The organism is Streptomyces flavofungini, assembly GCF_030388665.1.
GTDB classification, from domain to species: Bacteria; Actinomycetota; Actinomycetes; order Streptomycetales; family Streptomycetaceae; genus Streptomyces; species Streptomyces flavofungini_A.
On sequence record NZ_CP128846.1, the window covers coordinates 461374 to 1384119 of the forward strand.

Annotated in this window: 640 protein-coding genes, 1 tRNA gene, 23 pseudogenes and 1 riboswitch (2 of these 665 cut by a window edge); of the genes and pseudogenes, 287 read left to right on the plus strand and 377 right to left on the minus strand. The window is 72.7% G+C overall.

Annotated features, from left to right (window positions below; genetic code table 11):
* On the minus strand, window positions 1-653 hold the 5' portion of the coding sequence (locus QUY26_RS02020) for an FAD binding domain-containing protein (RefSeq protein ID WP_289943363.1). It extends 349 nt beyond the left edge of the window; only the first 653 of its 1002 coding nucleotides appear in the window; its start codon is at window positions 651-653; its stop codon lies off the left edge, out of view.
* Window positions 650-1231 (minus strand): (2Fe-2S)-binding protein, encoded by a 582-nt coding sequence (locus tag QUY26_RS02025; protein WP_289943364.1) that lies wholly within the window; start codon window positions 1229-1231, stop codon window positions 650-652. The genes QUY26_RS02020 and QUY26_RS02025 overlap by 4 nt, the downstream gene beginning before the upstream one ends.
* 390 nt (window positions 1232-1621) lie before the next feature.
* On the opposite strand from QUY26_RS02025, the gene QUY26_RS02030 reads away from it, so the two are divergent.
* The gene (locus QUY26_RS02030) at window positions 1622-2221 is read left to right on the plus strand and encodes a TetR/AcrR family transcriptional regulator (RefSeq protein WP_289943365.1); all 600 of its coding nucleotides are present in this window, start codon (window positions 1622-1624) and stop codon (window positions 2219-2221) included.
* Here the strand turns inward: QUY26_RS02030 and QUY26_RS02035 are convergent.
* From QUY26_RS02035 to QUY26_RS02085, 11 genes and pseudogenes are all read right to left on the minus strand, one after another.
* Window positions 2218-3192: an alpha-ketoacid dehydrogenase subunit beta gene (locus QUY26_RS02035; protein ID WP_289943366.1), complete on the minus strand. Its 975-nt coding sequence runs from the start codon at window positions 3190-3192 to the stop codon at window positions 2218-2220. The genes QUY26_RS02030 and QUY26_RS02035 overlap by 4 nt on opposite strands.
* A complete protein-coding gene (locus QUY26_RS02040) occupies window positions 3185-4327 on the minus strand; it encodes a thiamine pyrophosphate-dependent dehydrogenase E1 component subunit alpha (RefSeq protein ID WP_289943367.1) in 1143 nt (380 codons plus the stop codon). Before QUY26_RS02040 ends, QUY26_RS02035 begins: the two co-directional genes overlap by 8 nt.
* Window positions 4324-10953: pseudogene (locus tag QUY26_RS02045) on the minus strand (amino acid adenylation domain-containing protein); the annotation flags it as partial. The pseudogene QUY26_RS02045 and the gene QUY26_RS02040, both read right to left, overlap by 4 nt.
* Window positions 10954-11468: 515 nt before the next feature.
* Window positions 11469-12407, minus strand: a complete 939-nt coding sequence (locus QUY26_RS02050; RefSeq protein ID WP_289943369.1) for an amidohydrolase family protein — start codon at window positions 12405-12407, stop codon at window positions 11469-11471.
* Window positions 12404-12652 carry a hypothetical protein gene (locus QUY26_RS02055; protein WP_289943370.1) on the minus strand — a complete coding sequence of 83 codons (249 nt, stop codon included), beginning with the start codon at window positions 12650-12652 and terminating at the stop codon, window positions 12404-12406. The genes QUY26_RS02050 and QUY26_RS02055 overlap by 4 nt, the downstream gene beginning before the upstream one ends.
* Window positions 12649-13692, minus strand: a complete 1044-nt coding sequence (locus QUY26_RS02060; RefSeq protein ID WP_289943371.1) for an amidohydrolase family protein — start codon at window positions 13690-13692, stop codon at window positions 12649-12651. The genes QUY26_RS02055 and QUY26_RS02060 overlap by 4 nt, the downstream gene beginning before the upstream one ends.
* On the minus strand, window positions 13692-15188 hold the full coding sequence (locus tag QUY26_RS02065) for an AMP-binding protein (RefSeq protein WP_289955403.1): 1497 nt from the start codon (window positions 15186-15188) through the stop codon (window positions 13692-13694). Before QUY26_RS02065 ends, QUY26_RS02060 begins: the two co-directional genes overlap by 1 nt.
* Window positions 15189-15190: 2 nt before the next feature.
* Entirely contained in the window at window positions 15191-16942 is a 1752-nt protein-coding gene (locus QUY26_RS02070) for an aspartate aminotransferase family protein (RefSeq protein WP_289943372.1), read from the minus strand.
* Window positions 16914-17570: a GNAT family N-acetyltransferase gene (locus QUY26_RS02075; protein ID WP_289943373.1), complete on the minus strand. Its 657-nt coding sequence runs from the start codon at window positions 17568-17570 to the stop codon at window positions 16914-16916. The genes QUY26_RS02070 and QUY26_RS02075 overlap by 29 nt, the downstream gene beginning before the upstream one ends.
* 43 nt (window positions 17571-17613) lie before the next feature.
* Window positions 17614-18567 carry a fatty acid desaturase family protein gene (locus QUY26_RS02080; RefSeq protein ID WP_289943374.1) on the minus strand — a complete coding sequence of 318 codons (954 nt, stop codon included), beginning with the start codon at window positions 18565-18567 and terminating at the stop codon, window positions 17614-17616.
* A 260-nt stretch (window positions 18568-18827) separates the two neighbouring features.
* On the minus strand, window positions 18828-20159 hold the full coding sequence (locus QUY26_RS02085; RefSeq protein ID WP_289943375.1) for a condensation domain-containing protein: 1332 nt from the start codon (window positions 20157-20159) through the stop codon (window positions 18828-18830).
* 453 nt (window positions 20160-20612) lie between these two features.
* On the opposite strand from QUY26_RS02085, the gene QUY26_RS02090 reads away from it, so the two are divergent.
* Window positions 20613-21869 carry an MFS transporter gene (locus QUY26_RS02090; protein ID WP_289943376.1) on the plus strand — a complete coding sequence of 419 codons (1257 nt, stop codon included), beginning with the start codon at window positions 20613-20615 and terminating at the stop codon, window positions 21867-21869.
* A gap of 48 nt (window positions 21870-21917) precedes the next feature.
* On the opposite strand, the gene QUY26_RS02095 is transcribed toward QUY26_RS02090, so the two are convergent.
* Entirely contained in the window at window positions 21918-22709 is a 792-nt protein-coding gene (locus tag QUY26_RS02095) for an SDR family oxidoreductase (protein ID WP_289943377.1), read from the minus strand.
* A 236-nt stretch (window positions 22710-22945) separates the two neighbouring features.
* Here QUY26_RS02095 and QUY26_RS02100 point away from each other — a divergent pair, with 236 nt between their 5' ends.
* Window positions 22946-23890, plus strand: coding sequence for a helix-turn-helix transcriptional regulator (locus QUY26_RS02100; protein WP_289943378.1), 945 nt, complete (start codon window positions 22946-22948; stop codon window positions 23888-23890).
* Here QUY26_RS02100 and QUY26_RS02105 read toward each other — a convergent pair.
* From QUY26_RS02105 to QUY26_RS02115, 3 genes and pseudogenes are all read right to left on the minus strand, one after another.
* Window positions 23788-25197 carry a M28 family metallopeptidase gene (locus QUY26_RS02105; protein ID WP_289943379.1) on the minus strand — a complete coding sequence of 470 codons (1410 nt, stop codon included), beginning with the start codon at window positions 25195-25197 and terminating at the stop codon, window positions 23788-23790. The genes QUY26_RS02100 and QUY26_RS02105 overlap by 103 nt on opposite strands.
* Window positions 25198-25341: 144 nt before the next feature.
* Window positions 25342-25464, minus strand: a pseudogene (locus tag QUY26_RS02110) (transposase); the annotation flags it as partial.
* Between the two features lie 31 nt (window positions 25465-25495).
* Complete coding sequence (locus tag QUY26_RS02115; RefSeq protein WP_289943380.1) at window positions 25496-26362, minus strand: GNAT family N-acetyltransferase; 867 nt, start codon at window positions 26360-26362, stop codon at window positions 25496-25498.
* 193 nt (window positions 26363-26555) lie between these two features.
* Between QUY26_RS02115 and QUY26_RS41085 the strand changes: the two are divergent.
* Window positions 26556-26690, plus strand: a pseudogene (locus QUY26_RS41085) (IS701 family transposase); the annotation flags it as partial.
* Window positions 26691-26781: 91 nt separating this feature from the next.
* Here the strand turns inward: QUY26_RS41085 and QUY26_RS02120 are convergent.
* Window positions 26782-27636, minus strand: coding sequence for a LysR substrate-binding domain-containing protein (locus QUY26_RS02120; protein WP_289943381.1), 855 nt, complete (start codon window positions 27634-27636; stop codon window positions 26782-26784).
* A 58-nt stretch (window positions 27637-27694) separates the two neighbouring features.
* On the opposite strand from QUY26_RS02120, the gene QUY26_RS02125 reads away from it, so the two are divergent.
* The gene (locus tag QUY26_RS02125) at window positions 27695-28081 is read left to right on the plus strand and encodes a DUF5997 family protein (protein WP_289943382.1); all 387 of its coding nucleotides are present in this window, start codon (window positions 27695-27697) and stop codon (window positions 28079-28081) included.
* Window positions 28082-28146: 65 nt separating this feature from the next.
* On the opposite strand, the gene QUY26_RS02130 is transcribed toward QUY26_RS02125, so the two are convergent.
* Both QUY26_RS02130 and QUY26_RS02135 read right to left on the minus strand, forming a co-directional pair.
* On the minus strand, window positions 28147-28518 hold the full coding sequence (locus QUY26_RS02130) for an STAS domain-containing protein (protein ID WP_289943383.1): 372 nt from the start codon (window positions 28516-28518) through the stop codon (window positions 28147-28149).
* A gap of 249 nt (window positions 28519-28767) precedes the next feature.
* Window positions 28768-30546: an MFS transporter gene (locus QUY26_RS02135; RefSeq protein ID WP_289943384.1), complete on the minus strand. Its 1779-nt coding sequence runs from the start codon at window positions 30544-30546 to the stop codon at window positions 28768-28770.
* 132 nt (window positions 30547-30678) lie between these two features.
* On the opposite strand from QUY26_RS02135, the gene QUY26_RS02140 reads away from it, so the two are divergent.
* Both QUY26_RS02140 and fabG read left to right on the plus strand, forming a co-directional pair.
* On the plus strand, window positions 30679-31458 hold the full coding sequence (locus QUY26_RS02140; RefSeq protein WP_289943385.1) for a TetR/AcrR family transcriptional regulator: 780 nt from the start codon (window positions 30679-30681) through the stop codon (window positions 31456-31458).
* Window positions 31459-31507: 49 nt separating this feature from the next.
* Entirely contained in the window at window positions 31508-32212 is a 705-nt protein-coding gene (gene fabG, locus QUY26_RS02145; RefSeq protein ID WP_289943386.1) for a 3-oxoacyl-ACP reductase FabG, read from the plus strand.
* 233 nt (window positions 32213-32445) lie between these two features.
* Here fabG and QUY26_RS02150 read toward each other — a convergent pair whose 3' ends face one another.
* The 5 genes from QUY26_RS02150 to QUY26_RS02170 are packed head-to-tail and all read right to left on the minus strand — an operon-like array spanning window position 32446 to window position 37890.
* Window positions 32446-33822 (minus strand): NAD-dependent epimerase/dehydratase family protein, encoded by a 1377-nt coding sequence (locus QUY26_RS02150; RefSeq protein WP_289943387.1) that lies wholly within the window; start codon window positions 33820-33822, stop codon window positions 32446-32448.
* A complete protein-coding gene (locus QUY26_RS02155) occupies window positions 33815-34462 on the minus strand; it encodes a dTDP-4-dehydrorhamnose 3,5-epimerase family protein (protein WP_289943388.1) in 648 nt (215 codons plus the stop codon). The genes QUY26_RS02150 and QUY26_RS02155 overlap by 8 nt, the downstream gene beginning before the upstream one ends.
* Before the next feature lie 58 nt (window positions 34463-34520).
* Window positions 34521-35975: an NDP-hexose 2,3-dehydratase family protein gene (locus QUY26_RS02160; protein WP_289955404.1), complete on the minus strand. Its 1455-nt coding sequence runs from the start codon at window positions 35973-35975 to the stop codon at window positions 34521-34523.
* Between the two features lie 60 nt (window positions 35976-36035).
* Window positions 36036-37145, minus strand: a complete 1110-nt coding sequence (locus QUY26_RS02165) for a DegT/DnrJ/EryC1/StrS family aminotransferase (protein WP_289943389.1) — start codon at window positions 37143-37145, stop codon at window positions 36036-36038.
* A gap of 40 nt (window positions 37146-37185) precedes the next feature.
* Complete coding sequence (locus tag QUY26_RS02170; RefSeq protein WP_289943390.1) at window positions 37186-37890, minus strand: LmbU family transcriptional regulator; 705 nt, start codon at window positions 37888-37890, stop codon at window positions 37186-37188.
* A 783-nt stretch (window positions 37891-38673) separates the two neighbouring features.
* On the opposite strand from QUY26_RS02170, the gene QUY26_RS02175 reads away from it, so the two are divergent.
* Genes QUY26_RS02175 through QUY26_RS02195 form a run of 5 tightly spaced genes read left to right on the plus strand, consistent with a single transcriptional unit; the run spans window position 38674 to window position 45343 of the window.
* Window positions 38674-38937: an acyl carrier protein gene (locus QUY26_RS02175; RefSeq protein WP_289943391.1), complete on the plus strand. Its 264-nt coding sequence runs from the start codon at window positions 38674-38676 to the stop codon at window positions 38935-38937.
* 17 nt (window positions 38938-38954) lie between these two features.
* Window positions 38955-40178: a hypothetical protein gene (locus QUY26_RS02180; protein ID WP_289943392.1), complete on the plus strand. Its 1224-nt coding sequence runs from the start codon at window positions 38955-38957 to the stop codon at window positions 40176-40178.
* Window positions 40175-41710 (plus strand): aromatic amino acid ammonia-lyase, encoded by a 1536-nt coding sequence (locus QUY26_RS02185; protein WP_289943393.1) that lies wholly within the window; start codon window positions 40175-40177, stop codon window positions 41708-41710. Before QUY26_RS02180 ends, QUY26_RS02185 begins: the two co-directional genes overlap by 4 nt.
* On the plus strand, window positions 41691-43577 hold the full coding sequence (locus QUY26_RS02190; RefSeq protein ID WP_289943394.1) for an ABC transporter ATP-binding protein: 1887 nt from the start codon (window positions 41691-41693) through the stop codon (window positions 43575-43577). The genes QUY26_RS02185 and QUY26_RS02190 overlap by 20 nt, the downstream gene beginning before the upstream one ends.
* Window positions 43574-45343: a fatty acyl-AMP ligase gene (locus QUY26_RS02195; RefSeq protein WP_289943395.1), complete on the plus strand. Its 1770-nt coding sequence runs from the start codon at window positions 43574-43576 to the stop codon at window positions 45341-45343. Before QUY26_RS02190 ends, QUY26_RS02195 begins: the two co-directional genes overlap by 4 nt.
* Window positions 45344-45408: 65 nt before the next feature.
* On the opposite strand, the gene QUY26_RS02200 is transcribed toward QUY26_RS02195, so the two are convergent.
* The gene (locus tag QUY26_RS02200) at window positions 45409-46188 is read right to left on the minus strand and encodes a TylF/MycF family methyltransferase (protein WP_289943396.1); all 780 of its coding nucleotides are present in this window, start codon (window positions 46186-46188) and stop codon (window positions 45409-45411) included.
* Window positions 46189-46408: 220 nt separating this feature from the next.
* Between QUY26_RS02200 and QUY26_RS02205 the strand changes: the two genes are divergently transcribed.
* Window positions 46409-47104 (plus strand): GNAT family N-acetyltransferase, encoded by a 696-nt coding sequence (locus tag QUY26_RS02205; RefSeq protein WP_289943397.1) that lies wholly within the window; start codon window positions 46409-46411, stop codon window positions 47102-47104.
* Window positions 47105-47275: 171 nt separating this feature from the next.
* Window positions 47276-50041, plus strand: coding sequence for a class III lanthionine synthetase LanKC (gene lanKC, locus QUY26_RS02210; RefSeq protein ID WP_289943398.1), 2766 nt, complete (start codon window positions 47276-47278; stop codon window positions 50039-50041).
* A 481-nt stretch (window positions 50042-50522) separates the two neighbouring features.
* Here the strand turns inward: lanKC and QUY26_RS02215 are convergent, their stop codons facing one another.
* Window positions 50523-51809: an activator-dependent family glycosyltransferase gene (locus QUY26_RS02215; RefSeq protein ID WP_289943399.1), complete on the minus strand. Its 1287-nt coding sequence runs from the start codon at window positions 51807-51809 to the stop codon at window positions 50523-50525.
* A gap of 86 nt (window positions 51810-51895) precedes the next feature.
* On the opposite strand from QUY26_RS02215, the gene rfbA reads away from it, so the two are divergent.
* From rfbA to QUY26_RS02240, 5 genes are all read left to right on the plus strand, one after another.
* Window positions 51896-52768: a glucose-1-phosphate thymidylyltransferase RfbA gene (gene rfbA / locus QUY26_RS02220; RefSeq protein ID WP_289943400.1), complete on the plus strand. Its 873-nt coding sequence runs from the start codon at window positions 51896-51898 to the stop codon at window positions 52766-52768.
* A 31-nt stretch (window positions 52769-52799) separates the two neighbouring features.
* Window positions 52800-53810 (plus strand): dTDP-glucose 4,6-dehydratase, encoded by a 1011-nt coding sequence (rfbB, locus tag QUY26_RS02225; RefSeq protein ID WP_289955407.1) that lies wholly within the window; start codon window positions 52800-52802, stop codon window positions 53808-53810.
* A 105-nt stretch (window positions 53811-53915) separates the two neighbouring features.
* Complete coding sequence (locus QUY26_RS02230) at window positions 53916-54164, plus strand: hypothetical protein (RefSeq protein ID WP_289943401.1); 249 nt, start codon at window positions 53916-53918, stop codon at window positions 54162-54164.
* Window positions 54161-55489 (plus strand): activator-dependent family glycosyltransferase, encoded by a 1329-nt coding sequence (locus QUY26_RS02235; RefSeq protein ID WP_289943402.1) that lies wholly within the window; start codon window positions 54161-54163, stop codon window positions 55487-55489. The genes QUY26_RS02230 and QUY26_RS02235 overlap by 4 nt, the downstream gene beginning before the upstream one ends.
* 14 nt (window positions 55490-55503) lie before the next feature.
* Entirely contained in the window at window positions 55504-56853 is a 1350-nt protein-coding gene (locus QUY26_RS02240; protein WP_289943403.1) for a beta-ketoacyl-[acyl-carrier-protein] synthase family protein, read from the plus strand.
* A 152-nt stretch (window positions 56854-57005) separates the two neighbouring features.
* Here QUY26_RS02240 and QUY26_RS02245 read toward each other — a convergent pair whose 3' ends face one another.
* The gene (locus QUY26_RS02245) at window positions 57006-58232 is read right to left on the minus strand and encodes a class I SAM-dependent methyltransferase (RefSeq protein WP_289943404.1); all 1227 of its coding nucleotides are present in this window, start codon (window positions 58230-58232) and stop codon (window positions 57006-57008) included.
* Between the two features lie 92 nt (window positions 58233-58324).
* The gene (locus QUY26_RS02250) at window positions 58325-58933 is read right to left on the minus strand and encodes an LmbU family transcriptional regulator (protein WP_289943405.1); all 609 of its coding nucleotides are present in this window, start codon (window positions 58931-58933) and stop codon (window positions 58325-58327) included.
* Between the two features lie 258 nt (window positions 58934-59191).
* Here QUY26_RS02250 and QUY26_RS02255 point away from each other — a divergent pair, with 258 nt between their 5' ends.
* The 4 genes from QUY26_RS02255 (at window position 59192) to QUY26_RS02270 (ending at window position 63250) form a co-directional block, all read left to right on the plus strand.
* On the plus strand, window positions 59192-61006 hold the full coding sequence (locus QUY26_RS02255; RefSeq protein WP_289943406.1) for an FAD/NAD(P)-binding protein: 1815 nt from the start codon (window positions 59192-59194) through the stop codon (window positions 61004-61006).
* Between the two features lie 10 nt (window positions 61007-61016).
* Window positions 61017-61625, plus strand: a complete 609-nt coding sequence (locus QUY26_RS02260; RefSeq protein WP_289943407.1) for a TetR/AcrR family transcriptional regulator — start codon at window positions 61017-61019, stop codon at window positions 61623-61625.
* Between the two features lie 194 nt (window positions 61626-61819).
* Window positions 61820-62341 carry a DUF4188 domain-containing protein gene (locus QUY26_RS02265; protein ID WP_289943408.1) on the plus strand — a complete coding sequence of 174 codons (522 nt, stop codon included), beginning with the start codon at window positions 61820-61822 and terminating at the stop codon, window positions 62339-62341.
* A 75-nt stretch (window positions 62342-62416) separates the two neighbouring features.
* Window positions 62417-63250: a carbon-nitrogen hydrolase family protein gene (locus QUY26_RS02270; RefSeq protein WP_289943409.1), complete on the plus strand. Its 834-nt coding sequence runs from the start codon at window positions 62417-62419 to the stop codon at window positions 63248-63250.
* A 110-nt stretch (window positions 63251-63360) separates the two neighbouring features.
* Here QUY26_RS02270 and QUY26_RS02275 read toward each other — a convergent pair whose 3' ends face one another.
* The 3 genes from QUY26_RS02275 to QUY26_RS02290 form a co-directional block, all read right to left on the minus strand.
* The gene (locus tag QUY26_RS02275) at window positions 63361-64095 is read right to left on the minus strand and encodes an SDR family NAD(P)-dependent oxidoreductase (RefSeq protein ID WP_289943410.1); all 735 of its coding nucleotides are present in this window, start codon (window positions 64093-64095) and stop codon (window positions 63361-63363) included.
* Between the two features lie 257 nt (window positions 64096-64352).
* Entirely contained in the window at window positions 64353-64952 is a 600-nt protein-coding gene (locus tag QUY26_RS02280; RefSeq protein WP_289943411.1) for a TetR/AcrR family transcriptional regulator, read from the minus strand.
* A 387-nt stretch (window positions 64953-65339) separates the two neighbouring features.
* Window positions 65340-65762, minus strand: a complete 423-nt coding sequence (locus QUY26_RS02290; protein WP_289943412.1) for a secondary thiamine-phosphate synthase enzyme YjbQ — start codon at window positions 65760-65762, stop codon at window positions 65340-65342.
* A 132-nt stretch (window positions 65763-65894) separates the two neighbouring features.
* On the opposite strand from QUY26_RS02290, the gene QUY26_RS40885 reads away from it, so the two are divergent.
* From QUY26_RS40885 to QUY26_RS02315, 6 genes and pseudogenes are all read left to right on the plus strand, one after another.
* On the plus strand, window positions 65895-65978 hold the full coding sequence (locus tag QUY26_RS40885) for a putative leader peptide (RefSeq protein ID WP_354670749.1): 84 nt from the start codon (window positions 65895-65897) through the stop codon (window positions 65976-65978).
* Between the two features lie 101 nt (window positions 65979-66079).
* A pseudogene (locus QUY26_RS02295) lies at window positions 66080-66844 on the plus strand (ABC transporter permease); the annotation flags it as partial.
* Window positions 66817-67692: pseudogene (locus QUY26_RS02300) on the plus strand (ATP-binding cassette domain-containing protein); the annotation flags it as partial. The pseudogenes QUY26_RS02295 and QUY26_RS02300, both read left to right, overlap by 28 nt.
* Window positions 67693-67827: 135 nt before the next feature.
* A complete protein-coding gene (locus QUY26_RS02305) occupies window positions 67828-68898 on the plus strand; it encodes an ABC transporter substrate-binding protein (protein WP_289955409.1) in 1071 nt (356 codons plus the stop codon).
* Between the two features lie 2 nt (window positions 68899-68900).
* Window positions 68901-70109: an LLM class flavin-dependent oxidoreductase gene (locus QUY26_RS02310; protein WP_289943413.1), complete on the plus strand. Its 1209-nt coding sequence runs from the start codon at window positions 68901-68903 to the stop codon at window positions 70107-70109.
* 77 nt (window positions 70110-70186) lie between these two features.
* Complete coding sequence (locus QUY26_RS02315; RefSeq protein WP_289943414.1) at window positions 70187-71284, plus strand: FAD-dependent oxidoreductase; 1098 nt, start codon at window positions 70187-70189, stop codon at window positions 71282-71284.
* Between the two features lie 114 nt (window positions 71285-71398).
* Here the strand turns inward: QUY26_RS02315 and QUY26_RS02320 are convergent, their stop codons facing one another.
* From QUY26_RS02320 to QUY26_RS02365, 10 genes are all read right to left on the minus strand, one after another.
* Window positions 71399-71836 carry a lasso peptide biosynthesis B2 protein gene (locus QUY26_RS02320; RefSeq protein WP_289943415.1) on the minus strand — a complete coding sequence of 146 codons (438 nt, stop codon included), beginning with the start codon at window positions 71834-71836 and terminating at the stop codon, window positions 71399-71401.
* The gene (locus tag QUY26_RS02325; RefSeq protein WP_289943416.1) at window positions 71833-72096 is read right to left on the minus strand and encodes a lasso peptide biosynthesis PqqD family chaperone; all 264 of its coding nucleotides are present in this window, start codon (window positions 72094-72096) and stop codon (window positions 71833-71835) included. Before QUY26_RS02325 ends, QUY26_RS02320 begins: the two co-directional genes overlap by 4 nt.
* 164 nt (window positions 72097-72260) lie before the next feature.
* Window positions 72261-74195, minus strand: a complete 1935-nt coding sequence (locus tag QUY26_RS02330) for an asparagine synthase-related protein (protein WP_289943417.1) — start codon at window positions 74193-74195, stop codon at window positions 72261-72263.
* Window positions 74196-74325: 130 nt separating this feature from the next.
* A complete protein-coding gene (locus QUY26_RS02335) occupies window positions 74326-74469 on the minus strand; it encodes a lasso RiPP family leader peptide-containing protein (protein WP_289943418.1) in 144 nt (47 codons plus the stop codon).
* 205 nt (window positions 74470-74674) lie between these two features.
* Window positions 74675-76204, minus strand: coding sequence for an MFS transporter (locus tag QUY26_RS02340; protein WP_436840251.1), 1530 nt, complete (start codon window positions 76202-76204; stop codon window positions 74675-74677).
* Between the two features lie 166 nt (window positions 76205-76370).
* Window positions 76371-77234: a hypothetical protein gene (locus QUY26_RS02345; RefSeq protein ID WP_289943419.1), complete on the minus strand. Its 864-nt coding sequence runs from the start codon at window positions 77232-77234 to the stop codon at window positions 76371-76373.
* Complete coding sequence (locus QUY26_RS02350; RefSeq protein ID WP_289943420.1) at window positions 77218-78123, minus strand: helix-turn-helix domain-containing protein; 906 nt, start codon at window positions 78121-78123, stop codon at window positions 77218-77220. Before QUY26_RS02350 ends, QUY26_RS02345 begins: the two co-directional genes overlap by 17 nt.
* Before the next feature lie 274 nt (window positions 78124-78397).
* The gene (locus QUY26_RS02355) at window positions 78398-79834 is read right to left on the minus strand and encodes a S8 family peptidase (RefSeq protein WP_289943421.1); all 1437 of its coding nucleotides are present in this window, start codon (window positions 79832-79834) and stop codon (window positions 78398-78400) included.
* Window positions 79835-80120: 286 nt separating this feature from the next.
* Window positions 80121-80957, minus strand: a complete 837-nt coding sequence (gene mltG, locus QUY26_RS02360; RefSeq protein WP_289943422.1) for an endolytic transglycosylase MltG — start codon at window positions 80955-80957, stop codon at window positions 80121-80123.
* Between the two features lie 65 nt (window positions 80958-81022).
* Window positions 81023-82831, minus strand: a complete 1809-nt coding sequence (locus tag QUY26_RS02365; RefSeq protein ID WP_289943423.1) for an ABC transporter ATP-binding protein — start codon at window positions 82829-82831, stop codon at window positions 81023-81025.
* Window positions 82832-83002: 171 nt separating this feature from the next.
* On the opposite strand from QUY26_RS02365, the gene QUY26_RS02370 reads away from it, so the two are divergent.
* The 4 genes from QUY26_RS02370 (at window position 83003) to QUY26_RS02385 (ending at window position 88627) form a co-directional block, all read left to right on the plus strand.
* Window positions 83003-83446, plus strand: a complete 444-nt coding sequence (locus QUY26_RS02370) for a MarR family winged helix-turn-helix transcriptional regulator (RefSeq protein WP_289943424.1) — start codon at window positions 83003-83005, stop codon at window positions 83444-83446.
* Window positions 83447-83565: 119 nt separating this feature from the next.
* A complete protein-coding gene (locus QUY26_RS02375; RefSeq protein WP_289943425.1) occupies window positions 83566-86580 on the plus strand; it encodes an FAD-binding and (Fe-S)-binding domain-containing protein in 3015 nt (1004 codons plus the stop codon).
* A 162-nt stretch (window positions 86581-86742) separates the two neighbouring features.
* Complete coding sequence (locus QUY26_RS02380; protein WP_289943426.1) at window positions 86743-87036, plus strand: hypothetical protein; 294 nt, start codon at window positions 86743-86745, stop codon at window positions 87034-87036.
* A gap of 118 nt (window positions 87037-87154) precedes the next feature.
* Window positions 87155-88627 (plus strand): Gfo/Idh/MocA family protein, encoded by a 1473-nt coding sequence (locus QUY26_RS02385; RefSeq protein WP_289943427.1) that lies wholly within the window; start codon window positions 87155-87157, stop codon window positions 88625-88627.
* An 85-nt stretch (window positions 88628-88712) separates the two neighbouring features.
* Here the strand turns inward: QUY26_RS02385 and QUY26_RS02390 are convergent, their stop codons facing one another.
* Window positions 88713-89492 (minus strand): L,D-transpeptidase family protein, encoded by a 780-nt coding sequence (locus tag QUY26_RS02390; RefSeq protein ID WP_289943428.1) that lies wholly within the window; start codon window positions 89490-89492, stop codon window positions 88713-88715.
* Window positions 89493-89652: 160 nt separating this feature from the next.
* On the opposite strand from QUY26_RS02390, the gene QUY26_RS02395 reads away from it, so the two are divergent.
* The 5 genes from QUY26_RS02395 (at window position 89653) to dctA (ending at window position 97105) form a co-directional block, all read left to right on the plus strand.
* A complete protein-coding gene (locus QUY26_RS02395) occupies window positions 89653-91524 on the plus strand; it encodes an ABC transporter transmembrane domain-containing protein (protein ID WP_289943429.1) in 1872 nt (623 codons plus the stop codon).
* Window positions 91521-93302 (plus strand): ABC transporter ATP-binding protein, encoded by a 1782-nt coding sequence (locus QUY26_RS02400; RefSeq protein ID WP_289943430.1) that lies wholly within the window; start codon window positions 91521-91523, stop codon window positions 93300-93302. The genes QUY26_RS02395 and QUY26_RS02400 overlap by 4 nt, the downstream gene beginning before the upstream one ends.
* Window positions 93303-93431: 129 nt before the next feature.
* A complete protein-coding gene (locus QUY26_RS02405) occupies window positions 93432-94340 on the plus strand; it encodes a LysR family transcriptional regulator (RefSeq protein ID WP_289943431.1) in 909 nt (302 codons plus the stop codon).
* A 72-nt stretch (window positions 94341-94412) separates the two neighbouring features.
* Window positions 94413-95498, plus strand: coding sequence for a tartrate dehydrogenase (locus tag QUY26_RS02410; RefSeq protein ID WP_436840252.1), 1086 nt, complete (start codon window positions 94413-94415; stop codon window positions 95496-95498).
* Window positions 95499-95701: 203 nt separating this feature from the next.
* Window positions 95702-97105 (plus strand): C4-dicarboxylate transporter DctA, encoded by a 1404-nt coding sequence (dctA, locus tag QUY26_RS02415; protein ID WP_289943432.1) that lies wholly within the window; start codon window positions 95702-95704, stop codon window positions 97103-97105.
* A gap of 96 nt (window positions 97106-97201) precedes the next feature.
* Here dctA and QUY26_RS02420 read toward each other — a convergent pair whose 3' ends face one another.
* Window positions 97202-97447: a chaplin gene (locus QUY26_RS02420; RefSeq protein ID WP_289943433.1), complete on the minus strand. Its 246-nt coding sequence runs from the start codon at window positions 97445-97447 to the stop codon at window positions 97202-97204.
* A 233-nt stretch (window positions 97448-97680) separates the two neighbouring features.
* Between QUY26_RS02420 and QUY26_RS02425 the strand changes: the two genes are divergently transcribed.
* Together QUY26_RS02425 and QUY26_RS02430 are read left to right on the plus strand one after the other, a co-directional pair.
* Window positions 97681-98961 carry an MFS transporter gene (locus QUY26_RS02425; RefSeq protein ID WP_289943434.1) on the plus strand — a complete coding sequence of 427 codons (1281 nt, stop codon included), beginning with the start codon at window positions 97681-97683 and terminating at the stop codon, window positions 98959-98961.
* A 93-nt stretch (window positions 98962-99054) separates the two neighbouring features.
* Complete coding sequence (locus QUY26_RS02430) at window positions 99055-99570, plus strand: FMN-binding negative transcriptional regulator (protein ID WP_289955416.1); 516 nt, start codon at window positions 99055-99057, stop codon at window positions 99568-99570.
* Window positions 99571-99718: 148 nt separating this feature from the next.
* Here QUY26_RS02430 and QUY26_RS02435 read toward each other — a convergent pair whose 3' ends face one another.
* A complete protein-coding gene (locus QUY26_RS02435) occupies window positions 99719-100513 on the minus strand; it encodes a metal-dependent hydrolase (protein ID WP_289943435.1) in 795 nt (264 codons plus the stop codon).
* Between the two features lie 61 nt (window positions 100514-100574).
* Here QUY26_RS02435 and QUY26_RS02440 point away from each other — a divergent pair, with 61 nt between their 5' ends.
* From QUY26_RS02440 to QUY26_RS02450, 3 genes are all read left to right on the plus strand, one after another.
* Window positions 100575-103148 carry a DEAD/DEAH box helicase gene (locus tag QUY26_RS02440; protein WP_289943436.1) on the plus strand — a complete coding sequence of 858 codons (2574 nt, stop codon included), beginning with the start codon at window positions 100575-100577 and terminating at the stop codon, window positions 103146-103148.
* A 37-nt stretch (window positions 103149-103185) separates the two neighbouring features.
* Complete coding sequence (locus tag QUY26_RS02445; RefSeq protein ID WP_289943437.1) at window positions 103186-104088, plus strand: acyl-CoA thioesterase; 903 nt, start codon at window positions 103186-103188, stop codon at window positions 104086-104088.
* Between the two features lie 77 nt (window positions 104089-104165).
* Complete coding sequence (locus tag QUY26_RS02450) at window positions 104166-104699, plus strand: tetratricopeptide repeat protein (RefSeq protein ID WP_289943438.1); 534 nt, start codon at window positions 104166-104168, stop codon at window positions 104697-104699.
* A 94-nt stretch (window positions 104700-104793) separates the two neighbouring features.
* Here QUY26_RS02450 and QUY26_RS02455 read toward each other — a convergent pair whose 3' ends face one another.
* On the minus strand, window positions 104794-105675 hold the full coding sequence (locus tag QUY26_RS02455) for a DUF6397 family protein (protein WP_436840253.1): 882 nt from the start codon (window positions 105673-105675) through the stop codon (window positions 104794-104796).
* Window positions 105676-106066: 391 nt separating this feature from the next.
* Window positions 106067-106480 carry a roadblock/LC7 domain-containing protein gene (locus QUY26_RS02460; protein ID WP_289943439.1) on the minus strand — a complete coding sequence of 138 codons (414 nt, stop codon included), beginning with the start codon at window positions 106478-106480 and terminating at the stop codon, window positions 106067-106069.
* A gap of 93 nt (window positions 106481-106573) precedes the next feature.
* Here QUY26_RS02460 and QUY26_RS02465 point away from each other — a divergent pair, with 93 nt between their 5' ends.
* Entirely contained in the window at window positions 106574-107002 is a 429-nt protein-coding gene (locus tag QUY26_RS02465) for a PPOX class F420-dependent oxidoreductase (protein ID WP_289943440.1), read from the plus strand.
* Between the two features lie 18 nt (window positions 107003-107020).
* Here the strand turns inward: QUY26_RS02465 and QUY26_RS02470 are convergent, their stop codons facing one another.
* From QUY26_RS02470 to QUY26_RS02490, 5 genes are all read right to left on the minus strand, one after another.
* The gene (locus QUY26_RS02470; protein WP_289943441.1) at window positions 107021-107671 is read right to left on the minus strand and encodes a GTP-binding protein; all 651 of its coding nucleotides are present in this window, start codon (window positions 107669-107671) and stop codon (window positions 107021-107023) included.
* Complete coding sequence (locus QUY26_RS02475) at window positions 107652-108074, minus strand: DUF742 domain-containing protein (protein WP_289943442.1); 423 nt, start codon at window positions 108072-108074, stop codon at window positions 107652-107654. The genes QUY26_RS02470 and QUY26_RS02475 overlap by 20 nt, the downstream gene beginning before the upstream one ends.
* Window positions 108075-108092: 18 nt before the next feature.
* Entirely contained in the window at window positions 108093-108527 is a 435-nt protein-coding gene (locus tag QUY26_RS02480; RefSeq protein ID WP_289943443.1) for a roadblock/LC7 domain-containing protein, read from the minus strand.
* The gene (locus QUY26_RS02485; protein WP_289943444.1) at window positions 108524-111103 is read right to left on the minus strand and encodes a sensor histidine kinase; all 2580 of its coding nucleotides are present in this window, start codon (window positions 111101-111103) and stop codon (window positions 108524-108526) included. Before QUY26_RS02485 ends, QUY26_RS02480 begins: the two co-directional genes overlap by 4 nt.
* 61 nt (window positions 111104-111164) lie before the next feature.
* The gene (locus tag QUY26_RS02490) at window positions 111165-111938 is read right to left on the minus strand and encodes an MHYT domain-containing protein (RefSeq protein ID WP_289943445.1); all 774 of its coding nucleotides are present in this window, start codon (window positions 111936-111938) and stop codon (window positions 111165-111167) included.
* A 153-nt stretch (window positions 111939-112091) separates the two neighbouring features.
* On the opposite strand from QUY26_RS02490, the gene QUY26_RS02495 reads away from it, so the two are divergent.
* Entirely contained in the window at window positions 112092-112691 is a 600-nt protein-coding gene (locus QUY26_RS02495; protein ID WP_289943446.1) for a class I SAM-dependent methyltransferase, read from the plus strand.
* Between the two features lie 60 nt (window positions 112692-112751).
* On the opposite strand, the gene QUY26_RS02500 is transcribed toward QUY26_RS02495, so the two are convergent.
* Window positions 112752-113375, minus strand: coding sequence for an alpha/beta fold hydrolase (locus tag QUY26_RS02500; protein WP_289943447.1), 624 nt, complete (start codon window positions 113373-113375; stop codon window positions 112752-112754).
* Between QUY26_RS02500 and QUY26_RS02505 the strand changes: the two are divergent.
* Window positions 113353-113784 (plus strand): annotated as a pseudogene (locus QUY26_RS02505) (PadR family transcriptional regulator); the annotation flags it as partial. The gene QUY26_RS02500 and the pseudogene QUY26_RS02505 sit on opposite strands and share 23 nt — an antisense overlap.
* 24 nt (window positions 113785-113808) lie before the next feature.
* Here the strand turns inward: QUY26_RS02505 and QUY26_RS02510 are convergent.
* Entirely contained in the window at window positions 113809-114711 is a 903-nt protein-coding gene (locus tag QUY26_RS02510; RefSeq protein WP_289943448.1) for an oxygenase MpaB family protein, read from the minus strand.
* Window positions 114712-114811: 100 nt separating this feature from the next.
* Here QUY26_RS02510 and QUY26_RS02515 point away from each other — a divergent pair, with 100 nt between their 5' ends.
* Window positions 114812-115111, plus strand: a complete 300-nt coding sequence (locus QUY26_RS02515; RefSeq protein ID WP_289943449.1) for a hypothetical protein — start codon at window positions 114812-114814, stop codon at window positions 115109-115111.
* A 478-nt stretch (window positions 115112-115589) separates the two neighbouring features.
* A complete protein-coding gene (locus QUY26_RS02525; RefSeq protein WP_289943451.1) occupies window positions 115590-116513 on the plus strand; it encodes a hypothetical protein in 924 nt (307 codons plus the stop codon).
* 86 nt (window positions 116514-116599) lie between these two features.
* On the opposite strand, the gene QUY26_RS02530 is transcribed toward QUY26_RS02525, so the two are convergent.
* Together QUY26_RS02530 and QUY26_RS02535 are read right to left on the minus strand one after the other, a co-directional pair.
* Window positions 116600-116782 (minus strand): hypothetical protein, encoded by a 183-nt coding sequence (locus QUY26_RS02530; RefSeq protein WP_030359293.1) that lies wholly within the window; start codon window positions 116780-116782, stop codon window positions 116600-116602.
* A 106-nt stretch (window positions 116783-116888) separates the two neighbouring features.
* Complete coding sequence (locus tag QUY26_RS02535) at window positions 116889-117953, minus strand: fatty acid desaturase family protein (RefSeq protein WP_289943452.1); 1065 nt, start codon at window positions 117951-117953, stop codon at window positions 116889-116891.
* Window positions 117954-118260: 307 nt separating this feature from the next.
* Here QUY26_RS02535 and QUY26_RS02540 point away from each other — a divergent pair, with 307 nt between their 5' ends.
* From QUY26_RS02540 to QUY26_RS02550, 3 genes are all read left to right on the plus strand, one after another.
* A complete protein-coding gene (locus tag QUY26_RS02540; protein WP_436840254.1) occupies window positions 118261-121074 on the plus strand; it encodes an SNF2-related protein in 2814 nt (937 codons plus the stop codon).
* Entirely contained in the window at window positions 121071-122435 is a 1365-nt protein-coding gene (locus tag QUY26_RS02545) for an SWF or SNF family helicase (RefSeq protein WP_289943454.1), read from the plus strand. Before QUY26_RS02540 ends, QUY26_RS02545 begins: the two co-directional genes overlap by 4 nt.
* A gap of 354 nt (window positions 122436-122789) precedes the next feature.
* Window positions 122790-124160, plus strand: coding sequence for an esterase-like activity of phytase family protein (locus QUY26_RS02550; protein WP_289943455.1), 1371 nt, complete (start codon window positions 122790-122792; stop codon window positions 124158-124160).
* Window positions 124161-124197: 37 nt separating this feature from the next.
* Here QUY26_RS02550 and QUY26_RS02555 read toward each other — a convergent pair whose 3' ends face one another.
* Entirely contained in the window at window positions 124198-124473 is a 276-nt protein-coding gene (locus QUY26_RS02555) for a hypothetical protein (protein ID WP_289943456.1), read from the minus strand.
* Window positions 124474-124796: 323 nt separating this feature from the next.
* On the minus strand, window positions 124797-125963 hold the full coding sequence (xylA, locus tag QUY26_RS02560) for a xylose isomerase (protein WP_289943457.1): 1167 nt from the start codon (window positions 125961-125963) through the stop codon (window positions 124797-124799).
* 136 nt (window positions 125964-126099) lie between these two features.
* Here xylA and xylB point away from each other — a divergent pair, with 136 nt between their 5' ends.
* From xylB to adh, 5 genes are all read left to right on the plus strand, one after another.
* Window positions 126100-127545, plus strand: coding sequence for a xylulokinase (xylB, locus tag QUY26_RS02565; protein ID WP_289943458.1), 1446 nt, complete (start codon window positions 126100-126102; stop codon window positions 127543-127545).
* A gap of 130 nt (window positions 127546-127675) precedes the next feature.
* Entirely contained in the window at window positions 127676-128806 is a 1131-nt protein-coding gene (locus QUY26_RS02570) for an ROK family transcriptional regulator (RefSeq protein ID WP_289955419.1), read from the plus strand.
* 1955 nt (window positions 128807-130761) lie between these two features.
* A complete protein-coding gene (locus QUY26_RS02580; protein ID WP_289943459.1) occupies window positions 130762-131406 on the plus strand; it encodes an N-acetylmuramoyl-L-alanine amidase in 645 nt (214 codons plus the stop codon).
* A 125-nt stretch (window positions 131407-131531) separates the two neighbouring features.
* Window positions 131532-132815, plus strand: a complete 1284-nt coding sequence (locus QUY26_RS02585) for a GAF domain-containing protein (RefSeq protein WP_289943460.1) — start codon at window positions 131532-131534, stop codon at window positions 132813-132815.
* Window positions 132816-133110: 295 nt separating this feature from the next.
* Window positions 133111-134634, plus strand: coding sequence for an aldehyde dehydrogenase (gene adh / locus QUY26_RS02590; RefSeq protein ID WP_289943461.1), 1524 nt, complete (start codon window positions 133111-133113; stop codon window positions 134632-134634).
* 161 nt (window positions 134635-134795) lie between these two features.
* On the opposite strand, the gene QUY26_RS02595 is transcribed toward adh, so the two are convergent.
* The 6 genes from QUY26_RS02595 to QUY26_RS02620 form a co-directional block, all read right to left on the minus strand.
* On the minus strand, window positions 134796-136184 hold the full coding sequence (locus QUY26_RS02595; RefSeq protein ID WP_289943462.1) for a tyrosine-type recombinase/integrase: 1389 nt from the start codon (window positions 136182-136184) through the stop codon (window positions 134796-134798).
* A complete protein-coding gene (locus QUY26_RS02600; protein ID WP_172387188.1) occupies window positions 136181-136378 on the minus strand; it encodes a helix-turn-helix transcriptional regulator in 198 nt (65 codons plus the stop codon). Before QUY26_RS02600 ends, QUY26_RS02595 begins: the two co-directional genes overlap by 4 nt.
* Before the next feature lie 1556 nt (window positions 136379-137934).
* Complete coding sequence (locus tag QUY26_RS02605; RefSeq protein WP_354670751.1) at window positions 137935-138171, minus strand: hypothetical protein; 237 nt, start codon at window positions 138169-138171, stop codon at window positions 137935-137937.
* Window positions 138171-138680: a hypothetical protein gene (locus tag QUY26_RS02610; protein ID WP_289956398.1), complete on the minus strand. Its 510-nt coding sequence runs from the start codon at window positions 138678-138680 to the stop codon at window positions 138171-138173. Before QUY26_RS02610 ends, QUY26_RS02605 begins: the two co-directional genes overlap by 1 nt.
* 272 nt (window positions 138681-138952) lie before the next feature.
* The gene (locus QUY26_RS02615) at window positions 138953-139237 is read right to left on the minus strand and encodes a hypothetical protein (protein ID WP_289943464.1); all 285 of its coding nucleotides are present in this window, start codon (window positions 139235-139237) and stop codon (window positions 138953-138955) included.
* A 203-nt stretch (window positions 139238-139440) separates the two neighbouring features.
* Window positions 139441-141585, minus strand: a complete 2145-nt coding sequence (locus QUY26_RS02620; protein WP_354670662.1) for a WD40 repeat domain-containing protein — start codon at window positions 141583-141585, stop codon at window positions 139441-139443.
* Between the two features lie 405 nt (window positions 141586-141990).
* Here QUY26_RS02620 and QUY26_RS40890 point away from each other — a divergent pair, with 405 nt between their 5' ends.
* The 3 genes from QUY26_RS40890 to QUY26_RS02635 all read left to right on the plus strand — a co-directional run bounded on the left by QUY26_RS40890 (window position 141991) and on the right by QUY26_RS02635 (window position 143944).
* Window positions 141991-142668 (plus strand): pre-toxin TG domain-containing protein, encoded by a 678-nt coding sequence (locus QUY26_RS40890; protein WP_354670752.1) that lies wholly within the window; start codon window positions 141991-141993, stop codon window positions 142666-142668.
* Window positions 142653-143072 carry an SCO4402 family protein gene (locus QUY26_RS02630; RefSeq protein WP_289943467.1) on the plus strand — a complete coding sequence of 140 codons (420 nt, stop codon included), beginning with the start codon at window positions 142653-142655 and terminating at the stop codon, window positions 143070-143072. The genes QUY26_RS40890 and QUY26_RS02630 overlap by 16 nt, the downstream gene beginning before the upstream one ends.
* Before the next feature lie 638 nt (window positions 143073-143710).
* Window positions 143711-143944, plus strand: a complete 234-nt coding sequence (locus QUY26_RS02635) for a hypothetical protein (protein WP_289943468.1) — start codon at window positions 143711-143713, stop codon at window positions 143942-143944.
* Between the two features lie 15 nt (window positions 143945-143959).
* Here QUY26_RS02635 and QUY26_RS02640 read toward each other — a convergent pair.
* Window positions 143960-144804: pseudogene (locus tag QUY26_RS02640) on the minus strand (IS5 family transposase).
* A gap of 218 nt (window positions 144805-145022) precedes the next feature.
* On the opposite strand from QUY26_RS02640, the gene QUY26_RS02645 reads away from it, so the two are divergent.
* Window positions 145023-145454: a hypothetical protein gene (locus QUY26_RS02645; RefSeq protein WP_289943469.1), complete on the plus strand. Its 432-nt coding sequence runs from the start codon at window positions 145023-145025 to the stop codon at window positions 145452-145454.
* A gap of 152 nt (window positions 145455-145606) precedes the next feature.
* Here QUY26_RS02645 and QUY26_RS02650 read toward each other — a convergent pair whose 3' ends face one another.
* Window positions 145607-146788 carry a protein-L-isoaspartate(D-aspartate) O-methyltransferase gene (locus tag QUY26_RS02650; protein WP_289943470.1) on the minus strand — a complete coding sequence of 394 codons (1182 nt, stop codon included), beginning with the start codon at window positions 146786-146788 and terminating at the stop codon, window positions 145607-145609.
* Between the two features lie 269 nt (window positions 146789-147057).
* Between QUY26_RS02650 and QUY26_RS02655 the strand changes: the two genes are divergently transcribed.
* From QUY26_RS02655 to QUY26_RS02665, 3 genes are all read left to right on the plus strand, one after another.
* A complete protein-coding gene (locus QUY26_RS02655; RefSeq protein ID WP_289943471.1) occupies window positions 147058-148038 on the plus strand; it encodes a site-specific integrase in 981 nt (326 codons plus the stop codon).
* A gap of 121 nt (window positions 148039-148159) precedes the next feature.
* Entirely contained in the window at window positions 148160-149794 is a 1635-nt protein-coding gene (locus QUY26_RS02660; protein ID WP_289943472.1) for an AAA family ATPase, read from the plus strand.
* Window positions 149795-149850: 56 nt separating this feature from the next.
* The gene (locus QUY26_RS02665; RefSeq protein WP_289943473.1) at window positions 149851-150636 is read left to right on the plus strand and encodes an HNH endonuclease; all 786 of its coding nucleotides are present in this window, start codon (window positions 149851-149853) and stop codon (window positions 150634-150636) included.
* A 19-nt stretch (window positions 150637-150655) separates the two neighbouring features.
* On the opposite strand, the gene QUY26_RS02670 is transcribed toward QUY26_RS02665, so the two are convergent.
* The gene (locus QUY26_RS02670; RefSeq protein ID WP_289956401.1) at window positions 150656-150796 is read right to left on the minus strand and encodes a hypothetical protein; all 141 of its coding nucleotides are present in this window, start codon (window positions 150794-150796) and stop codon (window positions 150656-150658) included.
* A 110-nt stretch (window positions 150797-150906) separates the two neighbouring features.
* Between QUY26_RS02670 and QUY26_RS02675 the strand changes: the two genes are divergently transcribed.
* Window positions 150907-151149, plus strand: coding sequence for a hypothetical protein (locus QUY26_RS02675; protein WP_289943474.1), 243 nt, complete (start codon window positions 150907-150909; stop codon window positions 151147-151149).
* Between the two features lie 458 nt (window positions 151150-151607).
* Here the strand turns inward: QUY26_RS02675 and QUY26_RS02680 are convergent, their stop codons facing one another.
* Window positions 151608-152426 (minus strand): hypothetical protein, encoded by an 819-nt coding sequence (locus QUY26_RS02680; RefSeq protein WP_289943475.1) that lies wholly within the window; start codon window positions 152424-152426, stop codon window positions 151608-151610.
* 32 nt (window positions 152427-152458) lie between these two features.
* Window positions 152459-152869, minus strand: a complete 411-nt coding sequence (locus QUY26_RS02685) for a hypothetical protein (RefSeq protein WP_289943476.1) — start codon at window positions 152867-152869, stop codon at window positions 152459-152461.
* A 261-nt stretch (window positions 152870-153130) separates the two neighbouring features.
* Between QUY26_RS02685 and QUY26_RS02690 the strand changes: the two genes are divergently transcribed.
* Window positions 153131-153562: a hypothetical protein gene (locus QUY26_RS02690; RefSeq protein WP_289943477.1), complete on the plus strand. Its 432-nt coding sequence runs from the start codon at window positions 153131-153133 to the stop codon at window positions 153560-153562.
* Between the two features lie 374 nt (window positions 153563-153936).
* Here the strand turns inward: QUY26_RS02690 and QUY26_RS02695 are convergent, their stop codons facing one another.
* The 4 genes and pseudogenes from QUY26_RS02695 to QUY26_RS02710 form a co-directional block, all read right to left on the minus strand.
* Window positions 153937-154515, minus strand: coding sequence for a hypothetical protein (locus QUY26_RS02695; RefSeq protein ID WP_289943478.1), 579 nt, complete (start codon window positions 154513-154515; stop codon window positions 153937-153939).
* A gap of 85 nt (window positions 154516-154600) precedes the next feature.
* Window positions 154601-155260 carry a hypothetical protein gene (locus QUY26_RS02700; RefSeq protein WP_289943479.1) on the minus strand — a complete coding sequence of 220 codons (660 nt, stop codon included), beginning with the start codon at window positions 155258-155260 and terminating at the stop codon, window positions 154601-154603.
* A pseudogene (locus tag QUY26_RS02705) lies at window positions 155257-155669 on the minus strand (helix-turn-helix domain-containing protein); the annotation flags it as partial. The pseudogene QUY26_RS02705 and the gene QUY26_RS02700, both read right to left, overlap by 4 nt.
* A gap of 648 nt (window positions 155670-156317) precedes the next feature.
* Window positions 156318-157268, minus strand: coding sequence for a hypothetical protein (locus QUY26_RS02710; RefSeq protein ID WP_289943480.1), 951 nt, complete (start codon window positions 157266-157268; stop codon window positions 156318-156320).
* 238 nt (window positions 157269-157506) lie between these two features.
* Here QUY26_RS02710 and QUY26_RS02715 point away from each other — a divergent pair, with 238 nt between their 5' ends.
* Both QUY26_RS02715 and QUY26_RS02720 read left to right on the plus strand, forming a co-directional pair.
* Window positions 157507-158310 (plus strand): transposase family protein, encoded by an 804-nt coding sequence (locus QUY26_RS02715; protein ID WP_289943481.1) that lies wholly within the window; start codon window positions 157507-157509, stop codon window positions 158308-158310.
* 808 nt (window positions 158311-159118) lie between these two features.
* Window positions 159119-163573, plus strand: coding sequence for a NucA/NucB deoxyribonuclease domain-containing protein (locus QUY26_RS02720; protein WP_289943482.1), 4455 nt, complete (start codon window positions 159119-159121; stop codon window positions 163571-163573).
* A gap of 72 nt (window positions 163574-163645) precedes the next feature.
* On the opposite strand, the gene QUY26_RS02725 is transcribed toward QUY26_RS02720, so the two are convergent.
* The 10 genes from QUY26_RS02725 to QUY26_RS02770 all read right to left on the minus strand — a co-directional run bounded on the left by QUY26_RS02725 (window position 163646) and on the right by QUY26_RS02770 (window position 170984).
* Complete coding sequence (locus QUY26_RS02725) at window positions 163646-164254, minus strand: SMI1/KNR4 family protein (RefSeq protein WP_289943483.1); 609 nt, start codon at window positions 164252-164254, stop codon at window positions 163646-163648.
* Window positions 164255-164418: 164 nt separating this feature from the next.
* Complete coding sequence (locus tag QUY26_RS02730; RefSeq protein WP_289943484.1) at window positions 164419-166212, minus strand: hypothetical protein; 1794 nt, start codon at window positions 166210-166212, stop codon at window positions 164419-164421.
* A gap of 218 nt (window positions 166213-166430) precedes the next feature.
* Window positions 166431-166673 carry a hypothetical protein gene (locus QUY26_RS02735; RefSeq protein WP_289943485.1) on the minus strand — a complete coding sequence of 81 codons (243 nt, stop codon included), beginning with the start codon at window positions 166671-166673 and terminating at the stop codon, window positions 166431-166433.
* A 76-nt stretch (window positions 166674-166749) separates the two neighbouring features.
* Window positions 166750-167433 (minus strand): hypothetical protein, encoded by a 684-nt coding sequence (locus QUY26_RS02740; protein WP_289943486.1) that lies wholly within the window; start codon window positions 167431-167433, stop codon window positions 166750-166752.
* Window positions 167434-167705: 272 nt separating this feature from the next.
* Window positions 167706-168383, minus strand: coding sequence for a hypothetical protein (locus QUY26_RS02745; protein ID WP_289943487.1), 678 nt, complete (start codon window positions 168381-168383; stop codon window positions 167706-167708).
* A 286-nt stretch (window positions 168384-168669) separates the two neighbouring features.
* Window positions 168670-168966 (minus strand): hypothetical protein, encoded by a 297-nt coding sequence (locus QUY26_RS02750; RefSeq protein WP_289943488.1) that lies wholly within the window; start codon window positions 168964-168966, stop codon window positions 168670-168672.
* Window positions 168963-169316, minus strand: a complete 354-nt coding sequence (locus QUY26_RS02755) for an HNH endonuclease (RefSeq protein WP_289943489.1) — start codon at window positions 169314-169316, stop codon at window positions 168963-168965. Before QUY26_RS02755 ends, QUY26_RS02750 begins: the two co-directional genes overlap by 4 nt.
* Window positions 169317-169417: 101 nt before the next feature.
* Window positions 169418-169879: a hypothetical protein gene (locus tag QUY26_RS02760; RefSeq protein ID WP_289943490.1), complete on the minus strand. Its 462-nt coding sequence runs from the start codon at window positions 169877-169879 to the stop codon at window positions 169418-169420.
* Between the two features lie 151 nt (window positions 169880-170030).
* Window positions 170031-170462: a hypothetical protein gene (locus QUY26_RS02765; protein ID WP_289943491.1), complete on the minus strand. Its 432-nt coding sequence runs from the start codon at window positions 170460-170462 to the stop codon at window positions 170031-170033.
* 204 nt (window positions 170463-170666) lie between these two features.
* Window positions 170667-170984, minus strand: coding sequence for a hypothetical protein (locus QUY26_RS02770; protein WP_289943492.1), 318 nt, complete (start codon window positions 170982-170984; stop codon window positions 170667-170669).
* A 206-nt stretch (window positions 170985-171190) separates the two neighbouring features.
* Between QUY26_RS02770 and QUY26_RS02775 the strand changes: the two genes are divergently transcribed.
* The 3 genes from QUY26_RS02775 to QUY26_RS02785 all read left to right on the plus strand — a co-directional run bounded on the left by QUY26_RS02775 (window position 171191) and on the right by QUY26_RS02785 (window position 174739).
* Window positions 171191-172027, plus strand: a complete 837-nt coding sequence (locus QUY26_RS02775) for a DUF6602 domain-containing protein (RefSeq protein WP_289943493.1) — start codon at window positions 171191-171193, stop codon at window positions 172025-172027.
* A 524-nt stretch (window positions 172028-172551) separates the two neighbouring features.
* Window positions 172552-173286 (plus strand): alpha/beta hydrolase, encoded by a 735-nt coding sequence (locus QUY26_RS02780; RefSeq protein WP_289943494.1) that lies wholly within the window; start codon window positions 172552-172554, stop codon window positions 173284-173286.
* A 703-nt stretch (window positions 173287-173989) separates the two neighbouring features.
* Window positions 173990-174739 carry a transposase family protein gene (locus QUY26_RS02785; protein WP_289943495.1) on the plus strand — a complete coding sequence of 250 codons (750 nt, stop codon included), beginning with the start codon at window positions 173990-173992 and terminating at the stop codon, window positions 174737-174739.
* Window positions 174740-174758: 19 nt separating this feature from the next.
* Here QUY26_RS02785 and QUY26_RS02790 read toward each other — a convergent pair whose 3' ends face one another.
* Window positions 174759-175508 (minus strand): transposase family protein, encoded by a 750-nt coding sequence (locus QUY26_RS02790; RefSeq protein ID WP_289943496.1) that lies wholly within the window; start codon window positions 175506-175508, stop codon window positions 174759-174761.
* 92 nt (window positions 175509-175600) lie between these two features.
* Window positions 175601-175978 carry a cyclic nucleotide-binding domain-containing protein gene (locus QUY26_RS02795; protein WP_289943497.1) on the minus strand — a complete coding sequence of 126 codons (378 nt, stop codon included), beginning with the start codon at window positions 175976-175978 and terminating at the stop codon, window positions 175601-175603.
* A 1252-nt stretch (window positions 175979-177230) separates the two neighbouring features.
* Between QUY26_RS02795 and QUY26_RS02800 the strand changes: the two genes are divergently transcribed.
* On the plus strand, window positions 177231-177713 hold the full coding sequence (locus tag QUY26_RS02800) for a DUF4231 domain-containing protein (protein WP_289943498.1): 483 nt from the start codon (window positions 177231-177233) through the stop codon (window positions 177711-177713).
* 228 nt (window positions 177714-177941) lie between these two features.
* On the opposite strand, the gene QUY26_RS02805 is transcribed toward QUY26_RS02800, so the two are convergent.
* Complete coding sequence (locus QUY26_RS02805) at window positions 177942-179018, minus strand: IS701 family transposase (protein WP_436840476.1); 1077 nt, start codon at window positions 179016-179018, stop codon at window positions 177942-177944.
* Between the two features lie 225 nt (window positions 179019-179243).
* Here QUY26_RS02805 and QUY26_RS02810 point away from each other — a divergent pair, with 225 nt between their 5' ends.
* The 4 genes from QUY26_RS02810 (at window position 179244) to QUY26_RS02825 (ending at window position 187225) form a co-directional block, all read left to right on the plus strand.
* Complete coding sequence (locus tag QUY26_RS02810; RefSeq protein WP_289955421.1) at window positions 179244-179738, plus strand: DinB family protein; 495 nt, start codon at window positions 179244-179246, stop codon at window positions 179736-179738.
* A gap of 353 nt (window positions 179739-180091) precedes the next feature.
* Complete coding sequence (locus QUY26_RS02815; protein WP_289943499.1) at window positions 180092-184330, plus strand: glycosyl hydrolase family 18 protein; 4239 nt, start codon at window positions 180092-180094, stop codon at window positions 184328-184330.
* A 583-nt stretch (window positions 184331-184913) separates the two neighbouring features.
* The gene (locus tag QUY26_RS02820) at window positions 184914-185813 is read left to right on the plus strand and encodes a GNAT family N-acetyltransferase (RefSeq protein WP_289943500.1); all 900 of its coding nucleotides are present in this window, start codon (window positions 184914-184916) and stop codon (window positions 185811-185813) included.
* A 191-nt stretch (window positions 185814-186004) separates the two neighbouring features.
* Window positions 186005-187225, plus strand: coding sequence for a metallophosphoesterase (locus tag QUY26_RS02825; protein ID WP_289943501.1), 1221 nt, complete (start codon window positions 186005-186007; stop codon window positions 187223-187225).
* Here QUY26_RS02825 and QUY26_RS02830 read toward each other — a convergent pair.
* Window positions 187179-188534 (minus strand): alpha/beta hydrolase family protein, encoded by a 1356-nt coding sequence (locus tag QUY26_RS02830; RefSeq protein ID WP_289943502.1) that lies wholly within the window; start codon window positions 188532-188534, stop codon window positions 187179-187181. The two genes, QUY26_RS02825 and QUY26_RS02830, sit on opposite strands and share 47 nt — an antisense overlap.
* Window positions 188535-188730: 196 nt before the next feature.
* Window positions 188731-189795 (minus strand): alpha/beta hydrolase, encoded by a 1065-nt coding sequence (locus QUY26_RS02835; RefSeq protein WP_289943503.1) that lies wholly within the window; start codon window positions 189793-189795, stop codon window positions 188731-188733.
* Between the two features lie 291 nt (window positions 189796-190086).
* Between QUY26_RS02835 and QUY26_RS02840 the strand changes: the two genes are divergently transcribed.
* The 3 genes from QUY26_RS02840 (at window position 190087) to QUY26_RS02850 (ending at window position 193164) form a co-directional block, all read left to right on the plus strand.
* Window positions 190087-190476 carry an ArsR/SmtB family transcription factor gene (locus QUY26_RS02840; protein ID WP_289943504.1) on the plus strand — a complete coding sequence of 130 codons (390 nt, stop codon included), beginning with the start codon at window positions 190087-190089 and terminating at the stop codon, window positions 190474-190476.
* Entirely contained in the window at window positions 190473-190787 is a 315-nt protein-coding gene (locus tag QUY26_RS02845; protein ID WP_289943505.1) for a hypothetical protein, read from the plus strand. Before QUY26_RS02840 ends, QUY26_RS02845 begins: the two co-directional genes overlap by 4 nt.
* A gap of 262 nt (window positions 190788-191049) precedes the next feature.
* Window positions 191050-193164, plus strand: coding sequence for an MMPL family transporter (locus tag QUY26_RS02850; RefSeq protein ID WP_289943506.1), 2115 nt, complete (start codon window positions 191050-191052; stop codon window positions 193162-193164).
* A 116-nt stretch (window positions 193165-193280) separates the two neighbouring features.
* Here QUY26_RS02850 and QUY26_RS02855 read toward each other — a convergent pair whose 3' ends face one another.
* The 4 genes from QUY26_RS02855 to QUY26_RS02870 all read right to left on the minus strand — a co-directional run bounded on the left by QUY26_RS02855 (window position 193281) and on the right by QUY26_RS02870 (window position 196006).
* On the minus strand, window positions 193281-193745 hold the full coding sequence (locus QUY26_RS02855; protein WP_289943507.1) for an SRPBCC family protein: 465 nt from the start codon (window positions 193743-193745) through the stop codon (window positions 193281-193283).
* Window positions 193746-193920: 175 nt separating this feature from the next.
* Window positions 193921-194187 carry a DUF4235 domain-containing protein gene (locus tag QUY26_RS02860; RefSeq protein WP_289943508.1) on the minus strand — a complete coding sequence of 89 codons (267 nt, stop codon included), beginning with the start codon at window positions 194185-194187 and terminating at the stop codon, window positions 193921-193923.
* Between the two features lie 4 nt (window positions 194188-194191).
* Window positions 194192-194521, minus strand: coding sequence for a hypothetical protein (locus QUY26_RS02865; RefSeq protein WP_289943509.1), 330 nt, complete (start codon window positions 194519-194521; stop codon window positions 194192-194194).
* Window positions 194522-194605: 84 nt separating this feature from the next.
* Window positions 194606-196006 (minus strand): tetratricopeptide repeat protein, encoded by a 1401-nt coding sequence (locus QUY26_RS02870; protein WP_289943510.1) that lies wholly within the window; start codon window positions 196004-196006, stop codon window positions 194606-194608.
* 536 nt (window positions 196007-196542) lie between these two features.
* Between QUY26_RS02870 and QUY26_RS02875 the strand changes: the two genes are divergently transcribed.
* The 22 genes from QUY26_RS02875 to QUY26_RS02980 all read left to right on the plus strand — a co-directional run bounded on the left by QUY26_RS02875 (window position 196543) and on the right by QUY26_RS02980 (window position 226406).
* A complete protein-coding gene (locus tag QUY26_RS02875) occupies window positions 196543-198087 on the plus strand; it encodes an InlB B-repeat-containing protein (RefSeq protein WP_289943511.1) in 1545 nt (514 codons plus the stop codon).
* Between the two features lie 642 nt (window positions 198088-198729).
* A complete protein-coding gene (locus QUY26_RS02880) occupies window positions 198730-200208 on the plus strand; it encodes a sugar transferase (RefSeq protein ID WP_289943512.1) in 1479 nt (492 codons plus the stop codon).
* A gap of 73 nt (window positions 200209-200281) precedes the next feature.
* A complete protein-coding gene (locus QUY26_RS02885; RefSeq protein WP_289943513.1) occupies window positions 200282-201598 on the plus strand; it encodes a nucleotide sugar dehydrogenase in 1317 nt (438 codons plus the stop codon).
* On the plus strand, window positions 201588-202853 hold the full coding sequence (locus tag QUY26_RS02890) for a glycosyltransferase family 4 protein (protein WP_289943514.1): 1266 nt from the start codon (window positions 201588-201590) through the stop codon (window positions 202851-202853). Before QUY26_RS02885 ends, QUY26_RS02890 begins: the two co-directional genes overlap by 11 nt.
* Window positions 202850-204217, plus strand: a complete 1368-nt coding sequence (locus QUY26_RS02895) for a Wzz/FepE/Etk N-terminal domain-containing protein (RefSeq protein WP_289943515.1) — start codon at window positions 202850-202852, stop codon at window positions 204215-204217. The genes QUY26_RS02890 and QUY26_RS02895 overlap by 4 nt, the downstream gene beginning before the upstream one ends.
* Window positions 204214-205734 (plus strand): Wzz/FepE/Etk N-terminal domain-containing protein, encoded by a 1521-nt coding sequence (locus tag QUY26_RS02900; protein ID WP_289943516.1) that lies wholly within the window; start codon window positions 204214-204216, stop codon window positions 205732-205734. The genes QUY26_RS02895 and QUY26_RS02900 overlap by 4 nt, the downstream gene beginning before the upstream one ends.
* 3 nt (window positions 205735-205737) lie before the next feature.
* Window positions 205738-207666 (plus strand): asparagine synthase (glutamine-hydrolyzing), encoded by a 1929-nt coding sequence (asnB, locus tag QUY26_RS02905; RefSeq protein ID WP_289943517.1) that lies wholly within the window; start codon window positions 205738-205740, stop codon window positions 207664-207666.
* A 25-nt stretch (window positions 207667-207691) separates the two neighbouring features.
* Window positions 207692-209905: a bi-domain-containing oxidoreductase gene (locus tag QUY26_RS02910; protein ID WP_289943518.1), complete on the plus strand. Its 2214-nt coding sequence runs from the start codon at window positions 207692-207694 to the stop codon at window positions 209903-209905.
* On the plus strand, window positions 209902-211896 hold the full coding sequence (locus QUY26_RS02915) for a heparinase II/III family protein (RefSeq protein ID WP_289943519.1): 1995 nt from the start codon (window positions 209902-209904) through the stop codon (window positions 211894-211896). The genes QUY26_RS02910 and QUY26_RS02915 overlap by 4 nt, the downstream gene beginning before the upstream one ends.
* Before the next feature lie 14 nt (window positions 211897-211910).
* Entirely contained in the window at window positions 211911-213446 is a 1536-nt protein-coding gene (locus tag QUY26_RS02920; RefSeq protein WP_289955423.1) for a right-handed parallel beta-helix repeat-containing protein, read from the plus strand.
* 1 nt (window position 213447) lies between these two features.
* On the plus strand, window positions 213448-214743 hold the full coding sequence (locus tag QUY26_RS02925) for an O-antigen ligase domain-containing protein (RefSeq protein WP_289955427.1): 1296 nt from the start codon (window positions 213448-213450) through the stop codon (window positions 214741-214743).
* A gap of 8 nt (window positions 214744-214751) precedes the next feature.
* Window positions 214752-216026, plus strand: coding sequence for a glycosyltransferase family 4 protein (locus QUY26_RS02930; RefSeq protein ID WP_289943520.1), 1275 nt, complete (start codon window positions 214752-214754; stop codon window positions 216024-216026).
* Entirely contained in the window at window positions 216027-217280 is a 1254-nt protein-coding gene (locus tag QUY26_RS02935; protein WP_289943521.1) for a class I SAM-dependent methyltransferase, read from the plus strand.
* On the plus strand, window positions 217277-218071 hold the full coding sequence (locus QUY26_RS02940; RefSeq protein WP_289943522.1) for a glucose-1-phosphate cytidylyltransferase: 795 nt from the start codon (window positions 217277-217279) through the stop codon (window positions 218069-218071). The genes QUY26_RS02935 and QUY26_RS02940 overlap by 4 nt, the downstream gene beginning before the upstream one ends.
* Entirely contained in the window at window positions 218068-218733 is a 666-nt protein-coding gene (locus tag QUY26_RS02945) for a PIG-L deacetylase family protein (protein ID WP_289943523.1), read from the plus strand. The genes QUY26_RS02940 and QUY26_RS02945 overlap by 4 nt, the downstream gene beginning before the upstream one ends.
* 3 nt (window positions 218734-218736) lie before the next feature.
* Complete coding sequence (locus tag QUY26_RS02950) at window positions 218737-219762, plus strand: NAD-dependent epimerase/dehydratase family protein (protein WP_289943524.1); 1026 nt, start codon at window positions 218737-218739, stop codon at window positions 219760-219762.
* The gene (locus QUY26_RS02955) at window positions 219759-221033 is read left to right on the plus strand and encodes a DUF4910 domain-containing protein (RefSeq protein ID WP_289943525.1); all 1275 of its coding nucleotides are present in this window, start codon (window positions 219759-219761) and stop codon (window positions 221031-221033) included. The genes QUY26_RS02950 and QUY26_RS02955 overlap by 4 nt, the downstream gene beginning before the upstream one ends.
* Window positions 221030-222313, plus strand: a complete 1284-nt coding sequence (locus QUY26_RS02960) for a hypothetical protein (RefSeq protein ID WP_289943526.1) — start codon at window positions 221030-221032, stop codon at window positions 222311-222313. Before QUY26_RS02955 ends, QUY26_RS02960 begins: the two co-directional genes overlap by 4 nt.
* Window positions 222310-223284 (plus strand): glycosyltransferase family 2 protein, encoded by a 975-nt coding sequence (locus tag QUY26_RS02965; protein WP_289943527.1) that lies wholly within the window; start codon window positions 222310-222312, stop codon window positions 223282-223284. Before QUY26_RS02960 ends, QUY26_RS02965 begins: the two co-directional genes overlap by 4 nt.
* The gene (locus tag QUY26_RS02970; RefSeq protein ID WP_289943528.1) at window positions 223281-224525 is read left to right on the plus strand and encodes a polysaccharide pyruvyl transferase family protein; all 1245 of its coding nucleotides are present in this window, start codon (window positions 223281-223283) and stop codon (window positions 224523-224525) included. Before QUY26_RS02965 ends, QUY26_RS02970 begins: the two co-directional genes overlap by 4 nt.
* Window positions 224522-225073 (plus strand): dTDP-4-dehydrorhamnose 3,5-epimerase, encoded by a 552-nt coding sequence (gene rfbC / locus QUY26_RS02975; protein ID WP_289943529.1) that lies wholly within the window; start codon window positions 224522-224524, stop codon window positions 225071-225073. The genes QUY26_RS02970 and rfbC overlap by 4 nt, the downstream gene beginning before the upstream one ends.
* Before the next feature lie 7 nt (window positions 225074-225080).
* Complete coding sequence (locus QUY26_RS02980; protein ID WP_289955431.1) at window positions 225081-226406, plus strand: glutamate-1-semialdehyde 2,1-aminomutase; 1326 nt, start codon at window positions 225081-225083, stop codon at window positions 226404-226406.
* A 7-nt stretch (window positions 226407-226413) separates the two neighbouring features.
* Here QUY26_RS02980 and QUY26_RS02985 read toward each other — a convergent pair whose 3' ends face one another.
* The 6 genes from QUY26_RS02985 to QUY26_RS03015 all read right to left on the minus strand — a co-directional run bounded on the left by QUY26_RS02985 (window position 226414) and on the right by QUY26_RS03015 (window position 229929).
* Window positions 226414-227118 carry a phosphatase PAP2 family protein gene (locus tag QUY26_RS02985; RefSeq protein ID WP_289943530.1) on the minus strand — a complete coding sequence of 235 codons (705 nt, stop codon included), beginning with the start codon at window positions 227116-227118 and terminating at the stop codon, window positions 226414-226416.
* Between the two features lie 119 nt (window positions 227119-227237).
* Entirely contained in the window at window positions 227238-227672 is a 435-nt protein-coding gene (locus tag QUY26_RS02990) for a VOC family protein (protein WP_289943531.1), read from the minus strand.
* A gap of 57 nt (window positions 227673-227729) precedes the next feature.
* A complete protein-coding gene (locus QUY26_RS02995; RefSeq protein ID WP_289943532.1) occupies window positions 227730-228452 on the minus strand; it encodes a maleylpyruvate isomerase family mycothiol-dependent enzyme in 723 nt (240 codons plus the stop codon).
* A gap of 9 nt (window positions 228453-228461) precedes the next feature.
* Window positions 228462-228716: a hypothetical protein gene (locus QUY26_RS03000; RefSeq protein ID WP_289943533.1), complete on the minus strand. Its 255-nt coding sequence runs from the start codon at window positions 228714-228716 to the stop codon at window positions 228462-228464.
* A gap of 323 nt (window positions 228717-229039) precedes the next feature.
* The gene (locus QUY26_RS03010; protein ID WP_289943534.1) at window positions 229040-229408 is read right to left on the minus strand and encodes a nuclear transport factor 2 family protein; all 369 of its coding nucleotides are present in this window, start codon (window positions 229406-229408) and stop codon (window positions 229040-229042) included.
* Complete coding sequence (locus QUY26_RS03015; protein WP_289943535.1) at window positions 229405-229929, minus strand: cupin domain-containing protein; 525 nt, start codon at window positions 229927-229929, stop codon at window positions 229405-229407. The genes QUY26_RS03010 and QUY26_RS03015 overlap by 4 nt, the downstream gene beginning before the upstream one ends.
* 187 nt (window positions 229930-230116) lie before the next feature.
* On the opposite strand from QUY26_RS03015, the gene QUY26_RS03020 reads away from it, so the two are divergent.
* Window positions 230117-231175 carry a helix-turn-helix transcriptional regulator gene (locus QUY26_RS03020; RefSeq protein WP_289943536.1) on the plus strand — a complete coding sequence of 353 codons (1059 nt, stop codon included), beginning with the start codon at window positions 230117-230119 and terminating at the stop codon, window positions 231173-231175.
* Here the strand turns inward: QUY26_RS03020 and QUY26_RS03025 are convergent.
* Together QUY26_RS03025 and QUY26_RS03030 are read right to left on the minus strand one after the other, a co-directional pair.
* Window positions 231165-231782 (minus strand): TOPRIM nucleotidyl transferase/hydrolase domain-containing protein, encoded by a 618-nt coding sequence (locus QUY26_RS03025; RefSeq protein ID WP_289943537.1) that lies wholly within the window; start codon window positions 231780-231782, stop codon window positions 231165-231167. The genes QUY26_RS03020 and QUY26_RS03025 overlap by 11 nt on opposite strands.
* 242 nt (window positions 231783-232024) lie before the next feature.
* A complete protein-coding gene (locus QUY26_RS03030) occupies window positions 232025-232741 on the minus strand; it encodes an ArsR/SmtB family transcription factor (RefSeq protein WP_289943538.1) in 717 nt (238 codons plus the stop codon).
* Window positions 232742-232807: 66 nt separating this feature from the next.
* Between QUY26_RS03030 and QUY26_RS03035 the strand changes: the two genes are divergently transcribed.
* Complete coding sequence (locus QUY26_RS03035; RefSeq protein ID WP_289943539.1) at window positions 232808-233473, plus strand: flavin reductase family protein; 666 nt, start codon at window positions 232808-232810, stop codon at window positions 233471-233473.
* A gap of 20 nt (window positions 233474-233493) precedes the next feature.
* Here the strand turns inward: QUY26_RS03035 and QUY26_RS03040 are convergent, their stop codons facing one another.
* Genes QUY26_RS03040 through QUY26_RS03050 form a run of 3 tightly spaced genes read right to left on the minus strand, consistent with a single transcriptional unit; the run spans window position 233494 to window position 237402 of the window.
* Window positions 233494-235560 (minus strand): iron ABC transporter permease, encoded by a 2067-nt coding sequence (locus QUY26_RS03040; protein ID WP_289943540.1) that lies wholly within the window; start codon window positions 235558-235560, stop codon window positions 233494-233496.
* 4 nt (window positions 235561-235564) lie between these two features.
* The gene (locus QUY26_RS03045) at window positions 235565-236545 is read right to left on the minus strand and encodes an iron-siderophore ABC transporter substrate-binding protein (RefSeq protein WP_289943541.1); all 981 of its coding nucleotides are present in this window, start codon (window positions 236543-236545) and stop codon (window positions 235565-235567) included.
* Window positions 236542-237402 carry an ABC transporter ATP-binding protein gene (locus QUY26_RS03050; RefSeq protein ID WP_289943542.1) on the minus strand — a complete coding sequence of 287 codons (861 nt, stop codon included), beginning with the start codon at window positions 237400-237402 and terminating at the stop codon, window positions 236542-236544. The genes QUY26_RS03045 and QUY26_RS03050 overlap by 4 nt, the downstream gene beginning before the upstream one ends.
* Window positions 237403-237630: 228 nt before the next feature.
* On the opposite strand from QUY26_RS03050, the gene QUY26_RS03055 reads away from it, so the two are divergent.
* The 3 genes from QUY26_RS03055 to QUY26_RS03065 all read left to right on the plus strand — a co-directional run bounded on the left by QUY26_RS03055 (window position 237631) and on the right by QUY26_RS03065 (window position 240122).
* On the plus strand, window positions 237631-238728 hold the full coding sequence (locus QUY26_RS03055; protein WP_289943543.1) for an alpha/beta hydrolase-fold protein: 1098 nt from the start codon (window positions 237631-237633) through the stop codon (window positions 238726-238728).
* A 487-nt stretch (window positions 238729-239215) separates the two neighbouring features.
* A complete protein-coding gene (locus QUY26_RS03060) occupies window positions 239216-239638 on the plus strand; it encodes a hypothetical protein (protein ID WP_289943544.1) in 423 nt (140 codons plus the stop codon).
* A gap of 76 nt (window positions 239639-239714) precedes the next feature.
* Window positions 239715-240122 carry a hypothetical protein gene (locus QUY26_RS03065; protein ID WP_289943545.1) on the plus strand — a complete coding sequence of 136 codons (408 nt, stop codon included), beginning with the start codon at window positions 239715-239717 and terminating at the stop codon, window positions 240120-240122.
* Between the two features lie 10 nt (window positions 240123-240132).
* Here QUY26_RS03065 and QUY26_RS03070 read toward each other — a convergent pair whose 3' ends face one another.
* The 7 genes from QUY26_RS03070 to QUY26_RS03100 all read right to left on the minus strand — a co-directional run bounded on the left by QUY26_RS03070 (window position 240133) and on the right by QUY26_RS03100 (window position 258991).
* Window positions 240133-241836 (minus strand): ABC transporter ATP-binding protein, encoded by a 1704-nt coding sequence (locus QUY26_RS03070; protein WP_289943546.1) that lies wholly within the window; start codon window positions 241834-241836, stop codon window positions 240133-240135.
* Window positions 241823-252856: a non-ribosomal peptide synthetase gene (locus QUY26_RS03075; RefSeq protein WP_289943547.1), complete on the minus strand. Its 11034-nt coding sequence runs from the start codon at window positions 252854-252856 to the stop codon at window positions 241823-241825. Before QUY26_RS03075 ends, QUY26_RS03070 begins: the two co-directional genes overlap by 14 nt.
* A 98-nt stretch (window positions 252857-252954) precedes the next feature.
* Complete coding sequence (locus tag QUY26_RS03080) at window positions 252955-254742, minus strand: ABC transporter ATP-binding protein (protein WP_289943548.1); 1788 nt, start codon at window positions 254740-254742, stop codon at window positions 252955-252957.
* Between the two features lie 2 nt (window positions 254743-254744).
* Entirely contained in the window at window positions 254745-255809 is a 1065-nt protein-coding gene (locus QUY26_RS03085; RefSeq protein WP_289943549.1) for an iron-siderophore ABC transporter substrate-binding protein, read from the minus strand.
* 93 nt (window positions 255810-255902) lie between these two features.
* Entirely contained in the window at window positions 255903-256763 is an 861-nt protein-coding gene (locus QUY26_RS03090; RefSeq protein WP_289943550.1) for an ABC transporter ATP-binding protein, read from the minus strand.
* A gap of 43 nt (window positions 256764-256806) precedes the next feature.
* The gene (locus tag QUY26_RS03095) at window positions 256807-257901 is read right to left on the minus strand and encodes a FecCD family ABC transporter permease (RefSeq protein WP_289943551.1); all 1095 of its coding nucleotides are present in this window, start codon (window positions 257899-257901) and stop codon (window positions 256807-256809) included.
* A gap of 34 nt (window positions 257902-257935) precedes the next feature.
* Entirely contained in the window at window positions 257936-258991 is a 1056-nt protein-coding gene (locus tag QUY26_RS03100; RefSeq protein ID WP_289943552.1) for a FecCD family ABC transporter permease, read from the minus strand.
* A 241-nt stretch (window positions 258992-259232) separates the two neighbouring features.
* Here QUY26_RS03100 and QUY26_RS03105 point away from each other — a divergent pair, with 241 nt between their 5' ends.
* The gene (locus QUY26_RS03105; protein ID WP_289943553.1) at window positions 259233-260180 is read left to right on the plus strand and encodes a methionyl-tRNA formyltransferase; all 948 of its coding nucleotides are present in this window, start codon (window positions 259233-259235) and stop codon (window positions 260178-260180) included.
* Between the two features lie 72 nt (window positions 260181-260252).
* On the opposite strand, the pseudogene QUY26_RS03110 reads toward QUY26_RS03105, so the two are convergent.
* The 3 genes and pseudogenes from QUY26_RS03110 to QUY26_RS03120 all read right to left on the minus strand — a co-directional run.
* Window positions 260253-261797 (minus strand): annotated as a pseudogene (locus QUY26_RS03110) (ATP-binding protein); the annotation flags it as partial.
* A 126-nt stretch (window positions 261798-261923) separates the two neighbouring features.
* A pseudogene (locus QUY26_RS40895) lies at window positions 261924-263702 on the minus strand (nSTAND1 domain-containing NTPase); the annotation flags it as partial.
* A 4-nt stretch (window positions 263703-263706) separates the two neighbouring features.
* A complete protein-coding gene (locus QUY26_RS03120) occupies window positions 263707-263976 on the minus strand; it encodes a CU044_2847 family protein (protein ID WP_289943554.1) in 270 nt (89 codons plus the stop codon).
* Between the two features lie 520 nt (window positions 263977-264496).
* Between QUY26_RS03120 and aceB the strand changes: the two genes are divergently transcribed.
* Together aceB and QUY26_RS03130 are read left to right on the plus strand one after the other, a co-directional pair.
* Entirely contained in the window at window positions 264497-266080 is a 1584-nt protein-coding gene (aceB, locus tag QUY26_RS03125) for a malate synthase A (RefSeq protein ID WP_289943555.1), read from the plus strand.
* Entirely contained in the window at window positions 266077-266946 is an 870-nt protein-coding gene (locus QUY26_RS03130) for a 3-hydroxybutyryl-CoA dehydrogenase (protein ID WP_289943556.1), read from the plus strand. The genes aceB and QUY26_RS03130 overlap by 4 nt, the downstream gene beginning before the upstream one ends.
* A gap of 51 nt (window positions 266947-266997) precedes the next feature.
* Here the strand turns inward: QUY26_RS03130 and QUY26_RS03135 are convergent, their stop codons facing one another.
* Both QUY26_RS03135 and QUY26_RS03140 read right to left on the minus strand, forming a co-directional pair.
* Window positions 266998-268284 carry an NAD(P)/FAD-dependent oxidoreductase gene (locus tag QUY26_RS03135; protein ID WP_289943557.1) on the minus strand — a complete coding sequence of 429 codons (1287 nt, stop codon included), beginning with the start codon at window positions 268282-268284 and terminating at the stop codon, window positions 266998-267000.
* Window positions 268284-268607 (minus strand): 2Fe-2S iron-sulfur cluster-binding protein, encoded by a 324-nt coding sequence (locus QUY26_RS03140; RefSeq protein WP_289943558.1) that lies wholly within the window; start codon window positions 268605-268607, stop codon window positions 268284-268286. The genes QUY26_RS03135 and QUY26_RS03140 overlap by 1 nt, the downstream gene beginning before the upstream one ends.
* Window positions 268608-268922: 315 nt before the next feature.
* Here QUY26_RS03140 and QUY26_RS03145 point away from each other — a divergent pair.
* A protein-coding gene (locus QUY26_RS03145; RefSeq protein WP_436840477.1) for an IS5 family transposase occupies window positions 268923-269782 on the plus strand; the annotation gives its coding sequence in 2 pieces (ribosomal slippage) (window positions 268923-269280 and window positions 269280-269782; 861 coding nt in all).
* 41 nt (window positions 269783-269823) lie between these two features.
* Window positions 269824-270225 carry a hypothetical protein gene (locus QUY26_RS03150; RefSeq protein WP_289943559.1) on the plus strand — a complete coding sequence of 134 codons (402 nt, stop codon included), beginning with the start codon at window positions 269824-269826 and terminating at the stop codon, window positions 270223-270225.
* On the opposite strand, the gene QUY26_RS03155 is transcribed toward QUY26_RS03150, so the two are convergent.
* A complete protein-coding gene (locus QUY26_RS03155; RefSeq protein WP_289943560.1) occupies window positions 270222-271151 on the minus strand; it encodes a LysR family transcriptional regulator in 930 nt (309 codons plus the stop codon). The two genes, QUY26_RS03150 and QUY26_RS03155, sit on opposite strands and share 4 nt — an antisense overlap.
* A 203-nt stretch (window positions 271152-271354) precedes the next feature.
* Between QUY26_RS03155 and QUY26_RS03160 the strand changes: the two genes are divergently transcribed.
* The 4 genes from QUY26_RS03160 (at window position 271355) to QUY26_RS03175 (ending at window position 277602) form a co-directional block, all read left to right on the plus strand.
* Complete coding sequence (locus tag QUY26_RS03160) at window positions 271355-272629, plus strand: cytochrome ubiquinol oxidase subunit I (RefSeq protein WP_289943561.1); 1275 nt, start codon at window positions 271355-271357, stop codon at window positions 272627-272629.
* 64 nt (window positions 272630-272693) lie between these two features.
* Window positions 272694-273755 (plus strand): cytochrome d ubiquinol oxidase subunit II, encoded by a 1062-nt coding sequence (locus tag QUY26_RS03165; RefSeq protein ID WP_289943562.1) that lies wholly within the window; start codon window positions 272694-272696, stop codon window positions 273753-273755.
* A gap of 98 nt (window positions 273756-273853) precedes the next feature.
* Window positions 273854-275572 carry a thiol reductant ABC exporter subunit CydD gene (gene cydD / locus QUY26_RS03170; RefSeq protein ID WP_289943563.1) on the plus strand — a complete coding sequence of 573 codons (1719 nt, stop codon included), beginning with the start codon at window positions 273854-273856 and terminating at the stop codon, window positions 275570-275572.
* Window positions 275573-275637: 65 nt separating this feature from the next.
* Window positions 275638-277602: an amino acid ABC transporter ATP-binding/permease protein gene (locus QUY26_RS03175; protein ID WP_289943564.1), complete on the plus strand. Its 1965-nt coding sequence runs from the start codon at window positions 275638-275640 to the stop codon at window positions 277600-277602.
* Between the two features lie 351 nt (window positions 277603-277953).
* On the opposite strand, the gene QUY26_RS03180 is transcribed toward QUY26_RS03175, so the two are convergent.
* Both QUY26_RS03180 and QUY26_RS03185 read right to left on the minus strand, forming a co-directional pair.
* Window positions 277954-278418, minus strand: a complete 465-nt coding sequence (locus QUY26_RS03180; RefSeq protein ID WP_289943565.1) for an SRPBCC family protein — start codon at window positions 278416-278418, stop codon at window positions 277954-277956.
* Window positions 278406-279302, minus strand: coding sequence for an RNA polymerase sigma-70 factor (locus QUY26_RS03185; RefSeq protein WP_289943566.1), 897 nt, complete (start codon window positions 279300-279302; stop codon window positions 278406-278408). Before QUY26_RS03185 ends, QUY26_RS03180 begins: the two co-directional genes overlap by 13 nt.
* A gap of 379 nt (window positions 279303-279681) precedes the next feature.
* On the opposite strand from QUY26_RS03185, the gene QUY26_RS03190 reads away from it, so the two are divergent.
* Window positions 279682-280032, plus strand: a complete 351-nt coding sequence (locus tag QUY26_RS03190; RefSeq protein ID WP_289943567.1) for a hypothetical protein — start codon at window positions 279682-279684, stop codon at window positions 280030-280032.
* Window positions 280033-280116: 84 nt separating this feature from the next.
* Here QUY26_RS03190 and QUY26_RS03195 read toward each other — a convergent pair whose 3' ends face one another.
* Window positions 280117-280944 (minus strand): alpha/beta fold hydrolase, encoded by an 828-nt coding sequence (locus QUY26_RS03195; RefSeq protein ID WP_289955433.1) that lies wholly within the window; start codon window positions 280942-280944, stop codon window positions 280117-280119.
* Window positions 280945-281142: 198 nt separating this feature from the next.
* On the opposite strand from QUY26_RS03195, the gene QUY26_RS03200 reads away from it, so the two are divergent.
* Both QUY26_RS03200 and sph read left to right on the plus strand, forming a co-directional pair.
* Window positions 281143-281673 carry a sigma-70 family RNA polymerase sigma factor gene (locus QUY26_RS03200; RefSeq protein WP_289943568.1) on the plus strand — a complete coding sequence of 177 codons (531 nt, stop codon included), beginning with the start codon at window positions 281143-281145 and terminating at the stop codon, window positions 281671-281673.
* 197 nt (window positions 281674-281870) lie between these two features.
* Window positions 281871-282848 (plus strand): sphingomyelin phosphodiesterase, encoded by a 978-nt coding sequence (gene sph, locus QUY26_RS03205; RefSeq protein ID WP_289943569.1) that lies wholly within the window; start codon window positions 281871-281873, stop codon window positions 282846-282848.
* Window positions 282849-282969: 121 nt separating this feature from the next.
* Here the strand turns inward: sph and QUY26_RS03210 are convergent, their stop codons facing one another.
* The 7 genes from QUY26_RS03210 to QUY26_RS03240 all read right to left on the minus strand — a co-directional run bounded on the left by QUY26_RS03210 (window position 282970) and on the right by QUY26_RS03240 (window position 293231).
* Window positions 282970-284475: an FG-GAP-like repeat-containing protein gene (locus tag QUY26_RS03210; RefSeq protein ID WP_289943570.1), complete on the minus strand. Its 1506-nt coding sequence runs from the start codon at window positions 284473-284475 to the stop codon at window positions 282970-282972.
* 186 nt (window positions 284476-284661) lie between these two features.
* A complete protein-coding gene (locus tag QUY26_RS03215; protein WP_289943571.1) occupies window positions 284662-285579 on the minus strand; it encodes an ABC transporter substrate-binding protein in 918 nt (305 codons plus the stop codon).
* Window positions 285580-285615: 36 nt separating this feature from the next.
* Window positions 285616-286401 (minus strand): ECF transporter S component, encoded by a 786-nt coding sequence (locus tag QUY26_RS03220; RefSeq protein WP_289955435.1) that lies wholly within the window; start codon window positions 286399-286401, stop codon window positions 285616-285618.
* An 80-nt stretch (window positions 286402-286481) separates the two neighbouring features.
* Window positions 286482-288242 carry an ABC transporter ATP-binding protein gene (locus tag QUY26_RS03225; protein ID WP_289943572.1) on the minus strand — a complete coding sequence of 587 codons (1761 nt, stop codon included), beginning with the start codon at window positions 288240-288242 and terminating at the stop codon, window positions 286482-286484.
* Window positions 288239-289438: an energy-coupling factor transporter transmembrane component T gene (locus tag QUY26_RS03230; protein ID WP_436840255.1), complete on the minus strand. Its 1200-nt coding sequence runs from the start codon at window positions 289436-289438 to the stop codon at window positions 288239-288241. The genes QUY26_RS03225 and QUY26_RS03230 overlap by 4 nt, the downstream gene beginning before the upstream one ends.
* A gap of 2 nt (window positions 289439-289440) precedes the next feature.
* The gene (locus QUY26_RS03235; RefSeq protein ID WP_289943573.1) at window positions 289441-290406 is read right to left on the minus strand and encodes a hypothetical protein; all 966 of its coding nucleotides are present in this window, start codon (window positions 290404-290406) and stop codon (window positions 289441-289443) included.
* Window positions 290403-293231 carry a prenyltransferase/squalene oxidase repeat-containing protein gene (locus QUY26_RS03240; protein ID WP_436840256.1) on the minus strand — a complete coding sequence of 943 codons (2829 nt, stop codon included), beginning with the start codon at window positions 293229-293231 and terminating at the stop codon, window positions 290403-290405. Before QUY26_RS03240 ends, QUY26_RS03235 begins: the two co-directional genes overlap by 4 nt.
* A gap of 321 nt (window positions 293232-293552) precedes the next feature.
* A riboswitch (cobalamin riboswitch) is annotated at window positions 293553-293628 on the plus strand.
* Window positions 293629-293764: 136 nt separating this feature from the next.
* Between QUY26_RS03240 and QUY26_RS03245 the strand changes: the two genes are divergently transcribed.
* Window positions 293765-295183: a hypothetical protein gene (locus QUY26_RS03245; protein ID WP_289943574.1), complete on the plus strand. Its 1419-nt coding sequence runs from the start codon at window positions 293765-293767 to the stop codon at window positions 295181-295183.
* Between the two features lie 23 nt (window positions 295184-295206).
* On the opposite strand, the gene QUY26_RS03250 is transcribed toward QUY26_RS03245, so the two are convergent.
* Together QUY26_RS03250 and QUY26_RS03255 are read right to left on the minus strand one after the other, a co-directional pair.
* The gene (locus tag QUY26_RS03250; RefSeq protein ID WP_289943575.1) at window positions 295207-295746 is read right to left on the minus strand and encodes an FABP family protein; all 540 of its coding nucleotides are present in this window, start codon (window positions 295744-295746) and stop codon (window positions 295207-295209) included.
* A 44-nt stretch (window positions 295747-295790) separates the two neighbouring features.
* Window positions 295791-296714 (minus strand): hypothetical protein, encoded by a 924-nt coding sequence (locus QUY26_RS03255; RefSeq protein ID WP_289943576.1) that lies wholly within the window; start codon window positions 296712-296714, stop codon window positions 295791-295793.
* Between the two features lie 203 nt (window positions 296715-296917).
* Here QUY26_RS03255 and QUY26_RS03260 point away from each other — a divergent pair, with 203 nt between their 5' ends.
* From QUY26_RS03260 to QUY26_RS03270, 3 genes are all read left to right on the plus strand, one after another.
* Complete coding sequence (locus QUY26_RS03260) at window positions 296918-297751, plus strand: hypothetical protein (protein ID WP_289943577.1); 834 nt, start codon at window positions 296918-296920, stop codon at window positions 297749-297751.
* A gap of 209 nt (window positions 297752-297960) precedes the next feature.
* Window positions 297961-298317: a DUF779 domain-containing protein gene (locus tag QUY26_RS03265; protein WP_289943578.1), complete on the plus strand. Its 357-nt coding sequence runs from the start codon at window positions 297961-297963 to the stop codon at window positions 298315-298317.
* A 150-nt stretch (window positions 298318-298467) separates the two neighbouring features.
* A complete protein-coding gene (locus QUY26_RS03270; protein WP_289955442.1) occupies window positions 298468-299670 on the plus strand; it encodes a phosphodiester glycosidase family protein in 1203 nt (400 codons plus the stop codon).
* Between the two features lie 35 nt (window positions 299671-299705).
* Here QUY26_RS03270 and QUY26_RS03275 read toward each other — a convergent pair.
* The 3 genes and pseudogenes from QUY26_RS03275 to QUY26_RS03285 form a co-directional block, all read right to left on the minus strand.
* Window positions 299706-301301 (minus strand): annotated as a pseudogene (locus QUY26_RS03275) (hypothetical protein).
* Window positions 301302-301416: 115 nt separating this feature from the next.
* Window positions 301417-301611, minus strand: coding sequence for a hypothetical protein (locus QUY26_RS03280; RefSeq protein ID WP_190119224.1), 195 nt, complete (start codon window positions 301609-301611; stop codon window positions 301417-301419).
* A gap of 127 nt (window positions 301612-301738) precedes the next feature.
* Window positions 301739-302647: a phosphatidylinositol-specific phospholipase C/glycerophosphodiester phosphodiesterase family protein gene (locus QUY26_RS03285; RefSeq protein WP_289943579.1), complete on the minus strand. Its 909-nt coding sequence runs from the start codon at window positions 302645-302647 to the stop codon at window positions 301739-301741.
* Window positions 302648-302921: 274 nt separating this feature from the next.
* Between QUY26_RS03285 and QUY26_RS03290 the strand changes: the two genes are divergently transcribed.
* On the plus strand, window positions 302922-303203 hold the full coding sequence (locus tag QUY26_RS03290; protein WP_289943580.1) for a hypothetical protein: 282 nt from the start codon (window positions 302922-302924) through the stop codon (window positions 303201-303203).
* 71 nt (window positions 303204-303274) lie between these two features.
* Here QUY26_RS03290 and QUY26_RS03295 read toward each other — a convergent pair whose 3' ends face one another.
* The 6 genes from QUY26_RS03295 to QUY26_RS03320 all read right to left on the minus strand — a co-directional run bounded on the left by QUY26_RS03295 (window position 303275) and on the right by QUY26_RS03320 (window position 310004).
* On the minus strand, window positions 303275-303535 hold the full coding sequence (locus tag QUY26_RS03295) for a hypothetical protein (RefSeq protein WP_289943581.1): 261 nt from the start codon (window positions 303533-303535) through the stop codon (window positions 303275-303277).
* Window positions 303536-303812: 277 nt separating this feature from the next.
* The gene (locus tag QUY26_RS03300; protein WP_289943582.1) at window positions 303813-304895 is read right to left on the minus strand and encodes a 2-hydroxyacid dehydrogenase; all 1083 of its coding nucleotides are present in this window, start codon (window positions 304893-304895) and stop codon (window positions 303813-303815) included.
* A gap of 46 nt (window positions 304896-304941) precedes the next feature.
* Window positions 304942-305556, minus strand: coding sequence for a histidine phosphatase family protein (locus QUY26_RS03305; protein ID WP_289943583.1), 615 nt, complete (start codon window positions 305554-305556; stop codon window positions 304942-304944).
* A complete protein-coding gene (locus QUY26_RS03310) occupies window positions 305553-307148 on the minus strand; it encodes an FGGY-family carbohydrate kinase (RefSeq protein WP_289943584.1) in 1596 nt (531 codons plus the stop codon). Before QUY26_RS03310 ends, QUY26_RS03305 begins: the two co-directional genes overlap by 4 nt.
* Window positions 307141-308694: an FGGY-family carbohydrate kinase gene (locus QUY26_RS03315; RefSeq protein WP_289955444.1), complete on the minus strand. Its 1554-nt coding sequence runs from the start codon at window positions 308692-308694 to the stop codon at window positions 307141-307143. Before QUY26_RS03315 ends, QUY26_RS03310 begins: the two co-directional genes overlap by 8 nt.
* A 5-nt stretch (window positions 308695-308699) precedes the next feature.
* The gene (locus tag QUY26_RS03320) at window positions 308700-310004 is read right to left on the minus strand and encodes an MFS transporter (RefSeq protein WP_289943585.1); all 1305 of its coding nucleotides are present in this window, start codon (window positions 310002-310004) and stop codon (window positions 308700-308702) included.
* A gap of 262 nt (window positions 310005-310266) precedes the next feature.
* Between QUY26_RS03320 and QUY26_RS03325 the strand changes: the two genes are divergently transcribed.
* Both QUY26_RS03325 and QUY26_RS03330 read left to right on the plus strand, forming a co-directional pair.
* Entirely contained in the window at window positions 310267-311214 is a 948-nt protein-coding gene (locus tag QUY26_RS03325) for a DeoR/GlpR family DNA-binding transcription regulator (RefSeq protein ID WP_354670663.1), read from the plus strand.
* Window positions 311215-311279: 65 nt separating this feature from the next.
* A complete protein-coding gene (locus QUY26_RS03330; protein WP_289943586.1) occupies window positions 311280-311828 on the plus strand; it encodes a GNAT family N-acetyltransferase in 549 nt (182 codons plus the stop codon).
* Between the two features lie 54 nt (window positions 311829-311882).
* Here the strand turns inward: QUY26_RS03330 and QUY26_RS03335 are convergent, their stop codons facing one another.
* From QUY26_RS03335 to QUY26_RS03375, 9 genes are all read right to left on the minus strand, one after another.
* Window positions 311883-312542, minus strand: coding sequence for an ABC transporter ATP-binding protein (locus tag QUY26_RS03335; RefSeq protein ID WP_289943587.1), 660 nt, complete (start codon window positions 312540-312542; stop codon window positions 311883-311885).
* A complete protein-coding gene (locus tag QUY26_RS03340; RefSeq protein ID WP_289955450.1) occupies window positions 312535-313461 on the minus strand; it encodes an ABC transporter ATP-binding protein in 927 nt (308 codons plus the stop codon). The genes QUY26_RS03335 and QUY26_RS03340 overlap by 8 nt, the downstream gene beginning before the upstream one ends.
* A gap of 203 nt (window positions 313462-313664) precedes the next feature.
* Window positions 313665-314603, minus strand: coding sequence for an ABC transporter permease (locus QUY26_RS03345; protein WP_289943588.1), 939 nt, complete (start codon window positions 314601-314603; stop codon window positions 313665-313667).
* Window positions 314596-315561, minus strand: coding sequence for an ABC transporter permease (locus tag QUY26_RS03350; protein WP_289955452.1), 966 nt, complete (start codon window positions 315559-315561; stop codon window positions 314596-314598). The genes QUY26_RS03345 and QUY26_RS03350 overlap by 8 nt, the downstream gene beginning before the upstream one ends.
* Window positions 315562-315680: 119 nt before the next feature.
* Window positions 315681-317276, minus strand: a complete 1596-nt coding sequence (locus QUY26_RS03355; protein ID WP_289943589.1) for an ABC transporter substrate-binding protein — start codon at window positions 317274-317276, stop codon at window positions 315681-315683.
* Window positions 317277-317387: 111 nt separating this feature from the next.
* On the minus strand, window positions 317388-318494 hold the full coding sequence (locus QUY26_RS03360) for an acyl-CoA dehydrogenase family protein (RefSeq protein ID WP_289943590.1): 1107 nt from the start codon (window positions 318492-318494) through the stop codon (window positions 317388-317390).
* Window positions 318491-319672: an acyl-CoA dehydrogenase family protein gene (locus QUY26_RS03365; RefSeq protein WP_289943591.1), complete on the minus strand. Its 1182-nt coding sequence runs from the start codon at window positions 319670-319672 to the stop codon at window positions 318491-318493. Before QUY26_RS03365 ends, QUY26_RS03360 begins: the two co-directional genes overlap by 4 nt.
* Complete coding sequence (locus QUY26_RS03370; protein ID WP_289943592.1) at window positions 319669-320646, minus strand: NADPH:quinone oxidoreductase family protein; 978 nt, start codon at window positions 320644-320646, stop codon at window positions 319669-319671. The genes QUY26_RS03365 and QUY26_RS03370 overlap by 4 nt, the downstream gene beginning before the upstream one ends.
* A 93-nt stretch (window positions 320647-320739) precedes the next feature.
* A complete protein-coding gene (locus tag QUY26_RS03375) occupies window positions 320740-321447 on the minus strand; it encodes a helix-turn-helix domain-containing protein (RefSeq protein WP_289943593.1) in 708 nt (235 codons plus the stop codon).
* Window positions 321448-321570: 123 nt separating this feature from the next.
* On the opposite strand from QUY26_RS03375, the gene QUY26_RS03380 reads away from it, so the two are divergent.
* From QUY26_RS03380 to QUY26_RS03395, 4 genes are all read left to right on the plus strand, one after another.
* Entirely contained in the window at window positions 321571-322551 is a 981-nt protein-coding gene (locus QUY26_RS03380; RefSeq protein ID WP_289943594.1) for an SDR family oxidoreductase, read from the plus strand.
* Between the two features lie 578 nt (window positions 322552-323129).
* Window positions 323130-323903, plus strand: coding sequence for a polyprenyl diphosphate synthase (gene uppS, locus QUY26_RS03385; protein WP_289943595.1), 774 nt, complete (start codon window positions 323130-323132; stop codon window positions 323901-323903).
* Between the two features lie 56 nt (window positions 323904-323959).
* On the plus strand, window positions 323960-325006 hold the full coding sequence (locus QUY26_RS03390) for a terpene synthase family protein (RefSeq protein WP_289943596.1): 1047 nt from the start codon (window positions 323960-323962) through the stop codon (window positions 325004-325006).
* Window positions 325003-326445 (plus strand): cytochrome P450, encoded by a 1443-nt coding sequence (locus QUY26_RS03395; RefSeq protein WP_289943597.1) that lies wholly within the window; start codon window positions 325003-325005, stop codon window positions 326443-326445. The genes QUY26_RS03390 and QUY26_RS03395 overlap by 4 nt, the downstream gene beginning before the upstream one ends.
* Here the strand turns inward: QUY26_RS03395 and QUY26_RS03400 are convergent.
* The 3 genes from QUY26_RS03400 to QUY26_RS03410 form a co-directional block, all read right to left on the minus strand.
* Window positions 326366-327202: an enoyl-CoA hydratase/isomerase family protein gene (locus QUY26_RS03400; RefSeq protein WP_289943598.1), complete on the minus strand. Its 837-nt coding sequence runs from the start codon at window positions 327200-327202 to the stop codon at window positions 326366-326368. The genes QUY26_RS03395 and QUY26_RS03400 overlap by 80 nt on opposite strands.
* Before the next feature lie 65 nt (window positions 327203-327267).
* Complete coding sequence (locus QUY26_RS03405; protein ID WP_289943599.1) at window positions 327268-328026, minus strand: PIG-L deacetylase family protein; 759 nt, start codon at window positions 328024-328026, stop codon at window positions 327268-327270.
* A 115-nt stretch (window positions 328027-328141) separates the two neighbouring features.
* Complete coding sequence (locus tag QUY26_RS03410) at window positions 328142-329443, minus strand: alpha/beta fold hydrolase (RefSeq protein WP_289943600.1); 1302 nt, start codon at window positions 329441-329443, stop codon at window positions 328142-328144.
* 201 nt (window positions 329444-329644) lie between these two features.
* Here QUY26_RS03410 and QUY26_RS03415 point away from each other — a divergent pair, with 201 nt between their 5' ends.
* The 4 genes from QUY26_RS03415 to QUY26_RS03430 are packed head-to-tail and all read left to right on the plus strand — an operon-like array spanning window position 329645 to window position 333784.
* Window positions 329645-330400: a (Fe-S)-binding protein gene (locus QUY26_RS03415; protein WP_289955453.1), complete on the plus strand. Its 756-nt coding sequence runs from the start codon at window positions 329645-329647 to the stop codon at window positions 330398-330400.
* The gene (locus tag QUY26_RS03420) at window positions 330397-331917 is read left to right on the plus strand and encodes a lactate utilization protein B (protein ID WP_289943601.1); all 1521 of its coding nucleotides are present in this window, start codon (window positions 330397-330399) and stop codon (window positions 331915-331917) included. The genes QUY26_RS03415 and QUY26_RS03420 overlap by 4 nt, the downstream gene beginning before the upstream one ends.
* Window positions 331914-332570 carry a LutC/YkgG family protein gene (locus tag QUY26_RS03425; protein WP_289943602.1) on the plus strand — a complete coding sequence of 219 codons (657 nt, stop codon included), beginning with the start codon at window positions 331914-331916 and terminating at the stop codon, window positions 332568-332570. Before QUY26_RS03420 ends, QUY26_RS03425 begins: the two co-directional genes overlap by 4 nt.
* A gap of 50 nt (window positions 332571-332620) precedes the next feature.
* The gene (locus QUY26_RS03430; protein ID WP_289943603.1) at window positions 332621-333784 is read left to right on the plus strand and encodes an ABC transporter ATP-binding protein; all 1164 of its coding nucleotides are present in this window, start codon (window positions 332621-332623) and stop codon (window positions 333782-333784) included.
* A gap of 310 nt (window positions 333785-334094) precedes the next feature.
* Here the strand turns inward: QUY26_RS03430 and QUY26_RS03435 are convergent, their stop codons facing one another.
* From QUY26_RS03435 to QUY26_RS03445, 3 genes are read right to left on the minus strand one after another with little or no spacing between them, the layout of a single operon-like run.
* Entirely contained in the window at window positions 334095-335015 is a 921-nt protein-coding gene (locus tag QUY26_RS03435) for an ABC transporter substrate-binding protein (protein WP_289955454.1), read from the minus strand.
* Between the two features lie 53 nt (window positions 335016-335068).
* Window positions 335069-335746 (minus strand): ABC transporter permease, encoded by a 678-nt coding sequence (locus tag QUY26_RS03440; RefSeq protein WP_289943604.1) that lies wholly within the window; start codon window positions 335744-335746, stop codon window positions 335069-335071.
* Window positions 335743-336423, minus strand: coding sequence for an ABC transporter permease (locus QUY26_RS03445; protein WP_289943605.1), 681 nt, complete (start codon window positions 336421-336423; stop codon window positions 335743-335745). The genes QUY26_RS03440 and QUY26_RS03445 overlap by 4 nt, the downstream gene beginning before the upstream one ends.
* A 184-nt stretch (window positions 336424-336607) precedes the next feature.
* On the opposite strand from QUY26_RS03445, the gene QUY26_RS03450 reads away from it, so the two are divergent.
* The 7 genes from QUY26_RS03450 to QUY26_RS03480 all read left to right on the plus strand — a co-directional run bounded on the left by QUY26_RS03450 (window position 336608) and on the right by QUY26_RS03480 (window position 346191).
* Window positions 336608-337624 (plus strand): peptidyl-alpha-hydroxyglycine alpha-amidating lyase family protein, encoded by a 1017-nt coding sequence (locus QUY26_RS03450; protein WP_289943606.1) that lies wholly within the window; start codon window positions 336608-336610, stop codon window positions 337622-337624.
* 55 nt (window positions 337625-337679) lie between these two features.
* Entirely contained in the window at window positions 337680-338690 is a 1011-nt protein-coding gene (locus tag QUY26_RS03455) for a LacI family DNA-binding transcriptional regulator (protein ID WP_289943607.1), read from the plus strand.
* 221 nt (window positions 338691-338911) lie between these two features.
* Window positions 338912-340339, plus strand: a complete 1428-nt coding sequence (locus tag QUY26_RS03460; protein WP_289943608.1) for an extracellular solute-binding protein — start codon at window positions 338912-338914, stop codon at window positions 340337-340339.
* 9 nt (window positions 340340-340348) lie between these two features.
* Window positions 340349-341305 carry a carbohydrate ABC transporter permease gene (locus QUY26_RS03465; protein WP_289943609.1) on the plus strand — a complete coding sequence of 319 codons (957 nt, stop codon included), beginning with the start codon at window positions 340349-340351 and terminating at the stop codon, window positions 341303-341305.
* Window positions 341306-341316: 11 nt separating this feature from the next.
* Entirely contained in the window at window positions 341317-342192 is an 876-nt protein-coding gene (locus QUY26_RS03470) for a carbohydrate ABC transporter permease (protein WP_289943610.1), read from the plus strand.
* 117 nt (window positions 342193-342309) lie between these two features.
* Window positions 342310-343923 carry a glycoside hydrolase family 13 protein gene (locus tag QUY26_RS03475; RefSeq protein ID WP_289943611.1) on the plus strand — a complete coding sequence of 538 codons (1614 nt, stop codon included), beginning with the start codon at window positions 342310-342312 and terminating at the stop codon, window positions 343921-343923.
* Window positions 343924-343968: 45 nt separating this feature from the next.
* Window positions 343969-346191: a discoidin domain-containing protein gene (locus QUY26_RS03480; RefSeq protein ID WP_289943612.1), complete on the plus strand. Its 2223-nt coding sequence runs from the start codon at window positions 343969-343971 to the stop codon at window positions 346189-346191.
* A 42-nt stretch (window positions 346192-346233) separates the two neighbouring features.
* Here QUY26_RS03480 and QUY26_RS03485 read toward each other — a convergent pair whose 3' ends face one another.
* Together QUY26_RS03485 and QUY26_RS03490 are read right to left on the minus strand one after the other, a co-directional pair.
* Window positions 346234-346731, minus strand: coding sequence for a hypothetical protein (locus QUY26_RS03485; protein ID WP_289943613.1), 498 nt, complete (start codon window positions 346729-346731; stop codon window positions 346234-346236).
* A 185-nt stretch (window positions 346732-346916) separates the two neighbouring features.
* Entirely contained in the window at window positions 346917-347864 is a 948-nt protein-coding gene (locus QUY26_RS03490; protein WP_289943614.1) for a helix-turn-helix transcriptional regulator, read from the minus strand.
* 114 nt (window positions 347865-347978) lie between these two features.
* Here QUY26_RS03490 and QUY26_RS03495 point away from each other — a divergent pair, with 114 nt between their 5' ends.
* A complete protein-coding gene (locus QUY26_RS03495; RefSeq protein ID WP_289943615.1) occupies window positions 347979-348806 on the plus strand; it encodes an NAD(P)H-dependent oxidoreductase in 828 nt (275 codons plus the stop codon).
* An 81-nt stretch (window positions 348807-348887) separates the two neighbouring features.
* A pseudogene (locus tag QUY26_RS03500) lies at window positions 348888-349188 on the plus strand (TetR/AcrR family transcriptional regulator); the annotation flags it as partial.
* Between the two features lie 21 nt (window positions 349189-349209).
* On the opposite strand, the gene QUY26_RS03505 reads toward QUY26_RS03500, so the two are convergent.
* The 9 genes and pseudogenes from QUY26_RS03505 to QUY26_RS03540 all read right to left on the minus strand — a co-directional run bounded on the left by QUY26_RS03505 (window position 349210) and on the right by QUY26_RS03540 (window position 358938).
* Window positions 349210-350502, minus strand: a complete 1293-nt coding sequence (locus QUY26_RS03505; protein WP_289943616.1) for an aminotransferase class I/II-fold pyridoxal phosphate-dependent enzyme — start codon at window positions 350500-350502, stop codon at window positions 349210-349212.
* A 315-nt stretch (window positions 350503-350817) separates the two neighbouring features.
* Window positions 350818-352095, minus strand: coding sequence for a serine hydrolase domain-containing protein (locus tag QUY26_RS03510; RefSeq protein WP_289943617.1), 1278 nt, complete (start codon window positions 352093-352095; stop codon window positions 350818-350820).
* Complete coding sequence (locus QUY26_RS03515; protein WP_289943618.1) at window positions 352092-353651, minus strand: alpha/beta hydrolase; 1560 nt, start codon at window positions 353649-353651, stop codon at window positions 352092-352094. The genes QUY26_RS03510 and QUY26_RS03515 overlap by 4 nt, the downstream gene beginning before the upstream one ends.
* A gap of 175 nt (window positions 353652-353826) precedes the next feature.
* Window positions 353827-354096, minus strand: a pseudogene (locus QUY26_RS40900) (GAF domain-containing protein); the annotation flags it as partial.
* A complete protein-coding gene (locus QUY26_RS03520; RefSeq protein ID WP_289943619.1) occupies window positions 354087-354410 on the minus strand; it encodes a hypothetical protein in 324 nt (107 codons plus the stop codon). The pseudogene QUY26_RS40900 and the gene QUY26_RS03520, both read right to left, overlap by 10 nt.
* Before the next feature lie 71 nt (window positions 354411-354481).
* Complete coding sequence (locus QUY26_RS03525) at window positions 354482-355687, minus strand: SGNH/GDSL hydrolase family protein (RefSeq protein WP_289943620.1); 1206 nt, start codon at window positions 355685-355687, stop codon at window positions 354482-354484.
* Between the two features lie 96 nt (window positions 355688-355783).
* Window positions 355784-356371 carry a TetR/AcrR family transcriptional regulator gene (locus tag QUY26_RS03530; RefSeq protein WP_289943621.1) on the minus strand — a complete coding sequence of 196 codons (588 nt, stop codon included), beginning with the start codon at window positions 356369-356371 and terminating at the stop codon, window positions 355784-355786.
* Window positions 356372-356585: 214 nt separating this feature from the next.
* Window positions 356586-358031 (minus strand): glyceraldehyde-3-phosphate dehydrogenase, encoded by a 1446-nt coding sequence (locus QUY26_RS03535; RefSeq protein WP_289943622.1) that lies wholly within the window; start codon window positions 358029-358031, stop codon window positions 356586-356588.
* Between the two features lie 34 nt (window positions 358032-358065).
* Window positions 358066-358938, minus strand: coding sequence for an MmyB family transcriptional regulator (locus tag QUY26_RS03540; RefSeq protein ID WP_289943623.1), 873 nt, complete (start codon window positions 358936-358938; stop codon window positions 358066-358068).
* Window positions 358939-359026: 88 nt separating this feature from the next.
* Here QUY26_RS03540 and QUY26_RS03545 point away from each other — a divergent pair, with 88 nt between their 5' ends.
* Window positions 359027-359557 (plus strand): nuclear transport factor 2 family protein, encoded by a 531-nt coding sequence (locus tag QUY26_RS03545; protein ID WP_289943624.1) that lies wholly within the window; start codon window positions 359027-359029, stop codon window positions 359555-359557.
* Here the strand turns inward: QUY26_RS03545 and QUY26_RS03550 are convergent.
* Window positions 359550-360446, minus strand: coding sequence for a chitosanase (locus tag QUY26_RS03550; RefSeq protein ID WP_289943625.1), 897 nt, complete (start codon window positions 360444-360446; stop codon window positions 359550-359552). The genes QUY26_RS03545 and QUY26_RS03550 overlap by 8 nt on opposite strands.
* 109 nt (window positions 360447-360555) lie before the next feature.
* Between QUY26_RS03550 and QUY26_RS03555 the strand changes: the two genes are divergently transcribed.
* Entirely contained in the window at window positions 360556-361596 is a 1041-nt protein-coding gene (locus QUY26_RS03555) for a formylglycine-generating enzyme family protein (RefSeq protein ID WP_436840257.1), read from the plus strand.
* Between the two features lie 106 nt (window positions 361597-361702).
* Here the strand turns inward: QUY26_RS03555 and QUY26_RS03560 are convergent, their stop codons facing one another.
* Both QUY26_RS03560 and QUY26_RS03565 read right to left on the minus strand, forming a co-directional pair.
* Entirely contained in the window at window positions 361703-362593 is an 891-nt protein-coding gene (locus QUY26_RS03560; protein ID WP_289943626.1) for a glycoside hydrolase family 19 protein, read from the minus strand.
* Between the two features lie 399 nt (window positions 362594-362992).
* Complete coding sequence (locus QUY26_RS03565; RefSeq protein ID WP_289943627.1) at window positions 362993-363595, minus strand: TetR/AcrR family transcriptional regulator; 603 nt, start codon at window positions 363593-363595, stop codon at window positions 362993-362995.
* A gap of 129 nt (window positions 363596-363724) precedes the next feature.
* Here QUY26_RS03565 and QUY26_RS03570 point away from each other — a divergent pair, with 129 nt between their 5' ends.
* Window positions 363725-365200 (plus strand): amidase, encoded by a 1476-nt coding sequence (locus tag QUY26_RS03570; protein WP_289943628.1) that lies wholly within the window; start codon window positions 363725-363727, stop codon window positions 365198-365200.
* 139 nt (window positions 365201-365339) lie between these two features.
* On the opposite strand, the gene QUY26_RS03575 is transcribed toward QUY26_RS03570, so the two are convergent.
* A complete protein-coding gene (locus tag QUY26_RS03575) occupies window positions 365340-366491 on the minus strand; it encodes a hypothetical protein (protein WP_289943629.1) in 1152 nt (383 codons plus the stop codon).
* A gap of 326 nt (window positions 366492-366817) precedes the next feature.
* Here QUY26_RS03575 and QUY26_RS03580 point away from each other — a divergent pair, with 326 nt between their 5' ends.
* From QUY26_RS03580 to QUY26_RS03590, 3 genes are all read left to right on the plus strand, one after another.
* The gene (locus QUY26_RS03580) at window positions 366818-367564 is read left to right on the plus strand and encodes a DUF1838 family protein (protein WP_289943630.1); all 747 of its coding nucleotides are present in this window, start codon (window positions 366818-366820) and stop codon (window positions 367562-367564) included.
* Between the two features lie 90 nt (window positions 367565-367654).
* The gene (locus QUY26_RS03585) at window positions 367655-368302 is read left to right on the plus strand and encodes a dihydrofolate reductase family protein (RefSeq protein WP_289943631.1); all 648 of its coding nucleotides are present in this window, start codon (window positions 367655-367657) and stop codon (window positions 368300-368302) included.
* 37 nt (window positions 368303-368339) lie between these two features.
* Complete coding sequence (locus QUY26_RS03590; protein ID WP_289943632.1) at window positions 368340-369386, plus strand: methyltransferase; 1047 nt, start codon at window positions 368340-368342, stop codon at window positions 369384-369386.
* 102 nt (window positions 369387-369488) lie between these two features.
* On the opposite strand, the gene QUY26_RS03595 is transcribed toward QUY26_RS03590, so the two are convergent.
* Window positions 369489-370391, minus strand: a complete 903-nt coding sequence (locus tag QUY26_RS03595) for an alpha/beta fold hydrolase (protein WP_289943633.1) — start codon at window positions 370389-370391, stop codon at window positions 369489-369491.
* 119 nt (window positions 370392-370510) lie between these two features.
* Between QUY26_RS03595 and QUY26_RS03600 the strand changes: the two genes are divergently transcribed.
* The 16 genes from QUY26_RS03600 (at window position 370511) to QUY26_RS03675 (ending at window position 391010) form a co-directional block, all read left to right on the plus strand.
* The gene (locus QUY26_RS03600; protein ID WP_289943634.1) at window positions 370511-371143 is read left to right on the plus strand and encodes a TetR family transcriptional regulator; all 633 of its coding nucleotides are present in this window, start codon (window positions 370511-370513) and stop codon (window positions 371141-371143) included.
* Between the two features lie 176 nt (window positions 371144-371319).
* Window positions 371320-371931 (plus strand): hypothetical protein, encoded by a 612-nt coding sequence (locus QUY26_RS03605; protein ID WP_289943635.1) that lies wholly within the window; start codon window positions 371320-371322, stop codon window positions 371929-371931.
* A gap of 118 nt (window positions 371932-372049) precedes the next feature.
* Window positions 372050-375427 (plus strand): CHAT domain-containing protein, encoded by a 3378-nt coding sequence (locus QUY26_RS03610; RefSeq protein ID WP_289943636.1) that lies wholly within the window; start codon window positions 372050-372052, stop codon window positions 375425-375427.
* On the plus strand, window positions 375424-376113 hold the full coding sequence (locus QUY26_RS03615; RefSeq protein ID WP_289943637.1) for a hypothetical protein: 690 nt from the start codon (window positions 375424-375426) through the stop codon (window positions 376111-376113). The genes QUY26_RS03610 and QUY26_RS03615 overlap by 4 nt, the downstream gene beginning before the upstream one ends.
* Window positions 376113-376790 (plus strand): RES family NAD+ phosphorylase, encoded by a 678-nt coding sequence (locus tag QUY26_RS03620; protein ID WP_289943638.1) that lies wholly within the window; start codon window positions 376113-376115, stop codon window positions 376788-376790. Before QUY26_RS03615 ends, QUY26_RS03620 begins: the two co-directional genes overlap by 1 nt.
* 220 nt (window positions 376791-377010) lie before the next feature.
* Window positions 377011-377226, plus strand: coding sequence for a hypothetical protein (locus tag QUY26_RS03625; RefSeq protein WP_289943639.1), 216 nt, complete (start codon window positions 377011-377013; stop codon window positions 377224-377226).
* Window positions 377223-377993: a vWA domain-containing protein gene (locus QUY26_RS03630; protein WP_289943640.1), complete on the plus strand. Its 771-nt coding sequence runs from the start codon at window positions 377223-377225 to the stop codon at window positions 377991-377993. Before QUY26_RS03625 ends, QUY26_RS03630 begins: the two co-directional genes overlap by 4 nt.
* Window positions 377990-378970: a protein phosphatase 2C domain-containing protein gene (locus QUY26_RS03635; protein WP_289943641.1), complete on the plus strand. Its 981-nt coding sequence runs from the start codon at window positions 377990-377992 to the stop codon at window positions 378968-378970. The genes QUY26_RS03630 and QUY26_RS03635 overlap by 4 nt, the downstream gene beginning before the upstream one ends.
* Before the next feature lie 2 nt (window positions 378971-378972).
* Window positions 378973-380025 (plus strand): hypothetical protein, encoded by a 1053-nt coding sequence (locus tag QUY26_RS03640; protein WP_289943642.1) that lies wholly within the window; start codon window positions 378973-378975, stop codon window positions 380023-380025.
* Window positions 380022-380702 (plus strand): 4Fe-4S single cluster domain-containing protein, encoded by a 681-nt coding sequence (locus QUY26_RS03645; protein ID WP_289943643.1) that lies wholly within the window; start codon window positions 380022-380024, stop codon window positions 380700-380702. Before QUY26_RS03640 ends, QUY26_RS03645 begins: the two co-directional genes overlap by 4 nt.
* On the plus strand, window positions 380699-382108 hold the full coding sequence (locus tag QUY26_RS03650) for a hypothetical protein (RefSeq protein ID WP_289943644.1): 1410 nt from the start codon (window positions 380699-380701) through the stop codon (window positions 382106-382108). The genes QUY26_RS03645 and QUY26_RS03650 overlap by 4 nt, the downstream gene beginning before the upstream one ends.
* Entirely contained in the window at window positions 382105-384159 is a 2055-nt protein-coding gene (locus tag QUY26_RS03655) for an AAA family ATPase (protein WP_289943645.1), read from the plus strand. The genes QUY26_RS03650 and QUY26_RS03655 overlap by 4 nt, the downstream gene beginning before the upstream one ends.
* A 4-nt stretch (window positions 384160-384163) precedes the next feature.
* Window positions 384164-385828: an Hsp70 family protein gene (locus QUY26_RS03660; RefSeq protein ID WP_289943646.1), complete on the plus strand. Its 1665-nt coding sequence runs from the start codon at window positions 384164-384166 to the stop codon at window positions 385826-385828.
* Window positions 385829-387016, plus strand: a complete 1188-nt coding sequence (locus QUY26_RS03665) for a TRAFAC clade GTPase domain-containing protein (RefSeq protein WP_289943647.1) — start codon at window positions 385829-385831, stop codon at window positions 387014-387016.
* Entirely contained in the window at window positions 387013-389457 is a 2445-nt protein-coding gene (locus QUY26_RS03670; RefSeq protein WP_289943648.1) for a GTPase-associated protein 1-related protein, read from the plus strand. Before QUY26_RS03665 ends, QUY26_RS03670 begins: the two co-directional genes overlap by 4 nt.
* A gap of 8 nt (window positions 389458-389465) precedes the next feature.
* The gene (locus QUY26_RS03675; protein ID WP_289943649.1) at window positions 389466-391010 is read left to right on the plus strand and encodes a TRAFAC clade GTPase domain-containing protein; all 1545 of its coding nucleotides are present in this window, start codon (window positions 389466-389468) and stop codon (window positions 391008-391010) included.
* A gap of 148 nt (window positions 391011-391158) precedes the next feature.
* Here the strand turns inward: QUY26_RS03675 and QUY26_RS03680 are convergent, their stop codons facing one another.
* The 5 genes and pseudogenes from QUY26_RS03680 to QUY26_RS03700 form a co-directional block, all read right to left on the minus strand.
* Complete coding sequence (locus QUY26_RS03680; protein WP_289943650.1) at window positions 391159-392331, minus strand: cytochrome P450; 1173 nt, start codon at window positions 392329-392331, stop codon at window positions 391159-391161.
* Window positions 392332-392820: 489 nt separating this feature from the next.
* Entirely contained in the window at window positions 392821-393372 is a 552-nt protein-coding gene (locus QUY26_RS03685) for an LCP family protein (RefSeq protein WP_436840258.1), read from the minus strand.
* A gap of 218 nt (window positions 393373-393590) precedes the next feature.
* Window positions 393591-394418, minus strand: a pseudogene (locus QUY26_RS03690) (glycosyltransferase family 2 protein); the annotation flags it as partial.
* 300 nt (window positions 394419-394718) lie between these two features.
* Window positions 394719-394898: pseudogene (locus tag QUY26_RS03695) on the minus strand (helix-turn-helix domain-containing protein); the annotation flags it as partial.
* 175 nt (window positions 394899-395073) lie between these two features.
* Complete coding sequence (locus QUY26_RS03700; protein WP_289943651.1) at window positions 395074-396702, minus strand: class I adenylate-forming enzyme family protein; 1629 nt, start codon at window positions 396700-396702, stop codon at window positions 395074-395076.
* Between the two features lie 241 nt (window positions 396703-396943).
* On the opposite strand from QUY26_RS03700, the gene QUY26_RS03705 reads away from it, so the two are divergent.
* The 3 genes from QUY26_RS03705 (at window position 396944) to QUY26_RS03715 (ending at window position 399949) form a co-directional block, all read left to right on the plus strand.
* Window positions 396944-398041 carry a MerR family transcriptional regulator gene (locus QUY26_RS03705; RefSeq protein WP_289943652.1) on the plus strand — a complete coding sequence of 366 codons (1098 nt, stop codon included), beginning with the start codon at window positions 396944-396946 and terminating at the stop codon, window positions 398039-398041.
* A 335-nt stretch (window positions 398042-398376) separates the two neighbouring features.
* Window positions 398377-399417, plus strand: a complete 1041-nt coding sequence (locus tag QUY26_RS03710; protein WP_289943653.1) for an alpha/beta fold hydrolase — start codon at window positions 398377-398379, stop codon at window positions 399415-399417.
* A gap of 82 nt (window positions 399418-399499) precedes the next feature.
* Window positions 399500-399949: an SRPBCC family protein gene (locus QUY26_RS03715; protein ID WP_289943654.1), complete on the plus strand. Its 450-nt coding sequence runs from the start codon at window positions 399500-399502 to the stop codon at window positions 399947-399949.
* Window positions 399950-400046: 97 nt separating this feature from the next.
* Here QUY26_RS03715 and QUY26_RS03720 read toward each other — a convergent pair whose 3' ends face one another.
* Window positions 400047-400781 carry a S1 family peptidase gene (locus QUY26_RS03720; protein WP_289943655.1) on the minus strand — a complete coding sequence of 245 codons (735 nt, stop codon included), beginning with the start codon at window positions 400779-400781 and terminating at the stop codon, window positions 400047-400049.
* A 188-nt stretch (window positions 400782-400969) separates the two neighbouring features.
* On the opposite strand from QUY26_RS03720, the gene QUY26_RS03725 reads away from it, so the two are divergent.
* Complete coding sequence (locus tag QUY26_RS03725) at window positions 400970-401281, plus strand: hypothetical protein (RefSeq protein WP_289943656.1); 312 nt, start codon at window positions 400970-400972, stop codon at window positions 401279-401281.
* Between the two features lie 75 nt (window positions 401282-401356).
* Entirely contained in the window at window positions 401357-401524 is a 168-nt protein-coding gene (locus QUY26_RS03730; protein ID WP_436840259.1) for a hypothetical protein, read from the plus strand.
* 37 nt (window positions 401525-401561) lie between these two features.
* On the opposite strand, the gene QUY26_RS03735 is transcribed toward QUY26_RS03730, so the two are convergent.
* Window positions 401562-402734, minus strand: a complete 1173-nt coding sequence (locus tag QUY26_RS03735) for an epoxide hydrolase family protein (RefSeq protein ID WP_289943657.1) — start codon at window positions 402732-402734, stop codon at window positions 401562-401564.
* Window positions 402735-402837: 103 nt separating this feature from the next.
* Here QUY26_RS03735 and QUY26_RS03740 point away from each other — a divergent pair, with 103 nt between their 5' ends.
* On the plus strand, window positions 402838-403413 hold the full coding sequence (locus tag QUY26_RS03740) for a CGNR zinc finger domain-containing protein (protein ID WP_289943658.1): 576 nt from the start codon (window positions 402838-402840) through the stop codon (window positions 403411-403413).
* A gap of 524 nt (window positions 403414-403937) precedes the next feature.
* Here the strand turns inward: QUY26_RS03740 and QUY26_RS03745 are convergent.
* The 18 genes from QUY26_RS03745 to QUY26_RS03830 form a co-directional block, all read right to left on the minus strand.
* Window positions 403938-404429 (minus strand): peptidylprolyl isomerase, encoded by a 492-nt coding sequence (locus tag QUY26_RS03745; protein ID WP_289943659.1) that lies wholly within the window; start codon window positions 404427-404429, stop codon window positions 403938-403940.
* Window positions 404430-404591: 162 nt separating this feature from the next.
* A complete protein-coding gene (locus QUY26_RS03750; RefSeq protein ID WP_436840478.1) occupies window positions 404592-405689 on the minus strand; it encodes a hypothetical protein in 1098 nt (365 codons plus the stop codon).
* Between the two features lie 106 nt (window positions 405690-405795).
* A complete protein-coding gene (locus QUY26_RS03755; protein WP_289943661.1) occupies window positions 405796-406281 on the minus strand; it encodes a hypothetical protein in 486 nt (161 codons plus the stop codon).
* 249 nt (window positions 406282-406530) lie between these two features.
* Complete coding sequence (locus tag QUY26_RS03760; protein ID WP_289943662.1) at window positions 406531-407571, minus strand: hypothetical protein; 1041 nt, start codon at window positions 407569-407571, stop codon at window positions 406531-406533.
* A 396-nt stretch (window positions 407572-407967) separates the two neighbouring features.
* Window positions 407968-409002 (minus strand): hydrogenase expression/formation protein HypE, encoded by a 1035-nt coding sequence (gene hypE / locus QUY26_RS03765; protein WP_289943663.1) that lies wholly within the window; start codon window positions 409000-409002, stop codon window positions 407968-407970.
* Window positions 408999-410252, minus strand: coding sequence for a hydrogenase formation protein HypD (gene hypD, locus QUY26_RS03770; protein ID WP_289943664.1), 1254 nt, complete (start codon window positions 410250-410252; stop codon window positions 408999-409001). Before hypD ends, hypE begins: the two co-directional genes overlap by 4 nt.
* Window positions 410249-410941 carry a CBS domain-containing protein gene (locus QUY26_RS03775; RefSeq protein WP_289943665.1) on the minus strand — a complete coding sequence of 231 codons (693 nt, stop codon included), beginning with the start codon at window positions 410939-410941 and terminating at the stop codon, window positions 410249-410251. The genes hypD and QUY26_RS03775 overlap by 4 nt, the downstream gene beginning before the upstream one ends.
* Window positions 410934-412283, minus strand: coding sequence for a Ni/Fe hydrogenase subunit alpha (locus QUY26_RS03780; protein WP_289943666.1), 1350 nt, complete (start codon window positions 412281-412283; stop codon window positions 410934-410936). The genes QUY26_RS03775 and QUY26_RS03780 overlap by 8 nt, the downstream gene beginning before the upstream one ends.
* Window positions 412280-413059: an oxidoreductase gene (locus QUY26_RS03785; protein WP_289943667.1), complete on the minus strand. Its 780-nt coding sequence runs from the start codon at window positions 413057-413059 to the stop codon at window positions 412280-412282. Before QUY26_RS03785 ends, QUY26_RS03780 begins: the two co-directional genes overlap by 4 nt.
* A gap of 1 nt (window position 413060) precedes the next feature.
* On the minus strand, window positions 413061-413927 hold the full coding sequence (locus QUY26_RS03790; RefSeq protein WP_289943668.1) for an FAD/NAD(P)-binding protein: 867 nt from the start codon (window positions 413925-413927) through the stop codon (window positions 413061-413063).
* Complete coding sequence (locus QUY26_RS03795; protein ID WP_289943669.1) at window positions 413924-414397, minus strand: Crp/Fnr family transcriptional regulator; 474 nt, start codon at window positions 414395-414397, stop codon at window positions 413924-413926. Before QUY26_RS03795 ends, QUY26_RS03790 begins: the two co-directional genes overlap by 4 nt.
* Window positions 414394-415572, minus strand: a complete 1179-nt coding sequence (locus tag QUY26_RS03800; protein ID WP_289943670.1) for a 4Fe-4S dicluster domain-containing protein — start codon at window positions 415570-415572, stop codon at window positions 414394-414396. Before QUY26_RS03800 ends, QUY26_RS03795 begins: the two co-directional genes overlap by 4 nt.
* A gap of 152 nt (window positions 415573-415724) precedes the next feature.
* Complete coding sequence (locus QUY26_RS03805) at window positions 415725-416237, minus strand: flavodoxin domain-containing protein (protein WP_289943671.1); 513 nt, start codon at window positions 416235-416237, stop codon at window positions 415725-415727.
* A 13-nt stretch (window positions 416238-416250) separates the two neighbouring features.
* Window positions 416251-416982, minus strand: a complete 732-nt coding sequence (locus QUY26_RS03810) for a CBS domain-containing protein (RefSeq protein ID WP_289943672.1) — start codon at window positions 416980-416982, stop codon at window positions 416251-416253.
* A gap of 32 nt (window positions 416983-417014) precedes the next feature.
* Window positions 417015-419795, minus strand: a complete 2781-nt coding sequence (locus QUY26_RS03815) for a bifunctional acetate--CoA ligase family protein/GNAT family N-acetyltransferase (RefSeq protein WP_289943673.1) — start codon at window positions 419793-419795, stop codon at window positions 417015-417017.
* Window positions 419796-419938: 143 nt separating this feature from the next.
* The gene (locus QUY26_RS03820) at window positions 419939-420196 is read right to left on the minus strand and encodes a HypC/HybG/HupF family hydrogenase formation chaperone (RefSeq protein ID WP_289943674.1); all 258 of its coding nucleotides are present in this window, start codon (window positions 420194-420196) and stop codon (window positions 419939-419941) included.
* 6 nt (window positions 420197-420202) lie between these two features.
* Complete coding sequence (hypF, locus tag QUY26_RS03825; RefSeq protein ID WP_436840260.1) at window positions 420203-422593, minus strand: carbamoyltransferase HypF; 2391 nt, start codon at window positions 422591-422593, stop codon at window positions 420203-420205.
* A complete protein-coding gene (locus QUY26_RS03830) occupies window positions 422590-423096 on the minus strand; it encodes a hydrogenase maturation protease (RefSeq protein WP_289943676.1) in 507 nt (168 codons plus the stop codon). Before QUY26_RS03830 ends, hypF begins: the two co-directional genes overlap by 4 nt.
* Window positions 423097-423221: 125 nt before the next feature.
* On the opposite strand from QUY26_RS03830, the gene QUY26_RS03835 reads away from it, so the two are divergent.
* A complete protein-coding gene (locus QUY26_RS03835) occupies window positions 423222-424118 on the plus strand; it encodes a universal stress protein (protein ID WP_289943677.1) in 897 nt (298 codons plus the stop codon).
* A gap of 181 nt (window positions 424119-424299) precedes the next feature.
* Complete coding sequence (locus QUY26_RS03840; RefSeq protein WP_289943678.1) at window positions 424300-424887, plus strand: Rv1733c family protein; 588 nt, start codon at window positions 424300-424302, stop codon at window positions 424885-424887.
* A gap of 162 nt (window positions 424888-425049) precedes the next feature.
* Here the strand turns inward: QUY26_RS03840 and QUY26_RS03845 are convergent, their stop codons facing one another.
* A complete protein-coding gene (locus QUY26_RS03845) occupies window positions 425050-426027 on the minus strand; it encodes a CapA family protein (RefSeq protein ID WP_289943679.1) in 978 nt (325 codons plus the stop codon).
* Window positions 426028-426618: 591 nt separating this feature from the next.
* Here QUY26_RS03845 and ppdK point away from each other — a divergent pair.
* The gene (gene ppdK / locus QUY26_RS03850) at window positions 426619-429303 is read left to right on the plus strand and encodes a pyruvate, phosphate dikinase (protein WP_289943680.1); all 2685 of its coding nucleotides are present in this window, start codon (window positions 426619-426621) and stop codon (window positions 429301-429303) included.
* 37 nt (window positions 429304-429340) lie between these two features.
* Here the strand turns inward: ppdK and QUY26_RS03855 are convergent, their stop codons facing one another.
* From QUY26_RS03855 to QUY26_RS03865, 3 genes are all read right to left on the minus strand, one after another.
* Window positions 429341-430681: an erythromycin esterase family protein gene (locus QUY26_RS03855; RefSeq protein WP_289943681.1), complete on the minus strand. Its 1341-nt coding sequence runs from the start codon at window positions 430679-430681 to the stop codon at window positions 429341-429343.
* Window positions 430682-430968: 287 nt separating this feature from the next.
* On the minus strand, window positions 430969-431607 hold the full coding sequence (locus QUY26_RS03860) for a DUF305 domain-containing protein (RefSeq protein WP_289943682.1): 639 nt from the start codon (window positions 431605-431607) through the stop codon (window positions 430969-430971).
* Window positions 431608-432053: 446 nt separating this feature from the next.
* A complete protein-coding gene (locus tag QUY26_RS03865) occupies window positions 432054-432896 on the minus strand; it encodes a universal stress protein (protein ID WP_289943683.1) in 843 nt (280 codons plus the stop codon).
* A gap of 236 nt (window positions 432897-433132) precedes the next feature.
* Here QUY26_RS03865 and QUY26_RS03870 point away from each other — a divergent pair, with 236 nt between their 5' ends.
* A complete protein-coding gene (locus QUY26_RS03870; RefSeq protein ID WP_289943684.1) occupies window positions 433133-434029 on the plus strand; it encodes a universal stress protein in 897 nt (298 codons plus the stop codon).
* Window positions 434030-434328: 299 nt separating this feature from the next.
* Here QUY26_RS03870 and QUY26_RS03875 read toward each other — a convergent pair whose 3' ends face one another.
* The 5 genes from QUY26_RS03875 to QUY26_RS03895 all read right to left on the minus strand — a co-directional run bounded on the left by QUY26_RS03875 (window position 434329) and on the right by QUY26_RS03895 (window position 437611).
* On the minus strand, window positions 434329-434847 hold the full coding sequence (locus QUY26_RS03875) for a universal stress protein (protein ID WP_289943685.1): 519 nt from the start codon (window positions 434845-434847) through the stop codon (window positions 434329-434331).
* A gap of 98 nt (window positions 434848-434945) precedes the next feature.
* Window positions 434946-435281, minus strand: a complete 336-nt coding sequence (locus QUY26_RS03880; protein ID WP_289943686.1) for a hypothetical protein — start codon at window positions 435279-435281, stop codon at window positions 434946-434948.
* A 205-nt stretch (window positions 435282-435486) separates the two neighbouring features.
* On the minus strand, window positions 435487-435702 hold the full coding sequence (locus QUY26_RS03885) for a hypothetical protein (protein WP_289943687.1): 216 nt from the start codon (window positions 435700-435702) through the stop codon (window positions 435487-435489).
* 107 nt (window positions 435703-435809) lie between these two features.
* The gene (locus tag QUY26_RS03890) at window positions 435810-436274 is read right to left on the minus strand and encodes an OsmC family protein (protein ID WP_289943688.1); all 465 of its coding nucleotides are present in this window, start codon (window positions 436272-436274) and stop codon (window positions 435810-435812) included.
* 197 nt (window positions 436275-436471) lie between these two features.
* Window positions 436472-437611: a site-2 protease family protein gene (locus QUY26_RS03895; protein WP_289943689.1), complete on the minus strand. Its 1140-nt coding sequence runs from the start codon at window positions 437609-437611 to the stop codon at window positions 436472-436474.
* Window positions 437612-437930: 319 nt separating this feature from the next.
* Here QUY26_RS03895 and QUY26_RS03900 point away from each other — a divergent pair, with 319 nt between their 5' ends.
* Entirely contained in the window at window positions 437931-438959 is a 1029-nt protein-coding gene (locus QUY26_RS03900) for an Acg family FMN-binding oxidoreductase (protein WP_289943690.1), read from the plus strand.
* Between the two features lie 24 nt (window positions 438960-438983).
* On the opposite strand, the gene QUY26_RS03905 is transcribed toward QUY26_RS03900, so the two are convergent.
* Window positions 438984-439847, minus strand: coding sequence for a universal stress protein (locus QUY26_RS03905; protein ID WP_289943691.1), 864 nt, complete (start codon window positions 439845-439847; stop codon window positions 438984-438986).
* A 404-nt stretch (window positions 439848-440251) separates the two neighbouring features.
* Between QUY26_RS03905 and QUY26_RS03910 the strand changes: the two genes are divergently transcribed.
* On the plus strand, window positions 440252-440530 hold the full coding sequence (locus tag QUY26_RS03910) for a hypothetical protein (RefSeq protein WP_289943692.1): 279 nt from the start codon (window positions 440252-440254) through the stop codon (window positions 440528-440530).
* Window positions 440531-440791: 261 nt separating this feature from the next.
* Window positions 440792-441001, plus strand: a complete 210-nt coding sequence (locus QUY26_RS41090) for a hypothetical protein (RefSeq protein WP_436840261.1) — start codon at window positions 440792-440794, stop codon at window positions 440999-441001.
* Window positions 441002-441044: 43 nt separating this feature from the next.
* Here QUY26_RS41090 and QUY26_RS03920 read toward each other — a convergent pair whose 3' ends face one another.
* The gene (locus QUY26_RS03920) at window positions 441045-441551 is read right to left on the minus strand and encodes a hypothetical protein (RefSeq protein ID WP_289943693.1); all 507 of its coding nucleotides are present in this window, start codon (window positions 441549-441551) and stop codon (window positions 441045-441047) included.
* 214 nt (window positions 441552-441765) lie between these two features.
* Here QUY26_RS03920 and QUY26_RS03925 point away from each other — a divergent pair, with 214 nt between their 5' ends.
* The 6 genes from QUY26_RS03925 to QUY26_RS03950 all read left to right on the plus strand — a co-directional run bounded on the left by QUY26_RS03925 (window position 441766) and on the right by QUY26_RS03950 (window position 448561).
* On the plus strand, window positions 441766-442257 hold the full coding sequence (locus QUY26_RS03925; RefSeq protein WP_289943694.1) for a Gmad2 immunoglobulin-like domain-containing protein: 492 nt from the start codon (window positions 441766-441768) through the stop codon (window positions 442255-442257).
* 657 nt (window positions 442258-442914) lie between these two features.
* Window positions 442915-444762, plus strand: coding sequence for an acetate--CoA ligase (gene acsA / locus QUY26_RS03930; protein ID WP_289943695.1), 1848 nt, complete (start codon window positions 442915-442917; stop codon window positions 444760-444762).
* Entirely contained in the window at window positions 444759-445784 is a 1026-nt protein-coding gene (gene pdhA / locus QUY26_RS03935; RefSeq protein WP_289943696.1) for a pyruvate dehydrogenase (acetyl-transferring) E1 component subunit alpha, read from the plus strand. Before acsA ends, pdhA begins: the two co-directional genes overlap by 4 nt.
* A complete protein-coding gene (locus tag QUY26_RS03940) occupies window positions 445781-446761 on the plus strand; it encodes an alpha-ketoacid dehydrogenase subunit beta (protein ID WP_289943697.1) in 981 nt (326 codons plus the stop codon). Before pdhA ends, QUY26_RS03940 begins: the two co-directional genes overlap by 4 nt.
* Window positions 446754-448283: a dihydrolipoamide acetyltransferase family protein gene (locus tag QUY26_RS03945; protein ID WP_289943698.1), complete on the plus strand. Its 1530-nt coding sequence runs from the start codon at window positions 446754-446756 to the stop codon at window positions 448281-448283. The genes QUY26_RS03940 and QUY26_RS03945 overlap by 8 nt, the downstream gene beginning before the upstream one ends.
* A gap of 35 nt (window positions 448284-448318) precedes the next feature.
* Window positions 448319-448561, plus strand: a complete 243-nt coding sequence (locus tag QUY26_RS03950) for an acyl carrier protein (RefSeq protein ID WP_289943699.1) — start codon at window positions 448319-448321, stop codon at window positions 448559-448561.
* Window positions 448562-448703: 142 nt separating this feature from the next.
* Here QUY26_RS03950 and QUY26_RS03955 read toward each other — a convergent pair whose 3' ends face one another.
* A complete protein-coding gene (locus QUY26_RS03955; protein WP_289943700.1) occupies window positions 448704-449609 on the minus strand; it encodes a universal stress protein in 906 nt (301 codons plus the stop codon).
* Between the two features lie 389 nt (window positions 449610-449998).
* On the opposite strand from QUY26_RS03955, the gene QUY26_RS03960 reads away from it, so the two are divergent.
* On the plus strand, window positions 449999-451729 hold the full coding sequence (locus tag QUY26_RS03960; protein ID WP_289943701.1) for a sensor histidine kinase: 1731 nt from the start codon (window positions 449999-450001) through the stop codon (window positions 451727-451729).
* Between the two features lie 9 nt (window positions 451730-451738).
* Here QUY26_RS03960 and QUY26_RS03965 read toward each other — a convergent pair whose 3' ends face one another.
* The 3 genes from QUY26_RS03965 to QUY26_RS03975 all read right to left on the minus strand — a co-directional run bounded on the left by QUY26_RS03965 (window position 451739) and on the right by QUY26_RS03975 (window position 454153).
* Window positions 451739-452731 (minus strand): Acg family FMN-binding oxidoreductase, encoded by a 993-nt coding sequence (locus QUY26_RS03965; RefSeq protein ID WP_289943702.1) that lies wholly within the window; start codon window positions 452729-452731, stop codon window positions 451739-451741.
* Window positions 452732-452887: 156 nt separating this feature from the next.
* Window positions 452888-453589, minus strand: a complete 702-nt coding sequence (locus QUY26_RS03970; protein ID WP_289943703.1) for a response regulator — start codon at window positions 453587-453589, stop codon at window positions 452888-452890.
* Window positions 453590-453688: 99 nt separating this feature from the next.
* Window positions 453689-454153: a cyclic nucleotide-binding domain-containing protein gene (locus tag QUY26_RS03975; protein ID WP_289943704.1), complete on the minus strand. Its 465-nt coding sequence runs from the start codon at window positions 454151-454153 to the stop codon at window positions 453689-453691.
* Between the two features lie 293 nt (window positions 454154-454446).
* Here QUY26_RS03975 and QUY26_RS03980 point away from each other — a divergent pair, with 293 nt between their 5' ends.
* From QUY26_RS03980 to QUY26_RS03990, 3 genes are all read left to right on the plus strand, one after another.
* The gene (locus QUY26_RS03980) at window positions 454447-455337 is read left to right on the plus strand and encodes a universal stress protein (RefSeq protein ID WP_289943705.1); all 891 of its coding nucleotides are present in this window, start codon (window positions 454447-454449) and stop codon (window positions 455335-455337) included.
* A gap of 190 nt (window positions 455338-455527) precedes the next feature.
* Window positions 455528-456379: a universal stress protein gene (locus tag QUY26_RS03985; RefSeq protein ID WP_289955459.1), complete on the plus strand. Its 852-nt coding sequence runs from the start codon at window positions 455528-455530 to the stop codon at window positions 456377-456379.
* 22 nt (window positions 456380-456401) lie between these two features.
* Complete coding sequence (locus QUY26_RS03990; RefSeq protein ID WP_289943706.1) at window positions 456402-457283, plus strand: universal stress protein; 882 nt, start codon at window positions 456402-456404, stop codon at window positions 457281-457283.
* Between the two features lie 14 nt (window positions 457284-457297).
* Here the strand turns inward: QUY26_RS03990 and ppk2 are convergent, their stop codons facing one another.
* The gene (gene ppk2 / locus QUY26_RS03995) at window positions 457298-458098 is read right to left on the minus strand and encodes a polyphosphate kinase 2 (RefSeq protein ID WP_289943707.1); all 801 of its coding nucleotides are present in this window, start codon (window positions 458096-458098) and stop codon (window positions 457298-457300) included.
* 34 nt (window positions 458099-458132) lie between these two features.
* Between ppk2 and QUY26_RS04000 the strand changes: the two genes are divergently transcribed.
* From QUY26_RS04000 to QUY26_RS04015, 4 genes are read left to right on the plus strand one after another with little or no spacing between them, the layout of a single operon-like run.
* Window positions 458133-460517, plus strand: coding sequence for a phosphoketolase family protein (locus tag QUY26_RS04000; protein WP_289943708.1), 2385 nt, complete (start codon window positions 458133-458135; stop codon window positions 460515-460517).
* Between the two features lie 29 nt (window positions 460518-460546).
* Window positions 460547-461563, plus strand: coding sequence for a type I glyceraldehyde-3-phosphate dehydrogenase (gene gap, locus QUY26_RS04005; protein ID WP_289943709.1), 1017 nt, complete (start codon window positions 460547-460549; stop codon window positions 461561-461563).
* On the plus strand, window positions 461560-462300 hold the full coding sequence (locus QUY26_RS04010) for an HAD family hydrolase (protein ID WP_289943710.1): 741 nt from the start codon (window positions 461560-461562) through the stop codon (window positions 462298-462300). The genes gap and QUY26_RS04010 overlap by 4 nt, the downstream gene beginning before the upstream one ends.
* A 2-nt stretch (window positions 462301-462302) precedes the next feature.
* Entirely contained in the window at window positions 462303-464678 is a 2376-nt protein-coding gene (locus tag QUY26_RS04015) for a glycoside hydrolase family 65 protein (RefSeq protein WP_289943711.1), read from the plus strand.
* Window positions 464679-464991: 313 nt separating this feature from the next.
* On the opposite strand, the gene QUY26_RS04020 is transcribed toward QUY26_RS04015, so the two are convergent.
* From QUY26_RS04020 to QUY26_RS04035, 4 genes are all read right to left on the minus strand, one after another.
* Window positions 464992-465582: an alpha/beta hydrolase family protein gene (locus tag QUY26_RS04020; protein WP_289956403.1), complete on the minus strand. Its 591-nt coding sequence runs from the start codon at window positions 465580-465582 to the stop codon at window positions 464992-464994.
* A 67-nt stretch (window positions 465583-465649) separates the two neighbouring features.
* On the minus strand, window positions 465650-466225 hold the full coding sequence (locus QUY26_RS04025; protein ID WP_289943712.1) for an NADPH-dependent FMN reductase: 576 nt from the start codon (window positions 466223-466225) through the stop codon (window positions 465650-465652).
* Window positions 466226-466314: 89 nt separating this feature from the next.
* Window positions 466315-467796, minus strand: a complete 1482-nt coding sequence (locus QUY26_RS04030) for an aldehyde dehydrogenase family protein (RefSeq protein ID WP_289943713.1) — start codon at window positions 467794-467796, stop codon at window positions 466315-466317.
* Window positions 467797-467961: 165 nt separating this feature from the next.
* A complete protein-coding gene (locus tag QUY26_RS04035) occupies window positions 467962-468792 on the minus strand; it encodes an alpha/beta fold hydrolase (RefSeq protein ID WP_289943714.1) in 831 nt (276 codons plus the stop codon).
* Between the two features lie 253 nt (window positions 468793-469045).
* Here QUY26_RS04035 and QUY26_RS04040 point away from each other — a divergent pair, with 253 nt between their 5' ends.
* The gene (locus tag QUY26_RS04040) at window positions 469046-469825 is read left to right on the plus strand and encodes a TetR/AcrR family transcriptional regulator (protein WP_289943715.1); all 780 of its coding nucleotides are present in this window, start codon (window positions 469046-469048) and stop codon (window positions 469823-469825) included.
* Window positions 469826-469948: 123 nt separating this feature from the next.
* Here the strand turns inward: QUY26_RS04040 and QUY26_RS04045 are convergent, their stop codons facing one another.
* The 5 genes from QUY26_RS04045 to QUY26_RS04070 form a co-directional block, all read right to left on the minus strand.
* On the minus strand, window positions 469949-471124 hold the full coding sequence (locus tag QUY26_RS04045) for an acyl-CoA dehydrogenase family protein (RefSeq protein WP_289943716.1): 1176 nt from the start codon (window positions 471122-471124) through the stop codon (window positions 469949-469951).
* Window positions 471125-472002: 878 nt separating this feature from the next.
* Window positions 472003-473241, minus strand: coding sequence for an ATP-grasp domain-containing protein (locus tag QUY26_RS04055; protein WP_289943717.1), 1239 nt, complete (start codon window positions 473239-473241; stop codon window positions 472003-472005).
* A 90-nt stretch (window positions 473242-473331) separates the two neighbouring features.
* Window positions 473332-474510, minus strand: coding sequence for an MFS transporter (locus QUY26_RS04060; RefSeq protein ID WP_289943718.1), 1179 nt, complete (start codon window positions 474508-474510; stop codon window positions 473332-473334).
* A gap of 59 nt (window positions 474511-474569) precedes the next feature.
* Complete coding sequence (locus QUY26_RS04065; RefSeq protein ID WP_289943719.1) at window positions 474570-475874, minus strand: phthiocerol/phthiodiolone dimycocerosyl transferase family protein; 1305 nt, start codon at window positions 475872-475874, stop codon at window positions 474570-474572.
* Window positions 475871-476110, minus strand: a complete 240-nt coding sequence (locus tag QUY26_RS04070) for a hypothetical protein (protein ID WP_289943720.1) — start codon at window positions 476108-476110, stop codon at window positions 475871-475873. Before QUY26_RS04070 ends, QUY26_RS04065 begins: the two co-directional genes overlap by 4 nt.
* A gap of 161 nt (window positions 476111-476271) precedes the next feature.
* Here QUY26_RS04070 and QUY26_RS04075 point away from each other — a divergent pair, with 161 nt between their 5' ends.
* From QUY26_RS04075 to QUY26_RS04100, 6 genes are all read left to right on the plus strand, one after another.
* The gene (locus tag QUY26_RS04075) at window positions 476272-477129 is read left to right on the plus strand and encodes a helix-turn-helix transcriptional regulator (protein WP_289943721.1); all 858 of its coding nucleotides are present in this window, start codon (window positions 476272-476274) and stop codon (window positions 477127-477129) included.
* Window positions 477130-477352: 223 nt separating this feature from the next.
* Window positions 477353-477625 carry a peptide deformylase gene (locus tag QUY26_RS04080; RefSeq protein WP_436840479.1) on the plus strand — a complete coding sequence of 91 codons (273 nt, stop codon included), beginning with the start codon at window positions 477353-477355 and terminating at the stop codon, window positions 477623-477625.
* A 443-nt stretch (window positions 477626-478068) separates the two neighbouring features.
* Window positions 478069-479286 (plus strand): sensor histidine kinase, encoded by a 1218-nt coding sequence (locus tag QUY26_RS04085; protein WP_289943723.1) that lies wholly within the window; start codon window positions 478069-478071, stop codon window positions 479284-479286.
* An 11-nt stretch (window positions 479287-479297) separates the two neighbouring features.
* On the plus strand, window positions 479298-479975 hold the full coding sequence (locus QUY26_RS04090) for a response regulator transcription factor (protein WP_436840262.1): 678 nt from the start codon (window positions 479298-479300) through the stop codon (window positions 479973-479975).
* A 473-nt stretch (window positions 479976-480448) separates the two neighbouring features.
* A complete protein-coding gene (locus tag QUY26_RS04095; protein WP_289943725.1) occupies window positions 480449-481078 on the plus strand; it encodes a cysteine hydrolase family protein in 630 nt (209 codons plus the stop codon).
* A gap of 39 nt (window positions 481079-481117) precedes the next feature.
* Window positions 481118-483364 carry an FUSC family protein gene (locus QUY26_RS04100; RefSeq protein WP_289943726.1) on the plus strand — a complete coding sequence of 749 codons (2247 nt, stop codon included), beginning with the start codon at window positions 481118-481120 and terminating at the stop codon, window positions 483362-483364.
* Window positions 483365-483541: 177 nt separating this feature from the next.
* Here the strand turns inward: QUY26_RS04100 and QUY26_RS04105 are convergent, their stop codons facing one another.
* Window positions 483542-484105: a hypothetical protein gene (locus QUY26_RS04105; protein ID WP_289943727.1), complete on the minus strand. Its 564-nt coding sequence runs from the start codon at window positions 484103-484105 to the stop codon at window positions 483542-483544.
* Between the two features lie 551 nt (window positions 484106-484656).
* Here QUY26_RS04105 and QUY26_RS41095 point away from each other — a divergent pair.
* Window positions 484657-484845: a NucA/NucB deoxyribonuclease domain-containing protein gene (locus QUY26_RS41095; protein WP_436840480.1), complete on the plus strand. Its 189-nt coding sequence runs from the start codon at window positions 484657-484659 to the stop codon at window positions 484843-484845.
* Here QUY26_RS41095 and QUY26_RS04110 read toward each other — a convergent pair.
* Window positions 484846-485849: pseudogene (locus QUY26_RS04110) on the minus strand (IS5 family transposase).
* Between the two features lie 232 nt (window positions 485850-486081).
* Between QUY26_RS04110 and QUY26_RS04115 the strand changes: the two are divergent.
* Complete coding sequence (locus QUY26_RS04115; RefSeq protein WP_289943728.1) at window positions 486082-486681, plus strand: hypothetical protein; 600 nt, start codon at window positions 486082-486084, stop codon at window positions 486679-486681.
* Window positions 486682-487018: 337 nt separating this feature from the next.
* Here the strand turns inward: QUY26_RS04115 and QUY26_RS04120 are convergent, their stop codons facing one another.
* From QUY26_RS04120 to QUY26_RS04130, 3 genes are all read right to left on the minus strand, one after another.
* Window positions 487019-487432, minus strand: coding sequence for a hypothetical protein (locus QUY26_RS04120; protein ID WP_289943729.1), 414 nt, complete (start codon window positions 487430-487432; stop codon window positions 487019-487021).
* A gap of 647 nt (window positions 487433-488079) precedes the next feature.
* The gene (locus tag QUY26_RS04125; protein WP_289943730.1) at window positions 488080-489045 is read right to left on the minus strand and encodes a pirin family protein; all 966 of its coding nucleotides are present in this window, start codon (window positions 489043-489045) and stop codon (window positions 488080-488082) included.
* Between the two features lie 92 nt (window positions 489046-489137).
* Complete coding sequence (locus QUY26_RS04130; protein WP_289943731.1) at window positions 489138-489503, minus strand: PRC-barrel domain containing protein; 366 nt, start codon at window positions 489501-489503, stop codon at window positions 489138-489140.
* Between the two features lie 297 nt (window positions 489504-489800).
* On the opposite strand from QUY26_RS04130, the gene QUY26_RS04135 reads away from it, so the two are divergent.
* Window positions 489801-490169: a tetratricopeptide repeat protein gene (locus QUY26_RS04135; protein WP_289943732.1), complete on the plus strand. Its 369-nt coding sequence runs from the start codon at window positions 489801-489803 to the stop codon at window positions 490167-490169.
* Between the two features lie 76 nt (window positions 490170-490245).
* On the opposite strand, the gene QUY26_RS04140 is transcribed toward QUY26_RS04135, so the two are convergent.
* Window positions 490246-490635, minus strand: a complete 390-nt coding sequence (locus QUY26_RS04140; protein WP_289943733.1) for a hypothetical protein — start codon at window positions 490633-490635, stop codon at window positions 490246-490248.
* The gene (locus QUY26_RS04145; RefSeq protein ID WP_289943734.1) at window positions 490620-491225 is read right to left on the minus strand and encodes a hypothetical protein; all 606 of its coding nucleotides are present in this window, start codon (window positions 491223-491225) and stop codon (window positions 490620-490622) included. The genes QUY26_RS04140 and QUY26_RS04145 overlap by 16 nt, the downstream gene beginning before the upstream one ends.
* Before the next feature lie 105 nt (window positions 491226-491330).
* Between QUY26_RS04145 and QUY26_RS04150 the strand changes: the two genes are divergently transcribed.
* On the plus strand, window positions 491331-492263 hold the full coding sequence (locus tag QUY26_RS04150) for a glycosyl hydrolase family 18 protein (RefSeq protein ID WP_289943735.1): 933 nt from the start codon (window positions 491331-491333) through the stop codon (window positions 492261-492263).
* A 61-nt stretch (window positions 492264-492324) separates the two neighbouring features.
* Here QUY26_RS04150 and crcB read toward each other — a convergent pair whose 3' ends face one another.
* Window positions 492325-492699 (minus strand): fluoride efflux transporter CrcB, encoded by a 375-nt coding sequence (gene crcB, locus QUY26_RS04155; RefSeq protein WP_289943736.1) that lies wholly within the window; start codon window positions 492697-492699, stop codon window positions 492325-492327.
* Window positions 492696-493187, minus strand: a complete 492-nt coding sequence (locus QUY26_RS04160; protein ID WP_289943737.1) for a fluoride efflux transporter FluC — start codon at window positions 493185-493187, stop codon at window positions 492696-492698. Before QUY26_RS04160 ends, crcB begins: the two co-directional genes overlap by 4 nt.
* Before the next feature lie 224 nt (window positions 493188-493411).
* Here QUY26_RS04160 and QUY26_RS04165 point away from each other — a divergent pair, with 224 nt between their 5' ends.
* Entirely contained in the window at window positions 493412-494422 is a 1011-nt protein-coding gene (locus tag QUY26_RS04165; RefSeq protein ID WP_289943738.1) for an aminoglycoside phosphotransferase family protein, read from the plus strand.
* Window positions 494423-494515: 93 nt separating this feature from the next.
* Here QUY26_RS04165 and QUY26_RS04170 read toward each other — a convergent pair whose 3' ends face one another.
* Window positions 494516-494839, minus strand: a complete 324-nt coding sequence (locus QUY26_RS04170; RefSeq protein WP_289943739.1) for a plasmid stabilization protein — start codon at window positions 494837-494839, stop codon at window positions 494516-494518.
* A gap of 136 nt (window positions 494840-494975) precedes the next feature.
* On the opposite strand from QUY26_RS04170, the gene QUY26_RS04175 reads away from it, so the two are divergent.
* Window positions 494976-495272, plus strand: a complete 297-nt coding sequence (locus QUY26_RS04175) for a WhiB family transcriptional regulator (protein ID WP_289943740.1) — start codon at window positions 494976-494978, stop codon at window positions 495270-495272.
* Window positions 495273-495296: 24 nt separating this feature from the next.
* Here the strand turns inward: QUY26_RS04175 and QUY26_RS04180 are convergent, their stop codons facing one another.
* Window positions 495297-496739: a dihydrolipoyl dehydrogenase family protein gene (locus QUY26_RS04180; protein WP_289943741.1), complete on the minus strand. Its 1443-nt coding sequence runs from the start codon at window positions 496737-496739 to the stop codon at window positions 495297-495299.
* 116 nt (window positions 496740-496855) lie between these two features.
* On the opposite strand from QUY26_RS04180, the gene trxA reads away from it, so the two are divergent.
* Entirely contained in the window at window positions 496856-497239 is a 384-nt protein-coding gene (gene trxA, locus QUY26_RS04185) for a thioredoxin (protein ID WP_289943742.1), read from the plus strand.
* A gap of 73 nt (window positions 497240-497312) precedes the next feature.
* Here the strand turns inward: trxA and QUY26_RS04190 are convergent, their stop codons facing one another.
* On the minus strand, window positions 497313-498398 hold the full coding sequence (locus QUY26_RS04190; protein ID WP_289943743.1) for a LacI family DNA-binding transcriptional regulator: 1086 nt from the start codon (window positions 498396-498398) through the stop codon (window positions 497313-497315).
* A 371-nt stretch (window positions 498399-498769) separates the two neighbouring features.
* Between QUY26_RS04190 and QUY26_RS04195 the strand changes: the two genes are divergently transcribed.
* Both QUY26_RS04195 and QUY26_RS04200 read left to right on the plus strand, forming a co-directional pair.
* Window positions 498770-500191, plus strand: a complete 1422-nt coding sequence (locus QUY26_RS04195; protein ID WP_289943744.1) for an amidase — start codon at window positions 498770-498772, stop codon at window positions 500189-500191.
* A gap of 214 nt (window positions 500192-500405) precedes the next feature.
* The gene (locus QUY26_RS04200; RefSeq protein WP_289943745.1) at window positions 500406-500765 is read left to right on the plus strand and encodes a hypothetical protein; all 360 of its coding nucleotides are present in this window, start codon (window positions 500406-500408) and stop codon (window positions 500763-500765) included.
* Window positions 500766-500831: 66 nt separating this feature from the next.
* On the opposite strand, the gene QUY26_RS04205 is transcribed toward QUY26_RS04200, so the two are convergent.
* Window positions 500832-501680, minus strand: a complete 849-nt coding sequence (locus QUY26_RS04205) for a TIGR02452 family protein (RefSeq protein ID WP_289943746.1) — start codon at window positions 501678-501680, stop codon at window positions 500832-500834.
* A 283-nt stretch (window positions 501681-501963) separates the two neighbouring features.
* Between QUY26_RS04205 and egtA the strand changes: the two genes are divergently transcribed.
* Genes egtA through egtD form a run of 4 tightly spaced genes read left to right on the plus strand, consistent with a single transcriptional unit; the run spans window position 501964 to window position 506436 of the window.
* Window positions 501964-503340: an ergothioneine biosynthesis glutamate--cysteine ligase EgtA gene (gene egtA, locus QUY26_RS04210; RefSeq protein WP_289943747.1), complete on the plus strand. Its 1377-nt coding sequence runs from the start codon at window positions 501964-501966 to the stop codon at window positions 503338-503340.
* Complete coding sequence (gene egtB / locus QUY26_RS04215; RefSeq protein ID WP_289943748.1) at window positions 503337-504701, plus strand: ergothioneine biosynthesis protein EgtB; 1365 nt, start codon at window positions 503337-503339, stop codon at window positions 504699-504701. The genes egtA and egtB overlap by 4 nt, the downstream gene beginning before the upstream one ends.
* A complete protein-coding gene (gene egtC / locus QUY26_RS04220; RefSeq protein WP_289943749.1) occupies window positions 504701-505465 on the plus strand; it encodes an ergothioneine biosynthesis protein EgtC in 765 nt (254 codons plus the stop codon). The genes egtB and egtC overlap by 1 nt, the downstream gene beginning before the upstream one ends.
* A complete protein-coding gene (gene egtD, locus QUY26_RS04225; RefSeq protein ID WP_289943750.1) occupies window positions 505462-506436 on the plus strand; it encodes an L-histidine N(alpha)-methyltransferase in 975 nt (324 codons plus the stop codon). The genes egtC and egtD overlap by 4 nt, the downstream gene beginning before the upstream one ends.
* An 81-nt stretch (window positions 506437-506517) precedes the next feature.
* Here egtD and QUY26_RS04230 read toward each other — a convergent pair whose 3' ends face one another.
* A complete protein-coding gene (locus tag QUY26_RS04230; protein WP_436840263.1) occupies window positions 506518-507792 on the minus strand; it encodes an extracellular solute-binding protein in 1275 nt (424 codons plus the stop codon).
* A gap of 244 nt (window positions 507793-508036) precedes the next feature.
* Between QUY26_RS04230 and QUY26_RS04235 the strand changes: the two genes are divergently transcribed.
* The gene (locus QUY26_RS04235; protein ID WP_030362570.1) at window positions 508037-508252 is read left to right on the plus strand and encodes a dodecin; all 216 of its coding nucleotides are present in this window, start codon (window positions 508037-508039) and stop codon (window positions 508250-508252) included.
* A 45-nt stretch (window positions 508253-508297) separates the two neighbouring features.
* Here QUY26_RS04235 and QUY26_RS04240 read toward each other — a convergent pair whose 3' ends face one another.
* Window positions 508298-508816 carry an LNS2 domain-containing protein gene (locus QUY26_RS04240; protein ID WP_289943751.1) on the minus strand — a complete coding sequence of 173 codons (519 nt, stop codon included), beginning with the start codon at window positions 508814-508816 and terminating at the stop codon, window positions 508298-508300.
* A 98-nt stretch (window positions 508817-508914) separates the two neighbouring features.
* On the opposite strand from QUY26_RS04240, the gene QUY26_RS04245 reads away from it, so the two are divergent.
* Window positions 508915-510162, plus strand: a complete 1248-nt coding sequence (locus tag QUY26_RS04245; protein ID WP_289943752.1) for a styrene monooxygenase/indole monooxygenase family protein — start codon at window positions 508915-508917, stop codon at window positions 510160-510162.
* Window positions 510163-510319: 157 nt separating this feature from the next.
* Here the strand turns inward: QUY26_RS04245 and QUY26_RS04250 are convergent, their stop codons facing one another.
* The 3 genes from QUY26_RS04250 to QUY26_RS04260 all read right to left on the minus strand — a co-directional run bounded on the left by QUY26_RS04250 (window position 510320) and on the right by QUY26_RS04260 (window position 514267).
* Window positions 510320-510649 (minus strand): hypothetical protein, encoded by a 330-nt coding sequence (locus QUY26_RS04250; RefSeq protein WP_289943753.1) that lies wholly within the window; start codon window positions 510647-510649, stop codon window positions 510320-510322.
* Window positions 510650-510935: 286 nt separating this feature from the next.
* Window positions 510936-513977, minus strand: coding sequence for a helix-turn-helix transcriptional regulator (locus QUY26_RS04255; protein WP_289955466.1), 3042 nt, complete (start codon window positions 513975-513977; stop codon window positions 510936-510938).
* 89 nt (window positions 513978-514066) lie between these two features.
* On the minus strand, window positions 514067-514267 hold the full coding sequence (locus QUY26_RS04260; protein ID WP_289943754.1) for a hypothetical protein: 201 nt from the start codon (window positions 514265-514267) through the stop codon (window positions 514067-514069).
* A 263-nt stretch (window positions 514268-514530) separates the two neighbouring features.
* Between QUY26_RS04260 and QUY26_RS04265 the strand changes: the two genes are divergently transcribed.
* Window positions 514531-515742 (plus strand): FAD-dependent monooxygenase, encoded by a 1212-nt coding sequence (locus QUY26_RS04265; RefSeq protein ID WP_289943755.1) that lies wholly within the window; start codon window positions 514531-514533, stop codon window positions 515740-515742.
* Between the two features lie 122 nt (window positions 515743-515864).
* Window positions 515865-516857, plus strand: a complete 993-nt coding sequence (locus tag QUY26_RS04270; protein WP_289943756.1) for a helix-turn-helix transcriptional regulator — start codon at window positions 515865-515867, stop codon at window positions 516855-516857.
* Between the two features lie 168 nt (window positions 516858-517025).
* On the opposite strand, the gene QUY26_RS04275 is transcribed toward QUY26_RS04270, so the two are convergent.
* Window positions 517026-517376 (minus strand): winged helix-turn-helix transcriptional regulator, encoded by a 351-nt coding sequence (locus QUY26_RS04275; RefSeq protein WP_289943757.1) that lies wholly within the window; start codon window positions 517374-517376, stop codon window positions 517026-517028.
* 75 nt (window positions 517377-517451) lie between these two features.
* Here QUY26_RS04275 and QUY26_RS04280 point away from each other — a divergent pair, with 75 nt between their 5' ends.
* The gene (locus QUY26_RS04280; protein WP_289943758.1) at window positions 517452-518357 is read left to right on the plus strand and encodes an NAD(P)-dependent oxidoreductase; all 906 of its coding nucleotides are present in this window, start codon (window positions 517452-517454) and stop codon (window positions 518355-518357) included.
* Between the two features lie 135 nt (window positions 518358-518492).
* Here QUY26_RS04280 and QUY26_RS04285 read toward each other — a convergent pair.
* Window positions 518493-518760, minus strand: a pseudogene (locus tag QUY26_RS04285) (hypothetical protein).
* Window positions 518761-518867: 107 nt separating this feature from the next.
* Window positions 518868-519251 (minus strand): ArsR/SmtB family transcription factor, encoded by a 384-nt coding sequence (locus QUY26_RS04290; RefSeq protein WP_289943759.1) that lies wholly within the window; start codon window positions 519249-519251, stop codon window positions 518868-518870.
* Between the two features lie 281 nt (window positions 519252-519532).
* Here QUY26_RS04290 and QUY26_RS04295 point away from each other — a divergent pair, with 281 nt between their 5' ends.
* The 3 genes from QUY26_RS04295 to QUY26_RS04305 all read left to right on the plus strand — a co-directional run bounded on the left by QUY26_RS04295 (window position 519533) and on the right by QUY26_RS04305 (window position 524535).
* Complete coding sequence (locus tag QUY26_RS04295; protein ID WP_289943760.1) at window positions 519533-520609, plus strand: LLM class flavin-dependent oxidoreductase; 1077 nt, start codon at window positions 519533-519535, stop codon at window positions 520607-520609.
* Window positions 520610-520754: 145 nt separating this feature from the next.
* On the plus strand, window positions 520755-523127 hold the full coding sequence (locus tag QUY26_RS04300) for an excinuclease ABC subunit UvrA (RefSeq protein WP_289943761.1): 2373 nt from the start codon (window positions 520755-520757) through the stop codon (window positions 523125-523127).
* 391 nt (window positions 523128-523518) lie between these two features.
* Window positions 523519-524535, plus strand: a complete 1017-nt coding sequence (locus tag QUY26_RS04305) for an MBL fold metallo-hydrolase (RefSeq protein WP_289943762.1) — start codon at window positions 523519-523521, stop codon at window positions 524533-524535.
* A 3-nt stretch (window positions 524536-524538) separates the two neighbouring features.
* On the opposite strand, the gene QUY26_RS04310 is transcribed toward QUY26_RS04305, so the two are convergent.
* The 3 genes from QUY26_RS04310 to QUY26_RS04320 are packed head-to-tail and all read right to left on the minus strand — an operon-like array spanning window position 524539 to window position 527993.
* Entirely contained in the window at window positions 524539-525285 is a 747-nt protein-coding gene (locus QUY26_RS04310; RefSeq protein ID WP_289943763.1) for a succinate dehydrogenase/fumarate reductase iron-sulfur subunit, read from the minus strand.
* Window positions 525282-527231, minus strand: a complete 1950-nt coding sequence (locus QUY26_RS04315) for a fumarate reductase/succinate dehydrogenase flavoprotein subunit (RefSeq protein ID WP_289943764.1) — start codon at window positions 527229-527231, stop codon at window positions 525282-525284. Before QUY26_RS04315 ends, QUY26_RS04310 begins: the two co-directional genes overlap by 4 nt.
* A 3-nt stretch (window positions 527232-527234) precedes the next feature.
* Window positions 527235-527993 (minus strand): succinate dehydrogenase, encoded by a 759-nt coding sequence (locus QUY26_RS04320; RefSeq protein ID WP_289943765.1) that lies wholly within the window; start codon window positions 527991-527993, stop codon window positions 527235-527237.
* 95 nt (window positions 527994-528088) lie between these two features.
* Between QUY26_RS04320 and QUY26_RS04325 the strand changes: the two genes are divergently transcribed.
* The gene (locus QUY26_RS04325) at window positions 528089-528964 is read left to right on the plus strand and encodes a LysR family transcriptional regulator (protein ID WP_289943766.1); all 876 of its coding nucleotides are present in this window, start codon (window positions 528089-528091) and stop codon (window positions 528962-528964) included.
* Window positions 528965-529117: 153 nt separating this feature from the next.
* Window positions 529118-531949: a hypothetical protein gene (locus QUY26_RS04330; protein ID WP_289943767.1), complete on the plus strand. Its 2832-nt coding sequence runs from the start codon at window positions 529118-529120 to the stop codon at window positions 531947-531949.
* Window positions 531950-532246: 297 nt separating this feature from the next.
* Here QUY26_RS04330 and QUY26_RS04335 read toward each other — a convergent pair whose 3' ends face one another.
* From QUY26_RS04335 to QUY26_RS04345, 3 genes are all read right to left on the minus strand, one after another.
* Window positions 532247-534424 (minus strand): putative bifunctional diguanylate cyclase/phosphodiesterase, encoded by a 2178-nt coding sequence (locus tag QUY26_RS04335; RefSeq protein WP_289943768.1) that lies wholly within the window; start codon window positions 534422-534424, stop codon window positions 532247-532249.
* Entirely contained in the window at window positions 534421-535233 is an 813-nt protein-coding gene (locus QUY26_RS04340) for an SAM-dependent methyltransferase (protein WP_289943769.1), read from the minus strand. Before QUY26_RS04340 ends, QUY26_RS04335 begins: the two co-directional genes overlap by 4 nt.
* Window positions 535234-535485: 252 nt before the next feature.
* Entirely contained in the window at window positions 535486-536493 is a 1008-nt protein-coding gene (locus tag QUY26_RS04345; protein WP_289943770.1) for an SCO0930 family lipoprotein, read from the minus strand.
* Between the two features lie 909 nt (window positions 536494-537402).
* Here QUY26_RS04345 and QUY26_RS04350 point away from each other — a divergent pair.
* Both QUY26_RS04350 and QUY26_RS04355 read left to right on the plus strand, forming a co-directional pair.
* Complete coding sequence (locus QUY26_RS04350; protein WP_289943771.1) at window positions 537403-538167, plus strand: DUF4239 domain-containing protein; 765 nt, start codon at window positions 537403-537405, stop codon at window positions 538165-538167.
* A gap of 713 nt (window positions 538168-538880) precedes the next feature.
* Entirely contained in the window at window positions 538881-539414 is a 534-nt protein-coding gene (locus QUY26_RS04355) for a hypothetical protein (protein WP_289943772.1), read from the plus strand.
* Window positions 539415-539531: 117 nt separating this feature from the next.
* Here the strand turns inward: QUY26_RS04355 and QUY26_RS04360 are convergent, their stop codons facing one another.
* Complete coding sequence (locus QUY26_RS04360; RefSeq protein ID WP_289943773.1) at window positions 539532-540026, minus strand: hypothetical protein; 495 nt, start codon at window positions 540024-540026, stop codon at window positions 539532-539534.
* 340 nt (window positions 540027-540366) lie between these two features.
* On the opposite strand from QUY26_RS04360, the gene QUY26_RS04365 reads away from it, so the two are divergent.
* Window positions 540367-541029 carry a class F sortase gene (locus QUY26_RS04365; RefSeq protein WP_289943774.1) on the plus strand — a complete coding sequence of 221 codons (663 nt, stop codon included), beginning with the start codon at window positions 540367-540369 and terminating at the stop codon, window positions 541027-541029.
* A 43-nt stretch (window positions 541030-541072) separates the two neighbouring features.
* On the opposite strand, the gene QUY26_RS04370 is transcribed toward QUY26_RS04365, so the two are convergent.
* Window positions 541073-541936: a polysaccharide deacetylase family protein gene (locus QUY26_RS04370; protein WP_289943775.1), complete on the minus strand. Its 864-nt coding sequence runs from the start codon at window positions 541934-541936 to the stop codon at window positions 541073-541075.
* Between the two features lie 103 nt (window positions 541937-542039).
* Window positions 542040-545339, minus strand: a complete 3300-nt coding sequence (gene lysX / locus QUY26_RS04375) for a bifunctional lysylphosphatidylglycerol synthetase/lysine--tRNA ligase LysX (RefSeq protein WP_289943776.1) — start codon at window positions 545337-545339, stop codon at window positions 542040-542042.
* 269 nt (window positions 545340-545608) lie between these two features.
* Here lysX and QUY26_RS04380 point away from each other — a divergent pair, with 269 nt between their 5' ends.
* From QUY26_RS04380 to QUY26_RS04390, 3 genes are all read left to right on the plus strand, one after another.
* Complete coding sequence (locus tag QUY26_RS04380) at window positions 545609-546079, plus strand: universal stress protein (RefSeq protein ID WP_289943777.1); 471 nt, start codon at window positions 545609-545611, stop codon at window positions 546077-546079.
* A gap of 182 nt (window positions 546080-546261) precedes the next feature.
* Window positions 546262-547707: an amino acid permease gene (locus QUY26_RS04385; protein WP_289943778.1), complete on the plus strand. Its 1446-nt coding sequence runs from the start codon at window positions 546262-546264 to the stop codon at window positions 547705-547707.
* A 36-nt stretch (window positions 547708-547743) separates the two neighbouring features.
* Window positions 547744-548307: a dihydrofolate reductase family protein gene (locus QUY26_RS04390; protein WP_289943779.1), complete on the plus strand. Its 564-nt coding sequence runs from the start codon at window positions 547744-547746 to the stop codon at window positions 548305-548307.
* 39 nt (window positions 548308-548346) lie between these two features.
* Here QUY26_RS04390 and QUY26_RS04395 read toward each other — a convergent pair whose 3' ends face one another.
* A complete protein-coding gene (locus tag QUY26_RS04395) occupies window positions 548347-549624 on the minus strand; it encodes a CapA family protein (RefSeq protein WP_289943780.1) in 1278 nt (425 codons plus the stop codon).
* Window positions 549625-549915: 291 nt separating this feature from the next.
* On the opposite strand from QUY26_RS04395, the gene QUY26_RS04400 reads away from it, so the two are divergent.
* Complete coding sequence (locus QUY26_RS04400) at window positions 549916-550431, plus strand: hypothetical protein (protein ID WP_289943781.1); 516 nt, start codon at window positions 549916-549918, stop codon at window positions 550429-550431.
* A gap of 127 nt (window positions 550432-550558) precedes the next feature.
* Window positions 550559-551236, plus strand: a complete 678-nt coding sequence (locus tag QUY26_RS04405; RefSeq protein ID WP_289943782.1) for a zf-HC2 domain-containing protein — start codon at window positions 550559-550561, stop codon at window positions 551234-551236.
* Window positions 551237-551335: 99 nt separating this feature from the next.
* Here the strand turns inward: QUY26_RS04405 and QUY26_RS04410 are convergent, their stop codons facing one another.
* From QUY26_RS04410 to QUY26_RS04425, 4 genes are all read right to left on the minus strand, one after another.
* Window positions 551336-552196, minus strand: a complete 861-nt coding sequence (locus QUY26_RS04410; RefSeq protein WP_289943783.1) for an Fpg/Nei family DNA glycosylase — start codon at window positions 552194-552196, stop codon at window positions 551336-551338.
* A 7-nt stretch (window positions 552197-552203) separates the two neighbouring features.
* Window positions 552204-554330: a SpoIIE family protein phosphatase gene (locus tag QUY26_RS04415; protein ID WP_436840264.1), complete on the minus strand. Its 2127-nt coding sequence runs from the start codon at window positions 554328-554330 to the stop codon at window positions 552204-552206.
* A gap of 80 nt (window positions 554331-554410) precedes the next feature.
* Window positions 554411-555607, minus strand: a complete 1197-nt coding sequence (locus tag QUY26_RS04420) for a DUF6777 domain-containing protein (RefSeq protein ID WP_289943784.1) — start codon at window positions 555605-555607, stop codon at window positions 554411-554413.
* A 111-nt stretch (window positions 555608-555718) separates the two neighbouring features.
* Window positions 555719-556705 (minus strand): hypothetical protein, encoded by a 987-nt coding sequence (locus QUY26_RS04425; protein WP_289943785.1) that lies wholly within the window; start codon window positions 556703-556705, stop codon window positions 555719-555721.
* Window positions 556706-557093: 388 nt separating this feature from the next.
* Between QUY26_RS04425 and QUY26_RS04430 the strand changes: the two genes are divergently transcribed.
* Window positions 557094-558290: a S1 family peptidase gene (locus QUY26_RS04430; protein ID WP_289943786.1), complete on the plus strand. Its 1197-nt coding sequence runs from the start codon at window positions 557094-557096 to the stop codon at window positions 558288-558290.
* 39 nt (window positions 558291-558329) lie between these two features.
* Here the strand turns inward: QUY26_RS04430 and QUY26_RS04435 are convergent, their stop codons facing one another.
* Together QUY26_RS04435 and QUY26_RS04440 are read right to left on the minus strand one after the other, a co-directional pair.
* Complete coding sequence (locus QUY26_RS04435; RefSeq protein WP_289943787.1) at window positions 558330-559211, minus strand: ABC transporter permease; 882 nt, start codon at window positions 559209-559211, stop codon at window positions 558330-558332.
* The gene (locus QUY26_RS04440) at window positions 559208-560119 is read right to left on the minus strand and encodes an ABC transporter ATP-binding protein (protein WP_289943788.1); all 912 of its coding nucleotides are present in this window, start codon (window positions 560117-560119) and stop codon (window positions 559208-559210) included. Before QUY26_RS04440 ends, QUY26_RS04435 begins: the two co-directional genes overlap by 4 nt.
* A gap of 133 nt (window positions 560120-560252) precedes the next feature.
* Between QUY26_RS04440 and QUY26_RS04445 the strand changes: the two genes are divergently transcribed.
* The 3 genes from QUY26_RS04445 (at window position 560253) to QUY26_RS04455 (ending at window position 563633) form a co-directional block, all read left to right on the plus strand.
* A complete protein-coding gene (locus QUY26_RS04445; protein ID WP_289943789.1) occupies window positions 560253-561464 on the plus strand; it encodes a sensor histidine kinase in 1212 nt (403 codons plus the stop codon).
* The gene (locus QUY26_RS04450; RefSeq protein WP_289943790.1) at window positions 561461-562117 is read left to right on the plus strand and encodes a response regulator; all 657 of its coding nucleotides are present in this window, start codon (window positions 561461-561463) and stop codon (window positions 562115-562117) included. Before QUY26_RS04445 ends, QUY26_RS04450 begins: the two co-directional genes overlap by 4 nt.
* A gap of 73 nt (window positions 562118-562190) precedes the next feature.
* The gene (locus tag QUY26_RS04455; protein ID WP_289943791.1) at window positions 562191-563633 is read left to right on the plus strand and encodes a lipase maturation factor family protein; all 1443 of its coding nucleotides are present in this window, start codon (window positions 562191-562193) and stop codon (window positions 563631-563633) included.
* Window positions 563634-563890: 257 nt separating this feature from the next.
* On the opposite strand, the gene QUY26_RS04460 is transcribed toward QUY26_RS04455, so the two are convergent.
* Genes QUY26_RS04460 through QUY26_RS04495 form a run of 8 tightly spaced genes read right to left on the minus strand, consistent with a single transcriptional unit; the run spans window position 563891 to window position 572121 of the window.
* Window positions 563891-564793, minus strand: coding sequence for an amidohydrolase family protein (locus QUY26_RS04460; RefSeq protein WP_289943792.1), 903 nt, complete (start codon window positions 564791-564793; stop codon window positions 563891-563893).
* Window positions 564778-565092 carry an L-rhamnose mutarotase gene (locus QUY26_RS04465; protein ID WP_289943793.1) on the minus strand — a complete coding sequence of 105 codons (315 nt, stop codon included), beginning with the start codon at window positions 565090-565092 and terminating at the stop codon, window positions 564778-564780. The genes QUY26_RS04460 and QUY26_RS04465 overlap by 16 nt, the downstream gene beginning before the upstream one ends.
* Window positions 565089-566117 (minus strand): aldo/keto reductase, encoded by a 1029-nt coding sequence (locus QUY26_RS04470; protein ID WP_289943794.1) that lies wholly within the window; start codon window positions 566115-566117, stop codon window positions 565089-565091. Before QUY26_RS04470 ends, QUY26_RS04465 begins: the two co-directional genes overlap by 4 nt.
* Window positions 566114-566878 (minus strand): SDR family NAD(P)-dependent oxidoreductase, encoded by a 765-nt coding sequence (locus QUY26_RS04475; RefSeq protein WP_289943795.1) that lies wholly within the window; start codon window positions 566876-566878, stop codon window positions 566114-566116. The genes QUY26_RS04470 and QUY26_RS04475 overlap by 4 nt, the downstream gene beginning before the upstream one ends.
* Window positions 566875-568338 (minus strand): L-fuconate dehydratase, encoded by a 1464-nt coding sequence (locus QUY26_RS04480; protein WP_289943796.1) that lies wholly within the window; start codon window positions 568336-568338, stop codon window positions 566875-566877. Before QUY26_RS04480 ends, QUY26_RS04475 begins: the two co-directional genes overlap by 4 nt.
* 48 nt (window positions 568339-568386) lie before the next feature.
* Window positions 568387-569427: an ABC transporter permease gene (locus QUY26_RS04485; protein WP_289943797.1), complete on the minus strand. Its 1041-nt coding sequence runs from the start codon at window positions 569425-569427 to the stop codon at window positions 568387-568389.
* A complete protein-coding gene (locus QUY26_RS04490) occupies window positions 569420-571042 on the minus strand; it encodes a sugar ABC transporter ATP-binding protein (RefSeq protein WP_289943798.1) in 1623 nt (540 codons plus the stop codon). The genes QUY26_RS04485 and QUY26_RS04490 overlap by 8 nt, the downstream gene beginning before the upstream one ends.
* Window positions 571039-572121, minus strand: coding sequence for a sugar ABC transporter substrate-binding protein (locus QUY26_RS04495; RefSeq protein ID WP_289943799.1), 1083 nt, complete (start codon window positions 572119-572121; stop codon window positions 571039-571041). The genes QUY26_RS04490 and QUY26_RS04495 overlap by 4 nt, the downstream gene beginning before the upstream one ends.
* 228 nt (window positions 572122-572349) lie before the next feature.
* Here QUY26_RS04495 and QUY26_RS04500 point away from each other — a divergent pair, with 228 nt between their 5' ends.
* From QUY26_RS04500 to QUY26_RS04515, 4 genes are read left to right on the plus strand one after another with little or no spacing between them, the layout of a single operon-like run.
* Window positions 572350-573120: a FadR/GntR family transcriptional regulator gene (locus QUY26_RS04500; protein WP_289955470.1), complete on the plus strand. Its 771-nt coding sequence runs from the start codon at window positions 572350-572352 to the stop codon at window positions 573118-573120.
* On the plus strand, window positions 573117-573596 hold the full coding sequence (locus QUY26_RS04505; RefSeq protein ID WP_436840265.1) for a helix-turn-helix transcriptional regulator: 480 nt from the start codon (window positions 573117-573119) through the stop codon (window positions 573594-573596). Before QUY26_RS04500 ends, QUY26_RS04505 begins: the two co-directional genes overlap by 4 nt.
* A 5-nt stretch (window positions 573597-573601) precedes the next feature.
* On the plus strand, window positions 573602-574018 hold the full coding sequence (locus QUY26_RS04510) for a VOC family protein (protein WP_289943800.1): 417 nt from the start codon (window positions 573602-573604) through the stop codon (window positions 574016-574018).
* Between the two features lie 22 nt (window positions 574019-574040).
* The gene (locus QUY26_RS04515; protein ID WP_289943801.1) at window positions 574041-576440 is read left to right on the plus strand and encodes an excinuclease ABC subunit UvrA; all 2400 of its coding nucleotides are present in this window, start codon (window positions 574041-574043) and stop codon (window positions 576438-576440) included.
* Window positions 576441-576445: 5 nt separating this feature from the next.
* On the opposite strand, the gene QUY26_RS04520 is transcribed toward QUY26_RS04515, so the two are convergent.
* The 5 genes from QUY26_RS04520 to QUY26_RS04540 all read right to left on the minus strand — a co-directional run bounded on the left by QUY26_RS04520 (window position 576446) and on the right by QUY26_RS04540 (window position 584068).
* On the minus strand, window positions 576446-579460 hold the full coding sequence (locus tag QUY26_RS04520; RefSeq protein ID WP_289943802.1) for an alpha-mannosidase: 3015 nt from the start codon (window positions 579458-579460) through the stop codon (window positions 576446-576448).
* A gap of 100 nt (window positions 579461-579560) precedes the next feature.
* Complete coding sequence (locus QUY26_RS04525; RefSeq protein WP_289943803.1) at window positions 579561-580838, minus strand: glycoside hydrolase 5 family protein; 1278 nt, start codon at window positions 580836-580838, stop codon at window positions 579561-579563.
* 91 nt (window positions 580839-580929) lie between these two features.
* The gene (locus QUY26_RS04530) at window positions 580930-581751 is read right to left on the minus strand and encodes a carbohydrate ABC transporter permease (RefSeq protein ID WP_289955475.1); all 822 of its coding nucleotides are present in this window, start codon (window positions 581749-581751) and stop codon (window positions 580930-580932) included.
* A gap of 110 nt (window positions 581752-581861) precedes the next feature.
* Window positions 581862-582818 (minus strand): carbohydrate ABC transporter permease, encoded by a 957-nt coding sequence (locus QUY26_RS04535; protein ID WP_289943804.1) that lies wholly within the window; start codon window positions 582816-582818, stop codon window positions 581862-581864.
* Between the two features lie 11 nt (window positions 582819-582829).
* Complete coding sequence (locus tag QUY26_RS04540) at window positions 582830-584068, minus strand: extracellular solute-binding protein (RefSeq protein ID WP_289955478.1); 1239 nt, start codon at window positions 584066-584068, stop codon at window positions 582830-582832.
* 440 nt (window positions 584069-584508) lie between these two features.
* Here QUY26_RS04540 and QUY26_RS04545 point away from each other — a divergent pair, with 440 nt between their 5' ends.
* On the plus strand, window positions 584509-585537 hold the full coding sequence (locus tag QUY26_RS04545) for a LacI family DNA-binding transcriptional regulator (protein WP_289943805.1): 1029 nt from the start codon (window positions 584509-584511) through the stop codon (window positions 585535-585537).
* A gap of 132 nt (window positions 585538-585669) precedes the next feature.
* Window positions 585670-586611, plus strand: a complete 942-nt coding sequence (locus tag QUY26_RS04550) for a phosphotransferase (RefSeq protein WP_289943806.1) — start codon at window positions 585670-585672, stop codon at window positions 586609-586611.
* On the opposite strand, the gene QUY26_RS04555 is transcribed toward QUY26_RS04550, so the two are convergent.
* The 11 genes and pseudogenes from QUY26_RS04555 to QUY26_RS04600 form a co-directional block, all read right to left on the minus strand.
* Entirely contained in the window at window positions 586604-587341 is a 738-nt protein-coding gene (locus QUY26_RS04555; RefSeq protein ID WP_289943807.1) for a class I SAM-dependent methyltransferase, read from the minus strand. The genes QUY26_RS04550 and QUY26_RS04555 overlap by 8 nt on opposite strands.
* A 180-nt stretch (window positions 587342-587521) precedes the next feature.
* A complete protein-coding gene (locus QUY26_RS04560; RefSeq protein ID WP_289943808.1) occupies window positions 587522-588037 on the minus strand; it encodes a helix-turn-helix transcriptional regulator in 516 nt (171 codons plus the stop codon).
* A gap of 305 nt (window positions 588038-588342) precedes the next feature.
* Window positions 588343-588975: a histidine phosphatase family protein gene (locus QUY26_RS04565; RefSeq protein ID WP_289943809.1), complete on the minus strand. Its 633-nt coding sequence runs from the start codon at window positions 588973-588975 to the stop codon at window positions 588343-588345.
* A 74-nt stretch (window positions 588976-589049) separates the two neighbouring features.
* Window positions 589050-590465: an MFS transporter gene (locus QUY26_RS04570; protein WP_289943810.1), complete on the minus strand. Its 1416-nt coding sequence runs from the start codon at window positions 590463-590465 to the stop codon at window positions 589050-589052.
* Window positions 590458-591240, minus strand: a complete 783-nt coding sequence (locus tag QUY26_RS04575) for an ArsR/SmtB family transcription factor (protein ID WP_354670665.1) — start codon at window positions 591238-591240, stop codon at window positions 590458-590460. Before QUY26_RS04575 ends, QUY26_RS04570 begins: the two co-directional genes overlap by 8 nt.
* A 132-nt stretch (window positions 591241-591372) precedes the next feature.
* Window positions 591373-591546 (minus strand): hypothetical protein, encoded by a 174-nt coding sequence (locus tag QUY26_RS04580; RefSeq protein ID WP_289943811.1) that lies wholly within the window; start codon window positions 591544-591546, stop codon window positions 591373-591375.
* Between the two features lie 417 nt (window positions 591547-591963).
* Window positions 591964-593463, minus strand: a complete 1500-nt coding sequence (locus QUY26_RS04585) for an SDR family NAD(P)-dependent oxidoreductase (protein WP_289943812.1) — start codon at window positions 593461-593463, stop codon at window positions 591964-591966.
* A 74-nt stretch (window positions 593464-593537) separates the two neighbouring features.
* Complete coding sequence (locus QUY26_RS04590; protein ID WP_289943813.1) at window positions 593538-594941, minus strand: wax ester/triacylglycerol synthase family O-acyltransferase; 1404 nt, start codon at window positions 594939-594941, stop codon at window positions 593538-593540.
* Between the two features lie 185 nt (window positions 594942-595126).
* On the minus strand, window positions 595127-595270 hold the full coding sequence (locus tag QUY26_RS41100) for a hypothetical protein (protein WP_436840266.1): 144 nt from the start codon (window positions 595268-595270) through the stop codon (window positions 595127-595129).
* A gap of 2 nt (window positions 595271-595272) precedes the next feature.
* Window positions 595273-595500 (minus strand): annotated as a pseudogene (locus QUY26_RS41105) (glycoside hydrolase domain-containing protein); the annotation flags it as partial.
* Between the two features lie 554 nt (window positions 595501-596054).
* Complete coding sequence (locus QUY26_RS04600; RefSeq protein WP_289943814.1) at window positions 596055-598712, minus strand: PA14 domain-containing protein; 2658 nt, start codon at window positions 598710-598712, stop codon at window positions 596055-596057.
* 182 nt (window positions 598713-598894) lie between these two features.
* Between QUY26_RS04600 and QUY26_RS04605 the strand changes: the two genes are divergently transcribed.
* The 5 genes from QUY26_RS04605 to QUY26_RS04625 all read left to right on the plus strand — a co-directional run bounded on the left by QUY26_RS04605 (window position 598895) and on the right by QUY26_RS04625 (window position 604789).
* Window positions 598895-599908 carry a LacI family DNA-binding transcriptional regulator gene (locus QUY26_RS04605; RefSeq protein ID WP_289943815.1) on the plus strand — a complete coding sequence of 338 codons (1014 nt, stop codon included), beginning with the start codon at window positions 598895-598897 and terminating at the stop codon, window positions 599906-599908.
* A 158-nt stretch (window positions 599909-600066) separates the two neighbouring features.
* Complete coding sequence (locus QUY26_RS04610) at window positions 600067-601194, plus strand: ABC transporter substrate-binding protein (RefSeq protein ID WP_289943816.1); 1128 nt, start codon at window positions 600067-600069, stop codon at window positions 601192-601194.
* 49 nt (window positions 601195-601243) lie between these two features.
* Window positions 601244-602809, plus strand: coding sequence for a sugar ABC transporter ATP-binding protein (locus QUY26_RS04615; RefSeq protein WP_289955481.1), 1566 nt, complete (start codon window positions 601244-601246; stop codon window positions 602807-602809).
* Window positions 602802-603767, plus strand: coding sequence for an ABC transporter permease (locus QUY26_RS04620; protein ID WP_289943817.1), 966 nt, complete (start codon window positions 602802-602804; stop codon window positions 603765-603767). Before QUY26_RS04615 ends, QUY26_RS04620 begins: the two co-directional genes overlap by 8 nt.
* Window positions 603764-604789, plus strand: a complete 1026-nt coding sequence (locus QUY26_RS04625) for an ABC transporter permease (RefSeq protein ID WP_289943818.1) — start codon at window positions 603764-603766, stop codon at window positions 604787-604789. Before QUY26_RS04620 ends, QUY26_RS04625 begins: the two co-directional genes overlap by 4 nt.
* Before the next feature lie 38 nt (window positions 604790-604827).
* On the opposite strand, the gene glgC is transcribed toward QUY26_RS04625, so the two are convergent.
* The 3 genes from glgC to QUY26_RS04640 are packed head-to-tail and all read right to left on the minus strand — an operon-like array spanning window position 604828 to window position 607991.
* Window positions 604828-606072 (minus strand): glucose-1-phosphate adenylyltransferase, encoded by a 1245-nt coding sequence (gene glgC, locus QUY26_RS04630; protein WP_289943819.1) that lies wholly within the window; start codon window positions 606070-606072, stop codon window positions 604828-604830.
* 16 nt (window positions 606073-606088) lie between these two features.
* Window positions 606089-607261 (minus strand): glycogen synthase, encoded by a 1173-nt coding sequence (glgA, locus tag QUY26_RS04635; RefSeq protein WP_289943820.1) that lies wholly within the window; start codon window positions 607259-607261, stop codon window positions 606089-606091.
* 37 nt (window positions 607262-607298) lie between these two features.
* Complete coding sequence (locus tag QUY26_RS04640) at window positions 607299-607991, minus strand: (2Fe-2S)-binding protein (protein ID WP_289943821.1); 693 nt, start codon at window positions 607989-607991, stop codon at window positions 607299-607301.
* A 316-nt stretch (window positions 607992-608307) separates the two neighbouring features.
* Here QUY26_RS04640 and QUY26_RS04645 point away from each other — a divergent pair, with 316 nt between their 5' ends.
* Entirely contained in the window at window positions 608308-609504 is a 1197-nt protein-coding gene (locus tag QUY26_RS04645) for a DMT family transporter (RefSeq protein ID WP_289943822.1), read from the plus strand.
* A gap of 39 nt (window positions 609505-609543) precedes the next feature.
* On the opposite strand, the gene QUY26_RS04650 is transcribed toward QUY26_RS04645, so the two are convergent.
* Together QUY26_RS04650 and QUY26_RS04655 are read right to left on the minus strand one after the other, a co-directional pair.
* Window positions 609544-610863, minus strand: a complete 1320-nt coding sequence (locus tag QUY26_RS04650; RefSeq protein WP_289943823.1) for a transglycosylase family protein — start codon at window positions 610861-610863, stop codon at window positions 609544-609546.
* 128 nt (window positions 610864-610991) lie between these two features.
* Window positions 610992-611963: an acetylxylan esterase gene (locus QUY26_RS04655; protein ID WP_289943824.1), complete on the minus strand. Its 972-nt coding sequence runs from the start codon at window positions 611961-611963 to the stop codon at window positions 610992-610994.
* Between the two features lie 109 nt (window positions 611964-612072).
* Here QUY26_RS04655 and gndA point away from each other — a divergent pair, with 109 nt between their 5' ends.
* On the plus strand, window positions 612073-613512 hold the full coding sequence (gene gndA / locus QUY26_RS04660; RefSeq protein WP_289943825.1) for an NADP-dependent phosphogluconate dehydrogenase: 1440 nt from the start codon (window positions 612073-612075) through the stop codon (window positions 613510-613512).
* Window positions 613513-613519: 7 nt separating this feature from the next.
* Here the strand turns inward: gndA and QUY26_RS04665 are convergent, their stop codons facing one another.
* From QUY26_RS04665 to QUY26_RS04690, 6 genes are all read right to left on the minus strand, one after another.
* Entirely contained in the window at window positions 613520-613735 is a 216-nt protein-coding gene (locus QUY26_RS04665) for a hypothetical protein (protein WP_289943826.1), read from the minus strand.
* 214 nt (window positions 613736-613949) lie between these two features.
* Window positions 613950-614390, minus strand: coding sequence for a nitroreductase family deazaflavin-dependent oxidoreductase (locus QUY26_RS04670; protein WP_289943827.1), 441 nt, complete (start codon window positions 614388-614390; stop codon window positions 613950-613952).
* A gap of 9 nt (window positions 614391-614399) precedes the next feature.
* Window positions 614400-615167 (minus strand): aspartate/glutamate racemase family protein, encoded by a 768-nt coding sequence (locus QUY26_RS04675; RefSeq protein ID WP_436840481.1) that lies wholly within the window; start codon window positions 615165-615167, stop codon window positions 614400-614402.
* Window positions 615164-615520: a GNAT family N-acetyltransferase gene (locus tag QUY26_RS04680; protein ID WP_289943829.1), complete on the minus strand. Its 357-nt coding sequence runs from the start codon at window positions 615518-615520 to the stop codon at window positions 615164-615166. Before QUY26_RS04680 ends, QUY26_RS04675 begins: the two co-directional genes overlap by 4 nt.
* A gap of 55 nt (window positions 615521-615575) precedes the next feature.
* Entirely contained in the window at window positions 615576-616001 is a 426-nt protein-coding gene (locus QUY26_RS04685) for a cold-shock protein (RefSeq protein ID WP_289943830.1), read from the minus strand.
* Window positions 616002-616082: 81 nt separating this feature from the next.
* The gene (locus QUY26_RS04690; protein ID WP_289943831.1) at window positions 616083-617762 is read right to left on the minus strand and encodes a flavin monoamine oxidase family protein; all 1680 of its coding nucleotides are present in this window, start codon (window positions 617760-617762) and stop codon (window positions 616083-616085) included.
* 148 nt (window positions 617763-617910) lie between these two features.
* On the opposite strand from QUY26_RS04690, the gene QUY26_RS04695 reads away from it, so the two are divergent.
* Window positions 617911-618645 (plus strand): hypothetical protein, encoded by a 735-nt coding sequence (locus QUY26_RS04695; RefSeq protein WP_289943832.1) that lies wholly within the window; start codon window positions 617911-617913, stop codon window positions 618643-618645.
* A 122-nt stretch (window positions 618646-618767) separates the two neighbouring features.
* The gene (locus tag QUY26_RS04700) at window positions 618768-619034 is read left to right on the plus strand and encodes a DUF5988 family protein (protein ID WP_289943833.1); all 267 of its coding nucleotides are present in this window, start codon (window positions 618768-618770) and stop codon (window positions 619032-619034) included.
* A gap of 124 nt (window positions 619035-619158) precedes the next feature.
* On the opposite strand, the gene QUY26_RS04705 is transcribed toward QUY26_RS04700, so the two are convergent.
* The 3 genes from QUY26_RS04705 to QUY26_RS04715 all read right to left on the minus strand — a co-directional run bounded on the left by QUY26_RS04705 (window position 619159) and on the right by QUY26_RS04715 (window position 623579).
* The gene (locus QUY26_RS04705) at window positions 619159-621351 is read right to left on the minus strand and encodes an MMPL family transporter (protein ID WP_289943834.1); all 2193 of its coding nucleotides are present in this window, start codon (window positions 621349-621351) and stop codon (window positions 619159-619161) included.
* 63 nt (window positions 621352-621414) lie between these two features.
* Entirely contained in the window at window positions 621415-623007 is a 1593-nt protein-coding gene (locus QUY26_RS04710) for a PH domain-containing protein (RefSeq protein ID WP_289943835.1), read from the minus strand.
* Window positions 623004-623579: a PH domain-containing protein gene (locus QUY26_RS04715; RefSeq protein ID WP_289943836.1), complete on the minus strand. Its 576-nt coding sequence runs from the start codon at window positions 623577-623579 to the stop codon at window positions 623004-623006. Before QUY26_RS04715 ends, QUY26_RS04710 begins: the two co-directional genes overlap by 4 nt.
* Before the next feature lie 196 nt (window positions 623580-623775).
* On the opposite strand from QUY26_RS04715, the gene QUY26_RS04720 reads away from it, so the two are divergent.
* Window positions 623776-625080 (plus strand): sensor histidine kinase, encoded by a 1305-nt coding sequence (locus QUY26_RS04720; protein ID WP_289943837.1) that lies wholly within the window; start codon window positions 623776-623778, stop codon window positions 625078-625080.
* 97 nt (window positions 625081-625177) lie between these two features.
* On the opposite strand, the gene QUY26_RS04725 is transcribed toward QUY26_RS04720, so the two are convergent.
* Window positions 625178-625840, minus strand: a complete 663-nt coding sequence (locus QUY26_RS04725; RefSeq protein ID WP_030363850.1) for a response regulator transcription factor — start codon at window positions 625838-625840, stop codon at window positions 625178-625180.
* Window positions 625841-625849: 9 nt separating this feature from the next.
* Window positions 625850-627109: a sensor histidine kinase gene (locus QUY26_RS04730; protein WP_289943838.1), complete on the minus strand. Its 1260-nt coding sequence runs from the start codon at window positions 627107-627109 to the stop codon at window positions 625850-625852.
* Between the two features lie 389 nt (window positions 627110-627498).
* Here QUY26_RS04730 and QUY26_RS04735 point away from each other — a divergent pair, with 389 nt between their 5' ends.
* Complete coding sequence (locus QUY26_RS04735) at window positions 627499-627699, plus strand: hypothetical protein (protein ID WP_289943839.1); 201 nt, start codon at window positions 627499-627501, stop codon at window positions 627697-627699.
* A gap of 220 nt (window positions 627700-627919) precedes the next feature.
* Here QUY26_RS04735 and QUY26_RS04740 read toward each other — a convergent pair whose 3' ends face one another.
* From QUY26_RS04740 to QUY26_RS04760, 5 genes are all read right to left on the minus strand, one after another.
* Window positions 627920-628666, minus strand: a complete 747-nt coding sequence (locus tag QUY26_RS04740; RefSeq protein ID WP_289943840.1) for a thioesterase II family protein — start codon at window positions 628664-628666, stop codon at window positions 627920-627922.
* 110 nt (window positions 628667-628776) lie between these two features.
* Entirely contained in the window at window positions 628777-629895 is a 1119-nt protein-coding gene (locus tag QUY26_RS04745) for an agmatinase family protein (protein ID WP_289943841.1), read from the minus strand.
* 62 nt (window positions 629896-629957) lie between these two features.
* On the minus strand, window positions 629958-631229 hold the full coding sequence (locus QUY26_RS04750) for a cytochrome P450 (protein ID WP_289943842.1): 1272 nt from the start codon (window positions 631227-631229) through the stop codon (window positions 629958-629960).
* Window positions 631229-632182, minus strand: a complete 954-nt coding sequence (locus QUY26_RS04755; protein WP_289943843.1) for an ACP S-malonyltransferase — start codon at window positions 632180-632182, stop codon at window positions 631229-631231. The genes QUY26_RS04750 and QUY26_RS04755 overlap by 1 nt, the downstream gene beginning before the upstream one ends.
* 92 nt (window positions 632183-632274) lie before the next feature.
* A complete protein-coding gene (locus tag QUY26_RS04760; protein WP_289943844.1) occupies window positions 632275-633711 on the minus strand; it encodes a class I adenylate-forming enzyme family protein in 1437 nt (478 codons plus the stop codon).
* A gap of 278 nt (window positions 633712-633989) precedes the next feature.
* Between QUY26_RS04760 and QUY26_RS04765 the strand changes: the two genes are divergently transcribed.
* Window positions 633990-635606, plus strand: a complete 1617-nt coding sequence (locus QUY26_RS04765; protein WP_289943845.1) for an ArnT family glycosyltransferase — start codon at window positions 633990-633992, stop codon at window positions 635604-635606.
* Between the two features lie 205 nt (window positions 635607-635811).
* On the opposite strand, the gene QUY26_RS04770 is transcribed toward QUY26_RS04765, so the two are convergent.
* From QUY26_RS04770 to QUY26_RS04805, 9 genes and pseudogenes are all read right to left on the minus strand, one after another.
* Complete coding sequence (locus tag QUY26_RS04770; protein ID WP_289943846.1) at window positions 635812-648774, minus strand: type I polyketide synthase; 12963 nt, start codon at window positions 648772-648774, stop codon at window positions 635812-635814.
* Window positions 648775-648860: 86 nt separating this feature from the next.
* Complete coding sequence (locus QUY26_RS04775; RefSeq protein WP_436840267.1) at window positions 648861-664949, minus strand: type I polyketide synthase; 16089 nt, start codon at window positions 664947-664949, stop codon at window positions 648861-648863.
* 158 nt (window positions 664950-665107) lie between these two features.
* The gene (locus QUY26_RS04780; RefSeq protein WP_436840482.1) at window positions 665108-675544 is read right to left on the minus strand and encodes a type I polyketide synthase; all 10437 of its coding nucleotides are present in this window, start codon (window positions 675542-675544) and stop codon (window positions 665108-665110) included.
* A gap of 30 nt (window positions 675545-675574) precedes the next feature.
* The gene (locus QUY26_RS04785; RefSeq protein WP_289943849.1) at window positions 675575-691540 is read right to left on the minus strand and encodes a type I polyketide synthase; all 15966 of its coding nucleotides are present in this window, start codon (window positions 691538-691540) and stop codon (window positions 675575-675577) included.
* 269 nt (window positions 691541-691809) lie between these two features.
* Window positions 691810-706548: a type I polyketide synthase gene (locus QUY26_RS04790; protein ID WP_436840483.1), complete on the minus strand. Its 14739-nt coding sequence runs from the start codon at window positions 706546-706548 to the stop codon at window positions 691810-691812.
* Window positions 706549-706696: 148 nt separating this feature from the next.
* Window positions 706697-721762, minus strand: coding sequence for a type I polyketide synthase (locus QUY26_RS04795; protein WP_289943851.1), 15066 nt, complete (start codon window positions 721760-721762; stop codon window positions 706697-706699).
* 162 nt (window positions 721763-721924) lie between these two features.
* Entirely contained in the window at window positions 721925-731665 is a 9741-nt protein-coding gene (locus QUY26_RS04800; protein WP_436840484.1) for a type I polyketide synthase, read from the minus strand.
* 39 nt (window positions 731666-731704) lie between these two features.
* A pseudogene (locus tag QUY26_RS41110) lies at window positions 731705-731755 on the minus strand (polyketide synthase docking domain-containing protein); the annotation flags it as partial.
* 115 nt (window positions 731756-731870) lie between these two features.
* Window positions 731871-747638: a type I polyketide synthase gene (locus QUY26_RS04805; protein WP_436840268.1), complete on the minus strand. Its 15768-nt coding sequence runs from the start codon at window positions 747636-747638 to the stop codon at window positions 731871-731873.
* A gap of 510 nt (window positions 747639-748148) precedes the next feature.
* Between QUY26_RS04805 and QUY26_RS04810 the strand changes: the two genes are divergently transcribed.
* Window positions 748149-749096: an ABC transporter ATP-binding protein gene (locus QUY26_RS04810; RefSeq protein ID WP_289943853.1), complete on the plus strand. Its 948-nt coding sequence runs from the start codon at window positions 748149-748151 to the stop codon at window positions 749094-749096.
* The gene (locus tag QUY26_RS04815; protein WP_289943854.1) at window positions 749093-749890 is read left to right on the plus strand and encodes an ABC transporter permease; all 798 of its coding nucleotides are present in this window, start codon (window positions 749093-749095) and stop codon (window positions 749888-749890) included. Before QUY26_RS04810 ends, QUY26_RS04815 begins: the two co-directional genes overlap by 4 nt.
* Before the next feature lie 101 nt (window positions 749891-749991).
* Here QUY26_RS04815 and QUY26_RS04820 read toward each other — a convergent pair whose 3' ends face one another.
* Window positions 749992-751620 (minus strand): flavin monoamine oxidase family protein, encoded by a 1629-nt coding sequence (locus QUY26_RS04820; RefSeq protein WP_289943855.1) that lies wholly within the window; start codon window positions 751618-751620, stop codon window positions 749992-749994.
* A 505-nt stretch (window positions 751621-752125) separates the two neighbouring features.
* On the opposite strand from QUY26_RS04820, the gene QUY26_RS04825 reads away from it, so the two are divergent.
* Window positions 752126-752875, plus strand: coding sequence for a hypothetical protein (locus QUY26_RS04825; RefSeq protein WP_289943856.1), 750 nt, complete (start codon window positions 752126-752128; stop codon window positions 752873-752875).
* A 220-nt stretch (window positions 752876-753095) separates the two neighbouring features.
* On the opposite strand, the gene QUY26_RS04830 is transcribed toward QUY26_RS04825, so the two are convergent.
* Complete coding sequence (locus QUY26_RS04830) at window positions 753096-755969, minus strand: helix-turn-helix transcriptional regulator (RefSeq protein ID WP_289943857.1); 2874 nt, start codon at window positions 755967-755969, stop codon at window positions 753096-753098.
* A gap of 1199 nt (window positions 755970-757168) precedes the next feature.
* On the opposite strand from QUY26_RS04830, the gene QUY26_RS04835 reads away from it, so the two are divergent.
* Entirely contained in the window at window positions 757169-758530 is a 1362-nt protein-coding gene (locus QUY26_RS04835; RefSeq protein WP_289943858.1) for a glycosyltransferase, read from the plus strand.
* On the plus strand, window positions 758527-759264 hold the full coding sequence (locus QUY26_RS04840) for a 4'-phosphopantetheinyl transferase family protein (RefSeq protein WP_289943859.1): 738 nt from the start codon (window positions 758527-758529) through the stop codon (window positions 759262-759264). Before QUY26_RS04835 ends, QUY26_RS04840 begins: the two co-directional genes overlap by 4 nt.
* Before the next feature lie 132 nt (window positions 759265-759396).
* Here the strand turns inward: QUY26_RS04840 and QUY26_RS04845 are convergent, their stop codons facing one another.
* Together QUY26_RS04845 and QUY26_RS04850 are read right to left on the minus strand one after the other, a co-directional pair.
* Window positions 759397-759966, minus strand: a complete 570-nt coding sequence (locus QUY26_RS04845) for a TetR/AcrR family transcriptional regulator (RefSeq protein ID WP_289943860.1) — start codon at window positions 759964-759966, stop codon at window positions 759397-759399.
* A 181-nt stretch (window positions 759967-760147) separates the two neighbouring features.
* Window positions 760148-760342 (minus strand): hypothetical protein, encoded by a 195-nt coding sequence (locus QUY26_RS04850; protein WP_289943861.1) that lies wholly within the window; start codon window positions 760340-760342, stop codon window positions 760148-760150.
* 201 nt (window positions 760343-760543) lie between these two features.
* Between QUY26_RS04850 and QUY26_RS04855 the strand changes: the two genes are divergently transcribed.
* Window positions 760544-760978, plus strand: a complete 435-nt coding sequence (locus tag QUY26_RS04855) for a helix-turn-helix domain-containing protein (protein WP_289943862.1) — start codon at window positions 760544-760546, stop codon at window positions 760976-760978.
* Between the two features lie 381 nt (window positions 760979-761359).
* On the opposite strand, the gene QUY26_RS04860 is transcribed toward QUY26_RS04855, so the two are convergent.
* Window positions 761360-763324 (minus strand): ABC transporter ATP-binding protein, encoded by a 1965-nt coding sequence (locus QUY26_RS04860; protein WP_289943863.1) that lies wholly within the window; start codon window positions 763322-763324, stop codon window positions 761360-761362.
* 341 nt (window positions 763325-763665) lie between these two features.
* Between QUY26_RS04860 and QUY26_RS04865 the strand changes: the two genes are divergently transcribed.
* Window positions 763666-765819, plus strand: coding sequence for a glycoside hydrolase family 3 N-terminal domain-containing protein (locus tag QUY26_RS04865; protein WP_436840485.1), 2154 nt, complete (start codon window positions 763666-763668; stop codon window positions 765817-765819).
* Between the two features lie 79 nt (window positions 765820-765898).
* Here the strand turns inward: QUY26_RS04865 and QUY26_RS04870 are convergent, their stop codons facing one another.
* Both QUY26_RS04870 and QUY26_RS04875 read right to left on the minus strand, forming a co-directional pair.
* On the minus strand, window positions 765899-766756 hold the full coding sequence (locus QUY26_RS04870) for a GNAT family N-acetyltransferase (protein ID WP_289943865.1): 858 nt from the start codon (window positions 766754-766756) through the stop codon (window positions 765899-765901).
* Window positions 766757-766965: 209 nt separating this feature from the next.
* On the minus strand, window positions 766966-767718 hold the full coding sequence (locus QUY26_RS04875) for a TetR/AcrR family transcriptional regulator (protein ID WP_289943866.1): 753 nt from the start codon (window positions 767716-767718) through the stop codon (window positions 766966-766968).
* Window positions 767719-767949: 231 nt separating this feature from the next.
* Between QUY26_RS04875 and QUY26_RS04880 the strand changes: the two genes are divergently transcribed.
* The gene (locus tag QUY26_RS04880; RefSeq protein WP_289955483.1) at window positions 767950-769092 is read left to right on the plus strand and encodes a medium chain dehydrogenase/reductase family protein; all 1143 of its coding nucleotides are present in this window, start codon (window positions 767950-767952) and stop codon (window positions 769090-769092) included.
* On the opposite strand, the gene QUY26_RS04885 is transcribed toward QUY26_RS04880, so the two are convergent.
* Window positions 769077-769484, minus strand: a complete 408-nt coding sequence (locus tag QUY26_RS04885) for a hypothetical protein (protein ID WP_289943867.1) — start codon at window positions 769482-769484, stop codon at window positions 769077-769079. The genes QUY26_RS04880 and QUY26_RS04885 overlap by 16 nt on opposite strands.
* Window positions 769485-769779: 295 nt before the next feature.
* Here QUY26_RS04885 and QUY26_RS04890 point away from each other — a divergent pair, with 295 nt between their 5' ends.
* Window positions 769780-771813 (plus strand): ABC transporter ATP-binding protein, encoded by a 2034-nt coding sequence (locus tag QUY26_RS04890; protein ID WP_289943868.1) that lies wholly within the window; start codon window positions 769780-769782, stop codon window positions 771811-771813.
* On the opposite strand, the gene QUY26_RS04895 is transcribed toward QUY26_RS04890, so the two are convergent.
* The 3 genes from QUY26_RS04895 to QUY26_RS04905 form a co-directional block, all read right to left on the minus strand.
* Complete coding sequence (locus tag QUY26_RS04895) at window positions 771773-773731, minus strand: helix-turn-helix domain-containing protein (protein WP_289943869.1); 1959 nt, start codon at window positions 773729-773731, stop codon at window positions 771773-771775. The two genes, QUY26_RS04890 and QUY26_RS04895, sit on opposite strands and share 41 nt — an antisense overlap.
* A gap of 36 nt (window positions 773732-773767) precedes the next feature.
* Window positions 773768-775156 (minus strand): MFS transporter, encoded by a 1389-nt coding sequence (locus tag QUY26_RS04900; RefSeq protein WP_289943870.1) that lies wholly within the window; start codon window positions 775154-775156, stop codon window positions 773768-773770.
* A 78-nt stretch (window positions 775157-775234) separates the two neighbouring features.
* Entirely contained in the window at window positions 775235-776035 is an 801-nt protein-coding gene (locus QUY26_RS04905) for a 3-hydroxybutyrate dehydrogenase (protein WP_289943871.1), read from the minus strand.
* Between the two features lie 205 nt (window positions 776036-776240).
* On the opposite strand from QUY26_RS04905, the gene QUY26_RS04910 reads away from it, so the two are divergent.
* Complete coding sequence (locus QUY26_RS04910) at window positions 776241-777878, plus strand: amidase (RefSeq protein ID WP_289943872.1); 1638 nt, start codon at window positions 776241-776243, stop codon at window positions 777876-777878.
* A 70-nt stretch (window positions 777879-777948) separates the two neighbouring features.
* Here the strand turns inward: QUY26_RS04910 and QUY26_RS04915 are convergent, their stop codons facing one another.
* The 13 genes from QUY26_RS04915 to QUY26_RS04975 form a co-directional block, all read right to left on the minus strand.
* Entirely contained in the window at window positions 777949-778515 is a 567-nt protein-coding gene (locus tag QUY26_RS04915) for a MerR family transcriptional regulator (protein ID WP_289943873.1), read from the minus strand.
* A gap of 82 nt (window positions 778516-778597) precedes the next feature.
* A complete protein-coding gene (locus QUY26_RS04920) occupies window positions 778598-779083 on the minus strand; it encodes a phospholipase (protein WP_289943874.1) in 486 nt (161 codons plus the stop codon).
* Between the two features lie 221 nt (window positions 779084-779304).
* Complete coding sequence (locus QUY26_RS04925; protein ID WP_289943875.1) at window positions 779305-780003, minus strand: hypothetical protein; 699 nt, start codon at window positions 780001-780003, stop codon at window positions 779305-779307.
* Between the two features lie 62 nt (window positions 780004-780065).
* On the minus strand, window positions 780066-781064 hold the full coding sequence (locus QUY26_RS04930; protein ID WP_289943876.1) for a trypsin-like serine peptidase: 999 nt from the start codon (window positions 781062-781064) through the stop codon (window positions 780066-780068).
* Entirely contained in the window at window positions 781057-782223 is a 1167-nt protein-coding gene (locus QUY26_RS04935) for an NAD(P)/FAD-dependent oxidoreductase (protein WP_436840269.1), read from the minus strand. The genes QUY26_RS04930 and QUY26_RS04935 overlap by 8 nt, the downstream gene beginning before the upstream one ends.
* Before the next feature lie 11 nt (window positions 782224-782234).
* The gene (locus tag QUY26_RS04940) at window positions 782235-782984 is read right to left on the minus strand and encodes a thioesterase II family protein (RefSeq protein ID WP_289943877.1); all 750 of its coding nucleotides are present in this window, start codon (window positions 782982-782984) and stop codon (window positions 782235-782237) included.
* Window positions 782981-784306: an L-lysine 6-transaminase gene (gene lat, locus QUY26_RS04945; RefSeq protein ID WP_289943878.1), complete on the minus strand. Its 1326-nt coding sequence runs from the start codon at window positions 784304-784306 to the stop codon at window positions 782981-782983. The genes QUY26_RS04940 and lat overlap by 4 nt, the downstream gene beginning before the upstream one ends.
* A gap of 138 nt (window positions 784307-784444) precedes the next feature.
* Window positions 784445-784648 carry an MbtH family protein gene (locus tag QUY26_RS04950; protein WP_289943879.1) on the minus strand — a complete coding sequence of 68 codons (204 nt, stop codon included), beginning with the start codon at window positions 784646-784648 and terminating at the stop codon, window positions 784445-784447.
* Window positions 784649-784728: 80 nt separating this feature from the next.
* A complete protein-coding gene (locus tag QUY26_RS04955; protein WP_289943880.1) occupies window positions 784729-786369 on the minus strand; it encodes a cyclic peptide export ABC transporter in 1641 nt (546 codons plus the stop codon).
* Window positions 786366-792890 (minus strand): non-ribosomal peptide synthetase, encoded by a 6525-nt coding sequence (locus QUY26_RS04960; protein WP_289943881.1) that lies wholly within the window; start codon window positions 792888-792890, stop codon window positions 786366-786368. The genes QUY26_RS04955 and QUY26_RS04960 overlap by 4 nt, the downstream gene beginning before the upstream one ends.
* Window positions 792887-796126 (minus strand): amino acid adenylation domain-containing protein, encoded by a 3240-nt coding sequence (locus QUY26_RS04965; protein ID WP_289943882.1) that lies wholly within the window; start codon window positions 796124-796126, stop codon window positions 792887-792889. The genes QUY26_RS04960 and QUY26_RS04965 overlap by 4 nt, the downstream gene beginning before the upstream one ends.
* Window positions 796123-797220 (minus strand): TauD/TfdA family dioxygenase, encoded by a 1098-nt coding sequence (locus QUY26_RS04970; RefSeq protein ID WP_289943883.1) that lies wholly within the window; start codon window positions 797218-797220, stop codon window positions 796123-796125. Before QUY26_RS04970 ends, QUY26_RS04965 begins: the two co-directional genes overlap by 4 nt.
* Before the next feature lie 299 nt (window positions 797221-797519).
* Complete coding sequence (locus QUY26_RS04975; protein WP_354670666.1) at window positions 797520-806999, minus strand: amino acid adenylation domain-containing protein; 9480 nt, start codon at window positions 806997-806999, stop codon at window positions 797520-797522.
* A 329-nt stretch (window positions 807000-807328) separates the two neighbouring features.
* Between QUY26_RS04975 and QUY26_RS04980 the strand changes: the two genes are divergently transcribed.
* Window positions 807329-808618 carry a helix-turn-helix domain-containing protein gene (locus QUY26_RS04980; protein ID WP_289943885.1) on the plus strand — a complete coding sequence of 430 codons (1290 nt, stop codon included), beginning with the start codon at window positions 807329-807331 and terminating at the stop codon, window positions 808616-808618.
* Between the two features lie 157 nt (window positions 808619-808775).
* On the opposite strand, the gene QUY26_RS04985 is transcribed toward QUY26_RS04980, so the two are convergent.
* Complete coding sequence (locus tag QUY26_RS04985) at window positions 808776-809516, minus strand: 4'-phosphopantetheinyl transferase family protein (protein ID WP_289943886.1); 741 nt, start codon at window positions 809514-809516, stop codon at window positions 808776-808778.
* An 84-nt stretch (window positions 809517-809600) separates the two neighbouring features.
* A complete protein-coding gene (locus tag QUY26_RS04990; RefSeq protein WP_289943887.1) occupies window positions 809601-811724 on the minus strand; it encodes an MMPL family transporter in 2124 nt (707 codons plus the stop codon).
* Window positions 811725-812053: 329 nt separating this feature from the next.
* Here QUY26_RS04990 and QUY26_RS04995 point away from each other — a divergent pair, with 329 nt between their 5' ends.
* The 3 genes from QUY26_RS04995 to QUY26_RS05005 are packed head-to-tail and all read left to right on the plus strand — an operon-like array spanning window position 812054 to window position 814856.
* Window positions 812054-813295, plus strand: a complete 1242-nt coding sequence (locus QUY26_RS04995) for a sensor histidine kinase (protein WP_289943888.1) — start codon at window positions 812054-812056, stop codon at window positions 813293-813295.
* An 11-nt stretch (window positions 813296-813306) separates the two neighbouring features.
* Entirely contained in the window at window positions 813307-813978 is a 672-nt protein-coding gene (locus QUY26_RS05000; protein WP_289955487.1) for a response regulator transcription factor, read from the plus strand.
* Window positions 813979-814031: 53 nt separating this feature from the next.
* The gene (locus QUY26_RS05005; protein WP_289943889.1) at window positions 814032-814856 is read left to right on the plus strand and encodes a DUF4097 family beta strand repeat-containing protein; all 825 of its coding nucleotides are present in this window, start codon (window positions 814032-814034) and stop codon (window positions 814854-814856) included.
* 155 nt (window positions 814857-815011) lie between these two features.
* Here the strand turns inward: QUY26_RS05005 and QUY26_RS05010 are convergent, their stop codons facing one another.
* From QUY26_RS05010 to QUY26_RS05030, 5 genes are all read right to left on the minus strand, one after another.
* Window positions 815012-816541 (minus strand): aldehyde dehydrogenase family protein, encoded by a 1530-nt coding sequence (locus QUY26_RS05010; protein WP_289943890.1) that lies wholly within the window; start codon window positions 816539-816541, stop codon window positions 815012-815014.
* Window positions 816542-816693: 152 nt separating this feature from the next.
* Window positions 816694-816978, minus strand: coding sequence for an acyl carrier protein (locus QUY26_RS05015; RefSeq protein ID WP_289943891.1), 285 nt, complete (start codon window positions 816976-816978; stop codon window positions 816694-816696).
* Between the two features lie 99 nt (window positions 816979-817077).
* A complete protein-coding gene (locus QUY26_RS05020) occupies window positions 817078-818763 on the minus strand; it encodes an acyl-CoA dehydrogenase (protein WP_289943892.1) in 1686 nt (561 codons plus the stop codon).
* Window positions 818760-820445 (minus strand): acyl-CoA dehydrogenase family protein, encoded by a 1686-nt coding sequence (locus tag QUY26_RS05025; RefSeq protein ID WP_289943893.1) that lies wholly within the window; start codon window positions 820443-820445, stop codon window positions 818760-818762. The genes QUY26_RS05020 and QUY26_RS05025 overlap by 4 nt, the downstream gene beginning before the upstream one ends.
* On the minus strand, window positions 820442-822205 hold the full coding sequence (locus tag QUY26_RS05030) for a fatty acyl-AMP ligase (RefSeq protein WP_289943894.1): 1764 nt from the start codon (window positions 822203-822205) through the stop codon (window positions 820442-820444). The genes QUY26_RS05025 and QUY26_RS05030 overlap by 4 nt, the downstream gene beginning before the upstream one ends.
* 316 nt (window positions 822206-822521) lie before the next feature.
* Here QUY26_RS05030 and QUY26_RS05035 point away from each other — a divergent pair, with 316 nt between their 5' ends.
* Entirely contained in the window at window positions 822522-824522 is a 2001-nt protein-coding gene (locus QUY26_RS05035; protein ID WP_289943895.1) for an AfsR/SARP family transcriptional regulator, read from the plus strand.
* A 421-nt stretch (window positions 824523-824943) separates the two neighbouring features.
* Complete coding sequence (locus QUY26_RS05040) at window positions 824944-826008, plus strand: serine hydrolase domain-containing protein (protein ID WP_289943896.1); 1065 nt, start codon at window positions 824944-824946, stop codon at window positions 826006-826008.
* A 242-nt stretch (window positions 826009-826250) separates the two neighbouring features.
* Here the strand turns inward: QUY26_RS05040 and QUY26_RS05045 are convergent.
* Window positions 826251-826324, minus strand: a tRNA-Pro gene (locus tag QUY26_RS05045).
* A gap of 144 nt (window positions 826325-826468) precedes the next feature.
* Here QUY26_RS05045 and QUY26_RS05050 point away from each other — a divergent pair.
* The 3 genes from QUY26_RS05050 (at window position 826469) to QUY26_RS05060 (ending at window position 830085) form a co-directional block, all read left to right on the plus strand.
* Window positions 826469-827038, plus strand: coding sequence for a DUF309 domain-containing protein (locus QUY26_RS05050; RefSeq protein WP_289943897.1), 570 nt, complete (start codon window positions 826469-826471; stop codon window positions 827036-827038).
* A 64-nt stretch (window positions 827039-827102) separates the two neighbouring features.
* Window positions 827103-827879: a precorrin-6A synthase (deacetylating) gene (gene cobF / locus QUY26_RS05055; RefSeq protein WP_289943898.1), complete on the plus strand. Its 777-nt coding sequence runs from the start codon at window positions 827103-827105 to the stop codon at window positions 827877-827879.
* A gap of 100 nt (window positions 827880-827979) precedes the next feature.
* A complete protein-coding gene (locus QUY26_RS05060; RefSeq protein ID WP_289943899.1) occupies window positions 827980-830085 on the plus strand; it encodes an MDR family MFS transporter in 2106 nt (701 codons plus the stop codon).
* A 10-nt stretch (window positions 830086-830095) separates the two neighbouring features.
* Here the strand turns inward: QUY26_RS05060 and QUY26_RS05065 are convergent, their stop codons facing one another.
* The 13 genes and pseudogenes from QUY26_RS05065 to QUY26_RS05125 all read right to left on the minus strand — a co-directional run bounded on the left by QUY26_RS05065 (window position 830096) and on the right by QUY26_RS05125 (window position 872492).
* Window positions 830096-830830 (minus strand): cobalt-precorrin-6A reductase, encoded by a 735-nt coding sequence (locus QUY26_RS05065; protein ID WP_289943900.1) that lies wholly within the window; start codon window positions 830828-830830, stop codon window positions 830096-830098.
* A gap of 61 nt (window positions 830831-830891) precedes the next feature.
* The gene (locus tag QUY26_RS05070; protein ID WP_289943901.1) at window positions 830892-831689 is read right to left on the minus strand and encodes a sulfite exporter TauE/SafE family protein; all 798 of its coding nucleotides are present in this window, start codon (window positions 831687-831689) and stop codon (window positions 830892-830894) included.
* An 82-nt stretch (window positions 831690-831771) separates the two neighbouring features.
* Window positions 831772-832959, minus strand: coding sequence for a thiolase family protein (locus QUY26_RS05075; RefSeq protein WP_289943902.1), 1188 nt, complete (start codon window positions 832957-832959; stop codon window positions 831772-831774).
* 63 nt (window positions 832960-833022) lie between these two features.
* Window positions 833023-833733 (minus strand): class I SAM-dependent methyltransferase, encoded by a 711-nt coding sequence (locus QUY26_RS05080; protein ID WP_289943903.1) that lies wholly within the window; start codon window positions 833731-833733, stop codon window positions 833023-833025.
* A 104-nt stretch (window positions 833734-833837) separates the two neighbouring features.
* Window positions 833838-840941 (minus strand): annotated as a pseudogene (locus QUY26_RS05085) (type I polyketide synthase); the annotation flags it as partial.
* Window positions 840942-841002: 61 nt separating this feature from the next.
* Window positions 841003-847635: a type I polyketide synthase gene (locus tag QUY26_RS05090; RefSeq protein WP_436840486.1), complete on the minus strand. Its 6633-nt coding sequence runs from the start codon at window positions 847633-847635 to the stop codon at window positions 841003-841005.
* A gap of 19 nt (window positions 847636-847654) precedes the next feature.
* Window positions 847655-859564, minus strand: a complete 11910-nt coding sequence (locus tag QUY26_RS05095) for a type I polyketide synthase (RefSeq protein ID WP_289943906.1) — start codon at window positions 859562-859564, stop codon at window positions 847655-847657.
* Window positions 859565-859646: 82 nt separating this feature from the next.
* A complete protein-coding gene (locus QUY26_RS05100) occupies window positions 859647-860879 on the minus strand; it encodes a cytochrome P450 (RefSeq protein ID WP_289943907.1) in 1233 nt (410 codons plus the stop codon).
* A gap of 153 nt (window positions 860880-861032) precedes the next feature.
* Window positions 861033-861899 carry an aminotransferase class IV gene (locus QUY26_RS05105; RefSeq protein ID WP_289943908.1) on the minus strand — a complete coding sequence of 289 codons (867 nt, stop codon included), beginning with the start codon at window positions 861897-861899 and terminating at the stop codon, window positions 861033-861035.
* A complete protein-coding gene (pabB, locus tag QUY26_RS05110; RefSeq protein ID WP_289943909.1) occupies window positions 861889-863985 on the minus strand; it encodes an aminodeoxychorismate synthase component I in 2097 nt (698 codons plus the stop codon). The genes QUY26_RS05105 and pabB overlap by 11 nt, the downstream gene beginning before the upstream one ends.
* 64 nt (window positions 863986-864049) lie before the next feature.
* Window positions 864050-870058, minus strand: a pseudogene (locus tag QUY26_RS05115) (type I polyketide synthase); the annotation flags it as partial.
* Between the two features lie 304 nt (window positions 870059-870362).
* Window positions 870363-871427, minus strand: coding sequence for a 3-deoxy-7-phosphoheptulonate synthase (gene aroF, locus QUY26_RS05120; protein WP_289943910.1), 1065 nt, complete (start codon window positions 871425-871427; stop codon window positions 870363-870365).
* A 51-nt stretch (window positions 871428-871478) separates the two neighbouring features.
* Window positions 871479-872492, minus strand: coding sequence for a 4-aminobenzoate N-oxygenase (locus tag QUY26_RS05125; protein WP_354670667.1), 1014 nt, complete (start codon window positions 872490-872492; stop codon window positions 871479-871481).
* Window positions 872493-872807: 315 nt separating this feature from the next.
* Between QUY26_RS05125 and QUY26_RS05130 the strand changes: the two genes are divergently transcribed.
* Window positions 872808-874325 (plus strand): AMP-binding protein, encoded by a 1518-nt coding sequence (locus QUY26_RS05130; RefSeq protein ID WP_289943912.1) that lies wholly within the window; start codon window positions 872808-872810, stop codon window positions 874323-874325.
* A 30-nt stretch (window positions 874326-874355) separates the two neighbouring features.
* On the opposite strand, the gene QUY26_RS05135 is transcribed toward QUY26_RS05130, so the two are convergent.
* The 4 genes and pseudogenes from QUY26_RS05135 to QUY26_RS05150 form a co-directional block, all read right to left on the minus strand.
* The gene (locus QUY26_RS05135) at window positions 874356-875174 is read right to left on the minus strand and encodes an AfsR/SARP family transcriptional regulator (protein ID WP_289943913.1); all 819 of its coding nucleotides are present in this window, start codon (window positions 875172-875174) and stop codon (window positions 874356-874358) included.
* Between the two features lie 469 nt (window positions 875175-875643).
* A pseudogene (locus tag QUY26_RS05140) lies at window positions 875644-876621 on the minus strand (FAD-dependent oxidoreductase); the annotation flags it as partial.
* A 54-nt stretch (window positions 876622-876675) separates the two neighbouring features.
* Complete coding sequence (locus QUY26_RS05145; RefSeq protein WP_289955491.1) at window positions 876676-878067, minus strand: FAD-dependent oxidoreductase; 1392 nt, start codon at window positions 878065-878067, stop codon at window positions 876676-876678.
* Between the two features lie 125 nt (window positions 878068-878192).
* Window positions 878193-879632, minus strand: coding sequence for an FGGY family carbohydrate kinase (locus QUY26_RS05150; RefSeq protein ID WP_289943914.1), 1440 nt, complete (start codon window positions 879630-879632; stop codon window positions 878193-878195).
* A gap of 400 nt (window positions 879633-880032) precedes the next feature.
* Between QUY26_RS05150 and QUY26_RS05155 the strand changes: the two genes are divergently transcribed.
* Window positions 880033-881040 (plus strand): hypothetical protein, encoded by a 1008-nt coding sequence (locus QUY26_RS05155; protein WP_289943915.1) that lies wholly within the window; start codon window positions 880033-880035, stop codon window positions 881038-881040.
* 103 nt (window positions 881041-881143) lie between these two features.
* Entirely contained in the window at window positions 881144-882670 is a 1527-nt protein-coding gene (locus tag QUY26_RS05160; RefSeq protein ID WP_289943916.1) for an amino acid permease, read from the plus strand.
* A gap of 87 nt (window positions 882671-882757) precedes the next feature.
* Here QUY26_RS05160 and QUY26_RS05165 read toward each other — a convergent pair whose 3' ends face one another.
* The 5 genes from QUY26_RS05165 to QUY26_RS05185 all read right to left on the minus strand — a co-directional run bounded on the left by QUY26_RS05165 (window position 882758) and on the right by QUY26_RS05185 (window position 890332).
* Entirely contained in the window at window positions 882758-885964 is a 3207-nt protein-coding gene (locus tag QUY26_RS05165) for a M20/M25/M40 family metallo-hydrolase (RefSeq protein WP_289943917.1), read from the minus strand.
* 224 nt (window positions 885965-886188) lie between these two features.
* Window positions 886189-887601 carry a helix-turn-helix domain-containing protein gene (locus QUY26_RS05170; protein ID WP_289943918.1) on the minus strand — a complete coding sequence of 471 codons (1413 nt, stop codon included), beginning with the start codon at window positions 887599-887601 and terminating at the stop codon, window positions 886189-886191.
* An 85-nt stretch (window positions 887602-887686) separates the two neighbouring features.
* Window positions 887687-888247: a GNAT family N-acetyltransferase gene (locus QUY26_RS05175; protein WP_289943919.1), complete on the minus strand. Its 561-nt coding sequence runs from the start codon at window positions 888245-888247 to the stop codon at window positions 887687-887689.
* Window positions 888248-888257: 10 nt separating this feature from the next.
* A complete protein-coding gene (locus QUY26_RS05180) occupies window positions 888258-888989 on the minus strand; it encodes an SDR family NAD(P)-dependent oxidoreductase (RefSeq protein WP_289955494.1) in 732 nt (243 codons plus the stop codon).
* A gap of 32 nt (window positions 888990-889021) precedes the next feature.
* Window positions 889022-890332: a radical SAM protein gene (locus QUY26_RS05185; RefSeq protein WP_289943920.1), complete on the minus strand. Its 1311-nt coding sequence runs from the start codon at window positions 890330-890332 to the stop codon at window positions 889022-889024.
* Window positions 890333-890603: 271 nt separating this feature from the next.
* Between QUY26_RS05185 and QUY26_RS05190 the strand changes: the two genes are divergently transcribed.
* Complete coding sequence (locus tag QUY26_RS05190; protein ID WP_289943921.1) at window positions 890604-891950, plus strand: CAP domain-containing protein; 1347 nt, start codon at window positions 890604-890606, stop codon at window positions 891948-891950.
* Window positions 891951-892065: 115 nt separating this feature from the next.
* On the opposite strand, the gene QUY26_RS05195 is transcribed toward QUY26_RS05190, so the two are convergent.
* The 6 genes from QUY26_RS05195 to QUY26_RS05220 all read right to left on the minus strand — a co-directional run bounded on the left by QUY26_RS05195 (window position 892066) and on the right by QUY26_RS05220 (window position 898578).
* Complete coding sequence (locus QUY26_RS05195; protein ID WP_289943922.1) at window positions 892066-893082, minus strand: Gfo/Idh/MocA family protein; 1017 nt, start codon at window positions 893080-893082, stop codon at window positions 892066-892068.
* Window positions 893079-894197, minus strand: a complete 1119-nt coding sequence (locus tag QUY26_RS05200; protein WP_289943923.1) for a Gfo/Idh/MocA family protein — start codon at window positions 894195-894197, stop codon at window positions 893079-893081. Before QUY26_RS05200 ends, QUY26_RS05195 begins: the two co-directional genes overlap by 4 nt.
* Before the next feature lie 84 nt (window positions 894198-894281).
* Window positions 894282-895115, minus strand: coding sequence for a carbohydrate ABC transporter permease (locus QUY26_RS05205; protein ID WP_289943924.1), 834 nt, complete (start codon window positions 895113-895115; stop codon window positions 894282-894284).
* Window positions 895108-896052, minus strand: coding sequence for a carbohydrate ABC transporter permease (locus QUY26_RS05210; RefSeq protein ID WP_289943925.1), 945 nt, complete (start codon window positions 896050-896052; stop codon window positions 895108-895110). The genes QUY26_RS05205 and QUY26_RS05210 overlap by 8 nt, the downstream gene beginning before the upstream one ends.
* Window positions 896052-897314 (minus strand): ABC transporter substrate-binding protein, encoded by a 1263-nt coding sequence (locus QUY26_RS05215; RefSeq protein ID WP_289943926.1) that lies wholly within the window; start codon window positions 897312-897314, stop codon window positions 896052-896054. The genes QUY26_RS05210 and QUY26_RS05215 overlap by 1 nt, the downstream gene beginning before the upstream one ends.
* A gap of 136 nt (window positions 897315-897450) precedes the next feature.
* A complete protein-coding gene (locus QUY26_RS05220) occupies window positions 897451-898578 on the minus strand; it encodes an ROK family transcriptional regulator (RefSeq protein ID WP_289943927.1) in 1128 nt (375 codons plus the stop codon).
* Window positions 898579-898825: 247 nt separating this feature from the next.
* On the opposite strand from QUY26_RS05220, the gene QUY26_RS05225 reads away from it, so the two are divergent.
* The 6 genes and pseudogenes from QUY26_RS05225 (at window position 898826) to QUY26_RS05250 (ending at window position 906228) form a co-directional block, all read left to right on the plus strand.
* The gene (locus QUY26_RS05225; protein ID WP_289943928.1) at window positions 898826-899698 is read left to right on the plus strand and encodes an SAM-dependent methyltransferase; all 873 of its coding nucleotides are present in this window, start codon (window positions 898826-898828) and stop codon (window positions 899696-899698) included.
* A 155-nt stretch (window positions 899699-899853) separates the two neighbouring features.
* A pseudogene (locus tag QUY26_RS05230) lies at window positions 899854-900861 on the plus strand (SPFH domain-containing protein); the annotation flags it as partial.
* 134 nt (window positions 900862-900995) lie between these two features.
* Window positions 900996-901895, plus strand: a complete 900-nt coding sequence (locus QUY26_RS05235) for a hypothetical protein (RefSeq protein ID WP_289943930.1) — start codon at window positions 900996-900998, stop codon at window positions 901893-901895.
* A gap of 123 nt (window positions 901896-902018) precedes the next feature.
* On the plus strand, window positions 902019-903092 hold the full coding sequence (locus QUY26_RS05240; RefSeq protein WP_289943931.1) for a mechanosensitive ion channel family protein: 1074 nt from the start codon (window positions 902019-902021) through the stop codon (window positions 903090-903092).
* Window positions 903093-903380: 288 nt separating this feature from the next.
* On the plus strand, window positions 903381-904784 hold the full coding sequence (locus QUY26_RS05245; protein WP_289943932.1) for a family 2B encapsulin nanocompartment shell protein: 1404 nt from the start codon (window positions 903381-903383) through the stop codon (window positions 904782-904784).
* Window positions 904771-906228: a cysteine desulfurase gene (locus QUY26_RS05250; protein WP_289943933.1), complete on the plus strand. Its 1458-nt coding sequence runs from the start codon at window positions 904771-904773 to the stop codon at window positions 906226-906228. Before QUY26_RS05245 ends, QUY26_RS05250 begins: the two co-directional genes overlap by 14 nt.
* 20 nt (window positions 906229-906248) lie before the next feature.
* Here QUY26_RS05250 and QUY26_RS05255 read toward each other — a convergent pair whose 3' ends face one another.
* The 3 genes from QUY26_RS05255 to QUY26_RS05265 are packed head-to-tail and all read right to left on the minus strand — an operon-like array spanning window position 906249 to window position 908333.
* Window positions 906249-907046, minus strand: coding sequence for a hypothetical protein (locus tag QUY26_RS05255; RefSeq protein ID WP_289943934.1), 798 nt, complete (start codon window positions 907044-907046; stop codon window positions 906249-906251).
* Complete coding sequence (locus QUY26_RS05260; protein ID WP_289943935.1) at window positions 907033-907683, minus strand: ABC transporter ATP-binding protein; 651 nt, start codon at window positions 907681-907683, stop codon at window positions 907033-907035. The genes QUY26_RS05255 and QUY26_RS05260 overlap by 14 nt, the downstream gene beginning before the upstream one ends.
* Window positions 907680-908333 (minus strand): TetR/AcrR family transcriptional regulator, encoded by a 654-nt coding sequence (locus QUY26_RS05265; RefSeq protein WP_289943936.1) that lies wholly within the window; start codon window positions 908331-908333, stop codon window positions 907680-907682. Before QUY26_RS05265 ends, QUY26_RS05260 begins: the two co-directional genes overlap by 4 nt.
* 320 nt (window positions 908334-908653) lie before the next feature.
* Here QUY26_RS05265 and QUY26_RS05270 point away from each other — a divergent pair, with 320 nt between their 5' ends.
* The 4 genes from QUY26_RS05270 (at window position 908654) to QUY26_RS05285 (ending at window position 914232) form a co-directional block, all read left to right on the plus strand.
* The gene (locus QUY26_RS05270; protein WP_289943937.1) at window positions 908654-909454 is read left to right on the plus strand and encodes an AfsR/SARP family transcriptional regulator; all 801 of its coding nucleotides are present in this window, start codon (window positions 908654-908656) and stop codon (window positions 909452-909454) included.
* Window positions 909455-909650: 196 nt separating this feature from the next.
* Window positions 909651-912608, plus strand: coding sequence for a polyketide synthase (locus QUY26_RS05275; protein ID WP_289943938.1), 2958 nt, complete (start codon window positions 909651-909653; stop codon window positions 912606-912608).
* A complete protein-coding gene (redW, locus tag QUY26_RS05280; RefSeq protein ID WP_289943939.1) occupies window positions 912605-913846 on the plus strand; it encodes an L-prolyl-[peptidyl-carrier protein] dehydrogenase in 1242 nt (413 codons plus the stop codon). Before QUY26_RS05275 ends, redW begins: the two co-directional genes overlap by 4 nt.
* Window positions 913847-913890: 44 nt before the next feature.
* A complete protein-coding gene (locus tag QUY26_RS05285) occupies window positions 913891-914232 on the plus strand; it encodes a RedY protein (protein WP_289943940.1) in 342 nt (113 codons plus the stop codon).
* Between the two features lie 86 nt (window positions 914233-914318).
* Here QUY26_RS05285 and QUY26_RS05290 read toward each other — a convergent pair whose 3' ends face one another.
* The 5 genes from QUY26_RS05290 to QUY26_RS05310 form a co-directional block, all read right to left on the minus strand.
* Window positions 914319-914993: a response regulator transcription factor gene (locus QUY26_RS05290; RefSeq protein WP_289943941.1), complete on the minus strand. Its 675-nt coding sequence runs from the start codon at window positions 914991-914993 to the stop codon at window positions 914319-914321.
* A gap of 427 nt (window positions 914994-915420) precedes the next feature.
* Entirely contained in the window at window positions 915421-916941 is a 1521-nt protein-coding gene (locus tag QUY26_RS05295) for a RedV protein (RefSeq protein WP_289943942.1), read from the minus strand.
* 74 nt (window positions 916942-917015) lie between these two features.
* Entirely contained in the window at window positions 917016-917906 is an 891-nt protein-coding gene (locus QUY26_RS05300) for a DUF6206 family protein (RefSeq protein WP_289943943.1), read from the minus strand.
* Between the two features lie 100 nt (window positions 917907-918006).
* Complete coding sequence (locus QUY26_RS05305) at window positions 918007-919251, minus strand: beta-ketoacyl-[acyl-carrier-protein] synthase family protein (protein WP_289943944.1); 1245 nt, start codon at window positions 919249-919251, stop codon at window positions 918007-918009.
* Window positions 919248-919796 (minus strand): acyl carrier protein, encoded by a 549-nt coding sequence (locus QUY26_RS05310; protein ID WP_289943945.1) that lies wholly within the window; start codon window positions 919794-919796, stop codon window positions 919248-919250. Before QUY26_RS05310 ends, QUY26_RS05305 begins: the two co-directional genes overlap by 4 nt.
* 246 nt (window positions 919797-920042) lie before the next feature.
* Here QUY26_RS05310 and QUY26_RS05315 point away from each other — a divergent pair, with 246 nt between their 5' ends.
* The 4 genes in view from QUY26_RS05315 to QUY26_RS05330 are tightly spaced (at most 11 nt apart) and all read left to right on the plus strand, a layout consistent with a single transcriptional unit that may run on beyond the window.
* Complete coding sequence (locus QUY26_RS05315; RefSeq protein ID WP_289943946.1) at window positions 920043-921074, plus strand: beta-ketoacyl-ACP synthase III; 1032 nt, start codon at window positions 920043-920045, stop codon at window positions 921072-921074.
* Window positions 921075-921085: 11 nt separating this feature from the next.
* Window positions 921086-921367 carry an acyl carrier protein gene (locus QUY26_RS05320; protein WP_289943947.1) on the plus strand — a complete coding sequence of 94 codons (282 nt, stop codon included), beginning with the start codon at window positions 921086-921088 and terminating at the stop codon, window positions 921365-921367.
* 10 nt (window positions 921368-921377) lie between these two features.
* Entirely contained in the window at window positions 921378-921638 is a 261-nt protein-coding gene (locus QUY26_RS05325; RefSeq protein WP_289943948.1) for an acyl carrier protein, read from the plus strand.
* Window positions 921635-922746: the 5' portion of an aminotransferase class I/II-fold pyridoxal phosphate-dependent enzyme gene (locus QUY26_RS05330; protein ID WP_289943949.1), read on the plus strand. Its footprint extends 853 nt past the window's final position; only the first 1112 of its 1965 coding nucleotides appear in the window; its start codon is at window positions 921635-921637; its stop codon lies beyond the right edge, outside the window. The genes QUY26_RS05325 and QUY26_RS05330 overlap by 4 nt, the downstream gene beginning before the upstream one ends.

The window sequence follows — 922746 nt, forward strand, 5'->3', positions numbered from 1 at the left end:
GGCAGGGTGACGCCGGTGATCAGGGCGCCGGGCGGCAGCGCGGTCTCGCGGTGCGGGGTGTCGCCGACAGGCAGGTAGAAGTCCGCCAGGTGAGTCTCGCCGGGCCCGTCGGCGGTCTCGTACGAGATGACCGCGTCGAAGGCCGCGAGTGCCACCGCCATGTCGGAGGGGTGGGTGGCGACGCAGTGCGCGGAGGCGCCGAGGATCGCGTGGTTGTGGTGCTCGCCGTCGTGCGCGGAGCAACCGCTGCCGGGCACGCGCTTGTTGCAGTGCCTGGCCGTGTCGGTGAAGTAGCCGCAGCGGGTGCGCTGGAGCAGGTTCCCGCCGACGGTGGCCATGTTGCGCAGCTGCCCGGAGGCGCCCGCGAGGACGGCCTGGGTGAGCGCGGGGTAGCGGCGGCGGACCTCGGGGTGCGCGGCGAGGTCGCTGTTGGTGACGGTCGCGCCGACCCGCAGGCCGCCGTCGGCCGTCACCTCGATGCCGTCCAGGGGCAGTTCCCGTACGTCGACCAGGAGCGCGGGCCGTTCGACGCCGGACTTCATCAGGTCGACGAGGTTGGTGCCGCCGCCGAGGAAGCGGGCCTCGGGGTCGGCGCCGAGCAGGGCGACCGCTCCGGCGACGTCGTGGGCGCGCTGATATGCGAACTCCCTCATGCCGCCGCCTCCTTGGCCTCGGCGCCGTCGGCCCGCATGTCCTCGGCCGCGCGGGCGACCGCCCGCACGATGGACACGTACGCGCCGCAGCGGCAGAGGTTGCCGCTCATGCGTTCGCGGATCTCGTCCGGGTCGAGCGGCGGGGCCGCCTCGGGCCGGACGTCGGTGGTGGCGGCGCTCGGCCAGCCCGCCGCGTGCTCCTCGATGACGGCGATGGCGGAGCAGATCTGGCCGGGGGTGCAGTAGCCGCACTGGTAGCCGTCGAGGTCGAGGAAGGCCTGCTGGACCGGGTGCAGCCGGTCGCCGTCGGCGACGCCCTCGATGGTGGTGATCTCGCGACCGTCGGCGGCGACGGCGAGCTGCAGGCACGCCAGGCTGCGGCGGCCGTCGACGAGGACCGTGCAGGCTCCGCACTGGCCCTGGTCGCAGCCCTTCTTGGTGCCGGTCAGGTCCAGGCGCTCGCGCAGCGCGTCGAGCAGGGTGGTGCGGTGGTCGACGGGAAGGGTGTGCTTCTCGCCGTTGACGTTCAGGGTGATGCCGCTGGACGTCGTGGTGGCGCCGGGCGTCGGTGGAGCCATGGTCGGCCTTCTTTCGCGGTTGCTGGTGCGGTGCGCGACGGGCGCCGGAGTGCTGGGGCGGCGCGGGAAGGGGAGCTTCGAGAGGTGAGCGGTGTCCGGAAACCGACGTGGGTGCGGGGAGGCGGTCAGGCTGAGGCGGAGGGGCGGACGCCGCGCACGGCGGCGTCTTCGCGGGGGTTCAGGGCAGGCGTCCTGGTGAGGGCACCGACTGCTCGCAGTGGGCAGGTGTCACCGGCCGACTGCATCCGGCCACACCTGACGCTATGGTGGAGTGGACTCAAACGGACAGCTGTCCGTTACCCCTCGAAATTTAGCGGACACCTGTCCGCTTAGCAAGGCCGTTCCTCGCCCGCCGCGGGACATACGCCCCGACCGACTGGAGGACGACGAGTGCGCGAGAAGCGCGAGACACCCCTGCGTTCGGACGCGCAGCGCAACCGCGAGCGCATCCTGGCCGTCGCGCTCGAGGAGCTGACGCGGTCCGGCGACGCCCCGCTGAGCGCGATCGCCAAGAAGGCCGGCGTCGGACAGGGGACGTTCTACCGCCACTTCCCGAGCCGCGAGGCACTCGTCCTCGAGGTCTACCGGAACGAGGTACGGCAGGTGGCCGACGCGGCGGCGCGGCTCCTGGAGACCCGGCCGCCGGAGTGCGCGCTGCGGGAGTGGATGGACCACCTCGCCCGGTACGCGATGACCAAGGTGGGCCTCGCCGACGCGATGCGGGTGGCGACCACCAGCCACGGGACCCTGGTCAGCGTGGCGCACGGCCCGCTGACGTCGGCCATCACGCTGCTGCTCGACGCCAACGAGGAGGCGGGCACGATCCGTCCGGGCGTGAGCGCCGACGACTTCCTGCTGGCCATCGCCGGGCTGTGGCAGATCGACCCGCACCAGGAGTGGCAGCCGCGCGCCGGACGCCTGCTCGACCTCGTCATGGACGGCCTGCGGGCCGGCGCGCCGGAGGACCGGGCGCCGGCCGCGGAACGCTAGCGCCCTTCCTTGCACACCTGCTGAATCGCCGTCACCAACTGGTCGCGGTGCGGCTGCGCCGCGCGGTCCAGCGCCAGCGCGAACGGCAGCACGGCGCCGTCGGGCCGCGTGATCCGGCGCGGCGGCGCCACCAGACGCATCTCCTCGGCGGCCACGGCCACGACCTCGGCGCCGAGCCCGCAGAAGCGGTTGGAGTCGTCGATGACGACGAGGCGCCCCGTGCGCTGCACGGACGCGGCCAGCCCCTGCCAGTCGAACGGGTACACCGTGCGCGGGTCGAACACCTCCACCGACACCTCGTCGGCCAGCTCCTCGGCCACCTCCACGGCCTGTCCCACGAACTGGCCGACCGCCACCACCGTGACATCCGTCCCCGGCCGCGCCACATGGCCGACCCCGAGGGGCAGGGGCGCGAGCGAGGCGAGGTCGACGCTCTCGAAGGTCATCGACGAGGCGGCCGGGGTGAGCACCACGACCGGGTCGTCGTCCCGGATCGCCGACACCATCAGGCCGTAGGCGTCCGCGGGGCCCGACGGCACCACGGTCTTCAGGCCGACGTGCGCGAAAAGGCTGTACGGCTGGTCGGAGTGCTGGCCGGCCCAGCCGGTCCGGGAGCCGGAGCCGGGCACCAGATAGGTGACCGGCACCTTCACCTGCCCGCCGGTCATGAGCGAGAACTTGTGCGCCTGGTTGGCGATCTGCTCGAAGACCAGGAACATCAGCGACGGAATCTGGAACTCGATGACGGGGCGGCGCCCCGACAGGGCGGCGCCGGTGGCGAAGCTGGTGAACGCCTGCTCCGACAGCGGGGTGTCGACGATCCGCTCCGGGCCGAAGCGCTGCACGAGCCCCTTGGTGACGTTGGCGACGCCCACCCGGACGTCCTCGCCGAACACGCAGACGTCGAGGTCCCGCTCCAGCTCGTCGCCCAGGGCCCGGGTGAGCGCGGTCAGACAGCCGAGCTTAGGCATGGGTGCTCACTCCCGCCCGGGGCCGCAGGCCCGTCGCGTACAGATGGTCGAGCGCGTCGGCCGGATCGGGTTCCGGGCTGTCCCGCGCGAACCGCACCGCCGTGTCGAGGGCGGCCTCCACCTCGTCGTCGACGCGGGCGCGCTCGCCCTCCGGGATCCGGTCGCCCTGGATCCGCACCGGGTCGCGGCGGCGTCCCTCCTTCACCTGCTCGGGGGTGCGGTAGCGCACGAACGACCGGTGCTCCCAGGTGTGGTGGGCGTCGAACCGGTAGGTGCGGCACTCCAGGAGCGCCGGTCCGCCGCCCGCCCTGGCCCGGTCGACGTGCCTCCGCGCGGCGGCCGCCACGGCCTCGGCGTCCATGCCATCGACCGTCTCGGCGGACATCCCGAAGGCGGCGGCCCGCCCCACGATCGTGCCCGCGACCATGTCCTCCACGGTGACCGTCGAGGAGTAGCCGTTGTTCTCGCACACGAACAGGACCGGGAGCCGCCACAGCGACGCCAGGTTGAGGGACTCCAGGACGACGCCCTGGCTGACCGCCCCGTCGCCGAAGAAGCTCACGGCGACCCGGTCGGCGCCCGCGCGCACCGCCGCCCACGCGGCACCCGTCGCGATCGGGGCACCGGCGCCGACGATGCCGTTCGCGCCGAGGATGCCGAGGCCGACGTCGGCGGCGTGCATGGAGCCGCCCCGCCCCTTGTTCAGGCCCGTCGTGCGGCCCATCAGCTCGGCCGTCATGCGATTCAGGTCGGCGCCCTTGGCCAGGACGTGGCCGTGGCCCCGGTGGGTGCTGGTGATGACGTCGTCGGGGCGCAGCGCCGCGCACACCCCGGCGGCCACGGCCTCCTGGCCGGTACAGGGATGGATGCCACCGACGATCTCGCCCGCCTTCACCAGCTCGACGCAGCGCTCCTCGAAGCGGCGGATCAGCCGCATGGCGCGGTAGAGCGCCACCGCGTCCGGGCCGGATCCGCCGGTGTCCGGGCCGGATCCGCTGGTGTCCGGACCGGATCCGCTGGTGTCCGGATCGGGCCCACCGGCTTCCGGACCCGGCCCACCGGTGCGCGGACGCGGCCCACTGGGGTCCGCCCGCCAAGCCGTGTCCGCTGAGGGTTTCGCCATCCTGTCACTCACTTCCCTTCTCCTCCGTTGTCCTCCGTGGTCCGCCGGCTCACCCTCAGGGCGAGCCCGGCGACGGTGGGTGCCTCGAAGACCGCGCGGATCCCGAGGGGCGTGTCCAGCGCGGCACGGACGCGGGACACGAGCTTCACGGCGAGCAGGGAGTGCCCGCCGAGGTCGAAGAAGCTGTCGTCGACGCCGACGTCCGGTACGCCGAGGGCATCCGCGAACAGCGCGCACAGCGCCGATTCGGTCGCGGTACGCGGCCCTCGCCCCGTCGGCCGCCCCGCGCCGTCGTCCGGGGCGGGCAGGGCACGCCGGTCGAGCTTGCCGTTGGGGCTCAGGGGCAGCCGGTCGAGGGGCACGAAGACGGCGGGCACCATGTACTCGGGCAGGGTCCGTGCCAGCAGATCCCGCAACTCGGCTCCGTCCGGGACCCGTTGCCCGGCCGCGTCCGGCACGCAGTACGCGACGAGCCGGCGGTCCCCGGCCCTGTCCTCGCGCACGACGACCGCGGCCTGCGCGATGCCCGCGTGGGCCACCAGGGCGGACTCCACCTCGCCCGGCTCGATCCGGAAGCCGCGGATCTTCACCTGGTGGTCGGCGCGCCCCAGATACTCCAGGTGACCATCGGCGCGGCGCCTGGCCAGGTCGCCGGTGCGGTACATCCGCTCCCCCGGCCCGCCGAACGGGTCGGGCACGAACCGCTCGGCGGTGAGCCCGGGCCGGTGCAGATAGCCGCGGGCCAGCCCGGCCCCGGCGACGTACAACTCGCCGGTGACGCCGGTCGGTACGAGCTGGAGGTGCTGGTCGAGGACGTAGGTGCGGGTGTTGCGGACGGGACGGCCGATGGGCGGCGCCTCCGGGTCGGGCGAGGCGGCGGGTTCGGTGAAGGCCGCGGCGGCCCCGGAGGCAGCGGAGGCAGTCGAGGCAGCGGAGTCGACGGGGCCGGTGGGGCCCGTGAGGGTGGTGGAGTCGGCTGCGTCCTCGTCCGAGAACCACGCGGTGGTGTAGACGGTGGCCTCGGTCGGGCCGTAGACGTTGACGATCCGCGCGCCCGGCACGGCGGCCCGGATCTGAGCCAGGGTGTGCGCGGGCAGGGCCTCGCCGCCGAGGGCGACGACGTCCGCGCCCAGGTCCACGGCGTGGTGGCTCACCAACTCCTCGAGGGCCGAGGGGACGGCGCAGACGAGGGTGCCCCGCCACTGCCCGCCCGCGCGCTCGCCGAGGGACAGCACGTCGGCGACGACCTCGATGACGCCGCCGGAGAGCAGCGGGCCGAAGATCTCGAAGACGGAGACGTCGAAGGTCAGCGGCGTGGCGGCCAGGGCGTGGGCGAGGCGCGCGGTGCCCAGGGCCTCACGGCCCCACAGCACGAGGTCCACGACGTTCGCGTGCGGGACGAGGACTCCCTTGGGGCGGCCTGTGGATCCGGAGGTGTAGAGGACGTAGGCGCCGTTGGCCGGGGTGAGGGGGCTGGTCCGGTCGCTGTCGCGCGGGTTCGTGGCGGGCGCGTCGGCGTCCGTGTCCAGGGGCACGCGCGGCACGTCCGCGGGGAGTGCGCAGTGCGCGTCGTGCGCGGTGACGACGCAGGCGGGTGCGGCGTCCCGGAGCATGAAGGCGATGCGGTCGGCGGGGTGGCGCGGGTCGACGGGCAGATAGGCGGCGCCGGTCTTCAGGACGGCGACGAGGGCGACGACCATCTCGGCGGAGCGGGGCAGGGCCAGGGCCACGACCTGCTCGGGCCCTGTGCCCTCGGCGATGAGCCGGTGCGCGAGGCGGTTGGCGCGCGCGTTCAACTCCGAGTAGCTGAGCCGCACGTCGCCGAAGACGACGGCCGGGGCGTCCGGGGTGCGCGCCACCTGCTCCTCGAAGAGGTCCACCGCCGTGACCGGCGGGATGGGCCGTGCGGTGTCGTTCCACTCCTCCAGGAGGAGCCGCCGCTCCTTGGCGCTCAGGACGTCCAGGTGGCCGATCGGCAGGTGCGGTTCGTCGGCCGCGGCGCTCAGGAGCCGGGCGAGGCGGGTCGCGACGGCGTCCACGCTCCCGGGGTCGAACAGGTCGGTGCTGTACTCGAAGAACCCGGTCAGACCCGCGGGTCGGCCGTCGTCGGTGAAGCGTTCCTCGATGTTGAGGAGCAGGTCGAAGCGGGCCGAGCCCGGGTGCAGGAGGTCGGTGGCGATCTTCAGGCCGGGGACGTCGAGGCTCGGGGCCGGGGCGTTCTGCACCACCAGGGACACCTGGAAGAGGGGGTGCCTGCCGATGGCGCGGGGCGGGTTGAGGTCGTCGACCAGGTACTCGAAGGGCACGTCCTGGTGCTCGTACGCGCTCAGGGACACGTCACGGACCCGGTGCAGCAGGTCGCGGAAGGTGGGGTTGCCGGAGGTGTCGTTGCGGATGACGAGGGTGTTGACGAAGAAGCCCACGGAGCGGTCGAGGCCCTGGTCGGTGCGGCCTGCGATCGGTGAGCCGATGGGGATGTCGGATCCGGCGCCGAGCCGGGTGAGCAGCGCGGCGAGCCCGGCCTGGAGCACCATGAACAGGCTGGTCCCGGTCTCCTGGGCGAGCGCGGAGAGCCGCCGGTGCAGCTCGGCGTCCCAGGCCACGGAGAGGGTCTCGCCGCCGTAGCCGGGCGCGGCGGGGCGCGGGCGGGCGAAGGGCAGGTCCACCTGTTCCGGCAGGTCGGCGAGCTGGCGCCGCCAGTAGGCGAGCTGGTGGGCGAGCGGGCTCGCCGGGTCGTCGGGGTCGCCGAGGAGGTCGCGCTGCCAGAGGCCGTAGTCGGCGTACTGGACGGCCGGAGCGGGGGCCTGGCTGTGGGACGTCGCGGGGTCCGTGGGGGCGGGCGTCGGGCCGGTGCCGCGAGGGGCGCGCCCGCCGCCCTCGTCACGGGGGTGCCCCGCCGCCGACTCAGCGCGGCGCCTCTCGTACGCCGCCGTCAGATCCTCCGTCAGCGGCGCGAACGACCAGCCGTCGCAGGCGATGTGGTGCACCAGGAGCAGCAGCACGTGCTCGGTGGCGCCGACCTGGAAGAGGTGGGTGCGCAGCGGTATCTCGGCTGCCAGGTCGAAGCGGTGGCCGCTCGCGGCGGCGAGGGCGCCGGACAGCTCCGCCTCGGTCGTGCGGGTCACCGGCAGCGGCGGCCGGGCGTCCTTCGCGGGCAGGATGTGCTGGCGGGGCTCCCCGTCGTGCTCGGGGAAGACGGTGCGCAGGGACTCGTGGCGGGCGACGAGGTCGGCGACGGCGGCGCGCAGCGCGGGGATGTCCAGGTCCCCGCTGAACCGCAGGGTCCAGGGGACGTTGTAGGCGCGGCTCATGCCTTCGAGGCGGTGCAGGAACCACAGGCGGCGCTGGGCGAAGGACAGCGGGAGCGGGTCGGGGCGCTCGGCGGCGCGCAGGACGGGGCGGGTGGCCGAGGCACCGGCGGTGCCGTGGCCGCCCGGGGCGCCGAGTGCGTCCAGGTGCGCGGCGAGTCCGGCGACGGTGGGGTGCTCGAAGAGGGTGCGGATCGTGAGCTCCGCGCCGAGCCGGGTCCGTACCCGCGCCGCCAGGCGGGTGGCGAGCAGCGAATGGCCGCCGAGCGCGAAGAAGTCGTCGTCGATGCCGATGCCCTCGACGCCGAGGATCTCCGCGAACAGGGCGCACAGCACCTCTTCGCGCTCGGTGCGCGCGGCCCGCGCCGACTGCGCCTCGACGACCGGTGCGGGCAGCGCGGCGCGGTCCAGCTTGCCGTTGACCGTCAGCGGCAGCCGTTCGAGGAGCACGATGGCCGACGGCAGCATGTAGTCGGGCAGCCGCTCCCGCAGGTGCTCGCGCAGCGCGGCGGTGAGCTGGCCGCCACGGCGTGCGGCCACCGGGCTGGTGGCGTACGCCAGCGGATCGCCGGGGGTGCCGTCGGGCTCGTAGGCCTCCAGGACACCACCGCCCCCCGCCCCCGCCTCCAGGACGCCGCGCTCTTCCGCGAGGCCGCCGCTCTCCGCCACCGGGACGGCACCGCCCCCGCCTTCCTGCCCGCCCGCCTTCCCGCGCCGCACGAACACCGCGTCCACCGCGTCCACCGCGGTCGCCGCCGGGGTGACCGCGACGCGGTAGCCGAGGCGTTCCCCGAGCCGGTACAGCTCCTCGGGGTCGACGCCGTGGGGCTCCTGGGCGAGGAGGCGGTGGGCGTCGGCGACGGCGGCGCCGTTGTCGAAGGCGCGCACCGCCGCGGTCTCCTGGGCGGTGCGGCGGTTGGGGACGCCGACCACGCGCAGCCGCTCGGGGGCGTGCCGCTCCAGGTGGGCGCCGAGCGCGCCGGTGTCCGGCAGGTCGTCGCCGAAGCCGAGCCGGGGCCCGCCGCCGGGTGCCGTCGTCGCGGGCGCCTTGTGCAGGACGACGTCGTAGCGGTACCGGGTCATCTCGTTGTGCCGGGTACCGCGGCGCACCTGGATGTCCACCGCGCCGACCGCGTCCTCCCTGGCGGCGAAGGCGTGGAAGAAGTCGGGGGCGAGCAGCAGTTCCTCCTCGCGCACCAGGGCCCGCTCGACGGCGTGCCGCACGGTGGCGCGCTCGGCGTCGGGGGCGGCCCTGCGCAGGTGCGCGGCGGTGCCGAAGGTACGCAGAGCCCGCAGGTCACGGACATCGCCGACGAAGACGGCGCCGCCGGGCGCGGTGCGCGCCAAGGCCTTGGCGAGGACGTCGAGGAGGTAGCCCGCACTGGGGAAGTACTGGAGCACGGAGTTGATGACGACGGCGTCGAAGTGGCCCTCCGGCAGGCCGCTGACGTCGTGCGCGGCCTGATGCCGCAGCCGTACCCGAGCGGCGAGGCCGGGGCGGGCGGCGAGCTCGCGGGTCAGCTCCTCGACGGCGCGCGCCGAGACGTCCGTGCCGACGTAACCGGCGCACTCGGGGGCGAGCCGGGACAGCAGCAGGCCGGTGCCGACGCCGATCTCCAGGACGCGGCGGGGGCGCAGTTCACGGATGCGGCGGACAGTGGTGTCGCGCCACTCGCGCATGTGGTCCGGCGCGATGGGCCGCCGGTCGGTGTAGCTGTCGAACCAGCTGGCGAAGTTCTCGCCGAAGCCGGGGCGCGCGGCCTCGGCGCCCGCCCCGACGCCTGCTCCGTCGGCCGACCCGCCGCCCGCTCCGGCCCGTGAACCGCCGCACGCTCCGGCCCCTGGCCCGACACCCGTTCCAGCGCCGGTCCCCGCGTACTGGGCGTCGAACACCTTCTCCCAGTCGCCCACTTGGCGGGCCGCGGTGCCGTCGCCGCCCGGCCCGTCGGGCTCCTGGCGGAACTCCGGCACGACGTACGCGACCAGGCGCCGGTCGCCCGGACGGTCCTCGCGGGCGACGACGGCGGCCTGCCGGGCGGCGGGGTGCGCGCCGAGCGCGGCCTCGATCTCGCCGGGCTCGATCCGGAAGCCCCTGATCTTGATCTGCTGGTCGGCGCGGCCGACGAACTCCAGGTTGCCGTCCGCGTCGCGCCGCACCACGTCCCCGCTGCGGTACATGCGGCCGCCGGGCGGGCCGAACGGGTCGGCGAGGAAGCGCCCCGCCGTCAGTCCCGGGCGACCCAGATAGCCGCGGGTGACGCCGGGCCCCGCGACGTACAACTCCCCCGCCACGCCCGGCGCGCACGGCCGCAGCGCCTCGTCCAGGACGTACAGGGACAGGTCGCGGATGCCGGCGCCGACGCGGCTCGGGGCGTGCGGCGTCGCGTCCTCGACGGTGAGCCGGGCCAGGGTGGTGTGGACGGTCGTCTCGGTGATGCCGTACATGTTCACGAGCACGGGGGCGTCGTCGCGGTGGCGGGCGTACCAGGGCGCCAGCTTGCCGAAGTCGAGGGCCTCGCCCGCGAACACGACCAGGCGCAGGGCGAGTTCACCGCCGTGCGCGGCGCCGTCGCGGTCGGCCTCCATCAGCGGGTGGAACGCGGACGGAGTCTGGCTGAGGACGGTGACCCGCTCGGTGGCGAGGAGCGCGCGGAAGCGCTCGGGGGCCCGGCTCGTCTCGTAGGGCACGACCACGAGGCGGCCGCCGTGCAGCAGGGCGCCCCAGATCTCCCACACGGACACGTCGAAGGCGTAGGAGTGGAACAGGCTCCACACGTCGTGCTCGTCGAACCGGAACTCGGCGGCCGTCTCGGTGAACAGGCGCACGACGTTGTCGTGCGAGACGACCACGCCCTTGGGGCGTCCGGTGGACCCGGAGGTGTAGATGACGTACGCGGTGGTCGCGGGCGTGACGGGGCCGAGACGGTCGGTGTCGTCGGGGTCGGTATCGGGTCGTACGGCGAGTTCCTCGACGGTGCCGGGGGCCGAGAGCACGAGGCGGGGGACCTCGGCGCGGACGTCCATCGGGTCCTGGCTGAGCAGCAGCACGGGGCGGGCGTCGGCCAGGGTCCTCTCGACGCGGTCCGGCGGGTGGTCCAGGTCCAGGGGGAGATACCCGGCGCCGGACTTCAGGACGGCGAGGATCGCGACGACGGCGTCCACGGAGCGCGGCAGGGCGAGCGCGACGAGGCGTTCCGGTCCGGCGCCGCGGGCGAGCAGGGCGTGCGCGAGCCGGTTGGCGCGGGCGTTGAGCGTGGCGTAGTCGAGGTGTTCGCCGCCCAGGGTGAGGGCGACGCGGTCGGGGTGGCGGGCCACCCGCGCCTCGAACAGGTTTGTGAGGACGGGGGCGCCCGGGGGTGGTCCTGGCCGCGTCCCGCGGTGGCCGGTGAGCGCGCGGTCCGCCTCGGCGAGGGCGCGGTCCGATCCGGTGAGGGCACGGTCCGCGCCGGTGTGTGCACTGTCCGATCCGGTGATAGCCATTGCCAAGCCCCTTGGTCGCTCGCCGAAGCTGTCGCGTGGTGCCGTTCGTGACCGTGGTCGTGCCGTGTGAGTGCCGCGCGCGTGCTGAGCGGGCTTCACGCAAAGGCCCGTCGGATGCCGAGCGGAGGCCCGGGCGGGTCCGAGCACGGGCCCGGGCGGGTGCCGAGCACAGGCCCGGACGGGTCCCGAGCGCGGGCCCGGGCGGGTGCCGAGCGCGGGGTACGCGGGTGCCGCGCGTCCCGCCCGCGCGCCGGTGCGCCTCGCCCCGCATCCCGCTCGCCCGCGCCTGCCGTGGGGCCCGCACACCGTCGGCCCGCCCCTGCCGTCAGGCCCCGGTCCGCTCGTCCGCCGACTCCCCCGGCGCCTCAGCCCGCCGGTCGGCTGCCCGGCGGCAGGACGCGCAGCAGGTTCTCGCGCAGCAGCAGGTTCCGGTCCGTCCTCGACACCCCGGCGAACACCGTCGGGCCGTCGACGATCTCGCTGATCAGTCCCTTCAGACCGCCGTTCAGACGGCCGAGCGGCCAGTCCGTACCGAAGATGATCTTGTGGTTGACGCCGAGGCGGAACAGCTGGTTCAGGTGCCCGGGCCAGTGCGGCAGGCTCGGGCCGCTCGCGAACCCGCCGGTGTCCACGTACACGTTGGGCCGGTACGCCGCGAGGTACGCGCAGATGTCCACGTGGGTGAGGCCGCCGTGGCCGAGGACGAAGGGGACGGTCGGGAAGTCCCGGGCCGCCCGGTCGACGCGCATGGGGTGCGCCGGTCCGTAGTCGAGACTGCGGGCGGTGGGCCCGGTGTGCACGAACACCGGCAGGGCCCGGGCCGCGCAGATCTCGTAGTACGGGTACAGACCCGGGTCCGACGGCGAGTAGCCGCACGGCGGGTACAGCTTGACCCCGTCCAGGCCGTGGGCCTCGACCATGGCTTCGAAGGCGGTCACGCCCGCGGGCCCGCGCCGGGGGTCCACGCCGATGTAGACCCAGAAGCGGCCGGGGTGGCGCAGCCGGATCTCGTGGTGCAGCCGCGCCGCCTCCGCGGGCTCGGCCGTGCCCGCCATCCGCAGGCCGAAGTCCGGCACGAGCAGCACGGCGCGCTCGATCCCGGCCGCGTCCATCTCGGTGACGAGCCCGTCCGCGAGGTGGTCCTCGTGCTGCGCGGAGAGCCCGTCGGCGACGCGCCCCGGTTTCGGGGCGACGCCCATCGAGCCCAGCCTGCGCTGGACGTTGCTCGCCACGTCCTCGACGAAGGCCCGCGGGATGAAGCGGCTCGACGCCACGTGGCAGTGGCCGTCGAAGATCCCCGTCATCCGACGCAGTGCTTGATCAGGCCCTGGATGCTGACGCCCTTCATGGGGTCGTAGGTGGCGAAGTCGAACTCGGCGTCCGCCTGTTCCTCCAGGTACGAGATGAGGCCGACGATGGCCATGGAGTCGAGCAGACCGGTGTGGCTGAGGTTGGTCCTGGCGCCGATGGCCATGTCGGACTCTCCCTCGATCCACCGCTCCACCCACTCGACCAGCAGCTTCTCCAGCTCCGCCGTGTCCGCGCTCATGTCCGGCCTCCCCGCTCCGTTTCGGTGTTCGTCCTGGTGGTGTCCTGAAGGGCGTTCTGGGTGTCGGTGCGTGCGGGCCCGACAAGTCGCAGGCTGTTCCCGCCCATGATCATTCTCCGGTCGGCCTCCTTGATCCCTGCCACCGCCGGCTGCCCCTTGGCGAAGGCGGCGACGAGGCCCGGCAGCGACTCGGAGAGCCGGTACGACGGCCAGCAGGTGCCGAAGAGGATCTTGTGGCTGATGCCGAGCCGGAACAGCCGGTTCACGTGGGCCTGCCAGCCGTCCGCCGCGAGCACGGAGTGGAACTGGCTGATGTCCAGGTGGACGTTGGGCCGGTGGGCGCAGAGATAGGTCGCCTCGTCGACATGGGTGACCCCGCCGTGCCCCAGGATGAAGTTCACCCCGGGGAAGTCCCTGGCGGCCTCGTCGAGCAGCAGCGGCATGCCGTACTCGAAGTCGAGCTGGCCCCAGCCGGGCCCGGTGTGGCTGAGCACGGGCAGACCGCGCGCCTCGCACAGCTCGAAGTACGGGTACAGCCTGCGGTCGCTCGGCGAGTAGCCGCACAGCGGGTACAGCTTGAGCCCGGCGAAGCCGTAGTCGCCGACGCACCGCTCGAACAGGTCGAGGCCGTCCTTGCCGCCGCGCGGGTCGACGCCCCAGAAGACCCGGAAGCGGCCCGGGTGGCGGCGGTTGACCTTGTCCAGATGGCCGGCGAGCTCGGCCGGGGTGAGGGCGCACCGGGCCACGTGCGAGTAGTCGGGCACCACGAGGAACGCCTCGTCGACCCCGGCCTCGTCCAGCTCGGCGACGAGCCGGTCCGCGTCGTCGTCCTGGTGCACCGAGAGCACCCGGTCCAGCATCCGCTCGGGCCGCACGCTGTGGCCGTACGCGGTCAGGCGGTGGTGCGCGTTCGCCGCCTGGTACTCCAGGAACGCCCGCGGGATGGCCAGTTGGCTGCCGAGCTGGACCTGCGCGTCGACGATCCGGTGCCCGGCCGGGCCCGTGCCCGGCCCGGGGGTGTCCGCCGCCGGTGCCGCCATCAGGCCCCCGCTCCGGCGCCGCCCGCGAGGCGCTCCGCGAAGTGCTCGGCGGCCCGCGCCCGGCTCAGCTTCATGTTGGCCGTCATGAACGTGGGATCGGCCCGCAGCGGTGTGTCCGTGAAGACCAGGGACATCACCCGCTCATGGGCTTCCAGGCCCGCGTTGACCTCCTCGATCCGCTTCTCGATGTGCGCGCGCAGCGCGGTGTCGGCGGGGTCGGCCGGGGTGACGAGGGCGCCGAGCCGCTGGGACTGCGGCGTCGGTACGACGACGATCTCGGCGACGCCTTCGACGTCCGCGAAGGCCGCCTCGATCTCGGCGGGGTGCACCTTGCGCCCGCTGCCGAGCGCGATGACGTCCTTCTTGCGTCCGATCAGGGTGAGGAACCCGTCCTCGTCCAGGCGGCCGTAGTCGCCGGTGAGGATGGAGCCGTCGGGCCGGAAGATGCCCTCGGCGGACGGGTCGCCGTCGGTGTCGAAGTAGCCGCGGCCGAGCGGCGCGTCCCGGGTGATGATGACCTCGCCGTCGTCGAGGAACGTCACGGACTCCGGGTCCATCAACTGGCCGACGGTGCCGACGCGGTGGCGGTCGGGGGTGTTCCAGGCGACCATGCCGGTCTCGGTCAGGCCGTAGGCCTCCAGGAGGGGGACGTCACGGCTCCAGAACCCGTCCAGGGTCTCGCGCCGGATCGGCGCCATACCGGTGATCATGAAGCGGATGCGGCCGCCCAGGAAGTCGCCGAGCGAGACGTCGCCGCCGGACTTCGCATGCAGCTGGAGCACGGTGTCGTAGAAGACCGGTGGCCCGATCAGGAAGGTCGGGCTCTCCTTGCGGACGGCCTGGAAGACGCGTTGGTAGGGCGCGAGGACGAGGTCGGCGCCCAGCCACAGGCAGAGGTAGACCGACAGTCGCTGCTGGTTGTTGGCCAGCGGCAGGAAGATCAGGTGCCGGTCGCGCTCGGTCATGCCGAAGGCGTCGATGAAGCGGTTGATGACGTACTCGGTGCCCTTGGCGCTGATCTCCACGCCCTTGAGCCGCCCTGAGGTGCCCGAGGAGTAGACCAGGCTGTGCACGTCGTCGACGTCGATGACCACGGCGTCGGGGGCCACCGAACCCGGGGCGGGGGCGCCGCCGGGGCGGACGACGGCGGGTGTGTCGGCGGGCACGGGCTCGTCCGCGATGAGCAGGGCGAGGCGGTGCCGGGCGATGAACGCGCGCGGGTCGTCGATCTCGGTGGTGTCGCCGAACGCCTTGAGCCGGGCGCCGGTGGCGAGGGCGGCCAGGTCCCAGGCGAGCCAGTCGAGGCTGTTGCCGGCGCGGATGCCGATCACATGGCCGTGGCGCACGCCTGCCGCCGTGAGCTGGTCGGCCCGGGTGCGGGCGAGCGCGGTCAGCTCGCTCTGGGTCAGCTCGCGCCGCTTGCCGGAGATGTCGATGTCGATGACGCGGGCGGTGGTGTGGTGGGTGGAGCGGTCCAAGAGGCCCGCGAGGTTCATGCTCACGTGTCGGCCGACTTCCTTCCTGGGGTGTCCGGTCGCGCCGCGCCGGGTGCGTGCGCCTGGGTGTCGAGTTCCGCTGCCAGGGCGGTGATCAGCTCGTCGAGGCGGGTGCCCGCGAGGAAGCCGATGCGGCCGCCGAGCATGTCCTCGTACGCTCCGCTGTCGGTGTCCCAGGCGACGTGGACGTCGACGCGGCTGCCGCCGTCGTCGTCCGTGACGGTCGCCCGGCGTTCGAGGGTGCGCCACAGCCAGTCCGGCTCGGCGCTCAACAGCACGCCGTCCGCGGGGAACCGACAGCGGTCCGTCCAGACCACGGCGTCGCCCCCGAGCCGCCCGGCGAACTCCGCCACCGGGCCCTCGCCCGCGCGCTGTCCGGTGTCGGCGGCGAACGGGTCGAGCAGGCGGGGGCGGGCCCGCAGCAGGGCGAGGACGCGCTCGGGCGGGTGCGGCAGCCGTACGGTCCGTGTCACCGGGGACAGCTCGGCCGCCCGGGGACCGTCGCCCGCGGTGGCGCCGCGGTGGGTGTCGGCCTCCGCCAGGATCCCTTCGAGCACGGACAGTCCGTGGTCGAGGTCGTCCTCGGAGATCACCATCGGCGGCTGCACCCGCAGGACGTTCGGGTGGTAGAGGGAGTACGTGGACGTCACGCCCTCTTCGAGGAGCCGGCCGAGGACGAGCCCCGCCGTCGCGCCGTCGGTGAACTCCAGGCCGTGCATCATGCCGAGGCCGCGGTGTCCGGCGACGATGCCGCCATGGCGCTCGGCCGCGGCGCTGAGGCGTTCGTCGATGGTGCGGGCCCGCTCCTTGACACCGGTGAGGAACGCCTCGTCGGAGGCGATGGCGATGGACTCCAGGCCGACGCGGCACGACAGCGGGTTGCCGCCCAGGCTGGAGCCGAAGGTGGAGGGCAGCACCCGCAGGACCTCCCACACCTCCTTGGTGCCGAGGACGGCCGACAGGGGCAGCACGCCGCCGCCGAAGGCCTTGCCCACGCACACCAGATCCGGGGCGACGCCGAACTGCTCGTACGCGAAGAAGGTGCCGCAGCGGCCGAACGCCGTCTGCATCTCGTCCAGGACGAGCAGCGCACCGGCCTCCGTGCAGAGCCTGCGCACCTCCTGGAGGTAGCCGGGCGGCGGCACGATCACTCCGGCCTCCGCCTGGACGGGTTCCAGGAGCACGGCGGCGACGGTGTCGTCGAGTGCGGCGGCGAGATCGTCCAGGTCGCCGAAGCCGACCTGCCGGAAGTGCGGCATGAACGGGCCGAGCAGCTCCCGGTGCTCGGGGCGGTCGGAGGCGCTGAGGGTGGCGAAGGTCTTGCCGTGGAAGCAGCCGCGGGCGCTGATGACGCCGGGGCGGCCGGTCGCGGCGCGGGCCAGCTTGAGGGCGTTGTCGATGGTCTCGCCGCCGCCGTTGGCCAGGTACGAGTAGGGCAGCAGCTGTCCGGTGGCCTCCGCGAGGCGTTGGGAGAGCCGGATCTGCACCTCCTCGAACATGATCTTCGTGCTGTTCAGGATGCCGGTGTCGAGCTGGTCGCGGACGGCAGCGACGATGCGCGGGTGGGAGTAGCCGAAGGACTGGTTCCCGTACTGGTCGAAGAGGGCGAGGTGGGGCGTTCCCTCGTCGTCGAGAACGCGGCTTCCCGTCCCCTTTCCCTGGACCCCGCAGCCCATGACGAACGCCATCTTCGCGTAGGCCGGGTGGTTGTGGGCCGCTTTGGTCTCAGCCAGCCGCTGGCGCCGTGTCCGCATCCGTCACCTCCTTGCGCGCGTAGGTGTCGTAGTCGCCGAAGAAGTACTGGAGCAGCCGGCTCTTGCGGCCTTCGGGCGTGCGGGCCCTGCTGACCGCCTCGGTGACGTCGAGGGCGGCGACGAGGCTGAGCGGAGCGCCTTTGAACCGGGTGTCCTCATAGGGCTCATGCAGGGCGAAGAAGCCGATTTCCTTGTAGAAGCCCCGCAGCCCTTCGGAGTCGTCCACGAAGAAGTCGCCGAGGATGTGCGTCATGTCGTGTTTCCTGGCGCTGTGGATCACGGCTTCGCGCATCAGCGCCATGCCGATCTCGCGGTGGCGCATCGACGGCAGCGTCATCAAGTGCCCGAATTCCACGAGCCTGTTGCCGACGCGCAGCGCCGAGATGTCGACGGTGTCGTCGCACGGAAGTCCGGCCGCCGAGTCCGGCACGACCTTGACGGTGCCCGCTGCCCGGCCGCCGACGTATCCGAGGATGTATTCGGCGTGGGCGTCGAACCGGTCGAAGGTCGCGGCGGTGTCGGCCGCGTCGGCGAGGCGGCCCTGGTCCGCGACGTAGACGGCGTCACGGAGCCGCAGCACGTCGGCCACGTCGGCCTCGGTGCGCGCCAGTTTGAAGGTCACGTCCACCTGAATCTCCTCTCACCCGCGTTGCGGCGGGTCACCCGGTGGCTCATTTACGGAGCAGCTTTCCGAAGTACTCGATGTAGCCGCGGTTGAAGTAGCGAATGCGGTCCTTCACCTCGCCGTGCAGATCCGGCAGCCGCTCCAGCGGGAGATTCGGCATCAGATGGTGCTCGACGTGGTAGTTGTTGCCATTCGTGAACCACGTCAGGATGCGATTGGAGCGAATCGTCCTGGTGTTGGCGAAGGGGTCGCGGTCCAGGACCTCGCAGCCGAAATGCTCGGGCAGTTCGATGAAGGCGTGCACGGGCCCTGCCACGAGTACCAGCGGGATCAGCCATACCCACAGGACAATCGCCGAACCCAGTGCCAGGGAAAGGCCGGAGAAGGCCAGGATCGCGCCGATTGCGAGGAAGTGGTCCCGGCGTATCCGACGCGATACGCGAACGCTCTCGCCCTTGAATTCCCGGCCGAGCAGCGACCGCCCGAGGTTCACCACGAAGAGTGCGTAGTGATGGACCATGGTGAAGCGCACAGTCCAGTCGAGGAAGGTGCCGAACCTCGCGCGTTCTTTTGAGCCGTACTGGTCTCCGTAGTCGAAGAACTCACGGTTCTCCGGTGTGCCGAGATCGCGGTGGTGCCGCATGTGCGCGGCCTTGTACGCGGCGAAGGAAATCAGCATCGGAAGTCCGAGGACGATGCCGGTGACCGTGTTCGCCCTGCGGCTGCGGTACGCGAGATTGTGCAGCGTCTCGTGCTGGAGTTCCGCGGCGTGCGCGAGCATGCAGCCGATGAGGACGACGCCGACGACGCGGCACCAGAGGACCGGTTGCAGCACCACCACCACGCCGAGCACGGTGAGGGCCACACAGAGGGCGAATTTGAGGGAGAACACCCAACCCCTGGGCTCGGTGCGCAGGTGTTTCAGTGACGCTCTGAGTTCGGTGGCCTCCTGTGGATTCCGCATGGCCGGGTCGACGGCGTCACCCGCTGTCAGATCCATCGTTGTTCCCTCGATTTCCCAGTAGCTTTCCCGGTGGCTGTGCGTCACCGCGCGCGGTTCACGGCATGACGGCGCGACTGACCGTCGTACGGCGACCGGACGGGGCCAGTTCGATATCGGGGCGTGAATGTGCGCTGCCCGCAGATGTCCGCCCGTGCGACCGGGCGCAGTACGGCGCGGCATCGCGGCGGCATCAGGACGGACCGTGTGCCGCTCCGTGGATACCGCTGGGGGTGCCGCTCGCTTTCAGGGTGGGGCGGTCAGCCGGTTGCCTCGGGCAGCGGTGCGGTGTTCAGGTCGCGCACGGGGGTGTGCGGGTCGGCCTTCTCGATCGCGTCGAGCAGGGCCAGGATTCCGTCGAAGTGCGCGTCCGTTTCCCGCGGGGTGAAGAGTTCGGGGTGCACGTCGAGAATGACTTCTGTCGTTCCGTCGGCCGTGGTCTGGAAGAAGTACACGGTCATGTCGACGGTGAGGGGAATCGACATCGTGCGCATCGACGCGGTGGCTCCGGCGAAATCCAGCTTGTAGTCGAATTTCATCACGTTCACCATCGGTCCCCACAGCCGTGCCCCGTCGCCCCGTTCGGCGACTTCCCTGGAGATCTCGGCGGTGGGGTAGCGGGAGTGCAGCAGGACCTGGCGCACTTCCCGCGACACGTGCCGTGCGAACTCGCCGACGGGCAGGGCCGTGTCGACGTCGATGCGCAGCGGCAGGATGTTCATCGTCATGCCGGGGACGTTGCGCACCTGGGGGCTCAGGCGGCCGCCGGTGGGCAGTCCGAGCTGGAGTTCACCGGCGCCGGTGCGAAGGCCCGCGTAGGCGGCGATGGTGCTGACGGCGAGGTCCGACCAGGTCACGCCGAGCCTGTCGGCCGCGGCTTCGAGGCGGCCGACTCGGTCCGGGGCGAGTTCGTTGGTGCGGCGGCGGCCGATGGCGAGGCCGGCGCTGCGGCCGGAGAGGCTGACCGGTGCGGGGCGGTCGGCCATCTTGTCCAGCCAGTGGGCGCGGTCGCGCGTGAAGCTCTTCCCCGCTCGGTAGGCGGACTCGGTGTCCGTGAGGCGGGTGAACGAAGGGAACGCTCCGTCGCCCGCGGGGAGTCGGCGCGCGAGGGCGGTGTACACGGCGGCCGTGCGGTTGAAGATGAGCGCGAGGCTGTATCCGTCGACCACCGCGTGGTGCACGCGCCGGTACAGGACGAAGTGGTCCTCGGCGACTTTCAGGAGTGCCGCGCGGCACAACATCTGTGGGTCGACGGGCCCTTGTGCGTCCTTTTCCATCCATGTCCTGGCCGCTGCCCCGGGGTCGGACCCGGTGCTCACGTCGATGAAGTCGAGCGGGGCGGGGTCGGCTCTCAGGAATTGCCGGTATCCGCCGCCCTCTTCAGCCGAGGGGACAATGACGAGGCGCAATGCCTCGGCCTCGCGTTCCACCTGTTCATGTGCCAGCACCATCAGTTCCGGGGCGATGCGCCCGCGAATGTCGAGATAGTCGCAAATACAGTAGACAGGGTTGGCGAGATCTTCCGCTTGAGCCATCCATGTGCGCAACTGCGTAGCAAGCAGTGGTAGTTCTGTTCTCTCCCGATTAAGCAACGTTCACCCTCCTCAAGAGGACACTTGCTTAAATCGACGCCACATCGCACAGACGTCACGGACACCACGTATCGGTCGCGCGTACTCATTGGTGGGGAACAGTTTCGAAGCCCGGGAAGCGGTGGGGGGATTGGTGGGGGCCCAGGACAACGAACGGTAGCCTACCCGTCACTTGATCGAACGTCCATACCCAATCGGAGGCATGTGCCAATGTCACTGAATGCAATGGCCACTGGGTGTGTTACCGAAGCCTCAATCACGCAAAGCGACGACTATTGGACTCGGCCAATTCGATGCATACCAGCCACACCTTGACGACCAGGGTTTACGCTGGCCTGCGGCAGCCTTCACGATCACCGGGGCGACCGCGGAAACTCCCTTTGCCCACTGCCCGTTGAAGCAAGAACCAGCAGTTCCGAACTCGTGTGCACGCACCGTGAACGTGGAGGATGGATGGCGACGGACCGAACAGCTACCCCACCCGGCGCCGGCTGGGCGGGGAACCGACGCGGCGTGGCCGTGGTGGCCGCGCTCATGCTGGGCGCGTTCGCCTTCAACACCACCGAGAACCTGCCGATCGGCGTCCTGAAGCTGATGTCGGACGACATGGACGTCTCCCTGGCCGCCGTCGGACTCCTGGTGTCGGGATACGGCCTGACCGTCGCCGTCGTTTCGGTGCCGATCGCCCAGCTCACCCGGTCCGTGCCGCGGCGTCTGGTGCTGTGCCTGCTGCTCGCCGCGCTCTTCCTCGCGAGCGTGGTGGCGGCGGTGGTCTCCTCGTACTGGGTGCTGCTCGCCTGCCGGTTGGTGACGGCGGTGGCGCAGGCGCTGTTCTGGGCGGTGATGGGGCCGGTCGCGGTCGGGCTGTTCCCGCCGCACGTGCGCGGCCGGGTCATCGGCGCGCTGTCCGTGGGCGGTTCGGCGGCTCTCGTCCTCGGGGTGCCCGGCGGCACCTGGCTCGGTCAGCACAGCAGTTGGCAGGTGCCGTTCCTCGTGGTCGGCGCGCTCGCCATCCCTCCGCTCCTCCTCATCGCGACGGCGCTGCCGTCCTCGCCCCCGGAGGAGAGTCACGCGGTGCGCGGCGTCGCCCCCGACACCCGCCGCTTCGCCGTCGTCCTGACCGTGACCGGCCTGACGGTGACGGGCGTCTTCGCGGGCTACACGTACATCTCCAAGTTCCTCGTGGACGAGAGCGGGTTCACCGAGTCCACGGTCAGCACCCTGCTGCTCGTCCTCGGCGTCACCGGCATCGTGTCCGTCGCGGTCTACGGCCGACTCCTCGACCGCTTCCCGCGCGCCACGCTCACCCTCCCCGTGAGCACGCAGGCCGCGGGGCTGCTCGGCCTGTACGTGGCGGGCGACTCGAAGCCCGTCGCCGTACTCATGATGGTGCTCCTGGGCGCCTCGCTCGGCCCGGTCTTCATGGCCACCCAGAGCCAGGTCATGCACTTCGCGCCCGGCCGCACGGAGACCGCCGTCGCGGCGAACGGCGCCGCGTTCAACACCGGGGTGGCCGCGGGCGCCCTGGCCGGCGGTCTGCTCCTGCCGGTCATCGGCGTACGCGGCACGTTCCTGGTGGGCGGCCTGATGACGGTGGCGGCCCTGGCCCTGCTCCTGGAGGAACAGTTCCTGTCCGTGGGCCGGACGAAGGCGTGGTCGCACGTGCCGCAGCCGGCCCCGGCGGACAAGGACGTCTACTCCGAACACTGAGACGTCCGCTCCGGACGCCGAGGGCGCCGCGCGCCGATGCCCCCGCGCCTAGACCTCCCGCGTGGGCAGCACCGAGAGGTGCGGCAGGTTCACATGGCGAGGACGGCCCACGGCGAAGGCGATGAGCTCGGCGACGTCGGTCCCGGAGGGGATGCCCTCGATGGAGCCGACGGCCTCCTGGACGGCGGCGCTGATCGCGGGGTCGTCGATGTGGTCGCGCAGCTCGGTGTCCACGGTGCCGGGTTCGATGTTCGTGACGCGTACGTCGGCGGGGTTCAGCCGGACGCGCAGGTTGCGCGAGAGGTGGCTGAACGCGGCCTTGGTGGCGGCGTATCCGGCGAAGCCCGGAAGGACGCTCTGGGCGGCCGCGGAGGAGATGTTGACGAGGTCCGCGTGGCCGCGTTCGGCCGCGGCCGCGAGCAGGTCGGGGACGAACGCCTCGACGACGGCGAAAGCCCCGGTGACGTTCACGTCGATCATGCGCTGCCAGTTGCCGCCGCCGGACCCGTCGAGCTGGTCGGGCAGGGCGAGGCCCGCGTTGTTGACGAGCAGGTCGACGCGCCCGAGCCGGGAGCGGACGTCGGCGGCTGCCGCCGCCAGGGACGCGGGGTCGGTCACGTCCGTCGGGAGCGCGAGCGCGCTGCCGCCCGCCTCCTCGATCCGTGCCACGTGTGCGGCGAGCCGCTCGCCGCGCCGCGCGAGCAGGGCGACCCGCGCGCCCTGGGCGGCGAGGACCTGCGCGGTGGCCTCGCCGATGCCGCTGGAGGCGCCGGTCACGACGGCCACGCGGCCGGTGAGGGGGCGGGCGAGGGACGTGGCCTGGGCGGTGGTGGGGGTCATGGTGATCTCCCGGGTGTACGAGGGGACCGCGTCTGCGCGGTGGCCGCGTCCTGCGGCCTCGGGAACGACTCTGCGGGAGGTCCACGCGCCTACCCAGGGCCCGGCACGACCCTGGGTCCGCCAGAACCACCTTCGCGCGGAACGTCCCTCGCGGGGCGGAACCGGCCCCGGCCCGGCACCTCAGGGCAGGGAACCCTGGCTCCGGACGGAACGGCCCCGTGCCGGACAATCGCTTTATGGACTTCCGCACCGAACTCGCCGCCTTCCTCCGCTCCCGCCGCGCCCGGCTGCGGCCGGAGGACGCGGGGGCGCGCCCGTTCGGCGGGCGGCGGCGCGTGCCGGGCCTGCGCCGCGAGGAGCTGGCGGAGCTGGCCGGGGTCAGCGTCGACTACTACGTACGACTCGAACAGGGCAGGACCCACAACGTCTCCGACGCCGTCCTGGACGCCGTCGCCCGGGCCCTGCGGCTCGACGACGCCGAGCGCGCGCACCTGGGCCACCTGACCCGCGCCCTGCGCCACCCCGCCTCCACGCCGCCGGCCCCGCAGCCGGTCAGGGCGGGCGTCAAGGTGCTGCTCGGCGCGCTTGACGGCGTGCCCGCGTACGTCGTCGGCCGCCGCCTGGACATCCTCGGCTCCAACGGCCCGGCCCGCGCGCTGTTCACCGACTTCGACGCGCTGCCCGCCGAGCGGCGCAACGTGGCGTGGCTGCACTTCCTCGACGCGGGCGTGCGCGGCCTCTACCCGGACGCCGAGGCGTGGCAGGAGACCGCCCGCGACACCGTCGCCGCGCTCCGCATGGACCTGGGCCGCTACCCGTGCGACGACCGCCTCTGCGACCTGCTCGGCGAACTCTCCGTGCGCAGCGACGAGTTCAGCGCGCTGTGGTCCGAGCAGCTGGTGCGCGAGCACTCTCACGGCGTGGAGCGGCTGCGCCACCCGGTCGCCGGTGAGCTGCTCCTGCGCCGCGAGACGCTGCGCCTGCCGGACGCGCCCGACCAGGCCCTGGTCACGTACGCGGCCGACGAGGGCACGCCGTCCCGCGCGGCGCTCGCCGTGCTCTGTGCGGGCGCGGCGGTTCAGCGCTGCGGCGAGGGGAACGCCACGGGGCTGCGCAGGCCGGACCGGCTGACCGCGCGCACGCCGAAGAAGACGTTGTCCTTGGACAGGTCGACGGTGTGACGGGTGGCGTCTCCGACGTCGATCACATGGGTCCAGTCGGAAGCGGTGGTCTCGCGCCAGACGACTTCGTACCCCGCCAGGTCCTTCTCCGGGCCCCGCTCCCACACGAGTTCGGTGGCGTTGGTCAGCGCGGCGGTGAGGATCCGCGCGCCGCGCGGGGTGCCAGGAGCCTGGGCGAGGCTCCACAGGGTGGCGGCGTTCACGCGGGCCACGCGCGCGATGTACGGGAAGTCGCAGAACTCCGGCAGGTCCCCGTACTGCTTGCCGTCCTGAACGCGGACGTCCTGGTGCTGGTGGGCGTAGTCCTCGGCGGGCTCGGTGAACCGGGCGGCGGGGTAGGTGCGTTCGAGGAAGGGGATGTGGTCGCCGCCGCGCAGATAGCGGTCGCGGCGGTAGACGACGCGGACGTTCATGCCGGTCGCGTCGTTGTCGGCGACGTCCCGCACGAAGCGGGCGAGCTGGCGCGAGGGTGAGTCGTTCTCGCCGCCCACCGAGCGCCGCACGGCGGCTTCCTCAGGGGTCTCGGACGTGGGCACGCCCTCGGCGAAGAGGCGGATCGTGCGCGGGTCGCGGGTGCCGTCGTCGGCGGTGGGGCTGCCGACGATGTCGTTGGTGAACATCCCCTGGAGGTCGGCCTTCTGGAGCTTGTACCGCTCCGCCATGTGCGCCGCGCCGAGCAGGCCCTGCTCCTCGCCGGCGACGGCCGCGAACACGACGGTCGCCGCGAGCCTGCGGCGCGCCATGACCCGGGCCAGCTCCATGACGACCGCGACCCCGGAGGCGTCGTCGTCGGCGCCGGGCGCGTCGCTGGTGAAGTCCATGACGTCGCTGGCCCGTGAGTCGTAGTGCCCGGACACGACGTACAGCCGGTCGGGGGACGCCGAACCGCGCAGCGTGGCCACGACGTTGCTGATCCGCGTCGGCTCCGGGACGCGCGGGCCCGGCTCCTGGACGTACGACTGGAGCTCCACGCGCATCCGGCCGCCCGCCGCGCCCGCGTGCCGCCGCATCTCGGCGAGGATCCAGTCCCGTGCCGCGCCGATGCCGCGCCGGGGGTCGTCCTGCGCAGAGAGCGTGTGCCGGGTGCCGAACGCGGCGAGCCGCCGCACCGTCGCCTCGATGCGCCGGTGGTCGATCTCCCGCAGCAGCGCCCGCAGTGCACGCGGCGGCTCCTGCGCGGTAGGACTCCGACCGTCGCCGTCGCGCGCCGCCGCGGGAGCGGCCTGAAGACCGAGGGATCCGGCCGTGGTGGCGGCCGCGGCCACCGCGAGAACGCTGCGCCGGGACGTGCCCGTCTGCTCCGCCATGCGGCCATAGTCATGGACACCACAAAGCGCCGCAAGGGGGCGTGGGGGCGGGTGGGGCAGGCCGGGACGACTATGGCGAGTACGGCGGCGCGGACGGGCGGGGCGGTGGCCGGAGCGGCTTGGGCTGTGCAGGTCCGGGGCGGCCTGCGTGAGGATCCGGTCCCAGGTCCCGTCCGCCGCCCACCGGAAGAGCCGCTCCTGGCAGGTCTTCCACGGCCCCTGCCGCTCCGGCAGATCCCGCCACGGTGCGCCCGTGCGTACCTTCCACCCGCCCGATATCGCCCCTCCCTGATCCTTCTCAGGCGGCTCGGCTGACGTCCAGCCGTTCGGACGCGGGCTCGTATCCAGCCGCCCTGTACGTGGCTACGGCGGCAGCGTTCGAGCTCGGGGTGCTGACGAGTGCGCTTGACGCACCCAGTTCACGCAACGCCGCCGCAGCGGCGACGCTGATCGCCGTCCCATGGCCGTGGCCGCGATGGTCGGCGTGCACGCCCACCGGCTCCAGCAGGCCGGGCCTGCCGGGCCCGGCCGACCAGACCGTCGCCGCGGCCACCGCGTTGTCCTGGTCGTCGTAGCCGATCAGGCAGCGGGCGTCGGCATAGACCGGCCCGGCCGCGAGGACGTGCCAGACCTCCTCGGTGAACCTCGGGCTGCCGAACGCCGAGCGATGCACCGCGGTCCGCACCCCCGCCGTCTCCGGGCCGGCCACCTCGATCCGCAGACCGGAGTCCTTCACCGGCCCGGAGAGGTCATGGCGCAGCGGCGTCCACGGCTCGTCCGGATTCCAGCCCGCCTCCAAGAGGACCTCGCGGAGCAGGGCGTCGTCGGGGATTTCGAGAGCGACCTTCCCGGGCGGCAGGACCCCGCGCTCAGGATCATCGAGGTCCGCCTGCAGCCGGCGCGCCAGATCACCGTCCTGTCGCAGGTCCGGCGCGGTCGTCAGCCGCAGCACATCAGGACCGTCCAGGTATCCGACGGCAATGATCCGTCCGTCCACGCTCCAGGTACGGACGGCCGCGGCCAGCCTCTCCGCACCCAGCGCCCAGGCCCAGCCGAGGTCTCCCGGATGGAGTTGCAGCGGCGTGCGGTCGTCCTGCCACACGCGGAGGGCATCCACGACCCCGGTCAGCCCGTCGACGCCGGGCTCGTTCAGAACGATCGTCATGTCCCGCATCCCACACCATCACGGGGACCGACCACACCTGGTTTTCACTCAGCCGGCCAGATCGACAGGACAGGCCCTGGTAGTGCTTCGTTGGGGCTGATCAGGAGCATGTTGAGGTGGGTGGACGCACGTGAAGTGGACCGTGTGCGGGCGGCGCGGCCGAGGTTGCCCGCCATACCGCCGGGCACAGGCGGGTGGACGCAACCGGTGGGACGGCGTGCTGCCGCCGCGGACCCTGCTGGTCATACAGGACGATGACGCCGGCACTCCGGCCGTCCACTGGATGGGCAACCTGCCTGCCACCACCCCGATCACCGATCTGGTGCGGTGAGCGAAGACACGCCGGCGCATCCAACTTGACTTGCCGCGCACTCAAAGCACGGCAGGACCAGCAGCACCAGAACCCGACGAAGCACTGCTCAGGAGCGGCGGCGGGGCTTACCGCGCTTCGCGCCCGGAGAGCCGCCGGTGCCGCGCCGCGGGTTCCTGCCCGCCGCTGCCCTGCCCCCGGAGGGCTTGCCCGCCGACGCCTTGCGGGCTCCCTTCCCCGACGCCGACGCACCGGAGCCCTGCTTGCCCCCGGCCTTGCCGGTCCCCGTCCCACTCTTGCGGCGCGCGCCGTCCTTCTCCGCGCTCCGGTCCTTCGCCCGCGCGGCCGGGGCGCCGCGGCCGCGGGTGCTGTTGACGGTCCGGCCGCGGATGATGCCGATGAACTCCTCCACCAGGTCGGTGGTGGCATCCTCCGGCCACGAAAGCACGACGCCGGACTGGGGCGCGTCGGTGACCGGCCGGTAGGTGAGGTCCTTGCGGTGGTGCAGGCGGGCGAGCGACTGCGGGACGGCGAGCACACCGATGCCCGCGGCGACCAGTTCGATCGCGTCGGCAGTGGTGGCGGGGCGCTCCAGAGCGGGGCGGCCGGGCAGGCTCTCCCAGTCCAGGGTGTCGTCCTGCGGGTGCAGCACGATCTCGTCGGCGAGGTCCTCGACACCGACCTCGTCGGCGGCCGTCACGACGTGGTCCTTGGGGACGACGACCACGGTCGTCTCCGTGTAGAGCGGGATGGCGCTGAGGACCGTCCGGTCGACCGGCAGCCGCACCAGGCCGGCGTCGGCGGTGCCGTCACGCAGAGCCGCGACCGCGTCGGCGGGAGCCACGGGTACGAGGGTCAAGGGGACGTCGGGCAGCCGCTCGTTCCAGACACGCACCCACTTTGTGGGTGTCACCCCCGGGACATAGGCGAGCCGGAACGAAGGGGTTGCTTCCGAGCCTGTCACCCCGCCAGGTTACCCGGCGTGGTCAGAGGTCGCTCAGGCGCTCGATACCCTGGTGACCATGACGTCGCACCAGACCACCCAGACGATGAAGCCCGCGACCGCGGCGAAGAAGCTGGGTGTGTACCTCGAGGCCACTCCCGCCGAGTTCCAGGAGGGCGTGATCTCGCGGGCCGAGCTCAACGCACTGCAGACCGACCCGCCCCAGTGGCTGCAGGACCTGCGCCGCACCGGCCCGCACCCGCGCCCGGTGGTCGCGGCGAAGCTCGGCGTCTCCATCTCGGGCCTGGCCCGCGGCGGCGTCACCGAGGCGCTCACCACGGAGCAGATCGACGCCCTGAAGACGGAGAACCCGGAGTGGCTGCGCCGGGAGCGTGCCACGCAGGCCGACGTCCGCAAGGAAGCGGCGCGCCTGAAGGACAAGCAGCGCGAGAGCGACGAGGGCTGAGCGGCCGGCTCAGCCGAGGACCAGACCGGGGAGGCAGGCGCCGGGCCGGGGAACCGGGCCCGGCGTCACACGGGTGAACCTTCCGCCCCCGCGGTGAGCGCGCTCTCCAGGTCCCCGGTGATCTCGAACGTGTCCGCCAATCCGGCCAGCCGAAGGATCTTGCGGAAGAACACGCTGTCCACGACCAGGGTCACCCCCGCCTGACGCCGCTGCGCCCCGTCCCGAGCGCGGCACAGCAGCGTCAGCCCCCCGCAGTCGAGGAACGACACCGCCCGCAGGTCAAGGACGAGGTCACGGTGGCTCTCCCGTGCCAGTCGCGTGAGCGGGGCGGCGAGAACCTCGTCCGCGAGGATGTCCAGCTCGCCCCAGAAAGCGACGACCAGCCGCTCCTGCCGAACCTCGGCCCGGAGGCCGAACTCGGCGTGGTTCTCGAGCATCGTTCCCCCTCAGGGCACCGTGAGCGCGGCTCCGGGGTGGGTCTGTGCGATCCACCGGCGGGGTCTGAGCGATGAGCTGTCGCCACCGGGGACAGGGGTGGCACGTTCTTGCCCTTGGCATACCCGACGGGCGGAGAATAATGCAACTGCCCTGCATTAAACAAGAGTTGGCCGATTACCACTGACACGTGCACGCACCCTGGCTCCGACCGGAACTGGGACCGCAGGCGCCCGGACGGCGCGGCACGGTCAGTCGCGCCCGCCCCTGCCGACCGCCATGGCCAGGCATTTCGCGCCGGTCCACAGCGCGTGCCCGACCAGCACGAACACCCAGATCTTGCCGCCGTCCTCGATCACCCGGGCGAAGCCCGACTCCTGACCGCCGCCGTGCAGCAGCACCTCGACGGTGTCCTGGGTGACCAGATCGCGCAGCCACGAGAGCCCCACCAGCATCAGGAGCACCTGCACGACGGCGAACACGGCCGCGTGCCGCCCGAGTTCGCGCAGCAGTTGCTCCCGAGTTCGCGGCGGCTCCTCCTTCGCGGGTGCGGCTTCCTTCGCGGACGCGGCCCCCTTCGCGGGCGCGGCCTGTGCAGCCGCGCTCTTCACGAGGGAGCCCTTCACCCGCGAAGGCGCGCCGTCGGCGGCCGGGCTCGCCGGGCCCGTCCCGGTCGCTCCTGTCGGCTCCGGCACGGATGCGGAATCCGCTTCGGCTTCGCGCTCGGCCTCCGGTGCGGGCGGCGGCGGGGGTACGTCGGCGACGCCCAGGCTCCGTACGGCACGGGGCACGACGACGGCACCGGCCAGGATCAGGGCGGCCGCGCTGAGGCAGGCGACGGTCCAGTCGGCGCCGTCGTACAGCATGCCCGCGGTGAGGGCGCCGATCAGTGCGCCGAGCAGATTGGCGGACTCGTACACGCCCATCCCCCGACCCGTGTGCTCGCCCGACGCCTCGGCGATGACGGCCTGCTGGATGGGGATGACCGCGGCCCAGGCGAGCCCGCTGAGGATCCACAGCGCGGCGATGACGACGGGGTTCGGCGCCCAGGCGAGTCCGGCCGCGAAGGCCGCGCTGGCGAACGAGGCGCACATCAGGATGCGGGTGCGGCCGAAGCGGACCACGTAGCCGTGCAGGCGCTCGGCGGCGACGCTCATGACGATGGCGCCGGGCAGGAAGACGTACGCGACCTGGACGACCTCCAGGTCGAACTCGCGCTGGAGGTGCATCAGGAGCAGCAGTGAGATCGCGGCCTCGGCCGTCATCGTCACGACCACGGCGAGCAGCATGGGGCGGAGCCTGCGCCCGACGGCGCCGAGCCCGGCGATGGCCGCGCCCGCCGTGCTCTTCGCCTCCTGAGCCGCGGCGCCCTCCGGCCCGCTCACGCCCGGAGCGCCGCCCGGCCCGGTCGCGCCGGGCGCACCACCCGCTCCCCCGCCCCGCGGGCTCCCCGGAACCTGCCTGCGGGGCGCGGACAGCAGCAGTGCCGCGGCGAGCAGGCAAGCCCCGGCGCAGGCCCAGAAGACCCCGTCGAAGCCGATCTCGCCGATCAGCACCATGCCCGCGACGAAGGCCACCCAGGAGCCGGTCTCCTGGGAGGCGAGGAGCCGCGGGAAGACCGCGGAGTCCTCCGCGAGGCGTTCGCTGACGATCGCGCGGACGGCGACCCACAGCAGGGCGCCGCCCACACCGCCGACCGCCGCGGCGGCGTAGGCGGAGGCCGCGTTCTGCGCGAGGGCGTATCCGGCGGCGGAGGCCGCGTACAGGACCGCGCCCGTCGCGGCGACGTAGCGGCGCTCGAAGAGGTCGGACAGCACGCCGGCGATGGGCCGGGCGATCACGGAGAGGGCCATCTCGACGGCCATCAGGATGCCGACCTCGGTGGCGCTCAGGCCGAGGGCCGCGCCCGCCCAGAGGGGCAGGATGAAGTCGAAGAGCTCGTTCGGGCCGTTGGTGAGCGCGGCGGCGTGCAGCGTCCGCTCCTCGCGCCGCCGGGGCGCCCGCGGGCTCTTCGTGGGTGCCGCGGGCATGTCTCCGATCATGAATCCGGCCCAATCTCCGAGCACTGTTCGGTTAACTCCGAACGGTATACTGAGTTTCGTGGTGATCGCAAAAGGTGCGCCGCTCACGACGGCGTACGACAAGCCGGAGGGTGCCGCACGGTGACGGATCCGCTGACCGCATCGACCCCGCTGGAGCGCGCGCTCGTGCTGCTCTGGGGGCGCGACACGCGCGGCTCCCGCGGACCGGCGCGCGGGCTGACCCTGGACCGGATCGTCGAGGCCGCGATCGAGGTGGCCGAGCGGGAGGGCCCGGCCGCCATGTCCCTGCGCCGCGTCGCCGCGCGGCTCGGCGTCGGCGTCGCCTCGCTGTACACATACGTCCCGGGGCGGGCCGAGCTGGAGGCGCTGATGCTCGACGCCGTGGCGATCGGCCGGACCCTGCCGCACGAGTGGCCCGGCGACTGGCGGGCCAAGCTCACAGCTCTCGCGCACGACGACTGGCGGGAGATCCGACGCCACCCCTGGGTCCTGGAGCTGGGCGCGGCCGAACAGGTGCCGGGTCCGAACATGCTGCGCTGGCTCGACTCGGCGCTGCGGATCTTCGACGGCACGGGGCTCAGTGAGACGGAGAAGCTGTCGGCCATCGAGACGGTGGACGCGTACGTGCGGGGGCTCGGGCGGCTGCGCGGACAGGGTGGCGAGCGCGTCGAGTCCGGCGCCGGGCCGGGCGCCGCCTCCGGGGACGGGGCCGAGGGCACCGCGGAGGACACCAAGGAGCGCGACGAAGTCCTGGGGCGGCTCGTGGACTTCGGCCGATACCCGGCTCTGAGCCGGGCGCTGGCGGCGGGCGGCACGCCGTATTCCGGGGCGCCGTTCGAGTTCGGCCTCGAGCGGCTCCTGGACGGGATCGAGCAGTTGGTGCTCCGCCGCTCGGCGTAGGCCGCGGCGGTCGGGACGGGGCAGGTCCGCGCGACACGGGGAGGAAGCGATGGCACGTTCGGTTCTGGTCACGGGCGGCAACCGGGGGATCGGACTCGCGGTCGCCCGCCGCCTGGCCGAGGGCGGCGACCGGGTGGCGGTCACGTTCCGTTCGGGCTCGCCGCCCGCGGGCCTGTTCGGGGTGCGCTGCGACGTGACGGACCCGGAGCAGGTGGATCGCGCGTTCAAGGAGGTCGAGGCGGAGCAGGGCGCGGTGGAGGTCCTCGTGGCGAACGCGGGCATCACCCGTGACCGGCTGCTCGCAGTGATGGCCGAGGACGACTTCGCCGCCGTGCTCGACACGAACCTGGGCGGGGCCTACCGCGTCGCCAAGCGCGCCGTGCGGCCCATGATGCGGGCGCGCCGGGGCCGCGTCGTGCTGATCTCGTCGGTCTCCGCGCTGCTCGGCACGGCGGGCCAGACCAACTACGCCGCTTCCAAGGCCGGCCTCATCGGCTTCGGCCGCTCCCTGGCCCGGGAGCTGGCGCCCCGGAACATCACGGTGAACGTCGTCGCGGCCGGCCTCGTCGACACGGACATGACGGCGTCCCTGCCGCAGGCCCGGCTCGCCGCCATGACGCAGAGCGTGCCGCTGGGCCGCGTGGGCACGACGGCGGAGGTGGCGTCGGTGGTCGCGTTCCTCGCGGGGCCGGACGCCGGGTACATCACGGGGGCCGTGGTGCCGGTGGACGGGGGGTTGGGGATGGGGCACTGAGGGCCCGCCCGTCGGATCGCCCCGACGGTCCAGCCCATCGGGCAGCCCCCACTGCCCGCCGGAGCCGTCCGAGCCCTCGTTGCCCGGGGCGGGGGAGGAAGTCCTGGTAGGCCGATGTAATGCCCCGCGGCTGACCGGACGTCGGCCGGCCCGGAGCGGCAGGCGGCGCGACCGAAGGGGCCGCCCCCGGCACTCCAGTCGTCGGCCTGGTCGTACGCCCCGTCGGACCGCGCCTAGCCCGACCTGTCCGCCGCCCTGTCCGACCCGTCCGGGCTCTCGGTGCCGTCGGCCCCGCTCGGGCAGCCCGCCCCGTCCTCCTCCCCCGCCCCGCCCTGCCGCGCCAACGCGGCGACCGTGCGGGACAACCCCACCTGCAGCGGCACCCGCGGTGTCCAGCCGGTGGCGCGGTGGAAGGCGGTCGCGTCGACCGTGAAGCTGTGGAAGTCGACGGGGGTCGCGTGGTCCGGGGGCTCGACGGTGACGACCGGGACCGGAGGGCGGCCGGTGGCATCGGCGGTGAGTCGGGCGACGGCGCGGAAGAGGTCGCCGAGCGTGGTCGTGCGGCCGGTGCCCACCACCCAGTGGCGTCCGGCGAGTTCGCCGACGCGGTCGAGGGCGGTGACGAGGGCGCGGGCCGCGTCGTCGACGTGCAGCAGGTCCCGGCCGATGGTGCCGTCCCGCCACACCGTCAGGGGCTCGTCGGCCAGGGCCCGCCGGGCCATGGCCGTCACCACCCCGCCGTCGACGGCGGTCGGGGTGCGGCTCTCGCCGTACACGGTCGGAAGTCTCACGGACACCGCGCGCAGGACGCCTTCGCGGGTGGCGTCCAGGAGCGCCCGTTCGGCCAGGGTCTTGTGGCGGTCGTAGCCGCTGGCGGGGTGGTCCTCCTCGGTGCCGTCGACGCGGTCGCGCGCGGTCAGACCCGCCTGGCTGGCCGACCCGGCGAAGACGCACGCGGGCCGCCGCGCTTCCGGCGCCGCGCGCAGGATGTCGACGAGCGCGTGCACCATGCCGACGTTGACCCACTCCCCCAGCGGATCGTCGTCGGTGCGCCAGGCGCGCGCGCCGGACCGGTGGCACACCAGGTGGAGGATCGCGTCGACGTCGCCGACGGCGTCGGCCAGGCTCGCGGTGTCGGTGAGGTCGACGGCGCGCACTTCGACATCGGCCACCGCGTCCGCGGGGACCGCGCTGGGGCGCCGGGCCACCAGGCGCAGGCGCAGGTGCCGCCGGGCGAGCATCGCGGCGACGGCGGAGCCGAGGAATCCGGAGGCACCGAGCACGGCGACGCACGGCGGGTCGGCGCCCACGGAGAGGCGGGGAGAGCCGAGGCCGACGAGCCGGCGGGCCGGGTCCAGGCCGACGGCGGAGCCCGAAGGGGCGGCGCCGACGGACGGGCCCGGCAGGTCGGCGCCGACAGACGGGCGAGTGTGGCCGGGCCCGCCGGAGGTGCCCGCGCGGCCGCTGCGGGCGGACCCGCCGGACGTCCCCACGCGGCCGGTGCGGGCAGGCATGCCGGAGGCGTCCGTGCGGCCCGTGCCCTCGGAACGGGGCGAGCCGCCGCCCTCACCGGCCCCCGCGCATCCGCCCCCCGCCCCCACCTCACCCATGCCGCTCCCCCTCAAGCGCCCCCGCTCCCGCGAGCGCCGCGTCCCGCAGGCGTGCGTCGAGGCGCAGACACGTCTCGTACTCCGGCAGCAGGCCCGCGCGCCGGGCCGTCGCGAGGGTGGGTGCGCTCTGGTCGCGGGGGGACAACAGGCGTGGCAGGTCGTCGCGCAGGGGCAGGGCGAGGGCGGGGTCGGTCACCGAGACCGCCTTCTCGTCGTCGGCCGCGTAGCCGCCGGAGAGCAGGTACTCCATCACCGTGTCGTCCTCCAGTGCCTGGAAGGCATGGCCCACGCCGACCGGCAGGTGCACGGCCCGGAACGTCTCCGCGTCCAGGACCAGGCAGTCCCAGCGGCCGAACGTGGGCGAGCCGACCCGCAGGTCGACGACGAGGTCGAGCGCGCTGCCGCGGGCGCAGTGCACGTAGGTGGCCATGCCGGGCGGGGTGCGGGTGAAGTGGACGCCGCGGACGACCCCGCGCCGGGACCGGCTGTGTCCGGTCTGCGCCACGGGGAACAGCGGACCGCCGACGGCGCGGGTGTACGCGGGGCGCTGGTAGGGGGCGACGAACAGGCCGCGTTCGTCGGGGAAGACGGTGGGAGTGAACGCGTACGCGCCGCGTACGCCCAACTCGCTGGTCCGCACGGCACCTTTCCTTTCCGAAGGGTTCGCGAGGTTCCGCGGGGATGAGGGTCCCGGTGGTTCACGGGAGAGACGCCAGGCAGGCGAGGAGACTGCGGGCCTGGACGTTGACGTGGTGGCCGAGGGCGACCAGCACATGGAGTTGATGGGTAGTCAGCCAGCGGTAATCGTCCGGGAGTTGAGTGTCCGAGGTCGGGACGTCGGTGTCCGCCTCGACGATGCGGTAGCGGGTCGCCGCCCGGTGGAAGCGGCCGCCCTCCTCTGACAGCTCCGCGTCGAACCGTACGCGCGCCGGATCGTCGGTCAGCGCCGAGCCGTCGAACGGACCGGCCTCCTCCGGCACGGCGGGCCCGGTGTCGTCGGACCACTGGACGGTGGGTCCGAGCTCGACGAGGTCGCCGAGGCCCGGCTCGGTCCGCGCCCGGACCAGGACCCGCGGTGCTCCCCCGGTGGTGCGGCACAGGAACACGGCGAGGCCGGGGCGCCGGGGCGCGAGGAGCGGCTGGGCCCACTGCCGTACCTCGCGGGTGCCCGCCTCCACCCGGACCGCGATGATGCGGAACGACCGCGCCGCGTCGTCGGCGATCTCCGTCTCCGTACGGGTCCAGCCGCCGACGTCCGCGAGCGGGACCGGTCGCGCGTCCCAGGGGCAGTGCTGCTTGGCGTCAAGGAGCCAGCTGGTCAGCTCGGACGCGGCAGGCACCGGGGCCGAGGGCGGCACGGGTCCGGCCGCCATGGCTCCCTCGACCACGGGTCCTGCGGGCAGGCATCCCAGGACGGACCGCGTGTCCATGTTCACCAGATGGTCGACGCTCAGGAGCCGGCGCACCGTACGCAGCGCGATCCAGCGGAAGTCGGGGTGCTCGGCGACCTCCCCGACCGGCTCGACGACCATGTTCCGGTTGTGTTTGCGCCAGAACCACGCGCCCTGTTCGGACTGGAGGGAGTCGACGAGCACCCGGCCGCGGCCGGGGCCCGTGAAGTGCTCCAGGTGGCGGGTCGCACCGCCCCGGTGCACCCGGGTGTAGTTGCTGCGGGTCGCCTGGACGGTGGGCGAGAGCTGGATGCCGTCGATGTTGCCGGGTTCCGCCTTGGCCTGGAGGAGCACGTGCGGTTCGCCGTCCAGGTGCTTGACGAGCAGGCCGAGCACGCCGATCTCCGGTTGCACGATCACCGGCTGGTCGCGCCCGGAGCCCTCGGGGCCGCGCACCCGCATCCCGGAGACCGTGAAGAAGCGGCCGCTGTCGTGCACGAGGTCGCCGCCTCGTGTGAACGACCAGTGCGGCAGGTCCCGAAAGGGGACGGGGGTGACCGACAGCCGGGCCGCGCCGCGCCGTTCGGCCCACCAGGCGGCGAACGCGGCGTCCAGGTCCGACAGTTCTACGGCCGGGTCCGGCTTGCCCGAAGCCGAAGCGGAAGCCGAAGCGGAAGCGGAAGTCGGAGCCGAAGCCGCGGTCGCGGCGGAGCCCGGATCCGGCGCCGCCGCGACCGCGGCGCCTCGACGTGACGTGACGATGACGGCACCTCCCGCGGAACGCCGTTGGTCCCGGGCCGTACCCGGTCGAAATAATGGGGGCTAGAGCGCGGCGAGTACGTCCCGCAGCGCCTCCACGACCAGGTCCTGCTCGGCCTTGGTCAGCGTCGGGTACATGGGCAGCGAGAAGATCTCGTCGGCGGCCCGCTCGGTGACGGGCAGGTCGCCCCGGCGAAGGCCGAGGTGGGCGAAGCCCTTCATCGTGTGGACGGGCCAGCGGTAGCTGACGTTGAGGGTGATGTCCCGGGCGGCCATCCCGGCGATGATCCGGTCGCGCTCGGGGTGGCGGACGACGTACAGGTAGTAGACGTGTTCGTTGCCGTCCGCCGACGCGGGCAGCACGAGGCCGCTGCCGGCGAGCCCTTCCGCGTAGCGGGCGGCGATCGCCCGGCGCGCGGCCAGGTAGTCGTCGAGCCGGGCCAGCTTGCGGCGCAGGATCTCGGCGTGCACCTCGTCGAGGCGGCTGTTGTGGCCGGGGGTCGCCTCGACGTAGTAGCGGTCCTCCATGCCGTAGTAGCGCAGCCTGCGCAGGGCGGCGTCGACGGCCGGCGCGGAGGTGATGACGGCCCCGGCGTCGCCGTACGCGCCGAGGACCTTGGTCGGGTAGAAGGAGAACGCGGCGGCGTCCCCGGTCGTCCCGGCGAGCCTGCCGCGCTGCCGCGCACCGTGGGCCTGCGCGCAGTCCTCCAGGACGGCGAGCCCGTGCGCGGCCGCGTGCTCGGTCAGCGCCGTCAGGTCGACGCACTGGCCGTAGAGGTGCACCGGAAGGACGCACTTGGTGCGTTCGGTGATGGCGTCCGGCACCCGGTCCACGTCCATCAGATACGTCTCGGGGTGCACGTCGACGAACACGGGTGTCGCGCCCACGGCGTCGATGGCGACGACGGTGGGCGCCGCCGTGTTGGCGACGGTGATCACCTCGTCGCCGCGGCCGACACCGAGCGCGCGCAGACCCAGGACGAGAGCGTTGGTGCCGTTGTCGACACCGGCGCAGTGCGGTACCCCGTGGTAGTCCGCGAACGCCCGCTCGAAGTCCTCGACGCGCCGGCCGAGGATCAGCTGTCCGGAGCGGAAGACGGTGTCGACGGCGTCGAGGATGTCGGCGCGCTCGGCTTCGTACTCCGCAAGGTAGTTCCAGACCTTGATGCCCATGGTCACTGGTCCTCGGTTCGCTCGGGGTCGGCTGGTCGCGCTACGGCTGCGGCGCCGCGGGCTCCAGGGGCCCGCACCGCGCGTGGGCGGCGCCGCACTCCTCCAGCGCGCGCCCGGCGAGGACCGGGTGGTGCGGGAGTTCGGCGGTGACGCCGTCGGCGGGGCGCACCGTCGCGGGCGCGCAGCGGTCGAGTACGGAGACGATCCACTCGGCGAGCGCCTGGCCCTGGTGGGCCGCGGCCTTCTGCCAGCGGATGCGCCGCTCTGTCGTGATCTTGAAGCGGATGGCTGCCTGCTCCTCGCCCGGCCCCGCTCGCGTCGCCGCCTGGTCCTGCGGTCTGCGTTCGGGCGCGCGCAGGCTCTCCCTGATGTGGCGGCGCAGTTCGTTGCGGGACCACCCGTGCCGTTCCGCCTGTTCCAGCCAGTGGTCCTGGGCCCGCTCCTCCAGGCCCGCCACCTCGGCGTGGTGCTGGAAGCTGAGCCGGTCGCGCCGTCGTGCCACGCCGAACCGGCCCGCGACCCAGGCGTAGTTGCGCAGGGTCTGGTAGCTCAGGGAGGTGTCGGCGAGAGCGATCTTGTAGCGGTCGGGGTAGTGGGCCTGGCCGTAGATGAGCCAGTCCCCGAGCCACCAGCTGGACGAGTCGGCGATGACGGCGATGTGGGTGCCGAGGCTGCGCCAGCGGTCCAGCGGGAGGTCGACCGGCAGGTCGAGCGAGGTGCGCCGGGCCACCACGGACGCGTTCACATGCAGCTGCGATCCGTATTTCCGGTCCTGCGCATTCGATGGATTGTGATCTCTCGGGCGGCCTCCTGCAATGGTTCTGGGAATCGGGTTGGAAATCTGGTTGGGAATCGCTGTGGGAATCGAGTGCGGTAGCGGCCTCACGCCGGGAGGTATTCCCCCGTGCCTCTTGCTTGGCAAGACATCCTCCGTGTGAGCGTGCTGTACTCTCACCTGCCCCGAGTCGTCCCGAGACTCCGGCAGTCTGCGGCAGGTCACGGCGCGGTGTCCAGGGGAATGAATGGCCGGTTGTTCCGGATGGGCCGACGGCGAAGCCGGACCGGAGTATGCGGTTGATCGACTTCCGGCGCGGTCTGATTCCCGCGGTTTCGACGCGTCCCCGTGTCGTGCGGCGGGTCGGGGCGCGCCTGCGCTTTTCGCAACGCGGGTGGTCGGCCCGGAGGCGGGCGGGCGGCGCCGGCAGGCCGTTCCGGATGCGCGGGGCCGGGCAAGGGGCCGGTTCCGGAACGCGGTGGGCAGGGTCGGTCCGGGACGCGGCACGGCGTCCCGCCGGCGGGACGGTCGGCGGCGGGCACGGCGCGGACCCGTTCCGATGCCGCCGTCATGCCCCCACAACTCCCGTGTCCTTACCGGCGCACGCCCCGGACCACAAGTGGACAACAACCCGCCGCTATTTCCTCCCCGGCACTTCTGACCGGGCACGACGAGCCGTTTTCCGGCATTTCCCAATGGGATCCGGACAGCGATGGATTGACCGTGCGCGCATCGATGAAATAGGAGATAGCCATGGACGCACTCATGAACCAGAGCGCCGCACTTCGATTCGTCGCCGAAGCGGTGGAAGAAGTTGCCGGAATTCCGGCCGAAGAAGTGGAGCCCGATAAGTCCTTGGTGGACGACCTCGGGATCGATTCCCTCTCCATGGTGGAGATCGCTTTCACGCTCCAGCGGCAGGCGGGTGATGAGATACCCGACGAGGAGCTGGCCACGATCACCACGGTGCAGGATCTCGTCGACCTGGTACGGGAACGGGTTGAACACAGTCAGTGACGACACGAGGTGACCTGGTGAGCCATCCCGAGCTGACCCCGCAGGAAGTCCTGGCCGCGGGCCCCGCCGCTCCCGGCGTCAACGAGCGCCCCTGGCTGGTCCGTTGGGACCTGCTCGGCGAGGACGCCGGGGACCTGGTGCGCCGGACGCTGCCCCCGGCCCTGGACTTCCACACGTCCGGCACGACCGGCCCCAGCGAGTGCTGGCGGCGCACCCTCGACCAGCTGTGGCAGGAGGCGGGCATGCTGGCCGCGCTCCTGCGGCCCGAACGCCCCGGCGCCGTCCTGTCGTTCGCGCCGCCCCGCCATGTGTACGGAGCACTCGCGACCCTGCTCGTCCCGGCCAGGCTCGGGCTTCCGGTCTGGTACCGACCCCACTTCTTCGGCGCCCTGCCCGCGCAGGCGCCCGAGGGCCGGTGGGCGGTGATCGCGGTGCCCTGGTCGTTCTCGGCACTGCGCCGCAAGCTCGCGTGGATCGAGGCCCGCGAGCACGTCGCCGTGCTCCACAGCACCGCGATGCTGCCGTCGGCCGCCCATGACTTCGTCCAGGAGGCGGGCCCCGGGCGGGTGTCGGTGCGGGAGGTGTTCGGGTCCACGGAGACGGGCGGCATCGCCTGGCGGGAGTGGGGCCCCGACGACCCGCCGTGGGACCTGTTCGACGACGTGGAGTTCGTCCCCGGCCACGACGGCCCCGACCACGACCGCCCCGACCACCCTGGAGGCCTCGACCTCCACGACGCCTCCGGCCCCCGGACCGCCCCGACCGCCCACCACCCCGATGCCGAAGCCGACCCCGACGTCCCCCTGACCGTCCGCAGCCCCCGCCTCGCCGCCCGGCCGGGCCTCGCTCCCCTCCCCGTCTGGCGCACCGACGATCTCGTACGGCCCTGCGGGACACGCCGGTTCCGCTTCAGTGGGCGGCGCGGCGGCCTCGTGAAGATCAACGGCCGCCGGGTGGACCTCGGCGCCCTCGAGCACGCGCTGCGCGCCGTCGTCGACTGCGCGGATCTGGCCTGTCTGCCCGTCGCCGACGAACTCAGCGGCGAGCACCTGGAGCTGTACGTCGTACCGCCGCCGGGCGGTCGCCTGGACCGGGCCCGGGTGCGCGCGCTCGTCGCGAGCCACGACCTGACCGTCCAGCCGCGCCAAGTGCACGTCGTCGACCGCATCGACCGCTCCCCGACCGGCCTGCCGCGCCGGATCCACCCCACCCGCCCCGCTGACGCAGGAGCCGCGACATGATCACAGACGTAGCCGAGTCGCCCAAGGAACGCCTCGCGGACATCGTGCGCCAGGCCCGCCCCGACGCCCGGGTGCGCCCGTGCAGCCCGCTGGAGGCGGAGCGCATGCGGGCCGGCGTCGACCGGCTCGCCCGGGCCCTCGCCGACCAGGAGCAGGTGTACGGGGTCACGCGGGGCTTCGGGCCGCTGGTCGAGTACGCGGCCGCCGCGTCCGACACCGACCAGGGCAGCGGACTCATCGCCCACCTCGGCAGCGGGCAGGGGCGGCCGCTGTCCCCGGAGGTCTGCCGTCTGGTGCTGTGGATCCGGCTCAACAGCATGCGGCTCGGCCACTCGGCCGTCTCGCCCGAATTCTGGGACCAGGTGGCCGAGTTGTGGAACCAGGGCTTCACGCCGGTGATCCCGCGCGACGGCACGGTCAGTGCGAGCGGCGACCTGCAGCCCCTCGCGCACGCGGCGCTGGCCCTGGCCGGCGAGGGCGAGGCGTGGCTGCGGGACGGCTCCGGGGACTGGCGGGTGCGGCCGTCGGCGGAAGCCCTGGCCGCGCTCGGGGCGCGCCCGGTGACCTGGCGGGCCCGGCAGGCCCTGTCGTTCGTCAACGGCACCAGCGTGAGCCTCGCCGTCACGCTGCTCAACCACCGGGAGGTGCTGCGGCTGGCCCGCGCGGTCGCCGCGCTCACCGCGCGTGCGGTGACGCTGCTCGGCGCGAGCCCGCAGGCCTACCACCCCGGAGTCGGCCATGCGCGCGGTCAGGCGGGGCAGTTGGTGGCCGCCCGGTGGATCAGGGAGGACCTGCCGCCGGACCACCGCCGCGATCCGGCGCGCCCGCTGCAGGAGCCGTACAGCCTGCGCTGCGCGCCGCAGGTGATCGGCGCGGTCGTCGACCAGCTGTCCGTCCTCGAGGACATCCTGGTCCGCGAGGCGGTGGGCTGTACGGACAACCCGGTCTACTACGAGGGCGAGTTCCTGCACGCGGGCAACTTCCACGCGATGCCGGTGGGCCTCGCGTCCGACCAGATCGGCCTGTGCCTGCAGCAGATCGCGTTCCTCGCCGAGCGCCAACTGGCCCTGCTGTGCCTGCCGGAGACCAACGGCGGCAAGCCGCCCATGCTCACGCCGGTGCCGGGACGGGGCAGCGGTCTCGCCGGGGTGCAGCTGAGCGCGACCTCGTTCGTCGCCCGCATCCGCCAGCTGGTCTACCCCGCCGGCCTGACGGCGCTGCCCAGCAACGGCCTCAACCAGGACCATGTGCCGATGGCTCTCAACGGCGCGAACGCCGTGAGCGACGCCGTCGAACAGGCGTGGCTGGTCGTGGGCTCGCTCGCGGTCGCGGTGACGCAGTACGCGGCGCTGACCGGGCGGAGCGACGACTCCCCGGGCGTCTGGGCCGAACTGGCCCGTGTCTCACCCGCGTTGGCGGCCGACCGGCCGCTGGCGCCCGAGGTGCGCGACGCCCGCGACATCCTCGCGCGCCTCGCCACGGAGCTCATCGAACGCGAGGAGGAGAGCGCAGATGCTGGGTACGGCGCCTGACACCGCGCGAAACACCGACCCGCCGGACGAGCGGGAGCCCGAGGAGCGGGCCGAGTCCGGCCGTCCGGCGATTCTGCGCCCCGACGCGTGGCGGGACATGCTCCGCTATCTGCGGCCGCAGCGCCGGCGCATCCTGCTCGGCGGCGGTCTGTCGCTGCTCGGCGGCTTCTCGGGCCTGATCCAGCCCGTCATCGCCAAGTCCGTCGTGGAGAACCTGGAGTCGAGCGCCCCGGTCATGGGCGCGCTGATCGCGCTGACGGCCCTCGTGCTCGTGTCGGCTGTGGTCGGTGCGATCGGCACGTTCATCCTGATGCGGGTCTCCGAGTCGGTCGTCCTCAGCACCCGTCGCGAGGTGATCCGGCGGGTGCTGTGGCTGCGGATCTCCGAGACGGACAAGATCCCACCGGGCGACCTGATGTCGCGGGCCACCGCCGACACCACGCTGATGCGCAGCGCCGTCACCACCGCGATCGTGGAGACCGTCAACGGCTCGGTGATGCTCGTCGCGATCCTCGTCCTGATGGGCCTGATGGACTGGGTGCTGCTGCTCACCACGCTGGCCGTGGTGCTGCTCGGCGGCATCCTCGTCGCCACGGGCCTGCCGCAGCTGGAGAGCGCCGCGCGCCGCGCCCAGGAGGGCGTGGCCGAGCTGAGCACGGCCCTGGAGCGGGCGCTCGGCACCTTCCGCACCATCAAGGCGTCCGGCGCGGAGAACAGCGAGGCCGAGATCGCCGAGCGCGGCGCGCGCCGGGCCTGGCGGCACAGCCTGAAGGTGGCGCGGCTCGACTCCCTCGTCGGTGCCTTCATCACCGTGACGATCCAGGTGGCGTTCCTCGCCGTCCTCGGCGTCGGCGGCGCCCGGGTGGCGTCCGGCGCGATGAGCCTGGGCAGTCTGATCGCCTTCCTGCTCTATCTCTTCTACCTGGTGCCGCCGCTGGGCGCCCTGGTCACGGCGATGATCCGGTTCAACGTGGTGGCCGCGGCGATGTCCCGCGTCAGCGAGCTGCTGCGCCTGCGCACCGAGCCGGAGAGCCCGCAGCGCCCGGCCAGGGTGCGCGCGGACCACGCGCCCGCACCCGCGTCGCTCTCGTTCCACGACGTCGTCTTCCGCTACCCCGGCGACGGGCCGGTGGTGCACCACGGCATCAGCTTCGAGATCCCCGCGGCCGGGATGACCGCGTTCGTGGGCCCCTCCGGCGCGGGCAAGTCCACGGTGTTCTCCCTGATCGAGCGGTTCTACGAGCCGCAGAGCGGCACGGTCCGGATGGACGGCAGGGACATCCACGAACTCGACCTCGGCGAACTGCGCGCCGCCATCGGCTACGTCGAGCAGGACGCCCCCGTGCTCGCCGGGACGATCCGCGACAACCTGTGCATCGGGATGCCCCACGTCGAGGATGACGAGGTGCGCCGTGTCGTCGAGCAGGCACGCCTCGGCGAGCTCGTGGCACGCCTCCCGCACGGCGTCGACACCGAGGTCGGCCACCGCGGCACCAAGCTGTCCGGCGGTGAGCGCCAGCGGGTCGCCGTGGCCCGCGCGCTGCTGCGCCGGCCGCGACTGCTGCTGCTCGACGAGGTCACCTCGCAGCTCGACGCCCGCAACGAGAACGCCCTGCGGGAGGTCATCACCGGCATCACGGCCGAGACCACCGTCGTGGTGGTCGCGCACCGCCTGTCCACCGTGAGCATGGCCGACCGGATCGTCGTGATGGACGGCGGCCGCATCCGCGCCATCGGCACCCACGAGGAACTCCTGAGCGAGGACGCGCTGTACCGCGAGCTCGCCGCCACGCAGATGCTGCTGCCCGTCAGCGAGCTCGAAGCGTCCGCCGCCCGCATCGGCGACACCCTGGGAGAGCGCCCATGAGCATCGAGGCACCCCGTACCGCGCACACGCCGAGCACGGGCTTCACGCTGTCGACACTCGGGCCCGAGCCGGTCGCCCTGGAGTATCTGGCGGACACGGTGCGCCGCTTCGCGGCCGAGCGCGGCGAGGCACCCGCCCTGACCGTGCTCGGCGACCGCCGGGGGCGGGGCGGGGCCCGGCGCGCGGACACCGTCGTCACGCTGACGTACCGGGAACTCGACGAGCGGGCCCGTGCCGTCGCCGCCGAGGTCCAGGCGGCGTGTCCGCCCCGGGCCCGCGTCGCGGTCCTGTGCCCGCACGACGAGCACTATGTGGTCGCCTTCCTCGCGTGTCTGTACGCGGGGGTGATCGCGGTGCCCCTGTACGCGCCGGAGCTGTTCCGCAGTCAGACGCGGCTGCGTTCGGTGCTTCGGGACAGCACGCCGGGCTGTGTCCTGACGACGTCGCGGGTGCGCCCGGCGGTGCGCAACGCGCTGAGCAGCACGGGGTGGCAGCAGGGTCCCGTGCTGCACGTCGACGAGGTGCCGCCGCACCGGGCGGCGAAGTGGCGGCGCCCGCCCGCGGAGCCCGACGACGTCGCGTACCTGCAGTACACGTCGGGCTCCACCGGGGCGCCCGCGGGGGTGCGGGTCACGCACGCGAACCTGTCCGCGGCGGCGTACCAGATGCGTTCGCGCTTCATGCCGGCGAGGACGGCCGTGTCCTGGGTGCCGCTCTTCCACGACATGGGGCTCGTCTGCGCCATCGCGAGCCCCCTCAGCGCCGGGATGCACATGGTGCACCTCAGCCCCATGGGCTTCCTGCACCGCCCCTACCGCTGGCTGCGCGCCCTGTCGGACTACCGCGCCGACTGGACGGTCACCCCCAACTTCGGCCTCACCCACTGCGTGCGCCGGGTCACCGCCGAGGAGGTGGCGACGCTCGACCTCAGCGGTCTGCGCGCCCTTGCCATCGGCGGGGAGCCCGTGCACGCGCGGTCGGTGGCGGCGTTCGTCGCGGCCTTCGCCGACGCGGGCCTCGACCCGCGGGCGCCGGTGCCGTGCTACGGCCTCGCGGAGGCGACGCTGTCCGTGACGATGACGCCCAACGGCACCGGCGCGACCGGCGGCCACTTCGACCGTGCCGCCCTCAGCGCGGGCGAGGTGCGGCCGGTACCCGACGGGCCCGGAGCGGTGCGGCTGGTGAGCAACGGCACGCCGGTGCCCGGGGTGCGGGTGCGGATCGCGGACCCGGAGACCGGCGAGGAGACCGCGGGCCGGGTCGGCGAGATCTGGGTGAGCGGCCCCAACCGCACCGACGGGTACTGGCGGGCGCCGGAACGCACGGCGCGCGTGTACGCCGACGGGTGGCTGCGCACGGGCGACTGGGGCTTCCGGCACGAGGGCGGGCTCTATGTGGTCGGCCGCATGGACGACGTCATCATCGTGCGGGGCCGCAACCACTACCCGGAGGACATCGAGGCCACCGTCGAGTCGGTGGCGCCGGTGGCGGCGACGGCGATCGGCGTCGAGGGCGACCCGACGGAGCGGCTGATCGTCCTCATGGAGGCCGACGCGGCGATGACGGCCCTGCCCGCCCCCGACCGCGACGCCCTGACGGAACGGATCCGGCAGACGGTGAGCCGCCAGCACGGACTCGCCGTCCACGCCACGGTGGTGGTCCGCAAGGGCACGCTGCCGCGCACCACCAGCGGCAAGATCCAGCGCGGTCTGTGCCGTCAGCGGTACGCGGCGGGGGCTTACCCGACCCGGACCGACCCGGCCTGACGGGCGGTCGGTCCGTCGGGCACGGGCGGCCCGGACGCCAGGGCGGGGCGCGGGCCGCCCGCTCGTCATCGCGTACGCCGCCAGAACACGCCGACCCCGTCGATCTCCTCGATGGGGTCGGTGATGCCGTGCTCCCTGCGGTACTGGTAGACGGCGACCCGGCACGGGGGCAGGGCGCGGTAGTCGTCGACGATCACATAGCCGCCGACGGACAGCTTCGGGTAGAGGTGCACCAGCGCGTCCATGGTGGACTCGAACAGGTCGCCGTCCATGCGCAGCACGGCCAGGCTCTCCACCGGGGCGTCGGGCAGCGTGTCGCGGAAGTACCCGGGCAGGAAACGCACTTGGTCGTCGAGGAGCCCGTAGCGGCGGAAGTTCTCCTCCACGACGGGCTGCGAGACGCCGAAGACGTCGTTGAAGCGGTACAGCGGCGCCAGGTCGTCGCCCGGGTACCGCACGGGGTCGCCCTTGGGGATGCCCTCGAAGGAGTCGGCGACCCACACCGTGCGGTCCTTGATGTCGTACGCCTTCAGCACCGCGCGCATGAAGATCGTGGCGCCGCCCCGCCAGACGCCCGTCTCGATGAGGTCGCCGGGAATGTCGTCGAGGAGCACCTGCTCGACGCACGCGTGCAGATTGTCGAGGCGCTTGCCTCCGATCATCGTGTGCGCGACGCGCGGGATGTCCCGGCCGCCGGCGCGGAGTCCGTCGTCGTATTCGATGCTCGGCAACCCGGCGTCGAAATCCTTGTCCCGCACCCAGCCGTGCGCGTTGTCCTGATAGATGGTGTTGGTGACGACCTTCTTCATCAGGTCCAGATACAGGTCTCGGGAATGTGTGAGCACAGGCGTCCCCCTTGTCGCTCCCGGACTGAGAATCGACTGCAGTGTGACACCGGTGTGTCCCGCCGGCGAGACGGAATGCGGATACACCGCGCATGAACTGCGCCTGCACGCACGGAGATTGACGCACCCGCACATCGAAGGAAGCGGAATCCGTGCGCATGGTTGACGCTCGTCGGAACCCGGACAACCATGGCCGCACTCACTGGGAAAGCAGGAGTTCATGACCATCGAGACGCCGAAGACCAGCGAAGCCATTCGCGTCGGACGCCGCGTCGAGCTCGGATATGCGACCGCCGCCGACTACGAGCAATTCGCGAAATGGCTCAGCCCCGACGGGGACGTCGCCGCCCTGACCGGCGATGTGTCCGAGCGGGTCACGGTGGACGCGCTGCGGGCCGACGCCGCGTCGGGCTCGCGCTTCTGCACCCTGCGGTCCCCGCACGGGGAGCGCGTGGGCATGGTGAAGTTCCACCGCGTCGGCGGCGAACGGGACACGACCTTCGAGATCAGCGGCGCCATCGGGAGCAGCGACCTGTGGTCGCGGGGCTACGGCGCCGAGGGCTTCGGCCTCGTCGTGGAGCACCTCTTCGAGGACCTCGGCGCGCACCGGCTCCAGTTCTGGGTGGGCCTGTTCAACGAACCGATGCTCCAGATGGTGATGCGCACCCGGTTCTTCGTCCTCGAAGGGGTCCTCAGGGAACGGAAGTTCTTCAAGGGCGAATATCACGACGTGGCCATGTGGTCCATGCTGCGCCATGAATACGAAGCGCTGTTCGTCCGAGGGGAGTGGGAGCAGAAGCCCGGCCAGGATGTCTGGTTCGGCACTGCGAGCGAGCCGAAGGCCGCTGCCCGCAGGACGCTCTCGGAATATCTCGGCCGAGGTCCGGCCACCGCGCTGACCCCCTTCACGCAATAGCCTTCGACTCGCACGTACCGACCACCGCCCGCACACCCGAATACCGCAGTACCCGCACTCCCCTCCCCGATTCTCCTATCGATCGAAACCTCCACGAGGCGATCACCGCGACGGCCGTCGAAAAGCACGGCCGACCCGTTCCAGGAATTCCGCTGGAGGTGCCTCGTGTCCGTGGACTGGTCGATCTACACCCTGGTGGACCCGGTGTTCTTCGAGACCCCGGCGCGGTCCGCCACCGAAGCGCACCTGGTGCCGCCGCGGTTCACCCCGCTGCCCGACGGCTGGCGGCACCGGGCCGCCCGCGTCTGGGACATGTACCAGCCGGACCGGCCCGGCGCCGTGGACCAGGGCTGGAAGATCCACGTCTCCGCGACCCACGACAACGCCGAGCGCGTCCTGGAGATCGTCGCCGACCACTGCCTGCGGGCCCGCGTGTCCTTCAAGCACCTGCGCAGCCGGGCCCTGCTGGACGCCATGAACTCCAAGTACGCGCCCCGCCCCGCCGGCGGCAAGTTCATCGCGGTCTACCCGCGCGACGAGGCTGAGTTCACCGACTGCGCACGCGAGCTGGACGAACGCCTCGCGGGCAGCGCGGGGCCCTACATCCTGACCGACTGCCGCTGGGGCGAAGGACCCGTCCACTTCCGCTACGGCGCCTTCCGCGAGCGCTGGTGCTGGACGGACGACGGCGGGCTCGTGCTCGCCCTCACCGGCGCCGACGGACGCCTCGTGCCCGACCGCAGGCGGCCCGCCTTCGCGCTGCCCGACGGCGTACCGGTCCCGGACGTCCTGCGCCCCCACATCGAGCGGCGCACGGCCGCGAGCGGCGCGTTCGGCTTCCGGGTCACGCAGGCCCTGCACTTCTCCAACGCCGGTGGGGTGTACGCCGCGACGCGCAAGGACGACGGCAGCCCCGTGGTCCTCAAGGAGGCCCGGCCGCACACCGGCAGGGACGGCGCGGGCCTCGACGCGACGGCGCGCCTCGCCCACGAGAAGCGAATCCTCGACCGCCTCGCCGACGTCCCCGGCGTGCCCCGGGCCCACGAGCTCTTCGACTTCGGCGGCCACTCCATGCTCGCGATGGAGCACCTGGACGGCGTGCCGCTGCAGCGCTGGATGGTGCGGAACCACCCACTGGTGAACTGGAGCGCGTGCTCGCCCGAGGGCCTGCGCGACTACGCCCGGCGCGCGGAGGCCCTGCATGCCGAGGTGACCGCGCTGGTCCGGCGGGTGCACGCCGAGGGAATCGTCTTCGGGGACCTGCATCCCGGGAACGTGCTGGTGGCGGAGGACGCGTTCGGCCCCGGTGAGGACGCGGCGGCCGTACCGCGCGACGCCGCGCCCCAGGTGCGCCTCGTCGACTTCGAGATGGCCTTCCCCGCTTCCGAGGACACCCGCCCGACCCTCGGCTACCCCGGCTTCGCCGCCCGTGGCAAGACCGGCACGGCGGTCGACGAACACGCCCTGACGGTGCTGCGGCTGTGGTTGTACCTCCCGCTCGTGACGTCACTCGGCATCTGCCCGGACATGGGGGCGCGCCTCGCGGCCGCGGCGGCGGAGCGCTTCGGCCTGCCGGCGGACTTCGCCGCGACGATCACAGCGGGGCTGGCGGAGACGCCCGGCGGACAGGCGCGGCAGCCCGCCGGTCGGACAGCTGCCGCCACGACGCCGTCCGAACAGCCCGGCACCCCGCCCCGGGCGGGAGCCGTCGCCGTCGTACGCCTCGACACCTCCCCCGTCGACTGGGCCGCCGTACGCGCCTCCATGGCCCGCGCCCTGCACGCGTCCGCGACGCCGGACCGCGACGACCGCCTCTTCCCCGGCGACCCCCGGCAGTTCAACGAGGCACCCGGCGGCTTCGCGCACGGCGCCGCGGGCGTCCTGTGGGCGCTGTCCGTGGCGGGCGGGGAGCGTGAGCCCGCGTACGAGCACTGGCTGCTGCGGGCGGCACGCGCCGACCACGTCCGGCCCGGCTTCTGCGACGGCGCGCACGGCGTCGCCCACGTCCTGGACCACCTGGGCCACCACGCCGCCGCCAGGGATCTGGTCGACCGGGCCCGCACCGGCGTCGAGGACATGACCGACGTCAGTCTGTACGGCGGCCTCGCGGGCGTCGGCCTGAACCTGCTGCACCTCGCCGGGGACGACCCGGGGCACGCCCGCCTCAAGGAGGCACGGGAGCTGGCCGCGCGTGCTGTCGGCGCCCTGGACGACGGCCTGCCGCACGGCATCGACCGCGCCCGCGGCGAGCCCGGCACCCACGGCGGGCTGCTGCGCGGCTGGTCCGGGGTCGGACTGTTCCTGCTGCGGATGTACGAGGCCACGGGTGAGGACGCCTACCTGCGGCACGCGGTGCGCGCCGTGCACCGGGACCTCGACCTGTGCGTGCCGCGCGAGGAGGGCGTGCTGCACGTCGACGGCGGCTTCCGCTCCCTGCCGTACCTGGAGACCGGGTCGGTCGGCATCGGCCTCGTCGCCGACCTCCTGACCGACCACACGGACGACCGGCGCATCGCCGACGCCCTGCCGGCTCTCGCGCTCGCCGCGCGCTCGCCGCTCACGGTCGAGAGCCAGCTGTTCAACGGGCGGGCCGGACTCCTCGCGGCGGCGCACGCGCTGCGGCGGCACCTGCCGGCCGCGGCGGCCGGGGGCGTGGACCCGGTGGCCGAGCACTTGGGCAGCCTGCACTGGCACGCCCTCGCCCACCGCGGCGAGGTGGCGTTCCCCGGCCACAGCGGCCTGCGCCTCTCCATGGACCTGGCGACAGGCAACGCGGGCGTCCTCGCGGCCCTGTCGTACGTCACGGACGGCGGGCCGCCCCCGCTGCCGTTCCTGCGCCGCGCCGGGCACCCGGCGGCCGCGGCGCACCACGGACTCCCGGCGGACGACCCCCGCCGGATCCCCTGCGAACAGCCGGTTGGAGGTGACACCGCATGAACGTTCTGGAGCTTCAGGAGCTGGAGACGTCGACCCTCGACGACGAGCTGCTCGGCAGCACCGGCAGCGTGGGCTGCTGACCCGCTGCCGGCGCACCACAGGAGAACCGCCGCGGCGGTCCACAGCGGCCGCCGACCGCGTCGCACCACGACTTCGGCGGCCGACCGCCGCCGCGACCACGACGACCTCTTGGGAGGAGGTGACACCGCATGAACGTTCTGGAGCTTCAGGAGCTGGAGACGTCGACCCTCGACGACGAGCTGCTCGGCAGCACGGGCAGCGTGAACTGCTGACCCGCTGACGACGCGAGGAGAGCGAGAGGGCCGCAGCGGCAGTCCACCGCGGCCGCCAGCCGGGCCGACTGAGCCGGCGGTGGGGGTCCCTGAGCTCAGGGACCCCCCACTCACTCTCTGCGTCTCCCGCGTCCCGTTCCCTTGGCGTCCGTACGCGGGGCCCTGACGTCGTCCCGCGTGTCCGGCGCTCAGCGGCCCCGGTGCCGTTCGGCGATCCGGACCAGGTCGGGGACGACGTCGGCGGCGCTCGGCATGGCCCTCATGTCGGCGCGCAGCCGCCGTGCCCCTTCGGTGAAGGAGGATTCCGTGAGCAGCCGCCGTACTTCGTGCGCGACACGTTCGCCGGTCGCCTCGGCCACGGGGAGGTCGATCCCGGCGCCGTACGCGGCCAGGCCCCTGGCGAGGATCGGAGCGTCGATCTCCTCGGCCACGGCGAGTTGGGGGACGGCGTGCAGGGAGGTCGTACCGATCGTGCCGAACCCACCGTGATGAACCATCACCGCACACGTCGGAGCCAGCGCCGCCAACGGCACGAACTCCTCCACCCGCACCCGCTCCCCCACCACCCCACCCAACTCCTCCCGGATCTCCCCGGCACCCGGCAACGCCGCCACCACCTCCACATCGAGCGCCGCCAGGGCCCTGAGGATCTCCACCACCGACACCGAATACCCGGCAAGCCGCTCCACCGCACTCAACCCCAACGTGAACCCCACCCGAGGCCGCACCGGCACCTCCCACAACCACCGCGGCACCACCGACACCCCGTTGTAGACGCCGAACCGCATCGGCAGATACCGGATGCCCGCGGTGTCCAGGCGGAACGCCTCTGGCAGCTGGTCCACCGTGAACTGACCTGTCGTCAACTCTTCGTCGTACCCGACTCCATGGCGTCGGCCGAGCTCGCCGAGCCACGCGCCGAGCGCGTCCCCCGCACCCCCCGCAGGCTCCCCCGCCTCTCCCGCGAGGCGGACGAACTGCTCCCGCACCCGACCGAAGAAATCCACCCCCCACGTCAACCGCCCATGCGCCGCACCACACACCCGCGCCGCCACCCCACCCGCGAACGTCCCCGGCTCCCACACCACCAGATCCGGCTCCCACCACCGGCAAAAACCCACCAACTCATCCACCAACGGCTCATTCACCAACCGGAACCACCACGGCACCACATCCGCATAACCCGCCCGCAGATACTCCAACGACAACAACTCACCCGGCACATCCGCCACATCGAACGGCGGCAACGCCGACCAGCGTTCGTCGCCGTGCCGGGCCTTCAGGACGCGCCACAGCTGGTGGTCGCGGCCGACGGGCACGGCCGTCAGACCGGCCCGGGTGATCTCCGGAACCAGCTCCGGCTGACTCGCCACCCGCACCTCATGACCGGCCGTGTCCAGGGCGTGCGCCAAGGACACCATGCTGAAGAAATGGGTGCGCACGGCATAGGCGGTGAAGAGAATCCGCATGGTCATGTCCCCCGAATGTCTCGCAGTTACGCCGCGGGCGTTCATGGCGGCCGACAGGAACCGATGCACAGCATGACCCAACGGGAGGAAAGGTGAAAGGGATAGTTCTCGCGGGCGGCACGGGCAGCCGTCTCATGCCGATTACGGCAGGCACGTCGAAACAGCTTCTGCCGATCTACGACAAGCCGATGATCTTCTACCCGCTCTCGGTTCTGATGTTGGCCGGAATCCGGGACGTCCTGATCATCGCGGCGCCGGAATCCATGCCCTCGATGCGCGGACTGCTCGGCGACGGCGGGCATCTCGGAATGAATCTCACGTACGCGGAGCAGACTGAGCCGCGCGGTATCGCGGATGCCTACATCATCGGCGCCGACCATGTCGGCAACGACCGTTCCGCGCTTATACTCGGCGACAACCTGTTCCACGGGGCAGGATTCCAGGACTTGCTGCGCGAGGCCCGGGAGAAGTCGGACGGCTGCACGCTCTTCGGCTATCCGGTGGCGGATCCCGAGCGTTATGCGGTGGCCGAGACCGACGCGCACGGAAACCTGATCGGCATCGAGGAGAAGCCGGCCCGCCCGGCATCCAAGAACGCCATCACGGGGCTCTATTTCTACGACAGCGACGTGGTGGAGATGGCGCGCGGACTGCGCCCGTCGCACCGCGGCGAACTGGAGATCACCGATGTCAACAAGCTCTACCTCGAAGCCCACGGCGCCCGCCTCGTGCAGTTGGGCCGCGGCTTCACCTGGCTCGACGCGGGCACGTTCCGGTCCCTGCTCGACGCCAGCCAGTACGTCCAGGTCCTGATGGACCGCCAGGGCGTGCGGGTGGCGTGCGTGGAGGAGATCGCGCTGCGGATGGGCTTCATCGACGCCGAGCAGTGCCGCGAACTGGGCCTGGCCATGGGCAACTCGGGCTACGGACGGTACGTCCGCGAGGTCGCGGAGGCCCTCGCGTGATGGCGGCACCGGAGGTGAGGGGGTGGTGGACATGCGTGTCCTGGTGACCGGCGGTGCCGGGTTCATCGGCTCGAACTTCGTGCGGCGCATGCTCGCGGGGGCGTACGCGGGGTTCGAGGACGCCGAGGTCGTGGTCCTCGACAAGCTGACCTACGCCGGGAATCCGAGCAATCTCGCCGAGGCCCTGGACGACCCGCGGCTGCGGTTCGTCCAGGCCGACATCTGCGACAGGGACGCCGTCCGGAGCGCGATCACGGGGGTCCGGACGGTGGTGCACTTCGCGGCGGAGTCGCACGTCGACCGGTCGCTGCTCGACGGCGACGCGTTCGTCGCCAGCAACATCGTCGGCAGCTACGAACTGCTGCGCGCCGCGCTGCGCACCGAGGTCGACCGGTTCGTCCTGGTCTCCACCGACGAGGTGTACGGCGAGACGGAGACGGTCTCCTGGACCGAGGACTTCCCGCTGCGCCCCAACTCCCCCTATTCGGCGTCGAAGGCGTCGGCGGAACTGCTCGCCCGGTCCTTCCACCACACATACGGACTCCCGGTCTGCACCGCTCGGGCCTCCAATACCTATGGGCCCTACCAGTTCCCGGAAAAGCTCATCCCGCTGTTCGTCACCCGACTCCTGGACGGCCTGACGGTCCCGCTGTACGGCGACGGCTCACAGGTGCGCGAGTGGATTCACGTCGACGACCACTGCCGGGGCCTCGCCCTCATCGCGGGCGCCGGGCGCCCGGGAGAGACGTACAACATCGGCGGCGGCACGGAGATATCCAATGCCGAACTCACCAAGATGCTCCTGGAGTTCCTGGACGCCGACTGGTCGCGGGTGCGTTTCACCGAGGACAGGAAAGGGCACGACCGACGCTATTCGATCGACTGCCGGAAGATCCGCGAAGAACTCGGCCACCGTCCGCTCGTCGCCTTCCGCGAGGGACTTCTCGACACCGTGCGCTGGTACGCGGACAACCGGAACTGGTGGGAGCCGCTGAAACGCCCCGGCGAGCTCCCTCTGGCCGCCATGGCGGAACCTCACTGACAGCCGCTTCGCCCTCACCCGGCGACAGCCGGCATTCCGGAAAGCGGCCGACCAGGATACGAGCAGGAAACGACCAGGACGCGACACACAGAAAGGCTCACGGAGATGGACCGGGCAGGCGTCAGGAAAGAGATCCAGAACTTCATGGATCAGTACTACGCACGCGAGGACGGCGTGGGGGAAGCCGCCGAGATGTACGACATCGACTCCTTCACCATGGTGCAGCTCGTCCTTTATCTGGAGGACAAGTTCAACATCGTCATCCTGGAGGAACTGCACGGATTCGGCGGCGGCGACTTCGACGCCTTCGCCGCGTTCGTGGCGGCCGCCGGCCAGGAGAACGATGCGGCGTGACCCGGGTCCTGTTCGTCCTCTACGCGGAAAAGACCCACCTGTTCATCCAGGTGCCGCTGGCACGGGCCTTCGCGGCGGCCGGTCATGAGGTGCGGGTGGCGAGTCAGCCGGAGCTTGTTCCGGAGATCACCCGGGCCGGTCTGACGGCCGTGCCCGTCGGCCGCGACCACGGCATGGGACGGCTCCTCGCCCTCCGCCCCGAGTTCAGAAGCCGCTTCGGGGGCAGCGACCTGCCGCCGTTCGATGTGGCGAATGTGCCGGGTGAGTTGTTGTCGTTGGAGTATCTGCGGGCGGGTTATGCGGATGTGGTGCCGTGGTGGTTCCGGTTGGTGAATGAGCCGTTGGTGGATGAGTTGGTGGGTTTTTGCCGGTGGTGGGAGCCGGATCTGGTGGTGTGGGAGCCGGGGACGTTCGCGGGTGGGGTGGCGGCGCGGGTGTGTGGTGCGGCGCATGGGCGGTTGACGTGGGGGGTGGATTTCTTCGGTCGGGTGCGGGAGCAGTTCGTCCGCCTCGCGGAGGAGGAAGCCGCCGCCGTCGGCACGGGCGGGGATCCGCTGGGTGAGTGGCTCGGGGCCTGCGCCGAGCGGTACGGCGTCGGATTCGACGAGGAGCTGACGACGGGCCAGTTCACCGCCGACCTGCTTCCCGCCCCCTTCCGGCTCGACACGGCGATCGACTACGTCCCGGTCCGCTACGGGACCTACAACGGGGTGTCGGTGGTGCCGCGGTGGTTGTGGGAGGTGCCGGTGCGGCCTCGGGTGGGGTTCACGTTGGGGTTGAGTGCGGTGGAGCGGCTTGCCGGGTATTCGGTGTCGGTGGTGGAGATCCTCAGGGCCCTGGCGGCGCTCGATGTGGAGGTGGTGGCGGCGTTGCCGGGTGCCGGGGAGATCCGGGAGGAGTTGGGTGGGGTGGTGGGGGAGCGGGTGCGGGTGGAGGAGTTCGTGCCGTTGGCGGCGCTGGCTCCGACGTGTGCGGTGATGGTTCATCACGGTGGGTTCGGCACGATCGGTACGACCTCCCTGCACGCCGTCCCCCAACTCGCCCTCGCCGAACAGCTCGACGCGATCTGGCTCGCCCGCGGCGTCACCTCCTACGGCGCCGGGACCGACCTCCCCGTGGCCGAGGCGACCGGCGAACGCGTCGCGCACGAAGTACGGCGGCTGCTCACGGAATCCTCCTTCACCGAAGGGGCACGGCGGCTGCGCGCCGACATGAGGGCCATGCCGAGCCCCGCCGAAGCCGTTCCCCACCTGCTCCGCCTCGCCGAACGGCACCGCCGCCCACCCCTGGCAGCCGCGCACCACCCTCAGCCGAAGAGCAACTGAAGGCAGGCGACGACATGACCAGCACGTCGGCACACGACGACCCGACCACGACACCGGGTGACGGGACCCCGGCCACGACACCGCAGCGGGCGGCCCCCGCTACGACACCGGGGCGGGCGGCGGCCCCCACGGCGCCGCCCCGCGTCGTCGTCACCGGCCGCGGCGTCGTCTCCCCGCTCGCCCCGGACTGGCCCGACACCTGGGCCGCCCTCGTCGCCGGGAAGAGCGGCATCCGCGACATCACCGGGTTCGAGGTGGGCGACCTGCCGGTCCGCATCGGCGGCGAGGTACCCGGCTTCGAGCCCGAGCGCCACCTGCCGCGGCACGTCGTCCGGCGCACCGACTGGACCATCCAGGTGGTCGTCGCGGCGGCCCGCATGGCGCTCCAGGAGGCCGGGATCGAGCTCGGCGAAGGGCTCGCGCCCCGGGTCGGGGTCGCCGTCGGCTCCATCATCGGCTCCACCCGGGTCGCCTCCCGCAACGCCATGGCCATGCGCGACGAGGGCTATGCCGCGGTCAGCCCGCAGGTGTTCCCCACGATGGGCATCAGCTCGGCCGCCGAGGTGTGCCTGGAGCTGGGCGCGCGGGGCCCGTCCGCGGAGATGGTCGCCGCCTGCGCCACCGGCACGGTGTGCGTCGGTGAGGCGGCCCGTTGGATCCGCGAGGGGCGGGCCGACGTCGTCGTGGCCGGGGGCATGGACGCCTTCGACCGCCTCGAGCTCGCGGCGGCGGCGCGGGCCCGGGTGCTCTCGCGCAGGACGGGCGACCCGACGACCGCGAGCCGCCCCTTCGACAAGGACAGGGACGGCTTCGTGATGGGGGCGGGCGCGGGCGTCCTGGTCCTGGAGAGCGCCGACCACGCCCGCCGCCGCGGAGCCGTGGTCCACGCCGAACTCGCGGGCTACGCGACCACCACGGACGCCCACCACCTGACGGCCCCCTCCCCCGACGGCGCCCAGGCCGAACGCGCGATGCGCACCGCCCTGGAGTCCGCCCGCGCCACCCCCGCCGACGTCGGCTACATCAACGCCCACGGCACCGGCACCCGCCTCAACGACGCCACCGAACTCACCGCGATCCGCCGGGTGTACGGCGACCACGCGCCCCGCGTCCCCGTCAGCTCGACCAAGAGCATGACGGGCCACATGCTCGCCGCGGGCGGCGCCGTGGAGGCCGCTGTCGTCACCGAGGCCATCCGCACGGGCGTCGTGCCGCCCACCCTCAACTGCGACTCCCCCGAGGACCCGGCGATGAACTTCGTCGCACACCAGGCCCAGGAGCACCACGTGGAGGTCGGCGTCAGCCACTCCTTCGGCTTCGGCGGCCACAACGCCGTTCTCGTACTGCGGCGTTGGCGGGACTGAGGGCCCGTCTGCGGGACTGACGGGCCTGCTGACGGGACTGGCGGACCCGTTCGCGGGACTGGCGGACCCGTTGGCGTGGCGGACCCGTTGGCGGGACTGACCGCGCCCGCGGCCCGCCTCCGCCGTCGGGTCCTCCGGGAGCCGCACGCCCCTCAGTCCACCCGGACCCCGGGCACGTACCGGATCCACCGTCCGCCACCGTCCCGGAACTCCTGCTCCTTCGCCATGATCTCCTCCGCGTGGTTCCACGCGAACAGCACCGCGTACGGCGGGCGGTCCTCGGCGAAGCGCTGGTGGGGCACCACCGGGATGTGGGATCCGGGGGTCAGCCGTCCCTGTTTGGCGGGCGTCGTGTCCGTGACGTACGCGATCAGCTCGGGACCGATGCCGCAGTAGTTGAGCACCGTGGCGCTCTTGGCCGTGGCGCCGTAGCCGACGACGCCCTTGCCTTGGGAGCGCAGCTCGCGCAGGAGCGAGGTGAGGTCGTCGCGGGCCTTCAGGACCCGGTCGCGGAAGCCCTCCAGGGTGTGGCGCGCGGTCAGCTCCGCGGCCGCCTCCTCGGCGAGCAGCTCGCCCACGGCCGCGCTGCGCTCGCGTGCGCCGTCGTGGGCCAGGGTGTAGCGCACCTCGCCGCCGTGCACGGTCAGGCGCTCCACGTCCACAAGGTCCAGGCCGTGCAGGCGCGCCATCTCCGCCACCGACCTGGCCGTGAAGTAGTAGAAGTGCTCGTCGTACATCTGGTCGAAGGACGTCTGCCGCACGATGTCGGCGAAGTAGGGGTCCTCGAAGACGAACACGCCGTCGGGTGCGAGGAGTTCGCGCACCCCGCGCAGCACCGAGCCCATGTACGGGATGTGGCACAGGGTGTTGGCGGCGTAGATGACCGCGGCCCGGCCGTCGGCGGCGCGGATGGCGCGGGCGGTCTCCTCCTCGAAGAAGTCCTTGCGCACCCGGATGCCGCGGGCGGCGGTGACGTCGGCGACCGAGCCGGAGGGCTCCACGCCCAGATGCCGGATGCCCGCCTCGGCGACCGTCGCGAGCATCACGCCGTCGTTGCAGCCGAGTTCGACGATGAACGCGTCGTCGCCGGTCAGTTCGGTGCCGACGAAACGCTCGGCGACGCCCCGGAAGTGTTCCCGCATTCGGGCGGAACCGGAGGAATGGTAAGGGTAATGATCGTGGAACATGCGCTCGCGCGGCACTTCGTGGAGCAGCTGCACCATCGTGCATGCGTCACAGGCTCCGACGACCAGTTGGAAGAAGTGTTCAGGAGCCGTTGAATCGGGCGGCAGGAAGCAGTCCGATATCGGCTGTTTCCCGAAGTCCATGAATGCGACGACCTCACCGCCGCAGACGCGGCACGCGGCAGACTCCGGCATATTGCCTCTCCTCCGTGAGCGGATCGCTCCCCGGCCGCGACGGGACGCCGCGATACGGCGACCGCGGATATCGCGGCCACCGGATCGGGGAATTACTCAGAGGCTACGGACGAGTCGGGGCGAGGGGAACGGGACGCGTCGTCCGCGATTTCCGGGCCGAGCGCGGTGGCCGCGGCCTCGTCGACTTTTCGGATCATCCAGTCGTTGAGGTCGCTCTCCATGTGCTGGGCGGCCTTCTCCCACCGGTCGCACTGCTCGGCCGACGCGGTCACCTGCACATCCTCCGTCGGCCCCGCATCCTGCGGCGCGGCGCGCGCGGCCCGCAGGTGCCGGCGCAGCTCGTTGCGGGACCAGCCGTGCTCCTCCGCCTGGGTCAGCCAGTGGTCCTGCGCCGATGCGGGCAGCGCCGCGACCTCGGCGTGGTGCTGCAGGCTCAGTCCGTCCCGCCGGCGGGACGGAGGGAACTTGCGGGCGATCCAGGCGTAGTTGCGCAGCGTCTGGTAATCGAGCGACGTTTGCTCGATCGCATCGCGATAGCGGCGCGGATAGGTCTGCTGGCCGAATACCAGCCAGTCTCCCAGCCACCACGCGGATGAATCGACAATGGCAAATATCTGCTCTCCGATGGTTTTCCAGTGCTCCAGTGGCAGATAATCGGGCAAGGAGAGCGAGGACCGTCGCGTGCGCGCCCGGTCGTCCACGGTTAGCTTCTCCTGCGGGCCGCTCATGTTCGGTGTGGGATGTCGTAGATTCGGCATGGCGCTGTCTCCCCCGGTGACGGCTCATCATGAAGCGATTCGAGCGGTCAGTAAAGAAACAGTAATGAGGGGTCCGGCCGGGCACAAGGGGAGTGCGCCGTTCTCGGCCGTCGCGGCCAGCCTCGTCAGGGCCGCACACGCGATCACCCCGTCCGTTCCGTCCCGCCCCACCCGTCTCGTGCCCCTGCCGGAAAGAGGACCATGAAGCAGGATCGCGGTGATCCGTCAGCGTCCGTGTGCGTCGTCGGCGCGGGGCCGCGCGGAACGTCGATCGTGGAACGCATCGCGGCCAACGCGCCGGAGCTCCTTGGCGACCGGGAATTCGCGATCCATCTGGTCGACCCCTTTCCGCCGGGTTCCGGCCGCACCTGGCGGACGTCGCAGAGCGAACTGCTGTGGATGAACTCGGCGGCCGAGCAGGTGACGATGTTCCCGGACAGCTCGGTGCGGTGCGCGGGGCCCGCCCGTCCCGGGCCGACGACGGGCCGGTGGCTGGCGGAGACCGGCCGCGGCCCGCTCCACGACGGCCACTACGCGTCCCGCCCGGCACAGGGGCGCTATTTGCAGGAGTTCTTCCACGGCGTACGCGCCCGGATGCCGGCGAACCTGCGTCTGCACCTCCACCGCGCGACCGCCGTGGACGTCCGCGACGCCGGTACGGACCGCCAGCGCGTGGTCCTCGACGACGGCCGCGGAACGGTGCCCGCGGCCCAACTCGTCCTCGCCCAGGGACACACGGACGTCGTCACCGACTGCCCTCGTGGCCTCACCCGCATCGGCCCCGGGCGCGCCGACGAGGACAGGCTCGACCGGATACCCACGGGCGCCCCGGTGGTCGTGCGCGGCCTCGGGCTCGTCTTCATCGACTGCCTGCTGCTGCTCACCGAGGGCCGCGGCGGCCGCTTCACGCGCTCGCGCCCCGACGGCCGCCTCCGCTACCGCCCCTGTGGCCGCGAGCCCCTGCTGTACGCGGGCTCCCGGCGCGGAGTCCCCCCGTACCCCAAACCCGCGTACACCCTGAACTCGCCCGCACCGCCGCCGCGTCACCTCACCCCGGAGCTGTGCCGCGCCCGGCTGCGCCGCCCGGACTTCGACTTCGACCGTGACCTGTGGGCGCCGGCGCTCCTGGAGCTGTGCTGGGCGTACTACCACGAGCTGTTCACGGCCCACCCGGACCGCACCCGCATGGACTGGGCGTCGTTCGCCGCGCAGTTCGAGCGCTTCGCGGGCAACGACGACCGTGCCGCCAAGCTCGTCGGGGCCGCCGTCCCTGACCCCGACGACCGCTTCGACCCCGCTCGGCTCACGGCCCCGCTGGCCGGGCACCTCTCCCCCGATCCGCGTGCGCTCCAGCGCCGCGTCCGCGCGCACCTGCGGGACAGTGTGCGCCGTCGGAGGGAGCCGCGGCACAGCGCGCACGTGGCGGTGATCCGCGCGCTCGGCGCGGTCGGCGGCGTCCTCGGGGACCTGTACAACGCGGGGGAACTCCCTCCCGCGGCCGCCGCGGTGGCGCTGCGTCGCTTCTCCGTCGGCGCCTTCCTCAGCAGCGGGCCGCCGCCGCTGCGCATGGAGCAGTTGATCGCGCTGAGCGAGGCGGGCGTCGTCACCTTCACGGGCCCCGACACGACGGTGACCACCGACGAGGAGGCCCCCGCCTTCCGCGCCGCGAGCCCGCACGTCCGGGCGACGTACACCGCCCGGATCCTCCTGGACGCCCATCTGCCCGAGCCCGACCTCGCCCGTACCGCCGACCCGCTCCTGCAGCGTCTCCTCGCGGCGGGCCACATCAGCGAGGAGACCGCGCCGGACGCCTCCGGCGACCCCCGCCCCACCGGCGCCCTGCGGGTCCGCGACGGCCACCCGCTCGACTCGACGGGCCGCGCGCACGCCACCTGGTTCGTCGCAGGACCCGAGCAGTTCCCGCACGCGGGCACCGACGCTGGGTTCTTCCGCCGCAACGACGAGATGGCCCGCGCGGTCCTGCTGGCGGCCCGCAGGGCCAGACCCCTGTGGTAGCACTGCTGCCATGAAGGACAACCCCGCCGTACGCACCGGCTACCACCACGGCTCCCTGCCCGCGGCGCTCACCGCGGCGGCGCTCGAACTCCTCGACGAGCAGGGGCTAGAGAAGGTGACGGTGCGTGAGGTGGCGCGGCGCGCCGGGGTGTCGGCGGGCGCGCCGTTCCGGCACTTCGCGGACCGGCAGGCGCTGCTCACAACGGTGGCGGACCTGATCCTCGCGGACCTGGAGCAGTGGCAGCGCGACCAGGTGGCCGCCGCCGACGGCTCCGCGATGCGCGCGATCGGCCTGGGCTTCGTGCGCTACGCGATCCGTCATCCGCACCGGTTCGAGCTGGTCAAGTCCAGTGTGTTCCGGCCCGGGCAGCCCGCGGGGCTGCAAGCCCGTGTCTCCGGCATCGAACGGGCCTTCACCGACCTCATCGTCGCCGACCAGAACTCCGGCACGCTGCGCCCGGGCGACCCCGCCCTGGTGGCGCTCGCCGGGCAGGCCCTGGTCTACGGCCTCTCCCAGATGATCGTCGACGGCTTTCTGCCCCAGGCCGAGGCGGAGCACCTGGCCGGTCAGGTGCTCGACCTCTTCGGCATCGGCATCGCCAACATCCCGACCACTTAACCCCAACTCCGCCGCACACAGGCCCTGTTGCTCCTCGCACCCACACCCTCTCGCTCCTCGCACCCACACCCCCTCACCCCTTGACCGCCCCCTCACCCCCTGGTGTAATCACCGCTCACACCGCATGTAATCAGCGCTCACGCGGCTCGCTCCTCCGACCCGCGCAGCCAGCCCCCCGCCCCCTTGGAGGCCGCATGTCCACCAAGACAGCCACCGGCTACACCACCGCGGCCGCGAAGGGCGACACGGTGGTCCTGCTGATCGGCATGCGCGTCAACCACTTCTGGGCGGTGCACCAGTGGGTACCGGTCTTCTACGCGATGCTGCGCATGCTCCGCGAACTCGCCGCCGATCCGAGCCGCGGCCTCCTCGGCCGCGTCCTGCTCACCGCGTCGCCGCGCACGTACTACGTGGTGCAGTACTGGGAGTCCAAGGACAAGCTGTACGCGTACGCCACCGCGCCCGACGCCTTCCACCACAAGGCCTGGGCCATCGCGAACCGCAAACAGCGCGCGGGCAGCCTGCGCGGGCACGTCGGCCTGTGGCACGAGACGTACATCGCCCCCGAGGGCTCGTACGAGTCCATCTACTTCGACATGCCACCCTTCGGCCTCGCTGCGGCCACCGGGAGTCTGCCCGTGGAGCGCCGGGGGCGCCGGGCGGCCCAGCGGTTCGCACACCGGGCGGAGAACGGGAGCGGCGCGGCGCGCCCCTGAGAGCTTGCCCGAAAAGGCGGATGCGACCAGGTGAGCGGTCGGCCAGCGGGAGCACGACGGCCGCGGTAAGGACTGATGAAAGCCTCTGTAGCGATCGCACAGTTTCCCCTCACCTGGGACATCGAGGCCAACCTCGCGGCCATCACCTCGCTCCTGGCCGACGTCAAGCCAGACGAGATCGTCGTGTTGCCCGAAGGCGCCTTGTCCGGCTACGGCGCCGACCTCTCCGCCCTCGATCACCTTCAGCCCTCGGATCTCGCGCACGCCATGGACCGCCTCGCAGAACGGGCACAACGCAAGGCCATCCACCTGTTCTGCGGCACACTGCTCTTCGAGCACGGCACTTGGAGCAATGCCGCCCTGTACTTCGCCCCGGACGGCACCCGCTGGACCTACCGGAAGGTCAACCTGGCAATGAGCGAGCGTGGCCGACTCGCTCCCGGGGCAGAGCTGTCGACGCTCCCGTTGCGCCTGGCGGGCGGGCCCGTCAGCCTCGGCGTTCAGATCTGCCGGGAGATCCGCTTCCCCGAGCAATGGCAGCATCTGGCCGACCGCGGAGCCCGGGCGTTCGTCTACCTCACCCATGCGGCCAATCCCTCGGAGCCTGCCGGTGTCTGGCGAAGCCACCTCATCAGCCGCGCCGCCGAGAACCAACGCTTCGTCCTGGCCGCCAACGTGGCGGACCCGCGCCAGCACTGCCCCAGCATGGTCATCTCGCCGAGAGGGGAGGTCCTCGTAGAGGCGGAATCCGACGAGACCACCGTGATCAGAACCACGATCGACTTCGATGAGCCCGCCAACTGGTATCTCGGTCAGCGCCGACAGGACCTCGTGAAGTTGAGCTACCGAGAAGGGCGTACCGGGAGAAGCCGCCCGCCAGGGCAAGACGGGCCGCCGAAGCCGAAGTAGACGGCAGCGTGGACCTCGCCGCGCGAACGCCGGACGGGCCTTTTGGGGGACGGTCCGGCCCGGGCTTTTGCCGGGCCCCGGGGGGCCTGGCCCGGCACCTGCGGGGGCCCTTACGCCTGCGCGTATCCACCGTCGGCGAAGAACTCGGCACCGTTGACGTAACTCGACGCGTCCGAGGCGAGGAACGTCGTCACCGCGGCGATCTCCTTGGGCTCGGCGAGGCGGCCCAGCGGGACGTCCTCCTCGGCCTGCTCGAGCACCTCGGCCGGGATCAGCTCCAGCAGCCCCGGGGTGCGCGTACCGCCCGGCGACACGACGTTGACCCGAAAGCCGTGTGCGCGCGAGCTGAGGGCCCAACCGCGGGCAAGACTGCGCACAGCGGCCTTCGACGCCGCATAGACCTCGAGCCCGGCGTCGGGCCGCGTGGCGGCGGTCGAGCCCGTCAGGATCACCGAAGCGCCGGCATTGAGATGCGGCAGCGCCTGCTGGAAAGTGAAGATCGTCCCCTTGACGTTGGTGGCGAACACGGAGTCGACCATCTCCTCCGTCACCTCGCCGAGCGGAGCTGCGATGCCGATGCCGGCGTTCGCGACCAACACGTCGATACCACCGGCCTGTTCGCGCACCGCCTGGTAGAACGCGTCGAGCTCCGCAGGCACCGAGACATCGCACACCACTCCGATCACGCCGCTGCCGAGTTCGGCGGCCGCGGCGTCCAGCGTGTCCTTGCGACGACCGGTGATGAACACCTGGGCCCCTTCATCACGAAACGCGCGCGCCGTGGCGAAACCGATGCCGGTACTGCCTCCGGTGATCACAGCGACTTTGCCTGCCAAGACGGCCATGTCGACCTCCTCAAGAATTATGGACCGCTGAGTCAATAACTATCCGCGATATGGACCGAGCGGTCAAGAACGAGGTTTCGGGGCGGCGCCTCCGCGGCCTGAGCCGTCCGCGCTGCAGCGCGGACGGGAGCACTGTCGGCAGGCTCGTTGCGCGAGAAGCGCGGTGTGTGGTGTGTAGCGCGCAGCATGAAGGCGCACCCGACAGAGCTTGGGCCCGCAGGGCTTCTGGCGGTTCCAGGTCGGCAGGCCGGTGGCTGCTACTGCGGCGTGAGAGCGGGCAGGAGTCGCGTCAGCGCGGACTGCGCTGCCGCGGTGAGGGTGTCGATGTCCATACCGGTGCGCCCGAGGGCGATCAGGCCGAGCTGGGCGACGAGAACGCTGCGAGCGGTCTCGGCGGGGTCCGCATCGGGGGCGAGGTCGCCTTCACGTCGGGCCCGCTCGAGCGCCTCGGTGAGGATGGCGGTGATCGCGTCGTAGGTGCGGCGGGCCTCGGCGGCCACTTCCGGAGCACTGGAGGCGAGTTCGGCGTTGCTGTTGGCCAGCAGGCACCCTCGACGCGCGACTTCCCCGGTGGGGTCGGCAGCCGGGCCGAGCACGAATTCGCGCACCAAGTCGACCCCTCGCGCCGCGGACCCCAAGCGCTCGCGCAGCATCAGCAGGTTCGCGTTGTCGTAGTCACGCAGCACCCGCAGGAACAGGTTGCGCTTGTCCCCGAACGCGCCGTACAAGCTGCCCTTGCCGAGCCCGCTGACACGCAGCAAGTCCTCCAGGGACGTCCCCGCGTAGCCCTTGTCCCAGAACTCATCGCGGACAGCGAGAATCACACGATCTTCGTCGAACTTGCGAGGCCGGGCCATGCCCTCATCGTAGTAGTGAGCAGTTCTGGGCCGTACGGGCCAGAACCAGGTTCGCCACCCCCCGGGCCCCGGGGGGTGGCTTCATCGCGGGTCGGGGACCACGCCTGGCTGAGCCATGCCCCGCATCCCTCACGGAGAGTTCAGCAGAACGGTGCCGAGCGCGGTGAGCGTGTGGAGAGCCGTATTGCGGTGCCGGGCCGTGTGCACCAGGCCTGCTTGCCGCAGGGTCGTGGCGTGTTCGCTCGCCGTGGAAGGCGTGACAACGGCCAAGAGGGCAAGCTCTTCCTTTGAGCAGGGTTCAAGTACAGGTCCTGAGAGCCGGAGCCGGGCGGCCCGGAGCCGGACGTGGGGCTGAGAGCCGGAGCCGGGCACCGGGCTCGACCCGGCTCAGCCGAGGAAGCTCAGCCGCACCTGGCGGTTCGGGTTGTCCTTGTTGGTGTCGACCAGGCACACCGACTGCCATGTGCCCAGTTCCAGGACCCCGCCGATCACGGGCAGCGTCGCGTGCGGGGCGACGAGGGCGGGCAGAACGTGGTCGCGGCCGTGGCCGGGGCTGCCGTGGCGGTGCTGCCAGCGGTCGTCGGCCGGCAGGAGGGTGTGCAGGGCGGCGATGAGGTCGGTGTCGCTGCCCGCGCCGGTCTCCAGGACCGCGATGCCGGCCGTGGCGTGCGGGACGAACACGTTGAGCAGGCCGTCGCGGCCGCGGGCCGCCTCGCGCAGGAAACTCTCGCACTCGTGGGTGAGGTCGACGACCGTCTCCTCCGAGCCGGTCGTGACGTTCAGGATGCGGGTGGTGAAGGCGTCGGACATGCCTCCCATCCTCCATCAATCCGGCTCTCCGGCGACTCCGCACACCGGGCGTTCTCCCATTCAGTGATACGACGTGTCCATTCCACGAGACGCCGTTGACCGTTCGCGGAGCGGATCGCTACGTTCTGCCGCATGTTGCGCTCAGCCCCGCTCACTTCGCGCGGTCACATCGACCTGCTGCGAGTGGCTTCCGCCGCGTGTCACCGCGGCCGCTGACGCCTTCTCCTCCGCTCTCTGCGGCCTTCCCGCCGTCCTCCCCGCGGGCCCGTCCGGCCCCGGCCGTCCCCTCTGAGCCCGCCCGGCCCTGAGGGACGCCCGCCCGCGGCCCGCGCTGGCTCCGCCGCACCACCGGACCCGTGCTCCTGCTCACCCTGTGGCACACCCTCAGCGCCACCGGGGTGCTGAGCGCCGACGTGCTCGCCTCCCCCGCGACGATCGCCCGGGTCGCCGGTGACCTCATCGAGGACGGCTCGCTGACCTCCGCCATGGGCGTGTCGCTCCAGCGCGTCGCGATCGGTCTGCTCCTCGGCACGGCCGTGGGCACCGGCCTCGCGCTCGTCTCCGGGCTCTTCCGCATCGGCGAGGACCTGATCGACGCCGGCGTGCAGATGCTGCGGACCGTGCCGTTCGTCGGGCTCATCCCGCTGTTCATCATCTGGTTCGGCATCGGCGAGACACCGAAGGTCGCCATCATCACGCTCGGCGTCTCGTTCCCGCTGTACCTGAACGTGTACGCGGGAATCCGCGGCGTCGACGCCCACCTCATCGAGGCCGGTGAGTCGTTGGGGCTCACCCGGTGGGGGCTCGTCCGACATGTGATCCTCCCCGGCGCCCTGCCCGGCGCCATGACGGGCCTGCGCTACTCCCTCGGGATCGCCCGGCTCGCCCTCGTGTTCGCCGAGCAGATCAACGCCGACTCCGGCATCGGCTTCCTGATGGTCCAGGCCCGGGACTTCCTGCGGACGGACGTGATCGTCGTCTGCCTGATCGTGTACGCCTTCCTCGGCCTGCTCGCCGACTTCGTGGTCCGCTCTCTCGAAAGGCTGCTGCTGCAATGGCGACCGACGTTCACCGGCCGGTGACCGGCCCCGCACACCCGGCCCCCGCCGAGCGCTCACGTCCGGCCCCCACCAAGGCCAACGCCTCATACCCGCCCCACACCGGCACCGACGTCTCACCCCCCGTCGACCCCACCGCCCGGGAAGCCGACGGCACCCCGCCCCCTCCCGCCACCGTCGTCCACGTGGACGGCCTCACCCGCGCCTTCGACGGCCGCGCCGTCATCGACAGGCTCCACCTCGATGTGCGGGCCGGGGAGTTCGTGGCCCTGCTCGGGCGCAGCGGCTGCGGCAAGTCCACGCTCCTGCGGATCCTCGCGGGCCTCGACCGTGACATCGAGGGCACCGCGCTCGTGCCGCGCCGCAAGGCCGTCGCGTTCCAGTCACCGCGCCTCATGCCCTGGAAGCGGGTGTGGCGCAACGTCCTCCTCGGCCTCCCCGGCAAGCCCGAACGGGCCGTCGCGGAGCGGGCGTTGGCGGAGGTCGGGCTCGGCCACCGGTCGACGGCCTGGCCCAGGACGCTGTCCGGCGGGGAGGCCCAGCGCGCCTCGCTGGCGCGCGCCCTGGTGCGCGAACCGGATCTGCTGCTCCTCGACGAGCCGTTCGGCGCCCTCGACGCGCTGACCCGGGTCAAGGCACAGCGGCTGGTCGACGAGTTGTGGCAGCGCCGGGGCTGCGCCGTGCTGCTCGTCACCCATGACGTGGAGGAGGCGGTGCTGCTCGCCGACCGGGTCCTGGTCATGGACGAGGGCGTCATCGCGCACGAGCAGCGGATCGACCTGCCGCGCCCTCGCGACATCGCCGACCCCCGCTTCGCCGCGCTGCGCGCGGGGCTCCTGGAACGCCTCGGCGTGGAGACCCCGAGCGCCGCCCCCGCCCCCTCGCCCGTCTCCGCCCCGACCAGTTCGACCACACCCCCTCCCCCTCCTCTGCCTCCGCCACCTCCTCCCCGACGCCCGCCGCCACCCGCCCCCTCCCCACGACGGCCTCGTAGAACGGATCCCCTCATGCCGCGCCCGCCGCACTCCCCGCACACACGCCGACCGCGACATCTCATCCCTCTCCTGCTCCTCCCTCTGACCCTGACGCTCAGCGCGTGCGGCGCCTCCTCCGCCAACACCTCCGGTGGGGGACTCGGCGGCGGCAACACCGACGGCAAAGGGCCACTCACCCTCAACGTCGGCGACCAGAAGGGTGGTTCGGAGGCCGTGCTCCGCGCCGCCGGGGAGCTCGACGACCTCCCGTACAAGATCAAATGGTCGACGTTCACGTCCGGTCCGCCGCTCCTGGAGGCCGTCAACGCCAAGGCCGTCGACCTCGGCGCGGTCGGCAACACGCCGCCGGTGTTCGCCGCGGCCGCGGGCTCGAAGATCTCCGTCATCGCGGCGACGCACGGCACCGCGCACGGCGAGGTGATCGCCGTGCCGAAGGACTCCGAGCTGCGCGAGACGGCGGACCTCAAGGGCAAGTCCGTGGCGGTGGCGCAGGGTTCGTCGGCGCACTACCAACTGCTCGCCTCCCTCAAGAAGGCGGGGCTCACGCTCAAGGACGTCGACGTCAAGTACCTGCAGCCCGCCGACGCGCTCGCGGCGTTCAGCGGCGGCAAGGTCGACGCGTGGGCGGTGTGGGACCCGTACACCTCGCAGGTGCTGCGCGGCGGCAAGGCCCGGGTGCTCGCCGACGGCGAGGGCGTCGTGAACGGGCTCGGCTTCCAGGTCGCCGCGCCGGGCGCGCTCAAGGACAAGAAGAAGTCCGCGGCCGTCGCTGACTATCTGAAGCGGCTGCGCAGGGCCCAGGACTGGGTCTTCAAGCACCCCGAGGCCTGGGCGAAGGTGTGGGCGAAGGACACCGGACTGCCGTACGAGGTGGCGCTCGACGCGGTCAAGCGCACCAACGGGACCCGGGTGTTCGTGGCGGTCGACAAGAACGTCGTCGACTCCGAGCAGCAGATCGTCGACGCCTTCGCCGATCTCGAGCTCATCCCGCACCGCGTCGACTTCGGCGATTTCACGGACACCCGGTTCAACGGCTCGCTGCCGCCCTCCACCACCGCGCCCCGTACGTACAAGGAGTCCTGAGCATGACCGTGCGCCTCCACTGGTTCCTGCCGACGGGCGGCGACGGCCGCACCCTCGTCGACCGGCACGCCTACACCGACGGCGGCATCACCCGCTCCCGCGTCACCCCGGTCACCGGCGTGCGGGCGCCCGACATCGAGTATCTGGCGCAGATCGCCAAGGCCGCCGAACAGCTGGGCTTCGAGGCCGTGCTCACCCCGACCGGCACCTGGTGCGAGGACGCCTGGCTCACCACCGTGGCGCTCGCCCAACACACCGAACGCCTGAAGTTCCTGGTGGCGTTCCGGCCCGGGGTGATCTCACCGGTCCTCGCGGCGCAGATGGCGTCCACGTACCAGCGCATCACCCGCGGCAGGCTGCTCCTGAACGTCGTGAGCGGCGGCGACTCCACCGAACAGCGGCGCTTCGGCGACCACCTGGACCACGACCGGCGCTACGCCCGCACCGACGAGTTCCTGTCGGTGGTGCGCGGCGCGTGGGGCGGCCGCCCCTACGACTTCGACGGCGAGCACTACCGCGTCGAGGGCGGCCTGACCGCGCTGCCGCCGGACCCGCTTCCGGAGATCTTCTTCGGTGGTTCGTCGGCGGCCGCGGGCCCGGTCGCCGCCCGGCACAGCGATGTGTATCTGACCTGGGGCGAGCCGCCCGAGCAGGTGAAGCAGAAGATCGACTGGATCCGGGGGCTCGCCGAGGCCGAGGAGCGCACCGTGCGCTTCGGGATCCGCCTGCACACCATCTCCCGCGACTCCTCCGCGGAGGCCTGGGCCACCGCGGCGCGGCTGCTCGACGACCTCGCCCCGGACACCGTCGCCGCCGCCCAGGAGGCGCTCGGCCGCAGCGAGTCCGTGGGCCAGCAGCGGATGCTCGCGCTGCACGGCGGCTCCCGCGACGACCTGGAGATCTCACCCAACCTGTGGGCGGGCGTCGGCCTGGTGCGCGGCGGCGCGGGCACCGCGCTCGTGGGCAGCCACGCCGAGGTGGCCGACCGGATCGAGGAGTACCACGCGCTGGGCATCGAGCACTTCGTGCTGTCCGGCTATCCGCACCTGGAGGAGGCGTACTGGTTCGGCGAGGGCGTCCTTCCCGACCTCGCGGCGCGCGGCCTTCTCCCCCGCATCCCGGCCTCGCCCCTGACCGGTGTCCCGGCGGCGAACGGGCGACCCGCGTCCGCTCCGGGCGGCGCGCCACTGCTCGTGGCCGGGGGGCGCTGAGCACACCCGCGCCCGGGAAGATCGAGCACACCCGCGCGCCCGGGAAGATCTCGGCTCCTGCCGCAGTTAGTAGAAGCGTGAACGACATCGGGGTACGAGACGCGGGCGTCACCGAGGTGGACGTTGTGGTGATCGGCGCTGGTCAGGCGGGTCTGTCCAGCGCCTATCACCTGCGGCGCCGGGGATTCGAGCCGGAGCGGGACTTCGTCGTCCTCGACCACGCGCCCCGGCCGGGCGGCGCATGGCAGTTCCGGTGGCCGTCGCTGACGTACGGCAAAGTGCACGGCATGCACGCCCTGCCGGGCATGGAGCTGACGGGCGCGGACCCCGAGCGGCCCTCCTCGGAGGTGATCGCGGAGTACTTCGACCGCTACGAGCAGCGCTTCGACCTGCGCGTACGCCGCCCCGTCGACGTCCATCGCGTCAGCGAGGGCGGCGGCGGACGGCTGCTCGTCGCGACCTCGGCGGGGGTCTGGTCGACCAGGGCGCTGATCAACGCGACGGGCACCTGGGACCGGCCGTTCTGGCCCCGGTATCCGGGCCAGGACACCTTCCGGGGCCGCCAGCTGCACACCGCGATCTACCCGGGCCCCGAGGCCTTCCGCGGCCGGCGGGTGATCGTCGTGGGTGGTGGCGCGTCCGGCACCCAGCACCTGATGGAGATCGCGCCGTACGCGGCCGCGACCTGGTGGGTGACGCGACGGCCGCCCGTCTTCGCCGAGGGGCCCTTCGACGAGGACCGGGGCCGTGCCGCCGTCGCGATGGTGGAGGAGCGGGTACGCCAGGGACTGCCGCCGCTGAGCGTGGTGTCGGTCACCGGGCTCCCCGTCAACGACGCGGTGCGCAAGGCACGCGAGGACGGCGTCCTCGACCGCCTGCCGATGTTCGACCGGATCACGCCGACCGGCGTCGAGTGGGACGACGGGCGGCACGTCGAGGCCGACGTCATCCTCTGGGCGACCGGCTTCCGCGCGGCGATCGACCATCTGGCACCGCTGCGCCTGCGTGAGCCGGGCGGCGGGATCCGCATGGACGGCACGCGCGCGGCGGCCGACCCCCGCGTCCACCTGGTCGGGTACGGCCCCTCGGCCAGCACGATCGGCGCGAACCGGGCGGGGCGGGCGGCGGTACGGGAGATCGTGCGGCTGCTTGAGGGGTCGCCCGTCGCGGTGTGACGGCCCGTTCCGGGCGGACCGGGCTCCCTCACCTTGCCGATTGACAGTCCGTCAGGCCCCCTTGCACCGGGTCGACTTACGTGGTGACGCGCTGGAAGGCGCGCCTCCGCGACGTCATGCGCCCTCGCTCCCCGCCGACTCGACCGGCGGGACCGCGAGCAGCGTCCGGTAGTGCCCCGCCGGATGCGGCTCCCCCACCGGCTCCCCCGCGACCTCCACCCAGGCGTGCGCCTGGAACGGACTGGTCCGCACTCCCGTGCACCACGTCGGCCACACCCCCCGGCCGCGGCACAGCAAGGCCGTCGCGATGGACCGTTGCAGACAGGCCTGGCCCGCGCAGCGCAGACTCACGGACACGATGTCGCGACGCGCCGAGGCGGCCTGTTCGGCGTCGGCGGGCCGGGCCCCGCGGCGCAGGAACTCCAGGACCGCGCGCACCCGGGCCGGGCGTGCGCCCGCGAGCATCCGGGCCACCGCGACGGCGAGCAGCGGCAGGACCCTGCGGTGCAGGGGAAGCCGGTCGCGGGCGGACAGGGCGACGGGGGCGCTCATCGCGACTCCACCACCAGGCGGGCCTCGCGCAGCGACTCGACGAGACGGGTCACGTCGCGCTGGGCCGCGTCGGGGGCGGCGCGGTGGCGGGTGGCCAGCTCCTGCGCGGCCTGGTCGTGGCTGCGGCCGTCGAGCAGGTTCCTGAGCACCAGGACGCCGGTGGGGTTCAGCTGCCAGTAGCGGCCGGTGCGCTGGTGGAGCAGGACGGCGCCGTCGTCGGTCTCGGCCAGGGAGACGTCGGGGTGCAGGGTCAGGGTCATCGGGGTCTCCCGGTCACGGTCGTCGGGCGTTGTCGGTCGGGGGGTGCCTCGCGGCAGTCGGGGGGCGGTGCCTCGCGGCGGTCAGGGGCGTCAGGGCCTCGCGGCGGTCGGCAGCGTTCGTGGCTCGCGGACGCCAGGGGATGCCGAACCCCCGGTCGGGGCCGTCACGAACTCCCCAGTGGGAGCGGACTGCGGGCGGCGCGGGCCCAGGTCTCGCAGCCGAGGAGCTGCTCCACGGCGATGTCCCGGGAGGAGTCGGCCTGCGGAGCGAGCAGGTAGGCGCGCACCGACTCCGGGTCGATGAGTCCGAGGTCGGCGAGGACGGTGCCGGACGAGAACACGTCGATGATGGCGGCGAGGTTGGCCTGCCGGCCGGCCCGCAGGTCCGCGCTGAAGTCGCCCTTCGACGTCCGGTCGAGGACCGCGTCCGGCACGAGCCCGCGCATGGACCGGGCGAGCAGGGGCTTGTACTGCCACGGCGTGGTGCGTTCGTGCGGGCGGACGGCCAGGACCGCCTCGACGACCCGGTCGTCGAGGAAGGGCTGTTCGAGGCGGACGCCCTCGGCGGCGAACAGGCGGGACACCTGACGGTAGGCGGGTGAGGTGATCCGCAGCGCGGCGAGGTTCTGGTGCGGGCCCCGGTCATCGGCGAGGGGGCGGGCGTGCTCGGCGGTCGCGCGCAGGGCGGCGCGGGCGGCGTCGATCGCGATGCCCGTGGCCCAGGCGGGCGCGCGCAGCGGTGCGAGGCCCCAGCCGATGGACGGCAGCCGCGGGGGCGGTGGCGGGGCGGTGAGGTCGTCGGCCTGGGCACGCCACCACTGGGCGATGCTCTCGGCACGGGCGAGCTGGGTCAGACAGCCCCACAGCGGCCAGCGGCCGAGCGCCCTGCTGCCGCGCAGGTGCCGCAGGAGGGTGAGGGGGTGGCGGCGGGCGAGGCGGTGCAGATAGCCGGGCATGCGGCCGAAGAGTTCGTCGGCGCCGTGCCCGGCCACGTGCCGCCGGGATCCGTGCGCGGCGAGGACGGCGGCGGTGTGCCGCATACGGGCCTGGCTGCGCGTGTAGAGGTACGGCCGTTCGGTGTCGGCGAGCGCGGCCGGATCGGTGAAGATCGACGGCAGGTCGCTCTGGGCCACCACGAGATGGTGGGCGCCGGGCAGTTCGGCCGCGGCGAGCGCGGCGAAGCGTGCGTCGTCGTTGCCCGTCTCGGCCTCGGCCCAGCGGAAGGTGAGCAGGTCGGGGGTGTGCCGTGCGGTGAGGAAGGCGAGGGAGGTGGAGTCCATGCCGCCGGACATGTCGGCGCTGAGGCCACTGCCGACTCCGGTGCGACCATCACCGCTGAGGCCACGACCGCCCTCGGGATCACTGCCGGCGCCGGGACCGCTGCCGCCGTCGGGACCACCGCCGCCACCAGCATCACCGCCGACGCCGAGACCACCGCTCAGCCCGTCCACGGCTGTGACCAGCGCCTCACGCACCGCCGACGCGCCTTCCTCCAGGCCGAGTTCGGGGGCGGGCGGCGACCACCAGCGGCGTTCGCGGGCGCGGTCGGGTTCGAGGACGAGACAGTGGTCGTGCGGCACCGTGGACACACCGGTCCACGCGCTGCGGTCGGAGAGCGGGGGCGGCAGCATGCCGCCGCAGACGACGCGCAGGGCGAGGGCGTGTTCGTCGATCCCGGCGCCGGTGAGCGCGGCGAGGGCGTCGGCCCGGTCGGCGGCGACGGGGATCCCGCCGTCCAGGCGCGCGTGGAACACCTGCCGCAGTCCGGTGACGCTCCCCTGCACGCGGGTGGCGTTCCCGGCGGCGGCCACCAGATGGAAGCTGCCAGGCAACTGCCGTGCCAGGGCATCGACGTCGGCGAGCGTGCGCAGCCGTCGGCACAGCCCCTCCAGGTGGGTGGTGGTGACCGGACAGCGCCCGATCACCACCACCCGTACCGGCCCCACCGTCACCTGACGGATCTCGTCGGGCTCCCAGCTCCCCACCAGCCACGGACGGCCTGACGGATGGGGGATCAGCCGGGGCGCGGCGAAGGGGTACGCCTCGTCGGGCGGCGGCGTACCCGGCGTATCCGGAAGGACGACGAAACCGGCACTCATGTCACATGGCCTCAGTTCTCATCGGGCTCATGACCATCGATCTCAACAGGGGCTCGCCTCGCGCAGGAGACCCGCCCCGGGAAGGGGACCCGCACCACACACATCTGGTGTCAGGCTCCGCGTCGATGTGTCACCAGCCCTGCTCGCCGAGGACGTCGGTGTAGCGCGAGCCGAAGCCCAGCGTGTCCTCGGAGAAGTCGCCGACGGCGATGAGAGCCGGCGGCTCGTAGCTGACGGCCTGGTCGCGCTCGTCGATACCCGTGATGTCTTCCATGGATTCCTCCCGTTGAGGTGCCCTGACAGATGACGGAGCCCCCACGTCGAGGGCCCCGGGTGACGCGCGGCAAGTATTCGAACTGCTTGCCGGAAAGCGGACTACCCCCCAACTCAGCCGTCTACACCGTCACTTGTGCCACAGGAGCCACGAGATCACGAACAGACGCCGCGAACCGGGCCCAACCTCCCCCGGAACCCCGGATTCAGTGCCCACCGCTCGCCCGCAGACCGCGCGGCACCAGCCATACGACCAGCAGCGCGACGGCGGTCACGATCCCGGCGCTGACGTACGCCGTGGTCGTCAGGGCGGATTCGAACGCCGCCCTGGCCGCTTCCATGAGCCGCTCACCGGCCGCGCCGCCCAGCCGGTCGGCGGCGTCCACAGCCCCGCCCACGGACTCCCGGGCCTGCGCCGTCCGGCCTTCCATGCGGGCGGCGTACACGGAGCCGTGGATGGAGCCGAGCAGGGCGACACCGAGGCCGACGCCGAGTTCGTACGAGGTCTCCGACACGGCACCGGCCTGCCCCGCCCGTGCCGCGGGCACCGTGGACACCAGGACGGACGCGGCCGCGGTGATGGCGAGCCCGTCGCCGAGGCCGAGCGCGACGAACACGACCGCCACGACACCGTACGGGGTCGGCTCCGCCGACAGGGCGAGCAGCAGGAACCCGGCGATCAGCCCGCTGAGCCCCAGGGCCATCACGGCACGGACCCCGAACCGCCCCATCAGCAGCGGAGAGAGCAGCGATCCGGCGAGCATCGCCCCGGCGGCGGGCAGCGTCCGCAGGCCCGCGCCGAACGGCGAGTACCCGTGGACGTACTGCAGCCACAGCGACATCAGGAAGAGGGCCGCACCGATCGCGAGCATCGCGAGGAACGTGGCGAGCGCGGCCGCGGTGAACGCGCGGTTCGTGAAGAGCCGGACGTCGAGCAGCGGATCGTCGAGCGTGAGCTGTCTGCGGGCGAACACCACGAGGAGCACGAGGCCGAGGGCGAGGATCGCCAGGTCCCCGACGGCGAGGCTGCCCTTGGCGACGTGCTTGATGCCCCATGCGAGGGCGATCACGCCCACGACGGAGAGCGCGGCGCCCGGCCAGTCCAGCGGGCCCTTGCCGCCGCTGCGGAACTCCGGCAGCAGCCGGACTCCGGCGACCACGGTCACCACGACGACGGGGACGTTGACCCAGAACGCCGCCGACCAGCCGGAGCTCTCGACGAGCAGTCCGCCGACCAGCGGGCCCACGGCGGCCCCCGCGCCCGCGACGGCCGCCCAGATGCCGATGGCGAGGGCGCGCTCACGCGGGTCGGTGAAGACGTTGCGGATCAGCGAGAGCGTCGACGGCATGACCATCGCGCCGCCGATCCCGAGCAGGACGCGTCCGGCGATGAGCTGCCACGGGTCCGTGGCGGTCGCGGCCACGACCGAGGCGAGGCCGAAGAGCACGAAACCGGTGAGGAACAGGCGTTTGCGGCCGAGACGGTCGCCGACCGCGCCGGAGGTGACGAGCAGTCCGCCGAGGACCAGGCCGTAGATGTCGATGATCCACAGCTGCTCGACGGCCGTGGGCCGCATGTCGTCGATGAGCGAGGGCAGCGCCACATTGAGGATGGTGGCGTCCATGGCGACCAGCAGCAGGCTGGAGCACAGCACGGCGAGCGCGGCCCAGCGGCCGCGGCCGGGCACCGGACGACTGTCCGCGGCGGGGCCCGAGGTGTTCAGGTCACGGGCCACGGGACATCGCATCCCTTCGCGTCCCTCCGGCCCGGTGCGCGGTGACAGCGCACCGGGCCGGAGGCCCTCGGAGGTACCTACCTGTCAGGCCTGAGCGCCTGCCTGGCAGGGAAATTCCGTCCAAGTATCACCCATATGCGCGCTCTGTGCCTTTTCTCCGTCCGGGTCACCCGCTCTCGGTGCGCGTCCGCGGTCGTACGGCGAGCGGGCGGCGGCGCGGCGCCCCGCTGGGGGCGCCGATGGCGCCGACCGTCAGACCACGGATGCGTTCGGTGAAGTCGGCGTCGGGCAGCGGGAGTTCGAGGTCGGGGTCGACGTAGCTGACGGCGGTCGCCACATAGTCCATGACCGCGCTCACGACCGCGGGCATCGCCCCGAGGCCCGCGGCACGCTCGGAGACCTTCAGCCCGCTCAGGACGCGCAGGGTCGTCGGCACGCTCCGGTCCGTCCACACGGGCGGATGGTTGCGCGGAAAGCCCGGTTCCGGGCAGCCGCCCGGCTCGTCGGCGCCCCGCGCCGGGAGCGCCGCGCTCGGCGTCTGCTGCTGCCACCACTGCGCCACGCCTGCCTCGCCGAGCGAGAGGTGATGCAGATAGAGACAGTACGAGGCGGCGGTGTCGCCCGCGCCCGCCGCGTACTGCCACCAGAAGCGGGCCGATTCCTCCTCGCCGCTCAGCTGCAGGATGCAGCCGAGGACCCGGGCGCCCGGCGGCTTCGGCAGCGTCTGGGTGAGGAAGTCGCTCAGCGAGACAACCGCCGCGGTGGTCACGAGGGCCTCGCACAGACTCCGCAGATCGCGCGCCGCGGCCCGGTCCGCGCCGTCCTTCCTGCCGCGGCCCACAGCGGGCGCGACGGCGTGCACCGCTCCCGGCGGAAGATTCGTCGCGGCGCACGGGCCGGCACCGGCGGCAGCGAGCCGCCCGCGGACGGGGGCGGCGCCGGGGCGGGCGGCGCGCACGTGGTCGTAGGGGGTGTCGGTGTCGTCGAGGAGCCGGGCGCGGGCGAGCAGTTCGTCAATCGCTACGGTCACCGGGGGGTCCCTCCTGGGTGGCGGTGCGCAGGCGGCCTTCGAGGTGGCGCCGGGCATGCCGGGCGGTGGAGCGCACCGCCGCGAGCGGAATGCCGAGGACGGCGGCGACAGCGGTCTCGTCCAGGCCGCGCAGATGCAGCAGCACCATCACGTCGAGCTGCCCGGAAGGCAGTCTGCGCAGCCCGTCGAAGAGGAACATCGACTCCTCGATCTGCGCGACGGGGTCAGCGGCCGTGCGCAGGGCGAGGGTGTCGAAGGCCGCTTCCACGAGCGCGGGGCTGCTGTCGGGGTGCGGGGTGCGCTCCATGACGGTCTGGCGCAGGATCTGCCAGGCGAACCGCTCCGGGTTGTCGCTGGCGAGCGCCTCGTCCCAGAGGAAGAGCAGCAGGATGAACACGTCGTCGACCGCACGGCGCGCCTCGGCACGGCGGCGGAGGAACGTGTGGGCGTAGCCGATGTAGGCGTCGCGGTAGAGGTCCTGGAACGCGGAGAAGTGCACGGGAAGGCGGTCGTCGGCGGACAGGCCGTCCCCCTGCAGGCAGCTGTTGATCCAGATGGTTCGCTTGTCGGCCTCGCGGGCGGCCATCGCCCAGAGCGCACGCATGTCGGCCATCGACGGAGCGGGCCAGTGCAGCGCGGCGAGCAGGCTGCGGGTGAACTCCCAGCGCGGGTAGCGCCCAGCGGCCCGCAGCAGCTCGGATATCTTCGAGCGGGACCAGCCCGTCTCGTGTTCCAACTGGCCGATGGTCAGGCCGCTGGCCTGGTAGGAACCGCGCAGCGGCTCCAGCCAGGCGCGGTGCGCGCGCCCCGTCCCGGCCGTGATCGGCCCGAGTTTGCGTCCCCGCTTGCCGCGCGGGGGATCCTCGGGCGACAGGGCCCTGCCGGTCACCCGGTGCCCTCCTCACCCCGGCCGGCCGGTGGTGGGCCCAGCTCGTCGTGGCCGCCGCCCGGGTCTTCCCTGTCTCGCCTGTGCATCAGGCTCCTCATGTGCGTCCGAGATGTGTGTCCGAGTCCAGAACCGGCCTCTCGGACGCCTGCGGACGCCCTCGTGCCGGAACCGGGAGCCCAGCATGGAACCTTCGCGCGGCGTCGGCGACTGAAACTGGCGATCGGGGAACAATCAGTGACTCATGCTGACTCAAATCGATTCGAGGCAAGGTCAGTTACTGACCAGATGTCAGCAGGAGCGCCCCCTCTGCCGACACCGGCCAGGGCAGATACAGGGTGTAGAGGAGCTTGTCAGGCACCACCGGAACGGGGCCCTGGAGCACTCCGCCGGTGGCGTTGTCGACCAGGCCCTTCTTCACTTGCGCCGGGGTGTCCCCTGGCCGGAAACCGAGGTGCAGCGCGGCCGCACCGGAGGCGTGTGCCGTCGCCATCGACGTCCCGCTGAGCGTGGCCGTGGCCGTGTCGCTGTCTCTCCAGGCCGAGGGGATCTGCGCACCGGGCGCGTACAGCGACACGCACTTGCCGGTGTTGGAGGAGGACATCACCCGGTCGGAGCGGTCGCTGCCGGCGACGGTGATCGCCTCGGGCAGCCGCGCGGGCGAGGCGGAGCAGGCCCCGCCCGGCTGTCCGGAAGAGCCCGCCGAGACGGCGTAGGTGACGCCCGAGCGGATGGAGTTGCGCACCGCGCGGTCCAGGACGTCACTGGCCCCGCCGCCCAGGCTCATGTTCGCGACGGCGGGCTTCGCCGCCTTGGCCGTCACCCATTCGATGCCCGCGACGACTCCTGACGTCGTCCCGGACCCCTGGCAGTTGAGGACCCGGACCGCCACCAGTTCGGCCTCTTTGGCCACACCGTAGGTGGAGCCCGCGGCGACACCGCCGACGTGCGTGCCGTGGCCGTGGCAGTCGTTGCCGTTCTGCCCGTCGTTCACGGTGTCGATCCCGACCGAGGCCCGGCCGCCGAACTCCCTGTGCGTGGTGCGCAGTCCGGTGTCGATGACGTACACGCTGACGTCCGGCGCGGTGGTGCGGTACGTGTACGTGGTCGACAGCGGCAGTTGTCGCTGGTCGATGCGGTCGAGCCCCCAGGGGGCGTCGGGCTGCGTCCCGTCGGCCGCGGCGAGGGGCTTCGGCGCCGGGCGCGTGGGCGTTTCGGCGATCCGGACGCGGGTGTCCTGGCGTACGTACGCGACACGGGAGTCGGCGGCCGTGCGGGCCGCCTGCGCCTGGCTCATGCGCGCGGAGAAGCCGTGCAGCGCCGCGCGGTAGACGTGCCCGACGCGGGCTCCGTCGGCCCGGGCGACGAGGTCGCGTGCGACCGCGGGGACATCGGCCGGGGCGGTGGAGGGAGCGGCGCCGGAGGAAGCGGGGGCCGTGGCCGTGGCGCCGGAGGAGGCGGCCGCGGACGTGGCGCCCGCGGGCCCCTTCAGGACGACGATCCAGCTGTCCGGCACGGCGGTCTCACCGGTACCGGCCAGCCGTAACTTCCCCTCGGGAGCCGCCCGGCCGGCGCTCGCCGCGTCGGCGGGGGACGTGGCCTGGGCGGCGGGACCGGCACCGAGTTGCAGACCCGCGGCGAGCAGCACGCCGGGCAGCACCAACGCCGCCGGGCGACGGCGTAGGGACGTTCTGAGACGTATCGGCGTTCTCATCTGCGGTGCACCTGGACCTTTCCTGGACCGTGGGTGGGTCGGATCGTGTGCGGTGCGGTGCGTGTCGCGCGCCGGGCGTACGGTGCCTGGGGTGCGGCGAGGCGCAGGGGGTGCCTGCGGTACGGCGCGGAGCGCACGCCAGCGTCTCGCGCCGCCTGGGGACGGCACAAGGCTCAGCTCGGCCTTTGGGGCAGCACGGGACTCGGCCCCCCGCGGGCTGCCGACCGCCCCCTTCCACGGGCGGCCGACGGCCCGGCCCTCGGGCGGCGGGCTGCCTGTCGCGGCTTCAGGCGGCGGGCTGCCTGTTCCTGTTGAACTCCGCCACGTTCCGCTGCTGCTCCTCGTAGTTCGCCGTGAACCGCGTGTCCCCCGGTTTCACGGTCACGAAGTACAGCCAGTCCCCCTGCGTCGGGCTGGTCGCGGCGCGCATGGCGGCCTCACCCGGGTTGGCGATGGGCGTGGGCGGCAGGCCCATACGGGCGTAGGTGTTGTAGGGGCTGCCGATCTTCGTGTCGCGACTGGTGGTCTTGAGCGTGGAGCGGTTCAGGGCGTAGTTGATGGTGGAGTCCATCTGCAGCGGCATGCCCCGGTCGAGGCGGTTGTAGATCACGCGGGCGACCTTGCCCATGTCCGCCGGGTTGTCCGCCTCGGCCTCGACCATGCTCGCGATGGTGACGGTCTGGTAGACGTTCACCGCGTTCCGGTCGGCCCCGGCGGTGACGTGGCCGCCGCTGAACTTCTTGTTCGCGGTGTTGACCATGTACGACAGGACGGAGGCGGGCGTCGACTGGGAGCTGAGGGGATACGTCGCGGGGAAGAGATAGCCCTCGGGGTTGCCGCCCGCGTCGCCCGGGAGCTTGAGGTCGGTCTTCGACACGGCCCGCTTCGTCGTGCCGGACGGGACGTCGAGGGCCTTGTCGACGGCCTCGTACACCTGGGCGGAGCGCCAGCCCTCGGGGATGGTCAGCGTCTTGGGCCGGGCTTCTTCCTCGGGCAGCAGGAGCGGCACCGCCACGGCGGTGGCCGCAGCGGCCGTGCCGATGGCGATCACGGCGATCCGGCCCCGGCGTGTCAGCCGGATCGCGCCCCGCTTCAGGCCCCGTCGGGGGGTCGTGTTGTGCATGCGGGAACGCTAACCCGACATTCATCACATTTGCTGCATATTTGAGCGCAGCTCGCCCCACTGCCTCATGTGACCGGCTCCAGCTGGGCGTCCCGGCGGACCAGCGCGGCGTACCGGCCGCCCCGGTCGAGCAGCTCGCCGTGGGTGCCGCGCTCGGCCATCCGGCCGGAGTCGAGGACCACGATCTGGTCGGCGTCGCGGACCGTCGACAGGCGGTGGGCGATCGTCAGTGTCGTGCGGTTGGCCGACAGGGCGTCGATGGCCTGCTGCACGGCGTGCTCCGTGCGCGTGTCCAGGGCGCTGGTGGCTTCGTCGAGGATGAGGACGGGCGGGTCGCGCAGAATGGTGCGGGCGATGGCCAGGCGCTGCTTCTCGCCTCCGGAGAAGCGGTGGCCGCGCTCCCCGACGACCGTGTCGTACCCGTCGGGCAGCGAGGCGATGTGGTCGTGGATCTGGGCGGCCCGCGCGGCCGCGTGCAGTTCCTCGTCGGTGGCGTCCGGCTTGGCGAAGCGCAGGTTCTCCGCGACCGAGGCGTGGAAGAGATACGCCTCCTGGGAGACGACGCCGACCGCGCGGGCGAGCGTGTCGAAGTCCAGGTCGCGCACGTCGACGCCGTCGAGCGTGACGCGGCCGCCGGTCACGTCGTACAGGCGAGGCACCAGGTGGCTCAGGGTGGACTTGCCCGATCCCGTCGGCCCCACGACCGCGAGGCTGCCGCCCGCGGGGACGGTGAGGTCGATGCCGTCGAGCAGGGCGGCGCCCTGGTCGTCGTACCGGAACGAGACGTTCTCGAACCGGACCTCGCCCTTGACCGTCTCCAGGCGGATCGGGTCGTCGCGCTCGGTGATGTCGATGGGCAGGTCCAAGTACTCGAAGATGCGCTGGAACAGCGCCAGGGACGTCTGGATCTGCACGCCCGTCGACAGGAGGCTCACGGTCGGCCGGAACAGGCCCTGCTGGAGCGAGACGAAGGCGACGAGGGTGCCGATCGAGACGGTGGGGCCGCCGAACTGGAAGGCGAGCCCCGCGCTCCAGTAGATGACGGCGGGCATGGCGGCCATCACGATCGTGATCACGGCCATGCGCCAGCGCCCGGCCATGTTCGAGCGCACCTCGAGGTCGACGAGCCGGTGGGACTCCTCCTCGAAGGAGCGGGTCAGCGAGTCGGCGCGGCCCATCGTGCGCCCCAGCAGGATGCCGCTGACGGACAGCGACTCGGTGACCGTGGCGGCCATCACGGCCATCTGCTTCTGCCGTTCGGTCGCGATCTTCTTGCGCTCGCGGCCGACGCGACGGCTGATCCAGACGAACACCGGGAGCAGCAGGAGGGAGACGACCGTCAGGCGCCAGTCGAGGGCGAGCATGGCGACGACGGTCGCGACGACACTGGTCAGGTTGGACACCAGAGACGTCGCCGTGGACGTGACCGTCGCCTGCATGCCGCCGATGTCGTTGGCGATGCGGGACTGGACCTCGCCGGTGCGGGTGCGCGTGAAGAAGGCGAGCGACATGCGCTGGAGGCGGCCGTACACGGCGGTGCGCAGGTCGTGCATGACCTGCTGGCCCACGGTCGTGGAGATCAGGGTCTGCAGGACGCCGAAGACGCTGGTGACGACGGCGCTGAGGATCATGCCGAGCGCCAGCAGGCTCAGCAGGCCGGTGCGGCCCTCGGGGATCGCGGTGTCGAGGATCTCCTTCAGGAGGAAGGGGGTAGCCACGGACACCAGCGACGCGGCGGCGACCAGCAGGCCGACGAGCGCGAGGCGGGCGCGGTAGGGACGGAAGAGGCGCAGGATCCGGCGCAGCTGGCGCGGCTGTTCCGCGGCGTCGGGATCGGCGGCCGGGGGTTTCCACAGGGGGTGGTCGTGACGCATGGGCTCCTACGGGAGGGTGACGTAGGGCGGCGCGCACGGGCGGCGGCGCATCCGCACCGACGTCGAGAGCGCACCGACGATGACCATGAGAGCGTAGCTCATTGTTACCTATACTCACAATGAAACAGGTCCTGATAATATTCCTGGCATGAGCACCCCGGACCTCCGCCCATGAACTCCCCGGACACCGACGGCCTGCTGGCCGAGCAGCTGCTGCGGCTGACCCGTCGGCTGCACCGCATCCAGAAGCGCCATCTGGAGCCCATCGGCATCACGCCGGCGCAGTCCCGGCTCCTGCGCACCCTCGCGCAGTACGAACAGCCGCCCCGCATGGCCGACCTCGCCGAGCGCCTGGAAGTCGTGCCCCGCGCCGTGACCAGCCTGGTCGACGGCCTGGAGGCGGCCGACATGGTGCGCCGCGTCCCCGATCCCACCAACCGCCGGGTCATCCGCATCGAGCTGACCGACGGCGGGCTCAAGGCCCTCGGACGGCTCCGCGGCGCGCGCCGGGCCGCCGCGGAGGACATCCTGGCTCCGTTGGACGCCGCGCAGCGCAAGCAGCTGGGCGGTCTGCTCGACGCCCTGTTCGACGTGCCGGAGCGGCACCGCTGCTGACCCCGCGGGGGCCGCGGCGGGACCGCGAGGGACCGCGGCCGCTGCGCAGATCTGCCGATCCGCTCACCGAACCGCCGATCCGCCGAAATGCCGATCCGCTGATCTGCCGAGGAGAGGCCATGCCCCTGCTGGAGCCCGACCCCGACGCACTGCGCCCCGCCCCGGACGGCCGCGCGCCCTCCCCCGACCGGGTCCCTGACGACCGCGCGGGCGGCACCCCCGAACCGCTGCGTGCCGACCTCGCCTCGATCCTCGGCGCCGAGAAGGTCCTCACGAAGGTGTCGGACCTCGTCCGGTACGCGTCCGACGCGAGCCCCTACCGCTTCGTGCCGCAGGTCGTGGTCGTCGCCGAGGACGTCGACGACGTCTCCGCCGTCCTGTCCTACGCGCACGGCCGGGGCCGCGAGGTCGTCTTCCGCGCCGCCGGGACCTCCCTCAACGGCCAGGCGCAGGGCGAGGACATCCTCGTCGACGTACGCAAGCACTGGGTGGGCATCGAAGTCCTCGGGGACGGCGCACGCGCGCGGATCGGCCCCGGAACCACGATCGCGCGCGCCAACGCCACCCTCGCCCGGCACGGGCGGGTGCTCGGCCCCGACCCGGCCAGCGCGATCGCCTGCACCGTCGGCGGCGTCGTCGCGAACAACGCCTCCGGGATGACAGCGGGCACCACGCGCAACTCCTACCGCACGGTGGCGTCCCTGACGTTCGTGCTGCCCTCGGGCACGGTCGTCGACACCGCCGAGCCGGACGCCGACGACCAGCTCGCGCACGCGGAGCCCGCCCTGTGCGCGGGCCTCCTCGACATCAAGCGCGAGATCGAGGCGGACCCGGAGCTCACGGCCCGCATCCGCGCGAAGTACGAGATCAAGAACACGAACGGCTATCGCCTGGACGCGTTCCTCGACGGCACCACGCCCGTGGAGATCCTGCGCGGCCTGATGGTCGGCTCCGAGGGCACCTTCGGCTTCATCTCCGAAGTCGTCTTCGACACGCTGCCCCTGGACCGGCGCGTGTCGACCGCGCTGCTCTTCTTCCCGTCCCTGCCCGCCGCCGCTGCCGCCGTGCCGCGTTTCAACGACGCGGGCGCCCTGGCCGTGGAGCTCATGGACGGCAACACCCTGCGGGCGTCCGTCAGCGTCCAGGGCGTCCCGGCGGACTGGGCGCGGCTGCCGAAGGACACCGCCGCGCTCCTGGTGGAGTTCCGCGCGCCGGACGAGGCCCGCCAAGAAGCCTACGAGGAAGCGGCCGCGCGCGTCCTCGCCGAGCTCCCGCTCGTGGCGCCGGTGGCCTCCGTGACGAACGGCTTCACCCGTGACGCGAAGACCATCGGCGGCTACTGGAAGGCCCGCAAGGCGTTCGTGACGGCCGTCGGCGGCTCCCGTCCCGCGGGGACGACGCTGATCACCGAGGACTTCGCCGTGCCCCCTTCGCGCCTCGCGGACGCCTGCCAGAGCCTGCTGGAGCTCCAGACACGGCACGGCTTCGACGCGGCCGTCGCCGGGCACGCCGCCCACGGCAACCTGCACTTCCTGCTCGCCTTCGACGCGGGCAGGCCCGCCGACGTGGAGCGGTACGCCGCGTTCATGGACGAGTTCTGCCGCCTCACCGTCGAGCGGTTCGACGGCTCGCTCAAGGCCGAGCACGCCACGGGCCGCAACATCGCGCCGTTCCTGGAGCTCGAATGGGGCCCGAAGGCGACGGAGCTGATGTGGCGCACGAAGCGCCTCATCGACCCGGACGGCGTGCTCGCGCCCCGCGTCGTCCTCGACCGCGACCCTCGAGCCCACCTGCGCGGCCTCAAGACGATCCCGAAGATCGAGCTGCTCGCCGACCCGTGCATCGAGTGCGGCTTCTGCGAACCGACCTGCCCCAGCGAGGACCTGACGACCACGCCCCGCCAACGCATCGTGCTGCGCCGCGAGATGCTGCGCCAGCCGTCGGGCTCACCGGTCGAGGACGGCCTGCTCACGGCGTACGGATACGACGCCGTGGACACCTGCGCGGGCGACTCGACCTGCAAACTGGCCTGCCCGGTCGGCATCGACACGGGCGCCCTGATGAAGGACTTCCGGCGCACCCGGCACTCTCCGCGCGAGGAGCGGGCGGCAGCTCTCGCCGCGCGGAACTTCAAGGCGGTCGAAGTGTCCGCCCGGCTCGCGGTGGCCGCGGCCGACCGGATCGGCGCCCGCCTCGGCGGCGGCCGGGGCGACCGCCTCCTGACCGCCGTCACCCGGTCCGCCCGCAGAGCCGTCCGCCCCGACCTGGTCCCGGAGTGGCTGCCGGAGATCCCCGGGGCCGCGCCCGCCCGGCTCCCGCACACCGCGCGCGTGGGCGCGGCCGCCGTCTACTACCCCGCGTGCGTGAACCGCATCTTCGCGAGCCCCGGCGAGATCCCCCTCGCGCGGGCCGTCGTCGCCGTGTCGGCCCGCGCGGGCAAACCGGTGTGGATCCCCGACGACGTCGCCGGGACGTGCTGCGCCACGATCTGGCACTCCAAGGGGTACGAGGCGGGGAACCGCGTGATGGCCAACCGCATCGTGGAGGCGGCCTGGGGCTGGACAGCGGGCGGAGCGCTGCCGCTGGTCGTGGACGCCTCGTCCTGCACGCTCGGCATCGCGCACGAGGTCGTGCCGTATCTCACGGACGACAACCGCCGACTGCACAGGGAACTGACGGTCCTCGACTCCGTCGTGTGGGCCGCCGACGACCTCCTCCCCCGCCTGACCGTCCACCGCACCACGCCCTCCGCCGTCCTCCACCCCACCTGCTCGATGCGTCACTTGGGCGACGAGGCGCAGCTGGCCGCCGTCGCCGAGGCCTGCGCCGACGAGGTCGTGGTCCCGGACGACGCGGGCTGCTGCGCGTTCGCGGGCGACCGGGGCATGCTTCACAAGGAGCTCACCGAGTCGGCCACGCAGCGGGAGGCCGCAGAGGTGACGTCCCGTCACTTCGACGCCCATCTCTCGGCGAACCGCCTGTGCGAGGTGGGCATGGAGCACGCGACGGGCCGGGAGTACGGCTCGGTGCTGCAGGAGTTGGAGCGCGCCACGCGGCCCACCGATCCGGACCAGCCTCCCTTCCGCACACCGGGCAACCCCCCGAAGGGCTCCGGTGCGGCGCACGCCGGGTAGCAGTCGGCTCACCCGGGGCGCGGAACCCTCCGGCGCGCCTCAGCTCCCTCCGTCCGGCCCCCGCGAGGCGTCGACGCGCTGTCGGCGGCCGGGTAGGCATGGAGGGCGTCGCACCGTCCGGAGCGATCGCCGTAGGCAGTGAGCGACCAGTGGGGGGACCACATGGCCATCATCGTCACCTTCGAGATCCCTGGCGTCGGGCAGGAGCTCTACGACGCCTGCGTCAGCCGCCTCACCGACGGCGGCGAGTTCGCCTCGCTCGCCGACTTTCCCGCCCCCGGACTGATCGCCCACGCGGCCGGACCGGTCGACGGCGGGTGGCGGGTCGTCGACGTGTGGGAGTCCGAGGAGGCCCTGGAGAACTTCTCGAAGATCCTCCAGCCGATCCTCGCCGATCTGGGGCACGCCGCCGGCGAGCCCCAGATCATCCCGGCGCACAATGTCGTGACCCGCTGACCGGACTGGACTCGTCGAAAAGTCCAACCCCCTGGCCACTTCGGTCTCTTGCGCCTCGACCGTCCCGCCATCAAGGTGTCTTCCGCCCACAGGTAGGCACCGCGATGACGGAGGTCCGATGCACGACGAGAACGCGACACCGGCACCCGAAGAGTCCACCGAAGAGTCCAGTGGCGGTCACTCCAGGCGCACGGTCCTCCGCACGGCCGGAATCGCCGGAGCAGGCCTGGGCCTTGGTGCCTTCGCGTCCGGCACCGCCCACGCGGCCGCGGCCGCCGAAGCCCCCGCGGCCGCCTCGGCGAGCGCGGGCCAGAGCCCCGCCGCGGCCCCTGCCCGCAAGGGCAAGACGATGATCGGCGTACCGTTCGAGCGCCGCTCCACGGTCCGCGTCGGCATCGTCGGCCTCGGCAACCGCGGCGGCAGCATGATCGACCTGTTCCTGGCCCTGCCGGGCGTCCGTGTGGTCGCCCTGTGCGACCCGGTCAAGGACAAGACGGCCGCGGCGGCCAAGAAGGTGGTGGCCGCGGGCCAGCCCGCCCCGGCGACGTACACCCATGGCGACCACGCCTACGAGAAGCTCTGCGAGCGCGGCGACATCGACTTCGTGTACGTCGCGACGCCCTGGGAGCTGCACTTCGACATGGCCAAGTCGGCGATGCTGAACGGCAAGCACGTCGGCGTGGAATGTCCCATCGCGATGCGCCTCGATGAACTGTGGGCGCTGGTCGATCTGTCCGAGCGCACCCGCAGACACTGCATGCAGTTGGAGAACTGCTGTTACGGCAAGAACGAGATGCGGGTCCTGCGGATGGCGCACGCGGGCAAGTTCGGCGACCTGCTGCACGGCGCGGGCGCGTACAACCACGACCTGCGCGGCCTGATGTTCGACCCCAAGTACTACGAGGGCCCGTGGCGCCGCCGGTGGCACACGCGGCTGCGCGGCGACCTCTACCCGAACCACGGCTTCGGCCCCGTCGCCAACTACATGGACGTCAACCGCGGCGACCGCGTCACGCACATATCCAGCTTCGGCACGCCCTCACTGGGCCTCGCCGAGTACCGCAAGGAGCACATGCCGCCCGGCGACCCGAGCTGGAAGGAGACGTACATCGAGAGCGATCGCACGATCAGCCTCGTGCAGACCGCCAAGGGCCGTGTGATCCGCCTTGAGCACGACGTCTCCACCCCCCACCCCTACAGCCGCATCAACAGCCTCGGCGGCACAAGGGGTGTCTTCGAGGACTACCCGGAGCGCATCTACATCGAGCCCGACCACACGAACGACGAGTGGGGCGACTTCGGCAAGTACGCCGCCGAGTTCGACCACTGGCTGTGGAAGGAACACGCCAATCCGCCCGGCGGGCACGGCGGCATGGACTACATCATGATCTTCCGTCTGATGCAGTGCATGCGGCTCGGGCTGCTTCCGGACTTCGACGTGTACGACGCGGCGACGTGGACGGCGCCGGTGCCGCTGAGCCACGCCTCGATCAAGGCGAAGGGCGCTCCGCAGGCGATCCCGGACTTCACCCGGGGGCTGTGGAAGAAGGCGCGCCCGGGGATGGACTCGGAGAAGCCCAAGGAGTCCTGAGCGCGCGGGGTGGGTCCAGGCCTTCGCCGGGCCCACCCCCTTCTCAGCCCGCAGGCCGGCCCGGCCCGGGCCGCTCGCCCCCGACTCAGCGCCGCAAGGACGCCTTGTCCCCCATCACGACGACCGGATGCTGCTTCGGATCCAGCGTGCGCAGCAGATACCGCATCCCGGACTTCGACAGGCTCACGCATCCGGACGTGCCGCTGCCGTGGTCCATGTGCAGCCAGATGCTGCCGCCCTTGTGCTGTCCCTGGGGACGCGTCGGGTCGTTGGGCGGGGTGCCCTTGACGCGGTTGTAGTCGATGGCGATGACGTGGTCGAAGTCGTGCCAGTGGGTCTTGGGCCAGGAGCGCGGGGCCTGGAAGGCGGCCGATTCCGTGTACGGAAGGCGGGCGCCGGGGTCGGCGAGGACGCCGCCCGCGTCGCTGAGCGTGAACACGCCGACCGGGCTGCGCTTGTCGTTCTCGCGGTGGTCGGGGGTCCAGCCTCTCTTGCCGTTGTGCGCGGGCCAGCTGCGGGTCTTCTTCCAGGTGGAACCGGACGCGCCCGATCCGGACTTCGCCTTGCCGGACTTGCCGCCGTCCGTCTTCGTGTAGAGAACGACCGTCGCGTCCGCCGAGTTCCTGCTCTCCCCGTACACCGCCACGACCTGACGGGAGTTCTTCGGGATCTTCCCCTGGAGCCGGTCACCCACGTCCGGAACGCGCCGCAGGTCCTCGGCCGTGCGGGCGTCCGTACGCCCCGCCTTCCGTGGCGCGCCCTCGTCCCCACCGTCCCCGCCGTCGCCCGAACCACCGCAGGACGTCAGCAGGACGGAGCAGGCCGCCGCCGCGGCCGCCGTTCGCACCAGAGCAGCTATTCGCATGTCGCCCATCGTCGCACCGGGCGCTCACTCCCCCGCCCGCGGACGCACGCCACTGAGGGGGCATGGCCGACTCTTTGCCCGACCACGGAAAATCGTTTGCTTCGCACCACCGTACGAGGCGAACCTTTCACGGTTTGTTACCTCCGCGCGCTGGGACATCATGCACATTCGCGATCTTCCATATGCAGATCCGGGCGAACCCGATACCCGCTCCGGCCCTCACTTCCTGCTCTGGCTCGGCCGTAACCAGCTAGGCGGCCAGCTCAAGTCGCTCGGCTGGGGCCTGTTGCACTTCCTCGGCATCGCCGCGCTCCCGTACACCGTCGGGCTCGCGGTGCAGGCCGTCGTCGACCGCTCCGGCACCCGGCTCGCCCTCGCGGGCGGCGTGATCCTGCTCGCCGGGCTCGCCGTCGCGGCCGGGGACACCATGCTCCACCGCACGGCCGTCACCAACTGGATCACGGCGGCCGCCCGCACCCAGCAACTGCTCGCGCGCCGCACCGCGGTGCTCGGCGCCGCGCTGACCCGGCGCGTCGCTGCCGGTGAGGTCGTGGCCGTGTCCACCGGGGACGTCGAGAAGATCGGCTGGTTCGTGGAGGCGCTGTCGCGGTTCGCGGCGGCGGCGCTCACCGTGGTCGCGGTCTGCGTGGGCCTGCTCGTCTACCAGCCCTCGCTCGGCGTCGTCGTCGCCGTCGGCGTCCCGGTCCTCGCACTCGCCGTCCTGCCCCTGCTGCCCCGTGCGACGCGGCGCGCGGACGTCCAGCGGGAGAAGGCCGGGCACGCCACCGAGCTGGCCTCGGACACGGTCGCCGGACTGCGGGTGCTGCGCGGCATCGGCGGCGAGGAGCTGTTCCTTGAGCGCTACCGCCGTGCCTCGCAGGAAGTGCGGACGGCAGCGGTGCGCAGCGCGCGCATGTGGGCGGTGATCTCGGCGATCCAGGTCCTGCTGCCGGGAGTACTGCTCGTGGTGCTGCTCTGGCACGGCGTCCATCTCGCCCGCGAGGGCCGCATCACGGTGGGCGAACTGGTCACCGTGTACAGCGCGGTGATGCTGCTCACCTACCCGCTGCGGCACTTCGAGGAGATCGCGATGGCGTACTCCTTCTCCCGGCCGTCGGCGAAGCGGGCGGCGCGGGTGCTCGCGCTCGAGCGGGAGACGGAGGCGAAAGCCACGTCCGAAGACGCCGTGCCCTCCGGTGACCTGCACGACCCGGCCACCGGCCTCCTCGCCCCGGCCGGCCGCCTCACCGCCGTGGTCTGCGGCGACCCGGACGCGGCCGGGCGGCTCGCGGAACGGCTCGGCGGGCACCCGGCGTTCGCGGAGGCGGCCGACCTGCCGTCCGTGCGGCTCGGCGGCGTACCGCTGGACGACCTGGCTCTGGACGCCGCCCGCACCGCCGTCCTGGTCCAGGACAAGGACCCCGTCCTGCTGTCCGGGACGCTCCGCGCGCTCCTCGACGTACCGTCGTCGGGAGCCGTGAGCCCCAAGCAGGCACTCGCCGCCGCCCAGTGCGACGACGTGCTCGACGCCCTCGTCCAGGGCTCGGTCGCCGACGATCCGATGGAGGCCCGCCTCACCGAGCGCGGCCGCTCCCTGTCCGGCGGGCAGCGCCAGCGTCTCGCGCTCGCCCGGTCGCTGGTCACCGACCCGGAGGCCCTGGTCCTCGACGAGCCGACGTCCGCCGTCGACTCGCACACCGAGGCCCGGATCGCGGACGGCCTGCGCGACCTGCGCGCCGGCCGCACAACCGTCGTCCTCACCTCGTCGCCGCTGATCCTGGACCGCGCCGACCGTGTCGTGTTCCTGCACGACGGCGAGGTCGCCGCGGTCGGCGAGCACCGTGAACTGATCGTCGGTGAACCCCGCTACCGGGCCGTGGTGACCCGCGAGACGGACGACGAGGCGGAGGCGGTCGACAGCGACGGCCTCACGTCCCCCACCACCGGAACCACAGCTACCGAAACCACAGCCACCAGAACCACAGCCGACGTCACCGTCGGCGCCCCCATCGACATCGAGGAGCCCGCATGATCGGCCTGGCGCCGCCGGAGTACGACCCGGCCGCCCCGACCACCGCGGAGACACTGCCCGTCGGGGCGCCCGCCACCGTACGGGCCTATGTGCGCGAGCTGTTCCGGCGCCACCGGCGTGCCTTCCTGACGCTCATCGCCGTGAACACGGTCGGCGTGACGGCCTCCATGGTGGGCCCGTACCTGCTCGGCGACCTCGTCGAGAGCGTCTCCGACAACGCCCGTGAACTCCATCTGGAGCGCACCATCGGCCTGTTCGCCGTCGCGCTGCTCGTGCAGGCGTTCTTCGTGCACCAGGTGCGGCTGCGCGGGGCGATGCTCGGCGAGCGCATGCTGGCGGACCTGCGCGAGGACTTCCTGGTCCGGTCGGTCGGTCTGCCGCCGGGCGTCCTGGAGCGCGCGGGCACCGGTGACCTGCTGTCCCGCATCACGACGGACATCGACCGGCTCGCCAACGCCATGCGTGAGGCCGTGCCGCAGCTCGCCATCGGCGTGGTCTGGGCGGGCCTGCTCATCGGTGGTCTCGCCGTCACCGCGCCGCCGCTCGCGCCCGCGCTGCTCCTGGCCGTGCCGCTGCTCGTCGTCGGCTGCCGCTGGTACTTCAACCGGGCGCCGTCCGCGTACCGTTCGGAGGCCGCCGGGTACGCGGCCGTCGCCGCCGCGCTCGCCGAGACCGTCGACGCGGGCCGGACCGTGGAGGCGCACCGTCTCGGGGCGCGCCGCGTCGAGCAGTCCGAGCAGCGCATCAAGGAGTGGACCGCCTGGGAGCGCTACACCCTGTTCCTGCGGTCGGTCCTCTTCCCCGTCATCAGTGCCACCCACATCATCGTGCTCTGCTCGGTCCTCATGGTCGGTGGCGCCTTCGTGCTCCAGGGCTGGATCGACGTGGGCCAGCTCACGACGGGCGCGCTGATCGCGCAGATGCTCGTCGACCCGCTGAACCTGATTCTGCGCTGGTACGACGAGATGCAGGTCGCGCACGTGTCGCTGGCCCGGCTCGTCGGCGTGCGCGACATCGAACCGGACGCGGGCGACCCCTCCGTGCAGCCGGAGGGACGCGCCGTCCACGCGGACGACGTGCACTTCGGCTACCGCGCGGGAGTGGATGTGCTCCGTGAGGTCTCCCTGGCCGTCGAGCCCGGTTCGCGCGTCGCGCTCGTCGGACCTTCCGGCGCGGGCAAGTCCACGCTGGGCCGCCTGCTCGCCGGGATCTACGGGCCGCGCACCGGCCGGGTCACGCTCGGCGGCGCCGAACTGACGCGGATGCCCGCCGAGGACGTCCGCTCCCACGTGGCGCTCGTCAACCAGGAGCACCACGTGTTCGTGGGTTCGCTGCGCGACAACCTCCTGCTCGCGCGGACCGGTGCGACGGATGCCGAGCTGTGGGCGGCCCTGGGCGCCGTCGACGCGGGCGACTGGGCGCGGGGCCTGGACGACGGGCTCGACACCGAGGTCGGCTCGGGCGGTTCCGGGCTCACCCCCGCGCAGGCGCAGCAGATCGCGCTGGCCCGGCTGGTCCTGGCCGACCCGCACACGCTGGTCCTGGACGAGGCGACCTCGCTGCTGGACCCGCGCGCGGCCCGCCACCTGGAGCGTTCCCTGGCCCGCGTCCTGGACGGCCGCACGGTCGTCGCCATCGCCCACCGCCTGCACACCGCCCACGACGCCGACGTCATCGCCGTCGTCGAGAACGGCCGCATCAGCGAACTCGGCAGCCATGACGAGCTGGTGCGGGCGGAGGGGGCGTATGCGGCGCTGTGGAGGTCCTGGCACGGGTGAAGTGACCGCGCGGCAGCGGGGCATCGGGGGCGGGAGCACGGCGAGCTGCGGGGACTTCGGCGACGGCTCCGTGCGCGTCGGGCGACGCGGGCCGGAGTCCGCCGCCGAGGCCCAGGCAGGATGGCCGTCATGGACATCCGGCAGCTTGAGTACTTCCTCGCGATCGTCGATCACGGAGGGTTCGGCCGGGCTGCGAACGCCCTGTACGTCTCGCAGCCCGCGCTCTCCCAGGCCGTGCGGGCGCTGGAGCGGGACCTGGGCGGCACCCTGTTCCACCGGATCGGCCGCCGGGCGGTGCTCACCGAGGCCGGGACGGCGCTGATCGAACCGGCGCGCGCCGCCGTGCGCGGCCTGGCGACGGCCCGGGCCAGCGTCGCGGCCGTGCACGAGCTGCGCGACGGGAAGCTGGACATCGCCGCCATGCCGTCCCAGGCGGTCGAGCCGCTGACGACGATGGTCCGTGCGTTCAGCGGCCCCTACCCCGGCGTGTCAGTGAGCGTCCGGGCCGCCTTCACCTCCCGCGACGTCGTCGACATGGTGCGCACCGGCGCCGCCGAGCTGGGTCTGCTCGCCACGTCGGAGCCGCTGCCCGACAAGGAGGTGGTGTCCCATGCGGCGGGGGAACAGCGATTCGTCCTGGTCACACCGCCCGACGGTCCGTTTCCGGCCGGACGGCCGATCGCCTGCGAGGAGTTGTCCGGGCAGCGGCTGATCGTCGGGCAGCGGGGCACGGGGATGCGCGCGTACGTCGACGGCCTGCGGGAGCGCGGCATCGACATCGCCGTCGCGGCCGAGACCGAGCACCGGGTGGCGATCCTTCCCCTGGTCCTCGCCGGTGTCGGGCTCGCCGTGGTCACCGAGTCCTGGCGCACCATGGCCGAGCGGGCCGGGGCGCTGGTCCTGGACATCGAGCCGAGGACGACCCTGCGGATCGCGCTGGTCAGCCGACGCACAGGCCTCTCCCCGGCCGCCCGCACCTTCGTGACATGTGCGCTGGAGGCGGTCGACAACTGCGCGAACCCACAGGTCAGACGCTGATAAGACGGCCTTATGTGCCAGATCGGCAGAGCGACTTGGACGGCCCGCGGCACCGGTTGCTGCAATCGGCGCATGAACCGCCATCACCCCGTGACCCGCCACCGCATCGCGCTCGTCCCCGGAGACGGCATCGGCGCCGAGGTCCTGCCGCCCGCCCAGCTGGTGCTCAACGCCGTCGGCGCCCGCCACGGCATCGCGTTCTCGTACGACTCCTACGACTGGTCCTGCGAGCGTTACCTCCGTGAGGGCGCGATGATGCCCCCCGACGGCCTCGATCAGCTCCGCGACAAGGACGCGATCCTGCTCGGCGCCGTGGGCTGCCCGGGCGTGCCCGACCATGTCTCCCTGTGGGGCCTGCTGATCCCGATCCGGCGCGGCTTTCGCCAGTACGTCAACCTGCGGCCGATCCGCGTCTTCGAAGGAGTCGAGAGCCCCCTGCGCGCCGCCGCCTCCGGTGGTGTCGACGGCGGCGTGGAGTTCGTCGTCGTACGCGAGAACGTGGAGGGCGAGTACAGCGAGATCGGCGGCCGTCTGAACCGGGGGACGAGCGAGGAACTGGCCGTCCAGGAAGCGGTCTTCACGCGCGCCGGGGTGACCCGGGTCCTCGACTTCGCCTTCGGTCTCGCCGCGCGGCGCGGCGTGACCCTCACGTCGGCCACCAAGTCCAACGGCATCGTGCACACCATGCCGTTCTGGGACGAGCTCGTCGCCGAACGTGCCGCCGCCCATCCGCGGGTCTCGTGGAACCAGGAGCACATCGACGCGCTCGCGGCGAAGTTCGTCCTCGACCCGGGCCGCTTCGACGTGGTCGTCGCCTCGAACCTGTTCGGTGACATCCTCAGCGACCTCGCCGCCGCCGTCGCCGGGTCCATCGGCATCGCCCCGGCCGCCAACCTCAACCCCGAGCGCGATTTCCCCTCGATGTTCGAGCCGGTCCACGGCTCCGCGCCCGACATCGCGGGCCGCGGCATCGCCAACCCGCTCGGCGCGATCTGGTCGGCCGCCATGATGCTCGACCACCTCGGGCATCCCGCCGCGGCCAAGGACATCACCGACGCGATCGCCGCGGTGCTGGCCAAGACCGATGTCCGCACGCCGGACCTGGGCGGGAGTGCGTCGACCGCCGAGTTCACCGACAAACTGCTCGAACTGCTCTGACGGCTTGAGCGTCTGGGGCCTCCGGCCCACCGCTGCCTGTCCGGCCCACCGCCTGCCTGCCCACTGCCCCACTGACCCACTGGCCTTCTGGCCACCCGGCCACCCGGCCACCCGGCTGTCGGCCGCTCCGACGGCCTGGCTGCGCCCCCGTTCCATGTTCCGCGTTCCGCGTTCCTCGACGAGGAGAGACGAGGAGAACCACCATGGCAGCGCCCGCGTCCCCCGGCTCCGCCCCCACCACCGCTCCCGGCCACGACCGCCCGCCGTCCAGACCCTGGTACGGGCAGCTCTACTTCTGGGTCCTGACCGCGATCGTCTGCGGCGTCCTGACGGGCTGGCTCTGGCCGGGGGTCGGGGTCGCTCTGGAACCGGTGGGCACCACCTTCGTGTCCGCCATCAAGATGCTCATCGCGCCGATCGTTTTCCTGACCATCGTGGGCGGCATCGGCGGCGTCGACAGCCTGCGCCGCGTCGGCAGGGTCGGCCTCAAGTCCCTCGCCTGCTTCCAGGCGGGCACGCTGGTGGCCCTGGCGCTCGGCCTGATCGCCGTGAACGTCTTCCGGCCCGGCGCCGGAGTCCACGCCGACCCCGGCGAACTGCACCTCGCCGGCGACGCCGCCCAGTACGTCAAGGACGGGGAGGGCCAGAGCTGGTGGCACTTCCTGACCGACGTGGTCCCCTCCAGCGCGGTGGGTGCCTTCGCCGAGGGCAACATCCTCCAGGTCATCTTCTTCTCGGTCCTCTTCGGCATCGCGCTCAAGGCCGTCGGACCGACAGGAGCCCCGATCGTCGAGGGGATCAACCGGCTCAGCACCGTCGTGTTCAAGATCCTGCACTACGTCATGCTGGCGGCGCCCGTCGGGGCCTTCGGGGCGATGGCCTTCACCATCGGCAAGTACGGCATCTCCACCCTCACCAGCCTCGGCCGTCTCATCGGCCTGTTCTACGGCACCTCGCTCTTCTTCGTCGTCGTGGTCCTCGGCGGCGTGCTCGCGCTCCTGCGGATCAGCGTCTTCCGGCTGCTGCACTATCTGCGTGAGGAGTTCCTCATCGTCCTCGGCACCTCCTCCTCCGAGAGCGTGCTGCCCCGCGTGATGACCAAACTGACGGGCCTCGGGGTGCGCCGCGACATCGTCGGACTGACGGTGCCGACGGGGTACTCCTTCAACCTCGACGGCAGTTCCATCTATCTGTCCCTGGCGGCCGTCTACATCGCCCAGGCCACGGACACCCCGCTGTCCCTCGGACAGCAACTCGGCCTGCTCGCCGTCATGATCCTCACGTCCAAGGGCTCGGGCGGCGTCACCGGCGCCGGCTTCATCGCCCTGGCCGCCACGCTCTCCAGCGTCGGCACGGTCCCCGCGGCCGGCATCATGCTCATCTTCGGCATCGACAAGTTCATGTCCGAGTGCCGTGCCCTGACCAACCTCGCCGGCAACAGCGTCGCCACCCTCCTCGTGGCCCGCTGGGAAGGCGCCCTCGACACCCCACGCGTCAACCGGGTCTTGCGCACCGGAACCCCCGAACCGCCCCCGGATCCGGAACCGGAGGCCGTCCCGCCCACAGAGCACGACACCGGGCCCCCACCGGCGCTGGTCACGACATGACCCCGGTCGCACATGCGAGCACGCCGCCGGAAGGGAAGGCCGGCGGCGTGCTCACTCATACCGTGCGGAGCCGGCAGACTCCGGTGATGCGTCCGGTCAGTCGTTGACGCAGGTGTTGCCGAAGGTCGGGTTGAGCAGGCCGACGACGTTGATCGAGTTGCCGCACACATTGACCGGGACGTGCACCGGAACCTGGATCACGTTGCCCGAAACCACGCCGGGGGAATTCGTGGCAGCGCCCTGGGCACCGGAATCGGCGGACGCGAGACCGGCGCCACCCAGCACGAGTGCGCTGGTGCCCAGCACCACAGCGGCCAGCTTCTTCATCTTCATCGCGGACATGTCGCTCTCCTTGAGTAAATTGACAGCGGAAGGCATTCGACAAGGCGAGTACGGCATCACGCACACAGAACATCCCTGCCGACCACCCCCGTTGATCAACGCGCTGCCCGGCGCCGGGACACGGCCTCTCCCGCAGTCGCGACGCCGGAATCGATCCCCGCGGGGAACACCGGCCGCACTGCTCGCCACTTCGCACCGGCGATCGTGTGTACGACCGCTGCTAGCCTGCGCTCATGATCAAGGGGAGATCGCCCGGCCGAACAGCCCACATCGGGAGCAACCGGTCAGAGCGCGTCCTGATCCTCGCCAGCTTCGTGAACCGAGTCGGCAACGGGCTCTTCAACGCGGCGGCGGCCCTCTACTTCACCTTGATCGTGGAACTGCCGGCCGTGCAGGTGGGTGCCGCCCTCACCGTCGCCGGCCTCATCGGCCTCCTCGCCGGGATCCCGGGAGGTCATCTGGCCGACCGATGCGGGCCACGCACGATCATGATGCTCGCCCTGCTGGTTCAGGCCCTGGCGATGTCCGCTCTCGTCCTGGTCGAGAGCTGGACCGCCCTCGCGGTCATCGCCACCGTCGACCAGCTTGCCGCGGCCGTCTGCGGCGCGGCCTGGGGAGCCCTCGTGGTCCGGGTCGGCACCGACCGCCCCGCGCTGTTCAGGGCCAAGCTCCGCACGTACGTCAATCTGGGCGTCGTCCTCGGAACCGTGGGCGCCGGGTTCGCGGTGACAGTGAACACGCGCACCGCCTACATCGTGCTGATTCTCGGCAACGCCGCCAGTTTCGCCCTGTGCGCCCTCCTCCTTCTCCTGCTCCCCCACTACCGGGCGCTCGCGGCACCGCCACAGCAGCAGCGCCGCTGGATCGCCCTCGCCGACCGTCCGTTCGTGACCTTCACAGCGCTCTATGGGGCGATGGGGCTGCAGTACACGGTCGTGTCCCTGATTCTGCCGATCTGGATCTCGGAGCACACCGACGCACCGCGCTGGACCGTGGCCGCGGTGTCAGCCTTCAATTCCGCGGTCTGCGTCCTCTTGCAGACCAGAATCGGATCCCGCATCGAAACCCCCCGCGACGGCGGCAGGGCGTTCCGCACAGCAGGACTGCTCTTCTTCCTCAGCTGTCCCATGATGGCCCTCACCGCGTACGCCCCCGTGTGGGCTGCCGTCGCCCTCGCTGTCGCGGCGATCTTCGTCCACAGCCTCGGGGAGATCTGGGAGTCCTCGGCGGGCTTCGCCCTCGGCTTCGGCCTGGCACCGGACCACGCCCAGGGCCAGTACCAAGGACTCCTCGGACTCGGCTTCAGCGCCGGTCAGGCCCTCGCCCCCGCCCTCCTCACCACCGTCGTACTCGGCCTCGGCACACCCGGCTGGCTGCTCCTCGGCGCGTTCCTCGCCATCGCGGGCGCCTTCGGCCCGGCGCTCGAACGCTGGGGCACGCGAACCCGGCCCCATCAGGAAGACGCACCCTCGAAACCCGGCGAACAAGGACACGAGGCACACACGACATGCTGATACGCCCTCACGATCGCGGCAGCCACGACGAGTCACTGGAATTCGTGCGGAGCCAGGGATTCGGACAACTCATCGCCGCCGGACGCGACCGCGATTTCCCCCGTCGCCGTACCCACCCAGTTCATCCTGCCGAACAGCGAGACGGTGCTGCTGCATCTGGCTTCAGGCAATCCCGTATGCGCCGCCGTACGCGAAAACCCTGCCGTCCTGCTGAGCGTCGTCGGGGACTGGACCTACATCCCGGGCGCCTGGAAGGCCATCGACAGCGAGGATCCCGCGCAAGGAATTCCCACGGTGTACTACGCCGCCGTACAGCTGCGATGCACAGCGGAGGTGCTCGAGGCACCTGAGGACAAGCTCGATGTGCTGCGCCGCCAGATCCAGCGGCTGGAGCCGGAGAGCGGCATCGCCGATCCGTCGGTGCACGAGCACCGTCTACGGGAGATCCGCGCCCTGCGGCTGACCATCCGCGAGGTCATCGGCAAGTTCAAATTCGGGGGCAACGTGGACGAGGCCCACCGCTCCGCGGTCGCCACCCGCCTGGCGGCACGCGGTGGGCCACGGGATTCGGCTGCACGGGAACACCTGCGGCGCAGATCGGGCGGCTGAGCAGCCACGCCACCCCGCTCGCCGGGTCGCAGCGCGGCGTCCCGGCGCGCCCCTTCGGCACTGCGGCACTGCGGCACTGCGATCACGATGAGTGACCGAACGGCTCCCCGCCGGTGCACTCCCTCTCCGCTGCCGGGCGCTCCCCACCTCAGACGAAGTTCAGCGCCACTGCGCCTCCCGCTCCCCCGAGCAGCATGAATGCCGGCATCAGCACCTTCAGCTCGACCCAGCTCCCGGCGCGGAACCGCATCATCCGCGGCGGCCCGATCGGGTACCAGCGCTTGCGACCGATCGGGATGGGCCACAGGATCGGGCAGCCGGAGACAGTCAGCGCGTCCCCGACGTCGTGCACCAGCGCACCGAGCACGACCGGCAGGCCCAGCCACAGATACTCCTGGCCCGCGCCCGTGAACAGCCAGTCCGAACCGTTGCCCGGCTTGTCCAGGACCCCCGCCATGATCCATGCGCTGGCCGCGGCCAGGAGCCACACCAGGACATCGCTGCTCGACCCGCGCGCCGCCCGCCACAGCAGGCCTTCGATGGCGAGCACCATGTGCACGAAGAGGAGCGCGAGCACCGCCCAGCGCCCCCCGGTCACCGCGAGCACCGACGAGCCCGCACCGATCAGCACCGCCCAGACCCAGGTGTGCGTGAGCGTCCGATGACCGCCGGAGCGGCGCGGGTCGCCGGGCTTCCGGGTCGCCCGGTAGACGGTGTAGGAGAGCTTGTCGACGATCTCGCACAGACCGCGTGAGACCGGTCCGAAGGCGCGCGAGATGGTCGCCGACTTGTGGTCGAGGTCGGGCGCGAGCGCGGCCCCGGCGCAGATCAGGGCTCCCACAACGAGGACCGGCCAGGGCATCGAGTGCCCCGCGGCCGTCGCGGCGGCGCCGACGCCCAGCCAGGCCGCAGCCCCCGACAATGAGTGTGCCGGTCCCATCATCGCTGCTCCCCGCCCCATTCCTGTTGTGCTGACGCCCTGTTGGCGACACAGCGTAGCGTTCATGATCTTCGTGCGGTCGTCCGGTTCCCTGATCGGGCGGGAAGGGAGGCAAGATGGGGGTGTGACCCTTATCGATCAGCTGCCGCCGGATGCCGACCCCGATGCCCTCTTCGAAGCCTTCTCCTCGTGGGCCGAGGACCAGGGGATCACTCTCTACCCGGCCCAGGAGGAGGCGCTGATCGAGGTGGTCTCCGGGGCAAATGTGATCTTGTCGACACCGACCGGCTCCGGCAAGAGCCTGGTCGCGGCCGGTGCGCACTTCACCGCGCTCGCCCAGGACAAGGTCACCTTCTACACCGCCCCGATCAAGGCGCTGGTGTCGGAGAAGTTCTTCGACCTGTGCAAGCTGTTCGGCACCGAGAACGTCGGCATGCTGACCGGCGACGCCTCCGTGAACGCCGACGCCCCGGTGATCTGCTGCACCGCCGAGGTCCTCGCCTCCATCGCGCTGCGCGACGGCAAGGACGCCGACATCGGCCAGGTCGTGATGGACGAGTTCCACTTCTACGCGGAGCCGGATCGCGGCTGGGCCTGGCAGATCCCGCTGCTCGAACTGCCGCAGGCGCAGTTCATCCTGATGTCGGCGACGCTCGGCGACGTCTCGATGTTCGAGAAGGACCTCACGCGCCGCACGGGCCGCCCCACGTCGGTGGTCCGCTCCGCGACCCGCCCCGTGCCCCTCTCGTACGAGTACCGCCTCACGCCCATCACCGAGACGATCACCGAACTCCTCGAGACCAAGCAGGCCCCCGTCTACATCGTGCACTTCACGCAGGCGCAGGCGGTGGAGCGTGCGCAGTCGCTGATGAGCATCAACATGTGCACCCGGGCGGAGAAGGACCAGATCGCGGAGCTGATCGGCAGCTTCCGCTTCACCACCAAGTTCGGCCGCAACCTCTCGCGCTATGTGCGGCACGGGATCGGCGTGCACCACGCGGGCATGCTGCCGAAGTACCGCCGTCTCGTGGAGAAGCTCGCCCAGGCGGGCCTCCTCAAGGTCATCTGTGGCACGGACACCCTCGGCGTCGGCGTGAACGTGCCCATCCGCACCGTGCTGTTCACGGCACTCACCAAGTACGACGGCAATCGCGTCCGCACCCTGCGCGCGCGGGAGTTCCACCAGATCGCCGGCCGCGCCGGGCGCGCGGGCTTCGACACGGCGGGCTTCGTCGTCGCCCAGGCCCCCGAGCACGTCATCGAGAACGAGAAGGCGCTCGCCAAGGCCGGCGACGACGCGAAGAAGCGCCGCAAGGTGGTGCGCAAGAAGGCTCCCGACGGTTTCGTGGGCTGGACCGAGAGCACCTTCGAGAAGCTCATCGCCTCCGAGCCCGAGCCCCTCACGTCGCGCTTCCGCGTCACCCACACCATGCTGCTCTCGGTGATCGCGCGGCCCGGCAACGCCTTCGAGGCGATGCGTCACCTCCTGGAGGACAACCACGAGCCGCGCAAGCAGCAGCTGCGCCACATCCGCCGTGCGATCGCCATCTACCGCTCCCTGCTGGACGGCGGCGTCGTCGAGAAGCTCGACGAGCCGGACGCCACCGGCCGCATCGTGCGTCTGACGGTCGACCTCCAGCAGGACTTCGCGCTCAACCAGCCGCTGTCGACCTTCGCCCTCGCCGCGTTCGAACTCCTCGAGCCCGATTCGCCCTCGTACGCCCTCGACATGGTCTCCGTCGTGGAGTCCACCCTCGACGACCCGCGCCAGATCCTCGCCGCCCAGCAGAACAAGGCGCGCGGAGAGGCGGTCGCGCTGATGAAGGCCGACGGCGTCGAGTACGAGGACCGGATGGAGCGCCTTCAGGACATCACGTACCCGAAGCCGCTGGAGGAGCTGCTCTTCCACGCCTACAACACGTACCGCACCAGTCACCCGTGGGTCGGCGACCACCCGCTGTCCCCGAAGTCCGTCATCCGGGACATGTACGAGCGGGCGCTGTCCTTCACCGAGTTCACCGCGTTCTACGAACTCGCCCGCACCGAGGGCATCGTCCTGCGCTACCTCGCCAGCGCCTACAAGGCCCTGGAGCACACCATCCCGGACGACCTGAAGTCCGAGGACCTGGAGGATCTGATCGCCTGGCTCGGCGAGATGGTCCGTCAGGTCGACTCCAGCCTCCTGGACGAGTGGGAGCAGCTCGCCAACCCCGAGGTGATGACGGCCGAGGAGGCCCAGGAGAAGGCCGACCAGGTCAAGCCGGTCACGGCCAACGCCCGCGCCTTCCGCGTCCTGGTCCGAAACGCGCTGTTCCGCCGCGTCGAGCTCGCCGCCCTCGACCACGTGGAGGAGCTGGGCGAGCTGGACGCCGAGTCCGGCTGGGACGCGGACGCCTGGGGCGCCGCCATGGACAAGTACTGGGACGAGTACGAGGACCTCGGCACCGGCCCCGACGCGCGCGGCCCCAAGCTGCTGCGCATCGAGGAGGATCCGGAGCACGGTCTGTGGCGCGTCCGCCAGACGTTCGCCGACCCCAACGGCGACCATGACTGGGGCATCAGCGCAGAGGTCGACCTCGCGGCCTCCGACGAGGAGGGCCGCGCCGTCGTCCGCGTCACGGACGTCGGCCAGCTCTGAGCGCCCCCAGCCCCCGGACAGGAGTCGAAGAACCGTCATGAACAATCCCGCCGACCGCCTGGTCGATCTGCTCGACCTGGAACAGATCGAGGTCAACATCTTCCGCGGCCGCAGCCCGCAGGAGTCCCTCCAGCGCGTCTTCGGCGGGCAGGTCGCCGGGCAGGCCCTCGTCGCGGCCGGCCGCACCACGGAGGGCGACCGGCCGGTGCACTCGCTGCACGCGTACTTCCTGCGGCCCGGGCGCCCGGGCGTACCCATCGTGTACCAGGTGGAGCGGGTGCGCGACGGTCGCTCGTTCACCACGCGCCGCGTCACGGCGATCCAGCAGGGTCGTACGATCTTCAATCTCACTGCCTCCTTCCATCAGCCCGAACAGGGCGCCTTCGAACACCAGCTGCCGCCCCGCATCGAGGCGCCCGCCCCCGAGTCGCTGCCGACGGTCGTCGAGGAGATCAAGGAGCATCTGGGCGCGCTCCCTGAGCAGTTGGAGCGAATGGCCCGTCGGCAGCCCTTCGACATCCGCTACGTGGACCGGCTGCGCTGGACCGCCGAGGAGATCAAGGACGCCGAGCCGCGCAGCGCCGTGTGGATGCGCGCCGTCGGCCCGCTCGGGGACGATCCGCTGGTGCACACCTGCGCCCTCACCTACGCCAGCGACATGACCTTGCTCGACGCGGTCCGCATCCCGGTGGAGCCGCTGTGGGGCCCCCGCGGCTTCGACATGGCCTCGCTCGACCACGCCATGTGGTTCCACCGGCCCTTCCGCGCCGACGAGTGGTTCCTGTACGACCAGGAGTCCCCGATCGCGACCGGCGGCCGCGGCCTCGCCCGGGGCCGCATCTACGACGTCGAGGGCCGACTCCTGGTCTCGGTCGTCCAGGAGGGGCTCTTCCGTCCCCACACCCCCCGTCACATGGGCACGCCCGCTCCGGACGCCTGAGCCGCAGCACCCGGCGCACGCCCGGCGCATGGGACAACCGGCATGAACGACACCCCCAGACCGATGAGAGTGAGCCGATGAGCGCCAGCACGGACCCCAGCGCCGGTCCGGAAGCCGACGACAGCCGCGACGCGGTACTCGCCAAGGCCGTACGGCTCCGCGAGTCCCGCCACCGCGAGGAGGCGCGGGCCCTCCTGGTCCCCCTCAGCGACCGCTTCCCGGACGACCCCGAAGTGGCGTACCAGACCGCGTGGGTGCACGACACCCTCGGCCTCGAAGCCGAGGCCCTGCCGTACTACCTGCGCGCGATCCAGCGGCCGGGCCTGACCGAGAGCGACCGCCGGGGAGCCCTCCTGGGCCTCGGCAGCACCTACCGCGTCCTCGGCCGGTACGAGGAGGCCGTCGCCGCGCTCCGCCACGCGTCCGAGGAGTTCCCCGAGGACGGAGCCCTCAAGACCTTCCTCGCCATGGCGCTGTACAACACGGGGCAGGCCCACGACGGGATGGGGATCCTGCTGCAGTTGCTCGCGAGGACGAGCCGGGACAAGGACATCGCCGTGTACGCCCCCGCCATCGAGCACTACGCCAAGGATCTCGACGCAACCGTCTAGCCGAACCGTCCAGCCGGAGCGGGTCCCGGTCCGGTGAGGTCCGGCGACGCCTGGCCGGGGCCGACGATGGGTGAGCGGGGGTCGGCCGCGTCGGCTAGGTCCGCCTGCGGCACAGCCATGTGAAGAACCCTCTCCGCTCGTCGCGCCCGCCCCTGTCCGGCTCCGGCATGTGCCTCTCCGTCAGCCCGGTCTCGGGCGCGTGCTCGCGGGGAACCGCCACGGCGGCGTCCGCGGCCGGCCACGGCACCGGGTCGAGCGCCGGATGGGGGCGGGGCGATGCGGAGATGGGCGGACGGCCCGGCCGAGGCGCAGGGCGCAGCCGCCTGGCCTCCTCCAGGGTGAGGATCAGGCTGGCCCGCAGCCAGCTGATCTCGTTAGGGTCGTCGGCGGTCAGGATCCGCTCGACGATGCGTGTCGTGGGTGAATCGGGTGCTGCCTGGGTCAGCGGCTCGGGCTTGAGCCGGTGCAGGTAGGCGCGTTCGTAGGGGTCCCTGACCACCTCCGCGAGCTGCACCGGGTCGAGCAGTGACGCGCCGGCTGCGGCGCGCTCCCACGGGTCCTCCGACTGTCGCAGCAGGAAGCCCGCGTGCCTGCTCCGCCAGCGGCGCGCCCGTAGGTCAGCGCCTGCTTCCAGCCGGGCACGCAGCCCCGCCGGCACACGCCCGGTGAGCAGGGCCGCGCTGGCCGGGGAGGCGGTGAACCGGCGTAGCTCTTCTTCGAGATAGAGCCAGACAACCGCTCTGTAGCGGTTCACGTAGAACTTCACCGGTGTCAGCACACCCGCGCGGGCGAGGCGGGTGAACCGCGCCGGTGTGATCTCCATGAGGGCCGCGCCCTCCGCTGTGCCCACGGTTTTGACATGTGCCCGCAGGGACTCCGGGAATCCCGGTGCCGCGCGCACGCGATCGATCTCCTCCCGCTGCACCCGACGGCGTCCACCGGCCGGGTCCGCGACGGTGCGGATCCGGCCCAGCATCACCGCCAGGTCGAACTCGCCGCGTTTCAGCCCCAGTTCCCGCGCGGCGCTGCTGCGTGCGACCGTCGCCGGCGCCCCGGCCCGTGAGGTCGGTGGGTGACTTGACGGACCTGAAGGGCTGGGCCCGGCCTGCGCCGTGGCCGACGGGACCGGGCCGACGGGCCTGAACGCGGCCCCCGGTCCTAAAGCGGATCCAACTCCGGGCGCCGCTCCCGATCCGGACGCGGACCCCGGTCCGACTGCGGCGACGAGATGGGCAATGGTCTGTGTCTCGCCAGTCATGGCGGTTCTCCCCCGTGCGTGGTCATTGCTCGTGGAAAAACCGTAGCCCGGCCGCCCCCTTTCCCGCTCGGCCTGTGGATAACTCTGCCCGCGCTCCCGTTCCTCCAGGTCAGAGGTCTACGACGGGAGTCCTTTCCGGATGCCGGGCGCCCACGCCGAGGTGTTCGCCGACGCGGTTCACCAGGAGCGTCATCTCGTACGCGACCTGGCCGATGTCGGCCTGCGCGGAGCTGAGCACGCACAGGCAACTGCCGTCGCCCGCAGCCGTCACGAACAGGACGGCGTCGTCGAACTCGATCATTGTCTGACGTACGTTGCCCGCGTGGAAATGGCGGCCGGACCCCTTCGCCAAGCTGTGCAGCCCCGACGACACCGCCGCCAGATGTTCGGCGTCCTCCCGCTCGAGGTCCGAGCTCGCCCCGGTCACCAGGCCGTCGTTGGACAGCACCAAGGCGTGCCGTACATGCTCCACACGCTTGGTCAAGTCGTCGAGCAGCCAGCCGAGCCCCGTGTTCTGCGCCATGGTCCCTTCTCCCCCTGCGTCGCTCCCCCTGGCTGGAGGATCTGACCTGCCAGCCTTCCCCACCTCCGGCGTCCCGGCAAGCATGATGGGGACATGGCACAGAAGATGACCGATGAACAATGGCGGGCCTTCGTCTCGCACGGCACCCGCACCGCCAAGCTCTCGACCGTCCGCGCGAACGGCAGCCCGCACATCGCACCGATCTGGTTCGTCCTCGACGGGGATGACCTGGTGTTCAACACCGGAAAGGACACGGTCAAGGGGCGCAATCTGGCGCGCGACGGGCGCGTGGCACTGTGCGTGGACGACGACCAACCCCCGTTCGCCTTCGTCGTGCTGCAGGGCCACGCCGAACTGATCGAGGACATCGAGCAGGTACGTCACTGGGCGACGCGCCTCGGCGGCCGGTACATGGGCGAGGACCGGGCCGAGGAGTTCGGCAAGCGCAACGGCGTGCCCGGAGAACTGCTGGTCCGGGTCAGGATCGACAAGGTGCTGGCGTACGACGCGGTCGCCGACTGACCCTCGCGCCCGGACACCTCAGCCAATGGAGTCGAGCAGCCGGGCGGTATGCCTCCGCCCGGCGTACTCCACGAGTCGGATCAACACCTCCTTTCCCGAATCGCGGTCCCGCGCGTCGCACAGCACCACAGGAGTCCCACGGTCGAGGTCCAAGGCTCGTGAGACGTCGTGCGCGCCGTACGTCCGTGCGTCCGAGAAGCAGTTGACCGCGACGACGAACGGAATCCGGCGGTGCTCGAAGTAGTCCACGGCGGGGAAGCAGTCCTCGAGTCTGCGGGTGTCCGCGAGGACGACGGCACCGAGCGCTCCCTGGGACAGCTCGTCCCACAGGAACCAGAAACGGTCCTGTCCCGGCGTCCCGAAGAGATACAGCGAAAGGCCGGATCTGATGGTGATGCGGCCGAAGTCCATCGCAACGGTCGTCGTGACCTTGCGATCCACGCCCTCGGTGTCGTCGACCGACTGGCCCGCTTCACTGAGGAGTTCCTCGGTGCGCAGGGGCCGGATCTCGCTGACGGCACCGACCAAGGTGGTCTTGCCCACGCCGAAGCCTCCGGCGACCAGGATCTTCAACGCCAGGGCGGTGCTCTCGGCGGTTCCCCGGGGGTCGGCGGTCTCGCCGGTCACCGTGGCGTCGCCGCCCGTGGTGTCAGAGTGCTCGGAGCCCATCGATCACCTCTCGCAGGATCTTCTCGTCGGGTAGCTGGGCGGGCGGGACGGGCCGGTGCACGACGACGTGGCCGCCCTCCACGAGGTCGCCGAGCAGCACCCTGACCACGCCCACCGGCAGGTCGGCACCGGCGGCGAGCTCCGCGACGGACTGAGTCTCGACACGGCACATTCCGATGAGCGCACGGTGCTCCGGGCCGAGTGCCGCGTCGCCGCCCGGCCCGGTCGCGTCGGTTCCGGACCCGGTGAGGGTGACGAGGGCGATCAGGTCGAAGCGCACGCCGCTGGGACCCGGCCGGGTCCGCCCGCCCGTCATGGCGTACGGACGCACCAGGGGCCCTGCCTCGACGTCGAACCACTGGCTCCCGTGCCGGTGCTCGGCACCACTTCTGTCGTCGGTCATGGCTGCCGCCCGTCCCGGTCACCCGGAGCCCGGATCGCCGCCGGAGAAGCGCGCCGGGGTGTCCAGGTGCTCGCCGACGCGCTTGACCATGCGGGCCATCTCGTACGCGACCAGGCCGATGTCCGCGGTGACCGTGCTGAGGACAGCGAGGCACGACCCGTCTCCCGCGGCGGCCACGAACAGGAAAGCGTCGTCCATCTCGACCATCGTCTGGCGTACGCCCCCGGCTCCGAAGTGCCGACCCGCGCCCTTGGCGAGGCTGTGGAACCCGGAGGCGACGGCGGCCAGGTGTTCGGCGTCCTCGCGCGTGAGCGCCGTGGAGGCGCCGACCGCGAGCCCGTCGTTGGACAGCACCACGGCATGCCGCACATCGCCGACCCGCAGCACCAGATCGTCAAGGAGCCAGTCCAGTTCACCGGACCGTCCGGCGGTGCGGCTCGAATCCCGGATCATGTGAGCTCTCCTTCGCTGCGAGCAGTGCTTCTGTGGGTTCCGTCCGGGTCCGGCACGGCTCCGATGACGCCGGGCAGCCGTCCCCCGCCTCGGGCCCAGCCGTCCCGGTAGGCGGCGATGCGGTCCCGTACGTGCTCGGGACTGCGCTCGTTGTCACGCCCAGCGTCGGCGGCCCCCGGTACGGCGGTGGGCGGCCCGCCGCGCAGCTGTGGGGCGAGGCTGGCCTGGCGCACCCGGCGCGGGAGGTCGTCCGGGACGTCCGTGGTGCCTACGTCCGGCGTCTCAGGGGGTGGGCCTTCCGTTTGCTTGCGCAGGTGGAGCGATGTGATGCCTGGGGGCGGCGACGCGGGGCGGCCCGGATCCGTCGGCGGACCGAGGACGGGGCGTTCGGCCGTGGCGGACAGGTGCAGGTCACGGGACGCCGCACCGCCCACGGCCGCGTACTGGGCGCTCTCGTTCACACGTGTCTCTTCGGGCTCTTGACGATCCGACGTACGCCCTGCGCGAGGCTCGGTGGTTCCGCTGTGCAGCAGTGCGGTCGGCAGCAGGACCACGGCCGTGGTGCCGCCGTACGGCGAGGTCCGCAGGTGGACCTTGATGTTGTGCCGCGCGGCGAGCCTGCTCACTACGAAGAGGCCGAGTTGGTCGCTGTCGAACAGATCCAATGCCTCGGACTCGGTGACGCGGCGGTTGGCCTCGACCAGGACTTCGGCGCCCATGCCCAGGCCACGGTCCTCGATCTCCAGGGCGTATCCGTTGCCCACGGGTTCGCCGCTGACACGCACCTTGGTGTGGGGCGGTGAGAACTGCGCGGCGTTCTCGACGAGTTCGGCGAGCAGGTGGGTGAGGTCGGCGACGGCGGCGCCCACGACGTCGGCAGAGGGCAGTTGGCGTACCTCCACGCGCGCGTAGTCCTCGACTTCGGAGAGCGCGGCGCGGACCACGTTCGTGAGGGGGACCGGCATCCGCCAGGCCCGGCCGGGTGCGGCTCCGGAGAGGATGATCAGGCTCTCCGCGTGCCGTCGCATGCGGGTGGTGAGGTGGTCGAGGCGGAAGAGGTCACCGAGTTCGTTCGGGTCGTCCGCACGGCGTTCCATGGTGTCGAGGAGGTTGAGCTGCCGGTGGACGAGAACCTGGCTGCGGCGGGCGAGGTTGACGAAGACTCCGGAGATGCCGCTGGCGAGTTCGGCCCGCTCGACGGCGGCGCGCAGGGCGGCGCGGTGCACCGTGCCGAGCGCTTCGGCGACCTGCCCGGTCTCGTCCTCGGCCCGGGGCCCTTGCGGCGCCTCTGCGTCGATGTCGATGTCCTCACCTGCCCTGAGCTTCCGTATGGCGTGCGGCAGTTGGCGGCGGGCGATCTCCAGGGCGCGGTTGCGGAGGCCGACGAGTTCGACGACGAGGCCGCGGCCGATGCGTACGGAGATGACGAGGGAGGCCACCACGGCGACGAGCCCGAGGAACACCGCGGCTCCGGCCGCGGTGAACACGCCCCGGGCCAAGGGGTCGGCGCGGTCGGCGGCGTCCCGTGCCGCGCGGTCGGCGATGGCTCGCTGCCGGTCCAGCACGGTCGCGTGGGCGGTGTCCCAGGTGCCGGCAGGTGCCGCCGCGAGGGCCTGCTCGCCGGGCTCGGCGAGGAGCACCTTGTCCTCGGCGGCCGTCACGTCCGCGTACGCGGTTGCGGCCACGAGGCGTTGCCACGCGGCGCGTTCGGGGCCGCGCAGGTCGGCCGCCGCCGTCTCGACGAGGGTCTGCCGGGTGTCGGCGGCGCCGGTGAACCTGCGCAGCCGCTCGCCGTCGAAGGTGCCCGCGAGCCGGGCGCTCGCCAGCAGCGCGTCCTCGCGGGCCAGCATCTCGCCCGCCCGTGAGAATTCGAGCAGCACGCGCGCGTGGGAGCCCGATTCGCCGCTCTGGACGGCGGAGAGCGCGCCGTTGACCTTGAAGGCGGCGGTGACGGCCCTCGTGTACTGCCCGTACGCGGCGTCCCATCCGGTGCGTCGGTCGAGGACGGACGTGCGCACGGTACGCAGCCTTTCGGCACCCGTGACGAACTGCGCGAGCCGGTCCGCGACCGGGGCGGGAAGGCCCGCGCCGTCGGCCACGGTGTTGCCCTCGCCGAGGCGCAGCTTCGCCACTGCTTGATCGGTGCGCTCGGCTTGCCTCTTGAGGGTGGCCGCGCGGTCGGCGGCGGGCTTGGTCGCGTACCGCACGGCTTCGGCGCGTTCGGCTTGGAGCGCGGTGACGGCCGCGACGACGGGCGCGCGTACGGCGGAGTCCACACGCTGTGTCTGTCGCAGGCCCACGACGTCCTGGGCGGTGCTGACGGTCGCGAAAGCCCACAGGGCGAGCAGGGAGACGACCGGCACCATCAGGAGGCAGACGACCTTGGCCCTGACGGTGCGCGGGCGCAGTCGCCATCGTGTCGCACGCGGCGCGGTGACCGGCCCCCGGTCCGTGCGGGGTTCCTCCGTGCCGCGGTTCTCCTGGGCGGGCGGGCCCGCGTGGGCTCGGCGGCCTCGGGCATGTGCCGTGCTCGGGGGCGGCGAGCCGGTTTCGGGGGTGGTCCGGGGTGTCTCCATGGCCTCCTCGCTCGGCTGGGTGCGCGATGTCTGCCTCCCGGCCGTGGCCGGTCCGCGTGCGCTACGGAGTGGCGCTCTCGACGGGCCGCTGGGCCGACACGGTGGCTGCTTGCTCCCCGGCGCTCGGGGACAGTGCGACGAACGCCGAGGTCAGGAACAGGTAGGAGCCGAGACCGACGGCGAGCGGGAAGATGAACTGCATCGTCGTCGCCCCGGGCAGCTCCGCACCGGAGGGCGTGACGCGAACGCTGACGGCCAGCATTCCGGTGTAGTGCATGCTGCTCACCGCCCCGCCCATGACGAGCGACGCTCCGGCGACCGCCAGGGGTGACGTGATGTTCAGGGCGGCCCACAGCGCGGCCGTCGCCGCGACCACGGCGATCACGACGGACAGCGTGACCAGCATCGGGTCGTACCGCACGTCCCCGTGCAGCCGCAGCGCGGCCATGCCCAGGTAGTGCATGCTCGCGACCCGGAGGCCGGTGGTGAGCCCGCCGAGCGCGAGGGCCCGGCCGCGGTCACGGCCGTAGCCGACGGCGAAGACACCCGCGCCGACGACGACCATCGCGACGAGCAGGCTCAGCAGCGTGAGCGGCACGTCGTAGCGGATCTCGGTGCCGCGGACGCCGAATCCGAGCATCGCGACGAAGTGCATCGTCCAGATGCCGGTGCCGATCGCGGAGCCGGCGGTGATGAGCCAGTTGCGGCGCGAACGTCCCGTGCTGCCCAGCGCTCGCACGGTGCACTGCAGTCCGAGCGCCGCACCGACGCAGGCCATCGCGTACGACAGCACGGGGGTCAGCCAGCCGAACGTGGCGTGGTCCAGGTGTCCCATGGCCCATGGACGCTAGACCCGTCGGGGGCGCACGACGGGGGCGCAGTTCGAAAGCTGCCGCCGATGTTTCGAATGCTGCCGTGATGCGACGCCTGCTGTCCCTGAACGATCGCGCCCCCTGCGAACACCTGCGCGTGCGGGATCATGAGTTGCATGACCGACGACCACACGAACGTCCAGGAGTTCTTCACCGCACGCGCCGCCGACTGGGACAGCCGCTTCCCGGACGACGGCCCGGCGTACCGCGCGGCGGTGGCCGAGCTCGGCCTGCGGCAGGGCGCCCGCGTCCTGGACGCGGGCTGCGGCACCGGGCGCGCCCTGCCCGCCCTGAGGGACGCCGTGGGGCCCTCGGGCTCCGTCCTCGGAGCGGATCTCACTCCGGCGATGCTCGAAGCCGCCGCACGGGCGGGCAGGGACGCTCACGGCCAGTTGCTGCTCGCCGACGTGGCACGGCTGCCGGTGCGCACGCACTCCCTGGACGCCGTGTTCGGCGCGGGGCTCATCTCTCACCTGCCCGAACCGGCCGCGAACCTCCGTGAGCTGGCTCGCGTGGTGCGTCCCGGTGGGCTGCTCGCCCTGTTCCACCCCATCGGCCGTGCGGCGCTCGCGGCCCGGCAGGGGCGTCAGACCACGCCGGACGACCTCCGCGCCGAACCCAACCTCCGGCCGCTCCTGTGCGATTCGGGCTGGCACATGACGTCGTACGTCGATGAGGACACCCGGTTCCTCGCGCTGGCCGTACGCGCCGGCTGACGACGGTCGGTGACGTCGGCCCAGGCGCCAGGAGCCACCCCAAGCAACAGGGGCAACAGGTCAGGTCTGCCCGGCCACCACCGCGGCGAAGGCCGTCGCGTTGTCCAGCATGACGTTGTGCCCGGCGTCCGGCACGGTGACGACCCGTACCCCGGACGCCACCAGCTCTTCGTGACCGGCGAGTTCACCACTGAGCGCGCCCTGCAGAAAAACGTGCTCTACGGAGAGCCCCGTCAGCATCACGCGCATGGTGGGGTCGGTGCCCCGGACGAGCCCGGTCGCGCTGCGGTGCAGTGCCGGCGGGTCGGCGAGCCGCATGGTCGCAGCCCACACGGGCCCCACCCGCTCGAGCACGCTGCTGTACCCCTCCTTCACGAACTGCTCCTCTTCGTAGGCAGCGATTCGGCTGCTGCCCGCCGTCCCGGCAGGGGCCGGATCCAGGTTCGCCTCGGTGAGGACCAGGCGTGAGACGAGGTCCGGCCGCCGGTGCGCGAGCACGATGGCGACGGAGCCGCCCATGCTGTGCGCGACGAACTCCGCCCCGCGCACCGCGGCCACGTCCAGTGCGGCCGCCATCGCATCCGCGTGCCCGTCCAGCGTGTAGCCGAAGTCGTCGGGACGGTCGCTGAGGCCATGGCCCGGCAGATCCAGGAACAGCGACCTGCGCCCGGTCGCCGAGAGCACCCTCTACCCGGCCATCAAACGCTTGGAGAAGGCCGGGCTGCTGGCCCGCGAGACCCAGCCCGGCGCCGTCGCCGCGCCGCGCCACGTCCTGAGCCTCACCAACACCGGCAGGAGCGAGTTGCGCCGCCGTCTCACCGAGCCCGCGCGGGCGGACATCACGGACGAGAACCGCTGGTTCACACTGCTGGCATTCCTGCGTCACCTCGACGACGCCGAAGCCCAGGCAGGCGTGCTGCGGCGCCGCCTGGACTTCTTGCAGGAACCGGCGAGCTTCTTCTACGAGGGCGACCGCCCACTGCGCGCCGAGGAGCTCGATGACCCGTTCCGGCAGGGCATCCTCACCATCGCCCGCGCCACCAGCCGGGCGGAACTCGCCTGGCTCCGCAAGACCTTGGCGTCGCTCGGCTGAGGCCGGCGAGCGGTCGGCCCGTGGTCATTCCGGCCGCGGTGTCGGCGACTTCGCGGGGCGCACCGGACAGCCGCGCACGCCGGGTTCGGGACGCGTACCGAGCTCACCCACCCGGTAGCCGTCCGGATAGCCCTTGATCTCGCGGTTCTGCCGGGCGTAGTGCGGGGCCGTGCGCGGCGGGAGCAGGCGCACCGCGCGGCCGCGCAGACGCACCGCGCCACGGACGAGCGTCCTGGTGACGGGATGGGGCTGTTCGTAGCGGAAGGCCTTCACCAGGCTGTCGTCGAGCAGGGCGACGGTGGCCGCGCGCAGAAGGGGCGCAAGAGGGCGGGGGTACCAGGAGGCCATCAGCTCGATGGTCGCGTCGGATACCGTCCGCGCGCCTTCGTCCCACGCGAAATGAGCCTCTTCGTAGGCGTCGAGGCACTCGGCGAACTCCTCGTAGGAGCCGGGGATGCCCTGGATGCCCAGGTGCCGACCGAGCGTACGGTAGTACACGGCGGACGCGGCGGCCTCGTGCTGTGAGAACCTGCGCCATCCGTAGGCGTCGATCCATCTCTTGGGCATCACCACGAAGGTGCAGAGCACGTACCGCATGTCGTCGTTGGCGATGTCGTAGCTGCCGTGCATCTGGTTGATGCGCCGCATGGCCGTGCGGCCCACCTCGCTGCCGAAGCCGTGCTCGACGACCGCGTCGAGGAGCAGAGCCGTGTCGTCGTACCGCTTCTGCGTACGCTCCGTCAGCTCCGCTGTCCGCGCGAGGAGGCGGCCGATGCTCGGCACGGCGTAGGTGCGGTAGAGCGCGAGCTCGAGGGCGCGGGTGAAGTCCCAAGGGAACTCGTACGTCGCGGAGAGCCGGTAGATGGTCAGGAAGTCCTTCTCCGGGTCCAAACGCCGGATGTGCTGGAGCCGTTCATAACGCTTCACCGCACGGTCCCCCTATCTACAGCCGGGGCTCCAACTCTACGTTGGGGATCTGGAGTTCAAGCACCACACGGCGTGGTCCACATGGGGGAAGGCGGTCGGAATGTTCGACAAAATCCGTAAGCGCTGGCATCGGAGCGCGTCGACGGACCCGGCAGCCCCCACTGGGGTCGCCGAGAAGCAGCGCCCGCACAATCTCTTCGAGGCCGCCGCCGTCTATGTGGCGGCGTGTGCCGAGGACGACCAGGAGGGCGTCGACGAGGCCGCGGGCTGGGTGTCTCCGGAGGCGCTGTCCTTCGGGGTGAACGAACTCGCCTGTCGAGCCGTCATCGCTCTCGCGCGGGAGCGCGACGAGTCTCCGCGCGATGTGGCGCGTACGCTCCTCGGCCTGCCTGCCGCCTGACGTCGACGTGCGTCGGGTCCGGGCACACGAGTGCCACACCGACGGGGATCGCTGAATCAGCGGCGTGCAGCAGGCGTTCGCGAACCTCTCGGGGCGTGCGGGGCCGGAAGCCGGGCCCGCAGCCGCAGCAGTCCTGCCGAAAGCGCACACCGGCGATCAGGAGGACCGCGAGGGCGCGCCACGCGGCGGTGTCCCGGCGCTTGGGCACCGCGAGGGCGGTGCCCGCGTCGAGCAGTGGGTGAGCGCACCGCGGACAGACGTCGTGGCGCACCCGTGCGAAGTCGGTCGGTTTCTTGAAGGACGCGCGGCACGGCAGACAGACGAAGTGTGATCTGGCGCTGGGCATGACGGGCAGCGTAGGTGGCCGTGTCGTCGGCGCACGAGCGAATTTTCCTGGTCATTCACCCTCGACGGCGTGTTGACCCAGTGGTTAAGGTGCGCCGACGGAGCAAGCAGGGGCCAGTGATGGGGAGGCAGCATGGCCGCGACGGACGACGCTGTCGCCACCGATGACGACGCGCTGTACGTGCTGACGGCGGTCTTGCTGACGCCCGCGAAGTTCCCGAGCGTGCTCGGCGACGACTATCCGGAATCCTGTGCCGCGCTGGGGCTGCCGCCGCTGGCCGCCGGATACGGACTGGTACTCGGGCAGGACAACAAAGGGGCGCGCTGGACCGTCGTCACCGACGACGTGTCGCTCGTCGCCGTCGCGATCGCTTCCTGGGACTGCGGCATGGAGTACGACCTGTCGCCCGACGAACGCACCGTGGTCGCGGCGCTGCCCGGCTGGCCCCTCGCGGTGGCGGTGGCGGCACCCGGCGTGCCCGCGCCGCACGACCCCGATCCGGACCCCGCACAGCCCGACCAGCTCCCGCTCGCCCCGCCCGAGTCGGACGCCTGGGGCCCGGCCCAGCGCCGTCTGGGCGCCGACGAGATAGCCCTCCAATGGGCCGCGTGGCGCGAGCAGATCGACGACGAGGACTTCGCCACGGGCGCCGTCGCCGAGGAAGACGGCCCGGCGGACGACACCGGCGCAAGGACCGAGGCCACCGTGGACGGGAACCGGGGCGGGGACGACGCGGGCAGCCCCTCCCGTGCCGGAGGGAGCAGCCCCCAAGGCTCGGCCTCAGCTCCCTCGACCGGCGTGCGACGGGTCCTCGCCGAAGCCCGTGCGTACGTGGAGACGCCGCCGCCGCTGGGGCGGGTGCGGTCGTCCTTCGCCTCCGGTGAGGCACGCACGCTGCGCGCCGACGGTCCCGGTTGGTCCATGGTCGCGAGGACCGACGACATCGCGTTCGTGCTGCTCGACGAGGAACCAGGAGAGGTGCTGCCGGTCGGGCGGGGGCCGGAGCTCCCGGGGCTGCTCGAAGCGCTCGACAAGATGGCGGTGCGCCCCTCCTGACGCGGGCGTTCGGCACCGCCTCAAGCCGGGTACGGCTCAGATCGCGGCCGGCCCCGGAGAACGCGCTGCTGCGCCATGGCGGCGACTCAGCGGCCCAGCTCCTTGCGGGTGACACGACGCAGCCTGCGCCGCTGCCCGGAATCGAGGGTCAGATAGGCCGCGGCCGGGACGCCGACCACGATCAGGAACGCGAGCCACCAGGGCAGCCAGATGAGCAGGATGAGCCCTGCCGCCACGCCTCCTGCGGCGATCTTCGCCTTCTTCGACATGTCCGTCGCCTCCTTCGCGGCAGGTGCCGCTCTCTGTCTTGAGAAACGGGATCGGACCGCGCCCAGTTCCAGGTCGCGACCCTGACTGATCCCTGACGTGCGTCCCCTACTCGACCCTGAGTGCCCTCAGCGGTTCGCCCACTTCGTGCAGGTGGCGAAGCACCTGCCGGTAGGAGTCGACGAGCCCGGTCTCCGCGTAAGACATACCCACAGCATGACAGTGCGCACGGACAAGGGGCTGGGCGAGCCGCAGGTGCGGTCGGGGCATGCTCGGGAAGAGGTGGTGCTCGATCTGGTAGTTCAGCCCGCCGAGGAACCAGTCGGTGACCGCGCCGCCGCGGATGTTCCGTGAGGTGAGGACCTGGCGCTTCAGGTGGCCCCACCGCTCGCCGTCCGGGTCGGGCATTTCCATGCCCTTGTGGTTAGGGGCGAAGGCCATGCCCAGGTGCAGACCGAAGAGGGCCTGGTGGACGGCGGCGAAGGCGATCGCGTGCCCCAGGGGCATGGCCAGCAGCAGGAGCGTCACGTACCCCACGAGGTGGGCGACCAGCAGAGGGCCTTCGACGGCTCGTTCCCGTCGGCTCTGGCGGCGCAGGTCACGGAATCCGTAGACCTTCATGGCGATGCCCTGGAGCAACGTCAGAGGGAAGAACAGCCAGGCCTGATGGCGCGTGAGCCAGCGCCGGAAACCTGCCCGGGGCCCGGTCTGCCGCGCCGTGAACACCAGGATGTCGGCGGCGACGTCCGGGTCCTTCTCGGTGTGGTTGGGGTTGGCGTGGTGCCGGTTGTGCTTGTCGTTCCACCAGCTCACGCTCATCCCGAGGAGCAGGTTGCCGTGGACAAGGCCGATGAGGCGCGCCACCGTGCGGTTGTCGGTGATCTGCGAGTGCCCGGCATCGTGCCCGATGAAGGCGGTGCGCGCGCACAGGACGGAGAGCACCGGCGCGAGCAGCAAGACCCACCAGGTGTGGCCGATGACGAAGAGTCCCGCGCCGACGGCTGCCAAGGCCGCGGCGTTCATGGCTATCCCGCGCGCGTACCAGCCGGTGCGACGGTCGAGGAGCCCTCCCGTTTTGACGGCTCGCAGGAGTGGTGTGAAGTCGCTTCCGGAGCGGTGGCGGGGGGTGACGCCACCGGGGCGTTCCACGACGGCTGCGGCAGCCTGGGCCATGACGAGTTCTCCGGTCTCCTGAGGATGCTCTGACCTCAGGAAACGTACGGATCTGTGACCTTCGGCGACCATGACGCCACCCCCCGTGTTCCACCGGGGGCAAACGCCCGGGCACAGGGGTGCTGGGTACACCCCCACAACAGGAGTGGCGAGCATCACAGCACACGAAGCGCCTCAGGTTGGCAATTCCGAGGTATCTTCGGCCGCTCCCGCCACATTAGTCAAGTTTGAGGAATGCGCCATAGCTGTGCACAAGCACTCCGCTGTCAGTCCTTCCGAGATCGTAGAACTGTCCCGCTGCTCTGTCGTGTTCGTCCCCGGTGACCCCGGGCGCACCGGTCAGGTCGCGTTCTGGCACGCCGACGGCCGTACCCCACCCGCCTCGGCCGTCGGCGACGTCGGCGAGCTGACCGTCGCCGTGCCCGGTACCGACGGCATCCACCTCGACGTCGTGCCCGCTGCGCTGCTTCCGGTCGGCACGGCGCTGCCCGTCCTCACCCGCGCACGGGCCGCGTCCGGCGCGCACCCCACCGCCGCCTTCTGGGGCGCGGCGGCCGTACTGGCCCTGCAACTGGCCGCCCGCGGCCTGTTGTTGCCAGGCCTCACCGACAGTGATCACGACGCCTGGCGTGCGGGCCCGTTGAACGCCGACGACCTGCGACGGCTGCGCGACCTCGCGGCCTCTATGCCGCCCGCCGCCCATGCCGTTCCTCTCGCCGACCACACGCCACCGCGCCTGCCCGCACCGGAGCGGCTGCTGCACCAGTTCCTGGACGCCGTGGCCGACACACTGCCGCGCTCCCCCGCCGCCGCGGCGGCGGCCGGCCAGCCCGCGTTCGCCTCGCCGAAACCCCAGCACCTGCCCGCGCAGCGCGCCTGGGCCATGGACGTCGCGGCAGGCCACGACGCCGGTGTGCGGGTCTCGCTGCGCGTCGAGGTACCCGGCCTGTTGGCCGACACCTCCACGGAGACCCGGCTGCCGTTCCGGGCAGTCCTGCAGATCCACAGCGTCAGCGACCCCTCGCTCGTCGCGGACGCCGCCGAAGTGTGGGCCGGTTCCGGCGCCACAGCGGGCGCGTTCGGGCCGCGTGCCCGCATGGACGCCCTTCTGGCCCTGCGTCGCGCCACGCGCGCGTGGGCGCCGCTCGGGCCGCTGCTCTCGGCATCGGTGCCCGATGCGGTCGAGCTCGCGGACGAGGACGTCACCGAACTTCTGGGCTCGGGAGCGCGCGTGCTCGCGGCAGCCGGTGTGGGCGTGCACTGGCCCAGGGAACTGGCGCGCAGCCTCACCGCCCGTGCGTACATCGGCCCCAAGGAGGCCAAGGGCGGCAAGGGCCCCGACCAGCTCGAGTCGGACACCCCGTCCTACCTCTCGGCCGACGCGCTCCTCGCCTTCAACTGGCGTTTCGCGCTGGGCGACCAGGAGTTGAGCCGCGAGGAGCTCGACCGGCTCGCGGAGGCCAACCGCCCGGTGGTGCGCCTGCGGGACCAGTGGGTGCTCATCGACCCCGACGAGGCGCGGCGGGCCCGCGCGCAGCAGGACCACAAGGTCACCCCGATCGACGCCCTGGGCGCCGCGCTGACCGGCACCACCGAGGTGGACGGCCGCCGGGTCGACGTCGAGCCCACGGGCTGGCTCGCGACCCTGCGGGAGCGCCTTGCGGACCCGGAGGGCATGGAGCCCGTCGGCCAGCCCGCGGCCCTCGCCGCGGACCTGCGCGACTATCAGCTGCGGGGACTCAACTGGCTTGCCAGGATGACGTCCTTGGGGCTCGGCGGATGCCTCGCCGACGACATGGGCCTCGGCAAGACCATCACCCTGATCTCGCTGCATCTGCACCGTCAGACCGACGAGGCGACGGCGGGGCCCACGCTGGTCGTGTGCCCCACCTCCCTCATGGGCAACTGGCAGCGGGAGATCGAGAAGTTCGCGCCCGGCACGGCTGTGCGCCGTTTCCACGGAGCGCAGCGCGGACTCGACGACCTGGCGGACGGCGAGTTCGTACTGACCACCTACGGAACGATGCGGCTCGACGCCCACCGGCTCGACGCGGTCAACTGGGGACTGGTCGTCGCCGACGAGGCACAGCACGTCAAGAACCCGTACTCGGCGACGGCCAAGGAGCTGCGCAGCATCGGCGCCCGCGCGCGCGTGGCGCTCACCGGCACTCCTGTGGAGAACAACCTCTCCGAGCTGTGGGCGATCCTCGACTGGACGACCCCGGGGCTGCTGGGCAAGCTCGGCACGTTCCGCACCCGTTACGCGCAGGCTGTCGAGAGCGGATCCGACCCAGCCGCGGCCGAACGGCTCTCCCAACTGGTGCGCCCGTTCCTGCTGCGGCGTCGCAAGTCGGACCCGGGCATCGCCCCCGAGCTGCCCCCGAAGACGGAGACCGACCGTGCCGTCTCCTTGAGCGCGGAACAGGCGGGCCTCTACGAAGCGGTGGTCCGGGAGACGCTGGCGGAGATCTCCGGAGCCGACGGCTTCGCCCGCCGCGGTCTCATCGTCAAGCTCCTGACCGGCCTCAAGCAGATCTGCAACCACCCCGCGCAGTACCTCAAGGAGGACAAGCCGCGCATCACCGGACGCTCCGGAAAGCTGGAGCTCCTGGACGAGTTGCTCGACACCATCCTCTCCGAGGACGCCAGCGTGCTCGTCTTCACTCAGTACGTGCAGATGGCGCGCCTCATCGAGCAGCATCTGTCGTCCCGCGGCATCCGCTCGCAGTTCCTGCACGGAGGCACCCCGGTCGCCGAGCGCGAGGCGATGGTCCGGCGCTTCCAGGACGGCGAGGTCCCGGTCTTCCTGCTCTCCCTGAAGGCGGCGGGTACGGGCCTGAACCTCACGCGGGCCGAGCACGTCGTGCACTACGACCGCTGGTGGAACCCCGCCGTCGAGGCCCAGGCGACCGACCGCGCCTACCGCATCGGGCAGACCCAGCCCGTGCAGGTGCACCGGCTGATCGCGGAGGGCACCATCGAGGACCGCATCGCCGAGATGCTGCTGCGCAAGCGTGAACTCGCCGACGCCGTCCTCGGCTCCGGGGAGGCCGCGCTCACGGAGCTCACGGATGCCGAGCTGGCAGACCTGGTCGCGCTGCGAGGGGGGACCACGCGATGAGTGACGCGCAGGACGACACGTACGACGAGGCATACGAGAGCAGCAGGATCGACGACGGGGGCGACGCATTGAGCGGACACGGCGAATCGACCGGTCAGGACAGCGAGCGGACCTTCGCCGCGATGCCTCCGGCACACGGGCGGGGCTTCGCACAGACCTGGTGGGGCCAGGCGTGGCTGAAGGCGTTGGAGGACACGGCGCTCGACCTGCAGCAGCTCAAGACGGGGCGCCGGCTCGCGCGGGCCGGTTCCGTGGGCGCGGTCTCCGTGCGCCCCGGGCGCATCACCGCGGTCGTGCAGGACAAGGACGGCACACCGCACCGCTCCGACGTGCTGCTCCAGGAACTCAGCGACGACGAGTGGGACCGCTTCCTCAGCATGGCCGTCGAGCGGGCCGGACACATCGCCGCGCTCCTCGACCGGGAGATGCCGCCTCACCTGGTCGAGGACGCCGCGGCCGCCGGCGTCGAACTGCTCCCCGGCATCGGCGATCTGGAGCCGGAGTGCGACTGTGACGCCTGGGACCACTGCGGGCACACGGCCGCGCTGTGCTACCAGGTCGCCCGCCTGCTCGACCAGGATCCGTTCGTGCTGCTCCTGATGCGCGGGCGCGGCGAGCGGGAGCTCCTCGACGAGCTGCAAGTCCGCAGCGTCGCGGAGCAGTCCGCGCCGGACTCCCCGTCGCAGGAGGCGCCCGAGGGCGCCCCAGAGGGCGTGGACGCCGCTGAGGCGTACGCGGACGGCGTCATACTGCCTCCGCTGCCCGAACCGCCCGCGCTGCCCGCAGAACCCGGCCTGCCGCCTTCCCTGGACACGGAGGTGGAGCCCGCGCCCGGCGTGGACGTCCCCGCGCTGGAGTTCCTGGCGGCTCGTGCGGCCGCCGAGGCGCACCGGCTGCTCGCCGAAGCGCTCGCACCCGGGCACGCGGAGCACGCCACTGAGCCGGGCCTGACGCTCGCCGAGGATGCCGTCCGCCTCGCCGCAGCCTCACCGGAACCCGCCGTCGTGGACCGGCTCGCCACGGCCTCGGGCCGCGACCGGGAGGGCCTGGACCGGGCGGTACGGGCTTGGGAGTACGGCGGGCGTGCCGCACTGGTCGTCCTCGAGGACGAAGGGGCCTTGGAAGCGGATGCGTCGGCCCGCGCGCGTGCCGCCCTGGACGCGGCCTGGGACACGGGCGAGCGCCCCACGCTGCGCGCGGCCGGCAACCGCTGGACGGTGGCGGGAGGCGACGCACAACTGCGCCACGGGCCCGACGGACGCTGGTGGCCCTACCGCAAGGAGCGGGGCCGCTGGGTGCCCGCGGGTCCGGCGGCGCACGACCCGGCGACCGCGCTGGCCGCCGTCACCGCGGGTGAATGACCCGCGCGATGATCGTGGCTGAAAGACAGTCAGCGGCCACCGGCGTGACGGCGGTGGTGACACGTGCGCCGGGAACACCGGCGCACGCACTCACCCTGGTCAGCGATTGAGTGCGGTCATGACATCCGGGACCGTGGATCACGCCGGTTCAGTCGTGCGGGTCAAGCCGAAGGGGAGATGACAGGGCGTTGTGCCCCCGCCACCGCTGATCGCCCCGGTGACGACGGCGCCTCCTGCCCCTCGCGGGAGGCGCCGTCGGCGTGTCGCCATGCACCGTTCACTCACGATCCCCCTGGCGTTCGCGACGGCGGCGAAGGGTGGCGCCGTCACCCGAATCCCGCCCCAGGAGGCCTGATGCCCTCGCGCGCCGCCGACCAGCGTCGTGTCCACCGCTCCGTCGTCTTCGGCGTGCCGCTCGCCCTGCTCACCGCCGTGGTGGTCACCGGCACCGCGGTGGGCGCGCCGACCGGCCCGGCCGACGGGGCTCGCGACAAGGGGAACGGCGCACGCGTCACCGCCACCGCGACGCTCGGCGACGTCCCTCTGGGCCCCTTCAGCAACCGTCTGCTCCCCGGCACCGTGCGGGACGACCGGGGTGTGGACCTCGGGGGCATCGGCAGCGACATCTACCCCGCAGGTCGCAAGGGCGAGTTCTGGACAGTCACCGACCGTGGCCCCAACGGCCAGATCAAGGTCGACGGCAAGAAGCGCCGCACGTTCCCCGTGCCGGGTTTCAACCCGGCGATCGTGAAGGTCCGGGTGTCCGGGCGCTCCGTGAAGGTGATCGACGCGCTGCCGATCACCACCCGCTCCGGGAAGCCCGTCACCGGTCTGCCCAACCAGGAGGGCCGCGACGAGGCTCCGTACACGTACAACGCCACGAAGCCGCTCCCATACGACCCGAACGGTCTGGACACCGAGGGCATCGTCCGCGCCGAGGACGGTTCCTTCTGGCTGGTCGACGAGTACGGTCCGTCGCTGGTCCACGTCTCCGCGCGCGGGAAGGTCATCAAGCGGTACGTGCCCAAGGGGCTGAACCTGCGCGGCGCGGGCTATCCGGTGTCGGAGTCGCTGCCCGCGGTACTGCTGCACCGGAAGCTCAACCGCGGCTTCGAGGGGCTCGCCCTGCTGCCGAACGGTGAGCTGGTGCTTGCGGTGCAGAGCCCGTTGTCCCTTCCGGACAGGGAGGCGGGTGACGGCTCGCGGACAGCCCGACTGCTGCGGTTCTCGCCGCGGAAGCAGGTGGTCACCGCCGAGTACGCGTACCGGTTCGACCCCGTCGCTGTCGTGGACCCGGGCGAGGACGACACCTCCGAGCTCAAGATCTCCTCCGTCGTCGCCGTGGGCCGCGACCGCCTCCTCGTCGAGGAGCGCACCGACAGGGCGGCCCGGTTGCAGGTCGTAAGCCTGGACCGGCGTGCGGACATCCTCGGCGGACGCTGGGACGACGCGACGACCCGTCCGTCCTTGGAGCAGTTGGAGGACCCGGCGGCTTCCGGCGTGCCGGTCCTGCGCAAGCGCCTGATGGTCGATCTGGGCACCGTGGACGGCGTGCCCGGGAAGATCGAGGGCGTTGCCCGGGTGGGCCACCGCACGCTGGCCCTGATCAACGACAACGACTTCGGGATGACCGACGGGCCGGAGGCGTTCGACGAGGACGGCCGACTGGTGGACAGCGGCATCGAGACCAGCGTGACGTACGTGCGGCTGCCCAGGAGCCTGTGACTCCAGGGGTGCGACAGAGCTCCTCGACGCCTCGGGATCAACGACCCGTCGGGATCAACGACTCGAGGTCGCTCGGCACCCCGGTGGGCAGCGTGGGGAGGTCGCTGGGCAGCCGGGTCCTGATGTCACTGGGGAGGTCGCTCGGCAGTTCGGAGGGGATCTCCGAGGGGATGCTGAGCGACGGTGTGGGCCTGGGCTCGCGGCTCTTGGTCTCCTCGGAGGGGCTCTTCTTGTCCGGGGAGTCGTCGCCTCCGGTGGCCAGGACCACCACGACGACGACGGCTGCCACGGCCACGAGCACGGCGAGCAGCACGACCAGCCCGTTGCGCCGCCCGGGCGGCCCGCCGCCCGGTGGCTGTGACGGCAGTCCGTCGTCTCCGGGAGGTGGGCCGTACCCGCCCGGCGGCGGGCCATACCCTCCGGGAGGCGGCCCGAAGTCACCACTCCCCGGAGGGGGCCCGTCACCCGGCGGAGGCTGCGGCGGTACCGGCGGCATGCTCATACCGCCAAGAGTCGTCCCGAACCGGTCAAGAAGCGACCCCTGCGCGGAGGTTGCTACACGCCCGCCCCACGGACCGGACGATTCCGGCACAGTCCGGATGCACTCCGGCCGGCGCCCCCGCGACGAGGCCGCTCTCAGCCCCGGACGCCCAGCAGGTGGTCCATGGCCAGCTGATCGAGACGTTCGAAGGCCATGCCGCGTGCGGCGGCCGCCTCGACGTCGAAGGCCTCGTAGGCGCCGCGGTCGGCGAGCAGGCCCGCGAGCCCGTCCTCGGCGGTGGGGCGCGCCAGTTCGGGCAGGCGTGCCTGCCGCAGCGCTTCGGTCACCTCGGGGTCCGCGCGGAAAGCCGCCGTCCGGTCGCGCAGGATCAGGTAGTTGCGCATGCACCCGGCGGCGGAGGACCACACTCCGGCGGCGTCCTCCGTACGCGGCGGCTTGAAGTCGAAGTGGCGCGGCCCTTCGTAACCACCCCTCTCCAGGAGGTCGACCAGCCAGAACGCGCTGCGCAGGTCGCCCGCTCCGAACCGCAGGTCCTGGTCGTACTTGATGCCGTTCTGGCCGTTCAGGTCGATGTGGAAGAGCTTGCCCGCCCACAGGGCCTGGGCGATGCCGTGCGGGAAGTTCAGGCCCGCCATCTGCTCATGGCCCACTTCGGGGTTCACGCCGTACAGTTCGGGCCGCTCCAGGCGCTCGATGAAGGCGAGGGCGTGCCCGACGGTGGGGAGCAGGATGTCGCCGCGCGGCTCGTTCGGCTTGGGCTCGATGGCGAAGCGCAGGTCGTACCCCTGCTCGGTCACATAGTCGCCGAGCAGGTCGAAGGCCTCCTTCATCCGGTCCAGGGCGTCGCGTACGTCCTTGGCGGCACCGGACTCCGCGCCTTCACGGCCGCCCCAGGCGACGTAGGTGCGGGCGCCGAGCTCGGCCGCCAGATCGATGTTGCGGATCGTCTTGCGCAGCGCGTAGCGGCGTACGTCGCGGTCGTTGGCGGTGAACGCGCCGTCCTTGAACACCGGATGCGTGAACAGGTTGGTGGTCGCCATCGGCACGACCAGACCGGTCGCGTCCAGGGCCTCCCGGAAGCGCTTGACGTGCCCGGAACGCTCGGCGTCCGTCGCCCCGAACGGGATGAGGTCGTCGTCGTGGAAGGTGACTCCGTAGGCACCCAGTTCGGCCAGCTGCCGTACGGAGTCGGCCGGGTCCAGCGGGGCCCTGGTGGCGTCCCCGAAGGGGTCCCTGCCCTGCCAGCCGACGGTCCACAGACCGAAGCTGAACTTGTCCTCGGGGGTGGGCCGATAGTTCATGTGCGACTCCTCGCGGGCTCCTCGACCATTTCGTCATGGCACTTAACAAATTAGTATCCTCACGCACCGCTGGGAAGGTCGAAGGAAGCACGTTCCCGTGCGCACGCCCGGGAGAGCCGCCAGAACGGAGTCGCCGATGTCATCAGCGCCATCAGGCCCCCTCGTCGTGGGTGTGGACAGCTCCACGCAGTCCACGAAGGCCCTCGTCGTCGACGCGGGCACCGGAGAGGTCGTGGCGAGCGGCCAGGCACCCCACACGGTCAGTTCCGGAGCTCTCCGGGAGAGCGACCCCGAGCAGTGGTGGGACGCCCTCTGCGAGGCCCTGCGCCAGTGCGGCCCCGCCGCGCGTGAGGCCGCCGCGGTGTCGGTCGGCGGCCAGCAGCACGGGCTCGTCGCACTCGACGCCCGAGGCAGGTCCGTACGGCCCGCGCTGCTGTGGAACGACGTGCGGTCCGCGCCGCAGGCCCGCCGCCTGGTGGAACGGCTGGGAGGCGCCAAGGCGTGGGCGGACCGCGTCGGGAGCGTGCCGGGGCCCTCGTTCACGGTGACGAAGTGGGCCTGGCTCACCGAGCACGAGCCCGCCTCCGTACGCGCCACCGTCGCGGTGCGGCTTCCCCACGACTACCTCACGGAGCGCCTGACAGGCGCCGGGACGACCGACCGCGGCGATGTCTCCGGTACGGGGTGGTGGGCGTCGGCGACCGAGTCGTACGACGAGGAGATCCTGCGCCTGGTGGACCTCGACCCGACGCTCCTGCCGCGGGTCGTGCACTCCGGAGAGGTCGCAGGGACGGTGCGCGGCAGCGATGAACTGCCCTTCTCCAAGGGGACTCTGGTGGCTCCCGGGACCGGCGACAACGCGGCTGCCGCTCTCGGCCTCGGGCTGCGCCCCGGCACACCGGTGCTGAGCCTCGGTACGTCCGGCACGGTGTACGCCGTCTCCGAACGCCGCCCCACCGATCCGACCGGAACAGTCGCCGGTTTCGCCGACGCGCGCGGTGCGTGGCTGCCGCTGGCCTGCACCCTCAACTGCACCCTGGCCATCGACCGGATCGCCTCGCTCCTCAGCCTCGACCGGGAAGCCGTGCAGCCCGGCGGCGCCGTGACCGTCCTTCCCTACCTGGACGGCGAGCGCACGCCCGACCTGCCGCACGCCTCGGGGACGCTGCGCGGCCTGCGCCACGACACGACACCGGGGCAGGTTCTCCAGGGGGCGTACGACGGCGCGGTCCACGCCCTCCTGGGCGCACTGGATGCCGTCCTGGACGCGGACGCCGACCGTTCCGAACCGCTGCTGCTCATCGGCGGCGGTGCGCGCGGCACCGCCTGGCAGGAGACCGTACGACGCCTCTCCGGAAGGCCCGTCCAGATCCCCGAAGCCCGCGAACTCGTCGCCCTGGGTGCCGCCGCACAGGCCGCCGGACTCCTCTCCGGGGAGGACCCGGCCGCGGTGGCACGGCGCTGGGGCACCGCCCGGGGACCTGTCCTGGAGGCAGTCGAACGGGACGAGCCGACGCTCTCCAGGATCTCGTCCTTCCTCTCCGATGCGGCACCCTTGCTGGATGGGGCTCATGGAGTGTGACGGTACGGAGCGGGCGGGGGATGGCCGAGGTCCGACAGAGCCGGGCGGGAGGCGGGACCACACGCTCACCGCACCGCGGGAGCGGCTCACCCGGGCCACCCGCGAACGCCTTGCCGACACCCAGCAGGGCATGCGTCGCCGCAACCTCTCCCGGGTGATGCACGCTGTCGCCGCGCAGGGCACGCTGTCGCGCGCCTCCGTGGCATCACGGATCGGCCTGACCCGGGCCGCCGTGTCCACGTTGGTGGACGAGTTGATCCGTGCGGGGCTCTTGGAGGAGTTGGGCCCCGAGCGTCCGGGGCGGGTGGGCCGCCCGGGCTCCGCACTCGCGGTCAGCGCTCAGGGGCCGGCCGGAATCGGGGCGGATGTCGGTGTCGACCACTTGGCGGTGTGTGCGGTCGACCTGCGCGGTGACGTACGCGCGCGTGCCGTGCGGCGGGTCGACAACCGGGGCCGCGCTCCTCAGCCCGTGCTCGCCGACCTCGCCTCACTCGTCCGTGAGGTGATCCGGACGGCCGAACAGGAAGGACTGCGTCCGGCGGGCCTCGCGGTCGCCGTGCCCGGCCTGGTCGCGCGCGACACGCGCACCGTCGTACGCGCCCCCAACCTCGACTGGCACGACACGGACATCGGCGCCCTCCTGCCGACGGAACTGCCGCTGAGCGTGGACAACGAGGCGAACTTCGGCGCCCTGGCGGAGTTGTGGCTCGGCGCCACGGCACCGGCGGACTTCCTCCATGTCTCGGCCGAGATCGGCATCGGTGCGGCGCTGGTGGTCGAAGGGAGACTACTGCGGGGAAGCCGGGGCTTCGCAGGCGAGTTGGGGCACGTGCCCGTCTGGCCGGAGGGGCCGACGTGCGCGTGCGGCGGACGCGGCTGTCTGGAGCAGTACGCGGGTGAGGAAGCGCTGCTGCGGGCGGCGGGCCTGGCGTCCGGGGCGGACCGGATGGAGGCGCTCGCCGAGCGGGCGCACACGGGCGACATGAAGGCCAGGGCGGCCTTGCGGGACGCCGGAGCCGCGCTGGGGATCGCGCTGACTGGTGCGGTGAATCTCCTCGATCCACGGGCGGTGGTGCTCGGCGGTGCGCTGTCCCGGCTCGCACCGTGGCTGCTCCCCTCCCTGGAGGGCGAGTTGGGGCGCCGCACCACGGGCCCCGGCTGCGAGGTCGTCGTGTCCGGCGTCGGGTCGGACGGGCCGCTGCTGGGGGCGGCTCATGCGGTGGTTCGGGCGGTGCTCGACGATCCGGTGGGGGTTGCCTGAAGACGGCACTGTGGGCCATGACGGCCCGACACTCGTTCGAGTGACGTGCCGCATGAGTACCATCCGGGCGGATAGGTCACGGGGCTCTGACGTGCGAAGGTCGGCTGCTGCACGGGCACGTGTCAGCACCCTTCCAGTCCTACGTATGGAACTGGAGGTGGCCGTGCGCCAGCGCGAGGGGCACCGACCTGTCGTTCGGACCTGAGAAGGACCGCAACGGGACGTCAACGAGCATCGGGTCCTGCTCGACGGCGTCGATGTGACCGAGGCCGAGCAGAAGGCCACCCTGTTCGGTGAGCCTCAGTCGAACACCCCCAAGGAGATCCGCCGCCACGTCGCCCTCTGACGTGCCTCCGGCGGCCGTGCACGAAGCCCCAGGCGGAGGGCTACGACGGCTGCGGTCCCGCAGAAGACGTACGCCCGCTTGTCGAAGCGCGTCGCCACCACCCAGTTGGCCTCCAACCGGCTGATCATCCATTCGCCTGCATTCCTGCGGGCCTAGCGAGCCGCATCGAAGCTGGTGGGCCTGCCGCCGCTGCTGCCGGAGCGCAGGTGGTGGGCCCGCTGGTCACGCCGTTCAGGGATGGCGTGTTTGAGCTGCCGGCGTCGTAGGTAACTGCGATCGCAGCGTGATGCGTACGCTTTTTCGCCGCTCAGATGGTCCGGCCGGGAGCGTGGACGGCCACCGTCAGACCGGGCCACGCGAATAGGGATCAGGACCGGGATCATCTGCGAGCCATCGCCCCACTTCGGGGGGGCGGCCAGCATGGCCAGCGGCCGGAGTCCGCCCTCACGCGCCACGTGCGTCTTCGTCGTCAGGCCGCCACGCGAACGGCCCAAGCCCTCATAGGCGCGGTGCCGGGTAGGCGCCGGATGCCCCTGCCGGATTGTCGCGGCCGGGCAGGCGTGCGCTGGCGGCGTGCTGAAGAGGACGGCGCACAGCGGAGCCCGCACTCACCATCGACCAGTCGATCCGACCGTTCGCATCGGCTTCTGCCTGAAGAACCCAGAAGATTCCCTCCCGCGTCCCGTCCACGGACCAGCACCGATGTCAGTCGTAACAGGCCTACCGGCTCCCGAACCTGGCCCCAGGCCAGCCGCGAAACCAGGCGGAGCGCGGCTAGGTTCATCACTCCGCGACCGCCCTTCTGGTCCGTCAGGAAATAGTGCCCCAGCCGTCACTCGTCGAGAATTCCCTTTCGACCACACGAGAAATGCCACCGGTTCAGCCCAATGACGGGACTGCGCACGCAACTTCGGTCCTGCCTGGCCGACGCCCCTGCCCGATCTGGACACAGTGGATGAATCCAGGATTCCGCTCCCCCGTCTCCCCTGACCTAATTTTCTCCACCCTGTCCCCCACACGAGTGGCGAACTTATCCACACTCGCGGCGCCGTACACAGATCCACCTCAGGCCCTTCCACCTCAACAGACTTGGCCCGTACCGTATTTGGCGTGAGGTCACCCCCACAGCGCAGACAGCGGGACGGGAGCATGGCCGCACGGACGCAGACAAGCTCGTCAGATCACGTCAGATCACGCCCGCCTTCAGGCAGACGGCTCGAGAAAGGAACTTCGAGCAGCTCATGCGAACGACTCAGGAAAGGAGTTCCAGGCAACAACTCAGCATCCACGCGAAACGAACTCAGGGCAGCGGAGCCGACTACGCACAGTGCGCCTGCCACTCTCTGGACGCCCACGAATTCGCCACCCACACTGTGCAGGCATCAGGCATCAGGCATCAGGCATCAGGCATCAGGCATCAGGCATCAGGCACCCGTCGCTCGGCATCCGCCGCTCGGCACGCACCACCCCGCACCACCCTCCTGCGCCCTCCCTCCCCCCCAACTCCCCCACCACGGCCCTGCACCACCCCTCACCCGCGCGGTCTCGCCGCCCCTCACCCAGGAACCGTGCCATCCAACTGCTCCCCCCACCGAGAGGCAGAACAGCCATGGATCGAGCAGAACACCAAGCAAAGGACACACCACAGGCCGAAACACCCGCTCCGATACTCCGGCCCGCCAGGCGCCGGATCCTCCAAGGCGCCGCTCTCGCCGCCCTCCCGTCCGCACTCCTGACGGCGCGTCCGGCCGAGGCACAAGCACGTGCCGTCGACTACCCCCTGGCCGAGTCGGTGCCGGCAAGCACCTCCAACTACACCACCTCCAACCGCCCCACCACCTATCCGGTCGAGTACGTGATCATTCACGTCACGCAGGAGACGTACGCCGACACGCTCGCCATCTTCAAGAACCCGGCGAAGAAGGTCTCCGCGCACTACGTCGTCCGCTCGACGGACGGCCACATCGCCCAGTGCGTCCGCGAACGCAACATCGCCTGGCACGCGGGCAACTGGAACTACAACACACGCAGCATCGGCATCGAGCACGAAGGGTGGGTGGACAAGCCGCAGTACTTCACCAACGAGATGTACGAACAGTCCGCGGCCCTGACCGCGGCCATCTGCAAGAAGTACGGCATCCCGAAGGACCGCAAGCACATCATCGGCCACGTCGAGGTCCCAGGGACGGATCACACCGACCCCGGCCGGCACTGGGACTGGTCCCGCTACATACGCATGGTGAACTTCGCCTGACCGCGCCACCGCGAGCCCGACCGCGGACGGTCGAGGACCGCCGACGTCACTGCGCGGACGCTTGTCGGCCCGAGTTCCCGGGGTGACGATGGCAGCACCGCATCGCCGCCCCGGGGAGGACCGAGTTGACCGATCCATGGGTAGCTCTGGAGTTCGGCACGGACCCCGCCGAGCAGGTCCGGACGATACGGAGCGCGCATGAGCGGTTCACGGCGGGAGGCACCGTCACCCGCCCCGTGCGCTCCGTGGTGGCCGAGTCCTGGCGCCGCTCGGCGCGGGCGCGGGTCAGCCCGGAGGACACCGGAGCAGCGGTCGAACTGACGGCCGGGGACCTGGGGGCGTATCGGGCGGACCATCCGCTGTCGCGGGTGATGCCGGTGTTCCGCGAGCTGATGGGCGGCTTCGCCAAGGACGGTGAGCACCTCCTGGCGGTGTGTGACGCGCACGGCCGGCTGCTATGGGTCGAGGGGCACCCTGCCACCCGGCGGCGGGCGGGGCGGATGAACTTCGTCCCGGGTGCGCGGTGGGCGGAGTCGGCGATGGGCACGAACGCCCCGGGAACGGCGGTCGCCGTGGACAGGCCGGTGCAAGTGTTCGCGACGGAGCACTTCGTGCGCAGGGTGCAGCCCTGGACGTGTGCGGCCGCCCCCGTGCACGACCCCCGCTCCGGCCGGCTTCTCGGGGCCGTCGACATCACCGGCGGGGACGGCTTGGCGCACCCGCACAGCCTGGCCTTCGTGCAGGCGGTGGCGCGGGCGGCGGAGTCCCAACTGGCGCTCCTGTCACCGCCGGTGGAGATGGACGGTACGTGGGAGCTGACGGCGCTGGGGCGCGACGAAGCGTTGCTCGTGGCGAACGGTCGCAAGCTGCGGCTGAGCCGGCGGCACAGCGAGATCCTGGTGCTGCTCGCCCGGCACCCGGAGGGGCTGACGGGTGATGAGTTGCTGTGCGCGCTGTACGAGGACGAGTCGGTGACGCCTGTGACCTTGCGGGCGGAGTTGGCGCGGCTGCGGCAGGTACTCGGGCCAGAGATGTTGCGGTCCCGCCCGTACCGCCTGGCGGTACGGGTCACGTCGGATGGGGAGGTGGTGGAGCGGAGACTGGGGTGCGGAGCGGTGACAGCGGCGATGGCCGGGTACGCGGGGCCGCTGCTTCCGGGGTCGCAGGCGCCGGCCGTGGCGCGGTTGCGGCGGCGGCTGACCGACCAGGTGCGGGCGGCGCTCATCGCGCGGGGCGACCCCGATCTCCTGTCGGACTGGGTGCACGCGCCGTGGGGCGAGGACGACGCGGAGGTGTGGCGGGCTCTGGCGGCGGTGCGGCCAACGGCGCCCGTGGTGGCGAGGTTGCGCTCCCTCGACAGAGAGCTGACGGCCGACGCGGCGGACTCGACCTGCCGACACCGCCGGTAGACCCCGGGCCGCGCGGGTCGCGGCTGCCGTCACCGTCACCTGCGCCATCGCTGCCGCTGCCGCGCCGCTGCCGGCGCCGTCACCGCCGCCGCCGAAGGCCGTCGCCGACAGCGCGCCCACCGGGCCCGCCGCGCCCCGACCTCACGCCCCAGTCCCCGCCCCCCCAGACCCACGCCCCACGCCGCTGGCCCCACGCCGCTGGCCGCTGGCCGCAACGTACTTGCAACCTCCCTCTCCCTAACCTCCGGCGGAGAGCTGCCCAATGGCGGGCGGCGTGTCCGGGGAGGCAGTCAAGATGGCCCGTTACGCAGCGCCCGGTACGGAGGGCGCAGTCGTCGCCTATGAGGCCCGGTACGACCACTTCATCGGAGGGGAGTATGTGGCGCCGGCGCGGGGGCAGTACTTCGAGAACCCGAGCCCGGTGAACGGACAGCCGTTCACCGAGATCGCCCGGGGCACGACCGAGGACGTGGAGCGCGCCCTGGACGCGGCACACGCGGCGGCGCCCACGTGGGGGCGTACGTCCGTGGGTGAGCGCGCGGCCATCCTGAGGCAGATCGCCGACCGCATGGAGGCCGGGCTCGAAGCCCTGGCGGTGGCGGAGAGCTGGGAGAACGGCAAGCCGGTGCGGGAGACGCTCGCCGCCGACATTCCCCTGGCCATCGACCACTTCCGCTACTTCGCGGGGGTGATCCGCGCGCAGGAGGGGTCCCTCAGCGAGGTCGACGACGACACCGTCGCGTACCACTTCCACGAGCCGTTGGGCGTGGTGGCGCAGATCATCCCGTGGAACTTCCCGATCCTGATGGCGACGTGGAAGCTGGCGCCCGCGCTCGCCGCCGGCAACACGGTCGTCCTGAAGCCGGCCGAGCAGACGCCGGCGTCGATCCACGTCTGGCTGAGCCTCGTCAGCGACCTGTTGCCGCCCGGCGTCGTCAACGTCGTCAACGGTTTCGGTGTGGAGGCGGGCAAGCCACTGGCGTCGAGTCCGCGCGTCGCGAAGGTCGCCTTCACCGGTGAGACGACGACGGGGCGGCTGATCATGCAGTACGCCTCGGAGAACATCAAGCCGGTGACCCTGGAGCTCGGCGGCAAGAGCCCGAACATCTTCTTCGACGACGTGTGGGCCGCCGACGACGACTTCCGCGACAAGGCGCTCGAGGGCTTCACGATGTTCGCGCTCAACCAGGGCGAGGTCTGTACGTGTCCGTCGCGGGCGCTGATCCAGCGCGGTCACTACAGCGAGTTCGTGGAGGCGGCGATCGCCAGGACCGAGGCGATCAAGCCGGGGCATCCGCTCGACACGAACACGATGATCGGCGCCCAGGCCTCCAACGACCAGTTGGAAAAGATCCTTTCGTACCTGGACATCGGCCAGCAGGAAGGTGCGAAGGTCCTGACCGGCGGACAGCGCATCACGTACGACGGCGAGCTGGCAGGTGGGTGGTACGTCCAGCCCACGATCTTCGAGGGCGCCAACCGGATGCGGATCTTCCAGGAGGAGATCTTCGGCCCCGTCGTGTCGGTGGCGTCGTTCAACGACTTCGACGACGCCATCAAAATCGCCAACGACACGCTGTACGGGCTCGGAGCCGGGGTCTGGACGCGGGACATCAACACCGCGTACCGCGCAGGACGTTCGATCCAGGCGGGCCGCGTGTGGACGAACTGCTACCACGCGTACCCGGCACACGCGGCGTTCGGCGGCTACAAGCAGTCCGGGATCGGCCGTGAGACACACAAGATGATGCTGGAGCACTACCAGCAGACGAAGAACCTCCTGGTGTCATACTCGCCGAAGAAGCTCGGCTTCTTCTAGAGGCACGAGAAAAGGCGCCTGACCTGGGCTTTTGCCCGTCAGGCGCCTTCCGCTCGGCCCGCTCAGCACAGAGCCTGGTTTGCGTTGTAACTCCCAGTTTCTCCCTCCGCTATCGCGTTCCTGACCAGCTCTTCCGGTCTATTTCCGGTCCAGATCCCGGCTCACCCGGCAGACGCCCCGCCCTGGCTGACGCGGTCCCACTCCGCCATGGACTGCTCGATGAGGCGGTTGGCCTGCTCCCGGACGCCGTCCAGGAACTTGGCGTAGTGACGGAAGAGGACCTCGATGCTCTGACCCGCGCGGCGAGCGCATTCGGCCGGGTCCACACCGGAGTACAGCCAGAACGAGATCCCGGCGTGCCGGAGGTCGTAGGGCCGCTTGGCCAGGCCGGAGGCGAGTTCCGTGCGGGTCAGGACATACTTCCGTGCCCGTGCCCACGTCGTGCCGTACGCGGCTGCGTCCACGTAGTTGCCGGCCTGGTTCCGGAACAGCCGACCGTCCGGCGCCACACCGAACCGTTCGATGTGTGCGAGGAGCATGCGCACGAACTGCGGAGGGATGGGCACAGGCCGGGTTGCAGTAGCCGCACGGCGCTTGAGCGAGTGCACCTCGTGCACCGCGCCGTCGTCCGTCCACTCCTTTCCCGCAGTGACGACGCCGCCCGACAGGTTGAGCATCCCCCACCCGGTCTCGGGCAGATGGCACTGCTCGCGCCGGAGGTGGATGACCTCCGCCGGTCGCATGGCCGCGTAGTACATGCAGCCGAAGAACGCCTCCAGGTGAGGACCGCGCCCACGCAGTTCGGCGACCGCCGTGAGCAGGCGGGCGACCTGAGCCGGATTGGGGACGGCAGCCGGGTCCACTTCCTCGTTGACCGCCGGAGCGCTCCACCGGAGCCCCTTGAGGGGGTTCTCCGTGAAGTAACCTTTCTCCACAGCGGTGTTGAGAACTTCGTTGAACGCAGCCCGCTTGCGCCGCGCCGTCTTGGCCGCAGCGGCCTTGCCGTCCACCTTGCGACACAGAGCGTCCAATGCCCGGCGCAGTACATCGGCTGCCGCAAGAGCGCTGACCGGCAGGGAGTTCCGCCTAATCCAGTCCAGCGCCTTCCGCCACTCCTCGGTCGGCTCCTGGGCCCATGCGTTCTTGTTGAACGCCCACGAGTACAGAGCACGCCGCAGCACCCGCGGCTCCGGATAACTTGCACCCCGGTGCACCAGGGCAGGCGTGATCGTGGCGAATGCGTCGGCCAGAGTGCGGCGGGTGTTTCCCGGCGTACGGTCCCACCGCTGGTCGAGGTATTCGTGGGCAAGGTCGTACCACGTCGTCCGCTGCTTAATAGCCCGCAGCTCGGACGCCGGCAGGCCCGTGTGCTCGTCGAACGGCTCGCCCTCGCGCGCCGCCGTCATGAGCTTCGCATGCCTGCTCTCGGCGAGCCCGACAGTGCTGAACGATTCTGAATTCTCGCGCCCGTTGACCGTCCACCGCACCTGGAAACGGCTGCGCCGGCCAGGGCGCTCGCGTATGTCCCAGAAGCGGACGTTGTAGCTCATCGCCAAGTGTCAGAATCTCTCTCGCATGCTTCCCACCAGGCGTCCAGGTCTGCGCGACGGCACCGGAGTTCGCCATTGGGCAACTTGATCATGTGGGGTGCTTGCCCGCGAGCGCGCATTCGGTAGAACGCTGACGGACTCATACGGATCTCCGCCAGAACCTCGGCGAGCTTCAGCGCGGGAGGGCGAGCCATGCAATATCACCTTCGTGTTGGTAAAGGCTTCATGCCAGAAATCCAGGCACGCATACGCAGCACAGCTCCCCAGCTCTGCATGGCCGCACATCATGGAGCGGACGGGAAGAGGCAGCGCGGCATCGAGGATCGAAGCAGCGTGGTTTTCCTCACGGCACTCGGGCGAGCGGTCCGGAGGGGGGAAATTGCGTAGCGGGCGGCCTTAGCCGTGGCATGAAAGCGCGGTCATTGACGTATCAGCAGGTGGCAACATCCGCGCTACTACCTCCTCGCGAATGCGTGCGGCGCTGCCAGCTGCGTTCGCCACGGCCCCGCCGCCAAGCACAGCCGGGTGCGAACACCATCAATGCTCTGGAGAATCCCCGGTTTCGCTAACCGGGGATCGTCTGCTATGTATCGCGCAGCACGAAGGGAAGCACCCCTGGCGCTCGTGCCGCCTGCTTCAGGAAGCCAGTCGATAGGACCGGAGAACGGGGGGCGCTCCATCCGTGAACAGCATCAGAAGCCCGTCATCGGTGAGTCGGCTGAGGCTACGGGCCACCACGCGCTCGGAGGAGCCAAGGGCTTGGGCGACGTGTCGAGTTGCGGCTCCGGGGTGCACCGCGATGTGCGCGAGGACCGCTCGATCACGACGGTAGCCCCGTTGCACCAGGTCCTCGCCGAACAGTCCGGCCGCGCAGACGCATAGGCACAGCGCCGCGGCAAGGGCACCGTATTCTTCCGTCTCCTGTGCGGTCCACGCATTCAGAGCGCCGAGCGCCAAGAGGATGGGGGCGGTGAAGCGGGCGGATCGGAGGGCGGGATTCGACAGATTTGCCTCCTTGAGACAGGCCTCGGCGGTGAGACCGATTAGGACGGGAGTAAGGGGCTGCCAAGGTACTCGACCTGTCTGCCGGATGGCCCGGAGGTCCGTTCCCTTGGCTGACCAGGTGTTTTCCGGGACGTTGTACGTTGACATGGTCTCGGAGGAGGTTCCAGTCCCTTGGGGCTCTTTCTCGTCTGCCGTGGGCGAATCCGCGCCGAGCGCGCTGCGGGCAGCGACTCCGTTGACCAACGGATCTCGGGCCTAACCGCCCCCAGGTCAGGCGACGGCCCGTACTGGGGCGATAGCGCCTTGCCCTGTGTTCTCCGCCCTCTGCTCTTCGCGCGAGGCGGAGGCTTCTCCGCGAACGGGCTTCCCCGCGATTGATCTTGGCCACAGGTGGGGGCATGGCGAACGCTGCGCGAGCCGGGTGCGTACGCGTACTGCTGGCTGAAGGCGCTGGAGGGCGAGGCCCGGCCGGCGGAGGTGGAGCTTGCTGGGGGCGGCCCGGTGACGGAGGGTGCCGGGCTCGGGGCTGCGTGGGGGTCAAGACCGCCTGAGCTGATTGGCGGGAATGACCGCTTACTTCCCGCCTTGCTCAGCTTGGCGGCTTTCGGTCCTTCTACAAGCTTGCGATCGACGTCAAGGTGGACAGCACCGGTGGTGACCCCGCCGCCGCCCGGAGAGCCAGGAGAGGAAGCGACGATGCCTCCGATGCCGATCAAGCCCGGTGTCTACAGGTTCTACGCCCACATCATCGGCCCCCGGCCCTCCTCACGGCCCGCCCGCACGCTCTCCAGCACGGGCTTCCCGTCGCCACCGACCGCCCGGAGTACGGCTTGTCCACCCCGGTCTTCAGGTTGTCCGGGACCAGACGCCGCGGGACACCGCCGAAGAAGCGGAAGGCTTCCGCATGCGCGAGCGTCCAGGCGTGCTGGTCCATGTGCTGCACCGGACGGACGAACATGTGTCGCGAGGCGGGAAGCACCATCACGAACGCCCAGATCCGGTGCCGTTTCCCCGTAGCCGGATTGATCCACTGCCCCAGGAAGCCGTAGTCGATCTGGGACTCCGAGCCCGGCTCGACAGCATCCCGCAGCACCGTGACCTTCGAGCGGGCCGCCTCGTCGGCAGGTTCTCATGCACCCAGCGGCGGAACGTCGACAAGGACACCTTCAACTTGCCCTCGTCCCGCAGCCGTTGATGGATCGTGGTGACCGTGGTGGTCTCCAGCAGGGACTTGACGTGATCGCGGTGCGGCTCGATCTCTCCCCACCGCACCTGGTTCAGCTTCCGGCTGGCCAGCTCCGGGAACCAGCTCTTGAGCTGCTTGGCCCAGTCCGCCTCGCTCATGGGCGGCCCGCCCGGGGTGATCCCGGCGGCCTCCGCCGGCGCCAGGTACTTCCTGACCGTCTTGCGGTCCACCCCCAGCGAGACGGACACCTGGCTCTTTGAGCGGCCGGCGTACCAGTGCACGTAAATCTCGACGATGTCGACCACGGTGAACGTTCTCCTTGCCATCCGGTGTGTCTGTCGACCTCTCGGTTCGCAGGTCGAGGGACCGTGACGTCTCCGAGAGGGCCAGGACCCTCAACCCGGCACCGGCATGCCCATGGGGAACCCGACGGATACGCAAGGAAGATCCAACAGATACTCAAACCACCCGAAACAGGGAACATCGGGCCAGTTCGAGCGCGGTCACGAGCACCATCAACGGTCAGCGTCCCCCTGGGGAATCGTGACCGCCGGGGTGGGGAATTAGGTGACGCCGATCATGCAGATTGTGGGTAATTGTTTGACCGCTCACACCGGGTGGACTTCACTCCGGCCATGGTGTCGATGGCCCGACCCCAGGTGGTGCACGCCTGCTCGATGTGGCCCTGCTTGGCCTGCTGTTCGGCCTGGGCGACCAGGTCGAGGGCGATGATCCGCGCGTAGGTGGTGCCCGGGCGGCTGGCGGTGGCGGCCGCGTAGCTGCGGGCGGAGTTGGCCCTGTCGCCGAGCGTCTCGAAAACCTTGGCGGTGCGCGAGTGGACAGTGGCGGCCGGCGGGCACATGGTGTGAATCGAGCTGTCGGCGCGGCACCCTTTTCTGTGACGGTCCGTTGTGCCCGCGGCGCACGTTCGTCGACCAGGTCGCGAGGGGTGACTGTCCGCTATGGCCGACGAACGCCCCTGTCGCGGCCTACTGTTCGCGTGACCTGTCCCGGCGGTTCTCCACCGCGATCCGGTCCGGTAGCGAGTGTCAGTAAGGGGCAAAGTCACGCGGGGCAGGCGGGCTCGGTGGGCTGATCAGGCAGGTATACGGCATTCTCCGCGGGGGTGAGGTCGCGGGCAATGGCCTTGCAGATCATCTTGATCTCGGTGTCCGGACCGATGTGAGACCACAGCCGCGCGGTGTTGCCAGCGTTGCCCGTTGCGAGGGTGCGCCCGTCGGGACTGAACGCCACCGAACTCACGGCGCTGGTGTGGTCAGTGAGGATGGTGAGGGTCTTGCTGGTGGCCGTATCCCACAGCCGCACGGTGTCGTCTTTGCTGGCGGTGGCCAGAGTGTGCCCGTCGGGACTGAACGCCACCGAGGACACGCTGCCGGTGTGGCCGGCGAGGGTGGCACGTTCCTTGCCGGTGGCCGCATCCCATAGTCGCGCGGTGTGATCGCTGCTGGCGGTGGCGAGGGTGCGCCCGTCGGGGCTGAACACCACCGACCGCACGCTACCGGTGTGGCCGGCGAGGGTGGCGCGTTCTTTGCCGGCGGCCACGTCCCATAGCCGAACATTATTGTCAGCGTCGTTCGTGGCGAGGGTGTGCCCGTCGGGACTGAACACCACCGACCACACGGTGAGGCTGTCGCTGTCGGTGAGGACAGCACGTTGCTTGCCGGTGGCCACATCCCACCGCCGCACGGTCTCGTCGGCGCTGGCGGTGGCGAGGGTGTGCCCGTCGGGACTGAACGCCACCGAGAGCACGTCGTCTTGGTGGCCGGTGAGGGTGATGCGTTGCTTGCCGGTGGCCGTATCCCACAGCCGCGCGGTGTCGTCTTTGCTGGCGGTGGCGAGGGTGCGCCCGTCGGGACTGAACACCACCGAGGACACGCTGCCGGTGTGGCCGGCGAGGGTGGCACGTTCCTTGCCGGTGGCCGCATCCCACAGCCGCGCGGTGTGATCGCTGCTGGCGGTGGCCAGAGTGCGCCCGTCGGGACTGAACGCCGCCGAGCGAGCGTAGCCAGTGTGGCCGGTGAGGGTGGTGCGTTTCTTGCCCGTGGCCGTACCCCACAGCCGAACCGTGTCGTATTCGCCGGTGGCAAAAGTGCGCCCGTCGGGACTGAACACCACCGAGAGCGCGAAGCTGGTGTGGCCGGCGAGCGGGCTGCGTTGCTTGCTGGTGGCCGTATCCCACAGCCGAACGGTGCGGTCGGCGCTGGCGGTGGCCAGGGTGTGCCCGTCTGGACTGAACGCCACCGAGTGCACGTCGTCTTGGTGGCCGGTGAAGGTGGTGCGTTTCTTGCCGGTGGCTGCATCCCACAGCCGAACCGTGTCGTCTTCGCCGGCGGTGGCCAGAGTGCGCCCGTCGGGACTGAACGCCACCGACCGCACGCTGCCGGTGTGACCGGTGAGGCGATGACGCAGAGGAAGGCTCGCGGCGGCGCTGAGACTGCCGGTGGCTTCCGCGGTCGGGCTGGTGCGGTAGGCGCTGACCGCGAGGAGGGATGCGAGATCGGGGTTGGTGCTGATCAGAGAGGCGGACCGGGAGGCGAGTTGCCGGGACTGGGCGGCCTGCCGTTGGGTGTCGGCTGTCTGCCGGGCAGTGATCGCTGTCTGCCGCTGCCAGAAGGCCACCCCCGAGGCGATCAGGGCGAGGGCAAGGACGGTAGCCAGGACGGCGTTGAGGCGCCTGCTGCGCCGGATGACGGTCTGCTGGTGGCGGCGTCCGGCGTCGAGGAAGGCTTGGAGGTCAGCCGGCAGGCGGCGACGGTCCGACCAGTCCATGCCCTCGGCGAGGACGGTTCCGGCGGGCAGGTCCTGGGGGTGGCGGTGTTCCTGCCAGCGGGCGTGCTGGGTACGGGCGCGGTGGAGCCAGTCCTGGAACCGGGTGTCCTGCTCGACCCACATGCGCAGGGTGTCCCAGTCGCGGATGAGCGCGTCGTGGATCAGCTCGGCCACCGGAGTCCCCTCCGCGTCGCCGGGCCGCCCCGGCTCACGCACCCGGTCGGTGGTGACGATGCGGTGGCAGGAGAGGACGGCCAGGACCTCGTCGACGGCCCGCAGCGCCTCGGGCGTACCGTCGACGGCGGCCAGGTCACGCAGTTCGTCGAGCGGGAGCTGCTGGCGCGCCGCCGGGATGTGCAGGGCCCCATCAGCAGGGCGGACCAGGGCCGTCAGGATCCGCTGCGCGATGCCCTGCTGCATATGAATCAGTATGTGGATGCCCTGACGGTCATCTCGGCCATTGAGGGGAGCTCACCGACAGCCAAGGCCGAGATCAAGCGCCTCGAAGCCAAGGCCGACAAGCAGTTCACGAACCTCCTTCTCGACGTCGAGGACTCCGGCAAGAAAGCCTGGGCACTCGGCAAGGCCGTGTATTACGGAACCCTTGCAGTCAGCCGCTTCGCGGACTTCATCTCCGACCCTGAGCTCCACAAGGACCTTGAGGATATCAATAAGGGCTTCAAGAAGATGAGTGGCGCCCTCGACCAGATGAACAAGGGCGTCGATCAGATCAATCGGGGCCTGAAGGAGATGAACAAGGGCATCGACAAGGCTAATTCCGGGCTGGCCGAAGCCAACAAGGGGATCACCAAGGCGAACAAAGCCATGGGCGACCTCAATAAGGTCATCCCTGAATTTGTCAAGGCCGCCGAGCGGCTCAACAAGATCACTGATCGCGTCCACATCGACTTCCCGATCACTCTCGAGGGAATTGTTACCGGAAAATCCCCACTAGAGAACGCCAACCTGAGAGTTGGTCTCTCCGCCCTCCTGGACCTGGTTCCCGGGATCGGCGACGGGAAGGGGATTCTCGAGGGCATCACCGGGAAGGACAAAATCACCGGGCGGGGCCTCAGCGGAACTGACCGTATCCTCGGGTCCGTGGTGCTCCTGCGCTGGATGAAGGCAGGCAAGAAGGCCATCACGGCGGAAGACCTGTCCAAGGCCATGAAGGCCGAAAAGGCGACAGGGAAGGTCGACGGATGGCTTCCAAGGAATGCCTATGACAAGATCCCGTCTTCGCTGAAGGAGTACGAGACGCTCAACAAGAAGGGGGTCGGCTACCGCTGGAACGATGGCAAGGGCAACGGCGTGCGGATCGACAAGGGCGAACCGAGCAACCCTCAGAAGTACCAGCAAGTCGATCACGTCGTCATCAACTCAGGCGGGAAGATAATCGGGCGCGACGGCAAGGTGATCAACGGCTCGATCAAGGACAACCCCCGTGCCGCGCACATCCCCGTGGACGAATGGGTCAAGTGGAAGGCATGGAACAAGCCGTGACTACAAGGAAAGCCGTCAACCTCCCCGAGATGCGCGCCGAAGTAGTCAGCGCCGTCCGAGCCCTCGCCTCCCCCGAGCACCAGCAAAAGGTGTGGATCGATCGCACATACCCACATCCGGACTACTACGACGACCTCACCCTGAACGTGCACATCCTGTACGACGACACAACTGTCCTCGCTTCGCCCGAGGCGGCCCTCGGGAACACGCTGGCATCAGAGCAAGAGGTGCGGGCCATGGAGGAGTTGGCCCGCGCCCTCGACGCCGTACTGGAGGACGTAAGTGCGGATGTTCCAGACGCGGAGTTCCTCCGATCCCCCCTGTGGCCGCTGGTCGTGGTCGCTGCGCAAGCTGCCCTTGCCGCCCTCGAAGAACCTGAGCTGCACAGCGGGCCGCCGGCCTGATCTCCACGGAAACAGGGCGTGAATGGCGCCCCCTGGGGCACACAGCAGGCGGGCCGCACAGAGCCTTCTGTGCGGCCCGCCTGCTGTGTGAATCTTCGTTCCGGTTCCCGGCTCGCGGCGGGTGGGTGGGGGCTAGGGTTGTTCATGGACGTCTCCTTCGTGTGGGCGTCGGCGGGGAGTCCGTCCGGCCGGTGGCCTCGGAACCGGTGGCCGGGGCCGGACTCCCCCATCTCACGTGTGCCGCTGGTCAGTCAGTGGCCTGCGGTGAACTCCTGCAGCTGCTCCACGAGTCTTTGCGCAATGCTCCGTGGGGAGCGTGATCACCCCGGCGGTGGCACCCGGGCGCGACCTGCTCACGCACCCGCGGGACGGCCATCCGAGAGCCGGTCTGTGGCGGCGGGTGATCGAGTGGGATCAGTTCTGTGCCGAGGGGCGTTGCCGGTGCTCGTGCGGGACCGGAGGCCGACGGGGAGTTCGCGGGCGTGAGGATGAACCACCTCCACACCAGCGCGTGCGGGCCTACCCTGGCTGCAGGGTCCCGGCCGCGTGCGGGGGACGCCCTGAATTGTGTCGCTCCCCGCCCCTGCGGGGCTCGCCCGCCCTTGAGATGCGGGTCCGCCGTGATAGGGGGAGGCCTCATGCCTGACGACTCTCAACCGCCCGTCCGGATCCAGGGCTGGAGCAAGGCCGGAGCCGAGCGTCTCGGCCGCCGGTGGAACAACGCCGAGGGTGACTGCCATTACTGCGGTATGCCCAACTGCCAGGAGTGCGGGCCGCTGCCCAGCATGCTCCGCGACGGCGACCTGATCCTCACCCCCGAGCAACGGCGCCTGCGCGACTCCTACCGTGCCCACCCCAACGGCGGCGACTAGGGACTTTCGTTTGGATCAGCGGGCGGACCACAGGAAGATGGCGGCGATGTGGAGTCCGGCCAGGTAGATGGTGGCTGTCTTCTCGTAGCGGGTGGCGATGCCGCGCCACTGTTTGAGGCGGTTGATGCACCGCTCAACGGTGTTGCGCTGCTTGTAGGTCTCGCGGTCGAAGACCGGTGGCCTGCCGCCCCGGCTGCCTCGTCGCAGCCGGTGGCCACGCTGGTCTGCCGGGACCGGAATCACTGCCCGGATGCCGCGCTTGCGTAGGTGGTCGCGGATCGCACGGGATGAATACGCCTTGTTCGCCAGGACCACGTCCGGCCTGGTGCGCGGTCGCCCGCGTCGCCGGGGAACGCGCAGGCGGGCCATGACGTCGGTGAAAGCCGGTGCATCGCCGGCCTGGCCGGCGGTGAGAACGAACGCGAGAGGTCGGCAGCGGGCATCGGCTGCGAGGTGGATCTTGGTCGTCAGCCCGCCGCGGGACCGGCCGACGGCGTGGTCGGCCGGTTCGCCGGCCGGGGCCCCTTTTTGCGGGCCCCGGCCGCGTGCTGGTGAGCCCGCACGATCGTGGAGTCCACCGACACGGCCCAAGCCAGGTCCTCGTCGGCGTCGGCCTGGGCCATCAGCGCGGTGAACACCCGCTCCCAGGTGCCATCGACGGCCCACATCCTCAACCGGTTGTAGACGCCTCGCCAGTTGCCGTACTTCTCCGGCAGGTGGACCCACTGCGTTCCGCTCTGGAACTTGAACGCGATCGCGTCGATCACCTCACGATGATCCCGCCAGCGGCCGCCCCGCTTCGGCGTCCGGTCCGGGAGCAACGGCTCGATCCGCGTCCACTGCGCATCTGTTAACGGCACACCCGGACCAACGACTGGCTGATCCGAACGAAACTGCCTAGCGCCCGGGCCCGCCGGCCTGACCAGGTGGCGGCTCACGGGGCACGGCAGAGTCATCACCGCGGCGTGCGGCGGCTGCCAACTCGGTCGTGCTTCCCGCGCTCCACTGCCCTCACTGCGGGTGGTTTCCGCGGCGAACACCACCTCGTGCTGCAGGCGCTGGTCTAGCCTGCGGCGGCATGGAGATCGAGCTGACTCGCGATGAGCACCTGAGGGCCTTAGCCGCACTGGAGGCCGTCGTCGAAGGCAACGACGCTGCCTTGACGGTCCTGGCAGGCGGTGCAGGCGAGCGCCCGTTGCCGGCTCTGCTCGCCGCGTACGGACAGCACACGCTGCACCGCATCCTGATCGCTGCGTTCGGTATCGACGCCACCATGGATCACGATGAAACGGGCCGTCTGGTCGCGGAGATCAACAGTGATCCGATGGCCCGCGTCGTCTTCGTCCTGACCGACGCCCTGCACAATCAGGCCGCTCTCGTCGGCGACGACCCCGCCACCGCGAAGCAGGTCGCCCGGTCCATCCTCCTGGCGCTCCACGCGTTCACCGACGCTCAGAACGACGACGCCCTGGCCCTGCTGCGCGCGCTGCGCAGCGAGGCCCTCCGCTGAACGGGACCTGACTCGCGGGGTGGCCGGTACGCGCAGGCCCTCCGGCGCGGGCCTTCCGTGCTCCACCGATGCCCGGCACCGTGCCAGGGAGGCGAGCGTTGTGCTTCTGGGACCCGCTGGCCTGTGACGTGAGCATGGGAGTGGCAGCGAGCTCATGGACGAAGGCCGGGTGCTCCCGTCGCTGTACGCCCGGCCTGCTGTGGGCCGGTGGGGGCGGGAGCGAGCGGTGGGAGGACCCAGCTCTGCCCACGTTGCGGAAGGTGGATCTCATGGCGGCCGCGCGGCCCGACGGTGACCTCGAAGTCCCGCGGTCCCGGCGCCCCCGCGGTCTGGTACCAGGTGTAGGCCTGTTCCACTTCGTCCCACAGGTCGCGCGGTCCGCTCTGGAAGACTGCCCGCGGGCCGTGGCAGTAGGCCACCGCGCGGGAGCCGGTCTCGTCCCAGATCCGCACGCGCAGGCTCTCGTACCTCTCCCCAGCGTCATAGCGCCAGGCGTGCACGAGGTCGGGGAGCTTCAGGCCGAGGGCGAACTGGGCCCGGACGTCGCCCGGGAGGGCCGCGGGGTCGAGCGCGGCGAGGGATTCACGTACCGGTGAGGTCCCCTCGGGCCAGGGGGCGGGGCGTTGGGGACGTGACCACATGAAGGCGACGGTGCCGGTGAAGCGGCCGTGCGCGCGGCGGCCGTCGTCGCTCACCTCGAGGCGCAGCAGCCCGTAAGGGGCGAGCGGAGTGTGGAAGGGCGTGACGATGATGCCGCCGGGCGTCTGCCGGAGCCAGGCAAGCGGGATGCGCCGGACGGCCATGGTGGACAGGAAGCGGTCGAAGGGCGCGCGCCTCGGGCAGCCGTGGGTGGCGTCGCCGAGTACGACGTGCGGGTGGTGGCCGGCCGCGTGCAGGTGGATTTTGCAGGCGCGGGTGAGGCCGGGGTCGATCTCAATGGTGGTCACGCTGTCCTCGCCGGCGATATCGCTCAGCAGGGCCGCCGTCCAGCCGTAACCGGCGCCTGCCTCGCAGACCCGGTGGCCCGCGTGGAGGTCGAGGACATCGAGGAGTTCGGCGTTGACCGCGGGCATGGAGGATGAACTGGTCGGGTGCCCGGGCCCGCCGGGGAGGCCGTCGTCGAGCTGGGTGATGAGGTAGCCGGGGCTGTGCACGAGCTCACTCCAGCGTTCGCGCTCGCGGCCGCGGTCGACCGCGATCCACCGGCCGGCCTGCTTGGTCCAGACGCGGTCGGGCACGAAGTCCTCGCGCGCCACGCGGGTGAAGGGCGCCCGCCACTTCTCGGGGAGCTCGCCCCGCGTGATGAGGTGCTCGACGAACGCACGGTTGTCCACGGCTATCCCGAAGACGGGCCACTGCCACTTCCCTTACTGCCCGCCTTGGTCCGCACCGCCGAGCGGCGCCTCAAGGAAGCCGCCGCACGGCTCACAGCGCTGCACGCCGCCCCCCCCTAGGGTCTACCTTCACCATCATTGGCGAACGCTTCACCGTCCCGCCTTCCAGCAGGCGCGCCAACCAGAGGCCCACGCGGGCGTGGGACGAGAGCGGACGCCTGCGGCACCTGGACGCCGAAGAACGCCGGGCCTTCTTCGCCTGGGTCACCGTGGAAATCCTCCGCCACACCGGCATCCGGATCGAAGAGCTCTTGGAGCTCAGCCACCAGAGCATCATCAGCTACCGGCTGCCCACCACGAGCCAGGTCATTCCCCTCCTGCAGATCGCCCCGTCCAAGACCGACCGTGAACGACTGCTGCTGGTCAGCCCGGAGCTAGCGGACGTGCTCAGCGCCGTCGTCGCCCGCGTGCGCGCCGAAGATGGGATCATCCCGGCCATCCCGAGCTACGACGTCGGCGAGCGCGTCTGGAATCCGCCGATCCCGCTGCTCTTCCAGTACGTCTCCGGCGACGAGCACGTGGCCTTCACCGTCAGCTTCGTCCGCAAGGCTCTGGACGAGACTCTGGAAGACTCCGGCCTTACCGACACCTCCGGGGCGCCCCTGCGGTTCCAGCCCCTGGACTTCCGACGCATCTTCATCACCGACGCCGTCCTCAACGGCCTGCCACCCCACATCGCCCAGGTCATCGCCGGACACAAGGACATCCACACCACCATGGGCTACGCGGCGATCTACCCCAAGGACGCTATCGAGGCCCACCGGGCCTTCCTCGCCCGGCGCCGCGCCTTGCGCCTACCAGAGGAATACCGCGTGGTCACCCCAGAGGAATGGGACGAGTTCCTGGGACACTTCGAGCGCCGCAAACTCGCGCTTGGCGAGTGCGGACGCGCCTACGGAAGCGACTGCGTCCATGAACACGCCTGCGTACGATGCCCCGTACTCATCGTCTCCCCAGCGGAAAGGCCCCGGCTGGTTGAGATCCGAGACAATCTCTCCGACCGGATCGCCGAGGCCCAGCGTGAGGGCTGGTTGGGCGAGGTTGAAGGCCTATCCACCAGTCTTGCCGCAGCACGAGAGAAGATCGGCCAACTCGACAGGCAACAGGAAGGCAGGGCTTCCCAGGTCTTCATCGGGATCCCCACGTTCGACCAGATCGTGGCTCGCGCCAGCCAGACACGGGAACCGTGACAGACGGCAAGAACGTGTCGCCCCGATGAGCGTTCACGCCCGGCACGCACCGCGTAGGAGGTCGAACTCCCCCACGATTCGGACGTTCGGTACTTCACTATCTCGATCCTAGGAGGGGTGCGTGCGCTTCATTGTGCTGGAGGCGGATGAGCTGCCCCAGGACGGACCGCGGGCTTGTCTTCTGGCGCCGGCGCCTTGGCCCGATGACGACTACCTGACGCTGTACAACCTCTGGTTCCGAGACAATGCCGGGACTCTCCACCAGCTGGGCTCGGTCAAGATCGCCTACGCCGATCTCATCCGGGATGAGAGGCCTCTCGAAGCCGGTGAGTTCGATGAGCTGACAGGACATGATCGCCAACTGCATTGGTTCTCCGTGGGGCAGAGCGACATGTACTACGAGAATATCCGCAAGCTCGGTGCAGGAACCCGCCTGGAGATCCTCAGGGGGCTCTGCGACATCGCCTTCAGCTCTGCTGCCTTCGACTCAGCCTTTGGCTGGGACGTCACTAAGACCTCGCTTCTGCGCAGCGTCACACCGCAAACCGTCGAGGCCCAGTTCAGGCGTATCGCTCACGGTGGTCCCCGGCTGACGGCATATCACTTCGCCTACCTTCCGCCGCCGTCTGTTGGCGGAACGGCTGCCTGGCCTCTGTCCTTCTCCGTTGAACCGCACTCCCGGCCCCCGACCAACATCCATGTACTCATTGGCCGTAACGGGGTCGGCAAGACCACCGTTCTCGGCAACGTCGCCCGGGCGGTGCTGGACTCGGGAGTGGGAGGCGCTCGCGCCGGGGAGATCACCTGGCCCAGTGGAATGCAGGGATCCTTCGCGAACGTCGTCGCCGTCACGTTCAGCGCTTTCGACCCCGTCCAGGACCACACTGCAGCTGAGGCCGACGTGGATGAGGACGGGCACCCTCAGCTGAAGGGCTGGGATGGGAGCAAGGACGTCTCCGGCGAGGAGGCTCCGCCGGCTGAGCCGGTGGAAGAGGCGGTGGCGTACACGTATGTCGGTCTGGCCAAAGTCGATGAGATGGGTCGCCCCACGCATGAGCGCAAGTCGTACGACGATCTTGCGGAGGAGTTCTGCAGGAGCGTCGAGGAGGTCATGGCCGCCGGCCGTGTCAGCCGCTGGATCGACGCCCTGAACAAGCTGAGCAGCGATCCGCACTTCTACGAGTCCCCCATCCACGGCTTCGCCCGAGCCATGCACAGGCGCAAGAAGATCCACAAGAAGGACGCTGTCACCGCGCGGAAGATCTTCTCCTCCCTCAGCTCGGGGCACGCCATCATCCTGCTGACCATCACCCGGCTGGTGGAGACCGTCGCAGAGCAGTCGTTGGTGCTCCTGGACGAGCCCGAGGCCCATCTACATCCGCCACTACTTGCCTCCTTCATCCGGGCTCTGTCGGATCTGCTCACTGACCGCAATGGCGTTGCCCTGATCGGCACTCATTCCCCGGTGGTCTTGCAGGAGGTACCGCGCTCCTGCGTCTGGAAGGTCAGCCGCTTCGACCGCCACGCACCTGAGCGGCCCGCTATTGAAACCTACGGCGAGAACGTCGGAATCCTCACCCACGAGGTCTTCAACCTCGAGGTCCGAGAATCTGGTTTCCACGCAGAGATCGAGAAGGCCGTCAACGACATCGGATCCTACGAGCAGGTTCTGGACCACTTCGGCGGGCAGCTCGGCGGTGAGGCGAAGGGCTTGGTTCGGATCCTCCTGGCATACCGTGCCGCGAACGGACACTGATGATGTGGCCGCTGGACCCGCCGTCAATCACCGCTCGGAACAGCTACGAAGCCTGCGTGGCGTCCACCAGGGACCTGGATCGGCGCGCGCACTTGCTGGCCGCTGGCGACGACGTTGAGGCTGCCGGCGAGCACTTCCGGCAGGCCGCACAGGCGGGCGCGCTACACGAACTGCTCGGCGCGGACTTCGCGGTGCCGGGCATTCCAGCCAGGGATGCCGTCCAGTGGGTATACGACAACGGCATGGTCAACACCCGAAACGGCCGCGCCATCTACGACCAGCTCATGGCTGGGCCCAAGGACGAGCGATGCCCTCTTTGCGGCTACGGTGTGGTTCGCACCCTGGATCACTACCTGCCCAAGAAGATGTTCCCCGCGCTCTGCGTCGACCCGCTGAATCTCGTTCCCGCGTGCACCGACTGCAATCACGCAAAGGGTGAGAAACTGCCCACCCAAGCTGAAACTACTCCTCTTCATCCTTATCTTGATCGCATTGACAATGACTCCTGGCTCGACGCAAGGGTCGCGGGCACCGAGCCTGTTTGGCTCGAGTTCTATGTCAACCCGCCGCCGATGTGGGACTCCCTCCTCATCGACCGGACCCGACACCATTTCGTTCTGTTCGACCTGGCCGAACGCTTCTCCGTTCAGGCCAACCGCACCCTGAGCAGCGTCCGCCAGCTCCTCACGACGACCTTCGCGGTGGGCGGTGCGGGCCTGGTCCGCGATTACCTGACAGGCGAGGCCTCGACACGCCTCGCTTATCGCCCCAACGGCTGGGAGGGGGTGGCATACCGGACCCTTGCCCGAGATGATGCCTTTTGCGGCGGCTCGTTCCTATGAAGTCAGTCAAATCGCCGTCTCACACCTCTAGTTCACAGAAGACCAGGAGGCCGCCCAGCGGTCCGCCGACCAGTTCGCGGTAGGTGTAGCCGGGTTTCGGGCCCGGGTCGGGGTCCTCGCGGTCGCTGCCGTAGACACGGCGCGGCATCAGCTCGTCCATGCTGGTGAGCGTCCCAGACGGCACTGACATCCGGGGTTACCCACAGGAACATCTGTTCCTCGCGCGGGAGCCGTACGGTGCTGCCTACTGCCGATCGAGAGGGGTTGGGTGTGCGGTGCGGAGCAGTGTTTGAGGAGCTCGCGGTCGAGGTCGTGACGGAACTGCCCGGCGGGGCCAGGCGCGAGGTCCTCGATCTGATCGAGCGGGTCCTCCTCACCCCCCGGGCGTGGCCGGACGTACGCGATGCAGGTGCCATCGAGGAGATTCGTGAGGCTTTCGGCGCCCGCTGCTGGATCCAGTACATGCCGCACGACGGGGCCATCGCGGTGCGCGAGATCGGATGGGCGGGGTGACCGGAGGCGAGAACCGTCGGCTCGAGGCGGCGCGAGGCGAACGCGGCACCGGGCCTTCCTCCTCCACCCTTGTGCTGGCCGAGGGTTCCCCGGGACAGAAGCCCTGGCTCGCCGGGCGCGAGCGCGACACCCCCTCGGTCCACACACCCGTCTCCCGTTTCGTTTCTTCCGGCGCTTTTGCCCTCTGCCCGCAGAGCGGGCCAGGGCGATAACCGGGCGTCCGATGCGCGCGAGCGCCGTGCTCGACGGACGCGGGAGCTGTCAGCCTCGTGTTGGTAGCGGCCGTCGAGTGCGGGCCCGTCACGCCACAGTTGGGCAGGTGCCTTCCGTTCCCGGGGCGAGGACGACGGCCTGGCAGATCTAGCAGCGCACCTTGTCCTCCCAACCACGCCCTTCGACCCGGCGGTCGACAGGCGTGGTTGACCGCGAACCAGATACCGATGAACGGCCCGCTCGGTTCACTCCTGACTGCTGCGGGAGGCTGCCCAGCGGCCGCGCCCCGGACGGGCCCCGTGGGCCGCCTGGACCTGGTCCGCTGCGTAGCGGCCCTCTCCGCTGCGCCCGGGCGCACGGCTGATGGCCTGAAGGCCCCAGCGTGAAAGCTGCTTGCGTGCACTCCCCTGCGCTGAGGGCCCCTGGTAGCCGAGGTAGTCGGCGACCTGGGACAGCGGCCAGTGATCGACGTCGCGGTGGAGGTAGGCGTCGACGTCGTCCACGTGCCACAGGGGCATGCGGCCGCCGAGGGCGAGGTGCCGCGGCGGCGGGGTGTTGCCGACTTTACACAGCAGGCTCCAGCCGGACGCGTGCATCGGCACACCCGCATCGACGGTGTGGAGGATGACCTGGTCGAGGGTGAGGCAGCGGTCCTCACGGGCGGCGTCGGCGGAAGGCACCCGCCGCTCGCGGGCGCGCAGGCGCGTCTCGCATCCGGCGACCGGCCAGGCCGAGACGGGGATCGACCGGGCGTTCCGCTCCAGCCACTCCTCTGCCGTCGTCGAATCCTTTGGCGCCGGATTCCAGTTCGAGATCAGGCGCAGGTCCGGCTGGACTGCTCCGGCGTCGGCCTCCGGGCTGTAGCCCCTGATCGTCCGGAAGTCGGGGTGGTCGCCCTTGAGCTTGCCGGTGTCGCAGAGGACAGCGAGGGGCTTGTGGCCGGGCGAGTCGTGGATCGCCTCGGCCAGGGCCCGCGCTTTCGGGGTGAGCGTGTCGAGGTCGACTTCGTCGCGGATCAGGACGCGCCTGGAGCCCAGGCGTACGCACACCGTCACGGTGCTCACGTGTATCTCCTGTATCCCCCGGGGCTGGGAGGTCAGCTGGCGGGCGGGCGGAAGAAGTGGTCCCAGAGCCGTTCCCCGAGGTCGAGGACGTCGGAGGTGGGCACGATGGCCTCGCCGTTGTAGGAGGTACGCACGCGACCGTCACAGCGGTGGGAGGCGACGTGCCGCATCGCGCCGGCCGCGTAGAGGGGATCGGCGTGCTCCTGCAGCACGACCCTCACCGTCCCGAGCTGGCTGACGGCGAAAGCCCGGTAGTCGGGGTTGCTGATGGCGGCGACGCTGTCGGTGAGGAGCGCGAGCACGGTCACGGTGATGCGGCGCTGTCCGTCGCGGACTCGGTCCCGCACCTTGGGGGTAACAGTGATCTCCACTGGATGGCCGGAGGGGTCGACGCTGGTGAAGGTGCGGGGGGTGGTGAGGAGGGTGTCCCAGTTGAGGGTCATGGCGTGCCTTCCTGGCGCCCGCCGGGGCGTGCTCTTGGAGGTGCGTCGCTCTCGCTCACACCATAATGCCTCACAGTGAGGCGTTGTGGAAGGTGTTGGCCAACTGCGCCCGCGGCTACCGCCATTGCAGGCGGCCGCGCCCAGAGATGGGTCTCAGAGGGGGCAGTGCCGGTCGCCCCCGGAGGGCGCGGCGGAGTACGCGTACGGTGGTCCGGGGCCTCTCGACAGCGAGCTGCGCCAGAGCCGCTCCCGAGTCGTCAGATGGCCCAGCTCACCACGAACAACGACCTGGCGTTCGACTTGCCGCCGGATCTCACCCAGGGGGTTGGGATGGCTTCCACCGCACTGAGGCACGTGGACGCTCTGTGGGCGGCGGTTCGCTCCATTGAGGTATGCCCTGTAGAGTCCCACGGAGGCGAGCGGTCCGTCATGGTGGGAGGTTTCGACGAGATCGCCGAGCTGGCCGGCCTCTTGGAGGTCGACCTCGAAACCGATCCCTTCGACTGCATGTGTCTGGGCGACATCCAGTTCACGGTCCGGGGTGAACTCGGCGCCGTACTGGGGGTGCTGACCTACCACTTGGGCGGAGGGCTGAACTGGCCGCGATGGCACGGTCAGGTCCCGCTGGTGCGCCCTGGAGAACTGATGGATTGGCTGGTCAGCTGCGGCGTGATCGACCCGCGCGAACCGTGAACATCGTGGCGCTCGGGTCGCGATCGTCAAGACCGAGTCCCGGTAAACCGTTGGGGTCCGCGGGCAGGGTCCCCAGCCGCCCGCAGATCGCCGGACTGACGGCGGCCCCCACAGCGCCGTCACGGAGATGGGGGCCAATCTCGACGGCGACGCCCCCTCACCTACCGCAACGACGACGAGTACCTGGCCGCACACCACGGCGGACGATGGTCGGCCGCCTGGCACCGGCAGGTGTGCGCCCGAGCCGCCGAACAACCGGTGCACGCATCGACTACGCGGACGAACCAGAGGATCTCTGAGACGGTCAGAGGGAGGGGATACGGACCCTCTGGTGCCCTTGGCCAGGACGTGAGGGCAACGTGCCGGAGCTCGGATCACCCTGGCGGGTTTCCTCCGCGGAGCAGGCGCTCGCGTTCCAACGCGCTGCGTGCGTCGGGTGCGTGCGGGTCGGGGCCCGGAGGGGGCGCGGGGGTGCGCAGGGAGCGTTCGATCTCTTCGCTGGCGCGCAGGATGCGTGTTGCGTGGGGTGGTCCTGTGGGCCACAGGTGCAGCAGGTAGTCCTCGAGGGGCTCGTCGCAGATCTTGTCGGGGGCGAGGGTGCGGCCGCGGGCGTGGAGGCGCAGGCGGTAGGGCCCGTGGCCGTGGGTGCTCAGCAGTGGCAGGTCGCGGACGTCGCCGCGTTCCAGGGACTGCACGTGCAGGCGGCCGGTGGGGGCGTGCACGGTGACCTCGATGACCTCCTCCCACCCGTTCCACCGGTCCGGTGATGTGGGCGGCGGGCCGCCGCTGGTGGCTACGGTGACGCGGACGGGTCCGTCGCTGACGCCGGTGACGATCAGCGCGCCGGAGGACATGACCGCGATCAGGCCGTTGGACCAGTCTGCGGTGTGGGCTGGGATCTCTCCGGCGTCCAGGACGCCGAACAGGCCGTCCACCGCTTCCACGAGTGCCATGAACTGCCTCCTGACGTCGGGGTGTTGCCCGCAGGGCGCCCGCTCTCAACCGGCATGTTCCGGGCGGCCGCCCTGTGGAGCACGGTCAGCTGGCCCGGGCGGCCAGAAGCTGGGCGCGGGTGTAGGTCGTCGATCCATCCTGTGGGGTGGAGGTCAGCAGGTCGAGCAGTCCGCGCGGTGCTTCGGGAGCCCCCGGGGTCATGGCGGGGGCGGAGATGTCGTCGAGCAGGGCGTCGAGGAGTTCGGCGAGGGTGTGGCAGCCGGTGCCGGGGTAGCCCCAGCTCACCCCGTAGCCGGGGCGTTCGGGAGCGAACCAGAGGGTGTCGTCCAGGGTGCGGATCCACACCGCGTAGTTGCTGACGGTGAGGGCGGCGAGCGGGGAGTGGGTGGGCAGGCGCTGCAGCGCGAACGTGGCGATCTCCCGCTCCGATTCGTGTGAGCGCACCGCCGGGATGCCGGTGACGGGGTCGGTGAGGAGGTCCTCGGGGCTCGCGTCGGGGGCGGTGCCGAGCAGCATCTTCTCCAGGACGCTGGGGTACTGGCCGCGGTCGGCGGGCAGCAAGCGGGTGGCCCATTCGCGGGCCGTGGGGCAGGAGCTGGGCCGGGCGCAGACAAGGGCACCGGTGTGCCAGTCCTGGCCGCCGTCCCAGCGCTGGGCGAAGTCGGCGGCACGGTGGGCGAGGACGTCGCGGCGCTCGGTGATGGCCAGCCAGCCGGCCCGGCGCACGACTTCCGACGGTTCCACAGCGGTGGGCTGCCCGGATCGGTAGCCACCTGCCCGTTCACCCCGTGTCGGCGGTGTTTGTGGGAGTAGTCGGCCCGTCCGTCGCCGACCCGGTCGCACTCGGAGAGAGTGCCGTCCAGCAGGACGAAGTCCACATCGGTCTCGCGCAGGACCTTCAGCAGACCCGGCGCCCGTTCGGCGAGCAGATGGATGACCGCGTCGGCGTAGGCGTGTGCGGTGGACTCGCTGATTCCGAACCCGGCAGCGATGTTCGCCAGGATGGTGTGTTCGCGCAGGTACACCATGCCACCATCGCGCGCTGAGACGGGCGGAGCTTGCAGCGCCGGTCGCCCTCATGGGTGACAACGAGCATGGTGACCCACTCCACGAGCGCATGGGACAGGTCGAGTGCGGCAGGATAGATGACCAACGAGGCTCCTGAGCAGCGTGATTGAGACGTCAGACATCTCGATCAACAGCTCGGGGGCCTCGCTCGCTGCGCTTCATGGACCGTCACCTGATCGGTGACCAGCTCGAAGAAGCTCAGTCATTGGCCTATCAAACCACCGTTAGTACCTCTTATGGGAAGCGTTTTGATTCTTCAGCTGAGGGACGAGGTTCTCCGCTTTGTTGTACGCGCCGCAGGTGCCGTTTATGGCCTGGGAGATGCCGCCGTAACCGGAGTTGAAGTAAACCCGATTGTAGACCGAGCATTCAGCGCTTGCGATTGAAGCAGCACTGTTCTTGATTCCTTGCCCGGATCCACTGCTGCTGCGGCAAGAGCTGCCAGGAATGAGGTTGAACCCGAACACCAGACGGACCTGAGTTGCCCCGCCGTTCACAGAGTAGCCATAGTGGTTGGGGACACTCTTGTTCGCGACATAGCATGATCCTCCGCCCAGCCATGTACTTTCGCTGCGACTATTGTAGAAGATCGCGAAGCAGTACTTGTTGCTACCCGACGTGCAACCATCCTTCTCGTAGGAGGTGCCGGCTTGCGCAGGTTGAGCATAGAAGACACTTGTGGCAAGCAAAGCGGCCGCCGGGAGAGACCGAATGAGGCTACGTCTTATCCGCATCACTTGTTAGCACCCTTCGCGATCGCGGCCAGCGAAGCCTTCTTGACAGCGTTCATCTTGGCACGTTCAGATTCGAGTGCGGTCCTCTTGGCAGCTATCTGCTTGGCTTGGAGGGCGCTCTCCTCTTCGTGCCATTTCTGAACGAGTCCCGTCTCCTCCTTGCAAGCGACGTCGGCAGTGGCCATCTTGATCTCCTCTGCCGATGCCGTCTGCGTCGATAGATCGAATTGGTCTGACGCCTTGTACGGGTCATCGAGCGTGAAGCCTCTGGTCTTCATGCACGCCGACCACTTGGAGATGATCTCCTGGACAGCAACTCGCTGCATGGACTCGGTCAGCGAGGCTGCGTTGACACGCGCAGCGTCCTCCCCCTGCGAGAGATGACCCAACTGACGTTCGGTTTCGCCGCGGCATCCTCCTTCGGGAACCTTCGTACCGTTGTAGGTACCGTCTGAGAGCTCCGGTCCCTCCCCGAGGAACACAGTCCCCTCTGGGCCATCAGTTGGCTCCCATACTGGCGGTTCGGCCATCTGCTGGGGAGGGAGGTGGTATCCGTACTTGGCTGCCTCCGCAGCATTCGAGATGCCATATCGTCTGGGCATGTTGGCGTCGTTGTACTCAGCCGGCGGGTTCACGCCTGGAACTGGCGGGTTGAAATTCTCAAACCCATACCGAGCCATGCAGCTGACCCAGAGACTCCGCTGAGCACGCTGCCACTGCACGACCTCGGGGTATCCAGCAAGGTACTTTTCCACTGGCAGGGATAATCCCTTGGCCAGGCCACGTTCGGGGGTAGGACTGGGCCACTTGCTCTCGTCTGCGCCGTTCGTGGTGACCGGCTGAGCGGATGCCCTCTTCGTCACTCCATCGCTTTCTGCTGCGCTAACTGCAACGCCAACAGTGAGCGCTGATATCGCAAAGATGCCCGTCAGCGCGTGCCTCTTACGCATGCACCGCCTCCTGATTCGCTTACTTGCGGATGACAACAGCAAGCTAGCCAACCCCCCCATGGAGAACACCCAAGAGACGATAACGAAAGGGTAACGAATGGTCTAGTCCTTTTTGGGTCACTGGGGCTTGAAGCTAGCGCAAGGCAGGCTCAGTGAACCTCTTTCATCCTGGCTCTTGAAGGGTGAAAGTGCTGGTCAGAAGGGTTGTTGGTGACATGGCGAAGCCTCCGTCGTTGGGGTGGTGTTCTCACGCATCACGCCGACGCCGGAGGCTTCGTTGGTTCCGTATTCTGCCAGTCTCGATGTGCCGTACGAGCTTGTTGAGCATGTCTCGTGGCTGATCTACGCACGAAGGCGTGAACTGAACTCGCCCTGGCGGAAGCTGGGCTGCTTCAAGCAGGCCCTGCTGACACTGGCCCACCTGCGGAAGAACGAGACGTTCGCGCAGGTCGGCGCCGGGTTCGGGGTGTCGGAGGCGACGGCATGGCGCTACGTCGACGAGACGATCGAGGTCCTGGCCGCCTGGGCGCCGGGCCAGCACGAGGCCCTGGTCGGGCTGGGCGAGGGGGACTTCGTCATCGTCGACGGCACCCTCATCCCGACCGACCGCACCGCCGCGGACGAGCCGTACTACTCGCAGAAACACAAGCAACACGGCATGAACGTTCAGGTCATCGCGGCCCCGGACGGAACCCCGCTGTGGTTCTCGCGCGTGGCACCCGGGCGGACCCACGACCTCACCGCAGCCCGCGCCCACGGCATCCTCCAAGCGTGCCTGACCCGGCAGATCCTCGTCCTCGCCGACCGGGCCTACCAGGGTGCCGGCGCCACCGTCCGCACCCCCTACTACCACCACCACGAACACCCCGACCGCTACCAGCAGTTCAACCGCGGCCACGCCCGGCTGCGGGCTCCCGGCGAGCGTGCCTTCGCACAGTTGAAGTCCTGGCGACTGCTACGGCGAACCCGATGTTTAACCCGGCGTATCGGCACCGTCGTGCAAGCCATCCACACACTCTTGACCTGCGACTATTCAGGATGAAAGAGGTTCAGTGAGGCCGGCGGGAAACCACCCGTCGAGTTCGAACGGATCATCCAGGAAGCGCGAGCGCGGACCGATCAGGAAGGCCGGGCCGTATAACCAACGTCTCTACGCAACCAGGGGATCGACAAGGGGCCAGTTCCCGCCAAACCCGCACCATCCCCCTTGTGTGGCATGTCCCCGAAACCCCTACAGTAACCGCATCCTGCCGGGCGCAGAGCGTCCCGTCGCTCGTTGTCTCGTCTGACAGATGTGCTGACCATTAGCGGGGGATAGAGCAACGGGGCTTTGGACTACGCCGTGCCACAGCCTTGTTGTGCCTTCCGTGTGGAGCCGGAGGGAGGCTGGGGATGCGCTACGGCGCTTGTCCGCCGCCCTGCCCGTTGTGGCAGCTATGTCCCGCAGCCGCTCCAGCTCAGCGCGCTCGTTCTCCCGCGGCTGTCCGCCGGGCGACGGCTCGGCCACTGGCTGGTCCGACGACGGTGACCCGTTGCATCTCGCTCGCAACACTCAGGTGTGCAGGATCCCTGAGGGATACCCAAGTCCTCAGCCACTTCCGGACCCGACTTCCCGGTCCCCTCCACGATCCGTGCCACCCTCTCGTGGAACTCAGCGTCGTAGATGCGCTTCTGGGATGGCGTGACTCCCAACTCCTCCTTCAGTCGCAGGTTCCACAGTAGGCGAGGAACTTCATAGGGAGGGAGAGCTGGACCCGGACGACGCCAGCACGTCACTCCTTCGGTCACGTGAAGCCGAAACCCACAACTGAGAAGGACTTGTGAGACACAGAAAACGATCATTCGCAGCGGTGGCGGCAGCAGTTGCCACCGCCTTGACCCTGCCTCTCAACTTACCCGCCCAAGCCGCGGATCCCTCGCCGCCCAAGGGGGCAGCGCAAGGCTGGAAGGGCACAACACAGAAGAAGTCGGCCAAACCGTCCGCAATTCCCGCCAAGGACCGCTCCCGGACCCTGGGTTCTGGACACCAGGCATCCAAGGACACTGCGGTCACCACCAGCGGCGACGCCACTGGCTTCCACCTTCTGGTGGCCGATGAGGCGGCCGGCTACAGGTGGAAGACGGCCGCGACGCTGCGAGAAGACGGCTTCGACACCGACACATGGATCGGCAACGTCTGCGTGACCGGCTCCGGTCGGTACGCCGCCGTCGCTTACGCGCCGCGTACGTTTACCAATCGGCCCGAGCTGATGGCACGCGGCGCATTCACCGCCGTCATTGACCTCATCTCCGGCAAGGTCACCAAACTTCCCTTCACAGCATCACTCGCCTACTTCAGCCCCGGCTGCGGCAACGGCGAGAAAGCCGTGTTCACACAGCTGTCCCACGAAGGTGACAAGGCTCAGAAGACCCGGCTGATAGCTGTCGACACGCACACCGGCAAGCAGGACGAGCCGATCACACGTCCCGGCCAGATCACCTCCGCTATTCCCACCAAGGACGGCATCGTCGCCGCCCACGGAAACAGACTCATACGCATCAACGGCGGCAGGGAGAAGCAACTGGCGGTGACCCACCACGTGCCGTTCCAGGTCACGGTCGACGCCAGCGGCGGCGTCACCTTTGTCGACCGCGATGCCGACAAGAAGGCGTCGAATAAGCCAACGAGCTGGGCCAAGCACCTCACCCCGGCGAACGTCCGCAGCGGGAAAAGGGCCACCGCCACCACCGTGGCCTCCGGAAAGCTCACCGACTGGGAACTGACCAGCACCCCGGACGGAAAGGTGTTCATCACCGGCAAAGCCACCAGCAAGGGTAATCTACCCAAGACCATCGCCAACCCGGGGCACCTGCCCAAGGGTGCCCGCATGTCCAGCTTCGGGCACGCTGCTGTATCCACGACGTGGGCGGACGGAAAGACGAGCCTGATCACCCCGGACAAGGGCAACGCCGTCCGGGCGGTCCGCACCACCCTGCGGGTGCTGGCCACCGGTACGTCCGTCACGCTGGATGCTACCCCGAAGGTCATGGGCAAGAACGCTGCCGCCGGCACCAAGCTGTCACCTGCTCTTGCTCTCCCGTCGAAGACGTCTGCCAAGAAGACCAGCCGGGATGGTAGCGGCGGCCTCTCCACACAGACGGTCCGCACGCAGCCGCTGTCCGCATCCCCGACCGACCCGAGCGAGGGCACCGACGAACGCTACTGCGCGGTTGCCCGCAACGACATCAAGAAGCAGGCATTCCAGCCCACTCCACGCCAAGTCGAATGGGCGGTGGACCAGGCCGTCGTCGGTGAACTCCGCTTCGACCGTCCGGCGAACTGGAAGAACACTGGCATGGACCGCTACAGCCCCAACGGGGAGTTCCCGCCGACCGTGCTGGCAGGAGACCCCAATGGAACCCTCGACAACGAGGACCCCGACGTCACCGACCGGTGGCACATACCTTCACAGGTGATGCTCGGGGTCACCGCGCAGGAATCCAACATGTGGCAGGCCACCCGCTTCGCCGTCCCTGGCGTGACGGCCAACAGCCTCATCGGCAATTACTACGGCACTGAGTACGCCGCCGACGGCTCCCAAGCCGACCCTTGGCGCATCAACTTCTCCGAAGCCGATTGCGGCTACGGCATCACCCAGGCCACCGACGGCATGCGCCTGGCGGGCAAGACCAAGCCGGGTGAAACCGCGCTGCCCCCCAGCACGCAAGAAGCCGTTGCCCTGGACTATGCCGCCAATATCGCCTACGGCGTCAAGATCTTGTCCCGGAAGTGGAACGATGCATACTACGCCGGGATGAAGATCAACAATGGCCACCCGCAATGGATCGAGAACTGGTTCTTCGCTCTCTGGGCCTACAACTCTGGCTTCTACAACACGCCGGACTCCCAAGGCCACAAGGGTCTGGGGTGGACCAATAACCCGGCCAACCCCCTGTGGAAGGCCAACCGCACCCCCTTCCTGGAAAATGCAGCCGGCGATGACGACTACAGCCACGCCGCACACCCCCAGGACTGGCCCTATCAGGAAAAGGTGCTCGGCTGGGCCGCACGCCCCATCTCCGCCATGTTCTCCCCCGGCAACTTCAAACCCGGCTACCTCGCCGCCTGGTGGAACAGCACCACCCAACGCACCGCGGTCAAGCCACCGATCGATCTCTTCTGCGACGCATCCAACAACTGCGACCCATCCAAGATCGGCAACGGTGATTCCAACGACCCCGGCATGGGAGCCTGCACCCTCGACCCCGGCGACAGCGACACCAACCCGCACTGGCTGCACTGCTGGTGGGACAAGTCAGCCAAGTGGAAGGACTGCGAGGACCGGGCCGAATGCGGCCACCAGGTCCATCGCTTCAACACCAGCTATCCGGAACAGGACGACGCCAACTCCTACCCGCCCCGCTGCTCCACCGGCCTGCCGTCCAAAGCACTGATCATCGATGACATCCCCAAAGGCAGAACGCCAGCCGGCTCGAACTCACGAGGATGCGGCGCCGCAAAGTCGGACGGCACCTTCAACCTGACCTACCAACCCTCCGAAATCACCGACTCCGACACCGGGAAAACCATCACCACCTACCCCGGCAAGATCGACACCCATCAAATCGGCGCCGGATTCGGCAACCACTTCTGGTTCACCCACACCCGCTCACCAGAGTCCTACCCGCCGCCGGGGGACCGAATGAAGGTCACCGGCACCTGGAAGCTAGGCACCAAGATCACCGAACACGGCGGCCAGGCCGAGGTCTTCGCACACATCCCAGACCACGGAGCCCAGACTGGTGCGGCCAACTACAAAATCAAAACTGCGTTCGGCACCGTTACCAAGAAGATCTCCCAGGCCGACAACCAGTCCAACAAGTGGGTATCCCTGGGCTCGTACCGGTTCACCAACACCACGCCGCAAGTGAGCCTGGACAACTTCAACGGTGGCAACGGCTCCAAGGACATTGCCTTCGATGCCGTCGCGTTCGTGCCCGGCGACCACGACGGCCTGAACGAGATCACCTTCCCCGAAGCGGACCCGAACGCCGCTGACGTCGATTTCGTAGCCGAACAGGACGCGAAGAAGGCCGACTCCACAAGGACGGCGCCCCTGACACCCAAACCGCGCAGCGGCGCCTCGAGTAAGGAATCTTGCTCTACCAGCAGCGACGGCATTGCTGTGTGCGCCACCTACAAGCCGATGGACGACAGGAACACGAAGACTGCCACGTCATCGACGACGCAGTCGTCCCAGGCTGCCACTGCGGCGGCAGGCCCTGTCGGGTGGTGCAAAGACACCAGCGGCGCTGCCATGCAGACGAGGACGGAAGGCTGCCTGCGCGGACTCATCGTCCTAACAGCGACACGCAACGGCGCCCCTGTCGGCAACGCGACAGTCAAGGTCATCCAGGAGATCAACCTCAACCCCAAGTCGAACGAATTCAAGACGTGGACCGAGGTCTCCCTGGTCAACATGTCGGGCATCACCTCCACAACGATGACGTCGTTTCTGGAGGAGTGCTGGCCCACCACTGCCTGCACCGAAAGCAACGGAGCCTGGAACGGCAGCACTACGTGGACTGCCGGGGACAAGCACGTCGCCACGCGCACCAACACCTACACATGGAACAAAGTCAACGGCGCTGAACAGCTCCTCGACTTCACCTGGAACACGGCCTGGTCCACCCCCAATGCCGTAGTCAAGGCCGTTCCGAAGTGGAGCAACAACGGTTTCGATGTCCGGTGTGACAACAAGGTGGGGGGCAACACCGGATGTGTGTTCCCGAAGTACTCGCCAACGTTGACGCTCAACACGAAGAAGTACCCAGCCGCAGCCGCGTACTACTGGGTACTCATGGAGAAGCTCGCATCACATCCGGGCAGCGAGAAGCACAACAAGCCCCTGCACCGCCTCGCCGACGAGGCGAAGGCCAAGGACAACCGGGACAAGATGTGCGTGCTCGCCGTTGCAGAGTGGAACCCCAATCCGAACGCAGACGGAAAGAGCTGCGACGAGTATCCCTTCGCGAAGTCACGCGAGAGTGGCGGGATGACACTCAATTCAGGAAAGCACTGCGTCCAGATGTATGCAAAAAAGCAGAGCAGCGGCACCTGGATGCTTGAACTCGACAACAACTACCCGTATCCCAGCTGGAACGAGATCTGCGGCCGGGCCGCCGTTCCAACCAAACAGAACACCGACGCAGGCGGCGACCTCGGACGGTTCACATCAGAAATCCGACTCATAGACCGTGAGCCATACTTTGTCCAGACCGGATTCGAGAACTGCGACATCAACTCCGTCTGCCACATCAGCTAGAAGCTAGGTCTACCACGGACCGGCCTGCCAGTTAGAACTTCTATCTGGCAGGCCGATTCCGCATCCAGGGTGTCAGCCCACGACCCACTCCAGCATGCGCGCCTCATGGACAGAAGGGCGGCGGCCCAGCGTGGGCAGACGAGCCATTCCCTCCACTGCAACGCACATGTCGTGGAACATCAAGCCCAGGCCCGGCCACAGCCACAGGTACTCAGGAGATCCGAACGAGATCTCCCCGATGCCCCCAAAGTGATCGCTCCGGTGATCAACGAACAGCAGATCGCCCGTAAGGCTCTGCGCGAAGGGAACCCACTGCTCATGAGCAGTACGCCCGACCACCTCTTCTGTATAGCCTTCCTCTACCGCCTCCCGCGCCATGGCTGCGAGGTTCTGCTGCCATTCTAGAATCCCCCTCGTATCAAGCAGGCTGTAGCCGAGGACGAAGCCACCGGCTCCCATGCTTGACCTGCGCGGGATGACGCCGTTGTGCTTCGTGAGCAGCAACTTCAGGTCATCATGGACCGAGAATCCAATCTCCTGTTGCAGCTTAGCTATCTCAGCGCTGGACGCGCCTGACCGAAGGGTATGATGATCAGCAGGGGCATTCTGAGCGAGCCATTCTTCGAACCTCTGCCACATTCCTTCAAAGCGCCACGCTTCTTCGGGTGCGGGGTGATTCATTAGCGTCTCCCGGTTCTCCGTCGTGATCTATCTTGTCCAGGCCACAGACACCAGCGTAGAACCAGAGTGCGACCTGATCTGTCCGCGGCCGTCCTTCTGGCGGACCGGTCACCGACGGAGGTCCGATCCATCAGGGGCAGGGGCAGGGGCAGGGGCGTGCCCGTTCAGCTCAGGAGGCCGCGGCGGCGCGGCTTGTGCAAGGGCTCGGGCTCGTACAGGGCAAGCAACACCGCCTCGGCGCGGTCCGGGGACTTCATGCCGCGGGCCTTCATCGCCTTCTTGCTCTCAATCTCGGTATAGCCGTTGGTCTTGGCCAGCAGCTTCGGAGTGGAGAGCTGCGCGGCGGCGTTCTTGTCGACGTGGAGGCGCAGCCGCCCGCCGCCGGAGGATGGGTCCGGCTGGAGCAGCGACCTGGTGGCGAGCCACATCTCGTCGCGCTTGCGCCACGGCCGCATGACAGCGCCGGGATCGTCCTGGCCGGGGGACTCCGACACCATCACGCCGACGATCTGCGCGCGGTGCCGACCGGTCTCCGCCCACCGCTCCAACATGGAGACGACGCCGTGGCCGATGCCGTTCTGGTCCACTTTGACGCGCACGGGGTGCGGCGAGTTCAGGGCGTCGGCGAGGCGCTGCGCGGTGTGTATCTCCTCCAAGACGACTTCGGCGACGGACACCTGGTTGTCGTTCGCCGCCCCGGCGGAGGCGTGCCGGAACTCCACCGCGTCACCGACGGACCGGTACACGGTGAACTCGTCGCCACCATCGGCGGCGACGTCGACGCCGAGTCGTATCCAGGCGCCTTCGCGGACGGTGTGCTCGGCACTCTCGCCCTCCAGGCCGAGGTCGCGTATTCGGTGCCAGCCGTCGCCGGTCGGGTCTTCGTACGCCATGGCAGCCTCGACCCAGCTCGGCGGGATGGCGACCCCGCCGCCGCCCTTAGGGAAGCGGGCGTGCACCTTGGCGATCACGTAGGGGTGGTCTGCTCCGTACGAGCGGATAGTGCGTGCCACCCAGTCCTCGTCGGGCATGTGATCGGCCAGGGAGTGCCGGGCGACGCCCGCGGGGCAGTCGGTGCAGAACGGCGCCAACTCGCCAGTGATCGCTGGAGAGTCGAGCGAGGAGATCGGGATGGTGACGGTGGTCGGCTCGCTCGGGTCGTCGCCCTCGATGCACAGCCCCTCGAACCAGCTGGCGGGGTCGTCCATAGCTGGGTTGCCGATGGCGAGCATCGTCGCGTGCCCGCCGGTCAGCAGGTTGTTGGTGCCGTTGCCGATCATCGGGGCGATACCGCCCGCCTCGTCGACGATGAGCAGCAGGTGGGGCATGTGTATGCCTTGCATCGCGGCCTCGTCGTTGGCGGGTGCGGAGAAGCCGTACGCGGCCACGAAGTCGTTGCCGTATGGGTCGGGCATCTTGTACTGGACGGTGTCGCAGGTCCCTGGCAGGCCGGCGCGGGGCACGACCTTGCGGATGTGCGGCCAGAGCTGCCGCTGCACCTGCCGGAACCTCGTTGCCGTGGTGATGCACAGCGCGGTGCCGACCGGATAGACGTTGGTGAACCACACGGCGGCGCGCGCGGCCAAGTGCGTTTTCCCGACGCCGAATCCGGCAGGGACAGCAACCCTCTTGTGGTCGACGATCGCGTCGAGCACGGCCCGCTGTTTGGACCACAGGCTCTCGCCGAGGACGTCCTCAACGAACCCGGACGGCGAGTCCCGCCACAGGCCGTACAGGGACCCAGTCGCACGCTCGACCTCTGTCATGACGTAGGCGCGTTCGCGTTCGGTCAGGTGGTGCTTGAAGGCGTTGCGGCGCTCGGTGACGGGCTGGCGCAGAAGGACGTCGGCGACGTTGGCGGCGTCGCGGGATATGAGCCCGGAGCGGGCGTGCTGCAGCTTGGACGCCGAGGGGGCCACGCGGGCGCGTGTCGGCTGCTCAGGCTGCGTGCGGGACATGATCGGGACGGTGCCGCTCGGGTGGGGCTTATGTCGCGGTCTGGCCGGGGAACCCATGCCCTGACTGCCCGGCCAGACCGCGGGTTCCGGCGCGCTGTGTGACTAGACCGCGCCCTGTGCGCTTTCGCGCCGGAAGCCCGGCTGCGAGGCCCGCGCGACAGGGGGGAGGGGTCACGCGGGCCTCGGCACTGTGTAATACGTCGGACGGGCCGATCTTGTTACACCTGCACCACGTGCGGCTGGTCGCCGGTGGCGAACTCGTCGGCTACGAGGTCCAGGAGCAGGGCGGGCTTATCGTTCGCGCGGCGCACCGCTTCCAGGATGATCGCCGCTTCGGCGACGGCTACGGCCCGCTCGTCCGGGGTGATGCGGTACCAGGGAGTGGCCTGCGTGCCGGCCGCAGCCAGGACCTCGCGGCGAGCTTCGTAGTAGTGGCGGGCCAGGGGCAGTGTGCTGGGCATGGTCTTCATGCCGATGGGAACGCCGCCCGCCCGATTCTGTGACAGCGCCGGGCGGGCGGCACTTGGCTATGCCTGGCTACTTCTCGGCGGCGGCCTGTTCGTCTGCGGCCGTGACCGTGGCGGACTCCCCGCCCTGAAGCTGCTGAAGACGCTTCAGCGTCGCGCTGAGCATGGCCTCCGCGCCCGAGGGGTCACCGCCGGTGCCGCCATCGATCTTCACGCGGATGTTGGCCTTCCCCGAGCGGCTGTAGCCGTAGACGCTGTCCTCACTGACGCCGGGGTTGATCACGAGCGTGCTCTCATCGCCCACCGGCGGCTTCGCGGGCTGCTCCTTGCTCGTCTCGGACCCCTTCCACGCCGAATACGCGCTATGCGCGTCCTTGGCCGTATCGAAGAGGCAGATGTGCACGTCGGCCATGTTGACCGTGGAGCCGTTGTACTCGTACGAGGCGTCACTGCCTCGGGCCCACCCCTTCGGGGACGAGTTGTCATCGGTGGCGCTGCAATACTCCCCCTCCGTCACCGACTTGGTGCCGTGCAGGGTGTAACCGGGAAGCGTCTCGCCGGTGTCCAGCAGCGCCTTGGTGACGTCCGCCTGGGTGAGGTCCTTCGTGATCGGCTTCGGGGCTGGGGAGGAGACCGGCTGGTTGCCGTCCTGGGCGTTGGAGGCGGAGTTCGGCCCGTCGCCGCTGGAGGAGCAGGCGGTGAGCGAGGCCATACCGACGAGGGCGGCAGCAAGGGCGAGGCGTACACGTGACATGAGCAGAACCTATCCAGCGTGATCATGAACCAGCAGGGCTTGCTGCCTTCAGGGCAAGCCCCCTGAGAAGGCTGCCGACGGTGCCTGAGTGGAGCGAAGGCGCCGTACCTACGTAATGGTCTGGGTTGATGTTTCTACTAAAGGGGCCTGATCTGCCGGAACCCGGGCCACCGGAAGCCGGTTTCACCGGCGCCGGTTTTTCAGGCCCCGGTCACCGGCGACTGAAAACCCGGCCCCGGTGGTGCTTCGGGGCCGGGCAGAGGAGGGGAAGTTCAGTGGCCGCGGCGTCGCTTCGCCGTGTTCTTCGCGTCACGGGCGTACCGCGCAGTGACGTCACCGAACTCGGCGATGCGGTCCGTGGTCCATTCGTACGGCGCCTCGGACAGCACGAGCACGGCGTCCTGAAGGAACGGCAGGGCCGCCTTGCGGCGCGCAGTCGCCGCCGAGACGATCTCCGACAGCCGGGGTAGGACCTCCGCAGCCCCGTCGATCTTGGGGATACCCGCCTGTTCGGCGGCGTGACGACGCTGCTCCGGAGTCATGCGGGTCTCGCCGGGACCACTGAGCTGAGCACGGCGACGCACTTTGGTGAGCGGGGCCCACTCCTCGGGCGCCTTCTCAGTCCCATCGACAGGCTCGGCCGCGTCCGCTCCGTGAAGCGCCAAGCGGCGCATCTCGGTGTACGCGTTGCCGGTGACCCCAAGGACCTTGTCCAGGCCACGCACGCCTTCGTAGAACCAGAGGCTCATCGCGGCTTCGTTCCGTTCCCCGACGTGGGCGACGATCTCGAGATCGGCTTGCTGCACGACTTCAGCGGCTCGCTTCAACCGGTCATCGGGGCGCGTGATCCGCGAGAACTCTTTCTCGATGTGGCGTTGAGCGGTGTCACGGATCGCCTCATGGTCCGGAACCTCAATGTCCTTGCGGACCTGGTTCTTCTTCGTGGCCATCGTTAAGGGTCCTCTACCTCGACCATAGCGCCGCACGCCAGCAGCGCCTCAGCGGATGGCTGGGGCAACCCCATGCCGAATGAACGCGCAAATACTACAGCTCGCGGCGAACGTCTACCCGTTCTGAGCAGGGAGAATCCGACCCCCCCGAGCGCGATCACTCGCCCTGTGACGTCACCTGCTGTAGCTGGATCGCAGGGGTGAGGCGTGTCGGTAAGGGCGATCCGGCCGACCGTTGTACGCGGGAGGCCGCCGCGGCGCAGCACGCACACCCCGATCAGGCGCCTCACCGCCACCACCGCAGCCGCCCGAGCCCGCGGCGGTGACGAGGCAACGGCTGGAACTCCTCGCTCTCCGTCGCCCACGGGTCGTGCTTCCGGGCCTTGTGCTCGGCGCGGGAGCACAGGGCGAACACGGCCCAGGTGCGGCGGCCGAAGGTGATGGCGGGCCCGCCGATTCCGTACGGCCGCTCGTTGCCGCGGTAGGTGTAGCCGACCGCGAGCCACACGCCGGGCGTCTTCGTGGTCCAGGTGCGGGCCGTCCACCGGCCGAAGTCGACGAATCCAGGGGCCGCACGCCTCATCGGGCCGCCTCCACCGGCACGGTGCGTGCCCCATCCGGGGTGAGCCGGTAGCAGCCTCCTCCGGGGTAGCGGACGGCCACCTCGTTCGGGAGTTGCGGGCGACGCACCTTCCACCCGGCCTCGTACGACTCCCGCGGGTTGTCCTCGAACCAGCCGTTGCACGGCTCGCAGGCCAACAGGAGGTTGTGCGCCTGGTTGATCCAGGGCTCCCGCGCCCCGCCCATGCCCCGGTTGACGCGGTGGTGGATCGTCAGCCGGTGCAGGGAGCCACAGCGCACACAGCGCCCGCCGTCGCGCTGATAGACGAGGTCCCTCACCGGGTCGGTGGGGCCGGTGCGTCGTCGGGTCACGATCGGTCTCCGTCCTGCCCGGCCACCGGCCGCGAGGTGCGGCCGCGGGTAGCGGCGGGGCGAGCGACGGGAGAGTGGACGGCGCCGGGGTCTTACGTCGCCTACTCGTCGGACGCGCGCGCCAGGGCATCAAGGACCGCAACGGCGTCGGGGATGGCGGCGAACGAGACGACGACCTCACCGTGGCCGAGAGCACCGAGGGTGAACTCGAACTGCGCGGACGACGTCTCGCACTCGTAGATGTACGTGCCTGGCGGAGCTTCGACGAGCGGCCCGTCCGCGTCGTCGAGGTAGGGGAATCTGACCTCGTCGACGGCGCGAGCGATCACCTCGTTGGGGACCCGGCCGAACTCGACGTTCGCGCGGCCTTCGTTGTCGACGCAGACCCGTCCACCGCCGCGCCCGTCCTCCTCGTACTCCAGGCGGATGTCGTCGCAGCCGACGTAGCGCGGACAGTCGTGGAGGTGGGGGAACGCGGCCTTCAGGGCAGCGATGGCTGCGTCCTGCGTCTCATTCCAGCGCTGCTCCCAGGTACCGATGGCCTGGAGGACGGCGGGCTGCATGCGTGCTCCGTTCGTTCACCAGGCAGCCAGCCAGCGGGTGATGGCCGTGTGCCCGGCAGGGGTAGTGCAACGGGGCAGCATCTCGGCCGAGCGCCCTAGCGTCCTGCTCAGGACCGAGCACTCCGCAGTGAGGGGAAATACACCGGTCGGCTCAGTCGAGATTGCCGGACTTCCGAATCCAGCTCGGAAGGCGCGCAGTGTTCAACCTCGCGCTGGTCAGCATCTCCTCGGCCTCGCCGAGAACCTTCGTGAGCTGGTCGACGTGCTCGGCCTTGAGGTTGAGGCGGGCCTCCAAGAGGATCATCAAGGCGCGGGAGGTGTCCGCGAGCGCCTTGATCAGGGGGTCAGCCTGGGGCGCCTTCTCGCGGATCTCGCGCAGCGCGACGGCCATGTCACTGACCTGCCCGTACCAGAACAGCGGTTCGGCCTCCAAACGGTCGTCGCCCTCCTCGATCGCGGCCGTCAACAACTGGTTGAGCGACGCCCCTTCCTGCCGCGCGCCGGCCTTCGCGAGGTCAGCCTGCGCCTTCTGGGCGGTCTTGGCCGCACGGGCGTAAGCCGCGGTCGCCAGGGCCGCCTTCATGAAGGGCTCGGTGGCCTAAGGGCCCTGCGGTGTGTACCGGATGGGCGTTCCGCCAAGGGTCTTCACGATCTTGGCGAGGTCCATGGTGCTGGGGACCGTTGTGGGGTCAGGGGCGGCGCCCATATGGCTCATCGTAGGAGATATGCCGCCGGTGCTGCCTGCCGCGGATGCCCGGCCCGGCGAGGCGCCCGCGGCAGGCCGGGGTCAGCCGGTGCCGCCGAAGAGTTCTCCATTCCCGCTGGTGCCGCCCGAACCTTGGTCGGGCGGTGTGGACGGCTGCGGAGTTGTGCTGCTGGAGCTGTTGCCGGTCTGGCACTCGAAGTCGTAGAGCATGCAGCTCGGTTCCGGCATCGGGTCGGTGGTGGGCTCGGAGGGATGAGTGGTCGGTGGGCGGGACGGCTCAGGGCCGGGCGCGGTGCTGCCGCCGAACACGGCGACCGAGACGATCACGGCGCCGACGATGACGAGGACGGCGCCGAGGACGAGGCCGACGGTGCGCTGGGAGGGTGCGGGTGCGCTCACGGGGCGGTTCCTTCCATGACGGGATGGGAGTCCGCACGGTGGCCGCCGGGTTGTCCTTGTGTCGCCTGGCGAGCGCTGGCCTCGGGTGGCGCCGTGGGGCGCGGCTGCGCCACGATGCTGCGATGCAGGATGAGGACCGTTGAAGGAGTGGGCGCGGCGGCGCGAGGAGCGCCGGAACGCCTCGAAGGGAGAGGAGTTCCCCTGTTATGGACTACGGGCCGCCCGGACCCAACGCGCTAAGAAGCTCTCTCGCTGCACGGGCAAAAGAGCTGAAGGCCAAGGCAGAAGCGGCTGCCGTGTTCGACCACAATGGAATGAAGGGCGAAGCACGGGAGACGCTCCTGCGTGAAGTCCTCACACCCCTGATTCCTCGGCATGTGGAAATTCTACAGAATGCCGTCATCGTCAATGCCCAAGGCGCTCAGTCGCGGCAGTGCGACCTTCTCCTCAAGGATCACAGTTGGGCCCCGTTGTTCAGCACCGGGCGTACCTCACTCGTGCATGCTGAGCTGACCTACGGGGTCATCGAGGTCAAGTCGATGCTGACCTCGGAGGAGCTGCGTCAGGCATGCGACAACATCCGGGCGGCCAAGCAGGTACAGAAGACCTCGTTCACTTCAACGCGCCGGGATCCGCTGGTCTTCTACAGAACGGCCTACGGCCGGGAGTACCCGTACTTCCCGACAGTGGGCCTGATCTTCGCCTACGACTCCAATGTGAAACTGGAGACGCTTGGAAAGACCCTGTGGGAATGGTGCCAGGATGTTCCCCTTGATCAGCGTCCCGATGCCGTGTTTGTTCCCTCGCTCGGCTGTTTGCTCTGGGTAAACGACGGCGGCCCTCTGTGGACATACGAACCGGGCGCAGACCTTGCGGCCTTTCCGCCCGACGGCGAGGACGACATCTTTCCTGTTTTCGCTATCGCGCTGCACCAGCATTTCAACGGTGCCTGGGTGCCGAAGTGGCGACTCGGGGACTACACCGCCCAACAGCGCATCGCGGCACCGCTTGTATGGCGGTCAAATAGGGACACCTACCCCTGAGCTACGACTTGGGCGTGGTCGCATGACGGATCATCGAAGTGACCAGGATGAAGCTGACGTGAGGCATCGCATCGCCTACATGCTGGCAGTCATCTCCGGGCGTTGATCGGCAAGCAGTTCGAAGAGCATCGGGCCTACCACGTTCCCCCATGGCTTTGTTCACGAGAACCGACAGCACCAGTGCATGAGATTGGGAGGCGTCGGCGGTGCGTCATGTTCGATGTTCATGAGAAACAACAGCGCCCCCAGCGCGCCCCGCCGTCGCAGGGCCTCGCCTCGGGAAGCCGCGATGAGGCCCCAAGTAGCTCTGCGTAGTGTTCCGACTCCTCGGCATCCGGCCACGGAGCCCGCGCAAAACCGATTGGCGGACCACGGCGGCCGCTGCTACTTTCGCGGAGGCCGTGCGAGAGAACGAGGAGGTGGTACCCGTGAACGTATCGACATGGGTGCTCCCCTCCGGGGTCACGGTCGGGCGATAGGTCGTCCGGGAGCGCCGTTCAAGCGCACTCCTGAAAGGCACGACCATGGCCCTTCACTTCACTTCCGAACAGCGCCTCGACGACTACGTCCTCGAACGCGAATTCACCCTCGGCGAGATCCCCGGCATCCTGTGGACGCCCGCATCCGCACCGGCGCCGCTGATCCTGCTCGGCCACCCCCCGCTCGGACTGCACAGGATGTACCCCCGCCTTGCGGCGCGGGCCCGCAGTGCCGCGGCCGAGGGCTTCGCCGCGGCCACTATCGAGCTCCCCGGGAGTGGTGACCGGCCCCGCCTGCCCGCCGCCGAGCAGGCCCGCGCCGACCTGCGCCGGGCTATGGAAGCAGGCGAGCCGGTCAGCGACGAGATCATTGACGCCCTCATCCTCCCGCTGGTCGAAAAGGCGGTCCCGGAATGGCAGGCCGCCCTGGACGCCCTCCTGTCGCTGCCCGAGATCGGCGGCCCGGTCGGGTACTCGGGGGGAGTGATCTCCATCGGCGTCCGCCTCGCGGTGATCGAGCCGCGCATCGTGGCCGCCGGTTTCTTCGCCGGGAGTTTCGTGCCTCGCGCCATGTTCGAGGAGGCCCGCCAGGTCACCATTCCGCTGCACGTCCTGCTGCAGTGGGACGACGAAGGAAACGACCGGCAGGCAGCCCTGGACCTGTTCGACGCCTTCGGCTCCAAGGAGAAGACGCTGAACGCCAACATGGGCGGGCACACCGGCGTCCCGCAGTCCGCGGGTGACGCCGCGGCCGGGTTCTTCACCCGGCACCTGAAGTGAGGCCGGGCCGCCAGGCCATCAGCAGACGGTAAGCCATGTTGGCCAGGATGCTGCTCGTCGAGGGCCGGTCCCGGCGCTCCTCTGCTGTTTATGCTGCGGGCCCCTGACAACTCGGCAGGGGCCCGCGCTGCCCGAAGCCATGAACTGTTCGATTTCTGCAGTGCTTCGGGTGCTGCCCAATCTCGTGTCCAGGTGCTGTCGGCTCTCGTGGAGAAAGCCAAGGGTGCGCCGCAGTCGGCTCGCGGATGACTACGGTGAGCAAGAACGCCTTCGTCGAGGCGCGCACCGCCCTGGAGGTCTGGCTGTCAAGCTGCTGAAGGCGCGCGAACGGCGTGGCCGGGCAAGGCGGTGGCCGCCGGCATCGACGGCCTGCGCGCGATCGCCTGCTCCTGCCCGCCCGGGCTAACCGGGCAGCGGGACAAGTCCCTGGTGTCACCACTACGCCTCGCGGGCCTCAGAACCCGTCCTTGAACCTCAAGAGGCTACGGTCGGCGTCCCGAAGCGGAGGACGCCGACCGTGTCGGTGAGGCACAAGCTGCTGCCATGGTCGACACGAAAGTCACCTGCGGTTTCCCCAGCGTGACCATTGAGCTTCTTCGAGTTGGCCACCGATCGGGTGACGGGGCGTGAAGCGCAACGAGCGAGGCCCCCGGGCTGTTGATCGAGATGTCTGACGTCTCAATCACGCTGCTCGGGGGCCTCGTTGGTCATCCATCCTGCCGCACTCGACCTGCCGCATGCACTCGTGGAGTGGGTCACCATGCTGATCGTCACCCGTGAGGGCGACCGGCGTTGCAAGCTCCGCCCGTCTCAGCGCGCGATGGTGGCACTGGTATACCTGCGCGAACACATCACCCTGGCGAAGATCGCCACCGGGTTCGGGATCAGCGAGTCGACCGCCCACGCCTACACCAACACGGTCATCCACCTGCTCGCCGCACGTGCACCGGGTCTACTGAAGACGCTGCGCGAGCACGCCCCCGACTTCGTCCTGCTGGACGGCACCCTCACCGAGTGCGACCGGGTCGGCGACGGCCGGGCCGATTTCTCCCACAAACACCGGCGCCACGGCGTGAACGTGCAGGTCGTCACGGACCCCGGCGGCCAGCTGCTGTGGCTCTCGCCCGCGCTGCCGGGCCGCACCCACGACCTGACCGCGGCCCGCACCCACCGGATCATCCGGATCTGCGAGCGCCAGGGCGTTCCCATCCTGGCCGATCTTGCCTACCAGGGCGGCGGCGCGTGGCTGACCACCGGCATCAAACGCAGGCCCCTGCAGGAACTCACCCCCACCGAGAAGACTCTCAATCAGGCACTGGCCGCAGCGCGAGCACCTGTCGAGCGCGGCGTCGCGAGGCTGAAGTCCTGGCGGATCTTCCGCAGGTCCCGATGCAGCCCCAACCGCATGACGTCAATCGCCAAGGCCATCCTCACGCTGGAGCGGCAACGCTGAAGAAGCTCACTGAGCGTTTTCAGCGGTGCTGCTCCAGGGTGAGGACGGCTTTGGCGATGACGGTCATGCGGTTGGGGCTGCTGCGGGATCTGCGGAAGATGCGCCAGGTCTTGAGCCGTGCCATGCCGCGTTCGACGGGTGCCCGGGCCCCGGCCAGGGCTCTATTGACGGTGCGCTCGGTCGGCGACAGTTCTCCGCCGGGTGGTCGTTTCTTCCCGGTGGTCACCCACGGCCCGCCGCCTTGGTATGCACGGTCGGCGAGCACGGGAACACCCTGCCGGGCGCAGATCCGGATGATCCGGTGGGTGCGGGCCGCGGTGAGGTCGTGGCTCCGGCCGGGCAGCGCCGGCGAGATCCACAGCACCTGCCCGACCGGGTCGGTGACGACCTGCACGTTCACGCCGTGTCGGCGGTGCTTGTGGGAGTAGTCGGCCGTGCTGTCGCCGACGCGGTCGCACTCCGCCAGGGTGCCGTCGAGCAGTACGTAGTCCGGATCGCTCGCGCGCAAGACCTTCAGCAGGCCAGGGGCCCGTTCGGCAAGGAGGGCGATGACGGTGCTGGTGTAGGCGTGGGCGGTGCCGACGGAGATACCGAAACCGGCGGCTGTCTGCGCGAGGGTGTCGTGCTTGCGCAGGTACACCAGGGCCACCAACGCACGTTGGTGCGGAGGGAGCTTGCAGCGGCGGTCACCCTCGCGGGTGACGATGAGCATGGTGACCCACTCGACCAGGGCATGGGGCAGGTCGAGTGCGGCAGGATAGGGAACCAACGAGGCTCCTGCGCCGGTGGGTTGAGACTTCGAACACCTCCCTCAACGGCACGGGAGCCTCGTGCGTTGCGGGCACCTGCACCATCACCCGATCAGTGGCCACTCTGAAAACGCTGAGTGAGCAGAAAGTCCCTGAGCTCACAGCTCGGGATGACAATAGCGACCACGTCGCCGCAGGCAGTGACTGTGGCCGAGCGCGGTCCGAGGCCCACCGCCGCTCTTTCGCCGACGACGTCCCCCGCTTTCCAGATGTCCATAAGCGACACCCGGTCATGGTCCCGCCGAGTAGTCACCTTCACCAAACCCTCGTGGAGGACCACCAGTCCCTGATCGTGGTCACCCTCATGGATAAGTACATCTCCCCCGGCATAGCGGCGACGCGTACCGAGGTTGGTGAAGGCCTCGCGTGCTTCGGGCGATAGCTTGCCGAGGAAGGACCCACGGCTGTATGGGTTCGGGCGCTCAGTCATCTGCACAGCACAGCACTCAGTCACCCCGGCAGCAGTCGTCTTCGTCGCCGTTTCCAGTGCGCCGGATGCACGCCGCGGCGCGCCACGGCGCACGGCCGGAGCATCCCGCAGGCTGGAACCGAGAAGAGCCAGCCTCTTCAATTCTTGTCGGAGTCGGTGATCGCCTCGGCTACGCCGTAGGACGCGGAGAGAGCAGCAACTGGTCCAGCCGATCGACAATCTCGGACCGGCGCACAGAGGGTAGTTACCCGGTCCTCATGATCAGCAACTACGGCGGAACGGCTCCGAAAACCGCGGAATTCGCGCCCTGCCAATCCGGCCGTGGTCCGGCGGCCTGGCGGCAACGGAGTTTGATACCTCGTGAGCGGGAACCGAGTTGGCAGGCGAAGCTGCTCGCCTTGGGAAGCGGCTTCGGCCTGCACCTATGGGATCCCTGGTTCGGTGGCCGGTCTCTTTCCCACCCAGTGGGGCCCGGTTACGAACACCGTGCAGACGAGCGCCCATTGGCTTCTGCATGCGAGCGCCGCTACTTGGACGCTAAGCGAAGGACTGCCAAGGGGCTCAAGTGACGGCCGCACGCCGGCCGCACTCGATGGCCAGCCCGCTCCCGATCATTCCCAGAATTCCCCGACTCAACTGCCCGGACCATTTCCGGACCAGCCCACCCAAGGATCCACTCAATCTGCCGTCTCCGCTGGTCAGCATGGGTGCAACTGCTGTACCACCAGTACACGAAGAACCTCCTGGTGTCGTACTCGCCGAAGAAGCTCGGTTTCTTCTAGAGACCCGTAGAGACCTGAAGAAAGGCGCCTGAACTGGTCCTTTTCCCGTCAGGCGCCTTTTACTCGGCCCGCTCAGCACAGGACCGGGTTCACGTCACAGCTCCCAGTTCCTCACACCACCTCCCCTTCTGACCGGCTGTTCCGGACCAGTGGCGGACCGAACCTCCACTCATCGTTCAGACGCCGCGCCCTGGCTGACGCACCCCCACTCCTTCATCGACCGCTCGATGAGACGGTTGGCCTGCTCCCGGACGCCGTCCAAGAACTCGGCGTAGTGCCGGAAGAGAACTTCGACGCTCTGACCCGCCCGGCGAGCACACTCAGCTGTGTCCACACCGGAGCACAGCCAGAACAAGCTCCCGACGCGAGTCCGGCGGCCGAGCGGTGGGCTGTGGAACCACGCAGTCGCCGGACAGCGTCTGACGGAAGGAGTCGGGAGGCGGCGACGGGGCGCTTTGGGGGCGGACAGAGTGCAGCCAGACAGTGGATTGAACGCGGGCCTCAGCCCGGAGGAGACGGCTGTTCTCCTGCTGAGCAAGATTCGCCGAGGCGACGCCTATGCCGATCGACGCAAGCAGCAGTTCCGCCGGCTCGCTTCAGTCATCAAAATGCTGACGCTGGCGCTGTCTGCGGCGTCCACGATCATCCTGGGCCTGCAAAGCCTCAATACGTGGGCCGGCCTGGCCTTTGCGCTGGTGGCTTTGGGGACGTTACTGGGGGCCGTCGAACCGTACTTCAACTGGCGCTCCCGATGGGTACTGATGGAGGGGACGCAGTACCGGTTCCGACGTCTGGCCGATGACCTGGAGCACCTCGTGGCAACAACAGCTCCCGGCGATCTGACGCACGACCGCGTCAACGCGATTTTCCATAGCTATCAGAACATCTGGGATGACCTGTGCCGGGTGTGGTTGGAGCACCGCCGGGACCCGGCATCATCACCCAGGGCCTGATACAACTGCTGCCGTTCGCCCGCCGGACGGAGACCGGGGCCGTTAATACTCCAGCTGTAGAACGTGATCTTCAAGTCTGGGATGCGGCTTGCCGCCGACAGTGACTGATGCGTGATCGTGCCTGGTGGCGGCGGCAGTCGGACCAGGCAAGCCGGTGGGCCGCGTCGCGGACAGGCCGGGCGACGAACGTGATGAACAGGCGGCAGATCTCGTTGCAGGACAGCGGGATCAGGTCGTCCGCTGTGGGACGGTGTGCGTGTTCGTCGGCGCGAACGACGGCGAGGAAGGCATGGGCGAGCATCGCGAGGGTGTCCCAGCGGACCCACAAGAGGTAGCAGCGAACCTGGTGTCATCCAGCCCGGCCAGCCCCTTCTCAGTCTGCAAGGTCTCCTCCACCCGCCATCTCGAACCTGCGACCTTGACCAGGGTGGCCAGGGATGTCGGCGTGGCGGAGTGAGAGCGGTAGTAGGCGAGTTCACAGGTGCTGCGGTTGCGGCGGATCAGCAGCTGGTGGCGGCCCGGTGTTGCCTCGGCGAGGCCGATGACGGCCCAGTCGTAGAACCGGTGCCCCTTCGCGCCGCGCCCGGCCGAGAGATTCTGCCAGGCTCGCTTGGGCAGCTTCCGCGCCAGGGTGTCGGCGCGGAAGGTGCCTGCGCCGGTGGGTACTTCGGCCGAGCAGGCCACCGCGAGGACATAACCGATGCTGCGTTCCTCCAGAGCCATGCGGAGTTTCGGGTTGCCGCCGTAGACCTCGTCCTCGGTGACCCATCTGACGTGGTGTCCGGCGTCCAGGAACCGTTCGACCATCGTGCGGGCCAGGTCTGGCTTGGTCGCGAAGACGGTGTCCTCGCCGAGTCCGGCTGCCCGGCAGCGGTCCGGGTCGCACGTCCAGGAGCGAGGGATGTACAGCTCCCGATCCACGGCCGCGTGCCCGCGCCCGCCGGCATAGATGAGGTAGACCGCGACCTGGGAGTTCTCGATCTGCCCGGCCGTTCCGGTGTACTGGCGCTGGACCCCGACCGTGTGAGTGCCTTTCTTCACGTCGCCGGTCTCGTCGACAACCAGGACCGCGGCATCGTCAGATAGGTGCTCGACGACGTATTCGCGCACGTCATCACGGACGCCATCGGCGTCCCAGACAGCCCGGCACAGCAGGTGCTTGCATGCCCTGCGGGCTGGTACACCCGGCCCATTCCGCGATCGTTCGCAGTTCTTGCACGGCAGGTCGGACAGCAGCCCCAACACCAAGTCCCTCACCCGGCACCGGGGTTCAACCCGCGCGAACCGGCCCGCGAACCGGCCCATGGCCTCCTCGAACGCCTCCTCCCAACGGACGGGATCTATGCTGTGACCCACGGCCGCCGTATGATCTTCAGTCTTCACACACCGATGACCAGCGGTGGCTGTAGCTGTCGGCGAACCTGGAGCAGCCAATGACCTCGCCCGGCCCCATCCGACCTGCTCCAAACCTTCGAGGATGTACGTTCCAGAACCTTCGCTCGCCTTGATGGGCTCACCGATGCCGAATACCTGTGGGAGCCCGTCGACTTGTGCATGACGCTCAGGCCGGCTGCCAACGGGATGTTCCGTGCCGACCCGCGACCCGCGGGTGAGGACCGTCCGGCGCCGTTCACGACGATCGGATGGCGTATCTGGCACATTGGGGCGGACTGCCTTCGCGGGTATGGCCGCTTCTTCGGTGACGATCCCCGGGGTGGTGACCGGCATCTGTGGCCGGGTACGGCGAGTGAAGGCGTCCAGGAGCTGGCCGACGACTGGTCCCGATTCCGCGACCACCTCGAATCCCTCGGCGATGACCTTCTCCTTCAGCCCATGGGCCCCATCGCTGGTGACCACGGTCACGAGAGCTACCTGTTGCTGGCCCTCCACGCGTTGGACGAAGCCGCTCACCACGGTGCCGAACTCGGCGTCCTTCGTGATCTATACCTTCATGGCTTGGACATGAAGCAACAGGCGAACCACGACGAAGTCAGCGCGGCGCCTCGACCGCCGTCAGGCGCCTGACGGGTAACCAGCCAGGCAGTGAGGTGAACCGGGCTTCACCAGCCACGGGCCCCTGCGTCCCTCACCGTCGTCCACGCGCGCCCAAGTCTCCTCCGGCCAGAAGAAGCTCGGCTTCTTCCAGAGGCCCGCGAGAAGGAGCCTGAGCTGCGCTTTGCCCGTAAGGCGGCTTCCGCTCAGTGCGCCGGCGCAGGGCCCGGTCCATGTCCGAGTACCACCGGACCGGGCTTCGCCCAGGCGTTCATAAGACGTTGATCAATCAAAGATCGCTCCCTGTCAGCCTTCACCGCGGGCGCATCCGCGCCCTGAACCGGCGAGAAGACCGGCAAGAAGACAGGAAGAAAGGGAGCATCCCTGTGCGCAAGAGACGCACGGCGACGGCCTGGTGCGCGGCACTGGCCTTAGCCCTGCTCGCGGCCCCCGCGGTCGCGGCGGACGGCCCGGAGGGGCCCACGAGACCCGACCGCCCCGAGAAGCCGCGGCCACCGGCGGCGGCGAAGGCGACCGGCGGGGCGGGGGCCGCGTCGGCGACGGCGGGCACCGAGGCCGCCGGGGCGGACGACGAGGGGCCGCCGACCGACGGGAAGTTCTACATCCAGAACGTCGCCACCGGCTACAACATCTCGGCGAGCAACAATCCGGTCGCCCCTCACCGCCCCAAGGGTGACGAGGACGAACAGCAGTGGGAGTTCACCCGGAACGCCAACGGAATGTACAAGATCAAGAACCCGGACCGGGACGGGGAGTGCCTCGCCGAGCAGAGCGGCGACCGGCTCGGGGTCGAACCCTGTGACAACGAGCAGACGGACTGGGAATTCCGGCACCAGAAGGGTGAGCGGTACCGCATCCACGTGCCCGGTTCGGAGCGCAGACTGCGGGCCGAGGAACCGAAGGAGGACGAGGACACCAAGGACTCCCCTGTCTGGGTGGACACCGAAAAGCCGGACACCGAGAGGCAGTACTGGTACATCACGCCGATCAACCCGCCCAAGTCCCCGATGCCGTCGGATCCGAAGCTCGACGACATGACGTTCCTGACGACGCACAACTCCATGCACAACACCGAGGACCAGTATCTCGGACTGCCCTTCCCCAACCAGCCGCACGACGTCACCACGCAGCTCAAGGCAGGAGCACGGGCGCTGATGTTGGACGCCCACTTCTCCGAGGGACGGGTACGGCTGTGCCACAAGATCGCCGTCCTGCACGGGTGCGGAGGTGACATCGAGGCTTCCAAGACGTTCGCCGACATCGCCGCGTTCATGGAGCAGGACAAGGAAGCGATCATCACGGTCTTCCTTGAGGACTACACCACCGCGGAGCAGCTCCAGGAGGAGCTGAAGGAGCAGCTCGGCGAGGGCAAGCCGCTCGCGGGGAAGGTCTTCCGCCCCGACACGGAAGGGGTCACCGAGAAGGGCTGGCCGACGGTGCGGTCCATGGTGGAGTCCGGTAAGCGCCTGCTGCTCTTCACCGGTGACAAGGGGTCCCGGGAGCGGGACAACGGCAAGAACAAGCTGGGCTTCGTGTACCAGCCGGACTGGACCGTGGAGAACCACTGGTCCATGGGCGAGGGTCTCGGCAATGCCGACTGGAGCTGCTACAGCCGCTGGGGCCATCCGCTCACCCACGAGGACAAGAACTTCCGGCGCCTGTACGTGATGAACCACTTCCGGAACGCTCCGATGGATCCCACGTACCGCAACGACAACCAGAAGCTCCAGAACCGCGCCGAACGCTTCTGCGCGCCGGCCGCCCGCAAGAAGCCGAACTTCCTGGCGATCGACCAGTACAAGGACGGCGACCCCATGTCCGCCGTCAAGGCCTTGAACCAGTACACGTACCACGGCGACACCCCCGGCATGGGCGGCACCCCGGAGACCCCGCCGTCCACGGGCAGCGCGGGTGACCCCGTCGACAACGCCCCCGACGACCGGGCCGCCAAGCCCACCACGTCCGGCCCGCACGAGCGGTGCCGTCCCGAGGGCCTCGCCGCGACGAAGGGCGTCGACACCCCGAACTGCGAGGTCTACGGCGACGACGGCCGCGAGTGGCTCGGCGGCAACGGGCACGACAAACGAGTGGTCGGCTACTTCACCGGCTGGCGCACCGGCGCCAAGGGCGATCCGCGCTATCTGGCGAAGAACATCCCCTGGTCGAAGGTATCGCACGTCAACTACGCCTTCGCGAGCGTCGACGGCGGCGACAGGATCTCCGTGGGCGACACGGACGACCCGAAGAACCCGGCGACCGGAATGACCTGGCCGGGCGTGCGCGGGGCCGAGATGGACGACTCGCTCCCGTACCGGGGCCACTTCAACCTCCTCAACCGCTACAAGAAGAAGCACCCGCAGGTGAAGACGCTCATCTCGGTCGGCGGCTGGGCGGAGACGAAGAACTTCTACACCATGGCCACGAACGCCGACGGCTCCGTCAACCAGGCGGGCATCGACACGTTCGCCGACTCGGTGACGGGCTTCCTCCACCGGTACGGGTTCGACGGCGTCGACATCGATTACGAGTACCCGACCGCCCTGCCCGACAGCGGCAACCCGGCCGACTGGGAGCTGTCCAACGGCCGCCGCAAGGGCCTTCAGGCCGGATACAACGCGCTGATGAAGACCCTGCGCGAGAAGCTGGACCGCGCGGGCGCCGACAAGGGCCGCTACTACCTCCTCACCTCGGCGGGCTCCGCCTCCGGCTATCTCGTACGCGGCTACGACGCGGGCCAGGCCCTCCAGTACCAGGACTTCGTCAACGTCATGTCGTACGACCTGCACGGCTCCTGGAACAAGTACGTCGGCCCGCAGGCGCCGCTGTACGACGACGGCAGGGATGCCGAGCTGGCCGCCGCGAAGGTCTACGACGAGAAGGAGTTCGACGGGACGGGCTACTTCAACGTCGACTGGTCGTACCGCTACTACCGCGGCGCGCTGCCGCCCGGCCGCATCAACCTCGGCGTCCCCTATTACACGCGCGGCTGGCAGAACGTGAGCGGCGGCACGGACGGCCTGTGGGGCACCTCGTCGCTCCCCGACCAGGGCGCCTGTCAGCCCGGCACCGGTGAGAAGGTCGACTGCGGCCACGGCGCCGAGGGCATCGACAACGTCTGGCACGACCTCGGCACCCGGGGCGAGGAGGTCGCCTCCGGCTCCAACCCCCTCTGGCACGCCCGGAACCTCCAGGACGGCATCACCCCCGGCTACCTCCCCTCCTACGTCGACACCGACAAGGAGTCCGGCAAGCTCAAGGGCACGTACGCGGAGAAGTACGACGACACGCTGAAGGCGTCGTGGCTGTGGAACGCCGAGAAGAAGGTGTTCCTCTCCACGGAGAACGACGCCTCCATCGACGCCAAGGCGCAGTACGTGAAGGACCACGGCATCGGCGGCGTCATGCTGTGGGAGCTGGCGGGCGACTACACCAAGCGCGCAGGCGGCGAGTACGGGATGGGGTATGACGTCACCAGCCGACTCGACGACGCGCTGCACGGCTCCGGGGGCTACAAGACCTCGCGTGCCGGTGGCACCGCCCTGCCCGACGACGTCGTGGACGTCTCCGCCGAGTTCGTCGACTACCCCACGGCCGAGGGCGACATGTGGCCGATCCAGCCGAAGCTGCGCATCACCAACAACACGGGACGGACCCTCGGCACCGGCACCGAGATCTCCTTCGACCTGCCCACGTCCACGTCCCCGCTCCTCAAGGACGACGGCTGGTCGGAGCTGAAGGACGCGGTGAAACCCGGCCGCTCCGGGCCCAACGTGGGCGGACTGAAGGCCGACTTCCACCGCGTGACGCTGAAGCTCGGCTTCTGCGAGGCCATCGCGCCGGGCAAGTCCCACGAGATCGGCCTCAAGTACTACCTGCCGGTGACCGGCCCCGCCAACATCACCGTGTCCACCAACGGCCGCACCTACGGCTCCGTCCAGGACGACCGCAAGGGCGTACGCACGGTCGAGCCGGACACCGGTGACGCCAAGGAGTGCGGCGCCCCGGAGTGGCAGCGGGGCTCCGCGCACGGCAAGACCGTCGGCCGTACCTTCGCCGCCTGGGACAAGGGAGACAAGGGCTGGCAGTTCGAGTACCAGGGCAACCTGATGGACCACCACCCCGGCGAGAACCGCGCCCACCTGGTGGAGCCGCAGCCCGGCAATCCCAACCAGCTCTGGACCCCGCGCGGCGCCGGCAACGGCTGGTACACCATCCAGAACGCGGGCAAGTGCCTGACGTCGACCGGCGCCCGCGAGGACATCAAGGTCTCCGGCTGCGGCTCCTCGGAGGCCCAGCGCTGGCACTTCGTCCCCATCGACCCGGCGTCCGGCGCGGAGGGCTCCCCCTCCGCCCCCGCCCACGGCAAGCTCTTCACCCTCCGCTCGGCCGACGGCAAGGACGTCGAGGCCGCGTTCGGCGCCACGACCTCAAGCACCCACCTGTGGAGCGGCGACACCGCCGACCCGGCGACCGGCGCCTACGTCTCCTGGAAGGGGTCGTACTGGGCGGCGTCCTGGTACACGACCGTCGAACCGGGCACGTCGGAGCGGGACAGCCAGGGGAAGGAGGTGTTCCCCTGGCGGAAGCTGGGGCGTTCGGGCTGATGCTGTCCTGACGTCCCGGGTTCCTCGGGTGTGAGCCCCGCCGGGGCTTGAGTTCGGGCAGTCGTCGCGCCACCCGGCTCGGGGGACGCGACACCGGCTCCCGCGCCACCCGGCTCAGGGAAGCGCCATCCGGCTCAGGGGAACGGCAGGACGAGTCCCGACCGGACCGTGGCGCCCGCGCTTGCTCCGCGGGCGCCACGGTCCACCGCGCCTCGGTCCACCGCACCACGGTCCACCGCGCCACGGAGCCTGCGCGAGGACGAGCGCGTGCGCAGCGCCGACCGGCTGCGGGAGAAGGTCACCGTCCGGCGTGAGGGCGGGCGCGTCCCCTCCACAGGGCCCACCCAGAGCCCACCACAGGGCCCGTCCCAAGGCTCACCCAGGACCCACCACAGGGCCAGGGAATTCCATGGACGGGCCCGCGGTGGATCACGTAGTGTCTGGCTCCACGCCCTGAGACGGATGGAAGGAGGCGAGTGCCGTGCGGTTCACACCTTTCCAGCGCTCCCCTTTCCCCTGTCCCGGCGTGGTTCTTGAGTGGTGACCGGGAGCGCTCCCAGCAGCCTGTATCCCGGAGGAACCCATGACCGATCCGGTCATCCGCGCGCTCTCGGCGAGCGACGCTCATCTCTTCGACGCACTCCCCGACCCCCTGGGCGCCCGTGAAAGCCATCGGCGCACCCGGTTCCGCCCCGACTGGAAGCGCGTCGCCCTGCGGGACGGCGAGGTCGTCGCACGCGGCGCGTGGTGGGGCGGCCCCGACGACTCGGAGCCCCTCAACATCAACTGGTTCGACGTGGCCGAGGGCCAGGAGGAGGCAGGGGCCGAACTCCTGCGCTCCGCCCCCTGGCAGGTCGAACTCGAGATCAACCTGCCCGGCGGCTGGCGGGACGAGCCCGACCTGCGCGCCGCCGCCGAGGCGCGGTTCGCCGCCGCAGGCGCCGCCGGGTACGAACACCTGGTGGAGCGCTTCCTGTACCGCTGGACCCCGGAGCGGGGTCTGCCCGAGCGGCCCGGACGGCTGCGCTTCAGCCCCGAACCGGACGACAGCGTGTTCTTCGAGGCGTTGCGCCGCATCCACTCCATAACACTGGACACCCACGCGCTCAAGGCCATCGAGGAGGGTGGCCTCGACCGAGCCGCCCAGGAGGAACTCGACTTCTTCCACTGGTGTCCCTCCCCCCGGGAGTGGTGGCAGATCGCGCGCACACCCGAGGGTGACCTGGCGGGCATCCACATCCCGGCCCACAACCCCTCCGGTCCGACCATCGGTTTCGTCGGAGTAGTCCCCGAACACCGCGGTCACGGCTACGCCTACGACCTCCTCACGGAGTGCACCCACGTCCTCGTCGAGCAGGGCGCGGAGTTCATCAGCGGGGCGACGGACCAGGGCAACTTCCCGATGGCCGCGAACTTCGCCAAGGCGGGCTTCCCTGTGGTCCGTGAACGCATCAACTTCCACCCGGCGGGCCGAGCGGCCTAGCGGGAGGCAGCAGACGGTGAGGGGTCCGGTCCGAGGGTGGGCCGGACCCCTTGTCAGCGGCCGGATACAGTGCGTCGACGGCAGGGCCGGTTGCTTGGGAAGGCCTTCAGCAGGGCCTTGAGAAGGCTTGCGAAGGCTTTGAGCAGGGCCTTGAGCAGGGCCTTGAGGAGGCCTTGAGGAGGAGGGGAAGCGTGAGCGGCACCAGCGAAACCCGTACCGCCGACAGTGCGGCGCACGAGGCTCGGCCGAGCCCGCTGCGCCGTCTGATGCGCTACCTCCCCCTGATCGCCCCCGTCCTGCTGTGGACCGTGCCCTGCTGGGTGCTGTTGCACACCGGACAGCACTGGCCGCTCCCCGTGACGCTGGCCGGCACCGCCCTGTTCGCCCTCGGCCTGATCGGTATGCCGCTCGCGATGACGCGGGGCCACGGCCGCCGTCAGCAGGACTGGGCGGCGATCATCGGGGACACCCTGCTGGGTGCCGTCTGGACCGTGTTCACCTGGTCCGTTCTGCTCGGGGCCCTGCTGCGGCCCGCCCTGGCCGTGACCGGTGTCGGCGACGGCCAGGACCGGGCCCGGGCCACCACGTGGGTGGTCCTCGGCACCGCCGCCGTGCTGCTGGCCTGGGGGTACGCCGAGGCTCGCCGGGTCCCACGGGTACGGCGCCTCGATGTGCGGCTGCCGCGCCTGGGGGCCGGTCTGGACGGCACGCGTGTCGTCCTCATCACTGACACCCACTACGGCCCGCTCGACCGCGCCCGCTGGTCGGCGCGGGTCTGCGAGACGGTCAACACCCTGGAGGCCGACCTGGTCTGCCACACCGGGGACATCGCGGACGGCACGGCGGCACGCCGCCGGGCCCAGGCCGCCCCCCTCGGCACCGTGCGGGCCACCAGGGCCCGGGTCTACGTCACCGGCAACCACGAGTACTACAGCCAGGCCCAGGGCTGGGTCGACCTGATGGACGAGTTGGGCTGGGAGCCGCTGCGCAACCGCCATCTGCTGCTCGAACGCGGTGGCGACACCCTCGTGGTCGCCGGTGTGGACGACGTCACCGCCGAGTCCTCCGGCCTGCCCGGCCACCGCGCCCACCTCAGCGGGGCGCTGGCCGGCGCCGACCCCGACCACCCCGTCCTGCTCCTGGCCCACCAGCCCAAGTTCGTCGACCGGGCGGCAGCCGGCGGCGTCGACCTCCAGCTCTCCGGTCACACGCACGGCGGCCAGATCTGGCCCTTCCACCACCTGGTCCGCATCGACCAGCCCGCCCTGGCGGGCCTCAGTCGCCACGGCACCCGCACCCTTCTCTACACCAGCCGCGGCACCGGCTTCTGGGGCCCGCCCTTCCGCATCTTCGCCCCCAGCGAGATCACCCTGCTCGTCCTCCGCTCCCCGCACCGGCCGACCTCGACCTAGCGCCGACCGGGCCGCCACGGTCGAGGCCCCGCGGGGCGTGGAAGCGCACCTCCGGGTACCGCGCCGACGGTCCGTCGAGGAGCGGCGTCTCGCGGCCCCGCAGGTGAGTGTCGAGGAACGCCGTGACGTAGGCGCGGACGATCGCGTCGCTGCGGTCGCCGTCGAGGTCCTGCAGCGGAATGTCGAACTGCCCGGCCAGCGGTGCCAGGTCGGTCAGGGAGTTGTGCTCGATGCCGTCGACGGTCAGCCAGCGCTTCCAGCCCGTCAGTTCGGTCCAGGTCTCGTCCCAGGTGCGGTCCGCCCCGCCGGGTACGTGACTGGGCCTGCCCAGCATCAGGAGCGGCCGGTCGACGGGGGTGTCGTTGGGGTAGTGGTAGTTGCCGTCCATGTTGACGGCGGCCTTGATGCGGGTGTCGCGCAGCATGGCGGGGATCGTGCTGAAGCCTCCGGCGGAGTGGCCGACCATCGCGACGCGGCGGGTGTCGATCCGGGGGCCGCCCTTCCAGGGCAGGGCCGGGGTCCGGTCCTTGGACGAGGTCCGTCCTGGGGTGTCCGGCGCGGCCCTGCCGGTCAGTTCGTCGAGTACGAAGGTGACGTCTTCGGCGCGGACGGCGCCGACTTTGGGGTAGTCCCTGTCCGCGCACGCCACGCAGGACGTGGTGCGGCCGTCGGGGAAGGAGATGCCGTCGGCTTCGTAGGTGTGCCCGACGGCGGCGACGACGTAGCCACGGCCGGCGAGTTCCTCGGCGAGCCCGGTCAGCGTGGCGCGCGGCATCCCGAAGCCCGGCGAGAGCACGACCAACGGCAGCCCGCCGGGCGCGGGGGCGGGCCTGGCGCCCACCGTCGCGTGCGTCGTCACCTCGCTCAACGCGGTGGGCGGGACGGGTATCCGATTCGCTGTGACGTACCGCTGGGACTCCGCCGCTGTCATGTACGGAGCGGGCGTGCCCGAGGGCTTCCGCACCGGGTACCAGAGGGACACCATCAGCTCACGGCGCTCCCCTGGCACCCAGGGATCGGCCCGGTCCTCGTCCTTGAGGTGCAGCGTCGTCAGCCCCACCGGCCGGTCGCCCGAGGGCTCGGGCAGAGCCGGTGCGGTCCGATCCGGTCGCGTGGGCGAGTCGGTGGCCGCGTGCGTGGCGGTGCCGCCCTCGACGTGGGCACCCTCGCCGGGGGCACCTCCGGCGGAGCCGTCCCCGGCCGAGACCCCCACGGCGGAGCCGCCCCCGGCCGAGACATCCCCGGCGGAGACGAGCAGAGCCACGACGGCTGCCGCACTGGCGAGGGACGCACGCTGCCTTGCCTTCATGTCGGTCGCTTTCTGTCGGTGGTTCGTTCCGGCACGCGGGACGGCGCGCCGGAACGTTCGCGGGCCTTGCACGCTAGGAGCCCGACGCCGTGCGCGTCGTCGGACCAGGGGTGACAACGGGCGCCCCGCGTTGCACCTGTGCGGCGACAGCCAGGGGTGACAGCGGCGCTCTCGGCCCGGCGCCGACGGCCGGAGGTCAAGCAGTGGGTTCCAGCGCGCGGAGCAGCATCGGCAGGGACCGGTGGAACTCCCTCGCCCAGTACGGCGGTGAGTGGGTGCCCGAGTAGAAGTGGGTGGTCACCGGGACGCCGACGCGGTGCAAACGGTCGGCGAGCGCCCGGGACTGACGAGCCATGAGTGTCTCGGTCGGGGAGACGGCGTCCTCGGGGAACGGGGCCGCCGGATCCTCCAGGCCGGGGATCTCCGGGTCGGGCTCCACGTCGGGCGGGTCCAGTGGGCCCGCGGTACCGTCGCCGGCGGCGAGGTGGACGGGGACTCCGCGCAGACGTTCGGCGAGGTAATAGGGGTCGTGGGCATGCCAGTTGGCGCGGTCGGTCACCGGGTCGCCCCACAGGGCCCGCCAGTCGAGCCCCAGGTACGTCATTCCGGCCCTGATCGCGTGCGGATGTCGCGAGGGGTGCACGAAACCGCTGTAGCTCGCGACCGCGCGGAACAGTCCGGGGTGACGCGCCGCGTACGACAGGGCGCCGAATCCGCCCTGCGACTCGCCCGCCGCCACACGGCGCGTCCCGGCGCCGTAGCTCCGCTCCAGAAGAGGGCGCATCTCGCCCAGGTGGAAGGTCTCGACGGCGGGCGGGCCGCCCTCGCCGCGGTTGAACCAGTCGGTGTAGAAGCCGAACAGCGGCATCTCGGGCATGACGACCAGGACGTCACGCAGCGCGGGCACCTCGTGGAGGCGGGCGGCGTAGTCCTCCGTCCAGGCCTTGTAGTTGCCGTCGCCGCCGACCAGGAGGTAGAGCACGGGCCAGCGGTCCTGGGGCCGGCGCCGCTCCCAGCCGTCCGGGGTGAGCAGCCGGACCTTCGCGTCGCGTCCCAGCGCGGGCGAGGAGACGGTGAGATCGCGCAGGCGCGGGCCGAGGCGCCGCTCCGCGATGACGCGGGCACCGTCCGGTGCGGTCGTTCGTGTGCCCACGGACTCGCGCTCCCCCACGGCGGGGGCGGCGCCGGCCGGGCCGGGCGAGAGAAGGACGACGAGGGGCAGCAGGGCCAGCAGAACCTTGAATCGAGTCTTCTTGCGCATGATCGTGACCGTTCGGTGGTGAGGGGGTGGGGCAGGAGGGTCAGGCGCCATGTCCTCGACGCTAGGGAGGCCGGGGCGGGGTGGCATCCGCCGCTGAGAGTCGGGCGCTACTCCCGTGGGAGCAGTCGGCACCCAGAAGTCAGCAGCCGCCGAACCCGCAGCCGGCCCTGAGGCACCCCCGAGACGTCCCCCATCTCTCCCTGACGCGCCCCCGAGATGTGTCAAGAATCTTTGACAGGCGTCCCCGGGCATGTCAGCTTTTCTTGACAGGAACAAGGGAGAGAGGCCGCGATGGCCGAGGAGCAGGCTCCGGAACCGACGGGCGACAAGTTGCTCAAGGTGCTCACCGCGCTGGGCAATCCGCACCGGATGCGGATCGTCGCCGCGCTCACCGCTCGCCGGAACTACGTCAGCGCGCTGGCCCGCGAGATCGGCATGGGCCGCCCGCTGCTGCACATGCACCTGAAGCTGCTCGAAGGCGCCGGCCTCGTCGTCGGATCGCTGGAGGCAGCCGACGACGGCAAGACCGTGAAGTACTTCGACGTCGCCCCGTTTCTCTACGAGTTGACTCCGGAGGTCATCCACGAGGCGGTACGGACTCTCACCGACACACGCGAAGGCCGGGCCGAGGCCCACGGCACCACGAACACCGCGGACACCACGAAAGAGGAAACGAAGTGAACGGACAAGGGGCGACGCTCGCCGCCGAATCCGACCTGGTGGGGGCATGGGTAGGCGGGATCGGCGCGGGCGGGTTCTTCCTCCTGCTGATCGTGATCGTCTGGCAGCTCGCCGCCACCTGGCGGGCCCGGATGCTCGCTGCCCGCGAGGAGCAGTACAGGCAACTCGCGACGAAGTACGCACAGCTCCTCGAGGACAACGTCGAGCTGCACCGGCGTTCGACCGAGGAAATGCGGCAGACACGTGAGGAACTGGCGCAGACCCGCCTCGCCGTGACGTCGATGGAGAAGATGATGCGCGAGATCGAATAGGCGCGGCAGCCCGTGGGTGAGCACGCGCGACCGTACGACGACGCGCGCGGCGCCCACCGGACGCGCCATCCACGCGGTACGGCCAGGAGCGGCAACTCCCGGCCGTACCCAGGCAGAACACACCCCGGGGCCAAGGCCCCGGACCGACACCACCACCCGGACGCCACGGCAGGTCGTCACACCGCAGACGCCGTGGCGCGGGTCCCGTGCGCCTGATGCCGGTCGGTGACCGGCGGCGCGCTCCACATGAAGGAGACTACTCATGCGTCCGCTGCTCCAGCGCATCGCCGGTGCGCCCGCCGGACGGCGCTCGAAATGGCTCGTCCTCGCGGCCTGGCTGATCCTCGCCGTGGCGCTCGGCCCGCTGGCCGGAAAGCTGGGCGAGGTCGAGGACACCAGCGCCAACGCGTTCCTGCCGCGCGGCGCGGAGTCCGCGAAGCTCAACACGGAACTGGAGAGGTTCCGCGACGACCCGGTCATGCCGGCGGTCGTCGTCTACACCGGCGACGGAGCCGACGCGGCGACCGCCGCCGAGCGGGCCGCCACCGCCGACCGGTCCGCGTTCGCGCGGCTCGCGGCCCCGGGTGAGGAGGTCTCGCGACCGCTGCCGTCGGACGACGGCGAGGCCCTCATGGTCCTGGTCCCCCTGTCCAGGGAGGACGACGACCTCACCGACAAGGTCGAGGACCTGCGCGACATCGCGGGCGCGCACGCGCAGCCGGGCCTCGACGTCGAGGTCGGCGGTCCGGCAGGCTCGCTCACCGATCAGGTCGCGGTCTTCGACAGCCTCGACTCGACCCTGATGATCGCCACCGGCCTCGTCGTCACCGTGCTGCTCCTGATCACCTACCGCAGCCCGGTCCTGTGGCTGTTCCCGCTGATCGCGGTCGGTTTCGCGGCCGTCCTCACCCAGGTCGGCACCTACCTCCTCGCCCAGCACGCCGACCTGCCCGTCGACCCGCAGAGCGCGGGCGTGCTCATGGTCCTCGTCTTCGGCGTCGGCACCGACTACGCGCTGCTACTCATCGCCCGCTACCGCGAAGAGCTGCACCGCCACGAGGACCGGCACACGGCGATGCGGATCGCCCAGCGCCGCTCGGGCCCCGCGGTCCTCGCGTCGGCCGGGACCATCGCCGTCGGCCTGGCCTGCCTCGCCCTCGCCGACATCAACTCCTCGCGCTCGCTCGGCCTGGTCGGCGCGGTCGGTGTCGTGTGCGCTTTCCTCGCGATGGTCACCGTCCTGCCGGCCCTCCTTGTCGCCGTGGGCCGCTGGGTGTTCTGGCCCTTCGTCCCCCGCCACGGCACGCCCGCGCGCAAGGAACGTACGGTCTGGTCCCGTGTCGGAGCGGCCGTCGCACTGCGCCCCCGCTGGTCCTGGCTGATGTCGGTCGCGGTCACCGGGCTCCTCGCGCTCAGCGCCTTCGGCATCGACAGGGGCCTGACGCAGGCGGAGATGTTCCAGGACAAGCCCGAGTCGGTGATCGCGCAGGAGAAGATCTCCGCCCACTATCCGTCGGGCGCCTCCGACCCCGCGAAGGTCATCACGAACGCTCCGCAGGCCGGGCGGGTGCGGGAGGCCGCGTCCCGGGTCGAGGGGGTGGCGCGCGTCGAGGACGGCGCCCGCACAGGCGACGGCCGACTCGCCGAGCTCTCCGTGGTGTTGAAGCACGCGCCGGACAGCCGGGCCGCCGAGGACACCGTCGACCGCCTCCGGGATGCCGTGCACGCCGTGGACGGCGCCGACGCGCTGGTCGGCGGCACCACCGCGCAGACCCTCGACACCCGACGGGCCGCCGACCGCGACCTGACGACGATCGTCCCGGTCGTCCTGCTGGTCGTCCTGGCCGTCCTGATCTGGCTGTTGCGGGCGCTGGTCGCCCCCGTCCTGCTCCTGGCGACGGTGGTGCTGTCCTACTTCGCGGCGCTCGGCGCCTCGAACCTGCTGTTCGAGCACGCGCTCGGATTCGCCGGCGTGGACTGGTCGATCCCCCTGATGGGCTTCGTCTTCCTCGTCGCCCTCGGCATCGACTACAACATCTTCCTGATGCACCGCGTCAGGGAAGAGGCCGCCCGGCTCGGCCACACCCACGGCATCCTGGAGGGCCTGACCAGCACCGGCGGCGTCATCACCTCCGCGGGCGTCGTACTCGCCGCGACCTTCGCGGTCTTCGCGGGCCTTCCGCTGGTGACCATGGCGCAGATGGGCGTGATCGTCGGCATCGGCGTCCTGCTCGACACCTTCCTCGTCCGCACGGTCCTGGTGCCCGCTCTGGCCCTGGACCTGGGCCGCTGGTTCTGGTGGCCCGGGAAGCTGTGCCACGCGCCGGAGCGGCGGGCGGAGGCGACGGAAGAGGCCACGGCGCGGGTCACGGTCTGAACGAGCCCGCCGCCCCCGGGTGGTGCGGCGACCCGGTCACCGGCTCGCCGCACCACGCCCGCGTCCGCTCAGGCGGCCCCGACTCCCCCGGTGCACGCCGCTCCGCGTCTCAGGTGTCAGACGTCCTCGGGCCTGATCCGGCCGCGCCATGCCCCCGACTCCTGCGCGCGGTGCTCGATGTACTGCTTGAACCGCTGCATGTCGCCCTTGACCCGGCGGTCGATGACACCGACCGTCTCGGCGGCCTTCTCCGCAAGGCCCTCGCTCTCGATCTCGATCACGAGTTCCACGCGCGTTCGGCCCGCGTCCAGGGACTGGAAGCGGACCATGCCCATCTGCTTGATGTCACCGCTGGTCGTACGCCAGGCGATGCGCTCGTCCGGGAGCTGGTCGACGATCTCCGTGTCGAACTCCCTGCGTGCGCCGGCGACCTTGGTGGTCCAGTGGTTGCGCCGGTCGTCGAGCTGGACGACTTTCTCCACGCCCTCCATGAAGTTCGGGAACTCCTCGAACTGCGTCCACTGGTTGTAGGCAGTGCGAGCGGGAACCTCGACGTCCACCGTCTCCGTGACCGTGCTCATCAGCGTGCCTCCTCCTGGTCCGCGGGCGCGGACCTGGTCCGTTCGTCGTGCGGGATCCGGTCTGTTCGTCGTGCGGGATCCGGTCTGTAAGTCGTGCTGGATGACGTCGCGCCTTCCGCGGCACGGCGCCGTCGGGGTCCAGTCGGCGGGCGGTGCCGCCGGGCGGACCGCCCCCTCAGCCGGGCCACGTCCCGGTCAGCCGGTGCGTGGCCACCGCTCCGCCCCGGTCCACCGCGGCCTTGACGACGGCGAAGATCGCGCCCTGGAGCGTGGCCGCGAGCAACACCTCGCCCCAGGTCCGGTCCTCGTCCCTGGCGTCCGGCGCGTCCTCCTCGTGGCCGAGCTTCTTCCACGCCTGCCGGAACAGCGCGCCGGCCAGCATGCCGCTGACCGCGCCGAGGACCAGGCCGACCGGCTTGTAGGCGATCGTGGCCGCACGCAAGGTCTCACTTCTCCTTGCGCCGGAACACCAGCCACAGCGCGGTCACGCCGGCTGTGGCGGCCAGCAGTAGGACGCGGTTGTTGCGCGCCGCCTCGGCGCCTCGGCCCGCCTTCTGCTTCAGCAGTTCGGGCGTCTGTTCCTGGAGCTTGTCCCCGGCCTGACCGGCCAACTCCTTGGCCTGGTCGGTGGTGTGGGCGGCCTTGGCCTTCACATCGGTCGTCGCCGCCGCCAGCGCGTCGACCGTCCGGCCGAGCCCCTGCTTGGTCTCCTCGGCGTGCTTGCGCAACCCCTTGGAGACGGCCGGGCTCTTCGATTGGTGCGTCCGCTGGGTCATGGATCAGTACTCCTTCGGTCTCGACCGCGTCGGCCGACGAAACGCTTCGATCTTCGCCACTCCGGGTGCCCCGGAGCGGCGGCTTCACACCGGCGTCCACGGATCGCCGCCCTGCCCCGCCGCCGCTCGCCGGGCCCTGACGCCCTTGGCGAGCCGCGCCCACGCGTCCTGGTCGTAGGGGCACCGGGGGCGCAGGTGGACGCGGGCGCTCAGGAGCGTGCGCGCCAAGTCGTGGCGTCCGGCGTGCAGTGCCGCCTCGACCAGGGTCTTCTGCACGGCGTCCCGCTGGGCGTGGCTGCCGCCGAAGGTGTGGAGGCGGTACCGCAGCGGCAGCAGCAGGTCGACCGCGTCCGCGTAGCGCTCCTGCCCGTACGCCACGAGGGCCCGGCACACCGGAAGCCCGATCTCGGCGGTCATCGCGGCGTTGGAGAGCCCCGGCCGCCCGGAGCCCGCGTCCCGCAGCCAGTGCTCCCGGTCGCGGATGAGCTGTTCGGCGTCCGCAAAGCGGCCGGCCCCGACGTGGGCCATGACGGCGTGGACGTCGTTGAAGGCGTAGTACGCGCCGTCGCCGCGCCGCGCCCAGGCGTCCGCGAGGACGGGCCAGCGGTCGCCGGTGTCGGTGCCCGCGAGGTGGAGCCGCCAGAGCAAGGACGCGGCGTCCAGGAGCTCCATCGCGGCTCCGCCCGAGCCGTCGTGGTGCACGGCGCTGTCGTAGACCTCGAGGACCTTGTCGGTGCGGCCCGTCTCCATGACGTACAGGGCGTAGTGCCACCAGTTGTGCACGTTGAGGTAGTTGCCGGCCGACCAGTCGTCGGCGCGGGCGTCGAGGTAGCGGATGCCGTCCTCGTACCGCCCCTGCATCTCGTAGGCGTGCACGACGGCGTGGATGCCCCAGACGTCGCGCGGATTGCGTGCGACGGCGTCCAGGCCCACGCGCTCGGCCGGCGCGTAGTGCCCGGCCTCTTCCAGGCCGAACGCGTACATGCCTTGGAGCAGGCCGTAGTGCGGATCGTCGGTGTCCCAGGCGGACAGCGCGCCGCCGACGCGGTCGCGCAGCAGCACGGCGTTGCCGGTGAAGAAGTCGATCTGGTGGCCGACGGCGAGGGCGAGGGCGTCCTTCGGGTGTGCCACGACGAGGTCGGCGAGGACGCGGCCCGCCGCGTGCATGTCCCCGTCGAGCCAGAGCGAGGCGGCCTCGACGTGCATGCGCTCGCGCGGGGTGAGGTCGGCCGCGTGCACGTCCGCGCGATACGCCTCGAAGGCCGTGGCCGCCTCCGCCGCGTCCTGCTGCTCCGTTCCGAGCAGGCCGAGGTACGCGCCGAGGACGTGCCCCATCGCGGAGCGCGGCGACGCGTCGAGCACCGCCAGGGCCTCCGGTGCGACCTCCTCCCGGAAGTAGAGCAGGTGGTCGAGTGCCGACTCGTAGTGCCGTACGGCGTCGGCGTCGGTGTGCGTCATCGCGTGCGCGTGCCGGTCCGTGGCCACAGTGTCCTCCCGACGGGTCGCCTCGTGCCGCAGTGTTCTCTGCCCGGTGGTGGAACGGCGGACACCACTTCGCTCGCCGTGCTCCCTGGGCGCCGGGACCCGGCGTACGGGAGGGGGCCTGCGCGCGGTGCCGAGGGCGCAGGCGTAGCAGGGGTGCCTGCGCGCGGTGCCGAGGCATCGACGTACCGGAGGAGGGATCCGAAGGGGCGCCGCTGCCGCTGGTGTCGGCGAGCCGGACGAGGACCCCGTTGTCCGGTGACTGTCAGGGCCCGCCCGAACGGTTGTCGGCGGATCCGGGGGGCGAAGGGCCTTCAGCGTGCCGTCGGCTCGTCGGGCCTCTTCCCCTCGGTCGGGTCGCGCACTGAAGCCAGATGAGTTTGCTTTCTTTGCTCCTCAAGAACGTCTCCGGCTCGACCGTCCCCCACTGGAGCATGTCCTCCACGCAGCCGCCATGGGAGTGCCGGCCCCGGCGCACTCGGGTGACGCGGGCTCGACGTCCGCTTGCCGTGCGCCGGGGCGGTGGAACGGCTAGCGCCATGATCTCGACGCGACGCCCGCGCCTTCGCGGCACGGCTTGCTCTGCCCTGGTCTGCGCCACCGCGCTGTCCCTCGCCGGGAGTGCGGCCGCCGCCGCGCCCCGACCCGGGGAACCCGGCCCGCCCGCGTACGAGAAGGACGTGCTGCGGGAACGCACCGTCGACCTCGACGTCGCCGACTACCAGTGGCTGTGCGGCTCCGGCGGCTTCGGCCGGGCCGACGAGCACACGCTCGAGCTCTTTCCCGACGTCCGCCTCACCGTCGTCCAGGACGGCCGCGAGGTCAACGGGGACACGGTCACCTGGACCGGCCACGCGAAGGGGGCGCCGGAGGACCAGGCGGTGATCTCCGCGAGCCATGTGTGTGCGCCCGCGAAGAAAAAAGCACCGCCGACCGTCGACGCGCTGATCGACCTGGAGACGCACGCGTACCACCTCACCACGCTGCCCGGGAAGCAGCCCCGGGTGCGGATCACGGAGGAGGATCCGGACGCGCGCCGCCGCCCCGAGCCCGACAACGGCGCCCTCGGCAAGGACACCGCGCGGAAGCTGCACGACTCCCTCAAGAACCGTGCCCCCGCCGCGCCCGGCGACCCCGTCGTCATCGACGTCCTCGCCGGATACACCCCGCCCGCCGTCCGCCGCCTCGGCAGCGAGCAGGCGATGCTGGCCCGGCTCCGGCTCGCCGAGTCCTACATGAACCAGGCCCTTGCCGACAGCAACATCGCGGCCAGTATCGACATCGTCGGCAGCTACAACACCCAGTACTGGGGCGACCAGACGGCCGCCGTCATGCTCGACAGGCTCTCCAACCCCCGAGACGCCTTCCTCGGCGCGACGGCGCACCGCTACCGCGAGCAGCTGGGCGTCGATCTCGTCACCGTCATCAACGACGTCCCCAACGGCTCCTCCGGGCAGGCCAGTCTGCCCACCCGCGGCCGGATGGACAGCGAGCTCGCCTACTCCGCCGTCGACGTCCAGTCCCTGGTCGACTGGTACAACCTCGGGCACGAACTGGGGCACAACCTCGGGCTGTTCCACGACCGCAGCACGCTCGCCAAGCAGGCCCCCGGCGGGTACGAGCACCTGCTCAACGCCCCTTACGGCACCGGTTGGATCACTCCGCGGCGCGACTACCACACCTTGATGGCGTACGCCGAGAACTGCGGCCGCCCGTGCAGCCCGGTCAACCAGTACTCCAACACCGAGAACACCGTCGACGGCCAGCCCCTCGGCGACACGGACAACAACAACGCCGCCCTGGCCCGCCTCACCGCCCCCATCGTCGCCGAGTACCGCTCCCTGAAGCTGAATCGCACCCGGCACCGGCTCACTCTCCAGTCAGGACCGAACGGCACGATCCGCCCCGCCGTCCACGGCCCCTACGCCCCCGGCACCACCGTCGCCGTCACCGCCGCACCCGCGCCCGGCTACCGCGTCAGCGCCTGGATCGTCGACGGCCGCCGCCACGACATCACCGACGAGCACGTGACGATGACCATGGACCGCGCCTACACCCTCCGCGCGGTCTTCACCCGGACCTGACCCCAGCGTTCCGCATGCGTCGGCGGCGGGGGCCGAACGGCCCTCCCCGGGGGCCGAACGGCCCTGAGATCGGTCAAGTTGCCTGCGCCGGGACGGCTTGAAGTTGTCGGTGGCGCCGACGGTGCGATCTCCATCACCACAGGTCACAGGGCATGTACTCGCCGTACCGGCACCCCTGGGAGGTCACCTGCCGGTAAATCGGCTCTCAAAGCTTCGGCACGAATTGCACACACCCCCTCTACAACCTGATCCCCATGGTCTAAATTGACCGTGCTTCAGCTGTTCGGAGACGAAGCAACCGTTAATGATCTATGGGTTTGGCGCCAGGCACAGCCAGCAGGAGCGTCCCCGGCGCCAGGCTTGGGGGTGATCAATTCTCGGAGCTCGGCAGGGGGGCTCGGGTGCGGGGAGCACCCGGGAGTTTTGAAGGGTTCCGACTCGACTCAAGGGTTCGGCAGGGCCTATGGGTGCGTTGCCGCCAGGGTGAGTTGATTCTGCAGCGCTGAAGCATTCGCTATGTCGTGCGCGGGAGGCGGGGGCCTCTCGCGGGAGGAACAGCGCGGCACCGGGGGTGAGACCTCCCGGGGGGATGAACAGGGGAGCAGGCGACACGTCGCACCATGGCGCAACCTGGGGGGTTCTGTGCAACAGGGGGAATTAGTCAACCCGTTTCCGTCGACGCGCGGGCGTTCGACGAACGGGGCAAACAGTCGGCCCGCGAGCGATTGGGAGCAGCGATACCGCCGTGCAGTGATCACCAGCGACACCGTGGCCACCGCCTTCGTGGTGGCGGCGATCGGGGGCTTCTTCGGGGTACGTGACGCGGCCAACTGGCACGAGAACTGGGCCTTTCTCGCTTTCGGCACCGAATTGTTGATCCTGGGATCACTTGCGGTGAGCCGGTCGTGGGCTCCGGCAGTTCTCGGACAGGGAGCCGAGGAATTCCGTCGGCTCGGGCGTTCGCTCTTTACGGCGGCGGTCGTCCTCGCACTCGGCGGAATCGCCCTCACCTCGCGCAACATCAAACTCTGGATCTTCGTCGCGATCCCCGCGATCGCGCTCGTGACCATGACCGCGCGCTATGTGCTGCGCCTGTGGCTGCACAAGCAGCGCAAGGAAGGACGGTGCCTGAGGCCGGTACTCGCCGCCGGCAGCCCGGCCACCGTGCGCGAGCTGATCACCAGGGCCCGCAAGTTCCCGCACCTCGGCTGGCGGGTGGAGGCGGTGTGCACGACCGACGGGCACGGGATCGAAGGGGACAACCTCGACGGGGTGCCGGTCGTCGGTGAACTGGCGGACGTCGCGGGCCACGTCCGCCGTGACGGCTACCGCGTCGTCGCGGTCACACCCGACCCGCACTGGTCACCGGACCGGCTGCAACGGCTCGCCTGGAACCTCGAAGGCTGCGACGCCGAGATGGTCGTGGCCCCCGTCCTGATGGAAGTGGCCGGACCGCGGCTGCACGTCGACGCGGTGCTCGGGATCCCGCTGCTCCGGGTCAGCATGCCGACCTTCACCGGCGGCCGCCGCGCGATCAAGGCGGTGGTCGACCGGATGAGCGCGGTGATCCTGCTGGTCCTGTTCGCACCACTGATGGTGCTCGTCGGACTGCTCGTGCTGATGGACAGCCCGGGCGGTGCGTTCTACCGCCAGCGCCGGGTCGGCAAGGACGGCCGCGAGTTCACCATCTACAAGTTCCGCACCATGGTCGCCGGTGCCGACGGGGCCCGGGCCGCGCTCGCCGACCTGAACGAGGGCGCGGGGCTGCTGTTCAAGCTCCGCCGGGATCCGCGGGTGACACGGGTGGGGGCGTTCCTGCGGCGGTACTCGATCGATGAACTGCCGCAGCTCTTCAACGTACTGACCGGATCGATGTCGCTCGTCGGTCCCCGGCCCCCGCTGCCGGAGGAGTCCGCCGCCTACGGCCCGGACATCAGGCGGCGGCTCCTGGTCAAGCCCGGGCTCACCGGCCTGTGGCAGATCAGCGGACGCAGTGATCTGCCGTGGGAGGAGGCCGTCCGGCTCGACCTGCGGTACGTGGAGGACTGGTCGCTCGCCCTGGACACAGTGATCTTGTGGAAGACGCTGCGTGCGGTGGTCCAGGGGCAGGGGGCCTATTGAAACCCGGGGGGAGTCGTCCGACCGGCGAACGGAAGGCAGGCCGAAAGGGCGTGCCTGGGGGGAGGAACGGTTGATGAGAGTCAGTGTCTTAGGGCTCGGCTACGTGGGCTGTGTGTCGGCCGCGTGCCTGGCCAGCCTGGGTCACGACGTGATCGGCGTCGATGTGAACCAGGTGAAGGTCGACATGGTGAACGACGGCAGGACGCCGGTGGTCGAGGAGCGGATCGGCGAGCTCGTCGCCGAGGTCGTGGGGTCGGGGAAGCTGCGCGCCACCGCCGACGTGCGCGATGCGATCATGAACAGCGAGGTGTCCCTGGTCTGTGTGGGCACGCCGTCGGAACCCAACGGCAGCCTGTGCACCACGTACTTGGAGCGGGTCACCGAGCAGATCGGTGCCGCGGTGGCCGAACGCGGCGGACAGCACACCGTCGTGTTCCGGAGCACCATGCTCCCGGGCACGTGTCTGAACCTGCTGGTGCCGATCCTGGAGAAGTCCGTCGGCGGCACGGCCGGGGTGGACATCGGGGTCGCGGTCAACCCTGAGTTCCTGCGCGAGGGCACGAGCGTGCGGGACTTCTTCGACCCGCCCAAGACTGTCATCGGCGAGCTCGACAGGGCGAGCGGCGACGTGGTGGCGGCGCTGTACGAGACCCTGCCCGGCGAGGTGTTCCGGGTGCCGGTCCCCGCGGCCGAGGCGATCAAGTACGCGGACAACGCGTTCCACGGGCTCAAGATCGGCTTCGCGAACGAGCTGGGCGCGGTGTGCCAGGCGCTGGGCGTCGACTCGCATCAGGTGATGGACGTGTTCCTCGCCGACCGCAAGCTGAACATCAGCCCCGCCTATCTGCGGCCCGGGTTCGCCTTCGGGGGCTCCTGCCTGCCCAAGGACCTGCGCAGCCTGGTCCACGCGGCGCAGCGGGCCGATGTCTCGGTGCCGATCCTCGCCCATGTGCTGCCGTCCAACGCCGATCATCTGCAGCGTGCGGTGGACCTGGTCGAGCGCACCGGGAAGCGCCGGGTGGGCCTGTTCGGTCTGTCCTTCAAGCCCGGCACCGACGACCTCCGCGAGAGCCCGCTCGTCGAGCTGGCGGAGCGGCTCTTCGGCAAGGGCTACGACCTGCGGATCCACGACGCCAACGTGAGCCTCTCGCGGCTCCTCGGCGCGAACCGCGAGTACATCGAGACCCGCCTTCCGCACCTCGGGCAACTGCTCGCGGACTCCGTCGACGAGGTGCTCGAGCACGCCGAGGTGTGCCTCGTCGGCACCAGGGATCCAGCCGTCCTCGCGGCGCTGCCCCATGGTGCGGACCCGGTCATCGTCGACCTCATCCACCTTCCCGACGCCGACGCGCGCCGGGCCGAACCGGGGTACGTGGGACTTGCTTGGTAACGCAACCAGCGGTCGTCGGCAGGGCCGACGCGCGCTGATCCTGGTGGAGAACCTGTCGGTGCCCTTCGACCGGCGGGTGTGGCAGGAATGCACGACGCTGCGCGACGCGGGCTGGACGGTGGACGTCATCTGCCCCCGGGGGGAGAAGCGGGACACGGAACCGGAGGCGGTGATCGACGGGGTGCGGATCCACCGCTACCCGCTGCGTGCCGCCACCGGGGGCCCGGCAGGCTACCTCCGGGAGTACGGATCGGCGCTGTGGCACACCTACCGGCTCGCCCGCAAGGTGGGACCGGTCCACGTGGTCCACGCCTGCAACCCGCCGGACCTGCTGTTCCTGCCGGCGCGCCGGTTGACCCGGCGCGGCGCGCGGTTCGTCTTCGACCAGCACGACCTGGTGCCCGAGCTGTACCTGTCGCGCTTCGACCGCGGCAAGGACCTGCTCTACCGCGCCGTGTGCGCCCTCGAACGGCTGACGTACCGCGCCGCCGACATCGTGATCGCCACGAACGAGAGCTACCGCGACGTCGCGGTGAGCCGGGGCGGCAAGAGACCCGAGGACGTCTTCGTGGTGCGCAGCGCGCCCGCGGTCGAGCGGTTCCAACCGGTGCCGCCCGAGCCGGAGTTGAAGCGCGGCAAGCCCCATCTGCTGTGCTATTTGGGCGTGATGGGGCCGCAGGACGGGGTCGACTACGCCTTGCGGGCCCTCGCGAAACTGCGCGACGAGCTCGGGCGGACCGACTGGCACGCGGTGTTCGTCGGCGCGGGCGACGCCTTCGATTCGATGGTGGAGCTGTCACAACAGCTCGGGTTGTCGGACCAGGTGCAGTTCACCGGGCGCATCCCGGACGCGGACCTGGTGCGCTACCTGTCCACCGCGGACGTGTGCCTCTCCCCCGATCCGCGCAATCCGCTGAACGACGTGTCGACCATGAACAAGGTCCTTGAGTACATGGCGATGGGTCGGCCGATCGTCTCGTTCGACCTTCGGGAGGCCCGCGTCTCCGCCGGGGACGCCGCCGTCTACGCGCCCGCCAACGACGAGGCCGCTTTCGCCGAGCTCGTCGCGCTGCTCCTCGACGATCCGGAGCGGCGCGCCCGCATGGGCAAGATCGGCCAGGAGCGGATCGGCGGAGAGCTGTCCTGGCAGAACTCGCAAGTGTCGCTGCTCGCTGCCTACGCCGCCGCCTGCCGTGACCGCACCCCGGTGTCGGCCCGCGCCCCGATCCGTACAGGGAAGAGGCAGCGCAGTTGAGCGAAGAAGCAATACGCCTGGTCACGATCGGGCGGATCTTCCGTCGGCGTTGGCGGCTCCTCGTCATCGTCGCCGTGCTGGGCGCGCTCGTCGGCTACGGCACCTCGGTGCTGTTCCCGCCGCGGTACACGGCTTCGGCATCGGTACTCCTGCCGGGGCAGTGGGAGGAGCGCGAGCTGTTGACCCAAGCGGAGATCGCGACGAGTTCGGCGGTGGTCGACCGCGCTGCCGCCACGCTCCGCTGGAAGGGCGTCAGCGGCGGCGAGCTGCGGGATCAAGTGAGCGCCAAGGCCTCCGACGGGAACATCATCAAGATCTCGGGTACGGCCGAGAGCCCCGAGCGCGCGCAACGCCTCTCCGACCGGATGGCGGAGCAGTTCGTCCGCTTCACCGCGCGAATCGCGGACGGCGACCCCGAGTCCGACAAGGCCACGGGCCCCGAGGCGCTGCGGCAGCAGGTGGCGGAGACCAACCGCCGCATCACCGACCTGGCCAACGCGGCCGACCCCGGGCAGACCGTGGAGAGCGTGCAGGCCCGTACCGAACTCGAGAAGCTGCGCACCACGCTGCAGGAAGCCATGAAGAAACTGGACGAGTCCGACCGCGCGACCAACAGGGCCGGCATGGTCGTCATGGGCCCGGCGGCCCGGCCGACCAGCGAGGCGCCGCCGACGAGAACGCAGTTCGTCGCCGCCGGTGCACTGTTGTTCTTCCTGTTCACGGTCATCGGTCACCTGGCCGCCGCGCGGGGCAACCGCAGGCTGCGGACCGAGCCGGAGATCGCGGCGGCGCTGGGCTCCACCGTCCTCGGCGCCGTCGACGTGGCGCAGCGAGGGCCCGCGCGCCGGCCCGAGGGCGGTGGCGCGCGGGCCCGGGTCCGCCGGCTGCTCGGCCTCGACGTCCGGTGGGACCTGCCGGCTCCGCGCCGGTCCGGCGACGAGGAGAGCAGACGGGTCCGCTACCGGCGGGTGTGCGCCCGCCTCCGGGAGAGGCTGCTGGCCCCCCGGCGCATCCTGGTGGTCGTGCCGGACGGGGACGAGATCGCCCTGAGGGCCGCCGAACAGCTCGTCGCCGAGTCCAAGGGCGATCCGATGCTGCGGGTGGTGGACGTGTCCGTGGACCGGCCGACCGTGCCGGACCGCGACACGGAGTCCGGCGCCCTGGTCGTGCTCAGCGCGGGCAGCTGGACCGCCGGGGAACTGCGCGGCGTCGCCGAGGCATGTGCGGACGCCAGGCACGAGGTCGTCGGCGTCGTCGTCGCCGGTACGGTCCAGGACCGTCCGGCACGGGCCGCGGGACGCCCCGCCGAGAACGCCGCACCGGCGCTCGCGGCGCGCGGTCCCGCGACGGGAGGTGCCGGGTGACCACGACTTCGGAGCCGTCGGACTCCACTCCGCTCCTCGACTTGCAGGCGCTGGTCGTGGCGGTGCGCAGGCGCCGTCGCCTCTGGTGCTCCCTCGCGGTGGTCGGGCTGCTGCTCGGCGCGGCGTTCGCGGTGCTGCGACCGCCGCCGCCGACCGCGGCGACCAAGGTCCTCGTCGCGCACCAGGAGGACCAGCCGAACGACACCGGGACACTGATCCGCACCGACGTCGAGCTGCTGAAGACGACCCGGATCGCGAGCAAGGCCCTGCAGTCCCTCAAGTCCCCGGAGAACCCGGAGGACTTCATGCGGGACTACCGGGGCACGGGCCTGACCAACAACCTGATGCAGATCCATGTGACGGCCGACACCGAGGCCAAGGCCGTGGCCCGGGCCAAGGCGCTGGCCGAGGCGTTCGTCGCCGACCATGTGCGGCGGATGCGGGAGACCGCGAAGGCGGAGTCCAAGGCCCTGCTCGAGCAGCGTGAGCGCATGAAGGAGGAGCTCGCAAAGGTCAACGAGGAGATCGGCGGCCGCTCTCCTGAGGGCGATTCGAGGGACTCGGCGAGCATCGAGTCGCTCTTCGCCCGCAGGGCCGAGCTGAACTCGCGGATCGCCGACTTCGCCCAGCGCGCCGAGGAGGCACGGGTCGGCACGCCCCGGCTCGTCGCCGGTACGCAGATCGTGGACGCGGCGCGCGCGGTGCCGCACTCCCTGCCCAAGGCCGCCGCCACCAGCGCCGGGATCGGGCTCGTGCTCGGGCTCGTGCTCGGCATCGCGGTGGCCGCGGTCGGCACGGTGGTGGCGGACCGCCCCGTGCTGCGCCGTCAGATCGCGGCCGACCTCGGCGCCTCGGTCATCGCCGAGCTGCCCCGGCTGCCGCGCCGGTCGGCCCGGGTGTGGCAGCTCCGCCGGACCCGCGCGGCACGGTCCCGGCTCACCACGAGCCTGGCCCGCACCGTGCGCGGCTCCGCGGAACCGGTGTCGCTCCTGGAACTGGGGTGCGCGCGCACCGCGAGCGTCATCGCTCTGGACGTCGCGCGGGCCCTGGCGGCGGAGGGTCCCGTGGTCGTCGTCGACGGCCTGCCCGGCGCACAGTTGTCGGGCCGCCGCAGGGAGCCGGGCGACCCGGACGTGGTCGGCGGTGAGGACGCCGCCGCCGTGCCGCAGCAGACGCGGCGGCTCGGCGTGGGCTCGGTCGCGCCCGGCACGGCGTGGACCGACCTGCGCTTCCTCGGCGCCCGGACCGTGCTCGTCGTGCGCGCCGGGCACGGCAGCGCCGCTTGGCTGCACACCGTGGCGCGGCAGCTCGCGGACCTGGACATCCCGGTGATCGGTGTGGTGCTGATCGACCCCGATCCGCGGGACCGGACCGACGGCACCCTGTGGGACGGGCTGCACACCGCGGTGCGCGGCCCCTTCAAGCGGATGACCCGGCACGGGACAGGTCAGCTGCGGATGGAGCGACCGCCGGTGCCGGCCGCGCGGGTCCCGAACAGCGACCAGGAGGCGCGGTAGATCATGTGTGGCATCGCAGGCACTTTCCGATGGCCGGACGGCAAGGTCGTGACCGACCGGCTCACCGAGACACTCGCGCACCGGGGTCCGGACGGCGCGGGCCGGTACAGCCACCCCGCCGGTGACGGCGAGGTGCACCTCGGGCACCGCCGCCTCGCCATCATCGACCTGTCCGAGACGGGCGCCCAGCCGATGGTCTCGGGCGGCCTGGCCCTGACGTACAACGGCGAGCTGTACAACGCGCCGCAGCTGCGGGCCGAGTTGACGGCCGCCGGGGTGCGCTTCCGCGGGACTTCCGACACCGAGGTGGTCCTGGAGGCCTGGCGGCGCTGGGGCACGGACTGTCTGCCCCGGCTGCGCGGCATGTTCGCGTTCGGGATCTTCGACGAGCGCACGGGCGAACTGGTGCTCGTCCGGGACCAGTTGGGCATCAAGCCGCTGTTCCTGATCCGGCGCGGCGAGGGGCTGGTGTTCGCCTCCGAGCTGAAGGCGCTCGCCGCGGTGACCGGCGGTTCCCTCGAAGTCGACCACGGGGCGCTGGTGGCCTCGCTGCTCTACTACTGGGTGCCGGACTCGCGGTGCGCGTTCCGCGAGGCGGAGAAGCTGCCGCCGGGGAGCTGGCTGCGGATCCGGCCCGACGGCCGGACGGAGCGCGGCCGGTACTGGCACCTGAAGGACGTCGCCGCCGAGGGCCGGGAGCGGGCCCTCGCCGGAGAGCAGCCGGACCTGGCCGCCGTCGTCGAGGAGTCGACCCGCCAGCACCTGCTCTCCGACGTGCCCGTGGCGACCTTCCTGTCCGGTGGTCTCGACTCCAGCTATCTGACCGCGCTCGCGGCCCGCCACCAGCCCGGGATCTCCGCTTACACGATCGGGTTCCGCGCCGAGGACGCCAAGTTCGAGGCGATGCCGGACGACCTGCGCTACGCCCGGAAGGTGGCCGAGCAGTTCGGCGTCGATCTGCACGAGATCGAGATCGCCCCGAACGTGCTCGACCTGCTGCCGCGGATGACGTACCACCTGGACGAGCCGATCGGCGACCCCGCCGCGATCAACACGTTCCTGATCTGCACGGCCGCCCGGGAGGCCGGGGTCAAGGTGATGCTCTCGGGGATGGGCGCCGACGAGCTGTTCGCGGGGTACCGCAAGCACCTGGCGAACGTGCTGGCGCTGCGCTACCAGCGCGTCCCGCGGCCCCTGCGGCGCGGGGTGTACGCGGCCGTGGACCGGCTGCCGGTCGCGTCGGCCCGCCGGGGGTACCGCTCGGTGCGGTTCGCGAAGCGGTTCCTGTCCTTCGCGGACCTGCCGGAGGAGACCGCGTTCCGGCGCAGCTACACCATGTACGACCAGGAGGAGCTGCTCGCCCTGGTCGATCCGGACCTGGCCGGGACGGTCCAGGACGTCCTGACCGAGCACGCGGACGTCTACGAGGACAACGACCTCGACGACTTCGTGAACCGCATGTGCCTGGGCGACGCACGGATGTTCCTGCCGGGCCTGAACCTGACCTACACGGACCGCTCCAGCATGGCCGCGTCGACCGAGGTGCGGGTGCCCTACGTGGACGTCGAGGTGGTCAGGGCGGCGTTCGCGGTCCCCGGCGACCGCAAGATCGTCAAACGGCAGGGCAAGGCCGTCCTCAAGGAGGCGGCCACCTCGATCCTGCCCCGGGAGATCGTGTACCGGCCCAAGGGCCTGTTCAGCGCACCGCTGCGGGCCTGGATGAGCCGGGATCTGGCGCCGCTGGTGCACGAGGTGGTCAACGACGGTCTGCTCGTCAGCTCCGGCCTCCTGCGCCGTGACGCCCTCGCGCGCATGGTCGCCGAGGACGCCGCCGGGCAGCGGGACTTCTCCAAACATCTGTGGCACGTGCTGACCCTCGAGTACTGGTACCGCGGCGCGACCTCTGGCCCCAGCCAGAGCCAAGCGGCCTGACGGTGTGGAAGACATAGGAGCTCCGGTGAAACAGGTTGTGCAGAACTACAAGAGCGGCGAGCTCGCGGTGCTCGACGTGCCGGCGCCGGGGTGCAAGCCGGGCGGTGTCCTGGTGCGCAGCACGTACTCGCTGATATCGACCGGGACCGAGCTCATGAAGGTGTCCGAGGCCGGCATGTCGATGCTGGGCAAGGCCCGCTCCCGGCCCGACCAGGTGGCGAAGGTCATGCAGAGCGTGGCCACCAACGGGCTCCCCGCCACGTACCGCAAGGTGATGGGCAAGCTGGACTCCTACACTCCGCTCGGCTACTCGCTGTGCGGGGTGGTCGAGCAGGTCGGCGCCGGGATCGACGACGTGAAGGTCGGCGACGTCGTGGCCTGCGCCGGCAACGAGCACGCGCTGCACGCCGAGCTGAACTGGGTGCCGAAGAACCTCTACGCCCCGGTGCCGGACGGCCTCGCGCCCCGGCACGCGGCCTTCGGCACTGTCGGGTCCATCGCGATGCAGGGCGTCCGCCGCGGCGAGCCCCAGCTCGGCGACGTGGCCCTCGTCATCGGCCTCGGCCTGATCGGCCAGTTGGTGGTGCAGCTGCTCGCCGCGTCGGGAGCCCGTGTCGTCGGCGTCGACCCCGACCCGGCGCGCTGCGCGCTCGCCGAACGCCTGGGCGCGGCGGCCTGCGGCGACCCGGCGTCCGCGGCCGTGGAAGCCGCCGTCGCCGAGCTCACCGACGGTCACGGGGTGGACCAGGTGTACCTGGCCGCGGGCGGCGGCAGCAACGAACCGGTGGAGCTGGCCGCCAAGTTGTGCCGGGACCGCGGCCGGGTCGTCGACATCGGCAAGTGCCGCCTGGACCTGCCGTGGAACGCGTACTACGAGAAGGAGCTCGACGTCCGGTTCTCCCGCAGCTACGGCCCCGGGCGCTACGACCCGGAGTACGAGCTCGAGGGGCGCGACTACCCGATCGGCTACGTGCGCTGGACCGAGCGGCGCAACCTGGCGTGCTTCCTCGATCTCGTCGCCCGCGGCAGCGTCGACGTGGAGCCGTTGATCTCGCACGTCGCCGACTTCGACGACGCCGTCGAGACGTACCAGCGCCTGAAGGACGGCGAGTTGAAGGCCGTGGCGGTGCTGTTCCGGTACCCCCGCCCCACCGAAGAGGCGACAGCGGAGCAGTCCTCGGAGACGGCGGCCGTGCCCACGGTCACGGTGCCCGCGGTGAACGTGCGGAGCAACGGAGGGGTTCGAGCCCCGGCCCGGTCCGGCGCGCGGCCGCTGCGGCTCGCGTTCGTCGGCGCCGGGAACTACGCGACGTCGATGCTGCTGCCGCACCTGGCGGAGCGCGACGCGGTCACGTTGTCGGCCGTCGTCACCACGACGGCGCTGTCCGCGGCCAACGCGAAGCGGAAGTTCGGCTTCGCCCGGGCGACCACCGACCTCGACGCCGTGCTCGGGGACGCGTCCGTCGACGCGGTGTTCGTGGTCACCCGGCACAGCTCGCACGCCGAACTGACCCGCAAGGCGCTGCTCGCCGGCAAGGCCGTGTTCGTGGAGAAGCCCCTGGCCCTCACCGAGGACGAGCTCGCCGGTGTCCTCGCGACCGTGGAGGAGTCCGGCAACGACCGGCTCCAGGTGGGCTTCAACCGCCGGTTCGCGCCGCTGCTCCAGGAGGCCAAGAACCGCTTCGGCGCCCGGACGGGACCGGCGAGCCTGCGCTACCTGGTCAACGCGGGCCGGCTCCAGCACGGCAGCTGGTACCTCCAGCAGGGCAGCGAGGGCTCGCGGTTCGCGGGCGAGGGCGGGCACTTCATCGACACGGCGAGCTGGCTGCTCGGGGCCGACCCGGTCTCGGTGTACGCGACCGCCCCGGCCGGCAACGAGGACCTGCAGGTCGTGCTGCGCTACCCGGACGGGTCCACGGCCACCATCAGCTACGTCACCACCGGCGCGCCCGGCTTCCCCAAGGAGACGCTGGACCTCGTCGCGGACGGCAAGGTCCTGAAGCTGGACGACTTCGTCCGCGCCTCCGTCCACGGCCCCAAGAAGTGGGTCAGCTCCCGGCTGCCCAAGGCCAGGGACAAGGGCCAGAACGCCGAACTCGCCGCGTTCGTCAAGGCCGTGCGCACCGGCGGGCCGATGCCGGTGCCGCTGGAGTCCCTCGCCGCCACCACGGCGGCCACCCTGGCCGTGCAGACCGGCCTGGCCTGTGGTGCGCCGGTGACCCTGGCGGGGCCGCGATGACGGTGAGCGCGGGGAGCGCGGGCTGGTACCTGCGGCGTTTGTCCCGCATGGGACCCCAGGAGATCGGCGGCCGGGTGGCCGACACGGTGCGCAGGCGGCGGTGGCGCTCCGCGCGGCCCGACTGCCCGAGGGTGACCGGCGCCCGGTTCACGGCGGTGCTGCCCGCCGGGACGATCGCCGCGGTGCCCCCGGACGCCGCGAAGCGCCTCGTCGCCGAGGCCGACCGGCTGCTCGCCGGGCACGTCGAGTACTTCGGCGTGGTCCGCGACGACCTGACCGACCCGGACTGGTGGTGCGACCCGAAGACCGGACGGCGTGCGCCGTGGGGCTACGCCTTCGACGTTCCGTACCGCGACGAGGACGCGGTCGGTGACATCAAGCAGATCTGGGAGCTGTCCCGGCATCAGTACCTCACCGTGCTCGCCGCCGCCTACGCGGTCACCGGCGACGAGCGGTACGCCGAGCGCGTGGCGGAGCACCTGCGGTCGTGGTGGGCGGCCAACCCGCCGCTGCGCGGGGTGCACTGGATCAGCGGCATCGAGCTGGGCATCCGGCTGCTGTCCTGGGTGTGGATACGCCGCCTGCTCGACGGCTGGCCGGGCGCGGGCGACCTCTTCGAGGGCAACCCGGTGGCGCGCGAGCAGATCTGGCACCACCAGCGCTGGCTGGCCGCGTTCCCCAGCCGGGGCTCGTCGGCGAACAACCACGTCATCGCCGAGGCCGCCGGGCAGGTGGCCGCGGCCTGCGCGTTCGGGTGGTTCCCCTCATCGGCGGCCTGGCGGGCCGACGCGCTGCGGTCCCTGGAGCGGCAGCTGCGCGCCAACACCTTCCCCTCCGGCCTCAACCGCGAGCTGGCCACCGAGTACCACGGGCTCGTCCTCGAACTCGGCCTGGCCGCGGTGGCCGAGGCGGACGCCGCCGGTGTGCAGGTCCCCTCCTCGATCCGGCTCGTGCTGCTGCGGATGACCGACGCGCTCGCGGCCGTCGTGGACAGCCGTCTGCGGCCGCCGCGCCAGGGCGACGCGGACGACGGGCACGGACTGGTCGTGGACGGCGCGGGCACCGACCGCTGGGGGTCGCTCCTCGCCACCGGGGACGCGGTGTTCGGCCGCCTCGACTGGTGGCCGACGGTGACCGGCACCGACGTACGCACCCCGCTGCTCGCCGCGCTCATCCGGCCGTACGCGAACAAGGCGGGGGCACCGGCGGTGGCTCGCCCGCAGAGCAGGCCCGGCCACTTCGCCGACGCCGGCCTGACGATCCTGCGCGGTCCCGACGGCATCTGGTGCCGCTGCGACGGCGGTCCGCACGGGTTCCTCTCCATCGCCGCGCACGGCCACGCCGACGCGCTGTCCGTGGAGGTCAGGCAGGACGGGGTCGAGGTGCTCGCCGACCCGGGGACGTACTGCTACCACGGGCAGCCCGAGTGGCGGCGCTACTTCCGGTCGACCCTCGGCCACAACACCCTGGAGCTGGACGGCGGTGACCAGTCGGTCTCCGGCGGCCCGTTCCTGTGGACCCGGCACGCCCGCACCCGCGTCCTGGTCGCCGACACGGCCGACGCGTCCGCAGGGGGGAACGCCCTCTGGTCGGCCGAACACGACGGCTACCAGCGCTCGGTGCACCGCCGCCGGGTGGAGCTGTCCGGCGCGGCCAAGGAGTTACGGATCGTCGACGAGGTCCGCAGCCACCACAGCCCGCGCCGGGCCGTGCGCCTGGCGTTCCACCTCGGCCCGGCGATCGCTGTGGACCTGGTCGGGAACTGGGCCGTGCTCACCTGGACCCGGGAGGGCGAGGTCCGCACCGCGGTGCTCGACCTGCCCGGGCAACTGAGCTGGCGGACGCACCGCGGCGAGAGCGAGCCGCCGCTGGGCTGGTACTCCCCCGGCTTCGGGCGCAAGGAACCCGCCACCACGCTGGTCGGCTCCGGCTTCACCGACGGCACCGCGCTGTTGAGGGAGTTCACCACCGTGCTCAGGTTCTGCGACTAGGGGGACGCGTGGTGATGAAGTGGCGGCACGGGGCGTTGCCCGCGGCACCGCTGGCGGCGCTGGTCCTCCTCGTGGCGACCGGCTGCACGAGTTCGCCGGACACCCCGGAGAAGCCGACCGGCGGGCCCTCCACGTCCGGGGCGCACTCCACCTCCGTGGCCCGGGTGTGCGCCGAGCCCGCGGCCGGGCCCAAGCAGGCTCCGGCGGGCGCGGTGGCGGTCGACCCCGGGGTGGTCGGCGACCTGGCCGCGAAGACCAGGAGCAGGCCCCCCAGGACCACGTTCTGGCTGCGCCCCGGCAAGCACAGGCTCGACCCCGACCGCTATGCCCAGGTCGTCGCCAAGGAGGGGAACGTCTACATCGGCGCTCCGGGCGCGGTGCTCGACGGCCGGAAGACCAACCTGTACGCGTTCAGCGGCAAGGCCCGCGACGTCACCCTCCGCCATCTGACCGTGCAGCGTTTCGCCGCGCCGAACAACGAGGGCGTGGTCAACCACGACATGGCCGACGGCTGGGTGATCGAGCACTCCAGGATCCAGTACAACTCCGGCGCCGGGCTGATGGCCGGTGCGCGGCAGAAGGTGCGCGGCAACTGCCTGCGCGCCAACGGTCAGTACGGGATGAACGCGTACAAGACCGGTGACTCCATCAAGGACCTGGTGGTCGAGGGCAATGAGGTCGTGGGCAACAACACCGACGACTGGGAGAAGCGGAAGCCGGGCTGCGGCTGCACCGGAGGCATCAAGTTCTGGGCCGTCGACGGCGCCGACGTCCGCGGCAACTGGGTGCACGACAACCGCGGTGCCGGGCTGTGGGCGGACAACAACAACAACGACTTCCGCATCGAGAACAACGTCATCGAGACCAACGACGGCGCGGCGCTGATGTACGAGACCAGCTACAACGCGGTCGTCCGCAACAACACGATCCGGCGGAACAACTGGGTCGAGGGCCGCAAGTACGCCGACCGGGGCGACAACTTCCCGTACGCGACCGTCTATGTGTCCGAGTCCGGCGGCGAGCCACGGATCCGGGCCCGCACGAACAAGATCGAGATCTACCGGAACGTCCTGGAGAACAACTGGTCCGGAATCACCCTGTGGGAGAACTCCGACCGGTTCTGCAACAGCCCGGCCAACACCTCGACCGGCTACTGCACGCTGCTGGTGAAGGACGTCGACCGCTGCGAGCAGCCCGGGATCTCCACCGCGCCGCTGTACTCCGACTGCCGGTGGAAGACACAGCGGGTGGACATCCACGACAACCGCTTCGTCCTGAAGAAGTCCGTCGTCAAGTGCGCGTCCGAGTGCGCCCGCATGGCGGTCCTCTCCAACTACGGGACCTACCCCAAGTGGTCGCCGTACAAGGGCAAGCGGGTGGCGGAGGCGATCACCCACAAGCAGCACAACCGCTGGCACGACAACGTCTACCGCGGACCGTGGAGCTTCGTCGCGGCCGACACGGACGGCGAGCTCGACTCCCGGAAGTGGCAGGCCGCGCCGTACCGGCAGGACGCGGGCAGCACCTTCGACCCCCGGGCCGGTGGTTGAGATGGGCGGGTACCTGCTGCGCGGAAGGCCGCCCGGCACACCGGACCTGACGGTCACTCAGTCCGGCGTCGAAGCACGCCCCGCGGGCACGCCGAAGGCGGTCGGGATCGTCTGGGCGCTCCTGGCCCTCAACACGCTGGGCTCCGCCGGGGCGAAGACCGTCGTCACACTGCCCCGCTCGCTCATCCAGATGGCGACCATGGGGGCGCTGGTCGCCGCGTTCGCCCTGGCGCTCGCGCTCAACCTGCGGCTGCGGATCCGGCCCAGCGCCTTCGTGCTCCTGCTCACCCTGCTGCTCGTGCCGAGCGTGATCTCCAGCGCGAACCTGGAGGTCGGGTACGGCGCCTTGTTCCGCTGCGCCCGGCTCGCGCTCTTCGTCGGCACGCTGTGGCTGCTCAGCCGCTGGTGGAACGGGGACGTGACGTTCGTCCGGTATCACATCCGGATGTACTTCGCGGTCCTCGTGTCGGTGGCCGCGGGCCTGGTCGTCTCGCCGGGCACGGCCATGCCCGAGTACTACGGCGGGCGCCTGGTCGGCGCGCTCTGGCCGCTCACGCCGCCGCAGATCGGGCAGTACGCCGCGGTGATCATCGGGCTCACCGTGCTGCTCCTGCTCGGCCGCATGACCGACAGGACCAGCGCGGTGGTGATCATCGTCCCGTCCGTCGCCCTGCTCGCCCTGACCCACACCCGCACGGCCACGCTCGGCCTGCTCATCGGGCTGGTGCTCGCGATCAGCTCGCTCGTCCTGACCAGCGCCGCCGCCCGCCGGTTCTTCGGCTGGACGGTGCTGATCGCCACGGTGGCCGCGGTGGCGTTCAGCTCCGCGCTGCAGTCGTGGTACCTGCGCGGCCAGAGCCAGGAGAACCTGTCCGACCTCACCGGCCGGGCCAAGGTCTGGGACGCCCTGCTCGCTGCGCCCCGGACGACCGGGGAGAAGGTGTTCGGCGTCGGCCTGAGCGACAAGTCCTTCGGCGGTCTTCCGATCGACAACAGCTGGCTCGCCGTCTACCACGAGCAGGGCCTGATCGGCATCACCCTCGTGGCGGCGATGATCGCCGTCCTCGGCGGCGTCGCGTTGCTGCGGCCACCGTCGGTGCCGAGGGCCTGCGCGATCTTCCTCATCAGCTACTGCGCGATCTCGTCGTACACCGAGGCCGGGCTCGGCGACGCCTCGCCGTATCTGCTGCATCTGGCCCTGGCCGCCTCGCTGCTCGCGACACCCGCGCCCGCGGCCACGCCGCTCCCCACGACCGCAGTGCCCCGACGACGTGTCCCGCGATGGGCCCGGAGGTGACCTTGAGCATGCGTGTACTGGTCGTGCACAACCGCTACTCCTCGGCGCAGCCGAGCGGCGAGAACAGGGTCGTCGACCAGGAGGCGGGACTGCTGCGCGCGGCCGGCCACCGCGTCGACGTGTTCGAGCGGCGCAGCGACGACATCGCCGCCCGCTCCCTGCTCGGCAAGGCCGCGGTGCCGCTCCTCGTGCCGTGGAACCCGGCGGTCCGCTCGCGGCTCGCCGCCCGGCTGCGCGCCGAGCGCCCGGACGTGGTGCACGTCCACAACGTCTTCCCGCTCCTGTCCCCCGCGGTCATCGCCGCCTGCGCCGACGCCGACGTGCCCGTCGTCGCCACGCTGCACAACTACACCCAGGTGTGCCCACCCGGCACGCTGCACCGGGACGGCAAGGTGTGCACCGAGTGCGTCGGGGCGAAGGTGTCGCTGCCCGCCGTGCGGCACGGCTGCTACCGCGACTCGCGGCTCGCGACGGTGCCGCTCGCCGTCAGCCTCGCGGTCAACCGGCGGCGGTGGTGGACCGGGGTGGAGCGGTTCTTCTGCATCTCCGCGGCGCAGCGCGACGTCCTGGTGCGGTCCGGCATGCCGCCGGAGCGGCTCGTGGTGAAGCACAACTTCGTGCCCGACCCGGGCGCTCGCAGGGTGGGGGCGGGCGAACACCTGCTCTTCCTCGGCCGCCTCGCGGAGACCAAGGGCGTGGGGCTGCTCATGGCCGCGTGGGACCGCCTCGCCGCGGACGGCGGGGCGGGCGTGCCGCTCGTGCTCGTCGGGGCGGGGCCGCTGGAGCGGGAGGTGACCGCCTGGGCCGCGGGCCGTGACGACGTGCGGTACCTGGGCCTGCGCGACCCGCAGGAGTGCTGGGACACGGTCGCGCGGTCGGTGGCCGTGCTGGCGCCGTCGGTGGCCATGGAGACGTTCGGCCTGGTGGTGGCGGAGGCCATGGCGGCGGAGGTCCCCGCGGTCGCCGCCGGTCACGGTGCCTTCGTCGAGCTCGTCGAGAACGGGGTGACCGGGCTGCTCCACGAGCCGGGCGATGCCGCCGCGCTCGCGGCCGCCATCCGCCGGATCGCGACCGAGCGGGACCGCAACCGGGAGATGGGGCAGGCGGCCCGGCGCCGTTACGAACGGAACTTCAGCCCGGCCGTCGGTCTGGAGCGCCTGGAGGAGGGGTACCGCGCCGCGATCGCGGGGCGGTACGGCGGCGGGAACAGCACGCCGCCGGCAGGAGACGCACACACGGGCTCGCGGGGGGACTCCCGCGCGAGCAGAGATGGGGGGATGTAGATGACAGGATGCCGACTCTGTGGTTCGGCGGCGCTCGCGAGCGTCGTGGACCTCGGCGCGACACCGCCGTGCGAGAGCTTCCTCGCCGCGGATCAACTGGACGCGGCGGAACCGGCGTACCCGCTGCACCTGCGGGTCTGCACCGAGTGCTGGCTCGCGCAGATCCCGCCGCTGATCACGCCGGAGGAGACGTTCAAGGAGTACGCGTACTTCTCCTCGTACTCGACCTCCTGGGTGGAGCACGCGCGCGGGTACGTCGCCGGTGCCGTCGAGCGGGTGGGGCTCGGCCCCGACGCCTTCGTGGTCGAGGTGGCGAGCAACGACGGGTACCTCCTGAAGCACGTGGTGGACCGGGGCATCCGCTGCCTCGGCATCGAGCCCTCGGTGAACGTCGGCGCCGCCGCCCGGGAGAAGGGCGTGCCCACGCTCACGGAGTTCCTGAGCCCGGACACCGGCGCGGCCGTCCGTGCCGAGCACGGCCCCGCTGACCTGGTCGTGGCCAACAACGTGTACGCGCACATCCCCGACGTGATCGGGTTCACCCAGGGGCTGCGGGCCCTGGTCGCCGACGACGGCTGGGTCTCCATCGAGGTGCAGCACCTGCTGACGCTGATCGAGGAGAACCAGTACGACACGATCTACCACGAGCACTTCCAGTACTACACGGTCGCCTCCGCGATCCGGGCCCTCGCGAGCGGCGGACTCGCCCTCGTGGACGTCGAGTTGCTGCCCACGCACGGCGGCTCCATCCGGCTGTGGGCCCGGCCGGCCGAGGTGGCGGGCGAGCCGCCGCAGCGGGTGGCCGACGTCCTCGCCCGGGAGAAGGCCGCCGGGCTCCAGGAACTGTCCGGGTACACGGAGTTCTCCGCCCGCGTCGCCAAGGTGCGCAGGGACCTCCTGAAGTTCCTCATCGAGGCGGCCGAACGCGGTGAGACGGTCGTCGGCTACGGCGCCCCCGGCAAGGGCAACACCCTGCTCAACCACTGCGGCATCCGCCCCGACCTGCTCGCGTACACGGTCGACCGCAACCCCTACAAGCACGGCAGGTTCACCCCGGGCACCCGCGTCCCGATCCTGCCGCCCGAACAGATCGCCGCCGACAAGCCCGACTACGTTCTCGTCCTGCCGTGGAACCTGCGGGCCGAACTGACCGAGCAGCTGTCCTTCGTGCACGACTGGGGCGGCCGCCTGGTCTTTCCCATCCCGGAACTGAGCATCGTCGAGGGCGGCGTCGTCAAGGAGGTCTCAGCGTGAAGGTCGTTCTGTTCTGCGGGGGTTACGGGATGCGGATGCGCAGCGGCGCCGCGGACGACGTGCCCAAGCCGATGGCGATGGTCGGCCCCAGACCGCTGATCTGGCACGTCATGCGCTACTACGCGCACTTCGGGCACAAGGAGTTCATCCTGTGCCTCGGCTACGGCGCCCACCACATCAAGGACTTCTTCCTGCACTACGAGGAGACGACGTCCAACGACTTCGTGCTCCGGGGCGGCAGGACCGAGCTGCTCTCCACCGACATAGCCGACTGGACGATCACGTTCGCGCAGACCGGCATCGAGTCGCCGATCGGGGAACGCCTGCGCCGGGTGCGCCACCACCTGGACGGCGACGAGATGTTCCTCGCCAACTACGCCGACGTGCTCACCGACGCCCCGCTGCCGGAGATGATCGAGCGGTTCTCGCGGCGTGACGCGGGCGCCTCGATGATGGTGGTGCCGCCGCAGTCGTCGTTCCACTGCGTGGAGCTGGGCGAGGACGGCATGGTCGGGGGCATCACCGCGGTGAGCGACATGCCGCTGTGGGAGAACGGCGGCTACTTCGTGCTGCGCCAGGAGGTCTTCGACCACATCCCGGAGAACGGGGACCTGGTCGCCGACGGCTGCGCCCGACTGGCCAAGCAGGGCCGCCTGGTGGCGCATCAGCACCGCGGCTTCTGGAAGCCCACGGACACCGTGAAGGAGCGCGCCGCGCTCGACAGCGCCTACGCCCGGGGCGAGCGCCCCTGGGCCGTGTGGGAGCGGGACCGCGCGGGGGTGGGCGCGTGATCCGCCTGGGGGCCGGGCGCCGCCTGGACCGGATCGTCGCGGTCGGCGCGCACTGCGACGACATCGCCATCGGCGCGGGCGGCACGCTCCTGGCGATGTGTCTCGCGCGGCCGGGGCTGCGCGTCGACGCGCTGGTGCTCTCGGGCGGCGGCGGCGAGCGGGAGCAGGAGGAGCGGGCCGCGCTCGCCGCCTTCTGCCCCGGCGCCGAACTGCACCTGACCGTCCTGAAGCTGCCCGACGGCCGGATGCCCGCGCACTGGGAGGAGGCCAAGGCCGCGGTCGAGGAACTGCGCGCACAGAGCGATCCCGACCTGGTCCTCGCGCCGCGCACCGACGACGCGCACCAGGACCACCGCGGCCTGGCGAAGCTGATGACCACCGCGTTCCGCGACCACCTGGTGCTCGGCTACGAGATCGTCAAGTGGGACGGCGACCTCGGCCGCCCGTCGGCGTACCAGCCGCTGTCGCCGCAGACCGCCGAACAGAAGGTCCGGCTGCTGCAGGAGCACTACCCCTCGCAGCGGCACCGGCCCTGGTACGACCGCGAGGCCTTCCTCGGCCTCGCGCGGATCCGGGGCATCGAATGCCACGCGCGCTACGCCGAGGCGTTCGCCGTCACCAAACTCACGCTCGATCTCGGCACTTTCGATCTGGGGGACTGAAACTTGCGCGTACTGCTCACCGGGCACCAGGGCTACCTCGGCACCGTCATGGCTCCCGTCCTCACGGCCGCCGGGCACGAGGTCGTCGGCCTCGACTCCGGCCTGTTCGCCGACTGCGTCCTCGGCCCGGCCCCCGCGGACCCGCCGGGGCCCCGGGTGGACCTGCGCGACGTCACGGCCGCGCACGTGGCCGGGGTGGACGCCGTGATCCACCTGGCCGCCCTCTCCAACGACCCGCTGGGCTCCCTGGCGCCGGAGCTCACCTACGACATCAACCACCACGCGTCCGTCACGCTCGCCCGCCTCGCCCGCGACGCCGGAGTACGACGCTTCCTGTACGCCTCCACCTGCTCGGTCTACGGCGCCGCCGGCGGTGACGACCTGGTGACCGAGGACGCCCCGCTGCGCCCGGTGACGCCGTACGCGGAGTCCAAGGTGCGCGTCGAGGACGACCTGCACGCGCTGGCCGACGGCGACTTCAGCCCGGTGTACATGCGCAACGCCACCGCCTTCGGCTACTCGCCCCGGCTGCGCGCCGACATCGTCCTGAACAACCTCGTGGGCCACGCGCTCCTGTCCGGCGAGGTCCTCGTGATGTCCGACGGCACCCCGTGGCGCCCGCTCGTGCACGCCGCCGACATCGCCCGGGCCTTCACGGCCGCCCTGGGAGCGCCCCGGGACGCCGTGCACGACCGGGCGTTCAACATCGGCAGCGAGGTCAACAACGTCACCGTCGCCGAGATCGCCGAGCAGGTCGCCGAGGCGGTGTCGGGGTCGAAGGTGGTGATCACCGGCGAGACGGGCGCCGACCCGCGCTCGTACCGGGTGGACTTCTCCCGGTTCCGGGAGGCGATCCCCGGCTTCGACTGCGAGTGGACGGTGAAGCGTGGCGCCCTCGAACTGGCCGACGCCTACCGTACGTTCGGGCTGACCCGGGAGGGCTTCGAGCAGCGCTTCACCCGTCTTGCCGTGCTGCGCGCGGCGTCCGAAGCGGGGGCCGTCGACGACACCCTGCGGTGGAGCCGATGACGTCGGCGGGCGCGCGGATGCACGCTCTGGTGGAGCGGCTCTACCCGCTCTGCCGGAGCATCACCGGCGACGGTGTGCGCGCCACCCTGGACATCGTCGGCGAGTACGTGCCGCTACAGGTGCACGAGGTACCGACGGGGACGCAGGTGCTCGACTGGACGGTGCCGCAGGAGTGGAACATCCGCGACGCGTACATCGCCGACAGCGACGGCAACCGCGTCGTCGACTTCGCCGCGTCCAGCCTGCACGTGCTCGGCTACAGCGTGCCGGTGGCGCGGACGATGCCGCTGTCCGAGCTGCGTGCCCACCTGCACACCCTGCCGGAGAACCCGGACTGGGTGCCGTACCGCACCAGTTACTACGAGCCGCAATGGGGATTCTGCCTGGCCCAGAACACCTTGGACGCGCTGCCGGACGGCGACTACGAGGTGTGCGTCGACTCCACGCTCGCGGACGGCCACCTCACCTACGCCGAGCACGTGGTCCCCGGCCAGGTCCCCGACGAGGTGATCGTCTCCTGCCACGTCTGCCACCCGTCGCTCGCCAACGACAACCTCGCGGGCATCGCGGTGGCGACGTTCCTGGCCCTGGCGCTCGCGGAGGAGACGCCGTACTACACGTACCGGTTCGTCTACGCGCCCGGGACCATCGGGGCGATCACCTGGCTCGCGCGCAACGCGGAGCGGATCGAGAGGGTCAAGCACGGCCTCGTGCTCGCCTGCGCGGGCGACTCGGGGCAGTTGACGTACAAGCAGAGCAGGCGGGGCGACGCGGAGATCGACCGGGTGCTCCGGCACGTCCTCGCGGCGTCCGAACGCCCGCACCGCGTCACCGAGTTCACGCCGTACGGCTACGACGAGCGGCAGTACTGCTCGCCCGGGTTCGACCTCGGCGTGGGCTCGCTCAGCCGGACCCCGTACGCGGGCTACCCCGAGTACCACACCTCGGCGGACAACCCGGACTTCGTCTCCCCGGAGGCGATGGCGGACACGCTCGCCGTCTGCCGCGAGGCGTTCGCCGTCCTCGACCGCAACCGGCGGTACGTCAACCTCAGCCCCTACGGCGAACCGCAGCTGGGCCGACGGGGGTTGTACGCCTCGCTCGGCGGCCGCAGCGACGCGCAGCAGGCGCAGATGGCGATGCTCTGGGTGCTGAGCCTCTCCGACGGCGAGCACAGTCTGCTCGACGTGGCCGAGCGGGCGGGGCTGCCGTTCGAGACCGTCGCCGTCGCGGCCGACGCCCTGCACGGTGCCGGGCTGATCAAGGCATGACCCCGATGACCACCGAGAAGGAGAAGCGGACCGCGAAGCGGGCCATGGCGGGCCGCCTCTCCTGGGGCCTGGCCGACCAGGCGGTCTGCAGCATGACCAACTTCGCGGTGGGGATCTATGTGGCCCGCTCGCTCGGCCTGACCGCGTTCGGCGTGTTCAGTCTGGCCTGGGTGACGTACGGCGTGGTGCTCAGCGTCTCCCGTGGCCTTGCCACCGACCCGCTGGTGGTGCGCTTCAGCGGTGTGTCCGATGCGTCCTGGCGCGCGGCGGCGGCCCGCTCGTCCGGCACCTCCCTCGCCGTCGGCGGTGCCGTCGGCCTGGTGTGCCTGGTGGTCGGGCTCGGCCTCGGCGGCCGGGTGGGGCCCGCGTTCGCCGCCCTCGGCGTGGTGCTGCCCGGGCTGCTCCTGCAGGACGCCTGGCGGTACTCGTTCTTCGCCGCGGGCACCGGACGCAAGGCGTGCGTCAACGACATCCTGGGAGCCCTCGCGCTGGTACCGGCCCTGCTGTTGGCGGCGCGCGCGGGCAGCGTGCAGGCCTTCGTCCTGGCCTGGGGCGCGGCGGCCGCGGTGGCCGCCGGGTACGGCTGCTTCCAGTCCGGCATCCGGCCGCGGCCGGACCGGGCGCGCGCGTGGCTGCGCGAGCAGCGCGACCTCGGCTACCGCTACCTGGTCGAGAACGTGGGCGTCAGCGGGGCGTCCCAGCTGCGGGCCTACGGACTCGGCGCGATCGTCGGGGTCAGCGCGGTGGGCGTGGTCAGGGGCGCCGAGCTCCTGCTCGGGCCGTTCCTGGCCCTGCTGATGGGCCTTTCGCTCGTCACCGTCCCCGAAGCGGCACGGGTGCTGCGGCAGGCCCCGCACAAGCTGGCCGGGTTCTGCCTCATGCTGTCCGGCGGCCTCGCCGCGGCCGCGCTGCTCTGGGGCGTGGCACTGCTCCTGGTGCCGGACCGGCTGGGTGAACTCGCGCTCGGCGACGTCTGGGGCTCCGCGTCCGGACTCATCGTGCCCGCCGTGCTCGGGGTCGCGGGCTCCGGCCTCGGCATCGGTGCCGCGGCCGGGCTGCGCGCGCTCGCCGCCGCCCGGCGCAGCCTGCGTGCCCAACTGTTCGCCTCCGCCGCCTACGTCGGCGGCGGGCTCGGCGGGGCGGCCGCGGGCGGCGCGGTCGGCTCGGCCTGGGGGGTCGCCGCGGCGACCCTCTGCAGCTCCGCCGTCTGGTGGCTGCACCTGCGCTCCGCCCTGCGCACGCACCACCGCAATCCCATCCCCGAAGTGAGGAACCCATGACCGCCCACCCCAGGCTGAGCATCGGCCTGCCCGTGTACAACGGCGAGGAGTACCTCGCCGAGGCGCTCGACGCCCTGCTCGGCCAGACCTACGAGGACTTCGAGCTGGTCATCTCCGACAACGCCTCGACCGACGGGACCCAGGACATCTGCCGGCGGTACGCGGAGAAGGACGCGCGCATCCGGTACCTCCGCCTGACCCGGAACATCGGCGCCGCGCCGAACCACAACTACGTGTTCACGCAGTGCCGCGGCGAGTTGTTCAAGTGGGCGTCGCACGACGACCTGTACGCCCGGGACCTGCTGCGGCGCTGTGTGCAGGCCCTCGACGAGCGCCCCGAGGTGATCCTCGCGCACGCCGACCAGGCGGTCATCGACGAGCACGGGCAGGTGAAGGTCCCGTACACGTACACGCTCGCCACCGATTCGCCGCGGGCGCCGGAGCGCTTCCGCAGCATGCTCTTCGAGCCCGGCGGCGACGATTTCTACGGCGTGATGCGGGCCGACGTGCTGCGCCAGGTGAAGCCGCACGACAGCTACCACCACGCGGACCGCACGTTCGTCGCCGAGATCGGCCTGCACGGGCCCTTCCACCAGGTGCCGGAGCTGATGTACTTCCGCCGCGACCACCCCACCCGCGCCGAGCGGGCGAACCCCTCCAAGCGCTCCCGGTGCGTCAACCTGGACCCCCGCCGCGCGGGCCTGCTGCATCCGACGCCCCGGCTGCTCGCGGAGTACGTGGGGGGCTTCGTCTCGGCGATCCGGCGGGCGCCGCTGTCCTCGGCCGACCGGCGCGCGTGCTACGCCCACCTGGCCGCGTGGATGACGAGCCGGGCCCGTCCCGGCGCGGGCGAGCGGGTCGAGGACCGCGCTCCGGTGGACCCGGCCCGGCTCTCCGTGTCCGTCGACGCCCTCGTCGCCGGGCGCGAGGGCCGCGCGGTCCGGGAGGGCGGGGAGGGGGGTAAGGCGTGACCGCCGCGCGCCAAGCCCCGGTGCGCGTCGGGGTGTTCGGTCTGCTCGGCTCGGGCAATCTCGGCAACGACGGGTCGCTCGAAGCCGTGCTCGGCCACCTCCGCGCCGCCCACCCGGATGCGGTCGTGGACGCGCTGTGCGGCGGTCCCGAGGTGGTCACGGCCCGGTACGGGATCCCCGCGACGCGGCTGCACTGGTACCGCGGGGAGTACCGGACGGCCTCGCGGGCGGGCGCGATCGCGGGCAAGGGCCTCGGCAAACTCGTCGACGTCTTCCGCACCGCCGCCTGGGTGCGCCGGCACGACGTGGTGATCGTGCCGGGCATGGGCGTCCTGGAGGCCACGCTGCCGCTGCGGCCCTGGGGCTTCCCGTACGCGCTGTTCCTGCTGTGCGCGTCCGGGCGGCTTTCGGGTGTGCGGGTCGGCCTGGTGGGTGTCGGCGCCGCCCCGATCGTCAACCGGCCGACCCGGGCCCTGGTGCGGTGGTCGGCGCGCCTCGCCACGTACCGCTCGTACCGGGACGCCCAGTCCCGCGACGCGATGCGGGCCATGGGCGTGGACACCGCGCGCGACGGGGTCTGTCCGGACCTCGCCTTCGCCCTGCCGACACCGGCCGGTCCCACGGCGAGCGCGCCTGCCGGTCCGCCGCGCGGCACGGTCTGCGTCGGCGTCATGGACTTCCACGGCGGCAACGACGACCGCGCCAGGGCCGGGGAGATCCACCGCCGCTACCTCGACGGGACGACGCGCTTCGTCCGCGCGCTCGTCGAGGACGGCAGGCCGGTCCGGCTGCTCACCGGCGACGCGGTCGACGCCTCGGTGGTCTCCGCGATCCGCGAGGCGGTGGACTCGCCGCTGGTCACCGCCGCGAGGGCGGACTCGCTCGCCGACCTCATGAAGGAGATGGCGGCTGCCGACGCCGTGGTGGCGACCCGGTACCACAACCTGGTCTGCGCGTTGAAGGTCGGCGTGCCGACGCTCGCGCTCAGCTACGCGGCCAAGAGCGACGCCCTGATGGCGGAGAGGGGGCTCGGCGCTTACTGCCATCCGGCGCGCGAAGTCGACGCCGACCGGCTGCTCGCCCAGTTCCGGGGTCTCGAGCAGCACGCGGCGGAGCTGCGGCGGACCCTCGCCGAGCACAACCGGGTCGCCGCCGGGCGCCTGGAGGACCAGTTCACCGCCCTGACCACGGCCCTGTTCCCGGCGGCCGACCACACCCACGTCCTGCGGGAGGCCCCGTGAAAGCGACCGAGGTCCCGGCGATCGCCGGCGCCTACCTCTTCGAGCCGACGCCGTACGCCGACGAGCGCGGCTTCTTCTGCCGCACCTTCGACGCCGACGTGGTCCGCTCGGTGGGCCTCGATCCGGACGCCTTCATCCAGGACAGCGTGTCCCGCTCGGTCCTCGGCGTCCTGCGCGGCCTGCACCTGCGCTCCGGCGCCGGTGAGGCCAAGCTCGTGCGGTGCTCGTACGGGAGGATCTTCGACGTCGTCGTGGACCTGCGCCCGGACTCGCCGACGTACCGCAACGTGGCCACGTTCGAGCTGTCCGGCGAGAGGCAGCAGACCTTGTACATCCCGGCGGGGTGCGCGCACGGCTTCCAGGCGCTGACCGAGACCGCCGACACCTCGTATCGGATCGACCGGCCGCACGATCCGGCCGAGGACGTGACGATCGCGTTCGACGACCCGGAGCTGGCCGTGCCCTGGCCGCTGCCGGTGACGTCGATCTCCCAGCGGGACCGGGAGGCACCGAGCCTCGCCGAGGTCCTGAAGCACCAGGAAGGGTGACGTGGGATTGGACACCGAAGAGTTCTCGCTGCCCCGGTCGCGGCAGGCGAACGAGCGGCTGCACGCCCTCATCCCCGGGGGCGCGCACACCTACGCCAAGGGGGACGACCAGTACCCCGAGGACCTGGCGCCGGTCATCAGCCACGGCCACGGCGCCCACGTGTGGGACGTCGACGGCAACCGCTACATCGAGTACGGCTCGGGGCTGCGGTCGGTCAGTCTCGGGCACGCCCATCCGCGCGTCCTGGAAGCGGTGCGGCGGGAGCTGGACCGGGGCAGCAACTTCGTCCGGCCGTCCCTCGTGGAGGTCGAGGCGGCGGAGCGCTTCCTGGCGACCGTGCCGACCGCGGAGATGGTGAAGTTCGCGAAGAACGGCTCCGACGCCACCACCGCAGCGGTGCGTCTGGCCCGCGCCGTCACCGGGCGCCAGCGGGTGGCCCTCTGCGGCGACCATCCGTTCTTCTCGGTCGACGACTGGTTCATCGGCACCACGCCGATGAACGCGGGCATTCCGGCGGCGACGAACGAGCTGACCGTGACGTTCCCGTACGGGGACCTGGCCGCCACGGAGGAGCTGCTCTCCCGGTACCGGGGCGAGGTGGCCTGCCTCGTCCTCGAACCGGCCTCCCACACGGAGCCCCCGCCCGGATATCTCGCGGGCCTGCGCGCGTTGGCGGACCGGCACGGCTGCGTCCTGGTCTTCGACGAGATGATCACCGGCTTCCGCTGGTCCGAGGCGGGGGCCCAGGGCCTGTACGGCGTCGTGCCCGACCTCTCCACGTTCGGCAAGGCGCTGGGAAACGGGTTCGCGGTGTCCGCGCTCGCGGGGCGGCGCGAGCTGATGGAGCGGGGCGGTCTGCGCCACTTGGGCGAGCGGGTGTTCCTGCTGTCCACGACGCACGGCGCGGAGACGCACGCGTTGGCGGCCGCGATGGCCGTGCAGACCGTCTATGTCGAGGAAGGCATCACCGCGCGCCTGCACGCCCTCGGCGAGCGGTTGGCGGCCGGTGTGCGCGACGCGGCGGCCGCCATGGGCGTCGGTGAGCACGTCGTCGTCCGGGGCCGGGCCAGCAACCTGGTCTTCGCCACGCTCGACGGGAACCGGAAGCCGTCGCAGGAGTACCGCACCCTGTTCCTGCGCCGGCTCGTCGCGGGCGGGGTGCTCGCCCCGTCGTTCGTGGTGAGCAGCGCGCTCGACGACACCGACATCGAGCACACCGTCGACGTGGTGGCGCAGGCATGTGCGGTGTACCGGAAGGCACTCGACGCGGGTGATCCCACTCCGTGGCTGGCCGGACGGCCGGTGAAGCCGGTGTTCCGACGCTTGGTGTGACGGGACGTCAGCCGCGCGGCAGCTGATCGGCCGCCCGCTCGCCGCCGTCGGCCGACCGCTCCCCCAGCCGGTCGGCCGTCCGGTCCACCAGCCACGCGGCGGCGGGCACCACCATGAGCGCGGTGCACCAGCCGCCGAGGACGTCGGTCGGGTAGTGCGCCACGAGGGCGACCTGTGCCCAGCCCATGGCGGCGCCCGCGGCCAGCGCGGCGGCGAGCACGAGGAGCGTTCCCGCCGTCCTGCCGAGGCCGCGCAGGCCGGTCGCGAGGAGCGCGAGGGCGAGGGCGAGGGCGGTGAGGAACGCGGTGTGCCCGCTCGGGTAGGACAGGTTGTCGGCGCCGTGGATGGTGCGCCCCACCAGGTGCTTGAGCAGCGTCGTGGTCGCCACGGCCAGGCCGGGGCCGACCGCGGCGAGCACCGCGGCGCGCGGGCGGCGAAGGAGCAGGCAGCCCGTCACCGCGGCCACGACCAGAAGTGCCGCTCCGGCGGGCTCTCCCCAGAAGTCCGTGGCCAGCGCGACGTTGCGCCACGGCGGCCGCACGCTGTCCGCCGTCGGGGCGATGATCCACCGGTCCAGCGCGCCGGGCTCACTGTGGCCGGCGTACAGGACCCCGACCGCGGCGAGTACGAGCGCGGCCAGGGCCGCGATCAGGCCCAGCGACGCGCGAAGCGACGGGGGCAGCACCGCGCGTGCCGACCGGTGGGCAGCCATCAACCAGCGCCTTCCTCTTCCCTGTGTTCCAGGCGCACTTGAAGACTGCCCGGCCCGCGCGACCAACAATACGGCGGCGGCGCGCCGCGCCGGCTGCGTCCCGAAAGGTCGCGGGGTGGTCAGTCGAGGCAGAACTCGTTGCCCTCGACGTCCTGCATCACGATGCAGGACTCGTTCTCCTCGTCGGCGGGCAGCAGTCGCACGCGTACCGCTCCGAGCGCGACCAGGCGCGCGCATTCCGCCTCGAGGGTGGCCAGGCGCTCCTCCCCCACGAGCCCGGTACCCGCCCGCACGTCGAGGTGCACCCGGTTCTTGGCGACCTTGCCTTCGGGAACGCGCTGGAAGTACAGGCGCGGGCCCACGCCTGAGGGGTCGCTGCAGGCGAACCAGGAGTCCCGCTTCGCCGGCGGCAGGGACTGGTTGTAGTCGTCCCACGTGGCGAACCCCGCGGGCGGCGGCGGTGCGACGTACCCGAGCACCTCGCACCAGAAACGGGCGACGCGCTCGGGTTCGGCGCAGTCGAAGGTCACTTGGAGCTTTCTGATCGTTGACATCGGCGCACCATAGCAAGGGGGCTCGGGGGCTGATCTCCCGGTGTGGTGCGGCGGTTGTCAGTCCGCGGGGTCGGGCGGCCACGGGCCCAGTTCCGGCAGGCGGGGGCCGGTCGTGTCCACGCGTCCCTCGACCTCGCGGCCGGACATCCAGGCCGCGAGGTCACGCAGCGCTCCGCAGACCTCGACCGTCGGGCCCGTGCCCAGGACCTGGGTGAACTCGTCGTCGGTGGCCCGCAGGTGCAGCCGCGTGCCGATCGGGGCCCGGGCGGACAGGAAGTCCAGCGCGTGCACGGCGAAGTCCCGCGGCCAGTCCCGGGGGCGGTGGCCGACCGCGAGGTCGACGGCGTGGATCTCCGCCTCCCGCCACCGGGCGAGGGCGGTGTCGAGGACCGTGGCGTGGCGGAAGCGGACCGTGCGCTGCCAGTCCGCCGGCGTCAGTCCGCTCCACGCGTCCTCCAACGCCCCCTGGGCGAGCTGCAGATCCGCGCGGAGCTCGGCCACGGGCCGGGCGGCCCCTTCGTCGATGGACCGGTCGCGTCCTTCCTGCCCGCCGTCGTACATGTCGACGAGTTCGCCCCGCAGCGCGGCCAGCGCCTGCGCCTCGAAGGCGCGGGCGTTGTCGACGAGGTGCTGGAGGACGTGCCCGCGGGTCCAGCCGGGCAGGGCAGAGGCCGCCCGCCGCTGCCGGTCGTCGAGTCGGCCTGCCAGTTCGAGCAGCCGGGCATGCGACCGCGCGACGCGAACCATCAGTTCGTCAGGAGCAATATACGAGTTGACCACTGTCGCACCCTAACCGCAGAGGCTTCCTTTCGGCAGCATCCGTCCGGACCCCGGCGCCCCCGGCGCCCCCGACGCCAACGTCCGGGCGGGGTGGGGCAGTTGGTGAAGGGCGGGCTTGAGCGCCTCCTCGCACCACTGCCGGAACGTGGTCGGGGTGGTCGACTCCGTGGTGCGCGGCCCGGCGTTGTCGAGGCCACGGTTCCTGGCCTCGAACATGTCCACCGTCCCTGGCGCCATCGCGTCGGTCATGCCGAGGCCGGTCATGCGCGCCTTGAGGGCCGGGGGTCGCCCGCATCGGTCGCCCCCTGTTCCAGAAACGGATCGACGCCCGACGTTTCGCCGCGGCCGACCACATCGGCACCTCCCGGCACGGCAAGCGCCTCGGCCCCATCGACCACGCCCTCGCGGAACGCGGACTGCGACGCCGCATCGCCGTCGTCGTGCCACCCGCCCCCCCACGAAGTCCCACTGCACGTTGTCGCACCGCGAGCGGTTGCCCGGATCACGGCCGTTCACGGGCGAGTCGACCAGCTCGTCGAGAATCCTCTACGTGGCGTGCGCGACGTCGCTTCGGGAGCTCAGCGGGCTCAGGGCGCGTACACCGGAGTCAGGTCGAGCACGACGCGGAAGTCCACGATCAGCCCGTCGTCGCCGACCCGCCAGATCGTCACCGCAGGCAGCGTCACCTGCCTCGTGTCGAGGCGGGTGTACGTCACCTCGGTGACGGCGATGGTCGTGGCGCCGACGACCCAGGAGTCGACGATGCGGTGCCGCAGGGCGGCGATGGTCTCCATGAACGCCGTGTTGGCGGCGAGGATGGCCGCGCGGCCGACCAGGGGGTCGCCGTTGCCGAACACCATGGTGGCGTTCTCGGCGAGCAGCTCGGCGACCGCGTGCAGCTCCTTCCCGTCGATCTTCGCGAAGAGGGCTTCGGGCGTGGGGGCGGTGGTGGTCATGACGTCGTCTCCTGTGCGGCGGGCGGGCCGTCGGCCGGGGCCTCGATGTGTGCGCCGTAGGCCCGGGTGAGCTCGGCGAGGCGGGCGAAGTCGGCGGGGTCGAACGGGGGCGCCTGCTCGCCGGGCCTGGCCGGTGCACCCGCCTCGGCGAAGAAGCGCTCGAATCCTGCGGGCGCGGTGAGGATCAGCATGCGCGCGGGCGTCACGCCCGGGTTGGTGAACCCGTGCACGATGCCCCGCGGCAGATAGAGGAAATCCCCCACGTGCGCCCGGGCCGTCGTGCCTCCGGCGAGGACCTCCAGCTCACCGTCGAGCAGGTAGAAGGCCTCGTCCTCCCGCCCGTGCACGTGCGGCGGCGGGCCGCCGCCGGGCGGCACCGACGCCTCGAGCAGCGCGAACGCCCCGTTCGTCGAGTCGCCGCTCGCCTTGACGGTGTAGGTGTCCCCCACCACCCACAAGGACTGCCCCTCCCCGGAGCGGACGTGACGGACCCCCGTCGCCACTTCACTGATCGCGGTCATAGCGCCTCCTCATTGCGTCCCCCGAGTCCCGGTGTCCCTGCATCCCCGTGTCCCGGTGTCCCTGCATCCCCGTGTCCCCGTGTCCCCCGAGAACTGCCTGCTCACGACGTTAAGGGCGAGGGAACCCGCCGCCTATACCACTTTTCTGGTGTTCTGCCTCGGGCCCGTCTGTGCCACGATGAGTGATGTGAACCACAGCACCCGGGAGCGTGCCTACGAGCGGGTGGCACGGCTCACCGGCGCACATCTCGATCTGCCGACCTTCCTCGACGAGGCGTCCGCGCTGCTCGCCAAGGCACTGCCGCACGACGCGGCCTGCTGGCACACCATGGATCCGGCGACGCTCATCGAGACGGGCTTCCACCTGGAGAACATGCCGAAGGCCCCGGACGCGGAGGTCGCGTCCCTCGCCTATCTGCCCGACGACTTCAACTCGTTCGTCGCGCTCGCGCGCGCCGAGCGCCACAGCGGTGTCCTGAGCGCGGCCACCCGCGGCCGCCCGGAGCGGAGCCCGCGCTACCGCGAGCTCCTGCGCCCGAACGGCGTCTCCGGAGAACTCCGCGCGTCCTGCGTCGTGGACGGCACCTGCTGGGGCAACTTCGCGTTCTTCCGCGAGGCCCCGGCCGACTTCACCGAGGACGAGGAGGACTTCGCGCACGACCTCGCCGCGGTGCTCGGCGGCGGCTTCCGGGGCGCGGTGGTGCGGGGCAGGAGCAGCGGCGCCGCGGCGGGGCTGTGGCCCGGCCTGCTCCTGTTCGACGCGGACCGGCGGGTGGAGTCGGCGACCGGCCCCGCCCGCCACTGGCTCGACGAGCTCGGCTTCCGCGGCTCGCCGGACGGGGACCCGCTGCCCTACGCGCTCCTCATGGTCGCCGAGCACGCCCGCGGCACGGCAGCCGACGCGAGTGTCCGGGTCCGTGGCCGGTCGGGCGCCTGGGTGGAGCTGCACGCCTCCCCGGCGTCCGGCGGCGGACCGGGCAGGATCGCCGTCATCCTGCAGTCCGCCACGGCCCCGTCCGTCGCGTCGCTGCTGTCCGCCGCGTACGGCCTCACTCGGCGGGAGCGGGAGCTGGTCGACCTGGTCCTGCAGGGCTGCGGCACGGCGGAGATCGCGGCGCGCCTGGTCATCTCGCCGCACACCGTCCAGGGCCATCTGAAGTCGGTCTTCGCCAAGACCGGGGTGCGCAGCCGTCGGGAGCTGGTCACGCGCGTGTTCGCGCCGGGGCGGCCCGAGGTCAGAGGCTGACGAGGAGGTCGTCCAGCGGGGCGGGGACGCGGTCCGGTTCGAGGGCCTCCACGAGGACGCGGCCGTAGCGGATCTTGCGCCCCTTCTTCGTGCCGAGGAAGCGCCGCACCTGCTGGTGCGGGGTGCGGCCCTGCTGTGCGGGCTGGCGCTGGAAGGTCTGCAGGGCGCGCAGGTCGCCCTCCGCCCGGACGAGCTCCTCGACCCTCGGTACGCCGAGGGCGCGGATCAGCTCGTCCTCCAGGTCCGCCGCGCAGACGAAGATGTGCTCCTGCGCCGCGTCGGCCCGCTCCAAGCCGCGGACGTAGTAGGGCCGTTCCGCCTCGTCGCACAGCCCGATGAGGCGCAGGCCGAGGCCGGGCGGCCCGAGGAGGCGGGCGAAGCGCCCGATACTCATCGCGCCGCCCATGGACAGGACGCAGACCCCTTCGGCCGCCAGGTCCCGGCCGCGCCGCGTCGCCAGCGCGTCGACCGCCTCGGCGTCGCTCGGCCCTTCGAGCAGCACGACCGTCCGGACGGACAGCCGCTCGGCCAGCTCCCGCGCGGGTTCGCCGGGACCGCCGGCCGCCCACGCGGTGACCGCTTCCTGGAAGAACCCCATGTCAGCCATGGGAGGAGTCTGCGCTGTTTCCGGCCAGGGCGGTAAGGATTTTCCGCACGCCGGGGGCGGGCGCTTCGTCACCGGGTGCCGACGCTTCAGTCCGTGGCTCGCCCGGTGGCCGTCTCCGTGTCCCGCTCGGTGGCCTTGTCCGTGGCTCGCCCGGTGGCCGTCTCCGTGGCCTCTTCCGAGTCCCGCCCCGCCGACCGTCCTGCCCCGCCACCGCCCTGCCCCGCCGACCGGCCGGGCCCCGTTCACGGCGCGAGGACGTCGTCGGCCAGGCCGAGGTGGTGGCGGAGTGCCGCGCGGCCGGGGGCGGTGACCACGAGGGCGCGGGTGGTGCCGACGCGGCTGATCCAGCCCGTGTCGAGCGCGTGCCGGCACAGGGCCGCACCGACGGCTCCGGCCAGGTGCGGGCGGCGTTCGGTCCAGTCGAGGCAGGACCGCACCGACGGCCGCCGGGTGCCGACCGGGACGGTGACGCCGAGGTCCGCGAGCCAGTCGGCGCCCGCGGGGGTGAGCGCGAGTCCGTGGTCCAGGTCGAGGAGGCGGCGCTCGATCATCGCGTCGGTGATCGCGACGCCGACGGCCCCCGCGAGGTGGTCGTAGCAGGTGCGGGCGTGGGCGAGCGCCCGTCGGCGGCCGGCCGTCGACAGGGTGCGGGGTGCCGGGTCACCGCCGGGGGCCAGCGCGGCGAGGCTCTCGATCAGCTCGGCGACCTGCGGTCCCGCGAGGCGTACGTAGCGGTGGCGGCCCTGGCGTTCCTCGGCGAGGAGGTTGCCGCGGACCAGGGCGTGCAGGTGCTCCGTCGCGGTCGAGGGGGCCACGCCCGCGTGCCGGGCGAGTTCCGTCGCCGTCCAGGCCCGCCCGTCGAGCAGGGCCAGGCAGATGCCCGCCCGGGTGCCGTCGGCGAGGAGCCTCGCGACGGAGGCCAGGTCGGGGCCGCTGCCGCGGGTGCGCCGTGTGTCCATACCGGCGATTCTCCCCCCGGAACACTTCGGCCTCCGCCGAAGCGTCCGGCTCCTAGCGTGCCGTGCATGGACACAGCACCCCTGAGCGCCCTGCCCGCGGCACAGGCCGCCACCCACCTGACGGTCGAGCCGAGCATCCTGTACTTCGGGACGCCGGTCGTGCTCCTGTCGACGGAGAACGGGGACGGCTCGTTCAACCTCGCCCCCATGTCCTCCGCGTGGGCGCTCGGGCAGACGGTGGTGCTCGGCCTGGGCGGCGACGGGCAGACCGCGCACAACCTGGCGGCGCGGCCCGAGCTCGTCATCAATCTGCCGACGGCCGACCAGTGGCCCGCGGTGGAGCGCCTCGCGCCGCTCACCGGCCGCGATCCGGTGCCCGCGACCAAGGCCGAGGGCTGCCGCTTCGAGCCGGACAAGTTCGGCGCGGCCGGACTGACCGCCGAGCCCTCCCATCTGGTCCGGCCGCCCCGCGTCGCCGAATGCCCCCTCCAGTTGGAGGCACGCGCCGCGCGGGTGCGGCCGGATGTCACGGGAGAGTTCGTCATCGTCGAGGCAGCCGTGCGCAGGGTCCACGCCGACGCCCGCATCGTCGTGCCCGGCACCGACCACATCGACCCCGGCGCCTGGGCCCCGCTCCTCTACAGCTTCCGCCACTACTTCGGCCTCGGCCCGGAGCTCGGCCACTCCTACCGCACCCGGACGCCCCGCGGCCCGGCCGGGCCGGCCGTCTGAGGCCCGGCGGACGTGTGGCCCTAGCGGCGGCTGCGTACCAGCAGGTGGAGGAAGTACGGCGTACCGATCACCGCGGTCATGAGACCCGCCCCGAGCTGCGCCGGCGCGATCACCGTGCGGCCCACCAGGTCGGCCGTGCAGACGAGGACGGCGCCGAGGAGCACGGCGACCGGGACCACCCGGACGTGCTGGCGGCCCACGAGGGCGCGGGCGGCGTGCGGTGCGACGAGGCCGACGAAGCCGATCGTGCCCGCGGCGGCCACGGCGGTGGCGCTCAGCAGGACGCTCAGGACGAGGAAGCCGAGGCGGCCGCGGCTCAGGTTGAGCCCGAGCAGCCTCGGGGTGTCCTCGTCGAGGGAGACGAGGTCGAGTTCGGTGCGCCGTGTGACCGCGACGGCCAGGCCCACGGTGAGGACGATGGCGAGCGGCACGACGTCGGGGAAGGTACGCCCGTAGGTCGATCCGGAGAGCCAGGTGAGGGCCTTCGTGGCGTTGAACGGGTCGGTGAGGATGATGAGCAGGCTGATGACGGCCGTCGACCCGGTGGCGACGCCGAAGCCGACGAGGACGAGCCTGTTCTGTTGGAAGCCGCCGCGCGCCGCGAGGCCGAAGACGAGGACCGAGCTCATCGCGGCGCCCGCGAAGGCACCGCCGGCGATGCCCCACGATCCGACCGCGGGGACCGTCGTCACGAGCAGGACGGCGCCGACCGCGGCGCCGTTCGTGACGCCGAGGACGCTCGGCTCGGCGAGGGGGTTGCGGGTCACGGCCTGGATGAGCGTCCCGGCCAGGGCCAGCGCCGCGCCCGCGAGCAGGGCGGCGGTGACACGGGGCACGCGGGTGTCGAGGACGAAGGTGACGGCCTGGCCCGAGCGGCCCTGCGTCCAGTTGACCACGTCACCGAGGAGCAGCTTGCTGTCGCCGATGAGCACTCCGGCGATCGTCACGCCGACGAGAGCGAGAACGAGGACGGCGGCGGTGACGACGAAGGTGGCCCGGCTGCGGATGCGCAGCCGCTCGGTCGGCATGGCCCCGGCGGTGTCCCTGGCCCGGGCGGCCATGACGATCAGGAAGACGGCGCCGACCAGGCTGGTGACGACGCCGGTCGGCACGGCGACCGCGGTGTCCGACGGCACGACGGCCCGCAGCAGCACGTCGGAACCGAGCACGAGCGCGGCACCGGTGAGGCCCGCGAACGGCAGCCGGGCCCGCGACTTGGTGAGGACGCGGAACCTGCGGGCGAGGGGGCGTACGAGGGCGGGGGCGCACAGGCCGACGAAGCCGATGGGTCCGGCGAGGGTGACGGCGGCCGTGGAGAGGAGCGCGGCGAGCACGACGGCGATGACGCGGGTGGAGCGCACGGGGACGCCGACACCCTGCGCGGCGTCGTCGCCCAGGGCGAGGGCGTCGACGCGGCGGGCGAGCAGCACGAGGCCGACGAGGCCGACGGCGGCGACGGGAACCATCTGGAGCACGCCGTCGAAGCCGTTCTGGGCGATGCTCCCCTGGTTCCACTTGTAGAGGCCTTCGGTCTCCCGTGGGCGCAGCAGGAGCAGGCCTTCGGTGACGGCGGTGAGTCCGAAGGTGAGGGCGCTGCCGGCGAGGACGAGCCGGACCGTGCCCGTGCCGAGGCCGGAGAGGCTGAGGACGACGGTGGCCGCGGCGAGGCCGCCGATGAAGGCGACGCCGGAGGAGGCGAGCAGCGGCAGCGAGAGCCCGGTGGCCGCGGCGATGCCGAGGGCGAGGTAGGAGCCCGCGTTCACGGCGAGGGTGTCGGGCGCGGCGAGGACGTTGCGGCTGACCGCCTGGAGGGCGGCGCCCGCCATGCCGAGGACGACGCCGACGAGCAGGCCCGCGGTCATGCGCGGCAGCCGGGAGGCGATGACGACGGAGGAGTCGCCCGCCTCGGCCCGGCCGGTCAGCGCCTTCCAGACCTCGGGGGCGCCGACCGAGGCCGTGCCCTGAGCGATGTCCACGACGGCGAGGACGGCGACGAGGAGGACCAGCGCGGCCGTCACCGCGGCCGCGCCCGTACGTGACGCGACTGTCGACGGACGGGTGGCGGGGGTGGTCGCGGTGACGGCCATGGCGCTACTTCTTCAGGGTGTCGACGACGGAGTCGACGTAACGGTTCATCGACTCGGGGCCGCCGAACATCCAGATGCCGTCGGGCAGCCGGTGCACGTTGCCCTTCTTCACGAACGGCAGCGACGTCCAGACCTTGTCCTTCTTCAGGACCCCGGCGAACGGGTTGCTGCCCTTGTCGCCGTCGTTGCCGATGTAGGCGAACTCCACCTTCTCGTCGAGCTTGGTCAGGCCCTCGACGTCGGTGGTGCCGAGGCCGTAGACCTTGTCGCCCTTGACCTTCCAGTCGTTCTTCAGGCCGAGCTTCTCGTTGACGGCGCCGATGAGCGAGCCGCCGGTGTACGGCCGGATCGAGGTCTGGTTGCCGGTGACGTAGCCGTCGGCGAAGGCGAACTTCGCACCGCCGTGGCCGGCGGCGGCGAGCTTCTTCTTGCCCGCGGCGAGCTTCGCGTCGAAGTCCTTCTTGAGCTTCTCGGCCTGCTCGGTGGTGCCGGTGGCCTTGGCGATGAGGTCGAGGTTCTTGTTCATCTGGCCGATCGGGTCGGCGGCGTCGCTCGCCTTGACCGTCAGGACCGGGGCGACCTTGCGCAGCTGCTTCACGGCGGCGGCCGACAGGTCGGTGGTGGCGAGGACGAGGTCGGGCTTCAGGGACGCGATGGTGTCCATGCTGGGCTCACCGCGGGTGCCGACGTCCTTGGGGTCGTTCTTCAGCGGGACGGCGCTGTCCCAAGTCTTGTAGCCCTTGACGTCGGACACGCCGGCCGGCTCGACACCGAGGGATATCAGGCTCTCGACGACGTTCCACTCGGTGCCGACGACCTTCTTGGCGGGGCCGTTCAGCTTCACCTTCGCGCCGGTGTCGTCGGTGAGCGTGAAGGACTCGGCGCCCTTCTTCGCTTCGTCGTCGGCGGACTCGGTGGTGCCGCAGGCGGACAGGGTGAGGGCCGCGGCGGTGGCGGCCGCCGCGGTGATCAGGAGGCGCTTCATGAGGTGGTGCTGAGCCTTTCGCTTCGCGAGTGGTGCCGGCCGATGGCGCGGGTGCGCAGGCGACCGGTGAGCGGGTCGGTCTCGACGTCGATGCGGATGCCGTAGGTGTCGGTCAGCCGCTCTGGCGTCAGTACGTCTTCGGGGTCGCCGTCGGCGATGACACGCCCCGCGTCGAGCAGGACGACGCGGTCGGCGACGGCGGCGGCCTGGTCGAGGTCGTGCAGGACGGCGCCGACGGCGATGCCGTGGTCGTCCGCCAGGTCCCGCATGAGGTCGAGGAGTTCGACCTGGTAGCGGAGGTCGAGGTGGTTGGTGGGCTCGTCGAGCAGCAGTACGCCCGTCTCCTGGGCGAGGCAGCCGGCCAGCCAGACGCGCTGGAGCTGCCCGCCGGACAGGTGCTCGGCGCCGCGTTCGGCGAGGTCCGCGACCCCGGTCAGGGCGAGCGCGCGGTCCACGGCGGCCCGGCCGCCCGGGTCGGCCTTGCCCCAGCGGCCCCGGTAGGGGTAGCGGCCGAATTCGACGACGTCCCGGACGGTGAGCCCGCTGGGCGTGGGGCGCCCCTGGGTGAGCAGGGCGACGCGGCGCGAGAACTCGCGGGGGCCGAGGGCGAGGCCGTCGGTGTCGCCGTCGATGACGAGCGTGGCGGTCCGGGGACGCTGCAGCCGGGCCAGCGTACGCAGCAGCGTCGACTTCCCGCTGCCGTTCGGGCCCACCAGGACGGTCACTTCGCCCGGGCGCAGCGTCATCGAGGCGTCGTGTACGACATCGACGCCCTCGTACGCCACGGTGACGCCCGTGGCGAGCAGTTCATGACCCTGGGGGCGCGTGGCCTCGGCGGTCTCTTCACCAACATGCACGCCCGAAGGTTAGCCTAACCTTATTGACGAGCGAAACAGGGGTCCCGCTGTCACCACAAGGCGAATTCCGGCCACACTCCCGCGCCGCACCCGACCCCCACAGCTGACGGCCACCACCGAGAGCCCCCTTCCGGCAGGCCGACCGGGGCTGGAGGCGGGACCGACAGGAAGTTAGGCTCACCTAATCAAGGCAGGTCCAGCTCCCTCCCCTCTCACAAGGAGACCTTCATGCGTGCCGAAGTGGCCCCGGCCTTCGCCGAGTTCGGGCTGTCCGGCGAACCCGGCACCGACGCGTTCTGGGCGACGGCGGGGGCACCCGCGTCACTACCCGCCGACGACGGCGGCTGGGACACCTTGTTCCTGTGGCGCGGCTCCCCGGCGAGCATCGACTTCGAGAGCTGGTCGAAGCCCGTGCCGCTGCGCCGCTGGGAGGACACGGACTGCTGGTACGCCCGGGTGCGGATGCCCGCGCGACTGCGGGTGACCTATCAGTTCCGCGCGGGCGACGACGCGTACGCCGACCCCCTCAACCCGGTCGGCGCCGGCGGCGACCGGTCCATCGTCGCGACCCCGGACGCCCCGGCACAGCCGCACTGGCCCGCGATCGGCGCCGACGACGTCCTGCCCGTCCCCCGCACCCGGATCCGCTGGGCGAGCGAACGCCTCGGCGGCGGGCGGCGCACCGTGCGCGCGCACGCGGCGGGCGGCGGCGGTCCCGTGGTCCTGCTCCTCGACGGGGACGACTGGCTTTACCTGCACCCGGCGATGACCGCGTTCGACGCCGCCGTCACCGCCGGCGAACTGCCGCCCGTCACGCTCGTCTTCGTCCCGGCCAAGGACAGGGAGGCCGAGTTCGTGTGCCGCCCCGAGCTGTGGGAGGCGATCCGGCACGAACTCCTTCCGCTGGTCGCGGAGTCCGGCGTACCGGCCGACCCGGACCGGCTCGTGGTCGCCGGGCAGAGCCTCGGCGGGCTGAGCGCGATGTACGCGGCCCTTGAGTTCCCCGACCTGGTGTCGCGGATCGCCGTCCAGTCGTCGTCGTTCTGGTGGACGCCCGAGGCGATGGAGCAGGCGGATCCGCTGGGCGGTCCGGTCGGGGGCGCCATCGCCGCACGGCTTGCGGAGCGGCGTCCCGATCTGTCCGGTCTGCGGGTCGCGTTCGACGTGGGGGAGCACGAGGCGCGGATGCTGCCCCACTGCTCGCTGGTGGAGACCCTGACCGAACAGGCCGGTGCGACCGTGCGGGTCTCGCGGTCGGCGTCGGACCACGACCGGGCGGGGTGGCGGCAGGCCCTGCTCGGGGGTGTGGCCTGGGCACTGGCCTAGGGCCTGTCCGACGGATTGCCCCTGGGCGCACGCCCAGGGGCCCCCTCGGCATGCGCTCAGGAGGACGGCCGGGCGGCGGGTACGGGCGTGCTCCGGTGCCCACGATGCCGCCGCCATCCCGGGACACCTGCGTCCCTGCAGGTCAGGGCCCTTGGGATCCCGACTTCCGGGAAGCGTCCGGGATGCGGTTGTGAGCGTCGGGCGACCGCCGCAGACTCTGGTCACGCCCCGTCGGCCGCACGGCCGGACGGGGTGAACCGGAGGCAGGCGCAGACGCCTTCGCCGGTGCGGGGGAACCGACGAAGAGCCGTTGGAGTGAACCTGCGCCTGCCTTCCCCGCACGACCGCTTGGCCTGCCCAGCTGTTCCGTCCGAGAGCCGCAGGATCGCCTTGGCGAACTCACGTACGAGCTTCGAGCAGGGCGCCGATACGGCTCCCGTGGGCTCTCGTCAGGCCCCGTCGCCCCCCTCAGGAAGGCATCACGCACATGCATCGATACGTTGCAGCCGTCGCCGCGCTGGCCGCGCTGGTGACCGGCCCCGCCGCCCCGTCGGCCGCCGCTTCCGCCCTCGCCTCCCCGTCGGCGCCTCCCCTGGCGGACCGGGCACCGCACCGCCAAGCCAAGAGCGTCCTCTTCGACATGTGGTTCAACGGACGGGCCGACTCACCGACCCTGAGCATCCAGTTCGGAGCCCACCGCTACACCCTCAAGGCGGACTGCGACAGCGACGCCTTGGTCGGGCAGCTCTACCACTCGACGACCGGCGTCGACCCCGCGGTCGGCCGCGCCTTCTCCGTTCCCTGCAACCGGGCCCCCAAGACCCTCAACTACCAGTTGCGGGGCGGTTTCTACTACTTCCACTTCATCTCCGGCGTCGACAACACGCACATCGTCGCCGACGGTGCCTGACCCAGGCCCCGGGCCTTCGCGCTCCCCGTACTCCCCCGAGAGACATCGCTCCCCGAGAGAAATCGGAGACTTCCCCATGCGCACTCTCCTCGCCACCGCCGCGGCGCTCCTCGCCGTGGGCCTCACCGCAGCCCCGGCCCAGGCGGGTGCGGCCCAGCAGCACGTGGCCGTGCCCTCCGCTCCGCACCTCGCCGCCGCTTCCGTCGACTTCGAGGTCCGGTTCAACACCTACGGCAACTCACCGAAGACGCATCGCCCACACCGTGACGGGCAGCAGGTCACGTTGTCCGCCTACTGCGCCGGCGACATCACTGCCGGGCAGCTCTACCACGTCACGTGGGGCCGCGACCGGCCCGTCGGGAACGTCGTCCGCATCCCCTGCGGCGGCAAGGCGACCCCCACTTACCACCTCAGCGGTGGGGAGTACTACTTCTACTTCCTGTCGGGCGTCGACAACACAAGGGTGGTCGGCGACTGGCACTGAGCCCAGCGGTTCACCGCGCCACGGCCGAGCAGTACGCCTCGTCGCTCGCCAGCAGGTTCCGGTGCGTGTCCTCGGCTGTGATGACCCCGTCGTCCAGGACCAGGACCCGGTCGGCCGCGTCCAGGAGGGCCGGGCTGCTGGTGATGACGAGCGTGGTGCGGCCCTTGCGCAGCTTCGCGATGTTGCGGGCGATGAGCTGTTCGGTGACCGCGTCGACGGCCGTCGTCGGGTCGTGCAGGACGAGGACGTCGGTGTCGGCGGCCAGGGCACGGGCCAGGGACAGGCGTTGGCGCTGGCCGCCCGAGAGGTTCGCGCCGCGGTCGCGGACGGCGTAGTCGAGTCCTTCGCGGTGCAGGGCGACGACGTCGGTCAGCATCGACGCCTCGACAGCCTCGGGGACCGTGCCGCTGGTGCCCGACGGGTCGATGTTCGAACGCAGGGTGCCCGCGAAGATCTCCCCGTCGTAGGGGTTCACGAGCAGGTGGGCGCGGACCGACTCGATCGACAGGTCCGCGAGGTCGCGCCCGCTGACCCGGACCACTCCCTCGTACGCGTCCGGCGGGACGTTCACGGCCAGGATCGCCGCGAGGTCGGCCGCCGCGCGCGGCTGGTAGGCGGCGATCGCCACGAACTCGCCGGCGGGCACCCGGAACTTGAGGTCGCGCAGCGGCCCGTGCCGGACGCAGTCGACCTCCAGGTCCCCGCCCGCGGCCGGCTGCTCGGCCCCCGGGGCGGTCACCGGCGGCGCGTTGAGGACGAGCGCCATCCGCTCGGCCGACGCCCGCGCGACCATCACGTACTTGGGCATCTCCGAGAACAGCTTCAGCGGCTCCATGATGAACTGCGCGAGGCCCACGGCCATGACGAGTTCGCCGATGTTGATCTGCCTGGTGAACGCCAGCCAGCCGGCCGTCAGGGTCACGGCGGCGGCGAGGACCGCGTTGAGGGCGAGGGCGGTGCCCGCGTAGACGCCGTTGACCTTGGCGACGGTGATCGCCTGGTGCTTGGCCTCCGTGCTGACCTTGCGGTAGGAGCCGAACGCCGCGTGGTTGCCGCCGAAGCCGTGCAGCGGGCGCAGGCCGGTGATCAGGTCGGCGACCTTCGCGCCCGCCCGCGCCACCCGGGCCTGCTGTTCGCGGGTGCTCGACCCGATCCGCTTGGACATCACGCTGAGGACCGACAGGATCGCGACGGTGCCGACGATCACGAGCAGGCCGAGCCTGAAGTCGGCGAGGCCGAGCGCGACGGCCGCGACGACGATCGCGACCAGCGAGCTGATCAGCATCGGCACGACTTCGACGATGTCGGCGGTCTGGTCGGCGTCCTCGGTGGCGATGGTCAGGACCTCGCCGGACTTCAGGTCGACGTCCCTGGCCACCGGCTGGAGGCCGCAGGCGGCGACCCGCACCCGCCAGCGGTGCGCCTCCGTCGTGTTGGCCTTCTGCAGGATCCGCATCCCGAACCGCCACGACAGCGACACCGTCGTGATGATCACGGCGAGGGCGCCGATGGCGACGGCGAGCGAGGCGAGGCTCCGGTTCTCCCGCAGCGTGTGCTCGACGATCAGGCCGAGCGCGATGGGGAAGGCGGTCTCCCCCGCCTGGTACAGGCCCATGAGGACGGTGCCCCCGGCCATGGCACCGAGGTTGCGCCGCAGTGCGGTGCGCAGGATGTCGGACCCCGGGCGGGGCCGCTGTGTGTCAAGAGTTGTCATCGAGGTGGCGGGCAATCGCTTCCGGGGTTCGCAGGGTGAACAGATCACGGATCGTGACCACAGGACCGTACTCGCGGCGGAGCAGCCCGATCAGGCGTACCGCCAGCATGGAGTGCCCTCCGAGGGACACGAAGTCGCTCACGGCGCTCACCTCGTCATCATCCAGGTCCAGGGCCTCGGCGAAGAACTCGCACACCACGGTCTCGGTCTCCGTCCGCGGGCCGCGCTCCCCCGCCGTGGTCAGCGCGCCGAGCGGCTTCGCCTCCGGCAGCGCCTTCGTGTCAGCCTTCCCGTTGACCGTCAGCGGGATGCTCTCGACCTGGGCGTAGTGCGTCGGGCGCAGGAAGTCCGGCAGGGCCGTGCCCACCTCGGCGGCGACCGCCGCCAGGTCCGCGCCGTCGAGGACCAGGTAGGCGGCGAGCCGGTAAGAACCGTCGACCTGCGGGTCCGGCTGGGCGACGGCGGCGACGAACCGCACGGCCGCATGGGCCGCGAACGCGGCCTCGACCTCGCCCAGTTCGACCCGGTGCCCCCGGATCTTGACCTGCTGGTCGGTGCGGCCCAGGTACATCAGGTTGCCGTCGGGGCGCCGCAGGACGAGGTCCCCGGTGCGGTACATGCGCGCGCCGGGCTCACCGAAGGGGCACGCCACGAACCGGTGGGCGGTCTGGGCGGGCTGTCCGAGGTAGCCGCGCGCGACGCCGACGCCCGCCACGTACAGCTCACCGGGAACGCCGTCCGGCAGCGGCCGCAGCCACGGGTCGAGGACGTACACGTCGGTGTTGTCGATCGCGACGCCCACCACCGGGTCCTGGCACTCGAAGGTGCCGACGCCGAGGGTGTTGATCGTGTACTCGGTGGGTCCGTACAGGTTGTAGCCGACCGTGCCCTCGGTGTCGGCGAGCCGCTGCCACAGGGCCGGGGTGACGGCCTCACCGCCGAGGAGCACGAGCGCCGGGCGCCTCTCGGGGTGGTCGAGCAGGCCCTCGGCCGCGAGCTGCTGCGCGTACGTCGGCGTCACGTTGATGACGTCGATGCCGTGCTCCAGGCAGTACGCGACCAGTGCGGGCGCGTCACGGCGCAGCTCCTCGTCGCAGATGTGCACCTCGTGGCCGTCGGCGAGCCACAGCAGCTCCTCCCACGACATGTCGAAGGCGAACGACACGGTGTGCGCGATCCGGAAGACCCGGTGGTCGTGGTCCGCGAGGACCGGCTCGAAGATCCGGCGCCGGTGGTTGATCAGCATGTTGGTGAGCCCGGCGTACTCGGTCACCACGCCCTTGGGCTTCCCGGTCGACCCGGAGGTGTAGATCGTGTACGCGGGGTGCCGGAGGCGGTCCGGGTCGTCGGGCGTGAACGTCACGAACGGCTCGGCCGCCGGCAGCGGCCGGTCCAGCTCGATCAGGTCGTCGGGGCCGAGCACGTCCCCGGTCAGCCGGGGCGACACCACGCTGACGGTGAGGACGACGTCCGGCCGCGCGTCCTCGACGATCGCGGCGATCCGCTCGTCCGGGTGGTCGAGTTCCAGGGGTACGTACGCGGCGCCGACGCGCAGGACGGCGAACAGCGCCACGATCGAGTCCAGCGAGCGCGGGATCGCGAGACCCACGTTCGTCTCCGGGCCGATGCCCCGCGCGGCGAGCACGCCCGCGACGGCGCGGCTGCGGTCCCGCAGCTCGGCGAAGGTCATGGTCGCGCCGTGGGCGACCAGTGCCACGCGCTGCGGGTCGCGGTCGGCCGCCCGGTCGAACCGGTCGACGACGGTGTCCGTGCCGACGTCCGTGCGCTCCTGCGGCTCGGGCTGCTCCCCGAGTCCCGGCAGCGCTCCGACCGGGCCGGTGGACCGGGCCAGGTCCTCGAGTACGCGGACGTAGTCGTCGAGGAGGCGGCGGGCGTCCTCGGCGTCGCCGTGGCGGTGCTCCAGCTTGACCGTGAGCCGGTCGCCGGGCGTGACGACCCAGGTGAAGGGGTAGTGGGTGGAGTCGTCGGCCGTCACCGACGTGATGCCGTGCCGGGAGTTCATCTCGGCGAACGCGTCCATGTCCAGGAAGTTCTGGAGCACGAACAGGTTGTCGAACAGCGTGTCGTGCCCGCTGGCCCGCTGGATCTCGCCGAGCCCGAGGTGCTCGTGCTCCATCGCCTCGACCCGGGCCGTCTGCACGGCCTCCAGGTACTGGCGGACCGTCGCCTCGGGCCGTGCCCGCGTCCACATCGGCACGGTGTTGAGGAGCACGCCGACGATGTCGGCCAGGCCCTCGCCGTCGCGGCCGGAGACGGTCACGCCGAACACGGCGTCGGCGCGGCCCGTGTGCGCGCCGAGCAGGAGCCCGAACGCGCCGGTCAGGATCGAGTTGAGCGTGACGCCGTGCGCCTTGGCCGCGTCCCGCAGCAAGTCGGACTGCTCGGCGGACAGGGTGCGCACGAGGGGCTCCGGCAGCTTCTGGGAGAGCGTCGGCGCCGGTCCGGCGAGCAGGGTCGGGCCGGGGAGCGCGGCCAGGTGGTCGGCCCAGAACCGTTCCGAGACGGCCGGGTCCTTGGCGGCGAGCGCGCGGGCGTGGTCCTCGAAGCTCGGCGTGGCCGGGGTCGGGTCGGGCAGTTCGCCCGCGAGGTTGGCCTCGTAGGCCTCGAACAGGTCCCGCAGCACGATCTCGCGGGACCAGCCGTCCCACAGCAGCAGGTGGTAGCTCAGCAGCAGGCCGTCGCGGCCGTCGGGAAGGCGCACCACGGTGAGGCGGATCAGCGGCGGCTCGCCCGGGTCGAAGCCCGTATCGCGGTCCTGGGTGCGCAGCGCCTCGACCTCGGCGTCCGTGGTCAGTTCGACGGTGCGCACGTCGACGCGGCGGCCCGCCGCCTTGAGGACCTGGACCGGGTTGCCGTCGTCGTCCGTGGCGAAGCCCGCGCCGACGACGGGGTGGCGCCACATCACGTACGACATCGCCCCGGCGAGCGCGTCGACGTCCAGACGCCGGTCGAACGTGAACCAGCTCTGCGCGACGTAGTGCCCGGCCTGGCCCGCCATCTGGGCCTGGAAGAACAGGCCGCGCTGCAGGGGTGTGACCGGCGCGGTGCGCTCGGCCGTCGCGGCGGCGTCGGCGATGCTCTCCAGGGCGCTGTGCCAGTGCTCGGTGATCGCGTCGGGGATGCCGTCGGCGAGCGTGAAGGCCGCGTGCAGCCTGCCCGTGTCCGCGTCGATCCACGCGTTGAGCTCGACGGCGTACGGGCTGTCCTGGTCGCCGCCGGTGAGGCGCAGCGCCTGGGACTCGCTGCCCCGGCCGAGGTAGTTGAAGAGCACCTGCGGGCGGGCGGCGAGCAGCGGGGCGGTCTGCGGGTTGAGGTACTTCAGCTGTCCGTACGCGACGTGGGCGCGCTCGTCCGGCTGGCGTTCGGCGACCTCGCGCGCCGCCGCGACGGGGTCGGTGTGCGCGGCGAGCCGCACGGGCGCGATGGCGGTGAACCAGCCGACCGTGCGCGTGTAGTCGTGGTGCTCCTCGACCGGGACCCGGCCGTGCCGCTCCAGCTCGACCGCGAGGTCGGTCGGCGTCGTCTGGATGTGGGTCAGCGCGGTGCGCAGCGCGCCGCACAGCAGTTCCGTGAGGCCGATGCCGAGGGCTGCGGGGGCGGTGCGGGTGACGCGGTCGGTGAGGTCCGGCGGGAGCACGACGGTGGTCTCGCGCGGGCTCGCGACGGCGGGGAGCAGCGCGGGGGCCTCCAGGGTGGCGACCCAGTGCCCGAGGCCGTCGGCCGTCTGCCCGGACCGGAGCGTCAGCGCCTCGGCGTACTCGGCGTACGACGTGGTCGGCGGCGCAAGATCCGCCCCGCCCATGGCGGTGGCCAGGTCGTCCAGGAGGACCAGCCAGGACACGGCGTCGACGGCGAGGTGGTGCACGGTGACGACCAGGGTGCGGCTCGCCTCCAGCCAGGAGAACGCGATGACGTTCCCGGACTCGGGGTCGAGCCGCCCGGCGGCCTCGTTCGCCACTGCCGCCGGGTCCGTGGCCCGCGCGCGTACGACGGTGACCTCGCGGGCGGGTTCGGTGCGCAGGGTCCAGACGCCGTGCTCCACGCGCAGCGCCAGGCGGAGCGCCGGGTGCGCGGCGACGACGGCACGCGCGGCGCGCTCGGCGTCGGCGAAGCCGGTGCCCTCGGGTGCCGTCAGCGTCCTGGCCTGGGCGAACCGGTCGAGCGTTCCGCCCAGTTCGCGCTGGCGCAGGATCATCGGGGTCGGTGGGAGCGGGCCGTCCGCACGGTGGGCGGGCGCGGGGGCCTGCGCGGCCCGCGGGGTGCGGGTGGCGAGGTGGTCGGCGAGTCCGCGTGGGGTCTTGAACAGGAACATGTCCTTCGGGGCGATGGACAGGCCCTGGGCCCTGGCGCGGTTGATCACCGTGATGGCGACGATGCTGTCGCCTCCGGCGCGGAAGAAGTCGGTGTCGGCGTTCACTTCGGCGCCGGGGAGCGCCTCGGCGAAGACGTCGACCAGCGCGGCGAGTGCGGTGTCGCCTGCGGGCGCCGCAGGGCGTGCCGCGGCAGGTGTGTTCTCGTCTGCGGGTGCGAACCGGCTGTTCGCGCAGTTCCCCGCGCCCCTGTCGGGGCCCTGTGCGGCAGCCCCCACGGCGCTCCGCGCGGCAGTCTCGGCCAGCGCCTTGCGGTCCAGCTTGCCGTTGACCGTCAAGGGCAGGGCCTCGGTCGTCAGGACCCGGCTCGGGACCATGTGGACGGGGAGCTCGGTGGCCAGGCGGGCGGCGAAGTCGCTCGGCACGCGGCCCACCACATGTGCCACCAGGTGGTCCCCGCTGTCCGCCACCGTGACGGCCACGTCGACCACGCCGTCCAGCTGTCGGACGGCGTGCTCCACTTCACCCAGCTCGATGCGGAAGCCCTTGAGTTGGACCTGGTCGTCGGCGCGACCCGTGAACTCGAGGTCGCCGTCGAGGGTGCGGCGGGCGAGGTCGCCCGTGTGGTACATGCGGGATCCGTCGCCCGCGAACGGGTCGGCGACGAAGCGGGCCGCGGTGAGTCCGGGCCGGCCGAGGTAGCCGAGGGACACCTGGTCGCCGGCGACGTAGATGGCGCCCTCGCGGCCCGGCGGCACCGGCCGGAGCCGGTCGTCGAGCAGGTAGGTGACGAGGCCCGGGACGGGGCCGCCGATCGGGCTGACGTCGCTTCCGGGGCCGAAGTCGTCGTCGGTCAGGACCCGGTGGGTGACGTGGACGGTCGTCTCGGTGATGCCGTACATGTTGACCAGCTCGGGGGTCGCGGTGCCGTGCCGCTCGACCCAGCCGCGCAGCCGCCCGAGGTCGAGGGCCTCGCCGCCGAAGATGATCCGGCGCAGCGCGGGGAGCGGCTCTCCGGTGTGCCGGTCGGCCTCGATGAACTGGTAGAAGGCCGACGGGGTCTGGTTGAGCACGGTCACGCCGCGCTCCCGGACCAGCTGGTGGAAGTCCACCGGGGAGCGGGTCAACGCGTAGTCGGGAAGCAGCAGTTCACTGCCGTGCGCGAGCGCGCCCCACAGCTCCCAGACCGCGAAGTCGAAGGAGAACGAGTGGAACTGGACCCACACGTCGTCGGGCCCGAAGCCCATCTCGGGCCGGGTGTTCGCGAGCAGCGTCACCACGCTGGAGTGCGGGACGACGACTCCCTTGGGCCTGCCGGTCGAGCCGGAGGTGTAGATCACGTACGCGGGGTCGTGCCAGTCGGCCGCGGGCCCGGTGGTGCCCTGCGGCTGCCCGTGCCCGGGCTCCGGTTCGTCCCCGTGCACGAGGACCCGCGCCGACACCCCCGCCCGCGCCAGCAGACCGGTGAAGCGGTCGCGCTGCTCCCGGTCCACGAGGACGACCTGCGGGGCCGCGTCGGTGAGGATGTACGCGAGGCGGTCGTCGGGGTGGGCCAGGTCGAGGGGGACGTACGCGCCGCCCGCGGTGACGACCGCGACCAGGGCGACGACCTGCTCGACGGAGCGCGGCACGGCGACGGCGACCCGCCGGCCGGGGCCGACACCGGCCGCGCGCAGGGTGGCGGCCAACGCGTTCTTCGCGGCGGCCAGTTCGCCGTACGTCAGGGACCGGGTGTCCCCGTCGAGGCCGCACTGGGTGACGGCGGTGGCGGCCGGGTCGCGGTGCGCGGCGGCGTCGAAGAGTCCGGCGAGGGTGGTCGGGGTGAGGGGCGCGGGCCGCGGGGCGTCCTCGGGGGCGAGGTCGCCGACCAGGGCGTCCGGCCGGGTGAGCAGGCCGGTGAGGGTGTGTGTGAAGGTGCGCAGGATGTCCTGGGCGCTGGACTCGCGCAGCAGCTCGCCGTCGTAGATCAGGTTGAAGCGGGGGCGGCCGTCGAGGGTGCGCTCGACCACGAGCGTCAACGGGTAGTGCGGGGCGCCCTCGTTGACGATGTCGGCGATGACGAGGGTGTCGTCGGGCCCGCGCAGCGCGGCCACGTCGGTGGCGACGTCGAAGACCACCAGGGTGTCGAACAGGGAGCCGGAGCCCGCCTGGCGGCCGATCCGCGCCAGCGACACGTGCTGGTGCGGCAGGACCGTGCTCTGGTGTTCCCGCACCGAGGCGAGCAGGTCGCCGGAGGTGGTCGATGCGGACCAACGGGCGCGCACGGGAATGGTGTTGATGAACAGGCCCACCATGTCCTCGATGCCGGGCACGTCGGCGTCGCGGCCGGACACGGTGGAGCCGAAGACGACGTCCTCGGTGCCGAGGATGCCGCCGACCGTCACCGCCCAGGCGCTGTGCACGGCGACGCTCAGCGGCACTCCGGCACAGCGGACGGCGGCGTCGATGTCGCCTTGCGCGTCCACGGCGGTGTCGGCGAACCGGTCGGAGGGGGTGTGCCCCTCGGCGACCAGCGACGGGCCGGGCAGCTCCGCGAGCTCGCCGCGCCACACCCGGTCGCTCTCGTCGTCGTCGCGTCCGGCGAGCCAGCTCACGTAGTCGGAAAAGCCGCCACGCGGGTACACGGTGCCCGGCGCGTGGTACTCGGCGAGCAGGGAGCGCAGCATCGGCGGCACGGACCAGCCGTCGGCGATGATGTGGTGCACGGTCTGCACGAGCACGGTGCGGCCGGCGCCCGCGCGGACGAGCGTGTAGCGCATCAGAGGGCCGGTGGCCAGGTCGAACCCGGCGCGGCGGTCCGCCTCGGCGAGGTCGCGCAGCTCGTCGCCGGTGATGCCGGGGCGGTCCAGGGTGGTGAAGGGCGCCTCGGTCCCGCTGTCGAGGACGGAGACGACGCGGCCGTCGCCGAGGGCCACGAAGCGCGCGGCCAGGTTCGGGTAGAGCGTGAGCAGCCGGCCGGCCGCCGCCGCGAGCCGGTCGGCGTCCACCTCGCCGTCCAGGGTGAGGAGTTGCTGCTCGACGTAGGCGCCGGTGGAGTCGTCGTCGAAGACGGAGTGGAAGTACAGGCCCTCCTGCAGCGGGGTCAGCGGCAGGATGTCGCGCAGCGCCGGTCCGTCCAGGGCGTCGACGTCGGCCTGGGTGAGCGGCACCAGGGGGAAGTCGCTGGGCGAGTGGCCGCCCTCGTCGAGCGCGGCGAGTCCGGCGAGGGCCACCCGGAAGTAGTCCCCGATCGTCGTGATGTCGTCGTCGGTGAACATCCCGTCGGGCCAGGAGACGGTGGTGACCAGTTCGTACGCGCCGCTCGCCGCGGGCTCGGCGATGGCGTTGAACTCCAGGGCGCGGGGCAGACGCATCCTCGGGTCGCGCTTCTCACCCAACTGCCCGGTGGTGCCCGCCAGTTGCCAGTCCCCGGACCCGCCCGCGTCGAAGCGGCCCAGGTAGTTGAAGAGCACCTGCGGCGCGGGCGCGTCGAAGGCGGTGTCGTGGAGGTACCGCAGGGCGCCGTAGGAGAGGCCGTTGCCCGGCACCCGGGCGAGGTCGTCCTTGACGGCCTTGAGGGCGGCGGCCAGGTACGCCGGTGCCGTCAGGTCCGGCGCCGTGCCGGGGTCGACGGTCACCGGGAACAGGGTGGTGAACCAGCCGACCGTACGCGACAGTTCGGGTTCGAATCCCGCCGCGCCCGCCACGAAGCGGCCCTCGCGGCCGTGGCCCTCCAGCTCGATGTGGGCGTGGCTCTGGTCCTGGCCGAGGTCGCGGCGCCAGCGGGCGAGAGCGACGGCGAGCCCGGTGAGGAGGACGTCGTTGACGCCCGCGTGGAACTTCGCGGGTATCTCGCCGAGGAGGGCGGCCGTGACCTCGGGGCCGACCGTGACGGTGCGCACGCGCTCCCGCTCGACGGTGTCGGTCGCGGTGAGCGGCCGCCTGGCCAGCGGCAGGTCGGGACCCGGCAGGGGCTGCTGGAAGTACGCCCGGTCCGCGTCGAAGTCCGCGTTCGCGAGCAGCTGCGTCCAGCGCCGGAACGACGTGCCCACCGGGGGCAGTTCGATCGGCGCGCCCTCGCCGACCTGGCGCCACGCCGTCGTCAGGTCCTCCATCAGGATCCGCCAGGACACGCCGTCGATCACCACGTGGTGGACGACCAGGACGAGCTGCCGCTCCGCGCGGCGCCACACGGCGCGCAGCATCACACCGTTGTCGGGGTCGAGGCCGTCGGTGGCGAGCGCGACGCACGCGTCCGGCGGCAGGTCGCTCTCCTGCCAGGCCACGGCCGTCTGGTCGGCCTCGGGGATGTCGAAGCTCCAGCGGTCGCCGCGTACCAGCCTGGCGCGCAGCATGGGGTGGTGGCGGACCAGGGCCGACAGGGCCTGGTCGAGGGTGTCGGCGGTCAGGGCCGCGGGGGTGTTCAGGACGACGGACTGGACGAAGCCGTCGATGGCGTCCGTGGTCTCGCCGAGCCACTGCACGATGGGCGAGCCCACGACGGTGCCGGTCGCCGTGTCGCCGTGGTCCACGGCTGTGACGTCCTCGCGGCTCGCCACCGCCGCGAGGGCGCCCACGACGCTGTGCGTGAAGATCTGCCGTGCCGTGACGAAGAGGCCCGCCTCGCGCAGTGCGCTCAGGAGCGAGATCGCGAGGATGCTGTCGCCGCCGAGCTGGAAGAAATCCTGGTCGACTCCGACCTCGTCGAGCTGGAGGAGAGTCGCGACGGCCGCGCACACGGCGCGTTCGTTGTCGGTGGTGGGCGCGAGGACCGCGCCCGTGCCGACCGTGGGTTCCGGCAGCGCGTTGCGGTCGAGCTTGCCGTTCGCGGTGAGTGGGAACTCGGTCATCACGACGAGGTGGGCGGGCACCATGTACTCGACCATGTGCGCGGCGGCCCAGGCCTTGACGTCGTCCGCCCGCAGGTCCTCGCTGCCCGCGGCCGGAATGACGTACCCGACGAGGTAGGTGCCGCCCGCCGCGTTCTTCTTGGCGACGACGCAGGTGTGGCGCACCGAGGGGTGCTCCGCGAGGCCGGCCTCGACGTCCTCGATCTCCAGGCGCATGCCGCGGATCTTGATCTGGTTGTCGGCGCGGCCGAGGAAGTCCAGGGAGCCGTCGGGGGCGAAGCGCGCGAGGTCACCGGTCCGGTAGAGGCGCGAGCCGTCCCCGGCGAAAGGATTCGCCACGAACCGGGAGGCCGTGAGGCCCGGCGCGTTCACATACCCGCGCCCCAGCAGGAACCCACCGACGTACAGCTCGCCGCCGACCCCGACCGGCACCGGGCGCAGCTCGTCGTCGAGGACGTACAGCTGGGTGTTGGGGTTGGCCTTGCCGATGGAGGTCGACAGGCGCTCGGCCTCGCCCCGGTAGATGACGTGGGAGACGCCGATGGTCGTCTCGGCCGGGCCGTAGCCGTGGTACATGGGGATGTCGAGACGGGTGCGGAAGCGTTCGTACAGCTCCGGGGTGAGCACCTCGCCGCCGCACCACACATGGCGCAGGCTGTCGAGGCGGCCGGAGTCGCCGGCCATCTCCAGCAGGACGTCCAGCATCGACGACACCAGGTAGGTGAAGGTGACGCGCTGCTCGGCGATGACGCCGAGGAGGTGGTGCGGGTCGCGTTCGCCGCCGGGCCGCAGGACCACCAGCCTGCCGCCGCACACGAGCGGCAGGAAGATCTCGTTGATGGAGATGTCGAAGGACAGCGGCGCCTTGAACAGCGACGCGTCGTCGTGACCGAAGCCGAGGATCTCGCCCACCTGCCACAACAGACGCTCGCTGATGGCCTCGTGGCGGATCATCGCGCCCTTGGGCCGTCCGGTCGAGCCGGACGTGAAGATCACATACGCCAGGGCGTCGCCGGGGACGATGACGCCGGTCGGATCGGAGGGGTAGGCGCCGTACGCCCAGTGGTCGAGGTCGACGGCCACGGCGTCCGGCTCGCTCGCGTCGTGCTCGCCGGTGGCGTTGAGCTGGAGGACGACGCGGGCGTCGTCGATGACGACGGCGCGGCGCGCGGCGGGCCACTGCGGGTCGAGCGGCACGAAGGCACAGCCCGCCTGGAGGACGCCGAGGAGCCCGATCACCATCTCGGCGGAGCGGCCGAGGGAGATGCCGACGACCTGTTCGGCGCAGAGGCCGCGGCCGAGGAGGTGGTGGGCCAATTGGCTGGAGAGTTCAGCTGCTTGACGGTACGTCAGTGAGCGGCGCTCGTCGACGATGGCGACGGCGTCCGGCCGGATCCTGGCCTGCTCGCGGAACATCTCCACGATGGTCGGGCGGACCCGGTCGGCGTCGGTGTCGTTCCACTCGGCCAGGGCCGCGAGCCGGTCCGCGGGGCCGGAGGGGCCGACGGTGCCGAGGGGCCGGTCGGGGAAGTCGGCCAGGTCGTCGAGCGTGAGCTGCGCGTCGGCCAGGTCGACGCCGTCCGGCACGGCGACGCTCCAGCCGTCCGCACCATCCGCGCCGGCCGGGCAGACACGCCAGTCCTCCGGCCCCGCCCCGCCGTTGTCGATCCAGCCGAGGACGTCGGCGAAGAGGGTCCCGGGGGTGAGGTCGATGCCGTCGGGGCTCCGGCCCGTCGCCCAGTACGCCAGGGCGAGGGCGCAGGCTTCGGCGAGGGTCCTGTCGGAGTAGTCGCCCGTGCGCCGACGCGCGTCGGCCAGGCGGGCGGAGGAGAGGAGCACGAGGCGTGCGCGCGATTCCATCGTCGAAGACCCGGCGTTCACCGAAGACCCAGCATTCATCGAAGACCCAGCTTTTCTTTCCAAGGGCCGAAAGGGAGCCCAGCCTTACTACGGATTGCCTAACTGCCTTCTCGCCAGGCCCGCCAGAGCCGCGCGTACCGGCCGCCGAGGGCCACCAGTTCGTCGTGCGTGCCCAGTTCCACGACGCGCCCCGCGTCGAGGACGGCGATGCGGTCGGCTGCCATCGCCTGGGTCAGCCGGTGCGCCACGAACAGCGTGGTCCGTCCCGCGCACGCGGCGAGCACGGCCCGCTCCAGGTCGGCGGCGCCCTCGCTGCCCGCCTCCGCGGTCGACTCGTCGAGCACCACGACGGGCGTGCGGCCGAGCACGAGCCGGGCCAGGGCGATATGGGCGACCTTGGTGACGTCGAGGCGCTCGCCGCCCTCGCCGACCATGGTGTTCAGGCCCTCGGGCAGCGCCTCGACCCAGCCGTCGGCGCCGACGGTGCGCAGCGCGTCCATCAGCTCGGCGTCGGTCGCGTCCGGCGCGGCCAGGCACAGGTCGTCGGCGAGCGGACCGGAGAACACATGCGTCTCCTGCGTCAGGATGCTCACCAGGGCCCGTGCCCCGGCCTCGTCCAGACCGGCCAGGTCGGTCGACCCGATCCGCACCGCGCCGGCCTGCGGGGTGCCGATGCCCGCGATCAGCGCGGCGAGCGTGGACTTGCCCGCGCCCGTCGCGCCCACCAGGGCGAGTGAACCGCCCGCCGGGATCGTCAGGTCGACGTCCCTGAGGACGGGTTCGTCGGTGTCGGGATAGCTGAAGGTCAGGCCGGTCACGGTCACCGGGTACGACAGGGCCTCGGCGGGGGCGACGGCCGTGTCGCCCACGAGCCGCTCCTCCGCCTCCTCGCCGAGGACCCCGACCAGACGCGTCAGGCTCGCACCCGACTTCTGCGCCTCGTCGAAGGTGAACATGATGGCACCCAGCGGGGTGAAGAGCCGGTGGAACATCAGCGGGGCCGCCGACACCTGGCCCAGCGTCGCGGCGTCGGCCTCCAACAGGGCGTATCCCACCACGATGATGAGGACGAGACCGATGAACTCGGCGCGATTCTCCCGGCCGACGAACCGGCCGAAGAACCGGAACACCTCGATGCCGTACTCGCGCACCCGCCAGGACTCGCTGGTGACCTTCTCGCGGAAGGTGTCCTCCAGGCGGTACGCCCGGACGGTGTCGATGCCGTTGAGGCCGCTGATGAGCGCCTGCGCGCGGTCGGCCTGGGCCACCCGCTGCTTGCGGTAGAGCGGGGCGGACCGGGGCAGGTACCAGCGCAGGGCCAGGGCGTACGCGGGCAGCGCGCCGGCGCCCGCGAGGCCGAGCCGCCAGTCGAGACCGAACATGCCGACGGTGGCGATGAAGACGAGGACACCCGCGGAGAAGACCGTGGGGATGGCCATGCGGATGCCCTTGGACAGGACCGCCACGTCGTCCCCGACCCGGGACAGCACGTCCCCGCGGCCGACCTGCTCGATCCGCGCGCTCGGCATCCCGAGGACCGCGCGGACGGCGCCCTCGCGAAGCCGTGCGAGCAGATCCGCGCCGAGGCGTCCGATGAGGTAGGTGGAGGCCGCGGTGGCCACCGCGCCGAGCAGCGCGGCAGCCACCATCAGCACACCGATCCTCAGGAGCATCGAGCGCGGCTCGCCCTCGACCACCCCGTCGACCACGCGGCCGAGGAGGAGCACGGGCAGCACCTGGAGCGCCGCCCCGGCCACTGTGGTGAGCACGGTCGCGGTCGCCAGCCAGGGCACTTCACGGCAGCGTGCCGTGACCCATCGGGTGGCCTCGCGTCCGCCCGCCGTGCGCAGGGTCGCCGGGGCGACCCTCGTGTCGGTGGTGCTCACACCTAGTCGACCGACTTGACGAGTTCGTCGATGGCGTAGGGCAGGGAGAGCAGCGTGCCCTGGGACATGGCGGCGCCGACCGCCGGGCCCTCGCTGTCGAGCAGGTAGGACACGTTGCCCTTCTTGACGGCGTCCAGGTTGGCGAAGAGCTTGAACTTCTTCAGCGCGGCCGTGTCGGCCTTGTCGTTGATGACGAAGATGTGGTCGACGTCGACGAGGTCGGTGCGCTCCGGGGAGAGCTGGGTGGAGAAGTTGCCGTCGGCGACCTTGTCGATCTCGGTCTGGTACTTGTAGCCGATGCCCGTCACCAGGCGTCCGCGCACGTCGGTGGAGGTGAACGGGGCGAGGGACTTCTTGTACCAGGACAGCGCGACGGCGGTCTGGTTCGCCAGCTTCGGGTGGTCCTTCTTGGCCTTGTCGAGCTTGGCCTGGATGCCCGCGACCAGCTTCTTGCCCTTGGCCTCCTGGCCGAGGGCCTTGCCGATGTGCACCGCGTTGTCCTGCCACGGAGCGCTGAAGAGCTCCTTCTCGCCCTTGGTGCGACCCACCGTCGGGGCGATCTTGGAGAGCTTGCCGTAGGCGGCCTTGTCGATCTCGGAGTACACCGCGATGATCAGGTCCGGGCGGAGCGCGGCGATCTTCTCGTAGTTGGGTCCGGAGTCACCGTTCTTCATGATGACCTCGGGCTCGGTGTCGCCCCACTCGTTCTTCACCCAGGGCCACTGGGTGTTGATGTCGGGGGACTTGCCCGCCGGGTTCGGGTACTGGTCGGTCATGCCGACCGGCTTGACGCCGAACGCGAGGACGGCCTGGTCGTCGGTGTATCCGACGGTGACGACCCGCTCGGGGGCCTTCTTCACCTCGGTGGATCCGAACGCGTGCTCCACGGTGACGGGGAACTTGCCGGCGGCGGCAGGGGCGTTCTTGCCGCTGCCCTTGTTCCCGTCGTCCGACTTGTCCTCCGAGCCGCATCCCGCGAGAAGGCCGACACCGAGCGTCGCGGCGGACACCACGGCCGCCAGTCGCCGCCAGGACCGCCTCTTGGGCGTCGTTCCATGGAGATGCATCCGAGATCCCTTGCTTTCACACTGACCGGTGCGCCCCTGCCTTAGGGCAGCCAAACTTTATCCTGCCAAAGTGAGGTTAGCCTAGCCTAACCTTCAACTTGCCGCGTCAAGAGTTCCGTCCAGCGATACGTGCGTACGACCGATGGGCACGATCAACGGCCGGTCCCCCACCGGGTCGTCGATCACCTTGGCGCGCAGCCCGAACGCCTCGGCGAGCAGGTCCGAGGTGATCACATCACGCGGATGCCCCTGCGCCAGGATCGACCCGTCGCGCATCACGATGAGGTTGTCGCTGTAGCGCGTCGCCAGATTCAGGTCGTGCAGAACCATGACCACGGCGCAGCCCGACTCGTGCAGGTCGTCCACCAGGTCGAGGACGTCGACGGCGTGCGCCAGGTCCAGGTACGTGGTCGGCTCGTCGAGGAGCAGCAGGTCGGTGCCCTGGGCCAGGGTCATCGAGATCCAGACGCGCTGGCGCTGGCCGCCGGAGAGGGAGTCGACGGGCCGGTCGGCCAGGTCGGAGACGCCGGTCATGGCGAGGGCGCGCTCCACCACGGCGGCGTCGTCCGACGACCACTGGCGCAGCCAGCTCTGGTGCGGGTGGCGCCCCCTGGCGACCAGGTCGGACACCGTCAGGCCCTCCGGCGCGACCGGCGCCTGCGGCAGCAGCCCGAGCTTCTTCGCCACGTCCTTGGTCCTGAGCTTGGCGATGTCGTCGCCGTCGAGCACGACCGACCCCTTGGTCGGCTTCAGCAGGCGCGAGAGCGTCCTCAAGAGGGTGGACTTTCCGCAGCCGTTGGGGCCGATGATGGTGGTGATCACTCCTGGCGGTATCGCCACGTCGAGATCGTCGATGACGGTCCGCGCGCCGTATCCGACACTGACGCCTTTCGCGGTGAGCCGCGAGGCGTCGACGACCCCGGACTCGATCTCGGTGATGTGCTGAGTGACCACAAGCCCCCCTCATTTATTTAGGTTTGCCTCACCTTTGTACCAGTTATTTCAGGTTGGCCCGCACCAGGAGATAGACGAGGAAAGGGCCTCCGATCACGGCGGTGACGACACCGACCGGGACGGTGATCGGCAGGGCGGTGCGCGCGATGAGGTCCGAGCCGATGAGGAGCAGCGCCCCCACCATCCCCGAGGCCACCAACGGCGGTGTGGGGCAGCGCGCCAGACGCATCGCCACCTGCGGTGCCACGAGCGCGACGAACGGCACCGGACCCGCGGCACTCACGGCCACGGCGGCGAGCAGCACCGCGCAGAGCAGCAGGATCGCCCGCACCACCCCGAAGCGCACGCCGAGGCCCGCGGCGACGTCGTCGCCGAAGTGCAGGGGCTTGAACTGGAAGGCTACGCACGTCACGACGGCCAGGAGGCCGAGCGTGCCCCAGAGCGCGATCCACACCTCGTCCCACGACCGGTTGTCCAGCGATCCGACCAGCCACGCCTGGGCGCGGGCCACGTCCTTGATGTCGGCCTTGACGAGCAGCCAGGTGGTGATCGCCTCCATCATGGCGCTCGCCGAGATGCCGATGAGGATGAGCCGGAAGCCGTCGATCCCCCGGCGCCACGCCAGGAAGTACACGAGCAGTCCGGTGCCGAGGCCGCCCGCGAGCGCCGCCGCGGACAGGCCCACGGAGCTGACGACCGTCGCCGCGGCGCCGCCCGACACCGTGATCAGGAACACCGCGACCGCGCTGGCGCCCTGGGTGATCCCCAGGATGTCGGGGCTGGCCAGCGCGTTGCGGGCGATGGACTGGGTGAGCGCGCCCGACACCCCGAGCGCGATGCCGACGACGAGCCCGGCGAGGGCGCGCGGCATCCGCAGATCCATGATCACGAACTCGTCGACCTGCTCGCCCCCGCCGAAGAGGGTGGCGATCACCTGGGACAGGCCGATCGGGAAGTCCCCGATGCTGATGGACAGGCAGAACAGCAGGAAGGTCGCCGCCGCGAGGAAGAGCGTGACGAACGCGAGCCACGGCCGCCACACGAACGACACGCTGCCGAGCCGCACGCCCGGCGCCACCGTTGCCTTCACTTCCGTCCCGCTCCCCCGCATGCGTTCGATGCGCCCTGTCCCGTTCATCCGCTTGTGAACTCTCCGCCTCGCCCTGTCCGGTTCATGCGCTCTTGAACTTTCCGCGCCACACCAGGACGGCGAAGAAGGGGGCGCCGAGCAGCGAGACGACGACTCCCGCCTCCAGCTCGCCGGGCCGCACCACCAGGCGCCCCACGATGTCGCAGAACAGCAGGACGACGGCGCCGAGCAGCCCCGCGTACGGCACCAGCCAGCGGTAGTCGGGCCCGGTCAGGTACCGGGCCACGTGGGCCACCATCAGGCCGAGGAACGCGATGGGGCCGCAGGCGGTCGTCGCCGCGCCCGCGAGCAGGGTGATGGCGGCGATGCCGACGGTGCGGCTCAGGGCGATGTTCACGCCGAGGCCGCGCGCCACGTCGTCGCCGAGGTTCAGCAGGTTCAGGGCGGGCAGCGTGCTCAGCGCGAGGACCAGGCCGACGCCGACGAACGCGGTGATCGGCCAGATGACGTCGAAGTCGACTCCGGCCACGGAGCCCGCGTTCCAGAACCGCAGGGCGTTCAGGGACTCACGGTCGGACAGGGCCACGGCCGTGGTCATGGCCGCGAGGAACACCGTGATCCCCTGCCCGGCGAGGGCGAGCGTCAACGGGTTGCCCGCTCCCCGGCCGATGCTGGCGAGCCCGAACACGACGACTCCGGCGACCGCCGCGCCCAGGAAGCCGAACCACGCGTACTGGAAGGGGCTGGAGAGCCCGAACACGGCGATCACGGACACCACGGCGAACGAGGCGCCGGCGTTCACGCCCAACAGGCCGGTGTCGGCGATGGGGTTGCGCGTGTATCCCTGGATGAGCGCCCCACCGACACCGAGGGCGATGCCCGCCACGATCGCGAGGGTCGTCCGGGGCACCCGCACGGTCTCCATGATGAGCCGGATCTCGTTGAGCCGCCGGTCGGACTCCGGTCCCGCGAACAGTCCGTGCCACACCTCGGCGGGCGTCAACGCACGCGCACCGACGGCCAGGGACACGGCGGCCATGACCACGAGGAGCAGCACCAGGACGCCCAGACCGACGGCCCGTCGTCGACGGGCGTCCACCACCCCGGCCACGGGGCGCTCAACTGCAGTCGTGCTCATGGCGAAGTACGTTATCCCTCTGATCATCCAGGGACGCAGGCACCCTGCGGGCACGCCGACGAACGGTGCGTCATGGAGTTTAGGTGAGCCTAAGCTGAACGCGCGCAGGTGTCGACAGGACAAATCGGATCACTCGGTACGGACTTGCCGCCAACGGGGGTGACGTGAGCGCACATTGAAAACTAAGGTAAGCCTTGCTTTACTGGCGCAGGTCATTCCCTGTGTCCTGAGGAGGAACCCCATGCGGGTCGTCATGTTCGGCTATCAGACCTGGGGGCACCGTACGCTCCAGGCCCTTCTCGATTCCGAGCACGATGTGGTCCTCGTCGTGACGCATCCCAAGAGCGAGCACGCCTACGAGAAGATCTGGAGCGACTCGGTCGCCGACCTCGCCGAGGAGCACGGCATCCCCGTCCTGCTGCGCAACCGCCCCGACGACGAGGAGCTGTTCGCGCGTCTGGAGGAGGCCGCGCCGGACATCATCGTCGCCAACAACTGGCGCACCTGGATCCCGCCGCGCATCTTCGGCCTGCCCCGCCACGGCACGCTGAACATCCACGACTCGCTGCTGCCGAAGTACGCCGGGTTCTCCCCGCTCATCTGGGCGCTCATCAACGGCGAGACCGAGGTCGGCGTCACCGCGCACATGATGAACGACGAGCTCGACGCCGGTGACATCGTCCGCCAGGAAGCGGTCCCGGTCGGCCCGACGGACACCGCGACCGACCTCTTCCACAAGACGGTCGACCTGATCGCCCCGGTCACCGTCGGCGCCCTCGAACTGATCGCCTCCGGCCGGACCGAGTTCACCCCGCAGGACCGCTCCCAGGCGAGCTTCTTCCACAAGCGTTCCCTGGAGGACAGCCGGATCGACTGGACCTGGCCCGCGGCGGACCTCGAGCGCCTGGTCCGCGCCCAGTCCGAGCCGTACCCGAGCGCGTACACCTTCCACAAGGGCAAGCGCCTTGAGATCCTCGCGGCGGTCGTCTCCGAGGGCAAGTACGGCGGCACACCGGGCCGGATCTTCTACCGCGAGGGCGAGGGCGTGGCGATCGTCGCCGGAGCCGACGCCCGCACCGGCCGCAACCACGGCCTGGCCATCACGCGCGTACGCACCGAGGACGGGCGGGAGTTGGCGGCGACGGACTACTTCACGTCGATGGGCGGGTATCTGACCACGCGTCCGTGAGGTGTGGGTCGTCGTGGCCGGTGGGTGCGGCAGTCGCACGACGCCCACCGGCCACGACGGCCCGCCGCCAGGTCAGCTCCCTCGGCCGCCTTGGCCCCTTCGGCTCACCCAGCGCCCCATCAGGGTCAGCAGGTGCTCCACGTCGACCGGCTTGGTCACGTAGTCCGACGCGCCCGCCGCGATGGCCTTCTCCCGGTCGCCCTTCATCGCCTTGGCGGTGAGCGCGATGATGGGCAGCCGGGCGTGCCGCGGCATCTTGCGGATCGCCGACATGGTCGCGTAGCCGTCCATGACCGGGATCATGATCTCCATGAGGACGAGCGCGACATCGGGGTGCGCGCTGAGGACGTCGACGCAGTCCTTGCCGTCCTCGGCGTAGAACACCGACAGGCCGTGCCGTTCCAGGCTCACCGTCAGCGCGAAGACGTTCCGGATGTCGTCGTCGACGATCAGCACCTTCTCGCCGTGGAACTCGGGCACCGTGACAGCGGGCGGCTCGGGCTCAAGGAGCTCCAGCGAGGGCGGTTCGGGAACCGTGAGCGGCAGCGGGCGCTGAGCGTAGCCGTGCAGCGGCAGTTCGCCGGGGCGCAGCGGCAGGTACAGCGTGAAGGTGGAGCCGCGCCCCGGTTCGCTCACCGCGTGGATCTCGCCGCCGAGCAGCTGTGCGATCTCCCGGCTGATCGACAGGCCGAGGCCCGTGCCGCCGTACTTGCGGCTCATCGTGCCGTCGGCCTGCTTGAAGGCCTCGAAGATCACCTGCATGTTCTCGCGAGCGATGCCGATGCCGGTGTCGGTCACGGAGAAGGCGATCAGGTCGGCGTCCCGCAGCGACCCGGCTTCGAGCAGCTGCTCCCGGATGGCGCCGGGCACGTCGTTGCCGGCGAGCCGGATGACGAGCTCCACCGCTCCGGAGTCGGTGAACTTCACCGCGTTGGAGAGCAGGTTGCGCAGCACCTGAAGGAGACGCCGTTCGTCCGTGTACAGCGTCGGAGGCAGCTCCGGCGAGATCCGTACGGAGAAGTCGAGTTCTTGCTCCGCCATCAGGGGCCTGAAGACAGCCTCTACGTAGTCCGCGATCTGGACGAGGGCGATGCGTGCCGGGCTGACGTCCATCTTGCCCGCCTCGACCTTCGACAGGTCGAGGATGTCGTTGATCAGCTGGAGCAGGTCCGAGCCCGCCCCGTGAATGGTCTCGGCGAACTGCACCTGCTGCGGCGTGAGATTGCCGTCCGCGTTGCCCGCGAGCAGCTTGGCGAGCATCAGCAAGGAGTTGAGCGGCGTGCGCAGTTCGTAGGACATGTTGCCCAGGAACTCGGACTTGTAGCGCATCGACAGCGCGAGCTGTGCGGCGCGCTCCTCCAGGACCTGCCGGGCCTCCTCGATCTCGGTGTTCTTGACCTCGATGTCGCGGTTCTGCCGGGCGAGCAGCTCGGCCTTGCGCTCCAGCTCGATGTTCGATGCCTGGAGCGCCCGCCGCGAGGTCTCCAACTCGGCTGAGCGCTGCTGGAGTTGCACGGTCAGCTCCTGTGAGGCGCTGAGCATCCGCTCCGTCCGCTGCTGCGCGTTGATCTCCTCGCGGCTGCGCTCGATGAGGTCGACGACCGCTTCGGGGATGTCCGCGGCGCGCTCGCCCAGCCAGCGGTCCGCCTCCGACAGGCGGGCCGCGGACAGCAGGTCGGCCTCGGTGGCGCGCTCCTCGACCACGGCGAGCCACTGCTGGAAGTCGGCGTCCTCCTCCACCCAGGTGGCAAGCCTCGCCCACTCCCGGATCAGGGCCTCGTGCGCGATCTCCGCGGTGTCGGGTCCGCCGGTGCCGAGGACCACGAGGCGCTGCTCGGGGTCGGCGAGGAGCTGTGCGATGTACCAGTCCTTGGCGAGGTGCGTGCGGTGGGCGGTGACGCGGACGGCGCTGGTGGCTCCGCCGCGGGCGCGGACCATGGACAGCAGGACGCGGCGGATGCGGGCTTCGCCGAGCTGCTGGGCGAGGACGCGGTAGACCTTTTCCGCGTGCTGGTTGAGGGCTCCGGAGACCCCGCCGAGGCCCTGGTAGCTGTCGAAGCTGAGCCGCCGGTCGTGCTGGAGGGACCACAGTTCGGTCAGGGTGAACTCCAGGAGCGGCAGGCTGCCCGCGGCCCTGCTCGCCTCGGCGGCGATGGCCTCGGCGAGGCCGGGGGTGAAGGTGACGCCCGCGACCTCAGCCGGTTCGACGATCACGCGGATGAGGGCCGCCTCGTCCAGCGGGGACACGTTCAGCTGCCGGTCCTGGAGGCGGGGTCCGATGTCGGGGAGTTCGAGCAGGTCGGGCAGGAAGTCCGCGCGCAGGGTCGCCACGAGCCGGACGTCGGGGTCCTGGGCGACGTCGGGCGGGGGCAGTAACCGCTGGAGGAATTCCAGCTGTTCGGCACGGTCGGCGCTGCCGCTCAGGACCTCCTCGAACTGGTCGGCGATCAGCGCGAGGCGGCGGCCGGTGAGGACGCGTAACCGCGAGGCGACCGCCCAGAACCCTTCCTCCCGCAGGGCGCGGGCCCGGTGTTCCAGCTCTTCGAGGCTGTGGGTCCGCCGCGGGTGCTCCAGCTCCAAGAGGGCGCGGGCCACCGCGTCGAAGGGGGACATCCCCGGGCGGAACGAGGCGATCGACCAGCCCGCCGCGGCCAGTTCGGGCTGGAGCCCCGCCGCCACCAGGGACGACTTGCCCACGCCCGACGGTCCCGTGACCAGCACCAGGGGCTGGGCCTTCACCATGAGCCGGAGCCGTTCGACCTCGCGCTCCCTGCCGACGAACACGCCGGCCAGCGCGTCCTCGGCGCTGAACGCCCGCAGACCCCGGTAGGGGCACGGGGGCAGCACACTGCGGCCGAGGGCGTCGGGCCAGGCGGCGGAGACCTCCGCGAGAGGCACGGCGTAGGCGTCGGGGGCGGCGCCGTCCCGGCTGGCCACGGCGAGCATGCCGACGACGGCGTCGCCCCACCGGTCGGTGACGATGACGGGTGAGCCGCTGTATCCCGGCTGGGCCCGCAGCGCGGACTCGCTGGCCGTGTCGAGCTGGATGAGCCCGCCGCCGACCGCGCCCCGAAGGACGCAGGTACTCCAGGCGCCGTTGGCCTTGCGGGGCGGGTTGCCCGGGTAGCCGAAGGCCTTCACCCGGGCGTCGCCGAGCAAACCGGTGCGGGCGTCGATGAGCCGGGCCGCGCCCGCGCTCACGGGCAGGGTGTCCCCGCCGACCAGGGCGAGCCCGGCGACGTCCCGGCCCGGGCGGCCGGCTCCGGGCGGGGGGTCCCAGGAGCTGATCCGGCAGTGCCGCAGGGGCCCGCCCTCCGCGTCGCCGAGCAGCACGAACTCGACCTGGACCCGGGCGTCGCCCGGGGGCCGCTCCGCGCACGCCTTGTCCCGGCCCAGCGCCACATTGGCCACATGGGCGCACGTCACGATCTCCTTGTCACCGACGACGAATCCGACGCCGATGGGCGCCCCCGTCGCCGCGGCACGGATCTTGACGACGAATCCCTCGCGCTGCGCTCCCATGAAGTCAGGGGCGGTTCCAGGTCAGCCGGACGGTGAAATTCACTTCGGCGGTGCCCTTGGCGATGATCACGCCGGTCTCGCCGCCCATCTTCAGTCCGAACTCCAGCTCCGCCTCGTCCGGACCGAGCTCGCGCAGGGTGTCGGCGACGCGCGCGAGCGTCGGTTTGACCTGGTCGAGCGCCTCTTCGAGCGACACCCTGGCCCGTGCGACCACCCCGCCCCCCGCGGCCAGTTCGAGGTCCGTGGCATCCGCGTCGACGTCGACCTCGAACACGGCGGCCCCCTCACCACCGTCATCGAGCCTCATGGTCAACTGCTGTGGCACAGCACATCCTCCCGCCCAGGGCGCACACCCGGCTGACGACCACCGGCGTCTCCCATCCTGGGTGACCGGGCCCGGCCCCCGCAGGCGTATGCGGGGGATCCGGCAAACATCCTCCCCGCGCCCGGCCGACGCGGGTGCCCGGCGTCGGGTGCGCCCGGACGCCGGGCACGCCGGGGCTTCGGCGGCCGTCCGCGGGCCGGTCCTCGGCAGAGCCTTCGCAATCTTGGCAATCGGCCGACCGAAGATTCGCAGCAATTGGCAGCCGTCCAGCATTGATGGCACTCAGTGCCAGTGCCAGAGTCTCAGTGCGGCCCGCCGGACCTCGGCGGTGGTCAACTCTCCCGTACGACAGGACCACGGGCCGCACCACGAAGACACGCGATGCCACCTCGATCCGCGAGGGCGCGGGGCATTCGCAGAGAAGACAGACGACTCGACGTTCTCTCCCTCTCCCCCTCAGGAGGACCCGATGTCCACCAGCGCCCTGACGCACCGCGTCCACGTCCTCGCCCCGCCCGGGCACCGTCACGACGAGATCCTCACACCCGCCGCCCTCGACTTCGTCGGTCACCTCGCCGCGGCCTTCGGCGGCCGCCGCGGGGAACTCCTCAAGGAGCGCCGCCGCCAGGCGCTGCGGCTCGCGTCGGGCTCCCCGCTCGACTTCCCCGTGGCCACCTCCCCGGTGCGGGCCGACCCGACCTGGCGCGTGGCCCCGCCCGCGCCCGGTCTGACCGACCGCCGCGTGGAGATCACGGGTCCGCCCGACCGGAGCACGGCGGTCGCCGCGCTCACTTCCGGGGCCCGGGTCTGGATGGCCGACTTCGAGGACGCCACGTCGCCCACCTGGCAGAACATCGTCGACGGCCAGCTCACGCTCCTCGACGCCGTCGAGCACCGCCTCGACCTCGCCACCGCCGGGCGCGCGGAGCACCGCGGACTCGCCACCCTCATGGTCCGTCCACGCGGCTGGCATCTGGTCGAGGAGCACCTGGAGTTCGAAGGAGAGCCGGTGCCCGCCGCCCTGGTGGACTTCGGGCTCTATTTCTTCCACTGCGCGCGGCGCCAGATCGAGGCCGGGCACGGCCCGTACTTCTATCTGCCGAAGCTGGAGAACCGTTACGAGGCGCGGCTGTGGAACGACATCTTCGTCGTCGCCCAGGACCTGCTCGGCATCCCCCGCGGCACCGTGCGGGCCACCGTCCTCATCGAGACGGTCACCGCGGCCGTGGAGATGGAGGAGATCCTGCACGAGCTGCGCGAGCACAGCGCCGGACTCAACGCCGGGCGCTGGGACTACCTGTTCAGCCTGATCAAGACCTTCGGGCACCGCACGGACTTCCTGTTGCCCGACCGCGCGCAGGTCACGATGACGGCGCCCTTCATGCGCGCGTACACCGACCTGCTCGTGCGCACCTGTCACCGGCGCGGCGCCCACGCCATCGGTGCCATGTCCGCGCAGGTGCCGAGCGCGGATCCGGCGGCCGCCGAGGCCGCGTTCGCCACGGTCCGCCTGGACAAGGAGCGGGAGGCCGAGGACGGCTTCGACGGCTCGTGGGTCGCCCACCCCCGTCTGGTGGCGGTGTGCCGGGAGGCGTTCGACGGCGTGCTCGGCGACCGGCCGCACCAGCTCGACCGGACGCGGGACGACGTGGAGGTGACGGCGGCCGCGCTGCTGTCCACGCGTCGCGTCGGCGGCCCGCCCGCGCCCGACGGGGCGCGCACGAACATCGCGGTGGCCGTTCGGTACTTCGCGGCCTGGCTGCGGGGGCAGGGAGCGGTCACCCTGGACGGGCTGATCGAGGACGCGGCGACCGCCGAGATCGCACGGGTGCAGATCTGGCAGTGGCTGCGGCATCGGGTGCTCGACCGCGAGACGGTGCTGCGGCTCCTCGACGACGAGCTCGACGCGCTCGGCGCCGCCTACCCGTGGGCGGACCTGGACGCGGTGCGCGCGCTCTTCGAACGGACCACGCTGTCGGTGGAGTTGCCGCAGTTCTTCACGCCCGAGGCCTACACGCGCCACCTCGTGCGGCACGCCGGGGCGCGGTCATGACCGGGCGCGTGCAGCGCGTCGGCGTGGTCGGCGGCGGGCAGATGGGGGCGGGGATCGCCGAGGTGTGCGCGCGGGCCGGGCTCGACACGGTGGTGTGCGAGGTCGACGCGGTGGCGGCCAGGGCGGCGCGGGACCGGGTGACGGCGTCGTTCGACCGCGCGGTGCGGCGCGGCAAGCTGGCGGGGGCCGACGCGGCGGACGCGCTCGCCCGGATGGTCTTCACCGGCAGCCTGGAGGACCTGGCCGACCGGCAGATGGTCGTCGAGGCCGTGGTGGAGAACCCGGACGCGAAGACCGAGGTGTTCGCCGTCCTCGACAAGGTCGTCGAGGACCCCGGGGCGGTCCTCGCCAGCAACACCTCCTCCCTGCCCGTGATGCGCCTCGGCATGGCGACCGGCCGCGCGGACCGCGTCCTTGGCCTGCACTTCTTCAACCCCGTCCCGGTGCTTCCCCTGGTGGAGGTCGTGACATCCCTGCACACGTCGGCGGAGACGGTGCGGACGGCCGAGGACTTCGCGACCCGCGCCCTCGGCAAGACGGTGATCCGCTCCCAGGACCGGGCGGGCTTCGTCGTCAACGCCCTGCTGATCCCGTACCTGTTGTCCGCGATCCGGATGGCGGAGTCCGGCTTCGCCTCCCCGGCGGACGTCGACGCAGGGATGGAGCTGGGGTGCGCGCACCCCATGGGCCCGCTCAAGCTCGCGGACCTGATCGGCCTGGACACCGTCGTCTCGATCGCGGAATCCCTGTACGACGAGTTCAAGGAGCCCTTGTACGCCCCTCCCCCGCTGCTCCAGCGCATGGTGGAAGCCGGACTGCTCGGCCGCAAGACGGGCCGCGGCTTCCACACCTACGACCAGGGCTGAGGGGCCCGGGAGCGGGTGGCCCGGTGCTGAGGGGCCCGGGCCACCCGTCAGCTACGACACCCCTCGACGCGCCGGCGCGGGTCCGTCCCGCAGGCGCGCGAGGTGGCCCTTGAGCGTGAACCCCGGCGCGGCCGCCTCTCCGGGCTTCAGCCGGCCGCCGCCGTCCAGGAGCCGGCGTGCCGCCATATGGTCACCGGGGCGGTTGACGGACTCGACCGCGCGCAGGCCCTCGCCGCGGAACAGGAGCACCGAGAACGCGTCCGGGTCGTCGCCGAGCACCATCTCGGTGTCGTGCCCGTCGTCGTGCCCCGCGATCTGCACGGTGGTGGCGAACTGGTCGCTCCAGAACCACGGCAGTTCCTGGTAGTGGGCGCGGGACGCCCCGGTCAGCCGCTTCGCGACCAGCCGGGCGTGGCCGACGGCGTTCTGCACGGATTCCAGCCGCAGCCGCTTGCCCGAGCGCACCTGCGGGAACGCCGCGCAGTCCCCGATGGCCGAGATGTGCGGATCACCGGTCAGCAGGCGGGCGTCGACGGTGACGCCGTCACCGACCGGGAGGCCGGCCGCGGCGGCGAGTTCCGTGCGCGGGGTCACTCCGACGCCGATCACGACCAGGTCGGCGGGCAGGCGACGGCCGTCGGCAAGCTCGACGGCCGTCACTTTCCCGTGCCAGTCCCCGCGCAGCGCCACGACCTGCTGACCGAACAGGAGTCGAGTGCCCTCCCCGCGATGCAGCCGTGTGAAGTGCTCCGCGGTCCGCGCCGAGACGGCACGGGCGAGCGGCCGGTCGAGCGCTTCGACGACGGTCACCGCGCGGCCCGACTCCCGTGCGGCGGCGGCGCATTCGAGCCCGAGGAACCCGGCTCCCACCACCACCGCGTACTGGGCCGCGGCCAGGGAGGCCCGCAGCGCGGCGGCGTCCCGCGCGGTCCGCAGGGTGTGGACGCCGCGCAGCGCGGCGCCCGGGACGTCGAGGGGGCGCGGGCGGGCCCCGGTGGCCAGGACGAGATGGCCGTAGTCGTACGCCGTGCCGTCGCGCAGGCGGACCGTGCGCGCGGCCGGGTCGACGGCCGTCACGGTGCCGCCGACCAGGTCGATCGACTGGCGTGCGTAGTACGTCGGGGGCCGCAGCCACAGCTGTTCGTCGCCCGGGGCCGCTCCGTCGCCCTTGAGGCAGGCCTTGGACAGGGGCGGGCGCTCGTAGGGGAGGGCGTCCTCGGCGCTGATGAGGGTGACGCGGCCCCGGTAGCCGTGCTCGCGCAGGGAAGCGGCTGTCTCGTAGCCGCCCTGTCCGGCGCCGACGATGACGACGGACGGGGGCTGTGCGTCGCCCGTCATCACTTCTGCCGTTCGGGGACGTGGACGATCAGGCCGTCCAGGGCGGCGGTCACCGTGAGCCGGCAGCTCAGCCGGCTGGTGGGTCGGCGTGGGCAGGCGGTGAAGTCGAGCAGGTCGTCCTCGTCGGGCCGGGCCGGCTCCAGGCGGTCGACGGTGGTGTCGTCCACGTACACGTGGCAGGTGGCGCACTGCGCGTTGCCCGCGCACTGGGCGACGATGCCGTCGATGTCGTTGAAGACGGCGCCGCGCATGACGCTCGTACCGGCGGGGACGTCGATGCGGCGGCGGGTGCCGTCGACGCCGACGTAGGTGATTTCGGGCATGGCGGTACTCCTCGGAGACGTACGGCGGCGCGCGAGGGCGCGCGGCGCCGCGGACGCCGGTCATGTGGGTGTGGGACGCGCACGCCTGAGGGCTCTACGCGGAGCGGAGAAGACGCTCCAGGACGTACGCGAAGCAGCGAGAGGTGGGTGTGGATGGCGCTGCCGGTGGTCGATGGGGGACGCGTCACCCCTGCCGGTTCACCGTCGTCCGCCGGCCGTGGGGACACGCGACGTCCTGGGCCAGGGCTGCGGCAGCGGGCTGGACAGTATCAGAGGAGTGCGCGGCGGGCCAGGGCGTTTCGTTCGGATCATCGGATCGTTGGTTCAGGTGTGCCGTTGACTGACGCGCAGTGGGCGCGTATCGAGCCGTTGCTTCCTGAGCGAACCCCGCGTCGTGGCGGTCGTTGGCGGGATCACCGTGTGGTGATCGATGCGATCGCCTGGAAGTTCCAGACGGGGTCGCAGTGGGTGCATCTGCCGGAGCGGTATGGCAACTGGCGGGGCGTCTACAACCGGCTGCGGATGTGGGCCCGCGACGGCACCTGGGAGCGTGTTCTCACGGCTCTGCTCGCGCGGGCCGATGCCGATGAGGACCTGGACTGGGCAGTTGCGGTGGACTCCACGATCGTGCGCGCCCATCAGTACGCGGCCGGAGCCCGCAAAAAGGGGCTCCAGCCGACGAACCACCTGATCATGCCTTCGGCCGGTCCCGCGGCGGACTTACTACGAAGATCCACCTCGCCCCGGACGGGCGCTGCCGCCCTTTGGTATTCGTGCTCACTGCAGGGCAGGCCGGGGACGCACCGGCCTTCCCGGAGGCGATGGCCCGCCTGCGAGTTCCCCGCCTGCGCGGGCGTCCCCGGACCCGGCCGGATGTGGTCCTGACTGACAAGGCGTACTCCTCGCGCGCCATCCGCGAACACCTGCGGCGCAGAGGCATCCGAGCCGTGATCCCATTTCCGGCCGATCAGCAGGCTCACCGATGGCGGACAGGAAGCCGGGGCGGCAGGCCGCCCCGCTTCAACCGGGAGACCCACAAACGGCGCAATACCGTCGAGCGGTGCATCAATCGCCTCAAGCAGTGGCGCGGCATCGCCACCCGGTACGAGAAGAACGCCACGATCTATCTGGCCGGCCTTCATATCGCTGGCATCTTCCTGTGGTCAGCAACATGATCAAACATGGTCGGCATTGACGAACTGGAAGGGAGGACGCCGTGCCCGCCCGCTACCAGGACCTTCCCGGGTTCGAGCATGTCTACCTGGAGGACAGCTGGGTCTTGAACATCGAGGCCCGCCCCGGCGTGCTGACGATGCTGCTTGAAGTTCATCTGCTACCCGATCACCCCGAGCACCAAGCCCCACCACCAGGGAAGTGGGCGTGCTACCGCAAGGCCACCCTTGTCTTCCAGGAGGTTGGGGACCTGCACTGGACCGGCCAAGGCGCCCTCCCGACGACGGATCCAGACGGCACCCGGGACTTCGGGAACGTTGACGCCCTGATCGGTACGGCCCTCGGCTACCAGCTCGAAGGCGGCTGGGGCGAGATCACCATCGCATCATCCGCACCGACACTGGTGATCCACCCAGACGCTTCTGATCCAAACGAAGCGCCCTAGGCCGGACCGGCCGTGCGCCCGCGGCGCGGGTCGGGCAGACGGTGCGTCATGAACGGTCTGGCGGCGATGAACTCACGGAATTTCAGGGCGGCTTCGGACAGGTAGGCGTCGCGGTTCCACACCAGGGTGAGCACCCGATGGCAGTCGGCCGCGTCCATGTGCACCCAGGCGACCGGGACGTGCGAGTCCGTGCCCGCCTGCCGGGAGATCGCCGGGATGAGGCCGATGCCGAGGCCCGCGCTGATCATGTCCTGGCTCGCGCCCGGTTCGTCGCCCTCGCAGGACAGCGTCGGCGCGAGCCCCTCGGAGGCGAAGAGCCGGTCGAGGAGGGCGCGTTGCCAGTGGCCGACGCGGGTGGTGACGAAGGGCTCGTCGGCGATCTCGGGGATCGTCACGCTCTCCCGCCCGTCGAGCCAGTGCCCGCGCGGCACGGCGAGCAGCACCTCCTCGCGGGCGAGCTCGACCGACTCCAGGTTCGCGCCGGCCAGCGGCTGCGAGGCCACGCAGAAGTCGACCTCTCCGGCGCGCAGTCGGCGCTCCATCTCCTGGGCCGTCGACTGGAAGAGCCGGACGTCGGCACGGGGGTGCGCGGCCCGGAAGCTGCCGAGGACGTGGGTGATCGTCAGCAGGGTCTCGGAGGCGACGCTGACCCGGCCGAGCCCCGTGTCCCGGGCGTCGCGCAGGGCCCTGCGGCCGTCGTCCAGCTCACTGAGGGCGCGGTCGACGTGGCGCAGGAACATCGCGCCGTACTGGTTGAGCCGGATGCGGCGCCCCTGCCGGTCGAAGAGCGGGCAGCCGAGCTCGGCCTCCAGGCGCGCGATGGTGCGGCTCAGCGAGGGCTGGGCGACGCGCAGCTCCTCGGCGGCGCGGCTGATGTGCTCGTACCGCGCGACGGTCTGGAAGTAGCGCAACTGCAGAAGATCCACGATCCACCTTCACTTATGCCTCTGCGGTCATCTTCACATGGCGAAACCGGTCTTGGAACACATAAGCGGTTCTCCCTACGGTCACTCGTGGGGTCACCGCACGGGTGACGGGCAACGGCGCCCGGCACCCGCACACGCGAAGCGGGCGACCCCGTCCACGTCAGCCGTCCACCCGGCCACCCGTCCCCCAGGAAGGTCGCACCATGAGCGCTGCGGAGCTGGCCCGACTCCAGTTCGCGGCCACGACCGGCATCCACTGGCTGTTCGTGATCCTCACCATGGGGCTCGTCCCCCTCGTGGCGATCATGCACACCCGGGCCGCGTTCACCCGTGATCCCGCCCAGAGAGCCGTCCGGGAGCGCATGACGCGCTTCTGGGGTCAGCTCTACGTCATCAACTACGCGGTCGGCATCGTCACCGGCCTCGTCATGGAGTTCCAGTTCGGCCTGAGCTGGAGCGGCCTCAGCAAGTTCGCGGGCAACGTCTTCGGTGCCCCGCTGGCCCTCGAGACCCTCATCGCCTTCTTCGCCGAGTCCACCTTCCTCGGCATGTGGATCTTCGGCTGGGGCCGGCTGCGCCGGGGCACGCACGTCACGCTGATCTGGCTGGTCGCCCTCACCGCGTACGCCTCCGGGTACTGGATCCTGATCGCCAACGGCTTCATGCAGCATCCCGTCGGCTACGAAGTGCGCGACGGCGCCGCCTACTTGACCGACTTCGGGGCGCTGCTCACCAACGCGAGCGCCCTGGTCGCGCTCGGCCACATCGCGCTCGCCGCGCTGACGACGGGCGGCGTCTTCGTCGCCGGGATCAGCGCCTGGCACTTCCTCAGGGGCACCGGGGAGACCGAGCTGTTCCGCGGCTCCCTGCGGCTCGGCCTCTGGACGGCCGCGGTCTCCTCCTTCTTCGTCGTCATCGTCGGCGAGCTGCAGCGGCCCGTGATCGAGCGGACGCAGCCCATGAAGGAAGCCGTCCTCCGCAACAGCGGTGTCGCGGAGGTACAGGCGCGACTCGTCAGGGAGCACGGGCCCGGTGACTACGTGCCCTGGCAGGACACGATGCGGATCTCGATGGACGTGATGACCGTCATCGGCAACACCGTGTCCACCATCACCTTGATCGCCGTCATCCTGCTCCGGAAGGACCGCCTGCTGCGCTGGCGGCCCTGCCTGTGGGTGCTCGTCGCGTCGGTCCCCTTCCCCTTCATCGCCTCCGCGGGCGGCTGGGTCGTACGCGAGGTCGGCCGCCAACCCTGGCTGGTGTACGGCGAATTGACGGTCGAGGAGGCGCTGTCCCACGTCAGCACGGTCGCACTGGCCGTGTCCTGCACCGTGTTCGTCGCCGTCTTCCTCGCGCTGGCCGTGACGAACTGGACCCTCATCACCCGCTTCGCCCGCCGCGGCCCGGACGCCACGCAGCTCGGCGCCACGGAGCCGCTCCCCGCGGAAGCCGAACCCATGGATGCCGCCGTGGTCTGACCCCTCCTCCGTCCAGCACCTCCCCGCGCCCTGAAACCTTGCGTTCTGAAGAAAGTTGCACGAGATGAGTCTGGAGACCGCCTGGCTGGCCCTCCTCGGCCTGCTCCTCGCCGGGTACTTCGTACTCGGCGGATACGACTACGGCGTACAGATGCTGCATCCCCTTCTCGGCGGGAGAAGGGCCGACGGACCAGAGGCCGGCGAGCCCGAGGCCGGCGCGAGAGACGGCCGCGAAGCCGAACGGAATGCCGCCCTGGACGCGATCGCGCCCTTCTTCCTCGGCAACGAGGTCTGGCTGGTCGCCTTCACCGGCGTCCTGTTCGGTGCCTTCCCGCACCTGGAGGGCACCCTCCTGTCCGGCCTCTACCCGCTGATCGTGGCGATCCTCGTCGGCCTGGTCCTCGGCAACGCCGCCGTCCAGCTGCGCGGCCGCTCGCGCGGTGCCCGCGCCCGCCGCCGGTGGGACGTCCTGATCGTGGTCGGCGGCGCGCTTCCCGCCGTGTGCTGGGGGCTCGTCGTGGGCCTGCTGCTGCACGGGGTGCCCCGGCGGGCCGACGGGGGTTTCCACATCGGCGTCGGCGACGTGATCTCTCCGTTCGTGCTGTCCTGCGGGGTGACCACGGCGCTGCTCTTCGCGGCGCACGGTGCGGTGTTCGTCGCCCTGCGCTCCGGTCCCGACGTGGCCGCCAGGGCACGGCTCTTGGGGCTCGCCCTGTTGCGCCGGGGCGGCCTGACGGGTGCCCTGCCCCTGCTGCTCACGCTGTTCGGTGCCGGTGCCTCGATGACGAACGAGGCGACCTCGGCGGTCATCGCCGTCCTCTTCGCGGCGGCGCTCGCCACAGCCTGGCGGTCCCTCTCCAGGGGGCGGCACGTCCGGGCGTTCGCGGCCACGTGCTGCGCGACCGCGCTGCCCGTGCTGCTCGTGGGGGCCGGCCACTATCCGTACGTCCTGATCAGCTCCGCGGGCGCGGGACTGACCGTCGATCAGGCCGTCACCGACGGCGCCACGCTGAAGATCCTCAGCGTGTTCGGTGTCCTGATCGTCCCGGTGATCCTCGCCTACCAGTCCTGGAGCTGGTGGGCCTTCCGCGGCCGGACCGGCCGTCGCCACCCCAGCTACTTCTGAGCCCCGGAACACAAGGAGAGGGACCCGGCATGGACGACGAGAGGGACCCGGCATGAAAGACGGGAGGGGCCCGGCATGAAAGACGGGAGGGGCCCGGCATGAAACCCGTCGAACGCCGCCTGATGCGGGAACTCCCGCTGCTGCGCCGCCACATGACGTACGCGACGACGACGGCCCTCCTCGGAGCCGGGCTCGCCGTCGCCCAGGCGGTCCTCCTCGCGACGGTCCTCGCGGACGGTTTCGCCGGGCGCGCGTTCCGCACCGGGCCGCCGGCCGCGCTGGCCGCCGTCATGGTGCTGCGCGCGCTCCTGGCCTGGGCTCGCGGGGCGCTCGCCCAGCGAGTGGCCGCGGACGTCAAGCGCGCGCTGCGGGACCGGATCACCGGCCGCCTGCGGCACGCCGACCCCCTGCGGCTCTCAGCCGGCCGCCACGGCGAGACCGCCACGCTGCTCACCCGCGGCCTGGACGCCCTGGACCCGTACATCGTCGGCTACCTGCCCACGATGGCCGCCTGCGCGGTGGTACCCCTCACCGTCGTCGGCTGGCTGGCCGGGGCCGACTGGACGTCGGCGCTGATCGTCGTCGTGACCCTGCCGCTGATCCCCGTGTTCGGCGCGCTGGTCGGCCTGCACACCGCACGGCGCACCGCACGGCAGTGGCGGTTGCTCGCGCGGCTCGGCGGTCACTTCCTGGACGTGCTGGCCGGGCTGCCGACGCTGCGCGCGTTCGGCCGGGAGCGGCATCAGGCGCGGGTGGTGGGCGAGATGGCGGACGCCCACCGGCGGGCCACCATGCGCACGCTGCGGGTGGCGTTCCTGTCGTCGTTCGTCCTGGAGACGGTCGCGACCCTCTCCGTGGCGCTGGTCGCCGTCCCGGTCGGACTGCGGCTGCTGCACGGCGAGTTGGACCTGCGTACGGCGTTGATCGTCCTGTTCCTCGCACCCGAGGCGTATCTGCCGCTGCGTGCGCTCGGCGCGGCCTTCCACGACAGCGCCGAGGGGATCGCGGTGGCGGGGCGGGTCTTCGCGGTCCTCGACGACGAGGCCGACGCGCCCGCGGGCCCGGCAGTGCGCACCGCCGACGCCCGCACGGCCCACCTGCGCCTCGACGACGTCACCGTCCATCACCCCGACCGTGCCGCGCCCGCCCTGCGGCACGTCTGCCTCTCCGTCCGTCCCGGCGAACACGTGGCCCTGGTCGGACCGAGCGGCGCGGGCAAGTCCACGGTGCTCGCGCTGCTCCTCGGCTTCGTGGCGCCGACGGCGGGGCGGGTCGAGGTCGGCAGCAGCGGCCTCGGGGACCTCGACGTCGACGCGTGGCGCGCGCAGGTGGCGTGGGTGCCGCAGCGCCCGCACCTGTTCGCCGCGTCCGTCGCGGACAACATCCGCCTCGGGCGCCCCGACGCGAGCGACGCGGAGGTGCGTGCCGCGGCCCGCGCCGCCGCGGCCGACGTGTTCATCGAGGAACTGCCGGAGGCGTACGGCACCGTACTCGGCGAGCGCGGCGCCGGGCTCTCCGCCGGCCAGCGCCAACGCGTCGCCCTGGCCCGCGCGTTCCTCAAGGACGCCCCCGTCCTGCTCCTCGACGAACCCACCGCCCACCTCGACCCGGAGAGCGATGCCGCCGTCACACGCGCCACGGCCGACCTGATGCGCGGCCGCACCGCGATCGTGGTGGCCCACCGCACGGGTCTGCTGCCGCACGCGGACCGGATCATCACGGTACGAGGGGGCACCCTCACCGCGACCCGAGGGACGCCCGGATTCATGGACGCGCCAGCGTCCTGCGGCACCCCCACACCCGTACTGCTCCCCTGATTCCCCTGACCCTCCTGACTCCCCTGACTCCCCTGACTCCTCTGCACAGGAAGGCCGTTGGCCTCATGACGACCCCCACGGAGGCCACAGCCCCCGCGACACCGGGCCCCGAAACCGACCCCGACCCCGGCCTCACCGCCACCTCCGCACCCGCACCCACACCCACACCACTGAACCCATCCACACCACTGAGACCACCCACCCCCGCTCCCAGTCCCCACCCCACCCTCCGCCTCCTGCGCCACCTCCTCCCCCACTGGCGCAGGCTGCTGCCCGCCGCGCTCGCCGCAGCCGGGAGCGACCTCGCCGGTGCCGCGCTGATGTGCACGGCCGCCTGGCTCATCACCCGGGCCGCCGAGCAGCCGCCGCTCGCCTCGGTCGCCCTCGCGATCGTCGCCGTACGGGCCCTTGCCCTGGGGCGCGGGGCGCTGCGCTACGCCGACCGGCTGCTCGGTCACGACGGGGTGCTGCGGGCCGTCGCGGGCTTCCGGACCCGGGTGTACGAGGCGCTGGTGCCGCTCGCCCCCGCGGGCACCCCCGTGTTCCGGGGCGGCGACCTGCTGACCCGCCTCGTCGACGACGTCGGCGCCGCCCAGGACCTGTTGCTGCGGGTGCTGTTCCCGGTGGCGGCCGCGTGCGCGGTCGCGGCGACCGCCACGGGTTTCGCCACGGTGCTGCTGCCGCAGGCGGGTGCCCTGCTGGGGCTGCTCCTCGTCGTGGCGGGAGTCCTCGTACCCGTGCTGGTGCTCACGGTCTCGCGCCGCACGGGCCACGCGGAGAAGCAGGCGAGGGCCGACCTCGCCGCGCTGACCGTCGACTTGACGCGAGGCGCGGCGGACCTGGCCGCGTACGGTGCGCGGGGCCGGGCGGAGGAGCGGGCCCGCAGCGCCTCCGCACGCATCGCCGCACTCGAACGCCACCAGGCCCGCACGACGTCGCTCGCCTCGGCCGTGGTCCTGCTGCTCCAGGGCGGGGCGACGGTGGGCGTGACCTGGCTCGCGGTGGGCGCGCACGCGGACGGCGCGCTGCCCGCAACGCACGTCACCGTCCTCGCGGTCCTGGCGCTGGTGTCCTTCGAGGCCCTGGTGCCCCTGCCCACGGCAGCCCGCCACCTCGCCGCGGTGCGGGCCTCCGCCCGCCGCCTGGCCGACCTCCTCGACGAGCCACCGCCCGTCGTCGACCCGCCCTCCCCGGAACCGCTCATCGCCGCCACGTCGCCGAACGGGGCACAGCTCACGGCCCCCGAGCCGCTCAGCGTGACGCGGCCAACCGCCCCTGAGCCGCCCAGCATGACACCCCTCGCCACCCTTGATCCGCTGAGTGATCCGCTGAGCGACCCGCTGAGCCCGGCGCCGCTCGCCGCCGAACCACTGGGGGTGGAGATCACCGACCTCCGGGTGCGCCACCGCCCCGGCGGCCCCCTGGCCCTGGACGGGGTGGCCCTGCGCCTGCGGCCCGGCCGCCGCGTCGTGCTCATCGGTGCCAGCGGTTCGGGGAAGTCGACGCTGATCGCGGCGCTCATGCGGTTCGTCCCGTACGAAGCCGGATCGATCCGCGTCGGCGGCCGCGAACTGCGGGACTGCGCGGGTGCCGACGTCCGCGCCGTGATCACCGGCATGACCCAGGACGCCCACGTCTTCCACACCACGGTCCGCGCCAACCTGGCCCTGGCCCGCCCCGACGCCACGGACGCCGACCTCATCGACGCGGCGCGCAGGGCCCGTCTCCTGGACTGGATCGACTCGCTGCCCGACCGCTGGGACACCCTCGTCGGCGGCGACGGCGCGACGATGTCGGGCGGCCAGCGCACCCGCCTCCTCCTGGCCCGCGCCCTCCTCGCCGACCCACCCGTCCTGGTCCTGGACGAACCCACGGAGGGCCTGGACCCGGCCACGGCGGCCGCAGTGCTCACCGACATCCTCGACGCCACCCGGGGCCGCACCACACTCCTGGTCACCCACGAACGCTCGGGCCTCACGGCGGCGGACGAGATCGTGACCCTCGACCGCGGCCGGGTCGTGCCCGCCTGACACCCGGCCGTCAGCAGCGAGCGGCGACCGCGCCCCGCCTCGCCACCCTGCTCCCTCAGAGTCGCGCGGATCTTCGCTGAGGCAGCTTCGCCCCCCTTGCGCGCGGTCGCCGGACCGACTGTGAACCGACCCGATCGAACCGGCAGACGGCCTCCCGGCTCACCGACGCGGCAGCGGGTGCCGCATCGACGCCGCGGACGATGGGGCCGTACGAGGTACCTCCCGGGCGCTCACGCACTCCTGCGCGCTCGCATCACTACCGTGAGGGACACATGCCCTGACGGGCGGCGGGGGTTGGGCCCTCGACGGCGCCAACTCGGCGTATCGCCCCCTGGGTGGTTGAGCCCGGACTCAGCCGGCAGCCGAGGCCCGGCGACGGGCCAGCGCACCGTTGGCCGCGTCCAGAATGTTCCCGAAGGTCCGCGTGATGATCGGCCGCGCCACCCGGCGCGTGAGGAAGCCGCCGATCAGGGGGACGGGGATCTCCGCACGGGTGGTCCAGCGGACCAGGGTGCCGCCCTCGACCTCCTCGAAGGTCATACGGCCGAGTTCGTGGCGGGAGGGCGGCAGGCTGCGCTCGACGACGTACTCGGTGGCGTACGGCGGGTCGTAGTGCGTGATGCGCTCGCGGAACCAGCCGATCAGCCAGAGGTGGTCGCGCACCGCGCCGACGCCGTAGGGCGCGGTCTCGCCGGGGCGGTTCAGGCGGCAGCGGACCGCCAGGGGGGAGCGCGTGTAGTTGGTGGTCGTGGTGAGCCAGTCGAAGACGTCATCGACGGGGGCGGCGACGACACGTTCGACGATCATGGTTTCCATGGCTGGTTGCCTCCTCTGTCGAGCGGGAGCACCGTCTCCGCACGGTGCAGCTTGTCCGGGTTGCGCATGCCGTAGAGGCCGGCGATCCGGCCGTCGTGGATCTCGAAAGCCACCAGCCAGTCGAGTTCGCCGTCGGTGACGAACCGCGCCGCGGGCATGCCGTTGTACGTGGCGTACTCGACCCGGGTCGCCTCGGTCGTGGTCTTGATCACGCCGAGGACGAACCGGGCGACCTCGGCGCTGCCCACGATCGGGCGGCGGGCGGCGACGACCTTTCCGCCGCCGTCGGAGATCTGCACGACATCGGGCGCCAACAGGTCCATCAGCGCCTGCACTTCGCCGGTCGACGCCGCGAACAGGAACCGCTGGACGATCTCCCGGCTCGCGCCGGAGTCGGGCTCGAAACGGCGGCGCCGCGCGTGCACGTGACGGCGCGCACGGTGGGCGATCTGGCGGACGGCGACTTCGGTCTTGCCGATCGACGCGGCGACCTCGCCGTGGGTGTAGCCGAACACGTCGTGCAGCACGAACACGGCGCGCTCGGTGGGGTTCAGGGTCTCCAGGACGAGCATCATGGCCATCGACAGCGACTCGGCGAGGATCGCGTCGTCGCTCACGCCGGGCTCGGTGCGGATCGGCTCGGGCAGCCAGGAGCCGACGTACTCCTCACGGCGCGCCTTGGCCGCACGCAGGTGGTTGAGGGACTGCCGGGTCACGATGCGGACCAGGTAGGCACGCGGGTGCTCGACGGTGGCGGGGTCGACCGCGCGCCAGCGCAGATAGCTCTCCTGCAGCACGTCCTCCGCGTCGGTGGCACTGCCCAGCATCTCGTAGGCGATGGTGAACAGCAGCGGCCGGTGCTCGGTGAAGGCGTCCTCAGCCATGACCCGTCCCCCTCACGCGTACGCGTCGGCACTTGCGCATCACACCTGCTCCTCTCGTCGGACGCTCATCGAGACACCTCACGCCGGGAAACCGTGACAGGTCGCCGGTGTGATTCGCTTCACAGCGGGTGCCCCAGGTTCACAGCGGGTCCCCCGGATGCGGCGTGGCGACATGCCGTGGCGCCATTCGGCTCGGACAAGATGCGACTTCAACGAGTCACTGCGTCATGGCGGCAGACCGGGGCATAAGGATTGCGGCGCGGCATCGACGTCCTGGGCCGCGGCAGCGGTGCCGGGCCCGCCCCGGGCGCCCCACCCCTCTCACCCCACGCCCCACCTCACACCCCGCACCCGCCCCCACCCCGCACAGGAGCCGTCGATGACCGACCACCGCGCCTTGGCCGCGGGCGCCGCGCTGTTCACCGTGAGCGCCGTGTACGCCGCACAGGCCCACGCCTGGCTCCCCGCCGTCGGCCTCGTCCACGGGGCCGGGTTCCTCGCCGCCCGGGCCCGGCGCGAGCGCGCCGCACAGCGCTGCGCCCGCGCGCTCGCGCAGCGCGCCGAACTCGTCGCGCGCCCCAGCCCGGAGCCCCCGTTCGCGCCGGCCCTGCTGAAGGAGGTCAGCCGCGGCTGGACCGAGCTCAACGCGGCGTGCTGCCTGCACGCGTGGCTGTCGAGGGGCGACGAGCACGATCCCGCGCGCTGCCGGGGGACGGCACCGGCGTCCTGAGTCGGCCACCTCGTCGGCCGCGTCAGCGACCTGGGTCGGAGCACGTCGCGCGCCACCGGGCGGCCTCGGGCCGGTAGGTCCGGGTCAGCCCAGGAATTCCGCGGTGGTCGCCACGAACCGGTCGGCGTCGTCCAGCCAGGGGAAGTGCGCAGACCCGGGCTGTACGACGCAGGTGGCGTCGGGGAACAGCGCGGCGAACTCCGCCGTGGACGCGGGCGGGCTGTTCAGGTCGAACGCTCCGGCGAGCAGCAGGACGGGGGCGGTGAGCGCGGTGAGCGCCGCACGAGTGGCTTCCGGCGTGAAGGCGCCCTCGGCCCCGAAGAGGGCGGCGGCCTCGTCGTTGGCGGGTCGGCTGTCCGCGTGGTGCCGGGCGGCCGCCTCGTCCCAACGGCCGTAGAAGAAGGGCGCGATCGCGTCCCAGTCGCCGCCCGCGCCCTGGGTGATCGCTTCCAGGGCGGCGTACGCGGCGGGGAACCACGGCTCGTCCTTGCGGGCCTGCGCCAGCGCCCGGCGCTCCTCCCCCGTGACCGCGATGCCGACGGCACGGGAGCCGGGGGCTATGAGGGCGAGCCTGCGGACGCGGGCCGGGTGGCGGGCCGCGTACTGCGTGGCGACGTTCGCGCCCGCGGAGTGACCGAGCAAGTCGATCTCGGGCAGGGCGAGGTGGGCGCGCAGCGCCTCGACGTCGTCCACGAGGTGGTCACAGCGGTACGTGGAGGTGTCGTCGGGCAGCTCGGAGCGGCCGGTGCCGCGCAGGTCGAGGACGATCAGCTTGCGGTGCGCGGACAGGCCGCCGAGGTCTCCGAGGTAGGCGGAGTCCGCGGGGCCGCCGGGGACGCAGACGAGTGGGGCGCCGACGCCGGTCTCGCGGTAGGCGAGCCGGGTCCCGTCGGGTGCGCAGAAGGTGGGCATGGCCTGGATACTGCCAGCCATAACCTGGTTATACAACCAGGTTGTAGCGAGGTGCAGGGGTGGGTGTATAACCGGGTTGTGGCACGCGAAGAGAGTGAGCGGCGAAGCCCCGGAGCACCGGCAGGAGAGCCCGGGGCAGCGGCCGGGGAGCCCACGGGAACGCTGACCGAGGAGCAGGCCGAGCGAATGCTCGCCGCCATGAACGAGGTCATCCGCGCGGGCGAGGAGATGCGCGCGCTGCGCGCCGAGATGATCAAGGTGTTCGTCCGCTTCGGCTGGACCCAGGACAGGATCGCCCGGCTCACCGGGATGAGTCAGCCCGCGGTGTCCAAGCAGGTGGCGAAGTACAAGCAGGAGGAGGCGCCGCCCCCGCAGGACCTCTCCCTGGACCAGCACGACGTCCCGTGGCTCGAAGGACGCCTGTGGGGTCTGGCGGAGGAGATCGTCGAGGTCTCGCCGGACACGGCCCACTGCGCCCGCCACGTCCACGCCGTCGCCCGGGGCAGGAAGCGCTTCACGCCGCAGCACGTCGACGAGTTGCGGCGCCTCGTCGAGGAGGACCTGAGGCGGCGCGACCCCGCGCTGCCCCGCTCCTTCCGGGACGCCTACGACAGGATCAGCCGGGGCCTCGACGTGCCCGTGCGCACGGCCGCCGCCCCGGGCCCGGCCTCCGTGCGCCGCGCCCTCGCCTGCCAGATCCAGCGCGAGCGGCTGCGCCACGGCTCCTGACGCGGTGGACGGGGCCCCCGTGGCTCGGCGGACGTACCGGCACGCGAGGCGGCGCGGACGCCCCGGTGTGCAAGTTGTGAGGACACGTCAAGTGATCAACACACCCAGGCCACCTGGGCGTAACCGGCGCTGCCTTGGATGACGGCGCCGGTGTCGCCCTCGCGGCCCGGTCCCCCACCCCCACAGGGAGAACCCTCATGCCCCACTCCACGCCGCGTACCCACACGGTCGCCGCCACCGCCGTGGCGCTGGCCGCGACAGCGACGCTGGTGGCCACCGCACCCACCGCGTCGGCGGCGGAAACCCCGCAGCTGAAGGTGCTCACGTACAACGCCTTCCTGTTCAGCAAGACGCTGTACCCGAACTGGGGCCAGGACCACCGCGCCAAGGCGATCCCGGCCGCCGGGTTCTTCCAGGGCAATGACGTCGTCGTCCTCCAGGAGGCCTTCGACAACTCCGCCTCCGACGCGCTCCAGGCGAACGCCGAGGCCGCCTATCCGCACCAGACGCCCGTCATGGGCCGGTCCAAGAGCGGCTGGGACGCCACCGGCGGCGCCTACTCCGCGACGACCCCCGAGGACGGCGGCGTGACCGTCCTCAGCAAGTGGCCGATCGTGCGCAAGGAGCAGTACGTCTACAAGGACGCCTGCGGCGGGGACTGGTACTCCAACAAGGGCTTCGTCTACACCGTCCTGGACGTGAACGGCACCAGGGTCCACGTCGTGGGCACCCACGCGCAGTCCACCGACCCCGGCTGCGCCGCGGGCCAGGCGGCCCGCACGCGCGCCGCGCAGTTCAAGGAGCTCGACGCGTTCCTCGACGCCAAGAAGATCCCGGCGAACGAACAGGTCATGGTGGCGGGCGACTTCAACGTGGACCGGCACAGCGACGAGTACGCCTCGATGCTCACCGACGCCGGACTCGCGCCCGCGGACGCCCGCACCGGCCACGCGTACTCCTTCGACACGAAGGACAACTCGATCGCCTCCGAGCGCTACCCGGACGACCCGCGCGAGGACCTCGACCACGTGCTGCACCGCGCGGGCCACGCCCGTCCCGCGAACTGGCGGAACGACGTGGTGAAGGAGACCACCACGCCCTGGACCGTGTCGAGCTGGGGCAAGGAGTACACGTACGACAACCTCTCCGACCACTACCCCGTGATCGGCCACTGAGGCGGCGCCCCGCCGGGAACGACGGCGCGGGGCAGGAACGACGACGGGGCGGGGACGGAACGCGCGGCATCCGCCCCGTCGTCGTCCCCGCCCCTGAGCCGTCGGGCCGGTGGCCTTCGGGTCAGCGCAGGTCGCTGCCGAAGAGCGCCGCGACGGACGGCGCCGCGAGGTCCTTGGGTCCGAAGGCCACGGCGTTCGTGACGGTCAGGCCCGTGGAGGTGCCGCGCAGGGACCACAGGGCGCCCGCGTCGGCGTTCTCGTGGACGGAGGAGGCGGCGAGGTCGCCGCGGCCGTCGCCGTTGACGTCGAGCAGGGCGGCGGCCGCGCCGAACCGGTCGTTCTTCTCGGCCACGCCGGGTACGCCCGCCGTGTTCTGGTGGAAGGCCTGCGCGCCGGTGCCGGTCACGCCGGAGGCGCTGCCGCGGACGAGGACGACCAAGCCCGCGTCGGTGACGCTGCCCACGTCCTCGCCGGGGACGCCGAGCGCGATGTCGGCGTAGCCGTCGCCGGTGACGTCGCCGACGGCGAGGGAGGCTCCGAAGAGGTCACCCTCCTCCTCGACGCCGGGCACGCCGGGCAGGTCCTGGTCGAACTTCTGGACGGCGTCCTTCAGGCCGTTCGCGGAGCCGTAGGCGACCGTGACCTTGTTCGCCTCGTCCTCGGTGTTGCCGGACACCACGTCGTCGTACTTGTCGCCGTTGATGTCGCCGACCGCGACGGCGCCGCGCGAGCCGGGGGCGTCGCCACGGGTGAAGCCCTTGGGGCTGCCGTAGAGGACGCTGTTGCCCCACGAGCCGTCGCCGTAGTAGTCGTTCATGGCGATGTCGGCGCGGCCGTCGCCGTTGATGTCACCGACGGCCTGGGGGACGACCGGGCCCTTGACGGAGCTGGGTCCGTCCACGCAGACGTCGGGGTTCTGGATGCAGGCCGGGCTCGGGCGCTCGTCGTCGTCATAGCTCGACCACTGCGACTTCTCCATGAAGTCGAGCGTGCCCGCGGGGGTGCCCGTGCGGGTCAGCGGGCCCTTCCAGAGCTTCGCCTTCTGGCCGACCGGGTCGTCGCCGTGGTAGGCGACTCCGGCGAACAGGGCCAGGTCGGTCTTGCCGTCGCCGTCGAAGTCGCCCGCCTGCGGGCGGAACCCGTAGGTGGCGATCTTCGTGCCGCCGGTCAGGCCGGACGCGGAGCCCCACAGGACCACCGCGCCCGCGCTGCCGGCCTGGCCGCCGGAGCCGATGACCAGGTCGGTGAAGCCGTCGCCGTCCAGGTCGCCCTTGGTGAAGGACCTGCCGAACTCCTGCTTGGTGGCGGCGGAACCGGGGACGCCGCTGGTCGAGCGGCTGATGATCTTCTTGTGGGCGGGGTCGAGGCCGTTCTTGGTGCCGTACGTCACCGCGACGTACCCGGCCTGCTTCTTGCCCGAGACGGTGGCGCCCGGAGCGCCGACCACCAGATCGGCGTACCCGTCGCCGTTGAAGTCGTCGGAGGCCTTGGCGGCGGCCTTCTTCGCGGTGGGGGCGGCGGCCTCGGCCCGATCCTGCCCGAGGGACCAGGCGGTGAACCCGCCCGTCAGCAGGAACGTGGCGATCAGAGGTGCGGTGAGTCGTACACGACGGCTTGCTCGCGACATATGGCTTCCTGGGGTTCCTTCGATCGGAGGTCAGCTGGGTGAACGCCCGGACGGTCGACTGCCCTTCGGGCGGATGCCCGGCGGAATTCACCGCTGCTTCATGTCACTTGACCCTCAACGATGGCCAATGGTTGTGCGCCGATCCTGAGGCCCCAGCTGTCCCGCACACGCTCCGGAACGCGGCCTTCAGCGCAGCGACCGGGCTTCCTCCTCGGTGACCGGCTCCCCTGCCGTCACCCCGTGCAGCACGTGGGCGAGCACTTCCGCGCCCCGCACGACGCGCGGCCCCGGCCGGTTGTAGTACGCCGGGCCGTCCAGGACCCAGACGCGCCCGTCCCGTACGGCGGGCAGCTCCGCCCAGCCCGGCAGCGCCTCCAGGAGCGCGCGTTCCCGCAGGGTGCGCTCCGGGCTGAACCCGCAGGGAAGGACGAGCACGACGTCCGGCTGGGCGGCGCGCACGGCCGCCCAGTCCATGGGCTCGGTGTGCTCGCCCGGGGCCGCGAGGAGGGGTTCGCCTCCGGCGCAGTCGATCTGTTCGGGCACCCAGTGCCCCGCGGGCCACAGTGGGTGCAGCCACTCGACGGCGACGGTACGCGGCCGGGGGCGCCCCCGGGTGAGGCGCCGCACCGTCGCGAGCCGTCGCCGCAGCTCCTCCCGGCGTGCGCGCGCGACCGCTCCGACACCGAGGAGGTCGCCGACACGGACGACGCAGTCCAGGACGTCGTCCAGGAGCCGCGGCTCCAGGCCGAGCACCCGGGGCCCGTCGCCGTCGAGGACCCGTACGGCGTCGCGCACGCTCTCGTACGACACCGCGCACACGTCGCACAGGTCCTGGGTGAGCACCACGTCCGGGGCGGCCCTCGACAGCGCCGCGACGTCGAGGGTGTACAGCGAGGAGCCGTGGTGCCGGCCGCCGCCGACGGCCTCGGAGATCTCCCGGCTGCCGAGCTCGTCCGAGGAGAACCCGGCCGCGGTGACCACGGGCACGGCCGCCACCCGCGCGGGCGGCCAGTCGCACTCGTGGGTGCGGCCCACGAGGTCGTCCATGAGGCCGAGTTCGGCGACGATGTCGGTGGCCGCGGGGAGCAAGGAGACGATGCGCATGCCCCGACGGTACGTTCAGCTGCCCCGACCGCACGTTCAGGGGCCTCCGGGCGTCCCGTCCGCCGCGTCCGCCGCCGGGCCCGTGGCCGGTGCGAACCGGACCGGCGCCTGGAAGCGGGCCTTGCGGGCGGCCCGGCGGAAGACGGTGAGCACGGCCGGTCCCGCGAGCATGACGCAGACGAAGTTCGTCACGGCCCGGCCGGTGTCCCAGCCCAGCGACGTCGCGAGGTCGAAGGCGATGTAGCGCTGCCACTGCTCGGTGAAGGGCAGCCCGGGAAGGTAGGCGATGGAGCTGTTCGGGTCGAGGGAGAAGGGCCAGAAGGACAGGTTCAGGAGGAAGCCGAAGAGATATCCGGACAGCGATCCGTACACCGCGAGCATCAGCACTTCGAGCCGTCCCGCGGCCCGTGGGAGCAGCCCGGCCAGCATGCCCACGAAGGCGCAGCCGAACATCTGGTACGGCATCCACGGTCCGACCCCGCCCGTGATGAGCGCCGACGCGAACAGCGACGTGCAGCCTAGGGTGAAGCCGAAGCCCGGCCCGTACACGCGCCCGGCGAGCACGAGGATGAAGAAGACGGTCTCGATCCCGGCCGTCCCCGCCCCCAGGGGCCGGATCGCCGCGTTCACGGCGGAGAGCACCCCGAGCATCGCGAGGGCCTTGGAGTTGATGCCGCCCTCGGCGATCTCCGAGATCACCACGCACAGCACGAGGACGAGCAGCACGCCGAAGATGAGCAGGGGCGCGTACGTCGAGCCGAAGGTGCCGGGAGCGACCACGAACGGCCAGAAGAAGGCCACGACGCCGAGGAACGCGGCCATGGCGATGACGACCCCGGCGCGGGGGGTGATCCGGATCGCGGTGGTACGGATCGCGGCGGTACCGGGCCGCGCGCGCCCCCTCACCGGTCGCCGCCCGCTTCGGCGTTCGTGCCCGCGGGCACCACCGACGCCGCGTCCCCCGTCGGCCCCGTCGGCCCCGCAGTCCCCCCGTCCGCCGCCAGTGCCGCCGACACCTGTTCCACCGTCAGATACGGCAGCGGCGCGAGCACCTTGGCCACCTGTGGCGCGAACACCGGTGAGGCGACGATGACTTCGGCGGCCGCACCGTCCGCGACGATCTCGCCCTCGGCCATCACGACGACCCGGTCGGCGGTCCGCGCGACGAACTCCACGTCGTGCGTGGACACCACGACCGCGCGCCCCTCGGCCGCCAGCTCGTCCAGGATCGCGGCGAGTTGGGCCTTGGCGCGGTAGTCGAGGCCGCGCGTCGGCTCGTCCAGGAGGACCACGCCGGGCGCGGCGGACAGCTGGATCGCGAGGACCAGGGCGAGCTTCTGGCCCTCGGACAGGTCGCGGGGGTGTGTGGCGCCGTCGATGCCGGGGGCGAGGCGGTCCAGGACGGCGCGGGCCCGCGGCCCGTCGGCCACCGCCGACTCGGTGTCCGCCTGGTCGAGTTCCTGCCGCACACTCTCCAGGTAGAGCAGGTCCGTGGGGGTCTGCGGGACGAGCCCGACGAGGCGCCGGGCCTCGACGGCGGGAACGGCGCCCGGATCGCGGGAGCCGCCCTCCTTGCCGGGCGCCGCCCCGGACGGCGCCGCCCCGAACGGAACCACCCGCACCGTCCCGTCCGTCCGTGTCCCCGACCCCTGGAGCGCCCACAGCAACGACGACTTCCCGGAGCCGTTGCGGCCCATCAGGGCGGTCGTCTCGCCGCCGCGCAGCTCCACGTCGGCCGCACGGACGGCGGGCAGGGCCTGGCCCCGGTAGCGGACGCTGACGCCCCGCGCGTCGAGGAGCCGGGGCTGGCCGGCCGCGGGAGCCGGGGGCCTGGCGGCGGGGACGGGCGCCCCGGCGAGGCGGGTGCGCAGCGGTGCGGCGGCGCGGCGGGCGTCGCGGACCGACAGGGGCAGCGGCGTCCAGTCGGCGCGGCGGCCGAGTTCCACCACCGGCGGGGCGATGGTGGTGGTGCGGAAGATGTCGGCGGGCGGCCCGGAGACCACCCGGCCGTCGCCCGGCAGGTGCAGGACGCGGTCGGCGTACTGCACGACCCGCTCCAGGCGGTGCTCGGCGAGCAGGACGGTGACCCCGAGGTCGTGCACGAGCCGGGTGATCGCCGCGAGGACCTCCTCGGCGGCCGTCGGGTCCAGGGCGGAGGTGGGCTCGTCCAGGACCAGGACGCGCGGGTGGGCGGTCAGGACGGAGCCGATCGCGACGCGCTGCTGCTGGCCGCCGGACAGCTCGTGCAGGGCGCGGTGGCGCAGGTCGGCGAGGCCGAGCAGGTCCAGGGTCTCCTCGACGCGCTTGCGCATGGTGGCGGGCGGCACCGCCAGCTGCTCCATGGCGTAGGCGAGTTCCTCCTCCACGGTGTCCGTGACGAAGCCGTCGAGGGGGTCCTGGCCCACCACGCCGACGACGTCGGCGAGTTCCCTGGGCGGGTGCCCCGCGGTGTCGCGGCCGTCCACGGTGACCGTCCCGTACAGGGTGCCGCCGGTGAAGTGCGGGACCAGTCCGTTGACCGCGCCGAGGAGGGTGGACTTGCCGACGCCGGTGTGGCCGACGACGAGGCAGAGTTCGCCCTCCTCCACGGTGAGGTCGACGTCGCGCAGGACGGGGTCGACGGTGTCGTCGTACTGGACGCTGACGTGGTCGAAGGTGATCACTTGGCGGTGGCTTTCTCGGATCGCCGGGCCGACGTGCGCGGGGCGGCCTGCGGGGCGGGGGTGGGCAGCGGCGGGGGCGCGAGGAATCCGGCGGCGCCCGCGAGCAGGATCGCCGCCGCCGGGACCAGCGGCAGCGTGGGCCAGCTCAACGGGTAGAGGGACGGGTTGAGTTCGGCCGCGTCGAAGCCCACGTTGGTGAACAGGAGCACGGCGGAGAGCACCCCGCAGGCGGCGACGGCCCACTCTTCGAACCGCCACGGGTCGGGCCGGTAGGCGGTCCGGGTGACGCGCCGCCCGCCGAGCCGCAGCCCCGCCACGCACAGCACCGCCCCGGCCGCGAGCGCGGGCAGCCCGAGGAACGCGGGCGTGGAGGCGTCGAGCAGTCCGTAGGCGCCGGCGCACAGGCCGCACATGCCGAGCAGCATCAGCGCCCCGGTCAGCCGCCGGGATGCCTTCGTGGCGCTGCCCGCCCTGCCGTAGCCGCGCGAGTCCATGGCGGCCGCCAGGCGCAGCGAACGCTCCAGGGCGTCCTCCAGGACGGGCACGACGATGCCGCGCAGGGCCCGCAGCCCCTTGGTGCGGCCCGCGCGCAGGCGCCGGGCGCGGTGCACGCGCTGCACGCTCTGCACGAGTTGCGGGGCGACGCTGATCGACACGGTGACGGCGACGCCGAGTTCGTACAGCGCGCCGGGCAGGACGCGCAGCGCCCGCTTGGGGTTGGCGAGGGTGTTCGCGGCGCCCACACAGCACAGCATGCAGGCGAGCCGGAGCCCGTCGATGGCGGCCGAGAGCACGGCCTCCAGGGAGACGGGCCCGCCGAGCTGGATGCCCGCGTACCAGTCGGGCGTGGGGATGTGCGGCAGGGAGAACAGGAAGTGGTCGTGGGGCGTGATGCCGGTGGCGAAGACGGCCCGGAACACGACGCGGATCGCGACGACGGTGAGCGCCAGGTACAGGTAGTACTTGAAGCCGCGCGCCCACGGCGCCTCGGTGCGGCGCATGCCGATCACGTAGCCGAGGACGGCGAGGACGAGGAACAGCAGCAGCGGGTTGTTGGTGCGGCTCACGGCGGTGGCGAGCGCGAGCGCCCACACCCACCAGGCCAGCGGGTGCAGGGTGCGCGGCAGCCGACGCTCGTCCGCGCCCGGCAGGACACCGGGCGCGGGCGGACGTGCGGTGGCGGTACGGAGGCGCACTCCTACTCCGTACGACGGCGACGCTTGGCCGCGTACGCGCCCGCGCCGCCGACCAGCAGCACCAGGGCGCCGGTGAGGGCGGCCGGTACGTACGAGCCCGCGTCGTGGTCGGCGTCGGCGGCCGGGGCGGCGTCGACGACCTCGGCGGACGGGCTCGGCGCGGCCTTCGCCTCACCGGAACCCGCCGACGGCGAGGGCTTCTCGGTGGCGGAGGGCGAAGGCGACTTGTCACGCCCCGACTTCGCCTCTTCCTTCTCCTTCTTGCCCTTCTCGCCCTGCTCGTCCTTTTTGGGCTTCTTGGGCTTCGGAGCGGGCTTCTCCGTCACGGGCCGCTCGGGGGCGGGGCCGGTGTCGACGCCGGGCGGCAGCGGCTTCGCGGTCTTCGTCTGGTGCGGGGCGGGAGCCTTGCCGCCGACGGGTCGGGTGTTGCGGGCACGCAGCTGGTTCGGGCTGACCGTCGGGCGGCCCTTGGTCCCCTCGATGTTGGTGCCGCCGAAGATCCACAGGTCGACGCTGCCCGGCTTGGGCTTGTAGAGCATGGCGCCGAGCTGGCTGTACTCCCAGGTGTTCTCGCCCGGATCGGCGTGCCAGTACGACCAGTAGGCGGTGGCGGGCGGGGTGAGGACGCAGTCGTCCTGCGCGGGCGTGGGGAACTGCTTGCCGCCCTTGTAGCCGCTGTAGCCGATGCGGCAGATGAACGCGGGGCCGTCGTGGCCGGTGCCGGTGGTGCGCCAGCCACCCTGGTTGAGCAGTTCGTAGCCGGTGGTCGGCGTGGTGCCGCAGGACCGCAGGATCGGTCCGCCCCAGTCGCTGAAGTCGACGGCGAGCACCGCCCCGGACGTCGTGGTGCACTGCCCGATGGGCCGGGGCGCGGCGGCGGCCTGCCCGGCGGTGGCGGCGAGCGCGCCCCCGGTCAGGGCGAGGGCGGCGGCCGCGCTCAGGGCGGTGCGCAGGAGGCGGCGGATCACCGGCTGCCTCCCGCGAGTCCGCCGCGACGGCGGGCGACGACGAGGGTGCGCCAGCCCGCGAGGCACAGAACGACGGCTGCCAGGGCGAGTCCCGTCACCTGGGCACCGGTCGAGGCGAGCGGGCCGGTCGGGCTGTCCCCGGCTGTGCCGTCGCCCGGGCCGCCGCCGGGGGTGACGATGTCGGTGTCGCCGCTCCCACCGTCGCCGGGTGCCTGCGACGGGTCGTCCGACGACGAGCCGGGAGGCTGCGGCCGGGTGCCGTCCAGGTCGCGTACGAGCGTGCCGAAGGAGGTGCCGATGGCGCCGCCGAGCGCCTGCGTCGAGGCCCGGACGTCCGAGCCGCGCTGCCCGCCTGCCGCCACGTTGAAGCCGCCGTCCCGGTTCTGCTGCCTGGCCAGGAACTTGCGGGCCTTCTTGATCTGCGCCTTGTACTTCGGGGCGTCCAGGGACAGGCCCTGGACCGCGAGGGCCGCGGAGTTGACGGAGTCACCGGACGCGCCCGGGAACCCGCCGCTGCGCAGCTGCTTGGACGCGATCCACTTCAGGGCTTTGGTGACGGCCTTCTCGGAACGGGTGTCACCGGCCAGGTCCAGGGCCATCGCGGCCATCGCGGTGGAGTCCACCTCGGAGTCACCGGTCGGCGGAATGAGGCTCGGCCAGGCGCCGGAGGACTTCTGCAGGCTCCGCAGGTATGTGAGCGGGGCCGCCGCCGCGCGCTTCTCGCCCGCGCGCAGCTGCGCGATGACGGCGAGGGACTGCGAGAACACCGAAGGGGCGTACCGGTAGGCGCCCTTGGCCGCGCAGCTGCGGTCCGCGCCCTGGCTCTTCTTCTTGCACACGGCCTTGCCGAGCGCCGCGATCAGGTCGTGCCCGGAGAAGTCGCGCGGGTCGCGGCCGACGGCCTGGGCGAGCACCGCGACCTTGCCGATGGAGCCCCCGGCCGCGTGCGACGTGCCCACGCCCGTCCAGTCGTTGACGGTGCGCCGCCCTGAGCTGGCGTCCTTGCCCTCGCCGTCGAGGAAGTCGACGATCCCGCGCAGCTTGTTGTTGTTCGTGCCCGTGGCGGCCAGCGCGTAGGCGCCGTCGATGGTCAGGCCGTAGTCGGCGAAGCCGGTCCCGGCGACGTTCTCGTAGTAGTGGCCCTTCTTCAGCCGGGAGCCCGCCGTGAGGTAGGCGGTGCCCTTCTTCAGATCGGGGCCCTCGCCCGCGCGCCACGGCGGTTTCACGCCGGAGGTCGGCGGCTTCACCGGGTCGGGACGTGGAGGACCCGTGGGGTCGACGGGTGGCTTCGTCGGGTCGACGGGCGGCTTGGTCTGGTCGGGGCGCTTGGTGGTGAGCGCGGCCAGGCTGGTGCGGGCGCCCGCGAACGCGGCGGCCCAGGTCGGGAAGATCGCCGGGTCGGTGGCGCCCTCGTCGGACCCGAAGCCGCCGGACTTGGTCTGCTGCCGCGACAGCCAGGACACGGCGGCGTCCGCGCGCACGGTGTCGCCGAGGAGCCGCATCGCCTGGGCGGACCTGGCGGTGGCGGTGACGTCCCCGGTGGTCACGCCGGGGTAGGCGGCGACGGCGCCGGTGGGGAGCTGGGCGCCGCGCAGGTTCTTGCGGGCCTTCGCCACGGCGTCGGCGTGGCCGCCCGCCTGCTGGAGAGCGAGAGTCGCGTACGGGGTCGTGGCGGGGTCGCTGTAGGAGCAGGTGTCGCCGTCCCGCATCAGCGTCGGGCTGAAGCCGCCGTCCTTGCACTGGTGGGCGGCGACGCGGGCGACGGCGTCGGCGGGGATCTTCCGGCCCGCGCGGTGCAGCGCGAGCACGGCGAGTGCCTGGGTCTCCACGTCGCCGACGGCCGGGAAGTCGCCCTTGGCGACGCAGTCGGCGGTGCCGCCCGTGGTGCACACGCTTCGGCCGAGGTCACCGGCGAGGTTGTGGCCGCCGAAGGAGTGCGGGTCGCCCTCGGTGCTCTCGGCGAGGAGCGCGAGCAGGGCCGCGCCCAGCGGGCTCGGGGCCTTGTCCGTGCCCTGCGGGTAGGCGAACTCCTCGGTGCGCGCGGCGAGGTAGGACTTCATCCGGTCGAGGGTGGCGCTGCGGCCGCCGGTGGCCGCGAGGGCGAGGGCGGTGTGCGCCGTCTGGTAGAGGTTGGCGTTCTCGGCGCCCTCGTCGCGGACGTGGTCGCCGTCGGAGAGCCGGCCCCTCAGCCAGGCGTCCGCGCCCTTCAGGTCGACCTTGCCGGGCTTGACGTCCGGCGGGTTGTCCCCGGGGTCGGTCTGGCCGCCCGCGCGCACCTGGGCGGGGGTGAACGTGGGGCCGCCGCTGGTGCCGTCGGGGTCGGTGGCGCCGAACACCCAGGCCTCGACGGAGCCGTTCTTCGGCTTCTGGCTCATCGCGCCGAGGGGGCTGTAGGTCCAGTAGTCCTGCCCCGGCGGGGCGATCCAGTACGACCAGTAGGCGGTGGCGGGCGGAGTGAGCTTGCACTTCTCCTGGGTCGGAGTCGGGTACTGCTTGCCGGAGTTGAACTTCTTGTGCCCGAGGCGGCAGATGAACGCGGGGCCGTCGTGCTCGGTGCCCTCGGTGCTGAACCCGGCCTCGTGCAGCAGGTCGTAGCCCGTCGTCGGCGTGGCGTCGCAGCCGCGCACCACGCCGCCGCCCCAGTCGGCGAAGTCCACCGCGACGACCGCGCCCTTGGTGCGGGTGCAGGAGCTCATCGGATCGGCCGCGGCGGGAGTGGCCGGGCCGAGCAGCAGGACGCCGCCGCCCAGCGCCGTCGCGGCCGCGCAGAGCAGCGCGATACCTCTCGTGCGTATGCTCCGGACCCGTCCGGTTCCCTGCCCCACCGCTGCCCCCTGGGCGTCAGCCGCGGCGGGCGTCCGCGTGGTGGCAGGCCCGGGGCCGGGGCCCGCGTGGAGAAACCGTCCGTACCACGCCGTAGTCCGCGACGGCGTCGATCGCTTGCCCTCAGTCCAGGTAATCCGGCTCGCCCGCCGGGCACTTGAGGTGCTCGGCGAACCTACGGTTGCGGGTCAGCGCCGGACTTCGACCGGCTTCCCCTGATGACTGAGCTTGGAATCGGCCGAATTAGAGCACAGTTGCGAATGTGGTGGCAAGGGGGTGTGCGGGTTGTGTGTGCTTCGAGTACCGTCCTGTGCTGCCGATCGGGGGAATCTGGTGCGAACCCAGAGCTGACGCGCAGCGGTGTGGACCGGCAGGGAGCCGGGCCGAGCCCGAATGCCCGAACGGTCAAGCGTCAATGGACGTCGACCCCACGCGCTCGGGCGACGGCCGCGTGTCGTCCGGCTCGGGTCCGCGCACAGGGGACCGGCCGCGGGGTACGTGAGGCCGCCGCCCCCTCATCCCGGGAGCCCCCGACATGACCTCGCCCCGTGCCGCCCGCCGCACCCTGCTCGCCGTGCCCACCGCCCTAGGCGCGGTGGGCGCCCTCGTCCTGACCGCGCTTCCCGCGGCCGCCACCGCCACGCCCGGCCAGATAGCCACGTCCAGGACGAACGGCGTGAGCTATCTCAGATCCCTGCAGGGCGCCGACGGTTCGTACGCGGGCGCGGGCCTGTCCAACGAGTGGGCGTTCTCCGCGTTCGCCTCGGCGGGCACGGCGGCCGCCGACGTCAGCCCCGGCGGCGACACCTCCAAGAACGCCCGCACCGTCTACCGCGCCCACCTGGCGGCGCCGGGCTGGCCGGGCACCTCGCCGGTCGTCACCGACTACGAACGCGGCATCATCAACGCCTACTCCGCGGGCATCGACCCGGCCCGCGTGTCGGCGAGCCGCAACCTGGTCGCGGACACCTACGCGCACTGGCAGCACTCCGCACCCGGCTACTGGGGTTCGCCGTCCAACTTCAACGGCACGGTCTTCGCGCTGATCTCGCTCGGCGGCGCCAAGACCCGGTCCGGCGCCCAGCGGGTGCCGCAGGCCCTGCTGGACCGGTCCGTGGCCACGGTCCGCGCCAACCAGCACAACGACGGCGGCTGGGACTTCAGCAGGGCCGAGGGCGACCCCGACGCGCTCGCCAAGCCCGGTGACATCGACATGACCGGCGCCGCGATGGCCTCCCTGTGCGTGTCCGGGGTGCCCGCGAGCGACCCCGCCATCACCAAGGCACGGGCCTTCCTGAAGTCGAAGCTCATCAACAACTCCGGTGCCTTCGCCGCCATGTTCGGCGCCAACACCGACTCCAACGGCTGGGCCGTCTCGGGCCTCAACGCCTGCGGCATCAACCCGCAGACCGGCGACTTCCTCACGCCCGCGGGCAAGACCCCGGTGGACTTCCTCATCGCCCAGCAGTTCAAGCCGGGCGGCGGCTTCAAGTACCAGCCGACCGACACCACGCCGTCCGCGTACGCCTCCATCGACGGTCTGCGGGCCGTGGCCGGGGGCGGCTTCATCGCGGCACCGCCGACCCCGACGACGGCGGGCGCGTCCCGTTGGGCCGCCACCGCCGACTTCACGCCGGGCACCGCGACCAGCCTCGCGCTGACCGTCGACGACGGCACCTCGCTGAAGGTCTGCTCCGTCGCCTTCACCCCGACCGCGAAGACCACCACGCTCGGCGCCGTCCTGGACGCCGCGTCCTCCTCGGCCACCCCGGCCGGCTGCGTCACGTCCGTCACGCCGGGCAGCGGCACCGGCACGATCACGGCCCTCAACGGCAAGGCCAACAGCGGCGGTTCGACGTGGAAGGCGAGCGTCGACGGCGCCGGCGCCTCGACCGCCACGCGGAACAAGGAGATCAAGCTCGGCGACACGATCTCGCTGCGCTACGGCAGCTGACGCACCGCGGTACGGCACTCGGCCTACCCCTTGCGCCGCAGCACCGCCCGCAGGTGGTGCTGCAGCGGCAGGCCGACGGCCGCGAGGTCGTGGACGAACGTGAGCGTGTCGTCGGCCAGGGTGTAGCGGCGGCGGGTGGCGTCGACCTCCTTGGCGGTGGGGGTGCGGGCCACCTCGTGGGTGCTGAGGTCGACGGCGCCTTCGGCCGCGTGGCCCACCGCGATCTCCGCGATGCCCGTCGGCTGGGTGATCAGCGCCTCCACCCTGCCGTCGGGCTGCAGCCGCCACCAGCCGCTCTCCCGCGCCGAGGGGCGCAGCGGGGCGTCATCGGCGTCGAGGAGCCAGGCCCGGGCCTCGTAATGCAGGAAGGGGCGGCCGTCGTGGCTGAAGGTGACTTCCTGCGCGTACGTGAAGTCGGCGGTCAGCGTCGGGTAGGTGCCCCGGCCCCGGCCGTGCCAGGTGCCGAGGAGCCCGAGCACCGGCGCGAGCTGCGCGTGCGGCGCGGGAGCGAGGTCGGGCCGCAGGCCGTCGGGGTAGGGGTTCTCCGGTACGGCGTCGAACACGGTACGCGCTCCTGGTGTCGGTGTCGGGCTTGACCGGTCGAAGCCTAGGGCCTGCCCGGTGGGCCCGCGTGGAGTCGCCGCCCCGCCCCTCGACCGCGCCCTGGAACACCGTCGTCGGACGAACCCCGCAAGACCGCCGCCTGCCCGCGCGTGCGCCCCGCCTCCGATTCCCCACCGTCCGCCGACAAGGCCCGCACCGACGCGATGAACGCGCCCCGCTCCTCGTCGTATCCGGTGCGCGGCCGCAGCCAGCGGTCCTCGGCGACGAGGTGGTCCCAGGACACGGGGTTGCCCGCGACGGCGAGCAGCCGCCGCAGGTCGTCCTCCGTGAGGACGCCGCTCTCCACCGGCGCGCCGTCGTCCGCCAGGACTCCGCTCTCCCTGATCAGGTACTCCAGGAAGCCCAGGTCGTCGGGGCGGTCGCCTTCGTCCCTGTCGGCCCACTTCTCCAGCACGTCGTGGGCGACGAAGGCACAGCCGTGCGCCTCGTCCTCGCACCACTCGGCGTTGCCCGGACACCACCGTCGTTCCAGGGCGCGCAGCGCGGACCGCACCACGGCCCGCCGGGCGGCGTACCGCTCCATGCGCGCGCACCGCTCCCGCACCGCCTCCGCGTGCCGCACGACGCACTCGGGACCGAGCACCCGCAGCCCCGAACACGCCTCCGTCAGGGCCTCGCTCCTGGACCGCAGCACCTCCTCACGGGACCGCGCGTCGATCTCCCCGAGCCGCCACACCACGTCGGTGAACGCGTCCGACGCGCGCAGGAACACCGTCCACGCCTCGCACCGCTGCGCTTCGAGCCGCAACTGCCGCTCCACGGCCGCCTGCGAGCGGAGCGACTCCAGGGCGACCCTCCGTCCGAACACCGTCTGCCAGCGCGCCACCATGACAGCGGCGAGCGCCGCCGCCCCCGAGAAGGCCGCTCCCAACGCAGTGAGAGCCGTGTGCACATCCTGTACGCCCATCCCGCGCAGCATGCCGTCCCTCGATCCCTCGCCCGGGCATATGACTGCAACAGCACGCACCTTGAACCCATCCCGGTACAACCGTGTCGACCGGTGTCCGAGACCGACCGGAGGCGCAAGCCCGCCACCCCCTCCCCCGGCGCCGACCGCGACGCCGCAGGGCCGGTTGTCGTACCGTCACAACTGTGACGTAGCGTGTCGGCATGTCCACGCCGCCACCGCCGCCACCCCAGGGGTTCGGCCCCGCCCAGGGTCCCTACGGGCAGCAGCCCCCGCCGTCGCCGTACGCCCAGCCGCAGCACCCGGGGCAGGCGCCGCCCCACGGCCAGCACACTCCTTATCCCGCTGCTCCCGGGCCCGCTCCCTGGGGTGCGCCGTACGGCGGGCCGCCGCAGGGCGGACGCCGCACGGGCAGGATCCTCGGCATCGTCGGCGGTGTCGTGGGCGCCGTCATCGTGATCCTCGTCGCGCTCGCCGTGATCGGCAGCAGCACGGATGCCGGGTTCCCGGAGGCAAAGTACCGGCTGCGCATGCCGGGCAAGCTGCTCAACGGGACCTACAAGCTCGCGCAGGACCTCTCCGACACGGCGGGCCGGAAGGTGGTCGAGGAGAACAAGAACCGCTCCAACGTCCGGGACCCGAAGGCGGTCGTCGGCCAGTTCAACGGCAGGGGCACGTTCTCGCGGAACGCGCTCGTGGTCTCCGGGATGTACGGGCGCTTCAAGGACCCCGGCAAGGCGCGTTCGGACCTGATGGAGGGCTCCGCCGACGCGGAGGGCGCCTCGGTCGCCGTCCCCGCGCGGGACATCACCCCCGAGGGCGCCGACCTCACCGTGCGCTGCCAGGTGCTCAAGTCCTCGCAGAACGGCGTGACGAGCAACGTTCCGCTGTGCGCCTGGGCCGATGACAACACCGGCGCGGCCGTGGGCCTCGTCACCCCCGAGAGCGCGACGCAGGACCCGAAGGACATCGACCTCGACGAGCTCGCGAAGACGACGCTCAGGGTGCGCGAGGACATGCGCGAGCCGATCGGCTGACCCGCCGGCATGCGATGACCCGCCGGCACGCGATGACGCACCGGCACTGGGGCGGGCGGCCTGGGGGGCGCCCGCCTCACCTCTGCCTGGCGTGCCCCGCCCCTGCCGCACGCGGCCGCCGCAACCCCCTCGCAACGTCCTGCCGCGTTGACTGGACGGGCCGCGCCGCCACGGCGCGGCGCCCACCGTCCGGAGGAGTGCGATCGCCCATGGCCGACACCCCGCGCGTGGAACTCACCGCTGCCGCCGCCGACCTGCTGCGGCGGCTGCGGGCAGCCCACGGCCCGCTGATGTTCCATCAGTCCGGCGGCTGCTGCGACGGCAGCGCGCCGATGTGCTACCCCGACGGGGAGTTCCGCACGGGTGACTCCGACGTCCTGCTCGCGTCGCTCGACGTGGTGGGGGTGGCCGAGCCAGTACGGTTCTGGATGTCCAGGAGCCAGTACGAGGTGTGGAGCCACACCCGGCTCATCGTGGACGTCGTGGAGGGCCGGGGCAGCGGCTTCTCCCTGGAGGCGCCCGAAGGCGTGCGTTTCCTGATCCGTTCCCGGCTCGTCGGGACGTAGCCACCGCCGTCTGGTCAACTCCTCCTGCCACTGGGACAGTTGGCAGCCCGTCCGAGACGAGGGGGACCTGTGACACGGTGTACGCGACCTAGTGACCGGCGCAGAACCGGCACCCGGCGACGGACGGCCCGAAGAGGCCCCCTCGCCGTTCTGACCGTCCTCACCACGCTGGCCGGTGCCGCCCTCACGGGGGCGGCACCGGCCAGCGGCGCTTCCGGCAACGACACGTCGGCGGGCACGCTCATCGCGCCCGGCGTGGAGTACCGGGACTTCGACATCGCGACCCCGCGCGGCCCGGCGCACGCGCACGTCCTGGAGGTGGACCTGCGGGAGCCGCGGGTCCGCCTCGGGCTGCTCCACCCCGGCGCGGTCGGCGCCCGCCAGACCGTGTCCGCGATGGCCGACACCGCCGGGGCCGTCGCGGGCGTGAACGGCGACTTCTTCAACATCACCGAGACCCAGCACCCCGGGGTGGAGGCGACCGGCGCTCCCGTCGGCCCCGCCGTCGCCTCCGGCCGTCACCTCAAGGCCGCGGTCCCCGACGGCCAGCGCTTCGGCCCCGCCCTGCCGCCCGGCACGTCCACCGAGGACGTCCTGGGCGTGGGCATCGACCGCAGGGCCAGGCTCGACCGCATGACCCTGGACGGCCGGATCCGCACCCGGTCGGGCCGGCTGCCGCTGCGCGGACTCAACCAGTACGCGCTCGCGGAGGGTTCCATCGGCGCCTTCACCAGCGCCTGGGGCGTGACCTCGCGGGTGCGGGCCACCTGCGGCACCGACACCGACCGGGGCGCGCCGTGCAGCACCGACACCCACGAGGTGACGGTGCGTCACGGCCGGGTCGTGAACCGGGCCGACACTCCGGGCCGCGGCCCCATCGCCGAGGGCACCACCGTCCTCGTCGGCCGTGAGGCGGGCGCGCAGGAGCTGCGGAAGCTGTCGCTGGGCGAGCCGGTGCGGGTGCGCCACCGCCTGGTCGCGGCGGCGTCCCGCGTTCCGTACAGCTTCGCGCTCGGCGGCTATCCGCTGCTGCGCGACGGGGCGCCGCTGCCCGGGCTCGACAACCGGGTCGCGGCGGTGCGCACCTCGGCGGGGATCTCCGCCGACGGCAAGCGGCTGTACCTCGTCGCCCTGGACGGCGCCCCCGAGTTCCGCGCCGGTCTGACGATCGCCGAGGTCGCCGCCTCCTTGCGGGCCCTCGGCGCCGACGACGGCTTCAGCCTGGACGGCGGCGGCTCCAGCACGCTCGCGGCGCGGGAGCCGGGCGCACCCGCCGTCTCGGTCCGCAACCATCCGAGCGGCGGCGCGGAACGCCCGGTCCCCAACGGCATCGCGGTGTTCTCGCGCGGCTAGGCCCTGGCCCGAGGTCGGAGTGCGGGACGCCCTCCTCACGGTGACGGCTCGTCCCGCACCCCCACAAGCCCGTTGAACACCCCGACGTACGCCGTGCCGTCCGGGCCGAGCGTCACGGGCGCCCAGTTGTTGTCGTACGCGACGCCCGTGCCGGTGAGCCGCTTCCAGCGGGGTTCGCCGGTGCGGAAGTCGACCGCGGTCAGGTACCAGGCGTCGATGCCGAGGGAGTGGGGTTCCTTCGTGTAGAAGTACAGCAGTCCGTTGGTGGTGGACAGCTTGGGGACGGTGGAGGGCGAGCGCACGGGGCTCTCCCACACGGTGTCGCAGCCGCTGCCGTCCTCGCGCACGTCGATGCGGCTGACGCCGCCGACGACGCTGCGGCCGAAGGTGAGCGACGTGATGTTCTCGTAGCCGTAGTTGTTCTCGACGACGAGGCTGTCGCCGTGGCTGATCAGGGAGTTGTCGGTGGTCGACGCGCCGGAGCCGAACACGGGTACCTGGCAGACCAGTCGGCGGCTCTCGGGCACGTCCGGGTCGCGGCGGAAGACGAGGACGTGCATGCGGTCATCGGCGTTGTCGGTGATGGCCACGTAGTCCTCGTCGGTGCCGAAGAGGTCGGGCGTGGTGCCCGAACCCTGGTTCACCGAGCCGGGTTTGGCGCCGGTGCCGCGGTCGTAGGTGCGGCGCCAGAGGACCTTCGGGGTGCCGTCGGCGGCGGCCTCGAAGCTGTACAGGGCGTGGTCGGAGACGATCGAGACGCCGTCCTCGGCGACGGAGAACGAGTTCTGGATCTCCTCGCCCTCGAGCCGCATCGAGCGGATCGCGCCGTTGTCGGGGTCGACGGTGCCGACGCGGCCCTGCCGGGTCACCCACCAGATCCGGCCGTCCCAGTCGGGCATGACGGAGGTGACCGGGTCGCAGGTGCCGCTCGGGTACAGGTTCGTCCACGACACGCAGTCGTGCGGGACGTGCGCGGTCAGGTCCCAGTCCTTCTCGACGACGAACCTCCAGGTGCCGTCGGGGGCGCGTTCGTGCGCCAGCCGCACGATGTGCTACCGGGAGTCGGCGAGGACGAGCCGGTCCTCGTCGTCGAGGTAGGAGTAGGCGCCGCCGGACGTGTCCTTGAAGATCTTCGAGAAGTCGAGCCGGGTGATGGCCTCGATGGTGGAGGGGCGCTGCGGCAGCTTGTACTCGGCGAGGGTGCGCAGACTCCCGGGGTCGAGCAGTTTCACGAGGAAGCCCGAGAACGTGCCGCAGACGGTGACGATCCGCCCGTCCTTGTCGAAGGTGACGGTCGCGCACTCCCCGCCGAGCGCGGCCATCTTCTCGCTGGTCACCTTCGGTTGCCGGCCGAGCGGGCCGTGCCAGGGGTAAGTGCCGCTGCCCGCAGCGTCGGCGTGCATGCCGCTGCGGCCGTTGGCGGCGAGACGGGGGTGCTGGGGCGGCGGGTCGCCCGGGACGGGGCGGGCGGGGGCGGGCTGTCCGGTGTACGGGGCGACGAGCCGGTGGCCGGGGGCGTTGGGGATCTCGTCGGCGTGCGCCGGGGCGGCGAGGGCGGGCAGGACGGCCGCCGTCAGGGTGAGGCACAGCGCGAGGGCCCGGCCGCGGTTACTTCGGGTAAGGCGTGGCATGGCCCGAAGCTAGGGCCGGTCCCGTGAAGTGTCCATGCGCATAAGGGAGTTGTTCAGGCGGCCACAACGATCATGCGGGGAGCGACCGCACCGCGAGGGCCCGGCAGCGGGAACGTCACGGATGGATGCCGCTGACGATGTCCGCCGTCGCGGTCATGCCGTTGTGGATCGTGGGCGCCACGCTGGTGCTCGCGAGGTAGAAGCCGAGCAGGCCGCAGATCACGGCGTGCGACACCTTCATCCGGCCGTGGCGCAGCACGACCACGGCCAGGATCAGGAGCAGCAGCCCCACGGAAATCGAAACGGCCATCACGGACCTCCTCCGCCACGCCGGAATCACGGCTTTCGGCGGCAAGTGTGGCGTAGCGGAGGGTTTGTCCGAGTGAGATGTGTGTCCGCCGGACGGGTGGTTCCGTGGGAGAGCGAGGGCTTGGCCGTTACCTTCCGCGCGCGTCCAGGAACCGCTGGAGCCCGGCCAGGTCGTCGGTGTTGAGGTGGTCGACCCCGGCGGCGAGCAGTTCGCTCCACACCGCGTCGCGCTGCGGTCCCGCGAGGTCGGGCGTGGCCCAGAAGCGGACGCGCTGCCCGCGCCGGTGGGCGGCGGAGACGATGTCCCGCAGCTTCTGGCGCTCGGCGGGCGGGATCGCGCCGACACCCTGCCAGGTGAAGTTGAGTGACCAGTTGTCGCTGATGAGCGGGATGAACGAGGCGGGCGCCGCGGTACCGAGATCGGCGAGACGGCCGTCGTAGAAGGCACGCCGGACCCGCTGGGCCTCCATCGGCGCACGGGCCGCGCGGTCACCGGAGATCACGGCGGTGACGGCGGCCCGGCGGACCTTGCCGTGCGCGTACGTGGTGAACAAGTGCCGGTAGCGGCGCAGGACCAGGTCCAGTTCACGGTACGTCGACGCACCCTCGGTCTTGATGTCGACGAGCAGCTGGAACTCACCGTGCCACCGCCGGTACACCGAGCCGTGGTTCGCCCGGACGCGGGCCGCCAGCGGGTCCAGGTACAGCGATTCGAGGGTGCGCTTCGGGTCCAGGTCCTCCGGGTCGTGCGCGACCAGGAGCTTGCCACCGACGAGGAAGATGTCGGCCTCGACACTGGTGAACCGGTGGTCGAGCGCGTCCAGGAGGGGCCGCGGGTGCTCGTAGTCGTTGTGTGCGTGGGCCTGGGCGAGAGGGCGGAGGCGGGGGTGGCCGGCCGCCCCGGCGGGCCGGGCGGCGGACGGCGACTGACCGCCCGGGGACCGGTCGGCGGCGTGGGCGAGTTGGGGCACTGCGGCGACAGCCGCGAAAGCGGCACCGAGGGTGCCCAGGGCTCTGCGGCGGGTGAAGGGGGCCATGAGGGGTTCTCTCCCGGGGTCACGAGGGGACGGGGGGCGCATCCGGCGGTGGCCGGAGCCTCAGTGAGTATGAGGCTCCGGGCGTTCTACCCCGCCCACAGCCTCCGGGCACTGCGACCCAACGACAGGTCAGGCCAAACTTGTTGCAGCGCCGGGGCCATCAAGTGGCCTGCCCGTGCACGCTGGGGGAACGCCCGGAGACGTCATCCGCTCGGGCCGAGGCGCCCAACGCCCCTCCCCAGCGATGACGACTATGGATACTGGTAGGGGTGGGGTGGCGCCGCTGCTGGACACGCCCGCACTGGAGGCGTTGATGCAGCTGCCCGCTGATCTGCCGGTGCCGATCGAGTCGTGCGACGAGTACCCGACGAAGACCACCTACGAGGGCGCGGCCGCATCGGAATATGACCCGCGATTCCACAAGAGGAACTTCAGCGTGCGGGCGCTGCCGAAGAAGTCCGGCGGCGCTGCAGGAATTCTGCTCGCTCAGTACTACGACAAGAATCGCGTGATCGACGGGCCGGACGACGGCTTCCTCATGAAGACAACAACATGATGTCACCTGGGGGCCGACGGCTGGGCACGCTACGTGGTCACGTCCTCGGCCCTGCTGGTTCAGGTCTTGGGTCAGAGCTGGAGCAGGTACTGCTCGACTCCTTCGACGGCTCGGTCCCGTGATCGCGCGGCGACTTCGGTCCGACCTCCGCACACCGCACGAACGGTCCAGGTCTCGGGCCGGCCGGGCAGACGCACCGGGGCGGGCCACGCGCCGCTGGTCAGGCCGCGGGCCTGGAGTTTCCCCGAAGTGCGGCGGATCTCGGTGAGTTCGGATTCCTCCCGGGCGCCGGGCGGCACGGGAACCGGCCGGTCCCAGACTTCGATCGTCATGCTCGCGCTGTGGGTGTGGCCCGCGCTGGTGAAAAAGAGCCGCCCGGGGTGTGCTGTCCGAAAGGGGCCCTGTGCCCAGCCTTCGGGGAACGGAACCGGGACTTGACTGTCGTCATAGTTCTCCACGGCGAGTCCCTAGTAGTCGACTGGTACGTGCACTTCCGCACGGAATGAGTTCGGCTTGGTCACCCAGGGGCAAGTCTGCGATCTTGCGCAGCGCGGTACGACGTCGTCCCGCCAGTACTGGCCCGCGAGTTGGCGTCGTGCCCCCGTGCGTTCACCGCGTCCGGTTCACCGTGACCTCCGGGTTGGCGCAGTGGGCCAGTGGTTCGCCGCGGAGGTAGCGGCCTACTTCCGCGGCGACGATGCGGGCCGCCTTGTGGGCGACTTCCTGGCTGGCGCCCGCGATGTGGGGGGTCATGACGATGCCGGGGGTGGACAGAAAACGGGAGTCGGCGGGGACGGGCTCCTGTGGGTAGACGTCGAAGGCCGCGCCTGCGAGCTGTCCGCTGTCCAGCGCGTCGCACACGGCGTCGTAGTCGAGGAGCGCGCCGCGGGCGCAGTTGACGAGGACCGAGCCGCGCGGCATGCGGGCGATCTGCTCGGCGCCGATCATGCCCTTGGTCTCGTCGGTCACGCGGGCGTGCAGGGAGACGATGCGGGAACGCGTCAACAGCTCGTCGAGCGTGACCTGTTCGCCGACTCCGGCGAGCGCCTCCGCGGACACGTACGGATCGTGGACGAGAACCTCGGCGCCCATCGCCACCAGGATCCGCGCGACCCGGCTGCCGATCGCGCCGTACCCGACCAGACCGACGGTCGCGCCCTCGATCTCGATGCCGCAGTTGTCGTAGTCGTAGTAGTCGCCGCGCCACACCCCGAGGCGCAGGTCGGTGTGCGTGTCGCCGACGCCGCGGGCCGCCGCGAGGAGCAGGGTGAGGGTGTGCTCCGCGGTGGCGACGGCGTTGCGGCCGGGCGCGTAGCAGACAGCGACACCGTGCCGGGTCGCCGCCTCCAGGTTGGCGTTGACGGGTCCGCCCCGGCTGACGCACATCAGCTTGAGGTCGGGGCAGGCCGCGAGGACGCGTTCGGTCAGCGGCGCCATCTGCGTCACGCACACCTCGACGCCTGCCAGCGCCGCGATCAGCTCGTCCTCGGTGCCGGACGCCTCGATGACCTCGCCGACGGGGCCGAAGGGGGTGTGCGGCCAGGGCAGGGTGAGTTCGCGGATCGTCGCGGCGCCGTCGGTGGCCCTGCGGACCTCCTCGCCGAGCAGGCGCGGCAGGACGAAGTGGTCGCCCGCGGCCAAGACGGTGAGGCCGCCGATACCAGTGGGGTCGGTAGGGCCGGTGGTGCTCATGAGGGCTTCTTTCTGTGCGTACGGGCGGGTCAGGGGTGGCTCCGGCTCAGTGCGCCGGGTGCGCGGGTGCGTTGAAGCGCAGGAGCGACGACTGGCCGTCGCGCAGGCGCAGTTCGGTGAGGGTGCCGTTGTCCATGTGCGGGAACACCCGGCGGTACTCGCGCAGGGGAATCCCGAGCTGGTCGCAGAGGGTCAGGCGCAGCAGCGTCGAGTGGGCGACGACGAGCACCCGCCCTTCGGGGAAGGCGGCGGCGATGTCGGCGAGGCAGGCGCTCGCGCGTGCGGCGGCCTCGCGCGGGTCCTCGCCGTCGGGCAGATGGTGGGCGACGGGGTCGTCGAGGAACGCGTCCAGCTCGCCGGGGAAGCGGTCGCGCATCTCCGCCCGGGTGAGGCCCTCGCCGCGCCCGAAGTCGACCTCGCTGAGCCGTTCGTCGACGTTCGGGGTGAGACCGAGCGCCTCCCCCGCGGGCGCCGCCGTCAGACGCGCGCGCGAAAGGGGCGAGCTGAACACCGCGTCGATGCGCTGCCCTGCCGCCCAGGCGGCGAGTTCGGCGGCCTGGAGGCGGCCGCGCGGGGTGAGCGCGACGTCGGTGCGGCCCGCGTAGCGGTTGCCGTCGTGCCAGACGGTCTCGCCGTGGCGTACGAGAATGACGTGGGTCACTGCGCTGTTCCTCTTGCTCGGGGGTGGGGGTTGTCCGTCGCGGCCCGTCCCGCCGCCGTCCGCGGCGGCCGATGTGCTCGCGCGCGTGCGTGGGCCGCGACGTCCGGAGCGAGCCAGCCGCGGGCGGCGAGCGCGTCGACGAAGCCGAGGTAGACCGGGGCCCAGCGGGCCGTCCGTGCCGGGTCCGGGCGGATCTCGGCGCCGGTGCGCACCATCGCGTCGGCAGCGTCCCGCACGGGCACGCCGCTCGACGTCGCCGCGAGGACGGCCATGCCGACGGCCCCTTCGGCCTGTTCGGGCACGCGGACCGCCCGGCCGAGCACATCGGCGCGCAGCTGGTTCCAGTAGCCGTTGCGCGCGCCGCCGCCCGTGAGGGTCAGCGGCCCCTCGACGGGCGCGCCGATGCGGTCCAGGTAGTCGAGGCACAGCCGCTCCACGCAGGCCACGCCGAGCAGGTGGGCGTGGAAGAGCCCGGCCTCGCCGCGCGGGGTGCCGAGGACGAAGGGCGTGGCGTCCGCCGCCCGGAACGGGAAGCGCTCGCCACCGCTCGACACCAGCGGGTACGCGACCGCGTCCCCGTCCAGGGCGGCCCCGGCCGCCGTGAGCCGCGCGAGGTCCGCGCCGGGGAACTCCCGCGCGAGCGCGCCCGCTCCGCTGCTGGACGCCCCGCCCGGCAGCCAGGTGCCGCCGGGGCCGCGGTGGCAGTAGACGACCCCGCCCGGGTCGCGGACGAGGTGCGGGCTCGTGCCCTTGAGGACGAGCGTGGTGCCGAGCACCGAGTTCCACGCGCCGGGCGCCAGCGCGCCCGCGCCGATCTGCGCGGCGCAGCCGTCCGTCATCCCGGCGACGATCGCGGTCCCGGCGGGGATGCCGGTGGCCTCGGCGGCCGCCGCGCACACGGTGCCGAGGACGCTGCCGGGACGCGCCACGTCGGGCAGCAGCCGGGCGGGCACGCCGAGCGCGGCGAACTCCTCGGCGGGCCAGCGTTCGTCGACGAGGTGGTAGCCGGTCTTCAGGGCGTGGCTGGCGTCGCTCGCGACCTGACGCCCGGCCAGGCGCCAGGTGACGAGGTCGGGCTGGTGCAGGAGACGGGCGTCGGGGCGCGCCGCCGCCGGGGCGTGGTCGAGGAGCCACAGGAGCTTGGGCAGCGCCCAGGACGGCTGCATGGAGCGGTAGCCGAGCTCGCCCCAGACGGCGCCGCCGACCGCGTTGGCGCGGGCGGCCTCATCGCCGGCGCGCCCGTCGTCGTACATCAGGCCCGGCGTCAGCGGGACGCCCCGCTCGTCGGCGAGCAGGAGGGTGCCGGAGGTGGCGTCGAGGGCGAGGCCCCGGACGCGGGCGGGGTCGTCGAGCGCGGCCGTGGCCTCCCGGCAGGCGGCGGTGAGCGCCGTCCACCACTCCTCGGGGTCCTGCTCGTGGCGGACGCCGTCGCGGTGGCTGGTCAGCGGCCGGGACGCGGCGGCGAGCACGGTGCCCGCGGAGTCGACGGCGACACAGCGGGCGCTCTGGGTGCCGAGGTCGAGGCCGAGCCAGACGGCTTCGGGCGGGAGCCGGGCGGGGTCACGGGGCGGGCGGGGGGCGGGGTCAGGCACGGGGGGCTCCTTGCGGTGCGGTGCGGGATCCGGGGGCAGCGGTACGGGATCCGGGGGGTGCCGCCGTCCACCCCGCCTCACGTGCGAGCGTCCGCCACCGCAGGAACTCCTCGTACAACTCGGCGTAGAACAGCGCACGCTCCGGGTCCGGCTCCCAACTGCTGCGCATCCGCACGTACTTGGCTGCGGCGCTGTGCATGCTGGACTCGGCGCCGGTGAGCACGAGACCGGTGAGGAAGGCGCCCTTGGCGCCGAGTTCGGTGTCGCCCGAGCGGGCCGTGGGCACGCCGGTGGCGTCCGCGATGAGGCGGCACCAGTCGTCGCTGTTGGCGCCGCCGCCGCACAGCCTCAGCTCGGTGACGGTCGTGCGGGACGCGGCGAGCGAGTCGCGGACGACCAGGGAGAGGCCGTCGAAGACGGCGCGGGCGAGGTCGGCCGGGGTGTGCTCCAGGGACAGGCCCCAGAAGGCGCCGCGGGCGCGCGGGTCGAGGAAGGGCGCGCGCTCACCGGCCGGGGACAGATACGGCAGGAACATCAGGCCGTGCGCTCCGGGCGGCGCGGAGAACGCCAACCCGCCCAGTTCCGGCGGCCCTTCGAGCTGGAGGGTGCGCGCGGCCCAGGACAGCACCTCGACGCCGCTCAGGGTCGGGAAGGCACGCAGGACGCGCTCGCGGCCCCGGTAGGCGATGTTGATGCCGGACGGCTCCCCGGTGGCGTCGACGTCCTTGCGGACGATCTCCGTGCACAGCGTCGTGCCGAGGATGCCGCAGGCCTGGCCGGGGTTGACGACGCCGACACCGCGCGCGGTGGAGGCGATGTCGTACGGGGCCATCACCACCGGCAGGCCCGGCTGCACGCCGAGTTGGGCCGCCGCGTCGCCGGTGATCTCGGCGATGCGCTCGTGCTCGCCGAGGACCTTCGGCAGCAGCCGGGCGTGCTCGGTGAGGCCGAAAAGGTCCACGATCCCCGGGTCGTAGTCGCCGGTCGTGTGGTCCAGGAACGGCGCCGACGCGTCGGACTCGTCGATCGCTCGCACGCCGGTGAGCTTGAGGAACAGCCAGCCCGCCGCCGTCAGCGAGGCGCTGGAGCGGGCCAGGCGGTCGGGGTCGTGGGCGTCGAGCCAGCTGAACACCGCGTTCGGCATGCCGCTGCACGTCAGTGAGCCGTTGCGGCGGAACGCCTCCCGCAGGACTCCTTCGCGCTCCCAGCGCGTGAGGATGTCGCCCGCGCGCCCGTCGGACCACAGGATCGCGGGCCCGGTGGGCCGCCCCGCCGCGTCCACGAGCCAGGCCCCGTCGCCCTGCGCGGTGAACGTCACCAGCCAGACGGGGTCGGCCGCTCCGGGCCGTTCGGCGAGGGCGGACAGGGCGGTGCGGACGGTGTAGACGACGGCGTTCCACACGGTGTCCATGTCCTGCTCGGCCCAGCCGGGGTGGCGGCGCTGCACCTCGGTGGCGAGCCGGGAGACGGCGAGTTCGCCGCCCTGGTCGTCGAAGACGACCGACTTGATCATGGTGGTGCCGACGTCGATGGCGAGTACCGACATGGTGGTCACAGACCCTTCGTGGCGGGGGTGGCGACGGCGTGCGCGACGGCGTTGGGGGCGGGGCCGCTGTCCGCGGCCGTGGTCCTCAGTACGAGAGTGAGGGCGGCGCTCACCGCGTGGAACCCCGCGAAGATCCAGACGACGCCGCCCACGCCGAGCGGCCCCCGGAAGACGCTGACGACGAGCGGCCCGACGAACGTGGAGGCACCGGCCCCGAGGTTGAGGGCGGCCATGGCCTGGCCCTTGTGGGCGGGCGCGATGGCGGTCATGAGGGCGGACAGCGGTACGTAGCCGGAGAGGGTGGCGCCGTACAGGACGGCGACCAGGACGCACAGCGCGTACTGCGCGCCGGCCGCCGCCGGGACGTAGTACAGGAGCAGCGTCGAGACCGTGCAGCCGACGCCGCCGCACCACGCGACCGTCGTGCGCCAGCCGATCTTGTCCCCGACGACGCCGAACAGCAGGTTCGTGACGATGTTCGTGGCGAACATGATGGCAAGGAGTCTGAGCCACTGGGCATTGGAGAGCCCGACCTCGTGCCGGAACCACGCCGGAAGCATCACCAGAAAGCCGAACTGCGAGGCGGTGTTCAGCATCCGCACCACGGCCCCGGCGCCCACCCTCGGCTCCCGGACGAGGATGGTGAGGCTGCCGGCGAGCCCGGCCAGGGGGCTCTCCCCCGCCGGGGCGAGCCGCGCGGCCCCGGTCGGTTCCCGCACCAGGAGCAGCGCGAGCAGCCCGCCGGCCACGACCACGCCGAGGGCGGCCCACAGGGTGCCGCGCTCCCCCACACTCGGGATGAGCAGGCTCGCGGTGAGCGAGCCGAGCGTGGGCAGCCCGGCGGAGAACGCCGACCAGAACCAGCCCATCGCGCTGCCCATCTGCTTCGGCGGCGCGACCGCGGCGATCCACACGAGGAACGCGTACGCGAACAGCGGATAGGCGAGGCCGCGCAGGCCGTAGCCGAGCAGGAGCAGCGGATACGCCTTGCTGGGGACGGCGACGGCGAGGAAGAAGACGTGCGTGACCACGAAGGCGCCGAGGCCGAGCCACATCACGCGGCGCGGACCCCACAGGTCGGAGAGCGCGGCGGACAGCCATCCGGCGACGGCGCCCGTCACGCCGTACACGGTGAACACCATCGCGACCTGCGACGACGGGATGCCGAGGTCTTCCAGGTACGGCGAGAGGAAACCGGCCTCGATGCCGACGCCCGTCATGAAGACGAGCAGGCCGAGGTAGCCCCAGGAGAGGGGCTGCGGGACACCGGCGCGTGTGAAGAGCGAACGCGGCACGGGGCTGTTCGTCATCGAAGCTCCCCCTGAGGGCGTGATCTCGACGGTCCGGCCGTCCCTTGGGCGGGCCGGTCCCGACTGGGCTGGAGAGAGCAAACAACTGGCCGAAAAGGCACGTCAAACAGTTCGCGAATCCTCACGCGGGGTGGGTGGGGCACCGCGTGAGGTGGGGTGTGGGGGCTGCTGCCGTACTGGGGTGGGGGTGCGCGGCCCCTGTGATAGGCGTGAGATCATCACACGGAGATTTCACACATGGCGTGGGATGGGAGGCGGAGTGATGACCGGACCCGAGCAGCCTGAGGCCGACCGGACCGAGCCCGGCGGGCCTGGTGGGCCCGCCGCTCCCGGAGGCCCCGAAGGCTCCGGAGGCCCCGAAGGCTCCGGAGGCCCCGAAGGCTCCGAAGACCTTGCATCCCCCGAAGACCTCGCCTCCCCCGGCACCCCCGGAGACCGTGTCGAGGCGCGCGAGCGGCGGCGGCGCCGGATCCGGGACCTGGTGGTCGCGGGCGGCTTCGTGCGGGCCGCGGACCTGGCCGACGACTTCGACGTGAGTCTGATGACCGTCCACCGCGACCTGGACTTCCTCCAGTCGCAGGGCTGGCTGCGCAAGGTGCGCGGCGGGGCGACGGCCCTGCCCTCGGCGCAGTTCCACGGCAGCGTCGCCGAGCGCATGACGACGATGGCCCGGACGAAGCAGCGGCTGGCCCGCGCCGCGGCCCGCCTCCTCGTCCCCGGCCAGACGGTCCTCCTCGACGACAGCACGACGTGCCTGCACCTGACCCGGGAACTGACCGGGCACACCCCGCTCACGGTCCTCACGAACTCGCTGCCCGCGATCACTGCACTCGCCAAGGAGCCCGGTGTCTCCCTCATCGCGCTCGGCGGTGCCTACTTCCCCGCCTACGACGCCTTCATGGGCCTGCACACGGCCGACAGCGTGGCGGCGTTCCGCGCGGACGTCCTGTTCATGTCGACGACGGCGGTGACGCGCGGCCGCTGCTATCACACGTCACCGGAGACAGTGCAGGTCAAGCGGGCGATGATGGCGGCTGCCACGCGCCGCGTGCTGCTCGCCGACCACACCAAGTTCACGCGCGACGGCCTGTACGCGCTCGCGCCGGTCACCGACTTCGACCTGGTGGTCGTGGACGACGGGCTGGCGCGGGACGAGGTCCGGGCGATGCGGGAACGCGGGACGGAGGTGCTGGTGGTGGAGCGGGGCTGAGGGCAGATCCTCCCTGTCGTAGGGGGGCGGACCGCGGACGACCGGCGGTGATCCACAATGGCTGGATGGTTACTCTTGAGACTCCCCGTTTGATCCTGCGTCGCTGGCGCGAGGAGGACGTCGCGCCCATGGCCGCCGTCAACGCCGACCCCGAGGTCATGCGGTGGATCCGGGACGGCAGCGTCCGTGACGAACAGCAGACCCGCGGCGGGATCCAGGCGTGGGAGAGCGAGTGGGAGTCACAGGGCTTCGGCCTGTTCGCCGTGGAGATACGGTCCACCGGCGAACTGGCCGGGTTCACCGGCCTTGCGGTGCCCCACTACTTGCCGGAGGTACTGCCGGCGGTCGAGGTCGGCTGGCGCCTCGGCCCTTCTCACTGGGGACAGGGCCTGGCCACCGAGGCCGCCGCGGCCGCCGTGCGGTTCGGGTTCGAGGAGCGAGGTCTCGAGCGGATCGTCAGCATCGCTCAGGTGGGCAACGACGCCTCCGAACGGATCATGACGAAACTGGGGATGCGTCCGGTCCGCGAGACTGTCAGCCCCTCCGGCGGCAGGCGAGTTCGCGTGTACGCGTTGTCGTCGGACGAGTACGCGAACACGCCGGCCCCGCGTTGACGCAGGGACGAGGACGGCGGCCCCCGAGGCGGATCCGGCCTGCTCCGCCGCCGTCTACGGCCGCGTCAGCTCGTCCCAGTGCACCGTCCGGTCGCACCACCGCTCAAGGAGCACCTTGTCGTGGCCGACCGCGAGGAGTCCGGCGCCGCTGTCCGCGCGGTAGGCCTCCACCGCGCCCACCAGCGCCGCCGTCGTCGAGGCATCCAGCATCGCCGTCATCTCGTCGCAGATCAGCCAGCGCGGGCGCAGGACAAGGGCGCGGGCCAGGCAGGCGCGCTGGAGCTGGCCGTCGCTGACCTCGTGCGGGCGGCGGCCGAGCAGGTCCTCACCCAGGCCGACCGTACGCGCCAACTCCCGTACACGATCGGGCGCTTCGGCGGCGCGCCCGGTGGCCCGCAGTGGTTCGGCGACGAGCTGGGTGAGGGTGAGGCGGGGATCCGCGGAGAGCCGGGGCTGCTGGAAGACGACGCCGAACGCGGTGCGCTGGGCGCGCGGCGCGCGATGGCGCCAGCCGCGTGCGGGCTCGCCGTCGATGACGACCTGGCCCCGGTCGGGCCGGTGCAGGAGGGCCGCGACGCGTGCGAGGGTCGACTTGCCGCAGCCGCTGGGGCCGAGCAGGCCGACGGCCTCGCCCGGCTCGACGGTCAGGCTCACGTCGCGCACGACGGGGTCGCGCCGGTCGTAACCGGCGGTCAGGGAACGCAGTTCAAGCACGGGACGCCTCCAGGGCGGCGGCGACCGGGTGGTGGCAGGCGACGCCCGGCGAAGGCGCCGCCGACAACGCGGGCACGGTCCCGCACGCCTCGTCGGCCCGCTCGCAGCGCGCGGCGAACGCGCACCCCTCGGGGAGGGCGGACAGCTCGGGCGGCATGCCGGGGACGGGCCGGAACTCCCGGTCGGGCAGCGCGTCGAGCAGCCCGCGGGCGTAGGGGTGGCGGGGTCCGGGCTCGCCGAAGAAGTCGGCCGCGTCGGCGATCTCGACGATGCGGCTCGCGTACATCACGGCCACGCGGTCGGCGATCCGTGCGGCCGCCGCCAGGTCGTGGGTGATCATCAGCAGCGCGCGGTCGTCGCCGACGTGCCGCCGCAGTTCGTCGACGGTGCGGTCGACCAGTTCGCGGTCGAGGCCGGTGGTGGGCTCGTCCGCGAGGAGCAGCGGGGCGTCACCGATGAGCGCGAGGGCGGTGGCGGCGCGCTGGGCGAGCCCGCCGGACAGCTCGTGCGGGTAGCGGTCGAGGTGGCCGACCGGGAACGCGGCGCGCGCGGCGGCGGCCTCCCCCGCCTTGCGCAGCGCGGGCCTGCGCACACCAGCCAGCTCCCGCAGTGTCTCCTCCAGTTGGGAGCGCACGGTGCGCACGGGCGTCAGATGCGCGGCCGGGCTCTGCGGTACGAGGCCGACGCGCCGCCCGCGCACGGTGCGGGCGAGGGTGCGCTCGTCGGCGGTGAGCAGGTCGGTGCCGTCCCCGAGGAGCGCGGCCCCGGCCGTCTGGGCGTTCTCGGGCAGCAGTCCGAGCAGCGCGGAGGCGAGCACGGACTTGCCGCACCCGCTCTCCCCGACGAGCGCGAGGCACTCACCCGCGGCGAGGTCGAAGCGGGCATCGGTGACGGCGGCCACGTGGGCGCCGCCGCGCATGCGGAAGCGGACAAAGAGGCCCCGGACGGAGAGGACGGGCGGGGCGGCCTCGCCCTCCGCAGGACCTGCGGCCGGGGCGTCGGCGACCGCATCCGCCCCGCCGTCGGCTGCCGCCGTCCGGTCGGTCGCGTCCGGCTCGGCTTCAGGTGTCACCGTCCGGTCGGTCGCGTCCGGCTCGGCTTCGGCTCCGGTGGACGACGCGGTCACAGCATCAGCTCCGATCGTCGGCGCGGGTTGATCCGGTCGCGCCAGACACCCGCGAGGCCCGCGATGGCGAGGGTCGGCACGATGATGAAGAGGCCGGGGAAGAGGGTGGGCCACCAGTCGCCGGCCAGCAGGGAGCTGCGGGCGCCCTGGACGAGGGTGCCGAGGCTGGCCTGGTGGGTGGGCAGGCCGAGGCCGAGGAAGGACAGGGCGGACTCGTGCCAGATGGCGTGCGGGACCATCAGGACGGCGGCGAGGCCGGCCTGGGGCAGGACGCCGGGGAGCAGGTGCCGCACGGTCACGCGCCAGCGGGAGGCGCCGCCGGAGATGGCGGCGTCGACGTAGGGGCGTGCGCGCAGCGAGAGGACTTCGGCGCGCACGATACGGGCCGTCGACAGCCAGTGCGTGAGCGCCACGGAGATCACCACGGGCCAGACGCCGGGCCGGAACATCGCCACGATGAAGATGCCGAGCAGCAGGTGCGGCACGGAGGAGAAGACGTCCACGAGGCGCATCACGACGCGGTCCACCCAGCCGCCCGAGGCCGCCGCGAGGGCGCCGACCGCGGTGCCGATGACGGTGGCCACCACGGCGGCCACGACACCGACGAGCAGGGAGACACGCAGCCCGTACACGCAGCGCAGGAGCAGGTCGCGGCCCACGTCGTCGGTGCCGAACGGGTGCTCCAGGGACGGCGGCAGGAGCTTGTCGGCGAGGTGCACGGCCTGTTCGTCGAGGTCGACGAGCGGGGGCACGATCAGCACGGCGAGCACGACGGCCGCGACGATCGCGGCGGAGCTCCAGAACCGCCACGCGCGCGTGGAGCGGGACGGCCCGCGCCTGCCCGCGACGGCGCGTCCGGTCGCGGAGCGCCAGGTGAGCCGGGTCGCGGCGGCGGCCTTCGACACCTCGGCCTCGGGACTGCGGGTGTCAGCCATCGAATCCCACCCTCGGGTCGGCGAGCCCGTACAGCAGGTCCGCGAGGAGGTTGCCGAGCAGGACCGCGACGGTGGCGAGCGCGGTCAGGGCGGCGAGCAGGGGGAAGTCCACGGAGGTGGCGGCCTGCACGGTCGCGGCGGCGATGCCGGGCCAGCTGAAGACGGTCTCGACGAGGAGCGCGCCGGTGATGAGTTCGGGCACGCGGGAGCCGACGAGCGTGAGCACGGGCAGCATGCCGGAGCGGAAGGCGTGCCCCAGGAGCACGGTCCGCTCGGCGAGGCCCCGTGCGCGGGCGCCCCGGACGGGGTCGTCGCCGAGCGCGTCGCCGACGCCCTGGCGTACGTACAGGACGAACCAGGGAAGCTGGGAGACGGCCAGGACGGCGGCGGGCAGGACGAGGTGATGGGTCACCTGCCCGGCCGTGACCACCGTGCTGGAGGTGTCGGTGAGTCCGCCCGCGGGCAGCACGCCCAGCTTGAGGGCGAACAGCCATACGGCGAGCAGGCCGAGCCAGAACGGCGGCGCGGCCTCCAGGGTGTAGGCGAGCGAGGTCACGCAGCGGTCGAGCCAGCCTCCGGGACGGCGCGCGGCGAGCACGCCGAGGGCCGAGCCGAGCAGGATCGCGAGGACGAAGGCGGTCGCGGCGAGCAGCACCGACCAGCCGATGCGCTCACCGATGGCGTCGGCGACGGGCTGGCGCAGGGTGTGGGAGTCCCCGAAGTCACCGCGGAGCGCGGCGGTCAGCCAGTCCCACCAGCGCTCGACCAGCGGCTTGTCGACGCCGAGGTTGGCGCGCAGCTGGTCCAGGTTCTCCTGGGAGGCGGTGAGCCCGGCCGTGCCCGCGTACGCCTTGACGGGGTCGAAGGGCGAGGCGGCGGCGACGGCGAAGACGCCGAAGGTGACGACGAGCAGGACGGGGACGGCGAACACCGCCCGGCGTGCCACGAGCCGCGCCATCGGGCCCCAGGGCAGCGCCCGCCGACCCCGCCCGGACGCCGGGGCCGCTTCCGCGGGCCCGGCGTCCTCGGCGGAGTCGGCCGCCGCGGTGGGGTCGGCCGGCTTTCCGGGGGCCGACGTCACTTGTTCGGCTGCCAGTCCTCGACGTTCCACCACGGGCCGGACGCCAGGCCGTGGTCGTGCGGCTCGACCTGCGTGGAGAGGTCACCGAAGGACTTGTTCACCACGTACAGGTGGTCGATGTGGGTGAGGAAGGTGTAGCCGGGGTTCTTGACCAGCTCGCGCTGGATCGTGTCGTACGCGGCCTGGCGCTTCGCGTGGTCGCCGCTCTTGCGGGCGTCCTCCAGGGCCTGGTCGACCTTGGGGTTGTCGTAGTGCGCCATGTTGTTGAAGCCGTCGCCGGCGAGCGCGGAGTTCAGGAGCGTGTACTGGTCGAAGTCCGGGTCGGCCGGGGAGCCGCCGCCCGCGAGGACCGCGTCCTTGGCCATGCGCGGCTCGATGACCTCCCAGGTGCCGGACTGCACCTCGGCCTTGATGCCGAGCTTCTTGGCGTCGGAGGCGTAGGCGAGGGCGTGGTCCTGGCGGAGCTTGTCGCCGGTGAGGTACCAGAGCGGGAACTTCGCCTGGACGCCGTCCTTCTCGCGGATGCCGCCCTTGCCGGGCTTCCAGCCGGCGTCGTCGAGGATCTTCTTCGCCGCCTCGACGTCGAACTTCCGCTCGGTGCCCTTGGTGAACCAGGGGCTGTCCGTCGGCACCGGGCCGTAGGCCTCCTTGCCCGCGCCCTCCAGGATCCGGTCGACCATCGTCTTGCGGTCCACGCCGATGTCGAGGGCGCGCCGCACGGCGGTGTCGCCCGCGACCTTGTTGCCGGTCGGCAGGGTCACGACGCGGTAGTCGAAGGTCTTGGCGGCGTACGTCTGCTTGCCGCCGTCGGACTCGAAGGTCTTGGCGAGGTTGGGCGGCAGGATGGCTCCGTCGAGGTCGCCGGTGCGCAGGCGCGTGGCGCGCAGGTCGTCGTCCTTGACGATGGCCATGGTGAAGTTCTTGACCTTCGGCGCGCCGCCCCAGTAGCCGGGGTTGGCCTTGAAGACGAGCTTCTCGCCCTTGGACCACTTCACCAGCTCGTAGGGGCCGGTGCCGACGGGCTTGGTGGTGAAGGAGCCGGTGTTCACGTCCTGCTTGCCCGCGATGTGCTGCGGGGCGATGGGCAGGACGGTGCGCTCGGCGAACGGCGCGTAGGGGTACTTGAGGTGGAAGACGACGGTGCCCTCGCCCTTGGCCTCGACGCTCTTGAGGGCGTCCAGCTCGGTCTTGGAGGCGTTGTTCGTCTTCTTGTCGAGGATGGTCTCGTACGTGAAGACGACGTCCTTGGCCGTGAACGGCTTGCCGTCGCTGAACTTGACGCCCTTGCGCAGCTCGAACGTGTAGGTCTTGCCGTCGTCGCTGACCTTCGGCAGCTTCGCGGCCAGCGCGGGCCTCAGCTTCATGTCCGCGTCGTGCGTGAGCAGCCCGTCGAAGATCTTGGAGTTGCCGTCCTTGCCGTAGCCGAGGAGCGGGCTCAGGGTCTCGGGCTCGTACGCGATGCCGACGACCGCGGATGTCCTGGCGCCGCCGCTGTCCTTGCCGTCGTCCGGCGCCGAGCAGGCCGCGGCGGCGACCGCCAGTGCGGCCGCCGCCGCGACGGCACCGGTGCCACGTATCGATCCGGCCCTCATGCTCCACACCCCTACACAAGATCAAGAGTTATTGCGAACAGCTCGCAATTATGCCTCATGTAATGGGCGGGTCATGGCGGGGTCCTATACGGACTGGGGACTACGCCCAGGTCAGGGCGTTGCGGGCGCGGGGAGGTCGACCAGGTCGGCCAATTCCGCTCGGTGCCGTCCCGCCGTACCCAGAGCGATCGAGTCGGCCTTGGCCCGCTTCAGGTACAGATGGACGGGGTGCTCCCACGTCATGCCGATACCGCCGTGCAGCTGGAGCGCCTCCTCGGCGGCGCGCACCGCCACGGGGGCCGCGTAGGCCTGCGCGAGGGCCGCGGCGAGGTTCGGCTCGTCGCTGCCGGTGGCGAGAGCGTCGGCGGCGTGCCGGGCCGCGGCGCGGGTGTTGACCACGCGCAGCCAGAGCTCGGCGAGGCGGTGCTTGAGCGCCTGGAAGGAGCCGACGGGCCGGTTGAACTGATGGCGTTCCTTCAGATGGGCGACGGTTTGCGTCAAGCACCATTCGGCGAGGCCGAGTTGTTCGGAGGCGAGCAGTCCGGCCCCGGAGCGCAGACCGAGGCGCATGGCCGTCTCCGCTTCCGCGCCCTCGGCGAGCAGGCGGGCCGGGGCCCCGTCGAGGGTGACCGTGGCGACCGGGCGGGTGCGGTCGAGGGAGGTCTGCGGGGTGACGGTGACGCCGCCCCGGCCGATGTCGACGGCGAAGAGGCCGCTGTCGGCCGGGACCAGCAGGATGTCGGCGACGGCCGCGTCCGCGACGCCCGTCACCTCGCCGCGCAGGGCGCCGTCCTCGTGCCGGACCCCGGTGCGGGCGACGCCCGGCGCGGTGGCGAACGGCACGGCGAGCGCGCCCACGGTGCGGCCGGACGCGAGCGCGGCGAGGAGTTCGGCCGCCGCGTCGCCGGTGCAGGCGAGGAGCGTCTCAGTGGCGACGACGGCGCTCGTGAGGTACGGCACCGGCGCGACCGCGCGCCCCAACTCCTCCAGGACCACGGCCGCTTCGCGGTGCGTGGCGCCCTGTCCGCCGCGGTCCTCGGGCACCAGGAGGCCGGCGAGGCCCATGCTGTCGGCGAGGGTCTTCCACAGCTCACGGTCGTGCGGCTGCTCCGACTCGGTGCGGGCGAGGACATCGGCCGGGCCGCAGCGGTCGGCGAGCAGGGAGCGCACGGCGGAGCGCAGCGCCTCCTCTTCCTCGGTGTAGAGCAGATCACTCATCGGGCCAGGTCCTTCCAGGCGACGTCCTTGTCGGTGCGCGGTTCCGGCGGCAGGCCGAGGACGCGCTCGGCGACGATGTTCAGCAGGACCTCGCTGGTCCCGCCCTCGATGCTGTTGCCCTTGGAGCGCAGATAGCGGTAGCCCGCCTCGCGCCCGGTGAAGTCGACCAGGTCGGGGCGGCGCATCGTCCAGTCGTCGTACAGCAGGCCCTCGTCGCCGAGGAGTTCCAGCTCCAGGCCGCTGATCTCCTGGTTGAGGCGGGCGAAGCCGAGCTTCATGCCGGAGCCCTCGGGCCCCGGCTGCCCCGCGACGAGCTGCTGGCGGAGCCGGTCGCCGGTGAGCCGGGCGACCTCCGCCTCCACCCAGAGGGTGAGCAGGCGCTGGTGCAGGTCGTGGGTGCGCAGTTCGGGGCGCTCGCGCCAGGCCGTGGCGGCGGGGCCGATCATGCCGCCCTCGCGGGGGATGCGCATGCCGCCGATGGAGACGCGCTCGTTCATGAGGGTGGTCTGCGCGACCTTCCATCCTTCGCCGACCGCGCCGAGGCGGCGGCTGTCGGGGATGCGGACGCCGGTGAGGAAGACCTCGTTGAACTCGGCCTCGCCGGTGATCTGGCGCAGCGGCCGCACCTCGACGCCGGGGTCGGTCATGTCGCAGATGAAGTACGTGATGCCGCGGTGCTTGGGCACGTCCGGGTCGGTGCGGGCGATGAGGATGCCCCAGCGGGCGACGTGCGCGCTGGACGTCCACACCTTCTGCCCGTCCACGTTCCAGCTCTCGCCGTCGCGCACGGCGCGGGTGCCGAGCGCCGCGAGGTCGGATCCGGCGCCGGGCTCGCTGAACAGCTGGCACCACACCTCCTCGCCGACCCACAGGGGCCGCAGGAAGCGGCGCTTCTGCTCGTCCGTGCCGAAGCCGAGGATCGTGGGCGCGGCCATGCCGAGGCCGATGCCGATGCGGCGCGGGTCGTTGTCGGGCGCGCCCGCGGCCTCCAGCTCGGCGTCCACCACGGCCTGCAGGGTGCGCGGGGCACCCAGGCCGCCGAGGCCTTCGGGGTAGTGCACCCAGGCGAGTCCGGCGTCGAAGCGGGCCTTGAGGAAGTCGGTGCGGTCCGTGGTCGCCGGGGGGTGCGCGGCGAGCAGGTCCCGGGTACGGCGGCGGAGTTCGGCTGTGTCGGTCATGCGGTGGCCTCCTCGGGGAGGGCGGGGAGCACGGTCACGCGGCCGGTGGTGGTGCCGTCGGCGACGCGCTGGACGGCCGCCGCGGCCCCGCCGAGCGGCACGCGCTCGCTCACCAGCGGCTTCACGGCGCCCTTCGCGGCCAGCTCGGTGAGGTGTTCGTGGCACTCCAGGACGGCGCGCGGGTCCTTGGTGTTGTACAGGCCCCAGTGCAGGCCGACGATCGAGTAGTTCTTCACCAGGGCGTGGTTGAGAGCGGGCGTCGGGATGGCGCCGCTCGCGAAGCCGACCACGAGGATGCGGCCCTCGAAGGCCACGCACTTGGTGGACTTGGCGTAGGCGTCGCCGCCGACCGGGTCGTACACGACGTCGGCGCCGCGGCCGCCGGTTGCCTCCTTCACGGCGCCCACGATGTCGTCCGCGCGCCGGTCGATCACCAGGTCGCAGCCGAGCCCGCGCGCGACCTCGGCCTTGTCCGGGCCGCCGACGACGCCGATGACGCGGGCGCCCGCCGCCTTGCCGAGCTGCACGGCGGCACTGCCGACGCCGCCGGCGGCCGCGTGCACGAGCAGCGTCTCGCCCTCCTTGAGGCGCGCGCGCCGGTGCAGGCCGAACCAGCCGGTCTGGTAGCCGATGTGCAGCGCGGCGGCCTCCGCGTCATCGAGGGCGTCCGGCGCCGGCAGCAGGGCGGCGGCGTCCGCGACGGCGTACTCGGCGAGGCCGCCGTGCGGCAGCGCCGGGTTGGCGATGACGCGCCGCCCGTCCTCGGTCTCGCCGCAGATCTCCACGCCCGGCGTGAACGGCAGCGGCGGGGTGATCTGGTACTGCCCCCGGCACAGCAGCGCGTCCGGGAAGTTGATGTTGGCCGCGCGGACCTTCAGGAGCACCTGCCCGTCGCCGGGCACGGGCCGCTCCGCCTCTTCGAGCCGCATCACCTCGCCCGGTTCGCCGTTGCGGTGTACGTGCCATGCGCGCATGCGGGGCCTCCACGCTGTAGTCGACCGTGCTCCGGATGCATACTAAGCGGTCGCTTGCCCTCAGGGGAACAGCGCGGCGGCCCGCACCGGCGGCTACTCCCCCTTGCCGCCCCTCGCGGCGGGCCGCGCCCGTACGTGCATCCGCTCCCCCTGCGGCCCGAAGAGGCTCAGGAACTCCACCGGGCCCTCCCCCGTGGACCCGAACCAGTGGGGCACCCGGGTGTCGAACTCCGCCGCCTCGCCGGGCCCGAGCACCACGTCGTGCTCGGCGAGCACGAGGCGCAGCCGCCCCGAGAGCACGTACAGCCACTCGTAGCCCTCGTGGGTCCGCGGGTCGGGCTGGACGGAGCGGGTGGCCTCGATGACCTTGTACGCCTGGAGCCCGCCGGGCTGCCGGGTCAGCGGCACCATCGTCCGCCCGTGCCGGACGATCGGCTTGGCCCGCACCCGCGGGTCGCCCACCGGCGGGGCGCCGACGAGTTCGTCGAGGGGCACCTGGTGGGCGCGGGCGATGGGCAGGAGCAGTTCGAGGCTCGGCCTGCGGCCACCCGACTCCAGGCGGGAGAGGGTACTGACGGAGATGCCGGTGGCCTCGGAAAGACCGGCGAGGGTGGCACCGCGCTCCTTGCGGATCTTGCGCAGGCGGGGGCCGACGGCGGTGAGGACCTTGTCGGTGTCGCCATCGGAGTCGGGGGCGGGGGCGTGCGGGGCGGAGGCAGAGGCGGAGGCGGAGTCGTGCGGGTCGGTGACAGGGCCGGAGTCGTGCGGGTCGGTGACGTCGGACTTCTTTGCTCTTCCCATGGCTCTATTGCAGAATCAGCAAGCGGATATGTCAATCCGGCACCATCGCCCTGCCTTGCCCTGCCGTGCGCTGCCGTGCGCTGCCTCTGGAGCTTTGCGGGCCGCCGCGCTATCGATGCGTCCATGACGAGCGACGGCACCCGGCGGCCCGGCACCGGCGGAACACCCGCAGACGGGACATCCACCGACGCCCCCGCCACACCCCCGCCTCCAGGCCTCCCCGCCCCGCCCCCGCCCGGCGCGAGCGCCCTGCCGCCGGGCACGTTCGACGGCACCGTGGTCCTGGTGACCGGGGGCGGCAGCGGACTCGGCCTCGCCATCGCGGCCGAATTCGCCCGGCTCGGCGCGGACCTGGTGATCGCCGGCCGGAGCGCGACCCGGCTCACCGCGGCCCGCGAGGAACTGGCCGCGCTGGGCGGGCGCGTGGCGACGGCGGTGTGCGACATCCGCGACCCGGACCGGGTCACCGCCGCGTTCGATGCCGCCGAGTCGGCGTACGGCCTGCCCGCCGTCCTGGTGAACAGCGCAGCGGCGAACTTCCCCGTGCCCGCCGAGGAGATGTCCCCCAACGCCTGGCGCGCGGTCCTGGACACGACGCTCACCGGCACGTTCTTCATGACGCGCGCATTCGCGCGCCGCCACCTCGCGGCGGGCACGCCCGGCTCCGTCATCAACATCGGGGCGTCCTACGCCTGGACGGGCGGCCCCGGCTTCGCGCACAGCGCGGCGGCGAAGGCGGGGGTGCGGAGCCTGGTCGAGACGCTGGCGGTGGAGTGGGGGCCGTACGGCATCCAGGTCAACGGCCTGGTGCCGGGGTTGATGCCGCACGAGGACATGACGCGGGACATCCGCGCCGCCCTCACCGGCACGGACACCCCTGCCGCGGCGTCGTCCCTGGCCAGGCGCCAACCCGCCCTCCGCGTGGGCGCGCCGCGCGAACTCGGCTGGGCGGCGACGTTCCTGGCCTCCCCCTACGCCCGCTTCATCACCGGCCACACCCTGGTGGTCGACGGCGCGAACTGGCAGCGCCGGTCTCTGGTGAACCCGCCGGTGGTGCCGCTGCGGGAGCAACTGGGCCGCGACAGACACCCCCCGGCCCGCTGACGCCGTCGACACCGGTGACAGCAGTGAAACCGACACCGGTGACGGCAGTGAAGACAGAATGCGGCAGACATCAAGTCGCCCAAGGCCAGCCAATCGGCGGTCAAGTTCTGGCTTCCGGTTCCAGTTTTCCCTCTTGCGAGGCAAGTTCCACAAGGTTGACGCCGCACTGCGTCACGAACGCCTACGGTCGCAGCGAGAGACCCGCCTTCGAACTCCCTACGCGCCTCACCGTCTCGTCACGGGGGCCACTGGCGGGTCGGCTCGAGCCGTGAGAAGGGCACGCTGCGCTGCCCGGGGCGCCTTGAGCGCCCGCTGCGGGAGCCGTGGAGGGCCTTCGATTGGTGCGTGCGCGCGCCAAGCGCCTCTGGACGCGCCTTTCCAAACTCGGCGCAGCGGAGAAAGGTTTTCCGGAGAGGCCCCCGCCGGCGGGGTGACTTCACCCTCGCCCGGGCCTGCCCGCTCGCGGCGCATCCACCGACCCCGCCGCTCGCCTTGCTCATGGAGTCCGCTGGATTCGTAGCGACTGGATTCGTATCGACCGTGCAGCCCTGGCGCGCCTGGCGACAAGGAAGTGCCCGATGATCCCTCTTCCACGCGACCACCCCAACGGCACGGGCCCGACAGATCCGTCCGGTCCCCCCGAGGCACCGGAAGCCCTTCCCCGCACCGCGGCCGATCCCCCACGCCACGTCGCCTTCATCGTGGACGGAAACCGTCGTTGGGCGCGCGCCCATGGCCGTCCCATAGAGCAAGGTCACCGGGAGGGCGCGGACAACGTCCGCCGGGCCGTTCACTGGTGCGAGGCCGTGGGCATCGAGACCACCACGTGGTGGCTGCTCTCGACGGACAACCTCAACCGCACGTCGGTCGAGCTCCACAAACTCCTGGACATCATCTCCGAACTGACCCGCCATCTGGCGGCGACCGGGCACTGGAGAATACGTCACCTCGGGGAACCCCGGCTGCTCCCCCGTTCCCTGGCGACGGCCCTGAACGAGGCGGAGACCACCACCCGTCACAATCAGGGCCCTCAGATCAACTTCGCGGTCGGCTACAGCGGCAGGGAGGACATCCTCGCCGCAGCGCGCCGCATGGCCCAGCAGGCGGTCCGTTCCACTGCCTTCTCGGTTTCCGAGAGGTCGTTCGCCCAGGCCCTGTCCACCAGCGGGTTACCCGATCCGGACCTGGTCATCCGCAGCTCCGGTGAACAACGACTGTCCGGATTCATGCTCTGGCAGGCAGCGCTCTCCGAGCTCTATTTCTGCCCCGTCCTGTGGCCCGACTTCACCCAGTCGGATCTCGACCGCGCCCTGGCCTTCTACGCCAACCGCCAGCGGCGTTTCGGAAGGTAGCGAAGGCCCGAGAAGGCAGTGAAGGCAGTGAAGGCAGTGAAGGAAGGAAGTACACCATGGCTCAGAGGCCTCTCGTGTTCCCCGACCTCAAGGTGACGGACGACATCGCCGGCTCCTACCACTCGCTCAAGCCCTGGCTCCTCACCCACCTGGTGAAGGGACGTGAGACATACCCCGCTCACCCACGGACCCGCCAACTCGAATCCTCCGTGCTCGCCTGGGCCAGGGACCTCGGGATGAGCGAGGACCACATGAAAATAACGGTCGAGGCGACACCCGGGCACCTGGTGGGGCTCTTCGCCCCGCAAGCCCCTTGGGGGGTTCTGCTCCCCCTGGCCAAGCTGCAAATGATCCTGTTCTGGCTGAACACCGTGGACCTCGGCAGTGATCGACCGGTCGGCCGGCTGGTGGAGCCCGTGCGAGAGACCCTGGAGAGGGGGCATTCGCCTGCTGACGGACCGCTCATTCTGAGGCCGATCGCCAGTCTCCGGGACGACGTGGTCGCGGCGGGAGGAACGGAACTGATACCGGGCTTCACGGAGCTACTGCTGGGATTCCTGCGCGAGTACACGGCTCGACAGGCGTGGGAGAACGGGGAACCCCTGCCGAGTCTGGACCGGTACCTGAAGCACAGGACTCGCACGGCGGGGATCGTTCTCGGCATGTGGCTCCAGCGGCTCCAACCGGGCCTCGTCGGGCCGGGTGAGGAGCTTCCAGAGCCCCTGCTCCAGCTCATGAAGCAGGGAAGCCTCCTCGTCGGTCTCGACAATGACCTGCACAGTTGCCATGTGGCAGCCGAATCAGGAGAAAAGCTCAGCCTCATCGGTGTCATCTGTCAGGAGTACGGAATTCCTGTGGACATGGCCTTCTCCTGCGCGCTCACGCTCAATGCGGCACTGCGCTACGAGAACGCCAACACCGCTGCCTCCATCTGTGCGGACACTTCCCTGCCCGACGCGGTCAGGAGGCACGCCCGGGCCATCTTCCACTGGGTCGACTCCGTCTACACCTGGTCGCTTCAGACGCCCCGCTACGGGTTGCGGGGCGGCGATGCTCGCGCGGTCGCACCTTGTTCCGCCCTGAACGGGAAGGAACAGACGTGACGAACTCGCGCTCGGTCCCCCCTGCCCCCCGGGCACTGCCGCTCGTCGGCCATCTGATTCCGCTGGCACGGAAACCGCTGGAGTTCCTCGACTCCCTCCCCGCCCACGGGGAACTCGTCCGCATCCAGCTGGGCCCCTTCCCCCTGGTGGTGATCTGTGATCCAGAACTGACCCGGCAGGCCCTGATCGACGACCGCCTCTTCGACAAGGGCGGCCCGATCTTCGACCGGGTGCGGGAAGTCGTGGGCGATCACGGTCTGGCCAGTTGCCCGTACGGTACGCACCGGCGGCTGCGCAGGCTCGCCCAACCCGCCTTCCACCCGGCGCGGTTGCCCGGCTACGCGAAGACCATGAGCGCCTGTGTCGAGGAGGCGACGGCTTCCTGGCGTGCCGGGCACGTCCTGGACGTGCCCACCGAGATGATGACCATCACGTCCAAGATCACGGTCGCCACGCTGTTCTCCAGTGCGCTGCCTGAAGGCGAACTCGGCCCGGTCCTCAACGACGTGAAGACCTTCTTCGACGGCTTCTACCGGCGCATGCTCATGGTCCCCCCACTGGACCGGCTCCCCACCCCGGGCAACCGCTCCCATCTGCGCGCACGCACCCGCCTGCGCTCCACCTTCGACCAGATCATCGCCCGGCGCCGCACCGAGCACGTCGACCACGACGACCTGCTCTCGGCCCTGCTCCTGGCCCGTGACCCCGAGGACAACCGGCACGGCATGACCGACACGGAGATCAGCGACACGATCGTCACCTTCTTCCTCGCCGGTACGGAGACCACGGCCGCCCTCCTCGCCTGGGCGCTGGACCTGCTGGCCCGGCACCCCCGGATCGAGCAGCGGCTGCACGCCGAGGTCGATGCCGTCCTGGACGGAGCCACTGCCACCCACGCCGACCTGCCACGCCTGGAACTGACGCATCGCGTCCTCACCGAGACCCTCCGCCTCCGCCCACCGGGCTGGATCTTCACCCGCACCGTCACCGCCGACACCCGCCTTGGCGGGTACCTGCTGCCCGCCGGGAGCTGCGTCGTCTACAGCCCCTACCTCATCCACCACCGGCCGGACCTCTACGACAGCCCCGGGACGTTCGACCCCGACCGCTGGGATCCACAGCGTCCCCAGCCACCCCGCCACGCCCTCCTGCCCTTCGCGGCCGGAGCCCGCAAGTGCATCGGCGACACCTTCGGCATGACGGAGTCCGTCCTCGCCCTCGCGACCATCGCCGCCCGGTGGCGCCTGGAGCACGTCCCCGGTCAACAGGTCCGCCCCGCCCTGGGGTTGGCGTTGCGGCCCCGCAAGCTGCGCATGCGCGCAACGCCTCGCACCGCGGCTCAATGCGGCCGGGCGCCCTTCACTTCCCGTCGAACCGCGCCGCCCGCCCCGTCCCCTTCGCCGCGAACCCCTCCCGCACGTCCTCCGACGTCAAGGTGACCGCCGCGTTCATCGCCACGCGGTCGAGCGCCCGGCCGAGGCCCGCGTCCGCGAAGGCGTCGATGTCCCGTTTGACGCCGCGCACGGCGAGGGGCGCGTTCGCGGCGATCTCGGCAGCCGTCTCCCGTGCGGTCGGCTCCAGTTCGGCGCGGGGCACGACGAGTTGCGCGAGGTGGAGGCGGGCCGCGGTGGCGGCGTCGATGCGGCGGCCGGTGAGGGCGAGGTACTTGGCCCAGCCCGCGCCCGCCTCCCGTGCGACGCGCAGGTCCCCGCCCGCGTCGACGGTGACGCCGAGCTGGGCCTCGGGGAGCGCGAACACCGCGTCGTCAGCGGCGATCCTGACGTCGGCCATGAGGGCCAGTTCGAAGCCGAAGCCGAGGCAGTAGCCCTGCACGGCGGCGACGACGGGCTGCGGCAGGCCCGCGAAGGCCCGGAAGCGCTCGTGCGCCCAGCGGATGCCCTCGTAGTAGTTGCCGGTGCGCTCCGCGGCCGAGCGGCCGGTGACGGCGCCGCCCGGCGCGGTGACGTCGATGCCCGCGCAGAACGCCCGGCCCTCGGCCCGCAGCAGGACGACGCGGATCGAGTCGTCGAAGCGGATGCGGTCGGCGTACAGGCCGAGTTGGCGGGTGGACTCCCAGCTCCAGGCGTTCAGCTTGGCGGGGCGGCAGAGGGTGAGGACGCCGATGCCGTCCTCGACGTCGAGACGCAGCCGCCGCTGCGCGCCCTCGGGGATGTCCGTGCTGACGGTGTCGATCACCGGCCCGACCCTCTTCCCGCGCTGACGGTACGTACCTGACGTACCGTCAGCTTACGGGCGGCGGCTCAGCGGCTGAAGACCTCGAACGCCACGGCGGGCTTCCCGCCGAAGCGCGGCGCGAGTTGCTCGGCGTAACCGCTGAGGAAGGTGCGGCAGTACTTCTCGGGGTCCTCGTCGGTGAGGGCCTCGATGTACGCGCGGTGCTCGAGCAGGGACTGGACGGCCCGGTCGAGGCCGGGCGTCGCGTCCACCGCGTGGGTCGGCGCGTCGGTGCCCGCGACGGCGACCCAGCGCACGCCGTCCCACGGTTCGAGGCCCTGCTCGGCCAGCTCGGGGAAGATCCAGCGGTTGCCCGCGTCGGACGCGGCGTCCAGGGTGGCACGGCCGACGGCGACGTGGTCGGGGGTGTTCCAGGCGACACCGCCCCAGGTGTCGCGGTGGTTGAGGGTGATGACCAGCTCGGGCTTGTGCTTGCGGATGGCGGCGGCGATGTCGCGGCGCAGCGCCGTGCCGTACTCGATCACCCCGTCCTTGTGGTCGAGGAACTCCACGGTGTCCACGCCGACGACGGCGGCGCTCGCCCGCTGCTCCCGCTCCCGCAACGGCGCGGCCTCGGCGGGCGCGAGGGTGTCGATGCCCGCCTCGCCGCGCGTCGCGAGCACGTACACCACCTCGCGCCCGGCGTCGGTCCACGCGGCGATCGCGCCGGCGCAGCCGTACTCCAGGTCGTCCGGGTGGGCGACGATGGCGAGGGCCCGCTGCCAGTCCTCGGGCATGGGGGCGAGCTGCGTGGGCCCGGCGGCACCGTTCTGCTGGTCGGTCATGGCCGCAGCTTAACCGTGCGCACCGAGCGCCACGAGGTCACATCTCCAGGTCAGCGTGCGCCGCTCCCCGCTTTCCGAGTGCGCCGCCCCGCGCGGCCAAGGGCGTTGCCCCGGCTCAGAGTTCGCCGCGCACCAGGCCGATGAGCCGGTCGAGGACCTTCGGCCCGCTGACCCGCAGGCCGTCGTGCTCGTACTCGTCCGTGACCCAGGTGCGCAGCCCCCGGATCGTGCGGGCGGTGTCCAGGGAGTGCTCGGTGTCGACGAACATGTCGTCGTGGTAGACGGCCGCGGCCACCGGGACCTCGTTCGCGGCGAGGCGCGAACGGTCGTACAGCGCGGGCCAGTCGACGCGCTCGGCGAGGAGGTCGGCGGTCTCGCGCAGCGGGCGCAGGGCGGGGTCGGAGTCGAACATCCAGCGCTGCACGGCCTCGCCGGTGAACAGCGGCGGGGCGCCGTCCGCGAGGCTCTTGCCCGCGTCGAAGCGCGGGAACTCGGCCCGCACCCGCTCCGCGGACCAGGCGGTGGGGCGCCCGCCCTGGGCGTAACAGGCCTCGTGCAGCAGGGCGTACAGCGGCGCGGCGGCGTACGACAGGATGCCCTGGACGGCTTCCTGGAAGGCGTCCGACAGGGCGTGGCCCGCCGGGGTCCGCACGAAGGCGTCCTCCAGGAGGTAGTGCAGGCGGTGGGTGCCGTCGCCGGTGCCGAGCAGGATGCCGAGGGACTGGAAGGCCTCGGTGGTGAACCGGTATCCGCCGGGCAGGACGGGCTCGTGCTCGGCCACGTACTCGGCGACGCGGCGGGCCCGCTCGGCGTCCTCGGGGTAACGCGCGTAGTGGGCGAGGGACTTGCGCTCCATGCGCGGGTACGCGGCGCGGTACACGTCGTCGGCGTGGCCGTCGAGGGTCGGCAGGCCGCCGGTGATCAGGGCCGCCGCGAGCCCTTCGGGGGCGGTCGACAGGTAGTGCGTGGCGCAGAAGCCGCCGAAGCTCTGGCCGAGGACGGTCCAGGGCGCGCCGCCGGTGACCTCGGCCCTGATCGCCTCGCAGTCGCGCACGATCGCGTCGGCGCGGAAGCGCGCGAGGTAGTCGGCCTGTTCGCGCGGTCCGCCGCGCAGCGGCAGCGTCTGCCGGTTGGCGGGGGTGGAGCTGCCGGTTCCGCGCTGGTCGAGCAGCAGCACGCGGTAGTCGCGCAGGGCACGCCCGAGCCACGCCTGCTTGCCGCTGAACCGGTTGGCGCCGAAGCCGGGACCGCCCTGGAGATACACCAGCCACGGCAGCTCCGCGCCCTCGCGCCCCGCCGCGACACACTCCCGGGCGAACACCTCGATCCGCTCGCCCCCGGGCACGTCATGATCCAACGGCACACTGAACCGCCGATCGGTGAGCACGACTCCGGGCTGACGGTAGCTGACGCTCAACGCAACTCCTCCATATGTTCGGGGCAACCGTTCCAGCCCGTCCGGCGATTGCGGACGAGCCCTTGAGGCGATCACTCCAGCCCGTCCCACGCGGAGGGTCAAGCGGAGGACCGAAGCCGGGGGCGCCCCTCTCCCCAAGGCGCCCCGGCCAGATTACGCTGCGAGGGAAAAGCCCCGATGACCGGCAAGGAGGATCCACCGTTGCGCGTCGCCCTCTTCCTGACGTGTGTCAATGACACGCTGTATCCCGACACAGGCCGCGCCGTGGTGAAACTCCTGACCAGGCTGGGTGTGGACGTGGACTTCCCGGCGGCACAGACTTGTTGCGGACAGGCCCACTACAACACCGGATACCGACACCAGGCCGAGCCCCTCGCCCGGCATTTCTCCGATGTCTTCGGCGAGTACGACGCCATCGTGACGCCCTCCGGGTCGTGCGGGTCGATGGTGCGGGAGCTGTATCCGCGCATGGGCGAGCGGGCCCGCGCCGAGGGCAGGGGCGACGGGCTCGCCCGGGCCCTGGCGCCCGTCGTGCCGAAGACGTACGAGCTGACGGAGTTCCTGGTGGACGTGCTCGGCGTGACCGACGTGGGCGCGTACTACCCGCACACGGTGACGTACCACCCGACCTGCCACGGCCTGCGCTCCCTCGGCCTCGGCGACCGGCCGGCGCGGCTGCTCGCGGCCGTCGGGGGGCTCGACCTCGTGGAGCTGCCGGGGGCGCGGGAGTGCTGCGGCTTCGGCGGGACGTTCGCGGTGAAGAACTCCGACGTGTCGGCGGCGATGGGCACCGACAAGGTGCGCGCCGCCGAGTCGACGGGCGCGGAGGTGCTGTGCGCTGCGGACAACTCCTGTCTGATGCACATCGGCGGCACGATGGCGCGCCTGCGCACGGCGATGCGGCCGGTGCACCTCGCGGAGATCCTGGCGAGCACGGAGAAGGAGCCCTGGTCATGAGCGGCACGTATCTCGGGATGCCGGCCTTCCCCGCGGCGGCGCGCGACGCCGTGCGCGATGCGACCCTGCGCGCCAATCTGCGCCACGCCACCCACACCATCCGCGACAAGCGCGCGAAGGCCGTCGCGGAACTCGACGACTGGGCGCGGCTGCGCGAAGCCGGACGGCAGATCAAGGACCACACGCTGCGTCACCTCGGCGACCATCTGCTGCGCCTGGAGGAGACGGTGACGGCGGCGGGCGGCACCGTGCACTGGGCCACCGACGCCGACGAGGCCAACCGGATCGTCACCGGCCTGGTCCGGGCCACCGGCGAGCGCGAGGTGGTCAAGGTCAAGTCGATGGCCACGCAGGAGATCGGCCTCAACGAAGCCCTGGAGGCCGCGGGCATCCGCGCGTACGAGACCGATCTCGCCGAGCTCATCGTGCAGCTCGGCCAGGACCGCCCTTCGCACATCCTCGTCCCCGCCATCCACCGCAACCGGGGCGAGATCCGCGACATCTTCGCGCGCGAGATGGAGCGGTGGGGCCGCCCCGCCCCGGACGGCCTGACGGACTCGCCCGCCGAGCTCGCCGAGGCCGCCCGGCTGCATCTGCGGGAGAAGTTTCTGCGCGCCAAGGTCGGCGTCTCGGGGGCGAACTTCATGGTCGCCGAGACCGGCACCATGGTGGTCGTGGAGTCGGAGGGCAACGGGCGGATGTGCCTGACACTGCCCGAGACGCTGATCTCCGTGGTCGGCATCGAGAAGGTCGTGCCGACGTGGCGGGACCTGGAGGTGTTCCTGCAGACCCTGCCGCGCTCCTCGACGGCCGAGCGCATGAACCCGTACACGTCGATGTGGACCGGCACCACGGACGGCGACGGGCCCGCCGCCTTCCACCTCGTGCTCCTCGACAACGGCCGCACCGACACCCTCGCCGACGAGGTCGGCCGCCAGGCCCTGCGCTGCATCCGCTGCTCGGCCTGCCTGAACGTCTGCCCCGTCTACGAACGGGCCGGAGGGCACGCCTACGGCTCCGTCTACCCGGGCCCCATCGGCGCCATCCTCAGCCCTCAACTGCGCGGCACCGCCAGCGAGATCGACGCCTCGCTCCCCTACGCCTCCAGCCTCTGCGGCGCCTGCTACGAGGTGTGCCCGGTCGCCATCGACATCCCCGAAGTCCTGGTGCACCTGCGCGAACGCGTCGTCCAGGGCGGCGAGTTCACCCGCCACGGCGCGAAGACGACCCTCAGGCCCGCCCGCGGCCACGCGGCCGAGCGGGCGGCGATGCGCGCGGCGGGCCTGGTGTTCGCCAGGCCCGGACTGCTGCGCGCCGGGCAGCGGCTCGCGGCCCGTACCCGCCGGATCCATCCGCGTACGCTGCCGGGGCCCGGCCGGGCGTGGAGCGCGACGCGGGACCTGCCCACGGTGCCCGAGGAGTCGTTCCGCGACTGGTGGCGGCGCACCCGGGGGCGTGGCGCGGAAGCCACGGGGGCCGCCGGGGCACGTACCGAGGACGGGGAGGCAGGGGCATGAGTTCCAGGGACATCGTCCTGGGGCGGATCCGCCGGGCGCTCGGGCCGGTCCCCGACGAGCCGTACGAGACGGCCGTCGACCGGGACTACGCGCGCGAGCACGGCGCGCGCACCACCGAGCAGACCGTCGACCTCCTCGCCGAGAACCTCGCCGACTACCGGGCACTCGTGCACCGCACGGACCGGGACGAGCTCCCGGACCTCCTCATGCAGCTCCTCGCCCTGCGCGGCGCCCAGAGCGTCCTCGTGCCGCCCGCGCTGCCGCCGGGGTGGCTGGCCGCCGCCGATCCGGTCCGTATCCACGACCGGGCCGCGTGCACCACCGCCGAGCTGGACCGGGCCGACAGCGTGGTCACCGGCTGCGCGGTCGCGATCGCCGAGACCGGCACCCTCGTCCTCGACGGCTCCCCCGACCAGGGGCGCCGCCGCATCACCCTGATCCCCGACCACCACATCTGCGTCGTCCGCGTACCCGATCAGGTCGTCTCCTCCGTGCCGCAGGCCCTTCGGCGGCTGGACCCCGGGCGGCCCCTCACCTGGATCTCCGGGCCGTCCGCGACGAGCGACATCGAACTCGACCGCGTCGAGGGCGTGCACGGGCCGCGCACCTTGGAAGTGGTCCTGCTGACCGGGAGCCCCGAGGCGTGCGCCTGAGCGGTCGCCGAGCGTGTGCGGGCAGGAACACGCACGGTTAGCGTGAGGGAATGATCCGGTTCGAGCAGGTGACCAAGCGTTACCCGGACGGCACGACCGCCGTGGACGACCTCTCCTTCGAGGTCGCCGAGGGGGAGCTGGTCACGCTCGTGGGCCCTTCCGGCTGCGGCAAGACCACCACGATGATGATGGTGAACCGGCTGATCGAGCCGACCTCCGGCCGCATCTACGTCAACGGCGAGGACATCGCCGCCGTCGACCCCGTCCGCCTGCGGCGCCGCATCGGGTACGTCATCCAGCAGGTCGGCCTCTTCCCGCACCGCACCGTCCTCGACAACACCGCCACCGTGCCCGCCCTCGTGGGCTGGAAGCGGGCCAGGGCGCGGGCGCGCGCCGCCGAACTCCTCGACCTGGTCGGGCTCGACCCGAAGACGTACGGGCCGCGCTACCCCGAGCAGCTCTCCGGCGGGCAGCGCCAGCGCGTCGGCGTGGCCCGCGCGCTCGCCGCCGACCCGCCGGTGCTCCTGATGGACGAGCCGTTCGGCGCCGTCGACCCGGTGGTGCGCGAGCGGCTGCAGAACGAGTTCCTGAACCTCCAGCGGACCGTGCGCAAGACCGTCCTGATGGTCACGCACGACATCGAGGAGGCCGTCCGGCTCGGGGACCGGGTCGCCGTGTACGGGCAGGGGCGCATCGAGCAGTTCGACACGCCGGGAGCCGTGCTCGGCACGCCCGCGACGCCGTACGTGGCCCGGTTCGTCGGCGCCGACCGCGGGCTCAAGCGGCTCTCGGTCACCGAGATCGAGGTCGACGACCTGGAACAGCCGCCCGTCGCCCGCCTCGACGAGTCCGCCGCGCAGGCCGCGGCCCGGCTGCGCGGGGACGACGCCCGCTGGGCGATGGTCCTCGACGAGGACGGCGACCTGCACGGCTGGGTCGGCGTCGACGAGGTCGCCCTCGCCGGGGACGAGGCCACCGTCGGCGACCTGGCCCACCGCATGAACGCCTGGGTGCCCGTCGGCGCGCCCCTGAAGCAGGCGTTCGGCGTGATGCTCCAGCACGACGCGGGCTGGGTCGCCGTCGTGGACGGCGCCCGCTTCGTCGGCGTCCTCACCCCGGCGAAGCTGCACGAGGCACTGCGGCGCTCGGTGGACGCGGATGCCCACGGTGTGGGGCGGGGGGACGTGGACTTCGACTCGGTCGCCGACGCGTAGCGCTTTGTCGACGCGGGGTGGGCGGGTTCCCCTGCGGGGCCCTTGGCTGCGCCATGGCTGGGGCCGCCTGTTGGCTGTGCTCGGGTCTGTTGGCTGTGTTCGGGTTCTGGCTGCGCCAGGGCCAAGGGGAGTTCGGCACCGCTGGGATGGGGGGGCGGGGGTTCGCCGTTGCGGCGGGGAAGAGCGCCCCGTCCCGGGGAGGGGGGCCGGAGGGGACGGAGGGGTCGGGCCGGAGGAGGCGAAGGGACCGGGTCGAAGGGGCAGGAGGGATCGGGGCGGAGGGGCGAAGGGGCCAGGCGGGGCGACGCGGCTAGAGCAGCTTCTTGTTCTTCAAGTACTTCTTCGCCACGTCCTCCGGCAAGCGGCGCCAGCTGTCCACCTCTCGGTTGAGGTCCGCCAGGTCCGCTGTCGTCAGGACCTTGTTGAGGCGGGCCAGTGCCTGGGAGACGCCCTTGCTGCCCGCTCGGGAGCGGTTCACGACCGGGACGATGTAGTCGGCGTTCTGGAGGTGCTTGTCGTCGGCGAGGAGGACCAGGCCGAACTCGTCGAGGGTGGCGTCCGTGGTGGTGGTGAGGACCATCTGGTCCTGGCCGCTCTGGACGGCCTTCTTGGCCTGGGTGGTGCCGACGCCCTTGGGGTCGACGCCGGTGATGTCGATGCCGTAGACCTTCTTCAGGCCCGGCTCGCAGTAGGGGCGCTGTACGCATTCGTCGCCCGCGGCGAGCCGGACCTTCAGGCCGGACCTGCCGAGGTCACTGAGGGATGTGAGGCCGTGCCGGCGCGCGTAGGCCGCGGTGACGGCGAACGCGTTCTGGTCCACGGCCCTGCCCGGGTCGAGGACGGTCAGGCCGCGCGGTGCGGCCAGCTTCCGCAGGGCCTTCATGGTGGTGTCGAGGTCGGGCGAGCCGACGGGCTTCGCGTCGGCGCCGTTGACCTTGGCGTTGAGCCAGTCGGCGAACGTGGCCGCGTACTCGGGCACGACGTCGATCTGGCCGGACTCCAGGGCGGGTTCGTACAGTTCGCGGTTGGCGACGGACAGGATCTCCGTGTCGTATCCCGCCTTGTCCAGGAGCAGCGCGTACATCTGCGCGAGGAGGTCGCTCTCCGTGAATCCGGCGGAGCCGACGACGAGGTGCTTGCTGTCGCCGGGTGGCGCGGTGACCTTGTCCTGGGTCTCCAGGGAGGGGCCCGAGTCGCAGCCGGACGCGAGCAGCGTGGCGGCCGCGATCAGCACGCCGCACCGGGAGCGCCAGTTCCGCAGCCGCACAGGGCGCGTCACGCCGCTCACGGCTTCCCCGCCTTCCGCGCCCAGCCGGGCGCGAGCCTCTCGACGACCTCGAAGACGCCCTCGACCAGGAGGGCGAACACGGCGACGAGCACCGCGCCCGCCACCACCTGCGGCGTGCTCGCCAGGTTGAAGCCCGCGGTGATGATGCGGCCGAGTCCGCCGCCGCCCGCGAGCGCGGCGATGGTCGCGGTGGCGACGAGCTGGACGGCGGCGATGCGGACGCCGCTCATGATCAGGGGCAGTGCGAGCGGCGCCTCGACCCGCCAGAGCATCTGTCGCCCCGTCATGCCCATTCCACGCGCTGCCTGGACGACGCCGCGGTCGACGCCGCGCATGCCGACGTAGGCGTTGGTGAGCAGCGGCGGCACGGCGAACAGGACGAGGGCGACGACAGTGGGCCCCTCGCCCCACTTGCCGAGCGGGGTGAGCAGGAGCAGCACGAGGACCGCGAAGGTCGGTACGGCGCGCCCGACGTTGGAGATGTTCACGGCGAGCGCGCCGCCCTTGCCGAGGTGGCCGAGGACGAGGGCGACGGGGAGCGCGATGAGGCAGCTGATCAGGAGGCAGACGACGGTGAGGACGAGGTGCTGGGTGAGCCGGTGCCAGATGCCGTCGTCGCCCGCCCAGTGCGCGGAGTCGGTGAGCCAGTCCCAGGCTTCGGTGAGGGTGTTCACGCGCGGGCCGCCCTCGTCCAGGGAGTGAGGAGGCGCTGCACGCCGAGCAGCAGCAGGTCGGCGAGGACGGCGATGACCACGCAGAGCACGGATGCGGTGAGGACCTGGGCCTTGAAGTAGGTGTTCATCCCGGAGTAGATGAGGTTGCCGAGGCCCCCGAAGCCGACGATCGCGCCGACGGTGACGAGGGAGACCGCCGAGACGGTGGCGATGCGCAGGCCCGCCATGGCGGCGGGCAGCGCGAGCGGCAGTTCGACGGTCAGGAGCAGGCGGATCGGGCCGTAGCCCATGCCGCGGGCGGCCTGGCGGGTGTCCTCCGGCACGGCGCGCAGGCCCGCGAGGATGTTGCGGACGAGCAGCGTGAGGGAGTACAGGACGAGCCCGGCGACGACGAGTGTCGAGGACAGGCCGTACACCGGGAGCAGCAGCGAGAACATCGCGAGCGACGGGATCGTGTACAGGACCGTGGTGAGCGCGAGCACCGGTCCCGCGGCGAGTCCCCAGCGCCGGGAGACGACGGCCAGTGGCAGGGCGATGACGAGGGCGATCAGGACGGAGACCGCGGTGAGCTCCAGGTGCTGCAGCACGGCGTCGAGAAGGATCTCGCGGCGGGTGCTCAGATACTCACCGCAGATCCACTCGTTGCGCGCGAGGCAGTCGTCCGGGGGCGCGGTCACCCGTCCATTCCAGCGGCCCGCGGCGGGGGCGGCATGTCCTGGTGGACCGTCCGGGGTGGCGCGACCTGGTGGACCCGTCCGGGGCGGCAACGGGGCGGGCCTCCCGTGGGGGCGGCCGGTTCTGCCCCTGTCGACGGGGCGGGCCCCGTCCTATGATCCGGGCCCGCTCGCCCTGGGAGGACCCGTGACCGTCGGACCCGCGACCGCTGAGACCGTCTACGAACCCGTGCCGTACTGGGCCCGGATCCCGCACGGGATCTGGCTGAGGGAGGCCACGTCCGTCGCCGTGGACTCCGAGGACCGTGTCCACGTCTTCAACCGCGGCAACATGCCCGTCCTCGTCCTCGACCGGGACGGAAACGTCGTCGACATGTGGGGCAACGACACGCCGTTCGCGGGGACCGAGCTGTTCGAGGACCCGTACGGCAACACGGTGCCGCGCTGGAAGGGCTGCCGGTTCCTGCGTGCCCACGCCGTCACCGTCGACCACGAGGACCACCTGTGGCTCGTCGACGACGTCGGCAACCGCGTCACCAAGACCGACCGCAAGGGCAATACGCTCCTGACTCTCGGCACCGGCCGCCCGGCGCCGTTCCAGAGCGGCGAGCCCTTCAACCGCCCCACCGACGTGGCGGTGTCGCCGCGGACCGGCGACGTCTTCGTGTCCGACGGCTACGGCAACTCGCGCGTCCACCGCTTCGACGCGGCGGGCACCCACCTGCTGTCCTGGGGCGGCCCCGGCACGGACGAGGGCCGGTTCAGCCTGCCGCACGGGATCGCCCTGTTCGGCGACGACGCGGTGATCGTGTGCGACCGCGAGAACCACCGCGTCCAGGTGTTCTCCCTCGACGGTGACTTCCGCGCGTCCTGGCACGCGCACAAGGCGGTCGCCGTCTGCGCGGGCCGCGGCGCCGACACGAACGTGTACGTCGCCGAGCAGGGGCCACCGCCGGTGCAGCGGGGCGTGCCGGGCCTCGGCCACAGGATCCAGATCTTTGACCGCGCGGGGCGGCTCGTCACCCGGTTCGGCGCCGAACTGCCCGGCGAGGCCCCGGGCCAGTTCAACTGGCTGCACAGCGTCGCGGTGGACTCCGAGGGCAGCGTGTACGCGGCGGAGGTGTCGTACGTCGAGGTCGGCAGCAAGCTGACGCCGCCTCGGGAGTTGGTGAGCCTGCGCAAGTGGCGGCGGGTGCGGGGCTGAACGGCAGTCGCCACCGACGCAAGCGGTCCGCAATTCTTGCGCTAATCTTGCGTTCATGACGCGACGACTTGCTCAGGTGGCGAAGAAGGTCGGGGTCAGCGAGGCCACGGTCAGCCGGGTGCTGAACAACAAGCCGGGGGTCTCGGAGGCCACCCGGCAGGCGGTCCTCTCCGCGCTCGACGTGCTCGGCTACGAACGGCCCACCCAGCTGCGCGGGGAGCGCGCCCGTCTGGTGGGGCTCGTCCTGCCGGAGCTGCAGAACCCGATCTTCCCCGCGTTCGCCGAGGTCATCGGCGGCTCGCTCGCCCAGCAGGGGCTCACCCCGGTGCTGTGCACGCAGACCAAGGGCGGCGTCTCGGAGGCGGACTACGTGGAACTGCTGCTCCAGCAGCAGGTGTCGGGCGTCGTCTTCGCGGGCGGCCTGTACGCGCAGGCCGACGCGCCGCACGACCACTACAAGCAGCTCGCCGCGCGCAACATCCCGGTGGTCCTGGTGAACGCGGCCATCGAGCACCTGGACTTCCCCGCCGTCTCGTGCGACGACGCCGTGGCCGTCGAGCAGGCCTGGCGCCACCTGGTCTCGCTCGGCCACGAGCGCATCGGCCTGGTGCTCGGCCCCGCCGACCACATGCCCTCGCGGCGCAAGCTCGCCGCGGCCCGCGCGCTGGTCAGGGCCGCGGGCGGGCGACTGCCCGAGGAGCGGGTGGCGCGGGCGATGTTCTCACTGGAGGGCGGCCAGGCCGCGGCGGCCCGGCTGCTCGACTCCGGGGTCACCGGCATCGTCTGCGCCAGCGACCCGCTCGCGCTCGGCGCCGTCCGGGCGGCGCGCCGCCGGGGCCTGGTGGTGCCGCGTGACGTGTCGGTGGTCGGCTTCGACGACTCGGCGTTCATGAACTGCACCGAGCCGCCGCTCACCACGGTCCGCCAGCCGATCGAGGCGATGGGCCGCGCGGCGGTGGAACTGCTCACCCTCCAGATCGCGGGCAGCGCGGTCCCGTCGGGAGAACTGCTCTTCGAGCCGGAGCTGGTGGTGCGGGGCTCGACGGCACAGGCAGCGCGCGGCTAGGCGCCGTACGGGCGCGCGCCCCATGGGCGGCCTCCTCGCGCGGGACAGGAGCAGCCACCCTCACGACAGTCGAATATTTTCAATTTTCGCGCGGGATATTGCGACCTCGTGTCGGCGGTGCTTGAGTGAGCGCCGCCGCACAGCGCTCCGCTGTGGGCTTCCCCAGCTCCCGCCATGCCCTGCCCGCACGGGCGGTGGCGCTGCCCCAGAGGGGTCCACCGATGACAACCACCGGGATACGCCGACCACGCGTGAGCCGCACGCGCCGCACCACCACGGCCGCACTCGCCACCGCGCTCGCCCTCACCGCGCTCGCCGCCTGCGGCACCAGCAGCAGCTCCGACGGCGGGGGCGGCGAGAACGCCGCGAGCGCGGCCGACGCGGCGTCCCCGCTGGAGCCGAGCACCAAGGTCACGCTCACCATCGACTGCATGCCGCCGGCCGCGGAGAAGGCCGAGCTCAAGCAGTGGAAGGAGGACGTGAAGGCGTTCAACGCGACGTACCCGAACGTCACGATCAAGGGCAAGCAGACCGATCCGTGCCTGGAGCCGCCCCGGTTCACGGCGATGCTGAAGGCCAAGTCCCAACCGGACGTGTTCTACACGTACTTCACCGACCTCCAGCAGGTCCTCGACAACGACGGCGCCACCGACATCAGCGCCTACGTCAACGACAAGTCGGTGCCCGCGCTCGGCGACATGGACCCCGACGTCCTGGACGTCCTGAAGAAGGACGGCAAGCTCTACGGCCTGCCCTCCAGCAACTACACGATGGGCCTGCTGATCAACCGTCCGCTCTTCGAGAAGGCCGGACTCGACCCCGACGAGCCGCCCACCACCTGGGCCGAGGTCCGCGCTGCGGCCAAGAGGATCGCCGCCCTCGGTGACGGCGTCGCCGGGTTCGGCGAGTACAGCGCGGGCAACAACGGCGGCTGGCACTTCACCGCCACGGCCTACGGCCTCGGCGGCAGCATCGTCGACGCCGGCGGCACCAAGGCCGCGTTCAACGACGCGACCGGCAAGCGGATCCTCGACAACCTCAAAGCCATGCGCTGGGACGACGACAGCATGGGCAGGACACAGCTCCTGAAGTGGGGCGACCTGCAGAAGCAGATGGCCTCCGGGAAGCTCGGCATGTTCCTCGCCGCGCCCGACGACATCACGTACATGGTGCAGAACCTCGGCGCGGAGTACGCGGACTACGGGATGGCGCCGATCCCCGGGCAGCGGGCGACGCTGTTCGGCGGCAACGACTACATGATCAAGAAGGGCCTCTCGGCGGACAAGGTCAAGGCCGCCGTCGCCTGGATCAACTTCAAGTTCCTCACCCCCGGCAAGGGCCAGTTCGACTGGGCCCGCACCAAGGCGGACGGCCTGCCCGTGGGCCTGCCCCAGCCCGACTTCTGGACCGGCGCGACCAAGGCCGCCGACGACAAGGCCCGCGCCGCCAGCTCCACCATGCCCGTGGCGAACTTCGAGGCGTTCACCGCGAACCCCGTCCAGGGCAAGCCCGAGCCGCCCAAGGCGCAGGAGATCTACAAGGTCCTCGACACCGCCATGTCGGCCGTCCTCACCAACAAGGACGCCGACACGGGCAAGCTGCTCGACACCGCGGAGCGCCAGGTCGACCAGATCCTGGCGAACCAGTAGGGGGACAGCGTGTCGGCTCCCGCCCTCTCCACGAGGCAGGCCCCGCCGCCCGCCCCGAGCCCCGGCGCCGCCCGCTCCCCGCGCCGACGCGCCGCTTTCCGGCAGGCGTTGAAGCGCAACCTCATCGCCCACGGCTTCCTCGTCGGCGCCGTGCTCTGCTTCTCCTTCTTCTCCTGGTACCCGATGGTCAGGGAGTTCTTCCTGGCCTTCGAGAAGCGTGAGGACGGCGCGACCGTCTGGGCGGGCTGGTCGAACTTCACGTACATCTTCAACGACCCCGCCTTCTGGCAGGCCTGGCGGAACACGATCCTGTTCACCGGGCTCGCGCTGCTCCTCGGCTTCGCCGTGCCGTTCGTGGTCGCGCTCGTGCTCAATGAGTTCCGGCACGGCCAGGGCTACCTGCGGCTGCTCGTGTATCTGCCGGTGATGCTGCCGCCGGTCGCCTCGGTGCTGCTCTTCAAGTACTTCTACGACCCCGGGTACGGCCTGTTCAACCGAATCCTCGGCGCGGTCGGGCTGCCGGACCAGCAGTGGCTCCAGTCGACCGACACGGCGATGCTGTCCGTGGTGATCGCCGCGACGTGGATGAACATGGGCGGCGCGACCCTGATCTATCTGGCCGCGCTCCAGGGCATCCCGGGCGAGCTGTACGAGGCCGCCGAGCTGGACGGCGCGGGGATCCTCCGCAAGATCTGGCACGTCACGATCCCGCAGACCCGGCTCGTGCTCTCGCTGATGCTGCTCATGCAGATCATCGCCACCATGCAGGTGTTCGTGGAGCCGTTCCTGCTGACCGGCGGCGCGGGCCCCGAGGGCGCGACCCTGACCGTCGTCCAGCTCATCTACCAGTACGCGTTCACCTTCAACAACTACGGCAGCGCGGCCGCGCTCGGCCTGGTGCTGCTCGTCCTGCTCGCCGTGTTCTCGGCGGCGTACGTCCGGCTGAGCCGCGTGAGCGAGGAGTGAGGGAGCCCCCGATGACGACACGCACCCTGATCTCCCCCGCGCAACTCGCCCGCCCGCGCGGCACGTTCCTCTACTGGACCGCCTTCGTCCTGGTCCTCGTGGTCTTCACGCTGGTCTTCATCGGGCCGCTGTACTGGATGGTGACCAGCGGCCTGAAGTCCCCTCAGGAGTTCGCGCGGACCCCGCCCACCCTCGTGCCCGAGGAGGCCCACCCCGGCAACTACGCGGACGCCTGGGGCGTGATGGACCTCGCGAAGCTCCTCGGCAACACCCTGTACTACGCGCTCGGGGCGCTCGCCTTCCAGCTGGTCCTCGACGTGGCGGCGGCCTACTCGCTGTCCAAGCTGCGCCCGGCGCTCGGCAACGTGATCCTCGGGGCGATGCTGGTCACCCTGATGATCCCGGCGACCGTCCTCGTCGTACCGCAGTACCTGACCGTCCTGGACGTGCCGATCGTCGAGCGGAACCTCGTCAACTCGCCCTGGGTGATCTGGCTGCCCTCCGTCACCAACGCCTTCAACATCTTCCTGCTCAAGCGGTTCTTCGACTCGATCCCGCGCGAGCTGCTCGACGCCGCCGCCATCGACGGGGCCTCGCCGCTGCGCACGCTGCGCTCGGTGGTGCTGCCGATCTCCCGGCCGATCCTCGGCGTCGTGTCGATCTTCGCGGTGGTGGGGGTCTGGAAGGACTTCCTGTGGCCCATGCTCACACTGCCCGACCCGGGCAAGCAGACCATCAACGTCGGGATCTACTCGCTGGCCGCCAGCGTCACCGAGAACTGGCTGCTCGCGGCCCTGGTCATCGCCTCCCTGCCGACCCTCGTGATCTTCCTGGTGTGCCAGCGCCACATCATGAGCGGCCTCACCGCGGGCAGCCTCAAGGGCTGACCCGCCCGGACGCCGCCGCGTACCACCTCCACCACCGAGCACTCCGCCGCCGGCCCCGCCTGTCCCGGCCCCGCCCCGGCCGGCGGCGGGGTCCCCCTGTCCGAAAGGACCGCCACCGTGGCAGCCACGCGACCCCACTCCCCCGACACCGACTGGTGGCGCTCCGCCGTCATCTACCAGGTGTACGTACGCAGCTTCGCGGACGGCGACGGCGACGGCACCGGAGACCTGGCGGGGGTGCGCGCCAAGCTGCCCTACCTGGCCGCGCTCGGGGTGGACGCGCTGTGGTTCAACCCCTGGTACCTCTCACCGATGGTCGACGGCGGCTACGACGTGGCCGACTACCGGGTGATCGACCCGGCCTTCGGCACGGTCGCCGAGGCCGAGAAGCTGATCGCCGAGGCACGCGCGCTCGGCCTGCGCACCCTCGTCGACATCGTCCCGAACCACGTGTCCGACCAGCACGTCTGGTTCCAGGCGGCGCTCGCGGCGGGCCCCGGGAGCCCCGAGCGCGAGCTGTTCCACTTCCGTCCCGGCCGCGGCGCGCACGGGGAGCTGCCGCCCAACGACTGGCCCTCGCAGTTCGCCGCGACCGCCTCCGCCTGGACCCGGGTCGCGGACGGCGCGTGGTATCTGCATCTGTTCGCGCCCGAGCAGCCCGACCTCAACTGGGCGCATCCGGCGGTCCGTCAGGAGCACGAGGACGTGCTGCGGTTCTGGCTGGAGCGCGGGGTCGCGGGGGTGCGGATCGACTCGGCGGCGCTGCCCGCGAAGGATCCCGCGCTGCCCGACTTCGTCGAGGGCCGGGACCCGCATCCGTTCCTCGACCGCGACGAGCTGCACGACATCTACCGCTCCTGGCGGGCCGTCGCCGACGAGTACGGGGCGATCTTCGTGGGCGAGGTGTGGCTGCCGGACTCCGAGCGCTTCGCCCGCTACCTGCGCCCCGACGAGCTGCACACCGCGTTCAACCTGTCCTTCCTGAGCTGCCCCTGGGACGCGGCACTCCTTCGGGCGTCGATCACGGAGACCCTCGCCCAGCACGCCCCGGTCGGCGCGCCCGCGACCTGGGTCCTGTGCAACCACGACGTGACGCGCACCGTGACCCGCTACGGCCGCGCCGACACCGGCTTCGACTTCGCCACGAAGGCCTTCGGCACCCCGACCGACCTGGCGCTCGGCACCCGCAGAGCACGGGCCGCCGCGCTGCTCTCGCTCGCGCTGCCCGGTTCGGTGTACGTCTACCAGGGCGAGGAGCTCGGCCTGCCGGAGTACGAGGTGCCGGTGGACCGGATCCAGGACCCGATGCACTTCCGGTCGGGCGGCGGCGATCCGGGCCGCGACGGGTGCCGGGTGCCGTTGCCGTGGGTGGCGGGCGCGCCGCACGCGGGCTTCGGGTCCGTGGCGGAGCCCTGGCTGCCGCAGCCCGCCGACTGGGCCGTGTACGCGGCCGACCGCCAGTCGGGCGACGCGGCGTCGATGCTCGCCCTGTACCGCGCGGCGCTGCGGATCCGGCGTGCCGAGTCCGGCTTCGGGGACGGCTCGCTGACGTGGCTGCCCGCGCCCGACGGAGTCCTTTCGTTCGCGCGCGGCGACGGTCTGGTCTGTGTGGTCAACCTCGCCGCCGCGCCCTTTCCACCGCCCGCCCACACCAGCCTCCTGCTGGCCAGCGGCCCCTTGGACGACGAGGGGCGGCTCCCGCAGGACACGGCGGCCTGGCTGCGGGTCTGACCCGCGGCGGGGCCGCCGCCCCACCCCCTCGGAGAGAGGTATGTCATGCGCACCTCATGCACCGTCTCGGGGCGCTCCCCCGCCCGAAGAGCCGCACCGGCCTGCGCCGCACTCGCTCTCGCGGCCGGCCTGCTGACCGCGCTCGCTCCGGCCGCGCAGGCCGCGCACGACCCGTCGCGTGTCCGGCCGGCCGCGGCGGGCGCGAGCGTCCCCTTCACCTCCGTCGAGGCGGAGAGCGCCACGTCCAACGGCACCAGGATCGGCCCCGACCACACCCAGGGCACGGTCGCCTCCGAGTCGTCGGGACGGCAGGCCGTCCGCCTCGCGGCGGGCCAGCACGTCGAGTTCACCCTGCCCGGCGCGGCGAACGCGGTGAACGTCGCGTACAGCGTGCCCGACGGCCAGTCGGGGTCCCTCGCCGTGTACGTCAACGGCGTGAAGCTCGACAAGTCGCTCGCCGTGACCTCCAAGTACAGCTATGTCGACACGCCCTGGATCCAGGGTTCCAAGACCCACCACCTGCTGGACAACACGCGGCTGCTCCTCGGCCGGAACGCGGGCGCGGGCGACAAGGTCCGTCTGGAGGCGACCGGCACCCAGGTGACCGTCGACGTCGCCGACTTCGAGCAGGTCGCCGCGGCGGGCGGCAAGCCGTCCGGGGCGGTGTCGGTGACCGACAAGGGCGCCGACCCGTCCGGGCAGGGCGACTCCACGCAGGCCTTCCGGGAGGCCGTCGCCGCCGCGAAGGGCGGCACGGTGTGGATCCCGCCGGGCGAGTTCAAACTCACCCAGCCCCTCAGCAACGTCGACGACGTGCGGCTCAGGGGCGCGGGCGCCTGGCACTCCGTCGTCCGCAGCTCCCGCTTCATCGACCAGTCGAGCGCGCCGACCGGCAAGGTCGGCCTGCACGACTTCGCGGTGATCGGTGAGGTCACCGAGCGCGTCGACAGCGACCCGGACAACTTCGTGAACGGCTCGCTCGGCCCGGACTCGGCCGTGTCCGGGATGTGGTTGCAGCATCTCAAGGTCGGCATGTGGCTGATGGGCAACAACGACAACCTGGTCGTCGAGAAGAACCGATTCCTCGACATGACGGCCGACGGCCTCAACCTCAACGGCACCGCGCGCGGGGTGCGGGTGCGCGACAACTTCCTGCGCAACACCGGGGACGACGCGCTCGCCATGTGGTCGCTCAACACGACCAACAGCGACTCGGCGTTCATCGGCAACACCGTCTCGCAGCCCAACCTCGCCAACGGCATCGCGATCTACGGCGGCCGGAACATCACCGTCAAGGACAACCTGGTCCTCGACACCAACGCCCTCGGCAGCGGCATCGCCCTCTCCAACCAGAAGTTCCTCGACCCGTTCTTCCCGCTGGCCGGGACCATCACGGTGTCCGGCAACAGCCTGGTGCGCACCGGTGCGATGAACCCCAACTGGAACCATCCCATGGGCGCGCTGCGCGTCGACGCGTACGACAGCGCCATCGAGGCGACCGTCGACATCACCGATACGACGATCACCGACAGTCCGTGGAGCGCCTACGAGTTCGTCTCCGGCGGCGGCACCGGCAAGGCCGTGCGGAACGTGCGCGTCGACCGGTCGACGGTGACCGGCGTCGGCACGGTCGTCGTGCAGGCGGAGACGCCGGGCGCGGTCCGGATGAGCAACGTGAAGGCCACGTCGGTGGGTGCCGCGGGCGTCTACAACTGCCCCTACCCGTCCGGCTCGGGCAGCTTCACGCTCACCGACGGCGGCGGCAACTCCGGCTGGGACAGCGTCTGGGACGACTGCTCGACCTGGCCGAAGCCCGGCGGCGGCAACCCCGACCCCGACCCGAAGCGCAACCTCGCCAAGTCCCGCCCGGCCACGGCGACCGGCTCCACCGACGTCCACACCCCCGGCAAGGCGGTCGACGGCGACGCGGCGACGTACTGGGAGTCCACGAACCACGCCTTCCCGCAGTCGCTCACGGTCGACCTCGGCACGGCGGAGCCGGTCCGCAGGCTCGTCCTGAAGCTGCCGCCGCCCGCGGCCTGGGAGGCCAGGACCCAGACCCTCTCCGTCCAGGGCAGCACCGACAGCTCCGGCTACCGCACCCTGGTCGCGTCGAAGGCGTACCGCTTCGACCCGGCGACCGGCAACACCGTCACGATCGACGTCCCGGCGTCCGCACCGAACGTCCGGCACCTGCGCCTGCACGTCACCGCCAACACGGGGTGGCCCGCTGCGCAGTTCAGTGAGGTGGAGGCGTACCTGAGCTGACCTTCGCCGAACGCGGTCCCGCGGGGTACGCCCGCGGGACCGCTACAGGGTCCGCCGGGACACCAGCGCTTCGGCGATCCCGGTCCGGGTGCGCAGGGGGCCGACCACCACGTGGAAGGTGCGCTTGTCGCGTGCCCGCAGCACGGTGACCGCTCCCCTCGCCCCGGACGCCCGGCGGGGTTCCTTGGCGTCGTACTCGATGACCATGGCGCGCTTCCCGCACGACAACTGGAAAAAGGGGGCGCTGTGCTCGCCCTGCGAGACGGAGCCCAAGCCGTAGGGCCCGCCGGGAAGGTCCGGGCCGCCGTCGTTCCCGCCCTCGGCCTCATCGCCGTCCCCGGCCTCATGACCGTCCTCGTCCTTCGGCCATGCGGTCGTCAGGCCGGAGACACTCGCCTTCGCACCGATGACGAGGAGGCCGCAGGCCCCGGGTTCGACATAGGCGACGATCTTCTCGCGCCCGACCCTGACCTCGGCGACGGGCCGCCTCGCCACCGCGCGCGTTCCGACTTCCAGCTCCTCGCCGACATCGCCGCTCACGGCAATCTCCGGGAGCTTCCGCAGCGGGGCGGGCTGCTCCCGGAGGGAGGACGGGCTTTCGCCGCCCTGCCCTTGCCACGTGCAGGCCACGGCCGTCAACGACACCGCGAGAACGACGGTCACAGCCGCCCGGAAAGATCGAATCACCGGCGCGACCCTACCCTGCCGGGCTGTGACCTGCGCATTCACCTGCCCGGCTGCGCGTCACCCGCCGCCGCAGGCGACTGCCGTATGTCGCCGTCGCCCGCCACGTCCCTCGCTAGCCCGGCCAGCGCCTCCGCCTCCGCGCTGCCCTCGTCCGCGCTGAACACGTGCACCACGAGGCCCGTCTCGCCGGGCTCGTCCGGGACGTGCAGGGTCTCGAAGTCGAGGGTGAGAAGTCCGGTCCGCGGGTGGTGGAGCCGTTTGCGGCCCGCCGTGCACATCACGACCTCGCCGGTGCCCCAGATGCGGCGGAAGTCGGCGCTGCGGACGGACAGTTCGGAGATCAGAGCGGCGAGTTCACCGTCGTCGGGGTAGCGTCCTGCGGCGACGCGGAGCTGGCCCACGGCCTCGGCCGCGCGGTCCTCCCACTCGGGGTGCAGGCTCCGGGAGGCCGGGTCGAGGAAGAGGAAGCGGGCGTTGTTCGAGTCCCTGCGGTCCGGGTCGCCGAGGCCGCCGACGAGTTCGGCGCCGAGGGCGTTCCAGGCCACCACGTCCAGGCGGTGGTTCGTGGCGAACACCGGGAAGCGGGTGAGGGAGTCGAGGACGCGCTGGAGCAGCGGGCTGACCCTGGCCTTGGGCACGGGCCCGCGCCGGGCCCCGGCGAGGGTGTCGAGGTGGCTGCGCTCCGCCGTGTCCAGACCGAGCGCACCGGCGAGCGCGTCGAGGACCTCGGGCGAGGGCTGGGTGGCGCGGCCCTGTTCGAGGCGTACGTAGTAGTCGACGCTGATCCCGGCGAGCTGGGCCAACTCCTCGCGGCGCAGGCCGCGGACGCGTCGGCGGCGGCCTGCGGAGATCCCGACGCGCTCGGGCGCGACCCGCCCCCGGCGGGCCCGCAGGAAGCCGCCGAGCGCCCGCCCGGCGTCGCCGACCCCGTCGACCCCGTCCAGACCGACCCGTCCCTGCCCCTGCTCCACGGCGCCCCTGTTCATGCGATCAAGTATGCGTGTCGCGCCCCCAAGGTGGTCCTGCCAGTACCAGGACAGCGAATCCGCTGGTTGAACAGGGTTCTGGCTGCCCCGCCGGGCCCGGGGCACCGTGGCCTCATGAACGCAACCACGCCGTCCGCACCGCCCTCGCCGCCCGCACCGTCTTCACCGTCCTCGCCGCAGAAGATCCTCATCGTCAGCGCCCACCCGGAGAGCGACTCGCTCAACGCCTCCCTCACCGACTTCGCGGTCGGCCACCTCCGCGCGGCGGGACACGAGGTGCGCGTCTGCGACCTGTACGCGATGAAGTGGAAGGCGACCGTCGACGCCGACGACTTCCCGGACCTCGCCCCGGACGAGCGGCTGCACGTGATGGCGGCCTCCGAGGACGCCACACTCGCGGGACGGCTGTCGGCGGACGTCGCCGCCGAGCAGGAGAAGGTGCGCTGGGCGGACGCCGTCGTCTTCCAGTTCCCGATGTGGTGGTTCGGCCCCCCGGCCATCCTGAAGGGCTGGATCGACCGGGTGTTCACCGCCGGGTTCGGCTACGGCCCGAAGGTGCCACCGCCCTACAGCGAGGGCCCCCTGGCGGGACGGCGCGCCCTGGTGTCGGTGACGGCGGGTGCGCGCGGGACGGCGTTCTCCGACCGGGGCATCCACGGCCGCCTCGCGGACGTGCTCTATCCGGTGCAGCACGGTCTGTTCTGGTTCACCGGCATGGCGCCGCTGGAGCCGTTCGCGGTGTTCGAGGCCAACAACCTGCCCGCGGAGGAGTTCGAGACCGCGAAGCAGGAGTACGCGCGCCGCCTGAACGGCCTGTTCACGGACGAGCCGGTGCCGTTCCGCTCCCTGGTGGGCGGCGACTACGACCACGACATGCGGCTGCTTCCGGGAGTGGAGGAGCCCGGGATCGCGGGCCTGGACCTGCATGTCCGGCCCGGCTGAACCGCCCGGCGAGCGGCGCGCCGCACCTCCGCTGCCCGTGGTGCCCGCGCCGTTCCGGCGGATCCCGTCCGTCTCGCGGTGACCGCCACCGCGGCGATCGTCGGCCTCGTGACCTCCCGGGACGAACTCCGCGCCCGGCTGCGGCGGACCCTGCCGACCGGCGTCCCGGTCCTGACCCAGGCGACGACGGTCGCCCGCCTGCCTCGCCGCCGAGCGGCGCCTCGGCCGCGTCGCGGCGGACGCCGACATCGACGCGCTCGCCCCGACCCTGATCGGCGCGGCGCACCTGCTGTTCGCCGACCGCACGGGCACCCCGCCGGAGGCGGCGGCCGTCCACAGGGTCGTGGTGACGGTCATGGCCGGGGCCGTCGTGGGGCCGTGAGCGGGCGCGCCGCCACGGCGCTCACGCGGCGGCGTCGGCGACCAGCTTCTCGTAGCCGACGAGGCGTACGCAGACGGCGACCCCGCGGATGATCCGCTCGACCTCCTCCAGGTCCGGGTAGCTGGGGCTGACGCGGATGACGCTGTCCTTCGGGTCCTGCCCGTACGGATGCGTGGCGCCCGCGGGTGTCAGGGCGATGCCCGCCTCCTCGGCGCGACGCACCACTGCGCGGGCGCAGCCCTCGGGGACGTTCAGGACGATGAAGTAGCCGCCCTTGGGCCTGGACCAGGTGGCGAGGCCGGTGCCGCCGAGCTCTTCGGCGAAGCCGCGCAGGACGGCGTCGAACTTCGGGCGCAGCAGCGCCTGGTGCGCACGCATGTGGGCGCGGACGCCGTCGGCGTCCCGCAGGAACAGCGCGTGGCGGAGCTGGTTGATCTTGTCGGGGCCGATGGAGCGCTTGGCGTTGCGGCCGCGCAGCCAGGCGACGTTGGCCGGGGACGAGCCGAAGAAGGCGACGCCCGCCCCGGCCAGGGTGATCTTCGAGGTGGAACCGAAGACGAACGCGCGGTCCGGGTGACCGGCCTCGGCGCAGGCGGCGAGGATGTCGGCGACCTCGGTCTCCTCGTCGGTGAGGTGGTGCACCGCGTAGGCGTTGTCCCAGAAGATCCGGAAGTCCGGTGCGGCGGTCGGCATCGAGGCGAGCCCGCGCACGACCTCGTCGCTGTAGCAGGTGCCGTCGGGGTTGCTGTACTTGGGCACGCACCAGATGCCCTTGATCGCGGGGTCGGCGGCCGCGAGGCGCTCCACCTCGGCGAGGTCGGGGCCCGCGGCGGTCATCGGGACGGGGATCATGTCGATGCCGTAGCGCTCGCACAGCGCGAAGTGCCGGTCGTAGCCGGGGACCGGGCACAGGAACGCGATCCGGTCCTCGTCGGCCCAGCGCCGCGGCGCGCCCGGCAGGGTGCCGAGGAGGGCGTGCACGATGCAGTCGTGCATCAGCTCCAGGCTGGAGTTGCCGACGGCGAGGAGCTGGTCGACCGGCGTCTGGAGGAAGCCGCTGAAGATCTCGCGCAGTTCGCGCAGTCCGTCCGGGCTGCCGTAGTTGCGGCAGTCGGTCCCGTCGGCGGCGGTGTACCGGCCGCCGGGCAGGCTCAGCAGGTCCGCGGCGAGGTCGAGCTGCCGGGGCGAGGGCTTGCCGCGCGTCAGGTCGAGGTCGAGGCCCAGGCCGAGCAGGTCCGCGTAGTCGCGCCGGGCCTCCTCCAGGCGTACGGCCGGGGGGACGGAGTCGTCGGGCACCTGCGCGGTCGTGGTCATGCGGACTTCCTTCGGGACTGTCGTACGGCGGCGGGAGCGTCAGGGGCCCGCGGGCCGCCGGGCTCACGGGCCGGTGCAGGAGGCTGGCCTCCACGGGCGGCGCCGGCGGGCGCCGCCCCCGGTCGGTCCCATGATGGCCCCTGCCCTACGGGGGCGAACTCCCGTTCCACAGACCGGACGGCCCGGACGCCTCCGGACCGGACAGCCCGCCCCCTCTGCGACGGACAGCCCGCCCCTCCGGACCGGACCAGTCAGCCCCTTCCGGACCGGACCAGTCAGCCCCTTCCGGGCCATCCGGCGCCCCGGCCGCCGCCGTCACCGCCGCAGCGCGCGGTCCACCAGGCGGAGCGCCGCTCGCGCCTGGGCGTCGCCTCGCTCGCCGGTCCGCAGGGTGAAGGCGGCGACGGTCGCGGCGCGGCTGCCGTCCGCGGTGACCCCGCTCTCGGAGACGATCCCGAGGTGGGTGCCGCCGTGGAACCAGACGCCCTGGTCCCCGCGCCTCGCGGCCCCGCCGCCACCGGGCTCACCACTGCCGGGCTCACCGGCCCCGGCCCCACCGCCACGGGACGTGCCGCCTCCCGGCCGCCACGCGATCCCCATGCCGTAGCGCACGCCGTCTACCTGGATCCAGTCCGGGGCCGCCACGGTCTGCTTCATCGCGGCCAGTTGGGGGCGGCGCAGCAGTCGGCCGCCGAGCAGCGCGCGCAGGAACACGGCGAGGTCGTGGGTGGTGCTGATGATGCCGCCGTCCGCTCCGCCGCCGGTGGCGAGCGAGGTGTCGGTCAGCCGGGCGCTGCCGGGGAACTGGGTGTAGGCGGTCGCGGTCGGCTGCGGTACGTACGCCGAGGTGCCGGGGACCAGGGTGTTCGCGAGGCCGAGCGGGGCGATGACGCGTTCGTGTATCTCCTGGGCCCAGGGGTGGCCCGTGGCCTTCTCGACGACGAGGCCGAGGAGGACGTAGTTGGTGTTCGAGTAGCCCCAACGCTGCTCGCGCGCCGGGTCGGCGGCGTCCGGCAGCCACAGCGGCGGGCGGCTCACGGCGGCCGCCACCTGCTCGCGGGCCGAGGTGACCCGGAAGCGTCCCTCGCGGTAGCCCTCGGGCGTGAAGTCGTCGGCGCCGCCCGCCACGGCGACGTAGTCGTTGAGGCCGCTGGTATGCCGGAGCAGGTTGGTGAGGGTGATCCTGCGCCCGTCGTTGCCGTGGCCGTCGACGAGGCCTGGCAGCCAGCGGTCGAGGGTGTCGTTCAGGCCGAGCCGTCCCTCACCGGCCAGTTGCAGGACGACGGTGGCGGTGAAGGGCTTGGTGTCGCTGCCGATGCGGTAGTACGCGTCCCAGGGCACGGGCCGCTCCCCCGTCAGGTCCGCCGCGCCGGCCCGTGCGCGGAGACGGCCGTGCGCGCCCTGCACCTCGGCGAGCACCCCGGTGACCCCGGTCGCGCGGATCGCGTCGACGTCGGCCTGGAGGGCGTCGCGCCCCAGGGGCGGGGCGGGGCGCGCGGTGGCACGGCCGGTGCCCGCGATGACGGCCGTGGCGGCGGAGACGACGGCGACCATGCCGCCGCGCCTGCTGAGCACCGGCCCGCGGGCGCTCATCGGGCCGACCCCTCGGGTGCGCAGGTGAGGTCGCGGGCAGGCAGGGTCCCGTCGCGGAGGTAGTCGTTGACGGCGTCGTCGGCGCACGGGACGGGCCGGTGGCCCTCGGTGCCGCGCCCGTACACGCCGTGCGCGCGGATGTCGGCCGTGACGAGGCGTGATCCGGTGAGCTTGCGGTGCAGGGCGAGCGCCCCGTCGTAGGGGACGTTGTTGTCGCGGCGGGCCTGGAGCATCAGGACGGGCACGTTGTTGCGGATGGTCGTGCCCGGCTCGCGCGGCGGCGACTTCCAGAACGCGCAGGGCGCGATCATGCCGTTGACGACCGGGCCGAACACGGGCTGCGTGGCACGGCTGCGGACGGTGTTGCGCCAGTACGTCCCGGGGTCCTTGGGCCAGCCTCCGGCGGGCCAGCCGCCGTCGCCGCACATGAACAGGGCGCCGCCCACCATGCTGTCGCCGAGGTCCGGCGAGTTCAGGAGCGCGAGCAGGGCGGCGAGCTCGGGGCCGGGCTCGGTGAGCTCGCCCGCGGCGGCGTCGACGAGGTCGCGCACGACGGCGGCGAGGGCGGGATCGCTCTCCTGCTGCTGAACGAGCTGGCGCAGCAGCAGCCGCATGACGGGGGCGTTCATCCGCTGCCCCGCGACCTCGACGGGGCGGCGCTCGGCCCCGTCGAGCAGCTTCTGCACGGTCGCCCGCACCTGGGCGCCGGTCCTGCCGAGGCCGTACCGGTCGTGCTGCCGGGCGGCCCAGGCGGCCCACTCGTCGAGTCCGTCCTCCAGCGGGCGGCCCGCCCGCTGGAACAGCTCGTACTGGGTGGCCGCCGGGTCGGTGGAGGAGTCGATGATCACGCGGTCGGCGCGGCTGGGAAACAGCTGCGTGAACACGGCGCCGAGGTCCGCGCCGTAGGAGACGCCGTAGTACGAGAGCCGGGGTTCGCCGAGTGCGGCCCGGATCGCGTCCATGTCCCTGGCGACGTTCCGCGTCGAGGCGTGCGGCAGCAACGCGGCGTTGTCGCCGTGCTTCTGGCAGCGCTCGGCCGTGTCGCGCGCGGAGGCGACGGACGCGTCGAAGTCGGCGCGCGGCGTGGTGACGGGGCCCGGCGGACGCGGAGGCCCGGCGGGGGCGCAGCGCACCGGGCTGCTCTCGCCGAGGAACCTCGGGTCGAAGCCGATGAGGTCGTACCTGTCGGCGACGTCCTTCAACGCCGGGCGGAGCGCGAGGGTGTTGGCGAGGCCGGTGCCGCCGGGACCGCCGGGGTTGGACAGCAGGATGCCGCGTCGCGCGTCCGGGGACTTGGCCTTGATCCGGGAGATCGCGAGCTGGATGGTCCGGCCGTGGGGGTCGGCGTAGTCCAGCGGCACCGTCACTTCGGCGCACTGTGCCCCGGCCTCGTTCAGCTCGGTCTGCGCGGCGGAACAGGGACCCCAGGCCAGGTGCTGGCGCGGTGGGGTGCTGTCGCGGCCCGTGGGCTGCTGCGGGGTGGCTGCGGCGGGCACGGCGGCCGTGAGCAATCCGGCCAGACCCAGGCCGAGGCCGACCGTGGACGGGACGCGCATGGTGCTCCTCGTGTCGAACGCGACTGTCGTCTGTCAGTCGTGACGCTACGAGCGCCGGTGCCGCGGAACCATGCGGCTGCCCGGCTTCCGGATCATCGGGCGGGCGGTATTGACAGCGTGCGGGACACCGTGCCGTTGGCCGCTGTCCGCACAGGAGGTGGGCGGCGCGGGCGAGTCCTTCCAGGGACCGGCGCTGCTCGTCCGACCAGCGTGGCGCCGGCTCGTGGTGGGTGGACACCACGCCGATGAGCGCGCCGTTCCCGGAGGTGATCGGGAGGCAGACGCACGCGCCGACACCGGCCTCCCGCAGGACGTCCGGGGCCGGGGTGCCGGGGAAGACCGGGCTGGAGGTCACCTCCTCGACGAGGACGGGTTTGCGGTCCTGCGCGGCCACCCCGCAGGTGCTGTCCCGGTCGGCGACCGCCTCGAAGGAGGTCAGGAACAGGTGGAGGTCAGGAACAGGTGGTGGAAACCTCGTTGGGCCACGATCGGCAGCACGCCGCCCGCCGGGTCGTACACCTCGGCGTCGCCGATCGGCGCTCCGGTGATCCCGAACGCCGCCGCCAGGGCTGCCGACACCACGGAACGGATGGCGACCCGGCTCTCCACGGTGGCGACGCCGATCGATACGGACTGCGACGGTTGGGGCCACGCCCCGCCCCGCCCCGCTCCTGGATCCGCCGACCCGCGATGTCCGGCCGCCGACCCGCTGATCCACCCGGTGCGGCTTCCGCCCGTCCACGCCAGTGTCAGCGTCACCCGTACCCGACTCACTTCTCAGGGACGGTCCACCCTGACACCGGTTCGGACAGGAACCGACAGATCCTGTCTCAACGACTCTCTCCGAAGGGACCGTCGGCGGCGAAGACGCGGTCAGCGAAGCGTTCACCGATGCGGCGGTGCGTCGCGGCGTCCGGGTGCAGGGCGTCGGGCAGGGGCAGTTCGACGGCGTCGGCCTCGCCGTAGAGCTCGCGGCCGTCGAGGTAGTGCAGGTACGGGTCGTCGGCCGCGCGCCGCTCCACGATCCGGGCCAGCTCGTCGCGGATGACGCCGAGGGTCAGCTTCCCGCTCGCGCGTTCCGCCGGGTCGCCGGTGGCGAGGAATCGCAGCCGGCCCTCGCGCAGGGCGTCGTAGTCGGGGGCGCAGGGGCCCGGGGTGTCCTCGTGGATGGGGCACAGGAGGGGCGAGACCACGAGGAGCGGGGTGGTGGGGTGGCCCTCGCGGATGGTGTCAAGGAAGCCGTGGACGGCCGGGGCGAAGGCGCGGAGCCGCATCAGGTCGGCGTTGACCAGGTTGATGCCCGTCTTGACGCTGATGAGGTCGGCGGGGGTGTCGCGCAGGGCGCGGGCGGTGAAGGGGTCGAGCAGGGCGCTGCCGCCCAGGCCGAGGTTGATCAGCTCCACGTCGCCGGCGAAGGCGGCGAGGGCGGGCCAGGTGGTGGTGGGGCTTGCGGCGTCGGAGCCGTGGCTGATCGAACTGCCGTGGTGCAGCCAGACCTTGCGGCCCCGGTCCGGGACGGGCTCGACAGGGGCGTCGGTGCGCAGGGCGACGAGCTCGGTGGTCTCATTGTGCGGCAGCCAGATCTCGACGTCCTTCAGCCGCTCCGGCAGCCCGGTGAAGCGGAGGGTGCCCGCGGGGCCCGGCACGTGCTCGGCGCTCCCGGCAGCCATGTCGATGATCAGGGTGTTGCCGCCGGTCACGCTGGCCTGCTGGGCCGGCCGGCCGTCGACCAGCAGGTCGTACACGCCGTCCGGGCGGGGCGGCACGCCGATGTAGACGCGCTTGGTGGGCAGCGTGTCCAGTTCGACGGTGGTGGCGCGGGTGCGCAGGACGAGGCGGACGCCGGAGGGCTGGGACTCGGCCATCGCGAGCTGTCCGTCGGTGTTCTGGGCGCGGGCGCGCTCGGGCAACCGGTGCGGCAGCAGTCCGTGCGCGGTGCGCTCCAGGTCGAGGGCGCCGCGGAGGAGGTCCGCGGTGATGGGGGTGGATATGAAGGTGGACAGGGGCGTCGCGGACGGGGCGTGCGGGGTGGTCATGATGTCTCTGCCTGTTGCTCGGGGTTCGGGTGGGGCAGTGGGAGGGACGCCGGACCGGGCGGGCGGGGCGGGCCGGGCGGGCGGGGCCCGGACCGGTCAGGGCGCGGGTGCGGGCGCGGGTGCGGGCCAGTTCCGCAGCAGCGCGTCGAGGGCGTCCACGATCCGGGACCAGGACTCCTCGGTGCCGGGGGCACTGTGGCTGAAGGCCCCGGCGGCCTCCAGGCTGACGTAGCCGTGGAAGACGCTGCCGAGGAGCCGGACGGCGTGCGTCTGGTCCGGCTCGGTCAGGTCGTAGCCCCGCAGGATCGCGCGCATCATCTGGGCGTGCCTGGCTCCGGCGCCGGCGGCGGCCGCTTCCGGGTCGAGCCGGAAGCGGGCCGCGGTGTAGCGGCCGGGGTGCTCCTGCGCGTAGTCGCGGTAGACGTCGGCGAAGGCGGCCAGGGCGTCCTTCCCGGCCCTTCCGGCCAGGGCGGCGGCGCCGCGGTCGGCCAGTTCCTCCAGGGCGAGCAGGGCGATCCTGGTCTTCAGGTCGTGGGAGTTCTTCAGGTGCGAGTACAGGCTCGCGACCTTGACGTCGAACCGTCGGGCGACCGCGGAGACGGTCACCTGCTCGAAGCCCACGTCGTCGGCCAGCTCGGCCCCGGCCTGCGTGAGCCGTTCCACGGTCAGTCCCGCGCGCACCATAATGTCATCCCCTTTCAGCCGAACCGATTATGCACATACCTAATACCTTTAGGCAAACGGCGAAGCCGCTCACCTGCACCCCTGGCGAAGCCCGCTCGTCGGCCCCTCGACGAGCGCACGAAAAAGTCCCGGGCGGAGGGAAGGCACGTGCCTTTCCTCCGCCCGGGACTCCGGACGATCACATGGCCCCGAGGACCCTGAGGACCCCGCAGACTCAGACCGCCACGGCCGGGTACGTCGGGTACTCCACCCCGGAGACGTACTGCACGACCCGGATCACCTGGCACGAGTAGCCGAACTCGTTGTCGTACCAGAGGTAGAGGATCGCGCTGTCGCCGTCGACCTTGGTGGCACCGGCGTCGACGATCGAGGCGTGGCGCGAGCCGATGAAGTCGTTCGAGACCGCGTCGGGGGCGCTGGTGAAGTCGATCTGGCGGCGCAGCGGGGAGGTCAGCGAGACGTCACGGAGGTGGTCGAGGACCTCCTCGCGGGTGGCCTCGCGCCCCAGCGTGAGGCTGAGGATGGCGATCGAGACGTCCGGCACCGGGACCCGGATCGAGCTGCCCGTGATCGGCGCCTTGAGGTCGGGCAGGGCCTTGGCGACGGCCGAGGCGGCACCGGTCTCGGTGATGACCATGTTGAGCGGCGCCGAGCGGCCGCGACGGTCCGCCTTGTGGTAGTTGTCCAGGAGGTTCTGGTCGTTGGTGAACGAGTGGATGGTCTCCACGTGGCCGCGCAGGACGCCGTACTCGTCCGCCATCGCCTTCAGCGGCGGGACGATCGCGTTGGTGGTGCAGGACGCGCAGGACAGGATCCGCTCGTCCGGCTTGATCATGTCGTGGTTGACGCCGTGCACGATGTTGGGCACGTCACCCTTGCCGGGGGCGGTCAGGACGACCTTGTCGATGCCGGGGCGCAGGTGCTGGGAGAGGCCCTCGCGGTCGCGCCACTTGCCGGTGTTGTCGATGAGGATGGCGTCCTTGATGCCGTACGCCGTGTAGTCGACCTCCGACGGGTCGCTCGCGTAGATCACCTTGATCTCGTTGCCGTTGGCGACGATCGTGCTGTTCGCCTCGTCGACGGTGATCGTGCCCTGGAACTGGCCGTGGATGGAGTCACGGCGCAGCAGCGAGGCGCGCTTCACGATGTCCTGCTCCCCGCCCCGCCGGACGACGATGGCGCGCAGCCGCAGACCGTTGCCGGAACCGGCCTTCTCGATCAGCAGCCGGGCGACGAGGCGGCCGATGCGGCCGAAGCCGTAGAGGACGACGTCGCGGCCCTCGCGGCACTCGATCTTGTTGGCGCCGGTGGCACCGGCGACGGCCTCGGCGGTGAAATCGGCCACCGACAGACCGCGGTCGTCGGCCCGGTACGTGGCGGCCAGCATGCCGATGTCGATCTGCGAAGGGCCGAGGTCGAGCGCGGTGAGGGCCTGCAGGAACGGCAGGGTCTCGGTGACCGAGAGCTCCTCACCGGCGATCTGCCGGGCGAACCGGTGGGTCTTCAGGATGCTGACCACCGACTTGTTCACCAAGGAGCGGCTGTGCAGCAGGACGGTCACGTCCCGCTCGCGGTGCAGCTTCCCGATGATCGGGATCATCGACTCCGCGATCTCCTCGCGGTTCTTCCAATTGGTGAACGAGTCGTCATTGACAGTCACAGGAATATCTTTCGAGCTAGGCGGCGCTCATATGCTAACCCGACTCATTTTCGACCTTCCATGGGGTGCCTCCGGGGACCCGTCCGGCGCCCGGGCCCCGGGGCTCGCCCCGCGCCGCCGTGAAGTAGGCGGCGCTCTCCGCGTCCGCCGGGTAGTACGACTCGATCGCGACCTCGTCCAGGGTGATGTCCATGGGTGTGCCGAACGTGGTGATGGTCGAGAAGAGGCGTAGTTCGTGGCCGTCGAAGCGGATGACCATCGGGATCAGGACGTCGGATCCGGCGGGCGGGTCCGTTGCGTCGGTGTCGGATGCGGCGTCGGCGTCGGCGTCGGCGTCGGCGTCGGGAGCCAGCAACTCCTCGTAGAGCGCGGCGAGTTCGGGGTCGGGGGCGGTGGTCAGCTGGCGGGTGACGCGGGTGCGGAACACCGCGCGTACGTCGGCGATGTTCACGACGTACTGGGCGAGGCCGCGCGGATCGAGGCCGAGGCGGAGCAAGTTGGCGCGCGGGCGCAGGAGTTCGGGGGCGACGCCCGCGAGGAAGGGGTCGACGGCGCGGTTGGTCATCAGGATGTCCCACCGGCGGTCGAAGACCAGCGCGGGGTACGGCTCGTGCGCGCGCAGCACCCGCTCGACCGCGTCCCGGGCCGCCGTCAGCGCGTCGTCGCCGAGCGGGCGCTCGGCGTACCGGGGTGCGAACCCGGCGGCGAGCAGCAGCCGGTTGCGCTCGCGCAGCGGTACGTCGAGGTGGTCCGCGAGCCTGAGGACCATCTCGGCGCTCGGGTGGGACTTTCCGGTCTCCACGAGGCTGACGTGCCGTGCCGAGACGTCGGCGGCGAGCGCCAGATCGAGCTGGCTCAGTTGCCGACGCCGCCGCCACTGCCGCAAGAGCTCCCCGACCGTGTACACGATCACCGAGGCTATGTCCCGGCGTCGCCGCCCGCCATGACATCGGAGTTCATCGACAGGCCGCGCGGCCGTGGCCAACACTGCGGCCATGACCACGGAGAAGACCGGGAAGACCAGGAAGACCGAGAAGACCCAGAACGCGGACACCGGGGAGAGCGCGAGCAACACGCTCATCGTCCGGCGGGCGCTCGCGGAGGTCGTCGGCACGGGCGACGTCGGCGCCCTCGCGAAGGTGCTGAGGGACGACTTCGTCCATCACCGGCCGGACGCGACCTCCCGTACGAAGGCGGAATGGCTCGCCGCGGTCCGCGCGTCGCCGCTCGGTGACATGCGGGTCGACATCCTGCACCTGCTGGCCGACGGCGACCACGTCGTGATGCACTCCCGGCGCCGCCATCCCGGCACCGGCGCCGAGATCACGGGGGTCGACATCTGGCGCTTCGACGCCGGGCTGATAGCCGAGGCGTGGGAGATCCTCGAACCGGCGCAGGACGCGGCCGCGCATCTGGTGTGGTGGGAGCCCACCGCGCCCGCCGAACCGGACAGCCTGGCCCACGTGGCGTCCTTGCTCGCGGGAACCCCCGCTCAGCCGACAGCCCGGCGACCGCCGGTCAGTTGATGGTGTAGCGGCTGCCGAAGGCGGTGACGGTGAACGGGCCGTCCAGGGCCTGATGGCCGCTCTCGGCGAGCCGCCGCAGCGCTTCGACGCGGTCGACGGACTCCCGCCACTCGTCGGCCGTGTCGGGGTTCACGGGGTGGGTCAGGTCGTGGACGCGTACGTCGAAGAAGGCGTTCAGCCACGCCTTCTCGCCCGCCTCGGCGGGGGTACCGGCCTTCGCGGTCGTCCGCCGGACCAGGGCCGGCAGGCCGTCGCCGTCGGAGCCGTTCCCGTGCTGGATCGATGCGTCGTACAGCTCGGCGACGGCCAGCGGGCTGCGGAGGCCCGCCTTCTCGGCGGCTCGCAGGGCGGGGGTGAAGTAGCGGTCGTCGACCTGGGCGTCCTGCACCTCGCGGAACACGGGGTCGGCGGCGGCGCGCTTCCAGGCGGCGATGTAGTCGGTGTCGGGGAAGGCGCGGGGGCGGGAGCCGTCCGCGTCGGCCTCGCCCGCCCCTTCCCCGTCGGCCAGACGCCGGAGTGCCGGGATGAAGCGGGCGAGCGGGTTGTCCGGCTCCCTCTTCGTGTAGGCGCGCACCACCTCAAGGGCGTCGCCGTCGTCGGTCGTGAAGCCCGCGCGGCCCGCGGTGACGCCCCGGCCGTCGTGGAGGTTCTCCGCGTACGCGTACTGGATCCTGGTGGTGCCGTTCTCGAAGACGCTCACCAGTTGGTCCGCCCGGCGCCGCTGCTCGGCCGTGAGCCCACCGCCCCCGGTGTCCCGGGCACCGCCCCGACCACCGCTGCCCGAGTCGTCGCCGCTGGCGAGGGTCACGCCGAGGATGACCGCGGCGACGGCGAGGAGAGCGGCGGCGGCCAGGGCAATGCGGCGTGAGGGCGGGGCGGGAGCTTTCATACGAGGAGCCTAGATCCGGGTGCGCATCGCGACGCCGACCGGAGGCCGGCCGACTCGGCGGGGCCCGCCCGTACGACACTGGGGATCACCACCGCAGGAGGAGGACCCCATGTCTGCCCCGGAGCCGCGTCCCCGCAGGTGCTGCGCCCCGCGGGGTGCCGCCGCACTCGGCGACGCCGCCGCCTTGCTCCACGCACCCGCCGCCCCACTGCCCACCCCTTCCGTGACCGTCCCCTCCGTGACCGCCCCCTCTTTGGCCGCCCCCGACGTGGACCGCATGGTCACCCTGCCGGGAGGCGAGTTCCTGATGGGGGCGGACGACGCCGAGGGATTCCCGGAGGACGGTGAGGGGCCGGTGCGTCCGGTCCGCGTGGACGCCTTCCAGATGGACGTGTACGCCGTGCGCAACGACGACTTCGCGGCCTTCGCCTCGGCGACCGGGTACGTCACCGACGCCGAGCGGATCGGCTGGTCGTACGTCTTCGCGGGCTTCCTCCGCGCCGAGCTGCGCCGCGTCTCGCCGCGGCCCGAGCACACCCCGTGGTGGTGCGGGGTCGAGGGCGCGAGCTGGCGCGCGCCGGAGGGGCCGGGCAGTTCGGCCGAAGGGCGCGGTGACCACCCGGTCGTGCACGCGTCCTGGAACGACGCGCGGGCCTACGCGCGGTGGGCGGGCAAGCGGCTGCCGACCGAGGCCGAGTGGGAGTACGCGGCTCGGGGCGGCCTGGAGCAGCGGCGCTATCCCTGGGGCGACGAACTCGACCCGGGTGGGGAGCACCGCTGCAACATCTGGCGCGGCACCTTCCCCACGAAGAACACCGCCGCCGACGGCTACCGCGGCACGGCGCCCGTCGACGCCTTCGAACCCAACGGCTTCGGCCTGTACAACATGTCGGGCAACGTCTGGGAGTGGTGCGCCGACTGGTGGTCCACCGACCACGCCACCGCGCGCCCCGCCCACAACCCCCAGGGTCCGCCCACCGGCTCCGTCAAGGTCGTGCGCGGCGGTTCCCACATGTGCCACGACTCGTACTGCGACCGCTACCGGGTCGCCGCCCGCACGGCGGACGCCGTCGACGGCGGGGGCGGCCACACGGGCTTCCGCTGCGCGCGGTCCGTCGACGACGGCGCGGGCGGCGGCCGCACGGCCTGAGCGCCGACGCGTGTGCCGGGCGGGCCCATGGGGTCGGGCCCGCCCGGCGAGGGACCCCGCGCGCGGGGACGGATCGCGCGGCGGGGGCGTCAGCAGCGCGCAGGCGTCAGCAGCTCAGGTTGGAGCCCGGCGTCGTCCCGAGGATCTGCGTGAAGGCCTTGTACTTGTCGATGCGGCTCTGCACCTGGGCGGGGTTGCCGCCGTTGCACTCCAGAGCGCCGTTGATGGAGCGGATGGTCTCGCCGAATCCGGCGCCGTTGACCATGGCGTTGTGGGGCGTCATGGTGCCGGGGCCGTTCTGGGTGTTCCAGTACCAAAGGCCCGTCTTCCAGGCGATGGCAGGGTTCTGCTCCACCAGGTACGGGTTGTTGAGGAGGTCGATGCCGAGGGCGTCGCCCGCGGCCTTGTAGTTGAAGTTCCAGCTGAGCTGGATGGGGCCGCGGCCGTAGTAGGCGGCCTGCCCGGCCGGACAGCCGTAGGGCTGGGTCTTGTCGCAGTAGTGCGGGTAGTTCGCCTGGTTCTGCTCGACGATGTGCACGAGACCGCCGGTCTCGTGGTTGACGTTGGCGAGGAACGCCGCCGCCTCCTGCTTCCGGACGGTCTCGCTGCCGGTCTTCGTGAAGCCCGGGTAGGCACCGAGCGCGTCGGTCAGGCCCTTGTACGTGTAGAAGGGATTCCGGTTCGGGAACATCTTGTTGAACTGCGCCTCACTGACGATGAAGCCGGACGGATCGGGGTTGCCCGGGTCCGTCCCACCACCACAGGCACCCTGGTCCGCCCACACATCGGAGCGGCCCGGAGTCTCGTTCTGCGTCCACCACTTGGCGGTCCAGTTCCGCCCGTTGTACGAGGCCGACTTGCCGCCCGTGTACACGGACGAGGAGTTCCACGGCGCGGCGCACTCGGCGGCGGACGCCGTGGCGGCGCCCGGACCCAGGACGATCAACGCGCCGATCGTGGCCACCGCGGCCAAGAAGCTGGTGATGCGTCTGATCATGCCAACTCTCCTTACGGGCAGGGCGGAAGGTGTCCCCCGCCCCGCCATCGGGGGTGCCGCGACTCAAGCGAAAATGGTCTGGACCTGTCAAGGTCTAGACCAAACTGAGGGGAAAATTCACGGAAACCGTCCAGCATGCGGACCGAGGGCGGGGCAGCGGAGGCGAGTGGCGGCGGGGTGCGCCAACCCACTCCGCACCAGAGGCAGTTACCTCGCCCGGCAGCACCCGGCCCCCGTCGGGCTCAGCCCTCCACCAGCCGTTGCTGCACGGGCTTCGCACAGTCGCGGGAGGCAGCCGAAAGGCGGGCGAACCGGACCAGCAGACGGTTCTCGGCGCGGGTGAACGGATCCGAGGTGAAGACGCGGCACCCCGCACCGAGCCCCGCGCCGAGCCCCCGCTCAGCCCCCGTGCCAGGCGATCACCGAGTCCACGAACGCGACCACCCGTTCGCCGACGCGGTCCACGCTGCCGTTCTGCACGCTGACCTGGGCCCCCTCCAGTGCGAAGGTGATCTCGGCGGCGGCTCCCTCGGGATCGGCGAGGCCGGCCGCGACGCACATCGCGGTGAGGCGGCGCAGTTGTCGCGCCTTGTGGGCCTCGATCACCTGGCGCGCCGGGTGCGACGGGTCGGGCAGTTCGGCGAGGGAGTTGACGAAGGGGCAGCCGCGGTGGGAGATCGACGACAGCCCGTCGGCGACGAACGCGGCGACGCCCCTGATCTGCGCCCGGGGGTCGTCCCGCCACCGCTCCTCGATGCGATCGAAGGCGTCGGCGTACTCGGCGGCGACGATGAGCAGCCACTCCGCCACGAGTGCGTCCTTGGTGCCGAAGTGGCGGTACAGGGCGGCCTTCGTGGTCCCGGCCCGGTCCGCGACGGCCTGCACGCCGACCCCCCTGATCCCCTCGGAGTGGAACAGCTCCTCGGCCGCGTCGAGGATGCGCTCGCGGGGCGGCAGCTTGGCCACCCGCTCCGCCCGGCCCGGCCGCACCGTGTCCGTCATGCCCCGTCCTTCCGCGCCGCTTCCGGCCGCTGAGGCCGCACCACCCCATGCTACGGTACCGAGCAGTTCCAGGTGATACCGATCGGTATTGGATGGGACTCAACGGTTCCACAGGGCGGAGGGGTTCGCATGAAGCTGTCGGAGTACGTGACGCATGACGCCGTCGGGCTTGCCGAGTTGGTCGCCCGGGGCGAGGTGACCGGCGCCGAGTTGCAGAGCGTCGCGCTGGAGGCGGTCGCCGCCGTCAATCCGCTGATCAACGCGGTGGTGGAGACCTGGGAGGCCGAGGGGGGCGAGGCTTCCGCCGCGAGGACGCCCGCGTCCGGGCGCGCGCCCGCCGGGGCTCCGCTGGCCGAAGTCCCCTTCCTGCTCAAGGACCTGGGCGTCACCATGGCCGGGAAGCGCACGGAGCTGGGCAGCCGGCTCGCCGAGGGCAACGTCGCCGCCGCGGACTCGTACCTGATGCGGCGCTTCCGCGCGGCCGACCTCGCGACCTTCGGCCGCACCACGACCCCGGAGTTCGCCTACGGCATCACCACCGAGGCCGTCCTGTACGGGCCGACCCGCAACCCCTGGGACCTCGACCGCTCGACGGGCGGCTCGAGCGGCGGCTCGGCGGCCGCCGTCGCCGCGGGCATCGTGCCGGTCGCGCACGCCACGGACGCGGCCGGCTCGATCCGTGTCCCGGCCGCGAGCACCGGCCTTTTCGGTCTGAAGCCGACCCGGGGCCGGGTGTCCATGGGCCCCGACGTCGACGAGATCTTCAACGGCCTCGCCGTCCAGGGCTGCGTGAGCCGTACGGTGCGCGACAGCGCGGCGCTGCTGGACGCGATCAGGGGCCCGGAGAGCGGCGACCCGTACTTCGCCGCCGAGCCCGAGCGCCCCTACAGCGAGGAGGTCACCCGCGACCCGGGCCGCCTCCGGGTGGGCGTCATCGCCCAGGGCGACGGCCGCCGCAGCACCGCGGCCCCGGTGCTCAGCGCCGTGTCCCGCACCGCGGAGCTCCTCACCTCGCTCGGCCACCACGTCGAGGAGGCCACCCTGGACACCGGCGTGCGCTGGGAGGAGTTCGTCCTGGCCAACGCCCGGCTGTGGACCGCCAACCTGGCCGCCTGGGTCGACTCCGTGGCCGCCGCCTCCGGCCGGCCCGTCGACCTGTCCACCGTCCAGCCCGAGACGCTCGCCAGCCACGCCTGGGGCCGCCGGGTCTCCGGCGCGGACTTCGTCGGCGCGCTCGGCGTGCGCAACACCGTCGCCCGCGCCGTCGGCCGCCGCTTCGACCGGTACGACGTGCTGCTCACTCCGACGCTCCCCGAACTGCCGCCGCGCCTGGGTGTGTTCGCCGAGGGCGTCGAGGACCTGGACGGCCTCGGCTGGATCGACCGGCTCTTCGACCGCTCCCCCTTCACCGTGGCCTTCAACGTCGCCGGGACCCCCGCCATGTCCGTCCCCCTGGCGGCCGACCCCGCCACGGGTCTGCCCATCGGCCTGCAGTTCGCCGCCGCCTACGGCCGCGAGGACACCCTGTTCCGGCTCGCCTCCCAACTCGAACGAGCCGCCCCCTGGTCCGGCCGCACCCCCGCCGTCCGGGCCGGCTCGGTCTGACAGGGCCGCTCGAACACCACACGGGGCCATCCCCCGTCGCCGCCGGTGCGGCCGTCGCACTCCCGCTCGTGACGGGAGCGAACGCGCCCTGACACCGGCCGCCCCCGGCACCGGCCGCCCCTCAACCGGGCCGCAGGCCCTACTTCTTCGGCTCCCGGAAGCGACCGAACGCCTTCGAGAGGGCCTTCAGCGGCGAGCCGTCGCCCTTGGCGGCCCCGTCCCCGGGCGGCCGGACCGTGCCGTCGCCGCCGGTGACCTCGGCGAGAGCGGCCTGGGCCGCCTCGGCCGCCTCGCGGTACAGGTCGCGGGACTTCGTCATGGCGTCGAGCGCCTCGGCGTACTTGGTGACCATGCCCTGGGCATGCACCAGCTCCTCGTCCGGGGTGAGCAGGTGCCAGCCCCGGCGCAGCCGCGTCAGGGCCTGCTCGGCCTCGGCGGGCAGGGGGCGCGGCAGGGCGGCGAACTCCTGGATCCGGTCGAGGAGTTCGGTGGGCTCCGAGCCGTCGAGGAAGACGCTGCGCACCGTGAAGCGGTCCGCGTCGTAGTCGGCGCTCGGCGGCTCCATGGCCAGGACGACGGCGCCGCCACGCGGCATCCGCACGCCCAGCTCCCGCTTCATCGCGAAGTCGGCGATCTGCGCCTGCTCCGGCCTGCCCCGGTGCTCGATCACCCGGTGCCGCAGGCCGGGCGGCAGGAACCTCGCGATCGGCTGCTGGCCCACGGCGTCCGGCGTCATCGCCTCGTGCACCACGACGTGGACGAACCAGCTCTGCCGCGTGCAGTCGCGCAGTCGGCGGCGCAGCTCGTCGTCGTCCTTGGGCAGGTGGTTCGCCGCCCGCAGGCGCACGTCGGGCACCACGTCGTGGTCCCAGGGGACCTGCTCGCTGTCGGGCCAGAACATGGTGGCGGGCGAGGGCCAGCGCACGTCCCACGTGCGGTCGGCCTCGGCGGCGAGGATCCAGGTGACGCCGTCGCCGTCCTTGCGGCGGCTCTCCGGGTCGTACGTGGTGAGCTGGGCGCGGACCGTGACGTCGTCGTCCACGCGCCAGCGGGCCTCGAAGAGCCGGCGGGCGAGGGGGCCGGGGTCGGCGGACTCGTCCCGGGGGTGCAGCACGGTGGCGCGGGCCGCCTCGGCGGGTTCGAGGTCCAGGAAGTCGTCGAGCACCCCGGCCGCCTTGAGGGCGATCAGGTTGCGCCGGACGTCCTGCTCGGGCTCGGGCCCGAGGTGGCGCCCGCGCCCCAGCCACGCGGTGTCGGGGGCAGTGGTCGATGAGGTGGTGTTTTTGGCCATGGAATCGTTCTGTGGGTGATCGGGGCCCGATCAGTATGGTCCGTGAACGCTTGAGTCTCCCAGGTCAGAACCCTTCCACCCCGAGGGGATCGGCAACTGTCGACATCGGCTTCGAAGAGGTCACCTTCTCATGGAATCAGGGGGATTCGGAGGGTGCCCGGGGCCTTGGCCCGAAAACAGGCGCACGTGACACCGCCGGGTGGCAGGCGTCGGCGGAGGGCGCGCACTCCCGCGCGTGCGCCGTCGACTGTGGATCTTGCCGACTCTTTCCGGCCGATCACGCCCCGGTCGCGCCCGTCCGGCCGCGACCGCGCAGAGTGGTCCCCATGACCACTCCCGCAGAGCTGCTCCGTTCGTTCGCCCGCACCCGTGCCTCGCTCGACGGCGAGGAGGTCACCTACTGGTGGTCCGGGGACGTGTACAGCTGGGCGCCCGACGAGCCCTACCAGCGCGTGTTCGGTTTCGAGGGGCTCAACGTCGCCCGCCTGGTGCCGGACGCCGAGGCCGGTCCCGACGCGTATCGACTGCTCACCCGCGAGGCGGCCTTCTTCCTCGACCCCGGCACCCGCGAGATCCTGGAGACGTGGCAGGGCCTGCCGGTGGTGCACATCTGGAACGACCCGGCGAACCAGAGGTGGCGCCCCTTCCCGATACCGACGACCGAGCTCGGCGGCCAGGTCTGCTTCAGCCTGGAGATCCCGCTGTCCTACCCCTCGCCCCTGCCGGTGGCCCAGTACCCCGTGCACTCGGCAGGTGACACGTACAAGGCCCTCGAACTCTTCCAGTTCTTCGCCGACCGCGCCGACCTCGCGGGTCCCGCGCCCAGTATCCCGGCCACCATGTCGTGGACACGGATGTCCCCGTGGATGCCCTGGATGGCCCGCGGCCGGCGGCCGGGCGGTCTCACCTTCCACTGCCGGGGCCGCAAGCTCGCCTCGTACACCGAGGTCCCCCGGCGCACCCGGGACTACGTCGCCGACCACCGGCCGGCGTTCGCGCACGCGCCGCGGGAGTGGAGCGAGCCCAACGAGACCAGTTGGACGTACTTCCGGAAGCTCAACCCGCCGAAGTAGCCGTCGCGTCCCCGCGCCTCGCCGGGGCGACGCCGGGCTGCGCCGACCATGGGACCGACCGACCGCAGAACTGGAAGGGAATCGTCCGCCATGTCACTCGTCCGCGTCCAACACGTCTCCCTCTCGCTCGACGGCTTCGCGACCGGGGAGGGCCGGAGTCTCGAAGCGCCGTTCGGCCACGCCGGGGAACGGCTGCACGACTGGATGTTCGCCACCCGGTGGGGTCGCGAGATGCTGGGCCGGACGGGCGGCTCGGGCGGTGTCGACGACGCCCTCGTGCGCCTCTTCGCTCCCGGGGTCGGCGCCGAGATCATGGGGGCGGGGAAGTTCGGGTACCCCGGCTGGCACGACGATCCGGAGTGGAAGGGCTGGTGGGGTGCCAACCCGCCGTTCCACACGCCGGTCTTCGTCCTCACCCATCAGCCGCGGCCGTCGATCGAGATGGAGGGCGGCACGACGTTCCACTTCATCGACGCCTCGCCCGCCGAGGCCCTGGCGACGGCCCGGGAGGCCGCGGGCGGCCTGGACGTGCGCCTCGGCGGCGGCCCCAGCATGATCCGCGACTTCCTCGCCGCCGGGCTCGTCGACCACCTGCACCTCGTGGTGGTCCCGATCCTGCTCGGCCGGGGCGTGCGCCTCTGGGACGACCTCGAGGGCCTGGAGAAGGACTACGACGTCGAGGCCGTCTCCACCCCCAGCGGAGTCACACACCTGATGTTCACCCGCGCGAGCCGGTGAATCGCGGCGGTCGTGCGGGTCGGGTACAGATGTGATCATGAACGCGACCAGCGCATCCCTCTCCGGCACGACCGCGCGCGCCCCCGCCGTCGCCATGCTGCGGCTGCTCGGCGGGTTCCAGATCTCCCAGGCCCTGTACGTCACGGCCCGCGCCGGGGTCGCCGACGAGTTGGCCGCCGGGCCGCGGCCGGTCGGCGCGGTGGCCGAGGCCACCGGGCTCCGGCCCGACCTGCTGCGCCGCCTGCTGCGGAGCCTCGCCGCCGAGCGGGTCTTCGCGTACGACGAGGAACGGGACTCCGTGGCCCTCGGGCCGCTCGGGCACACCCTGCGCGGCGGCACCGACGAGTCCGTCCGCGAGGTCGCCCTGATGTGGATGGAGACCCACTACCGGCCCTTCGGCCGACTGTGGTCCACCCTGCACGACGGGGTGCCCGCCGCCGAGCGGGAGTTGGGCAGGCCGTTCTTCGACTGGCTCGGCGAGGACCCGGACCGGGTCGCGGGGTTCAGCGCCGCCATGGCCGACTTGATGCGCGCCGTCCGCCGGGACGCGATCGACGCCCTCGACCTGACCGGCGTCCGCCACCTGGTCGACATCGGCGGAGCCGACGGAACGTGCCTGGCCGCCCTGGCGGGCCGCCACCCGTGGCTGCGCGGCACCGTCTTCGACCTGCCTCATGTCGTACCGGCCGCGCACGACACGCTCAGGAGGGCCGGAGTCGCCGACCGGGTCGACACCCGGGGCGGCGACTTCTTCCAGGCCGTACCGGAGGGCGCCGACGCGTATCTCGCCTGCTTCGTCCTCCACGACTGGAACGACGAGCAGAGCACCCGCATCCTGGAGCGCGTCCACGAGGCGGCGGCGCCCGGTGCCCGGCTCCTCCTTGTCGAGACCGTCCTCGGCCGCGGTCCCGCACCCGAGATCGCGACCATGCTGGACCTGACGATGATGGGCATCGTCGACGGGCGCGAGCGCACCCTCGAGGACTGGCGTTCGCTGCTCGCGGGCGCCGGGTTCCGGCTGACCCGGGCCGTCGAGACGGCGAGCCCCATGTGTGTCGTCGAGGCGGTCAGGACGGATCGCTGACACGTGTCGGCTCCCGCATCGGCGTGTGGCCTCGCCCCGGCCGGGCCGCAGGGCCGACTGGCTGCGCACGCCTCACGATGAGCGCGTCAGGAAGTGCGCGGCTCACGGTGAGCGCGTCAGGAAGGCGCCGAGCGCGGTGATCAGCGCGGCCGGGTCGTCCTCCTGCACGTTGTGCCCCGCGTCCGGCACCACGACGAGTTCACCGTCGGGCACGCGTTCGACGAGGCGCTCGGCGGCGGACTGCGGGAGCACTCTGCTGCGCCCGCCGCGCACGAGGAGCACGGGCAGGCCCGTGAGCTGGGCCGCGAGACGGTCGGTTGCGGCGAGGATGGCGGGGAAGTCGGGCGGACGCGGATCGCCCTTCGGTACCCACGTGCCGCCGGGGGTGCGGCGGAAGAGGGCGCGCATGCGGTACGTGAGGCGTCCGCGGCCGGCTCGTGGGCTGACGCGCAGCGCGGCGTCCACCACGGTGTCGAGCTCGTCGACCGGGCCGAGTCCGGCCATGAAGGTCCGCATCCGCTCGGTGCTCTCGAAGTCGACGCCGGGTGCGACGTCGATCAGCGCCAGGCGCGCGACACGGTCCGGGTGCGCGGCGGCGGCCCGGGCGGCGACCACACCGCCGAGCGACATGCCGACGAGGCGCACCCGGTCGAGGCCGAGGTGGTCGGCCGCGGCGATCACGTCCTCCGCCATCGTGTCGACGCGGTAGTCGTCGGACCAGTCGCTGTCGCCGTGGCCGCGCAGGTCGAGGGCGACGAGGCGCGCGGTCCCGCGCAGACCGAGGCAGACGAAGTCCCAGGTCCGCGCGGTCAGTCCGCCGCCGTGCAGGAGCAGCACCGCCGGGCCCCCGCCGCCCCAGTCGAATCCGTGCAGCCGACAGCCCGCGCGGGACCAGGAGATGTCGCGCGGCGGCGCCGGATCGTGGATCCGCACGCCCAGCGACGCGGCCAGTTCGGCCATCTCGGCTGTCTCGGCCATCCCGACTGCCTCATCCGTCTCGGTCATCTCGGTCACCGAAGGGACCGAGGTCCGTCCGTCCACAGCGACACCCCCTCGCCCGCGCCACTTACCTTGACGCCTCAAGGTAAGCCGCTTGCCTTGAGGCGTCAAGGTAAGCTGGTGAGGTGGCTACCCGTAGACGACGTACACCCGACGAGGCCAAGCAGCTGATCCTGGAGGCCGCGGGTGAACTGCTCGCCGCGGGCGGCCCGGCAGCCGTGCAGGTGCGGGCCGTGGCCGCCGCGGTCGGGGTGTCCGACGCCGCCGTCAACCATCACTTCGGCACCCGCGAGCACTTGCTGTCCGCGCTCCTTCGCTTCGGCGGCAGGAAGCTCACGTCCGAGCTGCGCGCGGCCCTGGACTCCTGGACCGACGGGCCCGCCGACCCGGCCGGCCTGGTCCGGGCGCTGTCCGCGCCCTACGCCGACGGCTACGCCGAACTGGCCCTCGCGCTCCACCAGTCGGGCTGGCGGGACACCGGCAGCGGACTTCTCGACGAGATCGTGGACCGCCTCCACGCACAGGCACGGGTCGCCTGCGCCGACACCGGCCGCACTCCCCCGACACGTGAGAGCGTCCAGCTCACGATGGCCGCCCTCCATCAAGCCGTCGCGACGGAGCCCCTGTTCGGCGCCGAGTTCCGCAGGAGCGCGGGGCTGGACGCGGACGCGCGCGAGCGGACGCTGCGCTGGTGGACCGGAATCCTGCGCGCCACCCTCGCCGGAACGGACCCCGGGCCCTCCCGCCGGGACCGGTGACGACCGTCGCCGCCACGCGGGGCCGCCCCCGCGCACACCTCGCCGTGCGCGACCCTCGCCGCGCCTGACATCCGGGCGGGTACCGGGCGAAGGTCGGGTGGTCCTCGGTCGCGGGGTTCCCCGGGGCGGGCGGCCCCGGTTCGCTGGAGGTGGGCGGCGACGCGGGGGTGAGGGCGATGGACATCACGGGTGCGGGCGCGCCGATCGTGGCGATCGTCGGCGTACTGGGAACCCTCCTGTCGGCCCTGCTCACCCAGCGGGCGGCCGAGCGCAGCCGGCAGCGCGAGCAGGAACGGGCCGAGCGGACCCAGGCGTGGTCCCGGGAGACCGAGGCGCGACGCGCCTGTTGCATCGCGCTCAACACCGCTTCGCGGCAGTATCTGGCCGCCCTCACCGACCAGTCGCACGCCCTGGCCCGCGCGGAGGACCCACGCGCGGCACGACAACGCCTCACCGAGGCCCGGGACCTGCACCGGGACGTGTACGCGGAGGCCCAGATGCGACTGCCCGACCCGGTGCTCGCCCTCGCCGGCGAGGCCACCCGCGCGCTCGGCGCCCTCTACGGCAGGCTCCGGCGCCTGGACGACGGCGTACCCCGGCCGGGCGACTCGCTCGACGCCGCGCAGCGGGAGATCGACGCGCTGTGGGAGCGGCTGCGGGAGCTGCGCCGGGGCATGCGCGCCGACCTCGGAGCCTTCGGACCGTCCCCGCCGGGCGCCGCCAACGCGCCCGCACCCCATCGGGTCCGGGCCGGTCCGGGCGCGAACCGGGCGAGTTCCGGGCGTTGATCGGGCGTCGGACGGAAAGCTCGGCGATCGGGCTCCGCCAGGGCTGACATCTCGTCATCATGGAGTCCGCACAGGGCTTTTGAGATCTTCGGGACGTGACGGGACGTGAGGAGTGCCGGTGGGGGACGAAGAGGAGAGCGGTGGTGTCCAGGCCCTGCGAACCTGGGCCCGCGAGGCCGTCGAGCGGGCCAGGGCGCTGCTGCCGACGCCGGACAGGGCGGCTGTGGCCACGTCCGCCCACGACCGGTCGATCGCCGAACTCGACGCACTCTGCCCTCTGTTGGACCACGACCCGGAGCTGCGCGCCTCGGTGACCGTATGGCTCGGCGGCGCCCTCACCCTGCGGCACGCCGCCGGGGGCGGAGCGCCCGAGGACCGGGAGCGGGCGCACGCGCTGCTGCGGGACGCGCGGGATCCGGCGACGCCGGTGGGGGCGGCGGCACGCGTCGAGGACCGGCGGTGGGCCGCGCTGTTCCTGCTGACGCATGCGATGCCGTTGCAGGAGATGCTGGGCGGGCTCGCGCCGGAGCCGGACGCGACCGCCATGTTCGACATGATGATGCGGAAAGGGCCGAGCGGGATGGCCGCCTTCGCGGCGGAGATCCAGGAACTGGTGGCCGAGGCGGCCGCACTCCCGCTTCCCCAGGAGACCTTGACACAGCTTCGGCAGGTGCGTGACCTGCACGCCCAGCCCTCGGCCGCCGGGCTCACCGACCTGTTCACGAGCCTCGTACCCGACGACGGGCTCCCGGGCGGCGACAAGATGCGGCAGACCATGATGGACCTGCTGGCGACGATGACCGGCGGCGCGGGTCCGACGGCAGGACCGGGCACGGGCCCAGCGGCCGCACCGCGCACGGGCCCGACGGCCCCACCGGGCACTGCCGCCCCCGCCGACACGGAACCCAGCGCCACCCAGGACACCCGGGCCCCCGCCGGGGGCCCCGCCCCGGCCACGCACCCCACCCCCGACGCCATCCGTCGGACCCTCGCCGCCTGGCAGGCCGTCCAGACCACGTCCGTGGACTTCGTCAACCACGCCGGTGGCGGCGACCCGGCCGCCCTCAACCAGCAACTCGGGCGGCTGCGCGAGGCCCGGGACGGGCTGCCGGACGACATGCCGGACAAGGACGCCCTCGACGGGCTGATGGCGTTGCTGCTCGGTGTCAGCGAAGGCGCCGGCGGCACCCTTCAGGACCAGGCTCTCGGCCTGGGGCACACCCGGACCGTCACGGACTTCCTGCGGCGCGAGTCCCACAGCTCGAAACCCATGGCCGACCTCTTCCCGGTCATGGCCGACGCGATGGACCTGATGACCGGCATCCGCACCGCCGGGCAGGCCGACGACGTGGACCGGCTCCGCGCCCTGCTGGCCGAGGCCGAGGCGTTCGCCGACACCGTCCCCGCCGACCACGCCCTGCGCGCGGTGGCCGTTCTGTCCCGCGCCATGGCCCGCATGATGCTCGGCCGGTGCACCACGGACAGAGAACTGCTCCTGGGCGGCCTCACCGACCTCGACGAGGGCAGGACCGCCGCGGGCAACAGCGGGCTCCCGATCGGGGACGACGTACTCGCGGGCATCGCCCCCGACGCCGCGGCCATGCGTGCGTTCCTCAGCGGCGAAGGCACCGGCCTGCCGGAACGGGACGTGCCACCGCCGCAAGCGCCCGCCGACCAGGTGCACTCCGCCGCGACCCGCCTCGGCATCCGCTACGACTCCACCAAGGACCCGGCGGACCTCGACGCCCTCATCGCCACGCTGGAGCGGCTCCGCGAGCACGTCCGCCAGGGCCGGGCCCCGCGCGTCGCCGCCCAGTCCCTGTGGTGGCTCGCCGACTCCTACCGGGCCCGCTGGCACCGGGATCACAGCGAGTCCGACGCGAACGCCGTCACTGAGACGGCGAACGAAGCCATGGCCACTCTCGCGGCCGACGTCCTCCTCCAGCACGGCGCCGAACACCGGCTGGCGACCGCCCGCACCGGTGCGTCCCTCTGTCTGCGGGCCGCCCTGTGGGCCGCAGCGCACGAGCGGGTGTCCGACGCTCTGACCGCCCTGGAACTGGGCAGGGCGCTGGTGCTGCACGCGGCAGCCACCTCCCGGGCCGTACCGGACCTGCTCGCGGAGCGCGGGCACCCCGAACTCGCCGCCGCCTGGCGGGAGTCCGGCACCGTCGACGGCGCCGAGCTGCCCGCCGAGCTGCCGAGCACGCTGCGCCGCCAGGCCCTGGAGGCCCTGGGCTACCGGAAGGAGGGCGGGCTGCTCGCCGCCCCCACCCTGCGCGAACTGGCGGACGGCGTGGGCGAGGCGGGCGCGGACGCCCTCATCTATCTGGTGCCCGGCAGCGACGGCGAGGCGCCCGGCATGGTGCTGGCTGTGGGCCCCGGGATCGGCGTCGGCGTGGGCCCGCTGCCGACGCTCTCCGCGACACGGAGCGCCCCCCTGGAGCGGTACCTGGACGCGGCCGCGGCCCGCTCCCGAGACCACGCCGACCAGGAGGGGGAACGCGTCTGGGAGCAGGCCCTGGCCGACCTGTGCGACTGGGCGTACGAGGTGTTCGGCCAGATCCTGCCCGGCCTCATGGAACACCTCCCCCAGGACGCGGCCGGGCCCCGCACCCCCCGCCTGGTCCTGGTCCCCTGCGGCCGCCTCGGCATCGTCCCCTGGCATGCCGCCCGCTTCCCCGCGGACGCCCCGTACGACTACCTGTGCCAGGCCGCGGTGATCAGCTACGCCGCTTCCGGCGGCCAGTTCCTGCGTACGGCGAAGCGCGCGCCGCGCGACCCGGTCTCCGCCCCCGCGCTGGTGGCCGACCCGAGCATCTCGCTGACGTACGCCGAGCTGGAGGTCCTGGGGCTGCGCCAGGCCTTCTACCCGGGGGCGCGGCTGTACGGCGAGTTCGCCACGTTCCCGCCCGACTCGGTGCCGGCGGGCACCCCCGACCAGCTGCTCGCCCTGCTGGGCCAGGACCACTCGATGGTCCATCTGGCCACGCACGGCATGGCGGGCACACGACCGACGGAGTCGGCTCTGCACCTGGCCCCGGGCGGGCCCGGCGAGGACGTCGGACGGCTCACCGTGACGCGCCTCCTCGACCGGCCGCAGTCCGTCGGACAGGACGCTCCGGACGGCCCGTTGATCGTCCTGAGTGCCTGCGAGACCGACCTGAGCACCCGCGACCACGACGAGGCCCTGACGCTCACGACGGCGTTCGTCTCGGGCGGCGCCCGCGATGTCGTGGGGTCGCGGTGGACCGCGCGGGACGGCGCTTCGATGCTCCTGATGACGGTGTTCCACCACCATGTGCGGGCCGGGCTCAGCCCGGTCGACGCGCTGCGGGCCGCGCAGCTGTGGATGCTCGACCCGCGGCGGCAGGATCCGGGCTGCCTGAGCGCCGAGCTGCGCGGGGACGTCCACCGCACCGACCTGCAACGGCCCGCCGTCTGGGCCGCGTTCATCCATCAGGGCCACCCCGGCCGGGGAGAGGGGAGCGCATGAACCAGAAGGAGGACGGCGGGGCCGAGGTGCTCGGCCTCGTCGACGAACACCTGGACAGCGTCCGCGAGCGGTTGACCGACGCGCAGTACGAGCTGCTGCTCACCCGCCTGCGCGCACTCGCCGACACCCCTGGGGGCGACGCCAGGGCCGTGCTCCGGGCCTTCCAGGCCGTGCGTCTGTGCCTGGTGCCGCTGCCGTTCGACCATCCGGTCCGCGAGGCCCTGGACGCCGTCCGGTTCGCCGGAGCGGCACCGGTCGGCCACCTCGCCGTCCTGCGGACGCAGATGCTGCTCGCCCGGATCACGGCCGACCCGGATCCGCCCCCCGAGACCTCGGCCGTCATCGCCGCCGTCGAGGACCGGCTGCTGCGCGCGCCCGCCCTGTCGGCCACCGAGGTCCGCACCCGGTACCGCGGCGCGGCGCCGCCCGCCGAGCTGATCCGGCTCGCCGACCCCGATCTCGGCGACCGCTACCCGGAGTTCCAGTTCGAGCCCGGCGGCCCGCCGTACGAGGTCGTCCTCGAGGTCAACCGGGTCCTGCTCGCCGACGCCGATCCGTGGGGCGCCGCCGACTGGTGGCTGAGCGGCAACCCCTGGCTCGGCGGAGGCCCGCCCGCGGACCTCCTCGGCGTCCGCCCCGACCGCGAACTCGTGGGCGCGGCCGTGGCGTTGGTGGAGGGGGCCTGATGCACGACGCGACCGTCCCGCCCTCCGCGTACCGCTTCCAGCCGCACTGGGAGGTGCTGCCCGCGGGTTCCCACCTGTGGCGGATGCACTCGTCCCGGTACGCGGCCGGGCAGTTCAAGCCGTTCGACGCGCACGACCGCGCGCCCGGCCGCTTCCACGGCACACCGGAGGACCCCTACCCCTGCCTCTATGCCGCGACGGACCCCGAGACCGCGCTCGCCGAGACGCTGCTGCGCTCCGTCCCGTTCGACCGGGAGACCAGCATGCGCCTGATCCCCTGGGCGGCGGTGCGCGGCAAGTCACTGAACGCGGTGCGGACCCGGTGCGAGCTGAGGCTGGTCTCGCTGTGTTCCGGGGCGGCCCTCGCCGCCGTCTGCCAGGACCACCTCCTGCTGGAGAGCGAGGGGCCGGAGCACTACGCGGGCACACGGCTCTGGGCACGGGAGATCCGGGCTCAGGTGCCCGACGCCATGGGCATGGTGTGGGGTTCGCGACGCAATCCGTCGCAGCGGGCCCTGGTGCTCTTCGGTGACCGCGTCGCGGACCTCGCGGACGGTCCCCTGGCGGCGCTTCCGCATCGCGGCATCCCTGACCTCGGCTCCCCTGGCGGCATCAAGGAGGCCAACCAGCTCCTCGAACCCCTGCGTTCGGCGATCAAGGAGCCGCTGCGCCGCTGATCCGGGCGCCCGGTCCGGCGCCCGGCCAGGACCCGACCGGGACGCGACCAGTCCGCGCCCGGCCGGTCCGCTTCACTGAAGAGGCGGGTCGCCCGGGGACAACATCGGGGGAGCCTCCCCGGGCGGCCCGCTCCCCCACGGGCCGCCACCGAGCATCTCCGTGGCGCCAATTCACGGAAGGAACAGGCATGTTGAGGACTACGCCCCCTACCGTGACCCTATGACCGGGGGGATGGCCGCATGGGCGCACGGCTGCGCGGGGCGCACGGTGACCTGGCCAGCCCCCGACACGTACGTACTCGTTGACGGTGTCCTGCTGCGCATGGTGCCCGAGCCGCCCGGCCTGCCGCCGGGCACGGCCGTCACCGTGCGCCACGACCCCGAACGGCAGCGGCTTGTGGCCCACGCCGACGACACACAGGGGGCGGCGGGATGAGCGTCGACGGCATCGGGTTCGGGAGCGGGTACGAGGAACGGCAGCCCGTGCTGCTGCTCCTCGACACGTCCGCGTCGATGGGGCGCCCCGTCGACCAGCCGCGGATCGCCGAGCTGAACCACGCGCTGAACCGCTGGTTCGACGGGGTCCGCGCGCAGGAGCGCCTGCGCACCCGGGTGGAGGTCTGCCTCCTCACCTTCGACTCGGCCGTACGCGTCTACGACCCGGGGCCGGGCCGTCTGGTTCCGGTCGAGGAGGGCGCCGCCGACCGGCTCTTCGTCCCCGTGGACAGCATGCGTCCACCCGCGCTGCGCGCCGAGGGCCTGACCCGGCTGACGGAGGCCGTGGAGACGGCCCTCGGGCTGGCCCACGACCGCTACCGCGCCCTGCAACGGCAACGGGTGCCTGTGCGGCGCCCCTTCGTGTGGGTCCTGACGGACGGCGCGCCGAGCGACGCCCAGGGCCGCCCCTTGGCGGCCGAAGCCCTGGCGGGCACGGCGGGGCGGGTGCGCCGGGGCGAGGCGCGAGGCGAGTGGGTCTTCCAGGTCATCGGAGTGCGCGGCGCCGACCTGCCGATGCTCCGGGTCCTCGCGCCGAAGGCCACGTCCCCGTTGGCGGACCTCGACTTCGGCCGGATCCTCGACCTGCTGTTCCAGAGCACGGACGACAGCAGCCCGGACCAGGACGCGGACCTCATCCACCAGCAGGTCAACGACCGCGCCGCCCGCCTCGCCCGGATGGACCGCCTGGAGAGGGACCTCCGGTGATCGTCGCGGGCGCCTGCGTCCAGGGCACCGCCCACCTCGCGAGCGGGCAGGGCTGCCAGGACGCCTTCAAGGCGGTCGATGTGGGCGACGCGGCGGTCCTCGCGGTGTCCGACGGCGCCGGCAGCCGCGACCGCAGCGCTCTGGGCGCCCACATCGCGGTCGACGCGGCGTGCCGTCTCCTCGCGCGGGGCCTGCCGGAGGTGACGGCGGAGCCGGAGGTGTGGACGCGGTGGGTCGCGGAGCGCGGGCGCAGGGTGGTCGAGGAGTATCTGCGGGCGGTGGCGGGGGTGCTCGGTGGGGGTGCGGGGGCTGGGGCCGCGTGCGTGATGGGCGCGGACGCGAGCGCGGCGGGCCGACGCGCGGTGAGCACGGAGGTCAGCACGGACACGGACGCCACGAGCCGACCCGCCCGGGTCCCGGACGCCGAAAGCCGACCCGCCGGGGACCGGGTCGCCACGGGCCGACCCGCCGAAGACCCGGACGCCGAGAGCCGACCCGCCGCGGGTGTGGAAGCACCCGCCGCCGACCCCGGCGCCCTCGCGGCCACCCTCACCGCGGCCGTCGTGGCCCCGCCCTGGACGGCGTTCGTCTCGCTGGGGGACGGCTTCGGCACCCTGCTGACCCGCGACGACCGCAGCCATCTGGTGCTGCCTCCGCCGACCGGTCCCGCTTCCTTCCTCTCCTCGCCCGGCGCGGCCCTGCGCGTGCGGACCTTCGTCGTCTGGGAACCGGAGCTCGCCGGAGTGGTCCTCGCCACCGACGGCTGTGCCGCCCTCGCCCTCGACCACCCCTGCGTCCACCGCCTCCCCTTGGAGGCAGGTCCGTTGCCGGCGGCGGGCTTCTTCCTCGGGCTCGCCGCCACGCTCCGCGAGAACGGCGGGGACGCCGAGCCCCTGCGGCGCCGCCTCTCCGGTCCTGAGGCCGGCCGGACCGGCGACGACCTGACCGTCCTGTGCGCACTCGTCGAAGGGGGGTGAGCGTGGGACTGACAGTGATGTCCGGCCACGGGCACACATGGCGCCTGACCGAGCAGATCGGCAGCGGCTCGGAGGGGTTCGTGTACGGCGTCGACGACGCGCGCCCCCTCGTCGCGAAGCTCGTCCCCGACCCGCCCGACCCGGAGGCGTACCGCCGCCGCGTGGCCCGCCTGGTGCGCCAGCGCCGCGAACCGCGCACCGTCGGCCTGCTCTCCGGCACGCCCGTCCGGCTCGCCTGGCCGCTGGTCCCGGTCCGCACGGCGCGGGGAGCCGCCGCGGACCGCGTCGACGGCTACGTGATGCCCGACATGCGCCACGCCTACCAGCCGTTCAGCCACCTCCTCGGCGTCTCCGCCCGGCGCGCCTTCCTGCCCCGGGCGACCTGGGCCACCGCCCTGCGCGCCGCCCTCGCCCTCGCCCGGCTCCTCGGCGAACTGCACGCCGAGGGCTATGTGGTGGGCGACCTCAAGACCGACAACCTGTGGGTCGGCGAGTGCGGCCGGGTCGGCATGGCGGACGTCGACTCCTGGCAGTTCACGGACGGCCGCGAGCTGTTCCCCGGCCGCATGCGCACGCCCGGCTACACGGCCCCCGAGCGGCTCGGCGGCGCCACCGGCACGCCACCGGACACCGCGTCCGACGACTTCGCCCTCGCCGTCCTGGTGCACCAACTGCTCCTGGCCGGGCTGCACCCCTTCGCCGGTCACCCGGCGGACGGCGGCGACTACCGTTCGTACGACGACAACGTCCTCCACGGGCGCTGCCGGATCGTGGACCGCGCCTCGGTGCTGCTGCCCCGCTCCGTGCCGCCCGCCGATTCACTGCCGAGGCGGCTCGCGGAGCTGTTCCGGGCGGCGTTCACGGACGCGGCCCACCGCCCCGCGGCGGCCGCGTGGGCCGACGCGCTCGCGGCCGAACTGGCCCCCGGCCGACTGCGCGTGTGCGCGGTGAACGCCCGCCACCTCCACACCGTGGAACGGCCCTGGTGCCCGTGGTGCGACCAGGCCGAGCAAGGCATCGACAGCTATCCCGACACGACGCAGGAGGAAGCGTGACGCCCCTCCCCCCACCACGGCACGGCGCACGCGCGAGCACCGCCGTGTCCGTGGCCCGGACGCTGGACCGCTGCACGGTCCTCGGCCCCGGCAGCCGCGCGGTCCTCTGGGTGCAGGGCTGCCCGCTGCGCTGCCACGGCTGCGTGGCGGCGGAGACCCTGCCCTTCGAGGGCGGCACCAGCCGGACGGTCGCCGAACTCACCGACTGGCTCTGCGACGTGGACGGCATCGAGGGGGTCACGCTCTCCGGCGGCGAGCCGTTCAGCCAGGCCGGAGCCCTGGCCGAGCTGCTCGACGCGGTCCGGGAGCGGCGCGGGGACTTCGGCGCGATGGCGTACTCCGGCTTCCGCCACGAGGCGCTGCGGCGCGGCGGCCCCGCCAGGCTCGCCCTCCTCGACCGGCTCGACCTGCTGGTCGACGGGCCGTACGTCGCGGCGCGGCACGGCAGTCTGCGCTGGCGCGGCTCGGACAACCAGCGGCTGATCCCGCTCACCGACCGCTACGCCCGGAGCCTGGCCGAGCCGGACACGACCGCCGGGGTCGAACTGTCCGTGGAGCCGGGCGGAGCGCTCGCCTGGGCCGGGGTGCCGCCGAGCCCCGGATTCCGCAGCAGACTCGAGGAGCGGCTCGCGGCACGGGGGTTCGTGCTGCACACCGAGGCACGGAGGGAACGATGAGCGGATCACCGAAGTACAGCAGCGTCCGCGTCGGCGCGCTGTACGCCCAGCGGGAGGCGGCCGAGCGCCGGCGCCGGGCCGAGGAGCGCCGGGCCAGGGAGCGCAAGCGGGCCGCTCAGCGGGCCCAGCTGGCGGCGCGCCGGGCTGACCTCGCGCGCAGGGATGCGGAGTTGGCGACCCGCAGGGAGGCCGAGCGCGAGGCCCGGCGCGCCGCTGCCCGAGCGGAGCAGAGCCGGGCCGACGAGCGCGGCCTCGACGGGGTGCGGCAGCTGGTCGAGGAGGCTCAGCGGTCCGGGGCGCGGGCCGATGCCGGTGCCCTGGAGGGGGAGTTGGCCGAGCTGCGGGGGCGGGTCGCCCGCGGTGAGCACCTGGGGGACGCGGTGGAGCGCCTGCGCGGCCGGGTCGTGAGCCTGCGCCCGGCAGCCACCGGCGGCGCCGCGGACGACCCCGCCGCCGTACTCGCCGAGCTGGAGCGCGGGCTCGCAGCCACCGGCCCGGAGGGCGCCGCCCTCGACGCGGACGGGCACAGGCGCTGCAGGGAGCTGCTGGACCAGTTGCGCGCGACCGCCGGGCCCGACCGGCGGGTCCGTTTCGACGCCCTGCTCGGCACGGTGGAGCACGCCCTCGCCCGGCACGCGGCGACGGTCGCGGAGTCCAGGTCGTCCGCCGAGCGCAACGCGCGGGCGGAGCGGGAGCGGGAGGCACGGCAACAGGAACAGGAGCGGGAGCGCGAGGCGGCGGAGCGGGAGCGCGAGGCGGCCGCCGCCGCGGCCCTGGAGCGGACCCTCGCCGAGGCCGCCGAGCGGCTCGACGTGGTGCGCTCCGCGGCCCAGGGCGTCCTGGAGACGGCCGCCGAGCTCGGCGACCCCGGCCTCGCCGACGAGATCGGGGACGCCCTGCGCGCCGCCGCCGGGGCGCTCACCGCGCGCTCGGCTGCCGAGGCCCTGACCGCTGTCGCCGCTCTGGAGGACCGGCTTCCGGACGCCGAGCGCCGCCTGGACGAGCTGGAGCTGGCTTACCAGCGCAGCCGGGACCTGGTGGCGGCGCTCCGCGACGCCATGACGGACGAGGGGTTCGCCTTCGAGGGCGGTGAGGACGAGGGCGGCAGCTTCCGGCTGCACTTCACGCGGCCGACCGGGGCGACGTACGAGACGACGGTGGGCGTCGAGGACGACGGCACGCCCGTCCTCGTCTACCGCGTGCAGGGCGAGCCGGACGTGACGCTGCACGCCTCGCGGGACGAGGCGGTGTGCGACACCACCGAGGCGCTGCTGGAGCGGGTGCACGAGGCGCTGGGCGGCGACGACGGCTTCGTACCGGGCGAGATCACCTGGGACGGCAAACCGCCGGGCCGGCGCGCCAAACCCCTGCCCCGGGGCGCCTCCTGGAGGTGGACGGCTCCGTGAGCGCGCTCGACTTCACCAAAGACGGCAAGGACGGCAAGGACGACGAGGGCAACAAGGACCACAAGGATCACAAGGACTACAAGCACGACGGCGGTACGGGGCCCGTCACGGCCGACGGGATGATGCCGTTGTGGGCGGTGTCGCTCGGCTGGGAGCTGCGGCGGGGCCGTCAGGTGGTCGTCAGCGGGCAGATCCGGGACCGCTGGTGGTTCGAGGACCGGCCCGCCTCCTTCCGGGAGTTGGTCGCCGGGGTCCTCGAGGCGCGCGGCGCCGACGTGGTGGGCTGGTGGGACCCGGTGGCCGGGCTCACCTTCCCGCTGCCGGGCCACGCGGAACGCTTCGCCCGGCTCACGGCGGGCCGGGCGGAGGGCGACCGGCCGCGAGCCGACCCGGGCGCACCCGAGGGCGACCGGCCGCGAGCCGACCCGGGCGCACCCGGGGACGACCGGCCGCGAGCCGACGCGCGCACCCGGCGCGGTCTCGAACGCCGCCGGGACCGGTCGAGCCTGCTCGCCCCGCGCCAGGGCGCACCGCCGCGCGCCTTCGACGACGCCGTCGCCGTCGCGCACCGGCTCGCCGCGTCCCCCGACGCGGCCACGGCCTTCGTCTTCCAGGACGTCGACCACCATCTTCCGCCCGGCCAGCCCGAGTCGAACCCCGGCTACCTCCGCCTCCGCGCCGCGATGACGGACGCCGTGCCCCCGCACGCCGCCCTGGCGGGACGGCGCCCGCACGCCCGCAACGCCGTCCTGTGCGCGGTCGGCGACGTCGGCAGGCTGCCCGGCTGGTTCCACCTGGAGGACCCCCGCATCGCCACCCTGCACGTCGGACCGCCGGATCCGAGTGAGCGGCGCCTGTGGCTGACGTGGCTGCGCGGCGACTTCAACGGCGCACCGGACGCCACCCGGCACGACCTGGAAGCCCTGGTCGGCGCGACCGACGGCATGCGCGGCTGGGACATCGACGCGCTCGCCCGGACGTCGTGGCTGCGCGCAGCCCCCCTCCAGAAACCGGACAAGCTCTTGGAACTGCACCGGCTCAACGTGAGCGTCGACCCCTGGACCCAGCTCGACCGGGACACCGTCGCCCGGGCGGCGGACGTCCTCGGCGAACGGGTGGTCGGCCAGTCCAAGGCCGTCGACGCGGTGGCCGCCGCGCTCCGATCCGCCTACGTGGGCGTCGACTTCGGCGGCTCCGGCACCGCCCGCCCCCGGGGCGCCTTCTTCTTCGTCGGCCCGACCGGCGTGGGCAAGACCGAACTCGCCAAGGCCGTCGCCGAGTTGATGTTCGGCGACCAGAGCGCGTACGCCCGCTTCGACATGAGCGAGTACCAGCAGGAGCACGCGGCCGAGCGGCTCGCGGGCGCGCCGCCCGGCTACATCGGCCACGAGCAGGGCGGCGAGCTGACGCGCCGCGTCCAGGAACGGCCGTTCAGCGTCCTGCTCTTCGACGAGATCGAGAAGGCCCACCCGCGGGTCCTCGACAAGTTCCTGCAGATCCTGGAGGACGGCCGCCTCACCGACGGCCGCGGCCAGACCGCGTACTTCTCCCAGTGCCTGATCATCTTCACCTCCAACACGGGCGCGGACGCGGTCCAGGACCTGCTGGCCGACCGCGACCAGGACGTGCCGTACGCGGCTCTGGAGGCGCACTTCACGCGGGCCGTGGAGGAGAAGTTCCGGACGATCGGACGACCGGAGATCTACGGCCGCCTCAAGCCGGGCGTGGTCGTCTTCGACATGCTGCGCCGCGAGCACATCGTGCGGATCGCCGACCGGCTCCTCGGCCAGCTCACCGAGTCGGTCCGCGAACGCCACCAGGTCGAGCTCGTCCCCGACCCGGACAGCCTGCACCCCTGGATCACCGAGCGGATGAGCGACCCGGAGCACCAGGCGTACGGCGGCCGTCAGATCCGCAACGAACTGGAGCGGCTGCGGGCGGCCGTGGTCACGCACTTCCTGGCCCACCGCCCGGCCACGGGCAGCCGGATCCGACTCGGCGTCGGCGCCGACGGCACGCCCTGGGTCAGGGACGCGAACGGAAAGGACTGATCACATGCTGGGCATCGCCATCGGCCACCGCGTGGCCCGCGTGGGCAGACTCGGCCCAACGGGCCGCCCCACCCTGACGGAGACGGACCTGGCCGGAACGGACGCGGTCGCCGACCCCGCCGCCGCGCTGGCCGTGCTCGGCGCCGGGGCCACCGACGAGGAGGCGGTCCTCGCCCTGCCCGCGTCCGCGGACCGCCGGGCGGAGGCACGGCTGCGGCGCGCCGCCGAGGACGTCGGTCTGCGCGTCGGCAGGATCGTCCCGGAGCCGGTCGCGGCGGCGCTGCACTACGGCGCGATAGCCGAGGGCGTGCACCGCACGGTCCTGGTGGTCGACCAGACGGCGGCCGGGGTGGACCTCACGGTCCTCGCCATCACCCCGGACCTCACGGTGCGCGTCGTCAGGACGCGCACGGAACGACTGGCCCACGACCACGCGCTGGCGGCGCTGGCCCAGGAGCTGGCGGACCCGGCCCCGGACGCCGTGCTGCTCTCCGGCGACCTGTACACCACGCCCGCCCGCCGCGCGGACATCGAGAGCCTCCCCGAGGCCCAGGGCCTTACGGTCCGCTGCACGACCCCCGAAGTGGCCGTCGTACACGGCCTGTTGCTCCTGGAGGACTTCGGCCTCCTGCGCGTGGCCACCGACCCCGCCCCGACGAGCACCGCCTTCCCCCCTCCCCCGCAGGACCCGGAACCGGGTGCCTGGCCCACGACGGCGGAGGACCCCGAACCGAAGCCCGCCCTGAAGGAGCACGAGGCACACCAGCACCAGCCCCCGGGCCCCCGCCCCGAACCACCAACGGAAACCACCCCACAGGGCCGCGGGGAACCGCGCGACCACCCCTCGCCATCCCGCCCCGAACCACCGACCGAAACCGCCCCGCAGGGCCGCGGGGAACCGCACGACCAACCCCCACCGCCCCGCGGTCAACCGCCGACCGAGACCACCCCCGAACCGGCCCCCGCCCCGCCCCCGGAAGCCGAAAGCGCACCCCCACCGCACCCCCACCCGTCGCCCGAGGCGCCCCGCCCGCTCCGTTCCGTCCCCGTGGCCCAGCTCCAGGCCATCCGCCGCGACGACCACCTCCTCGTCCTCTGGGCCTGGCCCGAAACCGCCCTGACCGCCCGGGTCCGCTGGCGCCGCGAGGACGTGACGGCGGGCGGCGAAGGCCCCCGTGAGGGCGACATCCGCTGTCAGCGCCGGGTCTACGAACACGACGGCGGCCTGGACCTCCGCCTGGGCCGCGGCGCCGTCACCCTGACCGTCGAGGCCCTCGTCCCCGACTCCGCCGTCGACACCGAGGGCGCCGCCTCCCTGCGCATCCCGGCGGAGCCACCCCTCGTCGAGTACGAGCCGACCGTGCGCCGCCGCCTCAACGGCACCCGCGCCGCGACGGTCACCTTCACCACCCGCACCGGCTGTGAACTGCCCGCGGTCCGGGTCGTCCACGGACTCGGCCGCTACCGCCCCACCAGCACGGCCGAGGGTGTCGTCCTGCACGAGGTGCCCGCGCAGCGCCTGCACGCCGGGGCGCCGCTCGTCGTGAAGTTCCCCTTCCCCGGCACCCGGGGCCCGTCCTGGCTCGTCTGCTTCCCGGCGGCCGCCCCCGGCTCCGACACCGACATCGACCTGCGCCCCACGGCGCTGCACCGGCTGCGAGTGACCTGAATGGCCAGACGACTCACCTGCCCCTACTGCTACGAGACCTTCGCCTCGCGGGAGATCCGCTTCCGCTGCAACACCCGGCTCAGCCGCACCCGCAAGAAGTGCGATCGGCGCCGCGACCCGGTGCTCGACGAACGCTTCGGCAGACGCCCGAGCCACGACGTGGGCCCGGACTTCACCGCCGACGGCCGCAAGTCGACGGCGGTGTGCCCGGACTGCGACGGCGTGACGAACAACCGCGTCTGCCCGGTCTGCCACGTGGAACTGCCGGTGCAGTTCGGGATGGTGGAGAACCGGATGATCGCGATGGTGGGCGCGCGTTCCTCCGGCAAGACGATCTACATGACCGTGCTCCTGCACGAGATGCGCCACCAGGTCGGTGAGGCCTACGGGGCCTCGCTGATGGGCCTGGACGACACGACCATGCGCCGCTACAGCTCGGAGTACGAGAACCGGCTCTACCGCGACCGGCAGATGTTCCCGCCGACCCAGACCGCGACGACCAACGCCAACCGCGTGGACCCGCTGGTGTTCAGGTTCGGCCTGCGCCGCAGGGTGCTGTTCCGCGAGCGGCCGCAGCACAGCGTCCTGTCGTTCTTCGACACGGCGGGCGAGGACTTCAACAGCCGCGAGAGCGTGGAGCTCAACACCCGCTATCTGACGAACGCGGACGGCATCATCCTGCTGCTCGACCCGCTGCAGATGCCGGGCGCCCGGGACAACGCGGCGCCCGGCACGGCCCTGCCCGGCACCGACGGCATCGATCCGCCGATCAACGTGCTGAGCCGGGTGAGCGGCATGCTGCTCGCCGCGCGGGGCGGCAGGGCGGCGAAGGTCGACACCCCCATCGCGGTGGTCTTCTCCAAGATGGACGCCTTCTGGCACCTGATGGACAAGGGCAGCCCGCTGCGGTCGCACGCGCCCGCGCGCGGCCGCTTCGACGTCGGCGACAGCCTCAGCGTGCACGAAGAGGTGCGCCAGCTGCTCAAGGAGTGGGACGGCGTTCCCATCGACCAGTCCCTGGAGAACACCTTCGCCCGCTACCGCTACTTCGGTGTCTCCGCGCTCGGCCGCAGCGCCACGCCCGAAGCCCGGGTCGCGGCCACCGGCATCCAGCCCTACCGGGTCGCGGACCCGCTGCTGTGGCTCCTGAGCGAGTTCGGGTCGGTGCCGAGGGCGGGCCGCGGATGAGCGGCTTCCAGCAGCTCTACTACACCTCGTGCGAGCACGGGCTCAGCGGTTCGTCCGGCTTCCAGTTCAACGCGGTCAGCGAGCGGGTCTCGGCCGAGACCCGGCACCGGGTGGAGGGCCTCGCCGGGTACGAACCGCCGCGCTCCCTGCTGGAGTCGGACGCCCCGGAGCTGCTCGCCCGCTGCCCGGTGAACCTGTGCCACACCCGGGACCGCCGGGGCGGCGCCACCACGCTGTGCGTGCGCTACGTCGGCCGGGACTCGGCACGGCGCTTCGGCAACTACTTCGCCCACGCCCTGCACGCCGAGGGCGCGGGCGCGCGGGACGGCGGCGGGCCGCTCGCCATCGAGCTGTGGGAATCACCGGTGTGGACGACCAGCGTCGTCGACACGACCGAGCTCCCCGAGCTGCCCGCGCCCCTGCCCCGCGGCCCGCTGTCCCCGCGCGCGGTGCACGCGTTCCTGCGCGCGCACCCGGGGGCGGAGCAGCTCCCCGCCCTGCTCGCGGCGGTGTTCGCGGCGCTCGCGGAGGACGGCTCGGTCGTCGTGATCGACGAGACGACGGACCGGATCGCGCACTGGTTCGCGGCCGTCTCCTACCTCCTGCCGCCCCCGCTCGCCCGCGGCCTGACCTTCGCCACCTACCTCCTGCGGCCCGCCCGCAGCCGGCTGCACCTGATCGGCACGGTGCCCGAGGCGCACCCCGAATTCGGCCCCGACGACGAGGAGTCGTACACCGTCTTCGACTTCCGCGCGGGCCGCTTCCCCGACGTGGTGCCCACCCACCACCTGATCCGGCTGCTCACCCGGATCGGCGTCGGCTCGGTCCGCTCGGTGTGGTCCTGGACGGCCGAGTACACGCACGGCCAGGAACGGGCGCTCGGCGACTGGCACGCCCCGGTGGCGGCGGCCGCGGCGGCGGGCGGCATCGAGCTGACCGACGCCGACGTCCGCGCGGTGATCGACTGGCTGCCCGACGCCGGACATCTCGGGCCGCGCCGGGCGGCGGTGGCGGCGGACATCCACCACCGGCACCGGGACCTGGACGACGACCAGCTCGCGCGCCTGAGCGCGGCCGCCGGCGCGGGCGGCGACGCCGCGCTGCACCAGGAGCTCGAGGGCAAGCTCCACCAGTCCCGGATCCGGGCGTACATGACCGGCGTGGAGAACGCGCCGGGCCCGGTGCCGATCACCCCTCCCGCCGAGCGGCGGCGGGCCACGGCCCTGTGGCAGCGGCTGCTCGACGAGGCCACCACGAGCCGGCAGCGGGTACGGCTGCTGCTGTGGGCGGTGGGCGCGCGGCTCGACCCGGCACCGGAGCTGCTCGCGGCCCAGAGCCTGGACCTGGCCCACGCCCTGCTCGGCCACGGTGACGCGGGGGCCGGACTGCGCGAGGAGGTCGCCCGGCTCGTGAACGCCCTGCCGGAGTTCAGGGGCGCGCTGACCACGGCGGTGCGGGAGGTCCTGGAGGAGCGGGGCGGTCAGGAGCAGTTGTTCACCCTGTTCCCCGCCAACCTGCTCACCGAGCGCGACCTCGGCGGGCACGAGCGGCTCCTCGAGCACTACTGGGTGGCACAGGCGGAGCGGCAGCCCGCCCGCACGATCGAGCTGCTCTTCCAGATCCTGGCGGGGCGGGGCCAGGCGGCGCCGGACGCGGCGCTCCTGCGGGGGTTGTGGCGGCAGTCGTCGCCGACCTGGACGCACGAGGAGGCCACCGAGATCGCCCGCAGGCTGCCGTCGGACGAGCCGGTGACCGAGGCGGTCGGCGAGTGGTTCGACCGCGCCGTGAAGCAGAGGATCCGCGACGAGCGGGACCTGCGGGCCTGCCTGGTGCTGTGCGACACGCTGTCCGCGCCCGGTCGCTACGCCTGGCTGCGGCCGGTCACCCAGGAGTGCGTGCGGGTCACCCTCCAGTTGGACGCGACGTTGCACGAGGCCGCCGAGGCCACCGCGCTCGCCCGCGCGTTCCGGATCCCGCAGATCGACGTCTGGGCGGCGCCCCTGGCCCTGAAGCGCCACCGGCTCGTCCCCGCCATGCTGCGCCTGCCCGCCGACCCGGCGCGGCTGCGCACCGACATCAGGGAGTTCGGCTTCACCCTGGCCGACGGCTATCTGCGGGCCGTGCAGCGGGCCGTGGAGTCCTCGGGCCGCCCCGACGAGGTGCTGTTCAGCCATGTCACCGGGGTGGTCTCGATGAACGACGAACGGGTGGGACTGCCGCACGCGCAGCGGGAGGTCGTCCGCGCGCTGCGCCACCACATCGCCCTGCACTGGCCGGCCGCCGAGCTGGAGCGCCTGGCTCGCGCGCTCCGCCCCTACGACAGCCGGCTCGCCGACACCTATCGGGAGTACGCCGAGCACCGCCTGGGCCGGGTGAGGAAGTGGGGCCGCAGGCTCACCCAGCGGCGGTCCTCGCAGGCCCCCCGACCGGAAGAGGGGTGAGCCGGACGATGGCAGAGATCCTCACCTTCATCGTCATTCCCGCGGTCTATCTGGTCCTGCTCGTGCTCTATCTGTTCGTGGCCCCGCTGATCGCGGTGCTGCGCGGCGCCGCCCTGGTCAGTGAACTCCTTTGGCGTTACGTCCAGTTGCTGCACGGCGTGCTGCGGCTGCGCACGCCCGAGTTCGTGACGATCCCGCCGTACCGGCCCGCCGACGAACTGGCCCACCGCAACTACTTCTTCGGCCCCGCCGTCCGCGACCTGCGTCAACTCCTCACCCAGGGACGGCAGTTGTACGTCCGCTCGGTCCGGGAGTCCTACCGCCGGGTGACCGACCACCAGTTCACCGCGCCGACGACGCACCGGGCCGTCTCGATCCCGTACGGCGTGACGCTCTGGCTGGGTCTCGGCCTGGGCGCGGCCGTCACGGTGCCGCTGTGGTGCGCGCTCTTCGCCGCCCAGGCCCTCGCCGTGGGGTTGCTGACCGCCGGTGCCCGGCTGCTCGCGCTCGCCCTGCGGGGCACCGACCGCGCGGTGATGGGCCTGCGCGGGCTGCCCCGGGGCATGCTGTGCCCGAGCTGCTTCGAGCGGGTCCCCCACCCGGCGTACGACTGCCCGAGCGCGACCTGCCGGCGTCGGCACGCGGACATCCGCCCGGGCACCTTCGGGCTCTTCCGGCGCCGGTGCGCCTGCGGCCGTCGGATGCCGACCCTGCTGCTGTTCATGAGCCGGGACGCGCGCCTCGGCGGTCACTGCGTGCACGAGAACTGCGGCAAGCCGATGAACCCGGACGCCGGGCACATGCCCGAGGTGATCCTGCCGCTGGTCGGCGGCCGGGCCGCGGGCAAGACGCAGCTGATGGCGGCGATGGTGAAGTCGCTCCAGGACGCGGCGGCCGACGGCGGCCGCGGGGTCAGGCTCGCCGACCCCGAGTCGACGGCCAACCAGCGGGTCCTGAACGAGGTCCTGGAGATCCAGGGCCACACCCGCCCCACGCAGAAGACCCTGCCGCGGGCGCATTCGTTCGTGCTCGGCGACGGCCGCGCCGAGCGTCTGGTGCACGTCTTCGACACGGCCGGCGAGCGGTTCGTCAGCCGGGAGGAGACCGACGCGCTGCGCTATGTCCGCGAGGCCCGTACGTTCGTGTTCGTCCTCGACCCGATGGCCGTCGACGCGTTCTGGACCCACCTCGCCCCGGAGCACCCGGGGGTGGATCGCACGCTGGCTTCGACGGTCGACCCGGAGGACGTGTTCTCGCGCTCGGTGCAGACGGTCGGCACGATGGGCACCCGGCTCGGCAAGGCACGGCTCGCCGTCGCCGTCAGCAAGCGGGATCTGCTGGCGGGGCGGCCCGCCCTGCTTCCGGACCGCCCGGACGACAGCGACGCCACCCGGGAGTGGCTGCGCGAGCGGCTGGGGCTGCGGAATCTGGTGAAGGCGATGGACCTGGAGTTCGGCGAGGTCCGGTTCTTCTGCACGGCGGCGGTGGCGGACGAGCGGGGGCGCGTGGACCCGAGCGTCGCGGTGTTCGTCGACTGGTGCCTGCGCGGCTGAGCGGGCGACCGGGGGGCGGCTCCTTCGCCCGGGTGGCCCGGACGTCCGGGCGACGTCCGGGCCGGTGGTGGCACTGTCGAGGTCAGTACCAGTACCAGCGGCGGGCCGGCTGGTTGGTGAAGATGCGACGCATCGCGGCCATGGCTGTTCACCTCCCTCCTGTGTCGTGTCCGGTGTCGCCTGCGGCAGGTGGCTCGAGCGTGCGGCGGAGCGTGAACGGCCGGGGGACGTTGCCCTCGGCCATGGCGGGGCGGGTGTCGCCGCCCGTGACGGTCAGGTGGGCGTCGCGGGACAGGGCGGTCAGCGACTCGGTGAGCAGGGTGTGCGCCACGGCCGCGCCCGCGCAGGTGAAGGGGCCCGCGCCGAACGGGATGCAGGGGCCGTGCCGCGCGTCCGCGGCGGCCCAGCGTTCGGGCCGGAACGCGTCGGGGTCGGGCCAGTGATGGGCGTCGTGGTGCAGCAGGTACGGGCTGACGGACACGAGGTCGCCCGCTTCGAAGGCGATGTCGCCGAGCTTGACGGCGTGCGGCAGGACGCGGCCGAGCATCCAGGCCATCGGGCGGTGCCGCAGCGCTTCGCGCACGATGTCGCCCGCGGGCCACGGCCAGGGCGAGTCCGTCCGGTGGCGCAGGCAGGCGAGGAGCACCGCCCACGCGAGGGAGGAGCTGAGCGGAGCCATGACCGCCCGGAACATCATCAGATGCAGCTCGGCCGCGGTCCGGTCGTCCGTCTCGCCGGCAGGGCACGCGCCGACCACGGCGTCCAGCACGTCCCGCGGCTCTGCGGCCGGGTCCTTCCTGCGGCGAGCCACCTCCTCGGCGAGGGCGGCGACAAGCTTCGGGCGCAGCACCTCCGCCCGGGCCCGCTGCCACACGTGCGGCGCGCGGACAGCCACACCTCCGAGTGCGGCCTCGCGCATCAACTTCCTTGTACGCGGCGGGGCTTCGGGGTGCAGGAGCAGGTCCTCCAGGCCCCGGTGGACGAGCCGCGTACCGGCGTCGGGCCAGCGGCCGGTGGCGGGGAGGGCGACCACCGCCGCGGTGAAGGCGGCGCGGTAGTGCGGCACGCCGGCCCGCATCAGGTCGCGGACCGCGTGGCCGACGTCGATCTGCGCGCTGCGGGTGGGCAGCAGTTCGCCGAAGAAGCCCGACCTGCCCGTGTGGTACTCCGGGCTGCGCAGCAACGTGTGTGCCAGCTCCGTGTCGCTGACGCACCAGCCGCCCCAGGGCAGGGGGATCAGACCCGTCGTGCTGTGCCGCCGGAGGTCGTCGAGATACTCCAGTGGATCCTGCCGGAACCGACGCCTGTCCCCCGTGCGCATCCAGACACCCCCTGACGAGCTTCTTGGCGTCGGATGCCGAACCGCGTGAGCCGATCCGCATGAGCCGAGTCGCGCGTCGACACCGCACCGCCCCACGGGATGCCCGCCCGGGGAATCACAAAACCGTCTCCTCGGCCATGTCACTCCAAAGAGTCATACATGTATGTCTATCAGCCAATCGACCCACGAGTCCGCGCCAGAAACCCCTTGCCCCGAAGCGGAACGAAGGGCGCTGTTTCGTCCCCGGCGGCGGTCCCTCAGGCGATCTCCCCGACCTCCTCCAAGTGCCGCCGGAAGTCCCCGATCATCCGGGGGTCGACCTCGGGGAAGGTCACGCCGACCGTGCGCGCCCGCGTGGACGATCGTGTCGGCCTCGGTCCGCAGCCGCGCCCAGTGAGCCGGGTCGACGCCGAGGCCGCCCCGCGCGAGGTCGCCGAGCACGATTGCGCACCCGCCCGCAGGCGAGGGCCTGGTCGATGCCGTAGGAGCTCAGGACCGCCGGAGCACCGCCTGGTGGGCGAGGGTCGACAGGAACTTCTGCTGGTTCTTGGAGCGGCCCAGGTCACCCTCCCGCTCCTGGTGCCACTGGCGGACGAAGGCGAGCGCCTGCCGACCGTCCAAGGTCTGGCTGCCCTTGCGCAGGTCCGCACCCGACTTCTTGTCTTTGATGTCCCGTTTCAGGCATATCCGTACGCCCCCGATGGCGTCGACGATGTTCACGAACCCGGCGAAGCCGATCTCCGCGTAGTGGTCGATGCGCAGGCCGGTGTTCTTCTCGACGGTGTGGACCAGGAGTTCGGGGCCGCCGTAGGCGAAGGCGGCGTTCAGCTTGTCGCCCTCGGGGCGCTTCGTCTTGCCGGTGAGGGGGGCGAGGCGGCCCGGCACGGTGACCCAGGAGTCGCGCGGCAGGCTCACCATGCTGGTGCCGTGGGCCCCGGTGTGCAGCAATATCACCGAGTCGGTGCGCCGCCCGCCGCCCCCGCCCGCGCGCAGGTCCCGCACGTCACCCTCGGAGAGTCCGTCGCGGCTGTCGGAGCCCACGATCAGGTAGTTGGTGCCCTCACCGGGCGGCGGCCGGTCCCCCGGCCGTAGCGGGAGCTGGGCCGTGCGGTGAAGCGTCCGATCGGGTCGGCAACGGCGGGGCTCTCGTGCGGGTCGGGCGGGGCGGAGTGTGCGATCGGGTCGGGCCGGGCGGAGTCCCCCGGGGAGCCGGGGTCCCGCGGGCAGGGGGTGCCGGGTCCGCGGGTCGAGCGGGGATGTCATGGTCGGCTCCCTTGCAGGCTCCGCCGCGTCTCTTCGGGCGGCCGCGGTGCGAGCAGATACGGATCGGCGGTCCCGGCGCGCTTCACGCTGTGCCACTTCAGCCGCGTGCCGAGCAGAGCCGTGGTCACGGAGTGGATGACCACCAGGTACGTCAACCGCCGGTAGACGAAATGCTGGAGCGGAAGCACCCACAGCACGCGCAGCCGCTCCCGGTCGAGCCGCAGCGCGTACGCGGCGGTGACCAACTGGACGGACAGGAACCCGAACCAGACCAGGGCGGCCTCCACGGGGTCGCGGAACAGCGCCCCGAACAGCGCGAACATGTCCACGACGGGCGCGCACAGCGGCAGCACGACCTGGAACAGCGTGACGCAGAGCATCACCCGGCGGCCGAAGCGTCCGGCGGGGCCGACCTCCACCACCGCGCGCCGGTGCTTCCACATGGACTGGAAGGTGCCGCAGCACCAGCGGTGGCGCTGGCGCCACAACTGCCGCAGGGTCACCGGCACTTCGGTCCAGGCGACCGCCGACTGCTCGTGGACGACGCGCCACCCGGCGCGCCAGAGCGCCATCGTGAGGTCGGTGTCCTCGGCGAGGGTCTCGTCGCTGACGCCGCCGACACCCATCAGCGCGTCCCTGCGGAAGGCGCCGATCGCCCCCGGCACCGTCGGCATGCACTCCAGGACCCCGAACATGCGCCGGTCGAGATTGAACCCGAGGACGTACTCCAGGTGCTGCCACTTGCCCATCAGGCTGCGGCGGTTGCCGACCTCGGTGTTGCCGCTGACCGCGCCGACCGCCGGGTGGGCGAGCGGCTGGACGACGGTGGCCGCGAGGGCGAGGGTGCGCCGCTTGCGTACCGGGGGCGGTGGAAGGGGCGTGGGGCCCGGGCCGGACGAGGGCACGGAGCCCCGGCCGGGGAGGGGCAGGGGGCCGGGCCGGAGAGGGGCTCGGGGGTGGGCTCGGCCTTCGGATCGGGCTCGGCGGTGCTGAACCGGGCGGGGCCGCAGGACGTCCTCGGAGTCCGACGAGGGAGCGGCGGCGGCCGACGCCGTGGGCTCCGCCCGCCGCCCCCGGTGCTCGTCCGCGAGGACCCACCGCCGATGGACCTCCACCAGCTCCTGAGGCGTCGCTCCGCAGATCCGGGCCAAGCGTTCCACCAGCGCGAACTCGGTGGGCACCGCATCACCGTTGCAGTACCGGTGCAGCGTCGACGCACTGAGGTGAAGCCGCTTGGCGAGCACTCCGAAACTGAGCCCGGACCGCTCCTTCAACTCCCCCAGCAGCTCCGCGAGCGACCCCATCCCCACCTGTCCCCTTCGCTCATGCGTTCCAGAACCGAGACGCGGGCAGAGCCAACCACACTTCCGCTCGGCCTCGTTGGGCTCCCTGGTCTCCTCGGACTCGACGGGCCCGGTGGGGCCGACGAGACCGATGAGCTCGTGGACGGCGCGAGCGGCGCGACAGCGACAGCGCGCCCTACGACGACGCGCCCAGCGCCCCGCTCGTCCAGGCGGCCCGCAGCGCCTTCTTGTCCACCTTGCCGACCTTGGTCGTCGGCAGCTCGTCGAGAAGGACCGTCCTCCGGGGCGTGTACAGCTCCCCCAACTCGGCGGTGACCGCCGCGCCGACCGACTCCGGGACGACGTCGGCGCCCGCGGCCGTGGCGAGGAAGACCTGCACGGCCTCCCCGAACTCCTCGTCCGGCACGCCGAGGGCCGCCGCGTTGCGCACGCCGGGCAGCGTGAGCAGGAAGTCCTCAAGGACCCTGGAGTAGACGTTGTCGCTGGTGCTGCCGGTGACGATGATGTCCTTGGCGCGGTCGACGAGATAGAGGTGGCCGTCGGCGTCGAGATAGCCGATGTCGCCGGTGCGCAGCCAGCCGTCGTGCAGGACCTCCGCGGTGCGGGCCGGGTCCTCGTAGTAGCCGAGCATCACCGTATCGCCGCGGACGCACACCTCGCCGACCGCGCGGACGGGCAGCGCCGCCGTGCTGTCCTCGGCGCGGATCTCGATCTCGGTGTCGGCTATCGCACGGCCGCAGCTGCGCCAGAGCTCGGGCCGCCGGGCTCCCTCCGAGGCGAGCTCCTCCGCGCCGAACGCGGCGATGCCGAGCGCCTCCGACTGCCCGTAACCCTGGCTGATCACCGGCCCGAAGACCTCGACCGCCTGCCGCAGCCTGCTGGGTGAACAGGCCGCGCCACCGACGACGACCCGCCGCAGCGCCGGGAGGACACCGGGCACGCACTCCGGGTGGTCGAGCAGGGCGTAGAGCATCGGCGGTACGAACATGGTGGTCGTGATCCGCTCCTCGCGCAGTGCCGCGAGGGCCGCGCCCGCCTCGAACTCGGGCAGCACGACGAGGGCGGACCCGGTCACCAGCGCCTGGATCGAGGTGAGATGGCCGCTGCCGTGCGTGAGCAGCGTGGCGGTGAGGACCCTGTCCGTGGCCGGGTCCATGGCCGGGAAGAACGCGGAGCGGGAGTCCCGCGGGCCGTCGTCCACGAGGTCCAGGACCGTCTCGTAGAGCCGGTGGGTGTGAGAGGCGAGCTTGGGGCGGCCCAGGGTGCCGCCGGTGTAGAGGACGGTGACGGCCTCGTCGGGGCCCGGGGCGGGCACGCCCTCGGGGCGCGTGGCGGGGCACTCGGCGGCCAGGGACAGCAGGTCGGGGCACCGCTGTTCGCAGGGTCCGAGGCCGAGCAGCACGGGCGCGTGGACGCTGCGTCCCGCCGCGTCGGCGGCCCGTCCGGCGAACAGCGGATCGGTGACCACGGCGCGCGCCCGGGACTGCTCGACCAGCGCGGCGAGTTCACCGGGCCCCGGCTCGGGCGGCAGGAACACGACGCGGCACCCGATGAGATGGACCGCGAGCTGCACCAGGACGGAGTCCACACGGTTCGCGAGGAACAGCCCCACCCCGTCACCGGGCGCGAGCCCCTGTCCCCGCAGCGCGTGCCCCAGCCTGAACAACTGCCGCCGCGCCTCACCTCTGGTCAGCCGCCGCGTCCCCTGGACGAGCGCCTCGGCGCCCTCGTCCTCGTACCAGTGCTCCAGAATGCGGTCCACGTACGTCCGCCGGGCGGATGTGTCCTGTGCGTCAACGATCATCAACACATGCAAACACGCTGCTCAGAGGTCGGGCCCGCACAGGGGCCGGGTTCGGCCATCATCTGCTGCGGTGCCATGCCCATGCCCTGCCGGAATTTCAGCGTCCGCGGGTGGGTCGAACGCCGGTCGAAGCACCCAGAACGCCCTCCATCATGGCGGGGAATCGCTCCCGGCCGTGTGACCCGCACAACAACGCCTCGCCTGTCAGCGCCTCCGGGAGGACTGCCCTTCTCCGCTCTTTGTGGGGCACGTGGCCGAGCTGGCCGGTGTGAGCGTGCGCACGCTGCACCACTACGACGGGGTCGGGCTCGTCCGGCCGTCGGCGCGGACCGCCGCCGGGGATCGGGCCTACTCGGCGGGAGACGTGGAGCGGCTGCGGGAGGTGCTCGCGTACCGGCGCCTGGGGTTCGGGCTGCGGGAGATCGCGGAGCTGGTCGACGACCCGTCCGCCGACGCGGTCGCGCACCTGCGCCGACTGCGCGGACTGCTCCTCGAGCGGCGCGATCGCGCCGACGCCATGGTGACGGCCATCGACAAGGAACTCGACGCGCGGGCGAAGGGAAAGAGAGTGACGCCTGAGGAACAACTGGACGTACTCGGTGCGCGGTTGTACGACGCGATCGGCGGCGCCTACCCCGCGACGCGGCGCACCGATCCACGGATCGCCGCGCAGATCCGGGACGCGCTAGGGGACGCGCAGACGGTGCTGAACGTCGGCGCGGGCACCGGCTCCTACGAGCCCGCCGATCGCGCCGTGACGGCGGTCGAGCCGTCGGCGGTCATGCGGGCGCAGCGCCCCACCGGCGCGGCACCCTGCGTCGCCGCCGCCGCGGAGAGCCTGCCGTTCGAGGACCGGTCCTTCGACGTCGCGATGGCCGTCTCCACGGTCCACCACTGGGGGGACCCGACAGCGGGGCTGCGCGAGATGCGGCGCGTGGCGCGTCGCGTGGTGGTGCTCACCTTCGACACCGACGAGCCCCGCTGGCAGGACCGGTTCTGGCTCACCCGCGACTACCTGCCCGAGTTCGCCGACGTCCTCGCGGACTTCCCCTCGCTCGCCGCGATGGCCGAAGCGATCGGCGCCCGCGCCGAGCCGGTACCCGTCCCGTGGGACTGCGCCGACGGCCTGTTCGAGGCGTACTGGCGCCGCCCCGAGGCGTACTTGGAGGACCACGTGCGCCGCGCGATGTCGGTGTGGACGCGGGTCGGCCCGGAGCCCGAGCGGCGGGCGGTGCGGAACCTCGGCGAGGACCTCGCGTCCGGCCGCTGGACGGAACGCAACGGCGACCTCGCCGGCCTCGACGCGGCGGACCTCGGGCTGCGTCTGCTCGTCGGCTGAGCCGACCCGGGCGCCGCCACCGCCCTCCGCAGCCCCGCCGTCCGGGTCGCACGCGTGCATACGCACCAAGCTCGGCTCGTCGCGGCCGGGCGCGGCGCTCGGGGCGACGCCCGGGCAACGCCGTCAGGTCACCCCGTCCTGTCGGCGTCGCCCCATCGGGCAGACCTGGCCTGCCGGCTTGCGGAAACCGCAAGATCCCGTGCCGGGGCGTGAGGTGCCTGGCAAGACTGAGCGCATTACCTCGACGGCACGACCGGCCGCTGATCCGCCTTCTGCCTTCTGCCTCCCGCCTTCCGCCTTGTGCCTTCCGCCTTCCGCCTTCTCCAGGACGAAACATGACCCCACCACGACCGCTGCCGCGCGGCCTGCGCCGATGCCCGCACGCGGTGGCGACGACCGTCGTCCTCGCCCTCCTCCTCATGGTCTCCACCGCGGCCTGCGCCGCCCCGACAAGGAACGACACGGCCGACGACGTCCCCGCCCACGCCGCCGCCACCCAGCACGACCCCGCGTTCACGAAGACCTTCCGCCACGAGTTCGCCGACGTCGACGGCGTGCGCATGCACTACGTCACGGGCGGCAGCGGCCCGCCGGTCGTGCTGCTCCACGGCTGGCCGCAGACCTGGTACGGGTGGCGGCCGATCATGCCGGAGCTGGCCGAGCACCACACCGTGTACGCCGTGGACCTTCCCGGACTCGGCGACAGCACCGGCAGGCCGACCGGCTACGACAAGGCCACGCTGGCGCGGTACGTGCACAAGCTGATCGCCGGCCGGCTCGGGGTCGACGACGCCCGGGTCGTCGGGCACGACCTCGGGGCCGCGGTGGCGTTCCAGTACGCCAGCCAGTTCCCGAAGGACACGGCGCGCCTCGCCTACCTCGACCTGCCGCTGCCCGGGCCCGCGATCGACGCGCCCGCCTACCGCTCACTGAGCTGGCACATCGCCTTCCACTCCCAGCGACGGGTCCCCGAGGCGGTCGTGGGCAACGATGTCCGCGACTACCTGGCGCTGTTCTACCCCCAGGTCGCGTTTCGCGGATCGGCGTTCGGAGGCACCTCCACGCGGTCCCCGTTCACGCGCGCCGAAGTCGACGAGTACGCGCGGACCTACAGCAGGCCCCAGGTCCTGTCGGGCGGCTTCGAGCTCTACCGCGCCCTCGACCAGGACGTCCGCGACACCGTGGCGGCCAAACCGACCCGCGTCCCCACCCTGCTCATGACCGCGCAGGGGCAACTCGACGCGATCCGGCGCACCGTGGCCCCGCGCATCACCGACATCGACCGGGCGGTGGACGTCCCGAAGGCCGGGCACTGGCTCGTCGAGGAGAACCCCCGGTTCGTCACCGCCGAGCTCTTGCGCTTCCTCGACGACTGACCCTCCCCCGGGGCGCGCACAGCAGCGCGTCTCCTCGGCCGGGAACGCCACCCCCCTCGCCCCCTCACAGGAGCTCTCCCCCATGCACAAGTACGACGTCACCGTGACCACCAGCGCCTCACCGGAAACCGTCTGGAAGCTGCTGGTCGACGCCAGAACATGGCCGAAGTGGTCCAAGGTGGACAGCCTGGACACGGCACGGTCGGTCGACCTCGACCCCTTCGGCGACGACGGCATCGGTGCCGTCCGGGCCTTCCGGACCGGACGCACCGTGACCGGGGAACGGATCACCGAGAAGGTCGAGCAACGCCTCCTGGCCTACGAGGACGCGTTCAACACACCGATCCACAACCTCTCCGCACGCATCGAGCTGACGCCGGCAGGGAGCGAAGGCACGGTCATCCACTGGCACGGCCAGTACGAGACGAACTGGCTCATGGGCTGGATCATGCCGCGCTACCTCCAGAAGTTCATGCAGGGCATGGCGGAAGGGCTGGCCCGCTACGCCGAGGAACACGAGCCGACCCGGTGACGGCTGTCCGCGTACCGCCGCTCGGCACCGGTCGGCCACGGCCCGGAGAAGGCCGCAAGCACCGCCCGGAAGGGCGTCGCCCCCACCGTCGCCGGGGCTATCGCCGGGTGACGGAACGGATCCAGGCGAGCTGCTTGGAGATCTTCCCCGCCTGGGCGACCTTCTCCCGGTCGGAGCCGTTGAAGACGCCGACGAGAGTCTCGGTGCCACGCGGGCCGACGCTCATCACCGGGCCTCCGGAGTCACCGCCGGCGGGAATCCCGGACACCTTCTTCATGCAGAAGTCGGGGCCGCCCGCCGTGACGTAGCCCTTGCACCGGGGGGTGTCCGGCGATACGACCCGCAGCGTCGACTGCTTGAGCACGCGCGACTGGCAGGCGCTCTCGTCCTCGGTGCAGGTGGCGCCCCACCCGTACTGCCGTACGGTCTGACCGATGCGAACCGGGGACGTGGCCAGGCGCGCCGTGGGCACGTTCATGCGGGACACCTTGATGAGCATCATGTCGGCGTGCGCGCTTCCCACCCGCTTGCCCCGCACCGGGCGGACCGTGGTGCCCTTGCGCACGTCGAGGTCGCCCACCCGGAACGAGATCCGCTTGTCGGCGACCGGCCGCGCCTGCTCGTAGAAGCAGTGCGAGGCGGTGAGGATCCACCGGGTCGTGACCGCCGTTCCGGTGCACGCCGGTTTGCCGTCGACGAGCATGCGCACCGCCCACGGACCGTAGGTGCTCTTCGACCCGCCGATGACGGCCGAGGCCGGCGCGCTCGACATCACCGAGCCCGCCACCAGCAGCAGGGCGGACAACAACAGCACCTGGACTCGGCGCATCATACGGAACAGCTCCTCACGTCGGGGGGCACGGAATCTCCAGGTGAAGAGATACCTGGCAGGGCGAGAAGGTTCCGTCGGAAGCCCTCACGAATGGGGCGTGTTCCTAGGGATCGGCTTGTGCGGCTTCCTTCAGTAGGGTGTCAACCACCCCTGTTCGGTAGGCGACTCAGCGAGACTCAGTGAAGGGGATGACGGCGATGAAGGTGCTCTCCAAGGGCCGACTGGCTGTCGCGGGAGTCGTCCTGTCCGTCCTTGTGGTGGGCTCGCCGCCGGCTGTGGCCGATTCGGCGGCCTCGGCCAAGCTGTTCACGGGCGGGGGTCGCGGGCCCACCGCCGCCGTGGCGATCCAGAGCGCCATCGACGACGCGGAGACGTCGGCCGCGGCCGAGCAGCTCTACACCTGCGCGCTTCTTGGCGAGCCCCAGGTCTTCGAGAGCTTCAACGACCCGAACTTCGGCCATGTGTTCCGCGCCGAGGCGACGGTCAGCTGCACGCCCTGACGCTCCCTGCCTCGGCAGCCCGTCCTGGCTGCCTCCGGCAGTACCTCGCCGGCCCTCATCATCGTCGGCATCGTCGTGGTCCTCGGCCTCCTCGCCATGTTCGTCGCGGGCCGCCGCCGCGCCGCCCGCCGCACCCGCAGCACACCTGCCCACGGCGGCAGGCCACCCGGCGCAGAGATCCCGCGCGGTGACACCTGGCAGTCCCCCGACGACGATCCCGACCAGGGCGACCCCCACCGCTGACGGGCCGGTCGTCCGGTCCCGCGCGGCGAACAGCACGTCACCGCCCGGCTGCGAGCACCGCCGCGAGACCCTCCCGCACGTCCTGGACGAAGTACTCGGGAACCTCGAGGGACGGGAAATGCCCCCCGCGCTCGGGCACCTTCCATCGGACGATCTGCCGGTACCGCTCCTGCGCCCAGGGGCGCGGACACTTCTCGACGTCACGGGGGTACATGGTGACGGCCGACGGGACGTCGACCCGGAGTTCGGGGTCCAGCGAATTGTGGCTCTCGTAGTAGATGCGGGCCGCCGACGCTCCGGTCCGCGTCAGCCAGTAGAGGGTGACGTCGTCGAGGATCCTGTCCCGGGAGATCGTCTCGAACGGGCCGTCCTCGGTGTCCGACCACTCCGCGAACTTGTCGAGGATCCAGGCGAGAAGCCCGACCGGTGAGTCGACGAGCGAGTAGCCGATGGTCTGCGGCCGGGTCGCCTGCTGCTTCGCGTACGCGGCTCGGTGGCGCCAGAAGTCGCGGGTCTCCTCGGCCCACGCGCGCTCGACGGCCGTCAGCCCGTCCGTCGTCAGCCCGGGCGGCCCCTCCGCGAACGTGGTGTGGATGCCGAGGACGTGCGCGGGGAACCTGCCGCCGAGCACCGTGGTGATGTTGCCTCCCCAATCCCCGCCGTGGGCCAGGAACTTGCTGTAGCCGAGCCTGCCCATCAGCTCCACCCACGCGGCCGCGATCTTCTCGGTCCCCCACCCGGTGGTGGCCGGCTTGTCGCTGTAGCCGAAGCCCGGGAGCGACGGGACGACGACGTGGAACGCCGGTGCCTCCGCGTCCCGCGGATCCGCCAACTCGTCCACCACGTCGGCGAACCGGACCACGCTGTCGGGCCACCCGTGCGTCAGGATCAGCGGAGTGGCGTCCGCGCGCGTGGACCGGCGGTGCAGGAAGTGGATTCCCAGACCGTCAACGGTCGTACGGAACTGGCCGATCCGGTTGAGGCGTTCCTCGAACGACCGCCAGTCGTAGCCGGTGCGCCAGTAGTCCACGACATCGACGAGGTCGGCGAGCGGAACGCCCTGTTCCCATCGGCGCGGGCCCGGCGCGGCACGAGGGACCGTCTCGGCCTCCGGCAGCCGTGCCGCGGCCAGGCGCGCGCGCAGATCGTCGAGGTCGGCGTCGGTCGCGTGGGCTTCGAATGCTTGCACGTCGCAGGTCGGACGGAGCATGAGACCTCCTGGCCGTCGCGGAACCGGCCACCACCTGTAGTGAACCGGCTAAGACGGTTCTAACAGCCCTCCAGGGCGCGCCGCAACCGGCTAAGGTGGTTCCATGCGTGCCGCGTTTCCTGACTTCCGCCTCGGCAAGGTGCTGGCGACCAGCTTCACGGGGACGCTGTCGGAGCGTCATGGCGACTCCGTGGAGCGCATTCCGACGCCGGAGCGACTCGTCGACTGGTTGGCGGTGAGCGGTCTCGCCGTGGACTCCTGCACCCCTGCCCAGCTCGATCTCGCCCGGGAGCTGCGGGAGTCGATCCACGCCGCCGCGACGGCGGCCGCGCGCAAGGACGCACTCCCCGCGGCCGCCGTCCGCGTCATCAATGAGCGCAGCGCTCAGGGGCGGGCAGCGGCGGTCCTGACGCCCGAGGGCGAGCGGCGATGGCGGCTCAGCCCGGCTTCCGGTGTGGAGGACGCCCTCGGCGTGATCGCCGCGGACGCGATCAGCGTCATCGCGGGCGAACGGGACGGAAGGCTCGCCTTGTGCGCGTCACCGACCTGCCGGGCCGCCTTCTTCGACACCAGCCAGAGCCGCACCCGCAGATGGTGCGACATGAACACGTGCGGGAACCGCCAGAAGAAGGCGCGGTTCCATGCCAATCAGCGCAAGGACTCCAGCTCGGCGGAGTGACCGGCACACCCTGAGGAACCAGGCTCGGCGTGGCACCGCCTCCCACTTGCCGGTCATGTACAGCTACAGTTCCTTGCCCCCACGATTCGATCAACTCCCCCCCACACGACTGCTTCCTGTACTCACGTACGCCTGTCCGTTGTTCCACCGGAAGGGAAACGCCAGCCGTGTCTCAGCACCACCTCCTCAGACCCGCAGCCGTCGCCTCCGCGGCCGCTGTCGTCGTCCTCGCGCTCGGTTTCACCGGCAGCGCCCACGCCGCCGCGCCCGCCACCGCACCCAGCTCCACCAGCCGTGTCGGCGACGACCCGGACCAGCCCGACAACCCGCTCTACGACGCCCCGGAGAGCTTCCGCGTCGAACGTCGTGACGGGCACCAAGTCCGTCACCGCGCCCCAGGTGTCGGCCACGCCGTCCGGCTGACAGGACGAGGGGCCGGGAGACTGCGGTCCCCCGGCCCCTCCACCACCCGTCGCCGCCCAGGCGGTACGGCTTGTCGCCGGACTCCTGGGCGATCGCCGACCTCAGGCGACGGTGCCGCTCGCCTTGATGACGACGTCCGAGCTCAGGGCGCCGCTGCGGGAGCCGAGGGCCTCGATCTGCTTGACCAGGTCCTCGCCCTCGACGACCTCGCCGAAGACGACGTGCTTGCCGTCGAGCCACGGGGTCGTGACGGTCGTCACGAAGAACTGGGAGCTGTTGGTGTTCGGGCCGCGGTTGGCCATCGACAGCAGGAACGGCCGGTCGTGCTTGAGGGAGAAGTTCTCGTCGGCGAACGTGGCGCCGAAGATGCTCTTGCCGCCGGTGCCGTTGCCGTGCGTGAAGTCGCCGCCCTGGAGCATGAACTCCGGGATGACCCGGTGGAAGCCCGAGCCGGCGTAGCCGTAGCCGTGCTGACCGGTGGCGAGCTCACGGAAGTTCCGGGCGGTCTCCGGCACGACGTCGTCGAAGAGCCGGAAGACGATGCGCCCGGCGTCCTTGCCGTCGATGGTGATGTCGAAATAGACGTTCTGCATGGCCTCATCCTTACATCAAGGCTCCGCCCACCACGACGCAGCCTCCGCGCGATCGCGACGGCCTCCTCCCGCGGGCCGGTCTGCGTCCGGCCCCGTGAGCAGGCCGGCGGCGTCGGCCGAGCCGCTGGAGGTCGGCGAAGCCGGGATCGCTCCGCTACCCGGTCACGACCGGGTAGCGGTCCCGCACTCCGATCCGCCGGCCTCCCGCATGCGGGCGTCCATGGACGTGCTCCGGTCGTACGGGTCGACCTCGGGGCCGTTCTCCGCGTCGGCCGCGGCACGCTCGGCACCGAACGAAGGGGCGAAGTAGCCAGTGGTGTTGTCGCAGCCCCCGTTGGTGAGGTCCGCCTTGTACGAGACCAGGGAGAACGTGCCGGGCCTGGTGATCACCCTCGTCGGATCGTCCCAGCTCATCACGATCTCTCTGCGCACGATGGTGCGAGCGACATCATCGCTCCCCTTGGCGGCTCGTACGACCGGATATACGTACGTGATATCGCTGACGACCTCGACCGCGCCGCGCTCGCCTTCCCGGAACGTGATCCGCCCCCGTGTCTTGACCACGTCACCGACGAGCCGCACCTCGGCTTTCGGGAAGCGGCTGAAGAGCAGCAAGGGGTCGTTCTTCCGGCTGGGGGCGCGAAAGGCACCGGCCAGGTAGTCCTGGACGTCCCGCTGACGTGGATTGATCAGCGCGATCGCCTTCCTGGGGCGCTGGCCCCGCAGTACCCCCGCATCCAGGCTGGACGAGGCGAGGAAGTCCCGGCTTCGCGCGAGTGCCCGTGCGACCTGCGCCTTGCTCATCCAGCCGGTCGCCCGTGCCGACGGCAGGTGAATCCCCGCCACCCCGTCGCCCCACCGTGCCGCCGGGGAGCCCTTGAACGGCTGCTCCACCGTCGGCGCTTGCCCTGCTTCCGCAGCGGGTGGCCGGGTGGGGCGTGCCGACTCCGCGGCGAGCGGCGCGCTCTCGCCGCCTCCGCCTCCGAACCACCCGGCCACCGGCCCCGGAGCCAGCGCCACGACGAGCAGGCCGACCATCGCCAACAGCCCGACCGCGTACCAGGCTCCCTTGCCCCGTCCACGCTCAGGGGGCGAGTGCGTACGCCACCCCTCAGGCCGACCAGGCTCCTCCCGCAGGCGCCGCCCCACCATCCGCGCTCGTGCCGACGGCTCCTTCGGTGCCTCCTGAGTCCCGGACCCAGCCTCACGAAGGAAGCGCTCCCACTCCTCGTCAGATATCTTCCCGTCCCCGCCCACGATGTGCTCTGCGCCCTCCCGCTCCCTTGGCCTCCAGGGCCGTTCGTCCCCCGTACTCCATCACACGGTTTCACGGCGTCACCACTGACCCCGAGCCGCCCGTACAAGGTCAGGAGTAGACCCAACGCCACGCATTCGAACTCAGCCTGCACGTGATCCGCTGACCGCTCGCCGTCGTCGTCGCGGCTCCATGGTCACTGTTCCGGCAGAACTGCCCGGCCCGGTAGCAGTTACCGGAGTTGGAGAGGATCGAGCACTTCTCAGCCGGGGCCTTCGCCGTCGGTGAGGGCGCGGCGGGCGCAGTGGTCCGCCGGGACGGCGTGGGGGTGGGAGCTTGCGCCTTGACGGTCTTGGTCACCGTGGCACGGGGCTCGGGAGACGCGGTCTCGGTCACCATCGCGGTCGCGGTCGCGGTCGCGGTGACGGTGACCTTGGGCGAGGGCGTGCCGGCGGCAGCATCCTCACCGGCGCTGGTGCCGCCCAGGGCGCCGAGGGCGAAGAGCGCGATGCCGCCGAGCCAGACTCTTTTGCGTCTGTGCAGAGGGCGGGTATCCGCTCGTAACGGCTCCGGCGGCGTGGCATTCGGACTGGGCATCTGTCCCCTCTCGGGCGCTGCGGGAGCGACGACAGTAGCGCCAGCGACACGCTGTGTGGTGACCCAGTGGAGCATTAGTGATGATTCTGTGATCATCGAGGATCCCGGAAGCCTTCATCACCGCCCGCTTCCCGGCGTGACGATGCTGTCCGGTCCGACATCCACTCGCGCGAGGAACTGCCGCACCGCCCTCACATGAGGGTGAGGGCGGCGCGGCACCGCAGAGCGCGGCAGTGGGAGCGGGAGTGGTCAGGAGAAGCGGCGGACGAACACGTCCGACTTGCCGTTGGTATCACCGGGCACGAGGTCGTCGGCCGTGGACTGGAAGACCACGTCACGCCCGTCGGCGCTGACCGCGTCGACCCCGGCCGAGGCGGGCTGGTTCGAGACGACCGCGTCGGTGCCCGTGCGCAGGTCGCGCAGGACGAGCGACGGTCCGGTCGTGGCGTTGGGGGCGTACAGCAGATGGTTGCCGGTGGGATCGATGGCCAAGCCCTTGACGTCCGGGACTCGTTGGGCCGTGCCCGAGCGTACGTCGTGGACGTAGGTGTCGGAGCCCGAGAGGTAGACGACCTTGCTGCCGTCCTCGCTGATCTGGACGATCGTCGCTTCCTTGGCCGGGCCCTCGATCGGGTCGGAGGTGGAGCCGTGGTCCCGGCCCCACACGAAGACGTCCTTGGCCTTGCCGTCCTGGTAGGCGACGAAGCGGCCGTCACCGCTGATGGACGGCCGGGACGGCGCGGTGTGGTCGAACCAGGCGAGTTCCTGCTTGGTGTCGGCGTTCCAGTCCCATACGTCGACGCGCTGGCTGGACGAGGGCCTGCCGATGGTGGCGACATCGGCGACGTAGCGGCCGTCACCGCTCAGCGACGGCTGACTGCAGTTGAGGGCATCGCAGTTGAGGCCGATCGAACTGCCCGCGGCCCACTGGGCCAGCTTGACCTTGGTGTCCCTGAACAACAGCACCCCATAGGCGGCGTACTCCCCGTCACCGCTGATCACCGGAGAGGCGATCGGGGAGCTGCCCACGTTCTTGAGCTGTCCCGAGGGCTCGTCGCGCATGTACACCCTCGCACTTCCCGAGGCATTGCCCGGCGTGAGGTTCTTCGCCGACGACGAGAAGACGACGCGGCGTCCGTCGGTCGTGATCGCACCACCGGTGGAATCGCCGTCGGACTGCGTGCCGTCAGCCGCGACACTGATCCTCTCGACTCCGGGTCCGCTGTCCCGCGCGCCCCCCGCGGGCTCGGCCGAGGCGGCTCCGGGCAGCACCGCGGTGATCGCACCCACCGCGACCGCGGCACCTAACGCACCCCGTACGCGTCTGTTGGAGCTCCGGTCTGTGTTTCCCCTCATGATTTTCCCCCCAGTCAGGAAAGGTCTCGCCCCCGGTCTCCCGCCGGAGGGCCCCGCAGCATGCAACCGCGACGGAGCTGAGGGGTCAATGCGTCACATGACATGTGAGAGGCGTGGTTTCGGTCATAGGGGATCGTCACGGCCTTGGCGCCGCATGATCCCCGCTACGCGCACAGCTGCACGCATCGGGCCTACGCAACGGGCGTGCGCCAAACCCCCGGCTCCCTCCGTCCGGTTCGGCGCAAGCCGCCCGCAGACAACCGGGCCCGGCATCAACCCGAAGGTCGGTCAGGGGACAGTCCTTGGGGGCTCTGTGGGAGCCGGCACCACTCAGCAAATGCGGGGCAGCAGTTCTCCCAACGGCATGTCCACCACCCGCCGGGCCCCGACGAGCGTGCGGAGCGTGACGCGGCCGGGTCGTTCGGCTGTCACGCTTCCGACTCGCGCGGCGGCCGCGCCCTCGGGGCGGGCACGGAGGGCGGCCAGTGCCTTGTCGGCGGCGTGCGGGGGGACGAACGCCACCAGACAGCCCTCGTTGGCGACTGTCAGCGGGTCGAGGCCCAGCATGTCGCAGGCCGCGGCGACCGGTTCCGGGACGGGTATCGCGCGTTCGTCGATCTCGATGGCGACCTCCGCTTCGCGGGCGATCTCGTTGAGGGCGGCCGCGAGGCCGCCCCGGGTCGGGTCGCGCAGGGTGTGCACGGCCGGGCCCAACGGGCCGAGAGCGGCGACGAGATGGTGCAGGGGGCGGGTGTCGGAGACGATGTCGGACTCGAAGCCGAGTCCCTCGCGGGTGGACAGGACCGCCATGCCGTGCAGCCCCACGGGGCCGGACAGCAGGACGGCGTCCCCGGGACGGGCCCGGGTCGCGGACGGGATGAGGCCCGGGATGCGGCGGCCGACACCGGTGGTGGTGAGGAACAGCTTGTCCGCGGCGCCCCTGCCCACCACTTTGGTGTCGCCGGTGATGACGGGCACCGGCACCGCGCGAGCCGCCTTGCCCGCGGAGGCCAGCGCCACCCGCAGGTCGTCGAGGGGCAGGCCCTCCTCCGCGATCACCGCGCAGCTCAGCGCGAGCGGCATCGCTCCGCGCATCGCCAGGTCGTTGACGGTGCCGTGCACGGCGAGGGAGCCGATGTCGCCACCGGGGAAGGTGAGCGGGCTCACCACGAACGCATCGGTGGAAAGCATCAGTTGGGGCTGGGTGGGCACCGGCGCCGCGTCTTCCAAAGGGCCTGAGGTGTGGTCCGTCAGCAGGGGAAGCACCAGGGTGTCGAGGAGTTCGGCGGTGAGCCTGCCGCCCGCGCCGTGACCGAGCAGCAGGCGGTCGCGTTCCTGGTGCGGGAGAGGACAGTCGAGGGTCATGCCGGGCGTCCTTTGCTCGATGCGGCCGGGCTCGGCGCGGTGGCGGACGGTGCGCCCCGTCGCGGTTCCAGTTGTGGTGGTTCGAGTTGTGGTGGTTCGACTGGTTGCGGATCGACCCGTTGCGGATCAACTCGCCGAGGTTCGACTGGTTGCGGATCGACCGAGCGCGTGCGGCCCGCCGCGTAGAACGCCGCGCACGTGCCTTCCGTCGACACCATCGGCGCCCCCAGCGGTGTACGCGGCGTACAGCGCACCGCGTACGCCGGGCACTGGGTGGGCAGCAGGGCGCCGGTCAGGACGGCGCCCGCGACGCACTCGGGGTCCTCGGTGGAGCGCAGGCCCGTGAGGTCGAAGCGGCGGGCCGCGTCGAAGCGGGCGTAGCGCGGGGCGAGGTCGAGGCCGCTGGCGGGCAGCGTGCCGATGCCGCGCCAGGCGCGGTCGGTGACGCGGAAGACGCGGCGCAGCACGTCTTGGGCGACGGTGTTGCCGGTGCGGCGCACGGCGCGCGCGTACTGGTTCTCGACCTCGTGCCGGCCGGACTCCAGCTGGTGGACCGCCATGAGGATGCCCTCGATGAGGTCGAGGGGTTCGAAGCCGGTGACCACGATCGGCACGCGGTGGGTGGCCGCGATCGGTTCGTAGGCGTGCCAGCCCATGACCGCGCACACGTGTCCGGCGGCCAGGAACGCCTGGACCTCGCACTCCTCGGACGTGAGGAGCGTGGTCATGGCAGGGGGCACGAGGACGTGGCTGACCAGCACCGAGAAGTTGTCCAGGCCGAGGCGCTCCGCGTGCAGGACGGCCATGGCGTTGGCGGGCGCGGTGGTCTCGAATCCGACGGCCAGGAAGACGACGTGGCGGTCCGGGTGCGCGACGGCGGTGCGGACCGCGTCCGTGGGCGTGTACACCACGCGTACGTCCGCGCCGCGCGCCCGCAGCGACAGCAGGTCCGTCGACGTACCCGGTACGCGCAGCATGTCGCCGAAGCTGGTCAGGATCACCTCTGGGCGCGCGGCCAGAGCCATCGCCCGGTCGAGGGTCTCCAGCGGAGTGACGCACACCGGGCAGCCGGGGCCGTGGATCATCCGGATGCCCGCGGGGAGCAGTTCGTCGATGCCCTGGCGGACCAGGGTGTGGGTCTGGCCGCCGCAGACCTCCATGATCCGCCAGGGGCGGGTGGCGACGCGACGCAGTTCGTCCAGGAGGCGGCGGGCAAGCGCCGGATCGCGGTACTCGTCGAGGTACTTCACGGATCGCTCACCGGGTGGGACAGGTCGATGCGGATGTCGACGACGCCCTCGACGGCGCGGGTGGCCCGCGCCAGCACGGGTACGAGCGCCGTGTCGCTCAGGGTGCCGGCGAGCGTGACGACGCCCTGATGCACGCGCACCTCGACCCCGGTCGAGGACGGCAGCGCGGTGAGGACGCTGCCACGGATCTCTTCGGCGATCTCCTCGTCCTCGCGCAGGAAGACCTTGAGCAGGTCGCTGCGGCTCACCACGCCCTGCAACAGGCCCGAGTCATTGATGACGGGCAGTCGCTTGACGCGGCGGCGCGCCATGATGCGGGCGGCCTCGGCGAGGGTGGCGTCGGCGTGGACGGTGACGGCGGGGCTGGACATCAGCTCGCCCGCGGTGACGGCACCCGCCTTGGCCATGTCGGACAGGCGGCGCAGGACGTCGTAGCGGGTGGGGTCGGCGTCGCGGAACTCCTCCTTGGGCAGCAGGTCGGCTTCGGACACGACGCCGATGACGCGGCCCTCGCCCTCGAGGACCGGCAGGGCGCTGATCTTCCACTGCTCGATGAGTTCGACGATCTCCTTGAAGGAGGCGTCGCGGCCGACGGCGATGGTGGTGTGCGTCATCAGGTCGCTCACGCGGTACGGCGAGTGCGACGGCAGCTCTTCGGGGGGCGGGTCGGTGCGTGGTGTGTCAGGCATCAGGGCCTCCGGTGGTGCGGATGACGGTCAGGTCGAGGAAGTGGGTGGCGCAGGAGATGCACGGGTCGTGGTTGCGGATGGTCCGTTCGCACAGGTCCGTCAGCTCGGCGTCGGTCGGGTCGCCCGCGGCGAGCGCACGGGAGGCGGTGCGGCGCAGGTCGTCCTCGATCGCGCCCTGGTTCTGCGCGGTCGGCGGCACGAGCAACGCGTCGGTGACGGTGCCGTCGGCGTCCAGGGCGTAACGGTGGTAGAGCAGTCCGCGGGGCGCCTCGGTCGCCCCGTGACCGGTGCGCGCGACGGGCGGCACCTCTACGTAGGGGCGCGACGGCGGCTCGTACGTCTCGATGATCCGCAGGGCCTCGTCCACCGCGTACACGACCTCCACGGCCCGGACGAGGAGGGAGCGGTAGGGGTTGGAGCAGACGACACCGTCGTACGGGTCGCCGAGTCCCGCCTCGCGCGCCGCCTCCACCGCCGTGCGGGACAGCCACCGGCCGCTGATCGCGAACCGGGCCAGGCAGCCGGTCAGATGGCGGCGCCCGTCGAGCCGGGAGTGCAGGGCGGTGGAGTGCCGCACCTGCTCCTCGCGGACCCGCAGCGGGAAGTCGTGCACGGGGAAGGCGGTGAGCGTGCCGTCGGTGCGCAGCACGGTCGGTGTCCCCGACTCGATGGCGTACGTTCCCGGGGCGGCGAGCGCGAGGAAGTCGGCGTCCACGGTGGCGTCGGGGAAGTCGAAGCCCGCCACCCAGCGCACGGTGTCCCAGGCGTCGTCCAGGGCGCGCCTCAACTGTTCGGCCAGGGGCCGCAGTTCCCTGGGCGCGGGGGTGCGGTGGAAGCCGCCGAGGCGGACGTTGACGGGGTGGATGGCGCGGCCGCCGAGGAGTTCGAGGAGGGCGTTGCCGGTCTGCTTCAGGCGCAGGCCGCGTTCGACGTCCCGGCGCCGGGTGCGGGCGAGGTCGATCGCGCCGTCGCAGCCCAGGAAGTCGGGAGCGTGCAGGAGGTAGACGTGCAGGGTCTGGCTCTCGATCCACTCCCCGCAGTACAGCAGGCGGCGCAGCGCGCGGATCTCGGGCGGGATGTCGATGCCGCAGGCGTCCTCGACGGCCGCACAGGCACTCATCTGGTAGGCGACGGGGCATATCCCGCAGACGCGCGCGGTGATGTCGGGCGGCTCGGTGTGCGCGCGGCCGCGCAGCAGCGCCTCGAAGAAGCGCGGTGGTTCGTAGATGTTCAGATGCGCCTCGGTCACTTCGCCGTCGTGGACGCGCAGCCGGAGGGCTCCCTCGCCCTCGACCCGGGAGAGGGAGCCGACGTGCAGCACACGGGATCCTCTGTGGGTCACGATCGCTCCTCTGCGAAGGTGTCGAAGGCGGGGGCGTTGAAGGTGTGCAGGAGGCGCTCGACGGCCCGCTCGTCCAGGCCGTCGCGGCGCAGCAGGGGCAGCAGCGCGCGCGGGTTCGCCGAACCGGACGGGCCGAAGCAGCCGAAGCAGCCGCGCCCGTACGCCGGGCAGATCGCGCCGCAGCCCGCGTGGGTGACCGGGCCGAGGCAGGGTGTGCCGTGGGCGACGGTGACGCAGACGGCGCCGCGTCGCTTGCACGCGAAGCACACGCTGTGGTTGGGGATGTCGGGCTTGCGCCCGGCCAGGTAGGCGCTGAGGACCTCCAGGAGCTGGCCGCGGTCGATGGGGCAGCCGCGCAGCTCGAAGTCGACGTCCACGTGCGCGGACACCGGTGTGGAGGTGGCCAGGGTGTCCAGGTAGTCGGGTCGGGCGTACACGACGCGGGCGAACTCCTGGACGTCGGCGAGGTTGCGCAGCGCCTGGATGCCGCCCGCCGTCGCGCAGGCGCCGATGGTGACCAGGTGCCGGGACTCGGCCCTGATCCGCCGCACGCGAGCGGCGTCACCGGCGGTGGTGACGGAGCCCTCGACGAGCGCCACGTCGTACGGTCCGGGACGCACCGCGCTGGACGCCTCCAGGAAGTGGGCGATCTCCACCTCCCCGGCGAGTCCGAGGAGCTCGTCCTCACAGTCCAGGAGCGTGAGTTGGCAGCCGTCGCAGGAGGCCAGCTTGAACACGGCGAGCGAGGGCGTGGTGCGGGTTGCGGAGGCGGACATGTCACAGCTCCCGTATCGACAGCAGCGGTTCGGCCCGGTCCCAGTCGACGACCGCGCCGTCCCGGCACAACAGCAGCGGGCCGAGCTGACAGTGGCCGCAGGTCCCGGTGGCGCAGCGCATGTTCCGTTCCAGGGACACGCGGATGCGATCGGCGGCGACCCCGCGGTGGACCAGCTCGCGTGCGGTGGCACGGATCATGGGTTCGGGTCCGCAGACGAAGGCCCGGGTCCGCGCGGGCAGGTACTGTGCGCGGTCCAGGAGGCGGGTGACCAGGCCGACCTCACCGGTCCAGCCGGGATCCGCGCGGTCGACCGTGACGCCGGTGCAGGCGGTCGGCCAGCGGCGCGTCTCGTACTTGGCCAGCAGGTCGGACGGCGTGCGGGCACCGATGAGGACGTTGACGCGGCCGTAGTGGCGCGGTGCGGCGACCGCGTCGCGGATCAGGGGGCGCAGCGGGGCGAGGCCGATGCCGCCCGCGACCACGATCACGTCCTGGCCCCGCGCCCGCTCCAGTTCCCAGCCGGTGCCGTAGGGGCCGCGCAGCCCCAGGACGTCGCCGACCCGGGCGGCGCACAGTCCGGCGGAGACGGCACCCACGGCACGCACGGTGTGGGCCAGTCCCCCCGTGGTGGGGATGGAGCTCACCGAGAGGGGGATCTCTCCGCGGCCGAAGCAGTGCACCATCGCGAACTGGCCGGGCACGAAGTCCGGGAGTGCCACGTCGACCGGGTCGAGGCGGAGCGTCACCGTGTCGGGTGTCTCACGCCAGCGCGCGATCACGCGGTGGGGCACGGGCAGACGCGGCTCGGCGTCCGCCGCCGTCGGCACGGGGCGGCGGGCGGGGGCGGGAGCGGGCTGCACGGTCATCGCGCACCGCCGCTGCCGTAGGGGGCGTACAGCTCGAGCAGGCGGGTGCGGGCCGCCTGCAGTCGCCGCGCGAGGATCCTGCCGACCCACTGGCCGACGGCCGAGCTGAGCTCCGTGTCGATCTCGCACATGCGCCGCACGGCCCTGGCCTCGAATTCGAGAGCGCGGACCGTGGTGGTGGCCTCCGCTCCCAACTGCCAGACATTGGGCGAGAACAGCCATGACCAGCCGACCAGTTCGCCGCAACCGACCGTTTCGATGACCTGGGTACGGCGGCGCCCCGGCAGATGCATGTCCAGCGAGACCGTGCCGGCGCGGATGATCCAGAACCAGTCGGCACGTCCTCCTTCGTCGAACAGACGGGTGCCCTGCGGGATGGTGACTTCGCGGGCGACGGTCATGAGCCGGGCGCGGTGCTCTGCGCTCAGTGCCCGCGTCCAGCGGACCTCGGCTGTGGCGGTGTCGTTCATGGCTCTGCCCTTCCGTCGCTGTGTGCCGACGGGGCGTCCCCGTTGGCCCTCGCGTCGTGTTCGGCGGCGAGGGCGGCGACCTCTTCGGTGAGGTCGATGGCTGCCGGGCACCAGGTGACGCAGCGCCCGCAGCCCACGCAGCCGCCGCTGCCGAACTGGTCGTGCCAGGTGGAGAGCTTGTGGGTGAGCCACTGCCGGTAGCGGCTGCGGCCCGACGCGCGCACGGGCCCGCCGTGGAGGCCGGAGAAGTCGAGGTCGAAGCAGGAGTCCCAGCGCTGCCACCGCTCGGTGTGGTCCCCGGTGAGGTCGGTGACCTCCTCGGTGGTCGTGCAGAAGCAGGTGGGGCACACCATGGTGCAGTTGGCGCAGGTCAGGCAGCGGGAGGCGACGTCGTTCCAGCGTTCGGCCTCCAGGGATGCGCCCATCAGGGCCCGCAGGTCGACCGGGGGCAGGGAGCGGCCCATGTGCGCGCGGGCCTCGTCGACCGCGCCACGGGCGACGGACTCCGTCGTCAGGTCCGCTGCCCGATGAGGAACCGCGGCGAGCAGCCGCTCCCCGAGCCCGCTGCCCACGCGGACGAAGAAGCGGTGGCCGTCGTCATCGACGACCTCGGTGAGCGCGAGGTCGAAGCCCACGTCGGCCGCTGGACCGCCGCCCGTCGACACGCAGAAACAGGTCGCCCCGGGCTCGGTGCACTCCACGGCTATCAGCAGCGCTCCCCTCCGCCGCCGCTGATATCCGCTGTCCGGGTAGTGGCCGCCGGCCAGAACGCGGTCCTGGATCGCGATGGCGCGAAGGTCACAGGGCCGGACGCCCAGGAACGCGTACGCGGGGACGTCGGGGCGGGCCGCGGTGAACACCGGTGTGCCGTCGGGCCCGCGCCGCGCGCTCCACACCCGCTCGCGCTGCGGGTGCAGGAAGGCCTTCCACGACTGCGGTCCGGCGCTGTGCGCGAAAGCCGCGCCGTCCTCTCGTGGGACCAGCCGGTAGCGCCCCGCATCGAGTTCGACCCCCCAGCCGAAAGGAAGCGCGTCGGCGGACTCCAGGACGTCGAGAACGATCGCGCCGTCGCGGACCGTGGGGCCGACGACGGTACGACCGTCCGCCACCAGCGCGGCGACCAAGGCGGCGAGGCCTGCCCGGTCGATCACTGCCGTGGCTCGGGTGACGTCCATGGAATCCTCCTCGTGCCGGGCTTCGCGTCGCCTGTCGGACGGGCTTGCGTGACCAGCCTCGTACGGGAACACCGGGCGGAGCAGGGGCCGTTCGGCACTGGACGAAGACCGATGGGAGTCGGTCCGAGGGCCTGCCGGGCCCCCGGGCCCGGTCAGTCGATGCGGGAGGTCAGCGACAGGAGCTCCCGCGCGACGCTCTCCGCCCAGGCCGCCACCACCTCGAAGTCGCGGAAGTCGCCGCCCTTGCCGGACGCGACGATCTTCCGCGCGACCCAGCCGTCGGCCCGCTCGTCGAGGCTCCCGCCGAACGTCACATGCCCGCGGGCGTGGAGTCGGTGCGCCAGGCGACGCACCGAAGGCGGCGGCGGAATATCCCGCTCCGCGGCCGATGAGTCCAGCGGGCCGCTGCTGAACAGCCACAGCGGGAGCCGGACCAGCGCCCGCCGGTGGCGGCGCGCGAAGCGGCGGGCGTCACGCTGCCACCGCCCGGAGTACAGGGCGCCGCCGAGGACCACCGCGCTGTACGGCGTCAGATCCCGTACGACATCGGCCGACCGCACCTCGACGAGCAGACCGGTCTTGCGGAGCCCGTCGCCGACCGTGCGAGCCAGCTCAGCAGTCGAACCGTACGTCGACCCATAGGCGACAAGAGCTGTCGATGTCATCGCGGCACCTCCCTCACAGCTTGCGCAGCCAGTCGTCGGCGACGCCCTTGAGCGCGTCCTCGCTGGGCCGCAGATGCGAGTCGTCGAAGCGGTAGGTGAGCTTGTCCACGACAGCCACGACGCCGTCGATCTGCTGGGTCATGCGCACGGCCATGGGAACCTCGCTGCGCCGCTCCACCTGTCCGCGCAGGGTCACCACGCCGTCGAGGACCGCCACGTCCAGCGTCTGCGGCGCCAACCACAGCGTGTCCACCAGGACCTGCTGGACGACTTCGCGGCGGATCTCGGCATCGGGTCGCAGGAAGACCTGGAGCAGGTCGCGGCGGGTGACGATGCCGACGAGCCGTTCCTCGTCGTCGACGACGGGCAGCCGTTCGACGCGGTGCCTGGCCATGGTGCGAGCGGCCTCGGCGATGGTGCCGTCGGCGTACACCGTGATGGCCGGCTGCGACATCAGCTCTCCCGCCGTACGGGCACGGGCCTTGGCCACGCGCTTGCGGATGCCCGGCAGCAGCCTGCGCCAGCGGGCTGCGCGGGCGGGCGCGTAGGGGTCCTCCGCCTCGGCCTGCCGCATCATCAGGTCGGTCTCGGAGAGCACCCCGATGACGTGTCCGTCGCCGTCGACCACGGGCAGGCCGCTGACGCGGTGGCGGGCCAGGAGTTGGGCCACTTCCTTGAACGGGGTGCCGTCCGTCGCCGTGACGACGTCACTCGTCATGACCGAGCCGACCTTGCTGTGCTTCATGGACGTTCGCCTCCTCGGCGCACCGCTCGGGTTCAGCGGAGTCGTCGTAGTTGTCGCAGGTAGGGGTCGTTGGAGCGGCGTGGCAGGAGCCGGATCCGCGTGTCCAGGGCGGTGACCCGCTCAGGGCGCGCCAGGACCGGGTTGAGGTCGGCCTCGGCCAGCTGCGGCAGGTCGCCCGCGAGCCGCGAGAGACGCAGCAGCAGTTGCTCCAGGCCTTCGAGGTCGACCGGTCCGCCACCGCCGCGGCCGAAAAGCAGCGGTGCGCAGCGCGGCGCGGTGATCAGGTCGTGCACGTCGTGGTCGGTGAGCGGGGCGAGCCGGGCGGCGTGGTCGGCGAGCACCTCGGTGGCGGTGCCGCCGAGACCGAAGAGCACCAGCGGCCCGAAGATCTCGTCCTGGACGACACCGGCGAACACCTCGGTGCCGCGTGCGGCGAGCGGCTGGACGACCACGCCGGTCATCAGGTGCCCGAAGCGGGTCTCCAGATCCCGGAAAGCGGCCCGGACCTGGGCGTCGCCGCGCAGGTCCAGGTGGAGCGCGCGCTGCTCCGCCTTGTGCAGCAGGCCCGGCCAGTGCGCCTTGAGGACCACGAGTCCGTCCGGCCCTTTGAGTTGCTCGGCGGCCAGGACCGCGTCGTCCTCGGTCTCGGCCCAGGCCCAGGGCAGTTGCGGGATGCCGTAGCAGTCGAGGAGTTCGGCACACTCGCCGGGGGCGAGCCAGCCGCCCTCGGGGTTGCGGTCGAGGTAGGCCTCGACGGCCGCGCGGGCGCGAGGTGTGTCCACGTCCGTGAGGACGGGAGTGGTGCCGGGCGGCCGTGCCAGCCACCGGCCGCGCTCGACCGCGTGGGCCAGGGCGCGGGCGGCCGCCTGGGGCTCGGCGTACGCGGGGACGGTGCCGGTGGCGGCGGGCAGCAGGCGTACCGGCTGCTCCTGGTCGATGAGCACCGCGGCGACCGTCCTGTCACGACGCCGGTCCGGGGCGTGGGTGAGGGACCGGACCAGAACGTCACCGGTCGCCGCGGCGACCGCGGTGGGCACGAGCGCCACCAGGACCGCGTCGACGCACCCGCTCGCCGCGATGCGGTCGACGCAGGCACGCAGTTGCTCCTCGCTGACGGCGGCGGTGACGTCGACGGGGTTGGTGGCACTCGCCCCGTCGGGAAGCACGTCGAGCACGTCGTCGATGAGACATGCGTCGAGGGAGGGCAGGCGCAGACCGGCCTCGGCGCACGCGTCGGCGGCCAGGACACCGGCGCCGCCCGCGTTGGTGACCACCGCGACGCGGGGCCCTGTCGGCAGCGGCTGGGAGTGCAACAACGCCGCGGCGTCGAGGAGTTCGGAGACGGAGTCGGTGGCGGTGATCCCGGCCTGGGTGAACAGCGCCCGACGCGTCATGGTGCGGGTGGCGGCAGCGGCGGTGTGGGACGCGGCAGCGGAGCGGCCCGCCTCGGTGCGCCCGGCGTCGACCGTCAGAATGGGCAGCTTCCTGGTCACGCGTCGCGCGGTGCGGGAGAAGGCCCGGGGGTTGCCGAACGACTCCAGGTGCAGCAGCGCCAGGTCGGTGGTTCCGTCGCCCTCCCACCACTGCAGCAGGTCGTTGCCGCTCACGTCGTACTTGTCGCCGAGCGAGACGAAGCTGGACACGCCGACGCCGAGCCGGGCGAGGCCGCTCAGCAGCGCGATGCCCACACCACCCGACTGCACGCCCACTCCCGCCGTTCCGGGCGCGGGGTGCGTGGCGGCAAAGGTGGCGTCCAGGCTGACGCGTTGCTCGGTGTTGGCCAGGCCCAGGCAGTTGGGCCCGGCCAGGCGCATGCCGTGGGTGCGGCAGGCGTCCAGCAGTCCTCGCGCCTGGGAGGCGTCGAGGCCGGAGGAGACGGTGAGCAGGGCCCGTACGCCGAACTTGCCGCACTCCTCGGCGACCTCGGGGACGCGCTCCGCGGGCACGGCGAGGACGGCGAGGTCCGGGACCTGGGGCAGCGAGCCCACCCGGGGATAGGCGTGCACGCCGAGCACCATGGTGGCGTGCGGGTTCACCGCGAACACCCGTCCGTGGAATCCGCCGGTGCACAGGTTGCGCAGCACGGCCCGGCCCACCGACCCCGGCTTGCTGCCGGCCCCGATGACCACCACCGAATCCGGGCGCAGCAGAGGCCGCAGACTCGCCACGTCGGCGGTGCGGCCGCGGGCCTCGACGGAGGTCAGATAGGCGTCGGTCTGGTCCAGTCGGACGACGCACCGCACCTCGTTGCCCTCGAAGCGGCGCGCGGTGCTCAGCCCGAGGTCCGCGAAGACCTTCAGGACTTCGTGGTTCTGGGCGAGCGCGTCCGCGGTGAACGTGGTGACGCCGTCGGCACGGGCCGCCGACACCAGGTGCTCCAGCAACAGGGTGCCCACGCCCCGGTGGTGCCACCGGTCCGCGACAGCCAGGGCGATCTCGGCGGTGACCTCGCCCGGGGGCGAGGAGTCCGCGCCGGTGACCTCGTACTCGGCGATCCCGATCAGGTGGTCCTCGTGCTCGGCGAGGAGTGCGTGGTAGCGGGAGCGCCCGGCTGCCGAGGCCGTCGCGCCACGGGGCGCGGCGCGGCTGCGCAGACGAGCCGCGGCCTGCGCGGCCGAGCGCGGGCTGGCCACGAAGAACCTGAACCGCTGGTACTCCGGTGCCATCTCCTCGTACAGGCGCAGCACCACGTCGTGGTCCGCGGGCCGCGCGCACCGGATGCGGATGGTGGTGCCGTCGGCGAGCAGGGCGTGGGTGGTGCCGTCGGCCGCCGTGCGGGGAGCCGAAGCGCTGGGAGCGGTGCTGCCGGTCATCACGGACCTCGCGATTCTGTGCGATCGGTGGGCGTGTTCAGCGTCCGGCGCCGCAGGCCCGCGGTGCAGTGGCCGGGCGGGCAGGAGCCGGGGCCGGGCGGCGCCGACGGGCGGGCCGAACGGCCCTCAGGGCAGCGGTTTCCTCAGGGCAGTGGTTCGCCGAGTTCGGCCTCGACGGCGTCGGCCATGGACCGCAGCACCTCCAGCGTGCGGTGCGCCTCCGCCTCGTCGACCTCCGTGATCGCGAAGCCGACGTGCACGATCACGTAGGTGCCGACGGCGGCGCCCGGCGTGTAACTCAGGCACACCGCTCGCCGTACGCCGCCGAAGTCGACGGTCGCCATGCGCAGGCCGGCGTCGTCGTACAGGTCCACCACGCGGCCGGGAATCCCCAGGCACACAACGGCTCACCTCTTCTTCCGCTCGTGGGCGAGGCGTGCGGCGGCGACCGCCGCCTGGCCGTAGCTGATGCCGCCGTCGCCCGAAGGGACCTCACGGCCGACCAGCACCCGCAGTCCCAGGGCTCGCAGCCGTCTGCGCACGAGGGTGAGCAGCAGGACATTGGTGAAGCAGCCGCCGCCCAGGCACACCGTGCGCGGCGCGCCCTCCTCGACGGCCCGGGCCACGAGGTCGGCCGTGGCGGCCGCGAGGGCCTGGTGGAAGGCCGCGGCGAGGCGTGGGACGGGTTCGCCGCTCCTCTGACGCTCCAGCAGGTCGCCGAGCGTCGCCGCGCAGTCGTACACCCACAGGTCCTTGACCCGCACGACGCGGTGGCGCAGGGGCGCCGCGTGCTCCCGGCCCGCTGCCGCTTCGAGCGCGGCCGCCGCCTCGCCTTCGTAGCCATTGGTGTCGGCGAGCCCGAGGAGGCCGGCCACGGTGTCGAAGAGCCGTCCGGCGCTGGAGGCGCGGGGGCAGTTGACGCCGCGCGCGACCATGGCGCGGATCCATGCGGCCTGCCGGGGGTCGATCCGGCCGAGAAACGTGCGCGCGGCTTCGGCGGGGGACGGCGTACCGAGCGGCTCGCTCCCGAAGAGGTGCCCGAGGGCCATGCGGTAGGGGTGGCGCACGGCCGCGTCGCCGCCGGGCAGCGGCGCCGTGGCGAACCGCGCCACGCGCCGGTAGCTCCGCAGGTCGGCCACCAGGACTTCCCCGCCCCACAGCGTCCCGTCGTCGCCCAGGCCGAGCCCGTCGTAGGCGACGCCGAGGAAGGGCCCGCGCAGCCCGTGCTCGGCGGCGCACGCCGCCACGTGCGCGTGGTGGTGCTGCACGGGCAGGTGTCGCGCCGGCTGGGCGAGCGCCCACTGAGTGGACAGATAGCCGGGGTGCAGGTCGTGGGCGACGACCCGCGGGGTGATGCCGGTAAGGCGGCACAGATCCGCGTACCCGTCCTCGAAGGCCTCGTACGTGGCCGCGTCCGCCAAGTCGCCGTGGTGCGGCCCGAGACGGGCCTGGTCTCCCTCGGCGAGCGTCAAGGTGTGCTTGAGCTGCGCCCCGGCACCCACCAGCGGCACGGGCGCCCCGGGGGCGAGGGGGAGCGGCGCGGGAGCCAGGCCGCGGGCGCGCCGCACGGTGAGGGGCAGGCGCCCGGCGGCCAGGACCACGGAGTCGTCGTAGCGGGCGCGGACCGGCCGGTCGTGCGTGAGGAAGCCGTCGGCCACGTGGGCGAGGACGCGCCGGGCCTCGTCGTCGTCGATGGCGATGGGCTCGTCGGCGAGGTTGCCGCTGGTGACGACGAGCGGCCGGTCCACCTCGCGCACCAGGAGGTGGTGCAGCCCCGTGGTGGGCAGGAAGAGGCCGAGGCGTCCGGTGACGCCCGGGGTCCCCGGCCCCGTCGTGCCGGGGCCGCAGCCCGGCGCCGGGTGCACACCGGTCACGACGGACGGTGCTCCCCCGCCGCGCACGGGCCGGGGCCTGAGCAGCACCACGGGACGCGCCGGCGAGGTCAGCAGCGCCAGCTCCGTGCTGTTCACCCGGGCCAGCCGCCCGGCCGTCCGCACGTCGCGCACCATCACGGCGAAGGGCTTCACCGGTCTGCGCTTGCGCCGCCGCAGTTCGGCCACGCCCACCGGATCGGTCGCGTCGCACACCAGCTGGTAGCCGCCCAGTCCTTTCACGGCGACGATCCCGCCCCCGGCGATGACGTCCACGGCGGCCTTCAGTGCCCGCTCGCCGCGCAGGTCGTCCCAGGCCGGCGTCGGCCCGCACGCGGGGCAGGCCACGGGCTCGGCGTGGAAGCGCCGGTCACGGGGGTCGGCGTACTCCGCGGCGCAGTCGGCGCACATCGGGAAACGGCGCATGGTGGTGCGGATCCGGTCGTAGGGCAGGTCCTCGATGATGGTGGCCCGCGGCCCGCAGTCGGTGCAGTTGACGAACGGGTACCGGTAGCGGCGGTCCTCCGGGGCGAACAGCTCGCGCAGGCAGGCCGCGCAGATCGCCGCGTCGGGCGGGATCTCGCGCGGGGCGGGGGCGGTGCGCCGCACGGGTCCGCTGGGGCGCACCACGAAGGCCTTCGATCCCGCCGCGCCGCCGTCGTCCGCGGCATGCGGTACCCCGGCCGCGTCCGCCGGAGTCCACGCGACCTTTCGTACGCGCGCGAGGACCGGTGCGTCCGCGCGCAGCCGCCGCCCGAACTCCGCGACGGCGTCCGCAGGTCCCGCGACCGTCCCCTCGACGTGGCCGTCCACGTTCGCGACCCAGCCGGTCAGCCGGAGCTCACCGGCGATCCGGTGCACGAACGGCCGGAAGCCCACGCCCTGCACGGTCCCGTGGACGACGAAGCCACGCGTCACGTGAGTCATGTTGCGCCCCGGGCGGCGGCGTCCCGGTGCCGCACGATCTCTCGCTCGACGGACTCGGCGAGGGGCCCGACCACGGCCGCCACCGCGGGCGACAAGCCGGTGCCGAGGGAGTGGTCGGCTCCCTCGACCGCGAAGACGACGAGTCGTCCGGGCAACCTGTCCAGCACACGGGCGAGTTCGACGGCTTCACCGAGCCCCAGCCCGTGCGAGCCGGCCGCGGGGGGCTGTGTGAGTCGTTCGGCGTCCAGCTCGATGCGGTGCACGCGCCCGGGCACGCCGGGATGCGCGTGTGCGGCGTCCACGATCACCGCGAGGTCGGCGCCCTCCCACAGGGTGATGAGCCGACCGGGATCGCCGTCGCAGGTGCCGAGCGTCGTCCCGGGTGGCAGCGGACGCACCATGGTCCGCCGCCGGAGCCGTGCGACGACCGCGGGGCCGAGCCCGTCGTCGCGTCGGTACTCGTTGCCGACGCCCATCACGGCGATGCGTGTGCGTTCCTTCATGGCTCCACAGTCGGCGTCCGCGCCCGGCGGCACGCAGGGGCCGAACGGCCCCCGCCGGAGGCCGGTGCGCCCGTGTTCCCGCCCTCGGTGCCGCGCGACGCTTGCCGGACAGGGAGGTGAGGTCGATGCTCCGGCCGATCGTGGTGGGCCTGGACGGCTCAGGGGAGAGTGTCGCCGCCGCGGACTGGGCGGCCAGGGAGGCCTTGCGCCGCGGTCTTCCGCTGCGCGTCGTGCACGCACGGGAGGGGCTGGCGGGCGACGCGGAACCGGTGAGTCTGCCCGAGTTGGCGGTCCCCCGGTACCGGGCGCGGCGGATCCTGCGCTCCGCTGTGGACCGGCTCGCCGAGGAACACCCTCAAGTGCCCGTGACCGCCGAGCAGATCCGCAGGGGGCCGGTGCCGACGCTGCTGGCCGAGGCCGAGGCCGCGGAACTGCTGGTGCTCGGCAATCAGGGCTTCGGGGGTCTCGGCGGGCTGCTGGCCGGGTCCGTGGCCCTGGCGGTGGTGGCTCGCGCGCGCACTCCCGTCGTGCTCGTGCGGGCGGGCTTCGACGGCGTGGACGAGCACGTGCCGAACGGCGACCACGAAGCCTCGGCCGGGACTCCGTACCGGCCGGTGGTGGCCGCTGTCGACCTGCACCACGCCTGCGACTCCCTGCTCGCCTTCGCCTTCGAGGCGGCCCGCCACCGCGCGGCACCGCTGCACGTCGTCCACGCCTGGCGGCTGCCCAACACACGCGGCGGCGTCGACGAGCGGGGGCATGTGCCGACGCAGCGCGACGCCGAGTGCGCGCTTGAGTCCGTGCTCGGACCGTGGAAGGACAAGTACCCCCAGGTCGCTGTCCACGCGACGGCGGAGTACGGCCGTCCGGTTCCTGCGGTGTCCCGTGCCGCGCGGTACGCGGGCCTGCTGGTGCTGGGCCGTGAGGTGCGGCGTGGAGGGCCGGGAAGCCGTACGGGTCATGTCACGCACATGGCCATTCATCAAGTGTCCTGCCCCGTCGCGGTCGTGGCGCACGAGTGAGGCGGCGGGCCGGGGAAACGGCGGCTGCCCCGCGCTGGACGGCGCGGCTGGGTGCTTCCCGCCTTTCGCCGCGCCTGTTCGCCCCTGTCGGCGGGCCAGGAGCCCCCTTCCGCGGCAGTACGGCCGGCGACACCGTTTTCGCAGTGCCCGCACTGGGCTTGTCCGTGGGGTGGTGTGACCGATGCGGATGTTCCTCAGGGCGAGGAACCCGGGCTGGCGGTGGCGGCACAACCCGCTGCGCCGCCGCAGCGATGTGATGGAGGCGTGGATCCTCCTGCTCGCCTGGGCGGCCGGGTTGGCCGGGGGCACCGCGGTCGGGGTCCTGGGCGCACAGGCCATGGACGACGCCGTGGAACGGCAGAGGGCGGCACGGCACCCGGTCCGCGCCGTCCTGTCGGAAACCGCGCCCGGGGGTGCGCGCGACGGGGACAGCGACACCGGGTTCGACCGCGTGCGGGCAAGGGTGCGCTGGGCGGACGGCGACGGCATCCTCCATCACGGCCGGGCGTCCGTACGGCCCGGCACCAGGAAGGGCACCGTTCTGGCTCTGTGGGCCGACGCGCACGGCCGTCTGGTGTCCGCCCCCATCAGCCGCACCGACGGCACCGCACGTGTGGTGGTGACCGGCGCCGGCGCGGCTTCGCTCACCTGCCTGGTGTTCCTCGCGGGCGGGCGCGTGGCGCGCCTGCGCGTCGAGCAACAGGCCACCGAACGATGGGGCCATGAGTGGGATCAGCTGGGTCCGCGATGGGGTCGTGCGGCCGGCTGACAGCGGGCGGCGCGTCACGGGCCGGGGCCGGAGCACCGCCGCTGCGCGCGGAACCGTCGCGCACCCCCGTCCGTGGCGTGCCGGGTTCCGGGACGCGCCGGCCCCCAGCCGCACCCGGCCGCGGACCACCTGCGCGCGTGTGCGAGCTCGCCTCCGCTGTCCTCATCCGCGCCCCGACGGCCAGCTCGTGACGAGGCTGTTGTCCCGGCGCGTCACCTTGGTGCCCAAGGGGGCGCAGGCTTCGGTGAGCCGCTCGGCGATCCAGCGGTACTCGGCCTGGTCGGCCAGGCGGGTGTGGGCGTGGTCCAGGGCGATGGGGACGGCCTCGGTGCGCCGCGGTCCGTCCTCGTCCAGGGTCACCAGCCAGAGCAGCCCCAGGTCGTTGCGGAGTACCGGGTGGGTGGCGTAGTCGCCGATGAAGTCGCCCAGGTCGAACAGGACACGGCGGGTGAAGCCGTGGAAGAGGTGGGCCGCGTGGCCGGCCACCAGCGTCGCCCCCGCGTCGACGAAGGCATCGGCCGCGCGGCGCACGTACGGCACCGGGCGGCCCACCATGGTCGGCCCCCAGTGCACGCTGACCACGGTGACGTCGGTTTCATGGCGTACGGAGCGGATCCGGTCGGTCAGCCAGCGCGGTGTGCCGCGCCTGAGGTCGGCGTGGGCCACGCCCGGCGTGCCGGGTCCGGCGGCGCAGTGCGCCGGGTGATCGGTGACCGCGAGCAGCCCGACAGTGAGCCCGCCCGCCTTGAGGATCACGGGGTTGCGGGCGGCTTCGGTGTCCGCCCCTGCGCCCACCGACTGGATGCCGACTCCGGCGAGCAGCAACCGGGTGTCGGCCAGGGCCTCGGCCCCGTAGTCCAAAGCGTGGTCGTTGGCGAGCGTGACGGCGTCGACACCGAGATCGGTCAGGGCGCCGGCCGCCGCGGGCGGGGCGCGGAACGGGAACGGCCTGCCCCGTGCGAGGGCGGCGGTGCCCCGCTCGGAGAGGGCGCATCCGAGGTTGAGGACGAACAGGTCCGCCTGCGTGGTCAGGTCCCGGATCCGCTCCGAGAACAGCGGCCGCGGCCGGGCCCGTCGCGGGTCCTCGGCCACCCCGCAACCGAGCATGGTGTCCCCGGCGAGCGCGATCGTCACTGCCATCGCACACCTGCTCACAGGCCGCGGGAGAGGAGGACTTCATGGGCCCGGCCGGCACCGCGTGCCGCAGCCGGGTCGCGGTCCGCGCTCTGCGCCGGGCTGTGCCCCAGCCCCTGGGCCAACGCGCGCAGGGCCCGGGCCGGCGTGATCACGTCTTTCTCCAGGTGCCTCGGGCGAGCTTCCCCACCGTCCCGCGCCGTCCGATCGTTCCGCCTCCCGCTCACAGCGGGGTCTTCCGTCACGGTCATTGCCTGCTCCCCATGTCACCGCCCGGAGGACTCTCCGGAGCGACTTCTGCGGTCATGTCCAGCCTTGTCGCCACGCAGCTGGTGGGGGCAGGGCCGATGAGGCCAGGGGCGGGACCGATGGGCCCCGCGGAGGTGGCGCAACGCGACCGGACACGTCCGATGACCGCGCGGGGAGCCCCGCCCCTCACGCGCCGGTCCCTGGACGCCCGGTGGGCCTGGCGGACCGTCATCGAGGACGTTCAGCACCTGGCACGGCGCTCGGCCCGCGTCGAACGCTGGAGCGGCACCACGTGGACCGTCCGCAACGGCCACTCCCCCGTCCCCCGGAGGAAGGAAACACACCGCCATGGCCACGTACGTGTACGCGTTCACCGAGGGCCACCGAGGCATGGCCGACCTGCTCGGCGGCAAGGGCGCCAACCTGGCCGAGATGACCCGGCTCGGCCTTCCCGTGCCCCCCGGATTCACCGTCACCACCGAGGCCTGCCGCGCCTACCTCGCCACCGGGGCCGAGCCGGACGGCCTGGCCGACGAGATCGCCACGCACCTGGCCGCCCTGGAGCGGGGTGCCGGGCGCCGACTCGGGCAGGCGGACGACCCGTTGCTCCTGTCCGTGCGGTCCGGGGCGCGCTTCTCCATGCCCGGCATGATGGAGACCGTCCTGGACATCGGCCTCACCGACGACTCCGTGCGGGGTCTGGCCAAGGTGTCGGGGAGCGAGCGCTTCGCCTTCGACTCCTACCGCCGCCTCGTCCAGATGTTCGGCAGTACGGTGATGGGCGTCGACTCCGCCCTGTTCGAGGAGGCCGTCGCCGGCCTGAAGGAGTCCCGGGGCGTCCCGGACGACCTGGGTCTGGACGCCTCCGACCTCGCCGGGCTCGTCGAGACGTACAAGAACCTCATCCGCGAGCAGACCGGCCAGGACTTCCCCCAGTCCCCCGCCGAGCAGTTGCAGCGCTCGATCCGTGCCGTCTTCGCGTCCTGGAACGGCGAGCGGGCCCGCCTCTACCGCCGTCGCGAGCACATCGCCGACGACCTGGGCACCGCGATCAACGTCCAGCGCATGGTCTTCGGCAACCTCGGTGCCGACTCCGGCAGCGGCGTCGCCTTCACCCGTGACCCGGCCACCGGTCGCAGCGGACCGTACGGCGACTACCTTTCCAACGCCCAGGGCGAGGACGTCGTCGCGGGCGTCCGCAACACCGTGCCGCTGGCCGAACTCCAGCGCCTGGACCCGTCGTCGTACGCGCTGCTGCGCAGGCACCTGGCGACGCTGGAGGCCCACTACCGGGACCTGTGCGACATCGAGTTCACCATCGAGCGCGGCACGCTGTGGATGCTGCAGACCCGGGTCGGCAAGCGGACCGCCGAGGCGGCGTTCGTCATCGCCGCCGAGCTGGCCGACGAGGGGCTGATCACTCCCGACGAAGGCCTGGCCCGTGTCGACGGAGAGGGCTTGGCCCGGCTGATGTTCCCCCGGTTCGACGTCGAGGCCGTCGGTGCGGCGCTCGCGCACGGTCTCGCGGCGTCGCCCGGCGCCGCCGTCGGGACGGCGGTCTTCGACTGTGCCGAGGCCGTGCGCCGCGCCGACGCCGGGGAGCAGGTCGTGCTGGTCCGGCAGGAGACCACCCCCGACGATCTGCCGGGCATGGTCGCCGCCCGGGCCGTCCTGACCAGCCGCGGCGGCAGGACCAGTCACGCGGCCGTCGTCGCCCGCGGCATGGGCAAGGTCTGTGTGTGCGGCGCCGAGGAGATCACCGTCGACGCCCGGGAACGCCGCTTCACCGCCGGTGGCGTCACCGTCGAGGAGGGCACGGTCATCTCCGTCGACGGCTCCACGGGTGCCGTGTACGCCGGGGCGGTGCCGTTGGTCGACTCCGTGGTCATGCGCTACCTCGAGACGGGCGAGCGCTCCGCCGGCCTGGTGGACGCCGTGGCCCGCGCCATGGAGCGGGCCGACGGTGCCCGGCGCATGGAAGTACGAGCCAACGCCGACACCCCTGAGGACGCCGCGCGGGCCCGCCGCTTCGGTGCGCAGGGCATCGGCCTGTGCCGAACCGAGCACATGTTCCTCGGTGACCGGCGACGGCTGGTGGAAGCGATGATCCTGGCCCGTACGGACGAGGAGCGGGAACGGGCGCTGGGAGCCCTGCTTCCCCTGCAGCGACAGGACTTCGTCGGCATTCTGGAGGCCATGGACGGCCTGCCGGTCACCATCCGCCTCCTCGATCCGCCGCTGCACGAGTTCCTGCCCGACCGCACCGAACTCGCCGTCCGCATCGCCGCCGCCGAGGCACACGGTGACCGGACCAGCGACCATGACGCCGAGCTGCTCGACGCCGTGAACCGCATGCACGAGGAGAACCCGATGCTCGGCCTGCGCGGCGTACGGCTGGGCCTGGTGGCTCCGGGCCTGGTCGCCATGCAGGTGCGGGCGGTCGCCGAAGCGGTGGTGGAGCGCAAGCGGGCGGGAGGAGCCCCGCGGGCCGAGATCATGGTCCCGCTGATCGACGCGGTCGAGGAACTCCACCTCGTACGTGAGGAAGTGCGCCAGGTGCTCGCCGAGGTCGCGGCGGCCACGGGCGTCCCGGTGTCGTGCCCGGTCGGCACCATGATCGAGCTGCCCCGGGCCGCCCTCACCGCGGGGCGCATCGCCCGCGAGGCCGAGTTCTTCTCCTTCGGAACGAACGACCTCACCCAGACCACCTGGGGCTTCTCCCGCGACGACGTCGAGGCCGCCTTCTTCTCCGCCTACCTCGACAAGGGCATCTTCAAGGTGTCCCCGTTCGAGACGATCGACCACGAGGGGGTGGGCCGACTGGTCCGGATCGCCGTCGCGGAGGGCCGGGCGGCCCGGCCCGGGCTGACGATCGGGGTCTGTGGCGAGCACGGCGGCGACCCGGAGTCGGTCGGCTTCTTCCACGCGGCGGGACTCGACTATGTGTCCTGCTCCCCGTTCCGTGTGCCGGTAGCCCGCCTTGAGGCCGGGCGGGCGGCACTCGCCGGAACGGACACGAGCGACAGCAGGTGACGGCGCCCTGCGGGACCGATCGGCTCGCGCTGGGGCGCTACAGCTCCTTCGCCTCCCGGACGGTGTGGAGGTGGACCAGGACGTCGTACGCCACGCCGATGGCGACCTCGGTCGTCCTGTCGTTCGGGTACTGCGTGCCGACGCTGTATGTCGGGCGCGAAAGGCCCAGCCAGCTGCGGGCGGCGGCAGGGGCCTTGCGCAGGTCGGCGTAGTAGTCGCGGTACCGGACCTGGTCGAGCGTGCACTCGTTCGTGCCGGGACCGGCCGGGCCGACGGTGAACTTCTTCCACTCGCCCCCGAGCGCCTGGTCCTTGGAGAGGAAGGAACCCCGCTCGAAGGTGGTGCCGATGGCCAGGTAGTCCACGCCCAGGGTGTCGCGGAGGAACGAGCCCTGGGTCTTCGGGTACAGCGTGGGATCGGAGGCCGCGTAGCCCGCGTGGTCGTTGTGGGCCGACAGCAGGACCTTGCCGCCGGTGCGCCGCTGCCACCAAGCCGTGGTCTCGGCCATCACCTGGTCGCGGTAGCGCTGCATGGCGGTCAACGATGCCTGGTCGCCGAGGTCGGCGCTCAGGAAGGTGTAGGTCTGGGCGATGTTGCGTGCGTTCTGCAGAACGAACTCGAAGTCCTCGCCGCCTGCGGACCTCTGACCTCGTACGAGGTCAAGCACTTGCTTGGCCTTGGCTGCGTTCTGCTGCCGCTGCGCGAGCGGCCGCTCCAGGTAGGCGATGGCGTCGTCGAGCGGGCGCAGACCGGTGAGAAGCTCGTTCAGGCGCGGCATCGACTCCGGACGGGTCCGCCGGACGTAGTCGGTGACGCTGTCGAAGACCGGTTCGTCGATCCTGGGCGCACCGATGTCGTCGCCCAGGAAGTGGACCGGGCGGTCGGGGTGTTGGAGGTTGTGGTCGCGCATCCACTGGATGAGGGTCGCAAACTCCTCACGATCCCAGGGAGATCCGGCCATCACCTCGTGCACGACCTGCCGTGCGGTGCGGTCACCGTCGCCGCGCTGGAGGTAGTCGTCGATCCGCAGACCCGCCGACCAGCTGATCTCCAGGGCGAACGTGGTGAATCCCTTCCGCTCGACGAGGTAGCGAAAGACCCGGTCCTTCAGGGCGAAGAATTCGTGCGAGCCGTGCGTGGCCTCACCCACGCCGACCACCTTGGCGTCGCCCACCATCACCCCCAGGGCGCGCAGATCGGCCGTTCCGGTGCCCGGCTCCGCAGACCGCAGCGGATGGGCGATACGGTCAAGGGCGCGGACGGGGTCCGACGCGACGGCCGACGCGGGCGCCACCGGTGCTGCCTGCGCAGCCGCCGTGGGGGTCAGCGTCGCGGCCAGGGCGAGGGCCGCCGCGCGTCGCTTCCCATTGCCGATCATGTGCGATCACTCCTCAACGTGCTTGGTGTCAAGCGCTGCTGAGGAGATCGTCACGCACGCGGCACCCCGGGCGCGCTGAGGCTTGCCCGACACCTTCTCAGGGGGCAGCCCCATGGCTCGGGTCCAGGCGGGTCGGGCAGCGTGCTGTGGAGGCTGTGGGTCTACGAGGCTGGCCCCGCCGCCAGGAACGCCACCGGGCCGGCGGAACCCGTGCCCGCCGAGGGCGCCCGGTGGTCGCGGGTCACGCGACCACGGCCGGACTGGGTGCCGCGCCGCATCCGAGGCGGTCAGCTGACGCCCATCATCGCCTTCATGCGGGCGATCTCCGCGCTCCGGGTGCTGATGACGGTGTCCGCGAGGGCTTTGGTCGCGGCGTGCGCACCGGTCGACTTCACCGCGCGGGCCTGGTCGATCGCTCCCTGATGGTGGTCGGTCATCATGGTCAGGAACGACCTGTCGAACTCCGCGTCGTGGGTGCCGTCCAGGTGCCGCATCCGTTCCTGGTGCGTCATCCCGCGTGCGTCGTGGTGGCCCTCCCGATCGTGCCCGCGGGCCGGGTCATCCCTGGCGCCCGTGCCCCGGGGGATTTCCTCTCCCCATTTCTCCAGCCAAGCGCACATCGTGGCGAGTTCAGCGGTGCGTACGTGTTCGACCTTCGCCGCGAAAGCCTTGATCTCGGTGGAGGTGGTGTGGGTCCGTGCCATCTCGGCCATCTCGATGGCCTGGCGGTGATGAGGGACCATTCGCTGCGTGAACGTCACGTCCGCCCGATTGTGCTGTCGCCCTTGGGCTGTCACGGACGCGCGGGTGTCGGAAGTGCTGTCGTTGGTGCCACCGTCGCCGCCGCAGCCACCGAGAACGATCGCCACACTCGCGAGCACGGCGACGGGGGCGGCGCGACGGGGCATGGAACTCATCGTGGACATGATGCTGCGGCTCCTTGGTCCGTAGAGGCCGACCCGGCTTGCGCCGAGGACTCGAACCGGCCCTGGCACGCGTTCCGGCAGCACGGGGACCGTCGCGCGCCGGTCCCGGCCACTGACGCCCTTCTTGTGGTGGGCGTACCAGCGCACGGCGCGTCATTTCTCTGCCGGCGGGGAGATCGGCGGTGCGCCCGCCAGGGAACCTCCCCCACGCAACAACCTCGCACGTTCCCCGCTGTCCGCACAGTGCCGACCGGACCCGTCCTCCCGCCCCGCGCGGTGGGAGCCGACCGGCCCTCCCCCGAGGCCGGGCCGACACTCTCGTCCTCTGTACGAGGCTCAAACCGTGGTCGGCCATCCGCTGTCGGCCTGGGAAGCCGCCCCACGCGCAGGGTCCCGTGTGAGCTGCCGCACCACGAGAGGACAAGTGGACGCATTCATGCTCGGCCTCATCCGGGCACCACCGCCACAGGGCTCCTGGAGTGCCGCAACAGGCTGAGGACGACCGGCCCGAGCACCGCACCGCGATGGCCCACCACGGTCAACTCGGTGAACTGCGCGGCCTGCGGCAGCGCCACGGCGGGCCGCTGCAGGACGACGTGCTCCAGTACCCGCACCTGCGAGTACTTCTCCCGCCACGGACGTAGGTGGCAGGAGAGCACCCGCTGCTCCTCCTCCACCCGAGCGGCCCATTCCGCAGGTCCCGCGGGTCCGTCGGGTGGGGCGCAGGCATGCACGGCGTGCAGAAACGCCCCGCGACAGACCGCGGCCTCGAAGGCGAACTCCACAGCACTCGCGGGAAGTTCGCCGCCGCCGAGGCCGAGCGTCACCTTGGCCGGCCGCCGGTCGACGCCACTGTCCACCGGAGCCATCGGCACCAGCACCACGGGGCACCTCGCACGCTCGACCGCCCCGCGTGCCACCGATCCGACGGGCAGTCCCGCGCTTCCACCCGTGCCCCGGGCCCCCACCACGAGCATGTCCGCCCTGTCGGCATGGGCGAGCAGCGAGGGAACCGCGGCACCGCGTGGCACCACCACCTCCGCCCGCAGTCGGGGATGCTCGTCCGTGAGCCGCGCCGCGATGCGGGTCGCCGGGCAGTAAGGCCGCGGGGGCCACAGTCGGCCCGGATCCGCCTCGGGCTCGGGTTCGGGTTCGGGTTCGGGTTCGCCCGACACGTACACCACACGCAGCAGGAGGCCGCGGCGTGCGGCCTCCCGCGCCGCCCAGGCCGCTGCCATGTCGCCGCGCACGGAACCGTCGACGCCGACGACGACAGCCGATGCCTCCATGGGCCGCCCCCTGTCCATGCCGTGAGGTCTTCTTGCCCGCGGCTCTCCACCCTCGTGCCCCGGAGGTCGCCGTCCACAGGGGCCGAGCGGTCCGATCCGGGGCCCGAACGCCCCTTCGGGCGGCCGGGGCCCGGCGGCATGCTGGAAGTGAGGGAGGTGGGTGCGTCGGATCCGGCGGCCCCCCCGCCCGATGACCTCAAGGGCTCCGGCGAGAGCGGGTGAACGAAGTGACCACCATGCCCAAGCCTGTCGTTGTCGGCGTCGACGGTTCGAGGGAGAGCACCGATGCGGCGCACTGGGCCGCGAGAGAGGCCATGCGGCGTGGTCTGCCCCTGCGCGTCGTCCACGCGTGGGAGGGACTGCCCGAGTCGGCCGAGTCCGTGTCCCCGAGCGAGCTGTGCGCCCCGCAGTACTGGGCGCGCCGTGTGCTGCGCACCGTTCTCGACCGCCTGACCTTCCATCACCCCGGGCTGTACGTGTCCGCGGAACAGGTCAGGAAGGCGCCGGAGCCGGCGCTTCTGGCCGAGACGGAGAACGCGGAGCTGCTGGTGCTCGGCAGCCAGGGCTACGGCGGCGTCAGCGGACTGTTCGCCGGCTCTGTCGCCCTGGCGACCGTGGCCCACTCCTCCTGCCCGGTGGCGCTCGTCCGGGCGGGGTGCTCCGAGACCGACGAGCGCCTCCCGGACCGCACGGGCGCGGCCTGCGCACCAGCGCCCTACCGGGACGTGGCCCTGGCCATGGATCTGCCGCGGCCCAGTGACGAACTGCTGGAGTTCGCCTTCAGGGCCGCGGAGTACCGCAGGGCACCGTTGCGCGTGATCCACGCCTGGCACCACCCCCACGCCGTCGGGCTGCCGGACGCGGACGAGCGTGCCCGCGCCCGCACCGCCGTTCAGCACGCTGTGGCCGAGGCCATCGCCCCGTGGCGGGAGAAGTTCCCCACGGTCTACGTCCATGAGGCGCTGGCCGAGGGGCGCCCCGCTCACGAGGTGCCCAAGGAGGCCGGTGGTGCGGGTCTGCTCGTCGTGGGCCGCAGGCGGCGCCAGCCACGGATCGGCGCTCGCACCGGCCCGGTCACGCACGCGGCCATGCACCACGTCACCTGCCCGGTCGTCGTGGTGCCGCACGCGTGACGGTGCGCGTCGCGTGACGGTGCGTCGCGTGACGGTGCGCGTCGGGCGGGTGCGGCGCACGCGTGCGGCACGCGCGTGCGGCACGCGCTCATGGGCCCGGGCCTCCGCCGCAGAAGCAGCAGGGCAGGCAGGACAGGAGGCGCCGGGCCGGACGCTTGCATGCGGCCTTTGTGCGGATGTATGCGGCCTTTTGTACGGAACAAGCGCTGCGGCTTGTACGGATGTACGGAACAAGCGCCGCGGCTTGTACGGAACAAGCGCCGCGGCAAGTGGAACCGTGGCAAGCGGAACCGGAAGGTTCAGGCACGCTCCAAACTGCCCGCCCAGTCATCCCGCAGCCACGGCAGCCCGGACTCCTCGGCACCCGGCGGTGGCTCCGGCACGGTCACCACGGGGCATGCCGCGAGCCTGACGCAGGCGCGGGCGACCGGGCCGAGCGCCGGCTGGGTGACGTCCGTCCGCGGCTTGCGGCCGAGAGCGAGGAACAACGCGTCCTGAGCGTGCCTCAGCAGGACCGCGGCGGCCGGGCCTTCGCGCAGGAGCGACACGACATCGGCGTCGGGGTGCGTGCGGAGCAACTGGGCCACGTTCTCCTCCAGCGTGGCCGCGGCGCGGGCGCGGTCCTGATCGGGTGTGGGCCGCTCGAGGACGCGCGCGTAGGGCGCGCGCAGGTAGCCGGAGGGCAGCCAGGCGTGAACGGCCAGGACGTGCGTGTGCAGCAGCCGGGCCTTCGCCGCCGACCAGCGCAGCGCGGCGAGCGCGGCAGCCGAACCGTCCACACCCACGACCAGTCCCCCGCTGGCCACGTCCTGCGCCATGGCCGCCCTCACTCTCCCCTCGTGATGTCGGGTACGAACCGGGCGGCGAGCGACCGGGGCTCGTCGCTCCGGCCCCCGCCCCCTGCGACAGCCGAGGCTCAGGCGACGCGCCGCAGCTGCTCGGTCTTCTCGATGGTCTTCGCCTCGTCGGTGAACTTCCGCGCGAGGCCGGAGAAGAAGCGGAGTACCTCGTGCCAGAAGTAGCCCGCTCCCGCGATCAGGAATCCGGTGAGCGTGATGCCGATGGCGTCGGTGCGCACGCCGAGCCCCCAGGCCTCGAAGAGGCTGAAGTCGGCGAGCCAGGCCGCCCCCACGCCCAGAGCTGTCAGCGCGAGCGCCCACAACTCCCTGGCCGCGGACAGGTAGCGGTGCACCACGTTCCCCACGACCAGTGCAGCAAGCCCCAGAAGGGCCAGCATCCCGAACTCGTACATGAGGTCTTCCCGCCTTTCGTTTTCCGGTCCCGTCGATGCTCGAAGGTAGGGGCGCCACAGGCGCGGGCCCCGTGGGAGCCCGGTCTGGCCGCGACCCGACGTTCCGGTTCAAGCGTCGCGCGGGCCGGGCGAGGCCGACAGGGGCCTCCCGGTCCCCTCTGGAGGACCAAGGGGGTCTGACGGAGACACCATCGCGCCACCGCGGTCAGTCGGCCGCACCGACGATCTCGTCGGCTGCCGCCCACAGCGCACGGCGCTCCACCCACAGCTGTCGGCCCTCCCGCCTCCAGGCGTGCCGCGCGCGAGCCTGCCAGAGGTCGGGCTTGCGCAGCCACCAGGAGAGGACGGCCGCCTGCCAGCACGCGTCTTCGGCCAGCAGGCGCAGCAGTGCGGGGTCGGCCACGAGGTCCTTCTCCGCCACGACCCGTCCGGAGGACCCGAGGCGTACCTTGCCTCGGAGTGCGGTGGGTTCACCAGGTGAACCCCATGGGTTCGGCAGCCCACGCATGAGGGGTCTCCTCGTCGGGTTCAGGCCACGGCGACGCTGACGTCGGGCGGCTGACGCAGGGTGTTGTGGACCGTGCAGTGGTTGACCACCGCGAGCAGTGTCCTGCGCTCGGTCGGCGTGAGCCGGACGGGCAGCACGATCCGCATGCGGACGGCCGCGACCCGGGCGGGCCGGTCGTCGGCCATCTCGAACTCGCAGCGCACGCGGAGGTTTTCGTACGGTACGTGGTGGCGCTGAAGGAACCGGCCGGCGTAATAGGCGACGCAGGTGGCGAGGGAGGAGACGAACAGTTCGACCGGGGTGGGCCCGTCGTCGTCACCGCCCGCCTCGAAGGGCTGGTCGACGGTCAGCTCGTGATCGCGGATGAAGACCCCGTAGGCCTGCCCGGAGATGTGGGTGACGTCGACGTGCTGTGCTGTGGGCGTCGGCGGTGGTGGCGAATGGTGCGGCTCTCCTGGAGCGGGCACGGTGGCTTGGTTGTTCATTGCTGCGCCTCCTTCACCTGCGCGTCCCGCGACTCCCGATCAGCCGGGCGGTCGCGGTCCGGAAGCTTCTTGTCGGTTGCGTCGGCCATGTTGGGTTCATCGCTGCTTCCAGCCCAGCGCGCGGGTACGCGATCCACCACGGGCCGGGCGGCCCGCGCCGGGTCCGATGGGGCCCCAGAGGAGCGCGCGCTCGCCGCTCAGTGCCTGGTGCGTTTCCCGGCGTCGAGCCAGGACAGCGCACGGTCGACGTCCGACATCGCCACGATCCCCACGAGGCGTCCGCCGTCCAGCACGAGGGCACGCCGCTCCGGAGCGGTCCGAAGGCGCGGCATCAGGTCCACCACCAGGTCGTCGGGGCGCGCCGTGGAGACTTCGGCGAGCGGGCGCATGACGTTCCGCAGCACCGTGTCCGAGCGGTCCGGCAGGGGTGTGCGGTTGATCCGTCGGACCGACACCAGACCGACCACGGCCCCGTCCACCGTCACCACGGGGAACGCCGTGTGCCGGTGACGCTGGAACGGCATGGTGCCCAGGAAGCCCGCGACGGTGGCCGTGTCCACCACCGTGACCGGGTCCGGTGTCATCACCTGACGTACCGCCATGTCCCCCAGCACGCCTCGCAACTCCGCCGCGCGCGCCTCCGTGGTGGCGACGGCGATCAGGAACCACCCGACGAGTGCCGCCCACAGTCCCCCGAGCGCCCCTGTCATCAGCACGGAGGCAAAGCCCGTGAGGAGCATGAACCAGCCGAGGAACTGGCCGGTGGCGGCGGCACCGCGGGCGGCCCGTACCGGGTCACCCCAGCGGTGCCACAGATAGGCCCGCAGCACCCGTCCGCCGTCCAGCGGCGCCGCGGGCAGCGCGTTGAACACCGCGAGCACGAGGTTGATCATGGCGAGCCAGCCGACGCACTCCACCGCGAGGCCCGGCGCGGACAGCACCTCCATCCACGCCGCGACACCGGCGAAGAACACCGCGGCGAGCGCGCTCGTCAAGGGGCCCACTCCGGCGACGCGGAACTCCGTGCCCGGGTCCTTCGCCTCACCGCGCAGTCGCGCGACCCCACCGAGCATCCACAGCGTGACACCGTCGACGGCCACGCCGTTGCGGCGCGCGGCGACCGCGTGGGCCATCTCGTGGGCCAGCAGGGAGACGAGAAACACCACAGCCGTGATGACGCCGAGCGCCCAGTACACCCACGTCGGTTCGCCCGGGTGAGAGTGCGGGAAACGTCCCCGGGCGAGCGAGAGCACGACGAGGACGACGATGAACAGCACGCTCCAGTGCAGTCCGACGCGTACACCGGCGATCCGGCCGAGCCTCATGGTCTCTTTCATGGCTGTCCGCTCTCCGGCCGGCCGGACATCGACTGCTGCCGGGCCCGGTCCGGGCCTTGTCCCAGACTTCGGTGAGAATCCCCACGGCGAGCCCCGACAAGGCCCGCCGAACCCGCCGTCCCCGGGGACGGTGCCCAGTGCGTCCCCTCGTCTCTTCCTCCATCATCGTGCTCCGCCCCCCGCACCGGGCGGGCCGCTCGGGCCGCGTCCGAGGACACTCGGCCCCTGATCCGCTCCGAAGGCTCCCGTCACGCTGAAACCACCTGCTCAGACGATGTGGTCCACCCTGACCCAGGCCTGGAGAAGGGGGTGGCAGGCCATGACCGCCGAGCGGAGTCCTTCGCCCCATGTCCGTGCGGCCCACCACTTGGTGCGCGCGGCCGTCATGGCGCCTTCGCTGCACAACTCCCAGCCCTGGCTGTTCGCGTACGCCGACAGCGCGCTGCTGATGTACGCCGACTACCGGCGCCGGCTGCCGTTCTGCGACCCCCACGGGCGGCAACTCACGATCAGCTGCGGCGCGGCTCTGTTCAACCTGCGGCTCGCCATCCGGCACCTGGGCTTCAGGCCGGTGGTCCGCCTCTTCCCTGAGGTGGGAACGTCCTGGCTGCTGGCACGCGTGGGGTGGGGAGCGTACGCCAAGGTGACGCCCGAGGTGGAACTGATGCACCAGGCTCTGCGGCGTCGGCACACGCACCGCGGGCCCTTCTCGGCTGCCCGCGTACCCGCCTCGTTGGTGGAGGCCCTGGCGCGGCACGCACGGGCCGAGGGCGTCCAGTTGGTCGCTTTGGAGGACGCGACGGCGCGCGGGCGCCTCAGCCGGCTCGTCCACGAGGCCGAGGCCCGGGAGCGTCGCGTCCCCGGCTTCCGCGAGGAGTTGCTGCGCTGGTCCCGTCCCTTCGGGAACGACCGTGGCGACGGGGTGCCCGCGGAGGCCTGCGCGTTCCATCCGGACTGCGTCGCCCTGGCCGGACGCGACTTCACCGGCCTCACCCGGCGCCGGGCCACGGCCCGGCCGCGCGAGACATGGCCCGCGCGCACCGGCCTCATGGTCGTGCTCACCACCCCGCGCGACACCCGTCAGGACTGGTTGCGCGCGGGTCAGGCCCTGCAGCGCGTCCTGCTGTGCGCCGCGGGCCACGAGTTCGCCGCCGGATTCCACACCCAGCCCCTGGAGTTCGCGGACCTGCGAGCTCTGGTGCGCACCCTGGCCCCTTCGGGACAGCACCCACAGATGGTCCTGAGGCTCGGCCGGATCAACTGGCAGGTGCGGACGCCCCGGCGTTCCCCCGCCGAGGTGCTGCCCCGCGACACCGTGGCACCCACCGGGACCGGCCACGCCGCGTGAGGCCGCCGCCCGGCCGTGGCGGCGTCAGCCGTGCGGTACCACCGCGACGGGGCACGCGGAGTGGTGCAGGACCGCGTGGTTGACCGGGCCGAGCTGCATGCCGATGTGTCCTTTCCGGCGCCGCGCGCCGACCACGAGCAGGTCGGCGGTCGTGGACGCGTCGAGCAACGCCGCACGGGCCAGGCCCTCCACGGCGTCCCGTCGCACGGTCACGGCAGCGTGCTGCTGCTCGACGTCCCGCAGCACCACGTCGAGCCTCGTCTCGGCGCGCAGCTGGTGAAAGTCCGTCGCGTCCGCCGCGCGCGGCGGCTCGGGCGCCTGGTGGGCGGGGCACCGCCAGGCGTGCACCGCGCGCAGTTCCCCGCGCCGCAGTTCGGCGGCCCGCAGGGCGAAAGCGACGACGGCCCCGGCCTCGTCCGCCTCGTCGACACCGACGACGACCCGCTGGAATCCGCCGTCGCGGTTCTGCCGGCCGCCGCGCACCACGATCACAGGTGACGCGGCGTGCGCGGCCACCGAGAGACTCACGGACCCCAGCAGGAGCCCGGCGAGTTCGCCCCTGCCCCGGCAGCCGACGACGACCGCGCCCGCGCTCTCACGGACGAGCGCGGTCGCCGGATCCTCCGCGAGCACCTCGCTCGTGACCTTCAGCCCGGGCGCGCGGGTGTGCGCCCGCGCGATCGCCTGGGCGGGGATGTGCTCGGCGAAGGTGCGCGCGGCGCCGCGGTGGATACTGAAGGACGGCTTGCGCACCTCGTACCGCTCCCAGGCCGAGGCGTACACGATCCGTAGCGGCACCTCTCGCCGCACGGCCTCGTCCACCGCCCAGTCGACGGCTGACAGGCTCTCCTCGGAGCCGTCCGCACCGACGATCAGTTCTCGCTCCACGGCCCTCAGTCCCTCCGGCGTCCGGTGGTCGGAATTCCGCCGCACGTCTTCCGGCGCGGCGGGGCGCCCCACTCAAGCGAGGCAGAGGCACACCGGTCGCGGAAGGGGCCGACCGGCCCCTGAGCCGCGGGCGCCCGCGCGGGGCCGCCGCGGCAGCCCCGGCGCTGCGTCGGCACCACCCGACCCCTGACGACTGGCCCCGCAGGCCCCTCCCCCGGGCCGATCAGGTCCTGTGGCGGGCCTTCACACGGGCGTTGACTTGCCGTCAGAGGCCGATACGAGCCCTCGTACGACGCCGCGGGCCTGGCCGGCGCCCTCCGGCGCCACACCCGCTCCCGGCCGTGCGGACCGTTCGCCCTCCGACGTCGTAGGCCTGCTCGTGTCCCGTGTGTGGAGGGAGTGTCATGTCCGTTCTGATCATCGCCCTGCTCCTGTTGCTGATCGTCCTCGGCTTCGAAGCCCCTCTCCTCTGGCTGTTCGCGGCGGCACTCGTCTACCTGCTGGTCCGGGGCCGCGACCGCGGCTCCATCAGGACCGATCCCGCCGACAGGAGCACCGGCAGCGACGAGGGCCGCAGCGGCCCCAAGTCGTATCGCGAGTACAGCGATCGCCGGAAGCGCAAAGAACGCTGGGAGCGCAGGTACCGTCGCAGGCACCCGTCGTCGACGTCGAGCGGACGGTGACGCGGGGCGAACGGTGGCACCGGGCGGACAGCCCGGTATCCCCCCTCCCACTTCCACCCGACACCTGCGCACGTACCGCGCCCAAGGACACACGGTCCTGGAGTTCCACGGCGAGATCGACATCGCCGCCGCCCTGGAGATCGCTCCTCATCCGGACCGCGCCACCGGCCCGCGCGAGGCCCTGGTCGTCATCGATCTGACCCCGACCACCTTTTCGACTGCTCCGGTCTGCGGCTGCTCTGCCGTGCCAGAACGCGTGTCGTGGAGCAGCGCGGACAGCTCCTGTTGGTCTGTCCGCATCCGCGCACCCTGGCCCTCCTGCGCATCGTCCGCCTCTGCGGTGTCTTCCGCCCCTACCCCACCCTGGGCGCCGCCCTCGCCGAGGCCGCACCGGCGAAGCGGCGGTCCTGGTGGACGGAAGGCCGCCTGAGCTGTCGCCGGAACCGGAGCAGGGCCCGCGCACCGTCGTGAAGCAGGTGGCGGGGCCCCGGTCCCACCGCGCGGCGGTCAGGGGTCATGCGTCTGCCTTGATGGCGGAGATCAACCTGGTCGCCAGGTCGGACTGGACCATCAGACGGGTGTGGTGGACGTGGTTCCCGGAGTCCTTCCAGGTGAGAGTCACCCTGCTCCAGCAGTGCCCCATGCCGCTGTCGTTGTAGACGACTTTCCAGGCGGTCGGGACGCCCTTGATGCGCAGCACGCCGTCCTTGTGGTGGACGGACTCCCAGCGGGCCAGGCTGTGCCGCAGCCCAGCGGTCAGGTAGTGGCCGCGCAGGGCCTGGGACAGCCGTCCGCCACCGGTGTCGTACAAGACGTCGATGTACGCGCCGTAGAAGTCGGCGACCCGGTCGACGGTGGATGTCGGAGCGCCACTGCGGCTGGGAACCGCGGCCGGGGCGTCGGTGAGCCCGGCGGGCCTCGGGTGCGTCGCGCCGCTCGTCGCGGTCACCGTCACGAGTGCTCCGGTGGCCAGCAGCACCACAGGGAGCGTGATGCGGTGGCGCGTGCCTGACGTGCCCATATTCGCTCTCCCCTTCCCTTTCGAAGGCGGAACGGATGCGTTCCTCACCTCCCACTACAGCGCGCCGGGGCCACTGGCGGGGCGGGCCGAACGGCCCGCCCCGCGGGCCGTTCGACGGCTGCCGCCATCGTGCCCGAAAGCGGCTCTTGCCCCACCCCGGCAAAGGAGTTGAGTAGGGGGAAGGAGCACGTTCCTTCTCCTCACAGGAGGGTTCATGACGAACCGGATCGATCAGCCGCGCAAGCTCGACCTCGTGGCGAGCCCGGTCCACGTGGGCGGCATCGGCACCGGCCACGAGGCCACGCTGCAGTACCGCGTCAGTGACGGTCACAGCGAGGTGACCGGGCACTTCACGGTCGGCGGCGGCACGGGCGAGCACGGGCAGTTCCATGTCCCGGTCGACGTGCGCAAGGCCTCGTTCAAGGCCGACCAACTGCTCGTCCAGGTCTTCGAGAAGAGCCCCAAGGACGGCAAGGAGATCAACGTCGTGACCGTGCCGGTGCTGTATGGGCCCCGCATCGTGCCGGGCTACTACGGCTACCGCGAGCACAAGGTGGTCAAGGGTGACACCTTGTCGGGTCTGGCCAAGACGTACTACGGGGACGCCTCCCTGTACCAGCGCATCGTGCGCGCCAACCCGGACCAGATCTCCGACCCCGACAAGATCATGCCGGGTCAGCTGCTCCGCGTCCCGATGGGAACCTGAGTCGCCCCCCGGTCGCCGCCGTCACGGCGGCGACCGAACCCGGTCCCGCGCGACCGCCCGGCCGTGCTCCGGGCCACGGGGCGACGTCGGCAACGCGCCCTGCGCGCAACGCCTTCGGCGCGCACCTCGACCACGGGCCGATCACGGCCCCTCTCGGCTGCCGGGCCACCGCGAGGCGCGTCTCCATGCCCCTCCCCGGCCCTGCCTGGTGCTGTGCCGCCCCGCCCGCGACCGCGGCGGCACAGCCCGCGCGCATCCGCGCGAAGTGGCCCGAGCGGCCCCCGTCCAGGGAAGGACGGCCTGCGGCGCTCCGCCCTCCTGACGGCTTTCCTGGAGGCGATACCAGCCGCGGACGCCCACGACAGCCGACGGAGCCCTCCGTCGCCGAAAGCCGCCCGCGGCCCGGAGAGGCACTCGGTCAGGGGAGGCGAGAGCCGTGCGTGCCACACCGGCCGCTCACGTCCGGCACGTCGCGCCACTTCGCACCCGACACGCGCGCCGTCGCCCCGGCGAGTCCCCCCTCGCCCCCGGCCGCCGAGCCCCTTCCCACCCCACACTCGTCATCGGCCGGGGCGGCACCCGGGGGCCCGGGTTCCGCGGCGCGGACACCGCCTGCCCCCACGGCCGCTCGGCGCGCCCAGGAAGGACACCGAAGCCATGACCCACGAGGTCATCACCAAGGCGGCGCGGCCGCACGTCCTGCCGAACCTCCCGGACCACGACACCGCCCGCGTCCGGTTCGACTGGGCCCGGGCCCGGGGTCTTCTGGCCGGACTCCCGGGCGGCGGCCTCAACATCGCCTACGAGGCCGTGGACCGGCACGTCGCCGAGGGCCGCGGCGCGCACACCGCGCTGCGCTGCGTGCGTCGTGACGGCTCCGTGGAGTCCGTCTCGTACGCCCGGCTCGCGCTGCGTTCCCACCGGTTCGCGCACGTCCTGCACGGCCTCGGGGTCGGCCGGGGCGATCGGGTGTACACCCTGCTCGGCCGCTGCCCCGAGCTGTTCACGGCCGTGCTCGGCACGCTCAAGAACGCCGGTGTCGTGTGCCCCTTGTTCTCCGCGTTCGGACCCGAGCCGGTGGCCCAGCGCATGCGGCTGGGCAACGCCCGGGTCCTGGTCACCACCGAGGCCCTCTACCGCCGCAAGGTGGCACCCGTGCGCGACCGGCTGCGCGAACTCGAGCACGTGCTCATCGTCGGTGAGCGGCGGCAGGAACAGGCGGACACGCTCTCCTTCGACGCGCTCATGGACGCGGCGAGCGAGGACTTCGCCCCGCCCCGCACCGACCCCGAGGACATCGCTCTGCTGCACTTCACCAGCGGAACCACCGACGTGCCCAAGGGCGCCGTCCACGTGCACCAAGCCGTCGTCGCCCACCACGTCACCGCCGCGTACGCCCTCGACCTGCACCCCGACGACGTCTACTGGTGCACGGCCGACCCGGGCTGGGTCACCGGCATGTCGTACGGGATCATCGCCCCGCTCACGCACGGTGTGACGGTCGTGGTGGACGAGGGCGACTTCGACGCCCGCCGCTGGTACCGGGTCCTCGCCGACGAGCGCGTCAGCGTCTGGTACACCGCGCCCACCGCCCTGCGCATGCTCATGCGGGCCACCCCGCGCGAGGGACCCCACGACCTGCCGCGCGCCCATGACCTGTCCGCGCTGCGCTTCGTCGCGTCCGTGGGCGAGCCTCTCAACCCCGAGGTGGTGCTGTGGGGGCAGGACGTCCTCGGCCTCCCCGTGCACGACAACTGGTGGCAGACGGAGACGGGTTGCATCATGATCGCCAACATCGCCTCAGCCCCCGTCAAACCGGGCTCCATGGGCCGCCCCCTGCCGGGGGTCGAGGCCGCCGTGGTCGCGCGCGGGCCCGACGGCCGGGCCTGGCGCTCGCCGGAGGGGCAGGTCCGCCTCGTGCGGGAGCCGGGGCAGGAGGGCGAACTCGCGCTGCGGCCCGGCTGGCCCTCGATGTTCCGCGGCTACCTGCACGCCGAGGAGCGCTACGCCGCGGCGTTCGCCGACGGCTGGTACCTGACCGGCGACATCGTGCGCGAGGACGCCGACGGCTACTTCTGGTTCGTCGGGCGCGCCGACGACGTCATCAAGTCCGCGGGACATCTCATCAGCCCCTTCGAAGTGGAAAGCGTCCTCCTGGAGCACCCGGCGGTGGCCGAGGCGGGAGTGATCGGCCGCCCCGACGACACCGCGGGCACGATCGTGAAGGCGTACGTCTCCCTGCGCCCCGGGGCCGAGTCCGGTGACCCGATGCGGCGCGACCTGCTCGCCTTCGCCCGGCGCCGGCTCGGCCCCGCGGTCGCGCCCCGGGAGATCGCCTTCGACCAGCACCTGCCGCACACCCGCAGCGGCAAGGTCATGCGGCGCCTGCTGCGCGCCCGGGAAACGGGGCTGCCTGTCGGCGACACGTCGACGCTGGAGACCCCGCAGGCACCGCATCCGCCCGGCGCGGCGCCGGGGCCGGACACCTCCGAGGACACGCCATGACCACCACCCGCCGTACGAAGGCCCAGCGGGGCCGTCCGTCCCAGAGCGCCGCGGCCAAGCATCGGCGCGACCTCCTCGCCGGCATGTTGCTGATCCGGCGCTTCGAGGAGCGCTGCGTCGAGTTGTACAGCGCGTCCACGATCCGCGGCTTCGTCCACCTGTGCATCGGCGAGGAGGCCGTCGCCACCGGCGTCACCACGGCGCTCGAACCCGCCGACGCCGTGGTGTCCACCTACCGCGAGCACGGTCACGCCCTGGCCCGCGGCGTACCCGTCGAGGCCGTGATGGCCGAGATGTACGGCAAGGCCACCGGGTGCAGCGGCGGACGCGGCGGCTCCATGCACCTGTTCGACGCGGGCCGCCGCTTCTACGGCGGCAACGCCATCGTCGCGGGCGGCATTCCGCTCGCCGCGGGCCTGGCCCTCGCCGAGAAGATGCGCGGCACGGGCGGGCTCGTCTGCTGCTTCTTCGGCGACGGCGCCTTCGCCGAGGGGGAGTTCCACGAGAGCGCCAACCTCGCGGCGCTGTGGAGCCTGCCGCTGCTGCTCGCCTGCGAGAACAACCTGTACGCCATGGGCACCCCGCTGGCCGTCGAACACGCGCAGACGGACCTGGCGATGCGCGCCGCCTCGTACGGCATGCCCGCCTGGGCCGTCGACGGCATGGACGTCACCGCCGTGGAGGCCGCGGCACGCCGTGCGGTCGACGGCATCCGCGCCGGACACGGACCGCACTTCCTGGAGCTGCGCACCTACCGCTTCCGCGCCCACTCGATGTACGACCCCGACCGCTACCGCGACAAGACCGAGATCGAGCGCTGGCGGACCCGTGACCCGATCTCCGTGCTGGCCGAACGCATGAAAGCGGACGGCGAGTTGAACGACACCGTGCAGGACGAGCTCGACCAGCGCGCGAGGCGGGAGGTCGACCGGGCCCAGCAGGCCGCGGAAGCCGCGCCCGCCGAATCCGCCGCGACCCTGCTGCGGCACGTCCACACCGACTCCGAGGAGGCGCCGGCATGAAGACGACCTACCGCGAGGCGCTGCGGGAGGCGCTGCGCGAGGCGCTCACCGCCGACGAGCGGGTCTTCCTCATGGGTGAGGACGTCGGCAGGTACGGCGGCGCGTTCGGCGTGAGCCTCGGCCTCGTCGAGGAGTTCGGGCCGGAGCGGGTACGGGACACCCCGCTGTCGGAGTCCGCGTTCACCGGCATCGGCATCGGCTCGGCCCTCGCCGGGCTGCGGCCCGTCGTCGAGATCATGACCGTCAACTTCAGCCTGCTCGCGCTCGACCAGATCCTCAACAACGCGGCCACCCTGCGGCACATGTCCGGCGGCCAGTTCTCGGTGCCCCTGGTGATCAGGATGACGACCGGCGCGGGCCGGCAGCTCGCCGCCCAGCACTCGCACAGCCTCGAAGGCTGGTACGCGCACATCCCCGGCATCCGCGTCCTGGCGCCCGCCACCCTCGCGGACGCCCGCCGGATGCTGGGCGGTGCCCTCGCGGACCCCGACCCCGTGGTGATCTTCGAGCACGGCTCGCTCTACAACCTCTCCGGCGAACTCGACGAGGACGGCGCCGCACCGGGCATCGGGGCCGCCGCGGTACGCCGCCCGGGGCATGACGTCACCCTCGTCACCTACGGCGGATCGCTGCCGAAGACCCTCGCCGCCGCGGACGTGCTCGCGGCCGACGGCATCAGCGCCGAAGTGGTGGATCTCAGGTCGCTGCGCCCCCTCGACGACGCCACCGTCATGGCCTCCGTGGCGCGGACCCACCGGGCCGTGATCGTGGACGAGGGCTGGCGCACCGGCAGTCTCGCCGCCGAGGTCTCGGCACGCATCACCGAGCAGGCCTTCTACGACCTCGACGCGTCCGTGCGCCGGGTGTGCAGCGCGGAAGTGCCCATTCCGTACGCCCGTGCGCTCGAAGAGGCCGCGCTGCCGCAGCCGGCGAGCATCGCGGCGGCGGCCGGCGAGGTGGTGGGGCGCCATGGGTGAGTTCCGCATGCCCGCGCTCGGTGCCGACATGGCCGAGGGCACGCTCACCGAATGGCTGGTGTCCCCGGGCGACCGTGTGACCAAAGGCGACCCGGTGGCCGTCATCGAGACGGCCAAGTCCGCCATCGAGGTCGAGTGCTTCGAGTCCGGAACGGTGGCTCGGCTCCTCGCCGAACCGGGAACGGTGCTGCCCGTGGGCGCGGCGCTGGCCATCATCGAGCCGGCGGCCGCACCCCGGACGACGGCCGACGCGACACCCCCGACGGCGGCCGCTTCCCGTGCGGAAACGCCGGAAGCCGCACGGCCTCCGCTCGAGGCTCCGCTGCCCACGGGCACCGCCGGAGTCCGGACCGCGGAGCCGCCCGCCGTCGCGCGAGGCGCCGTCCGCGGCGAAACCGGGCCCCTCGTACGGCGTCTGGCGGCCGAGCGCGGCGTCGACCTGACAGCGGTGCGCGGCAGTGGCCGGGGCGGCCGCGTCACACGGGCCGATGTGGAGCACGCGGCAGGGAAGGGGGCTGCCGTCATGGCGACGCGATCCACCCGGGCGAACGTCCCCCGAGTGCGCGCGACACCCTACGCCCGTCGCCTCGCCGCCGAGCTCTCCCTCGACCTGGCCGTTCTCACCGGCACCGGCGAGAACGGCGCGGTAACGGCGGCGGACGTGCGCGAACACCTCCGGGGGCGGGTGCCGGGCGACGGGCGCAGGAGCGGGGCGCAGGCCACGGAACCCGCCGCGACACGTCGTGACAAGCATGATCTGCGTGACAAGGCGGCAGGGTCCTCTCCGGAACAAGCCCTCGGACCAGCCACGACGACCACTGTGAGGGCAGCGGCGGGCGCCACCGCGCGGGCCGACCGCGCCACGGCGATGCGCCGCGCCATCGCGGAGCTCATGAGCCGCTCGAAACGCGAGATCCCGCACTACTACTTGTCCAGCACGTTCGATCTCGGGGCCGCGGCAGACTGGCTGCGCGCTCACAACCACGACCGCCCTGTCGGCGAACGTCTGGTACCGGCCGCGCTGTTGCTCAAGGCGACAGCTCTCGCCGTCCACGAGGTGCCCCGACTGAACGGGTTCTGGCGGGAGGACGGCTTCGTCCCCGGCGACGGGGTGCATCTGGGCATCGCCGTGTCCCTGCGTGACGGCGGCCTCCTCACCCCGGTGATCCACGACGCCGACGCACTCCCGCCCGCCGCTCTGATGGCGCGGCTCAAGGACGTGGTGCGACGGGCCCGTACCGGACGGCTGCGCGGAACGGACGTGTCCGGCGCCACCCTGACCGTCTCCAACCTGGGAGAGCACGGCGCGGAGTCCGTGTACGGCGTGATCCACCCGCCTCAGGTGGCTCTCGTCGGATTCGGCACCGTCGTCGAACGGCCCTGGGCCGTGGACGGCCTGATCGGCGTGCGGCCCGTCGTGACCGCCACGCTCTCCGCCGATCACCGCGCCAGCGACGGTGCGACGGGCGCCCGCTTCCTCACCACCGTGGGCCGCCTCCTGCGGCACCCCGAGAAGCTCTGACCCCACAACGGCGATCACTGTGCGAAGGAGTTGTGATGGACCGGACCGAAGCACTCAGCGTCGTCACGGAGTCGATCGTCGAGATCGTCCCGGGCGCCGACCTGACCACCGTGGCCCCCGACGAGTCGCTGCGCGACGCCCTGGAGCTCGACTCGATCGACTTCCTGAGCCTGGTGGAAACGCTGTCCGAGCGCGCGGACGTCCGCATCGACGAGGAGGACTACCCCGAACTCGGCACGCTGGACGGAGCGGTCGGCCTGCTCGTCGCCCGCACCTGACGGCGCCTGTCGTCACCCGCACCTGACGGCACCCGCCCGGCATCGACCGATCTTCTGCCTGTCGCCCGGCTCTTCTGCCTGTCACCCGGCTCGACACCGCTGCGGGCCTCAGCGGTTCTGCTGTTCAGGAAGTTCAGGAAGTTCAGGAGTGGGGAACGACGGCCACAGGGCAGCGAGCGTGCTGACTGACCGCGTGGGCGACGGGCCCGGTGCGCATGCCCATGTGCGGCTCCGCACACGTGCGCCGCCCCACCACGAGCAGGGCGGCGTCAGCGGCGGCCCTCACCAGCGCCCGCGAAGCCCTGCCCTCGGCCACGTCCCCTGTCACGGCGACGGTGGGGTACTTGTCCCGCCACGCGAGCAGCACGGCATCCTGGAAGCCACGCCACTCCTCCGCGCGCTGCGGCCCCTCGATCAGCCCGACCTCCCCCGGACCGAGGGTGAACGCCGACGGCCCGCTCCACGCGGACACGACCCGGACCCGGGCGCTCCGCAGCCGCGCGGTGTCGAAGGCGAAATCGATCAAGTCGTCACACGGGTCGTTCAGGTCGAGCCCCAGCACGACGTCACGGGCGGCGGTGCGGTGCGAACCCGCGTGGGGGACGGCGTACCGCCGCCCGTCACCGGCCCCGCGCCCGGCCCGCACGAGGACCACGGGGCACACGGCCCGGGCCACCACGGCCTGGGCGACCGACCCCAGGACGAATCCGGTGAGGGCGCCCAGGCCACGGGACCCCAGCACCAGCACCTCGGCCTCCTCGGCAGCACCCAGCAGCGCCCTGGACGGGAGCCCCTCGGCCTGTTCGACGACAAGGTCCGCTCCAGGGCACACCGACCGCACGTGCGCCTCCGTCTCGCGCAGGACGCGCCGCGCCAGAAGGTGCTGCGACGCACTCCCCGACGCCCCGGATGCCACCGGCGGGTGCCACGCGCACACGTGCAACAACCGCAGCGGAGCCCGGCGGCGCGACGCCTCGCGGGCCGCCCACACCGCAGCGGCGCGGCTCTCGTGGGATGCGTCGACTCCGACGATCACCGGACGCGGCATGGCGCTGCCCCCTCGTCTGCCCCGGTGTGTCCGTCCCGCCGAGCGACGCGTCGCGCTCGGTTCGGCACACTCTTTTCCGTCTTTTCCGTCAGCACACTCATTTTCGTCATCTCCGTCATCGTCGTGCCCGCGCCCGGTGTCCGGCAGGGGCCGAGGGGACCGCGCCCAGGCCCGTACGTCCCTGCTCACCGCGCTGCTGCGGCCCGGTGGTAGCCGGTGGGAGAAGGACCGCCGCAACCCCTTCCGTTCGGCCACCGAGAGCCCGAAGCCGGACACGATCCGTGCCACCGCGTCCCGCCGGCGCCCGGCCCCGCTCCCCTGCCGCTACGGTGAGGAGCGGTGCCATCGGTTGACCACACCGAGTCTCTGCGAGTCAGGTGGAGGAAGCGATGACCGAGGACGGAGCCGACGACCCGACCGGTGACTCCGAGCGGTATCTGCCCACGCTGCGCCTCGACGAGCTGCTCGACGAACTCCAGACGCGCATAGACGCCGCGCGGGGCACGCGGGACCGCGTGCACAGCCTGCTGGAAGCGGTGCTGTCCGTCGGCCGGGAGCTGGACCTGCCGCACGTGCTGCGGCGCATCGTCGAGGCCGCCGTGGTCCTCGTGGACGCCGAGTACGGGGCTCTGGGAGTGATCGGCGACGACCGCACGCTCTCGCAGTTCCTGACCGTGGGCATCGACGCGGAGGAACGGGCCCGGATCGGCGACCTGCCCAGCGGCCACGGCATCCTCGGTGAGCTGATCCGCCACCCGGTGCCCCTGCGGATGCCGGAACTCTCGGAACATCCGTCGTCGTACGGGTTCCCCCCGGGCCACCCGCCGATGCACTCGTTCCTCGGCGTGCCCATCCGGGTGCGGGACAAGGTGTTCGGCAATCTCTACCTCACCGAGAAGCGCGGCGCCGAGGAGTTCGACGCGGAGGACGAATCCGTGCTGTCCACGCTCGCCGTTGCCGCCGGCGTGGCCATCGAGAACGCGCGCCTGTACGAGGAGACGCGGCTGCGCGAGCGCTGGATGCGGGCCAGCGCGGAGGTCACGAGCAGCCTGCTGTCAGGGGCGCCGAGCACCGACGTGCTCGAACTGATCGTCGACCAGGCCAGGGAGATCGTGTCGGCCGACGTCGGGATGGTCGCGGAGTACGTCGCCAAGTCGCAGGAGATGCGGCCGTTGCTCGCGGTCGGGGTGGACGCCGAGCGCCGCAGAGGGGTGGTGCTCTCGGCTCACGAGGGCCTGATCGGAGCCGCTCTCGATGCGGTGGATCCCGTGGTCAGCGCCGACGTCACCCATGACTCCCGGGTGGGCGAGAACGGTTCGCAGTGGGCCGGGCTCGGCCCCGTGGTCGCGGTGCCGTTGGGCGTCAGCGGCAAGGCCCGCGGCGTGCTGGTGCTCGGGCGTCTGAGCGGTCGTACGCCGTTCTCCGACGGGGACACCGGGCCGCTGCTGGGTTTCGCGGGGCAGGCCGCGCTGGCCCTGGAACTCGCCGACCGGCGTCGCGACGCGGAGCAGGTCGCCCTGCTCCAGGACCGCGACAGGATCGCGCGCGACCTGCACGACCTCGCCATCCAACGACTCTTCGCGGTCGGGATGACCCTCCAGAGCACCCAGCGCTTCGTGGAGCACTCCGAAGCCGTCGAGCGGCTGTCACGAGCGGTCGACGACCTCGACGACACCATCAAGATCATCCGGTCGACCATCTTCGGCCTGCGCTCGCACAGCGGCGGTGAGGGACGCCAGGGACTGCGGGGGCGGGCGTCCCGGGTGGTGGCCGACTCCGTCGCCTCCTTCGGCTTCACGCCCGCGCTGCGGGTCGAGGGACTTCTCGACACCGACGTCCCGGCCGAGGTCGCGGACCACGCGCTCGCCGTTCTCGGCGAGGCCTTGAGCAACGCCGCCCGGCACGCGCACGCGCGCTCCGTCGACGTGCATCTGCGCTGCTCCGACGGCGAGTTGACGGTGACCGTGACCGACGACGGCCGGGGCATCCCCGAAGGGGTCGAGCACAGCGGATTGCGGAACCTGGCCGAGCGCGCCCACGCCCTCGGCGGAGCGCTCACGCTCCACCGGGGGCCGAACAGGAGCGGCACGCGGCTGGAGTGGCGGGTGCCGACCGCTTGACGGCAGAGCTCAACCGTCGCCCTCGATGAGCGTCTGCCGCGCGAGCCGGCGCGGCGTGGACGGTCCCGTCGGGCCGTACCCCAACCGGATCAGCATCTGCGCGTGCCCGTGCCGGGAGCCGGGCGCTGCGCCGGGCGCTGCGGCGAGCTGCTCGCGCAGGTCAGGCCATTCCAGGGCCTGGTGAAGGAGCGACGCCCGCACACCGTGGCTGGTGGCCACCAGGAGTACGCGCTCCAGGGCCTGCCCGGCTCGCAGCCAGTCGGTCCTGCGGTCGTGCGCCGTGGACAGCAGCACGAGCGTGGGGTGTCGTTCGAAGGTCTGGGCGGGCAGTCCGCCGGGGTGCAGGTGGGCGCCGAAGTCGCGCATGGGCATCTGTTCACGGAAGTCCTGCGGCCCCAGCGTCCACGCGGGCATGCCAAGGCCCGAAAGGTCAGGCTCGCGCACCCAGTGGCGGCTCTCCGTGGCCCTGCCCGCACTTGAGTTGTTGCGGCGCTCGCCCTCCCTGGTGAGAAGCAGCAGACGGTGGCTCTCGACGGGAGAAGGGAAGGTCAGCCACGCGCCTTCGGCCAGGGCGGCGTCCGTGAGCTCGACCCGGACGCCGGCGGGCAACGGCCGCTCGGAGAAGGGGAAGCGGCTGCTGTGGCGCCGCCACAGGGCGTCGTACAGACGCGGTGCGTTCGGCCGTGCGCTGCCGCCGAACCGGACCACGGCGAGCAGCCGCGGCGCGCCGGGACGGGGCAGCAGCCGGGTCACTGGCTCCCAGCCGAAGTGGGCGACCGCGACCCTCAGGTTGAGGACCGCACAGCCGACCGAGACGTGCAGGGCCCGCCCGAACGGGTCGATGTGGCGAAGTCCGCGTTCCGCGGCGGCGTGGATCTCCAGCGTGACGGTGTCCGGGTCGAGCCGGAAGCGCCACGGCTGCGTGTTGTGGACGGACGGGGCGGCGACGGCCGCCGACACCAGCTTCTCCAAGGTGGCCGCGTCAAGCGTCGTGGCACTCATCGCGTGCTCCTCCCCGCCCGGCGCCCCGGGGGCCGCGGGACCGTTCCGCGAGCGTTGATCAGTGGGGTGTTCCTGCCTGACCAGCCTGGGGTGTCCACGGTCCTCGGGGGAGGGGCCGAGCGGTCTCCTGCGGCGGCCGAGCGGCCCACGCACGCGTCACCGGGTGCCGTCTTCGTCCCGCTCGGCGGGGAGCAGCTGGGTGGCCATGACCGCCGCCTGCACGCGGCGCTGGACGCCGAGCTTCGACAGCAGCCGGGAGATGTGGTTCTTGACGGTCTTCTCCGAGAGGTAGAGCCTCTTGCCGATCTCGCGGTTGGTGAGGCCGTCGCCGATCAGGGCGAGGATGTCCCGCTCGCGCTCCGACAGGCTCGCCAGTTCGGGTGCGACGGCGGGTGCGTCGGCGGGCTCCGCGCGCAGGGAGCGCATCAGCCGCGCGGTCGTCGCCGGGTCGAGCAGGGACTGGCCGGAGGCGACGGTGCGTACCGCCGAGACCAGGTCGGATCCCTTGATCTGTTTGAGTACGTAGCCCGCTGCTCCTGCCATGATCGCGTCGAGCAGTGCTTCCTCGTCGTCGAACGAGGTCAGCATCAGGACGGCCAGGCCCGGAAGTTGGTCGCGCAGTTCCCGGCAGACCGTGATGCCGTCCCCGTCGGCCAGACGTACGTCCAGGACCGCGACGTCCGGACGCAGCGCGGGGCCGCGCACCAGGGCTCGTTCGGCGCTGTCGGCGTCACCGACCACCGCGATGTCCGGTTCGGCGCTCAGCAGGTCGGCCAGGCCACGCCGCACGACTTCGTGGTCGTCCAGCAGGAAGACGCGGATCGGGTGCTGCTCGGTGAAGGCGCGTGTAGCGGTCATGACGAGACCGTCCCCTGTTCGCCGGTGGCAGTGATGGGCCGCGGGCTGCCCGGATGAGGGATCACCGCATTCCGTCCCGTGCGCCCGGCGGACCCGCGGTCACAGCAGGCTTCCGCTGCCGTACGGTGCGTACAGGTCCAGCAGTCGGGTGCGCGCCGAGCGCAGCCGGTGGGCGAGGGTGCCGCCCACCCAATGGGCGATCGTCAGACCGAACGCGGGATCGTCCTGGCTCATGGCCCGTACCGCCGCGGCGTCGAACTCGTAGGCGCGCACCGGCGACACCGTCTCCGCGCCCAGGTGCCACACGGGCGGCCCGAACAGCCAGGACCAGCCGACCAGTTCACCGTGTCCGAGGGTCTCGATGACGGCCGCCCGGCGCCCGGGCACCTTCATGTCGAGGGCGATCGAACCGGTGCGCACGATCCAGAAGCGATCGGCACGCCCGCCCTCCGAGAAGAGCCGCGTCTCCTGGGGGAACGAGACCTCGCGGGCGGCAGCCATGAGTCGCTCACGGTGTTCGTGGGGCAGCGACCGCAGGACACTGGATGCGGACGGAGCGTTCATGACGTCCTCCAAAGCGGGCAGGCGGACTCTCTTCACCGGGCAGGTGGGCTCTCCTTCCAGCATGATCCGAGGATCCCCGCGGTGCCAGGGGCCACTCGGCCCCCCACACCTGCCACCCGGCTCCCACGAACGCCATCGGGCGCACTGGGCCCGTCGCGCCCCGGCCAAGAGGCCGAACGACCCGCGGCCGGGGCCGTGCGGGCTCTTCCCGGTCCGGCGGGCGGGCGCGACGGTCGGTCCTGAGGGCCGTGTCGGACACGGACGCGGACCCACGGATGCGGGAGGTGCGCAGCATGGATCGGTACGTCACCGCGGGTGTCGACGGCTCCGCGGAGAGCCTGGCGGCCGCTCAGTGGGCGGCTCGGGAGGCACGGCGCCGTAACACCGCGTTGCGCGTCGTGCACGCGTGGCGGTGGCACCCGCACCCGGCCTCGTCCGTGCCCGCCGACAGCGGGGAACGGGCGGTCGCCGAACACGTCCTCAGTGAGGCGGTGGCGGCCGTCCGCGCCGCTCACCGCGGGCTGCGGATCGAGGACCGGTTGGTGTCCGGCGCTCCGGTCAGCGCTCTGGTATCGGCCGCCGAGTCCTCGGAGGTGCTGGTCCTCGGGTCGCGCGGACTCGGCCGTGTCGTCGGATTCGTCGTCGGGTCGGTGTCCCAGCGGGTCGTCGCCCACTCCCCGTGCCCGGTGGTGCTCGTCCGTGCGGGCGAGACCCCGGCCGCTGAGGACCTGCCCGCCCCGCACGGCATCGCGCCGGACGAGCCGCCCGAGACCCCCCGTCGGGACATCGTGCTGGGCCTCGACATCGAGCACCCCTGTGACGAGCTCATCGAGTTCGCCTTCGTCACCGCGCGGGAGTACGGCGCCCCGCTGCAGGTCGTCCACGCCCTCCGTCCCGCGCCACCGCGCGCGGCCAGGGGAGAGCCGTGCCCGGGGCCGGAACTGCTCGCGGCCCAGGAACGCGCTGTGATCGCCGCGTTGCGGCCGTGGCGTGCGAAGTTCCCCGAGGTGTCCGTGAGCGAGACCGTCTCCGAGAAACGGGCCGCCGGTGTGCTGGTCCACGCGGCGCGGACGGCCTCCCTCGTCGTCGTGGGGCGCAAGGAGTCCACCAGTCATCTGGGCTCGGTCACCCACGCCCTGTTGCACCACGCCGCCTGCCCGGTGGCCGTCGTGCCGCACGGGTGACACCGGCCTGCTCGACCTCCCCTTCGGCATGTGCGCCGGGGCTGCCCGTCGGACGCTCCGGGCGGACGGGGCCGGCGTCCCGCGGGACCTGTCGGACCTTCTCCGGGACCTGCGGCCCCTGCCCCCCGGAGCGCACCGCACGCGACGCTGACGAGAGAAAGCCCGCACACAGGAGGTGGAGGTGAAGGACATGCTCCGAGCCGTCGTCGTGGGCCTGGACGGCTCGCCCGAGAGCCAGGCCGCCGTCGAGTGGGCGGCCAGGGAAGCGAGACTGCGCGACCTGCCGCTCACTCTCGTGAGCGTCCTGGAGCCCGTCCCGGAGCCGGTCGTGCAAGCGCCGCTGATGGGCGCGGAGACCAGGCAGCACTGGATCGACCGCACACCCCGCGAGTACGCGGAGGGCCTGCGCCTGCGTCACCCCGGTGTCACGGTCGGTGTACGGCGGCTCTCCGGCCGCCCCGGGCAACTTCTGCCGCAACGGGCGCGCGAGGACGAGGCGCTGCTGGTCCTCGGTTCGCGCGGCCTGAGCGGGGTCGCCGGGTTCCTGGTGGGCTCCGTCGGCCTCGTGGCCGTGGCCCACGCCGACCAGCCCGTGGTCCTGGTGCGTGCCGGGGAGCAGGCCGCCGACGAGCACCTGCCGGACCCCGCGGGCATCCCTTCGGCGGCCACCCCGTACCGGCCCGTCGTGCTCGGGCTCGACGCCTGCGACCCGCACGACGCGGTCATCGGCTTCGCCTTCGACGCGGCCGCGCGCCGCTCCACCAGCCTGCGCGTCGTCCACGCGGATCCGCCCCGGAGGACACCGGCCGAGCTGGCCGGAACGTTGCGCCCGTGGGCCCGCGCGTTCCCTCAAGTCGCTATGGTCGACGAGGCCCGATCGGGTGCCGCGGCCGGCCATCTGGCCGCCGCCTCCCAGGACGCGTCCCTCGTCGTGGTCGGCCGCCGGATCCGCCGTGCGCCGGTGGGCCCGCGCATCGGCCCCGTGGCCCACTCCGTGCTCCACCGCGCCGCCTCCCCCGTCGCGGTCGTCCCGCACCACTGAGCGTCAGGAAGAGGTGGGATGGATGGAACTTCCACTCGTGGTGGGCGTAGACGGCTCCGAGCACAGCCTGCGCGCCGTCGACTGGGCCGCCGATGAGGCGGCCCTGCGCGGAGTGCCGCTGCGCCTCGTGTACGCCGCCTCCCACGAGGCCGACGACGAGACGTCGCTCGCGAACGTGCTGGGCAAGCCGTCGGCCAAGGAACTGGCCGACTTCATCGTCGACACCGCCGCGCGGCGGGCGCACCGCCGCGATGACAGTCTCAAGCTCTCCCTTCAGGTCAGCGACGAGGATCCCGTGCCCGCGCTGCTGCGCGAGGGCCGCAACGCCACCGCGCTGGTGGTGGCCTCGCGGGGGCGCAGCCGCATCGCGGAGCTGCTCCTCGGCTCGGTGAGCCTCGGTGTCGCGGCCCGCGCCGACTGCCCGGTGATCGTCCTGCGCGGCAGCCACGACAACCAGGCCAGGGCCGGGCTGCGCCAGCGCGTCGTGGTCGGCGTCGGCGACAAGCCGTACTCCGCGGCCGCCGTCCGGTTCGCCTTCGACGAGGCCGAACGCCGACAAGTCGTCCTGGAAGCCGTACATGTCTGGCGCCGTCCCCTGTACGAACCCTCCGCCCCCGCCCACAGCCCGGGGAAACCCACCGGCTCCCACGAGCAGCGCACGGCGGACGGACTCGCCCAGGCCCTGCGCGCCGCCGTGGCCGACCACCCCTGCGTCGCGGTCTTGGAACACGTCGTCGCAGGCTCCGCCCACCTGGTGCTCCTCGACGCCTCAGCACGTGCCGACCTGCTGGTCGTCGGCGCCCAGCGGCGGCACGGGCCCTACGGGCTCCAGCTCGGCCGGGTCGCGCACATGCTCCTGCACCACTCCGCCTGTCCCGTCGCCGTCGTACCCCAACCGGCGTGAGCGCCGCGCCGGGCTCAGAGTGTCGCCGCGTGATCCGGTACGTACGTCTGCAGATCACGCGGAGGGCGCACATAGCCGGTCGACGCGGGCCGCGGCGGCAGTTCGAGGTCCGGCGCCGCCACCTCGTGGTACGGAACCGAACCCAGCAGATGGGCGATCACGTTCAGGCGGGCCCGGCGCTTGTTGTCGCTCTCGACGACGAACCACGGGGCCTCCGCGATGTCCGTGTGCACCATCATCTCGTCCTTGGCCCGCGAGTACGCCTCCCAGCGCGTGACGGACTCCAGGTCCATCGGCGACAGCTTCCAGCGCCGCGTCGGGTCCTCAAGACGCCGCCGGAACCGCTCCTGCTGCACGGCGTCGCTCACCGAGAACCAGTACTTGCGCAGCAGGACGCCCTCCTCGACCAGCATCCGTTCGAAGATCGGGCACTGGCGCAGGAACAGTTGGTGCTCCTCCTTCGTGCAGAAGCCCATGACGTGCTCCACACCGGCGCGGTTGTACCAGCTGCGGTCGAACAGCACGATCTCCCCGGCCGCGGGCAGGTGCGCGACATACCGCTGGAAGTACCACTGAGTGCGCTCGCGCTCGGTGGGCTTGGGCAGGGCCACGATCCGCGCCACCCGCGGGTTCAGGTGCTCCGCGATCCTCTTGATGGCGCCGCCCTTGCCCGCCGCGTCCCGGCCCTCGAAGACCACGACGAGCCGCGCGCCTTGGGCCCGCACCCACTCCTGGACCTTCACCAGCTCCGTCTGCAGGCGCAACAGCTCCCGCTCGTACACCGCACGCGGCAAAGACGTTGCCTTGTCGGCCATGCCGCTCCCCCGTCCGACGATTCACGGAGTCCACATGCCCACGGTCGAACCGCAGAACAGCACCGTACTGACCGACGACGAACTGCGCACCCTGGACGCCCACTGGCGAGCCGCGAACTATCTGGCCGCCGGCCAGATCTATCTGCTCGCCAACCCGCTCCTGGCCGAGCCGCTGCGGCCGGAGCACATCAAGCCCCGCCTTCTGGGCCACTGGGGCACCTCGCCCGGTCTCAACCTGGTCCACACGCACCTGAACCGGCTGATCAAGGAGCGTGACCTCGACGCGCTGTGTGTATGGGGGCCCGGGCACGGCGGTCCCGCGGTCCTCGCCAACTCCTGGCTGGAGGGCAGCTACACGCAGACCTACCCCGACGTCACCCGGGACGCGGTGGGCATGGAGCGGCTGTTCCGGCAGTTCTCGTTCCCCGGCGGTGTGCCCAGCCACGTCGCGCCCGAGACTCCCGGCTCCCTCCACGAGGGCGGTGAGCTCGGCTACTCCCTCGCGCACGCCTACGGCGCCGCCTTCGACAACCCGGACCTGCTCGTGGCCTGCGTCGTCGGCGACGGTGAGGCCGAGACCGGGCCGCTGGCCGCCTCCTGGCACTCCACGAAGTTCCTCGACCCGGTGCACGACGGCGCGGTCCTGCCGATCCTGCACCTGAACGGCTACAAGATCGCCAACCCGGCGCTCCTGTCCCGAATCCCCGGGAACGAACTCGACTCCCTGCTGCGCGGCTACGGCCACGAGCCGATCCACGTCACCGGCGACGACCCGCGCACCGTCCACCGCGACCTGGCCGCCGCCCTCGACCAGGCACTGGAGCGCATCACGCACATCCAGCGGGCCGCCCGCGAGGACGGCCGAGCCGAGCGCGCGCCCTGGCCCATGATCGTGCTGCGCACCCCCAAGGGCTGGACCGGCCCGGCCGAAGTGGACGGCCGGCCCGTCGAGGGCACCTGGCGCTCCCACCAGGTACCGCTCGCCGGGGTCCGCGACAACCCGGCCCACCTGCGCCAGCTGGAGGCCTGGCTGCGCTCCTACCGCCCCGAAGAACTCTTCGACGCCGACGGGCAGCCCGTGGCCGACGTCCTCGCCTGGGTGCCCGAGGGCGATCGTCGTCTCGGCTCCACCCCGCACGCGAACGGCGGTCTGCTCACCCGCGAGCTGCCGATCCCGGACCTCGACCGCTTCGCCGTGCCCGTCGACAAGCCGGGATCGGGCCTGCACGAGCCCACCCGGGTCCTCGGTGACCTCCTGGAGCAGGTCATGCGGGACACGTCGGAGCGCCGGGACTTCCGCGTCGTCGGCCCCGACGAGACCGAGTCGAACCGCCTCGGCGCGCTGTTCTCCGCCACCGGCAAGGCCTGGCAGGCCCAGACGCTGCCCACCGACGAGCACCTCGCCGCCGACGGCCGGGTCATGGAGGTCCTGTCCGAACACCTCTGCCAGGGCTGGCTGGAGGGCTACCTCCTCACCGGCCGCCACGGCCTGTTCTCCTGCTACGAGGCGTTCGTCCACATCGTCGACTCCATGGTCAACCAGCACATCAAGTGGCTCAAGACATCCCGCGCCCTGCCCTGGCGCGCTCCCGTCCCCTCCCTCAACTACCTGCTCACCTCCCACGTCTGGCGCCAGGACCACAACGGCTTCTCCCACCAGGACCCCGGCTTCGTCGACCACGTCCTCAACAAGAGCCCCGAGGTCGTACGCGTCTACCTCCCACCGGACGCCAACACCCTGCTGTCCGTCGCCGAACACGCCCTGCTCAGCCGCGACTACGTCAACGTCATCGTCGCGGGCAAACAACCCTGCTTCGACTGGCTGACCCTCGACGCGGCCCGAGCCCACTGCGCGCGCGGCGCCGGGGTCTGGGAGTGGGCGGGCTCTGCGGGCCAGGGCCGCGAACCCGATGTGGTCCTCGCCTGCGCCGGTGACGTCCCCACCCAAGAGATCCTCGCCGCCTCGGCGCTGCTGCGCCACCACCTGCCGGAGCTCGCCGTCCGGGTCGTGAACGTCGTCGACATCGCCCGGCTGCTGCCCCGCGAGGAACACCCGCACGGAATGAGCGACTTCGAGTACGACGGGCTGTTCACCCCCGACAAGCCGGTTATCTTCGCCTACCACGGCTACCCGTGGCTCATCCACCGCCTCACCTACCGCCGCACCGGCCACCCTCACCTGCACGTGCGCGGCTACAAGGAGATGGGCACCACCACCACGCCCTTCGACATGGTCGTACGCAACGACATGGACCGCTACCGGCTCGTCATGGACGTCATCGACCGCGTCCCCGGTTGCGGTGTCCGCGCCGCCGAACTGCGCCAGAAGATGACCGACGCCCGCACCCGCCACCACGCCTGGATCCGCGACCACGGAACCGACCTCCCCGAGGTCGCCGAGTGGACGTGGACCGGCTGACGCCCCTCACCGCGAAGGAGTTCACCGACATGACCATACGCGTCGGCATCAACGGCTTCGGCCGCATCGGCCGCACCTACCTGCGCGCGGCGCTCGACCGCGCCGAAGCGGGCACACAGCACCTCGACATCGTCGCCATCAACGACATCGCGCCTCCCGCCACCCTGGCCCATCTGCTGGAGTACGACTCGACGTTCGGCCACATCGGCCGCGAGGTCTCGCACGACGACGACTCGATCACCGTGGGCGGCCGCCGCGTCGCCGTCACCGCCGAACGCGATCCGGCCGCCCTGCGCTGGGGCGACCACGGCGCCGACGTCGTCGTCGAGTCCACCGGCCGCTTCCGTGACCGCGCCTCCGCCGAACTGCACCTGAAGGCGGGCGCCCGCACCGTGCTCCTGTCCGCGCCCGGCAAGGACGCGGACGCCACCATCGTGCTCGGCGTCAACGACGACAGCTACGACCGCCGGCGCGACCGGATCGTCTCGGCGGCCTCCTGCACCACCAACTGCGTCGCGCCGATGGTCAAGGTGCTCCACGAACGCTTCGGCATCGAGCGCGGCGTGATGACCACCATCCACGGCTACACCAACGACCAGGCCCTGCTCGACGGCCCGCACAAGGACCTGCGGCGGGCCCGCTCGGCGGCGCTGAGCATCATCCCGACCAGCACCGGCGCGGCCCGCGCCGTCGGGCTCGTCGTACCCGAGCTCGCGGGGGCTCTGGACGGCATCGCCGTCCGCGTGCCCGTCGAGGACGGCTCGCTCACCGACCTGGCCGTGGTGCTGGCGCGCGAGGCGACGGCCGAGGAGATCAACGCGGCCTTCGCCGAGGCCGCCGACGGCCCGCTGCACGGCATCCTGCGGGTGTCCAAGGCGCCCATCGTCTCCCGCGACGTCGTCGGCGACCCTTCCTCCTGTGTCTTCGACCCCGCGCTGACCCAGGTCAACGGCACCCTGGCCAAGGTCTTCGGCTGGTACGACAACGAGTGGGGCTACACCAACCGCCTCCTCGACCTCACGGCCCTGGCGGCCGACGACCGATGAACACCCCCCAGCACGGCACGCCCGTCGTACCCCGCGCGCTGCGGGGCACGGCGGGCGTGGTCTTCGACACCGACGGCGTCATCCTGGACTCCGCGAAGGTGCACGCCGCCGCCTGGAAGGACGCCTTCGACTCGTTCCCTCCCCTGCGCGGCCGTCCTCCCTTCGACGTCCGCGACGACTACCTGCGCTACGTCGACGGCAAGTCACGCCTGGACGGGGCGCGCGCGTATCTGGAGTCCCGGCGGCCGCGCCCGTCGGCGGCCGAGGTCGCCGCGGTCGCCGCCGACAAAGAGGCACTGTTCACGGCGCGGCTGCGGGAGCACGGAATCGAGGCCTATCCAGGGACGGTGCGCCTCCTTCGCGCGCTGTGCGCGGCCGGGGTCCCCCTGGCCGCCGCCTCGGCCTCACGGCACGCCGGGGAACTCCTCGACCGCGCGGGAGTGCGGGAGTACTTCCACACCCTCGTCGACGGCGCCGAAGCCGCCCGGCTGCGCCTGCCCGGCAAGCCCTCCCCCGCCCTGTTCCTGGAGGCGGCCCGCCGCATCGGCGCCCCCGCCGCAGCCACGGCGGTCATCGAGGACGCCCTGGCAGGTGTCGAGGCCGGCCGTCGCGGCGGCTTCGCGGTGGTGATCGGAGTGGACCGCTCGCACACCCGGGACACACGTGCCGAACTGCTGGGGCACGGGGCGGATCTGGTGGTCGACGACCTCGCGGAGCTACTCGAACCGGAGGAGTGACGATGCGCGACTGGACTTGGGCGTACGAGGGATACGAACCGGCGCGGGAACGCCTGCGCGAATCCCTGTGCACCCTCGGCAACGGCTACATGGCGACTCGCGGCGCACTCCCCGAGTGCCCCGCCGACTCCCTCCACTACCCCGGCACCTACCTGGCCGGCTGCTACGACCGGCTCACCTCGGACGTGGCCGGACGCCAGGTCGAGAACGAGGACCTGGTCAACCTCCCCAACTGGCTGCCGCTGCGCATCCGGACGAACAACGGGACCTGGCTCACCCCGGACACCCACAAGTTCCACGACCACCGCCTGCACCTCGACCTGCGCTCCGGCACCCTCGATCGCACCACGCGCTACGCGGACGAGGACGGCCGGCACCTGACCGTCCGGCAGCTCCGGGCGGTGCACATGGCCGACCCCCACCTCGCCCTGCTGCGCACCGAGGTGACACCGGAGGGCTGGTCGGGCGGGATCGAGGTCGAGTCGGCGCTCGACGGCACGGTCGTCAACGGCGGCGTGGACCGCTACCGCTCCCTCGCCTCCCAGCACCTCACGCACGTCCACACCGGGACCTCGGCGGACGGCACGATCTGGCTGCGCTGCCGCACCAGCACCTCCGACATCCGCCTCGGCCTCGCCGCACGGACCGTGGTGGACACCGACGTCCCTGCGGTCCCCGGCCCACGCGAGGACGCCCGGGTCGCCCACCTGCTGCGGATCCCGGTGTCGGACGGGCGCACGGTCACGATCGACAAGACGGTCGCCCTGCACTCCTCCCGGGACCCGGCGATCAGCGATCCGCTGCACGCCGCCGTCGACCGCGTCCGCCGCGTGCCCGGCTTCGAGGCCCTTGTGAGCGCCCACCGGATCGCCTGGCAGCAGCTGTGGTGCAACGCCGAGCTGAACGTACCCGGCAGCGCGGGCGCGGCACTGCGCCTCCACCTCTTCCACGTACTGCAGACGCTCTCGCCCCACACCGCCGACCTCGACGTCGGCGTGCCCGCCCGCGGACTCCACGGAGAGGCCTACCGCGGTCACGTCTTCTGGGACGAGCTGTTCGTCCTGCCCTACCTGAACCTGCACTTCCCCGAGGTCTCCCGGGCCCTGCTCACCTACCGCCACCGCCGTCTCGAACAGGCCTGCCGCGCCGCCGCCGACGCCGGGCACACCGGCGCGATGTATCCCTGGCAGAGCGGCAGCGACGGCCGTGAGGAGACCCAGAGTCTGCACCTCAACCCGCGCTCGGGGCGCTGGCTGCCCGACCACTCCCGGCTCCAGCACCACGTGGGCTCGGCGGTCGCGTACAACGTGCTGCGCTACTGCGAGGCGACGGGCGACGCCGAGTTCCTGCGGACCAAGGGCGCCGAGATGCTCACGCAGATCTCCCGCTTCTGGGCCGGAGCGGCGACGTACGACGAGGCCCTCGACCGCTACCACATCCGCGGCGTGGTCGGCCCCGACGAGTACCACGACGCCTACCCCGACGCGGACAGGCCGGGCCTGGACGACAACGCGTACACGAACCTCACGGCCGCCTGGGTCCTGGGCCGCACCCTCGACGTGCTGCACACCCTGCCCGAGCCCTGCCGTCAGGACCTGTTCGAGCGCGCCGACGTCACCACCGCCGAGCTCGACACCTGGGACGCCGTCTCCCGCAAGCTGTACGTGCCCTTCCACGCCGGAGTCGTCAGCCAGTTCCACGGCTACGGCCAGCTGGCGGAACTCGACTGGCAGGCCTACCGCGAGCGCTACGGCGACATCCGCCGCCTGGACCGGATCCTGGAGGCCGAGGACGACACGGTCAACCGCTATCAGGCGTCCAAGCAGGCCGACGTCCTGATGCTCGGGTATCTCTTCTCCCCCACCGAACTGCGGGCCCTGTTCGCACGCCTCGGCCACGAGCTGGACGACACGACCTGGCAGCGCACCGTCGACTACTACCTCCAGCGCACCAGCCACGGCTCCACCCTCAGCAGCCTCGTCCACGGCTGGGTCCTGGCCCGCTCCCGGCGCTCACAGGCCTGGGAGTTCGTCCAGGAGGCCCTGGCCGGGGACATCGCCGACGTCCAGGGCGGCACCACCGGCGAAGGCATCCACCTCGGTGCCATGGCGGGCACCCTCGATCTCGTCCAGCGCGGCCTGACCGGCCTCGAACCCCGAGGCGGCGCGCTGCGCCTCGATCCCGCACCGCTCCCCGAACTCCAGGAGTACGGCTTCTCCATCCGCTACCACGGCCACTGGGGCGTACAACTCCGCATGCGGCGCGGCGAAATCCACATCGCCCTGCCCGCATCCGACCAGTCCCCGATCGCCGTCGCCCTGGCGGACCGCACGGTGACACTGTCTCCCGGGGAAGCGTGCACGCTGACGCTGCCGTGACGACCGCGTCCGCCCGGCTCAGCGCACCCGCCCCCGCGGATTCAACGCCACGGAGTTTTCGCAGGTCGAAAGGTTCCAAGTCGCTGGAAGTCAGCAAAAGTCAGAGTCCGTACCCTGGCTCGTCAGCGCTCGTCAGCGCTCGTCAGCGCTCGTCAGCGATGAGTCTGACGGTGCCGGTGGGCGGACCGCTGCCACCTCGGCTTGCCTCGGGCTGCCGCTCCTGGGCACGCGCCAGGCGCTCAACGCGTCGGCCGCCGCGGCGAACTCCCCCTCGGGGCGCGTCGCGACGACGTCGCGGCCGCGGGTGTGCGGTTCAACGGCCGCGCCGCCTCATATAGAGGTCCGATAGAGGTCCGAAGACTCGGTAGACCATCGGCCGCAGCGGCAGGTCCCACTCGCCGACGTACCGCGTCGCCCGACCGCCGGTGCCGACTTCCATAGGCGTCCACGGCGTGGGCGCCGACGCGGGCCAGGACCGTCTGCCGTGCGTTGTCGACGCCGACGGTTCGGTCCGCCGGGGAACGCATGACCAGCAGTGCCGCATGCAGGGTGCGGATCCGCATGGCTTGGGGGGCTGCGCGAGGAGGTCGTCGATGAAGTCTTGGCGGATGCGGAAAGGCCGGCCTGCCAGACGGACGAGGTCCTCGACGTCGGAAGTGAACGTGCTCTGGGCGAAGTTGCCGCCGGGCCGGCCCAGGCCGGTGAAGTCGAAGCGCAGCACGGCGATGCCGTGTGCGGTCAGGGCTTTGGAGATCCGGGCCGCGGCGTGGCTGTCCTTGCCGCGGGTGAAGCAGTGCGCGAACACGGCATACGCGGCCGGGGTCTGGGCCGGGAGTTCAAGGATTGCCGCCAGCGGCGCGCCCTGTGCCCCCGGGAACGTGAGATGTGTGCTGGAGCTGTTCATCCCATCCTCCTGGGTGGTTGCTGCGGTCCGGGCGCGGCCGGCCGGGCGGGTCGGCGGCTGGGTGGTGTCAGAGGGCATGGGCCGGGCAGTGGAACTCGGCCAGGACGGCTAGTTCGGCCAGCAGGTCGCGCAGCAGGCTCTCGGTGATGGGGTCACCGGTGAAGGTGCCGTCGGCATCGAAGCGCCGGTGGGACTGGAAGACGGTGACCTCCGGGTGGGCCACGACCGGGGCCTGGATGCGGTGCAGGATCTGCCGCAGCACCAGCTGGCCGCGGGCGGTGCCGAACTGGGAGGGCGAGGCGCCCAGGACGGCCACGGGCTTGCGGTACAGGGCATGCCGGCCGGTGGGGCGCGAGAGCCAGTCCAAGGCGTTCACCAGCACCCCGGGGATGGCCGAGTTGTACTCGGGGGTGGCGATGAGGACGCCGTCGGCCTCCCGCACGCGTCGGCTCAGGTCGGCGACGGCCGCGGGTTCGGGGCCGTCCTCAAGGTCCTCGTTGAAGAAGGGAAGCCGGCCCAGCCCCTCGTAGAGGTCGATGGTGACGCCGTGCGGGGCGAGGTTCTGCACGGCGCGCAGCAGACCGGTGTTGTGGGAGGAGCGGCGCAGGCTGCCGGAGAGGGCGAGGAAGGTCAGGTCGGACATCGCGAAGGGCCCTTCAGGGGTGCAGGGTCGGGTGGGTGAGCGGGTGGGCGGCCCGGCACCAGGGACGGTGCCGGGCCGGGTGGGGTGGGTCAGATCGGGTAGACCGGCTGGGAGCCGCGGACGGTGATCCAGCGGGTCTCGGTGAAGGCGTCGATGTTGGCCTCGCCGCCGAAGCGGGCGCCGGTGCCGGACCAGCCCACCCCGCCGAAGGGGATGCGGGCATCGTCGTTGATGGTCTGGTCGTTGATGTGCACCAGGCCGCTCGGGATGCGCTCGGCCAGCTCCAGGCCGGTCATGACGTCGCGGGTGAGGATGCCGAGCGAGAGACCGTATTCGTCATCGGCGGCCAGCTGCGCGGCCTCGTCCAGAGTGGTGAACGTGCGGATGGGCACGACCGGGCCGAAGACCTCCTCCGCGTAGGCAGGCGCGTCATCGGGCACGTCGACCAGGACGGTGGGGCGGTAGAAGAGGTGGTCGTAGGTGCCACCGGCCAGCAGGCGGGCGCCAGCGGCGATGCTGGCGGTGACCTGGGCGTGGATGACATCCCGCTGGTGGGCGTTGATGAGGGGGCCGAGGTCGACATCGGAGGCGGCGGGGTCGCCGACGGTGAGCTGCTCGGCCTTGGCGACCAGACGCGCGGTGAAGTCCTCGGCGATATCGGCGTGGACGAGGATGCGTCCGGTGGCCATGCAGACCTGGCCCTGGTTGAAGAAGGCGCCCCAGGCGACCGTGGCCACGGCGTGGTCCAGGTCGGCGTCCGGGAGCACGATCATCGGGTTGTTGCCGCCCAGTTCGAGGTGGGCCCGCTTGAGGCCGCGGGCCGCCGCCTCGCCGACGTTGCGGCCGGCCCCGGTGGATCCGGTGAAGGAGATGACGCGCACATGCGGGTCATCGACCAGCGCGATACCGGCTTCGGCACCGCCGGGGGCCAGGGTGAGCACGCCCGGCGGCAGGCCCGCCTCCTCGAAGATCCGCATGATGGTGACGCCGCCGCTCACCGCGGTGCGCGGGTCCGGCTTCAGGACCACGGCGTTGCCCAGCGCCAGGGCCGGGGCGACGGACCGGATCGCCAGGATCAGCGGCACGTTGAACGGCGAGATGACGCCGACGACGCCGGCGGGCATCCGGCGGGTCATGCTCAGGCGCGGCTCGCTGGACGGCATGACCTCCCCGATCGGGTGCGAGCACAGCACGGCCGCCTCGTAGCACTCCTGCACGGCCTGGTCCGTCTCGAAGACGGCCCGGGCCCGGGTGCCGCCGCTCTCGCGGATCAGCCAGTCCTGGATCTCCGGTGCGGCCGCGGCGAACAGGTCACCGGCCCGCCGCAGGATGGCGGCACGCTCGGTGTGCGGGGTGGCGGCCCAGGCACGCTGAGCCTCGGCGGCGCGGGAGGCGGCGCGGGCGATGTCGCGCGCGCCAGCGGATCCGATGTGCTCCAGGGTGTCACCGGTCGAGGGGTTGATGACGGCCGTCTTGCCGCCGGAGGCGTCCTGCCAGCCGTCGATGTTGATCTTTCCGGACCAGAGAGCGGGGTCGAGCAGGGCGCACAGAGCAGGGTCGAGCAGAGACATGGGTTCCTCTAATTTCTCGGATTTCTCGGTCCGCCGCGGGGCGGACGTGTGCAGCGTCAGATGGGCCGGGCGAGGGGCTGCCCGCCCGGTGGCCGTGGGGTGGGGGCCACCGGGCGGACGCCGTCCGCGCGGCCGCCGGGGAATGCCACCGCGCGGAGTCGGAGGTCAACGGGTGGCGCGGTACGCCTGGTTGATCACATCGGCGACGACGTGGGGATTGCTGACCATGACCGCGTGGGAGCTGTTGACCTCGGTGATGTGGGCATCGGCCCGCTGGGCCATGAAGCGCTCCAGGCTCGGGGCGATGGCGTGGTCCTTCGTGGCCACCAGCGCCCAGGACGGGATGGTCTTCCAGGCGGCCTGCCGGGCCGGCTGGCCGAAAGCCTCTGCTGCGATGGGCCGCTGGGAGGCGGCCATCAGGGCCGCGGTCTTCGGGGGCACGTCGGCGGCGAATGCGTCGGCGAACTCGGCCGGGTCGAGCATGACCTCGGTGCCGGTGCTCCCGTCGGGCCGGGTGAACTGGAAGGCATGCTGCGGCAGCGGCGGGACGCCCGGGTCCGGGTGCCGCTCCAGCAGGGCGCCCAGCGTCTCGCCCGCATCGGGGGCGAAGGCGGCGACGTAGACCAGCGCCTTGACGTCGGGGATCTCGGCGGCCGCGTTGGTGATCACGGCGCCCCCGTAGGAGTGGCCGACGAGGATCTTCGGACCCTCGATGCCCTTGAGTGTGCCCTGCAGGTACGCCGTGTCGTAGTCCAGGCCGCGCAGCGGGTTGGCTACTGCCTGGACCTTGAAGCCCTTGTGGCGCAGCCGGGAGGCGGTCTCCATCCAGCCGGAGGCGTCGGCGAAGGCCCCGTGGACCAGCACCACGGTCGGCTTGGCCGCCGCGCTCTCCTGGTCCTGCGCCACGGCGGGCGACGGTGCCAGCGAGGCGAGGAGCGCCGCGGCGGCCGTACCGACAGCGGCACCAGTGCGACCCGTGTGCTTTTCAGTGCTCATGAGATTCCTTGCGTTTTTCGTCCGGCAGGTGCCGTGCTCGGCAGGTGCCGTGAAGGGATCACCGGGTGCGGCTGTCCCGCTCCCGGCCTGGGGAGGGTGGGCGAGGGCCAGGGCCCTTTGCCCATGTGGCGCGCTGTCCGGCGGGACAACCATGCACCACAAGTTTCGTTACAGTCAATCAATGGAACTAAATTGCTCCAGGGAGGACCGGAGCTGGCTAGTGTGGATGCCACACCAGGAGGGACAACACGCTGTGAGCAGCAAGGACCAGACAGGCGTCGGCCGTGCACAACGACCGCGACGCAAGGCCGGGGCACCGACACCCGCGCCGGAACCAGCGCGCACACCGCATCCCGGCGGCAGGCCCCGGGACCCGGCGATCGAGGAGGCGATCCTTGAGGCCACGCGCAAGCGCCTGGCCACCGACGGGTACACGCGGATGACGATCGGCGACGTGGTGGCGGACGCCGGCGTGACGCGCCCCACCCTGTACCGGCGCTGGCCGAACAAGCACGAGTTGGTGGTGGACGCGCTCCACTACGGCTTGCAGAAGCAGCGCGCGGCCTACCCTCCCCTGGACGTGGACGGGATGGCGCCCGTGGAGGCGTTCACCGAGGCCGTGAGGCGCCTGGACCCCCGCTACCACAACGAGCGGGCGATGGCGCTGCACGGCAACTTCATGGGCGAAGCCGAGCGCGAGCCGGCCCTGTTCGAGCAGATGCGCGAGCACGGCAACAAGCCGCGCTGCGCAGAGCTGAGGGAAACCCTGCAGCAACTGCAGGAGGCCGGTGCGGTGCGCAAGGACGCCGATCTCGAAACCGTGGTCGCCCTCTGCTTCGGCAGCTACTTCGGCGACTACCTGCAAACCGGAGCGGGCACCCCGGCCGATCACGCGGACCGGGTCGTGGCCGTGCTGTGGCCCACCATCCAGGCAGACGAGCACGAGCAGCCTCCATCGGGTCGGGCTCCCACGGGACGCGGGAGGGTCAAGGTCAGTCCGGCTGCGGGGGCCCGGCGGGCGCAGCAGCCGTGAGACAGGGGCATCCATCAGGGCCGTCGTGGATCGGGGTGAAGGGCGCGCGGCGGCATCCGCGATCAGCGCTCCTCGGCGGCTGTGCTGATCAGGCCCGCGATCCAGGGCTGACCGGCACGTACCTCACAACCGGTCCGTCTGGGTCGGGAGGCCGAGCAGGATGCGGCCGGTCGTCTCCCAGGTGGACGGGCTGACCTGGATGTGGGCGGTGGCGGCGGCCGCGTCCCGAAAGCGGCGCTGCAACGGCGAGTCGTCGTAGATGGCCGATCCGCCGCCGAGGTCGTACATGGACCGAACGACGTCTGCGGATGTGCGCGCGGCGTGTGTTGCCGCCAGTCGCAGCCCGGTGCGCAGGTCCACCGTGACCGCGTCGCCGGTGCTCGCGGCGCGCCAGGCGTCCTCGGTGGCCGCGTAGAACAGGGCGCGTGCGGCGCGTAGCGAGGCTTCCGCCTGTGCGACCGCAGCCTGCGTCACCGCCTTCTCGCCGAGCGTGCGCCGTGCACCGTCCGGAACCTTGCGGCCCGCGAGATCGAGCAGGTCATCGATGGCCCCGCGGGCATTGCCCAGCGCCGCTGCGGCGACAGCCAGGGCGAAGTACCCAAAGACCGGGAACCGGTAGAGCGGTGCGTCGATCACCGGACCGTCGGACAGCGACAGCGTGCGGTGCGTGGGAACGAACACGTCCTCGGCCACGACATCGTGACTACCCGTTCCGCGCAGTCCGGACGTCTGCCAGGTGTCGTCGAGGATCCGCAGCTGCGCGGTCGGGATCCCGACGGAGCGCCTCGCCCGCATGCTGCCCTCCTCACCCCGGCCGTCGTCCACGAGGCAACCGCCGAAGAAGTAGTCCGCATGCCTGATGCCGCTGGCGAACGACCAGCGCCCGGAGACGACCAGCCCACCGTCGACGGGCCGGGCCGTTCCCCGCGGCGCCCACACGCCTGCCGCGATCGAGCGCGGATCACCGAAGATCTCGGCCGCGCCGTCCGCCGGCAGGTAGGCCGCGAGCAGGCTGGTGGTCATGGCGATGGAGACACACCAGCCGGTGGCGGCGTCACCCTGGGCCATGGTCTCGGCGCCGGCGAGGGCGTCGGCGGGTGGTGCCTGCGGGGCCCCGAGACTGGCGGGCGCTGCGCACCGCATCAGCCCCACGTCACGAAGTGCCTTGATCACGTCCGGTGCCAGACGCCGGTGCCGCTCGGTGTCCGCTGCCGCGGCCTGCGCCATACGGCGGATCCGGTCCGCCCCGGGCCAATGGCCCGCCCGGGCCGGTTCGGTAGGGGCGAGCGAGCTGGTCATGATGCCTCTCTTCTGATTGCAGGGGGCGCCGGTGCGCGGTGAGCCGCGCACCGGCGACGCTCGGAGCTGTGACGGGGTTTCAGTGATGTCCCGGAACCGGGAAAGGAATCGCGCAGGAGTACGCGAGGTCGTAGAGAGGGGCGGATCGTGGCCGACGCCTGCGAGCACCAGCGCGGCGGGGCAGGGGAATCAGCGATCGGGCAGGAGGCCGGCGTATAGAGGTCACCGAAGGCGTCGACGATCTCGCAGGGCAGCTGTGCGGGGTCGGGGGCACGGGCAGGGGCGCGGAGCACCAGGACCACGTTCCCCCCTCTCCTTGTCATCCTCGCCGGGCAGGCCGATGGCGGCGGCATCCTTGAGGCGGGGTGCGCGGCGAGGAAGTCGTCGAGCAGGCGGGAGTGGACGTTGTCGGCGGTGCGGCCGGTCACGATGTCCCGCGCGGTCGACCGGATACAGGTAGCCGCTTTCGTCCTGGCGGGCGATGTCGCCGCTGCGGAACCGGCCTTCCCCGTCCAGGACTTCGGCGGTGGCTTCCGGATCGTTCCCGTAGCCCTCCATGACCGTGGGGCTGTGCACGTACAGCTCGCCGAGGTGACCCACGGGCACCGCCGTCCCGTCTCCCTCCGCCACTCCCCTGCGTCGCAGCGCCGAGGCGAAGCACAGGACCGTCGTGACGGCCCCGGTGCCGCTGATGCGCCGCGCTCCCGCGACGATCGCGTCACGCTCGCCTCGCTGTGAGAGCCGTTGCAGCACCGAGACGGTGTGGTTCTCGTGGGCAGTGGCCTTGTTCATGATCCTTCTTCGTCGCGTTGTTGAGGGGGCTTCCCGGCTCAGGGGATGGCCGCTGCCGTCGGTGTCGAGGCCGGCCCGGCGGTGCCTCAGCGGCAGCTTGTGTAGATGCCTTCGCGCTCCCAGGCGCGCAGGGTGTCGTAGTCCTCGATCAGCTCTTGCGAGGTGGGGGCCGCGAGGTAGGCGAACCCGGGAGAGGTGGGCAGGCTGGTGGTGGCGGCGAGGTACTGGCGCGGGGCGAAGCCGGGGAAGACGGCGACGACGCTGGGCAGTTCCGCGATCTTGGTGAGGGCGTCGGGATTGGCCGGGCCGGGGTGGTGGTTGATGAAGTCGACCCACCGCAGCACCGGCTGCCGGCCCGCATCGTGGGTGGTGCGGGTGTGCAGGGATGCGGGATCCATCGTGGCGGTGACCGCCAAGGCGGTCTGGGATACCCCGAGGTAGGCGTCCACCACGTCGGGCCCGGTGCCTCCGCCCAGGCGGGCGCCGGTCTCGATGAGGACCGGCCCTCGGTCGGTGAGCATGACCTCGGTATGGGCGGGCGTCTCGGTGATGCCGAGCGCGTCCAGGACCTCCCGGACGTAGGCGACGAGTACCTTGCCGTCGGTGCCGGCGGCATCGACGGGTTCCTGGAAGTCGTAGATGGGGGCGGCGGACGGGCCGAGGCGTTTGGTGTAGCGCCAGATCTCGGCGACGTGGTGCTCACCGCCCGCGGAGACCGTGTTGACGCAGTACTCGGTTCCGCGCAGGCGTTCCTGGACGAGCACGGCGTCGTTGGGCTCGCCGAAGAGGTTGACGGTCCCCAGGACGGCGGTGGCGGCCTGGCCGACCTCCTCGGCCGAGCCACAGAACGTCACGCCGTCGGTGCCCGCACTGGCCAGGGGCTTGACCACCGCCTCCGCCAGGTCCCAGACGGCGTACCAGTCGGCTGCGGCGCGGGCGGAGCGGGCGACGGTGGTCTGCGGGGTCGCAAGGCCCGCGGCCTGGACCGCCTGCTGCATGAGGGACTTGTCGCGGCGTGCCGCGACCAGCGCGGGGTCGTTCGTCGGCAGTCCCAGCGCGCTCGCGAGGGTCTCCGCCAGCACGACGCCGGTCTCGGTGCCGGCCACAACGCGGGCGACGCGCAGGTGGGTGAGTTCCCGCGCAAGGCTGGTGAAGTCGCCGGTGAAGCCCAGATCCAGGACGTAGTCGCCGGGGCTGAACGAGCGCAGGAGGAAGGCGCCGATGTCCGGCTGGCTGCGTACGTGGACGCAGTCGGCCCCCGCTCGGGCCAGTCGCCTGGCCAGCGTCGCCCCGGTGGAGTATCCGTCGACGATCGCTACCTTCATGGTGCTGTTCCTCTCGTGGCGCTGTGGGCGTAGGGATGCGGGCTGTCGCGGGGTCAGGTGGGCAGGTGGGCAGGTGGGCAGGTGGCGGTGCTAGGCCGGCGCTGAAGTGGGGGAGGTGCGCAGGGTTCGGGAGAGCGGCACGCAGGCCAGGGCGCCCAGGACGGCGCTGGTCACCAGCAGGCCCGCGACCAGGGGGCGGCCTCCCGCGGTCAGGGCGCCGGCGATGCCGAGCGGAGTGAGCGAGGCGATCGCGCCCGCGACACTGAGGGCGGCCTGGTAGCGGCCGCTGGCGCCGGGCGGGGCGGCCGTGGCGACAAAGGCGCCGACGGCGACGCTGTAGCAGATCTCGCCGGGCACCATGAGCACTGCTGCGGTGGTGTAGCCCACGGTTGTGTGCTGCAAGGCCGCCAGTGCCATGGCGGCGCCCAGGATCAGGCTGCCGGCGGCGAACACCGGGCCGATGGGGTAGCGGACGCGGTCGTCGGGACCGACCAGCAGGCGGGTCAGCGGCGGACCGAGCAGCAGGACCGCAGCGGAGTTGGCGAGCATGGCGGTGCCGTAGGCGGACGGGGCGAGGTGGTCCTCGCTCATGACCAGGGGCAGGACGCTGATCAGGCCGTAGGCGCAGGTCGTCGCCGCGATGGCCGCAGCGACCATCCAGCGCAGCCGGAGGTCGGCGGCGATCTGTGCGTAGGTGGCGTGCTCGTGCTGGCGTTCGGTCCGGGGCGTGCTGGGCCGGCCGGTCAGCATGGCGCGCACCAGGAGGGCTGCGGCCACGCAGGCAACGGCGTTGAGGGCGAACAGGAGCCGGTAGCCGTGGGCGTGGGCGATGAAGCCGCCGACGCCGGAGCTCAGCGAGAGGCCCACGTTCGATACCCAGTAGACCCAGCCCTGGGCGCGGGTGCGTGCTCCCTCATGGGTGAGGCGGTCGTTGATCTGCGCGGAGACGGCCGGCCGGTGGACGTCCATGGTGCAGCCCAGGCAGAAGGCGAGCAGCATCAGGGCGTGCAGGCTGCTGGCCACGGCGAGCCCGGCGCACACGAGAGCGGCCAGCAGCAGTCCCGCCGTGCACGCGGCACGGGCTCCGATCCGGTCGGTCATCGCCCCGCTGACCAGCTGTCCGACACACCAGCCGACCCCGAAGATCGTCAACGCGGCGCCGGCGGCGGTCGTGCCGTGCGCGGCGCCGATGGAGTAGCCGAGGAAGTCGTAGGCAAATCCGCAGGCTTTGACCAGGAAGGTCGTTGCCAGGAGCGTGGTGATGACCACGCGTGCGGACGGACCGGACGGGCGGGCTTGGGCGGCCGCAGGAGGGGGCGCGGTGACCGTCATCGGGAAGGGCCTGCCTTGTCCAGGAGCGCCACGCTGCCGGGCGCCTCGGTGCTGGGAACGGGTGGGTGCGGGGCCGGGTGGGCCAGTTCGGCCAGGCCCGCGACGATGCGCTCGCGCAGGTGCGCTGTCTTCGCGGGACGGTGGTAGCGCGGGGAACAGGCCAGTTCGATGCTGCACCGCCCGCTGAAGGTGGAGACGAAATAGCCGACCCAGGTCACCGCCTCGGAGGTGGCGAAGCCCCGGAAGTCGACGATCTCGATCCCCGGCGGCACAGCGAGCTCGGGCACCGGGCCCCAGTTGGTGATGAAGTTCCCGACCCCGGTGCGCGCGCTGCCCTGCGCGGCCGCCGACGCCGCGGCCCGCATCACCGCGAGCGCGCTGCCGCTCTCGATCCCGGCGACGATCTGTGCCTTCGCCTCCTTGGCCAGGACATCCAGATCCGAGGCGGGGCCGCACGCGGTGACCGTGGGCGCGAATCCCAGGGCATTGGTGACCTCGTCGGGGCGCGCAACGGGGCGCAGGTGGGGGCGCAGGTCCACGAGATGGAACATGATCATCGGTAGTTCGGCTGCGGCACCGGCCGATTCAGGGAGCGTCGCGCGTTCGGCGCGGATGATCGCCGCGGCCAGCAGGGCGTGCAGGGTCGTCCCCGATGCCCGCGCGTGGGCGAGCAGGGCGGCGGTGTCGGCCCGCGACAGGGTGATGCGCTGCGCCGGCTCGGGAGCGAAAGCCGCGCCGCTCCCGATGTCGGCCGTGGGGGTGCTGTGCACCGCGCCCGCGGCCGCCACGGCGAGGTCGGGCAGAGGCATGGAGCGGGCACGGTAGGCATGTTCGAGGCTGCGCGGGTGGACCGGGTCCGGATCGGGGAATGCGGCGGTCCCGGCCAGAGCGGCGGCTGCGTGCCAGAAGTACTCCAGCAGCGCCGTCCCCAGCGTGGCGTCGTTGATCGCGTGAGACACCTGCAGGGCGACCGCGGTCTGCCCGCCCTCGGTCACGATGGTGAGTTTCGCCAGGCCGCGCGAGGGATCCAGGACCGCCAGGCCGCCCTCGAGCCAGTCGGTGACCGTGCCCTGGACGACCTCGGTGGCCGCGTTGCTGGCGCCGTCGTCGTCGATGTGCAGCCAGCACTGCTCGCCGGTCGTCTCTATCGTGCCGCGCAGCATCGGATACTTGTCGCACAGCAGACCGAACGCGGTACGCAGCCCCGCGATGTCGACCGCGCCGGCGCAGAGGGCCACATAGCTGACGGTGAGCTTGCGCGGCACGAAGCCGTGGTCGATCAGTCCCAGAGGGTGTTTCATGGCGTACTCCGCGGGTTGAGGGCCTGCGCGGCGGGCATCGGGGGCGTGATCACGCCGGCCCCAGCAGCGCGGGACGGGTGGTGCGCGCCCGCACCGCGCGCCGGGTCGGCCGGGCGCCAAGTCCCCATGCCCAGCGGCACGCTGACGTTGCGCACCTCGGCGGCGAGGGTGCCGTCCGGTGGGGGCAGCATGTGTTCCCGGGTGGCGGGCTCCTCACTGCGGACGGTGAAACGCATCGGAAACGACGCGGCACGCACAGCGCAGACCTCCAAGTTCTTGCCGGAGCGGGTGTCGCAGAGCCACCTTGTCGCCGCGGTGACACCCCTACCAAGACGCTGCTAACGCTGGTGCCAGCAGCACCTGGCAACCGGCGTGGGGCGTGGCTGATGATGGGTGGGTGAACTCCGCCCCCACCCCCCGCCGCACCGAACTCGCCGCGTTCCTGCGCAGCCGCCGCGACCGCCTCACCCCCGCAGCGGTCGGCATGGCACCAGGATTGCGCCGCCGGATACCAGGACTGCGCCGCGAAGAGGTCGCCCACCTGGCCGGAGTCTCCATCACCTGGTACACCTGGCTCGAACAGGGACGTCCCATCAACGTCGGCGCGCAGATCCTCGACGCCATCGCCACCACCCTGCGCCTGGACGCCGCCGAACGCGCCCACCTCTACCGCCTGGCCGAGGTACCCATCCCCGCGGTGGCCACCACCGCCGACACGATCACCCCCACCCTGCAGGCGATCCTCGACGCCATCACCGGCTTCCCCGCCGCGGCCATCAACACCCGCTGGGACTTGCTGGGCTGGAACACGGCGGCCGCCGCGCTGTGGCCACGGCTCACCGCGCCCGAGAGCTCCCGCAACGTCCTGTGGGAGATGTTCACCACCCCCGAGTGCTGCCGCCAGTTCGTCAACCGCGACGTCGGCCTGCCCCACATGGTCGCCTCGTTCCGCGCCGACTTCGCCCACCACCTCGACGACCCGGCCTGGACCGACCTGATCCGCGCACTGGCCACCGCCAGCCCGGAATTCACCCGGCTGTGGGCCACGCACGACGTCGGGGCACCGCCGACCCAGACCATGACCTACCACCACGCCGCGGTCGGCGAGCTGTCGCTGTCCCTGACACGCATGGAGCTGCCCGCCGTAGCCGAAACCATCGTCACCGTGTGGACCCCCGCCGACGAGGACAGCCGCGCGCGCATGGACCAGCTCCTGGCCCACCCTGAGGCCCCCTGGCTGGACCACACCCACTGAGACGCCGCCATCGGGCCCGGCAGGCCAGCGGCGCAACCGCAGCCCTCGGTGGGCAGCGGCATCAGCAGCATGAGCGGCACCGCCCCCTGGGGAACAGCGAACACCACCGCGGCCCACGCGCCTACGACTGCCCCGGCGAGGACGGACAGCGCCACATGGGCCACATCGGCAACCCCGTCATCGACATCCAGCAGCCCGCAGAGCCCGCCGCGGGCAAGGAGGGCTGCCTCTCGGTGTCCGGCGGCGGGCTCCACGAAGTCCCCGGGCCGCGCGTACGGTCGTGCACGGCCAGGACAAGGACGGCAACGCCCTCGTCCTCGAGGGCCAGGGCTTGCTCGCCAGGTGCTTCCAGCACGAGAGCGACCACCTCAGCGGCACCCTCTACATCGACCGTCTCGCCCCCGCCCAGCGCGCTCGCGCCCTTCAGGAGATGGCCGCCAACCGCCAAGAGGTGTCGGCACAGCGCGAGGCCCGGGCCCGCACCCTGCGCGGCTGACCGGCCCCCACCGCCTATGTGAGTGCGGCTGACCTGCCCCGTCGTCCCACCGCAGCGCCCGGAACATGCGGGCTGAGAGGGCCGGTGGACGGCGGCGAACCGGCCCTGGCCGCACTCCACATCGACCGTATCCAGTGCCACCGCCCGCGCCTCGCCGCTCCCCTACGTTCCGCTCAGGCCCTGGGCACGGGCGGCGGTCGGTTTCGGTGTGCTCGGTGCGATCAGGATGCTGCGATCCCAGCTCATACGAACCCCTGCTCATACGAGCCCCTGCTCATGCGAACCCCTGCGGATGGGCGACAGTTCAACGTCGACGATCCTTGCGGGGCGGGGCGGGCTGCGCGGATCGACCAGATGACCGAGAGCTGCCGGGCGAGCCGTGCGGGCGTCTCGGTCAAACGGCGGAGGCTGCCCCGCGGTGAGCGAGCGTAGCGTGAGCCGCCATGACCGCCTTCCCGGCCCGCGCCGTCCTCGCCTCCTGGGCTCCCGCCCGTCCTGGCCTGGTCCTCGGCATCACCGCACTCACCCTGGCAGCGATCACCGCCGAGGCGCTGGACACCGGCTTTGTGCCCACGACGGCCGCCACCATCGCCGTCGGCCTGCTGTGCCTGGCCGCGCTGCTCGCACCGCCCGAGCATCTGTCCCGTACCGGGTGGAGTGCGGTCACCGCCTCCGCGGCCCTGTCCCTGCTCACCGCCCAGCTGCCGCACCGCCCGGAGCACACCCCCGGCATGGCGGAGATGGTCATGCTGCTGCTGCTCGTTGCCCGCACGGTGCGCCATGAGCCCCCGGCCCGGATGATCCCGCTCGCCTCCGCCGCCTGGCTCGCCGCCCCGCTGGTGCTGCTGCGCCTGCCCGGTACCGAGCACGTCACGGCGGCCAAGTACGGCCTGCCTCTCCTGCTCCTCGCCCTCCCCGTGGTGGTCGTCCTCGGCCTGTACCTGCGCCTGCTCGACGCCACACGGGAGCGGGAGAAGAACGCCCGCCTCAACGCCCAACGCCTGGAGTACGCCCGCGAACTGCACGACTTCGTCGGCCACCACGTCACCGCCATCACCGCGCAGGTCAAAGCCGTGCGCTTCACCACGGCCGCCGGGCACCCGCCCACCCCACAGGCCCTGGACCAGGCGCTGGCGAACATCGAGGACGCCGCCGTGCAGGCCACCGACTCCATGCGGGCCATGGTCGGCCTACTGCGCCAGCCGGACCGCTCAGCCCCTCTGCACGTCCCCCAGGGCCTGCACAGCCTGCACGACCTGGCCGACTCCCTGCGCGCCTCGGGCCCCGACGTCTGCCTCACTCTCGATCCCCGGCTGCTCGCCGCCCCGCCGGCCGATCACATCTCCTCCACCGCGTACCACGTCGTCCGGGAAGCGTTGACCAACATCCGCAAGCACGCCGCTCAGGCCGACATCGTGACCATCGACGTGCGCCTTTCCGCGGACGCGGGGGCACTCACGGTCTGCGTGAGCGACCATGCCGCCCAGCCCTCTGACGCCCCGCCACCGCGCCCCGGCTCCGGCGGATTCGGCATCACCGGGCTGCGCGAGCGCGTCCACGCCCTGGGCGGAAACCTGACCGCGGGCCCCTCACCGGCCGGCGGCTGGCAGGTCGCCGCCGAGATCCCCGTCGGCCACCACACGGCCCCCGGCCCGTCCTGACCCCTGGCACGATGGCCCCCATGACCATCCGCGTCCTGCTCGCCGACGACCAAGTCACCGTGCGCGCCGCGTACCGGATGATCCTCGACTCCCAGCCGGACATCGAGGTCGTCGCCGAGGTCGCGGACGGCACTGCGGCCGTGGCCGATGCCCGTCGGCTGCGCCCCGATGTCTGCCTGCTGGACATCCGCATGCCGGGCATGGACGGCCTCGAAGCCACCCGCCTCCTGGCCGGCCCGGAGGCTGAACAGCCGCTCAAGGTGGTCATCGCCACCACCTTCGATCTCGACGAGTACGTCTACACCGCGCTGCACCACGGAGCCTGCGGGTTCGTCCTCAAGGACTGCTCACCGGCCCTCCTGATCGAAGCCGTCCGTGCCGCCGCCGTCGGCGACTCACTCATCTCCCCCTCCGTCACCGTCAGGCTCCTGCAGCACATGTCCTCCCCGTCGGCAGCGCGCCGTGGCCGATCCGGGCAGGGCGCACCCCCGCTCCACGAACCCCTCACCCCCCGCGAGCAGGAGGTCCTCGCCATGGTCGCCACGGGCCTGACCAACGACGAGGTCGCCGCCGCTCTCTATGTCACCCTCTCCACGGTGAAGACCCATCTCGGCAGCATCCAGCGCAAACTCGGCGCCCGTAACCGCGTCGAAGTGGCCGCCCGTGCCTGGCAGCACGGCCTGGTGTGAGGTCCCTGTGAAGCCCGTACGGCCCGCGAGGCCGGGGCGGCCCGACTCGTCCGCTCGCGAGGGTCTGAGACGGCCGAGCTCCTGAGAAGCGACCCCCGCTGCGACCGGTACGGCGGCCGCAGCGGGAGAGCGGTGAGGCGCGGCACTTCAGGGGGTGAACGTGGGGTTGGTCACCACTTCGACGGGACCTCCACGGCCACTGCCTGATGCCCGTTCGTTCACCTGCTGGCCGCCCAGCGGCGCGTTCGCCTCTCCCGATCCCTCCAGGCTGTTGTCGGGGCGACGTGGGCTGGCCCCTGCGGCAAGCCGCCCTCAAGCGATAAGCCCGCCGTGCCCCGGGGCTCGACGCACCTCCAAGCCGAACAACAACGTGGCTCGCACCAGAAGGGCATTTACGTTACAGTCATTGCTTGTAACTGCGAATCCCTGACACCGGGATCCGCCGCTGACGATTTCCACGCTGGAGGACAGCCATGGCAAGTGACTACGAACGCGGCCGGGTGGGACTGCTGCTCGTCGACCTCGTGAACGAGAACTTCTCGAAGGACGGCAAGGCATACCCCATCTACGCGCCGGAGTACGACCGACTGGGCACGATCAACAGCCTGAAGAAGCTCATCGCCGGGGTGCGGCGGCACGAAGACATTCCCGTCTTCTACTCGACGACCGCCTTCACCGATGAGGACTACTCGACGTGGCGGCACGTCTCCGGGATTCACCGGCAGATGTTCGACAAGCGGATGTTCGAGGCCGGTACCTGGCACACCGAGTTCCACGAGGAACTGGCGCCCCAGCCGGGCGACGTGATCCTCGCGCCGCACAAGGGCCTCGACGTGCTCCAGCACACCGACCTCGAATTCCAGCTGCGCCAGCGCGACATCGACTACCTGGCGATCGCCGGGGTCTCCGGGATCATGGCCGTGGAGTCCACCGCCCGCACCGCGATGGAGCGCGGCTATCACGTCACCGCGTTCACCGACGCGATAGCCGCTCCCGGCGGCCTGGTCACGTACCAGGCGATGATGCGCGGCCTGACCATGGTCTCCCACAACGTGACCAGCGTTGACGACTTTCTGACCGCACTCGACAAGCCGTCGGCGTAACACACTCACCACCGGTACGGCGAGGAAAGCAGCTGGGGTATGCAGCGGGTACGGACGCGATTGGCGGACGCTCACGATCGGTTCTTGGCATCCGATCCCGGACTGATCCGGATGCTGTCCGCGCTCGGCACGGTCTGCACGGTCCTGCTGACGCTCGGCAGCCTCGCGGCGCTGGATGCCCCGGTGCCGATCCTGGTGACGGGTGCCCTCACGGCGATGGTCAGCGCAGCCGCGGTCACCGAACCCCGGCCGCGCGACCAGGCGCTGACCCTCGCGACGGGGGTGCTGGTCGCCCTGGCGGTCCTGGCGGCCGGCAGCGCGCTGGCACCGTACCGGGTGGCGGCGGACGTGGTGTTCGTACTGCTGATCTTCGCCGCCATCTACATCCGGCGCCTTGGTCCACGCGCGACCACGCTGGGCATCTTCGCCTTCCAGCTCTTCTTCGTGACCCAGTTCGTCGAAACCTGCGTGGAGCAGTTGCCCCAGCTGTCCCTCGCCGTACTGGTGGCCTTCACCAGCTCGGCACTGGTCCGGTTCGCCATCCTGCGCTCGCCGCCGGGGAGGACGCTGAAACGGCTGCAGCGGGCCTTCCGGCTGCGCCTGGCGCTGATGCTCGACGCGCTGATCGATGTGGCCGAGGGCGGATCGCAGGCGCCGCGCGCCGAGCGGGCGGTCGACGACCTGTACCGGTCCACGGCCCGCCTGCACACGGCCGCGATGATGATCCAGAACCGGCTGGGCACCGGCACGCCCGACGAGCGCACCACCACCGCGACCCAGCGCCGCGTGGCGGAAACGGAGACGGCCGCGGAGCGACTGGCCGTCCTCGTCCTGCGGGTCCTGTGGCCCGGCGCCGACATCGACACCCCGACCCCGCACCGGACGCAGCTCCGCCCCGCCGGATCCGCCATCGACACCCGCGACGCGGCGACACTGCCCGTGCTGATCTCGGAGCTGCGCGCGCTGCGCGCGGCGATCGGTCCGGAACCACTGCAGCCGACGGGAGCCGGTCACGCCGCGGTGCGCAACCGACTCCTCGGCTACCGCCGTGACGAGCAACTGCCCGACGCGTCCCCGGCGATGCAAGACATCTTCCGCACGGTCGGTGACTTCGCCCACGCCCTGCCCGGCCTGCGCTCAGCCGCCGATGAGGAAGCCCCGCCAGTACACGCCACTCCCGAGGCGGCACGGTCACGCGCGCAGTTCACAGCGGAGGACTCGGGCGTGGCGAAGGACGCCACACCGAAGCAGCAGGACACCCGCGTCCGCCCCACAACCAGGACCGCGCTCCAGGTCTCGACCGGATCGGCGCTGGCCATCGTCGGTGGCGAACTCCTCGCACCCGAGCGCTGGTACTGGGCGGTGTTCACGTGCTGGGTGGTGTTCATCAGCACCACATCCACCGGCGAGATCCTGGTCAGAGGATACCGGCGCCTGCTCGGCACGGTAGTGGGTGTCGTCGCCGGACTCGCCCTCGCCTCCCTGATAGGCAACACCTCCTGGCTGGCCTTCGCCCTGGCGGTCCTCAGCGTGTTCGGGATGTACTACACGATCGCGGTGTCCTACACATTGATGTCCTTCTTCGTCACCACGATGATTGGCATGCTGTACGCGCTGCTCCACACCCTCACCCCGGGCGTGCTGGTAGTGCGGATCGAGGAGACCGTGCTGGGGATCGCGTGCGGGCTGATTGCCGCTCTGCTCGTGCTGCCGGTGCGCACCCGGGAACGCACGGACCAGTTGCTGCGCGACGCGCTGGAGCGGCTGCGCGCGGTACTCTCCCGCTCGCTGGCCCAGTTGGGCGGCGAGTCCGGCGCGGACCTGCCGGCTTCGGCCCGCGCGCTGGATTCGGCCCTGGACAACCTGCGCCTGTCGGTGCAGCCGCTGATCACCCCGTTCAGCCCGTTGCGGTCCCGGCGGCGCACCGCGCTCTCCGTGCTGGGGCTGCTGGAGACGGCGGCCTTCCACACCCGCAGCCTGGCTGCCACCGCCGAACTCGTGCCGGCAGCGCTCCGCATCGGCGCCGATCCGCGCCTCGTGAACGAGGCATGCCGCATCGACCGCAACCTCGCGACCCTGATCAGCCAGGTAGCCGTCCAGGGCGAAGGCGACACCACGCTCGTACGCGGTCTCGGGATTCCCGCCCAGCTCGCAGTGAGCGAGGGCGGGGCACGTCCCGAAGACGTCAACGCCACGCGACGGGTCCTGCGACACCTGCAACGTGTGGACGAGAGCATTCAGTGCCTGGCTCGGACCCTTCACCTGCCTGTCCACGCTGACTCGTGACGCAAGCACCGGCAGGTCACCCGTCCCGTCTGATCAGCTTCTTCGCCAGCGTCGACGGGAAGCTGGCCCGCGCTGCCACGTAGGACCCCACGGTCGTCGGCAGCGACCAGGAGGTGAGAGCCCTCCGCGCCGAGGTCGCCGGCGTCCTACACCTGGGGGTGGCGAACTACTGCTGGTTCATCGCCCCCTCCAGGCGTTGTGCCTGAGCCTGGCCGGCACCCCGAACGCGACGAAGCCGCTGGCGGGCATGTGCGATCCGCCCGCTCCCCGCAGGCCACCTGCCATCCCCGCCACCGCCCCGTGTGGGCCGAGAGCGTGCGGACCAAACAGGTCTTCATCGGGTCGATCGGCCGCAACCACAAGACCGAAAAAGCCCGAATGCAGGCCGACTTGGATCGGAACGTGAAGGTCCTGGCCTCGATCGACGCCGCCGCCGGCGAGCCTGTTCAGCTTCGCCCGCAGCGGCTCCAGCATGCCGCGTACCGAGGCGTCCGGGCCCAGCCGTTCACCGACCGCCCGCACCTGCACCGGCCCGTCCGCGTCCCGCACAAGCTGCAGGATGGTGCGGTAGTCCTTGGGCAGAGCGCTCTCGTCCGGATTCTCACTGCGGTGCCCGATCAGCAGCACTGTCCGGCCCTCCACCCGGGCGGGAGCCGGCGTCACAGCAGGGGCGGCCTCCCCCTTGGCTCGGTTCTGCTCGGCCAGCCGGGCCAACGTCCGTTCGGCGACCACCAGTTCCATAGAACCGGCCCAGGGTCAGCGTGAGTATCCCGATCGTCCCGCACACCGGACCCGTGACCTGCGCACCTCACGATGCACGGGTCTCACTGGAGCAGCAAGGGCGACACCCGGCTATTCGGACCAGTTGCTGAAGCACATGAGTCAGGCCCAGGTGCTTGGCACAGAGAGAGGCAAGGCGGCGCACCGCATTTGCTTTCAGTTAATCGAGTTGGCTGGAGCTGCCCATGATCTGGCGTCCCGCTCCCTAGGCGCTCGTGGTCACGACTGATTAACTCACCGCGGGTGGCGGCGACATCGCATGTCACTCCGGCGCCATCCATCACTGCCTGCGGGGAGAGATATGCGACTGAGACGTTTGCTCTTAGCCGGTGTTTCCCCTCGCAGACCATCAGCCGTACGAAATCGCCTTACGGGCAGTTTTTCGTGGACACCACGATCAACACGGCAAGGCCGGGTCAGCAGGGCAGCGGACGCGCTGTCATCAAGACCAAGTTCACCAACCCCGGCTGGGGCTCGTCGAATTCACTGGAACTGAGCACGTCTGACGTGCGCTGCGACACTGCGTTGCCGGGCAAACACGGCACCAACCGGTTCCTGACTCGGCTGACGAACAAGGAAAACGCAAGGCAAACCAGAAGAAGGCGTGTCCGCCGAGCCTGCCGCGTCCGCCCGGCAAGAGTTGTGGTGAGTACCCGTTCGCCTCGACTTGGCAGGGTGCTAGGGCGCGTATCGAGTTGTGATCAATTAGTGGTCCGGGTGAGGTCTTTGATCCAGATCATGGAGGCTCGTAGGTGGAGGCCGGCGAGGTAGCTGTCCGGGGTCTTGTCGTATCGGGTGGCGATGCCTCGCCAGGCCTTGAGCTTGTTGATCAGGCGCTCGACGGTGTTCCTCTCCTTGTAGAGGGCGGCGTCGTGGCTGACGGGTCGACCGCCCCCGGAGCCTTTCTTCTTTCGGTTGGAGGCCTGGTCCTTCTTCACCGGGATCACTGCCTTGATGCCGCGTCGGCGCAGGTGGGCCCGGTTGCCGCGAGACGAGTAGGCCTTGTCTCCGGTGACCGCGTCCGGCCGGGTGCGGGGGCGGCCGACGGGGCCGCGAACCCGTAACTTCTTGAGCACGGGGATGAACTGCGGACTGTCCGCGGCCTGGCCCACGGTCAGCACAAACGCCAGCGGGCGGCACTTGCGGTCGGCGGCCAGATGGACCTTGCTGGTCTGCCCGCCCCTGGAGCGCCCGAGGAGAGCGGCCTTCAGGCGGACTCTTCGCCGACGTCGGATGCGTCGCCGCTCCTCCCGCTCGGGATCTGCTTTGACGTCCTGCCCGCTTTGTTCTTCGAGGCTGCCCCCTTTGACCTGGCCTTCTCCTCCTCGGCGGCAGCCTTCTCCAGCGCAGTGATGACGTCCTTGCCCAGGTGCATCCCGGCGGCATCGTGGTGTGCCCGCGCGGTGGTGGAGTCGATACTGACCAGGGACAGGTCCACCTCACCCCGCTTCGCCGCTTCCGCAATCAGGCCCTCCAGCAGCGCCTCGAAGACGCCGGCGTCCCGCCACTGCCGGAAGCGGTTGTGCACGGTCGACCAGGCGCCGAACTCCTGCGGCATCTCCCGCCACTGCCCGCCGGTCTTGAACCGCCAGATCACACCCTCGAACTGCTGCCGGAGCCGCTCGGGGTACGGGCCGTACTCGCCGATCGGCAGGTACGGCCCGATGAACTCCCACTCTGCATCCGTCAGTTGCACTCGCGTCACGCAAGAAGATCTACCGGACCAGACCCCGCCGCGAGAGCGGATCCCACAGATTGATCACCACTCGATACGCGCCCTAGCACTGGCGGCGGAGACTTTAGCCGCCGAATGATCAACGCGCGGCAGAACAGCAAGGGCGGATCTGCCCTCAACAACTTCTACACCTACAACCGGATCATTGAGAAGGACCGCTTCCTGGTCTGGATCAAGCCCTGACGAGCGTGAGGGATCGGCAGTGAGCGACCTCGTACACACCGCCAGCGGGCCCGTTCCCGTGGAGTACCACCAGTTCCTGATCTTCGACCCTGAAGGGCCGGTAGCGGACGAAGACCTGGACGTGTCCGCTAACGGTGTGACCGCCCTCAGCGACGGTCGGGTAGAGATCCACACCGGTATTCGCAGCGGAGATGTACAAGTCACCGTTGCCGCCTACGGCAGTGCCCCGCAGGCCGACTCCGGCCTCTGGCAGGAGGTTGCGGAACTGTCGATCCATAGCCCCTCGGGCGAGGTGGTGGTCGGCGCGCTCATGGACGACCTGGAGGTTGAACTGCCCTCCCTCGCCACCGGTGGATCCGGTCATCACCGGCTGCGTATCCATGCCCGGGGTCGCGACACAGCCATCGACCTGACCCCAGACGAGATCACCGAGCACTACATGATCCAGTGCTGGCCCGCACCGCCCATGCCACCGCGCACCCTGAGCTCCTGCGACCTATACGGAGCGCAGTTGCGCTCGGCTCCTCCAACAGAGGCGCCCGTTGTAACCAAGGACCCACGCGGCCAGTCCGCACGGGAGCGAGACATCTTGCACCGCTCGCTGGAGAGCGACGGCTGAGATGTCCGGACGGCAAGGCCCAACGCCCTTGGGCCTTGCCGTTGCGTGCGAAGAGCGAGAAGCCACCGGAGTATCCCAACGGGCGCTCACCCCGGGCCCCAACTGCACGATGGTGCCTTGGCTTCCACAAACCCGTAGTGATCTACCCGCCCGACGAAGAGGGCGGCCGACGGATCCGGATCGACGGCACGACCCTCGGCCGGGCGTACGACATCCGCGGCGTCGCCCGATTCATGCAGGAGGCCGGGCTCCGGGATGGGGACGAGATGCCCCCCGCCAGCGGGCCAAATCGCGCGTCCAGGGGTGGTGAGGGTCGAGCAGGTGTGGGTGGAGACGTTCACCGGGCTGCGGTCCACTCTCCGCTGATCGAGCGGCGCGGCGGCGGCCCGGACACGAAGGACGCCTCGCTGCCCAGCCGTTGCGGGCCCACCACCTCGAGCAGCTGCGGGGCATGACATTCCACGAGGCGGGCCAGACGAGCGTCCACATCCCGGATCTGCTCGGAGAGCTGGCCGATCCGGTGAGCCAGCAGCCCCAGCGTGATCCGCGTGGCCTGCAGCACCGCCCCCTCGTCGCCCTCCTCGTGACTGCTCAGGTCGGGCAACCCCGCACAGGTATGGAAGAGTTCGGCACTGCCCAGTCCGGCCGGTTCTTCCCGTAGGGCTGGGTCGGCAGTGATGAGGACGGCCTTGAGCCGATTGATGGCCTGGGTACGGGCTTTGACGGCCGACAGCTTCGTGCGTCTGTACATCCTGGCGGTTGCACCGGCCCATCGCCCGTCTTGGCCCTGGCTCGCGCCCGCCCACTCAGCGCGGCCCGCGCCGCGTTCTGCGCATCGAGCGGATCCGAATTGCCGCGCCGACGGCGATCCGCCCGGTCCATCCGGTTCACATCCAACACGTCAACACCCCAACCGTCACAGCATCCTCACCCGGAAACAGGGAGCATGCTCAGTCCCAGCTCTTGAGGCATCGTGGATCTGACACCGGCCGATCAAGACGCAGCACACAGGCTGACATCATGGTTCAGGTCGCTTCACGAGCAGTGCGGCCTCGCACCACCGTGGGCACCACGGAGCAGGGACCAACACACAGGCATTCGAGACCGATCCGTAGCGGGCAGCCGAGCAGCAGCCCTGCTCGCGGCGGGCATTCGAGTCGCTCACAGACACCGCAGTCAGCATGGCGGACCTCGCCGCTGGCGAACCTTGAGGCCCCCTGCCACGCCTGCTCTGCGGGGCCTCAGCAACCAACACGTGTCACATTGCTGGCACCAACAGCGGCGACGCACCAGGAACACCAAGCGAAAGAGAAGCAGCCTCCGCCAAGGAGCGACGGCGACCGCAAGGGGCGCCCTCACGCATCGCCCCGAGCAGCCGTCCCACCACGTCCGCCCAGGTCAGCGCACGCGCCCCCGCGGCTTCAGCGGCACCGGCGGCAGCGCGGGAGCCGGGAGGGGTGCCCCGTCGTACCCCTTCACCTCACCAAACCGCGACCCCGTCATCCAGTCGGCCCGCGCCCGCTCGATGTCTTCCTGGGTGCGCCCGATGAAGTTCCACCACATGATCAGCTCCTCCTCGAACGGCTCGCCGCCGAGGAGCATGAGGCTGGCGTCGGAGTCGGCGCGCAGGGGGAGTTCGGTGCGTCCGCAGCCGAGGTACAGCATGGAGCCGGGGAGGACGGGGACTCCGTCCACGTGGGCCTCGCCGGCCATGGACAGGACGGCGTACTCGAAGTCGCGCTCCAGCGGAAGGCGTACGTCCGTTCCCTGCGCGAGGGACAGGTCCGCGCCGACGATCGGCGTGTACGTCGTACCGGGTGACTCCGCCCCGTCGATCGCGCCCAGGAGCAGCTTCGCGCTGACGCCGGGCGCGGTCACGACCGGCAGGTCGGCGTGGTGCTCGAAGTGCGCCTCGGTGTGGCGGTGGGCGTCCGGCAGGGCGACCCACAGCTGCGCTCCGTGCAGCAGCCGGGCGTGCGACTTGGGGCTCTCCTCGGAGTGGGAGATCGCCTTGCCCGACGTCATGAGGCCCAGTTCGCGGGGGCGGATGGTCTGCAGGCTGCCGGTGCTGTCCCGGTGCAGGACCTCGCCCTCGTGCAGCCAGCTCACCGTCTGCAGGCCCATGTGCGGGTGCGGCGGCACTTGCATGCCGGGCTCGTCGGCGATGTCGTCGGGGCCGTAGTGATCGACGAAGCACCAGGCGCCGACCATGCGGCGGCCGAGGTTCGGTAGCAGTCGCCGTACCTCGGTCGCCTCGCCGAGCTTCACGTGCCGTGGGCTGAGGAGTTCCCGCACCGGTTCCGCGACGACGAACCCGCGGCCGCCGCACAGCGCGGGCACCGCCTCGCGATCAAGATTGCTCATAGGGCACAACTTAGTCCTGAGCAGCCGGGGCGGACAGGCCAACTCCCCGACCCGGGCCCGGCCGGCGCCGCCGCCGTGCGGCGGCGCCGGTGTCAGAGCTCGGAGCCGCTGTCGAGCGCGGCGTAGTACGCGCCCACCTCGTTCAGATACGCGGGGTCCGTGGTCTCGCTGTCGGTGGTGAACTGCGGCGCCTCCTTGACCTGGTCCTTGGAGTGCCCGACCGTCACCGTCCCGGCCTCGCGGTCGATCCGGGTGACGGCCCCGGCCGGGATCAGCACGCTCTTGCCGAACACCCACACTCCGGTGTCGACGACCAGGTGCTGCCGACCCGGCTGGTCCACGTGCCGGTCCACCTGGCCGATGACACCGTCGGTCGCCTCGACCGTGAATCCCGTCATGGGCTCCTGCCCCACCCCCTGGTGGCCGCTGCCGGGCGGATAGGCCCAGATGTCCTTCACCGCATGTGCTCCCTACTACTCGGGCGGCCGACCGCCGCCTGCTCACGTCAGGTCCGCTGCTGCCACTGGTTCCGTCACGTGCCGCCGGTCGCGGCACGTCCACGGATGTCGCTCAGCGACGGGGTGCTGAGAGTCGGCTCATTGTCCACCCCGTCGCCCCCTCCGAAGCCGCTCTTCGACGAGTCACCCGATACATCCGATATCCCGTCCCGGGCCGGGCATGCCACCGGACCCCCCACAGCAGTCATGGAATATTCAACTTTCTGCTGCCGTTGGAGGTGTCCAAGGAGGCACACAGTGGAGTTCACCTACTTCGACCACGGCACCGCGGCCGAGCGCTGGGAGCGCGCGGGCCAGTTCTTCGACGCCAAGGAGTACACGACGGCGGCCCGCATCCTCGCCCCGCTCGCCGACGAGGTCCCCGAGCAGGTCGCCCCGCGCCTGCTCCTGGCCCGCGCCTACTACCACTCGGCGCAGCTCCGCCGCGCCGAGGCCGAACTGCGCACGGTCCTGGACCTCGACCCCGTCGAGAACTACGCCCACCTGATGCTGGGCCGCACCCTGGAACGCCAGGGCCGGGACGCCGAGGCGGCGCCGCATCTGCGGATGGCGGCGGCATTGGCGGGGGAGTTCGCGGGCCAGGGCTCGGGAGAGTTCGCGGGCTAGGGCTCGGCGCGGGATGCCCGATCAGGGAGCGATGGGCCCGAGGAAGCCGTACCGCGTTGGCGCGGGACGGCTTCCCTCATCGTCGCCCTCCTCCGCGCGCGGGCGACAGAGCGATCACCGCCGCCGCCCCGCACACCCCGCCGCACGCCGCGAAGAGCGTGCCGGTCCCCCATGCGGCGGCGATCAGTCCGACCAAGGGGAAGAGCAGCGGGCCGAGCCCCAGGGTGCACAGGGACGTCACGGAGGTGACGCGTCCCAAGTACCGGGGCTCGGTCTCGTTGTGGAGCAGCGCGTTGCCCAGCACCATCCCCACACCCGAGACCGCGCCGAGGGTCGCCGCGCACGCCACGGCGGCGCCCGCGTCCGGGAGGCGGCCGAGCACTGTGGCCAGGGCGGCGGTGAGGGCAAGCGAGACGACCAGGGTGCCGTGGGCACCCGGTACGCGGGGGATCAGGGTGAGCGCCATGCCGGTCGCGGCGCCGCCGAGACTGAAGGCCGACAGGATCCAGCCGAGTGCCGCGGCGCCCCACTCGCGCTCGTCGGCGAGCAGGACGAGTCCGGCGGCCGTCGGACCGCTGAAGCACCACCAGGCTCGGCCCCCGCCGAAACGCCACCCTGCTCCGCTCCCGCCGAAGCACCACCAGGCTCCGCCCGCGCGGAAGCGCCACCCTGCTCCGCTCCCGCCGAAGCGCCGCCCTCCGCACCCTGGGTGAGCGGAAACGCCTGGAGGCGCACCGACACGTCGGCGGCGTCGGCCGCCTCGCTCGGGCGGGTGCGGTAGCGCTCGATGACAGCCGCCACCTCGCCCTTCATCGCGTCGAGTTCATGGGGCGCGAGCCGCAGCGTGAAGTCGCTGAACACGGCCGCGGCGAACCACTCGTCGGGCAGCGCCGGGACGGTCTCTTCGGCGGCGCGGCGCAGGGACTCGGCGTGGGCGAGGGCCACCGAGCGTACATAGGCGCGGCTGTCCGCCGCGCCCTGCGGACCGGCGGCAGCGGGGTCGTGACGCGCCGCCGCGGCGCGCAGCCGCAGCGCACGCGGGGAACTAAAGCGCATTAGTTCTTGCCGAGCTCTAGCCTGAACCCGTCTCCCTCGTCAGAATTGCCGGGACCTGGAACGGCCTTGTCCCGGTAATTCAGTGAATCTGGAGGAGAGTTCAGGATGAAGAGACGGAGCGTCCTTCTCGGTGCCCTCGCCCTGACGGTGACGTCGGGTGCGGCGGCCGCGGCCGCGCCCGGTGCCGCGCGGGGCAAGCGGGTCGTCGTGTACTACCAGACGCAGTACGCGAACGGCAGTTACGTCTCGCCCTTGGGTCTGACCAGGAACGGGACCGGGGTGACCGATGTCCTGGTGGCCGCGGTGCATCTCAATGACATCAAGGGGCCTTACGCGCCCGTGCACGTGAACGACGATCCGCCGGAGGCCGCGAAGTACGACCAGATGTGGCGGGATCTGAAGGAGATGCAGAGGCAGGGGGTGCATGTCCTTGCGATGGTCGGCGGAGCGGCGCCGGGGAGTTTCACTCGGCTCGACACTGAATTCGACACGTATTACCCGCTGTTGCGCGACTTCATTCGGCGGTACGGGCTCGACGGGGTCGACCTGGACGTGGAGGAGCGGATGTCCCTCGCGGGCATCGAGCGCGTCATCGACGCGCTGCGCGCCGACTTCGGGCCCGGCTTCCTGATCACGCTCGCGCCGGTGGGGTCCGCCCTCAGCGGGGGCGGGAACCTGTCGGGCTTCGACTACGAGCGGCTCTACCGCGAGCGGGGCGGTGACATCGCCTGGTTCAACGCGCAGTTCTACAACGGCTGGGGCAGCATGGCGTCCACGGCGAGCTACGCCGCGGTGATCCGGCGCGGGCTGATACCTGCGTCCAAGGTGATCGCGGGCACCCTGACCGACCCCTCCAACGGCGGCAGCGGCTACGTCGCGCCGAGCCGGCTGAAGGCGACGATCCGCAGCCTGGTCGCCAGGTACCCGGACATGGGCGGCGTCATGGGCTGGGAGTACTTCAACTCGCAGCCGGGCGGTACCGCGCAGCCGTGGCGGTGGGCCGCGGAGGTGTCGTCGGCGCTGGGGCGGGGCCGCTGAGGGCCTGGCGCGTCGGGGCGAGTCGGGTCCAGAGGGGGGCCGGGGCGTCGGAGGTCGTTCCTCAGCCCCACAGCGCCTCGCCCCCCGCCACCCCCAGGAATGCCGCGCCCAGCCCCACCGCGACGCTGCAAACGACGTTCGCCGCGGCGGCCAGCGGACGGTGGCCCTCGGCCAGCCGCCACGTCTCGTGTCCGAAGGTCGAGTACGTCGTCAGCGCTCCGCACAGGCCGGTGCCGAGGAAGAGCTGGGTGTGCGCGGACGCCGCGCCCGCGCTCGCGGCGCCGGTGACGAGGCCGAGGACGAGGCAGCCCACCGCGTTGACGGCGAACGTGCCCCAGGGGAAGGCGGGGCCGAACCGGGCGCGCGTCCCCCGGTCGGTCAGGTACCGCAGCGGAGCGCCGATCGCCGCGCCCGCCACCACACACAGCCAGTTCACCGTCTGCCCGCCTTCCGCCGCACCGCCTGGACCCGCCGCACCGCCAGGACCCGCCGCACCGCCAGGACCCGCGGTGTCGCCAGGGCCCGGCGCGTCGCCACCGTCGCCGCCCCCACCGCCGCGAGCGCGGTCAGCGGCGTCAGGGCCAGGTGGAGCAGGCCCGTGCCCAGGTGACCGTCGTCGAGGAGCCGCTCGGTGTCCACCGCGTACGTGGAGAAGGTGGTGAAGCCGCCGAGCACCCCCGTGCCGAGGAACGGCCGGACCAGGCGGTGGACGGGCGTCCGGGCCGCGGCGATCAGCGCCATCAGGACGCCGATGAGCGCGCACCCCACGGCGTTGACGGCGAACGTCGTCCAGGGGAAGCCGCCCGGCGCCATCGGCCACAGCAGGCCCGCGCCGTAGCGGGCGGACGCCCCGGCCGCACCGCCCGCGGCCACCGCGGCGAGGACCGGCCACCCGTCGCGCGGCGCCGCCACCGTCCCACTCATCCGTCTCCCGTTTTCCTGTCCCCGCGTGTCATCCGTGTGCCGCCCGTGTCCTCGGCCGCACCCACATTGTGGCGCGCGGCGGTGCGTGTGAGGTCACCGGGACGGCTGTGGCGTGCGGAAACTCGGTGGACAACGGATCGCCCGGTGGGTGGGATGAGGTCTTCGCGGATCCGGTGGCCACGGCCGCCGGGCCGTGTCCGGTCGAGTCGCGTCGAGGAGAGTCCGTGTCAACTGGTGGTACCGGCAAGCCGTTCGCGTACGAGGAGTACGAGGATCACGACGACTTCGAAGACCACGAGGATCATGAGGAAGACGACGGCGAGGGCGAGGACGGGGACGTCCGCATCGACGAGGCGCTGGTGCGGCGGCTGCTGACCGCGCAGTTCCCGCAGTGGTCGCACCTGCCGATCCGGCCGGTGCCGCGCTCGGGCATGGACAACGTCACGTACCGCCTGGGCGACGAACTGACGGTGCGGCTGCCGCGCTACGAACGCTGGGTCGGGCAGGTCGAGCGCGAGCAGCGCTGGCTTCCGTGGCTCGCGCCGCAGTTGCCGCTCGCCGTGTCCCGGCCCGTGGCGCACGGGAAACCGGGCGAGGGCTATCCGTTCCCGTGGTCGGTCTGCCGGTGGCTCGATGGCGAGCCCGCGACGACGGACGGCCTGGCCGATCCGCGCCGGACGGCCGTGGAACTCGGCGAGTTCGTGACCGCGCTGCGGGCGATCGACGCCACGGGCGGGCCCGAACCTCAGTGGAGCAACGCCTTCCGCGGCGCCCGGGTCGGCGCCGAGTGCGACGCGCTGACCGCCGACTCCCTCGTCCGCTCCAAGATCGCGAAGCTGCGCGGGACGGTCGACACGGACGCGGTCACCGCCGTGTGGGAGCAGGCCCTGGCCGCCCCCGCGTGGGACCGGCCGCCGGTGTGGCTGCACGGCGACCTCGCCACCGGCAACCTCCTGTCCGTCGACGGCCACCTCACCGGGGTGATCGACTTCGGCACGCTGGCCGTGGGCGACCCCGCGTGCGACCTGATACCGGCGTGGATGTTCCTGCCCGCGGCGGCCCGCGCGACGTTCCGCGAGGCCGTCGGCGCCGACGACGCGATGTGGGCACGGGGTCGCGGGATCGCCCTCGCCGGGTCGCTGCCGGTGCCGGACGACCCGTTCTTCCAGCAGGATCCGGCCCGGGTGACGACGGCGCTGCGGCATCTGGAGGGGATCCTCGCGGACGGGGGGTGACGCAGGGGCGTACGGGGTGCGCGGGGCGGCGTCGGCTGTCCCGAGTGACGTGGACAGCGGCCGGCCCTCGTCCCGGACCGCGCCCGCCCCGTCTCAGCGCCCCACGGCCCGCGCCAGCTGCGCCTTGTTCATCGACGAGCGTCCCTTGACGCCGCGCCGCTTGGCCTCCTCGTACAGCTGGTCGCGGGTCGGGCCCTGGGCGCCGCTGTGCGAGCGCAGGCCTCCCCTGCGGCTCGACGAGATGTCCTTCGTCGACGTACGGGACGCGGTCTTGGCCTCGCCGCTGCGCGCCCGCTCCTTGTTCACGGTGCGCGCCGCGATCTCCCGCGCCCGGGCCGGCTTCTCGCCGCGCTCCTCGGCGCTGTCCTTGATGTGTTCGTACTGCCGCTCGCGTTTGGCGTTCGACCCTCGTGGCACGGCCGTGCTCCTTCCTCAGCGGGCCCCCGGCCGCCGTGCGGTCCGGGCCGAGGGCGGGACGTCCACGTGTAACCGCTCGGCGGAAACGTCAAACCAGGGTTGTTTCCCCAGGGCCGCCCCGGGCACCCGCCGCCCCATGGATGAGGTACCGCTGCGACAGGAGTGGATTCACCGGGCCGCGTGCGCGGACGCCGACCCCGAGCTGTTCTTCCCGGTGGGGACCACAGGACCGGCCGAACGGGACCAGGAGGAGGCCAAGCGGGTGTGCGCGCGCTGCCCCGTCATCGACCAGTGTCTCGCGTACGCGCTGGGGTCCGGGCAGACGTCGGGCGTCTGGGGCGGCAAGGACGAGGCGGAACTCGCGGAGCTGCGGCGCAAGCGGCGGGCGGCCGAGCGGTGGGAGGCCCGGCACGGCGTGCGCCGCGCCGGGTGACAGCCCGTTCCCCTCGGGCGGCCCTCAGCCCCGGTACGTCTCCAGGAGGCGCAGCCACACCTCGCTGATCGTCGGGTACGCCGGGACCGCGTGCCACAGCCGCTCGATGGGGACCTCGGCGGCGATGGCGACCGTGGCGGAGTGCAGGAGTTCACTGACGCCGGGGCCGACGAAGGTGACGCCGAGGAGGATCTCGCGGTCGAGGTCGACGACCATGCGGGCGCGGCCTCGGTAGCCGTCGGCGTAGAGGCCGGAGCCCGCCACCGAGGCGAGGTCGTGATCGACGGCGCGGACGCGGTGTCCGGCGGCCTCGGCGGCCGCGAGGGTGAGGCCCGCGGAGGCGGCCTCGGGGTCGGTGAAGACGACCTGGGGGACCGCGTCGTGGTCGGCGGTGGCGCTGTGGCTGCCCCAGCGGTCGGTCTCCAGGAGGGGGACCTTCCGGGCGCGGGCCGCGATGGCGGCGCCCGCGATCCGGGCCTGGTACTTGCCCTGGTGGGTGAGGAGCGCCCGGTGGTTCACGTCCCCGACGGCGTACAGCCAGTCGCTGCCCGTCACCTTGCAGCTGTCGTCGACGGTCAGCCACGCGCCGGGCTCCAGGCCGACCGTCTCCAGGCCGAGGTCGTCCGTGCGCGGGGCGCGGCCGGTGGCGAAGAGGATCTCGTCGGCCTCGACGGTGGCGCCGTCGTCGAGGGTGACCGTGAGGGTGGCGCCCTCGCGGTGGACCTCGCGCACGGAGGTGTCCGTGCGGACGTCGGCGCCCGCCTCGCGCAGCGCGTCGGCGACGAGTTCCCCGGCGAACGGCTCCATCTTGGGCAGCAGCCCCGCACCCCGGACGAGCAGCGTCACCCGCGACCCGAGGGCCTGCCACGCCGTGGCCATCTCCACGCCGACCACGCCGCCGCCCACCACGACGAGGCGGCCGGGGACCCGGTCGGAGCTGGTCGCCTCGCGGCTGGTCCAGGGCTTGGCTTCGGCGACGCCCGGCAGGTCGGGGACGACGGCGCGGCTGCCGGTGCACACGGCGACGGCATGGCGGGCGACGAGCCGCCGGAGCGTGCCGTCCCCGGCGGTGACCGTGACCTGCCGGGTGCCCGCGAGACGGCCCTGGCCGCGGTAGAGGTCCACGCCGATGGAGCCGAGCCAGCCCACCTGGCCGTCGTCCTTCCAGTGCGAGGTGTAGTAGTCGCGGTGGGCGAGCACCGCGGCCGCGTCGAGGTCGCCTTCGACGAGGTGGCGAAGGCCCGGTACGCGGCGGGCGTCGGCGCGGGCCACGGCCGGGCGGAGCAGGGCCTTGCTGGGCATGCAGGCCCAGTACGAGCACTCGCCGCCGACGAGTTCGCTCTCCACGATCGCCGCGCTCAAGCCGTGCGCGCGGACGCGGTCGGCGACGTTCTCACCGACCGGTCCCGCGCCGACGACCACGACGTCGTAGGTGATGGTTTCGCTGGCTTCCGTGGCATCCGTCATGAGCACAGTCTGGTCCCAGGTGTGCGGTGTGGCCACACGGGTACGCGCGCGGAATACGGCCGTCGCCCCGGCCGTTGTGCACGACGGCTTCGCCCTCATCAGGAAGAGAGAAAACCATGAGCAGCACGACAGTGGAGCTCACGAAGGAAAACTTCGACCAGACGATGACGGACAACGAGTTCGTCCTGATCGACTTCTGGGCGTCCTGGTGCGGGCCCTGCCGCCAGTTCGCCCCGGTCTACGAGAAGGCCGCGGAGGCCAATCCGGACCTGGTCTTCGGCAAGGTCGACACGGAGGCGCAGCCGGAGCTCGCGGCGGCGTTCGGCATCCAGTCGATCCCGACGCTGATGATCGTCCGCGATCAGGTCGCGGTGTTCGCGCAGCCCGGCGCGCTGCCGCAGGAGGCCTTGGAGGACGTCATCGGCCAGGCCCGCAAGCTGGACATGGACGAGGTGCGCAAGTCCGTGGCGGAGCAGCAGGCCAAGGAGCAGGAGCAGTAGGAGGGAGCAGGAGGAGCGGTTCGGGGGCGCTCTCGCGGGCGTGCGGACGCGGCCCGCTCCGGCGGGCCGCGTCTCAGCTCGACTCGCGGTGCACCACGCTGGCCCCCAGTACGTCGTGCACCTCGGGCCGCCCGCCCGGCTCCCGGACCACCCGGTCGACGAGCTCGGCGAGCCCGCGGCCCGACGGCAGCTCGATGCGGACGCTGCTCAGGCGCGGGCGCAGGAGCCGGGCCAGCATCAGGTCGTCGGCGCCGACGACGGCGACGTCGTCGGGGACGGTGACGCCCTCGTCCTGGAGGGCGCGCATCAGGAGCATGGCGTACTCGTCGTTGTACGCGAAGACCCCGTCGAGGCCGAGCGACCGCCAGCCGTCGACGAGGCGGGCCGCGGAGTCCTCGGTGTAGGCGAGCGGCAGCTCGGTCACCGCACAGCCCTCGACGGTGCGGGCGGCGGCGCGCACGCCGTCCAGGCGCGGCCGGGAGAAGGCTTCGAGGCCGGGTTCCTCGGGGACGACGACACCGATGCGGCGCCGGCCCTGGGCCAGCAGGTGCGCGGCGGCCGCGCGGCCGACCAGGCGCTGGTCCATGAGCAGGGCATGGGCGCCGTCCGCCCGCTGCGGGCCGAGGGTGAAGACGGCTTTGGCGCCGGAGCGTTTGAGCACGGCGACGCCGCGGGCGCCGAGCGCGATGGCGTCGGGCGCGAGGACGGCGACGGGGCGCAGCTCCGCCCAGGCGCGGGCGGCCTCCTCGCCGGTCAGGCCGAGGCTGCCGTACTGCACCACGGTGTAGTCGAACCGGCTGAGCGCCCACTGGAGTTCGTTGATGAACTCGCTGAAGAGCGGGCCGACGGCGATCTGCGGGGTCGGCATGAGGACCATGCGGCTGTGCCCGGCGCGCAGGCTGCGGGCGGCGGCGTGCGGGACGTACCCCAGTTCTTTGGCGGCCGCGTGGACGCGGCGGCGGGTGGGCTCGCTGATCCGGACGGCGCTGGTGTTGTTGAGGACGTAGCTGACGGTCGCGCGGGAGACGCCCGCGAGGCGGGCGACGTCGGCGCTCGTCGGGACGGAGTGCGGCGTGCCCTGCGGCACGGAGTCGGGCGGGGAGTTCGGCGCGTCCGGCGCCGGGACCGGCGCGGGCTGCTGCTTCGGTATCTGCACCATGACCCTCGCAATCCTTCCAGACGGCCCCGGGGCGCACCCAGGCGGGCGCGGGGGCGCTGCCGGGCAGGCGGCGGGGCACGGCCGCGCACGCCGTCGTGCCTGGTCGCGCGGCCTGTCACGCACGCCTGCGACGGCGCACGCACGGCCCTGGGGGAGCGTCGCACGCCTCCCCCGCGCGCCGCCGAGGGGGCGGGGCACACCCGGCGGGCGGCGTGAACTCCCCCGCCCGGATACCGCGTTGGGCCGCCGGAGGCTACCGTTCGGTCACATGCCCGACCGGGCCGTCGGCCCCCGGCCCCTCCCCCGCCCGCTCCGATGCCCCGCTTCCCCCACCTCACGGCCGAGCCGCCCCCCCTGGAAGGTGCCCCCACATGACCGCCGACCGTTCCGCGGGACTCGCGGAGACCGCCCGTGTGCTCGCCGAAGGCCGGGTGACCGCACGGGAGTTGACCGAGCGGGCGCTCGCCCGGATCGAGGCGGCGCAGCCCCGCCTCAACGCCTTCCGGGTGGTGCGCGCCGAGGCCGCGAGGGCCGAAGCGGAGGCCGCCGACCGGGAGTTGGCGGCGGGCAGGCGGCTGCCGCTGCTCGGGGTGCCGGTGGCGGTGAAGGACGACACCGACGTGGCAGGCGAACCCACGGCGTTCGGCTGCCCCGGGGACTTCCCGCCGATGGCCGAGGACGCGGAGGCGGTGCGCAGACTGCGGGCGGCCGGAGCCGTCATCGTCGGCAAGACCAACACGTGCGAGCTGGGGCAGTGGCCGTTCACGGAGGGCCCGGCCTTCGGCGACACCCGCAATCCGTGGCACACCGGGCACACGCCGGGCGGCTCGTCGGGCGGCTCGGCGGCCGCGGTCGCCGCGGGCCTGGTCCCGGCGGCCCTCGGCTCGGACGGCGCGGGCTCGGTGCGGATCCCGGCTGCGTGGACGCACCTCGTCGGGATCAAGCCGCAGCGCGGGCGGATCTCGACGTGGCCGTGGCCGGAGGCCTTCAACGGCATCACGGTCAACGGCCCGCTGGCGCGCACCGTCGCCGACGCCGCCCTGCTCCTGGACGTGGCCAGCGGCAACCACGCGGACGACCTGCACCAGCCGCCGCCGATCCGCGCCGCCGACGCGGCCACGCGGGAGCCGGGGCGGCTGCGGATCGCCCTCTCCCTCGGCATGCCGTTCACGGCGACACCGAAGCGGCTGCACCCGCTGGTGCGCGGCAAGGTCGTGGCGCTCGCGGAGCGGCTCGCGGCGCTGGGCCACGACGTGTCCGAGGCCGACCCGCGCTACGGCCAGATCGGGCTCGCCTTCGTGCCGCGGGCCACGGCGGGCGTGGCGGACTGGGTGCGCCGAGTGCCCGACCCGTCGCTCCTGGACCCGCGCACCCGGGAGGCCGCACGCCTGGGGCGGCTGCTCGGCGGCGCGCCGCTGCGGCTCTCGCGGCGGGCGGAGGCGACGCTGCACCGCAGGGTCGGGGCCGTCTTCGACACGTACGACGTGGTGCTCGCGCCGACGACGGCGACCCCGCCCCCGCCGGTGGGCACCCTGGCCGCGCTCAGCGGCTGGCGCACCGACCAGGCGATGATCGCGGCCTGCCCGTACGCGTGGCCCTGGAACGTGCTCGGCTGGCCCGGCGTGAACGTGCCCGCGGGCCGCGTCACGGGCGGCCTGCCGGTCGGCGCCCAGCTGCTCGGCCCCGAGGGCAGCGAGCCCCTGCTGATCTCGCTGGCGGCGCAGCTGGAGGACGACTTGCGCTGGCACGAGGACTGGCCGACGCCGCTGGCGGACGCGCAGGCGGCGCCGTGAAGGCGTAGGAGCCCCGCTGCCGCAGCGGAGCCCCGCTGCGCGGAGGAGCCCGCACGCCGCATGGGCGACGGCCCGATGCGCCCCGCCACCCCGGGAGCGCGGCACACCCGGCACGCCCCCGCACGCCCGCCGCGTGGATCCGGCAGCCCAGGGGCCCGCCCCGCCCGCCGAAAACCCCGTGCGGCCGCAGCCCCGCCCGCCTACCGTCCACAGCGTGCAGATCTACGAGATCCGAATCCATGGCGTCGCCGGGACCGACGCCGCGCTCGCCCTCCAGGAGCCGCTCGCCCGGCTCCTGTGCCCCGTCGAGGACCACGACGGGCCCTGCGAGGTGCCGTGGGGCTTCACGCTGGCGGACGCGCGGGGCCCGGACGGCCCCGAGTCCGTGCTCGTCCTCGGCGTCTTCGCGAGCGCGGAGAAGGCCACGGAGATCAGGGACCGGGTGCGGGCGTTCGTGGGCGAGGCGCACCCGACGGTCCTGCGGGAGGCCGTCACGGACGCCTTCGACGAGCTGGCTGAGCAGTACCGGATCGAGCAGGGCCTGGGCTGGGGCGGGCACCGGCCCGACCGCTGACCGCCCTGCCCCGCGGCCACGGGTTGTTCGCCCTCCCCCGGGCGTGCGCCCCGCCCCCGCAGTGCCTCAGGCCGACGTCCGCCCCGCCGTCCCCGGGGCCCCGAAAGCCCGCTCGAAGGCCCGGCGCGTCGTCTCGCCCCGGGTCCGGTCGAGGACCCCGAAGACCACGTGGTCGAAGTAGCCGGCGAACCGGCCGCCCTCCCCCAGCGGTACCCGGAACGCCTCGGCCACCTGGGCCGGATCGTTCTGGAACACCCCGCAGCCCCAGGCGCCGAGCACGAGCCGACGGTAGCCGCAGGCCGCGGCGGTCTCCAGGACGCGTTCGGCGCGGGCGGCGAGCGCGCCGGGCAGCGCGTCGGCCCGCTCGGGCGCCGTGCGCCGCACCACTCCGGCGTTGGGCGCCGGCGAGGTGAGGAACCCGGTCGCGTACGCGTCGCCGAGGAGGTTGCCGCGGTCGTCGCGGAAGACGGGCACGGCGGGCGCGTGGATGACGCGGTCGCTGTAGAACGGGTCGCGGTGGGCGCGGTGGTGGTCGTAGAAGCCGCGCTGTTCCAGGAGGCAGGCGTACAGCGCGGAGGACCGGCAGAGCGCCTCCTCCTGCGCCTGCGCGCCGTTCAGGAAGCCGCCGCCCGGATTGCGGGCGGAGGCGAAGTTCAGGACGACGACCCCGTCCTCGCCCGCGCCGTGCAGCCGGTGGGCGGCCTCAAGGCTGGACTCCCCCGTGACCTCGACGGTCGTCGGGCCCGGTGGGCGCGGGGGCACGTCGACGGGGTCCGGGCCGTACACGCGGGTCCCGGCCCGCGCGGCGGCCACCGCCTCCGCCAGCTCCACGCGCCGTCCGTCCGGCGCCGTGTACGCCCCGACGGCGACGATGTCCACCGTGTCCTGCGCGATCGCGCGCAGCCGCGCGCTCACCGGCGCCGCTCGCCGGGCGCCGCCGCGCTCCGCGTGCCGTGTGCCGCGCCGTCCCCCATGCTGGACATGGCCCCGCCCCCGGTCCTCCCGGCGGTCCCGGTGCCGTGTCCTCGTGCATACCCCGTGTCGAACATGAACAGATGGTGTGCCGCGCCTGTCGGCCGTCGCAACGGCATTTCCCGGCCATGAGGGCAGTCTTGTGCGAAATAGGTTGAAGGCCTTGGGTGTTACGAGCGCTGCGCGGGCAGTCCGCCCGCGCGGGCCGAACAGGAGGACCCGCGACATGCCAGAGGGAGACTGTACGAAACGCCGAGCCCGCCTCGGCGAAGCCGTCACGGAGGCCGAGATAGAGGCCCTGGTGCGCGGCATCTGCTTCAAGACGGGCCCACCCACCGTCACCGGTGTGGAGCTGGAATGGCTCCTGCACGCACCGGACACCCCCCGTACGCCCGTGTCGTCCGCCCGTGTCGAAGCCGCTCGCACGGCACTGCGGACCAAGACCCTGCACTCGACGGTCACCGTCGAACCCGGCGGCCAGCTGGAGCTCAGCTCGCTTCCCGCCGCGTCCCTCATGGAGTGCGTGTCAGCCGTATCGGCCGATCTGGCCGTCGTCCGCGACACACTCCGCACCCTGGACCTGACCCTCACCGGCCTCGGCGCCGACCCCTTCCGCGCGCCCGCGCGGATCCTGCACGAGCCGCGCTACGACGCGATGGAGAGCTGGTTCGACCGCACCGGCGAGGCGGGGCGACGCATGATGTGCTCCACGGCGTCCGTGCAGATCTGCCTGGACGCCGGGTACGAGGAGCCGGGGCCGCTGGGCTACGCGCGCCGCTGGCGCCTGGCCCATCTGCTCGGCCCCGTCCTGGTCGCCGCGTTCGCCAACTCCCCGCTGCAGGAGGGCCGCCGCACCGGCTGGCGCTCCACACGGCAGGCGGTGTGGGCGGGCATCGACCCGGGCAGGTCGGGGGCGCCCACCCTCGACGAGGAGCCGCGGGCCGCCTGGACCCGGCACGCCCTGGACGCGCCCGTGATGTGCGTGCGCACCGAACCCGCCGACGAGGCGCCCTGGCTGGTCCCCGACGGCCTGAGCTTCCGGGCCTGGGCCCGCTCCGGTGCGCCGCGCCCGCCCACCCGTGCCGACCTCGACTACCACCTCACCACGCTGTTCCCACCGGTCAGACCGCGCGGCCACCTGGAGTTGCGGATGGTCGACGCGCAGCCCGGCGAGGACGGCTGGATCGTCCCGCTCGCGGTGACGAGCGCGCTGTTCGACGACGCGGGCGCCGCGGAGACGGCCTACCGCACCGTCAAGCCCCTGGCCGAGCGGGCGGGCGCCACGCCGCCGCCGCACAGCCCGCTGTGGCTGGACGCGGCGCGCCACGGACTGGCCGATCCGGAGCTGCACGAGGCCGCCGCGGCCTGTTTCGCCGCCGCGCTGGAGGCGCTGCCGAGGCTCGGCGCCGACCGGCACGTCCTGTCGGTCGTCGCGGCGCACGCCGACCGCTATGTGACCCACGGCCGCTGCCCCGCCGACGACCTGCTCGAAGCGGCACACCCGGACGCGGCACACCCGGACACCGCGCACCCGCAGGCGGCGCACGGCGCCGACGCGCACCTGGACGAGGCCCCTCTCCTCGGGAAGGACACACACCGATGACCGGTTCCACGACGGGACCCACGGACGGATCCCCGGCCGACCCCGAGGCGCTGCGGGCCCGCGCGCAGAGCGCGCTGCTCGCCGCACGCGAGCGCACCGCGCTGCTCACCTCCTGTGTCGACGACGGTGAACTGACCGCGCAGCACTCGCCGTTGATGTCCCCGCTGGTGTGGGACCTCGCGCACATCGGCAACCAGGAGGAGCAGTGGCTGCTGCGCGCGGTCGGCGGGCGCGAGGCGCTGCGGCCCGAGATCGACTCGCTGTACGACGCGTTCGAGCACCCTCGGGCCACCCGGCCCTCGCTGCCGCTGCTCGCCCCCGACGAGGCCCGCCGGTACGCCTCCGACGTGCGGGGCCGCGCGCTCGACGTGCTGGAGAGCACGCCGTTCCACGGCTCGCTGCTCACCGACGCGGGCTTCGCCTTCGGGATGATCGCGCAGCACGAACAGCAGCACGACGAGACGATGCTGATCACCCATCAGCTGCGCGCGGGCGCTCCCGCGCTCACCGCACCGGACCCGGACCCGGCGCCCCTGTTCACGGGCCCGCCCGAAGTGCTCGTGCCCGGCGGCCCGTTCATGATGGGCACGTCGGCCGAGCCGTGGGCGCTCGACAACGAACGCCCCGCGCACCAGCGCTTCGTACAGCCGTACTTCATCGACACCACGCCGGTCACCAACGCCGCGTACCAGCGTTTCATCGACGACGGCGGCTACGACGAGCCGCGCTGGTGGCACGAGCGCGGCTGGGAGGCGGTGCGCCGCAACAAGCTGACGGCGCCGCTGTTCTGGCGGCGCGAGGCGGGTCAGTGGCTGCGGCGGCGCTTCGGCGCCCTGGAGCCGGTGCCGGCCGACGAGCCGGTGCTGCACGTCAGCTGGTACGAGGCGGACGCGTACGCGCGCTGGGCCGGACGGCGGCTTCCGACCGAGGCCGAGTGGGAGAAGGCCGCGCGCCACCACCCGGGCGAGGACCGGTCGCTGCGCTATCCCTGGGGCGACGCCGATCCGACGCCGGAGCGGGCGAACCTGGGGCAGCGGCATCTGCGCCCGGCGCCCGCGGGCAGTTATCCGCTGGGCGAGTCGCCGCTCGGCGTACGGCAGTTGATCGGCGACGTGTGGGAGTGGACGGCCAGCGACTTCCTGCCCTACCCGGGCTTCGTGGCCTTCCCCTACCGCGAGTACTCGGAGGTGTTCTTCGGCGGCGACTACAAGGTCCTTCGCGGCGGCGCCTTCTCCGTCGACGCGGTGGCGTGCCGGGGCACGTTCCGCAACTGGGACCATCCGGTGCGGCGGCAGATCTTCTCCGGCTTCCGCACGGCGCGCGACGTCACGGCCGCCGAGACCTCCGAGGGGGTTCTCTGATGTGCCGTCATCTCGCCTTCCTGGGCGAGCCCGAGGCGCTCGGCGCCCTGCTCGTGGATCCCGCGCACAGCCTGTTCCGGCAGTCGTGGGCGCCGCGCAGGCAGCTGCACGGGACGGTCAACGCGGACGGTTTCGGCGTCGGCTGGTACGCGGACGGCGATCCGGTGCCGGCGCGCTACCGCAGGTCCGGGCCGATCTGGGGCGACCAGTCCTTCGCCGACCTGGCCCGGGTGGTGCGCTCCGGCGCGCTGCTCGCCGCGGTGCGGGACGCCACCGAGGCGGGGGCGGACGGGGAGGCCGCGGCGGCGCCGTTCGCCGCGGGGCCCTGGCTGTTCAGCCACAACGGCGCGGTGTCCGGCTGGCCCGACTCGCTCGCCGCGGTCGCGACCGCGCTGCCGCCCGCCGACCTGCTGTCCCTGGAGGCGCGCTGCGACTCGGCCCTGGTGTGGGCGCTCGTCCTGGAGCGGCTGCGGCGCGGCGACGAGGCGGCACAGGCCCTCGGCGACGTCACCGTGGAGGTCGCGAGGGCGGCGCCCGCCTCGCGTCTGAACCTCCTCCTGACCGACGGCGAGACGATCGCCGCGACGGCCTGGGGCGACACCCTCTGGTACCTGACCGAACCGGGCCGCCGCACCGGCCGCACCGTCGTCGCCTCCGAGCCCTACGACGACGACCCGGCCTGGCGCGAGGTGCCCGACCGCACCCTGCTCGCCGCGACGGGCACCGACATCCTGCTGACCCCGCTCAAGGAGCCCACCGCGTGAGCCCGTTCCTGCTGACCCGCACCCTGCCCGAGGACGCCGCGAGCGCAGCCCTGCGCGCCGACGTCCTGCACGGCCTCACCAAGTCCCCCAAGTCGCTGCCGCCCAAGTGGTTCTACGACGCGCGCGGCAGCGCCCTGTTCGACGAGATCACCACGCTGCCCGAGTACTACCCGACGCGGGCCGAGCGGGAGATCCTCATCGCCCGTGCCGCCGAGATCGCCGCGGTGACGGGCGCGCGCACCCTCGTCGAGCTGGGCTCGGGCTCCTCCGAGAAGACCCGCCACCTGATCGACGCGATGCCGTCCTTGCACACCTACGTCCCGGTCGACGTCAGCGAGTCCGCGCTCACCGGCGCGGCCGACACGCTGCTCGCCGAGCGGCCCGCCCTCGATGTGCACGGCCTCATCGCCGACTTCACCCGTGGCCTCGCGCTGCCCGGCACCCCCGGGCCCCGTCTGGTCGCGTTCCTCGGCGGCACCATCGGCAATCTGCTGCCCGCCGAGCGCGCCGCGTTCCTGACGTCGGTGCGCGGCCTGCTGTCCCCCGGTGACGCGCTGCTCCTCGGCACGGACCTGGTCAAGGACGAGGGGGTGCTGGTGGCGGCGTACGACGACTCGACGGGCGTGACCGCCGCGTTCAACAAGAACGTCCTGCACGTCATCAACCGTGAGCTGGGCGCGGACTTCGACCCCGACGCGTACGCCCACGTCGCCGTCTGGGACCGCGAGCACGAGTGGATCGAGATGCGGCTGCGGTCCCGCGCCGACCAGACCGTGAAGGTCCCTGCGCTCGACCTCGCCGTGCACTTCGAGGAGGGCGAGGAGCTGCGCACGGAGATCTCCGCGAAGTTCCGCGAGGAGGTGGTGAAGTCGGAGCTCGCGGCGGCGGACCTGTCGCTGACCCACTGGTGGACGGACGAGCGGGCGCGGTTCGCGCTGTCGCTGAGCACGGTGTCCGGGGCCAGGGCCTGATCCCGGCCGCGGGGCCGGTGAGGCCGGGCGCGAGGGCACTCGCACCCGGCCGGCACGGCCGCACGGCCCCGTCGGCGCGCCTCAGTGCCCCGCGGGGTCCAGCGTCTTGGTGATCCGGGCGGACGCGGCCTTGGCCTCGCGGGCCGGATCACCTCCGGCGAGCACCTTGGACATGTACGCCTTTATGGGGTTGTCGGCCTCCACGGCGGCCCACGCGGGCGACGTGGGCGTGGCCCGTCCCCGTGCGGCGCCCGCCGCCATCGCGGCGACCCCGGCCTCGCCGGACACGGCGGACGCGAGGGTCGTCTTGTTCGGGACGTAGTCCATCGTGCGGGCCAGGTCCTTCTGCCACTTGTCCCCGGCGAGGGCCTTCACCACCTCGACGGCGCCCTTGCGCTCGTCGGTGCCCTCGCGCACGACGAGGTCGGAGCCGCCGGTGAAGACGGCGCCGGGCTTGCGGGCGCTCTTGCCGGGGATGGGGAAGTACCCGAGCTTGCCCTTGAGCTTCGGGTTCTTCGCCTCGATGGCGCGCGCGGTGCCGGGCACAGCGATGATCTGCGCGACGTCGCCCTTGGCGAACACGCCGGACTGCGGCGGGTGTTCCTCGTCGGCGTCGGGCGGCCCGTCGCCGAGCGCCTGGAGCTGCTTGTAGAACTCCATGCCGCGCAGCGCGGCGGGCGTGTCGAGGGTGCCCTGCCAGGATCCCGGCTTCCCCTCCTTGGCCAGGTCGCCGCCCTCGTCCCAGATGAATCCGGCGAGCGTGTACCAGTCCTGGCCGGCCAGGTAGAGCCCCTGGTCGCCGCCGGAGTTCAGCCGCCGGGTGTCCGCGAGCCACTGCTCGCGCGTCTTCGGGGGCTGCTGGATCCCGGCCTGCGCGAACAGGTCCTTGTTGTAGATGACGACGCGGTTGGCGGCGTACCAGGGGATGCCGTACTGGCCGCCGTCGTAGCGCCCCGGCTCGGCGAGGCCCGGCAGCCAGTCCTCCATGCCGAGGTCGCGCGCGGACTCCAGGGTGAGGTCCGCGAGGCCGCCCTCGTCGACGTACTGGGCGACCTGGGTGTTGCCGACCTCGATGACGTCGGGTCCGTCGTCGTCCTTGAGGGCGGCCTTGACCTTCTCGCCGATGCCCGTCCACTCCTGGACGCGGATGTCCAGGTCGATGGTGCCGTGCCGCTTCTCGAAGTCCTCCGTGAACCGCTTCACGAAGGCGTCCGACGCGCTGCCGCGCATCAGCCACACCTGCACGGTGCTGCGGTCGTCCTCGCCCCCGGGCAGGACGCCGCAGCCGGGCAGCAGGGCGGTGGAGGCGAGGGCCAGGGTGAGGGAGAGGGCGATGCGGAGGCGGCGGCGGTTCACGTCGGTCACTTTCTGCCTGCGGACAGGGCGGAGGGGCCCGACGTGGGGAAGAGCTTGAAGCTCGAACGGGTGTGCAGGATTTTGGTATGTACCAAGTCATCGGTCAAGGGGCGTGAAGGGATCCGTGACACTTCGGTGAAAGTTGCGTGCCCGCGAGGCTCCGCGCTCCCGCCGACAGGCCCCCGAGGCCCCCCGGCACTACCGTGGAGGGCACCGCAACGCCGCGGAGAGGAGAAGCCCGCTCATGTCCGACCACACCTACCGGGTCACCGAGATCGTCGGCACCTCGCACGAAGGCGTCGACCAGGCCATCCGCAACGGCATCGAACGCGCCGCCCAGACCCTGCGCGGCCTCGACTGGTTCGAGGTCACCCAGGTGCGCGGCCACATCGAGGACGGACAGATCCAGCACTACCAGGTCGGCCTCAAGGTCGGTTTCCGCCTGGAGGACTCGGCCTGAGCCACCGGGCCGCCCGAGCCGCCGGGCCCCGGCGCCGCCCGCCCCTCACGTACGGCCTTCGCGCTCCTGCGCGTCCCGCAGCTCCGCGGACGCGCTGCCCCAGCGCGCCCGCACCACCGTGAACCCGGCCCGCTCGGCGTCGACGCACACCAACTCGTCGTCGTCCACGAGCATGCGGATCTCCCGGTCGCGGGCGAGCGCCCGCAGGATCTCCAGCTTGGTGCGGCGCGCGGGCCGCCGGTCGTGGTCGGGCCGCATCCGGATCGGCCCCTCGGGCAGCCCCTGCGCGGCCAGCCACGCCTCGGTGTCGGCGCGGCAGCGCTCGGGCCGCCCGGTCAGGTAGACGATGTCGCAGTCCGCCGCGGTGTCCAGGGCGAGGCGCACCCCGGTCGGCAGCGGCGGGTCCTTGGGGGCTGCGGCGAAGAACGCCGCCCAGTCGCGCGGCTTGCGCTCCAGGAAGCGCTGGCGGTGCGCGGTGTCCGCGAGGGTGCCGTCGAGGTCGAACACGGCCAGGGGGCGCTGTGCCCCGGCGCCGTCGCGCTTCTTGCTCTTGTCGTGCGTCACGCCGTCAGCGTACGGAACACACGCAGCTGACGGCCCCGGCGCCTGGGTACGACTGAACCGTGCCCGGCCGAGGGGGCCGGAGCGGGACGGAGGACGAGGTGCGCGGAATCGCGATCGTGGGGGCGGGACAGGCGGGGCTGCAGTTGGGCCTCGGGCTCCTGGGGGCCGGGCACGAGGTCACGCTCGTCGCCGAGCGCCGACCCGAGGAGGTGCGCAGCGGCCGGGTCACCTCGACCCAGCTCATGTTCGGCCCGGCCCTGCGCATCGAACGGGCGGCGGGGCTCGCGCTCTGGGACGACACCGCGCCCGTGATGCCGGGGTTCGAGCTCAGCCACTGGGAGCCGGACGAGCGGGCGGACGCGCCCGTGCACCGGTTCGCCGCGGTGCTCGACGACGAGGTGCGCTCCGTGGACCAGCGGGTGAAGCTGGCCGCCTGGCTCGAGCTGTTCGAGGAGCGGGGCGGGCGCGTGGAGTACCGGTCCGTCGGTCCCGCCGAGGTGGCGGGCCTCGCCGCCGCGCACGACCTGACGGTCCTCGCCACCGGGCGCGGCCGGCTCTCCGCGCTCTTCGCGCACGACCCGTCCTGGCCGGTCCACGACCGGCCGCCGCGCACCCTCGCCTGCTTCTACGTCCGCGGTGTCGCCCACGACGACGCCGACCCGGCCGCCGGCTACGTCCGCACCACCGGCGTACCGTCCGCCGGTGACGTGATCATCATGCGGGCGCTCACGGTCAGCGGGCCCTGCGACATCGTGCTCTTCGAAGGCCGGTGGGGCGGGGCCTACGACTGCTGGGACGACCGCCCCGACGTCGCCGAGGGCTGGCGGCGTGCCCTCGAACTGCTGCGTACGCACGCGCCCTGGGAGTACGAACGCTTCCGCCACGCCGAACCCACCGACCCCGGCGCCGCCCTGTACGGCGCGATCACCCCGACGGTCCGCCGTCCCGTGGCGCGCGTGGACGGCGGCCGCGCCGTCCTCGGCATGGCGGACGCGCTCGCCGTCCACGACCCGATCACCGGCCAGGGCGCGAACAACGCCGCGCGCGCTGCGGCCAGTTACCTCGACGCCGTCCTCGGGCGCGGCGACCTTCCCTTCGACGAGCCGTGGATGCGGCGGACCTTCGACACCTACTGGGACAACGCCCGGCACACGCACGCCTTCACCGAGTTCATGGTGCGCGAACCACAGCCCGAGCAGGTGCGGCGCGCCATCGAGGCCGCCTTCGACCACCCGGAGGTCGCCCACCGGTTCGCCAACGGCTACGCCGATCCGTCGACGTACCGCGCGTGGCTGCTGGACCCGGACGGGGCGGACGCGTACCTGTCCCGGTTCACCAAGGGGTAGCCGGGCCCGTCGGGCCGCCTGCTGCGGCGAGGCCCCGGCTCGGCGAGGGCCGGGACACGGGAACGACGCTTCCCGCCGCGTGGCAGCGGGCGTCGCCCCTGAGCCGTCCGTCCCCGGGGCGCCCTTGCCGTCTCCCGCGCCGCAAGGGGACCGGGCGTCAGGGCGCCACGAGTCGCAGTGTCTCGATCGTGTCCCAGCCCCGGGCGGCGAGCCGTTGCTCCAGGGCCAGTTCGGCCTTGGCGCGCACCAGCAGGCACTCGGGAGGGTTCAGGTGCCGTGCGAAGGCGACAAGGATCTCCAGGGCGCTGTTGGCCAGGAAGTGCACCCCCGTGAGGTCGAGAAGGATCTCGCCCTCACGGGCCTGATCGGTCAGGGCGAGGGCCAGCGGTGCGCGATGGGTGCTGACGACCTCGCCGGTCAGTCGCACCCCCCGCCTGTCGGTGCTGGGCATGATGAGCAGAAGGTCGTCGACGAAATACCCACGCATGGGAAGTCCAGAATGCTGTGGTGCACCGCGGGGTGGGCGTGGCGGTTGAGGGGAGCCCGCCGGAGCGATCCTTGGCGCGGTGCGACGAGGCGGGCGCAGGGTCCCGCTGGATGCAGCCGCTGGCGGAGGGGCCCCTCTCCGGGTCCGAGAGATCGCCGGTAGGGCCGTCGTCGCGCTAACAACGACAACTCACCACGGTCTGCTACGGAGCGTACTCCCCTTCCCTCACGCCCGACAGGCCGTTACCGGACGGACCCGGCCACGCGGGGCGGAAAGGTCCACGGGATCACTCGTCGAAGACGCCCAGCCGGTGCGCGATGGCCGCGGCCTCCCCCCGCCCCGAAGCACCCAGCTTCGCCAGGATGTTGGAGACGTGGACGCTTGCCGTCTTCGGGGAGATGAACAGCTCCTCCGCGATCAGCCGGTTGCTCCGGCCGGCGGCCACCAGGCGCAGGACGTCCCGCTCCCGCGCGGTCAGCCCGAGGGCGGCCGCCGGGGGCGGCACCGGCTCCCCGTCCCCCTGCCGCAGCGGGATGCGGGCGCGCCCGGCCAGCGTGGCGATCTCCGCCCCGAGGGGCGCCGCGCCCAGCTCGCGTGCCACCGTCTCGGCCTGCCGCAGCAACTCACCGGCCGCATCGCGGGACCCGGTGCCGCCGTGGGTGATCAGGGCCTCCGCGAGCCGCAGCCGGGCCGTGGCGAGGAGCACCGGGCTGCCCAACTGCTCGACGGCGGCCACCGCCTCGGTCCAGAGGCCGGTGGCGTCACCGCCCTCGGCCGTGATCAGTTCGGCCTCGACCATCCGGGCCTGCGCGGCCCACAGCGGTACGAACTCGGGCTGGCCGCGCGTCGCCGCCCGGATCCGCTCCACCGCCGCCGCGCGCCCCGGCTCGGCCACCGCCTGCCCGCGGGCCCGCGCCTCCGCCGCCGCGGCCTCGTGGAGCAGCGGCCAGCCGTAGCGCTGGTGGCCGGAGGGGATGGCCTCGCCGACCGCGTCCGCGAGGAGGGTGCGGACGTCGAGGATCCGGCCGTCCGCGGCCGCGAGGGCGATGGCGATCCGGGCCACGGTCAGGGTGTGCTGCGGCTCCGGGTAGGGGCCGGACGTCCAGCCGTCGGCCTCGTCGAGGAGGCGCTGGGTCTCGTCGTACGCGCCCCTGACCAGGGCCAGGTCGGCCCGCTGCTCGGCCAGCTGCCCCCAGGTGCGGGCGCTGACCCCGCGGCGGCCGAGGGCCCGTTCGAGCACCGCGTCGGCTTCGGACCACCGGCCGAGGTGGGTGAGGGACTCGGCCAGGTTGCCGTCGACGAAGGAGGCGATGTCGGGCAGCCCGTGCCGGTCGGCCAGGACGGTGCCCTCCTCGGCGGTCGCGACGGCCTCGTCGAAACGGCCGATGCCGTGCAGGGCCGTGGCCACGTTGCCGTAGCCGCGCAGGACGACGTCCGTGTTGGCGGGCGTCAGCTCCCGGGCGCACACGTCGCGGGCCAGTTCCAGCCCCGCCTCCAGGTCGCCCGTGTCCATGATGAGCCAGGCCAGGGTCTGCTGCGCGGCCAGGCCGGTGGTCTCGGCGCCCGTCAACCGGCAGAGCTCCACGGCTTGTTGGGCGACCTCGAGCGCCGTCGGCCCCGGCCGGTGCACGGCGTACCAGTACGCCGCGTGCATCAGCACTTCGGCGTGGACGACGGACGGCGGCAGGCCCTTCACCAACTCCTGGGCGCGGGCGATCTCGTCCCAGCCGTCGGAGCGGGAGAGCGCGCGCATCAGCCGATGGCGCTCGGCCCAGAACCAGGCCGCACGGACGGGATCTCCGCCGTCCGGGCGGGCCCGGGAGCCCGGGGAAGCGTCGCCCTCCAGCGTGCGCAGCGCCCGCTTGCAGAGCGCGAGGGCCCGCTCCCGCTCGCCCGCGAGGCGCGCGGCGACGGCGACCGCGGCGAGCAGGTCGACGAAGTCCCCCGGGACGTCCGGGGAGACGGCCAGGCCCAGGCCGTCCTCGACGCCCTTCCGCATCGTCCGGCGGCGCAGCTCCTCGGGGGTGTCGTCCCACAGTTCAAGGGCACGTTCGAGGAGCTGGTGCTGCTCGGCGAACGCGTGCCGTCCCCGGGCCGCGGCGGCCGCCCCGATCACGGCGGGCAGGGCCCGGGCCGGGTCGCGGGCGCCGAACCAGTAGCCGGCCAGGCGTCCGGCCAGCTCCTCGGACCGTACGAGCGTGGGGTCGGCCTCCAGCGCCTCGGCGTAGCGGCGGTTGAGCCGGGAGCGCTCGCCGGGCAGCAGGTCCCCCGCCACGGCCTCGCGCATCAGGGCGTGCCGGAAGCGGAAGGACTCGCCCTCGTCGCAGGGTTGCAGGACGGCGGCGCCGACCGCGGCACGCAGGGTCTCGATCAGCTCGTCCTCGGTGCGGCCCGTGACGGTGGCGAGGAGCCGGAACTCCACCTCGGAACCGCCCTCTGCGGCCATCCGCACCACGCGCTGCGCCTCCTCGGGCAGCGCCTCGACCCGGACGAGCAGGAGGTCGCGCAGGGAGTCGCTGATGCCGCCCGGTGAGCCTTCGAGGATGCTGCAGGCCAGTTCCTCCACGAAGAACGCGTTGCCTTCGGAGCGGTCGAAGACCCGGTCGAGCACCTGCTCGGGCGGGGCCTCGCCACGAATGGCGGTGAGCTGGCGGCGGACCTCGTCGCGGTCGAAGCGGAGCAGTTCGACGCGGGTGACGGTGCGCAGCCGCTCGTACTCGGCGAGGGCGGGCCGCAGCGGGTGGCGGCGGTGCAGGTCGTCGGCGCGGTAGGTGGCGACGATGAGCATGCGGCTGTCGGTGAGGGCGCGCAGCAGATAGCTCAGGAGCTCGCGCGTCGAGCGGTCGGCCCAGTGCAGGTCCTCCAGGACGAGGACGAGGGTGCGGTCCGCGGCGAGGCGCTCCAGGAGGCGGACGGTGAGCTCGAAGAGCCGGGCGCGGCCGTCGGACTCCAGGTGGCCCCGGTCCATCTCGCCGAGTTCGGGGAGCAGCCGGGCCAGCTCGCCCTCCTGGCCGGCGACGGCCGCGTCGAGCTCCGCGCCGAGCTGGCGGCGCAGGGAGCGCAGGGCGGTGGAGACGGGGTGGTACGGCAGGGCGTCGGCGCCGATCTCGACGCAGCCGCCGACGGCGACGACGGCCCCGTCCGCGGCGGCCCGGCCGAGGAACTCCTGGATCAGCCGGGTCTTGCCGACGCCGGCCTCGCCGCCCACGAAGAGGGCGCGGGGCTCCCCGGCGTTCGCCCGGGCCAGGGCCTCGCCGAGGGCGGTCAGTTCGGCGCCGCGGCCGACGAAGACGGGGCTGGTGTGCCTGCTCTGCATGGTGCCGAGCATCGCATGCCGTTCGGGACGCCGGGCGGCGGTCCCGGCGTCGGCGGGGTCCGCCGCGGCCGGGCGGCCCGCCTCCCGGCGCCCTTCCTCCTTCACGCGGTGCGGGCGTAGCGCTCGCGGGTGTCCGGGCCCGGGGTGCTGTCCCGGTCCGGGGGGCTGTCTGCGGCGGGGGTGCCGTCGGCGACGGTACGGGCCGCCTTCGCCGCCTCCTCGGCCCGGCGGGCCAGGCGGCGCCGCGCGGCACGGGAGAGGATCTCGGCCTGGCGGGCGGTCTGGAACTCGTGGTGCAGCACGGCGGTCTCCTTGGACGAGCTGGTCGGTTGCTGTGGTTCCAGCGTCGTCACCCAGGTGGGCGGGCCGCATCGGGAGACTTTCGCATCCTGCCGCCCGCGGGGTGCCTTAGGCCCGGCGCCGGGGGACCTCAGGTCCCGTCCGACGCGTTCCCGCGGGGCGGCCCGCCGGCTTGCCGACGGCGGATGGCCGTCGCCGGACGTGGACAGCGCGGGCCCCCGACGCCGCCTACGGTCTCCGGGAAATCGGCGCTCGGGAGGCGTACATGGACAGGTCGCGCGGGGCACGGACGGCCGTGGTCGTGGGTGCGGGCATGGCGGGTCTGGCAGCGGCCACGGCCCTGGCCCGCAGGGGGTGGCGGGTGGAGATCGCCGAGCTCGGCGCGACGGGGGCGACGTCCGGCTGGGGGTTGTGCCTGACCGGTCCCGCGCTGCGTGCCCTGGACGATCTCGGCCTGGCGGACGCGTGTCTGGCCGAGGGCTACGGCATGAGCGTCATCACGCAGGTCGACGTGGACGGCGAGCCCGCGGCCGAGGTGCCGTTGCCGCGTCTGATCGGTGCGCGGCGACCGGCGATGGTCGGGATCGCGCGCCCGTTGCTGCACCGCGTCCTGTACGCGGAGGCCGAGCGGTGCGGTGTGGTGGTGCGCCACGGGCTGACGGTGACGGCGGTGGAGCCGGTCGGGGCGCGGCGCGAGGGGCAGGAGGGGGCGCGGCGCGGGGGCCAGGACGAGGACCGCGACGGGGTGCGGCGCGAGGGGCAGGACGGGGAGCTCGTCCGCGTGCGGTTCTCGGACGGCACGGTTCGGCAGGTCGCGCTGTTGGTGGGCGCGGACGGGATCCGCTCGACGGTGCGGGGCCTCCTCGGCTTCGAGAGCCGGGTGGACTACCAGGGGCAGATGGTCTGGCGTGCGCTCGTGCCCCGGCCCTCGTGGGCCACCGGCATCCATCACTTCGCCGGGAAGCCCCACGCGGCGGGAGTCGTGCCCGTCTCGGACAGCGGGGCGTATGTGTTCCTGACGGAGCACGGCGCGGCGCGGAACGTCCTGCCCCGGGATGAACTGGCCCCGCGCCTAAGGGAGTTGCTGGCCACCTTCCCCGCCCGGATGCGGGAGATCGGCCGCTCGGTGTCCGGGGCGGACGCGGTGGTACGCCGCCCCGTGCTGACGGCGTACCTCGACGGCCCCTGGAACCGCGGCAACGCCGTGGTCGTCGGTGACGCCGCGCACGCGCCCGCGCCGCAGCTGGCCGGCGGCGCGGCCCTGGCCATCGAGGACGGCCTGCTCCTCGCCGAGGAGCTGGAGCGGCACGCGTCGACCGCGGCGGGGCTCGCGGCGTTTGTGACCCGGCGCGCGCGGCGGTGCCGCACGCTCGTGGACACCTCGGTGGCCGTCGTGGGCCTGGAGCGGGAAGGGCACCACCACGACACCTATCCGCTGATCGACGCCTGCCACCGGCTCATGGCCGAGCCCGCGTGACCGCCCGACGCCTGCCGGAGGTCCCCGACGGGCACACTCGCGTCCCACAATGAGGTCGTCCCCGGTCTCTTCGACGCCCCACCCCCGTGAGCGCCCGTGTGAGCGAAGGTGAACCCGACAGCGTGCCGACACCCCTGCAGAACCACCTGATCACCAAGTCCCACAACCCCGTCGACCTCCTCAACGCCGCGAGCCGTCTGTTCGGCGGCGTCATCGCCACCTCGCCCCTGGACGAGCTGTGCGGCGGAGTGCACGAACTGCGTGGCGTCGCCGCCCACGACTTCGCGGTGGGCTGCTTCGCCTCGCCGCTGGGGGTGCGCGTCGCCCCGACGCAGGGGTGCGGGTCGACGCGGGAGCGCGGGTCCTACTTCGTGAACATCGGTGTCTCCGGTGCGGTCTCGGCGGTGTGCGGGGGCCTGCGGGCGACGCTCGACGCGACGACGGCGGGGGTAGTCAACCCCGGCGAGACCCAGGAACTGCGGCCGCTGCGCGCCCGCGGGACGCGGTTCCTGGGGCTGCGCATCGCCGCCGCCCTCGTCGACCAGGAGTTCACCGCGCTGACCGGGCGCCCGCCGGTGTCCGCCGTGCGCTTCGACTTCGCCCTCGACCTGGCCGGGCCCAAGGGCCGGGCCGTGCGGCTCCTCGTCCGCTCGCTCCTGGCGCAACTGGACTCCGGGGACCCCCTGTTCCAGCGCCCGGAGCTGCAGCGCAGCCAGCTGCGCGCGATCGTCACCGCCCTGCTCCTCGCACAGCCGCACTCGCACACCGGCGAGCTGCGGGACGGCCCGCCGCCCGGCCACCCGCGCTCCCTGCGCGCGGCCCTCGCGTTCGTCGAGCAGAACCTCAGCGAGCACATCGGCCTCGCCGACATCGCCCGTGCGGCCGGCTGCAGCCCCCGGACCATCAGTTCGGCGTTCACCGACCGGCTCGGCCAGTCCCCCTTGGCGTACGTACGCAGTCTGCGGCTCGACCGGATCCGTGCGGACATCCTCGACTCCACGGACCCCGTCGGCGAGATCGCCTACCGGTGGGGCGTCGCCCACCTGGGCCGCTTCGCCGCCGCGTACCGCACCCGCTTCGGTGAACTCCCCTCCGCCACGGCGGCCCGGAGGTGACCCCGGCGGGCAGCCCGGATCCGGTGAGCCGCCGCCTGCCGCCGCAGTACCCACTTTTTTGTGGGTACTTGGCGGTGCCCGGCCGCGGAGTGATCCTTGTGGAGGGCGGCCACGGGGCCACCGGATCCGGGTACGAAGCGATGAGAAGCGGGGTGAGTGTGCGTTGCGTCAGGAAGCCGACTGGAGGTCGGTGAGCCTCTGCAGGCGGCGGTGGCCCCAGTCGGAGACCGGGCCAAGCGCCTCGGACAGGTCCCGGCCGAACTCCGTCAGGGAGTAGAAGGTCTTCAGCGGCAGGGTGTCCTGCACCTCGCGGTGCACCAGTCCGTCGGCCTCCATCTCGCGCAGCGCCTGCGTCAGCACCTTCTCGCTGAGGCCCGGCAGCTGTCTGCGCAGTTCGCCGGGGCGGCGCGGACCTGATTCCAGCTGCCACAGCAGCGTGGTCTTCCACTTCCCGTCGATCACAGCGATCGCGGCGGTCACGCCGCAGACCTCCGTGTCCTGAGCGCGGCTGCGTGTCATTTTCGCCCCTCGTCGGTCCCTCGTCCAGCACGTCCCAGCCAGTATATTTTGTCGATTTGTCTATGGAGTTGAGCCATGTCCGCACACACGGAACAGTCCTCGCACACGGAACGGGCCGCCGTCACCGTCGTCGGCCTGGGGCCGATGGGCCGAGCCCTCGCGGGCGCGTTCCTCGACGCCGGCGTACGCACCACGGTCTGGAACCGGACGCCGGGCCGGGACCAGGAGTTGGTCGCGCGGGGCGCGGTCAGCGCCCCGTCGCTGGAGGAGGCGGTCGCCGCGAGCAAGCTGACGGTGGTCTGCGTGGTGGACTACGACGCCGTGGACGCCCTGCTGCGGCCCGAGGCGGTCACCGCCGCGCTCAAGGGGCGCACGGTGGTGAACCTGACCGCGGACACCCCGGACCGGGCCCGGGACACCGCGGCCTGGGCGGCCGAGCACGGGGTGCGCTACCTGGACGGCGCGATCATGACGCCGACGGTGACCATCGGCACTCCGGCCGGGGTGTTCATCCACAGCGGACCGAAGGACCTCTACGACGAGCACAAGCCCGTCCTGGACGAGCTCGGCGGCGCCCACACCCACCTCGGCGAGGACATCGGCCGGGCGGCGGCCTACGACGTCGCGCTGCTCGACATCTTCTGGACCGCCATGGCGGGCTATGCCCACGCCCTGGCGGTGGCACGGGCCGAAGGCATCACTGCGGGCGAACTGGCGCCGTTCGCCAAGGGCATCGGCGACATCCTCCCGCCCATCTTCGAAGGGCTCGCGGTGGAGGTGGACAACGGCACGGCCTCCCCCGAGGGCACCCCGCTCACCTCGGTCGCCTCGTCCATGTCCCACATCGTCCACACGTCCGAGGCGCACGGCATCGACGCGGGCGTCATCCGGGCGGCGGAGGGCCTGGCCCGCCGGGCCATCGGGCAGGGCTACGGCGCCGACGGGTTCATCCGGGTGACCGAACTGCTGCGGGGCCGCTGAGGAGTTCCGCACGCTCCCGCGACCACCAGGGTCAGGAACTCCTCGCGCGCCGGGTCCGTCGGCACCTCGGTGGCGGTCCGCCTGCATCTCCTCGATGAACCGGCGCCGAACAGGCGTCCAACCCGTGCGGTCCGCTCACACCTCGGGCTTCGGCACGATCTCCTCGATGAGGCTCTCGACGAGTCGCTTGATCTCGTCGCGGATCGGGCGGACCGCCTCGATGCCCTGACCGGCCGGGTCAGCCAACTGCCGACGGCGGCCGGATTGACCCGGTCGCCGGGGGCGGACCCGGCGGAGCGGACCTCGACGCGGTCCCCGGCCAGGTGGCTCAGTCGGGCGGCGGCCATCCGGGAGCGGCCCGCGTGGTGGACGAGACGAACAGCACGGAGGTCTTGTCGGACACCAGAGGTCTCTCTCGCCTCAACGCGACGTCAGGCGCGACGGACATCAGCGCCCCCCTGGCCGATGCCGCGTCCCCGCCTTCGCCGCAGGTGTCGCTGAGAGGTGGTTTCAGCGAAGGGTGAGCAGTTTCCCCATCGCCGCGAGGACCGACGGCTCCACCCGGTAGTACACCCAGGTCCCGCGCCGCTCGGAGGTGAGCAGTCCGGCTTCCTTCAGCTTCTTCAGATGGTGCGAGACCGTCGGCTGGGACACCCCGACGTCGGAGATGTCGCACACGCAGGCTTCGCCGCCCTCATGCGAGGCCACCGCCGAGAAGAGCCGCAGCCGCACCGGATCCCCCAGCGCCTTGAACATCGGCGCCGCCCGCTCGGCCTCCTCGGCGGTGAACGGGCGCTCGGTCAGCGGCGGGCAGCACGGCGCCACCGCCCCGAGGGTCTCGGTGATCTCGACGGCCTCCGGTTCCAGCAGCGGCAGCACCTTAGTGTTCGACATGTATCTATGTTGACACATGCCGAACCAACGCGGCCGGGCTCAGCAGTGCCATCGCCCCGCGCCCGCGCACACCGGACGGCAACGCTCGGGCACACCGGACGACAACGCTGGCGCGCACCGGGCGACACGACGCATCCCCGCGCTCCGCCGCCCGCACGGCGCGGAGCCCGAACACCGCAGAGACCCATATCACTTTGCCCGCCCCGCCGCCCTGGCGGATCATGGAAACCGCAGCGGAGATCAGCCGGTGACAGCCGGGCCCCACTTCCCCCGGAGCAACCGTGCCGGAGCAACAGCAGAGCGAGGCGCCGCACGGCGCGGCCCCGCACGCCGGGGGCGTGCGGTTCTCCGTACTGGACCGCTCCCGCACCCGCGAGGGGCACGACGGCACGGAGCCCCTGCGGGACACCGTCGCCCTCGCCCAGGAACTCGAGGCGCTCGGCTACCACCGCTTCTGGGTGTCCGAGCACCACGGCGTGCCCGGAGTCGCCGGTTCCGCGCCGACGGTGCTCGCGGCCGCCGTCGCCGCGGCCACGCGGACGATCCGGGTGGGCACGGGCGGTGTGATGCTGCCGAACCATCAACCGCTGGTGGTGGCCGAGCAGTTCGGGGTGCTCGAAGCGCTCTTCCCCGGGCGGATCGACATGGGGCTCGGGCGTTCGGTCGGGTTCACGGACGGTGTGCGCCGCGCCCTCGGCCGCGACAAGCACGACGCGGACGACTTCGCGGCGCACCTCACCGAGCTCCTCGGCTGGTTCCGCGGCACCTCGGACACAGGCGTGCACGCGCGTCCGGCCGAGGGCTTGAGCGTCCCGCCGTTCGTCCTCGCCATCGGCGAGGGCGCCCGCATCGCAGCGGAGGCCGGGCTTGCGATGGTCGTCGGCGACTTCCGCAGCCGCGAGAAGATGCTCGCCGCCATCGACCGCTATCGCACCGCGTTCCGGCCCTCCGCCTGGGCGGACGAGCCCTACGTGGTCATCTCCGGCACGATCGCCGTCGCCCGGTCCGAGGAGGCGGCGCGGCGGCTGCTGATACCGGAGGCCTGGTCGATGGCGTACTCCCGCACCCACGGCACCTTCCCGCCGCTGCCGCCCGCCGAGCGCGTGCAGGAGCTCGCGGCGTCGGGCGCGATGACGCAGAAGGAGCGCGGCTTCTACGAGTCGGGGCTGCGCGGGCACATCCACGGCACCGAGGACCAGGTGGCCGCCGAGCTGGAGACGCTGCTCAAGGAGAGCGGCGCGCAGGAGGTCCTGGTGACGACGAGCACGTACGACCGCGAGGGCCTGCGCGACTCCTTCCGGCGCCTCGCCCGGGTCGCGGGCCTGCGGGCTCCCGGGGCGCGCACGGCCGGGGGCTGACACCGGCCGCCGGGACCCCGGCGCCCGGGAACCGTCACCACGGGTCCCGGTCCAGGCCCCGCCGACCGCTGCGCCCCGGGGTGCGGACCGGGCCCCGGCCTAGAATCGTGGGGTTTGCCCCCGACCCGCGTACGGAGCCCGCCCCATGCACAGCAGCCCCGCCCCCGACCACGATCCTTTCGTACGGGTCCGGGGCGCCCGCGAGCACAATCTGCGCGGGGTCGACGTGGACGTCCCGCGCGACGTCATCGCCGTCTTCACCGGGGTCTCCGGCTCCGGCAAGTCCTCGCTCGCCTTCGGGACGATCTACGCGGAGGCGCAGCGGCGCTACTTCGAGTCGGTCGCCCCGTACGCCCGCCGCCTGATCCACCAGGTGGGCGCGCCGAAGGTCGGGGAGATCACGGGGCTGCCGCCCGCGGTCTCGCTGCAGCAGCGGCGCGCGGCGCCCACGTCCCGCTCGTCGGTCGGCACGGTCACGACGCTGTCCAACTCCCTGCGGATGCTCTTCTCACGCGCGGGCCACTACCCGGAGGGCGCCGAGCGGCTCGACTCGGACGCGTTCTCGCCGAACACCGCGGCCGGGGCCTGCCCCGAGTGCCACGGCCTCGGCAAGGTGCACCGCACGACCGAGGAACTGCTCGTCCCCGACCCCTCGCTGTCCATCCGCGAGGGCGCGATCGCCGCCTGGCCGGGCGCCTGGCAGGGCAAGAACCTGCGCGACGTGCTCGACACCCTCGGGTACGACGTGGACCGGCCGTGGCGCGAGCTGCCGCAGGCCGACCGCGACTGGATCCTGTTCACCGACGAACAGCCGGTCGTCACCGTGCACCCCGTGCGGGACGCGGGCCGCATCCAACGCCCCTACCAGGGCACGTACATGAGCGCCCGGCGCTACGTCATGAAGACGTTCGCCGACTCCAAGAGCCAGACCCTGCGCACGAAGGCCGAGCGCTTCCTGGCCAGCGAGCCGTGCCCGGCGTGCGGCGGCAGCCGGCTGCGCCCCGAGGCGATGGCGGTCACCTTCGCGGGCCGCACCATCGCCGAGCTGTCCGCGCTGCCGCTGTCCGAGTTGGCCACCCGCCTTGAGGAGGCGGCCCGTGCGGGCGCGGGCGCGGAGACGGCGGAGGTCCTCACCGCCGACCTCCTCGCCCGCATCGGCACCATCACCGAGCTGGGCCTCGGCTACCTCTCCCCCGACCGCACGACCCCCACCCTCTCGGCGGGCGAGCTGCAACGCCTGCGCCTGGCCACGCAGTTGCGCTCGGGCCTGTTCGGCGTCGTGTACGTCCTGGACGAGCCGTCAGCCGGACTGCACCCCGCCGACACCGAGTCGCTGCTCACCGTCCTCGACCGGCTGAAGGCCGCGGGCAACTCGGTGTTCGTGGTCGAGCACCACCTGGACGTGATGCGGCACGCGGACTGGCTGGTCGACGTGGGGCCGCGGGCGGGCGAGCACGGCGGGCAGGTGCTGCACAGCGGCCCGGTGGCGGACCTGGCAGGGGTGGCGGAGTCGGCGACGGCGCGTTTCCTGTTCGACCGGACGCCGATGACGGTACGTCAGGTGCGGGAGCCGCACGGCTGGCTGAAGGTGGGGCCGGTGACGCGGCACAACCTGCGGGACGTCACCGCGGAGTTCCCGCTCGGCGCGTTCACCGCCGTCACGGGGGTCTCGGGCTCCGGCAAGTCCACGCTGATCGGGGCGCTCGCCGAGAATCCGCAGGACCTGGCGGGCGTGGGTCGCCTGGTGTGCGTCGACCAGAAGCCGATCGGCCGCACGCCGCGCTCCAACCTCGCCACGTACACCGGGCTCTTCGACGTCGTCCGCAAGGTCTTCGCCGAGACGGACGAGGCGCGGGCGCGCGGCTACGGCGTGGGGCGCTTCTCCTTCAACGTGGCGGGCGGGCGCTGCGAGACGTGCCAGGGCGAGGGTTTCGTGAGCGTCGAGCTGCTCTTCCTGCCCAGCACGTACGCCCCGTGCCCGGACTGCGAGGGCGCCCGCTACAACCCGCAGACCCTTCAGATCACCCACGGCGGCCTCACCATCGCCCAGGTCCTGGACCTGACCGTCGAGGCCGCCGCCGACTTCTTCGCCGACACCCCCGCCGTGCTGCGCAGCCTGCGCACGCTCCTGGACGTCGGCCTCGGCTATCTGCGGCTCGGGCAGCCCGCGACGGAGCTGTCCGGCGGCGAGGCCCAGCGGATCAAGCTGGCCGGGGAGTTGCAGCGGGTGCGGCGCGGACACACGCTCTATCTCCTCGACGAGCCCACCGCCGGGCTGCACCCGGCGGATGTGGAGGTGCTCGTGGGACGGCTGCACGAGCTGGTGGACGGGGGCAATTCCGTGGTGGTCGTCGAGCACGACATGGCCGTGGCGGCCGGGGCGGACTGGGTGGTGGACCTCGGACCCGGAGGCGGCGCCGCCGGCGGTCGGGTGGTCGCCGCGGGGACGCCCGCCGACGTGGCCGGGGTCGCCGGGAGCCGGACGGGTCCTTATCTGGCGCGGGCGTTGGGGCGGTAGCCCGGAGCCCTGGCCCGCGGCGCCCTGGTCGGCCCGGGGCCGGTGGACGAAGGGTCCGCTCAGGGGGCGGGCCCAGGGCCTGGTGTGCGGGGAGCGGACCTGAGCCCCGGCGCGCGAGGAGCAGACCAGCACCCCGGCGGGTGTCGGGCCCAGGCGTGCGGAGAGTCGCATGCGCCAGGGGGCCGCGTACGCCCCAGGAGGGCCGCCGCGTCGGCGGCGATGTCCGCCACGATGCGGGCCGCCTGGGCCACCGAACTGGCCGAGCACTCCTCTGAGGAGACACCTGACTCGCCGGAGGAGACGGCTGACCTGCGTCGATATCTCAACTCATATCAATCCGCGACTAATTCACTCTTGGACATGACGGTGCGTCACCTGCTTCGCTGCCGTCATGAACACCAACGGGAGAACCACAAGCCCCGGCCGCCGCACCCTTCTTCGCGGCGCCGCACTCGGGGCTGCCGCACCGATGCTCGCGAGCACCGCGGCCGCCGACACCGGGTCGGCGGCCCGTCGCACGCGCGACGCGGGCACCGTCACGTACCGCTGGCTCGGCACCTCGGGGTGGCGGATCGACATCCAGCGGGCGAAGCGTGACGAGGCACGGCGGCAGCCGGGAACGGCGACCGTGCTCGTCGACCCCTACGTCACCCGCTTCGACACCGGTCTGTTCGGCGGCTCCTTCGACCCCGCCACGCGTCTGCGCACCGACAAGCCGCTGGTCCGCAGGCACGCGGGTACCCCGGAGGTCATCTGCGTCACGCACACCCACTGGGACCACCTCAACGACGTGCCCTTCCTGGCGAAGGCGACGGGTGCGCGGGTCATCGGGACCGAGACGACGTACCACGTGCTGCGGTCCTTCGGCGTGGACGCGGCTCAGCTCGTCGTCGTCAAGGGCGGTGAGGTCCTCGACTTCGACGGGTACGTGGTGGAGGTCGCGGGTTCCCGGCACAGCCGCAACGCCGCGTACTCCTACTTCGCGCCCGGCACCCTGAACGCGCCGCCCGCGACGGCGCCACGGACCGTCGCGGACCTGCCGGAGGGCGACACGCTGGCCTTCAAGGTGACGCCGGACGGGGCGCCTTCGGCGCTGTTCATGGGGGCGAGCGACTTCGACGAGCGGTCCTTCCGGGGCCTCGCGCCGGACATCGCGATGCTCGCGGTGGCGTCGGCCGCGACCACGCACCGCTATGTGCCGCGGCTGCTCGACGCGCTGGAGCGGCCCGGCGTGATCGTGCCCGTGCACTGGGACGACTTCGAGCGGCCGCTGGCCGAGCCGCCCCGGAAGGTCGGTACGGACCTGGACGACTTCGTCACCCAGGTCCGCGACCTGAGCCCCGCCTCACGGCTCGTGGTGCCGGACTACGAGACGCGGTACGGGGCGGACGTACGGTCCCGCCGCTGAGGATCAGCGGCGCGCCTTGCGCGTCGCCCGCAGCCACTCCTTGTTCATCGCCGCGATCGACGGCAGCGGGATGCCCTTCGGGCAGGCCGTCGCGCACTCGCCGGTGAGGGTGCAGCCGCCGAAGCCCTCGGAGTCCATCTGCGCCACCATGTCCAGGACGCGGGTCTCGCGTTCGGGGGCGCCCTGCGGCAGCACGTTGAGGTGGTTGACCTTGGCGGAGGTGAAAAGCATCGCCGAGCCGTTGGGGCAGGCCGCGACGCAGGCGCCGCAGCCGATGCACTCGGCGTGCTCGAAGGCGAAGTCGGCGTCCGGCTTCGGCACCGGGGTCGCGTGGGCCTCCGGGGCGGCGCCGGTCGGGGCGCTGATGTAGCCGCCGGACTGGATGATGCGGTCGAAGGCGGAGCGGTCGACGACCAGGTCCTTGATGACCGGGAAGGCGGCCGCCCGCCACGGCTCGATGTCGATGGTGTCGCCGTCCTTGAAGGACCGCATGTGCAGCTGGCAGGTCGTGGTGCGCTCGGGTCCGTGCGCGTCGCCGTTGATGACGAGCGAGCAAGCGCCACAGATGCCCTCGCGGCAGTCGTGGTCGAAGGCGACCGGATCCTCGCCCTTGACGATGAGTTCTTCGTTGAGGGTGTCGAGCATCTCCAGGAAGGACATGTCGGAGGAGATGTTGTCCACCTCGTACGTGGACATCGCGCCGTCGGCGTCGGCGTTCTTCTGGCGCCAGACGCGCAGGGTGAGCTTCATGCGTAGCTCCGCTGAGTGGGGTGGACGTACTCGAAGACGAGGTCTTCCTTGTGCAGGACGGGTGCGGTGCCGGTGCCGGAGAACTCCCAGGCCGCCGCGTACGAGAACTCCTCGTCGCGGCGTTCGGCCTCGCCGTCCGGGGTCTGGGACTCCTCGCGGAAGTGGCCGCCGCAGGACTCGGCGCGGTGCAGCGCGTCGAGGCACATCAGCTCGGCCAGCTCCAGGTAGTCGACGACGCGGTTCGCCTTCTCCAGGGACTGGTTGAACTCCTCGCCGGTGCCGGGGACCTTGATGCGGCGCCAGAACTCCTCGCGGATCTGCGGGATCCGCTCCAGGGCCTTGCGCAGCCCCGCGTCCGTGCGGGCCATGCCGCAGAACTCCCACATCAGCTCGCCGAGTTCGCGGTGGAAGGAGTCCGGGGTGCGGTCGCCGTCGACGGCTAGGAGGAGGTTCAGGCGGTCCTCGGTCTCCGCGAGGACCTCGCGGACGGCCGGGTGGTCGGCGCCGGCCTCGTCCTTGTGCGGGTTGCGCGCCAGGTAGTCGTTGATGGTGGCGGGCAGGACGAAGTAGCCGTCGGCGAGGCCCTGCATCAGGGCGGAGGCGCCGAGGCGGTTCGCGCCGTGGTCGGAGAAGTTGGCCTCGCCGATCGCGAACAGGCCCGGCACGGTGGTCTGGAGGTCGTAGTCGACCCAGAGGCCGCCCATCGTGTAGTGCACGGCCGGATAGATCCGCATGGGGACCTCGTACGGGTTCTCCGCGGTGATCCGCTCGTACATGTCGAAGAGGTTGCCGTACTTCTCCTCGACCGCCTTGCGGCCCATGCGGTGGATCGCGTCGGCGAAGTCCAGGTACACGCCCTGGCCGCCGGGACCCACTCCCCTGCCCTCGTCGCAGACGTTCTTGGCGGCGCGGGACGCGATGTCACGCGGCACCAGGTTGCCGAAGGAGGGGTAGATGCGCTCCAGGTAGTAGTCGCGCTCGTCCTCGGGGATCTCGCCCGCCGGGCGCTTGTCGCCCTTGGCCTTCGGCACCCAGATGCGGCCGTCGTTGCGCAGCGACTCGCTCATCAGGGTGAGCTTGGACTGGTGGTCGCCGGTGCGCGGGATGCAGGTGGGGTGGATCTGCGTGAAGCAGGGATTCGCGAAGTACGCGCCACGGCGGTGGGCCCGCCACACGGCGGTCGCGTTGGAGTTCATGGCGTTCGTCGACAGGTAGAAGACGTTGCCGTAGCCGCCGGACGCGAGGACGACCGCGTCGGCGAAGTAGGTGTCGATCTTGCCGGTGACGAGGTCGCGGGCCACGATGCCGCGCGCCCGGCCGTCGACGACGATCAGGTCCAGCATCTCGGTCCGCGGGTGCAGCTCCACGTTCCCGGCGGCGATCTCCTTCGACAGCGCCTGGTACGCGCCGAGGAGGAGCTGCTGGCCCGTCTGGCCGCGGGCGTAGAAGGTGCGGGACACCTGGACGCCGCCGAAGGAGCGGGTGTCGAGCAGGCCGCCGTACTCGCGGGCGAACGGCACGCCCTGCGCCACGCACTGGTCGATGATCTCGACGGAGATCTGCGCGAGGCGGTGCACATTGGACTCCCGCGCGCGGAAGTCCCCGCCCTTGACGGTGTCGTAGAAGAGGCGGTGCACGGAGTCGCCGTCGTTGCGGTAGTTCTTCGCGGCGTTGATGCCGCCCTGCGCGGCGATGGAGTGGGCGCGGCGCGGCGAGTCCTGGTAGCAGAACTGCACGACGTGGTAGCCCTGTTCGGCGAGGGTCGCGCCGGCGGAGCCGCCCGCGAGGCCCGTGCCGACGACGATCACGGTGTGCTTGCGGCGGTTCGCGGGGTTGACCAGCTTCGCTTCGAAGCGGCGGGTGTCCCAGCGCTCGGCGACGGGGCCCTTCGGCGCCTTGGTGTCGACGACGGGCTCTCCGGTGGTGTACTCGGCAAAGTTGTTCATCGGTCAGCTCACCACTCCGGTCATGACGCCGACGGGTACGGAGACGAAGCCCACGGTCAGCAGCAGCGCGAGGCCGTTGGCACAGATCTTCAGGAAGCGGTCGCGGGCCGCGTTGCCCACGCCGAGGGTCTGGGCGGCGCTCCAGAACCCGTGCCGGACGTGGAAGCCGAGGGCGACCACGGCCGTGATGTAGATGACGTTGCCGTACCAGGTGGAGAAGGTGTCGATGACGTTCTGGTACGGGTGCAGGTGCTCGTAGCCGCCCGGGTGCACGGTGCCCGTCGTCAGGTCGAGGATGTGCCAGACGATGAACAGGCCGAGGATGATCCCGCCCCAGCGCATGGTGCGGGTCGCGTAGCTGGAGCGCGGCTTGCTGTGCACGTACTTGCTCGGGCGGGCCTTGATGTCGCGGCGGCTGAGCTGGTACGCGGAGACGGCGTGCGCGACGACGGCGGCGACGAGGCCGAAGCGGACGGCCCACAGGGTCCACTCCCAGCGCATGACGGGCTCGCCGAGGGTGCGCAGCCAGTGCGCGTAGTGGTTGAAGTCCCCGGGGCCGAAGAAGATCTTCAGGTTCCCAACCATGTGGGCGACCAGGTAGAGCAGCATGATCAGGCCGCTCACCGCCATCACGGCCTTCTTGCCGACGGTGGAGTCCCACACCGTGCGTCCACCCGTCACCCGACCGCCACCCCTCATCGGGGGCTGTCGCGCACTGCCCTCATTCGACGGTCGTCGGTTCGTCCGCGTTGCCAGAGCCATGTCAGAGACGCTACGGCCGAAGGTCCCGATCAGTCCAAGAGATGGTTCTGCTCATCTCCATAGGCTCTGTCTATGCATCGTCTATCGTGGTGCGCATGCAGTTCCAGCAGCTCCTCTACTTCGTCGCGGTCGCCGAGACCCGGCACTTCACGCGGGCCGCCGAGCAGGTGCACGTCTCGCAGCCGTCGCTCTCCCAGCAGGTGCGGGCCCTGGAGAAGGAGCTCGGCGCCGAGCTGTTCAGCAGGGCGCGCGGGAACATCGCGCTCACCGACGCGGGCGAGGCCCTGCTCCCGCTGGCCCGCCGCATCCTCGCCGACGCCGACACCGCCCGCATCGAGGTGCAGGAGCTGGCGCAGCTGCGCCGGGGCCGGGTGCGGCTCGGGGCGACCCCGAGCGTCTGCACGGGGCTCCTCCCCCAGGTCCTGCGCGACTTCCACGACCGCCACCCCGGCGTCCAGCTCCTGATCGAGGAGGGCGGCAGCCACGACCTCGTGCGCCACCTCGCGCGCGGCGCCCTCGACCTGGCCCTGGTGGTGCTGCCCCTGCCCACGCCGTCGCCCGCCCTGACGACCGTGGAGCTGCTGCGTGAGGACCTGGTGGTGGTGTCCTCGCCGGACGCGGCAGGGCTCGGCGCGTCCGCGCGCGTCGCCGACCTCCAGGGCGAGCGGCTCGTGATGTTCCGGCACGGCTACGACCTGCGGGAGCTGACGGTGGCCGCGTGCCGCGCGGAGGGCTTCGAGCCCGAGTTCGCCGTCGAGGGCGGCGAGATGGACGCCGTCCTCGGCTTCGTCCGCGCGGGCCTCGGCGTCGCCGTCGTCCCCCGCATGGTCGCGGAGCGGGCGGGCAGCGGCCTCCGCATGACCCCGCTGTCCCGGCCCCGGCTGCGCCGCACCATCGCGCTGGCCCACCGCAGCGACGTCGCGCCACCGCGGGCGGCGCGGGAGCTGCAACGCATGTTGCTCGCGAGGTAGCCCGGCTCTCTGTGGGCTCACCCCAAGGGGGCGCGAGCGTGAACGCGCGCCCCTCAACGTGCCCTGTGCGCTGGGTATTTCACGCCATCCGACGGGTCCCCAAGGTGTGCGCCCGGCTCTAACCTGGCCGTCCGTGAGCGGGAGGGGGCGCCCATGGCGACAGCTGCGGGCGGGGGCACGACGACGGGGAGCAGGGCGGTGACCGCGGGCCGGACGGCGGTGGTGGTGCTGCTGTGCGCGATGGTCGTGGCGTGCGCGGTGTGGGCCTCGGACGAGTGGGGGGACACCACGCGGCGCCAGGTGGCCGCGCAGGCGGTCGAACGGGCGCAGGTGAGCATGGGCATGGTCGTGCCCCCGGGCAACGCCACCCTGCCCGTGCCAGACCCGGAAGTCCGGCCGGGCAAGGGCAGCAGCGGCAAGATCTCCGTACGCTTGAGTCGCGAGAAGGGCGACAAATGGCGGGTCACCGCGCGCTACCGGCTCCGGCTGCGCGAGTCGGACCCGCTCGCCGAACGACTCCGGGCCGCGCCGACGACCTTCCGCCAGGTGTCCACCGCCATCCCCGGTGGATTCGGCACCCTCGTCGCCATGCGGCCCGCCGTCAAGGAGACGGAAACGGCCTTCCCGGCTCGCTGCACGGTCAGCCAGGCGTCCGCGAGCGGCACGGTGACGGTCACGGCCGAGCACGGCGTCACGTTCACCGGTCTCGCGCCCGGCCGTGTGATCTCCTTCGGACTCAACTCCCTGGCCCCGGATGCCGAGGGGCGCCCGGTGCCACATCCTCCGGGCCGCTGGCGATGGAGCCTGGACGTACCGCACGGCTGGGGATTCAGCGCCCAGGGGCAGCCCGACCGCCAGACGGCCCGCACCGTCGAGTACACGCTGCCCGCGCGCAAGTCCACGTTCGTCTTCGCCGAGTTCGTGCGGGCGCAGGCACCCAAGAAGGACACGAACACGCCGGTCTGGCAGGTCCGCCCCGGCAGCAGCCCCGAGGCCCTGCTGTCCCTGCTCGCCCTGGGCGCCGTCGCCGGAGGGGCACTCACGGTCTTCCTCACCGCGCCCGGCGGCTCCGCGGCGAGCCCGCGGCGGACCCGCGCCGCCATCGCGGTCACCGTCACCGCGCTGCTCCTCGCCGTCGCGGCCCTGCTCCTGCACACGTACTCGACCAAGTGGCGCGTGCTGTTCTGGCTGTGGGGGGCCGTCAGCTATCCGCACAACGCCCTGGTCCCCAACACCCTGCCGATGGAGTCCCGAACCCAGGGCACGCTCCTCGGCACCGTCCTGTTCGTCCTGCCCGTGCTCGCGGTCACCGTCACCCTGCACCTGCGCGCCGGACGCCTCCCGCACCGCTTTGAGCTGTGCGTGCTCGCCGCCCCCGCCGTGGCCCTCGTCCTGATGGCCTGGCTCATGGGGTCCGGCGGCTGGACCGAGGCGGTGCTGACCTGCCTGGTCAGCGCGTCCCTCGCGGCCGGTGCCGTGTACGCGGCGCTGCGGCTCGGGCTGTGCGGGACCGGCGCGCGCCCCTGGGCGGCGCCGCTCGCCGTGGCGGCCTGGACGGCTGTCGCCACCTCCGTCGTCCTGCAGGTCCTGCCCTGGGACTTCCAGTGGTCGCCCACCACCAACGCCTGGACGATCGACGACCGCGCCGTCGGTGTGTCCTGGCCGCTGGCCTTCCTGCTGCCCGTGCCCTGGGTGACCGCCCTGCTCCTGCTGACCTGCCCGCTGCTGCCGCCGCCGATCCGGCCCGGCTGGCGGGGCCGACTCGCCCTGGGCGCGGTGCTCGTCGCCGTCCTCCTCCCCTGGTGGACGACCCTGCGCAAGCCGCAGCGCCCGCCCACCAGCGACCTCTTCGCCCAACTCGCGGGCCAGTGGCCCGGCGACGACTTCATCTACGGCGTGCGCACCATCGCGTCCGGCGCCCAGATCATGTGGTGCGCGGCCCTCGTCGTCCTGATCGCGCACCTCTACGCCACCGGCACCGAGCCACGCCGCCTGGGCCCCGGCGCCCGGCGCGACTGCGTCACCCTGCTCCTGTTCGCCGCGACCGCGACCGTGATCGGCCGCCCGGACAACTGGCTGCCCTACTGGACGACCGCCGCTGCGCTCTTCATGGCCTGGGCGGGCGCCCATCTGCTGCTTCCGCCCGCCCGCGCGGAGCACGCCAAGCGGCTGCACCGCGTGACCGGCGCCGCGCACGCCCGGTTGCTCAACTCCCTGGCCCGCGCGCTGCTGTTCGCCGAGGGCCGCCACCGCTTCCTGACGTCGTCCCGCGGCACCCTCGCCGACACGTCCCTGCCCGCCGACGACTGGGAGGACAAGTGGCAGAGCCTGCGCAGACCCACCCCGGCGGACGCGGCGCGCGAGACGGCGCGGCTCAAGGCCGTCGCGCTCGGCGGCTCCGGGGGCCGCACCGCCTGGTCCAACGGCCTGACCGCGGTGTCCGCCGCGGCGCTGCTCACGCTGCCGTGGACGGCGTGGACGGCGTGGCAGGCCCAGGGCTACAGCGGGGTGCCGGAGGCGGTGACCGTCGCGGGCGCGCCGACATGCGTGTGGCTCGCGCACGGCTTCGTGTACGGATACCTGTATCCATGGCTGCGGGGGAACACCCCCGTGGCCAAGGCGGGTTGGATGTGGACCGTGATGTCGGCGGTGCAGGTGCTGCTGCTGGTGCCCCGGCTGCGGGTGCCGCAGGGACCGGTCGCGCTCTCGGTCTTCCTGCTCCTCGCCCAGAGCACCGTCCTGGCCCTCGGCCTCGCCCTGTTCTGGGAGATACGCCTGGTGCGCCGCGCCGACCTCCTCTGGGGCCACATCCGCAACTTCCGCCGCCTGTCGTCCCTCGCCACGCCGCTCAGCGCGGTCCTGGTGGCGACGATGGCGGCGGTGGCCACGGTGCTGGCGACGACGTGGGCGAACAACGTCACGTCCCCGGTGGACAACCCCAGCCCGTCCCCGTCGGCGACATCATCGGCCCCGGAACGCCCCTGACGGAGTTGTCCCCCGAGCCTGACAGCCGGGGGGAAGCCCCCGAGCCTGACAGCGGGCGGGAGCCCTCGAAGGGGCGCGAGGAACTGCGCGCCCGATCACCAACCACCCGCAGCCGCGCCCTCACCGTCAAGAGGCACCCCGAAGCGCGAATGCCCACTCCCCCGGCCCCGCGGAAACCCACCCCGGCCAAGGCGCACCCCGGCAGAGGCGCCCTCGGCAAAGGCGCCCCCGGCCAAAGCGCCCTCGGCCAAGGCGCCCCCGCCAGCCAGGGCGCCCCGGCAAAGGCGCACCCGCCACTCACGTCGCGTCCGCCAGCGCCAGCTCATGCAGCCGGTCCGGCGGCCCGGGCCGGGCGTAGTACCAGCCCTGAGCCGTGTCACAGCCCAGCTCACGCAGCTGATCGGCCTGCGCACCGGTCTCGACCCCCTCCACCGTGACGGCCAGGTCAAGACTGTGCGCGAGGGACACGATGCCCTCGATGATCTTCAGGTCGACCGGGTCGGCGGGGAAGTGCTGCATGCCCTGGGTGAAGGCGCGGTCGAGCTTGAGCACGCTGACCGGCAGGCGCCGCAGGTTCGCGAGGTTGGAGTACCCCGTGCCGAAGTCGTCGAGCGCGATGTCCACGCCCATCTCGGCGAGCCTGCGCAACGGCTTGAGCAGGTCGTCGTCGGCGCCGATCAGCGCGGACTCGGTGACCTCCAGGCACAGGGAGCCGGGCGCGAGACCCGCGCGCTCCAGGATCTCGACGGTGTCGGAGACCAGGCCGGGGTGGGTGAGCTGGCACGGTGACAGGTTCACGTTGACGCGCAGCGGGCCGGGGGCCTGGTCCGCCCCGGTCGCGGCCTCCCAGGCACGCGCCTGACGTACCGACTGCTCCAGGACCCAGCGTCCCAGCGGCACGATGAGACCCGTGTGCTCGGCGAGCGGGATGAAGCGGTCCGGGCTGATGACGCCGTGCTGCGGGTGCAGCCAGCGCACCAGGGCCTCGGCCCCGCGCACGCTGCCGTCACCGAGATGCACGAGCGGCTGGTACTCGATGAAGAACTCGCCGCGTTCCAGGGCCAACGGCAGGGCCGTGGTCAGACCGTGCCGGGTGATGGCGCGGGCGTCGGCCTCCGGGTCGGCCAGCTCGAAGCGGTTGCCGCCCGCGTGCTTGGCGCGGTACATCGTGATGTCGGCGCTGCGCAGGACCTCGGCGGCGCCGCGCTCGGCCGCGGGTCCCTCGACGATGCCGATGGAGCCGCGCACCGTCAGTTCGCGGCCGTCGACGCGGATCGGGGTGGCGAGCGCGTTCATGATGCGCCCGGCCAGCTCGTCGACCTCGTGCTCGGTGTCGGGGCCCGTGGTCAGCGCCACGAACTCGTCGCCGCCGAGCCGCGCGACCATCTCGCCGGGGGCGGTGGCACAGGCCTGGAGGCGGTCGGCGACCTCGACGAGGAGGCGGTCGCCCGCCGCGTGCCCGAGGCTGTCGTTGACGGTCTTGAAGCCGTCGAGGTCCAGGTAGCACAGACCGAAGCGGGAGCCCTCGCCCGCCGAGAGCGCCTTCTCCAGGCGCTCGAAGAACAGGGTCCGGTTGGGCAGGCCGGTGAGCGCGTCGTGGGTGGCCTCGTAGCGCAGGCGCAGATTGAGCAGGCGGCGCTCGGTGGTGTCCTCCATCAGCGCCAGCTGGTACTGCGGCGCCCCGTCGGCGTCGCGCAGCAGGGACACCGTCAGATTGGTCCACAGGACGGTGCCGTCGGGGCGGTAGAAGGCCTTCTCGACGCGGTAGTGCTCGCGGTCGCCGCGCACCAGTTCCTCGTAGAGGCGCCAGACGTGCGGGGAGTCGTCGGGGTGCGTCCACTCGGCCACGTTGCGGCCGCGCAGCTGGTGCTCCAGGCCGCCGAACATGCGGATCAGGGCGTCGTTGACCTCGAGGACCGTGCCCCTGAGGTCGGCGATGCCGATGCCGATGGCGGCGCCGTGGAAGACCGCGCGGAACCGCGCCTCGCTGGCGTGCAGGGCCTCGGCGACGGTGCCGCGGGCGTCGAGGGCGGCCCGGGATATGGCCTCCTGCTCGGCGCGGGTGCGCTCGCGCAGCGCCCGGGCGAAGCCGGCGGCGACGGCGTGCTGGATCCGGGAGCAGCGGGCCCGCAGCTCCTCGCGGTCACCGGCGGCGGCCTCGGTCACCGCGGCATCGGCGGCGGTGGCGGCGCCGCAGTACAGCACCAGATAGGCCTCGACGACGTCGAGCGTGCGGCTCAGGGCCTCCGGCTCGGTGCAGTGCGCCTCGACGAGGGCGGCGCCCACGGACTCACTGGCGGCGGCGTGGAAGACCCGCTCCTCCAGGGCCGTCCGCAACTGCCGGGCCAGCGGCAGCAATCGGCTCTCGAACTCGGGGCGGGTGAGCGAGGTGGCGGTCACCGGGAACAGCGCGCGGCTCCAGATGGTGGCGAACCTGCGCAGTCTGTCCTCCGGCCCGTCCTGGTCCGCGCTCAACGCTTGCGCCCCACGCCGGCGAACCCGGAGAAGGACCAGGGGTCCTCCTCCGCGAGCTCCGTGTCGGCCCGCCAGTGCGGCATCGGCACGAGGCCGGGTTCCACCATGTCGTATCCCTCGAAGAACCGCGCGATCTCGGCACGCGATCGCATGATCAATGGATTGCGGATGTCCTTGTACACGCCGACGGTCCCGTCGGCCTGTTCCTGCGGGACCGGTATCCCTTCGTACGAGGCGTGCGTCACGGCGATCGGGCTGCCGGGCGGCAGCGCGTCCCGCAGTTCGGCGACCGCCGCGTAGGGATCGTACGCGTCCTCGACGAAGTGGAGTATGGCCACCAGTAAAAGCGCCACTGGCCGATCGAGGTCCAGGAGGCTTCCGACCTCGGAACTCCCCAGGATGTCGCGGGGTTTCCGCAGATCCGCGTAGGCCGCCGCGGCCTGGTCATTGCCTTCGAGAACCGCACGGCTGTGCGCAACGGCGACCGGGTCGTGGTCGACGTACACGACGCGGGCGGCGCTGTCGGCCCGCTGTGCGATCTCGTGGACATTGCCGAACGTGGGGATGCCCGAGCCGATGTCGAGGAACTGCGTGACGCCCTCGTCGACGCAGAAACGCACTGCTCGGCGCATGAAGGCACGATTCGCCTGCATGATCTTGGGGAGCCCCGGCATGAACTCCATCGCCTTGCGCGCGGCCTCCCGGTCCGCCTCGAAGTTGTGCGAGCCGCCCAGATAGTGGTCGTACATCCGGGCCACGCTCGGCATCGTCATGTCGATGCCCGGCGGGGCCCAGTCGGGACGCTCCATCAACACTCCAAGGCTTAGGCGTAATCAAGGCGAGCCGGTGTTCGAAGGTGAGGCTACTGATCGTCAGCCAACGGAGCGAGTCCAAACGGAAATTGGCCGTCCGTTCTCGGTCACTGCCTTTGGCAAGTGCCGCACACAGCCCAAAGAACCGGTCCATTCCTTCCCTTTGGTGCGGAAGGAACGGACCGGTCTGAGTGGGGGGAGGGCGGCTGCTGTACTCGATGAACCGCCGTACCCGATGAACCGCGCGGGCTACTTCGTGGCGCCCACCGCCTTGCCGGTGGGCGCGGCGGCGAACCAGGTGCCGCCGACGCCCTGCCCGTTGGTGTCGCCGGGCTTCTTGTCGCCGGCGAAGGTGTACAGCGGCCAGCAGTCGATGGTCTGCTGCTTGAGCCCGTCCGGGCGGTTGAAGGTGACGAAACCCTTCTTCAGGATGCCCTTGGTGTCGTTCTTGGCCACCGGCTTGACCACGGGCCACTTCTCCAGGCAGGCGCCGGTGCACGCGGACTTCATGGGCCAGGCGGAGTCCTTGGTGAAGCGGTAGACGGTCATGCCGTTCTTGTCGACGACGATCTCGCCGAGCTCGGGGTCGTTGCGGGTGGAGAGTCCGGCCGGGTCGGCGGGCTTGCCGGCGTCGCCGCCGGAGTCCGCGCCCGAGTCGGCGGCGGGCGCGGCCTTCTTCCCGTCGGGCGCGGCGGCGTACCAGGTGCCGCCCACGCCCTGACCCTTGGCGTCGCCGGGCTTGGCGTCCTTGGCGAACCGGTACATCGGCCAGCCGTCGATGGTCAGCTGCTTGCTGCCGTCGGACCGGGTGACCTCGCCGAGCAGCGACTCGTCGACGCCGGGGGCGGCCTTGGCGCCCTTGGCCGCCACCACGGGCCAGGCGGTCTCGCAGGCGCCGTCGCAGTTGGACTTGGGGGGCTCGGCGGTGTCCTTGTCGAAGCGGTAGAGCGTGAAGCCCTCGCTGTCGGTGACGACCTTGCCGAGCTTCTTGCTGTCCCACACGGACAGCTGCCCGGCGGCCTTCGCCTTGCTCTTGCCGCTCCCGGAGTCCGAGCCGTAGCCACCGCCCGAGCCGTAGCCGTCGCCCGCGCCCGCCCCGTCCTTGACCGGAGCCTCGTTGCCCACGTTCTGGCCCTTGGGGGTCTGCTCCCCCTTCTCCTGACCGCACGCCGTCGTCAGCGCCAGCATGGCCGCAGCTGCTGCTACGAGCGAGGCGCTCCGCCAGGCCCTGGGGGAACCCCCTGATACATGCTGCATCTTCAACTCCCGCTTAGTGCTTGGCTGTTGTGACGCACGTAGCGTCCGGCGACGCCTGCTGCGTCACGCATGGCCCTAGGTACGGGCGGGAGTGGGCCAAGCGTTCAACGCGGCCGCGAAAAAGTTTCCGACGCCGCGTCGGCGGTCGCGGTGCGCCCTGCCGCGACCAGGGCGCGAACCCGCGTGCGGCCGGTCCCACGTTCGGACGACTGGCCGCCCGCTCGCGCCCGCGCGAGGGGCGCGCGGTCCATGATCTCGATCGTGCCCGGATCCTCCAGGGGCCGTTCGGCCCCCGTCACACGCGCCCTCGCACTACTCACCCTGAGCTGGCTCCTCGGCGCACCGACGGGCGCCGTCGCGGTGACGCCCGCGGACGCGTGCGCGTACGCGTCCACCGGTCAGGGCGGAGCCGTCGTCGCGGGGAGCGGGCCGGGGTGCACGCCGCAGCCCACGCCCCCGCCGAAGCCGAAGCCCACACCCCCCAAACCCTCCCCGAAGCCACCCAAGCCGACGCAGCCCCCCAAAACCACCCCGACGCCCGAACCGACACCCCCGAAGCCGACCCCCACACCCACCCCGGCCCCACCCCCCGAACCGACACCACCGCCCGAGCCCGCGCCGCCCCCGCCACCCGCTCCACCGCCACCCCGCGCGGCCCCCGCACCACGCCCGCCCGTCACTCCCCCACCGACCGTCGAACCCCAGGTCACACCCCCTCCCCCCGCCGCCCCGAAGGCCCGTCGCCCCGCCCCGTCACCCCCGCCCGTCGCCTACCCCGTGTACCACGCGCCGCCGCGCAAACAACCGCCCCGCGGCGGGCCGTCCCTGGTCTCGCTCACCCTGCTCGTCACCGCGCCCGCGGTGTTCGCCGTCGCAGCTCTGCGACCGCGCTGACCGCCGGAGGAACCCTTGTCGGAATGGCTTGTTCTCACCCTCGCGATGGCCGCCGCATGCGCCGTCGTCCTCGCCATCGTGGTGCTCCGGCACCGACGAACCTCCACGGACTATGACACTTCGGAAACTCCGGATGTCATGGAGTACATGACGATGATGATCGGTGTGGTGTACGCCATCGTCCTCGGCCTCGCCATGGCCGGTGTGTGGGAGGCCCGCAGCGCCGCCCAGGATCATGTGCGTGCCGAGGCCCAGGCCCTGCACGAGGTCCATGAGCGGGTCCGGGTGTACCCGCGGGAGGCACGGGAACGGATCCGCGACGATGTACGGGCGTATGTCGGCCATGTCGTGAGCACGGAGTGGGACACCATGACCGAGCGCGGCGAGCTGACCGAGCGCGGGGACGAACTCCTCGCCCGGCTGCGGAACGACGTCACCGACTACGAACCGAAGTCCGACTTCCAGGCCCAGGCCTACCAGCCCCTGATCGACCAGGTCTCGCTCGCCGACGACGCCCGCGGCGCCCGCGGCGACAGCGCGGAGGCCACCATGCCGGGCGTCGTCTGGTTCGGCCTCATCACCGGCGGCCTCGTCACGGTGGGCCTCATCTTCGCCCTCCAGATCCGCCGCACCACCCGCGAACTGATCCTCGCCGGACTCTTCTCCGCCCTGATCGCCTTCCTGCTCTTCCTCATCTGGGACTTCGACGCGCCCTACGGCCGCGGCATCGGGGCGACGGCGGAGCCGTTCGAGGCGCTGTTCCCGGACGCGCGCTCATAGCGCCGTCCGGCGGACCGGCGGCGCGGGACACAGGGCCGGGCCGGGTCAACCCTTCGGGAGGCACGGATCAGGTCCCCGCCCGGCCGCCGCGGGGGCCACCGGCCCTGGGGAAGTACCGGTGGCCCAGCCGCCGGACGCCCCCGTGTGTTCCCCCGTGGCGTTCCATCCGTGCGGCATATGCGTCATCAAACCCCCGACCCCGCCCCGCGGGGAGTGTGTGCGCCGCGCCAATGTGTGCGCGGCGCGCACACGGTGTGTGACCCGCACGGACCGGCGACCACCGGAAGTCCACCTTCCACCCGGACCCCGCCCTCTCCACCTCTCCACCTCTCCACCTCTCCGCCTCTCCGCCTCTCCACCTCTCCGCCTCTCCGCCTCTCCGCCTCTCCGCCTCTCCGCCTCTCCGCCTCTCCGCCTCTCCGCCCCCTCTCTCCCTCGCCCTCTCCCCAGCCTCCTTCCCAGCCCTCCCTCGCCCCCTCGCCCTCCCTCGCCCTCCCTCGCCCTCCGCGCCTGACGCCCTGCCACATCCCCGCGCCCGTACCGCCACGCCGCGCCGCCCCGTTCCCCTGTCCGGCCCACAGGAATGCCCCGTTCGCACGACACCGATCGCGGGCGGGCCCGGCCCTGCCTAGCGTTCGGGACATCGAGGTGCATAACAGGCGCAAGCGGAAGAAGGTCCGCGGCTGCTCCTCGGGGACCCGGAGGATTTGCTCATGCGCGCGATACGCGTCGCTTCGGCCGCTCTGCTCACCGCCACCGCCCTGACCCTCACCGCGCCTCCGGCGTCCGCGGCCGTCACGGGCGAGGAGAACATCACGTCGTTCGGGTTCCGGGTCACGCCGTCCACGATCGCCGCGGGCGGCCAGGTCACGCTCAGCGTCGACGGCTGTGAGCACAACACCAAGGTGACGTCGGGCGTCTTCGACGACGTGACCATCCCCAAGGGCCAGTCGTCGGCCACCGCGAAGGTCTTCTGGGACGCCAAGCCGGGTGCCATGTACGAGGTGACGTTCACCTGCGGTCAGGAGTCGGGCACGACCGACCTGACCATCGTCGGCGGCGGCTCGACCAGCAACCCCAGCCACCACCCCACCCCGCACCACACCCGGGGCGTCAAGGCGGGCGTCGGCGGCAGCTCCGGCGGCTTCGACGGCGGGCAGCTCGCCCTCGGCGGCGCCCTCATCGCGGGCGTCATCGGCACGGCGTACTACTGGACCAGGCGGCGCACCGGCCAGGGCGAGTCCTGACGACACGTGCTGGTCCCCCGGTACAGGCGGCAGGCCCGGCGCGGAAGGGGACGCGCCGGGCCGGTCGGCCGTGCGGGTGCCGGACGGTCCGTCACGCCCCGTCCGGCGCGGGGAGTCTCAGGCCTTGCTCTCGGACCGGCGGCGCATCCAGAACACCCCGCCGCCGACGGCCGCGGCCGCCACCAGGGCCCCGCCGATCGCCATGTCGGTCCGCGTGGCCCCGGACGTGGTGCTGCCCCCGACGCCGCCTCGGACACCGCCGTGGATCACGGTGAAGGCGGCGGGCCGGGTGAGGGGCTTGCCGCCGCAGTTCGCCGTGATGTCGTACGCGCCGGGGTGGGCGTTGTGGTTGACCTTGACCGTCGCGCTCGCGGTGGAGCCGCCCTGGATGTGATGCAGGTTGGTCCGCGGGAACGCCGGTGACTCGACGTAGCTGCCGGGTGTGCTGCAGGAGCTGCCGTCGACGGTGACCGTCAGCTGGCCGCCGCGGGCGATGACGCTGGGCATGGCGACGATGTTGCTCGGTTCCGCCCAGGCCGCGGCGGACGGCGCCGCGAACCCGACCAGGGCGCCTGCGGCGACCACGGCCGCCAGAGCACGTGAATTGCGCATGGGTATCTTCCTCCGCGGCAGGCGCCCCGGGGACACCATTTCCCCGGTCGATCGGCGAGAGCGCCTCCCAGATAGACCCTCAGACGCCCTGCGAGCAGCCGCATTTCGGGAATCGGCCGTCCTGGTGAGGGGACACGCCGGGGCGCGTCCGCGCGAGTGGATATTGCCGCAGGTCACGGACCGTCAGAAATTTCCTGCGGGCGACGACTCGGATGGCGCAGGCCCCGGCCGCGTGCCACCCGTTCGCGCCCGCCCTTTCGCACGCCGCGCGCGCTGCGCATAGCGTTTTTCCCACGCGCACCGGACGCGGCCGAAATGCCGCGTTGAGAGGGGATAGAGAATGTCTTCGTCCCGGCCTTCGGAAGAATTCGACGAGGAGGAAAGGCAGCGGAAACGCGCACCGTGGGGCGTCATGGCGCTGGTCCTGCTGACCGGTCTCGCCCTGATCCGCAACGGCTCCGGCGAGTTCGACGCCGGCCCGCCGCAGCCCGCTTCGGCCGCCGCGGCGGACCGCGCCCCCGCCACGTCGAACGGCCCCGCCCCGCTGGCGTTCTCCCCCGCCGACCGCGTCCGCATCAAGGCGATCCGGGTCGACGCGCCCGTGATGGCGGTCGGCCTGGACGCCGAGGGCTGGGTGGACGCGCCGCCGCCGGACGACCCCAATCTGGCGGGGTGGTTCACCGGGGCGGTGTCGCCGGGCGAGAAGGGCACGGCGGTGGTCGTCGGACACGTCGACAACCAGCGCGGACCCGCCGTCTTCTACGGCCTCGGCTCGCTCAAGAAGGGAAACCGTGTCGAGGTCCTGCGCAAGGACCGGCGGACGGCCGTCTTCGAGATCTACGGCATCGAGGTCTTCGACAAGAACAACTTCCCCGGCGGCCGCGTGTACGCGAGCGGCCCCACGCCCGAACTGCGGGTCATCACCTGCGGCGGCGGCTTCTCCAAGCAGAACGGCTACGACGGGAACGTCGTCGTGTTCGCCCGCCTCGTCGAGGTGCGCTGACCTACCCGGGCCGGGCGGCCGCGACGGCCGCCCGGCCCGGCGCCTAGGTGTGCTGTCCCGGCACGGTCAGCCGGTACCCCGCGTCCACCAGCTCCGGCAGATAGGTCCGCAGCGCCTGCACGCTCTGCGAGCGGTCGCCGCCCGCGTCGTGCGAGAGCACCACGACGCCGGGGCCCGCGCCGCCGAGGACGCGGCGCACGATGGTGCCGGTGCCGGGGGTGCGCCAGTCGAGGGTGTCCACGGTCCAGGCGAGGGGCTCCATGCCGAGTTCGGCGCCGAGCTCGAAGGCCGCCCGGTTCCAGGCTCCGTACGGGGCCCGGAACCACTGCGGTGGCCGCCCCACCGTGGCGTCGACGATGTCGCAGGTGCGCTCCATCTGGCGGCGGATCGACGCACGGGAGAGCCGCGGCAGCAGCGGGTGGCTCCAGGTGTGGTTGCCGATCACGTGCCCGTCGTCGACCATCTCGCGCAGCAGGTCCGGATGGGCCGCCGCCATCTCGCCGCACACGAAGAACATCGCGCGGGCGTCGTGCCGCCGCAGGGTGCGCAGGATGTCCGTGGTGTAGCGCGGGTCGGGCCCGTCGTCGAAGCTCAGGACCATGGAGCGGGCACGTCCCGGCAGCCGCAGGATCGGCGCGCGGCGCACCGGCGGGCGCGCGGGCGCGCCGCGCTCGGGCCCGTACCCGGTCATGGGGCGCAGCCGGTACGCGGCGGCCCGCGCCGGGGACTTCGGCGCGCGGCCGGTCTGCGGCCCCGCGGCGGGGCCGGCCGCCCCGGTTCCGGAGGCGACCCTGCCGGGGGTCGCGGCGGTGTCCGCGGTCAGGAGCCGGGCCGTGGTGGCCGCGCCGAGCACGGCGGCACAGCGGAGCAGCGCGCGGCGCCCCGAAGGCATCTGATCGGTTTTCATCATTAATCCGTCGCACGGCCGAAGGCCGCGGCCCCTGTGCGACACCGTCGGGGCGCGCGATTGCACCCGATGGGACCAGCCGGACCGCGCGGCGGCGGGCCGGTCAGCGGCGGCGGACCAGCGGGAACGGCAGCGTCTCGCGGATGGTCAGGCCGGTGAGGAACATGACGAGCCGGTCGACGCCGATGCCGAGGCCGCCGGTGGGCGGCATGGCGTACTCCAGGGCGTCGAGGAAGTCCTCGTCGAGCTCCATGGCCTCGGGGTCTCCCCCGGCGGCCAGCAGCGACTGCGCGGTGAGGCGGCGGCGCTGCTCGACGGGGTCGGTCAACTCCGAGTAGGCCGTGCCCAGTTCGGTGCCGAAGGCGACGAGGTCCCAGCGTTCGGCCAGGCGCGGGTCGGCGCGGTGCTGGCGGGTGAGCGGGGAGACGTCGGTGGGGAAGTCCTTGTAGAAGGTGGGCAGCGTCGTCGGCTCCTCGACGAGGCGTTCGTACATCTCCAGGACGATGTCGCCGCGGCCGTCGTCGATCGTGTACGGGACGTGGGCGCGGTCGCAGAGCCGGTGCAGGGCGGGCAGCTCGGTGTCCGCGTCGACCTCCTCCCCCAGCGCCTCGGAGATCGCGCCGTAGACGGTCTTGACGGGCCAGGTACCGGAGATGTCGTACTCGGTGACGGCGCCGTCGGCACCGGTCTTGCGGGCGACGGGGGCGCCGAAGGCGGCGGTGGCGGCGCCCTGGATGAGTTCGCGGGTCAGGTCGAGCATGACGTCGTAGTCGGCGAAGGCCTGGTAGGCCTCCAGCATCGTGAACTCGGGGTTGTGCTTGTAGGAGATGCCCTCGTTGCGGAAGGTGCGGCCCATCTCGAAGACCTTCTCCATGCCGCCGACGCAGAGCCGCTTCAGGTACAGCTCGGGGGCGATGCGCAGGTACAGGTCGAGGTCGTAGGCGTTGATGTGGGTGGTGAAGGGGCGGGCGTTGGCGCCGCCGTGGATCTGCTGGAGCATCGGTGTCTCGACCTCCAGGTAGCCGCGGTCGAGCAGGCCCTGGCGCAGCGCCTGGACAGCGGTGGAGCGGGCGCGCACGGCGTCGCGGGCGGCGGGGCTCGCGACCAGGTCGAGGTAGCGGCGGCGGACCTTGGCCTCGGGGTCGGCGAGGCCGCGGCGCTTGTCGGGCAGCGGGCGCAGGCACTTGCCGGTGAGCTGCCAGGAGGTGCCGAAGACGGTCAGCTCGCCGCTGTCGCTGCGGCCGACCTCGCCGGTGGCGGTGACGTGGTCGCCGATGTCGGTGCCCGTGGTGAAGGCCTTGAGGACGTCCGGCCCCGACCGGTCCCGGGTGAAGGCGAGTTGGCGGTCGCCGGACCAGTCCCGCAGCACGACGAAGACGACGCCGCCGAAGTCGCGTACGAGCATGACGCGGCCCGCGACGGTGACCTGATCGCCCATCATGTCCGGGCGGATCGCGGCCAGTTCGTGGGTGCGGGGGGCGATGCCGACGGGGTAGGGGTCGACGCCGTCCGCGCGCAGCCGGTCGAGTTTGCGGTGCCGGATGCGGATCTGCTCGGGCAGGGCCGCCACCGGGTCGCGGGCGGTGTCGTCGGCGGCCGCGCCGAAGCCGAGCGCGGTGAGGGACGGCAGGCCCTCGGTGGTGGCGGGCTTGGTGACGCCGCGGGGCTTGGTGTGGCCCTTGCCCCACAGCGTGCGCAGCGAGGGCACGGAGACGAAGCCCTCGGCGATGCCGGAGGCGAGGCTGATGCGGGCGAGGGAGCCGGTGTCGCCGTAGCAGATGAAGCGCGGGTACCACTCGGGGTGGTACTTGGCGTTGGAGCGGTACAGCGCCTCCAGCTGCCACCACTTGGAGAAGAACAGCAGCAGCCGGCGCCAGAGCCGCAGCACCGGGCCCGCGCCGATCCGGGCGCCCTCCTCGAAGACGGACCGGAACACGGCGAAGTTCAGCGAGATCCGCCTCACCCCGAACTTCGGCGCCACCGCGCACAGTTCGGCGACCATGAACTCCATGACGCCGTTGGGCGCGCTGCGGTCGCGGCGCATCAGGTCGAGGGAGATGCCGTCGCGCCCCCAGGGCACGAGCGAGAGGAGCGCGAGCAGGCGGCCGTCGGCGTCGAGGGCCTCGACGAGCAGGCAGTCGCCGTCCTCGGGGTCGCCGAGCCGGTCCAGGGCCATGGAGAAGCCGCGCTCGGTCTCGGTGTCCCGCCAGGCGTCCGCCTTGTCGATGATCTCCTCCATCTCCTCGTCGGTGAGGGTGGAGTGGCGGCGCACGCGGGCGGTGGCGCCGCTGCGCCGGACCCGGTTCACGGCCTGGCGGGTGACGCGCATGTCGCGGCCGTCCAGGTCGAAGTCGGGCACGTGCAGGATCGCCTCGTCACCGAGTTGCAGCGCGCCGAGCCCGGCGCGGGCGAAGGCCTTCGCGCCCTCCTCGGATGCGCCCATCACGGCAGGCGCCCAGGCGTAGCGCCTGGCCACGTCCAGCCAGGCCCCGATGGCGTGCGGCCAGGCCTCGCGGTCCCCGACGGGGTCGCCGCTGGCCAGGCAGACGCCCGCCTCGACGCGGTAGGTCACGGCCGCCTTGCCGCTGGGTGAGAAGACGACGGCCTTGTCGCGCCGCGTCGCGAAGTAGCCGAGGGAGTCCTGGTCGCCGTACCGGCCGAGCAGGGCGCGGATGCGGGGCTCCTCGTCGCCGTGCAGCGCCGCTTCCATGCGCTGCGAGCGGAACAGCGTCATCGCGGCGTTCAGGAGGGCGAGCGCGCCGAACAGGCCGAGGAAGAAGAACAGCGGGCGCGGCGGCGCGCCGTCGAAGTAGTCGTGGCCGTGGATGAGCCCGCCGAAGACCCGGTTGGCCGCCCACAGCAGCCGCTCGCCGCGCGGCAGCGTCCCGGGGAACAGCTCGACGAGCCCCCAGCCGAGGAGCACCGCCACGCCGAGCCCCGCGGCGAGCACCCCGACGGCCCGCCGTACGGCGCCGCGCCGCGAGTCGGCGTAGAACTCGCCGCGCGCCAGGATCAGCAACACCAGCGCCCCGCCGCACACCACCAGGGACGGCACCGACTCGGACCAGTAGCCGAGGGCGATGCCGAGCACGTCGAAGGCGAGCAGCAGGCCCAGGTAGATGACGACGAGCCACCACGCGACCTTCTTGCGGGCGGCGATGGCGGCGGCGAGCAGGAAGAGGAAGACGGCGTACGCGAGGTTCGCGCTGACGGGGACGGTGATCAGGTCGAGGAAGCGGATCACCGGCCGCAGCAGGTGCCGCAGCGGCGCGATGACGGCGAGGACGGCGCAGAACAGGCCGAGGGCGCCGAAGAACCCCGCGAAGCCCTCCGGGACCTTGGCCAGGGCGCGCCGTCGCCCGGCGCCAGGGGCTGCGCCCGGCTCGGCCTCGGACTCACTCATGCACCCGACTCTAAGAACCTCGGGCCGCGTCCGCCCGTCGGCCGCCCTCTCGGGGCCGGGGTCGTGCCCGGCGAGGAGCGAGGAGGTCGTGCCCCGGCAGGGGAGCGGGGAGCTGCGCGAGCAACCGACGCAGAGCCGCAGCCGCGTCTGCCGAGGGCCCCGCAGACGCGTCTGCGGCTGTTTCGTGGCTCGGCGCGCAAGTTCCCCGCGCCCCTGCCGGGGCACGCCCCACGACCCGGGGGTCCCGGGGCGTGGGCTAGCCTCGGAGGGTGACGGAAGACGCCCCTGAACAGGCCCACCAGTTCGAACGCGGCACCGATGGGCCGAAGGTGATCGTCGTCGGAGTCGACGGCTCGGACTCCTCGCTGCGCGCGGCGGCATATGCCGGAGGGCTGGCCCGAAGGCAGCGGGCGCTGCTCGCCGTGGTCTACGTCCAGCCCGTCCTCGCCGCGGGCGCGGCCCTCGGCGCGCCCGTCGCGGACACCACCGAGGCCATCGCGGAGAACCTGATCGCCGAGATCCGCGACGCCACGGAGCGTGTGAAGGGGATATTCGACGTGCGCTGGGAGTTCCACACCTTCCGCGGCGACCCCTACAACGGCCTGGTCAGTGCCGCCGACGAGCTCAAGGCGGACGCCGTGGTGGTCGGCGCATCCGAGCAGGCCGGGCACCGCATCGTCGGCTCCGTCGCGGTGCGTCTGGTGAAGGCGGGGCGCTGGCCGGTCACCGTGGTGCCGTAGCCCGTGGTGCCGTAGCGCCACCCCCGGGGCACCTCAGGAGGCCGTCGTAGGCCGACCGGGCGAACCTCGCCCCCGGCGCGCGCCCGCCCGCGCGGGGGGTGCGTGGCGTCTCTTCCGCCTCGGGCCGCTGGGCCATCATGATCGGCCATCAGCCGACCGCCGCCAGCGAAGAGGTGAAGCCCATGGCCGGACCGCGACCGGGACAGGGCGTCCTGCGCCGCAAGCCCATCGACCGCATCGAGGAGACCGAGGCGGGCGGTGCGGGGGCGCAGCTCACCCGCACGCTCGGCCTGTGGCAGCTCACCGCGATCGGCGTGGGCGGCATCATCGGGGCGGGCATCTTCACGCTCGCGGGCACCGTCGCCAACGAGAAGGCGGGCCCCGCGGTCCTCATCTCGTTCCTGATCGCGGGCGTGGCGAGCGCCGCGGCCGCGTTCTCCTACGCGGAGTTCGCGGGGCTCATCCCGAAGGCGGGCTCGGCGTACACCTACGGGTACGCGGTCCTCGGCGAACTGGTCGGCTGGTTCATCGGCTGGGATCTGATCCTGGAGTACACGGCGATCGTCGCGGTGGTCGCGATCGGTATCTCCGGCTACTTCAACTTCCTGCTCGGCGAGATGGGCGCGGAGCTGCCCACCTGGATGCTGGGCGCGCCCGGCACCGGTGACGGCCACAAGGTCGACCTGTTCGCCGCCGTGCTGTGTCTGTTCATCGCGTACATGCTCACGCTCGGCATCAAGAACGCGGCCCGCTTCGAGATGGTCGTCGTGGTCCTGAAGGTCCTCGTCGTCCTCCTCGTCATCGGCGTCGGCTTCTTCCACGTCGAGACGGGCAACTACTCGCCCTTCTTCCCGTTCGGCCTCAGCGGCGCCTTCACGGGCGCGGCCACCGTGTTCTTCGCGGTCTTCGGGTACGACGCCATGTCGACGGCCGCCGAGGAGTCCAAGGACGCGCAGCGCCACATGCCGAAGGCGATCCTGTACTCGCTCGCCATCTCGATGGTCCTGTACGTCCTCGCCTGTCTGGTCCTCACCGGCATGCAGGACTACAAGGACATCGACCCCGAGAGCGGCTTCTCCTCCGCCTTCAAGGCGGCGGGCCTCGGCGGGCTCGCGGACGTCATCGCCGTCGGCGCGATCATCGGCATCCTCACCGTGATGTTCACGTTCATGCTGGGCTGCACGCGGGTGTGGTTCTCGATGAGCCGCGACGGGCTGTTGCCCAAGTGGTTCGCGAAGACCAGCGAGAGCCGTCACGTGCCGACGCGCGTCACCTGGATCGTGGGCTTCGCGTCCGCTGCCATCGCCGGGTTCCTGCCGATCGGTGAGGCCGCCGAGCTAACCAACATCGGCATCCTGCTCGCGTTCGTCGTGGTGTGCGTCGCGGTGATCGTGCTGCGCTACAAGCAGCCCGGCCTGCCGCGCACCTTCCGCTGCCCCGGCATGCCGGTGGTGCCCGCGATCGGCGTCGTCTTCTCGATCTGGCTGATCACGTTCCTGGAGTGGCAGACCTGGGTCCGCTTCGCCGTGTGGTTCGCGCTGGGTCTGGTGGTGTACTTCGCGTACTCCTACCGCAAGTCGGAGCTGGCGCGGACCGATCCGGGGACGGCGGGGAAGAACACGCCGTAGCCGCACGGCCGGCCCATCACCGAGAGAGGACGACCGATGCGCAGAGTGACCTACTCGATGAACGCCTCGCTCGACGGCTACATCGTCGGGCCGGACGGCGGCTTCAACTGGACGGAGCCGGACGCGGAGGTCTTCCGCTTCTGGATCGACGACATCCGGGGGGTCGACGTCCATCTGATGGGGCGAAAGCTGTACGAGACGATGCTGTACTGGGAGACCGCCGCCCAGGACCCGGCGCTCGACGAGGCCGGGCACGAGTGGGCCGCCCTGTGGAATCCGCTGCCCAAGGTGGTGTTCTCCACCACCCTGTCGACGGTCGAGGGCAGTGCCCGGCTGGCCACCGGCAGCGTGGCCGAGGAGATCGAGCGGCTGCGGGCCGAGCCGGGCGAGGGCGAGATCGCCATCGGCGGCGCGACCCTGGCCGCCGAGGCGGCCGCGGCGGGTCTCATCGACGAGTACCGGGTCATGGTCTACCCGGTACTCGTCGGCGGCGGCATCCCGTTCTTCGCCAAGGACGAGCGCCGCGTGGACCTCGAACTCGTCGAGACCCGCGCGTTCGGCTCAGGCGTGGTCTACCTGAACCACCGCGTGGTGCGCTGAGGCCCGCCCCACCGGGTCCGGTGCGCCGCCGGACCGGTCCTAGCGGCCCATCACCAGGCCGTCCTCGGCGGCGCCCCGGCTCAGCGTGACGCGGCGGATGCGGTCGCGGACGTCGGCGACGTCCGCGCCGCGGGCGAGGGCCGCGTTGAGGTTGACGACACGGCCCGCGTCCGTGTCGAACCAGAACGGCACGAACTCGGCCTTGCGCACCTCCCAGCGGTCGCCGGGGCGTTCGGGGGCGGCGAAGGTGAAGCGGCCCGCGGTGCCCTGGTTGCCGCGCGGGTCACGGGCGCCCGCGTGGTTGATCATGTCGCCGGCGATCTGGTCGCCCATGCCGTAGACGATCCAGGTCCCGTTGACCTTCTCGTAGGCCTGCGGGACGTGCGCGTGGGTGCCGATGATCAGGTCCACGTCCGGCCGCCCCGCGGTGCGCGCGGACGTCAACCGCTTGCCGAGGTCGAGCTGTTGGCGGTCCGGGGCGTCCTGCCACTCGCTGCCCCAGTGCAGCGAGACGACCACCACGTCCGCGCCCGCCTTCCGGGCCGCCCGGGCGTCGGCCAGGATGCGGTCCCGGTCGATGAGGTTGACCGACCAGGGCCTGCCCTTGGGCAGCGGAATGCCGTTGGTGCCGTAGGTGTACGCGAGTTGGGCGACCTTCGCGGAGCCCGCGCGCAGCCAGGCCGGGGACCGGCCCTCGGTGGCGGTGCGGCCGGAGCCCGCGTGCTTGACGCCCGCCCGGTCGAGGGCGTCCAGGGTGCGCTGGACGCCGTCGGCGCCGTCGTCGAGGGTGTGGTTGGACGCGGTGGAGCAGGAGTCGTAGCCGGTGGCCCTGAGCGCGGTGGCCACCTGCGGGGGCGACTTGAAGGAGGGGTAGCCGGTGTAGTCGCCGTTCGCGCCGTACACCGTCTCCATGTGACAGATCGCCAGGTCCGCCTTGGCGACCACGGAGCGCGCGCCCGCGAGCATCGGGCCGAAGTCGTAGCCGTCGCCGCCCGCGTCGGCGTTCGCCTTGCGGATGATCGAGGCGTGCGGCAGGACATCGCCGGATGCGACGAGGGTGAACGTCCGCGCGTCGCCCGCGCCGCCACCCGCCGCGGACGGCGCGGGCGCCGGGTGCCGGGGCGCGGACGCGCGACCCTGCCCCTGCCCGCTCTCCGCGGACGGCTGTTGCGCGGCACAGGCCGCCGTGGCGCCGACGAGGGCGGCGGTGAGGACGGCCACGGCCTGGCGGGTACGGCGGGTGCGCCGGGTGCTTCGGCTGGGACTGTCGCTCAGCGTGAGGCTGCCGGGCCGGGCGGGGCGTGTGCGCTGTGTCATCGACCGGACTTCCGTATGGGGAGTTCTTATGTAAAACAGATCCACATACGGATATAAGGGTGAGTCAAGGAGCAATGCCGTGCAATTCACCGAAACGGACTTAAACCCAGAGTGATGTGACCCGAAGAACACAGCCGCCCCGACCTGCGGCGAAACCGGCTCCAAGGTCAAGGCTCCGTAAAGCGCCTTGCTCAGCACCCCCATTGAGTAATCGGCTGTCCTCATCCGTGTTCCGGGTCGGGGGGCCAGAAGCCGGTGACGCGTACACGGAGCACAGGAAGGCGGAGCGTGATGCTGCACGAGAGCACGGACGGTGCCCAGGGCCCCGGCGGCGACGAGCTGACGGTCCCGATGGCGTGGCTGTACGCGGAGTACATCGCGGACGAGTTGCTGCGCACCGGCGACCTGATGCCGCCCACCTCCTTCGAGTACCGGGCCGGCCGTGACGCGCTCGCGCTCACCATCTTCCTGTCGGACACGCGCGGCGAGCTGTCCTGTATCCGCGTGGTCTCGCAGCTGGACACCTGGCTCTCCCTGACGGCGCACGACGAGCACTGGCAGGAGTGGGTCCGCGAGCGCATGGACGGCGTCACCGCCGACGCGATGGCCGCGCGCGGCCCCGCGCCCGACCTCGTGCTCGCCGAGGCCGCGTGGCGCTGGCTGGAGGAGACGGAACTCCTCGCGCCGGACCTGGACGCGGTGCCCGGCGGCGGGTCGATCCTCGGCGAGGACGAGGGGCCCAAGGTGTGGACCCCCGCCTGGCGGCTCGGCCTGCCGCTCGGGCACCTGGCCATCCAGCTCTTCTGACGGGCCGCTGCGGGGCCCGCCGACGGCTCCGCCCTCGGCATCCAGTTCGATCTCGGCGGCCCTTGAGTGATTCGGTGGCCGATTGCGTACGGGAGGGCGAGAAGCACCCTCACCGACAAGGAACGCCATGAGGTCCCTGGAGCGGCATCACGACGCCGGCGCCTACGCGCTCGGCGTCCTGGACAAGGCGGACGCCTTCCGCTTCGAGGACCACCTCACGGAGTGCGTCCACTGCCGGGAGCGGGTGTCCGAACTCGCCGTGCCCGCACGGCTCCTGAAGACCCACGGCAGGTCCGTCGCGTACGTCTTCGACCCGACCGCGGCCCCCGACCCCCGGCTCCTCGACCGCCTCGTCGACGAGACCGGGCGGCTGCGCAGGGCCCGCCGCCGACGGTGGCTCGGCGCCGTCGCCGCGGGCGTGGTGCTCGCCGTCGTGGGCCCCGCGGCGGCGGTCCTGAGCGCGGGCGGTGGCGACGGGGCGCTGCGGGTCGCCGCGCACGACGGGCGCAGCGGGATGGCGGCCGTGCTCACCGCGCGGGAGCGGGCGTGGGGCACGGAGGTCGGGATCCAGGTGCACCAGGACGGGGGCGCGGGCCGTCGGGTGTGCGAGCTGGTCGCCGTCGGGGACGACGGGTCCCGTGAGGTCGTCACGACGTGGCGTGCGCCGGGTCCCGCACGACCCGGGCGGGCGGCACAGCGGGAGTGGGAGACCCGGGGCGGCACCGCGCTGCCGTCCGACCGGATCGACCGGTTCGAGGTCCGGGACGCGGAAGGACGGCGGCTGCTCACGCTGCGGCCGCGTTAGCCGCGGGCAACCCCGGCACAGGGGAGCGGGGTTGCCCGCCCCGGCACCGGCGGCGGACCGCGCGGCCGGTGCGACGGGCCCGGCGCGGGTGTCGGCGGGCTACTTGAGGAATCGCGACGTGCGGCGGTCCGCCAGCGGCTTGCCGCCGGTCTGGCAGGTGGGGCAGTACTGGAGGGAGGAGTCCGCGAAGGAGACCTCGCGGATCGTGTCGCCGCAGACCGGGCACGGCTGCCCGGCCCGCCCGTGCACGCGCAGACCGGACTTCTTCTCGGACTTCAGGCGCGCCGCGGCGAGCCCGCGCGAGCGCGTCACCGCCTCGTCCAAGGTCGCTCGCAGGGCCTCGTACAGCCGCCGCGTCTCCTCCTCGGCGAGGCTGCCCGCGAGCTTGTACGGGGACATGCGGGCGGCGTGCAGGATCTCGTCGCTGTAGGCGTTGCCGATGCCCGCGATCAGGCTCTGGTCGCGCAACGCGCCCTTGATGCGGCGCCGTTCGCCGTCGAGGAGCCCCGCGAACCGTGCCAGTGTGAAGTCGGCCGCCAGCGGGTCGGGGCCGAGGCGGGCGATGCCGGGCAGCGCGGCGGGGGCGTCGGTGACGTACACGGCGAGTCGCTTTTGCGTTCCGGCCTCCGTGAGGTCGAAGCCCGCGCCGGTCGCGAGCGCGACGCGCAGCGCCAGCGGCCCCTTGCCCGGCCGCGGCGCGCCGCTCGGCAGCGGGTCCTTCCACTGGAGCCAGCCCGCGCGGGCGAGATGCGTGACGAGCCACAGCCCGCCCGCGTCGACGGCGAGGAACTTTCCGTACCGGGCGACACCCGTCACCTCGCGCCCTTCGAGCGCGGTCACCGGCGGGTCGTACGTCTTCAGGACACTGACGGCCACCGGCAGGACCCGGACGATCTCACGCCCGGTCAGCTCCCCGGCGAGGAAGTCCCGCAGGGCCTCGACCTCCGGCAGTTCCGGCACGACCGCCTCACCCCTCACCCGTCCCGTCACGTGAGGGCACGATGAACTCGCACCACACGCACTTCCCGACACCCCGCGAGTCGACACCCCACACGTCCGCGAGCCGGTCCACGAGCAGCAGCCCGCGCCCGGACACGCCGTCGTCGGAGGCCGCCCGCAGCCGGGGCAGCGCGCTGGAGGAGTCCTCGACGTCGACGCGCAGGCGCCGGTCGGCGCCCGACACCACCCGCAGCGTGACGATCGCGGTGCCCTCGGTGTGCATGAGGGCGTTGGTGATCAGCTCGTCGGCGGCCAGTTCGATCTCGTCGGCCCGGTCCCGCGCGCCCCACGCGCGCACCGCGGCCCGGATCATGTGCCGCGCCTCCGCGAGGGCCTCCGGGTCGTTCGGCGCGACGTGCTGCTGGAGGCGGCCGCCGGAGCGCGGCGCGTCCACCACGCGGCGGCGCATCAGGAGCAGCGCGGCGTCGTCGTCGCCCCGGCCGTCGTCCACCCGCCCGCACAGCAGGTCGGCCAGGTCCTCCAGGTCGGCGGGGCCGACGGAGACCATCTCGGCGAGGGCCTGGGTGCCGTCGTCGAGGTCGGCGCCCGGCTCCTCGACGAGGCCGTCGGTGTAGAGCAACAGCATCTGGTCGGGGTCGAGTTCGAGGGTGGTGACGGGGTAGTCGAGGCGCCCGAACTCGGCGGACAGGCCGAGCGGAAGGCCGCCCGCGACCGGCACCCGGCGGCAGGTGCCGTCGGTCAGGCGCAGCAGCGGGTCGATGTGCCCGGCGCGCACGAACTGCACCACGCCGGTGCTGAGGTCGGCCTCCGCGTACAGGCAGGTGGCGAAGCGGTCGGTGTCGAGTTCGTGCAGGAAGCCGGAGGCGCGGGCCATGACGGTGGCGGGGGTGTGGCCCTCGGCGGCGTACGCGCGCAGCACGATGCGCAGTTGGCCCATGACGGCGGCGGCGTGCGTGTCGTGGCCCTGGACGTCGCCGATGACGGCGCCGACGCGGCCGCCGGGCAGCGGGATCACGTCGTACCAGTCGCCGCCGATGTCGCGGCCGACCGCCGCGCTGCGGTAGCGCACGGCGATGTCGGCGCCGGGCACGCCCGGGATGGAGCGGGGCAGCATCGCCTGCTGGAGGCCCTGGGCGAGGTCCTTCTCCTGCTCGTAGAACATGGCGCGCTGCAGGCTCTGCGCGATGCTGCTGCCGAGCGCCACCAGGACGGTGCGTTCCTCCTGGGTGAAGCCGGTGCGGTCCTGGTAGAGCAGGCCGAGGACGCCGAGCGGCTTGGCCTGGGCGATCAGCGGCAGATAGGCGGCCGAGGCGATCCCGAGGTGCTCGATGTGCGGCCAGAGCAGCGGGTACGAGGCGGCGAACTCCTCCGGCGTCTCGATGAAGCGCGGCGAGAGCGTGCGCACGGCCTCGCTCATGGGGTACTCCTCGTCGACGCGGGTCAGGCGGGTGCCGGGCACGTAGCCCTCCGGCGGACCCTCCGCGACGAGCCGGATCCGGCCGGCCTCGACCAGTCCCATCACCAGGTGCGAGGCGCCGAGGTGCGCAAGGCCCTGGGCGTCGCTCAGCACGTCGATGACGTCGGCGACGGTTCTGGCGTGGGCGAGCGCCGCCGTGGTGCCCTGGACGACGCTGGTACGGCGGCGCCGGTCGGCCTCCGCCTCCACGCGCTCGCGGTGCGCGGTGCTGTCGCTCAGCTCCCGGGTGGCGTCGCGCACGATGCCCACGATGCGCTGCGGCCTCCGGGAGTCGTCGCGCAGGACGTGGCCCTGGGTGTGCCGCCAGTGCAGGCTGCCGTCGCGAAGCCGCACCCGGAAGTAGGCGCCGTAGCCGCTGTCGCCGCTCTTGAGGGCCTGCGACACCTGGACGTCCAGGCGGTGGCCCTCCCCCGCCGGCACCCGGACGGCGAGGCTCTGCGGCCTGTTGTCGAACTCGTCACGCCGCAGGTCGAAGAGGGCGAGGCCCTCGTCGTCCATGAGCAGCTCGCCGCTCCTGAGGTCCCACTCGAAGCCGCCCATGCCGAGCCCGGCGCCGTAGGTGTCGAGGAAGCAGCAGGCGCCATCGGCAGCGGGCGCTGCAAAGCCGCCGCCGCAGCGCCGCATCGCTACCTCGACACCTTCCGTGCCCGCGTCCATGGGCCAACGCTAGGCCGACCCTCGGACGGCCGCATGTGGACGGCCGCCGACCTGCGGCGCGGCCCGCGCGCACCCGCCCGTCAGCGGCCGCGGGCACCGGTCGGGAGCGAGGGGCAGCCGGGCGGGAGCGGGGTCTGGGGACCGCCGAAGGGGTCGCCCGTGCCCGGCGTGGGACAGTCGGGCGAGGTGCCGTCCGCTTCGGGGGTGGTGGGGCCGGGGACACGGTCGGAGGGGTCCGTGGCGTCCGACGGGTCCGTGTCGGAGCGGTCGGAGGGGTCGGAGCGGCCGGAGGGATCGCCGGGGTCCGTGGCGTCGGACGGGTCCTGGAACTCGTCCGGGTCGCCGGAGTCGCCGGGGTCCGTGGAGTCGGTGGCGTCCGTCGGGTCGGTGGAGTCAGAGGGATCGGCCGGGTCCATGGAGTCCGAGGGGTCCGTGGAGTCCGAGGGGTCCGTGGAGTCCGAGGGGTCTGTCGGCGAGGGCTCCGGGGGCGGCACGGGCCGGTCGTCCTTGCCGTGCTCGTCGCCGGTGCGCCGCTCGATCCAGGTGTTGTTGACGATGTTCACGATGACGATGACGGTGATCGGCCGGGGCGCGGGCGTCACCACGACGACCTCGGCGGGCCGGTAGCCCTGCCACTGCTGCCCGCTGTGGACCGGGGCCTGCCGGAAGGCGACCGGCGGCCGCAGCGGGTTGCCGCAGGCGCAGCGCACCCGGGGCAGGCCGCGGTCGTCGACGAGGACGGCGGTGCCGGCCTGGAGGACGGACTGGTAGGGGGTCGCGCGCCCGTCGCGGTAGCCGTGGTTGGTGACGCGGGTGTCGGCGCGCAGGACGACGGGGGTCAGGCCTCGCAGGTAGGCGGGGACCTGGTCCTGCGCGATGCCGACGGCCCCGGCGAAGGCACGGGCCCGCGCGAGTTCGGCGGTCAGGTACTGGATCTGGCGGCCGACGTCGCAGCTGGCGACGCGCTGCGTACCGCCGTACAGGCCGGGGGTGCCGCCCGCCAGGGAGCGCAGGCCCCGGTCGGAGGGCGACGAGGAGCCGCTGGGGGACGGTTGCGCCGACCGGGTGACGGCAGGCGAGGGCTCGGCGGACCGGGCGGTGGAGTCCGTGAAGGGGTCGGGCCCCTGGGCGGCCACGGGTTGCAGGAACAGCTCGCGTCCGCTGTCGTCCTGCTTCTTCTTCTCCTGGCCGCCGCTGTCCGAACCGGAGCATCCCGCGACGGTCAGCACCGCGGATATCCCGAGGGCCGTCGCCCACGTTCTGGTGGATGCGCGCACGGGGGGTCTCCCGCCTGTTGCCGGGGCTTTCGTCCCTCATTGTCTGGCGGGCGGAGCGGGGCCCCGCAAACGGAGCCGGGGCGGGCGTGGCTCCGGGGAGAGGGCGGGACCCTAGGGCTTGTCCGGCCACTGCCAGCTCATGCCGTAGATGCCCTGTCGGCACTGCGCGGCGTACAGGTGGGCCGTGCCGGAGGTGTCCACGGGCAGGGGGCGCACCTTGCGCTGCGGCGCCGAGGAGTTCTCGCGGTAGTACGAGTGGCAGAGCGCGGGGTGGCGGTCGTGGGGGAAGTACACGTGCAGGAGATAAGCGTCCTGGTTGCCGCGGATGCCCCGCTCGTGGAATCCCGTCGGGCGGTCGTAGGGGGCGGTCCTGATCTCGTAGTCGACGGCCACGGTCTCGCCCAGCGTCAGCGGACGGCCGAAGCCGATCCGCAGCAGCACTCCCCCCGAGGTCGCGTCCTGCCGCAGCGACTCCAGGCGCCCGCAGCGCACGGTCGCCTCGGGCAGCCGGCCGTCGGGATCGTCGAGGAAGTGCAGGTTCATCATCTGCTCCGGCCCGTCGGCGACGGCGCGGACCACGTGATTCACGATCAGGCGGCGGACGCAGCCGCGCCGGTCCAGGTGCAGGACCTCGCGGGTGAGGAGCACGACGATGTCCCGGTTGAAGTCCGCGAAGGAGTCCCCGAGCGCCTGCTCCTGCCAGGACTCCTGGCCGTACAGGCGGCGGGTGGCGTGCTCGTCGGTGCGGGCGACCCGCCGTCCGCGCGGGCGCTGGGGCGGCAGGAGCGAGGAGAGGCCGCCGGGAGGCAGGTCGAGGATGCTCTCCAGGGCGACCACCGCGCGCAGTGAGTCGGAGCGCTCGGGCCGGGTGCGATCGCGCTGCCAGTAGCTGAGGGTCGCGGGGGTCAGCCGGATGCCGCGGGCGGTCAGCCGCTCGCAGATGCGGTCCAGGGGGAGCCCGCGCCGACGCACCGCCTCGCGCAGCGCGACAGCGAACGGAGCGGGGCGTTCCGCCGAAAGGGCCGACGCGCGGGCCGATTCCGTATCGGTTTCCTTGGTGTTCGGCTTGTTCGGCGTCGGCCCGGATGTATCCGTCACGAATTCCGCCCCTCCCGGCATGACAGATGACGGCCCACGGCCCCGCTACCAAACCCCGCCAGGACCGCGTACGTCAATATCCGGAACGCCCCTTCCCGATCACCTTTCGCCCGCGTCAACCTCTGGACGAGCACCGATCGTTGCGCCCGCGTCGCTCTGAGGCACCAACGCATTCCCCGAGTTCGCGCATTAAGTGTTTACGTCTTTCGCCTTAAGACCCCGTGCCCCGCCATGTCTTGTGGGACCCCCCGAACCGACGGGAGGGTTTCGCCCACAGCGCGGTCCGGGAAATCCCGCGAACCGCGCCGATGGCGGTTCGGTGCACCGAATGACCCCACCCCGGTGCACCGAACTTCCATGAGCCCCCACTCAGTTGAAAGGCATTCAGATGGCGCATGCTCGGCATTACATACTCGCCGCCGCCGCGGCGACAGCCCTGGTGGCCACGACCGGCGCCACCGGCGCACAAGCCGACGCTCCCCCCACGCCGCGCTACGAACCGCGGATGATCGAGGCTCTGGCCGACTCCCTCGGCGTGAGCGACTCCGCCGCCGTACGACACCTCGACGATCAGGCCTCCCAGCAGCGCAGACTCGACCGGCTCCGGCAGGACGGCGTCCGTACGGACGGCGCGTTCTTCGACGCGAAGGGCACCCTGACGGTGAACGTCGGTGCCGCCCGTGAGGCGAAGAAGGTGCGCGCCACCGGCCTGACCGCCCGCATCCCGAGCCGGGGCGAGGCCGAGCTGAACCGCATCACCGCCGCACTCGACAAGGCCGCCGCGAAGCGGGTACCGACCGGCGTCGCCTCCTGGGAGGCCGACCTGGCCTCCGACCGGGTCAAGGTCACCGTGACCGACTCCTCGACCCCGGCGGCGCGCGCCTTCCTCAAGGAGGCCCGCGGCCACGGGGACGCCGTCCGCGTCGTCAAGAGCGACCGCGAGCTCCAGGCGAAGGCGGCCGTCGCGCCGGGCAGTCGGATGAACATCAACAACAACCCGGGCTCGTGGTGTTCGGTCGGCTTCGGCGCGAAGAACTCCTCCGGCCGGCAGTACCTGGTCACCGCGGGCCACTGCGTGACCGGCAACCCGGGCCTGTACTTCAACGGCTCGAAGTTCGCCTCCGGCTCGACGACCCGCTTCGCGCTCGGCCGCGACAGCGTGGACATGGGCCTGGCGACGGTCGATGCCGGCTCCTCCATCACGACGTCGGTCGGCACCTGGGGCAACGGCGCCTCGGTCGCGGTGCGGGGCAGCCAGCGCGCGGCGGTCGGCGCGAGCCTCTGCAAGTCCGGCTCGACGACCGGCTGGACCTGCGGCAAGGTCAACGCCTACAACGTCACCGTGACCTACACCGACCGCAACGGCGGCCCGGACACCGTGGTCAGGGGCCTCGGCCGGTCCACGGTCTGCGTCGAGGGCGGCGACAGCGGCGGGGCGTACATCGCGGGCAACCAGGCCCAGGGCATGACCTCGGGCGGCCCGACGAATCAGTCCTGCGGCGGGGTGAACGACCAGGGCTCGTCGTACTTCCAGCCGTTGGACGACACGCTGCGGTACTACGGCCTGACCCTCAACACCAACTGAGGCGGCTCGCCGCGGCCCCCGCCGGTCCCCTCCGCCTCCTCACTGGTCCCTTCGGTCCACGCTGAACACAGTGACCGCCACGGCGGCCAGCGCCCACACCGCGTACACGGTCCAGGCCCCGCCCATCGACCACGGGTACTCCCCCAGGTGCCCGCCGGGCTCGGTCAGCCGTCGCCACGCGGGGTAGGGCAGGGCGTGGGCGATGAGGACCGACCAGTAGCGGTCGGGGCTGACGACCATGGGCAGCACCAGGAGCGTCACGACAGTGGCGATCATGGTGCTGCCCATGTGGCGCAGGAGCATGCCGAGCGCCATGCCCGTCAGCGCGGCGATGGGGGTGAGCAGCGCCGACGCCAGGACGACGCGCAGGGCGCCGGGGTGGTCGAGGGAGACTCCGAGGTCTCGGGCGGACAGGATCGCCTGCGTCGAGAAGAAGGACACGAAGGCGACGAGCGCGCCGAACACGGTGGTCACCGCGGCGACCACGGCGGCCTTGGCCGTCATCACCGCGCGGCGGGCGGGCACGGCCGCGAACGTCGTGCGGATCAGCCCGGTGCCGTACTCCCCCACGACCGTCACGGCGCCGATCGCCCCGGCGGCGAGGAGGTGGATCATGGCGGCGTTGGTGGTGAAGGCTTCGGCGAGGGGGAGGCCGTCGCGGACGAAACGGTCCGCGTCACCCGGGGCCGCGTCGGTCCAGGAGCTGTACGTGTCGTACGCCTGGCCCACGTTGAAGCCGATCACGGCGAGCGCGGTCACCAGATACGCCCACGGCGTGGACCGCAGCGACCAGAGCTTCAGCCACTCCGCGGCGAGGAGGTCGCGGAAGCGGGCGGCGGGCTCGCCGGTCACCTCAGCCGGGTGCGGGGTGGTGCCGGTGGTGGCTTCCGATGCGGTGCCTGAGGCGGTTCGTGACGTCATCGTGCTTCTCCCGCGGGGTATTCGACGCTGTCGGCGGTGAGTTCCATGAAGGCCTCCTCCAGGGACGCCGAGCGTGGGGCCAGTTCGTGCAGCGGCAGGGCGTGCCGGCAGGCGAGGTCGCCGACGCGGGCCGCGTCCAGGCCGGTGACGGTGAGCAGCGGCCCTTCCTGGTGGACCACGGCTCCCTCGGCGGTGAGGACCTGAGCCAGGTCCGCGGCGCGCGGGGTGCGCACGGTGACGTTCGCCCCGGTGCCGCGGGCCGCGAACCGCGTGAGGCTCTCGGCCGCGATCAGCTCGCCGCGCCCGATGACGATCAGTTCGTCGGCCGTGTTCTCCATCTCGGACATCAGATGGCTGGAGACGAAGACGGTGCGGCCCTCGGCGGCCAGGCGCCGGAACAGGCCGCGCACCCACAGCACACCCTCCGGGTCGAGGCCGTTGAGCGGCTCGTCGAAGAGGAGCACCGGCGGGTCGCCGAGCAGGGCGGCGGCGATGCCGAGGCGCTGGCGCATGCCGAGCGAGAACCCCGCGATGCGGCGGCGCCCCGCCGCGCCCGCGAGCCCGACCTCGGCCAGGACCTCGTCCACACGGCCGCGCGGGATGCGGTTGGAGCGGGCGAGCACGGCGAGGTGCGCGGCCGCGCTGCGGCCGCCGTGCATGTCGCCCGCGTCGAGCAGCGCGCCCACGTGGCGCAGGCCGCGGGGCCGGTCCCGGAAGGGGCGGCCGCCGACGGTGACGGAGCCGCCCGTCGGGTCGTTCAGGCCGAGGATCATGCGCAGGGTGGTGGACTTGCCGGCGCCGTTCGGCCCGAGGAAGCCCGTGACATATCCGGGTCGCACCGTGAAGGACAGGTCCTTCACGGCCGTCGTCGCGCCGTAGCGCTTCGTCAGGTCCTTGACTTCGATCATGCGTTCAACGGTGCCCGGGGCGGGGCCCGTCCCGCATCGGCCCGCCGCCGACAATCCGGGCCGCCCGGTGTCGACCCTGGTTGTACACCCGTGGGCCGATTCCCGCCGCTGAGCAGGCGATTACGATGCCGACATGTCCGTGACACCACCACCGCAGCCCTCGTTCAAGCGTGTGCCGCCGAGTACGTGGACGGCGCTGGCCTGGTGGGTGGGGTCGGCGCTCACGTTCCTCTTCCGGTTCCGGCTCCCGGGTGAGGCCGAGCCCGCGCAGCAGGGCGTGCTCTTCTTCCGCTGGGACGGCATGGCGACGCTGGCCGTGGCCACACTGCTTGCCTTCGCCGGCAGCCTGCGCCTGAACCGTCGCCCGCTGTCCGGTCTCTTCCTGATCCTGCTCGCCTCGGTGGTCGCCTCGACGCCCCTGAGCGTGGCCGAGATCCCGCTGCTCCAGTTCATCGCGGCCGACGTGGCGCTGTACGTCATCGCCGCGTCCCGGCCGCGCGGGACCGGCCTCGCCGCGCTCTCCATGGCGCTCGGCACCCTCGCCGGATATCTGCTCACCCGCCTGGTCTTCGGCTGGGTCGTCGGGACCTCGGCGGAGCTGACCGTCGCGCTGACGGCCGTCGTCGCCTGGCTCCTCGGCGACGCGGCGCACCAGTCACGCCGCCACGCCGACCAGCTGCGCGAGCAAACCGCGGCCCAGGCCGTCACGGCCGAACGGCTCCGCATCGCACGCGAGTTGCACGACATGGTCGCGCACAGCATCGGCATCATCGCCCTCCAGTCCGGCGCGGCGCGGCGCGTCATGGGCACCCAGCCCGAGCAGGCCCGCGGCGCCCTCGGCGAGATCGAGAAGGCGAGCCGCGAAACCCTCTCCGGCCTGCGCCGCATGCTCGGCGCGCTGCGCACCGCGGAGCCGGGCAGGGCCCAGGAGGCGGCCCCGCTCGACCCCGGACTCGGCCTCGCCGACGTGGACCGGCTCGCGCGGACCACCACGGCCGCGGGCGTGCGCGTCGAGGTGCGCTGGCTCGGCGAACTCCGTCCGGTGCCGCCGGAGATCGACGTGTCGGCGTACCGCATCATCCAGGAGGCCGTCACCAACGTGGTCCGGCACGCGGGCACCAGCTCCTGCCGGGTGACGGTCGAGAGCCGCGAGCGCGACCTGGCCATCGAGGTGCTCGACAACGGCACCGGCACCGGCGCGGTCCCCGAAGCGGGCTCCGGCTACGGCCTGCTCGGGATGCGCGAGCGGGTCGGCCTGCTGCACGGCGAGTTCTCGGCGCTGCCGCGTCCCGAGGGCGGCTTCCGGGTCGCCGCGCGGCTGCCCGTCCCGGAGGTCGCGCGATGACCGTGCGGGTCCTGCTGGCCGACGACCAGCCGCTGGTGCGCACCGCGCTGCAGATGGTCATCACCGAGGCCGACGACCTCGAAGTCGTCGGCGAGGCCGGGAACGGCGCCGAGGCGGTGCGGCTCACCGCGGAACTCGGCCCCGACGTCGTGGTCATGGACATCCGCATGCCCGGCATGGACGGCATCGAGGCCACCCGCCTGATCACCGAGTCCACGGACGCCACCCGGATCGTCGTCCTGACGACGTTCGACGACGACGACTACGTCTACGGGGCGCTGCGCGCGGGGGCCTCCGGGTTCCTCGTCAAGGACATGGCCCTCGACGAGATCCTGGCCGCCGTCCGGGTCGTCGCCGCCGGGGACGGCCTGATCGCGCCGAGCGTCACCGGGCGCCTGATCAAGGAGTTCGCGGACCGTCCCACGGCCGCGCCGCCGCCACCGGACGTCGCGGGCATCACGGACCGTGAACGCGAGGTCCTGACCCTCGTCGGCGGTGGCCTGTCCAATTCCGAGATCGCCGAGCGGCTGCACATCAGCGTCGCCACCGCGAAGACGTACGTGACGCGCCTGCTCGCCAAGCTGGCCGCCCGCGACCGGGTCCAGCTCGTGATCATCGCGTACGAGACGGGTCTGGTCTCGCCGCCCCGCTGAACCGGGCGGCGGCCGTCGGGCCCGCGGCGGCCACCGAGCGGCGCCCGGGCTCACTGCCCGTCACAATGGAGAGGTGGAGTGGTTCACGGCGGACTCGTACTGGTTGAGCCGTCTGGTGTTCCAGCGGGTCCTCGCTGCGGTGTACCTCGTCGCCTTCCTGGGCGCCGCGTTGCAGTTCCGTGCGCTCATCGGCGAGCGCGGCATGCTGCCCGTGCCCCGGTTCGTCGCGGAGGTGCCGTTCCGCAGGGCCCCGAGCGTCTTCCACTTCCACTACTCGGACCGGTTCTTCGCGCTGTGGGCCTGGACGGGGTGCGCGGTGGCGATGGCGCTGCTCGCGGGCGTCGACGGGCTGCTGCCGCTGTGGGGTGCGATGCTGCTGTGGCTGGTGCCGTGGGTGCTGTATGTGTCCGTCGTGAACGTGGGGCAGACGTGGTACGGCTTCGGCTGGGAGTCGCTGCTCCTGGAGGTGGGCTTCCTCGCCGTGTTCCTCGCGGGGGACGACGTCGGGCCGCCGGTGCTCGTGCTGTTCCTGCTGCGCTGGGTGCTGTTCCGGGTCGAGTTCGGCGCCGGTCTCATCAAGATGCGCGGCGACCCGTGCTGGCGCGAGCTGACCTGCCTGTACTTCCACCATGAGACGCAGCCGATGCCGGGGCCGCTGAGCTGGTTCTTCCACCGGCTGCCGCGGCCGCTGCACCGCGTGGAGGCGGCCGCCAACCACGTCACCCAACTCGCCGTGCCCTTCCTGCTGTTCACCCCGCAGCCGATCGCGACGGGCGCCGCACTCCTGATGGCCGCCACCCAGCTGTGGCTGGTCCTGTCCGGCAACTTCTCCTGGCTGAACTGGCTGACGATCGCGCTCGCCCTCAGCGCCGTCGACTTCCGCCGCCTGGTCGGCGACGCGGCGGCCCCGCCCGCGGACCTCGCTTCTCCCCCGCTCTGGTACGAGATCCTGGTCATCGCCGTCACGGCGGGACTCCTCGCCCTGAGCTACCGCCCGGCCCGCAATCTCCTCTCCCGGCGGCAGGTCATGAACCGCTCCTTCGACCCGCTGCACCTGGTCAACGCCTACGGCGCGTTCGGCAGCGTCAGCCGGGTGCGGCACGAGGTCGTCATCGAGGGGACGTCGGACCCGGTGCCCCGGGCGGACTCCCCATGGCGGGAGTACGAGTTCAAGGGCAAGCCCGGTGATGTGCGGCGGTGGCCGCGCCAGTTCGCTCCGTACCATCTGCGGCTCGACTGGATGATGTGGTTCGCGGCGCTCTCGCCCGGCTACGCGCACGGGTGGTTCGGTCCGCTGGTGGAGCGGCTGCTCGCCGGGGACAGGGACACGCTGCGCCTGCTGCGCCACTGCCCCTTCCCCGACCGGCCGCCGCTCCACGTGCGGGCCCGGCTGTACCGCTACCGCTGCACGACGTGGCGTGAGCTGCGCGCGACGGGCGCGTGCTGGGAGCGGACGTACGTACGGGAGTTCCTGCCGCCGACGCGGCTCGATCGGGCCGCGCCGTCGGACAGGTGAACTCACGAGGCCCCGACAGGTGGTCTCACCAGGCCGGCGCCTCCGCGACCTCCTTGGGGTTCGGTCCGCCGCGGATGACAGGAGTAAAGCGGCCCTCGCCTACGCCCGCAGCGGGTCCGGCCGGACCCGCCCGGGACGGAGCGCACTCGCGGGCGAACGCACCACCTCCTCCGTCGGATCCCTTGGCCCAGCAGGCCACGCCGGCCAGTCGGGTCCGCCGGCCAGGAGGGGCCTCCTCTCAGGTGAAGGCCCGCCTCTCAGGAGGGGCCCGCCGGGCAGGAGGAGCCCGCCGCTGCTTCCGGCAGCCCGTACACCCGTCGCGCCGTCCCCGCGAAGACCTCCGCACGCTCGGCGGCGCTCAGCTCGGCCGTCAACGACCGTGCCGCGTCGATGACTTCGCCGTACGTGGCCGCGAGGTCCGACACCGGCCAGTCCGAGCCGAACATCAGCCGGGTGGGGCCGAACGCCTCCAGCGCCGTGTCCGCGTACGGCCGCAGCGCCGCCACCGTCCAGGACTCCCAGTCGGCCTCGGTCACCAGGCCGGACAGCTTGGCCACGGTGTTCGGCAGGGACGCGAAGGCGCGCAGGGAGGCCGTCCAGGGTTCGAGGGCGCCGGAGGCGATGGGCGGCTTGCCCAGGTGGTCGAGCACGAAGGTGACGTGCGGCATGCGCGCGGCCGCCTCGGCGCACATCGGGAGCTGGTCGGGGCGCACCACGAGGTCGTGCACGAGGCCCGCGTCCGCCAGGGCGGCGAGCCCGCGCCGCACGTCCGCGCGCAGCAGCCACTGCGGGTCGGGGTCGGACTGCACCTGGTGGCGGATGCCCACCAGGTGGGCGCCGCCCGGCAGTTCGGCGAGCGCGGCCAGGGTGTCGGCGACGTCGGGGCGGGTCAGGTCGGTCCAGCCCACGACCCCGGCGATCAGGTCGCATTCCGCGGCGAGGGCCAGGAACTCCGGGGTCTCCTCGGCCACGGTGACGGTCTGCACGAGGACCGTGGCGACGACTCCGGCAGCGTGCGCGTGCGGCGCGAGGTCGTCGACGGTGAAGGTCCGCCGGATCGGGGCGAGGGCGGGCCCGGTGATCCAGTCCTGGTCGCGCACGGCGAGGTCCCACACGTGGTGGTGGGCGTCGACGACCGCGTGTGTCACGGCAGTTCCCATACGACGGGCAGGCCCGCGTCCGCGCCGTCGCCCGAGTAGTCGTGGACCACGTCGAGCAGCTCCGCCATGCGTGCCTGCCAGGCCACGTTCACGGGCAGCCGCTCCAGCTCGGCGAGGAGGCGGGCGTAGTCGTCGCACTCCAGGACGTGGAAGAGGTCGGTCCCGCTGCGCCAGATCGTCCAGGACGTGGCACCGGCGGCGCGGATGGCGGCGGTCAGCTCGGCGGGGACCTCGCGGTGCGCGGCCTCGTACGCCTCGACGCGGTCGGCGCGGACCTTGGTGTGCAGGGCGACTCTCACGGGGCTGCGGCCTTTCCGGTAGGTCCCTCTCCGGGCACGGGCACCTCGGGCGGCAGGAGGCCCTTCGACCGGGCCTCCGTCCAGAAGTCCGCGGGCACGTCGGCCGCGAACTGCTTGACTGCGTCGGCCACTTGGCCGGGTGCGTGGATACCGACGAGGACGCTCGCCACCGCCGGGTGACCGAAGGGGAAGGCGAGCGCGGCCGCCCGCAGGGTGGTGTCGTGGCGGCCGGCGAGTGCCTGCAACGACCGGGCCCGGTCCAGGAGTTCGCCGGGCGCCTCGGTGTAGTCGAACCGCGCCCCCTCCTTCGGGTCGGCGAGGAGACCGGAGTTGAAGACGCCACCGATGACGACCGACGTGCCGCGCGCGCTCGCGGCGGGCAGCAGCTCGGCCAGTGCCTGGTGGTCGAGGAGGGTGTAGCGGCCCGCGCACAGCACGGCGTCGACGTCGGTGTCGCGGACGAAACGGGTCAGCATCTCGGCCTGGTTCATGCCCGCGCCGATGGCGCCCACGACGCCTTCGGCGCGCAGTCGTTCCAGGGCGGGATAGCCCTCGCGGAAGGCCTCTTCGCCGTGGTTGTCCGGGTCGTGGAGGTAGACGATGTCGACGCGGTCGATGCCGAGGCGTTCCAGGCTGGACTCGATCGAGCGGCGCACGCCGTCCGCGCTGAAGTCCCATCTCCGCCGGTGGTGGGCGGGCACGGCGAAGCCGCCGTCGGCCAGGTCGTCGCCGGTCACCGCCCCGGTCACCGGCTCCAGGATCCGCCCCACCTTCGTGGAGACGGTGTACGCGTCCCGGGGGCGCCCGCGCAGGGCCGCCCCGAGCCTGCGTTCGGACAGGCCGAGGCCGTAGTGCGGCGCGGTGTCGAAGTAGCGCATCCCGGCGTCCCAGGCGGAGTTCAGCGCGACGGCGGCGTCCTCGTCGGTGACGGGCGAGTACAGGTTGCCGATCCCGGCGCCGCCGTACGACAGCTCGCTGACCAGGACGTCGCTGCGGCCGAGCCGTCGGGCCGCTATGCCGCTCACGGGGCCACCGGCCGCAGCCGCAGGCCCTGCATGCCGCCGTCGACGGCGAGCGCGGTGCCGGTCGTCGCGCCGGACAGCGGACTCGCCAGGTAGGCGATGGCCCCGGCGACCTCGTCGGCGCCGACCAGGCGCCCGGTGGGCTGGCGGGCCTCCAGGGCGGCGCGCTCGGCCGCCGGATCGGGGGCGGCGTCGAGGAGGCGGCCGACCCACGGGGTGTCCACGGTGCCGGGGTTGACGCAGTTCACGCGCACTCCTTCGCGGACGTGGTCGGCGGCCATGGCGAGCGTGAGCGAGAGTACGGCGCCCTTGGACGCGGAGTACAGGGCGCGCTGCGGCAGGCCCGCGGTCGCGGCGATGGAGCAGGTGTTGACGATCGCCGCGTGCGCGGACGCCCGCAGGTGCGGGAGCGCGGCCCGGGTGGTGCGGACGATGCCGAGGACGTTCACGTCGAGGACGGTGTGCCACTGCGCGTCGTCGTTGTCCTCGATGGTGCCCTGGGCACCGATGCCCGCGTTGTTGATCAGGACATCGAGGACACCCTGGCCGCCGAAGTCGGCGACGGCCGCCGCGACGGCCTCCCGCACCGCCGTGTCGTCGGTGACGTCGGCGGCGTATCCGCGCAGCGGCTTCTCCACGCCGCTCGGATCGAGGTCGAGCACCGCCACCTGGGCGCCCCGGGCGGCGAGGAGCTCCGCCGTGGCCCGGCCGATGCCGGACGCGCCGCCGGTGACCAGAGCCCTGAGGCCGGTGAAGTCCGTCATGCCGCTGCCCCCTTCCGTGCCGTCTTCTTCTGCGCCGTCGTCTTCTGTGCCGTCTGCTGCTCCGCGGTCAGCCCTTCCGCGGTCTTCTGCTCCGCCACGTTCGCCTTCGGTGGCGCCGTCGTGCCCTCAAAGCCCGCCCGACCCGCGAGGTCGGCGGCCCAGAACGCGCCGCCTGGGTAGGTGAACTCCGCCAGGGACTCGGGGTGCATGGTCGCCGAGAAGCCGGGCGCGGTGGGTGCGGTGTAGTGCCCGCCGCGGATCACGACGGGGTCCACGAAGTGTTCGTGGAGGTGGTCGACGTACTCGATGACGCGGTTCTCCGTGGTGCCGGACAGCGCGACGAAGTCGAACATCGACAGGTGCTGGACCAGTTCGCACAGGCCGACGCCGCCCGCGTGCGGGCACACCGGCACGCCGAAGCGGGCGGCGAGCAGCAGGATCGCGAGGTTCTCGTTGACGCCGCCGACGCGGGCCGCGTCGAGCTGCAGGACGTCGATGGCGCCGGCCTGGAGGAGCTGTTTGAACACGATGCGGTTCTGCACGTGTTCGCCGGTGGCCACCTTCACCGGGGCGACCGCCTCGCGGATCGCGGCGTGCGCGAGGACGTCGTCGGGGCTGGTGGGCTCCTCCACCCAGTACGGGTCGAACTCGGCGAGGGCGCGGGTCCAGCGCACGGCCTCGTCGAGGCCCCAGCGCTGGTTGGCGTCGATGGCCATGCGGATGTCGGGGCCGATGGCCGCGCGGGCGGTGCGGCAGCGGCGGATGTCGTCGTCGAGGTCCGCGCCGACCTTCAGCTTGATCTGGGTGAAGCCGTCGGCGACGGCCTGGCGGGCGAGCCGGGTGAGCTTCTCGTCGCTGTAGCCGAGCCAGCCCGGTGAGGTGGTGTAGCCGGGGAAGCCGTGGGCGCGCAGCTCCGCCTCGCGGGCGGCCGCGCCGGTGCGGCCCGCCCGCAGCAGGTCCAGGGCCTGCTCGGGGGTGAGCGCGTCGGCGATGTAGCGGAAGTCGACCTGGGAGACCAGCCATTCGGGGTCCGCGTCGGCGAGGAGCTTCCACAGCGGGGTGCGGGCGCGCTTGGCGGCCAGGTCCCAGACGGCGTTGACGACGGCGCCGACCGCCATGTGCATCACGCCCTTCTCGGGTCCGAGCCAGCGCAGCTGGCTGTCGCCGATCAGGTCGCGGTTGAGCGTGCCCGGGTCCCCGCAGAGCTCGTCGACGGAGCGGCCGACGACGTGGTGGCGCAGGGCGTCGATCGCGGCGACCTGTACGTCGTTGCCGCGCCCGATGGTGAAGGTGAAGCCGTGTCCTTCGAGTCCGTCCTCGGCGTCGGTGCGCAGCACCACATAGGCGGCCGAGTAGTCCGGGTCCGGGTTCATGGCGTCGGACCCGTCCAGTTCCCGGGAGGTCGGGAAGCGGATGTCGTAGGTGTCGACCGCGGTGACGCGGCCGGGAGTTGGGGACACAGGAGGCCTTTCCGGAAAGGAACGGGGAGCCAGGGGCGGGCGGGGACCTCAGTCCTGGGCGCGGCCCGTGGTGACGCGGGCGATCATCAGGGCGACCAGGATGATGCCGCCGTAGATGGCCTGGATCCAGAAGGACGGCACCTGGGCGAGCGTGAGCAGGTTCTGTACGACGCCGAGCAGCAGGACGCCGGTCAGCGCGCCGAACATGGTGCCCTTGCCGCCGTCGAGGCTGATGCCGCCGATGACGGCCGCCGCGAACACCGTGAAGATCATGTTGGTGCCCTGGTTGGCGTTGATCGCGCCGACGTAGCCGGTCTGCATCAGGCCGCCAACGGCGGCGAGGCCGCCCGCCACCACGAAGACGCCGAGCATCACGCGGTCGACGCGGATGCCCGCGGCCCGCGCCGCCTCCGGGTTGCCGCCGATGGCGTACAGGGCGCGGCCCACCCGGTGGTACTTGAGCACGAGGCCCGCGATGCCGAAGGCGGCCGCCGCGATCCACACGGAGAGGGGCACGGTCAGGAACGTCGAGGTGGCGAGCGTGAAGAACGGCTCGGGCATGCCGAAGAGGGTCTTGCCCTCGGTGGCGCCGACGAGGACGCCGCGCAGCACGATCAGCATGGCGAGCGTGACGATGAACGCGTTGAGCTTCAGCTTGACGACGAGGACGCCGTTGAAGGCGCCGATCACCGCGCCCACCAGGACGATCGCGATCAGCCCCACGGCGGTGGGCATGTCGGTGCCGAACCCGGCCTGGGCCGCGGGCAGCACGAGCAGCGCTCCGATGGCGGGCGCGATGCCGACGACCGACTCCAGGGACAGGTCGAACTTGCCGGTGATCAGCACCAGGGACTCGGCGAGGACGACCATCGCGAGGGCCGCGGACGCGCCCAGGATGGAGATGAGGTTCCGCTCGGTGAGGAAGGAGTCGTTGACGAAGGCGCCGAAGACCATGAGCAGCAGCAGGGCGGGGACGAGGGCGAGTTCCCTGGCCCGGTGCAGGACGATGCTCTTCGCCGAGCGGGGTTCGCGGGGGCGCGTCGGGGTGGTGGCCGGCTTCGCAGCCGAGGGGGCTTTGACGTCAGCCATGGCTTTCTCCTTGTGGATCTGCTGCGGGGCGGTGGGGGCTGGGCGCGCAGTTCCCCGCGCCCTTTTCAGGGCCCCTGTCGGGGCCCGTCTGGCCCACCCCCTCCACCGACGCGATCAGTTCGTGGTCGTGCCAGCCCGCCGCGTGCTCCGCGACCACGCGGCCGTGGAAGAGGACGAGGACGCGGTCGCAGCGGCGCAGGTCGTCGAGTTCGTCGGAGACGACGATCACGGCGGTGCCGTCGTCGCGGGCGTGGTCGACGCGGGCGAGCAGGGACTCCTTGGACTTCACGTCGACGCCCGCGGTGGGGTTGATGAGGACGAGCAGCCGGGGCTCCGAGGCCAGGGCCCGTGCCATGACGACCTTCTGCGCGTTGCCTCCGGAGAGGTCGGACACGGACTGGTCGGGCCCTTCGGCGTGGATGTCGAGCCGCTTGATGAGCCCGCCCGCGAAGGCGCGCTTGCGGTCGGTGCCGACGAAGCCGTACCGGCCGAGGCTGCCGAGGACGCTCATGGTGGCGTTGTCGCCGATGGACATGCCGTACACGAGGCCCTCGCCGTGCCGGTCGCGCGGTACGCAGCCGACTCCGGCCCGCAGCGCGGCGGGCACGTCGCCGAACGTGAGGGGGTCGCCGTCGAGCAGGGCGGTGCCCGCGGTCGGGGTGTGCAGCCCGGCGAACGACTCCGCGAGGTTGATCTTGCCGCTGCCGCTGGATCCGGCGAGACCGACGACCTCGCCCTTGCGCACGGTGAGGTCGACGTTCTCGTACGACGTGCTGGTGAGCCCGCGCACGTCGAGGAGGACCGGCGCGTCGGCGGGGACGTCGGGCTCGGTGCGGGCCTTGCTCTCCGTGATGGCCTCGCCCGCCATGGCCTCCACGAGGGCGGCGCGCGGGAGTTCGGCCACGGGGGCGGTGGTGATCCAGCGGGCGTCGCGCAGCACGGTGACGGTCTGGCACACCTCGTACACCTCTTGCAGATGGTGCGAGATGAACAGGAAGGTCACGCCGGAGTCCTGCAGCGCCCGCATGCGCGTGAAGAGGCGCTCGATCTCGCGGTTGTCGAGCTGCGCGGTGGGTTCGTCGAGGACGATGAAGCGCGCGCCGAAGCTGAGCGCCCGGGCGATCTCCACCATCTGGCGGTCCTCGACCTTGAGGTCGGCGGTGCGGGCGTCGGGGTCGACGTGCACGTCCCAGGTGCCGAGGACCTCCGCGGCCTCGGCCCTGAGGCGGCGCCAGCTGATGAGTCCGCCGCGGCCCTGGGGCTGGCGGTTGATGAACAGGTTCTCGGCGACCGACAGTTCCGGTACGACGGTGGGCCGCTGGTAGACGCAGGCGACCTTGCGGCGCCAGGCGTCGCGGTCGGCGAGCGGTGGGGCCGCCTCGCCGTCGAACAGGACGGTGCCGGCGTCGGGCGCCTGGAGGCCGGTGAGGATGGTGACGAGGGTGGACTTGCCCGCGCCGTTGCGGCCGACGAGGGCGTGGGACTCGCCGGGCCTGACGGTCAGGCGGCCGTCCTGGAGGGCCACGGTGGGTCCGTACCGCTTGGCTATGCCGGTCGCCTCGACGAGGGGCACTCCCCCGTCCCCGGCGACCGGCCCGATCGCTGACGTCGTCATTTGACCGAGTTGCCCCAGAGCTTGGCGTCGTCCACGTTCTCCTTGGTGACGAGCGGCGCGGGCAGCTGGTCCTCGAGGATGCCGCTGGGCAGCTTCACGATGGTGGAGTCGTGGTCGGTGGGGCCGGGCTTGAACTTCTTCCCGTTCATCGCCGCCTTGATGTAGTACATGCCGTACTTGGCGTACGCGTCGGCGGGCTGGGAGACGGTCGCGTCGATCTGGCCCTTGCGGATGGCGTCGAACTCCTGCGGGATGCCGTCGTTCGACACGATCGCGATGTGGCCCTTCGTGCCCGCCTTCTTCAGCATCCCCTTGGACTTCAGGGTCTGCAGCGTCGGCGCGAGGTAGACGCCGCCCGCCTGCATGTAGATGCCCTTGATGTCGGGGTTGGAGTTCAGGAGCGTGTCCAGCTTGGAGGCGGCGGTGTCCGACTCCCACTTGGCGGGGATCTCCAGGACCTTCAGCTTCGGGTACTTGTCCTTGACGCAGTCCCGGAAGGCCTTGGAGCGCTCGCGTCCGTTGACGGAGGCCAGATCGCCCATGATCTGGACGACCTTCCCGCTCTTGACCTGCTTGCCCAGGTAGTCGCAGGCCTTCTGCCCGTACGCGCGGTTGTTCGCGCGCACGACCATCGCGACCTTGCCCTTCTCCGGCGCCACGTCGACGGCGACCACCGGCACGCCCTTGCGCTCCGCCTGGTCCAGGCCCGCCGAGATCGCGGCGCTGTCGAGCGGGGCCACGACCAGGCCCTTGACGCCCTGGTTCAGCTGATTGTTGATGTCCGTTATCTGCTGCGAGGGGTCGCTGTTGGAGTTGACGGTCTTCAGCGCGTCGACGTCCTCGGACTTCGCCATCTTCGGCACGTAGTCGTTGTACGACTGCCAGAACGGCGAGGTGAGCAGCGGCAGGATGACCCCGACCTTGCCCTCGCCGCCGTCCCCGCCACCGGATTTCGCGGAGTCCTTCGTACTGCCGCAGGCGGTGAGCGCGAGCGCGGCGCAGGCCGCCGCGGCTCCCACGCGGACGCCCTGGGCGCGCCGCTTCCTCCAGGGGCTGTTCCGCACTGTACTGCCGACCATCTGACGGCTCCTCATCGAGCGAATCAAGCGGGAATCATCACGGGACTGAAACGTGGGTCGAGTGACCGTGGGCGAATATTTATCAGACCACTTGGCGCCCACAACACCCCCGGACGGCAAATTTCCCGGGTTTTCAGCCATAGTGGTCCGACCACATCTGTGGCTAAACTGCGCGGCACCCGGCAAGTGAAGGAGCGGTCCGTGGACCACAGCGCCCAGAGCGCGCCCGTGCAGCAGGGCTCCGCGCCCACCCCGCAGGGCTCCGCAGCACCCGCGCAGAAGGGCACCGTGACCCAGCGGGCCATCGAACAGATCAAGACGATGATCGGCGAAGGCAGACTCGAACCGGGGCAGCGGCTGCCCACGGAGCGGGACCTGGCCACGCAGCTGGGGATCTCGCGCAGCTCCATGCGGGAGGCGATCCGGGCCCTGACCGTGCTCGGCGTCCTGGAGGCACGGCACGGCTCGGGCATCTACGTGACCCGGCTGGAGGCCGGTGACCTCCTGGAGACCTTCGGCGTCGTCGCCGATCTGTCCCGGGGCCCGCGCCTGGTGGAGCTGCTTGAGGTGCGCCGGGTCCTGGAGGCCACGTCAACCGCCCTCGCCGCCGCCCGCATCTCCCCCGGTCAGCTGGCCGACGTGGAGAAACACCTCGCGGCGATGGACGCCACCGACGACCCCGAGGAGATCCTCGCCCACGACCTCGCCTTCCACCGGGCCATCGCGCTCGCCGCGGGCAACGACACGATGGCCGCGATCCTCGAAGGCCTCTCCTCGCGCACGTTCCGGGCCCGTGTGTGGCGCGGCTATCAGCAGGAGGGCGCCTTCGAGCGGACCCGCAGGGAGCACGCCCGCATCCACCGGGCCCTGGTCGCCCGGGACCCGGAGGCCGCGCGGGCCGCGGCGGCGGCGCACGTGGGCGAGGTCGAGGAGTGGCTCCGGGCGCACCTGGAGGCAGGTCGGGAAGGGGATGCGGGGGCGGACGAACCAGGGGCATGAACACGCCACTGTGGGATGCTGGTCGGGTGAACCTGGAGGACCTCGTCCGGCTGCGCCGGGCCCGTGACCGGATGGACCGCGAGTACGCGCAGCCACTGGACGTGCCGGAGCTCGCGCGCTTCGCGCTGATGTCGCCGGGCCACTTCTCGCGCAGCTTCCGCGCCGCCTTCGGCGAGACGCCGTACAGCTATCTGATGACGCGCCGGATCGAGCGCGCCAAGGCCCTGCTGCGCCGGGGCGACCTGTCGGTGACGGAGGTCTGCTTCGAGGTGGGGTGTACGTCGCTCGGGTCGTTCAGCTCGCGTTTCACGGAGCTGGTCGGCGAGAGCCCGTCCGCGTACCGGGCCCGCCCCCATGACGAGGGCGCCGCCGTGCCCGCCTGCATTGCCAAGATCCACACCCGGCCGGTCAGGAACGCCAGGCCAGGGACCGGTCAGGAATCGAGAAGCGAACCGCAGCCCCCGCCCGTAGCGTGATCGGCATGGACATCACGCTCTCGCAAGCCTTCATCGCCGTCGACGACCACGACAAGGCGCTCGCCTTCTACCGGGACGCACTCGGCCTCGAAGTGCGCAACGACGTCGCCTTCGAGGGCATGCGCTGGGTGACCGTCGGCTCTCCGGCCCAGCCGGACGTGGAGGTCGTCCTGGAGCCGCCGCTCGCGGACCCCAACGCCTCCCCCGCCGACCGGCAGGCCATGGCGGAGCTCCTCGCGAAGGGCCTGCTGCGCGGTGTGATCTTCCGGACCGACGACGTCGACGCCACCTTCGAGCGGATCCGCGCCGCGGGCGGCGAGGTCCTGCAGGAACCCATGGACCAGCCCTACGGCGTCCGCGACTGCGCCTTCCGCGACCCCGCGGGCAACATGCTGCGCTTCAACCAGCCGAGCGAGCAGTAGGCAGCGAGGAGACAGGACCACCATGGCCAGCAGCACGGACCGGCGGTCACCCGCGCCGCACGAAGCCGACAGCCACGACATGATCCGCGTGCACGGCGCGCGCGTGAACAACCTCAAAGACGTCACCATCGAGATCCCCAAGCGCAGGCTGACGGTGTTCACCGGCGTCTCGGGCTCGGGCAAGAGCTCCCTGGTGTTCGGCACGATCGCCGCGGAGTCGCAGCGCCTCATCAACGAGACGTACAGCGCCTTCCTGCAGGGCTTCATGCCGACCCTCGCGCGGCCCGAGGTCGACGTGCTCGACGGGCTCACCACCGTCATCACCGTCGACCAGCAGCGCATGGGGTCCGACCCGCGCTCCACGGTCGGCACCGCCACCGACGCCAACGCGATGCTGCGCATCCTCTTCAGCCGCCTGGGCAAGCCGCACATCGGCCCGCCCAGCGCCTACTCCTTCAACACCGCCTCGGTCCGGGCGAGCGGCGGCATCACCGTCGACCGGGGCGCGGCGAAGACGAAGACCGTGAAGGCGACCTTCCACCGCGTCGGCGGCATGTGCACGCGCTGCGAGGGCCGGGGCGCGGTCTCCGACATCGACCTCACCCAGCTCTACGACGACTCCAAGTCGATCGCCGAGGGCGCGTTCACCATCCCCGGCTGGAAGTCGGACAACGTCTGGACGGTGGGGCTCTACGCCCAGTCGGGCTTCCTCGACCCGAACAAGCCGATCCGCCGGTTCACCAAGAAGGAGATGCAGGACTTCCTCTACCGCGAACCGGTCAAGGTGAAGGTCAACGGCGTCAACCTCACCTACGAAGGCCTGATCCCCAAGATCCAGAAGTCGTTCCTGTCGAAGGACAAGGAGGCGATGCAGCCGCACATCCGGGCGTTCGTGGAACGCGCGGTCACCTTCACCACCTGCCCCGAGTGCGACGGCACGCGGCTCAGCGAGGGCGCCCGATCCTCGAAGATCAAGCGCGTCAGCATCGCCGACGCCTGCAAGATGGAGATCAGGGACCTGGCCGCCTGGGTCCGCGGTCTCAAGGAGCCGTCGGTGGCGCCGCTGCTCACCGCGCTCCAGCGGACGCTCGACTCCTTCGTGGAGCTGGGCCTCGGCTACCTCTCCCTCGACCGGGCCGCGGGCACGCTCTCCGGCGGCGAGGCGCAGCGCGTCAAGATGATCCGCCACCTCGGCTCCTCGCTCACCGACGTCACCTACGTCTTCGACGAGCCCACGATCGGCCTGCACCCGCACGACATCCAGCGCATGAACGACCTGCTGCTCCGGCTGCGGAACAAGGGCAACACGGTGCTCGTCGTGGAGCACAAGCCGGAGGTCATCGCCATCGCCGACCACGTCGTCGACCTCGGCCCCGGCGCGGGCACGGACGGTGGCGCGGTCTGCTTCGAGGGCACCGTCGCGGGACTGCGGGCGAGCGACACCGTCACCGGCCGCCACTTCGACGACCGGGCCGCCGTCAAGGACTCGGTGCGCGAGCCCACCGGCACCCTGGAGATCCGCGGCGCGAGCACGCACAACCTGCGCGACGTCGACGTCGACGTGCCCCTCGGGGTGCTCGTCGCCGTCACCGGCGTCGCGGGCTCCGGCAAGAGCTCCCTCGTGCACGGCTCGCTCCCGGCCGACGCCGACGTGGTGTCGATCGACCAGACCCCGATCCGCGGCTCACGGCGGAGCAACCCGGCGACGTACACCGGGCTGCTCGACCCGATCCGCAAGGCCTACGCGAAGGCCAACGGCGTGAAGCCCGCGCTGTTCAGCGCCAACTCCGAGGGCGCCTGCCCCACCTGCAACGGCGCGGGCGTGGTCTACACCGACCTCGGCATGATGGCCGGGGTCGCCACGCCCTGCGAGGAGTGCGAGGGCAAGCGCTACCAGGCCTCGGTGCTCGACCACCACCTCGGCGGCCGCGACATCAGCGAGGTGCTCGCGATGTCGGTGACCGAGGCCGAGCAGTTCTTCGGCTCCGGCGAGGCGCACACCCCCGCCGCGCACAGGATCCTCGGCCGCCTCGCGGACGTCGGGCTCGGCTACCTCACCCTCGGCCAGCCGCTCACCACCCTGTCGGGCGGCGAGCGGCAGCGTCTGAAGCTGGCCGCCCACATGGCCGAGAAGGGCGGCGACCGCCTCGTCTACGTACTCGACGAGCCGACCGCCGGACTCCACCTCGCCGACGTCGAGCAGTTGCTCGGCCTGCTCGACCGCCTCGTGGACTCCGGCAGGTCGGTCATCGTGGTCGAGCACCACCAGGCGGTGATGGCGCACGCCGACTGGATCATCGACCTGGGTCCTGGCGCGGGCCACGACGGCGGCGAGATCGTCTTCGAGGGCACACCCGCCGATCTCGTCGCCGCCCGCACCACGCTGACCGGCGAGCACCTCGCCGCCTACGTGGGCGCCTGACCCGCTCAGGCGCGCGTGAACCGCAGCGTGACCAGCTCGAACGCCCGCAGGGACACGGCCACTTCACCGCCCGCGAGCTCCGGGGCCGCCACACCGGCCAGCGGCCGCTCAAGGAGGTCGGTCACCGCGACCGAACCGGCCGGGAAGCCCACGGCGAGGGTGGCCTTCGCCCGCCCGCCCCGGGACTCGTGGAAGCGGACGACCACGTCGCCGCTGCCGTCGTCGGCGAGCTTGACCGCGGTGACCACGACGGCGTCGTTGTCGACGCCGACCAGCGGAGCGACGGGCGCGCCGCCGGTGAGGGTCCGCACGGGCAGGTTGATCCGGTAGCCCTCGCGGACCGCGTCGCCGATGGTCGCGCCGGGCGCGAGCGCGTGCCGGAAGCGGTGCGTGCCCTGGTCGGTCTCGGGGTCGGGGAAGCGCGGGGCGCGCAGCAGCGAAACGCGCACCGTGGTGGTCGTACCGGCGTCGCTGTCGCGGACGTCGCGGGTGACGTCGTGACCGTACGTCGAGTCGTTGACGAGGGCGACGCCCCAGCCCGGCTCCTCGACGTGCACGAAGCGGTGGTTGCAGGCCTCGAACTTGGCGGCCTCCCAGCTGGTGTTGGTATGGGTGGGCCGGTGGAAGTGCCCGAACTGGGTCTCCGAGGCGTACCGCTCGGCGTGCACGTCGAGCGGGAAGGCCAGCTTGAGGAACTTCTCCGTCTCGTGCCAGTCGACCTCGGTGTCGATGTCCAGGCGCCGCTCGCCGGGCGCGAGGGTCAGGACCTGCGTCATGCGGGACGAACCGAAGGCGCGCACGACCCGGACCGACGCGCCCTCGCCGGGCACGACCTCCTCGGCGTCCGTCAGGTCCGTGACGGAGTTCCGGTAGAACTCGTCGACGTCCCAGGCGTCCCACATGTTCGGGAAGTCGGCGTGCAGCTGCGGCAGGTTCGCGGCGTGCCCCGGCGCGACGGTCTCGCGCCCCGCCTCGATGTCGTACGCGGACACGACCAGGCCACGCCCGTCGATCTCGACGCGCAGCAGGCCGTTGTCGAGGACGTACCCGCCGCCGGCGCGGGCGGCGATGGCGGACTGGCCCGCGGCCACGGGCTGAGCGGCGCCGCCCGCGGGGACGCCGTCGCGGGTGTGCGGCGCGGAGTTGAACACCAGGGTGCTGCCGCCCTCGCCGGCGAGGGCGCGCTGGGCCGCGGTGATGATGCCGTTGAGGTCGGCGGCGACCGCCGCGTAGGTCGCGCGGGCCTCGCGGTGCACCCAGGCGATCGACGAGCCGGGCAGGATGTCGTGGAACTGGTGCAGCAGCACCGTCTTCCAGATCCGGTCCAACTCCTCGTACGGGTACGGGAATCCGGCGCGCACCGCGGCCGTCGCGGCCCACAGCTCCGCCTCCCGCAGCAGGTGCTCGCTCAGGCGGTTGCCCTGCTTGGTGCCGGCCTGGCTGGTGAGCGTGGCGCGGTGCAGCTCCAGGTACAGCTCGCCGACCCACACCGGGGCGTTCGGGTACTCGGCCTCGGCCTTCTCGAAGAACGCGGCCGGGGTCTCCCACTGAACGGTGGCCGAGCCCTCCAGGTTCCGCAGCCGCCCCGCCTTGGCGATCATCTCGCGGGTGGTGCCGCCGCCCCCGTCGCCCCAGCCGGTGGGCGCGAGCGAGTGCCGGGCGACGCCCTTGTCCTTGAAGTTCTTGGCCGCGTGCGCGATCTCGCTGCCCTTCATGGAGCAGTTGTACGTGTCCACGGGCGGGAAGTGCGTGAAGATCCGGGTGCCGTCGATGCCCTCCCACTGGAAGGTGTGGTGCGGGAACTTGTTGGTCTGCGACCACGAGATCTTCTGCGTGAGCAGCCACTTGGCGCCCGCCGCCTTGATGATCTGCGGCAGTCCGGCCGCGAAGCCGAAGGTGTCCGGCAGCCACGCCTCGTCGTTCTCGACGCCGAACTCCTCGATGAAGAACCGCTTGCCGTGGACGAACTGACGGGCCATCGCCTCCGAGCCCGGCATGTTCGTGTCCGACTCCACCCACATGCCGCCGGTCGGCACGAACCGCCCGTCGGCCACGGCCTTCTTGACCTTCGCCCACACCTCGGGCCGGTGCTCCTTGACCCACGCCCACTGCTGCGCCTGCGACATGGCGAAGACGAAGTCCGGCTCGTCCTCCAGGAGCGCCGTCATGTTCGACGTCGTCCGCGCCACCTTGCGCACCGTCTCGCGCAGCGGCCACAGCCAGGCGGAGTCGATGTGCGCGTGGCCGACGGCGCTGATGCGGTGGGCGGAATCGTGGGCGGGTGCGGCGAGGACGCCCTCCAGTTCGGCTCGGGCTGCGCCCGCCGAACCGTTGACGTCCTGGAGGTCGACCGCGTCCAGGGCGCGGTCGACGGCCCGCAGGATCTCGTGGCGGCGGCCGGAGTCCTCCGGCAGCTCCTCCATCAGCTCGCCCAGGACCTCCAGGTCGACGACCAGCTGCCACACCGTCTCGTCGAACACCGCGAGGTCCATGCGCTCCAGGCGGTACTGGGGCTCACTGCCCGCCGTGTCCTTGTCGCCCAGCTGCGTCGGCAGGAAGGGGTGGTAGTCGAGGATCACCGGGTTGGACGCCGCCTCGATGTGCAGGCGCACCTCTTCCCCGCCCTGGGCCGGGGTCGCTATCCGCACCCACTGGTTGCGGGGGTTCAGGCCCTTCACCGGGGTGCCGTCCGGGCGGTACACCAGGCCCTCGCACTGGAAGCCCGGCATGTTCTCGTCGAAGCCGAGGTCCAGGATCGCCTCGACTGTCCTGCCCGCCCACTCCGGCGGGACCGTGCCCGTCACCCGGAACCAGCTGGTGCCCCACGGGGCGCCCCAACGGGCGCCCACCGCGGTCGGCTCCGGTTCCGCGGCCAGGCCTTCGGCCACGGGGACCGGTTCGCCCGGGGCGTTCCAGACTGCTACGTCCAGGGGGACGGAGTGGGGGTAGACGGCGGGGCGGATGCGCTCGTCGAGGACGCGCTTGAGGCGGCCCTCCACGAGGCGGCGGTCGTCGTGCATGTGGGTACTCCGTGGGTCGGGGGGTGCGGTGGGGTGGGGTGGGTGGTGCGGTGCGGGGTGGTGGGCCCTGCCGGGACCGGGGAGCCCCGCAGGGCCCGGCTCAGCCCAGGACCTCGGACGGCCGCACCACCTCCTCGATGCCCCGAGCGGCGAGGTGGACCGGATCCTCCGCGCGCTCCGCGAGGACGAACGCGGGCCGGACCCCGTCCGCCACGAGCCGGGCGAAGGACTCGAACACGGCCCCGCCGGGCGCGCACACGGACCGCCGCGTGAGGTCGGGGCCGGCGTCGACGACGAGCGCGGTCGTCCGGGGCGCGGGCGCCGGACGCCCGCCGCGCCACTCCTTGGCGAGCCGCGCGAGGGACTCCCCGGCGGGCTTGACGCGCCCGTCGTTGGTGAGCAGTCCGAGGCTGTACTCGAGTTCGGGGAAGTCGGCGAGGGAGCGGGAGACGTCGTGGGAGCACCACCACGTCACCCCCCACACGTCCGCGCAGTCGAGCGCGGCGGTGACGGTGGCCTCGGTGAAGGCGGCGGCGTCCACGGCGGGAATGAGGGGGGCGGGCGCGCCGACCTCCTGGAGCCAGACGGACCGGCCCGGTTCGAGGGCCCAGGCCTTGGAGAGCTCGATCATGTAGGCGGCGTGCTGCCCGGTGGCGACGCCGTCGCGCCCGTGCCGCTGGGCGGTGCCGTTGAAGACCCAGGAGTGGACGGCGGTGACGGCGCCGAGCCGGGCGGCCTGGGCGGGCGTGAAGGGCTGGTCGTCCTGGTACCAGGCGGCGTCGTACTCGGCGTGCAGGTGCAGCCGCCCGGGGGCGCCCTCCTCGCAGGCGGCGAGGACCGCGCGCAGCCAGGCGTCGGCCTGCTCGGGGGTGATGCGGTCGGGGTCGGGGTGCGGCCCGGCGGCGAACTGGTTGATCTCGTTGCCGATGGTCATGCCGATGAAGTTGGGCCGGTCGGCGAGCGCGGCGGCGAGGGTGCGCAGGTACGCGCGCTGTCCCGAGATCACGTCCGGGTCGGTGAAGAGGTTGCGCCGGTGCCAGGTCTGCGTCCACGCGGGCAGGAAGTCGAAGCTCGACAGATGGCCCTGGAGCCCGTCGACGTTGACGTCGAGGCCGCGCTCGGCGGCGGCGTCGGCGAGCGCGACGAGCTGCTCGACGGCGCGCGGCCGGATCAGGGTGCGGTTGGGCTGGAAGTACGGCCAGATCGGGAAGACCCGGACGTGGTCGAGCCCGAGGGCGGCGACGGCGTCGAGGTCACGGCGTACGGCGTCGAGGTCGAAGTCCAGCCAGTGGTGGAACCACCCCTGGCTCGGGGTGTAGTTGGCGCCAAAGCGGGGCGGTGCGGCGGGGGCCGCGCCGCGCTGGTCGTCAGACGTCATGCGGATCCTGGTTCTTTGAACGTTCTGCGAACGCTGGTTCTGGAACGGGTAACGCCGGTACGGGAACGGGTGCGCGGTGCCGACGGCGGGCTCAGCCCTTGACCGCTCCCTCGCCGACGCCGCGGAAGAAGTACCGCTGGAGGCAGGCGAAGAGCACGATCAGCGGCAGGACGGCGATCACGGTGCCCGCGGCGACGAGGCGTTCGTCGTTGGCGAAGGTGCCGTGCAGGTAGTTGAGGCCGATGGTGAGCGTGAACTTGTCGGGGTCGCTGAGCACGATGAGCGGCCACAGGAAGTCGTCCCAGGCGCCCATGAAGGCGAAGATGGCGACGACGGCGAGGGTGCCCTTCACGGCGGGAAGGGCGATGCGGAAGAACCGCTGCCACACGTTCGCGCCGTCGACGAAGGCGGCTTCCTCGATCTCGTAGGGGAGGTTGAGGAAGGCGTTGCGCATCAGGAGGACGTTGAGGGCGGAGATACAGCCGGGCAGCAGCACGCCGATGAGGGTGTTGTTGAGGTTCAGGTCCCGCATCGTCGTGAACTGGGCGATGATGATGCCTTCGACGGGCACCAGCATGGCGAGGATGAACACGAGCGTGGCGGCTTTGCGGCCGCGGTAGCGCAGCCTGGCCAGGGCGTAGCCGGCGAGGGCGGCGCCCACGCAGTTGGTGAGGACGTTCGCGGCGGCGACCTTCAGGGAGTTGAGGGCGTAGTCCCAGACGGGGATCGTGTCGGCGACGCGTTCGTAGTTGTGCAGGGTCGGGTCGGAGGGCAGGAAGCTCGGCGGGGAACTGAAGATGTTCTCGTGCGGGCCCTTGAGGGACGTCGAGAGCTGCCAGAGGAACGGCCCGATCATCAGGGCGAGCACGACGAGCAGGAGGGTGTAGCGCAGAGCCAGCTCCCACAGGGGCATGCGGCGCCCGTTCTCGTCGGTGACCCGTCGGCGGCGCCTGCGCGGGGCCGGCCCGGCCGGGTCCTTCCGGGGCGCGGCGGCGTCCTCGGTGCTGGTCGTCCGCGTGGACATCACCTGTCCTCCTTCCGGTCCGCGCGCAGCACGAGCAGCATCAGCACGACGGTGACGACGAAGATGACCACGGAGATCGCGGAGGCGTAGCCGACGCGACCGGTGAGGCCGGTGCCGGTGCGCTGGACCAGCATGACGAGGGTGGTGTCCTCGCCCGCGGGTCCGCCCGTCGGGCCCGCCATCAGATACACCTCGGAGAAGACCTTGAAGGCGGCGACGGAGGACAGCGCGGCGACCAGGACCATGGTGGAGCGGACGGCCGGGACGGTGACGGAGAGGAACCGGCGGACCGGTCCCGCGCCGTCCACGGCGGCGGCCTCGTGCAGTTCGCGGGGCACGTTGGCGAGCGCCGCGAGGTAAATGATCATGTAGTAGCCGAGGCCCTTCCAGACCGTGACGGCCATGGCGGAGAAGAGCAGCAGCCACTGGTCGCTGAGGAAGCCGACCTTCCCGGCGCCCACCGCCTCCAGGACGGCGTTCACCAGGCCGCGTTCGTCGAGCATCCACACCCAGATCAGGCCGACCACGACGATGGAGGCGACCACCGGGGTGTAGAAGGCCGACCGGAAGAACGTGATGCCGGGGATCTGCTTCTGCACGAGCAGCGCGAGCAACAGCGGAAGCAGGACCAGGGCGGGCACCACCACCAGGACGTACAGCGTGCTGTTGCGCAGGCCGATCCAGAACATGTCGTCGTGCAGCAGCTCGCGGAAGTTCGCGAGCCCGACGTACTTGCCCTCGACCAACTGCCGTTTGTCGGTGAAGGAGTTGATGACGGTGCTGACGAACGGATAGAGGATGAAGATGCCGACGATCGCGAGGCCGGGGGCGGCGAACAACCAGGGGCTGGTGACGAGTTGACGGCGGACGCGGCGGCGCGCCGGTGGGGCGGCGGCTTCCCGCGCCCTGGAGGGGCGGGCGGTGGCCGGTGCGGATGCGGCTGTTGTGCTCTTCATGCGCTCGGGTCTCAGCTCTGCTTCAGCAGCCGGTCGCAAGCCTTGACAGCGTTGTCAAGCGCTTCCTCGGGGCTCTGCTTGCCCTGCAGCGCGCGGGCGACGGCATTGCGCAGCTCGACCTTCATCTGCTCGCTGAACAGGACGGGCGTGTAGTTCACGGCTGTCTTCAGGGACTTGGCGGCGGCGATGCGCACCCGGGTCTCGTCCGAACCGTCCCGCTTGGTGAAGTACGGGTCGTCCAGGGAGCCCTTGGTGCTGGGGAAGATGGCGACCTTCTTGGCGAAGGACATCTGGCGCTGCGCGTCGGTGACGAAGTGCGCGAAGGCGACGGCGGCGGGCGTCCGCTTGGTGCGGGTGTTCACCATCACGCCCATCACGTACATGTTGTCCTTGCCGGTGCTGCTGATCTGCGGCGTGATGCCGATGTTCTTGTAGAGCCGCGGCGCGTCCTTCTTGAACTTCTCCAGGTCCAGGGCGCTGCCCGGGTTCATGGCGACGGCCTCGGTGAGAAACTTCTTGCCGGTCGACTCCGGGGTGGCCGTCAGCGCCTGGCCGTCCAGGGCCTTGGCGTCGTACAACTCCTTGTACTTGGTGAGGAGTTCGACGCCCTTGGCGTCGTTGAAGGTGAACCCGGTGCCTTCCTTGTTCATCAGGGGCACGCCGTAGCGCCCGAAGTCCTCGATCGTCGGGACGTTGGCGAGGGTGGCGACCTTGCCCTTGCTCTTCTCCGCCAGCTCCTCGGCGTCGGCGAACAGCTCGTCGTAGGTCTTCGGCGGCTTGTTCGGGTCCAGGCCGGCTTCCTTGAACAGTCGCTTGTTGTAGAACAGCGGCCCGGTGTTCAGGTACCAGGGGAAGGCGTACGTGCCCTGAAGGCCCGGCACCTGGTGGCTCTTCCAGGCGCCCGGCAGGTACTCCTTCTCGTACTTGCCCGCCGACTTGTCGAGGTCGAGGGCGATACCGGCCTTGGCGAGCGGGGCCACCAGGTCGGGCGAGACGTTCACGACGTCGGGCAGGGTGCCCCCGGCGGCGTCGGCGCTGATCTTGTCGGCGTAGCCCTCGCCGGGCTGGTCGACCCACTTCACCTTCGCGTCCGGGTACTTCTGCTCGAAGTCGTCGATCAGACCCTCGAAGTACGACTTGAAGTTGGCCTTCAGGTTCCAGGTCTGGAAGGTGATCTCGCCCTCGACCTTGCCGGAGGCGTCGGAAGAGCCGCCCTCGTCGCCGCCGCCGCACGCGCTCAGCGGCAGCATCACGGTGGCGAGCGCGGCGGCGACGACCGCCCTGCGGGGGCTTCTGGATATCCGGAAATGACGCACGGTGAACGGCTCCTTTGCTCGGCCCGGCGTGGGCGGTCACGACCTCGGCCCGCGGCGGCGGCCGCGGGGAATCGTGCCGAGGCAGACCCTGCATGGAGCGGAAGTAAAAAGTCAATGGATTGGGGACGATTTGCTGTTCCGGATCCCGTTCGCGGGTACGAACTCCCAGTTCAGAAGGGTTGGTTGAATCCCTTGCGAGGAACAGCTAATGCGCTTTAGGCTGACCCGGCTCAAGCGCATTAGTACGTACGAGGTCGAGCCGCCGTGCGTACCCGGCAAGGCATGCGTGTACCGCGGCAGGGACCCTGCGTAACGCCGCAGGCGGAAAGGGGCAACGCGTGCAAGGCAAGCGGTCACCGGCACGCCGGCCGACCATGAAGGACATCGCACGGCGCGCCGGAGTCTCCGAGAGCGCCGTCTCCTTCGCGCTCAACGACCGTCCCGGAGTCTCCGACATCACCCGCGACCGGGTGCGCAGGGTCGCGGAGCAGCTGGGCTGGCGCCCGAGCACCGCGGCCCGCGCCCTGTCCGGCGAGGGCGCGGCGACGGTCGGCCTGGTGGTGGCCCGGCCCGCGGCCACGCTCGGCGTCGACTCCTTCTTCCTCCAGCTGATCTCCGGCGTTCAGGAGGTCCTGGCCGAGCGCCAACTGGGCCTGCTCTTCCAGGTCGTGGAGGACGTCGAGGCGGAGTGCGCGGTGTACCGGCGCTGGTGGGCCGAGCACCGCGTCGACGGGGTGCTCGTCGTGGACCCGCGCACGGACGACCCGCGGCCCGCACTGCTCGCGGACCTGGGCATTCCGGCGGTCGTGACCGGCGGTGTGCCCGACCCCGAGAGCGCGCCGCGCCCGGGTCTGTCCACGGTCTGGGCCGACGACGCGGGCGCGATGGCGTCCGTCGTCGGCCATCTGCACGCCCTCGGCCACCGCCGCGTCGTGCACATCGCCGGGCTGCCCGGCCTCGCGCACACCGAGCGCCGCATCCGCACCCTGCGGGCGGAGGCGGACCGGCGCGGCCTCACCGAGGTGCGCTCGGTGACCACGGACTACTCCGACTCCGAGGGCGCGGCGGTCACACGCCGCGTCCTCGGCTCGCAGACCCCGCCGACGGCCCTGGTCTACGACAACGACGTGATGGCCGTGGCCGGGGTGGCCGCGGCCGCCTCCCTCGGCTTCGGCGTGCCGGACGATGTGTCGGTGGTGGCCTGGGAGGACTCGGCGCTGTGCCGCATGGTGCACCCGTGGCTCACCGCGCTGTCCCGCGACACGGTGTCCTTCGGCCGCACGGCGGCGCGCGAACTCCTCGGACTCCTCGACGACGGCCCTTCCGGGACGGTGCAGGTGCCGCTTCCTCGGCTGATCGAGCGGGAGAGCACGGGGGCGGTGCGGGGGGCGGCGTCGGGCTGAGGCCGGAGAGACCTCGGCGGCGCGGGCGGGCGTTTGCACGGGCGTCCGGGGCCCTGCCGGGTCCGCGGCGTCGGCCCGCGGAGCTGGCGGCGGCGGCCCCGCGGGCCTCGTCGCGTCGGGGAGACTGGGGCCATGGATCGGACGGAGACACGGCGGATCAGTGCGGCGCTCGGCCGTGAGATGGTCGGGGCGCGCCCGCTGGCGGGTGGGTTCTCCCACGAGACGGTGCTGCTGGACGTCGCCGGCGGCGGGCACGTGGTCGCGCGGCTCGGCGGCGCCGCGCCCGTCGTGGAGGCCGCCGTGATGGCCGCGGGGCGCGCCCGGGTGCCCGTGCCCGAGGTCCTGCGCGTACTGCCCGCCGTGGTGGAACCGGACGAGGCCCGTGCCGTGATGGTCCTGGAGTACGTGCCGGGGACGCCGCTCAGTCACGTGCTGGCGGGCGGCGGGGTCGACCGGGACTCCCTCGCCGCGCTCGGCGCCGAGGTCGGGCGGGTCGTCGCCCGCGTCGGGACCGTGACGTTCGACCGGCCCGGCTTCTTCACGGACGAGCGGCTCACCGTCGGGCGGGACGAGCAGCCCTGGTCACGGCAGTTGCCCGAGGTCGCCGAGGCGTGCGTGGCCGCGGTGCCCGGACGGCGGCTCGACGTCGCCACGCGGCGGGCCTGGGTGAAGCTGTGCGAGGCGCACGCGCCCGCCCTGGAGCGCGTCGACCACCTCGCGTGTCTGGTGCACGCCGACGTCAATCCCAAGAACATCCTGGTGTCACGGGCGGGTGCGGGCTGGCGCGTGGACGCCGTCCTGGACTGGGAGTTCGCCTACTCCGGCTGTCCGTACGGGGACGCGGCGAACATGCTGCGGTTCGGGGACGCCTACCCCGACGGCTTCCTCGACGGCTTCCGCGAGGGGTTCCGCACGGGGGAGCATGCCCATCCGCTCGCCTCGGACTGGGAGTACCTGGGCCGGGTCCTCGACCTGTTCGCCCTCAGCGACCTCGTGACACGGCCGGAGGGCCACGAGGTGGCGGACGCGGCGGCCGAGGTGGTCCGGCGGTGGGTGGTGCGGCCGTTCACATGAGGGGGGCGGGGCTGCGGGCGAGGAACACGAACTCCCTGCCCGGCCGGTCGGGCGCGTCGCGTACGTCCACCAGCGCGTACCCCGCGTCGGCCAGGTCCGCCTCGACCTCCTCGCGCTCGCGGAACCGCAGCGTCGAGTCCGACGTGAGGACCTGCCCGTCCGAGGCGAAGAGATAACTCCACCGGAACGTCACCAGCGGCCCCTCGACGCCGACCAGGTCCACCCAGCTCTCGACCGCGCCGACGCCGGGCACATCCGTCACGCCGTACGAGGCCTCGCGGTTCCACTCCTCCCAGGCGCGCCGCGCCGGAACGCGGGTCTCGAACACGAGGTGCCCGCCCGGACGCAGCGCGGTGCGGGCTCCCTCCAGGGTCGCCCGCCACTCCCCCGGATCGGTGATCGCCTGGGCGACGTTCGCCGTCATCGTCGCGAGGTCGGCCCGGAGCGGGGGCAGCGCGGTCGCGTCGCCGTGGATCCACCGCACCCGCTCGGCGCCCGCCTTGGCCCTGGCCACGTCGAGGGAGGCCCCGGCCGGGTCGACGCCGACGACGTCGACGCCCCGAGCGGCGAGGAGCAGCGCGAACACGCCGGTGCCGCAGCCGATGTCCAGGACCTGCCGCGCCCCGAGCTCCTCGGCGAGGCGCAGATACGGGTCCAGGTCACCGCGATCGGGGTCGAGCGGGTCGTAGAGCGCGGCCAGGCGCGGGTCCTGGAAGTGGTCGGCTGCCATGGCGGCGAAGGTACCCGCAGACGGCGGCCCGGGCAGGGGATTTTCGGGCGGCCCCGGGGCCGGTCCTGTCCCGGCCCCGCCCCGGCCCGGCCCCGGCCCCGGGACAGGGCGCGCGATGAAGAGGGCACGGAAGTCCGCGCTGGTGCGCAGCGGTTCGGCGTCGGTCGGAAGGTCACGCGCTCACCCCGCGGAGCGCCCCCGCAGAGCTGCGGAAGCACTGACTCCGGAAACGCCGCTCTCCGTCCGCGCCCGCGCGTAGGCACCCGGCGTACGCCCGAAGTGCTTGCGGAACGCGAGGATGTAGCCGTTCGTGCTCACGAACCCCACGCTCGCCGCGACCGCGCCCACTCGGTGCCCCTGGGCGAGGAGCGTCAGGGAGTGGTTGAGGCGCAGCCGGGTGCGCCACTCGGAGAAGGCGAGCCCGGTCTCCGCGCGGAAGGCGCGGCGCAGGCTGGTGGAGCTGGTGAAGAGGCGCTCCGCCCACTCGGACGCGGTCCGCGGGTCGTCGGGGTGCCGCAGCAGCGCCCCGGCGACCGCCCGGGCCGCGCGGCTCGTGGGCTGCGGCAGCGGCAGGAAGTCCGCCTGCCCGTCCGTCAGGGCGGTGAACAGGGCGGCGTCGTCGGCCGCGGTGCCCGGTACGTCGGCGTCGCGCATGCGCCCCACGAGCAGGCGCCGCTGGGCCGCGCTGACGTTCACGAGAGCCGCGCCCGCGGCCACACCGTTGCGTACCGTGCGTCCGCCCTCACGAAATCCTCCTGCCCCCGGGATCCACGGATCGGCCCCTCAATGTGAGCTGTGCGCCACCGACTCGGACCGCCGAAAGCAAGGTAAGGGTACCCTAACTTTCCGTGCGGCCCGTGAGGAGCACAACCACCCACGCCCCCTGCGTCCCCACGGTGACACCACCGTCGCCCCTGGCCGGACGACGAGGACGCCGAGCACCTGCTCGCCGGGGCCACCACCTCTGAGCCCTCACGGCGCCCGGACGCGGTGAGGCCGCGTCAGGGCGCGGCGAGGTGGCGGGTGTCCCCCACCCTGACGACCTGGCGGTTGTGGAAGAAGTCGTCCTCGCGCAGCACCGTGATGCTCCCGGACGGCGCCCGGAAGCTGACGGAGCCGACGGACTCGTACGGCATCTTGATCCAGGCCGCGACGACGAAGGTCAGGGCGAACCCGTGCGTCACGACGATCTGGTACTCGCGTGGGCGCCGCAGGAGTTCGTCCATGGCGTCGTAGACGCGGCGCGCGCACTCGCCCCTGGACTCGGCACCCGGCAGGCCCTCGCGGTGCCCCATCCGGTCCCCCTCGGCCGGGGGCGGCACGAACCGCCGGTCCAGCCACTCCTGCGGTCCGCCCTCCGCCTCGCCGTAGGACTTCTCCCGCAGCCTGCGGTCCAGGATCGGCTGCACACCGAAGAGTTCACCGACGGCGTCGGCGGTCCGCGCGGCGCGGCGCAGGTCCGAGGTGACCACCTCGACGTCCGCGCCCTCGGAGATGTCGGCGCGCAGCGCCCTGGCGATGTCGCCGGCGGCGCTGAGCCCGGCGGGTGTGAGGTCGGAGTCGTGCCAGCCTCCGACCACCTTCTCGATGTGGTGCGTGGCCTCCGGGTGGGCGATGACGTAAATGCTGCGCATCAGGGCGTGCCTTTCGCGTGTGTGCGGGACGTGGGTGTTCGCTGTGCTCACCGCGCTCAAGGGTGCGGGAGCGGCTAGGGATCCGGCGTGGCGGTCACCGGCCGCGCCGCCTCCCCGTCCCCGGCGTCCGCCGTCCCCCCGGCGCCCCCAGCCCCCTTCGCGCTGCTCACACTCGTCGCATCCTCCACCGCCGTGCGACGGCGCACCCACAGCAGGGCGCCCGCGAGCAGGACGGCGCCGCCGAGCAGCCAGCGCGGCGAGCCCTGCGGGAGGTGCCCGATGACCAATCCCGTTCCGGCGCCGACCAGTTGGAGGGAGAGCGACTGGACGGACAGGGCGGTGGCGCGGCCGCTGCTGTCGACACGCCGGTGCAGGATGTCGTTCTCGCTCGGGCCCGCCGCGCCGAGCCCCACGTACACGAGGGCGTAGCCGAGCACCGCGAGGGTGAGCGGGGCCGGGCCCGACGCGACGGCGGTGAGGCCGAGGAGCAGCAGTCCGCCCGCCGACGCGCCGAGGCCCACGAGGACCGCGCGTTCACTGCCGCCCGCGTACCGGGCGAGGGGCGGGCCGAGGTGGCTGCCCGCCATCGAGCACAGGTATCCGGCGCAGGCGAGGCCCGCGAACAGCACCGCCCCCGACTCCGGGGCGCCGGTCAGGTCGACGGCCCTGCCGGGGGTCAGGACCTCCACGGTGACGAGCGCGCTGCCCGCCGCACCGGCACTGAGGACGATCCGCCGCACCAGCACGTCCCTGCCGCCGAGACGGACTCCGGCGACGACGGTGGCGGGGACCCCGCGAAGGACTCCGCGCAGGGTGGTGCGCCGCCGGGGCGGCTCGGGCAGCGCGATCAGGACGTACGCCAGGAAGCCGATCTCGACGACGGCGCCGAGCAGGGCCGGTACGGACAGCGGGATGACGAGCCCGGAGGTCGCGTCGGCGAGGCGGGCGCCGAGGTCGGAGCCGAGGCCGAGGAGCCAGGGCAGGGCGCCGCCGATCAGGACCCCGGCCGCGAGGGCGGCGGAGGTGGCGGCGCCGCCGCGGGCGAGACCGGTGCGCAACTCGGCGTCGGGGCCCGCGCTCGCGTGCACCGTGTCGACGTACCAGGCCTCGGCGGGGCCGCTCGACAGAGCGCGGCCCGCGCCCTTGAGGGCCATGCCGAGGGCGAGCACCCAAGCGGTGGTGCCGAGCGCGTGCAGGACCAGTCCGACGAGGTCGAACAGGCCCGCCGCGGCGAGCACGGCGCGGCGTCCGAGCACGTCGGACAGGCCACCGGTGGGGAGTTCGAGGGCGGCGGCGGTGAGCGAGTGCGCCGCGACGCACCCGGCGACGGCCGCGAGGGCGAGCCCGCGCTCGGTCATGAGCGCCACCATGGGCGCGATGGCGAGGCCGAGCGGCAGCCAGAACAGCGCGCAGACGGTGACGTAGCGACGGCGGGCGGTGCGGGGGTCGAGGGGCACGGGGCCGGGCAGGGGAGCGCTGGAGTCAGTCATGGGTGTAACCCCGCACGCGTCTGGGGGTGGCCTCGCCCGCCTCGACGGAACCGCTCACTTCGAGAGGACCGCCCGCCTCGACGGAACCGTCCACTCCGCCAGAACCAGCCACCTCAGCGGGACCACCCGCACCAGCGGGACCTCCCCCTGCCCCCTCGTCCCCCGCCCCTCGCCCGACGATCGGCAGCCCCGCGAAGACCACCGCGACCTTCTCGGCCCGTTCCTTCCCCGCGTCGCGTGCCGTCAGTTCCTCCAGCTTGTCCTCGAAGGACTGCTTGAGCTCGGCCAGCGACTCGGGCGTGAGCATGGGCATCAGGTCCGTGATGCCGGACGGCTCCAGCCATTCCCGCGCCAGTCGCCCGGCAGCCCTGTCCGCCTCGTACCACCCCACCAACTCCCCCAGGTGGGCGACCTGACGGCGGGCCATCTCGCCCATGAACTGGCGGCCGACGGGGGACGCGTCCATGGCCTCGTGGTCCCACGTGGTCACCGCGTGCACCGCGCGCCAGCGGCGCTCGCGGCTGTCGCGGTGCTCCGCCTCGGCGACGAAGGCGTACTTCGCGAGGACGCGCAGGTGGTAGCTGGTCGAGGCGGAGGACTCCCCGGTCCGGGCCGCGAGCTCGCTCGCCGTCGCGGGTCCGTCCATGCGCAGCAGGCCGAGCAGCCGGACCCGCAGCGGATGCGTCAGCGCCTTGATGGCGGCGGGCTCCCGCTCCGGGTCGAGGACCCGCAGGTGGTCCGCCGGGCGCTTCACGTGACGCTCTTCGTCTGCCATACGGCGAGCGTAGAACGATCGGACCACTTTCCCAAAGAGTTTTTGCAGACTTTCTTTGGGAAATCGCGCCGGGACATGCCGCGCCCCCCGCCGCGAGTCGCGACGGGGGGCGCGGGGTGCGCTCACGCAGGGTCAGTCGATACCGGGGAGGATGTGCGGCTCCGCGAGGTCGTCCTCGTATCCGGCGAGCCGGATGGGAGCCGCCTTGGCCCACGCTTCCAGGTTGCGGAGCTTCTGGGGGCGTCCGCCCCGCTCGCCGCCGCGATCGGTCGGCCGCTTCTCCTGCTTGGTCAGATCTGGTGTCACCGCGCACTCCTTTGTGTCGCGTAACGGAAGAACGATGGCTGCGCTTACTGCGCTGTCTTCTCGGTCGCGGTGGCGCCGTGTCCGGGCGGGAGCGCGGCAGCGGGTCGCAGCCTGTCCCGGGGCGGCGTAGCGGCGCTGGTGCGCGCCGCGTGGCCGTCCGTTCGCCCTAGGTTAACCAAATGAGCGCGGGTCTGCTCGATGGCGCCAATCCAAAGGGTGGATTCCGGACATGCCTTATTCACGAGGGGGTCCGACCTCTCTCGTGAGGCGGCCCGGACCTACGCGCCAGGCAGCCCGGCGGGTGCGGTGACTGCCGCTTGTCGGGCTCGCAGGCCCGCGCGGTGGCTACCGCTTGCCGGGCTCGCAGGCCCGCGCGGTGGCTACCGCTTGCCGGGCTCGCACACGCCCGTGCGGCGGCTACCACTTGCCGGGCTTGTAGTCCTTGAGGAACACCCCGTACAGGTCCTCGCCCGCCTCGCCGCGCACCACCGGGTCGTACACCCGGGCCGCGCCGTCGACCAGGTCGAGCGGGGCGTGGAAGCCTTCCTCGGCGAGGCGCAGCTTGTCGTGGTGGGGGCGCTCGTCGGTGATCCAGCCGGTGTCGACCGAGGTCATGAGGATGCCGTCGGTCTCGAACATCTCCTGGCCGCTGGTGCGCGTCACCATGTTCATCGCGGCCTTGGCGGCGTTGGTGTTCGGGTGCCCCGCGCCCTTGTAGCCACGGCCGAAGACGCCCTCCATCGCCGAGACGTTGACGACGTAGGCGCGTCCGCTCGACGCCTTCTTCGCGGCCTCGGCCATCATCGGCCGCAGGTGGCTGATCAGGATGAAGGGCGCGGTGTAGTTGCACAGCTGGGTCTCGAGCAGCTCCACCGGGGAGATCTGTTCGATGGTCTGCACCCAGGTGTTGGTGTCCACGACGTCCGGCACCAGGCCGCCCGCGTCGATGGCGGTGCCCGCCAGGTGCCGCTCGACGCTGGCGTTGCCCGCGACCAGGGCGAGGTCGGCGACCTGCTGCGCGTCCAGGTCGCTGACGCCGACGGGCAGCGCGGCCGGTCCGCCGAGCTCGCCGACCGCGCCGGAATTGAAGGCGCCGATCACGTGGTGGGCGGGCAGTTCCCCGGCGGGCAGCGGGGCGTTCTCGCCCTCGACGAGCGCGGCGTAGGCGGAGGGCAGACGCCGCACGGTCTGCGTCGCGTTGTTGATGAGGATGTCGAGCGGTCCCTGCCCCGCGACCTGCTCGGCCAGGCCGACCACCTGCCCGGGGTCGCGCAGGTCGATGCCGACGATCTCCAGGCGGTGCAGCCAGTCCGCCGAGTCGTCCATGGCCTTGAAGCGGCGGATGGCGTCCTTGGGGAAGCGGGTCGTGATGGTGGTGTGCGCGCCGTCGCGCAGGAGCCGCAGCGCGATGTACATGCCGATCTTGGCGCGACCGCCGGTGAGCAGGGCGCGCTTGCCGGTGAGGTCGGCGCGGGCGTCGCGCTTGGCGCGGTTCTCGGCGGCGCAGGTCTGGCAGAGCTGGTGGTAGAAGTAGTCGACTTCCACGTACCGCGTCTTGCAGGTGTAGCAGGAGCGGGGGCGCTGGAGTATCCCCGCGATCTGGCCCGCCTCGGTGACGGAGGACGGCAGGATGCCTTCGGTCTCGTCGTCGATGCGCTGCGCGGAGCCGGTGGCGGTGGCCTCGGTGACGGCCTTGTCGTGGGCGGTCTTGGCGGCCCTGCGCTCCTGGCGGCGGCGCTGCTTCACGGTGCGGTAGATCCCGGCGGTGGCGCGGCGCACGGTGATCGCGTCGGGGTGGTCGACGTCCAGCTGGTCCAGCTCGTCGAGGACGCTGAGGCAGACGGCGAGCCGCTCGGGGTCGATACCCGGGCCGAACTCACCGGCGCCCTGCTGCTGGCTGTCCTCTGTCACCGTCATGGCCGCTGTCGTTCCTCATCGCGTTCGTGCCGCGGCTCGTCTGAGGTGACCGCGGAAGCTCCAAAAGCGGAACTTTACGTAGGCCGGGCGCCCGGTACCAAACCCGAACGGTCGCCCGCCACCCCCGGTGAGCGCTCGCACACGGCCACCAGCGCGGCGAGTTCGGCGCCGAGGCTCCGGGCGAGAAGGTCCAGGTCGGGCACCGCGGCGGCGTCGGCGACCAGGCCGTAGTGGACGCGGCCCCGGTACGTGGAGACGGCGACGGCGAGCGCGTGGCCGCGGGCCAGCGGGGCGAAGGGGTAGACCTCGGTGAGCGGGCAGCCCGCGAGGCGCAGGCCGAGGCTGGGCAGCGGCACGCTGGTGACGAGGATGTCGAAGAGCAGCCGGGCCGCGTGCGCGACGGCGGGGCCGCCGATGCGGTGGCCGATCGGGAGCACGTGGTCGGCGAGCAGCGCGACGGCGCCCGCGCCGCGGGTGGGGCCCGCGTCCTTGTTGCGGTCCATGGCGGTGCGCACGGCGCGCAGGCGGGCCAGCGGGTCCGGGTCGTCGACGGGCAGCCGCACCAGATAGCCGGAGAGGCGGTTGCCCTGCGGCTGGGCGGTGCGCGGGCGGCGCCGCGAGACGGGGACGAGCGCGCGCGGCACGACGCCCTCGCTGCTGTCGCCCCGCTCGTCCAGCCAGCGCCGCAGCGCCCCGGCGACCACCGCGATCAAGACGTCGTTGACGGTGCCCCCGGCGGTCTTGCGCACCCGGTGCACGTCGTCCAGGTCGAGAGCGACACCTGCGGTGCGGCGGGTGCCGGTGGGCCGGGAGGTGAGGGCGTCGCAGGACCGCACGTCCCAGGTCGCCCGCGCCACGGACGCGCCGATGTCGAGGGCCCGGCCGGCGTCGGTGACGGCGTCGCGGGCCCCGGAGAGCGCGGAGCCGACGGCACCGGGCAGCCGCCGTGGGTCGAGGGCGTGCCACCAGGGGGCCTCGGGGGCGGGGCGGGGCGCGCGGGCGGGCGGGAGCTCCACCGGGTCCATGACCCCGGCGGCCAGGGCGAGGGCGCGCAGCCCGTCGGCGAGGGCGTGGTGGAACTTGAACAGGACCGCGAACGACGTCCCGTCGGCGGCGGGCAGGACGTGCGCCTCCCACGGCGGCCGGCTCCGGTCGAGCGGGCGCTGCATGAGCGCGCCCGCCGCCGCGTGGAAGTCGGTCGCGGGCGGGGCGAGGTGGACGTGGTCCAGCGGGTCGAAGCCGGGGGCGGGCTTCCGCTCGGCGGCGCCGGGAGGCAGCAGGACGTGCCGTATCCGCATGCGCAGGCCCGGCACCGCGGGGGCGCGGGCGGCGAGCAGGTCGGCGGCGTGCGCGGCGGCGGACGGCGAGTCCGCGGCGAAGGCGCCCAGGGCCCCCAGGTGCATGGGGTGTTCCGGGGACTCGATGCTCCAGAAGGCGAGATCGAGGGGGGCGAGCAGGTCCGAGCTCTCAGAGGTCATGGCTCGCTCTCGCGTCGGCGGTGGACAACGGGAGCAAGCAGCCAATCACCAGCCCACAATTACGGTCAAGTACGATCTAGCTACGCACAGTTAACAACAGATTAAGGCCCGTCCTTCCCGGAAACCGCCGGGAAGGACGGGCCTCGTGGGACGTCGGTGGCGACGCGCCCACCGCCCGCGGGCGGTCACCTCACCACGGGCGGCGCCGCTTCGGGTGACGTTCCCCACTCCGAGGGCTTGTCCCCGACCGTGAAGGACAGTTCCCGCAGCTCGCGGATGTCGCCGGTGCGCAGGTACGTCCGCCCGTAGTCCGCGCCGTCGGCGCTCACCGAGTCCTCGCCGGGTCCTTCAGGAGCTGGTCGTAGGCGAGGAAGGAGTCCAGGCGGCCGTTCGTGGCCTGCTTGCCGCCGATGAGGTCCACCATGCCCGGCAGGTCCTGCGGCACCAGCCACTGGTACTGCCAGGACGTACCCTCGTGGAAGCCCGCGCTCTTGGCCGGATCGGCGGGCCCGGTGAACGCCCCGGCCTTGTCCCGCGCCCGGAAGAACCCGGTCGAACCGGAAGGTGACCGGGCTGTCCATCGCCTTGCGGTACCGCTTCGACGAGGACCGGCCCAGCTTTCCGGCCTTGGCCTGCGCCTTCAGCGCGGCGTAGGCGTCGGCGACCTTCTTCACCACCCGCACCGCGGGCTGCGCCGACAGACCGAACCCGGCTTTGATGTCAGCGTAGACGAGCTTCTGCAGGCCATCGCGGTCCTGCACACCGGACTCGAATGCGACAGCAGCGACACGGTCGGCGGCACGGTCGCAGGTATCCAAGGTCGCCTGGAGTGCCATCGCCTGTTCACGCGACGGCAACAGCTTCACCCGCACCACCAGTCTCACAAGGCTCGACCACAGGGCCGATGCCCGCGCATACACACGGATTCCGCCTCCCTCCACGCGAACCGGTGACGCATGGAACAGAAGTGCACATCATCCGGCTCCACCAGGTTGGGGAGCAGTGACCGCCGCTCCGCGCCGATCCAGTACGCAGCGGGCCCCGGCATGGCACCTGGCACGGCGACGGGCCCCGGCCCGCCCCTCCACGGGCGAACCGGAGCACATCCACCCGTCAGGCGCAGCCCCGCACGGGCGCCTGGGAGGCGTCCTCGATCAGGGACTCGTGCGCGGCGCGCAGCCGGGGCACATCGGGCTTGACGACCTTGCGGTCATAGGTGAGCAGGCCGTTCAACTCCCCTTCCACGTCGGAGATCTGGGTGTAGACGGCGCCGTTGCCGCCCTTGCAGGCGAGGGCGCGCACCTCGCCCAGCTTGGTGAGGTACTCCTGCGTGTACTTCGCGGGGTCCACGTCGACGTAGCTCTGCTGCACGGACCAGGCGTGACCGGGCACGGCGAGTCCGAGGCCGCCGTACTCCCCGTTGATCAGGGCCCGTCGGCCGTCGGGCCGGGGCGGCAGGGCCGGGCTCGGGTAGCCGTGCTCGTCCATGAGGTCACCCTTGCCGCCGTCGGCGCCCAGGTTGAGCCCCGACATGCCGTTGACCAGGCGCGTGGGGTCCCAGGCCTTGGCCTGTTCGGCGATGCGGCCCTGGTCGTACTGGCCCCAGCCCTCGTTGAAGGTGACCCACATGACGATCGACGGGCTGTTCGCGTGCTCGTCGATCATCTGCTTCATCTCGTGCTCGAACTGGGCACGGGCGGCGGCGTCCGGCTTCCGCTCGGCCCGCATCGACGGCATGTCCTGCCACACCATCAGGCCCAGCTTGTCCGCCCAGTAGAACCACCGGTCGGGCTCCACCTTGATGTGTTTGCGCACGGAGTTGAAGCCCATCTCCTTGTGCATCCTCAAGTCGTACGCGAGGGCCTCGTCGGTGGGAGCGGTGTGCAGGCCGTCGGGCCAGAAGCCCTGGTCGAGGGTGGCCATGAGGAAGATCGGCTTGCCGTTGAGCACGGTGCGCGGGGTGCCGTCGATCTTCTCCACGGAGATGGAGCGCATCCCGAAGTAGCTCCGCAGCTCGTCCGCGCGGGCGCCGTGCTTGCTCCCGTGCTTCCTCCCGCCCACGGTGACCTTCAGGTCGTACAGGAACGGGTCGTCGGGCGACCACAGGCGCGGCTTCCTCAGGGTGAGCTTCAGCGGCTCCCCGGTCCGGCCGCTCGCCTCGGCGACCTTCTTCTCACCCTCGTACGCGACCGCCTTGACGGGCACGCCCGCGCGGACGCCCTTGGGCTCGACGGCGACCTGCCTGGTCTTGACGTCGGGGGTGATCTTCAGGGAGTCGGCGTGGTCGCGGGCCACCGGCTCCATCCACACCGTCTGCCAGATGCCGGACGACGGCGTGTACCAGATGCCCGAGGGGTCCAGGCGCTGCTTGCCGACCGGCGGGTTCGGGCCGCCCGGCGCGTCGGTCGGGTCGTGCACGCCGACGATCAGCTCCTGCGTCCGGCCGGGCTTCAGGGCGTCGGTGACGTCGGCACTGAACTTGTCGTAGCCGCCCTTGTGGTCGGCGACCTCGGTGCCGTTGACGTACACCTTGGCGTGCCAGTCGACGGCGCCGAAGTTCAGCTTGAGCCGCTGGTCGTTCCGGTGCTCGCCGACCTTCCAACCGGCGGGGACGGTGAAGGTGCGGCGGTACCACATGCGGTCCTCGTGCCGCTGCAGGCCCGACAGCTGGGACTCCACCGGGTAGGGGACGAGGATCTTCTCCTTGAGCTTCTTGCCGACCGGCGGCCGCTCGCCCTCCTTGGCCGCTGCGAACTGCCACCTGCCGTTCAGATTGCGCCAGTCGGCACGCTTCAGCTGCGGGCGCGGGTACTCGGGCAGCGCGTTGCCCGGGCCGACCTCGTCCGCCCACGCGGAGCGCAGTTCGTACGTGGACTTGTTGCCGCCGCTGCTCCAGAACGCGCCGACCCGCTTGCCGTCGGTGCCGGTCAGGCCGCCCTTGCCGTCGTAGCGCAGATCGGTGGTGCCGCGGGCGGTGCCGGTCTTGTTGCCGACGACGGGCTGCTTGAGGGTGACGAGCAGGACGCGCGGGTCGGCCGGGTCACGCGCGACCGAGTCCAGCGGCCACTTGGCGCCGCCGATGACGGCTTCGAGGTGGTCGACGAGGCCGGCGGGGGGCGTGGCGAGCTCCTGGACGAACTCCAGCCTGAGGGCCCGGCCGTCCTTCCGCACGGTGGCGTCGGTCGCCCCGTCGTAGTCCCAGCCGTCGGGGAGGCGGAACGCGGACTGCGGGACGGCCTCCTTGGTGCCGCCGGGCTCGGTCCAGCGCAGGTGGAGGTTGGAGCCGCCGTAGTGCTCGAAGTACTCGACCTTGACGTCGTAGGCCTGGCCCGCGGTCAGCTCGACCGGCTGGGAGGTCTGTTCGCGGTCCCAGTCGTCGACCCAGTGGTCGATGGCGAGCTTGCCGTCGACCCAGAGCCGGAAGCCGTTGTCGCCGGTCATGGCGAAGGTGTGGGCGCCGGACTTCTCCGGGACGAGCTTGCCCGTCCAGCGGACCGTGGCGTCGTCGGACTTGCCGGTGGCGAAGTTCAGCCGGGGTTCGAGGGTGTCGAAGTCGATGTTCCGGTCGAAGCCGGTGGCCTTGAGCTCGTGGAAGTCGAAGGCCCCGGGGGCGGACTGGGTGTAGTACTCGCCTTTCAGGCCGTGGACCTCGGGTGCCTCGTCGCCCGCCGCGTTCGCGGCTGACTGGGCGACGAGCCCCGAGAACACCAGGGCGGCGGTGAGCAGCAGGGCCAGTTGGTGCCGGAGCTTTCCTGATCGTCTAGGGCGCACGGATCCTCCTTGTCGAGGAAGGGTGGCGGCTCGTCGCTCCAGTCGGTACAACGAGTCTGTACAACGTTGGAAGGAACGGCAGTTGGCATGACAGCACGGCTCCGGGCGCGCTGTCCAGGGCCGCGGCGCATGCCGCCGGGTGCCCCGCGAGCCGGGGCCTACATCGACGCGAGGAGTGGCACGTGCGGGTGAGCCTCAAGGATGTCGCGGAACGCGCGGGCGTCTCGATCAAGACGGTCTCGAACGTGGTGAACAAGTATCAGCACGTCACCCCGGCCATGCGGGCCCGGGTGCAGCAGGCCATCGACGAGCTGGGCTACCGCCCGAACTTGACGGCACGTCACCTCCGCAAGGGCCGCACCGGCATCATCGCGCTCGCCGTCCCCGAGCTCGGCAACCCCTACTTCGCGGAGCTGGCCGGAGCCGTCATCGACGCCGCCGCCGCGCACGACTTCACCGTCCTGCTCGACCACACCCGCGGCGACCGCGAGCAGGAGGTCCTGGTCAGCCAGGGCTTCCGGGCCCGCGTCATCGACGGTCTGATCCTCAGCCCGCTGGAGCTGGAGGCGGAGGACCTGCGGGGCCGCGAGGACGACGTGCCGCTGGTGCTGCTCGGCGAGCGCGAGTACGACCTGCCCTACGACCACATCGCCATCGACAACGTCGCAGCCGCGCGGGCCGCGGTGCGCCATCTGATCGGCCGCGGCCGGAGCTCCATCGCCTACCTCGGGGCCCGCACGGATTCCGCGAACCGCCCCGCCCACCTGCGCCTTCAGGGCTGGCGTGCCGAGCTGACGGCGGCCGGGCTCCCCGCGCCGGAGTCCCTGGTGGGGGCGGTCGGCGGCTGGAACCGCGACGACGGGGCGAAGGCGATGGCGCGGATGCTGGACTCCGGGGTGCGGCCCGACGCGGTGTTCGCGTACAACGACCTGGTCGCGATCGGGGCGATGCGAGTCCTGCACGAGCGGGGTCTCAGGGTGCCGTGGGACGTGGCGGTGGTCGGCTTCGACGACATCGCGGAGGGGCAGTTCGGCGCGGTCACGCTGACCACGATCTCGCCCGACAAGCAGGCCATCGCCCGGCTCGCGGTGGCCTCGCTGCTGCGCAGCCTCGCGGGCGACGGGGAGCCGGGCGGGCGGACGCTCTCGGCGGAGTTCCGGCTGGTGGAGCGGGAGAGCACGCTCGGGCGGCGGTGAATCGCGGGGCCGGGCCGGGGTCCGGGGGCGTGCGCGGAGGGTTTACAGCACTCTTTCAACGATGTAAAAAGCTCCCCGTACCGCTGAGTTGACCGCAAACCCGTTCTTCCCGTGAGCGCTCTCAGTGTGCGCCGGGGCCGTGCCGTTTGGGGACTCCCATGAAGCCGAACATCTTCCTTCGCCGTACCTCGGGCCGCACCGCGGGCCGCGCGTCGGCCAGCACCCTGCTCGCCGTCGGCCTCGCCGCGAGCCTCGCGCTCACCGCCACGGGATGCGCCAAGTCGGAGGACGACAAAGCCGACTCCGGCGACTCCAAGGCCGTCGGCGAGGGCGACGCGGGCCAGGTCGTCTCCTCCCCCGGCGCGGGCGGAAAGACCTGTGTGATCGGCGACTACGGCGCCAAGAAGCTGGACCTGAAGTCCGCGACGGTCGGCTTCTCGCAGTCCGAGAAGGAAGCCAACCCCTTCCGGATCGCCGAGACCGCCTCCATCAAGGCCGAGGCCGAGAAGCGGGGCGTGAAGCTCCTGACGGCCAACGCCCAGTCGCAGTTCTCCAAGCAGATCAGCGACGTCCAGGACCTCATCGCCAAGGGCGCCGACCTGCTCGTCATCGCCCCGCTGAACTCCGACGGCTGGGAGCCGGTCCTGCGCCGGGCCAAGGCCAAGCACATCCCGATCGTCACCATCGACCGCAAGATCAACGCGGCCGCCTGCGAGGACTACGTGAGCTTCATCGGCTCGGACTTCGTCGAGCAGGGCAGGCGCGCCGCCGACCGCATGATCGAGGCGACCGGCGGCAAGGGCGAGATCGCCATCCTGCTCGGCGCGGCGGGAAACAACGTCACCACCGACCGCACCAGGGGCTTCCAGGAACGGCTCAGGGCCAAGGCCCCGGACCTGAAGGTCGTCTTCAAGCAGACCGGCGAGTTCGCCCGCGAGAAGGGCCAGCAGGTCACCGAGCAGCTCATCCAGTCCAAGCCGGGCATCGACGGGATCTACGCGGAGAACGACGAGATGGGCCTCGGCGCGGTCGGCGCCCTGAAGGGCGCGGGCAAGAAGGCCGGCGACGTGAAGATCGTGACGATCGACGGCACGAAGAACGCCGTGCGCGGCATCGTCGACGGCTGGATCGACGGCGTCATCGAGTCCAACCCGCGCTTCGGGCCGCTGGCCTTCCAGACCCTGGACACCTTCACCAAGGGCGGCAAGGTCGCGCAGGACATCGTCATCAAGGACAGCGCCTACACCAAGGACAACGCGAAGTCGGACCTCGGCAAGGCGTACTGACGTGCCGTCGGTGATCAAGCCCGAGCCGCGGCCCGCCCCGGGGGCCGCCGTGCTCTCGGTGACGGGTCTCAGCAAGTCCTTCCCCGGCGTACGGGCCCTGGACGGCGTCGACTTCACGGCCCGCGCGGGCGAGGTGCACGCGCTGATCGGGGAGAACGGCGCCGGGAAGTCCACGCTCATCAAGGTCCTCACCGGCGTGTACCGGCCCGACCCGGCCACCGCGCCGGGCACGGGCGTCATCACGTACGACGGCAGTCAGGTGGAGTTCGACACCCCGCTCGCGGCCCAGCACGCGGGGATCTCCACCATCTATCAAGAGGTCAATCTGGTCCCGCTGATGAGCGTGGCCCGCAACCTCTTCCTCGGCCGCGAGCCGCGCGGCCGCCTCGGTCTGATCGACTTCCGCCGCATGCACCGCGAGGCCGCGCAGGCCCTCGGCGACCTCGGCGTCCGCGTCGACGTGCGCCGCCCCTTGCGCGAACTCGGCGTCGGCGCGCAGCAGATGGTGGCCCTCGCCCGCGCCGTCGCGGTCGACGCGCGCGTCGTGATCATGGACGAGCCGACGTCGTCCCTGGAGCCGCGCGAGGTGGCCACGCTGTTCGGCGTGATCCGGATGCTGCGCGAACGCGGCATCGCGGTGATCTACGTCAGCCACCGCCTGGACGAGCTGTACGAGGTCTGCGACACCGTGACCGTGCTGCGGGACGGCAAGTCGGTGCACAGCGGCCCGATCGCCGCGCTCGACCGGCTGCGGCTCGTCTCGCTGATGCTCGGCCGCGATGTCGGCGACGTACGCGAGGAGGGCCTGACGAAGTTCACCGGAAGCCACGACGCCGAGGCCCGACCCGTCCTGGAGGCAGAGGAGCTGACGGTCCGCCATCAGCTGCGCGGGGTGTCCCTGGCGATCCGGCCCGGGGAGGTCGTCGGGCTCGGCGGCCTGCTGGGGTCCGGGCGCAGCGAGACCGCGAAGGCCATCGCGGGAGCGCTGCCGCCGGACTCCGGCCGGGTGGTCGTCGCGGGGACGGCGGTGCGCACCGGGTCCACGCCGGCCGCGATCCGCGCCGGGGTGAGCCTGCTGCCCGAGGACCGCAAGGCCGAGGGCATCGTGCCGGGCCTGTCGGTGCGCGAGAACATCGCGCTCGCCGCGCTGCCGGGCCTGTCCCGCTTCGGCCTGGTCGACGAGGCCCGCATCGACCGGGTCGTGGACACCTTCATGAAGCGCCTGCGCATCAAGGCGTCCGGGCCGCACCAGAAGGTCGGCGAACTCTCCGGCGGCAACCAGCAGAAGGTGCTCCTCGCCCGCTGGCTCGCCATGAACCCGAAGGTGCTGCTCCTGGACGAGCCGACGCGCGGCATCGACGTCGGTGCGAAGGCCGAGGTGCAGAAGCTCATCGACGAACTGGCCGACGACGGGCTCGGCGTGCTGCTCATCTCCTCGGACGTGGAGGAGCTGATCGAGGGCAGCGACCGCGTGGTGGTCCTCAAGGACGGCGCGGTCGTCGAGGAACTCACCGGCGACGCCGTCACCGAGGACCGGCTGATGCGCGCGATCGCGGCCGCGCCCGCCGCGCGGGCTGTCGCCGACCCCGCCGCAACCGGAGGTGACGATGACTGACCTCAGCCTCGGCGGCCGGACCCGCGTCGACCGCGACCGGCTGCTTCGCCTGCTCCAGGACTACGGCGTCCATCTGGGCGTCGCCGTCCTGCTCCTGGTGAACATCGCCATCACCCCGCACTTCCTGTCCGCCGAGAACTTCCGCACCCAGGCCGTCCAGGTGGCGCCCGTCCTGATCGTCGCGCTCGGCATGGCGCTTGCCATCGGCAGCGAGGGCGTGGACCTGTCGGTCGGCTCGGTGATGGCGCTCTCCACGTCCCTGCTGTCGCTGTACCTGGGCTACGGCATGTGGATCGCGCTGCTCGTGGCGGTGCTCGGCGGAGTCGCCGTCGGCGTCGCGAACGGGGCGCTCATCGCCTTCATCGGGGTCCAGCCGATCGTCGCCACGCTCGCCCTGATGGTGGCGGGCCGCGGCCTCGCCCAGGTCCTGCTGCCCCAGCTCAAGGACGTCCACGATCCGACCATGGCCTCGCTCGGCTCCGGCGACCTCCTCGGCGTCCCCTATCTGGTCCTCATCGCGGTGGCCCTGGCGCTGCTCGTCGCGTTCGTCGTGCGCCGCACCACCTTCGGCCGCCAGTTGCTCGCGATCGGCGACAGCCGCCCCGCGGCCAAGCTCGCCGGGCTGCCGGTGCGCCGCGTGCTGATCCTCGTGTACGTGTGCTCGGGCGCCCTCGCCGCGATCGCGGGCGTCCTCGCGACCGCGCGCCTGACCGCCAGCGACCCCACGTCGCTCGGCAACCTGATGGAGCTGTCCGCGATCACCGCGGTCGTCGTCGGCGGCACCCCGCTCAGCGGCGGCCGGGTGCGGATCGGCGGCACGGTGGCGGGCGCCGTCCTCATCCAGCTGCTCACGGCCACCCTCATCAAGCACGACCTGCCGCCGTCGTGGACACAGATCGCGCAGGCCGTGGTGATCGTCCTGGCCGTGTACGCGGCCCGCGAGAGGGGGAAGCGATGACGGTCGACACCCGGAGCCCGGTCACGCCCAGGGGCACGGTCACGCAGGACGAACCGCTCGGCGCGACGCGCTCGGAGCGCCTGAGCGCGCTGGCCCAGCAGCACGGCGCCCTGGTCACCCTGGCGATCGCCGTCCTCGCGGCCTGGCTGTCCTTCGACACGTTCATGACGACCGACAACATGGAGAACATGGCGGTGTCCTCGGCCTTCCTGGCCGTGGTCGCGCTCGGCATGACGTTCGTGATCGTCACGGGCGGCATCGACCTGTCGGTGGGCTCGGTGTTCGCGCTCGGCGGCGTCCTCGCGGCCTGGGGCTCGCAGTACGGCACGGCGGTGGCGCTGCTGCTCCCGCTCGCGGTGTGCGGGCTCATCGGCCTGGTGAACGGACTGCTGATCGCCCGGTCCCGGCTCGCCCCGTTCATCGTGACGCTGGCCGCGCTGCTCGGCGCGCGCGGCATCCTGCTTGCCGTGACCGACGAGGGCTCCACGACGTATCTCGTCGACAAGGACTCCCTCTTCGCGACCCTCGGGCAGGGCAAGCTGCTCGGCGTCGGCGCGCCCGTGTGGATCACGGCGGGCCTGTTCGTGGCGGGCGCCGTGGTGCTCCGGCGCACCCGCTTCGGACAGTACGTGTACGCGGTCGGCGGCAACGAGGACGCGGCGGCGCTGATGGGCGCGCCCGTGGCCCGCACGAAGACGGCCGTCTACACCCTGTCCGGCCTGTGCGCGGGCCTCGCGGGCGCGCTCAACGCGGCCTGGCTCGCGTCGGGCGTGACCATCCTCGGCTCCGGCATGGAGCTGGAGGCGATCTCCGCGGTGGTCATCGGCGGCACCCTGCTCTCCGGCGGCTTCGGCTTCCTCAGCGGCTCCCTCGTCGGCGTGCTCCTGCTGAAGGTCATCCAGAACGTCATCAACCAGATCGGCTCCCTGGACTCCGCCTACCAACAGGTCGTCAGCGGCGGGTTCCTGGCGGTGGTCGTGGTGGCCCAGACCTGGCTCGGGCGCAGACGGCGGGTGCTCTGACCGCGGATGCTCCAGGGGCAGCCCGCTCCGGCGCGGTCCTAGGGGTACGTGGGCGACGCGCCCTCGATCGTCACCCGCTGCCCCTTGCCCAGGGCGATCACCCCGCCCTTCGACACCGTGTACAGCTCCTCGTCCCGCTCCGGGTTCACGCCGATCGTGGCGCCGGGCGGGACGTCGACGTTCTTGTCGAGGACGGCGCCGCGCACCACCGCGCCCCGGCCGACGCGGACGTTGTCGTGCAGCACCGAGCCCTGCACGACGGCACCCTCGCCGACGCTCACGCCCGGGGAGAGGACGGAGCGGGTGACCTGGCCGCGGATGACGCAGCCGGGGCTGACGACGGACTCGCTCGCGATGCCGCCCGCGCAGAACTTGGCGGGCGGGAGCTGGCCGGAGTGGGTGTAGATGGGCCAGCGGCGGTTGTCGAGGTTGAAGGCGGGCTGGTCGGAGATCAGGTCCATGTGGGCTTCGTAGTACGCGTCCAGGGTGCCGACGTCGCGCCAGTAGCCGTGGTCGCGGGGCGTCTCGCCGGGGACGTGGTTGTCACCGAAGTCGTAGACCTGTGCCACACCGCGCTCGGTGAGGGAGGGCAGGATCGAGCCGCCCATGTCGTGCACGGAGTCCGCGTCCTCCGCGTCGCGTTGCAACGCGTCCACCAGGGCCTTGGTCGTGAAGATGTAGTTGCCCATGGAGGCGAGCACCTGGTGCGGGGAGCCCGGCAGGCCCGGCGGGTTCGACGGCTTCTCCAGGAAGCCCTCCACCCGGGTGCCGTCCCCGGCCGGAGTGATGATCCCGAACTGCGCGGCGTCCGCGCGCGGCACCCTGATCCCGGCGACGGTGACGCCCGCGCCGGACTCGATGTGCCGGGCCAGCATCTGGCGCGGATCCATGCGGTAGACGTGGTCGGCGCCGAACACCGCGATGTAGTCGGGCTGTTCGTCGTGCACGAGGTTCAGGGACTGCAGGATGGCGTCGGCGCTGCCCAGGTACCAGCGGGGGCCGAGGCGCTGCTGGGCGGGGACGGGCGTGACGTAGTTGCCGAGCAGGCTCGACATCCGCCAGGTGGTGGAGACGTGCCGGTCCAGGGAGTGCGACTTGTACTGCGTGAGGACGCAGATGCGCAGGATGTCGCCGTTGACGAGGTTGGAGAGCACGAAGTCGACGAGGCGGTAGGTCCCGCCGAAGGTCACCGCCGGTTTCGCCCGGTCGGCCGTGAGCGGCATCAGCCTCTTGCCCTCACCGCCCGCGAGCACGATCCCGAGAACCGAAGGTCCACCGCGCATGGCCGCCCCCCTGCCGCTATTCGGACTTGAGTAACCCCGTCACGCCCTCGTACACATCGAGCGTGCGCCGCGCCACCGCGCCCCAGCCGAACTCGCGCACCGCGCGGTGACGTCCGGCCGCGCCCATCGCCCCGGCCCGGTGCGGGTCGGCGGCGAGGTGGTTCAGGAGCACGGCCAGGTCGTGCTCGAAACGTTCCGGCTCACGCGCGTCGTAGGGCGCGAGGAGACCCGTCGTGCCGTCCGAGACGACCTCCGGGATGCCGCCGACGCGCGAGGCCACGACGGCGGTGCCGCACGCCATCGCCTCCAGGTTCACGATGCCGAGCGGCTCGTACACCGACGGGCACACGAACACCGCCGCGTGGCTGAGGAGTTGCACGACCTCCGGGCGCGGCAGCATGCGCGGGATCCAGGTGACGCCGTGGCGGGTGCGACCGAGCTCCTCGAACAGGCTCCGGAACTCCCGGTCGATCTCCGGGGTGTCGGGGGCGCCCGCGCACAGCACGAGCTGAATGCCGGGGTCCAGGTGCCGGGCGGCGCGCAGCAGATGGGGCACGCCCTTCTGGCGGGTGATGCGGCCGACGAACAGCACGTAGGGGCGGCCTGTGTCGATGCCGTGCCGGTGCAGGGCGCTGGTGCCCGGGTCGGGGCGGTACACGTCGGTGTCGATGCCGTTGTGGACGACGTGCACCTTCGCCGGGTCGACGCCGGGGTAGCAGCCGAGGATGTCCTCGCGCATGCCCCGGGAGACGGCGATGACGGCGTCGGCCGCCTCGATGGCGGTGCGCTCGGCCCAGCTGGAGAGGGCGTAGCCGCCGCCGAGCTGCTCGGCCTTCCAGGGGCGCAGCGGCTCCAGCGAGTGCGTGGTCATGACGTGCGGGATGCCGTGCAGGAGCTTGCCGACGTGCCCGGCGAGGTTGGCGTACCAGGTGTGGGAGTGGACGAGGTCGCGGCCCGCGAGCGCGGCCGCCATGGACAGGTCCACGGAGAGGGTGCGCAGCGCGTCGTTGGCGGTGTCGAGGTCCGCCCAGGCGCGGTGGCGCACGACGCCTTCCGCCGTACCCTCGCCCCAGCAGTGCACGTCGAGGTCGGTGAGCGCCCGTAACTCCCGCGCCAGGAACTCGACATGGACCCCCGCGCCGCCGTAGACGTCCGGCGGGTACTCCCGGGTGAGCAGTCCCACTTTCATGAGCGGAGCCCCCAGTCGTCGGCCGGCTCCCTCATGGTCACCCAGACGCCGCGCCGTGGGAAGACCGCTGCGGGGGCCGGTCGAAACAGCAGTCGCCGCACAGGCCGCCGTTCGGACAGCGGTAGTAGAGGCAACAGCTGCGACGCCGGAACGCGGTCCCCCGGAGGGTTCCGGTCGCGGCGAGGGAGGGGTGGGCGAAGAGTTCGCCGGCGAGGTGCAGAGCCCGCTCCCCCACGTCGGGACGGCCCTCGCGGGCGGCCCAGGCGTGCAACTCGCGGGCCGCTCCGGCGAGGGCCGAACCGGCGTTGCCGCGCAGCAGGGCCGGGGAGATCCGGAAGCGGGCGCGCAGGGCGCGGGCGAGCGGCGCCAGGTGCCACTCGTGGACGACCTCGTGGACGCGGGCGGCATCGGCCGGAAACGTGCGGTCCCCGGTGAGCACCAGATCGTCCGGCGAGGTGCCGTCGGCGTCCCACAGGAGCCGCTGCGGATCCAGGTCGGGCACGCGCCCGTACAGCGCGGCCGGGCCGAGCGCGAGGGACCACAGCCGGGCGGCGAGGCCGAGCTGCGCCACCGAGGCGGCGACGCGGTCCTCGGGGGCGGCGAGGCGGGCGGCGACCTTGGCCACCCGGAACGCGAGCGGATCACCGCCCGCGTCACCCTCCGCGCCCGTCCCGTCACTCTCGTAACAACGCGCCAGCGCCACATGGCGCCCGCCGTGGTGCTCCTCCATCCTGAGAGAGAAGAAACCCCCGACGGACCCGACGAGGGCCCAGTCGATCCCGCGCTCCCGAAACTCCTGAGTAGTCACCGGAGCAGTACAGCAGGCCCTCGATTCCCAGGGGTAACCAGACCTGGGGAGGACATGAAGGGGGTCGTACTCCATCGGTAGTAGGACGGATTGACTGCTCAGGGACGACGACTTGGCGCGCTCCGCGCGACATTGTGGTGAACATGGAAGCCGACCGCTCGCCGCACCGGGCACACCGGATGCACAGGGACCCCGCCGACCGTTCCGCACGGTCGTGCCGCGCGCCCGGAAGCACCTCATGAGTGCCCTCGCGCTGTCCATCGTGCTCTCCCTGATCTCCGCCGTGGCCTACGCGGGCGGGGCGATCATCCAGGAGCAGGTGGCGGCCAAGTCCGCGCTGCAGCAGTACGCTCCGCTGCGCAACGGCGCCTGGTGGGTCGCGGTGGTCCTCAACGGCCTCGGCGGCCTGCTGCACGTGGTGGCGCTCGCCTACGGCCCGCTGAGCCTGGTGCAGCCGCTCGGCGCCCTGACGATCGTGTTCGCGCTGCCGATGGCGGCGCTGTTCGTGCGCCGCAAGGCCGGTTCCACGGCGTGGCGCGGCGCCATCATGGCGACGGTGGGCCTGGTCGGGCTGCTGTCGCTGACGCAGGCCACCGCCTCGCAGTCGCTCGCCGACACCGAGCGGGTCGGGCTCGCGCTCGGCACCGGCGGCGCGGTCGTCACGCTGATGCTGCTCGCGCACGCCGCCCACCGGCACCCCGCGGTGCGGGGCATGCTGCTCGCCACGGCGGCGGGCATCGCCTTCGGCATCTCCTCGGTGTTCACCAAGACGGTCGCGGTGGACTGGGACGCGCACGAGCCGCTGACGCGGCAGGTGCCGAGCCTCGCGGTCATCGCCGTCCTCGCGGTCAGCGGGCTGCTGCTCTCGCAGGCGTCCTACCGGGGCGCCGGCCTCGCGGCGCCGCTGTCGGCGGTGACCGTCGTGAACCCGGTGATCGCGGCCGCGGTCGGGCTCACTCTGTTCGGAGAATCCTTCCGCTACGGCACGGCGGGCACCGCCGTCGCCCTCGCCTGCGGCGTCGTCGCGGCGGGCGGTCTGATCCTGCTGACGACGGAACGTATCGGCACTCCGCACGAGAGCGACGCGCCCGCCACGGCGAGCCAGGGCTCCACAGGAACGGCAGCGGCCACGCAGCCCCTCGACCGCCCCCTGACCGGCAGCGCCGACGACACCGACGTCACCACGTCGCCGTCGCCCGCCGCCGCCCGCACCGCCGACGACCCCGCGGTCACCGAGCAGCGCAGGCCCGGACACGACGAACTCCCGCTGACCGAGCCGGGCCGCCGTCCGCTGACCGGCGAACAGCCCGCGCCGGAACAGCACCTGATGCCCGAACCCCTGACGGCCGTGCCGCTCCAGCCCTCGGCGATGGACACGACGTTCCTGAGGGCGTCGCTGACCCGCCCCGCGTGGGAGCAGCACAGCGTGCCCTGAAGCCCGCGCGGGGCGGCGGAGGTCAGACGCGCGCCCGCCTCAGATGCGCACCCCACGTGCCCGCAGGTACGCCAGCGGATCCACGTCCGCGCCGAAGCCGGGACCGGTCCTGATCTCGAAGTGCAGGTGCGGCCCCGTGCTGTTGCCGGTCGAGCCGGAGCGGCCGATGCGCTGGCCGGGGCCGACTTTCTGCCCGGCCTTGACGGTGAGCGCCGACAGGTGGGCGTACTGCGAGTACTTGCCGTCGGTGTGCCGGATGACGACCTGGTAGCCGTAGCTGCCGCCCCAGCCCGAGGAGACGACCGTGCCCGAGGCGACGGCCTTCACGGACGTGCCGGTGGGTACGGGGAAGTCGACGCCCGTGTGGTAGCCCTTCGACCAGGAGCTGCCCGAGGCGCGGTACGCCGTGCCGATGGAGCCGGAGACGGGTGCGGTCGCGCCGGACGAGGAGGTGGCGGCCTCGGCCTCCTGCCGTCCCGCGGGCGCGGTGTCCCGCTTCCGCTCGGGGGCGGGCTTGTGCTCCTTGGCCGACGGGTGCGCCCGCTCGGGCCTGCGCTCCTGCTTCCCCTCCGGCTTCTTCGCGTCGTGCTGCACGGGCCGCTTCTCCGGGCGCTCCGGGCGCTCGGGCTGGGCGCGGCGCTCCGGCGGGCGCACGGGGGTCTTGCCCTTCGCCGCGCCGCGTAGCGAGAGCCGCTGCCCCGGGGAGATGAAGTCCGGGTCGTCGCCGATGGTGCGGCGGTTGTTCTCGTACAGCTGCGGCCAGCCGCCCCGGACGCGGCGCTCCTCGGCGATGCCGGAGAGGGTGTCGCCGCGGACGACCGTGTACATCCGGGCGGTGCCCGCGGTGGACTGCGGGGTCACCTCCGGCTTGACGTCACGGACGGTGCGCTTGGGGGTCTTCGGGGCGCTGCCGGTCTTCGCCGCGCCGGTCGCCTTCTGCTGCTGCGGGGCGGTGGCGGGCTTGGTGTCGGGGCTGTCGCCACCGCGGGTGAGGCCCGCGCGCTGGGAGCACACCGGCCAGGCGCCGGGACCCTGCCCGTCGAGGACCTTCTCGGCGACGGCGATCTGCTGGCTCTTCGTGGCGAGGTCGGCGCGCGAGGCGTAGGCCGTGCCGCCGTAGGCCTCCCAGGTGGACTGGGTGAACTGGAGGCCGCCGTAATAGCCGTTGCCGGTGTTGATGCTCCAGTTGTTGGTGGACTCGCAGGCCGCGACCTTGTTCCAGGTGTCCACGTCCGCGGCGTGGCCCGTGCCCGCGGACATCAGCGGCAGGGCGATGCCGGCCCCGCCCGCCGTGACTGTGAGCGAGGCACGGTTGATCCGGCTCGGCTGGTACCGGCGATGCCGGCCTCGTAAGGCCATGAAAGCCCCCTCAGACACACGTCGGACTGATCACACGTCAGCCACAGGACAAGGCCGCAAGCTAGCCGGTCGGCCATGGGCGTGACAAGGGTACGGCGCCGAGGGGGCATGGCACGGGGGATTCCGAGTCACTTCCCCAAATGTCCCGCGAGCCACCGGAGTTGCACGTCTTCCTGATATGGTCCTCCGCCTTCGTGGTCGTTGAAGGAGTACACCTCCATCGAACGTTCCGACCCCGCATAGGAGTTGAATGCGGCGAAAACGGTGGACGGCGGGCAGGTCTCGTCCTCGAGCGCGGCGGAGAAGAGCGCGGGCGCACGACCACGGGCCGCGAAGTGCACCCCGTCGAAGTACGAAAGGGTCCGGAACACCCGCTCGTCCCTGCCGATCCGGGTCCGCAGATACTGGGCGACCTCCTGGTACGGCAGTCGGCCCGAGAGCGTCACGGCGCGCGGGAAGTCGCACAGGAACGGCACATCGGGGGCGATCGCCGCGAGGTCGCCGACGAGCGCGCCGACGGCTATCGAGATGCCGCCGCCCTGGCTGCCGCCCACCGCGGCGACCCGCCCGGGGTCCACCAGGGGGTGGCTGCGGACGGCCTCGACGGCGCGCACGCCGTCGGTGAACACGCGCCGGTAGTAGTAGTCGTGCGGGTCGTCGATGCCGCGCGTCAGACAGCCCGGGTGCGCGGGACCGCTGCCCGCCGGGTCCGGGGTGTCGCCCGCGGAGCCGCTGCTTGCCTGTCCCCGCGTGTCCATCACGAAGTGCGCGTACCCGGCGGCCGACCACAGCAGCCGCTGGTGCGGCAGCCCCCGCCCGCCCCCGTACCCGATGTACTCGATGATCGTGGGCAGCGGCTCGGTCGCCCCCGCCGGGACCAGGAACCAGCCCTTGACCGGATGTCCCGCGAAGCCCGCGAATGTCACGTCGAACACGTCGACCGTCGTGAGCGCCGTCGCGATCCGCTCGAACCGCGCGTTCAGATCGTGTTCACGCGCGGCCGAAAGGGTCTTCTCCCAGAACGCGTCGAAGTCGTCCGGCTCGGGCAATTCCGGACGGTATCGGCGGAGTTCTTCCAGAGGCAGATCGAAATGGGGCACGGGCGGCTCCTCCTTCGGACACGGTGTCGGGAAGTCACGGTACGTCGCCGGGCGATACTGGCGCGCAGATGCGTTACCTCGGATTACCCAGGAACTCAGGAGCCAGAGCATGACTGCTTCAGCGCAGATCGGTGTCACGGGACTCGCGGTGATGGGGCGCAACCTCGCCCGCAATTTCGCCCGCAACGGATACACGGTCGCGGTGCACAACCGCACGGGGGCCAAGACCCGTGCCCTCGTCGAGGAGTTCGGCCACGAGGGCGATTTCGTCGCCGCCGAGTCCGCCGAGGACTTCGTCGCGGCCCTGGAGCGCCCGCGCCGGCTCGTCGTCATGGTCAAGGCCGGGGAGCCGACGGACGCGGTCATCAGGGAGTTCGCGCCACTGCTCGAACCGGGCGACATGATCGTGGACGGCGGCAACGCGCACTTCGCTGACACCCGGCGGCGCGAGCGCGAGCTGCGCGAGCAGGGCATCCACTTCGTCGGCACGGGCGTGTCCGGCGGCGAGGAGGGCGCGCTCAACGGCCCGAGCATCATGCCGGGCGGTTCCAAGGAGTCCTACGAGGCGCTCGGCCCGATGCTGGAGAAGATCTCCGCGAAGGCCGCCGACGGCAGCCCCTGCACGGCGCACATCGGCCCGGACGGCGCCGGGCACTTCGTGAAGATGGTGCACAACGGCATCGAGTACGCCGACATGCAGCTCATCGCCGAGGCCTACCAACTGCTGCGGGACGTCGCCGGATACTCCCCCGCCGAGATCGCGGACATCTTCCGCACCTGGAACACCGGCCGTCTCGACTCCTATCTGGTCGAGATCACCGCCGAGGTCCTGGCGCACGTCGACGACGCCACCGGCGAGCCGTTCGTGGACGTCGTCCAGGACCGGGCCGAGCAGAAGGGCACCGGCCGCTGGACCGTTCAGATCGCCCTCGACCTCGGGGTGCCGGTGTCGGGCATCGCGGAGGCGGTGTTCGCCCGTTCGCTGTCCGGTCACAAGGACCTGCGCGACGCCTCGCGCGGCCTCGCGGGCCCGAAGGCGGAGCCTCTCGGCAAGGAGGAGGCCGCCGCCTTCGCCGACCGGGTCGAGCAGGCGCTGTACGCCTCCAAGATCGTGTCGTACACGCAGGGCTTCCACGAGGTCGCGGCGGGCAGCGCGGAGTACGGCTGGGACATCGACCTGGGCCGGGTCGCCGCGATCTGGCGCGGCGGCTGCATCATCAGGGCCGCGTTCCTCGACCGCATCCGCGCCGCCTACGACGCGCGCGCCGACCTGCCGAGCCTGCTCGCCGACGAGAGCTTCGCGCGGGAGATCGGCGACGCCCAGGACGACTGGCGGGCCGTCCTTGTCGCCGCGACGCTCCAGGGCGTGCCCGCCCCGGGCTTCGCCGCGGCCCTCGCCTACTACGACGCGCTGCGCGCCGACCGGCTCCCGGCCGCGCTCACGCAGGGGCAGCGCGACTACTTCGGCGCGCACACCTACCGGCGCACGGACCGGGAGGGTTCGTTCCACACGCTGTGGGGCGGGGACCGCTCCGAGGTGTCCGCGTAGCGATCGGTCACATGGGTGACGGCTCGGGCTCCGGCGGTACGGGGTCCGGGCCGCCCGGCGGCCTCGGCACCGGGGACGGCGAGGGCTCCGGCAGCGGCACGGGGTCCGGGACGGGGCGCGGCGGCCCGCCCGGGTCGGGTGCGGGTCCCGGACCCGGCGTCGGGTCCGGACGGGGGCCCGGGGTGGGTCCGGGCGGTACGGGGTCGGGGAACGGGTTGGTCATGGTTCCTCCAGCGGATCGGAGGCGGGTCGCGCCCGGGACCGGACACGGCCCGGCGGGCCGTGTCCGGCCCGGAGGACCGGGCCACGGGCGTTTCCACTCTCTCCCGCCTCGCGTGCCCACGCCCGGTGACTCCACGCGTCCCCACTCCGGGTGATCCGGGCCACCCGGGCCGTCGCGGGCCCGGGCCGCCCGATCGTCCCGCGCCGGGGGCGGGTCAGTCCCGCACGCGGCTGAGGCGTACGACGGGGATGTCGCGGCTGGTCTTCCTGCGGTAGTCGGCGTACCGAGGGAAGACGTCGACGAGGTGCGGCCAGACGCGTTCCCTCTCCTCGGCCGAAAGGGTCTCCGCGCGGGCGGCGAACCGCTCGGTGCCCACGCGCAGCCGGACGTCGGGCTCGTCGCGCAGGTTCAGATACCACAGCGGGTGCCTGTCGGCGCCGCCGTTGGACGCCACGATCAGGTAGTCGTCGCCGTCGCGGCCGTAGATGAGGACGGTGCGCCGCCACTGCCCGGAGCGACGGCCCTTGTAGTCGAGCAGCAGGCAGGGGGCTCCCTGGATGACGGCGCCCTTCGTGCCGCCCGACTCCTCGTACAGACGGGCCTGTTCGGCCACCCAGCCCGTCGGACTGAGCACGGCTTCTTCGGATGAGGTCATGGTGGAACCCTAGGCGGGGCTGCCGGGCGAGGACCTCATGCCCTGGGAGTGATCCGCTCCTTGAACGGCCTCGACGGCTTGTGCGCAGAAAGCGGCTCGCGCGGGTCGAACGGCTCGTACGGCGGCGGGTTCCGGTGCGGGGTGCCCGCACCGGCGGGCGGCCGCGCGCAGGCCGGTGCGGGGACTGCTGAGCACGGGTGTCCCGGCGGGCACGCGGTCGGCCGCGTCCGCCATGGACGCCTGCGCGAGGAGGACCGCGCCGACCGAACCCGCGACCCGCTCGACGGCGGCGGCGACGAGCCCCAGGTATCCCGCCCGGTCCCCCGCCTCGAACCGCTCCCAGGCACCGTCCACCAGGACGGTCCGGATGTCGACGGGCAGGGCCGCGCGGGCCGCCTCCTCCCGCACGAGGGCGACGGTCGGCTCCAGGGTCGAGGCGACCGTGGCGACGACGGCGACGGCCGGGCCCGCGCGCACCGCGGCGGCGGCCATGGGCCGGTCGACGCGCAGCACCGGCACACCCGTGGCGGCGGCGTGGGACTCGGCGACGCCGCCGATGGTCGAGCAGGTGCACAGCACCGCGTCGGCGCCGTCGGCGGCCTCGGCGAGCGCCGCCCGCACGGCGTCGGCGACGGCGTCGGGCCCCTCGGCGCGGGCGCGCGCGAGCAGGTCCTCGCGGACGAGGTGACGCAGCACGAGGCCCGGGTGGTCCGCGTCGCGCAGGGCGTCGAAGACGGGGGCGTGCGCGGGCGAGGTGTGCAGGAGCGCCAGGGTCACCACGCCGACGGATCCGCCTCGGCCTTGGCGAGGGCGGCCTCGACCAGCTCGGCGGACGGGGCCGACGCTTCGTCCGGATGGCGTTCGGCCCACTTGGCGACGTACGGGCACAGCGGTACGACGGCACGGCCCTCGCGGGCGGCGATCGCGTACAGCTCCCGGGCGAGGGCGCCCGCGATGCCCCGGCCCGCGTGCGCGGACGGCACTTCCGTGTGCACCGGCACGAGGGCGGGCGCGGGCTCGGACAGGGTGAAGTAGATGATCTCGCCGACGACTTGGCCGTCGTCGCGGGCCCGCAGGGCGCCGTCGGCCCGCTCGTCGTGGATGTCGACGGCTCCGCCGCTGTCACTCATCACCGCTCCTCTGCTTCGCACGCCCCGGCTTGTGCGCACCGGGGTCCCGTCCAACCTACGAGGCGATCCAGCCACGCGCCTGCGCGAGGTCGAGGACGCGGTCCCTGACCCGCTTGATCTGATCGCCCGTCAGCGAGTCCACCGAGTCGAGCAGGGCCTCGGTCAGCTCCTGGCGGAAGGCGTCGGCCTCCGCCGTGGTCCGCGGTCCGGCGGCGGCAGCGGCGGGGCGGGCCGCGAGGCCGCCGCGGGGCAGCTGGTGCGAGGTCGACTGGTGGACCAGGCGGATGTTCGACGCCTTGGGCCCCTTCTCCCCCATCTCCAGGAAGAACTCGACCTGGCTTCCCTCCTGGTAGAGGTACTTCTCGTCCACGAGGTCGTTCGCGTGCATGAAAACGTCCTCGTCGCCCACCTCGGGGGCGATGAACCCGTAGCCGCGGACCTCGTCGAACCGCAGGACCTTCCCTGCCGTCAGCACAGCCATGCCAGCACACCTCACCACACGCCACACGGCGGGCATCACCCTGTGTGAGCCCCCACAACCGATTGAATCTGCAGCCCGAACCTACCTTGTCGGGCCGAGGGCCGACGGCCCGCACCCCAGGTGGTCCCGCAGCACCGTCTCCGCGGCGGCCACGGCTCCCTCGATCGAGCCGGGGTCGGACGTCCAGCAGTCGCTGACGATGTACACCGCCTCGCCGGGCAGCGGACGGCGGACGCGGGGCGCGATCTCGTCGGGGTCGCGGCCGGGCCGCCAGACGTGCCAGGCGCCGTCGTGCGGCGGCAGGTTCCAGTCCTGCCGGAGCACGGACAGCGGGTCTTCGAGGCGCGCCAGGCCGTGCATGCGCTCCAGCAGTCGGTGGGCCCGCTCGACCAGGGCCTGGCCGGGGTCGGTGGGGCCGGCGCCGGGCTCGTGCAGTGCCTCCCAGGTCTTCGTGGCGGGGCCGCTGGGGTAGGCGGCGAGCAGCAGCGCGGGGCCGTCGGCGCGGGCGGGGCCGGGGGGCGGGCAGGTGCCGCCGTACCAGAGCTGCCGCAGGGGCAGGTCCGTGGTGGCGCGGCCGCGGGTCACGCCGATGCCGTGCCACCACGGCGTCCGGTAGAGCAGGAAGAGCTTGTGCGCGGGCACGGCCTCGACCGCCTGGAGGTCCGCGCGCAGCCGGGGTGTGAACGGCAGGCCGTCCCCGTCGAGCCGCAGGAGCGGGCCCGGGGGCAGGGCGAGCACGACGGTGTGCGCGTGGACGTGGGCGTGGGCACCGGTGGGGCGGCCTTCGGGGTCCTCCAGGGCGAACGTCAAGCGGTAGCGGGGGCGGCGGGTGTCCCGGAGCGCGGTGCCGCCTGACGCGGTGCCGCCGGATGCGGTGGCCTCTGACGCGGCGCGGTCGTGGTGCGGCCCCGCGCGGTCGACGCGCAGGAGCCGGTGGCCGAGGCGCAGGGTGCCGCCCGCCGCCGTGAAGCGGTCGCGCAGGGCGAGGGGCAGGCTCTGCATGCCGCGGCGCAGCGTCAGATAGGCGGCGCGGGGCGGGGTGCGGAAGAGGATGCCGAGTTGTTCGGCGGTGTTCTCCCTGCTGTACGCCACGTCGTAGCCGCCGGTGTCGTGCAGGAACGCGACGGCCTCCGCGCCGAGCACGGCCCGCAGGGCGTCGGCGTAGGTGGTCGACCGCAGGGGCCGGCCCTGGAGGGTCGCCCGGTCGCGGCGGGTCCGGAAGGCGGTGGCGCTCTGGGCGGCGCGTTCCGTGTCGCCTCTCTCCAGGGATTCGTGGTGGCGGCGGCGCAGTGCGGTGAAGCCGGGGACGAGCGCGTCGGCCGCGCGGAGCACCAGGTCGTCGGGGCTCAGGCCGCGTTCGCCGCCCGTGAGGTCGTAGGGGATCCTCGCGGCGTCTGCCAGGTGGCGCTGGCGCAGGGTGACGCCGCGGACGTGGGTGGGGTTCTCGGGGCGGCCGAAGTCGAAGGGCACGAGGTCGCCGGTGAGGTGTGCCTCGTGGACGACGTCGAGAACCTGCCGCAGTCCGCTGTGCAGGCGCATCGCGCCGAGGTCGGCGTGCAGTCGTTCACCCATGGGGACCGACCAGAGCCGTCCGCCGACGCGGTGCGCGCGTTCGAAGAGCGCCACCCGGCCGGGGTGGAATTCACCGGCGCGCTCCCGGTGCCGGGCGAGTCGGGCCGCGAGGAGACAGCCGCCGATTCCCGCTCCGACTATCGCCGTGTCGACTTCCGGAACGGCCGGTAATGGCTGGCGAGTTCGCATGGTCGACACCGTGGCCGTATTTGCCACTGCATGGTTTACCACCCTCTGGTGTTGATCTACAGTCGCGCTCACGTACACGTCTTAGCACATTTGGTCCCCCGCGCTTCAGGCGTCCGGGACCGCACGCCTGAGCCGCTGGAGAAACCGCATGATCTTCCGCAAAGATGTCGTCGCCGAAACCGCCGGCGCCTACGACTCGTTGGCCGCCTACTTCCAGGACGTCCGGTCGTTCTTCGAGGTTCTCAGCGTGCGTTTCAGTCTGCCCGAGTACGGTGTGCGACTGCGCCCCATAGCCGGGAACGAACTGTTCTCGAATGCCAACAGCTACCTGCTGTCCGACGACAGTTCGTACCCCTACTACCTGTGGCTGCCCAGTTGGCTCGGCCGCTTCTACATCGACGCCGACCGGATCGCGGACGGCCGCGGTGCCGATGACGTGCGCACCGCCGACGCCCGCCACCTCGCGTTCGTGTGGCCGTGGCTCGGCTTCAACGACGCCTACGTCAAGGACGCCGAGGAGCCCGAGTGCTGGTTCGGCGTGGCGGAGCCCCGGCCGCAGGATCCGCGGGAGACGGTGCGCACCACGGCGCAGAGCCTGTTCAACCACTTCCGCCTCGAGCACACCCTCGACGGCGAGGACCAGGGCTGGCTGACCGGACACTTCACGCCGGACGCGGGGACCGGCTGCAATCTCACGGGGCGTTGGCACCTGCGCCGGGTGCCGCTCTCGGCGCTCACGAGCTACTACGAGGTCGAGCGGAACGTCATCCAGCCGCTCGGTGAGAAGTTCAGCGCGCTCGCGTCCCTGCCCCTTGCGCACGCGACCGAGGGGCAGCAGCCGCAGGGACACCCCGAGCCGGTGCCCACGGCTGTGCGGTCGTGAACTTCCACGGAGTGAGACGCCCTCGCGATAGGGGTTATTGAGGGGTACTCCGGGGCTATCCGAACGCCGCGCGGTCACAGAACAATCTCAACGGTCAGAGGTGTCAAGACGAGAGGTGACCCATGCGAGGAATCGACAACACCATCTCCGCCATCACGTTGAACTCCGTCCACCTCGAAGGCGGTCCGAGTACGCTTTCGGGGAATGTCGTCCTCGCCGAGTTGAACGAAGTGATCTGCTCCGCCGAGAAGATCAAGATTCGGCACGGAAATGGCTATGAGCACTACGAGTTCATTGACGCGCCGGTCACGCTCGACGGGACCGCGCTCGCCGAAGCGGCCGACCCGCTGAAACTGCGCTGGGTCGGCCGCACGAAAATCGCCGAGTAGCAGCGGGGCAGAACGCGCCACCAGGGTCACGCGCTCCCGGAACCCCCACGAGAATGGGCCCCCACCGCCTTCGCGGTGGGGGCCCATTCTCGTGCGGACCGGACCCGGGGGGAATCCGGTCCCGTCAGTCGCCGCGTCCCTGGGGCGGGTAGGACGCGTACGGGCTGCCGCTCTGCGCGGGCACCGGGTTCTGGTGTCCGCCGTGCGGCGGCGTGCCCTGGCGCGACGGCTCATGGCGGATGCGGCGCGGCCACCACGCGGCCCGGCCGAGCAGGGCGGTGAGGGCCGGCGTGAAGAACATGGCCATCACGAAGGCCCCGATGACGATGCCGAAGGCGACCGCGAACCCGATCTGGGCGAGCGAGACATCGCTGGCGAGCAGCATCGACGCGAACGTGCCCGCGAGGATCACACCGGCCGCGGCCACCGTCGGGCCCGCGTGCTGGATGCTCTTGGCGGTGGCCGCACGCGGGCCGAGGCCTTCCTTCGCCTCTTCCCGCAGCCGCGCGACCATCAGGATGTTGTAGTCGGTGCCGATGGCCACCACGAACAAGTACATGATCACGGGCAGGAAGAAGGTCAGACCCGACTGGCCCTCGATCTGCTGGAACAGGATCACGCTGGCGCCGAGGGTGGCGCCGAAGCCGAGGGCCACGGAGACCATCAGATAGATCGGCGCGACGATGCTGCGAAGCAGCAGGCCGAGGATGAGCATGATGAGCGCGGCCGCGGTCGGGAACACCACGGAGAAGTCCCGGTTGACGGCCTTGTTGATGTCGACGAACACCGAGGTGACGCCGCCGACCTTGGTCTCGGTTCCGGGCGGCGCGGACTCGTGGGCCGTGGTCCGCAGCGGGCCGCGGACGACGTCCATGGCCTTGCGGCCGTTCGGGTCCATGGTCAGCACGGCGTTGAACTCGGCCGTCCTGCCGTCCTTGCTGAGCTGCGAACGCGAGGCGCTGCCCACGCCCTTGACCTGCTTGAGCTTGCCGACGAAGGCCTTCATGTCGGCCTCGTTCAGCTTCTCGCCGTTCGTGGAGCGCATCAGGACGGTGCTGGGGTTGGTGCTGCCCGCCGGCAGGTCCTGGCTCATGGCGTGCAGGGCGACCTGCGACTCCTTCTTGGAGTTCTCGTCCTCCTGGCTCGCGAAGGTCGGCTTGTAGCCGAACGCGCCGAGGGCCAGCACGATCATGAGCAGACCGGAGCCGACGGCGAACAGGCCCGGGCGGCGCGCCACGGACTTGCCCATGGCCTCGAAGCGGGCCGCGCGCGGCTCCCGCTGCCAGGACTTGGACGGCCAGAACACCTTGGTGCCCATCAGCGAGATGATCGCCGGGATCAGGGTGAGGCTGGCGAGCAGGGTCACGCCGATGGCGATGGCCAGGGCCGGGCCCATGGAGACGAGGAAGCTGAGCGAGGAGAGCAGCAGCGCGAGGAAGCAGACGACGACGGCTCCCGCGGCCGAGGCGATGGCCTCGCCGACCCGGCCGATGGCGGAGATCATCGCGGTCTTGGAGTCCTCACCGAGCCGCAGTCGCTCCCGGTAACGGAACATCAGGAACAGGATGTAGTCGGTACCGACGCCGAAGAGCACCACGATGAGCAGCGACGACACCGAGCTGTCGGCCTTGAGGTGGAACTCCTTGGCCGCGGTCGCGATCAGGCCGTTGGCGATCTGGGCGACGAGGGTGATGCCGACGATGGTGAGGACGGTGATCGTGGGGCTGCGGAAGATGATCGTCATCAGGACGACGATCAGGACGATGGTGCCGATGAAGATCAGCCCGTCGGCCTCCTTGGAGGCCTCCTCGTTGTCGAGCTGAGTGGCCGCGTCACCCGTGACGCCCCACTTCAGCCCCGAGTCGGCGACCATCGGCTTGAGGTCGTCGCGCATGTCCTCGACCGCGTGCTGCTGGCTCTTGTCGCCCGCCTTCACGTCGGCCATCGACACCATCACCGTCTGCACCTTCTTGTGCGGTGACGGCGGCGCGGTGATGACCTGCTCGACCTTGTCGTACTTCTTGGCCTGCAGGGCCTTGCCGATCTTGGTGATCTCGGCCGAGTCGGCCTTGTCCAGGGCCTTGCCGTCCTCGCGCGTGAAGACCACGATCGCCGAGGGGCTGAAGCCCTTCGGGAACGCCTTCTCCTGGATCTTCTGCGCCTGGATCGACTCGTAGTGCTTGGGAAGGAACTCGGCCTGATCGGTTGTGGTGGTCAGCGACGGGGCGAAGCCGATGACGGCCGCCCCGGCGATGAGCCAGCTGATGATCACCAGCCAGCGGTGGCCGACGACGAAACGTCCTAGTGCTTTGAACACGGTTCCTTCCTCCACTCCGGATCACGCCGAAGTACTTGGTCTTGCGGGGGTCTGTGGTGCGGTTCAGGGCCGGCCGCGGTCCGTGCGCCGGCCGGTCGGCGCGGTGCAGAAGGGGGCGACGAGGCCGGGCAGCGCCGCCTCCGCGAAGCGGAGCCCGTCGGCGACGCCGACGTCGCGGATGCGGACGGCGCCCTTCCCGGCCGCGGTGGTGGCGGTCAGCGTGCACAGTCCGGCGCGCCGCTGCGTGAACGTCTGTCTGCCGGTCCAGCCGACGATCCGGTCGCGCCGCAGCACCACCGTCCGCCGGACGAACGTGCCCTGTCGTACGACGAGGTGGTCACCGCTCAGCGCGTGGCCGAGGCCGCGGTAGGCGTCCACCGCGAGCGGCGCCCCGCAGGCCGCGGTGAGCGCCGCGGCGACGGGGGCGGCCCACCAGGGCAGCGCTCCGGCGGCCGTGCCGGCCCCGGCCAGGGCCGCTGCCCCGGCCGGGGCCCACAGGCAACCGCGCACCAGACGGCGGCGCAGCGCGGGCCGGGGGTGACCGCGCAGCACCGCCTCAGTGATCGGCGACGTGGCCTCGTTCAGGACGTCGGCCGCGATCTGGTGCGCGGAGTTCAGGGGGGCGGCCGGGATGAGCTGGGCCGGGCCGAGCGAGCCGGGGACCTGGGTGCCGCGGCCGCCGAGCCCGGTGGCCAGGAGGGTCAGCCGGCCGGCGGCGAGCAGCCGCAGGGGCAGGGGACGGCTCAGCTCGACGCCGCAGATCCGCCGCTCGGCCACGGACACCGACCGGGAGGTGAGCAGGCCGCGGCTGATGTGCAGGGCACCTCCCGGCTCGCGTTCGAGCCGGTGTCCGTACCAGGCCTCGGTGAACGTCACCAGCGAGCCCGCGACGCCGACGGCAAGGAGCACCAGGGCCACGACGGCGATGGCCACGGCGAGGGGCACGGCGGCCAGCCAGTCCCAGACGCTCCGCGCGGTGCCGCTGTCGGTGACGTCGAGTCCGAGGGTGTCCAGGAGCTTGGAGACACCGGTGACCACGGCCAGGACCCCGGCGAAAGTGGTGACGGTCAGAGGGGCGTAGCGGGCCCAGGACCAGCGCATCCGCGCGAGCGGCACCGGCAGCGCGGGGGTTTCGCCGCCGGTGTCGCCCTCGCCGCGGCTGAGCAGCAGCGCGCGGAACCGGACCGCCTGTTCCCGCGAGATCCCGTCGAGCACCAGCTCCTCGTCCTCGCTGCGGGCGGTGTGCTCCCCGGTGCCGACCTTCACGGCCGCGAGCCCGAAGAGGCGGTGCACGGGGTTGGCCGTCAGATCGGCGCTGCGGACGCGGTCGCGGGGGATCGACTTGTCGGTACGGAAGAGGAGCCCGGAGTGCAGCTCGATGAGGCTGTCGGTGATGCGGAAGCGGGTGGTGCGGTAGCGCACCCACTCGTGTCCGGCCTGGACGCCCGCCACCACGATGTAGGAGCCGAGCACGATCAGGCCGTGGGTGTTGAGCAGGTCCCGGGCCACGAGGATGGCGCCGAGCAGCGGCACGGCCGGGCCGACGAGCCAGCTGACGCTGACCACGATCATGCGCGGGTGCAGTCGCTGCCACGGCTCCGCCGCGGTCGGCGGCTGCGGATTCGACACGTCGAGCACCGGTGTACGCACGGTCACGTGCCGTCCTCACGCAGGGCGCGGACGCGCTCGGTGAGGTCCCGGACCAGCTCTTCGGCCAGGTGCCGGTCCAGGCCGACGAGGGTGACCGGGCCCGCCGCCGACGCGGTGGTCACGGTCACCGCGGAGAGCCCGAAGAGCTGCATCAGCGGGCCGCGCTTGGTGTCCAGGGTCTGGATGCGGGTGAACGGCACGACACGCCATTCCCGGGTGAGCCAGCCGGAGGTGGCACACACCGCGTCGACGCCCGCCTCCCAGCGGTGCACGCGGTAGCGGTACCAGGGGGTGAGCAGCGCGTAGCCCGCGCCGACGGGGCACAGCACCCCGAAGACGGCCCACAGCCAGGACGGGGCGTCGGGCGTCAGGGCTGCGGCCGCGAGGGCGGCGAGCACCGGCACGACGACCAGGAGGTTCTGCGTCAGCCACCAGTGGACGGCGCGCCGGTCCGGGCGGCGGGCGGGCCGCGGCACACCGAACGACAGCGGCGGAACACCGGCCAGCACCGGAACATCGGCGTCCGGATGTGTCGCCTCCGCCCCGTCCCGCGCTGCCTGCCGCGTCTGCTGTGGCACTGCCCCTCCGCCCTTGTGGCTGTCGTTGTCCCACCAGCCAAACAACCGGGGCGGGGAGCGAGGCAGAGCGCTTCGTGTGCAGTGGAAGCGACCAAGGTTGCAACTTCGGGAGCGCGCTACCCACTTTCGTACGCTCCGCTGTTTCGTATGGACCACGTCCGCTTCGTGGGCGTGTGGGCGCCAGTAGGGTGACCGCGTGACAGGGCCGATTCGATGGTTGGGCCGCAGCGCCGTTCAGGACACCATCCTCGTCGCCACTCTCATCGCACTCAACGTCTTCGTCGCCTTCTGGAGCGGCTTTCCCCGGGAAGAGCATCCGCGGTTTGGGCCGTGGGCGGGGTTGGGGTTGCAGGTGGTTGTGGTGGTGGTGTTGGTGGTGCGGCGGGTGTGGCCGTTGTTTGTGTTGGGTGTGGCGACGGTGTCTGCGGTGTTGATGTCGTTGTCGGTGTGGTTGGTGCCGGGGTTGTTGGTGACGTCGGTGGATGGTTCGGGGGTGTGGGTGCCGTTGGCTGCGCCGTTCGCGGCGTATTCGGCGGTGGTGTATTCGTCGCGGCCGCGGGGTGCGTGGGTGTTGACGGGTGTGTTGACTGTGGTGGCGACGCGGTTGTGGGAGTTGTCGTTCGCGGTGGCGGCGTCGGGGGTGTTGTTGACGGCGGTGCCGGCGTTGTTGGGGATGTATGTGGCGGCGCGGCGGGGGTTGATCGTGGCGTTGACGGAGCGGGCGGAGCGGGCGGAGCGGGAGCAGTTTTTGTTGGCGGAGCGGGCGCGGGCGGAGGAGCGGGTGCGTCTTGCGGGGGAGATGCATGACGTGGTGACGCATCGGGTGTCGTTGATGGTGTTGCAGGCGGGGGCGTTGCGGGTGGTGTCGTCGGATGAGCGGGTGCGGGCGGAGGCGGAGGGTTTGCGGGCTGCGGGGTGTCAGGCGTTGGAGGAGTTGAGGGATTTGGTGGGGGTTTTGCGGTCTCCGGAGAGTGCGGTGGGGTTGGTGGGTGGTGTGGGTGATGACGGGGGTGTGGGTGTGGGTGATTGGGGTTTGTCGGTGTTGGTGGAGGAGTCGCGGGCGGTGGGTGTTGAGGTGGTGTTGAGTGAGTCGGGGGATCGTTCGGTGTCGTCTCCGGTGGTGGCGCGGACGGCGTATCGGATTGTGCAGGAGGCGTTGACGAATGTGCGGAAGCACGCTCCGGGGAGTGGGGTGCGGGTGGAGGTGCGGTATGAGGCGGATCGGGTGCGGTTGAGGGTGCGGAATTCGGCTCCGACGGCGGCGGTGGATCGGGAGTTGGCGTCGTCTGGTTCGGGGAGTGGGTTGAAGGGGTTGCGGCAGCGGGTGGAGTTGGTGGGCGGCACGTTCGAGTCCGGCCCCCGCCCCGACGGCGGCTTCACCGTCAAGTCGGTGTTGCCGAGCTATGTGCCGACGACGGTGACGTGGATCCGCTCGGACAACGGCACGCAGTCGGCGTCGGCGGGTCCCGCGGGGCCCCCGGGGTCGGTCTTCAAGGAGTAGGCGGTGGGACAGCGCGAAGGGCCGGAGCTTTGAAAGCTCCGGCCCTTCGCGCTGTCCGCGCTGTCCGTACGTGTGGCTGCGGGGCTCCCCGCGACCGTCAGCGGCTGACGAGCCCCGCGTCGTAGGCGAGGAGTCCCGCCTGGGTCCTGTTGGTGCACTCCAGCTTCACGAGCATGCGGGAGACATAGCCCTTGACCGTCGCCTCGCTGAGGAACAGCTTCGTGGCGATCTGGGCGTTGGACAGGCCTTCGCCGAGGCAGGTGAGGACATCGGTCTCGCGCTCGGTGAGCTTGCCGACCAGGGCCTTGGCGCGCTCGCGCGCGGCGTCCTCGTCGGAGGACGCCGCCACGATACGGCGCATGGCGACGGGTGAGAGGACGGTGTGGCCGTCGGCGGCGACGCGGACGAGGCCGATCAGGTCCTCGGGGGGCGTGGATTTCACAAGAAATCCACTTGCTCCACTGCGCAGCGCCCGCATCACATACTGATCGGCGTCGAATGTGGTGAGCGCCACGACTTTCGGCGGCTGGTCGAGTTTCATGATGCATTCGATCGCCGTGAGGCCGTCCACGCCCGGCATCCGCAAATCCATGAGAACGAGATCGGGGCGATGCCGCATCACGGCCTCCACCGCGGCGGCTCCGTCATGGGCGGCGTCGACGACCTCAATGTCCTCGGCCGAACCGAGAATCGTTCTCAAATGCGCGCAGACCATGGGCTCGTCATCAACAACCAACACCTTTACGACTTCATGCCCCATGGTCACAGTCTATCCATGGTGCGCTTCCATCGGCAGTACGGCTTCGATATGAAAGCCGCCGTCGGGGCGGGGGCCGGACTCGAACGTGCCGCCCACCAACTCCACCCGCTGCCGCAACCCCTTCAACCCACTCCCCGAACCAGACGACGCCAACTCCCGATCCACCGCCGCCGTCGGAGCCGAATTCCGCACCCTCAACCGCACCCGATCCGCCTCATACCGCACCTCCACCCGCACCCCACTCCCCGGAGCGTGCTTCCGCACATTCGTCAACGCCTCCTGCACAATCCGATACGCCGTCCGCGCCACCACCGGAGACGACACCGAACGATCCCCCGACTCACTCAACACCACCTCAACACCCACCGCCCGCGACTCCTCCACCAACACCGACAAACCCCAATCACCCACACCCACACCCCCGTCATCACCCACACCACCCACCAACCCCACCGCACTCTCCGGAGACCGCAAAACCCCCACCAAATCCCTCAACTCCTCCAACGCCTGACACCCCGCAGCCCGCAAACCCTCCGCCTCCGCCCGCACCCGCTCATCCGACGACACCACCCGCAACGCCCCCGCCTGCAACACCATCAACGACACCCGATGCGTCACCACGTCATGCATCTCCCCCGCAAGACGCACCCGCTCCTCCGCCCGCGCCCGCTCCGCCAACAAAAACTGCTCCCGCTCCGCCCGCTCAGCCCGCTCCGTCAACGCCACGATCAACCCCCGCCGCGCCGCCACATACATCCCCAACAACGCCGGCACCGCCGTCAACAACACCCCCGACGCCGCCACCGCGAACGACAACTCCCACAACCGCGTCGCCACCACAGTCAACACACCCGTCAACACCCACGCACCCCGCGGCCGCGACGAATACACCACCGCCGAATACGCCGCGAACGGCGCAGCCAACGGCACCCACACCCCCGAACCATCCACCGACGTCACCAACAACCCCGGCACCAACCACACCGACAACGACATCAACACCGCAGACACCGTCGCCACACCCAACACAAACAACGGCCACACCCGCCGCACCACCAACACCACCACCACAACCACCTGCAACCCCAACCCCGCCCACGGCCCAAACCGCGGATGGCCTTCGTGGTGGGTTTCGTTCCAGACGGCCACGACGACGTTGAGGACGACCAAGGCTGTCAGCAGCGTGATGTCGGTCGTCGTCGGGCGGAAAACGGATGGCTTGCCGGATTCGTCGTCGGACTTTTCTCCGGCCGTCCTGGCTGGCTGCACGACAAGCCCACCCCCGTACATGTCGGCTTCGCGCTCTGTGGGTCGTGCAGAGCTTAATGCGTATGGCGGCTGGGCCCTACCCGCAGCCCTGACCTGGGACTTTAACGTCCCCTTGGTGGCTTTCGCGCCCCCTGGCCAACGCTCCTCCGGCGGGAGCCGTGCACCTCGCGTCCTCGGCACACCAGGCCCACGAGAGGGGGAACGCCGGAGTCGGTCACTACTTTCGTCGGTAGGAGTACCAACGTTTCCCTCTGCCCCGGCACCTGCGTCAAGCGGTTGAATAAGTCTTGTTGGCAGCCCGGCAGGAGCAACACCCAAGCAACACCGGCCGGGGCGCGGCGCGAGAAGCAACAAGACTGCTCACCCGAACAGATCATTTGAGGAGCGACATGCTGTGGGTCGGCATCGTCCTGGCGGTTCAGGGATTCGGTTCATTCCTGACCGAGCGCATTTGGGACACAAAATTCGGTGTCACGGCACTCCTGGGTGACGACAGCCCCTCGTGGGTGAGCCTGGCGATCGGCGTGGTCGGTCTGGTCATCCTCGCGTTCTGCGCGAGTTCACGTACCCGTAAGTCCGTACACAACTGAAACCCCCCTCCCCCGGGTGTTTTCACTCCCCTGCTGTCGCAGGGGCCGAACTCCCGGTGGCCGGTTCTCCCCCGTAACCGGCCACCGGGTTTCTTCATGTCCGGAAAAAGACGTGCGGGACGAGAGACATGAGGGACTGCGCGGGGGGCTCAAAGACGTGGACGACAGGGCGGGTCGTCCGGCGCGGTGACACGCGCCGGACGACCCGCCCTGTGCTGTCCTACGACGTGAAGTGCGCCTTGAGGACGGCGATGACGTCCTGGGCGTGGTCGGTCAGGTAGAAGTGGCCGCCGGGGAACACCTTCATGTCGAAGGTGCCCAGGGTGTGCGGCTCCCAGGCCCGGGCCTCGTCGAGAGTCGTCCGCGGGTCGTCGTCGCCGACCAGGACGGTGATGGGGCTGCCGATCTGCGCGCCGGGCTCGGCGCGGTAGGTCTCGATGGCCGTGTAGTCGCTGCGGATGGCGGGCAGCACCATGCGCAGCACCTCGTCGTCGCCGAGCACCCGCGGGTCGGTGCCGCTGAGCTTGCGCATCTCGGCGATGACGCCGTCGTCGTCGCGCTGGTGGACGTTCTCCGGGCGGTGGCTGGAGGGCGCGCGGCGGCCGGAGGCGAAGACGTGCACGGGAGCGCGGCCGTCCCGCTCCAGGCGGCGGGCCACCTCGAAGGCGAGCACGGCGCCCATGCTGTGGCCGAAGAAGGTCAGCGGCAGCGAGTCGTCGTGGTCGCGCAGGGCCTCGGCGATGCGGTCGGCCAGCTCGGCGATGGACTCGATGCCCTTCTCCGTGTGCCGGTCCTGGCGGCCCGGGTACTGCACGGCGACGACGTCGGCGACCTCGCTCAGGGCGGCCGACACGGGGAAGTAGAAGCTGGCCGAGCCGCCCGCGTGCGGGAAGCAGACGAGGCGGGCGGTGGCGTCGGGGGCCGGGTGGTAGCTGCGGACCCACAGGTCGGCGGCGGTGGTCGTCATGACAGGGGTTCCATCCATGGGGAGGAGAGCGGGTGAACGTGTCGAAGGCGGGCCGTGGCCCGCCTTCGACGTCTGCGCGGTACGCGCCCGGGATGCCGCTGCCGCCGCGCTCAGCGGAGCGGGAAGCGGACCTCGCCGGCCACGATCGGGTTCGCGTAGTTCTTGCTGGAGATCTTGATGCGGTTCAGGGCGAGCCCCGTCAGCGCCTCGAAGACGGCCCTGCGGGCGTTCATGGCGGTGGAGTAGCCCGCGTCCAGGTGCGGGGCGACCTCGACCACGTCCATACCGATCAGGTCCGTCTCGTGCGCGATCCGGCGCAGGGCGGTGAACAGTTCGCGGGTGGTGAGCCCGGCGGGCTCCGGGGTTCCGGTACCGGGGGCGTACGCGGGGTCGAGGACGTCGATGTCCAGGGACAGATAGACGTGGTCGGCGACCGCGCGGGCCTCCTCGATGACCTTGTCGATGACGGCGGCGAAGCCGATCCGCTCGATCTCGGCCATGAAGTGCGAGCGCATCCCGGCCCGGCGCATCCAGTTGAACAGCTGGTCGTCGGGGCCCGAGATGGTGCGGATGCCGACCTGGATGACGTTCGGGCCCGGCACCATCTCCTCGTCGATGAGGCGACGGATCGGTGTGGTGTGGGTGGCGCGGTGCCCGAACAGCTCCTCGTGGCAGTCGGGGTGCGCGTCGAAGTGGATGACGGCGATGGAGCCGCGCCCGTGCACCTCCGAGAGCGCCCCGACGCTCGGCCAGAGCAGCGAGTGGTCGCCGCCGAGCACGACGGGCCGCGCTCCGACCTCCGCGATCTCCCGGACCAGGCCGCGGATGGGCTCCATGGACCGGGTGATGTCGAAGGGGTCCACGGCGGCGTCGCCGTAGTCGACGACCTTCAGGACGTTGAACGGGTTGACGCGGGTCGCGGAGTGCACGAAGCCCTCGGGCGTGGCGTACAGGTAGCGCTCGTCGGCGCGGATGGCGCGCGGCCCGTAGGCGGCGCCACGGTGTCCGCTGGAGACGTCCACGGGGCAGCCCACCACGGCCACGTCCACGCCGCCCGCGCGCAGGTCCTCCTGGTTGAGGGCGAGGGGCACGCCCATGAAGGTGGGCACGCCCGAGTAGGACGGCTGGACGTAGTAGCGGCGCAGGTCGATGGGGCCGGGGTCGCGCCGCGGAAACGTGGAGCGATCGACCTCCCGCCGCCAGGCCTCGGACTCGGGTGTCTCGCTCATCTCTCTCCTCGGTTGCGCGGGGTACTCACTCGGGGGTGTTCAGACGGTGGATCCGACCGGTCTCACGCGGGGGTGCCGCTGACGGGCAGCCGGGTGCAGCCGCTGATCACGGGCGAGCTGCGACGCACGACGGGCCCGGCGACGCGCAGGTCCGGCAGTCGTTCGGCGAGGACGCGCAGCGCGGTCTCGCCCTCCATGCGGGCCAGCGGGGCGCCGATGCAGTAGTGGATGCCGCCGGAGAACGACAGGTGCTCGGCCGGGTTCTCGCGGGTGAGGTCGAAGCGGTCCGGCTCGTCGTACACCTCGGGGTCGCGGTTGGCGGCGCCGATGAGGACGACCACGGAGCTGTTGGCCCGGATGTGGTGTCCCGCGAGCGCGATATCGCCGTGCGGGACGCGCTGGGCCTGGAGGGCGGGCGAGTCGTAGCGCAGGGTCTCCTCGACGGCGCGGGGCGCGAGGTCGGGGTCCTCGCGCAGCATGTCCCACTGCGCGCGGTCGCCGGTCATCGCGAGGACGGCGTTGCCGATGAGGTTGGTGGTGGTCTCGAAGCCGGTGACGGCGAGGACGGTGCAGAAGGCGAGCAGTTCCTCGGTGGAGAGCTTGCCCTCCTCGTTGGCCACGGTGAGGCGGCTGATGAGGTCCTCGCCCGGGTCCTTGGCGCGCAGCTCGATCAGCTCGGTGAAGACCTGGTCGAGGTCGTCGACGGCGCCGCGGAAGTCCCGTGCCATCTTCAGGGACTTGACGCCGTCGATGACGGGCCCGACCTTGCGCCCGGCGCGGATGAACCGGTCGTGGTACTCCTCGGGGACGCCGAGGAGCTCGCCGATCACCAGCAGGGGCAGCGGTCCCGCGAAGTCCTCGATGAGGTCGAAGCCGTCGCGGGTGGCCAGGTCGTCGAGCAGGCCGTTGCAGAGCTTCTCCACCTGGACCCGGTACTTGCTGATCATCCGGGGGCCGAAGGCGGGCTGGGCGAGGCGCCGCAGGCGGGTGTGGTCGGGCGGGTCGAGGCCGAGGATGGAGCTGTTCCAGGGGATCTCGGCCATCATCTCGTGGCCGGGTACGCCGCCCTGTTCGCGGTTGAGGAACAGGGTGCGGTCCCGCAGGATCCGGGTGCCGAGCTCGTGGCTGCCGGTGACCCAGGTGCCCAGGTGGCTGCGGTGCACGGGGCCCCGCTGACGTACCTTCGCATACAGCGGGTACGGGTCCTGTTGGCCCTGGAGCAGGCGTGTGAACGGGTCCCCGAACACGCCGAAGGCGCGCAGGATCGCACGGGTCGCGCCGAGCTTGGCACTGAACTTGAACCCGGCCGACTTGCTGTCCATGAGCGTGGCCATCACTGCTCCTTGCGAGAGGCGGTCCGTGCGGGCCGGAGGGCCTGCTCCGGTCCCAGTGCCACCACGTCGAAGGCGCGGGTGGTGACGTCGAGGCGGTGGATGAGCCGGTCGGGTCCGGTGACGTGGACCGTGCGCACGTCCATGCCGCGCAGGGTGTCCACGACCGGGTGCCAGCGGACCGGGTGGTCGAAGGTGTCGAGGAGCAGGGTGCGCAGCTGGTCGGCGCGGGTGATCAGGGAGCCGTCGTGGTCGGCGACCAGGGGCAGTTCGGGGTCGGCGACCTCGAACTTGGCGAGGACCTCCTCCTCGACGCGGGCGCGCAGGCCGGTCAGCACGCGGCAGTGCGCGGGCGGCTTCATCGAGTACAGCGAGTAGCCGCCGACTGCGCTGATGCGGCGCTGGAACCCTTCCAGGACCTGCTCGCGCATCGTGACCATGTGCATGCCCTCGTCGAGGTGGCCGGAGACCTCGTGGAACTCACCCTGCTCGGCCAGCTCGCCGAGGACCTCATCGAGCGCCGCCGGGGGCACCCTGGTGATGGTGAGCGTCACCAGGTCCTGGTACTCCTCCTCGAAGAACCGCTGCTCGCACAGGGCGAGTTCATGGGTGAGGCGGACGGCCTCGGCGAACGGCAGGGCGCCGCTGAACGCGGTCGCGGCCTTCTGGCCGAAGCTGAAGCCGACGCAGACGTCGGGGGCGAGGCCCTGGGTCTGTACGGCCCGGTCGGCCAGGGCCACCGAGTTGATGAAGAAGGCGACCTGGGCGAACGCCCCGAAGTCCGTTCCCGCGGTGCGGAACTCGTCCAGGACCGAGCGGCCGAGGGCGTCGTCCGCGGCGGCGAGGCGCTTTCGCACGAAGGGGTCGATCATCATGAACTTGCCCACGTCGGTGAAGCGCGAGGGCCCCATGCCCGGAAACACCACGGCGCTGCGTGCCTGGTCGGTCGTCATCATGTCCGCTCTGTCTGGTGAAGCTGGTCTGGCTGGTGAAGCTGGTCCGGCTCGTGCGGCCGGTCCGGCCGGCCGGTGTCGTCGATCGCGCGGGCTCAGGCCGAGGTGGCGAGTTCCGCCGTCCTGCCCTCGGCCGCCCGCTGCTCCAGGGCGCGCCGGTCGGGCTTGCCGTTGCGGTTGAGGGGGAAGCTGTCGATGACGACGACCCGGTTGGGGTGTTCGTACGAGGGCAGGGCGTCCTTGATGCGGGTGCGCCACTCGGCGGCGTCCCTGCCGGTGGCGTCCTCGACGAAGAAGACGAGTTCGCTGCCGCGCGCGTCGTCCGGCAGCGCGATCACCTTGACGGCGCAGCCCGCAGCGGCGGCCCTCCGCTCGATGATCTCCGGGTAGAGGGTGTAGCCCATGCGGTGCACGGCGAGCTTGCGGCCCGCGACGAAGAGGTTGCCGTCGGCGTCGAGGTGACCGAGGTCGCCGGTGCGGTACCAGCCCTGGTCGACGGGGTCGAGGGTGCCGTCCTCGGCGAGGTAGCCGGACATCATGTCGGGGGTGTTGACGACGAGTTCGCCCATCTCCCCCGGGGCCAGGACGTTGCCGTCGTCGTCCTGGACGTTCATCTCCAGGCCCTTCATGACACGGCCGCAGGCGACGGGGTTGTCGATGGTGGCGAAGGCGATGTTGCCGAGCTCGGTGCTGCCGTAGCTGTCGAGCAGCGGCTGCCCGAAGGCGTCGACGTAGGCGTCGGACAGGGCCGGGTCGAGGGGCGCCGCGCCGCTGCAGAACATGCGGACGCCGCCGAGGGCCGCGCGCACGTCGCTCTGGCGCCCGGCGAGGTTGAGCATGCTGCGGTACGTGGCGGGGGTGGCGTCGATGACGGTGACGCCGCACTGCCCGGCCATGAGCAGGGACCGGTCCAGGCGCCGGTGGGGCGCGACGACGAGGGAGCACTTGGCGAGCCAGGCGATGAGGACCATGGACAGGCCGTACTGGTGGGCGAAGGGCAGCAGCGGCAGGAGGACGTCGCCGGGGCGGTGGCCGACGTGGTCGGCGTTGCGCCGAAGGTTCTCCAGGAAGCGGCCGCCGTTCTTCACCACGCCCTTGGGGGTGCCGGTGGAGCCGGAGGACCACATGATCAGGCCGTCGGGCAGCGCGCACCAGGCGTCGAAGTCGAGGGACGGCTCAGTGGGGACCAGGCCGGACGCCTCGACGAGCAGCTTGTACAGGTAGACGGCATCGCGCGTCTCGGCGGGCACCGGGGCGTCGTCGTCGTACAGACACAGCCGGGCGCGGGTGCGCTCGACGATGCGTCCGGTCTCGCGCGCGTGCTCCTGCTGGTCGACGAGGACGATGGAGGCGCCGACGTGCATCAGCGCGAAGAACGCGTTCAGCCAGGCCGCGGAGTTGCCGGCCTTGAGCAGGACCCGGTCTCCCGGCCGGACGCCCTCCGCGCGCAGGACCATCGCGACCCGCAAGGTTTCCTGCTCGAATTCGGCGAAGGTCCGCGCCGAATCCCCGGTGAATATGTGAGGTGTCATCAAAGCCGCCCCCTTTCCCAAACTTGAGAATCATCGGGCTCGATAGGCACGATAAGGTCGAGCATTTCTCCCGCCCCGGTCGGCTCCGCGCACGGCCGAGCCCTCCGAGGACCTACGGTAGAAGCTATTCAGCGTGCCTGAGCAGCAGAACCCCTATCTTCCCCCTAGTCCCCCCTGAGCAGCCAACTTGCCGGTTGCAGGGGCAAGCTGACGGGCCGTGCCAAGCGCTACCTTCGACGGTGTTCACGCTATGTACCGCATAAGCCGCGGAGGTCCCGGTGGGAGTTCGGACACAGGCCGGTCAAGTACCGGAACAGGAACACGAACAGGATATTAAAGACCAGCAGACGTCATCGGAACCCGAGGCGGAAATAACCGCACCCGGAGAACGGCGGGACCAGCACGGAGAGGCCCCCGACCCCCGCACGCCGCCGCCGTTCGCCGGACGCTGGGTGGGCGCGGTCGCGGGCGCATCGGGTCTCGCGCTGCTCCTGGTCAGCACGCGGTACGGATTCCAGGGCGACGAGCTGTACTTCCTCGGCGCCGGAAAGCACCTTGACTGGGGCTACGCGGACCAGCCGGTGCTGCTTCCGCTGCTCGCCCACGGCATCGACGCGGTGACGGGCGGCTCGCTGTTCGCGCTGCGGCTGCTTCCGGTGCTGCTCACGGTGGCGGGCGCGCTCGTCGCCGCCCTCACCGCCCGCGAGTTCGGCGGGGAGCGCCGGGCGCAGGTCCTCACCGCCGCCGCGTACGGGTTCGCGCCCGCCGTCCTGATCAGCGGGCACGCGCTGTCGACGATGGCGCTCGACCTGTTCCTGTGGACGGCCGTGAACTGGCTCCTGATCCGCTGGGTGCGCACCCGTGAGGACCGGCTGCTGCTGTTCGCGGGCCTGGCGACGGCCCTGGCGCTGCAGGGCAAGTATCTGATCATCGGCTTCTGGGCCGTCCTCGCCGTCTGCCTCTTCGTGGTGGGCCCGCGCGAGCTGCTGCGCCGCAAGGCGCTGTGGCTGGGCGCGGCCGTCGCGGCCGTGACGTCGCTGCCGGGTCTGATCTGGCAGGCGCGGAACGACTGGCCGCAGCTGGAGATGTCCCAGGTCCTCGCCGACGAGGGGATCCTCGGCGGCCGGGCGGGCTTCCTGCCGTATCTGATCGTGCTGTCCGGCGGTGTGTTCACCGTCGTCCTGGTCTACGGTCTGATCCGTCTTCTGCGCTCGCCGCAGCTCGCCCCCTACCGCTTCCTGGCCTGGACGTTCCTCGGCCTGACCGCCGTGTTCCTGGTCACCGGCGGCCGGCCCGCGTATGTGGTGGGCGCCTTCGCGCCGCTGTGGGCCGCGGGCGCGGTGGAGCTGGCGCGCGGGGGTGGGGCCCGCTGGTGGCGGTGGCTCGCCGCGTGGCCGGTGGTGGCCCTGACGGCGCTGGTGTGCGTGGCGCTCTCGCTACCGGTGTATCCGGTGTCGCAGGTGACGAAGACCGAGCAGCCGAAGAACAACCCCATGACCGCCGAGACCCTGCGCTGGCCGCACCTCATCGACGCGGTCGACAAGGCCAACAAGGCACTGCCCGCCGCCGAGCGGAAGCGCGCCGTGGTGGTCACGCAGTACTACCAGGAGGCGGGCGCCGTCGATCACTTCGGTCCCGACCGCGATCTGCCGCCCGCCTACAGCGGCCACCGCGGCTACTGGTACTTCGGCGCCCCGTCCGACTCCTCGGGCCCGGTCCTGTACGTGGGCTCCGACGTCGCGAAGCTCAAGCCGTACTTCACCAAGGTCCGCAAGGCCGCGACGGCCGCGGGCGGCCCCGGCGAGAGCTTCGTCGACGGCGTCCCGGTGTGGATCCTGGAGGGCCGCACGAAGCCCTGGTCCAAGATCTGGCCGGACTACGGCCACTTGTCCTGAAGGTTCGCTGCACGGCGAAGGCCCGTCACCGCGGAGGAACGCGGGGGCGGGCCTTCGCCGTGTGTCCGGGCGGCGGGTGCGGGTCGCCTCCGAGGTGACGGCAGGGCGCCGGAGCTTCCTCGGTGTACGTCGGCGGCACCGCCCTCCGGTGCACGACGACGGCCCCGCCCCCGGAGTGCGGGGGCGGGGCCGTCGTGCCGCTGTGTCAGAGGCGGCCCAGCCACTCCTCGACGGCGCGCGCCGTGGTGTGCGAGTGCTCCTCCATCACCGTGAAGTGCGTGCCGGGCACGTCCACCGCGGTGTGCTCCAGCTTCCAGGAGGGACGCCAGTCGTACTCGCGCGTCCACTCCATGAGGGGCTCGCTCGCCCGGACCAGGAGCGTCGGCGCCTCGATGGCGTCGGGCAGCAGGCCGAGGAACATGTAGCGGGCCATGGCGGTGACCCAGGCGTCGCCCCAGTCGTCGCCGTCGGCGTCCGTCGCGACCGCGCCGCCCGTGTCCGGCGCGGAGTCGTAGCGGTCGCTGAGCTGCTTGCCCATGGCTGCGGCCATGTCGCCGAGCGCCTTCTCCTCGACGTAGGTGTCCACGAGGACGACGCCTGCGGGCCCCGCGCCGCGCTCCTCCAGCTCGCGTGCCACGGCGTGCGCGACGAGCCCTCCGGAGGAGTGCCCGGCGAGAACGTACGGCTTGCCGCCGGTGTGCCGCTGCACGGTGTCGGCGTGCAGTCGCACCAGCGCCTCCTTGTCGGCGGGCAGCAACTCGCCCTCCAGGAAGCCGGGGTGGGTGATGACGCTGACGTCGCGCCGGTCGCGGAAGTACGCGCCGAAGCGGGCGTAGTCGTAGGCGCTGGAGCGTCCGACGTACGACGTGAACAGGATCACGCCGACCGGCTCGTCACCGCGCGACAGCGTGAACGGGGCACGCGGCGCGTCGAGTTCGGCCTCGCCCGTGAACGAGGCGCGGAACTGCGCCATGGTCCGCAGCAGCGGGATCAGGTCGTCGGCGCGGCCCTGCCGCGCGGCCTCGTCGTACAGCTCGGCGAGGCCGGTCGCGGGCCGGGGCGCCGCGACGGGGAGCGGGGCCGGGGCGGCCTGCGCCGCGGCGGTGGTCTCCGGTGCCCGCGCGGACTGCCGGGCGGCCGGGGCCGTCCGGGTGCCCCGCTCCTGTCCGGCGGTCCCCTCGCCCGGGGCCGCCGCGCCCCGGCCCGCGGGTGCGGCCTGGTCGAGGTCGGCGGCGAGGCGGTCGGCCAGGGCCCTCGGGGTGCGGTTCTGGAAGACCAGGGTCGCCGGGAGCCGCAGGCCGGTCGCGGCCATGAGGCGGTTGCGCAGTTCGACGCCGGTGAGGGAGTCGAAGCCCAGCTCCAGGAAGCCGCGTTCGTCCTCGACCCGGTCGGCGGAGGCGTGCCCGAGGACGGCCGCCGCCTGGTCCCGCACCAGGGCGATGAGCAGTTTCGCCCGCTCGTCGGCGGACGCGGCGGCCAGGCGGCGCGCGAAGGCCTCCGCCTCCGACGCCGCGGCCCCGGCGGCGGCCCTTCGGGCCTGGGCCCGCACCAGGCGCCGCAGCAGCGGCGGCACGGTCTCGCCCTGGCGCGCGCCCGCCCGCAGCGCGGCCGTGTCGAGCCGTACGGGCAGCAGCAGCGGCTCGCCGGACGAACGGGCCACGTCGAAGAGTTCGATGCCCTCCCGCGACGACAGCGGCAGGACTCCGCCGCGCGAGATGCGGGTGCGGCGCGCCTCGTCGAGGTGACCGGTCATCTCGCTGCTCTCGGCCCACAGGCCCCAGGCGAGCGCGGTGGCGGGTACGCCCCGGGCCCGCAGGTGGTGCGCGAAGGCGTCGAGGAAGGCGTTGGCCGCCGCGTAGTTGCCCTGGCCGGGGCTGCCGAAGGTGGCGGCCGCGGAGGAGAACAGGACGAACTCCGCCAGGTCCTGACCTGCCGTCAGCTCCGCCAGGTTGAGGGCCGCGTCCAGCTTGGGCCGCAGGACCGCGTCCAGGCGCTCGGGCGTCAGGGACCCCACGAGGGCGTCGTCGAGCACGCCGGCCGTGTGCACGACGGCGGTCAGCGGGTGCGCCGCCGGGACCGCCGCGAGCACGGCGGCCAGCGCGTCGCGGTCGGCGACGTCGCAGGCGACCACGCGGGCCTCGGCGCCGAGTGCTTCGAGTTCGGCGACCAGTTCGGCGGCGCCCGGCGCGTCGGGGCCCCGACGCCCGGTCAGGAGCAGGTGCCGGGCGCCGTGTTCGACCACCAGGTGCCGGGCGACGAGGGCGCCCAGGGTGCCGGTGGCGCCGGTGATCAGGACAGTGCCGTGGGGGTCGGGGGTGCGGGGTGCGGTGGCTGCGGCGCCCTCGGCGTTCGCGGCCCCGGTGACGTCGGCCTCGGTGGCCGCAGCGGGGGCCGGAGCCTTCGCCGGTGCCGCCGCGGGCACGAGCCGGGGCGCGAGCAGCGCTCCTTCGCGCACCGCCAACTGCGGCTCGTCGAGAGCGAGTCCGGCGAGGAGCAGGGCGGCGCCGGAGGGCCGGCCGGCCGGGTGGGCTCCGCCTTCCGTGCTCGCGTCGCCGCCGTGCGCCGCCTCCAGGTCGAACAGCACGCACCCTGCCCCGTCCGGGCCGCCCGCCTGCTCGGACTGGGCCGAGCGCGCGAGGCCCCACAGCGGGGCGTGCGCCAGGTCCGGTACGTCGCCGCCGTCGGCGGCGACCGCGCCCCGTGTCACCAGGACGAGGCGGGTGGCGGACAGGCGCGGGTCGGTCTGCCAGGTCTGGAGCAGGGCGAGGGCCCGGCCCAGGGCGGCGCGGGCACGCTCGGCGGTGCCTTGGGCGGCCGAGGGGTCCGTCGAGGAACGCACCGCCCCTCCCGGCCCTTCGGTGCCCGTCCCGTCCGTGAAGGAGACGAGCAGCGTGTCCGGCGCGTCGGCGCCGTCGTCGAGGGCCGCGTACAGCGCGTCGACGTCCTCGTACACCGTCGTGTCCGCTCCGGACGCCGTGAGTTCGGCGCCGACCCGCAGCGGGTCGGGGCCGACCGTCGCCCAGGTCGTGCCGGTCACGTCGGCCGTGCCCGCGGACAGCGGCGTCCACTCCACGTGGAAGAGGGCGTCGCGGTGTCCGGCGCCGGAGGCCGCGCGCAGTTGCTCGGGGGCGACGGGGCGCAGTTCGAGGGAGTCGGCGCGGGCGACCGGCGCTCCGGTGTCGTCGGCGAACAGCAGGGCCACTCCCCCGGTGCCGTCGGGGCGCACCCGGACGCGCAGGACGGTGGCGCCCTGTGCGGCGAGGGTGACGCCGCTCCAGGCGAACGGAAGCCGCACCCCGTCGGTCTCCGCGAAGGGCGCGAGGGCGACGGTGTGCAGGGCGGCGTCGAGGAGCGCCGGGTGCACGTCGAACGCGTGGGCGTCCCGGTGTGCCTCCTCGGGCAGGTGGACCTCGGCGTACACGGCGTCGCCCGCGGGGTCCCGCCAGGCGGCGCGCAGCCCCTGGAACGTCGGCCCGTAGCCGAGTCCGCCCGCGGCGAGGCGCTCGTAGAACCCGTCGACGGCGACGGCTTCGGCGCCCTCGGGCGGCCACACGGCGAGCGCTTGGTCGTCCTGCGGGTGCGCGGGCGCGGCCGACGTGTCGGCGAGGGTGCCGGTGGCGTGCCGCGTCCACGGGGCGTCGGTGGCGCCCTGGGTGCGCGAGGACACGGTGAGCGGGCGGCGGCCCGTGGTGTCGGGGGCACCGACCCACACCTGGAGGGTGACGGTGTCGTCCTCGGCGACGACGAGGGGCGCCTGGAGGGTCAGCTCCTCGACGAGGCCGCAGCCGACCTCGTCCCCGGCGCGCAGCGCCATCTCGACGTAGGCGGTGCCGGGCAGCAGCACGGTGTCCCCCACCGCGTGGTCCGCGAGCCAGGGGTGGGTGCGGCGGGTGAGCCGCCCGGTGAGCAGGTACTGGTCGGCGTCGGCGAATTCCACGCTGGCGCCGAGCAGCGGGTGACCGGCGGACTCGATGCCGACGGCGGTGACGTCGCCGGTGCCCGCTGCGGCGGGCGCGGGCCAGAAGCGCTGCCGCTGGAAGGCGTAGGTGGGCAGGTCGACGACGGTGCGCTCGCCGGGCAGGAGGGCCCGCCAGTCGAGTTCGGCGCCGTGGACGTGTGCCTCGGCGAGGGCGGCGTACAGCCGGTCGGGGCCGCCCTCGTCGCGGCGCAGCGAGCCGAGCGCGACCGCGCCGGTGTGCGGGGTGGCGTCGATGGTCTCCTGCACCGGGACGGTGAGGACCGGGTGCGGGCTCATCTCCAGGAACAGCCCGTGCCCTTCGGCGAGCAGGCCGCGGGTGGCCTGCTCGAAGAGGACGGTGTGGCGCAGGTTGCGGTACCAGTAGCCCGCGTCCATCGGCGTGTCGGCGTCCAGCCAGGTGCCGGTGAGGGTCGAGTACAGCGGGGTCCGGGCGGCGGTCGGCGCGATCTCGGCGAGGGCCTCGGCGATGCGGGCCTCGATCTGCTCCACGTACGAGGAGTGGGAGGCGTAGTCGACGGGGATGGACCGGGCGCGCAGTTCCCGCGCGGCGCACTCGGCGATCAGCTCCTGGAGTGCCTCGGGGTCTCCGGAGACGACCACTTGGGAGGGCCCGTTGACGGCGGCGATCTCGATGCGGCCGTCCCAGGCCGCCAGGAGCGCCCCGGCCTCGTCCTGCGGCAGGACGAGGGAGACCATGCCGCCCTTGCCGGACAGCTCGCGGATGGCCTGGCTGCGCAGGGCCACGACGCGAGCGGCATCCCGCAGGCCGAGGGCGCCCGCGACGCACGCGGCGGCGATCTCGCCCTGGCTGTGCCCGACCACGGCGGCGGGCTCGACACCGGCTGCCTGCCAGGTCGCGGCCAGGGACACCATCACGGCGAACAGGACCGGCTGGACCACATCCACCTGATCGAAGTTGTCCCCGCTCAGCTCGTCGAGCAGGTTCCACTCGACGAACTCGGAGAGCGCCTCGCCACACTCCCGCATGCGCTCCGCGAACACCGGACTGGAGTCGAGGAGTTCACGGGCCATGCCCGCCCACTGCGAGCCCTGCCCCGGGAACACGAACACCGGACGGACCGTGCCGCCCTGCGCGCGGCCCACGACCACGTTCCGCGCGCTCGCGTCGCCCTGCGCCAGCTCCTGGAGCCCGGCGAGCAGTTCATCGCGGTTCTGGCCGAGGACGACGCCCCGGTGCTCGAAGCGGGACCGCGCCGTCGCCAAGGACCATGCCACGTCGGCGAGTTCGAGGTCGGCGTGGGTCATGAGGTGTTCGCGCAGCCGGGCGGCCTGGCCCGGGAGCGACTCGGGGGTCTTGGCGGAGAGGGCGAGGGGGACGACGGCGGGCCGGGACAGTTCGGGGACGGTGGGACCGGCGGTTCCCGTGGCCCCGGTGGCGGCTTCCTCGGGGGTCCCGGCGGCGGCTTCCTCGGGGGCCTCGGGGGTTTCGGGGGCCTGCTCCAGGATGACGTGGGCGTTCGTCCCGCTGATGCCGAACGAGGACACGCCCGCGCGACGGGGCGCGCCGTCCTCCCGTCCGGGCCAGTCGCGGGCCTCGGTCAGGAGCTCGACACCCGCGCCGGACCAGTCGACCTCGGGGGTCGGGGCGTCCACGTACAGCGTCTTCGGCAGGGTGCCGTGGCGCATCGCCATGACCGTCTTGATGACACCGCCGACACCGGCGGCTGCCTGGGTGTGGGCGATGTTCGACTTCAGCGAGCCGAGCCAGAGCGGCCGGTCCTCGGAGTGGTCCTTGCCGTAGGTGGCGATGAGGGCCTGGGCCTCGATGGGGTCGCCGAGGGTCGTGCCCGTGCCGTGGGCTTCCACCGCGTCGACGTCGGCGGGCGTGAGGCCCGCGTTGGCCAGGGCGGCGCGGATGACGCGCTGCTGGGACGGGCCGTTGGGGGCCGTGAGGCCATTGGAGGCGCCGTCCTGGTTGATGGCCGAGCCACGCACGACCGCGAGGACCTGGTGGCCGTTGCGCCGGGCGTCGGACAGGCGCTCAAGGACGAGCATGCCGACGCCCTCGCCCCAGCCGGTGCCGTCCGCACCCGCGGCGAAGGACTTGCAGCGGCCGTCGGGGGCCAGGCCGCGCTGACGGCTGAACTCCGCGAAGGAGGTGGGCGTCGGCATGACCGCCGCGCCGCCCGCGAGCGCCATCGCGCACTCGCCCTGCCGCAGCGCCTGCACGGCGAGGTGCAGCGCGACGAGCGAGGAGGAGCAGGCGGTGTCGACGGTGACGGCCGGGCCCTCGAAGCCGAAGGAGTACGAGAGGCGGCCGGAGGCGACGCTCGCCGCGTCGCCGGTCATGACGTAGCCCTCGACGCCCTCGGCGCCGTTCAGGGTGGTCGAGTACCCCTGGGTCGACAGGCCGACGAAGACGCCCGTGTCGCTGGCGCGCACGGACGCCGGGACGATGCCCGCGCGTTCGACGGCCTCCCAGGAGGTCTCCAGGAGGAGCCGCTGCTGCGGGTCCATGGCCAGGGCCTCGCGATGGTTGATGCCGAAGAAGTCCGGGTCGAACTCGTCGGCGTCGTGCAGGAAGGCACCGGTCGTGACGTACGTCAGGCCGTCGTCGCCGTCCGCGCCCGCGCCGTCGAGGCCCGCGGGGGCGGCGACGTCCCAGCCACGGTTGACGGGGAACCCGGACAGGCCGTCCTCGCCCGCGGCCACCATGCGCCACAGGTCCTCGGGGGAGCGCACGCCACCGGGGTAGCGGCAGCTCATCGCGACGATGGCGATGGGCTCGTCGGCCGCGTCCCGGGGTGCGTCCTCGCGGCCCGCGGGGGCGGCGCCCGGGGTGGCGGACTCGGGGAGCGAGCCGAGGAGTTCCGTACGCAGGTGGGCGGCGAGGGCGACGGGCGTCGGGTAGTCGAAGACGAGGCTGGCGGGCAGCCGCAGGGCGGTGGCGCCGCCGAGCCGGTTGCGGAGCTCGACGGAGGTCAGCGAGTCGAAGCCGAGCTCCTTGAACGCCTTGGCGGCGTCGACGGATTCGGGCGACGGGTAGCCGAGGACGGCGGCGACGTTGGCGCGTACGACGTCCACGAGGAACTGTTCGCGGTCCTCCGCCGCGAGTCCGGCCAGGCGCTCGGCCAGGGACTCCTGGCCGTCGGCCGCCGAGCCTCCCGCTTGCGCGGTGACGGCCTTGCGGACCTGGGCGCGGATGAGGCCCCGGAACAGCGGGGGCACATCGGCACCGAACTGCTGACGCAGGACGTCGGTGTCGAGCTTCATGGGGACGAGGGCGCCGTCGGGCTGCGCGAGGGAGGCGTCGAGGAGGGCCAGGCCTTCCTCGGCCGACAGGGCGGCGACACCGGCCCGGTTCATCCGGTCGATGTCCTCCTCCGCCAACGCACCCGCCATACCACCCTGATCCGCCCACAACCCCCACGCAAGCGACGTCGCGGGCAGACCCTGAGCACGACGGTGCTGAGCCAGCGCGTCCAGGAACGCGTTCGCAGCCGCATAGTTGGCCTGACCCGCACTGCCCAGCACACCCGCAGCCGACGAGAACAGCACGAACGCCGACAAGTCCAAGCCCGCCGTCAACTCATGCAGATTGACCGCCGCGTCCACCTTCGGACGCAACACCGAGTCCAACCGCTCCGGCGTCAAAGAGGTGAGCACACCGTCGTCCACCACACCCGCCACATGCACGACCGCACCCAGGCCATCACGGACGGACTCAAGAAGCGTCTCAAGCGCCGCACGGTCCGCGACATCACACGCCGCGATGGTGACCGACGCACCCAACTCCTCCAGCTCCGCACGCACCTCACCCGCACCCGGAGCATCTTCACCCCGACGCGACACCAACAACAGATCCCGCACACCATGCCGCTCCGCCAGATGCCGAGCCACCACACGACCCAGACCACCCAGCGCACCAGTCACCAACACCGTGCCCCGCACGTCGAACACAGGCGGCAGCGTCAGCACGACCTTGCCCACATGCCGCGCCTGGGACAGATAACGGAACGCCTCCGGCGCCCGCCGCACATCCCACGCCCGCACCGGCAACGGCGACAACACACCCCGCTCGAACAGCGCCAGAACCTCCGCCAACATCTCCCGGACGCGGTCGTGCCCCGCGTCGATCAGGTCGAAGCTCTGGTAGGTGACGCCGGAGTGGTCCTCGGCGACGGTGTGCGGGTCGCGGAGGTCGGTCTTGCCCATCTCCACGAACCGGCCGCCACGCGGCAGCAACCGCAGCGACGCGTCCACGAACTCCCGCGCCAGGGAGTTCAGGACCGCGTCCACACCCCGGCCCTCGGTCTCCGCGAGGACCGACGTCTCGAAGTCGAGGGTCCGGGAGGAGGCGATGCGGGAGTCTTCGAGGCCGAGGCCTCGCAGGACGTCCCACTTGCCGGTGCTCGCCGTCGCGTGCACCTCGGCGCCGAAGTGCCGGGCGAGCTGCACCGCGGCCATGCCCACACCACCGGCGGCCGCGTGCACGAGGACCGACTCCCCCGCTTCGATCCCGGCGAGATCCCGCAGCGCGTAGTACGCCGTGAGGAACACCGTCGGCACCGACGCGGCCTGCGCGAACGACCAGCCCTGCGGCATGCGCGCGAGCATGCGCGCGTCGGCGACCGCCAGCGGGCCGAAGCCTCCCTCAAGCAGGCCGAGGACGCGGTCGCCGACAGCCAGGTCCGTCACACCGGAGCCGACCTCGACGACGACGCCGGCACCTTCGGTGCCCATCACCGCGTCGCCCGGGTACATGCCGAGTGCGATCAGCGGGTCACGGAAGTTGACGCCCGCCGCGCGCACGGCGACCCGCACCTCTCCGGCGGCCAGGGCCCGGCCGCCGGACACCTCGGCGTCGTCGGCGACGGGCAGCAGCGCCAGGTTCTCCAAGGTGCCCCGGCCCGTGACGCCCAACTGCCAGGACTCACCGGCGGGAACGTCGAGGGCGCCGCCACCGGCCCGCACGAGCCGCGGCACCCACACCACGTCCCCGCGCACCGCCACCTGCGGCTCGTCCAGACCCAGCACCCCTGGGAGCAGCGCCAGCGCCTGCTCACCGCCGTCGACGTCCGCGAGGACGAGACGACCGGGGTTCTCCGACTGCGCCGACCGCAGCAGGCCCCACACCGGGGCGTCCACCAGGCCCGCGGCCGTCACCACGTCACCGGAGCCGACGCCCACGGCGCCGGAGGTCACCACGACCAGACGGGACTCGTCGCCGCGCTCGAAGGCCAGCCACTCCCCCACGGCGCGCAGGGCGTCGTTGAGGGAGGCACGCACGTTCGCGGCGACGCCGGGCGCACGGTCGGTCGCCGTGACACAGGCGACGAAGACGGACTCCGGGACGGCGGCACCGCTGTCGACCGCCGCCGCGAGGGCGGCCACGTCCGTGTACGCCGTGACGGTCGCGCCGGCGCGTTCCAGCGCCGCGCGCAGCCCGAGCGTGTCCGGGCCCAGGACGGCGCAGGTGGCGTCGGCCATAGCTGCCGGGGCGGTCACCACGCTCCAGTCGACGCGGTACAGCGACTCGTGGCGTCCGTCCTGTCCGGCGCCCGCCTCCGGCACCGCGAGGGGCCGCAGGACGAGGGAGTCCACGGCCGCCACCGGCTCGCCGGAGGCGTCCGCGACGACGAGGGCAACGCCGTCGGTCCCGGCCGCGGTGAGCCGTACGCGCAGCGCGGACGCGCCCGTGGCGTGCAGCGTCACGCCGGTCCAGGAGAAGGGCATGCGGCCCTGCTCGGTGTCGGACACGAAGGTGCCGAGGCCGAGCGGGTGCAGGGCGGCGTCGAGGAGCGCCGGGTGCAGCCCGTACGCCGCGGCCTCGTCCTGGTCGCCCTCGGGGAGCGCGACCTCGGCGAAGAGTTCGTCGCCGCGCCTCCACACCGACCTGAGCCCCTGGAACGCCGAGCCGTAGCTGAATCCGGCGGCGGCGAGGCTGTCGTACAGCGCGTCGGTGTCGGCCTGTTCGGCGTCGGCGGGGGGCCACTGGGTGAGGTCGGCTTCGGCGGGGCGGGTGGCCGGGGCGGGGGTGAGGGTGCCGGTGGCGTGGCGCTGCCAGGGCTCGTCGGACCAGAGGTCGTCCGAGGTGGTCTGCTGGGGGCGCGAGTAGAGGTTCACCGGGCGGCGCCCGAAGGCGTCGGCGGCGCCGATGGCGAGCTGCACCTGTACTGCGCCGCGCGGGGGCAGGACGAGGGGCGCCTGCAGGGTCAGCTCTTCCAGGTGCGCGCAGCCGACGCGGTGCCCCGCGTGCAGGGCCAGTTCGACGAAGGCCGTGGCGGGGAGCAGGACCGTGCCGCCGAGGGCGTGGCCCGCGAGCCACGGGTGGGTCGTCAGGGAGAGTCTGCCCGTGAAGAGGTAGCCGTCCATGTCGGCGAGCGCGACGGCCGCGCCGAACAGCGGGTGCTCCGCCGGGCTCAGGCCGGTCGCGTGCACGTCTCCGGCGCCGCCGACGGCGGGACGCGGCCAGTAGCGCTCGTGCTGGAAGGCGTACGTGGGCAGGTCGACGCGGGTGCGGGACTCCACGGGGGCGTACAGCGGCGTCCAGTCGACGTCCACTCCGCGCACGTGGGCCTTGGCGAGGGCGGTGAGGAAGGTGTCCGGCTCGGGGCGGTCCTTGCGGAGGGCGCCGATGAGGCCGACCTGGGCGGCCGTCTCGGCGAGGGTGTCGTGCGCCATGGCCGTCAGGACCGAGTCCGGTCCGAGCTCGACGAGGGTCGACACGCCGAAGCCGGTGAGCGCGCCGACTCCGTCGTGGAAGCGGACGGCCTCGCGGATGTGGCGGACCCAGTAGTCGGGGTCCTTGAGCTCGCTCGCGGTGGCGAGGCGCCCGGTGACGTTGGAGACGACCGGCAGGGCGGTGTCCTGGTACGTCAGCTTCTCGGCGACCTTGCGGAAGTCCTCCAGGACCGGGTCCATGAGCGGCGAGTGGAAGGCGTGGGACACCTTCAGCCGACGGACCTTGCGGCCCTCACCGCGCAGCTTCTCCTCCAGGCCCTCCAGAGCCTTGAGGTCACCCGAGAGCACCACCTGCGACGGCCCGTTCACGGCCGCCACACCCACGCTGCCGGAAAGACCTTCGAGAAGCGGCAGCACATCGGCCTCGGCGGCCTGCACCGCCAGCATGCCCCCACCCTCCGGCAGCGACTGCATCAACCGACCACGCGCGACGACCAGTTGAGCCGCGTCCTCCAGCGACCAAAGTCCGGCCACATACGCGGCCGTCAGCTCACCGATCGAATGCCCGCCCACGATCTCCGGCCGCACCCCGAAGGACTCCGCCAGACGGAACAGAGCCACCTCGACGGCGAACAGGGCGGGCTGGGTGTACCCGGTCTGTTCGAGGAGTTCGGCGTCGGTGCCGAACATGACGTCCTTCAACGGCCGGTCCAGGAGCGGATCCAGGTGCGCGCACACCTCGTCCAGCGCCGTGGCGAAGGCGGGGAACGCCTCGTACAACTCCCTTCCCATGCCCACCCGCTGACTGCCCTGCCCGGTGAACACGACGCCGAGACGGCCCTCGACGACCGCGCCCGACACCACTCCCGGGGCGTCGTCGCCGGAGGCGACTGTCTCCAGGCCGGAGAGGAAGGCGTCCCGGTCCTGGCCGAAGAGGACGGCGCGGTGTTCGAGCGCGGAGCGGCCCGACAGGAGGGACCAGCCGATGTCGACGGGGCGGAGGTGCTCGTCGGCGGTGACGTGGTCGCGTATCCGGGCGGCCTGGGCTCGCAGGGCCTGGGCGCTGCGGCCCGACACCAGCCACGGTGCGGCGGTCGGGGACGGCACGGCCGCCGACGGCTCCGAAGCGGCGGGGGCGGAGTCGTCCGTGGGGGCCTGTTCCACGATGACGTGGGCGTTCGTACCGCTGACGCCGAAGGAGGAGACGCCCGCGCGGCGCGGACGTCCGGTCTCGGGCCAGTCGCGGGCCCGGTCGAGGAGTTCGACGGCGCCCGCCGTCCAGTCGACGTGGGTGCTGGGGCGGTCCGTGTGCAGGTTCTCGGGCAGCACGCCGTGGCGCATCGCCATGACCATCTTGATGACTCCGGCGACGCCCGAAGCGGCCTGGGTGTGGCCGATGTTGGACTTCACGGAGCCGAGGAGCAGCGGGCGGTCGGCAGGGCGGTCCTGGCCGTACGTGGCGATGAGGGCCTGGGCCTCGATGGGGTCGCCGAGGACCGTGCCGGTGCCGTGGCCCTCGACGGCGTCGATGTCGTCGGTGGCGAGGCGGGCGGCCGCGAGGGCCTGGCGGATGACGCGCTGCTGGGACGGGCCGTTGGGGGCGGTCAGGCCGTTGGACGCGCCGTCCTGGTTCACGGCGGAGCCACGCACGACGGCGAGGACCTGGTGGCCGTTGCGGCGGGCGTCGGACAGGCGTTCCAGGGCGAGGACGCCGACGCCCTCGCCCCAGCCGGTGCCGTCGGCGGCCTCGGCGAAGGGCTTGCAGCGGCCGTCGGAGGCGAGACCGCCCTGGCGGCTGAACTCCGCGAACGCGCCGGAGGTGACCATGACGGCGACACCGCCGGCGACGGCGAGGTCGCACTCGCCCTGGCGCAGGGCTTGGGCGGCCAGGTGCAGGGCGACCAGGGACGAGGAGCAGGCGGTGTCGACGGTGACGGCCGGGCCTTCGAGGCCGAAGACGTACGACACGCGGCCGGAGATGACGCTGGAGACGTCACCGGTGAGCAGGTAGCCGTCGACGTTGTCGGGCGATGCCATGAGGGCGGGGCCGTAGCCCTGCGCGGTGGCGCCGACGAAGACGCCGGTGCGGCTGCCGCGCAGGGAGGTCGGCGGGATGGCGGCCCGCTCGAAGGTCTCCCAGACGGCTTCCAGGAGGAGCCGCTGCTGGGGGTCCATGGCCATGGCTTCGCGGGGTGAGATCCCGAAGAAGGCGGCGTCGAAGTCACCGGCGTCGTAGACGAAGCCGCCGCCGCGCTCGGGGCGCTCGGGGTCGTCGCCCTCGGGTCCTTCCTCGGTGCGGCCGCCCAAGGCCTCGACGTCCCAGCCCCGGTCGGTGGGGAAGGCGGAGAGCGCGTCGCCTCCCTCGGCGACGAGCCGCCACAGGTCCTCGGGGCTGCTGACGTCGCCGGGGTAGCGGCAGCTCATTCCGACGATGGCGATGGGCTCGGGCTCCTCCGCCTCGGCGTCGCGCAGGCGCTGGCGCGTCTCGTGGAGGTCGGCGGTCACCCGCTTGAGGTAGTCGAGGAGCTTTTGCTGGTCCGCCATCGGAAACTCACCTGTTCGCGTAGTCACAAGAAAAACCGCACCGGTCGGGCCGACCGGGCCGGTGTGACCGGCCCGGTCGGACTGATTCAGGAAATGCCGAGTTCTTTGTCGATGAAGTCGAAGACCTCATCGGCGGACGCCGACTCGAGGCGCGAGGAGACTTCCTCGCCGTCGGCCGGCGGCTCGGCGTCCGCGCCCTTCCACTTCGACATCAGTGCCTCCAGGCGCATCGTGATGCGCATGCGGGCGCTGTCGTCGGGCGCGATGGAGCTGAGGCCCGCCTCCAGGCGGTCCAGCTCCTGGAGGGTGGAGTCCACCCCGGCGGTGTCGTCCTCGAGCAGCTGCGTGCGCAGGTACTGGGCCAGGACGACGGACGTCGGGTAGTCGAACACGAGGGTGGCGGGCAGCCGGAGCCCCGTGGCCTTGTTGAGGCGGTTGCGGACCTCCACGGCCGTCAGGGAGTCGAAGCCCAGCTCCCGGAAGGCGCGGTGGGCGTCGACGGACTCCGCTCCGGTGTAGCCGAGCACGGCGGCCGCGTGGGTGCGCACGATGTCGAGCAGGATCACCTCGCGCTCCGGCTCGGTGAGCGGGGCGAGGCGGCGCCGGAGCCCTGCGGCCGCGTCGTCGCCGGTGCCCGCGTCGGCCTGCGGTTCGGCGGCCACCGACCGCGCGTACCTGCGCACCTCGGGCAGGTCCCCGATGAACGGGCTCGTCCGCGCCGAGGTGAAGGCGGGCGCGAACCGCTCCCAGTCCAGGTCGGCGACGGCGACGAACGTCTCGTCGCGCGCCACGGCCTGGGCGAGCGCGGCGACCGCGAGGTCCGGCGCCATCGGCTTGAGGCCCCGGCGGCGGAACTGCTCCTCGCCGTCGTCCCCGGCCATGCCGCCCCCGGCCCACAGGCCCCACGCCACGGAGGTGGCGGTCAGACCGCGCGCCCGGCGCCGCTCGGCGAGGGCGTCGAGGTGGGCGTTGGCGGCGGCGTAGGCGCCCTGGCTGCCGCTGCCCCACACGCCCGCGTTGGACGAGAACAGCACGAACGCGTCCAGCGCGTCAGTGTCGAGGAGCGCGTCGAGGTGGGCGGCGCCCGCGACCTTCGCCTCCAGGACGCCCGCGATGTCGGCGGCCGTGGTCTCCGCGAGCGGCTGGCCCTGGCCGACGCCCGCCGCGTGGAACACGGAGCGCAACGTGTGCCCGTCCTCGACGAGGCGGCCGAGCAGCGCGGCGACGGCGTCCCGGTCGGCCACGTCGCAGGCCGCGACGGTCACCTTGGCGCCCAGCTCCTCCAGTTCCGCCTGGAGTTCGACGGCGCCGGGCGCGTCCGGGCCGCGACGGCTGGTGAGCACCAGGTGCTCGACACCCTCACGGGCCAGCCAGCGCGCCACATGCCCGCCGATCGCACCCGTACCACCGGTGACCAGCGCCGTCCCGCGCGCCGTCCACTCCGGCGTCGCGCCCGCGCCGATCGGCGCCCGCACGAACCGGCGGACGAGCACGCCCGCCTGCCGCACCGCGAGCTGGTCCTCGTCCCCGGCGCCGGCGAGGATCCCGACGAGCTGGGACACGGCCCGCTGGTCGGGGTCCTGCGGCAGGTCGACGAGGCCACCCCAGCGGTCGGGGCATTCGAGTGCGGCGACCCGGCCGAGCCCCCACACCTGCGCCTGCGCGGGCAGGGCGGCGTGGTCGGCGGGGCCGGTGGCGACGGCGCCGCTGGTGACGGCCCACATCCGCGCGCCGATCCCGGCGTCGCCGAGAGCCTGCACGAGGGCGACGGTTCCGGCGAGACCGGCGGAGACTCCGGCCTCGTCAGCGGCCGGGGCCTCGTCGAGGGCGAGGAGGCTGAGCACGCCGGACAGGTCCGCGTCCGTCCCGGCGGCCTGCTCGCGCAGCCGCTCGGCCAGGGCCTCGCGCGTCATCTCGCCCGCTGCGACGCGGAGTTCGTGCGTCTGGGCTCCGGACCGTGCCAGGGCCTCGGTGACGGCGACGGTCCACGCCGCGTGCGCCGCCTCCGCCCCCTCAGGCTCCTCCGGTACGACGACCAGCCAGCGGCCCGTCGGACCGGCCGCCGGGAGACCGCCCGCGAGGGGCTCCCAGGCGACCTGGTAGCGCCAGCTGTCGAGCGTCGACCGCTCGCGCCGCTGCCGCCGCCAGGACGAGAGCGCGGGAAGGACCGCGCCCAGCTCGGCGGCGGAGCCGTCCGCCACGTCCAGCTCACTGGCCAGCTGCTCCAGGTCCTCGCGCTCCACGGCGTCCCAGAACCGCGACTCGACCTCGTCCGTGGCCGACGGCGCGCCTTCGGGCTCCTGCTCCGCCTCCGGGGCGAGCAGCCAGTAGTGCTCGCGCTGGAAGGGGTAGGTGGGCAGGTCGACGGTGGTGCGGGCGCCGGGGAGGAGGGCCTTCCAGTCGAGTTCGGCGCCGTGCGCGTGGGCTTCGGCGAGGGAGGTGGCGAGGCGGTCGGCGCCGCCCTCGTCACGGCGCAGAGAACCGAGCGTGACAGCGGGGCTGTCGGTCGCGTCGATCGTCGCCTGCACCGGGACGGTCAGGACCGGGTGCGGGCTCATCTCCACGAACAGACCGTGCCCCTCAGCCAGCAGGCCACGAGTGGCGTGCTCGAACAGGACCGTCTGGCGCAGGTTGCGGTACCAATACCCGGCATCCATCGGGGTGTTGGCATCCAGCCACTCCCCCGTGAGGGTCGAGAACAGCGGAACCTCAGCAGCCTGCGGAGACACATCCGTCAGGGCCTTGGCTATCTGCGCCTCGATCTGCTCCACATAGGAGGAATGCGAGGCGTAGTCCACCGGGATCGTGCGGGCGCGGATGTCCTGCCCGACGCACTGGGCGACCAGCTCCTCCAGCGCCTCCGCCTCACCGGAGACCACGACCTGGGCGGGGCCGTTCACGGCGGCCAGCTCGATCCGGCCATCCCAGGACCCGATCAGCTCGCGCACTTCCTGCTCGGGCAGCGGCACGGACACCATCCCGCCCTTGCCCGACAGCTCCCGAATCGCCAGGCTGCGCAGCGCCACCACACGGGCGGCATCACGCAGGCTGAGGGCACCCGCGACGCACGCCGCGGCGATCTCACCCTGGCTGTGCCCGACGACGGCGGCGGGCTGCACACCCGCCGCCTGCCACGTCGCCGCCAGCGACACCATCACGGCGAACAGGACCGGCTGGACCACATCCACCTGATCGAAGTTGTCCCCGCTCAGCTCGTCGAGCAGGTTCCACTCGACGAACTCGGAGAGCGCCTCGCCACACTCCCGCATGCGCTCCGCGAACACCGGACTGGAGTCGAGGAGTTCACGGGCCATCCCAGCCCACTGCGAGCCCTGCCCCGGGAACACGAACACCGGACGGACCGTGCCGCCCTGCGCGCGGCCCACGACCACGTTCTGCGCGCTCGCGTCGTCCCGGGCCAGCGCGTCGAGCCCGGCGAGGAGTTCGTCGCGGTCGCGACCGAGGACGACGCCCCGCTGGTCGAACCGCGACCGCGCGACCGCCAACGACCAGGCGACATCACCGAGTTCGAGGTCGCCGTGGGCCAGGAGGTGTTCCCGCAGGCGGGCGGCCTGGTCGCGGAGCGCGCCCTCGGTCTTCGCCGAGAGCGCCAGCGGTACGACGCCCGCGAGCACCGGCTCCGGCACGTCACCGGTGTCCCCGGTGTCGGCCCCGGCGGGCTGCGGCTGCTCGGCGGCCGGGAGCTGTTCCAGGATGACGTGGGCGTTCGTACCGCTCATGCCGAAGGAGGAGACACCGGCACGGCGGGGCGCGCCACCGTCCCGCTCGGGCCAGGCGCGGGCCTCGGTCAGGAGCTCTACGGCGCCTTCGGTCCAGTCGACCTCGGGGGTCGGCTCGTCGACGTGCAGCGTCTGGGGAAGTACGCCGTGGTGCATGGCGAGGACCATCTTCATGACGCCCGCGACGCCGGACGCGGCCTGGCTGTGCCCGATGTTGGACTTGATGGAGCCCAGCCACAGGGGTTCGCCGGTCTCCGGGCGCTCCTGGCCGTAGGTGGCGAGGAGCGCCTGGGCCTCGATGGGGTCACCGAGGGTGGTGCCGGTGCCGTGGGCCTCGACCGCGTCGACGTCGGCGGGGGTGAGGCGGGCGTTGGCGAGGGCGGCGCGGATGACGCGCTGCTGGGAGGGGCCGTTGGGGGCGGTCAGGCCGTTGCTCGCGCCGTCCTGGTTGATCGCGGAGCCACGGACGACCGCGAGGACCTTGTGGCCGTTGCGCCGGGCGTCGGACAGGCGCTCCAGGAGCACCATGCCGACGCCCTCGGCCATGCCCATGCCGTCGGCGGAGGCGGCGAAGGCCTTGCAGCGGCCGTCGTCGGCGAGGCCGCGCTGCTGGCTGAAGGCGATGAGCGCGCCGGGTGACGACATGACGGCGACGCCTCCGGCGAGCGCGAGGGAGCACTCGCCCTGGCGCAGCGCCTGTGCTGCCAGGTGCATGGCGACGAGCGACGACGAGCAGGCCGTGTCGACCGTCACCGCGGGGCCTTCGAGGCCGAAGGTGTAGGCGATGCGCCCGGAGATGACGCTGGGCGCGCTGCCGGTGAGGATGTGGCCCTCGGATCCGGCGGACACCTGGCCGGGGCCGGTGCCGTAGTCCTGGTAGTTGGTGCCGACGAACACTCCGGCGGCCTCGCCGCGGACCGCGCGCGGGTCGACCCCGGCGCGCTCGAAGGCCTCCCAGGAGGTTTCGAGGAGGAGGCGCTGCTGCGGGTCCATGGCCAGGGCCTCGCGGGGCGAGATGCCGAAGAAGGCCGGGTCGAAGGCGCCCGCGTCGTGCAGGAAGCCGCCGCCCCTGGTCGTGGTGGTGCCGGGGGTCTCCGGGTCGGGGTCGTAGAGGTGGGCGATGTCCCAGCCTCGGTTGGCCGGGTAGCCGCCGACGACGTCGGCGCGCCCTTCGAGGACCTCCCACATGCGCTCGGGGCTGCTGATGCCGCCGGGGTAGCGGCAGCTCATCGCGACGATGGCGATGGGCTCGTCGGTGGCCGCGGCGACGGGTGCGAGCGGGGTCGCGGTGGTGGCCTTGTCGGCGCCGAGGACCTGGGTGCGCAGGTACGCGGCCAGGGCGGTGCCGTTGGGGTGGTCGAAGACGACCGTGGTGGGCAGCTTCAGGCCGGTCGCCGTGCCGAGCCGGTTGCGCAGGTCGACGGCGGTGAGCGAGTCGAACCCGAACTCGCGGAAGGCCCGCTCGGGGTCGAGTGCCTGCGCGGACTCGTAGCCGAGGACGGCGGCCGCGTGGGTGAGGACGAGGTCGACCAGGACGCGGTCCTGCTCGGGTGCGGGGAGGCCGGTCAGGCGCTCGCGCAGCGCGGTCGCCTTGGCCGACGTGTCCCCGCCGTCCGCGTCGGCCCCGTCAACGGCGGGCCCGCCCTGGGCGGCGAGGACGCGCTGGGCGTCGGGCAGGTCGGCGAGGAGCGGACGGGCGCGCCGCGAGGTGAACACGGGCACGAACTGGTCCCAGTCCACGTCGGCGAGTGCCAGGAACGTCTCGTCGTCGTCGAGGGTCTGCCGCATGCCCGCGAACGCGAGGTCCGGGTCGAGGAACGGCAGTCCCTGGCGGCGCAGTTGCTCCGGGTCGACGTCGATCGGCGCGCTGCCGCTCAGGTACGGGTTGACGACGTTCCACACGCCCCAGGCGATGGAGGTCGCGGTCAGGCCGCGCGCCCTGCGGTGCTCGGCGAGAGCGTCGAGGTGCGCGTTGGCGGCGGCGTACGCGGCGTGGTCGCCGCTGCCCCAGACACCCGCGATGGACGAGAACAGCACGAACGCGTCGAGGTCCGTGCCGTCCAGGAGCTCGTCGAGGACGACGGCGCCCGCGACCTTCGCGGCGACGATCTCGGCGAACTCGTCGAGCGTGGTGGTGGCGATCGGCGCGAGCTCGATGAGCGCGGCCGCGTGGACGACGGCGCGCAGCGTGTGCCCGTCGGAGGCGAGCCCGTCGAGCAGGGCGGCGACGGCGTCGCGGTCGGCGACGTCGCAGGCCGCGATGGTCACCTGGACGCCCAGCTCCTCCAGTTCGGCGCGGAGTTCGGCGGCGCCGGGCGCGTCCGGGCCGCGGCGGCTGGTCAGGACGAGGTGCTCGGCTCCCTCGCGGGCGAGCCAGCGCGCCATGTGGGGGCCGAGGGCGCCGGTGCCGCCGGTGATGAGGACGGTGCCGCGCGGCGCCCACGGGGACGGGGTGGCGCTGTCGTTCGCGGTGGCGTCGCCCTTCGCGGGCGCGGCCTTCGCGGACGCGGCGGGTTCGGCGCGGACGAGGCGGCGTACGAAGACTCCGGAGCCGCGCACGGCGAGCTGGTCCTCGTCGCCGACGCCCGCGAGGATCCCGGCGAGCCGGGCCGCGGTGCGGCTTTCGGGGACGGCCGGCAGGTCGACGAGGCCGCCCCAGCGCTCGGGGTGTTCCAGGGCCACGACGCGGCCGAGGCCCCAGGTCTGTGCCTGGGCGGGGCTTTCCACCCGGTCGTTGCGGCCGGTGGAGACGGCGCCGCTGGAGATCACCCACAGCTTGGCGTCCGTCCCGGTGTCGCCCAGGGCCTGGACGAGCGCGACGGTGCCCGCGAGTCCGGCGGGCAGCACGGGGTGCTCGGGGTGGGGTTCCTCGGCGAGGGCCAGCAGCGACACCACGCCGACGGGCTCGGCCCCGGCCGGGGCGTCGGGGGTGCCGACGATCTGCTCGCGCAGCCGTGCGGCCAGTGCCTCACGCGTCAACTCAGCTGCGTTCACGCGGACTTCGGCGACCTCCGCACCGGCGGCCGCCAGCGCCTCGGTGACACCCGCGGTCCACAGGTGCCCGGCAGCCTCCTCCGGTACGACGACCAGCCACCGGCCCGTCAGCACCGGACCGGGCAGAACGCCACCCGCCAAGGGCTTCCACATGACGCGATAGCGCCACCCGTCCACAGTCGACCGCTCACGCCGCTGCCGCCGCCACGACGACAGGACCGGCAGGACCGCGCCCAGCTCGGCGGCGGAACCATCCGCGACCTCCAGCTCCGCCGCGAGCCCCTCCAGGTCCTCGCGCTCCACGGCCTCCCAGAACCGCGCCTCCACCTCGTCCACGGCCGGGGCGGGCTCGGCGTCCGCCTCCTGCTCCGCCGAGAGGAGCCAGTAGTGCTGGCGCTGGAAGGCGTAGGTGGGCAGGTCCACGGTGGTGCGGGCGCCCGGGAAGAGCGCCTGCCAGTCCAGCTCCGCGCCGTGCGCGTGGGCTTCGGCGAGGGAGGCCGCGAGACGGTCGGCGCCGCCCTCGTCGCGGCGCAGGGAACCGAGGGCCACGACCGCGCCCTCGCGTCCTGCGGCCTCGATGGTGGCCTGGACGGGGACGGTGAGGACCGGGTGGGGGCTCATCTCCAGGAACAGGCCGTGTCCTTCGGTGAGCAGGCCGCGGGTGGCGTGCTCGAACAGGACCGTCTGACGGAGGTTGCGGTACCAATACCCGGCATCCATCGGGGTGTTGGCATCCAGCCAGGCCCCGGTGAGGGTCGAGTACAGCGGAATGTCGGCGTCCTGCGGCGCGAGCCCGGCCAGGGCTTCGGCTATCCGCTCCTCGATCTGCTCGACGTACGCGGAGTGCGAGGCGTAGTCGACGGGGATCGTGCGGGCGCGGACGTCCTGGCCGACGCACTGGGCGACCAGCTCCTCCAGCGCCTCCGGCTCACCGGAGACCACCACCTGCGCGGGGCCGTTCACGGCCGCGACCGAGATGCGGTCGCCCCACGCGGTGATCAGCTCACGCACCTCGGCCTCGGGCAGCGGCACGGACACCATCCCGCCCTTGCCCGACAGCTCCCGGATGGCCAGGCTGCGCAGCGCCACCACACGGGCGGCATCCCGCAGGCTGAGCACGCCCGCGACACAAGCCGCGGCGATCTCGCCCTGACTGTGCCCGACGACGGCGGCGGGCTGCACACCCGCCGCCTGCCAGGTCGCGGCCAGGGACACCATCACGGCGAACAGGACCGGCTGGACCACGTCCACCTGATCGAAGTTGTCCCCGCTCAGCTCGTCGAAGAGATCCCATTCGACGAACTCCGCAAGGGCGTCGGCGCACTCCCGCATCCGCTCGGCGAACACCGGGCTGGAGTCGAGGAGTTCACGGGCCATGCCCGCCCACTGCGAGCCCTGACCCGGGAACACGAACACCGGACGGACCGTGCCGCCCTGCGCGCGTCCCGTGACCACGTTCTGCGCGCCCGCGTCGTCCTGGGCCAGCGCGTCGAGCCCGGCGAGGAGTTCGTCGCGGTCGCGGCCGAGGACGACGCCACGCTGGTCGAACCGCGACCGCGCGACCGCCAACGACCAGGCGACATCACCGAGTTCGAGGTCGCCGTGGGCCAGGAGGTGTTCCCGCAGGCGGGCGGCCTGGTCGCGGAGCGCGCCCTCGGTCTTCGCCGAGAGCGCCAGCGGTACGACGCCCGCGACCACCGGCGCCGGCGCGTCAACGCTCGCGTCGGCCTCCGGCTCCTCGGCCGTCGGGCCCTGCTCCAGGATGACGTGCGCGTTCGTCCCGCTGACGCCGAACGACGACACGCCCGCGCGGCGCGGCGCACCGCCGTCCCGCTCGGGCCAGGCGCGGGTCTCGCCGAGGAGTTCCACGGTGCCCGCCGACCAGTCGACCTCGGGGGTCGGGGCGTCCATGTTCAGCGTGCGCGGCAGGACGCCGTGGCGCATCGCCATGACCATCTTGATGACACCGGCGACACCGGCGGCGGCCTGCGTGTGGCCGATGTTGGACTTCACGGAGCCGAGGAGCAGCGGCCGGTCGGCCGGGCGGTCCTTGCCGTAGGTGGCGATGAGGGCCTGGGCCTCGATGGGGTCGCCGAGGGGCGTGCCGGTGCCGTGGGCCTCGACGGCGTCGACGTCCGTGGTCGTGAGGCGGGCGTTGGCGAGGGCCTGGGTGATGACGCGCTGCTGGGAGGGGCCGTTGGGGGCGGTCAGGCCGTTGCTGGCACCGTCCTGGTTGATGGCCGAGCCACGGACGACAGCGAGGACCTGGTGGCCGTTGCGCCGGGCGTCGGACAGGCGCTCAAGGACGAGCATGCCGACGCCCTCACCCCAGCTGGTGCCGTCGGCGGCGGCCGCGAACGGCTTGCAGCGGCCGTCGGGGGCCAGGCCGCGCTGGCGGCTGAATTCCAGGAAGGTGCCCGCCGTGGGCATGACCGTCACACCGCCCGCGAGCGCGAGGGAGCACTCGCCCTGCCGCAGGGCCTGCGCGGCCAGGTGCAGGGCGACCAGAGAGGACGAGCAGGCGGTGTCGACGGTGACGGCGGGGCCTTCGAGGCCGAAGGAGTACGAGATGCGGCCCGAGGCGATGGCGCCGGAGCTGCCGGTGCCGAGGTAGCCGCCGAGGTCCTCGGGGACGCTCGCGAGCTGGGAGCCGTACTCGTGGTAGATGAGTCCGGCGAAGACGCCCGTGGGGCTGCCGTGCAGCGTGGCCGGGTCGATTCCGGCGCGCTCGATGGCCTCCCAGGAAGTCTCCAGGAGGAGCCGCTGCTGCGGGTCCATGGCCAGGGCCTCGCGGGGCGAGATGCCGAAGAACGCGGCGTCGAACTCGCCCGCGTCGTGCAGGAAGCCGCCCTCGCGGGCGTAGCTGGTGCCGACGCGCTCGGGGTCGGGGTCGTAGAGGGACGCCGTGTCCCAGCCGCGGCCCTCCGGGAACTCGGTAATGGCCTCCTCGCCGTCGGTGAGCAGCCGCCACAGGTCCTCGGGGGTGTGGACGCCGCCGGGGAAGCGGCAGCTCATCGCGACGATGGCGATGGGCTCGTCCTGGGCCGCGACGGCCACCTGCGCGCTGCGGCCACCGGTGGTGCCCGGGGCGTCCGCGAGGTCGCCGAGGATCTCGGTGCCGAGGTACTGGGCGAGGATCTTGGGCGTCGGGTAGTCGAAGACGAGGCTGGCGGGCAGCCGCAGCTCGGTGGCCGCGTTGAGGCGGTTGCGGAGTTCGACGGAGGTCAGCGAGTCGAAGCCGAGCTCCTTGAACGCCTTGGTGGGCGCCACGTCGTCGCCGGAGGCGTAGCCGAGCACGGCGGCCACCTGGGCGCGGACGAGGTCGATCAGGGCGCGCTCGCGGTTCTCGGGGGCCAGTGCGGCCAGCTGGTCGGCGAGCGACGTCCCGGCCGCCGCGGGTCCGGACTCGACCACGCGGCGGGTACGGCTGCCGCCGCGGATGAGGCCCCGGAACAGCGGGGGCACGTCCGCGCCGAACTGCTGACGCAGGGTGTCGAGGTGCAGCTTCATGGGGACTAGGGCGCCGTCGGGCTGCGCGAGGGAGGCATCCAGGAGAGCCAGGCCTTCCTCGGCCGACAGGGCGGCGACACCGGCCCGGTTCATCCGGTCGATGTCCTCCTCCGCCAACGCACCCGCCATACCACCCTGATCCGCCCACAACCCCCACGCAAGCGACGTCGCGGGCAGACCCTGAGCACGACGGTGCTGCGCCAGCGCGTCCAGGAACGCGTTCGCAGCCGCATAGTTGGCCTGACCCGCACTGCCCAGCACACCCGCAGCCGACGAGAACAGCACGAACGCCGACAAGTCCAAGCCCGCCGTCAGCTCATGCAGATTGACCGCCGCGTCCACCTTCGGACGCAACACCGAGTCCAACCGCTCCGGCGTCAAAGAGGTGAGCACACCGTCGTCCACCACACCCGCCACATGCACGACCGCACCCAGGCCATCACGGACGGACTCAAGAAGCGTCTCAAGCGCCGCACGGTCCGCGACATCACACGCCGCGATGGTGACCGACGCACCCAACTCCTCCAGCTCCGCACGCACCTCACCCGCACCCGGAGCATCCTCACCCCGACGCGACACCAACAACAGATCCCGCACACCATGCCGCTCCGCCAGATGCCGAGCCACCACACGACCCAGACCACCCAGCGCACCAGTCACCAACACCGTGCCCCGCACGTCGAACACAGGCGGCAGCGTCAGCACGACCTTGCCCACATGCCGCGCCTGGGACAGATAACGGAACGCCTCCGGCGCCCGCCGCACATCCCACGCCCGCACCGGCAACGGCGACAACACACCCCGCTCGAACAGCGCCAGAACCTCCGCCAACATCTCCCGGACGCGGTCCGGGGACAGTTCGGCGAGGTCGAAGTTCCGGTACTCCACGCCCGGGTGGGCGGCGGCCACGGCCTGGGGGTCGCGGAGGTCGGTCTTGCCCATCTCCACGAACCGGCCGCCACGCGGCAGCAACCGCAGCGACGCGTCCACGAACTCCCGCGCCAGGGAGTTCAGGACGACATCCACGCCCTGTCCGTCGCTCGCCGCGAGGACGGACGCCTCGAAGTCGAGGGTCCGGGAGGAGGCGATCCGTGCGTCCTCGATGCCGGACCGGCGGAGCACGTCCCACTTGCCGGTGCTCGCCGTTCCGTAGACCTCGGCGCCGAAGTGCCGGGCGAGCTGCACCGCGGCCATGCCCACACCACCGGCGGCCGCGTGCACGAGGACCGACTCCCCCGCTTCGAGCCCGGCGAGATCACGCAGCGCGTAGTAAGCGGTGAGGAACACCGTCGGCACGGCGGCGGCCTGCGCGAAGGTCCAGCCCTGCGGCATCGGCGCGAGCATGCGCGCGTCGGCGACGGCCAGCGGGCCGAAGCCGCCGTCGATGAGGCCGAGGACGCGGTCGCCGACGGCCAGGTCCGTCACGCCGGGCCCGACCTCGACGACGACGCCCGCGCCTTCGGTGCCCATCTGGGCGTCGCCGGGGTAGATGCCGAGTGCGATGAGGGCGTCGCGGAAGTTCACGCCGGCGGCGCGTACGGAGACGCGCACTTCGCCCTCCGCGAGTGTCCTGCCACCGGACTCGTCGGCGTCGTCGGCGACGGGCAGCAGCGCCAGGTTCTCCAGAGTGCCCCGGCCCGTGACGCCCAACTGCCAGGACTCACCGGCGGGAACGTCGAGGGCGCCGCCGACGGCGCGCGCGAGCCGCGGCACCCACACCACGTCCCCGCGCACCGCCACCTGCGGCTCGTCCAGACCCAGCACCCCCGGAAGGAGCGCCACGGCCTGTTCACCGCCGTCGATGTCGACCAGGGCCAGTCGGCCCGGGTTCTCCGACTGGGCGGACCGCACGAGGCCCCACAGCGGCGCGTCGACGACGCCCGTGGCCGTCACCACGTCGCCGGAGCCGACGCCCACGGCGCCGGAGGTCACGACGACGAGGCGCGCGTCGGCGCCTTCCTCGAACGCCAGCCACTCCCCCACGACGTCCAACGTGCCGTACAGGGAGGCGCGCACGGATCCGGTGGTGTTGCCGTCGTGCGTGTCGGTGACGCGGGTGACGAAGACGGACTCGGGCAGCGTCGCCCCGTCGCGCACGGCGGCCGCCAGGGCGGCCACGTCGGCGTACGCGGTGACTGTCGCGCCGGTGGCGGCGAGCGCGGCGCGCAGTCCCAGTCCGTCGGTGCCGATGACGGCGTACGGGCCGCTCGTGGCGGGCGCGGGTGCGGACACCACGGTCCAGTCCACGCGGAACAGCGAGTCGTCGTCGGTGCCGGACGCGGCGTCGAGGTCTTCGGCGGCGAGTGCGCGCAGGACGAGGGAGTCGACGGTGGCGACGGTGGCGCCGGAGGCGTCGGCGAGGGTGAGGGCCACGGCGCCGGACGCGGCGGGCGTGAGGCGGACGCGGAGCGCGGACGCGCCGGTCGCGTAGAGGGTCACGCCGGTCCAGGAGAACGGCAGCCGGGCGCCCGCCGTCCCGTCGTCGCCGACGGCGGTCAGGGCGAGGCCGTGCAGGCTCGCGTCGAGGAGCGCCGGGTGCAGCGCGTACGCGGACGCGTCGTCGCTCTGCGCGTCCGCGAGGGCGACCTCCGCGAACACCTCGTCGCCGCGGCGCCAGGCGGCTCGTACGCCCTGGAAGGCCGGGCCGTAGCCGAGGCCCGCGGCGGCGAAGCCCGCGTACAGCTCGGTGGTCTCCACGGCGACGGCGCCGGTCGGGGGCCACTGGGCGAGGTCGCTGTCGGCGTCTGCGGGCCGGGCGTCCGAGGGGTCGGCGGCGGCGAGCACACCGGCCGCGTGCCGGGTCCACGGCTCGTCGGGGACGTCGTTCTGGCGCCGCGAGTGCAGGGTGAAGGGGCGTCGCCCGGTGGTGTCGGGTTCCTCGACCCACAGTTGGAGCTGGACGCCGGTGCCGTCGTCGGGCAGCACGAGCGGGGCTTCGAGGATGAGCTCTTCGAGCAGGTCGCAGCCGACCTCGTCACCGGCGCGCACGGCCAGTTCGACGAAGGCCGTGCCTGGCAGGAGCGTCCGGTCGGCGACGACGTGGTCGGCGAGCCAGGGGTGCGCGTCGACCGAGAGCAGGCTGGTGAAGAGCCGGGCGTCGCTCCCGGCGACCTGGACGGCCGCGCCGAGCAGCGGGTGGTCGGCGTCGGTGAGTCCGGCCGAGGTGACGTCGCCGGTGAGGGCCGGGGCGTGCAGCCAGTAGCTCTGGTGCTGGAAGGCGTACGTGGGCAGGTCGACGCGGGCGCGGGACTCCACGGGGGCGTACAGCGGCGTCCAGTCGACCGTGATGCCGCGGACGTGGAGGTGCGCGAGGGCGGTGAGGAAGGTGTCGGGTCCGGGGCGGTCCTTGCGGGCTGCGGCGACGAGACCGGCCTGGGCGGCCGGGTCGGTGAGGGTGTCGTGGGCCATCGCCGTGAGCACCGCGTCCGGGCCGAGTTCGAGGAGCGTGGACGCCTCGAAGGCGGTGAGGGTGGTGAGTCCGTCGTGGAAGCGGACGGCCTCGCGGATGTGGCGGACCCAGTAGTCGGGGTCCTTGAGCTGGGCGGGCTCCGCCAGTTCGCCCGTGACATTGGAGACGACGGGCAGCTTCGGGTCCTGGTAGGCGAGGCCCTGCGCGACGGCGCGGAACTCCTCCAGGATCGGATCCATGAGCGGCGAGTGGAAAGCGTGGGAGACCTTCAGCCGACGGACCTTGCGGCCCTCACCACGCAGCTTCTCCTCCAGGCCCTCCAGGACCTTGAGGTCACCGGAGAGCACCACCTGCGACGGCCCGTTCACGGCCGCCAGACCGACCTGGTCGGACACTCCCTCAAGCAGCGGCAACACGTCCGCCTCGGCGGCCTGCACCGCCAGCATGCCCCCACCCTCCGGCAGCGACTGCATCAACCGACCACGCGCGGCGACGAGTTGAGCCGCGTCCTCCAGCGACCAGAGTCCGGCCACATACGCGGCCGTCAGCTCACCGATCGAGTGACCACCGACGATCTCCGGCCGCACCCCGAAGGACTCAGCGAGGCGGTACAGGGCGACCTCGACGGCGAACAACGCGGGCTGGGTGTACCCGGTCTGTTCGAGGAGTTCGGCGTCGGCGCCGAACATGACGTCCTTCAACGGCCGGTCCAGGAGCGGATCCAGGTGCGCGCACACCTCGTCCAGCGCCGTAGCGAAGGCGGGGAACGCCTCGTACAACTCGCGCCCCATGCCGACCCGCTGACTGCCCTGCCCGGTGAACACGACGCCGAGACGGCCCTCGACGACCGCGCCCGAGACGACGGTGGGGCCGTCGGCCGCCAAGGCGTCGAGGCCGGTGAGGAACTGCTCCTTGTCCTGGCCGAACACGACCGCGCGGTGCTCGTGGAGGGCGCGGGCCGACAGGAGGGTCCAGCCGACGTCGACGGGGTCGAGTCCGGGGCGGTCGGCCACGTGCTCGCGCAGCTTCGCGGCCTGAGCGCCCAGTGCCTCGGCGGTGCGGGCGGACACGAGCCACGGCAGGGCGGTCGCCGGGGCGGGTGCGGCGGGGCTCTCGGGGGTTTCGGCGGGCTCCTCCACCGGGGCCTGCTCCACGATGACGTGGGCGTTCGTACCGCTCACGCCGAAGGACGAGACGCCGGCGCGGCGCGGCACGCCGTCCTCGCGCTCCGACCACGCGCGGGCCTCGGTCAGGAGTTCCACGGCACCGGCGGACCAGTCGACGTGGGTGCTCGGCTCGTCGACGTGCAGGGTCCGGGGCAGGACGCCCGCCCGCATCGCCATGACCATCTTCATGATGCCCGCGACGCCGGCGGCGGCCTGCGTGTGGCCGAGGTTGGACTTCACGGAGCCCAGCCACAGGGGCCGGTCGGCGGGGCGGTCCTGGCCGTAGGTGGCGATGAGGGCCTGGGCCTCGATGGGGTCGCCGAGGGTCGTGCCGGTGCCGTGGCCCTCGACGGCGTCGATCTGCTCGGGGGCCAGGTGGGCGTTGGCGAGGGCCTGGAGGATGACGCGCTGCTGGGACGGGCCGTTGGGGGCGGTCAGGCCGTTGGACGCGCCGTCCTGGTTCACGGCGGAGCCACGCACGACGGCGAGGACCTGGTGGCCGTTGCGGCGGGCGTCGGACAGACGCTCCAGCAGCAGCAGGCCCGCGCCCTCGCCCCAGCCGGTGCCGTCCGCCGCGTCGGCGTACGGCTTGCAGCGGCCGTCGGAGGCGAGGCCGCGCTGCTTGCTGAAGTCGACGAACGTACCGGGCGTGAACATCACGGTGACACCGCCCGCGAGGGCGAGGGAGCACTCGCCCTGGCGCAGCGCCTGGATGGCCAGGTGCAGGGCGACCAGGGACGACGAGCAGGCCGTGTCGACGGTCACCGCGGGGCCTTCGAGGCCGAAGGTGTAGGCGACGCGGCCGGACACGATGCTGCTGGACGCGCCGGTGCCGAGGTAGCCCTCGACGTCCTCCGGCACGGAGTGCAGCCGTGATGCGTAGTCGTGGTACATGACACCGGCGAAGACGCCGGTGTGGCTGCCGCGCAGCGAGGCCGGGTCGATCCCGGCGCGCTCGAACAGCTCCCAGGAGGTCTCCAGGAGCAGCCGCTGCTGCGGGTCGGTGGCCAGTGCCTCGCGGGGCGAGATGCCGAAGAACGGGGCGTCGAACCGGTCGGCGTCGTGCAGGAACCCGCCCACGCGGGCGTAGGGCGTGTCGCCGCCGTCCGGGTCGTGCAGCGCGTCCGCGTCCCAGCCGCGGTCGGTGGGGAACGGTGTCAGGGCGTCGGTGCCCTCGGAGACGAGCTGCCACAGCTCCTCCGGGGTGCGGACGCCGCCGGGGTAGCGGCAGCTCATCGCGACGATGGCGATGGGCTCCTGGTCCCGCTCCTCCACCTCGCGCAGACGGCGACGAGCTTGACGCAAGTCGGATGTCGTCCGCTTGAGGTAATCCCGAAGCTTCTCCTCGTTCGACATCTGGTCGTCAGCTCCTCGTGGTGTTGATGAAGGCCGCGCTGGTGGCGCTGGTCGTGCGGTCGATTGCTTCAGGTACTTCAGGTGCTTCGGGGACTTCAGGGACTTCGGGGGCTTCTGATGTTTCTGGTGCTTCGGGGGCTTCGAGGGCTTCCGGCACGTCAGTCGATTCCGAGTTCGTCGTCGAGGGCGTTGAAGAGCTCCTCGTCGGATACGGCGTCCAGGTCCAGGTCGTCGTCCTGCGCGCCCGCGCCCGCGGGGCCCTGGCCCTGGGGTGCGCTCCACCGCGAGAGGAGGGTCTGCAGCCGGATGGTGATCTTCGAGTGGACGATGCCGCCGTCCGCCTCCATCGCAAGGAGCGACGACTCCAGGCGGTCCAGTTCGTCGAGCACCGAGGGCCCGCCGCCGGGTCCCTCGCCCAGAGGGAGGGCGGTGGCCAGGTGGGCCGCGAGGGCGGCCGGGTTCGGGTAGTCGAAGATCAGGGTGGCGGGCAGGCGCAGGCCGGTGGCTCCGTTCACGGCGTTGCGCAGTTCGACGGCGGTGAGGGAGTCGAAGCCGAGCTCTCGGAAGGCGCGGTGGGCCTCCACGGCCGCCGCGGACTCGTAGCCGAGGACCGCCGCGACGTGGGTGCAGACCAGCTCGGTGAGCACCTTGTCGCGCTCCGCCGCGTCGAGCCCGGCGAGCTGGGCCAGGAGCGTGGCCTGGCCGGTGGGCGCGCTCGTCGCGGCACCGGCGGCGGTCCGCCTGAGCGGGGCGCGGACCAGGCCGCGCAGGAGCGCCGGCAAGGCCTCGGCGTCCGTGCCCGCGGTGGCCCGCAGGGACGCGAGGTCCAGGCGGAGCGGGACTAGGGCGGCGGGGGTGGCCGGGGCCGCCGGGTGCTGGGGCGAGGTCAGGGTCACCGCCGTGTCCAGGAGGGCCAGGCCCTCCCGCGTGGACAGCGCGGCGACGCCACCGCGCGCCATGCGCTCCAGGTCCGCGCCGGCCAGGCCGTCGGTCATGTCGCTGCCTTGCGCCCACAGGCCCCAGGCGAGGGAGGTCGCCGGGAGTCCCTGGGCCCGGCGGGCGGCGGCGAGGGCGTCCAGGAAGGCGTTCGCCGCCGCGTAGTTGGCCTGTCCGGCGCCGCCGAGGACTCCGGCGGCGGAGGAGAACAGGACGAACGCCGACAGGTCCAGGCCGGCCGTCAGCTCGTGCAGGTTCAGAGCCGCGTCCACCTTCGCGCGCAGGACGGTGTCCAGGCGCTCCGGCGTCAGCGAGGTGATCACACCGTCGTCGAGTACGCCCGCGACGTGCACCACCGCCGACAGCTCACCCCCCACCCGCTCCAGCAGGACACCCAGCGCCTCGCGGTCGGCCACGTCACACGCCGCCACAGTGGCATCGACGCCCGACTCAGCCAGCTCGGCGACGAGTTCCGCCGCTCCGGGCGCCTCGTCGCCACGACGCGAGACCAGCAGCAGGTCGCGTACACCGTGCTGCTCGGCAAGGTGCTTCGCCACGACCCGCCCCAGGCCCCCGAAGGCACCCGTGACCAGGACAGTGCCCGCACCGAACGGGGCGGCGACATCGGCGGTCACGTCGGCGGCGGGGGCGGCGACACGGGTCAGTCGGGGCACCCACACCTCGCCGTCCCGCAGCGCCACCTCGGGCTCGCCCGAAGCCAGGACGGCGGCGAGCGTCGCATCGTCGATCACGCCCTCGTCGGGGCCCGCGTCGACGAGCACGAACCGTCCCGGGTGCTCGGACCGCGCGGACCGCACCAGGCCCCACAGGGCGGCGCCCAGCGGGTCGGCGACCGTGTCCCCGGCCGCCACCGCGCCCCGCGTCACCACGGCGAGCCGCGCGTCGGCGAACCGCTCGTCAGCGAGCCAGGTCTGCACCACGGCGAGGGTTTCGGCGAGCACGGCGGAGACGGACTCCGGTCGTACGAAGCCGTTGTGGGCGTCGCGGGCGTCATGAGTGCCGCGGGCGTCATGGGTATCGCCGATGTCACCGGCATCGGCGACAGAGCCCCGCACACCCCCGGCCGACCACACGACCGCCGCCGGAGCCTCCTCCCCCGCGTCCACCGCCGCACGCAGCGCCGCGAGGTCGGCGAAGGCCGGAGCCCCGGGCACCGTTTCGCCCGTACCGAGCTGGGCCCACGGGACCTGTTCGGCGGACGAAACGGTCTGCTGCTGCCAGGCGACGTGGAACAGCGAGTCGTCGGCCGCGCCGTCGCCGAGCCGGTCCACCTCGACCGGCCGGAAGACCAGGGAGTCCACGGTGGCGACCGGGTCACCGAGCCCGTCGGCGACGGCGAGCGCCACGCCGCCGTTGCCCGCCGGGGTGAGCCGTACGCGCAGGGCCGATGCGCCGGTCGCGTGCAGCGAGACGCCGGTCCAGGCGAACGGCAGCCGCGCGCCGCCGCTCTCGTCGTCCGTCTCCGCGTCGTCGCGGAGCACGCCGAGGCCGAGCACGTGCAGGGCCGCGTCCAGGAGGGCGGGGTGCAGCCGGAAGGACTCGGCGTTCTGGTGCTGTTCCTGCGGCAGGGCGACTTCGGCGAAGACCTCGTCGCCGCGCCGCCAGGCACCGCGCAGCCCCTGGAAGGCGTCGCCGTACGCGAAGCCCAGTTCGGTCAGGTGCCGGTACAGGTCATCGACGTCCACTGCGGCGGCGTCGCGCGGCGGCCATTCGGCGAGCCGGAACTCGGCCCTCGGCTGCGCGCCGCCGGCGAGGACACCGCTCGCGTGGGCGGTCCACCCGCCGTCGTCCGCGTGGTCGTCGCGCTCTTCGCGGGAGTGCAGAGTGACGGTCCGCCGCCCGTCGTCGTCCGCGGCGCCGACGCTGACCTGCAACTGCACCGCGCCCCGCTCCGGCAGCACCAGCGGGGCGGCCAGCGTCAGCTCCTCGAGCACCCCGCAGCCCACCTCGTCACCGGCCCGCACGGCCAGTTCCACGAAGGCGGTACCGGGCAGCAGCACCCGACCACCCACCGCGTGATCCGCGAGCCACGGATGCGTCGCCACCGACAGGCGGCCCGTGAACAGGTACCCGTCCGTGCCCGCGAGCGGCACGGCCGCCCCGAGCAGCGGGTGCCCGGCCGACGTCAGCCCCGTGCCCGACACGTCGCCGACCGCGCCGACGGGCGCACTCGGCCAGTAGCGGCGCCGCTGGAAGGCGTACGTGGGCAGGTCGACGCGGGCGCGGGACTCCACAGAGGCATACAGCGGCGTCCAGTCGACCTCGACTCCGCGCACGTACAGCTGCGCGAGAGCCGTCAGGAACGTGTCCGGTTCGGCGCGGTCCTTGCGCACGGCCGCGACCAGACCGGCCTGCGCGCCCGGGTCCGTCACGGTGTCGTGCGCCATCGCCGTGAGCACCGCGTCCGGGCCCAGCTCGAAGAGGCTGGACACACCCTGCGCGGTGAAGGTGGCAAGTCCGTCGTGGAAGCGGACGGCCTCACGGATGTGCCGCACCCAGTAGTCGGGGTCCTTCAGCTCGTCCGGCGTGGCGAGCTGACCGGTCAGGTTCGACACGACCGGCAGGACGGCGTCCTGGTACGCCAGGCTCTCGGCGACCTTGCGGAAGTCCTCCAGGACCGGATCCATGAGCGGCGAGTGGAAGGCGTGGGAGACCTTCAGCCGACGGACCTTGCGGCCCTCGCCGCGCAGCTTCTCCTCCATGCCCTCCAGAGCCTTGAGGTCACCGGAGAGCACCACCTGCGACGGCCCGTTCACGGCCGCCACACCCACGCTGCCGGAAAGGCCTTCGAGCAGCGGCAGCACATCCGCCTCGGCGGCCTGCACCGCCAGCATGCCCCCACCCTCCGGCAGCGACTGCATCAACCGACCACGCGCAGCCACCAGTCGGGCAGCGTCCTCCAGCGACCACAGTCCGGCCACATACGCGGCCGTCAGCTCACCGATCGAATGCCCGCCCACGATCTCCGGCCGCACCCCGAAGGACTCAGCGAGGCGATACAGGGCGACCTCGACGGCGAACAGCGCGGGCTGCGCGTACCCCGTGCGCTCCAACACCTCGGCATCCGCACCGAACATCACGTCCTTCAACGGACGCTCAAGCAGCCCGTCCAGGTGCGCGCACACCTCGTCCAGCGCATCGGCGAACACGGGGAACGCCTCGTACAGCTCACGCCCCATCCCGACCCGCTGACTGCCCTGCCCGGTGAAGACGACCCCGAGACGGCCCTCGACCACCGAGCCCGACACGACCCCCGGGCCGCCGGAGGCCAGTGCCTCCAGGCCGGTCAGGTACTGCTCGCGGCTGCGGCCGAGGACGACGGCGCGGTGTTCGAGCGCGGAGCGGCCGGACAGGAGGGACCAGCCGACGGCGACCGGGTCGGCGTCGGTGTGCGTCACCGTGTGTTCGCGGAGGCGGTCGGCCTGGGCGCGCAGGGCCTCGGCGTCGCGTGCCGAAACCAGCCAGGGCAGGGCGGTCGCGGGCGTGCCGGTGACCGGCTCGGGTAGGGCGGTGGGCTCGGCCGCAGGTGCCTGTTCGACGATCACGTGGGCGTTGGTGCCGCTCACGCCGAACGACGAGACGCCCGCGCGGCGTGGGTGTCCGGTCTCCGGCCAGGCACGCGCCTCGGAGAGCAGGGCCACGGCGCCGGTCGACCAGTCGACGTGCGTGCTCGGCTCGTCGACGTGCAGGGACTGCGGGAGTACGCCCTCGCGCATCGCCATGACCATCTTGATGACGCCGGCGACGCCCGCGGCGGACTGGGTGTGGCCGATGTTGGACTTGATGGAGCCGAGCCACAGCGGCTGCTCGGCGGGGCGGTCCTGACCGTACGTGGCGAGCAGGGCCTGGGCCTCGATGGGGTCGCCGAGCGTGGTGCCCGTGCCGTGGGCCTCGACGGCGTCGACGTCGGAGGGCGTGAGTCCGGCGCCGGTGAGGGCGGCACGGATGACGCGCTGCTGCGACGGGCCGTTGGGGGCCGTGAGGCCGTTGCTCGCACCGTCCTGGTTGATCGCGGAGCCGCGCACGACCGCGAGGACTTCGTGGCCGTTGCGCTGGGCGTCGGACAGGCGTTCCAGGAGGAGCAGGCCCACGCCCTCGCCCCAGCCCGTGCCGTCGGCGGCCTCAGCGAAGGGCTTGCAGCGACCGTCCTCGGCGAGGCCGCGCTGACGGCTGAACTCGTGGAAGGCGGCCGGGCTGACCATGACGGTCACGCCGCCCGCGAGTGCCATGTCGCACTCGCCCTGCCGCAGCGCCTGGGCCGCCAGGTGCAGGGCGACCAGGGAGGACGAGCAGGCGGTGTCGACGGTGACGGCCGGGCCTTCGAGGCCGAAGGAGTACGACAGGCGGCCGGAGATGACGCTGGTGGCGTCGCCCGTCATGAGGTAGCCCTCGACACCTTCCGGTGCGTTGGCGAGGCCCGCGGACCAGCCCTGCGCGCAGGCGCCGACGAAGACGCCGGTGCTGCTGCCGTGCAGGGCCGACGGGGCGATGCCCGCACGCTCGAAGAGTTCCCAGGACGTCTCCAGGAGGAGGCGCTGCTGCGGGTCCATGGCCAGGGCCTCGCGGGGCGAGATGCCGAAGAGTCCGGCGTCGAACTCGGAGACGTCGTAGAGGAATCCGCCCTGCGCGGCGAAGGTCGTGTCGGCGGCGCGGCCCTCCTCCGGCTGGAAGAGTCCGTCGGGGCCCCAGCCTCGGTCGGCGGGGAAGACGGAGATGGCGTCGGTGCCTTCGGAGACCAGGCGCCAGAGGGCGTCGGGGCTGGTGGCGCCGCCGGGGTAGCGGCAGCTCATCGACACGATGACGATCGGGTCGTCCTCGGTCCCGGCACCCGGTCCAGCCGGGAGGAGCGTCCCGCTCGGGGTCGCGCCCGGCTTGTCGTCGCCCGTCAGCTGCGTGCGCAGGTGGGCGGCGAGGGCGGCTGACGTCGGGTAGTCGAAGACGAGGGTGGTGGGCAGCTTCAGGCCGGTCGCGGACGCGAGGCGGTTGCGCACCTCGACGGCCGTCAGCGAGTCGAAGCCCAACTCACGGAACGCGCGCCCGGGTTCGACGGCTTCCGCGCCCGCGTAGCCGAGCACCGACGCCGCCTGCCCGCGTACCAAGTCGAGCAGCAGCCGCTCCTGCTCGCGCTCCGCGAGACCGGTGAGCCGGTCGGCCCACTCCGAGCCCGTGCCCGAGCTCCGCGCGCCCGCGGCGACAGCCGTCTCGGGCCCGGCGAGCGCCCGCCGCACCTCCGGCAGGTCCCCGAGGAACGGGCTGGGCCGCACCGACGTGAACGACGGCACGAACCGCGCCCAGTCCACGTCCGCCACGGCCAGGAACGTCTCGTCGTACGCGACGGCCTGCGCGAGCGCCGCCACCGCGCGCTCCGGCGCCATCGCCGTCACACCCCGGCGCCGCAGGTGCTCCTCGGCTTCCTCGGCCGCCGCCATGCCGCTGCCGCCCCAGGCGCCCCAGGCGACGGAGGTCGCGGTCAGGCCGCGGGCGCGGCGGGCCTCGGCGAGCGCGTCGAGGTAGGCGTTGGCCGCCGCGTACGCGCCCTGCCCGCCACCGCCCCACACACCGGAGTTGGAGGAGAACAGCACGAACGCGTCCAGCGAGTCGCCGTCGAGGAGTTCGTCCAGGTGCGCGGCACCGGCCGTCTTCGCCCCGAACACCTCCGCGATGTCGGCGGGCGTCATGTCCTCGATGGTGTGCGCCGGGCTGACGCCCGCCGCGTGGAAGACGGAACGCAGCGTGCGACCCTCGGCGGCCAGGGTCTCCAGGAGCCCGGCGACCGCGTCCCGGTCGGCGATGTCGCAAGCCGCCACGGTGACCTCGGCACCCAACTCCTCCAGCTCCGCCCGGAGTTCGGCGGCACCCGGAGCGTCCGGGCCGCGACGGCTGGTGAGCACCAGGTGCTCGACGCCCTCGCGGGCCAGCCAGCGCGCCACATGCCCACCGATCGCACCCGTACCACCGGTGACCAGCGCCGTCCCGCGCGGCGACCACTGCGGCTCCGCACCCGTGCCGGTCTCCAGCGGGGCCCGCACGAAGCGGCGCACGAAGACACCTGTGTCCCGCACCGCGAGCTGGTCCTCGTGCCCGGAGTCGGCATCCGCACCCGGGCCCGTGGCGGCATCCGCGTCCGAGCCTGCGCTCGCGCCCGCCAGAGCGGCCGCGAACCGCGCGGCGGCACGCTCGCCGTACGCCTGCGGCAGGTCGATCAGACCGCCCCAGCGGTCCGGGTGCTCCAGGGCCACGACCCGGCCGAGACCCCACACCTGCGCCTGTGCCGGGCACTCCAGGCGGTCGCTGCGTCCGATGGACACAGCGCCGGAGGTCACCGCCCACACGCGGGCCGAGATCCCGGCGTCACCGAGGGCCTGCACCAGGGCGACGGTGCCCGCGAGGCCGACGGGGACGCCCGGGCGGTCCGCGTGCGCGGCTCCGTCGAGCCCGAGGAGGGACACGACACCGGCGGGCTCCGCACCGTTCGCCACGACTGCCTGCCGCAGGCGTTCGGCCACCGCCTCACGCGTCAACTCGGCTGCGGACAGGGTCAGTTCCGTGACCTCCGCACCGGCACGCGTGAGCGCGCCGACGGTACCGGCCGCCCACTCCCGCTCCACGGCGCTCTCCGGTACGACGACGAGCCAACGGCCCGGGAGCTCCGTGGCCGCAGGTCCGCTCGGCAGCGGCTTCCAGGTGACCCGGTAGCGCCAGCCGTCGAGGGTGGACCGCTCGCGCCGCTGCCGCCGCCAGGACGCAAGGCCCGGAAGGACCGCGCTCAGCGAGCGCTCGTCCACATCGACGAGCGTCGACGTCAGCTGCTCCAGGTCCTCGCGTTCCACGGCCTCCCAGAACCGCGACTCGACCTCGTCCACGCCCAGCGCGGCCGCCTCGTCGTCGGCGTCGTCGTCCGGGGCGAGCATCCAGTAGTGGTCGCGCTGGAAGGGGTAGGTGGGCAGGTCGACGGTGGTGCGGGCGCCGGGGAAGAGGGCCTGCCAGTCGAGTTCGGCGCCGCGGGCGTGAGCTTCGGCGAGGGAGGCGGCGAGGCGGTCGGCGCCGCCCTCGTCACGGCGCAGGGAGCCGAGGGTCGCGGCGGGGCTTTCGGTGGCGTCGATGGTCGCCTGCACCGGGACCGTGAGGACGGGGTGCGGGCTCATCTCGACGAACAGGCTGTACCCTTCGGCGAGCAGGCCGCGGGTGGCGTGCTCGAAGAGGACCGTCTGGCGCAGGTTGCGATACCAATAGCCCGCGTCCATCGGGGTGTTGGCATCCAGCCACTCCCCCGTGAGCGTCGAGTACAGCGGAACCTCAGCAGCCTGCGGAGACACGGAAGCCAGCGTCTGGGCGATCCGGGCCTCGATCTGCTCGACGTAGGAGGAGTGCGAGGCGTAGTCGACGGGGATCGTGCGGGCGCGGATGTCCTGGCCGACGCACTGGGCGACCAGCTCCTCCAGCGCCTCCGGCTCACCGGAGACCACGACCTGGGCGGGGCCGTTCACGGCGGCCAGCTCGATCCGGCCGTCCCAGGACCCGATCAGCTCGCGCACCTCGGCCTCGGGCAGCGGTACGGACACCATCCCGCCCTTGCCCGACAGCTCCCGGATCGCCAGACTGCGCAGCGCCACCACACGGGCGGCATCACGCAGGCTGAGCACGCCCGCGACGCACGCGGCGGCGATCTCACCCTGGCTGTGCCCGACCACGGCCGCAGGCTGCACACCCGCCGCCTGCCACGTCGCCGCCAGCGACACCATCACCGCGAACAACACCGGCTGGACCACATCCACCCGATCGAAGTTCTCCCCACTCAGCTCATCGAAAAGATCCCACTCGACGAACTCCGCAAGCGCCTCACCACACTCCCGCATCCGCTCCGCGAACACCGGACTGGAGTCGAGAAGTTCACGGGCCATCCCGGCCCACTGCGAGCCCTGACCCGGGAACACGAACACCGGACGGACCGACCCGCCCAGCGCCCGCCCAGTGACCACGTTCCGAGCGGTCGCGGCGCCCTCTGCCAGCTCAGCGAGACCGGCGAGGACCTCGTCCCGGCCCCGGCCGAGGACGACGCCCCGGTGCTCGAACCGCGACCGGGCGACTGCCAACGACCAGGCCACGTCCCCCAATTCAAGGGAAGCATCGGCGAGCAGCAGCTCCCGCACCCGCGCGGCCTGCGCCCGCAGCGCCTCCGGCGACTTGGCCGACAGCGCCACCGGCACCACGCTCGACACCACGGAGGAGGCGGAAGGGGCGGCACCGGCCGGGGTCGTGCCGGGCTCCGGCTCCTGGGCCGGCGCCTGCTCCACGATGACGTGGGCGTTCGTACCGCTGACGCCGAAGGAGGAGACGCCGGCGCGGCGCGGCCCGGAGTCCTCGCGGCCCGGCCACTCGCGGGCCTCGGTGAGGAGCTCGACGGCCCCGGCCTCCCAGTCCACCTGGGGTGTCGGCTCGTCCACGTGCAGGGTCTTGGGCAGGACGCCCGCGCGCATGGCCATCACCATCTTGATGACGCCGCCGACACCGGCGGCGGCCTGGGTGTGGCCGATGTTCGACTTCAACGAGCCGAGCCACAGGGGCTGTCGCTCGGGACGCTCCTTGCCGTACGTGGCGATGAGGGCCTGCGCCTCGATGGGGTCGCCGAGAGTCGTACCCGTGCCGTGGGCCTCGACGGCGTCGATGTCGCCCGGCTTCAGACCGGCGCTGGTGAGGGCGTCACGGATGACGCGCTGCTGAGAGGGGCCGTTGGGGGCGGTGAGGCCGCTGCTCGCGCCGTCCTGGTTGACGGCGGAGCCGCGGACGACGGCGAGGATCTTGTGGCCGTTGCGGCGGGCGTCGGAGAGGCGTTCCAGGAGCAGGAGGCCCGCGCCCTCGCCCCAGCCGGTGCCGTCGGCGGACGCGGCGAAGGACTTGCAGCGGCCGTCCGTCGCCAGGCCGCGCTGGCGGCTGAAGTCGACGAAGGTGCCCGCGGTGGGCATGACGGTGACGCCGCCCGCGAGGGCGAGGGTGCACTCGCCCTGCCGCAGCGCCTGGGCGGCCAGGTGCAGGGCGACCAGCGAGGACGAGCAGGCCGTGTCGACGGTCACCGCGGGGCCTTCGAGGCCGAGGGTGTAGGCGACGCGGCCGGAGACGACGGAGCCCGCGTTGCCGGTGCCGATGTAACCCTCGACGCCCTCCGGCAGGGCGTGCAGGCGCGTGGCGTAGTCGTAGTACATGACGCCGGCGAAGACACCGGTGCGGCTGCGGCGCAGGGAGACCGGGTCGATGCCCGCGCGCTCGATGGCCTCCCAGGCGGTCTCCAGGAGGAGCCGCTGCTGGGGGTCCATGGCCAGGGCCTCGCGGGGCGAGACACCGAAGAAGGAGGCGTCGAACTTGGGGGCGTCGTAGAGGAAGCCGCCCTCGGCGGTGGTGCTCGTGCCCTGGTTGTCCGGGTCCGGGTCGAACAGCTCCTCCGTGTCCCAGCCGCGGTCGGTGGGGAACGGGGAGATGGCGTCGGTGCCGTCGGCCACGAGGCGCCACAGGTCTTCCGGCGTGGTGACGCCGCCCGGGTAGCGGCAGCTCATGCCGACGATGGCGACGGGCTCCTGGCGGTTGTCCTCCAGTTCGCGCACCCGGCGGCGGGCGTCGCGCAGGTCAGCCGTCGCCCGCTTCAGGTAATCGAGGTACTTCTCCTCGTCCGCCATTTACAGCGCCTCCTCGAAGCGGCCGGGGCGTTCGGTGCCCGAGCCGGTGTCTGAGCTGTTCGGATGTGATTCCGAAGGGGTCTGAAGTTCGTTGTCGAGCAGGTCGAAGAGTTCGTCGGCGGTGGCGCCTTCGAGCTCTTCGCGCTCCCGGTCGTCGTCCACGGCGGTGCCGTGGGCGGTGGGGCGGGAGCTGTCCCAGGCCGTGAGGAGGGAGCGGAGCCGGTCGGCGACGCGGTCCCTCTCGGTGCCGCCCGCGGTGTCGCCGACGGCCTTGAGGACGCTCTCCAGGCGGTCCAGCTCGCCGTCGAGGTCGCCCGGGTCGACGGGTCCCGCAGCGGGTGTGCCGAGGGTGGTGGGCAGTTCCTCCGACAGGTGCTCGGCGAGGGCCGCCGGGTTCGGGTAGTCGAAGATCAGGGTGCTGGGCAGCCGGAGTTCGGTCTCCGCGGTGAGGCGGTTGCGCAGTTCGACGGCCGTGAGGGAGTCGAAGCCGAGCTCCAGGAAGCCCCGGCTGAGCTCGACGGCGTTCGGGGACGCGTAGCCGAGCACTCCCGCCACGTGCGTGCGGACCAGGTCGAGCAGGATCCGGTCGCGCTCGGCCCCGGGGCGGCCCGCGAGGCGGTCCGCGAGGGTCTCGGTGCGGGCGGCCGCGGACGTGGTGTCCGTGCCGGTGCGTGCGCGCCGGACCGTGGTCCTGACGAGTCCGCTGAGCAGCGCGGGCACGGCCTCCGGCGGCTGGGTGCGCAGCGCGGCGGTGTCGATGCGGATCGGTACGAGGGCCGGGTGCTCGCTCGCCGGGGCGAGGTCGAGCAGCGCGAGGGCCTGTGCGGTGTCGAGCGCGAGGACGCCTCCGCGTGCCATGCGCTTGATGTCCGTGTCGGCCAGGGCGCCCGTCATGTCGCTGTCCTGGGCCCACAGTCCCCAGGCGAGGGAGGTCGCCGGGAGGCCGTGGGCGCGGCGGTGCCGGGCGAGCGCGTCGAGGTAGGCGTTGGCGGCCGCGTAGTTGGCCTGACCGGGGCCGCCGAACACGCCGGAGGCCGAGGAGAACAGGACGAACGCGGACAGGTCAAGGCCGGCCGTCAGCTCGTGCAGGTTCAGGGCCGCGTCCACCTTGGGGCGCAGGACCGTCGTCAGGCGCTCGGGGGTCAGGGCGGTGACGACCCCGTCGTCCAGGATTCCGGCCACGTGCACCACCGCCGTCAGGTCGGCGCCCCGCTCCTCGATGAGGGCGGCCAGGGCATCGCGGTCGGCGACGTCGCAGGCGGCGACGGTGACTTTGGTGCCCAGCGCGCCGAGTTCGGCCTGGAGTTCCGTGGCGCCGGCGGCGTCTTGGCCGCGGCGCGACACCAGGAGCAGGTCCTGGGCGCCGTGCCGTTCGGCGAGGTGCCGCACGACCACCCGTCCCAGGCCGCCGAAGGCGCCGGTGACCAGGACCGTGCCCGTGGACCAGGGCGCGGGGGCGCCCCCGGCCGGGGCCAGGGCGACGCGGGCGAGGCGCGGCACCCACACCTCGCCGTCGCGCAGGGCGACTTCGGGCTCCCCGGAGGCCAGGGCGGCGGCGAGCGAGGGTGCGGCGGCCGTGCTGGTGGTGGCGTCGGCGCCCGCGTTCACGTGCGCGTACTCGACCGTGTCGGCGGCGGTGTCGTCGGTGTCGGCCAGGACGAGGCGGCCCGGGTGCTCGGACTGCGCCGAGCGCACCAGGCCCGCCACGGCGGCGGCGACCGGATCCGGCGCGCCGTCGTCGACACGGGCGGCACTGTCGGCGGTACCGGCGGTACCGGCGGCGTGAGCGGTGTCGGCGGTGTCGAGCACCACCGCACCTCGTGTCAGCACGACGAGGCGGGACGTCTCGAACCGCTCGTCGGCCAGCCACCCCTGCACCACGCCCAGCGCGTCGGCCAGCGTCGCGGAAACGTCCTCGGGGCGGGCCAGGCCGTCACCCCCGGCGGCCCGCGAGGCGCCGGGTGACCACACCACGGCCGCCGGCAGTTCCTCACCCGCGTCGACGGCCGCGCCCAGTGCCGCCAGGTCGGCGTACGACGTCGCCGTCCGCGCCGTTCCGGCGTCGCCGAGCAGCGCCAGGGACACCGGCTCGACGGCGGCGACGGGCTGTCGCTTCCACTCGACGCGGAACACCGAGTCGGCGTGCGGGTCGGCCCCGCTCATCCGCTCGATGAGCTCCTTCGACATGGGGCGGAAGACGAGGGCGTCGACCGAGGCGACCGGCATGCCGGTGGTGTCCGCGACCTCCAGGGAGACGCCGTCCGTGCCGTTCGGCCGCAGCCGTACGCGGACGGTGGCGGCCCCGGCGGCGTGCAGGGTGACGCCGGTCCAGGTGAAGGGCAGGCCACCGGGCGCGGGCCGGTCGGCCTCGCTGCGCGTGGCCGCGCTCGCGGCGCGGGCGTGCAGGGCGGCGTCGAGGATCGCCGGGTGGAGGCCGAAGGAGTCGGCCGTCGTGTGCTCGTCCTGCTCCAGGGCGACCTCGGCGAACACCTCGTCGCCGCGCCGCCAGGCCGCGCGCAGCCCCTGGAACACGGGCCCGTAGTCGAAGCCCGCCTCGGCGAGCTCGCCGTAGAGCCCGTCGACGGCCAGCGGCTCGGCGTCGCGCGGCGGCCAGGCGGTCAGGTCGCCGGACGCGGCGGCCGCAGCGCTCGTGGCGGCGTCCGGTGCGGACTCGGTCAGGGTGCCGGTGGCGTTCTTGGTCCAGGTGTCGGCCGCGAGTGTGTCGGCGGCGGCGCCCGCTTCCGGCCGGGAGTGCAGGCTCAGCTGCCTGCGCCCGGTCGCGTCGGGCGCCTCGACGCGCAACTGGACCTGCACGCTGCCCTGTTCGGGCAGCACGAGCGGCGCCCCGAGCGTCAGCTCTTCGAGCGTCCCGCAGCCGACCTGTCCGCCCGCGTGCACGGCCAGCTCGACGAACGCGGTGCCCGGAAGCAGCACGCGTCCGGCGACGGCGTGGTCCGCGAGCCACGGGTGCGTGGCCAGCGACAGCCGCCCGGTGAAGACATGGCCGTCGGTGTCGGCCAGCGGCATCCCGGCCCCCAGGAGCGGGTGCTCCGCCGAGGCAAGGCCCGCCGACTCGACATCGGCCGCGCCTGCGGTCTGCCGGAGCCAGTAGCCCTGGTGCTGGAAGGCGTACGTGGGCAGCTCGACGCGGACACGGGCCTCGACCCGCGCGTACAGCGGCGTCCAGTCGACCTCGACTCCGCGCACGTGCGCCTTGGCGAGGGCGGCGAGGAAGGTGTCGGGCTCGGGGCGGTCCTTGCGCAGTCCGCCGATCAGGCCCGCCTGGGCGGCCGGGTCGGTGACGGTGTCGTGCGCCATCGCCGTCAGGACGGCATCCGGGCCCAGTTCGAGGAGCGTGGAGACGCCCTGGCCGGTGAGAGTGGCGAGTCCGTCGTGGAAGCGCACGGCCTCGCGGATGTGCCGCACCCAGTAGTCGGGGTCCTTCAGCTCGTCCGGAGTGGCGAGCTGACCGGTCAGGTTCGACACGACCGGCAGGACGGCATCCTGGTACGCCAGGCTCTCGGCGACCTTGCGGAAGTCCTCCAGGACCGGGGCCATGAGGGGTGAGTGGAAGGCGTGGGAGACCTTCAGCCGTCGGACCTTGCGGCCCTCACCGCGCAGCCGCTCCTCCAGGCCCTCCAGGGCCTGGAGGTCACCGGAGAGCACCACCTGCGACGGCCCGTTCACGGCCGCCACACCCACGCTCTCCGCGAGACCTTCGAGAAGCGGCAGCACATCGGCCTCGGCGGCCTGCACCGCCAGCATGCCCCCACCCTCCGGCAACGACTGCATCAACCGACCACGCGCAGCCACCAGCCGGGCAGCGTCACCCAGCGACCAGAGTCCGGCCACGTAGGCGGCCGTCAGCTCACCGATCGAATGCCCGCCCACGATCTCCGGCCGCACCCCGAAGGACTCAGCGAGGCGATACAGGGCGACCTCGACGGCGAACAACGCGGGCTGCGCGTACCCCGTCTGCTCCAACACCTCGGCATCCGCACCGAACATCACGTCCTTCAACGGACGGTCCAGGAGCGGATCCAGGTGCGCGCACACCTCGTCCAGCGCATCGGCGAACACCGGGAACGCCTCGTACAACTCACGCCCCATCCCGACCCGCTGACTGCCCTGCCCCGTGAAGACCACCCCGAGACGGCCCTCAACCACCGAACCGGTGACGACACCCGGACCACCGGCGGCAACCGCGCCCAGCCCCGCCAGGAACTCCTCGCGCCCCTCACCGAGCACGACGGCCCGGTGCTCGTGCAGCGCACGCCCCGAGAGCAGCGACCAGCCCACGTTCGCAGGTTCGAGGTCCTCGCGCTCGCCGACGTGCTCGCGCAGCCGCTGGGCCTGGGCCCGCAGCGCCTCAGCACTGCGCGCCGACACCACCCACGGCACAACCCCCGTCACCGGAGCGTCGAGCACCGGCTCGACCACCCCGACAGGCTCAGCGACCGGCGCCTGCTCCACGATCACATGCGCGTTCGTGCCGCTCACGCCGAAGGACGACACACCCGCACGACGCGGCACGCCCCCGTCCCGCTCAGCCCACTCACGAGCCTCCGTAAGCAGCTCCACCGACCCCGCCGACCAGTCCACGTGCGTGCTCGGCTCGTCCACGTGCAGGGTCTGCGGCAGCACCCCGTGGCGCATGGCCATGACCATCTTGATGATGCCCGCGACACCGGCGGCCGACTGGGTGTGGCCGATGTTGGACTTCACCGAGCCGAGCCACAGCGGCTGCTCGGCGGGGCGGTCCTGACCGTACGTGGCGAGCAGCGCCTGCGCCTCGATGGGGTCGCCGAGCGTGGTGCCCGTGCCGTGCGCCTCGACGGCGTCGACGTCGGCGGGCGTGAGGCCCGCGTTGGCCAGGGCGGCACGGATGACGCGCTGCTGGGAGGGGCCGTTGGGGGCGGTCAGGCCGTTGGACGCGCCGTCCTGGTTGACCGCCGAGCCACGCACGACCGCCAGTACCTCATGACCGTGGCGCTGGGCGTCCGACAACCGCTCCAGGAGCAGCAGGCCCACGCCCTCGCCCCAGCCCGTGCCGTCGGCGGCCTCCGCGAAGGGCTTGCAGCGGCCGTCGGCGGCGAGGCCGCGCTGGCGGCTGAACTCGATGAACGCGCCGGGGTTGGACATGACCGTGACGCCGCCCGCGAGGGCGAGGTCGCACTCGCCCTGCCGCAGCGCCTGCGCGGCCAGGTGCAGGGCGACCAGAGAGGACGAGCAGGCCGTGTCGACGGTGACGGCCGGGCCTTCGAGGCCGAAAGCGTACGACAGGCGGCCGGAGATGACGCTGGTCGCGCCGCCCGCGAGGAGGTAGCCCTCGACGCCTTCGGGGGTCTGGGCCAGGCCCGAGCCGTAGCCCTGCGAGGACGCGCCGACGAACACACCGGCCTGGCTGCCGTGCAGGGTGGCCGGGTTGATGCCCGCGCGCTCGAAGAGTTCCCAGGACGTCTCCAGGAGGAGGCGCTGCTGCGGGTCCATGGCCAGGGCCTCGCGCGGGGAGATCCCGAAGAAGACCGGGTCGAACTGGTCGGCCTCGTAGAGGAATCCGCCCTGGCGGGCGTAGCTGGTGCCGCGCTGCTCGGGGTCGGCGTCGTAGAGGCCGTCCAGGTCCCAGCCGCGGCCGCCCGGGAAGTCGGACATCGCGTCCGCGCCCTCCGCGAGGAGACGCCAGAGGGCGTCGGGGCTGGTGGCGCCGCCGGGGTAGCGGCAGCTCATCGACACGATGACGATCGGGTCGTCCTCGGCTCCCGTCGCACCGGCCGAGGTCACGGCCGCGCCGGTGGCGGCCCGCCCGGCATCCTGCTCGCCGACGAGCTGCGTGCGCAGGTGGGCGGCGAGGACGGCTGACGTCGGGTAGTCGAAGACGAGGGTGGTGGGCAGCTTCAGGCCGGTCGCGGACGCGAGGCGGTTGCGCACCTCGACGGCCGTGAGCGAGTCGAAGCCCAACTCACGGAAGGCGCGGGTCGGTTCGACGGCTTCCGCACCCGCGTAGCCGAGCACCGACGCCGCCTGCCCACGCACCAGGTCGAGCAGCAGCCGCTCCTGCTCCGCCGTCGACAGGTCGGCGAGCCGGTCGGCCCACTCGGAGCCGGTGGCGCCCTTCTTCTCGGCCGCCGACGCGGCTTCGGGTTCGGCGAGGGCCCGCCGCACCTCCGGCAGGTCCCCGAGGAGAGGGCTCGGCCGTACCGAGGTGAACGAGGGTGCGAACCGCGCCCAGTCCATGTCGGCGACGGCCAGGAACGTCTCGTCGCAGGCGACGGCCTGCGCGAGCGCCGCCACGGCACGCTCCGGCGCCATCGCCGTCAGGCCGCGTCGCTGCAGGTGCTCAGTGCCGTCGTCGCCGGCCATGCCGCCCCCGGCCCACAGGCCCCACGCCACGGAGGTCGCGGCCAGGCCGCGGGTGCGGCGGGCCTCGGCGAGCGCGTCGAGGTAGGCGTTGGCCGCCGCGTACGCGCCCTGCCCGCCACCGCCCCACACACCGGAGTTGGAGGAGAACAGCACGAACGCGTCCAGCGAGTCGCCGTCGAGGAGTTCGTCCAGGTGCGCGGCACCGGCCGTCTTCGCCCCGAACACCTCCGCGATGTCCGTCGCGGTCATCCCGTCCAGGGGCTGCGTCTGGCCGACGCCCGCCGCGTGGAAGACGGAACGCAGCGTGCGACCCTCGGCGGCCAGGGTCTCCAGGAGCCCGGCGACCGCGTCCCGGTCGGCAATGTCGCAAGCCGCCACAGTGACCTCGGCACCCAACTCCTCCAGCTCCGCCCGGAGTTCCGCGGCACCCGGAGCGTCCGGCCCGCGACGGCTGGTGAGCACCAGGTGCTCGACACCCTCACGGGCCAGCCAGCGCGCCACATGCCCACCGATCGCACCCGTACCACCGGTGACCAGCGCCGTCCCGCGCGGCGACCACTTCTTCGGCGTCTCGGCCGATCCGGTCCGCGCCAGGCGGCGTACGAAGACTCCGGAGCCGCGTACCGCGAGCTGGTCCTCGTCCCGCCCGGCGAGGGCCGCCGTGAGGCGGGCGCCCGTGCGGGTGTCGTACGCCGACGGGACGTCGATCAGACCGCCCCAGCGGTCCGGGTACTCCAGGGCCACGACCCGGCCCAGGCCCCACAGTTGCGCCTGCGTCGGGTTCTCGACCCGGTCGCTGCGTCCGGTCGACACCGCGCCCCGGGTGACCGCCCAGAGCCGCGCGCCCACACCCGCGTCCCCGAGGGCCTGGACGAGCGCCACGGTCCCGGCGAGGCCGGCCGGTACGCCGGAGTGCTCGGCGTGCGCGGTCTCGTCGAGGCCGAGGAGCGACACCACACCGGCGAGTTCACCGGCGTCCGTGAGGCGGGCGACCAGCGACTCGCGCGTCAGCTCGGCTGCCGACAACCGCAGTTCGACCGCCTGCGCACCGGCGCGCTGCAGGGCCTCGGCGGTGCCCGCGGCCCACGCCTGGTCCGCCGCGCTCTCCGGCAGCACGACCAGCCAGCGCCCGGAGAGCCCGGACGTCGGCAGGGCGCCGCCGGTCAGCGGCTTCCAGGTGACCTGGTAGCGCCAGCCGTCGACGGTGGAGCGCTCGCGGCGCTGCCGCCGCCAGGACGACAGGACGGGAAGGACCTCGCCGAGCCCGGCGGCGGAGCCGTCCGCCACCTCCAGCTCGGCCGCGAGCCCTTCCAGGTCCTCGCGTTCCACCGCGTCCCAGAACCGGGACTCCACCTCGTCCGCGGTCGGCGCCGCCGCCTCCTCGTCGGGGGCGGCGAAGTCGGGCCAGTAGTGCTGGCGCTGGAAGGCGTACGTGGGCAGGTCCGCGAGGACGCGGGCGCCGGGCACGAGAGCCTGCCAGTCGAGTTCGGCGCCGTGTACGTGGGCTTCGGCGAGGGAGGCGGCGAGGCGGTCGGCGCCGCCCTCGTCACGGCGCAGGGAACCGAGCGTGACAGCGGGGCTGTCGGTCGCGTCGATGGTCGCCTGCACCGGGACCGTGAGCACCGGGTGCGGGCTCATCTCCACGAACAGACCGTGCCCCTCAGCCAGCAGGCCACGAGTGGCGTGCTCGAACAGCACCGTCTGACGCAGGTTGCGATACCAATACCCAGCATCCATCGGGGTGTCGGCATCCAACCACTCCCCCGTGAGCGTCGAGAACAGCGGAACTTCGGCGGACCGGGGCGAGACCTCCGCCAGCGCCTCGGCGATCTGCTCCTCGATCTGCTCGACGTACGCGGAGTGCGAGGCGTAGTCCACCGGGATCGTCCGCGCGCGGATGTCCTGGGCAACGCACCGGGCGACCAGCTCCTCCAGCGCCTCCGGCTCACCGGAGACCACCACCTGAGCGGGGCCGTTCACGGCCGCGACCGAGATGCGGTCGCCCCACGCGGTGATCAGCTCGCGCACCTCGGCCTCGGGCAGCGGCACGGACACCATCCCGCCCTTACCCGACAACTCCCGGATCGCCAGGCTGCGCAGCGCCACCACACGGGCGGCATCCCGCAACGACAGCGCACCCGCCACACACGCGGCAGCGATCTCACCCTGACTGTGACCCACCACAGCCGCAGGCTGCACACCCGCCGCCTGCCACGTCGCCGCCAGCGACACCATCACCGCGAACAACACCGGCTGGACCACATCCACCCGATCGAAGTTCTCCCCACTCAGCTCATCGAAAAGCTCCCACTCGACGAACTCCGACAGCGCCTCGCCACACTCCCGCATCCGCTCCGCGAACACCGGACTGGAGTCGAGAAGTTCGCGAGCCATACCGGCCCACTGCGAGCCCTGACCCGGGAACACGAACACCGCGCGCCCGGCGCTCTCGGCGCGCCCGGCGACGACGCCGGAGGCCGTGAGGTCGCCCTCGGCGAGTCGCTCAAGGCCGTCGAGGAAGTCCTGCCGGTCGCGGCCGACGACGGCGCCCCGGTGCTCGAACCGGGACCGTGCCACCGCCAACGACCAGACGACGTCGCCGACTTGGAGGTCGGTGTCCGTCAGAAGCCGCTCACGCAGTCGGGCGGCCTGGGCGCGCAGCGCCTCGGGGGTCTTCGCCGACAGGGCCAGGGGCACCGCGGTGAGCAGCGGCGCGGCGCCGTCGGACGTCCGGGCCGGGCGGACCGGCTCGGCGTCGGTCGGGGCCTGCTCCACGATGACGTGGGCGTTCGTGCCGCTGACGCCGAAGGAGGAGACACCGGCGCGACGCGGCGCGCCGCCGTCCCGCTCGGCCCACTCACGGGCCTCCGTCAGGAGTTCGACGGCGCCCGCCGACCAGTCGACCTCGGGGGTGGGTTCGTCGACGTGCAGGGTTTGCGGGAGGACGCCCGCACGCATGGCCATGACCATCTTGATGACACCGGCGACTCCGGCGGCGGCCTGCGTGTGACCGATGTTCGACTTGAGCGAGCCGAGCCACAGCGGACGGTCGGCATCGCGCCCCTTGCCGTACGTGGCGAGCAGCGCCTGCGCCTCGATGGGGTCACCGAGGGTCGTGCCGGTGCCGTGGGCCTCGACGGCGTCCACGTCGTCGGGGGTGAGGCGGGCGTTGGCGAGGGCGGCGCGGATGACGCGCTGCTGGGCCGGGCCGTTGGGGGCGGTGAGGCCGTTGCTGGCGCCGTCCTGGTTCACGGCGGAGCCGCGGACGACCGCGAGGACGCGGTGGCCCTTGCGGCGGGCGTCGGACAGGCGCTCCAGGAGGAGCACACCGACGCCCTCGCCCCAGCCGGTGCCGTCGGCGGCGGCCGCGAAGGACTTGCAGCGGCCGTCGGCGGCGAGGCCGCGCTGACGGCTGAACTCGATGAACGTGCCGGGTGTCGACATGACGGCGACGCCGCCCGCGAGCGCCATGTCGCACTCGCCCTGCCGCAGCGCCTGGGCCGCGAGGTGCAGGGCGACCAGGGAGGAGGAGCAGGCGGTGTCGACGGTGACGGCCGGGCCTTCGAGGCCGAAGGAGTACGAGATGCGGCCGGACGCGACGCTCGCGGCGCTGCCGTTGCCGACGTACCCCTCCAGGTCGTCGAGGCCGCCGGGGGCGCTCAGGAGGTGCGTGGCGTAGTCGTTGTACATGACGCCGACGAAGACACCGGTGGAGCTGCCGCGCGCGGAGGCCGGGTCGATGCCCGCGCGCTCGAACGCCTCCCAGGTGGTCTCCAGGAGGAGGCGCTGCTGGGGGTCGATGGACAGGCCCTCGCGCGGGGAGATGCCGAAGAAGGCCGGGTCGAAGTCGGCGGCGTCGTAGAGGAAGCCGCCTTCGCGCGTGTAGAAGGAGCCCGCACTGTCCGGGTCGGGGTCGTAGAGCGCGTCGACGTCCCAGCCGCGGTCGCCGGGCAGGTCGCCGATGGCGTCGACGCCGTCGGCGGTGAGGCGCCACAGGTCCTCGGGGGTGCTGACGCCGCCGGGGTAGCGGCAGCTCATCGACACGATCACGATCGGGTCGTCGTCGGCCGCCGCCGAGGAAGCTGTCGGCCGTGGCGCGCCCGGGGCGGGCGCCGTGGCGTCGCCGCCCAGGACCTCTTCGAGGATGTGGCGGGCCAGGACGGTGGCGGCCGGGTAGTCGAAGGCGAGGGTGGCGGGCAGCCGCAGGCCGGTCGCGGCGGTGAGGCGGTTGCGCAGTTCGACGGCGGTGAGCGAGTCGAAGCCGACCTCGCGGAAGGCGCGGTCGGGCGCGATGGCATCGGCCGACGGGTAGCCGAGGACGGCGGCCGCGTGGCCGCGTACGAGCGCGAGGACTTCCTGCTCTCGGTCCGCTTCCGGCAGTGCGGCCAGGCGCTGGGCGAGGGCGGAGCCTTCCTGTCGGTCCGCGCCGGCGGCGGTGCGCCGCTGGGGTGCGCGAACCAGGGTGCGCAGGAGCGGCGGGACGCCGTTCCCGGCGGCGGCCTGGGCGCGCAGGCCCGCGAGGTCGAGGCGGACCGGGACGGTCAGGGGGTGGTTCGCGGCGTGCGCGGCGTCGAAGAGTTCCAGGCCTTCGGCGGAGGTGAGGGGGGCCGCTCCGGCGCGCGTCCTGCGGTCGAGTTCGCCCGCGCCGAGGTGGGCCGTCATCTCGCTGGCCTGGGCCCACAGGCCCCAGGCGAGGGAGGTCGCGGGCAGGCCGTGGGCGCGGCGGTGCCGGGCGAGCGCGTCGAGGTAGGCGTTGGCGGCCGCGTAGTTGGCCTGGCCGGGGGTGCCGAAGACTCCGGCGGCGGAGGAGAACAGGACGAACGCGGACAGGTCCAGGTCGGCCGTCAGCTCGTGCAGGTTCAGGGCCGCGTCCACCTTGGGGCGCAGGACGGTGTCCAGGCGCTCGGGTGTCAGGGCGGTGACGACGCCGTCGTCGAGGGCTCCGGCGACGTGCACGACGGCGGAGAGGTCGGCGCCGACCTCGTCCAGGAGGGCCGCGAGTGCGGCCCGGTCGGCGGTGTCGCAGGCGGCGAGGCGCACACGGGCGCCCGACTCCGCCAGGTCCGCGCGGAGTTCGGCGGCGCCGGGGGCGGCATCGCCCCTGCGGGAGACGAGGAGCAGGTCGCGGACGCCGTGGCGGGCCACCAGGTGGCGGGCGACGAGGCCGCCGAGGGTGCCGGTGCCGCCGGTGATCAGGACGGTGCCCGCGCCCCAGGGGCCGGGGGTGGAGTCGGCCCCGTCGGTGGCCTCGGCGTCGGCTTCGGCGTCGGCTTCGGCAGTGGGTGCCGAGTCGGTCCGGGGCGCGGTCCCGATGGTCTCGGCCGGCGGCACGCGGGTCAGGCGCGGCGCGCGCAGGACTCCGTCGTGAAGCGCCACCTCGGGCTCGTCCGTCGCGAGGGCGGCGGCGACCAGCGCCTCCACGCTCTCGTCCGCACCGGTGGCGGCGTCCGGGTCGAGGTCCAAGAGGACGAAGCGGTCAGGGTGCTCGGACTGCGCCGAACGCAGCAGCCCCCACACGGCCGCGGCCACGGGGTCGGGGTCGGCGGCGACCGCGCCGCGCGTCACCACGACGAGCCGGGACTCCTCGAACCGCTCCTCGCCGAGCCAGCCCTGCAGAACCTCAAGGGCACGCTCCAACTGGGGCCGTACGGCGCCGAGTTCGACCTGTCGGTCGCTCTCGGCAGTGGCTCCGGCCGCCGTCAGGAGCGGCAGGAACAGCGTCGCGGGCGGCTCGGCACCGTCGTCGAGTGCGGCGGTCAGGGACTCCAGGTCCGCGTGCGTGTGGCGTACGAAGGGCAGGGCGTCGACCACGTCCGGGGAGCCGATGAGCGCTGCCGCGGCGAGCTGCCCGGTCGCTTCCGCCGGGGTGTCGAGGGTCGTCCACTCCACCTGGAACAGCGCGTCGCGCGCCGCCGAACCGGTCAGCTGGTCCTCGGAGAGGGCGCGCAGCGCGAGCGACCCGACGGAGACGACCGGCTGCCCGGTGGCGTCGGCGGCCAGCAGGGTGACGGTGTCCGCCCCGGCGGCGGCGACGCGCACGCGGAGCGTGGTGGCGCCGGTGGCGTGCAGGGTGACGCCGGACCAGACGAACGGCAGGTGCGCGCGGTCGGTGCGGGAGATGAAGTCGCCGAGCCCGATGGCGTGCAGGGCGGCGTCGAAGAGAGCCGGGTGCAGCCCGAAGGACTCCGTGTCGGCGTGCGCCTCCTGCGGCAGGTCGATCTCCGCGTACACGTCGCCACCCTGCCGCCAGGCGGCGCGCAGGCCCTGGAAGAGGGGGCCGTAGCCGTGCCCGTTGGCCGTCAGGCGCTCGTACAGGTCGGACACGTCGACGCGCTCGGCCCCGGCGGGCGGCCACACGGACAGGTCGGCGGCCTCGGCGGTCCCGGCCGCGGGGGCGGTCGGGAGGAGGCTGCCGGTGAAGTGGCGCGTCCAGGGGGTGTCGTCGGCGTCGTCCTGCGGACGCGCGAACAGGCTCAGCTCGCGCCGCCCGGTGTCGTCCGGGCCACCCACGGAGATCTGCAGCTGGATGCCGCCCTGCGCGGGGACGACGAGGGGCGCTTCCAGGGTCAGCTCTTCGAGGTGGCCGCAGCCGACCTCGTCGCCCGCGCGCAGGGCGAGTTCGACGTAGGCCGTCCCGGGCAGCAGGATCGCGCCGTCGACCGCGTGGTCCGCGAGCCACGGGTGCGTCTGCGTCGAGAGCCGTCCGGTGAACAGGTACCCGTCCGCGTCCGCGAGCGCCACGGCGGCCCCGAGCAGTGGGTGCCCGGCGGCACGCAGCCCCGCGAACACCACGTCACCGGCTCCGGCGGGCGCGGCCTTCGGCCAGTAGTGCTCGCGCTGGAAGGGGTAGGTGGGCAGGTCGACGGTGGTGCGGGCGCCGGGGAGGAGGGCCTGCCAGTCGAGTTCGGCGCCGTGCGCGTGGGCTTCGGCGAGGGAGGCGGCGAGGCGGTCGACGCCGCCCTCGTCACGGCGCAGAGAACCGAGCGTGACAGCCTGACTGTCGGTCGCGTCGATCGTCGCCTGCACCGGGACCGTGAGCACCGGGTGCGGGCTCATCTCGACGAACAGGCTGTGCCCTTCGGCGAGCAGGCCGCGGGTGGCGTGCTCGAACAGGACCGTCTGACGCAGGTTGCGATACCAATAGCCCGCGTCCATCGGGGTGTCGGCATCCAGCCACTCCCCCGTGAGCGTCGAGTACAGCGGAATGTCGGCGCCCTGCGGGGCGAGCCCGGCCAGGGCCTCGGCTATCCGCTCCTCGATCTGCTCCACGTAAGAGGAATGCGAGGCGTAGTCCACGGGGATCGTGCGGGCGCGGATGTCCTGGCCGACGCACTGGGCGACCAGCTCCTCCAGCGCCTCCGGCTCACCGGAGACCACGACCTGGGCGGGGCCGTTCACGGCGGCCAGCTCGATCCGACCGTCCCAGGCCCCGATCAGCTCACGCACTTCCTGCTCGGGCAGCGGCACGGACACCATCCCGCCCTTGCCCGACAACTCCCGGATCGCCAGGCTGCGCAGCGCCACCACACGAGCGGCATCCCGCAACGACAGCGCACCCGCCACACACGCGGCGGCGATCTCACCCTGGCTGTGCCCGACGACGGCCGCAGGCTGCACACCCGCCGCCTGCCACGTCGCCGCCAGCGACACCATCACCGCGAACAACACCGGCTGGACCACATCCACCCGATCGAAGTTCTCCCCACTCAGCTCATCGAAAAGATCCCACTCGACGAACTCCGCAAGCGCCTCACCACACTCCCGCATCCGCTCCGCGAACACCGGACTGGAGTCGAGAAGTTCACGGGCCATCCCGGCCCACTGCGAGCCCTGACCCGGGAACACGAACACCGGACGGACCGACCCGCCCAGCGCCCGCCCAGTGACCACGTTCTGCGCGCCCGCGCCATCCAGCGCCAGCGCGTCGAGCCCGGCAAGCAGCTCGTCCCGGTCCCGGCCGAGGACGACGCCCCGCTGGTCGAACCGCGACCGCGCCACCACCAACGACCACGCCACATCGCCCGGTTCCAGAGAAGCATCGGCGAGCAACAGCTCCCGCACCCGCGCGGCCTGCGCCCGCAAGGCACCCTCGGTCTTGCCCGAGAGAGCGAACGGCACGACACCCGCCACGACCGCCGACGCAGAAGGCGCGGCAGCCTCCTCGGGCGCGCCGGGCTCGTCCGCTGCGGGCTCCGCGACCGGCGCCTGTTCCACGATGACGTGCGCGTTCGTACCGCTGACGCCGAAGGACGACACGCCCGCGCGACGCGGCGCACCGCCCTCCCGCTCGGCCCACTCGCGGGCCTCGGTCAGGAGGGCGACGGAGCCGGAGGTCCAGTTGACCTGGGACGTGGGCGCGTCGACGTGGAGGGTCTGCGGGAGCACTCCGGCGCGCATCGCCATGACCATCTTGATGATGCCCGCGACACCGGCGGCGGCCTGGGTGTGGCCGATGTTGGACTTGATGGAGCCGAGCCACAGGGGCTCGCGGCCGCCCGTGGGGGCCTCGGGGCGCTCCTGGCCGTAGGTGGCGATGAGGGCCTGGGCCTCGATGGGGTCGCCCAGCGTGGTGCCCGTGCCGTGCGCCTCGACGGCGTCGATGTCGGCCGCGGTGAGGCGGGCGTTGGCGAGGGCCTGCATGATGACGCGCTGCTGGGAGGGGCCGTTGGGGGCGGTCAGGCCGTTGCTGGCACCGTCCTGGTTGACCGCCGAGCCGCGGACGACGGCGAGGACCTGGCGGCCCGCGCGACGGGCGTCGGACAGGCGCTCGACGAGGAGCATGCCGACGCCCTCGCCCCAGCCGGTGCCGTCGGCCGCGTCGGCGAACGCCTTGCAGCGCCCGTCCGCGGCGAGGCCCTGCTGGCGGCTGAACTCGGTGAAGACGCCGGGCGTGGAGATGACGGTGACACCCGCGACGAGGGCCATGCCGCATTCGCCCTGGCGCAGCGCCTGCACGGCGAGGTGCAGGGCGACCAGCGAGGACGAGCAGGCCGTGTCGACGGTGAGGGCGGGGCCTTCGAGGCCGAGGGTGTAGGCGATGCGGCCGGACTCGACGGCGGCGGCGTTGCCGGTGCTCACATAGCCCTCGACGTCCTCCTCGGCTTCGAAGAGGAGCGGGGCGTAGTCCTGGCCGTTGGTTCCGACGAATACGCCGGTGCGGCTGCCGCGCACCGACGCCGGGTCGATGCCGGCGCGCTCCAGGGCCTCCCACGCGGTTTCCAGGAGGAGCCGCTGCTGCGGGTCCATCGCGAGGGCTTCGCGCGGGGAGATGCCGAAGAAAGCGGCGTCGAATTCGGCGACGCCGTCCAGGAAGCCGCCGTGCGCCGTGGAAGTCGTTCCCTGCTTTCCTGCGGCGTCCGGGTCGTAGAGGGATTCGAGGTCCCAGTTACGGTCCGTGGGAAGCCCTGAAATGGCGTCCCGGCCTTCAGAAAGGAGTCGCCACAGATCTTCGGGGCCGCTCACGCCGCCGGGGAAGCGGCAGCTCATCGCTGTGATCGCGATGGGCTCCTGAGCAGCGGCCTCGATGTCCTTCAGACGTTGCTGCGTCTGATGCAGGTCCGCCGAAACCCACTTGAGATAGTCGCGCAGCGTCTCTTCATTCGCCATCAAATGTCACCTGTTCAGGACGTGTGCCGCACCCTCTGGCATACAACGGACCTGTCCGCAGCCGTTTTCTCGATGACGCTATGGGGGCCCCATACGACCAACAACCCCTACCCTCCCCCTACTCGCCCCTACGGGATTGCCTCGAAATGAGGCCGGGGGCGAGTGCGTGCGCAAAGGGGGTGGGTAGGGGCTGTCGGTTCAATTAATTACCTTGACGAGCGCTCCTTGTCCATCCATCGACGAAGACGCGGTTTATCACTGGGGGGTTGTCAGCCCCTTCCGAGTTGCTTCTTGATGAATTCGAGCATCTCGTCGTCGCTGGCTGCGGCGAGTTGTTCGCCGACGTCGGGGGCGTCGGTGGTGGCTGTTCCTGCTGCGCCCGCCTGCGCGCCCGTGCCCGTGCCCGTGGCGGTGTTCTTCCAGCGGTCGAGGGCCGCCTGGAGGCGCACGGCGACCTTGGTGCGGGTGATCTCGTCGGCGGCTCCCGCGGATCCGGCGGCGGCGAGGCTGCCTTCGAGCCGGTCGAGGTCGCCGAGCAGCAGCAGGGCGGGGTCGGCGGCGTCCGGGGCGAGTTCGGTGCGCAGGCAGTCGGCGAGGGCCGTGGGGGTCGGGTGGTCGAAGACCACGGTGGCGGGCAGGACGAGGCCGGTGAGGGCGTTGACGCGGTTGCGGAGTTCGACGGCGGTCAGGGAGTCGAAGCCCAGCTCGCGGAAGGCGCGGGTGGGTTCGACGGCTGCCGCGCCGCTGTAGCCGAGGACGGCGGCGACCTGTTCGCAGACGAGGTCCAGGAGCAGCCGGTCCTGTTCGGGCCGCGGCAGCGACGCGAGGCGTGCCGCGAGGTCCGGGCCGCCCTGCCCGGCGGCGGGACCGCCGACGCCGGTGCCGCCGTCGGCCACGCCGGTGCCGGACAGGCGTGCCGCTTGTGCTTCCGGCAGTTCGGCGTAGAGCCTGCTGGGCCGGACCGCGGTGAACGCCGGTGCGTACTGCTGCCAGTCGACGTCGGCGACGAGGACGGCAGTGCGGTCCTGGCCGAGGAGCCGCTGGAGGGCGACGACGGCGCGCTCCGGCTCCAGGGGCGGCAGTGCCCCGCCGCGCAGTCGTTCCGCGGCCACTCCCTCGGCGGCCATGCCGCTGCCCGCCCACGGGCCCCAGGCCACCGCGGTGGCGGTCAGGCCGCGGGCCCTGCGGGCGTGGGCGAGCCCGTCGAGGTAGGCGTTGGCGGCGGCGTAGCTTCCCTGTCCGGCGCCGCCGGCCACACCGGCGAAGGAGGAGAACAGGACGAACGCCGACAGGTCCAGATCGGCCGTCAGCTCGTCCAGGTTGCGGGCCGACTCCGTCTTCGCGCGGAAGACGGTCGCGAGCCGCTCGGGCGTCATCGCGTCGAGCACGCCGTCGTCGAGGACACCGGCCGCGTGGAACACGCCGGTCAGCGGCGCGTCGGCGGGGATCTCCGCGAGGAGGGCGGCAAGGGCGTCCCGGTCGGCGGCGTCGCAGGCCGCGACGGTCACGCGGACGCCGGACTCCTCCAGTTCCGCGCGGAGTTCGGCGGCGCCGGGCGCGTCGGGGCCGCGCCTGCTGGTCAGGACGAGGTGGTCGGCGCCCTCACGGGCGAGCCAGCGGGCCACGTGGCCGCCCAGGGCGCCGGTGCCGCCGGTGACGAGCACGGTGCCGTGCGGCGCCCACGCGGCGGCCGGTTCGCCGTCGTACGGGGCACGCACCACGCGGCGCCCGAACGCGCCGGAGCCGCGCACCGCCACCTGGTCCTCACCGGCCCAGGCCCCGCCGAGCACGCGGCCGAGCCGGGACAGCGCGGCCGTGTCGGCGCTGTCGGGCAGGTCGACGAGACCACCCCAGCGCTCCGGGTACTCCAGGGCGGCGACCCGGCCGAGACCCCACAGGGCGGTGCGGGCGGGCGCGGTCCGCGCGTCGCCGTGGCCGACGGCGACGGCGTCCCGAGTGGCGCACCACAGGGGGGCGTCGACGCCGGTGTCACCGAGGGCCTGGATCAGCGCCAGCGTGCGGGTGACTTCCGCCGGTACGGCGCCGCCGTCACCGGGGGCGTCCGCGTCGGCCTCCAGGGCGGCTGCCGGTTCGTCGACTGCGAGCAGCGAGAGCACGCCGTCGAAGGCAGTCCCCTCGGCGGCCTCGCCGAGCGCGGCGCGCAGGGGTCCGGCGAACGCGTCCCGTGCGGTGGCGTCCGCGGGCACCGCCACGGTCACGAGCCGCACCTCGTGCTCGGCCATGAGGGCGGCCACGGCCGCGTGCCACGACGCGGTGACGTCGATGTGACCGTCGGCGTGGCCCTCCGTCCGGGCGTCCCTCCGCTCTTCCGGTACGACGACGAGCCAGCTGCCCGTCAGCTTCCCGGCCGCCGACTCGGTGAGCGGCGTCCAGGACTCGCGGTAGTTCCACTTGTCGAGGGTGAAGGTCTCGCGCCGCTGCTTCCGCCAGGCGGTCAGCGCGGGCAGGACCTCGGCGAGCGGGGCGTCGTCCGACACCTCCAGGGTCTTGGCCAGCTCGGCCGCGTCCGCGCTCTCCACGGTCTCCCAGAACCGCGACTCCACCTCGTCCACCGCACCGGTACCGGCCATGCCCGCCGTGTCCGACGCCGCCTCCAGCCAGTAGTGCTCGTGCTGGAAGGCGTACGTGGGCAGGTCGACGCGCCGCCGTGCCTCGGCCGGTGCGTACAGCGGCGCCCAGTCGGCCTCCGCGCCGCGCACCTGGACCTTGGCGAGGGCGGCGAGGAAGGTGTCGGGCTCGGGTCGGTCCTTGCGCAGTCCGCCGATCAGGCCCGCCTGGGCGGCCGGGTCGGTGACGGTGTCGTGCGCCATCGCCGTCAGGACGGCATCCGGGCCCAACTCGAGGAGCGTGGAGACGCCCTGGCCGGTGAGAGTGGCGAGTCCGTCGTGGAAGCGGACGGCCTCACGGATGTGCCGCACCCAGTACTCCGGGTCCTTCAGCTCGTCCGGTTCCGCGAGCTCGCCGGTGACGTTGGAGACGACGGGCAGCTTCGGGTCCTGGTACGCCAGCCCTCCCGCGACCTTGCGGAAGTCCTCCAGGACCGGGTCCATGAGCGGCGAGTGGAAGGCATGCGACACCTTCAGCCACCGCACCTTGCGGCCCTCACCCCGCAGCCTCTCCTCCAAGCCCTCCAGGACGGTGAGGTCACCGGAGAGCACCACCTGCGACGGCCCGTTCACGGCCGCCAGACCGACCTGGTCGGACACGCCCTCAAGCAGCGGCAGCACATCCGCCTCGGCGGCCTGCACCGCCAGCATCGCCCCGCCCGCCGGGAGAGCCTGCATCAACCGGCCACGTGCGGCGACCAGTCGAGCCGCGTCCTCCAGGGACCAGAGTCCGGCCACATACGCGGCCGTCAGCTCACCGATCGAGTGACCACCGACAACCTCCGGCCGCACCCCGAAGGACTCCGCCAAACGGAACAGAGCCACCTCGACGGCGAACAACGCGGGCTGCGCGTACCCCGTCTGCTCCAACAGCTCGGCGTCGGTGCCGAACATGACGTCCTTCAGCGGCTGGTCCAACAGCCCGTCCAGGTGCGCGCACACCTCGTCCAGCGCATCGGCGAACACCGGGAACGTCTCGTACAGCTCACGCCCCATGCCGACCCGCTGACTGCCCTGCCCGGTGAAGACGACCCCGAGACGGCCCTCGACCACCGCACCGGACACCACGCTCGGCGCGTGGCCGCCGGACACCAGCGCGTCCAGGCCGGACAGGAAGTCGTCCCGCTCGCGGCCGAAGACCACGGCTCGGTGTTCGAGGGGCGAGCGGCCCGTGGCCAGGGACCAGCCCGCGTCGGCGAGTGCGGCGCGGTCGGCGGTGAGGGTGGGGTCGGCGAGGAGCCGTTCGCGCAGGCGGGCGGCCTGGGCGCGGAGGGCGTCGGCGGTGCGGGCCGAGAGCTGCCAGGGGACGGCGGTGGCGGTGGTGTGCACCTCGTCGGGGCCCTGGGGGGTGGTGGGCCTGCGGCGGGGGGCCTGTTCCACGACGACGTGGGCGTTCGTGCCGCTCACGCCGAACGAGGAGACGCCCGCGCGGCGCGGCGCGCCGTCCCGGTCGGGCCACTCGCGGGCGCGGTCGAGCAGTTCCACGGTCCCGGCGGACCAGTCGACGTGGGTGCTCGGCCGGTCGATGTGGAGGGTCTGCGGGAGCATGCCGTGGCGCATCGCCATGACCATCTTGATGATGCCCGCGACACCGGCGGCGGCCTGCGTGTGGCCGATGTTGGACTTCACGGAGCCGAGGAGCAGCGGCCGGTCGGCGGGCCGGTCCTGGCCGTAGGTGGCGATGAGGGCCTGGGCCTCGATCGGGTCGCCGAGGGTCGTGCCGGTGCCGTGGCCCTCGACGGCGTCGATCTGCTCGGGCGCGAGGCGCGCGTTGGCGAGGGCCTGGGTGATGACGCGCTGCTGGGACGGGCCGTTGGGGGCGGTCAGGCCGTTGGACGCGCCGTCCTGGTTCACAGCCGAGCCACGCACGACCGCCAGTACTTCGTGGCCGTTGCGGCGGGCGTCGGACAGGCGCTCCAGGAGCAGCAGGCCCGCGCCCTCGCCCCAGCCGGTGCCGTCGGCGGCTTCCGCGTAGGGCTTGCAGCGGCCGTCGCCGGCGAGGCCGCCCTGGCGGCTGAACTCGTCGAAGGCGCCCGCTGTCGCCATCACGGTGACGCCGCCCGCGAGGGCGAGGTCGCACTCGCCCTGACGCAGGGCCTGCGCGGCCAGGTGCAGGGCGACCAGGGACGAGGAGCACGCCGTGTCGACCGTCACCGCGGGGCCTTCGAGGCCGAAGGCGTAGGCGAGGCGGCCGGAGATGACGCTGCCGGACGTGCCGGTCATGAGGTGTCCCTCGACGCCTTCGGGGACGCTGTCGAGCCCGGTCGCGTACCCCTGGAAGCCGGAGCCGACGAAGACGCCGGTGGAGGTGGAGCGCAGGGACTTGGGGGCGATGCCGATGCGTTCGAAGAGTTCCCAGGAGGTCTCCAGGAGGAGCCGCTGCTGCGGGTCCATGGCCAGGGCCTCGCGCGGGGAGATCCCGAAGAGTCCGGCGTCGAACTCGGCGGCGTCGTAGACGAAGCCGCCCTCGGGCTTGTACCGGGCGCCACCGTCGAGGTCCCAGCCTCGGTCGGCGGGGAAGACGGAGATGGCGTCGGTGCCGTCGACGAGCAGTTGCCACAGGCCCTCGGGGGTGGTGGCGCCGCCGGGGAAGCGGCAGCTCATGGACACGATGGCGATCGGGTCGTCGGACACGTCGGCGGTCGGCGCCGCCGGGACGGGGGCCGTCGTCGCGGCGGTGGCTCCGCCGGACAGCTCCGCCAGCAGGTGGCGGGCCAGGACCTCGGGCGACGGGTGGTCGAAGACGGCCGTCGCGGGCAGCTGGACGTCGGTGGCGGCGGTGAGGCGGTTGCGCAGTTCGACGGCGGTGAGGGAGTCGAAGCCCAGCTCGCGGAAGGCGCGGGTGGGTTCGACGGCCTCGGCGCCGCCGTAGCCGAGGGCGGCGGCCGCCTCGGCGCGCACGAGGTCGAGGACCAGGCGCTGCCGCTCGGGCTCGGGGAGTCCGGTGAGGCGGGCGGCCCACTCCGAGACCGGACCGCTGTCGCCCGCCGGGGCGTCCTTCGCGCGCTGCGGCTTCGGGCGCAGCGCGGGCAGGCCACCGAGGAAGGCGCTCGGGCGGGCGGCGGTGAAGGTGGGCGCGAACCGCTCCCAGTCGACGTCGGCCACGGTCAGGCACGTCTCGTCGGACGCGAGCGCCTGGGCGAGCGCGCCGACGGCCAGTTCGGGTGCGAGCAGCGCGACACCGCGGCGGCGCAGGTGCTCCTCGGCCTCGGCGGTGGCTGCCATGCCGCTGCCGCCCCAGGCGCCCCAGGCGACGGAGGTCGCGCTCTGGCCGCGGGCGCGGCGGCGTTCGGCGACCGCGTCGAGGAAGGCGTTGGCGGCGGCGTATCCGGCCTGGCCGCCGCTGCCCCAGACGGCGGCGATGGAGGAGAACAGGACGAAGGCGTCGAGGTCCGTGTCGGCGAGGAGTTCGTCGAGGTGGGCGGCGCCCGCGGCCTTGGCGGCCAGCGCGTGGGCGAGGTCCGCGGGCGCGGTGTCGGCGAGGGCGACGGCGGGGCTCACCCCGGCGGCGTGGAAGACGGCACGCGGGGTGCGTCCGGCGGCCGCGAGTTCGTCGAGGAGCGCGGCGACGGCGTCCCGGTCGGCGACGTCGCAGGCCGCGACGGTGACCTCGGCTCCCGACTCCCGCAGTTCCGCCGCGAGTTCGGCGGCGCCGGGCGCGTCGATGCCGCGCCTGCTGGTCAGGACGAGGTGGTCGGCGCCCTCGCGGGCGAGCCAGCGGGCCACGTGCGCGCCGAGCGCGCCCGTGCCGCCCGTGATGAGCGTGGTGCCGCGCGGCGTCCAGTCCCGTGCCGGGCGGTCGGCCGACGGGGCGTGGGCGAGTCGGCGTACGAAGATGCCCGAGCCGCGCACGGCGACCTGGTCCTCGTACCCGTTGCCGCCGCCGTCCGCCGACCCTTCGGCGGGGATGCCCGCCAGGGCTGTGGCGAGCCGGGTGCCCGCGCGGCCGTCCGGGGTCGGCGGCAGGTCGACGAGACCGCCCCAGCGCTCCGGGTGCTCCAGGGCCACGACGCGTCCCAGTCCCCACAGTTGGGCCTGCTTCGCACCGGCGAGCCGGTCGCTGCGGCCGGTGGAGACGGCTCCGCTGGAGACCGCCCACAGCTTCGCGTCGGCCTCGGCGTCACCGAGGGCCTGGACCAGCGCCAGGGTGCCCGCGAGGCCGAGGGGCAGCTCGGGGTGCGCCGGATGCGGGTCCTCGACGAGGGCGAGGAGGGAGACGACACCGGCGAGCCGGGCCGACGTGTCGCCGGCGCCGGGGGCGTCAGCGGCCTCGGAAGTCCCGGGCACGTGCTCGCGCAGCCGCGAGGCCAGTGCCTCACGCGTCAACTCATCTGCATTCACGCGGACTTCGGCGACCTCCGCACCGGCGGCCGCCAGCGCCTCGGTGACACCCGCGGTCCACGGGTGCGCGGCAGCCTCCTCCGGTACGACGACCAACCACCGGCCCGTCAGCACCGGACCAGGCAGAACGCCGCCCGCCAGGGGCTTCCACATGACGCGATAGCGCCACCCGTCCACAGTCGACCGCTCACGCCGCTGCCGCCGCCACGACGACAGGACCGGCAGGACCGCGCCCAGCTCGGCGGCGGAACCGTCCGCCACCTCCAGCTCCGCCGCGAGCCCCTCCAGATCCTCGCGCTCCACGGCCTCCCAGAACCGCGCCTCCACCTCGTCGGTCGCGATGCCCGGCGTGCCGGTCGGCGTGCGCCCGTCGACGAGCCAGAAGTGCTCGTGCTGGAAGGCGTAGGTGGGCAGGTCGACGAGGGTGCGGGCGCCCGGGAAGAGCGCCTGCCAGTCCAGCTCCGCGCCGTGCGCGTGGGCCTGGGCGACGGCGGTCATGAGGCGGTGGGCGCCGCCCTCGTCCCGGGTGAGGGAGCCGAGCGCGACGGCCGGGGTGCCAGCGGCGTCGGCGGTGGCCCGGACCGCGGTCGTGAGCACCGGGTGCGGGCTCATCTCCGCGAACAGGCCGTGGCCCTCGGCGAGCAGCGCGCGGACGGACTGCTCGAAGCGGACGGTGTGCCGCAGGTTGCGGTACCAGTGGCCCGCGTCCATCGGGGTGCCCGCGTCCAGCCTCTCCCCCGTCAGCGAGGAGAACACCGGTACGTCCGCCGGGCGGGACACCACCGGGGCGAGCGCCTGCGCCAGGTGGGCCTCGACGGCCTCCACCCGCGCGGTGTGCGCGCCGTGGCCCGCCGCGAGGACGTCGGCCCGGACGCCGCGGGCGGCGCACTGGGCGACCAGTTCGTCCAGGGCCTCGGTCGCACCCGAGACGACGCACTCGGCGGGGCCGTTGACGGCCGCGAGTTCGATCAGGCCGTCCCGGGCGGCGATCAGCTCCAGCACCTCGGCCTCGGGCAGCGGCACGGACACCGTCCCGCCCCGGCCCGACAGCTCACGGAGCGCCAGGCTCCGCAGGGCCACGACACGAGCCGCGTCGTCCAGTGACAGCACACCCGCGACGCACGCGGCCGCGATCTCACCGGGGCCGTGGCCGACGACGGCGGCGGGCTCCACGCCGGACGCCTGCCACACGGCCGCGAGGGACACCGTCACAGCGAACAGCAGCGGCTGGGCCACGTCCACCCGGTCGACGTTCTCCCCGCTCAGCTGGTCGAAGAGATCCCACTCGACGAACGGCGACAGCGCGTCCCCGCACTCCCGCATGCGCTGCGCGAAGACCGGTGACTCGTCGAGGAGTCGGCGTGCCGTTGGGGCCCACTGCGCCCCCTGTCCCGGGAACACGAACACCGGGCGGGCCGTGCCGCCCTGCGCCTGTCCGACCACGACGCGCCCGGCGCTCACGTCGTCGGCCGTGCCGTCGCCCCGCGGGGTCGTACGGTCGTCGCCGCGCGCCAGCCGGTCGAGCCCGGCGAGCAGTTCGTCCCGGTCCCGCCCGAGAACGACGCCCCGGTGCTCGAACCGCGACCGCGCGACGGCCAAGGACCAGCCGACCTCTCCGATCCCGGCGGTCTGCCCGCCGCCCGTCCCAGCTTGGGACAGGAGGTGTTCATGGAGCCGTCCTGCCTGCTCCCGCAGTGCTTCCGGGGTCTTCGCCGAGAGGACGAAGGGGGTCACGCAGGTGGGCGGTTCGGCGTCGGCGGAGGACTCGTCCGGCGCGGCCGGCACGTCCGCCGGTGCCTGCTCCACGATCACGTGGGCGTTGGTGCCGCTGACGCCGAAGGCCGAGACGCCCGCGCGCCGGGGCGCGCTGTCGGCGTGCCGGGGCCAGTCGCGTGCTCCCGTCAGGAGCTCCACGGCGCCCGCCGACCAGTCCACCTCGGCGGAGGGGGCGTCCACGTGCAGGGTCTTGGGCAGCACACCGTGCCGCATCGCCATGACCATCTTCATGACACCGGCGACACCGGCGGCTGCCTGGGTGTGCCCGATGTTGGACTTGATGGAGCCCAGCCACAGGGGCCGGTCGGCGGACCGCTCCTTGCCGTACGTGGCGAGGAGCGCCTGCGCCTCGATGGGGTCGCCGAGCGTGGTGCCGGTGCCGTGCGCCTCGACGGCGTCGACGTCGGCGGGCGTGAGGCCCGCGTTCGCGAGGGCCGCGTGGATGACGCGGCGCTGGGAGGGGCCGTTGGGGGCGGTCAGGCCGTTGCTGGCACCGTCCTGGTTCACGGCGGAACCGCGGACGACAGCGAGCACGCGGTGACCGTTGCGGCGGGCGTCGGAAAGACGCTCGACGAGGAGCATGCCCACGCCCTCGCCCCAGCCGGTGCCGTCGGCCGCGTCGGCGAACGCCTTGCAGCGCCCGTCCGCGGCGAGGCCGCGCTGACGGCTGAACTCCACGAAGGTCGCCGGGGTCGACATCACCGACACGCCGCCCGCGAGGGCCATGGTGCACTCGCCCTGCCGCAGGGCCTGCGCGGCCAGGTGCAGGGCGACCAGCGACGACGAGCAGGCCGTGTCGACGGTCACCGCGGGGCCTTCGAGGCCGAAGGTGTACGAGATGCGCCCGGAGGCGACGCTCGCGGCGTTGCCGATGCCGAGGTAGCCCTCGACCTCGTCGGGGACGTGGTCAACCCCGGCGGTGTAGTCCTGGCCGTTGGTGCCCGCGAACACGCCGATCTGGCTGCCGCCGAGGCTCGCCGGGTCGATCCCGGCGCGCTCGAAGGCCTCCCAGGAGGTCTCCAGGAGGAGCCGCTGCTGCGGGTCCATGGCCAGCGCCTCGCGCGGGTTGATGCCGAAGAACTTGGCGTCGAACTGCCCGGCGTCGTAGAGGAATCCGCCCTCGCGGACGTACGAGGTCCCGGCGCGCTCGGCGTCGGAGTGGAACAGTCCCTCGGTGTCCCAGCCGCGGTCGGCGGGGAAGTCGGCGATGGCGTCGACGCCGTCGGCGACGAGCCGCCACAGGTCCTCGGGGCTGCGGACGCCGCCGGGGAAGCGGCAGCTCATGCCGATGATGGCGAGGGGTTCGTCGTCCGCCGCCGCGCCGGTGGCGGCGGGCAGCGGGGTCGCGCTCTCGTCACCGAAGAGTTCGGTGTGCAGGTGGGCGGCGAGCGCGGTCGCCGTCGGGTAGTCGAACACCAGCGTCGTGGGCAGCCGCAGGCCGGTGGCGGCGCCGATGAGGTTGCGCAGCTCGACGGCCGTGAGCGAGTCGAAGCCGAGTTCGCGGAAGGCGCGGGTGACGTGCACGTCGTCCGCGCTCGCGTGGCCGAGGACGTCGGCGGCCTGCCGGCGCACCAGGTCCAGGAGGGCGGCCTCGCGGTCCGCGGGGGCCAGGGCGGCGAGGCGGTCGGCCAGCGCGTTCGCGGGGGCGGCGGCCGTGCCGGGGGCGGCGGGCGCGTCCGTGAGGGCCGCGCGGGCCTCGGGGATGTCCGCGAAGAGGCGGCTGGGGCGGGCGGCGGTGATGCCGGGCGCGTACTGGGCCCAGTCGACGTCCGCGACGACGGCCAGCGCCTGGTGGCCGTCGAGCGCCTGGTGCAGGGCGGTGATGGCGAGGCCGGGGTCCATGGGCGGCATCACGCCGTGCCGCAGCCGCTCGGCGGCGGCTCCCTCGGCGGCCATGCCGCTGCCGTCCCAGGGGCCCCAGGCGACGGAGGTCGCCGCGTGCCCGGCGGCGCGCCGGGCCTCGGCGAGGGCGTCGAGGGCCGCGTTGGCGGCGGCGTAACTGCCCTGTCCCGCGCCGCCGACGACGCCGGCGAGGGAGGAGAAGAGGACGAACGCCGACAGGTCCGCGTCGCGGGTCAGCTCGTCCAGGTGCCGGGCCGACGCCACCTTCGCGCGGAACACCGAGGCCATCCGCTCCTCGGTGAGGCCTTCGAGGACACCGTCGTCGAGGACCCCCGCCGTGTGGAACACGCCGGTCAGCGGCGCGTCGTCGGGTATGTCGGCGAGCAGGGCCTGTAGCGCCGCGCGGTCGGCGACGTCGCAGGCCGCGACCGTCACGCGTACGCCCGACTCCTCCAGTTCGCTGCGGAGTTCGGGCGCGCCCGGCGCGTCGAGGCCGCGCCGGCTCGTCAGGAGCACATGGCCGGCGCCGCCCGCACGGGCCAGCCAGCGGGCCACGTGGGCGCCCAGGGCGCCGGTGCCGCCGGTGACGAGCACCGTGCCGCCGTCGGCGGACCACTGCGCTTCCGTGGCACCGGCGGGGGCCGCGCCCGGCGTCGCGTCGCCGAGGGGCGCGCGCACCAGGCGGCGCGCGAAGACGCCGGAGGCGCGCACCGCGACCTGGTCCTCACCGGACCGGTCCGACGCCCCCGCCGGGCCCGACGCGGCGGCGAGTGTCCGGGTGAGGTGGGTGACCGCCGTGGGGTCGGCGGCCTCGGGGAGGTCGACGAGGCCGCCCCAGGACTGCGGGAATTCGAGGGCGGCGACGCGGCCGAGGCCCCAGACGGTCGCCTGCGCGGGGTCGGCGGCGGGCTCGGACGGCGTCGTCGCCACCGCGCCGCGGGTCGCGGCCCAGACGGTGGCGGTGCTGCCGCTGTCGCCGAGCGCCTGGAGCAGCACGGCCGTGCGCAGGGCGGCGGCCGGCGCCGCTTCGCCGTCGAGGGTCGAGGCGGTCTCGGCGGCCGGTCCCGCGCCCGGTGCGGCCTCCGCGCCGGTGGCCGAACCCGTCCCGGATCCGGACCCGGCGCCGAGGGCGAGGAGCGACAGGACCCCGTCCCACGCGGTCGCCCCGTGCTGCGTCAGGAGCGCGGTGAGGGCCGCCCGGTCGGTGGCGGCGGTGGCGGGGACGCGCACCACCGCGACCCGGGCGCCGTCCGCGGCGACGGCCCGCCCGGCCGCGCCGCACCAGGGGTGGTCGGCGTGCTCGTCGGGGACGAGCAGGGCCCAGGTGCCGGTGAGGGCGGGGGTGTCGCCCGGCTGCTGGGGCGGCAGCGGGTTCCAGGTCACGCGGTAGCGCCAGCTGTCCAGCGTGGACGTGGTGTGCCTGCGGCGGCGCCACGCGGTGAGGGCGGGCAGGACCTCGGTCAGCGGGGCGTCGTCGGGTACGTCCAGGGCGCCGGTGAGCTCCGTGATGTCCTCGTTCTCGACGGCGGCCCAGAAGCGGGCGTCGGCGTCGTCGGACAGGGCGGTGCCGGGGGTGGCGGCCGAGGCGGCGGGCGCGGTGGTGTCCAGCCAGTACCGCTGGTGCTGGAAGGCGTACGTGGGCAGGTCGACGCGGCTCCGGGCGCGCGTCGGGGCGTACTGCGGGGTCCAGTCGACGTCTGTTCCGCGCACGTGCAGCCGGGCGAGGGCGGTCAGGAACGTGTCGGGTTCGGTCCTGTCGCGGCGCAGCGCCGCCACGAGGCCCGCCTGGGCGGCGGGGTCGGTGAGGGTGTCGTGGGCCATCGCCGTGAGGACGGCGTCGGGGCCGAGTTCGAGCAGGGTGGTGACGCCGAAGTCGGTGAGGGCGCCGAGTCCGTCGTGGAAGCGGACGGCCTCGCGCACGTGCCGCACCCAGTACTCGGGGTCCTTCAGCTCGGCGGCCGCGGCGAGTCGCCCGGTCACGTTCGACACGACCGGGAGCGCCGGGTCCTGGTAGGCGAGTGACCGTGCGATCCGGCGGAACTCGTCGAGCATCGGCGCCATCAGCGGCGAGTGGAAGGCGTGGCTGACCTTGAGCCAGCGGGTCTTGCGGCCCTCGGCGCGCAGTTGTCCCGCGAGGTCCTCCAGGACGCCGCGGTCGCCGGAGAGCACCACCTGGGCGGGGCCGTTGACGGCGGCGAGGCCCACCCACTCGGCGACCTCCGCGAGCAGCGGCGCGACGTCGGCCTCGGACGCCTGCACGGCGAGCATGGCGCCGCCCCGGGGCAGGGCCTGCATCAACCGGCCGCGCGCGGCGACCAGTCGGGCGGCGTCCGCGAGGGACCAGAGCCCGGCGACGTGCGCGGCGGCGAGTTCGCCGATGGAGTGGCCGCCGACGATCTCCGGCCGCACCCCGAAGGACTCGGCGAGGCGGTACAGGGCGACCTCGACGGCGAACAGGGCGGGCTGGGTGTACCCGGTCTGTTCGAGGAGTTCGGCGTCGGTGCCGAACATGACGTCCTTCAGCGGCCGGTCCAGGAGCGGATCCAGGTGCGCGCACACCTCGTCCAACGCCGTGGCGAAGGCGGGGAACGCCTCGTACAACTCGCGCCCCATGCCGACCCGCTGACTGCCCTGCCCGGTGAAGACGACCCCGAGACGGCCCTCGGCGACCGCGCCGGTCACCGTGCCGGGGGCGGCGGGGCCTTCGGAGGCGAGGGCTTCCAGGGCGTGCAGCAGCTGGTCGCGGTCCTCGCCGAGGAGCACGGCGCGGTGTTCGAAGGCGGAGCGGCCGGTGGCGAGGGTCCAGCCGATGTCGGCGCGCCCGGCGCGGTCCTCGGCGAGGGCCGTGTGGTCGAGGAGGTGTTCGCGCAGGCGTGCGGCCTGGGCGCGCAGTGCCTTCGCGGTGCGGCCGGACAGGGGCCAGGGCGTGGGGCCGACGGCGGGCCGCGGTCCGGTGCCGGACTCCGGGGTCACGCCCTGTTCGGCGGCGGCCTGGGGCTGGTCGGGAGCGTCCTGCGCCTGTTCCTGCGGTACGTCGGCGGGGGCTTCCTCGACGATGACGTGGGCGTTGGTGCCGCTGACGCCGAACGAGGAGACGCCGGCGCGGCGCGGCGCGTCCTCGCGGCCGGGCCAGTCGCGGGGCTCGGTGAGGAGCTCGACCGCTCCTGCGGTCCAGTCCACGTGCGTCGACGGCTGGTCGACGTGCAGGGTCCGCGGAAGCAGCCCGTGGCGCATCGCCATGACCATCTTGATGACACCGGCGGCACCCGCGGCGGCCTGGGTGTGCCCGACGTTGGACTTGACGGAGCCGAGCCACAGCGGCCGGGTGCGCGGCCGCCCCTGCCCGTAGGTGGCGAGGAGGGCCTGGGCCTCGATGGGGTCGCCGAGCGTGGTGCCGGTGCCGTGCGCCTCGACGGCGTCGACGTCTCCGGCGGTGAGGCCCGCGCTGGCGAGGGCGGCGCGGATGACGCGCTGCTGGGCGGGGCCGTTGGGGGCGGTCAGGCCGTTGCTCGCGCCGTCCTGGTTGACCGCGGAGCCGCGGACGACGGCCAGGACCTCGTGCCCGTTGCGGCGCGCGTCGGACAGGCGCTCCAGGAGCAGCAGGCCGACGCCCTCGCCCCAGCCCGTGCCGTCCGCCGCCTCCGCGAACGCCTTGCAGCGGCCGTCGGCAGCCATGCCTCGCTGGCGGCTGAACTCCACGAAGGCGGTGGGCGTCGACATGAGCGACACGCCGCCCGCGAGGGCGAGCCCGCACTCGCCCTGGCGCAGCGCCTGGGCCGCGAGGTGCAGGGCGACCAGGGACGACGAGCAGGCCGTGTCGACGGTGACGGCGGGGCCTTCGAGACCCAGGCTGTAGGAGAGGCGGCCGGAGACGACGGCGGCGGTGTTGCCGGTGCCCGAGTAGCCCTCGGTGCTGTCGGCGGCCTCGGCGACGACGGCCGTGTAGTCCTGGCCGTTGGTGCCGGTGAACACGCCGGTGCGGCTGCCGCGCAGGCTCAGCGGGTCGATGCCCGCCCGCTCGACGGCCTCCCAGGCGGTCTCCAGGAGGAGGCGCTGCTGGGGGTCCATGGCGCGGGCCTCGCGCGGCGAGATGCCGAAGAAGCCCGCGTCGAACTCGTCGGCGGTGTACACGAAGCCGCCCTCGCGGGCGTACGTGGTGCCCTGGTGGTCGGGGTCGGGGTGGTAGAGCCCGGCCACGTCCCAGCCGCGGTTCGTGGGGAACGCGGACACCGTGTCCACGCCGTCCCTGACGATCCGCCACAGCTCCTCGGGGGTGTTCGCGCCGCCGGGGAAGCGGCAGCTCATCGCGATGATCGCGACCGGCTCCGCGTCCTTGGACTCGAGTTCGCGCACTCTCCGACGAGTCGTGTGCAGATCCGCCGTCACCTGCTTGAGAAGGCGGCGGATTTTGTCGTCGTTCACCATCTGGCCTAGCTCCTAGAGACAGTTCGGAGAGGGGAGAAGTCGGGGCGTGAGGGGCGGGGCGGGGCGGGCCCCGGGGCGCGGAGGGGGTGAGTCCCGGGGCGCGCGGGGGCGGCTCGCCCCTACGAGCCCCGGCGCGGGCGGCACGTCATTGGATCCCGAACTCCTTGCTGATGAAGTCGAACATCTCGTCGTCCGTCGCGGACTCCAGCTCGCTCGCGACCTCGGCGTCCTCCTCGCCGTCCTGGCCCCGGGTGCACCGGTCGAGCAGCACCCGCAGCCGTTCGGCGATGGCGGCGAGGTCGGTGTCCGACGGCGTGCTCTCGGCGAGGCCCAGCTCCAGCGTGTCGAGCTGGGACAGGAGGGCCGCCGGGTCGGCCCCGTCGGTGCGCAGTTCGGCCTTGAGGTGGCCGGCGAGCGCGACGGGCGTGGGGTGGTCGAAGACGAGGGTGGTGGGCAGGGGCAGGCCGGTGGCCGTGCCGAGCGCGTTGCGCAGTTCGACGGCGGTGAGGGAGTCGAAGCCCAGCTCGCGGAAGGCGCGGGCGGGTTCGACCTGCTCGGGGCCCGGGTAGCCGAGTACGGCCGCCGCGTGGGTGCGTACCAGGTCCTCCAGGAACCGGTCCCGCTCCGGCTCGGACAGCGCGGCGAGCTGCCGGGCGAGGTCCGTGCCGGTGCCTTCGGTGCCGTCGCCGCCGGTTCCGGCCGTGCGGTCCCGCAGGGCGCGGGCCTCGGGCAGGTCGGCGAAGAGCGGGTTGGGGGTGAGGCCGGGGCCGCCCGCGAGGTACTGGTCCCAGTCGATGTCGGCGATGACCGCGCCGGTCGCCCCGTCGCCGAGGGCCTGGCGCAGCGCCGCGACGGCGAGCCGGGGCTCCATGGGCGGCACGGCGCCGCCCCGCAGCCGCTCGGCGGCCACCGCGTCGGCGGCCATGCCGCCTCCGGCCCAGGCGCCCCAGGCGACGGAGGTCGCCGTGAGGCCCTGCGCCCCGCGGTGTTCGGCGAGCGCGTCGAGGGCGGCGTTGGCCGCGGCGTAGCCGCCCTGTCCGGTACCGCCGGAGAGCCCGGCGAAGGAGGAGAAGAGCACGAACGCCGACAGGTCGAGTCCGGCGGTCAGTTCGTGCAGGTGCCACGCGGACCGCACCTTCGCCCGGAAGACGGTGGCGAGGCGCTGTGCGTCCATCCCGTCGAGCACGCCGTCGTCGAGCACGCCCGCCGTGTGGAACACCGCGGTGAGCGGGGCGTGCGCGGGGATGTCGGCGAGGACGCGGGCGAGGGCGTCCCGGTCGGCCGCGTCGCAGGCGACGACGGTGACCTCGGCGCCCAGCTCCTCCAGTTCGGCGCGGAGTTCGGCGGCGCCGGGCGCGTCCGGGCCGCGCCTGCTGGTGAGGACGAGGTGCTGGGCGCCGTGGGCGGCGAGCCAGCGTGCGATGTGCCCGCCGACGGCTCCGGTACCACCGGTGACCAGCGCGGTGCCGTGCGGCGTCCACGCGGGCCGCCCGTCCGCGGTGTCCCCGGCCTGCGGGCCGCGCACGAGACGGCGTGCGAACACCCCGGTGCCGCGCACGGCCAGCTGGTCCTCACCGGCCCACGCGCCCCCGAGGGCGCCGGTGAGCCCGCCGAGTTCCCGCGCGTCGGCGGCCTCGGGCAGGTCGACCAGGCCGCCCCACAGCTTCGGGTACTCCACGGCCACCACGCGCCCGAGGCCCCACAGCGAGGCCTGCGCGTGGCCGGGCACCGCGTCGGCGCCGCTCACGCCGAGCGCGGCCCGGCTGCCGAGCCAGAGCGGCGCGCCCAGATCGGCGGCGTGCAGGGCCTGCACCAGGGTGAGGGTCGCGGCAAGGCCGCGGCTGACCCCTGCGCGTACGGCGTGCTCCGCCTCGTCGACGGCCAGCAGGGAGAGGACACCGGCGACGTGACCGCCCGCCGCGTCCGCTTCCTTGCGCAGCCGCTCCGCGAACTCCTCGCGGTCGTCGGCCCGTCCGGTGTCGACGACGACGGTCCGTACGTCGGCTCCGTGCCCGCCGAGCGTGTCCTCGACAGCCGTCGTCCAGGTGGTGTCCGCGCCGCGGTCCGGCACGACGAGCAGCCAGGTGCCGTCCAGCCTCGACGTGGCGGCCTGGCCCAGCGGCTTCCATGTGACGCGGTAGCGCCAGGCGTCGAGCGCGGAGGTCTCGCGCCGCTGCCGCCGCCAGGACGAGAGCACCGGAAGGACCTCCCCCAGCGCGGCCACGCCACTGCTCTCGCCCTCCGCGCCGAGTTCGGCGCTGAGCGACTCCAGGTCCTCCCGCTCCACGGCTTCCCAGAAGCGCGCCTCGACCTCGTCGACACCGGCCCCGGTGCCACCGGTCCCGGTCGTCGGGGTCGCCTCCAGCCAGTAGCGCTCGCGCTGGAAGGCGTACGTGGGCAGGTCGACGCGGCGGCGCGCCTCGGCCCGCGCGTACAGCGGCGTCCAGTCGACCTCGACGCCGCGCACGTGCAGGTGCGCGAGGGCGGCGAGGAAGGTGTCGGGCTCGGGGCGGTCCTTGCGCAGTCCGCCGATGAGGCCCGCCTGGGCGGCCGGGTCGGTGATCGTGTCGTGCGCCATCGCCGTGAGGACGGCATCCGGGCCCAACTCGAGGAGCGTGGAGACGCCCTGGCCGGTGAGAGTGGCGAGTCCGTCGTGGAAGCGCACGGCCTCACGGATGTGCCGCACCCAGTAGTCGGGGTCCTTCAGCTCGTCCGGAGTGGCGAGCTGACCGGTCAGGTTCGACACGACCGGCAGGACGGTGTCCTGGTACGTCAGCTTCTCGGCGACCTTGCGGAAGTCCTCCAGGACCGGATCCATGAGCGGCGAGTGGAAGGCATGCGACACCTTCAGCCACCGCACCTTGCGGCCCTCACCACGCAGCCTCTCCTCCAGACCCTCCAGGACGGTGCGGTCACCGGAGAGCACCACCTGCGACGGCCCGTTCACGGCCGCCACACCCACGCTGCCGGAAAGGCCTTCGAGCAGCGGCAGCACATCGGCCTCGGCGGCCTGCACCGCCAGCATGCCCCCACCCTCCGGCAGCAACTGCATCAACCGACCACGCGCAGCCACCAGTCGAGCCGCGTCCTCCAGCGACCAGAGTCCGGCCACATACGCAGCCGTCAGCTCACCAATGGAGTGCCCGCCCACGATCTCGGGCCGCACCCCGAAGGACTCGGCCAGACGGAACAGGGCGACTTCCACCGCGAACAGCGCGGGCTGCGCGTACCCCGTCTGCTCCAAGAGATCCGCGTCCGAGCCGAACATCACGTCCTTCAACGGACGCTCAAGCAGCCCGTCCAGATGCGCGCACACCTCGTCCAACGCATCAGCGAACACCGGGAACGCCTCATACAACTCACGCCCCATCCCGACCCGCTGACTGCCCTGACCGGTGAACACGACCCCGAGACGGCCCTCAACCACCGCACCGGTGACGACACCCGGACCACCAGCGGCAACCGCGCCCAGCCCCGCCAGAAGCTCCTCGCGCCCCTCACCGAGCACAATCGCCCGATGTTCGAGCGCCGCCCGACCGGACAGGAGCGACCAGCCCACGCCCACGGGCTCAAGGTCCTCATGCGCGTCGACGTGCTCGCGCAGCCGCTGGGCCTGGGCCCGCAGCGCCTCAGCACTGCGCGCCGACACCACCCACGGCACAACCCCCGTCACCGGAGCGTCGAGCACCGGCTCGACCACACCGACAGGCTCGGCGACCGGCGCCTGCTCCACGATCACATGCGCGTTCGTGCCGCTCACGCCGAAGGACGACACACCCGCACGACGCGGCACGCCACCGTCCCGCTCAGCCCACTCACGAGCCTCCGTAAGCAGCTCCACCGACCCCGCCGACCAGTCCACATGGGAGCTGCGCTCGTCCACGTGCAGGGTGCGGGGCAGGACGCCCTCGCGCATCGCCATGACCATCTTGATGACACCGGCGACGCCCGAAGCGGCCTGTGTGTGGCCGATGTTGGACTTGATGGAGCCGAGCCACAGCGGCTGCTCGGCGGGGCGGTCCTGACCGTACGTGGCGAGCAGCGCCTGCGCCTCGATGGGGTCACCGAGCGTCGTGCCCGTGCCGTGCGCCTCGACGGCGTCCACGTCGGCGGGCGTGAGACCCGCGTTGGCCAGCGCGGCACGGATGACGCGCTGCTGCGACGGGCCGTTGGGGGCCGTGAGGCCGTTGCTGGCGCCGTCCTGGTTCACGGCCGAGCCCCGCATGACGGCGAGGACTTCGTGGCCGTTGCGGCGGGCGTCGGAAAGGCGCTCCAGGAGCACCAGGCCCACGCCCTCGCCCCAGCCGGTGCCGTCGGCGGCCTCCGCGAAGGGCTTGCAGCGACCGTCGGCGGCGAGTCCCTGCTGCTTGCTGAACTCGTCGAAGGCGGTGGGCGTCGACATGACGGTCACGCCACCCGCGAGCGCCATGTCGCACTCGCCCTGCCGCAGGGCCTGCGCGGCCAGGTGCAGGGCGACCAGGGACGAGGAGCAGGCCGTGTCGACCGTGACGGCCGGGCCCTCCAGACCGAAGGAGTACGACAGGCGGCCGGAGACGACAGCTCCGGCGTTGCCGGTGAGGAGGTAGCCCTCGACGCCCTCCGGGGGCTCCTCCACGCCGTCGCCGTACCCCTGGTAGCCGGAGCCGATGAACACGCCGGTCTGGCCGCCCTTGACGGAGGTGGGTGCGATGCCCGCGCGCTCGAAGAGTTCCCAGGACGTCTCCAGGAGGAGGCGCTGCTGCGGGTCGATCGACAGGGCCTCGCGCGGCGAGATCCCGAAGAACGCGGCGTCGAACTCGGCGGCGTCGTAGAGGAATCCGCCCTCGGCCTTGTACGCGGCCGCACCCGAGTTCTCCCAGCCTCGGTCGGCGGGGAAGACGGAGATGGCGTCGGTGCCTTCGGAGACCAGGCGCCAGAGGGCGTCGGGGCTGGTGGCGCCGCCGGGGTAGCGGCAGCTCATCGACACGATGGCGATGGGGTCGTCGGCGGGCGCGGGGGCGGCCGCCGTGGCCGGGGTGCCGGCGGGGTCGCCGTCGCCGACGGCCTCGCGGCGCAGGTGGGCGGCGAGGATGTGGGCGTTGGGGTAGTCGAAGACGAGGGTGGTGGGCAGCTTCAGGCCGGTCGCGGACGCGAGGCGGTTGCGCACCTCGACGGCCGTCAGGGAGTCGAAGCCCAACTCACGGAACGCGCGGGTGGGTTCGACGGCTTCCGCGCCCGCGTAGCCGAGCACCGACGCCGCCTGCGCGCGGACCAGGTCGAGGACCGAGCGCTCCTGTTCGGGGGCGGGCAGGGCAGCGAGCCGCTGCGCCCACTCGGAGCCGGTCGCGGGGGCCTGCGTCCCCGGCGCGGTGGTGGTCGCGGGGCCGGCCAGGGCGCGCCGCGCCTCCGGCAGATCCCCGATGAAGGGGCTCGGGCGCACCGACGTGAAGGCGGGCGCGAAACGCTCCCAGTCCACGTCCGCCACGGCGACGAACGTCTCGTCGTACGCGACGGCCTCGGCGAGCGCCGCGACCGCGCGCTCGGGCGCCATCGCCCTCACGCCGAGTCGGCGCAGCGCTTCTTCGGCGTCCTCGCCCGCCATGCCGCTGCCGCCGCCCCACAGGCCCCACGCCACGGAGGTGGCGGTGAGGCCGCGGGCGCGCCGGGCCTCGGCGAGGGCGTCGAGGTGGGCGTTGGCGGCGGCGTAGGCGCCCTGGCTGCCGCTGCCCCACACGCCCGCGTTGGACGAGAACAGCACGAACGCGTCGAGGGATCCGGTGTCGAGGAGCGCGTCGAGGTGGGCGGCGCCCGCGACCTTCGCCGCCAGGACGTCGGCGATGTCGGCGGCGGTCATCTCCCCGAGCGGCTGCTCCTGGCCGACACCTGCCGCGTGGAACACGGAACGCAGGGTGCGCCCTTGGGCGGCCAGATCCTCAAGGAGCCCCGAGACGGCGTCCCAGTCGGCGATGTCGCAGGCGGCGACGGTGACCTCGGCACCCAACTCCTCCAGTTCCGCCCGGAGTTCGGCGGCGCCGGGCGCGTCCGGGCCACGACGGCTGGTGAGCACCAGGTGCTCGACACCCTCACGGGCCAGCCAGCGCGCCACATGCCCACCGATCGCACCCGTACCACCCGTCACGAGAGCCGTGCCACGCGGCGACCACTCCGGGTCCGCGTCAGCGCCGGGCGCCGTCTCCAAGGGGGCGTGCGCGAAACGGCGTACGAAGACACCCGTGTCCCGCACCGCGAGCTGGTCCTCCTCACCCGCGCCCGCCAAGATCGCGGCGAACCGCGCAGCGGCCCGCGTGTCGTACGCCTGCGGGAGGTCGAGCAGACCGCCCCAGCGGTCCGGGTGCTCCAGGGCCACGACCCGGCCGAGACCCCACAGCTGTGCCGCGACCGGGCTCACGTCCCGGTCGCCGCGCCCGGTGCTGACCGCTCCGCTGGTCACCGCCCACATTCGCGCGCCGATTCCGGCGTCGCCGAGGGCCTGCGCGAGGGCGACGGTGCCCGCGAGCCCGACGGACACGGCCTCGCGCCCGTCCTGCGGGGACTCGTCGAGCCCGAGCAGCGACACCACACCGGCCAGGTGCGCCCCGGCAGCGCCTCGCAGCCGCTCGGCCAGCGTCTCGCGCGTCAGCTCATCGGCAGAAAGCTCAAGTTCGACGACGTCCGCACCGGCGAGCGCCAGCGCGTCGTGTACGCCTGCCGCCCATGGGTGCCGCTCAGCGCCCTGCGACCGTACGACGAGCCAGTTGCCGGAGAGCCCGGTGGCCGACAGGGCGCCGCCGGCGAGAGGCTTCCAGGTAACGCGGTAGCGCCAGCCGTCGAGCGTCGACCGCTCGCGCCGCTGCCGCCGCCAGGACGACAGGACGGGCAGGATCGCGCCGAGCTCGGCGGCGTTCTCGTCCGCCATCTCCAGCTCGGCCGCCAGCTCCTCCAGGTCCTCCCGCTCGACGGCCTCCCAGAACTTCGCCTCCACGTCGGCCACGGCGGACAGCGGCGTGCCGTCGGCCACCCCGTCGTCCGTCAGCCAGTAGTGCTGCCGTTGGAAGGCGTAGGTGGGCAGGTCGACGATGGTTCCGGCACCCGGGAAGAGCGCCTTCCAGTCCAACTCGGCGCCGTGCACGTGGGCTTCGGCGAGGGAGGCGGCGAGGCGGTCGGCGCCGCCCTCGTCACGGCGCAGGGAACCGAGCGTGACAGCGGGGCTGTCGGTCGCGTCGATCGTCGCCTGCACCGGGACCGTGAGGACGGGGTGCGGGCTCATCTCGACGAACAGGCTGTGCCCTTCGGCGAGCAGGCCGCGGGTGGCGTGCTCGAAGAGGACCGTCTGGCGCAGGTTGCGATACCAATAGCCCGCGTCCATCGGGGTGTCGGCATCCAGCCAGGCCCCCGTGAGCGTCGAGAACAGCGGAACCTCAGCCGCCTGCGGGGCAACCCCGGACAAGGCCTCGGCTATCCGCTCTTCGATCTGCTCGACGTACGCGGAGTGCGAGGCGTAGTCCACGGGGATCGTCCGCGCGCGGATGTCCTGCCCGACGCACCGGGCGACCAGCTCCTCCAGCGCCTCCGGCTCACCGGAGACCACCACCTGAGCGGGGCCGTTCACGGCCGCGACCGAGATGCGGTCGCCCCACGCGGTGATCAGCTCACGCACCTCGGCCTCGGGCAGCGGCACGGACACCATCCCGCCCTTGCCCGACAGCTCCCGGATCGCCAGACTGCGCAGCGCCACCACACGAGCCGCATCCCGCAGGCTGAGGGCACCCGCCACGCAGGCCGCGGCGATCTCACCCTGACTGTGACCCACCACAGCCGCAGGCTGCACACCCGCCGCCTGCCACGTCGCCGCCAGCGACACCATCACCGCGAACAACACCGGCTGGACCACATCCACCCGATCGAAGTTCTCCCCACTCAGCTCATCGAAAAGATCCCACTCGACGAACTCCGCAAGCGCCTCGCCACACTCCCGCATCCGCTCCGCGAACACCGGACTGGAGTCGAGGAGTTCACGGGCCATACCGGCCCACTGCGAGCCCTGCCCCGGGAACACGAACACCGCGCGCGCCGAGCCGCTCCGCGCCCGCCCTGCCACGACGTGCGTGGTGGTCGTTTCACCGGCGGCGAGTTCGGCGAGTCCGGCGACGAGTTCGTCGCGGTCGCGGCCGAGGACGACGCCCCGGTGTTCGAAACGGGACCGTGCGACGGTCAGCGACCAGCCGAGGTCGGTCAGGGCGATGCCGTCGTCGGCGAGGAGTCGCCCACGCAGCCGTTCCGCCTGCGCCCGCAGGGCGCCTTCGTTCTTCGCCGACAGGGCCAGCGGGACCACGCCTGGGACGACCGACGGCGTGCCGGTCGGGGCGGGACGGTCGCCGGGGTCGGCGGGCAGTCGTTGCTCCACCGGTGCCTGCTCCACGATCACGTGCGCGTTGGTGCCGCTCATGCCGAAGGAGGAGACGCCCGCGCGGCGCGGCCGTTCCGCCTCTCGGGCGGTCCATTCGCGCGCCTCGGTCAACAGCTCGACGGTCCCCGCGGACCAGTCGACCTCGGTCGTCGGCGTCTCGGCGTGCAGCGTCCTGGGCAGGACGCCGTGCCGCATCGCCATGACCATCTTCATGACGCCCGCGACGCCCGCGGCCGCCTGGGCGTGCCCGATGTTGGACTTGACGGAGCCGAGCCAGAGGGGTTCCTGGTCGGCGGGGCGGTCCTTGCCGTAGGTGGCGATGAGGGCCTGGGCCTCGATGGGGTCGCCGAGCGAGGTGCCGGTGCCGTGGGCCTCGACGGCGTCCACGTCGGCGCCGGTGAGTCCGGCGCCGGTGAGGGCGGCACGGATGACGCGCTGCTGGGACGGGCCGTTGGGGGCCGTGAGGCCATTGGAGGCGCCGTCCTGGTTGATGGCCGAGCCCCGGACGACCGCGAGGACCTGGTGGCCGTTGCGCCGGGCGTCGGACAGACGCTCAAGGACGAGCATGCCGACGCCCTCACCGACGCCGAAGCCGTCGGCGCCTTCGGCGAAGGGCTTGCAGCGGCCGTCGGCGGCGAGGCCGCGCTGGCGGCTGAAGGCGACGAGCGTGTCGGCGTTGGCCATGACGGTGGCGCCGCCCGCGAGGGCGAGGTCGCACTCGCCCTGGCGCAGGGACTGCGCGGCCAAGTGCAGGGCGACCAGGGAGGACGAGCAGGCCGTGTCGACGGTGACGGCCGGGCCTTCGAGGCCGAAGGAGTACGAGATGCGACCGGAGATGACGCTGGTGGAGTTTCCGGTCATCAGGTGGCCCTCGAGGCCGTCGGGGATGACGCGGACGCTCTCGCCGTAGCCCTGGGACGAGGCGCCGACGAAGACGCCGCCCGCGCTGCCGCGCAGCGTGGCCGGGTCGATCCCGGCGCGCTCGAAGGCCTCCCAGGAGGTCTCCAGGAGGAGCCGCTGCTGCGGGTCCATGGCCAGCGCCTCGCGCGGGGAGATCCCGAAGAAGGAGGCGTCGAACTCGCCCGCGTCGTGCAGGAACCCGCCGCCGCGCGAGTACGTGGTGCCCTGGTGGTCGGGGTCGGGGTCGTAGAGCGACGCGGTGTCCCAGCCACGGCCCTCGGGCAGCCCGGAGGTCGCGTCGCCGCCTTCGCCGACGAGCCGCCACAGGTCCTCGGGGCTGGCGACGCCGCCGGGGAAGCGGCAGCTCATCGCGACGATGGCGATGGGCTCGTCGGTGACCGACGCGACCGGGGCGGCCGGCGCGGCGGTGGTGTCCGTGTCGGTGCCGGTCAGTTCGGACTTGAGGTGGCGCGCGAGGGCGAGCGGGCTCGCGTAGTCGAAGACGAGGGTGGCGGGCAGGCGCAGGCCGGTCGCCTCGTTCAGGCGGTTGCGGAGTTCGACGGCGGTCAGGGAGTCGAAGCCGAGGTCACGGAAGGCCCGCTCGGTGTCGACCTGGTCGCCGGAGGCGTAGCCGAGGACGGCGGCGGCCTGGCCGCGCACGTGGTCGAGGAGCGCCCGCTCCCGCTCGCTGTCGGGCAGCCCGCGCAGGCGCCGCACGAGCGCCGGGGCGTCGCCGCCGGACGTGTCCTGGCCCGCGGCGGCGCGCCGGGCGGGGCCCTGGACGAGGCCGCCGAGCAGCGGCGGCAGGTTGCGGCCGTGCGCGGTGCGCAGGGCCGTGGTGTCGAGGCGCACCGGCACGAGGGCGGCGGCGCCCAGGCCGAGTGCGGTGTCGAGCAGGCCGAGGCCCTGTTCGGTGGTGAGGGGAGCGACGCCGGAGCGGGTCATCCGGTCGAGGTCGTCGGCGGTGATCTGGCCCGCCATGCCGCCGCGTTCGGCCCACAGGCCCCAGGCGAGGGAGGTGGCGGGCACGCCCTGGCCTCGCAGGTGCCGCGCGTAGGCGTCGAGGAAGGTGTTGCCGGCCGCGTAGTTGCCCTGTCCGGCGCCGCCGAGTACGCCCGCGACGGAGGAGAACAGGACGAGGGCGGCGAGGTCGGCGTCCCGGGTGAGGGCGCGCAGGTTGAGGGCCGCGTCGGCCTTGGGCCGCAGGACGCGGTCCAGTTGGTCGCCGGTCAGGGAGGAGGTGATGCCGTCGTCGAAGACTCCGGCGGTGTGCACGACCGCGGTGAGGGGGTGCTCGGCGGGGACCCGGGCCAGCGCCTCGGCGAGGGCGTCACGGTCGGCCGCGTCACAGGCGACGACGTCGATGGTGGCGCCGGACTCCTCCATGTGCGCGGCGAGTTCGGCCGCGCCCGGCGCGTCGGGGCCGCGGCGGCCGAGGAACAGCAGGTGCCGGATGCCGTGCGCGGCGACGAGGTGCCGGGCGACGAGGCCGCCGAGGCCGCCGGGGGCACCAGTGACCAGGGCGGTGCCGTCCGGATCCAGGACAGGTTCTGTCCGGGTCATCGGGTCCTTCGCATCAGACGTTCGCTCGTCGAGGTCGCGGGTGAGGCGGGGTACGAGGACGGATCCGGCGCGGATCGCGCACTCGGGCTCGCCGTGCGCGTACGCGGCGGGCAGCGCGCGCAGCGACTCGGGGGCGCCGTCCACGTCGGCGAGGACGAACCGGCCGGGCTCCTCGGACTGCGCCGAACGCAGCAGGCCGATGACGGCGGAGTGGGCGAGGCCGGGCAGCGGCTCGGCGTCGGTGACGGCGGCGGCGCCGCGGGTCAGGACGACGAGGCGGGCGTCGGCGAAGGTGTCGCCGTCGGCCGCGGCGAGCCACTCCTGGGCGAGGGCGAGGGCGTCACGGGCGGCGGCGTGCACGGCGTCGGCGTCCGTGTCGGCGTCGGCCGCGGTGCCCGTGGTGGCCGGGGCGGCGACGACGACGCCGGGCACGGTCGCGGTGCCCGCGGCGACCGCCGCGGTGAGGTCGGCGAGTGTCGGGTACGAGGTGGCGTCGACGCCGTCCGCGCCCAGGAGGCGGGCCAGCTCGTCGGCGTCGGTGCCGTCGGCGCCGAGCACGGCCCAGGGGGCGGCCGTGGCGGCGGCCGTCCGGGCCGGGTCGACGGCCGGGGTCCGCACCCAGTCGACGCGGTAGAGGTGTGCCACCCGGGTCCGGCGGGCGGCGAGGCCCTGCCGGACGTCGACGGCGCGGGACACCAGGGAGCCGATGCGGGCGACCGGGGCGCCCGTGTCGTCGGCGAGCAGCACGGAGACGGTGTCGCCGCCGCTGCCGGAGCGGGTCAGGCGTACGCGCAGGGACTTCGCCCCGTCGGCGTACAGCGCCACGTCGCTCCACGAGAACGGCAGCCTGGGCGCGCCGCCCTCGTCGCCGTCGGAGGGGTCCTGGGCGAGGTGTGCCGCCTGGAGCGCGGCGTCGAGGAGCACGGGGTGCAGGCCGAACCGCCCGGCCTCGTCACGCCGCTCCTCGGGGACGCTCACCTCGGCGAACACCTCGTCGCCGAGCCGCCAGACGCCGCGCAGGCCCTGGAACGCCGGGCCGTACTGGACGTCCGCCGCGGCGAACTCCTCGTACAGGCCGTCGATCGCGACCGCGTCGGCGCCGTGCGGCGGCCACTGCGCGAGGTCGAACTCGGCGTCCTCGCCGGAGGTGGCGCCGAGGGCGAGGACACCGGTCGCGTGCCGGGTCCACGGCTCCGGCTCCCCGCCGTCCTCGTCGGGGCCGGTCTCCGGCCGGGAGTGGAAGCTGAGCGACCGCCGTCCGGCGGCGTCGGCGTCTCCCACGGTCAGCTGAAGCTGTACGCCACCCGTCTCCGGGACGACCAACGGCGCCTCCATGGTCAACTCTTCGACCAGGTCACAACCCACCTGGTCGCCCGCGCGCGTCGCCAGCTCCACGAACGCGGTCGCGGGGAGCAGCACGACCCCCGCCACGGCGTGATCGGCCAGCCACGGGTGCGTGCGCAGCGACAGCCGCCCCGTGAGCAGGTGCCCGCCCCCGCCCGCCAGCGGCACCGCGGCCCCCAGCAACGGGTGCCGCGTGTCACCGAGCCCCGCAGCGGTGACATCGCCCGCCGTGAGGTCGGCGTGCAGCCAGTAGTGCTGGTGCTGGAAGGGGTAGGTGGGGAGGTCGACGGTGGTGCGGGCGCCGGGGAGGAGGTCCTTCCAGTCGAGTTCGGCGCCGTGTACGTGGGCTTCGGCGAGGGAGGTGGCGAGGCGGTCGGCGCCGCCCTCGTCACGGCGCAGGGAGCCGAGCGTGACGGCCTGACTGTCGGTCGCGTCGATCGTCGCCTGCACCGGCACGGTCAGGACCGGGTGCGGGCTCATCTCCAGGAACAGGCCATGGCCCTCGGCCAGCAGGCCGCGGGTGGCGTGCTCGAACAGCACCGTCTGGCGCAGGTTGCGGTACCAATAGCCCGCGTCCATCGGGGTGTCGGCATCCAGCCACTCCCCCGTGAGGGTCGAGTACAGCGGAATGTCGGCGCCCTGCGGGGCGAGCCCGGCCAGGGCCTCGGCTATCCGCTCCTCGATCTGCTCCACGTACGAGGAATGCGAGGCGTAGTCCACCGGGATCGTCCGCGCGCGGACATCCTGCGCCACACACTGGGCGACCAACTCCTCCAGTGCCTCCGCCTCACCGGAGACGACCACCTGAGCGGGGCCGTTCACGGCCGCGACCGAGATGCGGTCGCCCCACGCGGTGATCAGCTCGCGCACCTCGGCCTCGGGCAGCGGCACGGACACCATCCCGCCCTTGCCCGACAGCTCCCGGATGGCCAGGCTGCGCAGCGCCACCACACGGGCGGCATCCCGCAACGACAGCGCACCCGCCACACACGCGGCGGCGATCTCGCCCTGGCTGTGACCGATCACGGCGGCGGGCTGCACACCGGCTGCCTGCCAAGTCGCCGCCAGGGACACCATCACGGCGAACAGGACCGGCTGGACCACGTCCACCTGATCGAAGTTGTCCCCGCTCAGCTCCTCGAACAGGTCCCAGTCCACGAACTCCGAGAGCGCGTCCCCGCACTCCCGCATCCGCTCCGCGAACACCGGTGACTCGTCCAGGAGTTGGCGGGCCATCCCGGCCCACTGCGACCCCTGCCCCGGGAACACGAACACCGGACGGACCTTGCCCTTGGCGCCCACTGCTCGTCCGGTGACCACGGCGCCGTTCGCGCTGTCGCCCTGGGCCAGCGCGTCGAGCCCGGCGAGCAGCTCGTCCCGGTCCCGGCCGAGGACGACGCCCCGCTGGTCGAACCGCGACCGCGCCACCACCAACGACCACGCCACATCGCCCGGTTCAAGAGAAGCATCGGCGAGCAGCAGCTCCCGCACCCGCGCGGCCTGCGCCCGCAGCGCCCCCTGGGTCTTGCCCGAGAGAGCGAACGGCACGACACCCGCCACGACCGCCGGGGACGAAGACGAAGGCGCGCCGCCCTCCTCGGACTCGTCGGGCGAGGGCTCCGCGACCGGCGCCTGCTCCACGATGACGTGGGCGTTCGTACCGCTCATGCCGAAGGAGGAGACACCGGCACGGCGGGGCGCGCCACCGTCCCGCTCGGGCCAGGCGCGGGCCTCGGTCAGCAGCTCGACCGTGCCCGCCGACCAGTCGACCTCGGAGGTCGGGGCGTCGACGTGCAGGGTCTTGGGCAGGACGCCCGCGCGCAGCGCCATGACCATCTTGATGACACCGGCGACACCGGCGGCGGCCTGGGTGTGCCCGATGTTCGACTTCAACGAGCCGAGCCACAAGGGCTGTTCTTCGGAGTGCTCCTTGCCGTACGTGGCGAGGAGCGCCTGCGCCTCGATGGGGTCGCCGAGGGTGGTGCCCGTGCCGTGGGCCTCGACGGCGTCCACGTCACCGGCGGTGAGGCCCGCGTTCGCGAGGGCCGCGCGGATGACGCGGCGCTGGGAGGGGCCGTTGGGGGCGGTCAGGCCGTTGCTGGCACCGTCCTGGTTCACGGCGGAGCCGCGGATGACCGCGAGGACTTGGTGGCCGTTGCGGCGGGCGTCGGACAAGCGCTCGACGAGGAGTATGCCGACGCCTTCGCCCCAGCCGGTGCCGTCGGCCGCGTCGGCGAACGCCTTGCAGCGCCCGTCCGCGGCGAGGCCGCGCTGGCGGCTGAACTCGACGAAGGTCTCGGGCGACGACATGACGGTCACGCCGCCCGCGAGGGCCATGGTGCACTCGCCCTGACGCAGCGCCTGCGCGGCCAGGTGCAGGGCGACCAGCGAGGACGAGCAGGCGGTGTCGACGGTGACGGCGGGGCCCTGGAGGCCGAGGACGTAGGAGAGACGGCCGGACATGACGCTGGTGGTGTTGCCGGTGAGGAGGTGGCCCTCGACGCCTTCGGGTGCGTGGCGGACGCCCTCGCCGTAGCCCTGGTAGCCGGCGCCGACGAACACGCCCGCGCGGGTGCCGCGCAGGGTGGCCGGGTCGATCCCGGCGCGTTCGACGGCCTCCCAGGCGGTCTCCAGGAGGAGTCGCTGCTGCGGGTCCATGGCCAGCGCCTCGCGCGGGGAGATCCCGAAGAAGGAGGCGTCGAACTCGCCCGCGTCGTGCAGGAACCCGCCGTGGCGGGCGTAGAAGGTGCCCTGCTTGTCGGGGTCGGGGTCGTAGAGGGATTCGACGTCCCAGCCGCGGCCTTCGGGGAGTTCACCGATGGCGTCGGCGCCGTCGGCGACCAGCCGCCACAGGTCCTCGGGGCCCGCGACGCCGCCGGGGAAGCGGCAGCTCATGCCGACGATCGCGAGGGGCTCCCTGGAGGCCGCCGCGAGCTGCTGGTTCTGCCGTCGCAGCCGCTCGGTCTCCTTCAGAGACGCGCGCAGCGCTTCAACGACCGTGTCCGAAGGCCTCGTCATGTCCGGCTCCACATCCGTGCTGCGTCCATTCGTGCTGCGTCGGCTCGCGCCGCGGCTCGCACTGTGTGTCGTTCGGCGGCTCGGGCCGCGTGTCGTACCGCGGCGCGTACCGCGGGTCGCACCGCGCCTCGTACCGCGTCTGGTGCTGCGTCTCGTGCTGGGTCAGGAGTCACTGTTGTCCAAGGCCAGCTGGATCAGGTTGGCGACGTCCATGGCGTCGATCGAGGCGTCCGCGTCGTCGTCATCGGCCGTGCCCACGCCCGCGCCCGTGTCCCCCGCGGCCAGGCTCAGGAGGGCGTCCACGAGGCCCGCCTCACGGAGGCGGGCGATCGGGACGGCCGCCAGGGCGCGGCGGACCTCGGCGTCGGCCGGGTCGTCGGCCCCCGACCCGTCGCCGTCGGGGCCGTCGGCGGCCAGGGCGTCGGCGGCCGCGTCGGGCAGGAGTTCGGCGAGGAGCTGCAGGGCCAGTTCGCCGGGGGTGGGATGGTCGAAGACGAGGGTGCTCGGCAGGCTCAGGCCGGTCGCGGCGTTGAGGCGGGTGCGCAGTTCCACGGCGGTCAGGGAGTCGAAGCCGAAGTCCTTGAACGCGCGGTCCTCCCGGACGGCCTCGGTGCCGGTGTGGCCGAGTACGGCGGCGACTTCCGCGCGGACCAGGTTCAGGACGGTCCGCTCGCGCTCGGCGGGCGTCGCGTCGGCGAGCCGGTCGCGCAGGGCGGCCGCCGCGTCGGCGGCTCCGGCCGTGCCCGCGTCCTGGTCGGCGGACGCGGCGTCGAGGGCGCGGCGGGCCTCCGGCAGGTCGTCGAGCAGCGGGCTCGGCCGTCGCACGGTGAAGGCCGGGGCGAACCGCTCCCAGTCGACGTCGGCGACGGTGACGAGCGTCTCGCGCCGGTCGAGCGCGTGCCGCAGGGCCGCGATCGCCGACTCGGGCCGCAGGACGGGCAGTCCGCGCTTGCGCAGGTGCGCCGCCGCGGCGTCGTCGCCCGCCATGCCCGAACCGCCCCACGGTCCCCACGCCACCGATGTCACGGCCCGGCCCTGGGCCCGGCGGCGCTCGGCGAGGCCGTCGAGGAAGGCGTTGGCGGCGGCGTAGGCGGCCTGGCCGCCGCTGCCCCACACGCCGGCGATGGACGAGAACAGCACGAAGGCGTCGAGCGGCGTGTCGCCGAGCAGGTCGTCCAGGTGCGCCGCGCCCGCGGTCTTCGCGGCGACGATCTCCGCGAAGTCCTCGGGTCCGGTCTCGTCGATCGTCAGGTCCTGGCCGAGGCCGGCCGCGTGCACGACGGCACTGAGCGGCGCGTCGGCGGGGATCGCGGCGAGGAGCCGGGCGAGGGCGTCGCGGTCGGCGACGTCGCAGGCCGCGACGGTGACCTTGGCGCCCAGGTCCTCGAGTTCGGCGCGGAGTTCGGCGGCGCCGGGCGCGTCCGGGCCGCGCCTGCTGGTCAGGACGAGGTGCTGGGCGCCGCCGCTCGCGCACCACCGTGCGACGTGGGCGCCGAGGGCGCCGGTGCCGCCGGTGACGAGGACGGTGCCGCGGGGCTGCCAGGGGGTGGCCGGGGCGGTGCCGCGGGGTGCCCGGACGAGGCGGCGGACGTGCACGCCCGAGGTCCGGACGGCGAGTTGGTCCTCGGTGAATCCGGGCGCCGCGGTGCGGGTGAGGAGGGTGGTGAGGAGGTCGCGGGCGCGGGCCGGGACTGTGCTCACGGAGACTTCGGAGCCGTTCGTGGCGTCCGCCGTCTCCACGCCGCCCGTGGTGCCGGTGCTCCCCGTCGTCTCCGTGAGGTCGATGAGGCCGCCCCACACGTCAGGGTGCTCAAGGCCCACGACCCGGCCGAATCCCCACGCCTGCCCCTGCGTGACACTGCGTACGGGATCGGCGTCACCGACGGACACGGCGCCGCACGTCGCGATCCACAGCCGCCCGCCGACCTCGGCGTCGACGACGGCCTGCGTGAGCGCGAGGGTCGCGGCCATGCCCCAGGTCAGGGCGGGGGCGTCCGGTCCCGGGCCGTCGACTGCGTCCTCGGCGCCGGACGCGGCGTGCCCGTACGGCCGCTCGTCCAGGGCGAGCAGCGACAGGACTCCGGCGAGGGCGGCGTCGCCGTCGGACGCGGCTTCCCCCGCACCGGGCTCCCGCAGCAGCCGCGCCATCGCCGTACGCTCGACGACCTCGTCACGCACGACGACGCGCCGTACGTCCGCGCCCGCGGCGGCCAGCGCCTCCTCGGCGGCCGTGCTCCAGGGGTGTCCGACCGCACCGGCCGGTACGACCAGCGCCCACGTCCCGCCGAACGCCGGTCCGGCGGCCGGGGAGCGGTCGCCGGGGAGCGGCTTCCAGGTGACCCGGTAGCGCAGGGCCTCCACCTGGTGCTGTTCCTGCTGTCGCCGTCGCCAGGTCGCGAGCGCGGGCAGGACGGACTTCAGCGAGGCCTCCTGGTCGAGGTCCAGCGTCTCGGCGAGCCCTTCCAGGTCCTCGCGCTGGACGACCTCCCAGAACTCGGCGTCCACGCCGTCGCTCCGGTCCGCGGCTGACGTGCCCGAGCCCTTCGGCTCCGGCCAATAGGTCCGGTGCTGGAAGGCGTACGTGGGCAGGTCCACGCGGCGGCGCGCCTCGGCCCGCGCGTACAGCGGCGTCCAGTCGACCTCGACTCCGCGCACGTGCGCCTTGGCGAGGGCGGCGAGGAAGGTGTCGGGCTCGGGCCGGTCCTTGCGCAGTCCGCCGATCAGGCCCGCCTGGGCGGCCGGGTCGGTGATCGTGTCGTGCGCCATCGCCGTCAGGACGGCATCCGGGCCCAGTTCGAGGAGCGTGGAGACGCCCTGGCCGGTGAGGGTGGCGAGTCCGTCGTGGAAGCGGACGGCCTCGCGGATGTGGCGCACCCAGTACTCCGGCTCCCGAAGCCGAGCCGAATCCGCCAGCTCCCCCGTCACATTGGAGACCACCGACAGCTTCGGAACCTGATACGTCAGCCCCTTCGCAACCTTGCGGAAGTCCTCCAGAACCGGGTCCATGAGCGGCGAGTGGAAGGCATGCGACACCTTCAGCCACCGCACCTTACGGCCCTCACCACGCAGCCTCTCCTCCAGACCCTCCAGGACGGTGCGGTCACCGGAGAGCACCACCTGCGACGGCCCGTTCACGGCCGCCACACCCACGCTGCCGGAAAGGCCTTCGAGCAGCGGCAGCACATCGGCCTCGGCGGCCTGCACCGCCAGCATGCCCCCACCCTCCGGCAGCGACTGCATCAACCGACCACGCGCAGCGACGAGTTGAGCGGCGTCCTCCAGCGACCAGAGTCCGGCCACGTACGCGGCCGTCAGCTCACCGATCGAGTGGCCGCCCACGATCTCCGGCCGCACCCCGAAGGACTCGGCGAGGCGATACAGGGCGACCTCGACGGCGAACAGCGCGGGCTGCGCGTACCCCGTCTGCTCCAAGAGATCCGCGTCCGAGCCGAACATCACGTCCTTCAACGGACGCTCAAGCAGCCCGTCCAGGTGCGCACACACCTCGTCCAACGCATCAGCGAACACCGGGAACGCCTCGTACAACTCACGCCCCATCCCGACCCGCTGACTGCCCTGACCCGTGAAGACGACCCCGAGACGGCCTTCCGTGACGGAGCCCGTCACGGCCCCGGAGCCGCCCGACGCGACGGCGTCGAGCCCGGCCAGGAGTTCGTCCCGGCCGTGGCCGAGTACGACGGCTCGGTGCTCGTGCAGGGCGCGGCCCGAGAGGAGTGACCAGGCCACGTCGGCGGGCTCCGCCTCCGGGCGGCCGTTCAGGTGGTTGACGAGCCGCCCGGCCTGGGCGCGCAGGGCCTCCGCGCTGCGGGCGGAGACCAGCCACGGCACGGGCGTCACCGGAGTGACCTCACCGGCGGGCTCGACGGGCTCCGCAGCCGGTGCCTGCTCCACGATCACGTGCGCGTTCGTGCCGCTCACGCCGAACGACGACACTCCCGCACGACGGGGCGCACCGCCGTCCCGCTCCGCCCACTCCCGGGCCTCGGTCAGGAGCTCCACCGAACCCGCCGACCAGTCCACGTGCGTGCTCGGCTCGTCCACGTGCAGCGTGGGCGGCAGCATGCCGTGGCGCATGGCCATCACCATCTTGATGACACCGGCGGCTCCGGCGGCGGCCTGGGTGTGCCCGATGTTGGACTTCACCGAGCCCAGCCACAGCGGCTCCTCGGTGGCCCGCTCCTGGCCGTACGTGGCGAGGAGGGCCTGGGCCTCGATGGGGTCGCCGAGGGTCGTGCCCGTGCCGTGCGCTTCCACCGCGTCGACGTCGGCGGGCGTCAGGCCCGCGTTCGCCAGGGCGGCGCGGATGACACGCTGCTGCGAGGGGCCGTTGGGGGCGGTCAGGCCGTTGCTCGCGCCGTCCTGGTTGATCGCCGAGCCACGCACCACGGCCAGGACCTGGTGGCCGTTGCGGCGCGCGTCGGACAGGCGCTCAAGGAGCAGCAGTCCGGCCCCCTCGCCCCAGCCCGTACCGTCGGCGGCCTCCGCGAAGGCCTTGCAGCGGCCGTCCGCCGCGAGGCCCCGCTGGCGGCTGAACTCGATGAACGCGCTGGGCGTGGACATCACGGTGACGCCGCCCGCGAGGGCGAGGTCGCACTCGCCCTGCCGCAGCGCCTGGGCCGCAAGGTGCAGGGCGACGAGGGCGGAGGAGCACGCGGTGTCGACGGTCATGGCGGGGCCTTCGAAGCCGAAGGCGTAGGAGAGGCGGCCGGAGACGACGCTGGCCGCGTTGCCCGTGCCGATGTATCCCTCGGCGCCTTCGGGGGCGTCCTTGAGGAGGTCGAGGTAGTCCTGGCCGTTGGTGCCGGCGAACACACCGGTGCGGCTGCCGTGCAGCGACGGGGGCGCGATCCCGGCGCGCTCGAACAGCTCCCACGCGGTCTCCAGGAGGAGCCGCTGCTGCGGGTCCATGGCCAGGGCCTCGCGCGGGGAGATCCCGAAGAAGTCCGCGTCGAAGGCTCCCGCGTCCGGCAGGAATCCGCCCTGCCGCGCGTAGGTGGCGCCGGGCGTCGCCGGGTCGGGGTCGTACAGCGCCCCGGTGTCCCAGCCCCGGTCGGCGGGGAACTCGCCCAGGGCGTCGACGCCGTCGGCGACGAGGCGCCACAGGTCCTCCGGGTCGCGTACGCCGCCGGGGAAGCGGCAGCTCATCGACACGATGGCGATGGGGTCGTCGTCGACCGGGCCGGTGGCCGCGACCGTCGTGGGAACGGTCGTGTCGGGGTCGGGCCCGGTGAGCAGGAGACCGGAGAGGTAGTCGGCGACGGACCTGGGCGAGGGGTGGTCGAAGACGAGGGTGGCGGGCAGGGTGAGGCCGGTCGCGGCGCCGAGGCGGTTGCGGAACTCCACCGAGGTGAGCGAGTCGAACCCGAGCCCCTTGAACGCGCTGTCGCCGGGCACCGCCTCCGTGCCGCCATGCCCGAGCACCGCGGCGGCCTGGTTCCGCACCAGGTCGAGCAGGGTCCGCTCGGCTTCGGGGCGCGACTGGGCGGCCAACTGGCCCTTCAGGGAGGTGACTTCGGTGTCGCCCGCGCCGGTGGGCCGGTCCGCGCGGGCGGCCGCGGTCTCCGGCAGGTCGTCGAAGAGGGTGCTGTGCCGGGTGGCGGTGAAGCCGTCGGCGAAGCGGTCCCAGACGATGTCGGCGACGACGAGGTGCGCCGTCGCGTCGGGTGCCGTCGCGTGGTGGGTCGCCCGGCGCAGGACCTCGATCGCGCGTGCCGGGTCCATGACGGGCAGGCCGGCCTGGCGCATCCGCTCGTCGGAGCCGTCGTCGGCGGCCATGCCGCTCCCGGCCCACGGGCCCCAGGCGAGCGAGAGGGCGGGCCGTCCGGCGGCGCGCCGCTGTTCGGCGAGAGCGTCCAGGAAGGCGTTCGCCGCCGCGTAGTTGCCCTGCCCGGGCGCGCCCACGGTCCCGGTGAGGGAGGAGAAGAGGACGAAGGCCGACAGGTCGGCGTCGCGGGTCAGCTCGTCCAGGTTCCGGGCCGACTCCGCCTTGGCGCGGAACACGGCTGCCATCCGGTCCGGCGTGAGGCCGTCGAGCACACCGTCGTCCAGGACGCCCGCCGTGTGGAACACCCCGGTCAACGGCACGTCGTCCGGGACCGCGTCCAGGACCCGCGCCAGCGCCTCCCGGTCCGCCGCGTCACACGCCGCGACCGTCACCCGTACACCCAACTCCAGCAATTCGTCACGCAGTTCAAGCGCACCCGGCGCCTCCGACCCACGACGGCTCGTCAACAGCACATGACCGGCACCCGCACGCGCCAGCCACCGCGCCACATGACCGCCGAGGGCGCCCGTACCGCCGGTCACGAGCACCGTGCCGCCGTTCGGGGACCACTCCCCCGCCGACGACTCGCCCAACGGGGCGTCACCGAAGGCCGCACGCACCAGCCTGCGCGCGAACACGCCGGAGCCGCGCACCGCCACCTGGTCCTCGCCCGAGGTGGCCCCGAGGACCTGGGTGAGGCGGGACATGGCGCGTGCGTCGGCCGTCCCGGGCAGGTCGACCAGGCCGCCCCAGCGCTCGGGGTGTTCGAGGGCGACGACCCGGCCGAGGCCCCACACGGCCGCGCCGTCGGCGTCGGCCACGGAGTCCGAAGCGCCGACACAGACCGCGCCGCGGGTCGCCACCCACAGGGGTGCGGCCACCGCGGCGTCGCCGAGGGCCTGTACGAGCGCGAGGGTCGAAAGCACGTCGGCCGGTGCGCACGCCAGCAGGGAGAGGACTCCCGTCAGGGTCGTGCCGGTCCCGGCGTCCTCGCCTTGCTCGGCGAGGGCGTCGGCGACCTGCGCCCGCAGCGTGTCGCGGTCGGCGTCGCCGGTGTCCACGCGCAGGACGCGGGCTCGTGCCCCGGCCTGTTCCAGGGCCTGTACGGAGGCGTCGAGCCACGGCTCGTCCGTCGCGTCGGCGCGGGCGACGACCAGCCAGGTGCCCATGAGTGCGGCCCGCGACGGCTTGGCCAGCGGCTTCCACGTGGTCCGGTACTGCCAACGGTCCAGCTCGGACCGCTCGTGCCGCTGGCGCCGCCAGGCCGTGAGGGCGGGCAGCACCGACCGCAGCGGCGCCTCCTCGTCGACGTCCAGGGCTCCCGTCAGAGCGGCGAGGTCCTCGTCCTCCACGGCCTTCCAGAAACTCGCGTCCGCGGGGTCGAACCCGTCCCCGGCGGCGCCGGGCGCCTGCTCCAGGGGGTTGAGCCAGAGGTGCTGGCGCTGGAAGGCGTACGTGGGCAGGTCCACGCGGCGGCGCGCCTCGACGGGCTCGAAGAAGCGGGACCAGTCGACGGTGGTGCCGCGCACGTGGAGGTGCGCGAGGGCGGCAAGGAAGGTGTCGGGTTCGGGCCGGTCCTTGCGGACGGCGGCGACGAGACCAGCCTGAGAAGCCGGGTCGGTGAGCGTGTCGTGCGCCATCGCCGTCAAAACAGCATCCGGGCCCAGCTCGAGCACAGTACTCGCACCGAAACCGGCTAGAGCAGTCAGACCGTCATGGAAGCGCACGGCCTCACGGATGTGCCGCACCCAGTACTCCGGATCCCGGAGCCGAGCCGAATCCGCCAGCTCCCCCGTCACATTGGAGACCACCGACAGCTTCGGAACCTGATACGTCAGCCCCTCGGCGACCTTGCGGAAGTCATCCAGGACCGGGTCCATGAGCGGCGAGTGGAAGGCGTGGGACACCTTCAGCCACCGCACCTTGCGGCCCTCACCGCGCAGCTTCTCCTCCAAGCCCTCCAGGACCTTGAGGTCACCGGAGAGCACCACCTGCGACGGCCCGTTCACGGCCGCCACACCCACGCTCTCCGCAAGGCCTTCGAGAAGCGGCAGCACATCGGCCTCGGCGGCCTGCACCGCCAGCATGCCCCCGCCCTCCGGCAACGACTGCATCAACCGACCACGCGCAGCGACGAGTTGAGCGGCGTCCTCCAGGGACCAGAGTCCGGCCACGTAGGCGGCCGTCAGCTCGCCGATCGAGTGCCCGCCCACGATCTCGGGCCGCACTCCGAAGGACTCGGCGAGGCGGTACAGGGCGACCTCGACGGCGAACAGCGCGGGCTGCGCGTACCCCGTCTGCTCCAACACCTCGGCGTCGGTGCCGAACATGACGTCCTTCAGCGGCTGATCCAACAGCCCGTCCAGATGCGCGCACACCTCATCCAGCGCATCGGCGAACACCGGGAACGCCTCGTACAGCTCACGCCCCATCCCGACCCGCTGACTGCCCTGACCGGTGAACACGACCCCGAGACGGCCCTCAACCACCGCACCGGTGACGACACCCGGACCACCGGCGGCAACCGCGCCCAGCCCCGCCAGGAACTCCTCGCGCTCCCGGCCGAAGACGACCGCCCGGTGCTCGTGGAGGGCGCGGCCCGAGAGCAGGGACCAGCCCACAGCCGCAGGCGCGAGGTCCTCACGCCCTGCCATGTGCTCCCGCAGCCGCTCGGCCTGCGCCCGCAACGCCTCTGGGCTGCGCGCCGACACCAGCCAGGGCACCACGGCCGTGGCAACCGGCGCGGTACCCGACCCGCCGGGACCGGCCGGCTCGGGCTGCTCCGCGGGCTCCTCCACGGCGGCCTGCTCCACGATCACGTGCGCGTTGGTCCCGCTCACGCCGAAGGAGGAGACACCCGCGCGGCGCGGCGCTCCGCCGTCCCGCTCGGCCCACTCCCGGGCCTCGGTCAGGAGCTCCACCGAACCCGCCGACCAGTCGACGTGGGAGTTGGGTCGGTCGACGTGGAGGGTGCGGGGCAGGACGCCCGCCCGCATGGCCATGACCATCTTGATGACGCCCGCGACTCCGGCGGCGGCCTGCGTGTGGCCGAGGTTCGACTTCACCGAGCCGAGCCACAGGGGTGCGGTGCCGCCGCTGGCGGCTTCGGGGCGTTCCTGGCCGTAGGTGGCGAGGAGGGCCTGGGCCTCAATGGGGTCGCCGAGGGTCGTGCCCGTGCCGTGCGCTTCCACCGCGTCGACGTCGGCGGGCGTCAGGCCCGCGTTCGCCAGGGCGGCACGGATGACACGCTGCTGCGAGGGACCGTTGGGGGCGGTCAGGCCGCTGCTGGCGCCGTCCTGGTTGACGGCGGTGCCACGGACGACGGCCAGGACCTGGTGGCCGTTGCGGCGGGCGTCCGAGAGGCGCTCCAGGAGGAGCAGGCCGACGCCCTCGCCCCAGCCCGTGCCGTCGGCGGCCTCCGCGAAGGCCTTGCAGCGGCCGTCGGCGGCAAGGCCGCGCTGACGGCTGAACTCCACGAACGTGTCCGGCGTCGACATGACGGTGACACCACCGGCGAGCGCCATGGTGCACTCGCCCTGGCGCAGCGCCTGCGCGGCGAGGTGCAGGGCGACGAGGGAGGACGAGCAGGCCGTGTCGATGGTGACGGCGGGGCCCTCCAGGCCGAAGGTGTACGAGACGCGCCCGGAGGCGATGCTGCCCGCGCTGCCGTTGCCGAGGTAGCCCTCGAACTCCTCCAGGCCCTCGGGGTTGCTGAGGATGCGGTTGCCGTAGTCGCCGTACATGACGCCGACGAAGACTCCGGTCCTGGAGCCGCGCACGGACAGGGGGTCGACGCCCGCCCGCTCGAAGGCCTCCCAGGTCGATTCCAGGAGGAGGCGCTGCTGCGGGTCGATGGCGAGGGCCTCGCGCGGCGAGATCCCGAAGAAGGCGGGGTCGAACTCCGCCGCGTCGTGGAGGAATCCGCCCTCGCGGGCGTAGCTCTTGCCCGCGCGGGTGGGGTCGGGGTCGTGGAGGTCCGCGTCCCAGCCCCGGTCGTCCGGGAAGGGGGAGATCGCGTCCCCGCCGTCGGCGACGAGCTGCCAGAGGTCTTCCGGGCCGCTCACGCCGCCGGGGTAGCGGCAGCTCATCGCGACGATCGCGATGGGTTCCCGGCTCACCGACTCGGCGTCCTGTAGACGCTGCCGGGTCTGATGCAGATCCGCGGTAACTCGCTTGAGGTACTCGCGGAGTTTCTGCTCGTTCGCCATTTCGGTGCGACTCCTTCAACGCAGAGGGCCGACCCCATCACATCGGCGGGAGGGCAGGGGCAACAACCCCTACCCTCCCCCTACGGACCCCTTGAGGAATTTCCAGGAATTACTTTCAGGAGACGCCGAGTTCGTTGTCGATGAAGTCGAACATGTCATCGTCGTCGGCGTCTTCGAGCTGGTCCGCGATGGCGGCCCCGGCGTTCCCGGCGGGCTCGGTGGTGTCGAGCCTGCCGAGCAGCGCCCGCAGCCTGCCGCGCACTGCGGTCCGTTCGTCGCCTGTCAGGGCGCCCGCGGCCAGCGCCGCTTCCAGTCCGGCAAGCTCGGCGATCACCCCGCCCGGCCGCGCTCCCGCGACCTGTTCTGTCGGCTCCGTGCCGCTCGGCAGGCTCTCGTCCAGGTAGGAGGCGAGTGCCGCCGGCGACGGGTAGTCGAAGATCAGGGTGGCGGGCAGGCGCAGTCCGGAAAGGGAGTTCAGCCGATTCCGGAGTTCCACCGCGGTGAGCGAGTCGACGCCCAATTCCAGGAATCCACGGGTGGCCCCTATTGCCTCGGGCCCGGAATGCCCGAGCACCGCCGCCACATTACCCCGCACGGCGTCGAGCAGGGCCCGTTCGCGCTCCTCGGTGGAAAGTCCCGCCAATTCCCTGACGAGGGCGGGGCCCGTGCCGCCCGGCTCGGCCGCGTTCCCGGAGCGCGCGAGCGCCCTGTCGACGCGGCGGGCCGGGGCGGGCACCAGGTCCGCGAACACGGGCTGTACGCCGTCGGGGCCGGCGGAGGCCCGCAGGGACGCGGTGTCCAGGCGCAGGGGTACGAGCACGGCGGGGGCGGCCTGGTCCCGCGGCGGTGCGGGGGTCGACGGGGCGGAGGTCAGGGTCACGGCGGCGTCGAGCAGTGCCAGGCCCTCCCGCGTGGACAGTGCGGCGACGCCACCGCGCGCCATGCGGCCCAGGTCGGCGCCGGCCAGCTTGCCCGTCATGTCGCTCTCCTGCGCCCACAGGCCCCAGGCGAGGGAAGTCGCCGGAAGTCCCTGGGCCCGGCGTACGGCCGCGAGGGCGTCCAGGACGCTGTTGGCGGCCGCGTAGTTGCCCTGGCCCGGGCTGCCGAGGACTCCGGCAGCGGAGGAGAACAGGACGAACGCCGACAGGTCCAGGCCGGCCGTCAGCTCGTGCAGGTTCAGAGCGGCGTCCACCTTCGCGCGCAGGACCGTGTCCAGGCGCTCCGGCGTCAGCGAGGTGATCACACCGTCGTCGAGTACGCCCGCGACGTGCACCACACCCGACAGCTCACCCCCCACCCGCTCCAGCAGGACACCCAGCGCCTCGCGGTCGGCCACGTCACACGCCGCCACAGTGGCATCGACGCCCGACTCAGCCAGCTCGGCGACGAGTTCCGCCGCTCCGGGCGCCTCGTCACCGCGACGCGAGACCAGCAGCAGGTCGCGTACACCGTGCTGCTCGGCAAGGTGCTTCGCCACGACCCGCCCCAGGCCCCCGAAGGCACCCGTGACCAGGACAGTGCCCGCACCGAACGGAGCAGTCACCTCCCCGGCCGGGGTCACGGGGACCCGTGTCAGCCGCGGCACCCACACCTCGCCTTCCCGCACGGCCACCTCGGGCTCACCCGAAGCCAGGACGGCGGCGAGCATCGGCGTGGCCACCGAACCGGTGTTCACGAAGGCACCCAGGTCCACGCCTCCGTGCGCGTCCGTGTGCCTGTCCGCGTCCACGAGGACGAAGCGACCCGGGTGCTCCACCTGCGCCGACCGCACCAGGCCCCAGATCGCCGCCCCCGCAGGGTCGACCTCCTCGTCCGTGCCCCCGGCGTCGACCGCCCCGCGCGTCACGACCACGAGCCGCGCGTCCTCGAACCGCTCGTCGGCGAGCCACGCCTGCACCACGGCGAGGGCGTCGGCCAGCGTCGCGGAGACGGCCTTCGCTCCGGGGAGCCCGGCGCCTCCCGCGTCCGGCGTTCCGCCCGCGCGCCACAGCACCGCTGCGGGCGGTGTCTCCCCGGCCGCGAGCGCCGCGCCCAGGGCGGTGAGGTCCGCGTGAACCCGGGCGGCCGGTACCGCCTCGGTGTCCCCGATGAGCACCAGCGGCACGTCTTCGACAGCCGTACCCCCGGCCTGCCGCTTCCACGTGACGTGGAACAGCGAGTCGCCGACGGGGCCGCGGAGCTGTTCGTCCGAGACCGGGCGCGACACCAGCGAGTCCACGGTGGCGACGACCTGCCCGGCCTGGTCGGCGAGCGTCAGCGTGACGGCGTCGGCTCCGGCGCCGCGCAGGCGCACCCGGACCGCGGCGGCGCCCGCCTGGTGCAGGCGTACGCCGCTCCAGGCGAAGGGCAGCCCGAGGCCCTGGCGTTCGCCGTCGCCGTCCTGCGCTCCGGGCAGCAGGAGGGTGGCGTGGAGCGCGGCGTCCAAGAGGGCCGGGTGCAGGGTGAAGGCCTCGGCGTCCGCGTCGTCCGGCAGGGCGACTTCGGCGAAGACCTCGTCGCCGCGCCGCCAGGCCGCGCGCAGCCCCTGGAACACCGGGCCGTAGCCGTAGCCCGTCCCTGCCAGGCGGTCGTACAGCTCGGCCGCGTCGTCGATGGGCTCCGCGTCGCGCGGCGGCCACTCGGACAGGGCCTGGGGCCCGTCCTCGTCGGCGGCGGGCGCGACGGCTTCGGCGGAGAGGAATCCGGCCGCGTGCCGGGTCCACGGGCCCTCGGGGTCGGCCTCGTCGCGCGAGTGGACGCTCACCGGGGCACGCCCGTCGTCGTCCGCGGCGCCGACGCTGACCTGCAACTGCACCGCTCCCCGCTCCGGCAGCACCAGCGGGGCGGCCAGCGTCAGCTCCTCGAGCACCCCGCAGCCCACCTCGTCACCGGCCCGCACGGCCAGTTCCACGAAGGCGGTACCGGGCAGCAGCACTCGACCACCCACCGCGTGATCCGCGAGCCACGGATGCGTCGCCACCGACAGGCGGCCCGCCAGCAGATGGCCACCGGAGTCCACCAGCGGCACGGCCGCCCCGAGCAGCGGGTGCCCGGCGGCCGCGAGGCCCGTGGCCGACACGTCGCCCGCGCCGCGCACGGCCCCGCTCGGCCAGTATCGACGTCCCTGGAAGGCGTACGTGGGCAGGTCCACGCGACGCCGCGAGCCGACCGGCGCGTACAGCGGCGTCCAGTCGACGTCCACTCCGCGCACGTACAGCTGCGCGAGAGCCGTCAGGAACGTGTCCGGTTCGGCGCGGTCCTTGCGCACGGCCGCGACCAGACCCGCCTGCGCGTCCGGGTCGGTGATCGTGTCGTGGGCCATCGCCGTGAGCACCGCGTCCGGGCCGAGTTCGAGGAGGGTCGACACGCCCTGCCCGGTGAGCGCCCCGAGTCCGTCGTGGAACCGGACCGCGTCCCGCACGTGCCGCACCCAGTACTCCGGGTCCTGGAGCAGCGCGGGCTCCGCCAGTTCACCGGTCACGTTCGACACGACGGGCAGCGTCAGTTCTTGATAGGTCAGTCCTTCGGCGACCTTGCGGAAGTCCTCCAGGACCGGGTCCATGAGCGGCGAGTGGAAGGCGTGGGAGACCTTCAGCCGTCGGACCTTGCGGCCCTCACCCCGCAGTTTCTCCTCCAGGCCCTCCAGGACGGTGAGGTCACCGGAGAGCACGACCTGCGTCGGCCCGTTCACGGCCGCCACACCCGCACGGTCCTCCAGCCCCACCAGCAGCGGCAGCACGTCCGCCTCGGCGGCCTGCACCGCCAGCATGCCCCCACCCTCCGGCAGCGACTGCATCAACCGACCACGCGCAGCCACCAGTCGAGCCGCGTCCTCCAGCAACCACAGCCCCGCCACATACACGGCCGTCAGCTCACCGATCGAGTGCCCGCCCACGATCTCGGGCCGCACTCCGAAGGACTCGGCCAGACGGAACAGAGCGACTTCCACCGCGAACAGCGCAGGCTGCGCATACCCCGTGCGCTCCAACACCTCGGCATCCGCACCGAACATCACGTCCTTCAACGGACGCTCAAGCAGCCCGTCCAGGTGCGCGCACACCTCGTCCAGCGCATCGGCGAACACGGGGAACGCCTCGTACAACTCACGCCCCATCCCGAGCCGCTGACTGCCCTGCCCGGTGAAGACCACCCCGAGACGGCCCTCGACCACCGAGCCCGACACGACCCCCGGGCCGCCGGAGGCCAGTGCCTCCAGGCCGGTCAGGAACTCCTGTCGCTCCCGCCCGAAGACCACGGCCCGGTGCTCGTGCGCGGCACGGCCCGACAGCAGGGACCAGCCCACGTCCACGGGGCTGACTTCGGTGTGCGTCTCCGCGTGTTCCCGCAGTCTCGAGGCCTGGGCTCGCAGGGCGTCCGCGCTGCGGCCCGACACCGGCCAGGGCAGGGCGGTCGCCGGTGCCGCCACCGGAGGAGCGGTCTCGGCGGGCTCGACCGCCTGTGCCTGCTCCACGATCACGTGGGCGTTGGTGCCGCTCACGCCGAACGACGACACGCCCGCGCGACGCGGCGCACCGCCGTCCCGCTCGGCCCACTCCCGAGCCTCCGTAAGCAGCTCGACAGCGCCCGCCGACCAGTCCACGTGGGAGCTCGGCTCGTCCACGTGCAGGGTCTGCGGCAGCATCCCGTGGCGCATCGACATCACCATCTTGATGACACCGGCGACACCGGCGGCTGCCTGGGTGTGCCCGATGTTGGACTTGATGGAGCCCAGCCACAGGGGCCGGTCGGCCGATCGGCCCCTGCCGTACGTGGCGAGGAGCGCCTGCGCCTCGATGGGGTCACCGAGCGTGGTGCCGGTGCCGTGCGCCTCGACGGCATCCACGTCACCCGCGGACAGTCCGGCGCTCTCCAACGCGGCCCGGATCACCCGCTGTTGGGACGGACCATTGGGGGCGGTCAGGCCGTTGGACGCGCCGTCCTGGTTCACGGCCGAGCCGCGGACGACGGCAAGCACCTCGTGCCCGTTGCGGCGCGCGTCGGACAGGCGCTCCAGGAGCAGCAGGCCGACGCCCTCGCCCCAACCCGTGCCGTCCGCCGCCTCCGCGAACGCCTTGCAGCGGCCGTCCGTAGCGAGGCCTCGCTGACGGCTGAACTCCACGAAGGTGTCCGGCGTCGACATGACGGTCACGCCGCCCGCGAGCGCCATGTCGCACTCACCCTGCCGCAGGGCCTGCGCCGCCAGGTGCAGGGCGACCAGGGACGAGGAGCACGCGGTGTCGACGGTGACGGCGGGGCCCTCCAGGCCGAAGGCGTAGGAGAGGCGGCCGGAGACGACGCTGGCCGCGTTGCCCGTGCCGAGGTAGCCCTCGCCTCGGTCGGGGGCCGTGCGCAGGACGTCCTCGTAGTCCTGGCCGTTGGTGCCGGAGAAGACGCCGGTGCGGCTGCCGCGCAGGGTCACCGGGTCGATGCCCGCACGCTCGAAGGCCTCCCAGGCGGTCTCCAGGAGGAGTCGCTGCTGCGGGTCCATGGCCAGGGCCTCGCGCGGGGAGATGCCGAAGAAGTCCGCGTCGAAGTCGGCCATGTCGTGCAGGAAGCCGCCCTCGCGGACGTAGCTCGTCCCGGGGTGGTCGGGGTCCGGGTGGTAGAGCGACTCGACGTTCCAGCCGCGGTCGTCCGGCATGTCGCCGATGGCGTCCTCGCCGTCGCTGAGGAGCCGCCACAGGTCTTCGGGGGAACGGACGCCACCGGGGAAGCGGCAGCTCATGGCGACGATCGCGATGGGGTCGCCGTCCACCGCACCCGTCCGGGACCCGTCGGGCCCCGGGGTGTCGTCGCCGTGCGGGGCGAGGTCGCCGAGGAGTTCGTCGCGCAGGTGCGCGGCGAGTGCTTCGGGTGTGGGGTGGTCGAAGATCAGGGTCGCGGGGAGGTGGAGTCCGCCCGCCGCGCCGATGAGGTTGCGCAGTTCGACGGCGGTCAGGGAGTCGAAGCCGAGGTCCTTGAAGGGGCGGGTCGCGTCGACGGTCTTGGTGGCGGGGTAGCCGAGGACGGTCGCCACCCGGTCGCGTACGAGATCCAGGAGGACCCGGTCGCGTTCCGCCGCCGGAAGCACGGCGAGCCGTTCCGCGAGCGGCAGCTCGGAGGTGCCGGGAGCGGTGGCCGCCGTCCCGCCGCGTGCGCCCGTCGCCGACGGCTCGGTCGGGGCGGTGGGGCTCGTGAGCTGGTCGAACAGGTGGTTGGGGCGGGCCAGGGCGTAGGTCGGCGCGCAGACGTCCCAGTCGACGTCGGCGAGGGTGACCGCGGCCGGCGCCGTGTGCGTGTCGGGTCGCGCGGCGGACGCCAGCGCGGCTGCCATCGCGGCGACCGCGAGGTCCGGCTCCATCGCGGGCATGCCGCTGTCCCGTACGCGCTGCTCCACGACGCCGCCGTCGACGGCCATGCCGCCGCCGGCCCACGGCCCCCAGGCGAGGGACAGCGCGGGCAGGCCGAGCGACCTGCGGTGGTGGGCGAAGGCGTCCAGGAAGGCGTTGGCCGCCGCGTAGTTGCCCTGGCCGCCGATGCCCATGGAGCCCGCGACGGACGAGAAGAGGACGAACGCCGTCAGCTGTTCGTGGTCGTGTGTCAGCTCGTGGAGGTTCAGGGCCGCCTGGGCCTTGGGTCGGAACACGGTGGCGAACCGGTCCGCCGTCTGCCCGTCGAGCACACCGTCGTCCAGGACGCCCGCCGTGTGGAACACCCCGGTCAACGGCACATCGTCCGGAATCTCCCCCAGGACCCGCGCCAGCGCCTCCCGGTCCGCCGCGTCACACGCCGCGATCGTCACCCGTACACCCAACTCCAGCAATTCGTCACGCAGTTCGAGCGCACCCGGCGCCTCCGGCCCACGACGGCTCGTCAGCAGCACATGACCGGCACCCGCACGCGCCGCCCACCGCGCCACATGACCGCCGAGCGCACCCGTGCCACCGGTGATCAGCACCGTGCCGCCGTCGGCCGACCACTCCCCCGCCGGCGCTTCGCCGAGGCCCGCGCCGCCCGAGGGCACGCGCACCAGCCTGCGCGCGAAGACGCCGGAGCCGCGCACCGCCAGCTGGTCCTCACCCGAGGTCGACGCGGCGGCGAGGGAGTCGGCGAGCCGGAGGCCCGACCGCTCGTCGGCGGATTCGGGCAGGTCGACGAGGCCGCCCCAGAGCTGGGGCTGTTCCAGGGCGGCGACGCGGCCCATGCCCCACACGGTCGCCTGCGCGGGAGCCGACGGGCGGTCCGAGCGGCCGGTGCTCACGGCACCGCTCGTGGCCGCCCACAGGGGTGCCGCCACGTCCACGTCACCCAGGGCCTGGAGGAGGGCGAGCACGCCTTCGAGGCCGACGGGGACGGTCGGATGCGCCGAGCCCGCGGAGGGGTCGAGGGCGAGGAGGCAGAGCACTCCCTGGGGGTGGCCGGTGCCCGACTCGGCCTGTGCGTCGATGAGTTCACGGAGCTTGGCGCCGAGTGCGTCCCGGTGGGTCTCGTCGGCGCGCACCGCGATCCGGGTCACGCGCGCGCCACGGGCCGCGAGGCCCGCGGTCGCGGCGGCGATCCACGGGTACGCGTCCTCGTCCGCGGGGGCGACCACCCACCAGGTGCCGTCGAAGGCCGCCGGGGCGAGGCCCGTCAGGGGCTTCCACGACTCCTGGTAGAGCCAGCGTCCGACGGTGGCGGCCTCGCGCCGCTGTCGTCGCCACGACGAGAGCACCGGAAGCGCCTCGCCCAGCGCGGCCACGCCGTCGGCTTCACCCTGTGCGCCCAACTCGGCGCTCAGCGAGGCCAGGTCGCCCCTCTCCACGGCTTCCCAGAAGCGTGCCTCCACCTCGTCGACGCCGAGGCCGCCGCGGCCGACGGGCGCGGCGGACGCGGACAGGTCGAGCCAGTAGTGGTCGCGCTGGAAGGCGTACGTGGGCAGGTCGACGCGGGTGCGGGACTCCACGGGGGCGTACAGCGGCGTCCAGTCGACGTCGCAGCCGCGTGCGTGGAGTTGGGCGAGGGCGGTGAGGAACGTGGCGGGTTCGGGGCGGTCCTTGCGGGCTGCGGCGACGAGACCGGCCTGGGCGGCCGGGTCGGTGAGGGTGTCGTGGGCCATCGCCGTGAGCACCGCGTCCGGGCCGAGTTCGAGGAGCGTGGACGCCTCGAAGGCGGTGAGCGCCCCGAGTCCGTCGTGGAAGCGGACGGCCTCGCGGATGTGGCGGACCCAGTAGTCGGGGTCCTTGAGCTGGGCGGGCTCCGCCAGTTCGCCCGTGACATTGGAGACGACGGGCAGCTTCGGGTCCTGGTAGGCGAGGCCCTGCGCGACGGCGCGGAACTCCTCCAGGATCGGATCCATGAGCGGCGAGTGGAAGGCGTGGGACACCTTCAGCCACCGCACCTTGCGGCCCTCACCCCGCAGCCTCTCCTCCAGGCCCTCCAGGACCTTGAGGTCACCGGAGAGCACCACCTGCGACGGCCCGTTCACGGCCGCCACACCCACGCTGCCGGAAAGGCCTTCGAGCAGCGGCAACATGTCCGCCTCGGCGGCCTGCACCGCCAGCATGCCCCCACCCTCCGGCAACGACTGCATCAACCGACCACGCGCGACGACCAGTCGAGCCGCGTCCTCCAGCGACCACAGTCCGGCCACATACGCGGCCGTCAGCTCACCGATCGAGTGGCCACCGACGATCTCGGGCCGCACCCCGAAGGACTCCGCCAGACGGAACAGAGCCACCTCGACGGCGAACAGCGCGGGCTGCGCGTAGGCGGTCTGCGCCAGCGTCTCGGTGTCCGCCTCCGCTTCCGTCCCCGTGCCGAACATGACGTCCTTCAGCGGGCGCTCAAGCAGCCCGTCCACGTGCGCGCACACCTCGTCCAGGGCGTCGGCGAAGACGGGGAACGCCTCGTACAACTCCCTTCCCATGCCCACGCGTTGGCTGCCCTGACCCGTGAAGACGACCCCGAGACGGCCCTCGACCACCGACCCGGTGACGACCCCCGAGCCGCCGGAGGCCACCGCCCCGAGTCCGGCGAGGAACTCCTCCCGCTCCCGACCGAAGACGACGGCCCGGTGCTCGTGCAGGGCGCGCCCCGAGAGCAGCGACCAGCCGACACCGACAGCATCGAGGTCGTCGTGCCCCGCCACGTGCTCCCGCAGGGTCTCCGCCTGCGCCCGCAGCGCCTCCGCGCCGCGGGCCGACACCACCCACGGCACCACGGGCACAGCCACCGGAGCGGCGCCACCGGGCTCGGCCGCCTCGGCGGGCTCGACGGGCTGCGCCTGCTCCACGATCACGTGGGCGTTGGTGCCGCTCACACCGAACGACGACACGCCCGCGCGACGCGGCGCACCGCCCTGGCGCCCCGGCCACTCCCGGGGCTCCGTGAGGAGCCGGACAGCCCCCGCTTCCCAGTCCACATGGGAGCTCGGCTCGTCCACGTGCAGGGTCTGCGGCAGCACACCCTCGCGCATCGCCATGACCATCTTGATGACACCCGCGACACCGGCGGCTGCCTGGGTGTGCCCGATGTTGGACTTGATGGAGCCCAGCCACAGAGGCTCGCGCCCGGCCGGACCTTCCGGCCGCGTCTGCCCGTACGTGGCGAGGAGCGCCTGCGCCTCGATGGGATCGCCGAGCGTGGTGCCGGTGCCGTGCGCCTCGACGGCATCCACGTCACCCGCGGACAGTCCGGCGCTCTCCAATGCGGCCCGGATCACCCGCTGTTGGGACGGACCATTGGGGGCGGTCAGGCCGTTGGACGCGCCGTCCTGGTTCACGGCCGAGCCGCGGACAACGGCAAGCACCTCGTGCCCGTTGCGGCGCGCGTCGGACAGGCGCTCCAGGAGCAGCAGGCCGACGCCCTCGCCCCAACCCGTGCCGTCCGCCGCCTCCGCGAACGCCTTGCAGCGGCCGTCCGTAGCGAGGCCTCGCTGACGGCTGAACTGCACGAACGTGTCGGGGGACGACATGACGGTCACGCCGCCCGCGAGCGCCATGTCGCACTCGCCCTGACGCAGGGCCTGCGCCGCCAGGTGCAGGGCGACGAGCGACGCCGAGCAGGCGGTGTCGACGGTGACGGCGGGGCCCTCCAGGCCGAAGGCGTAGGAGAGGCGGCCGGACATGACGCTGACCGCGTTGCCGGTGAGGACGTGGCTCTCGATGTCCTGGGGGACGGCGGCCATGCGGGGGAGGTAGTCGTCGCCGTTGGAGCCGACGAAGACGCCCGCGCGGGTGCCGCGCAGCGTCGTCGGGTCGATGCCCGCGCGTTCGAACAACTCCCATGATGTTTCCAGGAGTTGGCGCTGCTGCGGGTCCATGGCCAGGGCCTCGCGCGGGGAGATCCCGAAGAAGTCCGCGTCGAAGCCGCCCGCGCCGGACAGGAACCCGCCCTCGCGGACGTAGGTCTTGCCCGCGCGGTCGGGGTCCGGGTCGTAGAGCTCGGCGAGGTCCCAGCCGCGGTCGGCCGGGAACTCGCCCATGGCGTCCCGGCCCTCGGCGACGAGGCGCCACAGGTCCTCGGGGCCGCGCACCCCGCCGGGGAAGCGGCAGCTCATCGCGACGATCGCCACAGGGTCGTCGTCGGCGGACACGGGGGCGGTGGCGGCGGTGCCGCGGGGCTCGGTCGCGGCCGCGTCGGCGCCGAAGGTCTCCGTGGCCAAGTGGGCCGCGAGGACGGTGGAGTTGGGGTAGTCGAAGACGAGGGAGGCGGGCAGGCGCAGGCCCGTTGCCGCCTGGAGGCGGTTGCGCAGTTCCACGGCGGTGAGGGAGTCGAAGCCCAGCTCGCGGAAGGCCCGGCCCGGGTCGACGGCCTCGGCGGCGGAGTGGCCGAGGACGGCGGCGGCCTGGGCGCGGACGAAGGTGACGAGGGCCGCCTCACGCTCCGCCCCGGGCAGGGGCGCGAGCTGCCGTATCCAGTCGGGGCCGGAGACGGCGCGGCCGCCCGTGGCATCGGGGGCGGTGTCCGCGGGAGCGGCGGTCCGCTCCCGCACCTCGGGGATCGCGGCGAAGAGGGGGTTGGGGCGGGCCGCGACGAAGCCGGGCAGGAAGGTGTCCCAGTCGACGGCCGCGATGACGACACTGGCGTCGCCGCGCTCGACGGCGTCCCGCAGGGCGGCGACGGCCCGCTCCGGCGGCATCGGCGGCATGCCGTCGCGCCGGGTCCGCTCGGCGCGCACGGCGGTGTCGGCGAGCCCCGCGCCCTCCCAGGTGCCCCAGGCGACGGAGGTCGCGGGCAGGCCGTCGGCGCGACGCTGTTCGGCGAGGGCGTCCAAGTAGGCGTTCGCGGCGGCGTAGTTGGCCTGACCGGCGTTGCCGAACGCGCCCGACGCCGACGAGTACAGGACGAACGCGTCCAGGTCCAGGTCCCGGGTCAGGTCGTGCAGGGCGGTGGCCGCCGGGGACTTGGGGCGCAGCACGCCATCGAAGCGTTCGGGGGTGAGGCCGTCCACGGTCCCGTCGTCGAGGGTTCCGGCCGTGTGCACGACGGCCGTGAGGGGCGCGTCGGCGGGGATCCCGGCCAGGACCCGTGCCAGGGCGTCCCGGTCGGCCGCGTCGCAGGCGGCCAGGGTCACGCGGACGCCGAACTCCTCCAGTTCGGCGCGGAGTTCGGCGGCTCCGGGCGCGTCCGGGCCCCGCCTGCTCGTGAGGACGAGGTGCTCGGCGCCCGCCCCCGCGAGCCAGCGGGCGACGTGCCCGCCGAGCGCGCCCGTGCCGCCCGTGACCAGGACGGTGCCGCGGGGCGTCCACGGAGTGCCGCGGGTGAGGTCGGCGCCCGCCGCCTCACCGCGGAGCAGGCGCCGTACGAACACGCCGGACCCGCGCACCGCGAGCTGGTCCTCCACGGCGCCGTCCGCCCGAGGCCCGTCAAAGGCCGCGGTGAGGATCGCGGCGAGGCGGGCACCGGCCCGGGTGTCGTAGGAGCGCGGTACGTCGACGAGTCCGCCCCAGCGGTCGGGGTGTTCGAGCGCCGCGGTCCGGCCGAAGCCCCACAGGTGGGCCTGGACGGGGTGGTCGAGCCGGTCGCTGCGCCCCGTGGACACGGCGCTCTCGGTGAGGGCCCACAGCGGGGCGTCGGTGCCGGTGTCACCGAGGGCCTGCAGGAGGGCCAGGGTGGCGGCGAGCCCGGCGGGCACGGCTTCGTGCCCGGCCAGGGGGGACTCGTCGAGGCCGAGGAGGGAGATGACTCCGGTGAGGGGCGCGGTGGGGGTGGGCGCGGCACCGTCGGCGTCGGGGGTTGTCTCGGTGCTGTCCGAGCTGGTGTCGGGGGCGGGCACGGCTCCGTTGCGGCCCGCGTCAGCCGTCGGCCCGTCGGCGCCTCCTCCCGCGGCGTCGGATCCGGCGCCCCTGTCCCGCGTGCCCCCGTCGGCCGCCGCACCGCCGCCACCAGCCGCGTCGCTCCCGGGTGCCGCGCCCTCGGCAGCCTCCCGCAGCCGCTCGGCCAGCAGTTCCCGCGTCGCCTCGCCCGCCGCCAGGCGCAGCTCGACCGGCTCCGCCCCCGAGCGGGTCAGGGCATCGGCGACCCCGGCCGCCCACGGGTGGTCCGCGGCGCTCTCGGGCAGGACGATCAGCCAGCGGCCCGCAAGGCGGGCCGTCGGCAGGTGGCCGGCGGGCAGGGGCTGCCAGGTGGTCCGGTAGCGCCAGCTGTCGATGACGGCGCGCTCGCGGCGGCCGCGGCGCCACGCGGACAGGCCGGGCAGGACCTCGCTGAGCGCGTCCTGGGCGACGTCACCGAGCGTGGACGTCAGCTGGTCGACGTCCTCGCGCTCGACGGCCTCCCAGAAGCGGGCCTCGGCCTCGTCCGCGGCGGCGGGCCGCGTGCCGCCGGAGGGGCGTTCCTCGGTCAGCCAGTAGTGGCGGCGCTGGAAGGGGTACGTGGGCAGGTCGACGAGGGCGCGCTCGCCGGGCAGCAGGGCGTGCCAGTCGAGTTCGGCGCCGTGGGCGTGGGCCTCGGCGATGGAGGCGAAGAGGCGGTCCGCGCCGCCCTCGTCACGGCGCAGCGAGCCGAGGGTGGCGGCCGGGATGTCCGTCCCGTCGACGGTGGCCTGGACGGGCACGGTGAGGACGGGGTGCGGGCTCATCTCCAGGAACAGGGTGTGGCCCTCGGCGAGGAGGCCGCGGGTGGCGTGTTCGAAGAGGACGGTGTGGCGCAGGTTGCGGTACCAGTAGTCCGCGTCCATGAGGGTGTCGTCGGTCAGCCAGTCGCCGGTGAGCGTGGAGTACAGCGGCACGTCGGGCGAGCGGGGCGCGACGGGGGCGAGGACCCGCGCCAGGTGCTCCTCGATGGCCTCGACGTGGGCGGAGTGGGAGGCGTAGTCGACGGGGATGACGCGGGCGCGGATGTCGCGGGCCACGCAGCTCGCGACCAGCTCCTCCAGGGCCCCGGTGGCGCCGGAGACGACCACGTGCGAGGGGCCGTTGACGGCGGCCACCGACAGGTCGTCGCCCCACTGGTCGAGCATGGCGCGCACCTGCTCCTCGGGCAGGGGCACGGAGACCATGCCGCCGCGGCCGGAGAGTTCGAGGATGGCCTGGCTGCGCAGGGCGACCACCCAGGCCGCGTCCTCCAGGGACAGCGCGCCCGCCACGCACGCGGCGGCGATCTCGCCCTGGCTGTGCCCGACGACGGCGGCGGGTTCGACGCCCGCGGCCCGCCACACGGCGGCCAGGGACACCATCACGGCGAACAGGACCGGCTGGACCACGTCGACGCGGTCGAAGTTGTCCCCGCTCAGCTCCTCGAACAGGTCCCAGTCCACGAACGGGCCGAGCGCGTCCGCGCACTCCCCCATGCGGTCGGCGAACACCGGTGAGGAGTCGAGGAGTTCACGGGCCATCCCGGCCCACTGCGAGCCCTGCCCCGGGAACACGAACACCGGGCGGACCGTGCCGCCCTGCGCGCGGCCCGCGACCACGTTGCGCGCGGTCGTGTCGCCCTGCGCCAGCGCCTGAAGCCCGGCGAGCAGCTCGTCGCGGTCCCGTCCGACGACGACACCCCGCTGCTCGAACCGTGACCGCGCCACCGCCAACGACCAGGCGACGTCGTCCGGTTCGAGTCCGGGACGCGCCAGCAGGTGCGCCCGCAGCCGGGCGGCCTGCGCCCGCAGGGCGGGCTCGGTCTTCGCCGAGAGGGACACGGGGACGAGGCCGGGGACGACGCCAGGGGCGGCAGGGGCGGCGGGGGCGGGGTACGGGTCGAGGTCGGCGGCGAACGCGGACACGGCGTCGGGTACGAGAGCGGGCTCGGCTGCGGGGGCGGGCTCAGCCGCGAGAGCGGGCTCGGCGGCCACGACCGGCTCGCCCTGCGCCGCGCCCCCGGCCTCCCCCGCCGACGTCTCCTCCCCCGCCGACGCCCCCTCCGCCACCGGCGTCTCCACCGGCGCCTGCTCCACGATGAGGTGCGCGTTCGTACCGCTCATGCCGAACGACGACACGCCCGCGCGCCTGGGCGCCCCGTCGGCCCGCTCGGGCCAGGCCCGCGCCTCGGTCAGGAGTTCCACGGCCCCCGCGGACCAGTCGACGTGCGAGGACGGCTCGTCCACGTTCAGGGTCTTCGGCAGCAGGCCGCGGTCGATCGCCTGGACCATCTTGATGACACCGGCGACGCCCGCGGCGGCCTGGGTGTGGCCCACGTTGGACTTCAGCGAGCCGAGCCAGAGGGGTTCCTGGTCGGCGGGGCGGTCCTTGCCGTAGGTGGCGATCAGGGCCTGGGCCTCGATGGGGTCGCCGAGGGTGGTGCCGGTGCCGTGCGCCTCGACGGCGTCCACGTCGGCGGGGGCGAGACCCGCGTCGGCGAGGGCAGCGCGGATGACGCGCTGCTGGGCGGGCCCGTTGGGGGCGGTCAGGCCGTTGCTCGCGCCGTCCTGGTTCACGGCCGAGCCGCGCACGACGGCGAGGACCTTGTGGCCGTTGCGGCGCGCGTCGGACAGACGCTCCAGGACGAGCATGCCGACGCCCTCGCCCCACGCCGTGCCGTCCGCGGCCTGCGCGAAGGGCTTGCAGCGGCCGTCGGGAGCGAGGCCCCGCTGACGGCTGAAGGCCAGGAAGGAGCCCGGTGAGGCCATGACGACGACGCCGCCCGCGAGGGCGAGGGCGCACTCGCCCTGCCGGAGCGCCTGCACGGCGAGGTGCAGGGCGACGAGCGACGACGAGCAGGCGGTGTCGACGGTCATGGTGGGGCCCTGGAGACCCAGGGTGTAGGCGATGCGGCCGGACGCGACGCTGGCGGCCGTGCCCGTGACGAGGTAGCCCTCCAGGCCGTCACCGGCGTCGCTGAGACGGGGGCCGTACTCCTGGGTCTCGGCGCCTACGAAGACGCCGGTGCCGGAGTCGCGCAGGGTGGTGGGGTCGATGCCCGCGCGCTCCAGGGCTTCCCAGGAGGTCTCCAGGAGGAGGCGCTGCTGTGGGTCGGTCGCGAGGGCCTCGCGGGGCGAGAGGCCGAAGAAGTCCGCGTCGAACTCGCCCGCGTCGTGCAGGAAGCCGCCCTCGCGGACGTAGCTGGTGCCGGGGCGGTCGGGGTCGGTGTCGTACAGCCCGTCCAGGTCCCAGCCGCGGTCGGCGGGGAAGCCGGAGATGGCGTCGGTGCCGTCGGCGACCAGCTGCCACAGTTCTTCGGGGGTCTCGACGCCGCCGGGCAGGCGGCAGCTCATGGCGACGATGGCGATGGGCTCGTCGTCGGCGCGGCGGGCCGCGGCGGGCACGTAGGACGCGTCGGCGCTGTCGAAGAGTTCGGCGCGCAGGTGGCGGGCGAGGGAGTCGGCGCTCGGGTAGTCGAAGACGGCGGTGACGGGCAGCTTGAGGCCGGTGGCCCGCTGGAGTCGGCGGTGCAGCTCCACGGCGGTCAGGGAGTCGAGGCCGAGGTCGAGGAAGGGGCGGGAGAGGTCGCCGGGCGCGCGGGTGCCGTCGGCGCCGCCGAGGACGGCGGCGACCTGCTCGGCGACCACGGCGCGCAGCCGCCGTTCCTGCTCCGCGCGCGGGCGGCCGTCAAGGGTGGCTCGCAGATCTTCCGGCTGGGAAGGGGCCTTTGGGTGAGGCCGGGCCTCCGGGTGAGAATGGGCTGCGAATTCCTCGAAGTCGCTCAATGTTCCACTCCGTAGCACCGGCCATGATGGCTTTCAACAAATCCCTGACTGCACTCCGGGCGAAACCGTCCGACCGCGCGAAGGGCTCCGCGGAATCCACTGACCGGAAACCCTCGACGATTTCCCGATACGCTATGGATTCCTGCGGCTGCGCGGATTCCTGACCACAAACCAGGAACACCGGCATTCCCGACCGGACTTCAGACAGATTTGCCCACAATACCTGTGCAGGCTAACAGTGCGGTCTCCGCCGCCTCTACCCCTAAGAAGCCCCTATGGCGCCCGGGTGCGGGGCGGATATAGGGGTGTTCGGGATTCCCGCCCGGCCCTAGGGTCAGGATCGTGGAAAACGCTGTCCGGGTTGAGAATCTGGTGAAACAGTACGCGTCCAACGCACGCCGCGTGGTCGACGGCCTGAGCTTCGATGTGTATCGGGGCGAGGTGTTCGGACTGCTCGGCCCCAATGGCGCGGGAAAAAGCACCACGGTGGGGATGATGACCACCCGGGTGCGGCCGACCTCGGGCAGCGTCGTGATCGACGGTGTCGACGTGGTCGCGCGACCGAGGGAGGCCAAGCGCGTCCTCGCGGTGGTGCCGCAGCGCAACAACCTCGACCGGTCGCTCTCGGTGCGTCAGAACCTGCTGTTCCACGCCACCTACCACGGCATCCCGCGGGCCGAGCGGCGGCGGCGCGCCGATGAACTCCTTGAGCAGATGGGCCTGTCGGACTACCGCAAGTCGAAGGTCGACGACATGTCCGGCGGACAGGTGCAGCGCGTGATGATCGCCCGCGCCCTGATCCACCGCCCGAACGTGCTGTTCCTCGACGAGCCCGCGACGGGTCTCGACCCGCAGGCGCGCCTGTTCGTGCACGAGCGGGTCGCCGAGCTCGCCGAGCGCGGCGTGACGGTGGTCGTCACCACCCACGACATGGACGAGGCCGCCAAGCTGTGCGGCCGCGTCGGCATCGTGGACAAGGGCACCCTGCTCGCCCTGGACACCCCCGACGGTCTCGGCAAGCTGCTGCCCGCGCATTCGACGCTGGCCCTGACGGTGGAGTCGCCGTCGGGCCCGGCGCCCGTGGCGAAGCTCCTCTCCGACCTTCCCGGGGTGCGTCAGGTCGACGAGGTGGACCCGGAGAACCCGCCCGCTGACGGCGGCTTCCGGTTCCGCATCTATACGGACACCGAGCCGGTGGCGGCGCTCCAGCCGGCGCTCGCGGCGCTGACCGGCGGGGACTTCCGGGTGACGGACGTCGGCGTCGGAAAGGTGTCCCTGGAAGACGTCTTTCTCCATCTCACCGGAAAGAATCTGCGATGACTACGTCGGCCACGGCCGCACCGGCCTCGCGGCAGCTGCACACGTTCGGCGCCATCATGTGGCGCGACGTGTTTGTCGCCCTGCGCCAGTTCCCCACGTTCATCGGCCAGGCCATCATCCAGCCGTTCTTCACACTGTTCGTGTTCGGTGTGCTGCTGAGCGACGCGGGCTATGTGGACGGTGACTACAGCTCGGTGCTGCTGCCCGGCGTACTGGCCCTGAACGGATTCCTCGGCGGCATGCAGAACACGGCGCTGCCGCTCGTCGTGGACTTCTCCTACACGCGGGAGATCGAGGACCGGCTCCTTTCGCCGATCTCACTGAGCCTGGTGGCCGTCGAGAAGATTCTGTTCGGCGCGTTGTACGGCTTCGTGGCGTCGCTGATGATGACTCCGGTCGGCATGGTCCTGCTGGATCTGTCGTGGCCGATCAGCAAGACCGTTCCCGCCCTCGGCATCGCCGGGCTCGGCGCCCTCGCGGGTGCCTCGATCGGTCTGTGCCTCGGCACGTCGGTGAGCAGCGACAAGGTGGACGTGATGTTCACGCTGGTCCTGATGCCGCTGCTGTTCACGGGCTCGACGCAGTTCCCGCTGGTCGCCCTGGACGAGGTGCGCTGGTTCCAGGTGATCTGCGGCGCCAATCCGCTGTCGTACGCCAGTGAGGGCATGCGGGCCGTGACGTCGCCGAGCGTGGAGCACGTGCCGCTGCCGATCACGCTGATCGTGCTCGTCGGGTCGATCACGCTGTTCGCGTCCATCGGCATCCGCGGGTTCCTCAAGCGCGCGCAGACGTAGGCGGGTTCAGGGAGGACCACGGGCAGGGGGTACGGCGGAAGGGCCCCGGAGCGCATGCGCTCCGGGGCCCTTGCCGCGTCCCGGGAGGGACCGCCGCGCTGTCAGTCCTCGGGCAGATCGACCGGCGCGAGGTCCGCGAACAGGTCGCCGGGTCCGGGGTTCAACGGCATGGTGGCGCCGCCGAGGTGGCGCTGCACGCCCCAGACGGCGTTGAGGCCCGTCGTCACGGCGCCCTCGGCGAACCCCGCCGTCCAGGAGACGTCGTCGCCGGCGAGGAAGAAGCCGCGCTGACGCGGTGTCAGCTCGGCTTGCATGAAGTGGGTGAACAGGCGCCGCTGGTAGCGGTAGTGGCCCGGCAGGTTCGCCTTGAAGGCGCCCTGGAAGTGCGGGTCGGTCTCCCAGGTCACCGTGCGCGGAGGGGCGATGACGCGGGAGCGGATGTCGACGCCGGGGTAGATGTCGGCGAGCACGTCGAGGACGCCGTCCAGGCGCTCCTCGGGGGTCAGCGGCGCCATCTTCAGGGAGTCGTCGTTCCAGGTGTACGACAGGCACATCACGCCGGGGCGGTCGGGCCCGTCGTCGAAGAGGTAGACGCCGCGCGGCATCCGGTCGGTGAGGGTCGTGCTCATCACGTCCCGGCCGGTGCGCGGGTCCCGCTCGCGCCAGAACGGCCGGTCCACGAGCACGAACAGCTTGGAGGAGCCCATGTAGTGGCTGCGCTCCACGGCCGTCCACACGGGGGTGGGCAGCAGCGCCCGGTCGCAGCGGACGTTGGTGACCAGGGTCCGCTTGTGCGGCGTGAAGACGGCCGCGGGGAAGGCCTGGGAGGCGCCGCCGTGCTCTTGGACGGTGATGCCGCGCGCGGTGCGCTCGATCCGGGCGACGCCGCCGCGGGGGCCACCGCGGTGCAGGGACTCCAGGGAGGTGCCCGTCGGCCAGTGGGCGGCGTCGTCGGGGGCGTGCGACCACAGGCGCAGGGGCAGCTGCTGGGAGCCGCCGACCACGAGGCGGTGGTCGTCCTCGGCACCGGTGTAGACGACCCGCAGGATCTCCAGCATGGAGTTGGGGAAGTCGGTGTCCCAGCCGCCGGCGCCGAAGCCGACCTGGCCGAAGATCTCGCGGTACTTGAAGGACTGGAAGGAGGGCGAGTTGGCGATGAAGCCGTAGAAGGACTGGTCGTCGAGGGCGCGCACCAGCGGGTTCCAGATGGCCTTGATGGCGGCGGTGTCCCGGCGGCGGATCGCGTCGTCCATCGCGAACAGCTCGGCGTGCTCCTGGAGCGTCTTGTCCCAGGCCATCCCGACTTCCTGGTAGATGTCGGGGAGTTCGGTGGCGCGCCGGGCGTAGTGCCGGTCGCCGCCCAGGGCGACGACGGTGCTGCCGCTCGCGGCGGTCAGCGGGTTGGGGAAGGGCCGGGTCTCGAGGCCGACCAGGTCCAGGTAGTGCCGCAGGGCGAGCGCGGACGCGGGGAAGCGCATGGCGCCGAGCTCGGCGACGGCGTCGGGGTGGCTGTCGAAGGCCGCGGAGCGCATGCGGCCGCCCATCTGTCCCGTTTCGTACACCACGGGCCGCAGCCCGAGGCGCAGAAGCTCATAGGCGGCGACGAGCCCCGATATCCCGGCCCCGATCACCGCAACCGGTGTCCCGAACTCCGCTTCCGGTATTTCACCGAGCCCGTGCGCGCTGGACAGCCATTCGTCGTAGGCGAAGGGAAAGTCCGGGCCCAGCATGGTAATGGAATCTGCCGCGCCGGGACGTGAACTGCCGTTGAGGGCAACCAACGGATACTCCTCTGACCGTGGTGGAGGCCGGCCCGGCGGTACGTTCAGACGGCCGCGGTGAGCCGGGCTGCGGCAGCAGGAGAAGGGTCTGCGACGTACGCGGCCGAGCCTTGCCCCACGGGGCCGTCGGGCTCGCGAATCGCCTCCGATGCACGGCGCGTCTGACGGTGCCCTTGATTATGACGACGGCGTCCGGGGGCGGAGTAACCCCTCAACATCCCCTTACGCCTCCTACGTTCACGCACCTCGAGCCCCAGGGGCCCCTCGGCCACCACGGCGACGGGGCCGAAAAAGACACGCGACACGCAATGAGTACTTTAGTAGCGAGACCTCGATCCTGAAGACTGTACGAAAGTCAGGAGACGCCTTGGAATGATCTATGGTGTCCGCACCACGCGCCCCCAAGAGTTCCCGGTACTCAACTGTGCAACATTCGCAATGAAGGAGAGGCTTCATGCATCGAGGGTCGGACGGCCGAAGGTTCGCGGTGCATGATCACCGGCCGGGCGCCGAGCCCGGCGGAGCCCGGCCGGAACCCATGGCCCTGGAGGTACGGCACACGACGGACGGCGGGTCGGGGGCGTGCGGCAGCGATTCGGGGAGCCGGGAGCGCCTCCTGCGGATCGAGCCGCACACGAGCGTGGCAGCGGTCTCCGACGACGACTCCGCGGACCGCTTCCTCGCCCGACTGCTGTGCGACGACAGACCCGGCCGCGCCGTCTCGGTGCACGGCCTCGACCCGTGCGCCGACCCCGCGGCCGTGCGGCGGCTCGTCGGTGTCGTCTCCATGGGCATGCCGTTGCCCGAAGTGACGGTCCACGAGACGCTGGTGACCGCGGGCAGCCACAAGGGCCTCTCGCCGGAGACGGCCACGCAGCGCACGGCGGACTTAACGGACGTCCTCGGGCTCCGGGCCGTCGAGCGGGTCCCGGTGTCCGGCCTGTCCCCGGGGCAGCGCTCCCGCACCGCCCTGGGGTGCGCGCTGCTGCACGTACCGAAACTGCTGCTGCTGTGTCATCTCCTCGATGACGTGGACAGCACGTCGGAGAAGATCATCTGTCGGGTCCTGAGCCGCTACACGGCGTCCACCGGGACCGTGGTGTTCTCCACCCGCTCCTGGCAGATCGCCCACGCCGTCGCGGACCGCGCCTTCGCGGTCCACGACGGCGAGATGTGCCTGGCCTGCCGGTCTGCCGCTCACTGACCGAGCACGGCCCGCGCGCCGCCGGTCACACTCCGGGCGGCCGCGCCTCCCTCCGGTTCTCCACGCCTCCCCAGGTCATCGGATACTCAACTCCGTCTCCCCAGCGGATCGTTGACCGTGGAGAGCCATCAGCACAACGTTGTCATAGCGCGACGGTCCGTGGCCGGACACCCTGTCTGCACATCGTTCCAGCCATGTGGGCGCGCCGCGTCAGGGGGTGTCAGCACGCCGTGTCGGCGAGCAGATCGTGCGGCAGATCCTTGCGCCGGGACACATTCAGCTTGCGGTAGACCCGCGTCAGATGCTGCTCGACCGTACTGACCGTGATGAACAGTTTCCGCGCTATCTCCCGGTTGCTGTGCCCGAAGGACGCCAGTGAGGCCACGCGCCGCTCCGCGTCGGTCAGCTCCTCCGAGGGGCAGCTCTCGCCGTTGCCCGTCGGCCGTTCCACCGTGCTCACCTCGCCGTCGCCGTACGGCAGCAGCTGTTCGCACAGCGCCTCCGCCTGGGCGTCGCGCGCGATGCGCCAGGCCCGGCGCGCCATCATGCGTGCCTGTCCCAGCTCACCGAGGGCGTGGTGGGAGCGGCTGAGCGCTCCGAGGACCCGCACCAGTTCAAGCCGGTCCTCGCACTCCTCCAGTTCCTCGATCGCCTCGTGCAGCGCGTGGTGGTGGCGTCGCAGCCCGGCCACCTCGGCGAGCACCCGCAGAGTCAGCGCGCGGGTGCGCGACTGCCCCGGACCGCACTTGGCCAGCTGCTCCCTGACGAGCCGGTCGGCCTCGGCCTCGCCACCGGTGCGCAGGTGCATCTCCGCGGCGGCGGACCGCCACGGGACGAGCGCGGGCTGGTCGATGCCCCAGCGCGTCATCAGCTCCCCGCAGGTGAGGAAGTCGTCGAGGGCGGGCCGGACCCGTCCGGTGGCGGCGTAGAGCTGGCCGCGGGCGTGGATCAGCTCCAGGCCGTAGCGCGTCTCCGGCAGGCCGTCCGGCACGTGGTGGTCGAGGTAGGTCATGGCCTGGTCGTACTGCCCCATCGCGGTGTGCGCGGAGACCAGGGTGGCCAGGACCGAGCCGATGCCGACGCCCCAGCCGAGCGGCGTCATCCACGCGAGCGCGTTGACGGCGTAGCGGACGGCCTCACCGGCGTTGCCCTGCCTGAGCGCGATCTTCGCCCGGACCGCGGAGAGGGGTGCCTGCCAGCCCGGGCCGCCGAGCTTGGTGGCCTCGCGCAGGAGGGCGTCGCACCAGTGGGCGGCGCGGGTGAGCCGGTCGGAGTAGATCAGGACGTTGAGCGAGCAGGTCAGCGCCTCCAGGTTGGCGTCGTTGAGCGGGGCGCCCTGCAGCACGGCCTCGGCGAGGTCGACCGCGTGCGGGTCGGCGCCGCGGGTGAGCACCGTGGTCAGGGCGGCGCCCGCGCGGCTGCGGGGATCGCTGCCGCGTCCGGTGACAGTGTCGGGATTGCCGTGCGGGGCAGGCCAGTTGTCGGTGCCGACGCGCTCGCGCAGCGCGGGGTAGGTGGTGCGTACGCCACCGGCGGCGAGGTACGCGGAGACGGTGGAGGTCCCCTCGTACGCGCCCTGGCACTTGCGGGCGATCTCGGCGGCCTCCTCGAACCGGCCCTGCCAGAGCAGCCCCGCGAGGAGCGCCGGCACGGCCTGTTCGGTGAGCCAGCCCTCGTCGAACGCGGTGCGAAGGGCGCGCAGATGGGGGCCGACGGTGGACGGGCGGACCCGCCAGACGCAGCGCGTCAGTTCGGCCAGGATCTCGCTGCGCCGGGCGCCGCGCGGGCAGGCCTGTTCGGCGAGCTGCAGGCAGGCGATGGCGAGCGAGACGTCCTCGTCGCGGCGGGCGCGGGTGGCCGTCTCCCACAGCACGTCGAGGGACTCCTCGTCGGTGACCTCCCCGGCGGCGACGATGTGCCGGGCGACGACGGGCGGTTCGGCGCCGCCGCGGCGCAGCAGGTCGGCGGCGCGGCGGTGCAGGTCGATCCGGTCGTCGCGGGTGAGGTCGTCGAGGACGGCGGTTCTCGCCAGCGGATGCCGAAACGTTCCCGCCTCGGCGAGGCCTGCCGACTCCAGGGCGCGGCGGCTGAGCGTGACGGTCTCGTGGTCGAGTTCGAGCAGTCCGGCGAGTGCCGCGTCGGACGCGGCGTCGTCCAGGATCGCCAGGCCGCGGGCGACCGCGAGCACGGAGTCCTCGCCCCGGTGCAGGCAGCTGAGCACGGACTGGCGGTAGGCGTCGCCGACGGTGAGGGCGTGCACGGCGGGAAGGGAGGGGTCGGTGGGGGGTCGGTGGGCGAGGATGTCGTGGGTCAGGGCCCGGATCAGCAGGGGGTTGCCGCCGCTGACGCGGTGGGTTTCGGGGGCGAGGCGACGGGCGGTGGCCTCGTCCAGGTGCTCGCGCAGCATCTCGGCGGTCGCCCGCTCACCGAGGGTGGAAAGGCGCAGCTGGGTCAGTCGGGGGTGGCGCAGGAGTTCGGCGCTGAACATGGGGCGTTCGGCGCGCGGCCCGGTGCGCAGGCCGAGCACGATCACCAGGGGTTTGGCCCGCAGTTCCCGCATGGCGTGCTGCAGGCACTGCAGGGACGGGATGTCGGCGTACTGGACGTCGTCGACGAGGATCGTGAGCGGCCGGCCCTGGGCCGTGGCGTGCAGGGCGGCGGTCAGCGACCGCATGACGTGGGCGCGGACGTGCTCCTCGCGTTCGTGGTCGGGGTCGCGCAGCATGGCGGTGAACCTCGCGTCGTCGAGCAGTTGCTCCACGCGCGCGGCCGCGTCGGCCCCTCGCTGTTCCCCTTGGCCGGGTCGCACCCGGCCGTCCTGCTCCGGCAGGTCCTGCGGCCCCTCGGCCCGGCCCGCGGTCAGGAGCAGTTGGCCGAAGACGGCCATGGGGGTCCTGCGCTCTGCTCGTAAACCCGTCGCCTTGAGGACCGTGTGTCCTCGCGCCTCGGCCTGGTCGGCGACCCCGTTCAGCAGCTCGCTCTTGCCGGTGGCCACCGGCCCTCTCACCACAACAACACGGGAAGGCCCCTCCGCGCTGTTCGCCAGAACCTCCTCCAAGAGAGCCCATTCATCGACTCGCTCGACCAGGCTCATTGTGCGGTTTCCTCCCCGTAAGAAAATTTCGCAAAGTGCACTGGTGCCTTATTTGCATAACGCACTCTCAAGTATCCACTGGAACCGCTTCGCAGGATACCAGGGCATATTCCAGATATCTCTCCCGTGCTTCTGGCGGCACTCAGTCAACAACACAACTATGACTGAAACTTGACGACGAGGTAGCCCCGAAAGAAGTGAGCCCACCTCCCAAATCCGTCATGACTCGCAACGTTCAGCCCTCCCCATTCCGGCCCTGGGTGTGGTATTGGGCCCCCTGGTGACCGGCCCGCACATACGGAACATTGAATTCCAATTGAAAGAAAGGAGAAGAAGAACCGGCCACGAGCTCGCCGAACAGTGATCATCCAGCCATCCTGTCCGGAAACACCCCTGGCCACGCGCATGACCACGGAACCGGCCGACAGCACCCTCCTGCCCGCTCCGTGCCCGGCCAGTCCCCCCGCCGCCGAAGCGGAGCGGCGCATACCGGGCCCCTCGCGCGCCGTTCAACACCGCGCGGCGCAACCGTCGTTGCCCTCCCCGCGGGCCAGCCGGGCCGCTGTCCCCCACTGCGGCCGTTAAGGATGCGTTAGGTGTTCGTGTCCGGGAAAGTCCCTGACGGAGACTCCGTAACGGCCCTCTGAAGACAATCCAACGGCAATTTGACAGCAAAATTCACCAAGGAAGTCCATAGTGCTCGGCGGACTTCGGGAGGTGCACACCGGTTGTGCAACCGGAAGCGCCACTGCACACCCGGTCCAGACCTCTTCGAACCCGCCCCCGCACTGCCAGATGCGTCACATTGTTACGTCGCCGTTTCCGGCCACCGCTCCTTTTGTGACGGGGCCCCGGAGCCCAACTCGCCGCCGGCGTACGCGAACTCGGGAGGACGGCGGCGTCCGCATCCGCCCTAGGGGACGGATAGGGGTGGAGAGCCGCACAGGCCACGGATAGCCTCCGGACGGCCACCCCCCGGCCGACGGCGCGTTCTCCCCGCTCGGTCACCGGGGCTCCCCGTGCACAGCAGACAGGTTCACCGCCCGCAGCCGGCCCCCGTCGGTCAGGGCACGCCGATGTGACGCGCAGGCGCGCAGACCGTAGAGGACGACCATGGCGAGAATGCACACCGCGAGCTCCACCACCCCCCGGAGCGTGCCGCGGCAGGCCGACGCACCCCACCGAGGGAGCGTGCCCCGATGAGCGTGCCCGGCCCCGGCGCGGAGGAGGCGGAGGAGACCGGGGGCCCCACGCCCAGCACCCCGGAAGGAGCCGCCGTCCCCGACGGGGCCGCCCTCCTCGACCCGGCCCCCGCCGCCGACGGAACCCGCACCACCGTCACCGTGATCATCCCGACCTTCAACGAGGCCGGGAACGTCGAGGAGTTGCTGACGCGACTCGCCGCCGGGCTGCCCGCCCACCTCGACTGCGAGGCCCTGTTCGTCGACGACAGCACCGACGACACCCCGGCCGCGATCGAACGCGCGGCCCTCACCTGCCCGTTCCCCGTGAACGTCATCCACCGCGAGGTGCCGACGGGCGGCCTCAGCGGCGCCGTGGTGGAAGGCATGAAGGCCGCCGCCTCCGAGTGGATCGTCGTCATGGACGCCGACCTCCAGCACCCGCCGTCCCTGATGCCCGAGCTGATCGAGACCGGCCGCCGCGCGGGCGCCGATCTCGTCGTTGCCAGCCGGTACGCGGGCGGCGGCAGCCACGCCGGGCTCTCCGGCCGCTACCGGGTCGCCGTGTCCCGCACCTCCACGCTCGCGACCAAGGCGCTGTTCCGCTCGGCACTGCGCGGCATCAGCGACCCCATGAGCGGCTTCTTCGCGATCCGCCGCAGCACAGTGCACGCCCACTCCGACATCCTCAAGCCGCTGGGCTACAAGATCCTGCTCGAACTGGCGATCCGCTGTCGGCCGCGCGTCGTCGCCGAGGTGCCGTTCTCCTTCCAGGAGCGGTTCGCGGGCGAGTCGAAGTCGACCGTGCGCGAGGGACTGCGGTTCCTCGCCCACCTGGTGTCGCTGCGCACCACGACCCCCGTGGCCCGGATGGTGGTCTTCGGCCTCATCGGCCTGACCGGCTTCCTGCCGAACCTGTGCGCACTCGCCGCGCTCACCGCCATGGGCCTGCACTATCTGCCCGCCGAGGTGGTGGCCAACCAGTTCGGCGTGCTGTGGAACTTCCTGCTCATCGATCTGCTGCTGTTCCGCGACCGGCGCGGCCACCGCCACTGGGCCGACCGCCTGGGCCGGTTCGCGCTGCTCGCCAACGCCGATCTCGTCCTGCGCATCCCGCTGATCGCCCTGCTCGTCGACGGCGTGGGCATGTCGGTCCTGCCCGCCACGACCCTGGCTCTGCTCACGACCTTCGTCATCCGCTTCGTCGCCACCGAACTGCTTGTCTATCTGCCCCGGCGCGGCCGGGCCAAGGACGCGCTCGCTCCGGGCGCGGGGGCCGGGTCGGCGCGGGACGGCCTGGAGACGGCGCAAGGCCTGGAAGGACGGGAGAAGACGGAAGGCCTGGAGAAGGAAGGCCTGGAGAAGGAAGGCACGCCATGAGCCTCGGCACACAGCACAGCCCCACGGGGTCCGAAGCCCCGCACCCCGCCGGAGGGCCGCCCGCCCTGCTCGCGCGGATCGTGCCCGAGGACGTCGTGTGCTGCGAGTCCTTCGGCGACCCGGACGGCGTCGTCCTGCACCCCGACGAGCAGGCCCTGATCGCGCGTTCGGTGCCGGCGCGGCGCGCCGAGTTCACCACCGGCCGCCACTGCGCGCACCGCGCCCTGGCCGCCCTCGGACGGCCCGCCGTGTCGATCCTGCCCGACGCGCGGGGCTGTCCGGAGTGGCCCGAGGACGTCGTCGGCAGCATCACGCACAGCGACGGCTACCGCGGCGCGGCGGTCGCCCGCACGGACCGGGTCCGCTCGGTCGGCATCGACGCCACTGCGTGCGAGCCGCTGCCCGAGGGCGTCCTCGAAGCGGTGGCGCTGCCCGAGGAGCGGCGGCGGGTGGGGGAACTCCTGGCCCGGTGGCCCGCGGTGCGCTGGGACCGCGCCCTGTTCAGCGCCAAGGAGAGCATCTACAAGACCTGGTATCCCCTGCAGCGCGCGCCCCTGGGCTTCGAGGAGGCCGACGTCTCCTTCCACCGGTCGCAGGACCCGGACACCGGCACGTTCACCGCGCGGATCCTTCCTCCGGTGCGCGAACGGGGGTTCCCGCAGGAACTCACGGGCCGCTGGCTGGCGCGGGACGGCCTGATCCTCACCGCGATCACGCTGCGCCCGGCGGCCTAGCCCGTACGTACCGGCGGTCGGAGCCGGCACGTACAGGCATCGGAGCCGGTACGTACGGGCATCGGAGCCGGCACGTACGGGCATCGGAGCCGGTACGTACGGGCATCGAGCCGCGACGCGCCGACGGACGGGTCAGCGCAGGACGCGGTGCGCCAGTTCCTCGATGAGCGCGTCGGTCGAGTACGGCGCGAGCAGGTCGGGCACGGTCAGGTCGTCCACGATCAGGCCGAGCATGCCGAGGTAGAGCAGGACGACGCCGGTGCGGTCGCCGGGCAGGCCCGCGCCCAGGTGGAACTCGATGTTGGCGTCGAGCTGCCCAGCCATGAACCGGGTGAGTTCGGTGTGCAGTTCGGGGCGGCGGGTGGCCTCCAGTCGCAGTTCGAGCAGCGCGAGATGGCTCGCCCGGTCGGCCCGGGTCCGCTCGACGAGCTGCTTGAGGAGCGTCACGACCAGCGCCGTGTCCGGCTTCTCGGTCATGGTGTCGGCGAGCGCGGCCTCCTCCGGCGTGAGCCGTTCCAGGATGCGCCGCATGACCTGCGCGAGGAGCTCCGCGCGGTGCGGGAAGTAGTTGCTCGCGGTGCCCTTGGGCACCTCCGCCTCCGCGTCCATCGCCCGCAACGTCAGCCCCCGGGAGCCCTCGCGCGCGAGCACCTCGATCGCTGCGTCCAACAGCGCGGTGCGCCTGGCCGGGTTCTGTCGCATGACGGTCCTCTCCTGCTTCCTGTGCGGCGGCACCCCACCCTAACCACTGCGGGCGAAGTGCCATGCGAGGAGCGAGCCCGGGATGTGGTCCCGGGGCCCCGGGGGTGCTGATCCCGGGGAGCGGTCCCCGGGTGCAGTGCCGGGGCTCCCGGGCTGCTGATCCCGGAGAGAGTGCGTGGGGTCAGGCCCGCCCCCGCGCGCTCCACATCGCCAGGCTGGTGGGCACGGCCAGGACCGCGCCGGTGAGCAGCACGCCGGAGAGGCCGATGTGGTCGGCGACGAGGCCGCCGAACAGGGCGCCGAGGGCGATCGCCAGGTTGAACACGGAGGTGTTCAGGGCGGTGGCCGCCTCCGTCGAGTCCGGTGCCGACTTCAAGGATCCACGTCTGGACGCCGACGGGGACGCCGCCGAAGGCAGGTCCCCACGCAAGCAGCAGGACCGTGCCGCCGGCCGGGGTGCCGCCGACGAGGGGGAACGGGGAACACGGCGAGGACCGCGGTCAGGGCGACGCTGATGGTGCCGAGGGGCGCGCGGACGTCGCGCGCGGCGGCGGCGCCCGCGAGGAAGTCGCCCGCGATGCCCGCGACGCCGAAGCGGAGGAGCAGCGGACCCACCATCGACGCGTCGGTCCCCGAGACGTCCCGCAGGACGGGCCGGACGAAGGGGAGGGCGGCGGTGCTGGAGCGAGTGGACCTGGAGGCGCTCCTGACGGCGGCCGAGGAGCTGCACTTCGGCCGCACCGCCGAGCGCATCCACCTGACGACCGGACGGGTCAGCCAGACCATCCGCAAGCTGGAACGCCACATCGGGACACCCCTGTTGGAGCGCACCAGCCGCGACGTCCGCCTCACTCCGGCCGGACGGCAGCTGTACGACGACGTCCTGCCGCCCTACAGCACCCCCTGGCCGAACGGGACACGGTCTGCAGGGAGGACCTGGCCGCCGTCCGCCTCCCGCAGGCGAACCGCGCCCTGCCCCCGTACTGGCGCGCCGAGCGCACACCGCTCCTGACACCGTCGGGAGCCCCGATCGAGCCCGGCCCCTCCTTCGACACCCTCCAGGAAGCACTGTCCCTGATCGGCGCCGGACAAGGGGCCTGGGTGGTCGGCGCCCAGGCCACCCGCCACTTCGCCCGCCCCGACGTCGTGTACGTCCCCTTCGACGACGCGCCGCCCCTGGAGTGGGTGCCCACCTGGCTCACCACGACCCCGGCGGCCGCCGTCCACGCCTTCAACGAGGTCGTCCGGGAGGCAGCGGAGCAGTTCCGACTCGCCGCGGGTAGCTCCGACTCGCCGCGGGCAGCGCCGACTCCGACGGCTGACGCCCTCGCAACGCGCGTGCCGGTCCGGGGCGATGGGCCCTCGGACCGGCACGTGGGAGACCAGCGGTGCGCTAGACGGTCACGGCCACGTCCGCGCCGTCGGCCGTCTCGCCGCAGTCCTCGCCGAGCACGCAGCCCACCGCAGCGGTCGCCCCCGCACCGTCCGCCGCGTCGGGCTTCCCCGCGAACTGCGTCCGGTACAGCTCCGCGTACCGCCCGCCGACCGCGAGCAGTTCGTCGTGCGTGCCCCGCTCCACGATCCGCCCGGCCTCGACGACGAGGATCTGGTCGGCCGCCCGCACCGTGGAGAGCCGGTGTGCGATGACCACCGCCGTGCGGTCCGCGAGGGCCTCGGCGAGTGCGTCCTGCACGGCTGCCTCGGAGGTGTTGTCCAGGTGGGCGGTCGCTTCGTCGAGGATGACCACCCGCTGCTGGGCGAGCAGCAGGCGGGCGATGGTCATGCGCTGCCGCTCACCGCCGGAGAGCCGGTAGCCGCGCTCGCCGACGACCGTGTCGAGGCCGTCGGGCAGCGACCGCACCAGGGCGTCGAGGCGGGCCCTGCGCAGCACGTCCCACAGCTCGTCCTCACTCGCGCCGGGCCGGGCGAGCAGCAGGTTGGCGCGCACCGACTCGTGGAAGAGGTGGCCGTCCTGGGTGACCATGCCGATGGTGTCGCGCAGCGAGTCGGCCGTCAGGTCGCGGACGTCCTCGCCGCCGACGCGGACGGTCCCGGAGTCGGCGTCGTACAGGCGCGGAAGGAGCTGCGCGATGGTGGACTTGCCCGCGCCGGACGAGCCGACGAGCGCCACGGTCTGGCCGGGTTCGGCCCGGAACGACAGGCCGTGCAGGACCTCCTCGCCGCCCCGGCCGTCCAGCGAGGCGACCTCCTCCAGGGAGGCGAGGGACACCTTGTCGGCGGCGGGGTAGCCGAAGCGGACGTCGTCGAACTCGACGGCGACGGGCCCCTCGGGCACGGTCCGCGCCTGCGGCTTCTCGTCGATGAGGGGCTTCAGGTCGAGGACTTCGAAGACCCGCTCGAAGCTCACCAGGGCGCTCATGACCTCGACGCGCGCTCCCGCGAGGGACGTCAGCGGCGCGTACAGCCGGGTCAGGAGCAGCGCGAGGGAGACGACGGCGCCCGCTTCGAGCGTCCCGTCGAGCGCGAAGTACCCGCCGAGTCCGTAGACCAGGGCGAGCGCGAGCGCCGACACCAGGGTCAGGGCGGTGATGAAGGCCGACTGCGCCATGGCGGTGCGGACGCCGATGTCGCGCACCCGGCGGGCCCGCGCGGCGAACTCCTCGGACTCGTCCGCCGGTCGGCCGAACAGCTTGATGAGGGTCGCGCCGGGCGCCGAGAACCGCTCCGTCATCCGTGTGCCCATGGCCGCGTTGTGGTGCGCCGCCTCCCGCTGGAGCCGGGCCATCCGGGTGCCCATGCGGCGCGCGGGCACCACGAACACCGGCAGGAGCACCAGGGCGAGGAGCGTGATCTGCCAGGAGAGGGCGAGCATCACGGCGAGGGTGAGGACGAGGGTGACGAGGTTGGACACCACTCCGGAGAGGGTGTTGCTGAACGCCCGCTGCGCCCCGATCACGTCGTTGTTGAGCCGGCTGACGAGCGCGCCGGTGCGGGTGCGGGTGAAGAAGGCGACCGGCATCCGCTGCACATGGTCGAAGACTGCGGTGCGCAGGTCGAGGATCAGGCCTTCGCCCAGGTTCGCCGACAGCCAGCGGCCGAGCAGGCCGAGTCCCGCTTCGGCGATCGCGATGACGGCGATGAGCACGGCGTAGCGGACGACGGTCGAGGGCTCGGCGCCGGACACGATGGCGTCGACGACACGCCCGGCGAGGACCGGCGTCGCCACGGCGAGCAGCGCGGTCACGACACTCAGCAGGACGAACTGGGTGATGCGGCGGCGATGGGGCGCGGCGAAGGCGGTGATGCGGCGCAGCGTGGCGCGCGCGAAGGGGCGGCGTTCCTGCTCGGCGTTCATGACGCTGTGCAGCTGGGTCCAGGCTGTGGTCTCCATGCTCATGTGCAGCACCGTAGAACCTGAAGTTATCTTGAGGTCAAGCGCCGCCTCACGTGTCTCCGACTCCCCTGCCGCGCCGCTTGACCCGCCTGTAACCGGCACGTACTTTCGCTTCAATTCTTGAGCGCATCACTCCCGTTCCTCGTGTCCTGACGTGAGAAGGCGAACGCATGCGAGATGTACGAAGGCGTACCGTGCTGTCCGCGATCGGCGGCACCGCCGTCGCGAGCGGGGCCCTGAACTCCACCATCGCCGAGGCGGCACCGGGCTCGCCCGCCCCGGACACCGCCGCCGATGAGCGCGGCACCGCCCATGACGCAAAGGTCCGGCGCCTCCTCGACCGTATGACTGTCGAAGAGAAGCTGGGCCAGCTCCAGCAGCTCGCCTGGTCCTGGGACACCGGCCCGGGCGGCGGTGAGACCAAGGACGTGGAGGACGCGGCCCGCGCCGGACGGCTCGGCTCGGTGCTCTCGATCTTCGGCGCGAAGAGCAGCAACGCCCTCCAGCGCATCGCGGTCGAGGAGTCCCGGCTCGGCATCCCGCTGCTGTTCGGCCTCGATGTGATCCACGGCTTCTGGACGACGTTCCCGATCCCGCTCGCGCAGGCGGCGAGCTTCGACCCGGACGTGACGAGGAAGGACGCCGAGGTGTCGGCGAAGGAGGCCCGCTCCAACGGCGTGCACTGGACGTTCGCCCCGATGATGGACGTCACGCACGAGCCGCGCTGGGGCCGCATCGCCGAGGGCTGCGGCGAGGACCCGTTTCTGACGGCCGAGTTCGCCGCCGCCAAGGTCCAGGGCTACCAGGGCCCGGGCAAGGGCGAGTTCGCCGCGAAGGACCGCGTCGCCGCCTGCGCCAAGCACTTCGTCGCGTACGGCGGGGCCGAGGGCGGGCGCGACTACAACACGGTCGACGTGTCGGAGTCCCGGCTGCGCAATCTCCATCTCCCGCCGTTCAAGGCCGCCCTGGACGCGGGCGCCGCCACGGTGATGGCGTCCTTCAACACCATCGGCGGGGTTCCCGCGCACGGCAACGCGCACACCCTGACCGGCATCCTCAAGAAGGAGTGGGGCTTCGACGGCGTCGTCGTCAGCGACTGGACCGGCGTCCAGGAGCTGATCGCGCACGGCTTCGCCGAGGACGGCGCGGCCGCCGCCCGGCTCTCGCTGAACGCGGGCGTCGACATGGAGATGGTCAGCACCACCCTCCGCGAGCACGGCAAGAAGCTGCTGCGCGCAGGGAAGATCAGTGAGCGCCGCCTGGACGACGCCGTCGCCCGCGTCCTGCGGCTGAAGTTCGCCCTCGGCCTCTTCGACGACCCGTACGCCGACGAGGACGCCGCGATCGACGGGCCGACCGCCGCGACCCGCAAGGCCGCCCGGGAGACGGGAGCGCGCTCGATGGTGCTCCTCAAGAACGAGAGCACAGGCACAAGCGGCGGAGGCGGCAAGGTGCTGCCACTGAGGTCCGGCGCCGGGTCCATCGCGGTCGTCGGCCCGTTCGGCGACTCCGACGACCTGCTCGGCACCTGGGTGGTACCGGCCGCCGCGAAGAAGTACCCGTCGGTGAAGGTACTCGACGCGGTGCGGCGCGCGGCCCCGGACGCCAAGGTCACGTACGCGCGCGGTGTCGACCCCGAGGGCGAGGACACCGGTGGCATCCCGGCCGCCGTGGCCGCCGCCAGGGCCGCGGACGTGACGGTCGTCGTCGTGGGCGAGCCCCCGTCGATGAGCGGCGAGGCGGCGGCGCGCAGCGACATCTCCCTGCCCGGCGCGCAGGAACGTCTCGTCGAGGCGATCGCGCGGACCGGCAAGCCGTTCGTGGTCGTCCTGGTGGGCGGCCGGCCGCTGACCATGGGCGGCTGGCTGGAGTCGGCGCCCGCCGTCCTGGCGGCCTGGCACCCCGGCGTCGAGGCCGGGAACGCCGTCGCCGACGTGCTCTTCGGCAAGGTCAACCCGGGCGGCAAGCTGCCCGTGTCCTTCCCGCGCACGGTCGGCCAGATCCCGATCCACTACAACCACGAGTCGACGGGCCGCCCCTACAGCGCCGACAACAAGTACACGTCCAAGTACCTGGACCTGCCGCCGGACCCGCAGTTCCCCTTCGGTCACGGCCTCAGCTACACGACGTTCGAGATCGGCGCGCCGAAGCTGAGCCGCGCCACTGTCCCCGCGCGCGCCCTGCGCGACGGCGACACCCTGGAGGTGTCCGTCACCGTCGCCAACACCGGCCGCCGCAAGGGCGACGAGGTGGTGCAGCTGTACGTCCACGATGTCGCGGCGAGCATCACCCAGCCGGTGCGCAGACTGCGCGGCTTCCGGCGCGTCACGCTCGGCGCGGGCCGCTCCACCGTCGTCCGCTTCCGGCTCGGCGCGGCGGACCTCGGCTTCTGGACGAACGACACGCACGGCGAATTCCTCGTCGAGGAGGGCAGGTTCGACCTGTACGTGGGCGCAAGCTCCACGACGAAGAGCAAGGTCACGCTGACGGTGACGTGAGGGGGGCGCACCGGACGCACGCGAACGGGGGTGGGCGGCATCGGCCGCCCACCCCCGGTTCCGTCACCTGCCGGAGTGCTCAGCCCAATTCCAGCGTGGTGATCCCGAAGACCTTCTCGCGGGCGAACTCCCGCACCGGCCCCGTGTACATGCGCGCCGTGGCGAACGACGGCTTCATGCCGCGCGCCTCGGCGAGCGCGACGGCCTCGGTGTTCGTCTCCGGTACGTCCATGGCGACGGCCGCGCCGCCGGACTCGGCCGCGAGCGCGTCAAGGAGAGCCTCGGCGTCGGCGCGGGTGTCGGCGAACAGCGGGCCGACGCGCGGCGTGTCGCGCCCGGGACGCAGCACCCCGTACCCGGTGACACGGCCGTCGACGACGCTCGCGAGGGCGCGGTGGCCCGGCGCCGTCAGCCAGACGTCGAGGAACCGGGGCCGGTCGGCGGGGTAGCAGGCACCGTCGTACGCGGCGACGGCGTCGCGGCCCACGTCCGCCACGGGCTTGATGCGCGCGGACGGCGGGCCCGGCGCCACCACCGGGCCGACGTAGCGCAGGCTGCCGTGCTCCCGCTGGAAGCCGGAGCGACGGTAGTTGTCCTGCTGCGCCGGAACGCCGTCGAGGCCCACGACCCGGTCCCCGGCGTGGGCGAGGGCGGTCCGCCAGGTGACGATGCCGTGGCCGCGCCCGCGCAGGTCGGGCCGGACCAGGTAGAAGCCGAGGAAGGCGTACGCCGGACCGTAGTTGACCACCGAGACGGCCGAGACCGGCTCGCCGTCGACGTGGCCGACGAAGAACCCGTCCGGGTCCTGGGCGAAGAACGCCGCCGCGTCGCCCGCACCCGGGTTCCAGCCCTCCCCCGCCGCCCACTCGGTGACCGTGCGCCAGTCGTCGGGCGTCGCCGTCGAGACGACGAGCTGTCCGGGGGTCGCGTTCTCCATCGCCGTACCTTCCTTGAACGGGGGTCCGTCTGCACGCGCGGGTGATCCGCCTCATCGCACGGGTCCTCCGCCCGACCGGGCCGTTCCGTGCCGCGGCCCCATCCTGCCCCGCCGGGCGCGGTCCCGTCCGGCGCGCCGAGCCGATCAAGCCGTCCGTGTCACCGGCCAGTTGCTGTCGCGGGGCGGACGGCGCCGCGGGCCGGTCCGTGTCACGAAGGCGCCCCCGGCAGGCCCATCGCGTCGGCGAGCGCCTCCATCTCGGCCTTGAGGAGCGTGCCGGGGCGGTGCCCCATCCCCCCGAACAGGCCCTGCACTTCGAGGCTGATGATCCCGTGCAGCCGGGCCCACGCCGTCACCGTGCCGGCGAGCGCCGTCGCCGGATCGACGTCCGGGGCCCAGGCCTTGACCCACTCCTCGACGGCCGGGGTCCCGTTCAGCCAGAACCGCATTTCCGCACGCAGCTCCAGGGCGGCGCCCGCGCAGTTCCCCTGCCCGAGCACGCCGAGCAGCGGGCCGAGCACCGCGCGGGCCCGGTCGGTGGTCTCCGCGGGCGCCTGGTAGCCGGGGGACGGCGTACCGGCCAGGAGCTGGTAGACGTGCGGCGCCCCGATCGCCCAGGCGCGCAGGGCCGTGCCGAGGGCGAGGAGCCGGTCCCGGGGCGGGGCGTCCGCCACGCGGTCGGCGGCCTCACGCATGGCGGCGGCCGCCGCGTCGTAGCCGTCGCAGATCAGCTCGGTGAGGAGGTCGTCGCGGTTGCGGAAGTACTTGTAGAGGGCGGGGCCGGTGAGGCCGAGCCCCTTGGCGACGGCGTTGAGGCTGAGCGCGGGTGCGCCGCCCGCGCGGATCTGCTCCAGGGCGGCCGCCTTGATCTCGCCACGCACCTGGTCGCGGTAGCGCTGGCGCGGCGTGGAGGGGGAGGCGGGGGAGGCGGCGGGGGGCGAGGTGCTGCTGTCGGCTGCCACGGCTGTGGCCCCTTTCCCTGTGTCTCGACTGTCGCTTCAGTTAGAGACTCTAACTCCAGAGAAGGGGGGGATTGACACCGACCCCAAAGAAGCTCATGCTCTAGTTATAGCTTCTAACTGACGCGAGAATAGCTATCACCTGAGAGAGGCAAAGCCATGCGTGAGACCCACTCGATCGCGAACCAGCCGACGGCCACCCCGGCACCCGGCGCCACGAGGGCCACGAGCGCCATGTCCGGCGAGAGCGGCGAGACCGTCGTGACCGAGGTCGTGCTGCCCGGTGTCGTCGAGCCCGACGGCGTCGAGGTCCGGCATGTCGCCGCCCCCACCCCGGGCCCGAGCGAGGTGCTGCTCGCGATGGAGGCCACCGGCGTCTCGTTCGCGGAGCAGCAGATGCGGCGGGGGAAGTACTACGACCAGCCGCCGTTCCCGTTCGTGCCGGGATACGACCTGGTCGGCCGGGTCGCGGCGATCGGCCGGGGGGTCGACCCCGCGCTGGCCGGGCGCCGGTTCGCGGCGTTGACCAAGACCGGCGGCTGGGCGAGTCACGTCGTCGTGGCGGCCGCGGACCTCGTCGAGGTGCCGGACTCGGTGTCGTCGGCGGACGCCGAGACGCTCGTCGTGAACGGCATCACGGCCTGGCAGATGCTGCACCGCACCACCAAGGTCGAGGCGGGCGACACGATCGTCGTGCTCGGTGCGAACGGCGGCGTCGGCTCCGCCCTCGTCCAGCTGGCGCGGATCGCCGGTGTCCGGGTGATCGGCACGGCGTCGCGGCGCCACCACGACACGCTCCGCGCGCTCGGCGTCACCCCCGTCGACTACCGCGACCCGGACCTGCGCGGACGGCTGCGCGGCCTCGCGCCGCACGGGGTGCGGGCGGTCTTCGACCACGTCGGCGGCGAGGGGATCGTGGACTCCTTCCGGCTGCTCGCCCCGGGCGGGACCCTCGTGTCGTACGGCACCGCGTCCACCCGCGACGCCTCCGGGTCCGCCAAGGCCCCCGTCCTGAAGCTCTTCGCCCGCCTCGCCCTGTGGAACGCGCTGCCCAACTCGCGGCACGCGCACTTCTTCAACATCTGGGCGGGCCGGCGCCGCACCGACGCCTTCCGCGCCCGGCTCGGCGCCGACCTCGGGCAGGTCTTCGCGCTCCTCGCCGAGGGCAGGCTCACGGCGCAGGTCGCCGCGCGGATCCCGCTGTCGCGGGCGGCCGACGCGCTGCGGCTCGCGGAGTCCGGCACGGTCGCGGGCAAGGTCGTCCTCGTACCGGACGAGGTCCGGGACGAGGTCCGGGGCGAGGTGCGGGACGAGGTGCGGGGCGAGACCGGGGACGAGGCGGGGACCGAGGCGCGGGACGCTCAGTCCGGGCGATGAGGGGCCACCGCCAGGGCCGCGGCGGCGGTCAGCGCGACCAGCAGGCCCCAGACCGCGGGCGCCGACTCGGTGACGTAGGCGACCCACGGGCCGTACCAGCCGTAGCCGAAGAAGCCGAGCCAGACGAGCACACCGCAGGCCAGGGCGGGGACACGGCCCAGCGGCGTCATGAGGACCACCATCCCCGCGACGACGGCGACCATGCACAGGGCGATGGTGCCGTTCCGGCCGGAGCGGCCACGGTCGCTGCGCACCGCGAGGACGACACGGCCGACCACCCCCGCGCCTTGGGCCGCCACCAGGATCAGGGCAGCCGTCCCCGCCCCGACCGAGGCCGCCTCGTGCAGGTGCGGGACGGTCAGGACACCCACCGCGTACTGCACCGGGATCATGGTCGTACCCGACAGCACGATCCCGGCCCCCACAGGCGCGCACCCCCTCCCGGCCCCCACAGGCGCGCACCCCCTCCCGAGTCCCGCGGGCGCGCACCCCTCTCCTGGCCCGCGCGGGCCCGCACCGGCACCGACCGCCCCCGCACGCCCCCTCAACTCCCGTCAATACAGGACGCTTTCAGACATTAGTCCGAAAGTTTCGTCAGGGGCGCTCCAGCGCGCCGATCTTCCGGTGAGGATCGACGGAGCCGTCCGGGGCAGCACCCGGGCGGACGACCCTGATCAGGGAGGAACCTTGGCATCACTTCCCCGGGCTCCCGGGAAGCGCCGCCCCGGCAGCCCTACGCCGCCCGAACAGCTGCTCTTCGGCGGGCGGTTACGCGGTTCGTGGGGCTGGACCGCGCACGAACTGGCGCGCCTCAACGCGTCGTTCCTGTCGATCCTGCGACAGATCCCCCGTCTCTTCCGGCACACCGCGACGCTGGCGTGGCAGGCCGACCCGGCGGCGCTGGTGGTGGTCGCGGTGGCCCAGCTCGGCCAGGCGGCGGCGACCGCGTTCGGGCTGCTCGCCACCAACCGGGTCCTGGTGTCGCTGTTCGCCGCGGGACCGACGGCCGACCGGGTGCGCGACGCGCTGCCGTCCCTGGTGTGGGTGGCCGCCGCCAGCGCGTTCGCGGCGACGCTGCGGGCCGTGTCGTTCGCGGCGGCGGGCCGCCTCGGGCCGAAGGTGGAGCGGGTCGCGGGGCTTTCCATGATGAAGGAGGTCGTCCGCGTCGAGATGGAGCACATCGAACGCTCCGACTTCCACGCGGCCCTGGACTCCGGACAGCACGGCCAGACCGCGGCCCGCCGTCTCATCGAGCACACCCTCGGCATCGTCGAGGCCCTGATGGCGCTGCTCGCCGTGAGCGGGGTGCTCGCCGTGCTGCACCCGGTGCTGCTTCCGCTGCTGTTCGCGGTGGTGGTGCCCAAGGCCTGGGGCACGGTGCGGGCCGCTCGGCGCACCTACGAGTCGGTGCAGATCTGGCTGGAACACGTGCGCCAGCAAGGGGCGTTGCGGCGGCTGCTGATCTCCCAGAGGGCGGCGCCGGAGCTGCGGGTGCACGGTGCGGGCCCGTTCCTGCTCGACCAGTTCGACCAGATGGCGGCGCAGGCCGCCGACGAGCAGACGCGCCTCGCGCACCTGGAGGCCCGCACCGATCTGACCACGTCCGCCCTGTCGGGCCTCACCGCGGCCGGGACCTACGCCCTGCTCGCGTGGCTCCTGACGCACGGTCACCTGCCGCTCGCGTCCGGCGCCACCGCCGCACTCGCGCTGACCAGCGGCACGGCGGGGCTGCGCCGCATGGTGTCGCACATCCACCACCTCTACGAACAGAGCCTGTTCATGAACGACTTGATCCGCGCCCGCGAGGAGGCGAAGAAGCGCGCCATTCCCGCGACCGGCGTCCCGGTGCCGCAGCCGCCCGCCGTGATCGCGTTCGACCGGGTGAGCTTCCGCTATCCCGAGCGCGACACCCCGGCCCTCGACAACGTGTCCCTGACCATCCGCAAGGGCCAGGTGATCGCGCTCGTCGGCGCGAACGGGTCGGGCAAGACGACCCTGAGCAAGCTCCTCGCGGGCCTGTACCTGCCCACGTCCGGCACCATCGCCTGGGACGGCACCGACCTGCGCGCGCTGCGCCGCGACGACGTCTTCGGCCATGTCGCCCTGGTCCTGCAGGACTTCCAGCGGTGGCCGTTCACCGCCCGCGCCAACGTCGCCATCAGCCGCCCCGCCGACATCCACGACGCCGCACGGCTCGACGCGGCGGCCGCGTACGCGGGCGCGGACCGTCTGCTCGACGAACTCCCGCACGGCTGGGAGACGTTGTGCGAGAAGGGCTACGAGGGCGGCATCGACCTGTCCGGCGGCCAGTGGCAGCGCATCGCCCTGGCCCGCGCCTACTTCCGCGACGCCGACATCCTCATCTGCGACGAGCCGACGAGCAGCATGGACCCCGCAGCCGAGATCGACGCCTTCCGCAAGATCCGCGCCCTCGCGTCGGCCGACCAGACGATCGTCCTGGTCACGCACCGCCTGCACAGCGTCAAGGAGGCCGACGTGATCTACGTCCTCGACGAGGGCAGACTCGTCGAACAGGGCGACTTCGCCACGCTGATGGCGGAGGGAACACCGTCCCCCGACGGACCGCGCCTGTTCCGGCGCCTGTTCGAACTCCAGTCGCTCCAGTACCGCACCGACACCCTCGACGCGGTCCCCACGCAGCGCCGGCGGACCCCTGACGCTACGCCGGACCAGTCCCCCGCGGGCGGCGCAACCGGTTGAGGCGCAGGGCCAGTTGGAGTTCGAGGGCTCGTTCGGGGCTGTTCCAGTCCGGACCCAGGAGGCGCGCGGTGCGGTCCAGGCGCTGCACGACGGTGTTGACGTGGACGTGCAGCGCGTCCTTCGCCCGGGACAGGCTCGCGCCCGCCTCGAAGTACGCGTCGAGGGTGCGGACGAGTTCGGTGCCGCGCCGGGCGTCGTAGTCGATGACGGGCCCGAGGACGCGCTGGACGTAGCCGTCGATGCCGTCGGCGTCCGTGTGGTCGCCGAGGAGCACGCCGACGAAGCCCAGGTCGGACAGGCTCGCGCCCTGGCCGCTGCGGCCGAGGACGGTCAGGGCGCGCAGACAGCGCAGCGCCTCGGCGTGGACGGCGGGCAGCCGGGCGGGCCCGTCGGCGGGTCCGGCGGCGCCGCACGTCACGGGCGCCCCGACGGCCCGCCCGAGGTCGGCGGACAGGCGCTCGGCGAGCGGCCCCGGCGCGCCGGTGGGCGCGAGCAGGACGACGTGGCCGCCCTGGGGTCCGGCGAGGCCGCGCAGGGTGCGGGCGTGCCGGGCGGCCTCGGTCAGCAGACGGGTGCGCAGCTCGCCCTCGCAGGTCAGGACGAGCACGGAGGTCGGCTCCGCGAGGTCGACGCCGACGCGACGGGCGCGCAGGCACAGGCGCCCGGCGCGGCGCGGGTCGCCGGCGTGGGCGGCGGTGAGCAGGTCGTCGAGGAGTTCGCCGCGCACCCGGTCCTCCGCCTCGGCCACGGAGCGGCGCAGGAGCAGCAGCAACGCCGTGTCCAGGCCCGCGCGTTCGAAGAGGCGCCGGTCGCTGTCGGTGAGGTCGGGGCGGCCGCTGAGCGCGATGCTGCCGAGCGGTTCGGGCCCGGCGAGCACGGCGGACACCCAGACGCCGTCGACGGCCACGGCGTGCCCGCTGGCGCGGGAGGCGGCGACGCCCCGGGCGGGCGCGGTCGCCGACCGGTCGCCGACGCGGGCCAGTTCGCTGCCGTCGGCGTCCTGGACGACGAGGCCGCCGTCGAGGAGCGCGGCGATCTCGGCGGCGAGGTCGGGCACGTCGCCGCCGCGCAGCACCAGGTCGGTGAGCCGGTCGTGGGTCTCGGCGGCGCGCCGCATGGCCTCGCTCTGGGCGCGGGCGGTGGCGGTCGCCGCGTTGAGTTCGACCAGGGCGGCGCGGGTCTCCTCCAGGAGGCGGGCGCTGTCGATGGCGACGGCCGCGTGGTCGGCGAGCGAGGCGAGCAGCGCGATCTGGTCGGGGGCGAAGTCGCGCGGGGTGCGGTCGCCCGCGAACAGGACGCCGATGACGCGGCTGCCGACGCGCAGCGGTACGCCGAGGATGCCGCGCAGGCCCTCCTCGCCCACGCCCGCGTCGATGACGGCGGTGTGCTTGAAGCGGGTGTCGGCGCGGTAGTCGGCGCTGGCGTAGGGCCGGGCGGTCTGCGCGACCAGACCGCCGAGCCCCTCCCCCATGCCGAGCCGCAGCTGCTGGAACTTCGCGGACGTCGAGCCGTCGGTGACCCGCATGAATGTGTCGCCCTCGGCGGGGGCGTTGAGGGTCAGGTACGCCACGTCGGTGCGCAGGAGCAGCCGCGCGCGGCGGACGATGGCGCGCAGGACCGCGTCGAGGTCGCTGAGGGCCGCGAGGTCGCCCGCGGTGTCGAACAGCGCGGACAGCTCGGCCTCGCGGCGCCGGTGCTGGTCGAGGGTGCGGCGGATGCCGAGGGCGGTCTCGGTGGCCGCCTCGACGCGGGCCAGTTCCGCCGGTCCCGCCCCCGCGTCCCGGGCCGCGGCGGCGGCCCCGGCGAAGCTCTCGGCGGGGGCCTGCCGTCCGAGCAGGTCGAGCAGGTGCCACAGCGCGTCGGCGACGGTGCCGCCGGGCGCCTGTGGCCGGGTGGTGCGGGGGCGGGCGGATGCCATGGGTGGTGGCTGCCTTCCGGGGTGCGGTGCGGGTGCTCAGGACAGTTCGCCGGAGCGTACTGCCGTCTCCGCGACGGGCGCCGCCGGTGCCGGGGACGGGCCCGCAGCCGGGCTCTCGCCGGCCTCGGTGCGCAGGTCCCTGCCCCGGGTCTCGCGGGCGAGGGCCACGGTCACCGTCGTCACCACGGCGGCCAGGCACAGGTACAGGGCGACGGGGACGGAGGAGTCGTACTCCCTGAGGAGTTCCACGGCGATGATCGGGGCGAGCGCTCCCGCGACGATCGAGGCGAGCTGGGAGCCCATGGACGCGCCGGAGTAGCGGACCTTGGTGTCGAACATCTCGGAGATGAAGGCGGCCTGCGGCCCGTACATGGCGCCGTGGAACAGCAGCCCCACCGTCACCGCCGCGGTGATCACCGCGAACGACTCCGAGTCGACGAGGCCGAAGAACGCGAAGGCCCACAGCGCCATGCCCACCGACCCGATGAGGGTCACCGGGCGCCGCCCGATCCGGTCCGAGAGCGCGCCCCAGGCCGGGATGGTGACGAAGTGCACGGCGGAGCCGATCAGGACGGCGTTGAGGGCGGTGCTCTTCGGCAGGTCGAGGTGTTTGGTGACGTACACGAGCACGAAGGAGGTGAGGACGTAGTACGAGATGTTCTCGCCGAAGCGGGTGCCGATCGCGGTGAGGACCTCCCGCCAGTTCCTGCGGAACACCTCCACGACGGGCGCCTCGTCCTTGGCTCCGTGCGCGGCGGCCGCCTCCGCCCTGGCCTGTGCTTCGAGGAAGACCGGCGACTCGGAGACGGACAGGCGGATCCACAGGCCGACCATCACCAGGACGCCGGAGAGCAGGAACGGCACCCGCCAGCCCCAGGCCTGGAAGGTGGCCTCGGACTGCACGGCGGCGAGCAGCGCGAGCACTCCGGTGGCGAGGAGGTTGCCGCCGGGCGCCCCTGACTGCGGCCAGGAGGCCCAGAAGCCGCGGTGCTTGTCGCCCCCGTGCTCGGACACGATCAGCACGGCGCCGCCCCACTCCCCGCCGAGCGCGAAGCCCTGCACGAGGCGGAGGAGGGTCAGGAGGATGGGCGCGCCGACACCGATCGCGTCGTACGTGGGCAGCAGGCCCATCGCGAACGTCGCGCCGCCCATCAGGAGCAGGCTGAGCACGAGCAGCTTCTTGCGGCCGACCTTGTCGCCGAAGTGCCCGAAGACGACGCCGCCGAGCGGCCGGGCGAGGAAGCCGATGGCGTAGGTGAGGAAGGCGATGAGGGTGCCGGTGAGCGGGTCGGCGGTGGGGAAGAAGATCTCGTTGAAGACGAGGGCGGCGGCGGAGCCGTAGAGGAAGAAGTCGTACCACTCGATGGTGGTGCCGACGAGGCTGGCACCGACGATCTTGCCGATGCTGCTGCGGGGACGGGCCATGGGGATCACCGGGTTTCACTCGCGGGTGGCACAGGCATGAGCGGGGAGGCCGGGAGGCGTCGGGGGGCGGTCAGGGGGTCAGGTGGCGGCCCAGCCGCCGTCCATCGACAGGGACGCGCCGGTGACGAAGCCGCTGTGGGGGCCGCACAGCCACAGGACGGCCGCGGCGACCTCCTCGGGTTCGATGAGGCGCTTCAGGGGCGAGCGGGCGAGCAGCACCTCGGCGACGACGGCGTCGTCGCTGATGCGGTGGGCGGCGGCCTGGTCGTGGATCTGCCCCTGCACGAGCGGGGTGCGTACGTAGCCGGGGCTGACGCAGTTGCTGGTCACGCCGTGCGGGGCGCCCTCGACGGCGGTGACCTTGCTCAGGCCCTCCAGGGCGTGCTTGGCGGCGACGTAGGCGCTCTTGTAGGCGCTGGCGCGGTGCCCGTGGACGCTGGAGATGTTGACGACGCGCCCCCAGCCGCGGGCGTACATGTGCGGCAGGCTCTGCCGCAGGAGCAGGAACGGGGCGGTGACCATCACCTGCTGGATCAGCGCGAACCGCGCGGGCGGGAACTGGGCGATGGGCGCGATGTGCTGGAGTCCGGCGCTGTTGACGAGGATGTCGACGTCCGTCGGCAGCGCGGCGACGGCGTCGGCGTCGGCGAGGTCGGTGGTGTGCGCGTGGCCGCCGACGGTGTCCGCGACGGCCTTGGCGGCGGCCGCGTCGATGTCGGCGACGTGGAGCTCGGCGCCCGCGGCCGCGAGGGCCGCGGCGCAGGCGCGGCCGATGCCGCTGCCGCCGCCGGTGACGAGGGCGACGCGGCCGTTGAGGCCGACGGCGCCCGGGGCGGCCGGAGTCGGGGCGCCGGGCGTGGGGTGTGGTCCGCTGGTCATGGCCGGAAACATAGGCATGGCACGGAGCGAGGCCCATGTGGCTCGGCGCCACACTCCGGCTCGGCCTCATGGCGGTGGCCGCCATGATGAGGGCGCATCTGCCGGTGGGACCGCCGCGTCGGGCGCTTGCGTTCAACTCGGGTTGAGCGGGCAGGGTGGCGTGCCACCGGCCGCCTGACCTGGGCGGCGTGCGCGGAGGTGGAATGTGAACGGATCGCTGGACCTGTCCCCGCCCCTGGCCCTCACCCTGTCCGAGACCGCCCGCGCGCTGCGGGACGGCACCGTGACCAGCGTCGGCCTCACCGAGGCGGCCATCGCGGCGGCGGACCGGCACGACGGGCCGCTCGGGGTGTATCTGGCGCGGTTCGACGAACGGGCGCGGGCGGCGGCCCGGCGCGCGGACGAGGAGTTGGCGCGCGGGTTCGACCGCGGCCCGCTGCACGGGATCCCGTTCGGCGTGAAGGACACGATCGCGGTGGCCGACGGGCCGACCACCGCGCAGAGCCTCGTCCACGACCGGGCCTGGTGGGCAGGGCGGGACGCGCCGGTGGTGGCGCGGCTGCGCGCGGCGGGCGCGGTGCTCACCGGGAAGACGACGGCGATGGAGTTCGGCTGCGGGCTCCCCGAGGAGGACAAGCCGTTCCCGTTCCCGCGCAACCCGTGGCGGCCCGACCGGTGGGCCGGGGGCTCCAGTTCGGGCTCGGCGAGCGGTGTCGCGGCGGGCCTCTTCGCGGCCGCGCTCGGCAGTGACACGGGCGGGAGCGTCCGCATGCCCGCCGCGTTCTGCGGGGTCAGCGGGTTGCTGCCGACGTTCGGGCGGGTGCCGACGGCCGGGTGTGTGCCGCTCGGGTACAGCCTGGACCGGGTGGGACCGCTGGCGCGCGGCGCGCGGGACTGCTCGGTGGTGCTGAGCGTGATCGCCGGGGCGCGGGACGGGGGCTCGGGCGGTACGGCATCCGGCGGAAGCGGCGCCAGGAGCGGTGGCGGTGGTGCAGGGAGTGGTGGCGGTGGTGCGGGGAGCGGTCGCGGCCGTGCGGCGGGCAGCGGCGGGCGTGCGGCGGGCACCCGTGGCGGGGGCGTCGCGAGCGGCGTCGCCGCGGGCGGTCTCGAAGTCCCCTTCTCCGAGCCCCCGTTCGGCGGCGATCTGGCCGGGCTGCGGATCGGCGTCGCACGCGAGCACCACTTCCCCGCCGACGGCGACCCCGCGCTGCCCGGGGTGTTCGACGCGGCCGTTGCGGTGCTCACCGGCCTGGGCGCGGATGCGGTGGAGGTGCGGCTGCCGTACTGGCGGGAGCTGATCACGACGGTGTTCGTGACGGCGTCCTGCGAGGGGCTCGCCCACCACCGCGCCGAGCTGTCCCGCCGCTGGCACGACTACAGCGTGGCCGCGCGCGGGCTCCTGGCGACGGGCGCGCTCCTGTCGGGCGCCGACTACGTCCAGGCGCAGCGCGTGCGCTCGGTGGCGCAGCGGGCCGTGGACGCCCTGTTCGCGGACGTGGACGTGATCGTGTGCCCGACGGCGTCGATCGCGGCGCCTCCGTTCGACGCCCTGGCGGACGCGGCGGGCCACCAGGACCACGCGGGCGTGTTCGGCAAGGTCCACACGCCGTACTGGAGCGCGCTGGCCAACCCCGTCCTCGCGGTCCCGATGGGCTTCACCGGGGCCGGGCTCCCGCTGTCGCTGCAGATCGCGGGGCCGGTGGCGGACGAGGCGACGGTCCTGCGGGCCGGGGACGCGTTCCAGGAGCGCACCGACTGGCACCGGCGCGCCCCCGATCCGGCGGCGTTCACGGCACCGGTGCCGTGCGGCCCGGCCGGTGCCGCCGCGCGGGTGGACGCATGACCGCGCGCCACGGCGAGGGGGCCGGTCGGCAGGACAACGACGTCAGGGTGCGGAGCCTGCTGGCCGCCGCTCACCTCCCCGTGGGCGAACGGGAGATCGCCGGGCTCGTGGCGGCGTACGCCTCGCAGCGCCCGGCGGTGGACGCGCTCTTCGACGTACCGGAGGCCTCTGCGGACGCGGCGTCGGAGGCGGCTGACGCGCGGCCCGTCCTGCGCCGGGAGGTCGTCGTGCCGGACGGCCGGCGGGCGTCGCCCAGGGGCACGGTCGCGCGGAAGTCGGGGCAGCGCTCCAGGTCGTGGCCGTGGGTGCAGGAGAGCAGTCCGCCGAGGTAGGCGCGGGCGGCGTCGAGTTCGGCGATGCGGTCCTGGAGTTCGGCGATGCGGGCGTGCACGGTCCGCTGCCAGTCGGCGGCGGAGCCCTCGCGGCTGAGCAGGGTGCCGATCTCCTCGATGGACATGCGGCCGGTCTCGCGCCACCGCTTGATCAGCGCCACGCGGTAGACCTGCTCGCTGTCGAAGTACCGCCGCCCGGAGCGCCGGTGCGGCGTCAGGAGGCCGCGCCGCTCCCAGTAGTGCAGCGTGGACAGCGGAAGGCCGAGGCGGTCCGCCACGTCCCGTATCGGGGTGAGGTCGTCCATGACCCCATGGTCCACCGGCGCGTGGCGCACCGTGCGGGTGGTGCCGGTGAGGGGGCGGTCGTACGCCCCCTCACCGACGGGGTCAGGCGGCGTTCACGGTGTTCTGCGGGGCGACCTTGCCGAACTTGTCGACGGCCTGGTAGTAGGTCCAGGCGAGCGCGTCGCAGGAGACCTTCTTGGCGCCGCTGTAGGTGGCACAGACCCTCTTCAGGTCGGCGTAGAAGGCGCTGTCGACGCGGGCCTTGTTGGCGTTGAAGGTGCCCATCTCCTTGTAGTTGCGGTAGCCGAAGTCGTGCCGGGCACAGGCCGTCTGGAACGGGAAGCCGAACGGGTTGTCCGGGGAGGAGGAGCAGTAGTCCGTGGACCAGTTGAACTTGTACGCGCTCCACGCGCCCTGGTTGTTGCGAGCCGAGACGAACGCGTTGTAGCTGCTTGCGCTGGTCTGCGTCCAGCTGCTGAGCACCTGCGCCTTGTCCGCGGGGACAGCGGACGCCGGGGCGGCCGCGAGGCCGGTCCCGAGGGTGAGGGCAGCGGCGCTCACGGCCACAGCGGCGAGTCGACGACGCATGGGGATTCCTCCTTGTGGGGGTCATGACACGGCTCCGGGCCCGAGTGCGCGGAGGCGTGGCTTTCATTGATCACCGCCGGCCTGTCGGCCGGTGGTCGTGCGCGCCGCGTGGGGGTGGCGCCCCGATGACGGGTTCTTGACGGCATCTGGCCTATACGTCACGGGACTTGGCCCCAAACCACCACGCTGACGCTGTCGGGGCACTCGCGGGTGCGAGTGCCTCAGGGCTGGGAGTGCTCCTGCCATACGACGGACACGACGCACTCCCCCTCCGGCGGGACGCTCACGTACTCGACGTGCCGCGCCACACCGGACGTTCTTGGTTCCCGGCACCGGCCCCGGGCGCGGGCACCCGCACCCGCCGCGACCCTGGCCGGTTTGCGGGCCCGCAGCAGCGCCTCGCGGTCGGGCCCTTCGGGCACCGCGAGGCCGAGGCCCACCGGCGCCGCCGCGAGCGCGAGCACGACGAGGTCGCGGTGCGCCGCGGTGGCGACGAACAGGGGCGGCCTGCCCCGCGCGCTCGCCGTCCGCCCGTGGTCGGCGCCGCAGTGCGGGCAGGGGCCCGCGTCCACGGCGATGCCCTGCGGCGCCGCGCCCAGGCACGAGGCCAGGAGCAGCCGCAGCCCGGCGCGCTCGGCCACGTACCGCCGCCGCTCCGCCGCGTCCCCGGGCAGCCGGGCCCGCTCGCCCGCGCTCAGGGTGTCCTCGCGGGCGGGCACGACCGCGGGGTCCTGCGCGGAGAGAAGCAGCGTGCGCAGGACGACCGTGCCGATGGGCCGGGCGACCTGGGGCAGCGGGGCGCCGAGGTCGAGGGCGGGCGCGGGCAGCGGGACCTTGGCCCGGCCCCAGCCCCCGTCGGGGTTGGTCGAGGGCACCGACGGTGACGACCGCGGTGCGGCACTCTCCCCGGCCCCAGTCATCGCGACCCCTCCCGTCCGCTGCCACCCGTCGCCGCCCCGTTCACGCACGCTTCCGCTCATGCTTAAGGCCGGGCCGCGGCGATCCGCTCCACCAACGACACGAATTCACCCGTCTTGGCGTCGAATCGGGGTGACGCCATGTAGCCACCGGTGTCGGAGATGCTGTTGAGCCCGCCGATGTAGCCCGAGCCCGTGTCGTAGTCGTAGTCGAGCAGCCACGGCGAACCGCTGGAACCCGGCGTCATGTTCGGGCACTCGACCTGCCACATGTTCATCGGCGGCACCGTCGGTTCGATCAGGTCCTGGCAGAACTCCTGGTGTTCGCCGTCGTAGGGCGGGCCGGAGTAGCCCATGACCGACACCTGCTCGCCGGTGCGCGCGTCGGGCACGATCTGGTAGCCGCCCGCCGCGTCGAAGACGGTCTCGCCCTTGGCGTTGTCGTTGGTGATGACCAGGCCGTAGTCGTGCTCCCAGTCCGGCTTGGCGCCGCTGCTCCACAGCGCGGAGGTGGCGACGTTCCAGGCGGTGAACCGGCCGAACGGCTCGCTGCCGCCCTCGCGCGCCGGGATGAACACGACGTTCTTCGTCCAGTCGCCGCCAGGACCCTCGTGGAGGCAGTGCGCGGCGGTCAGGACGAGGATCTCCGAGTCGCTGTCGACCGCCGTTGCGGTGCAGTGGTCGGGCTTGCCGTTGGCGTGCTCGAACACGAGCTTGCCGACGGCGGTGGAGTGCGGTCCGGCCGCCGCGAGGCGCGGGTCGGCCCGGTCCACGGCGGGCGCCGGGGCCTTCTTCTCGCCGGTGGCGCGGCGGACGCGCTCCGGGGTCCAGTAGTCGAGCAGGGCCCGCTCCCGCTGCGCGGCCGTGCCGCCCTTCGCGCCGGGTACGTCGACGACGGCCGCCCTGCTGACCACGCCGGGCGTGTCGTCCGCCGCCTGCGCGGGCGTGGCCGCGGCGAGCCCGGCGGCGGAGACGGTCAGGGCGACGAGCAGGGTCCGGACGCGGCCGAACCGGGAGCGCCCGGTTCTGTCCCGTCCGCAGGACACGGGTGAGTCCTCAGACACAGTTGAGTTCCTTTCGTGGCGCGCCCTGGGTGAAGCGCTCCGCGGAGAGGGCCGAGACGTCGACGAACGGCCGTCGTCCCAGGTAGAGGTCGCGGACGACCTCGCCGACCGCGGGCCCCTGGAGGAAGCCGTGGCCGGAGAAGCCGGTCGCGTACAGGAAGCGGCCGGGGCCGGGGGCCTCGCCGATGAGCGCGTTGTGGTCGGGGGTGACCTCGTAGAGCCCGGCCCAGCCCGTGACGACCTCCGCCTCGGTGAGCCGGGGCGCGCGCAGGGCCATCGCCTCGGACAGGCGGGGCAGCCAGGCGTCCGAGCGGGACAGGTCGAAGCCGGAGGGCTCGTCGGGGTCGGACATGCCGAGCAGCACGCCCCGGCCCTCGCCGTGGAAGTAGAAGCTGGTGGCGAAGTCGATGGTCATGGGCACGCGCTCGGGCCGGTCCGGCAGCGGCCCCGTCACCAGGACCTGCCGCCGGTAGGGCCGCACCGGCAGGTCGACCCCGGCCATCGCACCGAGCGTCGCCGACCAGGCCCCGGCCGCGCAGATCACGGTGCCGGCCGTGACCGTGCCGCGCCCGGTGACGACGGTGGTGGCCCCGGAGCGCCCCGCCGCCCGCTCCATGCCGATGACTTGACAGTTCGTCAGGAGTCGGGCGCCGTAGCGCCGGGCGCCGACCGCGTAGCCGAGGACCACCGACTCCGGCGCGCAGTAGCCGTCGTCGGGCGAGTACGCCGCGGCGAGCACGCCGTCCGTGGAGATCAGCGGGGAGAGCGCGCGGGCCTCGGCCGGGTCGAGCATCCGGCTCGGCACCCCGAACTCGTTCTGCACGGCCACGTTCCGCTCGAAGGCCGCCACGTCCTCGGGCCGGGAGAGCAGGAACAGATAGCCCTCCCGGTGCAGGTCGATCTCCTGTCCGGGACGCCTGCCGAAGTCCTGGAACAGCTCCAGGCTGCGGGCGCCGAGCTGGATGTTGACGGCGTCCGAGAACTGCCCCCGGATGCCGCCCGCCGCCTTGCTCGTGGACCCCGAGCCCAGCGTGTCCCGCTCCAGGAGCAGCACGTCGCGGACCCCGGCCTCGGCGAGGTGGAAGGCGATGCTGGTGCCCATCACCCCGCCGCCGACGATCACCACGTCGGCGGCGGGCGGCAGCTCCGCCGCGGGCACGCGCGCTCCCATCAGCCCGCCAGCTCGGCGGCGCCGTCGGGCAGGAAGGCGGGCATGTGGCGCGGCAGTTGGCCCCACACACGCGGCGTGAAGAAGTGCCCGCCGGGCAGGACCGCCCGCGTGAACGGTCCCTCCGTCAGTTCCTCCCAGCCGTCGTGCGCGGGGGTCAGCTCGTCCTCGCCGACCATGAGGTGGATGCCCGCGCGCAGCCGTGGCGCGCGCCGGAACTCGTAGGCGGCGTACGCCTCCAGGTCCATCCGCAGCAGGTCCACGGCCATGGCGAGCAGGTCGGGGTCGCTGATGACGGACTGCGGCAGGCCGCCGCCCTCCGCCAGGGACGCGGCCAGTTCCTCGTCGGACGCGGTCGCGAGCTTGGCGGAGCGGACCCCCGTCCAGTGCTGGGGCGCGATGTGCCCGGAGAGGATCAGGCTCTCGGGGCCCTGGGCGCCCCGCTCCTGGAGCAGGCGCGCGGTCTCGAACGCGAGCAGGGCGCCCATGCTGTGGCCGTAGAGGACGTACGGGGAGCGCACCTCGGTGGCGACGGCGTCCGCGCAGTCCGCGACGAAGCCGTCCCAGCCGCCGGTGATCTCGTCCGCGTACCGGTACTCGCGGCCCGGGTAGCACAGGGTGCGCAGCTCCACCTCCAGCGGAAGGAGCCGGGCCCAGGGCCGGAAGGCGACGGTGCCGCCGCCGGCGAAGCCCATGCAGACGAGCCTGCGCGCCGCCCAGGGGCGTGGCTGCGGTCGGGCGACGCGGTTCATGCCTGGTCCTCCGCGACGATCTCCTTCAGGACGGCGCGCAGCGCGCTGATCCCGAGGTCGAGCTCCGTCTCGGTGACCGACAGCGGCGGCCGCCAGCGCAGCTCGCGCTCGCCGGAGCCGAGGAAGATCACTCCGTGGGCGCTGTACGCGCGCTGCAGGACCCGGTCGCGCAGCGCGCCGTCGGTGAGCGTGATCGCGCACATCAGGCCGCGGCCGCGCGGGTCGGACACCAGGTCGGGGAACTCGGCGGCGATCTCGCGGAGCTGGCCGAGCAGGTGGGCGCCGGTGCGGGCCGCGTTCTCGAACAGGCCCTCCTCGCGCACGACCTGCATGATCCGGGTGGAGCGGATCATGTCGACCAGGTTGCCGCCCCAGGTGGAGCTGAGCCTGCTCGACGTACGGAAGGCGTTGCCCTCCACCTCCAGGACCCGGCGTCCGCCGATGACGCCGCACACCTGCGTCTTCTTGCCGAAGGCGATGACATCGGGGCGCAGTCCGAGCGCTTCGCTCGCCCAGCGCTCACCGGTGATCCCGAAGCCGCTCTGCACCTCGTCGGCGACGAACAGGGCGTCGTTCTCGCGGCACAGCTCCGCCATCGCCTTCAGGAACTGCGGCCGCAGGTGGCGGTCGCCGCCCTCGCCCTGGATGGGCTCGAAGACGAAGCAGGCGATCTCGTCGGCATAGCGGTAGAAGGCCGCCGCGGCGGCGTCCAGGGCCGCCTGCTCCTCGGGGAACAGCTCCGGCTGGTCCCAGCGGCTCATGTCGTTGACGGCCGGGCTCGGGATGCGCGGCCAGTCGAAGACGGGGAAGTCGCGGATCTTGGACGGGTCGGTGTTCGTCAGCGACATCGTGTAGCCGCTGCGGCCGTGGAAGGCGCGCTCCAGGTGCATGGCCCGCGAACCGCGCACGGCGACCCCGCGGGCGGCGTTGACTTGCGTCTTCCAGTCGAAGGCGACCTTCAGGGCGTTCTCGACGGCGAGCGCGCCGCCGTCGATGAAGAAGAGGTACGGCATGTCGTCGGAGCCGAACAGGCCCATGAACTCCTCGACGAAACGGGCCTGTTCGCGGGTGCCGTAGTCGGGGTTGGCGGGCTTCATCCGGGCCGCGGCGAGGAACGCGTCGTCGAGTTCCGGGTCGCCGTGCAGGGCCGGATGGTTGTGTCCGAGCGGCGCCGACGCGTAGAACATCGACATGTCCAGATAGCGGGAGCCGTCCCGCTCGTCCACGAGCCAGCAGCCCTGGCTGTTGCGGACGTCCAGAATGATGTCACCGAAGTCCCCGCTGACGTGGTCGCGCAGCAGGTCGATCCCGGCCTGGCTCATGGCTGTCCCCTTGTCCTGTGACGTGGCGTGTGACTGGTGCTGTGGCGTGTCGCGCGGCGCTGTGGCGTGCGGCGCGCGGCTGTGCGGTGCGGTGGCGTGCGGTGCGTGGTCGTTCACGGGTCGTGGGCCGGGCGGCCGTCAGGCCCGGGCCGTCTGCTGGCGCGTCCGCACGCTGCGCGGACGGATGTCGGTCCAGACGCGGTCGATGTGCGCGACGCACTCCTCGCGGGTGCCGCTGGTGCCCTCGCGGTGCCAGCCGGCGGGCAGTTCGCGGCCGGCCTCCCAGAGGGAGTACTGCTCCTCGTCGTTGCGGACGACGTCGTAGCGGGGCGCTTCGGACATGGCTGTCTCCTTGAGGCGTGGTGGGGCTGGGACCGGGGCGCGCCGGGCGTGCGCGACCCCGGTGGTGTGTGGGGGGGCGGTCAGAGCGCGGCGGGTTCCGCCGCGGGTCGGGCCGGTTCCGTGTGCTCGGCGATGGTGCCTCGGTCGAGCTTGAGGATCTGGTCGGCGATGTTGAAGTAGCGGTCGTCGTGGGTGATGGCGATGACGGTCTTGCCGCGCTTGCGCAGCGCCGGCAGGACCTCGGTGTAGAAGAACTCCCGGAACTCGGGGTCCTGGTCGGCGGCCCACTCGTCGAAGAGCAGCACCGGACGGTCCGAGAGCAGCGCCGCCACCAGGGCGAGGCGTTTGCGCTGCCCCGTGGACAGGGAGATGGTGGAGAACTCCCCGTCGCGCACGGTCACCTTGCTGTCCATGCCGAGCTGGGCGAGCAGGCGGTTGGCCTCGTCGTCGCCGTCGGGGTGGGCCGGCAGGGTGCGGAAGAGGTGGACGTCGGCGAAGACCCCGGCCACGCTCCCCCGCAGCTGTTCGACCCGGTCCCCGGCCACGGGCGTGCCGTCGAGGACGATCTCGCCCGCACTCGGCGGGTACAGGCCGCACAGCATCTTGGCCAGCGTGGTCTTCCCGCTGCCGTTTCCGCCGATCAGACAGGTCAGGGTGCCGGGGGCGAACGCGGCGTCGATCGGGCCGACCTGGAAGCCCTTGTCGTCACCGACGGTGTCGTAGTGGAAGACCGCGCCGCGCAGCCGCAGCTCGGCCCCGGCGTCCTGCCCGGCGTCGCCCCGCTCCGGCGTCCGGAGCCCGCTCTCGTCGCCCAGGTCGAGCGCGTCGAGGGAGCGCAGCGCCGTCCCGGCCCGGCCGAGCGCCGGGATCAGGTTGAGGACCGTGACCAGCGGGGTGTTGATGTAGATGACGGCGAGGGTGAAGCCGGTCAGGTCGTCGGCGGGGATGTCGAAGCGGGGCCCGGCGAACAGCATGATGCCGATGCAGGCGAGGAAGAGCAGCTGCCCCCAGGAGCCCGCGATGGTGTAAAGGCCCACGCCCCGGGTGGTGTCGCGCACGAGGAGCTTGCCGGTGGCGCCGACGCCGCCGTCGAGGACCTCGTCGCGGCGGCCCCGGTCGAGCTTGAGCTCCTTGGCGCCGCGCGTGACGCTCTCCAGGTGGCCGTGCATGGCGTCCTGGTGCTCACGGGCGCGGCGCAGATGGGCACCGGCCCGGCGCACCGGAAGCTGGTAGAGCAGCAGGCCGACGGCGAGCACGCCGACCATGCCGAGCAGCATCTTCCAGGAGAGCACCCCGATGTAGACGAAGGCGCCGATGACGATCGAGCCGTTCATGGAGAGCAGCGGCACGCTGCTGACCGCGCTGGTGATGATCTGTACGTCGTCGGTGAGGGCGGACTGGAGCCGGGCGGGGCCGATGCGCTCGATGCGGCGCATGCCGCTGTCCAGGATCCGGCGGCACAGCTCCATCCGCAGTTCCTGGATGGAGCGCTGGGCGAGCCGGATCAGCAGGATCGAGGAGACCGCTCCGGCGAGCATCACGGTGACCGCCGCCGCCACGAAGGCGGCGAGCAGTCCGGTGCCCGGGTCGTCGAGCCGTTCCAGGACCCGCTGGAGCACCGCGATCAGGGCCACGGTCGCGCCGCCCGAGAGCAGGCCCGCGACCACGGCCGCGATCACGGTCGCCCGGGACCGGGTGGCGAGCAGGGAGATGAAGTTCATCGACGTCCCGCTCTCCGCGCCGAGGCACCGCCGGTGCTCTCCCGCGCCGACTTGATCAGTTCGCCGATGCCGGCCACGGTGAAGTCCGCCATGGCCTGCTGGACCCGCAGGCGCACCCCGAACTCGCGCCGTACGCGCAGCAGGAGCCGGGTGGCGAGCAGCGAGTGGCCGCCCGCCTCGTAGAAGTGGTCGCGGATGCCGAGGCCCTCGAGGCCGAGCAGGTCCTGCCAGATCGCGAGGAGTTCGCGCTCGACGTCGTCGCGGGGCGGCTCGGCGCTGCCCGAGGTGCCGAGGAAGTCGTCGGCGGTGGGCGCGGGCAGTCGGCGCCGGTCCAGTTTGCCGCTGGGGGTCTGCGGGATCTCCTCGACGAGGCGGATCGCCGCGGGCAGCGCGTAGCGCGGCAGGCGTCCCGCCGCGTGGGTGCGCAGCTCGCCGCGGTCGAGGCCGCCCGATTCCGCCACCACGTACGCGACCAGGCGCGGCGTCGCCCCGGCGGCGCCGTGCACCACCACGACGCAGTCGGTCACGCCCGGGTGGTCGACGAGGACGGACTCGACCTCGCCGAGCTCGATGCGGTGGCCGCGGAGCTTGACCTGGTTGTCGAAGCGGCCGAGGAACTCCAGCTGGCCGTCGGCCCGGTGGCGGGCGCGGTCGCCGGTGCGGTAGAGCCGCGCGCCGGGTTCGGCGGCGAACGGGTCGGGGATGAAGCGTCCGGCGGTGAGGCCGGGGCGCCGCCAGTAGCCCTGGGCCACCTGGACGCCGCCGATGTACAGCTCGCCGGCGGCGCCGGGCGGCACCGGCTGCATGTGCTCGTCGAGGACCCAGATGGTGGAGCCCGGCACCGGTGCGCCGATGGGGGCCCGCTGTCTGCGGGTGACCTCGGCGGTGAGTTCGGCGACGGTCATCAGGACGGTGGCCTCGGTGGGCCCGTACCAGTTGAAGACCCGGCAGCCTTGCGCGGAGGGTCCCTCGAACCAGTCGGCGAACCGGGCGGGGACGACCTCCTCGCCCGCGAGCAGCAGCGCCCGCAGGCCGAGCGGTACGCCGCCGGTGTCGCCGCTGCCGTCCACGGCGGCCAGTTCCTGCGCGATCGTCGGGGTGGTGGCGAGCATGGTGACGCCCTCGCCCCGCAGATGGCCGTGCAGTTGCTGCGCGTCCGCGGCGACGTCGCCGGGCACGAGGTGGATCCGCGATCCCGCCACCAGGCCCGCGAACAGCTCCCACACCGACAGGTCGAAGGTGAAGGTGGAGCGGACCGCGACCACGTCGTCGGCGGTGGGCGCCACGACGGTGCCGGAGGCCTCCAGGTAGGCGAGCAGGTTGTGGTGGCTGACGCCGACGCCCTTGGGGGTGCCGGTGGAGCCGGAGGTGTAGATGAGGTACGCGAGGTCGGCGGCGTCGGCGCGCTGCGGGACCGCGGCGTCGGTGGCCGCGGCGGCCTCGGCGACGGTGCGCACCGTGATGCCCTCCTCGGCGAGCAGCGCGAGCACGGCCGCGTCGTCCTCGGTGAGGTGCGCGGTCAGCGCCGTGCGGCAGCCCGAGTCGCGGATCAGGTGCGTGATGCGCTCCAGGGGCAGCTCCGGGTCGACGGGGACGTAGGCCGCGCCCGCCGTCATGGCGGCGAGCAGGCCGGTGACCAGGTCGACGCCGCGCCGGGCCACGACCGCGACCAGGTCGCCGCGGCGCACTCCGGCGGCGGTGAGTCCGTCGGCGGCGGCGCGGGCCCGCTCGGTGAGCTGGCGGTAGGTCAGGACGCCGCCGGGTCCGGTGACCGCGACCGCGCCGGGGCGGGCCGCCGCGACGGCTTCGATCGCCTCGTGCAGGGTGCCGCCGGGCACCACCAGGGGGCCGCCGTCGGCGCGGCGGGCCGCGGCCTGCGCGTCGTAGGGCAGCAGGCTGGCCGCCTCGTGCGGGGCGTCGGGGTCGGTGGCGAAGCGGCGCAGGGCCTGCGCGTACATCGTGGCGAGGTCGGCGGCCCACTCGTCGGAGACCCGGTCGCTGTCGTAGGCGAGGATCAGGCCGAGCTCGTTGGCGGGCGGGTGCACCGAATAGGTCGCCATCACCGCGTAGTTGGTGTCCTCGGCGGACGCCGGGTGGTGGTCGAGGAGTTCGACGACGCCGGTGTCGAGGACCTCGCTGAGCGCGTGGAAGCGCACGAAGTTCACGCCCACGTCGAACAGCGGGTCGTTGCCGAGGGCCTGCTGCACGTTGATGAGCGGGGTGTGCCGGTGTTCGAGGAGGCCGCGCTCCTCGTCGAAGGCGCGCCGGGCCAGCTCGCGCCAGCTGCCGCCGGGCACGGACAGGGAGGTCGGCAGCATGTTGATGAACAGGCCGCGCAGGTCCTTGGCGCCGGGCAGGTCGGGGCGGCCGTGCATCACCATGCCGGTGACCGGATCGGTCACGGCGAGGGCCTCGGCGAGCACCTTGAAGTGCACGCCCACGGCGAGGCTCTTGAAGGGCAGGCCCTCCTCCTTGGCGAGCCGCGCGAGGCGCTGGGAGGTGTCGGGGTCGACGTCGACCTGGACGCGGCGCACCTGCGGCAGCCCGGCGGGGCGCAGATCGGCGACGGAGCGCGGTTCGGCGTCGGCCATCCGCCGCCGCCACACCTCCGCGACGTCCGCTCCTTCGAGGGCATCCCGCTCCGTCTTGATGAAGTCGGCGTACCGCAGCGGCAGTTCGGGCCAGCGGGTGCCGTAGTCGGGGGCGTCGTCGAGCAGTGCGGCCTGGCGGCTGAAGATCTCCGTCACGGTGGACGTCCAGCTCCAGCCGTCGAGGATGACGTGGTTCTCGCTGACCGTCAGCTGGAACTCGTCGTCACCGAGCAGGTGCACGGCGAGCCGCTGCAGCGGTGCCCGCTCCAGGTCGAGGTGGTCCTCGCGCTCCTGGGCGACGAAGTCGTCGATCTCGGCGCGCTGGGCGGCGGCATCGAGCCCGGAGAGGTCCCGCACGGTCAGGAGCGGCGGCACGTCTCGGTGCACGATCTGCAGCGGCTCGGAGTAGCCGTCCAGGGAGATGCTGGTGCGCAGGACGGGGTGGCGGTCCATGGTGTCGGTGAGGGCGCGGCGCAGCAGCTCCGCGTCGAGGCGGCCGCGCATGCGCACGCTGACGGTGTTGTGGTAGATGCCCGCCTCGGGGTGCAGGTGCAGGTGGTAGAGCATGCCCGCCTGGGTGGCGCTGAGCGGGTAGGCGTCCTCGGCGTCGGCGGGCAGCGCGGCCCGGTCCTCGGCGCTGATCATCTCGAACGGCTCGGCGCGCGCCAGGGTCTCGGCGCCGCTGCCCGCGAGGTGGGTGGCGAACTCGGCGACGGTCTGGTGCTTGAAGACGGCGTGCACACGGGTCTCGTGGCCGAGGGCGCGCAGGGTGCCGCTGATCTCCACGGCGCGGATGGAGTCCCCGCCGAGGGCGAAGAAGTTGTCGTGCACGCCGACCCGCTCGACGCCGAGGACGTCGGCCCACACCCCGGCGACGGTCTCCTCCAGGCCGGTGCGCGGGGCGGTGTACTCGGTCCCCGCGTCCAGGCGGGCCTCGGCCGGGTCGGGCAGGGCCCGCCGGTCGGCCTTGCCGTTGACGGTCAGCGGCACCTCGTCCAGGGCGGTGTAGACCGCGGGCACCATGTAGGACGGCAGCAGCCCGGAGGCGTGCTCCCGCAGTTCGGGCACGTCCGGCAGCTCACCGGCGGCGGGCACCAGCCACACCACCAGCTGCTCGCCGCGCACGTCGGCGACGGCGGCGGCGACGCCGGGGTGGGCGGCGAGGGCGACCTCCACCTCGCCCAGCTCGATCCGGAAGCCACGGATCTTCACCTGGGCGTCGGCGCGCCCCCAGTACTCGAACTCGCCGTCCTCGGTGACCCGGGCCAGGTCCCCGCTGCGGTAGAGGCGGGCCCCGGGCACGTCGGAGAACGGGTCGGGCACGAACCGCTCGGCGGTGAGCCCGCCGCGGCCGGCGTAGCCGAGGGTGACGCCCGCGCCGCCGACGTGGAGTTCGCCGACGAGCCCGGCGGGCAGCGGGTTGAGGGCCGCGTCGAGGACGTGCAGGGTCAGGTCGTCGATGGGGACGCCGATGGGGCTGCCGGTGCGGTCGCCCAGGTCGTCGGCGGTGATGACGCGGAAGGTGGAGTGCACGGTGGTCTCGGTGATGCCGTACATGTTCACCAAGACCGGCGACCGGTCGCCGCGCGCCTCGATCCACGGCCGCAGCGTGTTCGGGTCGAGCCGCTCGCCGCCGAACACCACGTGGCGCAGGGCGAGTTCACGGGTGGAGCCCTCGGCGGCGTCGGCCGCCACCACGCCCTTGAAGGCCGACGGCGTCTGGCTGAACACGGTGACGCCGAGCCGCTCGACGAGCGCGAGCAGGTCCGCGGGCGACTGGGCGGTCTCGTCCGGCACCAGGGCCAGCTTCCCGCCGTGCAGCAGCGCGCCCCACAGCTCCCAGACGGACACGTCGAAGGCGTAGGAGTGGAAGAACGTCCACACGTCGTGCGGCCCGAAGTCGAAGCGCCGCGCGGTCGACGTGTACAGGCGCAGGACCTGGGCGTCGGCGACCTCCACGCCCTTGGGGCGGCCGGTGGAGCCGGAGGTGTAGATGACGTAGGCGACGTCGCCGGGGTGCCGGGCGGGCAGCGTGGCGCGGCTCGGGTCGACGGGGTCGGCCCCGGCGAGGGGGCGGCCGTGCCCGTCGACGCACACCTGTGGCAGGTCCGTGCCGAGCGTGCCCGCGCCCTGGGCGCCGCACACCAGCAGGCGGCCGCCGCTGTCGTCCAGGACGTGCCGGATGCGGTCCGCGGGGTTGCGCAGGTCCAGTGGCACGTACGCGGCGCCCGCGCGAAGCACCGCGAGGATCGCCACGATCTGCGCGGGCCCGCGCTCCAGGTACAGCGGGACGCGGTCGCCGGGCGCCACGCCCCGGTCCACCAGGTGGCGGGCCAGGGTCTCGACGCGGTCGGCGAGTTCGCCGTACGCGATGTCCTCGCCCTCCCAGTGCAGGGCGACGCGGGCGGGGTGGCGGGCGGCCGAGCGCAGGAAGGCGTGGTCGAGTCCGTGCGTCACCAGGGACTCGGCCACCGGGCCCTCGGGGACGGCGGGCGCGGCGAGCGGAAGGAGCCGCACCTCGCGGTCCGGGGCGTCGAGGCCCGAGGTGAGCAGGTGGACGTATGCGTCGAGCAGGGCGCCCGCGGTGTGCTCGCGCAGCAGCTCCGTGTCGTACTCCAGCATCAGTTCCAGGTCGTCGCCGCGGTGGGAGACGCTGAGCGTGACGTCGGTCTTGGAGGCGGCCGTCTCCACGGGCACGGGGGTCATGACGGCCTCGCCGAGGCCGAGCGCGGAGCGGTCCTCGCCGAGGTAGGCGAACATCGCGCCGAACAGCGGGGCGCCGGTGCTGCCGCCGACGGCCGCCACCACCGACGAGGTCGGCACGTGCTGGTGGTCCAGGGAGCGGGCGACGGTGGCCGCCGAGTCCTGCGCGAGGTCGCGCAGCGTCGCGCCGTCGCGCAGTCGGCTGCGCAGCGCCAGGGTGTTGATGAACGGGCCGACGGTGGCGCGCAGTTCGGGCCGCACGCGGTTGGCGACCGGCACCCCGATGACCAGGTCGTCGGTGAGGGCGGCCCGGTGCAGCACCGCCCGCCAGGCGCCGTACAGGACGGCGAAGACGGACACGCCGCAGCCCGCGGCGAACTTCTCCACGCGCTCGCGCAGCGCGGGCCCGGTGGGACGCACCAGATGGTGGCCGTGATGGCCGCGCGCGTCGGGGCGGGGATGGTCGAAGGGCAGGCTCAGGCCACGCGGGGCGCCGTCCAGCTCGGCCCGCCAGTGGGCGAGGGACGCCTCCCGCGAGGGCGCGTCCTGGCTGGTGTGCTCCCACCAGGCGTAGTCGGTGTACGAAGGTCCCTCGGGCGCCGACGGCGGGGTGGAGCCGGTGCGGAACGCCTCGTAGGCGGCGGTGAGTTCCTGGATGAGGACACTCACCGAGAGGCCGTCGACGACCAGGTGGTGGAAGGCGACGACGAGGCGGTGCCGCTCGGGCGCGAGGGCGATGAGCAGGCCCCGGGCGAGCGCTCCGCCGGCGTCCAGGGCGAAGGGGGCGCGCAGTTCGGCGTCGGTCAGCTCGTCCCTGCGCCGCTCGGCGGCCTCGGCGTCCGTGGCCGCCAGCCGGGTCAGGTCGGTGCGGCGCAGCGGCGGCAGCGTGGGCAGCAGGCGGGCGTGCGCCTTGCCGCGGACGTCGTCGGTGACCAGGCGCAGCCCCTCGTGCCGGGCGAGCATCCAGTCGAAGGCCCGGGTCAGCGCGTCGGCGTCCAGCGGGCCCTCGATGTCGAGGGCGGCGGGGACGGTGTAGGCGCTGCCGGTCGGGTCGAGGGCGTGCGCCGTCCACAGCTGGAGCTGGCTCTCGGAGAGGACGACCTGGTCCTGGTCGGCGCGCCGGGGCACGCGGGAGGTGGTGGCCCCGCGCCCCGGGCGACGGGCCGCGAGGGCGCGCCTGGCCTGCTCGAGGCGGTCGGCTCCGGCAGAGCTTTCGGATGCGGTCATGACTGTTCCTTGGGGACGTCGTGGGCGGGGCCCGCGGTGGGGGCCTCCGGGTCGTCTGCCGGGTCCAGGGCGGCGAACGCCTCCGCGAACTCGCGGACGGCGCCGTCCTGGTCGTGGGCGAGGAGCAGGTTCGCCTGGTCCGCGACGGTGGGCGCGGTGAGCAGGTCCTGCAGGGGCAGTTCGGTGCCCATCAGGTCGCGGACCTGGGCGACGGTGTGCATGGCGCGGATGGAGTCGCCGCCGAGGGCGAAGAAGCTGTCGTGCGCGCCGACCCGCTCGACGCCGAGGACGGTGCGCCAGATCTCCGCGACGACCATCTCCACGGGCGTGCGCGGCGCGGTGAACTCGCCGCCCCGCTCCAGGTGCCCGTCCGCCGGGTCCGGCAGCGCGCGCCGGTCGGTCTTGCCCTGGGGGGTCAGCGGCACCTGGTCCAGGGCGACGAAGAGCCCGGGGACCAGGTACGCGGGCAGCACGGCGGCGCAGTGCTCGCGCAGCTCCGCCACGGTCGGCGCGCCGTCGGGGCCCGGCACGAGCCAGGCGACGAGGCGGCTGTCGCGGGCGTCGACGACCGCGGCGCGCACGCCGGGGTGGCGCAGCAGGACGGCCTCGACCTCGCCGGGTTCGACGCGGTAGCCGCGCACCTTCAACTGGCCGTCGGCGCGCCCGCAGAACTCCGGCAGGCCGTCGGCGCCGATGCGCACGAGGTCGCCGGTCCGGTACAGGCGGGCGCCCGGCTCGGAGGCGAACGGGTCGGGCGGATACCGCTCGGCGGTGCGGCCGCCCCGGCCCGCGTAGCCGCGGGTGACCCCGGCGCCGCCGACGTACAGCTCACCGATCACACCGGGGGCGACCGGCATCAGCGCTTCGTCGAGGACGTGCAGCGTGGTGCCGCCGACGGGGCCGCCGAGGCTGACGCGGCCGTCGGCGCCGACGATCCCCGCGGTGGCGTTGGCGGTGGCCTCGGAGGGTCCGTACAGGTTCCACAGCCGCGCCTTCGGCAGCAGGCGGTACGTGCGTGCCACCAGGTCGGCGGTCAGGGCCTCGCCGCCGAGGAGCACGTCCAAGGCCGACTCGCCCGGTCGGGCCGTGCTGTCGGCGGACTCCAGGGCGCGCAGGGTCTCGTCCCACAGGCGGGGGACGGTGTTGACCGTGGTGACGGTGGTGGCGTCGGCGCCGGAGACGGCCGCCGCCAGCGTCTCGGCGGGCCGCTGTCCGGCCGGGGGCAGCACGACCGTGCCGCCGAGGACCAGCGGGCCCCACAGCTGCTTGACGGAGGCGTCGAAGACCGGCGCCGCGGTCGCGGGGAGCACGGTGTCCGGGCCGATGATGCCCACGTCGGCGAGCCAGCCGAGATAGTTGACGACGTTGCGGTGGGTGACGGCGACGGGCTTGGGCCGCCCGGTGGAGCCGGAGGTGAACAGGAGGTAGGCGAGGTTGTCGGGGGCCGCGGGGCCGTCCTTGGCCGCCACGGCTCCGGCTTCCTCATCGACGGAGCCGAGGTCGTCGGCACCGAGGACGACGACGTCAAGGCTGCGGCCGACGCCGCCCCCGCCCTTGCCCGCGCCCTCGCTGCCGCTCTCGCCGAGCAGGGCCGCCGTGTCCGCCGTGGCGACGCACGTGCGGACGGACGCGTCGCCGAGGAGCCCGGCGATCCGGTCGGCCGGGTCGGCCGGGTCGACGACCAGGTACGCGGCTCCGGCGCGCAGCACGGCGAGCTGGGTCACGAGGCGGGCCACGGGGTCCGGCACGAGCACGGCGACGGCCGCTTCCGGTCCCACGTCGAGGCGGGCCGACAACCGGTCTGCGGCCGAAAGGAGTTGACGGTAGGTCAGCTCACGGTCGGCGCAGCGCACCGCGGTCGCGTCGGGGGTGCGTCCGGCGGCGCGGACGATCAGGTCGGGCAGGGTGGACTCCCGCCAGTCGGCGGCCGTCGGCGACACCGGCGCCGCGAGGGGTGCGGCGGCGGGGCCGAGCACCGTCCGGCCGATCCTGGTCCCCGGCTCCCGCACGCCCTGCTCCACGACGGCGGCCAGGGCGTCCAGGAGCCGGTCGGCCACCGGGCCGCCGAGCCCGGCCGCGGCGGCGCCGTCCAGGCGGACCTCGACGCGGTCGCCGTGGCGCACGGCGGCGAGGCGCAGCGCGGGGCCGGTGCCCACGGCCGCGAGCGACTCCACGGACCAGCCGCCGACCCGCTCGGGCACCTGCGCGTACGAGAAGGCGAGCGGCCCGCTCACGGCGGACAGGTCGCTGATCAGCTCGACGCTCTCGCGCTGCTCGGCCCGCGCCGCGCGCACCGCGGACACCACGTCCGCGAGGGTGCGGCCGGAGCCGAACGCGTACCGCAGGCCCGGCCACGCGCTCAACGGGCCGAGTGAGGACTGGAGTTGGGGCACCTCGCGCAGGCCGGTGCGCACCCGCACGGTGAGCGTCTCGGCGCCGCCGAAGCGGTGCAGGACCACGAGCCAGGCGGCCAGGAGCAGCGCCTCCGCCTCGGCCGCGGGGAAAGCGTCGGCGGGGAGGGTGAAGGAGCGGACGGAGTCGGCCGCGGCTCGGCCGTCCTCGGCCGCCGTGCCGGACGGGGTCGCCGCACCGGCCATCGGGGCCAGCGAGCGCACCCGCGCCACCGCGTCGCCCGTCTCGTCCGCGGCGTCGGCGCCGCCGTGCGCGGACTCCTGGTTCGCGCGGGCGGCGGCCGCCTCGGGCTCGGCGAGCATGTCGTGCAGCCATTCGGCGACGTCGGCGTACTGCAGGGGCTCGCCATCGGCCGGACCCGTGCCGTCGCCGGTGGTCGCCCCGGCCAGCTCGCGCTCCAGTTCGGACGCGAGGAGCAGCAGGCCCTCGGGGTCCAGGACGTGCGCGGAGGCGGCGAGTTGGATCCGGCCGCCGGGGCCCGCGAGGGCGGACCAGGGCCGGGCGGGCGCGGCCTCCGCGGCGCCGTCGGCACCGGCTCCGGCTCCGGTGGGCTCGGGGAGCTCACCGGCGAACACGTGCTGCGTGGGCGCGCCGCCCGCAGCGGAGGCCACCAGCGCGGTGCGCAGCACCTCGTGCCGCAGCGTGAGGGCGGCGACGGCGGCGGCCAGGCGCCCCTGCGGCACGGTGGCCGGGGCCCGGAGCACGAGGGTCGTCACCGTGTCGTCGCCGGTGGCGTCGTGCTGCTGTGGCCCCGCGCGGAAGATCTCCGCCGCGGGCGCGGCCGTCCCGGCCGCTGTCGCTGTCGTCGTGGTCGTCGTGGTCACCGTCTGTCCCCCTGTGTCTGCGTGGTGGTGCCGTCCTGCGCGTCGGCGCCGCTCGGCGCGGGCCGGGTCTCCAGGTCGTGCCAGGTCGCCGCGCCCGCCATGGCGACGCGGATCTGCCGCTTGCCGGTGAAGGGCGCCCGGCCGTGCGAGGCCAGCAGGTTGTCGACGACGAGGACGTCGCCGAGCTGCCAGTCGAAGGCCGTGGACTCGGCGTCGAACGCGCCTCGGATCGCGTCGAGGTCGGCGCGGCTGAACTCGCTGCCGTCGCCGGCCCTGGTGGTCTTGGGCACCCGCTCGGGGCCGACCTGGCTGAGCAGTTCGGCGGCGAGCTCGTCGCCGAGCGTGCTCAGGTGGAAGCTGGTGGCCTGGTTGAACCAGACCCACTCGCCGGTGACCGGGTGCCGGGCGACCGCGGGCCGCAGCGCCTCGGTGCGCAGGTGGTTGTCGGCGACGCGCTCCACGCGCACCCTGGTCTGCTCGGCGTAGGCGTCAAGGCCGCTCTCGTCGCAGCCGAGGGCCTCCTGCCAGGGGATGCCGACGCCCGGCGTGTAGTTGCGCACGTACCGCACGCCGTGCTCCTCGACGCGGGCCACCAGGTCGGCGGGCAGCCGACCGAGCACCTTGCGGGAGTCGGCGAGCGGGGTCTGGCCGCCGGTCTCCGCGGGCAGCGCGCAGGAGAAGCCGAGGACGCGCGGCCAACTCCAGCTGTAGCAGGCTTCGTTGTGCATCTCGATGGTCTGGTCGGCGGGGTACTCGGTGGAGGAGTAGATGCCGTCGCCGAGGTCGCTGCGCGGCGTGGCGCCGTCCTGGTAGGCGAGCGCGCCGTCACCGGCGACGGCCTCCACGACGGGGCGCAGCGCGTCGGCGCCCTCGTCGAAGCCGCGGAAGAGCACCGCGCCGTGCTCGTGCAGCCGCGTCCGCACGAGCTCCGCGTTGGCCCGCACCCACACGGTCAGCGGGACACCGGGCCGCTGCGGGGTGGCGAGCACGGGCAGGGCCGCGGGCTCCAGCGGGCCGAAGGCGACGACTGACGCGTCCGTCAGGGACCGTCGCCTGACCGGCTCCTGGGGCATGCGGGACGTACGAAGGGACATGGGTGCTCCGTTTGCTTGTCGGTATGGCTCGCGGGGACACAGGCGTGTCCGGGCAGGCGGGTTCGGACCGGCCGCCGGCGAGCGGCCCTCCGGAGTGGTGCGGTGGTTCGGTGCTCGTGCGCTGCTCGGTGCGGCGCTACGCGGTGCGGTGCTCTGCCGGGCCGGCGTGAGTCGGGCCGTGCAGTGCCGTGCCGAGCTGTGCGTGCTGAGCGTGGGCGGTGCGTGCGTGCTGCGCTGTGCGTGGCGTGCGGTGTGTGCGTGCTGTGCGGTGCCGGGCCGTGGTGCGGCCGTGGCCTGGCTCAGGCGCGGGTCCGGGCGCCGGGGCCGAGCCGGGCGGCCCGCCGGGCGCGGCCCGCGGCGCGTTCGCCGCGGGCCCGCTCGGCGAGCGCGGTGCGGACCTCGCCGACGGTCGCGGCGTTGTCGGCGAGCGCCGTCAGGGCGCGGCACAGCTGGTCGGCGAGGGCGGCGGCCCGCTCGGTGGGGACACGGACGGTGTCGTGGTTGAGCGCGATGACGAGCCGGTCCCCTTCGGGGGCGGCGGAGACGGTGACGGGCAGTTCGGTCTGTTCGAGCGCCTCGGACCGGGTCACCGACAGGCCGGGAAGTCCCGTGCCGAGGTCGGCGAAGGGGAAGTTGGCCACGATCACCGAGGTGTCGAAGAGTCCGGCGGAGCTCGTCCGTCCGCTCCACACGGCGATGCGGGCGAGCGGGGTGTGGATGTGTTCCTGTGCCTGGTGCAGTGCCTGCTGTACGTCCCGGGCCCAGGTGCCGACCGGCAGGGCGGCGGGCAGCCGGGTGCGCAGCGGCACGGTGTTGATGAACATGCCGACGGTACGGTCCACGTCCGGCAGGTCGGCGGGCCGTCCGGAGCCCACGCTGCCGAACACCACGTCGTCCGTGCCGGTCTCGGCGGCGAGGGTGAGGGCCCACGCCGCGTGCACCATGCCGCCGAGGGTGACGCCGAGGCGGCCCGCGGTGTCCCGCAGCCGCCCGGTGACCGGCGCGGGCAGCGCCACCTCGTGGTCGCGGTGGACCGCGGGCCGGTCCGCCGCCGGGGCGAGCGGGACCGGGGCGCAGCCCGCGAGGCCGCGGGTCCAGAACTCCCGGGAGGCGTCCGGGTCCTGGCGCGCCGCCCACCGGGCGAAGGTGCCGAAGTCCGGCGCCGGGGCGAAGCGCGGGGTCTCGCCCCTGCCGTGCGCCGCGTAGTGCTCAAGGACCTCGCCGAGCAGGATCGGCAGCGACCAACCGTCGAACAGCACATGGTGGTTGGTCCACACGAAGGCCCACCGGTCGGCCGCGAGCCTGGCCACGGCGAGCCGCGCGAGCGGCCCTTCACGCAGGTCGAAGCCGGTGTGCCGGTCCTGCCGTACGTAGGCGTCGAGGCGCGCGTCGGCGTTGTCGGCCGCGGTGGTGGCGGCGGCGCCGGTCGGGCCCCCGGCGCCACCGCCCGCTCGTCCGTCCCCGCCCGCCCGCGTGTCCCCGCCCGTTCTCGCCTCCGCGCCGCCCGGCGTGAAGTCCAGGAAGGTCACGGGAAGTTCGCACGTGGCGGGCACCACGAGCAGAGGACGCGGGACGTCCTGCCACACGGGCACGCCGCGCAGCACGGCGTGCCGGTCGACGGCCGCCTGCCACGCCCGCGCGAACGCCTCCTGGTCGAGGTCGCCCTCGAGGACGCAGACCAGTTGCTCCACATAGACGCCGCTGCCCGCCGCGCCGTCCTCGGCGAGGCTGCGGAAGACCATGCCCTCCTGGGTCGGGGTGAGCGGCCAGACCGCCGTCAGGCCGCCCCTGCGCGCGGCCCAGTCCCGCACGGCGGCGACCGGCGCGGTGCCGTGCCGCAGTCCGGCGGCGAGCACGGGCGCGTCCGGCTCGGCGGTGAGCGCGCGGAGTTCGTCGAGGACGGCGTCCGCGAGCGCGTCGGCGGCGGCCTGGCCGGTGTGCTCCACCTCGACGGCCAGGCGGCCGTCGGTGACCAGGCTCTCCACGACGACCGCCGCGGGGCGCGTCCCGTGCGGGTCGCGGACCTGTCCGAAGCCGGGCGCGAGGAGTTCGAGCGCGGCGCTCGGGTAGGCGCTGGAGCTGACCCGGCCCAGGTAGTTGAAGTTGACGTGCGGCGCGGGCAGTTCGGCGAACCGGCGGGTCAGGTCCTCGTCGTGGGCCAGGTACCGGACCACGCCGTGGTCGATGCCCCGGTGCACCAGGTCCCGCAGCCGGGCGCGGACGTCCCACAGGGTGCCGAGCGGGTCGTCGTCCGCGGTGGCCACCGGGAACGGCGCGAGGGTGGTGAACCAGCCGACCGTGCGCGACAGGTCGAGGTCGGGGTGCAGGTCCTCGCGGCCGTGGCTCTCCAGCTCCACGACGACGGAGGGCAGCGCGTCGACCCGGGCGAGGGCGCGGGCGGTCGCGGTGATCAGCCCCTCCTCCAGGGTGCCGCCGAGCCGCCGCACGAGGGTCTCCTGGAGCCGTTCGGTGTCCTCGGCGGTCAGGGCGCGCCGGGCGCGGCGCGCGGCGCCCTCGGTGCCGGGGGCGAGCGCTTCCGCCTGCGGCCCGGCGAGGGCCGCGATCTCGTCGAGGTCGGCGCGGACCCGGTCGAGGACCTGCGGGTCCAGGGCACGGCGCCGCAGTTCGGCGGTCCACTGCCGGTGCGTGGTGCCCTCGGGCTGCAAGGCGGGGGGCTCGCCGGCGCGCACGGCGTCGAGTGCGAACTCCAGGTCCTCGAGGACGATGCGCCAGGACACCGCGTCCATGACCAGGTGGTGGGCGGTGAGCAGGAGCCGCTGCGGCTCGTCGGGCCCGAGGTCGACCAGATGGGCCCGCAGGAGCGGTCCCCGGGCGGGGTCGATCCGGGTGTTCAGCTCGTCGGCGACCGCCCGCAGCCAGTCGTCGGCGGAGGCGGCGGAAGCGGAGACAGCGGCGGAAGCGGCGGGGACGGGAGAGGCGGCGGAGGCTCCGGAGCCCGCCGCGCCCCGGGCGCCCGCGGCGTCCCAGGAGTCGGCCGACAGCCGGCTGTACTCCACCGGAACGTCCACCTTCGGATCGACCACGGCCCGCACGCCGCGCCCGCCGTCCGCACGCCCCTCGGGCTCGCCGCCCCCGTCCCCGCTCCCGTCCCCGTCCATGGCGCCGTCCACGAACCGGGTCCGCAGCGCCTCGTGCGCCTCGGCCACGGCGTTCAGCGCCGCGCCCAGCTCGTCGGGGCTGACGCGGGTGCGCAGGCCGAGGAGCAGGCCCATGTTCCAGTGGGCCGGGGTGGCGAGGTCGAGTTCGTGGAACCAGCGCTGGATCGGGCTGAGCGCGTCCGTGCTGTCGCTCTGCGCGCGGGCACCGGTGCCCGCGCCGGTGATGACGTGCGGGGCGAGGTCGGCGATCGTCGGGTACTGGAACATCTGGCGCGGGGTCAGCTGGATGCCGGCGCGGCGGGCCCGGGCGACGACCTGGATCGACAGGATGGAGTCCCCGCCGAGGGCCAGATAGCCGTCGTGCACGCCGACCCGGTCCACGCCGAGCACCTGGGCCCACACCTCGGCCAGGCGCCGCTCCACCTCGGTGCGGGGCGCGACGTAGCCTTGGTCGTCGGCCTCCCACGTGGGGACGGGCAGGGCGCGCCGGTCCACCTTGCCGTTGGCCGACAGGGGCAGTTCGTCCAGGACCACGACGGCGGCGGGGACCATGTGCGCGGGCAGCCGCTCCCCGGCGAAGGCCCGGACCGTGCCCGGTTCGCAGGCGGCACCGGCGCGGGCGACGACGTACGCGACCAGGCGCGGCTCCCCGCCGCCCGCGCTCGCCACGGCGGCCACCGCCGCGTCCGCCACCCCGGCGGCGTCCCGCACCACGGCCTCGATCTCGCCCAGTTCCACCCGGAAGCCGCGGACCTTGACCTGCTCGTCCACGCGCCCGTGGAACTCCAGGGCGCCCGCGCCGTCGAACCGCACCAGGTCACCCGTGCGGTACAGGCGCGCGCCCGGCTCGGACGTGAACGGGTCGGGCACGAACCGCTCGGCGGTCAGCCCGCCCCGGCCCGCGTACCCGCGGGCGACGCCCGCCCCGCCGACGTACAACTCCCCCACACCGCCGGAGACCACCGGGCGCAGCGCCTCGTCGAGGACGTACACGGTGCGGCCCGGCAGGGGCCGCCCCAGGGGGACGGTGCCGGTCGCGCCGTGGACGCCGACCTCGTGGACGGTCGCGGTGATGACGGTCTCGGTGGGGCCGTAGGCGTTGATGACGCGGCCGCCCACCGTGCGCCGCCAGATGCCGGTCTCGGCGGCGGGCATGGCGTCGCCGCCGACGACGGTGAGGCGCACGGCGAGGGCGGCGGGCACCGCGGCGCCGTCGGCGAGTGCGGTGGCGAGCTGCCGCCACAGGCCGGTCGGCGGGTTGAAGACGGTGACGCCGTGCTCGGCGAGGAAGGCGAGGAGCTCGTCGGTGGCGAGGAGCCCGTCGGGGCGCAGCACGGCCGCTCCGCCGCACGTCAGCGGCGCGAACAGCTGCTCGGTGCTCACGTCGAACGAGAAGGAGCCGAAGACGAGGACCCGGTCGGCGGGTCCGAGCCCGAAGGCACCGCCGATCTGCGCGAGGTGGGCGGCCAGTTGGCCGTGGGTGACGGCGACGCCCTTGGGGCGTCCGGTGGACCCGGAGGTGAAGACGAGGTACGCGAGGTCGTCGGCGTGTGCCGCGTCCAGGCCGGTGCGGTCGGCGTCGGCCGTCAGGTCGATGCCGTCGATGTTCAGGAGCGGGGTGCCGTCCGGCAGGAGGCCGTCGACGACGTCCTTCTGCGCGGCGCCGCGCACGACGGCGGCGCAGCCCGCGTCCTCGGCCATCAGGCGCAGACGCTCGGCCGGGTAGGAGGGGTCGAGGGCGAGCCACCCGCCACCGGCCCGCGCGACGGCGAGCATCGCCACGGCCATCAGGGTGCCGCGCGGCAGGCACAGGCCCACCACGTCGTCGGGGCCGACGCCCGCCGCGCGCAGCCGGACGGCCACCGCGGCCGAGGCGCGCTCCAACTCCCCGTACGTCCACGACCGTTCGCCGTCGACCAGGGCCACGTCGTCCGGCTGCCTGCGGGCGTGCGCCACGACCGCCTCGGCCACCAGGCCAGCGTCGGCCGCGGCCGGGACCCCGGCGCCGGACCAGGCGAGCAGGGCCTCGTTGTCGCTCGTGCCCAGCTCGCCGAGGGTGACCGAGGGGTCGCCGGTGAGGGCGTCCAGAGCGCGGTCGAGATCGTCGAGGAGGCGGCGCGCGGTGTCGGCGTCGTACGCGGCGGCGTCGACGCTCAGGCGCAGCTCCAGGTGCTCGCCGGGCATCACCTGGACGCTGACGGGGTAGGTGGTGCGCTCCAGGAGGCGGCCGCTCTCCAGCGTGAAGCCCTCGGTGCCGAAGCCGTCGAAGGGGTAGTTCTCGACGACGACGATGGAGTCGAAGAGCGGGGCGCCCGCGGGGGCTCCGGCCCAGGACGTGACGTCGGCGAGCGGGGCGTGCTGGTGGTCGGTGAGTTCCTGGAGTCCCTGGTGGACGGCGCCGAGCCACTGGTCGGCGCGCAGGTCGTCGGCGATCCGCACGCGCAGCGGCAGGGTGTTGATGAACAGGCCGACGGTGCGTTCGATGCCGTCGATCTCGGCGGGGCGGCCGGAGAGCACGCTGCCGACGGCCAGGTCGCGGGCGCCGGTGCGCCGGGCGACGACCAGGCTCCAGGCGGCGTGGACCAGCGCGGCGAGGGTGACGCCACGGTCACGGGCGGTCTCGCGCAGGGCCCGGGCACGCTCGTCGGGCATGCGCAGCGCGGGCTCGTGGGTGCCGGTGCGGTGGTGCCCGGCCTGGGCGCGGCCGGGAGCCAGCAGCGCGGGGGCGGTGAAGCCGGTGAGCTGCTTGCGCCAGAACGCCTCGTCCTCGGTGCGGTCGCGGTGCTCGTTCCAGCGCACGAAGGTGCCGTAGTCGGGGGCGGGCACCAGTTCGATGTCGGTACCGGCGCGCAGGGCGGGGTAGAGCGTGAAGGCGTCGCCCGCGACGACGGGCAGGGACCAGCCGTCGATGAGGATGTGGTGGTTGGTCCACACGAAGGTCCACTCGGTGGCGCCGGTGCGCAGCAGCGCGAGGCGCACCAGCGGGCCGCCGCTCAGGTCGAAGCCCTCGGCGCGGTCGCGCGCCAGGAAGTCGTCCAGGCGCTCCTCGGGGTTCCGCGTGCCGTCGGCGGTGGCCGTCCAGTCCTCGAACCGCGCGGGTACGTCGATGTCGCGGGGCACGACGAGCAGCGGGCGGTCGGTCTCCTGCCAGGAGCAGTGGGCGCGCAGGGCGGAGTGCCGGGCGATGGCTCCGCGCCAAGCGTCGAGGAAGGCGCGCGGGTCGAGGTCGCCGCGCAGGACGCACACCAGTTGCTCGGTGTAGGCGTCCGACGCGGGCTCGGCGAGTGCGTGGTAGAGCATGCCCTGCTGGAGGGCGGACATGGGCCACACGGCGTGCAGCGGGCCGAGGTCGCGCTCCCAGGCGGCGAGCAGTCCCGCGGGCAGACCGGTGGTGTCGAAGCCGCCCGGGGCGAGGTCGCCCGGGAGCGCCGACTCCTCTGCGGCGGGCAGGAGTTCGGCCTGCGCGGCGAGTCCGGCGACGGTGGGGTGCTCGAAGAGCTGGCGCGGGGTGATGCGCAGTCCGGCCCTGCGGGCCTTGGCGACCACCTGGATGGACTGGATGGAGTCGCCGCCGAGGGCGAGGAAGTCGTCGTGCGCGCCGACGCGTTCGAGGCCGAGGACCTGGCACCACACCTCGGCCAGGCGTCGCTCCTCGTCGGTGCGGGGCGCGACGTAGTCCGTGGCGGCCGTCTCCCAGCGGGGCGCGGGCAGGGCGCGCCGGTCCACCTTGCCGTTGACGGACAGCGGCAGCGCGTCGAGGGTCACGACGGCGGCGGGGACCATGTGCGCGGGCAGCCGCTCCCCGGCGAAGGCGCGCAGGCCGTCGGTGTCCGCGGGTGCCCCGTCGGCGGTCACGACGTAGGCGGCCAGGCGCAGTTCACCGCCGCCGGGCCCGGCCACGGCGGCCACCACGGCGTCGGTGACCGCGTCGGCGGACCGGAGCACGGCCTCGATCTCGCCCAGTTCCACCCGGAAGCCGCGGACCTTGACCTGCTCGTCCACGCGCCCGTGGAACTCCAGGGCGCCCGCGCCGTCGAACCGCACCAGGTCACCCGTGCGGTACAGGCGCGCGCCCGGCTCGGACGTGAACGGGTCGGGCACGAACCGCTCGGCGGTCAGCCCGCCCCGGCCCGCGTACCCACGGGCGACACCCGCCCCGCCGACGTACAACTCCCCCACACCGCCGGAGACCACCGGGCGCAGCGCCTCGTCGAGGACGTACACGGTGGTGCCGGCGATCGGGGTGCCGATGGGCACGGTGGCGGGGTCGCTGTCGGCGCAGAAGTGGCCGGTGGCCCAGACGGTGGCCTCGCTCGGGCCGTACTCGTTGACGAGGGCGCAGTCGGGCAGCACGGCGCGGTGCTCGGCGACCAGGTCGGCGGGGCAGGCCTCGCCCGCCACGACGACGGTGCGCAGCGAACGGCCGGGGCCGCCGGGCCGGTTCAGCAGGGCGCGGTGGAAGGAGGGGACGGTCAGGGTGTGCGTCAGGGCGTGCCGCTCGACCAGACCGGCGAGTTCGTCGGCGTCCTTGACCTGCTCGGCGTCGGGCACGGCGAGCGTGCCGCCAAGGGTGAGCGTCCAGAAGACGCCCGCGTAGGCGCTGTCGAAGGAGAAGGACGAAAGGAGCAGGAAGCGGGGCGGGTTCGGCCCGTAGAAGGCGGCGCGCGCGGCGGTGGAGCGGGCCAGGGTCGCATGGGTGACGGCGACGCCCTTGGGGCGTCCGGTGGAGCCGGAGGTGAAGACGAGGTACGCCAAGTCGTCGGGGTGCGCCGCGTCGAGCCCCGTCCGGTCGGCGTCGGCCGTCAGGTCGATGCCGTCCAGCTCCAGGACCGGTGTGCCGGTGGGTACGACGTCGTCCGCCAACTCCCGCTGTGCGGCGCCGCGCACGACGGCGGCGCAGCCCGCCTCCGCCGCCATCAGGCGCAGCCGCTCGGCCGGGTACGAGGGGTCGAGGGCCAGGAAGGCGCCCCCGGCCCGCAGCACCGCGAGCATCGCCACGGCGGTCGCCGCGCCGCGCGGCAGGCAGAGCCCCACGACGGACTCCGGGCCGACCCCCGCGTCCCGCAGCCGGGCGCCCACCACGGCCGACGCGCGCTCCAACTCGGCGTACGTCCACGACCTTTCGCCGTCGACCAGCGCCACCTCGTCCGGCGTGGTCCGCGCGTGCGCGAGGATCGCCCGGTGCACCGGCTGCCCGTCGCCCGCCGCCGGTACCCCGGCGCCCGAGCGGCGCGGGCCCGCGCCCGCGGTGGTGCCGAGTGCGGCGACGGTGGTGGCCGGGTCGGTGACGGCCTCGGTCACCAGGGCCTCGAAGATCCGGGCGTATCCGGCGACGGTGTCCGCGTCGAGCCGCGCCGGGTCGAAGTGCAGGACGCCGTGCACCTCGCCGTCGACCTCGCCCGCCTGGAGCCGCAGCGGGAACTGGGCCACCTGCTGGCGCACCGGCACCGGCTCGGTGTCGTAGCCGGAGATGTGGACGGTGCCCAGGTTGCCGGTGATGGACCGGGTGCCGTAGGAGAGCCGGTCGGACTCGAACTGGAAGCTCACCTGGTACAGCGATTGGCCGGACAGGGCCGAGCCCGGGTTCAGGCGGCCGAGGACGGTGGGGGTGGGCAGGGCACGGTTGCGGACGGCGTCGACGTGCGCGGCGCGGGTGGCGTCGAGCACGGTGGTGAAGTCGGCTTCCGGACTGATCCGGGTGCGCAGGAGCAGCGAGTTGGTGAAGTGGCCGACGGTCCGCTTGACGGAGGTCTTGCGGCCCTCCACCGGGAAGCCGACGACGAGGTCGTCGGCGCCGGTGAGCTTGTGCAGGAGCACGTTGAAGGCGGCGAGCAGCACGGTGGCGGTGGTGCTGCGGCTGGATCCGGCCAGCGCCCGGACCCGCTCGACGGTCGCGGTGTCGAGGCGGAACGGGACGTGGGCGGGGGCGTCGGGGTCGGCGACCGGGCGGGGCGCGGTCATGCCGGGCAGGTCGAGGGCGAAGCGGCAGCCTTCGAGCTGTCGCGCCCAGTGGTCGCTCAGCGCCTCGGCGCGCGGTCCGGCGAGGAAGGCGCGTTCGGCGGCGACGTGACGCGCGTAGGAGGTGTCGGGTTCCGCGGGCAGTCCCGGGGTGCCCTCGACCTCGGCCCGGTAGGCGGTGAGCAGGTCCTCCAGGGTGATGAACAGGGAGCTCATGTCACCGGCGACGTGGTGCAGCACGAGGTGCACGGTGGTGGCGGCGGTGTCCTGGTAGACGAAGAGGCGGGCGGGCGCCTCGTGGCCGAGGGCGAAGGGGCGCTCGTAGTCGCGGGTCGCGAGGATCCGCAGCTCGTCGGCGTCGATGCCCGGCGTGTCGCGGACGGTGAAGGGGGCATCGGCGGCGTATCTGCGCTGCACATAGCCCTCGGCCCCGGGGGCGACGGTGCTGGTGAGCACCGGGTGGCGGGCGCAGACGGCGTCCCAGGCGCGGCTCAGCGGCGCGGTGTGCAGGCGTTCGGTGATGCGTACGGTTCCGGCCACGTGGTACGACGGCGAATCGGGCGCGAGTTCCTGAAGGAAGAACAGGGACGCCTGTCCGACCGAGAGCGGAACGTCAAGATCCGCCTCTGGTCTTCTTTCGGCCTGGCCGTGATTTCCCCCGTGCACGACATCCACTGCGACGCCCTCCCCGTGAGCTGTCACAAAAAATGACAGAGCCCGTCAAACGTGTGACAGGGCCTGTCACACGAGTCACAACACTAGACACGGCCCTGTCACACTTCAAGCCAAAAATTGCACGCACTCTGCGGTAGGGCGTTGACCTGCAATGGTGTTAAAAAGTCGCCAAGTTCGCGGCATGCCTGCGTACCGGTTCGACAGCCCTACCCCCTTCGCCCTACTCTGCCGCCGTAATAGCCGGTGACAGTGCCGCATGTTCCTTGCGGCCCTTGACCAAGAGCGGTGCCACGCGGCGTGCCCGGCGGCATCCGCTTGTCGCCTCCCGGCAAGCCGGGGCGATCCTGAGGACGAAGATGATCGAACAGCCCGCGTTCGGACGCAGACTGCGGATGCTGCGCGTGCAGCGGGGCCTGTCCCAGACCGAACTGGCGGGCGACGAGGTGTCGGCCAGCTATGTCTCCCGGGTGGAGAGCGGTCGGCGCTCGCCGAACGAACTCATCGCCGCCTTCTTCGCGCGCCGGCTCGACGTCCCCCTGGAAGCCCTGACCAACCCCGCTTCCCAGGAAGAGGGCGAGCACCGCAGCCGACGGCTCGACATCGCGGGCAAGCTCCTCGAAGCCCGCGCCCTGCGCAAGGACGGCGAGCTCACCGTCGCCGCCGAGCTGCTCCGCGGCATCGGCGCGGCGGCCACCGGGCACGCCGAGGAGGACGTGCTCTGGGAGGCCACGTGGGAGCTCGCCGACGTCCTGCGCGAGCTGGGCGACACCACCGCCGAGCACCGCGTCCTCGCCGACCTCGCCGACACCGCCCTGTCCCAGGAGACGCCCCGGCTCGCCGCGCGCGTCGCCACCGCGCTCTCGGACAACCTGCGCCGCCAGGGCCGCCTCGGCGAGGCCGTCCGCACCGCCGAGCACGCCGTGTCGGTCACCGTGGCCCTGCCGCCCACCGCCCACGAGCGGGTCGGCGCGATGCTCGCGCTGATCAACTCCTACATCGACAGCGGTGAGCTGGAGAACGCGGCCGGTCTCGCCGACACCCTCCAGGAGACGGCCGAGGACATCCCCTCCCGGCAGCTGCGCGGCCAGGTCTACTGGGCCGCGGGCAGCGCCCGCTTCCTGTGCGGGCGCCCCGAGGACGGCGTCGACCTGCACGAACGCGCCTTCGCCTGTCTGCGCCCCGATGTGAACCTGGGAGCCTGGGCACGGCTGTGCCGGGCGTCCGCCGCGCTCCGCCTGGAGCACGACCTCTCCCTGGACGCCACCGGCCACGCGGCGCGGCTGCTCGCCCGCGCCCGTCAGGCCCTCGAACTCGTCGGCCGCGACGACGACATGGCCGAGCTGATGCTGGCCGAGGCACACCTGGCGCTGCGCCAGGGCGAGCCGGAGCGGGTCCTCGAGCTCACCACCAAGGTGTGCGACGGCGGCGCCGGGCTGCCGCTGGCCGGGCTCGGGCAGTGCCAGCTGCTCGCGGCCCGCGCGCACGCCCTGGCGGGGAACGCGGCGGCGGCCAGGGACAGCTACCGCCTCGCGGCCGAGACGCTCGACCGGGCGGGGGCGTACCGCAAGTCGTCCGAGGCCTGGCGGCAGTTGAGCGAAATGCTCGCGGCCGGCCCCGGGGATGGGCCGGCCGCGGCCACCGACTGACGGAACCGGAGTGCCAGGGGGTTGTCGTCCGTATCCGGTCAGCCGGAGTTCAAGCACCCGCGGTGCGCCCGCCGGGCCCCGGTGGGCCTCGGTGTGCCGGGCAGGGTGACAGGCGCCGGCCGGACCGCAGCGGGTCTCGGCGGGCCCCTCACGGGTGTCAGTAGGAGTGCGCCTCGTGGAACGTCGGGTTGAACGTCCAGGTGTGCAGGGCGGTCACGGGCCCGGCGGCCGCGACGGCGGCCACGGTGCCCCGCCCGCTGGGCAGGTCACGGACCTGTACCTCGGTCATGCCGGAGCCCTCGGGCTGCGGCACCGCCACCACGCCCGCGCCGTCCTCGACGAGCACGTCCACCTCGTCCGGCGGCACCCTGAGGCCGTAGCCCGCCGCCCGCAGCACCGCCTCCTTGCGGGTCCACAGGCTCAGGAAGAACATCTGCCGGGCGTCCGGGGACAGCCTGCGCAGCAGCCGCTGCTCCCACTCCGTCAGGGCCAGGTGCAGGTTCTCGCCGTAGGCCACGTCGCCGTCCTGGATGTCGACGCCGACTTCGCTGATCAGTGAGACGGCGACGAGCTGCTGGTCGCCGACGTACGCGGAGCTGAAGCACACCTCGTGGTCGACGAGGGCGAGCCGGCCGTGCTCCGTACGGCAGAACTCCACGCTCTTGGGGCCCCGCCCGAGCACCCAGCCGAGGACCCTGCGGGTCGTGGCCCTGGCGCTGAGGAAGGCCCAGCCGTCGCCGGAGCGGCCGAACGCCTCGGCGGTGGCGCGCTCCGCGTCCGTGACCAGTTCCAGCGCCTGAGCGATGATCTGACGCGCGGGCTCCAGGCTGACCCGGAACACATGGAGTTCGCCCGACCGCACGACCAGACCCGAGGGAACCGCGGCCCACCCACCCATCTCACAGATCTCCTTAGTTCGCTGGCCGCCGGGCACACGGAGGGAGGGACCGGGCAGGGCCCGGCCCTCCCTCGCGCGGGCCGGTCAGTCCTGGGAGGCGGCCGGGACGGTGCGCGGCGAGCGCGGCTCGCCCCACACCTTCGAGCCCAGCAGTTTCAACGCGGCGGGCAGCAGCACCCCGCGGATCAAGGTGGCGTCGAGCAGGATGGCGACGGCCAGTCCCACGCCCAACTGCTTCATTTCCAGGGTCGAGAGCGTCGCGAAGACCGCGAACACGGCGACCATGATCACAGCGGCTGTGGTGACCACACCGGCGGAGGTGAGAATGCCGTGCCTAATCGCCTCATGTGCAGAGCCCCCCCGGCTGACACCCTCACGAATCCGGCTCAGAACGAAGACGTGGTAGTCCATCGACAGGCCGTAAAGAACTACGAACAGGATAAGCGGCAGCCAGGAAACGACCGCTCCATTTGAGTCAAAGCCCAGGATGTTTTCGGCCCACTCGTGCTGGAAGACCAGGACGAGGATGCCGTAAGCCGCCGTCACGGAAAGGACGTTGAGGGCGCCGGTGAGCAGCGCGAGCGCCACGGAGCGGAACGCGAGCAGCATGATCCCCAGGCAGAGCAGCATCACGAAGCCGATCACCATCGGCAGCCGGTCCTTGAGCGTCTTGGAGAAGTCCGTGGAGAAGGCGGTGGCGCCGCCCACGGCCCACTTGTCGACGTCCGCGCCCTTCAGCGCCTGCGGTGCCAGGTCCGAACGCAGCAGCTTCAGCGTGTCCTTGGCCTGCTTGCCGTCGGCGTCGCCCTTGACGTGCAGTTCGAGGCGGGAGACCCGGCCGTCCTTGGACACCGAGAGGTCCGGCTTGTCCGCGTCCGCGAACCGGCCCGTCGCCATGGCCTTGGCGTGCAGCCCGGTCAGGAGCTCGGCCACCTCGTCGGCGCGGGACTTGTCGGCCTGCACGGCGACGGCGTGCGAGGTGCCCTCGCTCGGGAAGGCCTCGACCACGCGGTCGTAGGTCCGCATGACCTCGTAGGAGCGCGGCAGGTCCTCGTCTCCGGGCATCTTGAGCTTCATGCCGAGCGCGGGTGCGGCGAGCGCAAGCATCGCCACCAGGCCGATGGTCAGGCACACTCCGGGCGCCTTCAGGACGGGGCGCAGGACGGCCCCCCACAGCTTGCTCTCCTTGCCGACGTTGGTGCGCCGCCACAGCAGCGGGATCCGCGGCCGGTCGATCTTGTCGCCGAGCCCGGCGAGCGCGGCGGGCAGCGCCGTCAGCGAACCGAGGACCGCCACCAGGACGACCAGGACGGTGCCGAGGGCGAGCGAGGAGAACAGCATGCTGCCGGAGAGGAACATTCCGGCCATCGCGATGGCCACCGTCAGACCGGAGACGAGCACGGCCCGCCCCGATGTCGCCACCGCGATCCGCAGCGCCACCTCGGGCGACTTGCCGAGGGCCCGCTCCTCGCGGCGCCTGCGGATGTAGAAGAGCGAGTAGTCGACGCCGACGGCGAGCCCCATGAGCAGGATCAGGCTGGCCTGGTTCTCGTTCACGGGGACGACCAGCGAGGTGACCCCGGCGAGCCCCATGGCGAAGACCACCGCGGTGATGCCGAGCAGCACCGGCAGGCCCGCGGCGAGCAGGGCACCGAAGGCCACCAGGAGGATCACCAGGGTCAGCGGCAGGCTGATGAACTCCGCGCGCTGGAAGTCGGCGCCCAGCTTGGCGCTCAACTCCTTGGTCACGGAGCCCTTTCCGAGCTGCTCCACGCGCAGGTCGCCGTGGGCCTTCTGCTCCGCCTCGGTCGCCTTCAGCATCGGGCCGACGACGGCCTTGGGCTTCTTCTTGTCGTCGCCGGTGCCGAGGTCGAGGGTGACCGGGAGCAGCACGCTGCGCCCGTCCTTCGCGGTGACCGGGTCACCGACGCGGGCCACGTCCTTCACATCGGCGTAGCGCGCACGCAGCGAGGAGACCACGGAGTCTGCCGTGGCGTCGGAGAGCTTGCCGCTGCGCGCCTGGATCAGCACGCGCTCCACGCCCTCGTCGGCGAAGTCCGCGTCGTCCAGCATGCGTTCGGCGACGGCGGCCTGACCGGTCAGGCTGTCGGCGTCCTCCTGGTCCTCCACGCCGGTGACCAGACTCGCCCCGTACGCGAGGATCACCGCGAGGATCCACAGCAGCAGCGTCGTCTTGCGGTGAGCCATGCTCCAGGCAGCCGTGCGTTCCACGACTCCGCGCGGCGGGGCGCTCCCCGATGGGGCGCCGTGCTGGCGCGCGGCCGCCCTCTGTTGGGATTCCTCGGTCACTGACATCGTCAAAGCTCCTCGTCAGGGGGTACGCCGTGACGCTACGCAGCGGCCACCCCGGCGGTCAGGCGTGCAGCCACCCTTGGGCCGGTAGTGCTGCCACCACCGGGGAAGGAAGCGCCTGCACGCTCGGAGAACAGCCGCCGTGCTGCCTAAGATCCCTGGTAGTCGAGTTGGAGGACCGGAGGGGCGACGTGAGGCTGAGACCACCGCGGATCCGTGCGGCCTTGTATCGCATCGCACGAGGACCGCTCGGCCGGGAGACCCGCAACGACCTGTTGCAGTTGCTGACGACACTGGCGATGACGCCGCTGTACTGCGTGCCCGTCATCCTGTTCACGCTGGGCGCGGGCCTCACGCCGCTGCTGCTCCTCGGTCTGCCGCTGCTGCCCCTGGCCATGAAGCTGGCCGGGTGGATCGCCCGGGTGGACCGCGAACGCCTCTACTTCTTGCAGGAGTTGGACATCGACATGCCGCTCGCGCAGTCCGGCGGTGGCTGGAAGGACCGCCTGGAGCGGCTCTTCGGCCGCCGTGCCTGGCGCGAGCTCGGCTTCACCTGCGTCATGACGATGTGGGGGCTCGGGGTCGGCGGCCTGGTGGTGGGGCTGCTCGCGGCGGGGCTGCTGCTCGCGCTGCTCCCCGTGCTCGGCTGGTTCCTGCCGGGTGGCGCCTCGCTGCTCGGCGTGGACCCCTCGACCGTGGCCGGGATGGTGCTCGGCCTCGCCATCGGTCTCGCCCTGCTCGCCGCCGGGCTGTGGGTCAGCGGGCCGCTGGCGAGGACCGAGTCCGCGATGGTCGCCCGGATGCTCGGCGCCAACCGCGTCGACCACCTCGTCCGCCGCATGCTGGACCTGGAGGACAGCCGCTCCCGGATGGTCGACGCGGCCGAGGTGGAGCGTCAGCGCATCGAGCGCGATTTGCACGACGGGGCGCAGCAGCGGCTGCTTTCGGTCGCCATGAGCCTCGGCCGGGCCAAGTCCCGCTTCGACCGGGACCCGAAGAAGGCGCGGCAGCTCCTCATGGCGGCGCACGAGGAGGCCAAGGCCGCCATGCAGGAGCTGCGGGACGTCACCCGCGGCCTGCACCCGTCCATCCTCACCGAGCAGGGCATCGAACCCGCCCTGACCACGATCGTGGCCCGCAGCCCGGTCCCCGTCACGCTCTCCATCGGCCTCGCCGAGCGCCCCTCCCCGCGGGCCGAGGCGGTCGCGTACTACGTGGTGTCCGAGCTGCTGACCAACGTCGCCAAGCACGCGGCGGCGAACCGGGCGGCGGTGCGGGTCTTCCGCGAGGACAACCTGCTGCGCCTGCTCGTCACCGACGACGGGATCGGCGGCGCCGACGCCGACCGGGGCTCGGGCATCCGCGGCCTGCGGGACCGGATCCACGCGGTCGACGGCCACCTCACTCTCTCCAGCCCCGCCGGTGGCCCCACCGTCGTCGACGTCACGCTTCCCTGGAAGGCCTGAGCATCACCATGTTGCGCGTTGTCATCGCGGAAGACTCCGTCCTGTTGCGCAGCGGCCTCGCCAAGCTGCTGATGGACGAGGACATCGACGTCGTGGGGCAGGCCGGGGACGCCGACGAACTGCTCGCCCTGGTCGCCGACGTCGCGCCCGACCTGTGCCTGGTGGACGTGCGCATGCCGCCCACCCACACCGACGAGGGGCTGCGTGCCGCCCTGACGATCCGCGCGGGCGACCCCCGCCAGCCCGTCCTCGTCCTGTCGCAGTACGTGGAGGCCAGGTACGCCTCCAAGCTGCTCGCGAACGGCAGCGTGGGGCTCGGCTATCTCCTCAAGGACCGCGTCGCCGACGTCGACGAGTTCGTGGCGACGCTGCACCGCGTCGCCGAGGGCGGCACGGCTCTCGACGCCGAGGTGGTCAGCCAGGTGCTCGCGGGCACGCAGAAGCAGGACGGCCTGGCGCCGCTCACCGCGCGTGAGCGGGAGGTGCTCGCGCTGATGGCCGAGGGGCTCAACAACGGCGGCCTCGCGGAACGCCTGTTCATCACCGAACGCGCCGTGGAGAAGCACATCCGCTCCATCTTCACCAAGCTCGACCTGCTCCCCGACGACCAGGGCCACCGCCGTGTCCTCGCCGTCCTGCAGTACCTCGACTCGCTCGCCGACGCCCGCAGATCACCGGAGTGAGTGCCCCCTGCCCCCCACCGAGCCGCGCTGACCATCCAAGACCGGAGTTGGACATGTACGAGACCCTCACCTCGACCGGCTCGGCGCCGAGCCCCGCGGGCCGCCCCAGGCGCTCCGTCGTGCGGCGCGTCATCCGCATCGTCGCGATCCTCACCGGCATCACGCTCGTCGGCGGAGCCGCCTGGTACCTGCTGCTGTTCCTGGTCACCCGCACCGACACCGACACCTCCGCGATCGACAATTCGACCCGCAACGTGGTGGTCGAGATCGACAGCGGCGACATCGACATCGACGTGGCCGGGCAGGGCGAGAAGCCTGAGCTGCACAAGAAGCTGACGAAGTCCCTGCGCTCGCCCGACGAGAAGATCGAGCAGGACGGCGACACCCTGCGCATCGACACCGACTGCGGGGAGGGCATGGGCAAGTGCGGCTCCGACTACCGCCTCACGGTGCCGGCCGGCACCCGCGTCAAGGTCGAGACCCGGCTCGGTGACGTGTCCGTGAAGGGCGTACGGGGATCGGTGGAGGCCCGCACCAAGATCGGTGGTGTCCGTCTCGAGCACGTCACCGGTGCCCGGCTCGTCGGCTTCAGCAAGACCGGCGCGGTCACCTTCGAGCACGTCGACTTCGACACCGCCGAGGCCACGTCGAAGCTGGGCGACATCCGCTTCGAGGACATCGAGCCGTTCGAGAAGCTGAAGGCCGTCAGCAAGATGGGCGACGTGGAGCTGCACCTGCCGAAGGACTCGGGACCGTACGACGTGAACGCCTTCACCAAGATCGGTGACCGCAAGGTGGACATCGACCGGGACTCCTCGTCCGGCACGCCGGTGGAGGCCCGCACGAAGATCGGCGACGTGACTGTGCGCGGCGGCTGACGCGCCCACCGACCTCGCCGCCACCGGGACCCCCGCCCGGCGGCGGCCTCCGGGCCCGCGGCATCCCCCGCGCCGCAGGCCACACGAAGGACGCCTCCGACACCGTGGTCGGAGGCGTCCTTCGCTCGTTCGACGCGCTGCGCGCGCGGGCCGGGTCAGGGCAGCCGGAACCCGAGGTCCGCGTCGATGTCCTGGACGTCCATCTGCGCGCGCTGGAGCGTGCCCGCGTAGTCCCAGTTCACCGACTGCCACGAGGTGAACTGGTCGATGACCCAGATGCCCGACTGGCGGCTGCCGTTGCCGGACAGGCCGTTGCCGCCGAAGGGCAGGTGCGCCTCCGCGCCGACGGTGGAGTTGTTCACGCTGACCATGCCCGCCGTGCAGCGCTCGCGGAAGGAGAACGCCGTCCGCGCGGAGTCGGTGTAGATCGCGGCCGACAGGCCGTACCCGTGGCCGCCCGCGAGGTCGAGCGCCTCGTCGAAGGTGTCGTACGCCATGACGGACACCAGCGGCCCGAACGTCTCGGTGCGGTACAGCTCGTCGTCGGGGCGCACCCCGGCCACGATCGTCGGGTGCGCGAACACGCCCGCGTCCGGGTCGCCGACGAAGCCCTTGCGCGGGCTCGCGGAGGTGATCCGGCCGGTGGCGGTGGAGCCGGACAGGGCGTGGTGGGGGCGGACGAGGTCCAGGGAGCCGAGGAAGTCCGCCAGGTACCGCTCGCCGATGAGCGGGCCGTAGAACACCTCGTCGCGCCGCGGGTCGCCGACGGTCAGGTCCTCCACGGCCGCGCTGAAGCGGCGCAGGAACTCGTCGTGCACGTCGCGGTGGACGATCGCGGTGCCCAGCGACGTGCAGCGCTGTCCCGCAGTGGCGAAACCGCTGAAAACCGCGCCCTGGACGGCGAGGTCGAGGTCGGCGTCGTCCGTGACGAGCAGCGGGTTCTTGCCGCCCAGCTCCAGGCACGGGGACTGCAGATGGCGCCCGGCGAGTTCACTGACCCTGCGGCCCGCGGCCGTCGACCCGGTGAACCCGATCTTCTGGACCAGCCCCTCCTGGAGGGCCCGCTCCAGGCCCGCGTACGTGGCCTCGCCGTCGGCGTGCACCAGGCGCAGCACGTTTTCGGGCACCCCGCCCGCGGTGAACAGCGCCGCGAGGGCCTCCGCGACGGCGACCGCGGACTCCGACGGCTTCCACACGACGGTGTTTCCGCACAGGAGCGCCGGTACGAGGTACCAGGCGGGCACGGCGGCCGGGAAGTTCGCCGCCGTCACGATCACGGCGGTGCCCAGCGGCTTGCGGTAGGTGAACAGCTGCTTGTCGGGCATCTCGCTGGGCACGGTCTGGCCGTACAGGCGCCGGCCCTCGCCGAGGAAGAAGTCGCAGGTGTCGATGACCTCCTGCACCTCGCCCAGGGCCTCGCCGTAGGGCTTGCCGACCTCCCGGGTGATCAGCGCGGCCAGCGCCTGCTTGTTCTCTGCCACGAGGCGTCCCACGTTCTGCGCGACCCGGCCCCGCAGCGGCGCGGGCAGCGCCGCCCACGCGGTGCGCGCGCCGTGGGCGGCCCGGGCGGCGGCGACCAGGCCGTCCGCGTCGCTCAGCGTCCGCTCGGCGACGACGTCCGCGAGGTCGGCGGGATTGCGCGACACGGTCTGCCGCGCGGTCGCGGCACTCTTCGAGTCAGCCATGTTGGCCAGCCCTCTCTTCACGTGTGAACACCGACACGCACAAGCACGCGCATGTCGGCACACGGCCGGAAAGCCGTGTCAATGGACCCTTAGCCACCTTGATCTCCATGTCACAACTTTTGCCGAAGATCGTGACAACGGGGATATCGCCGTCAGGCGGTGGCCGCCCGCTGCTGCTCCCGCTCGGCCAGCAGATAGGCGGCGAGCCGCGCGACCGTCGGGTGGTCCCACACGGCCGTCGGCTCGACCTGGATGCCCAGCCAGTCCTCCACGTCGGCGGCGAAGGCGACCACCGCGACCGAGTCGAGGCCGTACTCCCCGAGCTCCTGCTGGGGGTCGACCGGCGCGTCCAGGTCGGGGACGTACTCGCCGACCCGGTCGACGAGCCAGCGTTCCAGCTCGTCGAGGGTGAGCGTGTCGGAAGCCGTGTTCTCCATCTGATTGCTCCTCAGGTCACTTGCTGTACATGTCTGTTGTCGCCCTTGCGTGCCGGAATCCGGCCGGGCACGCGGGCAGGTCCCGACCGGTCGGGCCGGTCAGCGGTACTGGCGCGCGGAGATGCCGAAGCTCACCGTGCGGTCGTCGCGGCTCAGGAGTTCGTCGACGAGGGCGCCCTCCACGTCGTCCGGTACGTCGACGGGCTGTCCTGCGGTGATGCCTTCCAGGCGGGTCAGGGCGGCGACGAGCCACTCCGGGCGGGCCAGGAAGTCGTCACCGGGCGCGTGCCGCCACACCCCGACGCACGCGGCGGCGGCGAGCGCCGTGGTGTACCGGGCGGCGAGGTCGCGGACCTCGACGGTGGCGGCGATGGACAGATCGCGCGGCTTCAGGCCCGCGCAGGCCTCGGTGAGTGCGCGCACACCGCGGATCTGACGCTCGATGAGGGGCCGCAGGGCCGCGGGGACGTCGTCGTCGAGGGCGGCGTTGAGCGCCATCACGAGACCGTCCTTGCCGCCCGCGGTGACCCGCAGGCCGGGCAGGTCGAGCGGCGGGAGTTCGGCGTCGGGGACGAACAGGGCCGCCGGGGCGGGGGCCGCGTCCCGCCACGAGCGGCGGGCGAGCACGGGCAGTTGCGGCAGCACCGCGGACAGGCAGGCGGCGCGGGCGATGTGCCCGAAGCCGACCGGCTTGATGTCCCGCGCCATCTTCTGGAACACCCCGTGCTGCCCGTCGCGGCGGTAGAACTCGGAGCCCATCACCAGCGAAAGCTGCTCGAACGCGTCGAGGGTCACCCCGGCCAGGAGGTACTTCACGGCGGGCGCGTAGGCGCTGCCGGACTCCGGCAGGGCGTGCAGCGACCGGGCGGCGACGGCCCCGAACGCCTCGCACAGGAGCAGGTCGGCGAAGGTGTTGGCCAGGGTGGTGCGCACCATCGGGATGGACGCGGCGTCGCGGCCGTAGAGGCGGCGCGCGCGCATGTGGTGCAGGGTGACGCGCAGGCCGGTGTCCAGCATCGCCGTGCTCATCGCGGGCATGGCGATGCGGGTCAGCTGGAAGGCGCGGTTGGCCGTCTCCAGGCCGGTGCCCGGGGCGCCGAGCAGCGCGTCGGCGGCGACGGGGAAGGAGTCCACCGCGATGCCGCCGAGGCGCACGCCGCGCATCCCGACGGAGCGGAAGCGCGGCAGGAACCGCACCCGGTCCGGGTCGAGGTCGGCCGTCGGCACGAGCAGCTGGGAGCAGGAGCGGGGGCCGCCGTCGGGGTCGGTGCGGGCCAGGAACACCATGGCGTCGGCCCGGTCCAGGTTGGTGATGGACTCCTTGCGGCCGCTGAGGACGAGGCGTCCTTCGGCGGGCGTGGCCGCGAACTCGACCGAGCCGATGTCGTTGCCGTGCGCGAGCTCGTGGAACGCGCAGGAGACCTTGTGGCCCGCGAGCAGCAGTTCCGCGGTGTCGCGCCGCTGGTCGGGCGATCCGGCGGTCCAGACGTTGACCGCCCCGAGCAGGGAGCTGGAGCAGTGGCCGAGGCCGAGGCTCGGGTCGCGCCGGTAGACGGACCGCATCAGCTCGATGAGGTGGTCGACGCGTTCGAGCCGGCCGCCGAGCGCGCCGGGCACGAACTCGGAGAGGATCCCGAACTCGTCGAGGGCGCTCGCGCCGCCGACCGGGACCTCCTCGCGTTCGTCGGCGGTCAGGACGGCGGCGAACCCCGCGCCGCCCGCGGCGTCGAAGGGGTCACCGAGGCGTTCCTCGAGGGCTTCCATGCGTGCGTGGACGTCACTCATGCGGACACCTCCACCGGCGTGCCGAACAGGGAGACACGGGCGCCGTCGTCGCTGAGGAGCAGACGGCCGAGTTCGTCGAAGACGGCGTTCGCCTCCGGGGGCCGGGTGCCGAGGCCTTCGAGGGCCAGGGCGAGCGCGCCGCGCAGCCACAGCCCCTCGCGCCACGCGGGGCGGTCGTGGGCCTGCGGGTTGGCGGCCCACACCGCGAGGGCGGCGGCCCCGGCGAAGCACCACTCGTAGCGTTCCGCGAGCCGCATCGTCGCCGTCGCGGGCAGGCCCGCGGCGGGCCGGAGCGCGGCGATCCGGGTGCCGAGGTCGCCGTGGGCGTCGAGCAGGCGGGCGGCGAGCCGGTCGGCGCCGCCGGGCGGCTCGGCGGTGAGGGCGGCGACGAGTTCGCCGAGGGCGCCGAGGACGGAGTCGCGGCGCGGCATCACGCCGAGGCGGCTCAGGTCGAGGGCGGCCGGCTCGTGGTCCGCGCGCAGCCATTCCCGCACGGGGCGGCCGGTGCCGGGGCGCGGGCGGCGGCCGGGGCGCAGGGCGGGCAGGCTCGTCGCGAGGGCGCTGCGGTTGACCCAGGTGCTGCCGTCGAAGATGCCGACGACCTGGTGGTCCCGCTCGATCTTGGCGAAGCCGCCGTAGCCGTCCACGCCGGTCAGGAAGGAGCGGGCGCCGAGCAGTTCGCCGACGAGGCGGAGCTGGCCCTGCACGAGGGTCGGCACCAGGGCCTTGGTGATCGCGGACACGGTGCTCAGTTCCTCGGGCACCTCGTGGGCGGCGCGGGCCGCCGTGAACGAGACGGCCTCGGCGAGCAGTTGCCTGGCCACGGCCCGGCCCGCGACGGCGCGGGCGTGCGGCAGGTCGGCCAGGCGCCTGCCGTGCAGTCGGCGCTCGGCCAGGAAGTCCCGGCCGATCTCCAGGGCGTGGTCGCCGGCGCCGAGGGACAGCGCCACGCAGGCCACCCGGGTCAGCTGGAGCGACTTCAGGACGAGTTCGAGGCCGCCGCCGACGGTGCCGATGAGCGCGTGGGCGGGTACGCGGGCGTCCCGGAACTCCACGCCGCTGATGTCGGCGCTGCGGATGCCGTGCGTGGGCACCTTCGGCAGGTGGCGCACGGTGCCGCGGGGCGTGGCGTCCTTGTCCACCAGGAACACGCTGAAGCCGCGCGGTCCGCCGCCGGGGTCGGTGCGGGCCAGGACGCAGACGAAGCGGCCGCGGGTCGCGTTGTTCACGGGCCACTTGCGCCCCGAAAGGCGCCAGCCGGAGCCGTCCCTGACCGCGGTGACCTCGCCGGAGAGCAGGTCGCTGCCCCGGTCCGGCTCGGTGAGTCCCCAGGCGACGGGCTCGCCCGCGAGGACGTGCCGGGCCAGGGATGCCGCCGCCGCGCTGTCGCCCGCGGCCCACACCGAGGCGGTGCCGAGGAACGTCTTGCCGTGCGCGACGGCGACGGTCAGGTCACGGGCCGCCACCGCGCGCAGCAGGCCGTGCACCTCGTCCAGGCGCTCCAGGCGCCCGCCGTGCCTGCCGGGGACGTAGTGGTCGGGCAGTCCCCACTGGTCGAGGGCCGCGCAGGCCTGGGCCGGGAACGTCTCGGCCTCGTCGTGCGCGGCCAGCAGCGCGGGGTCGAAGGGGCCGCCGGGCCGTGACCAGAGGTCGACCTCCGCGGCCAGCTCGGATGTACTCAACTCAACTCTCCTGTCGCGGATACGGCCGGCTCGGCCCGCTCCTGGTAGCCGTCGGACCACAGCGGTTGCAGCGCGCCCTCGAGGTAGAGCGCGCGCATCGCGGACCGCTGGACCTTGCCGCTCGTGGTGCGCCGCACCCCGCCGCGCCGCATCAGCAGCACCGAGTGCGCGCGCAGCCCGAACTCGCGGGACACGGTGTTGCGCATCCGTGCGGCGAGCGCGGCCAGTTCCTCGTCCGGGGCGCGGCGGCGGACCTCGTGGATGACCACGAGCCGCCCGTCGTCGCTGTCGTCCGCGGGCACGGACACCACGGAGCCGACGGTGTCGCGCAACGGCTCGTGGTGCTGCCGCAGTTCGTGCTCGATGTCGTGCGGGTAGACGTTGCGGCCCCGGATGATCATCATTTCCTTGATGCGTCCGGTGATGTACAGCTCCCCGGCGACGAGCACACCGAGGTCCCCGGTGCGCAGGAACCCGCCCTCGTCGCCGAGCCGTTGGCCGAAGGTGGCGCCGGTCGCCTCTTCGTTGCGCCAGTAGCCGCGCACGACCGAGTCACCGCGCAGCCACAGCTCGCCGACCTGCCCCGGCGGCAGTTCCTCCAGGCTCACCGGGTCGACGATCCTGGCCTCGATGTCGAGCAGCGCGCCGCAGCTCACCAGGGTGCGGGCCGGGCCGTCGGCGGCCGGTTCCAGGCGGCCGTGCTCCAGGGCGCCGGGGTCGCAGCGCAGCACGACCGGGGTGCGGCGCGGGGAGCTGGAGACGAGCAGGGTCGCCTCCGCCATGCCGAAGCACGGCGCGAACTGCTCGATCCGGAACCCGGCGGGCGCGAACCGCTCGGCGAAGTCGTCGAGGACGCTGGCCTTGACCGGTTCCGAGCCGCTGACGGCGTACTTCCAGCGGGACAGGTCGAGTCCCGCGACGTCCTTCTCGGCGACGCGGGTGACGCAGAGTTCGTATGCGAAGTTCGGCGCGGCCGAGACGGCGATGTCGAAGTTCTGGATCAGCTCCAGCCAGGACCGGGGCCGCCGCAGGAAGGCGGCGGGCCGCATCAGGACGCAGCCGTGCCCGGCGAGCAACGGGGACAGGATCAGTCCCATCAGGCCCATGTCGTGGTAGTTCGGCAGCCAGCCGCCGAACGTCTCGCCCTCGGCGAGCGGGAACGCCGCGTCCGTGGTCGCCGCGTTCGCGAGCAGGTTGCCGTGCGTGACGATGCTGCCCTTGGGGTCGTTCGTCGAGCCGGACGTGTACTGGAGCACGGCGACGGCCTCGCGGTCGGCGGTGTGCAGGGCGAAGTCGTCGGCACGGCGGCCGAGATCGATGCTCGGGGAGAGCACCGGCGCGCTGATGCCCTGCTGTTCGCTCCAGGCAAGGACGTCGTCGCGCTCGTCGGGCGCGGTCAGCACGCAGCCGATGTCGGCGTCGTGGGCGATGCCGCGCACCCGGCGCTGGTCCTGCTGGTAGCGCCCGGGCATCGAGGAGGGCACCGCCACCAGGCCCGCGTAGAGGCAGCCGAGGACGGCCGCGACGAACTCGGCCGAGGTCGGCTGGAGCAGCAGGACGCGCGCGCCCACCGGGCACACCTCGCGCAGGTCGCGCGCGAACACGCGGGCCGCCTGGTCGAGTTCGGCGAACGTGAGCCGCTGGGCGGACGCGGGGTCCGTGGGGTCGCTGACGATCACGACGGCCTGCCGGTCGCCGATCTCGTGTGCGTGCCGTGCGAAGACCTCGGACACGCTGGTCGCACCGAGAAGGTCCACCATGCTTCGTGTACTCCTGAGTCAAGGGGTCGAGGAGCCGCTGGTCACCGTCAGGACGGCGGTGGGCACGGGCAGTCGGGGGCGCGGCCGTCGCGGGCGGCCCCCGTCCCTCCCGTCACGTACAGCACACTGATCCGCTCTATGCGGTTTCTATAAACGGTGCCGCGCGGCTTCGCCAGCGGCCTCTCCAAGCGGCGCCGCGCGGCTCGGTCGCCCCTGGACGGCGCCCCGTACACTCGATCTTCCGTTCGACCTGGAGGGGGCGGGGCGACAACCGCCGGACGGCTAGGGGCAGTACGAGCAGGGGGGCTCGCAAGCGATGGAATTCCGCATCCTCGGACCGGTCGAGGCGAGCGCGGACGGCGCCGTGGTCACGCTGTCCGGCGCCAAGATCCACACTGTGCTCGCCACCCTGCTCCTGGCCCGCGGCCGCCCCGTGACGTACGAGCAGTTCAGCTCCCGGCTCTGGGGCTGGGACCCGCCGTCCTCGATGCACGCGCAGATCCATTCGTACATCCACAAGCTGCGCAAGAGCCTCGGCGAGGGAGCGCTGCTCACCCGGCAGCACCGGGGCTACCAACTCGACGCCGCCGACTCGGTGTTCGACCTGGTCCAGTTCGAGGAGCTGGCGGAGGCCGGGCGCCGCGCGGTCGACCGCGGCGACCAGCGCACGGCGACGGCGAAGCTGACGGCCGCGCTCCGGCTCTGGCGCGGCACCCCGCTCGCGAACGTCACCGACCACCTCGCCGAGCTGGAGCGCCCCCCGCTGGAGGAGGCGTACCTGACCACCATCGAGCAGCGGGTCACGGCCGACCTGGCGCTCGGCGCGGACGCCCGCCTCGTCCCCGAGCTGACGAGCCTGGTGCGGGAACACCCCCTGCGGGAACGTTTCCGTGCCCAGCTGGTCATCGCCCTCGGCCGCAGCAACCGCCAGGCCACCGCGCTCCTCACCTACCACGAGGGGCGCAGGCTCCTCGCGGAGCAACTGGGCGTGGACCCGGGGCCGGAGCTGTCCGAGGCGTACCAGTCGGTGCTGGACGAGGGGACGGCCACGACGGCCGGGACGACGGGAACGACCGGGGCCGCAGGGAAGCCGGGAGCGACGCCTTCCGTCTCCCCCACGGCCCCGTCCCAGGCCCTCCGTGCGACAGGCCCCGAGCGGTCCGGATCCACGGCGGCGCTCCTGCCGCCGAACATCGACCCCTTCCTGGGCCGGGCGGCCGAACTCCGCACCGTCGAGCGGAAGGTCGCCGCGGCGGCTGAATCCGACGGGGCAGCCGCGAGGACGGGCGCGGCCCCCGCACTCGTCCTCGTCACCGGCCCGGTCGGCTCCGGCCGGACGGCGCTCGCGGTCCGGGCCGCCCACGCCCGCGCGGGCCTGTTCCCGGACGGCGTCCTGTTCGCGCGGGCCGCGGCACCGGACGGCGCCCCGCACAGCGCGGAGCACGTCCTCACCCTCCTCCTCACCGGCCTGGACGAACGCCCCCCGCCGGACGCCGACGCGGCCGAACTGCTCCGCAGGTACCGCCTCGCGTCGCACGGACGGCGCCTGCTCGTCGTCCTGGACGACGTGGCCGCGGAGCAGGACGTGGAGCAGTTCGTCCCGAGCAGCCCTCACGCGGCAGTCGTCCTGACCGGCGACCGCAGGCTGCCGACGGTGACCCACGAGGACACGGTGTGCCTCGGACCGCTGGCGGGCGCCGACGCCGTGGAACTCCTGGCCGCGATCGGCGGCCGGGAGACGGTGCTCGGGGATCCGGCGGCGGCGCGCGCGGTCGTCGCGTACTGCGACGGCCTCCCGCTGGCCGTGCGTCTGGTCGGCGCGCGCCTGGCCGCCCGCCCGCTGTGGACCGTCGCCGACCTCGCGGCCCGCCTCGCCGACCCGGCCCGCCGCCTGCGTGAGCTGGGCTACGGCGCGCAGAGCCTGCACGGCACGCTGATGGCGGCGGTGCGGCGGCTCCCCGAGCACGTACGGGCGCTGCTGCCGCGGCTGGGCGCGCTGTCCGGGCCGGAGCGGGGGCAGGGGCGCGGGGCGGGTGCCGGGCCGGGGGCCAGGCCGGGTGGTCTGGGTGACGGGCCGGGTGACGGGCCGGAGTTCGGCGCGGCGGACCTCGTCGAGGACCCGGAGTTGGAGCCGGTCGTCGAGGCGGGGTTGGAGCAGTTGGCCGACGCGTGGCTCGTGGTGCCCTCGGCGCACGACGAGCGGGGCAGGGCGCGGTTCCGCTGCACCGCCCTCACGCGTCTCGTCGCCGAGGAGCTGGCGGCCGGGTCGGCGGCGGAACGACGGCCGGCACCCCGCGGGATCTCGACCCCCGAATAGTCGGCGCGGCAGCGATCACCGCAGGGCCCGCTCACCAGGCGTCGAAATCCTCACCCCCGTCGTGCCTCGCGCCCGACTCCTCCTCGTCTTCCCCTAGGGCGCGGTACAGCTCGGGGTGTATCGCGGGCGTATCGAAAAGCGCATACGCCTGCGCAACAGACCTCCGTCTTCAGTGGAGGCATGAACCACCGCTTATCGACGGTCGGTTCGCCGATCGAGGAGGAACATCTTCATGGACTCGGATTCCGTACGCAGCGTCGACCGGAGACGACTGCTCGGATGGGGTGGAATGGCGGCCGCCAGTGTGGCGGCGGCCGGTACACAACTGGTAGGCGCCCAGCCGGGCCACGCCGCCCCGGCTCCCACTGATCCCCGCGCCGTCCCGCCGGACACTCGGCCCGGCGGTGCCTACGACCGGTACGTGGCGAAGCTGGCCGCCGAGGACAAGTTCTCCGGCGTGGTGGTGCTGTCGCACCGGGGCCGGACGGTGCTGTCGCGCAGCTACGGGATGGCCGACAAGGAGAAGGGGATCCGCAACCATGAGGGTGTCGCGTTCAATCTCTCCTCGGCGGGTAAGCCGTTCGGCGCGGTGGCCATCCTGCAGTTGGCGCAGCGGGGGAAGTTGAACCTTTCGGACACGGTGGGCACCCATCTCACGGGCTTCGCCGAGGAGATCGCGGAGAAGGTGACCATTCACCATCTGCTCTCCGGCACCTCCGGTCTGAACACCCCGGAGGAGGACCTGCAACGCGTCTTCAAGAGCCGGGACGAGGTGCACGAGTTCTACGAGCGGTGGGCCCGGCAGGCGAAGCCGGTGGCCGCCCCCGGAACCCCCACCGACCACGCCGGCGCCGAGGTCGCCATCCCCGCGCTGATCGTAGAGGCCGTGACCGGCACGACGTACTGGGACTACGTCCAGGAAAACATCTTCGATCGTTGCGGCATGACCGGCACGTCGTTCTACACCAGGCCGCAGTGGCTCACCGACAAGCACATCGCGCACTCGTACATGCGCCAGGCCGACGGCAGCCGGGTGGACGCCGTCCGCAACTTGGACAAGGGCAGCCCGGACCCACACCAACTGGGCAAGAACCCGGCCCGCAGCTTCATCGACCCCCCGGGGGACGGCGGCTTCGCCACCGCGCCGGACCTGGTCCGGTTCGCGCAGGCTCTGGGCGACGGCACGGTACTGGACCGGCCCTACGCCGAGCTCTTCACCGGCGCCAAGATCCCCCTCCCCCCGCAGGGAGGCGGCCTGCGGGCCGGCCGGGCCACCCCCGCCGACGCGTCGTTCGCGACGTACATGATGCCGGTGAGCCTGGTCAAGGGCCAGTGGTTGAACGGGCGCGCCGGTGTCAACCCCGGCAGCTTCGCCAGTTGGAACATCTACCCGGACACCGGTTGGGTCGGCGTCATCCTCGGCAACTACGACGACGTGCCGTTCCAGGAGATCATCCAGCAGGAGATGCAGGCCGTCATCGGCTGACGCCGACCGCCCGGCATCCTCACTCACCCTCGAGCGAGCGACCACGCAGAGGGACTCTCTGAACCCTGCCCAACCCTGCCCAACCCTGCTCACGAAAGCCCGGCACATTGCCACGACACGATGAGCCTGGCCTCTTTGCTGGGCATGCCCGTACGAGAGGAACCGGCGGTCTGCGAGTCGGAACGGCCAAGGGCCGGTTTCGGATAACTCCGAAACCGGCCCTGCCCTGCAACTGTCTCCAGTCGGGACGACAGGATTTGAACCTGCGACCCCTTGACCCCCAGTCAAGTGCGCTACCAAGCTGCGCCACGTCCCGTTGCGTTCCTCGCGGTGTCCCGCGTGATCACGCAGGTAGAACTCTACCGCACGCCGCGGGGTGGTCCGGTGCGTGTGGGTCCCGGCGAGCACAAGAGGTGTGCCCCGGCCCGCCTCGGGATGCGGGGCGCGCGAGAATCGGCGTATGACTGGCGCACTTGGACCGGACGGCGCGGGGCGCGGCCGTGACCGTGACGCGGAGGGGCGGGCTCGCAACGCCCGGCCGCGCGACGGGCTGGGGCGGCCGTTGCCGTACGGCTCCGACGGGGTGGAACGGCAGCCTGAGGGCGTGCTGCGCGCCCCTCGCGAGACCGTCGCCGAGGCCCAGGCGCTCCTCGACGCCGGGCGGCCCTTCCACGCGCACGAGGTGTTCGAGGACGCCTGGAAGTCCGGCCCCGACGAGGAACGCGGCCTGTGGAAGGGGCTCGCGCAGCTCGCCGTCGGGCTCACCCACTCCGCGCGCGGCAACACGACGGGCGGGGCCCGGCTGCTGCGGCGGGGCGCGGGCGCCGTGTCGGCGTGGACCGAGGAGAAGCCGGGGCGGGACCGGCCGTACGGGATCGGCGTACCGGAACTGGTCGAGTGGGCGGGAGAGTTGGCGGCGCGGGTGGAGCGGGACGGACAGCTCGCGGACGCCGCCGCCTGCGCGCCCACGTTGTGCCCCGGCGACGAGGGCGCTTCGGCCGGACCCGGGGCGGGCGGCGTCGACGGCTGAGGACGCGGTGACGGGTTCCGCACCCGGCGGCGGCCCTCGCGCGCGCGTGCGGCACACTCGCCCCGTGCGAAAGATTCATGTCATCGGCATCGGCGCGGGCGACCCCGATCAGCTGACCCTGCAGGCGGTCAAGGCGTTCGGGGACACCGACGTGTTCTTCATCCTCGGCAAGGGCGAGGAGAAGGCGGACCTCGTGGCGCTGCGCCGGGGCATGCTCGACGCGCACCGGCCGGACGGGGACTACCGGGTCGTCGAGGCCCGCGACCCCGAGCGCGACCGCGCGGCGGGCGGCGCGGACTACTCGCCGGCCGTCGGCGACTGGCGCAGCCGCCGCGCCGACATCTACGAGCGGCTCATCGCCGACGAGCTGGGCGCGGACCAGACGGGGGCGTTCCTCGTGTGGGGCGATCCCGCGCTGTACGACTCCACCATCGGGATCCTGGAGGAGGTGCTCGGGCGGGGTGCCGTGGCCTTCGGCTACGACGTCGTGCCCGGCATCAGCAGCGTCTCCGCCCTCGCCGCCCGCCACCGCACCGGCCTGAACCGCGTCGCGCGCCCCGTCCAGATCACCACGGGCCGCCGCCTCGCCGACGAGGGCTTCCCGGCCGGGGTCGACGACGTGGTGGTGATGCTGGACGCCCGGCAGGCCTTCCGGCGGTACGCCGACCGCGACGACGTCGAGATCTACTGGGGCGCCTACATCGGCACCCCCGACGAGATCCTGGAGTCGGGGCCGCTCCCCGAGGCGGCCCCGCGCATCGAGCGGCTGCGCGCCGAGGCCCGCGCCCGCAAGGGCTGGATCATGGACACCTACCTGCTGCGCAGGCGTACGGACGGCTGACCCGCCCCGCGGCCCACCGCGCAGGCACCGGCCCGGAGCCCCGTCACCGGACCGGACGGCCCCGCATGCACACCCCCGGAGCGGGTGTGAGGGTGAGGCTGTGACCGTTACCGATCAGCCCGTGGCCGCGGCGGAGCAGGGGCCGCCGGTCCTGGACAAGCGCCGGCGCAATGTCGTCTTCGTGACGATCATGCTGGGTGTCCTGCTCGCCGCGCTCGACCAGACGATCGTGGGGACCGCGCTCCCGACGATCGTGTCGGACCTCGGCGGTGCCGAGCACATGTCGTGGGTCGTGACGTCGTACCTCCTCGCGGAGACGGTCGCCACGGTGCTCGTCGGCAAGTTCGGCGACCTGTTCGGGCGCAAGATCGTGTTCCAGGTGTCGGCGATCGTCTTCATCACCGGCTCGTTCCTGTGCGGCCTCGCCACGAACATGACGCTGCTCATCGCCTGGCGGGCGCTGCAGGGCATCGGCGCGGGCGGCCTGATGGTCACGGCGATGGCGCTGATCGCCGATGTCATCCCGCTGCGGGAGCGCGGCAAGTACCAGGGCGCGATCGGCGCGGTCTTCGGTGTGTCCACGGTCATCGGGCCGCTGCTCGGCGGTCTGTTCACGGACCATCTGACCTGGCGCTGGGCGTTCTACGTCAACGTCCCCATCGCGATCCTCGTGGTCGCGGCGGCGGCCCGCACGATCCCGGTGGTGAAGTCGGCGTCGCGGCCCGTCATCGACTATCTGGGCATCGCCCTGGTGGCGGTCGGCGCGAGCGCGCTGATCCTGGCGACGAGCTGGGGCGGCAACGAGTACGCGTGGGGCTCGGGCGTCATCATCGGGCTCTTCGCGGGCGGGCTGGCGGCGCTCGCGGGCTTCTGCTGGGTGGAGACCCGCGCGGCCGAGCCGATGCTGCCCATGCGGCTCTTCGCGAACCCCGTCTTCACGGTCTGCTCCGTGCTCAGCTTCGTCGTCGGCTTCGCGATGCTCGGCGCGATGACGTTCCTGCCGACCTATCTGCAGTACGTCGACGGGGACTCGGCCACGATCTCCGGCGTGCGGACGCTGCCGATGGTCGTCGGCCTGCTCATCGCGTCGATCCTCAGCGGCAACGTGGTCAGCAAGACGGGCACGTACCGGATCTTCCCGATCGTGGGCTCCCTGGTGATGGCGCTCGGCCTGTTCCTGCTGTCGCTGATGGGCAGCGGGACCAGTACGTGGCTGGAGTCGCTGTACATGTTCGTGCTCGGCGCCGGGATCGGCCTGTGCATGCAGGTGCTCACCATCGCCGTCCAGAACACCGTCGCCTACGCGGACCTCGGCACGGCGACGTCCGGCGTCACCTTCTTCCGCACGCTGGGCAGCTCGTTCGGGACGGCCGTGTTCGGCACGATCTACGCCAACACGCTCGCCCCGAACCTGCGGGACGGGGTCGCCGAGGCCTCCCGTACCGGCGCCGCGCCGCCGGACGCCGTCGCGAAGGCCGCACAGAGCCCGCAGGGGCTGCACGACCTGCCGGGCGCGGCGGCGGCACCGCTGGTCAAGGCGTACGCGGACACGCTCCAGACGGTGTTCCTGTGGACGGTGCCGGTCGCGCTCGTCGGGTTCGTCGTGGCGCTCTTCCTCAAGCAGGTCGAGCTGCGCGACAGCGCGCGGATGAGCTCGTCCGACCTCGGCGAGGGGTTCGCGTCGCCGCAGTCCGGCGACCCGGGCCGGCTCCTGGAGCTCGCCGTCGGCAACATCCTGCGCGAGAAGGGCCCGCAGACCGCGCGCGCCGTCATCCAGCGGTCCGACACGCGTCTGGACATGGCCGGGGCCTGGGCGGTGATGCAGGTCGCCCTGTTCACCCGGATGGTCGGCCACGCCAACCTGAACCTCATCGCGGCCCGCCGCCAACTGCCGCCCGAGGTCCTGGTGCCCGTGTTCGACCGCATGGTCGAGGAGGGCTATCTGAGCCGCACCGGGACGCTGTTCCAGCACACGGCCGCGGGCGCGCGGGAGGCCGAGGTGATCGGCACGGCGTGGGGGGCGTGGCTGCGCGAGCAGTTGGAGAAGGACCGCGGCCGCCCCCTGGAGGACACGGCCGAGGGCGACGGCAAGCTGATGGCGGCGGTCGACGCGATCGCGAAGCGGCTCCTCGCGGAGGACCTCGCGCACGGGCTCGCCCTCGACCGGGGGCAGGCGGGCCGCCCGGCGGCGAAGACATCGGCCTAGGTCCGGCCTGTCACACCCCGAGCCGCGCCAGCGCCGTCTCCACGTCGGCCACCGTCGGCATCCCCGGCGGCGGCGCCGGGCGGCGCACCATCACCACGGGCAGGGACAGGGCGCGGGCGGCCGTGAGCTTGGCGGCCGTCGCCGCGCCGCCGCTGTCCTTGGTGACGAGCACGTCGATACGGTGCTCCCGCAACAGCGCCGTCTCGCTCTCGACGGTGTAGGGGCCGCGGTCCAGGAGGATCCGCACGTCGCGGGGCAGCGGCGGTTCGGGGGGCTCGACGGAGCGTACGAGGAAGTGCAGGGCGTCGTACGGGGCGAAGGCGGCGAGGCCGAGGCGGCCGGTGGTGAGGAAGACGCGGCGGCCGAGGGCCGGGAGCGCGGCCGCGGCGTCCGTCAGGGAGGCGACGTCGTGCCAGTCGTCGCCGGGGCCGGGGCGCCAGCCGGGGCGGCGCACGGCGAGCGCCGGGACGCCGGTGGTCCGCGCGGCCTGCGCCGCGTTCACGCTGATCGTGGTCGCGAAGGGGTGCGTGGCGTCGACGAGCGCGGTCACGCCGTGGTCCCGCAGCCACCGCGCGAGACCGTCGGGGCCGCCGAAGCCGCCGACGCGCACGTCGCCTTCGAGCGCCGCGGGCCGGGTGACGCGGCCCGCGAGCGACGTGGTCACCCGGGTGTCGGGCCGGGCGGCGAGGGCGGCGGCGAGGCGGCGGGCCTCGGTGGTGCCGCCGAGGACGAGCACGTGGGGCATGGGTCGAGGGTACGCGGGGCCCAGTCCGGGCCGTCCGGCCCCCGAGGCCGGTGCGGCGGCGTCAGCGCAGCAGGAGTTGGAGCCCGCCGAGGACCGTCGCGCCGATGACGAGCTGTTCGAAGAGCCGCTGGTTGATGCGGTGCACGCACGCCTTGCCGATGAGGGCGCCCGGGATCACGAACAGGACGAGGGCGGCGTCGAGCAGCAGCGAGGGTCCGTCGATGAGGCCGAGGCCCACGCTGAAGGGCACCTTGGAGGTGTTGACGATGAGGAAGAACCACGCCGAAGTGCCGAGGAAGCTCAGCTTCTTGAAGCCCGCCGAGAGCAGATACATCGACATCACGGGACCGCCCGCGTTGGCGACCATCGTGGTGAAGCCGCCGAGCACGCCGTAGGAGGGCGCCGCGATCCGGGCCGTCGCCCACGCCGTCCCGCCCTCTTCGTCGGCCGGGGCGCCGTTCGCGGCCGGCCTGCGACGCCGCCACGTCGTCACGGCGGCCATGAGGAGCAGGATCGCCCCGATCGGCGTACGCATCACGGCGTCGTCGGCGAACATCAGGAACACCGTGCCCAGGGCGACGCCGGCGCCGACCGCGGGGAACAGCCGCCACAGCGTGGGCCAGTGGGCGTGTCTGCGGTAGGTGAGGACGGCGAGGACGTCCCCGGCGATGAGGATCGGGAGGAGCACTCCCGTCGACGCGCGGGCCGGGAGTACCGCGGCGAAGACAGCGAGGCTGATGGTGTTCGCGCCGCTGACGGCGGTCTTGGAGAAGCCGACGACCCCGGCGGCCAGGGCCAGGGCGCCGAACTCCCAGACGGTCAGGGCGGACAGGGCGGAGGTGGCGGCGGAGGCGTCCATGCTGGGCACCGATGGTATGCCGGGGCACTTTGCGCCGGGGGTGCTCCGGGGCCGGTCCCGTTCGACGGGCGCGGTGCCGGGGTCAGTCCCGTTCGACGAGCAGGGCGGTGCCCTGGCCGACGCCCACGCACATCGTGGCGAGGCCGCGAGTGGTGCCGGTGCGGCGCATGCGGTGCAGGAGCGTGGTGAGGATGCGGGCGCCGGAGCAGCCGAGGGGGTGGCCGAGCGCGATGGCGCCGCCGTCGGGGTTGACCAGGTCCGGATCGATGCCGAGGGCGTCCACGCAGGCGAGCGCCTGGGCGGCGAACGCCTCGTTGAACTCGGCCTCCTGGATGTCGGCGACGCTCCAGCCCGCCCGGGCCAGGGCCTTGCGGGTGGCGGGCACGGGGCCGATGCCCATCACGTCGGGGTGCACTCCGGCGGAGGCACCCGTCGCGTACCGGCCGAGGGACTCGAGGCCCAGGTCGTTCAGGGCCTCCTCGCTGACCAGGAGCAGGCCCGCCGCGCCGTCGTTCATGGGCGAGGCGTTGCCCGCCGTGACGGTGCCGCCCGCGCGGAACACCGGGCGCAGTCCGCTGAGCTTCTCGTAGGAGGTGTCCTCGCGGATGCTCTCGTCCGCGTCGAGGACCGTGCCGTCGGGGGTGGTGACGGGCAGGAGTTCGGCGTCGAAGTGGCCATGCTTCCGGGCGGCGGCGGCGCGTTGGTGGCTGCGCAGGGCGAAGGTGTCCTGGCGCTCGCGGGAGACGCCGTGCCGGGCCGCGACCTCCTCGGCCGTCTCGCCCATGGAGAGGAGCCCGTGCAGCTCCTTCATCCTCGGGTTGACCAGGCGCCAGCCGAGGCGGGTGTCGGCGGTCTCCATGCGGTGCGGCAGGGTCTCGTCGGGGCGCGGGAGGACGAAGGGGGCGCGGCTCATGGACTCGGAGCCGCCCGCGAGCACGATGTCGGCGTCGCCCGCGGCGATGGTCCGCGCGGCCAGGGTGACCGCCTCCAGGCCGGAGGCGCACAGGCGGTTGACCGTGGCGCCGGGGACGGAGTCCGGGAGTCCGGCGAGGAGGACGGCCATGCGGGCGACGTTGCGGTTGTCCTCGCCCGCCTGGTTGGCCGCGCCCCAGTAGACCTCGTCGACGCGGGCCGGGTCGAGCCCCGGCAGGTCGTCGAGCAGGCCGCGGACGACGGTGGCGGCGAGGTCGTCCGGGCGGACGGCGGAGAGGGCACCGCGGAGCCGCCCGATCGGCGTGCGGCGGGCGGCGGCGAAGTGGACGGTGCGCACGGGGCGACTCCGAGACATGAGCGGTTTAATTAGCGCTGCTAGTTTCGGAGTGTACGGGGCTCCTCAGGCGGCCGTCCAGGCGCGGAAGACACCGACGCAGCCGTGGACCTTCAGCTCGTGCCGGTCGAAGTGCTGGTCGAGCTGTGCCCGCAGGTCGTCGAGCGTGTCGGCGTCGTTGTGGAACGCGCCCCGCTTGTTCAGGGTCCGCATCGCCCGGCGCGCGGCGCCGGACACCGGCACCCCGGCCGAGAGGACCGTGGTGCCGAAGACGATACCGCCGGGCCGGACCACGGCCGCGGCGTGCGCCAGGGCGATCCCCTTCTCGCGCAGCGTGCCGGGTACGCAGTGCAGCAGGTAGCTCATCCCGACCGAGTCGTGGGACCGCGCCGCCACCGGCAGGGGTTCCAGTATGTTCGCGCGGACCGTCTCGACCCGGTGGCGCCGGAGCCGGTGCGCCGTGTGGGCCAGGGAGTTGCGGTTGAGGTCGACCAGGGTGATGCGCGGGTCGGGCACGGGGAAGCGGGCGTGGTGGAGCAGGTAGCCGGTGCCCACGCCGATGTCCATGTGGCGCGCGCCGACACTGCTGTCGTACAGCTCCCGGGACACCGCCGACGGGCAGCGCCACAGGAGGGGCGCCGTGCCCCGGTACACCAACAGGTCGTAGAGGGCGAGGAACGGCTTCGAGTACCCGGACTGCCCGTCGACGACCCCTTGGTCGAGGCGCTGGTCGAGGGGCTTGCCGGCGTGGGCGTGGGCGCCGTCGGACGTCATCATGCTCCTTCAGGAGTGGTGGGCTGCTGCTGGGCCGGTACGGGCCGGGCGTGCCCCGCGGGGCCGCGCAGCCATTCGGCCACCGCGCGCAGCGCGGGCCCGCTGTGTTCGCGGATGATCGAGAAGTGCGTTCCGGGGGTGTCGACGGCCGTGTGCGGAAGGTGCCAGTGCGCGCGCCGGTCCGCGGGTGCCACGGGGGCGGCCGCGGTCTCCGGCTCCTCGTCGAAGACGTCCTGCGCGGCCCGTACGAGCAGGGTCGGCGCGCTGATCCCCGTCGGCGTCCACGCCCGGAAGAGACCGGCGTAGTGCGCCATCGCGGTGAGGTGGGCGTCGTCACCGGCCTCCTGGAGCCCACGTCCTGCCCGTGCCTCGCAGACGCGGGCCCGTTCGACGCGGGCGTGCAGGTGCGGGAGCGTCGGGCTGGTGGGCCAGTGGCTGTCGAGGAGGACGACGGCGTCGGGGCCCTTACCGCGTGCTTCGAGCGCGGCAGCGGTGGCGTGGGCGATCCAGCCGCCCGCCGAGTGTCCGAGCAGGACCACGGGCTCGCCGTCGGCACACCGTGCGGCCCCGCCCGCCAGCAGGCCCGCCAGCGCGTCGACGGACGCGGGCAGCGGCTCCCGCCAGTCGAAGCCGGGCACGGGCTGGACCCAGACGTCGTGCTCGCCCCCGGACGCGGCGGCGAGCCGCGCGTACTGGGACGCGCCCGCGCCGACGGCGAACGTCGGGAAGCAGACGAGGCGCGCGCCGGCTCCGCGCGCGAGCCGCACGTGGGGCGGCCGCAGCCGCTCCTCGGGGGCACCGAAGAGGGTGTCGAAGGTGGGGCGGAACACCGCGACGTGGCGCACCAGTTCCTGGAACTCCTCGGTACGGCCCTGTTCGCTCGCGCGGGCGAGCAGCGGGGCGAGGGTGAGGCGTGCGGGGCCGGTGTCGGCGGGGGCCGCGTCCGCGCGGTCCGGGCTCGCGCCCCCGTCGCCGGAGGCATCGGCGTCGGTCCCGGCCTCGGGGGCCGCCTGCTCCCACCGGGCGACCAGGTGCCGGGTCAGCGCGGCGACGGTCGGGTGCTGGAAGACGAGGGCCGGGGGCAGGCGCAGGCCGGTGTCCGCGCCGAGCCGGTTGCGCAGGTCCACCGCCGTCAGGGAGTCGAAACCCAGCTCGGGCAGGGGCCGTTCGTCGTCGACGGCGTCCGGGTCGGTCAGTCTCAGGACCGCCGCGACGTGGGCGCGGACCAGGGCGGCGACCAGGCCGGGCCGTTCGTCCTCGCCCGCTGCGGCCAGGCGCTGCCTGGACTGTCGTCCCTGGTCGGCAGGGGTCGCGCCGGGCACGCCCGGCCGCCCGGCCGCGCCGACGGGAAGGCCGGTGCCCTCGGGCCAGTACCGCTGGCGCTGGAAGGCGTAGGTGGGCAGGTCCACCACGCGTGCCCCGCAGTCGGCGAGCATGCGGGCCCAGTCCACCGGGACGCCCCGCACGTGCAGGTGGGCCAGCGCGGTGAGGAGCCCGCGCAGGTCGGTGCCGTACTCCTGCCCGAAGAGCGCGGCCAGTGCGGTGTCGGGGCCCAACTGGAGGTACGCGCGCACCCCTTGGGACCCGCACCACTCCACGGCGTCGGCGGACGGGACGGCTTCCTCCTGGGCCAGGCGCACCCAGTGGTCCGGCGACGACAGCTCCTCGTAGGGCACCGGGCGGCCGGTGCGGGCGGCGAGGAGGGGGGTCGACGGCGGGCGGAAGGTCACGTCCTTGACGGTCCTCCGGACGGCGTCCCCCGCGTCGGCCCCCGCCTCCGTCCGCGCCGCTCGTACGAGGGTGACGGCGAGCGCCGCCGCGTCGGTCAGGGACAGCGCGCCCGCGCAGTGCGCCGCGGTCACCGCGCCGGGACCGTGGCCGAGGAGGCAGGCCGGGGCGACTCCCCAGTGTTCGAGGAGGCGCAGCAGCGCGACTTCCCCGGCGAACGCGGCGGCGCGGGCGAGCACTTGGTCCCCCGGCGCCGGTCCTTCCGGGGACAGCACCTCGCTCCGGGGACGCCCCAGCTGCTCCGCGACGGCGGCACCGGCCTCGTCCAGCGCCGCGGCGAACACCGGCACCCGCTCATACAACTCCCTTACGAGCCGGTGTCGTTCAGCGCCCGGCTCCCGTACGGGCCCGTGCTGTTCGGCGCCCGACTCCCGTACGGGCCCGACCCGTTCAGCGCCCGCTCCCCCGGCCGGGTCCGGAAGCAGACCGCTGCACAGGAACGCGACCCGTTCACGTGCCCGGGCCGCGCCACGGACCACGTCCGGCCCGGCCTCGTCCCCCGCAAGGCGCGTCAGCGCCGCCAGGAGCGCGTCCCGGTCCCGGCCGATGACCACGGCGCGGTGTTCGAGGCGGGCCCGGGTCGCCGCCAGGGAGCGCGCGATGTCGGCCGGATCGAGGTCCGCGCGCGCCTCGACGAACCGGCGCAGCCGGTCGGCCTGCGCCCGCAGCGCCTCCTCGGTGCCGCCCGACAGGGGCCAGGGCACCATGGGGAGGGGGTCGCCCGACGGCACCCGTGCCGGGCCCGGCGTCAAGTCCCCGCCCTCGTCCAGCGGAGCCCGCGTGGGCACCGCTCCCCCGTCCTCCTCCGGCGCCTGCTCAAGGACCACGTGCGCGTTGGTCCCGCTGATGCCGAACGACGAGACGCCGGCCCGGCGCGCCCGGCCCGTGTCCGGCCAGGGGCGGGCCTCGGTCAGGATCTCCACGGCGCCCGACGACCAGTCCACGTGCGGGGTCGGCTCGTCCACGTGCAGGGTCGGCGGAAGGACCGCCCGGTCCAGGGCGAGGACCGTCTTGATGACCCCGCCGACCCCGGCCGCGGCGGCGGTGTGGCCGACGTTGGACTTCAGGGAGCCGAGCCAGAGCGGGGCGTGGGCGGGTCGCCCCTGGCCGTACGTGGCGAGCAGGGCCTCCGCCTCGATGGGGTCGCCGAGGGTGGTGCCCGTGCCGTGGGCCTCGACGGCGTCCACGTCCCGGGCGGTGAGACCGGCCTGGGCGAGGGCCTGCCGGATCACGCGCTGCTGGGCCGGCCCGTTGGGCGCGGACAGGCCGTTGCTGGCGCCGTCCTGGTTGACGGCGGTGGAACGGATCAGGGCGAGGACGGGGTGTCCCGCGCGCCGGGCGACCGACAGCGGTTCGACCAGGAGGACGCCGACGCCCTCGCCCCAGCCGGTGCCGTCGGCCCCGGCGGCGAACGCCTTGCACCGCCCGTCGGCCGCGAGGGCGCCCTGGCGGCTGAACTCGACGAAGGCGCCCGGGGTCGAGAGGATCGTCGCCCCGCCCACCAGGGCGGCCGTGCAGTCGCCCTGCCGCAGCGCCTGCACGGCGAGGTGGAGGGCGACGAGGGACGACGAGCAGGCGGTATCGACGGTGACCGCGGGGCCTTCGAGGCCGAAGGTGTAGGCGATCCGCCCCGAGGCGACGCTCGTCGACGTGCCCGTCATCAGGTGGCCCGCGCCGCCGTCCGGGTCGGCGGTGAGCAGGGGCAGGTAGTCCTGGCCGCTCATGCCCACGAACACGCCGGTGCGGCTGCCGCCGACCGCGTCGGGCGCGAGTCCGGCCCGCTCCAGGACCTCCCAGGCCACTTCGAGCAGCAGGCGCTGCTGCGGGTCCATCGCCTGCGCCTCGCGCGGGCTGATCCCGAACAGGAGCGGGTCGAACTGGTCGGCGTCGTGCAGGAACCCGCCCCGGCGGACGTAGGTGTGCCCCGGCCTGCCGCGCTCCGCGTCGTACAGGCCCTCCGTGTCCCAGCCGCGGTTGACCGGGAAGCCGGAGGTCGCGTCCCGGCCGGAGGCCACCAGGTCCCACAGCTGCTCGGGCGAGGTCACGCCACCGGGGTAGCGGCAGCCCATGGCGACGACAGCGATGGGCTCACCGGCGGCGACCGCGGCCGACCCCGTGTCCCCGGACTGTTCCTGAGTGCCCGTCAGGCGCGCCAGCAGGTGCGCGGACAGCTTCTCGGCCGTCGGGTGGTCGAAGACCGCCGCCGGGGAGAGCCGGACGCCCGTCGCCGTGGTGAGCCGGTTGCGCAGCTCCATGGCCGTCAGCGAGACGAACCCGAGGTCGGTGAAGGCCCGGGTGACGTCGACGTCGCCCGGGGAGGCGAGGTTCAGGACGGCGGCGGCGTGCTCGCACACCGTCTCCAGGGCCAGGCGTTCCTTGCCGCTGTCCGGCAGTCCGGCGAGGCGCGCGCGGAACACGGAGGCGGCGCTGTCGTCGTCCTCCCGGACCGGGGCGGCGGCGGGCAGCGCGTCCGGCCAGTAGCGGCGGCGCTGGAAGGCGTGGGTCGGCAGGTCCACCAGCCGGGCCCCCGGTCCGACGCGGCCCGACCAGTCCACGCCGACGCCCTGGACGTGCGCCTCGGCGACGGAGGCGAGGAAGCGCCCGAGGTGCCCCTCGTCGCGCCGCAGCGAGGTCAGGACGGTGCCCTGCGCCCCGCCGCCCACCGTGCTCCCCGCGTCCACGGGGCCCGGTACGGCCGCCGCGCCCGCGGCACCTGCCACGCCGACCGCGCTCTCCCCACTCGCCGCACTCGCCGCACTCGCCGCGCTCGCCGCGCTCGCCGCACCCTCGATGATCTCCTGCACGGACATCGCGAGCACCGGGTGCGGGCTCATCTCGGCGTACGTGCGGTGCCCGGACGCGAGGAGTTCCCTGACGGTCGGGGCGAAGCGGACCGTCTCGCGCAGGTTGCGGTACCAGTAGGCGGCGTCGAGCCCCGAGGTGTCGAGCTCGGCGCCGACGACCGTCGAGTGGAAGGGGATGGCGGCGGGGCGCGGCGTGATACCGGCGAGCGTGGTGAGGAGTTCGTCGCGCAACGTCTCCACCTGGGCGGAGTGCGAGGCGTAGTCGACGGCGACGCGGAGGGCCCGTACGCCTTCACGCTCGGCGGCGTCCAGGAGTTCGTCGAGGGCTTCGGCGTCGCCCGAAACGACCACGGACGACGGGGCGTTGGCCGCGGCGACGCCGAGGCGCGTGCCCCACTGCGCGAGCCGGTCGCGGGCCCGGTCGACGGGCAGGGCCAGGAACGCCATGCCGCCGCTGCCCGCGAGGCGTTCGGCGACGAGCCGGGACCGGCGAGCCACGATCAGGGCCCCGTCCTCCAGGGAGAGGGCGCCCGCGACGCACGCGGCGGCGATCTCGCCCTGGGAGTGGCCCACGACGGCGCCGGGCTCCACACCGTGGGACCGCCACAGGGCGGCGAGGGAGACCATCATGGCCCACAGCGCGGGCTGGACGACGTCCACGCGGTCGAGCGGGGCCGCGCCCTCGACGCCGCGCACGACGTCGACGAGCGAGAAGTCGACGTGCGGGGCCACGGCGTCGGCGCACGCGCGCAGCCGCTCGCGGAAGACCGGGGCGTCGCGGTACAGATCCGCGGCCATGCCCTCCCACTGGGCGCCCTGCCCGGGGAAGACGAACACCGGCTTCCCGGGGTCGCGCGCGACGCCCGCCACGACACCGGGGGCGCTCTTCCCCTCGGCCACGGTGGTGAGGCCCGCGAGGTACGCGTCGCGGTCGTCGGCGAGTACGACGGCGCGGTGGGCGAAGTGGGTGCGTGAGACCAGCAGGGAGTGGGCGACGTCGGCGGGGGTCAGCTCGGGCCTGGCGCGCACGTGGTCCCGCAGCCGGGCCGCCTGTTCGCGCAGCCCTCGGCCGCTGCGCGCGGTGACGAGCCACGGCAGCGGGGTGGGTTCTTCGGGGGTGGGGCGGTCGGGGTCCTCCGCGGGGGCGTCGGCTGCCGTGCCGTCCACCGCCTGCGTGGGCCCGGCGAGCGGCACCGGCCCGGCCGTCGGCGCCGCGGTGGGCGCGGGGAACGCGTCGTCGTCCGACTGCTCCAGGATCACGTGGGCGTTGGTGCCGCTGATCCCGAAGGACGACACTCCGGCCCGTCGCGGCCCGTCGCACCGGGGCCAGTCGCGGGCCTCGGTCAGCAGTCGCACCGCGCCCGACGACCAGTCGACGTGCGGGGTCGGCTCGTCCACGTGCAGGGTGGGGGGCAGGACGCCCCGGCGCAGCGCCATGACCGTCTTGATGACGCCGCCGACGCCCGCGGCCGCCTGGGTGTGCCCGATGTTCGACTTCAGGGAGCCCAGCCACAACGGCCGGTCGGCGGCACGCTCCTGACCGTACGTGGCGAGCAGCGCCTGCGCCTCGATGGGATCCCCCAGCGACGTCCCCGTCCCGTGCGCCTCCACCACGTCGACGAGGTCCGCCGACAGGCGTGCCGACGCCAACGCCTGCCGGATCACCCGCTGCTGGGACGGGCCGTTCGGGGCCGTCAGGCCGTTCGACGCTCCGTCCTGGTTCACGGCCGAACCCCGTACGACGGCGAGCACCGGATGCCGGTTGCGCCGCGCGTCCGACAGCCGCTCCAACAGCACGAGCCCGACACCCTCGCCCCACCCGGTGCCGTCCGCGGACGCCGCGAACGCCTTGCACCGGCCGTCGGCCGCGAGCCCCCGCTGACGGCTGAACTCCACGAACATCCCCGGAGTCGGCATCACCGAGGCGCCGCCCGCAAGGGCCATGGCGCACTCGCCCTGCCGCAGCGACTGCGCGGCCAGGTGGAGCGCCGTGAGGGACGCCGAGCAGGCGGTGTCGACGGTGATCGCCGGACCCTCCAGGCCGAAGGTGTAGGCGAGCCGGCCCGACAGGACACTGGCGAGGAAGCCCGTCGAGTAGCCCTCGAAGGTCTCGCGGGCGCTCTGCAGCAGCAGGGCGTACTCCTGGCTGCTGGTGCCGACGAAGACGCCGGTGCGGCTGCCGCGCATCCGGGTCGGGGGCAGGCCCGCGCGCTCGAAGGTCTCCCAGGCCACTTCCAGGAGCAGGCGCTGCTGCGGGTCGAGGGTCAGCGCCTCGCGCGGGCTGACGCCGAAGAGGCCCGCGTCGAACGACGCCACATCGGCGAGGAAGCCGCCCTCGCGCGCGTAGCTCTTGCCGAGCCGGTCGGGGTCGGGGTCGTAGAGGTGCTCGACGTCCCAGCCGCGGTCGGTGGGGAAGGGCGCGACGGCGTCCGTGCCGGAGACGACCAGGTCCCACAGCTCCTCCGGGGACCGGACGTCCCCGGGGAAGCGGCAGCCCATGGCGACCACCGCGATCGGCTCGCCCGCGGCGTCCTGGAGTTCCCGCAGGCGCCCGCGCGTCTCGTGCAGGTCGGCGGTGACCCGCTTGAGGTAGTACCGAATCCGGTCGTCCGTCGCCATGTGCCATCCACCTCGTCGAGACGTCGCCGTGGTCCGCTCGCGCGCGGGCCCCGGCACGGGGTCAGGAGATGCCCAGCTCCTTGCTGATGAAGTCGATGACTTCGTCGTCGGTCGCCAGGTCGAGTTCGTCCGCGACGGTCGCGCCGTCGTCCTGCTCGCCCGCTGCCGCGCCGGGCGCGGGTGCCCGCTCGCCGCACCGCTGGGCGAGCGCCCGCAGCCGGTCCGCCACGCGTTCCCGTTCGCCGTCGTCGAGCGGCGCCGTCGCGAGGTGCGTGGCGAGCGCGTCGAGGCGGGTGAGGACGGCGTCCACGGGTGAGCCCAGCTTCGAGACGAGCGCGGCCTCGATGTGCTCGCTCAGCGCGGCGGGCGTCGGTCGGTCGAACACCAGCGTGGTGGGCAGGCCGAGGCCGGTCTCCGCGCCCAGGCGGTTGCGCAGCTCCACGGCGGTGAGCGAGTCGAAGCCGAGTTCCTGGAAGGGCCGGTGCGGATCCACGTTCCCGGCCGTCGTGTGACCGAGGACCAGGGCGACCTGGCCGCGTACGAGTTCCAGGACGGCCGCGGCGCGGTCCTCGGCGCCGAGGGAGCCGAGGCGTTCCCGCAGCGCGGTCGCCGCGCCCGGCTCCGCGGTGGCCGTGGTGGCGTCGGCCAGACCGCGCAGCAGCGCGGGGAGAGTGCCGTTGCCGGCGGCGGTGCGCAGTTCGCCGGGGTCGAGCCGGGTCGGCACCCACACCGGCAGGCCGGTGGCCAGGGCCTCGTCGAACAGCGCTAGGCCGTCCTCGACGGAGAGTCCCGCGGCCGGACCCGCCGGGCCCCCCGGCCCCCGTTGCCCCTGGCCCGCCCCCATGCCTCCGGGTCCGGCCCAGCGGCCCCAGGCCAGGGACGTGCCGGGCAGGCCGATGGCGTGGCGGTGGGCGGCGAGGGCGTCGAGGAAGGCGTTGGCGGCGGCGTAGTTGGACTGGCCGGTGGTGCCGACGGTGCCCGCGGCGGAGGAGTAGACGACGAACGCGGCCAGGTCCTGGTCCCGCGTCAGTTCGTGCAGGTGCCAGGCGCCGTCGGCCTTGGGCCGGAACACCGTGTCGAGGCGGCCGGGGGTCATCGTCTCCAGCAGCCCGTCGTCGAGCACGCCCGCCGCGTGCACCACGGCCGTCAGCGGGTGTGCGGCGGGCACCGACGCGAGCAGGTCCGCCACGGCGGCCCGGTCGGCGACGTCGCACGCCACGGCCCGTACGGTCCGCGCGCCCGCCGCGGTCAGCTCGGCCATCAGGTCCGCCATGCCCTCCGCGTCCGGCCCCCGGCGGCCGGCGAGCACGAGGTGCGCCACGCGGTGGGTGCGCACCAGATGCCGGGCGACCTGCGCGCCGAGCGCCCCGGATGCGCCGGTGACCAGCGCGGTGCCCTCGGGGTTCCAGGCGGGGGGCATGGTGAGGACGACCTTGCCCACGTGCCGGGCCTGGGCGAGGAAACGGAAGGCCGCGGGCGCCTGGCGTACGTCCCACGCCGTCACCGGCACCGGCCGCAGCCGCCCGCGCTCGAACAGCGCGACGACGTCCGCCAGCATCTCGGCGACGCGCTCGGGTCCGGCGTCCATCAGGTCGAACGCGCGGTAGGCGACGCCGTCGTGCCGCGCGGCGACCTCGTCGGCGTCACGGATGTCCGTCTTGCCCATCTCGATGAACCGGCCGCCGGGCCGCAGCAGGCGCAGCGATGCGTCGGCGAAGTCCCGTACCAGGGAGTTCAGGACGACGTCCACGCACCGGCCGCCGCCCGCCTCGGTGAACCGCTGCTCGAAGTCGGTGGTGCGGGAGGAGGCGAGGTGCGCGTCGTCGACGCCGAGGGCGCGGACCGCGTCCCATTTGGCGGGACTGGCCGTCGCGTACACCTCGGCGCCCAGGTGCCGCGCGAGCTGCACGGCGGCCATCCCGACGCCGCCGGCCGCGGCGTGCACGAGCACCTTGTCCCCCGGCCGCACGTCGGCCAGGTCCACCAGGCCCTCGTACGCGGTGAGGAACGTGACGGGGACGGCCGCGGCCTGCCGGTACGACCAGCCCCGGGGGATCCGGGCGACCAGGCGGTGGTCGACGACCGCGACCGGGCCGAGGCACCCGGCCGCGAGGCCGAACACCCGGTCGCCGGGGGCGAGTCCGGTCACGTCGGGCCCCACCTCGGTGACGACGCCCGCGATCTCGCCGCCCAGCGCCCGCTGGTCGGGCACCATGCCGAGGGCCATGACGACGTCCCGGAAGTTGAGGCCCGCGGCGCGCACGTCGACCCTGACCCTGCCCGGCGCGAGCGGCGCCGCGGCCTCCGGGTTCGGGGTGAGGGCCAGGTCGTCGACGGTGCCGCCACCGGTCAGGTCGACGCGCCACTCCCGTACTCCCACAGGGGGTACGAGGGTGGCGGACGGTACGCCGCGGGCCAGCCGCGGAACGAGCGTCCGCCCTTGCCTGAGCGCGAGTTGGGGCTCGTCCGCGCCCGCCGCCGCGGCCAGGGCCGCCGTCGACGCCGGCTCCTCGTCCGCGTCGACGAGGACGAACCGCCCGGGGTGTTCGGCCTGCGCGGAGCGCACCAGGCCCCAGAGCGCGGCGGCGGCGACGTCGGGCACGGGCTCGGCGGCGGACACGGGCACGGCGCCCCGGGTCACGACGACCAGCCGTGCGGTGCTCAGGCGCGGGGCCTCCAGCCAGCTGCGGAGGGTGCCGAGGACGGTGAGGGCCAGGGACCGGGCGGCAGCGGGCGGGCTGCTCGCGTCGTCGGCGCCTTCGGTCCCTGCCGCCTCGCCGCCGCGGCACGGCAGGAACACCGACTCCGGTGCGGGGTCGCCCGATTCGAGTGCCGTCAGGAGTGCGTCGAGGTCGGCGTGGGCGGTGGCCGCGAGCCGGTCCGCGAGGGCGGGGTCCCCGAGCACCGCGCACCGCACGGCCGGTGACGGCGGGTCGGCCGCACGCTCGTCGAAGGCGGCGGGCCCGGCTCGATCCGCCCGATCCACCCAGTCGACGTGGAACAGGGTGTCGCGCGTCCGGGCGGACCGCAGGTGCCGCACGGAGACGGAGCGGGTGACGAGCGATCCGGCCGACGCGACCGGCGCTCCGCGTTCGTCCCACAGCGCGAGCGACACCGCGTCCGCCCCGGCGGGGGCCAGCCGTGCCCGCAGGGTCGGGGTGGCCGCGCCGTGGAAGGACACGTCGTGCCAGGCGAACGGCACCCGCACCGGCCCGGCCGCCCGCGCGCCCCCCGCGTCCTGCCCCGTGCGAGCCGCGTCCTCCCCGGTGAGCAGAGCAGCGTGCAGCGCCGCGTCGAGCAGCGCCGGATGGAGGCCGTATCCGTCGGTGCGGGAGCGCCCGGCGCCGGGGAGCGTGACCTCGGCGAACACCTCCGTGCCGAGCCGCCAGGCGCGCGCGAGGCCGCGGAACGCGGGGCCGTAGGCGAGGCCCGCCGTGGCCAGGCGCGCGTAGAACCCGTCGAGCGGCACGGGTTCCGCGCCGGGTGGCGGCCAGGCGTCGGCGGGACGGGCCGGTGCGGCGGCCGCCTCGGGCGCGAGCACGCCGCGGGCGTGACACATCCACGCCGCCCCTTCCGGCGTGCCCGCCGTCCGCGTCGAGGCGTCCTCGGCGTGCGAGTGCACGCTCACCGCGCGGTGCCCGTCGTCCCCCGCGGGCCCCACCCGCACCTGGAGGCGCACCGCGCCCCGGTCGGGCAGGACCAGCGGCGCCTCCTGCGTCAGTTCCACGAGGCGGCGGCATCCGACCTCGGCGCCCGCGCGGACCGCCATCTCGACGACGGCGGTGCCCGGGACGAGGGCGGTGCCGAGCATGACGTGGTCGGCGAGCCACGCCTCGGTCCGCCGGGACAGGGTCCCCGTGAGCACGGTCTCCTGGGAGTCGGCGAGGTCCAGGGACGCGCCGAGCAGGGGGTGCGCGAGCCCCAGGAGGCCGGCGGCCGCCACGTCGACGCCGGTGCCCGCCGCGCCCGCGACGGACCAGGGGTAGCGGCGGCGCTGGAAGGGGTACGTGGGCAGGTTGACGACGCGGGCGCCGGTGCCGTCGAGGAACCGGGCCCAGTCGACGCGGGCCCCGTGGGCGAACGCCTGGGACACCGCCGTGCGGGCCGTGTCGGCCTCCGGCCGTCCGGCGCGCGCCGCCGCGATCAACACCGGTCCGGTGCCCGGGGGTTGCTCCGCGAGGCAGTCCTGTGCCATCGCCGTGAGCGCCCCGGAAGGGCCGACCTCCACGAACGTCCGCGCGCCCGCCGCGACGAGCCTGCGCACCCCGTCGTGGAAGCGCACGGTCGCCCGGGCGTGCCGTACCCAGTACTCCGGCGAGCACAGCTCGGCCGCGCCGGCGATGTCGCCGGTGACGTCGGAGACGATCGGGATGCGGGGCGTGTGGAAGGTGAGCTTCCCCGCGACCTGGGCGAACTCGTCGAGCATCGCGTCCGTGTGCGGGGAGTGGAAGGCGTGGCTGACGCGCAGGCGCCGGGTCTTGCGGCCCTTGTCCCGCCAGCGTCCGGCGAGTTCGAGCACCGCGCTCTCGGTGCCGGACACGACGACGGAAGCGGGACCGTTGACGGCGGCGATGGCGAGCTCGTCGGCGCGTGCGGTCACGTCCGGCAGGATCTCCGCCTCGGTCGCCCGCACCGCGACCATCGCACCGCTGCCGGGCACGTCCTGCATGAGGCGGCCCCGGGCGGCGACGAGCGCGCTCGCGTCGGCGAGGGACAGGACGCCCGCGACGTGCGCGGCCGCCAGCTCGCCGACGGAGTGGCCGAGCAGCAGGGCGGGTGTGAGCCCCCAGTGCGTGAGCAGTCGGTGCAGCGCCACTTCGTACGCGAAGAGCGCCGGCTGGGTGTACGCGGTCTGCTCCAGGAGCGCGGCCGTCGGCGTCCCCTCGGCGGCGTGCAGGACGTCCCTCAGGGGCTTGTCGAGGTGCGGGTCGATGTGGTCCGCGACGGCGTCGAGGGCCTCGGCGAACACCGGGAAGGCGGCGGCGAGTTCGCGCCCCATGCCCGGGCGCTGGCAGCCCTGCCCGGCGAAGAGGAACGCCTGCCCGCCGTCCGTGGCCGCGCCCCGCACGAGGCCGGGCGCGGGCCGGTCCTCGGCGAGCGCCGCGAGTCCGGCGAGCGTCTCGTCGCGATCGGCGGCCCACAGGACGGCCCGCCGGTCGAGGGCGGCCCGTGAGGTGGCGAGGGTCAGGGCGACGTCCTCCGGGCGCGCTTCGGGGCGGGCGCGGACGTGGGCGGCGATGCGGTCGGCCTGGTCGCGCAGGGCTCGCTCTCCGCGCGCCGAGACCACGAGGGGAACAGGCGTCCGCAAGGTGGGGTCCGGAGCCGGGTCGGCCTCGTCCCGCCGCGGGGCCTCTTCGAGGATCACGTGGGCGTTGGTGCCGCTGATGCCGAAGGAGGACACGCCCGCGCGGCGGGGGCGGCCGGTCCGCGGCCAGTCGCGGGCCTCGGTCAGCAGTCGCACCGCGCCCGACGACCAGTCGACGTGCGGCGTGGGCTCGTCCACGTGCAGGGTCTTCGGGAGTACGCCGTGACGCAGCGCCATGACCATCTTGATCAGCCCGGCGATGCCTGCCGCGCCCTGGGTGTGTCCGATGTTCGACTTGAGCGAGCCGAGCCACAACGGCCGGTCGTCGGCACGCTCCTGACCGTACGTGGCGAGCAGCGCCTGCGCCTCGATGGGGTCCCCCAGCGACGTCCCCGTCCCGTGCGCCTCCACCACGTCCACGAGGTCCGCCGACAGGCGTGCCGAGGCCAGGGCCTGCCGGATCACCCGCTGCTGCGAGGGCCCGTTGGGTGCGGTCAGGCCGTTCGATGCGCCGTCCTGGTTCACGGCCGAACCCCGTACGACGGCGAGCACCGGGTGACCGTTGCGCCGCGCGTCCGACAGCCGCTCCAACAGCACGAGCCCGACACCCTCACCCCACCCGGTGCCGTCCGCGGACGCCGCGAACGCCTTGCACCGGCCGTCGGCCGCGAGCCCCCGCTGACGGCTGAACTCCACGAAGATCCCGGGCGTCGACATCACGGCGGCACCCCCGGCCAGGGCCATGGCGCACTCGCGCCGGCGCAGCGACTGCACGGCGAGGTGCACCGCCGTGAGGGACGCCGAGCAGGCGGTGTCGACGGTGATCGCCGGACCCTCCAGGCCGAAGGTGTAGGCGAGCCGGCCCGACAAGACACTGGCGGCGCCGCCGGTGAGCTGGTGGCCCTCGGTCCCGTCGCCGGTTCCGGTACCGCCGCCGCTGGTCATGAGGACCGAGCCGACGAACGCGCCGACGGGTTCGCCCTTGAGGCCTCCGGGGTCGACTCCGGCGCGTTCGAAGGTCTCCCACGCGGTCTCCAGGAGCAGCCGCTGCTGAGGGTCCATGGCGGCCGCCTCGCGCGGGCTGATGCCGAACAGGTCCGCGTCGAACTCCGCCGCGTCGTCGAGGAAGGCCCCTTCGACGGCGTAGGTGCGGCCCGGCCGGTCGGGGTCCGGGTCGAAGAGGGCCTCGGTGTCCCAGCCGCGGTCGGTGGGGAAGGCCGAGACCGCGTCGGTGCCGGTGGCCACCAGGTCCCACAGGTCGTCCGCGGAGCGGACGCCGCCGGGGAAGCGGCAGCCCGCCGCCACGATCGCCACCGGTTCGTGGGCGGCGGCCGTCAGCTCGCGGGTGCGGGCCCGCAGCGCGTCGGTCTCCTTGAGGGAGGCCCGCAGCGCCTCGACGAGCCTCTCGTCACCTACCGGCATCGTGGTCCTCCGTCTCGGCGTGCGCGGTGCGGTCGGGGCCGGTGCGGTGGCCGTCCTCGTGGCGGCTGTCGGTGCGGCCGTTGCCGTTGCCGTGTTCGGCGTGGCCGCTGCCGCGGCCCTCGACGTCGTCGCCGTCGTACGCGCGGGTGTCGAGCGCGAGGGCCAGCAGGCCCTCGGCGTCCATCTCGTCGATCGCGCCGGACAGTGAACCGTCGCCGTTCCCGTGGCCGTGGCCGTCGCCGTCGCCGTCCGGTGGGGGCGCGGTGCCCGCCGGGCGGTCCGCCAGGTCGAGGAGCGCGTCGAGCAGGCCCGCGTCGCGCAGCCGGGGCAGCGGGATGGCGGCGAGGGCTTCGCGGATCCGCCGCTCAGTGGTGCCCCGGGGGTCGGACTCCGCTTCCACGGGGGCGAGTTCGGCGGCGAGGTGCCCGGCGAGGGCAGTGGGGGTGGGGTGGTCGAAGACCAGCGTCGGCGGCAGCCGCAAGCCGGTCGCGGCGGAGAGCCGGTTGCGCAGGTCCACGGCGGTCAGCGAGTCGAAGCCGAGGTCCTTGAAGGCCCGGTCCCGCCCCAGCCCCGCCGCGCTCTCGTAGCCGAGGACGGTGGCGGTCTCGGCGTGGACCATGTCGAGCAGCCGCCGGTTCCGCTCGGCCGGGGGCAGGGCGGCCAGGTGCCGCCGCAGTGCCGCCGCGCCCGTGTTCCCCGAGCCGCCGCGCCGTGCCGGGGCGCGCACCAGGCCGCGCAGCACCGACGGCAGCGAGTCGTGGCGCGCGCGGAGGGCGGCCGGGTCGAGCCGCATGGGCAGCAGCAGGGGTTCGTCCAGGGCGCGGGCGGCGTCGAAGAGGGCGAGGCCCTCCGCTGTCGTCAGGCCCTGGACGCCGGAGCGGGCGAGCCGGGCCTCCTCGGCCCGGCCGAGCCCGGCCGTCAGCTCGCTGCTCTCGGCCCAGAGGCCCCAGCCGAGCGCGAGGGCGGGCAGTCCCGCCCCGCGCCGGGCGCGTACCAGCGCCTCCACGCAGGCGTTGGCGGCGGCGTAGTTGCCCTGGCCCGCGCTGCCCACGGTGGCCGCGGCCGACGAGAACACCACGAACGCGGCCAGGGGCGCCGTCCGCGTCAACTCGTCCAGGTGCCAGGCTCCGTCGGCCTTGGGCCGGAACACCCGGTCGACCCGTTCCGGGGTCAGCGCTGGGACCACGCCGTCGTCGAGGACACCGGCCGCGTGCACCACGGCCGTGAGGGGGTGCGCGGCGGGCACCGACTCCAGGACCGCGGCCAGCCCGTCGCGGTCACCGACGTCGCAGGCCGCCCAGGTCACCTCGGCGCCGTGCGCGGCCAGTTCACCGGTGAGGGCCGTGGCCTCGGGGGTGGCGCCGCCGCGTCGGCCCACCAGGAGCAGGCGGCGGGCGCCGTGCGTGACGACCAGGTGCCGGGCGAGGGCCCGCCCGAGGGTTCCGGCGGCTCCGGTCAGGAGGACGGTGCCGTCGGGGTCCCAGGGGGTGGGGGCGGCAGGGGCGGTGGGGGTGGCAGGGGCCGTGGCGGTGGCTGGTCCCGTGGACGTGGCCGGGCGCGAGGACGTGGCCGGGCGCGAGGACGTGGCCGGGCGCGAGGACGTGTTCCGGACCGCGGCCTTGTCCGGCGTCGCGGTGATGTCCCGCGCCAGCGGGGCGCGTTCGAGGCGGGGCAGCAGGATCCGGCCCGCGCGGAGCGCGAGTTGAGGCTCGTCCAGGGCAGCGGCGGTGGCGAGCGCGGCGGGGAGCGCGGCCGTGGACTCCGGGTGGGTGTCGAGGTCCGCCAGGACGAACCGGCCCGGGTGCTCCGCCTGCGCCGCCCGCACCAGCCCCCACACGGCCGCGGCGGCCGGATCCCCGCCGCCTGCTTCAGTCCCGTCAGTCCTGTCAGCCCCGTCAGCCCGCTCGTCCGGCGTCGCGACGGCGCCGCGCGTGACGAGGACGAGCCGCGCCGCGCTCCCCGTGTCCTCGGCGAGCCAGGCCCGCAGCAGGTCCAGGGCGCGGCAGGTCGACTCCCGTGCGCGTACGGCCCCGTGCGGGCGGCCGTCGGGATCGTACGAGCCCTCCCGCGGGCCCGTGCCGAGAGGGACGAGCACGGCGTCGGGCACCGCTGTGCCGGAGGCGATCGCCGCCCGGTACGCGGGCAGGTCCGCGAAGTACTCGGCGCCCGGGGGCAGTTCCGGGTCGTCGCCCCCGATCACGGCCCGTGTGAGGGGCGCGGGCGGCGTGGATCCGAGGGGCGCCGCCGTCCACGTGAGCCGGAACAGCGCGTCGTGGCGGCCGGCGGCGGCGCCCAGTTGTTCGGGCGGGACCGGGCGGGCCGCGAGGGAGCGTACGGTCACCGCGGGCGTGCCGTCGGCGTCCGCGACGACCACCGACACGTCCTGGGCCGCGCCCGGGGACACCCGGACGCGCACCTCGGGGCCGCACGGGGCGTGCAGGGAGACGTCGTTCCAGGCGAACGGCATGGCCGCGGCGCCGGTTCCGTCGGAGCCGTCGGGGCCGGTGCGGAGCAGGCAGGAGTGCAGCGCCGCGTCGAGGAGCGCGGGGTGGGCGTGGTAGCGGGCCCCGTCGGTGCGGCTCTCCTCCGGCAGCGCGGCCTCGGCGAGGATCTCGTCGCCGAGGCGCCACGCGGTGTGCAGGCCGTGGAAGGCGGGGCCGTAGGAGAGGCCGATCTCCTCCAGGCGCTCGTAGAAGTCGGACAGGTCGACGGGGACGGCTCCCGGGGGCGGCCAGGCGCCGTCGAGGGCGGGCGGGGCCGCGGTGTCGTCCGCGGTGAGCGCGCCGCGGGCGTGGCGGGACCAGGAGGCGTCACCGGGGGTGCCGGGGTCGTCGGGGCGCGCGTACACGCCGACTGCCCGCACGCCCTCCTCGTCCGGCGGCGCCACCCGCACCTGGACCCGGGCCGCGCCCCCGTCGGCGAGGACCAGCGGCAGCTCCTGGATCAGTTCGCGGACGTGCGGGCAGCCGGTCTCGGCGCCCGCGAGTGCGGCCAGTTCCAGGAAGGCGGTGCCGGGTACGACGACGGTGTCCCCCACGGCGTGGTCGGCGAGCCACGGGTGCGTGTCCAGGGACCACCGCGCGGTGAGCAGGGCCTCCGCGGAGTCGGCGAGGTCGACGCGGGCGCCGAGGAGCGGGTGGTCCGGGCGGCCGAGGCCCGCGGCGGTCACGTCACCGGCCCCGGCGGGGGCGTCGAGCCAGAACCTGCGCCGCTGGAAGGGGTACGTCGGCAGGTCGACGACGCGGGGCGCGCGGCCGGTCCAGGCCGCGGACCAGTCGACGGCGACCCCGTGGGCGTACGCCTCGGCGACCGAGGTCAAGAAGCGTCGCGGGCCGCCCTGGTCGCGGCGGAGCGACGCCACGGCCACGCCGGATCCGTCGGGCCGCTCGGCCAGGATCTCGCGCAGGCCCGTCGTGAGCATGGGGTGGGGGCTGGACTCGACGAAGGCGCCGAAGCCCTGGGCGAGCAGTTCCCGGACGGCGGGCTCGAACCGGACGGACTCCCGCAGGTTGCGGTACCAGTAGGAGCCGTCGAGGCCGGTGGGGTCCAGGAAGGAGCCCGTGAGCGTCGACATGAAGGCGACGCGGCCCGCGCGGGGGCGGATCCCCGCGAGGTCCTTGGCGATCCGTTCGCGTACCGCTTCGACGTGGGGCGAGTGGGAGGCGTAGTCCACCGGGATCCGGCGGGCCCACAGTCCGGTGCGCTCGCAGTGGGCGAGGAGGTCGTCCATCGCGGCCGTGCCGCCCGACACCACTGTCGAAGCGGGCCCGTTGACCGCCGCCAGGGAGACGCGTCCGGCCCAGGCCGCCACCAGTTCCTCGGCCTCGGCGGCGCCGAGGGCCAGCGAGACCATGCCGCCGTGCCCCGCGATGGCCGTCAGGGCCCGGCTGCGCAGCGCGACCACGCGCGCGCCGTCGTCGAGGGACAGCGCCCCGGCCACGCAGGCCGCCGCGATCTCGCCCTGCGAGTGCCCCACGACGGCGTCGGGTTCCACGCCGTAGGACCGCCACAGTTCGGCGAGGGACACCATCACCGCCCACAGCGCGGGCTGGACCACGTCCACGCGCTGGGGGTCGACCCCGGCGGCCCGGCCCCGGACGACGTCCACCACGGACCAGTCGGTGTACGGGGCCAGCGCGTCGGCGCACTCGGTCAGGCGGTCCCGGAAGACGGGCGCGGTGTCCCACAGCCCGGCTGCCATGCCCGCCCATTGGGCGCCCTGCCCGGGGAACACGAAGACGGTCCTGCCGGGGTCGCCCGCCACCGCCTCGACGGCGGCGGGCGTCTCGCGGGCCTCCGCGACGGCGGCGAGGGAGGACAGCAGGGCGTCCCGGTCGTCGCCGAGGACCACGGCGCGGTGCTCCAGCGCGGCGCGGGTGGTCCGCAGCGAGTGGGCCACGTCGACGGGGTCGAGCGCCGGGTCGGCGAGGAACCGCTCGCGGAGGGCGGACGCCTGGGCGCGCAGGGCGGGACCGCTCCTGGCGGACAGGGTCAAGGGGACGGGCGTGGGGGCCGGTTGGAGGTGGAGGCCGTCAGGGGCGGCCTGCGTGGGGGCCGTTGAACTGTCGATGTCCGGGGAACGGTCGATGTCCGGGGCCACGCCCGCTTCGGCGCTCCCCGCGCCCGGTACGTCGGGGGCGCCCGAGTCGGCTTCCACCTCGGTGACGCCCGAGCCGGCTCCCCCCTCGACGCCGCCCGCGCCGACACCCGCCTCGACGCCGCCCGCGCCCGTCCCCGCAGGCGCCTGCTCAAGGACGACATGGGCGTTGGTGCCGCTGATGCCGAATGACGAGACCCCGGCCCGGCGTGGCCGCCCCGCGTCGGGCCAGGGGCGGGACTCGGTGAGGAGTTCCACCGCCCCGCAGGACCAGTCGACGTGCGGTGAGGGCGCGTCCACGTGCAGGGTGCGGGGCAGGACGGCGTGGCGCAGCGCCATGACCATCTTGATGACGCCCGCGACGCCCGCCGCGGCCTGGGTGTGCCCGAGGTTGGACTTGACGGAGCCGAGCCACAACGGCCGCTCGGCCGGGCGCTGTCGGCCGTAGGTGGCCAGGATCGCCTGCGCCTCGATGGGGTCGCCCAGGGTGGTGCCGGTGCCGTGGGCCTCGACGGCGTCCACGTCGGACGGCGCGAGTCGGGCACTGGCGAGTGCCTGGGTGATGACCCGTTCCTGGGCGGGGCCGTTCGGGGCGGTCAGGCCGTTGCTCGCGCCGTCCTGGTTGACGGCGGAGCCGCGGACGACGGCGAGGACGCGGTGTCCGTTGCGGCGCGCGTCCGAGAGGCGCTCGACGAGGAGGACTCCGGCGCCCTCGCCCCACACCGTGCCGTCGGCCGCCGCCGCGAACGGCTTGCAGCGGGCGTCGGCGGCGAGCGCGCCCTGCCTGCTGAACTCGGTGAAGGCGTTCGGCGAGCACATCACGGTGACGCCGCCCGCGAGCGCGAGGTCGCAGTCCCCGCCGCGCAGTGCCTGCGCGGCCAGGTGCAGGGCCACGAGCGACGACGAGCAGGCCGTGTCGACGGTGACGGCGGGACCCTCGAAGCCGAAGGTGTACGCGATGCGGCCGGTGGCGACGGAGCCCGACCCGCCCGTGCCGAGGTACCCGGCGATGTCGTCCGTGATGGTCCCGAGCCGGGTGGTGTAGTCGTGGTACATCAGCCCGGCGAACACCCCGGTGCGGCTGCCGCGCAGGGCCGTCGGGTCCAGGCCCGCGCGTTCCAGCGCCTCCCAGGAGACTTCGAGCAGGAGCCGCTGCTGCGGGTCCATCGCGACCGCCTCGCGGGGGCTGATGCCGAAGAACTCGGGGTCGAACTGCGCGGCGTCCCGCAGGAATCCGCCTTCGGCCGCGAAGCCGCCTTCGGGGTCGGGGGACCAGCCCCGGTCGGCGGGGAACGCGGAGACGGCGTCGGCGCCCCGGTCCACCAGGTGCCACAGGTCCTCGGGCGAGCCGACGCCGCCGGGGAACCGGCAGGCCATGCCGACGACGGCGATCGGTTCGTCGGCCCTGGCCGCGGCGCGGACCGTCGGCCGCGCGCGCCGGTCCGCGCCGGTGAGCCGTCCGTGGACGTGCGCGGCGAGTTCCCTCGGTGTCGGGTGGTCGAAGACGAGCGTGGCGGGCAGCCTGAGTCCGGTCGCCCGGGTCAGCCGGTTGCGCAGCTCCACGGCGGTGAGCGAGTCGAAGCCCAACTCCTTGAAGGCGCGCCCGGGTTCGACGGCGGTCGGCTCCGTGTGGCCGAGGACGGCGGCGGCCTGGGCGCGGACCACGTCCAGGACCCGCGTGGCGCGGTCCTGCGGGGCGAGGTCGGCGAGTTCGCGCGCGAGGGCGGAGTCCCCGTCGGTGCCCGCCGCGGCCCGGCGCGCCGGTGGCCGCACCAGGGCGCGCAGGAGTGCGGGCACACCCGCGGTGGCGGCTCCGGCGCGGACGGCGGCCAGGTCCAGGTGGGCCGGGACGACGACGGGGAGTCGGGCGGCGAGGCCCGCGTCGAGCAGGGCGACGCCCTCGTCGGCCGACAGGCCGGCCACCCCGGCGCGGCGCAGCCGGTCACGGTCGGTGTCCGACATCGCGCCGGTCATCGCGCTGGTCTCGGCCCACAGGCCCCAGGCCAGGGACAGCGCGGGCAGCCCCCGGGCACGCCGGGCCCGGGCGAAGGCGTCGAGGAACGCGTTGGCCGCCGCGTAGCCGCCCTGGCCCGCGGTGCCGAACGTGCCCGCAGCCGAGGAGAACACGACGAACGCGGAGAGGTCGGCCTGAAGGGTCAGTTCGTGCAGGTTGACCACGGCGTCGACCTTCGGCCGGAACACCGTGTCGATCCGCTCCGCCGAGAGCGAAGGCACGACGCCGTCGGCCAGCACTCCGCTCGCGTGCACGACCCCGCACAGGGCGTGCTCCGCCGGTACCTCCGCGAGGACCTTCGCCAGGGCCCCGCGGTCCCCCACGTCACAGGCCGCCCAGCGCGCCGACGCGCCCGAGTCAGCCAGTTCTGCGGCGAGTTCGGCGGCTCCGGGCGCGTCCGCGCCCCGGCGGCCGACGAGCAGCAGATGCCGTACGCCGTGTGCCTCGACCAGGTGGCGGGCCACGACGCGGCCGAGGACCCCGGACGCGCCGGTCACCACAACGGTGCCGCCAGGACGGAAGGACGGGGCGCGACCGGACCCGCCGCAGTCGCCGCTGTCGCCGTTGCCCCGAGAGCCGAGGCTGCCGTTGCAGCCGGTCCGGAGACCGGCACGACGGCCGTCGCCGGTCTGAAGGCCGCCACTGCCGACGCCACCGGTCCGAAGGCTGACGCCGCCGTCACCGCGAGCCCGAGAGCCACCATCGCTGTCGCTCCCGGGGCCCGCGCCGTCGCCCCGGGAGCGGACGCCTCCGCGCCCGGCGCCGTCGACCCACGTGCCGGGGCCGGAGCCCTCGCCCCGAGCCTCCCTCTCCCTCTCCGCCCAGGTCCCGTTGTCGCCTCCGCCACGAGGAACCGGCACCCGTCGCAGCCGCGGCAGGAACACCTCCCCGGCCCGCAGCGCCACCTCCGGCTCGTCGTCGCCCACCACGGCGGGCAGCGCGTCGGCCGACCGTTCCTGCCCGTCCCAGTCGACGAGGACGAACCGGTCCGGGTTCTCCGCCCGTGCCGAGCGCAGCAGCCCCCAGACGGCGGCGAGCGCGGGGGCGGCCGTCTCGTCGTCGCGTACCGTGACGGCGCCGCGGGTCAGCACCACGAGGCGGGCGGACGAGGCTCGTTCGTCGGCGAGCCACCGCTGGGCGAGGGCCAGCGCCCCGACGACGGCGTCCCGGGCGGCCGCGGGCAGGTCGCACGTGTCGCCCGGCGCCGCTTCCGGAAGGGCCACGAGGACCGCGTCCGGTATGTCCGGGGCCACGTCCGCGAGCCCGGGCTCCCGCCGCACGTGGGCTCCGGTCGCTTCGAGCGCCGGGACGACCGCCTCGGCACCGTCGAGGACCGCCCACGTCTCCGGCCTGCCGGACGCGGCCGCACCGGCCGGGGCGGGCACCCAGTGGACGGCGAACAGGGAGTCCGTGCGGTCCGGGGCGGCGGAGCGCAGCAGTTCGGGGGTGACCGGGCGCAGCGCGAGCGACTCCACGGACACGACGGGCGCGCCGGTCGCGTCACAGGCGTCGAGGGCGACGGCGTCGGGGCCCACCGGCGTGACGCGTACGCGCAGCCGGGTCGCGCCGACCGCGTGGATCCGCACGCCGGACCAGGAGAACGGCAGCCGGGGCCCGGGGCCCGCGTCCCCCCGGCTCTCGCCACCGCCGTCCCCACCGCTGTCGTTCGCCGACCGCGGGCCGTCGTCGAAGGCGGCCGACGCGTGCAGCGCGGCGTCCAGGAGCGCCGGGTGGACGGCGAACCCGTCCGCGTCGCCGTCGCCCGGCAGCACGACCTCGGCGTGGATCTCGTCGCCCGCGCGCCAGGCGGCCCGCAGCCCTCGGAACTCCGGGCCGTAGCGCAGCGACCGCGCGGCCAGGTCCTCGTAGACGCCCGCCACAGGCAGGGGTTCGGCGTCGGGTGGGGGCCAGGTGGTCAGGGGGACGCCGCCGTGCCGGGCGGTGCGGGTGAGCGAGCCGTCGGCGTGCCTGGTCCAGGGGGTGTCCGGGGCGTCCTCGGGGCGTGCGTGGAAGGTGACGGGGCGGTCCCCGGCCGCGTCGGCGGGCCCGACCTCGGCCCGCAGCTGGACGGCGCCGCGCGCGGGCAGGACCAGGGGGGCTTCCAGGGTCAGCTCGGCCACGCCGTCGCAGCCGACGTGCACGGCGGCCTGGACGGCCAGTTCCAGGAAGGCCGTTCCTGGCAGCAGGACCACGTCGTCGACCGCGTGGCCGCCGAGCCAGGGGTGGGTGTCGCGGGAGAGGCGTCCGGTGAGGAGGACGCCGCCGGAGTCTGGCAGGTCGGTGGCGGCGCCCCACCACGGGTGGTCGAGGGGGCTCAGGCCGACCGCGCCGACGTCGCCGGCGGGCGGTGCGGCGTCGAGCCAGTGGCGCCGCCGGTCGAAGGCATACGTGGGCAGCGGTACGCGCCGGGCGTCGGTGCCGGCGAAGACCTTCGCCCAGTCCGGGGAAGCGCCGCCCGCGTACACCTCGCCGAGGGAGCGCAGGAAGCGGTCGAGGCCGCCGTCGTCGCGGTGCAGCGTGCCCGTGACGAGGGCGTCCCGGCCCAGGTCGGCGAGCGTCGAGGTGAGGCCGAGGGCGAGCACCGGGTGCGGGCTGCACTCCACGAACGTGCCGTGTCCGGCGGTGGCGAGCTTCTCCACGGCGTCCGAGAGCCGGACGGTGCGGCGCAGGTTGCGGTACCAGTACTCGGCGGTCAGCTCGGTGCCCGCCACGACCGCGCCGGTGACCGTCGAGTACAGGGGCAGCGTGCCCGCGCGCGGGCGGATCGGCGCGAGCGCGTCGAGCAGGTCCGCGCGCAGGAGTTCCACCTGCGGGGAGTGGGAGGCGTAGTCGACGGCGACGCGCCGGGCGCGGACGCCGTCCCGCTCGCAGGCGCCCACCAGTTCGTCCAGCGCCGCCGGGTCGCCCGAGAGGACTACGGACGACGGGCCGTTCACGGCGGCGAGCGCGAGCCGGTCGCCGAACGCCGCCAAGCGCTTCCGGACGTCGGCCACGGGGGCGGTCACGGACACCATGCCGCCCGCTCCGGCGAGGCGTTCGGCGACCAGCCGGGACCGCAGGGCCACGACCCGGGCGCCGTCGTCGAGGGACAGCGCCCCGGCCACGCAGGCCGCCGCGATCTCGCCCTGCGAGTGCCCCACCACGGCGGCGGGCTCGACCCCGTACGACCGCCACAGCTCGGCGAGCGACACCAACACCGCCCACAGGACCGGCTGGACGACATCGACGCGGCCGTCGACGATGTCGTGGGCACGGTCCTGGGCGCGGTCGTCGGCACGGCCATCGACGCGCGCCCCTGCGCCGCCGTCGGCGCCACCGCGCACCATGTCGTGCAGCGACCAGTCGACGTACGGGCCGAGCGCGGCCGCACACGCCTCCATCCGCTCGCGGAACACGGCGGACGCGTCCCAGAGTTCCCTGGCCATCCCGGCCCACTGGGACCCCTGCCCGGGGAACACGAAGACGGTCCGTCCCGCGTCACGCGCCACGCCCTCGATCAGCCCCGCGCACGTCTCACCGTCGGCCAACGCGCCGACGGCGCGCAGCAGTTCGCTCCGGTCGTGCCCGACAGCGACGGCCCGGTGCGCGAGGGGCGCGCGCGTGGTCGCCAACGAGAACCCGACGTCGGCCACGCCGAGGCCGGGGCGCGCCGCGAGGTGCTCCCTGAGCCGGGCCGCCTGCGCGCGCAGCGCCCGCGGGGTTCCGCCGGAGAGCACCCAGGGGACGGGGCACGGGGGCGCGCCCGCCGGGTCGGCGGGCGCGGCCGAGCCGTCCGCACCGGCCGTCGCACCCTCGTCCACCGGCCCGCTGTCGGCCCCCGCGACCTCGTCCCACGCCGGTTCGGCGTCCCCCTCCTCGACGATGACGTGCACGTTCGTCCCGCTGATGCCGAACGACGACACCCCGGCACGGCGGGGGCGGCCGTCGGTGGCCGGCCAGGGGCGGGGGTCGGTCAGGAGGCGCACGGTGGACGGGGACCAGTCGACGTGCGGGGTCGGGGTGTCGACGTGCAGGGTCGGCGGCAGCAGGCGTGCGCGCAGGGCGAGGACGGTCTTCATGACGCCCGCGATTCCGGCGGCGGCCTGGGTGTGACCGATGTTCGACTTCAACGAGCCGAGCCACAGCGGCCGTTCGGGGTCGCGTCCCTGCCCGTACGTCGCGAGGATCGCCTGTGCCTCGATGGGGTCGCCGAGGCGGGTGCCCGTGCCGTGCGCCTCGACCGCGTCGACGTCGGCGGCGGTGAGTCCGGCGTCGGCGAGGGCGGCGCGGATGACGCGTTGCTGGGAGGGGCCGTTGGGCGCGGTCAGGCCGTTCGACGCGCCGTCCTGGTTGACGGCGGAGCCGCTGACGACGGCGAGGACGGGATGGCCCTGCCGCCGCGCGTCCGACAGGCGCTCCAGGAGGACGACCCCGACGCCCTCGGCGAGCCCCGTGCCGTCGGCCTGCCCGGCGAACGCCTTGCACCGGCCGTCGGGCGAGAGGACGCGCTGCCTGCTGAATTCGAGGAGGGTCGCCGGGCTCGACATCAGCGTGACCCCGCCCGCCAGGGCGAGGTCGCACTCCCCGTTCCGCAGGGCCTGGACGGCGAGGTGCAGGGCCACCAGGGACGAGGAGCAGGCCGTGTCGAGGGTGACCGCGGGGCCTTCGAGGCCGAAGGTGTAGGCGACGCGGCCGGAGGCGACGCTCGCCGCGCGTCCGGTCTCCAGCTGTCCCTCGTACTCCGTGTGCGCACCGGGGACCCGGGCCGTGTAGTCCTGGCCCATCATCCCGGTGAAGACACCGGTGCGGCTGCCGCGCACGGCGGCGGGGGCGAGACCCGCCCGCTCGAAGGCCTCCCAGGAGACTTCGAGGAGCAGCCGCTGCTGGGGGTCCGTCACCAGGGCCTCGCGCGGGCTGATCTCGAACAGGGCCGCGTCGAACGAGGCGATGTCGGTGAGGAATCCGCCGTGCCGCGTGTAGCAGGTACCCACCCGGTCGGGGTCCGGGTGGTAGAGGCCCTCGACGTCCCAGCCCCGGTCCGCGGGCAGCGCGCCGACCCCGTCCCCGCCCTCGGCGACGAGCCGCCACAGGTCCTCGGGCGACGTGACACCGCCGGGGAAGCGACAGGCCATCGACACCAGGGCGACGGGCTCCCGGCCCGCCGCCTCGGCGAGCCGCAGGCGCTCCCGGGTCCGGCCCAGTTCGGCGGACAGGCGCTTGAGGTAGTCCAGCGTCCGGTCGTCGTGGGCGGGGGCGGCGCCGGATGGGGTGCCGGTGCCGTGGTTGGTGCCGGTGCCGTGGGTCATGTCGTACGTGCTGCCCTTCCCGCGAAGAGGGGGGACCTGGCGGGCTCGCCGGGGTCGGCCGAAGGCGCCGGGCCCGATGGGGTCAAGCGGTGGCGGCGCCGAAGCGCAGCGGCAGGACGTCGGGCCCCGAGACGCCCGTCGAGGGCCGCCAGGTGATCGGTCCCGCGACCTCGGGCGGTCCGAGGCGGGCCGCGAGCGCCTCGAAGGCCTCGGCGAGTTCGACGCGGGCCAGGGCCGCCCCCAGGCAGTAGTGCGCGCCGCCGCCGAAGGCCAGCGGGGACGCCTCCCGCCGCACCGTGATGTCGAAGGCGTCGCCGCCCTCGAACACCAGCGGGTCGCGCTGCGCCGAGTGGGCGCACAGCCAGACGGGGGTGCCCGCCTGGATGCGCAGGTCGTTGACGGAGAAGTCCTCGGCCGCCGACTTGGTGGCCACGACCGTCGTGGTGGGGCACCAGCGCAGCACCTCCTCGACCGCCCGGGTGACCGGTTCGGGGCCCTCGCGCAGCAGCGGCCACTGCTCGGGGTGCGCGGCGAACGCGACCATGGCGTGGCCGAGTTGGTGGCTCGTGGTCTGGTACCCGGCGACGAGCAGGGTCGCGATGAGGGTGCGCAGCTCGCGGTCGTCGAGGGCGCCGTCCTCCTGCTGGGCGCGCAGGATGTCGGAGAACAGGTCGTCGCCGGGGTTCGCCTTGCGCTCCCGGATCACGGTCTCGAAGTAGTCGTACATGCCCGCGAGGCCTTCCTCGACCTCGCCGACCCTGCTCTGGTCGGGGCCGAGGGCGAGGACCAGGTTGGTGTTCTTGCACCAGCGGCCGACGACCGCGTGGTCCTTGGCGGGGAAGCCGAGCAGTTCGCAGACGACGGCCGCGGGCAGCGGGTCGGCGAACGCGGCCACGAAGTCGCGCTCGGCCCCGTCGGCGAGCTCGTCGGCGAGGCGCTGCGCGGTGGCGCGGATGAAGGGCCGCAGCGCGGTGATGCGGCGGGACGTGAACGCGTGCGAGACCAGACCGCGCAGCCTGCGGTGGTCGGGTCCCTCCAGGCTCTGCATGAAGTCCCGCATGAACTCGCGCACGAGGCCTTCGGAGGGGCCGACCAGGTCCACGACGTCACGGAAGCCCGAGACGAGCCGCGGGTCCCTGGAGAGGCTGTGGGCCTCCGCGTACCGCAGGACGAGCAGGCCCAGGGGGGTCCCCGCGACCCAGGACCGCTCCCTGGCCTCGGCCACCTCGGGCGAGTCCCAGGCGAAATCCGGCACGGTGATGTCCAGGAACGGCAGGTCCTGCCACGACGTCCCGGACTCTGCGACGCTCGACATACGGGGTCCTTCCCTCGGCGAAAAGGCGGGTGCGCTGCCGCACCGCATTGTGTGCAGTGGCTCTTGGGCGCTTCTTGGAGTCGGCTTGGATCTTGGCTTCGTCCGCGGTCCGGTACGGCCGCGGGGCCCCGGGGCGCTGCCGGGACCGGTGGGTCACAGGGGTTCGGCGGGCACGCCGGCGTACAAGGTCCGCAGGGTCGTGAGGAGTTCGGGGTCCACGGGCAGGGCCGTGCCGTCGACGGCGGCGACGGGCCGCACGCCGAAGGCCGCGTTGGTGGCGAACACACCGCGCAGGGCGCCGAGTTCGCCGCGCGTGACGGGCGCGTCGAGCGTGGGTACGCCCCCGGCGGTGGCGGCCTCGCGCAGGAGGCGCGCGGTGACGCCGGGCAGGCAGGCCGCGCGGGGCCACAGGAGCCGGGTGCCGTCCCAGCAGCAGATGGTGAAGGTGGTGCCTTCCTGGACCCGCCCGTCGCGGTCGAGCAGCAGGGCGTCGTCGAAGCCACGCCGCCGGGCGTCCCCGCGCAGCCGCAGCGCGCCGAAGAGCCCGGTGTGCTTCACCTCCGGCAGGTCACGGACGTAGGTGGCGGTGGCCAGGCGGAGCGGGGGCGGTACGTCCGGTGGTGCGGGCCGCGTGCTGATCAGCGCGAGAGGGGTCAGGCCCTCGGGGCAGTCCAAGCTCATCTCCGGCGCGCACACGGTCACCCGTACGGTCACGGGCCCCTCGCTGCGCTCCGCGACGCGCCGCAGCGCTCCGCGTACCGCGCGGGTGTCGAGGTCCGCGGCGAACAGCGTCCGGCAGTCGTCGGCGAGGCGCCGCAGGTGGAGGGCGAGCCCGCGGGCGCGGCCGTGCTCCACGCGCAGGGTGGTGAAGTGGCCGTAGTTGTAGAGGGCGAGGGCGGCCAGGTCGTCGGCGGTGGCGGGCCGTCCGTCGAGCCGCGTGACCCTCGGACCGCGAGACCGCAGGCCCTCCCCCGCCGCGCCCGCCTCCCCCGCCACGCCCGCCGCCCGTTCACCCCTCACGCGGCTCCTCCTCCCGCTCGGCCGTCGCGGTCAGGAGCGCGTGCGCCCGCACCAACGCCCGCCCCTTGAGGAGCACTTCGTCGAACTCGTCGGCCGGGTCGGAGTCGAGGACGATGGCGCCGCCCGCGCCGATGACCGTGCCGGTGCCGGAGGTCACGGCGGTGCGGATCACGATGTTGAGGTCCGCGCCGCCGCAGAGCCCGAAGTAGCCGATGGTGCCCGAGTAGATGCCCCGCGCCTCCTGCTCCAGGCGGTCGATGATGGCCATGGTGCGCAGCTTCGGGGCGCCCGTCATGGAGCCGCCGGGAAAGCAGGCGCGGACGCAGGCGACCGGGTCCACGTCGCGGCGCAGCCGGCCCCGGACCGTCGTGACGAGCTGGTGCACGGTCGCGTACGACTCGGTCACCATGTACGCCGGTACGTCGACGGAGCCCACCTCGCACACCCGGCCCAGGTCGTTGCGGAGCAGGTCGACGATCATGAGGTTCTCGGCGCGGGTCTTGGCCGACGCGGTCAGGGAACGGCGCAGGCGCTCGTCGCTCGCGGGGTCAGCGCCCCGGGGCGCGGTGCCCTTGATCGGCTTGCTCTCCACGGTCCCGTCGCGGTCGACGCGCAGGAACCGCTCCGGGGACGAGCAGACGACGCCGACCGCGCCGAGGCGCAGATAGGCGCTGTAGGGCGCGGGGTTGAGGCGCCGCAGGAGCAGGTGGTAGGCGAGCGGGTCGGGCAGGGCGGGGAGCCGCATCCGGTTGGTCAGGCAGATCTCGTAGCTCTCTCCGCTGCGCAGTTCCCTGAGGCAGTCCTCGATGTCGTCGACGTAGTCGGCGCGGGCGCGGGCGAGGACGGCGGTGTCCGCCGGTGCCGCGGCCGCCGGGTCCGGGGGGCCGACGGGGGCGGTGTCGGGCAGGTCGCGGGCGTGGCGGGCCGTCCGGGCCACCCAGGAGCGGGCGGCTGCCTCTTCGGGGCCGGGGCCGCTCAGGGCGAGGACGTAGGTGCGGTCCTCCTGGTGGTCCACCGCGATCAGCCGGTCGGCGAACATCCACACGGCGTCCGGCGTCTCGGCGCGGTGGGCGTTGGGGCTGCCGCACTCGGCCTTCAGCTCGTACCCGAAGTAGCCGACGTAGCCGCCGTTGAGGTCGAAGGGGAGGTCCGCAGCGCCGACCGGGCGGGTGCGCAGGCGGTCCTGGAGCACGTCGAAGACGGTGCCGTCCTCGGTGTGTTCGCCGGTGGCGTCGTGGACCGTGACCGCGTTCTCGCCGGTGCGGTACGTCAGGGTCTCGGCGAGGGGGCCGGAGTCGTCGCCGAGGAAGGAGAAGCGGGCCCCGCCGACGCCGGGGGCGCTGCTGTCGAGCCAGAAGGCGTGCTCGCTGCCGGAGAACAGCGTGGTGAAGAGCGCCGCGGTGTCCACGGCCCGGTCGACGACCTCGACGGTCAGGTCGAGGCGCGCGGCCTTGGCGGTCTCGGGCGGGCGGGCCCAGGGCGCGTACTCCGGTGGCGGGGCGGCGTAGTGGCCGCCTATGAGCTCGGCGAAGTTCCGCAGGAGCTGGGCGCCCCACTCGCTCGCCACGGACTCCGGGTGGAACTGCAGGCCCCAGCGCGGCAGTTCGTCGTGGCGCAGCGCCATGACGGTCCCGTCCTCCGCCCAGGCGGTGGCGCGCAGGGCCCGCGGCAGGGGTTCGGTGACGCGCAGCGAGTGGTAGCGCACCGCCGTGAAGTGCTGCGGCAGGCCGTCGAACAGGTCCTCGCCGCCGTGCCTGACCCGGGTCAGATGGCCGTGCCGCGGCGCTCCCGGGACCACCTGCCCGCCGTAGTGGTGGGCGATGGCCTGGTGGCCGAGGCACACCCCGAGGACCGGCACGTCCCGCCAGCGGTCCAGGAGGCCCTGGCAGAAGCCGAGGTCGGTGGGGCGCTGGGGCCGGCCGGGCCCCGGTGAGATCACCACGCAGTCGAACGCCGCCGGGTCCTGACGCGTCCAGGACGGGTCGTCGTTGACCAGGACCGTGGGCTCCTTGCCGTACACCCGGGCGAGGAGTTGGAACAGGTTGTAGGTGTAGGAGTCGTAGTTGTCTATCAGCAGCGCACGCATCGAGCGGTTCCTTGTCAGGTTCGAGCGGGACCGGATCGTTCCGGTTCGGCGCGCCGGAGACGGCCTACTCGCCGAGCAGGTGGTCGATGTAGTCGAAGACCTCCTCGCGGGAGGCCGAGCGGAGCCGGTCGGGCACCTCGTCGCGCTGGTGCGGGGCGGGTGCCCGCTCGGGCCCGGGGTCGGCGGCCGCGCCGGCCGGTGCCGGTGCCGGCGCGTCCGGCAGGAGCAGGGCCCGCAGGTGCCGGCCGAGGGCGAGCGGCGTCGGGTAGTCGAAGACCAGGGTGGGCGAGAGGCGCAGGGCGGTGGCGCCGCCGAGGCGGTTGCGCAGTTGCAGGGCGCGCAGGGAGTCGAACCCGATGTCGGCGAACGGGCGCCGCTCGCCGACGGTCAGCGGGTCGTCGTAGCCGAGGACGGCCGCGACGTGCGTGCGGACCAGGTCGAGGAGGACGGCGTCCTGTTCGCCCTCGGGGAGCCGGGTGAGGCGGGCGGCCAGGGCCTCGCCGTCCGGCTCGGCGCCGGTGTCGGGGGCGCCGACGGTGGCGCGGCGGACGGGGGTCGGGGCGAGTCCGCGCAGCAGCGCCGGTACGTCGTCGCCGCCCGAGCCGCCGCGCAGGGCCGCCGGGTCGAGGCGCAGCGGGAAGACGACGGGTTCGCCGGCGGCGAGGGCGAGATCGAGCAGGGCGAGCCCCTGGTCGTCGGCGAGCGGTGTGACGCCCGACCTGGCCATCCGCCGCAGGTCGCTCTCCTTGAGGCCCGCCGTCAGGCTCGACCGGGACTCCCACAGCCCCCAGCCCAGCGACACACCGGAGAGCCCCGCGGCCCGGCGCGCCGCCATCAGCGCGTCCAGGAACGCGTTGGCCGCCGCGTATCCGGCCTGCCCGGCGGGTCCGAGGACGCTCGACAGGGACGAGAACGCGACGAACTCCACGTCGGTGCCCGCCGTCAGCTCGTGCAGATGCCAGGCCCCGTCCGCCTTGGGCCGCAGCACCCGGTCGACACGTTCCGGCGTCAGGGCGTCGAGGAGGCCGTCGTCCAGCACTCCGGCCAGGTGCACCACGGCCGTCAGGGGATGCTCGGCCGGGATCGACTTCAGGGCCCCGGCGAGGACGGCCCGGTCCCCCACGTCCCCCGGCACGACCTGGACGTCGGCGCCCTCGGCCCGCAGTTCCGCCACGAACTCGGCGGCGCCCGCGGCCGATGCGCCGGACCGCGACACCAGGACGAGGTGCCGCACTCCGTGCCGCGCCACCAGGTGCCGCACCACGAGGCGGCCCAGCGTGCCGAGGCCGCCGGTCACCAGGACCGTCCCGTCCGTGCGCAGCTCCGCTCCGGCCCCGCTCGCCGCCGCCCCGATCCGCGCGAGCCGCGGCACGAGCAACACACCGTCCCGCACCGCGACCTGGGCCGCCTCACCGGACACCGCGTCGACGAGCGCGGACCGGGAGGCGTCGAGTCCGTCGAGGTCGACCAGGCGCACGCGCCCCGGGTGCTCCGACTGCGCCGACGTGACGAGGCCCCACACCGCGGCGATCGCGGGATCGGGCACCGCACCGGGCCCCGGGGCGACCGCGCCCCGGGTGAGGACGACGAGCCGGGTCCTTGCCAGGCGTTCGTCGGCGAGGCAGTCCTGGAGGGCGGCGAGGACGCGGTGGACGGCGTGGTGGGCGGCGGTGGCCGCGTCGCGGGGCTCGGGGGCCGTGAGGCCGGGGCCGGCCGTGTCCCGCCCCGGCGCTTCCTCCGGCAGCTCCGCGAGTACGAGGACGTCGGGGACCTCGCCGCCGGTGTCCAAGTGGGCCCGCAGCGCCGCCGGGTCGGTGTGGTGGGCGCACGGGACGCCCCGTGCCGCGAGCGCGTCGGCCGCCTCGGCGACCCCGGCGCCGACCCACGCCCAGCTCGTGAGGCGTGGGCCGGGCGGCGCGGGCGGTGCCGCGGGCCGCCACTCCAGGCGGAGCAGCGAGGCGTCGGCAGTGGCGGCGGCCCGGCGCAGGGAGTCGGCGGCGACCGGTCGCATGCCGAGGCTCTCGACCGTCACGACCGGATGCCCGGCGGGGTCCGTGGCGGTGACGGACAGGGCCCCGGGTCCGGTGAGGCGGAGGTGGGCGCGCAGCCGGGTGGCGCCGGTGGCGTGCACGGTCACCCCGCTCCAGGAGAACGGCAGCCTGGTCCCGGTCTCGCCGGGGGCCGAGCCGGGCGGCGCGACGAGGGCCGCGGCGTGCAGGGCGGCGTCGAAGAGGGCGGGGTGCAGGGCGTACCGGTCGGCGGCGCCCGCGCGTTCGGGGAGTTCGACCTCGGCGTACAGGTGGCGAGCGGCCCCCGCGGCGTCGCCCTCGTCGAGGCGCCAGCAGCGCACCAGCCCCTGGAACGCGCCGCCGTAGTGGAGCCCGGCCTTGGCCAACTCCCGGTAGCAGTCGTCGAGTTCGACCTCCCGCGCGCCGGTCGGCGGCCACGGCCCCGACAGCTGCGGCGGATGCTGGCCGCCGCGCGTCAGGGTGCCCTCGGCGTGCCGGGTCCAGGGGGCGTCGACGGGGGCGTCGTCCGGCCGGGAGTGCAGGGTGAGGCCGCGCCGCCCGGAGTCGTCCGGTCCGCCGACGGTGAGCTGGAGGCGGACCGTGGCGTCGTCCGGCAGGATCAACGGGGCTTCCAGGACCAGCTCTTCGAGGACGTCGCAGCCCGCCTGCGCACCGGCCTGCAGCGCGGCCTCCACCAGCGCGGTGCCCGGTACGACGAGGATGTCGGCGCCGCCGACGGCGTGGTCGGCGAGCCACGGGTGGGTCCGCGCGGACAGCGTCCCGGTGCAGAGCACGGCTCCGGTTCCGTCCGCCAGCGGGACGGCGGCACCGAGCAGCGGGTGGTCGACGCCGTCCAGACCGGCCGCCGACACGTCGGCCTCGGGCGCGGCCGCGTCCTCCAGCCAGTAGCGGGTCCGCTGGAAGGCGTACGTCGGCACGTCCGTCAGGCGGGTCCCGGCGCCGAACGCCGCCCGCCAGTCGACGTCGACGCCGTGGACGTGGGCCTCGCCGACCGCGGTGAGCAGCCGCGCCAGGTCGCCCTCGTTGCGCCGCAGCGACTCCACGACCCGGACGTCCCCGGCACGCTCGGGGCCCACCGCCTCCGCGGTCTCCTCGACGGCGACGGTGAGCACCGGGTGCGGGCTCAACTCGACGTACGTGGTGTGGCCGTCGTCGAGCAACCGCTCCACCGTGCGGTGGAACTGGACGGTCTCGCGGAGGTTGCGCACCCAGTACGCGGCGTCCAGGGCCGTCGTGTCGACGGGTTCGCCGGACACGGTCGAGTAGAACGGCACGGTCGCGGGGCGCGGCCTGACGCCGTCCAGCTCCGCAAGGAGGGTCTCGCGGATCTCGTCGACCTGCGCCGAGTGCGACGCGTAGTCCACGTCGATCCGACGGGCGCGCACCCCGCTCGCGTCGAACGCCGCGAGGGCCTCCTCCAGGGCCGCGGGTTCCCCGGAGATCACCACGGACCGCGGCCCGTTGACCGCGGCCACGGACACGGCGCCGCCCCACGGTGCGAGGCTCCGGCGCGCCTCGTCGGCGGAGGCGACGACCGAGACCATGCCGCCGCGCCCGGCGAGGACCCGCAGGGCACGGCTGCGTAAGGCGACGACGCGGGCCGCGTCCTCGAGGGAGAGCGCGCCCGCGACGTGGGCGGCGGCGATCTCGCCCTGCGAGTGCCCGACGACCGCGGCCGGTTCCACGCCGTAGGACCGCCACAGCGCGGCCAGGGAGACCATCACCGCGAACAGCGCGGGCTGCACGACGTCGACGCGCTCCAGGGTCGGCGCGCCGGACTCGCCCCGCAGGACCTTCGTCAGCGACCAGTCGACGTGCGGCGCGAGACGGTCGGCGCAGGCCTCGATCGACTCCCGGAACACCGGTGCCGTGCGCATCAGTTCGGCGGCCATGCCCGGCCACTGGGAGCCCTGCCCGGGGAACACGAACGCGACGCGGTCCCGCGCCGCGGCCGTGCCCAGCGCCGTGTGCGGGCCCAGGTCGCCGTCCGCGAGCGCGGCCAGGCCCTCCAGGGCCCCGCCTCGGTCCGCGGCCACGACGACGGCGCGGTCCCCGAGGGCCGCCCGCGAACGCGCCAGCGAGTACGCGAGGTCGGCGTCCGGTGCGTCCGGGTCCGCCGCCAGGAACTCCGCCACGCGCCGCGCCTGGGCACGCAGCCCCGCCGCTCCGACGCCGGAGACGAGCCAGGGCAGGGGGCGGGGTCCGGTGCCGGCGAGGTCGTCCGTGTGCTCCGGCCGGCCGACGTGGGCGGGGTGCGCCCCAGGCCGGGCCTCGCTCACGTGGTCCGTGCGGCCCGGACGTTCGGCCCGTTCCGAGGGCCCTTCGGGCTCCGCGCGCACCGTGCGACTCGGCTGCTCCGCTCGGCCCGCGCACTCCGTGGGCCGCGCCTCTCGGGCGGGCTGCGCCTGCTCGGCCTCCGGCGGCGCCTGCTCCAGGATGACGTGGGCATTCGTGCCGCCCACGCCGAACGAGGAGACCGCCGTGCGGCGCGGCCGGTCGACCTTCGGCCAGGGGGTGGTCTCGGTCAGGAGCCGGACCGCGCCGGACGACCAGTCCACGTGCGGCGTCGGCTCGGCGATGTGCAGGCTGCGCGGGAGTTCGGCGTGGCGCATCGCCATCACCATCTTGATGACGCCCGCCACTCCGGCCGCGGCCTGGGTGTGGCCGACGTTGGACTTGAGGGAGCCCAGCCACAGCGGCCGGTCGTCAGGACGGTCCCGGCCGTACGTGGCGAGCAGGGCCTGCGCCTCGATCGGGTCCCCCAGCTGGGTCCCCGCGCCGTGCGCGTCCACGCAGTCCACGTCCGCCGTGGACAGGCCCGCGTGCGCGAGGGCCTGCCGGATCACCCGCTGCTGGGCCGGGCCGTTGGGCGCCGTCAGGCCGTTCGACGCGCCGTCCTGGTTGACGGCGGAGCCCCGCACCACGGCGAGGACGCGGTGCCCGTTGCGCTCGGCGTCGCGGAGCCGTTCGAGGACGAGCACGCCGACGCCCTCGGACCAGCTGCTCCCGGCGGCGTCGGCGGAGAACGACCGGCAGCGCCCGTCCGGCGCGAGCCCGCGCTGCCTGCTGAACTCGACGTAGCCCCACGGCGTGGCCATCACGGTGACACCGCCGGCCACGGCGAGCGTGCACTCGCCCTCGCGCAGCGACTGGGCGGCGAGGTGGACGGCCACGAGCGAGGAGGAGCAGGCGGTGTCGACGGTGACGGCGGGGCCTTCGAGGCCGAGGGTGTAGGCGAGGCGCCCGGAGGCCACGCTGGGCATGCTGCCCACGACGCGGTAGCCCTCGGCGGCCGGCGGCACGTGCCGGATGCGGGCGCCGTACTCGCTGTACATGATGCCGACGAACACGCCGGTGCTGCTGCCGCGCAGGGTGGACGGGTCGATCCTGGCCCGTTCGACGGCCTCCCAGGAGGTCTCGAGGAGCAGTCGGTGCTGCGGGTCGATGGTGACGGCCTCGCCCGGGCTGACCCCGAAGAACCCGGCGTCGAAGTCGGGGGCGTCGTAGAGGAATCCGGCGTGCCGGGTGCACGTCGCGCCGATGCGGTCGGGGTCCGGGTCGTAGCGGACGGTCCAGCCGCGGTCGGTCGGGAACTCGGAGATGGCGTCCGTCTCCGAGCGCACCAGGCGCCACAGGTCGTCCGGGGACGCCACGTCTCCGGGCAGTCGGCAGCCCATGCCGACGATCGCGATCGGCTCGTCCTGACCGGCGGACGAGCCGGTACCCGCCCCGGGACCGGCGGCCGTGCTCCCGCCGAGCAGCAGGGCGCACAGGTGCTCGGCGAGCGCGCCGGGCGTCGGGTGGTCGAAGAGGGCGGTCGCCGACAGGGCGCCGCCCGTGGCCTCGCGCAGTCGGTCCCGCAGCCGGGCCGCGGCCCGCCCCCGGATGCCCTGGGCGCCGAAGGCCCGGCCGGGGTCGAGGGCCACCTGCTCGGCGCGGTCGAGGGCGGCGGAGGCGTGCGTGCGGATCAGGTCGAGGAGGATCCGGCGCCGCTCCGCGTCCCGCGCGACGGCGAGCCGCTCGCGCAACGTCCGGCCGCGTCCCTCGGTCCACTCCATCATTGCTTCCTTCCTTGCGGGGTACGGCGGCCGGGAACGGGCGCTGCGGCGCGACGGGACGTCCCCTCCCCCGTCGGGCCGGGCGGCGTGATCGTCCGTACGGGCGGCGCGGGCGTTACCGAACGCGGGGGCGCCGTCGGGAAGGCGGGCGTCGTCGGACGCGCGGGCGCCGTCGGGAGCGGAGCCGCTGTCGGACACGCGGCCGCCGCCCGACACCTGCCCACCGTCCCCGTCCCGCGCCGCGTCGTGCGGCGCACGCCGAGCCCGGCGCCCCCGGACGGCCCAGGCCTCATCGCCCCGCCAGCGCCCGTGCGGTGTCCGGCTCCGCCGGGGCGAGGCTGTGCAGCATCCGGGTGGTCCGCTGGACGAGCGCGCCGAACGCGTCCGGCGTGATGGCCTGTTCGCCGTCGCACAGCGCTGCGTGGCCCGCCTCGTCGACGTCGACCATGACGCCGTCGGCCCCGGCGGCAGCGGCAGCCGCGGCGAGGGGGGCCACCAGGTCGCTGCGGCCGCACGCGTGGCTGGGGTCGACGATCACCGGGAGGTGGCTGAGCCGCTTCGCCAGCGGCACCGCGCTGATGTCCAGGGTGAACCGGGTCGAGTCGCCGTGGGCGCGGACGCCGCGTTCGCAGAGCAGCACCCTGCCGTTGCCCGCGGCGAGCAGGTACTCGGCGCCGTTGAGCCACTCCGGCACCGTGCAGCCGAAGCCGCGTTTGAGGAGCACCGGACGACCTGTGAGCGCCACTTCGTGCAGCAGCGCGAAGTTCTGCGCGTTGCGGGCGCCGATCTGCAGGACGTGCGCGACGCCGGCGACGGCCTCGACGTGTGCGGGGTCGACGACCTCCGTGACGACGCCGAGCCCGGTCTCGGCGGACGCGTCGCGGAGCAGGTCGAGGCCGTCCTTGCCGATGCCCTGGAACGCGTACGGCGAGGTGCGGGGCTTGAACGCGCCGCCCCGCAGCAGGTGCGCGCCCCGCTCCCGCACGGCCCGTGCCACGCCGAGGAGCTGGGCCTCGCTCTCCACGGCGCACGGCCCCGCGATCCAGGTGAAGCGCCCGCCGCCCACGGTGCAGTCGTCCGACACCCGCACGGCGCTCGGCTCGCCCGCGGCGGCCAGGCTGCCGAGCGGCGGCGCGTCGGTGCTGTCGACGACCGACTCGACCGCACCGGTGGCGCGCAGCAGGTCCACGAACTCCCTGCCCTCCGGCGATGCCGCGGCGAGGTCGGGGAAGGTGACCAGGGTGTGGCGTCCGGCCCGGCAGTGGAACGAGCGGTGGCCGCGGTGGCGCCACGCGGAGGTCAGTCGGCTCCGCTCGGCTGTGGGCACGTCGGGACGGAGACGGGCAACGATCATCGGGTCACCTTTCTGCGCCGTGGCGGCGGTGCGGGGCGGGGTCCGGGAGCCTCATCGCTGCCGCCCCACTCCGGGCGACCACTCGGGCCGTTCGGGGAAGTCGAAGTCGACCGCGTCGGCGACCCCCAGCTGTTCGGCCATCCGCTGGGCGCCGGAGAAGTCGCGGACGAGCCGCCGCCCCGACGGCGTCGCGCGCAGGTCGGCCACGATCTCGTCGGCGCCCTCGATGCCCGCGGTGACCAGTTCGAGCCGGAGCGTGGACAGGTCCTGCTCGGCGAACGCCTCCAGGGCCAGCGGCAGACAGCGCACCAGCGCGGCGCGCTGCTCGGCGTTCATGCGGGCGTACAGCTCCCGGACGACCTCGATGACGATCGAGCCGTGCGCCGTCTCGTCCCGCAGGTGCAGCGTGGTGATCAGGGAGTGCAGGGGCTGGATCGAGTCGTCCCTGGCGAGCAGCGCGAGCAGCGAGTTGATGCAGGTCTCCGCCACCGCGCCCCACACCAGGACGGCGACGTCCCGCTCCCACTGCTCCGGCATCGCAGCGAGCACGGCGCGCAGCCGCCGGTAGGTGACGAGTTCGGGCTGCGCGGGCCGGCTGCGCACGCCGCGCAGCCGGCGGGTGCGGGAGATGGCGAGCATGTGCATGTACGTGTGGAAGCTCTCGTCGACGACGGCCTGCTGCACGCCCTGACGCATCAGGGGGTGGTCGCTGCCGGGCAGGACGCCGCGCATGACGAGGTCGAACGCGGGCTCCGCTATGAGGTGTTCGGTGGCGATGACGCGTTCGTTGTAGCCGATCCACAGGCCCGTCAGGACGCGCTCGCGCCGCTCGGGGGCGGCTGCGAGGAACCGGGGGTGCTCGGCGAACGGCACCATCCGCAGCGGGTAGTCCGGCACCCCGGGGTCGTACCCGCCCTGCTCGTCGAGGGCGCCGGGGCTGGTCGTGACCGCGGCCCGTCGCGGCCAGGCGGCCACGAGGCGGCGCAGGGTCGCGCTGCCGACGCCGTCCTCCTCGGCCCACCCTCTGGCCGCCCAGGTGGTCGCCACGCCCGACTCCTCGCGCATCAGCCCTCCCGGCCTCGTGGTCCGTGATGCGGCTGCATCGTCACCGGCCGCACTTGGCGGTTTCTTGAAGGCGACTTGGGGACGAGCCGGACGGACTTCTGGATGCGGGCGGCGGATGCCACGATGAGCCGGGCGCCGCGGTGACGCGGGCCCAAAGGCCCCGGGGGCGGCCTCGCACGCGGAGCGCGTCCGCTGCCCACGCCTGCCCGGGCGCCCCTTGCCTGAGTTCTTCCGGAGTTCCAGACCCTTTGGCTTCGTCGTCCGTCTCCCCAGTCCCCGGCGCCGCGCCGGGCGACGCCACCGTGAGGACGTCTCATGATCGTTCCGCTCACCATGGCCGACTTCCTGGACCGCGCCGAGACGGCAGCCGCCACCCGTGTCGCGCTCGTCGACGAGCCGGACCAGCCGTCGGGCCCGGTGCCGACGACGACGTACGGACAGCTCCTGCGGCGCGTGCGGGCCTGGCAGGCGGGGCTCGACGCGCTCGGCGTCGGCGCGGGCGAGCGGGTCGCCGTCGTGAGCCCCAACGCGTCCCGGCTCCTGGAACTGCTCTACGCGATCCCGGCGAGCGGCCGGATCTGCGTACCGGTGAACTACCGGCTCACGCCCGAGGAGATCGCGTACATCCTGCGGCAGTGCGATGCCTCGGTCGTGTTCGTCGACCCCGACGTCGAGGCCGCGCTCGGATCCGTCGAGGGGCCGAAGCGCTTCGTGCTCGGCGAGCAGACCGACACCCAGGTCATGCGGTACGACGTGGCGCCGCGCCCGTGGTCGCGGCCCGACGAGAACGCGGTGGCGACCCTCAACTACACGTCGGGGACGTCCGCGCGCCCCAAGGGCGTCGCCCTGACGCACCGCAACATCTGGCTGAACGCGATGACGTTCGGCGTGCACGCGCGGATCTGGGAACGGGACGTGTACCTGCACACGCTGCCCACGTTCCACTGCAACGGCTGGGGCGTTCCGTTCCTGCTCGCCGGGCTCGGTGCCAAGCAGGTCCTGCAGCGCCGGATCGACGGCGCGCAGATCCTGCGGCGGGTGCGGGAGCACGGGGTGACCCTCGCGTTCGGCGCGCCCGCCGTGTGGGACGCCGTGCTGCGGGCGGCGCGGCAGTGGCCGGGGGAGGTTCCCGGCCGGGGCAGCGTGCGCGTGGTGTGCGCGGGCGCGCCGGTCAGCGACCGCCTGGTGTACCAGGTGGAGCACGAGTTGGGCTGGGAGTTCCACCAGGTGTACGGCCTGACGGAGACGACGATGCTCACCTTCAACCGGCGTCCGCCGGGCGCGCCCGGGAGCGGCGGGCTGACGCGGGCGGGTGCGCCGGCTCTCGGTGTCCGGCTGCGCGCCGGGGAGCGGGGCGAGGTCCTCGCCCGCTCGAACATGGTGCTCGACGGCTACTGGCAGGACCCGGCGGCCGACGAAGCGGCGCTGACGGAGGGGTGGTTCCGCACGGGTGACGTCGGGGAGTTCGACGACGAGGGTCATCTCGTCCTGTTCGACCGTCTGAAGGACGTCATCGTCACCGGGGGCGAGAGCGTGTCCTCGGTGGAGGTCGAGGACTGCCTGCTCGCCCATCCGGCGGTCGCCGAGGCCGCCGTGATCGGGGTGCCGGACGAGCGCTGGGGCGAGACCGTGAAGGCGGTGGTGGTGCTCTCGGCGGGGGCGGCGGTCGCAGAGGACGAGCTGATCGCCCACTGCAAGCGGCACCTGGCCCGCTACAAGGCGCCCACTTCCGTGGACTTCGCCAAGTCGCTGCCCCGCACCACCAACGGCAAGGTGCGGAAGGGCAGGCTCAGGGAGCCGTACTGGATCGGTCAGGACCGGCGCATCAACTGACGACGCCCGGCCCTGCCCCGGCGGGTGCCGTCAGTGCTGGAGGCACATCCGTCCGACGGACTCGTCGCGGAGGATCCGCGTGAACAGCACGCGCAGGTCCCGCCCCGGGTCCACGCCCAGCTCCTGGGCCAGCGCCCGGCGGATGCGGTGGTAGACGCGCACCGCCTCCGCCTGCCGGCCCGCCTCGCACAGGGCGACCATGAGGAGCCAGCCCAGCCGTTCCCGGTTGGGGTACCGCGCGCTGAGGGCGGCGAGTTCGGCCACCGCGGCGCCGTTGTCCCGCCCCCAGGCCAGCTCGGCCTCCCACAGGGCCTCCCAGGTCATGAGGCGCAGCTCCTCCAGGCGGGCCGCCTCGCGCACGGCCGGTTCGTAGTCGCCGAGTTCCGCGTAGGGCGCGCCGCGCCACAGCGCCAGGGAGGCGGTGAGGGCACGGCTCGCCTCCGCGTACCTGCCGTTGCGCAGGAGCCCGCGGCCGTCGCGCAGTCGGCTCTCGAAGCGGCAGGCGTCGACGCGGTCCCGCTCGACGGCGAGAACGTATCCGTGCGCCTCCCTGCGCAGGATCCTGTTCCGCCCCCGGGGCGGACAGTCAGGTTCCAGTTGGCGGCGGAGATGGGAGACGTAGCTGTGCAGGCTGGCAACCACGTTGCCAGGGGGTCCGGCGGGCCAGATCGCCTCGGTGAGCCGTTCCGCGCCCACCACTTGCCCCGGCGCCAGCAACAGAGTTGACAGCACGGCACGTTGTCGCGCCGGTCCGAGGGGCAGGGGGCCTGTGGGCGACCACACCGCCAGGGGCCCGAGGATGTTGAATGACAACTCACCCGTCAAATGCGTCACAGTTTTCACAGACATCACGCTCTCCCCCTGGCAACACTGATTTTCAATGGCCACCGGTCTCCCCCACTGTCGGTCGGAATGACGTCAACACCCCCGGTCCAGGTTGGCCGAGCCGCGCCTGGACTTTTCGTGTGTGCCGCATGAGTAAGGAGAGGGAGACATTCCCCACTATGACCGCGCGTTACTCTTTGACGCATCCCTTTGCTCACTTTTGCCAATGAGCTGTCCAGATGGCGCAAAGGCACGGTTCCACGGCCGCGCGGCCTGGGATACGTTGAAGGGTTGCGCAACCTTGTTGCAGATCTTGGAATTACGTCCCGTGGATCACCGCGCCGGGCACGCGGCGCGCACGATCCGATCAAACCCGTACGCACGTGCGCGGCGACCATAAAAGCCGGACGCGCAATTAAAGTCAGCAACGCGCTTGAAGAAGCAACCTTTTACTTCATCTTCCCGAACGTTGTCGAATAACGATTCTTCAGAGCGGCCACTGCCCGCCGAGGAGATATCGGCGCACCGAGACCGCGGCCCGCCGCCCCTCCGCGGCCACCACAGCGGCGGGCTCGACGGCGTGCGCCCCATTCCCGACCGCGAAGACACCGCGGACTTCCGTACGGAAGTCCGCGTCGATCGCCAGTCCCCGCGTGCCGGGGTCGAGCGGCACCCCGCCCCGGCGCGCCAGTTCGTTCTCCGGCACGAAGTCCCCCGTGAAGACGACGGTGTCGCAGGGCAGTTGGGCCAGGAGCCCGGTGCGATGCCGCAGCCGCACGGCGGAAATCCGCCCCTTCCCGACGAGTTCGGTGACCACCGCGCCGGTGAGCAGCGGAACGCCGTGCCACAGACGGGACCCGGCGGCGCGCCAGGGCGCTGCACTGTGCCGAGCCTCCGCCGCCACCTGGGCGACCGCGACGACGCCCGCGCGCCGCAACGTGTCGAGCGCCGCGTACGCGACGGGCTCGGCGCCCACCACCACGGCGCGGGTGCCGATGCGCTGGCCGTACAGGTGGACGGCCTGCTGGAGTTCGCCGGTGGTGTAGACGCCGGGGGCGCGGCCGCCGGGCACGAGGCGTGCGGCACGGGGGCGTTCGCGGGCGCCGGTGGCGAGGACGACGGCCCGCGCGGTGAGGCGTTCCAGACCGCCGGGCGAGGTCGTGTCGAGGGTGCGGGGTCCCGCCCAGCCGGTCGCGGTGACGCCGACGCGCACGCGCGCGCCCGCGTCGCGGGCCTCGTCGACGCGGGCGCGCGCGTACCGCGGCCCGCTCGTGCCGGGGCCGCTGAGTCCGGCGAAGGTGCGGGCGCCGAAGCCGCCGTGGTGGCAGTGGCGGGGCACGCCGCCCGCCTGCTCCTCGCGTTCCAGGACCTCGACACGGCCCACGCCGGCCGCCGCGAGCCCGGCGGCGGCCGCGAGCCCGGCGGGTCCGGCGCCGACGATCAGCACGTCCACGGCACGCTCGTGCCTCATCGGGGTGCCTGCACGCACTGATGCTTCATCACGGCGCCTCCAGGCACTGGTTCCTCATCGCGGTGCCTCCGTGCGGCCGCGTCCTTCGAGCAGGGCACGCACCGCCGCGCCGCAGTAGAAGCCCTGGCAGCGGCCGCCGCGGGCCCGGGTGCGGCGGCGCAGGCCTTCGACGGACGCGGGCGGCACGGTGCTGGTGAGGGCGTCGCGGATCTCCCCGCGCGTGACGCGCTCGCAGTGGCAGACGAGGGTGCCGTACGCCGGGTCCGCCGCGATCAGGTCGGCGCGCTGGTAGGGGCGTGGGAAGCGCTCGCCGAGGTTCGGCATGGTGAGGGGCGCGAGCTCACGGGGCGCGCCGAGGTCCAGGCCGCAGTCCGCGAGCAGGCCGGTGACGTGCGCGGCGATGGCCATGGACGCGGTCAGGCCGGTGGAGCGGATGCCGCCGACGGTGACGTAGCGCTGCTCGGGCCAGGGGTGGATCCGGTAGTCGTCCTCCTCGGTCGCCGCACGCAGGCCCGCGTAGGCGGCGGTGACGTCCTCGTCGAGCAGGTCGGGCAGGATGCGGGCGCCGCGCTCGCGCAGGAAGGCGAGCCCGTCGGCGGTGGTGCCGGTGGCCCGCTTGTCGTCCAGGTCCTCCGCCGTGGGGCCGAGAAGCACGTTGCCGTACACCGTCGGGGCGACCAGGACGCCCTTGCCGAGCGCCGTCGGCACCGGCAGCAGGATGTGGTGCACGAGGTCGCGGGCGAGCTTGTCGAAGACGACGAGCTGGCCGCGGCGCGGGGTGACCGTGAACGTGTCGTGGCCGAGCATCCGGTCGACGGTGTCGGCGTGCAGGCCCGCGGCGTTGACGAGGTAGCGGGTGCGCAGCTCGCCGCGGCTCGTGGTGAGCACGCGGGATTCCGCGCCCCGCGGGTCCCTGCCGGCGTCCGTCAGGCGGCAGCCGAGGTGCAGGTCCACGCCGGAGCGCACGGCCTGGGTGGCGTACGCCAGGGGCGTCGTCCAGGGGCAGATGATGCTCTCGTCCGGCACCGCGAGGGCGCCGCGGGCACCGGGGCCGAGCCGCGGCTCGCGGGTGTACAGCTCGGCGGTGTCCAGGAGGGCCGTCCGGTCGTAGCCGTTGCGCTCGGCCTTGGCCCGCAGGGCGGGCAGGGCGGCGAGCTGCTCCTCGTCCCAGGCGACCAGGAGCGCGCCGACCCGCTCCACGGGGATGCCGCACTCGGCGGCGTACGCGGCGAGGCGGCGCTGCCCCTCCCGGACCAGACGGGCCTCCAGGGAGCCGGGCACGGCGTCGAACCCGGTGTGCAGGATGGCCGTGTTGGCCTTGGACGTGCCCTCGCCCACGTCGTCCGCCGCCTCCAGCACGGCGACGCGCAGGGGGTGGCGGGCCAGTTCGCGCGCGATGGCGGTGCCGACGACTCCGGCGCCGACCACGGTGACGTCGTACGGGATGCCGGTGCCGTCGTACGGCTCGTGCGCCGACGCCGCCGCGCGGCCCGGCCCCGGCGGGGCGGGCGGCAGGGTTCCGGCGCGGGTGACGCGGCCGGGCCCCCCGCTCCCGGGCGCCCCGGCCCCGCTCACGAGGGCGTGCGTTCCGTGAGGACCGCGACCTGCGCGCGGAACGCCTCGCGGCGGGCGGCCGCCTCGTCGGCGCCGATCCTCGGTTCGTAGACGGCGGCCGGGCGCCAGTCGGGCACGACGTCGCGCAGGGTGAGCCTCGGGTCGAGGCCGAGGCGGGCGACCGCGCCCACGCCGAGAGCGGTGACGTCGGGGAGCGCCGAGACCTCCACGGGCAGCTGGAGCAGGTCGGCCTGGGTCTGCATGAGCAGGTCCGAGCGGGTCAGGCCGCCGTCGACGCGCAGGCTCCGCAGGGGCTCGCCGAGGTCGGCGGCCACGGCGTCGGCGAGTTCGGCGACCTGCGCCGTGATGCCCTCGCACAGCGCCCGCACCAGATGCCCTGCCGTGGTGTCCAGGCCGAGGCCGGTCAGGGAGCCGCGCAGGTCGCCGCGCCACCAGGGCGCCGCGAGCCCGGCGAGCGCGGGCACGAAGGTGACGCCGCCGGTGTCGGGGACGGCCGAGCCGATCGGGTCGATGTCCTCGGCGCCGCCGATGACGCCGAGGTCGGTGAGCCAGCGCACGGCGGACGCGGCGGTGTAGACCTGCCCGTCGAGGCAGTAGCTGCTGCGGCCGCCGAGCCGCCAGGCGACGCACGCGACGAGCCCGGAGTCGCTCCGGCGCGGGGTCGTGCCGGTCTGGGCGAGCAGGAACGCGCCGGTGCCGTACGTGCACTTGGCGCTGCCGGGCTCGGTGACGTCCTGGGCGAGGAGCGCCGCCTGCTGGTCGACCAGGAGCCCGGTGAGCGGGATCTCGGCGCCGAACGCCGTGGTGGTGCCGACCGTCTCGGCGGCGTCGACGACGCGCGGCAGCCGCTCGGCGCCGAGGCCGAAGACGTCGAGGGCGCGCGGCGACCAGGCGGCGGAGTCCAGGTCGAGGAGCTGGGTGCGGCCCGCGGTGGCCGCGTCGGTGACGAAGGCCCCGGTGAGCCGGTGGACGAGCCAGGCGTCGCTGGTCGTGACCACGCCGCTCCGGGTGAGGTGGCGGCGTATCCACGCCATCTTGGGGGCGGCGAAGTAGGGGTCGAGGGGCAGGCCGGTGAGCGACTTCAACTCGTCCGCGTGCTCGGCGAGTTCCGCGCACAGCTCGTCGGCGCGCCGGTCCTGCCACACCAGGGCGTCGGTCAGCGGCTCACCGGACTCCTGGTCCCAGGCGAGCACCGTCTCGCCCTGGTTGGCGAGGCCCACGGCGGCGACCGGCTCCCCCGCCTCCGCCAGGGCCTCGCGGCCGGCGTCGAGCACGGAGGCGAGCAGGTCGTCGGGCGCGACCTCGACGCGGCCGCCGGGCAGATGGCGGGGGCGTACGGATGCGGTGCCGGAGCCGATCACGCCGCGCTCGGGGCAGACGACGAGCGCCTTGGTGGCGGAGGTGCCCTGGTCGACGGCGAGCACCGGGCCGGTCATCGCCGCGCTCCGCGGCGCGGCGTGCGAGCGGCGGGGCGCGGGCCGCGGTCAGTCGTGATCACCGCGGAAGCCTGCTACAGGGGGCGCGGAGCCGTCAAGGGTCGAAGCCCGCGCCAAATGCCGCAATCGGTGCTGTTGTTGCGCAACACAGAACTCAACGTTCACATCGGCGCGCCGTGTTGACACAACTTGGTCAAGAAAGATCCGAGGACCGACCGGTAATCGGAAGACTCCCCCCTACACTGACCGCCGAACAACATCAGTAACGCGTACACCACTTCACCGACCCGTACACTCCCGCACCACACTCCGCTCGCCCCCCGCCACCGCTTCATTCCCCGTTCACCCCTTCGTCCGCCGCGGAACACCCCCACCCGCTCAGCCAGAGCCCAGAGGACCCATGCCGATGCCGTTAGCCCGCCCGGTGTACCACCCGGCCGGTCACGACGCTCCCCTGCGTGCCGTGCTCCAGGACCTCAAGGCAGGCCGCTGGGTGTCGACGAGAAACCTGCTCACCGAGACCCCCGACTGGGGACTGTGGACGCAACGTACGCAGATCCTGGCCGCGGCCGTCGCCGGTTCCGACGTGGTGCGCGCCTGGCTCGCCGAGGAGCCGCGCAGCGTCGCCGCGACGGTCCTGCACACCCGCGTCACGGTGGAGCGCGCCCTGCGCGCGCACCGCGCGGGCCACCGCCACACCAACGAGCTGTGGCGGGAGGCGAACGAGGCCTGCCGTCTGGCCTCGCAGACCTCGCCGGAGGACCCCGTCCCCTGGATCTGCCTGCTCGCGCTCGCCCAGCTCGACGAGGGCCAGCGGTGGGACGAGCACCGGGTGGCCGCGCCGGAGCCGATGCTCTTCCCCGGCCCCTGGGCCATCCTCGCCGAGGCCGAGAAGCGCGACCCCGGCAACCGCGAGGCGTACCACCGCATGCTCCAGTTCGCGTACAACCGCAGGCCGGGTGCGCCGCTGACCGAGGCGGTCAACTTCGTGCACTGGGCCTCGGCGGCGGCCCCCGCGGGCTCGGCGCTGCACGTGCTGCCGCTGTACGCGCGGGTGGAGCGCTACCGCCGCGAGGGCGGCAACGAGCGCGCCCTGGACCTGCACTGGGTCGGGGAGGACGCCACGCGCAGCGCGCTCAGGGCGCTGCAGCTGTGGTTCGACCACGCGCGGCCCGACGCGATGTCGCTGCTCGACCTCAACTACCTGGCGCACGCGCTGTGGGGGGCCCACCAGTTCCACGACGCGGTCCGGGTGTTCGAGGCGCTCGACCCCTTCTTCACGGTCGTGCCGTGGACGTACCGCACGCACGCGCCCGGTGACGCGGACGCGGCCACGGAGGCCTTCGTCCACGCCCGGGCGCGCTGTCACCACGCGGCCCGCGGCCCGGGCGCCGGCCCGCACGGCTGATTCCCCGGCCGGCCCCCGGTCGCCCCCGGCCGATCCCCCCGCGTTCGCAGAGACCCCCCCCCCGCACCCCCGCACCCCCGCTCTTCCCCCCGGAGGTTCACCCGTGTCCCGCACCACCGTGTCGAGCTCCGTCCCGGCGCCAGCGCTCCCGGACGAGGAACAACGGCTCCGAGAGCTCGGCTACCAGCCCGTCCTCGCCCGCCGCATGGGCGGGTTCGGCAACTTCGCCATCAGCTTCTCCGTCATATCCATCCTGTCCGGCTGCATGACGCTGTACGGGTTCGGCCTCGGCACCGGCGGCCCCGCGGTGATGATGTGGGGCTGGGCGGGCGTCGGTCTGATGGTCCTGTTCGTGGGTCTCGCGCTGGCCGAGGTCACCAGCGCCTATCCCACGTCGGGTGCGCTGTACTACATGGCGGACCGGCTCGGCGGGCGCCGCTGGGGCTGGTACACGGGGTGGCTGAACCTGCTGGGCCTGCTCGGCGCGATCGCCGGCATCGACTACGGCGCGGCCCTGTTCAGCGGCGCGCTGCTCAGCATGCACACCGACTTCACGCCCACGGCGGGATCCACCTTCGTGATCTTCCTGGGCATCCTGCTGGTGCACGCGCTCCTGAACCTGTTCAACGTCCGCCTCGTCAGCCTCCTGAACTCCATCTCCGTGTGGTGGCACCTGGCGGGCGTCGCGGTGATCGTCGGCGTCCTCGCGATCGTCCCGGACTCGCACCAGTCCCCGTCGTTCGTGTTCGGCGAGTTCGTCAACGACACCGGCTGGTCGAGCCCGCTGTACGTGTGCATGATCGGCCTGCTGCTCGCCCAGTACACGTTCTCCGGCTACGACGCCTCCGCGCACCTGTCGGAGGAGACCTCCAACGCCTCCGTGACCGCCGCGCGCGGCATCGTGCGCGCCATCTGGGTCTCCTGGATCGCCGGGTTCGTCCTGCTCGCCGGGCTCACCTTCGCCATCCAGGACTACGTCGGCACCCAGGAGAGCGCGACCGGCGTGCCGCCCGCGCAGATCTTCATCGACGGTCTCGGCACCTCGGGTGCCACCGCGCTGCTGCTCATCGTGATCGTGGCCCAGCTGTTCTGCGGCAACGCCGAGACGGCCGCGGCCAGCCGCATGGTGTTCGCCTTCAGCCGTGACAACGCCCTTCCGGGCTCCGCGGTGTGGCGCAAGGTCAGCCCGAAGACGCAGGTGCCGGTGCCCGCCGTGTGGCTCTCGGTCGGCCTCGCGGGCGTGATCGCGCTGCCCTCGCTGTACTCCGAGACCGCGTACGGCGCCGTCACCGCGATCAACGTCATCGGCATCACGCCCGCGTACGCGATCCCGGTCCTCCTTCGCCTGCGGGCGGGCGACCGCTTCCAGCCAGGACCCTGGAACCTCGGCAAGTGGAGCAAGCCGGTCGGCTGGATCGCGGTGATCTGGGTCGGCTTCGTGACCGTCCTGTTCTGCCTGCCGCAGGCCTCGCCGGTGAACGTCGAGTCGATGAACTACGCGTCGATCGCCCTCGCCGTCGTCCTGGTCCTCGCCACCGTGTGGTGGTTCGTGGCCCGGCGCTCCTACAACATCCCGTCCGCGTACGGCACGGACAAGGAGCAGGCGGAGATCGCGGAGGACATCGTCTGACCGGGGCGGCCGGGCCGTTCGGCGCCGGTTGAAAGGGGCGGTCCACCGGGTGGACCGCCCCTTCACGCCGTCAGGTCTCCTGTCGGCTCAGGACGCGCGGACGGCCTCCCACAGGGCGGGGACGTTCGGGGGCTCCCAGCCCGGGTAGGCGGTGTGCCCCTGGACGCAGCGGTAACGGACGCCCTCGTACGTCACCACGTCCCCGGCCGCGTAGGTCTCCCCCAGCTTCCAGGTGGTCTCGCCACCGCCGTCGCCCGGCACGGTGAGGGTGTAGGTGGTGCTGTGGCTGGTCTTCCCCTCGCCCGTGATGGTCAGGGTGTAGGTGCCCTGGGCCGTGCCCGCGGCGACCTCGACCGAGGCGGTCGCGGACTCTCCGGAGGTCACGGACTGAGGGCTGAGGGACACGCTGACGCCGGCCGGGGCTCCCGAGGCCGAGAGGGCCACCTTCTGCGGCTCACCGGCCGTGGTGGCGGTGGTGACGGTCACCTTGGCGGACGAGCCGGGCTCGATGGTGCCCGAGGACGGGTTGGCGGAGATCGAGAAGTCGTCCACCGGGGTGGGCGTGTCGCCCACCGCCGTCTTCCAGATCGTGTACGCGACACCGTCCGCGCTGCGGTCCAGGGCGGTGGCGTTGATGTTGCTGGTGGTGTCGCAGGCGGAGTGGTAGCAGGAGTCGTAGGCGCGGCCCGCGGTGCCGCCCCACTTCGCGGCCTCGGACGCGGACTTGGTGGCCGAGGCGCCGGTGGCGTAGCCGGAGGTGGGGATGCCGACCCGCTGGAAGGAGTAGTCGTCGGAGCGGCCCCGGCCCTCGACGTTCTCCTGCGGGGCGAGGTTCAGGGAGTTCCAGTACTCGCGCATCGGCGCGGACGCGGCGGAGTTCACGTTGTTGATGAAGTAGCCGGCGTTGGTCGAGCCGACCATGTCGAAGTTGTAGTACGCCTTGATCTTGGCGCGCTCGGTGGCGGAGAGCGAGGAGGCGTAGTAGTCCGAGCCGTTGAGGCCCTGCTCCTCGTCGGTCCACCAGGCGAAGCGGACCCGGTTCTTCATGGTGGGGTTGTTCTGCGCCAGGGAGAGCGCCGCCTCCAGGATGGTGCCGGAGCCCGAGCCGTTGTCGTTGATGCCGGGCCCGGCGGCCACGCCGTCGAGGTGCGCGCCGAACATGTAGACGTTGTTCGCGTCGCCGCGCGGCCACTCGGCGATCAGGTTGTTGCCCGCGCCCGCGGAGCACCCGGAGGCGCACGTCTGCTCGGTGACGGTGTAACCGGCGGCCTGGAGCTTGCCCTTGACGTAGGCGAGCGAGGCCCGGTAGCCGGGTCCGGTGGCCCTGCGGTTGCCGCCGTTCTGCGAGGCGATGGTGTTGAACTGGGTCAGGTGCTCGCGCACCTTCGCCACGTCGACGTCCGGCGGCTGCGTCGGGTTGCCGCCGCCTCCGACCGTCAGCGTGTACTGGGCGGTGTGGGTCTTCGCGCCCGCGGTGCCCGTGACGGTGATCGGGTAGGTGCCGGGCTTCGCCGACTGCGCGGCGGTGACCTTCATGGTGGCGTCGGAGCCGGAGGTGACGGTGCCGGGGGTGAAGGCGACGTCGACACCCGTGGGAGCGCCGGATGAGGTCAGGGTGATCTGCTGGGCGCTGCCGGTGACGGTCGTCGTGTTGACCGTGGCGCTGGCCGTGGCGCCCGGGTCGACCTTGCCCGAGGAAGGGTTGAGCCCGAGGGAGAAGTCGTTCTGCTGCCCGGTGCAGGTGGGGTCACCGCTCTGGGCGGGGATGGAGATGGCGTCCCAGGCCGCCTTGGTGGCCTCGAACAGGCCGCAGCTCGCGTCCAGGTTCTTCGCCGAGGTGAGGGTGGCGGTGCGGTAGCGCTTGTACGTCATGCCGCTGGTCTTGAGGAGCATGGCGCCGTAGAAGATCTTACCGGCGTTCTGGATGCCCACACCGGTCACGGTCTTCTGGTTGCAGGTGGGGCTGGTGGGCTTGCCACCGCCGGGGTTGGAGCCCTCGGCGAGCAGATAGAACCAGTGGTTCATCGGCCCGGCCGCCTTGTGCTCCTCGGTCGAGGGGATCGACGAGTTGTAGCAGTTGGGGTCGTTGTTGATCCGGCTCGGGTCGTACATGTTGCGGATCGGACCGCGGCCCTGGAGGTTGACCATCTCGCCGACGGTGAAGTCGGGGGTGTCGTACGGAGCGGACTGGTTGGCGTACGCCTCGGTCAGCGCGCCCATGATGTCGCCGGTGGCCTCACCGAGGCCGCGCTCGTTGTTCGCGCCGCCGGGGGTGTTGGAGTCCAGGCCGTGGCCGAACTCGTGGGCGACCACGTCCATTCCGGCGATCCACTCGCCCGCCGTATTGCGGCCGATGGTGACGGTGGAGCCGTCCCAGTAGGCGTTGAGCTCGTTGAGGCCGACGCGGACCGGCCAGCTCCGGCCGTTGCCGTCGTGGCCGTTGCGGCCGAACCACTCCTTGAACATGTTCCACTGCTTCTGCGCCGCGAACATGACGTCGACGCAGCCGGTTTCCTTGCTCTTGGGGTCGCCCGTGCCCCATTCGTCGGTGGCCTTGGTGAACAGGCCGCCGCTGTAGTCCGAGCACTGCAGGCCGGGGCGAGTGGTGTCGCGCAGGACGTAGTTGTTGCCCGACCGGGAGGTGTCGATGGTCAGCGGGCTCGGGCCGTTCCACTTGCTGCGTCCGGTGCCCGCGCGCACGTCGTCGTAGGTGTCGACGACCTTGCCGGTGCGGGCGTTCACGAAGACGTGCAGCTTGCTGGGGTCGCCCGCCTTGGACCTGCCGGTCAGCACGGTCTCCCAGGCGAGCGTCGGGGTGTCGTCCTTGACCCGGACGACCAGGCGTCCGGAGTCGGCCTTCTTGACCGAGGCGAGTCTCGCGCGGCTGGTCCTCTCCGCCTGCGCGGCCTTCACCCGCGCCTCGGTGCCGACCGAGATCCGGGCGTCGGTGGCGGCGTGGACGGACCGCACCTTGCCCTTTCCGTCGGCGAGGACCACGGCGTCGCCGCCCACCACCGGCAGTCCCCGGTAGGTGCGTTCGTAGGCGACGGAGTACAGGCCCTTGCCGAAGCGTGTGACCTGCTGCCGGTCGTACTGTTCCTCGGGCCCCTTGGCGAGTGCGTCGAGGCCGCTCTGCGCCGCCTGGTCGGCGGCGGCGACGGCCTTCGCAAGGGGGTCCGGCTTGCCCTCCGGGGGCGAGGTGCGCGCCGTGGCCGAGGCCAGGGTCGTCGGCGCCACCACCCCTCCGAGCACCAGGGCCAGGGTTATCCCGGCCGCTGCGGTCTTTCTGGGCATCTCGGCTCCTTGTGAGAGGTGTGGAAGCCCCGTTCAGCCGACGGGATCCGGACGCGGCGAACTCCGGCGCCCGGTAGCGCCCCCGCCCCTTTAACTGACCGTGACATGACACAAATAGGGCTGGCGGAACCCTCACACCCCGCCGGGTCGCGGTCAATGAATCCCGGCCGCCCGGCACGTCCTGGCAAGATCTGGCAAGTCCGGCCGCACGGCACGGCCCCGGCTCACCCCGACACGTCCCCGAGCCGCTCCCGGCGCTCCCGGACCTCCGGCAAGTCGCCCCAGCGCCCGGCGAGCCTGCCGCGCAGCCCGCGCAGCTCGGCGGCGATCGTCAGTTCGCGGGAGCGCATCGCCTCCGCGAGGACCGGCTGTGCCAGGGCGACCGCCGCGACCGGGTCACCGGCGCAGGCCCAGCTGTCCGCGAGCCGCAGGGTGAGCAGCACACGGGTGGTGCGCATCAGGGGCGGCAGGAGCGCGCACGACTGCGCGGTGGCCGCGACCGCGCGCCGGGCCGCGGCCCGGTCACCCGTCGCCGCCGAGAGGTCGCGCAGCGCGCCGCCGATCGCGGACTCCAGGCGCAGTACCCCTTCGGCCCCGGCGAGCCAGGGCGCCTCGAGCCGGTCCCGCTCGTCCAGACGCGCGAACCCGCGCCGGGCCGCCGCGATGTGACGCCTGCACGCGGCGGCGTCCTGGCGGAGCGCATACGCCCGCGCCTGGTAGAGGTCCCCGAGCAGCGCCATCCAGCGCCGCTCGGCGTCGACCGCGCCGATGGCCTCCGCGTACACGAGGGTCGAGGCGGCGTCGCCGTCGAGCCGGACCAGGGTGCACACGTCGCTCAGCAGGGTCGCCCGGGCCGACGCGTCCTCGGCGGCGTCCGCCCACCGCAGGCCCTGCCCGAACCAGGCCATGGCGACGCCGCTCTGCCCCCGCTCCATCCGCAGCCGCCCCGCGACCTGGGCGTACTGCGCGGCGAGCCGCAACTGCCCGTACGGCGGGCGGCCCGTGGAGCCGACCGCCTCGGCCCAGCGCACCACGCCGCGCAGGAGCCGTTCCACGGTCGCCGCGCACGCGCCCGTCGGCTGGACGAACGCCTCCCGGATCAGGCAGGCGAGGACGGCGGTGAGGCCGTGCAGCAGGTCGGACTCCGCACCGGCCGCCGCGCCCGCGCCGCCGAAGGGTCCGCCCGCCCCCTTGAGGAGCACCGCCGCCTCGCTCTGGTCGGGCACGGCGCACCCCACCGTGCCGTGCAGCGGGCAGGCGAGCCCCTCGGCCGGAAGCCGGGCGGGCCACGCCGGGAAGACCGGGGGCGCCTCGTCGCCGGGCGGGTCCGCTCCGGGGAGCGGGGAGAACAGTGTGGGGTCCGTGAGGCTGCGGCCGGGCGCCCCGGGGTCGTGGCGGGGCGGGTCGAGGACCGCCGCGAGCCGGCCGCCGGTCTCCAGGACCACGTCGAGCCGGCGCACCAGACCGAAGGGCGGCTCCCGCAGCCCCCCTTCGAGCCTGCTGATGAAGGTGTGGTGATACCCCACCCTCCGACCCAGCTGCACCTGGGTCAGCCCGGATCTTCGGCGGTGGAAGCGCAGCTGCCGCCCGAACTCGGCCCAACGCGGCTCCACCGTCTCCGACACGCCGACGGACATGACCCCTCCCCCATCGGGCGTTCACCCTTGGGGCAGTGTGGCACCGGAGATTGGTACGTACCAATGCCCGGAAGGTCAAATCCCCTTAAGGAGTACGGTCGTTGAGGATCCGCTGGAACAGCCGGTGGTCGCGCCAGGCGCCGTTGATGTGCAGGTACTGGCGCGCGAGGCCGAACTCCTCGAAGCCGCACTTGGCGAGGACGCGCTGCGACGCCGTGTTGTCGACGAGCGTGCCGGCCTCCACGCGGTGCAGGCCGAGCCGCTCGTCGGCGACCCGGCACACGGCACTCGCGGCGGCGGTGGCGAGGCCGCGGCCGGCGTACGTGACGTCGATCCAGTAGCCCAGGTTGGCGCTGAGGAGCGGGGCGGGGGAGATGTGCGAGAGCGTGATGGCGCCCGCGACCTCACCCGCGCCCTCGTCCCACAGCAGCCACGGCACCAGCAGGCCCGCCGCGCCCTTCTCCGCCTGGGCGCGCAGCCGCTCCGCCTGGCCCTCGGTGGTGTAGTAGGACTCGGGGCGCTCCGGGTCCCAAGGGCTGAGGTGGTCGCGGCTGCGGCGGACGGCGCGGGCCAGTACCTCGGCGTCGTCGAGGGACGCCGGGCGCAGCACGACGGTGTCGGTGAGCCGTTCGGCTTCCGTGATCATGGACGCCGCCTCACATTCCGCCGGCGACGCGCAGGACCGCGCCCGTCGTGTACGACGCGTCGTCCGACAGGAGCCAGGCGACGGCGCCGGAGATCTCCTCGGGCCGTCCCGAGCGGCCCATGGGGATGGTGGGGGCGAGCTTCGCCGGGCGCTCGGGGTCCTCGTGGAACTCGGTCCGGATGATGCCCGGGGCCACGCAGTTGACGCGGATGCCGAGCGGGGCGACCTCCTTGGCGAGGCCCACGGTCATGGTGTCCGTCGCGGCCTTGGTGGCGGCGTAGTGGACGTACTGGCCGGGACTGCCGAGGGTGGCGGCGCCGGAGGAGATGTTCACGATCGCGCCGCCGCCGGTGCGGGTCATGTCCCGCACGGCGCGGCGGGCGCAGAGCAGATAGCCGAGGACGTTCACGTCGATGGCGCGGCGCATGCCCTCGGCGTCGGCGTCGGCGAGGGGGCCGTTCGGGCCGCTGACGCCGGCGTTGTTCACCAGGCCCGTGACGGTGCCGAGTTCGGTCGCGGCGGTCTCGAAGAGCCGGTCCACGTCCTTCTCGTCCGTGGTGTCCATGCGGACGGCGACACAACGGCGGCCGGTCGCGCGGACGGCCCGCGCGGTGCGCTCGGCGGCCTGTTCGTCCGAGCGGTAGCCGACGGCGACGTCGTGGCCGTCCCGCGCGAGCCGCAGGGCGACGGCGGCGCCGATCCCTCTGGTGCCGCCGGTGATGACGGTGACGTGCTGGTCCATGGGGCCTCCGGCCTGGTTCGTCGGGGCGGACGTCACGCGGGGAGACTGTCCATGAAGCTGCTCACCGAGAAGACCGCGTTGCCGGGGCCCGCGGGGCCGTATCCGGGCGGCGAGGTCAGGCCGAACTCCTCCATCGTGGCGCGGTACTCCTGGAGCAGCCGCACGTGGTACTCCAGGGGCGCGCCCAGCGGGTTGGCCTTGCCGAGCGGCGTCGTGGGCTCCGGGCACCAGGTGGTGAACCGGGGCGTGATGCCGTGCGCCATGAAGTACCTGAGGCCCTCGACGGTGGAGTCGATGGCCTGATCGACCGTCTTGAACCCGAAGGGCTCGGCCATCTCGACGCCCGCGACGAAGTTCGGGATGACGTTGCGCGGCCCGAACACCTCGGCGGAGTCCAGGATCCGGCGGTGCCACTCGTCGCGGCCCACATAGCGCTCCTTGCCGGGGCAGTAGCGCTCGAACAGGTACGGGTCCCACACCTCGTAGTTGGGGTGGTAGATGCGCACGCCGTAGTCGTGGAAGCGCTGCACGTCCTCCTTGGGCAGTGCCTGCGCGACGACCTTGCCGATCCAGCGGCCGGGGAAGCGCTCCTCGATGGCCTTGGCGTACTGGCCGTAGAAGTCGGCCTCGTCCTTGCCGCCGATCGTCGAGGTGACCGCGCCGCCGGTGAGGGTGTACGCGGTGGAGGTCTTCGCGGTGTCGTACTTGTCGATGATCTCCAGCGCCTCCAGGACCTCCTCGACGGGCTTGACGCCGGTGTAGGGGCGGCCCGCGGCCTTGTGCTGGCGCCAGTTGTGGTTGATGTCGCAGTACTGGCACTCCTCCTTGGCGCCGAAGTACTGGCAGACGCGGAAGACCGTCAGGTAGACCAGGTAGCCCCACTGGATGGTCGGGGCGACCTCCATGACGGACTTGCCGTTCGCGAGCTTGTGCCGGTAGTAGTCCGGCATCGGGGGCAGGCCCACGTCGGAGATGCGCTGCCCGTCCAGGTAGAGGCCGAGCAGTCCGTCGGCGTCGGCGGCCACGCGGTAGGGCGAGGACGGGTTCACCCGCACCGACACCACGGTGCGGCGCAGCTCGTAGGGGCCGCCGGTGAGCACGATCTCCTCCGGCGGGCGGCGCAGCGCGGCCTCGCCCAGCTCGGGCAGGGTGCCGTGGTCGAAGGAGAAGATGAAGTACGACTTCGGCTTGATGTCGCCGGAGGCCTCGTTGGCGCTGTCGCTGAGCGCCGACTCGTCGAAGGCGATCCCGCCGCGCAGCAGGTCCTCCTTGATCACGGCCTCGCGCGGCACCTGGGAGTGCCGCTGCATGAGTCCTTCGATCAGCTCCGTACGCCTGGGCATGGGGCGGGCACCTCGGATCCTGTAGAGCTTTGACGTTTTTGTCTGTTTACGTCCGGTTTTACGGCCACGCCCGGGGTCACCGTGCGCAAGGTCCACGCTAATACCGGCGCTCTCGCCGCCGAATCCGCCTCCGGTCGCGACCGTGCTCCGCCTCCGGTCCCAGGGGGCGGACGCCGGGAACCCGGCCCCCCGGCCTGCACGTTCTCCAAGTCGCCGGACGCGGTCACGGGGCCGCGTCGGTCCGGCCCGAACCGACGCGCGGGGGAAGCCCATGAACGATCTGGTGGCGGGAGGCAATCTGCCTCTGCCGGACGGCCCCCTCACGCTCCGCGTGCCCGGCCCCTTCGACCTGTCGGTGCTGATCACGGGCGACAGCGGCAAGGTCGCGGGCGACGCCGACTTCGTCTTCTACAACCAGCCGGCCGCGTCCGGCGCCCGCCTCAGCGGCGACATGGTCACGGTCGACGCCCGCCGCCTGCGCCCCGGCGCGAGCCGCGTCACCGTCGTCGTCAGCCCCACCGAGCCCGGCACCGCGCTCGGGCGGCTTCCCGCGATAGCCCTCCAGGTCACCAGCGTGCGCGGGGAGCCCGTCGCCCGCTTCGCGCCCCCGCGCGCACAGCACGAGACGGTGCTCCTGCTCGCCGAGATCTACCGCCGGGGCACGGGCTGGAAGCTGCGCGCGCTCGGACAGGGGTACGCGGACGGGCTCGCCGGTGTGGCCAGGGACTTCGGCCTGGACGTGGCCGACGACACACCCCCTCCGGCCCCGGCGCCCCGGCCGACCGCCCCGCCACCGCCCGCCGCACCCCGGCCGACCGCCCCGCTCGCCCCGCCGCCCCCGACGGCCGACCTCTTCCTCACCCTCGTGAACTCCGCGCGCGCCCGCGCCGGAGTCCCACCCGTGCGCTTCGACGCCCGCCTCACCGAGGCCGCCCGCGCGCACGCCGCCGGGATGGCGGCGCGCGGCAAGCTCAGCTCCGAGGGCCCGGACGGGGTCTCGCTGCACCAGCGCGTGACCGCGGGCGGCTTCGCGTACCTGGCGATCGGCGAGCACCTGGTGTCGGGCCCGCGCACCCCGGCCGACTTCCTCGACTACTGCCTGGGCGACGACCGCTCCCGGCAGACCGTCCTGGAGCCCGCCCACAGCCACGTCGGAGTCGCGTCCGTCCCGCACACACGCTCCGGGGACGTCTTCTGGACGGCGCTGTGGGCCGAGCCGTACTCCCCGCAGGGCCTGGCGAGGACGGCCGCCGACGTCCTGGCCCGCACCAACGCCCACCGGGCCGCGGCCGGACTGCGGCCCCTGGCGCCCGACCCGCGCCTGACCGCCGCCGCCCAGGCCCACAGCGCCGACATGATCGCCCGCGACTTCTACTCCCACACCGCCCCGGACGGCAGCGAGCCGTGGCACCGCGCCGCCGCCGCGGGCAGCGCGCACCGCACGGTCGGCGAGAACATCGCGTGCGGCCAGCGCTCGGCCGCGGAGGTCGTCGAGGGCTGGATGAACAGCCCCGGCCACCGCGCCAACATCCTCAAGCCCGCCTTCACCCACCTCGGCGTGGGCTTCGCGGGCGGGGGTTCGGCGGGGACGTACTGGACGCAGCTCTTCGGGGGCTAGGTTCTGCCCGACGGGTCCCCGCGACGGGGTCTTCGCCTCGGGGTCCCCGCAAGGCGGCGCCGACCGGGCGCCGCCCCGCCGGAAGGCCCCGTGCCGGACGGGACCCGCGCCCCCCTCACGCGTCGCCGACGGCCACCGGCACCCCTGTCCGCGCCGACGCGTACCCCGCCGCCACGATCCGCAGCGTCCGCAGCCCGCCCTCGCCGTCCGCGACGTCCATGCCGTCGGGCCCCGGCCCGTACAGGAAGGCGCGCAGCATCGCCGCGTCCAGGTCGGCGCCGAAGGGGATCTCCAGGGCGCGGCCGTGGCGTTCGCTGTGGCCGTGCACCTTCTGGTCGAAGGCGTCCATCTCCAGCGTGGCGTGCTCGCCGACGAGGGTCATCTCCAGGCCGCCCCAAGCGGGGTGGGAGCGCGGGTGGGACCAGGAGCAGTCGATGGTGGCGACGGTGCCGTTGTCGTACACCACGGTCACCAGGCCGCTGGTCTCGGCGGTGACCTCGCCCTCGTGGAGGAGGTTGTTGGTCTGCGCGTAGACCTCCACCGCGGTGGCCGCGAACAGGTCGTCGAGGAGGTCGGCGATGTGGACGGTGTGGTCCATCAGGGCGCCGCCGCCCGCGAGTTCGGGGTCGGCGAACCAGCGGCGCGCGCGGGTCGGCATATGGCCGTTGTTGGCGCCGGACACGGCCAGGACGCGGCCGGTGTCACCGGCGGCGACAGCCCGTTTGACCGCCGCGTACGCCGGGCTGAACCGCACCGGGAACGCGACCGCGAGCCGCACCCCGGCCGCCCGGCAGGCGGCCACCATCGCCTCGCCGTCCGCGACGGTGGTCGCGAGCGGTTTCTCGCACAGGACGTCGACGCGGTGCGCGGCGGCCAGTTCGACCAGCGGGCGGTGCCGGGCGTTCTCGGCGCAGACGATCACGGCGTCAGGCCCCCAGGCGAAGGCGTCCTCGTACGTGTCCACGTACGGGACGCCGTGTTCCTCGGCGAACGCGCGGCCCCGGGTCTCGCCGGGCGCCGCGAGCGCGGTGTCCGGATCGCTGCCGACGACCTCCACGCCGGGCAGGTCCCGGAGCAGGGCCAGATAGGCCGCCGCGTGGACATGCGCGAACGACAGCACGGCGACCTTCATCGGGCGGACTCCTCGCGGTCAGCGTTCTCGGTGTTTTCGGTGTTTCTGGCGTTCTCGGCGTTTCCGGTGCTGTCGGTGCTGTCGGTGCTCCCGGTGTCCGTGGCAAGGGGGACCGGCAGCTCCACAGCGCGGCCCGTACGGCTCGACTCGACCGCCGCACGCGCGACCCGCACCGCCTCGATGCCGTCGCGGGCGCTCACCCGCGGCCGGAGGTTCGCGTCGTCCCAGGACGCGGCGAACTCGCGGAGTTCGGTGAGGTAAGGGCTCTCGGTCATGGGGCTCGACGGGATGCCCTCGTTCGCGGCGCGCTCGCCCTGCGCGGTGATGCGGAAGCCGGGCACGGCGGTGGAGTCGTGGCACAGCAGCCCGTCCGCGCCCGCGACCCGGAACGTCGTACGGAACTGCTGGTCGGGGAGCCCCCACAGGCCGCTGACGTGGCTGATGGCGCCGGAGGCGTGGGTGAGGACGGCCGTGGCGGTGACGACGCCGGCCGGTGCGCCCGTGGCGTGCTCGACGCCGCGGGTCTGGGCGTGCACGCGCACCACGTCGCCCGCGACCCAGCGGGCGATGTCGATGTCGTGCACCATCAGGTCCATGATCACGCCACCGGACTGGGCGGGGTCGGCGAACCAGGGCGCCCACTGCGGCCGCGCCCCGCCCCGGGTGAGGCGGAGCACGGCGAGGGCGCCGAGTTCGTCGCGTACGACGGCCTCGCGCATGGCCGCGTACGCAGGGAAGTAGCGCACCACGTGCGCCGGGTGGAGGTGGACGCCCGCGGCGTCGGCGGCGGAAGCGATGTCCTCGGCGTCCTCGACGGTCAGCGCGAGCGGCTTCTCGCAGACGACGTGGCGGCCCGCGGCGATCGCGGCGAGGGCGAGGTCCTTGTGCGTGGGGGTCGGGGTGCAGATGTCGACGGCGCAGCAGTCGGCGAGCAGTTCGTCGAGCGTGGGCACGGCGGTGACGTCGTGGCCGCGCGCCGCGTACTCGGCGGCGAGCTTGTCCGCGGAGCCGTCCTGGGTGTGGACGCTGACCCGCGCGCCCAGTTCCAGCCAGCCGGGCAGATGCGCGCGGGCGATGCCGCCCGCGCCGAGCAGGCCGATGTGAAGCGGTGGCATGGAGGATCTGGCCTTTCTCTGTACGTCGTCGGGGTGCCGTCTCTCGGTGCGTCGGGGGCCGTCTCCCGGTACGCCGGTGTGCCGTCAGCCCTTGGAGCCGCTGAAGGCGACGCTCTGCACGAAGTGCCGCTGCAGGAAGACGTAGACGAGCAGCATCGGCAGGCTCGCGATCAGCGAACCGGCCATCATCACCGGGTAGTTGGTCTCGTACTGGCCCTCGAGGGAGGTCAGACCCGCGCTGATCGGCATGGTCTTGGGGTCGGTGTTGACGATGAGGGGCCACAGCAGGTCGTTCCACGCGGTCATCGCGGTGATGACGGCGAGCGCGGCGAGCGCGGGCCGGATCAGCGGCAGCATCACCGACCAGAAGACGCGGAAGGAGCCCGCGCCGTCGATGCGCGCGGCCTCCTCCAGCTCCTTGGGGAGCGCGAGGAACGCCTGCCGCAGCAGGAAGGTGCCGAAGGCGCTGAACATGCCGGGAAGGAACAGCGCGGGCGTCGAGTTGAGCAGCCCGAACTGCTGGATGATGTCGTACTGCGGGAGGACGAGCAGCGAACTCGGCACCATCAGGACGGAGAGGAAGAGCCCGAACAGCAGGTCGCGGCCGCGGAACCGCATCCGCGCGAAGGCGTAGGCGGCGAGCGAGCAGAACACGAGTTGGCCCGCGGTGCGCCCCGCAGTGGCGAGGGCGCTGTTGGTGAGCATCTCGCGGAACGGCAGGGCGGTGAAGACCTCGTCGAAGCTCGACCAGTTCCAGTCGTCGGGCAGGAACGTGGGCGGGACCTTGGAGACTTCCGCGAGCGACTTGAGTGCGGTGAGGGCCTGCCAGAGGAACGGGAAGACCATCACGAGGGCGCCGAGCGAGAGCACCAAGTGGGTCGCCAGGGAGCCCGTGTTGACACGTCGGCGGTCAGCCATAGTGCACCCACTTCCGCTGGAGCCGGAACTGCAGATAGGTGAGGCCCGCGATGAGCAGCATCAGCAGGAAGGCCAGGGCGGCCGCGGCGCCCTGGGCGTTCTCGATGAACGCCCACTTGTAGAAGAGGCCGACGACCGACTGGGTGTCGCCGACCGCGGGGTTCTTCTCGCCCATCATGATGTAGATCAGGTCGAAGGTCTGCAGGGACTGGATCATGCAGATGACGGAGGCGAAGAACAGCGTGGGGCTGAGCAGCGGCAGCGTGATGGTGAAGAAGCGGCGCAGCGGCCCGGCCCCGTCCAGCTCCGCCGCCTCGTAGTAGTCCCGCGGGATCGCCTTGATGCCCGCCATGAAGATGATCAAGTAGTAGCCGGTGGTGGACCAGACCATGACGGCGCCGATGGCGAGCACGGCCGTGGAGGGGTCGGAGACCCAGTAGTGCCGGTCGACGCCGAACCACCCGAGGATCTCGTTCAGCAGGCCGAAGTCGCCGTTGTAGAGCCAGTTCCAGACCAGGCCGACGGCGACGGGGAGCGTCACGAACGGCACGAAGTACAGGGCGCGGTAGACGGCGACGCCGCGCAGCCCGCGCCGGTTGAGGAGCGCGGCCACGACGATGGCGAGGGGCAGCGCGACCAGCCCGATGCCGCAGTAGATGAGGGTGTTGCCGAGTGCCTGCCAGACGGTGACGTCCCGCAGCACGCGCGCGTAGTTGTCGGTGCCGGTCCAGGTGTGGCCGCCGAAGGGGCCGAACTCGGTGAAGCTGAAGTAGAAGGTCTGGATCATCGGCCAGAAGTAGAAGACGGCGAAGCCGATACCGAGCGGCGCGATGAAGCCGTACGCGGCCCGCTGACCGCGCGGCGCGGGCCTCGGCGCGGGCTTGGTCGCCCGGCGGTCGGCCGCCTTCGCGGCCGCCGTGGCGGGAAAGAGACTCATCAGCTCCGCTCCTCCTTCAGGGCCCGGTCCATCTGCTTGCCGAGCGTGCGGGCGGCGTCCTCGATGCCGCCCTTGCCGCTGAACGCGGCGCCGAGGAGCGGGTACTGGAGGTTCTCCCAGACGGCCGTGTTCTTCGAGCTGGGGTACGGCACGCCGTACTTCTCCATGTCGATGAAGTGCTTGAGGTCGAACTCGGGCATCGACTTCAGCCAGGCGTCCTGGGTGCCCGCGTAGCTGGAGATGGTGACGCCGGAGGCGGCCTGGATCTCGGCGGCCCTGCGGCCCGCCATGAAGTGCACGAACTTCCAGGCGGCGGCCTTCTTGTCGCTCTTGGCGGAGATCACGTTCGCCAGGCCGTGGATGATCGTGGTGTGCTCGCGGCCCTGGGGAAGGACGGTGACCCCGCCGTGGTCCTTGAGGGCGGGCACCGCGTACATCTGCCCGGCCATCGCCGACAGGTCGTGCACCATGGCGACCTTCTCGGACCAGAAGCGCACCCGGCCGATGTTCTCCACCATCGCGGACTGCGGCGGCGACCAGCCCCGGTCGATCATGTCGGTGAGGAACCGCAGGCCCTCGACGGACCGCTCGTCGCCGAAGCCGGAGTGCCCGTCGCGCAGGACGTAGCCACCGGCGGCGTGGATGGCCGGGTAGAGGACGATCTGGCGCTGCATCTCGGAGCAGAAGCCGTGCACGCGCTCACGCGGATTCGTCAGTTCGGCGGCGGCGTCCCGCAGGTCGTCCCAGGTCCAGGTGGTGTCGGGGTAGCTGATGCCCGCCTTGTCGAAGAGCGCCTTGTTGTACCAGAGGCCGATGGTGTCGAAGTCCTTCGGCAGTCCGTACTGGACGCCGTCGTAGGAGTAGAGCCGCACGAGCTGCTCGGGGTGGCGGTCGACCGGGGTGCGGTCGTGGGCGATGTGCTCGGTCAGCGGCTCCAGGACGTCGTGGGCCGCGTACAGCTGGAAGTTGACGGCGTTCATCCAGAACACGTCGGGGGCGGTGCCGCCGCGCATCGAGGTCTTGAGGGTGGTCCAGTAGCTCGCCCACGGGGTGAGCTCGATGCGCACCGAGATGTCCGGGTGCTGCTCCTCGAACGCCGCGATGACCTTCTTCATGCCGGGGACCTGGGCGGGGTCCCACATGCCGTACGAGACGGTGGTGCGGCCGCCGCCGTCGGCGCTGCCGCCCTCGTCCGAGCAGGCGGCGAGCACCGGTGCCGACGCCGCGGCCAGGCCTGAGCAGAGGAGGGTCCTCCTGCGCATCACGCGCCTCCGCTTGTGTTGGGGGTGGGTTGGGGCTCCCGGGGTGGGTCGGGGTCGTCGGGGACGGGTGGCCTCTCCCGGGGCGGGCGGGGTCTCCGGGGCCGGTCCGGGCGGGGTCCGGCGGGACGGCGGGCGGTCAGCCGACCGGGTCGGCGAGCAGTTCCTCCTCGACGCGGTCGAGGGCCTTGCGCACCGCGCCGAGGGCGACGCCGCGCTCGCCGAGGGAACTCAGCGCGATCCGGGGCACGTGCAGCGTCAGGGGCCGCAGCCGTTCCTCCAGGAGGGGCACGAGGTGGGCACCGAGGGGGGTGGCGCCGCCGGTGAGGACGACGAGTTCGGGGTCCAGGGCCAGGGCGAGGGCGGCGATGCCGGGGGTGATGCGGTCGGCGAAGTCCGCTATGGCGTCGAGGGCGCGCGGATCCTCGGCGTCGGCCGCGCGGGCGAGCGCGGCCACCTCGGACTCGCCGTCCCGCAGCCCGTCCTTCCAGGCGAGGGCTTCGTGCGCGCTGCCCATGCCGAGCAGCGGCAGCAGGCCCAGTTCGCCCGCGCCGCCCCGGCCGCCGCGGTGCAGCTGCCCGCCGATGGTGATGCTGCACGCGACGCGGTGTCCCGTCAGGACGCAGACCACGTCCCCGGCGAGGGTCGCGGCGCCCTGCCAGCGCTCGGCGAGCACGGCGAGGTTCACGTCGTTCTCGACGAGCGTGTGGCCGCTCTCGCCGTCGGCGAGGAGACGGCCGAGGTCGACGCCGGACCACTCGGGCACCACGACGGAGGTGATGTGGCCGCTCGCGTCCACCACTCCGGGCACCCCGACGCAGCGGGCGAGCACCAGGTCGCGGCGCACGGTGTGGGCGTCGAGGAAGGCGTCGAGGCCGTCCTGGAGCAGGGCGAGGCGCGGGCCACCGCCCAACTCCGGGTCGATGTCCGCGCGTTCGGCGGCGAGGACGGTGCCGCCGAGGTCGGCGAGGAGCAGCACCATCTTGTGCAGCCCGATGTCGGCGCCGACGACGTACCCGGACTCGCCCCGGAACCGGAACCGCCGCGCCGGGCGCCCCCGCATCCGCTCCCCCGCGTCGGCCTCGATCACCCAGCCCTGCGCGGTGAGTTCCTCCAGGGCCGCGTCCACGGTGGGCCTGGACAGGCCGGTGCCCGCGGCGAGTTCGGCGAGGGTCTGGGGGCTGCGGCGGTGCAGGGCGCGCAGGACGACGGTGGTGTTGAGGCGGCGCAGGGCGGCCAGGTCGTGGCCGCGCGTCCGTTTTCGCATCAGTTCTGCACCCCGAGAAGATGTGGTGAGCGGCCCGACAACAGCACCATTGAGCGGTCTGCGCCGAACGCGCGTCAAGATTCGGTAGGAGAGTTTCATAAAGAGACAGCGCCGTGAAGACCTCGCGCACAGCCGATTCCCGTACGGTCAGGGGCCCGTGTCGGTACGTTCGCGCCCAGGTGCCGCTTCCGCCACCCGGCCGCACCCCCGCGCCCCGAACCACCTTCCCCGACAGAGGAGTTGCCCCATGACCGCAGTCCCGCCCGCCGCCGAAGGACTCGGCTCCCCCACCGAAAGAGCCACACCCGCCACCACCGGACCCACGCCCGCCACCACGGCGCTCGACACCGGCACCCCGCACCCCGCCCGCGTCTACGACTGGTTCCTCGGCGGTACGGACCACTACGCGGCGGACGCGGACCTCGGTCGGCAACTGGTCGCCCTCGACGCGAGCACCAAGTACTGCGCCCGGCACAACCGCTGGTTCATGCAGCGCGCCACCCGCCACCTCGCGGGCGCCGCCGGGATACGCCAGTTCCTCGACCTCGGCAGCGGCATACCGACCGAGCCGAACCTGCACCGCGTCGCGCAATCCCTCGCACCGGACGCGCGCGTCGTGTACGTGGACAACGACCCGATCGTCCTCGCGCACGCCGAGCCGCTGATGGCCGGGACCGCCACGGGCGCGAGCACCTTCCTCCAGGCGGACGTCCGCGAGCCCGACCGGATCCTGGAACTCGCCGCGTCCGTCCTGGACTTCGACGAACCGATCGCCCTCTCCCTGATCGCCCTGCTGCACTTCGTCAGCGACGAGGACGGGGCACAGGAGATCGTCGCCCGCCTCGTCGACGCCCTCGCGCCGGGCAGCCACCTGGTGCTCTCCCAGATGGCGGGCGACTGGATCCCCGAGCGCACCGACCGCGCCGTGCAGATGTACGAGGCGGGCGGCGTCACCCTGGTGCCCCGCTCCCGGGAAGAGGTCCTGCGCCTCTTCGCCGGTTTCGAGCTCCTGGACCCCGGCCTCGTCTGGCCGCCCGACTGGCGCCCGGACCTCGGCGTGGCGGAGGTGCGGGACGGGACGGAGGTGCCGTTGTACGCGGGGGTGGGGCGGAAGGGGTGAGGGGGCGCGGTCTCAGGGACGGAGGCCCGAGGGCGGAGACCTGACCCCTGGAGCCCGAGCGGCTCCGGCCCCACCCGACCCCCTTTTGGTCGCCTTGACGATAACCGTGCGGACCCAATATCGTCGAGGTGACGAAAAACGGGAGGGGTTGCACCATGGCCGACATCACCCGGCGCCTGGGCCTGCGCCATCTGCGGTCTGCGCCGACCGCTCACATCCGCCACCACAAGAACGGCAAGCTCGCCCACGACGGGCCCGGGCTGAGCTTCTGGTTCCGGCCGCTGAGCGCCGCGCTGTCCGAAGTGCCCGTCGACGACCGGGAACTGGCGGTCGCGTTCCACGCGCGCACCGCCGACTTCCAGGACGTCACGGTCCAGGCCGCGGTCACCTACCGGATCAGCGACCCGGCGGCGGCCGCGGCCCGCCTGGACTTCTCCGTCGACCCCGACACCGGGGTCTGGCGGTCCGCTCCCCTGGAGCAACTGTCCACGCTGCTCACCGAGTCGGCCCAGCAGCACGCCCTGGACGTCCTCGCCCGGATGCCGCTCTCGGAGGCGCTCGCGGAGGGCGTCGCCGCGGTACGGGAGCGGGTCCGCGCGGGGCTCGGCTCCGAGCCCCGGCTGCCCGCCACCGGCATCGAGGTCGTCGCCGCACGCGTGGTGGCGATCCGGCCCGAGCCGGAGGTGGAGCGCGCGCTGCGCACCCCGGCCCGCGAGCGCATCCAGCAGGACGCGGACAGCGCCACGTTCGAGCGCCGGGCCGTGGCCGTGGAGCGCGAGCGCGCCATCGCCGAGAACGAGCTGGCCAGCCGCATCGAACTCGCCCGTCAGGAGGAGGAGTTGGTGGCGCGGCGCGGCACCAACGCGCGCCGCGAGGCCGAGGAGAAGGCGGCGGCGGACGCCGTGCGCACCGAGGCCGAGGCCGCCCGCAAGGTCGCGCTCGCCCGGGCCGAGGCCGAGGCGGCCCGCACCGTCGGCGAGGCGCGCGCCACCGCGCAGCGGTCCTGGCTGACGGCTCACGCGAGCGCCGACCCGGCGACCCTGCACGCCCTGGCGGCGACGCGGCTCGCCGAGAACGTCCCGCGCATCGAGAGCCTCACGCTCACGCCGGACGTGGTGACGGGGCTGCTGGGGAGGCTGGGGCGCGGTGGGGGTTCCGGGGCCGCTAAGGCAGGCGCGGGGGCCGGGACGGACGCGACCGCTTCGGCCGGTGCGGACGAGGGCGCCGGGGGCACTCCGGGCACCCAGGGTGCCGCCGACGCGCACGGCGGTGGCCGGGGCGAAGGACGGCGGCGGTCATGACCCTCGCCCCACGCGCCGTCCTCGTCCACCGCACCACCGAGTACGAGGAGTTGATCGCCCGGCACGGCACCCACGGGCAGGCCGCGTTCTTCCTGTCCTCGCGCGGCCGGGACATCGACGAGGTGGCCGGGCGGCACCGGCGCGCGCAGCGGGCGCTCGCCGACGTGGCGGCCGCGGTGCCGCTCAGGTGGCGGACCGCGCGGGTGGAGCGGGCCGACCTGGACCGGTTCCTGTTCGGTCCTGAGGACGTGGTGGTCGTGGTGGGACAGGACGGGCTCGTGGCGAACGCCGCCAAGTACCTGTCGGGGCAGCCCGTCGTGGGCGTCGACACCGAGCCGGGGCGCAACCCCGGCGTCCTTGTCCGGCACCGGCCGGCCGACGCGGCGAAGCTGCTGCCGCACGCGGCGGCGGGAGCCGCCGGAGCCGACGAACTCACCATGGTCGAGGCGGTGACCGACGACGGCCAGCGGCTGTGCGCGCTCAACGAGATCTACGTCGGCGCCGCCGGGCACCAGACGGCCCGCTACCGCCTCAGCTCCGGCGCGGCCCCCGAGGGCGCGGAGGCACAGGCGTCCTCCGGGGTGGTGGTCGGCACCGGCACGGGCGCCACCGGCTGGCTGGCCTCCCTGCGCCGCCGGGCAGGGGACGTCCCGCGCCCGCCGGAGCCGCACGAGGCCCGCCTGCTCTGGTTCGTCCGGGAGGCCTGGCCGTCTCCCACGACCGGCACCTCGCTCGGCCACGGCGAACTGACCGCGGACCAACGCCTGTGGCTCACCGTCGAGTCGGACCACCTCGTGGCCTTCGGCGACGGCATGGAGGGCGACGCGCTCGGGCTCGGATGGGGACAGAGCGTGCGGCTGGGGGTGGCGGAGGGGGCGCTGCGACTGGTGGGGTGAACGGGTGAGGAGTGACGAAGATCGCAGGTGGGGGCCGGTGCGGAGGGCTCCGGGACGTAGGGCAGGATGGGCGGCCGTGTCATCGCGTACGGGAGCGAACCGGCCGACCATGGGAGCGTATTGATGGACCGAGCCCTCACCCTGCACGACTGGACCGTGGCCGGGATCGCGGTGTTCTGCGGGCTCGCCGCGGCGCTGCTGTCGCGGACGACGCTGCGGTGGCTCGGGGAGCGGGCCAGCCGTACCCGGTGGGGCGGGGACGACGTCATCGTCGACGCCGCCCGCGCGCTCGTGCCGTGTGCGGCGATCGCGGGCGGGCTCGCGGCGGCGGCGGCCGCGCTGCCGCTGACACCGCGTACCGGACGTACCGTCACGCTCGTGCTGTCGGCGCTGCTGATTCTCGCAGCCACGGTCACCGCGGCGCGGATCGTCGCGGGGCTCGTCAAGTCGCTGGCGCAGTCACGCTCCGGCGTGGCGGGCTCGGCGACCATATTCGTGAACATCAGCCGGGTCGTGGTGCTGGCCATCGGCTGTCTGGTGGTGCTGCAGACGCTCGGTGTCTCCATCGCTCCGCTGCTGACCGCCCTCGGCGTGGGGGGTCTCGCGGTCGCGCTCGCCCTCCAGGACACGCTCGCGAACCTGTTCGCGGGCGTGCACATCCTCGCCGCGAAGACCGTGCAGCCGGGCGACTACATCGAGCTGACCAGCGGTGAGGAGGGCTACGTCGTCGACATCAACTGGCGCAACACCTCGGTGCGCAACCTCTCCAACAACCTCGTCATCATCCCGAACGCCAAGCTCGCGGGCACCAACATGACCAACTACAGCCGCCCCGAACAGGAGCTGTCGATCATGGTGCAGGCGGGCGTCGGCTACGACGCCGACCTCGACCGGGTCGAGCAGGTCACCATCGAGGTCGTCGACGAGGTCATGAAGGACATCACCGGGGCCGTCCCCGACCACGAGGCCGCCATCCGCTTCCACACGTTCGGGGACTCCCGGATCGGCTTCACGGTGATCCTGGGCGTCGGCGAGTTCAGCGACCAGTACCGGATCAAGCACGAGTTCATCAAGCGGCTGCACCGGCGCTACCGCGCGGAGGGCATCCCCGTCCCCGCCCCGACGCGGACGGTGACCGTGCGCCAGGGCGAGCTTCCCGCGCTCATCCCCCACCAGCGGGACGAGGGTCGGGTCTGACCCGGGGCGCGGCCTCGCGTACCGCCTCGAAAGCCCTTGCATAAGGGGGCGTTGGGGGGTCACGAACTGCCCGTAGGGGAGCAAAACCAGTCGCATATGACGGGCGGGCAGTCTCCCCCACCCGAGGCCCTGGGACACACCCCCGTCGCACAGCGCCGGAATCCCCGGCCCCGGATACGGGGTCGGTCATTTCCGGCCGATTGCCAAAAGGAGTTGAAAAAACACACCTTGTGGTCACGGAACCGCACGAAGACGATCGGCCCCCTGCCCGTCTTCGAGGAGGTTCCCGTGACCGATCGCCTTTCGCTCTCTCCGGATTCAGCACGGCAACTCGCGACCGCCACCAAGACCGCGCCGCAGATGCGCGGCACCACCCCGCGCTATCTGCTGCGCGCCCTGCCCTGGGTGGACCTCAAGTCCGGTGTGTACCGCGTGAACCGGCGCCGCACCTTCGTGCTCGGCGACGACCGGATCAGCACCCACACCGACGGCGGCTCCACCCGCGTCATACCCGGCGACCTGCGCGAACTGCCGTACCTGCGGGACGCCGACGAGTCCTGCCTGACCGAACTCGCGGGCGCCTTCAGCGAGGTCCACTTCGAGGCCGGGCAGGTCCTCGCCCAGGAGGGCGACCCCGCCGAGCGGCTGTGGATCATCGTGCAGGGCCGCGCCGAGAAGCGGGTGACAGGCCGCTACGGCGAGGAACAGCTGATCGAGGTCATCGGAGACGGCCAGTTCTTCGACCTCGGCGCCTGGACCCGCGAGCAGCAGACGCCCTACCGCGTGCAGGCCCTGACCCCCGGTACCGCCCTGTGCGCCGACCGCAGCGCCCTGGCCGCGCTCGCCGACCGCGACGAGCGGGTCCGCTCCTCGATGACCGCGTACGTCTCCGGCAACGGCGTCCGGCCCGGCGCCGAGGTCCCCGTCGACCTCACCTCCGGCCACGTCGGCGAGCCCGACCTGCCGGCCACCTACGTCGACTACGAGGACGCGCCGCGCGAGTACCACATGACGCTCGCGCAGACGATCCTGCGCGTCCACACCCGCGTCCACGACGTCTACAGCGGCGACGTCGACCAGACCCGCCAGCAGGCGCTGCTCACCATCGAGGCGCTGCGCGAGCGACAGGAGGCGGCGCTGCTCAACCACCCGGAGTTCGGCCTCTTCCACAGCGTCGCGCCGGGCCAGCGCGTGCAGACGCGCACCGGCTCGCCGACCCCCGACGACCTCGACGAGCTGCTCGCCAAGGTGTGGAAGCAGCCCAGCTTCTTCCTCGCGCACCCGAAGGCCATCGCCGCGTTCGGCCGCGAATGCACGCGGCGGGGTGTGCCCCCGGTGACGGACAGCCGCTTCGGCAGCCCGCTGCTGACCTGGCGCGGGGTTCCGCTCCTGCCGTCGGACAAGGTGCCGTTCAGCAACGGCGTCGGCGGCAACGGCTCGGCCGCGGCCGTCGGCACCACGGAGATCCTGCTCATGCGGATGGGCGAGGCCGACCGGGGCGTGGTCGGGCTGCGGCCCGCCGAGGTCGCCGACGAGGTCGAACCCGGTCTGTCCATGCGGAACATGGGCACCGACCAGAAGGGCATCAGCTCGTACCTGATGACGGCGTACTTCAACACGGCGGTCCTCGTCGAGGACGCCATCGCGGTGCTCCAGAACGTCGAGGTGAACAACTACCATGACTACTCCTGATCTCAGGGCGCTGCTGCGTTCCCCTGAGCAGGTGCCGTCGCCGACGGCCACCGCGGCCGCCGGGGCCCCGGCGATACCCGCCGGGACGCCCACCGCGGCCACGACCGTGCCCGCCGCGCCCCCGACCGACCTGACCGGCCTCTCTGACCCGACCGGCCTCTCCGACCCGTCCGGTCTCTCCGGTCTCGCCACCGCGACCACCGGCGCCTTCTCGCCCGAGGCCGCCCGCAAGGACGTCCCGATCCTGCACCGCACCGTCAACGGCCATCCGCTCGTCTGGCTCGACAACGGGGCGACCACGCAGAAGCCCCGGCAGGTGATCGAGGCCGTCAGCGCGTACTACAGCGCGGCCAACTCCAACATCCACCGCGGCGCGCACACCATGGCACGCGAGGCCACGGAGCTGTACGAGGCGGGGCGGGGCGCGGTGGCCCGGTTCCTGGGGGCACCCTCGCCCGACACGGTCATGTTCGTGCGGGGCACCACCGAGGCGATCAACCTGGTGGCGCAGAGCTGGGGCCGGGCGCACCTCGGCCCGGGGGACGACATCCTCGTGCCCGTCCTGGAGCACCACTCGGACATCGTCCCCTGGCAGTTGATCGCCGAGGAGACGCGGGCCCGGGTCGTACCCGTGCCGCTGACGCCGGACGGCGAGATCGACCAGGCCGAGTACGCCGACCTGCTGTCCGCGCGCACCCAGATGGTCGTGATCAGCCAGGCCTCGAACGTGCTCGGCACCGTGCCGCCGGTGCGTGAGATGGCGGCGCTGGCTCACCGCTACGGCGCGAAGGTCCTGGTGGACGGCGCGCAGGCGGTGGCCCACATGCCGGTGGACGTCACGGAGTTGGGCGCGGACTTCTACGCCTTCTCCGGGCACAAGCTGTTCGCTCCCACGGGCATCGGCGCCCTGTACGCGACGCCGCAGGCCATGGCGGAGATGCGGCCCTGGCAGGGCGGCGGCAACATGATCGAGTCGGTGAGCTTCGAGCGGACGACGTTCGCGGCGATGCCGCACATGATGGAGGCGGGGACCGGCCACATCTCCGGTGTGGTCGGCCTGCTGGCGGCGATCGACTGGCTGCGCGGCTTCGACCGGAGCGCGGTGGCGGCGTACGAGCAGGAGCTCATGGCGTACGCGATGCAGGCGATGGCGACCGTCCCGGGCCTGGAGGTGATCGGGTCGGCGGCCGAGCGGATCGCGGTGCTCACCTTCACGATGGCGGGCCACGATCCGGCAGCGATCGCGGACTGGCTGGACCGGGACGGGATCGCGGTCCGCGCGGGCCACCACTGCGCGCAGCCCGCGCTCGCGCACTACGGCCTGGAGTCGGCGGCCCGCGCCTCGTTCGCGCTGTACAACACCTCGGACGAGGTGGACCAGTTGGTGGCGTCGCTGCGGCGGCTCGGCCAGTCCGGTCAGGGCGCCCCGGCGCAGCAGGCGTGATCCGGCGGGATCCGGGGCCGTCAGCCCTTGGGGCGGCGGCTCCGGGTCCTGAAGTGGAACACGATCAGGCCGACGACGGCGAAGGACGCGGCCCAGATCAGGCCGAAGCCGAGGTAGCGCCACAGGACGGTGTCGCCGAGCGAGCCGCCCACGGAGAACTGCATCGGTCCGAAGGAGGGGAAGTACTGCAGGACCGGCTTGTTGGCGGCCGGGTTGCCGAGCGGGTTCTGCAGGAACGTGTCGGTGAGGCCCCCCATGATGATGAGGAAGAAGCCCTCCAGGTCGTTCTTGACCAGGACGCCGAGCAGCAGGCCGAGCGAGCCGTAGGTGAGGGTCATGGTGGCGAACCCGGCGAGGATCGTCCCCCAGCCGGTGAGCCCGGGGCGCCAGTAGAGCAGCAGGGCCAGGGCGGTGTAGAGCGCGATGGTGCTCGCGACGATGCCGATGGCGAGCATCTTGGCGCCGACGAGGGTGGACTGGCCGAACCCGGCGAAGGCCAGGCGCTTGTCGAAGGCCAGGGCCTTGCGGACGGCGTCGAAGACGACGAAGCCGGAGATCATCGTGAGCGCGTTGAGCCCGGCGGTGATCAGCGTGATGTGCTTGCCGCCGACACTCAGCATCTCGCCGGTCGCGTACAGCTTGAAGTCCACGTCCTTGTCGCCCGCGATGGCCGTCATCAGCAGATACCAGAGCGGCACGAACAGCAGGAGGAGCAGCGCGGCGAGGCGGTTGCGGCTCTGTTCGCGTACGGAGAACCGCAGCGCGGTCGGGAACTGGCCGTACAGCGGGGTGCCCGGGAGGGTGTCAGGCGCCGGCATGGCTGGGCTCCTTCACTGCCGTGTCACGGTGCGTCAGACGGCCGTCGACGAGGTCGGCGAGGACGTCGAAGCGCTCCTGCTCGAAGACGAGGTGGGTGATGACGACGACGGCCTTGTCCCGCTCGTGCAGTTGGTCGACGAGGTCCCAGAAGCGTAGGTAGGTCTCCCAGTCGAAGCCCTGGTACGGCTCGTCGAGGAGCAGGACGTCCGGGTCGTGCAGGAGCGCGAGGGTGAGGTTGAGCTTCTGGCGGGTGCCGCCGGACAGCTCGCCCGCCGCGGTGTCGCGGTACTTGTCGTAGCCCAGCAGGCGCACCAGTTCGTCCGCGCGGTCCAGGTCGGCGAGGCGGTGGGCGGCGGCGAAGTAGCGCAGGTGCTGGTCGACGGTGAGGTTGGCGTTGAGGACGGGGTCCTGCGGGCAGTAGCCGAGCGTGCCGCCGAGGGAGACCTCGCCCCGGTCGACGCGCAGGGTGCCCGCGATCGCCTTGAGGAGCGTCGACTTGCCGGAGCCGTTCTCGCCCACGACCGCGACCAGTTGCCCGGGCTCGACCGTGAGGTCCACTCCGCGCAGCACCTGATGTCGGCCGTAGGCCTTGTGGATGTCCCGGGCGGTGAGTGCGGGTTCGGGCCGTGCGGTCATGCCTGGCCTCCTTCTGCTTGGGGTGCCTGGGGAGTCGCGTTCAGCCCGCCCGCGTAGATGCTCAGGAGCTCCGGGCCCCAGCGGGCCAGGCCCGCCGCCGACAGCGGGTCGACGCCGAGCACCCCGGTCAGCTGGTCGCGGAGCAGGAACACCGAGAGGTCGTTGACCAGCAGCAGCGCGGCGCGGACCTGGGGATCGTGGCCCCTGTCGGCGGCGCCCGACTCGGCGAGGTCGTCCAGCGTCTCCCTGCTCATCGCGTACAGCCGCCGGAACAGGCCGCGGCCCGCCTCCGTGTCGGACAGCAGGAGCCTGCGCAGATAGCCGGGCAGGGGGGAGCCGACCGGCAGGTGGCGCAGGAAGACCTCGCCGAGTGAGCGCGCGGCGGCCCCCGACTCGTCGAGCAGCTCCGGACCGTTCTCGCCGGTCAGCTCGCTGAGCATGCCCTCGAAGACCTTGATGACGTACTGGTCGACCTCCTGGCGCAGGCCGTCCTTGGAGCGGAAGTGGTGCACCACGAGCCCCGGTGAGACACCGGCCGCCGTGGCGATCTGCCGGACGGTCACCACGTCGGGGCCGTGCACGGCGAAGAGGCGCAGGGCCTCGTCTCTGATGACCGCCCGCGTGGTGCGATCCTCGGGCATTGAACGCATATACAGCAGACTAAACGCTCGTTCAGCCGCCTGTCCAGCGCCGCCGGCGGCGCGGGGCCGTCCACCATCCGTGGAGGGCCGCGGCACCCGTCTCCACAGATGATGGAGACGGATATCCGGAAATTGATCGGGGGCCTTGCGGGCAAAACCCGTCAGGCGATCGATGGCACCCGGGCACCACCCCTGCAAAACTCTTTCCGAGCCGAAAGAACAGGGCCAAGAGGGGGTCAGAGGGGGACTTCGCACTTCCTTTCTTTCCGAGCGGCCAGTGCGCCCTTTGTTGTCCAGTGATGCCGTTTGCTGCCACCGAGGGGAACGTCATGCACATCCATGTCCTGGGGCCTGTTTCCGTGGCCACGGACGGGAAACTCCACGGAATCCAGGCCAACAAGGTGCGGGCCATGCTGGCCACGCTCGCCCTCGACGCGGGTCGCGCCGTCGCGCACGGGGACCTCGCCGACGAGCTGTGGGCGGGCCAGCCGCTCGGCAACACCCGCAACGCGCTCCAGGCGCACGCCACCCGGCTGCGCAAGGTGCTCGACGGACACCGGCTCGACGCTCACCGACCGTGCCGTCGCGGCGGGACCGTCCTGCGCGCGGTGCGCGGCGGCTACCTGCTGGATGTGCCGCCGGGGTCCGTCGACGGCGACCGCTTCCTGGACCTGGCCACGCGCGGCGCGGCGGCGCTGCCCGTGGCCCCCGAGCGCGCGATCGAGCTGCTCCAGGCCGCACTCGAGCTGTGGCGGGGGCCCGCGCTGCTCGACGCGGGCGACGGGCTGCGCTGCCGGGGCGCGGCCGCGCTCTTCGACGAGCGGCGCCTGACGGTCCGTGAGGATCTGATCAGGGCCCGGCTCGCGGTCGGCGACGCCGCCCGCGCGGTGGCCGAGCTGCGCCGCCTGGTGGCTCAGCACCCGCTGCGCGAGCGCTTCTGCGAGCTCCTGATGCTCGGCCTGTACCGCACCGGCCGGCAGGCGGAGGCCCTTGAGCTGTTCCATGTGACGCGGCGGCGGCTCGACGAGGAGCTCGGCGTGCGGCCGGGAATCGTGCTCCAGCGTCGGCACACGGAAATCCTCTCGCAGGACCCGGCGCTTTCCCTTTCAACCGCCACAGCGGCCACGTGAAGCACCGCGACCGCTCCGACGCCGTTTCCGTACCGGCCGCCCCACTTCTCGCTTTTCGAAATGCGCCGCAGCCTCAATCGCCGCCGCCTCGAACGACGGGGCAGCGGCCCGGTCGCCGAGAGACATTTCCTCGCGTGCTCAACGAAACCTCATTTCCGTGTGAGACATCCGGTTCGCCGACCGCAGGAGCAGCCGCGTGACGACCTCCCATCCGCAACCGCCCCGGGCCGCCGCCCCCGCCCGGCCCGGGGAGCCCGTCGCCGTCGTGGGCGTCGCGGCGCTCGACCCGGGCACGCTCGACGACGTCGTGGTGGACGTCGCCCGCTTCGGCATCCCGCCCCTCCAGGCCAGGTCCATGAACCGGATGCAGCTGCTGATGCTGGAGGCGGCCCGCCGCTGCCTGGCCGACGCGGACCACCCGGAGCGGCCGCTGCCCGCCGAGCGCACCGACGTCGTCGCCGGTCTGTGCTTCGCCCTCGACCGGCAGCACGCGAACGCCCTGCGGGTCGAACTCCCCCGCTACGCCCGCGAGGTGGAGCGCGCGGCCGTCGCCGCGGGCACCGACCCGGACAGCGCCGCGCGCGCCGGGGACGAGCTGCGCGAGCTGCTCACGCGGCGGCTCGGCGGGTCGCCGCACGACCGGGTCGGCGAGATGGCGAGCACGATCCCGGCGCGGATCGCGGCGGCCTTCAAGCTCCACGGCCGCACCCTCGCCGTGGAGTCCGCGGAGGCCACGTCGTTCGTGGCCCTCGCCCACGCGCTGGAACAGCTGCGGGCAAAGGAGTCGGACGCGGTCCTCGTCCTGACCGGCCAGCGGGACGAGAGTCCGTACGTGGCGCGGGCGTTGGCGGCGAAGAGCGGGGCAGGGTCGGGGCAGGCGCCCCCCGACGGCCCCCCGCCCCCGCGCCCTCTCACCGAAGGGGTCGGCGCCGTCCTCCTCAAGCGGCTCTCGGACGCCGTCCGCGACCAGGACCGCGTCTACGCCACGATCCTCGACTGCACCCTGCGCCACGACCCGCAGCCCGGCTGCTTCCGCCCGTCGCGCTCCGCCGAGCTGCGGCAGGGCGCGGCCGCCGCGTCGCTGCGGGCGGCCGGGGTCGACCCGGACACGGTGCAGTACGTCGAGTACGTGGACTCGGCCGTCACCACCGGGGGCGGAGCCACGACCGTCACCACCGGTGTCGGAGCCACGACCGTCCCGGGCGGGGCCGAAACCACGACCAGCTCAGGCGGGCCCGAGGCCACGACCGTCCCGAGCCGGCCCGGAGCCACGACCAGCCCGGACAGGCCCGGAGCCACGACCGTCCCGAGCGGGCCCGGAGCCACAACCAGCCCGGACAGGCCCGAAACCACCACCGGCCCCACCCCACCGCGCCCCGCGCCGGGCCCCGTGGCGCTCGGCAGTGGCGACGGCCGCGCCTTCGCGCACGCGGGACTCGCCGCGCTCACGAAGGTCGCCCTGGCCCTGCACCAGGGGCGCTATCCCGGTCGGCCGGGCGCCGCCGGTGCGGAGTCGGACGGCACGGCGGCCCGGGTGCCGGGGCCCGGCGCCCCGTGGCAGGCGGGGGTGCGGGCCGGCGTGCCGCGGCGCGCGGTGGTCCAAGGGGCGTCCCTCACCGGCACGTTCAGCCACCTCGTCCTGGAAGAGCACCCCGGCCCGGGGGCGAGCGGGCCACGGGCCGGGGGCGGCCGCCCGGTGCCCCGGGGTCGTACCCGGCGTGCCTGGGCAGCCGCGACGCGGGCCGTGCCGGTCGCGGTGGTCGGGCTCGGGGGGAGGTTCGCCGGGGCCGCGGACGCCGCCGGGTTCTGGCGCGTGGTGTCGTCGGGCCGGACCCGGATCGGGCCCGTGCCGGACGCGGTGCTCGACCGGGAGCTCTACCACTCCCCCGGCGCCCTCAGCCTCACCTACTCGTACACCGACCAGGGCGGCCACGTGCCGGTGCCCGACGAGCCGCCGGAGGACCTCGGGGTGCTGCCGCCCCGGTACGCGGCGCTCGACGGCGCGCAGCGGCTCGCGCTCGCCGTCGCGGCGGAGCTGTTCGCGCCGCGCCGGGCCCTCAGCGGACGCGGCGTGGTCGCGGTCGGCGGGACGCTGGGGCTCACGCGGGAGCGGCAGGCCCACGCCGGGCTCGTGCTGGACGGGCTCGACGACACGATCGCCGGGCTCCCCGCGCTCGCCGGGCTCTCCGCCCTCGGCCGCAAACGGCTCCTGGAACGGCTGCGGGAGCGCACCGGCCGGGCGGACCGGGCCGATGGGGGCTCGAGCGGGCTGCCGCCCGCGCTCCTCGACGGCTGCCTCGCCAGCGGCGTCGCCGCGCTGCTCGCGAACGAGTACGGGCTCGACGCGGTGCCGCTCGCGGTGGAAGCGGCCTGCGCGTCGTCACTGGCCGCGCTCGACATCGCCGTCGGCGCGCTGCGCTCGGGCACGGCGGACTACGCGGTCGCGGGCGGCGTCGAACTGGCCTGCAACGTACGGGACATGGTGCTGTGCTCGGCCCTCGGCCTGCTCTCGCACAGCAGGAACGCGCCGTTCGACGCGGGCGCCGACGGGTTCACACCGGGTGACGGCTGCGGGCTCTTCCTGCTGAAGCGGTACGACGACGCGCTGCGCGACGGCGACACGGTGCACGGCGTGATCCGTGCGGTCGGCGCGTCCAACGACGCCAAGTCGCTCATCGCGCCGGACGTCGCGGGCCAGGTGCGCGCCATGCAACGGGCCTTCGCCCAGGTCGACTTCGAGCCCTGCACGGTCGACTACCTGGAGGCGCACGGCACCGGCACCAAGGTCGGCGACCGCGTCGAGATCGCGGCGGCGGCGCGCCTGTACGCGGGCGGGCCGCGGGCCGAACCGCTGCGCATCGGCTCGGCGAAGTCGTTCTTCGGGCACACCTTCGCGGCGGCGGGCAGCGCGGGCCTGCTGCGCACCCTGCTCGCCCTGCGGGCCGGGACGCTGCCGCCCAACACCCTGCTGCGCACCCTCAATCCGGCGCTCGGGCTCGCCGCCGTCCCCGCCGAGATCCGCACCGACCCGCAGCCCTGGGCGCGCCCGCCGGGCAGGCCGCGGCGGGCGGCCGTCAGCTCCTTCGGCACCGGCGGCATCAACTACCACGTGCTCGTAGAGGAACACCGCGAGGAAGGGTCCGGACCGCGATGAGTTTCGCCTTCGGCGCAGACGCCGACACGTCCGCCGCCACCGACAGCGGGATCGACGCCGACAGCGCCGCCGCGGGCGCCGCGCATCCCGACGCCGCGGAGATGTGCCGCATGGTCGAGGCCTTCGCGCGGCGCGAACTCGGTGACGTACCTGATCCGTTCGATCCCGCGGAGTTCCGGCGGCGCTGGCTGCTCGCGGGCGGGCAGGGGCTCCTCGGCAGCGTGGTGCCGACGGCGTACGGCGGCAGCGGTCTGGACGCGGTCACGGCCGCGGCCGTCCTGGAGGCGCTGGGCTACGGCTCGCCGGACACCGGGTTCGCGTTCTCCCTCGCGGCGCACCTGTTCGCCGCGGTGATGCCGGTCGTGGAGTTCGGCACGGAGCGGCAGAAGCGGCGGTGGCTGCCAGCGCTGTGCTCGGGCGAGCGGATCGCGGCGCACGCCATCACGGAGCCGGAGGCCGGTTCGGACACCCTCGCGCTGCGGACGCGTGCGGTGCGCGACGGCGACCGCTACGTCCTCGACGGCGCCAAGGCGTTCACGACGAACGCGCCGGTGGCGGACGTGTTCGTGGTGCAGGCGGCGACAGCGGCCGGCGGCGGGTTCTTCGGCCTGACGGCGTTCGTCGTCGAGGCGGGCACGCCGGGGCTCACGGTCGGTCCTGCGTACGACAAGGTGGGGCTGCGCGGCTCCCCGACGGCCGATGTGCGCCTCGACGGGTGCGTGGTGCCCGCGAGTCAGGTGCTCGGGGCCGAGGGGGCGGGCGCGAGCGTGTTCGCGGGCTCCATGAAGTGGGAGCGCACCTGCCTGTTCGCGGCGTATCTCGGCGCGATGCGGCGCGTCCTCGAAACCACGGTCGCCCACGTCAAGGAGCGCGAGCAGTTCGGGGTGCCCATCGGCGGCTTCCAGGCGGTGAGTCATCGCGTCGTCGACATGACGCTGGCCCTGGAGTCGGCGCGGCTGCTGCTCCACAAGGCGGCGCGGGATCTCGCACGGGGCAGCGAGGACGAGGTCGCGCCCGCGCTCGCGAAGCTCGCCGTCAGCGAGGCGGCCGTGCGGATCGGCCTCGACGCGGTCCAGCTGCGGGGCGCGCTCGGCGTCCTGGCGGGCGGCGACGCCGAGACGCTGCTGCGGGACGCGCTGCCGGCCCGCATCTTCTCCGGGACCAACGAGATCCAGAAGAACAACATCGCCCGCGCCCTCGGTCTCGGCGGCAACCGCCGTGCGGGCGGCAGGCGCTGACCGTACGGACCGCACACCTTCCGACTGACGGGATGTCATGCAGCATGTCGCCCACCCCATCCGCCACCACCGTCATCGTGCATCGCATCCGGCTGCTGGACGGCGTGGACCCGGAGCGGTTCGAGTCCTGGGTCCGGGACGTCGACTACGCGGCTTGTCCGCGGCTGCCGGGGGTGGTCGCGTTCGCCGTGCACCGCGTCGCGGACGCCGGGGCGGCTTCGCCCGGTGAGTACTTCGAGGTCATCGAGGTGACCGACCGAGCGGACTTCGCCCGGGATATGCGTTCCGGCACATTCCGTGGACTGGTCGCCGAATTCGAGAAGATGGCCACGGTGGTGGCCGAGTTGACGGGGGATCGGGTGGGGTCCGGATACCGGTCCGGATAGTGCCGCGATGCGGGATCGGGGTGCGAAGCGGAATCCAGGGGCGTGGGCACGCAATCAGGGAGGCGGCATTCCCGGTCGGGCGCTGTTCATCCCTCTTGGCCACGGAATTCCGCGGTCCGCCCGATTGTCGCCATCAAGCCTGTTTCATAGGCGATGGCGACGGCCTGGGCGCGTGTGCTCACGCCCATCTTCCGGAGCACGTGGTGGACGTGGGACCGGACGGTCGCGAGGGACACGGAGAGTTTCTCGGCGACTTCCGCGTTCGACTTCCCCTGGGCGAGCAGGACGATCACCTCGGACTCGCGCGGCGTGAGATCGGCGGCCCTGCGCCCGACACCGCAGGGGCGCCCCTGCTGGGGCAGGCCCTGGAGGCAGCGCCGGGCGGCGGCCGGCATCACCATGGAGGCGCCCGCGCTCACCGTGCGCAGCACGTGGATCAGATCGTCCGCGGAGGAGTCGGGGGCGAGGACCGCTCTGACGCCGACGCACAGGGCCTCGACGGAGCGGTGCGCGGACTCGGCCTTGGCGATCAGGACTATCTTCGTCAGGGCGGCGAGCTCGGCCAGCTCACGGCTGTCGTCCAGGCCGAGCGCCGGTGCCACCACGATCATGACGTGGGGGGTCAGCTCGGCGACGGTCGCGGCGGATTCACGTCCTGTGGTGAATCCGAGGACCTCGAAGTCGGGCTGCTGATCGAGCAGCGCGCGCATCGCCGCGGACATGATCGACTCGTCGCAGCACACCAGGACGCGGATCTTCATGGATCGCCGCCTCACCGCATCCCGGCCGGCCACGGGCCGCGCCCACGCCGGTCACACCGGACCGTTCCTCCCCTTCTTCTCGTCCCGGCCGTCACCGCAACCCACCCACGCGGGCCGGCCTCCCCGGCCCGAGGACGACTTCCGGCTGGTGCCCCCCTGCAGCAGTTCCCCATCTCGCCGCCCCCCTTTGAATGACACGACCATGTGCCTTCGGGTACCCCTCGTCGCTGCTGCCCGTAAACGTGTCCGGCTGCTGTTCGAATCTGCGCTTTCTCCGTTCGTACGCCCTCTCTCGCGGCATATCAGGGCAGACTCACGGGTGCGGAATATGCCGTCCGCACTGCAACATTATGTGGGCGCAACTGGCGTCCGGGCGAGGATTATCGGAAGAAGCATGAGAATGGCTCGAAACGGCGCGACGGGAAAGTCAGATCCTCCGCAGGTGTGCGTCGGCAGGGCGGCGTGGGGAGCACGGGAACTCGGTGGCGGGCCACCCGAGGCGGCTCACGAAGAACGCGCGCCCGGGAATCCGGAGGCTCGACTGGAACGCCGCCCGTAGATCTTCGTGCTGGAGGACGACGCTCACGGGGTGCAGGGCGAGCCCGGCGACGGTCGCGCACAGCCAGTAATCGGCCAGTCGCGCTCCGCCCTTGACAGCGTCCGCGAGCGTCGGCTCCGTCCGGTCGAAGCTCATGGCGACGACGACGGGCGTCGGACGCACCATCCGGGCGAGCCCGTGGGCGAGGCGGCGGCCGACGAAGCGGTCGTAGCGGACGGGGCCGAGCAGCCGCATCGTCGCGGGCGCGAGGGCGGCGCGCAGGGCCTGCCTGCTCGGCCACGACAACGGCCCGAACAGCTGGTCGAGGGCGAAGCCGTCGCCGCGCGCGGCGGCTCGGGAGCGGTCGGCCCGCAGGAACGCGTACGTCTCGCGCCAGGCCTCACGGTGGCTGAAGTCGCGGCCGCCGTGCTCGGCCACGAAGTCGGCGAACGCCGCGCGGTCGGTGCCGGACGTCAGATGCCGCACGGTGACGTCCGCGCCGCGCGCCGCCGCGCACCCCGAGGGGGCGAGCAGGCCGTCCAGGAGGGCGGGCCGGACGGGCTGGGGGCGGTAGGGGGCGCGGTTGGTGCGGCGGGCGCGGGCGGCGGCGCGCAGGGCACGCAGCTCCGCACCGCCGTCCCGGGCACCGGGGCCGACGTCGCCTCCGGCCCCGGTCGCGCCCCCGGCCCCTGCCCCGGCCTCCGCTCCGGCCTCAACTCCGGCCTCAGCCCCGGGCCCTGCCCCGCCCCGGCCCCGCAGCCGCGCCACGCACAGCGCCGTCCACGACCGGGGCCAGGCGGTCCCCGGCAGTTCGGCGCCGTGCGCCGCCCCCGCATCCAACGGGCCGTCGGCGAAGCGCAGGGCGTCCACGGACCAGCCCTGTGCCTCCAGGGCCCGCAGCAGGAGCTGCCAGTACAGGCCGCAGCTGAGCAGCATCTCGACGGCGTGGGCGGGCAGCGACCGCAGCTCCCGGTCACGGTCGAGCCCGAGGACGAGGTACTGACACGTCTCGTCCGCCTCGCCCGCCCCCTTCGCCTCGTCCGCCTCCTTCACCTCGTACGTATCGTCTGCCGCGTCCGTCCCATCGCCGCGCCCACCCCGCCCGCCCTCGGGACCCTCGGCCTCCCGGAGCACCCCGGGCACCCCGGGCACCCCGCTCGCCCCCGCCTCCCCTTCGACCACCCGCACAGCGGCAGCCCGAGACACCTCGCTCCTGGCCCACGCCACCGCCCACGGCTGGCAGTTGTGGGACGAGGGGCTGAGCACGGCGATCCGGGCGGCCTCCCGCAGAGCGTCGGCGAATTCGGCGGAGGAGGCGGAGCGCGTGGTCGTGGGCGCGGCTGAGGCGGCGGGTTCCGTGGTCGTGGGCGCGGTGGGGACGCCGGGGGCAGGGGCCCGTTCTGTGGTCATCGTCGTGTTCTCCTCAGCTCCACGCGGGGCATGCGAGCAGGCGGCGTTCTCGTGGGTCCGGCACCGTCCGTGCGTCAGCGGTCCACGGGCGGGGGCAGCAGGAAGGGGTAGGGCTTGCGCCGGATCTTGCGGTGCCAGAGCCGGTCGGCCGCGCGCAGGCGTTGGATCAGCTCCCACATGCGCGCGTCGTCGCGGTAGTACGCAAGGACCTCGGCGGCCGTGATCGGCTCCGTGAGGCGGGCGTTGGCCTGCTCCAGGAACGCGGGGATCAGCGCGTCCAGGCGTTCCTTGTGGAGGTTGCCGAGGAAGTCCAGGAGCACGCCGCGCGTCGCGTAGAACTTGTCGAAGACGGACCTGGCCACGCAGAGGCGGACGGCGTCACGCAGGATCCACGGCAGCGAGGTGAAGAACAGGCGCACGTCGAGGAGTTCGCGGCCGCGGCCGTCACGCATCAGCGGGGTGGTGACGTCCAGATAGGTCAACTCGCCGTCCATGTCGACCCAGTTGGAGGCCTGCGCGTCCAGGCCGAGCGTCGGGTGCACAGCGGCGTCGACGCGGTCGAGGAAGCGGGCGAAGAAGTTCTTCGCCCAGGCCTCGTCCTCGGTGTGCAGGAGCCGGGAACAGAGCCGCTCCGGGGGGAGTTCGCGCTGCACGCAGTACGCCGTGATCCGCCCGGAGGGCCCGGCGGTGTGCCACACCTCGGTGGGCGCGACGGTCAGGCCCCGGTCGGCGAGTCGGCGCAGATACGCGTCGAGCGAGTGGCGGTAGCGCTCGAAGCGGTCCCGGTCGGGGAAGGCAGGCAGCCGTTTGCAGGCGAAGGAGCCCTCGTCGGTGCGGAGCCGGAGCACGAGGGTGATCTCGCCGTGGCCGAGGACGTCGAGGGCGCCGTCGTCGGCTCGGCGCAGCGCGTCCTGCACCTGTTCCTCCAGGCGCGCAAGCGCGGTACGGGGGACCGTGAGGGTCATGGGTGCCTCGCTCTCGGCGGCAGCGGGGGTACGGGGGCGACCGTGACGCGGTCGTCGGGTTCGGTGGGGCGGCGCGCGGGCGTGGCGCGGGCGCCCCGGTTCATGGCGCCGTCACCACCAGGACGGCGTTCTGGCCGCCGAAGCCGAAGGAGTTGCTGACCGCGACGTCCACCTTCCGGGGGCGCGCGGCCCCGGAGACGACGTCCAGCTCGATGTCGGGGTCCTGGTCGTGGAGGTTGGCGGTCGGCGGCACCGTGCCGTGCTGGACGGCGAGGACGGTCAGGGCGGCCTCGATCGCGCCCGCCGCGCCCAGGGTGTGCCCGAGCACCCCCTTGGTGGAGGTGACGGCGGCGCCCGTGCCGAGGAACTTGCGCAGCACCGCCGCCTCGGCCGCGTCGTTCAGGGGCGTCGACGTGCCGTGCGCGTTGACGTGGTCGACCTCGTCCGGCATCACGCCCGCCCGCGCGAGAGCCGTGCGCAGCGCGCGCAGCACACCGGTGCCCCGCGGATCCGGCGCCGTCATGTGGTGCGCGTCGGCCGACGCGCCGTACCCGGCGAGGCGGGCCCGGACGACGGCGCCGCGCGCCCGTGCGTCCGCCGCGCGCTCCAGGACGAGCATGCCGCTGCCCTCGCCGATGACGAACCCGTCCCGGTCCCGGTCGAACGGCCGGGAGGCGGCGGCGGGTTCGTCGAGTCGCCGGGACAGCGCGCCCATCTGTGCGAAGCCGGTGACCATCAGGGGCGTCACGCCGGCTTCGCCGCCGCCCGCGACCACCACGTCGCAGCTGCCGTCGCGCAACAGGTGCAGCGCCGTGCCGACGGCGGTCGCGCCGGACGCGCAGGCCGTCGCGGTCACCAGGTTCGGTCCGGTCGCGCGCAGGTCCATGGCGAGGTGCCCGGCGACCATGTTCGGTACGAGCATGGGGATCAGGAGCGCCGACACGGCCTGCGGTCCCTGGTCAAGCAGGCGGCGGTGCTGGGCCTCCCAGGTCGCCACGCCGCCGAGGCCGCAGCCGACGACGACGCCGACGCGGGCGCCGTCCCACGTGCCCGGATCGAGCCCGCTGTCCGCGACGGCCTCGCGCGCGGCGGCGACGGCCAGCTGGCTGAACCGGTCCTGCGTCAACGCGCTGCGCCTGCCCACGTGTCGGCGGGCGCTGAAGCCCGGCACCGTGCAGGAGATGTCCACCGGAAGACCGGCGAGAGCCGGGTCGGTCGCCGCCGCCGACCGGCCGCGGCACACCCCGGCCCAGGTGTCGGCCACGCCGATGCCCGCCGCGGTGACGAGTCCGAGGCCGGTGACGGCGATGTCGTCCGGGCGGCCTGCGGGTGCGGGGCGCGTCATGAGGCGGGGGTGGGAAGGACGGGCCGGCTGGGGGCTGCGGGGGCGGGGCCGGTGCGGTCGGCCGCCGGGGGCGGGGCCGGGGCAGGTGCTGGTCGCGGTGTCCGTGGCGGTGCGGCTCGCGTGGTCCGTGCCGGTGCGGCTCGCGTGGTCCGTGACCGTGTTGGCGCCGGTGCGCGTACGGGAGTTGGTGCTCGTACCGGGTCCGGCCCTCCTACCGGCTCCGGCGCTCCCGCCGAAGCCCGTCCTCGTACCGGATCCGGCCCCTGAGCCGGTCCTCCCGACCCCGCCGTCACCACCGGCGCCACCCCTTCCTTCCCCGCCCTCCGCGCCAGCACCTCCGCCACCGCCCCGACCGTGTCCCCGGGCCTCGCCGCCTCCTCGCCGACGGCCACGCCCAGTTCGGCGTGGACGACGAGGAACAGCTCGACCAGGTACAGCGAGTCCATGCCGAGGTCGTCGAACGTGGTGTCGGGCGTGATCTCCGCGAGGTCCACGTCGAACCGGCCGACGAGAACGCCGAGCAACCTGCCGTACATCGCGCTCATCGAATGCGCCCCACCTCTCCCATCGCCTGGGGTCGAGTCTGCGGGCCGTGCCTGACCGGCCGCCGCGCCGGACGCTGACCGATGGCTGACCGCAGGGGCCGCGGAACCGCCCGGCGCCGCGCCGCCGGAGGCGATCAGCGGGCGGTCAGCGAGCCGTCAGCACGCGCGGCCGTTCCCCGTCAGCACGCCCGGCGAGACTCGGTGAACGCACCCACGTCCTGCCGTCCGGGAGACCGAGGAGCACGCGTGACCGCACCCCCACCGAGCCAGCCGCCGCCGACCCGTGCCGCGGTGCTCACCGGGGTCGGCGGCTGTCTGCCGCCGACCGCCGTGAGCAACGACGAGCTGGCCGCGCGCCTCGACAGCTCCGACGCGTGGATCCGCTCCCGCACCGGGATCCGGCAGCGGTACTTCGCCGCGCCCGGCACCGCCACCTCCGATCTGGCAGTCGGTGCGGGCGCCAAGGCCCTGAAGTCGTCCGGCACGCCCCTCGTGGACGCCGTGCTGCTCGCGACCACCACACCGGACCGGCCGTGCCCGGCGACCGCGCCCGCCGTCGCGGCGCGCCTCGGCCTGACCGGGGCGGCCGCCTTCGACGTCTCGGCGGTGTGCACGGGCTTCGTGTACGCCCTCGCCACGGCCGCCGGGCTGATCGCCGCCCGCGCCGCCGACCGCGTCCTGGTGATCGGCGCGGAGACGTTCTCCACGTTGCTCGACCCGGACGACCGCTCCACCTCGGTGATCTTCGGGGACGGCGCGGGCGCGGTGGTGCTGCGCGCGGGCGATCCCGCGGAGCCGGGCGCGCTCGGCCCGTTCGACCTGGGCAGTGACGGCGGGCGCGAGGACCTGATCACGGTGCCCGCGGGCGGCTCGCGCCAGCGTCTCTCGGGCCGTTCGCCGAAGCCCGGCGAACGCTATTTCACGATGGACGGCAAGGAGGTCTTCCGGCACGCGGTGCAGCGCATGTCGGCCTCCGCGCGGGCCGTCCTCGACCGCGCCGGGTGGACGCCGGCGGACGTCGACCACCTGGTCGGCCACCAGGCCAACCTGCGCATCACCAACCACGTGGCCGACGAGGTGGGCATCCCGCGGCCGCGCTGCTTCAGCAACATCGCCGACGTCGGCAACACCGCCGCCGCGTCCGTCCCGCTCGCCCTGGACCAGGCCCACGCCGACGGCGCCCTGCGGGCGGGCGACCGGGTGCTGCTCACCGCGTTCGGCGGGGGCCTCACCTGGGGGTCGACGGTGCTGACCTGGCCAGGTCTTGACCACATCTGAGGGAGAACCGCATGAGCGAGACGTACGACAGGCTGGTCGATCTCCTGGTCGACCGCTTCGAGGTGGACCGCGCGGAGATCGGCCCCGACACCAAGTTCGAAGAACTCGACATGGACTCGCTGTTCCTCGTCGAGCTGCTCCTCGTCATCCAGTCCGAGTTCCGGGTCGCCGTCGGTGAGGACGCGGCGACCCCGGGCGACACGGTCGCGACGGTGGCGGCTCTGATCGAGGCCGGGCTGCCCGTGCCCGGTCCGAGCGCCGCCGCGGCGTCGGCCACCGGAGAGCGAGCGTAGGGCGGCGGCCATGAGCACCGAGCAGTCGATCATCAACTACATCGCCGACGTCTGGCTCGACGGCGACGCCGAAGGCCTCGACGCCGACCTGCCCATCGCCGAGCTGAACATCATCGACTCGGCCGGGATCTTCGACCTCGTGCACTACCTGCAGAGCGACTTCCGCATCACCGTGCCGCTGCGGGAGATCTCACCGGCGAACTTCCGATCCGTCGACACGATCGCCGCACTCGTCGAACGGCTGCGGGCCCAGGGGGAGAGCGTGCGATGACCGAAGCCACCACACAGAGCGCCCGAGCCGCCGCGCAGGACGACGGAGCCACCACGCAAGGCCACGAGGGCGCCGCCGTGCGGCGCGAGATCGTGGCCGTCGTCGCCGCCCGGACGCTGTACGACGAGTCGTACCTGCTGCCCGACAGCCACTTCGAGGCCGATCTCGGCATCGACTCCGTCATCCACGAGTCGATCCTCGCCCTGGTGAAGGAGCGCTTCGGGCTCCGCTCCCCGCTGCCCGAGGGCCTGTACACGATCCGCGACCTCGCGGCCGCCGTCGAGGACGCGCTCGCGGCCGAGGGCCGGGCGCACGGTGGCGTCCCCTCCCCCGAGCCCGCGCCGCCCCCCGACGACCCCGTCCTCGACGCCGTCCTGCGCGCCGCCATGCGCCACACCCAGTACCGGCGCGACCAACTGCCCCTGGACGCCGACTTCGAGGGCGAGCTGGGCATCGACTCGGTGGTCCTGGTGTCGATCGTCGCCGACTGCGCCCGCGACCTCCGCCTGCCCGACGACCTCGCGGGCACCCTGACCGCGGCGTCCCTGCGCGACCTGGTCGCCGAGCTGCGGGCGTACCGCGACAGCAAGGGCGCTGACGGCACCGGCGGCGCCCACGGCACTGACAGCACTGACAGCACGGGCGAGCACAGCGGTGCCGGGCCCGCCGCAGCAACCGGGTCCCCGGACCGCGCCACCCCCTGGGACAGCCGTTCCATGAAGGACTTCGTGGAGGGCCGGGACGGCGACCTGTTCGCCAAGACCCGCAGCTTCCGCGGCTACCTGCGCGGCCGCGAGGCCGAGCACCTGTACTGGTACGGCATGCCGCTGCACTCGCGCTGCGGCAACCGCGCCCTCATCCTCGACGAACTCACCGGCCAGAGGCGTGAGTTCCTGATGTTCGCCTCCAACAACTACCTGGGCGTCGCCAACCACCCGAAGGTGATCGAGGCGGTCTGCGAGGCCACCCGCGCCTTCGGTGCCACGCACACCGGCTCGCGCTTCATCGGCGGCACGAACATGCTGCACAAGGAGCTGGAGCGGCGCCTGGCCGCGTTCAAGGGCCGCCCGGCGTGCGTCGTCTTCCCCGGTGGCTACGCCGCCAACCT

Coding starts and splice junctions, on each gene's coding strand:
- QUY26_RS02255 (WP_289943406.1), top strand. CDS start 59,192: ATGAAGCAGGATCGCGGTGATCCGTCAGCGTCCGTGTGCGTCGTCGGC.
- mltG (WP_289943422.1), bottom strand. CDS start 80,957: ATGCACAACACGACCCCCCGACGGGGCCTGAAGCGGGGCGCGATCCGG.
- QUY26_RS03380 (WP_289943594.1), top strand. CDS start 321,571: ATGACGAGCGACGGCACCCGGCGGCCCGGCACCGGCGGAACACCCGCA.
- QUY26_RS03590 (WP_289943632.1), top strand. CDS start 368,340: ATGAACGCGACCAGCGCATCCCTCTCCGGCACGACCGCGCGCGCCCCC.
- QUY26_RS04670 (WP_289943827.1), bottom strand. CDS start 614,390: ATGACCTCATCCGAAGAAGCCGTGCTCAGTCCGACGGGCTGGGTGGCC.
- QUY26_RS03345 (WP_289943588.1), bottom strand. CDS start 314,603: ATGGCTGACACCCGCAGTCCCGAGGCCGAGGTGTCGAAGGCCGCCGCC.
- QUY26_RS02775 (WP_289943493.1), top strand. CDS start 171,191: ATGGACTACGGGCCGCCCGGACCCAACGCGCTAAGAAGCTCTCTCGCT.
- QUY26_RS04015 (WP_289943711.1), top strand. CDS start 462,303: ATGCGCGACTGGACTTGGGCGTACGAGGGATACGAACCGGCGCGGGAA.
- hypE (WP_289943663.1), bottom strand. CDS start 409,002: ATGACCCTCGACTGTCCTCTCCCGCACCAGGAACGCGACCGCCTGCTG.
- QUY26_RS02710 (WP_289943480.1), bottom strand. CDS start 157,268: ATGCGTAAGAGGCACGCGCTGACGGGCATCTTTGCGATATCAGCGCTC.
- QUY26_RS02370 (WP_289943424.1), top strand. CDS start 83,003: ATGAACTCCCCGGACACCGACGGCCTGCTGGCCGAGCAGCTGCTGCGG.
- QUY26_RS02750 (WP_289943488.1), bottom strand. CDS start 168,966: ATGAGGCGTGCGGCCCCTGGATTCGTCGACTTCGGCCGGTGGACGGCC.
- QUY26_RS03815 (WP_289943673.1), bottom strand. CDS start 419,795: ATGACCGGCAGCACCGCTCCCAGCGCTTCGGCTCCCCGCACGGCGGCC.
- QUY26_RS04650 (WP_289943823.1), bottom strand. CDS start 610,863: ATGGCCTTACGAGGCCGGCATCGCCGGTACCAGCCGAGCCGGATCAAC.
- QUY26_RS03200 (WP_289943568.1), top strand. CDS start 281,143: ATGAACGAGGTCATCCGCGCGGGCGAGGAGATGCGCGCGCTGCGCGCC.
- QUY26_RS04640 (WP_289943821.1), bottom strand. CDS start 607,991: ATGGAGGAGCACCACGGCGGGCGCCATGTGGCGCTGGCGCGTTGTTAC.
- QUY26_RS04740 (WP_289943840.1), bottom strand. CDS start 628,666: ATGACGACCACCGCCGCCGACCTGTGGGTCCGCAGCTACCACCCGGCC.
- QUY26_RS03585 (WP_289943631.1), top strand. CDS start 367,655: ATGTCACTCGTCCGCGTCCAACACGTCTCCCTCTCGCTCGACGGCTTC.
- fabG (WP_289943386.1), top strand. CDS start 31,508: ATGGCACGTTCGGTTCTGGTCACGGGCGGCAACCGGGGGATCGGACTC.
- egtA (WP_289943747.1), top strand. CDS start 501,964: ATGCCAGAGGGAGACTGTACGAAACGCCGAGCCCGCCTCGGCGAAGCC.
- QUY26_RS02215 (WP_289943399.1), bottom strand. CDS start 51,809: ATGACCATGCGGATTCTCTTCACCGCCTATGCCGTGCGCACCCATTTC.
- QUY26_RS02150 (WP_289943387.1), bottom strand. CDS start 33,822: ATGGGTGAGGTGGGGGCGGGGGGCGGATGCGCGGGGGCCGGTGAGGGC.
- QUY26_RS03980 (WP_289943705.1), top strand. CDS start 454,447: ATGGATCGGTACGTCACCGCGGGTGTCGACGGCTCCGCGGAGAGCCTG.
- QUY26_RS04700 (WP_289943833.1), top strand. CDS start 618,768: ATGCGAGGAATCGACAACACCATCTCCGCCATCACGTTGAACTCCGTC.
- QUY26_RS04145 (WP_289943734.1), bottom strand. CDS start 491,225: ATGCGCTTTAGTTCCCCGCGTGCGCTGCGGCTGCGCGCCGCGGCGGCG.
- QUY26_RS03185 (WP_289943566.1), bottom strand. CDS start 279,302: ATGGCTGAGGACGCCTTCACCGAGCACCGGCCGCTGCTGTTCACCATC.
- QUY26_RS03955 (WP_289943700.1), bottom strand. CDS start 449,609: ATGCCGCGTCCGGTGATCGTCGGAGTCGACGCATCCCACGAGAGCCGC.
- QUY26_RS03745 (WP_289943659.1), bottom strand. CDS start 404,429: ATGCAGAACGTCTATTTCGACATCACCATCGACGGCAAGGACGCCGGG.
- QUY26_RS03985 (WP_289955459.1), top strand. CDS start 455,528: ATGCTCCGAGCCGTCGTCGTGGGCCTGGACGGCTCGCCCGAGAGCCAG.
- QUY26_RS02805 (WP_436840476.1), bottom strand. CDS start 179,018: ATGGGCCGGTTCGCGGGCCGGTTCGCGCGGGTTGAACCCCGGTGCCGG.
- QUY26_RS02885 (WP_289943513.1), top strand. CDS start 200,282: ATGAGAGTCAGTGTCTTAGGGCTCGGCTACGTGGGCTGTGTGTCGGCC.
- QUY26_RS05005 (WP_289943889.1), top strand. CDS start 814,032: ATGTACGAGACCCTCACCTCGACCGGCTCGGCGCCGAGCCCCGCGGGC.
- QUY26_RS04585 (WP_289943812.1), bottom strand. CDS start 593,463: ATGACGGTGACAGAGGACAGCCAGCAGCAGGGCGCCGGTGAGTTCGGC.
- QUY26_RS04745 (WP_289943841.1), bottom strand. CDS start 629,895: ATGAGCGAGACACCCGAGTCCGAGGCCTGGCGGCGGGAGGTCGATCGC.
- QUY26_RS04575 (WP_354670665.1), bottom strand. CDS start 591,240: ATGGCAGACGAAGAGCGTCACGTGAAGCGCCCGGCGGACCACCTGCGG.
- QUY26_RS02985 (WP_289943530.1), bottom strand. CDS start 227,118: ATGGCTGCCCACCGGTCGGCACGCGCGGTGCTGCCCCCGTCGCTTCGC.
- QUY26_RS02270 (WP_289943409.1), top strand. CDS start 62,417: ATGAAAGCCTCTGTAGCGATCGCACAGTTTCCCCTCACCTGGGACATC.
- QUY26_RS05015 (WP_289943891.1), bottom strand. CDS start 816,978: ATGGAGAACACGGCTTCCGACACGCTCACCCTCGACGAGCTGGAACGC.
- QUY26_RS03910 (WP_289943692.1), top strand. CDS start 440,252: ATGTCCGTTCTGATCATCGCCCTGCTCCTGTTGCTGATCGTCCTCGGC.
- QUY26_RS03805 (WP_289943671.1), bottom strand. CDS start 416,237: ATGACATCGACAGCTCTTGTCGCCTATGGGTCGACGTACGGTTCGACT.
- QUY26_RS02280 (WP_289943411.1), bottom strand. CDS start 64,952: ATGGCCCGGCCTCGCAAGTTCGACGAAGATCGTGTGATTCTCGCTGTC.
- QUY26_RS04545 (WP_289943805.1), top strand. CDS start 584,509: ATGAAGGACATCGCACGGCGCGCCGGAGTCTCCGAGAGCGCCGTCTCC.
- QUY26_RS04365 (WP_289943774.1), top strand. CDS start 540,367: ATGTCTTCGTCCCGGCCTTCGGAAGAATTCGACGAGGAGGAAAGGCAG.
- QUY26_RS04855 (WP_289943862.1), top strand. CDS start 760,544: ATGCCCGCGACGCCGAAGCGGAGGAGCAGCGGACCCACCATCGACGCG.
- QUY26_RS02230 (WP_289943401.1), top strand. CDS start 53,916: ATGGACCGGGCAGGCGTCAGGAAAGAGATCCAGAACTTCATGGATCAG.
- QUY26_RS04280 (WP_289943758.1), top strand. CDS start 517,452: ATGTCCGCACACACGGAACAGTCCTCGCACACGGAACGGGCCGCCGTC.
- QUY26_RS02400 (WP_289943430.1), top strand. CDS start 91,521: ATGATCGGCCTGGCGCCGCCGGAGTACGACCCGGCCGCCCCGACCACC.
- QUY26_RS04725 (WP_030363850.1), bottom strand. CDS start 625,840: ATGGGGCATGAAGTCGTAAAGGTGTTGGTTGTTGATGACGAGCCCATG.
- sph (WP_289943569.1), top strand. CDS start 281,871: ATGCCCCACTCCACGCCGCGTACCCACACGGTCGCCGCCACCGCCGTG.
- QUY26_RS03375 (WP_289943593.1), bottom strand. CDS start 321,447: ATGGGAAGAGCAAAGAAGTCCGACGTCACCGACCCGCACGACTCCGGC.
- QUY26_RS04255 (WP_289955466.1), bottom strand. CDS start 513,977: ATGCTCGGCACCATGCAGAGCAGGCACACCAGCCCCGTCTTCGTCGGC.
- QUY26_RS04340 (WP_289943769.1), bottom strand. CDS start 535,233: ATGGAGCGTCCCGACTGGGCCCCGCCGGGCATCGACATGACGATGCCG.
- QUY26_RS02865 (WP_289943509.1), bottom strand. CDS start 194,521: ATGACCCAGCGGACGCACCAATCGAAGAGCCCGGCCGTCTCCAAGGGG.
- QUY26_RS05125 (WP_354670667.1), bottom strand. CDS start 872,492: ATGCGCGAGGAGTCGGGCGTGGCGACCACCTGGGCGGCCAGAGGGTGG.
- QUY26_RS04400 (WP_289943781.1), top strand. CDS start 549,916: ATGCTGCACGAGAGCACGGACGGTGCCCAGGGCCCCGGCGGCGACGAG.
- QUY26_RS02915 (WP_289943519.1), top strand. CDS start 209,902: ATGACGGTGAGCGCGGGGAGCGCGGGCTGGTACCTGCGGCGTTTGTCC.
- QUY26_RS04435 (WP_289943787.1), bottom strand. CDS start 559,211: ATGACGTCACGAACCGCCTCAGGCACCGCATCGGAAGCCACCACCGGC.
- QUY26_RS04445 (WP_289943789.1), top strand. CDS start 560,253: ATGTCCGTGACACCACCACCGCAGCCCTCGTTCAAGCGTGTGCCGCCG.
- QUY26_RS02395 (WP_289943429.1), top strand. CDS start 89,653: ATGCACATTCGCGATCTTCCATATGCAGATCCGGGCGAACCCGATACC.
- QUY26_RS05255 (WP_289943934.1), bottom strand. CDS start 907,046: ATGCCGGCGCCTGACACCCTCCCGGGCACCCCGCTGTACGGCCAGTTC.
- QUY26_RS02615 (WP_289943464.1), bottom strand. CDS start 139,237: ATGTGCCCGCCGGCCGCCACTGTCCACTCGCGCACCGCCAAGGTTTTC.
- QUY26_RS03560 (WP_289943626.1), bottom strand. CDS start 362,593: ATGATCAGACGCATCACCAGCTTCTTGGCCGCGGTGGCCACGATCGGC.
- QUY26_RS03945 (WP_289943698.1), top strand. CDS start 446,754: ATGGGTGAGTTCCGCATGCCCGCGCTCGGTGCCGACATGGCCGAGGGC.
- QUY26_RS02420 (WP_289943433.1), bottom strand. CDS start 97,447: ATGTCCGCGATGAAGATGAAGAAGCTGGCCGCTGTGGTGCTGGGCACC.
- QUY26_RS04315 (WP_289943764.1), bottom strand. CDS start 527,231: ATGAACAACTTTGCCGAGTACACCACCGGAGAGCCCGTCGTCGACACC.
- QUY26_RS04150 (WP_289943735.1), top strand. CDS start 491,331: ATGAAGAGACGGAGCGTCCTTCTCGGTGCCCTCGCCCTGACGGTGACG.
- QUY26_RS02435 (WP_289943435.1), bottom strand. CDS start 100,513: ATGATGGGACCGGCACACTCATTGTCGGGGGCTGCGGCCTGGCTGGGC.
- QUY26_RS03195 (WP_289955433.1), bottom strand. CDS start 280,944: ATGCCCACCTTCTGCGCACCCGACGGGACCCGGCTCGCCTACCGCGAG.
- QUY26_RS03605 (WP_289943635.1), top strand. CDS start 371,320: ATGGACATCACGGGTGCGGGCGCGCCGATCGTGGCGATCGTCGGCGTA.
- QUY26_RS03575 (WP_289943629.1), bottom strand. CDS start 366,491: ATGGCCAAAAACACCACCTCATCGACCACTGCCCCCGACACCGCGTGG.
- QUY26_RS03830 (WP_289943676.1), bottom strand. CDS start 423,096: ATGAAGGAACGCACACGCATCGCCGTGATGGGCGTCGGCAACGAGTAC.
- QUY26_RS03405 (WP_289943599.1), bottom strand. CDS start 328,026: ATGACCGACCAGCAGAACGGTGCCGCCGGGCCCACGCAGCTCGCCCCC.
- QUY26_RS03015 (WP_289943535.1), bottom strand. CDS start 229,929: ATGACCGCGATCAGTGAAGTGGCGACGGGGGTCCGTCACGTCCGCTCC.
- QUY26_RS03105 (WP_289943553.1), top strand. CDS start 259,233: ATGCGGGTCGTCATGTTCGGCTATCAGACCTGGGGGCACCGTACGCTC.
- QUY26_RS03950 (WP_289943699.1), top strand. CDS start 448,319: ATGGACCGGACCGAAGCACTCAGCGTCGTCACGGAGTCGATCGTCGAG.
- QUY26_RS04485 (WP_289943797.1), bottom strand. CDS start 569,427: ATGGCTGACGTCAAAGCCCCCTCGGCTGCGAAGCCGGCCACCACCCCG.
- QUY26_RS02850 (WP_289943506.1), top strand. CDS start 191,050: ATGCGTCCGCTGCTCCAGCGCATCGCCGGTGCGCCCGCCGGACGGCGC.
- QUY26_RS04045 (WP_289943716.1), bottom strand. CDS start 471,124: ATGACCAGCTCGCTCGCCCCTACCGAACCGGCCCGGGCGGGCCATTGG.
- QUY26_RS04310 (WP_289943763.1), bottom strand. CDS start 525,285: ATGAAGCTCACCCTGCGCGTCTGGCGCCAGAAGAACGCCGACGCCGAC.
- QUY26_RS03785 (WP_289943667.1), bottom strand. CDS start 413,059: ATGTCCGCCTCCGCAACCCGCACCACGCCCTCGCTCGCCGTGTTCAAG.
- QUY26_RS03845 (WP_289943679.1), bottom strand. CDS start 426,027: ATGGCAGTGACGATCGCGCTCGCCGGGGACACCATGCTCGGTTGCGGG.
- QUY26_RS02475 (WP_289943442.1), bottom strand. CDS start 108,074: ATGACCGACGACAGAAGTGGTGCCGAGCACCGGCACGGGAGCCAGTGG.
- QUY26_RS02780 (WP_289943494.1), top strand. CDS start 172,552: ATGGCCCTTCACTTCACTTCCGAACAGCGCCTCGACGACTACGTCCTC.
- QUY26_RS03140 (WP_289943558.1), bottom strand. CDS start 268,607: ATGCCCGAAATCACCTACGTCGGCGTCGACGGCACCCGCCGCCGCATC.
- QUY26_RS03190 (WP_289943567.1), top strand. CDS start 279,682: ATGACCGACCACCGCGCCTTGGCCGCGGGCGCCGCGCTGTTCACCGTG.
- QUY26_RS04495 (WP_289943799.1), bottom strand. CDS start 572,121: ATGGTCGGCAGTACAGTGCGGAACAGCCCCTGGAGGAAGCGGCGCGCC.
- QUY26_RS04685 (WP_289943830.1), bottom strand. CDS start 616,001: ATGGCTGTGCTGACGGCAGGGAAGGTCCTGCGGTTCGACGAGGTCCGC.
- QUY26_RS02685 (WP_289943476.1), bottom strand. CDS start 152,869: ATGACCCTCAACTGGGACACCCTCCTCACCACCCCCCGCACCTTCACC.
- QUY26_RS04885 (WP_289943867.1), bottom strand. CDS start 769,484: ATGATCCCGGTGCAGTACGCGGTGGGTGTCCTGACCGTCCCGCACCTG.
- QUY26_RS03370 (WP_289943592.1), bottom strand. CDS start 320,646: ATGCGCGCATGGCACGTACACCGCAACGGCGAACCGGGCGAGGTGATG.
- QUY26_RS03710 (WP_289943653.1), top strand. CDS start 398,377: ATGACCCCACCACGACCGCTGCCGCGCGGCCTGCGCCGATGCCCGCAC.
- QUY26_RS03660 (WP_289943646.1), top strand. CDS start 384,164: ATGCTGGGCATCGCCATCGGCCACCGCGTGGCCCGCGTGGGCAGACTC.
- QUY26_RS05020 (WP_289943892.1), bottom strand. CDS start 818,763: ATGAGTGACGTCCACGCACGCATGGAAGCCCTCGAGGAACGCCTCGGT.
- QUY26_RS03515 (WP_289943618.1), bottom strand. CDS start 353,651: ATGCGCGTCCCGTCCACGGTCGGCCTCGGCCTGGGTCTGGCCGGATTG.
- QUY26_RS02525 (WP_289943451.1), top strand. CDS start 115,590: ATGGCCGCGACGGACGACGCTGTCGCCACCGATGACGACGCGCTGTAC.
- QUY26_RS04095 (WP_289943725.1), top strand. CDS start 480,449: ATGGCAAGTGACTACGAACGCGGCCGGGTGGGACTGCTGCTCGTCGAC.
- QUY26_RS02490 (WP_289943445.1), bottom strand. CDS start 111,938: ATGGGACACCTGGACCACGCCACGTTCGGCTGGCTGACCCCCGTGCTG.
- QUY26_RS04440 (WP_289943788.1), bottom strand. CDS start 560,119: ATGATCGAAGTCAAGGACCTGACGAAGCGCTACGGCGCGACGACGGCC.
- QUY26_RS03325 (WP_354670663.1), top strand. CDS start 310,267: ATGACCGGACCCGAGCAGCCTGAGGCCGACCGGACCGAGCCCGGCGGG.
- QUY26_RS02550 (WP_289943455.1), top strand. CDS start 122,790: ATGCCCTCGCGCGCCGCCGACCAGCGTCGTGTCCACCGCTCCGTCGTC.
- QUY26_RS03265 (WP_289943578.1), top strand. CDS start 297,961: ATGGCCGACACCCCGCGCGTGGAACTCACCGCTGCCGCCGCCGACCTG.
- QUY26_RS05065 (WP_289943900.1), bottom strand. CDS start 830,830: ATGCCCCACGTGCTCGTCCTCGGCGGCACCACCGAGGCCCGCCGCCTC.
- QUY26_RS03970 (WP_289943703.1), bottom strand. CDS start 453,589: ATGACCGCTACACGCGCCTTCACCGAGCAGCACCCGATCCGCGTCTTC.
- QUY26_RS04010 (WP_289943710.1), top strand. CDS start 461,560: ATGAACACCCCCCAGCACGGCACGCCCGTCGTACCCCGCGCGCTGCGG.
- QUY26_RS04175 (WP_289943740.1), top strand. CDS start 494,976: ATGGATGAGGTACCGCTGCGACAGGAGTGGATTCACCGGGCCGCGTGC.
- QUY26_RS04900 (WP_289943870.1), bottom strand. CDS start 775,156: ATGGCCCGTCCCCGCAGCAGCATCGGCAAGATCGTCGGTGCCAGCCTC.
- QUY26_RS05305 (WP_289943944.1), bottom strand. CDS start 919,251: ATGACGCGCCCCGCACCCGCAGGCCGCCCGGACGACATCGCCGTCACC.
- QUY26_RS05080 (WP_289943903.1), bottom strand. CDS start 833,733: ATGATGACGTCCGACGGCGCCCACGCCCACGCCGGCAAGCCCCTCGAC.
- QUY26_RS02600 (WP_172387188.1), bottom strand. CDS start 136,378: ATGGCTCGCCCTCCCGCGCTGAAGCTCGCCGAGGTTCTGGCGGAGATC.
- dctA (WP_289943432.1), top strand. CDS start 95,702: ATGGCAGCGCCCGCGTCCCCCGGCTCCGCCCCCACCACCGCTCCCGGC.
- gndA (WP_289943825.1), top strand. CDS start 612,073: ATGACTGCTTCAGCGCAGATCGGTGTCACGGGACTCGCGGTGATGGGG.
- QUY26_RS04275 (WP_289943757.1), bottom strand. CDS start 517,376: ATGACACGCAGCCGCGCTCAGGACACGGAGGTCTGCGGCGTGACCGCC.
- QUY26_RS02325 (WP_289943416.1), bottom strand. CDS start 72,096: ATGACCCTGACCCTGCACCCCGACGTCTCCCTGGCCGAGACCGACGAC.
- QUY26_RS02135 (WP_289943384.1), bottom strand. CDS start 30,546: ATGCCCGCGGCACCCACGAAGAGCCCGCGGGCGCCCCGGCGGCGCGAG.
- QUY26_RS02450 (WP_289943438.1), top strand. CDS start 104,166: ATGAGCGCCAGCACGGACCCCAGCGCCGGTCCGGAAGCCGACGACAGC.
- QUY26_RS03495 (WP_289943615.1), top strand. CDS start 347,979: ATGAACGCAACCACGCCGTCCGCACCGCCCTCGCCGCCCGCACCGTCT.
- QUY26_RS02115 (WP_289943380.1), bottom strand. CDS start 26,362: ATGACGATCGTTCTGAACGAGCCCGGCGTCGACGGGCTGACCGGGGTC.
- QUY26_RS02130 (WP_289943383.1), bottom strand. CDS start 28,518: ATGCTCGAGAACCACGCCGAGTTCGGCCTCCGGGCCGAGGTTCGGCAG.
- QUY26_RS03160 (WP_289943561.1), top strand. CDS start 271,355: ATGAGCGCTGCGGAGCTGGCCCGACTCCAGTTCGCGGCCACGACCGGC.
- gap (WP_289943709.1), top strand. CDS start 460,547: ATGACCATACGCGTCGGCATCAACGGCTTCGGCCGCATCGGCCGCACC.
- QUY26_RS03880 (WP_289943686.1), bottom strand. CDS start 435,281: ATGTACGAGTTCGGGATGCTGGCCCTTCTGGGGCTTGCTGCACTGGTC.
- QUY26_RS03480 (WP_289943612.1), top strand. CDS start 343,969: ATGCGCACCTCATGCACCGTCTCGGGGCGCTCCCCCGCCCGAAGAGCC.
- QUY26_RS02425 (WP_289943434.1), top strand. CDS start 97,681: ATGATCAAGGGGAGATCGCCCGGCCGAACAGCCCACATCGGGAGCAAC.
- QUY26_RS03680 (WP_289943650.1), bottom strand. CDS start 392,331: ATGCGCACGGGGGACAGGCGTCGGTTCCGGCAGGATCCACTGGAGTAT.
- QUY26_RS03135 (WP_289943557.1), bottom strand. CDS start 268,284: ATGACGGGCGACGCACAGCCCCCGTCCGTCGTCATCGTCGGCGCCGGA.
- QUY26_RS05290 (WP_289943941.1), bottom strand. CDS start 914,993: ATGAAGATCCGCGTCCTGGTGTGCTGCGACGAGTCGATCATGTCCGCG.
- QUY26_RS02645 (WP_289943469.1), top strand. CDS start 145,023: ATGGAGATCGAGCTGACTCGCGATGAGCACCTGAGGGCCTTAGCCGCA.
- QUY26_RS03025 (WP_289943537.1), bottom strand. CDS start 231,782: ATGGCTGACATGGGGTTCTTCCAGGAAGCGGTCACCGCGTGGGCGGCC.
- QUY26_RS05220 (WP_289943927.1), bottom strand. CDS start 898,578: ATGCGAAAACGGACGCGCGGCCACGACCTGGCCGCCCTGCGCCGCCTC.
- xylA (WP_289943457.1), bottom strand. CDS start 125,963: ATGAACTATCGGCCCACCCCCGAGGACAAGTTCAGCTTCGGTCTGTGG.
- QUY26_RS05150 (WP_289943914.1), bottom strand. CDS start 879,632: ATGACCGGCCCGGTGCTCGCCGTCGACCAGGGCACCTCCGCCACCAAG.
- QUY26_RS02065 (WP_289955403.1), bottom strand. CDS start 15,188: ATGAACCTCGCGGGCCTCTTGGACCGCTCCACCCACCACACCACCGCC.
- QUY26_RS04035 (WP_289943714.1), bottom strand. CDS start 468,792: ATGAGCACTGAAAAGCACACGGGTCGCACTGGTGCCGCTGTCGGTACG.
- QUY26_RS03505 (WP_289943616.1), bottom strand. CDS start 350,502: ATGACCACGACCGCGCAGGTGCCCGACGACTCCGTCCCCCCGGCCGTA.
- QUY26_RS02635 (WP_289943468.1), top strand. CDS start 143,711: ATGCCTGACGACTCTCAACCGCCCGTCCGGATCCAGGGCTGGAGCAAG.
- QUY26_RS04760 (WP_289943844.1), bottom strand. CDS start 633,711: ATGACACCTCACATATTCACCGGGGATTCGGCGCGGACCTTCGCCGAA.
- QUY26_RS05205 (WP_289943924.1), bottom strand. CDS start 895,115: ATGGCTGACCGCCGACGTGTCAACACGGGCTCCCTGGCGACCCACTTG.
- QUY26_RS05010 (WP_289943890.1), bottom strand. CDS start 816,541: ATGGCTGACTCGAAGAGTGCCGCGACCGCGCGGCAGACCGTGTCGCGC.
- QUY26_RS05050 (WP_289943897.1), top strand. CDS start 826,469: ATGACTGGCGCACTTGGACCGGACGGCGCGGGGCGCGGCCGTGACCGT.
- QUY26_RS03255 (WP_289943576.1), bottom strand. CDS start 296,714: ATGGGCGTACAGGATGTGCACACGGCTCTCACTGCGTTGGGAGCGGCC.
- QUY26_RS02630 (WP_289943467.1), top strand. CDS start 142,653: ATGGAACAAGCCGTGACTACAAGGAAAGCCGTCAACCTCCCCGAGATG.
- QUY26_RS05100 (WP_289943907.1), bottom strand. CDS start 860,879: ATGTCGAGCGTCGCAGAGTCCGGGACGTCGTGGCAGGACCTGCCGTTC.
- QUY26_RS05320 (WP_289943947.1), top strand. CDS start 921,086: ATGAGCGAGACGTACGACAGGCTGGTCGATCTCCTGGTCGACCGCTTC.
- QUY26_RS03800 (WP_289943670.1), bottom strand. CDS start 415,572: ATGGACGTCACCCGAGCCACGGCAGTGATCGACCGGGCAGGCCTCGCC.
- QUY26_RS05180 (WP_289955494.1), bottom strand. CDS start 888,989: ATGGACCAGCACGTCACCGTCATCACCGGCGGCACCAGAGGGATCGGC.
- QUY26_RS03925 (WP_289943694.1), top strand. CDS start 441,766: ATGACGAACCGGATCGATCAGCCGCGCAAGCTCGACCTCGTGGCGAGC.
- QUY26_RS04290 (WP_289943759.1), bottom strand. CDS start 519,251: ATGTCGAACACTAAGGTGCTGCCGCTGCTGGAACCGGAGGCCGTCGAG.
- QUY26_RS04025 (WP_289943712.1), bottom strand. CDS start 466,225: ATGTCCGACCTGACCTTCCTCGCCCTCTCCGGCAGCCTGCGCCGCTCC.
- QUY26_RS03260 (WP_289943577.1), top strand. CDS start 296,918: ATGTCCACGCCGCCACCGCCGCCACCCCAGGGGTTCGGCCCCGCCCAG.
- QUY26_RS05215 (WP_289943926.1), bottom strand. CDS start 897,314: ATGCGCAGGAGGACCCTCCTCTGCTCAGGCCTGGCCGCGGCGTCGGCA.
- QUY26_RS02410 (WP_436840252.1), top strand. CDS start 94,413: ATGAACCGCCATCACCCCGTGACCCGCCACCGCATCGCGCTCGTCCCC.
- uppS (WP_289943595.1), top strand. CDS start 323,130: ATGATCCCTCTTCCACGCGACCACCCCAACGGCACGGGCCCGACAGAT.
- QUY26_RS04000 (WP_289943708.1), top strand. CDS start 458,133: ATGCCCACGGTCGAACCGCAGAACAGCACCGTACTGACCGACGACGAA.
- QUY26_RS05285 (WP_289943940.1), top strand. CDS start 913,891: ATGTCGCCCACCCCATCCGCCACCACCGTCATCGTGCATCGCATCCGG.
- QUY26_RS05325 (WP_289943948.1), top strand. CDS start 921,378: ATGAGCACCGAGCAGTCGATCATCAACTACATCGCCGACGTCTGGCTC.
- QUY26_RS04920 (WP_289943874.1), bottom strand. CDS start 779,083: ATGCGTCGTCGACTCGCCGCTGTGGCCGTGAGCGCCGCTGCCCTCACC.
- QUY26_RS04820 (WP_289943855.1), bottom strand. CDS start 751,620: ATGCTGGGCCCGGACTTTCCCTTCGCCTACGACGAATGGCTGTCCAGC.
- QUY26_RS02965 (WP_289943527.1), top strand. CDS start 222,310: ATGACCGCCCACCCCAGGCTGAGCATCGGCCTGCCCGTGTACAACGGC.
- QUY26_RS03810 (WP_289943672.1), bottom strand. CDS start 416,982: ATGAAGCACAGCAAGGTCGGCTCGGTCATGACGAGTGACGTCGTCACG.
- QUY26_RS04515 (WP_289943801.1), top strand. CDS start 574,041: ATGGCCAGCAGCACGGACCGGCGGTCACCCGCGCCGCACGAAGCCGAC.
- lat (WP_289943878.1), bottom strand. CDS start 784,306: ATGAGCCAGGCCGGGATCGACCTGCTGCGCGACCACGTCAGCGGGGAC.
- QUY26_RS03095 (WP_289943551.1), bottom strand. CDS start 257,901: ATGAACGGGACAGGGCGCATCGAACGCATGCGGGGGAGCGGGACGGAA.
- QUY26_RS04085 (WP_289943723.1), top strand. CDS start 478,069: ATGACCGCCTTCCCGGCCCGCGCCGTCCTCGCCTCCTGGGCTCCCGCC.
- QUY26_RS02760 (WP_289943490.1), bottom strand. CDS start 169,879: ATGCAGCCCGCCGTCCTCCAGGCCATCGGTACCTGGGAGCAGCGCTGG.
- QUY26_RS04120 (WP_289943729.1), bottom strand. CDS start 487,432: ATGTACAGACGCACGAAGCTGTCGGCCGTCAAAGCCCGTACCCAGGCC.
- QUY26_RS04055 (WP_289943717.1), bottom strand. CDS start 473,241: ATGAAGGTAGCGATCGTCGACGGATACTCCACCGGGGCGACGCTGGCC.
- QUY26_RS04235 (WP_030362570.1), top strand. CDS start 508,037: ATGTCCGACCACACCTACCGGGTCACCGAGATCGTCGGCACCTCGCAC.
- QUY26_RS02060 (WP_289943371.1), bottom strand. CDS start 13,692: ATGGCGGCACCGGCGGCGGACACCCCCGGGCCGGGCACGGGCCCGGCC.
- QUY26_RS04870 (WP_289943865.1), bottom strand. CDS start 766,756: ATGGAGAACGCGACCCCCGGACAGCTCGTCGTCTCGACGGCGACGCCC.
- QUY26_RS03570 (WP_289943628.1), top strand. CDS start 363,725: ATGAAGCTGTCGGAGTACGTGACGCATGACGCCGTCGGGCTTGCCGAG.
- QUY26_RS02190 (WP_289943394.1), top strand. CDS start 41,691: ATGCTGGGTACGGCGCCTGACACCGCGCGAAACACCGACCCGCCGGAC.
- QUY26_RS05240 (WP_289943931.1), top strand. CDS start 902,019: ATGGACCGAGCCCTCACCCTGCACGACTGGACCGTGGCCGGGATCGCG.
- QUY26_RS02385 (WP_289943427.1), top strand. CDS start 87,155: ATGCACGACGAGAACGCGACACCGGCACCCGAAGAGTCCACCGAAGAG.
- QUY26_RS04895 (WP_289943869.1), bottom strand. CDS start 773,731: ATGGCATCCGCCCGCCCCCGCACCACCCGGCCACAGGCGCCCGGCGGC.
- QUY26_RS04105 (WP_289943727.1), bottom strand. CDS start 484,105: ATGGAACTGGTGGTCGCCGAACGGACGTTGGCCCGGCTGGCCGAGCAG.
- QUY26_RS05175 (WP_289943919.1), bottom strand. CDS start 888,247: ATGATCACGGAAGCCGAACGGCTCACCGACACCGTCGTGCTGCGCCCG.
- QUY26_RS03675 (WP_289943649.1), top strand. CDS start 389,466: ATGGCAGAGATCCTCACCTTCATCGTCATTCCCGCGGTCTATCTGGTC.
- QUY26_RS05095 (WP_289943906.1), bottom strand. CDS start 859,564: ATGACCCACGGCACCGGCACCAACCACGGCACCGGCACCCCATCCGGC.
- QUY26_RS03360 (WP_289943590.1), bottom strand. CDS start 318,494: ATGAGTGATCTGCTCTACACCGAGGAAGAGGAGGCGCTGCGCTCCGCC.
- QUY26_RS05155 (WP_289943915.1), top strand. CDS start 880,033: ATGCCGATGCCGTTAGCCCGCCCGGTGTACCACCCGGCCGGTCACGAC.
- QUY26_RS04625 (WP_289943818.1), top strand. CDS start 603,764: ATGACGGTCGACACCCGGAGCCCGGTCACGCCCAGGGGCACGGTCACG.
- QUY26_RS02730 (WP_289943484.1), bottom strand. CDS start 166,212: ATGTCCCGCACGCAGCCTGAGCAGCCGACACGCGCCCGCGTGGCCCCC.
- QUY26_RS04835 (WP_289943858.1), top strand. CDS start 757,169: ATGAGCGTGCCCGGCCCCGGCGCGGAGGAGGCGGAGGAGACCGGGGGC.
- QUY26_RS04190 (WP_289943743.1), bottom strand. CDS start 498,398: ATGGTGCAGATACCGAAGCAGCAGCCCGCGCCGGTCCCGGCGCCGGAC.
- QUY26_RS02670 (WP_289956401.1), bottom strand. CDS start 150,796: ATGGACGAGCTGATGCCGCGCCGTGTCTACGGCAGCGACCGCGAGGAC.
- QUY26_RS02445 (WP_289943437.1), top strand. CDS start 103,186: ATGAACAATCCCGCCGACCGCCTGGTCGATCTGCTCGACCTGGAACAG.
- QUY26_RS03295 (WP_289943581.1), bottom strand. CDS start 303,535: ATGACGATCGAAGTCTGGGACCGGCCGGTTCCCGTGCCGCCCGGCGCC.
- QUY26_RS03180 (WP_289943565.1), bottom strand. CDS start 278,418: ATGGAAACCATGATCGTCGAACGTGTCGTCGCCGCCCCCGTCGATGAC.
- QUY26_RS03285 (WP_289943579.1), bottom strand. CDS start 302,647: ATGGCCCCCTTCACCCGCCGCAGAGCCCTGGGCACCCTCGGTGCCGCT.
- QUY26_RS02840 (WP_289943504.1), top strand. CDS start 190,087: ATGGCCGAGGAGCAGGCTCCGGAACCGACGGGCGACAAGTTGCTCAAG.
- QUY26_RS03740 (WP_289943658.1), top strand. CDS start 402,838: ATGCGTGCCGCGTTTCCTGACTTCCGCCTCGGCAAGGTGCTGGCGACC.
- QUY26_RS03625 (WP_289943639.1), top strand. CDS start 377,011: ATGACCGGGGGGATGGCCGCATGGGCGCACGGCTGCGCGGGGCGCACG.
- QUY26_RS02375 (WP_289943425.1), top strand. CDS start 83,566: ATGCCCCTGCTGGAGCCCGACCCCGACGCACTGCGCCCCGCCCCGGAC.
- aroF (WP_289943910.1), bottom strand. CDS start 871,427: ATGATCGTTGCCCGTCTCCGTCCCGACGTGCCCACAGCCGAGCGGAGC.
- QUY26_RS02205 (WP_289943397.1), top strand. CDS start 46,409: ATGACCATCGAGACGCCGAAGACCAGCGAAGCCATTCGCGTCGGACGC.
- QUY26_RS04830 (WP_289943857.1), bottom strand. CDS start 755,969: ATGAGCCTGGTCGAGCGAGTCGATGAATGGGCTCTCTTGGAGGAGGTT.
- QUY26_RS03595 (WP_289943633.1), bottom strand. CDS start 370,391: ATGACCGAGACGGATGAGGCAGTCGGGATGGCCGAGACAGCCGAGATG.
- QUY26_RS04090 (WP_436840262.1), top strand. CDS start 479,298: ATGGCCCCCATGACCATCCGCGTCCTGCTCGCCGACGACCAAGTCACC.
- QUY26_RS05260 (WP_289943935.1), bottom strand. CDS start 907,683: ATGACCGCACGGCCCGAACCCGCACTCACCGCCCGGGACATCCACAAG.
- QUY26_RS05235 (WP_289943930.1), top strand. CDS start 900,996: ATGACCCTCGCCCCACGCGCCGTCCTCGTCCACCGCACCACCGAGTAC.
- QUY26_RS03060 (WP_289943544.1), top strand. CDS start 239,216: ATGCATCGATACGTTGCAGCCGTCGCCGCGCTGGCCGCGCTGGTGACC.
- QUY26_RS03865 (WP_289943683.1), bottom strand. CDS start 432,896: ATGGAGGCATCGGCTGTCGTCGTCGGCGTCGACGGTTCCGTGCGCGGC.
- QUY26_RS03490 (WP_289943614.1), bottom strand. CDS start 347,864: ATGAACAGGGGCGCCGTGGAGCAGGGGCAGGGACGGGTCGGTCTGGAC.
- adh (WP_289943461.1), top strand. CDS start 133,111: ATGGCCCGTTACGCAGCGCCCGGTACGGAGGGCGCAGTCGTCGCCTAT.
- QUY26_RS02480 (WP_289943443.1), bottom strand. CDS start 108,527: ATGATCCGGGATTCGAGCCGCACCGCCGGACGGTCCGGTGAACTGGAC.
- QUY26_RS03670 (WP_289943648.1), top strand. CDS start 387,013: ATGAGCGGCTTCCAGCAGCTCTACTACACCTCGTGCGAGCACGGGCTC.
- QUY26_RS04390 (WP_289943779.1), top strand. CDS start 547,744: ATGCGCAGAGTGACCTACTCGATGAACGCCTCGCTCGACGGCTACATC.
- QUY26_RS04450 (WP_289943790.1), top strand. CDS start 561,461: ATGACCGTGCGGGTCCTGCTGGCCGACGACCAGCCGCTGGTGCGCACC.
- QUY26_RS02495 (WP_289943446.1), top strand. CDS start 112,092: ATGACCGACGACCACACGAACGTCCAGGAGTTCTTCACCGCACGCGCC.
- QUY26_RS05265 (WP_289943936.1), bottom strand. CDS start 908,333: ATGCGTTCAATGCCCGAGGATCGCACCACGCGGGCGGTCATCAGAGAC.
- QUY26_RS03650 (WP_289943644.1), top strand. CDS start 380,699: ATGAGCGGATCACCGAAGTACAGCAGCGTCCGCGTCGGCGCGCTGTAC.
- QUY26_RS04750 (WP_289943842.1), bottom strand. CDS start 631,229: ATGGCCACGCTCATGGACAGCAAGTCGGCCGGGTTCAAGTTCAGTGCC.
- QUY26_RS05170 (WP_289943918.1), bottom strand. CDS start 887,601: ATGTCCGTCGGCGTGTCGGAGACGGTGGAGCCGCGTTGGGCCGAGTTC.
- QUY26_RS03875 (WP_289943685.1), bottom strand. CDS start 434,847: ATGGCGCAGGACGTGGCCAGCGGGGGACTGGTCGTGGGTGTGGACGGT.
- QUY26_RS02795 (WP_289943497.1), bottom strand. CDS start 175,978: ATGACTGAGCGCCCGAACCCATACAGCCGTGGGTCCTTCCTCGGCAAG.
- QUY26_RS03390 (WP_289943596.1), top strand. CDS start 323,960: ATGGCTCAGAGGCCTCTCGTGTTCCCCGACCTCAAGGTGACGGACGAC.
- QUY26_RS04555 (WP_289943807.1), bottom strand. CDS start 587,341: ATGGCAGCCGACCACTTCCAGGACCCGCGCCTGGCCGCGCTCTACGAC.
- QUY26_RS03030 (WP_289943538.1), bottom strand. CDS start 232,741: ATGGACACACGGCGCACCCGCGGCAGCGGCCCCGACCTGGCCTCCGTC.
- egtB (WP_289943748.1), top strand. CDS start 503,337: ATGACCGGTTCCACGACGGGACCCACGGACGGATCCCCGGCCGACCCC.
- QUY26_RS04565 (WP_289943809.1), bottom strand. CDS start 588,975: ATGCGCAGCATTTACGTCATCGCCCACCCGGAGGCCACGCACCACATC.
- QUY26_RS02275 (WP_289943410.1), bottom strand. CDS start 64,095: ATGGCCGTCTTGGCAGGCAAAGTCGCTGTGATCACCGGAGGCAGTACC.
- QUY26_RS04300 (WP_289943761.1), top strand. CDS start 520,755: ATGCACAGCAGCCCCGCCCCCGACCACGATCCTTTCGTACGGGTCCGG.
- QUY26_RS05135 (WP_289943913.1), bottom strand. CDS start 875,174: ATGTCTGTGAAAACTGTGACGCATTTGACGGGTGAGTTGTCATTCAAC.
- QUY26_RS02050 (WP_289943369.1), bottom strand. CDS start 12,407: ATGACGGGGATCTTCGACGGCCACTGCCACGTGGCGTCGAGCCGCTTC.
- QUY26_RS02095 (WP_289943377.1), bottom strand. CDS start 22,709: ATGACCCCCACCACCGCCCAGGCCACGTCCCTCGCCCGCCCCCTCACC.
- QUY26_RS04620 (WP_289943817.1), top strand. CDS start 602,802: ATGACTGACCTCAGCCTCGGCGGCCGGACCCGCGTCGACCGCGACCGG.
- QUY26_RS02405 (WP_289943431.1), top strand. CDS start 93,432: ATGGACATCCGGCAGCTTGAGTACTTCCTCGCGATCGTCGATCACGGA.
- QUY26_RS03010 (WP_289943534.1), bottom strand. CDS start 229,408: ATGACCACCACCGCCCCCACGCCCGAAGCCCTCTTCGCGAAGATCGAC.
- QUY26_RS04570 (WP_289943810.1), bottom strand. CDS start 590,465: ATGACTGACTCCAGCGCTCCCCTGCCCGGCCCCGTGCCCCTCGACCCC.
- QUY26_RS04265 (WP_289943755.1), top strand. CDS start 514,531: ATGGACAGGTCGCGCGGGGCACGGACGGCCGTGGTCGTGGGTGCGGGC.
- QUY26_RS02165 (WP_289943389.1), bottom strand. CDS start 37,145: ATGGGCATCAAGGTCTGGAACTACCTTGCGGAGTACGAAGCCGAGCGC.
- QUY26_RS03975 (WP_289943704.1), bottom strand. CDS start 454,153: ATGAACGCTCCGTCCGCATCCAGTGTCCTGCGGTCGCTGCCCCACGAA.
- QUY26_RS03045 (WP_289943541.1), bottom strand. CDS start 236,545: ATGAAGCGCCTCCTGATCACCGCGGCGGCCGCCACCGCCGCGGCCCTC.
- QUY26_RS04100 (WP_289943726.1), top strand. CDS start 481,118: ATGCAGCGGGTACGGACGCGATTGGCGGACGCTCACGATCGGTTCTTG.
- QUY26_RS02835 (WP_289943503.1), bottom strand. CDS start 189,795: ATGCGCAAGAAGACTCGATTCAAGGTTCTGCTGGCCCTGCTGCCCCTC.
- QUY26_RS02470 (WP_289943441.1), bottom strand. CDS start 107,671: ATGGGCTCCGAGCACTCTGACACCACGGGCGGCGACGCCACGGTGACC.
- QUY26_RS04125 (WP_289943730.1), bottom strand. CDS start 489,045: ATGAGCAATCTTGATCGCGAGGCGGTGCCCGCGCTGTGCGGCGGCCGC.
- QUY26_RS04180 (WP_289943741.1), bottom strand. CDS start 496,739: ATGACGGATGCCACGGAAGCCAGCGAAACCATCACCTACGACGTCGTG.
- QUY26_RS03320 (WP_289943585.1), bottom strand. CDS start 310,004: ATGACGAACAGCCCCGTGCCGCGTTCGCTCTTCACACGCGCCGGTGTC.
- QUY26_RS03040 (WP_289943540.1), bottom strand. CDS start 235,560: ATGGCCGTCACCGCGACCACCCCCGCCACCCGTCCGTCGACAGTCGCG.
- QUY26_RS03470 (WP_289943610.1), top strand. CDS start 341,317: ATGACGACACGCACCCTGATCTCCCCCGCGCAACTCGCCCGCCCGCGC.
- QUY26_RS02355 (WP_289943421.1), bottom strand. CDS start 79,834: ATGAGAACGCCGATACGTCTCAGAACGTCCCTACGCCGTCGCCCGGCG.
- QUY26_RS04490 (WP_289943798.1), bottom strand. CDS start 571,042: ATGACGACGTCAGCGATCGGGCCGGTCGCCGGGGACGGGGGAGTGCCC.
- QUY26_RS03455 (WP_289943607.1), top strand. CDS start 337,680: ATGACGCGACGACTTGCTCAGGTGGCGAAGAAGGTCGGGGTCAGCGAG.
- QUY26_RS03565 (WP_289943627.1), bottom strand. CDS start 363,595: ATGACGGACACGGTGCGGCCGGGCCGGGCGGAGCGGGTGGCCAAGCTG.
- QUY26_RS02125 (WP_289943382.1), top strand. CDS start 27,695: ATGACGTCGCACCAGACCACCCAGACGATGAAGCCCGCGACCGCGGCG.
- QUY26_RS04770 (WP_289943846.1), bottom strand. CDS start 648,774: ATGGCGGACCAGCAAAAGCTCCTCGACTACCTCAAGCGGGTGACCGCC.
- QUY26_RS04590 (WP_289943813.1), bottom strand. CDS start 594,941: ATGACCTCTGAGAGCTCGGACCTGCTCGCCCCCCTCGATCTCGCCTTC.
- QUY26_RS02390 (WP_289943428.1), bottom strand. CDS start 89,492: ATGCGAATAGCTGCTCTGGTGCGAACGGCGGCCGCGGCGGCGGCCTGC.
- QUY26_RS05185 (WP_289943920.1), bottom strand. CDS start 890,332: ATGCCCAGGCGTACGGAGCTGATCGAAGGACTCATGCAGCGGCACTCC.
- QUY26_RS03725 (WP_289943656.1), top strand. CDS start 400,970: ATGACGGCGATGAAGGTGCTCTCCAAGGGCCGACTGGCTGTCGCGGGA.
- QUY26_RS04430 (WP_289943786.1), top strand. CDS start 557,094: ATGGCGCATGCTCGGCATTACATACTCGCCGCCGCCGCGGCGACAGCC.
- QUY26_RS02725 (WP_289943483.1), bottom strand. CDS start 164,254: ATGAATCACCCCGCACCCGAAGAAGCGTGGCGCTTTGAAGGAATGTGG.
- QUY26_RS02055 (WP_289943370.1), bottom strand. CDS start 12,652: ATGAGCGCGGACACGGCGGAGCTGGAGAAGCTGCTGGTCGAGTGGGTG.
- QUY26_RS04915 (WP_289943873.1), bottom strand. CDS start 778,515: ATGGACGACCTCACCCCGATACGGGACGTGGCGGACCGCCTCGGCCTT.
- QUY26_RS02330 (WP_289943417.1), bottom strand. CDS start 74,195: ATGAGTGCCGGTTTCGTCGTCCTTCCGGATACGCCGGGTACGCCGCCG.
- QUY26_RS04840 (WP_289943859.1), top strand. CDS start 758,527: ATGAGCCTCGGCACACAGCACAGCCCCACGGGGTCCGAAGCCCCGCAC.
- QUY26_RS04030 (WP_289943713.1), bottom strand. CDS start 467,796: ATGTCTCTGCTCGACCCTGCTCTGTGCGCCCTGCTCGACCCCGCTCTC.
- QUY26_RS05225 (WP_289943928.1), top strand. CDS start 898,826: ATGACCGCAGTCCCGCCCGCCGCCGAAGGACTCGGCTCCCCCACCGAA.
- QUY26_RS04160 (WP_289943737.1), bottom strand. CDS start 493,187: ATGAGTGGGACGGTGGCGGCGCCGCGCGACGGGTGGCCGGTCCTCGCC.
- QUY26_RS04065 (WP_289943719.1), bottom strand. CDS start 475,874: ATGAAACACCCTCTGGGACTGATCGACCACGGCTTCGTGCCGCGCAAG.
- QUY26_RS05210 (WP_289943925.1), bottom strand. CDS start 896,052: ATGAGTCTCTTTCCCGCCACGGCGGCCGCGAAGGCGGCCGACCGCCGG.
- pdhA (WP_289943696.1), top strand. CDS start 444,759: ATGACCACCACCCGCCGTACGAAGGCCCAGCGGGGCCGTCCGTCCCAG.
- QUY26_RS02100 (WP_289943378.1), top strand. CDS start 22,946: ATGGACTTCCGCACCGAACTCGCCGCCTTCCTCCGCTCCCGCCGCGCC.
- QUY26_RS04540 (WP_289955478.1), bottom strand. CDS start 584,068: ATGCTGCCGCTGAGCGCGTGCGGCGGCGGCGACGAGGGCGGCTCTTCC.
- QUY26_RS04925 (WP_289943875.1), bottom strand. CDS start 780,003: ATGACTGGGGCCGGGGAGAGTGCCGCACCGCGGTCGTCACCGTCGGTG.
- QUY26_RS03620 (WP_289943638.1), top strand. CDS start 376,113: ATGCACGACGCGACCGTCCCGCCCTCCGCGTACCGCTTCCAGCCGCAC.
- QUY26_RS04775 (WP_436840267.1), bottom strand. CDS start 664,949: ATGTCGAACGAGGAGAAGCTTCGGGATTACCTCAAGCGGACGACATCC.
- QUY26_RS02620 (WP_354670662.1), bottom strand. CDS start 141,585: ATGCAGCAGGGCATCGCGCAGCGGATCCTGACGGCCCTGGTCCGCCCT.
- QUY26_RS02380 (WP_289943426.1), top strand. CDS start 86,743: ATGGCCATCATCGTCACCTTCGAGATCCCTGGCGTCGGGCAGGAGCTC.
- QUY26_RS03790 (WP_289943668.1), bottom strand. CDS start 413,927: ATGACCGTGCAGCCCGCTCCCGCCCCCGCCCGCCGCCCCGTGCCGACG.
- QUY26_RS03700 (WP_289943651.1), bottom strand. CDS start 396,702: ATGATCGTTGACGCACAGGACACATCCGCCCGGCGGACGTACGTGGAC.
- QUY26_RS02175 (WP_289943391.1), top strand. CDS start 38,674: ATGGACGCACTCATGAACCAGAGCGCCGCACTTCGATTCGTCGCCGAA.
- QUY26_RS02855 (WP_289943507.1), bottom strand. CDS start 193,745: ATGAGCACGGTCACGGAGACGGTGGACGTCGAGGTTCCCGCTCGCACT.
- QUY26_RS04330 (WP_289943767.1), top strand. CDS start 529,118: ATGGCGACAGCTGCGGGCGGGGGCACGACGACGGGGAGCAGGGCGGTG.
- QUY26_RS03860 (WP_289943682.1), bottom strand. CDS start 431,607: ATGTCCACGATGAGTTCCATGCCCCGTCGCGCCGCCCCCGTCGCCGTG.
- QUY26_RS03130 (WP_289943556.1), top strand. CDS start 266,077: ATGACCGGGCGCGTGCAGCGCGTCGGCGTGGTCGGCGGCGGGCAGATG.
- asnB (WP_289943517.1), top strand. CDS start 205,738: ATGTGTGGCATCGCAGGCACTTTCCGATGGCCGGACGGCAAGGTCGTG.
- QUY26_RS04815 (WP_289943854.1), top strand. CDS start 749,093: ATGACTACGTCGGCCACGGCCGCACCGGCCTCGCGGCAGCTGCACACG.
- QUY26_RS04880 (WP_289955483.1), top strand. CDS start 767,950: ATGTCCGGCGAGAGCGGCGAGACCGTCGTGACCGAGGTCGTGCTGCCC.
- QUY26_RS04550 (WP_289943806.1), top strand. CDS start 585,670: ATGGATCGGACGGAGACACGGCGGATCAGTGCGGCGCTCGGCCGTGAG.
- QUY26_RS03070 (WP_289943546.1), bottom strand. CDS start 241,836: ATGACAACTCTTGACACACAGCGGCCCCGCCCGGGGTCCGACATCCTG.
- QUY26_RS04525 (WP_289943803.1), bottom strand. CDS start 580,838: ATGACGTCTGACGACCAGCGCGGCGCGGCCCCCGCCGCACCGCCCCGC.
- QUY26_RS03425 (WP_289943602.1), top strand. CDS start 331,914: ATGAGTTCCAGGGACATCGTCCTGGGGCGGATCCGCCGGGCGCTCGGG.
- QUY26_RS03870 (WP_289943684.1), top strand. CDS start 433,133: ATGCCCAAGCCTGTCGTTGTCGGCGTCGACGGTTCGAGGGAGAGCACC.
- QUY26_RS05295 (WP_289943942.1), bottom strand. CDS start 916,941: ATGACCACAGAACGGGCCCCTGCCCCCGGCGTCCCCACCGCGCCCACG.
- glgC (WP_289943819.1), bottom strand. CDS start 606,072: ATGCGCGGTGGACCTTCGGTTCTCGGGATCGTGCTCGCGGGCGGTGAG.
- QUY26_RS02990 (WP_289943531.1), bottom strand. CDS start 227,672: ATGTCAACGATCAGAAAGCTCCAAGTGACCTTCGACTGCGCCGAACCC.
- QUY26_RS03460 (WP_289943608.1), top strand. CDS start 338,912: ATGACAACCACCGGGATACGCCGACCACGCGTGAGCCGCACGCGCCGC.
- QUY26_RS04535 (WP_289943804.1), bottom strand. CDS start 582,818: ATGAAGAGCACAACAGCCGCATCCGCACCGGCCACCGCCCGCCCCTCC.
- pabB (WP_289943909.1), bottom strand. CDS start 863,985: ATGCGTGCGCTGCTGATAGACAACTACGACTCCTACACCTACAACCTG.
- QUY26_RS03210 (WP_289943570.1), bottom strand. CDS start 284,475: ATGTCGCGAGCAAGCCGTCGTGTACGACTCACCGCACCTCTGATCGCC.
- QUY26_RS03555 (WP_436840257.1), top strand. CDS start 360,556: ATGTCTGCCCCGGAGCCGCGTCCCCGCAGGTGCTGCGCCCCGCGGGGT.
- QUY26_RS02935 (WP_289943521.1), top strand. CDS start 216,027: ATGACAGGATGCCGACTCTGTGGTTCGGCGGCGCTCGCGAGCGTCGTG.
- QUY26_RS03545 (WP_289943624.1), top strand. CDS start 359,027: ATGACCACGGAGAAGACCGGGAAGACCAGGAAGACCGAGAAGACCCAG.
- QUY26_RS05035 (WP_289943895.1), top strand. CDS start 822,522: ATGGAATTCCGCATCCTCGGACCGGTCGAGGCGAGCGCGGACGGCGCC.
- QUY26_RS02465 (WP_289943440.1), top strand. CDS start 106,574: ATGGCACAGAAGATGACCGATGAACAATGGCGGGCCTTCGTCTCGCAC.
- QUY26_RS04415 (WP_436840264.1), bottom strand. CDS start 554,330: ATGGACGCGGGCACGGAAGGTGTCGAGGTAGCGATGCGGCGCTGCGGC.
- QUY26_RS02735 (WP_289943485.1), bottom strand. CDS start 166,673: ATGCCCAGCACACTGCCCCTGGCCCGCCACTACTACGAAGCTCGCCGC.
- QUY26_RS03720 (WP_289943655.1), bottom strand. CDS start 400,781: ATGATGCGCCGAGTCCAGGTGCTGTTGTTGTCCGCCCTGCTGCTGGTG.
- rfbB (WP_289955407.1), top strand. CDS start 52,800: ATGCGTGTCCTGGTGACCGGCGGTGCCGGGTTCATCGGCTCGAACTTC.
- QUY26_RS02070 (WP_289943372.1), bottom strand. CDS start 16,942: ATGCGGACACGGCGCCAGCGGCTGGCTGAGACCAAAGCGGCCCACAAC.
- redW (WP_289943939.1), top strand. CDS start 912,605: ATGAGTTTCGCCTTCGGCGCAGACGCCGACACGTCCGCCGCCACCGAC.
- QUY26_RS04530 (WP_289955475.1), bottom strand. CDS start 581,751: ATGCCCCTGTGGGAGCTGGCTCTGCGCTACACCCTCCTGCTCGTCGTG.
- QUY26_RS04960 (WP_289943881.1), bottom strand. CDS start 792,890: ATGACCGCATCCGAAAGCTCTGCCGGAGCCGACCGCCTCGAGCAGGCC.
- QUY26_RS03735 (WP_289943657.1), bottom strand. CDS start 402,734: ATGCTCCGTCCGACCTGCGACGTGCAAGCATTCGAAGCCCACGCGACC.
- QUY26_RS04305 (WP_289943762.1), top strand. CDS start 523,519: ATGAACACCAACGGGAGAACCACAAGCCCCGGCCGCCGCACCCTTCTT.
- QUY26_RS02195 (WP_289943395.1), top strand. CDS start 43,574: ATGAGCATCGAGGCACCCCGTACCGCGCACACGCCGAGCACGGGCTTC.
- QUY26_RS05270 (WP_289943937.1), top strand. CDS start 908,654: ATGCACATCCATGTCCTGGGGCCTGTTTCCGTGGCCACGGACGGGAAA.
- QUY26_RS03085 (WP_289943549.1), bottom strand. CDS start 255,809: ATGCATCTCCATGGAACGACGCCCAAGAGGCGGTCCTGGCGGCGACTG.
- QUY26_RS05030 (WP_289943894.1), bottom strand. CDS start 822,205: ATGGTGGACCTTCTCGGTGCGACCAGCGTGTCCGAGGTCTTCGCACGG.
- QUY26_RS02460 (WP_289943439.1), bottom strand. CDS start 106,480: ATGGCGCAGAACACGGGGCTCGGCTGGCTGCTCGACGACTTGACCAAG.
- hypF (WP_436840260.1), bottom strand. CDS start 422,593: ATGACTCACGTGACGCGTGGCTTCGTCGTCCACGGGACCGTGCAGGGC.
- QUY26_RS04020 (WP_289956403.1), bottom strand. CDS start 465,582: ATGAACAGCTCCAGCACACATCTCACGTTCCCGGGGGCACAGGGCGCG.
- QUY26_RS02090 (WP_289943376.1), top strand. CDS start 20,613: ATGGCGACGGACCGAACAGCTACCCCACCCGGCGCCGGCTGGGCGGGG.
- QUY26_RS03525 (WP_289943620.1), bottom strand. CDS start 355,687: ATGACCACCCCGCACGCCCCGTCCGCGACGCCCCTGTCCACCTTCATA.
- QUY26_RS03420 (WP_289943601.1), top strand. CDS start 330,397: ATGAGCGGCACGTATCTCGGGATGCCGGCCTTCCCCGCGGCGGCGCGC.
- QUY26_RS03510 (WP_289943617.1), bottom strand. CDS start 352,095: ATGAGCGCCCGCGGGCCGGTGCTCAGCAGGCGCGGCGGCATGGTCGCC.
- QUY26_RS03300 (WP_289943582.1), bottom strand. CDS start 304,895: ATGAGCACCACCGGCCCTACCGACCCCACTGGTATCGGCGGCCTCACC.
- QUY26_RS04370 (WP_289943775.1), bottom strand. CDS start 541,936: ATGAAAACCGATCAGATGCCTTCGGGGCGCCGCGCGCTGCTCCGCTGT.
- cydD (WP_289943563.1), top strand. CDS start 273,854: ATGAAACCCGTCGAACGCCGCCTGATGCGGGAACTCCCGCTGCTGCGC.
- QUY26_RS05300 (WP_289943943.1), bottom strand. CDS start 917,906: ATGACCCTCACGGTCCCCCGTACCGCGCTTGCGCGCCTGGAGGAACAG.
- QUY26_RS02925 (WP_289955427.1), top strand. CDS start 213,448: ATGGGCGGGTACCTGCTGCGCGGAAGGCCGCCCGGCACACCGGACCTG.
- QUY26_RS04905 (WP_289943871.1), bottom strand. CDS start 776,035: ATGACCAGCGGACCACACCCCACGCCCGGCGCCCCGACTCCGGCCGCC.
- QUY26_RS40890 (WP_354670752.1), top strand. CDS start 141,991: ATGGGCGACCTCAATAAGGTCATCCCTGAATTTGTCAAGGCCGCCGAG.
- QUY26_RS03715 (WP_289943654.1), top strand. CDS start 399,500: ATGCACAAGTACGACGTCACCGTGACCACCAGCGCCTCACCGGAAACC.
- QUY26_RS02695 (WP_289943478.1), bottom strand. CDS start 154,515: ATGGCACTCGTGGAAGCGGTGGACGGCCTGTTCGGCGTCCTGGACGCC.
- QUY26_RS02955 (WP_289943525.1), top strand. CDS start 219,759: ATGACGTCGGCGGGCGCGCGGATGCACGCTCTGGTGGAGCGGCTCTAC.
- QUY26_RS03100 (WP_289943552.1), bottom strand. CDS start 258,991: ATGAGCACGACTGCAGTTGAGCGCCCCGTGGCCGGGGTGGTGGACGCC.
- QUY26_RS05130 (WP_289943912.1), top strand. CDS start 872,808: ATGATCGTTCCGCTCACCATGGCCGACTTCCTGGACCGCGCCGAGACG.
- QUY26_RS04785 (WP_289943849.1), bottom strand. CDS start 691,540: ATGGCGAATGAAGAGACGCTGCGCGACTATCTCAAGTGGGTTTCGGCG.
- QUY26_RS03835 (WP_289943677.1), top strand. CDS start 423,222: ATGCTCCGGCCGATCGTGGTGGGCCTGGACGGCTCAGGGGAGAGTGTC.
- aceB (WP_289943555.1), top strand. CDS start 264,497: ATGTCCACCAGCGCCCTGACGCACCGCGTCCACGTCCTCGCCCCGCCC.
- QUY26_RS04665 (WP_289943826.1), bottom strand. CDS start 613,735: ATGACCAACCCGTTCCCCGACCCCGTACCGCCCGGACCCACCCCGGGC.
- xylB (WP_289943458.1), top strand. CDS start 126,100: ATGTCATCAGCGCCATCAGGCCCCCTCGTCGTGGGTGTGGACAGCTCC.
- QUY26_RS03430 (WP_289943603.1), top strand. CDS start 332,621: ATGATCCGGTTCGAGCAGGTGACCAAGCGTTACCCGGACGGCACGACC.
- QUY26_RS02485 (WP_289943444.1), bottom strand. CDS start 111,103: ATGGAGACACCCCGGACCACCCCCGAAACCGGCTCGCCGCCCCCGAGC.
- QUY26_RS04735 (WP_289943839.1), top strand. CDS start 627,499: ATGCTGTGGGTCGGCATCGTCCTGGCGGTTCAGGGATTCGGTTCATTC.
- QUY26_RS02530 (WP_030359293.1), bottom strand. CDS start 116,782: ATGTCGAAGAAGGCGAAGATCGCCGCAGGAGGCGTGGCGGCAGGGCTC.
- QUY26_RS02025 (WP_289943364.1), bottom strand. CDS start 1,231: ATGGCTCCACCGACGCCCGGCGCCACCACGACGTCCAGCGGCATCACC.
- QUY26_RS03775 (WP_289943665.1), bottom strand. CDS start 410,941: ATGCCTGACACACCACGCACCGACCCGCCCCCCGAAGAGCTGCCGTCG.
- QUY26_RS03890 (WP_289943688.1), bottom strand. CDS start 436,274: ATGAACAACCAAGCCACCGTGCCCGCTCCAGGAGAGCCGCACCATTCG.
- QUY26_RS04460 (WP_289943792.1), bottom strand. CDS start 564,793: ATGGGAACTGCCGTGACACACGCGGTCGTCGACGCCCACCACCACGTG.
- QUY26_RS04825 (WP_289943856.1), top strand. CDS start 752,126: ATGCATCGAGGGTCGGACGGCCGAAGGTTCGCGGTGCATGATCACCGG.
- QUY26_RS04970 (WP_289943883.1), bottom strand. CDS start 797,220: ATGTCCCTTCGTACGTCCCGCATGCCCCAGGAGCCGGTCAGGCGACGG.
- QUY26_RS04980 (WP_289943885.1), top strand. CDS start 807,329: ATGATCGAACAGCCCGCGTTCGGACGCAGACTGCGGATGCTGCGCGTG.
- QUY26_RS04325 (WP_289943766.1), top strand. CDS start 528,089: ATGCAGTTCCAGCAGCTCCTCTACTTCGTCGCGGTCGCCGAGACCCGG.
- QUY26_RS04990 (WP_289943887.1), bottom strand. CDS start 811,724: ATGGCTCACCGCAAGACGACGCTGCTGCTGTGGATCCTCGCGGTGATC.
- QUY26_RS05070 (WP_289943901.1), bottom strand. CDS start 831,689: ATGGACGCCTCCGCCGCCACCTCCGCCCTGTCCGCCCTGACCGTCTGG.
- QUY26_RS03990 (WP_289943706.1), top strand. CDS start 456,402: ATGGAACTTCCACTCGTGGTGGGCGTAGACGGCTCCGAGCACAGCCTG.
- QUY26_RS04865 (WP_436840485.1), top strand. CDS start 763,666: ATGACTGTCGAAGAGAAGCTGGGCCAGCTCCAGCAGCTCGCCTGGTCC.
- QUY26_RS02440 (WP_289943436.1), top strand. CDS start 100,575: ATGATCTTCGTGCGGTCGTCCGGTTCCCTGATCGGGCGGGAAGGGAGG.
- QUY26_RS02830 (WP_289943502.1), bottom strand. CDS start 188,534: ATGAAGGCAAGGCAGCGTGCGTCCCTCGCCAGTGCGGCAGCCGTCGTG.
- QUY26_RS04755 (WP_289943843.1), bottom strand. CDS start 632,182: ATGATGACGACCGACCAGGCACGCAGCGCCGTGGTGTTTCCGGGCATG.
- QUY26_RS04070 (WP_289943720.1), bottom strand. CDS start 476,110: ATGCGTTTCACCGTCCGCAGTGAGGAGCCCGCCACCCGGGAACACATG.
- QUY26_RS02545 (WP_289943454.1), top strand. CDS start 121,071: ATGAGTGACGCGCAGGACGACACGTACGACGAGGCATACGAGAGCAGC.
- QUY26_RS02080 (WP_289943374.1), bottom strand. CDS start 18,567: ATGGATCTGACAGCGGGTGACGCCGTCGACCCGGCCATGCGGAATCCA.
- QUY26_RS04475 (WP_289943795.1), bottom strand. CDS start 566,878: ATGACGGACTTCACCGGCCTCAGGGCTCTGGTCACCGGCGGCGCGTCC.
- QUY26_RS02595 (WP_289943462.1), bottom strand. CDS start 136,184: ATGAGCTACAACGTCCGCTTCTGGGACATACGCGAGCGCCCTGGCCGG.
- QUY26_RS02690 (WP_289943477.1), top strand. CDS start 153,131: ATGGCCCAGCTCACCACGAACAACGACCTGGCGTTCGACTTGCCGCCG.
- QUY26_RS04645 (WP_289943822.1), top strand. CDS start 608,308: ATGAGTGCCCTCGCGCTGTCCATCGTGCTCTCCCTGATCTCCGCCGTG.
- QUY26_RS02920 (WP_289955423.1), top strand. CDS start 211,911: ATGAAGTGGCGGCACGGGGCGTTGCCCGCGGCACCGCTGGCGGCGCTG.
- QUY26_RS02260 (WP_289943407.1), top strand. CDS start 61,017: ATGAAGGACAACCCCGCCGTACGCACCGGCTACCACCACGGCTCCCTG.
- QUY26_RS04680 (WP_289943829.1), bottom strand. CDS start 615,520: ATGAGTGACAGCGGCGGAGCCGTCGACATCCACGACGAGCGGGCCGAC.
- QUY26_RS04195 (WP_289943744.1), top strand. CDS start 498,770: ATGACCGCCGACCGTTCCGCGGGACTCGCGGAGACCGCCCGTGTGCTC.
- QUY26_RS02310 (WP_289943413.1), top strand. CDS start 68,901: ATGACCGTGCGCCTCCACTGGTTCCTGCCGACGGGCGGCGACGGCCGC.
- QUY26_RS02290 (WP_289943412.1), bottom strand. CDS start 65,762: ATGTCCGACGCCTTCACCACCCGCATCCTGAACGTCACGACCGGCTCG.
- QUY26_RS02245 (WP_289943404.1), bottom strand. CDS start 58,232: ATGCCGGAGTCTGCCGCGTGCCGCGTCTGCGGCGGTGAGGTCGTCGCA.
- QUY26_RS03350 (WP_289955452.1), bottom strand. CDS start 315,561: ATGGCGCGGCTCGTGGCACGCCGGGCGGTGTTCGCCGTCCCCGTCCTG.
- QUY26_RS03665 (WP_289943647.1), top strand. CDS start 385,829: ATGGCCAGACGACTCACCTGCCCCTACTGCTACGAGACCTTCGCCTCG.
- QUY26_RS02580 (WP_289943459.1), top strand. CDS start 130,762: ATGGATCGAGCAGAACACCAAGCAAAGGACACACCACAGGCCGAAACA.
- QUY26_RS04395 (WP_289943780.1), bottom strand. CDS start 549,624: ATGACACAGCGCACACGCCCCGCCCGGCCCGGCAGCCTCACGCTGAGC.
- QUY26_RS02515 (WP_289943449.1), top strand. CDS start 114,812: ATGTTCGACAAAATCCGTAAGCGCTGGCATCGGAGCGCGTCGACGGAC.
- QUY26_RS03245 (WP_289943574.1), top strand. CDS start 293,765: ATGACCTCGCCCCGTGCCGCCCGCCGCACCCTGCTCGCCGTGCCCACC.
- QUY26_RS04250 (WP_289943753.1), bottom strand. CDS start 510,649: ATGCGTGGGTATTTCGTCGACGACCTTCTGCTCATCATGCCCAGCACC.
- QUY26_RS03075 (WP_289943547.1), bottom strand. CDS start 252,856: ATGGAATCGCGCGCACGCCTCGTGCTCCTCTCCTCCGCCCGCCTGGCC.
- glgA (WP_289943820.1), bottom strand. CDS start 607,261: ATGAAAGTGGGACTGCTCACCCGGGAGTACCCGCCGGACGTCTACGGC.
- QUY26_RS04320 (WP_289943765.1), bottom strand. CDS start 527,993: ATGGCTCTGGCAACGCGGACGAACCGACGACCGTCGAATGAGGGCAGT.
- QUY26_RS03965 (WP_289943702.1), bottom strand. CDS start 452,731: ATGAGTGCCACGACGCTTGACGCGGCCACCTTGGAGAAGCTGGTGTCG.
- QUY26_RS02305 (WP_289955409.1), top strand. CDS start 67,828: ATGCCGCGCCCGCCGCACTCCCCGCACACACGCCGACCGCGACATCTC.
- QUY26_RS02265 (WP_289943408.1), top strand. CDS start 61,820: ATGTCCACCAAGACAGCCACCGGCTACACCACCGCGGCCGCGAAGGGC.
- QUY26_RS04505 (WP_436840265.1), top strand. CDS start 573,117: ATGAACACGCCACTGTGGGATGCTGGTCGGGTGAACCTGGAGGACCTC.
- QUY26_RS02365 (WP_289943423.1), bottom strand. CDS start 82,831: ATGCGTCACGACCACCCCCTGTGGAAACCCCCGGCCGCCGATCCCGAC.
- QUY26_RS02740 (WP_289943486.1), bottom strand. CDS start 167,433: ATGTCACGTGTACGCCTCGCCCTTGCTGCCGCCCTCGTCGGTATGGCC.
- QUY26_RS02240 (WP_289943403.1), top strand. CDS start 55,504: ATGACCAGCACGTCGGCACACGACGACCCGACCACGACACCGGGTGAC.
- ppk2 (WP_289943707.1), bottom strand. CDS start 458,098: ATGGCCGACAAGGCAACGTCTTTGCCGCGTGCGGTGTACGAGCGGGAG.
- QUY26_RS03550 (WP_289943625.1), bottom strand. CDS start 360,446: ATGAAAGCTCCCGCCCCGCCCTCACGCCGCATTGCCCTGGCCGCCGCC.
- QUY26_RS03315 (WP_289955444.1), bottom strand. CDS start 308,694: ATGTCGGTACTCGCCATCGACGTCGGCACCACCATGATCAAGTCGGTC.
- QUY26_RS03355 (WP_289943589.1), bottom strand. CDS start 317,276: ATGAGGGCCGGATCGATACGTGGCACCGGTGCCGTCGCGGCGGCGGCC.
- QUY26_RS03855 (WP_289943681.1), bottom strand. CDS start 430,681: ATGATCGGCAATGGGAAGCGACGCGCGGCGGCCCTCGCCCTGGCCGCG.
- QUY26_RS03840 (WP_289943678.1), top strand. CDS start 424,300: ATGCGGATGTTCCTCAGGGCGAGGAACCCGGGCTGGCGGTGGCGGCAC.
- QUY26_RS40885 (WP_354670749.1), top strand. CDS start 65,895: ATGTTGCGCTCAGCCCCGCTCACTTCGCGCGGTCACATCGACCTGCTG.
- QUY26_RS05200 (WP_289943923.1), bottom strand. CDS start 894,197: ATGCCACCGCTTCACATCGGCCTGCTCGGCGCGGGCGGCATCGCCCGC.
- QUY26_RS04795 (WP_289943851.1), bottom strand. CDS start 721,762: ATGACGAGGCCTTCGGACACGGTCGTTGAAGCGCTGCGCGCGTCTCTG.
- QUY26_RS05310 (WP_289943945.1), bottom strand. CDS start 919,796: ATGAGCGCGATGTACGGCAGGTTGCTCGGCGTTCTCGTCGGCCGGTTC.
- QUY26_RS03340 (WP_289955450.1), bottom strand. CDS start 313,461: ATGCGCGGCGGCGCCCACGTGGCCGCCGTCACCGATGCCCGCTTCGAC.
- ppdK (WP_289943680.1), top strand. CDS start 426,619: ATGGCCACGTACGTGTACGCGTTCACCGAGGGCCACCGAGGCATGGCC.
- QUY26_RS03365 (WP_289943591.1), bottom strand. CDS start 319,672: ATGACCGACACAGCCGAACTCCGCCGCCGTACCCGGGACCTGCTCGCC.
- QUY26_RS03280 (WP_190119224.1), bottom strand. CDS start 301,611: ATGGCCGTTTCGATTTCCGTGGGGCTGCTGCTCCTGATCCTGGCCGTG.
- QUY26_RS02570 (WP_289955419.1), top strand. CDS start 127,676: ATGCGTCGCCGCAACCTCTCCCGGGTGATGCACGCTGTCGCCGCGCAG.
- QUY26_RS04345 (WP_289943770.1), bottom strand. CDS start 536,493: ATGCAGCATGTATCAGGGGGTTCCCCCAGGGCCTGGCGGAGCGCCTCG.
- QUY26_RS02335 (WP_289943418.1), bottom strand. CDS start 74,469: ATGGAAGACATCACGGGTATCGACGAGCGCGACCAGGCCGTCAGCTAC.
- QUY26_RS03630 (WP_289943640.1), top strand. CDS start 377,223: ATGAGCGTCGACGGCATCGGGTTCGGGAGCGGGTACGAGGAACGGCAG.
- QUY26_RS04845 (WP_289943860.1), bottom strand. CDS start 759,966: ATGCGACAGAACCCGGCCAGGCGCACCGCGCTGTTGGACGCAGCGATC.
- QUY26_RS03055 (WP_289943543.1), top strand. CDS start 237,631: ATGCGTGCCGAAGTGGCCCCGGCCTTCGCCGAGTTCGGGCTGTCCGGC.
- QUY26_RS04860 (WP_289943863.1), bottom strand. CDS start 763,324: ATGAGCATGGAGACCACAGCCTGGACCCAGCTGCACAGCGTCATGAAC.
- QUY26_RS03580 (WP_289943630.1), top strand. CDS start 366,818: ATGACCACTCCCGCAGAGCTGCTCCGTTCGTTCGCCCGCACCCGTGCC.
- QUY26_RS03755 (WP_289943661.1), bottom strand. CDS start 406,281: ATGCCCAGTCCGAATGCCACGCCGCCGGAGCCGTTACGAGCGGATACC.
- QUY26_RS04690 (WP_289943831.1), bottom strand. CDS start 617,762: ATGCGAACTCGCCAGCCATTACCGGCCGTTCCGGAAGTCGACACGGCG.
- QUY26_RS03530 (WP_289943621.1), bottom strand. CDS start 356,371: ATGGTGCGCGCGGGACTGACCGTGGAACGGCTCACGCAGGCCGGGGCC.
- QUY26_RS03175 (WP_289943564.1), top strand. CDS start 275,638: ATGACGACCCCCACGGAGGCCACAGCCCCCGCGACACCGGGCCCCGAA.
- QUY26_RS05250 (WP_289943933.1), top strand. CDS start 904,771: ATGACTACTCCTGATCTCAGGGCGCTGCTGCGTTCCCCTGAGCAGGTG.
- QUY26_RS02035 (WP_289943366.1), bottom strand. CDS start 3,192: ATGCCTAAGCTCGGCTGTCTGACCGCGCTCACCCGGGCCCTGGGCGAC.
- QUY26_RS03900 (WP_289943690.1), top strand. CDS start 437,931: ATGACCGCCGAGCGGAGTCCTTCGCCCCATGTCCGTGCGGCCCACCAC.
- QUY26_RS04355 (WP_289943772.1), top strand. CDS start 538,881: ATGCGCGCGATACGCGTCGCTTCGGCCGCTCTGCTCACCGCCACCGCC.
- QUY26_RS02820 (WP_289943500.1), top strand. CDS start 184,914: ATGACCGATCCGGTCATCCGCGCGCTCTCGGCGAGCGACGCTCATCTC.
- QUY26_RS03960 (WP_289943701.1), top strand. CDS start 449,999: ATGACCGAGGACGGAGCCGACGACCCGACCGGTGACTCCGAGCGGTAT.
- QUY26_RS04950 (WP_289943879.1), bottom strand. CDS start 784,648: ATGTCCGAAGCGCCCCGCTACGACGTCGTCCGCAACGACGAGGAGCAG.
- QUY26_RS02320 (WP_289943415.1), bottom strand. CDS start 71,836: ATGAGCGCCCCCGTCGCCCTGTCCGCCCGCGACCGGCTTCCCCTGCAC.
- QUY26_RS03165 (WP_289943562.1), top strand. CDS start 272,694: ATGAGTCTGGAGACCGCCTGGCTGGCCCTCCTCGGCCTGCTCCTCGCC.
- QUY26_RS02875 (WP_289943511.1), top strand. CDS start 196,543: ATGATCTCGACGCGACGCCCGCGCCTTCGCGGCACGGCTTGCTCTGCC.
- QUY26_RS04520 (WP_289943802.1), bottom strand. CDS start 579,460: ATGCACGACGACCGCCGCCTCGTGGAGGGCCGCCTCAAGCGCGTCCTC.
- QUY26_RS02605 (WP_354670751.1), bottom strand. CDS start 138,171: ATGGTGCTTCCCGCCTCGCGACACATGTTCGTCCGTCCGGTGCAGCAC.
- QUY26_RS02960 (WP_289943526.1), top strand. CDS start 221,030: ATGACCCCGATGACCACCGAGAAGGAGAAGCGGACCGCGAAGCGGGCC.
- QUY26_RS05165 (WP_289943917.1), bottom strand. CDS start 885,964: ATGCCCAGAAAGACCGCAGCGGCCGGGATAACCCTGGCCCTGGTGCTC.
- QUY26_RS03615 (WP_289943637.1), top strand. CDS start 375,424: ATGAACCAGAAGGAGGACGGCGGGGCCGAGGTGCTCGGCCTCGTCGAC.
- QUY26_RS04955 (WP_289943880.1), bottom strand. CDS start 786,369: ATGAACTTCATCTCCCTGCTCGCCACCCGGTCCCGGGCGACCGTGATC.
- QUY26_RS03000 (WP_289943533.1), bottom strand. CDS start 228,716: ATGACCGGCCTCGGCATGACCGACGCGATGGCGCCAGGGACGGTGGAC.
- QUY26_RS05190 (WP_289943921.1), top strand. CDS start 890,604: ATGAACGATCTGGTGGCGGGAGGCAATCTGCCTCTGCCGGACGGCCCC.
- QUY26_RS02535 (WP_289943452.1), bottom strand. CDS start 117,953: ATGGCCCAGGCTGCCGCAGCCGTCGTGGAACGCCCCGGTGGCGTCACC.
- QUY26_RS03920 (WP_289943693.1), bottom strand. CDS start 441,551: ATGGGCACGTCAGGCACGCGCCACCGCATCACGCTCCCTGTGGTGCTG.
- QUY26_RS04610 (WP_289943816.1), top strand. CDS start 600,067: ATGAAGCCGAACATCTTCCTTCGCCGTACCTCGGGCCGCACCGCGGGC.
- QUY26_RS04695 (WP_289943832.1), top strand. CDS start 617,911: ATGATCTTCCGCAAAGATGTCGTCGCCGAAACCGCCGGCGCCTACGAC.
- QUY26_RS02455 (WP_436840253.1), bottom strand. CDS start 105,675: ATGCTGGGCCGGATCCGCACCGTCGCGGACCCGGCCGGTGGACGCCGT.
- QUY26_RS04510 (WP_289943800.1), top strand. CDS start 573,602: ATGGACATCACGCTCTCGCAAGCCTTCATCGCCGTCGACGACCACGAC.
- QUY26_RS04940 (WP_289943877.1), bottom strand. CDS start 782,984: ATGAACCGCGTCGCCCGACCGCAGCCACGCCCCTGGGCGGCGCGCAGG.
- QUY26_RS03035 (WP_289943539.1), top strand. CDS start 232,808: ATGGACACAGCACCCCTGAGCGCCCTGCCCGCGGCACAGGCCGCCACC.
- acsA (WP_289943695.1), top strand. CDS start 442,915: ATGACCCACGAGGTCATCACCAAGGCGGCGCGGCCGCACGTCCTGCCG.
- QUY26_RS04360 (WP_289943773.1), bottom strand. CDS start 540,026: ATGCGCAATTCACGTGCTCTGGCGGCCGTGGTCGCCGCAGGCGCCCTG.
- QUY26_RS03215 (WP_289943571.1), bottom strand. CDS start 285,579: ATGCGCATCGTCTCCTTGCTCCCCGCGGCCACCGACATCGTCGCCGAA.
- QUY26_RS02185 (WP_289943393.1), top strand. CDS start 40,175: ATGATCACAGACGTAGCCGAGTCGCCCAAGGAACGCCTCGCGGACATC.
- QUY26_RS05195 (WP_289943922.1), bottom strand. CDS start 893,082: ATGAAGGTCGCCGTGCTGTCGTTCGCGCATGTCCACGCGGCGGCCTAT.
- QUY26_RS03220 (WP_289955435.1), bottom strand. CDS start 286,401: ATGGCCGCGTTCCTCGGCGTCGTGGCCTTCTTCTGGCCGTTCGTGGTC.
- egtC (WP_289943749.1), top strand. CDS start 504,701: ATGTGCCGTCATCTCGCCTTCCTGGGCGAGCCCGAGGCGCTCGGCGCC.
- QUY26_RS02745 (WP_289943487.1), bottom strand. CDS start 168,383: ATGGCCACGAAGAAGAACCAGGTCCGCAAGGACATTGAGGTTCCGGAC.
- QUY26_RS03795 (WP_289943669.1), bottom strand. CDS start 414,397: ATGAACGACACCGCCACAGCCGAGGTCCGCTGGACGCGGGCACTGAGC.
- QUY26_RS04140 (WP_289943733.1), bottom strand. CDS start 490,635: ATGGCGCTCACCCTGATCCCCCGCGTACCGGGTGCCCACGGCACCCTG.
- QUY26_RS04405 (WP_289943782.1), top strand. CDS start 550,559: ATGAGGTCCCTGGAGCGGCATCACGACGCCGGCGCCTACGCGCTCGGC.
- QUY26_RS02765 (WP_289943491.1), bottom strand. CDS start 170,462: ATGAAGGCGGCCCTGGCGACCGCGGCTTACGCCCGTGCGGCCAAGACC.
- lysX (WP_289943776.1), bottom strand. CDS start 545,339: ATGAGTGAGTCCGAGGCCGAGCCGGGCGCAGCCCCTGGCGCCGGGCGA.
- QUY26_RS04985 (WP_289943886.1), bottom strand. CDS start 809,516: ATGGGTGGGTGGGCCGCGGTTCCCTCGGGTCTGGTCGTGCGGTCGGGC.
- QUY26_RS03895 (WP_289943689.1), bottom strand. CDS start 437,611: ATGAAAGAGACCATGAGGCTCGGCCGGATCGCCGGTGTACGCGTCGGA.
- trxA (WP_289943742.1), top strand. CDS start 496,856: ATGAGCAGCACGACAGTGGAGCTCACGAAGGAAAACTTCGACCAGACG.
- QUY26_RS03940 (WP_289943697.1), top strand. CDS start 445,781: ATGAAGACGACCTACCGCGAGGCGCTGCGGGAGGCGCTGCGCGAGGCG.
- QUY26_RS03065 (WP_289943545.1), top strand. CDS start 239,715: ATGCGCACTCTCCTCGCCACCGCCGCGGCGCTCCTCGCCGTGGGCCTC.
- QUY26_RS02105 (WP_289943379.1), bottom strand. CDS start 25,197: ATGGCGGAGCAGACGGGCACGTCCCGGCGCAGCGTTCTCGCGGTGGCC.
- QUY26_RS02930 (WP_289943520.1), top strand. CDS start 214,752: ATGCGTGTACTGGTCGTGCACAACCGCTACTCCTCGGCGCAGCCGAGC.
- QUY26_RS03330 (WP_289943586.1), top strand. CDS start 311,280: ATGGTTACTCTTGAGACTCCCCGTTTGATCCTGCGTCGCTGGCGCGAG.
- QUY26_RS04385 (WP_289943778.1), top strand. CDS start 546,262: ATGGCCGGACCGCGACCGGGACAGGGCGTCCTGCGCCGCAAGCCCATC.